A 710706-nucleotide genomic window follows, 5' to 3' on the forward strand; every position below is an offset into this window, starting at 1 on the left:
AAATCCGAAGGCGTCGGCTATATTCCCAGCGAGAATGTTATCGGACGGGCGGAATTTCTGACACTTTCCTTCGATGACCAGGCGGCGCTTTGGGAATTCTGGAAATGGTTCCCCAAGGAACGTCGCGAACGTTTCTTCACGAAAATCAAGTAGGGTAATACCAAAAAACGCCGACAAAATAAGAATGAGAGAACGGTGACGTCAAAAAAAGGACAATATAGCGCTCTGTACCAGACGCTGGGGTATGAATTCAGGGATGAGGACCTTTTGCGCCAGGCACTGACCCATCCCAGTCTGGAAGGACCGGTGAATTACCAGCGCCTGGAATTTGTCGGTGACCGGGTGCTCGGGCTTTTGATTGCCGAATGGATTTATGAAAAATATCCCAATGTGGATGAGGGTGGCATGGCCAGCCGCCATACCAACCTTGTGCGTCGGGAGACCTGCGCCGAGGCCGCTGAAAAAATGGATCTCGCCGATTATATCCTGATGGCCAAAAGTACCGAGGATACCGGCGGACGAAAACGGGCGACCATCCTCGGCGATGTCTGCGAGGCGGTGCTGGGCGCCATGTATATGGAAGGTGGCCTGGATGTCTGCCGCAAGCTGATCCGGACCCACTGGCAGGTCTTTATCGACCAGGATGGCCTGGCGGTGCGCGATGCCAAGACCAGGCTGCAGGAATGGGCCCAGAGCCGGCGCATTTCCACCCCCAGTTATGTGACGCTCGGACGCGAGGGGCCGGCCCACGAGCCGTTGTTCACCATCGCGGTGCGTCTCAACGGAATGGAGGAGCAGACCGGGCAGGGCGGCTCCAAGCGCGAAGCCGAGCAGGCTGCCGCGGCAAAAATGCTTGATTACATTGAAGAAAATTACTGAGAACAGGTGATCCCGATGACGACTGAGCAGAATACGCGTTGCGGTTATGTGGCGTTGATCGGGGCGCCCAATGCCGGGAAATCAACCCTTCTCAACGCCTTGGTGGGCAGCAAGATCGCCATTGTCACCCATAAGGTGCAGACCACTCGCACCCGCATTCTTGGCGTAGCCATAGACGGTCCGAACCAGATGATCTTCCTGGATACACCCGGGATATTTCAGCCGAAAAAGCGCATGGAGCGGGCCATGGTGGCCGCAGCCTGGGAAGGGGCTCATGATGCGGATATCATTGTCCTGCTGGTGGATGCCTCGCGCGGCATTGACGAGGATACCCGCCGCATTGCCGGCGACCTGAAGGAAAAGAAACGCAAGGTTATCCTGGCCTTGAACAAGGTGGACGGCATGAAGCGGGAGACGCTTTTGCCATTGATCCAGGAAATGAACGAGATCGGCGAGTTTACCGATACACTGCTGATTTCCGCCCTCCGGGGGGACGGTCTGGATGAACTGAAGGCAAAGATCGCGGAATATCTGCCCAAGGGGATCTGGCTTTACCCGGAAGACCAGCTGACCGACATCACCGAGCGCATGCTGGCGGCGGAAATCACCCGGGAGAAATTCTTCCTGCGGCTGCATGACGAGCTGCCCTACAGCGCCACTATCGAGACCGAACAGTGGAAAAACCTCAAAGACGGGTCGGTGCGCATCGAGCAGGTGATTTACGTGGAGCGGGAAAGCCAGAAGAAGATCGTGATCGGCAAGGGCGGCGCCATCCTGAAGGAAATCGGCAAGCAGGCCCGGGAGGAACTTGAGGAAATCCTCGACCGGCGGGTGCATCTGTTTCTCTTTGTCAAGGTCCGCAAGGACTGGACCGAAGACAGGGAGCGTTACCGCAACATGGGTCTCGACTGGGTCAAGTAGCCGTTAGTCTGCTGCCGGACAAGGCTGGACGCCGAGTTCGTTATATCCGGCCCAGCCGCAGCGGATCCTGTCCGAATAAGTCTCATCCAGTTCCAGCCCGTTGAGCCGGACGGCGGCCCGTTTGCGACCGTCCTCCAGCGGGATATCGTCCGGGATGAGACCGATCTTGTAGGCCAGGCGGTCAGCCCGCCCCGGCAGAAGGATCCGGAAGTCGATGAAATAGGTCTCGTCGCTGATCGGTGTATTCTTGATCAGGTTGGTCAGGCAGCTGTCGAACAGGGTATTGTAGAAATCCGGACTGTTGTGGAGCTCATTGGTCTCGGTGATAACTTTCAGGAAATAGGCCTGCATCACCCGCTTGTCTTCGATCATGACGGGGTACAGCATGACATGTTCCCCCCGCACATGGGTGCGCTGGCCGATGATATCCTGTTCCGTCGCCCAGACATAGATTTTGTTGAATTGACGCAACATGCCGCGGAACGCACCGTAATGTTCGCCGGGATGCAGGCGGGTTTCCACTGACAGCGAGAGATATTCCCCGTTTTCGAATTCGAAGCTGAGGAAATTATGGGCCAGACCCACAGGCCCGAAATGGGAAATTCCGTACCAGATCCGTTTCAGCTCGCCAGGATAGTAACTGCGGTCAAAATATTGTATCCGGTCCGGCGAGCGGTCGGCATGATAGGTGAAATCCCGCACATTATGCAGATGGATATGCTCGTCCTCTATTTCCGCAAAGGCCGTGCGGGCCAGCTGCGGCTGCCAGGGGCCGGCCCTGTCGGGGGTTTGTAATTCAAGGAAGATCCAGAGACCGATAACCAGCCCGCTGAGGATCGCCGCAGCATATTTCAGGAAACCAATAAATCTATTTCTGGAACGAGCCATGTCACCCCCAACTTACTTTTAAAAATGTTAGGGGGAAACGGCCCTTTTGACAAGCCTGTCTGTATCAGCCTTCGTCCTGGAGAACTTCGGCAATCTGTTCGGCCAGCCAGTCGATCTGCTCCATTTCGATCACCAGCGGCGGGGCGAGACGGATCACATAGTCATGGGTTTCCTTGCACAGAATGCCCCGATCCATCAGCGCTTCGCAATAGGGGCGGGCCAGGCCCACTTCCTTGTGCAGTTCGATGCCGATAAACAGGCCCTTGCCGCGGATGTCCGCCACCTTGTTGGTGGGGATGGCTTCCAGCTTGCGCATCAGATAGTCGCCCAGCAGGCGGGAACGGTCAGCCAGTTTTTCTTCTTCTATGACTTCCAGGGCGGCCAGCCCGACGGCGGCGCCGAGCGGGTTGCCGCCGTAGGTGCTGCCGTGGATGCCTGGCGTAAAGACCCGGAGAATCTCACGCGAGGAAATCACCGCCGAGACCGGATAGGCGCCGCCGCTCAGGGCCTTGCCGACGATCAGCATGTCCGGTTTGGCATGATCTTCATGCTGGTAGCAGAACAGCTTGCCAGTGCGGCCGAGGCCGGTCTGGATTTCATCCATGACCATCAGCACATCATTGTCGCGGCAGATTTTCCGGGTCGCCGCCAGGTATCCTTCCGGCGGCACGTTGATGCCGGCTTCACCCTGGATCGGTTCCATGATGATGGCGACTGTATTGTCGGTAATGGCGGCCTCCAGGGCCGCGGCATCGCCGTAAGGCACGATCCTGAACCCGGGCGTGAAGGGGCCGAAATGATGCTTGTAATCCTCTTCGGACGACGCGCTGACGGTGGTGACGGTGCGGCCGTGGAAATTACCTTCGAAAAAGATGATCTCAGCCTGGTTGTCGGGCACGCCTTTGACTTCATAGCCCCATTTGCGCACCGCCTTGATCGCAGTCTCCACCGCTTCGGCGCCGGTGTTCATGGGCAGGGCCATTTCCATTTCCGCCATAGCGCAGAGTTTCTCCAGGAAGTCGCCCATTTGATCATTATGGAACGCCCGCGAAGTCAGCGTCAGCTTTCCCGCCTGTTCTGTCAGCGCACTGATGATTTTCGGGTGGCAATGGCCCTGGTTGACGGCGCTGTAGGCGCTCAGGCAATCCAGGTATTTGTTGCCGTCCACGTCCCATACCCAGATGCCCTTGCCGCGGCTGAGAACCAGGGGCAGGGGGTGATAGTTGTGGGCGCTATGCAGGTCGGTTTTATGAATAATTTCCTGTTGCAGGGGCATTAGCGGGTTCCTTTGGTAGGCGGAAGAATATGATTGCCGAACAGGCTGGCGGCCAAATCTACAGCCAGTTCTGCAGTTATGTTTTTATGGTCGAGAGCCGGATTGATTTCAGCAATATCCAGTGACCCCATGATGCCGCTGTCATAAACCATTTCCATACACAGCTGGGCCTCGCGATAGGTCAGGCCGCCCTGGATCTTGGTCCCCACGCCTGGCGCGATGGAAGGGTCGAGGCTGTCCACATCAAAACTTACATGCAGGTGGGCGTTTTTATCCCGGACCTGCTCGATGATGCTGTGCATGGTCATGCGCATGCCGATCTCGTCGATGCGGCGCATGTCAAAGACATTGATGCCGCTGTCGGTCACCAGCTTTTTCTCCGCCCGGTCGACGGACCGGATGCCGACCTGATAGATGTTGTTGGGGTTGACCATGGGGGTGACCGAGGACAGGCCGGTCAGTTCCACCGGGCCCACGCCGGACATGACCGCTACCGGCATGCCATGAATGTTACCGGTCGGACTGGTTTCCGGCGTATTGAAATCCGCGTGGGCGTCAATCCACAGGACGCACAGCGGGATATTTTTTTGCGCGCAATAGCGGGAGACGGCGGCAATGGAGCCGATGCTCATGCCGTGATCACCACCCATCATGACGGGGAAATGGCCCTCCATCAGTTCCGTATAGACGGCATCCTGGACGTTCTGGCACCAGATCACGGTTTCCTTCAGATGCCTGAGACCGTCCTCGGGAGGGTGGTTGGGGGTCTTCGGGCCATAGAGGTTTCCGGTATCAACCACCTCATAGCCGAGTTTCTCCAGCGTGGTCGCCATGCCGGCGACTCTGAGCGCCTCCGGTCCCATTGTGGCGCCGCGATCACTGGCGGAAATATCGCTGGGCACGCCAATAAGTGAAATTTTCTTTGTCATATCCGATTTAACAGCATAGATAGTAATAGCTTGATTTGTGCTAGCTTTGCATGAAAACGGAAAAATGAAATATCTATTTTTCACAAAACGCCGAATATTCTTCGGGTTTGTTGGAGAATGTGATACATTGTTCTAACATGCTATAAAAACAATATCTAATAACTAAAAACATATTCTACGGAGAGAATTAGTGGCCCGGAAAAAGTCTATGGATCGAATTGATCTGAAGATTCTTTCGATTCTTCAGGAAAATGCCCGTATTACCAATCACGAACTATCCCAGAAGGTAAACCTGTCCCCCAGCAGCTGTTTGCAGCGGGTGCGCAAGCTGGAAGAGGACGGCTATATCGACAGCTATATGGCCAATATAAACCTGGACAAGATCTGCCGCACGGTGACGGTGCTGGTGACGGTCAGTCTGCATGATCACACCAATGCGAACTTCAAGGCGTTCGAGGAGGCCATGGCCGAGTTCCCGGAGATTGTCGAGTGTTATACGGTAAGCGGCAATTTCGATTATTTCCTTCGCGTGGTCTGTCCTGACATGAACAGCTACCTCAAGCTGAACGACGACCTGATCGGCAAGATGGAAGGGGTCGCCAATATTTCGAGCCAGGTGGCGCTGGCCCACACCAAACCCTTCCGGGGTTATGCGCTGGAGCGGTTGGTGGAGTAGGGGACCTTTACCGTCCCGGCATACTTTCGGAAAACTTGATAAAAAGGGTGTGATTTTCCCCAAACGCCCTCTTGCGGAAGCGGCTGCCCGGTGCTAGTTTCCGGCTTTTGGAAATTATCTCAACCTGTCAGGAAGAACATGTCTGTTGATAAGGATACTGTGGCGAAAATCGCCCATCTCGCCCGCATCAAAGTGCCTGAAGAAAAGCTGGAGCCTTTGGTGGGGGAACTGAACAATATTCTGGACTGGGTGGAAATGCTGTCAGAGGTGGATACCGACGGCGTGGAACCCCTGACCAGCGTGGCCGATGTCACCCTGCCCATGCGGGAAGACAAAATCACCGACGGCGGCTATCGGGATGATGTCCTGGCCAATGCCCCCGAAGCGCAGCACGGCTTCTTTGCCGTGCCTAAAGTGATCGAGTAGGGAGGGCGAGATGAGCGAACTGACAAAACTGACAATCGCTGAAGCCCGTGACGGATTCAAGAAGGGTGATTTTACCGCCCGCGAGGTGACGGCGGCTCATATTGAAGCCGTGGAAGCCGCGCGGGAGCTGAACGCTTATGTGGCGGAAACGCCGGACCTGGCCCTGGAGATGGCTGATGCGGCCGACGCCATGATCAAGGCCGGCGACCAGAAGGGCATGACCGGGATCCCGGTCGGCGTCAAGGATCTGTTTTGCACCAAAGGGGTGCACAGCTGTTCCGCCAGCCACATCCTCGATGGTTTCGAGCCCCGCTATGAAAGCACCGTCACCCAGCAAATGTGGGATGACGGCGCCGTGATGCTCGGCAAACTGAACATGGATGAATTCGCCATGGGCTCTTCCAATGAAACCAGTTATTACGGACCGGTGAAAAATCCCTGGCGCGCCGAAGGCTACGGCCATGATCTGGTGCCGGGCGGTTCTTCCGGCGGCTCTGTCGCTGCCGTGGCCGCCGATATTGCCATTGCCGCGACCGGCACCGACACCGGCGGTTCCATCCGCCAGCCCGCCAGCTTCACCAGCCTGGTTGGTCTGAAACCCACCTACGGACGCTGTTCCCGCTGGGGCATCATTGCCTTTGCTTCTTCCCTGGATCAGGCCGGGCCGATCACCAAAACCGTGCGTGACGCGGCCATCATGCTGGAAAGCATGGCCGGCCACGATGCCAAGGACAGCACCTCCGTGCCGTCGGCGGTGCCCAACTATGAAGCGGCGCTGACCGGGGATATTCGCGGACTGAAAGTTGGTATTCCCAAGGAATACCGCGTGGAAGGTATGCCGGAAGAGATCGAGAAGCTCTGGCAGCAGGGCATGGCCTGGCTGAAAGACGCCGGCGCGGAAATCGTCGACATTTCCCTGCCGCACACCAAATATGCGCTGCCGACCTATTATATCGTGGCCCCGGCGGAAGCGTCTTCCAACCTGGCCCGCTACGACGGCGTGAAATACGGCCTGCGCGTGGATGGTGAAAACCTGGCCGACATGTACAGCAATACCCGGGCCGAGGGTTTCGGTGACGAGGTCAAGCGCCGGATCCTGATCGGCACCTATGTGCTGTCCGCCGGCTATTATGACGCCTATTACCTGAAGGCCCAGAAAGTCCGCAGCCTGATTGCCCGTGATTTCCGCGACGCCCATGAGCAGGTTGACGTGATCCTGACGCCGACAGCGCCGAGTGCCGCCTTTGCCTTGGGGGAGAAAACATCCGATCCGCTGTCCATGTATCTCAACGACGTCTTCACCGTGCCGGCGAGCCTGGCCGGTCTGCCGGGCATTTCCGTGCCGGCCGGACTGAACAGCGAGGGACTGCCCCTCGGCCTGCAGCTTCTGGGACGGCCCTTTGACGAGGAAACTCTGCTCCGGGTGGCAGAGGTTCTGGAAGGGGCGGCCGACGTTAAGGCGAAACCTGTTAAATGGTGGGGAGGCAAATCATGAGCAAGCTAATTCAGGGAGCCACCGGTGACTGGGAAGTTGTCATCGGTCTGGAGGTCCATGCCCAGGTAATTTCCGAATCCAAACTCTTTTCCGGGTCCGCGACAGCCTTCGGCGCCGAACCCAACAGCCAGGTCAGCTTCGTGGACGCGGCCATGCCCGGCATGCTGCCGGTGATTAACGAGGAATGTGTCCGCCAGGCGATCCGTACCGGCCTCGCCATGGGGTCCAAGATCAACCTGCGTTCAATTTTTGACCGCAAGAACTATTTCTATGCCGATCTGCCGCAGGGCTACCAGATCAGCCAGTTCAAAGATCCCATTGTCGGTGAGGGCGAGATCGTGATCGAACTGGAAGATGGTTCAACCAAGGCCATCGGTGTCGAGCGCCTGCATCTGGAACAGGACGCCGGCAAGAGCATGCATGACCAGCATCCGACAATGACCTATGTGGACCTGAATCGCTCCGGCGTGGCGCTGATGGAAATCGTCTCCATGCCGGATATGCGCTCTGCCGAGGAAGCCGGGGCCTATTTCCGCAAGCTGCGTTCTATCGTCCGTTATGCCGGCACCTGTGACGGTAATATGGAGCAGGGAAGTATGCGCGCCGACGTCAACGTGTCGGTGCGTCGTCCTGGCGAGCCGTTCGGCACCCGCACCGAAACCAAGAACGTAAACTCGATCCGGTTTGTGATGCAGGTGGTCGAGCATGAGGCCAATCGCCAGATCGCCGTCCTGGAAGACGGCGGCACCATCGACCAGGAAACCCGGCTGTTCGATCCGGGTACCGGCACAACCCGGTCCATGCGCTCCAAAGAAGAAGCGCATGATTACCGCTATTTCCCGGATCCCGACCTGCTGCCGCTGGAATTTACCCAGGAGTTTGTGGATGAGATCGCCAAAACCCTGCCGGAACTTCCGGATATCAAGAAAAACCGCTTCGTCGAGGATCTGAAGATCAGCGCCTATAATGCCGGCGTTCTGGTGGCAGAGAAAGAAAATGCCGACTATTTCGAGGAAGTGCTGAGCCATCTTGAGAAAGCCAGCGGTAAGGACAAGCATGAGTTTGCCACCCTGACGTCCAACTGGGTGACCGGCGAGCTGTTCGGTGCCCTGAACAAGCTGGGTTGTTCCATTTCCAATAGCCCGATTTCGGCCGAGCATGCTGCCGAACTTCTGGGGCTGCAGATGGACGGTACAATTTCCGGCCGTATTGCCAAGGATATCTTCGAGATCATGCTGGAAAGCGACCAGAGCCCGTCTGAGATTGTTGAGGAAAAAGGCCTCAAACAGGTGTCTGACACTGGCGCCATTGAAGCCTTTATCGATGAGGTGATGGCGGCCAACATGGACAAGGTTGAAGAATACCGCGGCGGCAAGGACAAGCTGCTCGGCTTCTTTGTCGGTCAGGTGATGAAGAAAACCCAGGGCAAGGCCAATCCACAGGTGGTCAATGAACTGCTGCGGAAGAAACTTAACAGCTGAATATTTCGATAGTTAAAGAAAAAAAGGTCGGAAATTTTCTGTTTCCGGCCTTTTTCATCATAAAATTGCCTTATTAACTATAATACTGTAGTCTTGCACTGGATATGACTTTCATATCTTTATTTAACTATAGTTAGTAGGGGACGAACAACATGTTGGACATCAGAAAATTACTCCTTTCTTCAGCGATTGCGGCCGTGGCTGCTTTCGGCCTGGCGGCTTGCGGTGAAGACGAGTCTTCTTCTTCAGCTCCGGCTGAAGCCGAGAAAGCTGTTGAAGAAAGCTCAACCGTGACCGATCAGGCGAAAGAAGCCGCTGATGAAGCCATGGATAAGGCTGGTGAAATGGCTGATGACGCTGCGGCAGCAGCAGGCGAAGCCATGGACGAAGCTGGCGAGGCCGTGGAAGGCGCTGCAGAAGACGCTAAAAAGGCGGCTGATGAGGCCATGGAAAAAGCCAAAGAGGCGATGCCGCAGTAATTTTGTAGCTATCGAATTGGTTAATTCGGTATAATATTATTTGTTAAGAAATGCAACGGGTCCCGCTTCGGGGCCCGTTTTTTGTCCTATAAAGCTATAAAAAACAATGTGTTGTAAAGTTTTTCTTAGGGTTAACCAATTGTTTAACGTTTGGCTGGCATTCTTGTCCTACAGACCGGGAAAAACGGTTTTGATTAACGCATACACCATTTAACAAGAAGGGTTTTATAGGAGAACAAAATGGGGCAACTGAACCACAGCTATGTAAAGGAAAGAATTTCCGCCGCTGACGAGGGTACTCCCGAAGCGCTTTACGACCTCGGCCTGCTGTATTCCATCGGCCAGGGTGTTGAGCAGAACAATGTGGAAGCTCATAAATATTTCAATCTTGCATCTATCCGCGGCATGAAAAGCGCCCAGATCGATCGCGCCGAAGTGGCTGAATATATGACTGCTGCAGAAATCGCCATGGCCCAGAAAATGGCCCGCGAGTGGTTGTCCACCCACTAAAAGAAAGCATTCCATGTACGGTTTTGAGTAAAAACCTTCTCCCCGGTCGGGTGAGAGGGTTTTTTGTTGCCGACAGTGAAGGTTATCTCCGGTCCGGTAGGAGCAAAAATCAGGACAAAGACATTGACACCCTTGATCGACTTGGGTAAATACGGCGTTGACAGAGAGGTGGCTGAGTGGTCGAAAGCGCTCCCCTGCTAAGGGAGTATACCTGGATAAGGTATCGAGGGTTCGAATCCCTTCCTCTCTGCCATTTCCCTCCGGCTCCGTTAGGAGCTTTTTTATTTGTGCCTGACAATCTTCTGCTAATCGACGCCAAGCCACCAAAGCGACTATCAAGTTGCGCGATACGACGGGTTTGCCTATCTGATAAGTTGTAATCATTTCTGTATTCGGATATTGTTATACTATAACTGAATATAAAAAGGGGGTTTACATGATCAGGTTCCAAAAAAGTCTACTTATTCTCTGCATGTTGCCGGCTTTCCTTCTGCAGCAGCAGGCGGCTTATTCCGGGGACGCTCCAGAGGAATTTCCCCTGCCGGATATTTTTTTTGAATATGACCCGGCCTCAGAGATAGAAGTTGCCTATGATGATGTCACTTTTCTGCTGAGAACCCATGTAATGTTGAGCGGGAATGATGAGCGCGCAAAGGCGCCCAGGTCGGTTGCGCCAATCGGTACAAGATTTAAAGCAAAAAGAAATCTGCTTACTGTTCTGGAGGGAAACAAATTCTACTTCGATGCGTTCAAGGATGAAAACAGACGGACTTATCTTACCGCAGTCAGGAAAAGTCTTGAACGCCTCCCCAGGGAAATTCCCCTGAACCAATTAAACCGCAGAGAACAGCTGGCTTACTGGTTGAATCTTTACAACGTCACCGTGCTGGAGCAAATCGTCAATAATCCCAGAAAAAATCTTAATCGGACAATTGTTGGTGATGATTCACTACTGGACAAAAAGCTGTTAAATGTCGCGGGAATTCCTCTCTCACTCAATGATATCGAGTATCGGATCCTGGCCCCTAATTACAAAGGCGAACCTCTTGTGATTTATGGTTTGTACCAGGGCTATATCGGTTCGCCGAGCATCCGTAAAAAAGCCTATACAGGTGAAACGGTCTATCGCGACCTGGAAAAGAATGCGGTCGAATTTATAAACTCCAACCGCGGCACCTATTTTCGGGGAGGTGTGTTCAGGGTTTCGGGTTTTTACAAGAGAAACAAAGTCTTTTTTTCGGACTTCCAGCATGATCTGAAAAAACATATTAACCAGTATATTGAATCGCCCTATTGGGAAAGATTGCAGGAAGCTGATACGTTAAAGGCGAACATCAACGACTGGATGATCGCGAGTGTTTTCGGCGACAACAGGGATTACGGCGGGGCCGTATCCACCAATCATGCAGCGCTTTTTGATTCGTTCATCGCAGGAGGCGCCGGCGGACTGGTATTGGGGGACTATGTTATGAATCAGGCGGAAAATAATGGTGTCTTGAGTCTCGACCAGGCAAAGATGCTGAAGCACCTGAATGACATGCGACTGAAAAACACCGGTATCGTTACCGTGGAAGAAATCCAGCGCAAAGATATAGAGGAATAGGAAAAAGATGAACTGGGGGGGCTGGTTATTTGTCCATAGCCAACACGGCGTCTGCTTTTTTCCTATTTCCCAGCATCCTGTAGCTTTCGGCGAGAAGATCGTTGAAACGGGGGTCCTGTGTTTTCTTGCCGACAATTTTGGTGAGGGAGGCGACGGCTGAGTTATAATCCCCGCTGTCAAATGCACTCTGTGCTTTGAAATAGTGATAATAGGGGTTTTGTTCCTGGTAATCCCGGGCTTTGGCGGCAAAATACTCTGCTTCTTCGTCGTCGCCTTTGATGTCATAGAGAATCGCCAGGTTAGACAGGGCAGAATGGTTGGACTGGTCGTATTTCAGGGCGGCGTGGTAAGCCATTTCCGCGTGATCCAGAAGCTTGTTTTTGCGATAAAAAACGCCAAGATTAGACCAGAAAGAAGAGGTTTCCGGGGACAGCCGGATCGCCTTGACCATATAGCGGAAGGCATTTTTCATATCGCCGCGGTCCAGAAACGCGGCTCCCTTGTTGCTGTAATAATGGGCTTCGGCTTCGGCATCGGACATGATTCGGGTCGGATAGCCGGGATCGATATTGACCTGGTCAATGTCCAGTGTGAAGTCGCGGCCGCTGCGGGACTGGACCCGAACGTTGACATGCCCCGTAGCGTATATGAGTTTCTCCTCGTCAGACGCCCACAGGGGAGGGATGTCAACTTCCTGAAAGGCGGCTTTCAGGCCCCGCTCGCGGGCCATCAGGACGGTGAGGTAGCTGAAGCCGAGGCAGTTGGCTTCAGCCTTCCGGAACGCTTCATCGGCACTGAGGGTCGCGGTCCTGTTGTAAGCCATATTCAGGCCATCCTCGGAAACAATGGAATTCGCCAGGGCGCGGACCTTTACGATTTCCGCATTTTTCAGCGGGATATGTCGTTCGGTGAAGGACTTTATTTCGGGGGTTAGCGCAAGAACATGATCTTCCGGCTCCGGCAGGTCGTCTGCCTCGGGACCCCAGAGGGCGTAGCCGCTGAGCAGGGCGCCACGGCCAATGAAGGTTTCGGAATAGTCGACCGGCGATGTCGATGAGGTGGTGGTGCAGCCGGCAAGGAAGAGGAACAACGGCAGAAGCATCAGCAGGGGGATGCTGATTGATCTATATATCATACCGTATGGTGCCCGGACCATATTGTCTCCTTTTCCCGATATTCACCTCTTCCCTAATTTTTGTTTCAGCCTGTAATATTATTGTCACATAACTGAACTATTATTTCGAAAATAATACTACAATCAGCAGTTAATCTTTATGAACTTTTTGTTTCATGAGGGGCTTTCGCGCGGAAAACTGCCATTTCCTGGCGAAAAAAATTGCCGGACAGCCGAAAATAACCTATTGAAACCGGCTAGGGATTAACTTTTTCGGGGGCGGGACGCATATGGCGGACGTCTTAAAATGGGGATCTGTTCTGGCCCTGGCTGCGGCCGGTATCGCGTTACTGCCAGCGAATCTTCAAATATGGGGGGCTGTCCTGTTCGTTCCCCTTATGGTCCTCAGCCTTATCGATTTGAAGACTTACCGCTTGCCGGATTATCTGACCCTGCCTCTTGCCGGCGCCGGCCTGGCTTTCAGCTATTTGGGTTATCCGGCTTTTCCGGATTTTCTGCATAGCCTGATGGGGGCTGCTGCCGGCTATCTCTTTATATATATGGTGGCTCTGTCCTATCGGAAGGTCAGGGGGCGGGAAGGGATCGGCATGGGGGATGCCAAGCTTCTCGCCGCGGCTGGCGCCTGGGCCGGCGTATTATATCTGCCTTTTATCCTGCTTTTGGCGTCCGTCGCCGGATTGCTGGTTGTACTGGTCAGTAAACGGGGGGCGGCAACGCTGGAAACCATGATGCCATTCGGACCGTTCCTGGCGGTTGGAACATGGCTGACCTGGGTTCTTAAACTGTCCTCTATATTAGTTTTGAGTAATTAAAAGAGACTCGCAGGGGCGGCCGCTCTTGTTACATTTCAGTTTAAAACTATTCGTCATTTCAGGCAGGATATTTTGAATCCGATGGTTGGAAAATAAATCCTGACGTTCAGTCTAGGTTGATCAACCTCTTGAAAAATAAGTCATATTAAATGTGACTGGGCGTGTAACAAAATATTAAACTAACCGTAACAATTACTGAAGCATAACTGTCACATTTCCCTCCTAAAACCGCGACCTGATTAGTCCGGGGTGAATTGCGCCCGGATTGTCTGTCGAACTTAACTGTAATTTTTTTTTCTCGTTTAGGGGCGGAAAATGATCAAATCCATTAAACTCAGAACTGTACTGATTGCAGCCTGTGCCACTGTGGCGCTCGCAGGCGCTGGCTGTCAGGGCGACGATTCAATTGAACTGGCTTCACCGGGAACTACCGGTCCGAACCCGGGTACCGGCGACACTAGTGGTGATACCGGCGGCAGCGGCGGCAGCAGTGCCGGTAACTGCCCGTCTGGTACAGCAGACCTGACTGTTGGTACGGAAACACACTGTGAACTTTCCGGCACTCTGACGAGTAACATTACTCTTACTGCAGAAAACCTTTATGTGATCGACGGCCTGGTCATTGTTGGCGAAGACGTTGGCTATGACGGCACCGGCGGGGCACCGGTCACACTGACCATCGAGCCCGGCACAACAATCTACGGTAAAGACGAAAACTCTGTTCTGTCAGTTTCCCGTGGTTCGCAGCTCATGGCAGAAGGAAGCAATACAAACCCGATTATCTTTACTTCCGCTCAGGATCTTGGATTTGATGACGAGCTGGGGCTTGCCTCCCGCGCCGCTTATTCCGGTGCTCCTCTGGAAGAGCCCTGGTCCGGTGAATGGGGCGGTGTCGTCCTCAACGGTCGCGCCACCACCAACGTGAACTGCGTGGCCGGTGTCTGTGAAGGTATCGACGAGGTTACCAACGAGCTTTACGGCGGCGACGATGATGCCGACAGCAGCGGCTCCCTGAAATTCGTTCAGGTCAAATATGCTGGCTTTAAAGTGAATGCCATCAGCGAACTGAATGGTATCGCCATGCAGGGTATCGGTAGCGGCACTGAAGTGGACTATGTTCAGGTTCACAACAACTCTGACGATGGTATCGAATTCTTCGGTGGTACCGTGAACGCCAAACACCTGGTGGTAACCGGTTCCGACGATGACAGCTTCGACTGGACCTTCGGTTGGCGCGGCAACATCCAGTATGCTATCGCCATTCAGAACCCGAACCAGGAAAATACCGACCGTGGTATTGAAGCTGACAACAACGAAGATGACAACACTCTGACTCCGCGGTCCAACCCGACCTGGTCAAACATCACCTTCGTGGGCATCGATTCCTCACCCTACGGCGATACAGGTATCGTCCTGCGCCGCGGTACGGCCGCAAGCTTCTACAACGCTGTTGTAACCGACTTCACCAGTGACTGTCTGGATGTTGACGGTTCAGAAAGTTATGCCCAGCTGAACGCCGGTGAGATTGTCATGGAATCAACGCTGCTGGATTGTACTTCCAACTTCGCAAATGAAGATGAAGACGGCGCGGATGAAGACAACCTGCCGACCTGGTTTGCTGACCAGGACAACAACACCCTGGCAACAAACTCACTGTCCGTTTTTGTGAACGGTGCAACAGAACAGGGTGTGACAGCGACTGACGCAAATGCCGTTAACGCCTTCTTTGATACAACAGACTACATCGGTGCCGTTAACGGTCCGAACGATCCGGAAAACTGGACGCTCGGCTGGACTTACGGCATGAATGACGCGGCAGTATGCCCGACCGGTACGACAGACAACGGCGACGGTGGATGTGTGCTTGAAGGTACTTACACCGACACAATGCGCCTGGTTGCTGGTCTGGATTACTTCCTGCGTGGTCAGGTGAACATTGGTGTTGATGTGGGTTACGACGGAACCGATCCGGACGGTGATCCCGCAACGCTGATCGTTGATGCCGGTGTGACCATCTATGGTGAGGACACCAATGCGGTACTCAACATCACTCGTGGATCCAAGATCTTTGTGAACGGTACTGAAGATGCTCCTGTCACCATGACAGCCACCAACGATGGTGCCCGTGATATTGATACAGCCAGTGGCCTGTGGGGTGGTCTGATCCTCAATGGTCGTGCCTCTACCAACGTGAACTGCGTGGCCGGTGTCTGTGAAGGTATCGACGAGGTGACCGGCGATCTGTATGGCGGTGACGACGACACCGACAACAGCGGCCGCCTGAGTTATCTGGTGGTCAAATACGCCGGCTTTAAAGTGAATGCCATCAGCGAACTGAACGGTGTTGCCATGCAGGGTATCGGTAACGGTACTGAAGTGAACTATGTTCAGGTTCACAACAACTCTGACGATGGTTTTGAATTCTTCGGTGGTACCGTGAACGCCAAACACCTGGTGGTGACCGGTTCCGACGATGACAGCTTCGACTGGACTTTCGGTTGGCGCGGTAAGGTACAGTATGCCATCGCCATTCAGAACCCGAACCAGCCCAACACCGACCGTGGTATTGAAGCTGACAACAACGAAGATGACAACACCCTGACTCCGCGGTCCAACCCGACCTGGTCAAACATCACCTTCGTGGGCATCGATTCCTCACCCTACGGCGATACAGGTATCGTCCTGCGCCGCGGTACGGCCGCAAGCTTCTACAACGCTGTTGTAGCCAGCTTCACCGATGACTGCCTGGATATCGACGGTTCAGAAAGCTATGACCAGCTGGATGCCGGCAACATTGTCATGCAGTCAACACTGCTGGATTGTAACTCCAACTTCGCGAATGAAGACGAAGACGGCGCCGATGAAGACAACCTGCCGACCTGGTTTGCTGCTCAGGCCAACACTACCCTCGGTGGTTCAACCCTGGCTGTACCGTCTGACGGCACCAAAAAATATATCAATGGTACTGGTGAAGCAGCAGTAACTGCAACAGATGCAAATGCTGTAGACGCCTTCTTCGATACCACAAGCTATATCGGTGCGGTGGAGAACGCTGCTGGCGACTGGACTGCCGGCTGGACGGTCTGGATCCACGACTAAGCTTCAGTGATTGGCTGCGGCGGGCATTACTCTGCCTGCCGCAGCTCTCTCATTTAAAAAAATCACACATGGTGCTTGATATGAAAAGTTATACTACAAATTTGAAGGGAGCCCTTCTGGCCAGTACGCTGATACTGGTTCCGGCAGGGGTTTACGCCCAGCAGGCAGAGCAGGCCGAGCCCAATCAGGATATCGAGGAAGTGACCGTTATGGGTCAGTATATTCCTGATGAAAAGCGGTCTACCTCTGAAATTTCCAACATCCTCGATGCCGCCGACTTCTCCCGCCTCGGGGACAGCGATGTCGCGGGATCCCTGAAGCGTCTTACCGGTCTCAGCCTTGCTGAAGACGGCGTGGTCATTGTTCGCGGTCTTGGCGACCGTTATTCCAACGCACTGCTTGATGGCGCAAATCTTCCGAGCCCCGACCCGCTTCGTCGTGTCGTTCCTCTCGATATCTTTCCTGTGAACGTGCTGGACGGCGTGCTTGTTCAGAAAACCTTTTCACCGGAATATCCGGGTCACTTTGGTGGCGGCCTTATCGAAATGCGCACAAAGGCTGTGCCGGATGAAGATTTCTTCAAGGTTGGCATTTCCACAGCCTATAATACAATATCAACTTTTGAAGACGGCCTGAGCTACGATCATTCCGACACCGACTGGCTCGGTTTTGACGATGGTCTTCGTGACCTTCCGGATGCCATTAAAGCTGATCCCTATCTGGCAAATATGACAGACGAGGAACGGGAAGCGGCCGGTGAAGCCATTTCCAATATCTGGTCTGCTGATTTCCAGGAAAACCTGCCTGACTTCGGTCTGGAAGGCACTTTGGGCAAGCGCATTGAAATGGACGACAGCAGCCTGGGTGTTCTGTTTTCCGTCTCCTATGACAACCAGTACCGCAACAAAGAAGGTGTGTTTAACGAATACAGCAATACCTCTGAAGGTGCGGAACTCAACGGTCTGGGTATTCGGCCGGAAGCCTGTCTGGAATTCGAGGGTGCACCGCAGAACTGTGGCCTGAGAAGCACGACGTTTGAAGTGGACCTTAACGGTATTCTCAATGTCGGCTATGAATTCAACGGCAACAACAACATCCAGCTGACATCGCTGCTGCTGAGAAAATCATCTCGTTCCGCAACGATCTTCAGTGGTGATTTCGCCGCGGACCCGGGCCGGTTGCGTACGCTGACTCAGCTCGAGTGGGTTGAGCGCCAGGTATGGTCAAACCAGCTGTCCGGTGACCATTTCTTTGACTTGAGTGATGCCGGGGAAACGGAACTCAAATGGCATGCTGTTTACGGAACAGCCAGCCGCGACGTGCCGATGCGTAAGCAGTCCACCTATGAATACAACGAAGCTCTGGGCGCCAACATCCTGTCCACGCGTGAGAGTATCCAGCTGGGTAACGGGATTTTCTGGGGCGAGCTGGACGATACCATTTATGAATATGGTATGGATCTGAAACAGCCCGTTGAGTTCGGTGATGTCCAGGCAGATATTTCTGCTGGCGGAATGTACTATAAAAAGGAACGTGAATCCTCATATCTGAGATACCGTTTCGGCTTCCCGGCCGGTGGCGCTTCTCCGGAGCTGAGAATGCTTGTTCCCGAGATCGTATTTGGTACGTTCAACATCGCTCCCGACGGAATTCAGCTGCTGTCACAAACATTGGCAGGTGACTACTTTGAAGGAAGCGAAGAAGTCCTGGCCGGCTACATCAAAGCTGATGCCCAGGTTTCTGAAGACATCCGCCTGGCTGTCGGCGGACGCTATGAAGATACCACGCAGAATATCGATACTGTGAACCTGTCTGTGCAGCCGGAGAGCCAGAGGTTCCTGCCGGCAGCGACTCTGACCTGGACCTTTGCGGAAAATATGCAGCTTCGTCTGGCCGCATCGCAGACCCTGTCCAGGCCTGACCTGAGGGAACTGGCTCCGGTTTCCTACTATGATGAGCTGGGCCGTTCCCGCACCGGTAATCCGGATCTCAAGACCGCGAAGGTCACCAATCTGGATGCCCGTTTCGAATGGTATTTCGGTGAAGATGAGTCAGTGACCATCGGTGCCTTCTACAAGGACTTCAAAGATCCGATTGAAGAAACCGTAACCATCATCGGTGACGGCACCAGGAACCTGAGTTACATCAACGCGGATTCAGGTGAACTGTATGGTGTCGAAATTGAGGCAAATATCAATATTCCGCTGGCTGAAACCTTTGAGGGTGAATTCTGGCAGAATCGTCTCTTTTACGTAAAGGCCAACGGAACATACATCAACTCTGAGGTTAATATTGCTCCAGAAGACCTGAATGTTCTGACCAACGCGGTTCGTCCGATGCAGGGACAGTCTGAATGGCTCGGCAACCTGCAGCTGGGATGGGATGGTGAAGACGATCGCCTTACTATCCTTGTGAACTACACCGGCGAGCGCATTGCCAGTGTCGGTACATACAGCCTGCCGGACCTGGTCGAGGATGCGACTGTTTTTGTAGACCTGGTTTATAAACGGGACATCGAAATCGGCGGTGGCGAAATGGAGCTGAGCTTCAAAGTCGAGAATATTCTTGATGAAGATTATCAGGTTACTCAGGCTGGCTTCCTCGCTGAAAGCTATAACATCGGCACTACATTCTCAGTGGGTGTAAGCCACACCTTCTAAGGCTGAAGCCACGGTTAAACATCAAGGGCATCTGCGGCGGCAGGTGCCCTTTATTTTTATGTAACAATACTATCACATTCCTGTAACAAACAGGTTCCACAAGATGAATCTTGGAAAATTTCAACGGGTTGTCGCGTGGCTGTAACAAAAACAAATTTCACAGAAAAACTGGCCTTTTTCCGGGGGAGTCTGCAACGCCTGCCGGCGAGCAGGGGCGTCTCCGAGTCGAAAAACAGGACGCCCTTTCAGTATTTTGTGTGGTTTCTGGAAATAATTTTCGCGGCATTGCTCCTCTATGTTCTGGCGCTTTTGTTCTGGGACTTCACCTCGCCCAGGCTGCCGGTGGTGGAAGGGGGCGGTGTTGCTGTCACAAAACAGACAAAAAACCGGGCGGCGACGGACTGGTCGGTTTTTGCCTCGGTCAATCCCTTTTACCGGGATCAGAAGATTGAAGCCGTTGAGGAGACGGCGCTGACGGAAGCCCGCGAAACCAACCTTGATCTTGAGCTGTTCGGCATCCGCTATAGCCCGGACGGCAGCGGCGTGGCGATTATCCGTACACCCGACAAACAGCAGGGGGCTTTCCGCGCCGGGGATGAGATTTTTGACGGCGTAATACTTAATCGGGTTCTCGAAGACCGGGTGGCCATTGAACGTTCCGGTGTGCTCGAGGTGCTGACCTTCCCGGGACAACAGGGGACGGGGCAGGTCGCAGCTGACGGCACACCCCGGAACCAGGCGGGACAACAACAATGAAATCAGGACACAGACAAGGTTCAGGCAGGGATATGAGGAAACAGATCACAAGATATATTGTCGTGCTGGCAGCTCTGATAACGGCTATGGCGACCGAGGCCGTGGCGCAGAACAATGAACCGGCAGTACTGAACTATCGCCAGGCCGATATCAAGGCGGTGACCGAGGATATTTCCCTACTGACCGGCAGGTCCTTTATCATCGATCCCCGGGTCTCCGGTAAGGTAACCATCATCTCCCGCGAGCCGGTGGAACGCGCCGCGGTGCTGGAAACCTTCCTGTCCACCCTGAAGGTGCATGGTCTTGCCGTGCTGCCCACGCCGGGTGGCGCCTATAAGATCGTGCCCGAGGACCAGGCGGCGGTTGAGGGGCAGATCCTGTCGAGGCGGGACAAGCCCACCGACCAGATGGTGACCGAAGTCATCAAACTGCGTCATCTCGATGTGACCCAGGCCTCCAACATGCTCAAGACCCTGGTCGGCAAATCCGGACGGGTATTGCCCTACCGGCCGTCCAATGTCCTGATTCTGGTGGATTTCGCCCCCAATGTCGAACGCCTCAAGGCGGTGCTGGCCGAGGTGGACAAGTCCCGCGATGTGGTGCGTATGATTTCGCTCAGCAACACCTCGCCCAGCGAAATGGCGGAAATTCTGGAACAGCTGAAGAGTGCTTCCGGCGCAGAGAATGCCATGTACAGCGGCTTTTCCGCCGTACCGGTGGACGCCAGCGACACCCTGATGCTGAAGGGCGACCAAAAGGTCATCGATGAGCTTATGCCGGTGATCGAACAACTGGATGCGCGGCGCAAGTCCAAAGGCGATCTCAGGGTGGTAAAACTCAATCACACCAGCGGCGAGACCCTGCTGCCGGTGCTGCAGGAAGTGAGCCAGTCCCTGGCCCAGAGCAAGGGGGAAAATGCCGGTGGAGGGCGTGCCGGAAAAACAAGCATTTCCCTGCATCCCTCCACCAATTCCCTGGTGATTAATGCCGACCCGGAAATGCAGAAGGCATTGGGTGACGTGATCCGGCAGCTGGATGTGCCCCGCGACCAGATCATGGTCGAAGGCATTATCGTCGAGGTGTCGGATACCACGGCCAAGGAACTTGGCCTGCAGTATTTCCTGTCCGGCAGCCAGACCTCCGGCGTGCCGTTCGTCACCACCAATTATTCCAACAGCACACCCAATATCCTGGCCTCGGCCGGGGCGCTGCTGGCGGCCGATGAACTGGGCGAGGACAGTGACGCCCTGGCGGCGCTGCAGAGCAACGCCATTGACTCGATCCTCGGTATCAACGGCTTCGCCGGCGGTCTTGCCGGAAAATCGTCCAACGGCACCACTTTCGGCTTTATCCTCAATGCGCTGGACGAGGATATCACCTCCAACATCCTGTCCACGCCATCGGTCATTACCATCGACAACGAGGAAGCCCGCATTCTCGGCGGCCAGGAAATTCCCATTACCACCGGCGAAACGCTGAGCAGCAACAACTCCAACCCGTTCCGCACCGTGAACCGGGAGGATATCGGCGTGAAGCTGACCGTGCGTCCGCAAATCAACGGCGAGAACGGCATTCTCGCCCATATCCAGCAGGAGGTGTCCAGCGTTGCCGGCACCATCAGCAGCCAGTCCACCGACCTGATCACCAACAAGCGGGAAGTGGAAACCACCGTGATGCTGCAGGACGGCGAGATCATGGTGCTGGGCGGCCTGATCCAGCAGGATGAATCCGTGTCCATCAGCGGTGTGCCGCTCTTGAAGGATATCCCGGTGCTGGGCGAAGCCTTCAAGAGCCGGGCCAAGTCCCGCGAGCAGCGCAACCTGATGATTTTCCTGCGCATGACCATCATCCGCGACAAGGACCAGCTGCGCCGGGTCACCAACAAGAAATATGATTTCTTCCGTAATGACCCGCTGATGGAGGATGCCTACGGCGGTATCGGGCTCGACGGCGTCATGAACAAGGTGATCGGCGCCACGCCGGCAAAACCGGAAGGCGAATGACATGGCGTCTGCGGAAGCACAGGTGAGCCAGACACCGATCTCCTACAGCTTCGCCCGGGAGAGGGGGGTGCTGGCGATTCCGGAGGAACAGGGACTGGTGCTTGGCCTCAGGCCCGACGCAGCGCTGGCGGACATCCTGGAGGCCCGGCGGGTATTGCCCGATCACATCCAGCTCCGCAAGCTGGACAAGGGCGAATTTGAAAAATACCTCTCTGACATCTATGCCATGGGCGACCTGGCGTCCGAAGACCTCAGCGACAGTCTGGAGGAGGAAAGCAGCCTCGACAGCTTTATCGAAGGCATGCCCAAGACTGCCGACCTGCTGGATAGCACCGATGATGCGCCGATTATCCGCCTGATCAACGGTCTGATCGCCCAGGCGGTGCGGCTCAAGGCCTCCGATATTCATCTGGAGCCGTTCGAAAGCCGCCTGTCGGTACGCACCCGGGTCGACGGGGTGATGCAGGAAATTCTCAGCCTCAACGCCCGGCTGTCTTCGCTGCTGGTGTCCCGGATCAAGGTGATGGCCCGGCTCGATATCGCCGAAAAACGCATTCCCCAGGACGGGCGCATTTCCCTGTCCCTGGGCGAGCGGACTCTGGACGTGCGCGTGTCCACGTTGCCGTCCCAGCATGGCGAACGGGTGGTGATGCGTCTGCTCGATAAGTCACAGGCGCAGCTGAGTCTGGGAGATCTCGGCATGGAGCCGGATACCCGAACCCGGATGGAAGCGCTGCTGGAAGAGCCCAACGGCATTATCCTGGTGACCGGTCCGACCGGGTCCGGGAAAACCACCACCCTTTATGCCGCGCTGTCGCGGCTCAACAACTCCACCCGTAATATACTGACCGTGGAAGACCCGGTCGAATATGCCCTCGACGGCATCGGCCAGACCCAGGTCAACAGCAAGGTCGGCATGACCTTCGCCACCGGGTTGCGCGCCATCCTGCGCCAGGACCCGGATGTGGTGATGGTCGGCGAGATCCGCGACCCGGAAACGGTGGAAGTGGCGGTGCAGGCCTCGTTGACCGGCCATCTGGTGCTGTCCACTGTCCATACTAACAGCGCCGTCGGCGCCATCACCCGCCTGCGCGACATGGGCGTAGAGCCGTTTTTGCTGTCCTCCACCATCAAGGGGATCCTGGCCCAGCGTCTGGTGCGCCGCCTGTGTCCGCATTGCCGCAAGGAAAAAATCGTTACCGCCACCGAACACCGCTTGTCCGGCGGTCACCTGATGGAAGGCGCAAAGGTCTTTGAAGCGGTCGGCTGCGACGCCTGCCACCATACCGGCTATACCGGCCGGATCGGTCTCTATGAACTGTTGGTCATCAACGAAAACCTGCGGCGGATGATTTATAATTCCGCCAGCGAGCAGGATATGGAAGCGGAAGCGTTCAAGACCGCTGGCAGCCTGTTTGTCAACGGCCTGAAAGCGGTCCGGGAAGGCCAGACCTCGCTCGAGGAAGTGCTGAGAGTCTGTCGTCACCAGGAGGATGGTGATGGCGGTCTATGAATATGTGGCGCTCGACCACAAGGGCAAGAAACAGAAAGGCGTGATCTCCGCTGACAGCAGCCGCCAGGCGCGCAAGGACCTGCAGGAACGGCAGCTGATGCCGGTCAGCCTGGACAAGGTGGACAAATCTGCCGAGGCCTCTTCGCTGGGCAAGTGGCTCGGCGGGGGCCGGATCGGCAACAAGGAACTGGCCATGCTGACCCGCCAGCTCGCCACCATGATCAATGCCGCGGCCCCGGTCGAGGAAGCGCTGTCAATGACTGCTGAGCAGGTGGAAAATCCCGCCGCTTCCAAGAAACTGATGGCGGTGCGGGCCCGGGTGATGGAGGGGCGCAGGTTCTCAGAAGCGCTGGCATTATACCCTAATGATTTCAATCAGTTCTATCGTTCTCTTATAGCATCAGGTGAAGTATCAGGTGCGCTGGGGCAGGTGCTGGAACGGCTTGCCGACCATCTGGAAAAATCGCAGCAGCTGCGCAATAAAATTCTCACCGCCACCCTCTATCCCGCCATGCTGGCGCTGGTCGCCGTGGTAGTGGTGATCATCCTGATGACCTTCATTGTGCCCAAGGTGGCGGGCCAGTTTGAGAGCATGGGCCAGACCCTGCCGTTCCTGACCCGCACCATGATTTTCCTGTCGGACATGATGCGGGACTATGGCATCTTCATTCTGCTGGCTCTGGCCTTGGCGATCCTCCTGTTCCTGCGGCAGCTCAAGCAGGAAAAATTCCGCCGCCGCTGTGACGGCTGGATGTTGCGCCTGCCGCTGATTGGCAAACTGGTGCGCGGCCTCTATGCCGCCCGGCTGGCCCGCACGCTGTCGACCCTGATTGCCAGCGGCTCGCCGGTGATGGAAGGCTTGCGCTCCGCCGGCCAGACCATGCAGAACCTGGTCATGCGCGAAGCGGTTGAAAAAATGGTCACCCAGATCAGTGAAGGCAGCAGCCTGTCCCGGGCGCTCCGCAACTCCGGCGTCTTTCCCGGCATTGTCGTCTATATGGCCGGGGCGGGGGAGAAAAGCGGCCAGCTGCCGGACATGCTGGAAAAGTCCGCCGACTATCTGGAAGGCGATTTCGAAACCTTTATCGCCACGGCGCTCAGCCTGCTGGAGCCCGGCATTATCATTATCATGGGGGCCATTGTCGCCCTGATTGTTTTGTCCATCCTGCTGCCGATTCTGCAGCTCAATACGATGGCGCTTGGTTAATATACGGAGAGAGAATATGTCTGCACAGCCTGAACATGATGCGCAGCAGCCTGAAGTAACGAAAGAGTCCGGTTTTACCCTGGTGGAGCTGATGGTGGTGATCGTCATCATCGGCCTGCTGGCGACGGTGGTGGTGATCAATGTGCTGCCGAGCCAGGACAAGGCCATGGTGGAAAAAGCCAAGACCGATATCAGCCGCCTGCAGATGGCACTGGAAATGTACAAGAAGGATAACCTCGGCTTTCCGACCACCGAGCAGGGGCTGGACGCGCTGGTCTCCGAGCCGGCTGGACTCAAGCGCCCGGAACGTTACCAGAAGGGCGGCTATATCCGCGAGCTGCCGGAAGATCCCTGGGGCACGCCGTACCAGTATCTGATGCCGGGCGAGCATGGTGATTATGACATTTACTCGCTCGGCGCCGATGGCCGTCTCGGCGGGGAAGACCTGGACAAGGATATCGGAAGCTGGAAGTAGCATGACGCAGGGCAAATAGCATGACGCAGGATAGGCAGGCAGGATTTACTCTGGTCGAGTTGATGGTGGTGATCGTCATCATCGGCATGATCTCTGCCGTGGTGGTGCTGAATATGCCGTCGCCGGCCTCAGATCTGGAACAGGAAACAGAGAAGCTTGCCGCCCGGCTGCGTCTGGCGGCCGAGGAAAGCATCATGGCCGGGGAACTGACCGGGGTCCGCATCACGCCGGAAGGATATGCATTTGTCATCTACCGGCGCGGCCACTGGCTGCCGCTGGACCTGCCGTCCGGGCAGTGGCCGGAAGGCGCGGTGGTGCGCCTGGTGCGGGACAGGTTGCCCGTCGAACTGACGGAAAATTTGCCTGAGAACAGCCCGTCAATCTGGTTTGATCCTCTGGGAAATCAGATGTCTTTCTCTATAGATATCAGTGGAATAGATGATAATATTAAAGTGTCAGGAGAGGAAAATGGCGAGATCATTGTCAACCCTGTCTCCTGATCGAAAATCAGAGCAGGGCTTTTCCCTGGCGGAAGTCATGGTGGCGCTGTTTGTCTTCAGCATTGCCGCCCTGGCCCTGATCAAGATGGGCGGGGAAAATGTCCGTAACCTGTCCCTGATCGAGCAGCAGACCCTGGCCTCTATTGTGGCGGAAAACCAGCTGGCCCTGGCCGTCACCCGCAAAGGGGAAATCCGTCCCGGCGTGCGCAGCGGCACCGAGGAGCAGGACGGCATCGACTTTGCCTGGCAGCTGCAGGTTCGCCCGGCGCCGGATCCAAAAATCTATGAAGTGCGGGTCCGGGTGACGGAACAGACAAGCGGGCAGGAGCTTGCCCTGCTGACCGGCTACAGGGGGCGCGAATGAGCAACGATCGCGGTTTTACCCTGGTGGAGGTGATGGTGTCGCTGACCGTCTTTGCCCTGCTGTCGGTGATGGGCATTGCCATCCTGTCTTCGGCGGTCTCCAGCCAGGAGTCTGTGGAGGATGGATCGGAACGCCTGCGCGAAATCCAGGTCAGTCGCGCCCTGCTGAAATCCGATTTCATGCAGCTGGCCCGCCGCCAGGTGCGGGATGCGTACGGCGGCCCATTGCAGAATGTCTTTGCCGGCTATCAGCCCGAGGGGCGTGACGCGTTCCTGACATTCGTACGCAGCGGCTGGATCAATCCGGGGCAGATGCAGCGCCGGGCCGAACTGCAACGGGTCAGTTACGAGCTCAAGGACGGGGATCTGGTCCGCCGGACCTCGTCCCATCTCGACCCGGCGAAGGAAGAGGATCGTTCCGAACGGGTGGTACTGTCCGGGATCAAATCGCTGGAAACCTCCTTCTACATCAACGGCCAGTGGTTCGACGTCTATGAGAGCCGGACCGGTGAGAAAGTGACCCTGCCGCAACTGGTTTCGGTTGAGGTGGAGTTCCGGGACGGCCGCCACCTGAAACAAATTTTCATCACCTCCCAGGGGCGGGTTTCATGATTTGGCGGCAGAAAGTCACATATGACCGGGAGAGCGGGGCGGCGCTGCTGACCGTGCTGCTGCTGGTGGCGATCATCTCCGCCCTGGTGGTAGGCATGCTGGACCAGCTCCGCTTTAATGTCCGTCGCGCCGGCACGCTGGAAAAACAGCAGCAGGCGGAATGGTATGCCGTGGGCCTGGAGGAATATGCTGGCGGCATGATGAAAAGCCTGCACAAGCTGTCTGCCGACAAGACCACCCGCCGGCAGCTGGATCGGGTGGCGGCCTTCAGTGTGCCCATAGAGGATGGGGTGATCCGCGGCCAGGTGACTGACGGCGGCAACTGTTTCAATCTCAACAGCGTGGTAGAACGCCGTGACGGCAACCGTTATCTGATGCGCGAGAGCGGGCGCGAGCAATATGTCACCCTGCTGAAGACACTGGGTATTCCCGGCGGCGATGCCGTGATTCTGGCCAACCGGCTGGTGGACTGGGTCGACAGCGACAGCGCGCCCATGACCTGGGGCGCCGAGGATTATCACTATATGGGGCTGCAGAATCCCTACCGGACCGCCAACACTTTGCTCGCCAATGTGAGCGAGCTCAGGCAAATCGAAGGCTACACGCCGGAGGTGCTCTATCTGATCCGCGACTATGTCTGTACCCTGCCGACCCCGGAGCTGAGCCCGATCAATATCAACACCCTGAAGCGGGAGCAGGCCCCATTGCTGGTCATGCTGCTGGGGGAAAAACTTCTACTGCAGAAGGCGGAGCAGGTGATCGATAATCGTCCGGACGGTGGCTATGACAGCCCGCAGGCCTTCTGGGCGGATCGGCTGCTGGCCGACACGCCGCCGACAGTGGATGTGCAGGATCAGGTAGTGCTCGCCACCCGTTATTTTGAACTGACTGCGGATGTCAGCTGGCAGGATCGCTATCTGGCCATGACATCGCTGCTGGAGCTGGAGAATACCGGCGATGTGCGCCTGGTGTCCCGCCAATTTGGAGAAAAACTGTGAGTATCGGGGTAATCATTTATATCGATCCCGCGGGGGAAAATATCTGGCGCCGGGCTGGGGACAGCGGACAGGCGCCACGGGCTCTGGGTGACGGCACCGCCTGTCGGGCGGCCATCGATGAAGACCGCTCGCGGAGCGTACGACTGGTGCTGCCGGGCAATAAAGTCACTGCTCGCCTGCTGGAGATGCCGGAGACGTCAGAGGAAAATGCCCGCGCCGCGGTCAGCTTCCTGATGGAGGACCATCTGGCAGCGCCGGTGGCGAAAACCCACCTGGTCAGCAGGAAGCTGGAAGAGGGCAAGCGCCTGGCGCTCGCGGTGGCCCATGCGGACATGGAAGCCTGGCTTGCGCACCTGAAAGAGATGGATATCCGGCCAGATGAAGTGGCAGTGGATTTCCAGCTGCTGGCGCCGGCCGGGGAAGAGGCAAGCCTGGAGGTTGGAGATTTCCACTACAGTCTGGACGCTGACGGTGCGGGATTTGTGATGGACCGGCAGACCCTCGCCCTGTTGCAGCAGAATGGCCTCGGCGAGGCGGGGGATATGGCGCCCCCGGCAACTCTGGACTCCGCGGCGCTGTTTGATCGCTTTGCAGTCCCTGAACTCCCGCTCAATCTGCTGCAGGGCGCATACGGCACCCAGGCCTCGCTGATGGAATATTTCCGGCCGCTGACCCGGGTGGCGGTGCTGGCGCTGGTGCTGTTTGTTTTTTACCTCGGCCACCTGGGACTGGAGGCTCATTCCTGGCGCCAGGCGGCGGACGTGCTCGACCAGCAGGCCGAACTGATGGTCAAGAAGGCCTTCCCGGAGACCAGCCGCATCGTCAACATCCGCGCCCAGCTGAGATCAAAACTGTCCATCTCCGAGGAGGGGGGAGAGAATGTCTTTATGCAGGTCAACAGCCGCCTGTTGGCGGCACTGGACAAGACCCCGGAAGTGCAGCTCGACAAGCTGCGCTTCAACAGCAGCGACAACCGGCTTTATGTCACCCTGTCCACCGGCAGTTTCGAACTCCTCGACGCCTTCAAACGGGAACTGACCTCAGGCAGCCTGCTGGTCGAGGACCAGGGGGCGCGGCAGGACGGCAACCGGGTCAGTGGTGATTTTGCCCTGGAGGTGGTCTCATGACGTGGTTCATGCATTTATCAAGCCGGGACCGGGCGATTGTGGTCGGGGTCGGCATCCTTGCCCTGCTGGTTTTCGGCTGGCTCGCGATCTGGCGGCCGGTGACGGGTTATCATGCCGATGAAAAACAGAATTATATCCGCGCCTCGGGCGACTATGATTTTGTCCGTCAGAGCCTGGCCAATATGCCGGTGCAGAAAAATACCGCGGCGGAACAGGCCGGGGACCAGGGCGGCTCCCTGCGCCAGACGGCCGGACAGGCAGCCCGCAGCATGGGCCTTGCCATCACCCGCCTGCAGCCGGGGGAGGAAGACAGCCTGACCATGTGGCTCGACAGCGCCGACGGCGGCCTGCTGTACCAGTGGCTGGCCCTGATCGGCCAGCGCTACGACATCCGGGTCAAGAATATCTCAGTCAGCAAGAATGAGGGCCAGGGCACGGTGCGGGTCCAGGTGACGCTGGTGAGGGGCGGGGCATGAGCAAAGTCCTGAAGATTGCCATTCCGGGCCTGGTGCTGTTTCTGCTGGCGCTGGCGAGCCTGCTGCCGTTGCGCACAGCCACGGAAATCTTCGGCCCGGCGGGCTTCGGCTACCAGCGGGTCGAAGGCACGGTGTGGCACGGCATGTTTCACTATCCGCGCCTTGGCCGGCAGGAAGCGCGGTCACTGGCGGTCTCGCTGTCGCCCGCAGGCCTGCTCACCGGCACCGCGGTGGCGGACTTCCGCCTCACCGGCGAGCACGTTTCCGGCAGCGGCACCCTGAGCCTGTCCGGCAGCACAACACAGCTTCGGGACGCGGGCATTGATCTCAACCTTGACCGCCGGGCGGGGGATATGCGCTTTCGCGGCACACTCTACCTCAGCATTGACCGGCTGGCGCTGACCGACAAGGGCTGCGAACAGATCGACGGCCTGTTCCGCACCGATATTCTCGGACCGCTGAAGAGCATGGGCCTGTGGAGCGCGGCGGAGGCGACCGGCGACCTCGCCTGCAACGACGGGCGGATCAACATCGCCATGACTGACGGTGAGGGCGAGGGGGCCGAGAGCCGCCGGCTGAGCTTCAGCTTTGATCCGTTGCAAATGCGCCTCGATACTGATATCTCAGTGAAAACAGTTTCTGCGGAACTCGTCAACAAACTAACGCGGGCCGGTTTCAGAAAGCGCAATGACCGCTGGGTCTGGCATCATCAGGAGAGGATCGGCTAATGGCCATAGGAAAAACAAGCGGCGCCCTGACGGCTGTGCTGGCGCTGGTCCTGCTGGCCGGCTGCACCACCTCCGGCAGTGATGCGGCCAAAAAGGACAGCGCACCCGCCATCCAGAGCTTTACTTTTGAATCCGGCATTTCCACCCTGCCGCCACGGGAAATGCAGCCGGGCCAGTGCGGCCTGTTTCTCTGGTCCAAGGTGCCGCAGCGGGAACTGGTGTTTTATTCCAACAGTGCCGATATGACCGGCGACATGATGATCGACGGCGCCGCCCGCTCGCTCACCCGCACGTCGGCAGAGGGCGAGGGTTTCTACGGCCAGTTTACCCGCCAGGTCTTTGACGGCGAGGGCTATAGTGTGCAGTTGCTGCTGGAGCCGGAACTGCGCGACGGCATGGCCAACTCCGTGGTGATCCCCCGCGGCAGCCTGCGCCTGACCAAGCCCGACGGCTGGGAGCATGTCATGGCCGTCGGCGGCCTGATCAGCTGCCAGAAATGATCCCATCGCAGTGATCTGATACTTTCCGGCACTTGCCTTTCCGCCTCCTGAAGGTTTAAACTTTAAACCTAAAATATAGGGAGAGCCGTCATGAAAAAAATCCTGTCCACCGTTGCGCTGACTGTTGCACTGGGCGCTGCCCCCGTTGTCGCCCACGCTGCCGACAGCGGCTCTGTCAAGATCATTCGCGACGGCTATGGTGTGCCGCACATTTATGCCGACGAAACTTATGGGCTGTTTTACGGCTATGGCTATGCGGTGGCCCAGGACCGGCTGTTCCAGATCGAGATGATCCGCCGCTCGGCCATGGGCACGGTGGCGGAGGTGCTGGGGCCGGACTATCTCTCCTTCGACAAGAAAATCCGCGCCTCCTATGACCTGCGTTCGATCAAGGCCCAGGTTGCGGCCCTGCCCAAGGAACGCCGCGATATCCTTGACGGCTATGCCGCGGGCATGAACGCCTGGATCAAAGAGGTCGAGAAAGCCCCGGAAAAATGGCTGCCCCGGGAATATAGCGAGTATGGCTTCACGCCGTCAAAGTGGACCGCAGAGGATGTGGCCATGGTGTTTGTCGGCGCCATCGCCCATCGCTTTTCCGATTTCAATACCGAGCTTGAGAATCTGGCCTACCTCAATGACCTGATCGCCCGCCACGGCAAGGAGACGGGCTGGCAGATTTTCAACCAGACCAACTGGATCAATGACCCCACCGCACCGACCACGGTGCCGGGCCGGAACGCAGGGAAAGTTGCTGAAACGCGTGAAATGCCGACCTATCTCGCAGGGCTTCAGGGCTCCAGCAAACAGAGGCTGTTGCTCGACCGCGACGGCAGCTATTTTGACGGCACAGAAGAGGAGGCCGAGGCCTACCGGGCAAAAGAACTGGCCGCCACAGGCCTCAGTGGTCCTGCCGGCTATCCCTCGGCCAGCAATATCTGGGTGGTCGGCAAAAAGAAAGCCAAAGGCGTCAACGGCGTGCTCCTTAACGGACCGCAGTTCGGCTGGATCACCCCGTCCTATGTCTATAACGTCGGCCTGCATGGCGCCGGCTATGACCTGGTCGGCAATGCCTATTTTGCCTCGCCCGCGGTCTTTTTCGGCCGCAACGACAAGATCAGCTGGGGCAGCACCGCCGGCATGGGCGACACGGTCGATATCTATGCGGAAAAGCTCAATCCCGCCAATCCCCGCGAATATCTGTTCGACGGCGTCTATAAGCCCATGGACAAGCGGCTCGAGGTGATCAAAGTCAAAGGCGGGGCGCCGGTAACCATTGAGGTCTGGAGCAGCGTGCACGGCGCGGTGGAGCAGATGTCTGTGGCCGAGGGCGTCGCCTACACCCGCAAGCGCACCTGGGAGGGCAGGGAGCTCGCCACCCTGATGGCCTTCGTCGATGAAAATACCGCGACCGACTGGGAAAGCTTCATGGAGGCGGCGGCGCGCTGCGCTGTGTCGGTGAACTGGTACTTCCTCGACCAGGCCGGCAACATCGGTTACGCCATCGGCGGCCACTATCCGGAGCGTCCCGCGGGCCAGGATCCGCGCCTGCCGGCCAGTGGCACCGGCGACATGGAATGGCAGGGCATGAAACCTTTCTCCAGCAATGCCCAGGTCTATAATCCTGACACCGGCTATATCGTCAACTGGAACAACAAGCCGTCCGACGACTGGGACAATGCCGATCCCTGGTATTTCATCTGGACCAAAGCAGACCGGGTCAATGCGCTCATGCGGGAACTGGAGGCCAAGGACAAGCTCACCGTCAAGGATGTGGAGAAGGTCAATCTCGCTGGTTCCTTCGCCGATGTGAATGTTCGTTTCTTCCTGCCGCACCTCGAGCGCGCGGTGGCGTCGCTGCCCGACGGTGCGCCGGAAAAACGCCTGGTCAGGCTGCTCGCCGACTGGGACAAGCAATGGACCGATGACGACCGGGACGGCTATTACGACAGCCCGGCCAACGCCATCATGCACCAGTGGCTGACCCTGATGCTGGAAAAGACCCTCAAGGATGACGTGGGCGACAAATTCTTCTATTTCTATGCCTCGCCGGGATACGCCACCGAGCCCATGACTGCCTCGGTCAATGTCTCGCCCGGCGCCCGGGTGCTCTATAATGCGCTGCAGGGGACAGCAGCCGGGGTGCCGCAAGTCTATGATTTCTTCAACGGCGAGGACAAGGACGTCCTGATCCGCAAGGCGCTGACCGAGACCCGCAGCGCGCTCAGCAACCGCTTCGGCGGCGATGTGGACCAGTGGCTGCTGCCGGTCGCCAGGCAGATTTTCCGCGGCTATAACTTCTACGGCATTCCCCAGACCACGCCCGAACACGCCAAGGCCGCTTATATCAACCTCAACCGCGGTTCGGAAAATAATGTGGTGGTGATGACCGACAAGGGCATCACGTCAAAGGATGTGGTGGCCCCGGGGCAATCGGGCTTCATCGCCCCTGACGGTACCGAGGACAGGCACTTCAACGACCAGATGAAGCTTTATGAAAACTTCCGCTACAAGCCGCTGCCCTTTACCGAGAAGGACGTGAAAAAAGCGGCCAAGAGCACGGTGGTGCTGGAGTATTAGGGCTTAGAGGAACCGTGCAATCACATCCCGGTAATTGCGGCTGACCTGCAGCTCGGCGCCGCCGTCGAGCACGATCTCATATTTCCCGCCGGAGGTCGGGCGCAGTTCCTTGACCTTGTTGAGATTGATGATGGTGGAGCGATGGACCCGCTGGAATATCTCAGGGTTGAGCCTCTTGACCATATTCTTCATGGTTTCGCGCAGGATATGGGTCTTGCCCTCCGCATGCAGGCACATATAGTCGCCGGCGGCGTCGATCCAGTCGATGGTGCTGACATCCACCCGGGTGATCTGGCCCCGGTCCTTGATGCTGAGGTGGCTTTCAAAGGGGGAGGAGGCGCTGAGCTCGGTATTGTTGATGATTTCGCTGAGCTCTTCCGGCGGCTCGTCCATAGAGCGCATCAGGTCCACCAGGCGCGCATTCTGCTCGATGGCGAGCCGTTCCTGCAGTTGTTCGCGCACCCGCTGGATACTTTGCGCGAGCCGGTCTTCCTCCACCGGTTTCAGCAAATAATCGAGCGCGTGGGATTCAAAGGCCTGGATGGCGTAATTGTCATAGGCGGTGACAAACACAATCAGCGGCAGTTCCTCGCGGATCAGGCTTTTGACCACGGCGAAACCGTCAAAGCCCGGCATCTGGATGTCGAGGAACACCAGGTCCGGTTTTTCGGTTTTAATGGCCTTGATGGCCTCGCGGCCGTTGGCGCAGGTGCCGATGATTTCTATATCGTCGAATTCCTCGAGACGGATCTGCAACCCGCGCAGGGCCAGGGGTTCGTCGTCTACCAGCAGGGTTCTTATCTTTTTTGTCATTCTGCAACCTCAGGCAATTTTTCCTCTTTGACTTCGTAGGGAATTTTTATGGTTATTTTCAGCCCCTTGGGCGAATTGGAGCCGATGGTCAGTTCATGGTCATCGGGATAAAGCTGTTCCAGCCGGTTACGGGTATTGGCAATGCCGACGCCGCTGGAGGTCATGGGAATTTCCTTGTGCACGGCGAGGCCCGGGCCGTTGTCGGACAGCACGATGACCAGCTTGTCATCCTCGACCGTGGCGCGGAGCGTGATCCTGCCGCCGTCTTCCAGCGGCGCGATGGCGTATTTGATGGCGTTCTCGACCAGCGGCTGCAACAGCAGGCTCGGGATCATGGCGAGCTTGGCCTGTTCAGAGACCTCGAAATCCAGCTCGAGCCGGTCCTGGAAGCGCACTTTCTCGATATCGAGATAGAGCCACAGGGCATAGAGCTCCTCGTCCACCGTCATTTTCTGCATGGGCTGGCTGACCAGGCTGAACCGCAAAAAGGCACTGAGCTTGGACAGCATATTGTTGGCTTCCTTGGTCTGTTTGTCCAGCACCAGCGTGGAGATGGCGTTGAGGGTGTTGAACAGGAAATGCGGGTTCAGCTGATAGCGCAGCATCTTGAGCTGAGCCTGATGGGCCTGAGCCATGGCCTGCAGGTATTTTTCCCGCTGTTCCTGCAGTTCGATCTGGTTGTTGATGATAAAATAAAGCCCGGTCCAGGTCAGCAGCACGAATACGTCATAGAGCGCGTTGGACAGGAATTCCCAGCCGCGCGGGTTCCAGTCCGGCTCGTAAGTCTGCACGTAAGTCCAGACCTCGACCGTGGAAAAGATCAGTGAACCAATCACCACGGCGGTGGTCACCGACAGCAGCATGGTCACCGGCGGCGGCGAGACCTGCCGCAGTTTCTGGTAAATATAGCGCAGCCCCAGGGTGATGATAAAACCGCCGAGGGTGCCGAACAGGGTGGCATAGAAATATTCCGGATCCCGGCCGTGGGCGTAGCCGTTCAGGGTGCGGATGGCGCAGAAAGCAATCCAGCCGGTGACCTGCAACAGCCAGAAAATGCTTTCCTTATACTGGATGATATTCCTGAGTTTAGTCTTCAAACGATCTCAAGTCCCTGTTCAACGTTACTTCAGGACAGGTCGCTGCCGGAGACCACCTCCACATCCTGTCCTGCCCTCAGGGTTTCACCGCCACGGATGATGACCCTGTCACCGGCCTTCAGGTTACCCTGCACCTCGATCAGATTGTCTTCAACGGCGCCGGTATTGACGGCGACATTTTCCGACTTGCCCTCATCATTGACCCGGAACACATAATTGCGGCCGGCGCGGACGATCAGGGCATCCCTCGGGATGGCCGTGACCGTGCGGGGCAGATCCTTCGGCAGGTTAACCCTGACGGCAGACCCTATTATCCACAAGTTTTCAGGGATTTCCAGACGGATTTCCACCATGCGGCTGACATTGTCGCCAACCGGGATGATGGCGCGGATCGGGGTGGCGATGCGCTCGGTCCCGTTTGTCACGGTGATATTCATGCCGGCTTTCAGTCCTTTCACCAGGGCGAGGGGAGCCTGGGCGGTGATTTCCGTCTCCTTGGTGTCGACCAGGCGCACCACTTCGCTGCCGGCGGAGACATATTCACCGACCGAGATAAAGCGTTCGACCACCCAGCCCGGGACCGGGGCCCGGATCACGCTTTTGTCCAGCAGGTATTTGGTCCGGTCCCGTTCCGCCTTGGCCTGTTCCAGCTGTTGCTTGAGCACGTCGAGGGCGGAGACGGCTTCGTCATAGCGGGCTTCGGATATATTGTCCCTTTTCAGCAGGGTTGCGAGGCGGGCGACTTCCTTCTGCCGGAAGGTGATCTGGGCTTCGGCGCTTTTGATATCCGCTTCCCGGTTGGTGAGGTCAAGGGTCAGCAGCCGGGTGTTCAGGCGGGCGACGGGATCACCCTGTTTGACCTGGGTGCCCACTTCCGCGACCCAGTCCACCGTGGCGGAGGTTTCTGCCGCCAGGCGGGAATCATGCATGCTGATGACGCTGCCCGGCACCGTCAGGGTCGGCGCCATTTCGGTGCTGACCACTTTCTCCACGACCACCCGCGGTTTCGGCATGTCCTGGGCCTGTGCGCCCATTGGCGCGGCGACGGGCAGGGCCAGCAGCAACAGCAGGCCGGCTTTTCCGCTCGCACGGGTAAATTTATTTATTCCATTATGGAGAACCGCAGAAAGGGTCATTCTCCCACTCCTATCATTTTATCGTCTTCTTGTGCGTAAGTCCGGTTGCTGACCACAATCTTCGGGCGCAGGTTGCTACGGCCCAGCTGCAGCAGGCTCGGCATCAGCAACAGGGTAAAGATGGTGCTGACCGTCATGCCGCCGACAATGCTGGCGGCGAGGCCGCGGTAAATGGCGCTGCCTTCACCCGGGAACATCAGCAGCGGCAGCATGCCGACAATGCTGGTCAGGGTGCTCATCAGGATCGGCCGCATGCGCAGTTCAAGGGCGGTTTGCACGGCTTCGGAACGCTCTGAGCCTTCACTTTCCGCCTTGCGGGTCTGTACCACCAGCAGGATGGCGTTATTGACCACCAGGCCGAGCAGGATGATGAAACCGATCATGGTCAGCAGGTCCAGCGGCTGGAAGGTTATCAGGTTCAGCAGCCGGATGGCAGCCACGCCGCCAACGGTGGCCAGCGGGATGGAGATCACCACCAGCGCCGCGTCTTTCGGTGACTTGAACAGGGCGGCCAGGATCAGGAACAGCAGGCCGAAAGCGAGCAGGAAGTTGGTGCCGAGGCTGTTGACGGCCTGTTTGAGCTGGTTGGCGCTACCACCGTAAATGATGCTGCCTTCCTCACCCAGGGCTTCCCGGGCGGCGGGCTCGACTTTTTCCCTGATGATTTCCAGCGCTTCCTGCAGCGCCATGCCTTTGGGCGGCACCACGTCGATGCTCATGGTCCGGCGGCCGTTGGTGCGTTTGATAAACTGCGGGCCGACAGTGGCCTCCACATTGGCCAGTTCGCCAAGCTGCATGATGCCGCCGCTAGTGGTGGCCAGCGGAATGGCGGCAATATCTTCGCCATTTTCGCCGGGCGCGGTTTTCAGGATGATGTTCATCCGTTTGTCGCCGTCGAAATATTCACCAACATAGAGGCCGCTGCCGAGGGTCTGGACCACCCGGGCTACTTCATTTCGGCTCCAGCCGGCTTCCTGGATGCGGCGGTCGTTAGGGGTGATAATCAGCTGCGGCTGGGTCTGTTCGCCGGATTGCTGGGCCCGGACCATGGCCTCGGGCATGACCTCGCGGATCAACTCCGTGACCCTGGCGGACGCTTTCGCGAGAACCTCTTCATCCGAAGACTGGACATTAATTTCGATGCTGCCGTTGCCGCCAAAGCCGCCGAACAGGTTACCCTGGCCGCCAAAGGCCTGGACATCGGGCAGGCCGGCGGTGATTTCCTCTTTGACGACTTTTTCCAGTTCCTTAACCATGCCTTGGTCCTTGGCGCGGATGCCGATGGTGCCGCCCTGTCCGCCGTTCCAGGTCAGGATGTAATAGTTCTTGAGGGCCGGCTGTTTTTCGCCTTTCATATAGGGATCAAGCCGTTCGACAATGGTGGCGGTGATTTCGTTGCGCAACACGTCGGACGATGTGCCGGGAGGAATCTGCAGGAACATGTCCACGGCGTCGCGTTTCACCGGCGGCAGATAGTCCATTTTCGGGAACATCAGCCAGCTGCTGAGGAGCGACAGGCCGATCAGGCCGAAAATCCAGCCATAGCGTTTTCTCGGCGTATTGGTGACTTTCATGATGCCGGCGGAAATGCGCTTCCAGGTGGCCTTGTTGCGGTCTTCCGGCATCTTGCCGTGCATGAAGTGCTTGTTGGCGACGGGCAGAATCGTCACCGCCACCACCAGCGAGAAGCTGACGGCAATGGCAATGGTCAGGGCCAGGTCGGCAAACAGCTGTCCTTCAACATCCTCGAGGAACAGCACCGGGATAAAGATCGCCACGGTTGTCGCCGTGGAAGCCAGCAGCGCGCCCCAGACCTGCTGGGCGCCTACCTGGCAGGCGTCGGTATCCTTGAGGCCCTTTTCCCGGAGACGGCAGATGTTTTCCATCACCACGATGGCGGCGTCAAGCACCATACCGGTGGCGAAGGCAAGACCGGCCAGGGAAATCACATTGAGGCTGCGGCCGGTCAGTTGCAGGACGATGAAAGTGGCGAGCAGGCAGACCGGGATCGTGGTGGCGATAATGAAGGTGGCCCGGGTCTGGCGCAGGAACCACCACAGGATGCCGACGGCAAAAGCCACACCGATCAGAAGGTTGGAGCTGAGCAGTCCGATCGCCCGTTTGATGAAAACGGAAGGATCGAAGGACTTCTGCATGGTCAGGCCCTTTTCCTTCAGGATGGTTTCATTCAGTTCGTCCGCCAGAGCATTGACCCGCTCGATGGTGGCCAGGGTATTGGCACCCGGCTCCTTGAAAATATTCAGCGACAGGGCCGGGTTGCCGTTCTGGATGCCCACGTCGGTCAGTGTGCCGCGCTGGACCTTGATGTCGGCGATATCGCCCAGGCGGATCGGGGTGCCGTCGCGCCAGTCCAGGATCATGTTGCTGAGATATTCCGGTGTATAGCGGCCCTGGAACCTCAGGGTATAGCGCTTGCGGCCTTCCTCGATGGTGCCGCCGGACACATCACGGGACTGGCCGGCAAGCTGGGCCACGCGGGGGATCTGGATATTCAGCTGCGCCGCCTTGAAGGGGTCGAAAATGATCTGGACCTCTTCCTCTGGCATATTGGTTTCATTGTCGACCCTGGCCACGCCTTCCAGCGATTCAATCCGCGGGATAATAGTGTCGTTGACATACTGCATATAGTCCTCGACATCATTCGAGTTACCCGGCAGTTTCTGGATGAAATAATAAATCAGCCGGTCGCTGTCCTGACCGCCGCCCATGTTCAGGACGGGCTGGTCCGCATCGGCGGGCAGGGGGGGCATGCGGTTGAGCCGGCTGATAACATCCAGCAGGGTTTTGTCCATATTGGTGGAAATGCCGAACTGAAGGTTGGCCCAGGCGCCGCCCTGGTTGGAATAGACATTCAGTTCCTCGAGCCCGGGAATGCCCTGGAGAATATCCTCAAGGGGCTCGGTGATTTCAGACTCCACTTCGGTGGGGGAGGCCGCCCGCCAGGGCGTCCAGATGGAAACCTGGGGGTATTCGATATTGGGGAACAGCTGGACCGGCAGTTTGCTGATGCTGAAGGCGCCGAAAAGAAAGATAATGGCCACGATAACGGCAACGACGGCCGGGTTTTTCAGGCTTTTCTCTGTCCAATTCATGTCAATCCCCTGTCCCTGGATGATGTCCTTAGGTTGTTCTCATCATCCGGGATACAGGGGAAATTATACAATTGGTATCTGTTTGCGATAAGCCGTTGGAAATTGGCGACGAACGGCTTAACGCTATTTGAAATAGTGGTTTTTAGCCCTGGCTCGGCATGGAAATGACATGCATATCCATCTGCGGATAGGGGATATTGATGCCTTTTTCATCCAGCTTGTGCTTGATGTTTTTGGTCAGGGCGAATTTCACCGGCCAGTAGTTGGCGTTGGCCGCCCAGGCCCGGACAATAATATTGACGGAACTGTCGCCAAGTTCGCCGACAAACATGGCGGCCTCGGGATCCTTCAGCACGCGCTCGTCGGCATCAAGGACCTCGCCGATCGCCTTCATGGCGTCATCGATATTGTCGTCATAGCCGATGCCGATGACCAGGTCCACACGACGGTTGGTATGGTGGCTGTAATTCTTGATGGAAGAGCCCCAGATGGCGCTGTTGGGAACAACAATCTGGATATTGTCACCGGTGGCCATTTCGGTCACAAACAGGCCGAGATTTTTAACGGATCCTGCATGGCCGGCAGCTTCGATAAAGTCCCCGACCTTGAACGGTCGGAAGATCAGCAGCATGACGCCGGCGGCCACATTGCTGAGCGTGCCCTGCAAAGCCAGGCCGATGGCGAGGGAGGCGGCACCGAGGATGGCGATCAGGCTGGCGGTTTCCACGCCGAACCGGCCCAGGACCGCGATCAAGGTGAAGATCAGGATGACATAGCGGACCAGGCTGGCAAAAAAGGAAGTCAGGGTTGCGTCGACTTTTTCGCTCTTGCTGAGCAGTTTCCTCGTCCCGTTGCGGGCCCAGTTGGCGATGATCCAACCGACGATCAGGGTCAACAGGGCAAACAGGACATTCAGTCCGTAGGTTTCAACATAAAACATGATGGTATCCATATTTTCCATCACTGTTTTTTGCACTTGTTCTACATTTTCTTCCATAGCGGGGGTCCTTTGGGTTGTTCCCTGTTTATAGTTAATAAAGAGTAAATTTGATTATTAGCAAAATGACTACAAAAGCAATATCTAATGAATAATACAGGGAAAATTCCCGTAGCGGTCACTGTGTAAAAGGGGGGGGAGGGACCTGGCATATGTTGGGTTTGGATGGGTGGATTGGGCATATGCCAGGTCAGGGTATTCATAGGGTATATGTACCAACCGGAGGACGGCGGAAGATTCTAAAAAGACCAAAAAAGAAGCGTCCGCCGCGGCAATATCAGGGATGCTCCCCACTGAGTATCGCCAGTTCCTGTTGGTGAGTCTCAATATACAGCGATTTCTGATAATGTAAATAAGAATTATTATTAATTATGCATTTTTAATTTTTGGTCGCAACTATTATTCCGGCCTACTTTAGGTCTTCCAAAAGCAATATCGAATGCGTTATTATAAGAAAAAATCAGGGCTGCATTTCTGGGTAGTTGTTTACTTTTCATGGGATATGGAAGAGTTTGTCAGAGATTTTTATGCCTATAGCCACCGTTTTCAGGATTTTCCTCATATTACTTGCCGGAGTTATTGCCAGCTCTTCCGTCCGGGCGGAAGATAAGGGCTCAATTGTTATCTACAGCCTGGATATTGAGGGGCTGATCGGCAATTCAAAAGGATCGAAATATAATACCCTGCTGGACAGGGTGAGCCGGGAAACAGGTCTGAACATCATTTTGAAGGCTTATCCCGGAAACCGCCTGATGCGGGAATTCGAAAAATCGCACGGGGCCTGTTTGTTCCCGGATTACAGGGCGCCGGAGGGCCAAGGCTTTATTTTTACCGTCCCCTTCAACCAGGCGTTGGGCCATCTGGTCACTCTGAAAAAGGATAATGGCGAACCGCTCAGGGGAATTGACGGCCTGAGAGTGGGGATTGTCAATGGGTACGGATATGATTTTACCGGCCTGGACAAGGCCGCCAGCCTTGTTGGTGTGGAAACCGAACGCCAGAATCTCAACCTGCTGCTATTCGGTCGTGTGGAAGCTATTTTGTCGTATTTTCCTGATCTGCCGCTCGTGGCAACTGCTGAGGAAATGGACCAGTTGATATTTGACGAGAAGAAGCCTGTCTTCACGGCTCCTGAAAGGTTTGCCTGTGTCGATACGCCTGAAAACCGCCGGTTTCTGAAACAGTTTGATGCGGTTGTCGCGCGCCTGTATGAGAGCGGGGAACTTCGCGATATCCTGAGCCCCTTTTTTTACGGACTGCCGGAACAGGACAGAGCGCACTAGTCGTTTACACAAAGTTGTGAACGGCTGTGACTGTATCCGCCTGGGTGCTTTTGTTATGTGTTGATGGCTAACAAACAAGTATATGCATCAACATCAGAAAAGGACTTACTAATGAGCACAACTATGAAAACAGCCGGGCTGGCCATGGCCGTGGCTGCAGCCGGTTTCTTTGCCGCTGCTCCTGCCACGGCAACCGCCGGCGAGGGTGCGAAAGTAAAATGTCACGGCGTGAACGCCTGCAAAGGCCACAATGACTGTAAAACGGCAAATAACGCCTGCAAGGGCCACGCTGCCTGCAAGGGGCAGGGCTTTGTCGTCATGTCTGAAGAAGCCTGCCAGAAAATCGGCGGCAAGGTCGAAAAATAATCGTTCCGCGAATATTTTAAAGACGTAAAATAGCGGCTTCACAGGGGCCGCTATTTTTATGGATACCATGACACAAGAACATTTTCTGGGATATGGATTAGGGCTGCGGACGGATCATTACGAGGAGATTCTGTCCGGCGGACCGGCCGTGGAAAATCACGTTGACTGGTTCGAGATCATCTCGGAAAACTATATGGTGCCGGGGGGCAAGCCTCTCTATTACCTGGACCGGATCGCGGAACGATATCCGCTGGTCATGCACGGGGTTTCCCTGTCTATCGGTGGCACCGATCCTCTTGATCTGGACTATCTGCGGGACCTGAAAAAGCTGGCTGATCGCATCGATCCCCACTGGATCTCTGATCATTTATGCTGGACCGGACAGGGCGGGCATAATCTGCATGACCTGATGCCGCTGCCCTACAGCGAAGATGCCCTGGACCATGTGGCGGCGCGTATCAATCAGGTGCAGGATTTTCTCGGTCGCCGTATCCTGCTGGAAAATGTGTCCAGCTACCTGACATACAAGAAGTCGGACATGACGGAGTGGGAGTTCCTGGCGGAACTGGCCAATCGGGCTGATTGCCTGATTCTGCTTGATATCAATAATATCTTCGTCAGCGCCTTTAATCACGAATTCGATCCCATAGACTATTTAAAAGCAATGCCGGCCGACAGGGTGCGGCAGTTCCATCTGGCCGGTCATCAGAATAACGGCGACTATATTGTGGACACCCACGACCAGGATGTGCCGGGGGATGTTTGGAACCTGTACCGAAAGGCGCTGGAGCTGTTCGGACCGGTGTCGACCATGATTGAACGGGACGACAATATCCCGCCGCTGGCCGACTTGCTGGCGGAACTGGACATGGCCCGGGCCATCGGGGCGGAGGTGCTGTCATGACGTCTCTGGCGGATCTGCAGAAAATGTTCAAAAGCGCGGTGATGGAAAGAGCAGAGGAATTACTGCCGGAAATCGCCGAGGGCGGACGGATCACGCCGGAAAAACGCCTCGCCATTTATGCCTATGCCTATGGCGCCAGGCTGCGCGAGACTTTGGAAAAGGATTATCCGGTCCTGCACAGCCTGCTGGGCGACGACCAGTTTCATGATCTGTGCAACGGGTATATTGCGGCATTTCCGTCGCAACATCCCTCTCTGCGATTTTTCGGTCAACGGCTGGCGGAGTATCTGCAGGAAGGGGCCTTCAGCGGGCAGCCTTTCCTGGCCGAGATGGCCAGGTTCGAATGGACCTTTATCGACGCCTTTGATGCGCCGGACATATCGCCGGTCACGGTAGAAGAGGTTGGCACCCTCGACCCCGGCGCCTGGACCACTCTGAGGTTTGAGTTTCATCCGTCCCTGAACCTGAATTATTTCGACTGGAATGTCCCCGTTCTGTGGTCAGCGATAAACCGGATGAATGAGGGCGGAGAACCGGAGGCTATCCATCCGGAGAAAAATGACACCCCCACTGCAGTCATTCAGTGGCGTAGTGAGATGGTGAGCTACTTCCGCTCTCTGGAGAGAGATGAAGCAGAGGTCCTGGCGCGGGCGCGCCGGGGGGCGGACTTCCCGGTCCTATGCGGACTTCTGGGGAGCTATCACGGGGACATGGCCCCCATGAAGGCGGCGGAATATCTCAAGATATGGATTGCCGAGGGACTGGTCTGCGCCCTTGAGTATGCTCACGTCGGCTGACTTCACGGCAGTTCACAAAATTTCACAGGGAATGTGATGAACTGTGATTTTCCTCTTCACGGCAATTGTGGGAAACAGGATGTACCGGTTTGCCCGGGAGTTCCGGGGAAAAAAGTTTTCCTGCGGCTCCCTGAAAATCGCTCATTGAAGAAGGAAAGAGAATGAACAAGACCACCGTTAAAACTACATCCACCCTGCTGGCGTCGGCGCTGATGGCGGCAGTTGCCATGGCGGGATCCACGTCATCGGCACAGGCCGGCGAAAATAAAACCGAAAAATGCTATGGCGTCGTCAAGGCCGGCAAGAACGATTGCCAGACAGCGACCAGTTCCTGCGCGGGGACCTCAAAAGTCGACGGCCAGGGCGATGCCTGGATATTACTGCCCAAAGGAACCTGTGAAAAACTGGTCGGCGGCAGCACGTCACCGAAAAAATAACCCGGCGGACGGATCCCCATGAACAGCATCATGTCCGCGTCCAACCCTCACTTGGTGGACATGCCGGTCCCGGCTTCGGCCGGGATCGGGCTCAAATCCTGTCATTTTGAGGAAATCCTTGATACCCGGCCCGATGTCGGCTGGTTCGAGGTCCATACGGAAAATTACATGGGGGAAGGGGGGCTTGCCCATTATTTCCTGGAGTGGATCAGGGAGCGTTATCCGCTGTCCATGCATGGCGTCGGTCTTTCCCTGGGAAGTGCCGCAGGGCTCGACCCGGATCATGTTGAGCGCGTGCGGCGAGCGGTGGACCGTTACCGGCCCGACCTGGTGTCGGAGCATGTTTCCTTCAGCACCGTTGACGGCAAATTCCTGAATGACCTTCTGCCGCTGCCTTATACGGAAGAGGCGCTGGACATCATCTGCCGCAATATTGATCACCTGCAGGAAACCCTGGGACGCCCTATTCTGGTGGAAAATCCCTCCACCTACCTTGAGTATAATCTGAGCAAAATATCAGAACCGGAATTTCTGAACGAGGTTTGCAGAAGAACCGGCTGCGGGCTGCTGCTGGATATCAACAATATTTACGTCAGTTGCTGGAATTGCGGCGGCGACGCCGCGGCATATATCAGGCAGATCACGCCGCGCCATGTCGGCGAATATCACCTGGCCGGCCATGCGGAAAAGAAGTGGCAGGACCGGATTATCCGGATCGATGATCACGGCAGCAATGTCTGCGGCAGGGTATGGCAGCTCTATGACCTGGCGCTGGACTGTATCGGCGCACGGCCGACCCTTGTCGAGTGGGACTGCAATATCCCGTCGCTGATGACCTTGCTGCAGGAAGCGGGCCGGGCGGAGAATGCCCTGGCCGGGCGGGAAGCCGCACAATGAAACTGGCGCGGCTTCAGGCAAAATTCAAAAACTTCCTCCTGGAGGGGGCGGCGGCCCCGCTCGAACGGCATGTCCGGAACCAGGGCCGGCATGCGGACGAACGACTGATGATTCACTATAATAACTGCCGGATCACGCTGGAGGCGGCGCTGGCGGATAATTTTCCCGTGCTGTGCCGGTTGGTGGGGCCGGCTTTTTTCAGGCAATTGGCGCGTCGCTACATCAAGAGTTGTCCGCCGGAGTCCCCGGTGCTGGCTGAATACGGAGAGCATTTGCCGGATTTTATCGCCGGTATCGAGGAGCTTGAGGACTACGGCTATCTGCAGGACATGGCCCGACTGGAAAACGCCTGGAACCGGGCCCTGCATAGTCGCAATGCGGTTCCGCTCGGTCCGGCGGAGCTGTCCGGAATGGAGATGACCTCGCCCGGGGACCTCTATTTTACTTTTCTGCCGTCCCTGTCCCTGGTCTCCAGCCGCTACCCGTTGCGCCGCATCTGGCAAGCCAACAGGCATGAGGGGGCTGTTGTGCAGGAAGTCGATCTGGATGACGGCCCCGATCATATCCTCCTCTATCGCCCGGAATGGCATGTGGAAGCCATCAGCGTTGAACAGGACGTGTTTGATTTTGTCCGGTTGCTCAAGGCCGGGCACAGCCTGGGCCAGGCGGTTGAGAAAATTTGTGAGGAAAAGGCTGATTTCAGGCTGCCGGAGGCGCTGGGCCTGATTTTCACGTCACGACTGATAACGGAAATTTCCAATGGAAGGATAATAACATGACACTGGGACAGCGGGTGCCTGTTCAGAAATGGCACCGGATTACGGAAATGTTCGAAAAGATTCCGGCGCCCCTGCTACTTTTGCTGGCCCGGCTGGGAATGGCGGGTATTTTCTGGCGCTCCGGCATGACCAAGATAACCATCGATGCAGACGTGTCGAATTTTTCCCTGCAGCAAATGTGGGCGGTGGCCAGTTTGAACTGGTCGGTGTCCGACTTCACCTACATCCTGTTTGAAAATGACTATGCCCTGCCGTTTCTTGCTCCCCGGATTGCCGCTCACCTGGCCCTGCTGGCAGAACTGACGTTACCGGTCCTTCTGGCCCTGGGGCTGTTTACTCGCCTGTCCGCCCTCGCCATGCTGGGTATGACGCTGGTGATCCAGCTGTTTGTCTTCCCGTACCTCTGGCCTGATCATAGTTTATGGGCGGCAGCGCTGCTCCTGCTCGTCGCGAAGGGAGCGGGGTGCTGGTCGCTGGATTTTCTGGTGGTCAAAGGCCTGAAATGCTAACCCTCAATCATCGGTTTCCCCGGACATGGCCCGGATCAGGGCCTCGAAGGGCAGGGTCACGCACCTGTAGCGGTTTTTATGTTCCGCCACCGGCGAGAAAATTGACAGTTGTTGCCATTTTTCCGCCGGCCAATCGACATTTTCCAGGGCGTCGCTCTCAAGGCCTTCCAGCAGGAGAGACTGCACCTGTTCGAGACTTTCCACGGTCTCTCCCGGTGCCGTTTCCGCCAACAGGGCGGCATTGGCCTGGCACAGCACGCAGGCTTTGGTTTCATGGCCCATCGACGAAATCCGGTTATTCTCCAGGCTCAGATGCACGGTAATGCGGTCGCCGCAAAGGGGATTTTGCAGCGTATAACTGATATCCGAATCTGCCGGGCGGCCATGGCCCGTTGCCCGGGCGGCCTGACTGAGAATGGCTTTCTGATAGAGTTTGTCGATCATTCTGCCTGCCTTAATCGATCACAAAAGTGATGTCCAGCCTTTTTGCACCGTGCAAATGGCGAATCCATACCGATTTTTTCCGGTTTCGCTTGATCTTGGGGGGCTTGTATCAGTATGTAAGAGCGGAGCCTTTCCTGATCAGGGAAAATTGGATAAATCTTTGGAAGGTGTAGTAAGTCAGATGGTAAGAACCCTCACGCAAGGTCTGGTCAAAAATTTTATGGGCCATTCCCCGGAATGGTACAAGCTGACCATTCTCGGTTTTTTAATGCTTAATCCATTTTTGTATGCGGTGCTCGGTCATGAAACCGGACCTTATGTGGTCGGTTGGATCCTGGTGCTTGAATTTATTTTCACCCTGGCGATGGCCTTGAAATGCTATCCGCTGCTGCCGGGGGGGCTGCTGGCGCTTGAAGCCTTGTTCATGAGGTTGACCACTCCGGGTGGTGTTTTTTATGAAGTCAGGCACGGTCTCGAAGTGATCCTGCTTCTGGTCTTCATGGTGGCCGGTATCTATTTTATGCAGAACCTGCTGCTGTTCACCTTCACCAAAATCCTGCTCAAGGTTCGTTCCAAGGTTACCCTTTCGCTGCTGTTTTCCTTCGTTGCGGCTGTTCTGTCGGCCTTTCTCGACGCCCTGACGGTGACCGCCGTGGTGATTACTGTGGCCGTTGGTTTTTACGCCATCTTCCATAAGGTGGCGTCAGGCAAACATTTTCATCACGAACATGATCATTCTTCTGATGAGTCCGTGGAAGAGCTCCACCGTTCCGACCTTGAACAGTTCCGTTCCTTCCTGCGCAGCCTGATGATGCATGCTGCTGTCGGTACGGCGCTGGGGGGCGTCTGCACCCTGGTGGGTGAGCCCCAGAACCTGATCATCGGTGGTGTTGCCGGCTGGAACTTTGTCGAGTTTGCCATTCGCATGGCGCCGGTGACCATGCCGGTCCTGGTGTGCGGCCTGATGACCTGCTTCCTGCTGGAGAAAACAGGGATGTTCGGCTATGGCGCCACTCTGCCGGAAAAAGTACGTCATATTCTCCAGGATTATGATGCGGAACAGTCCGCGAAACGCAGCAACGCCGAAAAGGCCGCGCTGATTGTACAGGGGATTGTCGCCCTGTGGCTGGTGATCGGCCTGATGTTCCACCTGGCAACAGTGGGCCTGATCGGCCTGTCCGTCATCGTATTGCTGACCGCATTCAACGGTGTCACCGAAGAGCATCAGATCGGCAAGGCCTTTGAAGAGGGGCTGCCCTTTACCGCGCTGCTGGTGGTCTTCTTCGCCATCGTCTCCGTGATCAACGACCAGGAACTGTTCAAACCGGTTATTGACTATGTGCTCAGCCTTGAAGGCACCCATAAAATTGCCGGCTTCTATGTCGCCAACGGCGTTCTGTCGGCGATCAGCGACAATGTGTTCGTGGCGACGGTCTATATCACCGAGGTCCGCAATGCGTTGCTGCATGGCCTGATCGAGCGTGATGTCTTTGACCTGATGGCGGTGGCAATCAATACCGGGACCAATATCCCCAGTGTCGCAACCCCGAACGGTCAGGCCGCATTCCTGTTCCTGCTGACCTCTGCTCTGGCGCCGCTGATCCGCCTGTCCTATGTACGGATGGTGATCATGGCGCTGCCCTATACGATTGTGATGTCCATTGTCGGGCTGATGGCGGTAATCTATCTGCTCATCCCCTATACCAATCACATGTATGAAACCGGCATGATTACCCATCATAGCAAAGCCGAGCTCAACGTTGAGGGTGAACATCACTGATGTATATGCGGGACTAAAAGATCCGCAAAACAATTGAAAAATCAAACATTAGGCAGGGTTTTTACAATCCTGCCTTTTCTTTAGGGGTTTGTAATATTTTTAAACCTATGGTTGGCCTTTCTTCGAATACGTGCTATTATTAGATCGTTGAATTGAGAGTAATGTACAAATTACCTTTTGGGGAAGAATACACGGGAAGTAGGTACAATGGAGTCAGGTGCTGCAGTTGGTGCGCAGGTAGAACTGGAAAATGTTGACAGTCATGCCGGGGCGGAAATAGAGGAAAAAAAGGCTCAGAAGATCCAGAATAATTCGGAGCCTTTTGAAGAGGTGGACGGAGCTGTTAAGTGGTTTGACGCCGTCAAGGGCTACGGCTTTGTCGATGCCAACGATCACAAGGGTGATATCCTTGTTCATTTTTCCATTTTGAAGGAACTTGGACGTCGCTCCCTGCCAGAGGGCGCCACGGTCAAATGTCTTTCTGCGGATCGCCCCAAGGGTCGTCAGGCCGTAAAAATCCTCGAATACGATCTTTCGACGGCTGTCGAAAAAAGCGAAAACCCGGCCTCCCGCATTGACGAAAATATCGATATCAGCGAGCTTGAGTTTGTTGAAGCGACCGTCAAATGGTTCAACCGGGTGCGCGGTTACGGTTTTGTAAATCGCGGCGACGGTGGTCAGGACATCTTTATCCATATGGAAATCCTGCGTCATTTCGGTATGGACCACCTTGTGCCGGGACAGACCGTTCAGGTCGCCATTGATGAAGGCGACCGTGGTCTGATGGTCAAGGCCATTAAATCCTTCAGCTGATCAAACTTGCCTTTTAATTGCCGGAATTTTCTGACATCCTGCCAGTGAAGGGATGGCGGATGACAAGAACTATTTTTCCAGTCGCATTACGAAAAGACAAGAGGTTTGCCAAAGGTGTGGCAGCTGTTCTGATCTTGCCTGTTCTGGTCCTTGTTTTATGGGCCGGTTCGATTGGGCAGGTGGCGGGACAGGATTTTGGAACCGTTCAAAAAACACAATCAGAGGTTGTAATTGAGGGCGGGGGTGAGAGCCATGGCTTCCGGGTGGAACTGGCTGCGACACCCTCCCATCGGGCCCAGGGGCTGATGTATCGAGAGGCGCTCGCTGACAGCGAGGGTATGTTGTTTTTGTTTGACGAGGTGGCGCCGGTGGTCATGTGGATGAAAAACACCTTCATCTCGCTTGATATGCTGTTCGTGGATGAAAGTGGCAAAATCGTCAATATTGCCCATTCAACGACACCGCTTTCCCTGACCCGTATTCCGTCGCGCTATCCGGTGCTGGCGGTTCTGGAAATCAGGGGCGGACTTTCCCGCGAACTTGGCATCAAGGTCGGGGACCGGCTCCGACATGAGGCTTTCGCACATTCTGCGGCGAAGTAACCTGCCGCCCGATGGTTTTCCGCCGATGGCTTTCCCCCCGATGGTTTTCCCCAGGCGGTAAAAAACGCTCCGACCCGTAAAAAAGCTTGCCCTTGGCATGGGGATCAAGTATGAACCCGCCATGACCCGGGGAGTGGCGCAGTCTGGTAGCGCATCTGGTTTGGGACCAGAGGGTCGCAGGTTCGAATCCTGTCTCCCCGACCATCCTTCTCTGAAAATTCCGAATTTTTCCCGATTAAACAAGCCGCAGGCGATTTTTCTGCTTTCCCTTCAGGGGGCTTTGCGATAAACAACTGAGAACGATTGAGCCAACGGTGACAGGTGAAAAAATGACGGTACGCATATACAAACCGGCCAAGAACGCCATGCAGTCCGGAACCCGCAAGACCAGCAAATGGGTGCTGGAATACAGCCCGGAACAGCACAAGCATTTGGACCCCCTGATGGGCTGGACCGGATCCGGCGACATGCACGGCCAGGTCAGGCTCAAATTTGACAGCCGCGAGCATGCCATTGCCTATGCGGAAAAGAACGGCCTTGACTATGAGGTGATCGAACCCCATGTGCGCAAGCCCCGCATCAAATCCTACGCGGATGCGTTTGCCTTCAAAGGCTAGAGAACAGAATAAAGGCTCCGTAGCTCAGCTGGATAGAGCAACTGACTTCTAATCAGTAGGTCGCAGGTTCGAATCCTGCCGGAGTCGCCATGTATTTCAAGGGCTTAGTGGATATTCTGCTGAGCCCTTTCTGTATGGCGATCAGCCCCTGCCGTTCGCGACCACACGCCGGTCATATTTTGACTGGAATACTTGCATGCCAGAGTGTAGGTTTGTACCTTGCGTGGGAGGATTGGGTATGGAAACGTCTGCTGCAACTTCAGGGGCTTCGGTAAAGGTCAGCCGCAAGGCCTGGATCATTCTGGCCTTGCTGACCGTGGCGATGGCGATCAGCTATGTGGATCGTTTTGTCCTTGCCATGCTGATCCAGCCGGTCAAGATGGAGCTGGACCTGTCCGATACCGAGATCGGCATTGTCACCGGTTTTGCCTTTTCCGCCTTTTACGCCCTGTTCGGCCTGGTGATGGCCCGCTTCGCCGACACCAGGGGTGTGCGCAAGGTCTTTGTCGGGTCGCTGCTGGTCTGGAGCGCCATGACGGCGCTGTGCGGCGTGGCCCAGAATTTCTTCCATATGCTTGTCGCCCGCTTTGGGGTCGGCGCCGGTGAGGCCGGGGTGGCGCCGGCGGGACATGCCACCCTGGCCCGGGTGTTTCCGGCCGAGCGGCACAGCATGGCGTTGGCGGTCTTCAGCGCCGGCGGTCCGGTGGGAATCATGCTGGCGCTGTTTGTCACCGGGGTGGTTGAAGCGGCGGTGGGCTGGCGCTGGACCTTTGTCCTGATGGGGGTGCCCGGGGTTGTCCTGGCGCTGGTGATGCTGTTGGCCGGTGGGATTTTTCCGGCCCGGGCCGAGTCCCTGCCTGGCGACCAGCCGCCGGAAAACCTGCTGTCCGCCGTCAAAAGACTGGTGCGGATGCCGATCTTTATCGGCGTCAATCTGCTGATGTCGTCTGTGATTTTTCTGGGGTTTGGCGTCGGCCAGTGGATTCCGGCCTATTTCGAACGCACTTTTGCTGTGACCCGGGCCGAGCTTGGCGTGAGTCTCGCTTTGACCCAGGGGATCGGCATGCTGGCGGGCAGCGTCGGCGGTGGCCTGGCGGCAGACTGGCTCATGCGGCGGGAGAAAAAATGGCGCAACTATTTTATCGTCGGCACCATCCTGATCGCCATCCCCCTGTCAATCAGCGTTTATTTCGCGGGTAACGTGACATCGGCATCGTTGCTGGTCGGGCTCGCGATCTTCTTTATGGCCATGCCGGTCGGGGCCATGTGGGCGACGGTCCAGGATGTGGCGCCGGAGGAACATCGCGCCACTGGTTCCGCGATCACCATGATGGTCGGCTTTGTGATCGGGCAGGGGGTTGGTCCTTTTGCCATCGGGCTGGCCAGCGATTTTTTGTATAACAGTTACGGTATCCTGTCACTCCGCTACGCCCTGATTATCTGTGTCTCCTCGGCAGCGGTGCTGATGCTGATTCCTTTGTTTTTGCTGGGCGCCCATACCCGGCGCGGCGGCGGCGAGCCACAGCCGAGCGAGCTCTGAAATGGTGCGCCGGGTGGACCTCATATGCCGGATATTTGCAGCCTCAAAAAAAACGTTAGTGTAGCAAACTTTTTTGCCGATAACCTGTTCAAATAATCCGGGGGCTGTGCTATGACGTACCAGCAACGGGTATATCAATTCTGGATGGGTAAAAATGACCAAATTCAAGCTCAATGGCGAAAGCCGCACCTATGACGGTGACGGGGACATGCCGCTTCTGTGGTATCTCAGGGACGAGGCCGGACTGACCGGCACTAAATTCGGCTGCGGTGTCGGCCAGTGCGGCGCCTGCACGGTCCATGTGGGGGGCGAGGCGGTGCGCAGCTGCCTCACTTTCATGGAAGACCTGGAGGGTGAGGAAGTGACCACCATCGAGGGCCTGTCAGAGACCGGCGATCATCCGCTGCAGCAAGCCTGGGCCGACCATGATGTGCCCCAGTGCGGCTATTGCCAGTCCGGCCAGATCATGCAGGCCGCGACCCTGCTCAGGGACAATCCCAATCCGAGCGACCAGGATATTGTCGACCATATGAACGGCAACCTGTGCCGTTGCGGCACCTACCAGCGCATCCGCAAAGCGATTAAATCAGCAACGGAGGCGTCCAAATGAACCAGATTACACGACGTTCCATTCTCAAGGGGGCTGCCGCCGGCAGCCTGGTGCTGACGGTCCAGATGGGCGGCTTTAACATGGCCCGGGCCATGTCCGGCCGGGAACAGCCGCTCGCCCCCAACCTGTTTGTGGTCATTGAACCGGACGGCACCGTCTTGATCACTGCCCATCGCTCGGAAATGGGCCAGGGCAGCAAGACCGGCCTGCCGCAGATTGTCGCCGACGAACTGGGCGCTGACTGGGCCAAAGTGAAAGTGATTCAGGCCGACGGCGACGCGCGGCTTGGCGACCAGAATACCGATGGTTCCCGCTCCGTGCGCTGGTTTTATGTCAAAATGCGGGAAATGGGCGCCATGGCCCGCCTGATGCTGCAGCGGGCCGCGGCCCGGGAATGGGGCGTGGAGGCCAGCGCCGTCAAGGTGGACATGCACAAGCTGACTTATGGCAATAAAGAAATGGGCTTTGGCGAGGCCGCGGTGCTGGCGGCGGAAGATCCGGTGCCGGCGGTTGAGGAACTGACCTTCAAGTCGCCTGCGGAATTCACCTATATCGGCAAGCCGGTCAAGATCGTCGACCTTGGCGACATGGTGACCGGCAGGGCCATGTACGGCCAGGATATGAAGATCGACGGCATGCTCTATGCCCTGGTTGCCCGCCCGCCGGTGCAGGGTGGCAAGGTCAAGTCGTTTGACGCCTCTGCGGCGCGCCAGGTCAAGGGCGTGATCGACGTGATCGAAATGCCGGCCGTGTCGGTGCCGACCATGTTCAACCCGGTCGGCGGCGTCGCCGTGCTGGCCAACAGCACCTGGGCCGCCATGAAGGGGCGCGAGGCGCTGGACATTGAGTGGGATGCTGGCGCCGACCATCCTGACAGTGTCGATTTGCACAAGCAACTGCTGGAAACGGCGAAAATGCCGGGTGTCTATACCGGCCGGGCCGAAGGTGATGTGGACAAGGCGCTGGGGGAGGCAGACCGGGTGATCGAAGCCAGTTACCAGATGCCTTACTATGCCCATGTGCCGATGGAGCCGCCGGCGGCGCTCGCCAGTGTCACGGCGGAAGGCGCCGAAATCTGGGCCTGTGTTCAGGACCCGCAGTCGGTGCAGGATGTGGTGGCCGCCACCCTCGGCTATATGACCACCAATGACAAGGGGCAGCCAATGCCGGACCGCTCCAGGGTCACGGCGCATGTGACCCTGCTGGGCGGCGCTTTCGGACGTAAATCCAAGCCGGATTTCTGCGCCGAGGCGGCTTATCTGTCGCAAAAGACCGGCAAACCGGTCAAGGTGGTGTGGACCCGCGAGGATGACATTCGCCATGATTATTTCCATGCCATCAGCGCCCAGCACTTCAAAGGCGGGCTGGACAAGGACGGCAAGGTTACGGCCTGGGACCATAACACGGTGTTCCCCAGCATCCTGTCCATTTTCAATCCGGCAGCCGATCAGCCGAGCCCGTTTGAAATGGGGCAGGGGCAGGTAGACCTGCCCTATAATTTCCCCAACACGCGCATGACCTGCGGCAAGGCCAGGACCAACCTGCGCATCGGCTGGCTGCGTTCGGTCATCAATATCCCGCACGGTTTTGGTATTGGTTCCTTCCTTGACGAACTGGCTCATGCAGCCGGGCAGGACCCGAAGGAGTTCCTGCTGGAGTATCTATCCCCGGACCATCTGGTGCCGGTGGATGACTTCCCGGCCAAATTCAATTACGGCGAAAGCGGCAAGGATTATCCGTTCGAGACCGCCCGGCTGAAGAATGTGCTGAACCTGGCCGCCGACGGTATCGGCTGGGGCCGTAAGGTCCCCGAGGGGCACGGCCTCGGCATTGCCTGTCACTACAGCTTCCTGACCCATGTGGCCGTGGCCATGGAAGTGGCGGTCAAGGACGGGGGGCTCAGCATCCCGAAAGTGGATATCGCCGTCGACTGCGGTCGTTATGTCAACCCGGACCGGGTCAAGGCCCAGATGGAAGGGGCGGTGATCTTCGGCCTGTCCCATGCGCTCTATTCGGAAGTGACCACCACTGGCGGCGCCGTGGACCAGAGCAACTTCCATGATTACCTGCTGACCCGCATGGACATGGCGCCGGACGTCACCGTGCATCTGGTGGACAGCGACGACAAGCCGCGCGGGGTGGGTGAGCCCGGTGTGCCGCCGGTCACCGCCGCGCTGTGCAACGCCATCTTCGCCGCCACCGGCAAGCGTATTCGCAAGCTGCCGCTCGGCGATCAGCTGGAAAGCTAAACGTGATCAGTCGGAGGAGCCGTAGAGCTCCTCCGGCGATTTTTCCACCTCGGCGATTTCTTTGAGCCCTTCGTCGGTGACTTCGGTATAGAAACAGGTCCGCCGCCCGGTGTGGCAGGCGACGCCTTCCTGGTCGACCAGCAGCAACAGCGTATCGCCGTCGCAGTCGATGCGGAAATTCTTCAGGGTCTGCACCTGGCCGGAGCTTTCGCCCTTGTGCCACAGCTTCTCCCGCGAGCGGGAAAAATAACAGACCCGGCCGTTGTTCAGGGTCTCGATCACCGCTTCCCGGTTCATCCAGGCCATCATCAATACCTCGCCGGTGTCATGCTGCTGGGCGATGGCCGGCACCAGGCCGTCGTCGTTGAAGCTGATGGCCGCCAGGGCCTTTTCGATGGTGTTTGCGGACAGGGGATAAGTCATGGGCGGTTACCGGTTTTGAGTCATTTAATTTCAATTATGCCTGAAGACTTGAAATTGGTTGCGTCTCAGGCCACTATTACCTAAATGTTATGCCATAACAATACAAGAACAGCCAGTAATGACACAAGCAGCTCATAAGCACGATCACGACAAATGTATCGAACAGGCCCTGCAGACGGCGCGGGAAATCTGTGACCAGCGGGAAACCCGTTTCACACCGCTGCGCCGGAGTGTGCTGGAACTGGTGTGGCGCGGGCACAAGCCGGTGACCGCGTACGAGCTGTTGGACATGCTGAGCCAGCAAGGCAAGAAACGGGTGGCGCCGCCGACCGTCTATCGGGCGCTGGATTTCCTGATCGAGGAGGGGCTGGTGCACCGGCTCGAATCCCTCAATGCCTTCATCGGCTGTCCGGATCCCTCTCACAAACACCAGGGCCACTTCCTGATCTGCCGCAACTGCCGCACGGTCAAGGAAGTCAACGACAAGGGTTTGCACAATAAAATCGCCAAAGTGGCCGAGGACAACGGCTATACCTGCGAGCACAGCATGCTTGAAATCATGGGGCTCTGTGACAGCTGCCGCTGACGTGACCCCGATGAGCACTCTTCTTGACCTGAAAAATATCACCAAAAGCTTCGGCGGCCGGACCGTGCTGCAGGATGTGGACCTGAGCGTGGATGCACGGGAAATCGTCACCCTGATCGGGCCAAACGGCGCCGGTAAAAGCACCTTGATGAAAATCGCCCTTGGCCTGACGGCGCCGGACAGCGGCGAGGTGGGGCGCAAAAAGGGGCTGGTGATCGGCTATATGCCGCAGAAACTTGCCATTGATGACACCCTGCCGCTGCAGGTGGAGGATTTCCTCAAGCTGCGTCCCGGCGTGACAGGCGAAGCTGTCGACGAGGTGCTGGAGACCGTCCGGCTCAGCCGGTTCTGCAAAAGCCCGGTGCAACGGCTGTCCGGCGGCGAGATGCAGCGTCTGTTGATGGCCCGGGCCTTGCTCGGCAACCCCGATCTCCTGGTGCTGGACGAGCCGGTGCAGGGTATCGATATTGCCGGGCAGGAGGAGATTTACCGCCTGATCAAGCAGACCCGGGACGACCGCGGCTGCAGCGTACTGATGATCTCCCATGACCTGCATCTGGTGATGTCGGCCACCGACCGGGTGATCTGCCTCAATCACCATATCTGCTGCCAGGGCGCGCCGGAATCCGTGCGCGACAATCCGGACTATCATGCCCTGTTTGCCGGCAGTGCCGAAAATATCTCCATGTATACCCACCATCATGACCACCATCATGACAGCCGGGGCAATATCGTGCCCGGCCCCCATGACGAGGCGTGCGATCATGACTGACAATATTATCTACAATTTTCTGAGTGCGATTGACGATTTTATCCTTTATGCCCTGGCGGCGGGAATATTGGTGGCGATTGCCGCCGGGCCGCTGGGCTGTTTCCTGGTGTGGCGGCGCATGGCCTATTTCGGCGATACCGTGGCCCATTCCGCCCTGATGGGGGTGGCGCTCGGCTTTGCCCTTGGCACCACCAATCCAATTGTCATGATCCTGGTTTGCGCGGCGGTGGCCCTGTTTCTGCTGTTGCTGCAACGTGACCGCAGCCTGTCGTCGGATGCCCTGCTCGGCATTCTCGCCCACAGCGCGCTGTCCATCGGCCTGATCATGATCGCGCTGCAGGAAAGCGTGCGCCAGAACATGATGTTTTTCCTGATCGGCGATATCCTGGCCATTGATACCGTCGACCTGTATCAGCTGTCGGCCATGTGCCTGGCGGTGCTGGTGATCATGGCCCTGATCTGGAAAAACCTGCTGTCGGCCACGGTGCATGAGGACCTGGCGCGGGTTGAAGGCGTGCCGGTGACCCGCACCAAGATCATCTATATGCTGATGATCGCCACCCTGGTGGCGCTGGCGCTGAAAGTGACCGGAGTGTTGCTGGTCACCGCCCTGATGATCATCCCCGCCGCCGGGGCGCGCAATATCGCCCGCAGTCCGGGGGTGATGGTCGGACTGGCGGTGCTGATTGGCGTGCTGTCGGTAATCAGCGGCGTATTTGTCTCGTCAACCTGGGATGTGCCCACCGGGCCGGCCATTGTGCTGTCGGCCACGGTGGCGTTTGTGGTGACCCGGATCGCCTGCCTGCAGCGGGCCTGAGGCTAGTTGTCGATCCGGGCAAAACCCTTTTCCAGGTCTTCGATCAGGTCGTCGGCATTCTCAAGGCCGATATGCAGCCGCACCAGCGGGCCCTTGGCCTGCCATTTGACGGCGGTACGGTTTTTATCGAGACCATGCGCCGGCAGGATCAGGCTTTCATAGCCGCCCCAGGAGAAGCCCATCTTGAACAGTTCCATATTGTCGAGCATGGGCGTGAGCTGGCTTTCCTTATAGTTGTCGGTCATAACGAAGGAAAACAGGCCGCAACTGCCGAGGAAGTCGCGCTTGAAGAATTCATGGCCCGGGCAGCTTTCCAGCGCCGGGTGACGGACATGGTCCACTTCCGGCCGGCTCGCTAACCAGTCGGCGACTTTGAGGGCATTTTCCTCATGCTGTTCCAGGCGCAGGCCCATGGTCCTGAGCCCCCGCAGGCCGAGATAGACATCATCCGGCGCCGCGCAATAGCCGAGCTGCAGGCTCATTTCCCGAAGCTGGTCCCAGCATTTTTCATTGGCGGTCGCGGTGCCGAGCATGGCGTCGGAATGGCCGACGATATACTTGGTTGCCGCCTGGATCGAAACATCCACGCCGTGTTCGAACGGCTTGAAGTTGAATGGGGTGCCCCAGGTATTGTCCATCAGCACGATCGCGCCCTTGTCATGGGCGGCTTTGGCGATGGCCGGGACGTCCTGCACTTCCATGGTCAGGGAGCAGGGGCTTTCCACAAACACCATCCTGGTATTGTCTCGGATCAGTTCACTGATCCCGGACCCGATCAGCGGGTCGTAATAGGTGGTCTCCACGCCCATATTTTTCAGATAACCGTCGCACAGGGTGCGGGTCGGCTCGTAGGCGCCGTCGACCATCAGCAGATGATCGCCGCTTTCAAGGAACGACAGCATGGCGCCGGTCACCGCCGCCAGGCCGCTGGGGTACAGCGCGCATCCCACACCGCCTTCCAGTTCGCACATCGCATCCTGCAGGGCAAAATGGGTCGGCGTGCCGCGCCGGCCGTAATACATGTGGCTCCTGGCGCGGTTGCGCACCGCCTCGCGCATGTCGGCGACAGTGTCGAAAACAACAGTGGAGGCATGGTAGACAGGCGGGTTGACGACGCCGCCGGTCCATTGTTTTTTGCGTCCGGCTTCAACCAGTCTGGTTTCTTTCTTCATCGGGCAGGACTTTCCTCAGGCCGGGTGAACCGGCGTATCCGGGTGGGATCCCCATTCGCTCCAGGATCCGTCATAGAGCGCATATTGGTGGTTGCCGATCATGGACAGAGCCAGGCACAAGACCGCCGCTGTGCCGCCAGAGCCACAGGTGGTGACGATGGGCTGGCTGAGGTCGACGCCGGCATCCGCGAAGACCTGCTCCATTTCCTCAGGCGATTTATAGGTGCCGTTCTCATTGAACAGCCGTTCGTAGGGCAGGTTGAGGCTGCCGGGGATATGACCGGATTTCATGCCGGGCCGTGGTTCTTCGGATTCCGCATTGAAGCGGGCGGCGCTGCGGGCGTCCACGACCTGTTCCCGTTTGCTGTTGAGATTTTCCATCATCTGGTCCAGTTCGCGCACCAGAGTGGCGTTGAAGCGGGCGGTGAAATGTCTCGGCCCCGGCACCGGGGGAATGTCTTCGGTCGGCTTGCCTTCGGCCCGCCACTTCTGGAAGCCGCCGTCCAGTACCGCCACATCGCGGTGGCCGAAGGCCTTGAGCATGAACCAGACCCGGGCGGCAGAACGGATGTCGCTGTTGTCATAAACCACGATCCGCATGCCGTCGCCAAGGCCGAGCTTGCGCATCCGGCTCGACATTTTTTCCGGGCTCGGCAGCATGTGCGGGAGGTGACTGTCGGTATCGCAGATTTCTTCCTGATCGAAAAAGACGGCGCCGGGGATATGGGATTCTTCATACTCGGCCTTGCCGTCACGCTCCGCCCAGGGCAAATGCCAGGAGGCGTCCACTACCCGCACATCCGGGGCTTCGAGATGTTGCAGCAGCCAGTCTGTACTTACCAGGGCGTTTTTCTCGTCAATCATGTCAGTTTCCTCGTCAAGTTGCCTCGAGACACTATGCTTACAGCCAGTCGGGGCAGGGCAGTCCCTTTTCCTTCAGGAATTCCGGGTTGAATATTTTGCTCTGATAGCGGGCGCCGTTATCGCAGAGTACGGTTGCGATAGTATGGCCGGGGCCCATCTCCTTTGCAAGCCGGATGGCGGATGCCACATTGATGCCGCTGGAGGAGCCCAGGCACAGCCCCTCATGCTTCAGCAGGTCGAAGATCACTTCCAGGGCCTCCGCATCGGGAATCTGGTAGGCGTCATCCACCTCGATACCTTCCAGGTTGGCGGTGATCCGCCCCTGGCCGATGCCTTCGGTGATGGACGAGCCTTCCGCTTTCAACTCGCCGTGCTTGTAATAATTGAACAGTGCTGCGCCCATGGGATCGGCAAGGACGATCTTGACATCCTTGTTGCGTTCCTTGAGTGCCATGGAAACGCCGCCCAGGGTGCCGCCGCTGCCCACCGCACAGGTAAAGGCGTCTATGGTGCCGTCGGTCTGGTTCCAGATTTCCGGTCCGGTGCCATAATAGTGGGCGTCCCGGTTGGCGGTATTGTCAAACTGGTTGGCCCAGACGGCGCCGTTGGGCGAGGTGGCGGCGATTTCCTCAGCCAGTCGCCCGGAGTATTTCACATAGTTGTTGGGGTCCCGGTAAGGCACGGCGGGCACCAGCCTGAGGTCACAGCCGCACAGTCGCAGCATGTCCTTTTTTTCCTGGGACTGGGTTTCCGGCATGACAATGACGGTCTTATAACCCAAGGCGTTGCCGACCAGGGCAAGTCCAATGCCGGTATTGCCGGCGGTCCCTTCGACGATTGTGCCGCCCGGCTTCAGAAGGCCCTTCTTTTCCGCATCCCGTACAATATAGAGCGCCGCCCGATCCTTGATCGAGCCACCGGGATTCATAAATTCGGCCTTGCCCAGAATGGTGCAGCCGGTTTCTTCAGAGGCTTTCTTCAGTTTGATGAGAGGGGTATTGCCAATAACCCCGACGAAACCGTCTCGGATATCCATAGTTGAACCTTATGCTTTTTTGAATGTCCTATAAATAAGCCCCGGCACCCATCGCCGCAAGGGTTAAGATGCAAGTTTTGCCTGTCCCGCGCCGAGGATGACTTCACGGCGTAAATGGGAAACACCGACCAGGGCGGAAAGTTTTCCGCTCAGGCGTTGCTGGAGATGCTCTTCCACGCCTTCAGTATAGACATCAACGGCAAGCAGGCCGTCAACAAAATGACTGGCTTTTACAAGCTGCGGGCACAGCCCCGCCCGCTCGAAAACCGCAAGGATGCGGGGCAGGGATCCCGGTGTGTTTTCTGCTGTCAGGGAAAAATGGACGGTATGATGGAAACAATTCAGACGCGACGACATGTGCGTTCTCCTGTAAACGAGTGATTTCTTGAAAAATGGCAACGCCCGAACGGGCTTTTCCCGGTTTTACGCGAAAACCGGGCTCATAATTCGGGAAATACACATTCGTTTCAGGCAATAATGTTTCATGGTTTGATCTCTAGGGAAAAGGGAGTCATAAGTCAAAGAATAGTTTTGCGGACTTCGGCGTCCGCTAATTTCTGATTTTGAGGACAAGGAAATGTCAAAAGAAGTCTATCAGGGTCTCTCCCAACTGGGCGGCAGTTCACAACTTCCCGAGAATCCCGACGAGGCCGTTCTGGAAAAGGTGAAAAATCCCCGGCCGGAATCCGCCTATTTCGTGCGCTTTACCTGTCCCGAGTTTACCTCGCTATGCCCGGTCACGGGACAGCCGGATTTTGCCCACCTGGTGATCGACTATGTGCCGGGCGAACTTCTGGTCGAGAGTAAATCACTCAAGCTCTACCTCCATTCCTTCCGCAATCATGCCGGCTTCCACGAGGACTGTACCGTCGGTATTGCGGAACGGCTGGTCGACGAACTGAAGCCGGTGTGGCTGAGAATCGGCGGCTATTGGTATCCGCGCGGCGGCATCCCGATTGACGTGTTTTTCCAGACCGGTGAGCCGCCCGAAGGCGTCTGGATTCCGGACCAGGGCGTCCCGCCCTATCGCGGAAGGGGTTAAAATGTTCGTAGATGCAGGTAATGATTGAAGTTCCCTTTACGTTAAGGTAAAGTTCCCAGAACCGACAGTGTTACAAACAAAATTCCATCTCCACTGTCGACAACAGGATGGTTGGTAGTATGAATCCGAGTACCGAAGAAAAGGCCTTGATCGCGGAGGCCTTAGAAACTTGTGCCTGCCTGGGACTGCGTAAAACCTCGCGCGCAGTAACGAGACGCTTTGATACAATTCTTGATCCGAGTTCGCTCCGATCGACGCAGGTCGTGATCCTGCTGGAACTTGCCCACAACGGCACAATGACGCTGAGCCAGTTGGCGGATGCCATGTTTATGGAAAAGTCGTCCATGTCGAGGATGGTCAAAACCCTGGCGGACCGGGGATATATTTCCATCGAATATTCCGGGGGCAAGAGATATGCCTCCTATACCCTCGAACCGGAAGGGCTTGAGGCGATCCGCAATGTGGTGCCTTACTGGATGAAAGCACAGCAGGAATTCATTGACGCCCTTGGCGAGAATGACTGGAAGGATATCCGCGAGGCTCTGCTTGCCGCCGCCAAGACCATGGCGGGCAAATCCTGATCGCGCCTAGGGAATATCAAGTATTTTATGAGTCTGCAGACTGACGCGCCATTTCGGGTGACGCCGACAGTATTCCACCACTTTTTGTGTATTGGCCAGGCGCGTGGTCTCGGCGTCCGCCCCGATCCCGTCCATCGGCTGCAGGAAAAAATATTCAAAGTCCAGATGAGCCACGTCTTCAGGGGAAATGTCCTTCTGCGGATAGACCAGTTTTAACTCGTGGCCGCTGGTTTGCTCCAGCTTGTCGAGCCTTTTCGGGCTGACACAAATCCAGTCCAGGTCCGCAGGGGCGGGCAGGGTGCCGTTGGTTTCCACCGCCACCTCAAAACCTTTGGCATGAAAGGCTTGTATCAGGGGAGCATCAAGTTGCAGCAACGGCTCGCCGCCGGTACAGACGATGTAGGGGATGCCGCTATCGTCAGCCTCATTGTCCCATAGCGCCCGGGCGGCCAGCGCCAGTTTTTCCGCTGAGGCGAATTTTCCGCCGCCGGGACCGCCGGTGCCGACAAAGTCAGTATCGCAGAAGGTGCATTCCGCCGCTGCCCGGTCTTCCTCGCGCCCGCTCCACAGGTTGCAGCCGGCAAAGCGGCAGAAGACGGCGGCCCGCCCGGCCTGGGCGCCTTCACCCTGCAGCGTGTAAAACAGTTCCTTGACGGTATAGGTCATATTCGGTTTAGTCCTGATAGGCGACCGGGTCAGTGGTGCCGGCTTCGGCAAATCCTTTCAGGCGCAGCTGGCAGGCATCACAATGGCCGCAGGCGCGCCCCTGTTCATCCGGATCATAGCAGCTTATGGTCTGGCTGTAATCAACGCCGAGCGCAAGCCCGGTTTTGACAATCTCCCCCTTGGTCATGTCAATCAGCGGCGTATGGATGGTCAGATGCCGGGCATCCTGGGTGCCGGCCCTGGTGGCCAGGTTGGCCATGACTTCATAGGCCTTGATGAATTCGGGCCGGCAGTCGGGATAGCCGCTGTAATCCATGGCATTGACGCCAATAAAGATATCGTCAGCGCCCAGCACCTCGGCCCAGCCCAGGGCAAAGGACAGGAAGATGGTATTGCGGGCCGGCACATAAGTCACCGGGACATCGGCGCCCATGTCTTCGTGGCTGCGGTCCTTGGGCACCGGAATATCATCGGTCAGGGCGGAGCCGCCGAAAGCCGCCAGGTCGATATTGGCAATCACATGTTTCCTGATGCCCATCGCTTGCGCCACCCGTTTGGCGGCGTCCAGTTCAATGGTATGGCGCTGGCCGTAGCTGAAGCTGAGGCCATAGACTTCATAGCCTTCCTTCTGGGCAATGGCGACACAGGTGGACGAATCCAGCCCGCCACTGAGCAGGACAACAGCTTTTTTCGGTTCCGCAGTTGACTCGGACATTTGATCCTCTTTCCTTAAAAACAGGCCTCACATACCGCAATTTGCTTCAAAGAGCCAGAAAGATTCCGTATATCATCCCTACCGGACTATGCATATCCAGCGTTTGACCGCCCGGGCATGTGCTGAGATAATATCCTAAAGACCAGTATAGAGGATCACCGATGCCACTTTCCAGCCCCGCCCCCCGCAAGCACCTGCATACCAGGACCATCACCTACACCGGCTATGAGCGCGACGACGGGCTGTGGGATATCGAGGGGCATATGACGGACACCAAGACCTATGCCTTTGAAAACCAGTGGCGCGGCGAAATCCAGCCGGGTGAGCCGGTGCACGAAATGTGGGTACGCCTGACCCTGGATGACAATTATGTCATTCAGGATATCGAGGCAGTGACCGACAATAGTCCGTTTGAAATGTGTCCCGCCATTGTTTCCTCCTATAAAAGGCTGATCGGGGTCAGGATCGGCGCCGGCTGGCGCAAACATATCCGCGAGCGAGTTGGCGGGGTGGCGGGCTGCACCCATATCACCGAACTTCTCTATCCGCTCGGCACCGCGGCCATGCAGACCATGACGCCCGGGCTGATGAAAAAGGCGGAAGAGGCAGGGGAAGACCTCACCCGGCCCAGACAGCGTCCGCCGGTACTCAACACCTGCCATGCCTGGGCGACCACGTCACCGGCGGTGAAACAGTTCCTGCCCGATTATTATGAGGGGCCGAAATCTGAAGAGGGGGAAGAGTAGGGGTTATTCTTCTTCGTCGCTGCCGAGCTTGCTCTGGTCCAGCCGCTTGGTCTCAAGCTCGGTGGATTTGCGACCGAATTCCTTTTCCGCTTTGGTGCGGCCGAATTTGACGCGGTTTTCCTCTGCCTGTTTTTCTTTTGCCTTGCGGGCCAATTGTTTTTTGGCCCGGGCAAAGCTGATGACGTTATTCATGCTAAATCCCCTTTTGGGCGCGCACTATAGCACACTAGAGCGGCGGGTCCAGAGGGGACGTGAAGAAAAGAAAAAGGGTCCGGCCTGTTCAGGCGGACCCTTTTGGTATTGGCTCCCCGAGCAGGACTCGAACCTGCGACAAATAGATTAACAGTCTACTGCTCTACCAACTGAGCTATCGGGGATCATGGCAGATGCCGGACTTGCGTGCCGACGGCCACCTTATACAGAGAGAAAAAAGCTCTGCCAACAGAAAAATTCAAAAAAATGCAATCAGAATCACCAGTGCTGGATCAACGGGAGAAACAAGCCGGAGTCGGGTGCGAGTCTCTGGTTTGTCGAGGTTTCGAGAGCGTCGCAAAATGGCATGGTTAAGAATAGTTAACTATAACCGATTGTAAATAAAGACTATATCAGAACGTTGTCAATAATGATTCATAGTCGTTGACGCCGGGCGGCTGGAATGCCTAGACTTTTTACAGTTTTACCGGAATAGTTGTATTTCAAAGAATTAGCTTTTTCGAACATATTTCGGACATTTTTATCACTTAGCTGTGATAAGGCACGAATGTGTTGATGGCTTGATTTAAGGATTTTTTTTGGAATGAATTTAACGTCACCTGACGCTGATCTGGTTCATATTGAGTGGCTTGATCAGAAAATCGGCATTTTACGGGTCTATGAGTCCCCGGTAACGCCAGCCCAGATCGCGAAAGGGATCCCCTATATCTTTTTTACGGTGGTCCAGGTTACGGAGGAAGGGGATGCCCTGTTGAAAGGGGCCCTGGAATTTCCCATGCGGGCGCTGAAACTGATTATCCGTTTTGCCCAGCGGAAAACAAACTGGAACATGCTGCTGTGGGAACGTCCCTCCGTCGGCTATGATGTCTTTCTCAAGATCCGGGAAAACGGCATCGACGGCTGCAAGATGATCAAGAAATTCTATAATTCAACATCCGAAAGCCTGTACGACAGGGAATATGTTTCCGCCGAGCAGACCATGCTGTCCGTCGCCTGAACCGGGACGGCCATTCCATATCTTGCGGAGAGTAGGGGAATGGAGGTGCGGACCGGAATCGAACCGGTGTACACGGATTTGCAATCCGCTGCGTAGCCACTCCGCCACCGCACCAAGGTGTGACGACTTTTATTTCCATTGACCCGTAAAAGCAAGCGCTTTTTACATATGACTGTTTTTGCAGCCCGCCTGGATTTTTTCCTGTTTTTCCGCAGATATGAATGAAATAATGAAACTTGTCGATAAGAATGGTTCTCTTGTCGAGAGAATGTTGTCATTCGCAGCGCAAGACTATATATAGACATCAACAATTCGAAAAACAGGCCAATATTATTTAGGAACGTTTCAAATGACTAATTCAGCCCAGGCCAGAAGCAGCATGATCGAGGGGCAGCTTCGTCCCAACAATATTACGGATGAGCGTGTTATCGAGGCGATTGCTTCGGTGAACCGGGAAAAATTTGTCCCCAAGGCCTATGCTGGCGTCGCTTATGTGGATGAAGACATCCGCGTTGCTGAAGGGCGTTATCTGATGGAGCCGATGGTCTTTGCCCGCCTGTTGAGCGAAGCCCACGTCAAGCCGACCGACCTGGCGCTGGATATCGCTTGTGGCACCGGGTACTCCTCCGCCATTCTTGGACGCCTGGCCGAGGCCGTGGTTGCCCTTGAGGAAGATGAGGATCTGGTCAACTCTGCAACGGCGGTCCTGGCTGAGGAAGCCTGTGACAATGTGGCGGTCGTCAAGGGTGACGTTACCGCTGGACTGGCCAAACAGGGCCCCTATGATCTGATTTTTATCAACGGCATGGTTGATGAAATTCCGGAGGCGATCCTCGATCAGCTGTCTGAAGAGGGACGGGTTGTTTGCGTGCTTAATGATCGTGGCGTCGGGAAAGCCTGTCTGGTGACGTATAAGGACAAGGTGCGCGGCGTGCGCATCCTTTTTGATGCCGCGATACCGCCGTTGGCGGCATTTGCAAAGAAAGCCGAATTCAGTTTCTGAAGCTGAATTCTGCCTCCATTATTGTGCACGGGGACAATTTATTGATTGAGCACAATAATTTATCAATGTTTATGGGGTAGTGAGGGGCGTGCATTACTTTTGGGAAAGGGGATGGAAGTCCCTATACACCAGGGAAAGAATAATATGAAAAAATCGTTATGCGGAGTCGCAGTATCTGCCCTTACCTGTCTGGGGATGTCCGTTTCGGCGAATTCCGAGACACTTGATGAAGTACTGGCCCAGGCCTATATGAGCAACCCGACACTGGAGGCGCAACGGGCGTCACTTCGGGCCACGGACGAAAATATCAACCAGGCCCGGTCCGGCTGGTTGCCCAATATCACTGCCAACGGCAGTGTATCCTATCAGGATACGCAGACCGACAGCCTGTTCGGTCGGAGTGGAACAATTTATCCCAAATCTGCCAGCATTACCCTGCAGCAGAATCTCTTCACCGGCTTCCAGACCGTCAATACTACCAAGCAGGCCCGTAAGGAAGTGGAAGCGGCCCGCCAGAGCCTGCTGGACACCGAGCAGTCGGTCCTGCTGCAGGCTGTTTCAGCTTATGTGGATGTGAAGCGCGACGAGGCCGTGCTTGAACTGACTAAAAATAACGTCAAGGTTCTGCAGCGTCAGCTCGAGGCTAGCGAGGACCGGTTCCGGGTCGGGGAGATTACCCGAACTGATGTGGCCCAGTCCAAGGCCCGCCTGTCCGGCGCCATCACGGAGCGGATTCAGGCGGAAGCTAACCTGACCGCCAGCCGGTCCGCCTTTATGCGGGTGGTCGGCGACGCGCCGGCAACGCTGGAGGAAATTGAGGGCCTGCCGGCAATGCCGGCGTCCGAGGATGCCGCCCTGGATATGGCCCTGCGCTATTCGCCGACCCTGAATTCCGCCAAATATGTGGAAGAGGCCGCGAAATATAACGTGAAAAGCCAGTATGGCGGCCTGAGCCCGAGAGTAAGCCTGGAGGCAAGTTATGCCAAGTCATGGGATGCCAGCACCGTGACCACCAATGTGACGTCCAAGGAAGTGGTCGCCCGCATGACGGTTCCGCTGTACCAGAGCGGCGCCCAGTCTTCCCGTATCCGTCAGGCCAAACAGCTGGAAAGTCAGCGTCGCCTTGAAGTCATCGCGGCGGAGCGCCAGGTGCGGGAGAATGTACAAAATGCCTGGGAAGGGTATCGCGAAGCTTCAGCCCGCATTGAATCCACCCGCTCCCAGGTGGAAGCCAACGAGATTGCCCTTGAAGGTGTTCGCCAGGAAGCAGAAGTGGGCTCCCGTACCACACTGGACGTTCTGGATGCCGAACAGGAGCTGCTGACCTCTCGTGTCGAGAATGTCCGCTCCCGCCGCGACCAGATCGTTGCCGCCTTTACGCTGCTGCAGGCTATGGGCAAGCTGACGGCGCAGGATCTTCAGCTGGAAGCGGCCTATTATGACTCCCGCAAGAATACCGATCGTGTGGACGGTAAGCTGTACGGATTTGGCTCTGGGGAAGAATAAGCGGGTGCAGGCCCGGTAAATGATTAAAATCGCTGTCGACGGGCCGATATTCCCCGCCGACGGCTTTTTTGTATAAAGAGGGGTGAAAAAACCTTGATAATCGGCCATAATTCAATAAAGGTGTACTGTTAAAAGGAAAACTGACACCCTAGAGCGGGCAAATGGGGAGCACCGGACGGCTCCAGAATCTAGTGAGACGATAAAAAAATGAGCGAAACGGACGGCCAAGAAGAACCAAGTATGGAGGAAATCCTTGCTTCGATTCGCCGAATTATTTCGGAGGACGAGGAAGAGGAAAAACCGGCGGAAGAGGCTGCTGCCGAACCGGAACCTGAGCCGGAACCTGAACCTGAGCCGGAGCCGGAACCGGAACCCGAAGAAGAGGTCCTGGAACTTACCGAGCTTGTGGAAGAGGAGCCCGAGGATATCGAACTGGAAATCGATGACGAGTTCGAGGCCGAATTCGAACCCGAGCCCGAGCCTGAACCCGAGCCTGAACCCGAGCCTGAACCGGTTGCTGCCGCTATGGATATTGATGACGTTGACCCGGCAGCGGGAGGCGACGTCCTTATGTCCGAAGAGCCGTCGCTCGAGGCCATGGAACAGTTCAGCCAGCTGTCCGCCCTTCTGACCACTGGATATGAAGGTTCCGGGAACACCCTGGAAGACTTGGTGCGCGAGCTGTTGAAGCCGATGTTGAGGGTCTGGCTGGACGACAATCTGCCGCCCATTGTTGAACGGATGGTGGCCAAGGAAATCGCGCGGCTGGCCCGGACCAAGAAACCCTGAACAAAAGCACCATGATAGGGGTGGATTTTTAGAGTAAGGCCGACTATTTTAGCCGCGGTCAGAAAGGCAGAAGGGCCCATGAGGCTCTTCTCTTTTTTTTCGCCGCCCATTGATAAAAGACAAAAGACGATACGGAAGACCCGATATGCTGGAAAAAACCTTCGATTTTTCAACAGCGGAAAAAAGAATTTATGACGCCTGGGAAGACAGCGGCGCCTTTCAGGGCGGCCGCCCGGAGCGCGCGGATGCAGAACCCTATACCATTGTGTTGCCGCCGCCGAACGTGACCGGCAGCCTGCATATCGGCCATGCCCTGAACCATACCCTGCAGGACATCCTGATCCGGTTTGAACGTATGCGTGGCAAGGACGCCCTGTGGCAGCCGGGCATGGACCATGCCGGCATTGCCACACAGATGGTGGTTGAGCGCCAACTGGATGCGGAAGGCATCTCCCGCCACGACCTGGGCCGGGAAAAATTCATCGAGCGGATCTGGCAGTGGAAGGAAGAATCCGGCGGCATGATCTTTAACCAGATGCGCCGTCTGGGGCAGTCCTGCGACTGGAGCCGCCAGCGTTTTACCATGGATGAAGGCTTCCATGATGCGGTACTCAAGGTTTTTGTCGAGCTGTATCGCGACGGCCTGATCTATAAGGACAAGCGTCTGGTGAACTGGGATCCGAAACTGCGCACGGCCATTTCCGACCTGGAGGTGGAACAGAAAGAGGTCAACGGTCACTATTGGCATTTCAAATATCCGGTCGACGGGGAAGAGGGACGCTATCTGACCGTCGCCACCACCCGTCCGGAAACCATGCTGGGCGATGTGGCGGTGGCCGTTCATCCCGACGACGAGCGCTATCAGGACCTGATCGGCAAGACCCTGACCCTGCCGCTGGTCGGCCGCAAGCTGATTGTGGTCGCCGACGAGCATGCGGACCCGGAAAAAGGCTCCGGCGCGGTGAAAATTACCCCGGCCCATGACTTTGACGACAATGCGGTCGGCAAGCGCCATGACCTGGAAGAGATCAACATCTTTGATGACCTGGCCCGGATCAACGATAATGCCCCCGAGAAATACCGCGGCCTGGACCGTTTTGAAGCCCGCAAGCTGATTGTGGCGGACATGGATGCACTCGGCCTGCTGGACAAGGTCGAGGATACCGTCCATATGGTGCCCTACGGCGACCGCAGCGGCGTGGTCATTGAACCCTGGCTCACTGACCAGTGGTATGTGAATGCCGGCGAGTTGGCCAAGGACGCGCTTGCCGCCGTCGAGGATGGCCGCACCAGTTTTATCCCGAAAAACTGGGAAAAAACCTATTTCGAATGGATGCGCAATATCGAACCCTGGTGTGTGTCCCGCCAGTTGTGGTGGGGCCACCAGATTCCGGCCTGGTACGGTCCGGATGGTGAGATCTTCGTCGCCCATGACGAGGCAGAAGCCCAGGCCGCGGCGGAAAAGCATTACGGTGAAAAGGTAGAGCTGACCCGGGATCCGGACGTATTGGACACCTGGTTTTCCTCTGCGCTCTGGCCGTTCGGCACCCTCGGCTGGCCCGATGACAATGACCCGTTTTTGCAGCGGCATTATCCGACCAATGTTTTGATCACCGCCTTCGATATCATTTTCTTCTGGGTCGCCCGGATGATGATGGACGGCCTGCATTTCATGAAGGATGAGGACGGCAAGCCCAAGGTGCCGTTCCACACTGTCTATGTTCACGCTCTGGTCCGCGATGAGCATGGCGCAAAAATGTCCAAGTCCAAGGGCAACGTGATTGATCCGCTCGAGCTTGTCGACGAATATGGGGCCGACGCCCTGCGCTTTACCCTGGCGGCCATGGAGGCCCAGGGCCGCGACATCAAGCTGGCGGACAAGCGCGTCGAAGGTTACCGCAACTTTGGCACCAAACTGTGGAACGCGGCCCGTTTCTGTGAAATGAACGAGTGCTTTGGCAAGGGCGAGTTCGACCCGGCCTCTGCCGCCCAGACCGTTAACAAATGGATTGTCGGGGAGGCGGTCAAGGCCGCCGAGCAGGTTACGAAATCGCTGGAGTCCTTCCGCTACAATGACGCGGCGGCGGCGATCTATCACTTTACCTGGGGCACCTTCTGCGACTGGTATATCGAGCTGGTGAAACCGATCTTCCAGGGTGAGGACCAGGATGCCGCCGACGAATGCCGGCGCTGTGCCGCCTGGGTCATCGACCAGATCCTGAAGCTGCTGCACCCGTTCAAGCCGTTCATCACCGAAGAGCTGTGGCAGAGCCTGAGTGACAAGCGGGAAACCTCCCTGATCCTGGCCGACTGGCCGGAGCTCCCGACAAGCCTGATTGATGACGCCGCCAGCGAGGAAATGAACTGGGCGATCCGGGTGATTTCAGACATCCGCACTGCGAGGGCGGAAATGAATGTGCCGGCCGGGGCCAAAATCGATATGCTGATCGGCGGCGCCAGCGCAGAGTCGCTCAAGGCGCTGGACACCCACAAGGACGTGATTGCCCGTTTGGCGCGCCTGGAGAATATCGCAGAGCACAGCGGCGAGGCACCGAAAGGGGCTGTCCAGGTGGTGATCGGTGAGGCGACCATCTTCCTGCCGCTCGCCGAGGTGATCGATATTGCTTCGGAAAAGGCCCGTTTGCAGAAGAACCTGGACAAGCTCAGCAAAGAGCTTGGCGGTATTCGCGGACGCCTGAACAACCAGGGCTTCTTGGCCAAGGCGCCGGAGCATGTGGTCGCCGAAGCAAAGCAGCAGCTGGCGGACGGTGAAGTCCAGGCTGAGAAAATCCAGGCGGCGCTGGATCGTCTTGCCTCCATGGATTAAGATGATCGCCTCTATGGCGGGGGAAGCATGCGGGGACTCGTGATCCTTTTTCTGATCCTGTTGTGCGGCAGTCCGGCGACTGCCGCTGACAGCTCTGTGGTCATCAAGGCCAAATACAAGCTTTACCTGGCAGGCTTTGTACTGCTCGATCTGGATACACAATTGCGCCTGCAGCCCAACTCCTATGGCGTGAAAAGCTATTACCATACCAAGGGGATCGCCCGGCTGTTCAGCAACGCCGAAAATACCTCGCTAACCATCGGCGCCATCGACGGGGAGGGCGTCCTCATGCCCCGGCTTTACGAAAGCAAGGGGCACTGGGATGACGAGGTTTACCTCAACCGCATGACCTATGACCGGGACAGCGGCCTGGTCATGCGTCACGATCAGGAAATGAGCGGCGATGACGATTATGAATATTTCCCGGTGCCGGACGAGCAGAAAAAGGCGCCGGACCCGCTGTCCTATGTGGTCGGTTTGTTGGAAAACAGCGCGGAAGCGTTGCGGGTCTCCGGCCCGGAATCGGACTGGACCGGCACAGAGGTTTTCGGTGGCTTTTTCCTGATCAATTACCTGCATCGCTGTCCGCGGATCGAGGAGCGCGGGAAGAGCTCCCACTCGGTCTTTTCGGGGGAGGCGGTCTATTGTGAATTCCGCACCCGGCTGGTGGCCGGCGATACGCTGCCCAGGGACGAGAAGAAGCGTAAAGAGTTTCTGGAAAAGCGGGAAAAACGCCGGGCGGAAGCGAAAAAGAAAAAGCCCGATCCGCTGAAAATCTGGTTTGGCCATGTGGACGGCGTGCCGGTCATGGTGCCGGTCTATTCCGAGTTCAAAATGTCGATCGGCAAAGCGCATCTCTACCTGCATGAGATATCCGTGGAAGAGATGGGCGTGACGGCAACAAAGTAGTGCTCTACAGGGAGCCCTGCCGTTTCAAATCTTCCAGGGCACCGTCCAGGCTTTTGCCAAGCTTGTCGACCAGTTCGTCGATTTCCGCCTCGCTGATGACCAGCGGCGGGCAGATGGCGATCACATCGCCGAGGTTGCGCAGGATCAGGCCGTTGTCCACGCAGGCCGCAATAACCTTGGCCCCCGCGGTTCCCGCCGGATCGAAAAAGCTTTTAGTTTCTTTGTCTTTAGCCAGATGCAGCCCGGCGATCATACCGGTGCCGCGCACCTCGCCGACCAACGGGTGGTCGGAAAAATGCTGCAGTTTTTGCTGCAGGTAGCTGCCCATTTTTGCTGCATATGCGAACACATTGTCGCGTTCATAAATTTCCAGCACTTTCAGCGCCACCGCACAGCTTACCGGATGGCCGCTGTAGGTGAAACCGTGACCGAACACGCCATGCTCGGCCGTGGCGTCGATCATGGCCTGATACATGCTTTCCGGGATGGCGACGGCGCTGAGCGGCATATAGGCGCTGGTCAGGGCCTTGGCCATGCTCATGGTGTCGGGCCGAAAGTCAAAGGTTTCGCAGCCAAAGGCATTGCCGGTACGGCCGAAGCCGCAAATCACTTCGTCATCGATCAGGAAGATGTCGTATTTATCCAGCAGGGCGCGCAGTTTCGGGAAATAGCCTTCAGGCGGCAGAATCACACCGCCGGCGCCCATGATAGGCTCGGCGATAAAGGCGGCGATGGTGTCCGGGCCTTCCCGCTGGATCAGCTCATCCAGATTTTCCAGGATCCGGTTGGTGAAATCCTCTTCCGTTTCCTCGTCCATCGCGTCCCGGAAATAAAAGGGGGAATCGGTGTGCAGGAAGCCGTCGAGCGGCAGGTCGAACAGCGCATGGTTGACGGGAATGCCGGTCAGGCTGCCGCTGGCGAGCGTCACCCCGTGATAGGCGAGGTGGCGGCTGATGATCTTTTTCTTGTCCGGCCTGCCGATGGCATTGAAATAGTAGCGCATCAGCTTGACCTGGGTATCATTGGCGTCGGAACCGGACACCCCGAAAAAGATCCGGCTGTCGTCCATCGGCAGCATCTGCTCCAGTTTTTCCGCCAGCCTGATGCCCGCTTCATGGCTCTTGCCGGAAAACATATGGGCGAATCCCATGGTGCGCATGGCCTCGGCCGCGGTTTCGGCAATTTCCCCGTTGCCGTAGCCCAGTGAGGTACACCACAGCCCGGCCATGCCCTCGAGGTATTGCTTGCCCTTGTCGTCCCATTGGTAGACGCCTTTGCCCCGGGCCATGATCTGCGGGCCGTTTTCCTCCATCAGCTTGAAATTGCTGGTCGGCGGGACGATGGGATAGTGGTTATGCAGGGATTTCTGGGACATGGATGGGCCTCCGTTAGCTGATGCCGGATCATATCATATTGAAAGGAGTTCCAATAGTCTTGGCAAGCCCGATACAACAGGATAAGGATGAAGGAGAGAAAGGACCCTGAATGGACTGGCGGGACGAAGGCATCATTTTATCACTCAGGAAGCATGGCGAATTCGACGCCATCATCGAGGTGCTGACACGCGGTCACGGTCGTCATGGCGGGCTGGTCAAGGGCGGCATGGGCCGGCGCCAGCGCGGCTCGCTGCAGCCCGGCAATGAAGTGGAGGTCCACTGGCGCGGCCGGCTGGAAAGCCATCTCGGCACCTATCAGGCGGAACTGCTGCAGTCCCGCTCGGCCGCGCTGCTGCATCAGCCGCAGAAACTGGCGGTGCTCAATGCGGTCACCGCCTTGCTCAGCACCTGCCTGCCGGAGCGGGAGGAGCATGAACCGCTGCTTGACGGCCTGATCGCCCTGCTGGATGTGCTGGAGGAGGGGAGCGGCGAGGTCACCGACTGGGGCCCCTTGCTGGTGCGCTGGGAGCTGGGTCTGCTGGGGGAACTGGGATTCGGCCTCGACCTCAGCCAGTGCGCCGCCACAGGCGATACCGAAGACCTGGTCTACGTCTCGCCCAAGTCGGGCCGGGCGGTCTCCCGCGCCGCAGGCCGGCCCTATCACGACAAGATGCTTGCCCTGCCACCGTTTCTGCGTGGCAATGGCCGGGAGGTGACAGCGGAGGATGTGCGCGACGGCCTGCACCTCACCGAATTTTTTCTCGAACGTCACATGCTCAGCCCCCACAACCGCAAAATACCCCAGGCCCGGCACATGCTGATGGACTATATTCTGTAAAATCGCGGAAAAATAATCCTGACCTGCAACATCTTGTGGCACCCGGAAAAATAATTGATATAGTCATCCCATGAGTACATTGCCTGAAGACATTATCCTTGACGCGCCGCTCGGTGATACCCTGGGCGATCGCTATTTATCCTACGCCCTTTCCACCATTATGGCCCGTTCGCTGCCGGATGTGCGCGACGGCCTGAAGCCGGTGCATCGCCGCCTGCTGTACGCCATGCGGCTGCTGAAACTGGACCCGAATACGGGCTTCAAGAAATGCGCCCGTGTGGTCGGTGACGTGATCGGTAAATACCATCCGCACGGCGACCAGGCGGTTTATGACGCCATGGTGCGCCTGGCCCAGGAATTTGCCGTGCGCTATCCCATGGTCGACGGCCAGGGCAACTTCGGCAACATTGACGGCGATAATGCCGCCGCCATGCGATATACTGAGGCCCGGCTGACCGAAGTGGCCATTGCCCTGATGGAAGGGCTGGACCAGGATACGGTTGATTTCCGCGAGACTTATGACGGGGAAGACAAGGAACCGGTGGTGATGCCGGCCAACTTCCCGAACCTGCTGGCCAATGGCGCCACCGGTATCGCCGTCGGCATGGCGACCAGCATTCCGCCCCATAATGTGTCGGAACTCTGCGATGCGCTGCTGCATTTGATCAAGTTCCCCAATGCCTCGATCCGCAAGCTGGTGGATTTTGTCCCGGGGCCGGATTTCCCGACCGGCGGCGTGATTGTCGAGCCGGTGGAAAATATCGTCCAGGCCTATGAGACCGGCCGCGGCGGCTTCCGCCTGCGGGCCCGCTGGGAAGTGGAAGAGGGCAGCCGCGGCGCCTATAACATCGTGGTCACCGAAATTCCCTACCAGGTGCAGAAATCCAAGCTGATCGAGAAGATCGCCGACCTGATTCACGACCGCAAGCTGCCGATCCTGGCCGACGTGCGCGACGAAAGCTCCGACGATATCCGCATCGTGCTGGAGCCGAAAAGCCGCACCGTGGAGGCCGACGTGCTGATGGAAAGCCTGTTCCGGCTGACCGAACTGGAAGTGCGCTTCTCCCTTAATATGAATGTGCTCGACAAGGGCACATCGCCGCGGGTGATGAACCTGCGCGAGGTGCTGCAGGCCTTCCTCGATCACCGTCAGGAAGTGCTGCAGCGCGGGTCCCGCTACCGGCTCGACAAGATCGAGCATCGCCTGGAAATTCTCGGCGGTTACCTGGTGGCCTACCTCAACCTGGATGAAGTGATCCGCATCATCCGCGAAGAGGACGAACCCAAGCAGGAGCTGATGAGAACCTTCAGCCTGACCGAGGTTCAGGCGGAAGCCATCCTCAACATGCGGCTGCGCAGTCTGCGCAAACTGGAGGAGATGGAAATCCGCCGTGAATATGCCGAACTTGAGGAAGAAAAGGCGGAGCTCGAGGAACTGCTTGCCAGCGAGGAAAAACAGTGGCTCGCCATTGCCGACGGTGTGCGCGGCATCAAGGCCCGGTTCGGCAACAAGACCGAGCTCGGCCAGCGCCGCAGCGATTTCGCCGATGCGCCGACCGCGGAAATCATCCCGATCGAGGCCATGATCGAAAAAGAACCCATCACCGTGATCTGTTCCGACAAGGGCTGGATCCGGGCCATGAAGGGCCATGTCGCCGTCGACGACAGCATTAAGTACAAGGAAGGCGACAAGGCCAAATTCGGCTTCCACGCCTATACCACCGACAAGATCCTGCTGTTCGCCAGCAACGGCCGTTTCTATACCCTGGGCGCAGACAAGCTGCCCGGCGGGCGCGGGCACGGCGAGCCGGTACGGCTGATGATTGACCTCGGCAATGACGAGGAGATCGTTTCCCTGCTGCCCTACAAGGCCGGGAGCAAGCTGATTCTTGCCACCCACGCCGGGCGCGGCTTCATGACCGACGCCGACAATGTGGTGGCCAGCACCAAGAACGGCAAGCAGATCCTCAATGTGGAAGACGGCAAGAACAAGCCGCACAGCGTCATTCAGGTCGAGGAAGGCCAGGATACGGTAGCGATCATCGGCCGTAACCGCAAGCTGCTGATTTTCCCGCTGGAGGAAATGGCGGAAATGAACCGGGGCCGCGGCGCCATCATCCAGAAATACAAGGATGCGACGCTCAGCGATATCATCTGTTTCAAGCTGGAAGAGGGCTTAAGCTGGGAGATGAAGGGCGGCAAGACCCGGACCGAAACCGACCTTACTCCCTGGCTGGGCAAGCGCGGCCAGGTGGGTCGCATGCCGCCGCACGGTTTCCCGCAGAACAACCGCTTCAAGTAAGACAAGGGCAGGGGTGGTCTGATGATTCGCATAATTCCACCCCGTCCGCTCAAAAAAGGTGCGCTGGTGCATCTCTATCCACCGGGACCGCATCTGCGGCCAGCCTGGCAGGAATTCATCCGCGACAACAAGGACTATCATGCGCCCTGGATCTACCATTCCCAAGATCCGCGCTATTTCGACGAATATCTCAAGCGGATTGCCCAAGGGCGGGTGCTGGGCTTTTTTATCGTCCGCAACGACGATGAAAAGCTGGTGGGGATCGTCAACCTCAACAATATCCTGATGGGCGCGGTGCGTGGCGCCTCACTCGGTTACTACGGCTCCCGGGAAGGGGCCGGCAAGGGCTATATGTCCGAAGGACTGAAGCTGGTGCTTGAATTTGCCGTCGATAAAGTGGGCCTGCACCGGATCGAGGCCAATATCCAGCCCGACAATGAAGCCTCGCTGCGTCTGGTCCGCAAGCTTGGTTTTCGCAAGGAAGGGTTTTCACCGGAGTACTTGCAGATCGGCGGTGAATGGCGCGATCACGAGCGCTGGGCCATTCTGGAGAAGGAAGTCAGGGCTTTCTGAGCGTTACCCGAATATTACCGTCGGCAGCCAGGTGGTCAGTTCAGGCCAGTTCCACAGGATCACCAGTGCCAGAATCTGGATCATCACATAGGGGATCACGCCCTTGTAGATATCGGTGGTCTTGACCTCCGGCGGGGTGACGCCGCGCAGGTAGAACAGGGCAAAGCCGAACGGCGGGGTCAGGAAGCTGGTCTGCAGGTTCATGGCCATCATGATGCCGAGCCAGATCGGATTGATATCCATCATCAGCAGCACCGGTGCGACGATGGGCACCACCACAAAGGTGATCTCGATAAAGTCGAGGAAGAAGCCGAGCAGGAACATCACCAGCATCACCAGGATCAGCGCCCCAAGCTTGCCGCCCGGCAGGTCGGTCAGAAACTCATGGATATAATCGTCGCCGTAAAAGCCCTTGAACACCAGCGAGAACAGGGCGGCGCCGATCAGGATCACAAACACCATGGAGCTGATCCGGGTAGTGGACTGCATTACTTCCTGCAGGATCTGCTGGCCGTGGGCCCGCATCAGGCTGACCACAATGCCCCAGACCACCAAGCCGCACAGCAGCCCGGCCAGCATGATGGCGATCTTATCGCCGGCACCGGCGCCGTCGCGCCCCATGCGCAGGTCGAACAGCTGCGCCATGATCAGCAGCACGACCAGAGCGAAGGTGGCGGCATAGACCGGCCGGGCGTTGGCCGGATCAATCCGGTAGCCGGCCATCAGGATGGCGCCGACGGCACCGACGGCAGCCGCTTCGGTCGGGGTGGCGATTCCGGCGAGGATCGAGCCCAACACGGCAATGATCAGCAGGATCGGCGGCAGGAAAGCGGCCATCAGCCGTCCGAACGACAGGCGGTTATGGTTGTGTGCGGAATCTTCCACCGGCGGTGCTGCCGTGGGGTGGAGGATCGAGACGATAAACTGATAGATGATATAGAGCAGCACCAGTCCCAGCCCCGGGATCAGGGCGCCGGCGAACAGGTCGCCGACCGACAGCGGTTCCGGAGACCAGTTGCCCATTTCCAGCTGGGCCGACTGCCAGGCGGAGGACAGCTGGTCGCCCAGCAGTACCAGGACGATGCTGGGCGGAATGATCTGGCCCAGGGTACCGGCGGCGGCGATCGATCCGCTGGCCAGCGCCGGGCTGTAGCCGCGCTTCAACATGGTCGGCAGGCTGAGGAGGCCCATGGTCACCACGGTGGCGCCGACAATGCCGGTGCTGGCGGCAAGCAGGGCGCCGACAATAGTCACGGAAATACCGAGACCGCCGCGCACCCGGCCCATCAGCTGGCCCATGCTTTCCAGGAGTTCCTCGGCAATCTTGCTGCGTTCCAGCATCACCCCCATGAAGACAAACAAGGGGACCGCGAGCAGCGTGTCATTGGTCATGGTGCCGTAGATCCGTTCCGGGATCAGGCCGATAAAGTCCGGGTCGAATTCGCCGGTGACGAGACCGATGGCGGTAAACAGCAGCGCCGTGCCGCCGAGGGTGAAAGCGACCGGGTATCCCGCCAGCAGAAAGCCGCAGGCGGTGACAAACATCAGCAGGCAGAGCAGGGCGGCCGGATCCATCACACGCCCTCCGGTTTTTCTTCAGAGAGATGTTCGGCGCCCCTGATAATGCGCAGGCTGTGCAGGACCAGGCTCAGGCCCTGCAGCAGGATGAAGAAGACAAATGCCAGAATCAGGCTTTTCAGCAGATAGACCGCCTGGATGCCGCTGGCTTCGATACTGCCTTCCATCGCGGCCCAGCTGTCGGCGATGAACGGCCAGCTGAACCAGCCGATCACACCGGAAACCGGCAGCAGGAAAAACAGGGTGCCGAGCAGGTTGATCCAGGCCTTGGTTTTTTCACTGAAGTTGCCGTAGAAGACGTCGACGCGCACATGGCCGTTATGTTTCAGGGTGTAGCCGGCCGCACCCAGGAAGATCAGGCTGTGCAGGTAGAGCAGGCTCTCCTGCATGAAAATGCTGCCGTCCCGGAAGATATAGAATCCGATGACGATGGCGAACTGAACCAGCACCAATAGAAGAGTAGCCCAGGCGAGCAGTCGTCCGAGCTTCTCGTTAACAAGATCTATGAAACCGGTAATTTTCTCTATCATTACCGAGAGTTATAGCGGATTTAAATTTTTTCGCCATAGTTTTCGGGCAGGCGCCGGGCGGCGGCATAGGGTTCGTCGGCGATTTCCGCCCAGTCCATGCAGTTTTTCCGGGTTTCCATATAGCTGTTATAGATCCGGCGCGACAACTCGTCGGTTTCACCCACTTCCCGGACCACATCGCTGGCCACTTCCGCCAGCCTTTTCATGATTTCGGGGGAGAATTGCCTTAGTTGGACGCCGTGTTTATCCACCAGCGTCCGGAGGGCGATGATATTCTGGGCGTTATATTCGGCCACCGACTTCTGATGGTTGTCGCCGGCGACGGCAGTGATGATGGCCTGCTGGCTCTTGCTTAAGGATTCCCAGACTTCCTTGTTGAAGCCGGCGGCCACATTGGCGGCCGGTTCGTGGAACACGGAGGTATAGTAATAGGGGGCGATTTTATAGAAACCGAACGCCAGGTCGTTCCAGGGACCGACCCATTCAGAGGCATCGATGTTGCCCTGGCTCAGGGCCAGGAAAATCTCGCCGCCGGACTTGGTGACCGGGGTGGCGCCAAGCCGTTTCAGGATTTCCCCGCCCATGCCGGGAATACGCATGCGCAGGCCCTTGAAGTCCTCGAGGCTGTTAATTTCCTTTTTGAACCAGCCGCCCATCTGCATACTGGTGTTGCCGCACAGCAGGGGCTTGACATTGAACTGGCCGGACAATTCGTCCCACAGCTCCTGCCCACCGCCAAAGTACAGCCATTGCACCACCTCGAACGGGGTCAGGCCGAAGGGCACGGCGCCAAAGAAGGAAAAGGCCTTGTGCTTGCCCTGCCAGTAATAATCGACGCCATGATAGATATCCGCTTTGCCGCCGGACACCGCATCAAAGGCGCCGAGCGCCGGAACCAGTTCGCCGGCGGCATAGACCTTGATCTTGATGTCGCCGTCGGTGGCGGCTTCCACGTCTTTCGCAAACTGTACGGCCCGGGTGCCGACGCCGGGGAAGTTTTTCGGCCAGGTGGTGACCATTTTCAACCGGCGCTTGCCGGCTGCGTAGGCCGGGGCGGCGAGAGTGCCGGCAGCGACACCAACGGAGCCAAGAGCGGAGGTTTTCAGGAATTTACGGCGTTCCATGAGTTGATCCCTATCTGATTATTATTGCCTGTTTCGAGCAGTATAAATGGCCTGACTGCAAAGACAATAGTGCAGCTTAAGATTGACAAAAAAGTGACGGGATCAGCGTTTTCGGGTCCAGCCGCTGGGGCCGAGCAGCTCAAGGGGAGTAAAATTTTGCTTGTAGGCCATTTTCGGGCTGTTTTTCACCCAGTAGCCGAGATAGATGTAGCCGAGGAAATGTTCCCGCGCCAGGGCGATATGGCTCAGGATAGCGAAGGTGCCAAGGCTCCGTTTGTGCAGTGCTTCATCTATTTCGAAGAAACTGTAGACCATGCTCAGGCCGTCCTGGAGTTCATCGGTAAGGGCGACGCCGATAAGCTGTCCTTTTTTGTGCGGATCATCTGACGGCAGGCGATATTCCACCAGGTGCGTGTTGATGGGACTGCTTTCCACCATGTCCTGATATTCGGCAAAAGACATTTCCGCCATGCCGCCTTCCGGATGGCGTGCTTTGAGGTAACGCTTGAGCAGTCCGTACTGTTCGTCGGTCACCCGGTTGGGAATAACCGATACCTTGATGTCGTTATTTGCCTTGAGGATGCGTTTCTGGGTCCTGGTCGGGCTGAATTCGCCAACCGGAATGCGAACGGAGATGCAGCGGCTGCAGCCCTCGCAGGTGGGACGATAGACAATATCCTGACTGCGGCGGAAACCGACCTGGGTCAGGGAGTCATGCAGTCCTTCCGGATTGTCGTTGTTAAGTTCCGTGAATACCTTGCGCTCCATCAGGTCGGGCAGATAGGGGCAGGGTGACTCAGCGGTCACATAAAATCGCGGAAATTGTGATGACTGGTCTGTCATGTTGTTTCTTTCAGTACTTCTTGCAGCAGTCCGGTCAGTCTAGCTTAAATCGGTAAACAAGTCCTAAAGTCAGTATAATCCGTAATACCATGGGGCAAACAGGCTGTAACCGATCCATAATATCACAATCAGCGGGATGCCGACCTTCATAAAATCATTGAATTTATAGTTCGCCGGTCCCATGACCAGCAGATTGGTCTGATAGCCCATGGGCGTGGCGAAGGAACAGTTGGCGGCAAAAATGACGGCCGTCACAAAGACCATCGGGTCGACGCCAAGTTCGGCCGCCAGATTGACGGCGATCGGCGTAAACAAAACAGCAGTGGCATTGTTGCTCAGCACATTGGTGAAAATGGCCACCATCAGGAAGAAGGCGGACAGGATGACGACAATATTGGTCCCGGACAGAAATTCAATCATGTAATGTGCCAGAAAGGACGCTCCACCGGTGGCCTGCAATGAAGCGCCCATGGCCAGGGCGGCGCCGACCAGCAGGAAAATCCGCCGGTCCACTGCACGGCTGGCCTGGCGGATATTCAGGCAGCCGCTCAGGATCATCAGGAACGCGCCGATCGTGGCGGTAATCGGAATCGGTACAAATCCCGTGGCAGCGACAATCACCACTGTGGTAAAAATCAACAGGGCTTTCCAGCTGTCGGTTTTGACGGGAACTTCCGTGGTTGACCATTCCATCAGCAGCACGTCGCGGTTGGTCCTGAGCGCTCGTATCTGGTTTGAGGTTCCGACCACCATCAGCACGTCACCTGCTTCGAGGCGGATATCGTCAATCGAGGTCCGAATCATTCTGGACCGGCGCTGGATTCCGATGACCTTGCACCCGCCCTGGAGGTGGAAACCCACCTGCTCCAGGGTCCTGCCGTCAAGACGGGACGCCGGGGCAACGATGACTTCCGCGATATGCTGGCGCCTGGACGTTTCGGATCCTGTATCCTCTTCAGTTTCGTCTTCACTGAGCGAAGTGAGGGCGCCTTTCATCAGACTTGGGGTTTTGGCAATCTTCTCTGTCAGCGTCCGCCTGGTCGTCGCCAGGATAACGGCGTCACCTTCCTGCAGGGTAATATCGTCAAAGGGGGGCAGGAAGGTCTGCTCACCTCTCTTGATCAGCCGGGTGGTCATGCCGGCAAGGTCGGGAAACATGCCGGCGATGGAGCTCTTGCCCATCAGGCTGTTGCCTTCGACCAGGTCGATCTGGACGATGAACTGTTTACCACTTGTTGTCTTGACTGCGCCGTTTTCTGCCGTCGTTTTCGGCAGGAGCTTCGGGGCGATGGCCAGGACATAGACCAGGCCGATGGCCATCATGAACAGGCCGGGGACGGTGAAATCGAAAAAGCCGATGTCGAGGCCGGTCTGGCTTTTGTACGCCCCGGCCGCCAGCAGGTTGGTGCTGGACCCGATCAGGGTGCTCATGCCGCCGAGAATGGCGACAAAGCTGAGGGGCATCAGGATCTGGCTGGCCGGTTTCTCGATCTTGTCCATCAGCATGATCAGAATCGGGATAAAGATGACCACCACAGGCGTATTGTTGAGAAAGGCACTGACCAGCATGACCACCAGCAGGCAGAACAGCAGAACCCCGCGCGGATAGTTGATGCTATGCTTGACCAGAAAAGCGGCCGGCCTTTCCAGCGCGCCGGTCTGCACCATCCCCTGGCCAATGACAAGAAGGCCGAGAATGGAGACCAGTGCCGGGTCGGCGAATCCCGACAGCAGCTTCTTCATATCCAGCAGCAGCTCTCCGTCCGGTCCATAGAAGGGCAGGAAATGAAACATGATCAGCAGGATGGAAACAACGCCAAGAGAGGTCACTTCGAGCGGGATGTTATCCATGGCGTAAAAGACTATTGCGCCGGCGATTACGGCGAAAGTCAGCCACATCTGTAGTGAAGGATCGAGCAATTCAATCATTAAAGAAACCGATAATCCCAAATGAAAAGGTTCAGGAACCTTTGGCGCTAAAAATCTAAATAATATAAAAAATGGCGACGGGCGGTGATTTCTTCCCCAATTATGAAATTTCTTATAGGTGCCGTTAGCCGTGCAATAACAATATCATAGCAGGGCAGTTTAAAGCTGTCGCTGAAAAATTGTCGATATTTTTCGGCTTGGCGCCCGGTCGGGGATCAGAGGAAACCACGCGGCAGAGTGGGGGCCTCGCGGAGCAGGAGGATGGTTATCCTGCGGTTTTCGGCCCGGCGCGGGCGATCGGGGAGCAGAGGTTCAGTATCCGCCTTGCCAAGCACTTCGGCGAAGCGGTCCGAAGGCACACCCTCGCGCAGCAGGACACGGCGACTGGCGTTGGCCCGGTCGGCGCTCAGTTCCCAGTTGGTGTAATCGGCACCCTTGGCAAAGTTGCTGGAGTCCGTATGGCCGGAAATGGAGATCCGGTTCGGCATTTTTTCAATGACCCCGGAAACCTTCTCAATCATTTTCTCGGCATAGCCATAAAGATCCGCAGTGCCCGGTTTGAACATGGCGCGATTGTCTTTGTCGACCAGCTGGATGCGCATTCCGTCTTCGGTAATGTCGATCAGCAACTGGTCCTGGAGTTCCGCCAGTTCCGGACTGTCCTGAATGCTCTGGCGCAGGTTTTCAGACATTTCCTCAAAGAAATCCTGTTCGCGCTGGGCCATCAGTTCCTCGAAGGACTGCTCTTCGTTTTCGCTCTGGGTCTGGTTTTCCCCGCCTTCACCGTCCTGTTTCTTGATCAGGGTCTGGGACTGGTCGGGAATGGAGACGGTTACCGCGCTCGACTGGGCACCGTCCGTGTTCAGCGAAACGCCGCCCAGGATATCACCGGCGCCGGAAGAGCTGCTGGTGCTGGCAGAAGTGGGCGAGAAATAATCTGCCAGGCCGGAACGTTGTTCCTCGGTGGTGGCGTTCATCAGCCACAGCAGCAGGAAAAAGGCCATCATCGCAGTCACAAAGTCGGCATAGGCCACCTTCCAGGCACCGCCATGGCCGCCGCCGGATACTTTCTTGATTCTCTTGATTATGATCGGGCGTTGTTCATCCGCCATAAGTTCACCACTGCCAGACTTGTTTTCTTAACACTTGTATTCACGTTGGCCCATAATGGGCGGCGTTGGTTAAAATAACGTTAGTCAGGTCTGAAAACTTTTATTGTTTCAGCAGTTAGGACAGAACTAGAGGTCCTGCGACCGGTTCATGTGAACGACAAACCCCTTGGCGCGCAGCGCTTCCAGAATGTCCTGAAGATGCTGCCGGTCGCGGGTTTCCAGCGTCACATTGGAATAGGTCTCCTTGGCCGGAAGCTCGGTGAACAACCGGTGATGCGAGACATCAATGATGTTGCCGCCGAGCGTACCTATGATACCGGAGATCTGGGCGAGGGCGCCCGGTACGTCCAGAAGCTCGATCCTGAGACGGGTGATGCGCCCTTCGCGGACCAGCCCCCGCATCAACAGCGAGGCCAGCAGCCGGGGATCGATATTGCCGCCACTCAGGATCAGGCCAACCTTTTTGCCCCGGAAAAGCTCCGGATGTGAGAGCACAGCTGACAGCGGGGCCGCGCCAGCGCCTTCCGGCACGGTTTTCTCGATCGTCATCAGCATGCTGACGGCGCGCTCCAGCGAGTCCTCGGTCACCAGCAGGGTCTTGTCCACCAGTTCCTCGCAGACCTTGAGGGTTTGTTCGCCGATGGTTTTCACCGCGATGCCTTCTGCCAGGGTAGAGCCCCTGGGTTCATAGTCCTGGTTGTGCAGGGCACGATACAGGGACGGGAAGCGTTCGGCCTGGACGCCGATGATTTCGATTTCCGGATTGATCGATTTAGCCGCGGTCGCCACGCCGGAGATCAGGCCGCCGCCGCCGACGGGAACGACAATCGCATCCAGGTCCGGCACATCAGCCAGCATTTCAAGGCCGATGGTGCCCTGACCGGCCATGACGGCAGGGTCGTCGAACGGATGGACCAGGGTATAGCCGTGTTCCTCGGCCAGTTCCCGGGCATGAACGGCGGTATCGTCAAAGCGTTCGCCGAACAGCACCACATTAGCGCCATGTTCTTCGGTCTGACTGACCTTGACGAACGGGGTATTGACCGGCATGACAATCGTCGTCGGGATGCCGAGCCGCGCGCCATGATAAGCGACGCCCTGGGCATGGTTGCCGGCCGAAGCGGCGATGACACCGGATTTTTTCTGTTCATCGGTGAGCGACATCAGCTTGTTGAGCGCGCCGCGTTCCTTGAATGACGCCGTGAACTGCAGGTTCTCGAACTTGATGTAGATATCTGCGCCGGTAATGGAAGACAGAGTCAGGGAACGGGTTGTCGGCGTACGGATAATCGCCCCCTTCAACGCCTGTTCGGCATTTTTGACGTCCTCGAAGGATATGGGAAGTGTGGCTGTCTTCTCAGTTTTATTCATCGTCGTTACTTTTGGTTACGGTTCATTCAAGTGGCAATCTGACTGATCATATAGGTCCAGACGCCTGAAAAGTCCAAAATAAAATTGCGCTTGCAGGCTATTCCTGCGGTTGCAGGTCGCCGCCTGGCGCCTGCTGTCAGAGGTAACAGAATATGCCGTAGCAGCTGTCAAAGGCGTAGCGGAACAGGAAATAGAGGAAAATATCCAGAAGCAGAAGCAGGAGAACCGAGGGGAGGCCGACATAGAGGATCAGGGCCTTATAGCCCCATTTCGTCAGGCGCGGGCGATCGATCTCGTGACCCATGACATTCTGTATTTTTCTGTTCCGGCCAAACATTTCTTGCTTTTCTGGTTTTTCTTTGTTTTTTAGGTAATTAGCTTAGTATGGCAGCAAAAGCAAATTATACAAGGCAATGGCAGGACAAGTGACGGGAAATAGCAAACGCCAGATTCATCTCGACTGGAATACGCTCGATCAGGTGACCTGGGACGGCTTTCTGGAAAAGGTGGACAATTGTGCCCTGCAGCAGTCCTGGGCCTATGGTGCGGCGCTGAAGGAGCAGGGCGCCCGGGTGAGGCGGATTGTGGCCTATGACGGCAACCACCCCATTGCCCTGGCCCAGGTAATCGTCCGGTCCTGGTTTGGCCTGGTAAAGCTTGCGACCCTGATGCGGGGACCGGTCTGGCTTGAGGAGGTTTCCCCGCAAACGCGGCAGGAGGTCTACCGGCAGTTGCGCCGGCTGTATCCCCGTCGCAAAATGAAATTTCTTTTCCTGACCCCGGAAGCAACCGGACCGGAGGAAAGCGCGCTGCTGGAAGCAGCCGGTCTGAAACAGGTCATTACCGGCTACACCACCCTGTTTCTCGATCTCGGCAAGAGCGAGCAGGATATCTGGCTCGGACTTTACGGAAAATGGCGCAATAAAATCCGTAAAGGGGAGAGAGAAGGACTGAAGGTTCTGTTCGGCGACCATGGTCATCCAAAGACAGAATGGCTTTTGTCCCGGGAGAAGAAACAGCAACGGGACAAGAATTACAAGGCGTTGCCGGTGGGGCTGATTGATGCCTATGCCCGACACAGTCTGGGCCGGGATGTGGTCATGACGGCCTTCGTCTTCAACAAGGAGTCAGATCCCGGAAAAGATGATCCTGTGGCGGGGGCTATATTCCTGAGGCATGGCAATAGCGTCACCTATCATATCGGCTGGAACGGCCCGGATGGCCGCAAGTTGCACGCCATGAATATCCTGCTGTGGAAATCAATCCTGGAGCTGAAAAACCGCGGCTGCACTTTTCTCGATATGGGGGGCATGAATACGGCGGACGGCGCGGAAATCGCGCGCTTCAAGCTTGGCTCCGGTGGTGAGGTGGCGACCTTGCCGGGGACCTATCTCTGACATGCGTGTTCTGGCTGTTTTTCTGCTTCTCCTGCTTTTGGCCGCCTGTAGTCATCGTTCCCTGACGCCCGGTGAAAGCAACCGATGGGCGCACCACCTGGACGGCGTTGAAAAAATCGCCGATCTGGGCGCCGGAGAACTCACTGTCGAAAGGATTGGCGAGCTTTCGGTCGGGGACAGCAGGTTGCCACTCCACCTGGTTTCCCGGCCGACCGTGGGCGACGGACAGAGGCATGTCCTGATTCTGGCGGATGCCGTTGCCGGGGATTATCGGGCGACGGAAATAGTCATGGAAACGGGTCGGCAACTTATTGCAGACCCGTCGCTTTTTGGCCGCAGTGGTGTTGACCTGATACCGGTATTGACGGCGGAAACCTTCACGCAAAGCCGGACCGGCCGGCCGCAACTTTCACGGAGGGACAGAAAGCGTCTGCAAAAACTTCTCAGCAGCCGGTTAAAGGCCCAGAAATATGACCTGATCATCCTGCACCGGACAACCGGGCAGCAGGCGGGCTTTGTCATTAAGCAGGAGGGAGGGGTGCAGGACGCGGCCGCCTTTGCCCAGTCCCGCCTCAGGGACAACGGTTTTTTTGTTGCCGCCGGCGATCCTGTGCCCGATCACGACTTTTTCGCCAAAGACAGCCTCGAGAGCTTTCTGGTTCGCAAAAGCGGAGCGCCGGTGGTGGTCTTTTCCTCCTGGGCCGGAGAAGAAAGGGAAAAGGCCATATTCCAGCACCTGTTGGCCCAGGAGACCGTTACCAGATTGTTAATACAGAGCTTTTATCGATAATTCTCTCTTTTTCTCTTTCTTATTAAACCTTGCTTAACGACCTTTAACTATAACTGTCCCAAATAAAGACAGTTTCTTTGCCGGGAGTGATCGCCGGCTGTTAAGGGAAGAGTTTAAATGTTTGTTATTATCGGTATCATCGTAGTTATGGTAATGGCGTTCGGCGGCTATGTGCTGGCCGGTGGTAAAATGGCGCCCATTATCAAGGCTCTTCCCCTGGAATTTATGATCATTGGCGGTTCCGGGGTTGGTGCTTTTATGGTGACCAACGGCGGCGGCGTGATCAAAAAAGCGTTAAGCGGTCTGGGCAAGGTTATGAAGGGACCGAAATGGAAATCGGATGATTACAGGGACCTGCTGTGCCTGATGTTCGCCCTGACCAAACTGATCAAGACCAAGGGGGTGATTGCCCTTGAGCCCCATGTGGAAAATCCTCACGACAGCAAGATTTTCAATAATTACCCCAAACTGGCGTCCGACCATCATGTGGTGGATTTCATCTGCGACTATATGCGCATGACCACCATGAACTTTGACGATCCGCATCAGGTGGAAGACGTCCTGATGAAGGACTTGGAAAAACATCATCACGAGGAAAGCGAAGGGGCGCATGCGCTCAGCGTGCTCGGGGAAAGTTTCCCGGCGCTCGGGATTGTGGCCGCGGTGCTGGGCGTGATCAAGACCATGGCCAGCATCGACCAGCCCATCGAAGTGCTCGGGGCCATGATCGGTGGTGCCCTGGTGGGAACCTTCCTGGGGATTCTGCTGTCCTATACCATCGCCAGCCCGATTGCTGTGCGTCTGCAGCAGATTATTGATGAAGAAGGTCATTTCTTTAACGTGATCAAGGATGTGATCGTCGCCCATCTGCATGGCAACGCGCCGCAGATTTCCGTTGAGATTGGCCGTAAAAGTGTGCCGACCCACATGGCGCCGACTTTCTATGAACTGGACGAAGCGGTCCAGGAACTTCCAAACGATATGTTTTCCTGATCAGGCGTGATCCTTCAGGATCCCGGCGGCAGCCGGGGCGAAATAGGTCCAGATCCCTGTCGCTCCGGCCCGCTTGAAGGCAAGCAGGCTTTCCATCATGACAGCGTCCCCGGCAAGCCAGCCGTTATTGGCGGCGGCCGTCAGCATGGCATATTCGCCGCTGACCTGATAGGCAAAGACCGGATGGGAAAATTCGGTGGCAATCCGGCGAATGATGTCGAGGCACGGCATGCCCGGTTTCACGATGACGGAATCAGCCCCTTCGTCAATATCCATAGCCACTTCCCGCAGCGCCTCCTGGCTGTTGGCCGGATCCATCTGGTAGGTTTTCTTGTTGCCGCCCTTCAGGTTGCCGCCGGAGCCGACCGCGTCGCGGAACGGACCGTAAAAGGCCGAGGCATATTTGGCGGAATAGGCCATGATCTGGGTGTTGTGGTGACCCTGATTTTCCAGCATGCTGCGGATTTGCCCGATCCGGCCGTCCATCATGTCTGACGGGGCGAGGATGTCGCACCCGGCATCCACTTGGACCTCGGCCTGGCGCACCAGCGCCTCGACTGTTCGGTCATTCAGGACGTAGCCGTCTTCGAGGATCCCGTCCTGGCCGTGGCTGGTATAGGGATCAAGGGCCACATCGCAGATGACGCCAAGATCCGGGAATTCCTTTTTCAGGAGCCTGACGGTCCGGCAGACCAGATTGTTCTCGTTATAGCCCTCGGAGCCGTCCTCATCCTTCAAATCGTTATCGGTCTGCGGGAACAGGGCGATGGCCGGAATTCCCAACTCACAGGCTTTTTCCGCTTGCTTTACCAGGAGGTCGGCGGAACTGCGCGTAACGCCGGGCATTGAGGAAACTTCTTCGCTGACTCCCGTACCCTCGCACACGAAAAGGGGCCAGATCAGGTCCTTGACCGTGAGGCTGTTTTCGCGGTGAAGGTCTCTTGACCAGTCGCTGCGGCGAAGACGACGCGGCCGACTGAACGGATATTTTCCTGTAAGCGATTGGGGACTCATGATTTTCCTCATCCTGAATGCTTCTGGCAACATACCTTAAATGTACGGATATTCAAACTTTTAGTGGCCCGGCAGCAGAAAAATCCACGGAATAAGAGGGGATTTTATCGACAGTTAACAGCTTGTTAGGGGTTGTCGTTATATAAATTGAGGTAACTTTTACAAAAATACATCCTAAGACTGAAATACAGGGATATTACGGAATGTCGATTGCATATCAGAGCAGCAGCTTGATCGGGGGCCACGAAACCCCGGAAGCACGCACGAAACTCAACTTTCTGGAATGCCTCCGTTTGATTGAACGGCTGCACCGCCGGATGCTGGATATTGTCAAACATCGCCTTGACGCTGTTGGGATGAATGACATCAACAGTGTGCAGGCTCTTCTGATCTACAACATCGGTGATCACGAAATGACCGCCGGCGACCTCAGGAATCGGGGCTACTATCTGGGCTCAAACGTTTCCTACAACCTGAAGAAACTTGTGGAAACCGGGTATATCATGCAGGAACGTTCCGAGCATGACCGCCGTGCACTGCGGATCTGGCTCAGCGACAAGGGCAAGGCCGTCTGCAATCTGGTCGGCGAACTGTTTGACGAAAACCTGGATATGATCAAGGAACGCAACCTGTTTGAAGACGAGGATGTGACTGAGCTGAGGAATTCTCTCCGGAACCTGGAGAGCTTCTGGAGCGATATTCTGAGGTTCCAAGGCTAACCCTTGATATATATCATGGCTTGACGCCATCTACAGCAGTACAAACGTTATTCTGGGCTCCTGATGATAGAATATGCTATCAGGAGCCCGATATATTTTGTAAACTGATTCCCGGTTTTGGATGGACTGTAGCGGGTTTTTTGCTTTTCATGTTGCGCTCGATGGGCTACCAAGGGCGTGACTTTGGTATTTTAGGGATGGGCAATGGATTACGATCGTATTTTTTCGGACGCATTGAAAAATATTCAGGAGGAAGGCCGCTATCGGGTCTTTATGGATATTGAACGTCAGAAAGGCGATTTCCCGAAAGCGGTCTGGCACACGGAAAACGGCACCAGGGATATTGTGGTCTGGTGCGGCAATGATTACCTGGGCATGGGGCAGCATCCGGATGTGATTGCCGCCATGCAGGAGGCTATCTCCCGGGTCGGCGCCGGCGCCGGCGGCACCCGCAACATTTCCGGAACCAACCATTACCACGTCCTTCTGGAACAGGAACTTGCCGACCTCCATGGCAAGGAAGCAGGCCTGCTGTTCACGTCCGGCTATATTTCCAATGAAGCCACGCTCAGCACCATGGGCAAGCTGCTGCCCGGCTGCATTATCTATTCCGATGAGCTGAACCATGCCTCCATGATCAACGGCATTATCAACAGCCGCTGCGAGAAGCATGTATTCCGTCACAATGATGTGGAGCATCTGGAAAGCCTTCTTAAGGAGGCTGATCCGTCCCGGCCGAAACTGATTGCTTTCGAGTCCGTCTATTCCATGGACGGGGATTTCGGCCCCATCGCGGAAATTTGCGACCTGGCGGAAAAATATAATGCCCTGACTTATCTGGATGAAGTGCATGCGGTAGGGATGTATGGTCCCCGTGGTGGCGGTGTCGCGGAAAAGCTCGGCCTGATGGATCGGGTGACCGTGATTGAAGGGACGCTGGGCAAGGCCTTCGGCCTGATGGGCGGTTATATCACCGGCAGCAGGGCCATTGTTGATGCGGTGCGCAGCTTTGCCCCGGGCTTTATCTTCACCACTTCCCTGTCACCGGTCCTGGCCGCAGGCGCGCTGGCGAGCGTGCGGCACCTGAAGCAGAGTTCTGCCGAGCGTGAAAGCCATCAGGAGCGGGCCGCGACGCTGAAACAGATGATGCGCGACGCGAAACTGCCGGTGATGCCGTCACCGAGCCATATCGTCCCGGTTCTGGTTGGTGATCCGGTGGTGTGCAAGCAGGCGTCGGATATCCTGCTCGAGGAATATGGCATCTACGTACAGCCGATCAACTATCCCACCGTGCCGCGCGGTACCGAACGGCTCCGTTTCACCCCGAGCCCCCTGCATGACGATGCGATGATGGAACATCTGGTCAAATCGCTGCGGGAAGTGTGGGATCGTCTGGAAATCGATAAATATTCCAACGCAGCCTGAAGGACAGGTGCATGACCGGGGTTAACGACAGCGACATCATTGTGGAATTTGTCCAGGTCGGCAATTCCGTCAAGGTGTCCGCCATCGATACCAAATCCGGGCGCGAAGTCTCCATTGTCGGTTCGCCTCGGGCCTCCCAGGCTGAATTGAAGCGCGTCGCCGTCAACAAGCTGAAATATGTGATGTCCAGGGAATAAGTCAGCGTCACAAACGGCTTTTGCCGCTTTTATTCAAAAGCGATCGCCGATTTGTATAAAAATCCCCAAAACCCCTGAAAAACACCATAGATGTGGTAGGCAACAGCCTTTCCTTGTGATATGAAGCGGCTGAAAGATGGCTTGGTGATTCCCCTCCCGATGCGCTAGGGTCGGGAAAAGACAGGGTTCAACTGAAAATGACCAAAGAAACGATTGTACTGGCCAGCGACCACGGCGGCTTCGACCTCAAGGAAATCCTGAAAGAAATGCTCGAGGAGATGGGGTTTGATGCCCTTGACCTGGGCTGCCACAGTCCCGAGTCTGTGGATTATCCCGATTATGCCCACGCCCTGGCTGACGTGATTGCCGGTGGGCGGGCCACGCGCGGCCTTCTGGTCTGCGGATCGGGAATCGGCATCAGCATCGCGGCCAACCGCCATTCCCACATTCGCGCCGCCCTGGTTCATGACGGCCTCACTGCACGCCTGTGCCGCGAACATAACGACGCCAACGTCCTGGTGCTGGGGGGCCGGACCACCGGTGTTGACGTGGCCAGGGATTGCCTGAAGATATTTTTGAAAACGCCCTTCGAAGGCGGACGCCATGAAAGAAGAATTGGCAAGATGTCCTGATCCCGTTTGGGCTCAGACCGTAATAAACCCGAGGAAACAGTTTTAATGTCATCTACAGATCTGAATATATTTTTTAATGCGCCCCTTTCTGAAACCGATGCGGACCTTCTGGCGGCCATCAACGGCGAAATGGGTCGCCAGCAGCACCATATTGAGCTGATTGCGTCCGAGAATATTGTGAGCCGGGCCGTCCTCGAAGCCCAGGGCTCCGTCCTGACCAACAAATATGCCGAGGGTTATCCCGGCCGTCGCTACTACGGCGGCTGCGAATGGGTCGATGTGGCGGAAAATCTCGCCATCGAGCGGGCGAAAAAACTGTTCAATGCCGGTTTTGCTAATGTGCAGCCCCATTCCGGGGCCCAGGCCAACGGTTCAGTGATGATGGCCCTGGTCAAGCCGGGCGACACCATCCTCGGGATGTCGCTGGCGGCCGGTGGTCACCTGACCCACGGCGCCCCGCCGGCCCAGAGCGGTAAATGGTTCAATGCGGTCCAGTACGGTGTGCGCCGCGACGACCACCAGGTAGACTTCGAGGAAGTGGAGCGCCTGGCCAAGGAACATAAACCGCGCCTGATCATTGCCGGGGGCTCTGCCTATCCGCGGACCCTGGACTTCCAGAAATTCCGGGCAATTGCTGATGAAGTCGGCGCCTACCTGATGGTGGATATGGCCCACTTTGCCGGTCTGGTGGCAGGCGGCGCCCATCCGAACCCGGTCGAGGTCGCCGATGTGGTGACCACCACTACCCACAAGACCCTGCGCGGTCCGCGTGGCGGTATGGTGCTGACCAACCGGGAAGACATCGCCAAGAAAATCAACAGCGCCGTGTTCCCGGGGCTGCAGGGCGGTCCGCTGATGCATGTGATTGCCGCCAAGGCGGTGGCGTTCGGCGAGGCTCTGAAGCCGGAATTCAAACAATATGCCGCAGATGTTGTCGCCAATGCCCAGGTTCTGGCCGGCAAGCTGAAGGAGGCCGGATGCGATATCGTCGCCGGCGGTACCGATACCCACCTGATGCTGGTTGACCTGCGTCCGAAGGGACTGACCGGTCGTGACGCGGACGCGTCGCTGGGACGTGCCAATATGACATGTAACAAAAATGGTGTACCATTTGATCCGGAATCACCGACGGTAACGTCCGGTATCCGGCTCGGCACCCCGGCGGGCACCACCCGCGGCTTTGGCGCCGCCGAGTTCGAGAAGATCGGGGACTATATCGTCGAAGTTCTTGATGGACTGGTGGAAAACCGCGAAGATAACAGTGCGGTTGAGGCCGCCGTCAGGGAGAAAGTGGTTGCGCTGTGCGAGGAATTCCCGATCTACTGATCGGGACCGCTTGGCCGGCCTGACAGGAGGTAGGGACGATGCGTTGTCCATTTTGCAGTAACGAAGACACCCAGGTGAAGGACTCGCGTCCGACGGAGGATAATTCAGCTATCCGCCGGCGGCGTTCCTGCAATGCCTGTGGCGCCCGTTTCACCACCTTCGAGCGGGTGCAGCTTCGTGAACTGATGGTCATGAAGAAAAGCGGCAAGAAGGTCCCGTTCGAGCGTGAAAAGCTGGAACGCTCCGTCAACCTGGCCCTGCGCAAGCGCCCGGTGGATGATGAAAAGGTGGAACGGATGATCAACGGCATCGTCCGCCAGCTTGAAAGCATGGGCGAAAGCGAAGTGCAGACCGACCAGATCGGCAAGCTGATCATGGAAGGCCTGCAGAACCTGGATAAAGTGGCCTATGTGCGTTTCGCCTCGGTCTACAAGAACTTCCGTGAAGCCAAGGATTTCGAGGAATTTGTCGGAACCCTGGCCGAACTGCCTGAGACCCAGTAACCCCGCGGGGACAGAATTTGCGCAAACAGGAAGCTTTTGATCGTCACATGATGCAGGCGGCCCTCACTCTGGCGAAGAGGGGGCTCGGCAATGTGGCGCCAAATCCGGCCGTCGGCTGCATTCTTGTCAATCAGGATCGGCATATTGTCGGCCGCGGCTGGACCGGCCGCGGCGGCAGGCCCCACGCGGAAGTCAACGCCCTGGCGCAGGCCGGGGCGGCGGCGCGGGGCGTGACCGCCTATGTCACCCTGGAACCTTGTGCGCACCATGGCCAGACCCCGCCCTGTGCGGAAGCTCTGGTCAATGCTGGTCTCAAGCGTGTCGTCGTGGCCACGACAGATCCGGACAGCCGGGTCAACGGCCAGGGGATTGAAATCCTGCAAAAAGCAGGCATTGAGGTTGAAACAGGGTTGTGCCAGGCCGAAGCCGACGAGGTGAATGCAGGCTTTTTCAGCCGGATCCATAACAAGCGGCCGCTGGTCACGGTCAAGACCGCGTCCACGCTGGACGGGAAAATTGCCCTGGCGAACGGCAAAAGCCAGTGGATCACCGGCCCCGAGTCCAGGGCCCGGGGACACCTGTCCCGGGCGTCCCATGATGCCATCCTGACCGGAATCGGCACCGTGCTGGCGGATGATCCCTCCCTGACTTGCCGGCTGCCGGGACTGGAGGATCGGTCGCCGATCCGGGTGATCCTCGATCGCGACCTGAGGATGCCGCTGGACAGCGCTCTGGTGCGAACTGCAGGTGAGGTGCCGGTATATCTCTTCTGTGCTGCAGAAGAGGGGGACAAGGCGAAGGAACTTGCCGGGGCAGGTGTGGAGATCATCCCCGTCGGGCTCGAGGAGAATGGCAAACTTTCCCTCGAACAGGTGATGACGGCGCTGGCGGAGCGGGGGATTACCCGTCTGCTGGCCGAAGGCGGCGCAAAACTTAATGCTTCCCTGTTCCGGTCAAGTCTGGTAGACCGTCTCTTGTGGTTCAGGGCGCCGTCCCTGATCGGCGAGGAAGGGGTCCCCTCCATTGGAGCGCTCGGCCTTGACGAACTGGCAAACATGCCCGTCATGACACCAGTTTCAGCCGGCCGTAGCGGCCCGGATATCTGGGAAGAATACAGGATAAATCACTGATATGTTTACTGGAATCATTACCGATATTGGCAAGGTCAGGAAGATTGAAACCCGTGGTGACACCTACATGGAAATCGAAACTTCCTATGACATCGACACCGTCGACATCGGCGCCTCCATCTGTTGTTCCGGCGTGTGCCTTACGGTGGTGGACAAGGGTGAAGACTGGTTCGGTGTGGATGTGTCCGCTGAAACCCTGTCCTGCACCTCGCTCGGCGACTGGACGGAGGGCACCCGGATCAATCTGGAGCGCGCCCTCAAGGTGGGAGATGAGCTGGGCGGGCATATTGTCACCGGCCATGTGGATGCCCTTGGCAAGGTGCTGGCCGTGGGGCAGGAAGGCGACAGCCGACGGATCCGCTTTTCCATGCCCGAAGAACTGGCCCGTTTTATAGCGCCAAAGGGATCGGTGACCATCAACGGCACGTCCCTGACCGTGAATGAGGTTGGAACAGATGAGCAGGGGCACTATTTCGGTGTCAACATCATTCCCCACACCCAGGAGAAGACCACGTTCGGCGAAATCGCCGTGGGGGACAGCGTTAATCTTGAAATTGATGTTCTGGCGCGTTATGTAGCCAGAATGAATGAATTTTAGAATTAAAGAAAGTCCTCATCGGTATGCCTCAAAATTTCCTATCCCCCATCGAAGATGTCCTGGAAGACGCCAAAAACGGCCGCATGTTCATCCTTGTGGACGACGAGGACCGTGAAAATGAAGGCGACCTGATTATTCCGGCGCAGATGGCCACACCGGAAGCGATCAACTTCATGGCCAAATATGGCCGGGGACTGATCTGTCTGGCCCTTAACAAGCAACGGGCCGACGAACTGGGACTGCCGCCGATGGCGCTGAACAATCAGGCCCGCAACAATACTGCCTTCACCGTTTCCATTGAGGCCAAGGAAGGGATCACCACCGGCATTTCCGCGGCCGATCGCGCCCATACCATTGCGGTCGCTATCAATCAGAACAAAACCTCTGCGGATATTGTCTCACCGGGTCACGTGTTCCCGATTGTTGCCCGCCAGGGCGGTGTGCTGGTGCGTGCAGGGCATACCGAAGCGGCAGTTGATGTGGCGCGCCTGGCTGACCTTATTCCCGCCGGCGTGATTTGCGAGATCATGAATGACGACGGCACCATGGCCCGCCTGCCGGACCTGGTGGAATTCGCCAAGAAACACAAGCTCAAGGTGGCGACCATTGCCGACCTGATCGCCTATCGCCGCCGCAACGATAACCTGGTGGAACGAACCGAAAGCATCGAAATCGAATCCACTTTTGGTGGCAAATTCACGGTTCATTCCTATCTGGTCAAGGATAGCCAGGTACAGCATCTTGTATTGACCAAGGGGGAAATTCGTCCCAACAAGCCGGTGCTGGTGCGGATGCATCCGTTCAATATCTTCGAGGATGTCTTCGGTGAGGGCGATGGTCGCTCGAACCAGTTGCAGCGGGCGATGCTGGAAGTCGCCGAGGAAGGCGCCGGTGTGATCGTCTCCCTGGCCGAGGCGGACAAGTCCTTCATCCAGAAATCGATACGATATAAGAAAGGCACGGAAACGCCGCCCGAGAAGAACCTGAAATATTATGGCATCGGGGCGCAAATCTTGGTCGACCTTGGTGTCAGGGACATTATTCTTCTCTCCAATTCCAACCAGCATGTGGTCGGGATCGAGGGATATGGGCTGAATATCGTCGAGCACAGGAAGTTTGACGATTCCATCAAAATCGGCCGCCTGTAGGCCCGCTAACAGGAAATAAACAATGTCTGAAAAAGTGAATATTCTGATTGTCGAGGCCCGCTTCTATGAAGATCTGGCCGACGAAATGGCCAGCGGCGCCATCGAGGCCCTGGAAAAAGCCGGTGCCGACTATGAGCGTATCAGCGTGCCCGGCGCCCTGGAAATCCCGGCTGCGATCCGTTTTGCTGCCGACAGCGGTCATTATGACGGTTATGTCGGTCTTGGCGTGGTGATCCGCGGCGAGACAACCCACTATGACTATGTGTGCGGGGAAAGCGCCCGCGGCCTCCAGGAACTGGCCATCAAGGACCGGCTGGCCCTGGGCAACGGTATTCTGACCGTCGAAAACGGCGACCAGGCCTGGGCCCGTGCCGCCCGCGATCGCGGCAACAAGGGGGCGGCGGCTGTAGAAGCGGCGCTGCGGATGGTGGAACTGAAATCAAAATATGGATTGGGACGCTGATGCAGGACGATAAACCCAGGCAGGGCGGAGCGCGCAGTGCTTCGCGTCTTGGGGCCATACAGGCGCTCTACCAGATGGAGATGAACAGCGAGACCGCCGGTGAGGTGATTCCGGAGTTTCTCAAATATCGCCTCGGTAGCATCATCGAGGATGAGCAGTATAACGAAGCCGACAATGACTTCTTCCAGGATATCGTCCGCGGGGTCGAGGAACGCCAGGAGGAAATTGACCCCCTGCTGTCCTCCGCTCTGAGCGAGGACTGGACCCTGGACCGGATCGAGTCCGTCATCCGCGCGATCCTGAGGGCCGGGACCTATGAGCTTCTGGGCCGCCCGGACGTGCCGACCAAGGTGATCATCAACGAATATGTCGATCTGGCAAAGGCCTTCTTCGAGGATTCCAAGCCGGGATTTGTCAATGGCATCCTCGACCGGCTGGCGGGAAAGCTGCGGAGCTGACCACTTAAATTTACGTGGCTGACATTCCATTCTCCTGCTACACTCATCGCAAAAAGAACGAGGCAGACGTGAGTGCAGGCGAATTCGATCTGATTGAAAATTATTTTGCGCCGCTGGCATCCAAGGGACCGCCGGCTTTTGGGCTGCAGGACGATGCGGCGGTATTTCATCCGCCGACCGGCCAGGATATGGTCTTTACCAAGGATGCCCTTGTCGCCGGTGTCCATTTTCTCGAGAGCGATCCCCCCGAACTGGTGGCCAAAAAGGCGCTGAGGGTCAATCTGTCCGACCTCGCCTCCATGGGGGCGCAGCCCTTGGGCTATTTGCTGGCCATCGCCCTGCCAAAGTCTTTTGATGCGGACCACCGGGAAAGCTGGGTCCGGCAGTTCACCAGCGGTCTGGGCGAAGACCAGAAGGAATACGGCCTTTCCCTGTTTGGCGGGGATACGGTGTCCACGCCGGGGCCGCTGACCATTTCCCTGACCGCCATCGGTGCTGTCGACAAGGGACGGGCGTTGCACCGTTTCGGCGCCCATGACGGTGATCATGTTTTTGTTTCCGGTTCCCTTGGCGATGCCGCCCTCGGTCTTGCCATATTGCAGGGCGTGCTGCAGGAGGAAAATCCCGATGTGCGCCGTTTCCTGACCGAACGATACCACCTGCCGCGGCCCCGGCTTGCCCTGGGTCAGAAGCTGAGGTGTATTGCCTCCGCCGCCATGGATATATCCGACGGCCTGATGGCGGATCTCGCCCATTTGTGTGACGCTTCCGGTGTCGGGGCCCAGATTTTTGACTTTAACCTGCCGGTATCGGGGGCGGCCGGTAAGGTTTTGGAAAGGTTACCCAATTATAAAAGCAGGGTATGGAGCGGCGGCGACGACTATGAACTGCTTTTCACCGTGCCCGCAAAGAATGTGGCGACCATTGCCCGGCTGTCTGAAGAGCTGGGGCTGGCGCTGACTGAAATCGGTCAGATCACCGCGGATCGCCATATCAGGCTGCTGGATGAAAACTGGCATTCGGTAGAGGGGGCGGGAGAAAAATCAGGCTATCGCCACTTCTGATGTCCAGACGAACAGGGAACGAGTTATGGCGGACGAAGAGAAAACAGAAAATAATGGCCAGCAGGCGGAAAAGTCCGGCGGGGGCAAGAAGCTTCTGATCATCGGCCTTCTGGCCGGCATCATTGTTGGTGGCGGTATCGGGGCCGGGGCCTTTTTCATGCTCGGTTCTTCACCGGAAGAACATGTGGAAGAAGAAGTTGTCGAACATGAACCCGAGCCGGAAAAAGTCAAGGAACTGTTTTTCGTCCGGATGGAAAAGTTCACTGTTCCCCTCATGTACAAGGGGCGGGTACTGCGCTATGTGGTCATGGATCTCAATTTGCAGGTTGATGGCAACGAGGAGAAGCTTCTTGTGGTGCAGTCCCTGCCGATCATTCGTGACGCCCTGCTGCGGGATGTCTCAGAACATACCATAGGCAGCCCGGACAATCCCAATGTGATTGATTTCGAAGGCTTTACCGACCGGGTCACACGGATCGGCAACGAAATCATGCACGAAAAACTGATCAAGAAAACGCTGGTGGTGGAAGCGCGCGGATATTAATTTAATCCGCGCTTGTCCGGAGACGCCTAGTTTCCTGCCCGCGGGGTCTGCGGACCACTGGTGCCGAACCGGCCGATATTGGCAAACAGTTCCTGGAAGAAACTCAGTTCACGGCCATAGGTTTTGGTTTTATCGCCGACCGGATCAATATCCTTGAAATCGGCCAGGTTATATTTGTCCACTGAAGTGACATACCCGTCTTCATTGAACCGGACCGCGATAATATCCAGTTCGGTGATGTCCTGGTCAAAGAAGGCAAACTGCTCGGATGACTTTGTATAATAGTACCAGCTCAGGTTATCAAAAGTCGCGACAGTGGTCGGGCTGCCGAGCATGGATTTCACTGAATTCTGTGTGTCCACATTGGGACGAATGGCTGAAACCAGTTTTTCATCGGCCATATAGCCCCTGACTTCCTTTCTGGGGGAGCAGGCGCTGACCAGGGTGGCAGCAGTCAGAACAATAAAGAGTGTTTTAAGTGAAATTTTCATAAGCAGTCAGACCGGGTCCAAATCAAATTACGGTTTTATTTGCACATTTTCTGTGGTCATGATACCTCATGCGCAAATTTGCATCAAAATGGCATTTGTCGCCCGGCTAGTCAATTGTTTTACGGTTGTACCATTGACAAAGACTGTGGCTGCATAGTGTCATCGTCGGATACCGGATTATGTTTGGCCTTTTTTCCCGCAAGAAGAAACTCAAAGACACTGCCTACACTCTGTTCAGTCAGGTCGTGGACCAGGCGCGTCAGCCGGTTTTCTATGAAAAACTGGATGTGGAAGATACGCTGGACGGCCGGTTCGACATGATTTGCGCGCATATGTTTATGCTGCAGCATCGGCTGGAGCAGGAGAAGACTGAGCAGAGCGGTCAGTTGCGGCGGTTCCTCAAAGAGGTCATGTTTGAAAATATGGACCTGTCCCTCAGGGAGATGGGGGTTGGCGATCTGAGTGTCGGCAAGAAAATCAAGGTCATGGCAGAAGCCTATTACGGGCGCCAGCAGGCTTATGAGAACGCCCTGCAAGAGGAAGAGGGCCTGCAAGAGGCGCTTGCCAGGAACATATACCGCGGGCGGGACGTGTCCGCTGAAAAGCTGAAAAGCCTGGCTGAATATATGACCGGGCAGATTGCCGCCCTTGAAAATTGCGACATCGGACATATTTATTCCGGACAGCAGGTTTTCTCAGAGAGTTCTCTTTAAAAGCAGACACCATGAATGATCACAGTACAGCAGATCTGAAAGCCGAGTTTTTTCGACCGGTGGATATCACCAAACTGCCGCAGACCGGCAGGCATTTCAGGATCGACGCCACGGAAGAGGAGCGGGCGGCCCTCACCGAAAGGTTCGGTATTCTCTCCATTGATGAATTTCAGGCGGAATGCTTCCTGAAGCCGGTTCGCGGCCAGAAGGGCGTGCGTTATCAGCTGGAGGCGTCATTCAGTGCCCGGATTGTCCAGGCCTGTTCGATCACCCTTGAGCCGGTGCCGGAAAAGGTGGAAGACAGTTTCACGGTCCTGTATGTGGACCAGGATTTTGATGAACTGGTTGAACGCCAGGAGATTGAATTCTCTTACGATGAAGAAGACATCGAGCCGTTGAGTGGAACTGAAATCGATCTCGGCGAACAGCTTGCCCAGCATCTGTCCCTTTCCATGAACCCCTATCCCCGCAAGGAGGGAGCCAGGGGCGATGAGCTTGGTTATAAAATCCTGCAGGAAGGTGACAAATCGCTGGAGCCGGAAAAGAAAAATCCCTTTGATGTTCTCAAAACACTTAAACATAAGTCTTGAAGATCAAAGATATTTCTTTATTGTCATGCCGTTAGTAATAAAAAAATATATTTGCTCGATAATTGATTCGATGGGACACGCCGGACAGGGCTACCGGCACTAAGCTGCAGAATCAGGAAACAGGATTATTTTGGAACGTGAACTGATCATATCACTTGATGCGATGGGCGGTGATGATGCGCCGGAAATCGTGGTGGAAGGGGCTGCTATTGCCCGGGAACGTTATCCCAATGTGAAATTCATCCTCTTTGGTGACGAAACGGAAGTCGTGCCTCTGGTGACCAAATTCCCCCTGCTGAAGGACAATTGCGAAATTCGTCACACCGAAAAAGTGGTCTCGGCTGAGGAAAAACCAAGCCAGGCGCTGCGCCGCGGTCGTGATTCGACCATGGGGCTGGCCATCGAGTCCGTGCGCGAAGGCGAAGCCGTAGCGGCCGTTTCCGCCGGCAATACCGGCGCCCTGATGGCCATGGCCAAATTCATGCTCCGCACCATGCCCGGCATTGACCGCCCGGCGCTGGGATCGCTTCTGCCGACCTCCAAGGGCGAAAGCATCATGCTTGACCTGGGGGCCAATGTGGAATGCGACGAAAACAACCTCGTCCAGTTTGCCATCATGGGGGCGGCGTTTGCCCGCACGGTTCTTGGCCTCAGTCGCCCGTCCGTTGCCCTGCTCAATGTGGGCGTTGAGGAACTCAAGGGCAACGAGGTCATCAAAAATGCCGACCGCATCCTGAAGGAAGCCGACCTGCCGATCAATTATGTGGGCTTTTCCGAAGGCCACGGCCTGGCTAACGGCGAAGTTGATGTGATCGTCACCGACGGCTTCACCGGAAACGTGGCCCTGAAAATGGCGGAAGGGACGGCAAAGATGATTTCCGGCCTGCTGTCAGCCGCATTGAAAAACTCCATCTTTTCGAAAATCGGATATCTGTTCGCCCGGTCCGCCCTGCAGGGGCTAAAGGACCACCTTGATCCCAATAACCATAATGGCGCCGTATTTATGGGCTTGAATGGTCTGGTGATCAAAAGCCACGGCAGTGCGTCGGCGGCTGGTTTCGCCAGCGCGATCGGCGTGGCCGTGGACATGGCGGCCAACGATCTTGCGGGCAAGATCACAGAAGACCTGAAGAATTTTGAGGGCCATAGCAAGGGTGACGAACCTGTCATCGCCGAGGAAAAAGTTTCATGAGTGTTATCCGTTCTGTCGTTGCGGGCTGCGGTTCCTACCTTCCTGAAAATGTTGTGACCAACCGTGAGTTGGAAGAAAGAGTCGATACCAGCGATGAGTGGATCATCGAACGGACCGGTATCCGGCAGCGTCACATCGCGGCGGACGGGGAAATGACGTCCGACCTGGCGCTGAAGGCGGCCCGGCGGGCGCTGGAAGACGCCGGCATGACCGCCGATGACATCGACCTGATTGTGCTGGCGACCGCAACGCCGGATCAGACCTTTCCGGCGACGGCGACCCGGGTCCAGGCCGCTCTGGGCATGACCAAGGGCGCGGCCTTTGATGTGCAGGCGGTCTGTTCCGGTTTTATTTACGCCCTGACCACGGCGGACAATTTCATCAAGGCCGGCCAGGCGAAAAATGTCCTGGTCATCGGCGCCGAGACCTTCTCCCGCATCCTCGACTGGGAAGACCGCACCACCTGTGTGTTGTTCGGCGACGGCGCCGGGGCTGTGGTACTGACCGCACACGAAGGCACCGGGGAGAATACCGATCGGGGCATTCTTACGTCCCACCTGCATTCCGATGGCCGCTACAACGATCTGCTTTACGTCGACGGCGGCCCGTCTTCCACCCGTTCGACGGGCTACCTGCGCATGAAAGGGCCGGAAGTGTTCCGCCATGCGGTCAAGAACCTGGCCGATGTGGTGGGCGAATCCCTTGAGGCCACCGGCCTGACCGCAGATGATGTGGATCTGGTGGTGCCGCACCAGGCCAACAAGCGCATTCTGGACGGTACGGCGAAGAAACTGGGCATTGACCCGGACAAGATCGTGGTGACGGTCCATGAACATGCCAATACCTCGGCAGCGTCGATTCCGCTGGCGCTGGATTCGGCCGTCAAGGCCGGGCGAATCGAAAGGGGCGATATCGTGATTCTCGAGGCCATGGGGGGCGGATTCACCTGGGGCGCCTGCCTGTTACGGTGGTAATTACCAATTTTTTAACCGCTTTGCCCTAGATTCAGTCCCGGAATGCAAATTATGCACTCCTTTAGGAAAGTCTGACATCCCTTTGATATTGACGGACTATTTCGGCTAAAGTACGCTATAGGGGATAAAAAGGGTAAAAACATGAGCAGTAAAACTATTACACGAGCTGATCTGAGCGAGGCTGTCTATCAGGAAGTTGGTCTGTCACGGAACGAATCCGCTGAACTGGTGGAGACGGTGCTGGACGAAATTGCTGAGAACCTCATCACTGGCGAAAATGTGAAAATTTCCTCCTTTGGAAGTTTTGTGGTACGCGAGAAAGGCGGCCGGATCGGGCGTAACCCGAAAACCGGCGAGGAAGTGCCGATCGAACCGCGCCGCGTCCTGGTCTTTCGCCCGTCACAGGTTCTCAAGGATCGTGTGAGCGGACTGAACAAAAGTTAATCCCGGATGACTGGGGGCATGGCCACTGCCGGACAGGCTGTCCGGCGGGACGGGCTTTCGCCTCCCGAGATGAAAGGTACTTTTGCCGATGGCTAAACGTCAGGCCAAATCACCCAATGCATATCGGACCATCAGCGAGGTTGCCGACGCCATGGAGGTGCCCCAGCATGTGCTCCGCTTCTGGGAAGGTAAATTCAGCCAGATCAAACCCATGAAACGGGGCGGCGGTCGGCGCTACTACCGGCCTGAGGATGTGGAAATCATCCAGGTCATCCGCACCCTGCTGCATGAAGACGGATATACTATCAAGGGGGCGCAGAAGCTGCTGCGCGAACAGGGCGTCAAATCCATTGTTCAGCAATATGCCAATGACAGCGACGATACCGGGGAAAACAGTGTTTCCGCTGCGGCCGTTGAGGCTTCCTCCGAAGAGGTGGCGATGGAAGGCGATGCCTCACGGATGGAAACCCTCACGGAAATTCGCGGCCGCCTGCAAAATGTGCGAAAAAAGCTCAAAGGTGAGTTGCCCTCCTGAAAATCCGGCGCTATAGTGCGCCCACTTCCGGGTGATTCATCCTGAACGACCCGGATTTCATACCAGAGAATTTGAGAACGGAATGTAGCGCAGCCTGGTAGCGCACTTCACTGGGGGTGAAGGGGTCGTCGGTTCAAATCCGGCCATTCCGACCAAAAGAAAAACCTGCTTACTCAATGAGTTGGCAGGTTTTTTCTTGGATATCTATTTGCTCACTTTCAGATTTTTGGGTGCATTTTGGGTGCAAATCGAAGTCAACCGCCTGCTCCAGCTCCTTGAAATAGGCATTGAGACCCTGGATCACCGTACTTTCCGTATCGGGAACATACTGAGCATATCCTTCCGTTATCTCCAGTCCGCCAGCGGCTTGATGTCCCATATGTCCTGATAATTCCCAAGGATCGATTATAAAGCCGTATTTTTTCTTCAGCGCAGAGTTGGTGCGTAATGTTTTTGCGATACTGTGACGGATGGTCTTGGTAATGATATCTGTTGGCCACTTCAGTTCGGTACGCATTGTGCGCCAGGATTTTTTAATGCTCTTCACTTGGTCATTATTATATTGAACAAAATAACCTGATTCCTTTTTGAGCCATTTCACCAGCAACTCAGGCACAGCTACAACAGGTCGTCTCTTGGAAGTCATCCGTCTTTTGGGAGGATTTAGGTCGAGTAAGCCCTGGGTCCAGTCCATCTGAGAACCAACATGCAGTTCAAGTACAGTTTGAGGGCGGGCGATGGTTCCGATACTGCAAATAATGAATTTGAAGAGGTAATCCATTTTATGGGTATGGGCATAGGTGAGGGCGTCTGCCATCATTTCAATCGAGATAAAAGCTGTTCTGGGCCCATTAAGTTCATATCGTGAGAGGCCGGGAATATAAGGACAAATGCTGATGTCTCCGTTCTTGTAGGCCCAATTGATAGCCGCGCGAATATACTTAACATAGGTCTGAACTGTATTCGGTGAGATGTCTTTTTTAGAAGCTCGAACTTTGACTACTTCTCCTTCCTCATTGTGAACAACTCTAATGGAATGAGTTAGCCGCCAGGCAATATATCTTCGAATATATCTAGGAGTGAGATCAGAAAGCATTGTCAGGCCGATCACCCGACCGGCATCTTCCTCAAGGTCAATAAATTTTGTGAAGGACAGAATGGCGGAATTGATCACTTGGGCGGCTGTTAATGTTCGTCCATGTTCAAGCCAATAGTTTGAGAGGATTTTGCGAATATCGGCATCGACTGGTGCCGCCTTTATTTGGGTGCGGGATGCATAATAATGCTCGTCAATTAACTCTTTGGCACGCTCAAAACTTTCTTCATGTGTCGTCTTGCGGCGAGTTTTTCTCTTTCGGGCGTCATACCAATAGATGTACCAGCTTGAGCTTTCGTCTTCTCGGCCAAGCCAGAATTTTCCGACCTGATATTCTCGTTTGCCTCCTTTAGACACTTGATAGCTCCTTGGATTTCATTTGCATCAAGGTCCTGCATGCTGTGCAAAATGCCTTTCAGGACCAAAGATTGAACGTCTTCTTTTGTCAGGTGCGTCCCCCGGGAGTTTTGGGCGGCACGTCTGATCTTTGCGGTAAGCTTGTGAAAACTAGACATATGATTGACCTGTTTGGCTTGGTTCTATTCATGGATTTTTAGTCCAGTGAAACTTGTCTTTTGAGGTCAAGTCAATCAAAAAATACATATTAAAACAATGGGTTGTGGTGGTCGATGAACGCCGATATTTCTCAAGAAATACAGAGAAATTTAATGCAACTTTGGTCGCTAATATTTGCGGTCATTATTTTTTGCCGTCTGCGTCTCTCTATCCTTTAAAAAGGGGGGAATGATCGGACAAACTGACAACAAACCGATGATCATTCCCCCGAGTCTATGTTCCAGCGCATGGCAGCCCGGTTGGGAGGCGGGCAGAGGTGTGTCAGGCCACTTGACTGGAACATCTTGGAAAAGCTTCCTCGGGAGGAAGGCTTTCGGAAGGCTTCTCCGGTATCTTTCTGTCTGCAAGCAGCGCCTTAAAGGTGGCCTTGATGCTTTGGGCATTCTCGGACACCAGTTCTCCCATCAGATGCAAAGCCTCCGGCTCTGTGGGCAGGCCGCCATGGGCGAGGGCGCACAGCACCTCCCCGGAGGCTTGAAGCCGGAAACAGGGTTCTTCAATATCCATCAGGCTGGCTGAGGAACTGATCTGAGTGTCGTCGCACAACTGGGTTGGTTCAGGACTATCTTCAGGCTCGTCTTGATCCTTAGATGGGTTGTTAGTTAGGGGGTCTTCTTTGCTACTTTTGAGCTCCCGCATCTTGTCGAACAGGCCGTAGATGCAGTCTCTCAGGTGAGAAACCCGTTCCTTACAGACATTGACCATCAAATAAAGCCGGTCCTTCTCTAGTTCCTGATCTTCCGTATGAACGAAATGCAGGACATCTGCTGCACGCATGGCGTCACAGGCTGGGCCTTCAAGGTCCCAGACCGCATGATAGAACTGATTGAGGGAGGACTGGTCTATCTCCGCTTTATGGCCCGGTTCCACAGGCCGGGCAGGCAGTACCTCCTTCTGAAACTCAGTGCTGATCTCAAGCCAGTCATTGTCCGGCTTGCCGGTATGGCCGTCTTTAAGGGCGGACAGTTTAAGGCGGCAGAGATAACGGACCATCCGCAACAGGTCCTCTGACCGGCCAATCATTTGATCAAGCAATCGCGCATCCGGGCAGTAGTGGTCTGAGAAACGGACTCCTGTAAAGGCAGTGCGCAGATAGTGAAAGCTCTGCTTCCCGCCTTTACCGGCCCAAGGCAATTGAAGTTCCGGATGAATGCTTTCAGCCAATTCCCGGAGCGTGATCAGAGTGTGGTAATAGGGCCGCTGCAGGGTATGAACCCGCATGAAGGCGAGATAGGCTTGTTCTGCCGCCAGATGAAGCATTATGGTGGCAGGTTCAAACTCTCTTTCCAAATGGTGACGATAAGCTCCCTGCAGAAAGTAACAGGCCAACGTCCAGTCGTGTTCGAAAAACTCCTTGGCTTTGGAATGATGAATATCAGGGGTGGGGTTTTCGGGAGCAGACAGAAGGTCCAGGCCACGATCCCCGGACTGGTAGAGGATGATGCCATTCTCTGCTATGCGGTCGTAAAAGGCATAACCGTTCCGGAGTTTGGCGTTCACAGTCTCCTGTGTCTCGAACGTCAGGGCGACGGGGGTGGATACGACATCGAGGCTATTGAGAAAGACCTCGGCCATCTCTACCGGCCAGACAAAGGCGGGAAGCAGCTTATTGACGATCACCAGAAGATGATAGCGGGACGGGGTAACTTCCTGATCCTCAGCAGTCCATTCCCCGTGCAGGATTACATACCGGATACGGGACCGTCGCTGTTTGCGGCTCGAACAGGTGCGGGCCGTCTTATCATATTGCTCAACGAGGGATCGACAGATGAAGTCCAATTCTTCTTGGATTTTTGGGGTAAAATTTTTGGTAGTGACGATCATGTGGATTCTCCCCTATAAGTAAAGAGGGAAGCCGTGCATTTGTTGATTAACAACAGGGGATTATCTGTGCTAAGAATTGACTTAGCCATGTCAGCCTCCTTAGAAGGTTGGTGTGGTCAGACTCGGCAGGGTGTTGCTGCACCTTGTCGGGTCGCATAGTTACTTAAAAATAGTATAAATACGTAATATACGTATCATGATTGATGGGATAAAACAATAACAAAATGCAGATTCCTTAGATGACAGATATCACTCCGGCTCAGTGCCGCGCAGCCCGCTCAATGCTCAACTGGTCGCAAGCTGATCTTGCCAAGGCAGCTTCAGTAGCGACGAAGACCATTTCAGATTTTGAGAAGGGCGCTAAGAATCCGCGCCCGGCGATCATGGTTGTCATCAAACAGGCTTTCGAAGCGGCAGGTTTGATCTTCCTCGCCGACGGTGAAACCCTTCCCGGCGGCCCCGGTGTCCGTTTGAAGAAGTAACACCCGTCATTCCCGTGCAAACGGAAATCTCTAATTACGTACCATAGTATCCGATTACATATTTATTTTCGAATATGGGTGATTTTTTCTGAGCTTTATGCGCTAAAGGTAATGGACGCTTCTGAGGATACAAGAAGCCCGTAACGCATTTATGTAATGGAGAGAAAATGGCTAGATATTATGTAAACGAAAACGCCCAATCTGGTGGAGAACATGAAGTACATAGGGGAGATTGCAGCTGGTTGCCCAAGCGAGAAAACCGCATTTACCTGGGGGACTTTTCTTCATGTCATCCTGCTATTTCCGCGGCCAGGGCACATTTTTTAAACGTCGATGGTTGTGCCCATTGCTGTCCGGCGTGCCACACCAAGTGAATATGCTTAAGGCTTGATATTACAACGGCACCCTGCAATATCGCCGGAAAAGAAACCAGCCGGCGGTCCGGGAGTTTAGGTAAAAAACAGACACAGACGTCTAATCAAAGATAGTCAAATTGGACAAATTTCACTCTTTGGCTGTATACTAGAGAAATTCATTACTTGGGGTGGAAAAAATGAAGGCAAAATTCCTTACAGCTCTGATGGTTATAGCGTCAATTGTGTTTGGCACCTTAATAGGTGTGGGAATTTCGTACTTCTTTCTAAATTCTTATGAAGCTTCGGGCTGGGTGTTAAATTCCGGTGCAAATGAATTAAGGGATTTATCCCCAGAAGAAAAGATAGCACTTGCGGAAATGGTAATCAGTAGGAATGTTTTCTCTGCTTCTGACTTGCTTGGGAGCTTCACATCTTATTACCATTTTCTCATCTCAATTCTACTTACAATCATCGTAGTAATGGCAGGTTTTATTACCTTTAATTTCTACAAGAGCAAAGAAGAACATGACAGTATTCTTAAAAACAGGCTGAATGAACTAATAAAGAACTTTGATAGAAGAATAGGTAAAAAGGAAGCAGTCGATCATTTAGAAGATTATGAAGCTCTTCATGATTACCTCGAACAAAAGATAGTAAGTTTAATTGAAGATTCAGAAGACCTTCAAGACCATTTGGATTGGCAAATTGAGAACATAAGTACAGAAGCGTTGGATGAAGCTATAATTGACAGAGTAATGTTGTACAACATATGCCAAAACATAAGATGCAAAAATGGTGAACCTCTAGAATTAGTCGAAGGGCCAGAGGAGGCTGACAATGCTGGGTAACAACTTAGACCAAATAGTATCATCACTTACTGCAGAAGCTCCTGTGATAGAAATGCATGACGGTGAAATTCCCGAATTCGGCTATAGCGACGATAGTTCTAGAGCTCTTACTTGGTTAAGGGGGGTAAACACGTCGACATCGGATAAATTTGACATTGAAGGTGTCCTCGAAAGTTTGAATGTTAAAACACATTATGAAGAAATGGGTTCTGACAATGACCTTTCTGGCTACATCGAGAAGCGCCATAATGGTTGGCATATTGGTGTAAATAAATATGAGGTTCCAGGACGCCAAAGATTTACATTGGCTCATGAATTAGCCCATTTGTTGTTTCATCGACAAATTATCCAAGGGCGATTTGAAGAAGCCATAAAATTATTTAGAAGTGGTGATAACACAAAGCATATAGAGATGGAGGCCAATGCTTTTGCAGCTGAACTTCTAATGCCAAGTTCTCGTTTTCGTGAATTATGGCAAAGTGATACCTCTCTTGACGAAATCTCAAATGCCTTTGCTGTTTCCCGTTATGCCGCAGAATTTAGAGCTAAAAAATTAAGCCTTCCAAGGAAACAGGTTTAAGACACGATGGTATATTTCCCTCAAATCAAAACAACCACCGCCGAACTGAAAGCGTTTAAAAACCTGCACTCAAGAGAAGATGATGAAATTGTAGTTCCGATTTTGCAGCTCACAAAACCTCGGCTCTCGAGAACATTAGATCCTTTGCAGTCTCTCGAGAACCATATGGAACGTGTTTTTAAACGTATAGGTAAGAACAAAAAAACTATTGTCGACATCACGCAAGATGAAACGTACCAAGATGCAAATTTAAATCAGTTCATTCATGATTCATCAGACGGATATATTCACTGGATTAATCACCTCAACATAATACGTACAGATTACAATAAAAACATTATTCCAAGTGTTATAGGCAAAGCCGCCCCCGATACACTTCCTGAATTAATAAGACAAATTGATAGTTTATATAACGATTACGATAATTTCTCGATCAGGTTACCTGCAAATGTGGGGGAAGACTTTTCGAAACTTCAAGAAATGTTTGATTTGCTGGGGCTAACTGAAAAAACAGACAAACTTTATGTCCTGTTTGACTTCAACTACGTTGGAAGCCCCCATATTGAAGAGCTGAAGGGGACAATAAATGTATTGGATGAAAAGCTATGGGATCTCAATTGGCAAAGCACGAACGTGATACTCTTTAGCTCTTGCCCTTCTAGTTTTCGTATAGGCAATCGCAATCCCGGGACATTAGAACAGCAGAATATGGCGGAATACGAAATTCTAGAATATGTACAGAATCATTGTGATGGAATAAGCTATGGTGATTATGCGTATATTCATCCTGAACGGACTGATGGTGGTGGTTTTTGGCTACCTCGTATTGACTACCCTGCTGCTGATCAAATTTGTTACTACATGAGGGAATTCAACAAAGACATGTCTCGTAATCCGAACACCGGAAAGCTGACAATTGAAACAACAGTGCCTAATGATAAAGCCTACAAGAATATTTCTGAAAATATTTCGCACGAATTTTTTTTCCAGAATGACCCACTCCAAAGTTGGGGACGCAATCAAATATTGGAAAACATATCTGCCGACAAAGTCACGGGAAAGAGCCCTCAACATTACATAGCGGTTAGATCAAACATTCACATGGAGAGAGTGATATCCTTTATGCGCTGATTAATAACTACTTTGAAGATAATACAAGTCTGTCAGAGTAGTGCGCATTCCTCTATCAGAGATGAAGTTAGTATAATTTTTGTGATATTTATCGAACAATGCCTCGTAAAAATACTTCTTCAACGTTTGCAAAGTAGTTTCGCTTTCAACATATCGTCTTTGACTGTGCAGTGCTTTATCCACCCTACTGTTTTTGGTTAACTTGCTAATATCCTGCCCAGGCAGAGCAAGTGTCAAACTGTGTTTGCAAAGTCTTTTATTCTCCTTCGATTTCCTCACAACGGATATTGAAGAATCTTCAACAAGCATAATTCCTGTTTTTGGTGAAATTAATTTTCTTGCAGTGGCGAGGTGCTTTTTGGTTGTTACCAAATAGCAAAATGAGAATGTGTGATTGTAGTCGCTTACCTGATCTAAAAGTTTGGTAAGCGAATCTCTATCACTTTTAATTTCAAAGGCAGTAATGGAGTTGTTCGCTAAGTGAATTAAATCGGCTTTTCTATAACCTTGATAAAAGGGAACTTCAGATGCAATCAAAGTACAATCATCTTGATCGATTAGAAAATCGATTAATTTAACTTTGATTTGATCTGCATCTAACACAGTAACACCCCCTATTTTTCTCGATTAAATGAAAAGGTTACAGACAAGATAAATAGCCAATATACTCAGTAAATAATGCCTGCTCACTAGTTTTACCAAAGGCTGAAAAATATAACAAATTCTTAGTAATATATCTTTTGCGGAATTGTCCTATGACACTGCAGCGGCTCGCTCTTTTGTTTTTTGACCAGGGAATAAAGAGATCGTGCCAGCAACGACGAAGGCCAGGGGGAAGATGGTCCGATCTCCCTGCTATCTGAGCTTCAAATCTGCTATACTTGATTGTGCAGCTTCTACAGCTGTGGGGCCTCCGTTTTAGGTTCGATCCCCCCAAGCGAATAAAAGCGGGGGCCCATTCTTTTCCCAAAAAGTCCCTCTATTCTCCGCCCTGAATTGGTCTCTGAAAAAAAAGGCTAAAAAGGCAGTTTTAGTAGATTTTGTAAACTTCACACGCCATTCACCTTCAGTTGTTTACTTTCCGGTGGAGCCAATCTTCCAGCATACTGAATCAATTGGCCTTTTATGAACCTGTATAGGTAAACAGGGTTCTCATTTGGGTTTACAAAATCTCTCTTTGTCTTAGTGAGTGTCTTTTCTTTCAAAGACTTATTGGGCTTGTCGTGTTTTCAATTTTTGCCATTTCAGTAAACGCTATTCCGCTTCATTCTCCGGATCGTTTTCTCGGTCTTTTCGACGCTTGATGGGACCCGGTCCATCCTCTTCATATTTCAGGGAGAGGTGGCCGGTCTTTGAGGTAAGGGCCAGCCTCAGGCCAGGTTGGTTCCCGGAGTGTTTGAAGGCCAGGAGAGCCAGGCCCAATTGTCGGCCAACTTTGATGGCTTCCTTCTCCCTTGCAGCATCGGAAGAGGGGGAGCCGTTTTTTTGCTTCTTGGGCGAGTCCGGAGACGACCTGTTTCTGTGTTTGCCTGTCACCTGTAGACCTGAACAGGTTGACGGGTTTTTCTCAGGAGAAGGGATAAGTTCTGAGTCATTTAAACGCTCTGTTGTTTTGAATTGTTTGACGTCAAACCCCATGTCCCGCGCTTCTTTGCGCCATTGTTTGAGAAGATGATTCCGGCCCCTGACGACTTTCTTCCTGCGGGTCTGCAAGGCGGCAATCTCCCTCAGCCGGGCAGAAGAATATCCTTTCTTCTCCACTTCTTCATTGATGGCCTGCTGACGTTTGGAGAAGGCTTTCTCTACATGGAGGGGAACAGTCTTGATCCCGAAGCCGTTCTCCGCGTCCCGGGTGTCATAGCCGAGACTGTCCATTTCCTGTCTCAAGCAGCGGAGATAGATATGGTCCGCTTGCTTTTGCGCCCGGTACAAGTCTCGGCTGACAATGGCTCCCCAAGTGCCATCCTTGCGCGGAGCCATGTTGAAGATAAAACTATGGGTGTGGAGCTGGGGATCAAGATCCCGGCTGGTCTCATGATCGAATTGGGCCATCAGAAGTCCCGCCGTGGCTTCCTTGATTTTTCCGGCCTTGCCCCGGCGGGCAAAAGCCGCATGGTCTTCCAGCCAGCTACTGGCTGCCGCCACGGCTTTCTGTTGAGCGGCCTGGATCTCCTGTCTTTCTTTCTCAGGAGAGAGCGCCCAAACCACGGAGACGGCTTTCGGGGCGCTGAAGGTCATGTCCCAGCCTGAAGAATGGACCTTGCTGTTGCCACCCTTCTTCACTAGTTGCTCTTGTGTCAGGGGATCATAGCCGGTGAGGGCGGCCTTGAAGGGGGCTTCATGGATAGGGTCTTTCAGCCGGAGCCGGTCGGCTGCTTTTCCCGCCCATCGTCCGGGCTCGGGACCATCTTTAAAGTCCTGGCTCTTGAGATAATAGTCGCTGTCCCTCCCGGGGGCCTGGCCTTTCTGCCCCCGGGAGGTCTCTAGGTTGTCCTGCGCCAAATGACTGTAATAGGAGAGGGCGGCGTCTGCATTGCCACGCGCTGAGATGCTGGCGGTCATTCATCCCTCTCACTATCTTCATCATCGTCATAACCGTTACAATAACCGTCACTTTTCTCAGAACCTCTGATCGGCCTTGGGGGTTGGTGAAGCCCGTAGAATTTCTCCACCTGCTCCGGCGTCAGCATGGGCTGCAGGTTGTCATTGGCCGCCTTCAATCTTTGAGGGCCTTCGTAGGTCCATTGCGCCGGCACTGTACCTGGTCGTAGTTCGGGGAGAGAGATATAAGGCAGGTCTATTTCATAGACATCCCGTCCTATGCCCATTAGCAGAACTCTGACGCCTCTCTTCTGCGGGCCAAGATCATCGGCAATCTCGGAAGCGGTGATCACCGGGCGGCGTTCTTTCTGCACGGACGTGGTGGTGCTGACATTGCCCCGGGATCTGCTGACCTGTTTGACGGAACGCTCCACTTCCTGCTCCCCGATCAGAAGACTGGCTTCCCGGGCGCTCTCACTGAGATTAATCCGGGTAATCACCTTTGTGCCAATCATGCCGGGCCAGGCCCCGGCCTGTTCCCGTCCATAGGTGGCCCGGAGTTGGGCCAGGTCCTGCACGCCAAGGACGGCAATCACGCCTTTGGAGCGCCCCAGCTCAATCAGGGAACTGAAGTGCCGGATAGGATGCAGCTGCGGGAACTCATCCAGGAACAACCAGATCCGCCGTTCTTTGCTCTCGTACAAACTGGGACTGCCCACGGCTGAGGCCAGGAAGCTCACCATGCTGCCAACCCAGACCCGGGACAAATCCGGATAAGCGGGATCATGCTGCAGAATCAGGGGCCGGAAGGACGGCGGATTATGCAGCCACTGGCGAATGGAGAAGCGTTCCCGGTCTTCATAGCTCCAGGCTTCGGCAAAGACGGCTACAACGGACATATGGGCCTGAAAGGTGGCCAGCGTGCTCTGGGTCGTTCGGCTGTCCGGTGGGGACAGGTTCCGAAGCGCATCCGGATGATAGAGACTTGCCAGCTCTGTAAGGGAGGAGACATCCAGTGTCACTACACTGTGCAGGTCTTTCCAGGTCCAGTCCTGTTTCTTGGTGGCTTGAAGGTAAACCAGACAGGCGACAAAGATCTCCCGGGCCGCATTGGACCACATCTGGTCATGACTGTCCGGGATAAACCGTGCCGCCAGTTCCCGGGCATCCTGCCGGGTCCGGCAGTCTGCCGCCACATCCCACACAAGAGATCTTTTGTCATGGGGCGCGATCAGCAGGGGATAACCGGGCAGACGGGACATCATGTCGCCTTTGGTGTCCAGCACCAGTAAACCGTCTCCCCGCCGGTAGGCTTCCAGGATATAGCGCAACATGGTCTGGGTTTTGCCGCCGCCGACACTGCCCCAGATCAGATGATGCAGGGTTTCCCGGTCCCGGCTCAGAGAGACGGACGGCAGTAAAGCCAAACCCGTCCCGAAACGGCGGCATTCCTTCCGGCAGGCTTTTCCAAGCTTGCGGAGGGCTTCCCGGCCTTTATAGAGCCTGGGACCGCGCAGGATACGAAAACGGGATCTTCCCCAGCGGACGCACAGGGCGAAGGTCAGGAAAGAGACTAACCCAAACCCCAGAACCCAGAGGAATGCTGTAAGACGGAAGTTCAGGGCGTCCAGAAGGTCATAATGCTTTAGGCTTTGGGCGCAGGACTGCCAGTTCATCATGGCGTTTTGATCCCCGAACAGGCTGAGCAGCCGTTCGCTCAGACAGGGCTTGAGTACCTCATAGGGGTAGTAAGCTCCGTCAGAGGCCATGGGTGGGTAGACCTCGAAAGATAACTTCCAGATCAGATAGGCTCCGGCAAATCCGGCGACTGCCAGAAGCAGGGATATGAGTTTCAGTCTCATGGCAACCTCCTTTGGCTGTTCTCTGTGAGGGTTTCCAGAAGGTGCCGGAACATCTGCTGCAGATTGTCCACTGGTTGTTTCAGCTCATGGAGGTGTTTGTTGTTTTCCAGGACGGCTTGTTCCAGGGACTTGAGGCGACGCTCTGCTTTCAGCAAGCGCTCGGCCATGGCTTGCGGGTCCACTTCATGAAGTCCGTTTTGGATAAACTTCCGGGCCAGGGCGCTGGCGCTCAGGGCCTGCTGATGCGCCTTAAGATGGAGCAAGGTAATGTCCGATATGGACAGGCGCAGGGCGAAAGGTTTGGTGCGCTCAGTCATCCTGCCTCTCCCCATTGTCATTTGAGGGAGTTCGGGTGCAGCTGTTCAGCCAGGTGATCAGGTCCCGGCGCCGGTAGCGCACAAGACGTCCCCCGAGCTTCAGATAATCCGGGCCGGTTTTGTTGTGGCGCCATTTGTTGAGAGTGGAATAGGGGATCTTGAGGAAAGCCCCGGCTTCTGCCGGGGTGATCGGTTCATCCAGCCAAAGATCTTCCACTGTCTCCGGCACCGAGGAACTGGTGCCCACTTTGCTGGAAAACTCGGGGGGCCAGGCATCCTCATCCTCTCTTGGAATATCATCATCAGGAATATTGTTCGTTGCTTGCATGGAAACCTCCAATGTTTGAGTGAGGTTTCCAGCCGAGCAGACGAATTATCGGCGAAAAAGAAGTTTAATTTCGCGAAATTCAGAACCTATTTTTGTCCGATCGGTGGCAAAAAATAAAAGGCCCGTTATTTCAGGAGTTTGTTTAACCGGCGCAGGATTGTTTTTTCAGAGGGAAGATCTTCATTGGCATAATTTTGTCGTGCGAGTTTATGCGCTTCATAGGCAATGTTTTTATGAAGCATGTCCGGATTTGAGTCGGCGATCTTATTTACCAGATGCTGGATATAGTCCCATCTGGGATTGCGGGGACGGCCCTTTCCCGGTGAAGGTTCCGCTTCAGTGCAGATAAAGGCCAGATCGCTGGGGGCTGTTATTTTGACGGGAGTGATGATTTGTCTGAGCTCCAGAAAGGAAGGCAAAGTGAACTTCTGGTAAAGCATCCAGTCCCGAAGCTTGGCTTTGGAAATGCAAATCTCTCCGAGGATTTTTTGTCCGGCCTTGGGATAGGACTTGAGCGGGATGTTGGAGAGATGCCGGTACATGGCGGGACGCTGGAAGGGGTTGGAGTCCGGTCCCAGGAAGTTCTCCCAATCCTGCAGAGGCTCCGGAAGACCCTCTTGATAATAGAGGATCAGGGCAATGTGCCACCGGCCGACCCCATAATATTTAAAGGGGCGGGCCGTTGGTACAAAATCTTCCTCAGAAATCTCGGCGCGGGGCTGCGGGTACAGGATCCGAAGATGATTGAGATCTATATCGTCACTTTCGATGAGGCTTTTTGAGCTTTCAAAGTCACCGGCAAAAAGTGCGTGCTTGAAACTATCCAGCGCGTGTTTTTTCTTGAGGTCTGGTCGTTCCAGGGCCATCAGTTTTGCGGCGCGTTCAAAGGTGAGAAACCTATCGTCCAGGGAAGAGATATATCCAGTCATAGTAAAGCCCCCAATAGTTGCTTGAAGATAGACGCTTTACTGCTGACGAACTGGTGATTAGAAAAATATTCGCATGAATGCGAGAACTGTCAAGGGGCGGGGAACTACCCGGCATCCTTAGTAACCCTCTATTCTACATGAAGAAATTTGGGAAGCGCCTCAAAATCTGAAAGACAGCCAGAAGTCAATTGTTCTGCATCTCTAAGGTCGCGAGATGTCTTTGTGCTTCTTTACGCGTCACTGGATATCTTGAGAGTCCTGCCACAATATGATTGTAGTTGGATTCACTGCTTATCGATAACAGACATGGTGAAATTGACGGAAGGCAAAGAGGTTGGGATTTCCCTGTTTTTGCTCCCTAGAGGATGAAAAACCCGGCCATAAATTTTTTTCAGAAACAAGATCAGTTCGCCGGATTTTGGATCCGGAAGAGCCATATATGGTGTCTTGGCAATATCAGTCTCATGAGGTATGAGAACATAGCCGTAAAATGAGTAAGACCCTGTTCACTTTTAAGATAAGTCCGGTAGCCCACAGGATTCTGCAACGTGCCACATCAAAATCACAAACCCTCTTTCACTCTTGATAACCGTACCATGCGGCGTCTGTGGCTTGAGACCAACGGCCTGCTGTCATCGGCATCAGGACCGGTTGATGTTGTCGCCATCATAAAAAAGCTGGGCTTTGTACAGCTGGATACGATCCAGAATGTCTCCCGCGCCCATCATCATATACTTTGGAGCCGTCACTCCAAATACCGCGAACCTATGCTGGATGACTTGCTGAGTGCCAGAGAGTATATATTCGAGCATTTCACCCATGATGCTTCTGTTCTTCCCATGGATATGTATCCCATGTGGCAGCGGAGATTTAAACGGCTGAAATCCTCGATTGACGGAAAATCCTGGCATAAACCAGATCGGGTCAGGGACTGGCGGGATGTGCTCATCGAGCGCATTACAAAAGAAGGCCCTCTTTCCACCAAAGACTTTGACAGTAAAATCTCAGGAAAGAAACAAGTCTGGTCCCGCCCACCTCATAAGCATGTGTTGGAGTATCTGTGGTATTCAGGCACTCTGGCCACCTCACACCGCGAGAAGTTTGCCAAATTCTATGATTTGGCTGAACGTGTGATTCCGGAACAATATCGTGAGACAGAAGTTTCTGACGTTGAACAGATTGACTGGTTGTGCCGTGCTGCCCTTGATCGGCTGGCTGTTGGCACCCCGAAAGAGATCAAGGAATTCTGGGAGGCAAAAGATGTTGAGGAGGTGAAAACCTGGATCGAGGAAAATAGGGAATCCATCGTGCCGATACAATGGGAGACCGATACCGGGGAGTGGATTACTTCCTATGCGCTGGAAGACATTGAAGAGCGTATCGAAAAGATATCATCTGTTCCGTCGCGGATAAAAATTCTCAACCCTTTTGACCCGGCAGTTCGCAACCGGACACGGCTGAAATCCATATTTGGATTTGACTATAAATTGGAAGTCTTTGTCCCTGCCGCGAAACGCCGGTGGGGGTATTATGTTTATCCCCTCCTGGAGGGTGATCGATTTGTCGGCAGGATTGAGGCCAAGGCGGATCGCAAAGCTGGTTGTCTCAATGTACTTAACTTCTGGCCGGAAGAAGGCGTTAAATGGGGTACTGGCCGCGAGAAGAAACTGGAAGCCGAACTTTCCCGGTTTGCGCAATTGGCGGGCCTTGATAGCGTCAATTATGGCTCTCTTTTCCAAACCTGAAACAGGCGGATACATTTGCGAAAAAATTGTATTCGCTGCCCGGTTGGAAAAAGACCGTAGGATAAGGCGTTACCGACCGTCCCGAAATAACCCGAATACAGGAGGGGCAGGTCACCCGCACAACCCTTCCAGCACAAAACGGATCTTCTCTTCCGCACTGAACTGACGGCGGGTCGCCCGGCGGATATCCTTCACCGTCTTTTTCCGCGCTGCCTTCTTTGGGATTTTTGACTATATGTTTTCGTGTCATCTTCGTTCCTTCGTCGCTTCGATAGACCCGAAAACATAACCTTATGTATGAACCTTAGTTTATCCAACTAGATCTGACGGGGAATAAGCCAAAAAATATTTAGCTCTTTACATTAAATATATCATTTGCTATCATTTGCTATCAGATAAGAGGAATTCATGAGTAAAACAGCAGCTGAATGGCTTTCCATGGAAGAAGCGGCATCTCACTTGGGGATGGGCAAAACAGTTCTTTACGATCTCGCTCGCACCGGGGGAATTCCTGCGCGTAAACTCGGTAAGAAGTGGGCATTTGATAGAAAAAGTTTGGATGCATGGGTGGATGCTAACCGGCCGCTCGAAGAGTTTTTCACCGATATGGATTTTGATATTGAAGGCAACGAATGTGTGCGTGAGCCGCAGCGTGATGGGTATTTGCGTACTTACGAATTTTTCCACTCCGGTAAAAACAAAGCGATCCTTCAGATTCCAGTGGGTTGTGGGAAAACGGGGCTTTGTTCGTTGCTGCCACTCGGCATGGCCAAGGGGAGGGTTCTGATAGTAGCCCCAAACCTAACGATTAAAAAAGGGCTGTATGATGCGATGGACATCACCAATAAGCAAAAATGTTTTTGGTTGAAAACCGGTGTGCTAAAGCCGGAGCAGCTGCTTGCTGGGCCGTGGGCCTCCACCCTCGATAGTGGCAATATCTCCACCGCCGAAAAATCGCATATCGTCATTACGAATATACAGCAACTCGCAACTAACGTAGACAAATGGTTGACGCAGTTCACTGATGATTTCTTTGATATGATTATCGTGGATGAGGCGCATCATAGTGCAGCTACTAGCTGGCAGAAAGTAATTGACCGGTTCCCATCCGCAAAAGTCATACTACTGACAGCCACCCCTTTCCGAAGTGATCGAAGAGAGTTGGACGGAGAACTCGTGTATCGCTACTCTTTCCGCAGTGCTACGCTTAAAGGTTATATCAAACGGCTTAAGGCTAGTTATGTTGCGCCAGAGACAATAGAGCTTGGATTCACGGATGAGGGTGGAAAAGTTTATACCCTCAATGAAGTGATGAAGCTAAAAGAAGAAACGTGGTTCAGTCGAGGGGTGGCGCTTGCTCGTGTATGTAATCAACATATTGTTGATAGCAGTTTGCAGAAACTGGAAGAACTACGTCAAAGCGGCACACAACACCAGCTCATCGCGGTGGCTTGCTCTATCAATCATGGCAGGGAAATCCGCTCTCTTTATCGGGAGCGTGGATATACTGCAGAGATCATCCACAGCGAACAAACAGAAGCTGAACAGGGTGCGGTATTGGCGGATTTACGCAACGGCACGCTTGATTGTATTATTCAGGTGCAGATGCTTGGAGAAGGTTTTGACCACCCCAAGCTAAGTGTGGCCGCCATATTCCGGCCATTCCGCTCGCTCGCCCCTTACATTCAGTTTGTGGGGCGGATTATGCGGGTAGTGGTTCAGAACAACCCAGCTCACCCTGACAATATGGGGCATATCGTAACTCACCTTGGGCTTAATCAGGATAAGCAGCTAGAAGCATTCAAAGATTTTGAAAATGACGATCACAAATTCTGGGAAAGTATTGTTGGCGGTGAAGAGTCAGAAGTGCCAACGGAGACAAGAGAGGGAAATACTCGACTCCGGGCAGGTGATCAGGTCGTCGTACATAACGAAATTGTTGATGGGTTGTGGGAGGAAGACTTTACCAGCATGGAAGACCAGGAGATCATCCAAGACCTCCGGGAACGGTTTGAGCTTCTGGGACTAGATCCATCTCAGGTAGAGGCCATGGTCAAACAGGCCATGCAAAAGGGGATGAAGAAAAACGCTCCCACTGCTCCGTTTCCTGTCCAACCGCAAAGGGAATGGGAAGAAGCTAGGCGGCGGTTAAATGAAGAAGCAAAACGGTTGGCTAAAGTTCTACTGAATCACGTCGAAGTAGAAATGCAGGGGCGTGATTTGGTGAATTATGGATTGGGTAACGGAAGAAACAACTACGTATGTGCTCTAATGTTGGTTAATAAAGCTATAAATCAACAGCTAGGAAAGGATAGAGGGGAGGCGGCCGTAGAAGAATTCCGGGCTATTTTGGATAACCTGGAAGAGTTGCTGCAGGGGCTGGTAAGAAGAGCAAGAAAGGCGAAATCAGATTATGAGCAAGAAAACCCCCAGAGGTAAAACCCCATCCTTAATAGGTGGAACTAACGGTAAGCCATCTAAGGTTTTAATCCAAAGAAGCTGTAAGTGCTATCGTTGTGGCGATAGCCTAAGCAGTGGCTCATATTGCATCGAAATACCCCAGCTAGGCGGAAGCTTTACTAACAAGCGGCGGACATGCTTCGACTGCTTTGATAAAATACTGAAACAGACACAGGTAGATTTAAAAGCATTAGAAGAGTTACTCACTTAGCTCTTAGACTCTCACCCAACATTCCCGTTCGGTAATTTTGCATGGATTTTCAATAAGAATACTTGCAAGATGGTCTTGAAATAGCTATACTGAGCTACAGAGGTAAAGCTATGTCTGAGAAATTGAACGAGTTAAAAAAGCATTTGCGGCCCGGACAGATCTACCGGCGCGCCGACCTGTTGGCGTGGTCGAACGCCGTAGATCGTCATTTGAAGCAACTGGTCGAAGATAGAACGCTGACCAAGCTTTCCCAGGGCGTCTATCTATACCCTAAGAAAACGGCTTTTGGGGAAGCTCCGGCGGAAGATGACAAACTGGTCGAGGCGTTTCTCAAAGACCATCGTTTCCTGCTGACTTCGCCGAATGCCTATAACGCTCTGGGCCTGGGAACCACGCAGCTTTATAACGAGACGGTGGTGTATAATCACAAAAGGCATGGCCGGTTCAAGCTGGGCGGGCGCTTTTTCGATTTCCGCGTAAAGCCCTATTTCCCCAAATCCCTGAGCAAGGAGTATTTGCTGGTTGACCTAGTCAATAATCTTGACCGGCTGGCCGAGAATACCGATAGGCTCCTGCAGCGTGTCCGGGAAAAACTTGCGACGATGGATACGCGAAACCTTGCACGTATGGCCCGCGAGTATGGTAATGTCCGCACAAGGAAATTCTTTGATAATACTCTAGCGGAATTACAATTACGCCATGCCGCCTGACCAGTTCTTACATGACCACGACCAGTTTGACGACCTGATCCGCATTGTCGCGGAACAGCGCGGCATTGATCCGGCGCTGGCCGAAAAGGATTACTGGATCATGCATTGCCTGTACGGGTTACAGCAGCTTGGCATGGCGTTTGAACTCAAAGGCGGCACCTCGCTCTCCAAAGGCTACGGCATTATCGACCGTTTTTCCGAAGATATTGATATTCGCATCGAGCCACCCACTGACAGGGACGTGAAAACGAGGCCAAATCATAAAAAACCCGCACATGTGAAAAGCCGCAGGCAATACTATGAATGGCTGGCCGAAACGGTCCGCATTGAAGGGATCGAACAGGTTGCCCGCGATACGGAATTTGATGATGAACGCTACTACCGCAGCGGCGGCATCCGCCTATATTACCCCAGCGTCACCAGCCCGCTGGATGACCTGAAACATGGCATCCTGCTTGAAGTCGGGTTCGATGATGTGACACCCAATATGCCCAAGGACATCAGCTCCTGGGCGTATGACTTAGCGGCGGACAAGGTGGAAGTGACCGACAACCGCGCCAGGGGCGTCTTGTGCTACCATCCCGGCTATACGCTGATCGAAAAGCTGCAGACAATTTCAACCAAATACCGCAACCAGCAGGAAAGCAGCAGGTTCCCGCGTAATTTCATGAGACACTATTATGATGTTTATGCCTTGCTGCAGGAGCCGAAGGTGCAAGATTTTATCGGCACTGAAGCTTACCACGCGCATAAGGCAAAGCGTTTCAGGACAGCGGATAACCCGGTCATCGACGAAAACGAAGCCTTCCTGCTTAGCGATCCGGCCATCTGGCAGACCTATGAGCAGGAATATTACAAGACGCCGCGGCTGTACTACACGGAGCAGCCCGCCTTTGATGCAATCCTGAGCAGCATTCATGAATGGGCCGACCGGCTTTAAAAAAGGCGGGGCATTAAAGCCCCGGCCCCGGTGTGACGTGCTGCTGATAGTGACCGTACATCGCATTGCCGATATTTTCCAATGAAGCAAGACAGTTGCGCCGCTCGGCAGTGCCGGGAGCGCTGCAGGCCAGCCGCTGGTGGAGTATGCGGTAAAGCTGGTGTAATTCCGCCTGGTTCAGCGTAGCCAGTTGGTGCTGCGTGATGAGTTTTGTCATTGTTTTCTCCGTTTCCTTGGGTTGTCAGTAACGCCGGAAACGAAGGCCGGGAGACCAAGACGCCGGTGCATGGCCCACGCGGTTCTGGTGGGGGCAGGCCATTGCAGCGGCAGCGCACCCGGCTATAATGGCAGTCTTAATCTGACAACGCAAGGAAACGGGGAAACGAAGCGCCACCTACCCATAATAAATTACGAGGACTTTTTCTTGGCTTTTGGCTGTTTTTTCTGAGTGTGTGGACGCTCAACAGGAATGAAACTAATACTCAAATCGCAAAACTTGGGAAGCTGATCTATCAGCCTCTTATGGGTCATTTTGAGATCGTATTGTGCCATAAAGGGCAGGTCTTTCATTGTTGGTTTTGTCTTGAGATTTTTATCATACAAAAGCCATAAGCACACATTAAAGCGTTTTGCATCTAGGTCTTTCGCCTCATCTGCTATGGAAGCTAAAATTTTAGCTTTGATAGCTTTTGTAGATTTGTTGATGTGCTCCTTGATTGATGTCAGAAACGTCTGATCTGTTGCAAAGGCTTCTCCGTAAAAGCGAGCCTGAGAGAACAAATAGTTAATACCGCTTTTGCCACTATACTGTTTGACATGAATGATGTTTAAAGGCTGCTTATCGGCTACGAATTCCAGTATATCGCAAAACTCCTTATTTTTGCTTGTTCCTTCCATAGCCAGATATGACTGGTCAAACTTAATGGCGTTCTTATTTTTAGCGCAATACAATTCATTAAATACAGATTCTCTGTTGTTTCCTTTCTTTGTGCAGTAGATGTTCATATCATGGTATTCTTTATCGACGCTTATATCCTTAATCTTATTGAGATAGACTTGTATTGAGTTATAAAAACTATCGTCAACCTTTTGCCATATACCTCCAGATAGAACGTAATGACCTCCTTGATAAGTGGTTTCATAAACAATACAGGAATATAAGCTCCAGTTTTTAAACTTATGAACTTTTGAATCTGCAAAAGAATAGCCATAAACTTTGCGGCCTTTGAGAGTCTCAATAGTCACATCATTTAATTTTGCATCATCAAATGTAGGGACATCATCATGACTGAGGTATGAATAAGCATCTCCCTTTTCTGAATAACAAAATCCATATTCATCATCACTTATGAATTCAGGAATCGACATATGAAATTTGTGAAAGTTTTTATTTTGAATATCTGCTATCAGTAGGTTGTTTAATTCATCTTGTATCGATGTTGGTACGGGTTGGAAATTCAAGTATTCAGGAAACGCCTTTTTAAAATCATTCTTTGAGTAGGCTTTTATAAACTGCGCCGCATAGTCAGTTAATAGTTTCCAATCCAGCTTTTTCTTGGAGTTTATTTTTATCGTAATATTGTTTTTTCCTTGAATACTAACCAAGGGATTGCCTTTTAAATTTGCTGAAATGTATTGAAGCATTTCAGTTTCCATTATTCCTAGCTCGTTTAATTCTGATGGCTGACTAACCTGGCGATCAATATGGGTGGTTGTTTTACTGTGAACGCGACTTTTAGCTTGGCGAAGCCCATCGCTTCCGCACATATTCATAGCTGTTCGAATGCCAAAGTCATATTTAAACTTTTCATTGTTCAGCAATGATGCTCCGCTAACACCTAAAGCTGATGCGAGAACACTATCTCCGCACTCTAACAGTAAAACACCGCTGGTGTTTATACTCTTCGAGGCCTTGTATGCTATCTTATTTTCTTCTGATAGCTGGCTATTGATAAACTTAAGCCAAGGGGGATCGGACTTAGGATTCTTTGTTTGAAAGCAATAAAAACGAGCCTTTTGCCCATCCTTCTCAAAATCGATTTGTTGAAGAGTTGCCCCCTTCTGCGATAGCTTATCGGATAATAAAACACTATCGAATGTCTCTTTTTCATTGGCAAGATAGAAGGAGAACTGTCCTATTTCATCCATAGTCTTATCCCCTTAGTGACAACTAAACCATGAGGTTGTTATTTTTTCATGAGCACAACCCTACTTCTTTCCTGTTGATTATCCAAGCCTGCATTAAGCTTCTTATCAATACCCCTGAAACAACAGAACTATAATACCAACATGGTTCTATGCAATTTTCATATTTATTATCAATGAGATAAGATGTTGCTTGTAAAAAAATGCGTTAAGTTGGTAGCATGCCCGTGATTTGAACCTTATTGAGGCGCGATTAACATCAAAAGGCTTGGGTGCAGCTTGGGTGCAAAACAAGCTAGAAATGCCTTAAAATAGATGAAAATACCCGAAATGGGTGAAAAAATAATAGTATTATCATATACTTAGACACTGGGGGTGAAGGGGTCGTCGGTTCAAATCCGGCCATTCCGACCAAAAGAAAAGCCCGCTGACCGAGAGGCCAGCGGGTTTTTTTGTTTCTATTCTCTGCTCTGGTTTATTTCAGCAGGGCGTAGATCTGGTCCTTGAGCGCCACCCGCTCTTTTTTCAGGTCTTCCAGGGACTCGTCAGAGAGATTTTCAATCTGGGATTCGGCCTTGTTGATGGCCTCATTCACCTTGTCATAGTCATCATGCAGAGCGACAAAATGCGGGTCGTTGACCTTCAGCTCATGCAGCTTGTCTTTATATTCCGGAAATTCTTCAATCAATGTGTGGTGAACGTGTGTCATTTTCCTGCCTTTGAATAGAGATAGTCCCTCCGAAGAGGGGTCAGATATATATAAGGGGGTTCAGCGGCAACTACAAAGGAAATCATAGTCCGGCGAACGGGAATTGTTCACGGCAGATCCTGCCAGTCGCTGCTGCTTTTCCGGCAGCCGCCATCGGGCCAGCCGGTCCAGCCGCGTCCCCTGACCACCTGGCCGGCGAGGGCGCCGGTATGCCTGCCGTTACCGATGGTGTGCACGCCGTTGACAAAGACGTCGCTCACACCGCTGGCATATTGATGTGGCCGGTCGAAGGTGGCGTTGTCCCGGATGGTGGCGGGATCGAAGATCACCACATCGGCGTGATAGCCCTCCAGCAGCAGGCCGCGGTCCCTGAGCTGCAGCAGAGCCGCCGGCTGGCCGGTGACGCGACGAACCGCTTCCTGCACTGTCATGATGCCGTCTTGGCGAACATATTTGGCGAACAGCCGGGCGAAATTGCCGTAGCTGCGCGGGTGGGTCATGGACTTGAGGAAAATACCCTCGGCCGGAGCGGCGTCGCCGTCGGACCCGAGGCTGACCCAGGGCCGGGCGAGCTGCTTTTTCACATTGTCTTCGGACATGATGAAATAGATCACCTGGACCCGGCTGCCGTCGCGGATCACCAGGTTGATGGCGGCTTCTTCGGGCGAGAGATTCCACATGTTTGCCACCTCGGCCAGGGTTTTCCCGGTATATTGCTTCATCTCGTCATTCTTGAAGCCGACCAGCAGGATCTTGTCCGCCGGGGTGCGCCGGCCCAGGTTTTCCCCTTCGCCGCCTTCCGCCTTCATGTCTTTGAGTAGTTTCTTTCGCACCTCGGGATCCTTCATGCGGGCGACCCATTTTTCAATGCCGCCTTCCTGCACCCAGAGCGGCATATAAGCATCAAGACCGGTGGAGCTCGCCGGATAGGTATACATGTCGGCGCTGATGCGCAGGCCGCCGGCCCGGGCGTCCTCGATCCGCTTGATCAACTCATCCACCTTGTGCCAGTTCTGCTGGCCCGACAATTTCAGGTGATATATTTCCGTCGGGGTGCCGGTCTTTATGGCGATGTCAAAGGTCTCTTCCAGCGCGTCAAAGATACGGTCGCCTTCATTGCGCATATGGGTGGTGTAGATGCCGCCGCAGCGGCCCGCTTCGCCGACCAGGGCAACCAGCTCGTCGGTCGAGGCATAATTGCCCGGCGCATAGATCAGCGACGAGCCCACGCCCATGGCGCCGTCCTCCATGGCGTCGGCCACAATCTGCTTCATATTTTCCAGTTGTTCCGGTGTCGGGTCCACATCGGCCTCCCCAAGCTCGTGGATGCGTACTGTTGCCGCACCGATAAGGGACGCCACATTGGGGGAAACACCGCGTCCGGTCATATAGGTGAGATATTCGTCCAGCGTGGTCCAATTGATGTCATATTTAAGGTCCCCCTGGCGGGCGAGGCGGCGCTGCTTCATCTCTTCGTTCCAGGGACCCATGGACCAGCCTTCACCAAACAGTTCCAGGGTGACGCCCTGCTTCAGGTCGCTCATGCCGCGGCCGTCGATCAGCAGGCTGTCGACGCCCCAGCTCAGCGTATTGATGAAGCCGGGGGACACGGCCTTGCCCTTGGCGTCCACCGTTTCCGCTGCGGTGCCCGGGGCGTCCGGGCCGATATAAACGATGCGCTCGCCCTTGATCGCGACATCTCCGGGGATGGGGTCGGCGCCGGTGCCGTCATAGATCATGCCGCCGGTGATCAGGATGTCGTAGTCCGGCTCGGCCCGCTGTTCCGGGCCGCAGCTGGCCAGCAGCAGGGTAAAGCTGAATATGAAAAAGGTACGGAGTGCGGAAAGGCAATATCCCGGCGCCATTGGGGTCCTCCTGGAGTGTTGCGCAACTATTGTTTCCGGAAGGATAGCATGTTTCAGGCAGGGTGGGGAGAGGCGGAAAGAAACGGCCTCTCCCGCAAGGGTCAATAAGCCACGGTGAAACGTTTGCGCCGGTGCTTCGGCTGTTCCGCCTCATCGATCATGGCGACGGCGAAATCCTCCATGCTGATACGGGAGTTGCCGTTGCCGTCCACCAGCAGGGTATCGCTGCCGGTCCGGTAGCGGCCAAGACGTTCACCCGGTTCCAGCAGGGCCGGCGGAGAGAGGTAGGTCACGTCTCCTGCGTTGTCAGCCATGCAGAGCTCGAACTGGGCCTGGCTCGCCTGCGCGATCGGCCGGACGGCCGCGGGCAGGAAACCTGGGGCGCTGAGCACCGTGTGGTTCGGGCGGTCGGCCAGTTTCAGGCTTGCCGCCCCGCCGGTAATCAGCAGGCGGACATTGGCATCGGCCGCCGCGCGCAGCATGGAACCGGTCAGCCCGACCAGTATATCTTCCCGTCCTTCGCTTGGACGCAGGGCGCTGATCACCAGGTCATGACCGGCGGCAATAAGGGTGACTTCCCGGGTGTCTTCCGCATCGGCCAGGATGGGCCGGACCCCGACGGGCATCCTCGTCAGGCCTAACGGAGTGCGGGACACGGCGGTGACATCGTGATCACGGGACAGGGCTTCCCGGACGATGCGGCTGCCGACATCGCCGGCGGCGCCAAAAACGGCAATTTTCATGGTTCAGATCCTTTGCAAGTTACGATTTGATTTCGGGGACAGGCGCGCCGAGGCATGCTGGCTCATCCAGACGCTGGCGAGGATAATCAGGGCGCCTATGAACTGCAGCTGGCTCAGGGCCTGCTCCAGCACCGCCCAGCCGAGAATGGTGGCGGTGACCGGGCTTAACAGCGCCAGGGCCGAGACCGCCGCCGGCTCCATGCGGGAGATGCCGCGCAGCCACAAAAAGCAGGTCAGTGCCGCGCCAACCAGGCCGAGGTAAAGAAACCCGAGCCAGTTTTCGGCGCTGAGCGGGGGCAGGGGCGGCTCCAGCAGCAGCGCCGCCGGGATCAGCAGCAGCCCTCCGGCGGTGAGCTGCCAGGCGGTGAAGGTCAACATGCCCACCGGCGGCTGCCACCTGCGGCTCAGCACCATGCCCGACGCCATGGCGCCGGCACTGGTCAGCGAAGCGGCGATCCCCAACGGATCAAGCCGGGCCTCGGGGCCGAGCAATAGCAGCGCCACACCGCCCAGGCCAAACAGGGATGCAAATACCGCCAGCGGGGAGATGCTGCGGCCAAGCAGCAGGCGGGCAAGGAAGATCACCATCAGCGGCTGTAGCGATCCGATGGTGGCGGCAACCCCGCCCGGCAGGCGGTAGGCACCCATGAACAGCGCAATCCAGAACAGGGTATAGTTGAGCCCGCCGAGGATAAAAAGGCGCCCCAGCCAGTCCGGGCTCGGCAGTTTCCTGACCAGCAGCAGCAGCAACAGGCCCGCGGGCAGGGCGCGCAGCAGGGATACCGTGACCGGATAGCCGTCCGGCAGATATTCCGTGGTCACCAGAAACGTGCTTCCCCAGATGGCCGGGGCCAGTGCGGTGAGCAGGGTGTCGATGGGGCGGGTCATGAGGGGCTCCGTATAATTATCTTGACCTCAAGATAATTATATAAATCTTGACGTCAAGATATTTTTTTGAAATAGTCGGGAAATGGATCACGTGGATAGAATTATCGCGCAGTGGCGCCGGGAGCGCCCGGACCTGGAGGTGGGGCCGATGGAGCTTATCGGCCGGGTGAAGCGGCTGTATCAGCACCTCAGCCGCGGCATGGAAAAAAACTATGCCGCCCATGGGCTTACCGCGTCGGGCTTTGATGTTTTGGCGACATTGCGCCGCTCCGGCGCGCCCTATGCGCTGTCGCCCGGCGACCTGATGGCGGCGACCATGGTCACCTCCGGCACCATGACCAACCGTATCGATCAGCTGGTGAAAGAGGGGCAGGTGGAACGGATCCGCAACGAGAGCGATAAGCGCAGTTTCCTGATCTCCCTGACACCCAAAGGGCGCACTTTGATCGATAAAGTCCTGCTCGACCATGTCGCCACCCAGCAGGAGCTGGTGGCGGGGTTGTCAGAAGGGGAGCGGGAAGAATTGAACGGGCTGCTGAGAGTTTTTCTAAGCGGGTTTGAGGAGGGGTAAAAGGCTATTTTCGCTCCGGGTAACACGCCTCATACTCCCAGCGCTGTTTGAGCTCTTCCTTGGCCGCCACGGCCATGGTTTCCTTTATCCGGGTCCTGAACTCCAGGCAGTCGACCGTCTCCGACATCAGCAGGCCCTCGCGGTCGGGATAGAGCTGGTCCACCAGCGGCATCAGGTCGGTCATGCCTTCCTTATAGTCCTTCTGGGAAATGCTGACGATAAATTCCTGGCCATCGGCCTGCTCCAACCGCATCACCAGCCGCGGCAGATGCTGCTCCTTGTCATAGAGCCAGTTGTTATAGAGCTCGCCGCCGAAGGTCACGGCGAGGAAAAACAGCACGAAACCGATCACGGTCAGTTGGGCTTTGGTCAGGCCGAACATGGAAACTTCCTTTGGTCTTTCTCTTCTTATTACCTGCTCTCTTTTACTCTTTGGCGACAAAGATTCAAGCTTGATCCCTTTATATATCTGATAGATACTTTATCATTCGAACGATCGTTTGAAATTAAAAAGCGGGAGTGCTATTCTCTTGCGGAGAGTTTATGGGAGAAAGGGAGCCGCCATGGATTTTGAATATTCCGACAAGGTCAGGGAGCTGCGTGAAAGGCTGATCGCCTTTATGGAGGCGCATGTCTATCCGGCGGAGGAGACCTATTTCGCCCATATCGAGCCCGAGGCCAGCCGCTGGACCATCCCGCCGATCATGGAGGAACTGAAGGCCAAAGCCAGGGCGGAGGGCCTGTGGAACCTGTTCCTGCCGGAGAGCGACTACGGCGCCGGTCTGACCAACCTGGAATATGCGCCGCTCGCGGAAATCATGGGCCGCAGCCTGATCGGCGCCGAGGTGTTCAACTGCCAGGCGCCGGATACCGGCAATATGGAAGTGATTGTCCGCTATGGCTCGGAAGAACATAAAAAACAATGGCTTGAGCCGCTGCTCGACGGTAGCATCCGCTCCGGCTTCGCCATGACCGAGCCGGCTGTGGCCTCCTCCGACGCCACCAATATCCAGTGCCGGATCGAGCGCGACGGCGACGATTATGTGATCAACGGCCGCAAATGGTGGACCAGCGGCGCCATGGATCCGCGCTGCAAGATCCTGATCGTTATGGGCAAGACCGACCCCGATGCCGATATTCATCACCAGCAATCCATGATCCTGGTGCCGATGGACACCCCGGGGGTAACCCGGGTGCGCCCACTCAAGGTGTTCGGTGATGACGATGCGCCGCACGGCCATGCGGAAATGCTGTTTGAAAATGTCCGGGTGCCGGCCAGCAACCTGTTGCTGGGCGAGGGGCGGGGGTTCGAGATCGCCCAGGGCAGACTCGGGCCCGGCCGGATCCATCACTGCATGCGCCTGATCGGCGCGGCGCAACGGGCGCTGGAACTGATGTGTAACCGGGCCAACAGCCGGGTCGCCTTCGGCAAGCCGCTCAGCGCCCAAGGCTCGGTGCGCGAGGATATTGCCCGCTCCGAATGCGAGATCGAGCAGGCCCGGCTGCTGACCCTCAAGGCGGCCGACCGCATGGACCGCCATGGCAACAAGGTGGCCCGGGATCTGATCGCCATGATCAAGGTGGTGGCGCCGCAGATGGCCCAGACAGTGATCGACCGGGCAATGCAGGTCCATGGCGGCGGCGGCTTGAGCCAGGATTTCGTCCTCGCCCGCGCCTTCGCCTATGCCCGCACCCTGCGGCTTGCCGACGGGCCGGACCAGGTGCATATGATGTCGCTGTCGAAACAGCTGCTGCGTAAATACCGCACCGAAGGGGAGAGCTGATGTCGAACGCTGTTGCTGAACTGGACGAGGCAAAGCTCGCTGCTTATCTGGAAGGCCGGATTGCCGGATTCAGGGGGCCGCTCAAAGCGACCAAGTTTCCGGGCGGCCAGTCCAACCCCACCTTCAGGCTGGAAACGGCAAGCGGCACCTATGTATTGCGCCGCAAGCCGCCGGGCACACTGTTGAAGTCTGCCCACGCGGTGGATCGGGAATTCCGGGTTATCTCCGCCCTCAGGGACACCGAGGTGCCGGTGGCGAAGGCTTATCACCTGTGCCAGGACGACGAGGTGATCGGCAGCTGGTTCTATGTGATGAGCTATGAAGACGGGCGGATATTCTGGGACCCTGGTCTGCCGGATATGGCGAAAGAAGAGCGCCGCGCCTATTTCGACGAAATGAACCGGGTGATGGCCGCCATTCATGATGTGGACCTGGACGCGGTCGGGCTTTCCGATTACGGCGCCCCCGGCAATTATTTCGAACGGCAGATCGGCCGCTGGTCCACGCAATATGTGGCCAGCCGCACCGATCAGTTCGAGGCCATGGAATTTCTGATGGAATGGCTGCCGGAACATATGCCGGCAGACGACGGCAGCGTCAGCCTGATCCATGGCGACTACCGGCTCGACAATCTGATTTTCCACAAGGAAAAGCCACAGATCATCGCCGTGGTCGACTGGGAGCTGTCGACCCTGGGGCATCCGCTCGCTGACCTGTCTTACCAGTGCATGCAGTGGCGGCTGCCTCGGGAATCCCCCGGCATCAAGGGACTGCAGGGCGTGAACCGGACCAGGGAAGGCCTGCCCACCGAGGCGGAATATGTGCGGCAATATTGCGAGCGCCGCGGGATCGGCCCGATTACCGGCTGGCCCTTCTATCTGGCGTTTAATTTTTTCCGGCTCGCCGCCATTGTCCAGGGAGTCTACAAGCGGGCGCTGGACGGCAATGCCTCCAGCGAGAAGGCCCATATGATGGGGGCACTGGTGCCGGTAATCGCCCAGTTTGCCATTGACGTGATCAACAGGGGGGAGGAAATCCAATGACCACTTACGATTATAAAGGTAAAGCTGTCCTGATCACCGGTGCCGGCTCCGGCTTCGGCCGGGCGGCGGCGCTCGCCTTCGCCAGGGCCGGGGCGGACCTCGCCCTGTCGGATGTGCAGCTCGAGCAGCTCAAGGAAACAGTGAGCCAGGCCGAAGCGCTCGGCGCTACCGTGGCCCATTGCCTGTGTGACGTGCGGGACAAGGCCCAGGTACAGAATATGATCGACGGCTCTGTTTCGGTGCTCGGCCGCATCGATATCGCCATCAATAATGCCGGGGTGGAGCACGAAAACCTGCCCATAGCCCAATGCGATGACGAGCATTGGGAGAAAACCATGGATGTGAACCTGAAGGGAGTCTTCTACTGCCTGAAATATGAACTGCTGCACATGATGGAACGCCAGCAGGGGGTGATCCTCAATGTCGCCTCGGTGGCGGGTCTTGTAGGTGCCCCCCGTCTCGGACCCTATGCTGCCAGCAAGCACGGCGTGATCGGGCTTACCCGGACTGCAGCGGCGGAAAATGCCCGCTATAACATCCGTGTCAACGCCATTTGCCCGGGGGTGACCGGCACTCCGATGGTGCAGCGGTTTCTGGACAGTGATCCGGAGGCGGTGAAAAAGATCGTCAGGGGAGTGCCCATGCACCGGATTGCCGAAGTTGATGAGATCGTGGAAGGTATGTTGTGGCTTTGCTCTGCCGGCAACAGTTTTATGACCGGTCAGGCAATCGCCTTTGATGGCGGGATGACGGCGGTCTGATCTCTTTAAATTTCAGGCCCGGAACGGCACCACATAGGATTTGGTGACCGTGCGCAGGGAGAAATTGCTTTTGATCTGGCTGACCCCGGGCAGGGCGGTCAGCACATCCATATGCAGTCGCTCATAATCGGAGGCATCCGAGACAATCACCCGGAGCAGGTAATCCGCATCCCCGCTCATCAGGTAACATTCCATGATCTGCGGGCACTCCTTCACCTTCTTTTCGAATTCGGCCAGCTTTTCCTTGGTCTGCTTCTCCACGGTGATCTGGACGAAAACATTGTCCGGAAAACCGGCAGCGGCCTGGTCGACAACCGCCGCATGGCCGATGATGATACCGTCTTCCTCCAGCGCCTTGACCCTGCGCAGGCAGGCGCTCTGGGACAGGCCGACCCGGTCGGCCAGGTCTGCATTGCTGATGCGGCCGTCTTCCTGTAGGATCCTGAGGATGGCAAGATCAATCTTGTCCAGTTCTATGTGATCAAATTTATTTCTCATAATGGTTATTGTACGCAATATTATGCGAAGAAACAAGTTATCTGTCGCTTACTTCGCAAGGACATGCGGTGAGTTTTGCGTTATTCTTGCGTCTTCTACAGGACAACCGCAGGACAGGGAGACTTCATATGATTATCGGTGTGCCCAAAGAGATCAAGGTTCATGAATATCGCGTCGGCTTGACACCGGCCAGCGCTTCCGAGTTTATCCGTAACGGACACCCGGTATTTGTCGAGACCGGTGCCGGTGAAGGCATCGGCTTTACCGATGACGCCTACCGGGCGGTCGGCGCGGAAATTCTTTCCTCGGCGGCAGAGGTATTCGCCAGCGCGGAAATGATCGTCAAGGTCAAGGAGCCGCAGCTTAACGAATGCGCCATGCTGACGGAAAAGCACCTGCTGTTCACCTATCTGCACCTGGCGCCCGATCCCAAACAGACCGAGGCGCTGATGGCGTCCGGCTGCACGGCCATTGCCTACGAAACAGTGACCAATGACGCGGGCGGCCTGCCGCTGCTGGCGCCGATGAGCGAAGTGGCCGGGCGCATGTCCATTCAGGCCGGTGCCCATGCGCTGGAAAAGGAAGCCGGCGGCCGCGGCCTGTTGCTGGGCGGCGTGCCCGGCGTGGCTCCGGCCAAGGTGGTGATCATCGGCGGTGGCGTGTCCGGCATGAATGCCACCGAAATTGCCGTCGGTATGGGCGCGGATGTGAGTGTTTTCGACCGCAACCTGGCGGTCCTGAGCAAGCTGGACCACCGCTTCCGTTCCGCCATCAAGACCCGCTATTCCACAGCCCATGACCTGGAAGATGCGGTGCTCGATGCCGACCTGGTGATCGGCGCCGTGCTGGTAGCCGGTGCCGCGGCGCCGAAACTGGTGACCGAGGATATGGTCAGGGAAATGAAGGAAGGCTCCGTGCTGGTGGATATTTCCATCGACCAGGGCGGCTGTTTCGCCACCTCCCATCCGACCACCCACGCCGATCCCACCTTTATCAAGCACGGCGTGGTTCATTATTGTGTGGCCAACATGCCGGGCGCCGTTGCCCGCACGTCGACCTTCGCCCTCAATAACGCCACCCTGCCGTTCGGCCTGGCCCTGGCCAACAAGGGCTGGAAGCAGGCCGTGGCTGATGATCCGCATCTGAAAAACGGCGTCAATGTCTCCGGTGGTTTCGTTACCTATGAAGCCGTGGCCCGGGACCTGGGCAAGGAATATCGCCCGCTTTAATTTGTGCGCGGTAAGCAATTGGAATCAAAGGGAGGCTTAGGTCTCCCTTTTTTTTGATATTTTTGCCTGAAACAGTACCATTTTTCTTCCATATATGTTTTATAGGGACATGGCAAAGCAGACTGCCCGCGAAGGCAGCGATCATATGGACAGACGAGAATGGCGGACGACAAGCTCAAGGAAACTTCCCTTCGGTATCACAAGGAACCGGTAGCCGGGAAACTGGCGATTGTACCAACCAAGCCTTTGGCCAACCAGCGTGACCTGGCCCGGGCCTATTCCCCCGGTGTGGCCTATGCCTGTGAAGCCATTGTCGAGGATCCTCATGCGGCCGCCGAAATGACCATACGCGGCAACCTGGTCGGCGTGGTGACCAACGGCACCGCCGTGCTGGGGCTCGGCGCCATCGGCCCGCTGGCCGCCAAGCCGGTGATGGAAGGAAAGGCGGTTCTGTTCAAGAAATTTGCCGGGATCAATGTGTTTGACATTGAGGTTGATGAGCGCGATCCCGAAAAGCTGATTGATATCGTCGCCTCGCTGGAGCCCACTTTCGGCGGCATCAACCTGGAGGATATCAAGGCGCCGGAATGCTTTATCGTCGAAGCCGAATTGAAAAAGCGCATGAACATCCCGGTCTTTCACGACGACCAGCATGGCACGGCCATTGTTGCCGGGGCCGCCATTTACAACGGTCTGCGGGTGGTCGGCAAGAAACTGAAAGATATCAAGCTGGTCTCGACCGGCGGCGGAGCGGCGTCGCTGGCCTGCCTGGATGTGCTGGTGAGCATGGGCCTGCCGAAGGAAAATATTACCCTGGTGGATATCGAGGGCGTCGTCTATGTGGGCCGGGAAAAGGACATGAATCCCTATAAGGACCGCTATGCCCTCGACACCGATATGCGCACCCTCGATGACGCCATTGAAGGGGCGGATGTGTTCCTGGGACTCAGTGCGCCCGGCATTCTGAAAAAGGAAATGGTCGCCAAAATGGCCGACCGTCCCTTTATCCTGGCCCTGGCCAACCCGACCCCGGAAATTCTGCCGGAGGATGCGCTGGAGGTAAAACCGGATGCGGTGATCGCCACCGGCCGTTCCGACTATCCCAACCAGGTCAACAATGTGCTTTGCTTCCCGTTCCTGTTCCGCGGCGCCCTGGATGTAGGGGCCACCACCATCAACGAGGAAATGAAAGTGGCCTGCGTCAAGGCCATCGCCGACCTCGCCTACAAGGAGACGTCGGAGCAGGTGGCTGATGCCTATCGGGGCGAGGAACTGAAGTTCGGTCCCGACTATATCATTCCCAAGCCCTTTGACCCGCGCCTGATCCTCGAAGTGGCGCCAGCCGTGGCCAAGGCGGCCATGGACTCCGGTGTCGCCACCCGTCCGCTGGCCGACGTCGAGGAATATAAGGAAAGCCTCGGCAACTTCGTGTTCAAATCCAACATGCTGCTGCAGCCGATCATCGAAGAAGCCAAGAGCTTGAAAAAACGGGTTATCTATGCGGAAGGGGAAAGCGAGTCCGTGCTGCGCGCCGTTCAGGCCGTGGTCGATGAACAGATGGCGTTTCCGATCCTGATCGGTCGTCCCGAAGTGGTCGCCAGCCGCATCGACAAGATGGGCCTGCGCCTGAAGCAGGGCGAGGATTTCGACCTGATCAACCCGCAAAAAGATGAACGTTACCGGGAATACTGGCAGCTCTATCATTCGCTGGTCGGGCGCAAAGGGGTCTCCATCGAGGCCGCCCGGACCATTGTCCGTACCAATACCACGGTGATTGCCGCCCTGGCGGTGATCCGTGGCGAGGCGGACGCCATGATCTGCGGTAGTTACGGCCGGTTCGATTTCCACATCCGCTATATTATTGAAGTGATCGGCAAGCGCTGTGGCTCCCAGGATATATCCACCCTGAGTACGCTGATCCTGCCGCGCCAGACCCTGTTCCTGGCTGACGCCTTCATGGGCGTTGACCCGACTGCGGACCAGATCGTGGAAACCACCATCGCCGCCGCCCGCAAGGTGGAGCAGTTCGGCATCAAGCCGAAAATTGCCCTGCTGTCCCATTCCAACTTCGGCTCGTCCCGGGCGCCGTCGGCCCGCAAGATGCGGCAGGCGTCGCGAATCCTGCGGGATGAATTCCCGGACATGGAAGTGGATGGGGAAATGCATGCGGCGGCCGCGCTGGATGAGTCGCTCCGTAACGAGCTGATCACCGACAGCCGCCTCAAGGGCTCGGCAAATCTGTTGATCTTCCCCGACCTGGATGCGGCCAATATCTGCCTGGATATGGTGAAGAATATCGATAACGGGTTGCTGGTCGGCCCGATCCTGCTGGGGGCGGCGCAATCCGCCCATATCGTCACACCGGCGACCAGTGCGCGCGGCATCTTCAACATGACCGCCATTGCCGCCCTGGATGCCAAGAACAATACGCCGCGGGAAGATATCCGGCCGGGCGGGTCAGACTGACCCGGGGCCACCGTGCAGGGTCATCAGGTGGCGGACCATCAGGATCGCCAACAGGATAAAGAAAAACTGTAGTCCATTCCAGGGGATGGTCCAGGCGCGGCCGATCTCTTTCGGTCGGCGGGACATGATATTGGCCACTACCGTGAGGGCAATGCTCAGGGCCAGAAGGCTGTAGGTGGTGACAATATCCATGGTGGCTCCGCTTATCCTGTTTCGGAGCACTAGGTAAGCACGGTGTGTGCTGCTGTCAATATCGAATAATGAAGCCGAATTGTCCCAGGGAAGGAGCGCGGTTCAGGGTCAGGCCCGGATTGAACTCGTAGCTTCCGGGCGGCGCGTAAAGCCTGGGGTCCACAGTATGAGTGACTTTGCGGCCGACAAGAAAATAGATATCTTTTTTGATCTTATACTTTAGGTTAATAAAATAACCAATTGGATAAGAATGATTATTTTTTTCATCGGTATCTGAATCCAGGAGCCGGGCCGGTGTATAATTGCTGTCGATCCGATAGCTTTGCGGCAAATTACCCGGCTGGGGTGATGACAGATTTAGTTCCTGGGAAAAGCTCTGGAGAGGAAAGAGGATAAACACAGCCAGACCGGTCAGCAGAAAAAGGCTGCTGAAATGAAACAGGCTTTCCATGTCACCGGCTGTCCTATCCATGGGTAAAAGTGTAGGAATTGTCGGTTAAGGATTTATGATCATTTGCTAAAATTTGTCCTAAAATTAACCCTGGTGAAACCGGCATGTCGGCCGCAACTTGTAACTGCTTGAAAACAGGATGCCGATGGGATAGGAACGGGGCAGAAAGGGATGCCAATGATTAACGAACAAGACAAAAAAAATAACCGGCAGATTGCGTTCTGGCTGTTTTCCGTCTGTGCGCTGATTTTCCTGATGATTGTTGTCGGCGGAATCACCCGCCTGACCGAGAGCGGTCTCAGCATGGTGGACTGGCATCCGATTCACGGTGTGGTACCGCCGTTGAATGAAGTTGAATGGCAGGAAGAATTCAACGCCTATAAACAATATCCCGAATATCAGAAAGTCAACAGCGGCATGACCCTGGAGGAATTCAAGGGGATCTTTTTCTGGGAATACAGCCACCGTATTCTCGGCCGGCTGATCGGGCTGGCTTTCTTTATTCCGTTCATGCTGTTCCTGTTGCGGGGAAAGGTCATGCCGTCGCTGAAGCCGAGGCTCTGGATCATGTTTATCCTGGGCGGCCTGCAGGGATTGCTCGGCTGGTGGATGGTGAAAAGCGGGTTGGTGGACCGGCCCGACGTCAGTCACTATCGCCTGACCGCCCACCTGGGGCTCGCCGTCCTGATCTATCTGTATATATTCTGGACAGCGCTTGACCTGGTTTCGCCGCGGGCGGCCAGTCGCCGGCTGTCCCGGTCCGCTGCGGTGCTGGTTCTGCTGGTTTTCGGCCAGATCCTCCTGGGCGGCCTGGTGGCGGGACTCAATGCCGGTTTCATCTATACGGACTGGCCGCTGATGGACGGGCAGCTGATCCCCGCCGGCCTGTTTGACGAAAGTCCCTGGTATATGAATTTCTTTGAAAACCTGATGACGGTGCAGTTCGACCACCGGATCGGGGCTTATATCATCACCATTATGTCCGCCTGGCTGGTCTGGAAAAACCGCCTGTATCGGCCATTGGCCAGTCTGCTGCTGGCCGCGGCTGTCCTGGTTCAGGTGACGCTGGGGATCCTGACCCTGGTCCATGTCGTGCCGATTCCGCTGGCTGCCCTTCACCAGGCGGGGGCAATCGTGCTATTATCTGCCGGTCTTTATTTTCTGCATCGCCTGAAACAGGAGCATTGACCCATGTCCGCCTGCTGCACCATCTATGTGACCTGCAGCGATCATAACGAAGCATTGGAAATTTCCCGCACCCTGGTCCGGGAAAAGCTTGCCGCCTGCGCCAATATCATGGACGGCATGACATCGGTATTTGTCTGGGACGGTGAGGTGTGCGAGGAAAAAGAATCTGTTCTGCTGCTCAAGACCCTGGAGGCGAAGCGGGAAAAGGCTATCGCCCGGATTATCGACCTGCATTCCTATGAAGTGCCCTGCGTCACCGTCTGGCCGATCAATGGCGGCAATCCCGCGTATTTGAAGTGGGTTGAAGACAGCCTTAGCGGGAAATAATCAGTGAAACTGATTGATTTTTTCCGGGGTGTCGTTGATAGTTTGGGGGTTGCTTTTTGCTGAAACTGGCAACTTATTTGATGTGTTAGGGGTAGTAAAGTCAGTAGCTTGGGGGATTGCGAGTTTTCTTTCCGGTTATTCAGGTTTCTTTGTCTGTGGTCAGGGGGCCGCAGTGGGGAACAATCTTGATCTACCTCCTTTGAGGAGGAAATAATGAAATCAAAATTTTTAATGTTGGCGCCCGTTGTGGCGTTGAGCCTATCCGGCTGTGCGAGCGTGATGAGTGGAACAGACCAGGATATGACTGTTGATTCCAACCCGAAGGGAGCGGAATGTACGCTGACAAGGGAAAATCGGGTGCTGGCGACAGTCACCACGCCCGAGACCATTCGCGTCAGCAAACTCAAGCATGATATCTATGTCAGCTGCCAGATGGACGGTTTCCATGAGTCCACAGCACATGTGAATTCAGGCACCGAGGGTTCAACCTTCGGCAATATTATCCTGGGCGGCGGGATTGGCTGGGCTATTGATTCCGCACGGGGCGCTGACAATAAATATGCTGAAGTTGTGACCGTGACCATGGTACCGCTGAATCAGGCCGCGCCGGAGCCGGTAGTCTATGGCGTCGAACAGAAAGATGAAGGTGCCGGCGAAGCTGAAGCCGGGCAGACTGACGGTGATGTTGAAGCCACTGAGGAACAGGTGCAGCCAGTTGAGGAAACAACCGCTGTTGAGCCGATCGAAACCGGCGCGACAGATTGAATTTTCACATTATAACTGAATTTTCACATTATAAATGAAATGAACCCTGCTTCAGGTTTGAAGCAGGGCTTTTTTACGGATTTTCGTTTTGTTCGATCAGCTGTTCAGGGCCTGGTCCAGGTCGGCCTTGATATCTTCCACATCCTCGATGCCGATGGACAGGCGCACCACGTCCGGACCGGCGCCGGCCTTGACCTGATCGGCTTCTGCCAGCTGGCGGTGGGTGGTGGACGAGGGATGGATGATCAGGCTTCTCGTATCGCCGATGTTGGCCAGATGCTTGAACAGTTTCACATTGGCGACCACTTTCTTGCCGGCGTCATAACCGCCCTTGACGCCGAAGGTCATCACGGCGCCCGCGCCTTTCGGCAGGTATTTCTGTTTCAGGTCATAATAGGGGCTGTCTTCCAGCCCGGCGTAGGACACCCATTCCACCTGGTCATGGGCCTGGAGGAATTTCGCCACTTCCAAGGCGTTGTCCGCATGGCGCTGCATGCGCAGCGGCAGGGTCTCGATGCCGTTCAGGATCAGGAACGCATTCATGGGCGAGAGCGCCGGGCCCAGGTCGCGCAGGCCGACAGCCCGGCAGGCGATGGCGAAGGCGATATTACCCATGGCTTCGCCGAACACTTCGCCGAATACCATGCCGTGATAGGATTCGCTGGGCTCGGACAGGGTGGAATATTTGCCGCTCTTCATCCAGTCGAAACGGCCGGAATCGACGATCACACCGCCGACGCTGTTGCCCTGGCCGCCGAGGAATTTTGTCAGACTGTGCACGACAATGTCGGCGCCGTGTTCGATCGGTCGGCAGAGATAGGGGGTGGCGAGCGTATTGTCCACCACCAAGACGATGCCGGCTTCATGGGCCACCTCGGCGATGGCGGCGATGTCGGTGACCACACCGCCCGGGTTGGCCAGGCTTTCCATGAAGATCGCCTTGGTGTTGGGCGTGATGGCAGCCTTCATGGCGGCCGGGTCCGGATCAACGAAATTTGCGCCCCAGCCGAACTTCCTGAAGCTCTGGCTCAACTGGGTGATGGAGCCGCCATAGAGTTTGGTGGAGGCTAGGATCTCGTCACCCGGCTCCATCAGGGTATGGAAGGTGATCAGCTGGGCGGCATGGCCGGACGCCACGGCAAGGGCGGCGGCGCCGCCTTCGAGGGCGGCAACCCGGTTTTCCAGCACACCGACTGTCGGGTTGGTCAGGCGGCTGTAGATATTGCCGAATTCCTGCAAGTTGAACAGGGCGGCGGCCTGTTCCGGGCTTTCGAATTCATAGGAAGCCGTCTGATAGATGGGCGTCACGGCGGCCCCGGTGGTCGGGTCTGACTGGGCGCCGGCATGAACGGCGAGTGTCGAAAACTTCTGTGAGTCTGACATGGCTTTGATCCTTAAATTATAATGTGTGGCTTATTGTTGAATTTTTGTTTTAAAAACAAGGGGGTTGTAAATAGGTATTATAATACCATAATTTCAAGTCCTTGAATTTTAAAGGAAATATATCATTGACTTTTATTTTGTAAATGGCATATTGCGCGCCATTGTTATTTATCGAGTCCCGGGCCTGTCCCGAAGCTGAACAAATAACACCGGAACACCATAAAAGCCGTTTGCATCCCGGGCAATTAAAACCTGCAGCAGGGAAAAGAGGCGGCCCATTAAGGAACGAGAATATGAAAACCTTTTCTGCTACACCGGCAGACATTGAGAAGAAATGGTATGTGGTCGACGCCGAAGGCGTTGTCCTGGGCCGCCTGGCTGCCATTGTCGCCAATCGTCTGCGCGGCAAACACAAGCCGTCCTATACTCCGCACATGGATGACGGCGACAACATCATCATTATCAATGCCGAGAAAGTCAAACTGACCGGCAAGAAAATGGACGACAAAATCCATTACTGGCACACCGGTTATCCGGGCGGTATCAAAAGCCGTAACGCCAAACAGATCCTCGAAGGCGAGCATCCCGAGCGTCTGATCACAAAGGCTGTACAGCGCATGATCCCGAGCGGCCCGCTCGGTCGTCAGCAGATGCGTAACCTGCGCGTTTATGCCGGTGCAGAACATCCCCATACCGCCCAGAACCCGGAAGTTCTGGATGTTGCCGGTATGAACGAAAAGAATACAAGGAGCCGCTAATCATGGCTGAAGAAAAGAAAACTCTTGAAGACCTGAAAGAGATCACAGCCGAAGCTGCCAATGCAGAAGCCGGCAGTGAAGCTTCCGAAGCCGTTACGGCTGAACCGAAACTGGACGCGCAGGGCCGTGCCTATGCTACCGGTAAACGTAAAGACGCGGTTGCCCGTGTCTGGATCAAGCCGGGTTCCGGTAAAATCACCGTCAACGGCCGCGACCAGCTGACATACTTTGCCCGCCCGACACAGCGTCTGGTCGTGAACCAGCCGTTTGAAGTTGCCGGTCGCAAGGATCAGTTCGATGTGGACTGCACCGTTAAAGGCGGCGGCCTTTCCGGTCAGGCCGGTGCCGTTCGTCACGGTATCAGCAAGGCGCTGACATATTATGAGCCGGGCCTGCGTCCGGTCCTGAAAGCCAATGGCTTCCTGACCCGCGATGCCCGTGTGGTTGAACGTAAGAAATACGGTAAGGCCAAGGCCCGCCGGAGCTTCCAGTTCTCCAAGCGTTAATCGCACCAGGATATACAGAATCATCGAAAGCCGCCCTCAACGGGCGGCTTTTTTTGTGCTGCCCAATTAGTAAATTGTTAAGCTGCGGTCGCATATTTTTGTCTGCTAGGTTTTTGAACAAAAAGCGTTCTAATGGTCAACTTTCCAACGTGTGAACGGTCGGAGTATGCTGGAAAAATTTATAGAAATGCTGCTGTACGATGTGGATGCGTCCGGTGCCAAGCAACCACGACAACGGACATTCGGACTCAGGACCAAGCCGACCCCCTCAGTCGAAAAAAAGTTGATGAAAATGCTGTCCGAAAGTTCCATGGTGAACACCGGGCGCGTTCAGCTTCTGGGATTGAAGGAACTGAAGGAAAAGATGGGGGACAGATGGCTGGATCTCAGGGAGTCGATACTCACCGGCCTCGAACAGATTGTCCTGAAACGCATCGGCAATCAGGATGTCTTTTTTTCCAGGAGCGAGGAAGAGCATCTGATTGTTTTCGCCCATCTGGCGGAGGATGAAGCGCGCCTGGTCTGCGCAAAAATACTTCAGGAACTTTCCATCAAGTTCCTGGGCCAGGTCGAAACCCGGGAGATTGTGGTCCGGACAGCAGTCGGTCAGTTTGACGGGCAATTGACTTTTGAGGAAGACACCCTCGATAACATCCTGTCCAACATCGGCATGAAGGAGAATGCATCGCTGTCGGGTGATGAAGAAGACCCCTCGGATGCCCGCTCTGCCAGCAATCTGTTGAGATTTTTTTCAGGCGAAAACGACCGAATCCGGGAGTTGTTCAAAGTAACCTATGTTCCAATCTGGGACAGTAGGCACCAGGTATTGTCTACCTATGCCGTGGATTGTCAGATGCGGGACAAGGTATCGAGCGGCAATTACTCGACTCTGATCAAGCGGCTGGAAAACCGGGACAGGGTTAGCCTGGACTATATGCTTGCAGATGAATGCGGTAACCAACTTCTGGAATTTTACGCCAAGAAATACCGGGCGGTTTTCTGCCTTCCGGTTTGCTATGATACCGTGTTCAATTCTCAACTTCTGACAGCATATTCCCGTAAGATCGTGCAGATTCCCAAGGAGTTGTCCCGCTATACCATGATAACCTTGAAAGGGTTTCCCCAAGGGATGCCGTCCGGCAAAATTCTGGATATTGTTGCCATTCTCGGAAGATACTGTCCGGTCATTATGCTTGACTGTGACGAGTTTATTCCCAAGAACCTGGATTTCTATAAGGAGTGCGGCCTCAAGGGGATCAGGGTGCGTCTTGATCCGGACAAATCGGATAGTCAGGAATATTGGTCCGCTCTCGCCACCACGATTGACAAGTGTCGAAAAAAAACGCTCAAGGTTTCGCTGATAGAAGTGGGTGACCGCAAATCACTGCAGCAGGCTTATGAGTATGGGTTTGACTATATCAGTGGTGATGCCGTTCGACAAAAAACCAGTGCCCCTGGTCATATGCTGCGCGTAAATTTTGAAGAGCTGATCGCAGGAGATGAGTAGCGGCTGGGGTGAACAATTTTACGGGTATTGAAAATACAGAACAGACGCCCCCACAAAATAATTCGAATAATTCCGTAGAATTATGAAATTTCATACTTCAAATAAACAGAAATTTTACTAATTCTCGTCCATACAGGTTCAATGGCACAGGAGGTAACTGTACATGCGGATGATCGATAAAAGAAAAATTATTACGGGTAAATAAAACAAGTAAACACGAAGTAAGAGTATATTTACATAAGTATGTTCTACAATAAGCCAAAGTCGGAAGTATCAACTGGTTTGGTTTTGGTCAGCAAGCACTTCTCAGGGCTTTAAAGTCGCGAATACTGACACGGGAAACATAGCTGTTAAATATGCGATGAGAGTATTTTTGAGGAACCTCGATGGCAAATATGAATATTGAACCTGTGGATGAAGAAATAACTTTCGGACAAGACGAGATTATTGTTTCCAAAACCGACCTCAAGGGCCGGATCACATATGTTAATGATATTTTTTGTAAAGTCGCGGAAATGAAGGAACGGGAGGTGTTGGGGGAGCCGCACAGCATCATCCGGCACCCTGATATGCCGCGCGCCGTCTTTCAGCTTCTCTGGGAAACCATCCAGCATAAAAAAGAGATTTTCGCCTACGTTAAGAACATCTCCAAGACAGGAAAATACTATTGGGTTCTTGCCCATGTCACCCCGACCATGGACGATCAGGGCAATATCGTTGCCTATCACTCGAACCGTCGCAGTGTTTCCGCCAACGAAGTTCAGAAAATCGATAAGCTGTATAAAGAAATCGCAGCGGTGGAACGTCAGCATGCCAACCGTAAGGAAGGCATGCTTGCCGGTGCAAAATATCTGGCGGAACAGGCTGCAAATAGTGCCACGTCATATGATGAATTCATCTGGTCAGTAGGAGCGTAAGAATGTTTGCTTTTGGAAAAAAGAATGCAGGAGCCACCTCCCAGCAGGATAGTTCGCTGGCAAAGGAACTGGCGGAAACCAAAGAAAAACTCGCCCAGTATGAGAAAGCCTTTGCTGCTTTGAAGCAGCTTGGGCCGGAATTGCGCAAAGGCAATCTCGAAGCCAGGATTGTCGGTTGGCAGGACCATGGTGAGCTTTCCGCGACCATGGCCGATATCAATTATCTGCTTGATTTGTCCGATGCCTTCGTCCGGGAAGCCGGCGCCTCCCTCGAGGCGGCACAGGATGGCGCCTATTATCGCCAGTTCATGACCCGCGGCATGCGTGGCAGCTTTGGCCTCGGCGCCGAGGTCATCAATGCGGCCGGACTCAACATGGAGCAAATGGAAGAAAAGGCGTATTCCGAACGGGAGCGCCTCGCCAAGGAATTCAATGATAATGTGATGCAGTCCCTGACCACCATCACTGAAGAGATTGGCAACCTGAGACGGATGTCAGACCTGCTCAACAATAATGCTTCCGAGACCCAGAGCATGGCCACCAGTGTCGCCGCTGCTTCCGAACAGACAACAATGAATGTCCAGACCGTTGCGGCTGCCGCAGAAGAACTGACCAAGTCGGTCGAGGAAATCGCCCGTCAGGTGGCGACCTCTTCACAGAAATCAAATACTGCGGCTCAGGAAGCCATCGCGGCCAAGGACACCATTGATGCCCTGCAGAGTTCTTCAACCTCGATTGGTGAAGTGGTCAAGATGATCAATGATATCGCCGGGCAGACCAATCTGCTGGCGCTGAACGCAACCATCGAGGCAGCACGGGCAGGGGAAGCCGGTAAAGGGTTTGCCGTGGTCGCCAATGAGGTGAAGTCCCTGGCAACCCAGACGTCCGACGCGACCGGCAATATTGCCGAGCAGGTGGGCACCATCCAGGAGAACGCCGGCTCTACGGTTGAGGTAGTGGATGGTATCGCCCAGAGTATTGCCCTGTTGAGTGAAATCGCTTCCAATATCGCTGCTTCGACCGACGAGCAGTCTGCCGCAACGCTCGAAATCAGCAAGAATATTCAGGAGGCCTCCCGCGGGACCCAGGATGTGACCGTCAATATTACCAGGGTCAGCGACACAGCTGTGAAAACCATGGAGAGTGCTACAAGGCTGGCGGAAGCCTCCAGCTTGATGGAAAGCCAGGCCACTCAGTTGCGTGACCAGGCGGATTCCTTCATGAAGGCCATCCTCGCCCGCTAGTCGCTTAAAACGCCAGTCGAGAAAAAAACTGAAACCCGCCGGCTTGATCGGCGGGTTTTGCTGTTCTACTGTGGCGGCATGACATCAACACTCGACATACACACCTCGTTTCCCGACGCGCCGGAATTTTATGAGGTCTACTGGAACAGAAAACCCTTTGTGGTCAAGGGCGGCGTCGAGGCTGGGCTTGCCGCGGAACTGATCGAACCCGACGAACTGGCCGGCCTGTCCCTCGAAGAAGAGGTGAGATCGCGCCTGGTGACAGGACCCGTTGGGGGCTGGGCCTGCAGGCACGGTCCGTTTGAAGAAGGGGATTTCGCCGGTCTGGGGGAGCAGGGATGGAATCTCCTGGTGCACAATGTGGAACATTTTCATCCGCCGGTGGCCCGGCTTCTGCCACTGTTTAATTTCTCTCCCCGCTGGTTGCTGGATGACATCATGATCAGCTATTCGGTGCCCGGCGGTACTGTCGGGCCGCATATCGACAGCTATCACGTTTTTCTGGTTCAGGGGCAGGGGCGTCGCCGCTGGAAGGTGGGAGCGGCCGCCCTGAAGGAGGAACGCTACATCCCAGGTATTGACCTCAGGGTTCTGAGGGATGACTTTGACGGGACCTCGGTCGATGTCGGGCCGGGAGATGTGATTTACATACCGCCGCGCGTGCCCCATGAGGGGATCACCCTGGAGAGCGCCCTGACGTATTCTGTCGGTTTTCTCGGCCCGTCGGTGCCGGAACTTTTCATGGCTTATGGCCAGTATCTGGAGGAACGGGGCGAGACAGAAGCAAGATATCTCGGCGACGGCCTTACCGAACAGAACGGCGGTTTTGCGGCCGGGCCTGAGGTCACGGGCGGTATTCGACAGTTGATGAAACAGGGACTGGAGGGACAGACATTCACAGACTGGCTTGTTTCCTATTTTTCCACCAGTCCCGTTGAAGACGAGATATATCAGGAACCCAGTCCCGACATTCGGGAATTTCTGACGGAAGGGACGCTATCCCGGCCGGAACAGGAGAAGATTGTCATATCCCCTTCCGCAAACGGCGACATGCTGGTGGGCTATCGGGGGGAGTGCTACCGGGTTGCCGGGAGCAATGAGCCGCTGCTGCGCAAAATCGAATCCGGAGAAATTATTTCCGCTTCTGATCTGGAAAACCTGTTCGACGGGGATGAATTGCCTTCGCTTTTGAAAAATATTTTGCTTGCCTCCAGTCCGGAATAAACCTTCCGCATTTTGCCAACAGCCTGTCATTTCTGGCTTTTTTTGCGACTGCTTTTTCAGTCGAATATGCGCACTTCCTTAGGAAAGATGTTCACTTTTTGTTTACCATAATTGTTAGGTTTTTATTAATTTTGTAGACATTATTTTAAAAGCCGGGGTGTCCGAATTAGATAAAATTTTATATATTTATCAGTGGGTTGTAAGGTTCTAGATGGCGCAGGGCAAGCGATCGGTATTTGACAGGTTCAAATCAGGGAACGGGGGGCAAAAGCTGGCTCCGCCGAAAAGCAGGCCGCTGCGTTCCCTGTCCTCGGGCGATGACGGAAGTTCCTCGGTCAAACCCATCACCAACAGCAAACTCGAGAGCTTTCTGGAAAAGGATGACATCGCCCTGAGCGGGCGCGCCCAGTTGATCAGCATGCTGTCGATGAAGGAAAAAGTCGGTGACAGCTGGAACAGTGTAAAGGGGCGTATTGCTTCCGCTTTCGAAAGCTCTCTGGAAAGTTCCTGCAGTCCCAATGACAATTTGTTCAAGCGATCCGATGAAGAATATATAGCTATTTTTTCGTCCCAGACAGCCGAGAACAAAAGCCCCGACGACCTGAGCAACATTTGCCGCAACCTGATGGTCGAAGTCGCCCGCAAATTCCTTGGCGAAATCGAGCCGGATCCCGATATCGCCCGAACCATCTATGGTTTCAAGGATGGAAAATTTCTCTTCGACCGTGAAGTCAGGGAAGGGCCGGACAGGAAAAAAGCCGGGTCGGCAGCCAAACCGGAGGAACAAAAATCCTCGGTCAATGACCTGTTCGTCAGCAATGAACGTTTTGATCTTCTGTACCGGCCCAACTGGAGTGTCAGTCACGAAACCATTACGACTTATTCGGTTCATGCCAGCGCCCACGACGCCCAGGACAATGTGCGTTACGACTATAATGTTCTGAAGGACAAGACTGCGCTCGAGTGTCTGATTGGTCTCGACTGGCTGCTGCTGTCCGACTCCATAGAAATTATGGAGGGACTTTATATCAACAATTTCAGAACCGTTTATGCCATCCCGGTCCATTACGAAACCGTGTTCAGTCCGGAACGCATCAAGGGATATCTGCTGCGCTGTAAGAAGATTCCGGAAGAGCTGAGGAAATATGTGATTTTTAACCTCACCGGCATTCCTGACGGCGTACCCGTTACAAAACTGCAGATGATTATTTCATCCCTGAAACCCTATTGCAACTCGGTGCAGCTTGAATGTGCCTCGTTGCCCAGAGACTGTTCAAAACTTGTCATGCCCGGGTTGCGGTACCTCAAATATCGTCTGCCGGATAAGGTGCCGTCCGATAAAAGTTACTGGGTGAAGATGGCGGAATTTGCCATTTCCTGCAAAAAGAACAAGCTGCTGAGTGTCATCACCAATGTCAATTCGGTCGAACACCTGATGATTACCCGGGAGATAGGTGTAAATTTCCTCAGCGGTGATATAATAGGGAATTATTGCGAGATTCCCGAGCATATGCAGAAGATCAAGTGGCAGGAACTCGTCAATAAGGCAGAGTTCTAAATCGAATATTATTCGGATTAATAAGTAAATACAGAATAATATTTGTCATAATATCTCTTGAAAACCATAATATTTCGGTTTAGACAGGGCTGCGAAAGATTCATACCAATCTGCGGAGCAAAGGATTAGATCGAAATGAGCGAGTCAGCAAAGAAAATCAGAGCCGGAATTCTGGGGGCAAGTGGATATACAGGCGCTGAGCTGGTTCGCCTGTTGGCACTGCATCCCCATGTCGAGATCGTCCTTCTGACTGCCGACCGCAAAGCCGGTCAGCCTATCGCTGATGTTTTCCCCCATCTGGCGACGACGGATTTGCCGGATCTGATGGCGGTTGATGAGGTGGAATGGCCGGGCCTCGAACTGGATGTGGTCTTTTGCGCGCTGCCCCATGCCACTTCGCAGGAAATTATCAAGGGCATTCTTCATGCCACCGGCCACGGATTCATTGACGAAATGATTATTGAATCGCCGTCGGATTATGCCAATGCCATCCATGGCTCGGTCAAGGTGATCGACCTGTCAGCCGATTTCCGGCTTCGGGATCAGGATGTGTATCAGAAATGGTACGGGGATGAGCACCGGGCGCCCGAACTTCAGAAAGAGGCCGTCTATGGCCTGACCGAGCTCAACCGGGAAGATATCACCCGGGCGCGGCTGGTGGCCTGTCCCGGATGCTATCCCACGGCGGCGTTGCTGACCTTGGTGCCGCTGCTGCAGTCCAGGGTTATTGCCAAGGGCAATATCATTATTGACGCCAAATCCGGCGTCAGCGGTGCCGGGCGGTCCCTCAAGGAGGCAAACCTGTTCACGGAAGTCTCCGAAGCCATGCACCCCTACGGCATTGCCGCCCATCGGCATTCGCCGGAGATCGAACAGGAACTGACCAAGGCGCTTGGTGAGCAGGTCTACGTTACCTTCACGCCGCACCTGGTGCCCATGAACCGGGGCGAACTGGAAACCATCTATGTGCAGTATGCAGACGGCAAAACGGTCGCTGATCTGCGCGCGGTGCTGGAAGAACAATATGCCGATGATCCGTTTGTCACGGTGGCGCCGGAAGGCGTAGTGCCCGCCACGCGCCAGGTGCGGGGCTCCAATCATTGCGTGATCAATGTGTTCGAGGACCGGGTCCCCGGCCGGGCGATCCTGGTGGTGGTCATAGACAATCTGGTCAAGGGCTCTTCCGGACAGGCCATTCAGAATATGAACCTGATGTTCGGTCTGGAGGAAACATTGTCGCTGGAACAGTTGCCACTGTTCCCCTAATTTTCCCGATAAAGAAGGAGGCCGTATGTCAGAGAAACAGAGCCGCCGCGTGAATGGCGGAGGAAAGATTTATCCTTACCGTGGGGTCTGGCCGACCATTCATGAAACCGCCTTCATCGCGCCGGGCGCGCGGATAATCGGTGACGTGCATATCGGCGCCGGCAGCAGCATCTGGTTCAACTGCGTGCTGCGCGGTGACGTGAACAAAATCCGCATTGGCTGCAACAGCAATATCCAGGACGGTTCCGTGGTCCATGTGGAAGGCGGCGGGGCAGAGACAGTGATCGGCGACGATGTTCTGGTCGGACACCTGGCCCTGGTGCATGGAACAACCATCGAGGACGGTGGCTTTGTCGGCATGAAAGCTGTGACCATGGATGGCTGTCATATCGGCGCCCAGGGCATGCTGGGGGCAGGGGCTCTGCTCAGCCCGGGCAAGAAAATCGGCCCCGGTGAATTGTGGCTCGGTCAGCCGGCGCGTCATATACGCGATATGAGCGAAGAAATGAAAGCCGGCCTCAGGGACGGTACGGATCACTACAAGCAGCTGGCCCAGGAGTATCTGGAAGACTACTGAGGTCAGACTTCAAAAACGTGCCGGAACGGAACTTCGCAGCGGGGCAGGCCGCTCATGCTCGGCTCGATATTCATTTCGATCATGGTCGGCCCCTTGTCGCTGACGGCGATGTCCAGACCCAGAAATCGGGTTTCCGGCATATAAGAAATGGCTTTGATGCCAAGCTCCCGGATTTCCTGCCACATGGGGATCTGGAAGCCAAGGATCTTCTCGCCACTGTCAGGGTGATGCGTGATTTCTGTCATGGCCGGGCTGCTCTGGTGAAGGAATTCCACAATACCGGTCTCGGGATTGATATTGCCGCTGACGCCGCCGGCTTCCGTATTATCCACCAGGGATCCCGCCCGGCCAATGCGAATTCTCGTGCCCAGGATTATGATATCCCCGGCCTTGTTTTCATAGATATACATGCGGATGGTGTTGACGCTGGTCGGATTGAGCTGCGACATGATCGGGTGCTGGGTCAAATATTCCTCCATCACCCAGCCGTCGGGATTTTCCTCTGCCAGCTGGTCATAGACTTCCCGTGCAGGATGGCTTTCATCGCTGGAAAGTTTTCTCAGGGTAATCTGTTCGCCGTCCAGGGAAATTTCACAGGCCTTGAAGCCGCTGCCGCCGTAGCCGACGATCTTTTTGATGCAGATCCTCTCGCCAACCATGGGGAGGAGAAAACGTTCGAAGTCCTCCGGGGTGGAGAGGGGGTGCCCGCCGGCGGTTTGGCCGTGCCTGGCATGGAAGGTGCCGAGATAGGCTGGCGTCGGCAGGTGGAAATGATTGAAATAGGCCTTTTCAAATGACTTATACTGGGAAACGCCGTGGTATTTGCCGCGATTGAGCTGATAAATCAGGTCCCGATATTTGGCGGGTGACGTGAAACCTGTCTTATAGTTCCAGCTCAGGCCCCGCCGCCACATGCGGGCATGATGATAGGTGGCATAGTTAATTCCGGTGGTCAGCCGCAGCCAGGCCATTTCCACTATCTGCCGCGCTACGGAAGCATGTCCTTCGTCAGCCCTGACACTACAGAGATCATATACATATTTGAATTTATTATCATTTTTCATGCTTGATCACGTTTTGAAGATGTGCCGGATTGGCGTCTCCGCAGTTGAAAGCCCATTCATGCTTGGTTCGATGTTCATCTCAATCATCACAGGCCCTTCTTCCGTGATGGCGATATCCAGTCCAAGGAACCTTGTTTTCGGCATATGGCTCAATGCATTTGCTCCCAGTTCCTTGGCTTCTTCCCAGAAGGGTACTTTGTAGCCTACAACCTGTTCCTTGCTGTCTGGGTGATGGGAAAGTGTATTCATAATAGGTGAATAGTGATAGGCCAGTTCGACAATGCCTGTCTCAATATTCACATTGCAGCTGATGCCGCCAAGCTCGTTATTGTCCACCAAGGAACCGGCTGCACCGACCCGAAGCCGGGTGCCCAGAATGTGAATTTCGCCTTTTTCATCCTGAAATACATGCATGCGCAGGGTGTTGACGCTGGATGCATTGAGCCTGGACAACTCCGGATGCTGGACAAGATAATCTTCGATAAGCCAGCCGTCGGGCTCTTTGACAAGTTCATAATATAGGTCGGCTGTTGTGCTTTGTGTTTCCGTGCCTGGTTTTTGCAGTGTTGTCCCGTTGTCGCTCGGCGTAATTTTAAACGCCATGAAACCCCGGCCTCCATGTCCTTCGACTTTCTTGAAGCAGACGGTTTTTCCAGGATTTTCTGAAAAAAGTCTTTCGAGGTCTTCCTGGCTGCAGAGGGAGGTTCCCACGGGTGTCTTTCCGTTTTTCTCGTGGAAAAATCCCAGGTAGTCAGGCGTTTGCAGGCCAAAAAGACTAAAATAGGCTTTTTCCAGAGGTTTGTATTGGGAAACGCCATGGAACTTGCGATCATTCAGGCGCAATATCTCTTTTTTATAAAAGTCCTGGGACATAAAGCCGGTTTTGTATTCCCAGCTTACATCTTTGCGCCACATGCGAGCATAGTGATAGGTGGCATAACTGATCCCAGTTGTCATACGCAGATACATCATTTCCATGATCTGCCTTAGAACTGAGGCGTGGCCTTTGTCGGCCTTGTCCTTGCAGAGGTCGTAGACATATTTCACTTTTGATAAATTAGCCATGTGCTATCCGTTTGATATTATTATTGCAGATTTGATTTCAGAGGACGGTGCCCGGTTCTGTAGCGCTCCCACGCGCCTTTCTTATTGAACATCCTGTGCAATTTCCAGCCCCAGCCGCCGGTAATAGCTTTTACAAGATTGGTGAGGGCGTTTTTCACAATATAGTTCCGGCGGAGCTTTTTAAGCGCTTTCTCGAGGTCGACTGCATTGTGCCGGTGGGCAAAATAGATCAGGTCCTCGGTAAAGGGCAGGGTGCCTTCGGATGTTGGTTTCAGGTAATTTATATCGGCATGAGTTTTGAACGCCGGGAGGTTGGCGGAGTGTTTGCCCAGCACATCAAGCGCCACGGAGGTGCGGACACATTTCGGACAGTTGCCGCAATTGCTCCCGGAGGAGCGCCAGCACACCTGTAACTGATCCAGAAGTTCCTGGGACTGTGCCACATATTCCGTTTTCTGGCTTCTGGTTGCTTCAAGGCCGTCATGGATGATTTGTGTGCTTTCCGTACTCCACAATATATCCAGCAACGGATGAGAACCCCACGGAAACATCGCATTATAGGGGAAGGTCGACGGAATATATAACCGTTCGGCGCCGAGCGTGACGGCCGTGCAACACAGTATGGCGCCGTGAACCGGAATGAACGGAATCCACCGGTTCTCAAGAAACGCCCTGCCGTTATTGTCGACAGGCACCAGTTTCTTGCCTTCCTTGTCTGCAAACTCCTGCCGATTCCGGATATTCTGCTGCCAGCCATCCTCGTCTCTAAAGTTGTCAAATCCCTTGATCAGTATCAGGTGCGTGATCTGGTCCCGGTATTTGGCGTAGGTATAGGTGCTGTCGATGCCGCCTGAATAACAGCAATAGACATCATCGGAAGTGTTGCTTGTTTTTTCCGTGCTTGCCACCAGTTGGACCTTGCTGAGGTCGCTGTTCCAGCTGCAGTAGATATTCTGGATTTCTTCAAAATGAGCGAGGATTTTTTCGGAGACGGGATACTCCGGATCCACCACGATCGGGCACCCCTGCAACATGGCCTCAAAGATGCAAAAGGGAATGAAAATTTCCGGTCGGGCCTTGATGTCAATGTCCAATGGAAAACGGAACCAGACATGCTCACCGTCCAAAGTCGCGGACAGTTCCTGATAGTCCGGGTGTTTTGACAGGGTAACATCAGAAATTCTGATTTCTTTTTTCTGCGGAGCGGCGCCCGACATGTTCCCGATTCCTCAATCTGCTTCTGGCTATGCCTTTATATTCTGCTTTTATTTCGAAGATATTAGACACAATAGGTTTATTATTTCTCAACAAACAGGTAAAAGTCCGTGAGGTGCGCGGGATCTTTTTCCCGGCAATCCGCTTTATCAGTCGTCGAGAATGGATTTTCTGGCGACAAGACCTGTCCGGTAAGCTTCCCATGGTCTGGGGAAGAATTTCTGTTTTAGATTGCGGACGCGGTTGCCCAATATCGTTTTGGCGATCATGGTCATGTTTGACGTGATGATATAATTGCGCTTCATCTTCAGCAGTTGCTTTTTGATGTCATGACGTCCGTGCTTGTGCATAAAGACTGCGAAATCGTCCATATAGCTCAGCGTCCCGTTGTCGTAAGGCTGTAACTGCTTCAGTTCGCCATGGCTCTGGTAGTCCGGCAGGCTTGCGGAGTTTTTACCCAGGACATCCAGAATAATAGATGTTCGCACACACTTGGAACAATTGCCGCAGTTGTCACATTGCGAATAGCAACAGACCTGCAACTGGTCGAGCAGGTCCTGGAATTGCGCCACAAATTCGGTTTTCCTGGTACGGCTGGCCTCGCAGCCGTCATGGATGATTTTCGTATTCTCCGTACTCCAGTTCACTTCCAGCAAGGGATGGGAACCGCAGGGGAAAAGGTCAGCATAGGTGTTGGAGGAAGGCACAATAAACGTCTCTGCGTTCAGGGTGACGCCCAGGCAGGCAAGGATGCTGCCAAGGACCGGAACCCAGTGCAGTTTTCTTTTGCCCAGGAATTCGATGGCGTTGTGGGTGACGTCGACAAGCTTTTTATGTTCCTGATCAGCAAACGCCTTTCGGTCCGCCACGCATTTTTTCCAGCCTGACTTGTCTTTCAGTTGATCAAATCCTTCAAGCACCAGAAGATGGGTAATCTTGTCCCGATGTTTGGCATAGCTGTAGGAGCTGTCGATCCCTCCGGAAAAACAGCAATAGACATCTGCGCTTTTTTCATCCTGGATCCCGGCTGTCGCGACAAGCTGCGTGCGATTGAGGTCGCTGTTCCAGCAGGTGTAAATATCCTGAATTTCTTCGAAACCCGTCAGCAATTCGGCTGATACGGGAAAATCCGGATGTATGACAATGGGAACCTTGCGCAGCATGGCGTCAAACAGGCAGAACGGAATGAACGCTTCGGGACGGGCCCTGACTGGGACATCCGCCGGGAAACGAAACCAGACTTTTTCGTCGTCAATGAGCGCAGAAAGCTCCTGGTATGCCGGGCCTTTGTCAATCCGGATATCAGATATTGTAATATTATTGCCGATACGCGAATGCATATTCATCTTGTTTCCCCCACCCTTTTAGCCCCTCCCGCGGGCAACTATATTTTAGTTTTAACAAATATAGCGGGAAGTAGAACAACCGCAAAGCAAATACGGCCTGGTTCTAACTTTGAAGTGATGAAAAATATGAATCCGGGGGCGGCTAGTAGCGAATTTTTACGTAGCTGCCCGGTGCATCCTCGATGATTTCAAGTTTGCCGTCGCCCGGAACCCTGGCGTCCACTTTTTTACCGGATCTTTTCTTCAGCCAGTTATGCCAGTCGTCCCACCAGGAACCAGGATGGTCCTCGGCCTGCGCAAGCCAGTCGTCAGGATTTTCCGGAGTATCCGTGTTCACCCAGTGATTGTATTTTTTGGCGGCCGGCGGGTTTACCACCCCGGCGATATGCCCCGACCCGGCCAGCATGAACCGGCGTTCCCCGCTGAACTGCTGGGTGGCCTTGTACACTGATTTCCAAGGACAGATATGGTCAGTCTGCGCAGCCTGGATATAGGTCGGAATCGTGATATTGGCGAGATCAATCGGCGTATCATGCAGGACGAATGCGCCCGGTTTGACCAGGTTGTTTTCCTTGTACATCTCCCTGAGGTACTGGGAATGACAGGCCCGTGTCAGCCGGGTTGAATCGCTGTTCCAGTAGAGCAGGTCAAAGGGGAAGGGATCCCGGCCCAGGAGGTAATTATTGATGACAAAGGACCAGATCAGGTCGTTGGAGCGCAGCATGTTGAAGGTCTGGGCCATGGTGCTGCCGTCGAGATAGCCTTTTTCCTCCATCAGGTTTTCCATCACCGCCAGCTGCCGGTCGTCGACAAACAGTTTCAGTTCGCCGGACTCACTGAAATCCACCTGGGTGACCAGGAAGGTGGCGCTTTTCACCCGGTCGATGGACTCTTTGGCGCCGAGGAAGGCCAGGGTGCAGGCCAGAAGGGTGCCGCCGATGCAATAGCCGATGGCGTTGACCGATTTTTCGCCGGTGGCGTCTTCAATGGCGCCGAGGGCGGACAGGGGGCCAAGGGTCATATAATCGGCAAAATCAAGATCAGCCATGCTTTCGTCCGGATTTTTCCACGAGATGACAAAAACCGTATAGCCTTTCTCCACCAGCCAGCGAATGAGGGAGTTTTCCGGCCGCAGGTCGAGGATGTAGAATTTGTTGATCCAGGGCGGCGTAATCAGGACCGGTGTTTTATAGACCGTCTCTGTCAGCGGCTCATACTGGATCAGCTGGATCAATTCATTCTGGTACACCACTTTGCCGGGGGTGGTGGCAACATTCTTGCCCAGCTCGAACGCCGTTTCGTCGGTCATGCGGATCCTGAATTCGCCGGTTTCCGGATTGATGTCCTTGGCAATATTTTCCAGGCCGTTCAGCAGGTTCTTGCCGTTCTTTTCGATGGTCTCCCGGATCACTTCCGGATTGGTCATGGCAAAATTGGTCGGTGACATGGCGTCAATGAACTGGCGGGCATAAAATTTAAGCTTCTGGCCCTCATGGCTCTCCGCCTGTGGGTTTTCCTCCACCAGGTTTTCGATCCATTTCGAGGACAGCAGGTAGGATTGCTTGATATAGTCGAAGATCTGGTTTTCTTCCCACTCCTTGTCCTTGAATCGTCGATCCTCTTTGGCCGGGCTGACGATAGGCTCCACATCCTGGTCCCCGACCATTTTCTTGGCGGTGGACTGCCAGAGTTTCATGTAATCTTTCCACAGATTGACCTGCTTTTCGACAATCTGCTCCGGATGCTCGGCAAAATATTTGGTCATTTCCATCATGGCGCCGGACAGGTTCAGGGGGTCAGGATCGGAAGGGGCGGACTGTTCCTTTTGCCGTTCCAGGAAATCTGAAGCCAGCTTCTGAAACTTCTCGGTATAGGCCTTCATGTTTTCCGCAAATTGTTCCATGTCAGGCGTCTCTTTATCCATCCAGTTCCTCCTCGAATCCGACCATTGGCAATTGATGAGTCCCTCATGCATAATATTTTATGGGGCTTGTCATTCTTATGACAGTATTTTTTCCTATTTTTTTCACATTTTTGGTGAATGAATGTTTTAGATATGCCAAATACCTGCTAAAGAGATGGCCTGCCGGAGCAGCCGGCATTTTATTGACAATTTAAGCGAGTTTCCAATGGAGTCAGAATTCTACCGGATCAAGAGATTACCGCCTTACGTTTTTGCTGAAGTCAATGCGATGAAAGCAAAAGCGCGAGCGGCCGGAGAAGACATCATTGACCTGGGCATGGGGAACCCCGACCTGGTGCCGCCGCAGCATGTCATGGACAAGCTGGTGGCCACCCTGCCGGACCCCAAGGCTCATCGCTATTCCGCCTCAAAGGGCATTCCCGGGCTGCGCAAGGCGCTGAGCGCCTACTACAAGCGCCGCTTTGACGTGGAGATTAATCCCGAGACCGAGACCATTGTCACCCTGGGGTCCAAGGAAGGTCTGGCCAACCTGGCCCAGGCCATTACCGCACCGGGGGACGTGATCCTGGTGCCGAACCCCACGTATCCGATCCATCACTTCGGTTTTATCATCGCCGGGGCGACCATCCGTCATTTGCCGCCGGGGACCCAGGATAATTTCATGGAAAGCCTGGAGCAGGCGGTACGCCACAGCGTGCCCAAACCGCTGGCGCTAGTGCTCAACTATCCGTCCAACCCGACGGCTGAAGTGGTTGACCTGGAGTTTTATGAAAAAGTCGTGGCCTTTGCCCGCAAGCACGGCATCTGGGTCCTGTCCGACCTGGCCTATTCGGAGATTTATTTCGATGATGTGCCGCCGCCGTCCATCCTGCAGGTGGACGGGGCCAAGGATATCGCGGTGGAGTTTACCTCACTCAGCAAGACCTATTCCATGGCCGGCTGGCGGATCGGTTTTGCCTCCGGCAACGAAAAACTGATCAGCGCGTTGACCCGGGTGAAATCCTATCTGGACTACGGCGCCTTTACGCCGATCCAGGTTGCCGCGACCGCAGCCCTCAACGGTCCGCAGGATTATATTGATGAAGTGCGGGCCATCTATAAATCCCGCCGGGATGTTCTGGTCAAGGGACTGGAAGCGGCCGGCTGGCCGATCCCGTCGCCGCGGGCAACCATGTTTGCCTGGGCTCCGATTCCCGAGGAATGGAAGGAAGTGGGCTGTATGGAATTTGCCAAGCAGCTGCTGACCCATGCCCAGGTGGCGGTCTCGCCGGGCATTGGCTTCGGGGAATATGGCGAAGGCTATGTGCGGATTGCCATTGTGGAAAACGAGCAGCGTATCCGCCAGGCCACACGCAACATCAAACGCTTTATGTCCAAGAGTCAAGAATATCTGGAGGAATCCAGGCAGCACCTGAAAGACAGGGAAGAAAACAAGTGACTAATTCTTTGAAAGTAGCAATCGCCGGTCTGGGAACGGTCGGCGTTGGTGTCGTCAAAATCCTGGAATCGCACAAGGACCTGATTGCGGCCCGTTGCGGTCGTCCGATTGAAATCGTTGCCGTGTCCGCCAGCAATCGCGCGCGGGACCGCGGTGTGGATATTTCCGGTTATCAGTGGTTTGACAACGCCCTGGATTTTGCCGAGCAGGATAACATTGACCTGGTGGTGGAATTGATCGGCGGTTCTGACGGCATCGCCAAGGAACTGGCGCAGCAATCTCTTGAGGCCGGTAAATCCTTTGTCACCGCCAACAAGGCGTTGATTGCCCATCACGGGGCAAGTCTGGCGACGACGGCTCAGGAGGCCGGCGTCGCCCTGCGCTATGAAGCGGCGGTGGCCGGGGGCATCCCGATTATCAAGGCTGTGGGCGAGGGCCTGGCGGCCAACAAGATGAATCTGATCTACGGGATTTTGAACGGGACCTGCAACTATATCCTGACCCAGATGGAATCCACCGGGCAGGGATTTGGGGACGTGCTGGCCGAAGCCCAGCGCCTGGGTTACGCCGAGGCTGACCCAACCTTTGATGTGGACGGTATCGATACCGCCCACAAACTGGCAATCCTGTCCAGCGTGGCGTTTGGCACGGAAACCGATTTCAACAGCATCTATGTTGAAGGTATCCGCCGGATCGAAGCCGTGGATATCGAATATGCCCGGGAAATCGGCTACCGCATCAAACTGCTCGGCCTGGCGAGATTGGGCAGCAACGGTCTGGAACAGCGTGTCCATCCGGCGATGGTCAAACTTGAAGAGCCGATTGCGCAGGTTGAAGATGCCTTCAATGCGGTGGTGGCCGAGGGTGACTTTATCGACCGCACCTTCTATCAGGGCCGGGGTGCCGGGGAGGGACCGACTGCGTCTGCGGTGGTGGCGGATATCATTGATATCGCCCGGGGCCATATGGACGCGCCTTTCTTTGTGCCGGCGTCCGAGCTGGTCAAGGCGGAACCAGTGCCGATGGATGATCACGAAGGGGCCTTTTATATCCGCCTGCATGTCCAGGAACGTCCCGGCGTGATCGCCGACATTACCTCTGTGCTCAAGGACAGGAATGTATCCCTGGACGTGATGCTGCAGAAAGGGCACGAGCTCGATGGTTCGGTCTATGTGATCCTGGTCACCCATGTGACGCGGGAAAATATCATTATGGGCGCTTTGCAGGAGATCGCTGGTCTCTCTTCCGTCCAGGACGAGCCGCTGACCATCAGAATTGAAAATTTGTGAGATGATTTGAAATACCGCCTGTAAAGGAATAGTCTCACAACAGGCAATGAAACATTTGGGAATTTTATAATAGAGGAATTGAGAACCTATGTCGTTTGATTCAAATATGGACCGTCTGTTTGTCCTCGAACTTGTCCGGGTAACCGAGGCCGCCGCCGTGGCTGCCGCCAAGCTGGTGGGTAAAGGTGACGAGAAGGCAGCCGATGCCGCCGCCGTGGACGCCATGCGCGATGCCCTGAACCAGATGGATATCCAGGGTCGGGTTGTGATTGGCGAAGGCGAGCGCGATGAGGCCCCGATGCTGTATATCGGTGAGGAAGTCGGCACCGGCAACGGTCCGAAAGTGGACATTGCGCTTGATCCGCTGGAAGGCACCACTATTGCGGCCAAGGCCGACCAGAACGCCCTGGCGGTGATTGCCCTGTCCGAAGAAGGCCATATGCTGAATGCCCCCGACGTTTATATGGACAAGATCGCTGTTGGCCCGGGCCTGCCGGAAGGGATTGTCGACCTCGACAAAACCCCGGCCGAAAACATCAAGGCTGTGGCTGATGCCAAGGGCCAGAGCGTCAGCGACATGCTGGTGTGTATCCTGGATCGTCCGCGCCATGCCGACCTGATCAAGGCGGTGCGCGAGTCCGGCGCCCGTATCAAGCTGATCGGTGACGGTGATGTGGCCGGCGTGATCGCGACCACTAATCCCGACACCAGTGTTGATATCTATATGGGCTCCGGCGGGGCGCCGGAAGGCGTGCTGGCGGCGGCTGCGCTGCGCTGCATCGGTGGCCAGATGCAGGGCCGCCTGTTGTTCCGGAATGATGACGAACGCGGCCGCGCCCACAAATGGGGCATCACCGACCTGGATCGCAAATATAACACCATGGACCTGGCCAGCGGTGAAGTGATTTTCGCCGCCACCGGTGTCACCGACGGCACCATGCTGCGCGGTGTGCACGGTTCTGCGGACGGCAGGAAATACACTACAGATTCTGTCGTGATGCGGTCCAAGACCAAAACCGTGCGCTGGATCAAAGGTGAACATCACCGCAAGAAAAGCTGATGACAGAGGTTTTTTCTGACACGGAACAGAGTGAATTTCTGCTCGGTGTGGAAAAATCCGTCACGGGGCGGGCCTGGAAAGTCAGGCCCGCTGAAATGCGTGAGGTCCAGGCCATTGCGCAGCAGAATAATGTCTCTGAAATCGTCGCCCGCGTTGTCGCGGGCCGGGGGGTCTCTATCGAAGAGGCTCCGTCCTTTTTAAATCCCACTTTGCGCGAAAGCCTGCCGGATCCCTCAATGTTCAGGGACATGGACCTGGCCTGCAGTCGTCTGGCCGACGCCATTATCAAGGGCGAGCAGGTTGCCGTGTTTGGCGACTATGATGTGGACGGCGCCACGTCTTCGGCGCTGTTCAGGCGCTTCTTTGCCGCCCTTGACCGGAAGCTGCTGGTCTATATTCCCGACCGTATGAAAGAGGGCTATGGCCCCAATGCCGAAGCCTTCCTCAAGCTGAAGGAGCAGGGGGCTGAGCTTGTCGTGACCGTGGACTGCGGCATTGTCTCCTTTGCCCCGCTGGAGGCGGCGGCCGAAGCCGGGCTCGAGGTCATTGTGGTCGATCATCATCAGGCTGAACCGGCCCTGCCGAAAGCGGTCGCCGTGGTCAACCCCAACCGGCTCGATGAGATCGACGGCTATGGTCAGCTCGCCGCCATCGGCGTGTCTTTCCTGGTCATAGTCGGCCTGAGCCGGGAGCTAAGGAACCGCGGCTGGTATGAGGCCCAGGGCATCAAGGTGCCGGACCTGATGCAGTGGCTCGACCTGGTGGCGCTCGGCACCATCTGCGATGTGGTGCCGCTCAAGGGTGTGAATAGAGCGCTGACCTCTCAGGGTCTCAAGGTCATGGCCCGGCGCGGCAATGCCGGCATCAACGCCCTGATGGACGTGTGCGGCACGACCGAACCGCCCGGCACCTATCATGCCGGTTTCCTGATCGGTCCCCGGGTCAATGCCGGCGGCCGGGTCGGGCGCTGCGAGACCGGCTATGAAATCCTCAGCACTGACGACCAGCTGCATGCCGGCAACCTGGCCCGGGAACTGCATCAGTATAACGCCGAGCGCCAGGCCATCGAGGCCATGGTGCTGGAACAGGCCAAGGATCAGGTAGCGGCGAAGATTGGCCCCGGGGGCGAGGTGCCGCCGGTCATCATCGCCCATGGCGACGGCTGGCACCCGGGCGTGATCGGCATTGTCGCCGGCCGGCTCAAGGAATTTTACCAGCGCCCCACCTTTGTGATTGGCATTGACGAAAACGGCATCGGCAAGGGCTCCGGCCGCTCGATCCCCGGCGTCGATCTCGGTGCCGCGGTCACTGCCGCCCGCCAGGAAGACCTGCTGATCAACGGCGGCGGCCACGCCATGGCGGCGGGCCTGACCGTGTCCGGTGAATTGCTGGAGGAACTGGAGGCTTTTCTTGCCGAGCGGCTCGGTCGCCAGGTGGGCGAAGCGCTCGAGGGTCTGAGCCTCAAGCTGGACGGTGCGCTGGCGGCATCGGCGGTGCGGCCCGAGCTGGTCAATGAACTGAACCGGGTCGGCCCCTACGGCCAAGGCAACGCCCAGCCGCGATTTGCCCTATCGCACATGAAAGTGACCTATGCCGATGTGGTCGGGCAGGACCATGTCAAATGCGCGCTCCAGGGCCGGGACGGCGCCACCATCAAGGGCATGGCGTTCAGGTCAGCGGAACAGCCGCTGGGGCAGCTGATTCTGGGCTCGCGCGGACAGATGATTCATGTGGCCGGAACGCTGAAAAACAACAGCTGGAACGGCCGCACAACCGCGGAAATCTTCATCGATGACGCGGCCCCGGTCTCTTGAAAATCAGGCCTCGCATAACTATTTGCCAAAAAAGTTATTTTTTTCGGAAATAGCTATTGACCGGAGGTGGGATAACGTTTAGAAACCACCTCACCAAGCAAGACGGCCCCTTCGTCTAGCGGTCTAGGACGCCGCCCTTTCACGGCGGAAACACGGGTTCGAGTCCCGTAGGGGTCACCATCCTTAGGTTTCAATAACTTAGCAAACAGGGTGGTTTAATGTTTCCCGATTTCCACAAAATATTTCCCGTTTTTCAGGATTTTTCGAGCTGCTGAACTGCCGCTACGGAGAGTTTTTCGATCCCTAATTCCTTGAGGAAAGGGCGAAGAGCCCAGCGATCCGAATAACCAGATGCCGATATGGTAGATGTGATAGATGTCGCCTCTCAAACTGTTTCCAAAACTATCAAGGGGGCAATTTCCAGCGGGGTCACGATCAGCCCGGATGACAAGCGGGTCGATATTTCCAACAGACGGCGTGTGCCATAGTTTTCGCTATCGATACAAAGAGTAATGAAATTATTTCCACAATTCCGGTTGGCAAGCGTCCCTGGAATATGGCAATTTCCCCCTCAGGAGAAAAGCTTTGTGTGGCCAACGGCCGTTCTGGCAGCATATCTGTTGTCAATACTCAAATTTTTAAAGTCATAAAAGAAAATAAGGTAGGAATTCGCCCATGGGGTGTCGTGATACAATGAAAAAAAATTCTATAAAACAAGATATTAAAACGCAAAACTGGTTATCATTCTTTAAATTCATTCTTTTTGCCGGGGGCGCTTTGGGAGCAACCTGCGCTTATGCGGAAGAGGCGGAAATTGAAGAGGTTGTTTCCACCCAAAGCCGGACGGAAAAACCCCTGTCCGCCCAAAGCGGGAACCTGTCGCTGGTGAAGGGGGAGGAAATCGAGTTTCTGGGAACAACTCATATCAATGAGTTGGCGGTGCGCGTCCCCGGGGTAAATATCAGCCGCAATGACGGCCAGGAATATCTGGCTTCCATCCGCTCTCCCGTTCTTTCCGGGGCAGGGGCCTGCGGCGCCTTTCTCATGGCCCAGGACGGGATCGCCCTGCGTTCGGCCGGCTTCTGCAACGTCAATGAACTGTTTGAAGCCTTTACCGAACAGGCCGAACGCATCGAAGTAGTGAAGGGGCCGGGATCCGCCCTCTATGGCTCCAATGCCCTGCACGGGATCATCAATGTCATCACCCCGCCGGCCGATACCGACAAGGGCCGGATAAGCCTGGAAGGCGGCCGCTATGAGTTCGGCCGGATTAATATTTCGAAGGGGGTTTTGAGGGAAAATCATGGCGTCAGGGCCATGGCCTCTGTTACCCACGACGGCGGTTACCGCGATGAATCCGGCTATGACCAGCAGAAGGTCAACCTGCGCCACGATTATACTGGCGAGGACTGGACCATTTCCTCCAACCTGTTGCTGACCAACCTGGACCAGGAAACGGCAGGCTATATTACCGGCCTGGATGCCTACAAGGACCGGGATATTGCCAAAACCAACCCGAACCCGGAAGCATTCCGCAAGGCGAAATCCCTGCGCTACTGGTCGCGCTTCTCAACCAAGATCAGTGACAACATAGGCTGGCAGTTTACGCCTTACGCCCGGGTTCTGGACATGGAATTCCTGATGCATTTCCTGCCGGGCGAGCCCCTGGAGGAAAACAGCCAGACCAGTTTTGGCCTGCAGAACGGATTCTATTTCAATGAAGGCAGTGATCTGGAGCTGATCGCGGGGGCGGATTTCGAATATACCCGGGGTTCTCTGGAACAGACCCAGGAAAATCCCACGGAAGGCTCCGCCTTCCTGCAGGCCACGATCCCCGCCGGCAAACAATATGACTATGATGTGGACAGCATCATGGCCGCCGCCTTCCTGCAGGGGGACTGGGCCATAACCCCGAAACTGCATCTTACCGCCGGCGCCCGCCTCGAATATATCCATTATGACTATACCAATAATATGGTGTCCGGGCGGGTTGATGAGGATGGAAATGAGTGCGGGTTCGGCGGCTGCCGCTATACCCGGCCGGAAAGCCGGACAGATGACTATACCGTCTTCTCCCCCAAGGTCGGGCTGATGTATGACTTGTCCGATACTCAGAGTGTTTATGTGAACCTGAGCCATGGCTTCCGGGCTCCCCAGGCGACCGAGCTTTATCGCCTGCAAAGGGCCCAGACTGTTGCGGACCTGGGCAAGGAAAGCCTGAAAAGCATTGAACTTGGCATCAAGGGTAATGAGGATCGCCTGTCCTATACGCTTGCGCTCTATGCCATGAAAAAGGACAATTATATCTTCCGGGACTCCGACTTTTTCAATGTGGACAGCGGCAAGTCAGATCATATCGGCGCCGACATTCTGGTCTCCTATGATCTTACCGACCGCCTGAAGGTCCGCGGCAATGTCAGCTTCGCCCGGCATCGCTATACCTTTGATCTGTACAGCGGGGATGTGAATCTCAACGGCAAGGATATTGATACCGCGCCCCGCCATTTCGGCAGCATGCAGTTGAACTGGCGCGTCACCGACAAACTCACGGCGGAACTGGAATGGGTTCATATGGGCTCCTACTGGCTGGACCCGGAAAATCTGCACAAATATGACGGCCACAATTATCTGAACCTGAGGGCGGAGGTGCAGATTAAGGAGAGCTTCGGCATGTTTATGCGGATCATGAACCTGACCGATGAGAAATATGCCGAGCGGGCCGATTACACCAGCTTTACCGAGGAGCGATATTTCCCCGGCAAACCCCGATCCCTTTATGCCGGGATCAAGGCAAACTTTTAATAGAGTGTGATGGGGGGCCTCCAGATCGCCCGGGTGCGCGTGATCAGGACAGGATCCGGATCGCCAGCAGGCTCATCCCGGCCAGTGTCAGGATGGAAAAGGTCCCGGTGGCCAGCACCCGGCCGCCGCTGCTCATCACGGTGCGGATGTCTACGGACAGGCCGAGCGCCGCCATGGCGACCAGGGTCAAAGTCGAGGAGGCCGTTCCAAACTGTGTCTTTAACGGCACGGGGATGAGGGCGGCGCTGTTGAGGCCCATCAGCAGCAGGAAACAAATAATGAACCAGGGCACAAGGCGGACAAATCGCCGTGGCTGGTAACACGTTTCAGCTTTGCTCCTGCCATAGAACACCCCAAGAAACAGGGTGACCGGCCCGAGCATGAGCACCCGCATGAGTTTCACCAAGGCCCCGATATGGAGGCTGGTAGTGCCGATCGGTGCTGTCGCCGCCATGATCTGGGGGACTGAATAGACCGTCATGCCGGCAAGAATGCCGAATTCCCGTTGTTCGAGCCCGCACATGCCTGCGGCGAAGGGAAGAAGCATGACAACAATGATCCCTAGGGCGGCGGTGAAGGCGATGGAGGCGGCGACATCGTCAGAGCGGGCGTCGATGACCGGGGCGGCCGCAACAATGGCGGAATTGCCGCATATGGAGTTGCCGCAGGCGACCAGCGTTGCCAGCTGTTTGGGCAGGCCGAACAGGCGGCCGATGGCATAACTGCTGGTCAGGGCGAGAAATACCAGCCCCACGATTACGGCAAACAGACCTGGCCCGAGTTCTTTTACCGCATCGAAACTGACCGAGGCGCCCAGGAAAGCGATGGCCAGCTCGAGGACAAATTTGGTCGCAAAGCGGATTCCCGGGTGCAGAAAGGCAGACAGGCCGAACAGGCTGCGAAAAGCTGTCCCGAGCAAAATTGACAGCACCAGACCGTCAAACAGGGGAGGAGAGGAGAAAGCCAACTGGGCCTTTTCCAGCCCCAGGGCAAGGCCGCCGACGGTGGCGGACAATATCAGGCCCGGGAGTATAGCGGCCGGTTTTTCGATAAAAGTCATGGGAACATCCTTTCGGATATTCTTATCACCGATGGAAATATAAAATAAAATCATATAATATATGATGTATTATTAAATAAAATCGAATGAATAACGGATGACTTTTGAACAGCTGACTATTTTTGTCGCCGTCGCCGAGCGGCAGCATCTGACCCGGGCGGCAGAGGACATCGGTCTTACGCCCTCGGCGGTCAGCGCCTCGATCAAGGCGCTGGAGACATTTTACAATGTGCGATTGTTCGATCGTGTCGGCCGGGGAATTGAACTCAGCCCGGCCGGCCGGCTCTTTCTGGACGAAGCAAAAGCAACCCTGGCCCGGGCCAATGCGGCGGAGCAGGTGCTGAGTGAACTGGGTGGCCTGCGTCGCGGCAGACTGACTCTCTTTGCCAGCCAGACCATCAGCAGCTACTGGCTTCCGCCCCGGCTCATGCAGTTCCATCAGCGCTATCCGCAAATCGAGCTGCAGGTTACCTCTGCCAACACGGCCGAGGTGAGCCAGGCGGTGCTGGAGGGGGCGGCGGATCTCGGATTTATCGAAGGAGAGATCGACCAGCCGGCCCTTGCCACCCTTCCGCTGGCGCTTGACCAGATGGTGATCGTAGTCTCGGCGTCTCACCCGCTCGGAACAATCACCCCGCGCAATTTTGCAGGATTTCTGATGTCTTCTTCCTGGATCATGCGGGAAAAGGGATCCGGGACACGATCCCAGTTCGAGGTAGCGCTGAAAAATTTTTCGCTCAATCCTGATGATCTTGAGATTGCGTTCACCCTGCCGTCAAACGAGGCGATCCTGTCGGCATTGCGAGACAGCCAGTGCGCAGCTGCGCTCTCCCGGCTGGTGGCGGACCCCTATATCCGCAGTGGAGAATTGCGGGCGATTGAAATAGAACTTCCGCCGCGGACGTTCATGGCTGTTCGGCATAAGGAACGCACTGAAAGTCCCGCGGCGAGGGAGTTGCTGGGGGTGTGCAGGGAGGTGTGAAGCAAGGTTAAAGGCTTGCCTCTTCCTCCCGGTATCAAAAGGTATAGGTCATGCCCAGGGAAACCACCGGATAGTAGCGGAAGAAGTCGATTTCATCGGCCACATTGTCCTGTTCGCGTTGGATATTTTCCAGGAAAACGGGGTTGTCGGACAGCGAGCCACCGGTGGAGCTGAGGGACACCCGCGGCGCACCGGTGAAGATCACGCCGATATCGGCAGTGAAATTCCAGCCGCTTTCCTTGCGCACGTTATGGCCGAAACCGATACCCACATAGGGGGAGATATCCCGGAAGTCGATGTTGCCGGCCAGCGTGCCTACTTCGGCCTGGGTATAAACATCGTTACCAATGTTGTAGGTGGCGGCCTCGACAGCCTGGCCGTTGAGGCTGTTCTTGTCCCACACCCCGCCGGCCGTGATCCGGAACCCATTGCCGAACGGGTGAAGGTCCACCAGCAGGTTGACGCTTTTGAGTTCGAGGTCCAGGTCGTAGTCGATGTCGCTCTCCTCCATGGTCCTGCTGAGCTGGAAATAGTTGAAACCGATCCGCAACGCCAGGTTATCCGACAAGCCGGTGGCCAGTTCGGCGCCGATGCCCTGGGTGCTGGCTTTGAAGGCGGCAGAGCTTTCCGCATTGGCCTGGGCGTGTATCAGGCCGCCGGCCAGCAGTGCGGTTAAAGCGAGGCCGTATTTTACGCCGCATTTTGCAATATGTTTCATACTCTCTACTCCAGATAATTTTGCTAACCCTTTGGACCTCGCCTGCGGGGCTGGCCCCGTCGGTGCAATCCTGATCCGTCAGGGGAGGAGCCTAGAAGGATGACCTTGCCATTTGGTTACCTGATAGAGTCAATTTTAGGCATTTTGTGAGTCTGCATGGTACAAGTCAGGCCTTCTGCATTTTTTGCGATTTATCAATTCATCGGCTGGCAAATTAGGTTAAAATAGCATTATGCGCGCCATGATCCTGAACTCAGTCGTCGACTTGTCCGAAAACCGCACCCCGCTTGAGCTGGTGGAGCTGCCCGATCCTGTGCCCGCTTTGGGCGAAGTTCTGATCCGGGTGTCGGTCTGCGGCGTTTGCCATACGGAACTTGACGAAATCGAGGGCCGCACACCGCCGCCGTGCTTCCCCATGATCCCGGGCCACCAGGTGGTGGGCACAGTGCAGCAGCTGGGGGAAGGCGTCTCTTCGGTCAGTGTCGGAGACCGGGTCGGTGTCGCCTGGATATATTCCGCCTGCGGTACCTGTCGCTTTTGCCAGCGGGGCGAGGAAAACCTGTGTCCCGACTTCCGGGCCACGGGACGGGACGCCAACGGCGGTTACGCGGAGCTGATGACGGTACCGGCTGCCTTTGTCTATCCCATTCCCGATGTGTTCAGTGACGCCGAGGCGGCGCCATTGCTGTGCGCTGGCGCCATCGGCTACCGTTCCCTGCGCCTGACCGGCCTGCTCAACGGCCAGAATCTGGGCCTGACCGGTTTCGGCGCCTCGGCCCATCTGGTGCTGCAGCTGGTCCGGCATCATTATCCCGACAGCAAGATCTTTGTCTTTGCCCGCCAGGAAAAGGAGCGGGAGTTTGCCCTCACGCTCGGCGCCCACTGGGCCGGGGACACCATGGAGGTGGCGCCGGAGTCGCTTCATGCGATCATCGACACCACCCCGGCCTGGCTGCCGATCATCGGCGCGATGCAGAACCTGGAGCCGGGCGGGCGGCTGGTGATCAATGCCATCCGCAAGGAAGCCGGCGACAAGGAAGCCCTGCTCAGGATGGACTATCCGGAACATCTGTGGATGGAAAAGGAAATCAAGTCGGTCGCTAACATCGCCCGCTCGGATGTCGGTGATTTCCTGCGGCTGGCCGCCGAGGTGCCGCTCAAACCCGAAGTGCAGCTCTATCCGCTCGAAGAGGCCAACACCGCTCTTGTGGAAATGAAAGAGCGGCATATCAAGGGCGCCAAGGTGCTGACCTTGCGTTAGGAAGGCTGCCGTTCGGCACGCTTCGGCCACAAAATAACCCGGCAATGGTCAAAATACAGTCTTAAAGCCGCCTGAGTTTCACGTATACTGGTTGCAAACAATCAATCAGAAATGGGGGCTTTCATGGCTGTTGTCCGGTTATTCGCTTTACTCCTTATCCTGTTTCCCGTCGCGGCTTTCGCCCAGTCCCTAGGCGGGGAGAGGCCCTATATCGATGAAAATTACCAGGTGCCGGATCATTCGGCGCAGATGGAGGTGATTCTTGACCGGGCCCAGCAGATCCTCGCCATCCGTGACGCCATGAAGGCGCATAAGAAGCTCACCGAGGAGCGGGCCCGGCAAAGCCTGGCGGAGGCGGTCAAGGACATGTATGTGCCTACCAGCCTGCAGGATATTAACAGCCAGTATGGCGAAGAAATCTCGCTGGCGGTAAATTCAAAGAATGTCTACATCTGGGAGCGCCTGGCGCGAAAATACCGCGGCCAGGGCCGCCTGGACGAGGCTTTGGGGGCCGCCTTCGGCCAGTACCAGCGGGCGCTGTCTGACAATCACAAATCCGACGCGCTGCAGAATATGGCGGAAATTTACCTGGCCCGGGACGAAAATCAGGATGCCCTCAATCTTTATCACCTGGCGGTGAAGGCGTCGAAAGGCACCAGATACACATCCAATTATCAGCGCCTCAGGGAACGGTTTTTCCTGCTGATCCGCGATGTCAATGTAGATGCGGAACAGGACGTGCCGCGGGCCTGTATCAATTTTTCCCAGGATTTGCAAAAAGAACTTCATCCCGAAGATTACGTCAGCCTGGAGGGGGAGACGGACCTGGATATCAGCGTCAGCAAGAACCAGATCTGCCTGCGCGGCCTGTCCCACGGTCAGTCTTACACGCTGCTGGTGAAAAGCGGAGTCCCGGCGGCCAATGGCCTGAAGCTGGAAGAGGAAAGCAAACGCAGCATCCGGGTGCCGGACCGGGCCCAACGGGTGACCTTTGAAACCGCAAGTTATGTGCTGGGCAACAGTCATAATAACCTGGTGCCGGTGACTACCGTCAATATGGACAGCCTGTCTCTGGAACTCTACATGATCCACGACCGCAACCTGGTGAACGGGTTGGAGCGCGGCTTCACCCAGGATCTGAATTACTACCTGACCAATGAGATCAGGGACGATACCGGCCGCAAAGTGTGGCAGGGGACAGTGGACATCGACAATGTCAAAAACCGGGAAGTCAAAACCCTGATCCCGCTCAACGACATCCTCGAGCGGGAGGCCAAGGGCGTCTATATCCTCACCGCCAAACGAAAGAGCACAGGCTACCGCAGCCAGCCGGAGGCGACCCAGTGGTTGCTGGTCTCCGACCTGGGCCTGACCGGTTTCAAGGGCGCGGACGGCCTGCATGTTTTTATCCGCTCGCTGGAGACGGCAAAGCCCCAGTCCAAAGTGACAGTGAACCTGCTGGCGCGCAACAACCGGATCCTGGCCACGGCCAAAACCAACAGCAAGGGCTATGCCCGTTTTCCGCGGGAAGCGGCACTGGGGCAGGGCGGCGACCGGCCGGTGATGATCACCGCCGGGCGCGGGGATGAGGATTTCAACTTCCTGCGCCTCACCTCCGCCCTCGACCTCAGCGAGCGCGGCGTCGAAGGACGGGACATGCCCGACCATTATGACGCCTATCTTTATACTGACCGCGGGGTGTACCGGCCCGGGGAGAGCGTGAAACTGTCGGCCCTGCTCAGGGACCTGGATGCCAAGGCGGTGGGCAACAGCCCGCTGACGTTCGAGGTCTGGACCCCGGATGATACCCAGCTTCTGGCCACGACCCTGACCGGGGACGAGCTTGGCGGGTATGCGCTGGATATTCCCCTGTCCGCCATCGCCCGCACCGGGGAATACCGGGTTACGGTCTATCTGACCGACCAGCTGGACAGTCTTGGCGAAGCAACCTTCCAGGTTGAGGATTTCGTGCCGCAGCGGATCCGGGCGAGGATGACCTCCGATGATGATATGCTGGAAGTCGGCAAAGCAGTGTCCCTTGACCTGCAGGCGGATTTCCTGTACGGCGCCCCGGCAGCGGACCTGATGACCACAACGGAACCGATGATTGTTCCGAACAACAGGCCGTTTGAGAAGTTCGCGGCCTATAAATTCGGCCGCCATGATGATGGCTTTCACCGGAAGGAACTTCCGCCCGTCGAAGGAAACACCGATGAGGACGGTAAAGTAAAAGTCTCGCTGACGCTGGACAAGCTGCCGGAAACCAGCCTGCCGCTGCAGGTGGTTTTCGGGGCGGAGGTACAGGACGTGGGCGGCCGGGCGGTCACCGCGGGATATGTCCTGCCGGTCCAGGGCCGCGAGGTGCAAGTGGGGCTTAAGTCCCTGATCACGGGAACCCTGTCCACCGGGGACAAGGCGGCTTATGAAATTGTCGCGGTGTCCCGGGACGGAGAGCCGGTGGCCGGCCGCAAGGTCAACTATCGGATTATCCGGGAAGACTATTATTATAGCTGGTATATGTCGTCCGGCTACTGGCGCAGTCGCCGCAGCATCACCGAGGAGATCGTTGCCAGCGGTGACCTGCTGACCGGTGAAGACGGACGGATCAAGCTGGAACAGGAGCTTCAGGACGGGCGCTACCGGATCGAGGTGGCCGATACGGACGGCAGTTCCGAAGCCAGTCTGCCGTTCTATGTGGGCTGGTGGCGCGGCTCCGGCCAGCCGGACGAGCCGGACCAGATGGAAATCGCCCTGAAAGAGGACGATGTGGCCGATGGCGACAAGCTCACTGCCTTCATCCGGGCGCCGTTCGCCGGACGAGCCATGATCAATGTGGTCAGCCACAAGCTGCTCAAAACTATGGAAGTGGAGCTACCCGAGGAAGGGCGTGAGGTCAGCCTCAAGGTGGACAAGGCCTGGGGACCGGGCGCTTATCTGATGGTCACCGCCTACCGCCCGGATGGCGGCGAGGTGACCCTGCTGCCGTTCCGGACCATGGGTCTGAAATGGTTTTCCATCAACCGGGAAAAACGCCAGGCCAACGTGGAGCTGGAGGTCCCGGAATATGCCCAGCCGCGCCAAAAGATCACCCTGCCGGTCAAATTGTCCGGTGCCGATGTCAGCGGCAAGAAAGTGTTGCTGACCATTGCCGCCGTCGATGAAGGGATTCTGCAGTTGACCAAATTCAACAGCCCGCAGCCGGAGAATTACTTCCTCGGCAAGCGCAGCCTCGGCCTCAGCATTCATGACCTTTACGGCCGCCTGATCAAGGCCGTGGACGGAGTCGAGGGCAAGCTGCGCACTGGCGGTGGTGTAGAGTTGGCCCCAGAACCATTCTTAGAACAGGTCGTCGTTACCGCCAGAAAACGCTCCGACAATGAGGCCGGCGTGCAGACCAAGACCAGCCGTACGGTGGCGCTCTACACCCGGGAAGTAAGTCTGAATAAGGAGGGAGAAGGCGAAGTGACCCTCGACCTGCCGGATTTTGCCGGCCGGTTGCGGCTGATGGCTGTGGCCTACGGCGAAGAAGTAATCGGTTCCGGCGAGGAGCAGCTGGTGGTCCGCGATCCGGTGGTGGCCTCCATGATCCTGCCGCGCTTCCTCGCCCCCGGCGACATGACGGAAACCAGCCTCAGCGTCCATAACCTGTCCGGGTCGGACAAGACCCTCAAGGTGAGCATGTCCGTTGACGGCGTGGTGACGGCACAGGGCTTTACCGGCGGAGAGATGAAGCTCGCCGACCGGGAACGCCATGAGGAAACCGTTCTCCTCACGGCACCCGATGCCGGGATCAGCACCATCACGCTGACAGTGGAAGGGGACGGCTTCAGGCCGATCAAGCGGAGCTGGCAGATCGAAAGTCGCGCATCACAGCCCTATACCAGCGAGCGCACGATCGGCCTGATCGGGCCCGGCCAGACCTATACCGTCAGGGACGACATCCTGTCACCTTATTACGATGCGACCGCGTCGCTGATGCTGACGGTCACCGACCGGCCGGACTTTGACGTGCCGGCGCTGCTGGACAGCCTCTATATGTATCCCTATGGCTGTGGCGAACAGACCACTTCCAAGGCGCTGCCTCTGCTCTATTATGGCAACCTGGCAGAGACCTGGCACAAGGCCTATAATCCGCAGAAATTGCGCCGCAATCTGGATGTCTCGATCCAGCGCCTGATCGATATGCAGACCGAAGACGGCGCCTTCGGGGTCTGGAACGCCTGGGGTGATCCGCATCCCTGGCTCACCGCCTATATCTTTGAATATCTGTCCCGGGCCAGGGAGCAGGGCCTGCATGTGCCCGACGCCGCCTATGAGCATGCCATGGAATGGCTGAAGGATTTCGCTGGCGACCGGGTCGATGATGATGAAACCCATATGAAGGCTTATGCCCTCTATGTGCTGGCCCGCATCGGCAAGGTCACGGCCAGTGAAGTCCGCTATGCAGCCGATCATTATGCGGACAAGATGCCGACCCGGCTCGGCCTTGGCCATCTGGCCGCTGCCCTGGCTATCGTTGGCGAGCGGGACAAGGCGGAAAAGCTCTTTATCGAGGCGATCGGGCGACGGCGGGACCGGGAAAAATACTACAAGGACTATGGCTCCGACATTCGCGACAATGCCGCCCTGCTGGTGCTGATGCTGGAGAATATGCCGGGCCAGGAGCTTAAACTGAAGCTGGTGGATATGCTGGAAAACCAGTTCAGCAATCGCCGCTATTTCAGCACCCAGGAAAAAGCCTGGCTGGTGGTCGCCACTTATCACCTGACCCGGGGTAAACTGGGCGAAGGCTTTACCGTTACCCTCAACAGCCAGTCGTTTGATGAGCGCTCCGAACCGCTGCGCCTGCAACTGCTGCCGAAGCACCTCGAGCGGGGTGTCACCCTCAAGAATGAGGAAGAGACGCCGCTGCGCCTGATCCAGTCGACCCGGGGCGTGCACAGGACGCCGCTGCCGGCGGAGGCGAACGGCATGGAGATCCGGCGGCAGTTCTTCACTTCCGACGGCCGCCCGGCGGACCTGGAAAATGTCCGGCAGAATGATCTGCTGACGGTGGTAATCGACGTCCGTCTCGACGGCAGCCGGACCTATGAAGGCCTGATTGTGGACTTGCTGCCCGCCGGGTTTGAGATCGAGACCCAGGCATTGGGTGGCGCGGAAGGCGTCGAGCTCAAAGACGTGGTCGAAGGCGGCCGCTATTCCGATAACTTCGAGTTCGAAGACGACCGGGACGACCGTTATGTTGCCGCCTTCGACGGTGGTGGCTATTTCAGGCGGGACCGCTTCGTGGCCAGCTATGTGGTGCGGGCCGTGACCCCCGGCAGCTACACCGTGCCGGCTCCCTATGTGGAGGATATGTATAAACCGCAGTTCTTCGCCCGGGGCGAGATGGGCAAGCTGGTGATCCGCCGGAGAGGGGAATAGATGAACCCGCGACTGCGGCATATCACCCTCTATGGGATCGGGATCAGCCTCGGGCTGGTCCTGAGCCTGTTTATCCTGGACCGGCTCTATGATCCGGACCTAAGCCGTTACATCAACTTATCAACAGAAATTATTGATAAAAAAGGGGAAACGATCAGGATATTTTTGTCCGAGGACGGCTATGTCCGCCTTCCGGTCAAGGCCCGCGACGTCGACCCCACTTATCTCCGCATGCTTATCGCCTATGAGGACAAAAGGTTTTATGAGCATTCCGGTGTGGATTTCCTGGCCTTCGGCAGGGCTTTGTGGCAGGCGGCATCCAACGGCCGCATTGTCTCCGGCGGATCGACCCTGACCATGCAGGTGGCGCGGCTGCTGGAGCCGCGGCCACGCACGCTAGCGGCCAAACTGAAGGAGATGTTCCGCGCCTGGCAGCTGGAACGCCGCTTCAGTAAAGAGGAAATCCTGTCCATCTACCTGACCGTCGCCCCTTACGGCGGTAACAGGGAAGGGGTAAGGGCCGCGAGTCTGGCCTATTTTGACCGGCCGCCAACCAGGCTGACCCTGTCCGAAGCGGCCCTGCTGGTGGCCTTGCCCCAGTCCCCGGCGGCGGTGCGGCCGGACCGCCACCCGGACCGCGCCCGCCAGGCCCGCAACAAAGTTCTGGATCGGGTGCGCGAGACCGGGGAGTTTGATCCGGACCTGATCCGGATTGCCCTGGCCGACAAGATGCTGGTGGAGAATGCGCCTTTGCCGTTCATGGCGCCGCACCTGACCCGGCGGTTGAAAAATGAAAGTGCTGACGCTCAGGTGCAAAGCTTCCTTGACCGGGGCCTGCAGAAACATCTGGAGCAAAGCCTGCGCGCTTATAAAAGGACTTTAAATGACGGCATGACGGCGGCGGTGCTGATCGTCGACAATCGAAGCCGGCAAGTCCTGGCCTATGCCGGGTCCGCAGACCTGACCGATGACAAAAGCGATGGCTATGTGGATATGGTGCAGGCCATTCGCTCGCCGGGCTCCACCCTGAAGCCATTCATCTATGGCATGGCCTTCGACCGGGGCATTGCTCATCCGGAGACCCTGATCCATGATGCGCCGACGGTTTTCGGCAACAGCTACGCCCCGTCCAATTTCATGGATCGCCATTACGGGGATGTGACCATCAGGGAGTCCCTGCAGCGGTCGCTCAATGTGCCGGCGGTGCTGGCGCTGGACCGGGTCGGGCCGGTTTCTTTTATCGAGCGCTTGCGCCGCCATGACATCACCATGAAGCTTCCCGGAGTGGAAGAAAGACCGGGCCTGGCCGTGGCCCTGGGCGGGGTCGGCACAAGTCTCGAAGACCTGGTCAGGCTTTATGCCGCCATTGCCGATGACGGCCTGGTTCGCCCGTTGGGGTATGAGGCGGGTAGGGCGGAAGCGCCGGTGCTGGCGGACCCGATCCTGGGGCAGCGGAGCCGGGAACGGCTGGCGCAGATCCTGCGCCACGTCTCGCCGCCGGCGCATCTGTTGCCGGAGAGCTTTTTGGCCAAGCGCCGCAACATCGCCTTCAAGACCGGAACGTCCTATGGCTTCCGCGATGCCTGGGCGATCGGCTATACCCGCGATCATACCATAGGCGTCTGGATCGGCCGGCCGGACGGCCAGCCCAATCCCGGCTTTTACGGCTCCAATGCGGCGGCGCCGCTGTTGTTTGAATTGTTTGACTTTTTTGATGACAACCAGCCGGCCCACGGTGATCCGGTGGCGGAAATCCATACCGCCAACAAAGACCTGCCGCCGGGCCTGCAGCGACTGACCCTGGCCGGACAGAGGATGAAATGGTCCAGGGAAACACCGCCCATCAGTTTCACCTATCCTTACCACGAAGCTGTTTTGCTTCTGCCGCCGGGGGGGCAGGGCCTCGAACTGGAGGTCAAGGGCGGCACCTATCCGCTGACCTGGGTGATCAACGGAGAGATTGTTGCCCGCGGCCGGGACAGCCGGCGCCTGCTGTGGCAACCTGCCGGAGCAGGCTTTCACCATGCCCATGTCATTGATGCGGAGGGGCGGCGGGCCAATGTTGATTTTCGCACGGTTGCGACTGTCTCGGCTGCTTTGACCGGGCAGAGGGTCCACAGCGAAATTCCTGGAAGGAATTGGTAACGTATTGTATATGCATATAAAATAGAGATAATATATGAAGAAACCGATCTGGAAAATATTTATTATTAATATTGCTTCTGATAATCATTATTAATATAGTTCCGCAGAATCGACTCCAGAGGAAGGAACTATATTTATGTTTAAACGCTATCTTGCGGCGTCCTGTGCCGTAGCCGCATTAACTGTCGGCAGTCATTCTGCCTCAGCAGCTGAAACAAGCTATCAGGACGATGATGATCGTGCCATCGAAACCATTAACGTAGTGGCGCACAAGCTGACCGAGCTCGAAACTGAAAACAACGGCGGGGCCCTGGGGAAACGCCCGGTACTGGAGACCCCTTTTTCGGTGGATTTGATTTCGTTGGAGGATATGGAAATCCGCCAGGTGAATACGCTGGACAGCCTGTTCAGCCGTGAAGCCTCTGTCTCCATCGACGGCAGCGCCTACAGCACCTTTGGGGCAACTGTTCGCGTGCGGGGTTTGCCGCTGGACTACACCAACAGTTTCAAAATCAACGGCATGTCCATCAACAACTTCAGCGGCGAATTGCCCTATGAAGCCTTTGAACAGGTCACGCTTCTGAAGGGGGCGACCGGCTTTATGTACGGTATGGCGGCGCCCGGCGGTACAGTGAACTATGTGACCAAAAAGCCGGTTGCCGATCTGCTGAGCGTTGATTTCGGCATTCGCAGCGACAGTGTGCTCAGCGGTCATCTGGATGCGGGCACCAGACTGGGTGATCATGAGCAGTATGGCTTTCGGGTCAATCTGGTGAAGGAGAACGGCAATACCTACCTGGACGAGGGGAAAATTGACCGTGAGACAGCGGCGCTGGCGTTTGATGCCCATCTGACAGAGTCGCTTTACTGGACGGTGGACCTGATGTACAGCGATCGTCTGACAGAGAATTCATGGACGGTGATGAATAACTCCATGGACAGCAGCGAACCGCTGCCGGATACCGTAGACGGCAACCGTAGTATCGGCGTTGACGGGACTTTCGACAGTTACAAGAATCTGGTCGCTATCACCAGCCTGAACTGGGACATCAATGACAACTGGAACGCCCGCCTGGAATATGACTATTCCGAGAATGACACCCGCTGGGTGAAAACCCTGGCGTATCTGCTGAATGGTGCGGGTGACGTCTCACTGGCTTTGTATGACCAGTATTTCGACGTCAATTACAGTCAGGTCCAGGCTATTGTGAACGGTGAATTTGAAACCGGTGGCTTGACACATAATGTGGTGCTGGGGGCATCCTACCAGAAGGCCACCACTTATCGAAATGACCCTAATCGGAGAGTTACCTGGGGATACGGTGTCGATAATCTGTTTAACCCGGTAGACCTGCCGGCTTATAGTTCGACCCTGGAAGAAGACCTGTCCATGGCTTGGACTGACACGCAAAGGTCGGCGTTTGTCAGCGATGCGATCGAGTTTTCAGAGAAGTGGGAAGTGCTGTTCGGTCTGAGGGCTAACGAAATTGAGCATACGCCCAGCGATTATTTCTCCGCCTTTCATGATGACTATAAAGATACTGCGGTAAGTCCCACAGCCGCGCTGATGTTCAAGCCTAACTCGAAAACAATCTATTATGTGAGCTTTGTCGAATCCTTCGAAGGTTCCACCTCTGCAGTCGGCGAAAGCTATGCAAATGCAAACGAGCTTCTGCCGCCGCTGAAGAGCAAACAGTATGAGCTCGGTATGAAAACAGCAGGGGATGGCTGGTCCGTTACTCTTGCACTGTTCCGGATTGAACGCGGGGCCGAGATCGTAACTGCAGACAATTACCTGGTCCAGGATGGTAATACCCTCTACCAAGGGCTTGAATTCAGTGGTGCCGCGGAGGTTACCGAAAATTTGTCGCTTTATGGCGATGTGATGCTGCTGGATACCGAGTATGACAAGACCAATAGTGCGATCGAAGGCAACGATGTGGCCGGGGCACCCAAGCAGCAGGTCAGTTTGCAGCTCAACTATGTGGTTGATGCCCTACCCGGTCTGACCCTCAACCTGGGGGGCAAATATCATGGCAAGACAAAACTGGATGCTGCCAATGTCTGGGAACTGCCGGCCTATACCGTGATCTATAGCGGGGCGAGTTACAGTACAACGCTGGCCGGTAATGCCATTACTCTGATTGGTACGATAGATAACCTGTTCGACAAGCAATACTGGGCCGTGGGCGATGCCTATGGCGGCCTGCGTATCGGTGAACCGCGCACCTTTGCCTTCAAGGTGAAAGCGGACTTCTAGGTGAGCCCCAAGCCGGAAGACAACCCATGGCCACTCAAGATCTCCAGTCTGCAGTGGCCATGGCGTCCACTAGTCCCGTATCGAAGGATGAGAAGATGTATATATTTTTTCTGGCCGCCGTCATCATCGGAATAACCGGCGCGGTCGTTCTGTATCTTGGTTCCCCGCATCAGCGGTTACTGCAGCGGAAGTTAACACAAAAATCAAGCATCGCCGCCGGCACAGGTGGTCTTGTCCTGTCGCTCATTCTGTTCGGAAAGGCGGTGTCCCCGCTGACCGCTATCTTCTGTCTTTTTGTCTTGATGATGCTGGTCTGGTCAGTGCTGCCTTTTGTGGCGTTTCTGAAGAGGGAAGAGGGGAACTAATCAGATGACTGTCGAAGAAAAACTGAGCAGCGGGAACTGGTTTGGCAAGGTGTCGGCCGCGGTAATTCTGGGCTTCCTGTTGTCCATCGGATTGACCGGTCTGGTCGGCCAGATAACTGTCGGCGGATTGCCGGGCGACGCAAACAAGGTTCAGTTCACCATGTGGATGACGGCGCCCATCTGGATCGCCTTGCTCGGGAGTTGTTTTCTGTTCAGAACCGGGCTTCGGGCCTGGCTTGGGCTCGGCGCAGCCAATGTTGTTTGTTACGGTCTGCTGTTTGGCGGGCGATTTATTTTGGGGTAGGAGCTGGTTCCATGCGTACCGATATCGTCAAAATGTATAAGGATGTCCACACCTGGACGGGGATCATCAGCGGTCTTTTTCTGTTCATCGCCTTTTATGCCGGTGCCATTACCATGTTTGAGAAGCAGCTTGATCAGTGGTCGTCTCCCCCGGTGGAATTTTCCGATCCGCCTTCGCTGGAGCAGACGCAGAAACTAGTGGACATGACACTGGCGGCCCGGCCGGAGGCGCGCGGAAATTATGAGATACATCTTCGACCAGGCCCGCAGATGCCGGCGCGTCTGAGCTGGTCGGTGCCGCTGGACGGCGAGAGGGGGCGCCACGCGAAACATATCACCTATGTTTCTTCCCTGACCGAAGCAGGGGAGCTGCGGGTCAGCGAGTATCAAAAGTCAGGGTTGGCCAATTTCATCGATATCCTGCATGAACAGGTAGGTCTTCCTTTCGATCACGAGATAGTTATGCCGGTGACCGGTATCGTGGCGCTGCTCTATGCAGTTGCCCTGATTTCGGGCGTTATTGTGCTTGTGCCGAGCCTGATCAAGGATCTTTTCGCCCTTCGGGTAGGGAAAAACATGAAGCGTATGTGGCTCGACAGCCATAATATACTCGGACTGTTCAGCCTGCCGTTCCATATGGTTATGGCCTTTACCTCGGTTATTTTTGCTTTTCATGACGAGATTTACGACGTTCAGGATCAGTTGCTCTATGGCGGAACCCTGGAAAATGTCTGGCGCGGAGCGAATGTTGCGCCGCTTCATTCTCCTGAAGATACAACGACACTTGCCCCGTCCGAGTTAGTCAAACGGATTCGGGAACAGGCGCCGGGCTTCGAGCCGTTTCATCTGCATTATCTGGGAGCGGAAAACGGCAGAGGCGTGGTCCGTGCCGAGGGAACAGACCCCCGAAATATCGTGCCGCGGGCCAATGGCGGATTTGCCATAGTCGATCCCTACAGCGGCAATCTTGTCGACACGGATTTGCTGCCGGGGCATCAGGAAGGCTGGATTGTGCCGGTAACCAGTTTCTTTACCCTGCATTTCGGCAGCTATGGCGGGACGCCGGTACGCTGGGGCTATTTCATCCTGGGAATGGCTGGCGCTCTGCTGTTTTATACCGGCAACCTGTTGTGGATCGAGAGCCGGCGGAAAAAGGAACGCCGGAATAGCGGACCGGTAACGCAATGCAGGAACACGCGCCTGATGGGGAGTCTGACTGTCGGGGTGTGCCTCGGCTGTGTTTGCGGGATTTCTCTGATCCTGGCAGCGGCCAAATGGGCGCCGCTGCTGATGTCATCACCCGGCGAATGGTATGTCTGGCTCTATTATGCCATGTTCATAGTGGCGATTGCGCTCTCCTTTGTGCTGGGTGCAGCACAGGCGTCAATTGTGCTGCTGTGGGCTGCGGCGGTCCTGACGGCACTGGTTCCCTTGAGCAGCCTGACCGGTTTCCTGTTCGGTGCCACATGGCATTATGGCGGAAACGGCGTCGTCAGCGTGGATATCGTGGCCTGCCTGGGGGCCGGAATATTTGCTTTTATGGCGCTATCTGTGTCACGCCGGAGACGGACTGGTCCCCGGGACAGTATCTGGGCGAAACCAGCCACCAGTCCCTGATGGTTTTGCAGCACACTCTCGGGCTTTGCAAGTCTGGCAGGTAAAGCTATTTTATTAGGGAAATAAAAATACTGGACCTGCAAAAGATGACAGACAAGGAAAATGAGAAGGCCTACCAGCGCCTGTTCATCGCCATTCGTCCCGATGACGATGTGGTAAAATCCCTGCGCCGTGTGTGCGGCAACCTGAAGAAGGATAAAGCCTTCGAGAACGTCCGCTGGATGCGTCCCGAAAACCTGCATGTGACGCTGGCTTTCCTGGGCCGGCAAAGCGCAGACGATGTGGAGCAAATTGTTGCGGCCATGGCCGAGGTCTCTGCGGGGCATACTTCATTTGACATGGAAATTTCGGGCCTGACTTCGGTCCGGAACAGCTGGCATAAGGGTGTCATCATTGCCCGGGTGCTGGAAAATGAAAGCCTGATGACACTCCAGCGTGATCTGGTGGAGGTTTTGAGCGGGAGGGGTATCGAGGGGCTCGACAACAGGAAATATATGCCCCACGTCACCCTGGCCAGGCTCAAGACGGAAAAAATCTCCCAGGACCGGCTGTCCGCCGTCGGCTTTTCCCTCAGGCAGCAGGTAACAACCATGGAGCTGTATGAAAGTGTGACGCTGCAGTCTGGCGCCGTTTATACCATGCTGAATTCAGTTCATCTCGGTCGGAAGGATTAATGAGTGGTGTTGTAATCGTCATCCGTGATGGTTGCTTTTTCCAACATTTCTGCCGCTTCCCCGTAGATCCGACCCTCCAGGGACAGTTCAAGGAACCGGATATAATCCTGCGGCTCGGATATTTTCGTTCTGGCCACGACAATGATTTCCAGAGATGAACTCGCATCGAGGTTGTATTTCTGGATCAGGGCGATCATTTCATTGCTGATCCTGTCCAGTTCATTGCGAATATTGGTCAGGGTGAGTTGATCCGGTGTTAGCATAGGTAGTCACTCCTTTGCACTCATTTTACCTAACGGGAAGAAAAAATAAAACGGTAATGAGAGTTGCTGAAAAATCGTTCATTAACAGCACGTTGCACCAAGGCGGGATTTGAGGTAATATTTTCGCACATCTTGTTAATTTATTTACGTTTATCGCATTATATACGAACGTTAAAATCGCACCGAAGAAGAACAATATTATATGAAACCTGCTTCAAGCAAATTCTTCGATGACATGGAATATGCAACAGACGGTAGTTCGTTTATGTCGCATGTTGCACCGTCAAAATTACGTTCGGAACAGATCAGGACACTCAGTTCTGTCGCAATTCCAAATGTTATCGCGTCGCTGTTTCTCGGCCTGATGTTTCTTTGGCTGGTCTGGAATAGTGTGCCGCATGATCGTGCCTACCTGTGGTACGGGGCGCTTTTTATCAGTATGCTGCCGCGGATTGCCATGTCGGTGCTGGCGTCAATATATGGTAGCGACCGGCGTCAGGCTGCCTTGATAGGCCTCTACATCACGTCTACCTCTCTGGGGGGATTTATCTGGGGGTCAGCCATTCTTTTTACCGGGGATTTTCCGTCGAGTGTCGATCCGTTTTTGATCATGGCCCTGCTGGCCGGCGTTTCTGCCGTTACCGTATTTGCCGGTGTGGCGCATCGTTTGGCGGTATGGGCCTTTATGGTGCCCTGCAGCATTCCCGTGCTTTACTTCTTTATTGGCCGTGGCGAACCGCAGGATATGGCCTTTGCCATCGCTTCCGTCATTTTTGTCCTGATCCTCGGCTATGCCGGTCATCAGTTTAACAGAATGTATGTTGCCTCGGTCGCCCTGCAACAAAAAAACAAAGACCTGGTCCATGAAGTGTCTGAAATCTATGGATCACATTTCAAATCTATTGAAAGCCTGCACCACCTGGTCAATCAGATCGGGGCGGGCCTGGCCATGTTTGACAAAAATTTAAACCTGATCATCTGGAACAAGGCCTATCAGAACCTGCATGACTTCCCGGACAACCTGCTGACGATGGGCGTCAACATGCGTCAACTCAACAGATGGCTGCTCAACAGAGAAGGTCTGTCACCCTCTCAGATTGATGCGGAAATAGAAAAACGGATAGAACATCTGAGGGCAAGACGGATTGAAGGTAGTTTTCATGAGCAAATCGACTTCACGGATGGCCGTGTCTTCGATATGCGGGCTGATTTCCTGCCGGATGGGGAAACGATTCTCAGTTTTACAGATATGACGCACCGAGCCCAGGCCAGTACCGACGCTCTTGTGAAAATGGCGCAACTGGATTCCCTGACCAGTCTGCCGAACCGGATGCTGTTCCGGCGCGAACTGAAAAAAAAGCTGATGCAGTCAAAAAATACGGAAAAAATCGTCGGTGTTATCCTGGTCAATATTGATAATTTCAAGAATATCAATGACGTTTTCGGCCATGGTGTCGGTGACAATGTGATCGTCAAGCTGGGCGAGGTTCTGAAATCATATATGCGGCCCGACGAGTTTCTGGCCCGGCTTGGCGGGGATGAATTCGCCATTACCGGCGATATTTATGGATCCGTCGAGGATATTGTCGCTGAAGCCCGCAAAATCCGGGACAATACCAGGAAGGCGATCAATATCGAGGGCGCCCAGATCCCGGTCGAGCTGTCTATCGGGATCACCTATTATCCGGAAGACAAGGGAAGCGCGGAGCATATGGTGCGCAATGCCGGAATCGCCCTGCATAAGGCCAAGGAAGAAGGCGGCCGGCAGATTGTGCTCTTTGATTCCGAGATGCAGGCGGAATTGGTGGACCGCAACACCCTGCTGTCCGACATCCGCGAAAATATGGAAACCAGCCAGTTTTTGCTGCACTACCAGCCGCAAATTGATTTGCAGACCCGCCAGATTTGCGGCGTGGAAGCCCTGATGCGCTGGAACCACCCGGAAAGAGGGTTTGTCTCGCCGGGTGAATTCATCCCGCTCGCGGAATGGTCAAAGCAGATTATCCCGCTGACCGAGCAGCTGTTGCCGGAGGCCTGTGTCCAGGCGAAGCTCTGGCAATCGAGGGGATTGCCGCCCTTTCCGGTATCGGTGAATATTTCTCCGTTGCATTTCCACGACAACCGCATTGTCGATTTTGTTCGTGAGTGCCTCGAGGAAGCCAGCCTGGAGCCCAGGTACCTTGAGCTTGAAATCACGGAAGGTATCGTGATGAGCAAAACCGAGGAAGTAATGGGGACACTTCGCGGGTTGGCCGATCTCGGCATAAAGCTGTCCATTGATGATTTTGGAACAGGCTACTCCTCCTTGTCCTACCTGCCGCGCCTGCCGGTCGATAAACTAAAAATCGACAGGGCGTTTGTTCATGGTATGATGGACGACAAGGAATCACAGTCCCTGATTGAAGCCATCATCAGTATGGGACACAGTTTCGGCCTCAAGGTTATTGCCGAAGGGGTCGAGGACAGTGCAGAGTTGGAGCTTTTGGCGAAGCTCAAATGTGACCAGGCGCAGGGCTACTATATCAGTCGGCCGATGGAGGCCGGGAAAGTGACCGAGTGGTGTCAGGCCCACGCAAGTATTTGAATTTTCTTTTTAAAACCTGATCTAAATCAATTTAATACGAGTTCTGTTTTCCTATAGTAGCGTTAGTTGACGGGATAATTTTATCCAATTTATTTCTCAATTATGACTGAGAGGAAACACCATGAAAACAAAACTTCTTACAACTTGTTGCATTGCCGGGCTGGCTGCTGCCACGCTGATGAGCGGGGTCGCCGAGGCAAAGGAAAAAGGTGATTGGATGATCCGCGCCCGCGGTATCTGGGTTTCTCCGGATGCCGGCGGAACGACTTCAATCGGCGGTGACGTGGATATTGACGACAAAGTCGTTCCCGAAGTGGACTTCACATATTTCGTTACTGACAACATCGCCCTTGAGCTGATTGCTGCGACCACCAAGCATAATCCGGTGGTAAAAGGCAGCGATCTTGGTGATGTGCCGATCGGCAGTGTCTGGCTGCTGCCGCCGACAGTGACGGTTCAATATCATTTCGCCCCCCAGGAAGATTTCAGCCCCTATGTTGGCGCCGGGGTAAACTATACCTTCTTCTATAGCGAAAATACATCAGATACCCTGGACGGCTTGGGACTGACCACAATCGATTATTCCGACGGTTTTGGCTGGGCGCTGCAGGCTGGTGTCGATTACAAGATCAAGGATCAATGGTATTTCAACATTGATGTCAAGAAACTGTTCCTGAGCACTGACGTCAGCATTGCGAACGGTGCGGTGACAGCACCTGACGTTGACATTGATCCCTGGATCGTCGGTGTCGGTATCGGTTACCTCTTCTAAAAAGCAGGCCTCATAAATGAAATATTTATGATGCAGCGCAGAAAGATTTTACATTTTCACTCTGAACGATTACACTTGTTGTAACGAATCTTTGAGAAAGGATGTTTCAGAGTGAAGCTACCGCGAGCGGGAATAGACGATCCCAGTCGAGACAGTGAAACCCTTTCTGTTGCCCAAAAATGCAAATCAAACGCCTTCCCTGCCGGGAAGGCGTTTTTTGTTGTTCTGAAGAGTAGAGTTTCTGTCCACCTTAAATTTGGAGACTGCAATGGGTAAAAAATCCAGACGCATGCACAACACTTCCGAAAACCAGAATATTCACAGTTCGAATATTCGACCGCTGTATCGTGACGGCGGATGGGACCCCCTTGGCGGCGAACAGGAAAGGAGAGACAGAAAGTACGTCCGGAAAATCAAACCCCAGAGCGACAACCAGGCCCAGTTGATCAAGGCCATTGAGGAACACAATGTAATTCTTTCCGTCGGGCCGGCGGGAACCGGGAAAACCTATATTGCCGTGGCCAAGGCCGTGGAAGCTCTGGAAGCCGGGGAGGTGTCCAAGATCCTGCTCTGCCGTCCGGCTGTGGAAGCCGGGGAAAGCCTCGGCTATCTGCCTGGCGCGGTAGATGAAAAGCTGGCACCCTATCTCAGGCCGCTATATGACGCGCTGGCTGACCGCATGGGTCTCAAAAACCTGAAAAAATACCTTCACGACGGCACGATTGAAATTGCACCGGTCGCCTATATGCGAGGCCGCACACTCAACAATGCCTTTGTCGTCGTCGACGAGGCCCAGAACTGTACTTACGGCCAGATCAAAATGCTGCTGACCCGGCTGGGCTGGCAATCCACCATGGTCATGACGGGAGATCCCAACCAGACCGACCTGCTGGACGGCCTGTCCGGACTGGCTGACATCTCCGAACGGCTGTCCACGCTGGAAGATGTTGCTGTGATCAGACTTGCGGACAAGGATATTGTCCGTCACCCGCTGGTGGCAGCTATGTTACGGGTAATTTGATACCGTAAGCAGATCGGCCTTCGCGTCGGTATATTCCTGGACCAGGTGGGCCACAAGGTCCGCCGTCGCCGGGGCATCCTTGATACTGCCGAGGCCCTGGCCGGCGCCCCAGATATCGCGCCAGGCCTTGGTCTCGGCGCTGCCGAAATTCATCTTTGACTTATCGGCTTCCGGAAGGTTTTCCGGATCCAGACCGGCACGGGAAATACTGGGCTTGAGGTAGTTGCCGTGCACCCCGGTGAACAGCGAAGAATAGACAATATCGCTGGCGGCATGGTCGATCAGCATTTGTTTGTAGTCCGGATCCGCGTTCGCTTCCTTCGTTGCGATGAACCTGGTCCCCATATAAGCCAGGTCCGCGCCCATGGCCTGGGCCGCCAGAACGGACCGTCCGGTGCTGATGGAGCCGGCCAGCAGGATCGTACCGTCGAAAAACTCTCTGACTTCCTGAACCAGGGCAAAGGGGCTGAGGCTGCCGGCATGGCCGCCGGCGCCTGAACAAACCAGAATCAGCCCGTCCACACCGGCTTCTGCCGCCTTGCGGGCATGGCGGATATTGATGACGTCGTGGAATACCAGACCCCCATAGTCGTGGACCGGGCCGACGATCTGGTTCGGCGCCATCAGGCTGGTGATGATGATGGGAACTTCATGCTTGATACAGAGGCCGAGGTCATGTTCAAGCCGGTCGTTGGAGCCGTGGATAATCTGGTTGACCGCAAACGGGGCGACTTTTTTACCCGGATTGGCGGCCTGATAGTCGGCAAGCTCGGTTTTGATACGGATCAGCCATTCATCCAGCACCTCGGCAGGCCGGGCGTTCAGGGCCGGAAAGGAGCCGACAAGCCCAGCCTTGCATTGCTCGATCACAAGGTCTGGATTGGAAATAATAAACATCGGCGAACAGATCACCGGCAGGGACAGGCGGTCAGCAAGAAGTTCCGGCATGGACATTGAATTTCTCCTTAATGTATCTAATAGATACATTATTATGAAACGGCCACAAAGTCAAAGGGGACATAAGCTTATGTGATGTCCATATCCTTTAGCATCTGAATGGTGTCTTCTGCCCACTGGATATTATGTTTTGTGCCGGATAATCCGTAATTCAGAGTCGCGGCCAGAAAGATCAGGTTGGGGGTCATTTCCTTGCCGTTCCGGGGCAGGGTGGAATTAAATCCTTCAAACATTTCCAGTCGCTGCTTCTCATGTTTAATGAAATCTTCGAGGTGGCGAATACTGATTGCCGGATCGACTGTGCTGCCAAAGAACAGCTTGAGCAGGAGTTCGTTCCGGAAACCGCCATAGTCAGCGTCTTCTTTGATCCAGTCGGCAAGGACCTGCTTGCCTTTGTCGGTGATGGCGTAGCGCTGCCGACGCCGGCTTGAGGGCTCCTCCTCTTTGACCCTGACGGCAAGACCTTCCGCTTCCAGTTTCTTGAGCATGGGATAGATCTGGCCATAGCTTTCGCTCCAGAAAAACCCAACGCTTTTCTCAATTGCTTTCTTGATGTCATAGCCTGAGCGGGGCTTGCTGCAGAGAAATCCCAAAATGGCGTAAAGAGTGCGGCTTTTTCTGTTGTTATTCATAAAACTACCTTGCTTCCCAGGCTGCGAAATTTGATGCCGGATCGTCATACAATGGTCACAGAGCAGCAGTATATAGCATACCTCAGCAAATTACATTCGGAGGTTTTTTTCTGATGCCATCAATTGTCCCGGAACTTATCCAAGACACAGAGACCACTCAGCGCATTGCACGGGTTTTGCTGAAGCATATTCGCCCGAAAAACAAAGAAGAGGCGCGGGAAATTCTGAAGGGGCGGCTGGGAGTATATGTAACCAAAAAGGAAAACCTGGACCAGGAAATAGAACGTTATTTCAACTGATCCAGGTGGCCTGTTCCTTTAGTCGCTTTCCGGTTCCAGAAGTCTGTGGAGATGTACAACAACATATTTGGTAAGGGCGTCGTCAACATTGGCCTGGCTGGCGCCCTTCCAGGCATCCCGCGCTTCCTTGTAGTTGGGAAAAATCCCGACGATATCCAGTTCCTCAGTATTTTCGAACTCCAGTCCGCTGGGGTCCGTCACTTTCCCGCCGAATACGAGATGTAAAAGTTGTTCTGACATATTTTGTACCTGCTGCAATTGAAAAAGGCTTGTCCGTCAATGATGATCCGGAAATCATTTACTGGCAGAATAGCACTTTATCAGTTATTTTTTATGAATAATAGAAACTCTGTCATATAGGTAATCGGTTCAAAGCGCAACATGTCTCATACCAGAAATCATACAGTTCTTATCTCAATTGTCAGTCCTGATCAGGTTGGACTGGTGGCGGCCGTCACCGGGCGTCTTTTCGATCTTGGCGTCAATCTGGCGGACACCTCCTTTGCGGTGCTGGGCAAGGGATGCGAATTTTCCTGCGTTGCCGAGCTGCCGGCCGATATTTCCAGCCGGTTCCTTCAGAGTGAACTCCAGTCACTGGAGTGCCTGGCCCATGCCGATTGCCTGGTGACCGATTTTCGCTTTCCGGTGGACCAGGACAGTTCCTCGGATGTTACCCACATCATAGAAGTGGGGGGCGGGGACCAGCCCGGCCTCATTGCCCGTCTGGCGGAAGCCTTCATCGATTATGACGCCAATGTGGTCCGCATGCATTCAACGCGGCGGCTGGGCGAGGATGGAAAAATGACCTATCACACCACCTTTGCCATTTCCGTGGCGCCTGAGCGGGCAGAGGCCTGTATTGCGGCGATAAACAATACGGCAGGCCAGTTGCAACTGACCTGCCGTGATCAAAAGGTCTGACGACTGACTGGAAAATCAGCTGTCTTCTGTATCGTCATTTTCTGGTTTGTCGGCTTTTTCGATTTCCAGCGGTTCCGCTTCCTCGGTGCCGTCAATGATATTCTGCATATACTGGTTCAATCCCGCCATTTTGCTTTCAGACACCCGCGAGGTAAAGTCGTCGCGCTGGGTGCGGGCCATGCTGATGCCTTCGATTTTCACATCGATAATCTGATAACCCTTGTCTTTGAAGGGGCGGATGCGCCAGTCGACGTCAAAGGTTTCGTTGTTCTCGCCATCAACCTTGCTGCGGACAAACATGTCTTTTTTGCCGTGCGGAATGACCCGCTCGATTTCGATCTCCGTGGTATCCAGCTTGGTCAGGCGGGACGCATAGACCTTGATCAGAAAATCAGGGAAAAGGTCGAAATAGGTCTTTAGTTCCTCTTTGGTGGCCTGTTTTCTGTGGCGGCCGAGCACCAGCTTGCCAATATAATCAATGGCAAAGGAATCCGTCAGGATCACCCGCATCTGATCTTCCAGCTCGGCCTGGGAAAGCACGTCCTTTTGTTTCAGGACGTCGAAGGCGCGTTTGGAGGTGACCTCAATAAACTCGCGACCCTTGGCTTGTTCTTCTGCGCTTTGATTTGGATATTCCTCTTCCGCCAACACTGTCTGGGAAAAGAAGACGGCTCCAATGACTAAAAGCAGGGAAAAAGCGATCAGGATAGCTCTTCGGGGAAGTCCCTGGTCCCGTGAGATGGCTTTAGCGGCAGTTTTCATATCAGGCAGCCTTAAACTTGTTTCCAATAAAACTCATATGACTCAATGTTAGGATCATTGAGCCATCAATCAAGTATTCTCTTTTCGCATCATGTCAAAAAATGGGCGCTTTCAAAATAAAAGCGCCCATTCTACAGCAAAAAAATAATCAGTCTGACAGGGTTTTAAGATAGGCGATCAGGTTTGCCCGGTCGTCGTCTTTTTTCAGGCCTGCGAAAATCATGCGGGTTTTGGGAACAAGGCCTTTCGGCTGGGTCAGATAGGTATCCAGGGTGGCCTCATCCCAGGTCAGGCCGGATTCTGCCATGGCGTCCGAATATTTAAAGCCTTCGGATGTACCGGCTGCCCGCCCGACAACGCCATAGAGGTTGGGTCCGACTTTCTTTTTGCCGCCCTTATCGACGGTGTGGCAGGCCGAGCATTTTTTCTTGAATAATTTCTGTCCGAGGTCAGCGTCTCCCTCGGCATGGGCTGCACTGGCGGCCATAAGGCCGATTACAGGGACAATCATAAATTTCAAAAGCGATTTCATATCACGGTCCTTTTGAGTTTTTAAAAAATCTTCAGGTGGTACTCCGAAACCGTCAGGCTCTTTCTTCCGCGGTGACGGGGGCAATTTCTCCGCTTCGTATACGCTCTAGATAGGAAGTGATCTCCTGTTTTACAACAGGGGCGAGGACAACCACACCGATAATATTGGGAATTGCCATGGAGAAGAGGGCAGCGTCGCCGAAATTAGTGATCGCCGTCAGCTGCATGGTGGAGCCGATGATGGCGACACTGCAGAACAGCAGCTTGTAGGCCATATCCACTTTTTTGCCGTTGCCGAACAGGAAAGACCAGGATTTCTGGCCGTAATAGGCCCAGGTGATGGTTGTGGAAATGGCGAACAGGAAGGCGATGATGGCAAGCGCAACATCAAAGTTGGGGTAAACCGTCGTGAAAGCGTTTGATGTCAGGATAATGCCGTCGCTCTCTCCGCTCATGTATGCGCCGGTAATGATGATCACAAGCGCTGTTGTGGTGCAGACCACCACTGTGTCGATGAAAGGTTCCAGCAGGGCGACCAGTCCTTCGGTAACCGGTTCGTCTGTCTTTACAGCGGAATGGGCGATGGCGGCGGAACCGATACCGGCTTCGTTGGAGAAGGTCGCGCGTCTCATGCCCTGGATCATGACGGCAATGACGCCGCCGATACTGGCTTCCGGGGTAAACGCGCCTTTGATAATGGCACCGAAAGCTTGCGGAATTGCACTGAAGTCCATGATCAGAACGCCGAGCGCAGCCAGCATGTAGACCCCGCACATCAGCGGGACGAGTTTGGAGGTGATCGAGGCGATGGACTTGATTCCGCCGATCAGCACCAGCCCGACAAAAATGGAAACACAGACGCCGTAGATCCAGCCGTTATTGTACAGGAAGCTTTCCTCGCCGCCCGTCACATGTTTCAGGATGGAGAGGGAGTTGCTGACCTGGAAGATATTGCCGGCGCCAAACGCGCCAAGGATACAGCAGAAGGCGAAAAAGCTGGCCAGAACCAGACCGATCTTGGGGAAACCTTTTTCCGCAAATCCCTTGCGCAGATAATACATGGGACCGCCGGAAACCACGCCATGCTCGTCAATTTCCCGGTATTTGACGCCCAGAGTACATTCGGCGAATTTGGAGGTCATGCTGAACAGGCCGACGACGATCATCCAGAAGGTGGCGCCGGGACCGCCGGCGGCGATCGCAATCCCCACCCCGGCGATATTGCCGAGGCCGACAGTACCGGAAAGGGCGGCCGTCAAGGCCTGGAAGTGGCTTACTTCGCCGGCATCGGATTTTTTCGTATAGTCGCCCCGGACGATACGGATTGCCAGGCCAAAGCCGCGAATATTGATAAACCAGAAATACAGGGTAAAGCCGATGGCGGCAGTAGCGAGCCAGACCACAATCCAGGGCAGCTGCTGTCCGGCGATGGTGATCGGATAAAAAATGAAGCTGGAGAAAGCATCTGTAAAGGGGGAGACAGCGTTGTTGATGGCTTGGTCAATTTTTTCGGTATCGAGTGAAAGTGCGTGTGCCGATGAGGCAAATAATGTGGCCGCAAGCAAAACCAGCGCTGAATAGATGTTTCTACGTGTTCTCTTCATTTTCATCCCCTGAAAACGGTTTATTGGTTTAATTTTTCTGAACTTATAGCTCATATTAACGCGAGTTTAACTACTTTTGTTGAAAATGACACCGTGTTGTTCAGAAATACAGGGATTATTGTGCCCGAACAGAAAGCAGAAAGCGAAAAGACTACAGAGCTGCTGCGGGGATAATAAAACAATGGAAACAAAGGCTTAGATTTCAATGACGAACGCTCTCAGTCAGTCTGATGTATTAAAACTTCTCAAGGACCCGTCTGTCGAAAACCGTGCCGAGGCTGCAAAAAAAGTCGGTCAGCATTTTTCAGGCGACAGTCTGTCCGCGGAAGAAAAGAAAATCGCGGAAGATATCTTCAAACTCATGGTGAAGGACGCTGAAGTTCGCGTTCGTGAGGCGCTGTCAGCCAGCCTGAAGGATAATCCGGAAATTCCCCATGAAGTGGCCGTGTCTCTTGCGAACGATGTCACTGAAGTTTCCCTGCCGATTCTCGAGTTTTCCGAAGTTCTTACAGATGAAGACCTCAAAGATATCATCGCCAACAGCGGCTCTGAGAGCCAGATGGCTGTTGCCCGGCGGGAAAATCTTTCTGCAGAAGTCGCCGACGCCATTGTCGAGACCAGCCAGGACGAAGATGTGGTCGCCACGCTTGTCTCCAACGAGAGTGCTGATCTTTCCGAAGGCACCATGGGTAAGGTGCTGGACAAATTTGGCGAAAGCGAAAAGGTCAATGCACCTCTGGCCCAGCGCGGTCAGCTGCCGCTCAAGGTTGCGGAACGGCTGGTCAGCCTGGTTTCCGAGAAAGTCCGTGATCATCTGGTGACCCACCATGAAATGACCCCGGATATGGCCATGGACCTGTTCCTCAGCGCCCGCGAACGGGCTACCGTCAGCCTGCTGAACCGGGGTGTCGATGTGATGGATGTGCGCCAGCTGGTTGATCAGCTGCATAGTAATGGCCGCCTGACGCCGACACTGATTATGCGGGCCCTGTGTATGGGCGATCTGGTTTTCTTCGAATCCGCGCTGGCAAAACTCTGCAATATTCCAACCAGTAATGCCTATAAACTGATCCATGATCGTGGTGATCTTGGTATCTCGGCTCTCTTCCGCCAGGCTAACCTGTCTCCGGAACTGTTGCCGCTGGCCAAGGCCGCCCTGGACGTGGCCGAAGATATGTCCGTCAGCGCCGGTGAGGATCGGGAACGGTTCCGCAGCCGCATGCTGGAGCGGGTACTGACCTATTGTGAAAATGATGTGGATCCGGAAAACCTGGACTACTTCATTACCAAGATGGGATCCGGCTCCGCCGCCGCCTGAACAGGATAAATACCGATTTCGAAGCCGCCTCACTGAGGCGGCTTTTTTATTTGAGTAATAGTTGCGGCAGCCAAAGGGCAATCTGCGGGAACAGCATGACCAGCAGCAGACCCATCAGCTGCAGCAGGACGAAGGGCACCACGCCGCGGTAGATGTCCCTGATGCTGACGCTGTCCGGCGCCGCGCCCTTGGTGAAGAACAGCGCGAAACCGAACGGCGGGGTCAGGAAGGAAGTCTGCAGGTTGATGGCGGTCAGGATCGCGAACCAGACGATTATGTCCGAGGATGCCAGATGCGGGCCGAAATCAAGGGCGCTGACGATGGGGGCGAACACCGGCAGGATAATCAGGGTGATTTCAATCCAGTCGAAGAAGAACCCCAACAGGAAGATCATCAGCATCAGGCCGCCGAGGATGATCCAGGGTCCGGCCGCAATGGACTGGATGAAATGAATGATCAGGTCATCGCCGCCCAGGGAGCGAAAAACATAGGAAAAGGCCGTCGCGCCGATAAACACGCCAAACACCATGCCGGTAGTGCTGGCGGTTTCTTCGCACATTTTACCGAGTCCGGAAAAATTCAGGCGATTTTTGATCAGGGCCAGGATCAGGGCGGCGAAGGCGCCGACGCCGGCGGCTTCTGTCGGTGTGGCGAAGCCGGCAAAGATCGAGCCGAGGACCAGGAAAATCAATGTCAGCGGCGGAAGAATTCTCTTCAGGAGCAGGGCCACCGGATTGGCGTCCGGCAGGGGGCTGCCGCCGAACCTGTCGTCCAGCAGCGGCTTTTGTGTGCTGACGGACGGGGCAATTTCCGGGTTAAGCCAGCTTTTGATCAGGATGAATATGACATAAAGCAGGGCCAGCATCAGGCCCGGCACCAGGGCGCTGACAAACAGGGTGCCGGCGGAGGTGGCCAAAAGCTCGCCCATGATCACCAGCATGATGCTGGGGGGTATGAGGATGCCCAGGGTGCCGGAGGCGGCAATGGTGCCGGTGGCAAAGGCTTTGTCATACTCCTGTTCCAGCATGATGGGCAGGGCCATCAGGGTAATCATGACCACACTGGCGCCGATGATGCCGGTGGTGGCGGCCATAATGGTGCCGAGCAGGGTGACCGACAGGGCAAGTCCGCCGGGAATGCGCCGGGTCAGGATCTGCAGTGACTGCAGCAGGTCGCGGGCGATGCCGCTGCGTTCCAGGATGATCCCCATAAAGATAAACATCGGCACGGCAATCAGGACCAGGTTTTCCACCACGCCGCCGTAGATGCGGGAAATGATCAGGAAGAATTCCTTGAAGTTATAGACATTCAGGGACATGCCGATCAGGCCGAATAAAAGCCCGGTACCGCCAAGCACAAAGGCGACGGGATAGCCGCTGAACAGGAACAGGCCGAGCACCGGGAACATGAGCAGCGGGAGGAACTCAATCAACTCAGCCATTGCCGTCTTCCCCGTGTGAGAGAAAGATCATATTGCGCAGTATCACAGCAATGCCGGCCAGCGCCAGCAGGCTCAGGCCAAGCGGAATAAACCCCTTGATGATCCAGCGAAAGGGCAGTCCTTCCGCCGCGGACGACACTTCGTTGCCGACAAACGCCCGGTGGGCAAAATCAAAGCCGAAATACACCAGCACCAGGCAGTAGGGGATCAGGAACAACAGACAGCCGACGATTTCGATCCAGGCCTGGAGGCGCGGCGACAGTTTTTCCCGGAGCAGTTCGACACGGACCTGGGCATTCTTCAGGTAGGTAAAGCCCAAGCAACAGAGAAACAGAATGCCGTGCAGGTGCCATTCCAGCTCCTGAAGCTTGATTGACCCGATCACGAAAAAACGTCGGCTGATCACATCGAACACGATGACCAGCATCATGGCAATGACCAGCCAGGAGGAGGCTCTGCCGATTGAAGTGATGAAGCCGGACAGCGACTTTTCTATTTTGGCGAGATCAGTCAAGATTTCCCAGTTCTTTCCAGATTTTATATTTCGCCCGGAAAGCGCTCAGGGAGTCCCAGGCCCGCTTGAAATCGGGGTCTTTTGCTGTCTCTTCCCGGACGACGTCCTGCCATGCGGAGTCCAGCGCCTGCATAATATCGTCCGGCCATTTGTGGAACTGGACTCCCTGCCTTTTCAGCTCTTCGAGGGCATCAGCCTGCTCGGCCTCGCCGCGGGCCAGGGTGTATTTGATATTATCGGCGCAGACGCTTTCAATCTGGGCCTGTTGGGTCGGGCTCATGCTGTTCCACTTGTCCAGATTGATCATCAGTTCGAAGAAGGTCGCCTGTTGGTGCCAGCCGGGAAAATAGTAGTGCTTGGCGAGCTGGCTGAAACCCATCTGCAGGTCGATGGAGGGGATGGAAAATTCCGTGGCGTCGATGGTGCCGAGCTCAAGGGCCGGAAAAATATCGCCGGTGGCCAGAAGCTGGGTCGAGACGCCCAGTTTGCTGAGAACCCGGGCGCCGAGGCCGTAAAACCGGATTTTCATGCCTTTGAGATCGTCGAGGCCTTTGATTTCCTCGCGGAACCAGCCTGAAGCTTCCGGCGGGCTCAATCCGCAAATGAGACTATGAATATTATGTCGGGCGTAAATCTCGTCGAAGATTTCCCTGCCGCCGCCTTCATAGAACCAAGCCAGATATTCCGGGGCGTTGGGGCCGAAGGGCACGGCGCTGAACAGCTGGAGGGAAGGGACCTTGCCGCTCCACAGGCCCGGGGCGGACCAGCCCGCATCCAGGGCGCCATAGGACACCGCATCGAAAATTTCCAGGTTGGGCACCAGGGCCCCGGGTTCGAAAAACCTGATGGTCACATTGCCGTTGGAAATAAGCTTGATCTGCTTTTCAACCCGTTTACCCCCGGCCCCCAGAAGGCCGAGGCTGGACGGGTAGCTGCTGGCCATTTTCAGGTGGACGGGGGGATAGGCTTTCTTTTCGGTGGTCCCGACATCACTCTTCTGGTCGCACCCACCGAGCAGAAAAGCCAGCAGCAAAAGCCCGGTTATATATTTCATGAAAGTTTTCCAACGGCCTGGGCCAGCGCCAAGTATACCTTGCCGGCATCGGAAGAAATCAGCGCCACGGCAAAGGGTGAATTATTGTTGCTGGCCATGGCCTTTGCCATCAAGTCCTCGAAATTCTCCATATAATCCTGGACATAGCGACGGAAGTCGGGATCGTCTTTGCATTTTTCCGCCACTTTATTCTGGATTTTCCGGTCACTGACTTTTTTCAGACGCCGCAGAAAGGCGCCTTTATCGCCTTTGATATAGAGCTGCCAGAGGTCGTCGGAAACATCTTCATCCACATAGCGGCCGATATCGATGGCGAAGGACTGCAACTGCTCCATCACCCGGGAGGCGAGAGATGAGAAACCGCTGCCGGATTTCTGGCTGATTTTCTTCTCAAAGGCTTCGGCATCGGCGACAACGCTGTTGCTGGACAGCTGGATAGACTTGATCAGCTGCTGGAATTTTTCATTGTGATGCTCAATGACCTTGTTGGTCTCGTCGGCCGCTTCAATGGCGCTGGCAGAGGCAAGATAGATGCTCTCCGAGGCATGCTGCAACTCATCGGAGATGCGCTTGATGTTGGCTTCCGCGGTCTCGGCGGTCCGGTTGTTATCAACCTCCAGCGACTTCAGCCGTTCCGTCAGTGTCCCAAGGTGATTGATGGTTTCAGTACATTTGGCGCCGATATAGTCTGACGTTTTGCGCCAGTCTTCAGTGATGTGGCCGGTTTTCGCTTCCGCTGCGCTCAATTGTTCACCGATATTGCCTTCGATCTCCTGCATGTCCCGCAGGCTGCTTTCGGCGCGCTGGCGGATCTCCTTCACATGGGTGGCCAGTTGTTCGGTCTGGCTGAGGATGTTGTCGATGATCGCCTGGCCGTGGGCGCCCAGGTCGGAGGACTGGTCCTTCAGCTTATCAATGGCAAGGCCGATATGTTCTGTCACCGTGGTAATGTTTCCGGTCAGGCTGTCATGCTGCTGTTTGAGTTTTTCCTCGGATTGTTCAAGCTGGGTGCGATAGGTCTCGGACAGTTCCTCAAAGCGGCTGCCCTGGCTGTCCATCAGGCTGATATTTTCGTTCAGCTTGGTCACATTGGCCTCGACCTGCTGGCCGATGGTTTCAGAATGTTTCTGGATATCCATCAGGGAGCCCTGGATGGCTTGGCCGATCTGTTCGGTATTGCCGTTGAGGATGGACTGGATTTCCTCGGCCTGCAGCTTCAGGCCCTCGCGGATCACCTCTGCCTGGTTTTCCAGGATTTCCTCGGCATTGGAAATGCGGGCGGCGAGGGAATGTTCCAGGCTTTCGTTCTGGGTGTTGATCCGGCGCGTGCTGTCTTCGATCTGTTCGGCGAGATTGGCGGAAAACTCGTTAATGATGGCCTGTATCTGATCGGTGTTTTCGGCAAACCTGCTGCTGCTTTCTTCCATCAGCATATTGCCTTTTTCCGCCACTTCCGAGAAAAGACGCCCAAGGTTGGCGGCGTGGCTCTGGAAGCTCTCGCCGGCTTCCGCCGTCTGCGCCAGGGCGCCAGCGGCAACAGTCGAAAGTTCATTCGCCTGGGTTTTGAGCAAACCGGTTAAACGCTCGCTGTCGGCAGCCGCCTGTCCGGTCAGTTTGCCCATGGTGTCGGCCTGCTCATCCAGCTTGGCGCAGATTTCCCCGGTTTGCTGTTGCAGTAACTCGACCGTCTTGGTCAGGGCGATGCCGCGGGCGTCAATTTCCCGGGACAGGCCGGTCAGTTTTTCGCCTGAGCTGTCGACCGACCGATCCATTTCAGAAGTCAATTGCTTCAGTTTTTCACCCATCGCGTCCAGTCGGGCTTCAATCTGCTGGGCGCGTTCGTCCAGGGTCTTTTTCTGGAAGACAATTTCGTTGCTGACTTTTTCCGAATTCTTGCGGGTCGTGTTGGTGATGGTCTCACTGTCGAATTTGAGCTGACTGAAGACGGTTTCCAGCTCTTTGAGCTGGACGTTAATCTCTCCGCTGAGTTTGGTCAGGGACTCCCGTTCGGTACCCATCAGTTCCTGAAACGCCCTGGTGCGCTCTTCTGCTGTGGTCGTCGCGTCAAACAGAGAGGAGATCTGTTCCTGAAAACGGCTTTCCAGGTTTTCGATGCGGGACTGGGCGATCTCACCGGCCGCCTCGACATGTTTGATTTCCTTGTGCAGGTTGGCAACGATTGTCTCCACCCGTTTCTGGGCGATGTCCAGCGGGGACAACAGGTTTTCCAGTCCTGAGGAGAGGGCAAGCCGTTCTTCCCGCAGTGGGGTCACGCGCAAAAATGTCAGGGTAATCAGCCAGATGACCATCAGGGGCAGCATGGCGCCGGCCAGAAGTCCGGCCATCTCATAGAGCGGCATCCGGTCCAGTTGCCGGTCGGAGGACAGGAACAGGCTGACGCAGGCGGCAATCCAGGCGATGGAAAGAATGCTGGAGGTCAGCATGGGCCAGTAGTTCTTGAACCAGGATTTGGCTCCGGCTTCCCGGGTGATATTAATGCGATTTTGCCTCAGGGATGACGGGTGGGGGGTAACCACCTGATCCGTTTCCTTCTGTCCGTCCTGATTAATGGTTTCCTCTGCCTGGGATGTGCTCTGTTCACTCATTCTGGTGTCATTTTTCTGGTTGTTAGACAATGCGGCGCATTCTATCAGGCTCCTCATAGGGGGGCAACTGCTGCGCATGCATTAAGGATAAATTATTAATGAGGATAAATTGGGACGATCACCTGATCTATGATATAAATATTACAAGAATAAAAAGGGATGTTTCAAAGGGGATATGAATATGAAGAATTTTTTCGTCCAGCAAATGGCCATGTATTCCGCTTATCACAAGGATGGCAGGAATCAACTCACTCACTATATCGGGGTGCCGTCAATTGTGCTGTCTCTGTTTATTGCCTTTTCCTGGATAGATCTGTTTACCCTCAACGGCTTCCAGGTCACTTTTGCCATGTTATTCGTCGCGGTTGTTTTACTGTTCTATCTGGTGTCCGATTTTGTGATCGGGCTGATTTCCGCCATTCTGTTTATCCCCTTGCTACAGCTGTCGATGCAGGTCGCGCCGACGGCGGATCTGGCGGGCTGGGCCTGGTTTGCCGTCCTGTTCGTTGGCGGCTGGATTTTTCAACTGGTCGGCCATGTTTTTGAGGGCCGGAAACCCGCTCTTGTGGACAATTTATTCCAGATTTTCATGGCCCCCAGTTTCCTGGTGGCTGAGGCCCTGTTTCACCTGGGGCTTCGTCAGGACCTGCAGGCGCAGATCAGCAGGCGGACAGCCGACTATGCGGCCTGATACAGCTAACTGCAGATAAAAATGATGGTTTTCCAGATAAATTTCACACTTTATTTACCCTAATCCCACAAGATTGCCTCAAAGACATAGAGGAAAAAGGTAGATTTCAGCATGAGTAATTTGGATCTGAGCAGGATTAGCATTCTGGTGGTAGAAGACAGCCAGTTTATCCGCTCTTTGATCGTCAACAGCCTGCGCGTACTCGGTGTGGGAACCATTAAATCAGTCGGAGATGGCGGCGAAGCCATCGACTTTCTCAAACAGGTGGCCGATGATCCGATGAAAGCGGGCATGATGAGTGTGGACATCATCATTTCCGACTGGGAAATGTCTCCGGTGAACGGAATGATGCTGTTGCGCTGGGTGCGCCGGCACAAGGAATCTCCGGATCGTTTCGTGCCTTTTATCATGCTGACCGGCTATTCGGAGCCAAACCGGGTGCAGGAAGCTCGCGAAATGGGCGTCAACGAATTCATGTCCAAACCCTTTTCTATCAATGCCCTGGCAGACAAGATCTTTTCAGTGATCATGAAACCCCGTCAGTTTGTCCATACCTCGACTTATTTCGGGCCGGACCGGCGGCGCCAGGTGATTCCCATTGAAGGTGAGGATCGTCGTAAACTAACTTATGAAAGTGAAGAAGTGGAAGTAGTCAATGGCTAAGCCGGTAAAGGTTCGCTACTATCGCCTGAAGAACAAGCTGAAAGAAAAAGCGATCGGCCTTGGAAATGTAAACGCCGATGATGTCTCCTTTGACGAAGACATGATGATAAAAGCCCAGGCGGCTCTGCAGGAAATGGCGGAGGACTATCCCGACTGGGTCTCCACCCTGATCGACAGTCTGGCAGAGGAACACCGCCGTTGTGTGGACAGCCCGGAGTTTCGCAAGGCCCATTTCGAAAAAATCAATGCCATCGCCCATGATATGAAAGGGCAGGGTGGCACCTTCGGCTACCAGTTGATTACGGATTTTGCCGACGGCTTGTATAACTTTACCGGCCCCAACGCCGGTATGGGCGACAGTCATGTGGAAATCATCAAAGCCCATATCGACGCCATGCGCGTTGTGATCAAGGACCGTATTGAAGGTGATGGCGGCGAAATCGGGACTGAACTGAAAAAGTCCCTGGATGCGGCGATTGAGAAATACCGCACCCGATAGCAGAATACATATACCTGAATATAGAAAGCTCCCGGTGGTTGCCGGGAGCTTTTTTTAACCCTAAAAATTAGTCCGGCTTGATGGCCAGGATGTCGGTGCGCAGGATTTTCAGGATTTTTTCGCTGCTGTTGCCGAGGACCATGCGGGCCAGCCCCTTGCGCCGGTGGGTGCCGAGGACGACCAGTTCCGCTTTCAGGCGGTTGGCGATGGAGGGGACGACTTTCTCGATCTTTCCTGCCTTGACATGGAGGTTTTCCGGGGGAATGCCGTAAGACCCGACAAATTCCTCAAGTTTGCCGAGCTGCTTTTCCTTGAAGCGCCGGAAAATCTCGTCCTTGTTGATCATGTCGAGGTCCGCCAGGGCTGCACTATAGGTGACCACATAGCAGCAGTGCAGGTCGGCGTCCAGAAGTTCGGCACATTCCTTTGCATGGGTCAGGACCTTGTCATTGAGGGCCATTTGGTCTGCGTCGTCGCTGGAAAAGTCGATAGTGGTGAGAACCACCGGTTTTGAGCGCCAGCTTTCTGCACTGACGATCATGACCGGGGTGGACGGCAGATTCAGCAAGTGGAAATCTGATGGCCGATGCAGGAGGGATTCCGAGCGGTGCCCGGTTTTGATAATCAGGTCCCGCGGTTCCTTTTCGCAGCTATATTCAACGGCGTCCGCCAGGTTTTTGCCCCAGTTGACTTCACCGGTAACGTTCTTCTTTCCGGCGATCAGCTTTTCCAGGCGGGTTTGTGCCTGACCCATCAGTTTTTGCTGCAGGGCTTCTGCTTCTTCCGGGGTGATCAGCTCGGGATGATCGAAGGTTTCATCATATACCAGGGACAGGATATGAACTTCTGCATTGCCGCGCTCGGCAAACTGCAGGGCTTTGTCGAGCGCAAGGGAAGGGGTGTCCGGCAGCTGTTCGGCGATGGCGAGAATTTTCTTCATGTCAACGACCTCCTCTTAAGATGTTTGGACGACTATCCTAAATTGGGGAGAAGGTCATTTCAATCGAAGTCGGCAAGAAACGGACGGGTTTTTTTATTTTTTCCGGCTCAGTTCCTTCATGGCGGCCTCCAGGCCGGACAGGGTAAGCGGATACATGCGATCTCCCATCAGTTCCTTCATCAGGGAGATGGACTGGGTATAGTCCCAGTATTTTTCCTGCACGGGGTTAAGCCAGACGGCGCTTTGGTAGATATCCAGGGTGCGGCGCATCCAGACTTCGCCGCTTTCCGGATTGTAATGTTCCACACTGCCGCCGGGATAGACAATTTCATAGGGGCTCATGGACGCATCGCCGACAAAAATCACCTTATAGTCATGGGGATATTTGTGCAGGATATCCCAGGTGTTGAGTTTCCGGGTATGTCGGCGGCTGTTATCTTTCCATACCTTTTCGTACAGGCAGTTATGGAAATAGAAATATTCCATATTCTTGAATTCAGTACGGGCGGCAGAGAATAGTTCCTCGCAAATCTTGATGAAAGGATCCATAGAGCCGCCGACGTCAAAGAACAGCAGGACCTTTACCGCATTGTGGCGTTCCGGCACCATCTTGATATCAAGCCAGCCCTGTTTGGCGGTGCTGTGGATGGTATCATGCAGGTCCAGCTCGCTGGCGGCCCCCTCGCGGGCGAAACGGCGCAGGCGTTTGAGCGCCACTTTGATGTTGCGGGTGCCGAGTTCGACATTGTCATCGAGGTTTTTATACTGGCGCTTGTCCCAGACCTTGACCGCCCGGCCATGGCGGCCTTCCTTCTGGCCGATGCGCACGCCTTCCGGGTTATAGCCGTAGGCGCCGAAGGGGGAGGTGCCGGCGGTGCCGATCCATTTGTTGCCGCCCTGATGGCGTTCCTTTTGTTCCTCAAGCCGCTTTTGCAGGGTTTCCATGAGCTTCTCCCAGTCGCCCATACCCTCGATCTCCGCCATTTCCTCCGGCGTGAGGAATTTTTCCGCCAGCTTGCGCAGCCATTCTTCCGGGATATCCGCCACCAGATCCTCACCGACCGGGGCTTCCAGGCCCTTGAAATGATGGCCGAACACCTGGTCGAACTTGTCGAGATTGCGCTCGTCCTTCACCAGGGTCGCCCGGCTGAGGTAATAGAAGTCGTCAATGGAATAGTCCGCCAGTCCCTGCTTCATGGCTTCCATGAGGGTGAGATATTCCCGCAGCGAAGCGGGAACGCCATGCTCTCTCAGTTCAAGGAAGAAATTAACAAACATGCTGGTCTCTGTTCATAGTGGTTGCTGGCGGTAACAGGGTATATTTTTTATCAGATTAAAGGTGCCGTCGTAAACGGTCGGATATTTTGCCCATGAAATCTGACCATTTTTCATTCATATTTTTCGAGAAGACATGGCCGTTTTCCAGCCAGGGCGGGTTGTTTGTTCCCATCAGCCACCAGGGGTCGCCGGAGTACAGCCACCACGTCTCTACGCCGGTATTCACCGCCAGGGTGTTACAGGTTGTGGCCGGACCGACGACAAGGTCCAGGCAGGACATCAGGGCTGCACTGTTGAGAAAATCATCTTTCAGGTCCAATTCGGGGAAACTGTAGATTCTCTGCCCGGACAGTTTTTCCAGTTCCTCCAGTTCCTCCCGGCATTCCCCATATTGAAGGTTTATGAAGTTTGTATTTGGTGTTTGCTTGATGAGTTCTGCCCACTCCGAGAGCGGTGCATACTGCAGTGACCTGGAGACGGTGATCTTGCCGCTTCGCCAGCTAAAACCGACATTTTTTTGCGAAGGAAGTTCGCCCAGCCTGGCCTGCCAGTCCGAAGTGATATCTGCGGGGATCTCCAGCCGGCGCGCTTTGTGCCGGTCCAAATCCTCCTTCTTTTGCCAGAAGATTTTGAATAGATCAAAATTCAGGCAGAAATAATCAATTTCAGTGTTTTTCAGATCGGGGTAATGTCTGATGAACTGTCCGGTTTTGCGGTCCTTGCTGTCCTTATAGGCGACGACTTCCGCATTCTTGAAACAGGCCTTGTATAGCGGCAGGAGCCTTTCATCACAACCGATGTACAGCTTGTCGGCCTGGTCGATCAGGCCGTAATACAGCCCGCACAGAAAAATTTCATCTCCGACACCCTGTTCGCCGCCGATCAACAGTGTTTTTCCGGCCAGGTCCTCGCCCTGCCAGGCCGGTATGTGGTCCGGCATCCTGCGGGCGCCCGGCTTTTGCAGGTTTTTACGCCATTCATACTCTTGCCAGCCTTCCGCTAAATGTCCGGAAATGAGTAGGCTGGTAGCGAGGTTCATATGGGCTTCAGGGGAATTGGGGAGTAACTTGACTGCTTTCCTGGCATGATTCAGCGCCTGCTCATAGTCGCCGACACTTTCATAGGCCTGGGTAATATTATTATAAATGGTACCGTTGTCGGGATTCAGCTTCAATGCTTCCTCAAAAAACACCAGGGCCTTGTCCGGTCCGTCTCGCAGGGCGACGGAATTGCCAAGGCTGTCCCAGAGGTAATCCTGGTCGGGATAAATGGGGATAATCTCCTGCAACAATTCAATTGCCTCGTCAATCCGAACCGCCTGTTGCAAGGCGTTGGCGTAATGATAATAAGCTTTGGGATCGCCGGGGCTAAGTTGAAGATTCCTGGCAAAGAATTTTACAGCCAGGTCGTCCAGCCCCAGACGGAGACAGGCATGTCCGGCGGTCTGGCAAATTTTCGGGTTATTTTCATCGCGGCTTGCTGCCTGCAACAAAATGTCCGTACCTTTTTGTAGCTGCCCCAGTTTCATATAACAGTCGGACAACAGAAGTGACAGTTCGCTTGAGGCAAGTCCCAGGGATTTAGCGCTTTCCAGGACTTCAACGGCTCTGGCGTAGGCCTGCTTTTGATAAAGCGACTGGCCCTTCTGGAACAATTTCCGGGACTGTGCGGCGGCCTGTTTGGAGATGGAAGAAGAGGATTGCATTGCTTTGCCGCAGGGTTATTTGTTTTCCCGCCTTGTCATAAAGGCAAGGCGTTCGAACAGATGCACATCCTGCTCGTTTTTCAGCAGGGCGCCATGCAGTGGCGGAATCAGCTTCTTCGGATCCTTGCTTTTCAGCACATCCACCGGCATGTCTTCCACCATCAGCAGTTTGAGCCAGTCGAGCAGCTCGGAGGTGGACGGGCGCTTTTTCAGGCCCGGCACCTCGCGGATGTCGTAAAACAGGTTCAGCGCTTCGCGGACCAGCATCTTCTGGATGTCCGGATAATGCACATTGACAATCTGGTGCATGGTGTCCCGGTCAGGGAACTGGATGTAATGGAAGAAACAGCGGCGCAGGAACGCATCCGGCAGTTCCTTTTCATTGTTACTGGTGATGATCACCAGCGGGCGCTGCTCGGCCTTGATGGTTTCACCGGTCTCATAGACGTTGAACTCCATCCGGTCCAGTTCCTGCAACAGGTCGTTGGGGAACTCAATGTCGGCCTTGTCAATCTCGTCGATCAGCAGGATCGGGGATTCACCGGCTTCGAAGGCCTCCCACAGCTTGCCCTTCTTGATGTAATTCCTGATGTCCTTGACCTTTTCATCGCCCAGCTGGGAATCGCGCAGGCGGGACACGGCATCATATTCATACAGGCCCTGCTGGGCCTTGGTAGTGGACTTGATGTGCCATTCCAGCAGTTTCTTGCCGGTGGCTTTGGCCACTTCATGGGCCAGCACGGTTTTGCCGGTGCCCGGTTCGCCCTTGATGAGCAAAGGACGCTGCAAGGTCATGGCGGCATTAACGGCAACCATCAGGTCTTCGGTTGCTACATAGGTATCGGTACCCTTAAACTTCATTTTCAAACACCCGTTTTAGATCATTTGTCAAAGGTTAATCAAAGGTCGAAAGCTGGTCAAAGAATTTATTTTACTGACGTCTGTGAAGTCACCCAGCTCTCAAAGGTGCCCTGCATTTCCGTCATGAAGGCTGGCCAGGGCTGGTTTGGGTCCTTGGCATGGATGTGGCCTCTCTCCAGCCAGGGAGGGTCCTGGGGACCAAAGGTCCACCAGGGGTAGCCATTGGTCAGCCACCAGACCTCGGTGCCGGTACAGCCGGCCTGAATCACGGGGGTTGTGGCCGGACCGATCACCAGGTCCAGGCAGGACATCAGGGCAGCGGTGCCGTCAAAGTCATCCTTCAGGTCCAGGTCCTCGAAGTCGTGAATTTCAATATCATGTTTCATCAAGAATGCCGCAAGCTCGTCACGGTTGTCACCATATTGAACGTTGATGAAATTGACCTTCCCGTTTTGGAGTAGGGGCAGCCAGTATTCCAGGGGCGGATAATGCAGTTGTCGCTGGACATGCATGGTGCCGCTCTTCCAGCAGATGCCCACGTTCAGCTTATGCGGCAGATCCTCCAGCCGCGCGCGCCATTTTTCCGTCTGGGCATCTGAAGGAAGCAGGATTTTCTCACGAGGCTTGATGTCTTCCGGCTTTCTCCACACGTTCGCCAGGGCATCCAGGCAAAAGCAATAATAGTCGATGGTTTCAATATCTTCCGGACTGAGGTCTGGATACAGGCGACCGTTTCTTCCCTCCGGAGTCATAAAGACGTCAAAGGGTGTGATTTCAGCGTCGGGAAAAGAGTTTTTATACAGGGGAACCAGCCGTTCGTCGCAGCCGATATAGACCTGCCCGGCCTGCTCGACAATCTGCTTGTAGACCGGCGTTGCGAGAATCTCGTCGCCGACACCCTGTTCTGCAGAAATCAGCAGGGTCTTGCCGGTGATATCCATGCCGCTTTCCCAGGCGGGAATGTCATAGGGCAGGACACAGGAGGCTGCGCTGCCCGGATGGTGGCGCCATTTATACTCTTCCCAGCCTTGTTGCAGGTTTCCTTCACTCATCAGGATCTTGGCATAGAGGAGATGAGGGTAGGAAAATTCGCTGTAGTTACTGATACATTCCTGCACGACTTTTTTGGCATCAGACAGCCGGCCGAGATCCAGGTAGACCGCTGGCAGATTGTACAGGACCAAGCGGTCGTCAGGGGCCTGCCGGTAGGCCTCTTCATAGAAAACCAGGCTCGCTTCCGGACCGTCACGAAGGTGCACAACACTGGCCAGGGCAAGCCACAGCGGGGCATGCTCGGGGAATATGGGGATAACATTCTGCAACAGGTCAATGGCCTTGTCGAACTGGTCTATTTCCTTGAGGGCGGCCGCAAAATTTACATAGCCTTTGGGATCGTTCGGGTTGAGCCGGGTATAATGCTCATAGGCCTTAAGCGCCAAGTCATGGAAATTCATCTTGGTGGCAGCGCCGCCAATTACCGTGCAGACATCCGAATTTTCGGGTGCTTTTTGCCAGACATAGCTCAAGACATTTATGGCTTTGGCTTTTTCGCCGATTTCAAACAGGCAGTTGGCGATCTGAACCCCGACCTGGGAGTTGGACTCGTCATAGTTCCAGGCCGCATTCAGGAAGGCAAGTGCCTGTGAATATTCGCCCCGGCTGAAAAGCTGATTGCCTTTTTGCAGGTATTTATTGAATTGTCCCCGATTTCGCGCGGGGGCCAACGTGCCGCTGTTTTTTTCCGATTTTTTGGCCATTTTAATCCTGTGCAGGTTTCCCGAATAGAGGTTTGCTTCGATGAAATATCGGCTTACTTGCCCGGCAGGCTGGATTTGACCCAATCATCAAAAACTGTTCCCATATCTTTCATGAAGTCAGGCCAGGCTTGGGCGGGTTGTTTGTCATAGACCAACCCCTTGGTGAGCCAGGGCGGGTTTTGCTGGCCAAATGTCCACCAGGGGTGGCCGTTGCTGAGCCACCATACCGGGGTGCCCCCACAGGCAGCCTCGGCAACCGGCGTGGTTGTCGGCCCCATCACCAGGTCGAGGTTTTGCATCAGGGCAACCGTGCCGGCGAAATCATCTTTCAGGTCCAGGTCTTCAAAGTTATGGATTTCTATGCCGTGGTTGTCCGCGATATTTTGCAGTTCCGCGGCGCAGTCGCCATACTGGACATTGATGAAATTGACGTTTTCATTTTTCAGAATAGGCAGCCAGTTATCCAGTTCCGTATAACTTGTTTTCCTCTGGGCGTGCAATATGCCGCTTCGCCAGCAGATCCCGACATTCAGTTTTTTGGGAAGTTTTTCGATCTCTGCCGCCCATTTCTCTTTTAAGCCGGCACTCGTGTCCAGAATTTGCTCCATGGGCTTTATGTCGTCGACGGATTGCCACAGGTTTGAAACGGCGTCCAGGTTGAAGCACATATAATCAATCTGTTCAACCTGCTCGTCAGTCAGGTCCTTATAGTTCCGGCCGCGCCGGCCGTCGCTCAGGGCGTAAACCCCATAGGGCAGGATTGTGGCTTCCGGGAAGGATGTCTCAAACAGGGGGACCAGTCTTCGGTCACACCCGATATAGAGATGCTTGACCCTATCGATCAGCTGTCGGTAGACCGGTGTAGCCAGCAACTCATCGCCAACACCTTGTTCCGCGCTGAGCAACAGGGTTTTCCCTTCTATATCTATGCCCTTGTTCCAATAGTCGGTTTTATAGGGGAGAAGGCAGGCCGTCGGGTTGGTCGAATGGTGTCGCCATTTATACTCGCTCCAGCCCTTGCTGAGGTTGCCTTCATTAAGCAGGATTTTTGAGTACAGCAGGTGAGGGGACGCAAAGTCGCTGTATCTTTCCAGGCAGGCAAGCACCAGTTCCTTGGCCTTGTCAATTTGGCCGAGGTCATAATATATGCCCGGGAGGTTATTGAGGATCTGCCGGCTGGTCGGGTTCAGCCTGTAGGACTCTTCAAAAAAGACCAGGGATTTTTCCGGCCCGTCGCGCAGCTGGACTGCCGCCGCCAGCGCATTCCACATTTCATCGTTTTCGGGGTAAATGGGAATAATTTCCTGAAGAAGTGTGATGGCCTCATCCAGCTGATTATTTTCCCGCAATGCCGTGGCCAGGTTGACATATCCCTTGGGATCATTCGGCTGAAGCTTTGTATAGTGATCATAGGCTTTCAGCGCCAAGTCGAAGAAGTTCATCCTGAGCGCTGCAGAGCCGATGACGGTGCAGATGTCGGCTTTGTCGGGATGTTTCTGCCAGGTATAGATCAGCAAATCGAGGGCCTGGTTTTGCCGTCCCATCTGAAACAGGCAATCAGCAAGCTGGATGGTGATTTCGGGGATACTGTCATCATACTGCCAGGCCGCGTTAAGGAATTTGGCTGCAGTTGCATATTCACCTTTTGAATAGTGAAAGTTCCCTTTGCGAAAATATTTTGTAAATTGGCCTTTCGTTTTTGCAGGGGGTAATGCGTTGGAATTATTTGCTTTTCGAGCCATGTAGCTTAAACCTTGATGTCCGGGCTGGTACTTGGGGCAGTGTTAGTAATTGTTTTAACAGGACAATATTTTTTAATAAAAAAATTCACATTATGTTAACCACCTATTTGTGAAAATGCAAAATAACAGTTATGCTTCTGGCGGGAACATCGTTGTTTGTCAGGAACATAAAAAGAAAGATAACAAATGGCTTTGAAATTGTCATTGAAACCCGGTGAGAAATTTGTCGTAAACGGGGCTGTTATTGTAAATGGGGACAGGCGTGCAACACTTGTCTTGCAGAATAAGGCATCGCTGCTGAGGGAAAAGGATATCATGCAGCCGGACGAAGTGAATACACCGGTCCGGCATGTGTATTTCCCCATCATGCTGATGTACATGGACGAGGCAGGTCGCAAGGGATATTACGAGAAGTTTGTTCTCAGGATGACAGAGCTTCTTGGTGTAGTCGAAGATCCCGAAGCTAAGGCGCTTTGTGTCGCAATCAGCCAGGATGTTATGGAGGGTGAGTATTACAAGGCCCTCAATAAGTGTAAGAAACTGTTTGTATATGAGAAAGAGAGACTGAATTATGTCCCTGGAAGCGTACCAGAAGACACAACAGGCAACTGAAACGGCATCTCAGACAGAATACCGGATTTTTACCCAGGTTACCCGCGCTCTTATGGACGCCAGGGAGCTCCCTACAACAGACAAGCGCCTGCATGAAGCCCTGCACTGGAACCGGCGGCTGTGGTCAACCCTGGCGACAGATTGTGCCGTTGAGGGAAACAAGCTTCCTGATATCCTGCGGGGACAGATCGTCTCTTTGTCAATCTGGGTAAGTAAATATAGTTCACAGGTCGCCAAGGGCGAAGAAAATGTGGACGCTTTGATTACCATCAACCGGAACATCATGGATGGTCTGGCCGCCCAGGCGTCACTGTCATCCTCCGGGGCAGCCCGGGAAGAGTCGGCTGGTGCGCCAACACAGCCTTTTACCTCTACGACCATTTAACTTTTCCATTAATATTTCTTAAAATCGAACCGGCAGAAACACTATAAAAACTGCCGGTTTTAAGTTTTTTTCCGATTAAATATCTGTTTTAAATAAGTTTTTTCGAAATAGATAAACATTAATATTCTTGTTAACCTTTCGTTTACATGTTACACGTAACCTGATCCTGTGAACTGGGTTGTCAGAAGGACACCATAGTCAGTTTACGGGATCGGGTAGAATGCCCGGCAGGACAAAAAGTCCTGTTTAATAGTACTCTCAGAATGGAGATTTATAATGGCTTTTTCAGTCAATACTAATGCGGGCGCTCTCGTCGCCCTTCAGACTCTCAACAAAACCAATTCCAACCTGGCTACTACTCAGAACCGGATCAGCACCGGTCTGAAAGTGGCTAGCGCTAAAGACAATGCTGCGATCTATTCTATCGCTCAGTCTCAGCGTGCTGAAATTTCCGGTTTGAACGCTGTGAAAGACAGCCTGAGCCGTGCTACTGGTGCGATTGATACTGCTCTGGCCGGTGCCGAAGCTGTTTCCGACCTGCTCATCGAGCTGAAGGAAAAAGCTGTGGCTGCTGCCGATACCGGTATTGATGCTTCCCAGCGTACACTGCTGAACAACGAATTTAGCGAACTGCGTAACCAGATCGACACGATCGTTGCCAACGCTGAATTCAACGGTATTAACGCTCTGCGTGGTTCTGACGATATTACAGCGATCGTTAACCAGGACGCTACTTCCTCTATTACGATTGCTGCTCAGGACATCGACGTAGGCACACTGGGTCTGTCCGGTAAGTCCATCACCACCTCCGCCAGTGCGGCCGGTGTTGTGACCCTGGTTGACTCTGCTCTGGATACAGTGAACGCCTCTCTGGCGGTGCTTGGTGCCGGTGCGAAACGTATCGAATCAGTGACGACTTTCGTAGGCAAACTGTCAGACTCGATCGAGACTGGTATCGGTAACCTTGTGGATGCCGACCTGGCCCGAGAAAGTGCGAATTTGCAGTCGCTACAGGTTAAACAGCAGCTTGGTCTGCAGGCCCTGTCGATTGCGAACCAGCAGCCGAGTTCTGTACTCTCACTCTTCGGCTAATAAAAGCTCTGTTGTTTTGGCGGAGTGGAAACCATTCCGCCAAAACACAATTTTTGCTTTATTCCCTTGATAGATTTTTTTAAGTTGATTTGAAGTAAGTAAAAAAGACTTTTGGCATGGCAAAGGCAGAATGAGTTTGCCGTGTCGATAGAGATAAAAACAAAGTAAGAGAAGAACGATGGTTGACGGTATTGCTATAAGTCCGTCGGTCCCTGGAGCTGGAATTGCCAAGAATGCAGAAAGCTATGGCAGTTTAAATAATGTAAAAGAAACGGCAGCTCTATATAAAACTGAAGACACGAAAAAAACTCCAGGGTCCGGAGCGGAACAGGAAAGTCAGATCACTGCAGCACTCAAGAAGGCTGCGGAAGAGGATTCTTCGTCCCTGAATGCTGAAAGTATCCAGGAATTCCTGAAAAAGGCTGAGGAAGTCATTAATGCCTCCCTGCCACAGGAACTTCCCAACACCACACTGCGGATCGACCAGGATGATGCCACCGGTATTTTTGTATACCAAGGCGTTGACAAATCCTCCGGCGAAGTGGTCCGCCAGTGGCCGGCAGACGAAATTTTGAAATTCCTGGCCTATTATCGGGAACAGGAAGGTGCAGAAGGTATCGTTGTTGATGTTGAAACCTGACCTGCAAAAAAAGTTTTCCAAATAGAAACCCGCCTGACATAATCAGGTGGGTTTTTTTATGGCAGAAGTCTATCGATGAAAATATTGATCACAGGCGGTTCCGGTTTGCTGGCTCCCTATATTGTGGAGGCATTTTCCGGGAGCGGGGACGTTATGACGACATCGAGAAAGGATGCGGAGTATCCCTGCGACCTGACAGACAAAGCCGAAGTCCTTGAATTAGTTGAAAAAATAAATCCCGATGTGATCGTGCATCTGGCGGCGATGACAAATGTGGATTATTGCGAAGAGCATCCGGACGAAGCCCATGCGGCCAATGTCACGGCAACAGCCCATCTTGTCGAAGCCGTAAGCGGGTCAGACTGCTATTTGATCTATGTCTCGACGGATCAGGTATACCCGGACGGGCCGGGCCTTTTTTCGGAAGGGCAGGTTGACCCGGTTAATCAATATGGCGCCAGCAAATATCAGGGCGAGGAAGCGGCCCGACGGCATCCGAACAGCCTGATCGCGCGCATAAATATCGTCGGCCCTTCCCGGACGCCGGGACGATCGAGCCTGAGTGATTTTTTCACAAATTCTTTTGCCGAAGGCAAACATATCAGCCTTTTCCAGGATGTGCTGTTTTCTCCCCTGCATATGGAGACTTTGGCACAGCTTTTGCTACAATGTTACAGGAAGAAACTGACCGGAACCTATAATATCGGGTCCCATGACGGCATGAGCAAAAAGGATTTTGCCCTGAAACTGGCGGAATATAAGGGCTTGGATGCCTCAAATGTGACGATTGTGAACAGCTCGGATATGGCCGGGCGGGCTGTCAGGCCAAGGGATCTGAGGCTGAATGTGGCCTTTTTTGAACAGAAAAGCGGGATAAAATTGCCTAGTTTGCAGGAAGAGATCGAAAAATTATGACCAACCGGATCAAAATCGGAACTCATTACGTCGGCCCGGATGAACCGGTTTATTTCATCGCCGACATCGCTGCCAACCATGACGGCGACCTGGAAAAGGCCAAGGACCTGATCTATTCCTGTGCCGAAAACGGCGCCCGGGCGGCCAAGTTCCAGAATTTTTTCGCCAAGTCCATTGTCTCCGACAAGGGCTTCCGCCAGATGGGCGGCAAATTTTCTCATCAGGAGGGCTGGGACAAAAGCATCTTCGAGATCTATGAGGATGCCGCTCTGCCGGTGACCTGGACCGAAACCCTGCGGGACACCTGTGCCGATGCCGGCATTGACTATTTTACCGCGCCTTATTCCCTGGAACTGGTCAGGCAGCTGCAGCCTTTTGTTTCCGCTTGGAAAATGGGTTCCGGCGATATCACCTGGCATGAGGAAATCGAGGCCATGGCCAAATCCGGGCTGCCGTTTATCATGGCGACCGGCGCTTCGACCATGGCCGAAGTGACAGCTGCCGTGGGTGCGGCTCTGAAGCATACCGACCAGCTGATCCTCATGCAGTGCAATACCAACTATACGGCCAAACTGGATGAGCCCAGGGACGTCACCCTGGAAAGGTTCCGGAACATTAATCTCAAGGTGCTGGAGAGCTTTGCCAAGGCCTTTCCCGGGGTCTCTCTCGGCCTGTCCGACCATACCCACGGACACAGCACGGTGCTGGGCGCGGTCGGCCTGTATGGCGCCCGATCCATCGAGAAACATTATACCCTGGATAATAATCTGGTTGGTCCGGACCATCCTTTCTCCATGAATCCGGAAAGCTGGAAACTGATGGTGGAGAAGACGGCGGAGCTGGATGACCTGATTGCTGACGGCATGTCATGGGACGAGAAATACCAGCTTGTGGAGAGTCTGTGCGATGACCCGGAGGGGCTTTCCCTGTCCATTGGCGACGGCGTCAAAAAGGTTGAAGACAATGAAAAGGATACGGTTGTCCTGCAGCGCCGGGGCCTGCGCGCGACACGGGACCTGGCGTCCGGCGAAACCATAAGTGAGGGGGACCTGTTTCCGCTGCGTCCCTGTCCGGAAGACGCCCTTGCGCCCTATGAGCTCAGTAAATGCCTTGGCCGGGTGTTAATAAAGGATATCGAAGAGGGGGAACATATCACCTGGGGTGATTTGAAGTAAGATCCTATGACTGAAGAACGAAAGCATATCGCCATCATCATTCCGGCGCTTAATGAAGAGGGCACCATTGCCACTGTGGTGCAGGCGGTGCGGCCCTTTGGTGATGTGATTGTGGTGGACGACGGTTCCACGGACAAGACGGCACAGATTGCGCAGGAGGCCGGCGCCGAGGTGGTGTCCCATCCTGTAAACCAGGGCTATGACATGGCCCTGTTCAGCGGTTTTTCCCGCGCCATCGAAGCCGGGTATAAAATATGCCTTTCCATTGATGCGGACAACCAGCATTGCCCGGAATTTATTCCTCAACTGGTCAAACCGATCGAGGACGGAAAAGCAGCTATTTCCATTGGGGTGCGCCCCAAACCGGCGCGCCTGTCCGAGGCGCTGTTCCGGCTCTATACCAAGGCCCGCTGGGGAATTGGCGACATCCTGTGCGGCATGAAAGCCTATGACACGGCTGTGTTGAAGGGCTATATCCATATTTTCCGCCACCCGACCATCGGCACCGGCGTCACCCTGACCGCGGCGCGCGACGGGATCGAGATCGCCCAGCTCGATATGCCGGTGCGCGAGCGCGTGGATACCCCGCGCATTGGCCGGGTGCTCCGGGCCAACTGGATCATCTTCAAAGCCATGCTGGGTGATATTTTTTCAGGGGGGAATTATGCCCGGAGCGGATAAGATCGTAGTGATAGTCCAGGCCCGGATGACCTCTTCCCGGTTGCCGGGAAAAGTGCTTAAGCCTTTGGCCCGAAAAACTATTCTCGAACATGTCATCGAGCGCTGCAGCCGTATTGCAGGGGTGGACGAGGTCTCTATCGCCATGCCTGATGACGCGGCCCAGGACCCTTTGGTGAAATTCGTCAGCGGACTTAAGAACGTTTCCTTCTTCCAGGGATCGGAGACCAATGTGCTGGAGCGGACCTTTCTGGCGGCCAAGGCGGTCGGGGCCGGGACGTTGCTGCGGGTGACGTCAGATTGCCCGTTTATCGATCCGGATATCTCCGGCGCATTGTTGGCCGCGTACCGGCAATCCGGTGCCCGCTATGCCCGCCTGCCCATGGACCGGGGGTTTCCGCTGGGCTTCGATACCGAGGTCCTGTCCATGGACCTGTTGCGCGAGGTGTATGAGGCGGATACCGACGAGTATGAACAAGAGCATGTGACCCCCTATATCTGGCGGCGACCGGAACAATATGGCTGCCTGATGCTGGACCATCTGCCAAGCCTGCGCCACTGGCGGCTGGTGGTCGATGAAGAACGGGATTACGAGTTTGCTGCCCGGGTTTTCGAGGAACTCTATCCGGCGAAACCCGAGTTCAATTTTAAAGACCTGCAGCAACTGTTTTCCGACAAGCCGGAATTACTTGAAATTAATGCCTCTGTAGCGCAAAATCCTTATGTAAAATGAACCGGTTAGTCCGGTAGTCAGGAACTGGAAATGAATACATCAAATACCGAGCAGACGTCCTTCTGGCGTGGGGAATTCGGGGACGAATATATTGATCGCAACGCGGCCGATGCCGAACACCTGCGCAATCGTCTCGCCATGTGGAGCCGGATCATCGCCCCGATGCGGGATGAAATGCCGAAACGGATTCTGGAGATTGGCTCCAACATCGGCCTCAACCTGCGCGCGCTCAATCTTCTGACGGATGCCGAGATGGTCGCGGTTGAACCCAATGAAAAGGCGCGCAAGATCCTGGTTGACGACAAAGTGGTCGCCCCGGGCAACGCCATTGAAGGGGTGGCGTCGGAATTTGATCTTGCGGATGGCGCCGTTGATATGGCCTTTACCTGTACGGTGATGATCCATATCCACCCGGATGATCTTCTGGCCGCCTGCAAACGGATCCACCGGGCGACCAGCAAATATGTGGTCTGCATCGAATATTTCTCCGACAAGCAGGAAATGATCGAATACCGCGGCCACAGCAACAAACTGTTCAAATGTGACTTCGGCGGTTTCTGGATGGACAATTTCCCCGATCTGAAACTGCTGGACTACGGCTTCGAATGGAAGCGGATCACCGGGCTGGATAACTTCACCTGGTGGGTTTTTGAGAAGAAGTAAGGCAGAATTCATGCCGGGAAACAAGCATATCGTCGCCACCATCGAAGCGCGCATGACCTCGACCCGCCTGCCGGGCAAGGTGCTGAAGGAGTGCCAGGGCAAGTCCATGCTGGCGCTGATGGTCGAGCGCGTGCAACGGGCTCGGCATATTGACGAGGTGGTGATTGCGACCACGGTCAATGTGACTGATGATGTCATTGTGGAGGAAGCCAACCGGCTTGGCGTCGGGTTTTACCGGGGCAGCGAGGACAATGTCATGTCCCGGGTGCTGGAGGCGGCCAAGGCGCACAAGGCGGATATCATTGTTGAACTGACCGGCGACTGTCCGCTGATGGACCCGGCTTTGATCGATGAAGCGGTTGAGGCTTATCTTGACAGCGGCGTGGATTATTTGTCCAACTTCAACTATTTGACTTTCGACACCGCGGAAACCTATCCGATCGGCTGTTCGGTGCAGGTCTTCAGGACTGCCGTCCTCGACGATGCCTTCAGCCGCACTGACGATCCGCTGGACCTGGAGCATGTGAGCCGCTTCATCTATCAGCATCTGGACCTGTACAGCGTTAAATTTATCGGCGCGCCGGAACATCTGCGGGCGCCGGAGGTCTCTATCACCCTGGATACGCCGGAAGATTTCCAGCTGATCGAGGCGGTGTTTGATCATCTTTATCCGAAAGATCCCGAGTTTACTCTGGCGGATATTCTGGATTTCTTCAAGGAGCATCCGGAAATCGCCGCCCTCAACCGGCAGATCGGCAGGGTGAAGGTGTGAGCGCGCCTGTGGAACCGTACAAGGTTTTTATCATCGGCTGCGGAGCCATTGCCGGCGGTTATGACGCAACCGATCCGCAATGCCCCGATGTGGTGCAGACCCATGCCAAGGCTTTCGGGCTGGATGACAGGTTCAAGGTTGTCGGCTGTTATGATCCTGATCAGGAAAAGGCCCGGAAATTCGCCGCTTTGTGGAATATTTCCGAGGCCGCCAGCGAGCTCGAGAGGGCTTTGTCGGATCTGATGCCGGATGTGGTCTGCATTTGCAGTCCGACAAAATTTCATGAGCAGCACCTGACGCTGATGCGGGACAGGGACATTAAGCTGGTGATCTGTGAAAAACCCTTGACGGACGGGATTGAAAGCAGCCGGGCAGTCGTTGAAAAATATCTTGGGAGTTCAACCGCGCTGACGGTCAATTACACCCGGCGCTGGAACAGGGCCTTCCAGGATCTGGCCCGGCGCATTGCCGACGGGGAATTTGGCCGGCTGCAGCGGGGGACCGGCTGGTACAACAAGGGTCTCTATAACAACGGTTCCCATATGGTTGACCTGTTCCGGATGTTTTTCGGCGACCTCACCGTGACCCATGCCGGTCAGGTGGAACATGATTTCTGGGAAGATGACCCGACCATAAGCGCAGGCCTCAGGACGGCTAGTGACCTGCACCTGCACCTTGCCGGGACCGATGTTCGCGATTTTCAGTTTTTCGAGTTTCGCCTGGTCATGGAGAAATCCGTCATCGACATGGTTGATTTCGGCGACCGGCTGGTGATCCGGAAACTGGGCGAGGATGGCGTGCCGGTGCGCAACGCAGAGACCATCGATACCGGCCGCAACAGGACCTTTGTGGAATTGGCGGACAACATCGCCAATTATCTGGGGGGCGGCGAAACCCTTAAAACTTCGGCACAGGACGCACTGACAACACTGGAAATATGCGCCGCTATCCGGCAGATGGCCGGCGTGCGGACGTGAGGACAAAAAGGATCAGGATATGTCACAGCTGGCATTACTAGGCGGAACGCCCGTAAGATCTGAGCATTTTCCGGCTCACAATTACATCGGCGAAGCGGAAAAGAAAAAGGTCATGGAAGTCCTGGACAGCGGAGTGCTGTCAAAATTCCTTGGCGTCTGGCACAAGGATTTCTATGGCGGGCCGGAAGTCCAGGCGTTTGAAAAACAATGGGCCCGGGACTATCAGGCCAAACACGCCATCTCCGTCAACAGCTGCACAAGCGGGCTTTATGCCGCTGTCGGTGCCGCCGGTGTCGGCCCGGGAGACGAGGTCATTGTCTCACCCTATACCATGGCCGCCTCGGTGACGGCGGCGATTGCCTTTAATGCGGTACCGGTGTTTGCCGATGTCGATCCCAAAAGCTACTGCATTTCGCCGGAAACTATCCGCCAGGCACTGACCCCGCGGACCAAAGCCATCATCGTGGTGCATATTTTCGGCCAACCGGCGGAAATGGACGGCATTATGGAAATCGCCCGGGAGCATGACCTGGTGGTGATCGAGGACTGCGCCCAGGCACCCTGCGCGACCTATAAGGGGCGCCCGGTCGGCACCCTCGGCCATATGGGAGTCTTCTCGCTCAATTACCACAAGCATATTCATTCCGGCGAGGGTGGCGTTATCACCACCAATGACGATAGCTATTGTGATCGGTTGCAGCTGATCCGCAACCATGCGGAAGCTGTGCTGCAGGGCCGGGAAGTGGACAGCCTGGTCAATATGGTTGGCTTTAATTTCCGCCTCGGCGAGATTGAGGCGGCGATCGCTGTGGTCCAGAACGAGAAAAGTGCGGAACTGGTGGCCAAGCGGCGCCGCAATGTGGCCTACCTGTCGGAAAAGCTGAAGGATATCCCGGGGCTGCGCCTGCCTGAGGTGCCCGATTATGTGGAACATTCCTATTACATGCATGTGATGCGCTATGTGGAAAGCGAAACCGGGGTCAGCCGGGACGCTTTCGTCCGGGCGGTGCGGGCTGAATTGCCGGAAATGAGGCTCCGGGAAGGGGAAGGCGCCCTGATCGGCCAGGGCTATGTGAAACCCATTTATCTCTATCCCATGTTCCGGGAACAAATCGCCTATGGATCGGTGCAGTGCCCGTTCAAATGTCCCCATTATAAGGGAGAACAGGACTATAAGGCGGGCATGTGCCCCAATGTGGAAGACGCGCATGCCACCGTGATTACCCACGAACTGATCCGGCCGTCGCTGAGTGAAAAGGATCTGGATGACGTGGCGACAGCTTTCCACAAGGTTGCGGAAAATCTCGAGGAGTTGAAGGCGGTTGACGGGCAATAACCCCCAGAAAATCCTTCTGTTCAGCCGGGATCCCGGCGGCACCAACCAGCTGGTCGCGGTGCGGGACTTGTTGCTATCCGCCAACCGGCAGGACAGGCAGATTTTCGCGCCATTGGGGCTCTCGGCAGCCATCCCGGCAATCAGGATTGTGGCCAAGGATTATGCCCGGGACATCTGGAAACGGCTTGACGCGGACTATCACGACTGGGCGGAGGTGGGCCTTGGGCGCTTGTTTGAGGACTTCGTCCCGGACCTGGTGCTGACTGCCACCGGCCATGTGGATGATCACTCCGAGCAGGAGGTCTGGCGACAGGCCAGAAGCCAGGATATCCCAAGTGCGGCTTTTCTGGATTCTGCCGATCATGTTCAGGACCGCTTTCTGGATGCGACAGGCGGGAAAATATTCCCTGACCATGTTTATGTCTTCGATCGCCAGTCCGCAGCTGACCTTTCGGGCATGGATTTTCCGGCGGACCATATACATATCACCGGCGACCTGTATGCGGGTTATCTTGGCCGACAGGACAATCCCGAAGCAGTCCGTGATATCTGGTCGGCCTGGAATAGCCAGCCAGGTGAATCAATCATCCTCTTTGCTTCCGACTATATTTCGGAAATCGGACTGGCCGGATTTGAAGACAAGGTCAGCGAATTTGAGTGTCTTGATTACCTGATTGATGGGCTGGAGGAGCTGGCTGCTGCCAGCGGTCTGTCCGGGCCCTTCCGGCTCGTGATCCGGATGCATCCCAAGGATACGCCGGGAAAATATGATGCCTATCCGGACAAATCACAGCTAGGTCTGACGATTATGATCAATAATCAAGGATTGTCACAGGATGCGGTCAGGGCGGCGGACCTGGTGGCCGGGATGCGCTCGGCTTTACTCAGGGAAGCCGAGGTATTCGGAACACCGGTCTTGCGGCTTATTCCTCTGGTTCTGAATAAAGGTCCTCAAAAAAGCGCCTGACCTTTTCGGTACGGTTGTCTGACGATCTTCGTTCGTAAAGCTGGCCCAGATCGTCGGTGCAGATGTTGCCGCTTCGTTTCCTTTCCAGGCTATAGAATCTGTCGGATGTGATTGCGTAAGTTATTGTATCATAAGGACTTCCATCGCGAACGCCGAAATTCTGATGATAGCCCTCAATCTGATAGCCAATCAGTTCCAGGCTATTCATCCAGCGCCACAGTGCCGCATTCTGCCCGGCGTAAACCCGTTGCAGGTTGATCCGGTCAAAGGCGTGTTTGGTGAGCAGGGCAACGGCTTCCAGCGCGGCGCCTTTCACATCCCGCTCGCCGAAGACGATGCTCAGGCTGGCACTGCGGAGCATATGGTTGATATCTTTCAGGCAGACAATGCCGATATGCCGCCCGGTCTCCCGTTCGATGGCAACGAGCAGCAGGGAATTGGGGTTGTCGATTTCTGTCTGGACAAATTTGGCCTGTTGTTCCCGGTTGACCGGGAAAACGCCGTGAATCAGATAGCGGGTGGTTTCCGCATCGTTGAACCAGCTGTGCCAATGCCCCTCCAGCACATCCTTTTGTACGTCGGGTTGGCGGAGACAGACGATCTTACCTCTCAGGAAAATATCTTCTTCTTGCGGGGTGCCGGTCATTCTGTGCAGATCCACTTCTATTCTGATAATATTAAGGCTTTGTCTTTACAGCATTTTTCCTTATACTTGAAAGAGTAACATACTTAGGGAATGAAAAGAAATGGCTTCCTCAATAATACGGAATTTTCGTACCAATCTCGATTTTCTGAAGGGCAAAAGCCTGTTGGTTACAGGGGGCACCGGATCCTTTGGGAAAAGCTTTGTGCGAACCTTGCTTGATCACTCTGAAGTTCGCAGGTTAGCCATTTTTTCCCGCGATGAGCTGAAACAATATGAGATGGACAAGGAGTTCTCCGGTCATCCCCAGTACAAGAAACTGCGGTTTTTCATCGGTGATGTCCGTGATGTTAAACGCATGACCCTGGCCTTCAGGGGCGTGGATTATGTTATCCATGCCGCTGCCCTCAAGCATGTGCCCATTGCAGAATATAACCCGTTTGAATGCATCAAAACCAACATCATGGGGGCGCAGAATGTGGCTGAGGCGGCGCTGGCCGCCGGCGTGACGAAAATTGTTGCCCTGTCCACGGACAAGGCGGCGAGCCCGATCAACCTTTACGGGGCGTCCAAGCTCGCCTCGGATAAGATATTTGTCGCCGCCAATGCGCTGGGCGGCGCTCAGGATTTTTCCTGTTCAGTGGTTCGCTACGGCAATGTGATGGGGTCACGGGGATCGGTTATTCCCTTTTTCCGCAACCTGATTGACAGCGGAGCAAAGGAACTGCCCATTACCGACTCCAGAATGACCCGGTTCTGGATCACACTGCCCCAAGGCGTGGATTTTGTCCTCAGTTGCCTTTCCGTGATGCAGGGCGGGGAAATCTATGTGCCGAAATTGCCCAGCATGAAAGTAACGGATATGGCACGCTGTATGGCGCCGGACCTGCCGCACCGGGAAATCGGTATCCGTCCGGGTGAGAAACTGCATGAGCAGATGATCACCAAGGATGACGGCCGGGAAACCATTGAACTGGAAGATCGCTACATCATCACCCCACAGTTTACGTTCTGGGATAAAGACTATTACGGAAAAATGGGGGCCAAGCCGGTTTCTGAAGGGTTTCATTATTCCAGTGACAACAACACGGAATGGATGGACGACGATACCTTCAACGATCTGCTGAAAAAACTCTAGAATTATATAATTTTAGAATTATATAAAGACAGTTCAAAAAATGAAAAAGACCGGCAGATCCTGCCGGTCTTTTTTTGCCAGAATACGTGACTAAAACGGTTAGCCGCCGAACAGGTTCAGGATAGCCTGCGGTGCCTGGTTGGCGATGGAGAGCGCCTGGACGCCCAATTGCTGTTTTACCTGGAGCGATTGCAGGTTGGCGCTTTCCTTGGCCATATCCGCGTCCACCAGGTTTCCGATACCGACCTCGATGGTGTCGGCAATTTTGTCGGAGAAGACGCGCTGGGCTTCAAGGGATTTGCCACCTGCGCCGAGCGATGTCAGAACGGAGTTCACATTGTCGAGGGCAGTGTCCACGGTAGACACCATAGCTGCGGCGAGTGTCTGCGTGTTGATGGTCGCGCCGGCAGTAAAGGTGATATTGGGGCCGCCGAGTGTCAAATTCTGATGATCGACGGTGATCGTCTGAGTTGCATCCGGGTTGGTGATGGCCACAATTACGTCGGCGCCGCTGTCGAGAATGTTGGTGCCGTTGAATTCGGCGTTGTTGATAATCGTCGTGATTTGGTCCCTCAGGGCTTCAAAGTCTTCGGCCAGGGCGTCACGGCTGGTCTGGTCGAGGCCTGAGTCCGCCGCGGCAACAGCTTTCTCTTTCATCTCAATGAGCAGATCGGAAATGGATCCGCCTGCCGCCAGGGCGATATCTACCGTACTGATGGAACGGTCAAGGCTCTGCTTGACGGCGTTATACCCTTTCAGGTCGGCGCGCAGGCCCTGGGCAATGGAGAAGATGGCCGCATTGTCCTTCGCTGAGGAAATTTTGAGGCCGGTGTTAATTCTGGTCTGAACCGTTTCCAGATCGGTGGTGGTTTTATTCAGGTTCAACAGCGCCGACAGGGCACTGGCATTTGTGTTAACTGAAAAGGACATATTGCTCTCCTTATCCTACAAGTATTCTGGCTGTTACATTCAATGCAAAACTTGTTGCTGGACATGTATTTGCAATAAGCGTGCCAATTTAAGATGAATGCATAACCCTTTGTAATATAAGGAGAAAAAAATAAAAAATGACGGTAAATAGACACAGTGGGTAATATGTTCCCCATTGGGGGGAAAAGCTTGCATTGCAGAGCGGCCAGGGAAGGGAATGAAGGTCTTTTTTGCCTAGTGATTTTTGCCTGTCAAACACGGAGAATCCGGGTGTTTTCCGGGCAAAAAAAAAGGGCCGAAGCCCTTGTTGGAAGACCCAAAGTAAGAGAACTTTTATATGGTTTTATTTAATGTCAATGTGGTTGGTGTTTTGCTCCCTCTGGGAGACTGTATTTTTGCGTTGGCGCCATAGGCCTGGCTGGGGGCAGACTGGAGGGCGACTTCATCGCCGATGACCTTGATCATTTTTTCCGAAACGGTTTTCAGGGAGAAGAGCAGGGATTTATGCTGCTTCAACACACTCTGGAAGGTTTCATGTTCTTTTTTAAAGCGCCGGACGATTTCACCTGTGCCCGCTGCCTTGAAACCGCCATTCCGGTTCAATTGTTCCAGTTTCTCCTGGTAGGCGGTAAGAAGACCATTCTTGGTTTCGTTCAGTGACTTTATTTCCGCCGGTCGCTTTTCCTTAAGCAGGTTCATTTCCTGGCGGATAACAGAAGTCAGTTCCCTGGTGGTTTCGATCAGGGAGGAGATAACGCCTTGGTTCATGTTTTGCAGTTCGGTCATTGTCTTTCCACTTTATTCCTGGTGGGGGGCTGCTTCCTGGGCTTTGAGAATTTCCCGGTAAACGGCATCCGATAATCCGATGCCGCCGTTTCTGGAAATACTGTTGGCGATTTGCTCATTCAGCATGTCCTTGAACATTTCTTCGGAATGGCCGCCGCCAAAGGGACCATTGGGATCAAGTCCCACGGACATATTCTTCAGGATGTCGGCCAGGAAGACCGCCTCGAATTCGTCAGCGGCTTTGCGCGCAGCTTTTTGCTGCACGGTTTGCGGTGCATTGACGGCCTGTCGCAGGGAAGCCTTGGCGGGCAATGTAAAGATGTTTGTCTCCATTACATCACCTCGATTTCCGCGTGCAGGGCGCCGGATACCTTCAGGGCCTGGAGGATCGCGATCATGTCCCGGGGACCAATGCCCAGAGCGTTCAGACCGTCGACCAGATCCTGCAGGTTGACACCCGGATGAAGCAGGGCAAGTTTTTCACTGTTGCCCTGGTCTACCTCGACCTGTGTCCGCGGCACGACCTGGGTTTGTCCACCCTGGGCAAAGGGAGCCGGCTGCGACACCTGCGGTGTTTCGGTGACCCGGATTGTCAGGTTACCCTGGGCGATCGCCACTTCGCTAACCCGGACTTCATGCCCGATCACGATGATGCCTGATTTTTCGTCGATCACGACACGGGCCTTCTGGTCGGGAGTGACATAAAGCTGCTCGATATCGGTGACCAGGGAAACAATGTCCTGCTGATACCCCAGCGGTTTCTGAATCCGAATTGTGGCCGGATCGACGGGATCGGCGATATTCATTCCCAGTTCCTTGTTGATCACCTCGGCGATGCGGCGGGCTGTGGTAAAGTCCGGATTGCGCAGGGACAGGTTCAGCCCGTTCAGGTTGTTCATGCTGTAGCTCAGTTCCCGCTCGATAACAGCACCATTGGGAATGCGACCGGAAGTGGGTACGCCGGTGGTGACTGATTCCGCATCGCCGCCGGCGGAAAAACCGGCGATCTGCAGGGAACCCTGGGCAACCGCATAGACTTCGCCGTCGGCGCCCATCAGCGGGGTGACGATCAAGGTGCCGCCCCGCAGGTCGTCGGCATCGCCAAGCGAACTGATGGAAACATCAATCCGTGAGCCTTTGCGCGCAAACGGCGGCAGGCTGGCAGTAACCATGACGGCGGCCGTATTGTCCGTTTTCATAATGGCGTCGCGGGTGTTGATGCCGAGCCGTTCCAGCATGGCCGTGAGGCTTTGCTGCGTAAACGGCGCGTTTCTGAGGGTGTCACCGGTACCGTTGAGACCGACCACAAGGCCGTAGCCGACAAGCTGGTTTTCCCGCACGCCTTCCACCGCGACGAGATCCTTGATGCGGGAGGCGGAGTGGACGGGGAAGGATGTCAGCAGGATTAAAACAACGGTGAGAAGGCCGGAGAACAAACTGCGCTTTCCGGTCTTTCCTGATCTTCTGCTCAGACAGAATAGGGTGCTTTTACGTCCTGTAGTCATCTCTTACCTGGTATAAATATTATTATTCGGGCTTTCCCTCGCAAAAGCCGTGCCAGTTATCAGGTCTTTTTCTGGTCATCTTAAGTTATTGAAAATAAAGGAATAAAAAATCGGCAGGAAACCGGGGCAGGATTTTCCGGCCTTAAACAAGAAAAATATTCCGGGTGATGGGAAAGCCTTGCCGGGCAAATAATTATGATCTTCTGCTTTTCCCGACACCGGCCTTCTGATATTCATAACAGGACAGGAAATAACTTGAGGTGTTCCCATGGAGATCAAAGGTCCCGGTAAAATATCTACCCCGGGTGTTTCCCCGAAAAAGCGGAAAAAGGGCGTTGACAAGGGCGCCTTTGACAAGGCGCTTGGAACGGAGGAAACCACTTCCAGCAGCGGGGTTAGCGGCACGGCGCCATTGACAGCGGTCAACAGTCTGCTGGCCCTGCAGGAAGCGGAAACGGCGACCGAAGGCCGCTCGCGGGGGTTGATGCGGGCTGAGGATCTGGTTGAACATCTCGAGGCAATTCAGAACGGTTTGCTCCTGGGGTATATTCCGCAACAGAAGCTTCAGGAAATATCGACCATTGTCAGCAAGAAAAGGGATCAATTTGACGATCCTGCATTGAACGATTTACTCGATGATATTGAGCTGAGAGTGAAGGTTGAGCTCGCCAAACTGGGGCGGTAACAGGCCGTTCTTTCAGATAAAAACTGTTATTCAGTCATATAGTTGTAACCTGGTTTTTCTACATCAATTGACAAATATGTAAATTCGCTCAAAAGCCGCTTGAAAAGTGGCATTGAGTTGAGTAGGTTGTGGACGATTTAAAAGCAGATCCATTTCTAGAGGTGGTCAATGAGCGTAGAGTTGCCGGAAGGCTATGTTCCTTCTCCTGACGAAGAATTCATGAATCCCACACAAGTGGAATATTTTCGCAGGAAGCTGGTTCACTGGAAAGAAGACATCCTTCGTGATTCCAAGGAAACCCTAAACCATTTGCAGGAAGACAGCCTCAAGGAACCTGATATTGCCGACCGGGCTTCTTCTGAAACCGACTGGTCTGTAGAATTAAGAACCCGTGATCGCCAGCGCAAGCTGATTTCCAAAATCGATGCGGCACTGAATCGCATCGACCAGGGGGAATACGGATATTGCGAGGTGACCGGTGAGCCGATCAGCCTGCAGCGGCTTGACGCGCGCCCGATCGCGACCATGACGCTGGAAGCGCAGGAGATGCATGAAAAATACGAGAAAGTTCATCGCGACGACTGATTGAACTGACTGCCGGACAGGAAAAAAGGCCGCTCCATTCTGGAGCGGCCTTTTTTGTGGGAACCCTGCTGCAGGGCAAACTGCAGCAGATACAAATATTCCGTTGCTCTGTTTCCTAGAAGGGGAACAGGATATCGAACAGCTGGCTGCCGTAGCGGGGCTGCTGGACATCGCTAAGCTGTCCGCGTCCGCCGTAGGAGATTCTGGCCTCGGCAATCTGGGTATGTTCAATGGTATTGGTCGAACTGATGTCTTCCGGCCGGATTGCACCCATGACGGTCAGTTCACGTACTTCATAGTTCACGCGGACTTCCTGACGGCCCTGAATGATCAGGTTGCCGTTCGGCAGAACCTGGGTCACCACGGCGGCGACGGTCAGGTTGATTTCTTCCTTGCGGTCCACGGACCCGGACCCGGAATTGGATGTAGTGCTGCCCATGTCAACCAGGTCGGTTGGAGACACTTCAGTGGGAAGTATGGTATCAAGGTGCGATTCCAGGCCCAGGAATTTGGACAGGTCCGCTTTATCGGAATTGGTGCGTGACCGTGTGGTGGTGTTGTCAACCGTGGCCTTGTCATTAATGGTGATATTCACAGTAAGAATGTCACCGACCTGGCTGGCGCGCTGGTCCTTGAAGAACATCTTGTTGCCGGTTTTCCAGAGGGAGTTGGAAGTGTTGATCGTATTCTGGGCGGACGGCTGGCGGGCATAGGCGACGGCCTGCTTCTCTGCAGCCCTGTATTGGGGAACGACGGCATCGCTTTCGATTGGTGCCAGGTCCGGCGCCTTGCCGATGTTGCTGATGCGGTCAACCGCACTACAGGCAGAGACAGAAAGGGCGCAGGCGATAAAGAGTATTTTTCGAGTAAAGTTCATTTTGAACATTCCTTTCCTAGTTCGCTGCCAGGTTCATGCCGGCCGCAACGACCTGCACTTCGCCGGGGCCGGTAACCAGGGCTTCCATGGTTTTAAGTGAAGCGGCATTCATGACCCGGACGACATCTCCGACACCGCCGTTCTCCATAGCTTTTCCGACCACGGTCAGGGTCATTTTCGGCGTCTCGTAGGTGATATTGACCAGATTGCCACGATGAACAATCTCCGGCCGCTGAAGGTCGGATAACCTGATCGGCAACTCGGATTTCAGGGGACGCCGGACTGTCATGCCGACAAGCTGGTTCTGGCTGCGGGCGATAGTCTTGCCCAAACCATAGAGCGGCAAGGGCACCCATTTGATATTCCGGGCTGTGATGACAGTACCCGGGGCAATGGATTTAGAGAGAGCCGGCACATAGACCACTTCGACCAGTTTGCCATTAATGATGGTTGACTGACGACTGTTCTGGCCAACGGGATAATCAACAGTTGCAGAAAAGCGCCCGTTTTTGCGGTTAAGGTCGAAATTTGTGACCTCCAGGTCCTCGAGGCCGTAGTCCAGGGGCACGACAATTTTCTGATTGGCGCCATAAAGGCTGACGCTGTGTTCCCGGCCGTCACTGATGCTTTGCTTGGCGGCCTCTGTAAGCAGCTCGACCAGGTCATTCCGGCTAATTTCCTTGCCCTTGCGATAAACGACCACCTGTTTTACAGCCAGGTTGTTTCGCCAGTATACGCCATGTTGACGGGTCAGCTTGGCCAGGGAGGAGGCGGAAATATAAGCTTTCTTGCCGGGCGGAGGGGCATCCATGACCCACAGGTCATGCATATCCTCCAGATTTTCAAAAAGATCGCCGAGTGTGACCACTTCGCTGTCCACATAGGCTTCCCGCTTGATGTCGGCGATGCCGGCCAGGGCAACCTGCCCACCGGTAAGCCAGATCAGTAAATACAGGATTGTGGCGATGACATATTTCATTCTAAACATGTTACGTCCCTTACCTCAGGTTAGAAGTGACACTCATCATTTCGTCGGCTGTGCTGATGACCTTTGAATTCATTTCATAGGCCCGCTGCGCGGTAATCAGCGATGTAATTTCGGCAACCGAGTTCACGTTGGCTGTCTCCAGGAAACCCTGAACAATGGAGCCGTATCCGTCGGTGCCCGGTGTGCCAATGGTTTGGGAGCCGGAAGCCGGGGTTTCCAGGAACAGGTTCTGGCCGGTTGCCTCGAGACCCGCAGGGTTGGGGAAGGTGACCAGCTCAAACTGGCCTACAACCTGAGGGTCGATCTGGCCATCAATCTTGACCGAGACTTCCCCCTGTTCGTTGATGGAGATATCACGTGCTTCCAGGGGGATGGTGATGCCGGGCGCGACGGTATAGCCCTCGGGTGTAACGACTTCGCCGGTCGGGCTGAGCTGGAACGACCCGGCGCGGGTAAAGGCATCCTCACCGGACGGCAGGATAACCCGGAAATATCCGGATCCGTTGATGGCGAGGTCAAGCGGCGTATTGGTGTTCACCAGCTCACCCTGTTCGGTGATCCGGTAGACGCCGCCGGCTTTCACGCCAACCCCGATCTGGATACCTGACGGAATAATCGTTCCGGTATCGGATGAGGCAGCCCCCACACGTTCGATGTTCTGATACAACAAGTCCTGGAATTCGGCCCGCTGCCGTTTGAACCCTGTGGTATTCATGTTGGCAATGTTGTTGGAAATAACTTCCACATTAAGCTGCTGGGCCAACATGCCGGTTGCTGCGATACTAAGTGCTTTCATTTTTCAGTCCTCACTTTTACCCGTACCTAGGTCAGGCGGGTCAGGCGGTTGATGGCCTGGTCCTGGGCATTTTGTGTGTCTTCCATCAGTTTGGCCATGGAGGTATAGGCCCGGCTGACTTCAATCATTTTGGTGATTTCCACAATCGGCTCCACGTTGGAACTTTCCGTCACACCCTGGATGATTTTGTAATCCTGGGCCTGGAGCGGCGCCTGTTGTGTATTGAACAGATTGTCGCCGATTTTGTTGAGCTGGGAGGTATCTGCAAATGTCACGATACCAAGTTTGCCGAGGGTGCCATGTTCCTTTGACCAGATATTCCCGTCACTGGCGATTTCCACGCCGGTAAAATTGGAGGGTGTCGGAAACTGGATCGGGTTATTGTCGGCATCGAGAATGGGCTGGCCGGTCGAAACCACCAATGTGCCGTCTTCGGCGAGGGCGAGGTGACCATTTCTGGTATAGGCAACTTCGCCATTCTCTCGTCTGACCTTGAACAGGCCGTCGCCGCTCAGGGCAATATCGAAGGGATTTCCGGTGGTGACATAGTTCCCGTCGGTCATTTTACGGGAAATTCCATAGTCCTGCACAAAGGCAACCTGCCGCAATGACTTTGGCATATCGCCGTCAATGTCGTCGATATATTCCTTGAACATGACTGATTCCCGCTTGAAAGCGGTTGTATCCATGTTCGCAATATTGTTGGCGATAATATCCAACTGTCGCCGCATGGCGACCTGATGCGAAAGTGCAACGTATATATTTGTATCCATCTTTGTGGTCCTTCTGGCCAGTCAAATGTTCCCGCTGAACTATATGCATTTCCCGTGCCAAATTACGAAACCGAGTAAAAACAACAGGATAGATCGTGTTGCCGGGGTGTTTTTTGCGGCGGGAGGTAGGGATTGCCGGGCAATCTTTTCCCCGGAGGAGGGGAAAATGACAAAGACTTCCATATTCCATTTGAAGACGGAGCCTGTTATGTTAACCATAAATTTTTAACGGGTAGCAGGGACTGCTGATTTTCCTAACGAGTTATTAACCATCAGGTTTTACTTTTACGGTTTAGCCTGTAGTAACCGGCAGAACTGATTGGGATAGTTTGAATTTATGAGCGAAGAAAACAGCGAAGACAACCTCGACGACCTGGCCGAAGGTCTCGAACAAAAGAAATTCAGCGGCAAGAAGCTTGTGTTATTTGTTATCCTGCCTCTGCTGCTGTTGCTGATCGGTGGTGGGGTTGCCTTTATGTTTCTTGGCGGCGACGATCACCAGGTTGCGGAAGGTGAGCATGGCGCCGAGCAGGCCGAGCTCCATGACGAGAATCCTGATGAGCCCACGGAACTGTTGTTCCTCGACCTCGAGCCGCTGCTGGTTAATCTGAGCACGGCAGGCGGGAAACCCAGTTACCTGAAACTGACTATTGCCCTTGAGGTGGACAAACAAAGTTCGCTTGAAGACCTGAAGCTGAAATTGCCGCGGGTGATTGATAACTTCCAAGTATACCTGAGGGAACTGCGGGTGGAAGACCTGAATGGTTCGGCCGGCATGTTCAGGCTGAAAGAAGAATTGCTGATCCGGGTGAATGAAGCGGTGTATCCGACCCGGGTTCATGATGTGTTGTTCAAAGAAATCCTGATTAACGGATAGCATGGATGTCAGACGAAGAAGAAATTGATGATGATGCCGTAGCCGCCGAATGGGAAGCCATGGCTGCCGCTGACGGTATGGATGAAGGCGAAGGAGAAGGTGAATCCGACATGGCCGCGGCCATGGGAACCGATCGCGTCCTGGACCAGGACGAAATCGACAGTCTTCTTGGTTTTGACGGCGATGAAGGTGGCGAAAGCACCAAGTCCGGAATCCAGGCACTGATCAACAGTGGCTTGGTTGCCTACGAACGTCTTCCCATGCTGGACATCATCTTTGACCGCTATGTGCGCATGATGTCGACCTCGCTGAGGAACTTTACGTCCGACAACTTCGAAGTTTCCATCGATAATATGACATCGATCCGGTTTGGTGATTACCTGAACAGTATTCCCCTGCCGGCCATGCTGGCGGTTTTCAAGGCCAAGGAATGGGACAACTACGGCCTGATTACCATTGACAGTAACCTGATTTATTCGGTGGTGGATGCCCTTCTCGGCGGCCGGCGCGGGACCGCGCCAATGCGTATCGAGGGGCGTCCCTATACCACGATCGAGCATACCCTGGTCGAGCAGATGCTCCGGGTTATGCTCAAGGACCTTTGTGCGGCGTTTGAGCCGCTGAGCCCGGTCACCTTTGCCCTGGACCGCCTCGAAACCAACCCGCGGTTTGCCAGTATTGCCCAGCCCAGTAACGCGGCCCTGCTGATCAAGATGCGGGCTGACATGGAAGACCGTGGCGGCCGCATGGAGCTTGTGCTGCCCTATGCGACGGTTGAACCGGTGCGTGAACTGCTGCTCCAGCGCTACATGGGGGAGAAATTCGGCCGTGACTCAATCTGGGAGACCCATTTGGCGTCCGAATTGATGATGACGGATGTATCCCTGGAGGCCGTTCTGGATGAACAGCAGATGACGTTGGGCGAGGTGCTGGGCCTGGAAGTCGGGCAAACCATGATGCTGAATGCGGTACCGGACGGCGATATTGAGGTCAAATGTTCGGGAATTCCCATGATGCGGGGCAAAATCGGCCGGATGGGCCGTTATGTCGCCATCAAGATTGACCAGATCAACCGCAAAATCCAGGAGGGCTGAGCCATGGGGATGGAGTTTATTCTGGACGGTATCGTTACCATTTTTATGGCAGTATTGATCGTTTATTGCATCGTACTGAACAACCGGCTGAAGAAATTCCGCAGCGCCCAGAGCGAGATGGCAAAGATTGTCACTGAGTTGAATGAAGCTACGGCACATGCACAACAGAGTATCTCTGCGCTGCGGCAATCGGTGGGGGACGAAGAGGCGAGGCTAACCGGGCTTTTGGAAAAATCGCGTAAAATGGCCGACGAGCTTTCCGTTATTACCGATGTTGGCGCCAATCTGGCCGACAGGATAGAAAAAGGACTTCTTCCCGGGAAGGAAACTCCCCAGGGTGTGGAAGACGCCGAGACAGATGAATCCGAAGGTCACGATGAGGAACTTTTGGAAAACCTGAGAAATATACGTTAGGTGCAGTGGCTTGTTTCGGCAGGAAAATAGGAATGAATGATGAGTAAAATCAGGTTTTTACCGGTGCTGATTCTGGTGATGGTTCTCTTCTTCGGCGTGAAGGCCTATGACTTTGCCATTGGCGTGGAGCAGGTTTTTGCCCAGGGTAACCAGGAACCTGTCGCCGAGATGGAGAACCCGGCGGCCCGGGATCTGTCCGACATTGTCTCCGGGGCCGGGGATAAACCGGATGAAAATACCGAGTCAGGTGATGCTTCTGAAGACTCTGGTGCGGAAACTGACGACTCATATGTTGCCGGTTGGAGCCGCTCGGAAGTCCAGTTGTTACAAGAGCTTGCTGATCGCCGCGAGGTTCTGGAACAGCGCGCCAAGGAAATGGATATCCGAGAAAAACTGTTGGAGGCCACGGAAAACCGCATTGACCAGAAAATCGCGTCACTGAAAAAAATCGAGGCGCAGATCCAGGCTCTTCTCAAAACCCATGACGAGCGGGAGCAGGCCCAGCTGGACAGCCTGGTCAAGACCTACACGGCCATGAAACCGAAAGACGCGGCGCGGATTTTTGATAACCTGGATATGGATATCCTGATCAATATCATCGAAAAAATGAACGAAAAGAAAGTTGCGCCGATTCTTGCCAAAATGTCTCCCCAGACGGCAAAGGAACTGACCGTCGAACTGGCGACCAGGCGTCAGTTGCCCGATATCGAAGGATAACAAAGGCTTACCAGGAATTGTTGGGGCAGGGGTTAACCCGCCATTAACAACTCTTCTTTATTCTTTCCCGTAATATAACGACTTGAAAAAAACAGCCTAAGTCCAAGGAATAAGTTATGGGTTCGAATATCGTTGCGCTTGAAGACAGGATCGTAAATATCCGCCAAAAGCTGGGAGACCAGGTTCCTGTAGAAGACGTTTCCATGATTGTCGGCGAGGTGATGGGTTCCATAGACGGTGACCTGGCCCTCGTGGAAATTCATTTTCAGGATGAACTTCGCGAACTGCTGCAGTTTATCGACAAAGCGAAAAATGATATCAGCCAGATTCGCCCCAAGGATTTGAGTGAAAAGAAAATCCCCGAAGCTTCCGATCAGCTTGATGCCGTAGTCAGCGCCACGGAAGAAGCCGCGTCCAGCATCATGGATGCTGCCGAAGAGCTCGGCGAACTTGCCGCCGGCACCGATGGCGAGATGGCGGAAAAGCTGGAAGCCATTTCCACCAAGATTTTCGAAGCCTCCAGTTTCCAGGATATTACCGGTCAGCGGGTGAGCAAGGTCGTAAATACCCTGAAACACCTGGAAGAAAAGCTGTCAGAACTGGCCGAAGCCATTGGCGATACAGAAGTTTCCGAAGAAGTTAAGAGCGACAAGGCGCCTGAGGAAATGGAAAATCATGAGCTTTTGCATGGTCCTCAGTTCGAACATGAAGCCAACGATCAGGATTCTATTGACGCTCTGCTGGCCAGCTTTGATTGATTGTAACGAAAATTTTGTTTAGGCTAGCAAAATTATGGTTAACAAAGAGAATACCCAAGCCTGAACAATAAGTTGGCAGTCACTACCATGGAACAGAACATGCTTGAACCCGATAGTGCGGGGGATACAGAGGAAAACAAGTCGGCAGGAGATCAGACCACGGGAATTTTTGTCTCCCTGTATTTGATCGTGCTGGCTTTTTTCATGGTGATGAACTCAATTTCCAACCAGGAACAGAACAAGGTATCCGCCGTCACCGAAAGTGTGACCCGGGCCTTCAGAAATCCTTTTGAGCCGGATGCGGATTTCATCGACGTTACCTCCAGCGAGGATTCGGTGACGCCCAACGACGAATTCTACGACCAGATCCAGGGTGTATTTGCGTCCCTGGTCGGGTTTGACGGCAAGTTTCCCAGCAAGGGCGGCCACATTATCTCGGTAAACTTTTCCGTCAATGACCTTTTTGAACGGGGAACCGCCCAGTTCCGCATCGACCAGCAGGAGTTTCTCAATCAGCTGACTTCTTTTCTCAGAGGCGGGCGCGCGAGCGAGAAGCGGGAAATAGAATTCCTGGTCAGCACAGGGGACAGCCTTCCCGCTGGTCCACAATACTGGAAAGACCTCAATATCCTGCGGGCCGGAGCCATTGTGACGAAACTGGAAGATATGGGCGTTGCGCCTGACCAGATATCCATCGGGGTTGCCGGTGAGGGGAAGAACCGCATCAGAGTGACCTTCTTCAACCGTGAGCGGATCAGTGCGCGGCAAACTCTGTCCGGTTTCGAGGGGATGCCGCGCGGTGACAGTGAAGCAGCGAAAGGAAATGCGCAATGAGCGATCCGGCGCTGCAGAAAAGCCGAAAAACCGTCGCTGACAGCTGGATGATCATTTTTGCTGATCTGCTGGCGCTGCTCCTGACTTTCTTTGTGCTGATGTTTTCCATGAATTCGGTGCAGGTCTCCAAGTGGAAGGCCGTGGTGGAAGCGCTCAGTGAACAGTTGAACCCGGAACGGGCAAAGGTGGATGACACCGACTGGGAAAAGGTGGAGACGGCTCTGGTCTACCGCGAACCCGCGCTCAGCCTCGTGTATCTGAAACGTATTTTTGAAGACAAACTGCAATATGATCCAATCCTGCAGCGCAGTTCCATTACTGTTCTCGATGACCGGCTGGCCATATCCCTGCCGTCTGATATGATTTTTGAACAGGGAAGCTCGGAACTGAACAAAGAGGCACACCGCGCGATGGTGGAACTGGGGGATGCGTTGCGCGACATTCCCAACAGGATTGTGGTTGTCGGACACACGGACCTGGAGCCCACAAGCGGGTCGCGATATCCCTCCAACTGGGAACTTTCGCTGGTGCGGGCGGCGACCGTCGCCAAAATGATTGAGAAGGCGGGGTACGCCAACACAATCGAGGCCTATGGCAACGGATCGTCCCGTTTTCATGAACTGGACGAAAATATTGATCTGGACCAGAGATTTGTGCTGGCGCGGCGTGTTGACGTGATGATCCACAAGGATGAAAAGAACTAGAGATTAGCAGGCAGATGACATTCGGCAATCTACGCAATATTTTTTCAGAGCAGTTCCACAGGATCGGGATCGCCATTTTCGCCCTCCTGCTGGCCCTGGCTTTTACGGATACAGGCGCCTTTGCGCAGGATACCGTACAGGTCAGGAACGGCGACCATCCGACCTTCAGCCGGATTGTCTTTGACTGGAACGATCCGGTGGAATATTCCGCCGCTATTATTGGCGACAAGCTTCGGCTTACGTTTGATCAGGCTGCAACGCCGGACTTCGGGGTTTTACCGGTTGAGCCGGTGCGTTTTCTCGGGGATCCGTCCTACAGTATTGAAGATGGTCGCCTGGTGGTAACTATGGACCTTCGCGAACCCGGCAGGCTCCATCACTTTGTCATGGACAACAAGGTTGTTATTGATGTCATCCAGGTGGCGGCACAAGCCACGGCGGAAGAACGTGAAGAGGTCGCCGAAGAAGAATATGTCGATGCGGTAAGGAAGGACCCGGTCAAAATAACAAGCCTTTCCGAACAAATGGTGCAGTCGGCTCCGCCGGCTTCAAATGCAGATTTCGCCGTGCGTGTTTCCGGTACCAGGGATGTGCCGGTTCTGACCTATCCCTGGGACCGCGAAGTAAAGGCCGCCGTCTTTATCCGGCACAATATTCTCTGGGTTGTGTTCGAAGGAAAGGCGGTTATTGACCAGTCTGCACTGTCTGCCTGGATCGGTCCGAACAGCACCATCAGCAGTTTTCAGGAAGTTCCCCACGAGAATGCGACAATTTTCATCTATACCCTCGCGCCTGGATATTTTGTTAAAGCGACCAAGGAGGAACACGCCTGGACTGTGGCGCTGAAGCCGAATTACTCCGTGGCGATGCTGCCCATCGATATCGGCCAGCAGCGGGGCAGCGGCAATGGCGAGAATTTCTTCTTTTCCTTTGAGGGTGTAGGCTCCCTATTCACTGTCAAGGACCCGATTGTGGGCGACAGATTGTTTATGGCAACAGCGAGTGAACCTTCCCAAGGGGTGATCAAATCCCGGGAATATCCGGAATTTCGTGTTCTGGAGACAGCCCAGGGCATCGCTGTTGAGCTTTTTTCCGACCAGCTTGACCTGGTGCGCTACAGAAACGGCGTTGGCATCTCCTCCGAAAAAGGGTTGTCCATGTCCCGCAGTCGCCTGTCCAGCAAGTTTGTGATGGAAAAGGACGAGCAGGCAGATGGCGAGCAGACGGCAGAAGATGTCCGGCTCATCGATCTGAGCAAGTGGAAAGCGGGGCTGGATCGTCATGCAGATTTCAACGAGAACCGCCGTGAGCTGCTCTATGCCCTTTCCCGGGTGACCGATGATGAGCGCAACCAGGCGCGCTGGGATCTGGCGCGGTTTTATCTTGGCAACGGCTTTGCGGCCGACGCCCGCGGTGTCCTGGAACTCATGCGGGAACAGGAGCCGGAACTTCTGGAAAGCCCCGAATACCGTGCGGTGCTTGGGGTCACGAACATCCTTTCGCGGCGCTATGAGGAGGCTGTGAAGCTTCTCACCCACAAGGGACTCGCCACCGAGCTGGATGCCTACCTGTGGCGTTCCGTGGCTGAGGAAGCCTTGGGCAAGGACGAAAAGGTACTTGCGGATTACAGGAAGGGGTCCGACATCCTGTCCCTGCATGAACCGCGCGACCGGGCCCGGTTCCTGTTGTCGGCCATCCGGGCCGCCTACCGGACCGGTGATCTGGAGTTCATGGCGGACCAGATGACGATCCTGCGTAAATATCCGCTATCTGCAGAGCAGTTGACGGAACTTGATTACTGGCAGGCGAAACTGACAGAACTTTCCGGCAACCGGGAAAAAGCCGAAGGGGAATACGACAAGGTCATCAAGGCCGGCGTGCGCAAGACAAGCGCCTGGGCAAAGCTGGCACTGGTCAATTCTGAACTGGAGAGTGATAAGATCAATGCGGCAGAAGCCATCGATCGTCTCGAGAAACTGCGCTTTGCCTGGCGCGGGGACGACTTTGAACTGGAACTTCTTTCCCGTCTTGGCGAACTCTATGTCCAGCAGAATGAATATCGGACCGGGCTGGAAACCCTGCGGCAGGCGGCAACCTATTTTAAAAATAATGACAAGACCCGGGAACTGACAAAGGAAATGTCTGCTATATACCGGGATCTGTTCCTGGAAGGGGAAGCGGACCGTCTGGCACCGATCAAGGCCGTGGCGCTCTACAATGATTATCGGGAACTGACCCCGCTTGGCCCCGATGGTGACCTGATGACCCGCAGGCTGGCAGACCGTCTGGTGTCGGTGGACCTTCTGGACAAGGCGGCGGAGATACTGGATCATCAGATCAAGCACAGGCTCAAGGGAATTGCCCAGGCAGACGTTGCCAGTCGCCTGGCCATGATCTACATCCTCGATAACAAGCCCCAGGAGGCCCTGAAAATACTTCGGTTTACCCGTCAGGCCCAGACTCCCGAGGATATCGAGCGTCGCCGCCGGCTGATTGAAGCGCGGGCTCTGGTCGAGCTCGGCAGTTTTGAGGAAGCCGAAGTGATGCTTTCCGAATATCAGGGGACTGAGGTCGAGCAGCTCAGGTCGGATATTTACTGGAAGTCGGAAAACTGGCCCCAGGTGATCGCCCACAGCAACAGCCAGCTCGGCAGTCGCTGGCAGTCCGAGCAGCCGCTGACGCCGGAAGAGCGGCTGACGGTACTCCGGCTGGCAGTTGCCTTGTCACTCGCGGATGAGGATGAGGGACTGGCAACAGTACGTACCCACTATATGGATCATATGCGGAACGGCAGATATGCCGACGCCTTCGAGGTGATTACCGCCCGGCAGCAGCGGAGCGGAGACGACATTCGCCGGCTGACCCAGAGCATTGCAAGTGTTGATCGCCTGGAAACCTTTATGGATGCCTACCGCAGCGAATTTGCCAGCAATTCAAACTAGATCAAATTGGAATTACGAAGTTCTGCTAGCCTGCGGGCAGCCCCGTATTGAAGCTCTGGATCAGACTGCCCGCGATCAGGTGCCAGCCATCCACAAGCACGAAAAAGATCAGCTTGAAGGGCAGGGAGATCATCACCGGCGGCAGCATCATCATGCCCATGGACATGAGGATAGAGGCCACAATCAGGTCGATGATGATGAAGGGGACGAAGATCAGGAAACCGATTTCGAAGGCCCGCCTCAGTTCGCTGATCATGAAGGCCGGGACGAGTACCTGCAGGGGGGTGGCAGCGGGATTTTCAGGCTGTTCAGTGTTGGACAGGTCCAAAAACAGCAACAGATCCTTTTCCCGGACATGGCGCATCATAAAGGTATGGAACGGCTGGACCGTCAGGTCGAAGGCTTCCTCCTCGGTGATCTGTTCATTGATCAGGGGGCTGATGCCCTGATCATAGGCATCCTTGATGGTCGGGGCCATGATGAAACCGGTCAGGAACAGGGCGAGACTGATCAGAACCACATTGGGCGGAGTCTGTTGAGTGCCCATGGCGCTGCGGAGCAGGGAGAAAACGATAATGATGCGGGTGAAAGAGGTTACCACCACCAGAATGGCCGGCGCCAGGCTGAGCACTGTCATCAGAAGCAGCAGTTGCACAACACGGCCGGACAGGCTGCCTTCTTCACCAAGATCCATGCTGAACTGCTGGGCCTCGGCCGGCAGGGCATAAAAAAGCAGGAAAAGCAGGCTGATGCAGAAAAGGCTCGCTAGAACCGGTCTGTTTTTCAGAGTATCAATCATTCCCCAGTGTCTTCCCTGGCTATATTTTCGGATTCGGGCACGGGAATATTCTGTTCCACGAGAAGGTCATTTTCCGTTCCAAGCATTAAAAGATGTTCCGTCTGGTCCCGTCTGATCAGGATCAGTTTGCGTTTGGTATCAATGGGCAGGATCTCGACGATATTCAGGCGCCGGCGATTGGCTTTCGGCGAGTTGATGGTCACCCGGGCGGACAGGCCCATTTTTTTGGCCGCGTAGGCGAGCCCGAACAGCAGCGCAATAACAAACAACAGGGCAACAAGATACTGGCCATAGCTTATGACATCCATTACCTGTGATCCTTCCTGTTACCGGCCTGATCGACGTCGGGGCGGTGCCTGTCGTAGCTCGCCATATCCAGGTTTACCTGTTCCTGGTAGAGATAGCTGAGGATTTCGGTGACCGTTTGTAGCGCTTCAACGGGAATCAGGTCGCCTTCGTCAAAAAGGTCCAACAGGGTGACCAGATCTTCATCCTGGCGCACCTTGACTCCGCTGGCAAAGGCAATCTGCAGGATTTTTTCCGCGTTTTCACCTTTGCCGGTGGCCGTGATCCGGGGCACGTTGCCCCGCTCGCCTTCCTGGCTCAGGGCGACAGCGGTCTGGCGCGTTTGATCGGGGGACTGTTCCATGGTCATTTATGGATATATTCCGGTTTTTTCTCGTTATATTCTGTCTTAGCATGGATAATAAGCACAGGCGGAAAAAAATTACAGTACTTATTGTTAACCATAAAAGAAGCCTCTGGCGGTCCCGGAAAGCAGAATAATAATATGTTCAGCTATTGTCCGCGCAGGAGATTAATAGATTGTTAATTTTCTCCCTCCACAATAGCCTCGTAGTGTTGTATCGTTAACGAATAGATCGAATTTTATCGATTCTGTGAATGTCCGGAGACGGTACATTAGACAAGGTGAAGTAAATGGACCTGAATAAAATTTCCATATTCAGTTCGATCAGCAAAAAAATGGAATGGCTGAACGAACGGCAAAAGGTCCTGGCACAGAATATTGCCAACGCCAATACACCGGGGTATGTCCCCAAGGATCTGAAGAAAGTCAGCTTCAAGGCACATGTGGACCAATATGCGGGAGACGGCGCTCTGCAGTTGCAGACTGACGAGGCCGAACATCTGCATGCAGGTGATTCAAACGGAACAATGTTTGAAATCAAAGAGATCGACGCCAGTTTTTCCTCAACAAGCCCTGATGGCAATGCGGTAAACCTGGAAGACGAGCTGGTGAAAATGACAGAAACCCAGATGGACTATTCCATGGCCGTCAACCTGTATAAGAAACAGGTCGGGTTGCTGAAAACCGCGCTCGGCAAGAAAAGCTGACTTAGGAGACTGAAATGGATCTGTCAAAATCCATGCTGATATCCGCCGCCGGAATGAAGGCACAGACCGTCCGTATGCGGGTGATTTCGGAAAACCTGGCCAACGCCAACTCCGTTGCCAATGCTCCTGGTGAAGATCCGTACCGGCGCAAGGTGATTACCTTCGTCAACGAGCTGAACCGCGAACTTGGCATCCAGGAAGTCAAGGTCAATGACGTAAAGTTCGACCAGTCCGACTTCGGTCTCGAGTTCGAGCCGGGCCATCCGGCGGCCGACGAAAACGGTTATATTCGTACGCCGAACGTCAATTCCCTGGTGGAAGCCATCGACATGAAACAGGCGCAGCGTTCCTATGATGCAAACCTGAATGCCATTGACGTCTCGAAGAATATGCTCATGCGCACCATTGATCTGCTGAGATAACCTGAGGTCAGGGAGCTTAACCAATGAACATTAAAGCCATGGATGCCGCAAATGCTTATGCAAGTGCCCTCAAGAACCAGGGCGCTGCCGGCATCAACGACAAGATTGAGAAAATTTCTCCGGTCGGTTCGGTGGAAACGGAAGGCGCCGGCTCCTTCTCCGACATCCTGAAGGAGAGCTTGGGCGGAACAGCAGAAGCGATCGCCAAGAACGAGGCGACCAGCGTGCAGGCGCTGAACAAACAGGCGGATCCGGTAGATGTCGTCACCAGCGTCCAGAATGCCGAAATGGTACTGGAAACGGTGGTGGCGGTACGTGACAAGGTTATTTCCGCCTATCAGGATATCATTCGCATGCCGATCTGACGGACGGCGACCTGAGGTCAGAGGGCAATCGACAAGGATTATCGGTAAATGAACGGGGCAGACGTCATTGATTTGGCACAGGAGTCTATCTGGGTATTGATCAAGGTGGCCGGCCCGATAATGATGATCGCCCTGATTGTCGGCCTGTTTATCTCCCTGTTCCAGGCCCTGACCCAGATTCAGGAAATGACCCTGACGTTCGTGCCCAAGATCATCGCCATTTTCCTGTCGCTGTTCTTTTTCCTGCCTTTTATGGGAGAAACCCTGGGCACTTTCATGCAACATATTGCCGAACGGATCATAGGTCTTGTTTAGTCAGTATCTGCCGCAGGAAGTATTCGGATTTTTGCTGGTTTTTACCCGTCTCGGCGCTATGTTCGTGGTTCTGCCGGCCCTCGGGGAAACAGCGGTTGCGCCGCGAATCCGTCTGAGCATGGCGCTGGCAATCAGTCTGCTGGTGTATATTTCGGTGAAGTCGGCCATTCCGGTCATGCCGGAGCAACCGATGCATCTGTTTGTGCTCCTGCTGCAGGAGGTGGTGGTGGGCCTGATGATCGGGACCACGATCCGGTTGCTGATGAGTGCCCTGCATGTGGCGGGGACAATCATTGCCATGAACAGCGGGCTGGCGACGGCACAGGCGTTCGACCCGGTTCAGGGGGCGCAAAGCGCCCAGATGGGAGCTTTTTTGACCCTGATGGGCACGACCCTGATCCTGGTCACCGACCTGCACCATATGATGATCGGCGCCATGCATGACAGCTATACGCTGTTTCCGGTCGGCACAGACCTGAAAATGAGTGACTTTGCCCGGCGTGTCCTGGATACAGTGGCAAACAGTTTCACCCTCGGACTGCAGATCGGTACGCCATTCATTGTTTATGGACTAATTTTTAACATTGGCCTTGGTATACTTGCCCGGTTGATGCCGCAGCTTCAGGTATTTTTTATCGCCATGCCCCTCAATATTATGATGGGGTTTATCATTCTGATAATCGTGCTGGCGGCAGCCATGGCCTGGTTCATGCAACATATGGAAAACAGCCTGTCTGTTTTCCTGTTGTAGCCATACAATAGAGGAGCCCCTGTGGCAGAAGATCAGGATCAATCGCAAAAGACCGAAGAGCCTACAGCCAAAAAGCTGCAGGACGCCTTCGAGAAAGGTGAGGTCGTAAAGAGCCAGGAGGTAAAACACTTCTTTATCCTGCTGGCGGCGACACTTATGGTCCTGATCAGTGGCGCGTCGGCCATGGGCAGTGTCGGGAATACCCTGGCGCGGGTTTTTGAATTTTCCTATGAAGTTCCCATGGACCCGGATGGGCTGCGGGCCTTTCTGATGCAGCTTCTGTCCCATATCGGGGTTTTCCTGGTTTTGCCGGTTCTTTTGCTTCTGGCGGGGGCACTTGCCGGGACAGTCATCCAGCACCGGCCGGTTATGTCGATGGAAAAGATAACGCCAAAGCTGAATAAAATTTCCCCGGTCGGCGGACTGAAACGGATTTTTTCCATGCAGAACCTGGCCGAAATCAGCAAATCCGTCCTGAAAATATCGATCGTTGCAGCCGTTGTTTTTCTTCTGGTGTGGCCGGAACGGGACCTGCTGGAACAGATGATGACGTTCCCCATAACGGAAGTGGTCAGAATCGTCTATCAGATGGTGTTGCGGGTGCTGGGTGGTGTGGTCTTTATCATGGCGATTATTGCCGGCCTGGATTACCTGTTTCAGCGGTTCCAGTTTATGAAACAGATGCGCATGACCAAGCAGGAAGTCAAGGACGAGATGAAGCAGACCGACGGCGACCCGATGGTCAAGGCCCGTTTGCGCCAGATCAGGATGGAACGTTCCCGCAAGCGGATGATGGCGGCGGTGCCGGAGGCCGATGTGGTGGTCACCAACCCGACCCATTATGCCGTGGCCATGAAATATAAGCAGGGCGCCATGGAAGTCCCGGTTGTGGTGGCCAAGGGAATGGACAATATCGCCCTGAAAATCAGGGAGATTGCCGAGCAGCATGATATCCCCATTCTGGAGAATCCGCCCCTGGCGAGGACCCTGCACGCTGCCGTGGAGGTTGATGAGGAAATCCATCCGGAACACTATAAGGCGGTTGCGGAAGTCATTGGTTATATCCTCAAGCTCAAGGCGGGGCAGCGGGCAACCTATCGTCCAGCATTGAACTGAAATGAAAATCCTGTTTAAATCTGCGATAGCAAATCACGCAGGCAACAAAAAGAATAACAAATGAACAAGATCAGCCCCATCACGTCCGAAGACTCGATTGTAGCAGGTATGAAACGCAGGAAGGAGTCTGTCGACTATCCCTTCCTGATCACGTTGGCCGGAATCGGCATCCTGATTGCCATGGCCTTTTTTATCCTTGGCCTCGCGACAGGGTATGCCACCACTGGCGCGATTGTGTCGGCGGTATCCGTCCTGCTTACGGCCGTCGTTATGGGCTTTTTCCTGAGCAAGGAAAATAACGTAAGAATTTCGGAAGTGCCGGCCTCGCTGGCCCGGCAGGAGGGGGAAGTTCCGGCTTATCTGCTGACCAGCAAGGCGGGCGAGGTCATCTATGCAGACTTCAGGTTCCGCCAACTGGTCGGTGCCATAACCGGTAGTCAGTCTGTTTCTCCCTTTGGGCTGAATTTTGTCGAGGAAGAGGAGAAATCAGAACTTGAGGACACGTTCAAGGCGCTGAAACCGGGCGAAAGGAAAATCCTGAATGTCACAGTAACGGATACGGAAGACCGTCCCCTGATCCTCAAGCTCGACCTTTTTCATGAAAGTGAACGGCAGGGCTATGTGCGTTGGAATGTGTCGGCCGGGGATTCGGCCGAATCAAAGCAGGCGCCTTCGCTTCGCCGCAAGGTAGACCTTTCCGGTATCGGTCGTCTGCTGGAGCTCGGGAATGCGGGCTGTATGGCCGTGGGCGGCAATGATGAAATACTTTATGTCAACGACCTGCTGCGCGACTGGCTTGTGGATTCTGATGAGAAAGAACTGCAGTTGCCGGTTTCTCTTCAGGAACTGACGGAAAGGCCAAGGGAGGAACTGGATGGACTTGTCCCGTTCCTGACGGTGTCCGGGCAGGAAATTCCTCTGGTGATCCATTCCGGGGAAAACCTCTCTTCGTCCTATGGCGATAGCGATGTTTCTATTTATGTTCTGATGCGTGAGGGGGAGGGCGGCGCTGCCCACCATATGCCGTCAGATGTGAATATTGAGCATTTCTTCATGGACTCTCCGATCGGCATTGCCGTCGTCTCGGCCAAGGGTGAAGTGCTGGAGCGAAATAATATTTTCCGGAATTTCCTTGCCGCGCTTGGGCTGGTGAAAACAAAACGGCTGAAGGATTTTCTGGAAGCGGAGGACCATGAAGATATAATCGCAAAGATCGGCCATACGATCGAAAGCGGTGAAGCCAGTACCGTTGCCGATGTGGCTTTCAAGGGCAAGGAAGAAAAACGGGGGCAGCTCTATATCACCCGTCTGGAGCATTTTGCCGATCACGAGGGGGTTTCCATTCTCTATCTGATCGACACCACCGAACAGAAAAGCCTGGAGCTGCAGTTCGCCCAGTCCCAGAAAATGCAGGCGGTCGGCCAACTCGCCGGTGGCATCGCCCATGACTTCAATAACCTGCTGACGGCGATCACCGGTTTCTGCGACCTGCTGCTGGTGCGGCACGGCCCGGGCGACCAGTCCTTCTCCGACATTATCCAGATCAAGCAGAATGCCAACCGGGCGGCCAACCTGGTGCGCCAGTTGCTGGCCTTCTCGCGTCAGCAGACACTCCGGCCCAAGGTGCTGGTGGTGACGGACGTTCTGGCCGAACTGTCCAACCTGCTGCGGCGTCTGATCGGCGAGACCATCGAGCTCGAAATGAAGCACGGCCGCGGCCTGGGACCGGTCAAGGTGGACCAGGGCCAGCTGGAACAGGTGATCATCAATCTGTGTGTGAATGCCCGCGATGCCATGCCGGAAGGCGGCAAGATCATGATCCGCACCCGCAATATTCCCTATCAGGAATCCCTGAAGCTGAGCGAACGCTACAAGGTGATGCCGCCCAACGACTATGTGCTGCTGGAGGTGGAAGACACCGGCACCGGGATCGCCAAGGAGCATCTCGGCAAGATTTTCGAACCCTTCTTCAGCACCAAGGAAGTGGGCAAGGGGACCGGCCTTGGCCTGTCCACCGTCTATGGCATTATCAAACAGACTGACGGCTTTATTTTCCCGACCAGTGAGCTGGGCAAGGGAACGACCTTCAGCATCTATATTCCCATGCACAAGGAAGTCAAACGGGAAACCGGAGAGGCCTCCGTTGTCGAGCAAGAAGGGAAGAGTGAGGCCAAGGACCTGACCGGCAAGGGCAACATCCTGCTGGTGGAAGACGAGGATGCGGTGCGCATGTTTGCTTCCCGGGCGCTGAAAAACAAGGGCTATAAAATCTATGAAGCCAACAGCGGCGACAAGGCACTGAAGATCGTCCAGGAACTGGAAGGGGATCTCGACCTGATCATCAGCGATGTGGTGATGCCGCAGATGGACGGGCCGACCATGGTCAAGAAGGTCAAGGAGAAACATCCCAACCTCAAGGTGATCTTTATTTCCGGCTATGCCGAAGACGCCTTTGACAAGAACCTTGGCGAGGAAGACTTCAATTTTCTGCCCAAACCGTTCAGCCTCAAGCAGCTTGCCGAACAGGTGAAGGACGTACTGGAAAGCTGATCGGCCCCTGATTCTGCAGGACAATATTTAAAAAGAACGCTTCCAGGGCGTTCTTTTTGTTCTTTTTCCGGGAGCAATTCACAAAATAAATATAAAAAGTATAAGTAAAACAGTGAATTAAAAATGTTCTTGCCAAAAAGAACAAATGGTGTACATTTACTGTCATTGCAACCTTGAGCGGGCTATGGAATATAGAGGAGAAGGATCAATGGCAACCTCACAGCTGAAACTTGTCGGACAGGATAATATGGATAAACAGAAAGCTCTCGAAGCCGCCCTCGGACAGATAGAGCGGGCCTTTGGCAAAGGCTCCGTGATGAAACTGGGGCAGAATAATACGGCTGTGGATATTGAAGCGGTCTCCACCGGATCCCTGGGACTGGATATCGCCCTTGGCATCGGCGGCCTGCCCAAGGGGCGCATCATTGAAATTTACGGTCCGGAAAGTTCCGGTAAAACCACCCTGGCCCTGCATGCGGCAGCGGAAATCCAGCGCACAGGCGGTGTGGCGGCTTTCGTGGATGCGGAACACGCCCTGGACCCGGTTTATGCCTCCAAACTCGGCGTTGATATCGACGAACTCCTGATCTCCCAGCCGGACACCGGGGAGCAGGCGCTGGAGATTGCCGACACCCTGGTGCGTTCCGGCGCGGTTGACCTGCTGGTGGTGGACAGTGTGGCGGCGCTCACCCCGCGGGCCGAACTGGAAGGCGAAATGGGCGATTCCCATGTGGGTCTCCAGGCCCGTCTGATGAGCCAGGCGCTGCGCAAGCTGACCGGCTCCATTTCCAAATCAAAATGCATGGTGATTTTCATCAACCAGATCAGGATGAAGATTGGTGTCATGTACGGCAGTCCGGAAACCACTACCGGCGGTAACGCCCTGAAATTCTATGCCTCTGTTCGCCTTGATATTCGCCGCACCGGCGCCATCAAGGAAAAAGAGGACATCGTCGGCAACCAGACCAAGGTCAAAGTGGTGAAGAACAAGGTTGCTCCGCCTTTCAAGGTGATCGAGTTTGATATCATGTATGGGGAAGGGATCTCCAAAACCGGTGAACTTATTGACCTTGGGGTCAAGGCCGGCATTGTCGAGAAATCTGGCTCCTGGTATTCCTATGACAGCCAGCGCATCGGCCAGGGCCGGGAAAATGCCAAGCGCTTCCTCAAGGAGAATCCGGAAATCGCTGACACCATCGAACAGGCGATCCGCCATAATGCCGGTATTCTGGACGAAGCCATGCTCAAGGAAGGGGCAGTCCGCGATGAGGACACAGAGGAATAATACCCGGCAAACCACCTTCGCAGGGCGCCCCACGGGGCGCCTTTTTTTGTGGCGGCAGGGTGATGCTTCACCTACAGTATACAATGCTGGACAGCGTATGGATCAAAGGGTAAAAGACTATCGCAACGGATGTGACTGGCGGGTAGTGCCGCCTGAATTAGGATTGAATGGCAAGGAGGCCGGTAGCGGTCGACGCCTGAGAAAGGGTTTAGCGTAATATGAAAGGCACCAATGAAATCCGGAGTGCTTTCCTCGATTATTTCCGGAAGAACGACCATGAAGTAGTGGCCAGCAGTCCCCTGGTGCCTCACAACGACCCGACCCTGATGTTTACCAATGCCGGGATGGTGCCGTTCAAGAATGTCTTCACCGGTGCCGAAACCCGCGACTATGTCCGCGCCGCGTCGAGCCAGAAATGCGTGCGCGCCGGCGGCAAGCATAATGACCTGGATAATGTGGGTTATACCGCCCGCCACCACACTTTCTTTGAAATGCTGGGGAACTTTTCCTTTGGCGATTACTTCAAGGAAAAGGCCATCTATTATGCCTGGAACCTGATCACCGGCGAATTCGGCATACCAGCGGACAAGCTGACCGCGACCGTTTATCACGAGGATGACGAGGCTTTTGACCTGTGGCGCAGGATTTCCGGCCTGCCGGAGGAACGCATTATCCGCATTGCCACTTCCGACAATTTCTGGTCCATGGGCGATACCGGCCCCTGCGGCCCCTGTTCCGAAATCTTTTACGATCACGGCGAACATATCTGGGGTGGCCCTCCGGGCTCTCCTGACGAGGACGGCGATCGTTTTGTCGAAATCTGGAACCTGGTCTTCATGCAGTTCGACCAGCAGGCGGACGGGACCCGCAACAACCTGCCCAAACCGTCCATCGATACCGGTATGGGCCTGGAGCGCATTGCCGCCGTTCTGCAGGGCACCCACGACAACTATGAAATCGACCTGTTCAAGCATCTGATCGAAGCCTCGGCCGATGCCAGCGGTGTTGCCCCTTACGGCGACCACAATGTTTCGCACCGGGTGATTGCCGACCATCTGCGCTCCAGTTGCTTCCTGATTGCCGACGGCGTGCTGCCGTCCAACGAGGGCCGGGGCTATGTGTTGCGCCGGATTATGCGCCGGGCCATGCGCCATGCCCATATGATCGGCTGCCGGGATCCGCTGATGTACCGGCTGGTGCCGGCCCTGATCGGCCAGATGGGCCAGGCGTTTCTGGAACTGGGCCGCGCGGAAGCCCTGATCACGGAAACTCTTCTCCTGGAAGAAACAAGATTTAAGAAGACGTTGGAGCGTGGTCTTAAACTTCTGGATGAAGAAGTGGAAGGGCTGTCCGAAGGTGGCACCCTGGCCGGTGACGTGGCGTTCAAGCTCTATGATACCTACGGCTTCCCGCTTGACCTGACCCAGGACGCCCTGCGCTCTCAAGGCTATGCTGTGGACGAAGAAGGCTTTGCCAAAGCCATGGCCAAACAGAAGGCCGATGCCCGCGCCGCCTGGAAAGGCTCCGGTGAGGCTGCCACCGATGAGCTCTGGTTTGAAATTTACGACGAACAGGGCGCCACTGAATTTGTCGGCTATACTTCCGAGCGGGCCGAAGGCAAGGTGGTCGGCCTCGTGGTGGACGGTAAAAAAGTCGACAAGGCGGAAAAAGGCCAGAAAGTGGCGCTGCTCACCAACCAGACCCCGTTTTACGGGGAATCCGGCGGCCAGATGGGCGATATCGGCTATATTACCACCGAAGACGGCGCTAACCTTAAAGTGACCGATACCTCAAAGCAGCTCAATGCCCTGCATGTGCATCATTGCGAAATACTCGACGGCGAGATCAGCCTTGGCGACATCGTTGATATGAAGGTGGACGGGCAAAACCGGACTCGTCTGCGCGGCAACCACTCTGCGACCCATATCCTGCATGCCGCGCTGCGTGACATTCTCGGCGATCATGTCACCCAGAAGGGCTCGCTGGTGGCGCCCGACAAATTGCGGTTTGACATCAGCCATTCCAAGGCTCTGACGGCTGAGGAAGTCAGGGCGGTTGAGCAATCCGTCAATCAGGTGATCCGCCAGAACAGCGAAGTGGTAACCCGGCTGATGACCCCCGAAGATGCCATTGAGGCCGGGGCCATGGCCCTGTTCGGCGAGAAATACGGAGACGAGGTTCGCGTTGTTTCCATGGGCGAGCGGGAAGTTCCCGATGACCGCTTCTCCACCGAGCTCTGCGGCGGCACCCATGTGCGCCGCACCGGCGATATCGGCCTGTTCAAGATCACCTCTGAAGGAGCGGTATCCGCCGGGGTGCGCCGGATCGAGGCGGTGACCGGCGAGGATGCCCTGAACTATGTGGCGGCGGAAGAAGAAAAACTCTCCGAGGCGACGGCCGTGCTGAAAGTCACTGCTGAACAATTGCCGGACCGCCTGAAAAAGCTGCTGGATGATCGCCGGGCCATGGAAAAGGAAATTTCCGAGCTGAAAAAGCAGCTGGCCATGGGCGGCGGATCGACCGGCGGCGGCCAGGAAGCGAAAACCATTGGCAACTATAAGTTCCTCGGGCAGGTGCTGGACGGGGTTGCGGCCAAGGAGCTGCGCGGCCTGGCAGATGACGCCAAGGCCAAGGTGGGCTCAGGCATTATTGCCTTTGTCGCGGTCAATGACGGCAAGGCGGCGGTCCTCACTGCCGTGACCGATGACCTAACCGACAAGGTCAGCGCCGTGGACCTGGTGCGGGCCGGCGCTGCGGCGGTCGGCGGTAAGGGCGGCGGCGGGCGGCCGGACATGGCGCAGGCCGGCGGACCGGACGGCAGCCAGGCGGAACAGGCCATAAAAGCCATAGAAAATTTCATTGCAGATTTGTAAGATGAAGGCCGCTGTAAAAAGCGGCCTTTATTTTCAGAGGGACAAATGGCCAGACAATCCAAAACCATCAGGCGCCGCGTATTTGAAATGATGGAGGTCGGCGGGACCGGCACCCTAGTCGGGCGCGCGTTTGACCTGTTTATGATCCTTCTGGTCGTCGCCAACATCACGGCCATGGCCGCGGCGACCATTTATACGGTGCGGCGCAGCTATTTCGAAGAATTATTCTATTTCGAGGTCTTTTCGCTGGCGGTTTTCATTATTGAATATCTGCTGCGCTTCTGGGTCTGTGTGGAATATCTGTCGGATAACGATCGCCACGGCAAGTTCGGGTTCAGATTGCAGTTTCTGTTCAGTCCCCTGATGATTATCGATTTCCTGGCCATCGCTCCGATCGTGGGATTCTTCTTTGTCGGCGTGGACCTGCGCTTCCTGCTGATCCTGCGCCTGCTCAGGATTTTCAAGCTGACCCGCTATTCGCCGGCCCTGAGTTCGCTGGGACGGGTCATTTACGAGGAACGGCGGGCGCTCACGGCGACCATGATCATCATGATGGGCATGGTGCTGTTTTCAGCCGCGATCATGTATTATGTGGAGGGAGAGGTCCAGCCTGACGCCTTTGGCAATATTCCCATCGCCATGTGGTGGTCTCTGACCACCCTGACCACAGTGGGCTACGGCGATGTGGTTCCGGTCACCGTCATTGGCAAGCTGTTCGGCGGCATTGTGATGATTTTCGGCCTCGCCATGTATGCGCTGCCGATCGGTATCATCGCCTCCGGTTTTTCAAACGAAATACATCGCCAGGACTTTGTCGTCAGGTGGGGCCTGGTGGCCGGGGTGCCGCTGTTCAGCGACCTTGACGCGGCGATGATTACCAATATCGCCAAATACCTGCGTTCCCGGGTGGTGCAGGAGGGCAAGCTGATCGCCCGGGCCGGTGACCGCGCCGACAAAATGTATCTGATTGTCAGTGGCGAAGTGGCCCGGCGGAGCGGGCGTGATATCGTCAGGTTGCAGGAAGGCGCCTTCTTCGGAGTCAAATCCCTGATCGAGAATTCAAACTTTACGGCAAATTATGTCGCCACGTCCCGCTGCCAGCTTCTGGTGCTGGAAGTCAATGATTACCAGCATCTGATGGCCAATTTCCCGGAAATCGAGGAACGGCTGAAGAAGGAATATGAAAGCTTCGGCCATGAAGACTACGGCCAGCCGGAAGGTGAAGCAGAACCGGCGTAATCTGAAAACGATGTTCAAACAAAAAGGCCCGCATCAAGCGGGCCTTTTCCTGTTCCTGTCGGAAATATCTTAGGACATGGCTTTCTGCAGGTTCTCGTCGATTTTGTCGAAGAACTGGCGGGAGGTAAGCCATCCCTGATCCGGACCAACCAGCAGGGCCAGGTCTTTGGTCATGTGGCCGCTTTCAACGGTTTCAACACAGACTTTTTCCAGCGTGGTCGCGAATTTCAGCAACTGGTCGTTGCTGTCCAGCTTGGCGCGGTGTTTGAGGCCGCCGGTCCAGGCGAAGATGGAGGCGATCGGGTTGGTGGAGGTTTCCTTGCCTTCCTGATGCATGCGGTAGTGACGGGTCACGGTGCCGTGGGCAGCTTCTGATTCAACGGTTTTCCCATCCGGGGTCATCAGGATGGAGGTCATCAGGCCGAGGGAGCCGAAGCCCTGGGCTACGGTGTCGGACTGCACGTCGCCGTCATAGTTTTTACAGGCCCAGACGAATTTGCCGTTCCATTTCAGGGCACAGGCTACCATGTCGTCGATCAGCCGGTGTTCATAGGTGATGCCGGCGTCTGCGAATTTCTCGGCGAATTCACTCTCGAACACTTCCTGGAACAGATCCTTGAAGCGGCCGTCGTAGGCTTTCATGATGGTATTCTTGGTGGACAGGTACACCGGCCATTTGCGGGCCAGGCCATAGTTCATGCTGGCGCGGGCGAAGTCACGGATGCTGTCGTCCAGGTTATACATGGACATGGCGACACCCGGTCCGGGGAAGTTGAAAACTTCATGTTCGATGACGTCACCGCCGTCTTCCGGCACGAATTTGACAGTCAGACGGCCTTTGCCGGGGACCAGGAAGTCAGTGGCGCGATACTGGTCGCCAAAAGCGTGACGACCGATAACGATCGGATCGGTCCAGCCCGGCACCAGGCGCGGAACGTTGGAACAGATGATCGGCTCGCGGAACACGGTACCGCCGAGGATGTTACGGATGGTGCCGTTGGGGGAGCGATACATGCGTTTCAGGTTGAATTCCTCGACGCGGGCCTCGTCAGGAGTGATGGTGGCGCATTTCACACCGACGCCATATTGCTTGATGGCATTGGCGGCATCGACGGTAATCTGGTCGTCTGTTTCGTCACGGACTTCAATGCCCAGATCGTAATATTTCAGATCCACGTCCAGGTAGGGGTGGATCAGTTTTTCCTTGATCCATCCCCAGATGATGCGTGTCATTTCATCGCCGTCAATCTCGACGATCGGGTTTTCAACTTTGATTTTTGTCATATTGGACCCTTATTCGGTTCAGCGGCAGGGCTTTGACTGCCGGGGTTAGCGGAATTCCGTTAATCGGGCAGGGAAAGCTGCCCGCTTGATGGGGCGCAACATACCACCGGATTTTCCGGTTTGGAAGTCCCGAAAATAAAGAATCTTGCTAAAAAAGAGTATTTTTCGGATCAATTTGCGGCTCCGGCAATTTTGACAGCAGGGGAAGCAGTTCGTCGAGGCTGGAAATGACCTCGAAAAGGCTCAGAGTATAGTCGGTCATGAACTCCTGCTCGACGATATGATCGAGCATATCCAGGAACGGATTCCAATAGTTGTCGGTGTTGAGGAGAATGATCGGCTTGTCATGGAGCTGGAGCTGTTTCCAGGTGATCATTTCTATGGTTTCGTCCAGCGTGCCGATACTGCCCGGCAGGATCACAAAGGCGTCTGAATGGTCGAACATCATGCGCTTGCGTTCATGCATGTTGCCGACGACAAATTTGTCAGTCAGGTTTTTCTCGCCGACTTCAAGATCTTCCAGGTGACCCGGTATGACGCCGGTAACTTCGCCGTTTCCTTCCATGACGGCCCGGGCGATGATTCCCATGAGACCGATACTGCCACCGCCATAGACCAGGCGGATGTTGTTGTCCGCCAGCAGTTCGCCAAGTTCCCGGGCGAGGGGGACGAAACTGTCGTTCCGGCCGGTTTTGGAACCGCAGTAAACACAGATTGATTTTATCTTGGCCATTATGACATCCGTTTGGTTTGAGGGCTGAATTCAGTATAGATTCTTTTGCCCATCTCTTTCATAAAAATGTGAAACACCGGTCACAGTTTCGACAAAATTTTATAACACCCTGCGCAATATGGCTTGATTTCCTGACATAAAATAAAAATGGCGCTGGAAACTGCGGTCCAGCCGTTATATATCAGAAGCAGTGGAACTTTGGTGATTTGGTAGTTTTTTGGTAGATAATCGCGACAAACCACCCCGGAAAAGGGACAGCAGCAGTGCGGACTGGGCGCTGAAAGCAAGCCTGACATTGTTGGGCTTTGCTGCCGTATGCGCTGTTGTCTGGATTATGTTCTTTGCCGACGAAAGCGGCATCGACCTGTTCAGCTCTGACCTTCTCAAGGACGAAGAGTTCAAAACCCAGTCCGTGGAAACCGCCAGCGAAGAGGTCGTCCGCACCGTCATCCCCACATTCGATATTGTCAGGATCAGCCGCAACGGCACCGGCGTGATCGCCGGTCGTGCCGAGCCCAACAGCGATGTCTATGTCTATGCCTGGGACGATGAAATCGGGGCCGCAGTAGCCGATCGCAACGGCGAATGGGTGCTGATATTTGACACGCCGCTGCCCAGCGGCCCGACCGAACTGAGCCTCAAGTCCCAGATGCCGGGGTCGTTCGATGTCTATTCCAGCGACGTGGTGATTGTTGCCGTTCCCGACCGGGACGAGCAGCGCTTCATCGAGGATGAGACCGAGGGCGTGGTCGCGATCCTTTCTCCCCGGGCCGGTCACGGTCCGAGCCGGGTTCTGCAAAAGCCGCGGAAAATGAACCTCGGCGACCTTACCAAGGGACTGTCGCTTGAATCCCTGGATTATGACGACCAGGGCCGCATTATGATTTCCGGCATGGCGGCGCCGATGTCGGTGGTCCGCGTCTATCTTGACAATGAATATAGAGGTGAAGTCACCGGTTCCGAGGACGGGGAGTGGACCCTCGCTTTTGAAAGCAGACTCAGTGACGGCGAACATCTGCTTCGGCTCGACCAGATTCTGGAAGGGGACGACGTGGAAGTGCGGATCGAGCAGCCGTTTGATCCCATGCTGGAGATTGACCCGGGCCGCGCCAAGGGCGAAGTCATCGTCCATCCCGGTAACAGCCTGTGGCACATTGCCCGCAAGCTGTATGGGTCGGGATTTCATTATACCATGATCTTCAGCGCCAATCGGGATGTCATCCGCGACCCGGACCTGATTTATCCGGGACAGAAATTCACACTTCCGCGCCAGGATGACATCGAGCAGGACTGATTATTCAGCAAAAATTTTATCCGGGGAAATCAGGCGTGGATTTGCGCCGCGATGTCCTTCAGCTTGTCCCGCAAATCGAGCAGTGTATAGGTAATCGCCGTCATGATGTTTCTGGCGCTGAGGTCGCCTGAGAAGCTGGTTTGGCTAATCATCTGGATCTGGCTGTGCCGACTGATGGTAAAGTCGCCTTTCCGGACCAGGGGCCGGAAAATGCGAAGCAGTTCCTGGCGGCGGGTATGGTTTTCCGCGCTATAGGCCAGATGACCGAGATTGGCGACCAGATCAAGTTTCAGTTTGTCACTGTTTTCAAACGTCAGAATCTGCCCCGCAAAGGGGATGCCATGCCAGTGAAAGCTGAAGGATGCAGGGAGTTCAAGTTTTTCATCAGTGACTTCTGCGGCCAGCTGTTTGAGGAGGCGGTCCAACTCGTAGATACTTGCGCGCGATTTCTTGTTTTCCGACACGATTGTTCCCATATCAGACGAGGTGTTTGTTATCACAGCTTCTGACACCTGCATACTCCACTTGAAAGCTGGTTGCCTTTTGTCATGACAGACTAGGTCAGCCCTCTTAAAATAGAGTAAATAACATAAGCTTTTAATCCCATATTTAAATAATCTAATATTGAAGCAGGGCATTTCATGAGATCACTGGCGCAGGAACCGGAGAAAAACGATCCGGAAAAGGAAGAAAATCACTGGCAAACCATAAGAACACTGCTTCCCTATCTCTGGCCTGAGGGGCGGGGCGACCTGAAAACCCGGGTGGTCCTGGCTTTGGTGTTTCTGGTGGCGGCCAAGCTCATCAGCGTTTATGTGCCCTTCCTGCTCAAGGACGCCATCAACATCCTGTCTGGTGAGGGCGGGGCGACAACCGGGAACGCGGCGATCGCCCTGCCGCTGGGACTGATTCTGGCCTATGGCATCGCCCGGGTATTGAGCCTGGTGTTTGGCGAGTTCAGGGACGCCATTTTCGTCCGGGTCGGCCAGAACGCCCTGCGTACTGTGGCGCTTCGGACCTTCCGTCATCTGCATACCCTGTCGCTGCGCTTTCATCTTGACCGCAAGACCGGAGGACTGAGCCGGATCATCGAACGGGGGGTCAAGGGTATCGATTTTCTGCTCCGTTTCATGTTGTTCAACATCCTGCCGACATTGCTGGAGCTGGTGCTGATTTCTGCCATTTTCTGGATCAAATTCGGTTTTCTTTATGCCCTGGTCACTTTTGTCAGCCTGGGCGGCTATATTTATTTCACCATCGCCGTGACCGAGTGGCGGCTCAAATATCGCCGGGAAATGAACAAGCATGATACCCGGGCCAACACAAAGGCAATCGACAGCCTGCTCAATTACGAAACGGTCAAATATTTCAACAACGAACAGCATGAGGCGCGCCGTTATGATGTGGCGCTGGAACGCTATGAAGACGCGTCGGTCAGGAGCCAGTTGTCCCTGACCCTGCTGAATGTAGGGCAGGGTATGATTATCTCCGTCGGGCTTGTGATTGTCTTGATCCTGGCCGGGCGCGGCGTTGTTGACGGCCGCCTGACCATCGGTGACTTTGTGCTGGTCAATACACTGCTGATCCAGATCTACCAGCCGCTCAATTTCCTCGGCTTTGTGTACCGGGAGATCAAGCAGTCGCTGGTGGATATGGAAAAAATGTTTTCCATTATCTCCGAGAATGCGGAAATTCAGGACTCGCCCGATGCGAAAGATCTGATTGTGAAGGGCGGAGAGGTTGTCTTCGACCATGTGTCGTTCCACTATGCGCAGAACCGCACCATTCTGAAGGATGTGTCTTTCCGGGTGCCGGCCGGGTCCATGACCGCCATTGTCGGCTCCAGTGGCGCAGGGAAGTCAACCATTTCACGGATCCTGTTCCGCTTTTATGACATTGCCGCGGGAACAGTCACCATTGACGGACAGGATATCCGCCAGGTGACCCAGACCTCGGTCCGCCGCCATATCGGGGTCGTGCCCCAGGATACGGTGCTGTTCAACGACACCATCCGCTATAATATCCGCTACGGCAATCCGGATGCGAGCGACGAACAGGTCGAGGAGGCTGCCCGGCTGGCCCGGATCGACAAGTTTATCGAGACCCTGCCGGAAGGCTATGACACGGAAGTCGGGGAACGCGGCCTGAAGCTGTCCGGCGGGGAAAAGCAACGGGTGGCCATTGCCCGGACCATCCTGAAGAATCCCTCGATCCTGCTGCTGGACGAAGCGACTTCCGCCCTGGACAGCCACACGGAGCGGGACATCCAGGCTGCGCTGAAAACGGTGGCGAAGGACAGGACAACCCTTGTCATCGCCCATCGTCTGTCGACAATCATTGACGCCGACGAGATTCTTGTGATGGAGGCGGGACAGATTGTCGAACGGGGCCGCCACGCGGAGCTGCTGGCCAAACAGGGCCTCTACTACAGCATGTGGCAAAAACAGCAGGAAGCCTCCGAAGCCCGCGAAAAACTTGCGGCCCTGGAGGAAAGCGTCATTCCCGAAACCGAAAGCATTTGATGATTTCGGTCTAGTGGATTACAAATAAACAGAAAGTTTAATCAACGGGATATCTTTAAACATGGACAGTATCACCTCGGTTCTAGTGCCCATTCATCGTGAAGGCTACAAGTTTGTCGGCGCCTTTCTGGTGGCTACTTTTTTGCTTGTGCTGATGGAAGCGCCATATTTTCTCATTGTGGCGGCGCTGATCCTGACCGCCTGGTGTGCCTATTTCTTCCGCGATCCGGAGCGGGTGACGCCGGTCAAGGAGGGACTGATTATCAGTCCGGCTGATGGTGTGGTGCAGTCTGTCGGCTCGGCCGTGCCGCCGGCTGAGCTCGAAATGGGTGATGCGCCCCGGACCCGGGTCAGCATCTTCATGAATGTGTTCGATGTGCATGTGAACCGCATTCCCACTGATGGTAAAATCATTCGTCAGGCCTATACGCCGGGGAAATATCTCAATGCCGCGCTGGACAAGGCCAGTGAGGAAAATGAACGCCATGCCCTGCTGATGGAGACCGAAAGCGGCAAGGAAATCGCTTTCGTGCAGATTGCGGGGCTGGTGGCCCGGCGCATTCTGTGCTGGGCTGTTGACGGTTCGGACGTGAAGGCGGGGGAAAGATTCGGTCTGATCCGCTTTGGCAGCCGGGTTGATGTCTATCTGCCGGAAGGCGTTCATTCCCAGGTCTGTGTTGGCCAGCGTGCCGTCGCCGGTGAAACCGTTATCGGCAACGAAAAAATCCGGGAAAAAGACCGTGAAGGTGAAATACGGTGACTGAACCGCAGGATCCCAAAAAAGGCGTGTCCAGGATACCGGTGCTGCCGGTCCGGAGTCTGGCGCCGAATATGATTACCATTCTTGCCCTTTGTTCGGGCATGTTTGCGATCCGCTTTGCCATTCTGGAAAAATGGGAAGCGGCTGTGATCTCCATTCTGGTTGCGGCTGTGTTTGACGGCCTGGACGGACGGGTGGCACGGATGCTCAAAGGCACCAGCAAGTTTGGCGCCGAACTGGATTCTCTGTCAGATATTGTTTCCTTCGGCGTGGCGCCGGCCCTGATCATGTATATGTGGGGCCTGCATGATGTGAAGGGACTAGGCTGGGCGGTCTCCCTGGGATTCGTGATTTGCATGGTGTTGCGCCTGGCCCGTTTCAATACGGAACTGACAGAGGAGACGACAAGCGGAAAGAAAGTGAAAAACTATTTCACCGGCATTCCTTCGCCTGCCGCCGCCGCCCTGTCTTTGTGGCCGATGATTTTATCGTTCGAAACCGACTGGGAACTGTTCAGGAATCCTGTCTTCTGCTCCACCTATATGGCCTTCATTGCGTTCCTGGCGGTCAGCCGGATTCCGACTTTCAGCTTCAAGCGCCTGGCGATTAACCGCGAGCATGTGATGTTTTATTTCCTGGGTGTGGCGATCTTCTTTTCCCTGGTGGTAACCCATCTCTGGATCACCATGTCAGTGATCGGCTTTTTATATTTGTCGACGATTCCATTCGCGGTCAAGCGCCACAAAACAGACAAGCGCAAATAGCGGCCTGGCAGGATTCCCCTGTCAGGCCACCCTTTTCAGCTTGCGCTTTTCCTCTTTCTGGTCACGCCGTTTGCCCATCACAAGCGAGATTTTCACCTTGGCGGCCAGCAGGCAGGGGGTGAGCAGCAACGTCAGCACCGTGGCGAAAACCAGCCCGACCGAAACCGCAAGGGCAAGATCGACCCAGACTGCTGAGTAGGGGGAGCCCACTTCAAGCGTGCGGTTTGCGAAATCAATGTTCATCTGGAACACCATGGGCATCAGGCCGATGACTGTGGTGACGGTGGTCAACATCACCGGCCGGAGGCGCTGCGCCACCGTCTGGACGATGGCGTCATAGGCGTCGGCCCCCGCCTTGTACAGCCGGTCATAGGTGTCGATCAGAACAATATTGTTGTTCACGACAATACCGGCGAGGGAAATAATACCCACCCCGGTCATGACAACCTGGAAGCTGCGGTCGAACAGGACGATGCCGATCAGAACCCCGGCCGTCGACAGCAGCACGGAGAGCAGAATCAGGAATGCGTTGTAAAAACTGTTGAACTGGGTCACCAGGATCAGGCACATCAGGAACAGCGCCATGATGAAGGCCTCGATCAGGAATTCAAAAGCCTCCTTCTGGTCTTCATCCTGACCGGCGAAGCTGACTTTGACGGACGGATCAAATTGCTGTTGTGACAGCCACTGCTGCAACTCGGCGACAATGGTGCTGCGGGTCTTGATGTCCACCACGTTGGAGCGCACCTTGAAGGTGGGCAGGGTATCGATCCGCTCGATGCTGCTGATTTTCTGTTTGGCTTCCCGTTTGACAAAATTGCTGATCGGGACAAGACCTTCTCTTGTCCAGACCCGGACATCATCCAGCTGTTCCAGGTTCCTGTATTTTTCCGGAAACCTAACCCTGATATCCACTTCATCATCGGTGTCGTCGGGGCGGTACTCGCCGACCTTGACCCCGTTGGTGACAAGCTGAACCATATTGCCGACGCTCAGCAGGCTGGTTTCGTACAATCCGGCCATGGCGCGATCAACCTTCAGCTCCCACTGGATACCGGGCAGGGGCAGGGTGCTGTCCAGGTCTGAGAGCCCCGGTATGGTCTCCAGTTTCTGGTAAACCAGACTGGCGGCAGCCGCCGCTTTTCTGATATCGTCTGCCTTGACTTCTATCTGGATGTCCTTGCCCTGTTCGGGGCCGAATTTGGGCAAAACAATCTCGACGACAAGCCCGGGAATATTCGCCGTTTTCCGGCGAAGTTCATCGATGATTTCATCGGAGTCCCGACGTTCCTTCCAGTTTTCGAAGTTCAGAATGATCTGGCCGATGACATCTTCCGTTGCGTCAGAGCTGGATTCCAGGCCGGTCACAGTGCGGGTCTGGCTGGTTTCTATGCCGTCGACATGTGCAATTCGCCGCTCCACCGACCGTACCAGAATGTCCCTTTCGTCCAGGGAGAGGTTCCCCCGGGCATGGATATTAATCATCACTTTGTCGGCTATTCCCTTGGGAAAAAACTCTACCGGAACCCGGGCGTTCGCAAACACGATAAAGACGGCAACAATAATCACTGAAATAACGGCGATTACCCTGAACGGGTGGCGGATCAGCCGGTCCACCAGGCGGACATAGGTACCGGTCAGGCCGGGAACATTCCGTGCGCTGAAATGGTCGCTTGCCGCAAGTTTGCTTGCCGCGTCAAAGGAGAAACCCTCTCTTTTGCCGATTTTGCTTCCCAGGGTCGGCATGAAGATCAGGGCCATCAGGAAAGAGGCGCTGAGCGTATAGATCAGCGTCAGGGGCACATAACGCATGAACTCCCCCGGAGTGCCGGGCCAGAACAGCAACGGAAAGAAGGCGGCCAGGGTGGTTGCGGTCGACGCCAGGATGGGCCAGGCCATGCGCTGGGCCGCCAGTTTGTAGGCTTCCTTCTTGTCCAGCCCCTCATGGAGTTTCCGGTCCGCATATTCACTGACCACAATGGACCCATCCACCAGCAATCCGACGGACAGGATCAGGCCGAACAACACCATCCGGTTGATGGTGAAACCAAACATTTCCAGCAGGAAAATGGACAACAGGAAAGAACCGGGAATGGTTACAGCCACCAGGAAAGCCGCCCGGTTGCCGAGCGCGATAACGATGGCAATGGCCACCAGCAGAATGGCGGAGATGACACTATTCTGCAGACTGCTGATGGAATTACGTACTTCCACAGATTGATCGCCCAGATAGGCATGCTGTAAACCCTTCGGCCAGTTTTTGGCGCTTTCTTCCACAATGGCCTTGGCCCGGGCGACGGCGTCGAAAGTGTTTTCGCCGGCTCGTTTGGTCAGGGAAATGGAGACCGCGGATCTGCCGTTAAACCGGGAATAGGTCGTGGGTTCCTTGTAGGTGCGGCGGACTTCAGCGACGTCAGCCAGGGTGACAACGCTGTTACCGGATACCTTGAGAGGAAGGTTATACACATCTAGGGCGGATTCAAAAACGCCGGGGATTTTAACGGAAAAGCGCCCGGATCCAGTGTCCAGTGAGCCGGCGGCCACCAGCTTGTTGTTGGTGCTGACCACGGTAAGGATATCCGTCGGCGACAGCTGGTAACTTTCCAGCTTCAACGGATCGATGATGATTTCGAGCAGGTCTTCCCGGTCTCCGTTGACCTTTGCATCCAGGATACTGGGGATGGTTTCAATGTCATCCCTGAGCCGCCGGGACAGATTATAAAGGACCCGCTCCGGAACGTCGCCGTAAAGAACCACGGTCAGGATCGGGAATATGGCGGTGCTGATTTCGTTGACACTTGGCTCGTCGGTTTCTTCGGGCAGTTCGGAACGGGCCTTGTCCACCTGTTCCCGCACATCAAGGATGGCCAGGTCAGGATCCGTTCCGGCGGTGAATTCGACAATGATACTGGCGCCGTTTTCCTGGGCAATGCCGCGAATTTCCTTTACCCCCTCAATGGTTTTCAGGGTCACTTCCATGGGCTTAATCAGCAGGCGGGCGGAATCCTCAGGTGAAATGCCGTCATGGTGCAGGTGGATATAAACCAGCGGAATAGTTACGTCCGGGCGATCTTCCTTGGGAATAGTCATATAGGCGACCGAGCCGCCAATAAAAATCAGAGCCAGGCAAAGCAGAACGACCCGGAAGTGCTCTATCGCTGCGTTGATGATACTATTCATCTTGGGCAGCCTCCGGTATCAGGCCGGGATTTTCGGTGGGCACAGGATTGGCTTTCTGTCCATCCCTGACGAAATCCTGGCCGGTAACAATCAACCGGCTGTTCTCAGCCGGGCCGGTCAGCCAGACCCCTTTTGCATCTGATCCCTGAATATCGATCGGTACAAATCTTACTATATTCTGCTCGTCAACGATACGAACACCGACCACGCCATCGCTGTTCAGGACGAAGTAGGCCGGGGACAGGTAATAGGCCCGGCCCTCTTCGGCGGGCAGCAAAAGTTCCGCGGTCATGCCGTCGCGCAGGCCGGCGTTGCTGTTGTCCACTTTGAGCTCCACCCTGAAGGTGCGTGTGTCCGCATTGGCGATAGAGGAAATAAAGCGGATTTCGCCTTCGATTCGCGCCCCGTCGGCCAGGCGGGCCGCCCCTTTTTGTCCTGTATGGAGAAGCGCCACATCTTTCTCGGAAACGTCGCCGACAACCAGGAAAGGGGTTTCTTCCATCAACAGGGCGCAACTGTCGCCTTCCTTGAGGTAGGCGCCTTTTTCCACATATCGTTCATTGATAATACCGTCGAAGGGAGCGCGCAGGAATGTGTGGTCCAGTTCCACTTTCATTTTGGTGACCTGGGCTACGGCGGCATCGAGAAGGGCTTTTGCCTCCAGGGCTTTGGTTTCGGAACGGTATCCCTTGACGGAGAGTTCCTGCGCCGCCTTATATTCCAGCTCCCGCTGGGTCTTCAGGGCGAGGGCTTCCTGGTAATTGGCTTCCCTGTCATCAACGGACAAGCGGCAGATGATGTCGCCAGCCTTTACCTGACTGCCGATTTCCACCGGCAGTTCAGCCACTCTTCCTTTGGTCTGGCTGGTAATGTTGACATGACGCAAGGCGGCCGTATATCCCCGGACGGAAATTTCCCGGCGATAAGGTTTTGAACTCAGGCGGATGACAGATACGGATGCGATCTGTTCTTCCTGTCCGGCGGATGGCGCGCCAGCAGCGTTTTGCGTGTCATGTTGTTCCTGCGAAGGGAACAATATTCCGGATGTAATCCAGAGGATAACCAATAGCAAAATGACGCCGGCTGTAATATATGACTTGTTCATTGCGGGCTCTATATATCTAAAAAATAGGACAGGAAATCTATGCGTGTACTAATAGTGCAATTCACCCGCCCTGTGTATTAATTTTTTGAATATTTATTTTATACGAACAAAAAGTATATTTCCGACTTAACAAAATAGCCACAGATCATTAAACTGGTTTAAAACAGGCGTTTTAAACAGTATTTTAGTAGAAATTAAGGGGTGTAGGAACGAGTATGGACAAGAAAACAACGGGCAAACCGGACTCGCGGGAGAGAATCCTGGATGTGGCGGAAAGACTGTTTTCGACAAGCAGTTTCGCCAGTGTCTCAGTAAGGGCCGTCACCGCCGAGGCCGGCGTTAATCTTTCGGCGGTAAATTATTATTTCGGATCAAAGAAGGGGTTATTCCAGGCGGTTTACCGGCGACGGTGTAAAGAGATGAACCGTCAGCGCCTGGACCTCCTGCATGCTGCCGCGGAAGCGGCGGAACAAGAGGGCCGCCAGATCACCATGTTTGAATTGATCAGCGCGCTGCTTTCCCCTCCGATCAGATGGTTGCATGACGAGGATGGAGGGCTGTCGGTTTATATCAAGTTTATTGCCCGTGCCTATCTGGAGGAAGCCAGCGACATGGCCAATGTCCTGGAGGAGGAAGTTGCGGTCTATGACAAGTTTATCCCCTATATCCGCGAAATTCATCCGGAACTGTCCGAAGAGGATATCTACTGGCGTATCCATTTCACCCTGGGCGCCCAGCACCACACCATCAACCATCTGGACCGGATCGGTATTCTTTCCCATAACAACTGCAAAGTCAGGTCATGGGAAGAAACCAGGGACCGGTTGGTACGGTTTTGCGTAGACGGCTTCTAGGGACTTAGTTGAAAAGATCGTCGATGGCGCCCTGGTCCAGGCCGGATTCATCGATTTCTTCAGAGAAATAGCTGTCGATATCCTGCTGCTGGGCAACGCCCCTGGCGCCATTGATGATTGCACCGCAGTCTTCAATGAGCTTTTCCATTTTCGGGCGGTAGGCGTTTACCAGTTCTATCAGTTTGTCGCTCTGCGAGTTATTGATGGCGTCAGACACCTTGCTGACGGTTTCCAGAACAAGCTGGTCCATCTGCTGCACAGTGCTTTCAAAGGGTACCCGATATTCCGCAGGAGAATGGTCATAAGCTTCAACCGCAAGGTCCCGGGCGGCAAAAGCGCTGTCACGAAAATGGTTCTGATAGGACTTGGGGCTCCATTCCTGCACATCTTCAAGGCAGTCCGGCATATCCGGCAGCATATCAAGAAGCATATGTACTTCGTTGAAATGATTGAGGTAATCGGTCGCAAGCAATGTTTGGGAGTTAATATTCTCTCCCTCTGTTTTTTTCTGAAATTTCAGGTATTGCTCATCACCAGACATTTTTGAAGCTATTGCAATCATTAAATATTTTTCTTTTTACTTCGTTTTAGCAGAATAGCATACCTACCTTGCCCGGTAAAAATTAATAATTAGCTAATATGTAGGTGCAAGAAAAAAGGCTCCCCGGACAGGGAGCCTTTTTCGCAAATGGTTTATTTTGTCTATTATACAGAATAATAGAGCTGGAATTCCATCGGGTGCGGTGCGAGACCAACAGCGTGTACGTCTTCCATTTTCAGTTCGATGTAGGCATCGATCTGGTCGTCGGAGAAGACGTCGCCTTTTTTCAGGAATTCACGGTCGGCGTCCAGTGCGTTCAGGGCTTCAAGCAGGGAACCGGCAACAGTCGGTACTTCTTTCAGCTCTTCCGGCGGCAGGGCGTACAGGTCTTTGTCCATGGCATCGCCCGGATGGATTTTGTTTTCAATACCGTCAAGGCCAGCCATCAGCATGGCAGAGAAGGCCAGGTACGGGTTGGCGGTCGGATCCGGGAAGCGGATTTCAACACGCTTGCCTTTGGGGCTTGTCGCGTAAGGAATGCGGCAGGAAGCGGAACGGTTACGGGCAGAGTAGGCCAGCAGTACCGGCGCTTCGAAGCCAGGTGTCAGACGCTTGTAGCTGTTTGTGGACGCATTGGTAAAGGCGTTCAGGGCCTTGGCATGCTTGATGATGCCGCCGATGTAGTACAGGCAGGTGTCGGACAGGTCGGCATAACCGCTACCGGCGAACAGGGGCTCGCCGTCTTTCCAGATGGACTGGTGGGTGTGCATGCCGGAACCGTTGTCAGCAGCGACCGGCTTCGGCATGAAGGTGGCCGTTTTACCGTAGCTGTGAGCAACCTGGTGTGTCACATATTTGTAGATCTGCACGCGGTCGGCAGTCTGGGTCAGGGTACCGAACATCATGCCCAGTTCATGCTGGGAAGCAGCCACTTCGTGGTGATGCTTGTCCATCGGCAGGCCCAGTTCTTTCATGATGGAAACCATTTCGCCACGGATGTCGACGCAGGAGTCAACCGGTGCAACCGGGAAGTAGCCGCCTTTAACGCCCGGACGGTGAGCATAGTTGCCGGCTTCCATTGAGGTGCCGGATTTGTACGGACCTTCAACATCGTCCAGTTCGTAGGAAGCTTTGTTGTACTGGTTGTCGAAAGTTACTTCATCGAACATGAAGAATTCCGGCTCGGGGCCGAAGTAAGCTGTATCACCGATACCGGAGTATTTCAGATAGGCTTCGGCGCGTTCGGCTGTGGAGCGCGGATCGCGGTTGTAGCCTTCACCTGTGCCGGGCTCGAGAATGGAGCAGAAAACAACCATGGTCGGCTGGGCGGTAAACGGGTCCATGGTGACGGAAGTGGGATCCAGTTTCAGGATCATGTCGGATTCATTGATGGCTTTCCAGCCGGCGATGGACGAACCGTCAAACATCACACCTTCTTCGAACATGTCTTCGTCAACAACACTGGAGTCCATGGTCAGGTGCTGCCATTTGCCTTTGGGATCGGTAAAACGAAGATCCACAAATGCGATTTCTTTTTCCTTAATTGTGTCAAGGATAGTTTTTACGTCGGACATTCTCTTATATTCCTGTCTGATAGTTAGTTAATGTTAGTGTTGTGGCATTTATACCGTTTTACCTAAACGGCATCGTCTCCGGTTTCACCGGTACGAATACGGATCGCTTCCTCGACGGAGCTTACAAAGATCTTGCCGTCCCCGATACGGCCGGTCTTGGCAGCCTGCTGAATAGCTTCCAACGCCTGGTCAAGAAGGTCATCGCTGAGGACGATTTCGATTTTAACCTTGGGCAGGAAATCTACAACATATTCCGCACCCCTGTAGAGTTCAGTGTGCCCTTTCTGCCGGCCAAAGCCTTTGGCTTCGGTAACGGTGATACCGGTCAGGCCGACTTCATGCAGCGCCTCTTTGACTTCGTCGAGTTTGAAAGGTTTGATGATGGCTTCAATTTTTTTCATGAGAACTTACCAATCAGTGACAAGGTTAGATTTAACAATATTAAATTACTCCAGGCTTGATAAGCATTATTCGTGCCAAATCCGTCAATTAAGGAAAAATAACACTTTTTTAATTTGTTCCATGGGGGCTTGATTAAAAACTATGCAAATAGTGCCCTAAAAATAATCATTTTGCAGCCATCGCACAGATTGTAGGGCGATATTGTCTGGCCGGAACCGGGGCAAAATAGCGTTTGAAAATTGAAAACTTTTCTTGACGACATATATTTCTATACGTAAAAGGTCGTTACTCATTTAGGGCGGGTGTAGCTCAGTTGGTTAGAGCGCCAGATTGTGATTCTGGATGTCGCCGGTTCAAATCCGGTCACTCGCCCCATTCCCCTCTAAAATGATCCCCGGTTTTATCGCTTTATGCAGTCTGCAGGGCTGTACAAAATATTTCTATTTGCTACCCTGTTCGCACAAAACATGCACTTGACCGCATCGTCAAGATAACCATAAATCCCAGGGGATATAAATATGAAATCCAAATTACTTACGACCGTCGCTTTTGTGGCTGCCTTTGGTCTTGCCGCCTGTTCCGAAGGTGACAAAACAGCGGAAAATCAAAGCCAGGCAACCCAGGTCGCCCAGGAGGCGGCAAGCCAGGCGCAAACCGAATCCGAACGGCTTAATGAATTCTTTGAAAAAAGTTTCATGGAAGTTGTCATGGACAGTCCGGAATTCCAGACCTATCTGGGCATGATGGAGAATTCCGGCCAGTGGGATGAATATACCGAAGAAAAGGCGGCCCGCGATCTGGAAAAAGCCAAGCGGGATCTGGCGACCCTGAAAAGCGATTTTGATTTTGATAAACTGGATGAAGCGACCAAACTCAGTTACCGGCTTTTCGAGCGGGGACTGAACGAAGAGATTGAGGCCTATAAATGGCGCCATCACAGCTATCCCCTGAACCAGATGTTCGGCTGGCAGTCCCAGGTGCCCGCATTCATGATCAATTTCCACCGGATTTCCTCGGTCAGTGACGCCGAGGGATATGTCTCCCGGCTGGAAAACCTCAAGGCGATGACAGACCAGCGATTTGAACAGCTGAAAATCCGCGAAGAGATGGGCGTCCTGCCGCCGAAATTTGTTTATGATCATGTTATCAGCGATGCCAGGAACATGCTGAAGGGCGCACCGCTGGAAGAAAGCGGGGAAGATCATGCCCTGCTGGCGGACCTGAAAGGAAAGCTCGACAAAATCGAGATTGATGACGCCAGGAAGCAGGCATTGATCGAGCGGGCGGAAGCGGCGATTGAAAATTCCGTCAAGCCGGCGTTCGAGAAGCTGATAGAAGTCGCCGAGGCCGAGCAGGAGATGACCACGACCGACGACGGCGCCTGGAAACTGCCGGACGGGGCGGACTATTATAACTTCCGCCTGCGCCAGATCACCACCACCGACATGACCGCCGACCAGATCCACGATCTGGGTCTGAAGGAAGTGGACCGGATTCACAGCGAAATGCGCGATATCATGATGAAGGTCGGTTTTGAGGGATCGCTGCAGGATTTCTTTGAATTCACCCGTACCGACAAACAGTTCTATTATGATGATACCGAAGAGGGCAAGGCCGCCTATCTGGCCAAGGCCACCGATATCATCGATACCATGAAAGAACATCTGGACGAGGTCTTTATCACCAAGCCCAAGGCAGACCTGATTGTCAAGGCGGTGGAGCCGTTCCGGGAAAAATCCGCCGGCAAGGCCTTCTACAGTCGTCCGGCGCCGGACGGCAGCCGGCCGGGCATCTATTATGCCAACCTGTATAAAATGTCCGATATGCCCACCTACCAGATGGAGGCATTGGCCTATCATGAAGGTATTCCCGGGCACCACATGCAGCTGGCGATCATGCAGGAGCTGGAAAATGTACCCAAGTTCCGCAAATTCGGTGGCTACACCGCCTATACCGAGGGCTGGGGACTTTATTCGGAACTGCTGCCCAAGGAAATGGGATTCTATGAAGATCCCTATTCGGATTTCGGCCGGTTGGCCATGGAGCTGTGGCGGGCCTGTCGCCTTGTCGTGGATACCGGCCTGCATGCCAAGAAATGGACCCGGGAACAGGCCATCGACTATCTGGCGAAAAATACACCCAACCCCAAGGGCGATGTGGTCAAGGCCATCGAACGCTATATTGTGATGCCGGGGCAGGCGACGGCCTACAAGATCGGCATGCTCAAAATCGTCGAACTCCGGGAAAAGGCCAAGGCCGAACTGGGCGACAAGTTTGATATTCGCGAATATCATGAAGTGGTGCTGAAAGACGGCGCCCTGCCGCTGGCTATCCTCGAAGAACAGGTGGACGACTGGGTCGCCAGCAAGAAGGAAAGCTGACATACAGCTCAGCGATGATCAGGAGTAACCGGGCCGATGGAAGAAACAAGGGAAGTTTTGCTTTCAACAATGGAGATGGGGGAGGCGGATCGCCTGACCATTGAAGCGGGACTTCAGGGAAGGCAGCTGATGGAAGCGGCCGGCCAGTCCATTGCCCGGATTATCCTGGAAAAACTGAACCCGGGGCGCACGCTGGTGCTCTGCGGCCCGGGCAATAATGGCGGTGACGGCTTTGTTGTCGCCCGCGCCCTGAAAGAAAATGGCTGGCCTGTGACCGTGACGCTGATGGGAACGAAGGACAGGCTGAAAGGGGATGCCCGCCTCATGGCGGATCTCTGGGACGGGGAAATCCAGCCATTGGCGGAAGAGGGGCTTGGTGACTACGACATTATCGTCGACGGCCTGTTCGGCGCCGGGCTGGACCGGCCGCTTGAGGGTGCTCTTCTGGATATTGTCAGGGCGGCCAATGACAGCAATGCCCGAAAAGTGGCGATTGATGTGCCCAGCGGGCTCAGCGGCGACAGCGGCCTGGTGCTGGGCGGCTGCCTTGAGGCGGATCTCACGGTGACTTTTTTCCGGCGCAAGCCGGGGCATCTGCTTTATCCGGGCAAGGCGCTATGTGGCGACCTCTATGTCACCGATATCGGGATCTCCGGCCGGGTGCTGGATGAAATCGGCGCGCAAACCTGGCTGAATAGCCCGGCCGTCTGGGGCGAGCTTTTTCCGGTGCCGTCGCCGGCCGGTCATAAATATTCCCGCGGCCACAGCGTGGTCGTCAGCGGTGATCTGGCCCATACCGGCGCCTCCAGGCTGGCGGCCGGGGCGGCGCTCAGGATCGGTTCCGGCCTGGTCAGTGTGGCCTGTGCGCCCGAGGCGGTGCCGGCCCATGCCGCACAACTGACGGCAGTGATGATCCGGAGCTATCAGTCCCCGGAGCAGTTTGCTGATTATCTGGCCGATCATCGGCTTAACGCCTGGTGCATCGGTCCGGCCAACGGCGTGACCAATGAGACCCGCAACAGGGTTCTGGCAATTCTGGCCGCCGGAAAGCAGGCGGTGCTTGATGCCGATGCCATCACGGTGTTCCGGGACCGGCCGGAAGAGCTTTTTGCGGCTATTGGCAGTGACGACAGGAAAAACATGAGCAGGGAAGTCGTCCTTACTCCGCATGCAGGAGAGTTCGGCCGGTTGTTTCCCGACCTGATGGAGGGAACCTATGGCTTCGACCGGCTCAAGGGCGCGCGCACGGCCGCCGAACGGTCCGGGGCGGTGCTGCTGCTGAAGGGCCCGGATACGGTGGTGGTCAGTCCCGACGGGCGAGCCGTAATCATGGACGATGCGCCGGCGGACCTGGCTACTGCCGGATCCGGGGATGTTTTGTCCGGCCTGGTGACCGGGCTCCTGGCCCAGGGCATGCCGGCCTTCGAGGCCGCATCGGCCGCGGTCTGGCTGCACGCGGAAGCCGCCCGGGTGTTCGGGGCCGGCCTGACGGCAGAAGACATTTCCCCTTCTTTGCCGACAGTACTTGAAAAACTCAGGGAAAAGCTGCATTAATGTGCCCCGGGAGGTCAGACGGGAGGTTCTGATTTCGCCTCTGTCACGCCTGTCAGTCGGGATGGCCCCGACCTGCCAAAAGGTCGGAAAAAAATCTGTCATCTTTTTTTGTGGAAATTTGTTCGCAAATGACTATAAAGGCGGGTCTGAATGCCATGATGGACATTTGCGGGTGTGGCGAAATTGGTAGACGCGCTAGATTTAGGTTCTAGTGTCTTCGGACGTGGGGGTTCAAGTCCCTCCACCCGCACCAAATGGCCGCGAAAATTCAACGGATTTACCCATCATCGAGGTGAGGGATTAATTTCAACAGGCCGCCAAGGCGGCCGCGTAAAAAACAGAGCGAACAATGCAGGTAACTGAAACAAATTCTGAAGGTCTCAAACGCGGATACAAGGTTGTCATTCCGGCTGGTGACATCGAGGCAAAACTCAACAGTGAACTGGAGAAGGTTCGCGCCCAGATCAGAATGCCGGGTTTCCGCCCGGGCAAGGCGCCGATCTCCCTCCTGAAGAAACTCCACGGCAAAAACCTGATGGGGCAGGTGCTGGAGGAAACCATCAATTCCACATCTGCGGATGTCCTGGAAGAACAGAAGGTCCGTCCGGCGACCCAGCCGAACATCGCCATTGATGAAGGCTATGAAGAAGGCAAGGACCTGGAATATACCATGGATCTGGAAATTGTTCCCCAGTTTGATATTCCTGACCTTTCCAAGCTGAAGCTTGAGAAACTGGTGGCCGAACCGTCAAAGGAGCAGATCAAGGAAGCCCTTGAAGGAATCGCCGCACAGCAGAAAAACTACAAGGCCGCTGCCAAAACCTATAAAGCCAAGGACGGCGACGCGGTTCTGATCGATTTCGTTGGCAAGCTTGACGGTGAAGCTTTCGAAGGCGGTGCCGGTGAAGATACTCAGCTGGTGCTCGGCTCCAACACCTTCATTCCCGGTTTCGAGGAACAGCTGGTTGGCGTAAAAGCCGGTGACGAGAAAGACGTCAACGTTACTTTCCCGGAAAACTACCACTCCGAAGACCTGGCCGGTAAAGCTGCTGTCTTTGAAGTTAAGGTCAAGGAAGTACAGAAGCCTGAAGATGCCAAGGTTGACGATGAGCTGGCGACCAGGCTGGGCCTGTCCGACCTGGCGGCTCTTGAAGAAGCCATTAAGGGGCAGCTGTCCCAGGAAACGGACAGCCTGTCACGTACCTGCCTGAAGCGTTCCCTGCTGGATGCTTTGGCCGAGATGGTTGATTTTGATGTTCCCTCAGGCATGGTCGACATGGAATTCGAGCAGATCTGGAATCAGCTGAAGATGGACATGTATCGCGAGGCTGCCGAGGGTGACGCCGACGTGAAACCGGAAGATATCGAAGAACCCGGTGATGACGTGAAAGAAGAGTATAAGGCCATTGCAGAGCGCCGCGTGCGTCTCGGCCTGCTGCTTTCCGAAGTCGGCCAGCAGAATAAAGTAACTGTCGGCCAGGAAGAAGTCACCCGCCAGATTGCCCAGGAAGCCCGTCGTTTCCCGGGGCAGGAAAAGCAGGTGTTCGAATTCTACCAGAACAACCCGCAGGCCATGGCCCAGGTCCGTGCGCCGCTGTTTGAGGAAAAAGTGGTCGACTTTATTCTTGAACAGGCAACACTCACTGAAAAGGCTGTTTCCCGCGATGACCTGATCGCCAAGCTGGAAGAAGACGAAGCGGCTGAAACGGCTAAAAAGCCTGCCGCCAAGAAAGCTCCGGCGAAAAAGCCTGCCGCTAAAAAGGCTCCGGCCAAGAAAACTGCCCCCAAAGCTGCGGCCGAGAAAAAAGCTCCAGCGAAAAAGCCTGCCGCCAAAAAGGCGCCGGCTAAAAAGGCCGCTGCCAAAAAAGATGACGCCTGAAGAATTAGCTGTTGAATTTTCAGCGCGTATATAAAATATAATTAAGGAAATGTAAGCGGGCGTCGACTAAGATGCCCGCTTTATCACTTAAAACAGAGGATTAGCTGAAATGAGCGACCCAATTGATACCTATATGAATACACTCGTTCCCATGGTGGTTGAACAGACCAGCCGGGGAGAGCGTTCATATGACATCTATTCCCGCCTTCTCAAGGAACGGATCATTTTCCTGACCGGACAGGTGCATGACGGGGTTGCCAGTCTGATTACGGCGCAGCTTCTGTTCCTTGAAGCTGAAAATCCGAAAAAAGACATTTCCTTCTATATTAACTCACCGGGCGGCGTGGTGACTTCCGGTCTCGGCATCTATGACACCATGCAGTATATCCGGCCCAAGGTGACAACCATTTGTATCGGCCAGGCCTGCTCCATGGGCTCCCTGCTGCTGGCGGCCGGAGAACCGGGACAGCGTTATGCGCTGCCGAATTCCCGTATCATGATCCACCAGCCTTCCGGCGGCGCCCAGGGCCAGGCAACGGACATTGAAATCCACGCCAAGGAAATCCTGGAACTGCGCAAACGGCTCAACAACATGTATGTGAAGCATACCGGTCAGCCGCTGGATGTGATCGAAGAAAACATGGAACGCGACAATTTCATGTCGCCGGAACAGGCCAAGGAATTCGGTCTGATTGACCAGGTATACGAGAAGCGTCTGGACATCGGCGCCGACGCCTGATTTTCTCTCTGAAATTTTGAACGGGAATGGTAACAGACGGTTTACCATTCCCGTTAATTAATTGTTTTACACTTTCCCATAAGCTCTAATTAAATTATCCGTTGTAATGTGCTGAAAATCCCTTACTACTATATAGGAAAGCATGTGACGGCTGATTTGGGCGCGGAAAATAATCCGGCTCCGGCAAAAAAGCGTCCTTCGGCAAAAAAATCCATTGAGATTTGACGATCAGTCGGAGTAGCATGTTTGGGAAGTTATTAGGAACAGGAACATATGACCAAATCAACATCTGGCGATTCTAAAAGTACCCTTTACTGTTCTTTTTGCGGCAAGAGCCAGCATGAAGTCAAAAAGCTGATAGCCGGACCCACTGTCTTCATTTGTGACGAGTGTGTTGAACTCTGCATGGATATTATCCGGGAGGAGAACAAGACTTCCCTGACCAAGTCCAGCGATGGCGTTCCTTCTCCCCAGGAAATTCTTTCCGTCCTTGATGATTATGTGATCGGACAGGCCCAGGCCAAAAAGGTTCTTTCCGTGGCCGTTCACAACCACTACAAGCGGCTGCAGCATGCCGGCCAGAGCAACGACGTGGAGCTGGCCAAGTCCAACATCATGCTGGTTGGTCCGACCGGTTGCGGTAAAACGCTGCTGGCCCAGACCCTGGCCCGAATCCTCGACGTGCCCTTCACCATGGCTGATGCCACCACCCTGACCGAAGCCGGTTATGTGGGTGAGGATGTGGAGAATATCATTCTCAAGCTGCTTCAGGCTGCCGACTATAATGTTGAGCGTGCCCAGCGTGGTATTGTCTATATCGACGAGGTGGACAAGATCAGCCGCAAGTCCGACAATCCCTCCATCACCCGCGACGTGTCCGGTGAGGGGGTTCAGCAGGCCCTGCTGAAAATCATGGAAGGCACCGTGGCCAGTGTTCCGCCGCAGGGCGGGCGCAAACACCCGCAGCAGGAATTCCTGCAGGTGGATACCACCAACATCCTGTTTATCTGTGGCGGCGCCTTTGCCGGCCTCGACAAGATCATCGGCCAGCGTCGCGAAGGTAAATCCATTGGCTTTGGCGCCAATGTGGCCAGTGACGAGGATCGCCGCATCGGCGAACTGCTGATGGAGCTGGAGCCCGAAGACCTGCTGAAATTCGGCCTTATTCCCGAGTTTATCGGCCGTCTGCCGGTCCTGGCGACCCTGACGGACCTGGACGAGGAAGCCCTGGTGGAAATCCTCTCCAAGCCGAAAAACGCTCTGGTCAAACAGTACCAGCGCCTGTTCGCCATGGAAGAAGTTGAACTGACCTTTACCGACGACGCCCTTCTGGCCATCGCCCGCCGGGCCATTGCCCGCAAAACCGGTGCCCGCGGCCTGCGTTCCATCATGGAAGACATCCTGCTCGACACCATGTTCGAGCTGCCGGGTCTTGAGGGAGTGGAAGAGGTTGTCATCAACGAAGACGTCGTTGAAGGCAAGGGTCGGCCCCTGTATATTTATGCAGACAAGAAAAAGGAAGAAGCCGGCGGCGCCGGAGCCTGATTTTTTCCCCGGCGTGTGCCGCTTTGACATTTTTACTGTCTGATCTTGAATATTTCCCTTTTGTTCTTACCTGAAGTGTTAAAGAAACACTCAAGTATTTAGGCTTTAAGGTAGAAATTTGGTAACGCCAATGAACACAGTATATCCCGTATTACCTCTTCGCGATATTGTCGTTTTCCCGCACATGATTGTGCCCCTGTTCGTGGGCCGCGAGAAATCGGTCAAGGCGCTGGAAGATGTCATGGGCGATGACAAGAAAATACTTCTCATTTCCCAGAAAGATGCCAACCAGGATGATCCCGGTGTTGAAGACATTTATGAAGTCGGCACCCTGGCGACCGTACTGCAGCTGCTGAAACTTCCTGACGGCACCGTCAAGGTCCTGGTGGAGGGCAGCGAACGCGCGAAAGTCACCAAATACCTGGACAATGAAGAATTCTTCGAAGCCGAGGCAGCAGTCCTGCCGTCAGAGGGCGCGGACAACTCCGAGGTGGAAGGCCTGGCCCGCTCCGTGGTCGGTCAGTTTGAACAATATGTCAAACTGAATAAAAAGATCCCGCCGGAGGTGCTTGCTTCCGTCAAACAGGTCGAGGATGCTGAAAAACTATCCGACGTGGTCGCTTCCCATCTGTCCCTGAAGATTTCCGACAAACAGGAACTTCTGGAAAACATTGATGTGGAAAAACGCCTGGAAAAAGTTTTCGGCGTAATGGAAAGCGAAATCGGCGTCATGCAGGTGGAAAAGAAAATCCGCCGCCGCGTGAAGAGCCAGATGGAGAAAACCCAGCGCGAATATTATCTGAATGAGCAGATGAAAGCCATTCAGAAGGAGCTGGGTGAGGGCGAAGAAGGCCGGGATGAACTTTCCGAGCTGGAAGAGAAAATCGCCAAGGCCAAACTGACCAAGGAAGCCCGCGAAAAAGCCACTGCCGAGCTGAAGAAACTCAAATCCATGAGCCCGATGTCAGCAGAGGCGACGGTTGTGCGCAACTATCTTGACTGGATCCTGTCCCTGCCGTGGGGCAAGAAATCCAAGGTCAAGTCCGACCTGTCCACGGCCGAAGATATCCTCAATGCCGATCACTATGGCCTCGACAAGGTCAAGGAACGCATCCTTGAGTATCTGGCCGTTCAGCAGCGCACCAGGAAAATCAAGGGCCCGATCCTCTGTCTGGTCGGACCGCCGGGCGTCGGTAAAACTTCGCTGGGTAAATCCATCGCCAAGGCTACCGGGCGCGAATTCGTCCGCTTCTCTGTCGGGGGCGTTCGTGACGAAGCTGAAATCCGTGGTCACCGCCGCACCTATATCGGTTCCATGCCGGGCAAGGTTATCCAGAGCATGAAAAAGGCAGGAACGGCAAACCCGCTGTTTTTGCTGGATGAAATCGACAAGATGGGCGCGGACTATCGCGGCGATCCGGCTTCGGCCCTGCTCGAGGTGCTTGATCCCGAACAGAACAGCAAGTTCAACGACCATTATCTGGAAGTGGATTATGACCTGTCCAATGTGATGTTCATCACCACGGCCAACACGTTGAACATGCCGCAGCCGCTGCTCGATCGTATGGAGATTATCCGCCTGTCCGGGTATACCGAGGACGAAAAGGTGGAAATCGCCAAACGCCACCTGGTGGGTAAAAAAGTCGAAGATCATGGTCTGAAGGAAGACGAATGGACCATTTCCGATACGGCCCTTCGCGACCTGATCCGCTATTACACCCGGGAAGCCGGTGTGCGTAACCTGGAACGGGAAATTGCCAACCTTGTCCGCAAGGCCACCAAGGAAATCGTTCTCGGCAAGAAAAAAGCGGTTCATGTGACCACCCGAAACCTGGAGAAATATGCCGGCGTGCGGAAGTTCCGTTACGGCGAGCTGGAGGAAAAGGACATGATCGGGGTCACCACCGGTCTGGCCTGGACCGAAGTCGGTGGCGAGATCCTGGCCATCGAGGCGATCGCTTCGCCGGGCAAGGGCAAGTTCACCATTACCGGTAAGCTGGGTGATGTGATGCAGGAATCCATCAAGGCCGCCATGAGCTTTGTCCGCTCCAAGGCCATTGAATTCGGCATCCAGCCGTCTGCCTTCGACAAGACGGACATTCATATCCACGTGCCGGAAGGGGCGACCCCCAAGGACGGGCCGTCTGCCGGTGTGGGCATGATCACTTCGATCGTCTCCGTACTCGCGGAAATCCCGGTTCGCCGCGATGTGGCCATGACCGGCGAGATCTCGCTCAGGGGCAGGGTGCTGCCGATTGGCGGACTGAAGGAAAAACTTCTTGCTGCTCATCGTAGCGGAATCAAGAAAGTCCTGATCCCGGTGGACAACGAGAAGGATCTGGCGGAAATTCCTGACAATGTAAAAAAAGGTCTGGAAATTGTGCCGGTCTCCGCCGCCCAGGAAGTTCTGGAGCATGCTCTGGCTTCACCTTTGATTCCCCTCGACCCCAGTGAAGTGGAGACTGTCGCACCACTGGCGGAAGGAAAAGGCGAATCTGATTTTGAAGGTCAGCTGAGACACTAGAATTTCCGCCGGAAACGGCTAAATATTTAAGCGAAAAACGCTCATTCCTTGTGGATGGGCGTTTTTTGGTTCTGAAAAGTTTTGATCTATCAATGTCAAGGAAACTTTCTTGCAAAAAACCGCAGTTTTGAGCGGTTTTCCCTTTGACGGAACCCCAAATGCTGTCTACACTGCACCCGCTTCATAACTATTTCAGTAGAGACTTACACAAAGGGGAAGATAGTGAATAAGAATGATCTTATCGCCAGCGTCGCAACCGCCGCTGATATCTCAAAAGCAGACGCCGCTCAAGCTGTAGACGGTGTATTCAATGCAATTACTGCAGCACTTTCTTCTGGTGACGAAGTTCGCCTGGTCGGCTTCGGTACATTCAGCGTAGCAGCTCGTGCTGCCAGCGAAGGCCGTAACCCGCGCACAGGTGAAAAAATTCAGATCCCTGCGTCCAAGCAGCCTAAATTCAAGGCAGGCAAGGCTCTTAAAGATGCTGTAAACAAGTAATTTTTTTACTGTTTTCAGAGGCGGTTGGCAAAAAAATGCCAGCCGCCTTTTTTTATTCTTTACAAGAGCTGGAACAAGCGTTAGACATGCACCCACGCAACGGCGACGTTGCCATAAAATGGTAATAGAAGGGCGATTAGCTCAGTTGGTAGAGCGCTTCGTTTACACCGAAGATGTCGGGAGTTCGAGTCTCTCATCGCCCACCATTTTATAAAGAATAGCAGTGACTTAGATCTTTAGCCGTTGGGCCAAAAAACTTAAAAAAGCTGCTTGACTTAATCGGGGTGATCCCCTAAATCAGTCGCACCACACCCGCGGGGGTGTAGCTCAGTTGGTTAGAGCGCTGGCCTGTCACGCCAGAGGTCGCGGGTTCGAGCCCCGTCACTCCCGCCATTTTCTCTCCAAAATATAACCTCTTGCTGCCGTATTTCGCAATTGCGGTACAATTCTATATTTTCTCGGGAATTTCTCAAAAAAGTCCTTGGCAACTGGCCTCTGGAAGGTCTATTAACAGGCCAAGGAGTTCTTGAGATTCCGCTGTGCCGGGTGGATGGGATTTAGCAAACTAAAATCCAGTTAAATGTTTCCATTCGAATAAGCCTGCGCTATGTAGGATAGGATTATCAAGACAGGCCGAAATCTCCAGGCAGTGGTTTCGGTGGATGGGTGGAACCTGCCTGTGAGTTGACCGCTATTAGAAGGGGTAGGGCATAGATGAACGATATGCTTCTCGAATATCTTCCGATCCTGATTTTCTTTGTAATTGCCATTATTCTGTCCGGGGTTTTCGTAACCCTGCCGATGCTGATCGCCCGGCAGGCGCCGGATGCAGAAAAACTCTCCGCTTACGAGTGCGGCTTCGAGGCTTTCGGCGACGCCAGGAAACAGTTTGACGTCCGTTTCTACCTGGTGGCAATTCTCTTTATTATTTTTGACCTGGAAGTGGCGTTTCTTTTTCCATGGGCTGTGGCGCTCGGCGACATCGGCATCTTCGGATTCGTATCCATGATGATTTTTCTCGGTGTGCTGACCATCGGCTTTATTTATGAATGGAAGAAGGGGGCCCTGGAATGGGAGTAAATATGTCTCAGGAAATGACCTCATCTGAAATGAAGGCGGAAATGGCCAGCCTGGAGCAGGACGCCTATTTCAAATCCATCTCTGACGAACTGGCCGATAAAGGCTTTGTGGTTACCCAGCTGGACGATATTATCGCTTGGGCCCGGACCGGCTCCCTGTGGTGGATGACGTTCGGTCTTGCCTGTTGCGCCGTTGAAATGATGCATTCCAGCATGCCCCGTTATGACGTCGAGAGATTCGGTTTTGCTCCGCGCGCGTCCCCGCGTCAGTCCGACGTGATGATTGTGGCCGGAACCCTGACCAATAAAATGGCGCCGGCCCTGCGCAAGGTGTACGACCAGATGTCCGAGCCGCGCTATGTGATTTCCATGGGAAGCTGCGCCAACGGCGGCGGCTATTACCATTATTCTTACTCCGTGGTGCGCGGCTGTGACCGGATTGTGCCGGTTGATGTTTATGTGCCCGGCTGTCCTCCGACGGCGGAGGCTCTGTTGTACGGCATTCTGCAGCTGCAGAAGAAAATCCGCCGCACGTCATCCATCGATCGGTAGAGCAGGAGACCAGTAAAGATGAATCAGGAAACACTTGAGGATCTGCGCGAGCAAATCTCCGCCTCTCTGCCCAACGAAATCAATGATATTGTCATCGCCTACGGCGAAATTACCGTCCTGGCCCGTGCCGACCAGATCGTCGAGGTCCTGACATTTCTGAAAAATGATTCTAGCTGCAAATTCACCCAGCTGACCGATCTGTGTGGCGCTGACTATCCGGAGCGCGCCAAGCGTTTCGATGTGGTCTATCAGCTGCTTAGCGTGACCCAGAATCAGCGCATTCGTGTCAAGATTCAGACCGACGAGGAAACGCCGGTGCCAAGCGTGGTGGATGTCTATCCGGCGGCAGGCTGGTATGAGCGCGAAACCTGGGACATGTATGGCGTTATGTTTAACGGCAACCCGGACCTGCGCCGGATCCTGACCGACTATGGTTTTCAGGGTTTCCCGCTACGCAAGGATTTCCCGCTGACCGGCTATGTGGAGCTGCGCTACAGCGAAGAAGAAAAACGCGTGGTCTACGAACCTGTTCAGCTGACCCAGGAATTCCGCAAATTCGATTTCATGAGCCCCTGGGAAGGCGCCAAATATATTCTGCCCGGCGATGAAAAGGCCGAGAGCGGGCAGGAGGGTAAGTAAATGTCTGAAGTGGATATCAAGAACTTCAACCTGAACTTCGGTCCCCAGCATCCGGCCGCCCATGGTGTGCTGCGCCTGATCCTGGAACTGGACGGCGAGATTGTGGAGCGCAGCGATCCGCACATCGGCCTGCTGCATCGTGGCACCGAGAAACTGATCGAGAACAAGACCTATCTCCAGGCCATTCCTTATTTCGACCGCCTCGACTATGTGGCGCCGATGAACCAGGAACATGCTTTCTGCCTCGCGATCGAAAAACTGATGGATATCGAAGTGCCGGAACGCGGCCAGTATCTGCGGGTGCTGTTCTCCGAAATAGGCCGTATCCTTAACCACATCCTGAACGTCACCACCCACGCCATGGACGTGGGCGCGCTGACGCCGATTCTGTGGCTGTTTGAGGAACGCGAAAAGCTGATGGAGTTCTATGAAGGGGTCTGCGGGGCCCGTCTTCATGCCAACTATTTCCGTCCCGGCGGCGTGCATCAGGATATGCCTGCCGGCATGGCGGAAAAAATCCTGAAATTCTGTGACGATTATATCCAGGTTCTTGAGGATACCGAGGGCCTGGTGGTGGAAAACCGCATCTTCAAGCAGCGCAACGTGGACATCGGTGTCATCAGCCAGGAAGACGCCCTGGCCTGGGGCTACACCGGTCCGATGCTGCGCGGGGCCGGCATTGCCTGGGATATCCGCAAGGCCGAGCCCTATGACGCCTATGACAAGGTCGACTTTGACGTGGTGGTCGGCAAGCACAGCGACTGCTATGACCGCTATATCCTGCGTCTGGAAGAAATGCGCCAGAGCCTGCACATCATCCGCCAGTGCATTGAAAAAATGCCTGAGGGTCCGGTCATGTCCGTAGACAATAAAGTGACACCGCCGCGCCGGGCAGAAATGAAAAACTCCATGGAAGCGCTGATTCATCACTTCAAACTCTATACCGAAGGCTTCAAGGTGCCGGAAGGCGAGGTTTACGCCGCCGTTGAGGCGCCGAAAGGTGAATTCGGGGTTTATCTGGTATCTGACGGGTCCAACATGCCCTACCGCTGCAAGATCCGTGCGCCGGGGTATGCCCACCTGCAGTCCATGGATTATATGGCAAAGGGTCACATGCTGGCCGATATACCGGCCCTGATCGGGTCCTTTGATATTGTGTTCGGAGAAATCGACCGATGAGCGTGAGTGTCAAAAGTAGCGAAACTTTCGAGTTTACGCCGGAAAACCTGGAGTGGGCCAAGGGCCAGATCGCCAAATATCCGGAAGGCCGCCAGCAGAGCGCAGTGATGCCGCTTCTGACCAGGGCGCAGCAACAGAACGGCGGCTGGGTGACCGTGCCGATCATGGAATGTATCGCCGACATGCTGGATATGCCTTATATCCGTGTGCATGAAGTGGCCAGCTTCTACTCCATGTACAACCTGAAACCGGTCGGCAAACATGTGATCGAGGTCTGCACCACGACACCCTGCTGGTTGCGCGGTTCCGACGATGTGGTCAAGGCCTGTAAGGAAGAGCTGGGCATCGGCTTCGGCGAAACCACCGAGGATGGTGAATTTACCCTTCTTGAAGTGGAATGCGCCGGCGCCTGTGTCAACGCCCCGGTGATCGCCTACAAGGAAGAATATTACGAAGACCTGGATGAGAACAGCACCCGCGCTTTCATCAGGGGCATCAAGGAAGGCAAGGTTCCGGCGGCTGGCCCTCAGGTCAACCGCTTCAAGGCCTGCCCGATGGGCGGTCCGACCACGCTGACTGACTATGCGCCCGCCGACCTGACCAGTGGGGGAGATAAGTAATGCTTGCAGATAAAGATCGCATTTTTACCAACCTCTACGGTTTCCAGGACTGGAACCTGCCGGCCGCCAAAAAACGCGGCGACTGGGACGGGACCAAGGGGCTGATCGAAAAAGGCCATGACTGGCTGGTTGATGAAATGAAGACCTCCGGCCTGCGCGGCCGCGGCGGTGCGGGCTTCCCCACCGGCCTGAAATGGTCTTTCATGCCCAAGGAATCAGATGGACGCCCGAGCTATCTGGTGGTCAATGCCGACGAGGGCGAGCCCGGCACCTGTAAGGACCGGGAAATCATGCGCCATGATCCGCACAAGCTGATCGAGGGCTGCCTGATTGCCGGATACGCCATGCGCGCCGTTGCCGCCTATATCTATATCCGCGGTGAATTCGTCCATGAAGCCAACGTGCTGGAAGCGGCCATCCAGGAAGCCTATGACGACGGCCTGATCGGCAAGAACGCCTGCGGCACCGGTTACGACTTTGATGTTTACGTGCATCGCGGGGCAGGGGCCTATATCTGCGGTGAGGAAACCGCTCTGATCGAAAGTATCGAAGGCAAGAAAGGCCAGCCGCGCCTGAAGCCGCCGTTCCCGGCCAATGTCGGTGTCTTTGGGTGTCCGACCACGGTAAATAACGTGGAATCAATTGCGGTAGTGCCGACCATTCTGCGTCGCGGCGGCGGTTGGTTTGCCGGCATCGGTCGCGAAAACAACACCGGCACCAAGCTGTTCTGTATTTCCGGTCATGTGGAACGTCCCTGCACCGTGGAAGAGGAAATGGGTATTCCGCTCAAGGAACTGATCGAGCGCCATTGCGGCGGGGTCCGCGGCGGCTGGGACAATCTGCTGGCGGTGATTCCCGGCGGCTCTTCCGTACCGGTCCTGCCCAAGGAAATCTGTGACGACGTGCTGATGGATTTCGACAGCCTGCGCAACGTGCAAAGCGGTCTCGGCACCGCGGCGGTGATCGTGATGGACAAGTCCACCGATATCGTCAAAGCCATCGCCCGCCTGTCGGCTTTCTACAAACATGAAAGCTGCGGCCAGTGTACACCGTGTCGTGAAGGTACCGGCTGGATGTGGCGTGTGATGGAACGCCTGGTCACCGGCCAGGCGGAACTCGCCGAGATTGACATGCTGCTGGATGTGACCAAACAGATCGAGGGCCATACCATTTGTGCCCTTGGCGATGCGGCGGCCTGGCCCATTCAGGGTCTGATGCGTCATTTCCGTCCGGAAGTGGAGCGTCGCATTAAAGAATATAAAAGCCAGGCTGCGTAGGAGTAGGAAATGCCAACGCTGACGATTGATGGAATTGAAGTAGAAGTCGAGAATGGCATGACCATTCTACAGGCTTGTGAGCAGGCCGGGATTGAAATTCCCCGTTTCTGCTATCACGAGCGCCTGTCCATTGCCGGTAACTGCCGCATGTGTCTGGTGGAAATGGAAAAGGCACCGAAACCGGTGGCCTCCTGCGCCATGCCCGCGGGCGAGGGAATGGTGATCCACACCAACACCCCGCTGGTGAAAAAGGCCCGGGAAGGGGTGATGGAATTCCTGCTGATCAACCACCCGCTGGATTGTCCGATCTGCGACCAGGGCGGGGAATGCGACCTGCAGGACCAGTCCATGGCATACGGCATCGGTCACAACCGCTTCCACGAAAACAAGCGCGCGGTGAAAGAGAAAAACATGGGACCGCTGGTGAAAACAGTGATGACCCGCTGTATTCACTGTACCCGTTGTGTGCGTTTTGCCGACGAAGTAGCCGGGGTTCCGGCTCTTGGCGCCGTGGGACGCGGGGAAAATACCGAGATCACCACATATCAGGAAACAGCCTTCGCTTCGGAACTGTCCGGCAACGTGGTTGACCTTTGCCCGGTCGGCGCGCTGACCAGCAAGCCTTACGCCTTCACCGCCCGTCCCTGGGAACTGAAACATACCGAAACCATCGATGTTCACGATGCGCTCGGCAGCAACATCCGGGTTGACGCCCGCGGCCGCGAAGTGCTGCGTGTTCTGCCCCGCCTGCATGACGATGTGAACGAAGAATGGATTTCCGACAAGGCCCGCCACGCCATCGACGGTCTGCATGTCCGTCGCCTGGACCGTCCCTATGTGAAAAAGGGCGGCAAACTGGTGGAAGCGAGCTGGAACGAAGCTTTTGAAGCGATCGCTGCCAGGCTGAAAGGTCTGGACGGCAAGAAGATCGCCGGTCTGGTCGGTGACCTGCAGGACGTGGAAAGCATGTATGCGCTCAAGCTGCTGCTGAATGCCCTGGGCTCCGACACTGTCGAAGGCCGCCAGGCCGGGGAGAAAATCTTCGCCCGTCACCGGGTCGGTTACCTGTTCAACAGCGGCATTGCCGGCATTGACGAAAGTGATGCCTGCCTGCTGATCGGGACAAACCCGCGTACAGAATCTCCGGTGCTCAACGCCCGCCTGCGTCGCAAGGCGCTGGAACGCGGCTACCGCATCGCCTCCGTCGGTGAAGACGCCGATCTTACTTATAAAGTTGAAAACCTCGGCGCGGACGCTGCTGTCCTCAAGGATATCCTCGACGGCAAGAATGACTTTGCCAAAGCGCTGGAAGCCGCCGACAAGCCGATGCTGATCATCGGGGCAGGGGCGCTGGGCCGTGAAGACGGTGCGGCGATCCTGAAACTGGCCCATGACATCGCCGACAAATACGGTCTGGTCAAAGACGACTGGAACGGCTTCAACGTGCTGCATTCTGCTGCTGCCCGTGTCGGCGCCCTCGATCTGGGACTGGTCACGGAAGGCGGTGTGGAAGGCATTGTTTCCGGCGCGGAAAAAGGCGACATTGAAGTGGTGTTCAATCTCGGTGCTGACGAAATCGACAGCAGCCGCCTCGACAAGGCTTTCGTCATCTATCAGGGCAGCCATGGTGATGCCGGTGTGAAAAGCGCCGATGTGATCCTGCCGGGTGTGGCCTACACGGAAAAACCGGGTACTTACGTCAATACCGAAGGTCGGGTGCAGCTGGCGCAGCGGGCGATCTTCGGTCCGGGCGATGCCCGTGAAGACTGGACCATCCTGCGGGCCCTGTCCGAGGTTCTGGGCCAGACCCTGCCGTTCAACAACCTGCATGAACTGCGTAGCAAACTGGTTGCTGACTATCCGCAGTTTGCAGAGATTGATGTAAAGCCCGCCGCAGAGTGGGCCGACTTCGGCGTGGCCGGCGATCTTTCCGCCGAGCCGCTGAAAAGCGCTATCGATGATTTCTACCTCACCAACCCGATTGCACGGGCGTCAGCCACCATGGCCGACTGTTCCGCTACATTCAATGGTGCCGGAGTAAGCGAGGAGGCAACAGGAACCAATGGGTGATTTAATCAACTGGCTTCTCATCAACTGGTTTGGGTCCGGCGCTATGCCCTTGTACCCGACCTACACCCTGAACATCATCGGCTGGATCCTGATTATCGTCCTGCCGTTGCTGATCGCCGTGGCCATGAGCGTTTACGTGGACCGCAAGGTCTGGGCCGCCATGCAGCTGCGCCGCGGACCGAACGTGGTGGGTCCCTGGGGATTGCTGCAGTCCTTTGCTGACGGACTTAAACTATTCCTTAAAGAAACCATCGTACCGGCCGGTGCTAACAAGGGAATTTTCCTTCTCGCCCCCTGCCTGACTTTCATTCTGGCGCTGGTGGGCTGGGCCGTTATTCCCTGGAGCCCGGAACTGGTTCTGGCCGACATCAACGTGGGTATTCTGTACCTGTTCGCCATTTCCTCCCTCGGGGTGTACGGCATTGTAATGTCCGGATGGGCCAGTAACTCCCGTTACGCCTTCCTCGGTTCGCTGCGTTCCGCTGCGCAAATGGTGTCTTACGAGGTTTCCATCGGGTTCGTGCTGGTCACCGTACTGATGGTGGTCGGCAGCCTGAACCTGATTGATATTGTTGAGGCCCAGAAAGCGGTCTTCCTCGGCGTCAATGGCTTCTGGTTCACACCGCTGTTCCCGATGTTCGTGGTGTTCCTGATTTCGGCCCTGGCGGAAACCAACCGCCCGCCGTTCGACCTGCCGGAAGCGGAAGCTGAACTGGTGGCCGGCTACCAGGTGGAATATAGCTCCATGGCCTTCGCCCTGTTCTTCCTCGGCGAATATGCAAACATCCTGCTGATGTGCTGCATGACTAGCGTTCTGTTCTTTGGTGGCTACCTGCCGCCGGTTGAAATCGAAGCCCTGTACTGGATCCCCGGACCTATCTGGCTGTTTGCGAAGATCTGCTTCTTCTTCTTCGTCTTTGCCTGGGTCAAAGCGACGGTACCGCGTTACCGTTACGACCAGCTGATGCGGCTGGGCTGGAAAGTGTTCCTGCCCCTGTCCCTGCTGTGGGTATTCCTGACCGGGCTGTGGCTCATTGCCTTTACTGATAAGATTGGGTGATAAATATGGCATTTCTGGATCATACAGCACGCACCTTTCTGCTGAGCGAATTCGTCTCGGCCATGTGGCTGACCCTGAAATATATGTTCAAGCCGAAAGCGACCATCAACTATCCGTACGAGAAGGGGCCACTGAGCCCGCGTTTCCGCGGTGAGCATGCGCTGCGTCGCTATCCCAACGGAGAAGAGCGCTGCATCGCCTGTAAACTGTGCGAAGCGATCTGTCCGGCCCAGGCTATCACCATCGAGGCCGAGCCCCGGGAAGACGGCAGCCGCCGCACCACCCGCTATGACATCGACATGACCAAATGTATCTACTGCGGTTTCTGTCAGGAAGCCTGCCCGGTGGATGCCATCGTCGAAGGGCCGAACTTCGAGTTCGCCACGGAAACCCGTGAAGAGCTGATGTACAACAAAGCCAAGCTTCTGGAGAATGGTGACCGCTGGGAGCGGGAAATCGCCATGAACCTGGAACTGGACGCCCCCTACAGGTAAGGAAAAAACATGATCGCAACCATCTGCTTTTATATCTTTGCCTCGATCACGGTGATTTCCGGCCTGATGGTCGTCTCCAGCCGTAACCCGGTGCATTCCGTACTGTTCCTGATCCTGGCTTTCTTCAATTCGGCCGCTCTGTTCCTGCTTCTGGGGGCAGAATTCCTGGCCATGATCCTGGTCATCGTTTACGTGGGCGCGGTCGCGGTGCTGTTCCTGTTCGTGGTGATGATGCTGGATATCGACTTCGCCGAGTTGCGCAAGGGCGCACAGGCCTATTTCCCGATCGGGGCTCTGATCGGCCTGATCCTGCTGGTGGAACTGGCCCTGGTGGCCGGCAGCTGGCACCTGAGCGGTGAAATGAGCACGGTGATCGCCGCCAAGACGCCGGAAGTCACCGAGGTGACCAACACCCAGGCCCTGGGACAGCTGATCTACACAGACTATGCCTTCCTGTTCCAGATGGCGGGCATGGTTCTGCTGGTGGCCATGATCGGCGCCATCGTCCTGACCCATCGTCAGCGTCCGGGTGTGAAAAAACAGAATATCGGTGAACAGGTTCGCCGTCGTCGCGGCGATGCCTATGACATTGTCAAGGTAAAACCCGGACAGGGTGCATAAAGAGGGAAGAGGAAAAAATGGAAATCGGTTTAGCACACTACCTGACGGTAGCAGCCATTCTTTTCACGCTTGGCATCTTCGGGATTTTCCTGAACCGGAAAAACGTGATCATCATCCTGATGTCCGTGGAACTGATGCTGCTGGCGGTGAATATCAACCTGGTGGCGTTCTCCTCCTACCTCGGGGACATGATGGGGCAGGTGTTCGCCATGTTCATCCTGACCGTGGCGGCAGGCGAGGCAGCCATTGGTCTGGCCATCCTGGTGATCTACTTCCGTAACCGCGGCTCCATTGCCGTGGAAGACATCCATCTGATGAAAGGATAACAAGAACATGTATCAGACTATTGTCTTCCTGCCTTTGGTTATGTCCTTTATTGCCGGCATGTTCGGCAACCGGATCGGCGACCGCGGCGCCCAGATTATCACTTGCGGCGGCCTGATCGTTTCTGCGATCCTGTCCTGGGTGGCATTCTTTGATATCGCCCTGGGCCATAATGTGGCCCATGTGGAGGTGCTGTCCTGGATCGTGTCCGGTGATTTTAACCTCAGCTGGGCCTTCAAGGTGGATACGCTGACCAGTGTCATGCTGGTGGTGGTGACCACCGTGTCCTGCGTGGTGCATATCTATTCCGTCGGCTATATGAGCCATGACCCGGATATTCCGCGCTTCGTGTCTTATCTGTCCCTGTTTACCTTCGCCATGCTGATGCTGGTGACCGCCGACAACTTTCTGCAGATGTTCTTCGGTTGGGAAGGCGTGGGTCTGGCGTCCTACCTGCTGATTGGCTTCTGGTACAAGAAACCGTCGGCCTGCGCCGCCGCCATCAAGGCCTTTGTGGTTAACCGCGTCGGTGACTTCGGCTTTGCCCTCGGCATTTTCGCCATCTTCATGACGTTCGGTACCCTGGACTTCGCTACGGTTTTCGCCTCAGTCCCGGATGTGGCCGGCCAGAAGATCCATTTCCTGAACTGGGAACTCGACCTGATCACCACGATCTGTATCCTGCTGTTCATCGGCGCTATGGGTAAATCCGCCCAGCTTGGCCTCCATACCTGGCTGCCGGACGCCATGGAGGGCCCGACCCCGGTGTCTGCCCTGATCCACGCCGCGACCATGGTGACCGCCGGTGTCTTCATGGTGGCCCGCTGTTCCCCGATCTTTGAATACAGCCCGGACGCCCTGGCTGTGGTTTGTGTGATCGGCGCCTCGACCGCCATCTTCGCCGCCACCATCGGTGTGGCCCAGAATGACATCAAGCGGGTGATTGCTTATTCTACCTGTTCCCAGCTGGGATATATGTTCTTCGCCATCGGTGTTTCCGCCTACGGCGCGGCCATCTTCCACCTGTTTACCCACGCCTTCTTCAAGGCACTGCTGTTCCTGGGCTCCGGTTCCGTGATCCACGCCATGAGCGACGAACAGGACATGCGCAAAATGGGCGGCCTGTGGAAGAAGATCCCGGTGACCTTCGGTCTGATGACCATCGGCACCCTGGCGCTGACCGGTTTCCCGTTCTTCGCCGGCTATTATTCCAAGGACATGATCATCGAATCCGCCTTCGCCTCGCATAGCCCGGTAGGCCCCTATGCCTTCGCCATGGGTGTTGTCGCGGCGCTGTTCACCAGCTTCTACAGCTGGCGGCTGGTCTTTATGACTTTCTTCGGCGAAAGCCGCGCCAGCAAGAAGGTGCAGGATCATGTGCACGAGAGCCCGCAGGTCATGCTGGTTCCGCTGTATATCCTTGCTGTCGGCGCCGTGTTCGCCGGTTGGGTGTTCCATGAGTATTTCACCGGCCATCATTACGAGGAATTCTGGGGCCATGCCCTGAAGCTGGTTGGTGACAATGTGATGCATGAAGCGCACCATGTGCCGGGCTGGGTGGTCTGGTCGCCGTTTGTGGCCATGGTCACCGGCTTTGCCGTTGCCTGGATCAGCTACATCTATGCACCCTGGATTCCTGGTGCTGCAGCAAGCACATTCAAATACCTCTACAATTTGTTCCTCAACAAATGGTATGTGGATGAAATTTACGACTTCCTGTTCGTCCGTCCGGCCAAGCGCCTCGGTGTCTTCCTGTGGAAGCGGGGCGACGAACAGACCATCGACCGTTACGGTCCGGACGGCGTTTCTGCCTCCGTGGCCGCACTGGCGAGAAAATTCAAAGAAATGCAGACCGGATATTTGTATCACTATGCTTTCGTCATGCTGATCGGTGTGGCGGCCATTACCACCTGGTTTATCGTGGGGGGGAACTAAGTCATGAGTATTTTTGAACATTTCCCCTTCCTCTCGTTCATCACCTTCATGCCGCTGATCGGGGTGATCTTCCTGCTGATGGTGCGGGGTGATGAGGAACTGGTGGCCCGCAATTCACGCTTTGTGGCGCTGCTGACCACCATCGCGACCCTGATCTTCTCCCTGGTGTTGTGGTTCGGTTTTGACAAGACCACGGCGGACTTCCAGTTTGTCGAGCAGGCTGAATGGTTCGGCGGCGGGATCAGCTATTTCATGGGCGTGGACGGTATTTCCGTGCTCTTCGTTCTGCTGACCACTTTCATCATGCCGCTCTGTATCCTGGCCAGCTGGGACGCGATCACGACCCGGGTGCGGGAATATATGATCTGCTTCCTGATCCTGGAGACCCTGATGCTGGGTGTCTTCTGCTCCCTCGACATCGTATTGTTCTATCTGTTCTTCGAAGGCGGCCTGATCCCCATGTTCCTGATCATCGGCATCTGGGGCGGCCAGAACCGGGTTTATGCAGCCTACAAGCTGTTCCTCTATACCCTGGCCGGATCCGTGCTGATGCTGGTGGCGCTGCTCTATATGTATATGCAGGCCGGGACCACAAGCATTCCGGAAATGATGCAGTATGACTTTGCCGCAGGCGCCCAAACCTGGCTGTTCCTGGCGTTCTTTGCTTCCTTTGCAGTCAAGATGCCTATGTGGCCGGTCCACACCTGGCTGCCGGACGCTCACGTACAGGCGCCGACCGCGGGTTCCGTGATCCTGGCGGGTATCCTGCTGAAAATGGGCGGTTACGGTTTTCTGCGGTTCAGCCTGCCCATGTTCCCGATCGCGGCTGAGGAACTGTCCTGGCTGGTGCTGACTCTGTCCTGTATCGCCGTGGTCTACACCTCTCTGGTGGCCCTGATGCAGGAAGACATGAAAAAGCTGATCGCCTACAGTTCGGTCGCCCATATGGCCTATGTGACGCTGGGGATCTTCTCTTTCAATACCCAGGGCCTGGAAGGGGCCATCATGGTGATGCTGGCCCATGGCTTTGTCTCCAGTGCACTGTTCCTGTGTGTTGGCGTGATTTATGACCGCCTGCATACCCGTGAAATCGCCCGCTACGGCGGTCTGGCCAACAACATGCCCAAATATGCCCTGGTGTTCATGTTCTTCACCATGGCGTCCGTCGGGCTGCCGGGCACGGCCAACTTCGTCGGCGAGATCCTGGTGCTGGCCGGCCTGTTCAAATTCAGCACCTGGGCGACTTTCTTTGCCGCCACCGGCCTGATCCTCGGCGCCTCCTACATGCTGTGGCTCTATCGCCGGGTAATTTTCGGTGAACTGGTCAAGGAAGACCTCAAGGCGCTGCTCGATATGAACAGGCGGGAAATCTGGATCTTCACGCCGCTGGTGATCTTCACCCTGTGGATGGGGGTCTATCCGATAACCTTCCTGGATTTCATCCATGTTTCGGTAGCAAACCTGCTGCAGAACCATGAAGCCGCCATCAATGCCTTCAACATTGCCGCAAACGGTCAATAGGAAGGGGACAAGGAAATGACAAATACGATGCTTCCTGATCTGACAATTGCACTGCCCGAAATCATTCTGGCACTTGGCGCCCTGGCCCTGCTGATGCTCGGCGTGTTCCGCGGCAACCAGTCCACCTCCCTAGTGTCCTGGCTGGCGGTTGTGCTGATGGTTGTCGCCCTTGCGGTGACCGTGGGCGAGGCCGGTGAACGGACCTTTGCGTTCGGCAACATGTTTGTGGCCGATGGCTTTACCACCTTTATGAAGGTGCTGGTGTTGATTGCTTCCGCCCTGGCTGTCGTCATGTCGACGCAGTATTTCAAGGAACTGGACGAAGAGCGCTTTGAAGTGCCGGTTCTGATGGTTCTCGCTACCCTCGGTATGATGGTCATGGTCTCCGCCAACGACCTGATTTCGCTCTATATGGGCCTCGAGCTGCAGTCGCTGAGCCTTTATGTGCTGGCTTCTGTACGTCGTGACTCCGAACGGGCGACTGAATCCGGGCTGAAATATTTCGTGCTCGGGGCGCTGTCCTCCGGCATCCTGCTCTATGGATCCTCTATGGTGTACGGGTTTGTCGGCAGCACCAATTTCAGCGCCATTGCAGAAGCCCTGGCCCACAGCGGCGAACATGGCCCGGCCATCGGCGCCATTATCGGTTTGGTGTTTGTGCTGTCCGGTCTGGCCTTCAAGATTTCCGCGGTGCCGTTCCATATGTGGACACCGGACGTTTATGAGGGGGCGCCGACACCGATCACTTCTTTCTTTGCCGTGGCCCCGAAAGTGGCGGCTCTGGCCCTGCTGACCCGTGTGCTGTTTGTGCCGTTTGCCGAAATGAGCAGCGCCTGGCATCAGATCCTGGTGTTCATGTCCATCGCTTCCATGATCCTCGGTTCTGCCGCAGCCATCATGCAGACCAACATCAAACGCCTGATGGCTTACAGTTCCATCGGTCATATCGGGTTTGCCTTGGTTGGCCTTGCCGCCGGCACCGAACAGGGCGTATCCGGCCTGATCATCTATATGACCATCTATCTGGTGATGAATGTGGGGACCTTCGGTATCATTCTGTCCATGCGCCGCAAAGACGGCATGGTTGAGGAGATCGAGGATCTGTCCGGCCTGGCCCGGAGCCGTCCGGCCATGGCGGCCGTCCTCGCGATCTTCATGTTCTCGCTCGCAGGTATTCCGCCGCTGGCCGGCTTCTTCGGCAAATTCTATGTCTTTGTCGCCGCAGTTAACGAAGGCCTCTACCTGCTGGCGGTGATCGGCGTGCTGGCCAGCGTGATCGGCGCTTACTATTACCTGCGCATCGTCAAGGTCATGTATTTCGATAAACCGGCAGAGGAATTCCTGCCGCAGAAGTCGCGCGAGATGAAGCTGATCATGGCGGTTGCCGCCGTGCTGATCGTGGCCTTCATCCTGCCGCAGGTTTCCATGCCGGTGCTGGAAAGCGCCCAGGAAGCCGCCCGGGCGTTGCTGTCCTGATCACATGACGACAGCCAAGGATATTCAATTGCCTGAAGGTTACGGCCTTCAGGCTTTTGACGTTCTGGACAGCACCAACGAGGAAGCCAAGCGTCTCGCCGCTGAAAAACCGACACAACATCTCTGGGTCCAGGCGGATCAGCAATCCGCAGGGAAGGGGCGCCGCGGCCGTGAATGGATCTCAGAGCGTGGCAATCTGTTCTGCTCCCTGCTTTGGAAAGCGGATTGTGATCTGAAAACCGCTTCCCAGTTGTCTTTTGTCTCGGCACTGGCGGTGCGGGATGTGATCGCCGACTTTTTGCAGGCGGACCGGCGGGTACTGTGCAAATGGCCCAATGACGTGCTGGTGGACGGGAAAAAGGTAAGCGGTATCCTGCTGGAAACGGCGGGAGAAGGACTAACCGATCCGGAATATGTTATCATCGGCATCGGGATTAACCTGTCCAGGCATCCTGAAGAGGCTCTCTATCCCGCGAGCAACCTGGCTGAACTCGGCTGTCCGGATCTGGAGCCGCTGCCGGCGTTGCAGTCCCTGGTGGCATCCCTGGACTATTGGATGACGGAATGGCGCCAGAAGGGATTTGATTATATCCGCCGTCGCTGGCTTGAGCGGGCTAAAGGGCAGGGGGAACAGATCATTATTCGCCTGCCGGACGAGGAAATACACGGAAGATTCATTGACCTTGATGTTACCGGCGGGTTAAAAGTTGAGACAGAAAGCGGCATCCGTGTCATTGCCGCGGGTGATGTGTTTTTTGCGCCGGCCGGATAGGCGGCCTGAACAGTCGAGGGACCCAAGATGCTGTTAGCAATAGATGCCGGGAATACCAATATTGTCTTCGCCTTGCACGACGGTGACGAGCTTCGCCACAAATGGCGTATTTCCAGCTCCTCCAGCCGCACCGCCGACGAATATATGGTCTGGCTGACCCAGCTGATGAACCTTGAAGGGTTTAATCCCTCAGCTGTCACCGGCGCCATTATCGCCACCGTGGTGCCCCAGGCGCTGTTCCCGCTGCAACTTCTCTGTCGCCGCTACTTCAACTGCGAGGCTATGGTGGTGGGGGAATCCGGTATCGACCTGGGAATTGACATCAAGCTGGAAAATCCCCGGGAAGTGGGGGCAGACCGTCTGGTCAACGCGGTTGCGGCGCACAAGCTGTATGGCGGGCCGATGGTGATAATCGACTTCGGCACCGCCACCACTTTTGATGTGATCGACGACCAGGGCAACTATCACGGCGGGGTGATTGCGCCGGGCGTGAATCTGTCCATGGAAGCCCTGCATATGGCGGCGGCAAAACTGCCCCGCGTCGCAGTTGAAAAACCGGCGAAAGTCATTGGCAGCGGTACAGTGTCGGCCATGCAGTCCGGGATTTTCTGGGGTTATATCGGCCTGATCGAGGGCATTGTGCAGCGAGTCCGCAAGGAATATGGCAAGCCCATGAAGGTGCTGGCCACCGGCGGTCTGGCGCCGCTGTTCAACGATTCCACCGATATTATCGAAATTGTCGACCAGGAACTGACCACCCGCGGGCTGTTCGAGATATATGACCGGAACAAACATGACTGAGGACCGGGACGAACTTCATTTCCTGCCTCTGGGCGGCTCCGGTGAAATCGGCATGAACCTCAACCTCTATGGGTTCGGGCCGAAAGACCGCCAGGACTGGATTATGGTGGATTGCGGGGTTTCCTTCGCCGACATCTATTATCCGGGCATTGACCTTCTGATGCCGGAAATCGGCTTTATCGAGGACCGCAAGGACCATCTGCTCGGCATGATCATTACCCATGCGCATGAGGACCATGTGGGTGCTGTGGCCCATCTCTGGCCCTATCTTCGCTGTCCGGTCTATGCCACACCGTTTACCGCCATCCTGCTGCGCGGCAAGCTGGAAGAGCAGGGCCTCCTCGATCAGGTGGAAATCCATGAAATCCCGCTGGGCGGCAGTTTTACAGCCGGCCCCTTCGAGGTGGAATATGTTACCCTGACCCATTCCATCCTCGAGCCCAATGCGCTCCGGATCAAAACGCCGCTTGGCAATATATTCCACACCGGTGACTGGAAAATCGATCCCGATCCGCTGATCGGTGATGCCGTGGATGCCACGCAGATGGGAAATATCGGCGATGAAGGGGTGCTGGCCCTGGTCTGTGATTCCACCAACGTCTTCAATGTTCAGCCGACCGGCTCGGAAAAGGCGGTGCGGGATAATATGATCCAGCTGCTGTCCGGCAAAAAAGGCAGAATATTCTGCACGACCTTTGCCTCCAATGTTGTCCGGGTGGAAACCCTGGCCAAGGTGGCAGAGGCCAGCGGACGCCATCTGTGCCTGGTCGGTGCATCCCTGAAGCGCAATGTGGCCGCCGCCCGCAAGGCCGGCTACCTTACCGATTTCCCGCCGGTGGTGGATGAAGAGGAGGCGGGCTACCTGCCGCCGGAAAAAGTCCTGTTTGTCTGCACCGGCTGCCAGGGGGAAGCCCGGGCCGCCATGATGCGGATTGCCCAGGACAATCACCGCAGTATTTCCATCTCCAGGGGCGATACGGTGGTGTTTTCTTCCAAGATTATCCCGGGTAATGAACTGACCCTCGGCCGGCTGCATAATCACCTGGTGGACAAGGGCGCGGATGTCATTACCGAAAAGGACGCCTTTGTGCACGTCTCCGGGCATCCCGGGCAGAAGGAACTGCTGCAGATGTATAACTGGACCCGGCCGGACATCCTGGTGCCGGTGCACGGGGAACTGCGCCATATGACTCACCAGGCGGAACTTGGACAGTCACACGGGATCGAGAAAACCATTGTCCCGCGCAATGGCCACCGGATCCGGCTGGCGCCCGAGGGACCGGAACTGCTGGACGAAGTGGAACATGGCTATATGGCCCTTGATGGCCAGTTCCTGGTGTCTGCCGAGGATGAGGCCATCGTCACCCGCCGCCGCCTGATGTATAACGGCGGCCTGGTGGTGTCTCTTGTGCTCAAACCGGATTTTGACCTGGCCTGTACGCCGGAAATTACGATTTTGGGCCTGGTGGATGATGACGAAGGCGGACTCATTCCCTATATAAGACAACATATACTGGATCGCTATGATCGCCTGCCTGACCGGGTTCTCAGGAATGACAGTGCCCTGAAAGAGGAAATCAGGATTGTGGCGCGGCGGTCCGGCAAGGCATTTGGCAACCGGGAAACCGGACCTGTGACCATCGTCAATATATTGCGCCTGGATGGGTGAAAATTAGCTGGAGGAATATATGATTGGAAAACTGAACCATGTCGCCATTGCGGTGCCGGACCTGGAGGCTGCAGCCGATCTGTATCGTAATACCCTGGGCGCCACCGTTTCCGAAGCGGTTGACCAGCCCGATCACGGGGTGACGACTGTATTTATCGAATTGCCCAACACCAAGATTGAGTTGTTGCATCCCCTGGGCGAGAATTCACCGATTGCCGGTTTTCTGGCCAAGAACCCGGCCGGTGGTATGCATCATGTCTGCTATGAGGTGGACGATATCACGGCCGCGGCGGAAAAGCTGAAGGCGGACGGGCTGCGTATCCTTGGCGACGGCAACCCGAAAATCGGCGCCCACGGCAAACCGGTGCTGTTTCTACACCCCAAGGATCTGTGCGGGACCCTGGTTGAACTGGAAGAAGTATAGGATTATCCCATGAGTATAGCTGGACATATTGTCGTTTTTGCCGTCGCCTGGTGGATGATCCTGTTTATGGTGTTGCCCTTTGGCGTGCGGAATCATCATGAAGCCGGGGAAGAGGGGGATGACGGCATTGAAATGGCCGCTCCGGTGAAACCCAATATCGGTAAAAAAATGCTGATCACCACGGCCCTCACCATCGTGGTCTGGGCCTGTTTCTGGGCGGTTGTGGAATTCAAGCTGATTACGCTGAGCTAAAGGCTGGTGAACAGGCAAAAAAAATGCAAGGCCTTTTGGCCTTGCGTTTTGTTTTTTTAATACGTTTCTTCTTGTTTTTATTTGCCCGTATTGTTGGTTTTTTTGGTGTAGGTTTTTTTCCTCCCCAAACTTGGGCCTCCCGTTTGAAAAGACGTTAGTTCAGACTTTGCCCCTTGTCATCACAAAACTTTAATAATCGGAAAATTTTTCTGATTTTGTTGCAAAAAAGCAACAGACGGCTAATTGGCGGAAATGATATATAATATAGATAGATAGAGAGGTATCAGAATGAAATGTGTTTTTTCCGCCACGCTGTTAGCTGCCTTATTTATGGTTAACGTGGCATATGCAGACAAGCAGGTAATTGTGGTGGATCATAACATCTGCCGACAGCTTGTTCCCCATGTTCCGGCGCCGGATGTGGAATATAAACCCGGAGAGGATGTAAGGGGGCAACAGGTTGTTCCGGCAGATATTCCCGGCTCTTATCCGCAATTTGCGACCGGAGATGCATCATTTTATCTGGTGCAGGATCTGGCGGACCTGGCCGGCAGCAGGATGAAGGAAAAATATCCAGGCCTCAGCCAGGATATGATCGTGGGTTATGTGGAACTCAAAAACGGGGTTGCTTATTTGAACGGCAAACCGCTATCGGCGCAGCAAAACAGTGAACTTGTCTATATATGCCGGAAAATAAAGTCAGAAAAACTGGCCCCCGATGAGAAAAGATAATTGCACTCGCCGGAAAGCCTGTTAAGAACTAGTACAAGCTATGTAAATAAACAATAACCAGGTACTGAAATGCGCCTTTCTACATATTTTCTTCCTACGCTGAAAGAAAACCCCAGCGAAGCACAGGTGGTGTCCCACCGTCTGATGTTACGGTCAGGCATGATCCGGCAGACCAGCGCCGGGATCTATATCTGGCTACCGCTCGGCCTGAAAGTGTTGCGCAATATCGAGCAGATCGTTCGCGAGGAACAGAACCGGGCCGGGGCCCAGGAACTGCTGATGCCGACCATCCAGTCTGCCGAGCTGTGGCAGGAAAGCGGGCGCTACGACGCCTACGGCAAGGAGATGCTGCGCATCACCGACCGGCATGACCGCGAAATGCTCTATGGTCCCACCAACGAGGAAATGATCACCGACCTGTTTCGCAACAACCTGAAAAGCTACAAGGATGTGCCCAAGATGCTGTATCACATCCAGTGGAAGTTCCGGGACGAGATCCGGCCCCGGTTCGGGGTGATGCGCGGCAGGGAATTCCTGATGAAGGACACCTACAGCTTTGACCTGGATGAGGAGGGCGCCCGGGAATCCTACAATAAAATGTATGTGGCCTATCTCAGGACCTTCGCCCGGCTTGGCATGGTGGCCATTCCTGTGAAGGCGGATACCGGCGCCATCGGTGGTGATCTCAGCCATGAATTCCAGATCCTGGCGGAAACCGGCGAAAGCACGCTCTATTATGACAAAGCGATCGAGGAGTTCGAGCTCCACAAACTGACCGGTGATATTGATGCCGATACCATTTCCAGCCTGCAGGGCATTTATGCCATGGAAGAGGAAAAGCACGACCCGGCTACCTGTCCGGTTGCCGCAGAAGACCTGCGCACTGCCAAGGGCATCGAGGTCGGTCATATCTTCTATTTCGGCGATAAATATTCCAAGGCCATGGGTGCCCAGGTCACCGGACCGGATGGCAAGCTGGTCAATGTGGAAATGGGCTCCTACGGTATTGGCGTCTCCCGCCTGGTCGGCGCCCTGATTGAAGCCAACCACGACGAGAACGGCATTATCTGGCCGGAGGCGGTCGCCCCGTTCAAGGTCGGTCTGGTCAACCTGCGCGGCAAGGATGAAGCCTGTACGGTGGCCAGCGAGGCCCTGTACCAGAAGCTGCAGAACGCCGGGGTCGAGGTGCTCTATGACGACCGGGAAGTAGGCGGCGGCGTCAAATTCGCCAACATGGACCTGATCGGCCTGCCCTGGCAGGCGGTGATCGGGCCCAAAGGGCTGGAAAAAGGTGTCATCGAGTTTAAGAACCGCCGCACCGGTGAGCGGGAAGAGTTGAGCGAGGACGAACTGCTGAATCGCTTGACCGCATAAGGGGGTATAATGTTTCGGTCCTTTGAATGGATGCTGGCCTTCAGATATCTCAGGCTCAAGGGGCATGAGGGATTTATCTCGGTTATCGCGATATTTTCGCTGCTCGGCATTATCCTTGGCGTTATGGCCCTGATCGCGACAATGAGCGTCATGGGCGGCTTCCGCGAAGAACTTCTGGGCAAGGTCATCGGTTTCAAGGGACATCTGCTGTACCAGCCGGTCGGCGGCAAGATCAGCGATTATGAACGCTCGGTGGAACTTCTGTCTTCGGTACAGAATGTGGTGCATGTGGATCCGATCATTGAGGGGCAGGTCATGGCGTCCTTCGGCGATTACGCCACCGGCGCTATTGTCCGCGGCATGCGGCCGGAAGACCTTAAAGAACGCCCTCTGGTGGCTGATCATATTGTCGCCGGCAGCCTGGATGATTTCGGAACGGGGGACCATGACCTGGCGGTCGGGGTCCGGCTGGCGGAAAATTACAATCTCCATGTCGGAAGCCTGGTGACCCTGATTACGCCGAAGGGCAGGGTAACGCCGTTTGGCACCGTGCCAAGACTGTCGAGTTATGAAATCAAGGCCATATTCGAAGTCGGCGAATATAATTATGACTCCGGCTATTTCTTCATGCCGCTGGACCAGGCCCAGAAATATTTCAAATATGGCGATACGGTCCAATATCTGGAAATCACCCTCACTCATCCGGATTTGATCACCGAAACCTACCCCTATATCGACCAGAGGCTCAAGGCGACCGGCCATCTCGGTCGGTTGGTGGACTGGCGCATCCTGAACAAAAGCTTCTTCAATGCGCTGCAGATTGAACGCAATGTGATGTTCATCATCCTGACCCTGATTATTCTGGTGGCCGTGTTTAATGTGATTTCCACCATGATCATGCTGGTCCGCAGCAAGAACAAGGACATCGCTATTCTCCGGACCATGGGGGCATCCCGGGCGTCCATCCTCCGGGTGTTTTTCATTACCGGGTCGACAATCGGGGTCCTGGGGACGTTTCTCGGCGTGTGGGCAGGGGTGTCGCTTGCGAAAAATCTTCAGAATATCTCTGACCTTATCGAAAAACTGACCGGCGCCAAGGTCTGGGACGCGGAAATCCGTTTTATTTCCGAAATCCCGGCCATTATTGATCCGGGTGAGGTCATTGCGGTGACCGTTGTCTCCCTGACGCTGACCTTCCTCGCGACCCTTTATCCGGCCTGGCGGGCGGCCAAAACCGATCCGGTGGAGGCGCTGCGCTATGAGTAATCCGATCCTGCAGCTGCAGAATATTCATCGTCATTTCTTTCAGGGCGGGGAAGACCTGCATATCCTCAAGGGGGTTAACCTGGAAATCCAGGCGGGGGAAACTGTTTCCCTGGTCGGGGCGTCGGGTGCCGGCAAGTCCACTCTGCTGCATATCACCGGGCTGTTGGAAAAGGCCAATGAAGGCGATGTGATGATTGACGGCGTGTCCTGCAACGGCCTGTCCGACATCAAAAGGACCCGCATTCGCCGTAACGAAATCGGTTTTGTCTATCAGTTCCATCACCTGTTGCCGGAATTCACGGCGCTGGAAAATGTGGTGATGCCGCAGATGATTGCCGGTGTTGGCGGCAACAAGGCCCGGAAACGGGCCGAGGAACTTCTGGAAAAAATGGGACTGGCGGAGCGTTTGACCCACCGGCCGGCCCAGCTGTCCGGCGGGGAACAGCAGCGGGTCGCCATCGCCCGGGCGCTGGCCAACCGGCCGAAACTGCTGCTGGCGGACGAACCGACCGGCAACCTGGATGAAACCACAGGCGGCGAAGTGCTCAACATCCTGCTGGACCTGGCCCGGGAAGAGGGAACGGCGGCCCTGCTGGCGACTCACAACACCTCTTTTGCAAAGCGAACGGCAAGCTGTGTCATTCTCAAGGACGGCAAGCTGCACAAGGGCGTCAAGATGGGGGCCTGAGGGCTTTACCCTTTACATGATATTGGCGTGGAAGTATCTTTGTCCTGCCGTGCCGCGCGCCGGCATTAGCGGATTCTATCAGTAACTTTTTATCACTCGGGCGGGTATGTCGAACCACAGCTTTATTCATCTCAGACTTCATACCGCCTATTCCCTGTCCGAAGGCGCGATTCATGTAAAAGCCCTGCCCAAGCTCTGCACCCAGCATAATATGCCGGCCGTGGCCATTACCGACACCAATAATATGTTCGGCATGCTGGAGGCCTCCCTGACCCTGCCGGGGAGCGGCATCCAGCCGATTGTCGGCTGTTGCCTGTCCATTACCCATGGTCCGGAAGAGCTGCAGGGCACGGTCAGGCGGCCCGAACCGGGATCCATTGCCCTGCTGGCCCAGACCGACCAAGGCTATCACAACCTGATGGAGCTGGTCAGTCAGGCCCATCTGGAATCGGCGGTGCATGAGCCGCCGCAGATCGGGCTCAGCCTCCTGGAGGGCAAGACCGACGGCGTGATCTGCCTGAGCGGCGGTCACAAGGGGCCGATCGGCAAATATCTGCTCGACGAGGACGAGGAAAAGGCAGCGGAGGTCACGCGCAAACTGATGGCGCTGTTCCCGGGACGCCTCTATATGGAACTGATGCGCCATGGGATGAGTGAGGAGGAGCAGTGCGAAGATAAACTGCTGGATCTGGCCTATGCCCATGATATTCCCCTGGTGGCGACAAATGACGTGCATTTTCCCACCCGGAATATGTATGCCGCCCATGACGCGCTGCTGTGTATTGCCGACGGCGCTTATGTGGAGCAGGACGACCGGCGCAAACTGACGCCGGAACATTATTTCAAGTCGCCCGATGAAATGGCCAGGCTGTTCGAGGACCTGCCGGAGGCTATCACCAACACGGTGGTTGTGGCCCAGAGGTGCGCTTACAAGGTCCCGACTATTGATCCGATTCTGCCGAAATTTACTGCTGACGAGAATACCTCCGAAGCCGAGACGTTGCGCCAGTTTGCCACAAAGGGCCTGGAAGCCCGCCTCGAGGCCCATGTCTTTACCGGGGACGAAACGCCGGAAGAGCGCGAGGAAAAGGCCAAGCCCTATTTTGACCGGCTGGATTATGAACTGGGCATTATCATCAATATGGATTTTCCCGGTTACTTCCTGATCGTGTCGGACTTCATCCAGTGGTCCAAGGACCATAATATCCCGGTGGGGCCGGGGCGTGGCTCTGGCGCCGGCTCCGTGGTCGCCTGGGCATTGTTGATTACTGATCTTGATCCGTTGCGGTTCAGCCTGCTGTTCGAACGTTTCCTTAATCCCGAACGCGTGTCCATGCCGGACTTTGATATCGACTTCTGCCAGGACAAACGCGACCAGGTGATCAAATATGTGCAGGATAAATACGGCCATGACCAGGTGGCGCAGATCATTACCTTCGGTAAGCTGCAGGCCCGGGCCGTGGTCCGTGATGTGGGCCGGGTGCTGCAGATGCCTTATGGTCAGGTGGACCGGCTGTCGAAGATGATTCCCAGCAATCCGGCCAATCCGGTCACCCTGTCCGAGGCGCTGGAGAGCGAGGAACGGCTGCAGGCGGAGCGGGACAGCGACCCGACCACGGCGCGGCTGATTGATATGGCCCTGCAGCTCGAAGGCCTGTACCGCCATGCCTCGACCCATGCCGCCGGCGTGGTGATCGGTGACAGGCCACTGCATCAGCTGGTGCCGCTCTACCGCGATCCCAAGTCGGACATGCCGGTGACCCAGTTCAACATGAAGTTTGTCGAGCAGGCCGGACTGGTCAAGTTCGACTTTCTGGGCCTGAAAACCCTGACGGTGCTGGCCAAGGCCGTGGAAAATATCAGGCCCCGCGGCATCGATATCGACCTGTCGCAGGTGCCGCTGGACGACAAACCGTCTTTCGAATTGATGGGCCGGGGTAAGACCGTGGGCGTGTTCCAGCTGGAAAGTAGCGGCATGCAGAATGTGCTGCTGCAGATGAAACCCGACCTGTTCGAGGATATCATCGCTGTGGTGGCGCTGTACCGTCCGGGCCCGATGGACAATATTCCCCGCTATATCGCCTGTAAACATGGCGAGGAAGAGCCGGATTACCTGCATCCGCTGCTGGTGGAGGTGCTGAAGGAAACCTACGGGGTGATCATTTACCAGGAACAGGTGATGCAGATCGCCCAGATCCTGGCCGATTATTCCCTTGGTGAAGCCGACCTGCTGCGCCGGGCCATGGGCAAGAAGATTGCCGCGGAAATGGACAAACAGAGGGCCCGGTTCCAGGAAGGGGCCGATAACAAGGGGGTGGATCCCAAGCAGGCGGCCCATATTTTCGACCTGGTGGCCAAATTCGCCGGCTACGGTTTCAACAAGTCCCACGCCGCCGCCTATGCCCTGGTGGCCTATCATACCGCCTATCTCAAGGCCAATTTCCCGGTCGAGTTTATGGCGGCCATCATGTCGCTCGACCTGAACAACACCGACAAGCTGCAGATCTTCAAGGAAGAGTTGAAAAGCCTGCATATCCCGATCCTGCCGCCGGATGTCAATAAATCACAGGTTGAATTTTCCGTCGAGGTGATCGAGGGCGAGAGGGACGACGAACATATCGGCGGCGCCCGCGGAGACGGTGTGTTGCGCGGCGTGCGTTATGCGCTGGCCGGGCTGAAGAATGTAGGCTCGGCCGCCATGGAGTCCCTGGTCGCGGAGCGGGAAAAGAACGGACCTTTCAAGAGCCTGGAGGATTTCTGCGCCCGGATCGACACCCACCATATCAACAAGCGGGCGCTGGAAAATATGGCCAAGGCCGGGGCGTTTGACAGTATTAATCCGAACCGGGCCCAGGTATTCCAGTCGGTGGAAATGCTGCTCAAGCAGGCCAGCGCCGCAACCCAGGAGAGAAACAGCGACCAGGTCAGCCTGTTCGGTGATGTGGTTGAGGAGCCGAATCTGGTCCTGCCGGACGTCAATGACTGGGCCCTGATTGACAGGCTGAACAATGAACGCGAAGCGATCGGCTTTTACCTGTCCGCCCATCCGCTGGACGCCTACGACAAAGTCCTGGCGCGGCAGAAAGTGGTGCCGTCCAGCGAGATCGAGGCGCGGGCCACCGGCAAGGGCGGGGTGGTCAAGCTGGCCGGCACGATCCAGAGCCTGAAGGAAAAACGCTCCCAGCGCGGCAATAAATATGCCTTCCTTGGCCTGTCGGATGCGGCCGGCGCCTATGAAGTGACACTGTTTTCCGAAGTTTTGAACGCCAAGCGGGACATGCTGGAAGCGGGCAACTCGGTGATTGTGACCGCGGAAGTGCGGAAAACCGATGAAGGGGCGGTCAGGCTGACGGCTCAGGGGATTGAATCCATCGACCAGGTTGCCGCCCGGACCGCCAAGGGACTGGAAATCTTTGTCGAGAATGAAAAGTCCCTGACCGCGGTGAAGGAGATACTCGAGCAGCATAAAGGGGGGCGGGGGACTGTTACCTTTAAAATCAAGGTTGATGACGGGGAAAAGTTCGACATAGATGTGGAACTGGGCGAAGGCTATGTGATATCACCAGCCGTTCGCAACGCGATTGTCACCATGAAAGGCATTACGGAGGCCCGGGAAATATGAGTTCAGAGACCAAAAAAATCGCCACCCCAATTGATTCCGCGACCGTCATTCTGGTGCGTGATGGTTATGACGGGCTCGAAGTGCTGGTGGGGGAGCGTCATGGTGATATCAAGTTCGCCGGCGGAGCGCGGGTTTTTCCTGGCGGTAAAGTGGATCCGCTCGACAAAAAGGCCGAGCTTGAATGGGCCGGGGAAACTGAAGAGAAGTTACCCGAACAGTTCCGCGGCCTGCGGTTTACCGCTATTCGCGAAGTCTTTGAAGAAACCGGCCTGATCATTGCGAAAAAGAACGGATATTCGCTTACCGAAGATCAGCGTGCGGCAATAGACAGGGAGTATCGTGACCGGGTGCATTATCAGGGTATGGGCCTGCTGGATTTTATGAAGGAGAATGGCCTGGGCCCTGATCTGGAGGCCTGTGTGCCGTTTGCCCACTGGATCACGCCTGTTGCCCGACCCAAGCGGTTTGACACGCGCTTTTTTGTTTGTGAAGCGCCGGAGGGGCAGGTTGCCAAGGCGGACGGCCAGGAAATCATCGACGTGATCTGGGCGACCCCGACCAGGATTATCGAGGAGGCGGACGGGACTCTGATGTTCCCGACACTCATGAATTTGAAAAAGATTGCAGAATTCGGTTCAGTCAGGGAACTGATGGAAGATACGGCAGGACGGGAAATTGTCACAGTATTGCCGGAAATCAGGAAAAATGAGGCGGGGGAAGTCAGAATCGTTGCCGAGGAGGCAGGATATGGTTCTGTGGATCAAAATAGCGTTCATCCCGGTATTTCAAAGGATTAGGGGAATAACCCGACCGGTCCTTCTGCGACTGAAAATAGCCGGTGTCAGATTTCTTTACAGTGCATGGAATATTAAAAGAACCTAAAGAGTATATTAAGTCATTGATAAATAATGATTTATTGTAAGAAAAGCGGAAAAGTGGGGGGATATTTCTGGTTTTAGGTGTCGATATTTTTTACACAATTGCATGTGATGTCAGGGCGGATATTGTTAACTTGTTGCAATTAAAGGAAAAAATAAATTGGCACGCTACTTGCTTATAAAGATACCGTTATCAGATGATGTGGTACGAGCCACGAACGAGTAGTTGAGTACTTATAGATTTTTAATTTTCCATGTATGGTTGCGTTACGCTGCACTCATACGAACATCACAGGAGGTTATTGTGAAAAGCAATAAGATAATTTCCCTTATCACTGGCGCTATCGCAAGTGTTGTGGTTATGGGTTCAGCTCATGCTGGAACCATGATTACTGAATGGAAGCTGACAGCCGATGCAGCCTTTCAGGATGAAACTGGTGAACCGCTTGCGGATCTCATTAACAACGGCGACTATATTTCCTGGGGCCTTGAAGGCGGAAATTACAGTCATCTGGTCATTGGTGACCAGAGCGGTTACGACGGTACAACCCCGGCTGCCAACGCCAACGGTCACACCGAAGTAAACGGCATCATGACCAACGGTGCTTTTGAAGATGCAGCCACCCTGACACACGTGAACAACGTGATCGCGTACAATACTTCGCTGACCAGCGTGACCATCCAGGATACCATCAGCCTTGAAGCTGTTAGCCCGGCTGGTTTCTCCCTGGGTCCGATCGTGTTCCCGCTGTTCATCGAGTTCCAGGAAACTCCGAACACTGAAGGCACTTGTGTTGATGACTCTATCAGCGTGTGTGACGATATCTTCGTACTGGTAAACCCGGAAAACCTGTCCTTCAGCTTCGTTGAAGACGGATACCTCTATACCGTTACTCTGGACCTGGGTGACACATCCTTCCTGGATGATGATGCCTGTGCCCTTGCTGGTGCCGAATCAGGTTGTCAGGGCTTCCTGACCGAAGAAAATACCTTTACAACTCTCTACACCTCAGTGGCCATCACTGCGGAAGAAGTTTCCGAGCCTGCCATGCTGGGTCTGCTCGGCCTGGGTCTGGTCTTCGCCGGCCTGCGTCGCCGCAAAGCCTGAGGCTTGAGACGAAACTCCTCCAGTTTGATAAGTAGACCGGAATGAGAAAAGAACAAACGTGAGCGGTTATTATAGATAGCCGCTCACGCTTTGATTCAGGCCGTTGCTTTCCAAAAGCGACGGCTTTTTATTTTTTCTGTATTATTGGCGGAAATTGGCGATTTATCCCTTGCCTTTTGTCTGAAAACGTCGTAATACGCGCCTACTTCACACACGGGTGTAGAAGTTTGCCTCCTACATATTGAGGCCGACTTTCCGGTGTCTCTAGAGACCAAAGCCCGTGGAGGATTAACCGGAAAAGGAGAAAAGACATGGCACTGCCTAGCTTTACCATGCGTCAGCTTTTGGAAGCTGGTGTACATTTTGGCCACCAGGCCCACCGTTGGAACCCCCGTATGGGCGATTACATCTTCGGTGTTCGTAACAAAATTCATATTCTTAACCTGTCCATTACCGTACCGCTTCTGCATCGCGCTATGGAACAGGTTCGTGACGTAACCGCATCCGGCGGCCGCGTATTGTTTGTCGGCACCAAACGCCAGGCTTCCGGCCCGATCGCCGAAGCTGCCAAGCGTTGCGGTCAGTATTATGTGAACCACCGCTGGCTCGGTGGCATGCTGACCAACTGGCAGACTGTTTCAAACTCCATCAAGCGTCTCAAAGAGCTGGAAGACCTCCTGAGCCAGGAACATTCCGGTCTGACCAAAAAAGAAATCCTGCAGATGACACGTGAGCGGGATAAACTGGAGCGCTCTCTCGGTGGTATTAAAGACATGGGCGGTCTGCCGAATGTCATCTTTGTGATCGATACCAACAAGGAAGAACTGGCCATCCAGGAAGCCAGGAAACTGGGTATTCCGGTTGTCGGCATTCTGGATACCAACAGCAACCCGGAAGGTGTTGATTTCCCGGTACCGGGTAACGATGACGCAACACGTGCGATCCAGCTGTATTGTGATCTGATTGCGGATTCTGTTCTGGAAGGTATCCAGCAGGAACTGTCAGAGCAGGGTGTCGACCTCGGCGCCGAAGAGGCTCCGGTGGAGCCGGCCCTGGAAGCTGAAGCCGAAGAGGCTCCGGCAGAAGCTGCTGCTGCAGAAGAAGCTCCCGCTGTGGAAGCACCGGCTGAAGAAGCTCCTGCTGAAGAAAAAGCGTCTTAAAAAGTTCATTGGCATCGCCGGTTTCCAGCCGCTAAAGCTGTTGGAAGCCGGCAATGACTTTATTCCGAAAATCTCAAGGAAAGAAAATGGCTCAAATTACTGCTGCATTGGTTAAGGAACTGCGCGAGAAAACCGGCGCAGGCATGATGGATTGTAAAAAAGCTCTGGCTGAGAACGACGGCGACCTGGAAGCGTCCGTTGACTGGCTGCGCCAGAAGGGTATTGCCAAGGCCGAGAAAAAAGCCGGCCGTGTGGCTGCCGAAGGTCTTGTTGCTGTTGCTGCTTCCGGCACGAAAGCTGTTGCCGTCGAGGTGAACTCTGAAACTGACTTCGTCGCCCGCAACGAGAAGTTCCAGGCAATGGTCAAAAATATTGCCCAGATTGCCCTGGACAATGATGGCGACTTCGAAGCTACCCAGAATGCAACTTACCCGGGCACCTCCCGTAGTGTTGCCGAGGAAGTCAAGGAAGCTGTGGGCACCATCGGTGAAAACATGAACTTCCGTCGTTCTGTTGGCCTGAGTGTGAACAAAGGCGTTGTGGCTTCCTACATCCACGGCACTGTGGTTGAAGGTATGGGCAAGATTGCTGTTCTCGTTAGCCTGGAGTCAGAGGCTGACGAAGTAACACTGTCCGCTCTCGGCAAACAGCTGGCCATGCATGTTGCCGCTACCAGCCCGGCCTCCCTGTCCATCGATGACCTGGATCCGGAGCTTCTGGAGCGTGAACGCAACGTGCTGATTGAGCAGGCCCGTGAATCCGGCAAGCCTGACAACATCATCGAGAAAATGATCGAAGGCCGTATCCGCAAGTACTACGAGGAAGTGGTTCTGCTGGAACAGACTTTCGTCATCGATGGTGAAACCAAGATTTCCAAAGTTGTTGAAAATGCCGCGAAATCTGCCGGTACAGATATCAAGCTGGCCGGCTTTGTTCGTCTTGCTCTCGGCGAAGGTATCGAGAAAGAAGAAGACGATTTCGCCGCTGAGGTTGCTGCTGCCGCCGGCAACTAATCATAGCCATATTCTGGGCTCATTTACCGATCATCCTTTGGCTGGTTTGGTAAATGGGCCCTTCTTGTATATTCTTCATGGACTTATCCTTGTCCGTGATGCAAGATGTGCGAAATAATAAGAATACTATACGACAAGAATTTTTACAGGTGTCTGCAATATGTCCGAAGAACCTCAATTCAAAAGAGTCCTTCTGAAACTTTCCGGTGAAGCTCTTATGGGGTCTCAGGATTACGGAATTGATCCTGAAATGGTAAATCGCGTGGCCGCCGAAATAAAGGCCGTCAGGGAATTGGGCGTAGAAGTTTGCCTTGTTGTCGGCGCGGGAAATATCTTTCGCGGCATGTCGGGCGTGGCAAGCGGTTTTGACCGCACGTCGGCGGATCACATGGGTATGCTGGCCACCGTGATGAATTCCCTGGCCATCCAGAATGCGCTGGAGAATATGGACGTTGACACCCGGGTGCTTTCCGCCTTTCCGATCTCGTCGGTCTGTGAGCCCTATATTCGCCGCCGGGCCATACGCCATATGGAAAAGGGCAGGGTTGTCGTTTTTGCTGCAGGCACCGGCAATCCGTTTTTTACGACCGATACGGCTGCCGCACTTCGGGCGGCGGAAATGAACTGCGACGCCCTGCTGAAGGGAACCCAGGTAAACGGGGTTTATACCGCGGATCCCAAGCTGGATCCGACTGCTGAAAAATATGATTCACTGTCCTATCAGGAAGTGCTGCGACGTGACCTCAAGGTTATGGACACCTCGGCCATTGCCCTGGCCAGGGAAAATGATATTCCCATACTTGTATTCTCCATTCATGAACCTGGTGAATTTGCTCGCGTTTTGAAGGGCGAAGGACAATTTACGATAATACGTCAGGAGTGAAGAAAGATGTCTTCTGAATTTGATATTGATGATCTCAAACGGCGCATGAGCGGCGCCATTGAAAACCTTAAAACCGAATTTTCAGGCCTGCGCACCGGCCGGGCCTCGGTCAACCTGCTCGATCCGGTTGTTGTTGACGCCTATGGCTCCACCATGCCGCTCAACCAGGTTGGCACCGTGGCCACTCCCGAGGCGCGGCTGATCAGTGTCCAGGTCTGGGACAAGACCCTCGTTGGCGCCACGGAAAAAGCCATCCGCAATGCCGGCCTGGGTCTTAATCCGGTAGTGGACGGGCAGACCCTGCGGATCCCGATCCCCGAATTGAACGAGGAACGTCGTCAGGAATTGACGAAAGTGGCCGGGCGCTATGCTGAACAGGCCAAGATTGCTGTCAGGAATGTACGCCGGGACGGCATGGATTCACTCAAGAAACTGGAAAAAGACGGCGAAATAAGTCAAGATGAGCAGAAAACACTCGGTGAGCAGGTCCAGAAACTGACCGATAAAAAAGTGGCCGAGATTGATGAACTGACCGCAGCAAAAGAAAAAGAGATAATGCAGGTCTGAATAGGGATTTCCGGATGCTGGTGGCTGAAGAGGCAAATAGAGTAACTGAGTTGGCGGATGTCGTTACCCCGCCGTCCCATATTGCCATTATTATGGACGGGAACGGGCGCTGGGCTAAAAAGCGCCTGCTGCCCAAGGTCGCCGGCCACCGTAAGGGCGCCGAGGTAGTGCGCAAATGCGTGCGGGAATGTTCCCGCCTCGGCGTTAAATATCTGACACTCTATGCCTTCTCTTCGGAAAACTGGAAACGGCCGGAAGATGAGGTCAAGGACCTGATGGGGCTCCTGAAGCATTATCTCAACAACGAAATTGAAGAGCTGAACCAGCAGAATGTGCGTCTGCGTTTCATGGGCGCGCGTGAACGTCTCAGCCCGTCCATCGTTGAACTGATTGAAAATGCCGAACAGAAGACCGGCGGCAACGCCGGCCTGCAGCTGATCCTGGCGCTGAACTACGGGTCCCAGTCCGAAATCGTCAAGGCGGCCCGTGAACTCGCCCGGGAAGTCAGGGACGGCCGCATTTCAGCCGATGAAATTGACGAACAAATGTTCGCCTCTCATCTTTATCTGCCCGACATCCCCGATCCGGATGTCATTATCCGTACCAGCGGCGAACAGCGCCTCAGTAATTTCCTGCTGTGGCAGGCGGCCTATGCCGAGTTTATCTTTGTCGAGACGCTCTGGCCCGATTTCGACGAGGAGAGCCTGTCCCGCGCGATCTGCGAATTCCATAAACGTGAAAGACGGTACGGGGCGCGCCCCTGATGATCGTTTGACGGTAATCCGGGGCACAATCTTCCAATGAATAATCTGCTTCTCAGAATTTTATCCGCCCTGGTGATGTTACCTGTCGCCATTGCCCTGATCCTTTATGGGGGCTGGGTATATACCGCCGTGATCCTGCTTCTGAGCGTCCTGATCCTGCAGGAATGGAATATGATTACCACCGGGGGCTGGAAGACACCGCTGTTTTTTGTGCAGGCTGCACTTGTGCTGGCCCTGGGAGTCTCTCTGAAGCTTTTCGGATCTGTGTCGCTGATTGACCTGCTGGTGTTTTTGAACGCCATCCTCCTGACGGCGATTTTAAGCAAAAAAGATTTCAAGTTTGCCGTTGCCGGCGGCTTCTATGCCTTGCTGCCGGCTTTGTCGCTGATCTGGCTGCGTGAATATCTTCCGGGCGGCGCCTACATCATCCTGTGGGCGATGATATTGGTCTGGTCAATGGATACGGGAGCCTATTTCGCCGGCAAGAAGATCGGCGGCCCGAGAATGTCGCCGAAAATCAGTCCCAACAAGACCTGGGCCGGCTTGATCGGCGGCGCCATCCTGGCCCTGATTACCGGCACGGTTTCCGCCAGGTATTTCGGCTTTCAGCCACTCTATCAGTTTGTCATTATTTCGGTGGTTCTGGCGGTCTGGAGCCAGATCGGCGATCTGGCAGAGTCTGCAGTGAAAAGAAAGTTCAAAGTTAAAGACTCCGGTGCTATTATCCCCGGCCATGGCGGTATTCTTGACCGGGTTGACGGTATATTGTTTGTGATGCCGGTGGTTGCCCTGTATCTGTATTTTGGGGGCTAAGGAGAGTTTTGAATGGAAGCATCGCTTCTGCCAAATAAAAATAAAATACGTACCGTATCTGTACTGGGATCAACAGGATCAATCGGCTGCAATACGCTGGACCTGGTGGCTCGCTATCCGGATCACTACCGGGTGATGGCGCTGACGGCCAACCGCAATGTTTCAGAGCTGGCGGAACAGGCCATCCGGTTCAACGCCAAAATGGCCGTGGTCGCGGATGAAAGCTGTTACCAGGCCCTCAAGGAGGCGTTGGCCGGCACAAATATCAAGGTCGGGGCAGGGCGGGAAGCCCTGATTGAGGCTGCCTCCCTGCCGTCCGACTGGGTCATGGCGTCCATTGTCGGCGCGGCCGGTCTGGATCCCACCCTCAGCGCCATTCGCCGCGGGGCCATCGTGGCGCTTGCCAACAAGGAATGCCTGGTCTGTGCCGGTGATCTGGTCATGAAAGAGGTGGTTGAGCATAACGCGACGCTGTTGCCTGTGGATTCAGAACATAATGCCATCTTCCAGGTGTTTGATTTCGAGCAGCCGGAGAAGATTTCCCATGTCACGCTGACCGCGTCCGGTGGCCCCTTCTACCAGATGAGCGTGGAAGAAATGGAAAAGGTCACGCCCCAGCAGGCGGTTTCCCACCCCAACTGGGACATGGGGGCGAAAATTTCCGTCGACTCCGCCACCATGATGAACAAGGGCCTGGAATTGATCGAAGCCTATCACCTGTTCCCGGTCAGCGAGGACAAGATCGAGATTATCGTGCATCCCCAGTCCGTCATTCACAGCATGGTGTCCTATGTTGACGGCTCGGTTTTGGCGCAGCTGGGGTCGCCGGACATGCGCACCCCCATCTCCTACACTCTGGCCTGGCCGGAGCGCATTGGCACACCAGCCAAGCAGCTGGATCTTGCCCGGTTGGGACGGTTGGACTTTTTTGAGCCGGACCCGGTTCGCTTTCCGGCGCTTAAACTTGCAAGAGAGGCATTGCAAACCGGCGGAAGTGCGCCTACTATCCTGAATGCTGCCAATGAAATTGCGGTTCATGCATTTCTGGAGGGGAAAATAGGGTTCCTGGAGATATCCAGGATAGTTGAAAAGACGCTTGGCGTCATGGGCTCGGTAGAGCTGAAATGCCTGCAGACGGTACTGGAGATCGACCGTGAAGCGAGAAGGATTTCAGCCGGGTTCATAGGAAACTAAAAGACGAATTATGGAAGCTCTGTTTTCTTTTCTATATAACGGCCTCGCCTTTGTTATTGCCTTGTCGTTACTGGTTTTCGTTCACGAATGGGGACATTATTTTGTCGCCCGCCTGTGCGGTGTGCGGATTGAAGTCTTTTCCATCGGATTTGGCAAGGAAATCTGGGGTCGTACCGATAAAAACGGCACCCGCTGGAAGTTCAGCTATATTCCCCTGGGCGGCTATGTCAAATTCTTCGGGGACGCCGGCGCCGCCAGCAATCCGGATGACGACAGCCTCAAGGGCATGACGCCCGAGGAGAAGGCGGTCGCTTTCCATTTCAAACCGCTGTACCAGCGCGCCGCAATTGTCTTTGCCGGTCCTGCAGTGAATATCCTGTTCGCAGTCTTTATCCTGGCCGGCTTCTTCGGTTTCCTCGGTCAGCCTTACGTGCCGCCGGTGGTGGACAAAGTCGTCGCCGGCAGTGCCGCCGAACGAGCCGGTTTCCTGCCCGGCGATGAGATTGTTTCGATAGACGGCGATAAGGTGGAAAGTTTCCGGGATGTCCTTCTGAATGAAGTCATGAATGTGGGGTCCGAGATGGAGGTGGAAATCCTCCGGCACGGCCAGTCCATGACCCTCTATGTCACTCCGGAGTTTATCGACGCCAAGGATATATTCGGCGATCCCATCAAACTGCCGCAACTGGGGCTTGGCCACAATATCATCATCGGGTCGGTTTCCCCTGGCAGCCCGGCGGAACGGGCAGGGCTGAAACCGGGTGACCGGTTGGAGACGGTCAATGGGGAGGATATCAGTACCTTCCGCTTCCTGCAGGATACCATTCGCGATAACGAGGGCAGTACAGTCTCCCTGGGTGTGGTGCGCAACGGGCAGAACCTGGCCTTTGATGTGACACCGCATATGGAAACATTCATGGATAACGGGGAGGAACGCACCGCCCCGATTATCGGGATTGTCCGTGCCTATGGTGTGGAGATGAGGGAATTCGGGTTTTTTGAAGCCATTTGGGGAGGGATTGTCGAAACACGCAATATTGTGGAACGTTCCTTCGTCGGCTTGTGGCAGATCATCAGCGGTGACCGTCCCGCCAGGGAATTGGGCGGCCCGATCAAGATTGCGCAGATTGTCAGCATCTCCTTTGAAGAGGGAATCCTGTCTTATATCAACATCATTGCCATGATTTCGATAAATTTGGGCATTATCAATCTGCTGCCGATACCGATGCTGGATGGAGGGCATTTGCTATTTTACGGGTTTGAGGCCGCTTTGGGGCGCAAATTGAGTGAAAGAACGCAGGAATATGGATTTCGTATTGGATTAGTGATCATTCTTGGGTTAATGATATTTGCGACCATGAACGACTTAATGGGGTTGGCGGGCTGACCGGCCTGAAATAATAATAAACAGGAAAATGTACTAGTGTTAAATCGCTTTATTAAAGTCTCATATTTATTTTGTTTATTCTGCTTTGTACCCGGACTGCTGGTTACGGCTTCGTATGCCCAGCAGAGCGTCTACAGCACCGGGCTGGCTATTTCGGAAATTGTCGTTACCGGCAACCAGAGGATTGAGTCTGAAACCATTAAATCCTATCTGATCGTCAACGAGGGTGATGATTATTCCGAGGCCAAGGTGGACGCCTCCCTTAAACGCCTTTTTAATACGGGCCTTTTCTCTGACGTAAAAATTGGCCGTTCCGGAGACAAGCTGGTCGTGAGTGTGGTGGAAAACCCCATCCTCAACCGGATTGTTTTTGAAGGCAACAAGTCCAAGAAGGACGACAAGCTCTATGAAGAGATCACCCTGCGTCCGCGTATCGTTTTCTCGCGTGCGAAGGTGAGGGCGGATGTACAGCGCCTGCTGGAGGTTTATCGTCGCGCCGGCCGGTTTGCCGCGACCATCGAGCCCAAGGTCATTCAGCTGGACCAGAACCGGGTGAACCTGGTTTTTGAAATCAGTGAAGGTCCGAAGAGTAAGATCGGCAAGATCAACTTCATGGGCAACAAGAAATTCAACAATGATGCGCTGCGCGACGTCATGGCGACCAAGGAAAGCCGCTGGTGGAAGATCCTCACCTCGGAGGATACCTATGATCCCGATCGCCTGGCCTATGACAAGCAGCTGCTGCGCGACTATTACCGTTCCCAGGGCTATGCGGATTTCCGCATCACCTCTGCGGTTGCCGAACTGGCCCACGACAAAGAACATTTCTTCATCAATGTGACTGTCGAGGAAGGCGAGATCTATAACTTCGGCAAGATTGATGTTGAGAGCAAAATCCCGGACATTAAGGCCGAGGACTTGAAGCCGCTGGTTGTTACCAAAACCGGTGAAACCTATGATTCTACCCAGATTGACAGAACTGTAGAATTCCTCACCGATGTCGCCGGGCTCAAGGGCTATGCCTTTGTTGACGTCCGTCCGCGTATTCGCCGCAACCGCGAGGAGCGTACGGTTGACATTACCTATGTCGTCAACAAGGCGCCGCGTGTCTATGTGGAACGGATCAACATTAACGGAAACGTCCGTACCCATGACAAGGTGATCCGCCGTGAAATGAGGATTGTTGAAGGGGACGCCTACAACTCCTCGAAAGTGAAACGTTCCGAGATCCGCATCAAGAGCCTCGGCTACTTCAAGGAAGCCACGATCGAACAGCTGGAAGGCTCCGCGGAGGATCAGACCGTCCTGGAGGTTACCGTCGAAGAACAGGCCACCGGTGAGCTTTCGGTCGGGGCCGGTTTCTCAAGCAGTGAAAGCTTCCTGTTTGATTTCAGTGTCGGTGAGCGTAACTTCATGGGTAAAGGCCAGAATGTTCGACTGGGGGCCCGTATTTCCTCCTACAGGAAGGAAGTGGATATGAGCTTCACCGAGCCCTATTTCCTGGATCGGGCTGTTGTTGCCGGTGTTGACCTGTTCCTCAGGGACACCGACTTCATTGAGAGTGACTTCCGCCAGCAGACCTACGGATCTAGCCTGCGCACCGCGTTCCCGGTAACCGAATATATCGTCATGAGCGGTCGTTATACGATCCGGGTCGATGACGTGGAAACCACCTATGTTTCCAGCAGCCCGTTCCTGGATAATAACGTCGGCAAGTTTACGACGTCCTCGGTTGGCTACGGCATTTCCTACGATACACTGAACAACCGCCAGCACCCGAGCCGGGGCCAGCGGGTTGTGTTCAACCAGGACTTTGCCGGACTGGGAGGAAACGTCTCTTACCTGCGGTCACGTCTGTCCTATGACTTTTATTACCCGCTTTTCGGGAAATGGGTGTTTAATCTTTCTGCCGAAGGGGGTAATGTGTTCGGCATAAGCGAGGACGTAAGACTGTCTGATCGCTTTTTCCTGGGTAATCCCAAAGTGAGGGGCTTTGAGCAAGGCGGTATTGGACCGCGTGACGATCTGACCCGGGATGCTCTTGGCGGTAATCTGTACTATACCGGTTCTCTTGAACTGTTTGTACCGCTGGGAGCAGGCGCCCGTGAAATGGGTATTGAGGCCAGTGCCTTTGTTGATATGGGGGCCCTGTGGGATATTGATGAGGAGCCTACCCTTGTCAATGATATTACAGGCAACACCCATACAGTTGTGGCTGATACGGTTTCACCAAGATTGTCTGTCGGCGTTGGATTTTCCTGGATGTCGCCCTTTGGGCCCTTCAGGATTGACTTTGCCAAGGCATTGCTTAAAGATGATTACGACAAAACGGAATTTTTCCAATTTAACATCGGAACTAGGTTTTAATGAAACATTTTACGAAATTCGCCCTGATGGCCGCCATTGTGCTGGGCATCAACACCTTCTCTTCATTTGAAGAGGCAACTGCCCAGGCATTGCCCAAGGTTGCCATTGCGGTAATTGATAGCCGCAGAATTACAATGGACTCCGCTGCCGGTAAGGATATTCGCCGTCAGCTCGACGTTATTCGCCAGAAGTTCCAGGCGGAAATCGTGGCCAAGGAAACCGAACTTAAAAAAGAGGAAGAGAGCCTGTCCAACCAGCGCTCCCTGGTCCCCAAGGAAGTTTACGAACAGAAAGTTGTTGAGTTCCGTGGCAAAGTAGCAGACATGCAGCGTGATGCGCAGGCCAAAAACCGCCAGTTGGAAGTTGCACTGGTCAACGCCCAGAACAAGCTGCAAAGCGCACTGACCCCGATCTATCAGAAAATCCTCAAAGAGCGCGGCGCGAATATGATTATCGACAAGAGTCTGGTGATCGAACATAACGCCGCCCTGAATGTGACGGACGAGGTGATCGAACAGCTCGACCAGGTTCTGCCGGCCGTGAAAGTGGAACTGGTTACGCCGGCTCCCGCGCAGTAAGCGGTAAAGCTTCTGAGAATGCCCCGCTGAAAAGTGGGGCATTTTTATTTTCAGGCAGGGGGAAACCCGGACAATCCCGATCCGGGATTGTCCTTCTTGCCTTTGGAAGAGAAAAGCATTAAGACATCGGCATCAAGATCGATGGTTCAGGAAAAAGGACTGGATACTAAATGAGCGAGGAAACAAAGGATATTCCGACAGCAATTGACGTTCTGCGCATTATGGAACTCATTCCGCACAGATATCCCATGCTGTTGATTGACGGCCTCAAGGATATTGAAGCAGGCGAGACCGCGGTTGGTGTCAAGAATGTGACCATCAACGAACATTTTTTCCAGGGACATTTTCCCGATCAGCCGGTTATGCCCGGTGTCCTGATCGTGGAAGCCATGGCCCAGACCGCCGCCGCCATGGTGATGTTGACCCTCGGCCAGGAGGCGGAAGGCAAGATCGTCTACTTTATGTCCATTGACGGCGCCAAGTTCCGCCGCCCCGTCGTCCCGGGCGACCAGCTCGAACTCCATGTAAAGAAAGAACAGAATCGTCGTAATGTCTGGAAATTCAGCGGCCAGGGCAAGGTAAACGGCCAGCTGGTGGCGGAAGCGACCTACACGGCGATGATTGTCGAGGACTAACAAGGAGGTCTCCATGTCCGAATTCAGCATGCTTCATACTATGATCCGGGTCAAGAACCTGGATAAGTCCATCCGCTTTTACTGTGACAATCTGGGGATGAAGCTGCTCAGGAAAAAGGACTTTCCGTCGGGAGAATTCACCCTGGCTTTTGTCGGTTACGGCGACGAAGACAACAATACAGTGATCGAACTGACCCACAACTGGGGTCGTGAGGAGCCCTATGACCTGGGCAACGGATTTGGTCACATCGCCTTGGGTGTCAAGGATATTTACGGCGTTTGCGAGAAACTGGAAGCCCAGGGAGTTGACGTTCCCCGTAAACCCGGGCCGATGAAGCATGGTGGGGCCGTGATCGCCTTCATCAAAGACCCCGACGGCTATATGATTGAGTTGATTGAAAGGTAATTTTCGACATATGTCAGATACAAAAAAAGCCCGGTTATTACCGGGCTTTTCTTTTGGTCTGTTGTATGTCTTAGCGGTCTTCGACTTTGACGAAAGAGCGTTTCGGTGAGCCGGTAAACAGCTGACGCGGGCGACCGATTTTCTGGGTCGGATCCTCGATCATTTCGCCCCACTGTGCAATCCAGCCGACGGTGCGGGCCAGGGCGAACAGCACGGTGAACATTTCGGTCGGGAAGCCCATGGCTTTCAGGATAATACCGGAATAGAAGTCCACATTGGGATAGAGCTTTTTCTCTACGAAATATTCGTCTTCCAGGGCGATGCGTTCCAGCTCGCGGGCAACGTCAAGCAGCGGATCGTCATTGATGCCCAGCTCGCTCAGCACCTGGTGGGCAGTTTCCTGCATAACCTTGGCGCGCGGATCATAGTTTTTGTAAACCCGGTGGCCAAAGCCCATCAGACGGAACGGGTCGTTCTTGTCTTTGGCGCGTTTGATGAATTCGGGAATATTGTCCACATGACCGATTTCGTTGAGCATGTTCAGACAGGCTTCGTTGGCGCCGCCGTGAGCCGGACCCCAGAGAGAGGCAATACCGGCGGCGATACAGGCAAACGGATTGGCGCCTGAAGAACCGGCCAGACGCACGGTGGAGGTGGAGGCGTTCTGTTCATGGTCCGCATGCAGGGTGAAAATCTTGTCCATGGCTTTGGCCAGAACCGGGCTCACTTTATAGGGCTCGCAGTTCGGCACGCCGAACGTCATATACAGGAAGTTCTCGGCATAGCTCAGGTCATTGCGCGGATAAACAAACGGCTGGCCGATGGAATATTTATAAGACATGGCTGCGATTGTCGGCATTTTCGCAATCAGGCGATAGGAAGCGACTTTGCGCTGCACCGGGTCGCTGATGTCGGTGCTGTCATGATAGAAGGCGGACATGGCGCCAACCACACCAACCATGACGGCCATCGGGTGGGCGTCGCGGCGGAAACCGGAGAAGAATTTGACCATCTGTTCATGAATCATCGTGTGATAGGTGATGTCGTGAGTAAATTTGTCTTTTTCTTCTTTGTTCGGCAGTTCACCGTTCAGAAGCAGGTAGGCAACTTCCATGAAGTCAGCGTTATCGGCCAGTTCATCGATGGGATATCCGCGATAGAGCAGGACGCCTTCGTCCCCGTCGATATAGGTGATGCTGGATTCGCAGCTTGCCGTGGATGTAAAGCCGGGATCGTAGGTGAACATACCGGTATCTCTATAAAGTGTCCGGATGTCGATCACATCAGGTCCCACAGAGCCCTGGAAAATCGGCAGTTCAGCGGTTTTGTCTCCGATCGTCAGCTTTGCCGTTTGACCCGAAACCTTCTTTTCAAATTTATTTGCCATATAACCACTTCCTTTCCTTCAAATACTGTTTTCGGGAACCGTCGCCTGGGCGACATTTCCTCTTCATTTCATTAGTCATCAAGTATGAACAACGTGTTACATAAAATTATATAAAATTAATGACTAACTGCTTAATAATAATCGCAATATATATCGTGTGATACAGGTTTGCGATCAGGCAACCTGGTCCCGTATCCGGGCCAGGCTTTCATCTTTTCCAAGCCAAATCAGAACATCATATATTCCGGGTGACATATTGCTGCCGGTCAGGGCGGCGCGCAGCGGCTGGGCAATCTTGCCAAGTTTCAAGTCTTGGACCTGGGCAAATGACTGAATTTCCTCTTCCAGAGCCTCCAGTTCCCAGTTGTCAATGGCTTCAAGCTGCACGACCAGCTTGTCCAGCATGGCCCGCGCATCGTCCGTGAGCAGCTTTTCCGCCTTAGGGACCAGGGACAGCGGCCGTTTGGCAAACAGGAACAGGGTGCTTTCGGCCAGCTCGTTGAGATTCTTGGCCCTGGGCTTGAATTCATCCATCGTGGCGACCAGCATGGCCATTTCGTCGTCGGTCAATGGCCGTTCGATGGCGTTTTCAACCCGTCCACGGATATGAGCGGCCAGGGAGTCATTGCTTTCCACTTCCCGCATATAGTGGCCGTTCAGGTTTTCCAGTTTGGCGAAATCAAACCGGGCAGGGGATTTGCCGATCCCTTCCAGGCTGAACCACTCAATGGCCTGTTCTTCAGAAATGATTTCGTCGTCCCCGTGGGCCCAGCCAAGCCGCAGAAGATAGTTTTTCAGGGCGCTGGTGAGGTACCCCATGTCACGATAGGCATCAACGCCGAGGGCGCCGTGACGTTTTGACAGTTTGGCTCCGTCGCTGCCGTGGATCAGGGGAATATGGGCATATTCCGGCAGATCCCAGCCAATTGCCTTGATCAGCTGTGCCTGGCGAAACGCGTTGGTCAGGTGGTCGTCGCCGCGGATCACATGGGTGACGCCCATGTCATGGTCATCGACAACCACGGAAAGCATATAGGTTGGGGAACCGTCAGCGCGTAGCAGGATCATGTCATCCAGCTGTTCATTGGCGACAGTAACCTTGCCCTGGACATGGTCATCAATGACCTGCTCGCCCTCCTGGGGAGCCTTGAAGCGGACAACCGGGGCAACGCCTTCCGGGGCATCGGAGGCCGGCCGGTCGCGCCAGCGGCCGTCATATTTCAGGGGACGGCCTTCAGCCCGGGCCTTGTCGCGCATTTCCTGCAATTCTTCCTGGGAGCAATAGCAGTAATAAGCCTTGCCTTCTGCCAGCAGTTGCTCGGCCACTTCCACATGACGGTCACGGCGGGCATACTGATGGACAACTTCGCCGTCATGATCCAGGCCAAGCCAGCTCATGCCGTCATAAATGGCGGCGACGGCCTCGTCAGTTGATCTTTTCCGGTCGGTATCCTCAATACGAAGCAGGAATTCGCCACCATGATGTTTGGCGAAAAGCCAGTTGAACAACGCCGTTCTGGCACCTCCAATATGAAGAAAGCCCGTGGGAGAGGGCGCGAAACGTGTCACAACTTTTTTGTTCTGAGTTACCATATAACCCCGATTGAGAAAGTGATAAATTAAACGGTATGTGAAGATGCTAATGGCTAGCGGAAATGCTATAATGACCTTCACAGCCAACAGGTTGGCCAGTTTCTAGCACATTTCCGAAAAAAAAAGAAATACTGTTGTGTAAAAAAAACGATATTTTTTCGCATTGCACATAAAATCAGCGATTTAAAGGGGGATAAATCACGATTTTTCAAAATATTGAAGATTTCATCTATTCTGAAAGGCACAGGTTTTTTCTCTGGATCCCGGTCCTTCTGGGGACTGGTATCGGGATATACTTCCTTCTTCCGGACGAACCTCCGCTGGTGCCGGCCGGGATTGGCGTGATTTTCCTTTTCCTCTCGGGATTTCTGTCCCGAAGGCTGTATCACGGCCTGCCGTTGCTGTTTTGGGGTCTGTTCTGGCTCACGCTCGGCTTTTTTGCTGCAACTGCTCGCTCGGCCTGGCTGGACACGCCGGTTGTTGTCAAAGAAAGCTGGCCCCTGACGCTGGAGGGACATGTGGACCAGGTGCGCCGGACCGGGAAATCCTCCCTCCGGCTGGTTCTGTCTGATGTCAACTTGCCGGACCGGCTGACCTCCCATCCCGGCACACCGCTGGCGGTCCGGATATCGGTCCGGACCTTCGATAGCATGCCCAGGGCAGGGGATGTTATCAGCATCCCGGCGGTGCTGATGCCGGCGCCTACAACAAGCCTGCCCGAGGGCTATGATTTCGCCCGTCAGCTCTGGTTTCGCGGGATCGGCGGGGTCGGCTATGCAGTCGGCAAGCCCGTCGTGTTAGAAAGCAAAAAAAGCTGGATGGATTTCGTTGAAGGTTACCGTCAATTCCTGAGCCAGGAAATTCGCGCGGCCTACCCGGGAGATGGCGGCGGACTGGCGGCGGCGCTGATTACCGGGATCAGGGACGGCATTTCCGAACAGACAACGGAAAACATGCGCGATGCGGGGCTGGCGCACCTGCTGGCCATTTCCGGCCTGCATATGGGGCTGTTTACAGGGGCGATATTTTTCTTTTTCCGCCTGCTGCTGTCCTGCCTGCCGCGGCTTGCCCTCAAATATCCCATTAAAAAATGGGCGGCCGGACTGGCCGTTTCCGGCGGCGCTGTCTATCTGCTGCTCAGCGGCGGCAGCATTCCCACGGTGCGGGCTTTCATCATGGTCACGATTGTTTTCCTGGGCGTGATGTTTGACCGGAAGGCCATATCATTGCGGCTGGTGGCGCTGGCCGCCATAGCCTTGTTGCTGTTTACACCTGAGGTATTGCTGTCCATCAGCTTTCAGATGTCTTTTGCCGCGGTGACCGGGCTGGTATTCTTTTATGAGAAATACGGCGCTGCACTTACCGGCTGGAGCAACCGGGGCAACGGCCTGATCAGGAAGGTGGCGGGGTATCTGCTGGCGATCCTGTTGACCACCCTCGTGGCGGAACTGACGATCGGTCCTATCGCCCTGTTTCATTTTAACCGGCTGGTGCATTTCGGCCTGCTGGCCAATCTGGTGGCCATGCCGGTGATGGCCCTGTGGGTGATGCCCTGGATTGTGGTCTATCTGCTGTTGTTGCCGCTCCAGCTGGAGGTCTACGCCCTGACGCCCATGATCTGGGGCATCGATGTCATCATCTCCACCGCGGACTATGTGGCAGGCCTGCCCTGGTCGATCAGCCTGCTGCCGGCCATGGGAACCTGGTCGCTGATCCTGATGGTCCTGGGCGGTCTATGGTATATCCTGTGGCGCAGCCGGCTCAGACTGGCAGGCCCGGTCGTATTTCTGGCCGGGGTGGCGCTGGCAATCTCTTATCGGCCGCCGGATATCCTGATCGATAATGAGGGCAGCCTGATCGCCGTGCGTGGAGAGGACGGCAATCTCCGGGTTTCCGCCTACAGGGGAAGCCGTATCGTGCGGGAACAATGGGCCCAGTTTTACGGCCAGGAAAAAGCGGAGAAGTGGCAACCGCTGTCGGATGACCTGGGTTGTGATGGCCTCAGTTGCCTGTATCATCCGCACACCGGGAATAAAAACTGGACCATCGCCTTTGTGCGGGATGAACGGGCATTGCCGGAAGATTGCCACACAGCAGACCTGGTGGTCAGCCTGGTCCCGGTCAAGGCGGACTGCAACGGCCCCAAACTGATCCTGGACCGCTGGGATTTTTACGAAAATGGCGGCCATTTTATCTGGTTGCCGCGCCGATCGGAGGAAATCATCACGGTGGAAAATGTCAGAAACCTGCGGGGCGCACGGCCCTGGACCCGGCCACCCAGGTAAGACTGGACTAATACTGGCGCAGCAGTCCCACCAGGCGGCCCTGGATGCGGACCCGGTTGGCGGGATAGGTCTGGGTCTGATAGTCCCGGTTGGACGGCACCAGCTCCACATCCGGGCCTTTTTTGCGCAATGTTTTCAGGGTCGCTTCCTGTTCATCCACCAGGGCGACGACAATGGCGCCATTCTCGGCGGTATCGCAGCGCTGGATCACCACCGTATCGCCGTCCAGGATTCCGGCTTCGACCATGGAATCACCGTCAATTTCCAGTGCATAATGGCTGCCGCCGCCGATCATGTTGGCCGGGATGCTGATATTTTCATATTGTTCCAGCGCCTCGATCGGGGTACCGGCGGCAATCCGGCCATGCAGCGGGATATCCACCGTATTGGGATCGCTGTCGCCGCCGGCCGCGCCGAAGTCCGGGCGAAACAGGTTGTCTTCTTTCGGGCCTTCCTGGTCGGGCAGACGCAATACTTCCAGCGCCCGGGCCCGATGGGGCAGGCGACGGATAAAACCGCGTTCTTCCAGCGCGCTGATCAGCCGGTGGATACCGGATTTTGATTTCAGCTCAAGCGCATCCTTCATTTCATCGAAAGACGGGGAGACCCCGTTTTCCTGAATGCGGTCGTTAATGAAGATCAAAAGATCGCGCTGCTTTTTGGTCAGCATTACTGGCTCCTCGACAAAGGTGAATTTCACTTTTGTTCTTTTATGTTCTATTTTTATTCTTTTGTCAAGGAGGGCATTCAGGACGGCAGGATCAGCACCGGCACCATGTCGCCAGGGGCAATTTCCGGGGCATGGGGCGCGCGGATCGCCAGGCAGTTGGCGCCGGACAGGGTGCTGAGCTTGGCGCTGTCTTGGCTGGTGGCGGTTTTCACAGTCAACCGTCCCTGATCGTCGAACTCCACCCGGGCCCGCATGTAATGCTGTCGCGGGCCGTTTGCCGGCAGCGGGTTTTTCAGGCGGGCAAGCTGGTGTTCCGCCCCAACCGACTGGCGGCCCATCAGAATGTGCAGCGCCGGCAGCAGGAACACCGCCGCACAGACATAGGCAGACGCCGGATTGCCCGGCAGGCCCAGCATGGGAATATCACGGAATTTTCCGAATATGAGCGGCTTGCCCGGGCGCATGGCTACTTTCCAGAAGTCCACTTCCAGGCCTTCTTCGCCCAACACTTTCTGCACCAGGTCATGGTCGCCGACGGAAGCGCCGCCGATAGTGATGAACAGGTCGACATCCTTGACCTGGTCGGCCATGACCCTGAGCGATTCTTCATTATCCCGCGCAATGCCCAAATCAACCACTTCGCCGCCCTGTTCCATGATCAGGGTGCTGAGCAGGACGCTGTTACTGCTGACAATCTGGTTGGGACCGACGGTGTCGCCGACAGTGACAAGTTCATCACCGGTGGCGAGCAGGGCCACTCGGGGTTTTCGGCTCACCGGCACATAGGCGACATTGGCGGCGGCCAGAAGTCCCAGGTGGCGGGAGGTCAGGCGTACACCTTTTTCCACCAACACATCACCTTCGGCGAAGTCATTGCCCTGTTTGCGGATATTCTTTCCCAGGGAGGCTGTTTCCAGGACGCGGATCCTCCCATCGGGAAGAATTTCCACATTCTCCTGGATCACCACGGTATCGGTTCCCACAGGCAGGACGCCACCGGTGAAGATCCGCACCGCTTCGCCGGTCCCGACCGTTTCCCCGAAGCCGCCGCCGGCCGGGGCTTCGCCGATTACCGTCAGTTCGACCGGACAGTCTGCAATATCCCTGGCCAGAACCGCATAACCGTCCATGGCGGAGGCATCAAATGGCGGCTGGGTCAGCCGGGCGATGAGCGGTTCGGCTGTGGTCCGGCCCAGGGCCTGAACCAGGGGAATTACTTCACTCTCCAGAGCGGCAAAGCCCTTGCAGATGCGCTCGAGCGCGTCCTGGACCGGAAGAAGCGCCATGATCAGTCCGCCTCGAACGTGCCCGACTTGCCGCCGGATTTATAGGTGAGGCGGATGTCGCCGATTTTCATATGCTTGTCGACCGCCTTGCACATGTCGTAAATGGTCAGCGCCGTGACGGAAACTGCCGTCAGCGCCTCCATTTCCACGCCGGTGCGGCCATAGAGGCTGGCGGAGGCGGTAATTTCCACACACCCTTTGTTGTGATCCGCCGCCAGGTCCACGTCCACGTCATGCAGCGGCAGCGGATGGCACAGCGGAATCAGGTCGGCGGTTTTCTTGGCGGACATGATGCCGGCGAGGCGGGCGACGGAAAACACATCGCCCTTGGGCACGCCGCCGTCCTCGATCAGTTTCAGGGTTTCCGGGGCCATATAGATTGCGCCCTTGGCGACGGCGAGGCGATTGGTTTCCTTCTTGGCGGAAACATCCACCATGCGGGCTTTGCCGTTGCTGTCGATATGGCTCAGTTTACTCATCGGCGGTTCCCATCAGGAGTTGTGTGGCCCGGGTGACATCTTCCTGCCGCATCAGGGACTCGCCGATCAGGAAGGTGCTGACCCCGGCGGCGTTGCGCAGCATGACCAGGTCGTCATGGGTGAAAATACCGCTTTCGCTGACCAGCAGCCGGTCCTGTTCCACCATACCGGCAAGCCGGATGGTGGTGTCCAGCGTGGTCTCGAAAGTTTTGAGGTTGCGATTGTTGATGCCGAGCAGGGGGCTTTGCAGCTTGTGCGCCCGTTCCAGCTCTTCTTCGTCATGCACCTCGATCAGCACATCCAGCCCCATGTCGAAGGCGGTCTGTTCCAGTTCGGCCGCCAGGGTATCGTCCAGCATGGCCATGATCAGCAGGATACAGTCGGCGCCGATGGCCCGGGCTTCGACGATCTGGTAGGGATCAATCATGAAATCCTTGCGCAGCACCGGCAGGGAGACGGCGGCCCGGGCCGCAATCAGATAGTCGTCGGCGCCCTGGAAATAAGGCACGTCGGTCAGGACGGACAGGCAGCTTGCGCCACCGGCCTCGTAGGCCCGGGCGAGGGATGGCGGATCAAAGTCGGCCCGGATCAGGCCCTTGCTGGGGCTGGCCTTCTTGACCTCGCAGATCAGGCCGAAGCGGTCTTCGGCTTTGGCTTTTGCCAGGGCATTATAGAAACCGCGCGTCCGAGAGACTTCGCGGGCCAGGGTTTCCAGATCCTGAAGGGTGCGTCGCGCCTTGCACTGGTCCACATGGACTCTTTTATCGGCGGCAATTTTATCAAGTATTGTCGTCATATCAGCTGTTGGACATTTTGATCCACTGTTGGAGTTTTTCTTCGGCCACACCGCTATCCAGGGCTTGCGCGGCAAGCTCAGCGCCCGCTTTCAGGTCAGTTGCCTTGTCGGCGACCACCAGGGCGGCGGCACTGTTCAGCAGGACAATGTCCCGGTAGGCATTCTTCTCACCGGCCAGTATCTGCTTCAGGGCAGCGGCATTATATTTTGCATCACCGCCACGGATACTCTCTATATTTGAAGTGGATAGACCAATATCTTCAGGTGACACTTCAAATTCGGAAACGGTACCGTTTTTATATTCCGCCACGTAGGACGGTCCGGTGATGGTCAGTTCGTCGAGGCCGTCGGAACCATGCACAACCCAGACATGTTCGGAGCCGAGCTGGCCCAGCACTTCGGCCATGGGGCGCAGCCATTTTTTATCGAATACGCCGATCACCTGCCGTTTGGTGCCGGCCGGATTGGCCAGCGGGCCCAGCAGGTTGAAAATGGTGCGGGTGCCGAGCGAAGCGCGGGCCGGACCAACGTGACGCATGGCGCTGTGGTGTCGGGTGGCCATCAGGAAACCGATGCCCAGTTCGCGAATGCATTTTTCCACCACATCTAGTTCGGCCTCGATATTGATACCAAGCGTTTCCAGCACGTCGGCGGAACCGGATTTGGAGGACATGGCCCGGTTGCCGTGCTTGGCCACCGGCACCCCGCAGGCGGCTATGACAATAGCGGCGGCGGTCGAGATGTTATAGGTGCTGGCGCCATCACCGCCGGTGCCGCAGGTATCGATGGCGCCTTCCGGGGCCTGGATGGCACTGGCCTTGGCGCGCATCACTTCGGCGGCGCCGGTGATTTCATCCACCGTTTCGCCGCGCACACGCAGGCCCATCAGAAAGGCGCCGATCTGCGGCCCGGTGGCGTCACCGCTCATCATATATTCGAAGCTCTGGCGGGATTCCTCCCGGTTCAGGGTCAGGCCGCGGGCGATCTTATCGATGACTTGCTTGAATTCGAAACTCATGCCGCCTGTTCCCTGTTGAAACTCCGGGCAATCTCAATGAAATTCCGCAGGATGTCATGGCCGTGCTGGCTTTCGATGCTTTCCGGGTGGAACTGTACGCCGTGCACCGGATGGCTCTTGTGGCTCAGGCCCATGATCAGGCCGTCTTCGGTCTCGGCGGTAATTTGCAGGCAGTCGGGCAGGCTGTCACGCTCAACAATCAGGCTGTGATAGCGGGTGGCGCGGAACGGGTTCTCCAGTCCTTTGAATACGCTTTGGCCCTTATGATGGATCTCGCTGACCTTGCCATGCATCAGGTAAGGGGCGCGGATTACCTTGCCGCCGTAAGCCTGGCCAATGGATTGATGGCCGAGGCAGACTCCGAAAATCGGCAGGGTGCCCGCCGCTTTTTGCAGGAGTTCAAGGCAGATGCCGGCCTCATCGGGCGTACAGGGGCCGGGGGACAGGATCACCCCTTCGAGGTTGCCGTTTTTCTGCAGGGCGAGTACCTCGTCGGCACTCATGGCGTCATTGCGCACCACCTCTACCTCCACACCCAGTTCGCCCAGATAGTGGAAGAGATTGTAGGTAAAACTATCGTAGTTATCGATCAGTAGAAACATTTACTGCCCAGTTAATTCTGTTATGATGCGCTACCCTTTTACAAAAGTTGGCCGGAAAGGGCTAATACTAAATGAGGGTCGGACGGCAATTTTATTCTAAAAAACATGTGGTCGTCGTTATAAAAGGTATCTGTACGTTATAAAAAAGAGGGGAAAGAAAAACATGTCCCATAAACATTCCATGATGATCCTTTATCTGATTGCCGCCGGTATGGTCCTCGGCCTGCTGGCCGGCTGGTATTTCGGGGAGGATGTACTGGTCATCAAATGGATAGGGGTGCTTTTCATGAATGCCCTGAAAATGACCATCATTCCGCTGATCCTGGCCGCGGTGATTTCCGGGGTGGCCTCACTCGGCGACGTGCGCAAGCTGGGCCGGCCCGGTGGTCTGACCATGCTTTATTATCTCTGCACCACATTGCTGGCGATTGTTGTCGGATTGATCCTGGTGAACCTGATTCAGCCGGGGGTCGGGGTGGAGATGACCGCCCAGGCCCAGTCCGCCGGTTCTTCGCTGGCTCAGGAAAAGGGCGGCCAGAGTGTGGTGGATATCCTGCTGAGCCTGGTGAGCCCCAACCTTGTGAAGTCGGCCGCGGAGTTGCAGCTTCTGCCGCTGGTGGTGTTCGCGGTTATTTTTGGCGCCGCCATTACGACCGTTGGCGAGGCCGGGGCGCAGGTTATCCGTTTCTTTGACGGCCTCAATGAAGCCATGATGAAACTGGTCGGCTGGATCATGTATTTTGCCCCGCTCGGAGTTTTCGCCCTGGTGGCCACGTCCCTGGGCGAAGCCGGCGGCGGAGAAGCCTTTATGGCGACCGTGGCAGGCATCGGAAAATATGTGACCACAGTTATGCTGGCGCTGGGCATCCAGGCTGTTCTGCTGTTCCTGATCATGCTGTTCCTGTCGCGCCGTGGTGCGGTGTACCTGACCGACATGATGCGGGCGCTGCTGACAGCTTTCGGCACCTCAAGTTCCTCGGCAACCCTGCCGATCACCATGGAATGCGCCAAGGAGCATGGTCTTAGCGAACGGTCGGTGCGCTTTGTCCTGCCGCTCGGCAGTACCGTCAACATGAACGGCACCGCCCTTTATGAAGCCATTGCCGCCATGTTCATCGCCCAGATCTACGGCATTGAGCTCGGTATTGTCGAACAGGGCCTGATCGTCATTACCGCGACCTTGGCGGCGATCGGCGCCGCCGGGATTCCCCAGGCCGGCACCGTGACCATGCTGATCGTGTTGAGCGCCGTGGGCCTGCCGGCGGAAGGAATCGGGATCCTGCTGTCGGTCGACTGGTTCCTGGACCGCTTCCGTACCGTGGTCAATGTCTGGGGCGATGCCTGTGGCGCCGCGGTGATGAACCGGACCATGATGGCCGACGAGGAAAAAGCCATTGCCGAAGTCTTTGAAGACAAGATCGAGGAAGCCGAAGCCTGATCCAGGCCACATTAGAAATTCCAGAGCCCCGGTGTCAAAGCTGGGGCTTTTTTCATGGGAAAATCAATTTTAGGGAAAATTGGATCCGGGGACTGGATTCGAACCAGTACCGATGGAGTCAGAGTCCATAGTTCTACCATTAAACTACCCCGGATCAGGGGTGGTGTGGCGGGCGTTGCCGCCGGATGGAGCCCTTATATAAAGATTTTTCAGCCGAGGTCCAGTGTAAAATGTGCATCGGCTTTAATAAATTTGTCTCTTTTCTCTAGGAAGGGCGGCCAAGTCACTCTATATAAAATACTATAGATAATTTTTATTGAGATTTTGGAGGGGCCAAAGCCCCGACGGACATGAATAACCAGGTTAAGATCAACGAAAGTGACAAGGCTGCGGCCAAATCTGATAAAAGTCCGGGAAAAAAACAGACAAGGAAAGGCAGCAAAAGCAGGTTTTTCAGGAACAGGAACAATACCCCTGCTTTTGGCGCCATTGATCTTGGAACCAACAACTGCCGCCTTCTGGTGGCCCATCCCACAGCGTCGGGATTCAAGGTTGTTGATGCATTTTCCCGCATTGTCAGACTGGGCGAGGGGCTGTCCAGCAGTGGCGAGCTGTCCGAGCAGGCCATAGAACGCACGCTGGAAGCGCTGCGAATCTGCGTCGAGAAGATGGAGCGCCGGCAGGTCAGGTTCAGCCGCAACGTGGCGACCCAGGCGTGTCGTGAAGCCGGCAACTGCGCCGAATTCATGGAGCGGGTGGAGCGCGAAGTCCGCATCAAGCTCGATATCATCGACCCCCAGGAGGAAGCCCGGCTTGCGGTTATGGGCTGCAAGGCGCTGCTGGACGAGCGCTATTCCAACGCCATTGTGTTTGATATCGGCGGCGGCAGTACCGAACTGATCTGGCTCCGCATCGGCGAAAACAAAAATCCGGAAATCATCGGCTGGACCTCGGTGCCGTACGGCGTCGTCAATCTGTCGGAAAAATACGGCACCAAGCATGCGCTGACCGACGACCAGTATCTGGAAATGAAGAATATGGTGAAGGCCGAGCTTGAGGCCTTTGAGGAGCAGCACGGCATGCGCGCCCATGTGGAGCGCGGCGAGGTGCAGCTCCTCGGCACCTCCGGCACCATCACCACCTTGACCAGCATGCACCTGGACCTGGAACGCTATGACCGCGACCAGGTCGATGGCACCTGGGTCACCAGCGCCCATATGCAGGGTTTGTGCATGGAGCTCAGCCGCATGAGTTACGAGCAGCGCGCCGCCCGCGGCGGCATCGGCCTCGACCGGGCGGAACTGGTGGTCGCCGGGTGCGCCATCCTGGAGGCCATCATGGATCTCTGGCCGATCGAGCATATCCGGGTTGCTGACCGGGGAATCAGGGAAGGTGTATTGCTGGACCTGATGGAACAGAACAGGCCGAAACAGAGAAGCCGCAATAACCGGTCCGGCAAGAAGAAATTTTTCCGCCGCCGGAGAAAGAAAAAAACGCCGGGTAATCCCGCGACGGGGGAAAACACATGAAGCGTCCCAAGCTGACCAGGACCGGCAAGCCCCGGAAGATTTCCGGCCATGGCATCACCAGCGGCAAGAAAGAGCGGGTGCATACCGCCCGCGGGCGCAAGCTGTCCTCGACCCGCTGGCTGCAGCGGCAATTGAACGATCCCTATGTGGCGGCGGCCAAACGGGAAGGCTATCGCTCCCGCGCCGCCTACAAGCTGATTGAGCTGGACGAGAAATTCCATTTCCTGAAAAACGCCCATACCATCGTCGATCTGGGGGCCGCCCCTGGCGGCTGGACCCAGGTGGTGGCCAAGAAGTGCCCGAAAGACGCGGTCATTGTCGGCATCGATATCCTGCCGATGGAGCCGGTGGCCGGGGCGACCATCCTGGAGATGGACTTCCTGTCGGAGCAGGCGGAAGCGGAGCTCAGCCGGCTGATCGGCGGTGAGGCGGATCTGGTGATCAGCGATATGGCGGCGCCGACCACCGGCCACAAGGAGACCGACCATCTGCGCACTATGGCCCTGGTCGAGGCGGCCTGGTATTTTGCCGAGGATGTGCTCAAGAAAGGCGGCACTTTTGTCGCCAAGGTATTTGCCGGCGGCACCAACAACGAGCTGCTGGAACGCATGAAGGGCCGGTTCGAGACCATCCGTCACTATAAACCGCCGGCCAGCCGCACCGGCTCGCCGGAAACTTACCTGGTGGCCATGGGGTTCCGGGGATAAGGCGTGCGAAACAAAATTATCCCGTAAATTTGCTGTGGGCGCATTTCCTTTTTGACCTTTGCGGAAATAGCTGATATTTACCCAAGGCCAATACCCGAATCCAATTGGCACCGAAACATATTCCTGCCAAGAGGGGGTTTTTATTAAAAAATCTCAGCCAAGTTAGGAATAAAAATGAATATCCGCGAAGCTCTCACATTTGACGATGTACTGCTGGTCCCGCAGGCCTCCAATGTTCTGCCGGCCCAGGTCAATGTGCAGACGCAGATGACCCGCACCATCACCCTGAATATCCCGCTCGTCGCCGCAGCGATGGATACGGTGACTGAAGCGCCCATGGCCATCGCCATGGCCCAGGCCGGCGGCATCGGCATTATCCATAAAAACTATACCAACGAAGAACAGGCCGAACAGGTGCGCCTGGTCAAGAAATTTGAATCCGGCATGGTGGTCAATCCGGTCACCATTTACCCGGACAATACCCTGGCCGACACGCTACAGCTGATGACCGACAATAAAATCTCCGGCATTCCGGTGGTGGAACGGGGCAACGGCAGGCTGGTGGGCATTATCACCAACCGCGACGTCCGCTTTGCCACCAACATGATGCAGCCGGTCAGCGAGATCATGACCAAGGACAACCTGGTCACGGTCAAGCCGGGCGTGACCATGGACGAGGCCAAGAGCCTGCTGCATACGCATCGCATCGAAAAGATTCTGGTGGTGGATGACAATTACCGTTGTATCGGCCTGATTACCGTCAAGGATATCGAAAAAGCGAAAACCCACCCCAATGCCTGCAAGGACGAGGAAGGCCGCCTGCGGGTAGGCGCCGCCACTTCCGTCGGTGATGCCGGATGGGAACGGACCCAGGCCCTGATCGAAGCCGGCGCCGACCTGGTGGTGGTGGATACCGCCCATGGTCATAACAATGGCGTGCTTGATGCGGTTGCCCGCATCAAGAAAGAATATGGCAATGTCCAGGTGGTGGGCGGCAATGTGGCCACCGCGACCGGCACCCAGGCCCTGATCGACGCCGGGGTGGACGCGGTAAAAGTCGGTATCGGGCCTGGCTCGATCTGCACCACCCGTGTGGTCGCCGGTGTCGGCGTGCCGCAGCTGACCGCCATCATGGATGCGGTCGAAGTGGCGAGCAAGGCCGGGGTGCCGATCATCGGCGACGGCGGTCTGAAAACCTCCGGCGACATCGCCAAGGCCATTGCCGCCGGCGCCAATACCGTGATGATCGGGTCGCTGCTGGCCGGGACCGAAGAATCCCCGGGTGAGGTGTTCCTCTACAAAGGCCGCTCCTACAAGTCCTATCGCGGCATGGGATCGCTCGGCGCCATGGCGCGGGGATCAGCCGACCGCTACTTCCAGCAGGAAGTGCAGGACAATCTGAAACTGGTACCGGAAGGCATCGAGGGCCAGGTCCCGTTCAAGGGCCCGGTCGGCGCCATGATCCATCAGCTGGTGGGTGGGCTCCGGGCAGCCATGGGCTATACGGGCAGTGCCACAATCCCCGACCTGCACCAGCGGGCCGAATTTGTGAAGATTTCCAATGCCGGGCTGCGCGAAAGCCATGTGCATGATGTGACCATCACCCGGGAATCCCCCAACTATCCGTCCCAGTAAGGGCACACATAAATGATAGAAGCAGCAAGAATTCAGTCGGTCATCGAACTCGTTGACCGGCTTGGGCAGTCCTTTTCATCCGAAGGGGCTTCTGCCGACGTTTTGCTGCGCCAGTATTTCCAGAGCCGGCGCTATGCCGGGTCCAAGGACCGGCGCGCCGTCTCCCGGCTATACTACCAGATCATCCGCCACTGGGGCGGCCTTGTCCAAGTCTGTGGCGGCCCGGACGCCCGCAGGATGATGCTGGCGGCAATATATTACCTGTTGAATGATGAGAAGGCCTATATTGAAAGCCTTTTTTCCGGCCAAAAACATGGCCCGGAAGCCTTGTCACCGGAAGAGCAGGAATTTTTGGAAAAAATCACGGCAGAAGGGTTCCGGGAGGTGCTGTATCCGGACTGGATGGAAAAAAGCCTCAAGGCCCGGTTTGGCGATGAGCTGGATGACGCCATGAGAGTATTCAATGACCGGGCGCCGGTCGGGTTGCGGGCTAACCTGCTCAAAGGCGATCGTGCGGCAGCGCAACAGCAGCTTGCGGAGAATCAAATTGAAACGATCCCCGGACAGTGGGCCTCGACTTCCCTGATTCTGGATGAACAGATACAGTTGCGGGATCTCGGGGTCTATAAACAGGGTCTGATCGAAGTGCAGGATGAGGCCGCCCAACTGGCCGTAGAACTGGCCGATATCCAGCCCGGCCAGCAGGTGATGGATTATTGTGCCGGGGCAGGGGGCAAAACCCTGGCTGCCGCCGCCTTCATGCAGAACAAAGGCCAGATCTATGCCCTGGATGTCAGCAAGCCGCGTCTCGGTGAGCTCAAGCCCCGGGCCAAACGGGCCGGGGCCCATGTGGTCCAGACCCTGTTACTGGGCCATAGCGCCGCCAAACGGGAAAAACAGCTGGAGCAGCACCGGAACCATATGGACCGGGTGCTGCTGGATGTGCCGTGCAGTGGTTCCGGCACCTGGCGACGCAATCCGGAGAGCAAATGGCGGCTGACGCCCGATAAACTCTCCGACTACTGCGAAATACAGAAAGAACTTCTGGCCGAGGCCTGGGCGTTTGTGAAGCCCGGCGGACGGCTGGTCTATATGACCTGTTCAATCTTTATGGAAGAGAACGAGCAGCAGGTCTTTGACTTCGTGACGTCAAATGATGACGTGAACCTGTTGAATTACAAGAATTTTATCAAGGGTGACTGCCCCGAATCCCTGTCGCCTGTGGAGGGCGTTCTTCAGCTTTCGCCCCATAAACATAACTGCGACGGTTTCTTCGTCGCCATACTGGAAAAGAGCGCTTGAGGGCCGGACAATCCGGCTGGACAAGCCAAGGAACAAAGGGTATTTTCCGTTCATGACAGACCGTATTCTTATCATTGATTTTGGCTCCCAGGTGACCCAGCTGATTGCACGCCGGGTCAGGGAAAGTGGCGTTTATTCAGAAATTGTTCCGTTCAACAATGCGGAAGAAGCGCTGGAGACTTTCAACCCCGCCGGCATAATTCTGTCCGGCGGCCCCAACAGCGTCACCGGGATCGAATCCCCGCGCGCGCCGGAAAAAGTCTTTACCATGGGCCTGCCGGTGCTGGGCATCTGCTACGGCGAACAGACCATGTGTGAACAGCTTGGCGGCAAGGTGGAAAGCTCCGATGAGCGGGAATTTGGTCGCGCCTTCCTCGACATCACCGATGACTGCAAGCTGTTTGACGGCATCTGGAACAAGGGTGAGAAACACCAGGTATGGATGAGTCACGGCGACCGGGTCATCGCCCTGCCGGAAGGATTCCGGGTGGTCGGCGTCAGCGACAATGCGCCCTATGCCGCCATCGCCAATGAAGACAAAAGTTTCTATGCGGTGCAGTTTCATCCGGAAGTGGTACATACCCCGGACGGCGCCAAACTGCTGTCCAATTTCGTCCACAACATCTGCGGCTGTGCCGGTGACTGGACCATGGCCTCGTTCAAGGAAACCGCTATTGCTGCGGTGCGCCAGCAGGTCGGCAGCGGCCGGGTGATCTGCGGCCTGTCCGGCGGGGTCGACAGCTCTGTTGTGGCGGTGCTGCTCCATGAAGCCATCGGCGACCAGCTGACCTGTGTGTTCGTCGATCACGGCCTGATGCGGGCCAACGAAGCCGATGAAGTGGTGACCCTGTTCCGGGACCACTATAACATCCATCTGGTGCACAAGGACGCCAGCGATCTTTTCCACGGCAAACTCGATGGCGTCAATGATCCGGAAAAGAAACGCAAGATCATCGGTGGCCTGTTCATCGATGTGTTCGAGGAAGAAGCCAAGAAAGTCGGCGGCGCCGATTTCCTGGCCCAGGGCACGCTGTATCCCGATGTGATCGAGAGCGTTTCCTTCACCGGTGGCCCCAGCGTCACCATCAAGTCGCACCATAATGTGGGCGGCCTGCCGGAACGCATGAACATGGACCTGGTGGAACCGCTGCGCGAGCTGTTCAAGGACGAGGTGAGGGCGCTCGGCCGCGAGCTCGGCCTGCCGGAGGCTTTTATCGGCCGTCATCCGTTCCCGGGACCGGGCCTCGCCATCCGTATTCCCGGCGACATCACCCAGGAAAAATGCGACATCCTGCGCAAGGCCGACAGCATCTACCTGCAGGAAATCAGGAATGCCGGGCTTTATGACGCCATCTGGCAGGCCTTTGCCGTGCTGCTGCCGGTCCGAACCGTCGGCGTGATGGGGGACGAGCGCACCTATGACTATGTCTGCGCTTTGCGGGCGGTGACCTCCACCGACGGCATGACCGCGGATTATTACCATTTCGACCATGAGTTCCTGTCCCGGGTGTCGACCCGCATCATCAACGAGGTACGCGGCATCAACCGGGTGGTCTATGACATTACCTCCAAACCCCCGGGAACCATCGAGTGGGAGTAATCCCCGGCTATTTCAACGTTTTTTGAAGGGCGCTCAGGTTTCCGTCGCCGGGTTCGCCCTCAATGCCGATCAATCTGGCCAGCAACGGGTAAATATCGACGTTATCAAACGGCTCGAGCTGAATGTTGGATTTGAAGGCGGGGCCGGTGGCAATGAACACCGCCGCCATGTCTTTGAGGGAGGGGTCGTATCCGTGTGACCCCTTTTCCTTGATATCGGCGGCTATTTCCTTGGTGACGATCAGCCAGCCCGGATCCGCCAGGCAGACGATGGGTTCGATGTTTTCATTGGATCCGTAGTGGTATCGGGCGGGCATCTCCTCCCTGAGCCAACATTCCATATGGTCATGCCGGCCAACCAGCTTTGCCGCCAGTTCCTTGAGGGGAGTTCCGTTTGCCGGCCGTATGGTCGCATTTGTGTACAGGCCGACGGCTTCGAACTGGTCCGGGGGAAGCAACTCGTCCAGCAAAACAAGATTTCCCACCGGCGAATCCGTCATGCCGTGATCCGAGGTAATGACCAGGTTGGTAGTCTGCCATAAATTGCTCTTCTTGAGACCCTCGACCAGACGGGCGATGGCCGCATCAAGCCGTTTAAGGGTTTGGTTTACTTCCACCGAGTTAGGGCCGTATTTGTGACCGGCGCTGTCCAGGTCGTAAAAATACAGGGTTGCGAAATCAACAGGTTCGCCAATGGAGCCGAGGAGATCGATCAGCATCTGCGGTTCATCAAGAACGTCAGTGCCCGGAATGAAGGGCTGGAAATGCTTCGGAGGCTTTTGCGCGGAATCCACGCCGATGGCCGGCCAGAACATATGGGCGGTTACTTTGCCCTGTTCCTCTGCACTCGCCCAGATCGGTTTTGCCCCGGTCCAGAAAACCGGATTCCTGGCGCCTGCCGGATCCATCAGGCTGAAGCGAACGCCATATTCCTTGTTGTCAAACAGATTGGCGACAAGGCCATGCTGGTTGGGGGTTTTTCCGGTGATCAGCGTATAGTGGTTGGGGAAGGTGACCGACGGATATGAGGGACGGACACTGGCCTTGACGCCGCCTTCCGCCAAAGCTGAGAGAGCAGGGGTTATGCCCCGGTCAAGATAGTCCGCGCGGAACCCGTCGATGGATACAAGTATCGTCAGCGTGTGTTTTTGAGTGGCCTCTGCACTGGCTTGAGCAGTGAAACCGGCGATCAGAAGGCCGGCAAACAGGAACGCGAAAATTTTCCCCCATTTCATAGTCATTTCCCCCTTGTTTTATCTGCCTCACGAAATTTGTTTGACTACACTAACAATCCGGTTGGTGCCAGACCACAAATTTAAAACTCAATATTGTATTTTTTGTGCAAAGTGGCTTTTATGCTGCAAATAAGCAGGGCTTGAGACGGATGTAATGCAGAGGGAAAAAGTGAATAAAGAAGCAGACTTGAAACTGGGGGAACCTGTTGAAAACCGGACGCCGCCGCCGGTGCCGGGCAACGATCTGGTTCTGGATGGTAGTTATGTCACGCTGTTACCGCTTTCGGCTGCCGATCATGGCGCCGGGCTTCATGCTGCCAATCTGCATGACCGGGACGGGGCGATCTGGGACTATCTGCCCTACGGCCCTTTTGCCACCCTCGATGACTATGACTCAGTGGGTGCAATCGGTTGAGAACAAGGCCGACCCTGTGTTGGGCCCTGCTGAATAATATTTGGGCAGAATATTTTTGTGCGACTGCTAAAAGAATGCTAGAACCGTTGCAGCATAAATACGTCTGACGAGGGATATGCAGAGGAGAAGTCCATGTATGCAGACCATAAAGCACGCCGCAATACGGTACGGGATATTGCCAGGCTCAAGGGCCAGCGCCCGATCGTATCACTGACCGCCTATACCGCGCCCATGGCCAACTGGCTCGACGACCATGTGGACTTCCTGCTGGTGGGCGACAGCCTCGATATGGTGCTTTATGGCTTTGAGAGCACCACCGGCATGACCCTCGATATCATGATTGAGCACACCAAGGCGGTCATGCGCGGCGCCAAACAGGCCATGGTGGTCATCGACCTGCCGTTCGGCACCTATGAGGAATCCCCGGAAGTGGCCTTCCACAATGCGGCGCGCGCCATTAAGGAAACCGGCTGCACCGCGGTCAAGCTCGAAGGCGGCGTAGAGATGGCCGACACCATCCGGTATCTTACCGAGCGCAAGGTGGCGGTGCTGGCCCACATCGGCCTCAAGCCGCAGGCGGTCAATGTCATGGGCGGCTATGTGGCCCAGGGCCGCACCGAAGACAGCTGGGCGCCGATCCTGGAGGATGCCCGGGCGATTCAGGAGGCGGGCGCCTTTGCCGTGGTGATCGAAGGGGTGACCGAGCCGCTGGCACAGAAAATCACCGAGGAACTGGACATCCCGACCATCGGTATCGGCGCCGGCAAATATTGCGACGGCCAGATCCTGGTCACCGAGGATATGCTGGGCATGTTCCCGGGCAATCCCAAGTTCGTCAAACGCTATGCGGAAATGGGCAAGATGATCGATCAGGCGGTCGGGCAGTATGCGGAAGAGGTGAAAAGCCGCGACTTCCCGGGCACCGAACATACCTATGCCATGAAAGAGAAGAAATAACGTCCCAATACCGCCACTTTTTTCCGAAAATATCGAGCGATATTTTATTGCGCGTTGCCTTATAGGGAAAGGCGGGCTATCTTGTCCGCTGATCAAATATCTGGGCCAAAATAATATGTACAGGAGAGCCTGATTGTCTGAGGAATTTATTCGCGAGGTAGACGAGGATCTGCGTCACCAGCAGCTTGCAACATTCTGGAAGAGCTACGGCAAATATATCATCGCAACCGCCGTCGCCATCGTGCTGTTTGTCGCGGGATCACAGGGATATAAAAAATACACGGAAAGCAAATATCTTGAGGTGGCCGATCAATATACCAAGGCCCTCGAGAATATCCAGTCCGGCAACCAGCAGCAGGCGCTTGCCGCGCTCAAGGCCCTGGCTGACCAGGATGTGGAAGGCTACAAGGTCCTGTCCGCCATGCAACGGGCGGCAATTCACCTGAACAACGGGGAGAAAACCCTGGCGGTCGGTATTCTGGAAAATCTGTCAAAAAGCAGCGGTGTGAGCGATTTCTACAAGGATCTGGCCAGCCTGCAGGCGGCGACCATCCTGATGGATGAAGCCACATATGAGGAGACAACCGCCCGTCTCGAGCCGCTTCTGGAGCGGGGCAATGAAATGCGGTACCTGGCCCGGGAGCTGCTGGCCATGTCCGCGATCCAGAACGGCGATACAGAAAAGGCCAAAGTGCTGCTGCGGGAACTCAGCGAAGACCTCGAGACACCGGAACAGGTTAAGTTCAGGGCGAACCAGCTCCTGACAGTGATTGAATAAGGCAGAGAATGGGATTTTTAATGGCGAGCAACAATATTTTCGGCCGGGCCGCAGGACGTTTTTCTTTGGTAACCCTGCTGCTTGCAGGCCTGTCTGCCTGTAGCGACGGCGGCGGCGGCGATAAAAACCGCCTGGAAGGGGAGCGTATTCCCGTTCTCACCTTCGAGCAAAGCCTGAAGATTGATCAGCAGGTCGCCAGTGTGCAGATCACCCTGCCGGCGCCGACCGTCAGTGCCGACTGGCCGCAGCCGGGACAGAACGCACTTCATTATGTGGGGCATCCGGCGCTGGCCGACAGTCCGCAGAAAATCTGGTCCACTGATATCGGCCAGGGCTCCAACGGCCGCCATGCCCTTGGCGGCATGCCGGTGATTGCCGGCGGCAAGATGTATATGATTGATTCCCGGGCCAAGGTCCGTGCTTTCAATGCCGAAACCGGCAAAAAGCTGTGGGAACATGAATTCGAGGAAAAAGGCGAGACCAAAAAGAACGCCTATGGCGGCGGCGTCACCTTTGGCAACGGCACCCTGTATATCACCGACGGCTATGGCCATATCGCGGCCATGGATCCGTCAAATGGTGATGTGAAGTGGCTGACCAGAACCGGCATTCCCATGCGCGGGGCACCGACCTACGCCGACGGCCGCCTGTTTGCCCTGACCCATGACAACCAGACCTATGCCGTGGACGCCAACACGGGCGAAGTGCTGTGGAATGAAATCGGCATTTCCGAAAATGCCGGCCTGGTCGGCACCGCGAGCCCGGCCGTGACCGGAAATACGGTAATTTCCGCCTATAGTTCCGGCGAAGTTTACGCCATGCGCGTCGAAAACGGCCGCACCCTGTGGACCGACACCCTGTCGCGCCAGGGCCGGCTGACCGCCATGGCCAGCCTGCGTGACGTGGACGGCGACCCGGTGATCTATGACAACAAGGTTTACGCCGTCAGCCATTCCGGCCGCATGGTCGCCATCGATCTCAGGAGCGGCACCCGCATCTGGGAACAGAATGTGGGCAGCCAGTATACCCCCTGGGTTGCCGGCGACTTCATCTATGTGGTGACCCCGGAAAGCCAGGTGGTCTGCGTGACCCGCCGCGAGGGCAAGGTGCGCTGGATTACCCAGCTGGAGCGCTATAAAAACCCGGATGACCGCAGTGATCCGGTGTTCTGGTCCGGGCCGCTTTTGGCCGGGGACCGGCTGCTGGTGACCTCGACCCACGGCTATGCGGTGTCGTTGTCGCCTTATACCGGGGATATCCTCAGCGGTATCGACCTGCCGGACGGCGTGGAATACGGGCCGATTATTGCCAACGGCACCCTATATTTCATGACAACCGACGGCGAAGTGGTCGCTTACCGCTGATATTGTCATAATCTCATTGATTATTTGGCCCGTTTTGGTAAAAGCGGGCCAAATTTATTGTTAAGGTAGAAACCATGGCTTTGACCATCGCCATCATCGGCCGCCCCAATGTGGGCAAATCCACCTTTTTCAACCGGCTGGTTGGGAAACGGCTTGCTATTGTCGATGATACCCCGGGCGTGACCCGCGACCGCAGGGAGGCTATGGGCTCGCTGGGCGACTATAAATTCAAGATCATCGATACCGCCGGGCTCGAGGAAGGCAAGGGCAAGAGCCTGTCGGCCCGCATGTGGCAGCAGACAGAAAAGGCCATCGAGGAAGCCGACTTCTCGCTGTTTATGATCGATGCCCGGGCCGGGATTACCCCGCTCGACAAGCATTTCGCCGAGCTGCTGCGCCGCGGCAACCATCCCATGATCCTGGTCGCCAACAAGGCCGAAGGCCGGGCCGGGGAAGAGGGGCTCTATGACGCCTACAGCCTGGGGCTCGGCGCGCCGGTGGCCATTTCTGCCGAACATGGCGAGGGCCTCGCCGAGCTGATCGAGGCCTTTGATGAAATGTGCCGGGAGCTGGGTATTGATCCGCTGTCCGAGGAAGAGGAAGAAGTGGTCAGCTTCTCCGTCGCCATCGAGGGCGAAGTCAGCGAGGAAGAGGAAGCCGAAAGCGAGATCGATCCCGGCCTGCCGCTGCAGATCGCCATTGTCGGCCGTCCCAATGTGGGCAAATCGACCCTGGTCAACCAGATCCTGGGTGAGGAACGGCAGATCACCGGGCCTGAGGCGGGCCTGACCCGCGACACCATCGGTGTGACCTTCGACTATGAGGGCCGGGAAATCCGCATGTTCGATACCGCCGGCCTGCGCCGCAAGGCCAAGGTGCAGGAAAAGCTGGAAAAGCTGTCGGTCGCCGACACCATCCGCGCCTTGAACTTCGCCGAGGTCGTGATCCTGATGGTCGACGCCACCATGCCGTTCGAGCGCCAGGACCTGAGCATCGCCAGCCTGGCGGTGCAGGAAGGCCGCTCGGTGGTCATCGCCCTTAACAAATACGACCTGATTGAAAACCGCCAGGAAGTGCTGAAGGATATTGCCGAGAAGCTGGAACACACCCTGCCGCAGGTCAAGGGCATTCCGGTGGTGCCGATCAGTGCGCTGACCGGTCGTGGCGTCAACAAGCTGATGCCGGCGGTGTTCGAGGCGTATAGGCAGTGGAACCGGCGCATCTCGACCTCCAAGCTCAACCGCTGGCTCGCCGAGACCACCGACTATCATCCGGCGCCGTCGGTCAGTGGCCGGCGCGTCAAGATGCGCTATATCACTCAGATCAAAACCCGGCCGCCAACTTTTGCGATCTTTTGCAACCGCCCGGCCGCCGTGCCTGACAGCTACCAGCGCTACCTGATGAACGAATTGCGCTGGGACTTCGAACTGCCCGGCGTGCCGATCCGGCTGCTGCTGCGCAGGGGTGATAATCCCTATCATAAGAAGTAGGACATATCCCGCATATTCTGTCGTCATCCCCGCGCAGGCGGGGATCCATTTGTAACATGGTAAGACCGTATCAAGCGGAACCATGGACTCCCGCTTTTGCGGGAGTGACGGAAGTTATCCGAGAACTTTTCCAAATATCGCCAACTGTTCATCGTTTAAATAATGGATTTCTTCGTCTAAGTCGGAATTACAATAAAATCCATTTTCTTTTGAATAAGCGGCATAGATGTTCCCGCTGGCTTCGGTCGGGTTGAAAATACTTAGATGTCCGTGACAGGTTTCATCACCGCACCATGATATCATGGCACCATTTTCAGACAAAAATTGAAGTGTTTTTCGAATATTGGTTAGCCACTGGCTTTGAGGAGGAAAGTCAAAAACCCTCATGTCGATGACAATATGGTTGTAGTCATTTTCTTTTATTTTTTGGGCTTTGAAAGCCACCTTAGCATCGTGCCAAGCATTTAGCAGCTTTTCTGTTTCCAATTCAGGAAGGAGCGAATTTTTCCAATAGCCATAAAAATAAAGGCCAGGTTCGAACTCCTGACCACTATTTGCCCCTGCATTTTCAGCATTCCAAACAATATAAATGCTGTCTTTCACATTCATTTCTTTATCCCCCAATTGATGTCCTGACGATTACTTCTCTTTCCACTCTTTGAAATCAAACAGCTGGCCGGTCTCGCTGAACTCCTCCGAGCAGAGCTCCACGAACATGGGCGCGATCTCTTTGGGATGGGGGAGCTTTTCCGGATCCTCGCCGGGCACGGCCTTGGCGCGCATGGCGGTGCGCATGGGGCCGGGGTTGACCAGGTTGGCCTTGATATTGGTGATTTTCATTTCCTCGGCCCAGGTCCTGACCAGCACCTCGAGCGCCGCCTTGCTCATGGCGTAGCCGGCCCAGTAGGCCCGGTTCTTGTGGGCGACGCCGGAGGAGACAAACAGCGCACGGCCGGCGTCGGACTGCTTGAGCAGTGATTCCATGGAGCGGATCAGGCGGAAATTGGCGGTCAGGTTGATATCGAGCAGGGAATCCCAGTCCTTGGGGGCGATATGGGCGACCGGGGACAGGATGCCGAGATAGCCGGCATTGCCGACCAGAATGTCGAGCTTGCCGTATTTTTCATAGAGGGCGGCGCCCAACCGGTCGATGCCGTCAAAGTCCGTGATATCCAGCGGCACCAGCAGCGCTTCCCGGCCGGTTTCCTGCTTGATTTCGTCATCAAGGGCTTCGAGGGCGCCGACGGTACGGGCGACCAGGATCACGTCGGCGCCTTCGCGGGCGAATTCCAGGGCTACAGCCCGGCCGATGCCGCGGGAGGCGCCGGTGATCAGGGCGATTTTTCCGTCCAATTTACCCATGATATGCCTTTAGTCCGTCAGGAAAGAGAATTGTTTGTTGTCTTCGCCCAGGGCTTCATCGGTGAGCGGGGTTGGATAGTCGCCGCTGAAACAGGCGTCGCAATATTGCGGGCTGTTGCTATCGCGGCTGGTTTCGCCCACGGCGCGGTACAGGCCGTCGATGGAGACAAAGGCGAGGCTGTCGGCATCGATATATTTGGCCATTTCCTCAACGCTCATGCGCGAGGCCAGCAATTTGTCCTTCTCGGGTGTATCGACGCCGTAAAAGCAGCTGTTGGTGGTCGGCGGGCTGGCGATGCGCATATGCACTTCCTTGGCCCCGGCAGCGCGCATCATCTCGACAATCTTGATGGAGGTGGTGCCGCGCACGATACTGTCATCGATCAGGACGATGCTTTTGCCTTCGATCTCGGCCTTGTTGGCGTTATGTTTCAGCTTCACGCCCAGGTGGCGGATCTGGTCCGACGGTTCAATGAAAGTGCGCCCCACATAATGGTTGCGGATAATGCCGAGCTCGAACGGAATGCCGGACTGCTGGGCATAGCCGATGGCGGCGGGCACGCCGGAATCCGGCACCGGGATCACCAGGTCGGCCTCGACGGTGCTTTCCTTGGCCAGTTCCTTGCCGATGTTTTTGCGTACTTCATAGACGCTGCGGTCGTTGGTGATGCTGTCGGGACGGGAGAAATAGACATGTTCGAAAATGCAGGGGCGGGGCTTTTTGGCCGGGAACGGATGATGACTGGTCAGTCCGTCCGCATCAATGACAATGAGCTCGCCCGGCTCCACATCGCGAATATATTCCGCGCCGATAATATCGAGGGCACAGGTCTCGCTGGCGAAAATATAGGTGTCGTCGGACAGTTTGCCGAGCACCAGCGGTCGCACGCCAAGCGGGTCACGGGCGCCGATCAGTTTCTTCTGGGACAGCGCCACCACGGAATAGGCGCCTTCGATACGGCGCAGCGCATCCACTACCCGGTCGACAAGATTTGTATAGGTGCTGGTGGCGACCAGATGGATCATCACTTCCGAATCCGACGTGGACTGGAAAATCGCACCTTTCTCCACCAGAATTTTACGCAGCGTCCAGGCATTGGTCAGGTTGCCGTTATGGGCCACGGCAAAGCCACCGGACGACAGGTCGGCAAACAGCGGCTGGATGTTGCGCATGGCCGAGCCGCCGGTGGTGGAATAGCGCACATGGCCGATGGCGGACATGCCGGGCAGGGACTCGATCACCTTCTGGCTGTTGAAGTTGTCGGCCACATGGCCCATGGATTTATGGGAATGAAAGTTCCGGCCGTCAAAGGTCACGATCCCGGCGGCTTCCTGGCCGCGGTGCTGCAGGGCATGCAGGCCGAGCACCGTGTGGGCGGCGGATTCCTCATGGTTATAGATCCCGAAAACGCCGCATTCTTCATGCAGTTTGTCGTCATCGAAGGGATTGGTGCCAATCAGGTCCTGGGAGCCGGGGCGGGGAGCAGTAAATTCCGTCATATGGTCAACTCGTCACAATGGTTGTTGAGCGTCAATCGTGTGGTGGCCTCTGGGGCGTTATATGTCGAAACGGTTTCTATGTGAACCTTTTTTTATTCGTCCATCTTTTTCTTGAACAGTTCGTCCATCTCGTCGGTGTTCTCTTTGTCATAACCTTCCTCATCCCGGGAGCTGCTGGAGAAGGAGGTAAAGATGTTTTTCAGCAAACTCATATTTTCCCGGGTTTCTTCCGGATCGATATCGTCTTTGAGGGGGTTCATCGCATTGACCATGCTGGCTCCATATTCCACCAGCGGGCGTGATTTGGAATCCTGGTACCAGTCCGGGAAGTGTTTCGGTGAGACAAAGGTATTGATCACGAGGAAAATAACGCAGATCAGCAACATGCCGCGCAAAATCCCGAACAGCACGCCGAGACTGCGGTCGAGGGCGCCGACATGGCTTTCCTTGATTTTCCTGCCGATAAAAGTGGCGATAAATTTCAGCAGCATCAGGCTGACCACGCCCAGGAGGGCATAGGAAATGATGCTGGCCATGATATCCGGCTGAATCAGTTCCCTGGCATAGGGGGCGGCAAGGGGCTGCCCCTGCAGGGTAAGAATCAAGGCCCCGGCCCAGGCCGCGAGGCTCAGCGCCTCGGTGGTAAAGCCCTTACTCCAGGACACAATGCCGGAAATCACCAAAGTGGCGAGGACAATGATGTCAAACGGGTTCAGCAAGCCTTCCATCAGTTTCCTTCCAGGTCGACGGCAATCAGGTCGACCAGTTTGCGGATTTCATCCAGTTCCACCACGCGCAGGTCCTTGCCCTTGTGCTTGATATTGGCCGGGATATAGGCCTGCTCGAAGCCGAGCTTGGCGGATTCCTTGAGCCGGGCGTCGGCCTGGCCCACCGGCCGGAGTTCCCCGGACAGGCTGATTTCCCCGAACAATACCGTGTTTTTGGCGATTGAATAGCCGGACAGCGAGGAAATCAGGGCGGCGGCGACGGCCATATCGGCGGCCGGTTCCGAGATCCGCAGCCCGCCGGCCACATTGAGATAGATATCAAAAGCGCCAAGGCCGAGGCCACAACGGGCGTCGAGCACGGCGATGATCATGGAGAGCCGTCCCGAATCCCAGCCGACCACGGCCCGGCGCGGGGTGCCGAGCGAGGACGGCGCCACCAGGGCCTGGATTTCCACCAGCATGGGGCGGGAGCCCTCCATGCCGGCAAAGACCGCCGAGCCGGCGACATCGCCGGTATGGTTGCCGAGGAACAGGGTCGAGGGGTTATGCACCTCCTGCAGGCCCATGTCGCTCATCTCAAACACACCGATCTCGTCGGTGCCGCCGAAGCGGTTCTTGACCGCGCGCAGGATGCGGAACTGGTGGCCGCGGTCGCCTTCGAAATAAAGGACGGTATCGACCATATGCTCCAGGACCCGGGGACCGGCGATCTGGCCGTCCTTGGTCACATGGCCGACCAGCACCACAGCCACATTGCGCCGTTTGGCAAAGCGGATCAGTTCCTGGGCACAGGTGCGGACCTGGGCCACGGTGCCCGGCGCGGATTCGATGGTGTCGGCAAACATGGTCTGGATCGAGTCAATGACCACCACCTGCGGCAGGTCACCATGTTCCAGAGTGGCGATGATGTTGCGCAGATTGGTTTCGGAGCCGAGCTTGACCGGATTATCCTCCAGCCCCAGCCGTTTGGCGCGCATGCGCACCTGGCTGGTGGATTCCTCGCCGGAGATATAGATGGTGCGATGGCCGCTGCCGGCAAGCCGCGCCATGGCCTGCAACAGGATGGTGGACTTGCCGATCCCCGGATCGCCGCCGATCAGTGTCGCCGAGCCCGGCACCAGGCCGCCGCCGCAGGCGCGGTCGAATTCGGCCATGCCCGACATCATGCGGGCGGGCGGGGTTTCCTCGCCCCTGAGGTCGCCGAGGTCGATCACGGTTCCCCTGGCCGGGGACGAGCCCTTGCCAAGCCCGCTGGGCAGACTCTGGTCGGTTTCCTCGATGATGCTGTTCCATTCGCCGCAGGATTCGCATTGCCCCATCCATTTGGACGTGACGCTGCCGCAGGACTGGCAGACATATGTGCGACGGGCTTTGGCCATGGGTCAGGCTTTCAGAATTTCCATCTTGATCGGCCCTTCGGCCTTGCCGTGGATGAATTGCTCTACATAATCATTGCCACTGTGGTCGATATCGGCCCGCGGGCCGCTCCAGATGATATTGCCCTTATAGATCATGGCGCACTTGTCAGCGATCTTGCGCACGCTGGCCATGTCATGGGTGATGCTGAGCGCTGTGGCGCCGAGGTCCTTCACGCATTCCACAATCAGGTCGTTGATCACATCCGCCATAATCGGATCAAGACCGGTGGTCGGTTCGTCAAAGAAGATGATTTCCGGCTCGTCGGCAATGGCGCGGGCGAGGCCGACGCGCTTCTGCATGCCGCCGGACAGTTCGGCCGGGCTCAGCATGGCCACCTCCGGCTCCAGGCCGACCCGGCGCAGTTTCTCAATGGCGACTTCCTTGGCGTCCTTGCGCGACATTTTCTTGGTGGCAATCAGCCGGAAGGCCACATTCTCCCACACCGGGAGGCTGTCGAACAGGGCCGCGCCCTGGAACAGCATGCCAAACTTGCCCATGATCCTTTTGCGGTCTTTGCCGGACATGCCAACGGTTTCCTCGCCGTCGATCTTGATGCTGCCGGCATCGGGCTCGAGCAGGCCGAGAATACATTTCAGCGTCACCGACTTGCCGGACCCGGAGCCGCCGATGATGACCATGGATTCCCCCGGCATCACATCCAGATCGATGCTGTCGAGCACGACTTTGCTGCCGAAGGCTTTTCTCACGCCGCGGAGACTGATTTTTGGCACTTCTTTATTCTGGATCTCGGTCATGACGAAAAGAACATCTCTGTTACGATATAGTTGGTCAGCAAAATCAGCATGCAGGCGGAGACCACGGCATTGGTGGTGGAAATGCCCACACCCTGGGCGCCGCCGCGGCTGTAGAAACCGTGGTAGCAGCCCATCAGCGAGACGACAAAGCCGAACACCGCGCCTTTGGTCAGGCTGGCGCGTACATCAATGGCTTCAAGGAAGTCCATGGTGGTTTTCATATAGACGCTGGGGTTGAAGCCGAGCTTTGTGGTGGCGATCAGGAAGCCGCCCATCACGCCGATGGTGTCGGCTACAATCACCAGCATGAACGGCATCATGATCAGGGTTGCCAGGATGCGCGGGGCAATCAGATATTTAAAGGGATCGGTGGACAGGGTGCTGAGGGCGTCGATCTGTTCGGTGACCCGCATGGTGCCAAGCTCCGCCGCCATGGAGGCGCTGACCCGGCCGGCGACGATCAGGCCGCAGAGCACCGGGCCCAGTTCGCGCACGATGCCAATCACAACGATTGACGGCAGCACGCTTTCCGCATTGAAGCGGGAGCCGCCTTCATAAATGTTGAGCGCCAGCGCGGCGCCGGTAAACAGCGCGGTCAGGCCCACCACCGGCAGGCTGTAATAGCCGATAGTCATCATCTGTTTGAACAGCGCCCGCGGATAGAAGGGCGGGGCAAACATATGGGAAACTGCTGAGGTGGCAAAAACCCCCAAATGGCCGGCCGCCTGCAGAAACATGAAGAACACGCGGCCAATTCTGGCAAGAAAATTCATTACTCCTCCACCCGCTTGTTATTTTACCGGGATATAAACACGATGATATCGTTCCCGAACACCGGTCAGAATTTCGTATTGGCTTAGGTTAGACAGTTCAGACGCCTTTTCAAGTGTAATATGCTGTCCCAGCAATTCAATTTCATCGCCCTCGGAAACAGTGCTGAACCCGGGCCCGGTGATGTCGATGGCCAGCATGTCCATGGAGACCCGGCCGACCACCGGAACTTCGCGGCCGGCCAGATACAGGTGCCCCACATTGTTGAAGACCTGCAGGTAACCGTCCGCATAGCCCACGTTGACAATGGCGATGCGGCTGCGATGCGGTGCATTCCAGGTGGAGCCGTAACCGACACCCATACCTTCGCGGACTTCACGCACCTGCAGAATCCGCCCGGATATGGTGAAAACCGGGTGGATGTCGGCGGGCAGGGGCGCGTTAAGCGACGGATTGCCGCCAAACAGCAGCAGGCCCGGGCGCACCATGTCAAAATGATAGTCCGGCCCCAGCAGGATGCCGCCGGAATTGGCCAGTGACGCCGGGATGCCGGGGAAGGTGGCGCTGATCTTGCGGAAGGTTTCGAGCTGCTGCTTGTTCAGGCTATTGCCTTTGTCGTCGGCACAGGCCAGATGGCTCATGACCAGGGCGATATTGACCTCTTTGAGCGGGCTCGCGTGATTGAGCAGCTGCGCGGTCTCATCCGGCGAAAAGCCGAGCCGATTGATGCCGGTATCAAAATGTAGGGCGCAGGGCAGGCCCTGGCCGTTGGCTTTCCACAGGGCGAGCTGTTCCGGGCTGTTGATGACCGGGCGCAGCTTATGGTCGGTGAAATAGGCCTCATGACCGGCAAACAGCCCGTTCAACACATAGATGCAGGCATCGGGGGTATGGTGGCGCAATTCCACGGCCTCGGCCAGGTTGGCAACAAAGAAGTTCGCACAGCCGGCTTCGTGGAACAGGGCGGGCGCGACCTCGGCGATTCCCATCCCATAAGCATCGGCTTTGACCATGGCGGCGGCATCGGCGTTCGCGGCCAGCTTGCGGACAGCACGGTAATTATCGACGATGGCCGGCAGGTCAATGGTCAGTGTCGCCTGGCAATCGACGGGCAGGGAAGTCATGGTTTCCCGTGGCATCAGTTAAACTGCTCCGGCAGATGATCATCGGCCACCGGCGGGTCGGTAAATTTGGTGGTTTCGCTGTTGAACATCAGCTCGATAATGCCGGTGGGACCGTGACGCTGCTTGCCGATGATGAATTCGGCCTTGCCGTGCATCTTGTCGCATTCCTCAAGCCAGATGGCATGCTCCGGCGTGCCGGGGTCGGGCTGCTGCTGGTGCAGGTAATATTCCGGCCGGTAGACAAAGGTCACCATATCGGCATCCTGTTCGATAGAGCCGGATTCCCTCAGGTCCGACAGCAGCGGGCGTTTGTTATCGCGTTGTTCAATGGTACGGCTGAGCTGGGACAGAGCCAAAACCGGAATCTGAAGTTCTTTGGCCAACCCCTTGAGACCACGGGTGATTTCGGAAATTTCCTGCACCCGGTTTTCGGGGCCGCGACCGCGATCGCTGCCCTTCAATAGTTGCAGGTAATCGACGATGATCAGACCTAGGCCATGCTGCCGTTTCAGGCGGCGGGCCCGGGTGCGAAGCCCGCCGATGCTGAGCGACGGGGTGTCGTCGATGAACAGCGGCAGTTCCTCCAGTTCCATGCTGGTACGGGCCAGGGCAGCGAACTGGTCCTGGTTGATCTGCCCCTTACGCAGGTCCTGAGACGGCAGGTTGGCCTGCTCGGCGAGAATACGGGTGGCCAGCTGGTCGGCGGACATCTCGAGCGAGAAGAAGGCCGTCACGGCACCGCGGTTTTCCTCGTGCGTGATGCCGGCGCGCAGCTGCTCCAGATAGAATTTGGCCGCATTGAAGGCGATGTTGGTGGCCAACGCGGTTTTCCCCATCGCCGGGCGTCCGGCCAGAATCATCAGGTCTGACTTGTGCAGGCCGCCGATGTGATTGTTGATGGAGGTAAAGCCGGTGGTGATGCCGGACAGCTTGCCGGCATTTTTACGGGAGATCTCGATAATGTTGACGGCATCGCCGGCCGCTTTGGCAAAGGATTTAAAGCCGCCTTCGGAAGCGCCGGTTTCCGCCAGGGAATAAAGCGCCCGTTCCGCCCGTTCGATCTGATCCTGGGCCGATTTGTCCACATCATGATCATAGGCGTCGTTGACGATTTCCGTACCCACATTGATGAGTTCGCGTTTCAGGGCCATCTGGTGGATGATCTGACCATATTCGGTGGCGTTGATGATGCTGATGGCGGAAGACGCCAGGGAAGCGAGATATTTGGCGCCGCCGACATCCTCCAGATGTTCTTCACGCTCGAAATAGGGTTTCAGGGTCACCGGGGAGGCCACAAGTCCTTTCTCAATCAGCTTGCGGGTCGCCTCAAAGATTTTCTGGTGCGCGGGATTGATGAAATGCTCGGCTTCGAGGAAATCCTGGACCTTGGCCAGAGCTTCATTATTGGTCAATATCGCGCCGAGCAGGGCCTGTTCGGCTTCCAGGTTATGGGGCGTTTCCCGAAAGGTGGCGTTGACCACATTGTCGTTCTCGTTAATCTCGGGAATATCAGGAAAATCTGCCATATTTTGAATTTCTGCTCCGACTCTTTACTTGATCATACAAGATAAGAACAAAAAAGGGCAACCGTGAGGCTGCCCTTCAGAGAAATTATTTTTGGAAGAAAATTATTCGGATTTTTCTTCTTCAGCTTCCTCGGAAGCTTCTTCGGCTGCAACTTCTTCAGCGGCTTCCTCTTCGGCAGCAGCTTCAACTTCAACTTCAGCTTCTTCAGCCAGCTCAGCAGCAACTTCTTCAGCAGCTTCGGGCTCAAAGTAATCTTCAACAGAAATTTCTGCAGCTTCTTCCTCGACAGTGGTATCGATGCCTTTGGCCTGCATTTCAGCTTCAGCTTCGGAACGGGCAACGTTAATCTGAACGGTAACGCTGACTTCCGGGTGCAGACGGATTTCGATATCTTCGAGGCCCAGGTTCTTGATCGCCCGGTCCAGGACAACCTGGTTGCGGGAAACGGTGTACCCCTGGTCGGCCAGCACGTCCACGATGTCGCGGGTGGAAACGGAGCCGTACAGCTGTCCGCTTTCACCGGCGGAACGAATGATCACTGCGGATACATCGTTCATTTTACCGGCAACGGCTTCAGCTTCTTTTTTGGCTTCCAGGTTGCGGGCTTCGATGTCCTTGCGCTGTGCTTCAAAAACCTCAAGGTTCGCTTTGGTGGCGCGAAGGGCTTTGTTCTGCGGCAGCAGGTAGTTACGGGCAAAGCCGTTTTTCACAGATACCACATCACCGATCTGGCCCAGTTTTGCAACGCGTTCAAGCAGAATGACTTCCATGATAAATCTCCCTACTGAATCACATAAGGCAGCAGAGCCAGGTTCCGGGCGCGTTTGATGGCGCGGGCCAACTCACGCTGTTTCTTGGCGGAAACGGCGGTGATGCGGCTGGGAACGATCTTGCCACGTTCGGAAACATATTTGGACAGCAGACGTACGTCTTTATAGTCTATCTTCGGCGCACCTTCACCTGAGAAGGGGCAGGTTTTGCGACGGCGGAAAAACGGACGACGGGCACCGCCGCCTGACCGTGGAGAATCTTTTCTTTCTGACATTTGGTAATTCCTTTATGAGAATTTCTTAGGAGTCTGACCGTTTGTTGTCGTCACGGTCATAGCGTCCGCCACGTCCTTCACGTTCCTTGGAACGGAGAACAACGGATTCACCATCTTCAAACTCTTCAACACGGATGGTCATGTAACGAACCACATCCTCGTGCAGACGGGAGTTGCGCTCCAGCTCCGCAATAGCGTCGGCGCCGGCGTCAACGTTCAGGTGAACATAGTGACCTTTTTTGTATTTCTTGATACGATAGGCAAGATTACGCAGACCCCAATATTCTGATTTGGTAACTTTACCGCCATTGTTTTCGATAATGGCTGTCAGATCATTGGTAATCGCTTCAACCTGTTGAGGTTGGATATCCTGCCGAGCGATATATGTATATTCATAACAAGGCATCGGTATTCCTTTTAACCTTAAGAGTTTCAACATTCCGGGGTGACCACGAATATCAAATGCGTCACATTACATAATCAACCGGATTGGGTTCCGCTCCCGACAAGCAGGGGCAGAAGGCGCGATATATACATGAACCTCCCGCAAATACAAGCCTTTTCCCGGAAAAAAGAGCGGAATTCGGGAAATAATTTCCCGTCGCGGTCCGGGAGCGGGAAAGCAGGCCATATTATCGCCTAATTTGGCCCTCTATTTCAAGTTCCCTTGACACTGTCCGGGCATGCGTTATGAGAAAGGGCAGGACATCACAATTAAAAGAGGGATGACATATCTATGGCACGTGCATTCACCTTCCCGGGACAGGGAAGCCAGGTTGTGGGAATGGGCAAGGAACTGGCGGAAAGCCGCCCGGTAGCCGCCCAGGTATTCGAGGAAATCAACGACGCCCTGGGCGCTGACCTGCGGGCGATTATGTTTGAAGGCCCTCAGGAAGACCTGACCCTGACCCATAATGCCCAGCCGGCCCTGATGGCGGTCAGTATTGCGGTCATGCGGGTGCTGGAAGATGACTTCGGTGTCAGGCTGCAGGATGCCGCCGCCTATGTGGCCGGTCACTCGCTTGGCGAATATTCCGCCCTGACAGCCGCCGGGGCACTGTCCCTGACCGATGCCGCCAAACTTCTGCGCCTGCGCGGTGAAGCGATGCAGCGGGCCGTGCCGGTCGGCGAAGGCGCCATGGCCGCGATCCTCGGCCTCGACATGGACAAGGTTGAGGAAGTCGTCGCGGAAGCCGCAGAAGGCGAAGTCTGCACCGCCGCCAACGATAATGCCAACGGTCAGATCGTGATCAGCGGGCATAAAGGCGCCGTTGAACGGGCTATCCCCATTGCCAAGGACAAGGGCGCCATGAAAGGTGTTTTGCTGCCGGTGAGCGCCCCGTTCCACTGCGCACTGATGCAGCCGGCTGCGGAGGAAATGAAAGCCGCCCTGGCGGAAACCACCATCAACCAGCCGGTGGTGCCGGTGATTGCCAATGTCACGGCTGCGCCGGAAACAGACCCGGAAAAGATCCGTGAGCTTCTGGTGGAGCAGGTGACCGGCCGGGTCCGCTGGCGTGAATCGGTGCTGAAGATGGCCGAGCTCGGCGTGGATACCCTGGTGGAAGCCGGCGCCGGCAAGGTTTTGACCGGCATGGTGCGACGGATTGACCGCTCGCTTGCTGGAGTTTCCCTGCAGACTGCAGAGGATATCGAGGTATTTGCGGCCTCGCTGAAAAGCTAATTGATACGGGGAGTATGAGACAATGTTTAATCTTGAAGGTAAATGTGCGCTGATTACCGGCGCTTCCGGTGGCCTGGGCGCCGCCATCGCCAGATCCCTGCATGCCCAGGGCGCCAAGGTGGCGCTCTCCGGCACCCGCGTTGAGCCTCTGGAAGAGCTGGCCAGGGAACTGGGCGAGGGCGCCTATGTGGTTCCCGCCAACCTGAGCGATCCGGAAAGCGTTGCCGCCCTGCCGAAAGCTGCGGAAGAAGCCATGGGTCAGATTGACATTCTGGTCAATAACGCCGGGATCACCCGGGACAACCTGGCCATGCGCCTGAAGGACGAGGACTGGGACCTGGTGCAGCAGGTTAACCTGAAAGCGGCGTTCAAGCTGAGCCAGGCCATGCTGCGCGGTATGATGAAGCGCCGGTTCGGCCGGATCATCAATATTACGTCCGTCGTCGGTGTCACCGGCAATCCGGGGCAGGCCAACTATGCCGCCTCCAAGGCCGGACTGATCGGCATGAGCAAGTCCCTGGCGCAGGAAGTCGCGAGCCGCGGTATCACCGTGAACTGCCTCGCCCCCGGCTTCATTGAAAGCCCGATGACCGATGTACTCGACGAAGGCCAGAAGGACCGGATTCTCGGCAGTGTGCCCATGGGACGGCTTGGCCAGGCTGATGAAATTGCGGCCGGCGTGGTCTATCTCGCCAGCGAGGAAGCCGGCTATGTAACCGGGCAGACTCTGCATATTAACGGCGGCATGGCGATGATTTAACCGCCGGGGGCATATAAAGCTTGGCAAGGCGCCGGAATATATGTTAGGTAGCCCTCGAAAATTTGAAATGTTTCAATTAGATGGCAAAAAATCGCAAGATTGTCTTTTGAAAAATCTGATCTTGGGGTATTTAGTACTGGTTCGCCAGACATAGTTTTGTTACTAACTGGATCAGGAAGGTCCACAGAACTAAAGGAAATAGAATATGAGTGACGTAGCTGAGCGCGTTAAAAAAATCGTAGTAGAGCATCTCGGTGTCGAAGAAGACAAAGTTACGGATGCTGCAAGCTTTATCGATGATCTGGGCGCAGACAGCCTCGATACTGTTGAACTGGTTATGGCATTTGAAGAGGAATTCGGTTGTGAAATCCCGGACGATGCAGCCGAGAAAATCCTGACCGTCAAGGATGCAATTGATTTCATCGAAGCCAACGCGTAAGTCCGCTGGCCTGCTTGAATCGTCAAATGCCGCGCAATTCTGCTCATGCCGTATCCGGTAGCAGTGTTGACGCGGCTTTGTCATATTTGAGGCATATTACCCGATAATAATTTTAAAAGAATAGAGGTTGATATTATGAGACGAGTGGTAGTTACGGGACTTGGATTGGTCACCCCTCTTGCGACGGGTGTTGATCTGACCTGGGAAAGACTGATTGCCGGGGAATCCGGTGCCGGCCCCATCACTAAATTTGACGCATCCGACCTGTCCTCGCAGGTTGCCTGTGAGGTCAAACAGGGCGATGGCTCAAACGGGACATTCAACCCGGATGACTGGATGAGCGCCAAAGACCGCCGCCGTGTTGACGATTTCATTCTTTACGGGATTGCGGCCAGCGACATGGCTCTGGAAGATTCCGGCTGGAAACCGGAATCCGAGGAAGAGCGGTGCCGTACCGGCATTCTGGCCGGATCCGGTATCGGCGGTCTTCCGGGCATCCAGGATGAATCCATCAATATGCATGAACGCGGTGTGCGCCGGGTCAGCCCGCACTTCATTCCGCGCTGTCTGATCAACCTGATTTCCGGCAATGTCTCCATTCGCCACGGCCTCAAGGGACCGAACCACGCGGTTGTTACCGCCTGTGCGACCGGTACTCACGCGCTGGGCGATGCGGCCCGTATCATCGCCCTTGATGATGCCGATGTCATGGTGGCCGGTGGCGCCGAAGCGGCCATCTGCCGGATCGGTGTGGCCGGATTTGCCCAGGCCAAGGCGCTGAGCAGCCACTTCAACGACACCCCGACCAAGGCGTCCCGTCCCTGGGACCAGGACCGTGACGGTTTCGTGATCGGCGAGGGCGCCGGTATGGTGGTGCTGGAAGAATATGAGCATGCCAGGAAACGTGGCGCCAAAATCTATGCGGAAGTTGTCGGTTACGGCATGTCCGGCGACGCCTACCATGTGACCGCTCCGGCGCCGGACGGCAACGGCGGTTACCGGGCCATGGAAATGGCTCTGAAACGCTCCGGCCTGACGCCGGACGATATCGACTATGTGAATGCTCATGGCACTTCCACGCCGCTCGGCGACGAGCTCGAATTCGGTGCTGTGAAAAGGCTGTTCGGCGACGCCGCCGGCAAGATTGCCATGTCCTCCACCAAGTCCGCCATCGGCCACCTGCTGGGTGCCGCCGGCAGTACCGAGGCCATTTTCTCGATCCTGGCCATGAACCATGGTGTGGTTCCGCCGACCCTGAACCTGGACAACCCGTCCGAAGGCGTCAGCGGCATCAACCTGGTACCGCACACGGCCCAGGACAAGAAAATCAATGCCGTACTGTCCAACAGCTTCGGCTTTGGCGGCACCAACGCCTCCCTGATTTTCAAGGCGGTCTGATACCCCATGCGGGGGATGTGGAAATATATTATTTTGCTGGTTGTGGGCAGCGTCGCATTTGCGGCGCTGTTTGCCTTTCTGGGCTATCGCGAATTCACCGGCAAGACCATTCTCGAGGAAAATACCGTCTATCTGCTGCCTAAGGGGCAGGGAGTGGGCAAAACCGCTTTCGACCTCGCTGATAAGGGCATCATCAGCAACGGTGATATTTTCCGTCTCGGCGTGCGCCTGGCGGGCCGGGATACCTCTTTCAAGGCCGGAGAATATGAGATAGCCGCCGGCTCGACCATGCAGGACATCATGGAGCTGCTATCCAGCGGCAATGTCATTCATCACAAGCTGACCATTGTCGAGGGCTGGACCAGCCATCAGATTGTCACCTACCTGAACAGCATCGACAATCTTTCCGGAGACATTTCCGCCCTGCCGGCGGAAGGCAGCATTATGCCGGAAACCTATCTCTATACCCGGGATGAGTACCGCAACGAGCTGATCAGCCGGATGCAGGCGAGGCAAAAGGAATTCCTGCTGGATCAGTGGTCACTCCGCGATCCGGACCTGCCGCTGAACAGTCCGGAAGAGGCCCTGGTCCTGGCCAGTATTGTCGAAAAGGAAACCTCGCTGGAGGAAGAACGGGCCCGTATTGCCGGGGTCTTTCTCAATCGGCTGCGCAAGAAGATGCGCCTGCAGACTGACCCGACTGTTATCTATGGCCTGACCAAAACCGGCGATCTCGGCCGCCCTTTGTCGAAGAAGGACCTGCGTACCCATACTTGGTATAATACCTATGTGATCCGGGGACTGCCGCCCACTCCCATTGCCCACCCGGGAAAAGCCAGCATCATGGCCGTCATGCATCCGTTGCCGACAGAGGAACTTTACTTCGTCGCTAACGGAGACGGCGGTCACAGCTTTGCCGTCACCAATGAGGAACACAACCGCAATGTGCAGAAATTGCGGGGGCTGGAAAAAGAGCGTAGGCTGAACAGCAACTAGCAGGTCTGCGATCAGTCTGTTGACTGTAATTGCCTAATTCGCGCCCCAATAGTATATTATTAATACATAATCCTACGCATACCCGAGTTGAGTTTCAGTTCGATTTTATTCCTATAATTTGAACAGGAGCATAGCTATGTGCGCACGTCTCATTCGCCTGCCGTTTGTTGTCACTATTATCACCGCATTCTGTCTTTTGCCTGCCGCACTGCAGGCCGGTGAAAAACAGGAAAAAATGGAAAAATCCAAGACTGAAATGGAAAAAGCCGCCGAGGAGGTTCAGACTGTTGATCCGGCCGCCGGCCCGGTAGATGAAGCCACTCCGCAAGTCAATGACAGTATGGAGACCATGGAAACGCCGGAATCCAAGGCCGTTTACAAAAAATCCGAAGAAGAACTGACGACGGATCAAGACAAGCCGGAGTAGTTCAAAGGGAGCACTGGGGAAAGGAACCCTCGAGGTTCCTTTTTCATGTTTTGTCCGGAAGGGTGCGCAGGAAGCGATCCATCAGGGAGGCGGGAAGAAGCCGTACGGCACCGCCGAACATCAGCCTGGTTTGCCAGGGGAAGGTGATGCGTGCTTTGTTTTTCCGGAGTGCCTTGCGGATTATCCTCGCGGCCTTCTCGGCGCTCATGAAAAATGGCATGGGAAATTTGTTGCGGCGGGTGATCCGGCTCTCGACGAAACCCGGGCAGATGACATTGACTTCAATACCTTCCGACCAATAGGCGCCCCTGAGCGCCTCGCCATAGGCCTTGACGCAGGCCTTGCTGGTGGAATAGGCCGGCGAGGAGGGCATGCCGTGGTAGGCTGCCAGTGACGCCATGATGGCGATTTGGCCGCCACCCTGCTGCCGCATCAGTTCCAGGGCCGGATGAACGGTATGGAATACACCGCTCACATTAGTCGCGAAAATCTCCTCGGTATGCTTTTCCAGATCCACATCCTTGTGAAAGCCCAAGCCGATCCCGGCGTTGGCAATGACCAGGTCGAGGGGGCGTTGACGGTGGCAGTCGGCGATCCAGCCGGCCATGGCGTCCTTGTTGCTGACATCAATGACCCTGCTATCGGCTTCGGCGCCTTTTTCGCGACAGGCCTCGGCCACTGCCGTAGTTCTCTCCGGGTCCCGGCCGGACAGAAACAGGGTGACGCCAGGCGCCGCATATTCCAGGGCGAGAGCTTCGCCGATGCCGCTGCTGGCACCGGTAATGAGAATGGATTTAGGATTGTCCATTTGGGCAAGTTCCTGCTATAGCATTACAAAATGTAAACTATAGTGAACAGACAGGCGGCTGCAAATGACTTTATCGAGCATGACCGGGTTTGCCCGCATCCAGGGCCATTGGGAAAACTACAGCTGGGTGTGGGAAATCAGAAGCGTCAATGGGCGAGGACTGGATATCCGGTGCCGTATTCCATCCGGATTTGAAGCGATGGACCAGACCGTGCGCGGGCTCCTCAAGAAGCATATCGCCCGGGGCAGTGTTAACGTGAACCTGCAACTGCATCGGGAAAGTGAAGAGGTCCAGGTCAAGGTCAACCAGCATGCCCTGGACCAACTGGTCCAGATTGTGACGGATACCAGCGCCAACAATCACCTGCCGCAGCCGGACATCGCCAACCTGATGAGCGTGCGCGACCTCGTGCAGATCATCGAAGGCGAAGAGGACGAGGATTTCCGCAGGGCCAGGGACACGGCCATCGAAGACAGCTTCATGGACGCCATCGCCGCGCTCAAGGAAAACCGCCTGCAGGAAGGGGCCGCCACCACTTCGATGCTGGAAAAAATTATTGCCGAGATCGAGCGTGGTGTGCAGGAAGCGACAGGCATTGCCGCCGGTCAGCCGGAGCTGATCCGGACCAGGTTTATGGAAAAAGTCAGCTCCCTGCTGGACGACAAGGCAGGACTTGATCCCGACCGCATCGCCCAGGAAGTCACCATCCTGGCCACCAAGGCGGACGTCAAGGAAGAGCTGGACCGGCTTGTGGCGCATATCGAGGCCGCGCGCAAACTGCTGCAAGCGACCGATCCGGTTGGACGCAAACTTGATTTCCTGTCCCAGGAATTCAACCGCGAAGCCAATACCCTGTGCAGCAAATCCTCCGACATTAGCCTGACCCAGGTCGGGCTGGCGCTCAAGGCGGCCATCGATCAATTCAAGGAACAGGTTCAGAATGTCGAGTAAGGCCCTCTCCATGGATATCAAGCGTCGCGGACTTCTGCTGGTTCTGTCGTCCCCGTCTGGCGCCGGGAAATCCACCCTGAGCCGCCTGCTGCTGGAAAAAGACGACCAGATAACCATGAGTATTTCGACCACCACCCGGGAACCGCGGCCGGGCGAAGCCGATGGCGTCGACTATAATTTTGTCACTATTCCAGAATTTGAAGACCTCGTGGCGCAGGATGGCTTCCTGGAACATGCCCGGGTGTTTGACAATTACTACGGCACGCCTGCCGCACCCGTCGAGAAAGCTCTGCAACAGGGCCGGGACATCCTGTTCGATATTGACTGGCAGGGCACCCAGCAGCTGGCGCAGAAGGCCAAGGGCGACCTGGTCCGGGTCTTTATCCTGCCGCCCAGCAAGGATGAGCTGGAACGCCGTCTCAGAGCCCGGGCTCAGGATACGGATGAAGTGGTGGCCAAACGCATGTCCAAGGCCAACCAGGAAATCAGCCACTGGGCGGAATATGACTATATCATCGTCAATGAAGACCTGGACCAGGCGGAAGAAGAACTCTTTTCCATCCTCAAGGCGGAACGGCTGAAGCGGGAGCGCCAGACGGGACTGCTTTCCTTCGTCAAGGACCTGATGGGCGAGGAAGATTAGGATTCATAGTGCCGCGCCAGGCGGCAGAAATCCTCTACACTGAGTTCCTCGGCCCGGGCAGTTTCCTTTATTCCGGCAGCTTCCAGTTTCGGCAACGGATCCACACCCAGGCTCTTCAGGCTGGCGCGCAGCATCTTGCGGCGCTGGCCGAAGGCGGCGCTGACCACCCGTTCCAGGACCTTTTGGTTTGGCGTATCGGGTTTCTCTTCATGGGGGGTGATCTGGACAATGCAGCTTGTCACCTTGGGCGGCGGCACAAAGGCCCGGGCCGGGACGTCAAATAGTTTGCGTGCCTCGGCCCGATACTGCGCTAGCACTGACAGCCGGCCGTAGGCCTTGCTGCCCGGCTGAGCCACAATCCTGTCGCCCACTTCCTTCTGGAACATCAACGTCAAAGACTTGTACCAGGGCAGCCAGTTTTCTGCGGTCAGCCATTTGATCAGCAGGGCGGTGCCCACGTTATAGGGCAGGTTGGCGACGATGCGGATGTCCTTGTCCCCGGGATCGCCGATCAATTCCCGTTCATCCACCTGCATGGCGTCGCCGTGGATGACCTCCAGCCGCCCGGGATAGGCGGCCTGAATCTGCTTCTGGGCCTCGATACAGCGTTCATCCATTTCCACCGCAACGACCCGGTAGGCGCCGTTCATCAACAGGGCGCGGGTGAGGGCGCCGGGTCCGGGCCCCACTTCATAAATCACACTGTTGCTGAGGTCGCCGGCGGAACGGGCGATTTTGCCGGTCAGATTGAGGTCGGTGAGGAAATTCTGCCCCAGAGATTTCTTGGCGGCGAGGCCGAAGCTGTTGATGACCTCCCTCAGCGGCGGCAGTCCGTCGTCGGTCATGCAACACCCCTCTGCCGGGCCATGAATTCGGCGGTTTTGAGCGCCTTGATAAAGCTTTTCGGATTGGCCTTGCCCTGTCCCGCGATATTGAGCGCGGTGCCGTGATCGGGGCTGGTGCGGATCAACGGCAGGCCGAGGGTTATGTTGACCCCGCCGTCAAAATCCAGGGTCTTGATCGGGATCAGGGCCTGATCGTGATACATGCAGACCGCCACGTCATAGGTGGTGCGCGCCAGGTCGTGGAACATGGTATCCGCCGACAGGGGACCGAAGATGGTCAGACCCTCGGCTTGGAGCTTTTTCAGGGCAGGACCGATAACTTCGATTTCTTCACGACCAATGCCGCCCTCTTCTCCGGCATGGGGATTGAGCCCGGCCACGGCGATGCGCGGCTGGGCAAGGCCGAAATCCTGCCTCAGGGCCCGGTCAACTTTGCGACAGGTTTCAATAATCAGGTCTTCGGTGACAAGCTTTGGCACCTCCGACAGGGGGACATGAATGGTCAGCGGAATGACCCTCAGCTCGTCGCAGGCCAGCATCATCACCGCCTTTTGCAGCTCGCTGGTTTTATCGGCACACTGCTGGGCCAGATATTCCGTGTGACCCGGGCAGTCAAACCCGGCCCGGTAAAGTACCGACTTCTGGATCGGCGCCGTCACCAGTCCGGCAATTTTATTTTCAAAGAAAAGCTTAACGGCCTGATCCAGGGCCTGGATCACCATGGCCGCTGTTGCCTGGGAGGGAGAACCGGGAACCGCCTCGGCGGCGCAGGGAATATCCAGCACCGGCAGGGCCTGATCAAACAGATCGGCACAGTCCTCCGGGGCCTGTATCTCCTGAACAGGCGTCGTAGGGGACAGCTTTTCCAGAATGGCGGTAGAACCGAGCACAAAGAAAGGAGGAAGCTTTTCCTCCTCCCGGGAGTGCCAGGCCTTGCAGATAATTTCCGGACCGATACCGGCCGGTTCGCCGATGGAGACCGCCAGTGGTTTTGCTGGATTACCTGTAGTCGATAATGGCATCGCGGCGCAGGTCCCGCAAATGACGCCGGGCCATCAGGCCAACGCGCTGGTTTGTGAGGTTGTTTTGCACGGCCTCATATCCGGGGATATTGATCTCGGGCACCTCCCGGTCGCAAATCACCATCAGCCGGAATCCGTCATCTTCCCGCAGTGGCTTGGTAGCTGACCCGACTTTGGTCTCCAGCAGGGTCTTGTGCATGGCCGGCGGGAGTTCCCCAACGGTCAGCGTGCCCAGGCTGCCGCTGCTGGTGGCTTCAAAAGCTTTGGCTTTTGCTTCCACATCGTCACAACCCTCAATCTGTTTCCCCATGGAATCGACCGCTTTTTCAAGAGCGGCGACTTCATTTTCCTTGGCCCCGGCGGCAATTTTGAAGAACAGGTGCTTCAGCGTCACCTGGGTATCATCGGGACTGGGGGTCAGAACTTTTCGCTTATTTTCGAGCTGCAGGACATAAAAGCCGTCTTCCCGCTCAATGGGACCAATGATATCGCCCTTTTGCGCACCGCTGACTGCGGCGACAAATTCCTTGGGCAGCTCGCTTTTCATGACCCAGCCCATATCGCCGCCAACGGCAGAAGTTGTGGAGGCAGAAAACTGCCGCGCCATGATGGGGAATTGTGCGGAACCGCTTTTGAGCTGGTCATAGATGCGCTGAGCCGCCTGTTTGCTTTCATCCCGGCGGGTATTGTCGGTAACCAGCAGGAAAATTTCCCGGATGCGGTATTCATCCTGGCCTTTGTTGTGCTCGAAACGCTCGATGGTGTTGTAGATCTCATCATCGGTCACACTGACCTGCGGCATCAGCAGGCCGCCGACCACCTGTTCCCAGGCGAGGCTGGCTTCAATCTGCTTGAGCATGGATTTTTTATCGATACCTGCCTGGGTAAGCTGTTGCTCGAACTGCTCCGGGGACAAATTGAACTGCTGGGCGTAGCCGGCGAAAGCCTGTTCCTGCTCCTCCTGGGAGATAACCGCCTTGTATTTTTCTGCTTCACCGATTTTCAGTTTATCGTCAATCAGGCTTTGCAGGGACTGTTGCTGAACATATTTTGTTTCTTCCTGGTTCAGTTGCTGCCGGCCGGAGGACAGCAGGAACAACAACATGCGCTGTTTGAGATCATAAAGAGAGATGACCTCGTCATTCACAATGGCAACAATCTCCTGAACATCATCCAGTTTCTGTTGTTGCTGCTGCGCCCGAAGAGGTGAAGCTGAAAAAACGATGCAGCCGAGGAGGCTGTAACAGATCAGCCTGAACAAATTTTTCATTCCTAGTACTCTCTCAATCCCTATGGCCTTCATTGCCCTTTGTCTCTCTTCTAAACTCTTTTATTTTAAAAATCCAGCCTAACCCAGATTCTTCAGGACAAACCTGAAGTGGATGGTTTTCGACGGAGCAATATCGCGGTCTGACGTAAACCTCTGTTCATACCGCAATCCGAATTCAAGACATTCGTCCCGATAGATCACCCCGGCATCATATGAAATGGTTTTTTCGTTCAGAAGGTCCTGCACCCAGCTGCCGTGCACGGTCCACTTTTTGTTCACATAGACCTCGGCGCCCATGCCCAGCTCCTGCCGGTTGAGAAGCTCGGTTCCGGTAAGGTCCGTGGTATCCCGGTCCAGGTCTAGATAGCGTACATTGGCCCGGAACCATTTCCAGCCGCCGGAAACAAGCATTTCATTGCGCCGCAGGGCAAAGCTGTTTTTATCCAGCCGGAAGCGGTGCACATAGTCCAGATGCTCCCCGAGGCTGACATCCAGGCGGCCGACAAAGTCCGAGAGGTTGCCGTCAAAGCCGGAACCGACCGGATAGGCTTCGCTGTCATCGACGCGGTAGCTTTGCCCCAACGTGGCCTGCAGGTTGAACAGGTTGGAATGGAGACTGTAACGCACACCGTAATTTACCCGGGTCCCGCCTTCCCACAGGTCATAGCCATTGTATCGGTTGTGATTGAACAGGTTGTTTTCGTCGAATTCGAAGTTGCGGCTGTCTTCGTTGGTGATTTCAGGAATATTCTTGTCATTGGGGGCAACAACCACACTGACCAGCGGTTCAATGATTTGCTGGGTGCTTTCTCCGAGCCGGATGAAGGGCATACGCCAGTCCAGGGCAAGCATCGGCAGGAGGCGTCCGTAAGTACCGTCTTCACCGGCATATTGCTCCCGGTCGGGGTCGTCGGTAGCGCGGTTGTAATAGACATCCCCCCGCAGACTGGCTGAAAAGGTATAAAAGTCACCCATCGGTCCCTGTATGGGAAGGGTCCATTCGCTGCCGAGACTGGCCCGGTGGGTATCCATGCCCTCCGCACGATAGACTGAAGCCGAGTTGAAATTGGTCTTCAGGGTGCTGTTCCAGAACAGGGGGCGACTGACCAGATTGACATCCATTGCCGGCAGGGCTTGCGGGGTCTTGTTGATATCATCCACTTCGTCCAGGCCCTGGAAACCATATACACCCAGCGTGGCATAATCGTTACCGTTGAACCATTCGAGCCGGGCGTGGCTCTCCAGCACGTCCGACTTGTCGGCATAATAGCGCCGCAGGTAAGTATCGTCACTCACCCAGTGCAGGGTATAGTCCCACTGCCAATCGCCGATGTCGAACGGCTGGAAGGTATCCAGGGTGAATTTGCCGTCGGTCAGGAAGTGACCGCGGATCTCGTGATCTCCGGTTTTCTCAAAGTTGTCATCCCTGACATTGACGTTGGAAAATGATCCGTTGATGCGGAACTGGCCGTTGCCCGTATGCTGGCGGAAGGTGCCGCCGGCGACAATTCCCTCGTCAGAGGAGATGATCGGTTCGAAAGTGAAATCCCGGTGCGGATCGATGGCGACATAATAGGGGATATGGGCAAACAGGCCGAGCTCGCCTGAACTTCCAATGTCCGGGACAAGGAAGCCGGACATATATTTTACCGTGGGATCCGGGTGGGAAAAGATCGGCGTATAGAATACAGGAATACCGGCCACTTCCAGCACCACATCCTCATAGCGGATGATATGATCTTCCTCGTCATGGGTAACTTTTTTGGCCCTGATCTGCCACAGAGGATGTTCCGGACCGTCTTTGAGGCAGATGCGGCAGGGCGAGTAGGCGGCATTGCGCACAATGGTCTGGTGGCCGCGGCGTTCGCCCTCGCGCGCCATAAGACGGGAATCGTCGGAAAACAGGACGCGCACATTGCGGATAAAACCGTCCCTGAAACTATCCTCCAGTTCGGCATTTTCCACATAGAGGATATTACCGCTTCTGTCCCGGATCGTGACCTTGCCGTCCGCTTTGACCATGCCGGTCTTTTCATTATAGGTGACGGTATCAGCCCTGAGCACCCGGCCATCCTGATACAGGGTGACGTCGCCGCTGGCGATGACTTCTCCGCTGTCGGGATCATATGTCACTCTGTCAGCGGCGAAATCGATCGTCTCCCGCTGATAGTCTTCTTTACTGCTGTCGCCATCAACATCCGCGCCATGGCTGACCGGGGCCACGAGCGTACAAAGGGAGGTTGAAAGCAATAACAATAAAAATGATTTTTTCATGGGGGCTTGTTTTACAGATTTTTGTTTTTCTTGCCTACTTTAAATTATTGAAATGACTGTTAAAGAAGTTTTTTGCCCTTGCGGGCATTTGTCAGGCGTTTCTTCTTGAACATCCGCATGCAGGGGGCTATCTCTTTTATAAGAACATTCTAGATGTGACATAGACGTAATTGAGGCAAATATGAAAATAAATTTCCTGAAAAATGAAGTGCCCCAAAAAGGCAACCTTGTGGTATTGGCCTATAGTGATTGCAAATTGTCAACTTTCGCCAGAAAAATTGACAAGGAAACCGACGGTCAGCTCAGTCGGGCAATGAAGGTGTCGAAATTCAAGGGCAACTTCGGGGAAATTATCTCCATTCCGGCGCCCTGCGGCCTGAAAGTTTCCAATGTCCTGGTGATGGGACTTGGCAACGCCGAGGACCTCAAGGAACTGAAGCTGCAGCAGGCGGGCGGTAAAATCATGGCCCGTCAGATGACCTGCGGCGAGGAAGAGCTGTCTGTCGCTGTCGAGGCCGTCAAGAAAGCGGACATGAGCGCCGAAGACGTCGCCGCCAATATCGCCTATGGCGCCAAGCTCCGTCGTTACCGGTTTGACAAATACCGTACCAAGGAGGCTGATGACAAAAAGCCGTCGGTTATCTCCTTCAATATCCTCTCGACCGCTGCCGCCAAGGCAAAGAGCCTGTTCGAGCCCATGGACAAGGTGGCTGACGGCGTGCTGTTCGCCCGCGACCTGGTCACCGAGCCGGGCAATGTGATTTATCCCGAAAGCTATGTGGAGCAGATCAGGGAACTCTCCAGCCTCGGTGTGGATGTGGAAGTCCTCGGCGAAGACGAGATGGAAGAACTGGGCATGGGTGCCCTGCTCGGCGTTGGCCAGGGCAGCGCCAGCGAATCCCATCTGGTGATCATGCGCTGGCAAGGCTCCGACAAGAAAAAAGCGCCGCTGGCCTTTGTCGGCAAGGGCGTTACCTTCGATACCGGCGGCATCAGCCTGAAGCCGGGTGCCGGCATGGAAGACATGAAATTCGACATGGGCGGGTCAGCCTCCGTTGTCGGCCTGATGAAGGCGCTGGCCGGGCGCAAGGCCAAGGTCAATGTTGTCGGCGTCGTCGGCCTGGTGGAGAACATGCCGTCCGGGACCGCCCAGCGTCCCGGCGATGTGGTGACCAGCATGTCCGGCCAGACCATCGAGGTCATCAACACCGATGCCGAAGGGCGCCTGGTGCTGTGTGACGCGCTCTGGTACACCCAGGATCGCTTCAAGCCGAAAATGATGATCGACCTCGCGACTCTGACGGGCGCGATACTGATCTCGCTTGGCCAGGAATATGCCGGTATCTTCTCCAATGACGACAAAATTTCCGAACAGCTGTTTACGGCCGGCGAGCAAACCGGGGAAGGGGTCTGGCGCCTGCCGCTGGGGTCTTCCTATGACGAGTTGATCAATTCCGATATTGCCGACATGAAGAATGTGGGCGGCCGCAATGCCGGCAGCATCACCGCCGCCCAGTTCCTGCAGCGCTTCGTCAATGATGTTCCCTGGGTCCATATCGACATTGCCGGGACGGCCTGGAAGCAAAAGCCGTCTGACCTCGCCGAAAAGGGGGCGACCGGCTACGGCGTGCGTCTGCTTGATCGCTTCATCCGGGACAATTACGAAGACTGATGACCGACATCAGCTTCTATCATCTCCAGCGTCAGTCCCTGAACCAGGCCTTGCCGAAGCTTCTGCAAAAGGTTTTGGAAAGGGGACATCGCGCCGTGGTGATCACCGGCAACAAGGAAATGATGGAGGAGCTTGACCAGGTGCTATGGTCCTTTGATCCGGCCAGTTTCCTGCCGCACGGCAGCAAAGGGTATAAATGGGCTGACAGCCAGCCGGTTTATATTTCCACGGAAATGGAAAATCCGAACAAGGCCGATGTCCTGGTGCTGACTGACGGGTGCAAGATGGAAGATTTTGACGGATTTGCCCGGGTGCTGGAAATGTTTGACGGCACAGACCCTGAAAAAGTTCAGGCCGCCCGGGAACGCTGGACGGCCTATAAATCCTCCGGTCATACATTGACCTACTGGCAGCAGACCGAGGCAGGGGGATGGAGCCAGAAGGCCTCCTGATCAGAACGTCGGCACACCTGCCGGACGAACAAATTCGAATTCCCTGATTTCGATGATATCGCTAATCACAAAACCCTTGCGCGGCGGATATTTCTTCTCGATCAGTCGAACGACCTCATCTTTGCTCGCGCATTCGAAGGTGAAAAAATTCAGGTCAGCCCAGGAGGAATCAAAGCTCGGATGAACACGACCATCCCTTTCATAATCGCGGACCTGCTGGTTAAAGACCGCAGCCTCAAATCTTTTAATGTCTTCCAAGCCGTCGTGCATATTCGTCACCACATAACAAAAATAGATACTTTAAAGATCCCAACCCTCTTTTTTTCTGGTTGAAAACCTTTATAGGCACGGAAGGTAAAACCGTTCTTAAGAAACAAATAAAACTTTAACTAGATCACCCCTGTAGCGATTTATTTTCAATTTTCTCGCTGATTTCCAGCCATTCGGCTTCCCGGGCCTCCAGCTTGTCAGACAATTGTTTGCGTTCCCGGGTGAATTTTTCCAAAGCCACCTGGTTTTTCGGATCCTCACGGTCGTAGAGTTTCGGATTCCGGAGTGCCCGGTCGTATTTTTCGATTTCCGATTCCAATGATTCGATGTCCTGTTCCAGAACGGTGGCCTGTTTTTTGAGCTTTTCCAGCTCCAAACTATCGGAAGAGGAATCAGCTGGTTTGTTATTAGCTTTTCTTTCCGCCTTCTCGGGTTTTTCTCCTGAGCGTTGCCGCAGGATGAATTTCCGGTAATCCTCCATGTCGCCGTCATAGCTGCTTACGGTACCGTCATGCACCAGCCACAGGCGGTCGGCACAGGCTTCGATCAGGTGCCGGTCATGACTGATCATGATCACGGCACCCTCGTAAGCATTGATGGCATGCACCAGGGCCTCGCGACTCTCCACATCCAGATGGTTGGTGGGTTCGTCGAGGATCAGGATATGCGGGGCCCTGAGGCTCATGATACAGAAGAGAAGGCGGGCTTTCTCACCGCCGGACAGGTTTTCGACTACGGTTTCCGCCTTGTCGGCCCCGAAGTTAAAGCTGCCGAGGCGGGCACGAACCTTGCTCTCCGGCACATCCGGCATCAGCGCCGTCAGATGACTGAGCGGTGTGCCTTTCGGGTTAAGTTCATCCAGCTGATGCTGGGCAAAATATCCGACTTCCAGTTTGGCGGATTTTTTCATTTCCCCGGCCATGAGATCCAGGCGGCCGGCGACCAGTTTGGCAAAAGTGGATTTGCCGTTGCCGTTCTGGCCGAGCAGGGCGATCCGGTCATCCATATCCATACGCAGGTTCAGGCGCTTCAACACCGGCTGTCCGGGGCTATAGCCGACTTCGCCTTTTTCCAGGGTGAGCAGGGGCGGCGCCAGCGGCGCCGGGTTGGGAAATTCAAAAGAGAAGCTTCGCTCTTCAATGACAGCTTCCAGCGGCTCCATTTTCTCCAGCATCTTGACCCGGCTCTGGGCCTGCTTGGCCTTGCTGGCCTTGGCCTTGAACCGGTCAATGAAACTCTGCAGGTGCTTGCGCGCCGCTTCCTGCTTGGCGATATTGGCCTGCCGCAGGGCCAGCTGTTCCCGGCGCAGCTTTTCGAAGTCGTCATAGCCGCCGGTGTAGAGTTTCAACTTGCACTGCTCCAGATGCAGGATGGCGGAGACTGAACTGTTCAGCAGGTCCCGGTCATGGCTGACGATAATCACCGTATAGGGGTAGGTGCGGATGAAATTTTCCAGCCACATCACCCCTTCAAGATCGAGATAGTTGGTGGGTTCGTCCAGCAACAGAAGATCGGGGCGGATGAACAGGGTGCAGGCGAGGGCCACCCGCATGCGCCAGCCGCCGGAAAAGGATGAACAGGGACGGGCCTGTGCTTCCTTATCAAAGCCGAGACCGGCCAGGATGCTGGCGGCACGGGCATGCGCCGTATGGGCGTCGATATCGGCCAGCCTGGTGTGTATTTCGGCAATTTTATGGGGATCGGTTTCGGTCTGTGCCTGCGTCTCCAGCTCCTGAAGCTCGTGATCTGCGGCCAACACTGTCTCCAGCAGGCTTTCGGGACCTCCCGGGGCTTCCTGGGCCACCTGGCCGAGGCGTGTACGGTTCTGCAGCTGGATGGCGCCGCTGTCCATCTCAAGCTCTCCGGAGATCAGTTTCAACAGGGTTGACTTTCCGGCGCCGTTCCGGCCGACGATACCCACCTTGTGACCGGCCGGAATGCGGGCCGACGCCCCGTCAAGAAGCAATTTGCCGCCGATACGATAACTGATGTCCTGAATTTGTAGCATATTCTTTTCCGGTTTCCTGTTGGCTACAGGATTTAACAGGATTTCTTAAAAGTGCAACGGATCATTTCTACTGTTGCACAAAGTTGCGGAAGGCACTATAAACCGCCGCAAACTGCTATTTTATTTACAAAAGGATTGAAGACATGGCTATCCAGCGCACCTTTTCCATCATTAAACCCGACGCCACAAAACGCAACCTGACCGGCGCCATCACCAAGATGCTCGAAGACGGTGGCCTGCGGGTTGTTGCTTCCAAGCGCATTCACATGACCAAGGAACAGGCTGAAGGTTTCTATGCTGTGCACAAAGAACGCCCGTTCTTTGGTGAACTGGTAGAGTTCATGATGTCAGAGCCGGTTGTCGTTCAGGTTCTGGAAGGCGAAGATGCTGTGGCCCGCAACCGTGAAATCATGGGCGCCACCAACCCGGAAGAAGCTGCTCCCGGCACGATCCGTAAGGAATATGCCCTGTCTATCGGTGAAAACTCCGTGCACGGATCGGATTCCCTGGAGAACGCGGAAATCGAAATCAAATTCTTCTTCAACGACGACGAAATCGTCGGCTAAGCTGAAGAACGCCCGTTAAGGAAAAGGCTCCGCAGTGCGGAGCCTTTTTTGTGTCTAGTCCTTTTGGGACCGTGTTTCCTCTACCACTTGTCGGAGCGTTGCCAGGCGGTACCCCCCGATCAGAATATTGTCGCCGATGATAAAGCTGGGGGTTCCGGAGATATTCAATTGTTCGCCAAGCGAGGAATTTTCCCGGAGCGTGCGGTCGATGATGGGATCCAGCATGTCAATGGCCAGCTTTTGCTCATCGATCCCCACCTCTTTGGCGATTTTGAAAATCAGTTTCTCTGTCAGCGTCTTGGTATTTTGCAGCAGCGCTGTATGCAGCTCCAGATACTTCCCCTGTTTCTTGGCGGCAAGCACAGCCTTGGCCGCGGTAATGGAACTTTCCTTGAGGATGGGATATTCCTTATAGATAATCCTGATGTTAGGATCCTGTTTTTTCAAGGCTTCAACGGTGCTGAGGCTGGCCTTGCAGACACCGCAATTATAGTCAAGGAACTCCACGACGGTAACATCACCGTCGGGATTGCCGTCCACATAGCTGACATTGTCCTCATAAAGCGGCACATGCAGTTGCTTGAGTACTTCCGCCGTATGACGTTGCTGCAGGATACCGATAACCTCCGGGATGATGTCGGGATTATCCAGAAGATATTGACGGATCATCTGGTTGATTTCCATTTTCTCTGCCGGCGTGAAGTTGCTGTCCTCGGCAAACGCCGGGGCAGAGAATATAACGGTGCCGATTAGAGCCAGCGTGCTGCCGGCCTGACGGCAGGCTTTGGGGAGGTTTGAATACATCGGAATTTCCTGAATAGAGTTTTCATCGGTCGGCGAAGAACAGTGAATGGTCTCCGTTTTGATCATCATTGTCCGGCTTTTTATCCGGCAGGGGTGGCAGTTTTTCCTGGGCGTTCGGGCTCAGGTTGGATTGTGTCGTAACCAGGATATCCTGGGCCCGGATCCATTCAGTGGAATTTTTCGGCAGGTTATCCATGGCGAACTTGGCATTGACCATGGCGCCACGTACGTCCCCTGCAAGCAGGAAACGCTCCGCAGAGGCATAACGGGTCATAGCTTCGTTACCCTTGCGATGATAGGCAATGGACGCCTGCAGCCAGGCAAAATAGTTGTTAGGGTCTTTGGCAAGGGCATACTTAAGGCTATCCAGCGCCTCATCCACCAGCGCATCATCTTCGGTATTCAGCAGCGCCTGGGCGAAGGAAACCCGGATCAGGGGATTGGACGGCAGATATTTTACCGCCTGGCGATAGGCATCACCTGCTTCCCGCACAAAACCGTTTTCAAACAGGATTTGTCCCTTGGTTTCATAAAAATAGGGATCCTTCGGCAGTTCCTCGATCAGGGAGTTGATTTCCCTGAGCGCCTCCGGCACCTGGTGCAGCTTGTGATAGGCGAAGGCCCGGGCGTAACGGGCATAGACGCTCTGGTCAGATTGCGGATACTTGTTCAGGGTGGTCATGCCCGGCTTTAGATAGCCGAAAAGCTTGGCCTGCATGCGCTTGAATTTATATTCCATCACCGGATCCGGCGGGGCCTTGTACCAGGGAGAGGAGGTGACCCGCTGCCGCAGTTTGGATATACGTTCGATACTGACCGGGTGAGTTCGGGCATAGGGGTCCTGCTGATAGGAACTCAGCAGTTCCTGGTCCCCGAGGTAATCCAGGAAGCTGATCAGGCCTTCACCGCTCTGGTGCGTTTTTTCCAGAATAGTGAGGCCGGCCTGGTCGGCGGCGGATTCCTGGGTCCGGCTGTATTTCAGATAGCTCCGCGTCCCCAGATGCTGCCCACCTAGCATCAGGGCCATACCGGCATCGCCCGAGCCTGCGGCTATGGCGGCGGCGCCAAGCAGGGTGCCCAGGATGGTCATGGCGGTGGCGCCTTTCAGGCCGTCAGAGAAACGAGTGATATGACCGCCGGTGATATGGCCGGTTTCGTGCGCGAGAACACCGACCAGTTCGTTATAGTTTTTGGCCTCGATAATCAGACCGGTATGGATGAAAATATTCTGTCCGCCGGCTACAAAGGCGTTGAGAGATTTGTCATTGACGATATAGGTATCGACGGAGTCCGGGGTTAAGTCGGCGGCTTCAAACAGCGGCTCAGCAAAGTCCCGGATAGTATGCTCTATTTCCGCGTCCCGCAGGATCGACAGCCCGCCGCCGCGTTGCGCCTGGGCAACAGAAGTGAAGATCATACTGAGTGGAAGTATGACCGCAAGGGTTCTCACTAACCCGTTATTTGCCGCTAGAAAAGACATCATCGATAAGGTATGGTTCCTCCGGAATTACGTCAAATAAAAACGCACCACACCCCCATTCACATCCCTGTTATAATTAAGACAAAAAAATAAGGCCCAATCGTGACTGGACCTTATTTATATTGTTACTGCGTCAGCAGAAATCAATCACCGAAAGCGCGCTGCCACCAGCCTTTTTTGCCGCCTTTGGGCTTGTCTTCGCTTTCCTTGTCCGCGGCTTCCTCGGATTTGCTGCCAACCTCGATAACATTCACAAACGGGGAGGGTTCCGGTGCGGCCTTGGTTTCCGGCTTTTTCTCGGGCTCCCGTGCCGGTTTGGCAGCTTCCTCGGCCGGTTTTTCCTCCTGGGCAGGTTCCGCCTTTTCTTGCGCTGCGGCATCGGCTTTAGGCTTGCGGGTCCGGCGGCGCTTGGGTTTTTCTTCCTTCACGGCCTCTTCCGCAGCGGCTTCCCCTTCAGCGCCTGTGGTTTCAGCAGCCTCACTGGCTTCTTCAGCCTGGCCTGCATTCTCTTCCTGGGCTTCCGTCTTAGGGGGGCGACGACGACGCGGCCGCTTGGGCTTTTCTTCGCCTTCGGTCGCCGTTTCGGCTTCAGGGGCTGTTTCGGGCTGTTCTGCGGATTCCGCAGTTACAGACTCCTCAGCGGCCAGGGCTTCACCCTGTTCTGTCTTGTCCCGCTTGCTGCGGCGGCGAGGACGACGACGGGAGGATTTTTTCTCACCGCCTTCAGCTGTTTCTGCTTCTCCGGCAGATTGCTCTGCGGGTTCGCCAGTTTCAGCCTGTTCGCCGGCAGCGGTTTCCTCAGTAGCTTCCTGACCCTCGGCGCGATCTTTCTTGTTGCGGCGGCGGGGGCGGCGGCGGCGCTTGCGTTTCGGTTTTTCCCGCTCTTCTTCGTGATCTTCGGAAACATCGTCCTCCGTCACATCGACAAGTGTAGAAACATCGACACCCAGCTGCAGGCTGTTTTTCGCTTCAGTTTTCAGCTTCTGCCCTTCGGTCCGCTCCATGCGGTAGCCGTTCTCTGTCAGGCTTTCGTCAATGGAAATGCCGACACTGAAGCCATAACGCTGTTCCAGTTCCATCAGCTGCTGGCGCTTCTGGTTCAGAATGTAGATGGCAACATTGGCCGGCAGGTAAAGCACCAGGTTGCTGGACCGTTTGCGGATCCCTTCTTCCTCGATTACCCGGATAATGTGCAGGGACTGGGATTCCACGGACCGGATAATCCCGGTGCCGTCGCAGTGCGGGCAGGTGCGGGTGCTGGATTCAAGAACCCCGGCGCGCAGACGCTGGCGGGACATTTCCATCAGGCCAAAGGTGCTGATTTTGCCGACTTGGATGCGGGCCCGGTCGGATTTCAGGCATTCCTTCATCCTGCGCTCGACAGAACGGATGTTGCCGCGATCTTCCATGTCGATAAAGTCGATCACGATCAGGCCGGCCATATCGCGCAGTTTCAACTGCCGGGCAATCTCTTCGGCCGCCTCCAGGTTGGTCTTGTAGGCGGTTTCCTCGATATTATGCTCTTTGGTCGCCTTGCCCGAGTTCACGTCGATGGACACCAGCGCTTCGGTCGGGTTGATGACAATATAGCCACCTGAGCGGAGCTGGACCGAGGGGTTGTACATGGAATCGAGATGGCTTTCCACCTGGAACCGCTGCAGGAGAGGGATGTCATCCTGGTAATTCTGAACCTTCTTGGCGTGGCTCGGCATCAGCAGTTTCATATAGGCCTTGGCCGTCTTATAGCCTTCTTCGCCTTCAACAAAAATTTCATCGATCTCGCGGGTATAGAGGTCGCGAATACTGCGCTTGATCAGATTGCCTTCCTCATAAATCATGGTCGGGGCAATCGACTTCAGGGTCAGTTCGCGGATCTTTTCCCACATACGGGTCAGATAGTCATAGTCACGCTTGACTTCGAGCTTGGTGCGGCTGGCGCCGGCGGTGCGGATGATGCAGGCCATGCCCTGCGGCATGTTAAGGTCGGCCAGGATGGTTTTCAGGCGTTTGCGGTCCTGGCCACTGGCAATCTTGCGGCTGACGCCGCCGCCATGCAGGGTGTTGGGCATCAGGACGCAGTAGCGGCCGGGCAGGGACAGATAGGTTGTCAGGGCCGCGCCCTTGTTGCCGCGCTCTTCCTTGACCACCTGAACCAGGATGATCTGGCGTTTCTTGATGACTTCCTGGATTTTATATTTGTGACGCAGGCGTTTCGCCATGCGCAGGCGAAGTTTTGCTTCTTCCTCTTCGTCGTCGGAATGAAGGGATTCAATTTCTTCGTCACTGCTTTCCTCGCCGTTGTCTCCGGCGGCGGCTTCCCCGGCTTTTTCGTCATCGGATGTTTCAGCCACGGCTTCAGAGGTTTCTTCACCCTGTTCGGCTTCAGCTTCTTCCGGTTTTTCCGAAGGTTCCTCGGCCGGCGCTTCTTCTTCCAGAATGTCGGCGTTGGCAGCGGCTTCCTGGGCGATCAGGGCTTCCCGGTCGGCGACAGGAATCTGGTAATAGTCGGGATGGATCTCGCTGAAGGCAAGGAAACCGTGCCGGTTGCCGCCGTAATCAACGAACGCAGCCTGCAAAGAGGGTTCGACCCTGGTTACCTTGGCGAGATAGATGTTTCCTTTAAGGGGTTTACGGGATGTGGACTCATAATCGAATTCCTCCACACGATTCCCGCGAACGACGGCTACACGAGTCTCTTCCTCGTGCGATGCGTCGATAAGCATGCGAATTGCCATTTAAATAGTCTCCACGACAAAGTTCGCTCAAACGCGCAGGGGGAGTAGCCTCCTGTGGGCGAGCTGAACTTTGACTTATCATGTTTGGTTGTTTGGATAAGAGGGAGCCCATCGCTTGTTCCAGCACTGCGGCGTTAAACCGGCTGGAGAGAACATCTTGGCAGTTTACTGCCGGATCTGTCCCTGGGAATTGATGAGCTCTGAATTTCATATTCGGTTACTTTAATTATTATTTTTATTTTCCTGCGAAAATAAAGTGCCCCGGTTATCGGGAGAAAAGAAATACAGTCACCTGAAATTTCTTTCTGTCAGACGCTTGTATCAATTTTCTGTTGAGGAAGTCTTGCCTCCCCTCTGACCATTGACCAATTCGTCTTAAATCTTGTCAACCTTCGGCGGATATTTCCATAAATAACTAAACAGGTTACGGAACTCCACCTTCCAGTATTCCTATAACATAAGCCGACAAACTGACTGATACAATAGAGAAAGTGATAAATCCCCGGAAAAGATGAAAAAAACTTTGGTTCTGCGCCAAATTATATTAAAAATGGGATACAGGCGAGATTGGGAACAATAAGGAAATATGATTTTCAACAAAACAGTATCGAAAGCATTACTGCTCTTTTGTCTGTTAATTTCATATGTTTTCGGCGGATCATATGCCTTTTCCGCCGTTCCGGAAGTGACTGCCGCGCGGATCGGAGAACACAAGGGGCGAACCCGCTTCGTTCTGGAAATGAGCAAGAAAGTGGACTTTTCCATCTTCACGCTGGCCGATCCCAACCGCATCGTAATCGATATTGCCGAAGTGGAGTGGAAAATCGGCCCCGGTGGGGCGGATGGTGACGGTTTTATTGCACGGTACCGCTACGGCCTGTTCAAGCAGGGCACCTCGCGCATTGTCCTTGACTTGAAGAGTCCCGTGAAAGTGGACAAGTCATTTTTCCTGCCGCCGACAAAAAGCAAACCCTATCGCTTCGTCATTGATCTCAGGAAGATTTCCCAAAAGGAGTTTGCCGGCACGATCCGCAAACCCCGGCAAATGACGGCGGCAACCCGCCCGCCGCAGCCGGTGGTGGAAAGCACCCGCTCAGGCCGGACAAAAAAACTGATTGTGCTTGATCCCGGGCACGGCGGTCACGACCCGGGCAACCTGGGTAAGAACGGCTCGTCCGCATATCCGGAAAAAACCGTTGCCCTGACCGCCGCCAGGACCATCAAGCAGGAACTGGAACGGACCGGACGTTATGAAGTTATCCTGACCCGGGACCGCGATATCTATGTCAAACACCGGGCCCGAAGCCATGTGGCCCATGCCCACCAGGCCGACCTGTTTATCTCGGTCCACTGTGATTCCATCGCCGATAGCCGGGTCAGGGGCGCCACCGTCTATACCCTTTCCGAAAAAGCGTCCGACCGGGAGGCCGCTGCGCTGGCGGCGCGGGAAAATAAATCCGACATCATTGCCGGCATGGACCTGGAAGCGGAGCCGGACGAAGTACAGGGCATCCTGATCGAACTTCTGCAGCGGGAAACCATGAATCTGTCCAGCAGTTTTGCCACCGAACTGGTCGGCCAGCTCCGGCAGTCAACCCTGCTCAGGACCCGGCCGCACAGAACGGCTAATCTTCTTGTGCTCAAGGGGCTCGATGTGCCCTCGGTCCTGCTGGAACTTGGCTACCTGACCAATAGCAATGACGCCCGCCTGCTGATGCAGAAGGAAACCCAGCAAAAAATAGGACGGTCCATCGTCTCCGCCGTCGATCGTTATTTCCAGAAGAATTTTGCGTCAAATTGAATATATTCTTTGTTCAAATTAAAGAATTGGGCCATATAGATGACACATTGGGCAACTATCAGGTTGCCCGTACCAGCGGGCTTAGAGTTTAGTTTTATCATCAACTGTCAGGCATAATGTCGAAACGGAAAAAGATCTGGATAAACATTCTTGGGGCGACCACGGTTGTGGTTCTCGTCGGCTTTGTCTGTGCCGTTGTCGGCCTGCTTTATCTCCTGAACAGTTATGGCCGCGACCTGCCGGACTATCACCAGTTGGCGAACTATGAACCGCCTGTGGTCAGCCGGATCTATGCCGGTGACGGAAGCCTGCTGTCCGAATATGCCCGGCAGAAGCGGCTGTTTGTGCCGATCTCCGCCATTCCCAAGCCGTTGATTCAGGCGTTTATCTCGGCCGAGGACAAGACGTTCTACACCCACGGCGGAATTGATTATCTTGGTGTGCTCAGGGCGGTGCTGGTCAATGTCAAAAACGCCTTCAGCGGCCGCCGGCCGGTCGGGGCCTCCACCATTACCCAGCAGGTCGCGAAAAACTTCCTGCTGTCCGGGGTGGTCAGCTATGAGCGCAAAATCAAGGAAGCCATCCTTGCGTACCGGATCGAACGCGCCTTTACCAAGGATGAGATCCTGGAGCTTTACCTCAATGAGATCTATCTTGGCGCCGGCTCCTACGGGGTGGCGGCCGCGAGCCTTTACTACTTCAACAAATCCCTGGACGAACTGACCCTTGAGGAAATGGCTTATCTGGCCGCTCTGCCCAAGGCGCCGAACAATTATCATCCGGTCCGCAAATATGACGCCGCGGTCGGGCGGCGCAACTGGGTCCTGGGACGCATGGCTGAAGAAGGCTATATTTCCAAGCAAGAGGCCAGCGAGGCCGGCCAGTATCCGCTTGTCGTCCGGAAACCGGAACGCACCAATATCTTCAAGGCGGAATATTTCACCGAGGAAGTCCGCCGCGAACTCAAGGATCTTTACGGGGACGATGAACTGTATGGGGGCGGACTGTTCGTACGCACCACCCTGTCACCCCGTTTTCAGGCCATTGCCGAACGGGAACTGAAGAACGGCCTGATCACCTATGACCGCCGCCACGGCTATAAAGGACCGGTGACCCGTTTTTCAAAAGAGGAAGACTGGCAGGCGGAACTGGCCAAGCTCGACGTGCCGCTGGGGATAGACAGCTGGCAGCTTGCCGTGGTCAGGGATGTACAGGAGGAAAGAGCTTCTATCCTGACCAAAGACGGTACATTGGGCCAGATCCCGCTGGATGAGGTCAAATGGGCCCGCAAATGGCTCAAGGGCGAATATCTGGGGCCGCGAATCAAGGCGGTGAGCGAAGTACTTGCTGTTGGCGATGTCATCATTGTTGAGCAACTGCCGGGCGCAAAGAGCGATCAGGTTGACCCGGATTTCTCTGTCTACGGCCTCAGGCAGATACCTGAAATCAACGGCGGCATCGTCGCCATGGATCCGCATACGGGCCGCGTCCTGGCCTTGTCCGGAGGCTTTGACTATAGCCTCAGCGAATATAACCGCGCCACACAGGCCAAACGGCAGCCTGGCAGTGCCTTCAAACCCTTTGTCTATGCCGTGGCCCTGGAAAAGGGCTTTACCCCCTCCAGCCTGATCCTGGACGCGCCCTTTGTCATGGAGCAGGGCTTTGGCCTGGGCAAGTGGAAGCCCAAGAATTCCAGTGATAAATTTTACGGCCCCAGCACCCTGCGGCTGGGCCTGGAAAAATCCCGGAACCTGATGACGGTTCGCCTGGCGCAATATATCAAGATGGACGGCATCGTCGATATTGCCGACCGCATGGGCATCACCCATAATCTGCCGCCGCTGCTGTCCATGTCGCTCGGGGCAGGGGATACTACTCTGATGAATCTCACCGCGGCCTACGGCATGATTGTCAACGGCGGCAAGAAAATCACCCCGACCCTGATCGACCGCATCCAGGACCGCTACGGCGATACTATCTTCCGCCATGACAAGCGGGAGTGTGAAAACTGTCAGGTGGAAGACTGGCAGTATCAGGAAGAGCCGAAACTGCCTGACGAGCGCAAACGGGTGCTGGACGCGGTGACCGCCTACCAGCTGGTCTCCATGATGGAAGGCGTGGTCCAGCGCGGCACGGGTATCCGCATCCGGGCGTTGGGCAAACCGCTGGCCGGCAAGACCGGCACGTCCAATGACAGTTTCGATACCTGGTTCATCGGTTTCTCCCCTGACTTGGTGGTCGGTGTCTTCGCCGGGTTTGATACACCGCGCTCTCTGGGTAACCGGGAAGAGGGGGCCAGTGTCGCCGTGCCGATTTTCCGCGACTTTATGAAACAAGCGCTGAGGAACGAGCCCTCTATCCCGTTCCGTATTCCGCCGGGGGTAAGATTGGTCCGGGTCAATCCGAAAACCGGTCAGATCGCCCAGGCCGGAGAAAAGAATACGATCCTCGAAGCCTTCCGCCAGGGAACCTTCCCGACAAAAACTGCAGATGTACTTGACGGATTTAATTCACTGGTGCAAACAGGGACCAAAGTTCGCACCGGTACCGGTGGAATCTACTAGTAACTTGTAATTTCACGGAAATACATCAAGATGAAAGCAGAAACCCAACATCACGTTGATAAAATCAAGCAGTCTCTCGCACTGCTGAGGAGGCATCTTTGACTGGGATGTCGCAAATGACAGACTGGCAGAGCTGAACGCCCTTTCCGAAGACCCCGAACTGTGGAACGATCCCGCCAACGCACAGAAACTGATGCAGGAACGTCAGAAGCTGGATCAGGCCATTACCCTGTGCAAAGACGTGGAACAAGACCTCAATGACAATGTCGAGCTCATTGAAATGGGCGAGACGGAAGGTGATGACGAAGTTGTCGCCGAGGCCGAACAGGCTATTGAGGCGCTGACTGAAAAAGCCGGCGAAATGGAGTTCCAGACCCTGCTGAGCGGGGAAGCCGACAGCTTTGATACCTATGTGGAGATCCATTCCGGCGCCGGCGGAACCGAGAGCCAGGACTGGGCCAGTATGCTGCTGCGCATGTACACCCGCTGGGCCGAGCAACATGGCCACAAGGTGGAAATGATCGAGTATCACGCCGGTGAGGAAGCCGGGATCAAATCCGCCACCATCCTGGTCAAGGGCGAGAACGCCTATGGCTGGCTCAAGACCGAAAGCGGGGTCCATCGCCTGGTGCGCATTTCCCCCTATGATTCCAACGCCCGGCGTCACACCAGTTTCGCCAGCGTCTGGGTTTATCCGGTGGTGGATGACAATTTCGAGGTGGAGATCAATGAAAGCGACCTGCGTGTTGATACCTACCGGGCCAGCGGCGCCGGTGGCCAGCACGTGAACACCACCGACAGCGCCATCCGCATCACCCATATTCCGACCAACATTGTCGTGCAGTGCCAGAATGACCGCTCCCAGCACAAGAACCGGGCCACGGCCATGAATATGCTGAAAGCGCGGCTCTATGAGGCCGAGCTGCAGCGCCGGGAAGAGGAAGCCAATGCGGAGCACGCCAGCAAGACCGAGATTGGCTGGGGCCACCAGCTGCGCTCCTATGTTCTGCAGCCTTACCAGATGGTCAAGGACCTGCGCACCGGCGTGGAAAGCGGCCAGCCCGACAAGGTGCTGGACGGCGATCTGGACCAGTTCCTGACCGCCGCCCTGGCGGCCCGGGTGCACGGCACCACGGCGGAAGTGGAAGATATCGACTAGAGAGATATCCTGAGCAGAAAAACAAAAAGCCTCCCGATAACTTGGGAGGCTTTTTTAATTCTTTGTCTTAGAAAAATCCGTTAAGCTGTTTTCTGTCCTTCGGATTTAATCTCCACAGACTTGATTGCTTTGGGGGCAGACTCCTGCATGGGATTGTCCCTGTGGGTCAGGGAGCCTTCGACGAAGGCGCCGGCTTCCACACTCAGGGTTTCATGCATGATGTCGCCCTTGACCTTAGCGGATTTTTCAAGACGGATATTGCGCCCCTTGATCTGTCCGCTGATAGAGCCTTTCACAATAACATTATTGGCCACAACCGTGCCGTTGACAGAGCCATGTTCGCCGACAGTCAGGGATTCACTGCGCACATCCCCCTCGACAGTGCCGTCGAGCTGAATTTCGCCTAATGTTGTAATGTCTCCGCTGATTGTGACGTCTGAACCGATGATGGAAGGGGCTGCATTGTTGCTGGGTTTCATAGTTTTCACTTCTTTAGCTTCTGGAATATTCCTGCCGCTTGATTTTGAGAACATCTTCTGCTGCCTTGAATAGCTTCAAAGGATTAATGGGTTTACCGTTGAACCAGATCTCGTAATGCAGATGGGGGCTGGTGCTGCGCCCGGTGCTTCCCATCAATGCGATCTGCTGTTCAACACTGACCTGCTGGCCACGTTTAACCAATATCTTCGAAAGATGGCCATATCGTGACTTAAACCCGTTTCCATGGTCGATTTCGATAAAATTCCCGTAAGCGCCGTTGCGGCCGGCTTTTGTCACCACCCCGTTGCCGGAGGCATAGATCGGTGTTTTCCACCAGCCGGCCATGTCAAGGCCGTGGTGTTGGGCCATGGTTTTCCGGAACGGGTCCCGGCGCGGACCGAAGCCGCTGGAGATATAATATTTCTTGGCCGGGATAGCCACCGGCATGCTCTGGATCGCCGCTTCCAGGTCAATCAGCTTGTTGTAATGGGCCTGCAGGCGGGCGAAAGGTTCAGATGGCGGCAGGGTTTCGTCGAAGCCATCGGCAAAAACCACCAGCGGACCACCCTGACCAGCCAGTTCGGAGGAGGGGCGATCCTGGGCAATCTGCATCAGCTTGTCAGTTTTGATGCCCGATTTCTCCAGGGTGTTGTCGATATAGGCCAGTTTGCCGGAAATGCCGCGGATCATGACTTCAGCCAGCTCACGCTGCTGGTTTTCGATTCTGTTCAGCTCGAACCGGTAGTAGTCCAGTTCCTTGAGCCGGGCATTATATTCCTGCTGTTTGTTCTTGCTGCTGAACACATGGGAAATCAGGTCGGCGCCGCCGCCTTTGGCCTCACTGGCCTCTGCAGCCGGGGCAGCCTCCTGTTTTTCGGCCTGGTCAGCCTGTTCCGACAGGGACTGGTCGGTATCAATCAGCTGCTGCAGGTAGATCTGTCGCTGTTCCAGATTACGGGCTGTCTGCTCAATATCATTCTTGAGGGCTTCGAACTGCTGGTTCACCAGCTCATATTCTCGGTTGGCCTGTTGCACTTCCGCTTCCTTGGCGGACAGGATCTGCTGTTCGAAAGCGAAAAAGACAGAGGTGACGATGACCCAGGTCAGCAGGGTCAGAAGCAGACCGACAAAGATCAACTGGGTCCGTTCCGATACGGTGATAAAACGGACAACGCCATTCGTCCTGAAATACATCTGTCTCTCAGGAAAATAGCGGGCGCTAAGTTCTCTCAGTTTTCTGGCAAGATTACGTATCGGTCCTACCCCTGCTTGCTAAACTAATTGCTTCTAAATCAAAGCTTTTCTTTTATAGACGGCATTTGATACCAAATAGTAAAGGATTGCAACGGTTTTTAATATAATTATGAACCAGATAGCGGCAAATAATAGGACTCGTCGAGCCCTGCCGCGTCCCGTGCGGGAATATTAAACGGCGGCTTCAACCTGCCGCTGAAATAGTGCCGGACCAGTTGCTGGTATTTTTCCTTGCTGTCCCATCCATATTTGTCGCACAGCCAGGCAAACCATTTCTGTCCTTTCGCGACATGGCTGATTTCCTCGTCATAGATCACCTGCAGGGCCGCGACGCTTTTGCTGTCGCCAAAATTTTCCATGCGCCGGATCATGCCGGGCGTGACGTCAAGGCCCCGGGCTTCCAGCACCATGGGCACAATCGCCAGCCGGGCGGCAAGGTCATGACGAGTGTCAAAAGCGGCCTGCCACAAGCCATCGTGCGCGGGCAGGTCACCGTAATGGCTCCCCAGCTCTTCAAGCCGCTGTTCGATCAGCATGAAATGCCGGGCTTCGTCATCACCGACCTCCACCCAGTCGTCAATAAATTCATCTGGCATATCATGCCCGAAACGGGCGACGATATCCCAGGCAAGGTCAATGGCATTGAGTTCGATATGGGCGATGGCATGCATCAGGGCGATGCGGTTTTCCACACTGCCGCCTTTGCCGCGTTTTGGCATATCCTTGGGCAGCAGCAACTCCGGCTTGTCCGGCCGGGCAGGGCGCTCCTCGGGAGAGGCCTGGTCCCGGCTGGTATATCCCCCGTCTTTCCAGACCCGGGCGATCTCGCGGGCGACCGTTGCCTTGTCCCGGGCGCTGGCCGTTCCCAGCACCCGCAGTGCCGCCTCGCAAATGGAAAGAGGTTCGCTCATAGGGTTTTAAAGTTCTTTGGCCGCTGCCAGAACCTCTTCGGCATGGCCCTTGACCTTGACCTTGCGCCAGATATTGCGGATCACACCTTCACCATCAATCAGGAAAGTGGCCCGCTCAATCCCCATATATTCGCGGCCGTAAAGCTTCTTCAGCACCCAGACGGTATAGTCTTCACACAGGGTACCTTCTTCGTCGGACAGGAGCTTGACCTTGAGGTCCTGTTTGGCGATGAAATTCTGGTGCCGCTTGATACTGTCCCTAGACGCGCCGAGAACGACAGTATTGGCCGCATCAAACTGGTCAATCAGACTGGTAAAATCCTTGGCTTCGGTGGTGCAGCCCGGGGTGCTGTCTTTCGGATAGAAATAGAGCACAACATTCTTGCCTTGGAAATCCGACAGGGAAACAGTGTCGCCGGTCTCATCCGGCAGGGAAAAATCAGGGGCTTTCTGACCAACTTCGAGCATTTGTAGTTCTCCAATCTGCGTCTTGTGATTTATTCGACCGGTGTTCCAAACGGGGTAACCGGTGCAGGAGGTATCATGTTTTTCGCCGGCGTTTCAATAATTTCCTGATAGATTTCATATACGGCCTGTTGGGCGGTACGGATCTTTTCCTCGAGTTCTTCCAGAGATGCTGTATTGGTACGTTGCAGCAGAGTTTTCACCAGGGCCTGAGGTTTGTTTTCGCTTTTCGAGGCACTTCCCATGCAGAGCCGGAGCAGAAGCTGCACTGTCTGCATCAGATTCGTCGCATGGGACAATGCCTCCGCCACATCAGCCGAGATAACCCCGTGCTCCGCAGCCTGCCGCAGGAAGTCAAGGATATTGGGGCTCAGGATTTCCGGCTTATCGGCGCCATGGGACAGCAGGAGATACTGGCAAATGAATTCAATATCCACCAGACCGCCCTTTGTGTGCTTGACGGCCCAGAGGCTGTCGGCCTTGAATTCCTGGCGCATGCGGTTGCGCATTTTTGCCACTTCGAACAAAAGATTATCCTGGTCCCGCTTTTTGTTGGTCAGGATGTTGTGGATGGTCCGTTCCACGGCGTCGGTAATATGTCGCTCCCCGGCAATGGGTCGGGCCCGGGTCAGGGCCATATGCTCCCAAGTCCACGCCTTGCCTTCCTGGTATTGGTTGAAGGTATCCAGATTGACGGCAATAGGTCCCGCATTGCCGGATGGCCGAAGGCGCATATCCACTTCATAGAGGCGACCTTCACCGGTCATCGCCGTCAGGGCGTTGATGATATGCTGGCTCAGGCGGGCATAATAGTGATTGACGCTCAGGGATTTCTTGCCGTCGGAGAAGCCGCCGGGTTTGCTGCAGTCATAAATAAACACCAGGTCCAAATCAGAGACGGGAGTAAGCTCATACCCGCCCAGCTTGCCCATGGCCAGGATACAGAAGGAACCGCCTTCGATGACGCCGTGTTTGAGGGCAAATTCCTTTTTAACCTCCTGCAGCATGCGGCAAACCACCACTTCAGCTATCCGTGTCAGATACCTGCCGGACGTCCGGACATCTACTACATTTCTGAGGATCTGCACCCCGACCTGGAACTTCTGTTCATTGGCCCATTTGCGGACGATATCCAGAACATCCTGAAAGTCCAGAGCCATTGCCAGTTGTTCCGCCAGGCTTTCCTCAAGCTCTTCACGATCAGGAAAAGACTCAAAGAAGTCCGGTGTCAGCACCGCATCCAGGAGCAGGGGCCGCCGCGCCAGCTGTTCCGACAGGGAAGGGGCACTGGTCATGATTTCCGAGATCAGCTCCAGCAGCCAGGGGTGGGCGTTGATAAAGGAAAACAGCTGAACCCCTGAGGGAAGCTTGGACAGAAAATCATCAAACCGGCGCAGCGCGCCATCCGGGCTGTCCGCCTGAGAGAAGGCTTCCAGGATATGAATGCTCAGGCCGCTTAGGATCTTTCTGGCCCGTTCGGTGCGGCAGGCCCGGTAACGTCCCATCAGCCAGTTCTGGATAATATCGTAGGCCCCCCGCGGGTCTTCAAATCCGTTTTCACTGATAATTTCCAGTGTTTCTGGGTGATAGTCTTCGTCGGTAGGAAATTGCAGCACCCGCTCGGTCTGGGACTGCGGGGTCTGGTGGCTTTCTTTCAACAGCGCGTCAAAAAGTTTATGGACCTTTTCCAGGTGTGCGACCGTCGCTTTTTCAAAATCCTCCACCGTTTCAAATCCCATGAAACAGGCCACCCGGTAAATATCCTCGGGCCGCTCCGGAATGGTATGGGTCTGGTCATCGTTGATCATCTGCAGGCGATGTTCCAGGGTCCTGAAATAGACATAGGCAGTCTGCAATATGTCATTATCCTCCGGTGCCAGGCGGCCTTCCTCCACCAGGACATTGAGGGCGTCGCAGGTAGGGGCTACACGGAGCGCCGGCTCCCGACCGCCGGAAATCAGCTGGTGGATCTGGGCATAAAACTCGATTTCCCGAATTCCGCCCGGGCCCAGCTTGATATCCTGGCCGGCGAGGGTGATGTCGCCGTGTTTATGGTGTTTGTGGATCAGCTTCTTGATGGCGTAAATATCTTCCAGCGCCGCATAATCCAGGTGCTTGCGCCAGACAAAACCGCGAATACGGTCCAGAAATTCCTGGCCAGCCTCAATATCCCCGGCAATGGGGCGGGCCTTGATCATGGCCGCCCGTTCCCAATTGAGCCCGACGCTCTGGTAATAGGTCTCGGCAGCCACCATGGAGATGGCGACCGGCATGGCCCCGGGATCGGGCCGCAGCCGCAGGTCGGTACGGAACACATAGCCGTCCGCGGTCCGGTCCTGCATGATATTGACCAGGTTTCGGGTGATCTTGATAAACAGGTCACCGGGAGACTTTCGGCCCGTATAGCGCACAACATCCTGGTCAAACAGGACAATCAGGTCGATATCGCTGGAATAATTCAGCTCCCGGCCGCCCAGCTTGCCCATGCCCAGCACCGTATAGCCGCTGTTCCAGGAGGGAGACGGTGCATTTTCCCCGGCCTCAAGGTCACCCCTGGAGATGGCTTGGAAGATCAGATGATCAACGGCCAGGCGGACAGATGTTTCGGCAAACCAGCTCAGTGTGCCGGTAATCCGGGGCAACGGCCATGTCCCGGACAAATCCGCCCATCCGGTGAGAAGGGCGACCTTTGCCTTGCCAAGCCGGAGTATTTGCTTCAGGCTGTCTGTGTCAATAGCGCGCGGATCCAGCACCTCCAGCTCGCTTTCCAGCGCCAGAAGACAGTTGTCCGGGGATGAGCTCAATAGGTCCGCCAGAAAATCCGGATGACGGGCAGCAAGAGTTGACAGATAGGGGCTGTTGGACAAAATCGCCCGCAGAAGATCCCTGTTGTGATCCCTGGCCAGAAGTTTTTCAAAGTCCGTTAATCCCCGGTCAAGGCACAACTGGATAAAATCGACGAGCTTTTTATCAGATGTGGCCTCGTCTGAGGGAAGCGGTAGAGGGACTGAAAATCGGTTTGTCACAAATGCTTGCCTTAATTTGAATGATTTTATTCTTTAGAGTAGCGCCCGATAGATATTAGCTGTAAAAAAAAACGCAACAAAGAGAAAACTGGAATTGCGCAGACCTACGGGAACATTAAAGATCTTGTCCATACTGCTGGCCCTGCTTGCCTTGTCAGTGCTGGTCTTTATATGGCGCCTGAGCATGGGACCCGTAGCCCTGAACTGGGCAGGACCGTTCATCAAGTCAAATCTTGCCCGCAGCTTTACCGACATCCGCATCGATTTCGATGATGTGGTGCTGACCTGGCACTCCGCCCGGGACCGCGCCGAGAAAACCAGCGGCATTGATATCCATTTCGTCAATGCCTCCCTGACCGACATCGAAAATGAGTTGACGATCAATATTCCGGAGGCGGATATGGAGTTCAGCGCCCTGGGCATGATGCGCGGATTGCTGGCCCCGGTCCGGGCGGATTTTTCCAAACTTCAGTTCGAAATCGTCCTGCCCAAGGAAATCTGGGAAGGGGAGAGCAAGGACCCCCTGCAGGTCAGGCTGCAGCGCCTGCTGGACGATTTCCAGACCAGTCAGAAAATTATTCCCCGTATCACGCGCCAGCTTCTTTCTGAACCGGCCCCTATGAATGCGGCGGGTTATCTCAGGGATCTGACCTTTCGCGACAGTTCCTTCAACATCACGGATGAGGCGTCAGGCAGCCGCTGGACCATCCCCGGAGCGGTCCTCAACATGAAGCGCACCGCGGACGGTTTGCTGGCCCTGTTTGAAGGTGATATCCACTACAGGGACAGAACAGAAAGCACGCCCCTGCATCTGTCGCTGGCCCACAATAACAAGCGCAAGGACGCCATACTGCAGCTGCGTTTTTCCAACCTCTCGCCTGCGGTGATTACCGCCGGCATGCCGAAAATGGAGCAGGTCAAATCGGTAAACGTTCCGCTTACCGGAATCATAGACGTGTCGATTGGCACGGAGCTTGACCTGACCAGTGTCATATTCGAGCTGGAAGCCGGCAAGGGCAGCCTGAATGTTATGGACCTGTATCCCGCGCCGGTAGAAACCGACAGTCTGTTGATCAGCGGCCACTACAGTGGTGAGAAAAAAATTATATTCCTTGACCAGTTTGAGCTTCTCCTCGATGAGGCTGCAATCCGGGGTGACGGCCTGCTTTACGGTTCAGTAGACACGCCCGGGGCGACGATAAATGCCTCGATCGAGAATCTTTCCTTTACCAATCTGGTGTCCTACTGGCCGGCGGAAAAAGCGCAGGGAGCGCGGAAATGGATCGCCAAAAATATCAGGGCGGGATCCGTCCAGAATGGCGCCATCGATGTGAAGATTGACCCCGGTATGTGGGCGGCGGATGAACTGCCGCGGGAAGCGTTCCAGTTTCGTTTTGATATCAAGGATGTGGTGGCGGACTATTTGCATCCCATGCCGCTGCTTCGCAATGTCGCGGGATCGGGGTATCTGACCCTGAAGGACTTTACCCTGACGGCGAACCAGGGCGAAATTGACGGCGTGCAGGTCAATCAGGGCAAGCTTCTGTTCAGCAACATTGATATCAAGAACGGTTCTGTCGCCACATTCACCATACCGCTGCAAGGAACAGTGCAAGACATACTGGCCGTCATTGACAGCAAGCCCCTGGGCTATCCGTCAAAATACGGCATCGAACCCGGCAGCGTGACCGGACAGGGCAAGGCAATGCTCTCCCTTGATTTTCCGCTCCTTAAAAACCTCAGCCTCAAACAGGTCAATTTCAAAGTCGATGCGGATATCGAAAACCTGAAGATCCCGCATCTGTCCGATAATCTGACCATCGGAGACGGCAGCATAAACCTGGTGGTTGACGGGGAGGCCCTGAAAGCTGAGGGAAATATTCTCCTGAACGGGGTTAAATTTGCCGCCGTCTGGAATGAAAAGTTCAAGACCGAAGAAAATGAACTGCCCACCAGCTATCACATCAAGGGGGATCTCGCCGGATATGACTGGGAGGCCTTCAAGCTGCCGTTCAGGTCCTATATCGACGGACCGGCCCATCTGGACCTGCAGCTTGTCGGTAAAGGTGCGAAAATGACCTCCGGGACCGGCAAGGTGGATTTGACGAACAGCCAGGTCACATTCGAGCCCATTGGCTGGTTAAAGGAAAAGGGGAAACCGGGACAGGCCGACTTCACCCTGAATTTCGGCGACGGCAATATCATCAAGGTCGATGACATCAACGTTACAGCGGAAGATTTCAAAGTGGACTCAGAAGTCCTCATTGTCGAGGACCGTACAGCCCGTCTGGCCCTCCACAACCTTCAGATGCCTGACATGGACTTTGATATGGAGGTGGCCTGGAACGCGGAAAAGCAGAATTACAATGCAATCATCACTGCACGTGAATTCAATGCGCGGCCGCTGCTCGATATTCTGAAAAACTCTGGTGCCGGAGATGATGAAAATAAAATGCCGGATTTTGATGTCTCGGCCCGATTTGACAAAATAACAGCGGAGAACGGCGTCATTCTCTGGGATGCAACGTTTGATGGCTCCTACACCCAGGATGACTTTCGCCGCATCGATTTCAAATCCTTTTTTGAGGATGGTCGGGAGTTCACAGTCACGCTGGCGCCGGGGGAAAAAGATCGGGTGCTGACCGTCAAAAGCAGCAATGCCGGTGAAACCCTGCGCGGGGCCGGCGTTTTCAACAACGGTGTGAACGGCACCATGGAAATCGTCGCCGACTACGGCAGAAAAGAGAACAAGCTGTCCATCGAGGGCAAGATGACGGCCCAGGATTTCCTGATCAGCGATTCCCCGGGGGTTTCAAAATTGCTCGCCGATGAGGATTTTGCCAAGGCGCGGGAAGAACTGAAAAAGGGCGGGTTGAATTTCGAAAAATTCCAGATGGACTTTCACCAGTACAACGGCATTCTCGACATCAAGAAAGGCACCGCCAAAGGCTCCTCCATCGGGGTCACCATGTCCGGCAAGGTTGACCAGGCCTATAACGAGGTGAATATCGAAGGGACCATCGTTCCTGCCTATGGCCTCAATTCACTATTCAGCAATATTCCCATTGTCGGCACCATTCTGACCGGCGGCAAGGACCAGGGCATTTTTGCCGCCACCTTTGTAATGACCGGTACCATGCAGGAAACGGAAATCAAGGTGAACCCGCTGGCGGCCCTGGCGCCCGGCATCCTCAGGAACCTGTTCAGCGCCATTGGCGGATCGGACAAAAAATCACTGCGCGAGGAGGCCGAGAAACTTCAGGAAATTACCCCTGATACCCCGGCCCCGAAAAAGCAGGATGAAAACAGCCCGGATTAGGCCGGCTCCACCAGGATATGCCGCTTTTTACCGGCGGACAGCTTGATGGTGCCTTCTTCATTCAGCTGATCCAGGGTAATCAGCTGCTCGCTGTCTTCCACCTTCTCGTCATTGAGGCGGGCGCCGCCGCCCTTTACCAGACGCCGGGCTTCGCCCTTGGATTTAGCGAGACCGGCGAGGGTAAACAGATCACTGAAGGTAATGCCGGCTTCCAGCTCAGCTTTCGGGACGGTGATTTTCGGCAGGTCGGCCGCCAGGGATTTTTCCTCAAACGCTTTGCGGGCGGTTTCTTCCGCGGCTCGGGCCGCATCCTCGCCATGACACATCTTTGTCGCTTCGTTGGCGAGTATTTTTTTGGCCTCGTTGATCTCTGCGCCTTCGAGGGCTTCCAGTTTCTCGATTTCGTCCAGAGAAAGCTCGGTAAACAGACGCAGGAAACGCCCTACATCCGCATCATCCGTGTTGCGCCAGAACTGCCAGAAATCGTAAGGGGACAACATGTCATCGTTAAGCCAAATGGCGCCCCCCAGACTTTTACCCATCTTCTGGCCGTTGGCCAGCGTCACCAGCGGAGTGGTCAGGCCGAAGACTTCTTTCTGGTCCACACGTCGGGTCAGTTCGACACCGTTGATGATGTTTCCCCACTGGTCGGAGCCGCCCATCTGGAAACAGCAGCCCTGGCTCCGGTTCAGTTCCAGAAAGTCGTAGGCCTGGAGGATCATGTAGTTGAACTCGAGGAACGTCATCGGTTGCTCACGCTCGAGGCGCAGCTTGACGCTCTCGAAGGTCAGCATCCGGTTGATGGTGAAATGGGTGCCCATATCGCGCAGGAATTCGATATACTTCAGTTCGTCCAGCCAGTCCGCATTATTGACCATGATGGCGTCGCTCGGCCCGTCACCAAAGGTGAGGTATTTTTCGAACACCTTGCGGATACCGTCCATATTTTCCTGGATCTGTTCGTCAGTGAGCATGGCCCGGGATTCATCCCGGCCGGTGGGATCACCAATCCGGGTCGTGCCGCCGCCCATCAGGACAATCGGTTTGTGGCCGGTCTTCTGCAGATGACGCAGCATCATGATCTGCACCAGGGAGCCGACATGCAGGCTTTTCGCGGTACAGTCAAAACCGATATAGGCCGGTACGATTTTCTCCTCCAGGGCCTTGTCCAGGCCTTCCATATCCGTGCACTGGTGGATGTAGCCCCGTTCTTTCATCACGGAAAGAAAGGAGGACTTGGGGTGAAAATTTTCGGCTGTTTCGGTCATTTTCTTAGTCTGTTTCGTTGGATTGTGACGTCAAATTAATTTGTTGTAAGAATTCAGGCGCATCATGTAGCATAGGTTAGCTGAATAATTAAACGGAAACTTCATGGAAATACAGCCTTCCGAGGAAAAAATCCTTTCTGTCGGCCTGATGAGCGGCACTTCGCTGGACGGTGTTGACGCAGCCCTGCTGTTGACTGACGGTGTCACAACTGAACCTTTCGGCCATCCTGTTCATATACCCTACAGCAGGGAAATCCAGAATTTGCTCCATGAAGGACTGGCGACCGCGCGCCTGCACGGCAAGCCGGTCACGAGCGATCCCAAGATCCGCCATGTTGAGGAAATCCTGACCGAACACCATATCATCGCAGTGAAAGACCTGCTTTCCGACAATGGCCTGAAAAGCAAGGAAATCGAAGTGATCGGTTTCCACGGCCAGACCTTGCTGCATCGCCCCGCGGAGGGCTGGACCTGGCAAATCGGCGATGGCCAGGCCATGGCTGATACGTTGCAGATCCCTGTCGTCAGTGATTTCAGAAGCAACGATGTCGCTGCCGGCGGCCAGGGCGCGCCACTGGTGCCGATCTATCACCTTGCCCATATTGCCGGGCGGCCGGGCAATGCCACGCTGGCCATTGTCAATATCGGCGGCGTCGCCAATATCACCTGGATTGCCGCCAGCCGGGCGCCGGAGGACCTGATTTCCTGTGATTCAGGACCGGGGAATGCGCTGCTCAATGACTGGATCGCCAGAAATACCGGTGAGGATTGCGACCAGGACGGCGGCTATGCCCGGCAGGGCACGGTCGATGAGGCCCTGCTTGCCCAATGGATGGCGGACGACTATTTCAGGCAAGCGCCCCCCAAATCCCTTGATCGCAATAGTTTTACGGTACCGGGCTTGGACAAGCTGTCCCTTGAAGATGGCGCCGCGACCCTTACCGCCTTCACGGCACAGGCCATAGCCGACACCCTGAAGCTGTTCCCGAAACATCCGGAAAGCTGCTTTATTTGTGGCGGCGGACGACATAACCCCGTCATGATGGAGGAAGTGGAGAGAAGGATTTCTCCGGCGCTGATATCGCCGGTTGAATCAATCGGCTGGCACGGTGATTTTATCGAGGCTGAAGCCTTCGCCTTTCTGGCGGTAAGAAGGCTCAAAAACCTTCCTATCTCCTTTCCCGGCACGACCGGCGTAAACCGTCCGATGCCGGGAGGAGTCATTCATCTGCCGACAAATCGCTGATTAATAGCCGAGCCGTTTGGTCAGATATTCGTCAATCTTGCGCACCAGTGGCTCGTGATGGTTTTCATAAAAATGATCGGCATTTTCGATCTTTTCGTAGTCGATGGTAATGCCTTTCTGACTCTGCAGTTTTTCCACCAGTTTCTGCACAGACGGTTCGGAGACCACCGTGTCGGCTGTTCCCTGCATGATCAGCCCGGACGAGGGGCAGGGGGCAAGGAAGCTGAAATCATAGAGGTTTGCCGGCGGCGAGACAGACAGGAATCCCTCGATCTCCGGACGGCGCATCAACAGCTGCATGCCGATCCAGGCGCCAAAGGAAAAACCGGCAATCCAGCAGCTGGACGCATCCCGGTTAAAGGACTGCAGCCAGTCGAGTGCCGCTGCGGCATCACTTAGTTCACCAACACCACTGTCAAATTCACCTTGGCTGCGGCCGACACCGCGGAAATTAAACCGCAGCACGGAAAAGCCACGCCGGGCAAACGAGTGATACTGGTAGTAACAGATTTTGTTGTTCATGTTTCCGCCATATTGCGGATCGGAATGCAGGATCAGGGCGATCGGCGCATTTTCTCCCTTTCCGGGATGATAGCGGCCTTCCAGGCGCCCTTCAGGACCATTAAAAATAACTTCAGGCATCTTTAGTTTGTCTTACCTCACAAATGCAAAAGCAGTAATTTCCTCAATATATTGTGACCGACTGTCCGTTTGGCAATACCTTGACGTAATTGATTGCCGCGCCTATATGAACTATTATATATCTAGTATAAACAGGCTGGTCCGTCCGATTCCGTGCCTTTATAACACAAAAGCGGGACAAAAGGGCAAGCTCAGATTGGCAGAAACACATGTTTGACAATATTCGCCACGACATCTCTGTCGCGATGGAGCGGGACCCTGCAGCCAGGTCCCGGTTTGAAGCTTTCTTTGCCTATCCGGGCATTCATGCCCTGATCTTTTACCGCTGGGCCCACTGGTGCTGGAATTCCGGCTTCCATACAGCGGGACGCATTCTTTCCCACATCGGACGTGTTTTCACCGGGATTGAAATCCACCCCGGCGCCAAAATCGGCAAAGGTGTCTTTATCGACCATGGCATGGGCGTAGTGATCGGCGAAACTGCCGAAGTGGGAGACAACTGTACCCTGTACCAGGGGGTGACACTGGGCGGGACCTCGCTTGAGAAAGGCAAACGCCATCCGACTCTGGAGGAAGGCGTTATCGTCGGCGCTGGCGCCAAGGTGCTCGGCCCTATCGTGCTGGGTAAAGGCAGTCGTGTCGGCTCTAACGCCGTCGTTGTAAAACCGGTGCCTGAAAACACCTCCGTCGTTGGCATCCCGGCCAAGGTGGTGCAGCCTCCGGAAAGTAAAAAGAAAGACGATTTCTGCGCTTATGGCATGCCGACCGATGATATTCCCGATCCTATCGCCCGCTCTCTCGAGGGCATGTTTGACATGGTGTGCGGGCTTCGCTCCCGGATCGAGGAACTGGAAAAGGAAGTGGCCGAGTTGGAAACTGAAAACAGCCTGCTGGCCCGGGCCAAGAAAGAAGCCGAAGATAAAAAGATCCCGGCCGGCGAATAGCCGTGCGGCGAGGGTATTCAATTCCGATGGGGTAATTTCCATTGACCAGAGATATTGCTTATCTGGACTATAACGCCACAGTGCCGGTCCGGCCCGAAGTCATTGAGGAAATGAGCCGGGCCCTGGCCGCCGGCGGCAATGCCTCGTCCGTGCATACGATCGGCCGCAAGGCCAAAGCCACACTCGAAAAATCCCGCGCTACCATTGCCGACATGATAAACTGCCGCCCGCAGATGATTACGTTTACCAGCGGCGGTACCGAAGCCAACAATATTGCGCTCCGCTGTGTTGGCGCCGAACGATTGATCGTGGCAGCCACCGAACATGACTCTGTTCTTGATGTGGCGCGCCATTTTCCGGGAGAAACCGATATCCTGCCGGTATCGGAACGGGGTCTGATCGACAGGGCGGAGCTGGAAAATCTCCTGAAAAACAGTGACAGGAAAACCGTCGTCTCCATCATGCTGGCCAATAACGAGACCGGCGTCATCCAGGAGATCGCCGAACTGTCTGAGCTGGTTCACTATTACAATGCCCTGATGCACACTGACGCGGTCCAGGCTTTCGGCAAAATCCCGCTCGATTTCCGGGCCCTGGGTGTGGATATGATGAGCCTGTCCAGCCACAAGATCGGCGGCCCGCAGGGGGCTGGTGCCTTTGTCGCCTGGGAAAAAATTGATGTGGAGCCGCTGATCCGCGGCGGCGGCCAGGAACTGGGGCGGCGCTCCGGCACGGAAAACCTGCCCGGCATCGCCGGGTTTGGCACGGCGGCCGGTATGGTGCCGAAATCGCTGCAGGCCATGCAGCAGATTGGCGAGTGGCGCGACCGGATCGAACAGCAACTCAGTCGTCACAGCAACAAGGTTCGTTTTTTCGGCGCTGCCAGTGACCGCCTGCCCAATGTGACCAGCATCCTGATGCCGGACGTCAGCAGCGAAACCCAAGTCATGGCCATGGACCTGGAAGGTATCTGTGTCAGCGCCGGGTCCGCCTGCTCTTCGGGCAAGGTCAAGGCGTCGCATGTGATTACCGCCATGGGCGGCAGCGAGCAGGAGGCGTCCTCCACCATCCGGGTCAGTCTCGGCTGGAACAGCAAGCAAGAGGATGTAGAGCGTTTTATTACCGCCTGGTGTAAACTTTATGACCGGAAGCACGGCGCATGACCCGTCCCAACCTGCCCATCTATTTGGATTATCAGGCGACGACGCCGCTGGATGAGCGGGCGCTGGACGTGATGATGCCTTATCTCACCAGTAAATTCGGCAATCCCCATTCCATCAATCACAGCTTCGGCTGGGAAGCCGATGCCGGGGTGGAATTGGCTCGGGAACAGATTGCTTCCTTGATCGGGGCGGACGATGAGGAAGTGATTTTCACCTCCGGGGCGACGGAATCCAACAACCTGGCCATCAAGGGCATGGCTTATGCGCTCTATCCCGATAAAACCCATCTTGTCACCGTGGCGACGGAACACAGCTGTGTACTGGAAAGCTGCCGGGCGCTGGAACAAAGCGGCCTGGCGGTCACCTACCTGCCGGTGCAGCCGGACGGCCTTCTCGATCTGGATCGGTTGCGGGACAGTATTACCGATCAGACCGGCCTGGTCACCGTCATGGCGGTTAATAACGAAATCGGCGTCATCCAGGACATTGCCGCCATCGGCCAAATCTGCCGCGACAAGGGGGTAGTGTTCCACACCGATGCGGCCCAGGGCGTGGGCAAGATACCACTGGATCTGGCCGAAATGCCAGTCGACCTGATGAGCATCTCCGGCCACAAGCTCTATGGCCCCAAGGGTATCGGCGCGCTCTATGTCAGTGAAGAGCTGAAAACCCGTCCACTTCCGCTGATGAGCGGCGGCGGACAGGAGAGGGGCCTTCGTTCCGGCACTTTGGCGCCGGCCCTCTGCGCCGGTCTCGGCGCCGCCTGCGCGCTGGCGGAAAAGGAAATGGAGCAGGACAATATCCACGTCGCAAAGTTGTCCAGGCAGTTGTACGAGACAATCACTTCGGAACTGGAGGGTGTCACGCTCAACGGTTCCGCCGACAAGCGCTGGCCGGGCAACCTGAACCTGACCTTTTCCGGCGTGAAAAGCGACCTGTTGGTGAAAGGCATCCGGGATCTGGCGATCTCTACCGGATCCGCCTGTTCAACGGCTAAACCGAAACCGTCCCATGTGCTCACCGCACTGGGGCTCGACCGCAAACAGATCGACTGCAGCGTGCGCATCGGTTTCGGCCGCATGACCACCCGGGCGGAAGTGGAGTTTGCCGCCGGACTGATCATCGATACCGTCCGGAAGGCTCGTAATCCCTACTGAGGTGTGCCCCAGTTAAGCACCATTGGCAAAGGGCTTGAGGCACACATAGCACAGGGAATGGACCGGTGTCGGCACACCGTATTTTTGTCCCAGCCGATGAATGGTCCCCTGGATCCATTCCACTTCCAGCTTGTTGCCATGCAGCTTGGCATAGGCCTGGGAGGCCAGCAATTTCTGTCCGCCAAGCTCATCAACACGCGCCATAAACATGGGAACCAGGCCTTCCTGCAGGGTGACTCCGGAGGCATTGGCCACAGCCTCCGCTTCCCTGAGCGCCATTTCGAACAGGGGCCGGCTGTCAGGATCGCGGCACAGGGTGCCGGCATCAAGCCCGGTGACAGCGCCAAGGCCCGCATTGGCGGCCAGCAGGACAAATTTTTCCCATAACATCACCATCATATCGGGATGGCGGTCGCCCGCCATTGCACTGTCCCGGATCACCGTCGCGATTTTATTGTATTGTGTTTCCTCCATGCCGGCCGGGCCCGCATACATCATCATATTGGCGCCGCCGTTATGACGGATCACGCCCGGTTCCTCGATATTGGCGGAGACATAAATTGAGCCCGCGATGGTACGGTTGTCCCCCACCACTTCCGAGATCATATCCACGCTTTCCACGCCATTCTGCAGGGTCAGGATCACGGTGCCCGGCCCCATCATCGGCAGGCACAGTTTGGCGGCCTCCATGGTGTCATAGAGCTTGACGCCGAAGATGATCAGGTCCATCTCGCCAAACCCGGCAGGATCCGCCGCAGCGGTGAAGTTGGTGACGGTCGTCTCGCCGCTTTCCTCCCGCAGGGTCAGCCCCTTTTCGGTCATGGCCTCAAGATGTTTTCCCCGGGCGACGAAATAGATGTCATGGCCTGCCTCAGCCAGCTTAACGCCAAGAAAGCCGCCCATACCGCCCGCGCCGATAATGCCGATTTTCATATCTCACTCCTCCAGAAAGTCCATCACCAGTTTTGTAAAGTCCTGCGGTTTCTCCGCATGCAGCCAGTGTCCCGCGCCGGCCAGGGTTTCGATCTGCGCATAGGGGAACAGCTTATAGATCGCCGGGAAGAAGCTGTCCGGAATATAGTCCGAAAGCTCACCTCGAATAAACAAGCAGTCTTTTTCAAACGGCGTGCCGGTCGGCGCCGCCGCGATATCCGGATAATGGGCATCCAGTACGGGCAAGTTCATGCGCCAGTAAAAACCCTGATCCTTCCTGCGGGCCAGGTTGCTGAGCAGGAACAATCGCACCCCGGGTTCCGCAATATAATCTTTCAGGACATTTTCCGCATCGCCGCGGGAACTGATCGCCGCCAGGTCAATGGCATTCAGGGCGTCGAACACGCTGACATGATGGGGGGGATAGCTCACCGGGGCAATATCGCCGACAATCAGCTTGGTTACCCGCTCCGGATGGGTGAGTGCCAGCTGCATGGCCACCTTGCCGCCCATGGAATGGCCGATGACATGAGCGGTGTCAATATCCTGGTCGTCCATGAATTCAACTACATCTGACGCCATGGCGTCATAGCTTGTGTCGTCATCTTGGGGGCTTTCACCATGGTTGCGCAGGTCCAGGCAAAAGACGGAAAATTTCTCGCCATAGAGTTTCGCCAAGGTGCGGAAATTGGAGGCGGAGCCGAACAGGCCGTGCAGGATAATCAGAGGAAAACCATCCTCGCCATAGTGGTCAAATCGTAATTTCATCATTAACTCCGTGGATTGCCACAGACTATCGCAGCGGAGCGTTTTTTTAAATCAAAAGATATAAAAAAGCAGGAGCAAGCCCGGGGGTAACAGGCTTGCTCCTCAGAGACAGATAGAGGGGTAGTAGGGGTGTTACCGTTTAGTAGTAATTTCACCTGTCTCTGTGTCTACGTAAAGGGTTCCGACCTGGGCCCGGTTCAGGCTGCGGACGTCCACTTTCCATTTGTCGCGATAGATTTTTTCATTGCTTTCTTCATCAATGCCGACCAGGGCGCTGATTTTCTGAGCGTCACCGGGGCGCAGGGAAGAGTGTCCGTTTTCTTTCAGGAACTCCTTCACCAGGCTTTTGGCTTCGCTTTTGTCGACTGAGGCGTGCTCTACGGAACGCACGCCGTTATTGTCTCCGATGCTGTCGGCAAATGCCGGAGCAGAAAAAGCGCCGGCCAGGGCGATGATCGAAGCGAGTGTGGCAATTTTTACTGTGTGGTTCATTTTATGTCTCCTCAGGTATGCTGTGTGGTAGGCTCATTTAAGCAAATGACCTGCCGGCGGAGAAGCATAATGCGATAAAGGCAAGCTTCTGTGCGGTAAACGAAATTTCGCGCGATAAAGTGAGTTTCAGCTGCGACAAACGGTCGTCGCGCACAGGTAATTTTCTACAGGAACGGCAAAACGTGAGAGAGAATCTTCTCAACGATCACAGCTACACCTTCCTCATCCGGATGCATGCCATCGCTCTGATTGAGTGAGGTATCGCCCGCCACGCCGTCGAGGAAAAAAGGATAGAAACTGACGTTATATTTTTTTGCGAGCTGCGGATATATCGGATCAAACCGGGCTGCATAGTCAGGGCCCATGTTGGGCGGGGCGAGCATGCCGGCAAACAGTACCGGGATTTTTCGTTCCGTCAGGATGGAAAGCATCCGGTCCAGGTTTCCTTCGGTGATGACCGGATCAATGCCGCGCAGGGCGTCATTGGCGCCGAACTCCAGAATCACCAGGTCCGGGCCTCCGTTGATACTATCCAGTACCCATTCGAGACGCGACAGGCCGCCGGAGGAGGTATCGCCCGATACCCCGGCGTTGATCATGTCAACGGCATAGCCTTTGTCTTTCAGCGCCAGGGCCAGCTGTTCCGGGTAGCCTTCACCGGGCGGCAGGCCATAGCCGGCGGTCAGGCTGTCGCCGATGGCGAGGATCGTCGTCTCTCCGTTTTTCTCTTCCGACAGGGCAGGGACACCGCTTGTCGCAAAAATGACAGCAATCAGCGCCAATATATTGCCGGACAAGAATATTTTCCCTAATCGGGTTTTAAGTGTGTTTGCGTACATTATATTATACCCTTGTGAACAAAATGACCCCGCGCCCATACGGAAGTAACAGATAAATGACCGCCAGAAACATCGTTGAACTCGACAATATACATCTTGAATTTAAGGGCGAAGGCCATGATGTCAACATCCTGCGCGGTATCGACCTGACCATAGAAGCAGGAAAAGCCATCGCCATCCTGGGCCCGTCCGGGTCCGGCAAATCCAGCCTGATGTCGATCATGACCGGCCTTGAAAAGGCGACGCGTGGTGCGATTACCATTGCCGGGCAACGGATCGACCGGCTGAATGAAGACGACATGGCGCTGTTTCGCCGCGACCACATCGGCATTGTGCTGCAGGCGTTCCATCTGATTCCGACCATGACGGCGCTGGAGAATGTCGCCGTGCCGCTGGAGCTGGCCGGGCGCAGTGACGCCTTCGCAGTTGCCGAACAAAGCCTGCATGATGTCGGGCTCGGTCATCGGCTCGATCATTATCCGGCCCAGATGTCCGGCGGCGAGCAGCAACGGGTGGCGATCGCCCGGGCCGTGGCGCCCAGACCGGAAATTCTGTTTGCCGACGAGCCGACCGGCAATCTGGACGGCAGGACCGGCCAAGCGGTGATCGAACTGATCTTCGCGCTGCGGGAAAAACTCGGCACCACCATGATCCTGATCACCCATGATCCGGAGCTGGCCCGCAAATGCGACCGCATCCTCTATATCCAGGACGGCCTGATCGACCGGGTCGAGGAACTGACCGATGAGAGTGGAAAGGCGGCGGAATAGATGAATACGCTTCCCACAGCTTTGCGTTTCGCGCTACGCGAACTGCGGTCCGGCATCAAGCGCTTTCGCATCTTCCTCGCCTGCCTGTTCCTCGGCACCGCAATCATCGCCTCGGTTGGCTCGGTCACCACCAACATCACCGAAGGTCTGAGCCAGGAAGCCCGCCAGTTCCTCGGCGGCGACATTGAAATCAGCATGATGCAGCGGGATCTGACGCCCGCTGAAGAAGCCTTCCTGTCCGCCCACGGCACCATTTCCCGGGTCTCGACCCTCCGGGCCATGGCCCATCTGGTGGACCGGGACACCGAAGACAGTTCGCTGGTCGAGCTCAAGGCCGTGGATGAGCTTTATCCGCTGTTTGGCACCTTGAAATTCCAGGGTGAAGATGTACCCTCAGACCTCTATGCCGAAAAAGACGGCCGGCCCGCCATCGTCATATCCGAAGCCCTGGCCAACCGCCTGGCGCTCGGCCGCAGCGACCTGCTCAAGCTGGGCAATACCGTTTATTACGTCTCCGCCATCGTCACCTTCGAGCCCGATCGCTCCAACCAGGGCCTGCAACTGGCGCCGGGGGCGCTCATGTCCTACGCCGGGCTCGAGGCCAGCGGCCTGGTGCAGCCGGGCAGCCTGATCCGCAATTATTTCCGGCTCAAGCTCAACGACGGCATTGCCATCAAACAGTTCAAGAACGACCTCAAGGCCGCGTTTCCCGACGCTGACTGGCGGGTGCGCGACCGCGGCGACGGCGGGATGGGCATTCGCCGCTTCGTCGAACGGCTCGGACAGTTCCTGTCGCTGGTGGGGCTGACTGCACTGCTGGTCGGCGGGGTAGGGGTCAGCAATGCGGTGACCGCCTACCTGTCGGGCAAGACCGCCACCATCGCCACGTTCAAGATCCTCGGCGCCCGCTCCGGCATGATCATGCAGATCTACCTGATCCAGGTGCTGCTGATGGCGGCACTGGCGACGGCGGCCGGCCTGGTGCTCGGCGGGTTGATGCCGATGATGATCGGTGATCTTCTGGGCCGGTTCCTGCCGGTGCCGATTGCCGCCGGACTCTATTTCAAACCACTGCTGCTGGCGGGGCTGTACAGCCTGCTGATCACCCTGGCCTTCACCCTGTGGCCGCTGAGCCGGGCCCAGAATATCCCGGCGGCGCGGCTGTTCCGCCAGCTGGTACATAAAAGCGACCGGGTCAAATATCCCAAAGCCTTTATCGCCCTGATTACGGGCTTGCTGGCACTACTGGTTGGCCTGGTGGTCTGGCAGGCGGACCATAAAAATATCACCCTGGCGTTCCTCGCCGGCACGGTGGTGGCCTTCGCGGTGCTGTACGGGGCAGGGTGGCTGATCCGCCTTCTGGCCCGGAAAATGCCGCGGCCCAAGAGCCCGACCCTGCGCATTGCGCTGAGCAATATTCATCGGCCCGGCAACGCCACCATTTCGGTGGTGCTGTCGCTGGGGCTCGGCCTGATCCTGTTTACCGCCATCGCCCTGACGGAAAACAATATCACCCGGGAGATCAACGGCCGGGCCAGCCTCGAAGCGCCGTCTTATTTCTTCATTGATATCCAGAAAAACCAGTATGACGCCTTTACGTCGTTCCTGGGAAACCTCAACGGTGTCAAGGACATAGAGAGTGTTCCTAACCTGCGCGGCCGCATCACCCATATCAAGGACACGCCGAGCGAAGAAATGGAAATCGAGCAGGAAGGTCGCTGGATGCTGCGCGGCGACCGCGGCCTGACCTTTACCGACAAGCGACCGGAAAACAACCCGCTCACTGCCGGTGAATGGTGGCCCGAGGGCTATAACGGTCCGCCGCAGGTGAGCATCTCCCGGGAAATGGCGGATTACATGCACCTGAAGCTCGGCGACAGCATCACCGTCAATGTGCTGGGCCGCTCCATCACCGCCGAGATCGTCTCCATGCGGGAGGTGGACTGGGACACCTATGGCATCAATTATGTGGTCATGTTTGATCCGGAAACCCTGAAACCGGCGCCCTATACCTATCTGGCGACGGCCAAAGTTGCGCCCGAGCTGGAAACTGCTACTTTCAGGGCCATTGCAAAAGAGTTTCCCAATGTCTCCATTGTCCGCATGAAAGAAGTGCTGAGCACCCTGCAGGATATGCTGCTCAAGATCGGTGCCGCCGTCGATGTCATGGCCGCGATTACCATCCTGGCCGGGATTTTGGTGCTGGCCGGCGCGATTGCCGCCGGGCACAAGCGCCGGGTCTATGATGCGGCGGTGTTCAAGATCCTTGGCGCGACCCGGAAAGACGTACTCAGGGCTTACGTTTTGGAATTTGTCATCCTCGGCCTGGCGGCCGGCCTGGTGGCGATCGGGCTCGGTACCCTGGCGGCCTGGGGCATCGTCGTCGGGATCATGAACATGGACTGGCATTTCGCCCTTAACATCCCGGCGCTGACCATATCGGTAAGTATTGCCTTTACGCTGATCAGTGGCATGATGAGTATCTGGCTGGCGATGAGCGCCCGACCGGCCCAGGTGCTGAGAGAAATTTGATCCGGAGAAATTGCAATGAGCAACCCTGAAAAAGAAACGCCGACACCGAACAGCCTGAGAAGAACGCTTTTGACCGGCGGCAGTTCGGCGGTTTTGGGGGCAGGGGTCGGGTTCGCTCTTTCTGCCTCGGCCTCTGCGCAAACGCCCGCCATGGACGATGTCGCCCAGGCCCGCATCACCATCGGTGACAATGCGCGCTCCATCCAGGACAAACTGTCCGAGACCGTCTCGGTCAGGGACTTCGGGGCAAGGGGCGACGGCCGTAGCGACGATACCCGGGCGCTGCGGAAGGCGCTGGAACATGCGGCTAAAAACAAGATCATGATTGAACTTGAAGACCGGGACTATCTGGTGTCGGGCCTGCTGCTCTATAGCAAGGAAGCCACCAGCGTCGGCATGGTCTGCAGGGCCGGCAGGGCCCGGATCCAGGTTGCCGACGGCTTGCATGAAAAGCTCATTACCCTCAATGACGCCGAGGACGTGTTGCTGCAAAATATCGAAATTGACGGTAACGACCGCGTGGCCAAAGCGATCGATATCCGCAGCCGCGACGGCGGCGGAAATGTCAGCTTGTCCGGGATCACCGTTCGCGGCATGAAAAAAACCACCCAGTCATCCCAGGCCAGCGGCATTCTGGTCGGTGGTGAATTCGACACCGTCAGTATCCGCAATTGTCTGGTCGACGGCGTCACCCGGGATGGCAAAGGCGATTGCAAAGGGATTGCCGTGACCAATATGTCGGGCCTGGTCGCCATCGATAACTGCCATGTCGCCAATATCCTGGCGCCGCAGGATAATCTGATCGATGCCGACGGCATCGCTGTATTCGGGCGCAGCGATGTCGGTCCCGCCGATGACGATCCCGGGCTCGCTCTCATAGAGAACTGCACCGTCCGCAATGTTTCCGGCCGCTTTATCAAGTCCCAGCTCGGCGGCACGGTCGTCCGCGGCAACCGCTTCATTATTGACGATAATATTGCCCTGATCAGGAATTTCCGCGGCGTCGATTTTCAGCGCGGCCACGGCATCTGCCGGGACAATCTGTTCCTGATGGGGAAATTCAGCGGCGCAGAATCCGGCTGTTATATTGAATTCCAGAATAAAGCCCGGCAGCCGGAAATGTTTTCCATCGCCGAAAACAATAACGTCGTCGCGACACAGCGAATGCCATATTTCAGCATACTGGTTGCCGAGCATGGAAAAAACACCGTGCGCATGACGTCTAATTCCTGCGGCCCGGTCACTTTTGTTATCCGCTGTAGCGGCGCGGCCGGCGACTTTGCAAGCCATCACATCATCGCCCGCGACAATAGTGCGGACGTGACCGCCGCATTTTTCGGCACCATTAAGACCGAGGATTTCGGCGACAGCCTGCTGCTGGAGTTCAGCGACAACCGCAACCTGTCGGCCAAAGGCAACGAAGACCTGGTCTGGTACAAGGCGCCGTTCAGCATCGGCCACAGCTTCCGGTTCGGGCCGAACGCGGGCTATAGCGTGCGCGTTGACTGGTCCTTCGACTTTGACCGTCTGCCGCCCGGCAACAGCTTTGTCACCGGCGAGCAGTTAAATGATAACGCACCGGAGCGCATCGGCCGCCGCTATTCAGTGGTCAGCGACAATGGCAAGCAGACCGTCTGCAGTGACAGCCGGGAATACCGCCGCATCAATAGCGGCCAGTGGCAGAAATGGTTCTGAGGTCCGGCAAGGATTTCCACGCGGCCGGGTCTGACGAGCTGCGCGCCATCCTGGAAGCGGAACCCGGGACCTATGCCGAGGAAGACATCATCCTGGCCCGGGAGGCGATGGCAGCCCATAACAAACGGGTGACCGGCAGATGGATCAAGGCGCTGCGGCTGAAGATTGTCGTAACTCTGGCGATTATTGCGGTGCTGCTGGCGATATATTATTTTCCATAATATATATTATGCGCTTTTCTGGCGACATCCATGTCGCACTGATTTTCACCCTTCTCATGATCCTTGCGACAGCACTGCGGGGCCGGTTTTTCCGGTCCCGTTTACCCTCTATTCAGATTTGCTGAATAGCCTGCCCCTTCAAATTGGGGAGTTTGCTACATGAGTACGAAGCCAGATACCGGGTTGCCCTATCGCAACTTCCGGCACAGCGGACAACAGCTGTTCAACAGCGTTAATACTATACCACAGGAGGCGGCTAAAGATGTTGCCGCCCTGTTCTATAAAATTGCTGAAGAACTGATGGATGTTCACCGAGTCTATGAGCATAGAAAATCCATCAGAGAGGCAACCAGGCGTAGACAATTCGAGTTGCGTCAAATCCCCGTGGAGGTGTCGGAGAAAATGGCCTCCGGGATGTCGTTTGAGGACGCTGTGCAGTTCCTGAATGACTTTAACAACATCCCGCGAGAGACGGTTTATTCCTACTGGCTAAAGCACGTCAAACGGACAGAAGAAACCGCCCGCGAGGTCCGGGACGGTAAGATATTCGACCTGCACCGGCGCGGGGTTTCAACCAGCATAATTGCCGATGATGTCGGCCTGTCCACCCGGCAAGTTCAACGGATCATCCGGGAACAAAAAAAGGTCACCGAGATCCGGCACAGTCAGAACCAACTATGACCGCGGCCACAGTCAGAAACATCTATGTGACCGGCCGCATAGTTATTTCCGGCTATCCTGCAGCGCCCGCATGATGACCTGTTTTTCCATCAGAGGCAGATTTTCGAACTTGTTCTGCCACCTCTCCCGCTTCCGCTTGATCCGTTGCCGGTCGGTAAAGTTTTCACCGAGATACTGGTAGTCATGAAGTTCGAGCGGTTCCGGGTAATTCATCCACAGATATTCGGTCGCCATAGAGCCGCCGCGCGTCATGGCTTCAAAGGTGATATGCCGCCAGCCGTCGAGAAGCTCGCTATAAAGGTCAGAATAATATCCAGAGACCGCCACAGCGCACGGGAGCGCCTTCAGGGCCTCCAAAAGCTCTATGTGCTGCTCCCGGGTGTATTCGTGATTGTAGAGCGGTCCAGAGCGGCGGGTTTCCATCAGATAGGGCGGATCAGCATAGATAAACTCATCCCCGCAAAAATCATATGACCGGAGCCAGGTCACCGCATCACCATTCAGGACCGTTTCCCCGTGCCCTGCCCGCCAGCTGGCACAGACGGCCTTATCTATGTCGATCCCATAAGACACATCTGCCGGGCGCTTCAGGCGCATGATTGCGCCGCCGCCAAGGTGGGTTTCGATATAGACCCGATGTGGTGGGATATTGTTGATTATTTTCTGGTAAACCCCAGATCCATTTTTTCCGCCCGGATATGCCATTCTAGATCCCGCATAGTCATAAACATCTATTGGATCCGGCGAGTATAGCTGAAAATGTCTGTGTCGGCCAGCATAGAAAAAAGCAACTATGCCGGACTCTGACATAGTTGCTTCAGTCTAGGGAGGAAAATATCTATTACCGCTTCCGGGCTTTCACCACGCCGCCGCCCTTTTTGAAGCGATAGCCTTTTTTCAGTGTGCCGTTGGCCTTCAGGCCGACCTTGGAGCGGGTTTTACGACTTGTCTTACGTGCCATTGTCTGTGTGTCCTTTCCATGCTTTGACGCCCTTCTCTACCGAGCGTCCGACGATATAGCCCCCCAGCCCTATCTTGATGATTTCAAGTAGTTGAATTTCAATTTCTTCCGAGATACCGGGCGCAGTAACGCCCAGCCACTTGGCCACAATTAGCGCCGTAAATGTCAACATGGTGATAGGGCGCCAGATCCTCTGCAAAAGGCTTTCGCCCTGTGCCTCGGCAACAATTGTTGCCTTTGCGGCTTCCAGAAGCTTGGAATGATATTCCCAGATTGTCGCCTGAAGGTCCGCCTTTAGCTTCGCCGCCTGGTCTTTGTCGGGTACGGATTTATCCACAATTCCAAAGACCTTGCCGATAGCCTCACCGAGAAAATCTAGCATATTTTGCTCTCCAGCCTGTCCAGGCGCTTTTCGTGCGCTGTAAATTTGTCGGAATGGCTCTTGTGCTTCTGGTCATACTGACCAAGCAGGAAAGCCACGCGCAGCACCGTCAACAGCGTTCCGCTGTTCAGGGCAATGATGATCCCGTCTGCCAATTCCATACTCACACCCATTTTTTATGCCGGGCATACATGAAGCCGGCCCCGACAATGGCCGTTGTGACCATCAGTTTGTTGAGGGAATTGGAAGATTTTTCCACAGCATCGCCGATATCCTCGGCGGCGTCCGTGGTGGCGACGGTGCCGCCGATCCCGAGCGCGGTTCCAAGGGCGAAAAGTCCCCATCCGATAAGAGGCACAACCATTTAAGCCACTCCCTTGTAAAAAAGATGTTTTCCGATTTTCGCGGTCTGCTGTGCGCCGTAACTCCAGTCCGGCGCGGCAATGTAGCTCGCGAAATAGTGTGTGGCCCCGTCCGTAGGATCGGCCAGCTTGCCCGCTATCGCGTTGTCGGCAATCTCCAGGGCAAGTGCAAAGAGCGGGTCAGTTTCATCAACAGATAGAAGTTTGTCATAGTTCGGGTCCTTCGGGTTCCAGCATGAAAACTGATATTTCTTCCGGGCGACTGCGGCGATTGTGGGCCCGCTGTACCATGCAGAGGCGTTGTAACGGTTCATAATCACCGCCGCGACTGCTTCCATACCAGCGCGCCCTTCCCCACGTGCTTCACCCCAGAGAGTTCGAGCAAGAATGTCTTTATCTTTCATCTTCATATAACCCAATGTTCCGACCGCTCCCACCACAGCGAGAGCCAGCCAATTAGAATTTGTCATAGGTAATGGCCACCTGCGCCGACACGTCGAAACGTGTTATCTGAAAGCCGTAACCAGGTGGAAAATACAACTCCCGCTCAATGTGTAGTGTGTCACCAGCTTTGATTAAGGTGTACAAGACGGGGTAAATCTCACCGACCTTCCCCCGTAACTCAACACGCGGGCGGGCGGCGTCTGTCCCGACCGTGCTCAATCCCAGATAACAAGTCCTGAGAACAATTCCATTTAAATTGTCTTCAGGTAAAAAAAGGTTGACAGTTGCGCCAACGGCACTCCCAACAGTGTTGGCTTGATCCTCAACAATTTCGGCGCCGATCTTCCCGATTGATCCGCCATCGTCCGTCAATGGTTGACCAGCGACCGCAGTTGTCCCCGTGATTGTGGTGTTCCCCCCACCGTTCGAACGGCCATCAAGCGGGCGGTCATAGCCCATCAGGAAACCAACCGTCATATCCTCATCATTGGTGTTGACAATGGAAATCTGGTGGAATGGTTCAACCTGCCCGAGTTCGTTCTTAGCCTCGATCCCGAGAGCACGACCGACCGGTACACGACCGCGCCCATAATCGACCTCAAAAAAGCCGTGTGTGCAGTCATACGGGTAGAAGAATGTCGCGCCGCCCTTAACGTCAATTAACTTCACTTCCCCCGGTGCAAGTGTTTCTCTGTACATCCTATTTCCTTGTCATGATTGCCGCCGCGATCAGACCGGCCACAGCGACCCCGGCAAGCAACTTGTTATTGGTGTCCTGTAGTCCGCCCACGGTGCTGTTAAACGCCTGCCCCAGCGCCTCTGAATTGGCCGCAATAGCCTTATCAAAATTGCTCTTTCCATAGTCGAAACCTTTTTCCAGCGCGTCCCCGGTAAACTCCAGAATGGCTTCGGTGGTGTCGTCTGAAAATCCGATGTTCTCGATATGCTGTGTCGAGCCTCCCTGCAAATAGGTGCTGTCCGTCAGGGAGCTATCAATTTCCACAACTGAATTATCAGAATGATCATCGGTAATTTCCAAAGATGAATTATCGGAGTGATCCTCATAGATGTCCGTTACAGAATGATCCTCAAGGTTCGTCTGGGTATTCTGGTAACTGGACGTCTGGGAGGTTGAGGATTTTTGAGTAGAGCCGCCGCACATGGCTTATACTCCCGCCACCATCACCACTTCACCGACCATGAAACCGGCTTTTTGGGCCTGCTTCACCATCCCGGCCCGAGAGGTGAAAAAATAGATTTCATCCAGACCGGCACGGGCGGCAACGCCCTTGAGGTAATCCAGCACCGGCATGGTCAATGCCTGGCGCCTGCCGAGTGAGACCGCCCCGGAAATCCGGAAGGATTTTCCCTCGATCTTCAGCCACAGATATACAGACGGCTTGCCGTCAATATCCACGGCATAGGCCGGGACACCCCGCAAATAGGAAAGATCAGCCTTCGGGTTCTTTTCCGCGATAAGGTCAAGAGCCGTGTCAATCTGGGCACCCTTGAGGGTCCGGTGAGTTATTTTTTGATCAGCCATAGTCCCGCCAATGCTCCTGTAACAATGATCCCGACAACAAGGGCGGTATTATTCCCGCCCTTGCTGAAAAATGATGTGTCCGGTGCGCTGTAGGTGACGTTCCCGGAAACGCCGCCCTTGGCATAACCGCCACTTGCGCCGCCTCCGGTGAAGCCTCCAGCAAGGTCAATACCCGGCAACATCGGTTATTTCCTCAGCAGAAGGCCGAGAAGCGCTGCCGCCCCAAGGGCGATGCTGGCACCAATGGCCCAGGTGGGAAGGCCGGAGTTGGACGCCGCCGCAATGGCCTGCGACTGCTGCACACTCTCCTGGCCCTCAAGATAGTCATGAATGGCCTGTTCCTGCGCCGCCTGTGTGGAGACGGCGCTTTGCAGACCAATCTGCTTTTTGAGCAGTTCGAGGTCCAGATAGGAACGCCCGAAATCATTGACCACAGAGCCCAGATCCTCGCCGAGAATTTCAGAGAACAAACTCATGTTTATCCCCTCCCTTATCGCCAGCCGCCGACCGCCTCAACGATCGTGTTGAACTGCGCATCGGCGGAAAGCTCCACCTCAAGCACATGAGTGGCCTTAACGGCCTTACCGTCCAGAATGACCGCAGCCGGGATCATGTCAGGCGCGCGACCTGTGAACATCTTCTGCGAGACGATGCAGACATCATTGGCCGGAACATAGTCATGTTCCTCATATTCGGCATCCACCAGGTATTTCGGCCCCTCGATAATGACCGCATCATTGCGGCGGTAAACGAAGCTGTCCACTTTGTCAGTGAACATGTGGATGTGGTTAATCTGGCGACCGTCATTGTCGATGTCCAGGAAGCGGGTTCCCGCCACTTCATTGAACTGCTTGTGAACATATGTGATCGGACGAGCAGAAGCAGCCGGAACAGTCGTCGGATGCCAGATGCGGTATCCCTGAATGGATGGTGTCCAGGCACCGGCCAGCCAGTGAACTTTGATTTCAAAGGTGGATACGCCGTCCATGCTCCAGACGGAACTGTCTTCACCGTCACCGGTGGAGCAATCGGCCTCAGCAAAGTGAATATCCAGAATGCCGGTCGTGAAATCATAGCCTTTAGATGCATTGATTTTGAACAGCTGATCCGGAGCAAACTTGCGCTGTACCGTGTTGTTGACCAGCAGTTCCACATAGTCAACGACCGTTGCCATAGTTGCGGCATCACAAAGTACACCATCCTTGGCGATTTCCAGCCGGAGACCGAAATAGGTTCCGCGCTGTTCCACCAGGTCAACATAGCTCACACCGCCAGCGGCGGCGGGCGTGAATGTTTTGAAAAATTTAGATAGCCTGCGCATATCTTAAAAGCCCTTCTTTGCGTCTTTGATAAACGGCAACCTGCGCCCCTGATCCATCAGCACACCAGCGGCGAGAATGCTCACCACTGTCAGGCCGACAAAAACAAAGGGATTGCCCGTGTTGATTTTCATGGTTCCGCCTTAGCTGTTGATTTTTGCCAGAGCCGGTTTAACCGCCAGTTCCACCAGAGCAGCGGCAAGAGCCATGCCGATGGCTGTGTTAGCGATAACGTTCATGTTCAGTTTCATATGTCAGTTCCTTCAGTTAAAAAATTCGCCCCACGCGATATAGAAATTTGAAACTCCCTGAAGATGAACAACAAAAACGGGCCGTGGCAACACCACGACCCGAACTATCCGGATGATCCGGCCCGGAAATTCCGGGTTTTCTGGAATACTCAGAAAAACATTGTTTTTCCGGTCTCGATTTTCCCGAGACGTGACCGGATAAATTCCAGCTTTTGCAGATTTTTCACCCGGTCAATCTGGTCTTTTCCAATAGTCTGACCAACAACCTCAAGGTCTCGCGGCTCCGAAAGCTGCAGGAAGTATTTTACCTCTGCAGCCGACCTAAATTCGGTGCTGACCTGGGCCGGGCGTTGACTCGCTCCTATGATGTTGAAGCCATAGTGGCGGCCAGCCGTCAGAAGCAAGTTGAAACCGTCCAGACCGTCCGGCAATTTTGTCACCGGGAAGGACTGAGACATTTCATCAACTCCTACCGTGATCATTGCCATATCCCCAGTCGCTTCCCGCTGCTTTTTCTGGATATCCCAAAGGATATGAGACATCTTCGAAAGCGCCTCTTGCTGTTTTTTTGGCGCTGCCGGGGGCTGATACCAGACCTTAAAACCGTCACCATATCCCACCTTCACAAGCTCCATAAACTCTTGCAGGCTTGTTGTGTGGGTCATTCCCATTTTTCGGGCGCTTTCGGCCCGAGTATCCAGAAAATCAAAAACTACCACTCGGGGAAGTGGCCTAATAATCTGGTCCATCAGGGTGGATTTACCGGCCCCGCGCTGAGCAAATATACTGACAACATAGCCGTCCATTATGCGGCCTCCTCTTTCTGTTCTTCTGGTTCTTCCGGCTCCTGTTCCGGCTCCGGCTTTTCCGGCGTGACATTCTTCGCCCGGATGGCCCGCAATTCTTCCGAAACACTTTCCCGCTTCATGTTGAAGAACGTGAAGCCGAGCATCATGACAGGGCCGTATTTTGTCGGCGGCGCAATCATCCAGCTAATCGGTGATCCCGGTTCGCTGGCCAGCTTATAGATTTCATCGGCAAGGCCGCGCGCTGTGGCTTCCTCGTGTTGCTGAATGGCCAATGAGGTCAGCTCAATCTTTTGCGGCTCCAGGCGCTTGTTTACGATCCATTGAAGGCCGGAGAAGCAGCCCTTGAAAGTCTCATAAAACTGATCAGGCGTGAGAACGGTCGCCGGTTCAGGTTCCGGCGCCTGGGCAGAATATGCCGCCGCGCTGTCCCGGCCCTCGACTTCCTCCACAGGTGGTTCCGGATTGTCCCCATTATCCCCCATATAGGGAGTTGTGTATTTCCTCTGTAGTTGGTCCTGAAACTCCAGAATTATCAGATTGTTCGGCTGGGGTTTCGGGTTCTCCGGCTGAATTTCCGGAGTTTCCTGTTTCGGGCTTTCCGGCTGTTTCCGGGGAAAGTTCGGGTTTTTCTGGCTTGCTGTCCGGAGTTTCTGACGTATTGGCGCTTTCATGGTCCTGTGTCTCTTGTGATAAAGTAACCCCCCAGGCATTTTCGAAAAGTTCGACATATTCGCGGGCATCCCCGGCTAGTTCGAGTTCGCGGGCGCGCTGCAAGGCCGTTTCCTTGTCGCGGTTCGGGAAATCCCGGAACTGCCCCATCCAGTGACGGCCATTACAATACCGGAGAGATATTTTCCCATCACAAAAACGGCCAATTTCGCCGTTCTTATTCATCCGGACCGCCGCCACTTCACCGCAGTGATTTGGACACGGTGCCAGACCATCAATCGGCTTTCCGCCCGACATGGTCCCTTCAGGCAACGGAATGATATAATCCGTTATCAGATCCTCGGTCATTTGCTTCCTTTCCGTCCCCCTGCCCTAAATGGCTTCATCAACAAAGGCGTAACGATCCAGCGCCCTTGCAATCTTGGTTTTGTGTTCCCGGTCCCATAGAAGGCGCTGCATGGCTTCCTCTATGGCCTTGTCGGCCTCATCAGTGCTGAAAGTCTTTTCCTCATCCAGTGCGCCCCGGAGACGCAATACAACGAGGCTCCGGAGCGTCCCGGCTATATTCGATAACAGCATGTCCTGGAGTACATCGGCCTTTTCGGTGGTTCGCCGGCCGGTCGGCATAAACCGGCCCGGATTGCCGCAATATTCGACGGCCAGACTGTAGAGGGGATGCAGCGGCCAGCGGTAACGATTGCTGTCATTTGTCGGAAGTGTGATCCGCCGATTGTAAAGCGCCTCGGCAATGAGGGACCACATGTTGTCCAGAAATTCTTCCGGGTCTTTGCCGGTGCGGCTCTTAAGCCAGTCCCCGGCCATACGGGCTTCCAGTCGCCACACGTCCCTGTGTTTGATTTCCCCGTCCTCCGGTATCTCCGGCGCGTATCCGTTTTCCATCCAGATATCAATCATCCATGTCTTGCCGGACAGTTCGGTAATCTCCAGTCCCTTATCGTAGACCTGCACTTGGCAAGCCTTCTTTGAGCCTATGGTGAGGGTTTCAAGGCGGCAGTTGCGGGCGACAAAATCCCCGCGCGTTTTGCTTTCCTTCGGGCAGATAACCTGCCGGGCAATTTCCGGGATCATCTCGCCGGTGAAGCTGGGCGCTTCGATATCAAAGGCAAAGTCTACCCTGGACAGCTTGCGCCAGTGGTTGGAATTGATTGTGAACTGTTCCCGCTCCAGTATGTCGAAAACGCGCTTATGCAACGCCTCCAGTCCATATTCCCACAGTCCCGCCGCCGTGGCCCGCCAGTTAACAGCAAAAGACCGTTTCGGGCTTCCGAATTCAAATCGCAGATCAGGGCCGATCAGAACAAATTCCTTACCTCCAGCGGCACCAGTCGGAAGAAGCTGGAAAGCTTCGCCGCCAAACATGAATTCTATGGATGATTTGCGCCGGTCATCGCGCTCTATGGCTTCCGCCTTGGCATCCTTCAGGCGTTGCCACAGGTGGCCGGGCATGACCATATCAAGACTTTCCGCCCACCAGTCAAAATATGCCGCAAGCAGCTTGTAATCCTGCGGCACTTCTGAGTGTTTGATTTCTGGTGGTGTCCGATGGTTCATTGTGTGTCTTATGTAGATCAGACCCCCCCTGTTAGGGGGGCGGGGGGGTCTCTAAGTGCTTGATTTTGCTGAAATGGCCTTTTTCTGCCGGTGAAGGGTCGAAATGATCATTCTGCGGTCACGCATTGCCGCCTGCCCGGCCTCAATCATTTCTTCTACATCAAAGCCCAGAACGGGGGTTTTCTGGTCGATTTTGAAGGTGCTCATGGGGGTTTTCGCTTCACCCTGCACGTGCGCCCATATCTGACCGCCTTCATCAACGGTAAAGGTGACCTGTGCGGTCACCTCTGCCATTGATGTTTTGATTTTGGGAAGGCCATAACGATACTGGCCGTCATCACGGGTGAGGTTACTGGTCATCAGGGTGTCTCAGTTCGTCGATTTCAGCGGTCAGGGCGAGATTTTTTGATGTCAGTTCGCCGATACGATATTCTGCGGAACTAAGGTGTTCACAAACGCTACTCAGTCGGTCAGCAACAATTGTAGCAAGGCGCTTTACTGCCATCGTCCCCGGCCCGTCTTCCGGTGATAAAGTAGCCGCGACGCCTCTTAAAAATAGCAAAAGGTCTTTGTTTGACATTTCCATCACGTTATCCATCATCTCATTAATGAATTCAGGTCTCATAAAATCTTCTCCTAAAATGGGATTTCGTCATCCATATCACCACCAGCCGGTGGCGGGGTGCCGCCGCCTTCCCGCTTATCGAGAAGCTCTAGGCGGCCACCAAACTGGCCGACAATGATTTCTGTGCTGTACCGCTCAATGTCGTTATTGTCGGTCCATTTGCGGGTCCGCAGTTCGCCGGTGATGGCGATTTTGCCACCCTTCTTGCAATAGTTCTGCGCTACACCGGCCAGAGCGTCGGATACAATGGTCACACGGTGCCATTCCGTATGTTCCTTCCGTTCCCCTGTCAGTTTGTCCTTCCAGCTCTTGTTGGTGGCCAGAGACAGGGAGGCGATACGGTGGCCGTCCTGTGTGTGTCTGATTTCTGGATCAGCACCGAGGTTGCCGATCAGGTGTACAATGTTCATGGTGTTATCTTTCTGCTTCGGAGTTTGTGGGAATGTGGGGTTTGGCCTGAAGGCCAGGTGTTTTTTTAGGCTCAAGAGCAGGGCCGAATTCTCGAATAATCGCGGTACCAGTGCCGCCGACAAATGAAAGAAGGTGGACAAAGAGAGAGTGAGTATAACCCCACTCTCTCCCTGCTCCGTCGCCTTCCCTTTGGGCACCACCCCGCCGGGAAATACTTTTAAGGCCGCGCCAGATATCGCGCAGGCCGAAACCGATAAGTGTTAGAAGACAGCCGATCAGGCCGATAGTGAGAAAACTTATTTCCATACCGGGTCTCTCCAGACCTTGCGGAAGCGGGAAACCTTTTTTTTGCCGGCCTCGGTGATTTCGTACTGGTTGTAATATTCGGTAGGCTTCAGGAATTTGCCCGCGATCAGGCGGCGCACAGTGCGCGCGCCGTAAATTCCGAATTCCGGAACCGCGCCCGGAACACCGTCTTCATGGCAAATTCGGATAAAATCGGTTTGCGCCCGTGTCAGGCATGCCTTTTGGGTGTCGGTCAGCCTCATGATGCACCTCCCGGAAGATATTCCGGATAGTCCTCATAGAAACAGCCGGGATAATCCGGCGAAGGTTTCCAGCAATCTGAAGGCGCGGCAGTACAGCCGGACAGGGCGACAGCGAGCAGAACAATAAAAAGGCTCCATGCCAGAGCATAGGTTGACCAAAAAAGACGACACCAATTGACGTCCTCTCTCTTGTTCTCATGCATTTCGTGATCTTGCTTCATGGAATTCCCCTTTCCTACCGTTCTGTTTTCTACCGATGGACTGGCGGGCATTCAGGGCTGGGGGGACATCCAAAAATAACCCGCCGTCCGAACGGTAGTAAGTGCTACGCTGACCGTAGCAATATAAAAATTCATCAGAGATTAAGGAAAGTCAAGTAAAAAATATACGCTGTGCGTAGCACTTATAGCGTATCATTGCTTCAACCCCACGAGAAACAAAGGACGGTAGGCCATGAAAAGAGACCTCGCCTGGTATATGAATGAAGCCAAAAAGAGACACGATATTGGATCTGATAGAAAGTTGGCAGAGGCCCTAAACGTGGCTACAGTCGCACGCTGGAGAAACCCCCACAGACCCGATATCCCAACACCTTCAGTCATGGTAAAGTTGGCAAAAATGGCAGGAATTCCCGAAGAGGTCGCGCTTATTGATCGTGATATCTGGGATGCAGAATTCAGGTCTCCGGAACTCGTACCTACCTACAAGAAAATTCTAAACCATTTCCCGAAATATGCCGCCGCCCTGGTCTTCCTCTCCATGATGTTTATGAGCGACATTGACGGTAATGGTGTCGCAGGTGCCGCCCAGTTCGCGGGATGGGAAAGCTCGCCAATGGCCTTGGCTGCCCTCACTGTAGGCGACATGCAGGCTCCCTCCATATATATTATGCGCCTTTTGGATATCGCTAAACGGCTGTGTTCTGCTACTCACCGATCTCACCTCCTGGTTACACCGCATTAAATTTTAAGAGCCCTGTTACTCTGTTAGGTCTTTCAAGCAACCGCTCCAGGAGATCTTAATATCTCTACTACGAGAGCTATAGGTAGAATAATAAGTATGATTGACTCTATACAAAAACATGCTGTTATAATTTTGTGATATCTCGATTCAAGTAGAGCTTTTGTGTTATTTTTATAATGTCCAAAATTAGATAAAAATAGAGACCATGTTATGGTCGCAAAAGCGATAGTTGAGACAATAACCCCTGCACTCAAAATATATTCTACACTGTCGCGCAATTCGTTTTTGGAAGTATTTACAAGCAACAGGCTTGAAATATAGATTGCAAAGAAGAAAGCAGCTGCGGCATACGGAGCGTAAAACTCTTTAATATCATTGTGATCAAATTCGCTAGCATTTTTGTGACTTATAATTTTGGTATCGTCTTCCGTCGTCGACATTATGTTAGTCCCCGGTTTGTTTCCGAAAGGCAAAACTATAACATACAACCTTTAGTGGTTCATTATGCTTTATATATATTAAAAATATATCTTATAGGGCAGATTGGTCGGCTTAATGCAATCTGGCTGGCTTGATCGTCGGTATCCCGCACCTCGCGGCAGGTAATATTATCCTTTTGCTTACCCTGAATCTCTTCCAGGACTGCCCGCCAAAATCATAAAATTCGCTGTTTTTGTTAATATTTCTTCTGCAACCGGTACTCCGCCCCCGACCCCTATCATCCCCATTTTATTGCCTTTTTTTTGGTTGCAAAAAATTTAGTTAAAATTTTAACTTATTGATTTTAAATAAAAATTTGACTCTTTTGCCCTGCGTGGATATAGTCTGGCCGATTTTTGGGTAGATGAAGGATCCGGACAATAACCGGCAAAAAAGGGGCGGTCGAGTAACTGGCCGCAGGGAGCCCATGATAAAGAAAAACAAAAAGACAGCGATTGGGGATATTACACCGCAGGAAGCCAGGGCCATGGTTCTGGTCCAGAATGTACTGGCGTTGCGCCATCGGCTTTACCGCATGGCCAGCGAAGCAGCACCGGACCATAACCTGAAAAGCTCGGAGCTGGCGCTGATCGTCTCCCTCGGCCGCAACGGCACCCAGTCCATGAGCGACCTGGCCAAGGCGTGTTTTTTCTCGCCGCCCAATGCCACCTATATCGTCTCCTCGCTGGAGAAAAAAGGCCTGGTCAAGCGCGAACGCTCCGACAAATCCAGCCGGGTGGTCTATGTCAACCTGACGCCGGCCGGCGAAGCGGTGTTTGAGACCGCCTTCCCGCAAATCGTTGCAAAGTTCCGCACCTTCTTTGACAAGCGGCTTTCGCTGGAGCAGATGGACTATCTGGAACTGCTGCTGGGCCAGCTGGTGAGCGACTGACCCCCTGCTCCGGGATTGATTTCCGACTGTGAAATAAACATTTAACGACGGTTTTATTATCGGCTATCGTACTATGGTTATGTTTCGTAATCTGGTGAGATAGCTGTTGTGTTGAACCGAAAAACAATTTCCGTCGCCGTCATTGTCCTTGTCGTCCTGTCCGGCCTTTATTTTCTGGTCTGGCGCCCTTCTTCCGCCGCTGACGATATGGTTTATGTGACCGAAGCCCTCGATCGCGGCTCCATCAACCGCAGCATCTATACCTCCGGCACGGTGCAGCCGGTGGTGTCGGTTGATGTCGGCTCCCAGCTGTCCGGCCAGATTACCGCGCTCTACAAGGATTATAATTCCGAGGTCAGGAAGGACGAGATCATCGCCAAGATCGATCCCCGCTCCTTTGCCGCCCGGGTGCGCCAGTCCGAGGCCGATGTGGCGCTGGCCGACGCCAACCTGGAAAAGGCCAAAGCCAGCCTGGTGCAGGAACAGGCCCTGCTCCACCAGGCCGAACTGGCCTTCAGGCGCCAGAAGGAGCTGCTCGGCCGCGGCAACGTCTCACAAAGCGCCTATGACGAGGCGGAAGCCAGTTACAAGACCGCCGAAGCGGCGGTGCTGGTCGCCAGGTCCCAGGTGAAGAATGCCGAGGCGGCGCTGTTGCAGAGCCGGGAAAACCTGGAACAGAACCAGCTTGACCTCGACCGCACCGATATCCGCTCCCCCATTGACGGGGTGGTGATCGACCGGGTCGTCAACGTCGGCCAGACGGTGGCCGCCAGCATGTCGACGCCGGTGCTGTTCACCATCGCCCAGGACCTGCGCGAAATGCAGATCGAGGCCGAAGTGGATGAGGCCGATATCGGCAATATCCGCGACGGCAATATTGTATTCTTCACCGTTGACGCCTTCCCCGACCTCAAGTTCGAGGGCAGTGTCCGGCAGGTGCGCCTGGCGCCGGAAGAATCCCAGAGCGTCGTCACCTATACGGTGATTATTTCCGCCCGCAACGAGGAGCTCAAGCTGCTGCCCGGGATGACCGCCAATGTGAATATTATCACCGGCCAGCGCAAGAATGTGCTCAGGGTCCGCAACCAGGCGCTGCGCTATTCGCCGCGCGATGAAAGCCTGGTGGTGGAGGCGGAGCCCCTCTCCGCCCCGCCGGCCAACGGCAGCCGCTCCGGGCCGCGCCTGCCGGAAGAGCTCAACCTGACCGACGCGCAGCAGGCCGAAATCGATGCGCGCCTGAAGGAGCTGTTTGACAGCAACCGGGACCGTATCATGGGCCCGCCGCCCGGCGCCGCCGAACGGGACGCCATGCGCCAGCGCATGAACAATATCTTCCGTGAAGTGCTGACGCCGGAGCAGTTCGACCTGCTGGAAAAGGAACAGAACAGCCGCGAACGGCCCCGGGACGGCGTGCTTTATACCCGGGACGCGGACGGTCGGCTGGTCCGTTATTCGATCCTGATCGGCATCAGTGACGAGGATTACACCGAAATTATCGGCAACCCGCCCTATCTTTCCGCCGGCACTGAGGTGGTCCTCAGGGAAAAATCTGTCAGGAAAGACTGATGGCCGGACCCGGGACCCCAACAGCCGCATCGCCGCTGATTTCCTGCATGGAGCTGCATCGCCACTACCAGCTCGGCGATTCCGTCGTCCGGGCCCTGGACGGCGTCACCACCTCCATTGACGAAGGCGAATATGTCGCCATCATGGGCGCTTCGGGCTCCGGCAAATCGACCTTCATGAATATGATCGGCATGCTCGATGTGCCGGATTCAGGAGAGCTCTCCATTGACGGCCGCCGGGTCGGTGAGCTCACGTCCGACGAACTGGCCCGGCTCAGGAATGAACGGATCGGTTTCGTCTTCCAGCAGTTCAACCTGCTGTCCCGGGCGACGGCGCTGGACAATGTCAAACTGCCGCTGCTCTATTCGCCGATGGCCTCGTCCGAGATGACGCCCCGGGCGATGGAATGCCTGCGTCTGGTGGGGCTGGAAGAGCGGGCCGGCCACCTGCCCTCGCAGCTGTCCGGCGGCCAGCAGCAGCGGGTCGCCATCGCCCGGGCGCTGGCCAACCGGCCGAAAATCCTCCTCGCCGATGAACCGACCGGGGCGCTCGACAGCAAGACCTCGCGCGATATCATGGAGCTGTTCACCAGACTGAACGACCAGGGGATTACGGTGATTATCGTGACCCATGAGCAGGAGGTGGCCGATTACGCCCGGCGCCAGCTGGTGTTCCGGGACGGCAAAATCATCCACGACAGCGCAGCAGAGGGAGAAGCGGCATGAGGCTTGCCACCAGCGTCACCATCGCCCTCAACGCGCTCAGGCTCAATGCCCTGCGCAGCTTCCTGACCATGCTCGGCATTATCATCGGTGTTGCCGCCGTAATCGTCATGGTGTCCATCAGCAACGGCGCCCAGCAGCAGGTCGAAGCGGTGATCAACAGCCTCGGCACCAATATCCTGATGGTGCGTCCCGGGGCCGGTTTCATGGGCCGGCGCAGCGCCGGTGCCGGCACCGACAAACCCTTTTCCGAAAAGGATTTCGAAACTCTGCAGAAGGAAGTAGAGGATGTCTATGCCATGACCGGCTCGCTGACCGCGTCCGCCCCGGTGATCAGCGGCAATATCAATTGGCTGACCAGCATCCAGGGCGGCCATGTGGGCTACCTGAAAACCATGGACTGGGAACTGGCCAGCGGTCGCAACTATACCGACCAGGAAGTGCGCTCGGCGGCCAAGGTCGCCATTCTCGGCCAGACTGTGGTCGAGGAACTGTTCGGTGATGCCGACCCGCTGGGCCAGCGCATCCGCATCAAGAAAATCCCCTTCACCGTGATCGGGGTATTGCAGGAAAAGGGCCAGAATGCCTTCGGCCGCGACCAGGACGATATTGTGATCATCCCTATCTCAACGGCCCGCAAGCGCATCGCCGGACGGGACGAAACGGTGCCCGACCAGGTGCCGTCCATCACCATCAAGATGGAAGACTGGGTTGACCTGGACGCCGCCAAAACCCGGGTCGAGGACATCCTGCGGGAACGGCGCAAGATCAAGGCCGGTGATGCCGATGATTTCGGCGTGCACAACCTGTCGGAAATGGTCAAGGCCCGCACCTCGACGGAAACCACCCTGTCGGTCCTGCTGGCGGCGACAGCGGCCATCTCCCTGATAGTCGGCGGCATCGGCATCATGAATATCATGCTGGTCTCGGTGACTGAACGCACCCGGGAAATCGGCCTCCGGCTCAGCGTCGGGGCGCGCAAGCGGGATATCCTGCAGCAGTTTCTGGTCGAGGGCATCACCCTGTGCCTGATCGGCGGCCTGATCGGCATCGTCATTGGCGTCGGCGCTACGGTGATGATCAGCCAGATCGGCAACTGGCCCATCGTCATCGGCCCGTCCGTGATCCTGCTGGCCATCGGCGCGGCAGCCGCGGTCGGGATTTTCTTCGGCTATTACCCGGCGCACAAGGCCGCCAATCTCAATCCGATTGATGCCCTGCGCTACGAATAAGCTCCCTCACCTGTGACACCGTAAAGGGCTTCCAGTCCCGGGGCAGGCGTCCGGCAACAGCGTCACCGTCACCGATCTCAAAAGCGAGCACGGTCTGCAGGCTGTGGGACAGTATGGCATAGGCGCCGTCCCTGCGGCCGGACAGGAAGATCAGATAGTCTTTGTCAGCCGACGGATAAAAGGCCATGGTCTGGCCCGGCATATGGATATCCAGGATCTCCGGCGCACTGCCTTTGACAAGCTCCTTCACCTTGAAGGCGACCTGCATGGGAGAGTCGGTCGGCGAGGCGGAAAACTGGCGGTCCAGCGGTCGGGCGATCGCAATGACCGGCGCCGTCTTGACGGCGTCCTCCAGAGACCCGCTGAAAACTGTGAACTGCTTGCCGGTAAGGGAAATTTGTGAAAAGGCACTCCCCGGCAAAAGTCCGGGAAGTGCAGTTAAGAACAAGAGTGGGAAAAACAGCTTTTTGATAAGTGAAGAAGAAACCATTTTTCCCCTTTATGGTTAGTTGGCGAACTTTTTCCGCCGCGCCCGGACCAGGAAGCCAAGTCCCATGGCCAGAAGCAGGCCGGCGGCCGGAGCGGAAACCACAGTCCTTGTCACGAACAGCTGGTAATTCCCTGTACTCCATTCATCAAAGCCGGTTCCGGTATAATCAAATCCGCTGACGACGGCATAGAAGATGCCAGTATAGTCCATGATGAAGTCGAAAACAAAGGAATCAGGACTTTCAAATTCGTCATCACTATAGGTGATCAGGTTCATGTCCTCATCAAAAATATACAGGATGGAGTCAAAAAAGTCGTCATTGTTCCAGTTCACCAGGGAAATGACCTCGAGGTTGAAAATATCGCCCTCTTCACCTTCGAAGGCGTAGAAGTCCAGCTGTTCAATTTCTGAAATACTGCCTTCGATGGAAATGGCGTCTACCAGCCAGCGTTTGTTGGCATTATCCCCCTCGACAAGTGTATTCGGCACCACTAGTTTTTCCAGTTTCACTTCCTGAGCAGTGTCAAACCAGCTGTGGTCGCCGTCTGTTTCGTCGACAACCTGGCCCTGTTCGTTGAAGGTCAGCTTGATGGCGGAACGTTCGCTGAAGAAACGGTCGGTAACGACAGAATCTGCAAAGCTGAGGCCGGCGCTGTAACCGGATCCCATCAGGTGCAGGGTGGTTTCGTCGGCATTGCGCGGTCCTGTATAGGTCGGCAGGAAGGCATCATCCGGCGGCGTTCCGGTCGTCGGCAGCCCTTCCCCGATCGGCCCCCAGGCTTCATAGTGACGCAGGCCGACGGTATGACCCAGCTCGTGGGCGCCGGTCTGGGCGCTCTGGATTGTCGCGGCGGCGGCAATATTTTCAGGCGTATCGGCCAGGCCGGTCAGTGCGGTAAATATTCCGAGATCACTCAGGATCGCCCAGGCATTGCCGTCAATGTTGGCGTTATCGCCACGGTTCAGGTTCCGGAAATCAATGGATTCTGCGATACCGAAAGTGACAGAGGTAATGGTTCCGCCGTCAGCGACGTTGATTCCTGCCGGCCCGGAGCTCGCACCCTCTCCCGGCATGTTGGCGTTAAAGAACATGGTGCCGTATACGCCGTCCTCGGGAGCTTCGAGAACAAATTGGTAGTTAAACCCGGCATAGTCGGCCTGGAATCTCTGCTGGATATATTCACGCTCGGCCTGGGTATAAATATGTTCATCGAACTCGAGGGTGACGTCAGCGCCCGTTCCATCTGCGTTTTCCTTGAACGTGCGGCTGTAGGTGCCGGTTGTGGCACTGTCAAAGTCCAGATAAACAACCTGCGGCCCCGAAGCGTTGGCGCCGGTCGAGGCAGGCCTGGATACCTGCCCGTCGGCAAAACCGTCGGCAACAACTGAACTGGCGACGGGAGCGCCGGACTGAATGATTGTGTCAAACCTGCCGCCGGACAGCATTTGCTCCTTCTGGGACATGGGCGCATTTTGCCAGTGACTGCAGGTGGTGGAATGCGTATGGGTCACCAGACTGTTCAGGTCATCAACCGACAGCATCGTACCCAGGGTCGTTGCATAGGCCGGCGCGCCCATCGCGACGACCGAGATGGCCCCCAGGAGGGCCACTTTCTTTATTTTTGAAGTTGTATCGTGAAAATCCATGGTCATGGAAAATCCCCTTCCGTAAGAATAAAAATATATATTCCCGCCTCGAAGGCAGGTTTTCATTTGGCTTACATTTGTGGGAAAGACCGGCTTGTGACTTTCCCTCCCCGGCCCTGTCGGGTATTTTTACAGTTAGTGATCGACAGGGCAGCCAATCATGGTTAATGCAAATTTCACGCCAGATATTAATAGACGGGAGAAAATAAGGGGATTCTAAAAAGCGTGAAAAAACAGGTATATACAAACTGTAAAGATTACTTAACACATTGTATTTATTTGACTATTATTATTTTGCATAAAATATACAAATATTATTACGCGGCTTTTTCTACAATTCGAATATTATTCTAATAGGCTGCTTCTTAACCTTAAGATATTCCGCCGAATCTGATAATGAACGAGCATCCAGATGGCCACCCCCAAAGAACCGCCCCACCAGACGCAGAAACTTTCATTCTTCGAAATTTTTCGAATCTTTCTGCTGCTGGGCTGCACGTCCTTTGGCGGACCGGTCGCTCACCTGGGCTATTTCCGCGAAGAATTTATCACCAGGCGTAAATGGCTCAGTGATGAGGATTATGCCGACCTGATCGCCTTCTGTCAGTTTCTGCCGGGACCGGCCTCAAGCCAGGTGGGGATGGCTATCGGTCTGACCAAAGGAGGCTATCGCGGGATGTTTGCCGCCTGGCTGGGGTTCACCCTGCCGTCAGCCCTGCTGATGTTTCTTTTCGCCTTTGGGGTGCTGAGTTTCGGGGAACTGGGCTACAGCGGATGGATTGCCGGACTCAAGGCCGCCACGGTCGCTATTGTCGCCCATGCCCTTGGCGGCATGGTTTCGAGCCTTGCTTCCAGTGCAAAGACCGCGACAATCGCCGTCGCGGCGATGGCATTGGTGTTCCTGGTTTCCGGCGCCTGGGGACAAATACTGGCCATTGTCGCCGGCGGGGTTGCGGGACTTCTCTGGCTGAGACGCGAGGGACCGGCCATAAAACCGGAAACACTGGGGCATTCCGCCCATATGGGCGTGTCGCTGGTCAACCTGATCATATTCGCGGTCCTGCTTGCCGTCCTTCCCCTGGCTGCCCTTTACTCAGCGGATATTGCGTTGCTGGACAGCTTTTACCGCTCGGGGTCGCTGGTGTTTGGCGGCGGTCACGTTGTCCTGCCATTGCTGCAGGCGGAAATGGTGGAAAGCGGACTGGTCGGCACCGACGATTTCCTGGCCGGATACGGCCTGGCCCAGGCTGTACCGGGTCCCCTTTTCACTTTTGCCAGCTATCTCGGCGTTCTGGCCGCCCCGGACAAATCAGCAGTCACCGGATCGATCATTGCCACCGTCGGCATCTTCCTGCCCTCCTTTTTCCTGGTGCTGGGCGGGCTGCCGCTATGGAACCGCTTCCGCGCCCTGGCCGTTGCACAAAATGCCATGATGGGCATCAATGCCGCGGTAGTCGGTCTGGTGGCCGCCGTTCTCTATACGCCGGTGTTCACCGCCACCATTACCGGCGTCATGCCGTTTCTGATCGCTGTCGTCAGTTACCTGCTGCTGCGCTACTGGAAACTGCCGCCCTGGGCGCTGATTATGCTGGCGGGCATTGTCGGGCATTTCCTGTTGTAATCAGCCTTCGAAGTGCTCCTCACTGGCCTCGCCTTTCATAATCGCCACTACTTCGTCCACATCGTCGGTGACGCGGATCAGGTCAAGATCTATGGGGTCGATGGTACCGAAACGGATCATGGTTTTTTCCAGAAAGGGAATAAGATGCCCCCAATATTCACTGCCGAAGGCGACCACGGGGAAATCGGTAATCTTGTCGGTCTGCATCAGGGTCAGGGTTTCAAACATTTCATCCAGGGTGCCGAAGCCGCCGGGCATCAGGACAAAACCCTGGGAGTAGCGCACCAGCATCAGCTTGCGCACGTAGAAATGCTTGAACGTGGTGCTGATATGCAGATAGGGGTTGGGCACCTGCTCATGGGGCAACTGGATATTGCAGCCGGCGGACAGGGCGCCGTTTTCATAGGCGCCGCGGTTTGCCGCCTCCATGACGCCCGGCCCACCGCCGGTCATGATGGAAAAGCCTTCCCTGGCCAGCTTGCCGGCGATCTCGCGGCTTTTCTGGTAGTAGATATGGTCCTCACCGAAGCGGGCTGAGCCGAAGATGGTGACGCAGGGCCCCATTTTTCGCATCAGGTTAAAGCCGCGCCACATTTCCGCGGATACCTTGAACAGGCGGCGTATATCCCTGTACCAGCCTAGTCGTTTACTGAACATCGTGAGTATCCGGGCCTATTTTCTGGTGATATTGAGAATTCTGACCGGCTTTTCCATGATCTGGCCCTTAACCGGCGAGTTCGGGTCCTGCATGGGTACGTTGGTCGGTTGGTTCTGGATCTGCATGACCACTTCCATGCCGTCAGTGACGACTCCAAATGTGGCATAGCCTTGTTTGTCAGGGTTACGGTCGCTGCCGTAATCAAGGGCACTATTGTCCCCGATACAAATAAAAAACTCGGACGTGGCGGTGCCCGGCTCGAGCCGGGCCATGGAGATCACGCCGTTCTGATGGGAAATACCGGTCATTTCCGTGGTTTCATGGGGGACAGGCGGCAGGGGCTTCACCGCAGGATTGCGCCCTCCCTGGATCAGGGTGATGGTTGTATTGGCAGGCCGCTGGTTATCCATGCGTACCGCCCGGTAGAACTGGCCGCCCTGGTAGATGCCGGCATCCATATTCCTGAGGAAGTTCTTGACCGTGATCGGGGCGCGTTCCGGATAAAGCCGCAAGCTTATATTGCCCTGCTCGGTCGTAATGACCACATCGACGGTTTTCTCAGGTGCCGAAACGGCGGGAACAACTGCAGCAAGCAACATCAGACAGGATAAAAGTATGGTGCCAATTGCTTTTAAACGGCCTCTATTCGCCATAATGCTCCCCTTCCAGCGCTGTGGCCGGGAGCTCCCCGTCCTCCCCGGCCTGTTTTTTTGTCTGGCGAATATACCACAGGGTAACCAGAAACAGAAAACCCAGGATTGAATAGTTGATGATATTCATACTGGCCCAGCCGAGGGTGGCGAAGACCATGCCGGAGGTCAGCGACGCCGTTGCCGTCATGCCATAGACAAAGGTATCGTTGATCCCCTGGGTGAAGGCTTTTTCCGTCTCGCTATAGGCTTCCGAGAGGAGGCTGGTGGCGGATGTAAACATGAAGTTCCAGGCCACACCGACCAGGGCAAGAGACAGATAGAAATTGGTCAGTTTCACATCATAGATGGCGATGGCGGCGGCAATGGCATAAAATACCATGCCGGCCAGAATGACAGGAATATTCCCGAACCGGGCAATCAGGGTTCCGGTGAAGAAGGCCGGGATAAACATGAACAGCACATGCACCTGGATGACCGTGGCCGCGTCGGCATTTTCAAAGCCGCAGAAGACCACGGCAATCGGGGATGCTGCCATGATGAAGGACATCATGAAATAGGCCCCGCCGCCGTTGAGCACGGCGCAGATAAACGCCGGGCGCCGGATGATCTCCAGCAAGTTGGCTTTTGGTGCATGATGGCCCTGCCCTTCCTCATGATCTTCCTGTCGGTGATGCCGGTGGGGAATATGCAGCAATCCCATCGGCAGGTGAGCCAGGATGCTCAGCGTCACCACCAGGGCGCAGGGTCCGGCAAAAGTGAAGGGCCCAAAGGCGTCGTTGTAAAATCCGGTAATGGTCGGCGTCACCAAGGCTGCCAGAATGCCTCCGGCCAGCACCAGGGAAATCCCCTGTTTCTGGAAATCCGGGGGGCTGACTTCCATGGCGGCAAAGCGGTAATAAGCGGCAAAAGCCTGGTAGATCCCGTGCAGCAGGGTCGCGAAACAAAACAGGCTGAAGCTCTGGATATACAGTGCATAAATGGCTAGGGAGCCGCTGACGGTGGCGCACAGGGCGCCAAACTGGAAGCCCCGCTTGCGGCCGAAATATTTCATAAAGTAAGACGCCGGGACAGCCATCAGCGATGCGCCGACAATGCCGGTCGCCATCGGCACCGTGGACAGCAGCGGACTTGGCGCCAGCATTTGCCCGACCAGCACCGCATAGGTGATCAGGGTCATGCTGGAGGCCAGGATGAAGGCCTGGCAGATGCACAGCAAGGCGATGTTGCGCTTGTAGTTGTGGGCAAGGTCGATCACAGGGGCACCACCAGTCCGTCATAGCCGGGCTCAATATGCGCCGGCAGCTCCCGCTTCAGGGTGTCATAATCCATGTCCCAGGTCATGTGGGTGAGAATAGCCCGCTTGGGCCGGACCCTGTCAATATAGTCGAGGGTCTGGGCCAGATGACTGTGGGTCGGATGCGGAGCGGGCCTCAGCGCATCAACCACCCACAGATCCAGATCCTGAAGATGGACGAAACTTTCTTCAGGTATTACATTAAAATCGGTACTATAAGCCATTTTATTTAAACGATATCCATAGGATTCTGACTCACCATGGATTTGCCGGAACGGCTGGATATCGATGGCCCCGATCCGGAACGGCTCAAGATTGATTTCATTCATATTGGCAATGGCCGGATAGCCGGTCTGGCTCTGGAAAATATATTCGAAGCGCCGGGTCAGGACCTTCCGGGTTTCCGCATTGGCATAGACGTCCACTTTCTGCTTCATGCACTGGGCAATGCCCCGGAGGTCATCTATGCCGTGAGTATGGTCGGCATGATCATGGGTATAAAGCACACCGTCGAGCCGCATGATGCCATTGTCCAGGCACTGCTCGCGCAGGTCCGGCGTGGTGTCAATCATTACCTGGGTCTCCCCCTCCTCGACCAGGATCGAGGAGCGGCGGCGGCGGTTTTTCGGATTATTCCGGTCGCAGGCCCCCCATATTTCTCCGATCCGGGGTACTCCGCCTGAGGTGCCGCATCCGAGTATGGTGACTTTCATGACAGGAGTTCCTCAGGGGCGCCGGGTTTTGCTGAACAGGGTAAAGAAATTGTCGGTGGTGGTCCGCGCCAGATCGTCATAGTCCCAGTCCAGCAGATGGGACAGGAACTCGGCGGTATATTTCACATAGGACGGCTCGTTGGGCTTGCCTCTTTTCGGCACCGGCGCCAAGTAAGGCGCATCGGTTTCAATCAGCAGCCGGTCACGGGGAATAATCTTGACCGTTTCCTGCAGGTCCGTGGCGCTCTTGAAGGTGACAATGCCGGAAATGGAAATATAGCAGCCCATGTCCAGGCAGGCTTCCGCCAGGGCGCGGCTCGCGGTAAAGCAATGGATCACTGCCGGATAGGCCCCGCGGTCCATTTCCTCTTTCATGATGACGGCGGTATCCTCGTCCGCGTCCCGGGCATGAACCACCAGCGGCAGGCCGGTTTCCCGGCTGGCGGCGATATGGGCCAGGAAATTGGCCTTTTGCAGGTCGCGCGGCGCATGTTCATAAAAATAGTCGAGCCCGCTCTCGCCGATGCCGACCACTTTTTCCGGCTTGGCCAGTTCAATCAGCTGTTCCGCGGTAATGCCGGGTTCCTTTTCGGCCTCATGGGGATGGCTGCCGACAGTGCACCAGACATTGTCATGAGCATTGGCAATGGCCAATACCTCGTCATACTCGCTGAGCCGCGCATTGATGGCGAGCATGGTGCCGACTCCGGCCTCGCGGGCGCGCTGCATGACCCCGTCCATATCCTCGGTCATGCTGCCGTAGTTGAGATGACAATGGCTGTCGACAATCATCAGGCCTCGGCCTCCACATAGCGCGGGAAGACTCCCTCCGGTTTTTCCATGGCGGTGCCGCTGGCCAGGCGTCCGCCCTCACCCAGGTCGCTGAACCTGCGCTTATCAGGCGGGAGTTGAAGCTGATCGAGGAGCTTTTCCGCGGACTGCGGCATAATCGCCTGGGCCAGAATGCCCACCTGCCGGATCACCTCGGCGGTCACATAGAGCACGGTGCCCATGCGTGCCGGATCGGTCTTTTTCAGGGCCCAGGGCTCCTGTGCCGTGAAATAGCTGTTGGCGTCGCCGACCACTTTCCAGATCACCTCCAGCGCCTGGTTGAAGGCCTGCTGGTCCATCTTTTCCCGCACATTACCCAAAAGCCCGTCGGCAGCGGCCAGGATCTCCCGGTCGGCGTCGGTCAGGTCACCGGGGGTCGGCATCTGGCCGTCACAGTTTTTGAAAATCATGCTGAGCGAACGCTGGGCCAGGTTGCCCAGGTCATTGGCAAGATCGCTGTTGATGCGGTTGATCATAGCCTGGCGGGAAAAATCCCCGTCATTGCCGAACGGCACTTCGCGCATCAGGAAATAACGCATCTGGTCGAGACCGAATTCCTCAACGATCTCGAACGGGTCGATCACATTGCCGAGCGACTTGGAAATCTTCTGGCCTTCGTTGGTCCACCAGCCGTGGGCGAAGACTCGCTTCGGCAGCTCGACGCCGGCCGCCATCAGGAAGGCGGGCCAGTAGACCGCATGGAAGCGCAGGATATCCTTGCCGACCATATGGATGTCGGCGGGCCAGTATTTGGCCAGTTTTTCCGGGTCCGCATCGGGATAACCGACGGCGGTCAGATAGTTGGTCAGGGCGTCGATCCAGACATACATGATATGCTTGTCGTTGCCCGGCACCGGGATGCCCCAGGAAAAGCTGGTGCGGGAAACGGACAGATCGCGCAGGCCGCCTTCGACGAAGCTTTTCACTTCATTCTTGCGGCTTTTCGGCAGCACCGTTTCCGGGATCCGTTCATACCAGTCCAGAAGTTTGTCGCCCCAGGCGCTCAAGCGGAAGAAATAGCTTTCTTCCTCGACCCATTCCACCGGGGCGCCGGTGGGGGCAAGCTTTTCGCCGCCGGGACCCTCGGTCAGTTCGCCTTCCGTGAAATAGGCCTCGTCGCGGACACTGTACCAGCCGGCATACTTATCGAGGTAGATGTTGCCGCTTTCCTCCAGCTTTTGCCACAGGTGCTGACAGGCCTTTTTATGCCGCTCCTCGGTGGTGCGGATGAAATCGTCATTGGAGAAATTCATGGTTTCGGCCAGGACGCGAAAGCGCTGGGAAACCTCGTCACAGAACTCGATCGGGGTTTTGCCCGCCGCCAGAGCGGATTTTTCCACTTTCTGGCCGTGTTCGTCGGTACCGGTCAGGAACATCACGTCATAGCCGTCGAGACGTTTGAAGCGGGCCAGGAAATCACAAGCGAGCGTCGTATAGGCGTGGCCGATATGCGGCTTGTCATTCACATAGTAAATTGGTGTAGTAATGTAAAAGGCGGACGCCATTTCCCTGTCTCTCCGGTCTAACTCTTTGTCTTCAGGCCCGAAGCGACTGACTGATCATGGAAAAGATGTTCAGCACAACCTGCTTGCGGTCAAGATTTACCGCGTCGGTGCGGGCCAGTATATGCGACCCCTTTTCCCATAGCTCGACCCATTGATCAAGCGGTAATCTCTGCCCGAGTGACCGCATCATCTCCAGTTCACCGCTGAGGATTTCCGGAACGTCAGAAGCCGGATCGGCGTTGACCCGTACCAGACGATTGAAAAAGCGGGTCAGGAGATCGGAAAACAGGCCGAAGCGATCCTTATTCTTGGCCCCGGCCAGGTCATCCGCCAGGGCATGCAGCGCCGGCACGTTGAGGGCCGGCAACTGGGACATCAGGCTGAGGATCTGGCCGTAAAGCTCAAGCCCCTTTTGTTCGGCCAGGGTGATGGCGTAACCGGGGCTGCCTTCACTGAGCAAGGCGCAGCCCTGCAGCTCTTCCGGCGACAATGACGGGAACTGCGTCCCGACCACCTGGTGGACTTCTTCGAACTCCAGCGGCTTGAGCCGCAGCTGGCGGCAACGGGACCTGATGGTCGGCAGCAGGCGTCCCGGGGCATGGGCCAGGACAAACAGCACTGAATTGGACGGCGGCTCCTCAAGGATTTTCAGCAGCGCATTAGCGGCATTCCGGTTCAGCTCATCAGCACTGTCAACAATCGCTATCCGCCATCCGCCTTCGCCGGATGTGGTGCTGTAAAAACCCTGCAGCCTGCGCACGTCGTTGATCAGGATTTCGTTTCTTTTCTTGCCGGTTTTCTCATCCACCGACCGTTCGATGGTGATCAGGTCGGGATGGCTGCCGGCAGTGATACGATGATTGACGGGACTTTCCGGATCGGTGGAAAGGCTTTCGGCCTTCACCGGTTCCAATACGTCTCCGAACAGGCCCGGCCCGTCGTCGGACGCGGGCGGATTGTGCAGCAGAAAACGGGCCATGGCAAAGGCCAGCGACGCTTTACCAACCCCGCGCGGGCCGGTAATCAGCCAGGCGTGATGCAGTTTGTCCGCATTAAAGGCATCAAGGAACAGTTGCTGGGCCTGCTGGTGGCCAACAACCTTCTTGCATTGCCGGGATGGAGGGACGTCTTCGATATCCACGCTTGGGCTTACTCCCCGAGAAGTCTTTGTGTGACTGTTTTCGCGATCCGGGCGGCAACTGAATCAATACCGCCTTCTGCTTCAATCACCACAATACGGTCCGGATTTTTTTTGGCAATATCCAGAAAGGATTTTCTCAGAGTCTGGTGGAATTCCTCCCCCATTCTCTCGTAGCGGTCTTCCCGGGTGGACCGGTCCTCCAGGTCTTCCCGGTGACGGGCCCGGTTGAGGCCGAGTTTCACGCCGCCGTCCAGCAACAAGGTCAGGTCCGGCCAGAAATCCCCGGTGACAAGCTTATGGAGCTCCAGAATTTTTTCGATATCCTGCCCCTGGCCATAGCCCTGGTAGGCCAGTGTACTGTCCGCATAACGGTCGCAGATGACCCAGGCTCCCCTCTTCAGGGCCGGCAGGATGGTGGCCTGTAAATGTTCGGCCCGGGCGGCATAATGCAGCAGGGTCTCGGTCATGGGTTGCCATTTGTCGGTGCCGCCGGTCACCAGCAGGTGGCGGATATCCTCGGCGCCGGGGGAGCCGCCGGGTTCCCGGGTCAGCACCACATCGATGTCCCGGCCTTCGAGGAATTTGCGAAGTTCTATGGCCTGTGTAGATTTACCGACGCCTTCGCCACCTTCAAAGGTGATGAACCGGCCGCGGTAGTCACTATTCATTGCCACGTCCTGAAGAACCGACCAGCATATAGTTGAAGGCGGCCTTGAGGCGGCTGAAGCCGCCAAGTTCGCCAACACTCTCCCCGGCCACCAGCGGATAGGTAACGGTCTTCATATCGCTGGAACTGATTTCCAGGGTGGCGATCGGCTGCCCCTTGACGATCGGCGCAGGAATGGGGCCGTCGTAGATGACCTTGACTTTCATTTTGCGGCGGGCTTCCTTGCTCAGGGAAAGGGTGACATCGCTTTCGATCACCAGCGGCACCTGGTCCGCTTCGCCGAGCCAGACATTGGCATTATCCAGAACCTGCCCGGATTTGAGCAGCGGATAGATGTCAAAATTACGGAATCCAAAGGTCAGCAGCCGTTCGGATTCCCGGGCCCGGACCCGCTCCGTGCTCATGCCGTTCAGCACCAGGATCAGGCGCCGGCCGTCCCTGACAGCGGACGCGGTCAGGCCATAGCCCCCGGCTTCCGTATGACCGGTTTTCAGGCCGTCCGCTCCCTCCATATTGTAGAGGATCGGATTACGGTTATTCTGGGGAATACCGGCATAGGTGAAGCTTTTTTCCGCAAAATAGGGGTAATATTCCGGGAAGTTCTTGATCATGGCCTGGGCCAGGGTCGCCAGGTCCCGGGCAGTCATATAATGCTCGTCGTCGGGCCAGCCGTTTACATTGGTAAAGTGGCTGTTGGTCATGCCAAGTTCCTTGGCCTTTTCATTCATCCAGTCGACAAAAATATCAACTGAGCCGGCAATCCCCTCCGCAAGCACGACACAGGCATCATTGCCGCTCTGGACGATAATCCCCTGGAGCAGATCCTCTACCGTCACCTTGTCTCCGGCATTGAGGAACATGGTGGAGCCCTGGAGGCGCCATTTACGATAGGTTGGCTCACTCACCTCGAACCGGTCATTCAGGTTGATGACGCCGTCTTTCAGCTTTTCAAACGCCAGGTAAACGGTCATCAGCTTGCTCATGGAAGACGGCGGCATGCGTGTATCGGCTTCTTTTTCGAACAGGACCGCCCCGGTGGAGCCCTCGATCAAAATCGCTTCTTCCGCAACTGTCCTGATCGACTGAGCAGATGCCGCCGGGGCCCCGATGAGCGTCAATGCCAGACACAGCCCCAGGAGCCTTAGAGTGGATGCCAGAGTTCTTCCAAATTTATAAATCATTCCTCGTCCCGTATTCCGGTTATTTTTCAGTCTAAAACAATTCTTGCCGTATTATGTCCCCAGGCCAGCGCCCTGCCAAGGGTTTCGTCGGCCCGGGCTTTGGAGGGCAACGGCCCGATCCGCACCCGATAGAGTTTTTGTCCGTTGATGTCGACAAGCTCCAGTAAAGTCTGGCCCACGTGACGGATATCGTCGGCCACCATTTTGGCCCGCAATTTATCGGAAAAGGCGCCGATCTGCACATAGATATTTTCACTGGCCGTTGCCGGGCTGTCCGGTTCGGCCTCAAGCGGCTGGACAACCACTTCGTCCTTCTTCGCAGGCTCCGGGGTAAAAACAGGTGCCGGTCGTGCGCTGGCTACCACAATCGGGGCTTTTTTCTGCTCTACTGGACTGGTTGCCGGTGCCGGGGTGTTGCGGGCGAAAACAGTCGCCGGCCGCGCATTCGGTCCGGGGACCGCTTCAACCCGTACCCGGGTGACGCCCTGTTTCTCGAACCCGAGCAACTGGGCGGAACGGCGCGAGACGTCAATCAGACGATCGCCGACAAAGGGCCCCCGGTCATTGACTTTGAGAATCAGGTTGCGGCCATTTTCCAGGTTGGTCACCCGGACATAGCTCGGCATCGGCAATGTTGTATGCGCCGCCGTCAGGGCGTTCATATTGAAGGTTTCGCCATTGGCAGTCTTGCGGCCGTGGAATTTCGGCCCATACCATGACGCCATGCCTTCAGCCACATAATGGGGATCCGCTTTGGGGACATAAACCTTGCCTGCTACCTTGTAGGGATTGCCGACTTTATACTCCCCCTTGGTCTGGCTGACCGGACCGCCGCCCGGCACGGAAGAACAGGCCGCCAGGGCAGCAACCAGCGCCAGCAAGGAACAATACCGCAGCATCCTCATTTCAGTTCATCCGATAACAGGCTCACGCCCAGGGCGTAAAAGTTGGAACAATTATACCGCAGTATAGAGCGAAAATTCTCATATGTCAGGTAGGCAGGGCCATCCCTGCCCGCCGGCATCACCAGCGACGCCTTGAACGGCCGCTCACCCACATCCGGCAGTTCACCGCCGAATTTGGTCTTCACGCCAAGGGCTTTCCATTCCTCGAGGCTGAGCTGCTTGCTGTGGTCCTTAAGCGCCCGGCGGCAGCTTTTGATCTTGCCGGTCTGTTTGACTTTTTCCCACAGGCCGTCAATGTCTTCGGGCAGCTTGACTTCCCGGCCCCAGGTCTGGCTCTCGTCCCAGCCGTGTTTTTTCAGATAATTGGCGATCGAGGCAAACACATCCGCTTCGTTGAGCCAGATATCCTTGTGGCCGTCCCCGTCAAAATCATAGGCATAGGCGAAAAAGCTGGACGGCATGAACTGCCCCTGCCCCATGGCGCCGGCCCAGCTGCCTTTCATGTCCTGCGGAGAGATGTGCCCCTGGTCGAGGATGGTCAACGCCCGGAGCAGTTCCTTGCGGAAAAACTCTGGCCGCCGCATATCATACGCCAGCGTGGTCAGCGCCGCGATCACGCTGTAGCCGCCGGTATAGCCGCCGTAGTTGGTCTCCATACCCCAGATGGCGGCGATAAAGCGATCCTGCACCCCCATGCGGTCCGCCACCGGCGAGAGCACTTCAGAATATTCCTGGATTTTCTTCCGCCCCATGGCGATGCGGGTTTCGCTGACCCGGCGGCTGATATATTGATCATAGGTCTGGGTGAATTCCGGCTGGCGGCGATCAAGTTCAATGATTTTCGGAATTGGCGCCACGCCGGCAAAGGCGGCATCCAGGGTGTCGGCACTGATCCCCTTGGCTATGGCTTCGCTTTTCAGATCCTGAAGCCAAGCCTGGAACGGCTGCGGGTTGTCAGGGATGACTTTTTCTTCAGCCTGGAGGGAAGAGAGGGAGATAATAAAGGTTAGGAAAAAGCCGAAAATTATTCCTGTTTTCTTCACGCTGCACGGACCTCTGTAGCTGATTCATTTGCAATTACCGGTGCTTAAGCCCGATCATGGTTAATAATCGTGACCAGATCAAGGCATAAAAGACCATTTACAGTATATTTTCAACCTATTAATAGGAGATTACCCGCCAGCAATCGAAACCATGAAAAATGGGATAGGAATGTTTGGATTGATTTCGGTCTTGACCTGATGAAATCAATGGGATACATCCTTCCCACTGCATTTCAATTCAGGCCCGCATTTTTACGGAGAGGTGGCAGAGCGGTTGAATGCACCGGTCTTGAAAACCGGCAAGGGTGCAAGCCCTTCGTGGGTTCGAATCCCACCCTCTCCGCCACTTGATTTTAAGTTATTGTAAAATCATAAGTTTCTGAAAAATATAACCTTTTTCTTCCCAACTGCTACACCAACGTGCTACACCGCAGGGATGAAAGAGGACATGGCAAAATACCCAGGATTAAGCAAACGAGGCTCCCGTTATCAGATCAGACGGAAGGTCCCGGTTGACCTCATTGATGTCTACGCTCCGAAAAAAGAGATCACCTACAGCCTCAAGACATCCGACTGGACTGAAGCCCTCAAGCGCCTGAATGTCGAGAACGTTAAAATCGATGCCGAGTTCGATAAAAAGCGTATGGAGCTCGAAGCCGCAAACAAGCCAGCACGTTCTGAGCTAACAGAAACTGAAATCAGAACTATCGGTAGGCTATACTTTGCCTGGCTGCTTTCAGAAGACGATGAACAACGCTTGAAAGGGATCACAGACGAGTATCTGACTGGCATTGAGGTCATGGAGGATACGGCCAAGCAGGCCTATGCTCTTGGTGGCAAGAATGCACTTTTTGATGATCTGGTAGATGAGGTCCTGGCGTGGGAGGGGGTAAATGTCCGCCTCGAAGCGGATTCGCCTTCCCGTTTAATGTTATCGAGGGAACTTCAGGCCCAGACGATCAGTGCGGTTAAAAAGATCGACCTTCGCGACAGTGGCCAGGTTGTTGAGACGCCGAAACCTACGGCACTTGCTCGTGCTCTTGAGGAGCCAGTCCCAGCAGCCAAAAAAGTAACTATCAAAGACCTCTTCCACAAATGGAAGGCAGCGGCAAAACCTCAAGACAAAACTGCCTACGAGTTCGAAAAGTCAATCGACCGCTTCGTGCGTTACAACGGAGACCTGGACTACAAACGAATTACAAAATCACACATCAGAGACTACAAGGATATGCTTTTACAGTATCCATCCATACTGACAAAGCAGCAGCGGGAAATGGACATCTCAGAGCTGATAGAGTCCCTGGATGGCAAGGAAGATATAAAACGCCTGTCCCCGAGCACGGTCAATGAAAAGCATCTGGCTGCATTGAATACCATTCTGAATTGGGCGGTAAGTGATGGCTATCTCGATGCAAACCCGGCTCTGGGAATCAAAGCGATACCGTCCAAGGAAGACACCGGCAGGTTGCCCTACGACATCGATGATCTGCAACTGATTTTCAGTCTGCCTGCGATCACAGGAGAGAAGACGCCAAGAGCAGCAGGTGGAGCGGCAGCAAAGTGGTTACCCCTCCTCTGCCTGTACACGGGTGCCAGGGAAGAAGAAATAGCTCAGGCCTTGTTAAACGATGTTAAAGAAGAAGACGGCATAACCTACATTGATCTTGTGGCAGACGAAACAACGGACAAACGCCTCAAAACGAAAAGCAGCCGGAGGCGGCTCCCTGTGCCCAAGACGTTACTCGACCTTGGCTTCATGAAATATGTTCATAACCTACGTGAAGACAAAGAGACCCGGCTATTCCCCGAGCTGACTAAAGACCAATTTGGGAACTTCTCGGGAAGCTGGTCGAAATGGTACAGTCGATATGTACGGAGCAAAGGGCTTAATGATAGGCGGAAGGTGTTCCATTCCTTCCGGCACACGTTCAAGGACGCTTGTCGACAGGCTGGTATAGACGAAGCAGTTCACGATGCCTTGACAGGTCACGCGGGAGCCACTGTAGGAAGGCGCTACGGGTCGGGCAGCATGGCCTACTCCGTCAAACAGCTCAAGGAGGCCATAGACAAGGTTTCGTATCCCGGCCTGGACTTGTCACATTTGAAGAACACATAGCCCAAAAGGTGCACAGAACACCATTAGACAGTTCACTGTCGGACTAAAAGTCTACCTCTTCAACTTCTTGAAGTGTCTCCAGTGTTGTCTCTTTCAGGTCGGGGTCGCTTTCGAGCTTACGGCCAAGCTCCCCAACAAGAATGTCTGTGGGAAGGTGTGCTGATTCAAAATCTCCCTTCAATTCCTCGAGCATACTCTTGTACAGATCAAGAGAGTAAAGCTCCAGCGCCCGCAAGGTAACATCTGGATGCCGAGCCAATCGCTTACCAAAGAGTTTCCCGAGGCGTTGGGCAAGCTTTTGGGCCTGCTGTTCTCTCCAGTCATCGGAAGACTCGATGATCTCTTCCCCGTTAGCTTTCCAGCGAGCTCTCTCCCACGTCAAAGATGCCGGGTCTTCTCCTTGCTCCCTCAAGGTCTTTACGACACTTCGCATTTGCTTCGCGTGCCTATCCCCTATCTTGGTTGCGTCTACGATCTGCTTCACAGTTTTGGTCGACTGTCGTGGAGCATCAGGGTTATATGTCGCTACTGTCAATGCCCAGGCACGCTGCGATTTTTCCTTTGAAGACATTTGAAGGTGGTCGCAAGTATTGAGATTTGTTGCTTCAAAAGTCGCATCCAGGACAGTGCCTTTGAAGACTGACACCCCAACAGGTCTACTAATGCCGTTTCTTTTGTATGCTTCGTAGCGGTGGTGACCATCAACCAGGAACCATGCTCCGTTAATCGACATCACAAAAAGCTTTCCCAAGTCCGTCTCAGTGCCGACACTTCGTTGTGCTCGGGCGAGTTCTTTTACATGCTGATAGTCGGCACCTGACTCTTCATGCCGGAGACGAGGCTGGAATACAGACGGCGCGAGTTTGATTTCGGAAAGCTCAACTCGTTCCGGGTCTTCTCTATTCGTATCAGCATCCGTCTGGAAGCCCTGGAGGTACTTAATACCGTCCTCGAGATCCAGTCTGGCCAAATGTTTTAGATCGAGTTCAACAGACGTCATGACAACTCCCCCTTACGCAAAAAATACAGATACAAAGACACACGAGCCACGGAGATAACTAGAGCATCACACATCGATGTCAAGGATGAAAAAGGCTTTACGGCAATAGCTTAACGATAAAATAGTTATAACATAACATTTCTTCTAAGGTGCAACCTTCCGACGGTTAGCATCCCCAGTAAAGTGTACCGAAAACCCTCTTGGAAAACCGCAAGTTCACCCCTGGGTTTCTGCGGGTCTCGGAAGGTCAATAAAGTGTACCGTTTATATTTGACTTCTGTACGCCAAAGAATCAGAATCTAAGCATTCAATGATTGGTTGGTGAGACTGACAAGCCTCGCCTCAAAGCGCATGTTGGGGGAATAGGATGCAGCTGGAATTCGAAAATCAGGAACAAGTATTTTCCTGGAGGGTTGCACGACGAAATGCCCGGTTCGGGGCTATAGTCAGCGCAATAGTAATAACCCTTTTCTTGTTGGTCGAAGCGTTCTTTAATTTCCTTGGTGGCAGTGTTGAATGGTGGATGGCTTCTCTTCCTCTTTCCCTTGCAGCATTGTCCTATGGTGCAGTGCTTATCGAACAGCCTTGCTCATGGTGGTGGAAATACAGGTGGTCCACAGACCGCAGGCGTAAGTGGTTTACCTTCATAATGATTCTGCTTGTTGTCTATGCGCCGCTATTGTCCCCTTCCCTGAGAGATCACTTGTTTGAGCCATACTATGAAAAGCCGTTCATACTGACAGTAGTGTTTCTTTCGTACAGCTGGATAGTTGGTTTCCTGGCAATGCCCATAGGAGCATTCCTATCGTGGTTTCTTTTATCTCTGCTCGCCATGATGAAAAAACACGTGCGCCTCGCCCACCGCATTCACTCTTATTTCTGGAGAGACAAACCATGACTAAACGCGTCGCTTTGTACCTCAGGGTATCCACCGCAGAACAGACCACAGAGAACCAGCGGCTGGAACTTGAAGCCATCTGTAAGCGCCAGGGCTGGGTGATCGTGGAAGTCTATGAAGACGCCGGGATCAGTGGAGCGAAAGGTCGGGACAAACGCCCCGCCTACGACGCCATGCTAAAGGATGCCAGCCGCCGCAAGTTCGACATGATCATGGCCTGGAGCATTGACCGCCTTGGGCGCTCCCTACAGCAGCTTGTGGTCTTCCTAGAGGAGCTCAAGAGCCTCGACATTGATCTCTACCTGGACCGCCAAGGAATCGACACCAGGACGCCGACAGGCAAGGCCATGTTCCAGATGTGTGGCGTTTTTGCCGAGTTCGAACGGTCCATGATCCAGGAGCGTGTGAAGGCCGGGCTGGATAGAGCCAAGGCCAACGGGACAACACTGGGTCGCCCAAGGATCAACCAGGAAAAGGAAGCCAGGATCATCCAGCTCAGGGAACAGGGAGCCAGCTTCAGGAAGATCGCTGGCGAGATCGGCTGTGGTATCAGTGCCGTCCAGAGGGTACTCCAGAAGGCTTCATAAGTCCTCCCAGGTTATCAAAGCCTTGTGTCGATACAACCCGCCCCCACGGGGGGAACTTCGTTTCCCGCAACTGTTGATAGGGGTCACAGATTTTTTGCTATTTTTTATAAACGGGATATAATCGCGAAAACGCAACGCGCATGGGGGGTTAGTATGAACCTTAAAGGCCGATCAATCAGATTGTTCCTGGTAGATGGATCGCCGACCGGCCTGAGAACGGCTGAGATCATGAACTGGACGGGTCATGTCTTGTTCACACCCCAGATGCAGCTGGCAACCGCCCTCACCCGCAAAGAAACCAAACGAACCGGCATTTACTTGCTTGTTGGCCCTGATCCAGAAGGGTCAGACCGGCCCATGCTTTACATCGGTGAAAGTGACAATGTTGGAAACCGGATCGCACAGCACAACAAAGACGAGAGAAAAGACTGGTGGGACCAGGCCGTCCTGGTGACCTCCAAGGACCAAAACCTGACTAAAGCCCATGTGAGATACCTTGAGGCCCGCCTTATTCAAATGGCCAACGAAGCTAGGCAGGCCATCGTGGAGAATGGCACTTCACCGAGCTCAGATGAATACCTCCCGGAATCTGATGTCGCCGATATGGAATTCTTTCTGACTCAGCTTGAGCTCATTCTGCCTGTTCTGGGACTGAACGTTCTGAAGGGAAAGACAAGAAAGGAAAAGGCGCAAGCTCCTTCGGAGGAAGGCAGTCCTACAAAGGAAACAGAGACATTCACATTGTCCAGTTCAAAGCACGGCCTGAACGCTACAGCACTTCAGGAAGGGGATGAGTTTATTGTCTTGAAAGGGTCAAAAGCCCGGCCTTCCTGGGTAGGTACAGTTCGCCATAATCGTGGCTATTCAAACCTCCACACGCGCCTTGTGGAAGATAATATCCTGGTCCAAAATCCCGGTGATGATCTCATGACCTTTAGCGAGGATACTGCCTTCAACAGTCCCAGCGCCGCCGCTGCAGTAATTTATGGCCGGGCTGCAAATGGCCGGACATCCTGGAAGGTCAAAGGCACCAACAAGACCTATGCTGATTGGCAGGAAGCCCAGCTTGGCGATGTAGAAGCGGATGAGTAACTACAAGTCCCATAACTTTGAGTTCCTCTCTGGGAAAGCCCCGGAGCTGCATAAGCTTGCCTGCTTCGCTGAGCATTATTCTCTGTCAGACCCTGAGGGCGCCCTGGTGAAACTCCGCGCTTTCTCGGAGCAGATGACCAAGTCCATCTATTTCCTGCTTCGACTTCCCAAGGGTACGGATAACACCTTTGTTGGTCTCCTATGTACCGAGGAATTCAAAACGGCAATCCCTGAGGTGGTACAGACCAAGCTCCACGCTATTCGCAAGGAAGGCAACAAAGCAGCCCACGGGTCAAAGACATCGACCAAAACAGCAACCTGGCTATTGAAGGAAACCCATCAGCTGGCCGGTTGGTTCGCTGTAGCGTTCCTCAAAGTGGACAAGAGTGATCTACCTGGCTTCAAGGAGATCACCGAGGTCGCGCCTGAAGATGGCGAAAAGTCGGACTTGGAAAAGGAGCTGGAGCGGATCACTGCGGAGCTCAACAAGACCCAGGAGAAATATACCGCCGCCGTCCAGGCTCTGGATGAACTGCAGAAGGAACAGGAGCACGGCCAGGAAGTCGCTGATGCCCTGGCCCTCAGTGAGGCCGAAACCCGGAAACGCCTGATTGACATTGCCCTGGCAGAAGTCGGCTGGGATGTGGGAGAGAATGGCCGGGGAACCGCTGAGGTCACCCAGGAAGAGAAACTCAGCAATCAGCCCACGCCTACAGGTGTCGGTTATGCGGACTATGTGCTTTGGGATGACAATGGTAAGCCGTTGGCAGTAATCGAAGCCAAGAAGGCCAACAAGTCTGCAGAGCATGGTAGAAAACAAGCCAAGCTTTATGCCGACGACCTTGAGAAAACCCACGGTCAGCGCCCGGTCATCTTTTACACCAACGGCTATGACATCCACATGTGGGATGATGTGCAGGGATACCCTCCCCGCCAGTTGTTCGGTTTCTATTCCAAGGAAAGCCTGCAGTATCTGGTGAACTTCCAGCGAAAGGAAAAGCTCCCTCTGAACAGCTTGTCTCCCAACCCAGAAATAGCAGGGCGAATTTATCAAATAACCAGCATTAGAGACGTCACTGAGAAATTCACAGACAAGTTCCGCAAGGGGTTGATTGTCCAGGCAACCGGGACCGGGAAAACGCGTGTGGCTGTCGCTCTGTCTGACCTCCTCCTCCGCGCCAAGTGGGCCAAGCGGGTGCTGTTCCTGTGCGACCGGCGGGAACTCCGCAAGCAGGCCAAGAACGCCTTCAGCGATTTCCTGTCTGATCCTGTGGCCTTGGTTGGCACCGGCAGTAAAGACGAGGAAAGCGCCCGTATCCTGATCGGCACCTACCCCGGCATGATGTCCCGCTTCCTGAACTATGACCCCGGCTATTTTGATCTGATCATTGCCGATGAAAGTCACCGCAGCATCTACAACATCTATCGGGACCTGTTTAAATATTTCGATGGCTTCCAGATCGGCCTCACAGCCACGCCTGTGGGCTTTATCAACCGCAACACGTTCCGTATGTTCGAATGTGAACCGGACAATCCTACGGCCTACTATACCCTGGAAACAGCCATAGATCAGGGCTACCTGGTTCCTTATGAGGTCTACACTCATACAACCCAATTCTTGCGCGAAGGGATCAAATATTCCGAACTGACAGAGGAACAGAAGCAAGAGCTTGAGGAAAGCGATGAGCTACCCGAGGAGTTCAACTTTGACGCCAGCCAGGTGGATCAACAGGTCCTGAACAAGGACACCAACCGGCACATCATCCGTAACCTGATGGAAAACGGTCTCAAGGATGCCACAGGCCAGGCCGTAGGCAAGTCTATCATCTTCGCCCGCAGTCATGATCATGCGGTCCTGCTGTCCAAGGTATTTGATGAGATGTATCCCCAGTATGGCGGAACCTTCTGCCAGGTCATCGACAGCCATGATTCCAGGGCCGAGCAGTTGATCGACGACTTCAAGGGCGAAGGCGACAATGATGATCTGACCATTGCCGTCTCTGTGGATATGCTGGACACCGGCATTGATGTCCCTGAGGTGGTCAACCTGGTGTTTGCCAAGCCGGTAAAATCCAAGGTGAAGTTCTGGCAGATGATCGGACGCGGCACCCGTCTTTGTCCCGATCTCTATGGTCCCGGCCAGGACAAGAGCAAGTTCCGGATCTTCGACCATTGGGATAACTTCGACTATTTCGCCCAGGAGAAACGGGAAGCGGAACCCTCGGAGTCAAAGAGCATCCGGCAGCGGCTGTTTGAGACCCGCATGGCCCTCGCAGAGCTGTGCCTGGAGAAAACACGCAAGGACGACTTCAAGCTCTATGCGGACCTCCTGAAGGCCGATGTGAAAGCCCTGCCCCGTGAAAGCATCTCCGTACGGGAACGATGGAAGGCGGTGGAAAGCGTGCAGCAAGACGGCGTGATCGAGGACTTTGCGCCGGTAACTGTGACCACTCTGTCCACTGACATTGCACCGCTGATGCGCTGGGTCAATGTGCGCGGCCACAGCATCGCTTACAGCTTCGATCTTCTGGCCTCCCTGGCGGAGCTGGCCCTGTTGAAAGGCACCGCCGACTTCGATGACCACAAGGACAACATCATCGCCCTCACCGCCAACCTGCAGACCAACCTGCCCCAGGTCCGTCACCATATGGAAATGATCAACCGGGTGAAGTCCGCCGAGTTCTGGGAAGAGGTCACTGTGGAAGATCTGGAGGAGATGCGTAAGGCGCTCCGGGGCATCATCAAGCTCCAGCATGAGAAAACCGGCACCGCCCGCAAGGCCAAGGTCATCGACATCACCGAGGAGCGCTCTGAGATCCATTTTAGCGGACGATCCAGCAACATCCGCAGCATCGACATGCAGGTCTATCGCCTGCTGGTGGAGGAAGCCCTGCAGCGCCTGTTTGAAGAAGACCCCACCCTGCAAAAGATCCGCCGGGGCGAACCGGTCACCGAACATGAACTTGAACAGCTCTGCTCCCTGGTCCTCACCCGTAATCCCGGTGTCCGCCTGGAGATCCTGGAGGACTTCTATCCGAACCTGGCCGGTCATCTCGATTGGGTGATCCGCAGCATCGTCGGTATGGACCAGGAGGCCGTCCGGGAACGCTTCACCGCCTTTGTCCAGACTCATCACAGCATGACAGCCCAGCAGATTCGCTTCCTGGATATGCTGCAGAACCATATCGCTACCAACGGCCACATCAAGCTGGAACAACTGCTTGGCGGCGAACCGTTTACAAGCCTGCACCCGGATGGCATAGATGGCATATTCGATGAAGATGACTCTGACCAGATCATCGAAATCAGCAGACAGTTTGAGTTCCCCGAGAAGGGTGAAGAGGAAGAAAGACAATAAGCAATGACCTCACAGGAATTAAAATCCCGCATTGATCGGCTATGGGAGGAATTTTGGACCGGAGGGATCACCAATCCCCTGACCGTGATCGAGCAGATTACCTTTCTGATGTTCGCCCGGCTCCTGGACATCCGGGAAAGCCGTAATGAACGCACGGCCAAGCGTCTGAACCGGTCTTTCAAGCCGCTCTTTAAGGAGGACCAGCAGAATCTCCGTTGGTCTCATCTGATGGGTCTACCGGCTCAGGAAATCATTCCGCATGTCCGGGACAAGGTCTTTCCCGCCTTCAAGGGACTTGCTTATGAAGAGGCCACCTTTGGCGAATACATGAAGAACGCCCAGTTGATGATCCAGAAGCCGTCCCTCCTGGTCAAGGCGATGGAAATGATCAATGACCTGCCTCTAGAGCAAAGCGACATCAAAGGCGACCTCTATGAATACCTGCTGTCCAAGCTGACTACAGCCGGGATCAATGGCCAATTCCGCACCCCGCGCCACATCATCAAGTTCATGTGTGAAGTGATTGATCCTAAACCCAGCGAAACCCTTTGTGATCCGGCTTGCGGCACAGCGGGCTTCCTGGTCGGCGCGTTGATGCACATTATGGAAAACTATTCCGATGACGATGGTAGAATTCCCGATGAGGGCGGCGTGATCCATTACACCGGCAACCTGCTGAAGGACAACCAGCGGGAGTTCCTGCAGAAAGAAATGTTCAATGGCTTTGACTTCGACGACACCATGCTCCGGGTTGCTTCCATGAACATGTTGTTGCACGGGATCGAGGCCCCGCAAATCCATTACCAGGACACCCTGGCCACCAACTTCGAGGACAAGTTCCCGAAATCAGCCACCAACGGCTTTGACATCATCCTGGCCAACCCGCCCTTTAAGGGTAGCCTAGATTACGAAGACACCCAACCCCGTTTGCTGGCCAAGGCCAAAACCAAGAAGACCGAACTCCTGTTCATCACCCTGATCCTGGAGATGCTCAAGTCCGGCGGACGTGCCGGGGTCATTGTCCCCGATGGGGTACTGTTCGGTTCGTCCAAGGCCCACCAAGCGGTCCGTCAACACCTGGTCGAGGAAAATGGTCTTGATGCGGTCATTAGTCTGCCCAGCGGCGTCTTCAAGCCCTATGCCGGGGTTTCCACAGCCATCCTGATCTTCACCAAGGGATCGGAAACCAAAGACGTCTTTTTCTATGACATTCAGGCCGATGGTTTCAGCCTGGATGACAAACGCTCCCCTATCGACCAGAACGACCTCCCGGCGGCCCTGGAGGCCTGGCAGAGCCGCAAAGAGAAAGACCTCAGCGACCGCACCAAATCAGCCTTTACCGTGCCCAGGGCGGAGCTGGCGGACAATAAATATGATCTCTCCCTCAGCCGCTACAAGGAAGTAGTTTATGAGGAGGAAGAATTTGACCCCCCCAAGGAAATCCTTGGCCGTCTGAAAGATTTACAGGCGGCAATCGACAGCGACCTCAAAGAGCTTGAGGAGATGCTGGGGTGAGTTGGAAATCCGTCGATCTAGGAGACCATGTCGATATCCTATCTGGGTTTGCCTTTAAGTCTTCCCTGTTTAAGGGCGACGGCGACATTCCTATAATTCGCATTCGGGATGTTGATGCTGGAGTTAGCAGTACCTACTACAAGGGTGAATATGACCCTAGGTATATCGTTGATAACGGTGATCTGCTGATCTCAATGGATGGAGAGTTTCGTGTACGCAGATGGGCGGGAGGTAAAGCTCTTCTCAACCAACGAGTTTGTAAGATAAAAAGCAATGACGACACTCGACTTGACGAAAACTATTTGAACCACTTTCTGCCTGCGCAGTTGAAGTTAATTGAAGATCAAACCCCCTTTGTTACGGTCAAACATTTGTCAGCTAAGACAATCAGGGAAATTAAACTTCCTCTCCCTCCCCTTGAAGAACAAAAGCGCATAGCCGCCATCCTGGACAAGGCCGATACCGTTCGTAAGAAACGCCAGCAGGCCCTCAACATGCTCGACGAGTTCCTCCGCGCCACCTTCCTCGCATTTATGGAGGAGCAAAAGGAAGAACTGTTTGAATACAAATTTGAGGAGCTTGCTCTACCCGATAAGAATTCCTTTGTTAATGGGCCTTTTGGCAGCAATCTGTTGACGAGTGAACTGACCAATGAGGGTGTACCAGTTGTCTACATAAGAGATATAAAACATGGTCGGTATGAAAGGTTGAGTACAAATTGTGTAACCGAAAATAAAGCTCAGGAACTCGCATCTTGTAATGTAAAAGGTGGTGATGTTCTCATAGCCAAGGTAGGTGATCCACCGGGTACCGCCGCGGTCTACCCTTTTACGGAGCCCGAGGCAATTGTTACTCAAGATGTCATCCGAATGCGTTTAGATCCAAGTGTAGCAAATCGAAATTTTCTTGTTCAGTATTTGAATTCAGGCGTTGGGAAGCATTCATTAAAGTCCATAACCGTTGAAGCGACAAGGTCTCGCATAGGACTGACCGCACTCAAAAAGAGTCCCATCAAGATACCTCAAATCAGTGTGCAGGACAGATATTGTGAAATTGCACGCCAAGTGTTTCACACCCGGGAGAATGCTTTAACAAGTCAAGTAGACTTTGAGAACCTCTTTTCCTCTCTCTCCCAACGTGCCTTTCTGGGAGAGCTGTGATGTTTATCTGGCTACCCAAAGCAAAGTGGTTCTGGACAGCCGTCAATGTTGTCGCCTGGGTTGGAGGCCTTACTTACATTGGGTGCATGTTAGTATGGCCCTGGATTGAGAAGGGTGGTGATTGGGGTTACGTTCAAAGCGTCTGGACTCATTGGCAGGGATTAAATGTCGGTGTCCTAGCATTTATGGCCAGTGTCGCAGCGCTAAAGAATGTCCAAACAAGGGCGGAAACTGAACGCGATATTGAGATGGAACGATTGGAGACTGAGCGAAAGCGCAAGCTCGCAAATGCCTTTTCTTTCTTGCTTCAAGAACTAAGTATTTTGACGAAATATTTCCGTTTTTCCATGGGCTATCTAAACAGAGTTTGGTCCAAAATGGAACTATCTCCAGAGGGATACACAACAGTACCTGTTGGCGAAACTCCACCGACGGTCCCAACGTCTCACCGAGCAGTGTTTAGTGAATGCATGGAATACGCTGACGAGGAATTGTATGAGCTTCTCTCTGGTTTCTTAAAGAAGCTTCAAATTCATGATGCCAGGATAAGTGATATGAACAAGTCTTTTGAACTAGACCAGGGGATGATCGTCACACGAGCAAATGTGCTAGGATATATCTACAGGGCTGCCGAATTACAAGCGATCGTAAATAGACTATTCAATATTTCACGCGGTAGGCCATCCCCTATAAATGAACATTTTACCCTTGAAGAAATTAAAACAGCTCTCTCGGAAGGTAACATTGATTTGGACGATATGGATGGCCTTGAGGAGTTAGTTAAGGGTGCACTTAACAAACAGGAGCAAACTGTAGGAGGAAAGATTGATTAAAAAGTTTCCACTATATTCAATCATTACAGTCCTAGCCCTTCTCTACCTATACTCAATGGTCCTTCAGCCCTTCTGTGTTTCAGGTGGCACCTTTTGGGAACGGTGGAAATATGTCAAGGAAACGTGGGAGACCTGGCAGACGTTCAATGCCGCGATGATTGCGCTTGCTGCCAGTGCAGGAGCACTCATAGCAAGTTATAAATTCCATAAGTCTCAACTTGACGCAGCAGAAGATGAGCGCATCAGGAACCTGCATGTTTGTCTCGCTAATGTTACACATGAACTAGGGAACTTAATCAGATACTTAGAAGGTACAGCTAGTGTGTTAAATGAATTATGGGATCGACTGAGAACACGTAGTGCTGAACCACTCACAGTCCCTCTAGCATCATATTCAACTTCAGGACGAAACATTTTCTTAGATTGTATTCCCTATGCTGAACCTGAAGCGGCCATAGTTTTCCGCACAATGACAAACAATCTTCAGTTGATCAATGACCGTGTAGAAAACCTGAGATCTCGTCATCCTGATCGCCTTCGTCCTTCGGCAATGTGGTCCATTATCGATAGTATTAGAATGATCGGTATGATGAGAGCGTATGTTGACAAACTCTATGAATATGCACGCGGAGAAACTGTTTTTGATAGCGCACCCTTAACCTCGGAGAATGTTCTCCAAGCGATTGAGCATCTTGGCTTAAATCCAAACCATTACAGTATTCAAGCAGAGCAAGGACTGGTCAGTTTCATCAATAACACCTTGCCATCCGAAGCAGATCCGTATGAGCCTTGAAACTGCTACACCAGACTGCTACACTGCGACGAAATTGGGAATGAAATAGTTATTATTTTTCAATTGGATAGGGTTTTACAATGAGTTTCCCACCCTCTCCGCCACTTACCTCTACATCCTATGGCCCCTACATCCTAAGGCAGTTGTGATCTGAGCGGCAGGTCGCCGGTATTCAGACGGCGAGCAAGCTCCCGCGCAATTCGTTCTTCCAGGCGATAGCGCGCTTCCCTGCGTTGGGCGCGGCCATCGAATTTGCGCCTGGTGCTGTCATCGGGAAAGACTGTGGTCGGTTTGAGCCCACAGGGGGTTTCCGCCTTCAGATCCGTCCCCATTTCAAAGCCCTGCGAGAGGCTATCGCGAAGCTGGTCATCACTGACCAGACTGCCCAGAATCGACAGTGACTGACGGTAGGCATAGCGCGCTTCGAGTTTTTTACGCTCGAGCGTATAATGGGCCTGCAGCAGACGGTTACATTCCTTTCGTTTTTCATCCCGGTACTTTCCCGGGTATTTCCGGGTCTTCTGTCTGAGATCACGGTCCACCACATCAATGTCCTGATAGAGCCGGGTATAGGTGACCAGAATATCGGATTGATAAGAGCCGTCAGTAAGCACCACATGGGGTGGCACCCGGTCCAAGAGCTCTCCCCTTATGGCGGCGGCCAGCTTGGGATCCTGTGGCACATGAACAAAAAGGGTCACCGCATTTTGGTTCAGGAAATCCCTGTAATAGTCGGGATACATCTGCTCTACCGCCCGGCGGGAGACCCGGCCACCATACCAGTCGATGGAAGGCAGCCGATCAGCAAAGGCCTGGCGTTCTGCCGGGGTTGCCGGTCCGGCCAGAAAATTGAAAAATCCCCGGTCCATCAGGCTCGGCTGAAGATGCAGCAGGCCCATGCGTGTTTCATACTCCTGCGCCGTAATGGGCGGCACAGGCTCCGGCTGAAACATGGCGCAGCCGCCCAGGCTGAAGCCGAAGATGAAGATGAAAATTTTCTGCACGATATAACTTTTGCTGATCATTCTGTTTCCCGGATTATTAATTTTATTGGCAACAGAATAGCGCATGACAGATGTACTGAATTTTAACAGCTGGATACAATTTGAAGTTTTAAGGCCTGCCGAACCTTGCCTGCGGATGCTCGGGCCTCAATGGATGAAATGCCGCAGCCAGCCCTTGAGTTTATGTTCCAGTTCCGGCGCTTCCACACGCAGGCTGACCACCTTGCCGGCCGCGCGCAGCAGCAGTTCAACGCCGAAGGAGGCGATGACAAAGGCGGCAATCAGGGTCACGATATGCGGCGAGCGTTCACTCTCATAGCGCACAACAAGGATGATGGTCACCAGGTTCACCAGCACCGCCCCCACGACCAGGGGTGCTGAAGCCCCGGTTTTGCGGATCAGCCGCACATGGCCCACATGAGTGATCATGTGCAGGATCAGGATGGAGACGGAGCCGAGTACCGCGATCTCGCCGAGATCCAGGAACACGGCAACCAGGATGATCAACAGTCCGCTGATCACCAGCCCTTCCCGGCTTTTTCTGATCGGTTTGCCGAACGCCTGCGGCAGTTCCCCGTTTTTGGCCAACTGATAGGTGACATTGGTCACGGCATAGAGGCTGGCGTTAATGGACGAGGCCGTGGCGATCAGGGCCGTAACCGCGACGATCCTGAAACCCAGGGGGCCGAATACCGGCTCGGCCGCCCGGGCCAGAGCAAAGTCTTTCGCCGCGATCACATCCGCCGGTGCGAGCTGGCCGAACACCACCAGGGCAATGGCAATATACAGCACCATGACAATGAGGATCGACGTGATGATGGCGCGCGGCAAAGTCTTTTGCGGATTCGGCATGTCCTCGGCGGCATTGGTAATAATGCGAAACCCCTCATAGGCGAAAAAAGTGATCGCCAGGCTGTAAAACAGATGGCTCGCCGGCGGATAGGTGGCAGCCGACAGGCGGGCCGGATCAATGAAGGACAGGCCGGCAAGTGCAAAGGCGGACAGAACCAGCATTTTCAGCAGTACAATAAGCTTCTCCAGCCTGGCCATGTTCCTGGCGCCCTGCAGGTTCACCGCGACAAAGGCCAGGACAATCCCGACAGTACAAAGATATCGCCAGATTATGGCGCTGCCCGCGGGCATCATGCTATAGGCATAGGCCCCGAAAGCCTTGGCGACCAGCGAGACCGAAACGATGGCGGCGATATACATCATCACGCTCATGGCGCCGGAGAAGATCCCGATGCCATAGGCCTGGCCAAGATATTCGACAACCCCGCCGGCAGAGGGAAAGGTCGCCCCGAGTTTGCCAAAGGAATATCCGCTCAGCAGCGCGATCAGTCCACCGAGGAAGAAGGAGATATAGGTGGCGCTTGAGGCAATCACCGCCGCCTCCCCCATCAGGGCAAAGATCCCGGCCCCGACCATCGACCCGATGCCAATGGAAACGGCCGACCAGAAAGTAATGGGTGTGCCTGACTTGTGCATGATGGTGGCGTCCGCCTTTTCTTCCCGAGCTAAACGCCATCTTAAGAGGTCACAAGCAGTTCTGTCAGCCCCTATTTCAAATAATCAAAATACTCGCCACATTTTGTTTGCAATTAATTATCAATAATATTATCAATCCTGCTATTAGGAATTATTCTTAATATAATGTAGTCACCAATAATATAAAGGTTGGGAGAAAATGTCCTTAAGCAAATATCTTTCCTCCGGCGTTGCGCTGTCAGCACTGATGGGCCAGCCCCTGTTTCCGGCTCACGCCGAAACTTTCATTTCGCAGGAGGGCCTGGAAGAAGTGGTCGTCTATGGCGCCGGATATCGCACCACAGGCACCAAATCAGAACTTAGTCCACTGGAAGCCCCGCTCAGCTATGAAGTCTATGATGCCGAGGTTCTCGAGCTGCGCCAGGTGGACAGCGTCAACGAAGCCATGCGCTATGTCCCGGGCATCACCCCGGAAAGCCGTGGTGCCGTGACCATCTTCGATCAGTACACCATTCGCGGTTTCGTCAGTTATAACAACTATTATGACGGCCTGCCGCTGCAGTATAACCGGCTGTGGAACCTGTTGCCCCAGGTCGATGCCTTTGCCACCCAGAGCGTCGAAGTCCTCAAGGGTCCGATTTCCGTCCTCTACGGCTCCGCCCCTCCGGGCGGCATGATCAATCAGGTCGGCAAACAGCCCCTGTCCGAGGAACATAATCGCTTCCGCGGCCGGGTTGGCACCGATAACCTGGTTGAAGTCGCCCTGGACAGCACTGGTCCCGTGAGCGACAGCGTCGATTACCGGATTGTGATGCTCTATCGGGACAAGGACGGCCAGCAGGTCACCACCAAAGAAGAGCGGCTGACCATTGCCCCTTCCCTTACCTGGCAAGTTTCCGACCGCACCAGCCTGAACCTCAACCTTTACTTCCAGAATGATCCGGAGATGGTGCCGTCAACGCCCCTGCCGGCACTGGGCACCCTCTATGACGCCGACTATGGCCGCCTCGATTCTGATGCCTATGCGGGCGACCAGAACTGGGCCGGTTTTGACCGCGAGGTCCTGATGGTCGGCTACAAACTGAACCATGAGTTCAACGAGAATGTTTCCTTCCTGCAGAACTTCCGCTACACCAATGCGGACGGGTTCCAGAAGAACACCTATAACTACGGCCTTGCCGGGGATGCCCGGACCCTGATCCGCAGCGCCTATTTCACCGACGAGGACAATGAAGGCGTGGCCATTGACAACCAGCTGGCCTGGCGCCTGGACGTGGGGCAGACTTCTCACCGCCTGCTTCTCGGCATGGAATATCAGAAGCTGAAATCAGATATCGCCTATGGCGATACGTTGGCCATAAACACGCCGACCATTGATCTCGGCAATCCTGACCATGACCAGTTTGATCCGGACAGCCTGCCGCTGGACAGCTACGGTGAGCAGCATGACATCGACCAGGAACAGTTTGGGATTTACCTGCAGGACGAGATTACCTGGGGCAACCTGACTGTTCTCGGCGGCCTGCGCTGGGACACTTACGAAAGCAGCGATATGGTCGAGAATGTCTATCTCGGCTTTGAATATGGCAGCACCACGGAAATCGACCAGGATAAATTCAGCGCCCGCGTTGGCGCCATCTATACCTTCGACAACGGACTGGCGCCCTATGTCAGCTATGCCGAATCCTTCGAGCCCACCTCCGGCGTGGACAGCCTGACCGGAGAAGCCTTCAAACCGACAACGGCAAAACAGTTTGAAATCGGAATCAAATTCAGGAGTGCGGACGGCAATATTACCGCCACAGCCGCCTACTTTGACCTGCGCAAACAGAATGTGGTGGTCAATACCCCGGACTTTCTGCAGTACACCCAGACCGGTGAAGTCAAATCCCAGGGACTGGAACTGTCCGTCGTTGCCGCAGTGACAGCCAGCTTTGACATCACCGCCAACTTCACCGAACTTGATGTGGTGGTGTCGAAAAACGAACTGAACCAGGCGCTGGTGGGCCTTCATCCCGTGTGGGTTGCTGATCGTCAGGCGTCGCTCTGGGCCACCTGGCGGCCGCGGGAAGATATCTCCGTCAATGCCGGGGTGCGCCATGTGGGCGAAAGCCAGCTTGACGCCCTGAATACCGATGTGGTGCCGGCCTATACCGTATTTGACGCGGCCCTCTCCTGGCAGGTCGACGACAGCTTCCGCCTGGGGCTCAACGCCACCAACCTGACCGATAAAAGCTTTATCGGTTCCTGTTATGACGCCAACAACTGCTGGTTCGGAGCTGAACGCAGTATTGAATTCACGCTCTATGCTGACTTCTAAGGCGTAAGCTTTTCGCCGCATCCGGGATAACCGGGTGCGGCCTTTTGATGGGGTGGGTATGCGAAAAAGAATCTTCAAGCTGCACAGTTACATGGCGCTGGCCGCCATGCTGCCGCTGCTGCTCATTACCCTGACCGGCGCCCTGCTGGTCTTCAAATTCGAGATCGACGCCCTGTTGATGCCCGACAGTGTCACCCTGGATCATCCCGATCGCATGCGGCAAGACATGAACACGCTCCTCTCTACCATCAATTCTGCCTTCCCCGACTATGAACTGGGCAGCTGGGAACTGTTCCATGACGGTTATGAAGCGGACCGTATTTATCTGATCAGGAAAGGAACCGACGAATGGTTCAAGGTCTATTTCGATCCCTTCAACGGTCAAGTCCTGAGCCAGCCGGTCGGACTGTATAGTGACTTCACAGACTGGCTGCTGCAACTCCATTACACGCTGCTGCTCAATGACCTGTTGGAAAACCACCCCCTGGCCGGCTTGTTGATCGTTCTGGGGGCGGCCCTGTTCATGATTTTCCTCGGCATTACCGGCCTGATCATCTATCGCAAATTCTGGCGCAAATTTTTTACATTCGACTGGGGACCACGCACCTCGAACAATATGCGGCAACTGCATCGTCTGATCGGGATCTGGGCCTCACCTGTCCTTCTGATCCTCGGCATCACCGGTGGGTATTTCAACCTGATGGAATATCTGGAAGAGGCCGGAGAACAGGGAGCCGCCCCCTCTCTGATGACGGACCGGCTCTATAACGATAAACTGGATTTGCAAACCATTCTGGAGGACAGCAAAAAGCAGATTGAAGGTTTTCATCCGACATATCTTCTGATGCCCTACGAGCCGGGGCTGGGTATTACTTTTTACGGTGAGGTGCCCTCTTCCAATCCCTTTGCCAGCGGCTACGGCTCGACCGTGACCTATGACAGCCAGTCCGGAGAGCTCCTGCACACCTATGACATTCGCGACGCCGGTTTCTGCTGGAATCTGGTGGACAGTTTCCGGGCGTTGCATTTCGGTGATTTCGGCGGCCTCGTCAGCAAGCTGGTCTGGTGCCTGGTCGGCATCGGGCTTGCCGGCATGACGCTGACGGGATTTTATATGTGGGTGAGCCGGAAAACCGGCAAAAGTCGCTCCAGGAAAACCCGCGCCGTCACTCCGCCTGTTTCTCCACCGAGCGGTTGAAATGGGGCTTCCACAGCACAATCCCGACCGGCACGGCGATATTCAGGACCAGCGCCGTGCCCATCAGGGTATAGAAGGCCTCGTCGTTGAGGATTTTATATTGCACATAAGCGATATCCATCACCACAAAGGCCAGTTCCGCCCGCCCCAGCATGCCGATGCCAACCATCATGCTCTGGGCATTGTCAAACCCGGCGGTATAACGTGCGGCCAGCCCCGCCGAGGCAATCTGCGCCACCAGCAGGGCGAAAGCCATAACCAGGGTCTGGGGGATCACCGCCAGAAGAATATCCCAGTCAAACACGATATGAGCGCCGAGGTTGACAAAAAATACCGGCCCGATCCACGAGAAGGCCACATTGTCCAGGATTTGCTTTGTATTTTTGTAATGGTTGACATTCGGCGTAGCGGTAATCTGGAAATATTCCTCTTTTAGGATCAGTCCGGCCATATAGGCGCCGACCGCCGGATGAAAGCCGAACAGATGGGACAGCAGGCCAGCCAGAACGGCAACCGTCAGCACGGTCAGGGTGGTGTTCTCGCCCTTGCCGATCGACAGAACATGCCGGACGCCGTGACGCCCAAAGCCCGGAATACGCGACAACAGCCCATTGGGACGTTCCGGCAGCACCCACATGCCGACGGCGGCAATGATCAGGAAAAACAGCAGCGCCTTGAGCACGATCAGGCCGATGGCCGGCAGGCTGACCATGGTCGAGCCGGTGGCGATCGGCACCAGGATGGCGACAAAGACCAGCGAGCCCACGTCATCCAGGATGGCAGAGGTCATGATGCCCTTGGCCGCCTGTGACCGGTGCAGCCCTTCACTTTTGAGGGAAACCATGGTCAGGGAGACAGCGGTCGCCGTCATGGCCAGGCCGCACATGATGGCGACATTCCGGTCGGCCCAGAAATAGTCCGCCACCACATAGGCGGTAAAGAAAGGTGCCAGTGCCCCGAACAGGGCGATGCCCCAGCTGCGCTTGATGCTTTTCATGAAGTCGCTGGTGTTTTCCTCGAAGCCGAGGGCAAACATGATGACGATAATGCCAAGCTCGGCAAAGACCCGGATAAAATCACCGGTTTGCTCGGGCAGGATGCCCGTATTGACCAGCAACGCCCCCATGAACAGGAAAAACAGTACCGGCGTCAGCCTGGTTTTTTCGGCGAGAATATTGGCGATGAAAACTGACGCCCAGATGATGGCAAGGTAAACAAGCGGCTCCACGGAATATCCCTAATTGCTATATTTTTCCGAGAATTATTAAGCACCAGCACTCCGGGCTTTTCCAGAAAAAATTTATGCGACCGATAGAACTGCAGTTTATTTACTTTAGCCTGTCCGGTGGATTGAGTATAACCGGACCAGAGTAAAAAACGGAGCGCAGCATGCAGACACTTGAAACAGAACGACTTCTCCTGAGGCCCTTTCGTCCCGAGGATATCGATTTCCTGGACCGGCTGCACGGCGACATGGAAGTGATGCGCTATACGCTTGGCCGGCTGCGCAGCCACGAGGAAAATGTCGCCTGGCTCAAGCTGGTCCTGGGCCTGCATGAAAGGGACGGCACCGGCCCCTATCTGATCGTACGCAAGGAGGACGACGCCCCACTCGGCCGCTGCGGATTCAGCCACTTTTACGGCTATGAAAAAGACGGTGTCGACTATTTCTACTGGGAAAAAGTCTATAACGGGCCGGAGGATGAGCGCAAAAAAGCCAAACTGGAAATCGGCTACAGCTTTGTTCCTGAGGCCTGGGGACACGGTTACGCGACAGAAGCGGCCAGGGCGATTGTCGATTTTGGATTTCGCGAAAGAAATTACGCTTATCTCTGCGCCCTGATTATCGCTGCGAATACGGCCTCCATAAATGTGGCCGAGCGACTTGGGTTTACCCGGCGCGGGGACCTCTATGTCCACAACCAGCCGGCCCTGGAATATGGCTGCAGCCGCAAAGAATGGCTGAACCGAAACAATTGACTGGCTGGCACAGAGGAAAATATGGCAGGAAAAACATGCCCTCAAATACGATAAATGACCTGTTGGCAATCATGGCCCGTCTCAGAAATCCGGATCAGGGGTGCGACTGGGACAAGGTGCAGACCTACAAGACCATCGCCCCCTACACCATCGAGGAAGCCTATGAGGTGGCCGAGGCGATCGAACATGGCGATATGGATGCGCTAAAGGATGAGCTGGGCGACCTGCTGTTCCAGGTGGTGTTTCATTCGCGTATGGCTGAGGAAGAGGGCCACTTCAACTTTGCTGATGTGGTCGAGGCAATCAGCGATAAAATGATCCGCCGCCATCCTCACGTGTTTGCCGATCACAAGTATGACTCGGTCGAGGAACAGGGCAAGGCCTGGGAGGAAATGAAGGCCGAGGAACGGGCCCGCAAGAATGAGGGGAAACTGGAAAGTGCGCTCGATGGTGTGACCTGGGGTCTGCCGGCCCTCACCCGTGCCGTCAAATTGCAGAAACGGGCCGCCCGGGTCGGGTTCGACTGGCCGCAAACCGCCCAGGTACTGGACAAGCTGAATGAGGAAATGGCCGAACTGTCCGCCGAACTGGTGAAAAGCCGGGAGACACAGGATCCCGAACTCATTGCCGAGGAGTTTGGTGACATGATGTTTGTCTATGCCAATCTGGCCCGGCATCTGAAAATCGATCCGGAAACCGCCCTTCGTTCGGCCAACGCCAAGTTTGAACGCCGGTTCCGCAAGATCGAGGAACTGCTGGCTGCAGAGGGCCGCAAAGCCGACGACTGCGACCTGGAGGAACTGGACCGCTACTGGGACAAGACCAAAGCGCTGGAAAAAGAAAAATCAGAAACGTCCGGGAAATAGAGCGTCCCGCACCTGATACCATTGCGGTTCAGTCAGGGTGCTGAGCAGCCCCTTTCCCCGCTCATGAATGGTATATTCCTCTTCATTGAGGCGCCGACTGCAGCCGCCGGCCTCGCGGATCATGAAGCTGCCGGGCAGATGATCCCAGGGGAGCGTGCGGAAATAGACGGAAAAATGCTTCCACCCCCTGAGCAGGCTGACATAGTCATAACCGGCGCAAAATGCCGGGCTGTTTTTCAGGAATTTCTTCAGGTTCTCCCGCGCCATTTCCTTCAGGTCATCGGGCATACGCTTAATGTGGGCCGCCGCAATCTGCTTGGAGATGTCGGCCGGCGGTCGCGGCAACTTAACTTTCTCGTCATTCAGCAGGGTGCCGCTCCCGCGTTCAGCAACCGCCATCACATCGTCCCTGGGCAGATAGATCCAGGCCGCAACCGTCGCGCCCTTTTTCAGGGCGACCACCATCATGGCAAAGCGATGGTTACCGCGGATGAAATTATTGGTGCCGTCCACCGGGTCAATCAGGAAGGACAGATCGGCCTCCAGGACATCATGGATCCGTTCCGGATGCTCGGCGATACTTTCCTCGCCGGCGACGACTGCGCCGGGACAGAGGTCGGTCAATAGCCGCGTTAACTGTCGTTCCGCCTCGATATCGGCGCTTGTGACCATCTCCCCGGCCGCCTTGTCCTGGATTTCATGGGCTTCCAGCTTCTCGAACCGGCTCAGGATTTCGTCATGGGATATTTCGCGGACATAGTCCGCGATGCGGACGGGATCAAGGCTCATGCCCCGGCTCCCACAGGGACTATCTCCTGTTTTTCCAGCAGCCCGATCGCCTTGCCGCTCAGGCGCGCGGTGATCAACGTGCCGTTTTCGCCATCTTCCCGGAACAGCACTTCGCCGTTCTGGTAAATCTGGGCCACTTCTGCCCCCTGGTCGGGGCGGAAACTGAAATGATAGACCTGTTCGTCCCGGGACAGATGATCGGAGATCACCTGCAGGAACCGGTCACAGCCTTCACCGGTTACGGCCGAGAGCAGCACAACATTATCGGTGCGGGCGGCACGGTTTTCCAGCGTCTCCCGCTCCTCGGCAGACACCAGGTCGATCTTGTTCCACAGTTCGATAATGGTCCGCTCTTCCCCCTCCTCGACACCCAGGGACTTGAGGACATCAAGCACATCCTTGCGCTGGTCTTCTGTCTCGGGATGCGAAATATCGCGGACATGAATGATGATATCCGCTTCGACCACTTCCTCCAGCGTGGCGCGGAACGCCGCCACCAGGTGAGTCGGCAGGTCGGAAATAAAGCCCACCGTGTCGGAAAAGATCGCTTTCTTGTTGTTGGGCAGGTCCAGCTGCCGCATGGTCGGGTCCAGCGTGGCGAACAACAGGTCTTCGGCCATGACATTGGCACTGGTCAGCCGGTTAAACAAAGTTGACTTGCCGGCGTTGGTATAGCCCACCAGGGCGATGACCGGAAACGGCACTTTCTTGCGGCTTTTGCGATGCAGCTCGCGGGTTTTGGTCACCGTCGACAGCTGGCGCCGGATCTTGCCGATCCGCTCGTCAATCATGCGCCGGTCGGCCTCGATCTGGGTTTCCCCGGGGCCGCCCATGAAACCGAAACCGCCCCGTTGCCGCTCCAGGTGGGTCCAAGACCGCACAAGACGGCTTTTCTGGTAGGACAGATGGGCCAGCTCTACCTGCAGGGCCCCTTCCCGGGTCTGGGCGCGTTCGCCAAAGATTTCCAGGATCAACCCGGTGCGGTCGATGACCTTGCAGCTCAGTTCCTTCTCCAGGTTGCGCTGCTGGCCGGGGGAAAGTTCGCAGTCGGCAACCACCAGCTCAATTTCATTTGCGTCAATATAGTCGGCAAGTTCCGCGACTTTACCGCGGCCCAGATAGGTCGCCGGACGGATCGTGGTAATGCCGATAGTGATGGCTTTTTCCACATCCAGGTCAAGGGCGGCCGACAGGGAAATCGCCTCCTCCAGGCGAGCCCGGGGAGTGCGAGACCAGGAGAGATTCTCCTGCTTGTTGCGGAGGTAGGGATGAAAAATAAAAGTTCGCGCTCCCGCCGTATGGTCCGGAAGCGCGATATCTTCACTGTAGGGATCATCCCAGACAGAACTGAAGCTCTTTTTCCTGAAGGTCAGTTCGTCCGTTTTAATCCTGGCTGTCATTTAAGGCCGTTTTACTCCTGATTGTCAGCTTCCGGGTCGAAAAGCTGGATCGGTGCCCCGGGCATAACTGTAGAGATCGCATGTTTGTAAACAAGCTGTACGTTGGAATCCCTGCGCAGAAGGATACAGAAATTATCGAACCAGGTGATAATTCCCTGCAATTTCACACCGTTTACGAGGAAGACGGTGATCGGTGTCTTGTTTTTGCGAATGTGGTTGAGAAAAGCATCTTGAAGGTTATGGTTTTTATCTGACATCTTTTATTTCCATTTATTGTTTTTGGTTCAAGGTTTACTGAATAACTTTGAACAACTACTGGACCTGTGATTTTATCCAACTCGACGGTCTGAACGATCATAACACAGGCTACTTTGGCATGTAACCGGCTAATGGACTGTCCAGTCCTTTTTTTAGTTTCTCCAGAATGACGGCATGAAAATGATCAAAAAGGCAACGATCTCCAGCCGTCCTATTATCATTATCATAGAGGTCAACCACTTCCCGATGATCGGAAGGCTCGAATAACCGACAAAATCCGGAGCCACCAGGCCGGTCAGGCCCCCTGCGCTAAACAGGTTTACAAGGGTAAGTCCCAGACTTGTCTGCAGATCCAGCCCCAGGGCCCCGTAAAATACGGCGGCGAATGCAGCAGCAGACGTAAAGATAAATAACAATATCCACACTGCATATAGCGTGGAAACCGAAACATTCAAGTCATTAATTCGAAGGGGCACAATACTGTGGGGATGGGCCAGGCGGCTGATCTCCCGGTCTGCATGTCGCAGAAGGATTTTAAAGCGCAAAACCTTGAACCCGCCCGCGGTGGATCCCGTGGTTCCGCCGATAAACAACAGAATCCCGGCAATGACGATAACCGACACCGGCATGGATGCCGCTTCATCCGGTAAAAAACCGGTTGTCGTCAGAATGGAGACCACGGAAAAAATCGCCAGCCAGAATTTTCGGAACACGCCCGCTTCCATATTGGAATTGGCCAGCACCAGGGCAATAAAAAACAGAACAACGGCCGCGGCGAGAATCATAAAAAAGCCGCGGATTTCCGAATCTCCGCGATAAATACGCAGATTATTGCCGGAAAAAAAGGACCAGTGATAAGTATAATTGGTCGCCGCCAGCAGCATGAAAGGCAACAGGATAAGTTCCACGGTCCCGTTAAACATATTCCGCACGCCACTGTCATGGGGAACGAATCCACCACTCGACAGGGTGGTCATCGCCACATTCAGGGAATTGAAGGTCCCGAAACCGGTCAGCAGCAGCATTATCGTGCACAGGGCCGTCAGGAAGGCATAGATTTTGACCAGGGGTAAAAAAGCACAGCGCATGCGCGCCAGAAGCCCCTCACCCTCCCCGTGCGGCAGGGCGCTCCTGAACAGTTGAATGCCGCCAATTCTTGTCAGCGGCAGGATGGCGACCGCAATACAGAGAATCAGCAATCCCCCCTGCCACTGCAGCAGGGAACGCCAGAAGATGACTGTCCGGGGCACCAGGTCGATATTGGACAGTACCGTGGCACCGCTTGTCGTCAGGGCCGATGCCGCCTCGAAATAACTGTCGGATAATTTCGTCAGCACCCCGGTTGTCATAAAAGGAATCGCCCCGAACAGCGGCAGTCCGACCCAGACACAAAACATGAAGAGGATAATTTCATGCCTGCTGGCCTGCTCTTTCAGGTCCTGGAAGGCAAAATAGATTGCCGTGCCGATAAAGACCGTCGCCAGCGCACTGATCAGAAAGGGCAGGATCAGCTCGAATTCCCTGTAGTAGGTTGCGGCCAGAATGGGAAGGAGTTCCGTCGCTCCGAGAATCATCAGCAAATAGCCGACAATATTTCCGATCCTGGCGAACATTAGCTAGAAATATTCCAGCTTTACAGTGAACAGCTCTTCTACCTTGCGCACCATATCGGCCCTGGTGAAAACAATAACAATATCGTTTGTCTTGATGATACTTCCGCCGCGCGGCACAACAACCTCGCCTTCATGTATGATCGCCCCGATAATGATTCCCTGCGGCAATTTGACATCCCTCAGCGGCTTGCCGACCAGGGGAGAGGTTTCCAGGGCGACAGCTTCGAGAACCTCGGCGGCGCCGCCGGCCAGGGTCTGCAGGGAACGGATCCGTCCGCGCCGCATATGCTGTAGGATACTGGACACGGTGGTCTGGCGCGGATCGACAAAGGCGTCGATACCGACAGAATAGGTCAAGGGCCCGAAATCATGGTTATTGATGAGGGCGATAGCACGTTCACAGCCACCATGCTTGGCCAGCGCTGATGCCAGGATATTGACCTTGTCGTCGTTGGTCACAGAAATGATGGTTTCGGTCCCCGCCACATTGGCTTCCTTGTGCAGCTCAAGGTCCAGCGCATCACCGTTGAGAACGATGGCCTTGGGCAGTTTCTCCGCCACAAAAGTCGCCCGTTCCTGTTTCAGTTCGATAATTTTAATCTGGATCTTGGAATCTTCCGCCAGCAACTGTTCGGCAATAAACAGGCCGACGTTCCCGCCGCCGACAATGATAATGCGCCGGGCCTCCTCTTCCTCATGGCCAAAAACATTCAGCGCCCGCTGCACATGGCTTTTTTCCGAAATAAAATAGATATCGTCCCCCACCAGCAGCTGGTCGGCGCTGGTCGGGACAATCATCTTGCCGTTGCGCATGATGCCGGACACCACAATATTCAGATCGGGGAACAGCTCCGTCAGCTGGCGCAGGGGCGTGTCCACAACCGGGCAGTCTTCCTCCAGCTTGACCCCCACCACCTGCACCTTGTCGTCGGCAAAGGGAATCATGTCAAAGGCGCCCGGCACCTCCAGGCGCCGGATTGCCGCCCGCGCCACCTCGATTTCCGGCGAGATGATCACATCGATTGGCATATGATCACGGCTGAACAGGTCCTGCCACATGGATTTCAGGTAGCTCTGGTCCCTCACCCTTGCGATTTTGGTTGGTACGTCAAACAGTGAGTGAGCGACCTGACAGGCCATCATATTGACTTCGTCAAACAGGGTGACGGCAATGATCATATCCGCATCCCGCGCCCCTGCCCGTTCCAGCAGGTCCGGGTGCGAGGCATAGCCGACGATGGCCTGTACATCCAGCGAGTTCTGAATTTTGGCAATCAGTTTCGGGGAGCGGTCGATAACGGTAACGTCATTATGTTCATTTGCCAGATGACGGGCGATATTGAACCCGACCTGGCCGGCTCCGCATACGATGACCTTCATGTCCGTTTACCTTTGCATTTGTTTTATTTTTTTTCCTGTCCGGACAGACCGAGGTTTTTCAGCTTCCGGTGCAGTGCCGATCTTTCCATACCAACAAATTCAGCGGTTTTCGAGATATTTCCGTCAAACCTGTTGATTTGGACTTTAAGATATTCGGTTTCGAATTTTTCACGGGCATCCCTCAGTGTCAACGACATGATTTCATTGTTGCGGCCCGGACTGACTACATCCATGTCCGCCACGATTTCCGCGGGCAGCATTTCAACCCCGATTTCCTCCCCGTCGGACGACAGGATCAGCAGGCGTTCGATGATATTCTTCAGCTGGCGCACATTTCCCGGCCAGTCGAAAGCCTGCAGTGCCGCCATGGCTTCCGGGCTGACCTGACGCGGTACCCGGCCGGTCACCGTCGAAAGCTGCGACATGATCTGGTAGGTCAGCTGCGGGATATCATCGCGCCGCTGGGTCAGCGGCGGGACAACAACCGGCACCACATTGAGCCGATGGTACAGGTCCTCGCGGAACCGCTGTTCCTCTATTTCTTCCCTCAGATTGCGGCTGGTGGCGCTGATCACCCGTACATTCACATGTACCCGGGTGTTGCCGCCGACACGCTCAAAGCTCTGGTCGGTCAGCACCCGCAGGATTTTGGCCTGGGTGGTTTGCGGCATGTCGGCCACTTCATCGATAAACAGGGTGCCGCCGTGCGCCTGTTCGAACACCCCGGTTTTCTGCACCACGCTGTTTTCTTCAATACCGAACAGCTCACTTTCCATATTTTCAGGCGACATGCTGGCGGCGTTCACGACAACAAAGGTGCCGTTGGCCCGTTTGGACTGCTCGTGAATCAGGCGCGCCACCACTTCCTTGCCTGATCCCGGCGGGCCGGAAATCAGCACCCGGCTGCCGCTCGGCGCCACTTTCTCGATGGTATTGCGCACCATGTTGATGGCGGACGAGTTACCGGTCAGCCCGAGGTCATAGCCGACTTTTTCCTTCAGCTCGGTATTTTCCCGCCGCAGGCGGCCGACTTCCGTGGCCCGCTCCACCAGAATAAGCAGTTTGTCGGTCTCGAACGGCTTGGAAATGAAATCGTAGGCGCCGCGTTTGATGGCGGTCACCGCTGTCTCGATATTGCCATGACCGCTGATGATGATCACTGGCAGGTCCGGATGCTGTTTCTTGACTTCTTCCAGCACCTCGAGCCCGTCCAGGCGACTGCCCTGCAGCCAGATATCAAGGATCAGGAGCGACGGACGCCGCGCCTCGATCTCGGCCAGGGCGGAGTCGCTGTCACCCGCCACCCGGGTTTCAAATCCCTCGTCTTCCAGAATGCCGGCGATCAGATCCCGGATGTCCTGTTCGTCATCTACGATCAATATATCAAGAGCCATGTACTATCCTCAGGTCTTCTTCATACTCAAGCGACTCTCTAACGCTTTCATCGGTGGTGAATATCATGCAGGCCCGGGCGCCGCCATGTTCCCGGTTCTCCAGAACAAGGTCACCGCCATGATCCCTCATGATTTTCTTTACGATTGCCAGCCCAAGCCCGGTGCCTTTGGCCCGGGTTGTCACATAGGGTTCCGTCAGCCGGTGCAGCATGTCTTCGGGAAGTCCCACGCCGTTGTCGCTGATCTGGACTATAATCCTGTCGCTCTCAGCCCATTCAACATCAATACCGATATGACCCTTGATGTCCGGGAGAGCCTCCCGCTGCGATGCAATTGCCTCCGTGGCATTTTTGATCAGGTTGGTCAGGGCCTGTCCGATCAGTCTCGCGTCACACATCACCGGCAGGTCGCCATCCGGCAGGTTGACGGAGAAACTGATATCGCTGTTGGCAACTTCCATAAGAAAAACCGACTGCCTGATAATCTCGGACAGGTCTTCGGGCTTCATAATGGGCGCCGGCATCCGCGCAAAGGAGGAAAATTCATCAACCATCTGCCGCAGGTCGCCCACCTGGCGGATGATGGTTTCGGTACATTGATCGAATACAGCCGGATCGGAATGGATTTCCTTGCCGTACTTGCGTTTGAGCCGTTCTGCCGACAGCTGGATCGGCGTCAGCGGGTTCTTGATTTCATGGGCAATGCGCTGCGCCACGTCAGCCCAGGCTGCGGTCCGCTGGGCGGCGACCTGATCGGTAATGTCATCAAAGCTGATAACAAAACCTTCCACTTCGCCCCCCTTCATCTCGGCGGTGATGCGGACCAGAAGGTTGAGCTTGTTTTCCCCGCGGATAATGGCGATCTGCTGCTGCAGTGACTTGCTGCCGCCCCCCTTGAGTTTTTCGAACAATTCTTCTGCTTCCGGCAGCACATCGGTCAGCGAACGACCTTTCAAATGGTTAAAATCCTGATCCAGCAACTGGGCAGCGGACCTGTTGGGCAGGGTGATGGTGCCGTCAGGCGCCAGTCCCATAATGCCGGCACTAACCCCGGACAGAACCGTCTCGGTGAACCGGCGGCGTTCATCCAGCTGCATGTTGGCTGTCAGCAGGTCCTTCTGCTGGTTTTCCAGCTGCCAGGTCATATTGTTAAACGCCTTGGTCAGGCCGCCGAGGTCGTCATAGGTATTTTCGATCGGCGCCCGGGCGGAAAAATCACCTTTACCGACCTTGGCCGACGCATTGATCAGGTTGCCGATCGGTTCCATCAATTTGGTCACCAGGCCGAGCCCCATCCATACCGCGGCAAACAAAATAAGCAGAGCGATAACAATGAAGGTCAGGTTAAACCACAGGCGATATTCGGACAGATTGGCCAGGACATCTTCATATTCCTTCTGGGCTGATGATGTCTCCTTGACCAGCGCCAGGGCCCGGGCATCGACAAAGCGACTGATGTAGAGATAGCGGTCGAGGAAACCGTCAAGCTGGATCAGGACCCTGATCCTGTCGTCATCCTCACTGCTGAGAAACACCACCTTGCCCTCGGCGGCGGCATTGATGGCCTGCAGCGGGAATGGTTCGGTAATCAGCGACAGACTGCCGCGCGCCCGGGCAATGACTTCGGTGGAACTCAGGATTATCGCTTCCGACAGCCCCAGAATCTGCGACATTCCGGTCAGGGCCTGTTCCAGGAACTCCCGGTTATTGGACATGGCGATACCCTGGGCATTCAGGTCCTTCGCCATCCCCAGAATATCGGCTTTGATGACTTTTTTATGTTCGTCGATATAAGCCTCGGCCACACTCTGCGAACTTGTCAGCACGGTCTGGACCTTGTCGTTGAACCAGGCCTGCAGGCCGAATTCAAAAAACAGCGCCGAGAAAATCGCGACGATAATGGTCGGGGTAATGGCGACAATACTGAACAGGGTGATGATCCGGCTCTGCAGCCGCGACCCGGCCATGCCCGCATTCCGGGCCGACATCAGCCGGATGAATTGCCGCGACACCAATGCCCCCAGCACCAGCAGCAAAATCAAATTGAACAGCAGCAGGCCATAAAGGGTTTTCGGCGTCGGCTCGAACGGTCCGACATTGGAAAATGTGGCATAGGTAAAGACACCCGACAGAAGGGCGCCGGCAGCCAGTAAAAAAGCGACCTTGTTTGTGAGCTTTACCTTTTTAGCCCACAAAACAAAGCGGAAATAACGCCTTGGCGTTCTTTTCTCGATTACCTGACTCATAATACCTCTGACAATTCAGAGGGAGAATATCATATTGTTGCATAATTGCAACATGTCATGACGTCAGCCGCCGCGCACCACGTTGATATCCAGTTCGCGGATTTTTTTCCGCAGGGTATTGCGGTTCAGGCCCAACAGGTCCGCGGCCTTGATCTGGTTGCCGCGGGTGGCGTTCAGGCTCAGTTCGATCAGGGGAATCTCCAGCTCTTTGAGCACCCGGGCGTAAAGACCGCTGGGCGGAAGTTCATGGGGGGCATGGGCATCAAAATATTTCTTGAGATGCCGATAGATGGCGTCCCGCATCGTCTCGTCCTCAGAAGCGGCAACGGCTTCCGCGACTTCGGGTCCCGGGCCGGCAGTCAGTTCGGAGCGTACGATTTCGAGATTAATGACGTCTTCCACATAGAGGGCGGCCAGACGATTGGCCAGGTTCTCCAGCTCCCTGACGTTGCCCGGCCAGTTATGCTGCTTCAGGTAATTCAGCGCGTCACTGTCGATCAGCTTGGGCGGCAGGTTATTTTCATAAGCGTAGTCCGACAGAAAATGGCGCACCAGGTCGGGAATGTCGTCCTTGCGTTCCCGGAGCGCCGGAATACGTAACGGCACAACATTCAGGCGGTAGTAAAGGTCTTCCCGGAACAGGCCCTGATTGATGAGCTGCTTCAGGTCGCGGTGGGTGGCGGCGATAATACGGACATCCGCCTTGATCGCCTTATGGCCGCCGACGGTGGTATATTCACCTTCCTGCAGCACGCGAAGCAGCCTGGTCTGGGCATCCATCGGCATGTCGCCGATCTCGTCGAGGAACAACGTGCCACCCTGGGCCTGTTCAAAGCGGCCGATATTCTTGCTGTCTGCGCCGGTAAAGGCCCCTTTTTCGTGACCGAACAGCTCGCTTTCAATCAGTTCGCGGGGAATGGCCGCCATGTTCAGCGCCACAAACGGGGCGTTTTTGCGCTTGCCGAAATCATGAAGGGCATGGGCCACCAGTTCCTTGCCGGTGCCGGATTCACCGGTAATGGTCACGGTCAGGTCCGTATTCATCAGGCGCGCCATAATCCGGTAAACTTCCTGCATGGCCGGAGAGCGACCGATCAGGGGCAGATCCTCCGCATCTTCGTCCGCCTGAACGGGCTTTTCCACCTTCGATTTGGCAGCAAGTCCCTTCTGGACCACAGCCTTGACTTCGTTCAGATCAAACGGTTTGGGCAGATACTCATAAGCGCCGCGTTCCGTGGCTTTGACAGCGGTCAGCAAAGTATTCTGGGCGCTCATCACGACGACCGGCAGCTCGGGGCGGATCTTCTTGATCCGCGGCAACAGGTCGAGGCCGTTTTCATCCGGCATCACCACGTCGGTGATCACCATATCTCCTTCCCCGTTGGAGACCCAGCGCCACAGCGTGGAGGCATTGCTCGTGACCTGGACATCGTAGCCTTCCCGACCCAGGGCCTGGGACAGGACGGTCCTGATGGCACGGTCGTCATCGGCGATTAATATGGTTTTTCCAGTCATACTGTCTCTGATCCTGAACTTAGCTGTTTGCCACTGGCAGCATTACCCTGAAAATGGTTTTCCCGGGTTCCGAGTTACATTCGATAATCCCGCCGTGTTCCCCGACGATTTTCGCCACCAGCGCCAGTCCAAGCCCGGTTCCGTTGGTTTTCGTGGTGACGAAGGGATCGAACAGATGCGGTTTGAGGTCCTCCGGAACACCCGGGCCATTGTCAATCACACACACTTCCAACGGCAGGTGAATTCTTTCATGGCCGCCGGGGATTATCACGCGCACGCCATGACGATAGGCCGTCGTCAATGTGACTTCACCGCTTACTTTCGGCGCCGCCTCCACAGCATTTTTCACCAGATTGAGGAACACCTGGATCAACTGTCCCTTGTCACCGACTGTTGGCGGAATGGACGGGTCATATTTCTCAAAGAACTTCACATGCTTGCCGAAACCATTTTCCGCCAGTTTGCGGACATGCTCCAGGACGCTGTGGATATTGACCGGTTCCGGGTCGATCGGTTTGCGGTCCGAAAATACTTCCATCCGGTCCACCAGGGCACAGATCCGATCCGCTTCCTCACAGATCAGGCGGGTCAGGGCCTTTTCATCATCATTGGCGTCCAGCTCCAAAAGCTGGGCCGACCCCCGGATCCCGGACAGCGGGTTCTTGATTTCGTGGGCCAGAACCGCCGCCATGCCGGAAACTGACCTCGCGGCGCCGCGATGGCTGAGCTGCTGGTTGATTTTGTGAGCGATACCGCGGTCCTGGAGCTGCACCAGCAGGCTGCCCTCTTCGTCCAATATCGGCGAGACGTGAATGTCGACGCGCTGGTCGAGATGCCGCATATTCGACAGCGGCACGTCATATTCGGAAACGATCAGCTTCTTCTGTCGCACCTGGGCGATCAGGGACATGAGGGGACTATCAAACGGCACCAGCGTAGCCACATCTTTTTTTAGCAGGGTTTTGGCGCTCTGTGAAAACAGGCTCTGGCAGGCCATGTTGACAAAGCGGATACGATTATCCTTGTCCACCACCAGAATACTGTCGGGCAGGCTGTTGAGGATGACATCCATGCTAATGCCCGACGACGCTGATTTTATTTTATCCAGTACCCTACCCATCAGGCAGCAATTTCCTCAATTAGCGGATCATAGAAACGGTCAATTTCTTCCCGGACCAGGTTTACATCCGCCAGGTGATTGACTTTCTGGCGGAAGGCCGCGGATTCCCGCAGTCCCTTGGTATACCAGGAGATATGTTTGCGGGCGATTTTCTTGCCGGTATGCTCGCCGTAATGCTCAAGGATCGCCTCATAATGCTCCGTCAGGATATCCTTCTGCGCTTCAAGAGACGGATCCGGCAGCTGCTCGCCTGTCTTCAGGTAATGAATAACCTGGGACAGGAACCAGGGTTTTCCATAACTGCCACGCCCGATCATGACGCCGTCGGCACCGGATTGGCGCAGCGCCTCGGCGGCATCTTCCAGCGTGTTGATGTCGCCGTTCACAATCACCGGAATATTAACCACCTCCTTGACCTGGCGCACAAAGGACCAGTCGGAAGAGCCGCGGTACATCTGGCAGCGGGTCCGGCCGTGCACGGTCAGCATCTGTATTCCCACATCCTCAGCGATGCGGGCCAGTTCCGGGGCATTGCGATTGCTGTCATCCCAGCCGGTGCGCATTTTCAGGGTCACCGGCACCTTGACCGCCTTGACCGTCTGCTCGAGAATTTCACGGGCCAGTCCGGGTTCTTTCATCAGCGCCGAGCCGGCATAGCCGTTGACCACTTTCTTGGCCGGACAGCCCATATTGATGTCGATGATCGGCGCACCGCGGTCCTCGTTGATTTTCGCAGCTTCGGCGACAACACTTGGTTCGCAGCCGGCGAGCTGCACAGACATCATATATTCATCGCTTTCCGGCGCTGACATTTTGAGGGTGCGGTCATGGGCCCGGATCATTGCCTCGCTGGCAATCATTTCCGAGGTCACCAGGCCGGCGCCGAAGCGCTTAACCAGACGCCTGTAGGGTCGATCCGTCACACCGGCCATGGGGCACAGCAATACGGGATCTTCAATCTCAATCGAACCAATCTTCATGATTAAAATCTATGCACTCAAAACAGGAAGTTCAATAATTGATTAAATATTAATCAAACCAGCGGCGGACTATATAGGAAAAGATCAGGCAGGTCAAAGCATGAAATATGAAAAAAAAGCAGACTTTCCGGGGCCTCGGTGCTAGTTTCCTGTGAAAAGATGCCAGGGGATGGCAAAGGAACCGGATCTATGAAAGTTGCTGCAGTTATTGTCGCCGCCGGACGCGGCCAGAGAGTAGGCGGAGAAACCCCGAAGCAATATCTGACACTGGGCGATAAAACCGTTTTGTATCATACGGTTAAAAAGTTCCTGAACCACCCGCAAATTGACCGGATCGTGGTCGCCATCCATCCCGACGACGTCATGCTGTACAATAAGGCCATCGGTATCCTGAAACTGATGCCGCCGGTCTATGGCGGCGAAACCCGGCAACAATCTGTCCTCTGCGGCCTGGAAGCCCTGGTGTCGGAAGCCCCGGATATCGTCCTGATCCATGATGCCGCCCGCCCGCTGCTGAGCGAAGAACTGATCAGCCGGACCATCGAGACAGCGAAAACGAAAGGCAGCGCCCTGCCCGCGCTGCCAGTTGCCGACACCCTGAAGCGGGTGGAAAATGATTTAGTCAGCGGGACAGTCGACCGGACAAACCTGTGGCGCGCCCAGACCCCGCAGGCGTTCAACTTCACCGAAATTCTCGAAGGCCATCGCACGGCCCGGGGCATGAACCTGACCGATGATGTGGCCGTGGCCGAGTTCGTCGGCCTGCCGGTGGCGATCACCGACGGGGAAGAACGCAATTTCAAAATCACCAGCAAGGAAGACCTGGAAAAGGCGGAACTCATGATCGGAACAGGACAATTTCGGATACGGACCGGACAGGGATTTGATGTCCATGCCTTTGAGGAGGGCGATGCCGTGATCCTCGGCGGGGTCAAAATTCCCCATAGCCGCAAGCTCAAGGGGCATTCCGACGCCGACGTGGCGCTGCATGCCCTGACCGACGCCCTGCTCGGCGCCATTGCTGCCGGTGACATTGGCGATCATTTCCCGCCCAGTGACGATAAATGGAAAGGCGCCCCCTCAGACACTTTTCTCAAGGAAGCCGTGCGCCTGGTGGAGAAGAAAGGCGGAGAGATCAGTTCGCTTGACCTTACCATCATCTGCGAGGCCCCGAAAATCGGGCCGCACCGTGAGGCCATGCGACGGACCATCGCCGAAATCTGCGGCCTGGACGCCGATCTGGTGAGCGTCAAGGCAACAACCACGGAAAAACTGGGCTTTACCGGCCGCGGCGAAGGGATTGCCGCCCAGGCCATCGCCACCGTCATGGTATCGGGAAAATAGAGATGGCCAGCTGGACAAAAAACTGGCCCGCCTCCCCCCTGCATCCGGCCTTCGTCATCTCCACCTGGTTCTACAGCGGCCTGATGCCGAAAGCCCCGGGCACCTGGGGATCGCTGGCCGCCCTGCCCTTCGCCTGGTTGTTGATCGACCAAGGAGGCATAGCCGGTCTCGGTATTGGCATCCTCCTGTCCTTTATCGTCGGCCTCTGGGCCAGCATGGTCTATATGGTGGTGTCCGGCCGTGCCGATCCGGGCGAAGTCGTGATCGACGAAGTCTGCGGGGTCTGGATTACCTGCCTGCCGCTGGCCCTGCTCCCCGGCCCGGTGGAGACAGAAGACTGGGGCATGGCCTTTGCCCTGTTCCGGCTGTTTGATATCCTGAAACCCTGGCCAATCCGGATTTTCGACCGGAAACATTCTGCCTTTGGTGTTATGATGGATGATGTGGTCGCCGGCATCATGGCGGCTTTGCTACTGTGGGGATACAAACTCTATGTTTGATGATGAGCTCGTTTCACTGGCCACTGAAGTTCTGGACCGGGCGCGCGCCAAGGGCATCCATCTCGCCTCCGCGGAATCCTGCACCGGCGGCCTGATCATGGGCTGCCTCACCGAAATCGCCGGCTCCTCAGACGTGGTCGACCGCGGCTTTATCACCTATACCAACCGGGCGAAAATGGAGGTGCTGGGGGTGCCGGCCGATATCATCCGCGACCACGGCGCCGTCAGTGAAGCCTGCGCCCGGGCCATGGCCAACGGCGCCCTTGCCGCCTCCTCCGCCACCATCGCCGTTGCCGTTACCGGTGTCGCCGGTCCCGGGGGCGGATCGGTGGAGAAACCGGTGGGACTGGTCCATTTCGCCGCCAGCCTGCGCGGCGGAGAAACCCGCCCGCTCGAAAAGCGTTTCGGCGATATCGGACGGAGCAACGTACGCCGGGAAACCGTGCACAGCGCGCTAAATCTCTATCTGGAATTAATTGAGCTCGTTTAGATCCGGCTCGGCCGGGACAATCTTTTCCGGTTTCTGGTCAAGGATTTGCCGGGCATTGACCAGGATTGCCAGGTTCCAGACAACCAGGCCGAAAATAAGGCTGGCCGGAATCAGGCGTTCCAGTCCCAACAAGCCCACAACGGCAAAAATAAACGCGAAGCAATCCCGCTTGAAAAAATAGTTGAGGTTATTGAAGGTGGAAAGCCAGAACGGGCTGTGCGCCAGTCGGGTGCGGATGGTCTGGGCCAGGATATCAAAACTCCCGCCTCCCGGGCCAAAATACAGCAGCAATGTCATCATCAGGATACCGGTCAACACCAAGGCAATGATATACCCACTGTAATAGAGGAACTCCACCCCATAGAAATTCCACAACGCATATTGCAACCCGACCATGAACAGGACATTTGCCGTCATATCCAGGCCCGTATCCAGTTTCGCACCGAAAGCTGTCTTTTTATAGGTGGAGCGGGCTATTTCCCCATCCACACCGTCCAGCACGGAAACCAAGTGAAACAACAGGCAGCCGCCGACGATGGCAAAATGGTGATCCGAGGTCAGGACCCAGACCATGACCAGTGACAATAGCCCCGTCAGCCAGGTAAACAACATGGGGGAAAAATCCGCTTTCGCCAGCTGGCGACTGATCAGCCCCGAAACCGGTCGGTTCAGGGTTCTGGACACCAGGCCGTCGGTCTCCTTGGACAGGGAGGCAAAGATGATTTTTTCCAGTTCCGCGCGGCTGTATTGCGCTGCCGGATAGCCACCTTCTGTCGACAATTCGCAGCTTTCGGTGACACCCGCCAGTTTTTCCCTGAGAACGCAATCAGTGAAAACCACGCCATCCTGCAACGTCACGCAGGGGATATGTGGGGCCAGATTATCTTCCAAATCCTTCAAGGTTCGATAGATATGGATTGTTGAGTTGTTTTCGTTGGCCATCGCCGTCAACTGCCAACCGGTTCCACCAAGCTGGAAGATGTCTTCGAAACCAAGATCGCAAAGTTGTTTAAAAAGACGACGCCTCAGCGTCATATTGAGGATCGGCAATTCTCCCTCCGGTGAGGAAATGATGCAGACTTGCAGCTGCTGTCCCAGAGACTGAATTTCCGACCCGGTCCTGATCATTGCCTGCTCCCTCCTGCCGGCAACAGGGACCTGATCCTGGATCTTTCGCTTGAAGAGGATAATAGATAGATTATGGAAAAATAGGCGGGAAGCACAATGAACAGGCCTGCAAGCACGCCTCCGATGGTGTTTAGTGCAAAACTCTTCTCACCCATACTCAAGATCAAAATCGCAACTCCGCCAGCACATAGTGGTCGTAGCAGTCTAGCATCCAACGGGAATATTTCAAACAGTCTCCTGACGATGGCGATCCGCAGGATATTCATCACCACATAGGTGATGAAAATACTGAGGGCCGCTCCCTCGCCTCCGTACCGGCTGGTCAAAAGATAACACAGCCCAAGATGCAGCGGCAGGATGACAAAAATGATCACCGGATTAACGGCCGGTTTCTTGTACAGCAGCAGCAACTCGGAAATTCCGAGCGAGCCATTTACCGCATCCCCCAGGATAATCAGCGACAGCATAATGCCGGCGGCAGAAAATTCAGAGCCGAACAGGGACATCAGGGCAGAGCCGTAGAAAAACAGCATTACGACAATAATCACCTGGATCGACGCCATCCAGTAGCTGACCTGCGCCATTTCGCTGACGGTCTTTTTCAAATCGTCGGTTTCCGCGGACTGGGACAGAACCGGCTCGAGGATCGGATCGAAACTCTGGCGGATTTTCTTGACTGTGGTCGCCACCTGCAGCGCCATGCCGTAAATCCCGACGGTGGTGCTGCCGGTCAGCCAGGACAGCATAAAGACGTCCACCCGCTGCAGGAAAAAATTCCCCAGATCGTAGATGGCGGTCGGGCCGGAAAAAGCCAACATGGAGCGGATCAGCGGAAAATCAGGCGCAAAGCCCCTGAAATGGGCAAAGGAAAACAGCCGGAAAAACCCGTACAGCGCCGAACTGAAAGACAGGGTAATCATGAACAGATAGGCCACCAGCAGCCCCTGTTCCCTGAGGCCGGAAAAATACAGCACTGTGCCTAGCCCCAACAGGCTATAGGGTTCCATGACGCTTTTGGTGAAAATCTCGTAGCGCATCAGCCGGAACGCCCGGGTCGAGGCCAGCAGGATTTCGGTCAGGGAATAAAGCAGGATCGCCGGCGCCAGGATCAGGGCCGCGCCGGCCATTTCCACCCCAAACAGCCGGTATAACAAGGGACTGCCAAGATAGGTGGCGAGCACGATCAATGCGGCAAAACCGAGTACAATCATCAGGCAGTTGAGCACTGCCTTGGCCGCTTCCGGCATGTTACGTTCGCGGATATGACCGTTGAGGAATTTGAAAATGGAGCGTTTGAACCCAAACACGGCCAGAACCGACAGGGTTTCCACATAGGTCACGGCAAAGACATATTGGCCGAAGATCCCGGCGCCATACAGATGTCCGGCCAGCAGCAGGAACGGCACCCGGGCACCAAGGCGAATGAGGAAGCCGCCGAAGTTGGCCCCTGCTCCCTTGGCGATATCTTTTTTGTTATCCTGGGTGACTTCTGCAGCGCTGTTCAAACGGAAACTTTCGTAGGTATTTGTTGTGGCTGCTTATTTGTTGCATGAAAATTACAGGAAATAAAGAGAGGTTTTAAATTCGCAATCGCCTCTGTCCTTTGGCGCTAGCCCCCGATCTATAGCCGTCAGTGAGCGTAAAACTGTAAAACCATTCCTCAAAACTGTCGGAATATTTTACAGTTCACAGTTCCCCAGAAATACTTTTATTCCACAAATACAAGCACTTAAATCATTGGCATAATATTTGCTTTACATAATATAGTTAAATTTAGTGGAGAGAGGGTAATGAGCAATATCATAAGAAAAATCGCCGTAGCCGTCGCAATTGCCGGCAGCATGTTCCTTGGAGCACAGGGCGCCTCTGCGACAGCGCTTGATGTCGGCACAACGAGCGGTGGTGGTTGTTGCAGTTTCGGCACACGCGGTTTCTGGTTCGAGGCGCCGACAGATTTCACCATTACGGGACTTTCCCTGCCGCTGGAAAGCGTACAGGACAGTACACTCGAAGTCGTACTTTTTAATTCCACACCGCCGACTTACACCAATACGACAAATGACTTTACCTCCCTCGGCTACTGGGAGGACGTCCTGTCCGTCGAAACCAATCTCTATTTCGAGACTGGCGATATCATCGGTATCCTGGGCTGGGCTGACGGTCGCACCCCGTACAACAATACTGGCGGAGACTATGCCTCCTCCCTTGGCGGTTTTAGCATTACCCTCAGCCGCCTTGGTTTCCAGGATCTAGGCATGGCCTACGACCTGTGGACTGAAGATGGAACGATCGGTGTGATCAATGTGGAATATGAACTCGGCCAGGTCGGCGACGTCGATGTTTCCGAACCGGCACAGCTGGCCCTGCTTGGCTTTGCTCTTGTCGGCTTTGGCCTGATGCGTCGTCGCAAAACCGCCTGATCTGACACCCGGAAAATTTCAAAAACACCTCCTCCTTCGAGGGGGTGTTTTTTTATACGCTGCCGTAAAGTTCGTGGGCCCGTTTCTCGAAGGCCTGGATCATGTGACTGACGGCTTCGGAAAAAAGGGCGCCAACCATTTTCTCGAACAGCCGGTTCTTGAATTCAAAATCCACCAGGAAATCAATATGGCAGCCGCCGTCGTCCCGCGCGGTAAACTCCCAGCGGTTGACCAGATATTTGAGCGGTCCCTTGATATATTTCACCTCGATCGAGTCATCCTCGAGATGAACCTGGGAGGTAAAGCGTTCCCGAAACATCTTGAAGCCGATGATCAGGTCCGCATAGAAATCCTTGTCATTGCGGTTATAGACCCGGACTCCCTGGCACCAGGGCAGGAAGTCCTGATAGGACCCCACATCGGCCACCAGATCATACATCTGCTCTGCCCGGTACGGCAGATCGCGCCTGTCTTCAAACCTGGGCATCAGTCTTCTGAGGTGTCTGTCTGGTTGGGATTAAGCCGGGCCATTTCCTCGATATCCACCGGCGCATCCCCGGAGCGGAGCGCCCGGGCGCCTTCCTTGGCAAGTTTTTCCTCACGGGCAGCTTTGAGCTTTTCAAAGTCGGAACCGGCGTGGTGCGAAGACCGGGTCAGCGGCGAAGCTGACACCATAAGGAAGCCCTTGGCCCGGGCCACCTTGGCATATTTGTCGAAATTGTCCGGCTTGACAAACTCTTCCACCGTGGCATGGCGCGGGGTCGGCTGCAGATACTGACCGATGGTGATGAAATCCACATTGGCGGAGCGCATATCGTCCATGACCTGATGGACTTCCTGCCTGGTTTCACCCAGGCCCACCATGATGCCGGATTTGGTGAAAATGGTCGGGTCCACTTCCTTGACCCGGTCCAGCAGGCGCAGGGAATGATAATAGCGGGCGCCCGGACGGATGCGGGTATAGTTGCGCGGCACCGTCTCCAGGTTATGGTTGAACACGTCGGGACGGGCCTCGATCACCTTTTCCAGCGCCCCCGGCTTGTTACGGAAGTCCGGGGTCAGGATTTCGATGGTGGTGCCCGGTGCTTCCTCGCGCAGCCGCCTGATCACTTTGACAAACTGGTCGGCGCCGCCGTCCTCCAGGTCGTCGCGGTCAACAGAAGTGATGACGATATGGTTGAGTCCCATCTTGCCGGCGGCAATGGCTACATTGTCGGGCTCGAACGGATCAACCGGATTGCCCTTGCCGGTCTTGATGTTGCAGAAGGCGCAGGCCCGGGTGCAGGTATCGCCGAGGATCATCACCGTGGCATGCTTCTTGTCCCAGCATTCGCCGATGTTGGGACAGGCTGCTTCCTGGCACACCGTATGCAGGTTCAGGTCCTGCATCATCTTGCGGGTTTCATGATAACCTTTGGACACCGGGGCTTTCACCCGGATCCATTCCGGCTTGCGGACACGGCTTTCATTATCCCGGATCGGGGTTACTTTATCGCCTTCACTGCTCACAACGATGTTTCCTGTTCAGTTTGACTGGTCGGCCCTAAAAATGGAGAGCTTTCCCGTAGGCGTCAAGCACTGATTCATGCATCATTTCGGAAAGTGTCGGATGCGGGAACACCGTATGCATCAGTTCGGCTTCCGTGGTCTCCAGCGTGCGGGCCACCACATAGCCCTGGATCAGTTCTGTCACCTCTGCGCCAACCATGTGGGCGCCCAGCAATTCACCGGTCTTTTCATCAAAGATGGTCTTGATCATGCCTTCCGCTTCGCCCAGGGCGATGGCCTTGCCGTTGCCGATAAAGGGGAAGCGTCCGACCTTGATCTTGAGACCTTTTCCCTTGGCGGCTTTCTCAGTCAGGCCGACACTGGCGACCTGCGGCCGGCAATAGGTACAGCCCGGGATATTGGACTTGTCCATCGGGTGCAGGTCCTTGATCTCCTTGTTGCCGAGATCCTTGGCGATTTTTTCCACGGCGATGACACCTTCATGACTGGCCTTGTGAGCGAGCCACGGTGCGCCGGTCAGGTCGCCGATGGCATAGACCCCCTTGACGCCGGTATAGCCCCATTCGTCGGTGACCACATGGCCACGGTCCACCTTGATGCCATTTTCCTCGAGGCCGATGCCTTCCACGTTACCGGTAATGCCGATGGCAAGGATGACTTTTTCCACTTCAATGGTCTGGGCCTTGCCGGACTTATCCTCGACCGTACAAACCACACTGTCTTTTTTCTTGTCCAGCTTGGTGACAGATGCATTGGTCATCAGGTTCATGCCCTGGGCCTTGAACGACTTGGCGGCAAAGGCAGAGATTTCCTCATCCTCCACCGGCAGCACCCGGTCCATCATTTCCACCACGGTGACATCGGCACCAAGCTCGTTATAGAAGCTGGCAAATTCGATACCAATGGCGCCGGAACCGATCACCAGCAGGCTTTCCGGCATATCTTTCGGCGTCATGGCGTGCTTGTAGGTCCAGACCTGCTCGCCGTCGGCCTTGAGGTGCGGCAGCTCCCGCGCCCGGGCGCCGGTGGCGAGGATAATATGTCCGGCTTCCACATCGGCGACCTTGTTGCCGTTTTTTTCAACAGCGATATGACCCGGCTTGACCAGCTTGCCATAGCCGTCAATGACGGTGACCTTGTTCTTTTTCATCAGGCCTTTGACGCCGGAGTTCAGCTGCTTGGCGACGCCGCGACTGCGCTTGATCACCGCTTCCAGGTCAAAGCTGACATTGTCGGCAGAGAGGCCGTAATCGGCCGCATGCTTCATATTGTGATAGACCTCAGCGGAGCGCAGCAGCGCCTTGGTCGGGATACAGCCCCAGTTGAGGCAGATACCGCCGAGATGCTCAGCTTCCACCAGCGCGGTTTTGAGGCCGAGCTGGGCGGAACGGATCGCTGCCACATAACCGCCAGGACCGCCGCCTACGACTACGAGATCGAATTTCTGTGCAGACATTAAACTTCCTCCTACAGCAGCATGGTGGACGGTGTTTCAAGGAACATTTTCAGGGCTTCGAGGAACTTTGCCCCGACCGCGCCGTCAATGGCCCGATGGTCACAGGCCAGGTTCACGGACATGACTGTCGCCGGCACCATTTGTCCGTTCTTGACCACAACCCGTTGTTCGCCGCTGCCCACAGCCAGGATCGCTGCCTGCGGCGGGTTGATCACAGCCTGGAAGGTCTTGATCCCGAACATGCCGAGGTTGGAGATGGAGAAAGTTCCGCCCTGGTAATCTTCCGGCATCAGTTTGCCGTCACGGGCTTTCTTGGCCAGTTCCTTGGTCTCGTCGGAAATCTGGCGCAACCCTTTATGTTCAGCGCCGCGGATGACCGGGGTCACCAGGCCGCCGTCAATGGCGACCGCCACGGAGACATCGGCGCGCTCAAACTGGCGCATCACATCACCCATAAACTGGACGTTGGCTTCCGGGACTTTCTTCAGCGCCAGGGCGCAGGCCCGGATGATGAAATCGTTGACCGACAGCTTATACTCGTCGTTGCTGATCGCGTTGAGCTGTTTGCGGGCTTCCAGCAGGTTATCCAGTTCGATATCCACGCCGAGATAGAAGTGCGGCACGTTCTGCTTGGATTCCGTCAGGCGCTTGGCGATGGTCTTGCGCATACTGGACAGCTTGATTTCGTGATAGGGTGCTTCGCCGCCCATCTCAACCGCCCCAAATGCAGCAGCAGCCGGTTTGGCACTGGGCACAAAGGCTTCCACGTCACGCTTGATGATACGTCCGCGCGGACCACTGCCGGTGATGGCGGAAATATCATAACCCTGCTGGGCGGCAATGCGGCGGGCCAGTGGTGAGGCAAATACCCGGTTGCCGGAGGCTGCCGGAGTAGCTGCAGCCGGGGCCGGTGTAGCGACAGGTGCCGGTGCTTCTTCGGCTTTTTCAGCAGGAGCAGCCGCGGCGGGAGCCGGAGCAGAAGCCTCATAGCCTTCCAGCGCGGAGGCATCTTCGCCTTCTTCCAGCAGCAGGCCGATCAATTCGCCCACCTTCACCTCTTCGGTTCCTTCCGGCACCAGGATTTTGCCCATAACGCCTTCGTCGATGCTTTCAAATTCCATGGTCGCCTTGTCGGTCTCGATCTCGGCCAGGATGGTACCGCTTTCCACGGTATCCCCTTCCTTGACGGACCAAGTGGCCAGGGTCCCGCTTTCCATGGTCGGGGACAGGGCCGGCATACGTAATTCGATTGGCATATCTTCTCTCCCCTCAGTCTTTGTAGCAGACGGCTTTGGCGGCCTTGACCACCTTGTCCGCGTTGACAAGAGCAAGTTTTTCGAGGTTGGCGGCATAAGGCATGGGCACATCCTCGTTGGCGCAGCGGGCGACCGGTGCGTCCAGATAATCGAAGGCCTCTTCCATGATACGGGCCGACAGTTCCGCCGTAACACCGCAATTGGCCCAGCCTTCCTCAACACAGACAACCCGGTTGGTTTTCTGTACCGAAGCGACGACAGTTTCCATATCCAGCGGCCGGATGGTGCGCAGGTCTATGACCTCGGCGCTGATCCCCTCTTCCGCCAGCTTATCCGCGGCCGCCATGCATTCGCGAACGCCGATGGAATAGCTGATCAGGGTCACATCGGTTCCCGCACGGGCCACCTTGGCCTTGCCGATCGGCACGATGTAATCATCCACCTCGGGCACTTCAAAGCTCTGGCCGTACACAATCTCGTTTTCCAGAAAGATCACCGGGTTCGGGTTACGAATAGCGGACTTCAGCAGACCTTTGCAGTCGGCCGCATCATAGGGCGCGATCACGATCAGGCCCGGCACATGAGCATACCATGAGGCATAGTTCTGGCTATGTTGGGCCGCCACCCGGGCTGCAGCGCCGTTGGGGCCGCGGAACACCATGGGACAGCGGATCTGGCCGCCTGACATATAGTTGGTCTTGCCGGCCGAGTTGATGATCTGGTCGATGGCCTGCATGGCGAAGTTAAAGGTCATGAATTCCACAACCGGCTTCAGTCCCGCCATGGCGGCGCCAACCCCGAGGCCGGTAAAGCCGTGCTCGGTAATCGGCGTGTCAATCACCCGGCGGGGGCCGAATTCATCCAGCAGCCCCTGGGTCACTTTGTAGGCGCCCTGGTATTCAGCCACTTCCTCCCCCATGACAAAGACGTCACCGTCCTTGCGCATTTCTTCCGCCATGGCGTCGCGCAATGCCTCACGCACCGTCATGGTCTTGAAGGTGGTGCCTTCCGGCAGGTCCATTTCCTCCGGTGCCAGGGAGACCGGCGCAGAGGTTGCGGCTGGTGCAGCGGTTTCATCTTCTGCGGCTGCGGCGGCAGGCGCGGCTGCCGGTGCGTCAGACAGATCGTCGAGTGCGGAGGCGTCTTCGCCCTCTTCCAGCAAAACTGCAATCCGGGTGCCGACGGCTACTTCCTCGGTTCCTTCCGGTACAATGATTTTGCCGACCACGCCTTCTTCGTCAGTTTCCAGTTCCATGGTGGCTTTATCGGTTTCAATTTCGGCCAGTACATCACCGGCAGAGACCTTGTCCCCTTCCTTCACATTCCATTTGGCGACAGTGCCGGACTCCATGGTCGGCGACATGGCGGGAAGTAAAATTTCAATGCTCATCTTCGGTCTTCCTTCTTATTCTGCTGCCAGCACATCTGTGTAAAGTTCGGACGGATCCGGCTCAGGGCTTTCCTGGGCAAAGGTCGCAGCCTCGGCCACAATCGCCTTGATTTCCTTGTCGATAGCCTTGAGATCGTCCTCGGTCACCTTCTTGGTGTCGAGAAGGCGCTGCTTGACCTGATCGATGGGGTCATGTTCGGCCCGCATCTTCTGCACTTCTTCCTTGGAACGGTATTTGGCCGGGTCGGACATGGAGTGGCCGCGGTAACGGTAGGTCTTCATTTCCAGCAGGATCGGCCCCTTGCCGCTGCGGCACCATTCCACGGCCCGGTCGGCGGCTTCCTTCACGGCCAGCACATTCATGCCGTCCACGGCCTCGCCCGGGATTTTGAAGCTTTCGCCGCGTTTGTGCAGTTCGATTTCTGAAGAAGCGCGTCTTACCGCGGTGCCCATGGCATACTGGTTATTCTCAATCACGAAAATCACCGGCAGGCCCCAGAGCTCTGCCATATTGAAGGTCTCGTACACCTGGCCCTGGTTGACAGCGCCGTCGCCGAAGTAGACGACGGAAACATTATCATCCCCGCGATACTGATGGGCAAAAGCCAGACCGGCGCCGATCGGCACTTGGGCGCCGACGATGCCGTGACCGCCATAGAAGCCGTGATCCACACTGAACATATGCATGGACCCGCCCTTGCCCTTGGAGATGCCGCCGGCGCGTCCGGTCAGTTCCGCCAGGATAGCTTTGCTGTCGATACCGCTGGCAATCATGTGAGCGTGATCACGATAGCTGGTGATGATACTGTCGCCTTCCTTGAGGGCGGCCTGAATGCCGGTCACCACGGCCTCCTGGCCGATATACAGGTGGCAGAAACCGCCGATCAGGCCCATGCCGTACATCTGGCCGGCCTTTTCCTCGAACCTGCGCATCAGCAGCATGGTCCGGTAAAATTCCTGCAGTTCATCAGGACTTGCCGCATATTCCTTCTTTGCGGATGCCTTGGTTCGACTGCGGCGCGGTGATTTTGATTGCGATTTGATAGAGGATTTTGCCCTCGCCTTTTGGGGTGAAGCGTCGTTTGCCATGTTCTCCAGCCTATATTATCGAAGTTTTGTGACTTACTTTTACAATATTAATTGTTAAAAGGTATTGAAAAACAAGAAAAAAATAGAATTAACAACGAAATGGTTAATTCTATTTAGATTGTATAAAACCGTATATTATTTTGATTTGATATAAAATACAGAACTATAGATGGTTATTTGTAATAAAATTACGCAAATCAGGAAGATGTTGAATTTTCCAGAATGATTATTTCATCTTGGTGACTATATCCGAGATAACGCCGGCTTAATTCGTCCAGATAGTCCGGGTCGACATTTTCGCTGTTCAGCAGACCGATGTGAGATTCGAGCTCGGTGCGCACAGCATGGATGCTGTCATACTCTGCCTGCAAGGCATCGATGTCTTTCTGCAGCTCCACATGGGCCGGCAGACCGTTTTTGCCGTGAAGGGCGTGAAAGCCGAAATAGGACAGGACAAACAGGCTGGCCAGCGGCACAGCCATTTTCTGAAAGCGGTTGAGTATGTCCTGTATCTTTTTCATAGCCCCATCGAATCACACCCGATTCGCCGGGTCAAGCAATTTTGCTATTTTTTTTCTTTTAGAGTCAAAGTACTAGCTCAGCACACAACATCTGGTAGCAATAAGTGCCCCGGCCACCAGAAGATAATGCACCCAAAAGAAAAGCCCCGAAGAAAACTCCGGGGCCACGCAAAATTATTGATCGGCTGGTTTGTCAGCGCAGGATCGATTTTCCGGCATATTTGGCAGCCTCACCCAGCGCTTCCTCGATACGGATCAGCTGGTTGTATTTGGCCAGCCGATCGGAACGGGCCAGAGAGCCGGTTTTGATCTGGCCGCAGTTGGTGGCCACGGCCAGGTCGGCAATGGTGGCGTCCTCGGTTTCGCCGGAACGGTGCGACATCACAGAGGTGTAAGAGGCGCGATGCGCCATGTCGACCGCTTCAAAGGTTTCGGTCAGGGAGCCGATCTGGTTCACTTTCACCAGGATGCTGTTGGCAACACCCTTCTGGATGCCGTCAGCCAGGCGCACCGGGTTTGTCACGAACAGGTCGTCCCCGACCAGCTGCACTTTGTCGCCAATCAGGTCGGTGAGGATTTTCCAGCCGTCCCAGTCGTCCTCGGCCATGCCGTCCTCGATGGACAGGATCGGGAAGCGTTTGGTCAGGTCAGCGAGATATTCCGCCATACCTTGGCTGTCCAGGGACTTGCCCTCGCCGCTCAGCACATATTTGCCGTCTTTGTAGAATTCGGTGGAGGCCGCATCCAGCGCCAGCATGATATCTTCTTCCGGTTTGTAGCCGGCGGCTTCGATGGCCTGCATGATGAAGCTGAGGGCGTCTTCAGTGCCGTTCAGGTTCGGGGCGAAACCGCCCTCGTCACCAACGCTGGTGTTATGCCCGGCGTCAGACAGTTTCTTTTTCAGGGTATGGAAGATTTCCGCGCCCATGCGCACGGCATCGCGGATATTTTCCGCGGACACCGGCATGATCATGAATTCCTGGATGTCGATCGGGTTGTCGGCATGTTCGCCGCCATTGATGATGTTCATCATCGGCACCGGCAACACGCGAGCAGAAGGACCGCCGAGATAGTTATACAGCGGCAGCGCGGCTTCATCAGCCGCGGCCTTGGCCGCCGCCATGGACACGCCGAGAATGGCGTTGGCGCCGAGGCGGGCCTTGTTGGGGGTACCGTCCAGTTCGCACAGCACCTTGTCCAGCAGCACCTGCTCTTCCGCGTCCATGCCGGTCAGGGCGTCGTAGATTTCGCCGTTCACGGCTTCTACTGCCTTGAGTACGCCTTTACCCAGGTAGCGGGAGCCGCCATCACGAAGCTCTACCGCTTCATGGGCGCCGGTGGAAGCGCCGGAGGGTACTGCCGCACGGCCAAAGGCGCCGGTTTCCAGGGTTACGTCAACTTCAACGGTGGGATTACCGCGACTGTCGAGAATTTCGCGGCCGGTGATATCGATAATTGCAGTCATCTTGTCCTCTAAGGTTCTGGTGGTGGCTCTATACCAGTCTTGATTGTTTAACAGCTGCCCCGATGAAAGAGGCAAACAGGGGATGCGGTTCAAACGGCTTGGATTTCAATTCCGGATGGAACTGCACCCCGATATACCAGGGATGTCCCTCGAATTCGACAATCTCGGGAAGCTGGCCGTCCGGGGACAGGCCGGAAAACTTGAGGCCGACGGCCTCCAGCTGCTCCCGGTAGTTGATGTTCACTTCATAGCGATGGCGGTGACGCTCGGAAATGGCGTCGGTGCCGTATGCCTCATAAACTTTGGTTCCGGGAAGCAGGCGGGCCTTGTAGGCGCCGAGGCGCATGGTGCCGCCCATATCGTCTTCTTCGGAGCGGGTCTCGGTCCCCTTCTCTGTCTTCCATTCGGTCATCAGGCCGACCACCGGATTTTCGCAGGGACCGAATTCCGTCGAGCTGGCTTCCTTGATGCCAACCAGGTTGCGGGCGGCCTCAATACAGGCCATCTGCATGCCGAAACAAATACCGAAGTAGGGGATTTTATTTTCACGGGCATATTGAGCGGCGGCAATCTTGCCTTCCGCGCCGCGTTCGCCGAAACCGCCGGGTACCAGGATGCCGTCAACATTTTCCAGGTGGCTCGCCACATCCTCCTCGGTGAAAATCTTGGCGTCGAACCACTCGATATTGACCTTGACGTTGTTGGCGAAACCGCCGTGGACCAGCGCTTCGATCAGCGACTTGTAGGCATCCTTCAGCTCGGTATATTTACCAACCACGGCGATGGTCACTTCGCCTTCGGGATTATTCACATGATCGACAATCTCGTGCCATTTGGACAGGTCGATTTTCGTGTCGGCAGGATTGATGCCGAATGCGGACAGTACCTCGTCATCCAGTCCTTCCGCGTGATAGTTCAGCGGCACTTCATAGATGCTGGAAGCATCCAGGGCCTGGATCACGGAAGATTCGCGCACATTACAGAAAGAGGCGATCTTGCGGCGATCTGAATCCGGAATTTCATGTTCTGTCCGGCATACCAGCACTTCCGGCTGGATACCGATACTACGCAGTTCCTTGACGCTATGCTGGGTCGGTTTGGTTTTCAGTTCGCCGGCAGCGGCGATAAACGGCACCAGGGTCAAATGGACATAGATGACATTGTTGCGGCCCAGTTCGTTGCCGAGCTGGCGAATGGCCTCCAGGAACGGCAGGCTTTCAATATCGCCAATGGTGCCGCCGATTTCACACAGCACGAAATCCACATTTTCCGGTACATCGCTGGTGGCAAATTCCTTGATGGCGTCTGTCACATGCGGAATCACCTGCACGGTAGCGCCCAGGTAATCGCCCCGGCGCTCGCGCTCGATGATCTGCTGGTAAATACGTCCGGAGGTAACATTGTCGCTCTGGTGGCATGGCACTCCGGTAAAGCGCTCATAATGGCCCAGATCCAGGTCAGTTTCTGCCCCGTCGTCGGTCACGAACACTTCGCCATGCTGGTACGGGCTCATGGTGCCCGGATCCACATTCAGATAGGGATCAAGCTTGCGCAGTCTGACAGAATAGCCCCGGGATTGAAGAAGTGCGCCCAAAGCGGCGGACAGGAGGCCCTTCCCTAAAGAAGAAACAACACCTCCGGTGATAAAAATATAACGCGTCATGGGTCTTATATATTCCCGAACAAACTGATTTGTGTGTTTGGCTCAATGCCCACGAGGGGGCATTTACTCTGAAACAGGCACTTCAGGGATCTTGTTTTCTTCCACAGGCTGTTCTGTAGTCTGCTCAACCGGCTGATCCAGGACTGAACCCGTGTCAGTATCCTGTTTGGCCATGATGGCAAGAACGAGACTGGTGACGAAAAAGGCAGTCGCCAAAATTGCCGTTGTTCGGGTCAACAGATTAGCTGCCCCGCGGCTTGAAATCAACCCGGTTGGTCCCCCACCGATACCAAGGGCGCCGCCTTCAGACTGTTGCAGAAGAATGACAACAACCAGAGCAACCGCCAACATCAGATGTATAACAAGAATGACTTCTTGCATTTTAAAACTCTTTTTCTTTAAAGCTGATCATTAAATACCGTTCGGCTTTTACTCTATAGGATACCGGTTGGCTAGTTTTTTTTTGCCAACCGGCCCCCTCATTTATTTATTTCACTTAATCGTAGGCCTGAACGATGCCGTAAAAGCTGTCCGCTTTCAGGCTGGCGCCGCCAACCAGGGCGCCGTTGACATTGGCAACAGACATCAGTTCCCGGGCGTTTTCCGGCTTGACCGAACCGCCATACAGAATGCGGACGGAATTCCCGGCATCCCCGAAGCGTTCCGTCAGCACGTTCCGGATCGCCGCATGGACTTCCGCCACATCATCGGCGGTGGGGGTGCGGCCGGTGCCGATCGCCCAAACCGGTTCGTAGGCGATCACGGTATTGTCGGCCGTGGCGTCGGCCGGGATCGACCCCCTGACCTGTGATGTGACAACCGAAAGAGCATCTCCTGCATCACGTTCAGCTTCGGTCTCTCCCACACAGATGATTGCCACCAATTCCTCTTTCTGGGCGGCGTCCGCTTTGCTGCTTACCATTTCATCGGTTTCACCATGGTCGGTGCGGCGTTCGGAATGACCGACGATCACATAGCTGCAGCCTTGGTCCTTGATCATGGCAGCAGAGACATCGCCTGTGTGAGCCCCGGAAATATTGGCATGGCAATCCTGCCCCCCGATTTCAACCCGCTCGCCGGCAGCCTGTACAGACTGATGGATCAGGGTGAACGGCGGACAAATCAGCACGTCACAATTGGCACCGCCCCCGGCGATCAGGTCATTCAGTTTCTCAATTTCTGCAAGATTTGCGGCAACACCGTTCATTTTCCAGTTACCGGCAACCAGGGCCTTCGGCGTGGTCATGGATGATCTTCCTTCCAGTATTATTATGTAAGACCCACGTTCCCTATCAGAAATGTTCGGCTATTTCCACAGACTTTCATGAAAAAGGGCTTTGCGGGCGCTGTTTCCTGTTGCGAACAGGGGGGTAGCTTATTATCATGCCGAAAATTTCCGGGCCGGGGAACAATCTGCACCGGAACAAAGATCATGCAATCACACAGGTTCAGGTTAATGTTAAATTTTTTCCGTAGCGGACTTTCTTCTTATTTCACCCTTGCCCTGCTGGGCATTCTGGTTGCCAGTTTCGCGCTCTGGGGGATCGGCCGGGATGTCTTTCTCAAAGGTGGAAACAATATCGCCGTCATCGGGGAAGATAAAATCACCGCCCAGGATTATGCCCGCCAGTTCCAGGCCTCGCTCTATCGCGAACAGCAGAACTATAACGGTGAACTGACCCAGGACCTTGCCATTAAAATGGGCCTGGCCAACCAGGTGCTGCAGTCAGAGGTCAACCAGATGGCCTTTTACGAAGCCGCCCGCCAGGCCGGCATCCGGGTCTCCGACGAACGGCTGCGGAACTACATCACATCCCAGGACGTTTTCCAGAACGACCTCGGCATTTTTGATCGCTTCAAGTTCGAGCGCATTGCCCAGAACCAGGGCCTGACCTCCCCGGAATTTGAAGAGGTCTTGCGGCAGGACCTGATGCGCCAGGATTTTGTCGTCAGCCTGGTCACCAACATCCAGGTCCCGCGGGCCGCCCTGGAAACCATCTATAAATTCGAACGCGAAAGCCGCACTGCCGATGTGGTGACCATCCGCGCCACCGACATTACCGATGTCCCGGAAGCCGACGAAGATACTCTGAAAGCCTATTATGAGGCGCATTCCTCCCGCTATATGGCGCCGGAATATCGTACGGTCAATTATATCACCGTCACCCCCGACCAGTTTGTCGATGCCATCGACCTGGATGAGGAAGAAGTGCGGAACCTGTACGAAGACCGCCTGGACAATTACACAGTTGCCGAAAAACGGACCCTGCAGCAGCTGATCCTGGACAGCAAGGAAGATGCGGACGCCGCCTATGCCGACCTTCAGGCCGGCAAGCCCTTCCTCGATGTGGTTGACAAATACAGCGACCAGGCCATCGAGGATTCCAACATCGGTGCGCAGACCAGGAAGGATATTGAAGAGGTCTATGGTCCCGCCGCCGTCGACACCGTATTCGGGCTGTCCGGCGAAGGCTATTCCGCCCCGGTGGAGACCGATTTCGGCTGGTACATCTTCAATGTGATCGGCATCGAGGCCGGAAGCTCAAAAAGTTTTGAGGAAGTCAAACCCGAGCTCGAAAAAGAGCTGAAAAAGCAGCATGCCATGGACCACGTCTATGAAGTGGTCAACAAGCTGGAAGACGAGCTCGCCGGCGGAGCTCCGCTGACAGAGATTTCCGACACCCTCGGCATCGCGCTCAAAACCAGCGGCCTGACCGACCGCAACGGCTTTGCCCCGGACGGCAACCTTGCCCAGGGCCTGCCGGGCATCCCTGCCCTGCTGTCCCGCGCCTTTGAAACAGATCCCAGCGACGATCCGGTCCTTGACGAATCCGGCGACGATACCTTCTTCGTCCTGACTGTGGCTGAAGTCGTTGACGAACGCCTGCGCCCGTTTGACGAAGTCGCCGATGCGGTCAAGACCTCCTGGACCTATGACGAAAAGCTGGCCAAGGCCGAGGCGCTGGCCAACTCCATCATCGACCAGGCCGGTGACGGCAAACTGCTGGCCGTCCTGGCCAAGGATATCCAGGGCGCCACCATCAACACCGTGACGGTGACCCGTGACGACCGGACCGGCCAGGTTTCCCCGCAGGTAATGGAGGCGATCTTCACCGCCAAAACGGGGGAGATCACCTCGAGTCCGGCCGCCGACCAGAATGGATTCGTCCTGCTGCAGATCAAATCCAAAAGCATGCCGGAGGAAGTGCCGGAAAGCCTGCCGCAGCTGCAGGCCGCCATGCAGAGGGTTTACCAGAATGAAGTCCTCAGCGCCTATCGCAATTACCTGACCACGGCCCTGCCGGTTCAGGTCAACGACCGGGTTGTGAAAGCGGTTCTGGATCAGCTGTCCTCCCAGGCGGAACAGTAACAACACAGGAACCCAGGAATAACACGGGAACATCGCATGTCTGTCTTGCCGGATTTCGAAAGCTTCAAGGCTGCCTATGAGGCCGGAAAGCCCCAGCTCGTCTGGTCGACCCATGTGGCCGACCTGGAAACGCCGGTTTCCGCCTTCGTCAAGCTGGCGGGCGACGAGCCGTTCGGCAGCCTGCTGGAATCCGTGGAAGGCGGCGCCATCCGCGGCCGCTATACCTTCATCGGCCTCAAGCCGGACATCATCTGGCGCTGTACCGGCGATACACCGGAAATCAACCGCCAGGCCCTGACCCGCTGGGATGACGACACTGCCTTCGCCAAACTGGACAAGGGCTCGCTCGACAGCCTGCGCGACCTGTTTGAAGAATCAAAAATGGAGCTGCCGGAAGGCATGCCGCCATCCGCCGCCGGCCTGATCGGCTATATGGGCTATGATATGGTGCGGCTGATGGAAAAGCTGCCCGAGCCCAATCCGGACCCGCTCGGCTTTCCCGACAGCATCTTTGTCCGCCCGACCATCATGGTGGTATTTGATGCGGTCACCGACCTGCTGACCATCGTCACCCCGGTGCGCCCGGAACAGAGCGTGGACGCCAAGACCGCCTACCTGCGTGCCGAAGAGCGGCTGACTGCCATCGAGGATGCGCTGGAGCGGCCGCTGCAGATTCCCCGCCAGTCGCTGCAGCAAGACCTTGTGCTGGAGGAACCAACCTCCAACACCGGCAAGGAGCGCTATTTCGAGATGGTGGAAAAGGCCAAGGAATATATCCGCGCCGGCGACATTTTCCAGGTGGTGCTGTCGCAACGCTTTTCCTGCCCCTTTGACCTGCCGCCCTTCGCGCTGTACCGGGCGCTGCGGCGCACCAATCCCTCGCCGTTCCTCTATTACCTCAAGTTCGGCGACTTCAGCGTCATCGGCTCGAGCCCGGAAATCCTTGTTCGCCTGCGCGACGGCGAAGTCACCGTGCGCCCGATCGCCGGCACCCGGCCGCGCGGCAAGACCGCGCTCGAGGACAAGAAGAATGCCGAAAGCCTGCTCAACGATCCCAAGGAGCTGGCCGAGCATCTCATGCTGCTGGACCTGGGCCGCAACGATGTGGGCCGGGTGAGCAAGGTCGGCACCGTCGAGGTCACCCAGCAGATGATCATCGAATATTATTCCCATGTCATGCATATCGTCTCCGACGTGCGCGGCGAGATCAGCCCGGAATATGACGCCCTCAAGGCGCTGGCCGCCGGCTTCCCGGCCGGCACCGTCAGCGGCGCCCCCAAGGTCCGGGCCATGGAAATCATCGACGAGCTGGAAGTGGAAAAACGCGGCATCTATGCCGGCGGCGTCGGTTATTTCTCGGTCGACGGCAGCATGGACACCTGTATCGTGCTCAGGACCGCCATCGTCCGTGACGGCATGATGTATGTGCAGGCCGGGGCCGGCATTGTCGCCGACAGCGATCCGGCCAGCGAATATGCCGAATGCCAGCACAAGGCCCGGGCCCTGTTCCGCGCCGCCGAAGAGGCCATCAACTTCGCCGGCCAGGCCGAGCGCGGCCAGTAACTTTCAAAAATAGTTTTCAGAAAATAGATTTCGGGGATTTACTCCGCCTGATCCATGCCGCCGCGGGCGATCATGGTCTTGCGATATTTGCCTTCGACAATATGGCTCAGCGGCACCAGGTGGATGCCCTTCTCCCGGAGCTTCGGCAGCCAGAGTTCCAGCGCCTCAATAGTCTCGTCATAGGGATGGCCGATAGCGACGGCGGAGCCGTGGCGGCGGGCATAGCTTTCCAGCTTGTCAAGCTGGCCGAGAATATAGTCCACATCCTGGGTGTTATCCAGGAACACATCGCGCACCGTATAGGGAATGTCCTCGCTCTGCGCCATGTCCGCCAGCACTGAATTGTTGGTGGTGCGGCTGTCCAGCACCAGAAGGCCGCGCGCTTCTACTTCCGCCAGCAGGCGGGAAATGCCTTTGCTGTCCTCGGTAAAGGCGCTGCCCATATGGTTGTTGATGCCCACATAACCGTCAAACCGGTCCAGGTTCCAGACAATCTGATGAATAAGCTCGTCTTCGGATAATCCGCTGGTCAGGGCATGGGGACCGGGGAAAGCGTCACCGCGCGGCTGCATGGGCAGGTGCAGCATCAGCTCGTGCCCCCGGTCGCGGGCCAGTTCGGTCTGGCGCGTGAGCTCGGTCGCGTAGGGCAGGAACGACAGGGTCAGGCCCGGCTTCATATTGATCAGACGCAGGGTATTATGCTTCAACAGGCCCAGGTCGTCGATGACGATGGAAATCTGCGGCTGGCCCGGCATCAGGCCGCTGACCGCGACCGCATTGGCCTTCCACAGCGGCGGCCGGTCTGGTGTCACTTCCTGCCGGCGCGGGAAACTGGGCGCCACTTCAAGGTCCTGCGGCAGGTGTACCACCACCTCCGTATTCTGATGTCCTTCCTCGAAGGGAAGCGGCAGCACCTTTTCCACAGCGGTAACTTTTTCCGGTGCCTGGGGCACCGCCGCCTCTACCGGCCGGTCACCGGCATAGATATAGATCACGCCGAGGGCAAAGCCCATGCACAGCAGGTAGACCGTCATCATTGCATATTTGCGATAGTCCCAGAGCTGCAACAGCAAGGCACGCCCGGACGGGGTCGACGCCGTCTTCAGGTCCCCCCGCCGGAGACCGGGTAATATGCCGGTCAGAAATCTGCTGTAGAAGTGCTTAAGCAAAATTTTCTCTGGTGTAATATTGATTCCGTAAGCGATTATGCCTGCCCCCGAGGCTAATTTCAATTCCTTAACAATATCTTGTTGTGAAGCTTTTCGATGTTGGCTTATAGTGGGGCCAACACAGCAATCAAGAAACGGCCCCGGCCCCGCGCCGACCGCTCAAAATACGAAGTTGAGACCATAATCATACCATGAGTGACCTGTTTGAGACGACCCCTGTAGCCGGTGAATATTCCGCCAAGGATATCGAGGTACTGGAGGGCCTGGAGCCCGTCCGCATGCGCCCCGGCATGTATATCGGCGGCACTGACGAGCGCGCCCTGCACCATCTGGTGGCCGAGGTTCTCGACAACTCCATGGACGAAGCGGTCGCCGGACACGCCAGCCGCATCGAAATGTCGCTCAATGCCGACGGCTCGGTGACCATCACCGACAACGGCCGCGGCATTCCGGTTGATCCACACCCCAAGTACAAGGACAAATCGGCGCTGGAGGTGATCCTGACCACACTGCATTCCGGCGGCAAGTTCAACAGCAAGGCCTATGAGACCTCCGGCGGCCTGCATGGCGTCGGCATCTCCGTGGTCAACGCCCTGTCCGACACCATGAGCGTTGAGGTGGCCCGCGACAAGCAGGTGTGGAAGCAGGAATTCTCCCGCGGTCATGCCCTGACCAGGCTGGAAAACCTCGGCCCGACGCCCAACCGGCGCGGCACCAAGGTCACCTTCCATCCGGACCCGGAAATCTTCGGGGAAAAAGCCCACCTCAAGCCGGCCCGGCTCTATCAGTCCGCCAAGTCCAAGGCTTACCTGTTCCGCGGCGTGGAAATCCGCTGGTCCTGTGATCCCGACCTGCTGAGAGACGGCGACGATACGCCGGTAAAGGATACGTTGCATTTCCCCGGCGGGCTCAATGATTATCTCACCACAACCCTGGAAAAACGCTCCAGGGTAACGGCCGAGAATTTCCACGGTCGCGTCCCGCTGGCCGAAGATATGGGCAATGTGGAATGGGCCATTGCCTGGCCGGAATATGGCGACGGCAGCACCCGCTCCTACTGTAACACCGTGCCCACCCCCCAGGGCGGCACCCATGAGGCCGGCATGCGGGCGGCCCTGCTCAAGGGCATCAAGGCCTACGGCGAACTGATCGGCAACAAGAAAGCGGCCCAGATCACCGGCGAGGATATTTTCGTTGCCGCCTGTTCGCTGATCTCGGTCTTTATCAAGAACCCACAGTTCCAGGGCCAGACCAAGGACAAGCTGACCACGCCGGAAGCCGCCCGGCTGGTGGAGATGGCGGTGCGCGACCATTTCGACCACTGGCTGTCCGGCGCCCCGGACATGGCCAACGACCTGCTGGCCTGGGCTTTGGAGCGGGTTGAGGAACGCCTGCGCCGTCGTCAGGAGAAGGACACCAAGCGCCAAACCGCCACCAACAAACGCAAGCTGCGCCTGCCCGGCAAACTGGCCGATTGCAGCCATAACAGCGCCGAAGGCACCGAAATCTATATCGTGGAGGGCGATTCCGCCGGCGGCTCCGCCAAGCAGGCCCGCGACCGCAAGACCCAGGCGATCCTGCCGATCCGTGGCAAGATCCTCAATGTGGCCAGCGCCACCCGGGACAAGATCCGCGCCAACCAGGAAATTTCCGATATTATCCAGGCGCTGGGCTGCGGCGCCGGCGACAAATATGACGAAGACGACCTCCGCTACGAAAAAATCATCATCATGACCGATGCGGACGTGGACGGCGCCCATATCGCCACCCTGCTGATGACCTATTTCTACCAGGAAATGCCGGAGCTGGTGAAAAACGGCCACCTGTATCTGGCCCAGCCGCCGCTCTACCGCATCGCCCAGGGCGGCAAGGTGCTCTATGCCCGCGACGATCCTCACAAGGACGAGCTGATGGCGACCGAATTCACCGGCCGCGGCAAGGTCGAAGTGAGCCGCTTCAAGGGCCTTGGTGAAATGCCGCCGGCGCAACTGCGCGAGACCACCATGACCCGCGGCAAGCGCACCCTGCTGCGCATCGTCATCCCCGAAGGTGGACGCCTCGAGACCTCGGAAAAAGTCGAGCATCTGATGGGCAAGAAGCCGGAGCTTCGCTTCCAGTTCATCCAGGAAAATGCCGAACGGGCGAAGGAACTGGATATTTAGACTGATCCTTTTCGGGGAGGAGCACCCATGACACAGCATATTGGAATTGTGGCCTGCTCTTCGGAAGGCGCGGCGCTCTGTTATCGCACCATCTGTGCTGAAGGAGCCGACTATCTTGGCCCCCACGGACATCCCGAAATCACCATGCATACCCCGCCGCTGTCCGAGTATATGGAATATATTGACCGGAATGACTGGCAGGGCGTCGGCGAATTGATGCTCAAATCCGCCGAGATACTGGCCGGCGCCGGGGCGGATTTTCTGATCTGCCCGGACAACACCATCCATCAGGCCCTGCATTATATCGAAGGCCGCGCCCCCCTGCCCTGGCTGCATATTGCCGAGGTGGTGGTTGAGAAGGCGATGGAAAAGGGATACCGCAAGCTCGGCCTGACCGGCACCCGCTGGCTTGTGAACAGCGAGGTTTATCCCGACAAAATCACTGCCCGCGGACTGGACTATGTGAGGCCGGAACCGGAAGAACGGGACGAAATCAGCCGCATCATCATGGCCGAGCTCACCTATGGCAGATGCACACCGGAGGGATTGGCATATTTCCAGGGCGTCATTTCACGCCTGAAGGACCGGGGCTGTGATGCCGTCATTCTCGGCTGCACGGAAATTCCGCTCCTGATCAATGACGCAAACTCGCCACTTCCGACACTGGATTCCACGCGATTGCTCGCCCGCGCTGCCCTCATGAAAGCACTCACGCCGGAAAAAGGCTGAGGTTCCGCATATTTAAACCGCATCTTCTCTCGGAAATTTGCTTCCCCTTACTTGTTACCTTTTCACAACAAGTGCAGGGCATAATTAACTTTTTATCGTTACAAAGGCCCGATATAGTAAAACGATAACGAGCCTGATGGGGAATTCCGGATAGTCCAATGAAAACCAAAGTTGTCCTGACAGTCGATACCGAACCGTCGATCGCCGGCGCCTTCGACGATCCCGACAAATATTCCCCGCTGATCCACGAGCCGGTCTGGGGCGAAGCCGACGGCAAAAGCCAGGCCACCGGTTTCATGATCGAGACCCTGAAGGAGCACGGCCAGATCGCCACTTTCTTTGTCGAAACCGCCCATACGGCCTATTTTTCCGATGCCCCCATGGGCCGTTATGTGGAGCGCCTGACCGCGGCCGGACAGGATATCCAGCTGCACCTCCATCCCTGCTGGGCCTCCTATGAGAACGGATCGCTGAACAGCGGCAGTCGGGTGTCCGACAATTGCAGTGAGCTTGCCGAGGACCAGCTGGTCGAGCTCCTGCGCCAGGGCATGGATACCATCGAGCGATGGACCGGCAACCGCCCGACCAGCATGCGGACCGGCAATTTCGCCACTTCGCTCTGCGTGTTCCGGGCCATGGAGAAGGCCGGATTGAAATATGCCTCCAACATCTGCACCGCCGTGGCGCCGCCGCCGGAACCGGCGCTGCAGGTAGCCAGCGGCAAACATGTCTTTGCCGGCGTCGAGGAACTGCCGGTCACCTGTTTTGCCGATCCCGGCCCGATCGGCCGCGGGCGGCTCAAACCCATGCAGGTCACGGCCCTGAGCGCGGCGGAACAGATTGCGCTGCTGAACCAGGCGCATAACAAACGGCTTGAAGCAGTGATCATCGTCACCCACCCGTTTGAATACATCAAGATCAATAATTTCCGCTATGACGGGCTCAGGGCCAATAAACTGGTACAGTCCAGGCTACAGAAACTCTGCGGGTTTCTGGCCGACAACCCGGACCGCTTCGACATGACCTCCCTGGAGGGTGCAGCCCAAAGCATCACCGGCAACGGCGGCGCCACCGATCTCACCGGCAGCACAGTAAAGTCCGTGCTCAGGACAGTGGAAAATTTCACCAATGACAGGTTCCTATGATCAGCTATATGCCGCCGAAATCACCTGAGGAGTGCCCGACGGTCCTGCTGCTCGGCACCGATACACCAATCGGCCTTGCCATCGTGCGCGACCTGGGCCGGGCCGGTTACCGGGTGATCGGCATCGGCCATACCGAGCGGGCGCTGGCCGGAAAATCGCGATATTGTTCCGCCCACTATGTGCGCGCCGGCAGGAATGAGGCGCTGATTTTACAGATTGAGCAGCTGGCAGCGGAACATGACGCCCGCTTCCTGATGGCCATCAGTGAAGGCGATCTGCTGACCCTCAACCGCTTCCGCGACCGGCTGGAAGAATCAATCATCCCGCTTCTGCCCACGGCAGACATGCTCACCAAGGTCCTCGACAAGAACATCTGCCAGGACTATGCCGAACAGGCTGGCATCCGCACGCCGAAAACACGGCAGTTCACCTCCCTGGATGAGGTGCAGAGCAATCTCGGCCAGCTCAGCTATCCGCTGGTCCTGAAATGGGGCGATCCCAACGCGGTCGCTCCCCTGCTTGAGGACGCCGGCCTGGACATGGTCAAAACCGGCTATGCCCGCACCGCGGAGGAGCTGCTCGGCCAGCTCGCGGTCTATGAACCCGTGGGCCACTATCCCATGGTGCAGGAATATTGCCCGGGCTTCGGCCTCGGCCAGATGTTCCTGGTGCGCGACGGGCGCATCCTGATGGAGTTCCAGCACGAGCGGCTGCATGAATGGCCGCCGGAAGGCGGCGTCTCCAGCCTCTGTGCCAGCGTGCCGCTGGATCAGCATGTCGAGATCCGGGAAAAATCCCGCAGTCTGCTGGAGAAGCTCAACTGGAACGGCGTCGCCATGGTCGAATACCGGTTCCATCCGGCAAGCGGCACCTATTATTTCATGGAGATCAACGGCCGCTTCTGGGGCAGTCTGCCGCTGGCCACGGCGGCCGGGGTGCCCTTCCCCTCCGCCCTTGTCGCCTGTTGCGGCGAAGGCCGGGAAATTTCCGAGCTTTCCGACTATAAGGCCCTCAAATGCTGTTTCTTGATACCGGAGACCAAACGGCTGATGCGGCTGCTTGTGCAGAAAAACAGGATCAGGGACCCCTTTTACCGGCCCGACACCCTGCGCTCTCTGCTCGGCTATATCGCCGCCCCGTTCCGGCCGGATCTATGCTACTATATTTTTCAGTGGCGCGATCCCAAGCCGTTCTTTTCCGACCTCGGCGGCATGCTGCTGAAATTCGCCAGGCTGCTGCGCCGTTAAAGCCCCATTTCCCTAACTGGTGATATCGGACTTTCCGAGTTCCTTCTTCAGGCTGGTCAGCGCCTGCTGGATACGCATAAAACAGGTGGAAAAATACTCCCGGCTCAGCCGGTGCGGGTCATAGAGCAGCGCCATTCTCGGACTCGCCCAAAGTCCCAGCAGTGCAATCTGCACGTCCTTGTCCGTGGATTGGAGGTAAGGCTCCAGTTTTTTGATATGCCGGTCTTCCATGACAAGGAAAAGGTCGCCGTCCCGGACCTCAAAATCCTCCAGGTCCGTCGCCCTGTGGCTTTCCAGGTCCACATCATAGTCCTTTGCGACGTCTATCGCCATGGGATAGGCCTCGAGGCCCGTACTGGTGGACAGGCCGATGGAAACGACGGGAACGTCCGGTGACAGTTTGACCATAAGATGGTGCGCAAACGGGCTGCGGCAGATATTGCCATGGCAGACAAAAACCAGACGGCGCACATCCTCCTTCCGCAGGTGACTGTATTTCCGGTACGGCCCGAAACGCCACATCAGGTTAGCGATAAACAGACGCACCCAGCCGCGGATGGTTCCATATTTGCGGTCGATATATTTTTCCACCTGATCAAACACAGTCTGCACCCAGCGTTTCCAGACATGTTTCTTGTTTTCCGTCACCCGGGCGATGAGATAGGCCGTAACAACGGTGAGGCCAAGAATAAATGCATATTTCTGGCCGCTCATCGTCTCCTCATAAAAAGCGGCCCGGTAAAACAGAAGCAGCGGCATATGGGTGAGATAAAGCGTAAAGGTCGACCCGGCAATATTGCGGATGATCTTTTCCAGCCAGACAGGGAATTTTTCCAGGCTATTGCAGATGCCGCGCATCGCCACAAAATGCATGCCGATAAATATGCCGAGGAGATAGTCGCTGATAAACTGACGGCTGAAGGCCAGGTTTTTGTGATTTTCTGCCCCCATGAAGGCTTCCAGGGTATCCCACCCCCAGCTGCCGATACGGAAATGAATATAACTGTATATTCCTGCGCCGGAGACCAACAGAAGAAGTGTTGCGATCGCAAGGCCGATATGGCGAAGGCGGTCAGACCTGTACAAATAGACGCCAAGCCACCACAGCGGCATCAGCAGAAGAATTTTCGGCCCGACAATCAGACAGACCAGGGCAAACAGATAAAACCGTTTTTTGCCCGGGACAAAACAAAGCGCCGCAAAGCCAATATAGTACCAGACTTCATAGTTAAGGCTCCAATAGGGAACATTGCTGAACGTCTGGATGGAAAGGCCCCACAATTCACCCGAAAACACCAAAGCACTGATTATTCTCACCGGGATGAGATCCCAGACCTGATAGCCGATGGGATAGGCCTGGCTGTTCAGAAGATTAAATCCGATGGTGTCGACAAGTAGCGTGATAAAAATGGCCGGAATAGCCACAGAATAGATGCGGGCGACCCTGGCAATGGCATAGGCTTTAAGTGTCTTTTCCTTATTTTCGGCCGTAAAGGCGATGACATAACCTGAAAGGACGAAGAAAATAATTACCGCTTCATGGCCCAGATTGAAAAGCGTGTGATGCGGGTTATACAGCAGTTTTGAATGGAACAGGAGAACCATAAAAGCCGCAAAAAAACGGAGCAGATCCAGATATATCGAAAATAGGCGCGTCACTTAAAATTCCCCATGGGCTTCAGGTGTTATCATTGTAACCTGTAATACCCGCTGAATGCTAAATTATCGTTTACATCGTCAAATTATCTGAGATTCGAAAATAAGGGAGCTTGTTTCCTTTCAAAACGCCTGATTTCAATATTTTCCCCGCACAAATGTAACCTGCAGGGAATTGACCAGGTTTAAATATTTTTGTTATGCACTATTTTATAAGTCAGCGTCACTGACGAGAGCTTCTCGCCATATTGGATGCTGCCCTGCACACAGGATCATTGACTTCTCTTCAGAAATGCCTATTCTGCGCGCAAGATATGAAAAGTGTAAACGGAAAGACTACTCGACCACATGGGTTTTGAATTTTTAGGTTTAAGTGAACAGCTGCTCGCCGCTGTCGAAGAAGCGGGCTATACCGAGCCCACCCCCATCCAGGCCAAAGCCATTCCCGCTGTCCTCCAGGGCAAGGATATCCTCGGCATTGCCCAGACGGGAACCGGCAAGACTGCCTCCTTCACCCTGCCCATGATCGATATCCTGTCCCAGGGCCGCGCCCGGGCGCGCATGCCGCGCAGCCTGATCCTGGAGCCGACCCGCGAGCTTGCCGCCCAGGTGGCGGAAAACTTCGAAAAATACGGCAAGAACCACAAGCTGACCATGGCCCTGCTGATCGGCGGAGTCGCCTTTGCCGAGCAGGAAAAGCTGCTGGACCGCGGCGTTGACGTTCTGATCGCCACGCCGGGTCGCCTGCTTGACCATCTGGAGCGCGGCAAGGTGATGCTGACCGGCACCGAAATCCTGGTGGTGGACGAAGCCGACCGCATGCTGGACATGGGCTTCATCCCCGATGTGGAAAAAATCTGTTCACTGATGCCGCCGCGCTTACAAAGCCTGTTTTTCTCCGCCACCATGCCCAAGGAAGTGAAGCGGCTGACAGACAAGTTTCTCAAGGACCCCAAGGAAATCACCGTTTCCTCGCCCAAGTCCACGGCCCAGACCATCACCCAGAAGCTGGTCCGGGTGGCGTCAGACCCCAAGACAAAACGGGCCGCCCTGCGCCATTTGATCAAGACCAATGACGTGAAAAACGGCATCATTTTCTGTAACCGCAAGGTGGATGTGAAGATCGTCGCCAAGTCTCTGGCGGTGCACGGCTTCAGCGTCGGCGAAATCCACGGCGACCTGCCGCAGGAAACCCGCATGCAGACCCTGGCCAAATACAAGGCCGGGGAAATCCAGCTGCTGGTGGCCTCCGACGTGGCGGCCCGCGGACTCGACGTATCCGACATCACCCATGTGTTCAACTATGATGTGCCCAACAACCCGGAAGACTATATTCACCGCATCGGCCGGACCGGCCGCGCCGGCCGGGAGGGCTGGTCCTTCACCCTGACCACGCCGCGGGACAAGAAATATCTCGACGCCCTGCTGAAAATGCTGGGCAAGGATATTCCCGAGGAAAAACTGGAGGGATTCGAGGCCCCCGAACCCCGCGGCCGCAAACCCCGCCAGCAAAAGGACGACGGGGCAAAACAGCCGCCTGCCGAGAAGAAATCCTCCTCCCGCAGAAGCCGGGGATCCCGGGACAGAGAGCCGCGCGGCGACGACAAGCCGGTGGTCGGCATGGGCGACCATGTCCCTGCCTTCCTGATGAGGGATGCAAAATAAGCGCCTTCCTTCAAGACCTTATGTACTATTTTTTACCCTTTTTTTACCCTGCTCCTTAGCCTTTTCTTAGGAATAACTTGGTATCAATTTTATACAAATTGGTAGAACCAAACCTATTCAGCTATGTTGGGAATAAAGTATGTCGTTTATCCAGGACAGGGATGATATCGAATTTATCCGGGAAACCTCTGACAAGGCTCTGGACCAGATGTCCGAGTATAACGTGGTACCGACGCCGATGAATTACCACGTCTGGTATACCCATTCCGCAGGTTCTGACCTTTCCCTCAGCAGCACGATCAATAGCTTGATCGGCAAAACCACGCGGTTCAGTTCCGAAATCTGTGAAAACCTCTATCAACGCTTTTTCTCCGGCGAGATGACCCAGTCCGCCCTCGAGGAAGCCGGCCAGAGTATCCAGAAAGAACTGGTCAAGATTGCCCAGACGCTGAAAGAAAGTGGCGACAGCACTTCAGAATACAGCAGCTCCCTCACCGGCCACATGGATAATCTGGAAAACATCGAGGCGGGTTCCGAAATCAGCGCTATCCTGTACCAGATCCTTGCTGACACTCGCCGGATGCAGGAAAAAAGCCAGAAGATGGAAGCGGACCTGAAGGCCTCTTCCCAGGAAATCCAGAAACTTCAGTCCAGCCTGGCGGCCGTGCGTCAGGAAAACATGACGGACATGCTGACCAATATCGGCAATCGCAAATGCTTCGAAAACGAGCTGGACCATGCTTTCAAGGAGTGTGAAGCGAATCAAACAGGCATGAGCCTGCTGATCGGCGATGTGGACCACTTCAAAAAATTCAACGACACCTGGGGCCACCAGGTCGGCGATCAGGTGTTAAAAGCCGTGGCCCATGTGATGAAACTCCGGATTGGCGAGAAAGGCACCCCTGCCCGTTTCGGCGGCGAGGAATTCTGTGTGGTGCTGCCAGATGTGGAAATTGCCGAAGCTGTTGAACTGGCCGACGCCATTCGTGAGTCCGTTTCCCAGCGTTCCATGAAACGTAAAAGCACCGGCGAGCGGATCGGCAAGATTACGGTCTCCTTCGGTGTTGCCGAATATCGCGCCGGCGACCGCAAGTCAGATATTATCGCCCGGGCCGACGAAGCCCTTTACCTGGCGAAAAAATCCGGCCGCAACCTGGTGAAAGCGGAAATTGATCTGGAACAGAAGATCGCAAAAACCGCATAACCGGGGCATTTACCACCCTACTCACACCAAGCCTTCTTTTTGTTCTGTTTTTGTTCTTGACTAATCGCCCGCGATAAAATAGAACAAACAAAGAACATATAGGAGCAGGTCATGGAAATTTTGACTCATATTGCCGGTCTGGCATTTATCCCCTTTTTCTTTTTAGCCATTTCCTGGGGAATCCGGGATATTTTCCGCGGCCTGCCGGTTCACATTTCTTTTCGGAACCTGTCCACCCAGGCAACGGCTCTGATGCCCGGCTTCTTTTTCCGGCCATTCCATACTGTCGGGGGATAATTACCCTTCATCCTTTTTCGATGGCATCGAACACGCCATATTCATGTTCTATGCTTTGTTCGATCAGATGACGATAGACCGTTTCTGCAAATTCCACATTTAATCCAACAGCGACCGCCTTGGCTTTGATATTGTCGACAACCGCTTCGATCCTGTCTTCGTCCCGCACCTTGTTGCGCGTCTCTTTGAGAACTGCGGCACGTTCCATAAAAGACAGCCGGAACTTCAGCACTTCCACGATGAACTGGTCCAGCTTGTCGATTTCCCGGCGCAATTCCGTCATTGTTTCACAGCCTTTGGCTGCGCGGACACAAACCCGCTGATCCTCAATGGACAGCACGAGTGATTCCATCGAATACTCCTTCACAAATAAATGATTTAAGGACCAGGCGCCGCGTCAGCGACTGGTATAAATAACCAGGCAGTCAATATTCTGTTCCTTGAGGCGGCTGCACAGTTCCCGGGCCTCTGCCTTCTCCGCGACATCGGACACATAGAGGCGATAGAGAGCAGTCCCGTCCGGACGGGACACTTCTCCGGTCAGCGGACTGTAGGAATTCAGCACGTCGCCTGATTTTTTCAGCAGCCTGTTCCAGCCCGCCAGCGCCAGTTTTTCAGAAGGATAAGACCCCAACTGCACGCGATAGACTTTTTCCGTAGCGGCTACCCCGGACGGTTTTTCCTGGTCCGGCTCTGCAGCCGCTTCTTCCGGCGGTTGTTCTGCCGCTTCGACAGCCGCCCCTGCTGCGGGCGTTTCCACCTCAGATGTCTGTTGGTCCTCTTTCAGGATCTCCAGGAGCTGTTTCTTTTTCGGATCCAGCGGTTCTTCCGGTGCGGCAGCCATTTCCTGTTCCGGCATTTCAGCGGATGCAACCTCCTGCCCGGCCGTCGCCTCCGGGGGGAAATCCCTGAGGCCGAGGAAAATGGCCTGGGCCCTCTGTTTCGAGGTCAGGCTGCCGAGCCACTTATAGAACTGGAAGCTGCTTGGGATTTCCTCCTCGGTCATGAATGTGGCGGCCATTTCCTTTGCAGCCTGCTCTTCGCCGGACAAGGCGTACGCCATCACCAGGTTCTGCAAGGCGGTCTTGTTATTCACGTCCAAATTGGCAGCCTTGCTCAGGATCCGGATCGCGGGGGCATATTGCCCCTGAATGGCAAAGGACAGGCCAAGGTTATTGAGCAGGGAAATATTGTCCGGCTCGTTATTCAGTCCGGCGCCATAGGTGATCTGGGCCTGCTCATGATCCCCTTTCAGGTCATAGGCCAGTCCCCGAATGTTAAAATAGCGGTAATCCTGCGCCATCGGTCCGGTAATCTGCGACAGATAGTCCAGGGCCGCGTCCGGTTTGTTTTCGCGGATCAGCATCTGGCTGATGCCGAGCTGTGCTTCCGCGTTGCCGGGGTCGAGTTTAAGCACCGACTGGTAGATTTCGACAGAGGCATCCGCTGCCCCCAAAACCCGATAGGTTCGGGCCAGCCCGAGTTTGGCACCAAGATGCTCCGGGTTTTCCGTCGCCGCCCGCTGGTACAAGCGCAATGCATTGCCGTAATCGCCGGTTTTGACAAAGCCATCCGCCATATTAACCAGAGAATCAGCATCAAACACCAGTTCCCCGTTGACCCTTTTCGGGCCCTGGGCACTACAGCCGGCGAGCAGCAACACCCCGGAAAGCAGGATTGTCAGAAAAATATTATGGCGTCCGATCTGTGACATTGTTCCATATGCCTTTGTTTTTCTTGGTTTTTATTCCCGTCCAAAGCATACATGGAAGCGTTAACCATAACCAGAAATCTTTTGATAAAAGTGAATCGAAAGTTAATATTCCGATAATCATTATGTTATATTTTAATGTGGAATAAATATAAGGATTTAAAAATGGTAGATGTTGCAGAAGCAAGTAAAGCCGCCAATACAGTTCAGGTCGATGCCGGAAGAAGCGGCAGCCTGGAGAACAAGGCAGAAATCCAGCAGACGATCCAGAATATTGCTGAGGATTCCTCTATCGAGCGCAAGGAAGTGGAAGCAGATACTGGCCCCAATGTGGGACAGAATGTGGACATCCGCGCCTGACCGCTGATCTTTTTTACCACACAGGCAGAGAAAAAGGCATGACCTCCAGGAAGTCATGCCTTTCGCTTATCTGATGCGGGAAGCTTGACGCTTCCCCTTTTTTATTTCTGTTCCGGCAGAACCGAACGCAGATGAAGTTCCCGGAGCTGGGCGTTGCTGGCTTCGCTCGGCGCATTCATCATCAGGTCTTCCGCTTTCTGGTTCATGGGGAAGACAATCACTTCGCGAATGTTCGGCTCGTCCGCCAGCAGCATGACGATGCGGTCCACACCCGGGGCAATGCCACCATGCGGCGGGGCGCCATATTTAAGGGCATTGAGCATGCCGGCAAAGCGCTCCTCCACCACTTCGGGGCCATAGCCGGCGATCTCGAACGCCTTGTACATGATATCCGGTTTGTGGTTCCGGATCGCCCCGGAGGACAATTCGATGCCGTTACACACGATGTCATACTGATAACCGAGGATATCTTCCGGATCCATGGTCTCCAGCGCTTCCATCCCGCCCTGCGGCATGGAGAAGGGATTGTGACTGAAATCCAGTTTCTTTTCCACATCGTCCCATTCATACATGGGGAAGTCGACGATCCAGCAGAACCTGAACACGTCCTGTTCGATCAGTTCCAGGTCCTCACCCACTTTGGTGCGCGCGACGCCCGCCAGTTTGGCGGCATCATCTTCATTGGCACAGGCAAAGAACACACCGTCATTCTCGCCAAGGCCGGCGGTTTCACGCAACTGGGTCAGGCGTTCCTCGCCCAGGTTCTTGGCGATCGGACCGCGTCCTTCCCCGTCCTTGAAGATCACATAACCGAGACCGGCATACCCTTCGGACTGGGCCCAGCTGTTCATCTTGTCAAAGAAGCTCCTCGCCTGGGAGGCGCCGGCGCCCGGGGCCGGGATGGCGCGCACAACTGCGCCTTTCTCGATCATTCCGGCGAAAATGCCGAACCCGGAATCGCGGAACACATCGGTCACATCGCTGATTTCGATCGGGTTCCTGAGGTCCGGCTTGTCATTGCCGTATTTCAGCATGGAGTCCTTGAACGGAATGCGCGGGAACGGCGCCGGAGTGACTTTCTTGTCGGAAAACTCCTCGAAGATCCCCTGCATCACCGGTTCGATGGCGGCAAAGACGTCTTCCTGGGTGACAAAGGACATTTCCAGATCAAGCTGGTAGAACTCGCCCGGGGAGCGGTCGGCACGGGCGTCCTCGTCCCGGAAACAGGGGGCGATCTGGAAATAGCGATCGAACCCGGCCATCATCAGCAACTGCTTGAACTGCTGCGGCGCCTGTGGCAGGGCATAGAATTTGCCCGGATGCAGGCGGCTCGGCACCAGGAAGTCACGCGCCCCTTCCGGAGAAGATGCGGTCAGAATCGGGGTCTGATATTCCTTGAATCCCTGATCCACCATGCGGCGGCGGATGCTGGAAATGACGTCGGAGCGCAGTACAATATTGCGGTGCAGACGGTCACGGCGCAGGTCCAGGTAGCGATAGGTCAGGCGTGTTTCTTCAGGATATTCCTGATCCCCGAATACCGGCATGGGCAGTTCGTCGGCCTGGGACAGAACCTCGAACTCCTTGACCTGGATCTCGACCTTGCCGGTCGGCAGGTTCGGATTGATGGTCTCCTCGCTGCGGGCCACCACATTGCCGTCGATGCGGATCACACTTTCCGGGCGAACGCCTTCCGCTTCCTTGAAGAAGGGGCTTTCCACGTCAATCACACACTGGGTCAGGCCATAATGATCACGCAGGTCAATAAACAGCAGGCCACCGTGGTCGCGTTTCCGATGCACCCAGCCGGACAGACGGACAGAGTTCCCCACATGGTCTTCACGCAGTTCGGCACAGGTATGAGTTCTGTATTCGTGCATTGTATTTTCTTCTATATTTCGTGTTCAATTCAGGTTGTTTTTGTGCTTTATTGCATATTTGTCAAGTCATTCCCATGACATTTCCAAATAAAAGGCAGGATCGGTTCCCTAAATGAGTGTTATTACAAAAAATCAGCATCTGGCAGAAGTTTGCGAGCGGCTGTCGAGTTCGGAATATGTAACTGTAGACACTGAGTTTTTGAGGGACAAAACTTACTATTCCAAGCTGTGCCTGATCCAGATCGCCAATGAAGAGGAATATCACGCCATCGACCCGCTGGCCGATGGCATTGACCTTGCCCCCTTCTATGACCTGATGGCCAATGAAAATGTAATCAAGGTCTTCCATGCCGCCCGGCAGGATATCGAAATTTTCGTCAATGAAACCGGCAACGTCCCGATGCCCCTGTTTGATACCCAGGTCGCCGCCATGGTCTGCGGCTTTGGCGACAGCATTGGCTATGACAAGCTGGTCGCCAGTCTGGCCGGCAAAACCCTGGACAAAAGTTCCCGCTTCACTGACTGGTCGCGCCGCCCCCTGACCCAGCGGCAAATTGACTATGCCTTGGGCGACGTGACCCATCTCCGGGTCATCTACCGCAAGCTGCGGGATCAGCTGGACAATAGCGACCGCACCTCCTGGCTGGACGAGGAAATGGAGCAGCTGACCAGTCCGCAGACCTATATCACCCACCCGGAAGAGGCCTGGAAACGGATCAAGATCCGCAACAACAATCGCCGTTTCCACGCCATTGTGCGCAAGCTGGCGGAATGGCGGGAAATGGAAGCCCAGCGCCGCAATACGCCGCGTAACCGCATCATGCGCGATGAAGTGCTGCTGGAAGTGGCGGCCATCCGGCCCCAGCACAGCAACTCGCTGAATGGAATCCGCGGCCTGCCGCCCCAGTTCGGGTCCAGCAAGCCCGGTGCCGTCGTCCTCGACTATGTGAAGCAGGCGCTCGACATGCCGGACGAGGAACTGCCGGAAATCGCCCGGCCGAAGCCGCCGGCCCAGGGGGTCGATGCGGTCATGGAACTGCTCAAGGTTCTGCTCAAGCACAAGTGCCAGAAGGAAGGCGTTGCCAACAAGCTGGTCGCCACCATGGACGACCTGGAAAAGCTGGCCGCCGACGATGAGGCGGATATCCCTGCCCTGCACGGCTGGCGCCGCGCGCTCTTCGGCAAGGACGCCCTCGCCCTGAAACACGGCAAGCTCGGCTTCTCCATGAAGGACGGTGAAATTATTCTGTTTCCTCTGGAAGACTGACGGCATCCGGCCTGACCACTGCTTCCAGGCCGAATTCAGATGCCAGCTTGTCAAAGCGGCGGCGAACCACCTCGTTGATCAGGTCTTCCTTGCCGGGCTGAAGGTTCAGCAATAGCTGAGAGCCGTCAATTTCCAGCGATGCCGCATTAAGACCGCGGGCGGTCCCGGCAGACAGCCTCTGCGCCAGGCGAAGCCCCAGGCCCACCCGACGGGCATACTGAACATCTTCTTCACTGACCAGCGACAGGCAGATATTGGTATTATTATCCCCGATGCTGCCGCCATAACAGACATACAGGGCGAGGCCGATCAAACCGATCCCCCGATGGTCGATGCCGATCAGGCGGCCGTACATGATTTCCGAAATGACCTTTTCCGCCCGATATTCCGGGTGTCCCCGCCAGCCCACATCACTGAGCATGCAAATGGCCAGACGCAGCCTGCGATCCTCCGGCGATTCATTTTCAAACAGCGGTTCAATCCAGTTGAGCAGCCGCAGGCCATGTTCCGGAAAACGCCCGGTCATTTCTGCCACTTCATGACAGCCCTGGATCAGCGGATCTTCGTTCTGGACCGAGGACGGCATGCCGTCAAACAACAGGCCTTCCCGGATACCGTAGCCTGATACCACTATTTCCACCGGCTTGAGCTTTTTCAGTACCCGCCAGAGGATCAGCGCCGACAGGGACAGGACCCTCAGCCTGCGTGTGGAAATGTGTCCGGCGTAGACCTGCAGTTCCTCCGGCGTCATCTTTGACAGCTTCTTGGCCAGCGCCAGAGCGTCGTCCACTTCGATCCGGTAATTATGGATGTTATTCAGTGGATATCCGGTTTCCAGCATGTTGATCTTGGCAAAGGCCCTCCATGACCCGCCGACGGCATAAAAGGACTGCCCGGTATACTCATCGAGCCAGTCGACTTCCGACAGCACCCGGTCGATTTCCTTTTTCGGCGTATGGAAGACCTCTCCCTCCCGATTCTGGAACTGCAGGGGACCGATCGGCAGGGTCACTTTCTCGCACACATCCAGATTATTGACATGGATAAGCTCAAGACTGCCGCCCCCCAGGTCGCCCGCTATGCCGTGGGCGCGCGGAAAGGCGCAGACGACGCCCAAGCCCGCCAGACGCCCCTCTTCTTCCCCGTCGATCACCTCGACGTCGATACCCGTGGTTTCGCGCACCGTCTCAATAAAATCCGGACCGTTTTTTGCGTCGCGAACAGCCGAAGTCGCGATCGCCCTGAGATCGCTGATCTCCATCTTGTCGATCAGCAGGGCAAATCTTTTCAGGGTATGCAGCGCCGCCTCCATGGAGTCGTCCATCATCAGGCCGGTTTCCGATACGCCCCGGCCGAGGCCACACAGGACTTTTTCATTGAAAATGACATAGGGGACACGGCGCCTGCTCTCGTAGACCACCAGGCGAACCGAGTTGGAGCCGATATCGATGACTGCAAATTTATCCAAGTATCTTCACTCTTATAACAGGTGCGGAAGCTCGATTTCCTTCAATGCTCCACCCATACCCGATAGACTTGGATTTGTCATGAAATAATGATGTGCAGAAAAGGCTTCCGGTCCGGCTTCCACCCGTTTGTAGGTGTGATCCGGCTGCAGGTACCAGCTCTGGGCTTCGTCCTTCAGGTTGGCCACCATGATCTGGTCAACGATCTGTGAGCGCACTGTCGGATTATCCACCGGCACCATCACTTCGACCCGTCGATCAAAGTTGCGCTGCATCCAGTCAGCCGAGGAGATAAAAGCCTTCGACTGGTCTGACGGAAGATCGGCACCATTGGCAAAACAGACAATACGGGAATGTTCCAGGAAGCGGCCGACGATGCTCTTGACCCGGATGTTTTCCGACATGCCGGGCACCCCCGGGCGCAGGCAGCAAATGCCGCGAATGACAAGGTCGATCTTGACCCCGGCACAGGAGGCTTCATACAATTTGTCGATGATGGTCGGATCAACCAGGGCGTTCATCTTGGCCCAGATGGCTGCAGGTTTCCCCTTTGACGCGTTGGCGATCTCGTTATCGATCTCCCTGATTAACCGGTCACGAATGCCCTGGGGTGAAATCGCGGCCTTCTCCAGCTTGCGCGGTTTTGCGTAACCGGTGAGATAGTTGAAAATATGCACCGCATCCCGGCCGAGGGCCTGATCATCGGTGAAGAAGGACAGGTCGGTGTAGATCTTGGCCGTGATCGGATGATAGTTACCGGTGCCGTAATGGACATAGGTCCTGAGGCCGTCATTTTCCCGGCGTACAACCAGCGAGACCTTGGCATGGGTCTTCAGTTCCATGAAACCATAGACCACCTGAACGCCGGCCCGCTCCATATCCCGGGCCCACTGAATGTTGCGGGCCTCGTCAAAGCGAGCCTTCAGCTCCACCAGGGCGGTCACCGACTTGCCTGCGTCCGCCGCATCAATCAGGGCGCTGACAATGGGGGAATTCTCGCTGGTCCGGTACAGGGTCTGTTTGATCGCCACCACATTGGGATCGGCTGCCGCCTGGCGCAGAAAGCTGACCACCACATCAAAACTTTCAAAGGGATGATGGACGACAAAATCCTTTTCCCGGATCGCGGCGAAACAGTCCCCGCCATGCTCGCGGATCCGTTGCGGGAAACGCGGGTTATAGGGGGCGAACTTGAGGTCCGCCCTCTCGTCCACGATAAGCTGGCTTACTTCGGACAACCCCAGAATACCGTCAACCTGAACGACTTCATCTTCGCTGATATCCAGTTCCCGCATCACCATTTTTCTGAGCTTTTCCGGCGTACTGGAGGTCATCTTGAGCCGGATCACATGGCCGCGCCGGCGCCTCTTCAGGGCGGTTTCGAACACCCGCACCAGATCTTCCGCTTCTTCATCCACCTCCATCTCGCTGTCCCGAATCAAACGAAAGATGCCCTCACCCAGAACTGAATAGTTGGGGAACAGCCGGTCAAGGAACAGTCGGATGGTATCCTCAAGGGAGATAAAGCGAATCTCGTCGCCGGGCAGCCGAATGAAGCGACGCGCCTGCGGCGGCACCGGCAACAGAGCCATCAGCGGCGCCCCGGTATCCTCACGCTTGAGGTCAAGAACCAGGGAAAAGCCGAGGTTGGGGATAAACGGGAACGGATGGGCGGGGTCCACGGCCAGCGGTGTCAGAATCGGAAAGATATTCTCCAGGAAATATTCCTCCAGCCACTCACCTTCCTCCGCCGTCAGGGTCGTACCATCGACAAGAAGAATCCCCTCAGCGGCCAGTTCGCCAATAATGCTTGCCCAACGGCGCTGCTGTTCATTGATCAGTTCTTCGGCCAGCCGGTTAATCTGCGTAAGCTGCTGGACCGGCGTCAGGCCTTCAGGCGTAATGGTCTGAACGCCGGCGTTGATCTGGCCGCGGATACCGGCGACACGGACCATGTAAAATTCATCCAGGTTGCTGGCGGAAATGGACAGAAAACGCAGGCGCTCAAGCAGGGGATGGTTTTCGTTGAAGGATTCCTCCATCACCCGCATGTTAAACCTGAGCCAGGACAGTTCCCGGTTGATATATTTTTCGTGCGGCTCAAAGGCCGAAAAATCGATCGGGCCTTCAGCAATTTCCTGTGCCATATCCGTTCCCTGGTTCCGAAGATATAATGGTTTGACATATCTAACGGAAGATTATTTCATATCTGTTACCAAATCTCAATCTTCAAGCGATTCCAACGCTTTCCGGGCAAGAGGAATGGTAACGGCTCTCTTTTCCGTCAATGCCAGCCGGTCGATACGACGCACTGTGCGCCGCACGCCGGCAAATGAGCGGTCGATCCGCGGCAACAGATAGTCGAGAACCTCGGACGGCAAGATCACCTGAAGATCGGCAAACTGTTTGATAATCACCGACGCCAGAAGACTGTCGTCCGCCTGCCCCATCTCGACAATGGGACAGCTGAGAATCCGGGACGACAGGTCGGGAAGCGACATTCCCCAGGAACGGGGATGGGTCCGCGCCGTCAGCAGCAGGAAGCTCGCTTTCTCCTTCAGCCAGTTGTAGCTGTGCAGCAGTTGTTCCTCGCGTCCCGGGCCGGACAGATAGGTGTCCACATCTTCGAAAATATAGGCCTTTTCCCGTCCCACCAGCGGTTGCCCGAAAAATTCTTCCTCATTAAGCCTGATGGCGCTGCTCCGGTCCTGCCACACATGACTGAGGTGGGTTTTCCCGCAGCCCTCGTCTCCAAACAGGATCAGTACATGGGACGGCCAGTCCGGCCAGCGATCAATCCAGTTCACGGCATCTGTATTGGAGGCCGCCACCAGGAAGTCCTCATGGCCAAAGGCCTGCCGGACCGGCAGGTTGAGGGGGAGTTGAACCGGAGTCATGGCTGGCACCGCTCGAGACTCAGGATAATTTCCTCGGCCGCCGTCTGGCCGTCTTCCGGCGTGCGCCAGTAGACTTCAAAGACAAAGCCCTGTTGGGCCATGGTGAGGAACAGCTGGTCCAGATCGCCGGAATGGTTAATGGTGATTGCGGCATGATCCAGGGCAAGCCGGTCCACGGTAAAGTCCCGGATCAGGGAAACTTCCCGCAAATGCTCCTGCACATTAACCCAGTCCTCAAGCCCCTTGAACCTGACCTTCATGGAAATCCGGGAGGCCACACCGAAATGAACCAGAACTTTTTCCCGCCACTGGTTATCCAGATAGATCATGGTTTTTTCGATCGCGCGCTGATAAAGATCGGCAATCACATCGGTGGACAGGCTGTCTTCGCCCAGTTCAGAAGTGATGGTTTCCCGATGAACCTCCTGTCCGTCCAGCCCCTGCCGGAGCGTCAAGGTCAGCCGGGAGCGGTCGGTGACCAGATCCCGTTCGAGGGAAGCAATGGCAACGACCAGGGTCTCCAGATTGTTCTTTTTGGCAAAATCGGCGAGCTTGACCGCCAGCCCGTCATAAGCCTGCCAGCTGTTGATCAACAACCGCTGGGAAAGAGTTGAGGGTGGTATATCGGGCTGGACCAGGTGATTCAGCCCGCCATACTGATCCCAGGCCTGTTTCCAGCCGTTGTCCCTGTCCCACAGGAAATAGGAACCGTCCTTTTCCAGTACCGGCAGGATGGTCATCGGGGTAGACAGGCTTTCGGCGAAGGGGATCTGCAGCAGGGAGAGCAGGTCGTAGATCTTGGTGCGGCTGAAATGCACCGTCATGGTGGCGATATAGCGCACACTGGAATTTCGTTCGTCCTGGATTTCAAAGCCGCTGATCAGTTCGCGGACCTGCCGGTCATCTAAATAGGGAAGTTTCGAAATATCTTCCGGACGCAGAATTTTGGCAAAAAACTTCTGCAGCGCTTCCCGCTGGCCGTTCAGCAGGGCGATCCGGCGCGCCTGGTTTACGGTGCGGCTGGTCTGGTCCACTTCGATATCGTAAATAGTGTAGATCCGGGCTTCACGCCCCGGACTGACCTCTGCCTGTGCCACACCAAACATCAAGCAAGACATTAAAATAATGGCATAAGGCATTATTTTTATTTTATTTATCAACAATATTCTGTTTCCGGTCCGGTAACTGTTTTCATCATTTATCAGGCGAATGACTGCCACTCGGCCATCTCTGTCACCACTGGTGACCAGATATAACACGAAGCGAAAAAAGTCATAATCAAAAATGACTGTGGCATTTTCATGAAATGCCCCTTATATCTGGGCGTCTGTTAAAAGACTTATATCCGGGATATATACTGGTGAGCGATCAAAATCCAAAAACTTCCTATACCTACAAGGATGCCGGTGTCGATATTGATGCCGGTAATGACCTGGTCAATGCCATCAAACCTGCTGCCGCGTCGACCCGACGGTCCGGCGTGACCGAAGACCTCGGTGGTTTCGGCGCCCTGTTCGACCTCAAGGCGGCCGGCTACAACGACCCGATCCTGGTGTCCGGCACCGACGGCGTCGGCACCAAGCTGAAAATCGCCATTGACTCCGGCAGGCACGACACGGTCGGCATCGACCTGGTCGCCATGTGTGTCAACGACCTGATTGTCCAGGGCGCGGAACCGCTGTTCTTCCTCGATTATTTTGCCACCGGGCATCTGTCCGTCGAGGCGGGTCGCGATATCGTCGGCGGTATTGCTGAAGGATGCCGCCAGTCCAATGCCGCCCTGATCGGCGGTGAGACGGCAGAAATGCCCGGCATGTATGCCGATGGCGATTATGACCTGGCCGGGTTCTGCGTCGGCGCCGTAGAACGGGACGAAATCCTGACCGGCGCGACAATTGCCCCCGGAGACGTGGTATTGGGCCTGGCCTCCAGCGGCATTCATTCCAACGGCTTTTCCCTGGTGCGCCGACTGGTGGAAGACAGCGGCCTCGGCTATGACGCTCCCTGCCCCTATGATGACAGCAAATCCTTCGGCGCGGCCCTGCTGACCCCGACAAAGATCTATGTCAAAAGCTGCCTCGCCAACCTGAAGGCCGGCACCCTCAAGGGCCTCAGCCATATCACCGGTGGCGGTTTTGTGGAGAATATTCCGCGGGTCCTGCCGAAAAATGTCGCGGTCGAAGTGGACGCAGGCGCCTGGACCCTGCCGCCGGTGTTCGACTGGCTCAGAACCCGCGGCAATATAACCGCCGCGGAAATGGCCAAGACCTTCAACTGCGGTATCGGCATGGCTGTGGTTGTCGCGGCCGAAAATGCCGACAGGGCCAAGAAGATTTTCGAGGAGTGCGGCGAAACCGTCTATACTATCGGACGGGTCGTGGAGCGCGCTGAAGGCGCCCCGGCCACCGTGGTCAATGGCAAGGCCGGCGACTGGGGCTATACTGAAGACTGGACGGCTGTTTCAGCCGGCAAGAAATAAGAGGCGCCCATGCTCGACGTAGCAGTTCTCGTTTCCGGACGCGGCAGCAACCTGCAGGCCCTGATAGATGCTTGCGCCGATGAGGATTTTCCCGCCCGCATCGTCCGGGTGATTTCCAATAATCCCGATGCCTACGGCCTGGAACGCGCCCGGCAAGCAAACATCCCTACCAGTGTGATCAATCACCGGGACTATGACAGCAAAGAAGCCTTCGAAGAGGCCCTGGACAAGGAACTGAATGCCTGTAAAGCGAAAATGATCTGTCTGGCCGGTTTCATGCGGATCCTCGAGGCCCGGTTCGTGAACCGCTGGAAAGACCGCATCCTCAATATCCATCCGTCCCTGCTGCCCTCGTTCAAGGGACTTCACACCCATGAACGCGCCCTGGAATCCGGTGTGCGCTTTACCGGCTGCACGGTGCATATCGTGCGGCCGGAAATGGATGACGGCCCCATCATCCTGCAGGCCGCCGTGGCGGTAAACCCGGACGAGACGGCCGACGAACTGGCCGCCCGCATCCTGGAATATGAACATATCATCTATCCCGAGGCCCTGCGCCTGATGGCCAGTGGCAAGGCCCGGATCGCCGGGGACAAGGTGATCATTGAGTCTGCGGCCTATCCCGACGGCGGCTGGATCAATCCGCTGCCTGGCGACGACCTGGAACTCTGACCATAAAAAAGGGAGCCGCAGGCTCCCTTGTTCATTTAAGCGTTAGGTTGCTTAGATCAGCCCTGCCAGCGGCGAGGACGGGTCGGCATAGAGCTTTTTACCCATGCGCCCGGCGAGATAGGCTTCGCGGCCAGCCTCCACGGCCAGTTTCATGGCCCGGGCCATGCGGATCGGGTCCCTGGCTTCGGCAATGGCCGTGTTCATCAGCACGCCGTCGCAGCCCAGCTCCATGGCCACGGCCGCATCGGAGGCGGTGCCAACCCCGGCATCCACCAGCACCGGCACATTGGCCTGTTCCACAATCAGTCTGATCTGGACCGGGTTCTGGATGCCGAGCCCGGACCCGATCGGCGCGCCCAGCGGCATGATCGCGCAACACCCCATGTCTTCCAGCACCTTGGCCTGGATCGGATCGTCACTGCAATAGACCATCACTTCGAATCCTTCACTGATCAGGACCTCAGCCGCCTTGAGCGTCTCCGGCATATTGGGATAGAGGGTCTTCTGGTCGCCAAGAACCTCGAGCTTCACCAGGTTCCAGCCGCCAGCTTCCCGGGCCAGGCGCAGGGTGCGCAACGCATCATCGGCCGTAAAACAGCCGGCGGTATTGGGCAGATAGGTATATTTCCGGGGATCAATGAAATCCACAAGCATGGGCTGGTTCGGATCGCTGACATTGACGCGGCGCACGGCGACGGTCACGATTTCCGCTCCCGAAGCCTCTACCGCCGCAGCATTTTCCTCAAATGATTTGTATTTTCCGGTTCCAACGATCAGGCGGGATGTGAACTCCCGGCCTGCGATTGTAAATGTGTCAGTCAATTTTTCCACCACCAATAAAATGTACTATTTCCAGCTGGTCGCCGTCCTCAATCAGTACCTGCTGAAAGGTTGTTTTGGGCACTATTTCCAGGTTCCTTTCCACAGCAACCTTGGAGGGATCTATATCGAGCTCCTCCAGCAGATCATGGAGGGACATCTGCTTCTCGAGTGTATGTTCGTCACCATTTATCATCAAGCTGATCAATGATCTGATCCTTTTTAATTCTTAAGACTTTGCAGGATTAAAGCAATCCTTTATAGTTCGCAAATATTTTGACCATAAAAAGCCCCGAAAAAACGACGGCTGACAGGCAAGTAACGAAACCGGTTTTCAAACCGAACATAAGTCATTATACAGGACCACCAGATAACAGTCCGGTAGCACCCGGAATTTATTGTGTGGAAGTAGGCAAGTAAGAAGGCTTTTATGACAAAGAGCACATCAGGCAATATTCTGATTCTCAACGGCCCCAATCTGAACATGTTGGGCACCCGCGAGCCGGAAATCTACGGCACAGAGACCCTGTCGGATATTGAGGAAAAGTGCAAGATACATGCTGGCGAGCTTGGCATGACCGTGACCTTCCGCCAGAGCAACACCGAAGGTGAAATTGTCAACTGGATCCAGGAAGCTCGGGGCACCGCACAGGCCATCATCATCAACGCCGGGGCCTATACCCATACCTCCGTCGCCCTGATGGACGCCTTGCTGGCCGTCGGCTTGCCGGTAATCGAGGTACATTTATCCAATATCTTCAAACGCGAGGAATTCCGTCATCATTCCTATATTTCCCCGGCCTCTGTCGGGGTGATCTGTGGATTTGGCAGCCGGGGTTATCTTCTGGCGCTGGACGCCCTCGCCGACATACTCTAAGAATAACTGACAAGATTTATAACAAGGGACTGTAACCAGATGTCAAAAATGCACGTCGATCAGGAACTAATTCGCGACCTGGCAGCACTGCTTAATGAAACCGACCTTTCTGAAATCGAGGTGGAAGACGGCGACCGTAAAATCAGGGTCTGTCGCAATGTGACTGTTGCCGCAGCCGCCCCCGTGGCCGCACCGGTCGCCGCTGCTGCCGCCGCTCCGGCAGCTGCCCCGGCAGAAGCCGCATCTGAAAGCTCGGCCGCGGATCATCCCGGCGCGGTGCTGTCCCCCATGGTTGGCACTGTCTATACCGCCCCGGAGCCGAATGCCGACAACTTCATCAAGGTTGGCGACAAGGTCAGCGCCGGCGATACGATACTGATTGTCGAAGCCATGAAGGTAATGAACCACATCCATGCGCCCAAATCCGGCACCGTGACCCAGATCCTGGTCGAAAACGGCCAGCCGGTCGAATATGGTGAACCTCTGGTGATCGTCGAATAGGGTTCTGTACTCATATGTTTGATAAAGTTCTTATAGCCAACCGCGGAGAAATCGCCCTGCGTATTCACAGGGCCTGCAGGGAAATGGGCATCCATACCGTTGCCGTCCATTCCGAGGCAGACGAAAATGCCATGCATGTGCGCCTGGCGGACGAAAGCGTCTGTATCGGTCCGGCCTCCTCGGCAGAAAGTTACCTGAATATCCCGGCCATTATCGCCGCAGCGGAAATCACCAACGCGGACGCCATTCACCCGGGATACGGCTTCCTGTCCGAGAATGAAAAATTCGCGGAGATCGTCGAGCAGCACAAGATTGCCTTCATTGGACCGACCGCCCAGCACATCCGCGTGATGGGCGACAAGATTTCCGCCAAGGAAACGGTCAAAAAACTCGGCATTCCGGTTGTCCCCGGTTCCGAAGGCGAAGTCCGCGATTATGAAACCGCCTCCAAGGTTGCCAAGGAGATCGGCTATCCGGTGATCGTCAAGGCCGCTTCCGGCGGCGGTGGCCGCGGCATGAAGGTGGTGCATAATGAAGGCGAGCTCCAGAATGCGGTCAGCTCCGCCAAATCCGAGGCAAAAGCTGCATTCGGTGACGACGCGGTCTATCTGGAAAAATTCCTGACCCTGCCGCGGCATATCGAGCTGCAGGTCCTGGCCGACGAACACGGCAACTGCATCCATCTCGGCGAACGCGACTGTTCCCTGCAGCGCCGGCACCAGAAAGTACTGGAAGAAGCACCCTCACCGGCCCTGAACGCCGAAGAACGGGAAAAGATCGGTGAGGTTGTTGCCAAGGCCATCCAGGGCCTGGGCTACCGCGGCGCCGGTACCATTGAATTCCTTTACGAGAATGGTGAGTTCTACTTCATCGAAATGAATACCCGTCTGCAGGTGGAACATCCGGTGACCGAAATGATCACCGGCGTTGACCTGGTACGTGAACAAATCCGCATCGCCGCCGGCCTGCCGCTGAGCCTGAAACAGGAAGACATCACGATCTCCGGTCATGCCATCGAATGCCGGATCAATGCGGAAGATCCCTTCACTTTTATCCCTTCACCGGGCAAGATCGGTGACTATCATACGCCGGGCGGACTCGGGGTCCGGGTGGATTCCGCCCTGTACAGCGGCTACAGCATTCCGCCCTATTACGACAGCATGATCGCCAAGCTGATCGTGCACGGCAAGACCCGCAATGAGTGCCTGATGCGCCTGCGGCGCGCCCTGGAGGAATATGTGATCGACGGGATCAAGACCACCATTCCCCTGCATCAGATGCTGATCCGGGAAAATGATTTTGTAAACGGAGCTTATGACATCCACTGGCTGGAAAACTTCCTGAATAATCTGGAGACATGACGGAAATTACAGCAGATCTTCTGCTACACGCCTATAGTCAGGGCATCTTTCCCATGGCGGAGAGTGCCGACAGCGACGAAATCTTCTGGGTGGATCCCGAACTACGCGGGATCTTCCCCCTGGAGCATTTTCATGTGCCGAACCGACTGGCGCGCAAGATCCGCCAGCAGCCGTTCGAGATCCGCATCGACACGGCTTTCCGCGAGGTGATGAAGGCCTGCGCCGAAACCATCCCTGACACGGAACGGGACAACACCTGGATCAACGACACCATCCTCGATCGCTATTGTGAGCTTTTCCGCATGGGCTATGCCCATTCCGTGGAATGCTGGCGCGACGAAAAGCTGGTCGGCGGACTATACGGGGTATCCATTGGCGGCGCATTTTGCGGGGAAAGCATGTTTCACCGGGAAACCGACGCCAGCAAGGTTGCCCTGGTCTATCTGGTGGCGCGGCTGAAAAAAGCCGGCTATATCCTGCTGGATACCCAGTTTATTACCGATCATCTGGAAAAGTTCGGCGCCGTGGAAATCCCGAGAATGGAATATAAGGCCAGACTTGCCCGCGCCCTGGACCTGGAACCGGATTTCTATTCGTTACCGGCAGACGCCGCGCCGGAAACCATCTTGCAACTGGTGACCCAGATATCATAAACCGGATGTTCCAGCGGAGAGACAGCGGGGCTTGAAGCAAACATCCAGCCGCTGAAGACCTTGTTCCGCTCCTTGCCCTGGCCCACATCGGTGATCTCAAGAAAAGCCACACTCTCCGGGGTTTCCTCCGGCGGATTGGAACGGCAGTGGCGCATGACAATTTCCAGGGTGCCGAACCGCACCGGTTCATCCTGACGTGCTTCAATAGTGGAAAGCCTTGCGGTAATTTTATCCAGCGCCCCCAGCACCACAACCGCGACCTTTCCGTCTTCACTATTGTCGGAAATCTCGTCAGCCCATACCGCCGACGTCCAAATGGACTGAAGAAGAACTGAAAGAAGGAGGAGTTTACGCATCACGCAGCCTAATCCGACTTCTTGTCATCCGAGCCTGCAAATTTATCCAGCAGTCCGAGCAGGTCGACGGAGCCCTGGGTATCCAGGATCTCGTCTCCGTCCGCCAGCATCTCGTCACTGCCGCCAGGATCAAGAACCAGATAATTGCCGCCAAGAAGCCCCTCGGAAGTGATTTTAGCGAAAGTGTCTTCGGGAATTTTGATTTCCGGATCAACTGAAAACTCGACCACAGCCATGAAGGTATCGGGATCGATATATTGTTTGAGCACGCTACCGACCTTGATGCCGCTGACCCGGACATCGCTGCCGACGGCCAGTCCGTCAACCTTGTCGAATTTGGCTATCAGGTGATATCCGCCATTGGAGGACAGATTGGCATGGGAATATGCAAAATAAAGAAAACTTCCGGCGATGAAAAGAACCACTGCCCCCACAAGGGTCTCTACCAGATTACTTCGCATATAATTACTCCTGCTCTCAGTCTCAGCTGTTCGGCGTCCAGGCTTCGTAATCGCCTGTTGTTTTCGCCCGAGAACCGGCGGCATTGAGGCTTCCGCTCGGATAGTAGGCATCCACAGTGCCGGTCAGGTTGGGCTGATGTTCCTTTTCCCAGCTCTTGACCACCGGCGGCTGTTCGACCGGTGTTTCGTCAACGGTATAGTGAAGCCAGGCATGCCATTCCGGCGGTATGCGGGACGCTTCGATTTCACCGTTATAAATTACCCAGCGTTTTTTACCCTTTTTCTCATGGTAATAAACATTGCCCTGGTCATCTTCGCCAACCTTCTCACCGTTCAGGCTGGTGAAAACCCAGGTGCCGATTGTGCTGTTGTGCCACCAGGTGAAGATTTTTCTCAGTAAGGAAAACATATCCTGTCCGTCCTGCCTTTTATCCAAGTTTTACTTTCTATACCGTGCCAGCCCCTGCAGAACAACCATAAAACAATGCGCCGGCGATTATTCTCCGGAAAATCGGGGCAATATTATGGTCCTGGTCCTCCAGGGGCTTAACCAACGATTCGACAAACACAAGATGTAGCAGTCCAGCCCCTGTCAAACACAATATATCAGAAAAATCGCTATGGAATTAACCACGAGTGCGATACACTTCTTCAATCGTAAAACAGAAGAGAATACGCCGGGGAATTTAGATGAAGGTTAAACGTCGCTTTACTTCACCAGATCAGTCACCGTACCACAGCCTTGAATTCAGAACGACCGACAGCGAGATCCGCAATCCGGACGGCACGGTTGTTTTTGAACTCAAGAATATCGAGGTGCCTGCTGACTGGAGTCAGGTTGCGGCGGATATCATTGCCCAGAAATATTTCCGCAAGGCCGGGGTGCCCTGCTGCCTTCGCCCGGTCAGGGAAGACGGCGTTCCCAGCTGGCTCTGGCGTCATGAAGCTGACGAGTCTGCCCTTTCAAGCCTGCCCGAAGAGAAAAGAAGCGGCCCGGAAAAAAGCGCCAAGCAGGTCTTTGACCGTTTGGCCGGAACCTGGACCTACTGGGGCTGGAAAGGCGGTTACTTCAGCGAGGAAAGCGATGCCCGGACTTTCTTTGACGAGTTGCGCTTCATGCTGGCCAACCAGATGTGCGCCCCCAACTCCCCCCAGTGGTTCAACACCGGGCTGCACTGGGCCTACGGCATCGATGGTCCCGCCCAGGGTCACCATTATGTTGATTACAAAACCGGCAAGCTGACCAAGTCCAAAAGCGCTTATGAACATCCCCAGCCCCACGCCTGCTTTATCCAGGGCGTGTCCGACGACCTGGTCAACGACGGCGGCATTATGGACCTGTGGACCCGGGAGGCCCGTCTGTTCAAATACGGCTCCGGCACCGGCAGCAACTTCTCCAATATCCGCGGCTCCGGCGAGCCCCTGTCCGGCGGCGGCAAGTCTTCCGGCCTGATGAGCTTCCTGAAGATTGGCGACCGGGCAGCCGGCGCCATTAAATCGGGCGGCACCACCAGACGTGCGGCCAAAATGGTCATCGTTGATATCGACCATCCGGACATCGAGGAATTCATCAACTGGAAAGTCAAGGAAGAACAAAAGGTCGCGGCCCTTGTCACCGGCTCGAAAATTGTTGAGAAACATCTCCAGGAAGTGATGACCGCCTGCCAGAGCAAATCGCTGGAGCCGGCAGACGCCTGTGATCCCAATGCGAATGCAGACCTGAAAACCGCGGTGCTTTCCGCCCGCAACGCCCTGGTCAGCGAAAATTACATCCAGCGGGTGATCCAGTTTGCCAAACAGGGCTATACGGAAATCGAATTCGAAACCTACGACACCGACTGGGATTCCGAAGCCTATATGACTGTCTCCGGGCAGAATTCCAACAACTCGGTCCGGGTGACCGACGATTTCATGCAGTCGGTCCTGGACGACGGCGACTGGGACCTGATCAACCGCGGCAACGGCAGGGTCGCCAAAACCGTCAAATCCCGCGCCCTGTGGGAGGATATCGCCCTGTCCGCCTGGCAGTGCGCCGATCCCGGCCTGCAGTTCCATACCACCATCAACGACTGGCACACCTGTCCCCAGTCCGGGCCGATCCGCGCTTCCAACCCCTGCTCGGAATATATGTTCCTGGACAATACCGCCTGTAACCTGGCGTCCCTGAACCTGATGAAGTTCCGGACCCCGGACGACGACTTTGATGTGGACAGCTTTGAACATGCGGTCACCATCTGGACGATTGTGCTCGAGATATCGGTCCTGATGGCCCAGTTCCCGTCCAAGGAAATTGCCCGCCTCAGCTATGATTTCCGGACTCTGGGACTGGGCTTTGCCAATATCGGCGGACTGATCATGTCTTCCGGCTTCAGCTATGACAGCGATGAAGGCCGCGCCCTGTGCGGCGCTATTACCGCTCTCATGACCGGTGCAGCCTATCGCACGTCTGCCGAAATGGCCCGCGAGCTTGGCAGCTTCGCATCCTACGAGGAAAACCGTGAAGACATGCTGCGGGTGATCCGTAATCACCGCCGGGCCGCCTGGGGCAATGAAGACGGTTATGAAGAACTGCACACAACACCGGTGCCACTGGACATCCCCAGTTGCCCGTTCCCTGATATTGCCACGGCTGCCGGCCGGGCCTGGGACCAGGCGCTGGAAATCGGCACCCTGCACGGTTATCGCAACGCCCAGGTCAGCGTGATCGCCCCGACCGGCACCATCGGCCTGGTGATGGATTGCGACACCACCGGGATCGAGCCCGACTTTGCGCTGGTCAAATATAAAAAGCTGGCCGGCGGCGGTCACTTCAAGATCATCAACCGCCTGGTGCCCAATGCCCTGAAGACCCTGGGCTATACCCCCAAGCAGATCGACGAAATGGTCAAATATGCAGTCGGTTACGGCACCCTGGACGGCGCCCCGCACATCAACCATCAGAGCCTGAAAGACAAGGGGTTCTCCCAGGCCCAGCTGGATATCCTGGAAGACAATATCGGCAGCGCCTTCGACATCAGCTTCGCGTTCAATCACTGGATGCTGGGGCGGGATTTCTGTCGCGACGTCCTCGGGTTCTCCGACGAGCAACTGGATGACCTCAGCTTCAACATGCTGGAGGCAATGGGCTTCGATAAAAAACAGATCGAGGAGGCCAATCTTTACTGCACCGGGACCATGACCCTGGAAGGCGCCCCTCACCTGAAAGAACATCATCTTCCGGTGTTTGACTGCGCCAACCCCTGCGGCAGGATCGGCAAGCGGTTCCTGAGCGCGGAAAGCCATATCCGCATGATGGCGGCGGCCCAGCCGTTTATTTCCGGCGCTATTTCCAAAACCATCAACATGCCCAACCGGGCCACGGTCGAGGATTGCAAGAACGCCTATATGCTGTCTTGGAACCTGGGTTTGAAGGCCAACGCGCTGTACCGCGACGGCTCTAAATTGTCCCAGCCGCTCAACGTCTCTTTGCTGAAGGAAGATGACGCAAAGGAGGATGACTCACTCCCGGAAAAGACTCGAATTGTAGCTGAACGCATCGTAGAGCGCATTGTCGAGCAGAATGCCCCGGCCGCGAGACGCAAACTGCCGTCCCGGCGCAAGGGCTATACCCAGAAAGCCATGGTCGGCGGCCACAAGGTTTATCTCAGGACCGGCGAGTATGACGACGGCACCCTTGGTGAAATTTTCATCGATATGCACAAGGAAGGCGCGGCTTTCCGCAGCCTGATGAACAATTTCGCCATAGCCCTGTCCATCGGCCTGCAGTATGGCGTGCCGCTGGAGGAATATGTGGACGCCTTTACCTTTACCAGGTTCGAACCGTCCGGCCAGGTGGTCGGCAACGACGCCATCAAGATGGCCACTTCCGTTCTTGATTATATCTTCCGGGAACTCGCCGTGTCCTATCTGGGACGAAACGACCTGGCGCACGTCAACCCCGAAGACCTGATGCCTGATTCCATTGGCGATGGCGACGGCCCGGCGAGAACGGAACCCGTCAAAGGCACCGAGCAGGCCCTGGACCGGGTGATGGGGCTGGCCAGTACCGGCTATGTCAGGAAAAGTAATCTTTACGTCCTGAACACGACCGGCGAGTCGACGGCGCAGGAGGAAATCAAGATGGAAGCCGACGTGGCCTCCTCCCAAACCAAGGCGGTCGTCAATGCCACTGTGATCACACGCGAATCCATGCACAGCGAGGTGGTTCAGGCGCGCATGAAAGGCTATGAAGGGGATGCGTGCCAGGAGTGCGGCAACTTCACCATGGTCCGCAACGGCACCTGCCTGAAGTGTGACAGTTGCGGGGCGACCAGCGGCTGCTCCTGAGCATTTAAGGTTTACGAAATATTTACACAATTCACTCACTCTGATGAACTCATGGGACGACCCCAATTCGCGAATGAGTTTTCAACCAGGGTGAGACAACCGGCATGCTTCCTTCCAAAAGGACGCCATATCTTTTCAGAGACAATAAACCGAGATTAAACGTCCCGTCGGAGTCCCGGATTTTAAGCAAGCAGCTCGCTGACGGCATCGGTGAAATCAAGGTGCTCGGCGACGGGGATTTTATGTTCACCCAATCCAGCGACAGTCTGATTTCCAAAATCAGTTATGGACAACAGAATCCGGTCGGCAAGCTGATTGGCGAGCTCGACTGGCTTGAAGACAACGGCCAACTGCAGCAGGCTCTGACGAAAGCCGCCAGCGAATTCGAAACCACCGACCTGAACTGGCGCTTTGCCCTACCCAACCTGGAAGAAGTCTCCCTCTATTGCCGCCTGATTCCCCTGAAGAATGAGACCGGCGGCCTGGAAAAACTGGTCCTGTTGACCGCTGACAACAGCTTCGAGGCCGCCTTCGAGCGGGAACTGGAACGCTATACCTATTATGACAGCCTGACCAACCTGCCGAACAAACATTATTTTTACGAGATCATCGAAAACCGCTTTGGCAACGACCTGCCGCTGGGCGAAACAGCCGTCCTGTTCATCAATATCTTCAAGCTGCAGAGAATCAATGAAAGTTTCGGCTATGAGGTCGGCGATGAGCTGCTGCGGGAAGTCGCACAACTGATCCAGGGCTGCCTCCCCGCAGAAGCTCTGCTGGCGCGCTTCGACGGCGACAAATTCGTCATCCTCCTGACCGACGAAGACATGCAGAATGCTGAAAGTGAAGCCCGCGCCCTGGCAGACAGCATCCATCATGAACTGGGCCGCAAGATCAGGCTTGGCAAACAATATCTGCAGGTTGCCGCCACCATCGGCATTTCCTCCGGCACTTCCACGCTGCATAACCTGATCAACCTGATTCAGGACGCCCATATGGCCATGCAGCGAATCAACGGCCTCAGTTCCGACCGCACCTTGGTTTACCGCCCTGAACTGAAAACCCGCGCCCAGTCCCTGCTGCGCATGGAACAGGAACTCGGCCACGCCATAGAAAACAAGCAGCTGGAGCTTCACTATCAACCGATTATCAGTCTCAGCACCGGTGCCATCACGGGCTTTGAAGCCCTGACCAGGTGGTTCCATCCCGAGCGGGGCACGATCTCGCCGGTGGAATTCATTCCCATTGCCGAGGATACTGGTTTGATTATGCCCATGGGCCGCTGGTGCATGAACGAAGCCTGCCGGCAACTGAGCGAGTGGATCCGGAAATATCCCGCTGCCTCCTCGCTGAAAATGAATGTGAATGTGTCCAATATCCAGATTGCCGAGGACGATATTGTCGCCGTGACCCGGGATGCCCTATACCAGTCCGGCCTGCAGGGAGATCGTCTCAAGCTCGAGATTACCGAATCCGCCCTGATGGACAACTCCGACCTGGCCCGCGATATCCTGCTCGATCTGAAATCTCTGAATATCAGCCTGGCCATCGATGATTTCGGTACCGGTTATTCCTCCCTCAGTTACCTCAACCGTTTTCCCGCTGACACCCTGAAGATCGACCGGTCCTTCATCAGCCAGATGAACAACAGTGAAGACAGCCTGAAGATCGTGCATATTATTACCAACCTGGCCACCACCCTTGGCATGGACCTGGTGGCCGAGGGCATCGAGGAAGAATCCCAGCTCAGCATATTACGCAACCTGGGATGCCACGCCGGACAAGGCTATCTTTTTGCCAAACCCCTGTCCGCCGCCGATGCCGAAGAACTGCTGAAAAACTCCGGTCCGCAGGCAAATTAAAGGTTTCCAACTCCCTAAATAGTCCTATAATGCCTATCGAATAACTTCGGGGCCGGACGTGGACTACAACAGATATTACAAGCAGATCAGAGAAAAACTGGACCATTTGATCCGGACCAGTGCGGCCGAGGATTATGCCTCGGTTTCTGCCCTGATCGGCAAAAACCACGCCTATATCCAGCAATATATCAAACGCGGCGTTCCCAAATGCCTCAACGACCTCGACCTGGCGAAAATCATTGATCACTTCGGACTTGCCGCCGACTATTTCGGCTCGCCGGCGGATTTCCCGACCCCTTCCGTCTCCGGCGAAAATCTTCCCGGCGACTTTTCCCCTGACGACTATGTGCTGGTCAATGTCTATGACATTCATGCCGCCGCCGGCGCTGGGGCGTTTGCCGAAAATAACGACATCCACAATCGTCTTGCCTTCCGCAAAAGCTGGATCAGGACCAGTTCAAACGCCACGCCGGAAAGCCTGGCGGTCATCACCGTCTCCGGCGACAGCATGTCCCCCACTCTGCAGGACGGCGACCATATTCTTGTCGATATGAGCGAGCGACAGATCCGCAATGACGGCATTTATGTGCTGAGGAACGATGACATGCTGCTGGTGAAGCGGGTTTCCATTAATCCCGTTACCAAACTCTGCACCATCAAAAGCGATAACCCCCAATACGACTCCTGGTCCGACTGCGAACCCGATGCCCTCGACATCCTCGGCCGCATCATCTGGATGGGCCGGAAAATCTAGTCCTGAATTGCAAAGGAAATGACATGAGCTCTCCTGAAAAATCCTGCAAAAGACAGCCGACGATCCGGACGATTCCCAATATTTCCAACCTCAATTCCAACGGTCATATATTCGGCGGCTGGATCCTGGCCCAGATGGACTCGGCCGGCGGCGTGGAAGCCATCCGCTATGTGGGCGGACCGGTAGCCACCGTTGCTGTGGAAGCGATGAAATTTCACGCCCCGGTGCTGCCCGGCGACTGGCTCAGCGTCTATACCGAGGTCGCCCGGGTGGGAACCACCTCGATCACCATCAAGATAGAGGTCACGGTCATGCGCCAGGGCGAAGAAGAAGAAATAACAGTCACCGAGGGCGACTATATCTTTGTCGCCCTCGATGAAAACCACAGGCCCAAGAAGATTGAGCAGCCCTAGTCTTTTCCACCAACCTTCTGCGGATAAAGCCAGAACCGGAACAGCGAGATCAGTCGCGGCATAATCACATAGGTCATCAGCAGCACCTGGAAGATACACTGCACAACGAGCCTGAGTTCCCCCGGCCAGTTGGCATAAATCGGGTGGAACAGGTAATTGACCAGCATAACCAGCAGGATCACGGTCGGGATCACAAGGGTCACCATTTTCCAGCGCGGCGGCGGGGCGGCGCTGGGCACTTCGGCCATCGGGAACCAGAACTCAAAACCGGACGCCAGGTTGATTTCGGTCTCGCCTTCAACCAGTCCGTCGTCCTCCAGCTTTTGCAGATATTCGGCCCGCACTGCGGAGTCTTCCCAGGCCCGTTCATGTTCGCGGGTATCGAAATGCAGCATGAAGACATATTTTCCGCCGGTCGCCGGGCTCGGCCGCAGGATGCTCAGGCTCTGGTGGCCGCAGAAACGCCGGGCGGCAGCGGAAATATCCTTTGCCCACTGCTCGTAAGCGACTTCCTTGCCGGGTCTTACCTTGCGGGCAATGGTTACCGTTACCGGCTCATTGTCTTCGGCGGCGGGACAAAACTCAGATGTGTTTACTGCTTGTGCGAACATTGCTTTACCTCTTTAACGATATTCACACTATAAGCCATGCACAGGAAGGATGACAAACGCCAGTTTTACGATTCTGCAATGCAATAAACGCATAGCTAAGCCGGGACAGGACAATCCGGTTATACTTTTGACAACTTTTCCGGGATATAGTGCTGAAAAAACAAGAAGGGTTACCACGATCACATGTCTCAGGCAGTTGAAAAAATCCCGCTGTTTCCGGTGGAGATATACCGGACCGAAATAGAAGACCATGTTTCCCTGAACCGGGACCTCATGGCGCTGTTGCAACAGCTCAGGACCGAGAGTAAAGGGATCACAAGGACCAATGTCGGCGGCTGGCATTCGGATCTGGACCTGCACCGGCAGGGGCATGATGCGGTGACCCGACTCATGGACAGCGTCCTTGAGGTGGGAGAACAGGCCTGCCGCGATATCCTGCCCGGCCTGCCGCCTTTGCAAAAAGATGACTGGCATATAGAATCCTGGCTTAACGCCAACGACCAGAATGCCTACAATAACTGGCACGATCATGTCAGCTATCATCGCGATCACAGTACCGTCTGGGCCGGCGTCTATTATGTGAACGGCGGCGAGCCGCACGGCGATAAACCGCCGGAAGGCGAAATTGTGTTCCGGGATGATTTCCTCGGCCCGGACAAGGAAATCTATGCTCCGGCGCGGGGCATACGCACCATTGAGCTGGCGCCCCGGACCGGCAGCTTTTTCATCTTTCCGGCCTGGCTCCGGCATTATGTGAAGCCCTATCGCGGCCTTGGCGAACGGGTGTCCCTCGCCTTCAACCTGGCCCACCCGGCCATAGACGTCGGCATCCGGCCGGAATTCCGCCGCTTCTCCCGGGCGTGGCAGAAGTTCCCGGACCTGATGAAAAAGCTCCGGAAAGTCTCCCCGATCGAACTTTAGGCAGAATCAAAAACCCCGCCGGAGACAGCGTCTCGACAGCGGGGTTCTAATGGTGAGCCCTGAAGGATTCGAACCTTCGACCTACTGATTAAAAGTCAGTTGCTCTACCAACTGAGCTAAGGGCCCGTAAAGGATGAGGCGGAACATAGAGTCTGATGCCGCATCGGTCAATAATTTTCTGACACTTTTTTGTAAAAAAAATTCCTGCTCTTTTTGAAATGAAATTCCTATAGGGGTTCAATGTCGCCAAGTGCCCGTCTCGCGTGGAAATCGGCAACGAAATCAGACAGTTTTCCGGCCGCAATCGCATCCCGCAAACCCTGCATCAGGTCCTGGAAATAAGTCAGGTTATGCTCGGTCAGCAGCATGGCGCCGAGAATCTCCCCGCTGCGGATCAGATGGCTGAGATATGCCCGGCTGTATTTGCTGCAGGCGTCACAGCCGCATTCCTCGTCCAGCGGCCGGGGATCGTCCGTGTGGCGGGCATTCTTCAGGTTTACGGTGCCGCGCCGGGTAAAGCCCTGGGCGGTGCGCCCGGACCGGGTCGGCAATACGCAGTCGAACATGTCGATGCCGCGCTCAACGGCGCCGACAATATCGTCGGGCTTGCCCACGCCCATCAGGTAGCGGGGAACGTCGGTCGGCATCTTGGGCATGGTATAGTCCAGCACCTCGAACATCACCTCCTGCCCCTCGCCTACCGCAAGGCCGCCGACGGCCAGCCCGTGGAAGCCCATGTCCCGAAGCGCGTCGATGGATTCAAGGCGCAGGTCCTCGAACACGCCGCCCTGGACAATGCCGAACAGGGCGTTCTTTGCCGCATGCACGGAGCCGTTATGGAAGGCGTCAAACGAGCGCCGCGCCCAGCGCATGCTGAGCCGCATGCTGTCGGCGGTTTCCTGCTTGGTCGCCGGATAGGGCGTGCATTCGTCAAACGCCATGACGATGTTGGAGCCGAGCAGGCGCTGGATCTCCATGCTGCGCTCCGGGCTGAGCATATGCTTGCTGCCGTCGATATGGGACTGGAAGGCGACGCCCTCCTCGGTGATTTTGCGCAACTGGGCCAGCGACATCACCTGGAAGCCGCCGGAATCGGTCAGGATCGGCCGTTCCCAGTTCATAAATTTATGCAACCCGCCGAGGTTATGGATTCGCTCCGCTGTGGGGCGCAGCATCAGGTGATAGGTATTGCCGAGCAGGATATCGGCCCCGGTCTCGCGCACCGTTTCCGGCTTCATGGCCTTGACCGTCGCCGCCGTGCCGACCGGCATGAAGGCCGGGGTGCGGATGTCGCCGCGCCAGGTCTTCAGCACCCCGGTGCGGGCGTTGCCGTCAGTGGCCTCGATCTTCAGTTTGAAATTGTCTTTCATATCTTTCATTTCCGGCATATCTGGTCCTCCCGGCACAGCAGGCTGCTGTCACCATAGGAATAGAAACGATAGCCCTCGTCAATGGCGTGCGCGTAAGCGGCTTTCATATTGTCGAACCCGGCAAAGGCGCTGACCAGCATGAACAGGGTCGATTTCGGCAGGTGGAAATTGGTCATCAGCACATCGACGCAACGGAACCTGTAGCCGGGGGTGATGAAAATATCCGTATCGGCAGAAAACGGCCGGGTCACGCCCTGCTCGTCGGTGGCACTTTCCAGCAGCCGCAGCGACGTGGTACCGACGGCAATCACCCGGTTTCCCCGTGCGTGCGCCGCATTGATTTTGTCCGCCACCTCCGGGGTAATCTCGCCCCATTCGGCGTGCATCTTGTGCTCTTCGGTATCCTCGGCCTTGACCGGCAGGAAGGTGCCGGCGCCCACATGCAGGGTCACGGTCAGCCGCTCGACCCCGGCATCATCAATCTTCGCCAGAAGCTCGTCGGTAAAATGCAGACCAGCGGTCGGCGCTGCCACGGCGCCGTCCTTTTCACTATAGACGGTCTGGTAATCCGACAAATCCTGCTCGTCCACCGGTCGCTGTGAGGCAATATAGGGCGGCAACGGCATCACGCCGACCTCATCCAGCGCCTCGCGGAGCGCGGTGCCCTGGCGGTCAAACTGCAGGGTCACTTCCCCGGCCTCGCCCTTTTCCAGCACTTCGGCGGCGAGCTTGTCCTGGAAATTGATCACGTCGCCCGGTTTCAGCTTCTTGGCCGGTTTGGCAAAGGCCTTCCAGCACCCCTCGCCCGCATTCATATGCAGGGTCAGTTCGATCTTGGCGTCGCGCCGTTTGCCGGTGAGCCTGGCCGGAATCACCCGGGTATCGTTGAAAACCATCACATCGCCGGGCCGGAGATAGTCGACAATGTCGCTGACCTGCCGGTCTTCCAGTTCATTGCCCTTGACCACAAGAAAGCGCGCCCCGGCGCGGTCGGCGGCGGGGCGGAGGGCAATCAGCTCCCGGGGGAGCTCGAAATCAAACAGGTCGACTTTCAAGGGGCGTCTTATTCCTTCACGTCGGCAGCAACCTGCATCTTGACGATGATGTCGGGATCCGTGAAGCCCGGGCCTTCGCCGATTTTGATGTTGTCCACATACTGCATGCCGTCAACCACCCGGCCCCAGACCGTATACTGGCCGTCCAGGTGCGGGGCATGCTCAAAGCAGATGAAGAACTGGCTGTCGGCGCTGTTGGGGTCCATGGCGCGGGCCATGGACACGGTGCCGCGCAGGTGCGGCATATCGTTGAACTCGGCCGGCAGGTTCTGGCCGGAGCCGCCGGTGCCGTTACCGAGCGGATCACCGGTCTGGGCCATGAAGCCCGGGATCACCCGGTGGAATTTCAGGCCGTCGTAAAAGCCTTCGCGGACCAGTTCCTTGATCCGGGCCACATGTTTCGGGGCCTTGTCCGGATACATTTCAATAACAACCCGGCCGTCTTTCAGGTCCAGATACAGGGTGTTCTCGAGGTCCAAGTCCATGGCTTTTGCTCCTGCCGTAAATAAGATAAAGGCGACCAGCGCCCTGAAAAATGTTTTCATCATGATTAGTTCCTGGATTTGCGCTGTTTATACAGCTTTCCCCATCTTTTCCAACACTTTTTCACGCACATTTGGCGTAACAAAGGCAGAGATGTCCCCGTCAAAAGAGGCAATTTCCTTGACCAGGCGCGAAGCAATGGCCTGGTAGGACGGGTCCGCCATCAGGAAGACCGTCTCCACATCCGGGTTGAGCTTGTAGTTCATGGCCGTCATCTGGAATTCATATTCAAAGTCTGATACGGCGCGGAGCCCGCGAAAGATCATGGTGGCGCCGATTTCCTCGGCATAGGTCATCAGCAGGCTGGAGAAGGGCTTCACCTCGATGACCATATTATGCTCTTTTTCGATGAAGGCGGTCTCCGCCTTCACCAGTTCCACCCGTTCTTCCAGCGGAAACAGCGGATTCTTGGACGGATTGGTGGAAATGCCCAGCACCAGACGGTCCACCAGCCGGGCGGCCCGCTTGATGATATCCATATGCCCCAGGGTGATGGGATCAAAGGTGCCGGGATAAAGGCCGACGACTTCGCTATGTTTGCTCATGGCTTACTCCTCGGCTTCACCTTCAGGCGCTGCAGAAGCGGTGTCTTCGCCGGCCGCACCATTTTCCTCGCCTTCTTCCTCTTCCTCATCGCCGGTATCTGTCACCCGTTCCACGGACACGATATGTTCATCGTCACCGACCTTGAACAGGGTCACGCCCTGGGTGTTGCGGCCGGCGATGCGGACGTCGTGAACCGGCACCCGGATCAGGCGGCCCTGGTCGGTCACCATCATCAGCTGGTCCTGCTCCTCGATCGGGAAGGCCCCGATGACGTCGCCGTTACGTTCCGAGGTCTCGATATTGACGATGCCCTGGCCGCCGCGGTTGGTCACGCGATATTCATAGGCCGAGGTCCGCTTGCCATAGCCGTTGACGGTAACGCTGAGGATGAATTCCTCCTGCGCCTGCAGTTCGGCAACCCGGTCTTCGCCCATACCTTCCGGCAGTTCCGGCTCCTCGCCGCGGCGCAGGGCATTGGCGTACCTCAGGTAGTTATCGCGCTCTTCCATGACAATGTCGGTGCCTTTGAGGATCGACATGGACACCACTTCATCGCCCTCGGCCAGCCGGATACCGCGCACCCCGTCGGAGTTGCGGCCTTTGAACAGGCGCACCGCGGTGGCGTTGAAGCGGATACATTTGCCGCCCTTGGCCGCCATCAGCACATCATCGCTCTCCTCGCAGGCAGCGACCCCGATCAGCTTGTCCCCTTCGCTGAGCTTGATGGCGATCTTGCCGTTGGCGCGGACGTTGGAGAAATCGCTGAGCAGGTTGCGGCGGATATTGCCCTTGGAGGTGGCAAAGACCGCATGCAGCTCGCCCCAGCTGTCCTCATCCTCCGGCAGCGGCAGGATGGTGGAAATGGTTTCGTCCTGCTGCAGCGGCAGGATATTGATCAGGGCCTTGCCCTTGGACTGCGGCGTGCCCGGGGGCAGCTTCCAGACCTTGAGCTTATAGACCTGCCCCAGATTCGAGAAAAACAGCACCGGCGTATGGGTGTTGGCGACAAAGACGTTCTGGAGGAAATCCTCCTCTTTGGTCTGCATGCCGCTGCGCCCCTTGCCGCCACGCCGCTGGGCCCGGTAGGTGGTGAGAGGCACCCGCTTGATGTAGCCCGAGTGGGTCACGGTCACGACCATGTCTTCCTTCTGGATCAGGTCCTCGTCATCGATATCGCCGAATTCGGCCGGGACGATTTCGGTGCGGCGCGGGTTGGCGAAGGCTTCGCGGTAGGCGACAAACTCGTCACGCATGATGCCGTAGAGTTTTTCTCTGGAGCGCAGGATTTCCAGATATTCCTCGATTTCCTCGGCCAGCTGTTGCAGTTCGCCGCCGATTTCTTCCCGGCCCAGCGCGGTCAGACGATGCAGGCGCAGTTCCAGGATCGCCCGGACCTGGGTCTCGGTCAGGATATATTTGCCGTCAACCACGCCGCGGCCCGGTTCGTTGATCAGGTTGATATAGCTTTCCACATCAACCGCATCCCATTCCTCGGCCATCAGGGCCTCGCGGGCGGCGGCCGGGTTCGGCGCCTTGCGGATCATGGCGACAATCTTGTCCAGGTTGTTGACCGCAATCACCAGGCCGACCAACACATGAGCCCGGTCCCTTGCCTTGCCGAGCTTGAACTTGGTGCGGCGGGTAATCACTTCCTCGCGGAAGCGGATAAAGGCCTCCAGGATATCGCGCAGGTTCATCACCTGCGGCCGGCCGTTGTTCAGCGCCAGGGTGTTGGAGCCAAAGCTGGTCTGCAGCGGGGTATAGCGGAACAACTGGTTAAGCACCACTTCCGGCACCGCGTCGCGCTTAATCTCGATCACCACGCGCACGCCCTGGCGGTCGGACTCGTCGCGGATTTCGGAAATGCCTTCAATGCGTTTATTGCGGACCACATCGGCGATATGTTCGATCATGCGCGCCTTGTTGACCTGATAGGGCACCTCGGTGACGATGATGGCTTCGCGGCCCTGGCGGATTTCCTCCACATGGGTCTTGCCGCGCATGACGATGGAGCCGCGGCCCGTCATCGCCGCCTGGCGGGCGCCGGAAGAGCCCATGATCAGGCCGCCGGTCGGAAAGTCCGGCCCCGGCACAATCTCGATCAGTTCCTCTAGGCTGGTTTCCGGATTGTCCACCAGCGCACAACAGGCGTCCAGCACCTCGCCCAGGTTATGGGGCGGAATATTGGTCGCCATACCGACGGCGATCCCGCCCGCGCCGTTGACCAGCAGGTTCGGGAAGCGGGCCGGCAAAACCCCGGGTTCATGTTCGGATTCGTCATAGTTGGGATGGAAATCGACTGTGTCCTTGTCGATGTCTTCCAGCAGGCCGCCGGCGGCCTTGTCCATGCGCGCTTCGGTGTAACGCATGGCGGCGGCCTTGTCGCCGTCCATGGAGCCGAAGTTGCCCTGGCCGTCGATCAGCGGCAGGCGCAGGGAGAAGTCCTGCGACATGCGGACCATGGCCTCGTAAATGGCGCTGTCCCCGTGCGGGTGGTATTTACCCATGACGTCACCGACCACGCGGGCCGACTTGCGGTAGGGCTTGGTCCAGTCATAGCCGTTTTCATACATGCTGTAGAGGATTCGGCGATGCACCGGTTTCAGGCCGTCACGCACGTCCGGCAGGGCGCGGCTCACGATCACGCTCATGGCGTAATCGAGATAGGAGGTTTTCATTTCCTCCTCGATGGTGATGCTTGAAATGTGTGGATCCGTGGGGTCTAGAACGACATTATCACTCAAGGAATTGTCCCTTATTTTTACTCTTCTATCTGTCCCTCATCATGTTTTATTTTCCGGTTATTATGCCCCTTCCAAAACATGACAAATGATGAGGTTCATTGATAGCAATTCCGGGGGGTATTAGCAAGGATCACGACCCCTAAAATGACAGTTTTATGAGGCCTGTACGACAGATCGAAACTATCGATGTGAAAGGAAGGCTGAGAGCAGCTATTTCCGTGGTTTTATCACAATTCCGAAGGTTAGGACGTCCAATGAAGTCAGGAATGATGTTTAATCAATTAAATCCAGAAATCCGGGCATAGGGCGAGACAAAATCGATATGCGCCGCTTCCTCCCCGGCCCCGAGCGCCAGATGGATACCCCCGGCGGGCTCGTTCAGTTGCGAATTGATCGACCAGTCGACCTGATCCGACGGCGCCAGCGCGCCGAAGCCCACTTCGGTGAGGTTGCCCCGCATCATGTCGTCGGTATAGGGCAGGATTTCCGGCAACAAGTCCTGCCCATCCCTGGTCAGGATGCGGGTCATTGTTGAGTCCCGGACTTCCAGCACCAGCGGAAATTCTCCGTTACTATATCTTTGCGCCAGCATCGACCAGATCTTATGGGCCGGGGGGCCGGACTCAAAATGGCTGTGCAAATGGTGAGCAACAGACACCCCGTTGCATGCCAGGGTGCCGGTCACATTGAAGGACCCATAGTCGTCGCTGGGCACCAGGCCGATCTCGAAAAACTGGATGATGCTGATCCATTCGCCGTGGGAAAGCTCGGGTTTAAGCTTGGGCGCAAACACATCCACATTGTCGCCAAGCTCGATCTGCAGATGACATCCTTCGGAGTCGACCGACAGGATATCCCGGGTATGCTGGATATTTTCGATGGCCCTGCGGTTATTGGCACAGGCCGCCGCAAAATCGAGTGTCCCCAGCCGGTTATGCATATAAGCAATAGACCTGTCGTCATGGGCAAAGGCCAGCAGTGGAACAAGCAACACGGCTGAACCGGACAACCGCCCATTCAACTCCACATTGGGGTGAATGGCCGGCACCGCCGGAACCAATAAAACCTCCTCGGGAATGCCACCCCTGTCATTGCAGACATCGTCAACAGAAAGGGTTCTGAATCCCGACGCCTTGAACTTGTCCAGCAGGGAGCGGCAATCGCTGACCACCGTCGGCAATTCCTTCGAGGGGAAGATTTCCCTCAATCCCTCAAATGACATCAGGGCTGCCCGGGCTCAACCCCTCTCTTCTTGGCATCCTCGATGATATGCTCGGCAGCCTCCTTGAAAGCCTTGTTAATCGCCTCGCTTGGATAGGAAATTGTATAAGTAACCCGTCGTGTTGGCTCAGCTTCCGATACCCTGTGCGTGCCGGTGCTGATTGTGACTTCGGAGACATCCTGATCGCCGGCGCCAACAAATTTCAATTTTCTTTCCGCCATATTCTCCTCCTGCGTGCTTTTTTGATATATATACATCCTATAATTGTTTTGCAGTTTTTTCAATGAAACTTAGGAGAAATCTAATGTCATAAAAAAAGCAGGCCCGAAGACCTGCTTTCTGAATTCTCAAAATGGCGCTCAAACCCTAGAACGGGATTTCGTCATCCATGTCGCCGCCGCCGGACGGGGCTGATCCGCCCCCGGAGCCGCCACCATAGCCGCCACCGGAGGAGCCGCCGCCGAAGTCATCACCACCGCTGGAGAAGCCGCCACCGGAAGAGCCTTCATTTCGGCCGCCGAGCATGGTCAGCTCGCCGCGGTATTTCTGCAGCACCACCTCGGTGGTGTATTTTTCCTGGCCTGACTGATCGGTCCATTTGCGGGTCTGCAGCGCGCCCTCGATATAGACGGTGGAGCCTTTTTTCAGATACTGCTCGGCCACCCGGCACAGATTCTCGTTAAAAATCACTACCCGGTGCCATTCGGTCCGCTCCTTGCGCTCCCCGGTCATCCGGTCTTTCCAGGTCTCGGACGTCGCCAGGCTCAGGTTCACCACCGGTGAGCCGTCCTGGGTATGGCGCACTTCCGGATCACGGCCCAGATTCCCCACCAGAATGACTTTATTGACACTTCCTGCCATCTGTATTTCCTTCTTATTCGTATTTGATATGATGCATCACCATAACGGCCTCAACAGCGTCTGCAAAGCAAATTTTAGCATCTTTTCCGATGAGAACAAAATAAGAACTTGACTTATGGACAAAAAGCGCCAAATTGGCAAAGAGTTAGGACTAAAATGATCAGTGGTGGACTATGCTGACCAAAATCTCCGTTCGCGGCGCCAAGGAACATAATCTCAAGAATATCGATGTGGATATCCCCCGCGACAAGCTGGTGGTGATCACCGGCCTGAGCGGCTCCGGCAAATCCTCCCTCGCCTTCGACACCATCTATGCCGAGGGCCAGCGCCGCTATGTGGAAAGCCTGTCGGCTTATGCGCGCCAGTTCCTGGAAATGATGCAGAAGCCCGATTGCGAGCATATCGAGGGCCTCTCGCCCGCCATTTCCATCGAGCAGAAGACCACGTCACGCAACCCGCGCTCCACCGTCGGCACCGTAACTGAAATCTATGACTATATGCGGCTGCTGTTCGCCCGCATCGGCGTGCCCTATTCCCCGGCCACCGGTCTGCCGATCGAAAGCCAGACCGTGAGCCAGATGGTCGACAAGGTCATGGCGCTCGAGGAAGGCACCCGGCTCTATCTGCTGGCGCCGATCGTGCGCGGCCGCAAAGGCGAATACCGCAAGGAGTTTGCCGAGCTGCTGAAGAAAGGCTTCCAGCGGGTCAAGGTGGACGGCGAGTTTTACGAGCTCGACCAGGTCCCGGCACTCAACAAGAAGCTCAAGCATGAAATCGAGGTGGTGGTCGACCGGCTGGTGGTGCGGGACGGCCTGGAAACCCGGCTCGCCGACAGCCTGGAGACGGCGCTTACCCTGGCCGACGGCCTCGCCATTGCCGAATATGCGAGTGGTGACAAGGCCGGCGAGCAGATCATGTTCTCGGAAAAATTCGCCTGTCCGGTGTCCGGATTTACCATCGAGGAAGTGGAGCCGCGGCTGTTTTCTTTCAACAATCCGTTCGGCGCCTGCCCGACCTGCGACGGCCTCGGCCAGAAGCTCTATTTTGATCCGGACCTGGTGGTGCCGGACAAGTCAAAGACCCTGAAGGACGGCGCGCTGGCGCCCTGGGGCAAGTCCAATGCGCCCTATTACAGCCAGACCATCGACAGCATCGCCCGCCATTACGGCTTCCGGACCAATACCCGCTGGGAAGACCTCAAGCCGGAGTATCAGGACGTCTTGCTCTATGGTTCCGGTCATGAAGTGATCGAGATGATCTATATCGACGGACGCAAGAGCTACACCGTGGAAAAGCCGTTTGAAGGGGTAATCGGCAACATCCAGCGGCGCTGGCGCGAAACCGACAGCAATATGATCCGCGACGAGCTCGGCAAATACCAGAGCAGCGCCACCTGCGAAACCTGTGACGGCTACCGCCTGAAACAGGAGGCGCTGGCGGTCAAGGTTGACGGCAAGCATATCGGCGAAGTCTCCCAGCTTTCCGTCAAGGACAGCTTTGACTGGTTCAACAGCCTGCCCGGGCATCTGACGGAAAAGCAGGGCGAGATCGCCACCCGGATCCTGAAGGAAATTACCGAACGGCTCGGTTTCCTCAATAATGTGGGGCTCGATTACCTGAACCTCAGCCGCAACAGCGGCACCCTGTCCGGCGGCGAAAGCCAACGCATCCGCCTCGCCTCGCAGATCGGTTCCGGCCTCACCGGGGTGCTCTATGTGCTCGACGAGCCGTCCATCGGCCTGCACCAGCGGGACAATGACCGGCTGCTGGAAACGCTGATGAACCTGCGCGACATGGGCAACAGCGTACTGGTGGTGGAACATGACGAGGATGCGATCCGCGCCGCCGACCATGTAATCGACATGGGGCCCGGCGCCGGGGTGCACGGCGGTGAAATCGTCAGCGAAGGCACGCCGGCACAGATCATGGCCGACCCCAACAGCCTGACCGGGCAATATCTGTCCGGCACCCGCTCAATCCCGGTGCCCGCAGAGCGCCGCCCCGGGCATATGGCCGGCAAGAAACGCAAGCAGATTGTGGTCAAGGAGGCAACCGGCAATAACCTGCAGAATGTGACCGCCGCCTTCCCGCTCGGCACTCTGACCTGTGTCACCGGCGTGTCCGGCTCCGGCAAGTCGACCCTGGTGATCGACACCCTGTACAAGGCCGTGGCCCGCAAGCTCAATAACAACCGCAATGTGCCGGCCCCGCACGGCGACATCACCGGGCTCGAATATATCGACAAGATCGTTGATATCGACCAGTCCCCGATCGGCCGCACGCCGCGTTCCAACCCGGCCACCTATACCGGCGCCTTTACCCCGATCCGCGACTGGTTCGCCGGTCTGCCCGAGGCCCAGGCCCGCGGTTACAAGCCGGGACGCTTCTCCTTCAACGTCAAGGGCGGGCGCTGCGAGGCCTGTCAGGGCGACGGGGTGATCAAGATCGAGATGCATTTCCTGCCCGACGTCTACGTGCAGTGCGATGTCTGCAAGGGCAAGCGCTATAACCGGGAAACCCTGGAGATTACCTACAAGGGCAAGAGTATCTCCGACATCTTGGATATGACCGTGGAGGACGGCGTCGAATTCTTTGCCGCCGTGCCGGCGATCCGCGACAAACTCAAGATGCTGAACAAGGTGGGCCTCAGCTACATCCAGATCGGCCAGGCCGCCACCACGCTGTCCGGCGGTGAGGCGCAGCGGGTCAAGCTGTCCAAGGAACTGTCCAAGCGTTCCACCGGCCGCACCCTCTATATCCTCGACGAGCCCACCACCGGGCTGCATTTCGAGGATGTCAGGAAACTAATGGAAGTATTGCAACATCTGGTTGATCAGGGCAATACCGTGATCATCATCGAACATAACCTGGAAGTGATCAAGCTGGCCGACTGGATTCTCGACCTCGGGCCGGAAGGCGGCGACGGCGGCGGCCAGATCATCGCCGAGGGGACGCCGGAAGAAATTTCTTTGTCAGAAATAAGCTATACCGCGCAATATCTTAAGTCGCTTATATAAAATTTGGATAATATTTTCAGCATCGTTAACCATTTGTTAACCACGCGAGCCCTATCCTGAAGTCATTACAGATACCCAACCTATTCTGTAAAACCTAGTACTCTATTACTCAATACAATCTCCATTGTGACCAGCGCCTGCTTCCCCCAAGCAGGCGCCTTTTTTTATTAAAATAAGTCTGAACTACGTCATAACCCATTAGTAGTACTATAGAAATATATAATGGCATATGCCATCATGGGTATTTTAAACAGTTTCCATTTATGGTAAATAATTTATCACTAAAGATCTAATGCAACCATAAATAAACGCAGGGCAGTCAGGCAGCCATACAGTCAAACAGCAGAGGGGGAGAACCATGCTGAAACAGACACAGGGTAAATTTGATTCCGATTCAGACTATCTAAATTCCGCCGCCAAATATGATATTTCTCCGCTTCACGGGAAAATCATCGAAAGCATCCCCATCAATGTGATGGTATGCGACAAGGAAACATTCACCGTTACCGGCGCCAACCACACCAGTATCCAGACACTTCGAAAGCTTGAACATCTTATTCCCATCAGGGCCGATGAGCTTATCGGCACCTGTATCGACCAGTTCCACAAACATCCGGAACATCAGCGTAAGCTGCTGGCCGACCCGGCCAACCTCCCCTACAACACCACCATCTCGTTGGGCGAGGAATATCTGGACCTGCTGGTCCAGGACCTGGATGCAGACCATCTGCTGCTGACCTGGTCGCTGGTCACCGACCGGGTAAAGACGGAACGTGAAACCGGCCAGTTGCTGGACATGCTGGACAAGATGCCGCTCAACATCATGACCTGCGACCCGGAAACCTTCGAAATCAACTATGTCAACCAGACCAGCCTGGAAATGTTGCGCAAGATCGAGCACCTGCTGCCGGTCAGGGCAGAAGACGTCAAGGGCAGTTCAATCGATATTTTCCACAAAAACCCGGAAATACAGCGCCGGATATTGAGCAATCCGGATAACCTGCCCCACCAGGCCCGCATCCAGCTTGGTAATGAAACCCTGAATCTGCGCATCTACCCCATCTTCGGAAGCACAGGTAAGTTCAGACGGATCATGGTGTCCTGGGATGTGATTACAGCCCAGGCACTGGTCGAAAAGGAAGTTGAACAGATTTCGTCACAGGTCTCCGCCGCGGCGACACAGCTGACCATGACATCCGAGCAACTGAACGTGCAGGCGGACCAGGCCCACGAAAAAGCGGCCCATGCCGCCGGTGAGGCTGCACAGACCTCCGCCAGTGTCAAAAATGTCGCCGCCGCCACCGAGGAAATGACCGCCAATATTTCCGAAATCCAGCGGCAAATCAATCATTCCATGTCGTTTGTACAGCAAGCCGTCGACCAAAGCCGTGACACATCGGAAACCATCAAAACCCTTGATGTCGCCGCCGGTGAAATCGGCTCCGTCATCAAGCTGATTGAGGATATTGCCGGCCAGACCAACCTGCTCGCGCTCAACGCCACCATCGAGGCGGCCCGGGCCGGAGAAGCCGGCAAGGGGTTTTCCGTGGTTGCGTCCGAAGTCAAGAACCTCGCCACACAGACGACGCAGGCAACCACTGATATCACCAACCGGGTCGAGGAAATTCAGAATTCCACCCAGAAGTCAGTGGAAGCCATTCTCAAGATTTCGGAAACCATCCAGACCGTCAATGATGCCTGCGGCGCCATTAACGACGCTGTGAACGAGCAAAGCGGCGCCACGGCGGAAATCAGCCGTAACATCCAGCAGGAAGCCGGAAGGTCGGAAAAAATGTCGGATAACCTTGGCGAGATAAACCAGATTATCGACAAAACCGGCATCTCCTCACAGGAACTGCAGGCGGCCGCCCGGGAACTCAACAATATGGCCAGGAAACTGTCGGAAGACATTCAGAATTTGCTGAAAAAATCCTGAGGCAAACTCCTTTCCCTATTCAAGCCGGGTCATCACACGATCCGGCTTTTATTTTATATAATTTTCCTCAGAAGAATAGTAATCCGTTGAACTCACTATACTAATAATAGGTCTTAATAGAACATTAAGCTTATTATAATATGTTGCCCATACAAACAAATAACGACCCGGAAAAAAAATAAACACCGGGGCATACAACGCACAAAGGGTATAACCGGATGCGGTTCAGCCGCTCGGTTCAGGAGTATAGTAAATGCTGAAGTTCAAGGGTAAAAAGACTCCCCATAAAATCGCTGCGCCTATTTCTCAAAGCATCATCCAGGAAAACAATTCGTCATCACTCCACCAAACAGTGATGGAAGCTATTCCACTCAATGTGATGGTTTGTGACAAGGAATCATTTGTCATTACACACGCAAACCGGGCCAGTTTGCGAACTCTCAAGAAACTGGAACATCTCATTCCGATCAAAGCCGACAATCTGATCGGCACCTGTATCGATGTCTTTCACAAGACACCTGAACACCAACGGAAACTGCTGGCCGACCCGGCCAATCTTCCCTTTCAGACGGTCATCTCCCTCGGTGAAGAACACCTGGATCTCATGGTGCAGGACCTGGACTCGAAAAACCTGCTGCTGACCTGGTCGGTGGTTACCGAAAAAGTCAATATTGAGCGGGAAACCGAGCAGCTCCTGAACATGCTGGACAAGATGCCGCTCAATATCATGACCTGTGATCCGCAAACCTTTGACATAAACTACGTCAATGCGACCAGTGTCGAGACCCTGAAAAAAATTGAATCCCTGTTGCCGGTGAAAGCCGATCAGGTTCTGGGCAGCAATATTGATATTTTCCATAAAAATCCGCATATGCAGCGTGAACTGCTGAGTGATTCCGCGAAGCTCCCCCACAAGGCGCGCATCAAACTTGGTGAAGAGACCCTGTTGTTACGGATCAATCCTGTTCACAACAGCAGTGGCAATATCGATCGCATCATGGTGACCTGGGATATCGTCACCAACCAGGTGCGTGTCGAAGAGCAAACCACCCAGATTTCCAATCAGGTTGCTTCTGCGGCTTCACAGCTGTCCGCCACATCCGACTCCCTGAACGGGCTGGCGGATGACGCACGCCAGCGGACGGCCGAGTCCTCCGACAAGGCGGAGCAATCCGCCGGAAGCGTCAAAAATATTGCAGCCGCCACGGAAGAGATGACGGCCAATATCGGAGAGATCCAGCGTCAGGTCAATGCAGCTATGATGGTTGTCAATGAAGCCGTCAACCAGGGCAAGGAAACCATGGACACCATTCGGAACCTGGATCAGGCTGCGGCGGAAATCGGCGCCGTCATCAAACTGATCGAGGATATCGCCAGTCAGACCAACCTTCTGGCGCTCAACGCCACGATCGAGGCCGCCCGGGCGGGGGAATCCGGCAAAGGGTTTGCCGTTGTTGCCGGTGAAGTGAAGAACCTGGCAACCCAGACAACCCAGGCCACCACTGACATCACCAGTCGCGTGGAAGAAATCCAGAGTTCCACAAAAAGGTCGGTGGAAGCCATCACCAAAGTGTCAGACAGCATTCAATCGGTTAGCGACAGCTGCAGCCTTATCACGGGCTCCATCAACGAACAAAGCAGGGCAACGACAGAAATCAGCGTCAACATTCAGGAAGAGGCCGGCCGTTCCACAGTCATGTCCGAGAATATCTCCCGCATCTCCAGCATCATTGACGAGACCGGTGCGTCTTCACAGGAAGTACAAGCCGCTGCCCGGGAACTCAATAAACTGGCGAGAAACCTCGCCCAGGGCATCAGTCAGTTGTTGCAGGACCAATAACGGCCAAAAGCAGCTTTTCATCCTTTTCTTCCGGTGCTATGAAGCCCGGGAGAAAAGGATTTTTTATGACTGACACCACAGCGAAAGAAGTTCATGTAATCGGCGGCGGCATGGCCGGCACCGAAGCGGCCTGGCAGTTGCTTGAGGCGGGTGTCCCTGTTGTGCTGCATGAAATGCGCCCAGCAGTGAAAACCGACGCCCATGTCACCGACGGTCTGGCGGAACTGGTGTGCTCCAACAGTTTCCGTTCGGACGATTTTGAGAATAATGCGGTCGGATTGCTGCATGAGGAAATGCGCCGCTGCGGCAGCCTGGTCATGGAGGCCGCGGCCGCCACCAAGGTCCCGGCCGGCAGCGCCCTCGCCGTCGATCGGGAACAGTTCAGCCGCTATGTGGAAGACAAGCTCACTTCCCATCCCCTGTTTACGCTGAAGCGGGAGGAAATCCCGGCCATTCCGCCGGCCGAATGGGATAATGTCATCATCGCCACCGGCCCCCTCACCTCGGCACGGCTGGCGGAAGCGACCCTGGAACTGACCGGCAAGGATTCACTGGCTTTCTTCGATGCCATCGCGCCGATCGTCTACAAGGAGAGCATTGATTTCAGCAAGGCCTGGTTCCAGTCCCGCTATGACAAGGGCGAAGGCGCCGACTATATCAACTGCCCGCTCAGTGAAGAGCTGTATAATGAACTGATTGACGACCTGCTGGATGGCGACAAGGCCGACTATAAGGAATGGGAAAAGGACACGCCCTATTTTGAAGGCTGTATGCCCATCGAAGTGATGGCCGAGCGTGGCCGCCAGACCCTGAGCTTCGGGCCGCTAAAGCCGGTGGGCCTGCGCAATCCTCATTCTGACGAGCAGCCCTATGCCGTGGTCCAGCTGCGCCAGGATAATGCCCTCGGCACGCTCTATAACATCGTCGGCTTCCAGACCAAGCTTAAATATGGCGCCCAGAAAGAAGTGTTCCGAAAGATCCCCGGCCTGGAAAAGGCCGAATTCGCCCGGCTTGGCGGCCTGCACCGCAATACCTTCATCAACAGCCCGGAACTGCTGGACAATCAACTGCGCCTGAAGAAAATGCCGCGGCTGCGCTTTGCCGGCCAGATGACGGGCGTTGAGGGCTATGTGGAAAGCGCCGCCATGGGCCTGATGGCCGGGCGCTTCGCCGCCGCAGAGAGACTGGGCCGGCAAATCACCCCGCCGCCGGTCACCACAGCCTTCGGCGCCCTGATCAACCATATCACCGGCGGCCATATCCCCGGCGCACCGGAACAGAAGACCTTCCAGCCCATGAATATTAATTTCGGCATCATGCCGCCGCTGGAAAGCAACCGCTGGCCCGACGGCCGCAAGATGAAAAAGGCCGAACGCAAACCGGCCAAAGCCGCCCGGGCGCTGAAAGACCTGCAGGAGTGGCTAGACGCGCTTGAGTAAAGCGTCGAACATCAGGCGGCACTGACGGGAAAAGGCATCGGACTTTTCCTGCAGGCTGAACGGGCTAAAACCTGCCTTTTTCAGGCTCTTCAGGTAGCTGCGCGACAGGGAATTGAGCAGAAACATGGAATGAGCTTCCCCGGGGATTGATCTGCGCCCTGTTTTCAGGTCTCTCAGAACAGCTTCCGCCTCGGCACAAACTTCGCCGGTCACCCGGGCAAGGGACTCACGTTTCTCCGGCGCCGCCAGGAAGTCCCGGGACAATCCTTCCCGTTCCATCAGGTCCGCAGGCAGAAAGACCTTCCTCAACGACAGATGGTAGGGCACCGCCCGCACAAGACCGATCATCCCCCAGGCGAGACCGCTGCTTCCGGCATGTTCCAGCAGCACAGGATCAGCCCCGCCCAGAACCTGTGCCGCCAACCGGGCCAGGTTTCCGGAAGTTTTCTGCAGATAGTCCCTGAGGTCGTCAAGGGACTGTGGATTTTCGTCATAGATATCCTGGCCCCGGGCGTCGATGATTTCAATGAACGTCTCTCGCGGCAGGCCGTGGCGCCTGATGGTCCCGGCCAGGGCTTCCACCACTTCATGTTTGCGCGGTGTGTCAGCGTATATCTCGTCGATCGCTTCCCGCCACCATTGCAGGCGGATTTCCCCCAGCATCGGTTCCGATACCGTCTCGCGGATTTTCGCAAGCTCCTGGTTGAAGGCGTAAAGGGCGAACAGATCCGACCGCCGCTCCTTCGGGGCGAACAGCACCGTCAGGAACCTGTCATGGTCCTGTTTTCTTACCTGCGCGCCGCAATACTCAAAGATGTTTTTTTCGTCTGTCATACCCTGTTCCGACTTTCATCCTTCATGCCGTAAAACCGTTGCAAGAACAAGCCTAACCGACCGAAAAAAAAGGTTTTTTGACGAAAGCATTCTAACCTGTTAACCTTGGTCCATCCTGAAAAAGGATAGAGGGAAATTTGCCACAAATAAAATACAGGCAAATTTATAAATATAGGGACTTTAAAAAATGAGCAAAATACTGGAATCCTTGCCGTTGACGGTGGTCGCCGGCATTGTACTTACCATTATTATGGTATTTGCAACAAACTATCTCGAAAACAGTGGCAAATCGGATGCGGAAAAAGCCGTTTCCGACATGATGAAGTAGATAGAGGGGAAGCAAATATCATGACACATGAATTCGGACTCTTTCTTGTACGTTATCTCCATGTTCTCAGCGGTGTAATGTGGATTGGCATCCTGTGGTACTTCAACTTCGTCCAGATCCCGAGCATGCCGAAAATCCCTGACGACCAGAAACCGGCCATCAGCAAGGTGATCGCCCCTGAAGCTCTGTTCTGGTTCCGCTGGGCCGCGCTCAGCACCATCATCTTCGGCCTGATCCTGGCCTGGATGAACGGCTATATCGTCGAGGCCCTGACTCTGCAGCAGCCTGATATCGGCTTCGGCATGTGGTTCGGACTGATCATGGCCTTCAACGTCTGGTTCATCATCTGGCCGAACCAGAAGATTGCGCTCGGCATTGTCGAAGCGGACGCAAGCGCCAAACCGGCAGCTGCCCGTAAGGCGATGCTGTTCTCCCGCACCAACACGCTTCTGTCCATTCCCATGCTGTTCAGCATGATTTCCGGACAGAACTCCGTGGGACTGTAGAAGAGATCACATATCAACGGAAAAGGCCGGACATGTTCCGGCCTTTTTTGATTCAGACGGCGATCAGGGCCGCGGCTACCCGTCGCCCCTCCAGCAGCAGCACATTGTAGGTCCTGGAGGCCGCGCCGGTGGCCATCACCTCGACGCCGACGCCGTGGCCTTCCAGATAGCTGCGCAGGTTGCGGTCGAGGAAAATCATATTCTCCCCGGTCCCTATGATCAACAGCTCCAGCTCGTCGCTCATCTCGACGATGCGGGCAAAACTCTCCGGGCTGAGCTGCTCCTTCGAGGTCACCTCCCAAGGGTAATAGCCCTGGGGTGTGAGCAGGACGGAGCCTTCAACGCGCAGATTCTCCCCGATCCGGAACCCGCCATTGCCATAAGAGGAAATGCTGGTTTCGGACTGGGATTTGGCTTCTTCAAACTTCATGGGTCGGGATCAGCCTTTTTCCGGCGGCAGAACTTCCATCCCCTCCGGAATCTCATTGTCCGGCTCCCGGCGCATTTCAAACCACATCAGCACCGGACAGGCGATAAAGATGGAGGAATAGGTCCCGACAAAAATGCCCCAGATCATGGCGGCGGTGAAGCCGTGGATATTCTCGCCCCCGAAATAGAACAGTGCCCCAAGCGCCAGCAGCGTGGTGAAGGACGTCATGGTTGTCCGTGACAGGGTCTCGTTCAGGCTGAGGTTCAGCAGTTCAAGCATGTCCATCTTGCGATATTTGCGCAGGTTCTCCCTGACGCGGTCATAGACAACCACCGTATCGTTCAGGGAATAGCCGACAATCGTCAGAATCGCGGCAATAATGGAAAGGTTGAATTCCATCTCGATAAAGCAGAACAGGCCGATGGTCAGGCACACATCATGGATCAGGGCGATCACCGCCCCGAGGCCGAACTGCCATTCAAAGCGGAACCAGATGTACACCAGCACCGCGAGAACGGCCAGGGTCACCGACAGGACGCCATCCTCAATCAGTTCGCCGGAGACTTTGGGCCCCACCGTTTCCGTCCGCCGGAAACTGACTTCGCCCTCGACCGTTTTGTCCAGGGTGGCCTTGACCTCCTCGACAATCTGTTCCAGCGACTTGTCCTGCTGGTATTCCAGGCGGATCAGTACGTCAGTCGGATCCCCGAACTCCTGCACCACCGGGGTGCCCATGCCGAGGCTGCCGACGGACTCGCGTATTGCCGCCAGGTCGGCCGTCTGCTCGGTCTTGACCTCCATCAGGACGCCACCCTTGAAATCGATACCGAAGTTCAGGCCATGGGTAAAGAACAGGATAACCGAGGCAACGAGCATTGACAGGGAAAGGGCAAAGGCCGCCTTCCGGTAATTGACGAATTTGATATTCGTATTATCAGGAACCAGTTTAAGTAACATCGGTCAGGCTCCTTATATCTTGAATGTTGTCGGACGCCGCTTGCGCGCCCAAGTAGCCAGGATCAGCCGGCTCAGGCTGACCGCGGTAAACACGGAGGTGAAGATCCCGCACGCCAGGGTCACGGCAAAGCCCTTAACCGGGCCGGACCCGAACTGGAACAGGATCAGGGCGGCAATCAGGGTCGTCACGTTGGCGTCCAGAATAGTGCTGAAGGCCTTCTGATAGCCCATGTCCAGCGCCGACAGCGCATTTCGCCCGTTCCTGAGTTCCTCACGTATGCGTTCAAATATCAATACGTTGGCGTCAACCGCCATACCGATGGTCAGCACAATACCGGCGATGCCCGGCAGGGTCAGCGTGGCGCCGATCGTCGACAACAGGCCGAGGATCATGAAAATATTCACCACCAGAGCTGTATTGGCGACAACACCGAACCAGCCGTAGGACAGCAGGATATAAATCATAACGGCGGCAAGGCCGATAATGGCCGCCACTTCACCGGCAGCAATGGAATCCGCCCCGAGGTCGGGACCGACGGTACGTTCCTCCAGCACCTTCAGCGGCGCTGGCAGGGCTCCGGCCCGAAGCAGCATGGCCAGTTCGTTGGCGCTGTCGATGGAGAAATTACCGGTGATGATTCCGGACCCGCCAAGGATCGGACTATTAATGCGCGGAGCACTGATGACCTTGTTATCCAGGACGATGGCGAAAGGCTTGCCGACATTCTTGCGGGTGACATCGGCAAATTTCTTGCCGCCGGCACTGTCAAAGCGGAAATTCACGGCCGGCTGCCCGTTCTGGTCAAAGCCCTGGCTGGCATCGACAAGGTTTTCCCCGGACAGGATGGCCCGTTTCCTGACCGCATAGGACGGCGCCCCGGCAGCGGCATCCTCATCACTGGGAGGCACGATTTCAGTACCCGGCGGAACACGTCCGCGGGCGATATCATCCGGGCTGACCGACTGGTCCACCAGGCGGAATTCCAGCTTGGCCGTCTTGCCCAGAATATCCTTTAGCTCATCAGGGTTATCGATGCCGGGCACCTGGATCAGGACCCGGTCTTCACCATTCTGCTGGATGGAGGGCTCCTTGGTGCCCATTTCATCAATACGACGGCGAACGATTTCCACAGACTGGCCAACGGTCAGGCGCTTATATTCCTTGATCGCCCCTTCCGTCAGCGCGACCTCGATAATCCCGTTGCCCATGTCGGTTACGGAAATATCGTCAGTGCCGATGGATGTCAGGGAGGCCCCGACCATGGCCGCAGCTTCACTCTTGATCTGGGAAATAGCCTGTTCCTGCTGCGCGGGATTATTGAGGGTGACAATAATCTTGCCGTCACGGATACGGCGACGATGACGTATTTTTTCCGCAATCAGGGCATCCCGGATTTCGTCGCTCTTATCCTGCAGGCGGTCCTCAAGAACCGGCCCCATCTCCACCTCCATCAAAAGGTGGGCACCACCCTGCAGGTCAAGCCCGAGGGTGACCTGCTTGCTGGGCAGGAAGGACGGAATGCCCTTCAATTGTTCTTCAGTGAAAAAGTTCGGTACAGCCGCCAGTATCCCCAATAATGATACCAGGCTTATGACAATGACCTTCCAGCGGGGAAAGTTCAGCATGGGATTACCCCGTTTTGTTTATTTTTTCTCGGAATCGTTGGCGGGTTCGGGCTTGCCCTCGACGGCTGCAAGAGTACTGCGCACGACTTCCACTTTTACGCCTGAGGCGATCTCAACTTCTACAACGTCGTCGGCCACTTTGCTGATTTTGCCTTTCAGGCCGCCAGAGGTAATGACCCTGTCACCGCGACGCAGGCCTTCCACCATCTGTTTATGTTCCTTGGCGCGCTTCTGCTGCGGACGGATCAACAGGAAATAAAATACGACGAAGATCAGGATCAGGGGGAGAAAACTCATGATCGGATCGCCGCCGGCTGCTGCGTCCTGTGCATATGCAGTTGAGATAAACATTTTGACACTTCCCTTTTGTGTATTTGATGCAGGAACTATAGCGTTTCTTGCGTTTTTTTCAATCTTCAGTCCGATATAGGATGCGCCCCTGAAAAAAACAAGGATAAAACAAGGCGGAAAATATTTGAACCGGCGCTTTTCTATGCTACAGCAAGGCAAAATCAAGGATGAGAGAGATGACTGACAGTAAAGAAATACTTCCTCTGTTGAACAGAATTGCCGATGCGCTGGACCGGATCGCCCCGGCAAGCGCCGCAAATCTTTCCCTGAAAGACGGGGACGCCTTTGTCTGGCAGGCTGATCCCGACCGGCTGCAGAAAGTGGAAGACGTCAATCACATCAACCTCGCCCTGCTTAAAGGCATCGACCATGTGACCGATATCCTGCGGCGCAATACCGAACAGTTTGCCGCCGGCCTGCCCGCCAACAACGCCCTGTTGTGGGGGGCGCGCGGCATGGGCAAAAGCTCGCTGGTCAAAGCCCTGCATGCGGAAATCAACGCCGGCACCAAAAGCAAGCTGGCGCTGGTGGAAATCCATCGGGAGGACATTCCCTCCCTGCCCCGGCTGCTGGAGGTTATCCGCGACAGCGGCCGCCAGGTGATCCTTTTCTGCGACGACCTCTCCTTCGACACCGAGGACAGCACCTATAAGTCGCTGAAAGCGGTACTGGAAGGCGGCATTGAAGGCCGGCCGAAGAATGTGGTGTTTTACGCCACCTCCAACCGCCGCCATCTGATGGCGAGGAGCATGATGGAAAACGAACGCGGCACCGCCATTAATCCGTCAGAAGCGGTCGAGGAAAAAGTCTCCCTGTCCGACCGGTTCGGCCTGTGGCTCGGCTTCCACAGCTGCCCGCAGGAGGTCTTCCTGCGCATGATCGACGCCTATATCGAGCATTACAATATCCCGGCCGACCTGGACGAAGTCCACGCCGACGCCAAGGAATGGGCCACCACCCGCGGCTCCCGCTCCGGCCGTGTGGCCTGGCAGTTCATCCAGGACCTGGCCGGCCGCAAGGGCGTGACGCTGGGTTAATTGGCCGCAGGCTTGATGCGGTACAGCTTGCCCTTGCGCTCATCGGTTACAAAATAGAGATTGCCGTCCGGGCCCTGGCGCACATCACGGACCCGGCCGTATTTGCTTTGCAGCATCCGTTCTTCATGCACCACCTTGCCGTCTTTCAGTTCGAGCCGGACGATCATTTCATCCTTGAGCGCCCCGACAAACAGGTTGCCGTGCCACGCCGGAAAGGCCGCACCGTCATACCAGACCATGCCGGACGGCGCGATGGAGGGGTCCCAGTAGTAAACCGGCTGCTCCATGCCTTCCTTGTGAGTGCCGACGCCGATCTTCTCACCATTGTAATTGACGCCGTAGGTAATAATAGGCCAGCCGTAATTCTTGCCGGCTTCGGGATGATTGATTTCATCCCCGCCCCGGGCCGCATGGGCGACAGTCCACAACGAGTGGGTGTCCTTGTTCCACACCGCGCCCTGGGGGTTGCGGTGACCGATCGACCAGATCGCCGGATGGGCCTTTTTGCCGTCGGCAAAGGGATTGTCGGCGGGAATGGAACCGTCCTTATTGAGGCGTAGGACCGAGCCCGCCGGATCGAACGGGTCCTGAGCCCGCATGCCGAGCCCCTTTTCCTCGGAAATATAGCGATCGCCGACAGTGACAAACAGGGTGCCGTCATCGGCAAAGACGATGCGGGAGCCGAAATGAATGGAAAGTTCCGACTTTTTCGGCAGGCTGAAAATGACTTTAAAATCTTCAAGCCTCGGATTTTCATCCAGCACCAGTCGGGCGCGGGCAACGGCGGTCCCGGAAACAGCGCCTGACTCATCCGGTTCGGCATAGGTCAGAAAAATGGTGCCGGTCTTGTCAAATTCCGGATCGACCGCCACATCCAGCAAGCCGCCCTGCCGGTCATAATGGACCATAGGCACCCCCTTGATCGGCGCCGACAGCCTGTGCCCGCTGACATGACGCAACCGCCCCGGCTTTTCCGTCACCAGGGCCGAGCCATCAGGCAGAAAGGCGACCGCCCAGGGAAACTGCAGCCCGGTGGCGATGGTTTCAACCTCGACATTGCCATTTTCGGTTTGATAGTGATCCGCCACCCTGCCCGGCAGGGGCTCAAGCGCGGCGCCACCGACAAACAAAACAGCCAAAAGAAGATATGCTATTTTCCCCACAGATCCCATTTTCTTATCCTTTTGTTTCTTAGCCCTGATGCGGTTTGATCAATCGCTTCGGATCATATCAGATTTTCAGATATTTTTCCGGATTTACGGCTCTGTTTCCCTTGCGCAGTTCGAAGTGCAGCTGTGGTGTTGTCACCCGCCCGCTTTTGCCCACATGGGCAATGGCCTGCCCCCGTTTTATCTTCTCGCCTTTCTTGACCAGCAGGCGCGAATTATGGGCATAGGCGGTCATCCAGCCGCCCGCATGACGAATCAGGACCAGGCCACCATAGCCCTTAAGTTTTGAATCCGCATGGACCACGACGCCGGCCTCTGCTGCCCGGACCACCTCCCCCTCGCGGGCAGCGATATTGATCCCGTCATTATGCAGTCCCAGCGATTTCGGCCCGAAGTGCGAGATCACCTTGCCGTTCACCGGCCACATGAATCCCTTGCCGCTTACCGGCGGAGAAGACGGCAGGGCGACTTTGACGGCAGAACTGCCGGAAGAGCCGTTACCCGGCACATTGAGGGTCTGCCCGACCTTGAGGACATAAGGCCTTTTCAGGCCGTTGAGCTGCGCCAGTTCCCGCATATCCACCCGATAGCGGCGCGAAATACTGTAAACCGTGTCTCCCTTGCGCACCACATGGTGACCGGAGGTCGGCAAAGACAGGGTCTGGCCCGGTCGCAACAGATATGGCGCCTTGAGGCGATTGTGGGCGATCAGTTGCTTGACGGTCACCCCGTGACGGCGGGCAATGGCGTATACCGTATCTCCCTTTCTTACCCGGGTGGTTTCACCGGACAGGTTGACAGACACACTGGGGGCATTGTCCGGCACCGCCACATAGCGGGTCGGCGGCCGCGGCTTGGCGCGCGGTACGGGAATGGGATAGGGCGTGTTTTTTGCCGTCCAGGTCGGCGCCCGGTTTTCATACCCCATCTGGTAGGGATGCCCTTCCTGGCAGGCAGACAGGAAAAACGACGCTACGAGAGCTCCGGTTACAAGCGCAAAAATTTTACTGTGAACGCCGATCATACACCGGATTTTAGAAAGTCGTTTTCCCAAGATCAATATGCTTCAGGAATCATGCACGATACCGCCCAGTAGTGGCACAAATTTCACCGGCAGCAGAATTTCCGTTTCATAATCGTCACCCCGGCGGGTAATGCGGTAGATATGCTGGGTTTCCTCCTGGCCGCCAATGGGAATGACCATGATCCCGCCGTCTTCCTTCAACTGTTCCAGAAGCTTTTCCGGCACCTTGTCGGACGCCGCGGTTACCATAATGCGATCAAAGGGCGCCTGCTCCGGCCAGCCCTTCATGCCGTCGCCGAACAGGGTGGTAATATTCAAAAGCCCAAGTTCCCTGAACAACTCATCCGCCCTCTGCATCAGGGGCAGATGGCGTTCGACGGTAAATAAACGACGACAGAGTTTTGACAGGACCGCCCCCTGGTAACCGGATCCCGTCCCCACTTCCAGCACCTTCATCCTGTCGTCGACCATCAGTTCCTGGGTCATATAGGCGACAATAAGAGGCTGGGATATGGTCTGACCGCTGGCAATGGGCAGGGCGGCATTTTCATAGGCCTGCTGACGCAGGTAATCGGGTATGAATTTTTCCCGCGCAATGCCGCCGAGGGCGTCCAGAACCTTCTCGTCATGGATTCCCTCCATGCGAAGAATCTCCAGAAGCCGCTGTTTCTTTTCTTGCAGAGAGGCAGACATCAGAAATCCCGGTTAATGCTCTTTCTGAGGCTATTGTAGGTCGTATAGTGGGTCAGGTCCAGATGCAGCGGCGTGACAGAAATATTGTCCTCCAGCATCGCCTCCAGGTCCGTTGCCTCCACGGCATTGCCGTAAGCCCGGCGAAAACCGATCCAGTAATAATTGTTGTTGCGCAGATCCTGCCGTTCTTCAATGAACAGCTCGGCTTCGCTCCGGAATCCCTGGTGGGTGGCGCGGATTCCCTTGACGGTATTGACGTCAGTCGGGAAGTTCACATTGAGCAGGATACCGTCTTCCCAGCTTTCCTCAATCAGGCTGCGGACAATCTCGAGGCCGTATTTCTCGGCCGTCGGAAACGGTTTTTCCCGGTTTCTCTTGTCCACATCCTGGCTGAGCGCAATAGAGGGAATGCCGCAGATGGTGCCCTCCATGGCCGCGGCAATGGTGCCGGAGTAGGTCATGTCTTCGGCCAGGTTGCCGCCGCGGTTGATGCCGGACAGGAGAAGCGTGGGTTTGCCGTCCGGTATGATACTGTGGGTCGCCAGCATCACGCAGTCGGTCGGCGTGCCCATGACCGCGAATCGACGCTCCGCCACCTGGCGGTAGCGCAGCGGTTCGGTCAACGTCAGGGCATGGCCCTTGCCGCTCTGTTCCACTTCCGGCGCCACAGTCCAGACATCGTCGCTGAGTTCATGGGCAATCTTTTCCAGAATTTCCAGTCCCGGGGCATTGATGCCGTCGTCATTGGTAACCAGAATTCGCCGGGGGCTGGGCTGCATCATGACTTTTTAATCACTTCCTGGCCGCGCATATAGGGCCTGAGAACCGGAGGAACAACAACGGAGCCGTCCGCCTGCTGATAATTTTCAAGCACCGCTACCAGAGTTCGCCCGACGGCCAGTCCGGAGCCGTTCAGGGTATGGACAAAGCGGGTTTTCTTCTCGCCCTTCGGCCGGCAGCGGGTATTCATACGCCGGGCCTGGAAATCGCCGGTATTGGAACAGCTTGAAATCTCGCGGTAGGTATCCTGGCCGGGCAGCCACACTTCCAGGTCATAGGTTTTGCGCGCGGCAAATCCCATATCCCCGGTGCACAGGGTCAGCACCCGGTACGGCAGTTTCAGCCGCTTCAAGACTTCCTCGGCGATGGAGGTCATGCGCTCCAGTTCGTCCCAGGACTGCTCAGGCGTCGTGACACTGACCATTTCCACTTTCTGGAACTGGTGCAGGCGGATCATGCCGCGGGTATCCTTGCCGGCGGACCCGGCTTCGGACCGGAAACAGGGGGTGAGCGCCGTAAAGCGCAGCGGCAGGCTCTCTTCCTCGACAATATCTTCCCGCACCATGTTGGTCAGCGGGATTTCACTGGTGGAAATCAAATAATGACCGGTATCGGTCTTGAACATGTCTTCCTCGAACTTGGGAAGCTGACTGGTGCCGAAAAGCGCCTGGTCCCGCACCAGCGCCGGCGGGGAGACTTCTTCATAGCCGAATTCGCCGGTATGCATGTCGAGCATGAAGGCCGCAAGGGCCCGTTCCAGACGCGCCAGATCGCCGCGCAGGACAACAAAGCGGGAGCCGGACATGCGGGCTGCCCTCTCGAAGTCCATTTGTCCCAGCTCTTCACCTATTTCAAAATGCTGCTTCGGCTCGAAATCAAAGGACGGCAGGTCGCCCCACTTGCGCACCTCAAGGTTATCTTCTTCACCGTCGCCCAGCGGCACATCATCGGCCGGAATATTGTCCAGCCGCAACAGCCGACCGTTAAGCTCTTCCTCAAGGTCGCGAATTTCCTCTTCCAGCGCCGGCATCTGCTGTTTCAGTTCGGCCACTTCCCTGATCAGGTCATCCGCATCCTCGCCCTTCGACTTTGCCATACCGATGGCCTTGGAAGCTTCATTCCTGCGGCTTTGCGCTTCCTGCAGTTCTGTCTGCTTGGCGCGCCACTTTTCGTCCAGTGCCAGCAGTTCCGCAGACTGGGGCTCGATCCCTCTTTTCTTCCAACCCTTATCAAATGCCTCCGGATTTTCCCGGATTGCCTTGATATCAAACATTCTTCTCTTCCTTGATGGTTAACCTGATGGCGATAATGGACAATTCATACAGAAGCAGAATGGGAACGCCAAGCAGAATCTGGCTGACAAAATCCGGCGGTGTCATGATGGCGGCAAAGGCAAAGGCGCCGACCACCACATACTTACGGGATTTCGCCAGGCCTTCGGCCGTGACAATGCCGACACGGGCCAGAAGGAGAAGCAGGATCGGCAATTCAAAGGTAAAGCCAAACGCCAGGATCATCATCATGACCAGCGACCAATATTCCTTCACCGACGGCATCACCGTCACCGACAGCTTGGCCAAGGGGTGTTCCATCGCTGACGCAGCGGCACCCGCTGCCTGGGCGGCATGATCGGGGGAAATCTGGAACGACATGAAGAAATTCCAGGCCAGCGGAATAACAACGAAATAGGACAGCGACGCCCCCAGCGCAAACAAGACCGGGGTGCCGATCAGGAACGGCAGAAAGGCTTTCTTTTCATTGCGGTAAAGCCCCGGGGCGACAAACTTCCAGACCTGCATGGAAATCAGCGGAAAGGTCACGCAGAAGGAGGCAAAAAAGGCGATCTTGAGATAGACAAAAAACTGCTCGTGAATGCCGATGGCAATCATATTGGGATCCTGGCCATTCTTGTTGGCCACATCCACAAACGGCTGGGCGAGGAAAGTGTAAATATCCTCGACGAAGACATAACAAATGCCGAAGCCGACCAGCAGATAAACCACGCACCAGATCAGGCGCTGGCGGAGCTCTATGAGATGATCGATCAGCGGCGCCGCACTGTGATCCATTTCCTGTACCTGTTCCTCGGTCAAGATTCCTGCCCCTTCACCATGTCACTTTCCGGTTTGGCCGGTTCCTCGTCCCGGGCATTGCCAGAGGACAGCTTTGAAGATTGGGCGACCGCCTTTTCTTCTTCCTCATCGATGATTTCCGGCTTGTCGTCAATGTCTTCCAGGGGAATGTTGCCCGCTTCGTTCAGCTTGCGGGTTACTTCCTCCAGTTCGACTTCATCGGCAATCTGCTTGATCCCGGACTGGAACTCCTGCCCCAACGCCTTGACCTTGCGCACCAACTGGCCGATCGTCCGCAACATTTTGGGCAGGTCCCGCGGCCCCACCACAATGATTGCCAGAACGACAATCACAAACATCTCGAACATGCCGATATCGAACATTGGGAAATTCCCGGAAATTATTTATTTTCTGTATTTTCCGACGTTTTTTCGGAGACGACGTCTTCGGACTTCTGGTTGATCACTTTCGGAGGTTCGGGCTTGTTGTTTTCGTCCTCATCATCCTCGGCCATGCCCTTTTTGAAGCTTTTGATGCCTTTGGCCACATCCCCCATCAGGTCGGAAATGCGTCCCCGACCAAAAAGAAGGATTGCCAGAACGGCAACCAGCAAAATCTGCCAAATACTTAATCCCATGCCTATTCTCCTAATGCACCTTTCCCCTGCCCTCTATAGCTAGGGGGTTGATGCTCAAAATCAATAAAAACGTGCCTGAAAGCAACAAAAAAATGCGGTTCCACAAAAATGTAACCTGTTCTGCCCAAACGGCTCAGGAATTGGGCAATTCGGGCTGTTCCTCGGTTGGTTTGGCGTCCTCGAGCAGATTCAGCCGCGACGTGTTGACATTGTCCAGGAAGCCTGCCGCTTTCAGTTCGGCAAGCCCCGGCAGGTCCTTGATGGTCTCCAGGCCGAAATGCACCAGGAAATGATCCGATGTCCCATAGGTCTGCGGGCGGCCCGGCGTGCGGCGCCGTCCCATCATCCGGACCCAGTTGGCCTCCATCAGGACATCCAGCGTGCCTTTGCTCATCGACACCCCGCGTATTTCCTCGATATCCGCCCGGGTGACCGGCTGATGATAGGCGATAATGGCCAGAGTCTCGATCGCAGCGCGGGACAAACGGCGTTCCTCCTCCACTTCCTTGCGCAGCAGGAAGGCCAGGTCCGGCGCTGTCCGGAACATCCATTTGCCGGCGACTTCGACAAGATTGACCCCGCGCTTTTCATACTGCTCCTGTAGCTCCGACAGCAGCTCTTCCACATGGGCGCCTTCCGGCAGGCATTCGGCCAGGGCGATGGCCGACAGCGGCTTGTCACTGGCAAATAACAGGGCCTCGACAATCCTGATTTGTTCCGGTTTTTCCATTAGTCCTCCCTGTGCCGGCCGCGGATCATCAGCGGGCCGAATGTCTGCTTCTGTACAATCTCGGCTTTACCCTGGCGCGCCATCTCCAGCGTGGCGGTGAATAGCGAGGCCTTGGCCGACCGCATCATGTCATTGCTTTTCAAATCCGCCGGCAGGAAGGCCTCCAGCGACGTCCAGTCCAGCACCTGACCAATCATGTCTCCCAGGCGCTCCAGGGCCTGGTCCAGGGTATAGACCTCGCGCTTATGAATGCGGATATCGGATACGGATTTCCTGATTTTATGTTCCGCATAGCCTTTCAGCAATTCGTAGAGGCTGAGTTCATAGGTGGCATTGCGGGTAATATGGACAGCTTCCGGCGCGCCGCGCACAAAAACATCCCTGCCCAACTGGTCCCGGGACATGAGCTTGGCGGCGGCGTCCCGCATGGCTTCCAGCCGTTGCAGCTGATAGGTCAGCCTGGCCGCCAGTTCATCGGCGGATAGCTCTTCTTCGCTTTCCTCGATCGGCAGCAACAGGCGGGATTTCAGATAAGCCAGCCAGGCCGCCATCACCAGATAGTCGGCGGCAACCTCAAGGCGCAGGCGACGGGCTTCGGCGATAAAAACCAGATATTGCTCGACCAGTTCAAGGATCGAGATCTGCTTCAGGTCCACTTTCTGGGTGCGGGACAGGGCAAGCAATACATCCAGCGGGCCTTCGAATCCGCGGATGTCAAGGACAAGACGCTCGGCTTCCTCCATGTCGGATACTGCAGCAGCAGGATCCGCCTGGTCTTCAAAACCGATGTCACCGGTGGTTGCCATATAGCCTCATATAAAAATCAACGCCTGGGCCAAACTTGCGATAAATTCAGCCGGGGGTCTTATAATGGCGAAAAGCAGATTGAAATTCAATCCCAAGCTTGCGGTGATCATAGGCAGCAGGAAAATCAGCCCGAGCAGGATCCACATGCCGTAGGGCTCAATACGCGCCAGCGGCATCGCCAGGTTGCGCGGCAGCAACCCAACCGCCACCCGCCCGCCATCCAGCGGCGGGATGGGTAGCATGTTGAAGACCGCCAGAATGGCGTTGATACGCACCAGATTGATCAGGTTGTCACGATACCAGTCGGCCATCATATCCGGCACCACAATATAGAGGTTGAGAAGCAGGCCGCCCAGCAGCGCCAGCAGAACATTGGCGCCCGGCCCCGCCAGCGCCACCCACACCATATCCGTTTTCGGATTGTTCAGGCGGCTGAAATTAACCGGAACCGGTTTGGCGTAGCCGAACAGGAACGGCGTTTTTGTCATCAGCAGGATCAACGGCAGTAACACCGTACCGAAGGGATCGATATGGGCTGTCGGGTTAAACGTCACCCGGCCCTGCATTTTGGCCGTATCGTCGCCCAGTTTCCAGGCCACCCAGCCATGAGCCGCCTCATGCATGGTAATTGCCAGCAGCAGGGGAATAATCCACACGCTGAGCGTGGTCAGGAGCAGAGGCAGGTCGGTCATATAATCGGACAATTACTGAACTTTCTTTTCAAGCATGTCGCCGAGCGCCTCGTTCAGCCAATTCTGCAGGGATTTTTTGTCGATTTCCCGGGGCATGCGGCGGCGACCAAGGACATCCCGGATCCAGGCTTCATTGGTCGGATTGAAGTCATAAAGAGATTTAAGCACATCTTCGCGTTCTTCAAGGGACGCATTGCAATGAAGGACCAGGTCACAGCCGGCACGGAGGGCGCCCTTGGCGTTTTCCGCCGCTGTGCCGCTGAGTGCCTTCATACTGATGTCGTCGGAAAACAGGACGCCGGTAAATCCGATTTCCTTGCGGATGATCTGCCGTATCAGTTTGGAGGACAGGGTTGCCGGATGTTCCGGATCAATGGCGCTGTAGGTCACATGGGCCGTCATGGCGCAGCCCATACCGGACAAGGCCTGGAACGGCACGAAATCCAGGTTACGCAGGTCTTCCAGTGGCGCCTCCACCACCGGCAGTTCCTCGTGACTGTCCACTTTGGCCCGGCCGTGACCAGGGATATGTTTGATCATCGGCAACACCCCGCCCGAGACCAGGCCCTCGCAGGCCGCGATCCCCAAGGCAATGACCTTTGCCGGGTCAGATCCGAAAGACCGGTCACCGATAATGTTGTGCGCGCCCTCAAACAGCAGATCCAGCAACGGAAAACAGTCGATGGTGATGCCCAGTTCCGCCAGGTCCATGGCAATCAGGAAGCTGTTGACCGACAGCGCCTCCACAGCCCGGTCGGGATCAATTTCATAAAGATCGGCAAAAACTTTCGGCGCCGGCGGTTTGCGCCAGACCTTGGGGTCGAGGCGCACCACCCGGCCCCCTTCCTGGTCGATCAGGATCGGAATATCCTCGCGCCCGACAACTTCGCGCATTTCGTCGGTCAGGGCGCGGACCTGGTCCGGGTTCTCGCAATTACGGGCAAACAGGATAAATCCGAAAGGCTCCAGCTCGCTGAACAGGGACTTTTCCTCTTCAGTCAGCCTGGTGCCGTCACAATCGGTGATTACGGGGCGCGGCATTTATTTCTTGACAACCATGCAGCCCTGGCCGGCCTTTTTCAGCCGGTCGCAGATTTTGTCGGCGTCTTCGCGGGTTTCGATGCTGCCGCCGCGAACCCGATAGAGGACCCCCTTGTCGCCAAGGTCCACCACCATATAGTCGGGGGTCAGGCCGCCGAGAATATCCGCATGCTTGTCAGACAGGGACGCCCACAGTTTTTCGGCACTGGACAGCTGGCTGAAGGCACCGAGCTGGATCATAAATTCGCCGGTCGCTGAAATTGCTGCGGATGACGCCGGCGCCGGGGCAGCAGGCGAGACCTGTTCCTCGACCTTGTCGGCAGAAACTTCGACGCCTTCATCCACCGGCGGGCTGGGCGGCAACGCCACATTCACGTCAGAGGACGCATTCTGGGAAGGTTTGTCCGCCGCAGGACGGTCCATGGGAATTTCCGAACTGGACGCCAGCACCTCTTCTTTCGCTTCCTCCGTGCCAGCCACATGCTCGAAAATTTCCTTGTCCTGATGCAGCACTTCCATGCCGCCCGGATCTTCCGGTTTGACCTTGATCACGGATTTATCGGCCTTGACCACGGGAACCGGTCCCTTGTCCGCGCCCTGCATGTAGCTGTACCAGATCACACCGGCAAAAATCGCCAGCACAACCACGGTAATGGCAGCAATAATCATGCGCCGACTGGTCATATTCTCTTCGCCGGCATATTCCTCCGGCAAGGGCTCCAGCCAGGATGACTTTTCCTTAAGTTCCTCTGCCATTACTAATCCCCTTTAGGCGTATCAAGTCGTTTTACATTTCTGTCAATGGTTCGACACCCAGTATATTAAGCCCTGTTGCAACGATATTGGCAAGGGCTGAAATCATCCCCAGGCGGGCCAGGGTCAGTTCCCTGTTATCTTCCAATATAAATTTCAGTCCCGGATTGTCGTTGCCCTTATTCCACAGGGCATGGAACTCGGACGCCAGGTCGTAAAGATAGAAGGAAATCCGGTGTGGTTCGTGCGCCAGCGCCGCACTCTCCACCAGCCGTGGCCAGCCGGTCATATTCTTCACCAGCGACTGTTCCGCGTCATCGCCAAGCAGGGACAGGTCCGCTTTGGCCAACGCTTCCGGCGAAATATCCAGTCCCTCAAACATCTCACAGGCTTTCCGGAGCACGGAATGCACCCGGGCATGGGCATACTGCACATAGAACACCGGGTTGTCCTTGGACTGCTCGGTCACCTTGGTGAAATCGAAATCAAGCGCCGCATCATTCTTGCGGGTCAGCATGATAAAGCGGACCACATCCTTGCCCACTTCGTCAACCACATCGCGCAGGGTGACAAAGGTACCGGCGCGTTTGGACATTTTATAAGGCTGGCCGTCCTTCAGCAGGTTTACCAGCTGGCACAGGCGCACATCCAGCTCACCCTTGCCGTCGGTGATGGCCTTGATGGCCGCCTGCACACGCTTCACATATCCGCCGTGGTCCGCGCCCCAGACATCGATCATATTGTTGAAGCCACGATTCACCTTGTTGTAGTGATAGGCCACATCGGCGGCAAAATAGGTCCAGGTGCCGTCCGACTTCTGCAGCGGCCGGTCGATATCATCGCCAAACTGTGTCGCTTTGAATAACAGCTGCGGGCGTTCTTCCCAGTCGTCGGGCAGTTTGCCCTTCGGCGGTTCCAGCACGCCTTCATAGATCAGGCCCTTTTTGCGCAGTTCCTCGACTGCTTCCTCAATACCGCCGTTTTCATGCAGCGTTTTTTCCGAGAAAAAGACGTCATGATGAATGCCGAGGACGGACAGGTCCTCCTTGATCATTTCCATCATCTTGTCGGTGGCGAACTTGCGCACCACCGGCAACCACTCTTCCTCGGACTGATCAACAAACTCATCGCCATATTCGGCCGCCAGCGCCTTGCCCGGCTCGATCAGATATTCGCCGGGATAGAGGCCCTGCGGGATCTCGCCGATATCATGGCCCAGCGCTTCCTTGTAGCGCAGATAGAGCGAGCGGGCGAGCACGTCGATCTGGCTGCCCGCATCATTGATATAATATTCCTTGGTGACATCAAAGCCGGCAAAATCCAGCAGTCGTGCCAACGCATCCCCGAAAATGGCGCCGCGGCAATGGCCGACATGCATGGGGCCGGTCGGGTTGGCGGACACATATTCCACGTTGATCTTTTCCTGCCCGCCGATATCGGAATTGCCATAGTCGTGGCCGGCGGCAAGAATGACGCCAACCTGGTCACGAATAAATTCCGGTTGCAGGTTGAGGTTGATAAATCCCGGGCCGGCCACAGACACAGAGGCGACCTCCTCCAGCGTTTCCAGCTTCGTCGCCACCAGCTCGGCGATCTGGCGCGGATTCATTTTCGCCTGCTTGGTCAGAATCATCGCCACATTGGTGGCCATGTCGCCATGGGAGGGATCGCGCGGGCTTTCCAGCGTCATATGTGACAGGTCCAGGCCCTCCGGCAGGTCCCCGGACGCCGACAAATCCTCAACTATTACTTTAATTTTATTCTGTAGGTCTTTGTATATATTCATAATTCAAACATCGTCATGTCAAAGAGTCTTCTATGCTCCATCAGGGCATAATTGTCGGTCATGCCGGCAATGAAATCGGCTATCAGACGGGCTCTATCCTGTTCATCATGATCAGTCAAGCGTTCCTGCCATTTCTCGGGCAAACATTCCGGTTCCTCCATATACAGAGCGAACAGGTCGCGGACAACCCTTTTGGCCTTGCTGGTCATGCGGCAGACCTTGAAATGGCGATACATATTCTTCATCAGGAACACTTTCAGTTCCCGGTCGGTCTGCTTCATCTCCCCGGAAAAGGCGATCATGCGCCGCCCTGCCCGGCGCACATCATCCACACTTTCCGGCTTATAGTCCATCAGGCGCCGACGGCTTTCCGCCAGGATATCATTGACCATGCGGTTGATCAGCCGGCGGATAATCTCGTGATCGAACCGCCGCTCCTCCAGATCGCCATGGGAGTCATGAACCTCGCGGACCAGTTCCGCCACCAGGGGAATTTCACAGATTTCATCAATGGTGAACAATTCCGCCCTGAGCCCGTCGGCGATGTCATGGTTGTTATAGGCAATGTCGTCGGCAATGGCCGCCACCTGGGCCTCGAGGCTGGCATAGGTATGCAGTTCCAGGTCATGCTGGTTGTTATATTCCAGGAAATTCACATGCAGGTGATCCTGCTCCCCCTCCCGGCACAGCGGCCCGTTATGCTTGGCCAGCCCCTCAAGAGTTTCCCAGGTCAGGTTGAGACCGTCAAATCCGGCATAGCGCTGCTCCAGCCTGGTCACAATGCGCAGCGACTGGGCGTTATGGTCAAATCCCTTATAGGGTGCCATCAGGTCATCCAGCGCATCCTCCCCGGCATGACCAAAGGGTGTATGGCCGAAATCATGCACCAGCGACAGCGCCTCGGTAATTTCCTCGTTAAGGCCCAGCACCCGGGCGATGGACCGGGCGATCTGCGAGACCTCGATGGAATGGGTCAGCCGGGTCCGGTAATGGTCGCCCTCATGATAGACGAAAACCTGGGTCTTGTGCTTCAGCCGGCGGAAGGCGCTGGAATGGATGATCCGGTCCCGGTCCCGCTGGAACGGGGAACGGGTGACGGTTTCCGGCTCGCCGTAGAGCCGGCCGCGACTGTTCTCCGCCAGGCAGGCATAGGGCGCATAATGGTGCTGTGGCTGGAAAAGTGTGAATTCTGAAGTCATGGCCTCACGCTGTAATATTCCCTGTTTTACATGACCTTACAGGCTTTTCATGACAATTTCCCGCTTTTTTTGGAATATTGACAATTCTTTCAAGAAGCCTACATATACTGGGTATAGATAACTCAAAAAGTTACGTGAAATCAGGGCATCAGGACATTAACATGGGTACCATGGATACGCCGGTCACCTTATCGGCAAGCGCAGCAAAGCGGATCGCCACGCTGATCCAGAGCGAAGGCAATCCGGAGCTTAAATTCCGTATCGCCGTCAACGGCGGCGGTTGTTCCGGATTCCAGTATGACTTCAACCTGGTCGAGGACCAGAAAGACGATGACCTCGTCGTCGAACGGGACGGCGTGACCATGCTGGTCGACGGCCTGTCCCTGCTCTATCTGACCGGCTCCGAAGTGGATTTTGTGGAAGAGCTGGCGGGCTCGATGTTTGTCGTCAAAAACCCCAACGCCACAGCCTCCTGCGGCTGCGGTTCCTCCTTTGCCGTATAGGGAAATTCATGAAAATAGCCTCCTGGAATGTGAACTCCGTCAAGGCGCGCTTGCCGCGGGTGGTGGAATGGCTCGATGAATTCAAGCCCGATGTGGTTCTGCTGCAGGAACTGAAATGCGTTGATGAGAATTTCCCGCGCATGGAGATCGAGGACCTGGGCTATAACGTGGAAACCCACGGCCAGAAAACCTACAACGGGGTCGCCATCCTGTCCAAATACCCCATTGAAGATGTGATGGTCGGCCTGCCCGGCGACAAATCGGACGAACAGGCCCGTTATCTGGAGGCGACCGTCAACACCGTGCGGGTCGCCGCCCTCTACCTGCCCAACGGCAATCCGGTGCCGGGCGAGAAATTCGACTATAAACTGGGCTGGATGGACCGGCTCATCGCCCGGGCCGGGAAACTTCTGCAAACCGAGGAAGTCTTTGTGCTCGGCGGCGACTACAACGTTTGTCCCAAGGATGAAGACTGTTACGCCCCTGAACGGTTTGCCCGGGATGCGCTGTGCATGCCGGAAAGCCGCGATAAATTCTATACCCTGCTTAACCTCGGCCTGACCGATGCCCTCAGGGCCTTCCATCCCAGCGGCCATAACTATACCTACTGGGATTACCAGGGCGGCGCCTGGCAGAAAGACAACGGCCTCAGGATTGACCATCTGCTGCTTTCCCCCCAGGCCGCCGACAAGCTCAGGGCCTGCGATGTGGACCGCAAGCCGCGCGGTCGGGAAAAGGCCTCCGACCACACCCCGATCTGGTGTGAACTGGATGTGGCGGAATAAGCTAGCTTCTGTCTATCGCTTGCAGCATCTCGTCCGTCAGGCCGAAACGGTAGCGGAAAGCCAGGCCAAACATACTGCTAAAGACGGCAAAAATATAAAATGACAGCAGAATACTGAGCAGGCTTGTCGGCAGCATAATCCAGCTCAGGCTGCTCAGGGCTGTTGAAGCCTCGGGAAGGCTCTCATATTGACCTTCGGAAAACTCCCCCGCCATGATCATTGCGGGAATCATAGAAACGCCGGTACTGACCAAAGCAGATAGCAGGTAAGTCCCCCAAAGTGGCAGGAAAAGTCCTTTCAGTTTTGCGCCAAAAGGTACCCGTTCCTGTACTTTGCGTTTATTTCTTTCGTTCATGGCACCTGTAACCAGATCCACGCCGAAACGACTGAAAACATAACTCAAAACAAATGTAAATATTACCGACGTCGCCAGAGCGTACAGAAAGAAATATTTCACCAAGGCCGGAAGTTCCTCGTCGAGTGTTCCCATTTCGGATCGGTCAAAATCAAGCAACCCGCCGGTGACCACAGAAATTAGCAGCACGACAATCATCGACGCTATACCGCCGATAATCCCGATGACAATCAAGCGCCCGATGTTGCCCCAGACTCCTCTGAAAAAACGCATCAGGCCCGCGGGATATCTCTGGGATAACCCAAGACCTGTCCGCATCCATTCATTCATGACACCGGCCATTCCCATAATCATCGCTAAAAAAACGGGAATAACCAAAAGAGCGGTTACCTTTCCCACCAAAGCCAAAGGAAGCATTAAGGAGAAAAAATATATGATCATTGGTGCCAAAAGTACGCCAGCTGACAACAACAAAAGCCTTACGTTTTGAAATGGAAATAAAAGGCTTCTGCTGAACAAGCCGAGCCCCGGAATGTCATATATTTCAAATTGCTCCGGCAGATTGTAATATCCCGGCATCTGATCTTCACTAAACAGATTTGATGGCGTCATCTGATCCCCCCGCACATGTATAGAATAAATTGCTTATTTAATCTGGAAGTCTATCTGCTAAACTGAGAAATGCAAGATGTAGGGGAATCTGATGCCTCACAAAGGACACTGTCATGTATGTCTTTCCCACCGACAAACAGATCGAGGAGTTTACCGCCCGGGATCCGGATCTTCCCATGCTGATGGTCAATCTGGTCAGGTTCCGGGAAAATGCCTTTTACCCGGACGGCAGCAGATTTACGCCCTGTTCCGGACAGACTGCCTTTGAGGAAAGATATGCCGGCCCGGCCAGTCAAATTGCCGAAGCCATGGGAGCCAGGCTTGTCATCGGTGAAGCGGTACGGCAAATCTTCGTCGGCCCGGAAGATGAAAAATGGCACAGGTTTTACCTGCTGTACTATCCTGAAACACGGATTTTTCTCGACCTTCTGGTCATGCCGGAATTTCTCGACCTGTCGGTTCACCGGACAGCAGGCAGCCTGGACGCCCGCATGATTATCTGTGATGGCCCTGACGTGCCGAACGGACTGATCAAAGATTTCCGTCCATAAATTCTTCCCGCTCCTCTTTGCCCGATTCCTGTTCCGTTTCGTCGGGATTATTGGTTAGTGTCTCCTCATCGACGAACACTTCAATGTCGAGCTTCGACAGATAGACCTTCACTGTGCCCCAGCCGGTGGAAAATTCCCCCCTGACCGGCACCACAAACGGCAGATCCTTCCAGGGCACAACCCACAGGCTGAAGGTCTGGGGATCCCGGCTTTCCTTCTTGTCTTCATATTCCCGGGTACCGCGAATTTTTCCCGACAGCAGCCGTTCGCTGAAACGGCAGACAATGGCATTTCCGTCATAGAGGGATTTGCGGTTCTGCGGCAGATTTTCAATGGTCGGGCAGTTGTAGCTGTATTGCACTGCGGCGGAGCCGTCGAAGACCGGATCGCTGACATAGTCCTTGCCCTCGCCCAGGGTCTGGATATTTTGCCGGTTTTCCGTGAACAGGCCCAGCATATAGGTCATGGGATCCACATAGGTCCAGAATCTCTCCGGCACCGGCTCGCGTACCCATTTCCGGTCTTCGTTATAGATGCCGATGGTCAGTGGCTCGCCGCTGCCCGGCTCCCGCTCCAGCAGGTGCTTGTAGTGGGTATCACCCCAATGCCCCTGCTTTTTGTACAGCAACGGCAACATAGAGCCGTCCGCGTTAATCAGCCCCTTGGCGTAGGTGGTGCTTTCCGCCTCGCTGAAAAAGCTGAGCAACCCCCGGGTCTTGTACGAGACCTCGACCTTGTAGCTGTCCTTGGCCAGGTAAACATGGGAGGTAATGGTGGAAACCACAAAGCCGCCCCAATAGGCGTGGTAGGTGGCGTTCAGCTTGAACTTCTCAAATTCCTCTCCGGCCCTGACCGGCAAGGGGGCCAGGGAGACCAGGAGAACCAGGAGGCACATGAGTTTCCTCATTTTGCTTCTCCTTCCTCCGGCTCCAGATCGTCGTCGGTGGTTTCCAGACTGAACGGCGTGAAGTCGGTTTCATAGTCGAAGACATCAATGCCTTCGGCTTTTTTCAAGGCGCCGACAATGCGGTAGGTCACCGGGGTCAGCACCGCTTCCCAGCCGACCTTGAGCAGGAAATTGCTGATCATCACCTGGATCACGAGGCTGGCATCCCAGACGCCGAGGAAGGCCACCGGATAGAAAATCAGGCTGTCCGCCGCCTGTCCGACGATGGTCGAGCCGATGGTCCGGGTCCAGAGATGTTTGCCCTTGGTCCAGATTTTCATCCGCGCCATCACATAGGCATTGACGATCTCGCCAACAAAAAAGGCGCTGAGCGAGGCAAAGACGATGCGCGGCACCTGGCCGAATACGGTGGCATAGATTTCCTGCTGGTCCCAGCCCGGCGCCGGCGGCAGCTCCACCACCACGAAACTCATGAAGGAAGCAAAGGCAAGACCGGCGAACCCGGCCCAGATCACCTTGCGGGCGCGGGCGTAGCCATAAACTTCGGTCAACACGTCGCCGAACACATAGGACAGCGGGAAAAACAGCACTCCCGCGCCAAACACGAACGGGGTGCCAAAGACCTCCAGCGAGGCCACCTTGGCCGGCCCGATCAGGTTGGAACAGACCAGCACGGTGACGAACGCCGCCATCACCAGGTCGTAATATCTGTATCTGTGAAGCCCCATGCTCTGGTTATTTCACCCGGTTACTTAATTGCCTAAAAACTCAGTATCTTGTTCTTTTCTTTGGAGCCATTCTGCCTAAAACCGCACTCCCTGTACAGACAAACCAGATAAAACGCCCGGCAAATGAGACAAACTGCGCCTTTGCGGCCTACATGCCCAGTTCCGGATAGAGCTCCGACATCACCATCGACTTGCCGTTGCCGAGCCGGAGCCGGGCATGATCCCGGGTCAGTTGCCGCGGGCTGTCCACACCGCAGCTGTGGGCGATGATCTTCACTTCCTTTTCCATATTCCTGGCATAGTGATAGACCCGGACCGCCTTGTCTTCCGGATTGAGGCCATATTGCAGTTTCTTGTTGTGGGTGGTGATGCCGGTCGGGCAGGTATTCTTGTTGCACTGGAGCGACTGGATGCAGCCGAGCGCGAACATATAGCCGCGGGCGGAATTGACAAAATCCGCCCCGGCGCAATAGGCCCAGGCCACTTCCGACGGGGTGATCAGCTTGCCGCTGGCACAGACCCGGATCCGCTGCCGCAATCCCTGCTTCTTCAGGATATCGACCACCTCGGGCAGGCTTTCCCGGATCGGCACGCCCATATTGTCGATCAGGCTCATGGGCGCGGCGCCGGAGCCGCCGTCGGCGCTGTCGATGGTGATGAAGTCGGGCGCGCTTTCCTCGCCGCGCTTATTGATCTCCTCGCACAGGTCGACGTAGAAACTCTCGTGCCCCATGACGCTTTTGAAGCCGACCGGTTTACCGGTCACGTCGCGCACATAATGGATCATGTCCAAAAGGTCGCCGACATTTTTGATTTCCGGGTGGCGGTTGGGACTGATCGCATCTTCCCCCACCGGAATGCCGCGGATTGCGGCGATTTCCGGGGTGACCTTGATGCCGGGCAGGATGCCGCCCTTGCCGGGCTTGGCGCCCTGGCTCAGCTTGATTTCAATCATTTTGACCTGGTCGTGGCCGCCAACCTTGCGCAGCTTGTCCTCGTCAAACCCGCCTTCCGGCTTGCGCACCCCGAATTTGGCGGTGCCGATCTGGAACACGATGTCGCAGCCGCCTTCCAGGTGATAGGGCGACAATCCCCCTTCCCCGGTGTTCATCCACACCCCGGCCATTTTCGCCCCCCGGGACAAAGCCCGGACCGCCGGCACCGACAGCGCGCCAAAGCTCATGCCGGAAATATTGACCAGAGCGTCAGTTTCATAGGGGTGGCGGCAATGGGGGCCGATGGTGACCGGTCCGGCCTCGACCACTTCCTCATCCAGATGGGGGAAAGCGGTGTTGGCGAAATAGACCGTGCCCACGGGCCTGAGGTCGCGGGTGGAGCCGAAGGCGATGGTGCTGTCCACATCCTTGGCCGCCCGGTAGCACCAGGAGCGTTCGGCGCGGTTAAACGGCATTTCCTCCCGGTCCATGGCGAAAAAATACTGGCGGAAAAACTCGCCGAGATGCTCGAAGAAATAGCGGAACCGGGCAATGACCGGGAAATTGCGCCGGAGCGTGCTTTCGGTCTGGGTCTTGTCGACCACATAGAGAATGGCGACCCAGATGACCCCGGTGCCGACCACGAACAGGAACAGATAGGCCAGTACTTCGATGAAATTTATGGACAGCGTGGAGAAATTTTCCATGACACACACCCCTTGTTTTTCAAAAGCTTACACTGAACGGGGAGGTTTTAAAATGAAAAACCAAGAAGCCCCTTCTTTAGGACCCGGGTAGTCCATAAAAATGTGCCATCGCATAAAAGAGAGCCGCCAAAGTCACGTGCGACCCACTATATGAGAAAGCAAACTGCGAAACCCTTTTATGGTAGGCTGACAATTGGAAACGCTTTTTTTCAAACCACCATACGGCTAGCGAGATTAGCGGCGCAAAAAACAACATGAATGCGGCCGTTAATGAATGCATTCCTGACCATACATGCACATCCATCAAATAGTAGAGCAACATTGTAACCAGCCATCCATAGCAGCCGAACACGATAAATAAAGAAAATATTGGTGGAGAAGAAATTCGCGCCCTTCTCATCCTATGAGCCAGCCAAAGGAACAAAGACAGCCCTGCCAAAGGCAGTAGGATGTGAATTAATATCAACTTTGCAGATTCGGTCATTATTTGCCCCCAATTTTCACTTACTTATCCTACCCAATTTTGCAGCAAAAAAAAGCCCCGGTGCATTTCCACCAGGGCTCGAGTTGGACAGTAATGCCGTGACGGATCAGGTCACAGCAGCCTTTGCCTGATATTCAGGCAAATTCCATAAATTCTTCTGCATGATGTCCTGGAGCATTTCGACCGTGTCCCAGATATCACTGTAGCGGACATAAAGCGGGGCGAAACCAAAACGCAGGATATCCGGCGCCCGGAAGTCGCCGATGATGTTGCGCTCGATCAGGGCCTGCATGATGGGATAGCCATAGTCATGGGTCAGGGAAACCTGGCTGCCGCGCACCTCGGCATCGCGGGGACTGACGACCTCGAAGCCGCAGCCGTCGAGTTTTTCCTCTACCAACTGGATGAACATATCCCCGAGCCGTTTCGATTTCTCCCGCAGCATGCCCATGTCGGCCCGGGCCATCAGGTCGACGCCTTCCTCCAGTAAGGACATGGACAGGATCGGCTGGGTGCCGGTCATCATCTGCCAGATATCCTCGGCCGGTTCATAATCGCGGGTGAAGTCGAACGGCGCCTTGTGGCTCCACCAGCCGTCCAGCGGCTGCCGGAACCGGCCCTGGTGACGTTTGGCCACATAGACAAAGGCCGGGGCACCCGGCCCGCCGTTGAGATACTTATAGCCGCAACCAACCGCAAAATCCGCCTTCCAGTCGCCCAGGTCCACCGGCACCGCCCCGGCGGAATGGGCCAGGTCCCAGACCACCAGCGCGCCGACAGAGCGGGCCTTTTCCATGATCGCTTTCACATCCAGGATCTGCCCGGTCTTGTAATGGACATGGACCAGCGAGACCACGGCCACATCCTCGGTAATCGCGTCGATCAGCTGTTCGCGCTCGGCAAAAATCACCTCATGGCCATAGCCAAGATGCTTGCACAGGCCTTGGGCCACATAATTGTCGGTGGGAAAATTGGAGCCTTCCATCAGGATCTTGCGCCGGTCCGCCTTCATGTCGAGCGCCAGGCTCAGCACCTTGAACAGGTTGAGGCTGGTATTGTCGCAGACGATGACCTCGCCCTGATCGGCGCCGATCAGACCGGCGATCTTATTCCCGATCCGCTGGCCCATCTCGAACCAGCCGGCCTTGTTCCAGCTTTTAATCAGGTCCCGGCCCCATTCCTGCTCCACCACCCGGCGGGCGCGTTCTTTCGAGCTTTTCGGCAGCGGTCCAAGACTGTTGCCATCCAGGTAAATCACATCTTCAGGTAACTCGAATTCCGCGCGAAAGGATGCCAGGGGATCGGTGCGATCCAGATCTTCAAACTGTTCCCGGGTCAGCATTCAGCACTACTCCTTATCAAAACTCTCATTTTCAATTCTGCCAATGACAACCCCTGAAGCATCATCTATCTTTTAACCCCACGGGAAAATTTACCATTCTTTTTCCTGTCAGTAATTTTTTTCTGACAGGAAAAAACAGCAAAAACTGCGCCTGTGGGCGGAATAAACAGTTAAAAATTTTATGGGGATCAAAAGACTGTGGCGAAAGATATCTGGCGCGACTGGGACAGGGAAAAACTTGAGCGGGAATATTCGCCAAGCAGCTGCATTGACGACATCAAAGTCTATATCAAGATGTATAATGAGCTCAGCGCAAAAGGCCGGGAAGCCTGCGCCAAAAACCTGCTGGCCGACGTCAGATACGGGCCGGAGGAGCGCTCGGTCATGGATGTTTTCGTCCCCGACGGCGACGGCCCCTTCCCGGTCCATGTGTTTATCCACGGCGGCTACTGGCAGATGCTGTCAAAATTGGAAAGCAGCTTTGCCGCCCCCAATTTTATCGACCAGGATATCATCTTCATTGCCCTCGATTATACCCTGGCGCCGGAAGCCACCATGCCGGAGATCATCGAGCAGACCCGACGCGGCCTGATCAGCATCCTGAAAACCGCCCATAACTTCAAAGGTGACCCCGGGAATGTTTCCATTTCCGGCAGCTCGGCCGGCGGCCACCTCGCCGCGGAGATGCTCAGCACCGACTGGCCGGCATGGGGATTTGACAGCTGCCCGCTGAAGGCCGCCCTGCTCGTCAGCGGCGTATTTGACGTGCGCCCGCTGGTCCATACCTATGTCAACGACCCGCTGGGGCTCGACGAGCCAACCGCCGAGGCCTGCAGCCCGATGTTTCACCTGCCGGAGCACAGCTGCCCGATACTTGTGACCTATGGCGAAAATGAAACCGCCGAGTTCAAGCGCCAGAGCGAGGATTATTTCCGCGCCATGCTGGCAAAAGGCGCGAGCGGGGAATGTTTTGAACTCCCCGTCGTCAATCACTTCGATATTGTCATGGAACTCAACCGGCCGGACAGCCTGCTGTTCCGGAAACTAGAGGCCCTGATCCGTTCAGAGTGAGGTGCGGACCGACCAGAGTTCGGGGAAGAATTGCAGCTCGAGCGCCTTGGACAGATAACTGACCCCGCCGGTGCCGCCGGTGCCGCGCCGGTAGCCGATCACCCGCTCCACCGTTTTCAGGTGGCTGAAGCGCCAGCTCTGGAACCGATGTTCCAGGTCGACCAGTTTTTCGGCCAGCTCATAAAGATCCCAGTATTTGTCGGCCATGGCGTAAACCTGCTGCCAGACCTGCTCCACCTCTGCGGAGGCCACATAGGGCTCGCTCCAGTCCCGGCTGAGCTTGTCGGTGGGAACATTGAAGCCACGATCATAGAGCAGCTTCAGGGTCAGGTCATAAATGCTCGGCGTATCCAGTGCCGCCCTGACCTGGCGGTAGATTTCCGGATGAGCCTTGTGCACCTCGACCATGCCCGGGTTCTTGTTGCCCAGCGAAAATTCGATGATCCGGTACTGGTAGGACTGGAACCCGCTGCTCTGGCCAAGCGAGTCCCGGAACTTGAGGTAATCGCTCGGCGTCATGGTGGCGAGGATGTTCCAGGACTGAATCAGCTGTTCCTGGATGCGGGCGATGCGGCTGATCATCTTGAACGCCGGGCCAAGCTCATCCCGGCGGATCTGTTCCATGGCGCCAGTCAGTTCATGGATCGATAGCTTCATCCACAGTTCGGAGGCCTGATGAATGATGATAAACATCATCTCGTCATGCTGGTCGCTGCGCAGGGTCTGGCAGTCGAGCAACTTGTCGAGACCAAGATACTGGCCGTAGCTGACATCCTGGTCCCAGTGGATATCTTCCCCGGTCAGGTCGACAGCGCCGGGTTTGTAAGTCTCACTCATCAGGTTCCCCTCTGATTGCCCAATCAGGCTGCTTTGCCCGCCCGGTTGCGCACACGGCCCGCCTCAATGATTTCCTCGGCCAGTTCGTCGGCAATCACATTGGTCGGGCGGTTCTCTTCGTCCGAGCGACGATAGATGGTCATCAGGGTATTGTAAATATTGGACACTTTTTCACGCACCCAATCCACATCATATTTGCCGCGCGCCTCGGCGGAGACATTGATGATGCCGCCAGCGTTGATCACATAGTCGGGTGCATAGAGGATACCGCGCTCTTTCAGCATACGGCCGTGTTCGTCGCGGGCCAGCTGGTTATTGGCGGCCCCGGCAACAATCGCGGTTTTCAGGGTGGGAATGGTATCGTCATTCAATACCGCGCCCAAGGCGCAGGGCGCCAGCACATCACAGTCCACCGACAGGATTTCAGCGGGGGCAACGACCGTGGCGCCGAATTCGGCGACCGCGCGGTCGATGGACGGCTGGTGAATGTCCGACACCACCAGTTTCGCCCCGGCTTCATGCAGGAAGCGGCACAGGTAATACCCCACATGACCCAGGCCCTGGACGGCAACGGTCATGCCGTCCATGTCTTCCTTGCCCAACTTGTATTTGACAGCGGCGCGAATGCCATTGAAGACGCCCTCGGCGGTAAAGGGAGACGGATCGCCGGAGGCATGTTCGCCTTCGCTGAGGCCGATCACGTGGCTGGTTTCCCGGGCGACGGTTTCCATATCTTCCACGGAAATACCAACGTCTTCCGCAGCAATATATTTACCTCCCAGGCTTTCCACCATGCGACCGAAGGCGCGGAACATTTCCTCGCTCTTGTCGCTGTGGGGATTGCCGATAATGACGGATTTACCGCCGCCCAGGTCCAGACCGGCCACGGCATTCTTGTAGCTCATGCCGCGGGAAAGACGAAGCACATCGGCGATGGCGTCCATTTCATTGTCATAGGGCCACATGCGACAACCACCGGCCGCCGGGCCGAGGGTGGTGTCGTGCATGGCGATAATCGCCTTCATGCCGGTTTCCTTGTCGTGCAGGTAAACAAGCTGTTCGTGTCCTTTGAACTGGTTTGCTTCGATCATCACTCTGACTTTCTCTTTTGGTGCAGATTTGCGGTTTGTGTGCCCGGCATTCAGGCCGGGATTTTCTCTTCGGTTTTGGCAGCAGAAGAAACGGCGCCGGTTTCCAGGTCACTCAACAGACCGGCAAGCTTCTCTTTCTGTTCGTGGAGGTTGCGCTCCTTGACATGGCCATAGCCGCGGATGTCTTTCGGGAAAGAGGCAATGTCCACGCACAGCTGGTAATTATCTTTATTCAGCCGCTTCATGATCTCTTCCACCACCAGCTGATATTCCCTGATCAGCTGGCGCTCCTGGCGACGCTCCTCGGTATAACCGAAAATATCGAGGGCAGTGCCGCGCAGGCCCTTGAATTTGGCCAGCACACCGAAAGCTTTCAGCATCCAGGGTCCGAACTCGCGTTTTTTCGGCAGACCGGTGGCCTTGTCCTTCTTCTCCAGGATCGGCGGGGCCAGATGGAACTGCAGCTTGTAGTCGCCCTCAAACTGGGCTTCCAGCTTTTTCAGGAACTTGCCGTTGCTGTACAGCCGCGCCACTTCATACTCATCCTTGTAAGCCATCAGCTTGTGGTAGAAACGGGCCACGGCCTCGCTGAGATCGCCCACCCGACCAAATAACTCAGACTCTCTCGCCCGCACCCGGTTCACCAGGTCGGTATATTTGCGGGCATAGGCCGCATTCTGGTAGGCGGTCAGGTAATTCTCCCGCTTCTCAATCACCTCATCCAGGGTATCAGCGATATGTTCGTGGCTGGACGGATCCAGCAGCGGACGGACCACCTCTTCCACCTGTTCCGGAGCATGGGCGGCCAGCCGGCCGCAGGCAAAGGTTTTCAGGTTCTGCTCCACGGCGACGCCGTTGAGTTCGATGGCCCGTTTCAGGGACTCATAGCCCAGCGGAATCAGGCCCTTCTGCCAGGCATAGCCCAGCATGAAGATATTGGTAGCGATGGAATCGCCCAGCAGATGGGTGGCAATTTCTGTGGCTTCAATGAAGTAACGACCGTCGTCCTTGGTGTGCTCGGCAATGGCTTTCTTCAGCGCCTCTTCCTTGAAGTCGATATTGTTGTGCTCGACGAAGGACGACACCGGGATCCGGTGCGCATTGATCACCGCACGGGTCTTGTTCTTCTGGATGGCCTCTACAGCCTGCGGGCTTGCCGCCACCACCATGTCGCAGGCCAGCAGCAGATGCGCACCGCCGGTCAGGATATGCGGGGTGCGCAGTTCATTCATATCCGGACCAAGCCGCACATGGGACAGCACCGCGCCGCCCTTCTGCGCAAGGCCGGCCATATCCAGGATCGAGCTGGCCTTGCCTTCCACATGGGCCGCCATGCCAAGCAGCGCGCCGATGGTCAGCACGCCGGTGCCGCCAACACCGGACACCATAATGTTATAGGCATGCTCCAGTTCCGGAACGGCCGGCTCGGGAATATGCTCCAGCAGCGCTTCAAAGCCGGTGGCCCTGGTCTTACGCAGCTTGCCGCCGTAGACACTGACGAAGGACGGGCAGAAGCCGTTTACACAGCTGTAGTCCTTGTTGCAGCTCGACTGGTTGATGGTGCGCTTGCGGCCATACTCGGTTTCCAGCGGCTCGACAGAGACGCAGTTGGATTTCACGGAACAATCGCCGCAGCCTTCGCAGACCGCGTCGTTGATGAACACCCGGCGATCCGGGTCTGGGAACAGGCCGCGCTTGCGGCGACGGCGTTTTTCCGCCGCACAGGTCTGGTCGTAAATGATGACCGTGCAGCCTTCGGTGTTACGGGCTTCTTCCTGAATGGCGGGCAGCTCGTCCCGGTGCAGCACCGGAATATGGGCCGGAATACCACTGCGGTCGTCATAGCGGCTCAGGTCCTCGGTCAGGATCCAGATTTTCTTCGCCCCTTCGCCGGCCATCTGGGAGGCAATGCCGGGCACCGTCAGCTGACCGTCATGGGGCTGGCCGCCGGTCATGGCAACCGCATCGTTATAGAGGATCTTGTAGGTGATATTCACCCCGGCCGCGATAGACTGGCGCACGGCCAGCACGCCGGAATGAAAATAGGTGCCATCGCCGAGGTTGGCAAAGATATGCTTTTCCTTGGTAAAGGGCGCCTGACCAACCCACGGCACACCCTCGCCGCCCATCTGGGTAAAGGTGGACGTATTGCGGTCCATCCACAGCGCCATGATGTGACAGCCGATCCCGGCCGCCGCCCGGCTGCCTTCCGGCACCTTGGTGGAGGTGTTGTGGGGACAGCCGGAGCAGAAATAGGGCGTGCGCGCCAGCGGCGTCGCATAGTTTTTCTGCATGTCCTCGCGGCGATTGAAGAATTCGAGCCGTTCTTCGATATGCTCGTTACGGTAAAAACGGGAAATCCGGTCGGCAATCACATGGGTAATCAGGCCGACGCTGAGGCCGTTTTCCGGCGGCAGAAGCCACTGGCCCTTCTCGTCATATTTACCGACCACCCGCGGGCGGATATCCGCCGGCATGTTGAACAGCTGCTGCTTGAGCTGGTTTTCAATCAGTTCGCGCTTTTCCTCGACAATCAGGATTTCCTCAAGACCGGTACAGAAATTGCGCACCCCGTCCGGCTCCAGCGGCCAGGGCATGCCTACTTTATAGACGCGCAGGCCAATCTGCTCGGCCACGTCCTGGTCAATACCCAGTTCAAACAGGGCCTGGCGCACATCGCCATAGCTCTTGCCGCTGGTGATGATGCCGAAGCGCGGCTTTGAGCTGTCCATGACAATCTGGTCGACCTTGTTCTTTTTGACAAAGGCCAGGGCGGCAAACAGCTTGTAGCGCTGCAGGCGGTAGTCCTGTTCTTTCCACACATCGTTGGGACGAATATGCACACCGCCCGGCGGCATTTCGAATTCGGTGGCGTCAGGGAACAGGATTTCCCGCTGTTCGCGGCTCAGGTCTACGGTCGCCGTGGTCTCGGCCGTCTCGCTGGTCACCTTGAAGGCAGTCCAGCAGCCGGAGTAGCGGGACATGGCAATGCCGAGCAGGCCGTATTCGACAAATTCCTGGATGTCGGTCGGATAGAGCATCGGCAGCATGGTCGCATAGAAGCTGTGGTCGGACTGATGCGGCAGGGTGGAGGATTTGGCGGAATGGTCGTCCCCGGCAATGGCCAGGACGCCGCCATGAGGACTGGTGCCGGCGGCATTGGCGTGACGGAAGGTATCGCCGGTGCGGTCCACGCCCGGGCCCTTGCCGTACCAGATCCCGAACACGCCGTCATAGTTGGCGCCTTTGAAGATATTAACCTGCTGGGTGCCCCAGACGGCCGTGGCCGCCAGTTCTTCGTTGAGACCCGGCTGAAAATGAACATCATTGGCGTCCAGGATTTTCTTGGCCTTCATGATGGCCTGGTCATAGCCGCCGAGCGGGGAGCCGCGATACCCGGAAATGAACCCGGCCGTGTTCAGACCGGCAGCCTGGTCACGCCAGCGCTGCACGATGGGAATACGCACCAGAGCCTGGGTTCCGGACATGAAAGCGCTGCCGCTTTCCAGCATATATTTATCGTCAAGTGAGATAAGATCTTTTTTCACTGCCCTACTCCAATTTCTCAACCAACCCTAAATTTGAATTATTTTTGCATATTTTTTGCGAAATTAAGTTTCTTTTTTGAATTGTTTACAGTAGTTTTGGCTATATTTTTGCCTTTTTGAAGAACATTGAGAAAAAATAATGCTTGATAAATTGAACGACATTGACCGTAAAATCCTGGCCACCCTGCAACAGGACGCCAGCCTGACCAACACGGAACTTGCCGACAAGGTGGGGCTCTCTACCGCGCCGTGCTGGCGCCGGGTGAAGAGGCTTGAAGAACTTGGCCTGATCGACGGCCGGGTCGCCATCCTGAATCCGGAAAAGCTCGGTCTGCATATTGTCACCTTCGCCAATGTGAAACTGTCCCACCACAAGGACAATGCGCTCGAGGAGTTCGAGAAACTGATCGAAGTCTATCCGGAAGTGACTGAATGCTACACCATCAGCGGCTCCATGGACTATGTCCTGAAAATCGTCACCACCGATATGGCGGCCTACGAGAACTTCCTGCGCCAGAAACTGCTCAAAATGGAGATGGTCAACGAAGTGCATTCCCGTTTTGCCGTCACCAAGGTCAAATATACAACAGCTCTGCCGCTCAAAATCTCTAAATAAAGCTTTTTGACAATTCAAACAATCGTTTGATTTTTATATTGCCCTGTCTCCCTATCTGATTTAGACTCCCGGTCATTCCATAAAATTCTGCCGGGAGACAATCATGAGAGACGCCGTTATCGTATCCACAGCCCGCACGCCTATCGGGCGCGCCTTCAAGGGAGCCTTCAACAACACCAAATCGCCGACCATGGGGGGCCATGTGGTGCGTGAAGCCGTCAAACGTTCCGGTCTCGACGGGGCGGAGATCGAAGATGTGATCATGGGCTCCGCCCTGCCCTGCGGCACCTCCGGCTATAATATTGGCCGTCTTGCCGCGGTCGCAGCCGGACTGCCGGTCACAGTTTCCGGAATGACCATGGACCGGCAATGTTCTTCCGGCCTTATGTCCATTGCCACAGCAGCAAAACAGATCATTTGTGACGGTATGAATGCCGCAGTGGGGGCCGGACTCGACAGTATTTCCCTGGTGCAGAACCAGGGCTTTAAATGGATGATGGAGAGCGCCGACCCGAAGGTACTGGAAATCAACCAGAATGCCTATATGCCCATGCTGCAGACGGCGGAAGTGGTGGCCCAAAAATACAAGATCAGCCGTGATGCCCAGGATGAATATTCCCTGCTCAGCCAGCAGCGCACCGCCATGGCCCAGCATGAAGGCAAATTCGATGATGAGATCGTGCCCCTGCCGACAGTCAAGCTGGTCAAGGACAGGGAAACCGGTGAGGTCTCCGAAGTCGCCGTGACCCTGGAAAAGGATGAGGGCAACCGGCCGGAAACCTCCCTGGAGAGCCTGCAGTCGCTGCAGCCGGTGATCGAAGGCGGTTCTATTACCGCCGGCAACGCCAGCCAGCTGTCTGACGGCGCCTCCGCCTGTGTACTGATGGAAGGCAAGCTCGCCGAACAAAAGGGCATCGAACCGCTCGGCATCTATCGCGGCATGGCCGTGGCCGGCTGCCCGCCGGAAGAAATGGGGATCGGCCCGATCTATGCCATTCCCAAGCTGCTGAGCCAGGCGGACCTGACCATCAATGACATCGGCCTGTGGGAACTGAACGAAGCCTTTGCCGTGCAGGCGCTATACTGTCGGGATCATCTCGGCATCGATCCGGAGATCTACAATGTCAACGGCGGCGCCATTTCCATCGGCCACCCCTACGGCATGAGCGGATCCCGCATGGTCGGCCATGCCCTGATCGAAGGCAAGCGCCGCGGCGCCAAATATGTGGTGGTGACAATGTGCGTCGGTGGCGGCATGGGCGCCGCCGGCCTGTTTGAAGTAGTACAATAAGAAGTATCTTAGTACAGGGAGACCAACTTCTAAGCAGACAAAACTGGGGACATTGATATGGAACGGACAATCTATCGGGCCTGCCCGCTGTGCGAGGCCATCTGCGGACTGGAAATCAAGACCAGGGACCGGGAGATTGTCTCGATCCGCGGTGACAGGGACGACCCTTTCAGCCGTGGCCATATCTGCCCCAAGGCCGTCGCCCTCCAGGACATTCAGGACGACCCGGACCGGTTGCGCCGGCCCCTGAAGAAAATCGGGAATGGCTGGCAGGAAATCGGCTGGGACGAGGCCCTGGACGAGGTCACCGAACGCCTGTTCAGCCTGCGCGAGGCCCACGGCCCTGACTCCCTCGGCATCTATCTCGGCAATCCCAATGTGCATAACCTGGGCGCCATGACCCACGGCCCCCTTTTCTATAAAATGCTGCGCACAAAAAACCGCTATTCCGCCACGTCCGTCGACCAGTTGCCGCACCAGCTGGTCAGCTACCTGATGTATGGTCATCAGTTCCTCCTGCCGGTGCCGGATATCGATCATACCGACTATATGCTGATCCTGGGCGCCAATCCGCTGGTGTCCAACGGCAGCATGATGACCTGTCCGGATGTCAAGGCCCGTCTCAAAGCGATCCAGGAGCGGGGCGGCAAAGTCGTCGTCATCGATCCGCGCCGCAGCGAAACCGCCCGGATGGCCGACCACCATCATTTCATCCGGCCGGGCGGCGATACCGCCCTGCTGCTGGCCCTGCTGAAAATCCTGCTGGAGACGGTCAATCCGGATCGACGATCGCACCTGTCAGGCCATCTGGAAAAGCTGGACCAGGTAGAGGATATGCTGGCCTCCGTTGAGATAGCCGACTGCGCCGCCTCGTGCGGCATTGCAGTTGGGGATATCCAGTCGATTGCCGACGACCTGGCGACAGCCGGCAAGGCCGCCTGCTATGGGCGGCTTGGCGTCAGTGTCACCGAGAACGGCACCCTCAATCACTGGCTGATCCAGATGATCAATATCGTCACCGGCAACCTGGACCGGGTCGGCGGCACCCTCGTCACTGATCCGGCTGTCGATCTGGTCGGCATGCGTTTGATGGGCCCCGGCGGCTACGGCCGCTGGCGCAGCCGGGTCAATAACCTGCCGGAAGCCTGCAGCGAACTGCCGGTCTCGGAGCTGGCCACGGAGATCCTGACCCCGGGCGACGGTCAGATCCGGGGTCTGATTACCACGGCCGGCAATCCGGTGCTCAGCACCCCCAACGGCCGCAAGCTGGATGACGCGCTCGAGCAACTGGACTTCATGGTGTCGATCGACCTTTACCTCAATGAAACTACCCGCCATGCCGACATTATCCTGCCGCCAACGGCGCCGCTGGAACATGATCACTATGACATCAGCTTCCTGGCGCTGGCCGTACGCAATGTTACCCGCTACAGCGAAGCGGTCTTTGACAAGCCGGAGGGGACGCTGCATGAATGGGAAATTTTCGACCAGCTGACCCGGCGCATGACGGCAAAGATGGATGCCCCGGTCACGACCAGAAGCCGCGCCCCGGCCCGAATGGTCAATCTCAGTCTCGCCTATGGCCCCTATGGCAAACGCCGCCGCGCAGAGGCGGGCCTCAGCCTCAAAAAGCTGCAAAATAGTCCCCACGGCATCGACTTGGGCCCGCTGAAGCCAGGATTGCTGAAAAAACTGCGAACCAGGGGACAGAAGATCGACTGCCTTCCAGACCTGATCCGCGAAGGCCTGACCGCGTTCCTCAAGGACCTCACCTCACGTCCCAAAGAAGGTCTGTTGCTGATCGGTCGGCGCCACCTGCGCTCCAACAACAGCTGGATGCACAATTACGAACGGCTGGTCAAAGGCAAGGAGCGCTGCACCCTGCTGGTGCATCCGGATGACATGGCCAGATGCGGGCTTACCGATGGGGACTATGCCCTGCTTCAGTCACGGGTGGCCAAGCAAAAAGTTCTGGTGGAAGCCTCGGAAGAGATGATGCCCGGGACCGTCAGCCTGCCCCACGGCTGGGGCCACAACCGTGCGGGCCTCCGTCTAGCCGTCGCTGCGGAACATGCAGGCGTGAGCGTGAATGATTTTACCGATGAGATGCAGCGTGATCCGATCGCCGGGACCTCCGCCCTCAACGGTGTGTCGGTCCGCCTGTCCCCCATATAAGATTTTCCTCAAATATAACTCTTGCAACCGCCATTGCCCTGGCTTAACTTTGCCCCGATCTAGCGCATATAGAATAATTAGGAAAGTTAATGCCAGGCGATCGTTTACTGCGATTAATGGATATTGAAGAGTTCAGGCAAACTGCTCTTCCATTGCACGATGAAATGCTGTCCCTGTGGGAAGAACTCAGGGGTAGTCCGGAAAATGCCCCCCCGGCCCGCAAGGACTTCAGCCTGACCAAAGTCGGCGGCAAGGCAAAATATATTTCTGTTACCGAATTGACACCGGAGGGGCGCCTGAGACTGCGGCTGTCCAGCACCCTGTTCGATGAGACTACTGGGGTTGCCGCCTCCGGACAATATTTTGACGACATCATGAGCCCGCGGGACGCCGCACAACTGCAGCCACTGATAAGCGCCGCCATCACCACTCCCTGCGGCCTTTATACCGACCAGACAGTGGTGCTCGCCTCCGGCGCAACATTCCTTGCCAAAAGTCTTTATCTGCCCTGTTACAATGAGGGACAGCCGTCCAGCGTGATTGGGACAGTGCATGCCGATGAACAGGGCATGAAATACCTCAGGGGCGGCCAGCAATTTGTCATCAGTGAGCGCCAGCTCAACGAAGCCTTTTTTATTGACCTGGGCTATGGGCTACCCTCGCTGTAGAAGCAATATCCAACACCTTACGATATTGACTTATGTCTCTCTTTTCTGAAGGCACAGACCAGTAAAAATGCCTCTGTAAGCCGTGAACCAGGCGTCATATATATGCATATGCAATGATGTAAAGAAACCTGACAAATGTCAGAATTCCTTACACTTTCCATTATGTCTTTTATTCTAACCCACTAATATTATGAGACTATTTCATTGGCACAGTAATTGCTAGTGTCCGAGGACATATAATTTAACGAGTGGGAAAATTGATATGAGTATCGCAAAAACCATTAAAGCCGGTTTGCTGGCAGCAAGCTTCGCCCTCGCAGGAGCTTTGTCTGCCGACGCGACCGTTATCTGGGACCAGAGCCCCGATACAACGGGGGGAAGCTCAACCAGCAACACCTGGACAAACAATTCGGACGGTCAGAACTTCGCGGAAATCGTAAATTTCGGCCAAGGTGGCACACTGACCGGGATAGATATCTTCAGTTATGATGGGTATGGCAGCGTCGGCGGTGCGGTCACCATCAGGATCTGGGCCGATGATGGCGGGCTACCGGGCGCCCTGATCACCAGCATTGATTCAGAGATCGCCACCATCGACACCGAAGCCACCTCCCTGGTTTCGGTTAGCCGCAAATACGCCGAATTTGACTTCGCCTTTGACGCCGGCAGCTTCTGGATCGGCATGTCCGGAACCGGCTATACATTGGGCCAGACAGGCCTGGATAACATTATCGATGACAGAATGGCACAGTTCAGTGGTGAAACCTATTCCCACCTGGCTTCTGTTACCGGGGACATGGCCTTCCGCCTGCACGGCGAACTCGGCGATGTCGAAGTGCCGGAACCGGCCCCGCTGGCCCTGTTGGGTCTCGGCCTTATCGGCCTGGGGATTGCCCGCAAGCGCAACGCCTGATCTGGAAACATCTCCATTAAAAAAGGCCGGGATTTGCCCGGCCTTTTCTTTTGCTAAATTCAGTTCTTATTCATAGGCCGGCGGAATGTCCGCATCGCCACGCTTTTTCTGCAGGCGCAGGCGCAGGGCGTTGAGCTTGATGAAGCCTTCCGCATCGCGCTGGTCATACACCTGGTCTTCCTCGAAGGTCACATGCTCCATGCTGTACAGCGACTTGGGTGACTTGCGGCCGACCAGGGTGGCGCTGCCCTTATAGAGTTTCAGGCGTACAGTGCCTTCCACATGCTCCTGGGACTTGTCGATCAGGGCCTGCAGCATTTCCCGCTCGGGTGAGAACCAGAAGCCGTTGTAGATCAGTTCCGCATATTTCGGCATCAACTCGTCTTTCAGGTGCATGGCGCCCCGGTCGAGGGTGATGCTTTCCATGCCCCGGTGCGCGGTCAGCAGGATGGTACCGCCCGGTGTCTCGTAAATACCGCGGCTCTTCATGCCGACAAACCGGTTTTCCAGCAGGTCAAGACGGCCGATGCCGTTGGCCCCGCCCAGTTCGTTGAGCTTGGTCAGGATTTCAGCCGGTGACATTTTCACGCCGTCGATGGCCACCGGATCGCCCTTCTTGAAGTCGATCTCGATATAGGTCGGAGTGTCGGGGGCTTCCTCCGGGGACACAATGCGGTTGTAGACATATTCCGGGGCCTCGGTCCAGGGATCTTCCAGCGCCTTGCCCTCGCTGGAGGTGTGCAGCAGGTTGGCGTCAACCGAGAACGGCGCCTCGCCGCGCTTGTCCTTGGCGATCGGGATCTGGTGCTTTTCCGCATAGTCGATCAGCTTGGTACGGCTGTTGAGGTCCCATTCGCGCCAGGGAGCGATGACCTTGATGTCCGGGTTGAGGGCATAATAGCCGAGCTCGAACCGCACCTGGTCGTTGCCCTTGCCTGTCGCACCGTGGCAGACCGCATCGGCGCCAGTGGCCTTGGCGATTTCGATCTGGCGCTTGGCAATCAGCGGGCGGGCGATGGAGGTGCCGAGCAGGTAAACCCCTTCATAAAGGGCATTGGCCCGGAACATGGGGAACACATAGTCGCGGACGAATTCCTCGCGCAGATCCTCGATATAGATTTCCTTGCAGCCGAACATTTCCGCTTTCTTGCGGGCCGGCTCCAGTTCCTCACCCTGGCCCAGGTCGGCGGTGAAAGTCACCACTTCGCAGTCATAGGTCTCCTGCAGCCATTTCAGGATAATCGAGGTATCCAGACCGCCGGAATAGGCCAGCACCACTTTATTGATTTTTTCAGTCATCAGGGGGCATCCTTTACTCAATTTTCTGTCCAGTGAATACTCTGACGCCCGGGTGAGGTCAACTGAAAAGCCAAGGGAGATTAACAGAAAAAAAGGCTGCCGCCCGGAGGACGGCAGCCAGCCCTTCTACGGAGGATAGCTATTAATGTGTGGTCTAATAACTATCTAGGGTTAGGTGTTTCCAAAAGCGCAGGCAACACGCTTCAGGTTTCACAAGATATGACCCCCGGGGAGGTAAAACCCGCTAACCCTATTCAAAATTTTCTTCGGCAATTGTAAAAAACTGTGTGATTTCAGAAACGTGCTTCCACGCCGAAATACATATAAGGCCCCAGAACATCATAGAAATTGGGGAAAGTATTGGCCTGTTGCTGGCTCTCGCCGACTGGGGTTGGCTGATTGTTGAATAAATTATCCACACCACCACGCAATGTCACATTTTCCCCGATGTGATATTTCAAATACAGATCAAAATAATGTTCAGCGGAAAGCGCCGGCACCGCCAGATCCGCAGGATCAATCCCGCTTAACTGGCTACCTGTCCTGACACCACTGAGATATCGCCACCTCACGGTCAGACTCATGGGGCCAGTATTCCATGTGGTCATTTGTGTGAAGCGGAACCTAGGATGAGGATCGCCGCAATGCAGACCAAAGTAACCGGCACAATCATAGCCAACCAGTCCGTTCGCAGCCTGGAGCTTATAATCGAACACGAAAGAGCCCTGAAAATAGATATCCAGGCTGTCATTGTTGCTCATCAAACCGCCCCCCAGTTCAGTGTAAAAAAACATCTGGGCGTCGAGGCCTGAGGTTTTTGCCTTTCCCTGGTTTGTCAGTTGGGCTTCCACATAGTCTATGTTGCCACCATCCAGGCGATGGATCGCATTGCAATAGGGGTTATTGGGATCTGAACCGGAGTAGCAGAGCTCCAGAACATTGCTGGTGCCTCCGGCCAAAACATCTATCATGTCATAGATGTTTATGTTGTAATAATCCAACGTCACCTGGAAGTTCTCAATAAAGTCCGGCTCAAACACAGCACCAAGAGTAAATGTATTTGAATGTTCCTCCTCGAGATTAGGGTTACCACCGTAAACACTTCTAACCTGACTGCTCACCGGCGAAAATTTTCCGGTCTGACCAATCGGTACCCCCGTTGTTTCGCACAAGGTATCTATGTCGCCGTAGACATCGTAAAAACTATCCGCACAGGGGTCAGATGCGGGAAGGAAATTTTCGTAAGTTGCCGTGTAAAGTTCACTTATACTGGGAGCCCTGACAGCACGCTGAAACTGGCCCCGGAAACTCAAGTTCTTTGTTGGCTTCCAGAATATCCCCCCGGCAAAAGAGACCGCGCTGCTCGAGGTACTAAACTCGGAAAAACGAAAGGCGCCCGATACCTCCAGCTGTTGTCCGCCCGACATCTGCGCCAGCAAAGGAATGCTGAATTCGCCGAACAGGCTGACCACATCATAGGCGCCGCTAAGATTCTGGCTCTGATTAAATCCCAGTGAATCATCACTGGACAAATAATCATCTATCGATCGACGGAGGGATTCCCTGCGCCAGTCCACACCAATCAGATATTTCATATCCTCCAGGGGGGCTTTGGCAATGTTGCCAGATAACGCCAGGCTTGCGACATGGCGCTGATATTTTGTCTTGCTTAGCACATCAATGCTTATGTAATCCGCAGCTGCACCTGTTACATTTCCCTGGCCAAAAATATTGACCGGAAAGCACCCGTCATCCCGTGCTGCCTCATCAGCACATACATATTTCCCATTTACCATCTCGATATCCAGGGCATGTCTTAACCGAGTTGAGGAAATGTCATTCACGCTGAATTCATTGTGGCTGTAATTGCTGAAATTATAGTGGGCCAACAGGCTCAAATGATCGGAAAATTTTATATCCGTCCCCAATACAACATTAAACGTATCCCTGTCGTTTTCCTGTCGCCGGGGTCCTATTTCAACAAACCTGCGCGCCAGAAAAGGAATTAAGGCCTTGCCGTCACTCTCAAAAAGCAGCCTGCCGGAAGTCATTTCGTCAGGTACGCCCACAACGGCGACCGGTGTCCCATCGTCATTCCAAAGCGGTTCCGAGCCGACTACATTGCCCTGACCATCGTAGACCAGAGACAAGGCCTGTCGAGCCTGTACTGGGTTACCATTCAGGTCAAACAACAGGGCGCCCATACTGTCGCGTGCCTGCATCAGAGTCCCGGTTCCATACCAGTCGATTCCCTGCAACGCCAGTTTTGCCTGGTCGGACAGGAAAGGATTTTCAACAGGGACAGTCACATCGCCGATAAATGCCGGCGTCGGGGCCAGTTCAGTATCCACCCTGTTGTGAACATAAATCGACTGCAGGTACACATTGGCTGACTCTGACAGATCATAATCGCCGCCAAAGGTAATCATCCACCTTTTTTGGGGTACCTGGAGGTAGTTGGCCGGTGCATAGTTATAGGCATCCGTCAGGCGGTCATAAGTCTTGATTTCTCCTTCAGGCGTAAAAGTAGAGAGCCCCGGATACGGTCCCGATCCTGACACATCATAAATAAGAGTGTCCGGGATCGCCGAACTCCCGGACCGAACCAGTCCCGGGATTCCCCCTTCGTCCGGCGACAGGGGAATTCCAAAACCATATTTCTCATCCACGCTACCCGGTTCAATATAATAATCCGTCAAGGCGAAGGTGGAAAAATCGCGGCTCTCCTGCAACAGGGATTCCCGCTCGAGATAACCGATATGGAAGAAAAAATTCCCCCTGCCCTGTCCAATCTCCTGACCATAGACCATATCCCAGTTTGCCTTGTCTGCATCCCCTTGACTGGAGACTTTCTGCTGGGCGTCAACCAGAAATCCGTTGAAATCATCTTTCAGGACAAAATTTACCACGCCGGATATGGCATCGGATCCATAGACCGCCGACGTCCCGCCGGTAACGATTTCAACCTGCTCCAGAAGAATAGTGGGTATGGCGTTGAGATCGACTACGCCATCTTCGTCGCTGGGCGCATAGCGCCGGCCGTTGACCAGAACCAGTGTTCTCACCGGTCCAAGCCCCCTCAGGTCTACAGTGACAGTCCCGTTGCCGGGATTATTGGAATGTGCCGTCAGTCCCGGAATGACCTGGGGATAGCGGTTCAGCGCATTTTCCACATTCACCGTTCCGGTAGTGGAAATCATTTCCGCATCGACGATTGAGAGAGGATTAGCCGTGGTCAGTTCCCGTCGCTTTAGCTGCGACCCGGTGATGACCAGCTCTTCCAGGAGTTTCTTTTCAACTGCGGGCTTCTGTTCGTCCAGGGAACGGACCATACTATCAAGGGCGATATTCCTTGCTTCCCGGCGCCGCTCACGCTCCAGCTTTTCCTGTTTCAAGCGCAATTCACGGGCACGCTCCTTGTCGAAACGAATAATGATCGTGTTGTCCGGATTTCGGTAGGCCCTGAATGGGGTATCCTGAAGCAAGATAGAGAGAGCTTCATTTGTGGCAAGCTTTCCGCTTAGCGGCGCCGCTGTGTAGTTGCTGGTTATATCATAGGGAAAGATGATCTGTTCCCCGGTCACCCGGGCAAAAATCAACAAAGCTTCCGCCAGGCTGTTCTGTTTGATCGAAAAATCAACCAGCTGCCTGTTCTCCTCTGCAGCGTAAACAGGCGGCACAAGAGATACCGAATACATTGACACCATCGTCAATGTGCCCATAAGCCGACCGGCGCGCACGAATTTACTCCTGCCCAACTGCAAACACCTTCCCCTAGATATAAATCCCCCAATCAGACATGAACCGGCTATCGGTTGACCGGTCAGGCCTCCGTTATAAAAGTCACAAACGGCGTCACCTTTATTACCTTGACTGGGAAGGCATCTTCAACTGCATTAATAAAGGCGTCAAAATCATTGATATCAAAAGCACCCCCCATCTTCATTTGTTTTATCGCCTGGTCTGTTATGATGATTTTCTTATTTGTATAGCGCGCCATTTCATTGACGATCTCCGACAAAGGCTGCCCCCGGAACAATATCTTCCCCTGTCGGGAGAAAACCAAACGTTCAAGATCAAGCTGGCTGGCCTGTCCAACGGGTCCCAGATGTCCGTCGTAGGCAAACATTTTTTGTCCGCCGGTGACAAAATAAGAGCTATCTTCACCCCCCTCTGCCGTCTGTTTAATCTCCTCCAGATCCGATTCCTGATGCACTGCCACGGTGCCTTCAATGACAATCACCTCCACCTTGTCTTCGCGGTCATAAACACTGAAGGACGTGCCCACAGCCTGGGCTGTTCCATATTCTGTCTCGACGACAAACGGGCGGCTGGGGTCCTTTTCCACATCAAAGATTGCCTCGCCCCTGAGCAGCACCACCTTGCGCAGATTTTTGGTATATTCCTCCCGCAACAGACTGTCCGTGTTCATAAATACATGGGATCCGTCGGCAAGGATAATCCGGCTCTGCTCTCCTACATCCGTCCTGTAGGTGCCTTCAGGCAGATAACGGCTGTAACCGTAATAGGACATCGCCACCGTCACCAACACCGCAAGCGTCGCCGCGATCCGGGCGAAGGTCCGTGAAAATGCCCACCCATTGTTTTTTGTCGCTGCGGCAGTCGACAGGTAAGTTATATTTGTCCCGTCTGCATCACTGCTGTCTCTGCCGGAAAGAGATATATCCCCATCACTTTCCTCTGTTTTGAGTGCGCTGAAGTCAAGACCATCCATATCGGCAAGCGATAAGTCGTCCTCCAGCATGTCTTCCACATCGAGCCAGAAAGAAGCAACCTGCTCATAGACTTCCCGATGGCGTTCATCCTGTTCATACCAAGTCAGGAATTGGTCGCGGAGTTCGTCGTTGCCGGCGTCCTCCTGCAGGCGCATAAACCACTGCCGCGCCTGATCTTCCAGATCCTGGTGTTTTTCTTTTTCGTCCACAATAACTCACCGTATCATTCTTATTTTCGCTGCATTATCCCCGCTCACACCCTTGCCATCTCTTTTTTCCTGCCGGATGGCTGTCTGGGGCCTCTGGAGCAGCCTCATATAATGCTGGCAATCCCGCATTCCTTTCAGCACGTGCTTTTCAGCAGTACTGATCGAAATGTCGAGTTTTTCCGCTATTTCCTTGTAGCTATGTTTGTTTATTACTCTCAGTGTAAAAGCCCTGCGGCATTTGGGAGGCAACTGATCGACAGCCTCGCAGAACAACTGATATTCCTGTTTGGAATTCAGGGCCTGATCAGCCAGGGGTTCAGCGCATTTGACGTCCAGTAGCTCGCCGTCCACGGAATTCTCGAACTTGACGATTTTCCGCCGCCGCAGCGTTTTCATGGCCAGGTTATGGGCAATCCTGTACAGGAAAGCTTTGGGCGACTGTATCTCCTCCGGGTTCTTCGCATTATGGAACCGAAGGAAGGCTTCCTGGGCGACTTCCTCGGCTTCATTTTCAGAACGCAGAAATTTATACACATACCCCTTCAGGTTTTGGCTATGTTCTCTGTAGAGCTCCTCCAGAACTGTATTCCGGTTATTTTCCATAACCTTTGTCCATTTCCGGGAAGATATTTTCTGCCGGATTATACTCCGTTCCTTTCACTAGCTTCCTCCGCATGAGCTTTTATTATATTGTGGAATTTATATCCTAGCCCCATTCAAACCACCCACACATTATCCTGAGACCAAGCGAAAAAAAATTGCGACGGAAGGCCTCAACCAGCACTCAAACCGCAGAAATTCCACAGCCTGATCGTAATTTTAAAAAAAATAAAAGTCTATTAGCGGGTTTATCGCTGTCAGGAGTCTATGTTTCTTATGGACGGTCGGAAAAGTAACAATAGATCACAAAATTTTGTATCTGAACGATATATCGAGAGAGCAGAATATTTCGATTTTCATGCCCACCGCACAGTCCGCCCGCAAAAGCAGAATAATTGCTGGCGGATTACAGAAACGACTCACCCTGAAAAATAATATTAAAAAAGGCTGCAGCTTTTTCAAGCTGCAGCCAGTTCTCCTACGGAGGATAGCTATTTCTGTGTGGGAAAATAGCTATCAAAGGAACTTGATGTGGTAATACCCCCGTACCGCGTCGGTAAATCAAACAAACTTTTATATATTTGAATAAATCGAAATATTATTCGGTTTATTTGCTGTAATTACGGATATCACAACCTTTAACAGATTGCCAGTATATTATAACAGATATAAGTCTCAAAGGTCCCCGTACAAGGCTTTATCGCATATTTAGGTTAATTCGTCGTAAAAGCAGAAATTTCATCCCTAACCAGCCTAACAGTCCTGGCCGACAGCCTGCCGGAATGGAACGATCTGCCCCCTGGAACGCTCTTGGGTGACACCGTCTATTACTCCGCCGCCAGCCGGCCAAAGAAGTTACTGAAAGTTGACACCTTCGAAAAGCAATTGCTAGTCTGTGTTGTCGAACAAACAACAACTCACATTGGGGGAATCTATGAAGATTAAATTTGCTCTTCTGCTCATCCTTTCCGGCTTTCTGTCTCTTCCTGCATTCGCGGAAAAAAGTTACAAAACAATGGAGAACGTCAACGGTTTGGGAGCGATCTTTGGTGGGCGCTACGCCATTATAGAGTACAACTATTCTCAGGGTGTAGAAGTAGGGTTTTTGATTGATACAGAGCCAGAACCGGTCCCTGACAATGCGCTCGAAGAATGGCTGGAAGCTCTCGAGGTGATTGGGTTCAAAAGATGGTTCCACATCGCCTATGAAAAAGTTGTTACAGAAAAATCTCTCCACAGCCCCTATGAAAAATCGAGAACAAAAAAAGGCACACCTACTCAGATAAGATATGTCTCCATGCTGAGGGAATCCCCGATGCCTCCGCCGCTGTCGGGAGAAGCCTTTGACTCGGAGAATCCTGAGCATCTCCGACAAAAGGACTGGTTCATAGAAAAGTCAAAAGTAGCTTCAGACGAGGAAACCTTATTTCTTGCCTTGATCAACATTCTTGGAGTTGGCACTTGTGTGAACGATGAACTGGCAATGGAGTTACTAAACGGCTTGGCTAACAAAGGTTATGGCAGGGCCTCCTTTGTCCTCTCCAAAATTTATGAAGACAATGAGGACACGGCGGAGTTTCTCGCCAGCATTCAAAGAGATGAAAAAACATCTATGAACTGGCTTCTCAAGGCAGCCAGGGAAGGTCACCTGGATAGCCAGATCACACTGGCCAACTATTACCTCAAAGGAAAAAGAGTAGAGAAGAGCCTTAAAGACGCATATGTCTGGGCGCGGACTGCTGCTTTGTCGGATAGGCGCAACGGTAGTGCTACACTTAAAAAAATCAACAAAAGATATGATAGCAGGAAACAGCAGAAATACCTGGAGGCTTCATACGACTCCTGGCCGTTACGAGAAGAGGTCAAAATCGCCGAATAGGCTCAAATAAACGGGCTTCAGAATAAAATTCTGAAGCCCGTGACAACTTCCGGACAGGTCACCAACGGCTTATCAAATCGCCTTGTTGGATTCCTTGTTCGCCTCGACCGTCTGGTAGATCTCGGAGCCGCTTTCGCGGAATTTTTTCGACATCTCGATCATGCCTTCCTGGTTCTGCTGGGCCGCATAGTCCCTCACCTCCTGGGTGATTTTCATGGAGCAGAATTTGGGCCCGCACATGGAGCAGAAATGAGCCACCTTGTGGGCTTCCTTGGGCAGGGTCGCATCGTGATATTCCCGCGCTTTTTCCGGATCGAGCGCCAGGTTGAACTGATCTTCCCAGCGGAAGTCAAAGCGGGCGCGGCTCAGCGCATCGTCGCGGACCTGCGCCCCCGGGTGGCCCTTGGCGAGGTCAGCGGCATGGGCGGCGATCTTGTAGGTGATCACACCCACCTTTACATCATCCCGGTCCGGCAGGCCAAGATGTTCCTTGGGCGTCACGTAGCACAGCATGGCGCAGCCGAACCAGCCGATCATGGCGGCACCGATGCCGCTGGTGATATGGTCATAGCCGGGCGCAATATCGGTGGTGAGCGGGCCAAGCGTATAGAAAGGCGCCTCGTGACACTCTTTCAGCTGCTTGTCCATATTGATCTTGATCTTGTGCATGGGCACATGGCCCGGGCCTTCGATCATTACCTGGACGTCATGCTTCCAGGCGATCTTGGTCAGTTCGCCAAGGGTTTCCAGTTCGCCGAACTGGGCCTCGTCATTGGCGTCGGCGATAGAGCCCGGACGCAGCCCATCACCAAGCGAGAAGCTCACGTCATAGGCCTTCATGATTTCGCAGATTTTCTCGAAATGGGTATAGAGGAAATTCTCCTTGTGATGGGCCAGGCACCATTTGGCCATGATCGAACCGCCGCGGCTGACGATACCGGTGACGCGCTTGGCGGTCATCGGCACATAGCGCAACAGCACGCCGGCATGGATGGTGAAATAGTCCACGCCCTGCTCGGCCTGTTCAATCAATGTGTCGCGGAACACTTCCCAGGTCAGGTCTTCGGCAATCCCGTTCACTTTTTCCAGCGCCTGGTAGATCGGCACGGTGCCGATCGGCACCGGCGAGTTGCGGATGATCCATTCGCGGGTGTTATGGATGTTGCGGCCGGTGCTGAGATCCATCACCGTGTCAGCGCCCCAGCGGGTCGACCAGACCATTTTCTCCACTTCCTCGGCCACAGACGAAGCCACGGCGCTGTTGCCGATATTGGCGTTGATCTTGACCAGGAAATTGCGGCCGATGATCATCGGCTCCACTTCGGCGTGGTTGATATTGGCCGGAATGATGGCGCGGCCGCGGGCGATCTCATCACGGACAAATTCGGGCGTAATCTGTTCCGGGATGCTTGCGCCGAAACTTTCCGCATATTCGTCCGGGGTGTAGTTTTCCGCCAGTTCGGCCCGGGCCATATTCTCGCGGATGGCAATATATTCCATTTCCGGGGTGATGATGCCGCGCCGGGCATAAGCGAGCTGGGTCACTGCCTGGCCGTCCTTGGCGCGCAGCGGCCTGTGCTTGACCGGAAATTCCTGGGCCAGATATTTGCCCTGGGCGTTGCCGTTATCTTCCGGCTTGATATCCCGGCCTTCATATTCCTCCACATCACCGCGGGCCACAACCCACTCCTGTCGGGTGCGGGCCAGGCCCTTGTAAATGTCGATCTCCACATCGGGATCGGTATAGGGACCGGAGGTATCATACACGGGGACCGGCTTTTCATTGGCCGACGGATGCAGGTCGATTTCGCGCATCGGCACCCGGATATTATCCGCGACCGTCCCCTCCACATAGACCTTGCGCGACGCCGGCAGCGGTCCGGTGGTAACTTCCATTTTTTCAGGTTTGGTAGCGATATTCATCAGGATCTCCGTCATATTTGGTCTGGGATCCGGGTAAGCGATACTTGGAGGAAATATTTGCGATAGCTGCAGTCATTCCTTCCCTCCGCCGGTATCACCCGGATCAGGTTCTAAGGGTCGGCACATTCCGCCTCTCAGCCGCATCGGCACCCCTAGGAATTCTCGTCCCCATTAGATATTGAAAGCGGCGGGTAATTCAAGAAAATATTGCAAATATCCTTAAACAGTCTATCTAGGGCCCATGATCACTGACATCAAAGAACTCAAAGCACAACTCAGGACCGGCCAGCGCCTGCTTGGCCTCGACCTCGGCAGCAAGACTATCGGCCTTGCCCTCAGCGATGTCATGCTCAGCATCGCCAGCCCCATGGAAACCATCCGGCGCAAGAAATTCACGACGGATTCGGAACGGCTGCTGCAGATCATCAAGGAACAGAATGTGGGCGGCCTGGTGCTCGGCCTGCCCATGAACATGGACGGCTCAGAGGGTCCCCGCTGCCAGTCGACCCGCCAGTTTGCCGCCAACATGCTGGAAAAGATCGACATCCCGATCATCTTCTGGGATGAGCGCATGTCGACCATGGCGGTAACCCGCACGTTGCTTGATGCAGACGCCAGCCGCAAACGGCGCAGCGAGCTGGTCGACAAGATGGCCGCTTCCTATATTCTGCAGGGCGCACTTGATCATCTTTCAAACCTGTAAACTCTTCTTGCCTGCTTAGGCGAAAGCCCCTATAAAATAGCTCTTCAGTGATAACGAGAACATATAAGGACTGAAGCATGTCAAAGGCCGCCCTCTCCCCCACGGCGACGAGCGAACTTTTCCCGCACAAACACCTTCTGGGGATAGAAGGGTTGAAGGAAAAGGAAATCACCCAGATCCTCGATGTGGCTGATCAATATGCCGAACAGAACCGGCAGACCAATAAGAAGAAAAGCATTCTCCGCGGCCTGACCCAGATTAACCTGTTTTTCGAAAATTCCACCCGCACCCGCATGTCCTTTGAACTGGCGGGCAAGCGACTGGGCGCCGATGTCATCAACATGTCCACCTCGACTTCGTCGCTGAAAAAGGGCGAGACCCTGCTGGACACCGCGCTGACGCTCAACGCCATGCAGCCGGACCTGCTGGTGGTGCGGCACGGCCAGTCCGGCGCCGTCAACCTGCTGAGCCAGAAAGTGGATTGTGCTGTCCTCAACGCCGGCGACGGCCGCCACGAACATCCGACCCAGGCGCTGCTGGACGCCATGACCATTCGCCGGCGCAAGGGCCGCCTCGCCCGCCTGACCGTGGCGATCTGCGGCGACATTTCCCACAGCCGGGTGGCCCGCTCCAATATTCACCTGCTGACCACCATGGGCGCGCGCGTGCGCCTCATCGGCCCGCCGACCCTGATCCCGGCCAAGGCGGAACGGCTGGGTGTAGAGGTTTTCTATGACATGAAAGAAGGACTGAAGGATTGTGACATCGTCATGATGCTCCGGGTCCAGACCGAGCGCATGCAGGGCGGTTACTTCCCCTCCATCAGCGAATTCTTCACCCTCTACGGCCTGGATTACGACAAGCTGAGCGTGGCCAAGGAAGACGCCCTGATCATGCATCCCGGTCCCATGAACCGCGGGGTGGAGATTGACGCTGCCGTGGCCGACGACCTGACCCGCAGCGCTATTCAGGAACAGGTGGAAATGGGGGTTGCCGTGCGCATGGCCTGCCTCGACCTGCTGACCCGGGAAAAGCGCATGAAGGAAGAGGAGACGGGCCAATGATTACTCACGTTCTCTATGATAACGCCCGCCTGCTCGATCCGGCCAGCGGCCTCGACATCCACGGCCAGCTCCTGACCGAAGACGGCAGGATCATCGCCCTCGGCGAAAAAGTCGACCTCCGGGGCGCTGACGTCGACATCATCGACTGCGGCGGCCACTGCCTGGCCCCGGGCCTGATTGACATGCGGGTCTTTGTCGGCATTCCCGGCGCCGACTATCGCGACACCATTTTCAACACCGGCGAAGCGGCCGCCTATGGCGGGGTCACCACCGTCTGTGTGCAGCCGGTCACCCAGCCGATAATCGATGACATGGCCCGGGTGGAATATCTCATGAGCCGGGCCCGGGACGCCGCCGTCAATTTCATTCCCCTGCCTGCCGCCACCAAACAACTGGCCGGCGAGGAAATGACAGAAATCGGCCTGATGAGCCGGGCCGGCATCAAGGCCTTCACCGACGGCAATGTCAGCATCGCCAATGCCTCGCTGATGACCCGCATCCTCAAATATATGAAATATTTCGATGCCCTGTTGATCCAGCATCTGGCGGAGCCCAGCCTTGCAGGCAGCGGCTGCATGAATTCCGGTGAACTGGCCACCCGGCTGGGCCTGCCCGGCATTCCGACCGAGGCTGAAACCATCATGCTGGAACGGGATCTGCGCCTGCTGAAAAAAATCGGCACCCGTTATCATGCGGCCCAGATTACCTGCCAGGACAGTATCGAGGTACTGAAGGCAGCCAAGGCCAGCGGCATGAAGGCAACGGCCGGTGTCTCTGTGGCCCATCTGGCCCTCAATGAATTCGCCATCGAGGATTACCGCACCTTCGCCAAGGTCTCCCCGCCGCTGCGATGTGAAGACGACCGCGTCGCCGTGGTCGAGGCGCTGAAGGACGGCACCATTGACGTAATCGTCTCCAGCCACGATCCGGAAGATCCCGAAAGCAAGCGGGTACCGTTCGAGCAGGCCGAAGCCGGTGTCATCGGACTTGAGACCATGCTGCCGGTGACCTTGGAAATGTATCACAACGGGCAAATGGACCTGTTGAAGATCCTCGAGAAAATGACCGTCAACCCGGCCCGCATCCTGGGACTGGGCAGCGGCGTCCTGAAAGAAGGCGCGCCGGCGGACCTGTGCCTGTTTGACCTCAACTCACCGCACCGGATCGATCCGGACAAGCTGCCGAGCATTACCAAAAACACCCCCTTCGACGGCAAGCCGGTCCAGGGACGTGTTCTGCGTACCGTGGTCGGCGGCAAAACCGTGTTCGAACACAAGGGGTGATACGCGATGGAACTTGAGCCTATCATTCTGATCGCGGCGCTGGCCGGCGGTTATCTGTTGGGAAGCATTCCCTTTGGACTGGTGCTGACCCGTCTCGCCGGTCATGGGGATATCCGCAACATCGGGTCAGGCAATATTGGCGCGACCAATGTGTTGCGCACCGGCAACAAGTTTCTCGCCTTCCTGACCGTGATCCTGGACGGCGGCAAAGGGGCGGCAGCCGCCCTGATCGCGGAATATCTGACCCCGGGCGCCGGCCTGTTTGCCGGTGGTGCGGCATTTATCGGCCATATCTACCCGGTGTGGCTGAAGTTCAGGGGCGGCAAGGGCATGGCCACTTTTCTCGGCACCATGCTGGCGCTGAGCTGGCCGGCGGGCATCGCCTGCTGCCTGACCTGGCTGGTCATCGCCCTGACTTTCCGCATCTCTTCCCTGTCGGCGCTGGTGGCCGCCCTCTTGTCGCCACTCTATTCTTACTATATATCTGGAACTGGACTTGCTATTTTAAGTTGTATATTGTGTGTTCTGATCTTCCTCAGACACAAGGACAACATCAAACGCCTGCTCCAGGGCACGGAACCGAGGATCGGTAAAAAGTCCTGAGCGCCTCAGCCCGGGATTTTTTGTGACCGCCAAACCAGCACACCTTTCTGACCAGGAAAAACTCAAACGGCTGCGTCTCAGCCGCACCGACCGGATCGGCCCGGTGACATTTCGCGAATTGCTCGGCGTCTATGGCGATGCGGGCACCGCCCTTGAAGCCCTGCCCGAGCTGTCCCGCCGCGGCGGACGGAAAAAGCCGTTGCTGCCGCCGTCTGAGGAGGCCCTTCATGCCGAACTGGAACGGCTGCATAAACTGAGCGGGAATATGGTCGTCTGCGGCGATACAGCCTATCCCGAACGGCTCGCCGCCATCGACAGCGCCCCGCCGGTGCTGATGACGCTGGGCCGAACCGACCTGCTGAAGAACAAAGGTTTCGGCATTGTCGGCGCCCGCAATGCCTCCGCCGCCGGCATGAAACTGGCCCGGGACTTTGCCCGTGAACTGGGTGAACAGGGCCTGACCATCGTGTCCGGTATGGCCCGGGGCATCGATACTGCTGTCCATCAGGGTTCGCTCACGACCGGCACCATTGCGGTGCTGGCCGGCGGTATCGACGAACCCTACCCCCGGGAAAATATCCCGCTCTACGAAGAACTCATCGACAAGGGCCTGGTGATCTCGGAAATGCCGCTCGGCATCCAGCCCCAGGCCCGGCATTTTCCCCGCCGTAACCGCATCATCTCCGGCCTGTCTTCGGGCGTGTTGGTCGTGGAGGCCACTGTCCGGTCCGGCTCCCTGATCACCGCCCGGCAGGCGGCGGAACAGGGTCGCGAGGTCTTCGCCGTCCCCGGTCACCCGCTCGACCCCCGTGCCCGCGGCCCCAACAGCTTGATTCGTGACGGCGCCACCCTCACTGAATCTGTAAACGATATTCTCGAAAGTCTGGAACAGCAACGACTGCCGCAGCCGGTTGAAATTGTTGATAGCCCGTCCAAATCCCCGCCCCCCGCCGGGCTATCCTCTGCATCTTTTGACTCGGCAAAGCTTGCAATTCGCGAAAAATTAAGCCATACCGCTGTACCCATAGACGATTTGATCCGATTGTCGGGCGTAGAGACGGCGGAACTTCAGACGATCCTTCTGGAACTTGAACTCGCCGGTGAAATTGTCCGACATCCGGGAAACAGGGTAGCATTTGTTAAGTAATTTGTGTTAAACCCCTGCAAAACTAGAGAAATATTCGGAATACGGAATCCGGGACCAAGTAACGCGTTTCCCCATCTCCTGCTCCGGGAACATCCAGAACAAAGCCTGATTGCATGAAAACTGTAGTTGTAGAATCCCCGGCCAAGGCCAAAACCATCAACAAATATCTGGGCAAGGACTATGAAGTTCTCGCCAGCTTCGGCCATGTGCGCGACCTGCCGTCCAAGGACGGCTCCGTCAAACCCGACGAAGATTTCGCCATGGAATGGGAAGTGGACAGCGACAGCAAAAAGCGCATCAAGGATATTGCCGACGCGGTCAAAAAGTCCGACGCCCTGATCCTCGCCACCGACCCGGACCGTGAAGGAGAAGCCATCAGCTGGCATGTTCTGGAACTGCTGAAAAGCAAGCGCGGCGTCCTCAAGGACCAGGAAGTGAAGCGTGTGGTGTTCAATGAGATCACCAAAAGCGCCATCCTCAACGCCATGGAACATCCCCGCGATATCGACACCCCGCTGGTGGAGGCCTACCTCGCCCGCCGGGCGCTGGATTACCTGGTGGGCTTTACCCTGTCCCCGGTGCTGTGGCGCAAACTGCCAGGCTCCCGCTCCGCCGGCCGCGTGCAATCCGTGGCCCTGCGCCTGATCTGCGACCGGGAACTGGAGATTGAAGCCTTCCGGGCCGAGGAATACTGGAATATTGTCGCCACCCTGCAAAACAGCGAAAAGATTCCCTTCGAGGCCCGGCTGAGTTTCCTGGACGGCGAGAAAGTCCAGAAATTCACCCTGACCAATGAAGCTGATGCCATGGCGGCAAAAGCCAAGATCGAAGCCGCCAAATTCTCCGTCCAGTCCGTGGAGAGCAAACCGGCCCGCCGTTTTCCGGCACCGCCATTCACCACCTCGACGCTGCAGCAGGAAGCCGCCCGCAAGCTCGGCTTCAACGCGACCCGCACCATGCGCACCGCCCAGAAGCTCTATGAGGGCGCCAACCTGGGCGGCGAGACCGTGGGCCTGATCACCTATATGCGTACCGACGGCGTGACCCTGGCCCAGGAAGCGATCCAGGGCGCGCGATCCGTGATCGGCCGCGACTTCGGCGACAAATACCTGCCGAAAAGCCCGCGCATGTATAAATCCAAGGCCAAGAACGCCCAGGAAGCCCATGAAGCGATCCGTCCGACCGACCTTGGCCGCCTGCCGAAAGACATGGTAAAATACCTGGATGACGACCAGGCCCGGCTTTATGAGCTGATCTGGAAACGCACCATCGCCTGCCAGATGAGTGAAGCGGTCATGGAACGCACCACCGTCGACCTGCTGTCCGGCGACGGCCAACAGGGCCTGCGCGCGACCGGCACGGTACAGATTTTCGACGGCTTTCTGACCCTCTACCAGGAAGGCCGCGACGACGAAGACGACGAGGAAAACGGCAAACGCCTGCCCAAACTGGCCAACGGCGAATCCGTGAACCAGGAAAAAGTCGAGGCCAGCCAGCATTTCACCGAGCCGCCGCCGCGCTTCTCGGAAGCCAGCCTGGTGAAGAAAATGGAAGAGCTCGGCATCGGCCGGCCGTCCACCTACGCCTCTATCCTGCAGGTGCTGCGCGACCGCAACTATGTGGTCATGGACAAAAACCGTTTTATTCCCGAAGACAAGGGCCGTGTGGTCATCGCCTTTCTGGAAAATTTCTTCGGCAAATATGTGGAATATGATTTCACCGCCGACATGGAAGAGCTGCTCGACAAGATTTCCGCCGGCGACATTCCGTGGAAAAAGGTCCTGGCCGACTTCTGGCGCGAATTCAGCAAGGCCGTGGACGGCACCAAGGACCTGCGGGTCTCTGAAGTGCTGGAAACCCTGAACAATGTGCTGGCGCCCTATATCTTCCCCGAACGGGAAGACGGGTCCGATCCGCGCAGCTGCCCCAAATGCAAGGAAGGCCAGCTCAGCCTCAAGACCGGCAAGTTCGGCGCCTTTATCGGCTGCTCCAACTATCCGGACTGTGATTACACCCGCCATATGAAAACCGGCAACGGCGAAAATGGCGAGGAAGCGGCCGAGGAAGGCCCGAAAGTCCTGGGCATTGATCCGGAAAGCGGCATGGAAGTCACCGTGCGCACCGGCCGTTTCGGTCCCTATATCCAGCTCGGCGAGCCGGTCGACAAAAAGGAAAAACCAAAGCGCGCCAGCATCCCCAAGGGCATGTCGCCGGACAGCGTCGATCTGGAGCGGGCGCTCAAGCTGCTGTCCCTGCCCCGTGAAGTGGGCAAGCATCCGGAAGACGGCGAACCGATCACAACCGCCATCGGCCGCTACGGTCCCTATGTGGCCCATAACCGGGTCTTTGTCAGCCTCAAGGATCCGGAAGAGGTCTTCACGCTCGGCATCAACCGGGCTGTGGAACTGATCGCCGAAGGCGCGAAGAAAAAGAAAGCGCCCGAGGCGCTGAAAGAACTGGGTCCCCATCCCGAGGACAAGGAACCTGTAATGGTCATGGACGGCCGTTACGGCCCCTATGTGAAGCATAAACGTATAAATGCCACAATTCCCAAGGATAAAGACCCCCAGACAATAACAATGGAAGAAGCCGTTGAGCTTCTGAAGGCGCGTGCCGCCAAAGGCAAAAAGAAAAGCACACGCAAGAAAAAAAGCGCCTGACCGGCGCAGGAAAAAATGACAGATAAAAAACACATCCCCTTCCCGACCCGGGAAGAGGTACTCGAGTTCCTCAGGAACAACCCGGACAGGCAGACAAAACGAGAGCTTGCCCGGGCCTTTCACGTGCGCGGCGAAGACCGCATCCTCCTGAAACATATGTTGAAGGAGTTGAAGGACGAAGGCCTGCTGAAAAAAGGCCATAAAAAACAGATCCACCCCGATGACGGCCTGCCGCCGGTCTCGGTGATTGAAATCACCGGGCTCGACAAGATGGGCGACCTCAAGGCCCAGCCGACAAGCTGGGAAGAGGAAGGCCCGCCGCCAGCAATTATCCTGCACGCCCATGAAACCAAGGGCCATATCGGCGTCGGCGACCGGGTCCTGGCCCGGCTCAGCCGCGACCGCGACAACAAGTCCGGCTATGTGGCCAAAATCATCCGCAAGCTGGAAAGCAGCGGCGGCCTGGTGATGGGCTTTTTCCGCCAGCAGGACGACAATATCGCCATCGTTGTCCCCACCGACAAGAAAAACCGCGACACCTATGTGATCGGCCGCAAGGACTGGCAGGGCGCCAAGGACGGCGAACTGGTCATGGTCGAAACCCGCAAGGCCCGCCGGGCCCGGGGCGAACCGAAGCCGGCCCGGGTGCGCGAATGCCTCGGCGCCATGGACGAACCGCGCTCCATCAGCCTGATTGCGGTCCACGCCCACGGCATTCCGGTGGATTTCAGCGACGAGGCGGTCAAGGAAGCCGACAAGTCCGAAGTCCCGGCCATGGAGCCGGGCCGCGAGGACCTGCGCGGGATTCCGCTGGTCACCATTGACCCGTTTGACGCCCGCGACCATGACGACGCCATCTGGGCCGAGCTGGACAAGGATCCCAACAATGAAGGCGGCTGGCATGTGATTGTCGCCATTGCCGACGTGGCCCGCTATGTGCGGCCCGGCTCGGCGCTGGACAAGGACGCCCGCACACGGGGCAACAGCGTCTATTTCCCCGACCGGGTGGTCCCCATGCTGCCCGAAAGGCTGTCCAACGGCCTGTGCTCGCTCAAGGAGGGCGAGGACCGCTACTGCATGGCCGTGCACATGTGGTTCGCGAAAAACGGCAAAAAACTGCGCCATAAATTCGTACGCGGCCTGATGCGCTCCGCCGCCGGCCTCTCTTACGAAGAATATCAGCGGGCGGTTGATGGCGACGTCAGCGACAGGGCCAAGCCGATTATGGATACAGTGATCAAGCCGCTGTGGGGCGCCTTTGACTGCCTGATGAAGGGCCGCCATCACCGCGAGCCGCTGGAGCTGGAAATGCTCGAGCGCAAGGTCACCATTGGCGAAGACGGCCATATTGAAAGCATTGTGCCCCGCATTGTGCTGCCAGCCCACAAGCTGGTCGAGGAATTCATGATCCAGGCCAATGTGAGCGCCGCCCAGCAGCTCAGGCACAAGGACTGGCCCTGCATGTACCGGGTGCACGAGCCGCCGAGCCTGGAAAAACTGGAGGCGCTCCGCGAATTCCTCGAGAGCCTGGATTACAGCCTCGCCAGGGGCCAGGTGATGAAGCCCAGGGTGTTCAACACCATCCTGCGCAAGGTCGACGACACGCCGCAGGAGGAAGTGATCAACACCGTGATTCTGCGGACCCAGTCTCAGGCGGTCTATTCCCCCGACAACCTCGGCCATTTCGGCCTGTCGCTGGCGGAATACGCCCATTTCACCTCGCCGATCCGCCGTTATTCCGACGTGATGGTGCACCGGGCCCTGGTCAGCGCCCTCAAGCTCGGCGACGACGGACTGAGCAAGGAAGACCGGGCGCAGTTCGAGGAAACCGCCCAGCATATCTCCGATACCGAACGCCGCGCCATGCTGGCGGAGCGGGAATCGCTTGATCGTTATGTGGCCGCCTATATGAAGGATCATGTGGGCGATATGTTTGACGGCACCATCAGTGGCGTCAGCCGCGCCGGCCTGTTTGTCACCCTGCTGGAAAGCGGCGGCGACGGCCTGGTGCCGGTCTCCTCCCTGGTCGGCGACTATTTCCGCCATGATCCCGATTTGCACATGCTGGAAGGGGAATATACCAATATCGTCTACCAGCTGGGCGACAAGGTCACGGTCCGGCTCCGGGAAGCGAATCCGGTCACCGGCGGGCTGATGCTGGAACTGATCGACGAGGAACTGCTGCAGGCGGGGCGCAAGGGGGCTAAAACCAGAGGCCGGCGCGGCCGGGCAAAGCCGCAAAAAAGCCCCAAAGGGCGGGCAAAACCATCGCCCGGGGGCCGGAGACAGCGGTAAAGCGGCCTGGAGGAGTTTTTTTTGGGGGAAATCCCTGATCTGCTCTTGACTTCAGCCGCAATAACTGTATTTTCCGCTCAATCAATTTTGTAGAATTTTAAGGCCTGAAGTGCTTTGGGCCTGATAGCTTAAGGAAACGGGACCAGAACAATGGCAAAACCCGCAAGTGTAAAAATCAAACTCGTCAGCTCAGCTGGCACAGGCTACTTTTACGTCACCAAAAAGAATCCGCGCAACATCACGGAAAAAATGGTCATGCGCAAATATGACCCCGTTGTGCGCAAGCATGTGGAATTCAAGGAAGCGAAAATCAAATAAGATTTTGGTTCCTGACCGAATTTGTCGAGCCGGCCGGTGGAGTTGTCCCCGGCCGGTTTTCGTTTGTGGAATACCTAGTGACTGATCAGAGTTCGTCGGCAGCTGCTACTTTGATTAGCCCTTTCAAGATCAAGATATATATCTGAGAATTCATACCCAATATCGTAGAATTGCGTTTTAAGGTCCTCTTCGGTTTGCCCTCTATCTCTTAATTGTTCTTTTAGTTTTGCAACACCTTCAGCGCATTTCCTATATCTTTCATAAAGACCATCAGGCCAGTCTTTTAGCCCCATTGAATCAATATGTTCAATTGCTTCGAAAAACCTTCCGCACCAATCTTTATGGGAAAACATCAAAATATTTAAAGCAATCTTGTAGTGCTTACAATGGTTGTCATATTTTAAATTTATCATATATAACTCTCTATAAAATAAGGGTTTAAAACAAAAAAGGGCCCGACGCACACAAGCGCCAGCCCTTTCTCTAATGATGCTCTACTATAGCAGAAAAGTCTTAATATTCTATTTACGTGTTATTAACCATGGAAAATATTTTTCCACCATCTGTCACTTCTTTACGATTTAGTGGAATTTTCCGGGCCAGATTTCGTTTATGAATTAGAGAAACAAATACTCCCGTATAATTACAAGATATTCGGACGAGTAGCATTCACGCTTCACAAAAAAGCACTTATAAGTATAATATGTAACGTTATTTTCTATTTAAAAGACAAGGATTCAGAGTGATGGCTTGGCTAAAAAAGGCACTAAACATTGCTTTGGCCATAGCTCTTCTAGGCGGCATAGGTTATTTCGCTTGGCTACTGTTTAGTAAGTTTTTTCATTTTCTCAGCGAAGCCGACCCCTCCGTATTCGCTGCTGTAGTTGGTGCTATCGCAACTGTTCTTGTGGGATTAGGCGGGGTTTTCCTTACACAAATTCAGCTAAGGAAAAGAGCTGCTGATGAAGCGCATCGCTCCATAAAAGTAGAATTCTATAAAGAGTTCCTTGATGTTGTTGCCAAAATGATAGTTGGCAATAGTGATAATGTAGATATCACTCCTCCCAGCGAGCAAGAACTTGTCAAATACCTAGTGGAGTTCAAAACCAACATTATGCTTTGGGGTTCCCCCCAAGTTATAAACGCCACTTTAAAATTTAGCGAGATGTCCAGCACTGGTAAGGGGAATATGTTTTTTTGCTTGGATGAATTATATCGCGCTATCAGAGATGACATTGGTCTAAGTAACAAGGGGTTAGACAATCGTCAATTGATTAAGATGTATTTGAGTGATCCGTCTGAACTGGATGATCCAGAGAAGTTACAGGCCATTCTCAGCGAACTAGAAACTGATGAAAATTAGTATTCTGATTTTCACTCCCCCCCTCTTCCCATCTCGCGCATCTTCTCAATCCACCCCTTGCGCTTGTCGTCGCTAACCGCCTCGACCATGCCGAACAGGGTGTCGCGGACCGGGCTGATGCCGCAGAACTTGAGGATATTGCGTTTCAGGTTCTTCAGGCTGTGGGCCATGAAAAACCAGCGGTAGGCGAAGGCGGGCATGCCCATGGTCACCACAATCCGGGCCGATTTGTCCTTCAGTTTCTTGACCGGCCAGCCGCCCTCCTTGCTTTCATAAGCGAAACCGGGGCGCAATGTCTGCTCGAGAAAGCCCTTGAACAACGCCGGCAGGCCGCCGAGCCACAGCGGGAAGATAAGGACGATATGATCGGCCCAGTCGATATCCTTCTGGGCGGTATGAATGGCGGGACAGGGCGCGCCGTGGTAATAATCCTCCATGGACTGCAGTATGGGAAAGTCGAGCGTCGACACCTTGAGGGTGCGCACGTCATGGCCGCCGTCCCGGGCGCCCTCCCCATACGCCTCGGCCAAGGCATGGCACAGATGGTCCGCCAGGTCCGGATGGCCGTCGATGATCAGGATGTTCCTGGGCATGCCTTTTCCCCTTTTGTCATTCCTGCGAAGGCAGGGCGATGAAAAGTTTGAGTTTTATTTTCAAGATAGAACTCAAAATTCGTTCAGATATACAACTCCATTTTTGTGACTTATAAACAGCTCCACTTCTATTCCTTCACGTTCAGACTCATCCGTTGGCAACGGTTTCGTATAAGCTATGCATACTGGCCCATTTAGTGGTAAAAAGGCTCTTATGCCGAGCGGAGACCCTTGGGAAACATGAAAGTTCACTTTCGCCAGTTCTTCAATATTTCTAGTTTCGCACCCCGGAAAAGACCTAAAATCCGGGTAGTCAAAAACATATACTTTGCCAAAGTAGCCGTTTTTAAAATCGTTGACGCTTTCGGTATATTTCGCCTCGTCCCAAAATGAGAAATCTTGACCCGTTAATTCCTCAACCGAGTCTTTCACCGGATCCTGAACCAGTAAATACACAAAATAAGTAGCCAAACACCCCCAACAGAAAAATAGCAGAGTGAAAAATGGTAAAATCAGTTTCTTAAACATAGCCCTTCCCCCATTCGTCATTCCTGCGGAGGCAGGAATCCAGTCCCATTATAAAACATATCGTCTGCCGCCGCCATTGTCTGGATCCCCGCCTGCGCGGGGATGACGGCCATATTTATTCCGAAAATACCTTGGCCGCATTCACCGCCCGCTGCCAGCCGGACAGCAGGCGGACCCGCTCCAGCTCCGCCATGGCCGGGCTGAACTGTTGTTCCTGCTGCCAGACCTTGCCGATCTCCTCCGGCCCGCCAAAAATACCTGCCTTAATCCCTGCAAGAAAAGCCGCCCCCAGCGCCGTGGTTTCCATGACCCGGGGACGGCTGACCTCCAGGCCGAGGATATCTGACAAATATTGCAACACCCAGTCATTGCCGACCATGCCGCCGTCCACCTTCAGGCGGCCCGGCGCCACACCGTCCTGCTGCATGGCGGCGAGCAGGTCGGCAGTCTGGTAACAGACCGATTCCAGCGCCGCGCGGACGATCTCCGCCTGGCCGGTGGCCCGGGTCATGCCGAACAGCGCCCCCCGCACCTCCGGTTGCCAGTGCGGCGCGCCAAGGCCGGTAAAGGCCGGCACCAGGTAAACCCCGGCATTATCGCCGAGCGACCTCGCCACCCCCTCGCTGTCCGGGGCAGTTTTGATGAATTTCATCTGATCCCGGAGCCACTGCACCGCCGCCCCCGCGACAAAGATCGAGCCCTCCAGCGCATAACTCACCTGCCCCTTGAGCCTGTATCCCACTGTAGTCAATAATCTATTCTGTGACGTCACGGCGTCAGCGCCGGTATTGAGCAGCATAAAGCAGCCGGTGCCGTAGGTGCTTTTGATATCGCCCGGCGCAAAACAACACTGGCCGAAGGCAGCCGCCTGCTGGTCGCCGGCCACCCCGCTGATCGGGATCGCCTCGTCAAACAGGCCCCTGGCCGTCACGCCATAGTCAGCGGCGCAGTCCCGCACCTCCGGCAGCAGGCTTTTGGGAATGGCGAACATCAGCAGCAGTTCCTCATCCCATTGCTGGCTGTGGATGTTGAACAGGCTGGTGCGGCTGGCATTGGTGGCGTCGGTGGCATGGACCCTGCCGCCGGTCAGTTTCCAGATCAGGTAGCTGTCGACGGTGCCGAAGGCGAGCTTTCCCTTTTTGGCCCTCTCCCGCGCCCCGTCCACATTGTCGAGGATCCATTTGATCTTGCTGGCGGAAAAATAGGGATCAAGCAGCAGGCCGGTGCGCTTGGTGATCTCCGGTTCCTGCCCGGCCGCCTTCATGTCCCGGCACAGGCCGGCGGTACGCCGGTCCTGCCAGACGATGGCGTTATGGATCGCCTCGCCCGTATCCCGGTCCCAGATCAGCGTGGTTTCCCGCTGGTTGGTGAGGCCGAGGGCGGCAATGCGGCCGCCGCGGTCGATGGCTTCCCTGACCGCCATGCGCGCCACCCGGTAGGTCACCTCCCACAGGTCCTCGGGCCGGTGTTCGACCATGCCGTCGCCGGGATAGAGCTGCGGAAATTCCTGCTGGGCCTGGGCGATAACAGTGGCGCGATTGTCAAACACAATCGCCCGGCTGCTGGTGGTGCCCTGGTCCAGGGCGAGGATCATAGGCTGTTGTCCGTTCATTGAAAGCTCCCGGTTCCCCTGCCTTTGTCCGAGTGTACCCCGAAGCATCCACCGTGGCCAGAGAGCAGCTTGGGGAAATCTTCCTTTTTCGCGGCGCGGTATTGGCTTATGCTTTGAAAAAAGTTCCGGGATGAGGAGCAGACCATGATTGAGACCCGCACAGAAACAGACAGCCTCGGCGCCATTGAAGTGCCGGCCGGCAGCTACTGGGGCGCCCAGACCCAGCGCTCGCTGGAGAATTTCAAAATCGGCGGCGAAAAGATGCCGGCGCCGCTGATCCGGGCTCTGGCCCTGCAAAAGAAATGTGCCGCCCTTGCCAATATGGAGCTCGGACTGCTGGGTGAAGCCAAAGGCAAGGCGATTATCAAAGCCGCCGGGGAAATCATATCTGGAAAAATGCTTGACCAGTTCCCGCTGGTGGTGTGGCAGACCGGCTCCGGCACCCAGAGCAACATGAACGCCAATGAAGTGATTGCCGGGCGGGCCAACGAGATCCTCACCGGCACGCGCGGCGGCAAGGAACCGGTCCACCCCAATGACGATGTCAACAAAGGCCAGAGCTCCAACGACAGCTTCCCGACGGCCATGTCGCTGGCGGCAGCCCTGCAGGTCGAGGAACGGCTGATTCCGACCCTGGTTCACTTTATGCATCACCTTAAGAAAAAGTCAGATGAGTTTGCTTCTATTGTCAAAATTGGACGAACTCATACCCAGGATGCGACTCCTGTTACCCTGGGACAGGAGTTCTCCGGCTATCAGCGGCAGATGGAGCTCGGCCTTGCCCGGCTCCAGGACAGCCTGCCGCGCGTGATGGAGCTTGCCCAGGGCGGCACCGCGGTCGGCACCGGCCTCAACGCCCACCCGGATTTCGCCCGGCTGTTTGTCGAAAATATCAACCGGGAGACCGGCTTCAGCTTTACCAGCGCGAAGAATAAATTCGAGGCCATTGCCGCCCACGATGCGCTGGTGGAGCTGTCCGGCGTACTCAATGTCATCGCCACCGGCTGCATGAAGATCGCCAACGACATCCGCTTCCTCGCCAGCGGGCCGCGCTCCGGCCTTGGCGAGCTGATCCTGCCCGCCAACGAACCCGGCTCCTCGATCATGCCGGGCAAGGTCAACCCGACCCAGTGCGAGGCCCTGACCCAGGTCGCGGCCCAGGTGATGGGCAATCATGTCGCCGTCACGGTGGCCGGCGCAGGCGGCCATTTCGAACTCAATGCCTTCAAGCCGGTGATCATTTATAATGTGCTGCAGTCAATCCGCCTGCTCACGGACGCCTGCCTGAGCTTTACCGACAACTGCCTGGTCGGAATCGAAGCCAATGAGGAACGCATCACCGAACTGCTGGAACAGTCGCTGATGCTGGTCACTGCGCTTAATCCCCATATCGGCTATGACAATGCCGCGAAGATCGCCAAGAAGGCCCATGCGGAAAAGATCACGTTGCGGGAAGCGGCCCAGGATCTGGGGCTGGTGACAGCGGAAGAGTTCGACCAGTGGGTTAACCCCAAAAAGATGGTCTGAGACCTAGTCTTCGATGGTGCAGACTTTGTTGCGGCCACCGTTTTTGGCCTGATACAGAGCCTCATCGGCGGCAACCAGCAGCTTGGTGCTGGACTGGCGGCTCTCTCCGGTGCGGGCGATGCCGATACTGACCGTCACGTTGATCGGTTCCTCGGAACCGGAAATTTCGAACGGCACCTCGGCGACACTGCGGCGCAGGCGTTCGGCGACAAAATAGGCGAATTCCAGATCGGTTTCATTCATGACCACGACGAATTCCTCGCCGCCGAAGCGGGCCGCCAGATCAATACCGCGGATATTGTTGCTGATGCGTTTGGCAAATTCATGCAGCACTTCGTCGCCGGAGGCATGGCCGTAGGTGTCGTTGATGATCTTGAAATGGTCCAGGTCCATCATCAGCAGCGAGACGTTGGAGCGCTTGTCATTGTCCGGCGACATCAGGTTGTCCAGATGCGAGGACAGGAAATGGCGGTTGTACAGGCCGGTGACCGCGTCAGTCATGGCCATTTCCATGCTTTTCTTCATGTTGCGGCGCAGACGGGCGGCATAGCGCTTCTGGCGCAGCTGGGACTTGGTGCGGGCCACCAGTTCGTTACTGTCGATGGGACGGGTGATGTAATCGGTGACCCCGATTTCCATGGCCCGGACCATCTGGTTGTCGTCGCCTTCATCCACCAGCACCAGAATCGGCGTGTGGCGGGTCTTTTCCGTCGAGCGGAGCAGCGAGCACAATCTCAACCCGTCCACATTTTTCAGACTCAGGCTGATGATAAACAGGTCGTATTTTTCCAGGTTCGGCGTCGTGATCTCGCCGCTTTCCACATCATCCACATCCACCTGCACCAGGTCACCCAGATAGCGACCAATGCGGTCGGCGACCCGGCCGTAATCCTCTATCAACAGGGCCTTGGCGTTGGCGATACTGACCGGACCGGTTTCATTGGACAGATTGACGCCGAAATTCTCGCCGGTGGATTCGCGCATCCTGAGCTCGTCCATGAGCATTTTCAGGCGCACCAGGGAACGCACCCGGGCAAACAGCGGCGTATCCTGCACCGGCTTGGTCAGGAAATCATCGGCCCCGGCTTCCAGGCCCGCGACCCGGTCCTTGGGCTGGTCAAGGGCGGTCACCATAACCACCGGAATATGGGCTGATTTGGGATTTTCGCGGATGCGGCGGCAGACTTCGAAACCGTCCATGCCGGGCATCATCACATCCAGCAGTACGATATCCGGCTGCTCTTTATCGATCACCTCCAGCGCCTCTTCGCCGTTCATGGCCGTCAGGACGTCAAAATATTCGCTGGAAAGCTTGGCTTCCAACAACTTCACATTCTGGACGACATCATCAACAACAAGTACTCGGGCGGTCATACCGGGGCGTTATCCTGCGAATTTTTTGACGGTTTCAATAAACTGGCTAACGGAAATCGGCTTGGCGATATAAGCCTCACAGCCACCGTCGCGAATTTTTTCCTCGTCCCCCTTCATGGCGAATGCCGTCACGGCAATCACCGGAATGGACCTCAGGTCATCGTCTTCCTTGATCCATTTGGTTACTTCCAGGCCCGATACCTCCGGAAGCTGAATATCCATGAGAATAAGGTCCGGGCTTTCAGTACGTGCAAGTTCAAGCGCCTTCATGCCTTCCTGAGTCTGAATAGTCTCGTAACCGTGAGCTTCCAGAAGGTCACAGAAGAGTTTCATATTGAGTTCGTTGTCTTCCACTACTAAAATCTTTTTAGGCATAATCTGTCCCGTACTTCATTTATCGTTGGGCATTTTGTCACTGAATTGCCGAATATTTATTAACCTTTGCCTCGTTGTATAACAACATCTTATGAAAAAGCAGTTAACAAGATATAGTCATTTAACAAGAAATACTTATATTCCTCTCTACAAACCGGAACAAGCCCCATGATGCAGGAACAGGCTGAACTTATTGCCCTGGAGGCTCTGACCTTCATTGCCGAAGACGAACAGGCCTTTATTGCCTTTCTGCGACTTTCCGGCTTTGACCGGGAAACCCTGACCGCCGCCGCCGGAGATCCTTCCGTTCTGGGCAGCGTCCTGGATTTCCTGCTGCAGGACGAGAAGAGGCTGCTTGCTTTCTGCGACAGCCGCAACATGCCCCCTGATCGCCCGGCCCGGGCCCGGCTGTCTCTGCCCGGGGCTGAATATCTAAAAAACATCTAAAAGTTATATTGCCATGCAACATGCGATTACACAAATCAAAAGTCTAAACCTTGATCCGACCCGGCCGCTGCTGGTCACAGACGCAGATGAGGTTTTGCTGGATTTTGCCGATATTTTCAAACGCTACCTGGCATCACGGGACCTCTATATGGCGGAAGAAGGCTATGCCCTGTATGGCAACATCCGCGACAAAAACACCGACAAACTGCTGCCCAAAGAGCAAATGCCCGTCCTGCTGGAGGAGTTTTTCGATTATTCGGTCGACCAGCAGGACCTTGTGCCCGGCGCCCGGGAAAATCTGGACGCCCTGTCGGCACATTGCCAGATCGTGGTCCTGACCAATCTGCCCCATCAGTTTGGTGAACGACGACGCAGCCTGTTCAGGAAACACGACATTCACCACCCAATCGTCACCAACAGCGGCCCGAAAGGTCCGGCAGTGGCGGAAATTTCAAGCGGTATCAGCCATCCCGTTGTTTTCATTGATGATATTTCCCGGCACATCACGTCGGTGGCGGAGCATGTGCCGGACTCTTTCCGGCTCCATTATGTGGCTGACGAAGCCCTCGGCAAGCTGGTGGAGAAGGCCGGGGACAGTCATCATCGCTGTGAAGACTGGGATCATATCCGCGAGCTGGTCATGGGCCATATCGGGGACCTGAAATAGATGCGCATCGGTATCGACCTCGGCGGCACCAAGACAGAAGTCATTGCCCTGGAGGATGACGGCGATATCCTGCACCGGGAACGGGTTGCCACACCGAAAGATGATTACAAGGCCACCCTGAAAACCATCCGGCATCTGGTCGGGTCCACCGAACATATCCTCGGCCTCCGCGGCACGGTCGGCGTCGGTATCCCCGGCGCCATCTCGCCGCGCACCGGCCTGGTCAAAAATGCCAACTCCACCTGGCTCAACGGCCAGCCGCTGCCGCAGGATCTGGAAAAGCTGCTGGAACGGGACGTCCGGGTGGAAAATGACGCCAACTGCCTGGCCGTCTCGGAAGCGGTGGACGGCGCGGCCGCCGGCGCGGAAACCGTCTTTGCCGTGATCATCGGCACCGGGGTCGGCGCCGGCCTGTATATGAACGGCCAGCCGCTGGTCGGCCGCAACGCCATTGCCGGCGAATGGGGCCATAACCCCCTGCCCTGGCCGGACCTGGCCCAAGGCGAATGGCCCGGCCCGGCGTGCTATTGCGGCCGGACCGGCTGTATTGAAACCTTCCTGTCCGGTCCCGGCCTGCAGAGCCAGCATCCGGACCAGCTGCCGCCTGAGGAAATCGTCAACCGGGCGCTGGCCGGGGAGACACACTGCCGCGACCTGGTTGAACGCTATGAACTGCGCCTCGCCCGCGCCCTGGCCCATGTCATCAATATCCTTGACCCGGAAGTGATCGTGCTGGCCGGCGGCCTGTCGCAGATCGACAGTCTTTACGAACACATCCCCCACCTGTGGCAGGAATATGTCTTCTCGGACCATTGCGATACTCCGTTGCGAAGGGCCAAACACGGCACCTCGAGCGGTGTGCGCGGCGCGGCCTGGCTGTGGCCGTTGGGCCAGGACAGCTGACATGCAGACGGTCTGTCGCGACTGTTTCCATGAATATGAGCGGGAGTGCGATGGCCCCTGCCCCCGTTGCGACAGCCCGCGCCAGCTCCGCCATGAAGAGCTTTTCGGGCTCACCATCGCCCACATCGACTGCGACGCCTTTTATGCCAGCATCGAAAAGCGTGACAATCCGGACCTGCTCAGCAAACCCCTGATCATCGGCGGCGGACATCGCGGGGTGGTCTCCACAGCCTGTTACCTCGCCCGGGGGTTTGGCATCCATTCCGCCATGCCCATGTTCAAGGCCAATAGACTGTGCCCCAATGCCGTCGTGATGCCGCCGAACATGAAAAAATATGCCGCCGTCAGCGCCGAAATCAGGGAAATCTTTGACCAGTTGACCCCCTTGGTGGAACCGCTCAGCATAGACGAGGCGTTCCTCGACCTCACCGGCACGGAGAAACTGCACCACGCCACGGCGGCGGCAAGCCTCGCCCGGGCGGCAAAGCAGATCGAGGACAAAATCGGCATCACCGTCTCGGTGGGGCTGAGCTATAATAAATTTCTCGCCAAAATGGCTTCTGACCTCAACAAACCGCGTGGCTTTTCCGTGATCGGTCGGGCCGAGGCGCCGTCCTTCCTGGCCCGCCAGCCCATTTCCAAGATGTGGGGCGTTGGCAAAGTCACCCAGGCCAAGATGAAACGCAGCGGCATCACCACCATCGGCCAGTTGCAGCATATGGGCAAGCATGACCTGATGAAGGCTTACGGCATTCTCGGGGAACGGCTATATCACTTCAGTCGCGGCGAGGACGTGCGCATCGTGAGTTCTGAAAGCAAGGTCAAAAGCATCTCCAACGAGATCACCCTGGACACGGACATTGCGGACTATCAGACCCTGCGCAAGCTGCTCTGGCCGCTGTGTGAGAAAGTCTCCGGCCGGCTCAAGGCCAAACAGCTGGCCGGCTGGACCGTCACGCTCAAGCTCAAAACCGCCAACTTCCGCCAGGTCAGCCGTTCCCTGTCTCTGGACAGCCCGACCCGCATGGCGGAAACCATCTTCGAGACCGGGTTACATCTGTTGAAGCCGGAATGCCAGGGCCTGGAATACCGCCTGATCGGCATCGGCGTCGGCAACCTGTGCAGCGAAGACGGCGCCGATCAGCCGGACCTGGTGGACAGCGGCAAGACCCGGAAACTGGAAGCGGAAAAGGCCATGGACAAGATCCGCGGCCGCTTCGGATCGGATGTGATCAAAAAGGGTAGAAACCTCTGAATATTAACCATATTCCCGAATTTTTTGCCGCTTCCGGGCGGCAGATATTTCCGGCCCCACCTCGATCCATATTCTCTTTCTCCATTTTACCTCTTAAATTCAATAACTTAATATGTTGGCACACTCCTTGCGATGTAGTGAAGCGGAGATAAGTATTTATAGAGTGAGGACAACATCATGACCCATATTTCCCTGCCTACAGCGGACGGCACGTCTCTTCGGAACGGTGCGAAATATAATGATGCCATGACCCGCATGGCCGGTGAATTGATCGAAAAGTTCCGCGTATCCCCTGCCGGCCTGACCACCGGCAGTTGGTCCCTGCTGACTGAAATCCTCGACTTTGCGGTCGAAGCCGAACAGACCATCGCCGAGCAGAACCGCAAGATCGAGGAGCTGGAATCGCTCGCCATCAGTGATCCGCTGACAGGACTGCTGAACCGGCGCGGGCTGGAGATGGAACTGGATCATGCCGTCGCCCGCAACCGGCGCCATGCCGAACCGGGGCTGTTTGTTTACATCGACCTGGATAACTTCAAGGAAATCAATGACAGCTATGGCCACGCCGCCGGCGACGCCCTGATCCGCCATGTGGCTCACCTGCTCAAGGGCTCGATCCGCCAGACCGACTATGCCGGTCGCCTCGGCGGCGATGAGTTCGGCCTGTTGCTCAGCCATTGCGACAGCAAGCAGTTTTCTGCCGCTCACCTGCTCTACATCCGTCGCCGACTGGAGAAAAGCCCGCTTGAGTTCGAAGGCCTGACCCTGCGGGCGGGCGCCAGCTTCGGCATTGCCCGCATCACACCGGACAGCAACCGCGAAGACATCCTGAACCAGGCCGACGAACAGATGTATTTCGATAAAAGGGCGCGCCGCCGGGCGAAAGAGGACCTGTCCCAAATTATGGCAGTCGGCGCTATGGCCGAATAATTGCGCCTGCAGCCCTGCTCGGGTCTTTTCAAGTCCGCTCAAGAACGGTAATGTCTTCCGGTAAGAATAACTTTCCGGAAGACCATCATGACCAACATCTACGAACAACGCCTTGCCGAGCTCGGCATTACCCTGCCTACCCCTGCCAAACCGGTTGCCAATTATGTCCCCTATGTGGCCAGCGGCACCCTGGTGTCCATCTCCGGCCAGATCCCCATGGGCGCAGACGGCAAACTCGCCTTTGTCGGCAAGGTCGGACAGGACGTGGATGAGGAAACCGCCAGAGAGGCCGCCCGCCTCTGTGCCATCAACATCATCGCCCAGGCCAGGGCGGCCTGCGACGGGAATCTCAGCCGGGTGCGCCGGATTATCAAGCTGGGCGCCTTTGTCAACTGCATCGACGGCTTCGGCGGCCAGCCGGGCATCGTCAACGGCGCCTCCGACCTGATGGTGGAAGTGTTTGGCGAGGAAGGGAAACACAGCCGTTCTGCTGTCGGCACCAACGCTCTTCCCCTTAATGTTCCTGTGGAAATTGATGCACTTATCGAAATTTCCTAATGTGATTTATTAGGATAGGAAAGACGATACCCTATGGCCACCGTCCGCATTATCGACAGTCTTTCCAAGATCGATGCCGAAAGCTGGAACGCCTGCGCCCTGCAGGCGGACAGCGGCCACAACCCCTTTGTTTCCCATGAATTCCTCCGGGCGCTGGAAGCCAGCGGCTGCGCCACGGCCGAGACCGGCTGGCTCGGCCAGCACATCATTATTGAGGATAATGACCGGGTCATCGGGGTCATGCCGCTGTATCTGAAAAGCCATTCCTACGGCGAATATGTCTTTGACCACAGCTGGGCCAACGCTTACGAGCGCGCCGGCGGGCGTTATTATCCCAAACTGCAGAGCTCCGTCCCCTTCAGCCCGGTCACCAGCCCGCGGCTGATGGTGCATCCGGCCGCGGACCGGCAGGAGACCGGCCGCCTGCTGACCCGGGCCGCGATCCAGCGCTGCCAGGACCTGGACCTGTCCTCCCTGCATGTCACCTTCGCGCCGGAAGACGAGTGGCAGCTGATGGCCGACTGCGGCATGCTGCAACGCCAGGACCAGCAGTTCCACTGGCTCAATGACGGTTATCAGAGCTTTGACGACTTTCTCGCCGCCCTCTCGTCGCGCAAGCGCAAGAATATCCGCAAGGAACGCCGGGAAGCGCTCTCGGGCGGCGTCACCATCGAGCGACTGACTGGTAAAGAGATCACAGAGGAGCACTGGGACCATTATTTCAGCTTCTATATGGATACGGCCAACCGCAAATGGGGACGGCCCTACCTCAACCGGGAGTTTTTCAGCCGGCTCGGGGAGAGCCTCGCGGACCGGATCCTGCTGGTCATGTGCCGGCGCGCCGGTCACTATATGGCCGGGGCGCTGAACCTGGTGGGCGATGATACACTGTATGGCCGCTACTGGGGGGCCATAGAAGATCATCGCTTCCTGCATTTCGAGGTCTGCTACTACCAGGCCATCGACTATGCCATTGAGAAGGACCTTGCCAAGGTGGAGGCCGGCGCACAGGGCGAACATAAACTGGCCCGAGGCTATGTGCCGTCAAAGACCTATAGCGCGCACTGGATTGGCGATGAAAGCTTCCGCGAGGCGATAGATCGTTTCCTGCGCCAGGAACGGGGCCAGGTGGAAGGTGAAATGGACTTTCTGGAACATTTCACCCCGTTCAAAAAAGGCTGAACAGAAAAGGCCGGACAGACTTACTCCTGAGCGCCGCCCTCTTCGGGTTGTTCTTTCTTCTTCACTTCTTCAAAATCGCCAAGGCCGCAACTCGGCCCCGGGATGCCTGAAGTGTTATCGAACACGGTGATAATGTCCACATTGCAAAGCTGGTTGATGCTGACCTTGTAGGCGAAGGATTTCTCAAATCCGAGACGCGGGCAGCGGCGCGGCAGCTTGTTGAGGTAGATCTTCTTGCCCTTCATATGGAAGAGAATATGCTGGTCGTCCAGAACCTGGGTATGGTCGATGAAGCTTATGGGAACGCATTTCCGCACATCTCCGGTCCGTTCGTATTTGGCAAGTGCTTCAGGTTCTTCCGCGGCGGGCTTTTCTGCCCCGTCTTCGGCAGCTGCGGCGACCCCGGCAATGCTTCCCATTGCCAGCACCAGTGCCAGAATGAATGATTTCGTCTTCATCGGATATCTCCTCTCACTACCCTCGCCCGAAGGATATCTTCTATCTTTAGCAGGGTCAAACTTAACCTAGGGTGAATTGCGATTGGGATATCAGAAAATAAAAAAGGGACAGGCGGTTAATCCTGTCCCTTTAATCGGTTTGATCGTGCAGTGTCCTATTTGACCAGCTCTTCCGGCTTGTCGGCGCCGCCAGTGGGTTTGGGCAGCAGGTTGCCAGGTACAATGTCGAAGCTGAGCTCGCCGTCCTTGACCCGGACGGTGACATCGCCGCCGCCGACCAGCTTGCCGAACAGCAGTTCGTTGGCCAGCGGTTTCTTGATGTGCTCCTGGATCACCCGTTTCAGCGGCCGGGCGCCATAATGGCGGTCATAGCCCTTGTCGGCGAGCCAGGTACGGGCAGCCGGGGTGAGCTCGATGTGGACCTGGCGGTCTTCAAGCTGCATTTCCAGCTCCAGGATAAATTTGTCGACAACCCGGTTGATCACGTCCGGCGGCAATGAGGAGAACGGCACAATGGCGTCCAGGCGGTTGCGGAATTCCGGGGTGAACAGGCGCTTGATGGCTTCCTCGTCATCACCTTCGCGGACACTGGAGCCGAAACCGATGGCTTCCTTGCTCATCTCGGTCGCGCCGGCGTTGGTGGTCATCACCAACACCACGTTGCGGAAATCGATCTTCTTGCCGTTGCTGTCAGTGAGCTTGCCGTGATCCATCACCTGCAACAGGATATTGAACAGGTCCGGATGGGCTTTCTCGATCTCGTCCAGCAGAAGCACACAATGGGGCGACTGGTCCACGGCATCGGTCAGCAGGCCGCCCTGGTCATAGCCCACGTAGCCCGGCGGCGCGCCGATCAGGCGGGACACACTATGGCGCTCCATATATTCGGACATGTCGAACCGATGCAGCTCCACGCCCAGCAGGCCGGCCAGCTGTTTGGTGACTTCGGTCTTGCCGACCCCGGTCGGGCCGCTGAAGAGGTAACAACCGATCGGCTTGTCGCCTTCGCGCAGACCGGCCCGGCTCAGCTTGATGGCATCGGCCAGCACTTCGATGGCCTTGTCCTGGCCAAAGACCACACGCTTGAGGTCGGTCTCCAGGCTCTTTAGGATGGCCATATCGTCCTTGGACACTGATTTCGGGGGAATGCGGGCCATTTTGGAGACCACATTCTCCACATCCTCGACAGTAATCACTTTCTTGCGCTTGGCCGACGGCAGCAGCTTCTGAGAAGCGCCAACCTCGTCGATCACATCAATGGCCTTGTCGGGCATCTTGCGCTCGTTGATATAGCGGGCGGACAGCTCCACAGCGGCATCAATCACGTCGTCGGAATATTTCACGTCATGATGCTCTTCGAAATATTTTTTCAGCCCCTTGAGGATATCCTTGGTTTCCTGGATGGTCGGTTCGACCACATCGATTTTCTGGAACCGGCGCAGCAGGGCGCGGTCCTTTTCGAAATAGGAGCGGAATTCCTTGTAGGTTGTGGAACCGATACAGCGCAGGGCGCCGCTGGCCAGGGCCGGTTTCAGCAGGTTGGAGGCGTCCATGGCGCCGCCGCTGGTGGCCCCTGCCCCGATAATGGTGTGGATCTCGTCAATAAACAGGATCGCGCCGTCATGCTCTTCCACTTCGCGGATCACTGTCTTCAGGCGTTCCTCAAAATCGCCGCGGTAGCGGGTACCGGCCAGAAGCGCGCCCATGTCCAGGCTGTAGATGGTCGCCGTCTCCAGCACATCCGGCACGTCCTTTTCCACAATGCGCCGGGCCAGGCCCTCGGCAATCGCGGTTTTGCCCACACCGGGATCGCCCACATAGAGCGGGTTGTTTTTGGAGCGGCGGCACAGCACCTGGATGGTGCGGTTGATTTCGTCGTCGCGGCCGATCAGCGGATCGATCTTGCCGTCCCGGGCTTTCTGGTTCAGGTCGACACAATATTTGTCGAGCGCCGTATCGCCCATGGCTTCGTCGATCATTTCCTCATCTTCGGCGCCGCTGGGCGGACGGGGATCGCTGTGCTGGGCCGATTTGGCCAGACCGTGGGAAATATAGCTCACCGCATCGAGGCGGGTCATGTCATGCTGTTGCAGGAAATAAACCGCATGGCTTTCCCGTTCGGAAAACAGCCCGACCAAGACATTGGCGCCGGTCACTTCTTCCCGGCCGGAACTCTGGACATGCAGGATGGCGCGCTGGATCACCCGCTGGAAACCGGCGGTTGGCGAGGCATCCTCGTCGCTATCGGTAACGATATTTTTCAGTTCGACATCGAGATAGGCTTTGATTTCGGCGCGGAGCTGCGGGATGTTGACATCGCAGGCCCGAAGCACCGCCACTGCATCCTGGTCATCCAGCAGCCCGAGCAGCAGATGTTCCAACGTGGCAAATTCATGATTGCGACTGTTGGCCTCGCTGATGGCGCGATGTAAAGTCCGTTCCAGGTTAGGTGAAAATGTCGGCACGATGATTTCCTATCTTCAAAGTATGGTCAATACTGCTTACTATTCCTTTTCCAGCGTACACTGCAGCGGATGTTGGTTTCGGCGAGCATAATCGACCACCTTATTCACCTTGGTTTCCGCTACTTCAAAACTATATACGCCACACACTCCAACCCCTTTCTGGTGAACCTGAAGCATAATTTGTACTGCTTCGGTTTCATTCTTGCCGAAAATGGTTTGCAGTACGTGAACCACAAAATCCATGGGCGTGTAATCGTCATTCAGCATCAGGACCTTGTACAAAGAAGGTTTCTTTGTCTTCGGCGATGTCTTTGTCAGAATACCTGTTTCGGTATTCCCCTGTCCGTCCTTGTTCTCGTCGCTCATTGGCCAATCGCATCAAACACTTTGGTTACTATATTCTAGTTAGAACGATGAAACGGGTTTTAAAGATACAAGAAGATAAAAAATCACTCAAAATCGATCCTAGAATAGTAAAATTTATAGCATTAACGAACAGTAAATGGAATCACCTATTCGTTGAAATATAACGTGCACAAATAAAAAAAGGCCCGGGGAAACCGGGCCTTAATTCCTCAGTAGAAAAATCTGATTAGCCAGCCAGCGGCAGGTTCAGTTTTTCAGCAACGGCTTCATAACGTGCTTTCAGAGGTTCCATCACTTCGCCTGTGGCTTTGGTTGCTACTTCGTTCAGACGAGTGCTCTCTGCAACCATTTCGTCGTAGCGGCTTTTCATCAGGCTGGCCTGGATTTCAAAGAAATCAGCCGGGGATTTGGCAGCCATCAGAGACTTCATGGCTTCAACATTTTCTTCCATGACTTTCTTGGCAGCGGAAGCAATTTCACCGTTTACAGTTTCGGCGGCTTTCACAGCAGCGTTGCCGGCAGCCATAACAGCTTCAAAGTTTTCTTTGCTGAAGGCAATGGCGTCGTCATAGGACTTGGTCGCGTCTTCCATCTGCTTTTTGGACAGCTCGACGGTCTTTTCGATGTTTTTCTGTACAGTCTCAGTGCCGGCTTTGACGGCTTTCTCGATATTTTCTTTGCCGGTCTCTACAGCTTTCTGAACGGTTTCCTGTGCAGCTTTGATGCTTTCTGTAGCGGCATCTTCAGCTTTTTTGGAAGATGTGGTTTTCTTGGCAGTGGTCATGTTTATATCCTTAACCGAATAATAGTGTCTTAACCCAATTTGTTCACGCATCACACCCGGAAGCCTTACTCTCACCGGGATGTTACAACATATTACTGTTTTGTGCGCTGCAACATATCCTCAATATATATTTTTTGAAATTGATGTCAAGAGCATTTTGTGCATTGCAATATTTTTTTCACGCAAGCGCAATGAAGAAGGCCGCTTCTTTTTCCCGAAACGGCCTCAGCACTTGGTTTCCTCAGACAATTGGGAATTAGTTTACATGGCTGGCGGTTCTATGCCGCTGGCCCGCAGCTGATCCGCAAGCGCTTCCTTCAGGCGCTCGAGCGCAGCCTCATCCCGGCCTTCGCACCTGGCGACCAGAACATCCTGGGTGTTGGACGGCCGCAACAGCCACCAGCCATCCTCGGTATTTACCCTCACGCCGTCGGTATCGTTGACGTCGGCGCCGGCTTCCTTCAGCCGCTTGTGTACTTCGGGCACGATATCGAACTTGCGCTCCTCGCTGCAGGGAAAGCGGAGTTCAGGAGTATTGATCACCTGCGGCAGCTTGTCCTTCAGGGCCTTGAGGCCGCCACGTGTGCGCGCCACTTCGTTGAGCAACCGCAGGGCCACATATATGGCGTCATCAAAGCCGTAGAATTTATGCTTGAAAAAGATATGACCGCTCATCTCCCCGGCCAGGGGGGCACCGGTTTCGTGCATTTTGCTCTTGATCAGGCTGTGCCCGGTTTTCCACATCAGCGGCTTGCCGCCGCTGGCGGCGATATGGTCGAACAGCACCTGGCTGGCTTTTACATCGGCAATGATGGTGGCGCCCGGCTGGTCCTCCAGCACTTCCCGGCTCAGGATGGCCAGAAGCTGGTCACCCCAGACAATCCGTCCGGCGCTGTCCACAGCGCCGATGCGGTCCCCGTCGCCGTCAAAGGCCAGGCCCAGGTCGCACTGTTCCTCTGCCACACAGTCCTGGAGCTGAACCAGGTTCTCCTCCACCGTCGGGTCCGGGTGATGCGCCGGAAAGGTGCCGTCAATATCACCGTTGATCAGGATATGTTCCCCGGGCAGGCGATTGATCACCGCCTCGACCACTTCGCCGGCGGCCCCGTTACCGGTATCCCAGGCCACCGTCAGGTCGGCCCGCGCAAGGCTCTCCATATCCACGTCAGACAGGATCCGCTCCACATAGCGATCGAAAATTTCCTCGTCGGCCGCGGTTCCCTCACCGCTCTCCAGATCGCCTGCGGCGCTCAGACGGCCGATTTCCTGAATCCGTTCGCCGAAGCAGGATTCCTTGCCGATCATCATTTTAAACCCGTTATAGTCCGGTGGGTTGTGGGAGCCGGTGATCATGATGCCGCCGTCGGCATCAAGTTCAAAGACGGAGTAATACAACATCGGCGTCGGTCCCCGGCCCACCCGGATCACATCCAGGCCGGTCGCCAGCAATCCGCTGACCAATGCTTTTTCCAATGAAGGAGAACTCAGTCGCCCGTCATAGCCGACACACACCTTGCGGCCGCCGTTGCGCCGCACCAGTGTACCAAACGCGCGGCCGAGCGCCTCTGCATCTTGCTCTTTGATGGTATCCCCCACGATACCCCGGATATCATATTCCCGCAAAACCGTCGGATTGAATGAATGGGCCATCTGTCGTCATTTTCCTGTCATTTATATTCGTTCAGAAGGACATCCCTGGCATCGTTTATTTTCATGGCCAGATAATCGGAACCGCCCTGGTCCGGATGAATCTTCCGGATCAGTTTATGATGAGCTTCTTTAATTTCCGTTACAGTGGGATGACCCTTGAGGCCGAGCACTTCGAGCGCCTCTTCCCGGGCCATGGACGGCCGCCCTGAACGCCTGTTGGTTTCCGACGTATTGCCGCCGTTTTTCCCGGCCCGGCCGGCGAGATAGTTCCACAGGGTACCCTGCCAGGCCAGCACGGCGCCGGTCGCCAGGACCAGCGCCACATAGACATTACCCCGCAGAAGAATAAACAAACCGAGACCGGCCAGGACGGCGGCCACCACATAGCGGGAAAGAGTTGCCAGTTTTTTCGGATCAGCCTGCTTGAAATAATTTACGGCGACGAAGACCAGGATAATCAGGCCGATAATCAGAAGGAGCTGGGGCATGCACCGTCCTATTCTGCTGCCGCAGCAGCACTTTCATTCCAGCCGGGCAGTTTAAGGTCATCCATCAGGCGGCGGATTTCCTGGCGGGCCGCCACATGGGACATGGTCATCTTGTCGCTGTCCGCATCGCGAAAATCCACAAGCGTCAGTCCCTTGGGAAACATCTCGCGGTAGATCACGCGCTCGCCGAGCCCGGCCACGTAGCGGAAGTTGACCCGCTTTTCCAGTTCCTTCAGCGCCTTGTGGACGCGGCGCTTGTTTTTCGCGTCAAGGGCAGAGGTCCGGTTGCGCATGACAATCCAGTCGATGTTGCCGCGATCCGCCAGTGCCCGGCGTTTCTTGGCGTCCCAGACCATTTCACTATAGAGGCTCAGTTTCTCCACCTTGAAATTGTCCGGGTTGACCTGGGCCAGAAGATCGAGATCGACAAAACTGTCGTTGATCGGCGTAATCAGGGTGTCGGCAGCCGCATGGGCGATACGGGACAGATGGGAGTCGCTCCCGGGACAATCAATCAGGATAAAATCCATTGTCCCCCGCAAGCCATCCATCACGCCGTTGAAACGCTCGATCTCGTCGGCGTCCATTTCTTCCTTGGTGGCCAGAGTGGACTTGGGCACCACATGAACCTCGGGCATGGTCAGTTTAAGGTTGTGTTGTTCGGCATAGTTCTGACGGTTTTCCAGATAACGGGCCAGGGATTTCTGGCGGGCGTCCAGATCGAGGACGGCGACGGAGAATCCTTTTTTCAGCAAACTGACGACCACATGCATGGCTGTCGTCGACTTGCCCGATCCGCCCTTTTCATTGCCAACCACGATCACATGTGCGCCGGTGGTTTTCCTCGCTGGACTTTCCTGTACCATAATTTCCCCTTACAAGGCCCAACAGACCTCTACCAAGTTACAATATCCCGCCTCAGACTCTGCATGTTACTGTTATTTGAGCAGAGAGTCTGGCATTCCCGCCAACATGGAACTATATAGTATTAAAAGCATATGGTTAGAGCAATTATGACAGGCCCGAACGAATGCCATCAGGTTCCATAAAACGTTCCAGAAGCTTTATCAGAAACACTATTCTGACAGTCAATGCAATAGTGTTTTTTGTGATAATTCCGTTGACTCTGGCCGTTGATCAGGTGAACCGCAGCAGAAACCATTTGGCGCCAGTCACTTTGGTCAAAAATTTAAAGCTCCCCGAAAACACCAGCGCCATCAGGTTTTTTGCCGCTTATGGTTATGACCTGGGGCCGGTCCGTCGCGGCATCGCCGGCGTCCCGCGGCTTTATCTGGCCGATCTCCCCCCGGAACTGGCTGCAATGTCCAGTGTCAGGGAACGGAAAAAGCTCTTTATTTCCACCCTGTTGCCGCTGATTCTGAAGGTCAATGAAACCATCCTCGCCGACCGGCAGAAGCTGGAAAGAATCATTCGCAAGATCGAGGTCGGCACGGTGCCCAGCACATCGGAGCTGCACTGGATTCAACGCAAACAGCGCCAGTATAAAATGAATACCGAGGACCTCTACGCCCTTCGGAAAAGGATCAACGTGGTCCCGCCATCGCTCGCCCTCACCCAGGCGGCAATCGAGAGCGGTTGGGGAACCTCGCGCTTTGCCCAACAGGGCAATGCCCTCTATGGCCAATGGACCTGGGGCACAGACGGCCTTGTCCCGGAACAGCGGGATGACGGCAAAAACCACAAAATAAAAAGCTTTCCCAACGCCATCGAGGCCGTATTCGGCTATGTCCACAACCTGAACACCCACCGGGCCTATCGCAAATTTCGTGACGAACGCGCCCGCCAGACCCAAAACGGGCATCTGGATATTCACAAGCTGGTGGAAACGCTGGATAAATATTCCGAACGCGGTATGGAATATGTCATCACCCTGAAGGATATCATGCGCGTTAACCGGCTGCGGGATTTCGACCGCGCCCGTCTACAAGCGACCCCAAGCTAATAATCAGGCTATGTAAAGAGGAAGTCATGCCGTCTGAGCCCCTAAAAATCGTCAGAACAGTAAAAGAGCTGCGCCAACAGGTGAGTGAATGGAAACAGCAGGGCCTTAAAGTGGGACTGGTCCCGACCATGGGCGCGCTGCACCACGGCCATATTTCCCTGGTCAAGCAACTCCAGAAAGATTGCGACCGGATGGTGGTCAGCATTTTCGTCAATCCCAAGCAGTTCGGGCCCAGTGAGGATTTGGACAAATATCCCCGGCAGGAAAAGCTGGATGCGGAAAAACTCACCGAGGCCGGTGTGGAACTGCTCTATGCCCCGACCGTGGAAGAAATGTACCCGGAGGGTTTCCTGACCACTGTCTCCATTGCCGGCATGACGGAAGTTCTTTGCGGCGCCAGCCGGCCCGGCCATTTTGACGGGGTGACCACAGTGGTTACCAAGCTGCTGCTGCAGTGCCTGCCCGATATGGCCATTTTTGGCGAGAAAGACTTCCAGCAGCTGGCGGTACTGAAAAAACTGGTCAGGGACCTGGATATTCCGGTGCAAGTGGTGTCCGGCAAACTGATCCGCGACGAGGACGGCCTCGCCACCTCCTCCCGCAATGTCTACCTGTCGCCGGAACAGCGCACCATCGCGCTCGAGATCAACCGCACCCTGAAAAAGATCGTAGACGACCTGGAGGCCGGCCGCACTTCTGTTGCCGACGCCACGGCACAGGGTAAGCAACATCTGCTGGAGGTCGGGTTCAACGAAGTCCAGTATCTGGAAGTGCGCGATGCCAAGACCCTGCAACTGGTCGCCGAGATTACAAAACCGGCCCGGGTGCTGGTCGCCGCCATCCTCGGCGCCACACGCCTGATCGACAACATGGCCATCGAGCCAAAATAGAGTAATACGGGAGAAAACGAGTGAGCAAGATCACCCTCGAGCAGGCCAACCAAGTGCTGGCCGAAACCCTGAACAAAGCGGCGGAAATGGGCCTCAACCCGCTCGCCGTTTCCGTGGTCGATGCCGCCGGGCAGATTGTCGCCCTCCAGCGTCAGGACGGCGCCAGCGACCTGCTGGTCAAACTGTCCCGGGCCAAGGCCTACAGCTGCACCCAGTTCGGCATTTCTTCCCGCCAGCTCGGCGAGATAAAACCGAGCATCCCGGAAATCCTGAATTCCGCCCAGATCCTCGCTGACGGCAATCTTGTGGCCGCCCCGGGCGGGGTGCTGATCCGGGACCAAGACGGCGCCATGATCGGCGCCATCGGCGTGTCCGGCGATACTTCCGATAATGATGAGGCCTGCGCCATCGCCGGCGTCGAAGCCGCCGGCCTTAAGGTCTGAATACCGGTAAGATCAGCCTCCCCTAAATCAGGCCAAGGTCCTGCAGGTCGCGGCGCAACGCCGGCGGCAGGTCGTCCGCGCTCACGCCGTCCGGCAAATCCCGCGGCGCGTCTGCCGACTCCAGATAACGCCAGCCCTGGTGCGGCCGTCGCGGCTGGCTTTCTGTCCGTACCAGCTTCGTGTCCATGATGATTTTACATTTGGTGCCGTTGTCGGTTTCCACCGGCTCGAAGCCGATGATCCGTTGCCGCACCTGGACAAAGCCCTTGATGATCCAGTAGAGCGAGCCGCCGTCCAGCACCTCCTCCGCCCGCTTCGGAGCAAAACGGGTGATATGGTAATTATAGGGGCGGCCGTCCGGCAGTCGTTGCTCGCGGCCTTTCCGCACTTCGATCAGATGTTCAATGGAGTCGATGCCAACGCAGAGCTTCAGAAGATGAACACTCACGGCGACCTCAGAGCAGGAAGAAAGCGGCGAAACCGAGGAAGGCCAGGAAACCGATCACATCGGTAATCGCCGTCACCAGCACCGTACTGGCCAAGGCCGGGTCGACCTTCATTTTTTCCAGGGTCAGCGGCACCATAATACCGGCGAGACCGGCGACGATCACATTGACCACCATGGCCAGGGCAATCACCCCGCCCAGTTCCGGATTCTTGAACCATATTGCAGTAAGCCCGCCGATCAGAACCGCCAACGCGCTGCCGTTGAGCAGGCCGATCGACAATTCACGGGTCACCACCCTCATCGCGTTGGACGGCGTCAGCTCCTTGGTCGCCAGCGCCCGAACCGCCACCGTCATGGCCTGGTTGCCCGCATTGCCGCCGAGTGAGGCGACAATCGGCATCAGGATAGCCAGGGCCACCATCTGTTCAATGGTGGCATCGAACTGGGCAATCACGGTCGAGGCCAGCAAGGCGGTCCCCAGATTGACCACCAGCCACATGATCCGGTTGCGGGACGCTTCCCAGACAGTTTCCAGAATGTCGGTGTCCTGCACCCCGGCCATGCGCAGAATGTCCTCCTGCACTTCTTCATCGATCACGTCAACCACGTCATCCACTGTAATCATACCGATCAACCGGCCGTTCTGGTCGACAACCCCCATGGAGGTCAGGTCATACTGCCGGAACAGAAAGGCCACTTCTTCCTGGTCCATGTCCACCGGCACCACCTTGGGATCGGTATCCATGATATCGCTGACCAGTACCTCACGGCCAGAGCGCAGCAGATGACTGAGCCGCACGGTGCCGATCGGGTGATGCAGCGGATCGACCACGAAGATCTCGTAAAAATCTTCCGGCAGGGAAGATTCCTCGCGCAGGAAATCGATCACCTTGCCTACTGACCACAGGCTGGGCACGGCGATCAGCTTTTTCTGCAGCAGGCGCCCGGCACTTTCCTCGGGATAGGACAGGCCCTCCTCAACCGCCCGCCGGTCATCCTCCGGCAGCGCATCAAGGATCTTGCGCTGTTCATCCTCGTCCAGGTCTTCCAGCAGGTGGATGGCGTCGTCGGTTTCCAGTTCGGAAATGGCCTTGACCACATGCTGGTCTTGCATTTCCGTGATCACATGGTCACGGGCGACCTCGTCCAGCTCGGTCAGCACATCCGGATCAAGTTCCTCACCCAGGTGGGAAACCAGGGCGGCGCGGTCTTCGGTGGTCAGCTGTTCAAACAGATCGGCCAGGTCGGCGGAATGGAGCGCCTCGACAACCTCGTCAAGGACCTCAATGTCTTCTTCCTCAATGGCGCGGACGACTTCCTGGACAAGCTCGGGGCCGTGCTGAAGCAGTTCCTGCTTCAGTTTCTTTTTTTTCTTATTCTTCTTTTTTTTCTTTTTCCTCTTGCGCTCGGGCTCAAGAAGGTCCTGATCTATCATCTATTCTTCCCCGTTAGATGTGTGACAGGTATCCGATGTTTCCGCGCCCGGGTCAAGGTCCAACGGGCAAACTTCCTGAAAATAATTATGAAGTTTATTTTACCCACGCCCTTTCACTTTTGAAAGCAGCAAGGCATACTCACCCTAAAATATAGATGAGGTCATTTTATGAGTGTATTTACCCCCCCGAAAAGAACCCTGATGGGCCCCGGCCCGTCCGATGTGCCCGAGCGTATTCTCGAGGCCATGAGCCAGCCCACCATCGGCCATTTTGATCCCGCATTCCAGGGACTGATGGACGACATCAAAGGCTTGCTCAAATATGCCTTCCGCACTGAAAACGCCCTCACCTTTCCCCTGTCCGCACCGGGCTCGGCCGGCATGGAATGCTGTTTCGTCAACCTGCTGGAGCCGGGCGACAAGGCCGTGGTCTGCCGCAACGGCGTGTTCGGCGGGCGCATGATCGAGAATGTGGAACGCTGCGGCGCCATCGCCGTGGTGGTGGAAAGCGACTGGGGCGAGCCGGTGGATCCTGGGCTGCTGGAAGAAACCCTCAAGGACCATCCCGACGCCAAACTGGTAGCGTTCGTCCAGGCGGAAACCTCCACCGGCGTGTCGTCAGATGCAAAGACCCTGTGCCGGATCGCCCGGGAGCATGACTGCCTGACGGTGGTCGATGCGGTGACCTCGCTTGGCGGCACCCCGCTGGAGGTGGACAAATGGGGCATCGATGCGGTCTATAGCGGCAGCCAGAAGTGCCTGAGCTGCCCGCCGGGCCTCAGCCCGGTGAGCTTCTCCGAGCGGGCGCTGGACGCGATCAGGAACCGCAAGACCAAAGTACAGAGCTGGTTCCTTGACCTCAGCTTGGTGATGGATTACTGGGACGGCGCCGGTGGGCGCACCTATCACCATACCGCGCCGGTCAATGCCATGTACGGTCTGCATGAAAGCCTGTGTATCCTCAAGGAAGAAGGACTGGAGGAAGCCTGGGCCCGGCACCGGACCATGCATGAAAAACTGCGCGACGGGCTCGAGGACATGGGGCTCGAGCTATTGGTCAAGCCGGACTACCGCCTGCCGCAACTGAACACGGTCAAAATACCCGATCACGTCACTGACGAAGCCGCGCTCCGGAAGCGGCTCTTGGAGGAGTTCAACCTGGAAATCGGCGCCGGGCTCGGCGCGCTGGCCGGCAAGGTCTGGCGCCTCGGCCTGATGGGCCATAGCGCGCGGCAGGAAAATGTGGAATTGTGCCTGGGGGCGTTGAGAAGGGTGTTGAATTAGCTTCCCCCACCCCTTCGTGTGGTCCCTTCCCTGTCTAAATTCTGTAGTATTTACGGAAAACGGATTTAAAGGGGAAGACAGATGCATACCTTCATCGAACTGTGGAACATCAAAGACAGTTGGCGGGCATTAAGCGAGAGTGACCGGGCCGCGTTTATGGAAAAGCTCGGCCCGGCCATCGCCCAGCTCGCCGAACAGGGCGTCACCTGCAAAGGCTTCGGCTTTGCCGAAGAGGTGGATCACCGCGCCCCCTTTGACTTCTTTTCCGTCTGGGACTGCACGGAGCGGAAAGCTGCGGAGAAATTCGAGCAGGCAGTCGCCGCCTCCGGCTGGTATGATTATTTTGAGCACAAAAATGTCTGTGGCGTGTTGCAGTCACCGGAGGTGATCCTGAAACAGCATATTGAACTTACCTGAAACTGTTGTCCGCTTTACGGATTTTTCAGTAAATCCGGCTAGAACAGTCTACAGTAAAAAGCGGAGGAGAGTATCAGTGGGTAAAATCACCTGTGACGTGGCCATCATCGGCGGCGGGCCGGCCGGCAGCACGGCGGCGAGCCTGCTCAAAAAATATAATCCCGGCCTGAATGTGCTGGTGCTGGAACGCGAGGTCTTCCCGCGCGAGCATGTGGGCGAAAGCCAGCTGCCACCGATCAGCAAAATCCTCGACGAAATGGGTTGCTGGGACAAGGTCGAGGCGGCCAATTTCCCGATCAAGATCGGCGCCACCTACCGCTGGGGCAACAGCCCCGACCTGTGGGATTTCGAATTTCTGCCCATCGACCAGTTCACCGACGAGCCGCGCCCGGCCAAATACCGGGGCCAGCGCCTGCAGACCGCCTTCCAGGTGGAACGCGCCCTCTATGACCAGATCCTGCTCGACCATGCCGCGGAACTGGGCGCGGACGTGCGCCAGAACACCAAGGTCAGCAAAATCCTGCACCAAGGCGATCGGGTCACCGGGCTGGAACTGGACAGCGGCGACATGGTCGAAGCCAAATATTATATGGACGCGTCCGGCAACAGCGGCATTCTGCGCCGCGCACTCGGCGTCACGACCCATGCCCCGACCAAGCTGCGCAACGTGGCCTTCTGGGATTACTGGAACAATACCGAATGGGCGGTGTCCATCGGCGTCGGCGGCACCAGGGTGCAGGTGCTGAGCATCGGCACCGGCTGGATTTGGTTTATTCCGCTCGGCCCCACCCGCACCAGCATCGGCTATATCTGTCCTGCCGACCATGCCAAGAGCTGGAGCGGCAGCACGGAAGAGCTCTATCTCGACGCCCTCGCCCAGGAACCGTTGATCGCCAAGCTGACGGCCAACGCCAGCCGGGACGGCGACGTCAAGGCAACCAAAGACTGGTCGTTCCTCGCCGATCGCATGGTCGGGGAAAACTGGTTCATGATCGGCGAATGCTGCGGCTTTGCCGATCCGATCCTGGCCGCGGGCCTGACCCTCGCCCATTCCGGCGCCCGGGAAGCCGCCTACTCCATCCTCGCCATGGAAGACGGCTATGACGATCCCGCGTTCCTGAGACAATTCTATGAAGACAGCCAGAAAACCCGCATCAACCAGCATATCCGCTTTGCCGATTTCTGGTACAGTGCCAACGGCCAGTTCACCGACCTGCAGGAATATACCAGCGAAATCGCCAAAGACGCCGGTCTCAAGCTGGACGCCAGGCAGGCGTTCCAGTGGCTCGGCACCGGCGGCTTTACCGGTGATGTTCAGGGTCAGGCCGGACTCGGTGGCCTTGACCTCGCCGGCGTCAAGCAGATTACCGGCCTGTTTACCGGCCAGGACCTGGACTGGCAGGTCTCGAAATTCAACAAGTTCAAGCTCAATCTCACCCGCGCCAGGGAAGGCCGCAGCCTGGAGTATAAGGACGGCAAGGTAGAAACCCTCACCTGTTATCACCGCGGCAACAAAAAGCTGGTGGTCACTGGTCTTTACGCGCTGATGATCGAGGTGCTGAAACAACACAGCGACATCGCCGACATCGCCCGGGCCCTGCTGCAGCATTATGCCAAAACCGGCGCCGCCGCCACACCGGAACTCGGCCTGCAGCACGCCCTGCAGGCGCTGGAAGTGATGCTCAACGACGGCTGGGTCACCGCCAAGCTGGACAAGAAGAAGCCGAAGCTGAACCTGAGTTCCCCCACCGAAGGCCAGATCATCCACAAAAACCGCGACGAAGGTCGGGTTTAAACCAAAACAAAACGGCCCCGGAAATGCCGGAGCCGTTTGTTCGAATAGTCTTGGTGTAGGCTTTTGCCCTGCGGTAATTACGCTTTGCGACGACGCGCTGCGAAACCCATACCAACCAGGCCGAGCCCCATCAGGCCGAGGGCTGCAGGCTCAGGCGCATCAACGATTTCCCAGTTGATGTTCAGGCTCCAGTAGTCCAGCAAACCAGCATCACCACCAGCCAGATCTTCGATGTGCAGTGTCCATGTTCCAGCCAGGGATTCACCAAACAGGGAAGCCAGGGCGTCGTCCGGACCATAAGTGCCGCCACCGTTTGCAGTTTCAGCAGCCACCAGTGAAGCATCATCAAAAATCAGCGGGTTGCCAGCAGACAGGTCGTCGCTGTTGCCGAATGTTGAAGCAGGTACACCCGGACGGTCCATCAGGACGATCTCCGTGCCATCAGCAGATTCCAGAGTGATCAGCAGGTCACCGATCCATGTGTGGTCAATGCCGGCTTCTACTGTGATGCTGGCGATAGATCCTGCATCAGCGATAACGATGTCGCTGGAAACAGAACCTTCGGCAGGAATCGCAACATCGGTGTCATTGGTGTAAATTGTTGCCATAGCGGCAGACGGCAGCGCAAAACCGGCCATCAGGGCCACAACAGCGGCTGTATTTTTGAGTGTTTTTGTCATAACTAATACCCCTATTAATTACTATTCCGTAGAAGTTGGTTTTATACACACTGTTCTACTGTCAGCAATATTCGTGCCAACTTTTTTTATTCATTAAAATCAATTAGTTAAAACACTTTCCACCTATAAGTGTAATGAAACTGTAAAAAATCCAGACACTTAACTTTCGCCATTCCCATTTCGGGACAGTTTTTCCACTATTCTGCAGAATAAATTCCATTTTATTTGGAAACACTCACGAAAATGTGAATTCACCGCAAAAAAAGCCTGTGAAAACTCACAGGCTTTTGTCACTTTTGAACTTATTTTGGAAAAAAATTATTCAGCCTGCCTCCCCCGTTCCGTTGCCGGGGGCAAGCCTTCCCAGGTAGCGAACTGACAGGAGGCAGACGAACAGCGGCAGGGTCATGGCGGCGAAGAACATCTCCGGGGTCCAGCCCATTTTGATCAGGTAGCCGGCAATGATCGGCCCGAGCATGGCGCCAAACCGGCCCATGCCGATACCCCAGCCGAGGCCGGTGTTGCGGACCCGGGCCTCATACATGACCACCGACATAGTGTAATGGCCGATGATGATCACCTGCAGGAAGAAACCGCACAGGAACAGGATGCCGAGCACCACCAGGATCGGACTGCCGATGGCGTAGCCGAACACGGTCATGAAGATGATAGCGCCGACCAGGAAAAACAGCAGCATCCGGTGCAGGCCGAGCCGCGGCGCCATCAGGCCCAGCAGCAGCATACCGAGTACGCCGCCCACATTGAAGATGGCGCCGGCGCCGATGCCTTCCCACAGGCTGCCGCCCTCGCTGACCACAATCTGCGGCAACCAGTTGATCATGAAATAATAGGTCACGAACACGCAGAAAAAACCGACCCACAGCATCAGGGTGGGAATGCGAACGGCCGGTTCCATCAGGGCCTTGAAACCCGCGGCGTGATCCTCATCCTCCGGCTTCAGGTCGGGCAGTCTGTCGATGGTTTCCTTGCCGAGGCGCGAAAGCACCCGGTTGACCTTGGCCAGTGCTTCCTTCGGCCGCTTGTGCAGCAGGAAGTCGATGGATTCCGGCAGCAGGAAAAATACCGGCAACATGGTAAGCACCGTGATCACGCCGCACACCTGGAACACGGCGCGCCAGCCATAGTCCGGGATAATCAGGCCGGCCAGGAAGCCGCCGATAAAGGAGCCGACCGGATAGCCCATGCCGACGATGCTGATGCTGAGCGCCCGGCGCTTGTCGGAACTATATTCCGCCGCCATGGTGCTGCTGCTGGCCAGCACGATACCGATGCCGAGGCCGGTGACAAACCGGGCGGCGATCATCTCATAGGGTGAGCCGGACAGGCTGGTCCAGAACAGGCCGACGGCAATGATCACCAGCGCAATGAGCAGCGATTTCTGCCGGCCGATCATATCGGCGAAGGGCGCCAGGAACAGGGCGCCGAGGGTCATGCCGGCCAGGCTGGCGGAAAAGACATAGCCCATGACGTCGGGCTCCACCTGCCAGTAGGCGGTGATGGCGGGCGCCGTATAGGCCAGGGCCAGAAGGTCAAGGCCGTCGAGGAAATTGAGGAAAAAGCAGATGGCCACAGCCATCACCTGGAACGGGGTCATATCCCCTTTGTTAATCACATCCCTTAGCGCGCTGTTACTCTCGGTTACCGGTGTACTCATCTGTCCTTGTCCCTTTATCTGTGCAACCCTTTGTTTTATGGAAAAGCACCCTAGCCCAATTTAAAAAATTTTCCCAGAAAATATTCCCGGCCGGTTGAGCGGCGCCGGATTTCCGGCGCCGTCTGTTCCAGTTAGTCTCCGTTATCCTCCCCCCGGTGCGGTGAACTTAAGGCCACCATGGTGAAAGTCCCGCTGCCGCAGAGCCTGCGCTCATCGGCATGAAGGTTTTCCGCCCACAGTTCCACCACCACCCGGATCGAACGCTCACCGGTGCCGATGATACGGGGCACGGTGATCATCACCTCCCCGTTCTGGATCTGGCTGGTGAAATCCACCCGGTGGGTGCCGGCCAGGACCACGGTCCTGCGGCAATGACGGGAGGCGGCGATAAAGGCCGCCTTGCCCATGGCCGCCAGCGCATTGCCGCCGTAAAGGCTGCCGTAATGGCTGGTCTTTTCCGGAAAAACAATTTCCGCCAGCGCCGTTGTCTGCCCCGGGACAGGAGCGGCCGGCTCGGCCATGGGCGGCAGAACGCCACCAATCCGGGCCAGGTGCGGACCGACCGCCACCATGTTGAAGATGCCGCGACTGCAGTGGCGACGCTCGCCGCTCAGCGGCCCTTCGGCGACCATATCCACCTCCACCGACAGGGACCGCCGCCCGACCCGGACGATTTTCCCCACCAGTTCGACAATGTCGCCGACATTCACCGGCGCTTCGAAATCAATATGCTCGCAGGAGGCAGTGACGAAATCCACCCGGCCGTGACGCGCCGCGGCGATGAAGGCGACCTTGTCCATTTGGGCCAGGCCGATTCCGCCAAACAGGGTCCCATGATGGTTGGCGTCACCGGGAAATACCACATCCGCCATGCGGGTCGGATTGACAAGTGCAGGATGGTTCGGGGTCATGACCGCGCCTCCCTGCTTCGATAAAAACGCAGCCGCACGGGGCCGCCACTCAGGATCAATTTCAGGTTATTTAATTCAGGCATTGGACTTATTCCCTTGTTAACAGGGGGCAAAGGCCTGGAAGAAACATGCAGAACGGCCGTCCCGGAACCGGGACGGAACAAATGCAGCTCTCCACCGGGGCACCCCGCCCGAGGACGATTACAAGGTCGCGGCAGGTCTCCTGGCTCGCAGGTCGGCACCGTGATCCTGCCTTCCCGAAACCGGATGGTTCCAGTGGCATTGATGAATAACGGCTCGCTGCTTACAGTTGCGGGGGCAGCTCCGGCATTGTCCCATGAACGCACCGGATTCCCTCTTAGCTCCTTCCCCGTTCAGGGGAGAAGAACCAACGACGGGGAGAAGATGACGTCTAAAGAGATCAGTGTCAATTTTTATATTGCAGTTGCGAAACAGCTTATGAAAGCCATTCCCGGCTTTTTCGGCATGGCCTTGCCAGATAATTTGCGCTATACCGCTTTCAGCCACCAAACAGATTACAAGGTCGTAACAGTGAAACTTTCCGCCTTTGGTCAAAAATTCGCCGGCCAGTCCGGTATCGTCAGCCTGATGGAAGATCTGGGCACCGCGCTTAGCGACAACCCGGATATCCTGTTTATGGGCGGCGGCAATCCCGCCCGCATCAAGCCTGTGGAGGATATTTTCCGCCAGCGGCTGCAGGCCATCCTCGACGATCCGGACAAATGCCACGGCCTCTTGGGCACCTACCAGGCGCACCAAGGCGACAAGGCCTTCATGGAACAGGTCGCCGACTTCCTCAATCGCCAGTTCGGCTGGAACCTCAGCTGGCGCAATATTGCCGTATCCAACGGCAGTCAGCCGGCCTTCTTCGTGCTCTACAACATGTTTGCCGGGCAAATGGCCGACGGCAGCCAGCGCACCATTCACCTGCCGCTGGCCCCGGAATATCTCGGCTATGCCGACGCCGGCCTGAGCGACGACTTTTATACCGCCACCCGGCCGACCATTGAATATCTCGACGACAACCTGTTCAAATATCATGTGGATTTTTCCAAGCTCAAGCTGGGTGACAGCACTGGCGCCTTGTGTGTGTCGCGCCCCACCAATCCGACCGGCAATGTGCTGACCGATGACGAGGTGGAGCATCTGGATGCCATGGCCAAGGCAGCCGATATTCCTTTGATTATCGACGGCGCCTACGGCCTGCCCTTCCCCGGCATCATCTTCACCGACGCCAGGCCCCTGTGGAACGACAATATCGTCCTCATGCTGAGCCTGTCCAAGCTTGGCCTGCCCGGAGCGCGGACCGGCATCATTGTCGCGCGGGAGGAAATCATCAACGCCTTCGCCAACGCCACCACCATTGTCAATCTCAGCTGCGGCACCCTGGGCCCGGCGCTGATGAAGGGTTTCTTCGAGGGGGACGAGTTCCTGGATATGTGCCGGACCCATATCACCCCCTTCTACCGGGACCGCGCCATGGCTGCGACACAATGGTGCCGGGAGGATATGCAGGGCCTGCCGTTCCATATCCACAAGCCGGAAGGGGCCATTTTCCTATGGCTGTGGTTCGAGGGTCTGCCCATCACCAGCCAGGAGCTATACGAACGGCTCAAAACGCGCGGCGTGCTGATCATCCCGGGACAGAATTTCTTTGTCGGCCTCAGGGACGACTGGCGGCACAAGCATGAATGCATCCGCATGTCCTATGCCCAGGACGAGAAAACCGTGCGCGAAGGCATCCGCATCATCGCCGAGGAAGTGCGCTCACTCTACGAAACCGAGGCCTAGGATACCCAAAGCATTTACTGCGGGTATCCTTCGGCGCCAAGCGCCTGTTCGATTTCATCGAGAATGGTGTGATCATCAATGGTGGCGGGCGGCGTAAACTCCTCGCCGTTGGCCATGGACCGCATGGTGCCCCTGAGGATCTTGCCGGAGCGGGTCTTGGGCAGGCGCTTGACCGCAATCACATGCTTCAGGGCCGCCACCGGGCCGATCTCGTGGCGCACGCTGGCGATCAGTTCCTTTTCGATCGTCTCGGCCTCGCCCTCGGCATCGGCGAACAGCACGACGAAGGCCACCGGCAGGGCGCCCTTGATTGCGTCATTGACCCCGATCACCGCGCATTCCGCCACCTGGGCGTGATTGCTGATCACTTCCTCCATCGCCCCGGTCGAGAGCCGGTGACCGGCCACATTGATCAGGTCGTCAGTCCGGCTCATGATCGAGATATAGCCCTCGTCGTCAATAAAGCCCGCATCGCCGGTGCTGTAATAGCCCGGATGCTGGGTCAGGTAGGATTTCCTGAACCCTTCCTCATTGTGCCACAGCGTCGGCAGGCAACCCGGCGGCAGCGGCAGCCTGATCGCCAGGTCGCCGATCTCGCCTGGTTTCAGTTCCTCATGCCATTTGTTCAACACATGGAAGTCATAGCCCGGCACCGCCAGGCCCGCACTGCCCGGCTTGACAGGCTTCAGCCCCGCCCCGGCGAAGTTACCGATCGCCGGCCAGCCGGTCTCGGTCTGCCACCAGTGGTCGATCACCGGCACGTCGAGCAGCTTGTGCGCCCAGATCAGGCTGTCCGGGTCGGCCCGTTCCCCAGCCAGGAACAGATGGGTCAGCGACGAGACGTCATATTTTTCCTTGTACGACCCCGCCGGATCTTCCTTCTTGATGGCGCGAAGCGCGGTCGGGGCGGTGAACAACACCTTGACCTTATGGTCCTCGATCACCCGCCAGAAGGCCCCCGGATCCGGGGTGCCGATCGGTTTGCCCTCATAAAGGATGGTAGTGCAGCCCACCAGCAGCGGGGCATAGACGATATAGCTGTGGCCCACGACCCAGCCGATATCGGAGGCCGCCCAATAGGTCTCGCCTGCCTGCATGCCGTAGATCTGTTCCATGCTCCAGGAAAGAGCCGTGAGGTAGCCGCCCACATCCCGCACCACACCCTTGGGCACCCCGGTGGTGCCGGAGGTATAGAGGACATAGAGCGGATCAGTGGCATTGGTGACCACACAATCAGCCGGCTCTGCACCCTCTGTAAACTGCCGCCAGTCGGCGTCGCCCTCTTTCAGCTCAGCTTCATGTTCCGGGCGCTGCAGGATCACGCATTGTTCCGGCTTGTGGGCGGAAAGTTGCAGCGCTTCCTCCAGCAGCGGCTTGTAAGCCACCACCCGCCCCGGCTCGAGCCCGCAGGAGGCGGACAGCACCAGCTTTGGTGTGGCATCGTCAATCCGCTTGGCCAGTTCGCGCGCCGCAAAGCCGCCGAACACTACTGAATGGACCGCGCCGATGCGGCAACAGGCCAGCATGGCGAACACCGCTTCCGGCACCATGGGCATGTAGATCACGACCCGGTCACCCTTCTCCACCCCGGCGCGCCGGAATGCGCCGGCCAGGCGCGACACCTCCTCCAGCAGGTCGTCATAGCTGTAGCTTCTGACCCCGCCGGTCATCGGGCTGTCATAGACCAGTGCCGCCTGGTCGCCGCGCCCCGCCTTCACATGACGGTCGATCAGGTTATGGCAGGCGCTTAAGGTACCATCGGCAAACCAGCGATAGATATCGTCATTTTGCTGCAGGATGCGGGTCGGAAATGTGTCCCAGGCGAGCTGTTCCGCCGCCTCTTTCCAGAAATCTTCCGGCGAGGCGCGCCAGCTTGAGATCAGTTGTTCGTAGTTTGACATGGTCCAAAGTCTCCTGAATAAACACATAGGCCCTGAAAGTAACAAGGGGAATCGGGCTCTCTTTTGTAACGGGATTCTACGCCATGAAAGTGAAAACGCATATTAGACATGGGGCTAATGAATAATGCTATTCCAGCAGGAGCCGGGCAAGGGCGTCACGCTTTGCATCATCTATCCCTGCGCCGGCAAAATAGGCCTCCAGCGATCCCGACAGTTCATCAATGGCTTCGAAGGCGGCCGCCAGATAGTCCGGCTCAACGCCAATGATTGGCATCAGCACTTCGTCCGCCGGCTCAAAACCGAGCCGGCGCTGGAAGCCGCCGCGGATAATATCGAGATTGGCGGGATTTTGGCCGAAACGGGCGGACTGCATATAGTCGTGCATAATGTCCGCCTCTTGCGCATTGATCATCCTCAGCAGCAAAGCGACCAGAACCCCGGTCCGGTCCTTGCCCGCAGCACAATGAATAAGCGCCGGCAGAGTGCCGCCGACCAGCAAGTCTGTAAATTCCCGAAGATGAGGCTGCAGTGCAGCCGGAATAACCTGGTAATTGTAGATCATCGCTTCGCGGGCACCCTGGACCGTGGGATTTTCCATCAGTTTCTCCCAGCCCCCGTTTTGTTTGTTCCGCAAATCAGCAAGTACATCCAGGCTCAAAAACCGGGCCTGTTCTGCCCAGTCATTGGGTTTGGTTCGCTGTTCTTCTTCTGACCTCAGGTCACAGACCAGCCTGATGCCCAGATCCGCCAGTTCGGCATGGTGGAGTTCGTTGAAACTGGCCGGTCCCTCCGAACGATAAACCAGCCCGTGGCGCATCTTGCCGCCCGGCGCCGCAATGCCGCCGAGATCGCGAAAATTGAGCTTACCAAGTGCTTTCATCGTTTTTTTCCTTCCCGGCCCGGACAGAACGGATCAGCTCCGCAAACCCCGGTCCGTGTCCTTCACTGTGATGCAGCTCCCAGGCATTGCCGGCGGCGAGGCTCATACCGTCAGTATCCTGCAACAGTTTCTTGATCGCCCGGTTGGAGCGGCGGCTGTTGGCCAGAATATCGGCGCACAGGGCTTCAACCTCGCTATCCAGTTCCTCCTCGGGCACGGCGAGGTTGGCCAAGCCCATTTTCACCGCCTCTGCCCCCGAATAGGTCCGCGAGGCAAATATCATTTCTTTCGCCTTTGCCATGCCGACCCGGCGCGGCAGGCGCTGACTCAGTCCCCAGATCGGCACCAGGTCGAATTTCGCATGGGTGTCGGCGAAACGGGCATTTTCCGCGGCCACGATAATATCGGCGGCCAGCACCAGCTCCAGCCCGCCAGTATAACAGTGGCCGCGCACGCTGGCCACCACCGGAAACGGCAGGGTCGCCAGACGTTCCACCAGACCGTTTTCTATGCGCTCCGTCTGGCCGCCTTCGTCCCCGGACGCCAGGTCATCGAGGTCATGGCCCGCACAGAAACTGCGCCCGGCGCCGCTGAGCAGCAGGCAGCCGACCCTATTATAGTCCAGGGTGTCGAGATGGGCGGCAATTTCCTCGAATATATGAACATTCAAGGCGTTGAGTTTGTCCGGCCGGTTAAGCGTCAGGCGGCACAGGCCATCCTCAAGCGTACAAATGATTGATTGCTGTCCCGTCATAAAGCATCCTTCTTATATATTAGTATATTACTTTACGTCCGACAGGATATTTTTTGCAACCGCTATGTGACAACCGTATAAAAAGAGGAGACATTGTCCCCATGGGAGTGTGGACAATATCTCCCGACACTACATAACCCCTGTTGTGAAAGGCGAGTGTCAAAGTTTAACTGTGAGTCTTCCCCCAATATAAATCGGGACTGAACCCGAAAAAAATGCAGGAGGGTGGGCTTACCCCCACCCTCGCAAAATCAAGCAGCCTTTGCCTATACCTTGGTGCCGACGGAATAAACCGCGCCCGGTTTGTTGCGGGTCGCCAGCAGTTCTTCCAGCGTTTGCTTGCGCATGGCCGCATAAACATCCAGGTTGGACAGCCCCAGCACGGCCGCGAATTTTTCCAGCCCGAAGAAAATTGCCCCGGCATCAATCAGACCATGCCAGTCGCGGTTCCGGACCAGGTCCTTCTCCTTGTCCGTCAGGTTTGACTCGCTGAGTACCGCCTCTTCATCGGCCAGCAGCCGTTCCCGGAAGTCAGGCTCGATCAGGGAACGGAAGAATTTGTTGAGCTCGTAGTGATCCACACTGACCTGGAGATCAAACGGATAGGAATTCGGCGGCGCCAGTTCCGGTGCATTAGCCGGACAGCGTTCGACTTCCACAACCGGATAGTTTTCCAGCAACAGGGTCGCAATGCCGGTCATGGACGGCAGATAATAAGAGCGAGACAGTTCCTTCACGTTGGCGGAAAGTGCTGCGCGCATGATCAGCCACATGACGATTTCCGACCCTTCCCAGCCGCCGAGATAAGCATAATCGGCCTGTGTCAGGTTCAGCAGGACTTCGGGGTCATTGACCAGCAGGTCCATGAACTGCTGGTCCCATTCCTCGTTGTTAAAGCCGTTGCGTTCGCCGTGCACCTGGTGGGACAGGCCTCCGGTGCCGATGATGGCCACATTGATATCCTCGGGATAGCTTTCAATGGCGCGACGGAGTGCCCGGCCGAATTTCCAGCACCGCCGCGGCGTCGGTACCGGATTCTGCAATACGCCGACCTGCAGCGGCACCATGGAAATCGGCCAGCCGTCCCTAGGGTCGAACAGCACCCTGAGCGGTGAAAAACACCCGTGATCCAGCGGACGGTGATGAAAAAAGGAAAGGTCGAATTCCTCCTGCATCATGCTTTCGCCGATGTGCTTGGCAAAGTCCGTATTGCCGGGGATCGGCTGGATCTTCTGCGGTCCGCCGCCTTCATCCGCCCCCTTGTGCTCCGCCCCTACCCCCAGGGCAAAGGCCGAATAGTGATCCCAGGGCAAAGGCCGAATAGTGATCAAAGAAGAAAGAGGTGATATGGTCGTTATAGATGGTAAAAATGACATCCACCTGCTTTTCCTCGAGCCATTTCTTGAGGGGCTCATAAGCCTCGAAGATGGGTGCCCAGTCAGAATCCTGCTGCTTGTTGGTATCATAGGCAAATCCAATAGTTGGTGTATGCGAAGTACCGATACCGCCGACAATCCTGGCCATGGTTGGAGTCTCCCGTTTAGTTCTATTGCACTTAATTTCATTGACGGGTGCGGCCTCTGTTTTTTTTGAATAGCCACACACAATGAAAGACCCGTGCAAAATGGCACCTGTGGCCAAGACGGGCAATGACACAAACTTGATAATTATTGGACTTTGTTTGCAGTTTCCGGATGAACTGCATTTTCATTCTGCGCAAATGCAGACCTAGACGGCAACTTCCTTGCGATAGTCCGCGGGAGACTTGCCGGTATTCCTTTTGAAGTAGCGGGAAAAATAAGCGGGGTCGTCAAAGCCGAGAAAATGGCCGATCTGGGCACAGGTCAGCGAGGTATAGACCAGCGAGCGTTTTGCCTCGAGGATCACGCGGTTGGTGATCACTTTTTTCGGCGGCATGCCGATGACACTGTTGCTGACCCGGATCAGTTTTGCTTCCGATATGCCAAGCAGCGAGGCATAGAATTCGTTGCCCTGATGCTCCGTATAATGTTCGTCAACGGCTTCGATAAAGCGCGAAGCGATGGCCGCTTCCGAGCCTCCCTTGTCAATTGTACTACCGAGAAAAAAGGATTTGGTTCGCGCCAGCTTCACCAGGATCTGTGATGTCAGGGCATGAAGGGCCTGCAGGCCTCCCGGCTTGCTGTTGTGGAATTCCTGGGCCATTTCTTCAAACACCCTGTCAATCTCTTCCGACTGGCCGGGAGTGAGATCGCGGGAGATCACGAACGGCCCCTTGAACCTGGCCTGCAAATCCGGAGAATGGGAAAGAAAACTGTCGAATGCCGTATCAAGGATGGTCAGCACGTGGCCATCGGAGTTTTCCTTATACTTGAACCCATGTACTGTCATGGGGGGCACAAAAACGAGGATCGGCGCCACACATTTGGTTTCACGGCCGTCAATGGACGTCACGACTTCCCCTTTGGTCAGCATGAAAATCTGATAGAGGGAATCATGGCGATGTGGGGCGATATTCCAGCCGTACAGGTTGCTGCGATTGAATAATTCGTCATAGTGCATTGGCTCGGGAATATCCCAGCCGGTCTCTTCACCGTAGGGCGCCAGTGCAAAGTTCGGAATAGTCTCCTTTAACATTTTTCTATGTCATCCCTGAGTATTTTTGGCTTTTTTCTTAGTTTTTAAGCCCCTCTCCCTCCTTATATGAAAAACACATCATATCAAGCAGAAACCAATATTTTGTAAAGAAAGTGCAATTTTCTGTCTGCTAAGTCCATTGCTGCAAACGCTTGTGGCCGGTTATTCACTAGCTTAGCAGGCGGTATTGGGAAGATTGATTACCGTTTGCACACACCGAAAACATAAATAGGGAGAAGGCAAGTGAAGAATATGTTGCTCATGAGCACATCGCTCAGTCTATCACTTTTTCTACTAACTCCTGTTCAGGCTCAGGAAGCAGCGGAACAGGACAGTTTCAAGGGTTTTGAAATCGAGGAAATCTCGGTAACCGCCCGTAAAGTAACGGAAAACATGCAAGACGTTCCGGTTGCCGTGACCGCCTTTACCGGCGACGCACTGGAAAGACGTCAAATTAACACAACCACAGACATTGGCAAAATCACGCCAAACCTGGAGTTTACCAACAACGCGCCGCTGGCCGGCAACCCCAACTCATCTATCATTTTCATCCGTGGTATCGGCCAGGTATCCCCGCGCGCCAACTCTGACCCGGGTGTCGGCCTGTATATTGATGACGTTTACATGGGCCAGTCTGTCGGCGGCACCATGGAGTTCCGTGATATTGCAGGCGTACAAGTCCTGCGCGGCCCGCAGGGTACCCTATTCGGCCGTAACACCATCGGTGGCGCCGTTTTGCTGAGCACCAAGGAACCCGGAGAAGAGTTTGGCGGCACCGTCAAGACCCGGGTTGGCACTGACAACCTGCGTCAGATTTTTGCTGGTGTGGACGTGCCGATCACCGATGAACTCAAAACCCGTTTCACCATGGGTCACAAATCACAGGACGGCTATGTCACCCGACTGTATGACGGCACAAAACTGGGTGATACCAACAACACCACCATCACCGCCAAGGCGGTTTATACACCGTCTGATAATTTTACGATCAAGCTGAACTTTGATCATACTCAGACCGATGAAAACGGTGCCCCTCTGGTATTTGCTGCTTACGGCAACAACACTGATCCTACAGTTGCCCAAAGCGCTGCTTTCTTTGGCGCAATCCAGAGCATTGCCGCCGGATGTACCGACGCTTACTTTGTTGGCGGCGGTGGTCCCGGTGCCGTTGTCTCCTACGCCCCCGGTTTCGACACCTCCATTTTTGACAGTGTCGATTTCATCGCCTGGGATGCCGGCGCCGGCGCCTATGTGAAAACGGTTGGCGGTCCGCCGCTGGGTTACACCGCGGAAAACACCGACTCCCGTTGCGCCAACAACCAGTGGAATGCCGGCCCCTACGCCAACAACGGCACCGGACCGGTGGGAAGCTCCATGGAAAACTGGGGCGTGTCTCTGAACATGGCTTACGACATGTCAGATGCAGTCACCCTGAAATCCATCACTTCTTACCGTGAACTCAACTGGACCGGTAAACGTGACGCTGATAACACACCGTTCACCATTCTGCATACCGACTATGACAGCAGTGGTGATCAGTTCAGCCAGGAGCTGCAAGCCACCTATAGCAGCGACATAATGAAAGGCGTTGTCGGACTGTTTTACTATGAAGAAGAAGTTGTCGACATCCTGACCGTAGCCTTGGGCGAAAGGGAGTCTCTGGATAGTGACAACAATACGGTGCAGAACGATGCCTGGGCCGCCTTTACCCAGTGGACCTACGACATCACCGACAAACTGAGCCTTACCGGTGGCATCCGTTACACCGAAGAGAACAAGGGCTCCATTCCGGACCAGTTCGACTATGCTGATCCGGACGCCAAGTATCTTGAAGTAAAGCTGTATGAAGAAAAATACACCGCAACAACCTTCTCCGGCAGCATCGATTACCGGTTCAATGACAACTTCATGGTTTACGCCAGCTACTCAGAAGGCTTCAAAGGCGGCGGCTGGAACAGCTCCTTCAACGTACCGCAGTCCGCAGAAGCCCTGGAAAACTTCCATCAGTTTGATGAAGAACGCGCCAAAACCATTGAGGTCGGCTTCAAGTCAGATCTGCTGGATAATACCCTGCGTCTGAATGCGGCAGCCTTCTTCACCGACTATACCGACCTCCAGTTCGTGTTCCGTGCCGGTCCGGCGCCTTACCTGCTGAATGCGGGTAAAGCTTCGATCAACGGTTTCGAAGCTGAACTGACCTGGGTTCCCAGCGAAAACTGGATCATCGAAGCCGGTATCGGTTACCTGGATGACAGCATCGATGAAGTGGTTGACCTCAGCGGACTGGGCGTTTCCACACCGATCTCGACGGATAACTCCCTGCCCTTTACGCCTGAAATCCAGGCCAACCTGGGCATCGGATACACCAACTACATCGGTAATCTGGAAGTCTCTCCCCGTGTTGATATCTCCTATCGCGACCAGACTTTCTTCGATACGGCCAACACAGTTGAGATCGCCCAGATGGACGGTGTAACCACTATTGACGCCTCTATCGCGGTCCAGCCGCAGGACGGCAACTGGCAACTGGTGTTCTCCATGAACAACCTGACTGATGAGGTCTACCCGGTCTCAGGTAACTCCTCCCTGACCACAGGCAGTGGTTATGCCGAGGCCGCTTACGCCCGCAAGCGTCAGTGGTTCCTGAGCCTCAACTACGACTTCTAATCCAAGCCGTGACTAGAGCAGGCAGGTTTCGACCTGCCTGCTTTTTTGCTGCCTTTTTTCAATCAAAGACGTTATGACGACGAATGAATATTTATCCGCCAAAATGCGGAATGGCAATTGAGAGTAGACGAAAATGAGCGAAGCAAACATTATCAGAGAGCGTATCGACAACGGTCCCGTCACCCCGACCATGCTGCTGGTGGTCGGCATTGGGTTTATGCTGAGCCTGGTTGATGGTTTTGACGTCATTGCCATGTCTGTGTCAGCTCCTTACCTGAGTAGCGAATGGGGAGTGACAAGAGCCGAACTCGGGCCGATTTTCTCGGCCGCCCTGATCGGTATGGCACTCGGTGCAGCGACCCTCGCTCCCTTCGCCGACAAATACGGCCGCCGGTTCATTCTGCTGCTCGCCACTCTCGTTATCGGTATTTCCATGATCGTGACCGGCCTGCTGCCAAAATCCATTCTGCTCTTGGTGATCGTGCGCTTTATCGCCGGACTTGGAGTGGGTGTAATCTTTGCCAATGCAGCCACGATCGCTTCGGAATTTGCCCCGGCGCGCTACAAACATATTGCCGTCACCACAGCCATCATGGGCTATGCCTCCGGCGCTACCGTCGTGGGCCCGGTGGCCAATATGATCATCCCGACCCAGGGATGGGAAATGGTCTTCATTTACGGCGGTATCGCCACCCTGGCCATGGGCGCTTTCATTCACCTGACCATGCCGGAATCTGTGGATTACCTGGCGTCCCGGCCCGACAACAGGGATGCCAACCTGCTGAAAATAAATAAAATACTCGCACGCCTGAAACGGGAGCCGATCGCCGCGCTGCCCGCACATCCGGAAACGCCGCATCTCAAGGCCGCCAGTGTTAAAAGTATCCTCAATGAGGAATTCCGGGGACAGACCCTGGCGCTGTGGACCACCTATTTCATGGGCTTCATGACCCTCTACTTCCTGCTGTCCTGGATCCCGACCTTGTTTGTGGACAGCGGCTACGAACGCTCCGCCGGCATTGATGCGCTCAGTTATTTCAATCTTGGCGCTGTGGTCGGTATTATCGCCATCGGCCTGATCGCCACCAAGATCAAACTGGCCAAGCCGATCGCACTGTTCTTTCTCGGCGGCGCCCTGTTTCTGATCTACATTTATGTTGGTCATCCGAAGGCCCTGTTCGCCCTCAATGTCCTGATCTTCATTGTCGGCTTCCTGCTGCAGGGAGCCTTCACGGCTCTTTATGCCCTTGCGGCGCATATCTATCCGACAAAAGTCAGGGCCACCGGCGTTGGCTGGGGTGCCGGCCTCGGTCGGGTCGGCGCCATCGTCGCCCCGGTGATCGCCGGGCTGTTGACATCAACAGGCTGGACCATGCACGACCTGTTTCTGCTGTTTTCGGTTCCGCTGATTGTTGCCGCGGCCATGGTCGCCCGCTTCAAGGTCTGACGGATAAGATTGAGCGAGGTTCCCTGAGCCTCACTCAGCCCAGGGCGCCGACAAAACCGGTAAGGGCCTGGGAAATCTGCCGCACCAGGCTGTAAGTCTCGCCGATTTCATCAAAAATCTCGCGATTTTCATACTCGTAGCCGTGGGCATTGTCGCCCTTATAGGTGATTTTCTCGGGATTGAGCGGATCGATGTCGTAATCCCCCTCGAGCGGGAAAATTTCCCGCAACAATTCCAGCGTCGGTTCGACCTGGAACCTGAGAATCCCCAGCACCAGGTCATCCACACTATGGCCCTTGTGATCCCGGAACCGGGGAATTCGGGTGATCAGAAGGAATATCTTCTGCACCAGCGTCATGCGCAGGACATGCAGCAGGATGTATGAAGTCCGCTCCTCCTCTCCTCGCTCGTAGGGCAGCGGCGGCATCTCCCGGTCGGCAATGGCGTCACGCAGATACATCAGGTCTTCCCGCAGCGTCAGCTCGATCCGGTTCAGGCCTTCGTAAACTCCGTGAGTTTCCAGCATCTTGGCCAGGCGCAGCATCCGGTCGTGATCATGGCTCTCCTCTTCATAGCGTGCGGAATGCATCCAGTAGCGCGGACGGAACAGCGAGGTGTAGGCGCCCAGGAAATCCTCGTCACTCAGATCCAGAGCCGTCAGCACCAGAGTCATGAGGTGGCGCAGGCGGGGAGACTGATCGTACATTTTCCAGAAACCGTGATCGTCCTGGAAGATCGCAGCACCGACGCCACCGACACTGTTGGCCAGGCAGCCCAGCTGATGGAGCAGCATATTGTTGGGGATCGCCCGTACCTGGGACAGTTTTTCCAGCGGACGGCTGACCACGCCTTCGTCCTGGCGGAGCGTCATACGCGAACCAGACGGATAGCTAATGTCGGTCCCCAGCAGGGAGATCAGCTGTAAAAAATCCCGGTTGGCGGATATCTCGTTATTGAAGCCTTTCACCGTCATGAAAAAATCCAGCGACCAGTCGGTATTTTCATAGAAGGGGTCCACCACTTCCTCGACTGGCGCCAGCAGGTTTTCCATGATGCGGGTGACGGTCGCCAGCGCCAGCCCCGGGGTTTGCAGCCAGAGATAGCCGTCCCCGCCCTGCAGGCTGATTTCCTGTTTATAGGCAATCGCCCGCTCCGCGATCAGCCGGCGGGCTTCCGGTGAATGATAATAGTCCAGCCGCGCACCGAATCCGCCCGGATGCGCCCCGCGTCCCAGGCTTTCGCCCCCGGTATCGAAAATGACCAGTTCCACATCCTCAAGGTCGAACTTGTCCCACAATTTGATCAGCTTGATGCGCAGCCGTTCGATCGCCAGCCCTGCAGCCACCTGGCCGAGATAGCGCCCGGCATCGGAATAGCCGGCCTGTACGCACAGCCTTTTCCTTTTTTTGACATAGGCGAAATAATGCGGGTTTTCCAGCAGTTCCTCAATCACCTCCGCCCCCCGCGCCAGCGCCAGGTCGGTCTCGAACAGCGGCGAGATATCCACCTTGTGGTCGACGCCGAACATGCGGGCGTAACAGAGCGCCGCGAGAACCGTGAAGGGGGTATCGCTTTCGGCGATCAGGAAGCGGATCGGCGTTTCCGGATCGATATATTTGAGAATCTGGGCAATAATCATAAACAGCCGCCGGGCCGTGGTTTGTTCATGCAGAATGGACTCATAACCGATGGTACGGCTCTGCATATGATCCAGCAGTTTGCTGGCGGCCTTCATATAACGCCGCCGCCCCGTCGGGTCATCAGGGTCTTTTTCCAGCGCCACCAGGGGACGGATGGCGTTGTGAAGCTGAACCGAATTGAGCCGGAAATGGATATGGGAGACCCCGGTGCGGAAATTGTTCAGCAGTCCCCGGAACACGATCAGACCAGCAACCTGCGCTTCGTCCTTTTCTTTCGCTATCAGCTTATCGAGCTGGCTCAGAATGTGCGGTAAAATGCTTTCCGTTTCCGCCCGGCTTTCCACGATATAACGCGCGAAGGAACGGACGGCGTCAGTCGTGTCCGGCACCGGGGTGAGCCGTGCGACATCCTCGGCGAAAATCTCTGCCACCCGGTCGAGAAGCCCGGTGACAACTTCCTCCCCTTCCGGCCTTATTTTGTTCCAGCGCGTCACATATTCCTGACACTGCAGAGACGCCATCCGGTGGCGGAAGCTGACGCTGGTCATCCAGGTAATGTCATCGCGGCCATCCACATCGAACCCCACCCAGCTGGCGGCGGTGATCAGTTTCAGGTCAATTTTCTTCCAGTCTTCTGGGAACAACTCCCGGGCGGCACCGGCCGCTTCTTCATACAGGATAGCGGTGGCCCGCTGCAGGTTGAGAAGCGCTTTTTCCGCCTGGTCGAATTCATATTCAAGCGACAGGTTCTGATCAGGTCGGCCGTTGCAGGCGCCCGCCGTGTCCCGGGCCCGTGCCTCGGTCACAGAACCGTCAATTAAACCGGCGATCAGGCTGTACTGTTCGTGGCTGAAGCCGAAAGTGGGATGTCCCGTTACGACAATACCGGCGATCTCCCGGCCCACCAGCGCCTGATATGCGTCGAAATCCAGTCCCGTACCGGCCTGCAAAAAACAACGACGTAATAGCGCCCGGTTTTCCTGTTCCCCGGTTTCCTTGAGATAGGCTTTCGACCGTCGGCCGCGACTGACCAGTCCCTGAGCGGAAAGCTCCGCTACAAGCCCGGAAATACTGTCCATAGAGGCCTCGCCTGACTTCATTTGCGTCAGAAGGCGATATGACAGTTGCTGGTAAGGATTCACCAATGGCGTTTCACTGGAAAGCCGGAGACACTCTTCCAGCTCCCCAGTGATGTCGCGCAAAATATTTTTTGAATTATTATTCATATTCAATACTTTATATTATTTTCTTAAACTATTTTATGATTATGAGCAGTCCCGTCTCCCCTGGAGACCGCACGCCGACACTCCATCCGGCTTGGCTTGTCCGGTTCTTTGGAAAGTCTATACGTCACCAGGAGACCAGCGCAAGCAATTGCGCGCAATTTATGCGTCAGGACGTGATTGTTCCCCCGGGATATGCTTCTGTAAAGGCAGCGATGATCGAGGCACAGCTTATGTCCCCGGTGCAAAATTGATCGATGCTGCTGGATACCCCTTCCCGTACACGGACCTCTGACTTGAGCGCTCCATAATAGAGGTTAATTACCTTTTCCATCTGCAGGGCATCAACCGTCACCAGCAGGCTCATGTGCGCCAGAATGGTGCGGTGATCGATATGGGCGCCGGCCGACTTGATCCGTTGCGCCGTCCCGGCGATCTTTTGCCCGTCAATCACCAGATTATAGTCCCCGTCACAATAGGCGCCGGGAATGGAGGCAAAATAGGCCCGGCCGGCAAGTTCCGGCACCAGAAGGTCAAACAGATCCAGCAATTTCTGATATCCCAGCTCCATGGAGACCTTGTCCGCTTTCGGTGTCCGGAAAATCACCGAGGCATTGAGCACCTGCGCATTATGCAGCACCGCCGTGCCCCCGGATGAGCGGACAGCCACCTCATAGCCGTGTTGCTGCATGGTGGTGCGGGCTTGTTCAAATTCCGGCAACCGGCTGTCGCGTGTCGGCACGACAATGCTGGGGCTGTTGGTCCACAACCGGATCACCGGCTGGCCGGCCGTCTCGTGCACCTCGGTCAGAAGACGTGTGTCCTCCTCGACCGCCACCCCGGCGGAAGAGTTTTCCTGATCAGTCCTGAGAGTGAAGCTGTCGAACATAATATTTGTTTAATCAGTCTGTCAGTTCCTCACAACTGAAAACTGTCACAGGAACCGGATTTTGCTGTCCCGGCGTTCAGGAAAGATTCGGAAACCCTCATACTATAAAGCGGGTTGAACCAGCGACCCTTACGCTTTCGCCTTTGGTCTCGCCATAGTCGACAAAAATTCTTGAGGGATACCCCATATCCACGCCCTGGCTGATTTCAAAACTGCGCGCCCCGCCCCAGTCCAGATCGCGCAAATATCCCGCCAGTGCCGCAGCGGCGGCGCCGGTGGCCGCATCCTCATAGACTCCGCCGGAAGCAAAAAAGTTCCTGGCACAGACCCGTTTGAGACTTTCGATATACACAACGCTTATCGTGGCAAGTCCCTGCTCTTTCATCAGCGCCCGGACCGGTTCAAATTCATAGGCGGCATTCTGCAACACCCGCATGTCCTTCACGACCAGCACCAGATGCTTCGATCCACCATAGGCGATCATCGGCGGATACAGAGGATCCAGATGATCGGTAGTGAAGTTAAAATGCCGAAGAACTTGTTCCGTATAACCTTTGGGCGCCTGCCTCGTCCAGGTCTCCGGAGACTGCAGAGCCACCGAAATCCGGTCCGGCACATGATGCTGGATCTCTATGTCAATCTGGCGGTCATTCAGATAGAGCCGGCAGGCCCCCGATACGTTGCGTTGACCGAGCGCCGCCCCGGCGGCAATTGTCGCATGCCCGCAAAAGGGCACTTCCGTCTCCGGTGAGAAATAACGGATTCTCCACCCGTCCTCAAAGGGGACCAGGAAACATGTTTCGGAATAGCCGACTTCCTTCGCGGTCGCCTGCATGTCCTCATCAAGGGGAAATTCCTCGCCAATCATCACTCCGGCCGGATTTCCGCCTGTGTTTCCCTCACTAAAAGCCGCAATTCTTTTCAAGTTCTTCATCTTCATAAATCCTACTGGAAAAGTTTAATTAGGTACGCGGGCCGGTACGCTTTTTTGCTCCTTCCATGAGCTGTAAACAGAGCTTCCCAAGATCAGCATCGACCCTGCCACGACCCATACATCCACAACTTCCTGAAAAAACAGGCTGCCTACAATCGAGGCCACCACCAGTCTCAGAAAATCCAGCGGCAGCACGGCGCCGGCCTCTGCCGCGGCGAAAGCCTTGACCAGGAAAAATTGCGTCAGACTGATCCCACAGCCCATGACAAGCACAAGGGGCAACTGGGCGAGGCTGGGGGGTGTCCAGTTCGTCGCGCCCAAAACCGCACTGAGCGGCAGAATAAAAAGGAACGGGAACGCCACTGTCGTCTTTGAACTTTCCGTCGCCGAGAGTTTCTTGACGCACAGAAAAGCCGCCGCCGTTGCCAAGGCGGTCACGATTGCCGCCAGAAGACCGTCAGCTTCAATGCCGGCGCTCGGGCGCAGAACGATCAATACACCGATGAAACCAGTCACAATGACTGCGGCCCGGGACCGGGTCAGGCTTTCCCCAAACAGGAAGATTGCCAGGAAGCTCGCCAGCACCGGCGAGAAAAATGTGATGGCCACCACGGTCGCCAGGGGCGCATGGGCCACGGCATAGAAGATGCTCAAGCCTCCTACGAACGCCGCCACGGCCCGCAGGAGATGCAGCCGAAGTTTCCGGGTCCGGAACAGAGCGAGGCCGGTGCCCGGCAACAGTGGAACGATCGTCAGGAAACCCACCAGGTTCCGAAAAAAGAACAGGGTTTCCATTGACATGCTTTCCCCCAGATAACGTACCAGACCCCACACCAGCGCCTGGGTGATCGAATAAAGAGCCATATAGATGAGACCCCGGTTCAGGGAATTGCTGGACATTTGCGCCACCTCAGTAAATTGAAAAGACCGTTTCCTCTCTCTATGACTTTCTCATTGATATAACAAATATTTATATACTATACTTTTTATAGATTTTTTTTATCATTTGGAGAAAACACATTGGATCTCAGACAATTGCGCTATTTTCTGGCTATCGTTGACGAGGGCAGCGTCCGCCAGGCGAGCCTGCGCGTGAACGTCAGCCAGCCAGCCCTGACCGTCGCTATCCAGAACCTGGAAGACGAACTTCAGGTCAAACTGTTTGAACGCACCCGTCGAAGCCTGACCCCGACCAGGGAGGGATTTCACCTCTATCAGCATGCCCGCTCCATCCTCGGCCAGGCGGAAAAAATAAAGGCAGACATGGCGTCCCTCAAAAACCTTGAGAAGGCAGAGATCAAGATGGCTGCCCCCGTCACCATCGCCAGCTATACGCTGACCGATCCCATAAGCAGTTTTATGGAAATCTATCCCGGCCTCCGGCTTCATCTGACCCAAATGGCCGGCCCCATGGTGGAAGGCGCCCTTCTGAGCGGTGATATCGATATCGGATTCCTCAGCCGCCCTCCCGGGTCAGCCGAACTGGTCCAGACTCCACTCTATAAACGAACCGTGCGGGCCTTCATGCGGCCCGGACATTCTCTCGCCCAAGAAAAAGGGCTGACTTGGCGGCAGCTTTTTGAGCAGGAACTGGTAACCCTGCCCGCACGCTACGCCATGTATGATACCATACAGAAAATCGCCGCCCATTACCGCTGCTCCGCGGATATCACCCTGACCAGCGATGTGGTACCCCTGCTCTCTTCCACGATCCGCAAAAGCAATGTGGTCGGCATCCTGCTGGAGAGTGTGGCCGACGTGGATACAGACCTGGTCAGTCTGCCCATCCTCGACGAGGACACCGGCGAGGAAGACCGCGAAACAATTTTCCAGGTTCGCGCCTGCTACCTGAAACAGGCCCCGCTTTCCCTTGCTGCCGACAAGTTAGTCACACACCTGAAAGCTTATTTCTCCGGTTCTTAAACCGCCATCCCCCTTGATTTAATTGACTGTTGACTTTGGTTGCCACTCCTCCAGAATTATTCCCCTAAAAAACAAATGCGGCCAGGGAGAATATCCAGGACAACCAAACTCTCGCCGCACAGGGAACCGGCCTTCAGACACCGCAACTCGCGCTTGAAACGAACGTTTTTTTAGCTAATCTGGAACCTACTGCACGAAGCAGGGAACCTAAAAAGAAAAGGACATCTCATGACAGGGTTTGACTTTATCAGCGTAAACTCCGTTCTGACGGAAGACGGTGCCGCCTCGCGTCTGGGGACACTCCTCAAGGAACGCTTCGCGGCGAAAAAAGTCATGGTGGTGACCGATGCAGGGCTGGTCAGGGCCGGTCTTCTGGAGGACGTCCTGAAGTCACTCGAGAATGAAAGCATCGCCGCGAATGTCTTTTCCGGCGTTTTGGCCGACCCGAGCGAGAATGTCGTTGATGCCGCTGTGGAAGAAGCCCGCACACAGGATGCCGACGTCATCGTCGGCTTCGGCGGCGGCAGTTCCATGGATGTGGCCAAACTGGTCGCCATCCTCTCGCCCGGCGAGCAGAAACTGCAGGATATTTATGGTATCGGCAATGTAAAAAGCCGCGCCCTGAAACTGGTTCAGATCCCGACCACGGCCGGAACCGGGTCCGAGGTCACGCCGATTTCCATCATCACAGCGGCCGGTGACGTCAAGATGGGAGTGGTCGATCCCCATTTGCTGGCCGACCTCGCGATCCTTGATGCGACCCTGACCCTCGGCCTGCCCTCCCATATCACGGCGGCCACCGGCATCGACGCCATGGTGCATGCGATCGAAGCCTATACCAGCGCGGTCAAGAAAAACCCGATTTCCGACGCCCTGGCCATAGGCGCCCTGAAGCTTTTGGGCGGCAATATTGTTGAAGCCTGTACAAACGGCGGCAATCTGGACGCCCGCCGGGCCATGCTGCTTGGGGCCCAGATGGCCGGGACCGCCTTCACCAATGCCCCGGTAGCAGGGGTGCACGCCCTTGCCTACCCGCTCGGCGGCCGGTTCCATATTCCGCACGGCCTCTCCAATTCACTTGTTCTTCCCCATATGCTGCGGTTCAACGCGCCGGTGGCCAGCGCGCTCTACAGTGAACTGGCACAAAGCCTGGACCTCGACGGACAATCGGACAGTGCGAGGACAGAAGCCTTCATTGAGTGGCTTGAGAAAATTGCCGATACCGTCGGTATCGAACGCCGCCTGCGGGAGCTGAATATCGGCCAGGAGCATCTGGATATGCTGGCGGAAGACGCCATGCTGCAAACCCGCCTGCTGGTGAATAATCCGCGGAAAGTAACCCTGGAAGACGCCCGCAAAATCTATCAGGCCGCTTGGTAGTCAGGAAAGCCAGTCGGCAGAAGGCCGACCAGCAGTAATTTCACCCGAAACGAGAAACGGAAGACGCAGGGAGTTCGCGCCTTCCGTTCAGAACACAGTTCCAGCGAACTGGAACTACTCCCCATGGGACTAGTTGATATCTACCGTCAGGCGCAGCCAGACACTGCGGCCGCGAGTGGTAAAGCAGCCCGTTTCAGGCTGTCCAGCCAGACCGCCCATGGCACCCGTCCCGGCAAAAGCATCGGCCCGACCAAAGATCAGGGTGTCGGCATAGGGCTGGGGCGCGCAGTTGCCATAGACATACTTGTCCGTGAGATTGTCACCGATCAGCTCGAGACGCCAGCCGCCGTTGCTGCTGCCCAGACCCACATTGGCACTCAGCTTGACATAGCTGTCCTGATAGGCATCAGGAAAGTCAGTGCTTGAAGCTGAATAAGAGCCTGAATAGCTCATATTACCTGCCAGGTTCAGCATCAGGTCGTTCGACACATCGGTGCTAAAGTTGAAGCCGGCATTGGCCATCCACTCGGGCGCACGCAGCAGCGGAGCACCTGTTAGATCCTGGGCGTCACCAATTCCGTCACCGTCGAAATCGATATTACAGCCCTGGGCAAATGTCTGGCCGTTCCAGCACTGGGCATTGGTGAAATCGGTATATTCCGCCTTGTTCCAGTTAGCAGACGCATACAGCGTCAGACCTTCAACATTCGGCACCGCATAGGTCAGATCAATATCAATACCGTAGAGCTCGGATGACCCGGCGTTGGTAGTTTTAATGGAGGCAACGCCAGCCAGCGGATCAAAGACCTGTGTCTCGACCTGCATGTCAGTATACTCATAATAGTATCCTGCCGCATTGATCAGCAAAGCACCGTCCGCCAGGAGAGCCTTGACACCGAGCTCGCCACCGCGAATCTTTTCGTCATCGAAGGATTTGTCGTCACCATTAGCAGCGGCGCCGCCGATATCAAATGAACCGGATTTATAGGCGCGCTTGAAGTTGGCATAAATCGTCAGTTCATCAGTCGGCGTATAGGTAATGGACAATTCCGGCGACCAGTTGGAAGAGCTGATCGACGGGACTGCCAGGTTGATCGGGATTGCCGGCCCCCCGTAGAACATTTCATAAAGCCTGTCTACGACACTGTGGTCACGCTGTTCATCAGTCCAGCGGACACCGGCGCCGATTTCGAGCTCGGGGGTGATCTTCCACAACAGCTGACCAAAGAGTGAAACGGTTTCAGCCTTGATCTTGTGGTCTGCCCAGGCAAGGGCAGCAGGCCAGGGCTGCGGAGCAACCAACGCCGCCCATATCTGGTTAGCCGGCAGACCGGACAGGAATTTGGTCTCGCCATTCTGGTAGAAACCACCCAGCATAAAGTTCCAGTCACCGCTATAGTTTGATGTCAGGCGAAGTTCCTGGGTAAAATCATGGCGCTCCAGATGCCCCTGAATGGCAAACGGAGTACCATATTCCGTCGAAATACCACCGTTCAACATGGAAGACTGGTCAACGTCGTAATAGCCGGTTACTGACGCCAGGCTAAGTTCGTCACTGAAGTCATAGTTCATTTCAAGCGAACCGAAATACTGCTCTACATCGGCAAACGGTACACCGCCATTATAGATACCCGGGAAAAAGGTCGGGTCCATGTAAACAAAGTTCTGGGTCTGGTCCGCTTCACAGGTCTCACCGCCGATATAGGACGAGATTCCTATCGGTATCGCGTAAGTGAATACGCCGCTGGTTGTTCCTTCCGGACAGGCGGTTAGCTGCGGCTCGGAGCCCCAACCCTGGATTTCCATATCGGAATAGTTCAGCTTCAGGCGGGCGTTGAAATTGTCAGACGGATTCCAGACCAGGGTTCCCCTGAGCATAAACTGCTCCCGGTTGGGGAACTCATCATAGACAACCGGTGCCGCCCCCAGAGCCCCAAAGAGGGGATGACTGCCGACTTCGGCTTCGTTCTTGAAGTAGCCGTCCATTTTAGAGTACTGGCCGGCAATCCTCATTCCAAGGGTGTCGGTAACAGGCCCGGAGACCACGATTTCTCCCATCCGTTCCTGGGCGGCAAATTCATAGCCGGTCCGCAGCTTCACTTCGAATTCGTCCCCCGGATCCGCGGTCCGGACGGAGATCACGCCGGCCGGGGCCGCCTTGCCGAAGAACAGCGCCTGCGGGCCTTTCATCACCTCGACCTGGGCCATGTCCATGGTCGCCATTTCAAAGGCGAGACCCTGGGTGAACTGCATGCCGTCGATCACAAAGGCAACGGACTGGTCAATGCCCGGGTTGTTGGTGCCGGTACCGATACCCCGCATGGACACCAGAACGCCGGAAGCGGTCGGGCCGTTGCTGAAGTTCAGGCCCGGTGTTTTGTCGGCGACACCGGCAACATCAGCGATGGCGTATCGATCGAGTGCTTCCCCGCCAAGCACTGACGTGGTCACCGGCACTTTCATGATTGATTCTTCACGCTTACGTGCTGTAACGGTGATTTCTTCAAGCACCATGGCCTCATCGTCTGCCGATGCCGGTGTAGCCCATGTTGCCGATCCTGCTGCGATCGCTACCGTAAGTAGCCCTGTGGAAAGTTTTCTAGTCATATACTTCTCCCATTAACTCCCTTGGTTCTAATTATTTTGGACGTAGGTATTCCTGGACGCATCATATTGCTGATTTGGAAAATCCTGACCCTGCGTCCTGGGTTCAGGTTTCCGGTACGCTTCGGCACAAGGCCGGAATTAAACTGCCCCTGTGCATTGGCGACAACACTCGGTTGTGCAACCCAATAAACATTGGCGCATTAGTCACCCGGTCAGCGAACTCGGCATTCCGGATCGTTACTGTTTCTTAAAAGGTACCAACTAGGAAGAATGACAACATGACTGTCTCTCTCCCACCGTAATCAGTTAATCTATTTTTTTGGCTTTGCAGACTGTTACTGGCAAAGCATTCCCTATATAAAATTCTCAAATTCTATTGCTTCACACAAAATTCTTTTGATTTGAGCATTCTTTATTTTTGAGGATACTGACTAGTTATGAGCGTTGTAAAATTGTTTGTCTTTATCGCTCATATATGTGGGACTTATACATGAAATAACATTTTGGCACGAAATTGTACCCGCGAAAAACATAAGAATAATGTTATATATCTGCTTGATCAGTAGCAAAACATAGTCATTTCTTGACGCCCCCTTGTGAGACAGGCGTCTGAAGGCCCTCTCCAAAGACAATTATTTTTTGGCGCGGAATACTATAGGTTCTTCATATACAATATATCAGTATTAAAGATTTTGTCCCGCTCCGGACCCTGTTTAAACTTTCCGTCTCTCATACATCTATCAAAGGACGAATAGACAATGCCGGAAACTGACATTCCTGTTTATGAAGCCCTGGTCACCGATATCAAAAACCTGGGCGTTGAATGTGTGTTCGGGTTAATGAGCGATGATACAGCTGAACTTGTCGCGCTGATCGACGCGGCAGGTATGAGGTTTTACAGCGCACGCCATGAAAATAACGCGGTTTCAATGGCGGAAGGATATGCCGCCGCGACCGGCCGGCTGGGCATTGCCCTGATCGGACGCGGACCGGCGACCGCCAACAGCATGAACGGCATAAATTACGCCAACCGAACCGGGTCCCCGGTTCTTGTCCTTTATGGCGATGCCGCAAATACCGGCCCCCAGCCTAACGCCCTCGGGCCTGACCTGAAGAGTCTGAACAGCCAGGCGGTGCTCGAGGCTGTCGGCATAAAAACCTTCAGGGCAAGCGACGGCCTCACCGCCCGCAGCACCTTTGTGCAGGCGGCGGCCTCCGCCCTGAGCCGCACCACCGCATTACTGTTGCCCGTCAACATCCTGCAGGCCCGCGTTTCCCCGACAGATACCGTCCCGGAAGGCATCGATCCGGTGCTTCCTGCCCCGCAGCCGGCGCGCGACAGTGCGGTCCGGTCTGCGACGTCCCTGTTGGAAAAAAGCCGCAAGCCGCTGATCATTGCCGGCGCCGGCGCCCACGCGGCGGGGGCACGGGACGCGATCATCAAGCTTGCCGATCAGATCGGCGCCGCCCTGGTCACCTCGTTAAAAGGCAAGGATATGTTTCGCGGCCACCCCTTTGACTGCGGCATCCTGGGATCGCTGTCACATGCCGGCGGGCGCTGGCTGATCGATCAGGCCGATTGCATTCTTGCCATCGGTGTCGGACTCAATCAGATGACGACGAGCTACAGACAAGCCCTGCCGGAGGGCGCGCCGCTCATTCACGTGGACAATTGCCGTCCTCATATCGGCCGCTGGTATGATGCAGATGTCTCTCTTGTCGGAGACGCCAGGCTGGTCGCGGAGCAATTGTGCGATATCATTCCCGCCCGTTCCCAGGCGGAAATGGAAATGCGCACTAAAGAGAATTCCCGCTGGCTCGCTGGCTTCACCCTTGCCGACGATTTTGAAGCCCGGCACACAGAACATACCGTGGACAGCCGGTCTCTTACCCTGGAGCTCGTGCGGTTGCTGCCGGAAAACCGGAATGTGGTCTGGGACTCCGGCAACATGCTTGGCAACGCCACCTATTTTTCCGTGCCCGGCCCGTCTCATTTCAAGCATACCAGCGACACCGCCTCGATCGGTATGGGGTTTGGGACGGCCATGGGCTTTGCGGCCGGAACCCCGGAGCGGACCACCGTCCTTGCGATGGGAGATGGCAGCTTCCTGATGAACCAGGGGGAACTGGAAACAGTTGCCCGGGAAGATATTCCGCTTGTCATTGTGATTTATAATGATTGCGCCTATGGGGCAGAACTGCATTACCTCAAGGAAAAGAATATACCGGTCAACCTGACACAATTTCCGGATATTGACTATGCGCCGATTGCCGAAGCTTATGGGTTCAAGGCGTACACAGTCCGCAGCCTGGATGACCTGCGGGCGATTGCCCCGGTGCTGGAGAAGCCGGAAGGACAAATATTCCTCGACTGCAAGATCAACGCCGCCGTGGCAGCCCCTTTCATGCTCGAAATTGCTGAACTCTCCCGCAAGAAATAATGATGCGCGAGATGCCTTACGAGCTCGATTGATGGGGCAGCCGCAGTCCCGGCCTGGGCCAGCGCACGGCCAGCAACTGGCCATAGCCTGACAGTGTAATGTAAGCCGTCTGCATATCCTCCCCGCCGAAACAGATATTGGTGCAGAAACTTTCCGGCGCCTTGTGGAATTCGAGGAACTCCCCCTCTGGCGAGAAAACGCTGATGCCGCCGGTGACCAGGGTCGCCACGCAGATATTGCCGTTTTCCTCCACCGCCATTGAATCAAAGCGTTGAAATCCGGACAAGCCATGGACCAGTTGGCCGCCGTTGGTGTTGGGCCACGGCTCCTTGCCGACTTCTCCCTCGCCGATAATCGGATAACGCCACAGACGGCTGGTTTCCGTTTCCGCCACATAAACGATACTTTCATCCGGAGACAGGCTGACGCCATTTGCCGTCAGCAGATGAGCGGCGGCACAGCGGATCAGACTTCCGTCCGTCCGGGCATAATAAAGTGCCCCGTGCATCATATGACTTTCGAATTTCTTTCCCCAGTCCGTGAACCAGAACCCGCCCTTGTTGTCAAAAACGATATCATTGGGGCCATGCAACGGCACGCCGTCACACTGGGTATACAATACCTCCACTTCGCCGGTTTCCAGGTTTACACGCTGGATCGAACCGCCGACATAATCCTCGGGCACACCGGTCGGGCGGGTAAATCCTTTCTCGTTCTGCCAGGTAAACCCGCCATTATTACAGACATAGCAATGGCCGTCCGGTCCAATTGCCGCCCCGTTCGGGCCGGCGCCGAGTTCCGCAACAGTCTGCAGTTCCCCGTCAGGAAGAATTCTGGTCAGGCGTCCGCCGGCGATTTCCACCACCAGGAAACTCCCGTCCGGCATGACGACCGGCCCTTCCGGAAACTCCAGACCGGTGGCAACCAGTTCCCCTTCCAATGTCATCTGCTTCATATCATCCTCCCGGATATCAAGTTCAAAGTATCAGTTTGGTCAGTTCTGTCCTGTCCCGGGAACAGAAATCATCTTAGCCTAGAGCGTCGGATTATTCACCACACCGCCCAAGGCCAGCAGCCCCCAGGTCGAATAGTTGATATCCGGAGAGAACAGAATGTGGCTGCTGCCGGCATAGGTATCCCGGAACATTCGCTGGATCGGGTAACGGTGATAGATGGCGTTGGCGCCCGCCAGGGTAAAGACCTCATCGACAGCTTCCCGGAACAAACCCGCCCCGAAGGACACATTTCGCTTCGAGCGAAGTTTCCGCTCCTGGTCAGGCACTCCGCCGGCCCTGGCAATATCCTGGCCCTCAAGCATGTCGTGGCGAATGATATTTACACCGGCATCGATCTTCGCCCCCGCCTTACCGATCCGCATCTGCACCGCCTGAATGTCGCGCAGTTTGGCGCCTGTCGTAACGGCGCTTCGCTGCTTGATGGAATCGATCGTCATCTCCAGGGCGCCCTGCGCATTACCTGCAATGGCGGATCCGATAACGTGGCCGGACAGCATGGACAAAGCCACCTTGTACAAAGGACTGGTATTGACCTTTGTCCCCGGAGCCACATCTCCCCCGCCAAGCTGATACATGCTCAGGGCGCGATGTTCGGGAACAAAAACCTTCTCGGCCTTCACTGACATGCTGCCGGTGGCTTCCATGCCGATGACCTGCCAGTCGTCGATCACTTCATATTGCGACTTGTGCAGCAAAACCAGGCGCAGATCGACAACTTTGTCCCCGTCGCGCACGGTTGTCGCCAGCATATTCCAATCGGAAACATGTACGCCGCTTGAGAAATTCCAATAGCCGCTCACCTCATACCCGCCATCAACCGGTGTAGCCTGCCCCTGGGAGGGAATGACGCCGGAGGCGATCCCGGCATCGGGATTATCCCCCCAGATGTCCTCCTGGGCCTTGTCATCGTAAAGCGCGAGCATCCAGTGGTGGATCATCAGGTTCACCAGTGTCCAGGAGGTGGACGCACATCCGCGCCCCATCTCAAATCCGATATCAAAAACGCTTGTGAAATCCAGTTCCATCCCGCCGTAACGTTTCGGCTGCAGGGCGCGCAACACGCCCGAACGATGAAATGCATCCAGCGTCTCCGGCAGGACAATACGTTCCTTTGCAGATCTTTCGGCACGCTCCCTCAGCACGGGCACAAGATCGCGTGTCCGCTGGACCGCCTCGTCATAGGCTACATCGGCAAAGGAACTTGCACTCATTCCCCCTCTCCCCGGCCGCGGGCAGTGCAGCGGCACTGGTCGACCTGGTGCAGCTCGATCATGTTGCCGCAGGGGTCATGAACAAAGACCTGTTTGGTATCGCCGGCCACGCTTTTGTAATAAGGAACGCCCATCCGGTCCAGCTCAGCGATGGTGTCATCCATACTCTCGACGGCCAGCGCAACATGCGGGTCGCAGGGGTCTTTTCCCGGCCCTTTGGAAACAGGTGACGGATATGGTCCTCCCATGAGATGGATCTGCCCGGTGCTGCCCGTATTCATCCACCAGCCTGGAATAATCTGCGGCCGGCTTTTGTCATAGTCCATACCCAGAACATTGGTATAGAAATCAAAGACATCATCCAGCGGTTCACCGTTGTCTCCCACGCGAATACCGTGATGATGAATACCTACTATTTTGAGTGCCATCTGTACCTCTCCTATGTTTGGGGACCTGCTGCAACAGGGACGATCAGTCCTTTTGCAAAAAGCAATCTCCAATCCGATATCTTCTGTTTTTCAGCTTTTTATAATTTGTCCGGATAGAGTACGGGATGACCGGGAGGCTTGGGAAATCGATTGTTGTTATCCCTTGTATCCGGTTAGGCTATAAACAGGGCGCCGGAGCGGCTCAATTCGCCACCGAAATTACAGGGACACTACCCTGAATATTGTGAAGTGTCGAATGCCCCAGTTCCAGGGTAATCTCCATCAACAGCTCCCGGAACCATTTGATGTCAGGCTCGTCTTCATTCCGTGCGTCCCAAATCAGATGTTCTTCAATGGTCGGTGTTTCGAACGGCACCCTTACCATCTTCAGGAAAGGACGCTCCAGATCATTGACCAACATCGACGGCACCACGGTAATACAGTCAGAATGCATGGTATGGGTTATGGCCAGCTCAAAATGCGGCACACTGAGCCTGGTCTGTGGCCGGCGGTTTTTGCAATCAAGGATCTGATCGATCGGCGTACGCAGATTTCTGCCCAGGCGCGTTTCGATGTAGGGCAGTGCACAGAATTCTTCAAAAGTAAGGTTATTTGTCACCAGGTCATTTTCTGCCGAGGCAAGAACCACCCATTCATCCTCAAAAAGAAAGCTGTAGTTATATTCTTCCCTCGCCTCCGGCCAGTCCAGGAAGGCTGTCGGCAGTGTCGCGATACAAAAGTCGATCTTGCCTTCCTTCACGCGTGCGACGGAATCAGTACGGAGACTTTCCACATCCAGGGATATCTTGGGATAGACATTGATAAGTTTGTCCATGATACCGTCCGTCAACAGGTTGCCGACATAGGACGACATGGCTATTTTGAAAGTTCTGTCCACCCTGGCGGGATCAAAATCCGGGCTCGGGATCATCGTCTTTTCAATCTGGCGCAGAATATCTTCCACCGGCTTCACCAATGCCTGCGCGCGGGGCGTAAGCACAAAAGTCCGCCCGACCTTTTGCAAAAGTTCATCGCCGGTAAAGTGACGCAATTTCGATAATGCGGCGCTCGCGGCAGGCTGGGAAATACATACCCGGTCCGCCGCCTTGGTCACGTTCCGCTCCTTGAGAAGCGCATCAAGAATAATCAAAAGATTTAGATCAAGTCCTTTTAAGTGCAAGGCACCATCTCCCTATAGGTCTTCGCCAAGCAATTTCACTCGCCTTTATTATGAACTGCTACAGCCTAACATGCTACCATAGCACCGGAGGGTCATCGACCGCCACATCAAGTTCCCTCCGGCATGAACAGCCTCTCAACTAGGAAACAACCCTGCCACCGTTGACACCAATGGTCTGCCCGGTGACATAGCCTGTCTCCTCCTTGACCAGCCAAGAAACAGCATTGGCGATATCCTCCGGCTCGCCGGTCCTGCGGACCGGCAACATCTTCTTCAGGTCATCAGGATGGATCGGGAATTTTTTCTTGTTGGCTTCCGACATGACCGTATTCATCACCGACGCCGGCGGTACATTGTTGACGGTAATACCCAATGGTCCCAGCTCCAGGGCCAAGGTGCGGGTAAAGGAGATAACGCCGCCTTTGGCTGCCGTGTAATGGGCCATGTGCGGACAGCCGGACTGGGCACCGGAAGAAGAAATATTGACAATCCGTCCCCATTTCGCCGCCTTCATATCCGGCAGCACCACCTGGGTCGGGATAAAGACACCCTTCAGGTTGACCTCCATCTGGCGATCCCACATTTCGTCGGTAATCTCTTCAAAGGGCGTAATCCCGGGAATACCGGCATTATTGACCAGGATGGTGATGGCACCGAAGGCGCTGCGCAATTCATTGACTGCAGCCTTGACGTTTTCCCGGTCCGCCACATTGCACTCAAGGGCAATGGCTTTTCCTCCCTCGGCCACGATGCTGTCGGCGACTTTTTTCGCATCCTCCAGATTGATATCCGATACTCCGACGGCGATCCCGTCACGTGCCAGTTGCCGGCAAATGGCCGCTCCAATCCCCGCGGCCGCCCCTGTGACCAGCGCAACTTTTTCACTCATTTAGTGTCTCCCGTCATATGAAAAGGTTCAAAATTTATGGTGCTTTTTAGCTGCCTTAATCGACCGCCGACGATGCCGTGCGGAAAAATTCATCCGCCGCCATGCTGGAGTAGCCAATGCAATAGCCGCCATCAACCGGTAGCAATACCCCGGTGATATAGGAGGCCTCATCGCTGGCGAGGAACAGGCCGGTATCGGCAATCTCCCGGGCCAGGCCCCAGCGGTCCATCGGAATACCCGGAATTTTGTAAATCCCCTCCGGCGGCTCGGCAAACTGCTGGGATTCCGGCACCAGGCCGGTCCAGATCGTGCCGGGCAGGATGGCGTTTACCCGAATGTTATCTTTGGCATAATCAAGCGCCGCTGCCTTGGTCAGCTGGTTTACGCCGGCCTTGGCCGCGCCGTAAACGCTATGCCCTTTCCAGCCGACCATGCCGGCCGCTGAGGAAACATTGACAATGGCGCCGCCACCGCTCTTTTTCAGGGCAGGCACCGCATATTTTATGCCGTAGAACACGCCCTTGAGGTTGACGTTATGAATTCTGTCCCAGTCTTCGCTGGTCTGTTCATGCAGCGGCATCATCTTGCCACCGAAACCGGCGTTATTGACCATGATATTCAGCCGGCCGAATTTCTCTTCCGCCAGCGCCACCATGGCGCGGACATCCTCTTCCTTGGCCACATCGACATGGATGCTGACCGCCGCCTCGCCAAGGGCGGCGGCGACTTCGTCCTGCTTGCCACTGATGTCAGCACAAACGATTTTAGCACCCTCAGCGGCAAATCCTTCCGCCATCGCCTTGCCCATGCCGGAGCCCGCCCCGGTGATGACGGCCACTTTATTTTCCAGACGCATTTTATAATCTCCCAGATTGGATTATTGGTTCTTCCCTGCCAGTCCCCTGCCGACGCCTACATCGCTGCGACGTCGCTGGTCGGTCGAATAAGGATCTCGGACACATTCGCCCGCCGCGGCAGCGAGATGATGAAGACAATGGTCTTGCCGATATCCTCTGTCTTCATGGAACCTTCCTTGGTGACATGATGGCGGATAAATTCTTTCTTTCGGGGATCGTCAATGGACTCAGCCACTTCGGTTGACGTGGCGCCCGGCTCGATCACACAGACGCGAATACCGTCCCCGCCAACTTCCTGGCGCAGCCCCTCTGTCATCGCATTGAGGGCGAATTTGCTGGCGCCATAGGGGCCGATCGCTGCCGCAGTACGCCTGCCGGCGGTAGAGGAAATATTGATAATATCGCCACCGCCCTGTGCGCGCAGATGGGGGATGGCCGCCGTACAGGTGTAGAGAGTGGCAAAGAAATTGATATTCATCACATGCCGCCATTTGTCCAGGTCGGCCTTGTCTACGCCGTCCAGCGCCATGACCCCGGCGGAATTGACAAGAATGTCCAGCCGTCCATAGGCCTCGACCGTCCTGGCGACCACAGATTTGGCGAATTCTTCATCTGTGATGTCGCCGGCAACTGCCAGGGCATCGCCGCCATTGTCCTTAATCTTGCTGACCAGGTCTTCGAGACGATCCGCCCGGCGGGCCGTGACAACGACCTTCACGCCTTCCGCAGCGAGGGCAAGCGCTGCCCCTTCCCCAATCCCTGATGAAGCCCCGGTAATCAGGGCGACTTTTTCCGACAGCTGGTTTCCCATCGTCTTCCCTCTCGTTTTTTAGTGAAATAAAAAAGGGACTGTGGGCGTTACTCCATAGTCCCTGGAGTTTAGGTACAACAGTACTGAATCAGGCGGCTGCGCCGTCCTCGACACCGGCAACGGACGTCCTGTGCATGCGGCGACCGGTATCGGAGCTGTACGGCCGGGCCCGGTGCAGCACACCACAATTGTCCCAGATCGCCATATCCCCTTCGGTCCAGGTGTGCATCACGCTGAACGCCGGCTGGGCGGCCCACTCTGTCAGACGCGCAATCAAGGCACGCCCTTCCGGCTTGGACATGCCGACAATGTAGTCCGCACTATAGCCGATCAACATGCATTTGCGACCGGAGTCCGGGTTCGTGTATACCAGTGGCCGCTCATGCTGCGCACCGCGCTTTCTTGCGTCCTTGATCTCGTCAGGCTCAGCCACTGCGCGAACAGCCGCCGTCACACTATGCAGGACCCGCAGTCCCTCCAGGAACTTCTGCTCATCCTCCGGCAGGGCTTCAAACGCCGCATAGGTGTTGGCAAATTCAGTCTGCCCGCCTTTGTCAGGCGCCTTGCGACAGGACAGAACCGTATATTTCGGCGGTGCGATCGGAGAACACATGCCATCGATGTGCCAGAAGAAGGTTCCCAGCACATATTCGGGCTCGGTATTGACCTTGGGATCAAGCGTGATCGTGTAGACGTCCTTGGCCGCCTCGTTGCCGCCGGCAATATTGTCGGTAAAATTCACGCGGGCGCCAAGACGGTCATTGAATTCCAGCTGCTCCTCATCGCTCAGGTTGATCTGCGGCAGGATGAGCGCTCCCTGCTTGTACAGCAGGTCCAGGCAATAATCTGCGAAGGCCGGGTCCTTTGTCGCGGCGGCATCGGCGTGGACAACGGCGCCCACACCGGGTTTGATAATTTCTGAAGACCAGTTCATGAAGCTCTCCTGTGAATCAGCGTTTGTTCTTGCTATTTGTTTAACACCTTCATAGCAGCTTCGACAGCTGCACGTCAAACAAATTTTTAACACCTTCATAGCAATGCGCCATGAACATGAAAAAAGCCCCCGCCTGGAAAGGCCGGGAGCCTGGATTAACTGTCTTTGAAATAACAATAAATAGAGGGGTCTGGACCGTTATGATTTGCCGGTTTCATCCTGGCGATAGCGGGCGAGCATCCGTTCAACGAAATTCAGGACCTCTTCATGCCCGGCCGAAAACCCCAGGGCATCCTCTGTAACCAGCAATCTGGCCAGAGCTACGCCGACCATCAGCGCTTCGGAGGCAGAAACCTGGTCTTCGCTTGTTTTCTCGCGGGGAAGCAGTTTTGACACCGCCTCTATCTGCATTTTGCGCAACTGGTCTGCGGAATCGATGACTTCAAGACGGGCTTTTTCGTGGCGGGCGGCGATTGAGGTCAACTCGGCGGTCAAGCGCGCGAGATCATTGTCAATATTCAGTTCCCAAATGGCGCGCAGTGGATCAGCAGACTCCAGCGCCTCCTGTAATCGGACATGACGTATCTCGTTAAATTCACGGATCACGGCGATAAGAAGGTCGTCCATGGTCTTGAAATAATAGTAAAGAAGCTGTGGGGTCAGCCCGGCCCTGGCGCCGACCTTACGCGCGGAAAAACTGGCGTAGCCTTCAGTCTTCAGAACTTCTGCCGCCGCCTTGATCAGCTTGGCGCGGACTTCTGAATCTTCAGCCCCCATGCGGCGTTTTTTTGCCATCACGACCTCTCCCCTACCAGGAATCTGGCACTCCATGAAATCAATAACTTTATGTCCCGGTTTTATTGGTTTAGGGGCGATAAAACAAGTCGTAAGATCGGTCCGGGAATTCAAAAGACCTCAATTGAGATATCCTGGCCAATCATTCCACCGCCGGACAAGATCAGATCGTGAAGGTCACCTCCTGGTCGACCAGCAGGGTCGCCCCGCCGGAAGTATAGGTATGGTAGGTTTCCCCGTCATAGTCCTGGTCCGCGCCCTGCACCCAGCCCTCGCCGGTGGAGGTAACAGTATCGTCCGCATCCCCCTGCAGCACGAGAATATTGTCGGCGTCGGTGACATCGAGAATATCCTGGACGGTGAAGGTGATGTCAGTGCTGCCCCCATGATCAATATCAACAATCTCTATGTTGACCATATCAATTTGGGAGAGATCAAAATCAATCTCCTCATTTTCATAAAACTGTACTGCATCCTCCCCATCTCCCCCGTCGTAGCTATCCTCAGGTGTCAGAATCATATGGTCATCACCAATTCCCCCGTACAATATATCCACCCCTCCATCTCCGGAAAGAAAGTCATTACCGGCGCCACCGTCAAGAATATCATCTCCTGCGTTACCCGATAACATATCGCTGCCATCGTCTCCCGCGATCTGATCATCGCCTTCATAACCGTCCAGAGAATCGTCCCCGGCTCCTCCGCTGATCTGATCGTTACCTTCCATGCCCCAAATCACATCAGCGCCACCGCCGCCACTTATAGTGTCGTCGCCTTCATAGCCTATAATAAAGTCATCACCGTCATCACCGGCAATCAGGTCGGCAGCCTCACTGCCGTAGATATAATCGTTCCCGGTTCCGCCATGCAATTCATTGCCTTCAAGGTCAATGCTGCCAAATCCATAACCAGGCACCTCCCCACCGTAAATGATATCGTCACCGTCGCCACCGTCGATGTAACTGCCTTCAAAGGCATATATCTTGTCATCACCGGGACCACCGTAAATATAGTTGTATCCCAGACCGGCAAATATAAAATCATTCCCGGCACCGGCATTGATCTGATCGTCGCCGTCGCCCGTATATATGCTGTCGTCGTTGGTGTCGCCGGTCACCGTCAAATTGGGGGTTACGTCCGGACGGTACAGGATGGCAATCTGGCCGGGAGTAGTGACTGAAAAATTGTTCGCCGTAGTTTCCGTAAAGTTGGCTTCAATATCAGGCAGCCCCTCGGTGTTCGCATCGGGATTAATTTTCAGGAACACCGAGCCATTATCATAGACAAGATAGATGTTTGCCGCGCTCTCAACCTTTTCAATACCATAGGGCGTCCATCCCGCATCCTCGACAATAATCTGGTCGTCAAAGCTGCTTCCGGCACCGATTGTAAGACTATTGTTTGCATCGGTAACATTAATGATATCATCCCGATTCAATCGCAGGATTTGTTCACCTGTAGAGAGATAAATTCTTTCAATATTGACAATATCCTTGCCGGTCAGGTCAAAGTCCACAACCTGCCCTTCGGGACTGATGATTGTAAACAAATCATTCCCCTCGCCCCCGTCGACGTGATCCAGAAACTCGCCGCCCTGGTCCCAGACAATTGCGTCGTCAAAGTCTCCGCCATAGAGGTAGTTTTCACCGGCGCCGCCATAAAGGCTGTCCCAGCCCCCCATGCCATACAGGATGTCATCCCCGTCCCCGCCGCGAAGCACATTTCTTTCCCAGTCGCCAACGAGGGTGTCATCATGGGCGCTGCCGGTGACCCATTCAATATCAATCAATGTGTCACCTTCCGCATCTCCGCCGCTGATCTCACCCGTAGTCAGGTTGATTGTCACGCCGGCGGAAGAGGTTTCGTAGGAGACAATATCATAATAATCGCCTCCGCCATTGATGATGTCTGCACCGGGACCGGCATTAATAGTGTCCAGGCCGCCACCGCCATTGATATCATCATTGCCCGCCCCGGTGATGATGGTATCGTCACCGCCCTTGCCAATTACTGTCAGGTCTTCGGTGGAAGAAGACATATCCAGGGTGCTGTCGCTGTCGTCAACCGCCGTCCACGTATTGGTTGAGGTCTCGGTAAACGTACCGGCCGAAGGCGTCGACGGCGTGGTCGGCGTGGTCGGTGATGTGGGGGCCGCGGTACTGCCGCCACCACCGCAGGCGGCGAGGAGCAGGGGCGTGAGAGAAACGGACGTGCGGGCCAGGCGGCCCTTCACGGAAAAGGGACCGGCTTTGACTTCTTTTATTGTTCTGGCAATTTCCGGAAAATTACTGGAACCGGACTGAAGTATTGTGTTTTTACGGACTGTAGCGTTACTCATCTCTTCCCTTCCCCACCAGCAAGGGACTTCCGATCAGAGAACGGACATGAGAAACGGAACCGGTGTCAAGGATCAGCCTCCCCCCCCTGGGCATTGCAGAATATGTTTTTTCAGCATCACCCGCGCATCCACCTCTGGTATATGCTGGCGATTCTTCCCGGATTTTATACAAACTGGCGCGGGATGACAATTAACCAGTTGTTAACCATAAACTGCAGCGCCTTCAGCGAAGGATCAGATGATGAAGGTCAGTTCCTCATGGACAAGGAGAGTGGCATCACCGGAAGTATAGGTATGGTATGATCCCTGGTCCGCGCCCTGCACCCAGCCCTCGCCGGTGGAAATTAACGTGTCTTCGCCATTACCCTCCAGTATCAGGATATTGTCGTCATCTGTCACATCCAGGATATCCTGGGCGGTAAAGGTCAGGGTATTACTGCCAAGCCCGCTCAGGTCAAACACCTCAATATTTAAAATATCCATATCTGTAAGCGACAGATCAATACCGTCCAGTTCATAGTCATATCCCATGAATTTGATCGTGTCTGTTCCATCGCCACCGTCATAAATATCCTCGGGCGCCAGTTGCATCTGGTCGTCACCACTGCCGCCATACAGTGTGTCAACAAGCCCCTCACCTGCGGCGCCGCCCTGAAGTATGTCGTTTCCTCCTTCACCGCGGAGGATATCACTGCCGTGGTAACCATCCAGATTGTTGTCTTCGTCATCACCAATTAGTTGGTCATCGTAGTCAGACCCGGTAATACTCTCCATATTGACCAGAGTATCGCCTTCCGCATGACCGCCATGTCCCTCGCCGGTTGTCAGGTTGATGATCACCCCTTCGTCGGATTGCCAATAACCCGTAAAGTCGTAGCCCTCTCCACCATCCAGATAATCAGCTCCCTCTTCCCCGTACAAAGAGTCAGCTCCGGCTCCCCCCCGCAGAATGTCATCTCCCTGATCACCGGAAAGAACATCCGACCCCTCACCGCCATCCAGGGCGTCGTTGCCATTTCCACCGTAAATCCTATCGTCACCGATGCCGCCTTCAACGGTGTCATTCCCGTTCCCGGTTGTTATCCGGTCATCGCCGCCCTTACCGTAAACCGTAAGGTCTTCATCGACAAAGAACCTGCTCATCAAGGCATCACTGTCATTGATTGCGGTATATGTGTTATCCGGCCCTTCAATAAAATCAGGTTCAGCAAGAAACTCCCCGGTACGGATCAAATCGATGCCCAGGTAAACGGTTGCTGAACCATTGGTAAAGGCATAGAAATCATCAGGATAGGACCCGGACGTGTAAAAAACTTCATGGCTTACAACATCCGTTGCCACCCAGCCACTTGTTGATGAAGTAATTTTCTGCTCGCCTTCGATATGCAGTTCATTATTCAGGTCGGTACAATCGAGGACATCCTGCAAAGAAAAGCTTATTTCTGCTTCATCCCCATTGTCGCCGTATACACTGGTATATATCAACTCCATATTTTGAATATTATATTCAGACAAATCGATGACGGTCGTACCTTCTTCCAGCCACAAGTTCAGGGTGTCATAACCATCACCGCCATCAAAGCTGTCTTCGCTATCCCCATAAGCTTCGCGCATGTAGAACGTATCGTTGCCGAGCCCTCCCTCCAGGACATCAGCACCTCGCACCCCCTGCAACTCGTCATTATCGGCACCCCCCTCCAGGATATCGCTGCCATCAGCTCCATACAGGCGGTCCCGACCATCGCCCCCCAACAGATGATCATCCCCACTGCCGCCGTCCAGGAAGTCATTCCCCTCCTCCCCTCTCAGTATGTCATTCCCCTCCTGCCCTCTCAGTGCGTCATTGCCGGTGCCGCCATATATGATGTCGCTCCCTTGATCACCATAGATTTGATCGTCGCCGCTGCCGCCGTCTATGTCATTGTCCTGGACACCGACCTCCAGATACCCGCCATAAATAAAGTCATTGCCGGTTCCTCCGAGGATGGTACTGCCTTCCGTAACAACGATGTGGTCGTCCCCATCACCGGCATCGACATAATTGGCGCCGGCCCCGGCATGAATTGTGTCATCCCCGCCGAGGGTTTTTATGATGTCATCGCCGGCCCCCGTGATGATGCTGTCATTCCCGCTGAAACTGTCCACCGTTAAATCTGAGGTGCTGTCCGGCCGATACAGAATTGAATTCACGCCCACCGTACCGACAAAATAATCCGGACTGGACTCGGTGAAATTTGTCTCAATTTCCGGAAGACCAACCAATATTGCATGGGACTCGACACTCAGAGTCACACCGGCATTGGTGTAATTAAAATACATTTGATAATAACGAAACCCGGACAGAGTTATGGAAGCGGGCACCCAGCCGCCATCCTGGGCCTCTACGCGATCTTCACCTCCGAGGATATCGATCGTCAGGCTGTTTCTGCTGTCTGTGACCGCGATAACATCTGCCCGTGTAAAGACGAGATGCTGGCTCCCGCTTTCCAGCCCAAGGACTTCAATATTGGAAATATCCGTTTGTGACAGATCGAGAGTAATCGACGCTCTTCCAACCAGCCGAATATCTAATTCGTCATTTCCCTCGCCGCCATCAATCTGATCCACAAAAGGACCGGATTGTTCCCAGATGATCCGATCGTCGCCGCTTCCTGCATCTATCGTGTTTTGTCCCGCCCCCGTGTAGATGACATCATAGCCACCCAGGCCGTTCAGCACATCATTCCCGTCCCCGCCTCTGAGTATATTATATCCATCCGTGCCGGTCAGATGATCATCATAATCACTACCCGTGACATGATTTATATTGACCAGTGTATCCCCCTCCGCATCACCGCCGGAGCCGGTTCCCGTCGACAGATTGACGGTGACCGCCGAGGAAGAATTTTCATAAGTGACAAGATTACTCTCCGATCCGCCGCCATCGATTACGTCGGCACCTGCTCCTCCGTCAATCGTGTCGAAGCCGCCGCCACCATTGATGGTATCATCGCCTGATCCGGTCGTGATTTTATCATTCCCCCCTTTGCCGACTACCGTCAAATTCTCTGTGGAGGAAGACATATCCAGGGTACTGTCGTTGTCATCATCAGCCGTGAATGTATTGCTGGAAGTTTCCGAAAAATTTATCGTGGATGAAGTAGGCGTCGTTGGGGTCTGGGTCGGAGCCGGGGTGCTGCTGCCGCCACCGCCACAGGCGGCCAGGAGCAGCGGTGTGAGGGAGACTGAGGAACGGGCCAGGCGTCCTTTGACAGCGAAGGGACCGGCCTTAATTTCATTCACTGGTTCTATGGGTTTCAAAACCCCGGCGTGACCGACCTTCAGTGTTGTGATAGTGCGAAGCGTAGCGTTGCTCATGTTCCCCCTCCGATACAGCAGGGGGACCCGGTTTTAACGGATACCGGGAAGAATAGAGACACTCAGGATCAGCCTCCCCCCTGCGGCACTGCAGAATATGTTTTTTCAGCATCTCCCGCGCATCCACCTCTGGCATATGCAGGCGATTCTTTCTGAATTTTATACAAACAGGGGTCGGATGACAATTAACCAATTGTTAACCATAAATATTGAAAGCACAGCTGAGGGTTAATTCTTCCCCCCGGACCTGCAACCAGAAAACATTGGTCAAACGGGAACTTTTATCCTATGAATAGCCCATCAGAGGTTATAAAAATAAAGTATTAGAAAGTGTCTTGGGGAAAGAATGCATCTCCGTTTTTTGAATAACGCCATGGGCCGGGCTTCGAACGTCATCTTGTCGCTGCTTATCCTCCTTGCCGCCGGTGCCGTGCAAGCGGAAGAGAATGTTCCCGAAACGACCCTGTTTGCCCCTGCCCCCGGCTATACCGCCAGTTTCAAAACCCTGCTGCAGGATGTGGTGGAAAATCACCCGCGCATCAAGAGTTCCCTGTCCTACCGCAACAGTGTGAAAGATGAAGAACGGGAAGAAAAAGCTGCGCTTTATCCCCAGGTGGATGTGGGCGTGGACGGGCGCTACCGTTTCCTGGATAACTATGACAATACCCTGGAAAACTTTGACGAGCTCAACGACCCCACCACCCATGTGGACGCCTATGTGACCGTGTCCCAGAAGGTGTTTGACGGCGGCGCGACTTTCCGCAAGATCGACCGGGCCAGATATGCCTATGCCGCCGCCCACGCGGATTATGAGGTCCAGGCCTCGGAAGTGGTCCTGACCGCGATCGAAGCCCACTACAATTATCTCGTGCGCGGCATTATCGGCCGCATCCGGGAAGAGGCCCTTCAACGGCACCGCAAGATCCTGGAGTTTGCCCAGGAACGCTTCGAGCGCGGCGTCGGCGCCAACCGGGATGTGGCGCTGGCCCGGGCCCGCCTGGCGCTGGCGGAACAGAATCTGCTCGCCAACAAGATCGACTTTGCCGAGGCCGCCGGCCTGTATGAGGAAATCTTCGGCACCCCGCCCGCCAATGTCAAACGACCGGACATCGCTCTGTCCCTGCCGACCAGCCAGGAGGATGCCCTGAAGCTTGGCCTGCTCAACAGCCCGCTGCTGTCGTCCGCCACCAGCCAGGTGATGGCCAGCCGGGCGTCTATGGAATCCGAGGAGGCCAGCCGCTGGCCGGGGCTCAGCCTGCAGGTGACCGGCACCCGTTACGACCTGGACCGGGATTCCAATGATTATGATGTCCAGGCCCGGCTGCAGATGAATTACGCGCTTTATACCGGCGGCGCCCAGACCGCCCGCATCAAGCGCAGCACCAATCAGTATGCCCAGGCCCGCGCCAATGAGGAAACCATTCACCGGGAATTCAGCCGCCAGCTGAAAGTGTCCTGGGAAAAGGTGGAAAACCAGAAGCTCCGGGTCATGAGCCAGGAAAAGAGCGTGGAAGCCAACCGACTGAGCCGCGATCTGTTCCAGGAACAGTTTGAAACCACAGGCGGCAGCATCCTGTCGCTGCTGGAAGCGGAAGACGACTATCGCAATTCACTGGAAAGCTATGTGCAGGGCCTGATGGACCAGGAATTGTTCCAGTATCAGCTGCTGCATGACATGGGCACCCTGTTATCTTATCTCAACCTGCGCCTGACCGGCACCAAGGACGGCGGAGCCGGACAATGAACGACCAGCCCGCCGTACAGAGCAAATCCATCGATACGGACAACTGGTTCTGGTCCGCCTTTGTGGAACATAAATGGTCCTATATCCAGATCATTGTCGCCGCCGGCCTTATCAATATCTTTTCCCTGGCCAGCTCCATTTTCATCATGGTGGTTTATGACCGGGTTATCCCCAACAACGCCGTTGAATCCCTGATTGCGCTGACCACCGGCATGGTGATTGTCATCGTCTTTGACTTTACCCTGAAGTTCCTGCGCGCCCTGTTTATCGACAGTGTCGGCCGCAAGATCGACCTCAAGGTCGCCCGGCGCATCTTCAAACGCCTGGAAGACCTGAAACTGTCCGCGTTCAAAGGTTCCGTCGGAGAACTGGTCAACAGTGTCCGGGAATATGAAAGCATCCGGGATTTCTGCACCTCCGCCACCCTGGCGACCGTGGTCGACATCCCGTTTATCATGTTGTTCCTGCTGGTGATCTGGGCGATCGGCGGATCACTGGTCATTGTTCCCATCCTGGCCATCCCGCTGGTGGTTATCACCGGCCTGCTGATCCAGCCGTGGCTGGCCAAATATTCGCAGGCGGGTATGAGTGAAGGCCAGAGCAAGCAAAGCACCCTGATCGAGGTGGTCAGCGGCCTTGAAACCATGAAAGCACTGGGTGCCGGCAGGATGTTCCTCAACCGCTGGGAAAAAGCCGTGGCCAACCATTCGGAGATCAGCCTCAAGTCGCGGCTGCTGAGCCAGATTACCGTCAACAGCGCCTCCACCGCCCAACAGATCTCCCAGATCGGCATTGTGGTGTATGGCTTCTGGCTGGTGGTGGCCGGCGACCTCACTTTCGGGGCCCTGATCGCCTCGGTGATACTGTCCGGGCGTTGCTTGGCGCCGCTGGGCCAGATGGCCAACCTGATGACCCGCCTCAACCATGCCCGCAGCGCCTACCGCAAGCTGGATGCGCTGATGCGCGCCCCGCACGAGGATATGAGCGAACGCGACGTCCTGCGCCGTAAGACCCTGGACGGAAAAATCGAGTTCAACAATGTCAGCTTCCGCTATCCGGGCCAGAATACCAATGTGCTGGAGAATGTCTCCTTCACCATCAATTCCGGTGAAAAGGTCGCGATCCTCGGCCGCATCGGTTCCGGCAAGAGTACCGTGCTCAGGCTCGCGTCCGGCCTGTATGAACCGGACAACGGCGCGGTGATGATCGACAATACCGACATCCGCCAGATCGTCCCCGAAGACCTGAGGAACAATATTTCCATGGTGCTGCAGGATGTGTTTCTGTTTTCCGGCAGTGTGAAGGAAAACCTGACCTTGGGGCGGGAAGACATTACCGACGAAGACATCCTCAGGGCGGCGGAACTGAGCGGCGTGCAGGAATTCATCGGCGCCATTCCCAACGGCTATGACCTGAAGCTCCGGGACCGGGGCGAAGGCCTGTCCGGCGGTCAGAAACAGTCTATTTCCCTGGCCCGGGCCCTGGTGCGTCCGAGCCCGATCCTGTTCCTGGATGAACCGACCAGCGCCATGGATAACAACTTCGAGGCCGCCGTGGTCAGCCGCCTCAAGCAGACCATGCAGGATAAAACCGTGGTGATCGTGACCCACCGGGCCAGCCTGCTGCAGCTGGTGGACAAGATTATCATCATGGACAAGGGCCGCATCGCCATGATGGGCCCCCGGGACCAGGTGCTGCAGAAGCTTGCCCAAAACCAGGGCCCGAACCAGATGCAGAAGCCGGTGCAGAGTGAGGGGCAGGACGCATGATTAAACTGCCGTTCAAATTCGACCCGTCCTCGGCCCAGCATCTCGGCGCCAATGTGCTGTTTTACAGCATTGTCGCCTTTGTGGTGCTGTTTTTCATCTGGGCTTCTTTTTCCGAGCTCGACGAAGTCACCCGCGGCATGGGCCGGGTGGTGCCGGCCAAACAGATCCAGGTGGTGCAGAACCTGGAAGGCGGCATCATCAAGGAAATCCTGGTCAAGTCGGGCCAGGAAGTGAAAGCGGGCGATATCCTGGTGCGCATGGACAGCACCCAGCTGGGCTCCGACCTCAAGAAAAACGAAGAGGAATATCTCGCCCTGGACCTGAAAACCCGGCGGTTGCAGGCGGAAACGGACCTGAAAGCGGTGGAGTTTCCCGAAGATCTCAGCCAGCGCTACCCGGACCAGGTGGCGCGGGAACTAAACCTCAACAAGGCACGACTGTCCGGCCTGCGCGCCTCGCTGAGTGGCTTGGAAGCCAAGAAAAAGAACCTGGAACAGGAACTGATCGAAGCGCGCATGATGTCGGTCAACTCCGAGGAAAACGAGGAACTGGCCCAGGCGGAAATCGACATGATCGGCCCGCTGGTGGAAAAGGGCATCGAACCCCGGATCAGCCTGATCAGGGCCCAGCAGAAAATGACCGAGGCCAAGAGCGAACGCCAGCGCTCCGAACTCGGTATCGAAAAAGCCAAGAAATCCATCGAGGAAGTGGAGCTGAATATCGAGCAGGCCCGGGAACAGTTCCGCACCGAAACGCTGAGCGAACTGAGCGAAGCCCAGAGCCGGTTCAACCAGCTGCGCGAAACCATCCCCGCCCTGTCCGACCGGGTGTACCGCACCGATGTGGTGGCGCCGACCGACGGCATCGTCAACCAGGTGCTGGTCACCACCGTGGGCGGCGTGGTCAAGCCGGGCATGTCCATCGTTGAACTGGTACCGAGCGACGACAGCCTGCTGGTCGAGGCGGAAATCCGCCCCCAGGACATCGCTTTCCTGTATCCGGGACAGGCGGCCAAGGTGAAGATTACCGCCTATGACTTTGCCCGCTACGGGGCGCTCGACGGCACAGTGGAAACCATCAGCGCCGACGCGATCCTCAACGAGCGCGAGGAATATGTCTATATCGCCAAAATCAGGACCAAGCAGAACAGCCTCGAAGCCGACGGCGACACCCTGCCGATCATTCCCGGTATGGTCGCCGACGTCAACATCGTTCACGGCAAGAAAACCATCCTCGAATATCTGATCAATCCGGTACTCCGCCTCAGGGACAATGCACTGCGGGAGCGGTAGAACAATCTTCCTTACGTCACCGTCTGGGTAATGTCCGCATCCACCAGCAGTGTTGCGTCACCATAGGAATAGCTGTGGTACAGCTCCCCGTCGATGGTCTGGTCGTCGCCCTGAACCCAGCCCTGGCCGGTTGATGTCACGCTGTCAGAAGCGTCCCCCCAGACGATCAAATGGTCCCCATCAGCAGACATTCCCAGCACATCGCCAAGGGTCAAGGTGAGACTGTTTTCGCCATCGTCTGTAACCAGATCTATGATCTGAAATTCAGAAATATTGTGATCCGGCTCCAACTGGGAAAGGTCCAGATCAATGCCATCCAGCCGGAGAATATCTTCCCCTTCTCCTCCGCTTATATAGAAAAAATCCAGATTATTGATGACAATAATATCGTTACCGCCTTCTCCGTTAACGACATCGCCTCCGGCGCCACCATTCAAGAGGTTATCGCCATCATCCCCTGATATAATATCGTCATAATCAGACCCGATAATGTTCTCAATGCTGATCAGGCTATCGCCAAAAGCTCCGCCGCCATAAGCGTTAAGTCCAAGGTTTATCTGGACACCTTCTGTGGCGTCAGCATAGGAAACCGTGTCACTGCCGCTGCCACCATCCATATGGTCGCTTCCTTCACCACCAAATATCAGATCGTCCCCCTGGCCGGCGCGGATGTTGTCGTCACCGGCTCCAGCGTAGATAACATTGTCGCCTTTACCGCTGACAATCGTATCATCGCCACCGCCTGTATCGATATCCCCCAGAAACACGCCTCCCTGGGCGATGAGGGTATCGTCCAAAGGACCGAGATAGACGTCCCCTTCTACCGTCCCGAGGTTATACAGGACCACATTGTTTCCGGTCAGTCGGATGGAGGTTTCTCCGGAAAGCACCACATCCTCATCAACAATAACAAAGGCATGGTCTTCATCCAGAATGAAGGTATGATCATCATCCCGGTCAATGAGATAGCTTAGTGTTCCCTCCACCTCGACAACTGAATAATGGGGATCCAGCTCGACGATGAAGGTCTCTGTGTTAAGGGTCAGGAAAATTTGGCGTCCATCACTGGACAGGCTCATTTTGGCAGAATTAAATGACATGGAGTCATCATAAAAACCACCGACATCATAACTGTCGACGACAGTCCAGCTTTCTGTGTTGACGTACAGAATCTCCCGATTATCGACGTCCAGAACGTACAGAATATCCCCTGCAGGAGAGAACTGGACGTCGGCCATACGGCCGACTCCTTCCAGATCGTATAAGTCAAATACCCGGGAAAGTTCGAGATCATAGACAAATGCATCATTGTAAGTAATCACTGATGCTAGACCGGCAGTTGAACTGACACTCGACCTACCGGCGTTAAAACCACTCGAGCCCTGTTCATATAAATTGGTATCCCCAATTATTTCTCCGATCTGGGAATCATAGAGAAAAAGACCACCATCTGAAAGATGAGCTTCCTGTATCAAAATATATCTGTTGTCCTCGGACGTCTCGAGATAGGATCCCTCCTGGATAGATACCCATGGCGCAAAAAGTGTTATCTCTTCCGTAGATATATCGATTTGACGGAAAGGGTTTGATCCGGATCCAGCATAATCAGTCGTGAATAATCCCGTACCCGTAGCATCAATGCTGATATCTGATGTTCCCCTTTCCGCATCATTGACATTAAGAGTTATTTCTTTCAGTTGACCAGTCTGAAGATTAATTCGTGTAATCGAAATCTCATATACATCATCTCTGTCAAATTCCGCGTCCTCAACCATCAGGTATTCATGGTTTGCAACAAAAAGTGCCATACCATCAAGAGATAACGCCATTCCATCGAGATATCCCCCGATCGAATATTGTTCTTGGTAAATACCATTATTTGGATCCCAGGATTTTATCTTTCCACTGGTGGTGGACACATAAAATCCGCCACTATAAGGATCCGCGATCACATCCGACATATTGCTTTCAATAATCTGGAAGACTATCGGCTCGGCTTCGATATCGGTATAGGTGATAGGCTCCAGAGAGACAGGGTTCAGGACAACCCCCTCATCAGTCGTAATGGCGGCCAGGGCGTCATCCGCCGCGGTTTGTCCCTGGGTATCAATTCCGCCATGTCCCGCGACGATACCCACACCAATTTCCGAAAGCAGTTCAGGCGCATCAAGCACAAGAACAGCGTCATCCCCCAGATAAATTTCATTCACCTGGGGGAATATTTCCGCAATCCCCTGCAGGCTGACTGCTACGGGTTCATCCCCTGCCATCAGTTCCAGTTTGATCTGGCTCGCGTCCTGTATGTTCAGATCCGCAATCCCGCTCAAATCTTCCAGACTGTCCACACGAACAGTCACGTCACCAGAGATATTCAGGCTCGCGATATCTGAAATATTCAAAACAGAGAAATCCAGAACCACTTCTCCGCTGCCTGCCGGCACCTCGATATTGATCACCGAATTGCCATCGCCGTCGATGGTGGTGAACTGGGCGATCTGTTCCTGGGTCAGTGTCACCGTGGAATTAACAATCAGCTGGGTGACATTGGTCAGCGTCACCCCGGTCAGGTCGACGGTGCCATAGATATAAAGGGTATTGTTGCCAGCCCCGCCATCGATGGTCTCACCGCTTTCGACCTCGCTCACCGACCGGCCATTCAGTTCCGCCAGGGTCAGCAGAGAAGACAGGTCTACACCGGAACCACCCGGATTGGTGATCGCGGAAGAAGTATATTCATCCGCCGCCGTTGTCCCCAGCACCACGATGACATCATCGCCATCACCGGCGGAAATCGTATCCATCCCTTCACCGGCCCGGATCAGGTCATTCCCGCTCCCGGTAATGATTGTATCATCCCCGCCCTTGCCGATGACGGTGAGATCCGCCGTCGAACTGCTTTCATCCAGGGTCCGGTCATTGTCGTCAATAGCAGTAAAGACGTTGGTTGGATCTTCCGTAAAGTCCGGATCCGGCGTTACCGGAGTTGTCGGCGCCGTGGGCGCCGCCGTGCTGCCACCACCGCCACCGCAACCCGCCAGCGGCAGAAGAGCAAGGCTCATGACACCATATCGAACAGGAGTTCGGGCACTCTGGAACCTTTCATTCAAGGTCCCGGGTTCACCAGACTGTTTCTTTTGAACTTTTGCAAAAATCGATTTCGATGATGAATCGCGATAAGGATTTGCAGACATCCTTCTTCCCCCAAAAGCAGATATTGTTTCCTGAAACTGTACATGAGCCCTTCCAGCGATGCAAGAGGGGGTAATCCACGTCCGCTGGCAAAGCCATCAGTCAGGAAAATATCCGGCGGGGCAGAAAAGTTCCTGCCCTGCAATATGTCAGGTGAAAAAGTGCGCGATCCTTTATCTGGTTTCCGCCATCCGCCCTATCCGGCAGATGATCATATCACGCCTTTCTCCTTGAGCACCTGCTGTTCGCCCGGGCTTATGCCCAGAAGATCGCCGTAGATTTCGGCGTTATGGGCCGCCATCTCGGTCGGTCCCGCCCAGTTGATATGACCCGGGGTCCTGGACAGTTTTGGCGCCACATTCTGCATGTAAAGCTTGTCAAACTGCGGATGGTCCACCTTGACAATCGCTTCACGGGCCTTGAACTGCTCGTTCTCCATCATGTCGGCTGCGGTGAATATCTTACCGGCCGGCACGGCATGTTTGTCCATCAGGTCGAGCACCTCCTGCGCGCTTTTGGTGCGCGTCCAGTCGGCGATCAGATCATCCAGTTCCTCCTGGTGCTCGCCACGGGAATGATGATCAACATAGCGCGGATCGCTGGCCAGTTCCGGCCGGCCCATCGCTTCACACAGCCGGCCGAAGACACTGTCCTGGTTGGCACCGATCAGGATATCACCGTCCCGGGTCGGATAGGCGTTGGACGGCGCCACCTTGGGCAGGATGGAACCGGTGCGCTGGCGGATAAACCCGGTCTGGGTATATTCCGGCACCACGGATTCCATCATCGCCAGCACACTTTCATAGATGGCGCTGTCCACCACCTGCCCCTCACCGGTCATGTCCCGGTGCCGGAGCGCCAGCAAGGCGCCCAGGCAGGCAAAGGTCGCCGCCAGACTGTCGCCGATGGACAGACCGATCCGGCTTGGCGGTGTGGAAGGATCACCAGCCAGGTTCCGCATGCCGCCCATGGCCTCGCCGATGGAGCCATAGCCCGCCTTTGAGGACTCGGGACCGGTCTGGCCATAGCCGGAGACCCGGATCATGATCAGGCCGGGATTGATTTTCTTGAGCTCGTCATACCCCAGGCCCCATTTTTCCATGGTGCCGGGACGGAAGTTCTCCAGCAGGAAATCGCTTTCCTTGACCAGCTTTTTAAGCAGGTCCTGGCCTTCCTTCACCCGCAGATTCAGGGTGATGCATTTCTTGTTCCGGGACACCACCGGCCACCACAGCGGCGCATTCTGGCCCCATTTGCGCATGGGGTCTTCCCGGTCAGGCGCTTCGACCTTTATCACTTCAGTACCATGATCCGCCATCAGCTGGCCGCAAAAGGGCCCTGCGATCAGCTGGCCGAGTTCGATCATACGCAATCCTTTGAGCGCGCCAAATTGTGCCGGGTCAACCAAAGCTCTCTCCTTCTCATCATCACAGGAAATTTCCTGCCTCATTGTATACAAGCTAATTCCCTTAAGGCAAGACATATAAACTCATTTAGCAAAATATTGTATTTTTTGGGCTGTTTTTTGTGGTTTTCTCTTCAAAATATTATAATTCTTCTAAAAAGATGCATTTAGGTGTATACAACTAGCCGTCACTATGGCACAGTTTTGCTGTTCGAAACCAATAAACCGATTCCAGCGCCTGGGTTACAAACAGGTCAAGGGAACGACCAGCCCAGAAACCAAGGGGAATGACGGGACGTGAAGAATAGAGTCGAGATTGTAGATGTCGCCCCGCGTGACGGACTACAGAATGAAAAAGCTCCTTTCAGTACAGAACAGAAACTGGAGCTGATCAACGGCCTCATCGACGCCGGAATTCGCCGCATGGAAGTGGCGAGTTTCGTTCACCCCAAACGCGTTCCCCAAATGGCAGATGCAGAAGATGTTATTGCCGGCTTGCCGGACAGAGCGGACGTCACGTATATCGGCCTTACGCTGAACATGCGCGGCTACCAGCGCGCCATCGCCACCAGGGACGGCGGCCGGCGCGGACTTGACGAAGTCGGGTGCGTAATTGTCGCCTCCGAGACTTTCTCGCAGAAAAACCAGGGGCAGACCATCGAAGAAGGCATTTCTGTCGCCTCCGAAATCATCTCTGCTGCCCATAGCGACGGCCTGCGGGGTCAAGCGACGATCTCAGCGGCCTGCGGCTGTCCCTTCGAGGGCGAGGTTGATCCCCGCCTTGTCATTGATATCGCCAAACAGGTTGCCGACCTTAATCCCCATGAAATCGCCATTGCCGATACCATTGGCGTCGGCACGCCCAAGCAGGTGTTTGAGCTGTTCTCTGCCCTCCGCAGGGCGCTTCCGGACATGCCGCTGAGGGGACATTTCCATAATACCCGCAACACCGGCATCGCCAACGCCTGGGCCGCTTATATGGCCGGCGCCAGAATCCTGGACTCCTCCGTTGGCGGACTGGGCGGCTGTCCCTTTGCCCCGGCGGCTACCGGCAATATCGGCACCGAAGACCTGCTTTACATGCTGGAGCGCTCCGGCATTGAAACCGGCGTATCGCTGGAAAAAATTATTGATGTATCCAAAAGCCTTGAACCCATACTGGGACGGCCCACCCCGGCCATGGTCAGCAAGGCGGGCGGTTTTCCCGCACCCGCGCAGGAAACAACCTGCGTCGCATAATTAAACAACCGGCACACTGAGGAATTTCCTTAGAGGCAACGACAGACAAAAGGAACTTTATAAATGCCATATCGCCTAGGCGTAGATGTAGGAGGAACTTTTACCGACCTGCTTCTGATCGAGGAAAATACAGGAGAAACCTGGCGCGACAAAGTACCCAGCACCCCCCATGACCCTTCCGAGGCGGTGATCAACGGGACCAAGGCTATTTGTAATATCGCCGGAATTTCACCCGCCGAGATCGGCCAGTTCCTGCACGGCACCACGGTGGCGACCAATGCCGTTCTCGAGGGCAAGGGCGCGAAGACCGGCCTCGTGGTCACCAAGGGCTATCGCCAGGTTCTGCAGGTGGCGCGATCCCTGGTGCCGGGCGGCCTTGCTGCCTGGATCACCTGGCCCAAGCCGGTGCCCCTGGCGGCGCTGGAATGCACGGTCGAGATTGATGAGCGCCTCGATGCCAGCGGCACCGTGGTTGATGAACTCAACGAAGCCCAGGCCCGCGCGGCTCTGGAGTCCCTGAAGGCGGAAGGCATTGAGGCGCTGACCATCTGCCTGCTCAATTCCTATATCAATGGTGCTCATGAACTGAAAGTGGCGGAGATTGCCCGGGAAATCTTCCCGGATATTCCGATCTCTCTCAGCCACGAGATCCTGCCGGAGATGCAGGAATATGAGCGGGCCCTGACCACGGTGGCCAACTCGCTGGTCCGTCCGGTCATGGCCATGTATATCGCCAATCTGCGCAACAAGCTGCGCGAGTTGGGCATGCAGGGCCGTATCAACCTGCTGCGCTCCGACGGCGGCCTGATCGGATCCGAGAAAGCGGAACTGACCCCGGTCAACCTGTTGATGTCCGGCCCGGCCGGCGGTGTGACCGGCGCCCTGTGGGTGGCCGAGAACTCCAACGTCAAAAACATCCTGACCCTTGATGTGGGTGGAACCTCTACCGATGTGGCGCTGATTGAAAACGGCGAGCCCCTGCTCCGCCGCGAAACCTCGGTCGGCCACCTGACGGTGCGGGCATCGTCGCTGGATGTGAAAACCGTGGGCGCCGGTGGCGGCTCCATCGCCCATGTGCCGGAACTGACCGGGGCCCTGCGGGTCGGCCCGGAAAGCGCCGGAGCGGTGCCGGGACCCGTGGCTTACGGCAAGGGCGGCACCCAGCCGACTGTGACCGACGCCCATGTGGTGCTGGGTAACCTGCCGGAATCCCTGCTCGGCGGCAGCTTTGAACTGGATCGGCCGGCAGCTCGCGCGGCGGTAAAAGGCATTGCCGACGCCCTTGGCGTTACCATCGAGGAAGCGGCCCAGGGTATCATCGATATTGCCAACGAGAATATGTATGGCGCGCTGCGCCTGGTCTCCGTGCAGCAGGGCTATGACCCGCGCGATTTTGCCCTGATGGGCTTCGGCGGCGCCGGCTCGCTGCATTCCAACGCGGTCGGCAAGCTGATGGGCAGCTATCCGGTGGTGGTGCCGGTCAGCCCCGGCGTGCTGTGCGCGGTTGGCGATGCGACGACCCAGATGCGTTATGAGCATGCCCGCTCCTTCAACAGGACCTCGACCAAAACCTCCGACGGGGAAATCGCCACATGGCTTGCGGAAATGCAGGAAGTGGTGATGAAAGACCTGGAGGAAGAAGGCGTCGCCCGGGCCGACCAGGTGGTCAAGTTCGAGGCCGGGGTGCGCTACATGGGCCAGGGCTTTGAGGTGGACATCCCCATCGAGCTGGCCGATTTCCAGGCCGGCGGCGGTCTCGACAAGCTGATGCAGGCCTTTGACGAGGAACATGAGCGGCTGTTCACCTTCAACCTTGATGTGGAACACGAGATCGTCAACCTGCGCGCCGTTTCCATCGGCCAGGGCGCCAAAATGCCGGCCCAGGATATCGCGCAAGGCGACGGCGACCCGAGCCAGGCCAAATTGCGCGACCATAAAATGTGGGTCGAGGGCAAGGAACTGCCGGCCGTGATCTACGAGCGCAGCAAGCTGGAATCCGGCGACAAGCTGCAGGGCCCCTGCGTGGTGGTGGAAATGGACTCCACGGCGGTGATCCTGCCCGACCATGTGGGCACGGTCGATGGCTGCGGCAATATTCTGATCAATCCGGTTGAAGCGTGAAGGGAGAAGGACAATGACCGCTGAAATTATCCAGACCAATGATGCTCCCTTTAGCCAGGTGGAGGTGGATATCATCACCCTGGACATTATCGAGAATGCGCTCCGTAACGCCCGCGAGGAAATGGACGCAACCCTGTTCCGCACGGCCATGAGCCCGGGCATCCGCGAACAGGGCGACGCCTTCCCGCTGATCGCCGAGCGCGACGGCAAGATGATCGTCGGCCAGTTTGGCAGCTTCATCGACGGCTTCCTCAAAACCTATAACGGCACCATTGAGGACGGCGACATGTTCTGGCTGTCCGATCCCTATGCCTGTGCCGGGGCGGTGAGCCACAACAACGACTGGCTGATCATCAAGCCGGTGTTCCTGGACGGCCGGCTGGTCTCCTGGGCCAGCATGTTCGGCCACCAGACCGATATCGGCGGCAAGGTGCCGGGCAGCCTGCCCACCGACGCTACCAGCGTGTTCGAGGAAGGCATCCGCATTCCGCCTATCAAACTGTTCAAGAAGGGCGAACTGCAGGAGGATATCCTGACCTTGGTGCTGCACCAGGTGCGCATGCCGGAATGGTGCCGGGCCGACCTGCTGGCGATTATCGCCAGCTGCCGGGTGGCGGAAAAGCGGGTTCTGGAAATCTGCCACCGTTTTGGCGTCGATACCTATGTCTCCGCCACCGACAACCTGCTGGAGCGCAACAAGCGGGCCATGGGCCACCTGATCCAGACCGCCATCGGTGAAGACAAGGTGGAGTTCGAGGATTATGTCTGTGACGACGGCCGCGGCTATGGTCCCTACAAGATGAAATGCACCATGTGGCGCGAGGGCGAGAAGGTGATCCTGGATTTTGACGGCACAGACCCCCAGGCCACCGGCTCCATCAACTTCTATCTTAACGAGAACATGCTGAAGATGTTTTTCGGCATCTATATGATCATGGTGTTCGATCCCCAGGTGCTGTTCAATGACGGCTTCTATGACTTGGTGGAGGTACGTATTCCGGAAGGCTCGCTGCTGAAGCCGAAATTCCCGGCGGCGCTGTCCTGCCGCACCCATGCGCTGGGCCGGCTGTTCGACCTGCTGGGCGCGCTGCTCGGCAAGAAACAGCCCGAATTCCTCAGTGCGGCTGGTTTCTCCTCGAGCCCGCACCTGATGTTCTCCGGTTTTGACAAGGACAGCGGCGAGTGGTTCCAGCTGTTCCAGATCGGCTTTGGCGGCATTCCAGGACGCCCGTTCGGCGACGGGCCGGACGGCCACTCGCTGTGGCCAGGCTTCACCAATGTGCCCAACGAGTTCCTGGAGCGCTACTTCCCCATGCGCATCACCGAGTATACCTCGATCCCCGACAGTGGCGGCGCCGGCCTCAACCGCGGCGGCAACGGTATTCTCATGACCTATGAGTTCCTCAGCGACGGCATCATTGCCATCCATGACGACCGCTGGTTTACCTACCCCTGGGGTGTGAACGGCGGCGCGCCGGGCCAACGCTCGAAGAAAGTCCTGCGCCGCACCGACGGCAGCGAGGAGATCCTGCCCGCCAAATGCGACAATATCGAAGTGCATGAAGGCGACCAGCTTGACTATATCACCTGGGGTGGCGGCGGTTGGGGCAACCCACTCGAGCGCGACCCGGCACTGGTGGCCAAGGAGGTCAAGCAGGGGCTGGTCAGCTTTGACGGCGCCTTTGAAAATTACGGCGTCATGGTCATGGACGATTACAGCGTCGACCTCGCCGCCACCGAGGCACAACGGGCCGACCTGGCCAAAAACCGCCCGGAAGGCATCTTCAACTACGGCGCAGATATCGAAACGCTCCGCGCCAACTGCCTCGCAGAGACCGGACTGGAACCCCCGGTCCAGCCAAAGTGGTAATCAGCAACCAGGAGAAGCCTTGGGATGGATCTGGAACGACATAGTATAAAGCTTGGGAAAAGACCCGGCCTTGTCATCGTGGATGTCGTCAAGGGCTTCACCGATCCCGCCTGCCCGCTCGGCACCGATTGCCCGGATGTGGTGGAAGCCAACCGGCAGCTTCTGGATGCCTTCCGCGCCCGTGACCTGCCGGTTTTCTTTACCACTGTGATCTATCGCACAGAAGACATCGCCCGCGTTTTCCGCGAGAGGGTGCCGGCACTGAATGTGCTCACGCCGGGGTCTGATTGGGTCAAGGTGGATCCGCGGATCGCACCGCTTCCCGGCGAGACGATCATCGAAAAACAATGGGCCAGTTCCTTTTTCAAAACCGATCTCGACGACCGGCTGAAGGCCGCCGGGGCAGATTCCCTGGTGGTCACCGGACTGACCACCTCGGGATGCGTTCGCGCTACCGTCCTTGACGGCCTGCAGAATGACTATCCCGTTGTTGTGCCGCGGGAAGCCGTCGGCGACCGCAATCCGGATGCCCATGCAGCAAATCTTTTCGACATGCACGCCAAATATGCCGACGTCATGTCACTAGAGGAGACCCTCGCGCTCCTCCCCGAAAGGGAATAGGGAGAAAATAAAAACAAAAGCAGAGAACCAACGAATTGCAACATACCCAGGAGGATTAAATGCCCTGCAAGAAACATACAGCACTACTACTCTCGACCGTCAGCACCTTGGCGGCGGCATCAGTTCCGACCCCGGTCCTGGCCCAGGAAGCGGACGATTTTGTTCTGGAAGAAGTGATTGTGACCGCCCGCCGCCGCGCAGAGAGCCTGTCCGACGTCCCGGGCACAGTGACCGCCCTGACCCAGTCCACCCTTGAAGCCGCCGGCGTCGAGCGGGCCGCGGACTTTATCGCTCTGACCCCCGGCGTCTCTATGGTGGACACCTCTGAAGTGGGCGACACCCAGGTCAACATCCGCGGCATCAACGGCGCCCGCGATGCGGAAAACAGCTTCGCCTATATCATTGACGGGGTGCTTTACACCAACCCTGCCGCCTTTAACCGCGAATATACCGACCTGACCCAGATCGAGGTTTTGAAAGGTCCACAGGGCGCTATCTACGGCCGTAACGCGGCTGCAGGTGCGATCATTGTCACTACCGCGAAACCGGGCAATGAAAGTGTGACCAAGCTCACCGCCAGTGCCGCCGGAGACAGCACCTATCTGATCAAGGGCTCCACCTCAGGTGCCATCGTCGAGGACGAACTGTTCTATCGCCTGTCCGCCGACTGGCGCTCAACCGACGGCTATTACCGCAACAGCTACCAGGACAACGCCCCGATCGTTGACGCCTTTGAGGGCTTTAACATCAACGGCCGGCTGGTTTATGAAGGCATCGAAAACCTGAGCGTTGACCTGAAAATGCGCTACGGCGAAGTTGACGCCTCTTCGCTGGCCTTCAACTCCACCTTCAGCCTGCCGGTTTATGCGGAAGTAACCGGCACGGAATCCGCCTATCAGGATATCAACACCTATACCCCGGTCTACCAGGCCAATATCATATCCGACAACGACCAGGAAGCCTTCGAAGTCTCCACCAAGTTTGATTATGATTTCGAAGATGTGACCCTGACCGGCTGGGTGCTCTACAGCGACATCAAGAACAACCTGATTGCGGACGGCACCTCCGCCGCCTTCGGTTTCTATGCTGCTGATCCGGCCTGTATCGCCTCCGTGTCCGAGTTGACAGGCTACCCGCTGCCCTCCCCGCAGTTTATCGGCCAGACCCCGAACGGGGTGATCTTTGATCCCAACGGTTCCTTCCTCGGCGCCTTCACCCCGACGACCTGCGACGGCATCCAGGAACAGCTGCGCAACCAGAAAGACCTCAGCGCCGAGCTGCGCCTGTCCTCAAACGGCGACGGCCCGCTCAGCTGGATGATCGGCTCCTACTTCCTGGATATCGACCGTCAGGTCGGCGTGTCCATGAACCGCGACAGCGGCGAAGCCCCGATCCGCGGCCTGTTCCAGAAAGACGGTCCCAACGAAACGGCGTCCCTGCTCTATGACCAGTTCGACAGCCGCGTGTTCGCCGTCTTCGGTCAGCTGGAATATGACGTCACCGACACAGTGGAACTGTCTCTCGCCCTGCGCTACGACAACGAAAAACGTGAAGTGTCGAGCCTGGTTCCGACCGACGCCACCCAGTCCATCATCGACCTGAACTTTGACGGCATCTATGACGATCCGCTCAACCCGGCGCTCAGCAGCCTGATCAATTCGACCGGCACCATCCCGGATAAGGAACGCACGTTCTCCCAATTGGAACCGAAAGTGTCCGTGACCTGGGATGCCACCGACCACCTGACCCTGTTTGCAAGCTGGGGCATGGGTTTCAAGGCTGGCGGTTTTAACAACTCGGGTGCCGCTGCTACTCTCAACCTGTTCAACGCCGGCCTGATCACCACGGTTTCCGGCGTCAACTGGGCCGAACAGGTCGGTTCCGCCCTGCCGGTGGTCCAGGATGACTATGACAAGGAAACCTCCAGCGCCTTTGAGGCCGGCTTCAAGGCCGACCTGCTGGGCGGACGCCTGCAGCTGAACGGCGCCGGCTACTATACCAAGGTCACCGACATGCAGTTCTTTGAATTCTATGTCGGCACCTTCGGCCTGCTGCGCGTGGTGTCCAATATCGATGATGTGGAAATCTACGGCTTCGAGCTGGGCGGCACCTACCACCTCAACAATCATCTGCGCTTCTATGCCGGCCTGAACATGACCGACAGCGAAATCAAGGAGAACAGCGCCCGCACCGACACGGTCGGCAACAAGTCTCCCTATACGCCGGATTACACTATCAACCTGGCTGTTGATTTCGACTATCCAATCAGCAATGACCTGGAACTGTTCGGCCGTGCCGATGCGATCTTTGTCGGCCCGACCTGGTTCCATACAGTCCAGGAAGGCATGCAGGCCACAATCTTCCAGCCCCTGTTCGAACTGGGCCTGGGTGCAGGAGCCGGCGCCCTTGGCGCCGCGGAATATTCCACGGCCCAGCGTGATGCCTACCACACCATTGACCTGCGTCTTGGTGTGCGCGGTGAAGGCTGGACCCTGACCGGCTTCGTCACCAACCTGACGGACGAAAACTATATGGAAGAGGTTATTCCGGCCCCTGAATTCGGCGGCTCCTTCGTCAACCCCGGCACAGAACGCCGCTGGGGTGTGGAAATGAGCTTTGAATTCTAAACCAAATTAGCTATATCAAGTGATGCACCTGATAACAGGTGCATCACTGTAACCAGGTCAATATTTCTGAAAGTAAGCACGTCATGGTGATGTCATGACCATGAGTAAATCCGCAGAAAAAGCCTATGCGACGATCCGCAACGCGGTTCTGGACGGCTATTTCGCCCCGGGGGATCATCTCAAAGAGGAACGCCTGGTGGAGCTGTGCGGGGTATCGCGCACACCGGTCCGCGAAGCCATCAAGCGCCTGGCGGCGGAAAACTATGTGGTGATGAAACCCCATCTGGGCGCCCATGTGGCCAAATGGTCCCCCCAGGAAATCAAGGATATATTCAGGCTGCGGGCCATGACCGAGGGCATGGCGGCGCGGCGCGCGGCGGAACTGATTACACCGGAACAGATCGGAATTCTGAAAGAACAGCACAAGATCGTCGACGACATGCTGGCGGGCAAGGGCGAATTTTCCATCGAAACTTTCATCACCGCCAATAAAGTTTTTCACAACACCCTGCTGGAAGCGACCCGGAGCGAAATCCTGAAACAGGCGGTGCTGAGACTGGTTTCCCCGCCCATCGTCACCCGGACCGCAATCAATTTCACCCACAATGAACTCAAGCGCAGCAATGCCCATCATCTCGAACTGATCGAGGCCCTGGAATCCGGCAACGGCGACTGGAGCGATGCGGTCATGCAGACCCATATTCTGGCGGCCTACCAGAGGTTCAGCGCCACCATCGAAGGGCAGCCTACTGAGACTGACAGGGTATAGCGGAATCGCTATCTCATTGATATCTGATTGACCGGCACGGGACGACCGGAAACTCCGAAAAATCGTGCCAATATCATTGAGCAGCAAGAAAAAGTACGCAGGTGATGCGTACTTTTTCTATTTTTACAGTTTCAGCTGTTTTGAAGTCATTCATCCATACTCACGGTCAACCGACCTTATTCTCCCAGCCGGCAGCGAGGACCGACGTCAGAGGACGCTCCTGTTGCTCTTTCAGATCCAGTTCCGCTGCGCCATAAGTCTTGAAGGCGGCCAGGGCCTGAACCAGCTGGTTCACGGACGGGTCGACATCCTCCAGATAGCGGAAGGCCGCATCCCCGACCGCGCCCGTGCTGCCGTCAGCCCAGGTCAGAGTGGCGGTATTGACCAGCACATTGTCGCTGGCGCCGGACATGCTGTCACCGGTCGCGGCAAGCTCAAGCCCGATGCTCTCGATGCCCCGCGCCGCCAGGCTGCTCAGTTCATCCGCTTCACTGATGCCATTCTGGTTTTTATCCTGCCACACCTGGAAGTCTGCAAATTGCTCGTCAGCGGCATCAAACACCATATCCCCGTTGCTGTCAAAGGCCCGGAGACCTTCCATATCGGTGGTCGCCCCCTCGAGGTCGTTCACATAGGAGATTTCCGAGATGTCATTGATGACCCCGTCACCATTGCGGTCCAGCACCAGCAAACCGTCATCGGCCCCGGCCCAGCCGGTCTGGTCCAGATCGCCGTCGCCGTCCATGTCAAAGCGGACCGGTGAGGCAAAGACACTGACCATCTCCACACCGTCGCCGCCCAGGTCAAGCACCACCGGGGCGCCCAGCACATCCTGCACTGTCACCGACACGGTTTCGCTGTCGCTGAGGCTGCCGTCGGAGGCGGTGACTTCAACTTCATAGACATTGTCGGTGTCGCTGTCGCCCGGATTTTCATAGTCCGGCGCCGCGAGGAAGCTCAGCGCTCCGGTCTGGCTGTCGATGCTGAACAGGCTGGAATCCTCCCCGCCGCTGATGCTGTAGCTCAGCGTGTCATTCTCCGGATCGGATGCGGTTACCGTCTGCACTGCGGTCACATTCTCATCTATAGTGACCGCCAGGCTCGAGCTGATCTCCGGCGCTTCGTTGACATTGCTCACCGTCACCAGAATCGTCTCAGGGTCCGTTCCGCCATTGCCGTCAGAGGCCGTAACCTCCACTTCATAGATATTATTCGCCCCGCTGTCGCCCGGATTTTCATAGTCCGGGGCCGCATTGAACGTCAGGACCCCGGTGCTGCTGTTGATGCTGAACAGGGACTGATCGTCGCCGCCGGTGATGCTGTAACTTACCACATCATTGGTATCTACATCCGTCGCCGTCACTGTCTGTACCGCCGTTGTGTTCTCGGCCACATTGACCGCCAGGCTGGAGGTGATCTCCGGCGCGTCATTGGTGCCATTGATGGTGATGGTGACATCATGGGTGGTGCCGTCGGCGGTGCTGACGGTGATCACATCATTGATGCTTTCCACCAGAAAGGCCTGGTTCCTGGCGCCGCGCTGAAATTTCTCCTCCAGCCGCTTGCGCAGCAGCGGCGTGACAATAGCCGAGACGATCACATAGAGCGGCAACGAGACCAGCACGATAATCAGCAGCGTCGGGCTGTAAAGATACATCACGGCCAGAAAGACAAAAGTGAACAGCAGGTCGATCACCAAGGTGACCGAGGAAGAAGTCAGAAACTCGCGGATCGTATCCAGTTCCCGCACCCGGGCGACGCTTTCTCCGACCCGGCGGCTCTCAAAATAGCTCAGCGGCAGGGCCAGCAGATGCCGGAACAATTTTGCGCCAAGTTCCACATCCACCCGGTTGGTGGTATGGGAAAAGACATAGGTCCTCAGTCCCCCGACCACCACTTCGAACGTGGAAACCACCACCAGGGCAATAATCATGACATTCAGGGTCGTCAGGCCCTTGTGCACCAGCACCTTGTCAATGACCACCTGGAAAAACATCGGCGTAACCAGGGCGAACAGTTGCAGGAAAAAGGAGGCAATCAGGATTTCATAAAGCAGCTTGCGGTATTTCACCAGCGCCGGGATGAACCAGGTGACATCAAACTTGCGCCCGGCCCCGGCAATGTTGGCCCGGGTGGTCATCAGGATTACTTCGCCCGACCACAGTGCATCAAAGGCTTGCTGGTCGAGGATTTCCGGTTTCTGCTGCCCGGGAAACTGGACCAGGACTTTGTCTTCACCGTCTTCGCCCGCGGCAATTTTGCCAATAATGAAGTAGTTGCCGTCGCTGTCCCGGCCAACAGCCGGCAGCGGCATTTTGACAAGCTTTTTCCAGTCGGTGGTTTTCGCGCGGGCCTTGACCTCGAGCTGTTTGCAGGCAAGCAGGATATCCTGGGTGGTGAAAGGTTCCCCGCCCTTGCCGTTTTGATGGCGCAACTGCTCCGGATCCGCCGCCTTGCCGAGAAATTTCAAAAGCGTGACCAAGCAGGCCAGGCCGGTGTCCATCGCCGGTCTGCTTGCCTCACTTTCATTATTCCCAGATTCTTCCCCCGTGGCGGCTGCTACCGCTCCGGCTTCCCCCTCTGCCATCTGTTCCCCAATACTCAAGTTTCCTCTGGAGGGCTAAAGGTAACGGGATCGTCAATAATGTAAATAAAAAATTTCAGGTCCTGGTTCTGAGGCTCCTATAATTTTTAGGATTAACTTTTACCAACAGCACAAGCAGAACAGAGCGCTTCTCTCCAAGGACAGAGTTCTCTCAGGTTAGCGTATGTTTTCTTTGACATGGTCGCTTGAATGACTAACATCTAACCTTCTAACGTTTCACCGCATCCAAAGGTCTATGATGAGTACCAAAAACCAGAAATCTGGCATTACCGTCGTCCGTCAGTTTTATGATCTCGCCGCTCAGGATAAATTTGATGAAGCCGGCCAGTACCTGGCTCCCGATATCATACTCCGGGAGACCACAGATGTCCCGTTCGGCGGTGATTACCACGGCCTGGAAGGCAACGCCGAACTGATGGGCAAGATCACGTCAGTATTTAATGTTGCGATTGAAAAAATCGAATATCTTGATGCATCAGATCCGGTAGTGGTCAAGATCCTCGCGCGCTTTACCTCCAAAGCCACGGGAAAAACCGTCGAGATGCAGGTCGTAGAGATGCTTACGGTCCGCGACGGCCTGATCTCCGACATTGATATTTACTACAAGAACCCGTCGACAGTTGCCGCGCTCTGGCCCAGATAACAGCCAAGCAGGATTCACTGCAAAACCTGCTTGCTGCGGCAAAAAATACGTCGCCAGGAGCCCGGGATCAGGACTCGGGGAGATGAAGGATCAGGCCGTCCAGATCAGCTGTCATTTTAATTTGACAGGAAAGACGGCTGTTTTCCCGGACATCGGTTGCGAAATCGAGCATTGACAGTTCCGCATCATCGGGTTTTCCGACTTTGTCGAGCCAGACCGGATCGACATGGACGTGACACGTCCCACAGGCACAGTTTCCGCCGCAGTCCCCTTCTATGCCCGGCACATCATTTTCCACTGCAACATTCATGGCGCTGCTGTTTTCTGACGCCTCAACAACATGCGCCTTGCCTGACTGTTCGATAAATATGACCTTGGGCATTTTTTGTCCTCTGCACTTCCCGGAGAGCCGCACACCATCGCCATGAATATGCGGCACCCCCTCATACGTCTTCTCAAATGAATCTATCTACGCCGGATCGAATTCGATCGGCAGACCTTCCAGCCCCCAGATGCCCAGAAACGGCCGCCAGGCGACGTCGCCTGCCAGTCTCGGATTTTTGACACGCTGGGCGATCAGGTGCAGTCCCTCGACGATCTGGGCGCGGGCGATAAATTGCCCGAGACAAATATGCATGCCGCGGCCGAAGGCGATATGCCGGTTCCCGTGCCTGCGCTCGGGATCAAATGTGTCCGCATCGGAAAAAGCGGACGGATCCCTCCCGGACATACTGACCGGAAAGAAAAGCATCGTACGTTCGGGAAAGATGACGTCCCGGTAAGTGACCACTTCAGTCGTGATCCGGGGATAGTTGGCGACGCTCTGATAGCGCAAGGCCTCTTCGGCAACCTTTTCACAAAAGGAAATATCCTCGGCGCACCGCCGGTAATATTCCGGATAATTGATCATTTCATACATGATCAGCGTCAGAATATTCTTTGACGTATCGTAGCCGCCGACAAACAGAAAAATCAAAAGATCGTATAGTTCCCGCTCCGTCAGTCCACCATTGTCAGCGGCCTCGATCAGGACATCAAGAAGCTCTCCCCCTTTTTCCGGACGCTTGCCGGCGCGCCGCTCGGCAACAAGTTCCTGTCCGAACCGGTCAATTTCCTGGGCCCCGACCTGCAATTCCGACAAGATTCCGGGGTCCAGAGACAGGCCACGTCCGAGTATTTCAAGTGATGAACGAATGCGGGGGAGTTCCTCTGCAGGGGCGCCAAGCATGCTGCAAAGCACGCCTATGGGGAAATAGCCAACAACCTCCTCGAAATCGAAGGCGCCCTTCGGGACAGAATCATCCAGAAGTTTTGTGATGACTTCCTGCATCAGCAAACGGTTCTGGTTGGCCTGCCGCGGAGAAAACAGCGGCATGAGCAGGTCTCTCATCTGTTTATGTCTCTCCCCCGACTGGGCGTTGATGGTATTTGCGGTCAGGCGGCCCCATGGCGTGTCCTGCGCTCCCATCAGCATGACAATGGTATCCAGGGCCGTATCCATTTTGTCATCCTGAATAAGAAGATCCTTCATGGCATCATATTGATGCACCACATAGCCAAAATTGCATGTCGCCAACCAGGGGTGCTTCTCCCGGGCCGCAGCAAAATAGGGGAGCGGGTTACGTGCAAACTCGGGTTTTTCCATAGGCAAAAACTCAAGTTCCAAATCCTCGGCCATCTTCATTTAGCTTTTCTCCTTGGTTAAACTTAATCTGATTTGATAAAGTCCAACCCTAGTTACTTTTAATAAATTCTCTTTTATGTTTCGCGCGTTAACAGACGAAAACAAAAAGGGTTTGTTTTTGTGCAGTTTTGAACTTATACTACACTGTGTAGTGTAATTCAAGCTGAATAACCCACTACTGCAAGGTAAAAACTTAAAATGAAGAATAAAGCAGCCACTGGACCAGACCAGAAACCATTAACGGCAGCCGAACGGATGCGGCAGGCAAAGATCGATCAGATTGTCTCCGGCGCGATAGAGGCCTTCCTCGAAGACGGCTTTGCGGTGACCAGCATGGATAAAATTGCCGAAAAAGCCGGCGTCTCCAAACGGACGGTTTACAACTACTATCCCAGCAAGGAAGAAATTTTTACCGCCGTCATGGAAATGCAACTCGCCGCCACCTGGGGCTCTTTAAATACCGAACCCAGTCAATCGGTGGAGTGGAAGGATCAACTGCGACTTGTTGGCATCGGCATGCTGCAGGTTGCAAACTCACCGGTAACCCTGTCCCTGTTTCGGACAATCATTGCCGAGGCAATGCGGTTTCCGGATCTGGCCCGGAAACTAATTGAAAAAAGTGTGAAAAGCCTTCTCGACGATGTTTCCACAATTCTCGATCATGCCGTCAAAAATTCCGAGCTGCAGATTGCGGACACAAAGCTGGCCGGAGAATATTTTCTCGATGTGCTTACCGGCACCGCATACCAGATTGTGCTTTTGGGTGTCGAGCCGCCGATGAAAGACAAAGAAATAAGGGAACGTGCTGAAAGGGCCCTGGATTACCTCCAGAAAACTTTTGCGATAAAACCGGCCTGAGAGACTGAATGAGGAAGTAATTCAAGCATCTGGTCAACTGATTGGGCATCCGCTTTTGTCGTGCAGAACAACAAGAACCGACTATTGGGAGACCACATAATGACCACAATCGACTTCTACTTCGACATTCACAGCCCCTACGCCTACCTCGCGTTTCAGCGAGTACCGGAACTTGCCCGGAAACACGGCTGCTCTGTCAATTATCTGCCGATCGACCTGCGGCGGACAAAAACTGCTGTGGGCAACACCGGACCGGCAGGCATCAAAATCCCGGCGAAAGCCCGCCACTTGTTCACTGACCTACAACGCTGGGCAGACCGTTACGGCGTGGCCTTGGGCGGCAGGCCCAAAGGCATGGATTCCAACCGGATCAACCGCGGTGTCTTTTTCGCCCAGGATCGCGGAGTGGCCGAAGACTATATTCGCGAAGCCTACACCGCCACCTGGGTGCGCGGCGGAGACATGGCAAGTGATGAACTGTTAACGGAGCTGGCGCAAAAAATGGGCTGGGACCCGGATGAATTTCTGGCCTATATCGGATCCGCTGAAGCAGACGAGCGGTATGAGGAGCTGTTCAACAACGCGATCGACCGCGGCGTCTTCGGCGTCCCGATATACATCATCGACGATCAGATGTGGTGGGGTAACGACCGGCTTCAGTTTGTCGATGAATATCTCGCGGGAAAAAAGTGATCTCCGGCGGTGACTGCTATTCGGCAGAGAGCTCCTCACCTGCCGAATAGTGCTTTTGTTTTAATATCTGCGTTCCTTCATTGCGGCAGCGCATAGGCAACGACAGTCGCATGGTCCGGTGCATCCATCCCCGGATATCCTCCGGCCACAATCACCACAAACTGACGACCGCTTTTGGGGGATCGGTAGGTCATCGGCACCGCCGCACCAACCGTCGGCAGCTTGTCGCGCCAGGCTACCTCGCCGTTGCCGATATCAATCGCCCGCAAGTAGGAATCCTGTGAAGCGCCAATAAAAATCAGCCCTCCTCCAGTGGTCAGGGCGCCGCCCATGCCCGGTGCGCCCATACGGAACGGCAGATGGGATTTCAATCCCAATGGCCCGGCCCTCTCTGCCGTGCCCAGGGCTTCGCTCCACAGCAATTTCCGGGTTTGCAGATCGAACACGCTCAACCGGCCGTAGGGCGGCTGCTGACAGGGGGCAAAAATGGGCGACAGGAACATCTGTTGTTTGAACGCAAACGGCATTCCGCTTTGCGGGAAAATCAGGGATACCCCATGAACATAGCCCTGGCCGGGCACCAGTTCTTCCTGGGGTACCAACTGGGCCAAATTGGCCAGATGCAGGCTGTTGACCACCATCAGGCGCCGGCCCATATCAATGGAAACGCTGCCCCAGTTAATACCGCCTGCATTGGACGGATAGTGAATAAACGGCTGTGTTGACGGCGGCGTGTAGACCCCCTCATAGCGGGCCTTCCTGAACTGGATGCGACACCACATCTGGTCCAGCGGCGTTACCCCCCACATCTGCGTTTCCGTCAGATCGGGCCCGGCCACCGAAGCAAAGCCCGTGGTAAAGGGCTGGGTCTTTGACAGTCGTTCCCCGGGTGCCCCGCCCTGGGGCACCGGCCGTTCCTCAACTGGATCAATCGGGGTGCCGTCGCGTCGATCCAGCACAAAAATCTGCGCCTGTTTGGTCGGCACAATCAGGGCCGGGATGACACCGTCCGGCCCCTGAATATCAACCACCACCGGCTGCGAGGCGACATCATAGTCCCAGATATCATGATGCACCGTCTGGAACGACCAGCGTTCCTTCCCCGTTTTCACATCGAGGGCGACAACGGAGGAGCTGTATTTTTCCGCCACCTCGCTGCGGTTGCCGCCGTAATAGTCCGGCGGACTGTTGCCGATCGGGACAAAGACCAGCCCCAGCTCCTCGTCACCGCTGAAGATGGACCAGGCATTGGGCGTATTGGGGGTATAGGTCTCCCCTGCCGGCGGCAAGCCGGTGCGGTCGGGACGGGCCGCATCCCAGGCCCAGCGCAGCTCCCCGGTCACCGCGTCATAGCCGCGCACCACGCCGGATGGGGAATCCTGCGACAGAAAATCCAGAACAAACTGGCCGATGACGGCAACGCCATTGACGATGGTCGCCGGCGACGTCGGGTAGGCAACGCCCGGCGGAATGTCGTCACCGAAACCTTCCAGCAGGTTCACCGTGCCGCCTTCGCCGAAGGAAGAGCAAAGGGCGCCGCTCTCGGCATCGAGCGCAATCAGCCGGGAGTCCAGTGTCCCCAGCAGGATACGCTTCGGGCATTCCGCCGTTTTTCCCGGTTCCGCCTCGTAATAGGACACGCCCCGACACGCCACCATTCCCAGGTTTTCCGGGTTCGTTTGCGGATCAAAGCGCCAGACCTCCTTCCCGGTTTCCTGGTCCAGCGCCACGGTCACATTGCGGTCGAGGCACAGATACAGCTTGCCGTCAACAGCAAGCGGCGTGCCCTCGGCACCGGGACGTCCGTTTAAAAGCGGCACATCCGAGTCATAACGCCAGGCGACCTCAAGCCCCTCGACCGTCTCGGCAGTGATCTCGCTCAGGGACGAATAACGCGTACCCGCTAGCGTTCCGCCCCAGTTGTGCCATTCCCCCTGCGGGGAGGCACCAGAAGCGACCGGCGCTGCCGACGGCAGATCCGGCCGGGACATAACGGCAACGGTGCCCGACAATACCAACACGGCGACGACAGCCAGCACCGGCCCGCCTGCCCACCAGGAACTGACCGGCTCCATGCGTTTGCGCAACGGCGGCAGCAGAAAAACCAGTCCGAGAACCGCCGGAGCCACCAGGCGCGACACCAGCGCCCAGCCGTCGAGGCCGACTTCCCACAACCCCCAAACAATGGTTACCCCGACAAGACCGCCAAATAGTTTCACCGCCAAGGGCCGGCCTTTAGCCAATGCGACAACAGACATGATCGTCGCAAGCCCCGCAGCCAGGTAATAAATGCTGCCACCAAGACCGGCCAGAACAGCCCCGCCATAGGTCAGAGTAATGCCGATAACCGAGAGGATGAACAGAATCCCCCAAACCGTGACTTTCTCGCCGATGCTCATTTTAAGCGCTCCTTTCCGGACAGCCTTCCATATATTTACTACACCGTGTAGTGTAGTATGGTTACAGCAAAACTACAGGCCTGTCAATTAAACCTGTTGCGGGCTGTCGGCCCATAGTGGCGGCACTTCCAAGGCAGGAAAATACGTGAGCCTGGAATGCTGACCTGATCGGATTAGGAATTATAGTGGAAAATGATATTGGTGCGGCCGGGAGGCACTGCAAAGCCCCCGCCCCACCATCGCTCAGTTAGGAAAGTGCGCATATTTTGCGCACTTTTCAGCTGCCTATTTCACATTGAAGGTGACCGGTGTCATATTTTCGGTGTCGAGCCGGACGCTGATCCCGGGAGTGAGGGCCTCTGCCGCAGTGGCGCCGCCGGCCATCACATGCCAGCCCGCCTCGAGCCGGCCGCCGTCTTTGCCCACCAGCCGCGCCGCCCCGATGAGGGCCCGCAGCGGATCGCCGAGAATGGCAGAGGTGGAGCCGGACTGCACCTCTTCGCCGTCAAAGCTGATCGCCATGGCGAGATCGGCAATGTCGGTGTCGGCCGGATACCAGTCGCCGACCACATAGCTGGAGGTGGAGGTGTTGTCCGCCACCACATCCGGCAGATTGAATTTGAAATTCTCGTAGCGGCTGTCGATGATCTCCAGCGCCGGCGCCACGGCGTCCACGGCGGCCAGCGCTTCCTCGGGGCTCACCTCGCCGGCCAGCGGCGCCCTGAGGCGGAAGCAGATTTCCGGCTCGACCCGGGGATGAACATAATGTTTGAGGTCGATCTCGCCGCCGTTGTCCACCAGCATCACATTGGTGAGCCGGCCCCAGATCATTTCCTTGAGCCCCATCTGCTTCATCTTGGCTTCACTGGTGAAGCCCATCTTGACCCCGACCTGATGCTCGCCGCGGGCGTAGCGCCGGGCGAGCGAGAGCGCCTGCACCTGATAGGCTTCTTCCAGGGTCAGGTCGTGACCGGTTTCCGACAGCTGCGGAATCGCCGTCGCGGTACGCGCGGCGTCATCAACGATTTTAGCTATTTCGTTCAGGTCTTTGCTCATCTCAATGGGTCTCCCTACAACTTGACGCAGACGTTTCTCAGTTCGGTATAGAATTCCAGGCTGTGCACCCCGCCCTCGCGGCCGATGCCGGACTGCTTGGTGCCGCCGAAAGCGGTGCGCAGGTCGCGCAGGAACCAGCTGTTGACCCAGCAGATGCCGCAGTCGATCTGTGCCGCGACCCGGTGACCGCGGGACATATTCTCGGTCCACACTGCCGACGCCAAACCGTAAACCGTGTCATTGGCCCGCGCGATCACTTCCTCTTCCTCATCGAACGGCGTGATATGGCAACAGGGGCCGAAGATTTCTTCCCTCATGACCGCACTGTCGTCGCCAAGCCCGGTCCAGATGGTCGGCTCGACCCAGGCGCCGTCCTTCAGGTCGTCCGGCATGTCCGGCACGCCGCCGCCAATGACCACGGTCGCGCCCAGGTCTTTGGCCAGCTTGTAATAGCCCAGCACCTTCTGCTGATGCTCCTTGCTGATCAGCGGTCCCATGTTGACGGTTTCGTCTTCGGGACGGCCCAGCTTCAGGCCCTCGGCCCCCGCCTTGAGGCGGGCGACAAATTCATCAAAGACCGGCCGCTCGACAAATACCCGCTCGGTGCCGAGGCAGACCTGGCCGCAGTTGGCGAACACCGAACGCATGGTGCCCTCGATGGCCTTGTCCATATCACAGTCGGCAAAGACAATGGCCGGGTTCTTGCCGCCGAGTTCGAAGGAGACATCGCGCACCCCTTCGGCCGCCGCCTTCATGATCGCGGTGCCGGTGCGGGTCTCGCCGGTAAAGGTGATGGCGTCGACGCCCGGATGTTCAGTCAGGAACGCCCCGGCGCTGTCCGGCCCGAAGCCGTGCACCACATTGAACACGCCCCTGGGCACGCCGGCGTCATTCATCACTTCGCCGAGCAGGGTCGTGGTCAGCGGCGTCTCCTCGGACGGCTTGACCACCACGGTATTGCCGCAGGCCAAGGCCGGGCCCACCTTCCAGGTCATCAGCAGCAGCGGCAGGTTCCACGGCGAGATCACCCCGATCACCCCCTTGGGCGTGCGCACGCCGTAATTCTGCGCCCCGGCCCCGTCCGGCGTCTCGAGGAAAAAGCCTTCGGTCGGCACATTCCTGATCACGTCGGCAAAGACCTTGAAGTTGGCGGCGCCGCGCGGAATGTCGATATGGCTGGCCAGGCTCTTCGGCTTGCCGGTGTCGAGGCATTCGGCCTCGAGGAATTCGTCAAACCGGGCGGTGATGCCGTCGGCGACCCGGTACAGCATCCTGACCCGCTCCTCCACACTCATGCGGCCCCACGGCCCCTTGAGCGCCGCCCGCGCCGCGCTGACCGCGGCGTCAACCTCTTCGCGCTTGCCCTCATGCACCAGGCCGATCAGGCTGCCGTCGACCGGACAGCGGTTTTCAAAGGTGAGCCCGGACGATCCGGCGGTATATTCCCCGTTGATAAAATGAAGACTTTCTCTGTCTGACATGATCATTCCTCAAGTGTGAGATGAAAGAAAGATGGTCCCCGCCATGGGAGCAGCGGGAAC

Annotated in this window: 647 protein-coding genes, 14 tRNA genes, 3 pseudogenes and 2 riboswitches (1 of these 666 running past the window's edge); of the genes and pseudogenes, 361 read left to right on the top strand and 303 right to left on the bottom strand. The window is 55.7% G+C overall.

Annotated features, from left to right (window positions below; genetic code table 11):
• The 3 genes in view from lepB to era are tightly spaced (at most 42 nt apart) and all read left to right on the top strand, a layout consistent with a single transcriptional unit that may run on beyond the window.
• Nucleotides 1-153, top strand: the 3' portion of a protein-coding gene (lepB, locus tag FIV46_RS00640) for a signal peptidase I (protein WP_139937873.1). It extends 651 nt beyond the left edge of the window; 153 of the gene's 804 nt are visible here — the last part of the coding sequence; its start codon lies beyond the left edge, outside the window; the stop codon is at nt 151-153.
• A gap of 42 nt (nt 154-195) precedes the next feature.
• Nucleotides 196-879 (top strand): ribonuclease III, encoded by a 684-nt coding sequence (gene rnc, locus FIV46_RS00645; protein WP_219845810.1) that lies wholly within the window; start codon nt 196-198, stop codon nt 877-879.
• A 15-nt stretch (nt 880-894) separates the two neighbouring features.
• On the top strand, nt 895-1800 hold the full coding sequence (gene era / locus FIV46_RS00650; RefSeq protein ID WP_181162994.1) for a GTPase Era: 906 nt from the start codon (nt 895-897) through the stop codon (nt 1798-1800).
• Nucleotides 1801-1803: 3 nt separating this feature from the next.
• On the opposite strand, the gene FIV46_RS00655 is transcribed toward era, so the two are convergent.
• The 3 genes from FIV46_RS00655 to rocF form a co-directional block, all read right to left on the bottom strand.
• Nucleotides 1804-2688, bottom strand: coding sequence for a lipoprotein N-acyltransferase Lnb domain-containing protein (locus FIV46_RS00655; protein ID WP_139937874.1), 885 nt, complete (start codon nt 2686-2688; stop codon nt 1804-1806).
• A 64-nt stretch (nt 2689-2752) separates the two neighbouring features.
• The gene (gene rocD, locus FIV46_RS00660; protein WP_139937875.1) at nt 2753-3964 is read right to left on the bottom strand and encodes an ornithine--oxo-acid transaminase; all 1212 of its coding nucleotides are present in this window, start codon (nt 3962-3964) and stop codon (nt 2753-2755) included.
• A complete protein-coding gene (gene rocF / locus FIV46_RS00665; protein ID WP_139937876.1) occupies nt 3964-4893 on the bottom strand; it encodes an arginase in 930 nt (309 codons plus the stop codon). Before rocF ends, rocD begins: the two co-directional genes overlap by 1 nt.
• Nucleotides 4894-5101: 208 nt before the next feature.
• On the opposite strand from rocF, the gene FIV46_RS00670 reads away from it, so the two are divergent.
• The 8 genes from FIV46_RS00670 (at nt 5102) to FIV46_RS00705 (ending at nt 11563) form a co-directional block, all read left to right on the top strand.
• Complete coding sequence (locus FIV46_RS00670) at nt 5102-5569, top strand: Lrp/AsnC family transcriptional regulator (RefSeq protein WP_139937877.1); 468 nt, start codon at nt 5102-5104, stop codon at nt 5567-5569.
• A gap of 138 nt (nt 5570-5707) precedes the next feature.
• Nucleotides 5708-5995, top strand: coding sequence for an Asp-tRNA(Asn)/Glu-tRNA(Gln) amidotransferase subunit GatC (gene gatC, locus FIV46_RS00675; protein WP_139937878.1), 288 nt, complete (start codon nt 5708-5710; stop codon nt 5993-5995).
• A 10-nt stretch (nt 5996-6005) separates the two neighbouring features.
• Complete coding sequence (gene gatA / locus FIV46_RS00680) at nt 6006-7490, top strand: Asp-tRNA(Asn)/Glu-tRNA(Gln) amidotransferase subunit GatA (RefSeq protein WP_139937879.1); 1485 nt, start codon at nt 6006-6008, stop codon at nt 7488-7490.
• Nucleotides 7487-8971: an Asp-tRNA(Asn)/Glu-tRNA(Gln) amidotransferase subunit GatB gene (gene gatB, locus FIV46_RS00685; RefSeq protein WP_139937880.1), complete on the top strand. Its 1485-nt coding sequence runs from the start codon at nt 7487-7489 to the stop codon at nt 8969-8971. Before gatA ends, gatB begins: the two co-directional genes overlap by 4 nt.
• A gap of 152 nt (nt 8972-9123) precedes the next feature.
• Complete coding sequence (locus FIV46_RS00690) at nt 9124-9450, top strand: hypothetical protein (RefSeq protein WP_139937881.1); 327 nt, start codon at nt 9124-9126, stop codon at nt 9448-9450.
• Nucleotides 9451-9690: 240 nt separating this feature from the next.
• Nucleotides 9691-9960, top strand: coding sequence for an SEL1-like repeat protein (locus FIV46_RS00695; RefSeq protein ID WP_139937882.1), 270 nt, complete (start codon nt 9691-9693; stop codon nt 9958-9960).
• 162 nt (nt 9961-10122) lie between these two features.
• A tRNA-Ser gene (locus tag FIV46_RS00700) sits at nt 10123-10213 on the top strand.
• A gap of 183 nt (nt 10214-10396) precedes the next feature.
• Nucleotides 10397-11563 (top strand): DUF547 domain-containing protein, encoded by a 1167-nt coding sequence (locus tag FIV46_RS00705; protein ID WP_139937883.1) that lies wholly within the window; start codon nt 10397-10399, stop codon nt 11561-11563.
• A gap of 25 nt (nt 11564-11588) precedes the next feature.
• On the opposite strand, the gene FIV46_RS00710 is transcribed toward FIV46_RS00705, so the two are convergent.
• Nucleotides 11589-12698, bottom strand: coding sequence for a hypothetical protein (locus FIV46_RS00710; protein WP_181162995.1), 1110 nt, complete (start codon nt 12696-12698; stop codon nt 11589-11591).
• A gap of 269 nt (nt 12699-12967) precedes the next feature.
• Here FIV46_RS00710 and FIV46_RS00715 point away from each other — a divergent pair, with 269 nt between their 5' ends.
• The 17 genes from FIV46_RS00715 to FIV46_RS00795 all read left to right on the top strand — a co-directional run bounded on the left by FIV46_RS00715 (nt 12968) and on the right by FIV46_RS00795 (nt 33104).
• Complete coding sequence (locus FIV46_RS00715) at nt 12968-13510, top strand: prepilin peptidase (RefSeq protein ID WP_139937885.1); 543 nt, start codon at nt 12968-12970, stop codon at nt 13508-13510.
• Nucleotides 13511-13825: 315 nt separating this feature from the next.
• Entirely contained in the window at nt 13826-16609 is a 2784-nt protein-coding gene (locus FIV46_RS00720; protein ID WP_139937886.1) for a hypothetical protein, read from the top strand.
• 80 nt (nt 16610-16689) lie between these two features.
• Nucleotides 16690-19269 carry a TonB-dependent receptor domain-containing protein gene (locus tag FIV46_RS00725; protein WP_181162996.1) on the top strand — a complete coding sequence of 860 codons (2580 nt, stop codon included), beginning with the start codon at nt 16690-16692 and terminating at the stop codon, nt 19267-19269.
• Nucleotides 19270-19404: 135 nt separating this feature from the next.
• Entirely contained in the window at nt 19405-20025 is a 621-nt protein-coding gene (locus FIV46_RS00730; RefSeq protein WP_181162997.1) for a type II secretion system protein N, read from the top strand.
• Between the two features lie 32 nt (nt 20026-20057).
• Nucleotides 20058-22028, top strand: coding sequence for a type II secretion system secretin GspD (gene gspD, locus FIV46_RS00735; protein ID WP_181162998.1), 1971 nt, complete (start codon nt 20058-20060; stop codon nt 22026-22028).
• A 1-nt stretch (nt 22029) separates the two neighbouring features.
• Entirely contained in the window at nt 22030-23541 is a 1512-nt protein-coding gene (gene gspE / locus FIV46_RS00740; RefSeq protein WP_139937890.1) for a type II secretion system ATPase GspE, read from the top strand.
• Nucleotides 23528-24748: a type II secretion system inner membrane protein GspF gene (gene gspF / locus FIV46_RS00745; protein ID WP_139937891.1), complete on the top strand. Its 1221-nt coding sequence runs from the start codon at nt 23528-23530 to the stop codon at nt 24746-24748. Before gspE ends, gspF begins: the two co-directional genes overlap by 14 nt.
• Before the next feature lie 16 nt (nt 24749-24764).
• Nucleotides 24765-25223, top strand: a complete 459-nt coding sequence (gene gspG, locus FIV46_RS00750; protein ID WP_139937892.1) for a type II secretion system major pseudopilin GspG — start codon at nt 24765-24767, stop codon at nt 25221-25223.
• Between the two features lie 20 nt (nt 25224-25243).
• Nucleotides 25244-25723, top strand: coding sequence for a type II secretion system minor pseudopilin GspH (gspH, locus tag FIV46_RS00755; protein ID WP_139937893.1), 480 nt, complete (start codon nt 25244-25246; stop codon nt 25721-25723).
• Nucleotides 25692-26087, top strand: coding sequence for a type II secretion system minor pseudopilin GspI (gene gspI / locus FIV46_RS00760; protein WP_181162999.1), 396 nt, complete (start codon nt 25692-25694; stop codon nt 26085-26087). Before gspH ends, gspI begins: the two co-directional genes overlap by 32 nt.
• A complete protein-coding gene (gspJ, locus tag FIV46_RS00765) occupies nt 26084-26698 on the top strand; it encodes a type II secretion system minor pseudopilin GspJ (protein ID WP_139937895.1) in 615 nt (204 codons plus the stop codon). Before gspI ends, gspJ begins: the two co-directional genes overlap by 4 nt.
• On the top strand, nt 26695-27696 hold the full coding sequence (gspK, locus tag FIV46_RS00770) for a type II secretion system minor pseudopilin GspK (protein ID WP_139937896.1): 1002 nt from the start codon (nt 26695-26697) through the stop codon (nt 27694-27696). The genes gspJ and gspK overlap by 4 nt, the downstream gene beginning before the upstream one ends.
• Complete coding sequence (gspL, locus tag FIV46_RS00775) at nt 27693-28823, top strand: type II secretion system protein GspL (protein ID WP_139937897.1); 1131 nt, start codon at nt 27693-27695, stop codon at nt 28821-28823. The genes gspK and gspL overlap by 4 nt, the downstream gene beginning before the upstream one ends.
• A complete protein-coding gene (gene gspM / locus FIV46_RS00780) occupies nt 28820-29299 on the top strand; it encodes a type II secretion system protein GspM (RefSeq protein WP_139937898.1) in 480 nt (159 codons plus the stop codon). Before gspL ends, gspM begins: the two co-directional genes overlap by 4 nt.
• The gene (gene gspN, locus FIV46_RS00785) at nt 29296-30027 is read left to right on the top strand and encodes a type II secretion system protein N (protein ID WP_139937899.1); all 732 of its coding nucleotides are present in this window, start codon (nt 29296-29298) and stop codon (nt 30025-30027) included. The genes gspM and gspN overlap by 4 nt, the downstream gene beginning before the upstream one ends.
• A complete protein-coding gene (locus FIV46_RS00790) occupies nt 30027-30527 on the top strand; it encodes a hypothetical protein (RefSeq protein WP_139937900.1) in 501 nt (166 codons plus the stop codon). Before gspN ends, FIV46_RS00790 begins: the two co-directional genes overlap by 1 nt.
• A 90-nt stretch (nt 30528-30617) precedes the next feature.
• Nucleotides 30618-33104, top strand: coding sequence for a penicillin acylase family protein (locus FIV46_RS00795; RefSeq protein WP_139937901.1), 2487 nt, complete (start codon nt 30618-30620; stop codon nt 33102-33104).
• Nucleotides 33105-33107: 3 nt separating this feature from the next.
• Here FIV46_RS00795 and FIV46_RS00800 read toward each other — a convergent pair whose 3' ends face one another.
• The 5 genes from FIV46_RS00800 to FIV46_RS00820 form a co-directional block, all read right to left on the bottom strand.
• Complete coding sequence (locus tag FIV46_RS00800) at nt 33108-33917, bottom strand: LytR/AlgR family response regulator transcription factor (protein WP_139937902.1); 810 nt, start codon at nt 33915-33917, stop codon at nt 33108-33110.
• Complete coding sequence (locus FIV46_RS00805) at nt 33914-35014, bottom strand: sensor histidine kinase (protein ID WP_139937903.1); 1101 nt, start codon at nt 35012-35014, stop codon at nt 33914-33916. Before FIV46_RS00805 ends, FIV46_RS00800 begins: the two co-directional genes overlap by 4 nt.
• Before the next feature lie 29 nt (nt 35015-35043).
• A complete protein-coding gene (locus FIV46_RS00810) occupies nt 35044-36150 on the bottom strand; it encodes an efflux RND transporter periplasmic adaptor subunit (RefSeq protein ID WP_139937904.1) in 1107 nt (368 codons plus the stop codon).
• A complete protein-coding gene (locus FIV46_RS00815; protein WP_139937905.1) occupies nt 36147-39263 on the bottom strand; it encodes an efflux RND transporter permease subunit in 3117 nt (1038 codons plus the stop codon). The genes FIV46_RS00810 and FIV46_RS00815 overlap by 4 nt, the downstream gene beginning before the upstream one ends.
• Nucleotides 39264-39405: 142 nt before the next feature.
• A complete protein-coding gene (locus tag FIV46_RS00820; RefSeq protein WP_219845811.1) occupies nt 39406-40260 on the bottom strand; it encodes a mechanosensitive ion channel family protein in 855 nt (284 codons plus the stop codon).
• A gap of 527 nt (nt 40261-40787) precedes the next feature.
• On the opposite strand from FIV46_RS00820, the gene FIV46_RS00825 reads away from it, so the two are divergent.
• The 8 genes from FIV46_RS00825 (at nt 40788) to FIV46_RS00860 (ending at nt 46232) form a co-directional block, all read left to right on the top strand.
• Nucleotides 40788-41543: a substrate-binding periplasmic protein gene (locus FIV46_RS00825; protein ID WP_139937906.1), complete on the top strand. Its 756-nt coding sequence runs from the start codon at nt 40788-40790 to the stop codon at nt 41541-41543.
• A 111-nt stretch (nt 41544-41654) separates the two neighbouring features.
• Nucleotides 41655-41909 (top strand): BufA2 family periplasmic bufferin-type metallophore, encoded by a 255-nt coding sequence (gene bufA2, locus FIV46_RS00830; RefSeq protein WP_139937907.1) that lies wholly within the window; start codon nt 41655-41657, stop codon nt 41907-41909.
• Nucleotides 41910-41967: 58 nt separating this feature from the next.
• On the top strand, nt 41968-42813 hold the full coding sequence (gene bufB / locus FIV46_RS00835; RefSeq protein WP_139937908.1) for an MNIO family bufferin maturase: 846 nt from the start codon (nt 41968-41970) through the stop codon (nt 42811-42813).
• Complete coding sequence (locus FIV46_RS00840; protein WP_139937909.1) at nt 42810-43610, top strand: HvfC/BufC N-terminal domain-containing protein; 801 nt, start codon at nt 42810-42812, stop codon at nt 43608-43610. The genes bufB (FIV46_RS00835) and FIV46_RS00840 overlap by 4 nt, the downstream gene beginning before the upstream one ends.
• A gap of 161 nt (nt 43611-43771) precedes the next feature.
• Nucleotides 43772-44047 (top strand): BufA1 family periplasmic bufferin-type metallophore, encoded by a 276-nt coding sequence (locus FIV46_RS00845; protein WP_139937910.1) that lies wholly within the window; start codon nt 43772-43774, stop codon nt 44045-44047.
• Between the two features lie 18 nt (nt 44048-44065).
• Nucleotides 44066-44944, top strand: a complete 879-nt coding sequence (bufB, locus tag FIV46_RS00850) for an MNIO family bufferin maturase (RefSeq protein WP_219845812.1) — start codon at nt 44066-44068, stop codon at nt 44942-44944.
• On the top strand, nt 44941-45723 hold the full coding sequence (locus FIV46_RS00855; protein WP_139937911.1) for an HvfC/BufC N-terminal domain-containing protein: 783 nt from the start codon (nt 44941-44943) through the stop codon (nt 45721-45723). Before bufB (FIV46_RS00850) ends, FIV46_RS00855 begins: the two co-directional genes overlap by 4 nt.
• Complete coding sequence (locus FIV46_RS00860) at nt 45720-46232, top strand: DoxX family protein (protein WP_139937912.1); 513 nt, start codon at nt 45720-45722, stop codon at nt 46230-46232. Before FIV46_RS00855 ends, FIV46_RS00860 begins: the two co-directional genes overlap by 4 nt.
• 3 nt (nt 46233-46235) lie before the next feature.
• On the opposite strand, the gene FIV46_RS00865 is transcribed toward FIV46_RS00860, so the two are convergent.
• Nucleotides 46236-46676 carry an iron-sulfur cluster assembly scaffold protein gene (locus FIV46_RS00865; protein ID WP_139937913.1) on the bottom strand — a complete coding sequence of 147 codons (441 nt, stop codon included), beginning with the start codon at nt 46674-46676 and terminating at the stop codon, nt 46236-46238.
• A gap of 181 nt (nt 46677-46857) precedes the next feature.
• Between FIV46_RS00865 and nhaB the strand changes: the two genes are divergently transcribed.
• From nhaB to FIV46_RS00910, 9 genes are all read left to right on the top strand, one after another.
• Nucleotides 46858-48456 carry a sodium/proton antiporter NhaB gene (gene nhaB, locus FIV46_RS00870; protein WP_139937914.1) on the top strand — a complete coding sequence of 533 codons (1599 nt, stop codon included), beginning with the start codon at nt 46858-46860 and terminating at the stop codon, nt 48454-48456.
• 207 nt (nt 48457-48663) lie between these two features.
• Complete coding sequence (locus FIV46_RS00875) at nt 48664-49269, top strand: cold-shock protein (protein WP_139937915.1); 606 nt, start codon at nt 48664-48666, stop codon at nt 49267-49269.
• A gap of 59 nt (nt 49270-49328) precedes the next feature.
• The gene (locus tag FIV46_RS00880) at nt 49329-49871 is read left to right on the top strand and encodes a DUF192 domain-containing protein (RefSeq protein WP_139937916.1); all 543 of its coding nucleotides are present in this window, start codon (nt 49329-49331) and stop codon (nt 49869-49871) included.
• A 127-nt stretch (nt 49872-49998) separates the two neighbouring features.
• A tRNA-Pro gene (locus FIV46_RS00885) sits at nt 49999-50075 on the top strand.
• 125 nt (nt 50076-50200) lie between these two features.
• Complete coding sequence (locus FIV46_RS00890; protein WP_139937917.1) at nt 50201-50488, top strand: ETC complex I subunit; 288 nt, start codon at nt 50201-50203, stop codon at nt 50486-50488.
• Nucleotides 50489-50501: 13 nt separating this feature from the next.
• Nucleotides 50502-50578, top strand: a tRNA-Arg gene (locus tag FIV46_RS00895).
• 148 nt (nt 50579-50726) lie between these two features.
• The gene (locus FIV46_RS00900; RefSeq protein WP_181163000.1) at nt 50727-52028 is read left to right on the top strand and encodes a spinster family MFS transporter; all 1302 of its coding nucleotides are present in this window, start codon (nt 50727-50729) and stop codon (nt 52026-52028) included.
• A gap of 154 nt (nt 52029-52182) precedes the next feature.
• Nucleotides 52183-52638, top strand: coding sequence for a (2Fe-2S)-binding protein (locus tag FIV46_RS00905; protein WP_139937919.1), 456 nt, complete (start codon nt 52183-52185; stop codon nt 52636-52638).
• Complete coding sequence (locus tag FIV46_RS00910; RefSeq protein ID WP_139937920.1) at nt 52635-54887, top strand: xanthine dehydrogenase family protein molybdopterin-binding subunit; 2253 nt, start codon at nt 52635-52637, stop codon at nt 54885-54887. Before FIV46_RS00905 ends, FIV46_RS00910 begins: the two co-directional genes overlap by 4 nt.
• A 6-nt stretch (nt 54888-54893) precedes the next feature.
• Here the strand turns inward: FIV46_RS00910 and hisI are convergent, their stop codons facing one another.
• Nucleotides 54894-55310: a phosphoribosyl-AMP cyclohydrolase gene (gene hisI / locus FIV46_RS00915; protein ID WP_139937921.1), complete on the bottom strand. Its 417-nt coding sequence runs from the start codon at nt 55308-55310 to the stop codon at nt 54894-54896.
• A 118-nt stretch (nt 55311-55428) separates the two neighbouring features.
• On the opposite strand from hisI, the gene FIV46_RS00920 reads away from it, so the two are divergent.
• Genes FIV46_RS00920 through FIV46_RS00930 form a run of 3 tightly spaced genes read left to right on the top strand, consistent with a single transcriptional unit; the run spans nt 55429 to nt 57485 of the window.
• On the top strand, nt 55429-55896 hold the full coding sequence (locus FIV46_RS00920) for a Fur family transcriptional regulator (RefSeq protein WP_139937922.1): 468 nt from the start codon (nt 55429-55431) through the stop codon (nt 55894-55896).
• Nucleotides 55897-55906: 10 nt separating this feature from the next.
• Nucleotides 55907-56668: a zinc ABC transporter ATP-binding protein ZnuC gene (gene znuC, locus FIV46_RS00925; RefSeq protein ID WP_139938600.1), complete on the top strand. Its 762-nt coding sequence runs from the start codon at nt 55907-55909 to the stop codon at nt 56666-56668.
• Nucleotides 56661-57485 carry a metal ABC transporter permease gene (locus tag FIV46_RS00930; RefSeq protein WP_139937923.1) on the top strand — a complete coding sequence of 275 codons (825 nt, stop codon included), beginning with the start codon at nt 56661-56663 and terminating at the stop codon, nt 57483-57485. The genes znuC and FIV46_RS00930 overlap by 8 nt, the downstream gene beginning before the upstream one ends.
• A 2-nt stretch (nt 57486-57487) precedes the next feature.
• Here the strand turns inward: FIV46_RS00930 and FIV46_RS00935 are convergent, their stop codons facing one another.
• The 4 genes from FIV46_RS00935 to FIV46_RS00950 all read right to left on the bottom strand — a co-directional run bounded on the left by FIV46_RS00935 (nt 57488) and on the right by FIV46_RS00950 (nt 60914).
• Nucleotides 57488-58657, bottom strand: a complete 1170-nt coding sequence (locus tag FIV46_RS00935; RefSeq protein ID WP_139937924.1) for a cystathionine beta-lyase — start codon at nt 58655-58657, stop codon at nt 57488-57490.
• Between the two features lie 15 nt (nt 58658-58672).
• The gene (gene sseA / locus FIV46_RS00940; protein ID WP_139937925.1) at nt 58673-59521 is read right to left on the bottom strand and encodes a 3-mercaptopyruvate sulfurtransferase; all 849 of its coding nucleotides are present in this window, start codon (nt 59519-59521) and stop codon (nt 58673-58675) included.
• Nucleotides 59522-59558: 37 nt separating this feature from the next.
• Nucleotides 59559-60557, bottom strand: a complete 999-nt coding sequence (locus tag FIV46_RS00945; RefSeq protein WP_139937926.1) for a cysteine synthase A — start codon at nt 60555-60557, stop codon at nt 59559-59561.
• Between the two features lie 63 nt (nt 60558-60620).
• Nucleotides 60621-60914: a hypothetical protein gene (locus tag FIV46_RS00950; RefSeq protein WP_139937927.1), complete on the bottom strand. Its 294-nt coding sequence runs from the start codon at nt 60912-60914 to the stop codon at nt 60621-60623.
• Nucleotides 60915-61134: 220 nt separating this feature from the next.
• Here FIV46_RS00950 and queF point away from each other — a divergent pair, with 220 nt between their 5' ends.
• Nucleotides 61135-61599: a preQ(1) synthase gene (gene queF / locus FIV46_RS00955; protein WP_139937928.1), complete on the top strand. Its 465-nt coding sequence runs from the start codon at nt 61135-61137 to the stop codon at nt 61597-61599.
• A gap of 119 nt (nt 61600-61718) precedes the next feature.
• On the top strand, nt 61719-62180 hold the full coding sequence (locus tag FIV46_RS00960) for a MarR family winged helix-turn-helix transcriptional regulator (RefSeq protein WP_181163001.1): 462 nt from the start codon (nt 61719-61721) through the stop codon (nt 62178-62180).
• A 6-nt stretch (nt 62181-62186) separates the two neighbouring features.
• On the opposite strand, the gene queE is transcribed toward FIV46_RS00960, so the two are convergent.
• Nucleotides 62187-62846 (bottom strand): 7-carboxy-7-deazaguanine synthase, encoded by a 660-nt coding sequence (queE, locus tag FIV46_RS00965; protein ID WP_139937930.1) that lies wholly within the window; start codon nt 62844-62846, stop codon nt 62187-62189.
• A 7-nt stretch (nt 62847-62853) separates the two neighbouring features.
• Entirely contained in the window at nt 62854-63561 is a 708-nt protein-coding gene (queC, locus tag FIV46_RS00970) for a 7-cyano-7-deazaguanine synthase QueC (RefSeq protein ID WP_139937931.1), read from the bottom strand.
• Nucleotides 63562-63722: 161 nt separating this feature from the next.
• Between queC and FIV46_RS00975 the strand changes: the two genes are divergently transcribed.
• Nucleotides 63723-64307: a DUF2889 domain-containing protein gene (locus FIV46_RS00975; protein ID WP_139937932.1), complete on the top strand. Its 585-nt coding sequence runs from the start codon at nt 63723-63725 to the stop codon at nt 64305-64307.
• A 3-nt stretch (nt 64308-64310) separates the two neighbouring features.
• Here FIV46_RS00975 and FIV46_RS00980 read toward each other — a convergent pair whose 3' ends face one another.
• Nucleotides 64311-64499 (bottom strand): DUF4169 family protein, encoded by a 189-nt coding sequence (locus FIV46_RS00980; RefSeq protein ID WP_139937933.1) that lies wholly within the window; start codon nt 64497-64499, stop codon nt 64311-64313.
• Nucleotides 64500-64608: 109 nt separating this feature from the next.
• A tRNA-Asn gene (locus FIV46_RS00985) sits at nt 64609-64684 on the bottom strand.
• Nucleotides 64685-65103: 419 nt separating this feature from the next.
• Here FIV46_RS00985 and FIV46_RS00990 point away from each other — a divergent pair.
• Complete coding sequence (locus FIV46_RS00990) at nt 65104-65517, top strand: hypothetical protein (RefSeq protein WP_139937934.1); 414 nt, start codon at nt 65104-65106, stop codon at nt 65515-65517.
• A gap of 40 nt (nt 65518-65557) precedes the next feature.
• Here FIV46_RS00990 and FIV46_RS00995 read toward each other — a convergent pair.
• Nucleotides 65558-65631: transfer RNA gene (locus tag FIV46_RS00995), tRNA-Cys, on the bottom strand.
• A gap of 235 nt (nt 65632-65866) precedes the next feature.
• On the opposite strand from FIV46_RS00995, the gene FIV46_RS01000 reads away from it, so the two are divergent.
• From FIV46_RS01000 to FIV46_RS01020, 5 genes are all read left to right on the top strand, one after another.
• Nucleotides 65867-66520 (top strand): protein-L-isoaspartate O-methyltransferase family protein, encoded by a 654-nt coding sequence (locus FIV46_RS01000; protein WP_139937935.1) that lies wholly within the window; start codon nt 65867-65869, stop codon nt 66518-66520.
• A gap of 195 nt (nt 66521-66715) precedes the next feature.
• Nucleotides 66716-68026, top strand: coding sequence for a TolC family outer membrane protein (locus FIV46_RS01005; protein ID WP_219845814.1), 1311 nt, complete (start codon nt 66716-66718; stop codon nt 68024-68026).
• 207 nt (nt 68027-68233) lie between these two features.
• Nucleotides 68234-68815 carry a DUF2497 domain-containing protein gene (locus tag FIV46_RS01010; RefSeq protein ID WP_139937937.1) on the top strand — a complete coding sequence of 194 codons (582 nt, stop codon included), beginning with the start codon at nt 68234-68236 and terminating at the stop codon, nt 68813-68815.
• A 145-nt stretch (nt 68816-68960) separates the two neighbouring features.
• Entirely contained in the window at nt 68961-71642 is a 2682-nt protein-coding gene (locus tag FIV46_RS01015; protein ID WP_139937938.1) for a valine--tRNA ligase, read from the top strand.
• A gap of 27 nt (nt 71643-71669) precedes the next feature.
• The gene (locus FIV46_RS01020) at nt 71670-72551 is read left to right on the top strand and encodes a DUF3108 domain-containing protein (RefSeq protein ID WP_139937939.1); all 882 of its coding nucleotides are present in this window, start codon (nt 71670-71672) and stop codon (nt 72549-72551) included.
• Between the two features lie 4 nt (nt 72552-72555).
• Here FIV46_RS01020 and FIV46_RS01025 read toward each other — a convergent pair whose 3' ends face one another.
• Nucleotides 72556-73926: an aminotransferase gene (locus FIV46_RS01025; protein WP_139937940.1), complete on the bottom strand. Its 1371-nt coding sequence runs from the start codon at nt 73924-73926 to the stop codon at nt 72556-72558.
• 110 nt (nt 73927-74036) lie between these two features.
• On the opposite strand from FIV46_RS01025, the gene recO reads away from it, so the two are divergent.
• The 3 genes from recO to FIV46_RS01040 all read left to right on the top strand — a co-directional run bounded on the left by recO (nt 74037) and on the right by FIV46_RS01040 (nt 77640).
• Entirely contained in the window at nt 74037-74765 is a 729-nt protein-coding gene (gene recO / locus FIV46_RS01030; protein WP_139937941.1) for a DNA repair protein RecO, read from the top strand.
• Between the two features lie 70 nt (nt 74766-74835).
• Nucleotides 74836-77067: a DNA topoisomerase IV subunit A gene (gene parC, locus FIV46_RS01035; RefSeq protein WP_139937942.1), complete on the top strand. Its 2232-nt coding sequence runs from the start codon at nt 74836-74838 to the stop codon at nt 77065-77067.
• A 21-nt stretch (nt 77068-77088) separates the two neighbouring features.
• Nucleotides 77089-77640 (top strand): GNAT family N-acetyltransferase, encoded by a 552-nt coding sequence (locus tag FIV46_RS01040; protein ID WP_139937943.1) that lies wholly within the window; start codon nt 77089-77091, stop codon nt 77638-77640.
• Nucleotides 77641-77643: 3 nt separating this feature from the next.
• Here the strand turns inward: FIV46_RS01040 and FIV46_RS01045 are convergent, their stop codons facing one another.
• The 8 genes from FIV46_RS01045 to FIV46_RS01080 form a co-directional block, all read right to left on the bottom strand.
• Nucleotides 77644-79215 carry a TRAP transporter large permease gene (locus tag FIV46_RS01045; RefSeq protein ID WP_139937944.1) on the bottom strand — a complete coding sequence of 524 codons (1572 nt, stop codon included), beginning with the start codon at nt 79213-79215 and terminating at the stop codon, nt 77644-77646.
• Nucleotides 79215-79748 (bottom strand): TRAP transporter small permease subunit, encoded by a 534-nt coding sequence (locus tag FIV46_RS01050; RefSeq protein ID WP_139937945.1) that lies wholly within the window; start codon nt 79746-79748, stop codon nt 79215-79217. Before FIV46_RS01050 ends, FIV46_RS01045 begins: the two co-directional genes overlap by 1 nt.
• 20 nt (nt 79749-79768) lie before the next feature.
• On the bottom strand, nt 79769-80872 hold the full coding sequence (locus FIV46_RS01055; RefSeq protein WP_139937946.1) for a TRAP transporter substrate-binding protein: 1104 nt from the start codon (nt 80870-80872) through the stop codon (nt 79769-79771).
• A gap of 102 nt (nt 80873-80974) precedes the next feature.
• Entirely contained in the window at nt 80975-81715 is a 741-nt protein-coding gene (locus tag FIV46_RS01060; protein WP_139937947.1) for an arginyltransferase, read from the bottom strand.
• Between the two features lie 69 nt (nt 81716-81784).
• The gene (locus FIV46_RS01065; protein WP_139937948.1) at nt 81785-83644 is read right to left on the bottom strand and encodes an SLC13 family permease; all 1860 of its coding nucleotides are present in this window, start codon (nt 83642-83644) and stop codon (nt 81785-81787) included.
• A gap of 215 nt (nt 83645-83859) precedes the next feature.
• Nucleotides 83860-84756 (bottom strand): flagellar motor protein MotB, encoded by an 897-nt coding sequence (motB, locus tag FIV46_RS01070; RefSeq protein WP_139937949.1) that lies wholly within the window; start codon nt 84754-84756, stop codon nt 83860-83862.
• Between the two features lie 126 nt (nt 84757-84882).
• Complete coding sequence (locus FIV46_RS01075) at nt 84883-86127, bottom strand: threonine ammonia-lyase (protein ID WP_139937950.1); 1245 nt, start codon at nt 86125-86127, stop codon at nt 84883-84885.
• 136 nt (nt 86128-86263) lie between these two features.
• A complete protein-coding gene (locus FIV46_RS01080; RefSeq protein WP_139937951.1) occupies nt 86264-86464 on the bottom strand; it encodes a hypothetical protein in 201 nt (66 codons plus the stop codon).
• Between the two features lie 88 nt (nt 86465-86552).
• Here FIV46_RS01080 and FIV46_RS01085 point away from each other — a divergent pair, with 88 nt between their 5' ends.
• From FIV46_RS01085 to motA, 3 genes are all read left to right on the top strand, one after another.
• The gene (locus tag FIV46_RS01085) at nt 86553-87524 is read left to right on the top strand and encodes a lipid II:glycine glycyltransferase FemX (RefSeq protein ID WP_181163003.1); all 972 of its coding nucleotides are present in this window, start codon (nt 86553-86555) and stop codon (nt 87522-87524) included.
• A 1-nt stretch (nt 87525) separates the two neighbouring features.
• Complete coding sequence (locus FIV46_RS01090; protein ID WP_139937953.1) at nt 87526-88314, top strand: hypothetical protein; 789 nt, start codon at nt 87526-87528, stop codon at nt 88312-88314.
• Nucleotides 88315-88431: 117 nt separating this feature from the next.
• Nucleotides 88432-89307: a flagellar motor stator protein MotA gene (motA, locus tag FIV46_RS01095; RefSeq protein ID WP_139937954.1), complete on the top strand. Its 876-nt coding sequence runs from the start codon at nt 88432-88434 to the stop codon at nt 89305-89307.
• On the opposite strand, the gene hemB is transcribed toward motA, so the two are convergent.
• Complete coding sequence (gene hemB / locus FIV46_RS01100) at nt 89308-90321, bottom strand: porphobilinogen synthase (protein ID WP_139937955.1); 1014 nt, start codon at nt 90319-90321, stop codon at nt 89308-89310. It abuts the gene before it with no gap.
• 203 nt (nt 90322-90524) lie between these two features.
• On the opposite strand from hemB, the gene FIV46_RS01105 reads away from it, so the two are divergent.
• From FIV46_RS01105 to FIV46_RS01165, 13 genes are all read left to right on the top strand, one after another.
• Entirely contained in the window at nt 90525-91040 is a 516-nt protein-coding gene (locus tag FIV46_RS01105) for a MarR family winged helix-turn-helix transcriptional regulator (protein WP_139937956.1), read from the top strand.
• A 204-nt stretch (nt 91041-91244) separates the two neighbouring features.
• Nucleotides 91245-92465, top strand: a complete 1221-nt coding sequence (gene hemA / locus FIV46_RS01110) for a 5-aminolevulinate synthase (RefSeq protein WP_139937957.1) — start codon at nt 91245-91247, stop codon at nt 92463-92465.
• An 11-nt stretch (nt 92466-92476) separates the two neighbouring features.
• A complete protein-coding gene (locus FIV46_RS01115) occupies nt 92477-92662 on the top strand; it encodes a DUF6898 family protein (protein ID WP_139937958.1) in 186 nt (61 codons plus the stop codon).
• Between the two features lie 197 nt (nt 92663-92859).
• Entirely contained in the window at nt 92860-93294 is a 435-nt protein-coding gene (rpiB, locus tag FIV46_RS01120) for a ribose 5-phosphate isomerase B (protein ID WP_139937959.1), read from the top strand.
• 45 nt (nt 93295-93339) lie between these two features.
• Nucleotides 93340-94620, top strand: coding sequence for a serine hydroxymethyltransferase (glyA, locus tag FIV46_RS01125; RefSeq protein ID WP_139937960.1), 1281 nt, complete (start codon nt 93340-93342; stop codon nt 94618-94620).
• Nucleotides 94621-94658: 38 nt separating this feature from the next.
• Complete coding sequence (gene nrdR, locus FIV46_RS01130; RefSeq protein WP_139937961.1) at nt 94659-95123, top strand: transcriptional regulator NrdR; 465 nt, start codon at nt 94659-94661, stop codon at nt 95121-95123.
• A gap of 17 nt (nt 95124-95140) precedes the next feature.
• A complete protein-coding gene (ribD, locus tag FIV46_RS01135) occupies nt 95141-96253 on the top strand; it encodes a bifunctional diaminohydroxyphosphoribosylaminopyrimidine deaminase/5-amino-6-(5-phosphoribosylamino)uracil reductase RibD (protein ID WP_219845815.1) in 1113 nt (370 codons plus the stop codon).
• Nucleotide 96254: 1 nt separating this feature from the next.
• The gene (locus tag FIV46_RS01140) at nt 96255-96851 is read left to right on the top strand and encodes a riboflavin synthase (protein WP_139937962.1); all 597 of its coding nucleotides are present in this window, start codon (nt 96255-96257) and stop codon (nt 96849-96851) included.
• Nucleotides 96852-96874: 23 nt separating this feature from the next.
• Nucleotides 96875-97999, top strand: coding sequence for a 3,4-dihydroxy-2-butanone-4-phosphate synthase (gene ribB, locus FIV46_RS01145; RefSeq protein ID WP_139937963.1), 1125 nt, complete (start codon nt 96875-96877; stop codon nt 97997-97999).
• Nucleotides 98000-98021: 22 nt separating this feature from the next.
• Nucleotides 98022-98462 carry a 6,7-dimethyl-8-ribityllumazine synthase gene (gene ribH / locus FIV46_RS01150; RefSeq protein WP_139937964.1) on the top strand — a complete coding sequence of 147 codons (441 nt, stop codon included), beginning with the start codon at nt 98022-98024 and terminating at the stop codon, nt 98460-98462.
• Nucleotides 98462-98920: a transcription antitermination factor NusB gene (nusB, locus tag FIV46_RS01155; RefSeq protein WP_139937965.1), complete on the top strand. Its 459-nt coding sequence runs from the start codon at nt 98462-98464 to the stop codon at nt 98918-98920. The genes ribH and nusB overlap by 1 nt, the downstream gene beginning before the upstream one ends.
• 68 nt (nt 98921-98988) lie before the next feature.
• Nucleotides 98989-99984 (top strand): thiamine-phosphate kinase, encoded by a 996-nt coding sequence (thiL, locus tag FIV46_RS01160; RefSeq protein WP_139937966.1) that lies wholly within the window; start codon nt 98989-98991, stop codon nt 99982-99984.
• 25 nt (nt 99985-100009) lie between these two features.
• The gene (locus tag FIV46_RS01165) at nt 100010-100528 is read left to right on the top strand and encodes a flagellar basal body-associated FliL family protein (RefSeq protein ID WP_139937967.1); all 519 of its coding nucleotides are present in this window, start codon (nt 100010-100012) and stop codon (nt 100526-100528) included.
• Nucleotides 100529-100554: 26 nt separating this feature from the next.
• On the opposite strand, the gene FIV46_RS01170 is transcribed toward FIV46_RS01165, so the two are convergent.
• Entirely contained in the window at nt 100555-101019 is a 465-nt protein-coding gene (locus tag FIV46_RS01170) for an outer membrane protein assembly factor BamE (RefSeq protein ID WP_139937968.1), read from the bottom strand.
• Between the two features lie 179 nt (nt 101020-101198).
• On the opposite strand from FIV46_RS01170, the gene FIV46_RS01175 reads away from it, so the two are divergent.
• The 7 genes from FIV46_RS01175 (at nt 101199) to FIV46_RS01205 (ending at nt 105622) form a co-directional block, all read left to right on the top strand.
• Nucleotides 101199-101732 (top strand): ubiquinol-cytochrome C chaperone family protein, encoded by a 534-nt coding sequence (locus FIV46_RS01175; RefSeq protein WP_139937969.1) that lies wholly within the window; start codon nt 101199-101201, stop codon nt 101730-101732.
• Between the two features lie 11 nt (nt 101733-101743).
• A complete protein-coding gene (locus FIV46_RS01180) occupies nt 101744-102322 on the top strand; it encodes a YceD family protein (RefSeq protein ID WP_139937970.1) in 579 nt (192 codons plus the stop codon).
• Between the two features lie 130 nt (nt 102323-102452).
• Nucleotides 102453-103514, top strand: coding sequence for a phosphate acyltransferase PlsX (plsX, locus tag FIV46_RS01185; RefSeq protein WP_139937971.1), 1062 nt, complete (start codon nt 102453-102455; stop codon nt 103512-103514).
• Entirely contained in the window at nt 103511-104488 is a 978-nt protein-coding gene (locus FIV46_RS01190; RefSeq protein ID WP_139937972.1) for a beta-ketoacyl-ACP synthase III, read from the top strand. Before plsX ends, FIV46_RS01190 begins: the two co-directional genes overlap by 4 nt.
• A gap of 141 nt (nt 104489-104629) precedes the next feature.
• Nucleotides 104630-104932 (top strand): integration host factor subunit alpha, encoded by a 303-nt coding sequence (locus FIV46_RS01195; protein ID WP_139937973.1) that lies wholly within the window; start codon nt 104630-104632, stop codon nt 104930-104932.
• 88 nt (nt 104933-105020) lie between these two features.
• The gene (locus FIV46_RS01200) at nt 105021-105467 is read left to right on the top strand and encodes a MerR family transcriptional regulator (protein WP_139937974.1); all 447 of its coding nucleotides are present in this window, start codon (nt 105021-105023) and stop codon (nt 105465-105467) included.
• Nucleotides 105468-105545: 78 nt separating this feature from the next.
• A tRNA-Pro gene (locus FIV46_RS01205) sits at nt 105546-105622 on the top strand.
• A 14-nt stretch (nt 105623-105636) separates the two neighbouring features.
• On the opposite strand, the gene FIV46_RS01210 is transcribed toward FIV46_RS01205, so the two are convergent.
• Both FIV46_RS01210 and FIV46_RS01215 read right to left on the bottom strand, forming a co-directional pair.
• Nucleotides 105637-106920: a phage integrase SAM-like domain-containing protein gene (locus FIV46_RS01210; RefSeq protein ID WP_139937975.1), complete on the bottom strand. Its 1284-nt coding sequence runs from the start codon at nt 106918-106920 to the stop codon at nt 105637-105639.
• A 480-nt stretch (nt 106921-107400) separates the two neighbouring features.
• Nucleotides 107401-108963, bottom strand: a complete 1563-nt coding sequence (locus FIV46_RS01215) for a HEPN domain-containing protein (RefSeq protein WP_139937976.1) — start codon at nt 108961-108963, stop codon at nt 107401-107403.
• A gap of 239 nt (nt 108964-109202) precedes the next feature.
• Between FIV46_RS01215 and FIV46_RS01220 the strand changes: the two genes are divergently transcribed.
• The 4 genes from FIV46_RS01220 to FIV46_RS01240 all read left to right on the top strand — a co-directional run bounded on the left by FIV46_RS01220 (nt 109203) and on the right by FIV46_RS01240 (nt 112360).
• Complete coding sequence (locus FIV46_RS01220) at nt 109203-109445, top strand: helix-turn-helix transcriptional regulator (protein WP_139937977.1); 243 nt, start codon at nt 109203-109205, stop codon at nt 109443-109445.
• Between the two features lie 553 nt (nt 109446-109998).
• Entirely contained in the window at nt 109999-110649 is a 651-nt protein-coding gene (locus FIV46_RS01230) for a hypothetical protein (protein ID WP_139937979.1), read from the top strand.
• Nucleotides 110639-111229, top strand: coding sequence for an ImmA/IrrE family metallo-endopeptidase (locus FIV46_RS01235; RefSeq protein WP_139937980.1), 591 nt, complete (start codon nt 110639-110641; stop codon nt 111227-111229). Before FIV46_RS01230 ends, FIV46_RS01235 begins: the two co-directional genes overlap by 11 nt.
• Before the next feature lie 6 nt (nt 111230-111235).
• Nucleotides 111236-112360: a beta family protein gene (locus tag FIV46_RS01240; RefSeq protein WP_139937981.1), complete on the top strand. Its 1125-nt coding sequence runs from the start codon at nt 111236-111238 to the stop codon at nt 112358-112360.
• Here FIV46_RS01240 and FIV46_RS01245 read toward each other — a convergent pair whose 3' ends face one another.
• From FIV46_RS01245 to FIV46_RS01270, 6 genes are all read right to left on the bottom strand, one after another.
• Nucleotides 112361-112963 carry a sce7726 family protein gene (locus FIV46_RS01245; RefSeq protein ID WP_181163004.1) on the bottom strand — a complete coding sequence of 201 codons (603 nt, stop codon included), beginning with the start codon at nt 112961-112963 and terminating at the stop codon, nt 112361-112363.
• A gap of 651 nt (nt 112964-113614) precedes the next feature.
• On the bottom strand, nt 113615-114922 hold the full coding sequence (gene mobF, locus FIV46_RS01250; protein ID WP_139937983.1) for a MobF family relaxase: 1308 nt from the start codon (nt 114920-114922) through the stop codon (nt 113615-113617).
• A complete protein-coding gene (locus FIV46_RS01255) occupies nt 114919-116763 on the bottom strand; it encodes a type IV secretion system DNA-binding domain-containing protein (protein ID WP_139937984.1) in 1845 nt (614 codons plus the stop codon). Before FIV46_RS01255 ends, mobF begins: the two co-directional genes overlap by 4 nt.
• Nucleotides 116760-117080 (bottom strand): hypothetical protein, encoded by a 321-nt coding sequence (locus FIV46_RS01260; RefSeq protein WP_139937985.1) that lies wholly within the window; start codon nt 117078-117080, stop codon nt 116760-116762. The genes FIV46_RS01255 and FIV46_RS01260 overlap by 4 nt, the downstream gene beginning before the upstream one ends.
• A complete protein-coding gene (locus tag FIV46_RS01265) occupies nt 117073-117408 on the bottom strand; it encodes a helix-turn-helix transcriptional regulator (protein WP_139937986.1) in 336 nt (111 codons plus the stop codon). Before FIV46_RS01265 ends, FIV46_RS01260 begins: the two co-directional genes overlap by 8 nt.
• Before the next feature lie 125 nt (nt 117409-117533).
• Nucleotides 117534-118337 (bottom strand): hypothetical protein, encoded by an 804-nt coding sequence (locus tag FIV46_RS01270; protein ID WP_139937987.1) that lies wholly within the window; start codon nt 118335-118337, stop codon nt 117534-117536.
• A 548-nt stretch (nt 118338-118885) separates the two neighbouring features.
• On the opposite strand from FIV46_RS01270, the gene FIV46_RS01275 reads away from it, so the two are divergent.
• The 4 genes from FIV46_RS01275 (at nt 118886) to FIV46_RS01290 (ending at nt 124403) form a co-directional block, all read left to right on the top strand.
• Nucleotides 118886-120082: a winged helix-turn-helix domain-containing protein gene (locus tag FIV46_RS01275; protein ID WP_219845816.1), complete on the top strand. Its 1197-nt coding sequence runs from the start codon at nt 118886-118888 to the stop codon at nt 120080-120082.
• A 408-nt stretch (nt 120083-120490) separates the two neighbouring features.
• Nucleotides 120491-122521, top strand: coding sequence for a DEAD/DEAH box helicase family protein (locus tag FIV46_RS01280; protein WP_139937988.1), 2031 nt, complete (start codon nt 120491-120493; stop codon nt 122519-122521).
• 342 nt (nt 122522-122863) lie between these two features.
• Nucleotides 122864-123463, top strand: a complete 600-nt coding sequence (locus FIV46_RS01285) for a DUF6088 family protein (RefSeq protein WP_139937989.1) — start codon at nt 122864-122866, stop codon at nt 123461-123463.
• Nucleotides 123453-124403: a nucleotidyl transferase AbiEii/AbiGii toxin family protein gene (locus tag FIV46_RS01290; RefSeq protein WP_139937990.1), complete on the top strand. Its 951-nt coding sequence runs from the start codon at nt 123453-123455 to the stop codon at nt 124401-124403. Before FIV46_RS01285 ends, FIV46_RS01290 begins: the two co-directional genes overlap by 11 nt.
• A 13-nt stretch (nt 124404-124416) precedes the next feature.
• Here the strand turns inward: FIV46_RS01290 and FIV46_RS01295 are convergent, their stop codons facing one another.
• From FIV46_RS01295 to FIV46_RS01320, 6 genes are all read right to left on the bottom strand, one after another.
• Nucleotides 124417-124620, bottom strand: coding sequence for a hypothetical protein (locus FIV46_RS01295; protein ID WP_139937991.1), 204 nt, complete (start codon nt 124618-124620; stop codon nt 124417-124419).
• A 191-nt stretch (nt 124621-124811) separates the two neighbouring features.
• The gene (locus tag FIV46_RS01300) at nt 124812-126551 is read right to left on the bottom strand and encodes a DUF6119 family protein (protein ID WP_139937992.1); all 1740 of its coding nucleotides are present in this window, start codon (nt 126549-126551) and stop codon (nt 124812-124814) included.
• Nucleotides 126552-127023: 472 nt separating this feature from the next.
• Entirely contained in the window at nt 127024-127257 is a 234-nt protein-coding gene (locus FIV46_RS01305) for an HP1242/YdcH family protein (protein ID WP_139937993.1), read from the bottom strand.
• Nucleotides 127258-127364: 107 nt separating this feature from the next.
• A complete protein-coding gene (locus FIV46_RS01310) occupies nt 127365-129122 on the bottom strand; it encodes an N-acyl-D-amino-acid deacylase family protein (protein ID WP_139937994.1) in 1758 nt (585 codons plus the stop codon).
• A gap of 101 nt (nt 129123-129223) precedes the next feature.
• Nucleotides 129224-129865, bottom strand: a complete 642-nt coding sequence (locus tag FIV46_RS01315; protein ID WP_139937995.1) for an NAD(P)-dependent oxidoreductase — start codon at nt 129863-129865, stop codon at nt 129224-129226.
• A gap of 3 nt (nt 129866-129868) precedes the next feature.
• The gene (locus FIV46_RS01320) at nt 129869-130753 is read right to left on the bottom strand and encodes an EamA family transporter (RefSeq protein WP_139937996.1); all 885 of its coding nucleotides are present in this window, start codon (nt 130751-130753) and stop codon (nt 129869-129871) included.
• 82 nt (nt 130754-130835) lie between these two features.
• Between FIV46_RS01320 and FIV46_RS01325 the strand changes: the two genes are divergently transcribed.
• Entirely contained in the window at nt 130836-131324 is a 489-nt protein-coding gene (locus FIV46_RS01325) for a MarR family winged helix-turn-helix transcriptional regulator (RefSeq protein WP_139937997.1), read from the top strand.
• A 4-nt stretch (nt 131325-131328) separates the two neighbouring features.
• Here the strand turns inward: FIV46_RS01325 and FIV46_RS01330 are convergent, their stop codons facing one another.
• Nucleotides 131329-131706, bottom strand: coding sequence for a PACE efflux transporter (locus FIV46_RS01330; RefSeq protein WP_139937998.1), 378 nt, complete (start codon nt 131704-131706; stop codon nt 131329-131331).
• A gap of 181 nt (nt 131707-131887) precedes the next feature.
• Here FIV46_RS01330 and FIV46_RS01335 point away from each other — a divergent pair, with 181 nt between their 5' ends.
• From FIV46_RS01335 to FIV46_RS01345, 3 genes are read left to right on the top strand one after another with little or no spacing between them, the layout of a single operon-like run.
• Entirely contained in the window at nt 131888-133108 is a 1221-nt protein-coding gene (locus tag FIV46_RS01335; protein ID WP_139937999.1) for an acyl-CoA dehydrogenase, read from the top strand.
• Nucleotides 133108-134151, top strand: a complete 1044-nt coding sequence (locus FIV46_RS01340) for a phosphotransferase (protein WP_139938000.1) — start codon at nt 133108-133110, stop codon at nt 134149-134151. Before FIV46_RS01335 ends, FIV46_RS01340 begins: the two co-directional genes overlap by 1 nt.
• Nucleotides 134148-134912 (top strand): SDR family NAD(P)-dependent oxidoreductase, encoded by a 765-nt coding sequence (locus tag FIV46_RS01345; RefSeq protein ID WP_139938001.1) that lies wholly within the window; start codon nt 134148-134150, stop codon nt 134910-134912. The genes FIV46_RS01340 and FIV46_RS01345 overlap by 4 nt, the downstream gene beginning before the upstream one ends.
• A 12-nt stretch (nt 134913-134924) precedes the next feature.
• Here the strand turns inward: FIV46_RS01345 and FIV46_RS01350 are convergent, their stop codons facing one another.
• Nucleotides 134925-135410: an Lrp/AsnC family transcriptional regulator gene (locus tag FIV46_RS01350; protein ID WP_139938002.1), complete on the bottom strand. Its 486-nt coding sequence runs from the start codon at nt 135408-135410 to the stop codon at nt 134925-134927.
• Between the two features lie 128 nt (nt 135411-135538).
• On the opposite strand from FIV46_RS01350, the gene ald reads away from it, so the two are divergent.
• Both ald and FIV46_RS01360 read left to right on the top strand, forming a co-directional pair.
• The gene (gene ald, locus FIV46_RS01355) at nt 135539-136639 is read left to right on the top strand and encodes an alanine dehydrogenase (RefSeq protein WP_139938003.1); all 1101 of its coding nucleotides are present in this window, start codon (nt 135539-135541) and stop codon (nt 136637-136639) included.
• Between the two features lie 159 nt (nt 136640-136798).
• Nucleotides 136799-139105, top strand: coding sequence for an NADP-dependent malic enzyme (locus tag FIV46_RS01360; protein ID WP_139938004.1), 2307 nt, complete (start codon nt 136799-136801; stop codon nt 139103-139105).
• Here FIV46_RS01360 and FIV46_RS01365 read toward each other — a convergent pair.
• Together FIV46_RS01365 and FIV46_RS01370 are read right to left on the bottom strand one after the other, a co-directional pair.
• Nucleotides 139097-139297, bottom strand: a complete 201-nt coding sequence (locus FIV46_RS01365; RefSeq protein WP_139938005.1) for a hypothetical protein — start codon at nt 139295-139297, stop codon at nt 139097-139099. The genes FIV46_RS01360 and FIV46_RS01365 overlap by 9 nt on opposite strands.
• A gap of 55 nt (nt 139298-139352) precedes the next feature.
• Nucleotides 139353-139748 carry a hypothetical protein gene (locus FIV46_RS01370; protein ID WP_139938006.1) on the bottom strand — a complete coding sequence of 132 codons (396 nt, stop codon included), beginning with the start codon at nt 139746-139748 and terminating at the stop codon, nt 139353-139355.
• A gap of 177 nt (nt 139749-139925) precedes the next feature.
• Here FIV46_RS01370 and FIV46_RS01375 point away from each other — a divergent pair, with 177 nt between their 5' ends.
• The 3 genes from FIV46_RS01375 (at nt 139926) to FIV46_RS01385 (ending at nt 142028) form a co-directional block, all read left to right on the top strand.
• Entirely contained in the window at nt 139926-140936 is a 1011-nt protein-coding gene (locus tag FIV46_RS01375) for a COX15/CtaA family protein (RefSeq protein WP_219845817.1), read from the top strand.
• Between the two features lie 3 nt (nt 140937-140939).
• On the top strand, nt 140940-141263 hold the full coding sequence (gene cutA / locus FIV46_RS01380; RefSeq protein WP_139938008.1) for a divalent-cation tolerance protein CutA: 324 nt from the start codon (nt 140940-140942) through the stop codon (nt 141261-141263).
• Nucleotides 141264-141476: 213 nt separating this feature from the next.
• The gene (locus tag FIV46_RS01385; RefSeq protein WP_139938009.1) at nt 141477-142028 is read left to right on the top strand and encodes a hypothetical protein; all 552 of its coding nucleotides are present in this window, start codon (nt 141477-141479) and stop codon (nt 142026-142028) included.
• Between the two features lie 96 nt (nt 142029-142124).
• Here the strand turns inward: FIV46_RS01385 and FIV46_RS01390 are convergent, their stop codons facing one another.
• Nucleotides 142125-143411, bottom strand: coding sequence for an O-acetylhomoserine aminocarboxypropyltransferase (locus FIV46_RS01390; protein WP_139938010.1), 1287 nt, complete (start codon nt 143409-143411; stop codon nt 142125-142127).
• Between the two features lie 293 nt (nt 143412-143704).
• Here FIV46_RS01390 and rplM point away from each other — a divergent pair, with 293 nt between their 5' ends.
• The 9 genes from rplM (at nt 143705) to FIV46_RS01435 (ending at nt 152968) form a co-directional block, all read left to right on the top strand.
• Entirely contained in the window at nt 143705-144169 is a 465-nt protein-coding gene (gene rplM / locus FIV46_RS01395; RefSeq protein WP_139938011.1) for a 50S ribosomal protein L13, read from the top strand.
• A 2-nt stretch (nt 144170-144171) separates the two neighbouring features.
• Nucleotides 144172-144675 (top strand): 30S ribosomal protein S9, encoded by a 504-nt coding sequence (rpsI, locus tag FIV46_RS01400; protein ID WP_139938012.1) that lies wholly within the window; start codon nt 144172-144174, stop codon nt 144673-144675.
• 166 nt (nt 144676-144841) lie between these two features.
• The gene (locus tag FIV46_RS01405; RefSeq protein WP_139938013.1) at nt 144842-146182 is read left to right on the top strand and encodes a hypothetical protein; all 1341 of its coding nucleotides are present in this window, start codon (nt 144842-144844) and stop codon (nt 146180-146182) included.
• A 386-nt stretch (nt 146183-146568) separates the two neighbouring features.
• Nucleotides 146569-147099 carry a PAS domain-containing protein gene (locus FIV46_RS01410; RefSeq protein ID WP_139938014.1) on the top strand — a complete coding sequence of 177 codons (531 nt, stop codon included), beginning with the start codon at nt 146569-146571 and terminating at the stop codon, nt 147097-147099.
• Between the two features lie 2 nt (nt 147100-147101).
• Complete coding sequence (locus FIV46_RS01415) at nt 147102-148343, top strand: methyl-accepting chemotaxis protein (protein WP_139938015.1); 1242 nt, start codon at nt 147102-147104, stop codon at nt 148341-148343.
• 78 nt (nt 148344-148421) lie between these two features.
• Complete coding sequence (locus FIV46_RS01420; protein ID WP_139938016.1) at nt 148422-149567, top strand: cupin domain-containing protein; 1146 nt, start codon at nt 148422-148424, stop codon at nt 149565-149567.
• A 211-nt stretch (nt 149568-149778) separates the two neighbouring features.
• Nucleotides 149779-151125, top strand: a complete 1347-nt coding sequence (locus FIV46_RS01425; RefSeq protein WP_139938017.1) for a hypothetical protein — start codon at nt 149779-149781, stop codon at nt 151123-151125.
• A 135-nt stretch (nt 151126-151260) separates the two neighbouring features.
• On the top strand, nt 151261-152391 hold the full coding sequence (argC, locus tag FIV46_RS01430; protein ID WP_139938018.1) for an N-acetyl-gamma-glutamyl-phosphate reductase: 1131 nt from the start codon (nt 151261-151263) through the stop codon (nt 152389-152391).
• Between the two features lie 25 nt (nt 152392-152416).
• Nucleotides 152417-152968, top strand: a complete 552-nt coding sequence (locus FIV46_RS01435; RefSeq protein WP_139938019.1) for a gamma carbonic anhydrase family protein — start codon at nt 152417-152419, stop codon at nt 152966-152968.
• Nucleotides 152969-152970: 2 nt separating this feature from the next.
• Here the strand turns inward: FIV46_RS01435 and FIV46_RS01440 are convergent, their stop codons facing one another.
• The 5 genes from FIV46_RS01440 to FIV46_RS01460 form a co-directional block, all read right to left on the bottom strand.
• Nucleotides 152971-154032 carry a sugar-transfer associated ATP-grasp domain-containing protein gene (locus tag FIV46_RS01440; protein ID WP_139938020.1) on the bottom strand — a complete coding sequence of 354 codons (1062 nt, stop codon included), beginning with the start codon at nt 154030-154032 and terminating at the stop codon, nt 152971-152973.
• A gap of 6 nt (nt 154033-154038) precedes the next feature.
• Nucleotides 154039-155097: a sugar-transfer associated ATP-grasp domain-containing protein gene (locus FIV46_RS01445; RefSeq protein ID WP_139938021.1), complete on the bottom strand. Its 1059-nt coding sequence runs from the start codon at nt 155095-155097 to the stop codon at nt 154039-154041.
• A 20-nt stretch (nt 155098-155117) separates the two neighbouring features.
• On the bottom strand, nt 155118-156314 hold the full coding sequence (locus FIV46_RS01450) for a hypothetical protein (RefSeq protein WP_139938022.1): 1197 nt from the start codon (nt 156312-156314) through the stop codon (nt 155118-155120).
• A gap of 147 nt (nt 156315-156461) precedes the next feature.
• The gene (locus FIV46_RS01455; RefSeq protein WP_139938023.1) at nt 156462-157658 is read right to left on the bottom strand and encodes a hypothetical protein; all 1197 of its coding nucleotides are present in this window, start codon (nt 157656-157658) and stop codon (nt 156462-156464) included.
• 142 nt (nt 157659-157800) lie between these two features.
• Complete coding sequence (locus FIV46_RS01460; RefSeq protein WP_219845818.1) at nt 157801-159582, bottom strand: PHA/PHB synthase family protein; 1782 nt, start codon at nt 159580-159582, stop codon at nt 157801-157803.
• A gap of 205 nt (nt 159583-159787) precedes the next feature.
• On the opposite strand from FIV46_RS01460, the gene FIV46_RS01465 reads away from it, so the two are divergent.
• The 7 genes from FIV46_RS01465 to FIV46_RS01495 all read left to right on the top strand — a co-directional run bounded on the left by FIV46_RS01465 (nt 159788) and on the right by FIV46_RS01495 (nt 167985).
• Nucleotides 159788-161020, top strand: a complete 1233-nt coding sequence (locus tag FIV46_RS01465; protein WP_139938024.1) for an LL-diaminopimelate aminotransferase — start codon at nt 159788-159790, stop codon at nt 161018-161020.
• On the top strand, nt 161017-162309 hold the full coding sequence (locus FIV46_RS01470) for a homoserine dehydrogenase (RefSeq protein WP_139938025.1): 1293 nt from the start codon (nt 161017-161019) through the stop codon (nt 162307-162309). The genes FIV46_RS01465 and FIV46_RS01470 overlap by 4 nt, the downstream gene beginning before the upstream one ends.
• A gap of 88 nt (nt 162310-162397) precedes the next feature.
• Complete coding sequence (glpX, locus tag FIV46_RS01475; protein ID WP_139938026.1) at nt 162398-163369, top strand: class II fructose-bisphosphatase; 972 nt, start codon at nt 162398-162400, stop codon at nt 163367-163369.
• Entirely contained in the window at nt 163369-165183 is a 1815-nt protein-coding gene (gene recJ, locus FIV46_RS01480) for a single-stranded-DNA-specific exonuclease RecJ (protein WP_139938027.1), read from the top strand. The genes glpX and recJ overlap by 1 nt, the downstream gene beginning before the upstream one ends.
• Nucleotides 165184-165287: 104 nt before the next feature.
• Nucleotides 165288-165363, top strand: a tRNA-Glu gene (locus tag FIV46_RS01485).
• A gap of 376 nt (nt 165364-165739) precedes the next feature.
• Nucleotides 165740-165880: a hypothetical protein gene (locus tag FIV46_RS18435; RefSeq protein ID WP_139938028.1), complete on the top strand. Its 141-nt coding sequence runs from the start codon at nt 165740-165742 to the stop codon at nt 165878-165880.
• Nucleotides 165881-165960: 80 nt separating this feature from the next.
• The gene (locus tag FIV46_RS01495; protein ID WP_219845819.1) at nt 165961-167985 is read left to right on the top strand and encodes a TonB-dependent receptor; all 2025 of its coding nucleotides are present in this window, start codon (nt 165961-165963) and stop codon (nt 167983-167985) included.
• Nucleotides 167986-168028: 43 nt separating this feature from the next.
• On the opposite strand, the gene FIV46_RS01500 is transcribed toward FIV46_RS01495, so the two are convergent.
• The gene (locus FIV46_RS01500) at nt 168029-169045 is read right to left on the bottom strand and encodes a YeiH family protein (protein WP_139938030.1); all 1017 of its coding nucleotides are present in this window, start codon (nt 169043-169045) and stop codon (nt 168029-168031) included.
• Between the two features lie 97 nt (nt 169046-169142).
• Between FIV46_RS01500 and FIV46_RS01505 the strand changes: the two genes are divergently transcribed.
• Entirely contained in the window at nt 169143-170027 is an 885-nt protein-coding gene (locus FIV46_RS01505; protein ID WP_139938031.1) for a LysR substrate-binding domain-containing protein, read from the top strand.
• A gap of 34 nt (nt 170028-170061) precedes the next feature.
• Here FIV46_RS01505 and FIV46_RS01510 read toward each other — a convergent pair whose 3' ends face one another.
• A complete protein-coding gene (locus FIV46_RS01510) occupies nt 170062-170745 on the bottom strand; it encodes a hypothetical protein (RefSeq protein WP_139938032.1) in 684 nt (227 codons plus the stop codon).
• 232 nt (nt 170746-170977) lie between these two features.
• On the opposite strand from FIV46_RS01510, the gene FIV46_RS01515 reads away from it, so the two are divergent.
• The 8 genes from FIV46_RS01515 to thpR all read left to right on the top strand — a co-directional run bounded on the left by FIV46_RS01515 (nt 170978) and on the right by thpR (nt 184794).
• Nucleotides 170978-172006: a zinc-dependent alcohol dehydrogenase family protein gene (locus FIV46_RS01515; RefSeq protein WP_139938033.1), complete on the top strand. Its 1029-nt coding sequence runs from the start codon at nt 170978-170980 to the stop codon at nt 172004-172006.
• Between the two features lie 123 nt (nt 172007-172129).
• A complete protein-coding gene (locus tag FIV46_RS01520) occupies nt 172130-177430 on the top strand; it encodes an MG2 domain-containing protein (RefSeq protein ID WP_181163006.1) in 5301 nt (1766 codons plus the stop codon).
• Nucleotides 177431-179575, top strand: coding sequence for a penicillin-binding protein 1C (pbpC, locus tag FIV46_RS01525; protein ID WP_139938035.1), 2145 nt, complete (start codon nt 177431-177433; stop codon nt 179573-179575).
• Between the two features lie 136 nt (nt 179576-179711).
• Entirely contained in the window at nt 179712-181835 is a 2124-nt protein-coding gene (locus FIV46_RS01530) for a TonB-dependent siderophore receptor (protein WP_139938036.1), read from the top strand.
• Nucleotides 181836-181861: 26 nt separating this feature from the next.
• A complete protein-coding gene (locus FIV46_RS01535) occupies nt 181862-182200 on the top strand; it encodes a hypothetical protein (RefSeq protein WP_139938037.1) in 339 nt (112 codons plus the stop codon).
• A gap of 4 nt (nt 182201-182204) precedes the next feature.
• The gene (locus FIV46_RS01540; protein ID WP_139938038.1) at nt 182205-182504 is read left to right on the top strand and encodes a hypothetical protein; all 300 of its coding nucleotides are present in this window, start codon (nt 182205-182207) and stop codon (nt 182502-182504) included.
• An 11-nt stretch (nt 182505-182515) separates the two neighbouring features.
• A complete protein-coding gene (locus FIV46_RS01545; RefSeq protein WP_139938039.1) occupies nt 182516-184120 on the top strand; it encodes a PepSY-associated TM helix domain-containing protein in 1605 nt (534 codons plus the stop codon).
• Nucleotides 184121-184206: 86 nt separating this feature from the next.
• On the top strand, nt 184207-184794 hold the full coding sequence (gene thpR, locus FIV46_RS01550) for an RNA 2',3'-cyclic phosphodiesterase (RefSeq protein WP_139938040.1): 588 nt from the start codon (nt 184207-184209) through the stop codon (nt 184792-184794).
• On the opposite strand, the gene FIV46_RS01555 is transcribed toward thpR, so the two are convergent.
• Entirely contained in the window at nt 184791-185057 is a 267-nt protein-coding gene (locus FIV46_RS01555; protein WP_139938041.1) for a hypothetical protein, read from the bottom strand. The genes thpR and FIV46_RS01555 overlap by 4 nt on opposite strands.
• A 265-nt stretch (nt 185058-185322) precedes the next feature.
• On the opposite strand from FIV46_RS01555, the gene FIV46_RS01560 reads away from it, so the two are divergent.
• From FIV46_RS01560 to FIV46_RS01570, 3 genes are all read left to right on the top strand, one after another.
• Nucleotides 185323-187641 (top strand): EAL domain-containing protein, encoded by a 2319-nt coding sequence (locus tag FIV46_RS01560; RefSeq protein WP_181163007.1) that lies wholly within the window; start codon nt 185323-185325, stop codon nt 187639-187641.
• A 121-nt stretch (nt 187642-187762) separates the two neighbouring features.
• Nucleotides 187763-188413 (top strand): OmpW/AlkL family protein, encoded by a 651-nt coding sequence (locus FIV46_RS01565; protein ID WP_139938043.1) that lies wholly within the window; start codon nt 187763-187765, stop codon nt 188411-188413.
• A gap of 268 nt (nt 188414-188681) precedes the next feature.
• Complete coding sequence (locus FIV46_RS01570; protein ID WP_139938044.1) at nt 188682-189434, top strand: PhoH family protein; 753 nt, start codon at nt 188682-188684, stop codon at nt 189432-189434.
• Here the strand turns inward: FIV46_RS01570 and FIV46_RS01575 are convergent.
• Both FIV46_RS01575 and FIV46_RS01580 read right to left on the bottom strand, forming a co-directional pair.
• Nucleotides 189420-190388 carry an NAD(P)H-dependent flavin oxidoreductase gene (locus tag FIV46_RS01575; protein WP_139938045.1) on the bottom strand — a complete coding sequence of 323 codons (969 nt, stop codon included), beginning with the start codon at nt 190386-190388 and terminating at the stop codon, nt 189420-189422. The genes FIV46_RS01570 and FIV46_RS01575 overlap by 15 nt on opposite strands.
• 71 nt (nt 190389-190459) lie before the next feature.
• Nucleotides 190460-191023: a PadR family transcriptional regulator gene (locus tag FIV46_RS01580; RefSeq protein WP_181163008.1), complete on the bottom strand. Its 564-nt coding sequence runs from the start codon at nt 191021-191023 to the stop codon at nt 190460-190462.
• Nucleotides 191024-191136: 113 nt separating this feature from the next.
• Here FIV46_RS01580 and FIV46_RS01585 point away from each other — a divergent pair, with 113 nt between their 5' ends.
• The gene (locus FIV46_RS01585) at nt 191137-191322 is read left to right on the top strand and encodes a hypothetical protein (protein ID WP_139938047.1); all 186 of its coding nucleotides are present in this window, start codon (nt 191137-191139) and stop codon (nt 191320-191322) included.
• Nucleotides 191323-191340: 18 nt separating this feature from the next.
• On the opposite strand, the gene FIV46_RS01590 is transcribed toward FIV46_RS01585, so the two are convergent.
• Nucleotides 191341-191562, bottom strand: coding sequence for a DUF4170 domain-containing protein (locus FIV46_RS01590; RefSeq protein WP_139938048.1), 222 nt, complete (start codon nt 191560-191562; stop codon nt 191341-191343).
• 141 nt (nt 191563-191703) lie between these two features.
• Here FIV46_RS01590 and FIV46_RS01595 point away from each other — a divergent pair, with 141 nt between their 5' ends.
• Nucleotides 191704-192243, top strand: a complete 540-nt coding sequence (locus FIV46_RS01595; protein WP_139938049.1) for a glycine cleavage system transcriptional repressor — start codon at nt 191704-191706, stop codon at nt 192241-192243.
• A gap of 15 nt (nt 192244-192258) precedes the next feature.
• On the opposite strand, the gene FIV46_RS01600 is transcribed toward FIV46_RS01595, so the two are convergent.
• The 3 genes from FIV46_RS01600 to FIV46_RS01610 form a co-directional block, all read right to left on the bottom strand.
• A complete protein-coding gene (locus FIV46_RS01600; RefSeq protein ID WP_139938050.1) occupies nt 192259-193005 on the bottom strand; it encodes an MlaC/ttg2D family ABC transporter substrate-binding protein in 747 nt (248 codons plus the stop codon).
• 148 nt (nt 193006-193153) lie between these two features.
• On the bottom strand, nt 193154-193537 hold the full coding sequence (locus FIV46_RS01605; protein WP_139938051.1) for a c-type cytochrome: 384 nt from the start codon (nt 193535-193537) through the stop codon (nt 193154-193156).
• 52 nt (nt 193538-193589) lie between these two features.
• The gene (locus FIV46_RS01610; RefSeq protein ID WP_139938052.1) at nt 193590-195140 is read right to left on the bottom strand and encodes an alanine/glycine:cation symporter family protein; all 1551 of its coding nucleotides are present in this window, start codon (nt 195138-195140) and stop codon (nt 193590-193592) included.
• A 205-nt stretch (nt 195141-195345) separates the two neighbouring features.
• Between FIV46_RS01610 and spbR the strand changes: the two genes are divergently transcribed.
• Entirely contained in the window at nt 195346-196458 is a 1113-nt protein-coding gene (gene spbR, locus FIV46_RS01615) for a SpbR family protein (protein WP_139938053.1), read from the top strand.
• A 46-nt stretch (nt 196459-196504) separates the two neighbouring features.
• On the opposite strand, the gene FIV46_RS01620 is transcribed toward spbR, so the two are convergent.
• From FIV46_RS01620 to FIV46_RS01635, 4 genes are read right to left on the bottom strand one after another with little or no spacing between them, the layout of a single operon-like run.
• A complete protein-coding gene (locus tag FIV46_RS01620; protein ID WP_139938054.1) occupies nt 196505-197899 on the bottom strand; it encodes a TRAP transporter large permease in 1395 nt (464 codons plus the stop codon).
• A complete protein-coding gene (locus tag FIV46_RS01625) occupies nt 197892-198413 on the bottom strand; it encodes a TRAP transporter small permease subunit (protein WP_219845820.1) in 522 nt (173 codons plus the stop codon). The genes FIV46_RS01620 and FIV46_RS01625 overlap by 8 nt, the downstream gene beginning before the upstream one ends.
• Complete coding sequence (locus FIV46_RS01630) at nt 198406-199467, bottom strand: TRAP transporter substrate-binding protein (RefSeq protein WP_139938055.1); 1062 nt, start codon at nt 199465-199467, stop codon at nt 198406-198408. Before FIV46_RS01630 ends, FIV46_RS01625 begins: the two co-directional genes overlap by 8 nt.
• A complete protein-coding gene (locus tag FIV46_RS01635) occupies nt 199464-202073 on the bottom strand; it encodes a coiled-coil domain-containing protein (RefSeq protein WP_139938056.1) in 2610 nt (869 codons plus the stop codon). Before FIV46_RS01635 ends, FIV46_RS01630 begins: the two co-directional genes overlap by 4 nt.
• A 181-nt stretch (nt 202074-202254) precedes the next feature.
• Here FIV46_RS01635 and FIV46_RS01640 point away from each other — a divergent pair, with 181 nt between their 5' ends.
• The 3 genes from FIV46_RS01640 to FIV46_RS01650 all read left to right on the top strand — a co-directional run bounded on the left by FIV46_RS01640 (nt 202255) and on the right by FIV46_RS01650 (nt 203926).
• A complete protein-coding gene (locus tag FIV46_RS01640; protein WP_181163009.1) occupies nt 202255-202764 on the top strand; it encodes an Mpo1 family 2-hydroxy fatty acid dioxygenase in 510 nt (169 codons plus the stop codon).
• Between the two features lie 111 nt (nt 202765-202875).
• The gene (locus FIV46_RS01645; protein ID WP_139938058.1) at nt 202876-203427 is read left to right on the top strand and encodes a response regulator; all 552 of its coding nucleotides are present in this window, start codon (nt 202876-202878) and stop codon (nt 203425-203427) included.
• Nucleotides 203420-203926 (top strand): hypothetical protein, encoded by a 507-nt coding sequence (locus tag FIV46_RS01650; RefSeq protein WP_139938059.1) that lies wholly within the window; start codon nt 203420-203422, stop codon nt 203924-203926. Before FIV46_RS01645 ends, FIV46_RS01650 begins: the two co-directional genes overlap by 8 nt.
• A 67-nt stretch (nt 203927-203993) precedes the next feature.
• Here FIV46_RS01650 and FIV46_RS01655 read toward each other — a convergent pair whose 3' ends face one another.
• From FIV46_RS01655 to FIV46_RS01680, 6 genes are all read right to left on the bottom strand, one after another.
• Nucleotides 203994-204866 carry a universal stress protein gene (locus tag FIV46_RS01655; protein WP_139938060.1) on the bottom strand — a complete coding sequence of 291 codons (873 nt, stop codon included), beginning with the start codon at nt 204864-204866 and terminating at the stop codon, nt 203994-203996.
• A 93-nt stretch (nt 204867-204959) separates the two neighbouring features.
• Nucleotides 204960-206144 carry a vWA domain-containing protein gene (locus FIV46_RS01660; RefSeq protein WP_139938061.1) on the bottom strand — a complete coding sequence of 395 codons (1185 nt, stop codon included), beginning with the start codon at nt 206142-206144 and terminating at the stop codon, nt 204960-204962.
• 55 nt (nt 206145-206199) lie between these two features.
• Nucleotides 206200-207849, bottom strand: a complete 1650-nt coding sequence (locus tag FIV46_RS01665) for a tetratricopeptide repeat protein (RefSeq protein ID WP_139938062.1) — start codon at nt 207847-207849, stop codon at nt 206200-206202.
• A 15-nt stretch (nt 207850-207864) separates the two neighbouring features.
• Nucleotides 207865-208710, bottom strand: coding sequence for an AAA family ATPase (locus FIV46_RS01670; protein ID WP_139938063.1), 846 nt, complete (start codon nt 208708-208710; stop codon nt 207865-207867).
• 65 nt (nt 208711-208775) lie between these two features.
• Nucleotides 208776-210467, bottom strand: a complete 1692-nt coding sequence (locus tag FIV46_RS01675; protein WP_139938064.1) for a tetratricopeptide repeat protein — start codon at nt 210465-210467, stop codon at nt 208776-208778.
• Nucleotides 210468-210520: 53 nt separating this feature from the next.
• On the bottom strand, nt 210521-212209 hold the full coding sequence (locus FIV46_RS01680; protein WP_139938065.1) for a tetratricopeptide repeat protein: 1689 nt from the start codon (nt 212207-212209) through the stop codon (nt 210521-210523).
• 186 nt (nt 212210-212395) lie between these two features.
• On the opposite strand from FIV46_RS01680, the gene flbT reads away from it, so the two are divergent.
• The 13 genes from flbT to FIV46_RS01745 all read left to right on the top strand — a co-directional run bounded on the left by flbT (nt 212396) and on the right by FIV46_RS01745 (nt 223154).
• The gene (flbT, locus tag FIV46_RS01685) at nt 212396-212821 is read left to right on the top strand and encodes a flagellar biosynthesis repressor FlbT (RefSeq protein WP_139938066.1); all 426 of its coding nucleotides are present in this window, start codon (nt 212396-212398) and stop codon (nt 212819-212821) included.
• On the top strand, nt 212781-213206 hold the full coding sequence (gene flaF, locus FIV46_RS01690; RefSeq protein WP_139938067.1) for a flagellar biosynthesis regulator FlaF: 426 nt from the start codon (nt 212781-212783) through the stop codon (nt 213204-213206). Before flbT ends, flaF begins: the two co-directional genes overlap by 41 nt.
• 276 nt (nt 213207-213482) lie before the next feature.
• The gene (locus FIV46_RS01695) at nt 213483-214298 is read left to right on the top strand and encodes a flagellin (protein WP_139938068.1); all 816 of its coding nucleotides are present in this window, start codon (nt 213483-213485) and stop codon (nt 214296-214298) included.
• A gap of 178 nt (nt 214299-214476) precedes the next feature.
• Complete coding sequence (locus tag FIV46_RS01700) at nt 214477-214938, top strand: flagellar protein FlaG (protein ID WP_139938069.1); 462 nt, start codon at nt 214477-214479, stop codon at nt 214936-214938.
• A gap of 75 nt (nt 214939-215013) precedes the next feature.
• Entirely contained in the window at nt 215014-215853 is an 840-nt protein-coding gene (locus tag FIV46_RS01705; protein WP_139938070.1) for an SDR family oxidoreductase, read from the top strand.
• Nucleotides 215850-217028: an N-acetylneuraminate synthase family protein gene (locus FIV46_RS01710; protein ID WP_139938071.1), complete on the top strand. Its 1179-nt coding sequence runs from the start codon at nt 215850-215852 to the stop codon at nt 217026-217028. The genes FIV46_RS01705 and FIV46_RS01710 overlap by 4 nt, the downstream gene beginning before the upstream one ends.
• A 6-nt stretch (nt 217029-217034) precedes the next feature.
• A complete protein-coding gene (locus FIV46_RS01715) occupies nt 217035-217709 on the top strand; it encodes a glycosyltransferase family 2 protein (protein WP_139938072.1) in 675 nt (224 codons plus the stop codon).
• On the top strand, nt 217693-218439 hold the full coding sequence (locus tag FIV46_RS01720) for a cytidylyltransferase domain-containing protein (RefSeq protein ID WP_139938073.1): 747 nt from the start codon (nt 217693-217695) through the stop codon (nt 218437-218439). Before FIV46_RS01715 ends, FIV46_RS01720 begins: the two co-directional genes overlap by 17 nt.
• A 30-nt stretch (nt 218440-218469) precedes the next feature.
• Entirely contained in the window at nt 218470-219102 is a 633-nt protein-coding gene (locus FIV46_RS01725) for a pseudaminic acid biosynthesis-associated methylase (protein WP_139938074.1), read from the top strand.
• Between the two features lie 10 nt (nt 219103-219112).
• Nucleotides 219113-219874, top strand: a complete 762-nt coding sequence (locus FIV46_RS01730; protein WP_139938075.1) for a cytidylyltransferase domain-containing protein — start codon at nt 219113-219115, stop codon at nt 219872-219874.
• Entirely contained in the window at nt 219871-220851 is a 981-nt protein-coding gene (locus FIV46_RS01735; protein WP_139938076.1) for a Gfo/Idh/MocA family protein, read from the top strand. Before FIV46_RS01730 ends, FIV46_RS01735 begins: the two co-directional genes overlap by 4 nt.
• A 19-nt stretch (nt 220852-220870) precedes the next feature.
• The gene (locus FIV46_RS01740) at nt 220871-222187 is read left to right on the top strand and encodes a DegT/DnrJ/EryC1/StrS family aminotransferase (RefSeq protein ID WP_139938077.1); all 1317 of its coding nucleotides are present in this window, start codon (nt 220871-220873) and stop codon (nt 222185-222187) included.
• Nucleotides 222174-223154, top strand: coding sequence for a hypothetical protein (locus FIV46_RS01745; RefSeq protein ID WP_139938078.1), 981 nt, complete (start codon nt 222174-222176; stop codon nt 223152-223154). Before FIV46_RS01740 ends, FIV46_RS01745 begins: the two co-directional genes overlap by 14 nt.
• Here FIV46_RS01745 and FIV46_RS01750 read toward each other — a convergent pair.
• On the bottom strand, nt 223111-223815 hold the full coding sequence (locus tag FIV46_RS01750) for a GNAT family N-acetyltransferase (protein WP_139938079.1): 705 nt from the start codon (nt 223813-223815) through the stop codon (nt 223111-223113). The genes FIV46_RS01745 and FIV46_RS01750 overlap by 44 nt on opposite strands.
• An 85-nt stretch (nt 223816-223900) precedes the next feature.
• Between FIV46_RS01750 and pseB the strand changes: the two genes are divergently transcribed.
• On the top strand, nt 223901-224935 hold the full coding sequence (gene pseB / locus FIV46_RS01755; RefSeq protein WP_139938080.1) for a UDP-N-acetylglucosamine 4,6-dehydratase (inverting): 1035 nt from the start codon (nt 223901-223903) through the stop codon (nt 224933-224935).
• 99 nt (nt 224936-225034) lie between these two features.
• On the opposite strand, the gene FIV46_RS01760 is transcribed toward pseB, so the two are convergent.
• The 4 genes from FIV46_RS01760 to FIV46_RS01775 form a co-directional block, all read right to left on the bottom strand.
• A complete protein-coding gene (locus tag FIV46_RS01760; RefSeq protein WP_139938081.1) occupies nt 225035-225865 on the bottom strand; it encodes a flagellin in 831 nt (276 codons plus the stop codon).
• A 333-nt stretch (nt 225866-226198) separates the two neighbouring features.
• Nucleotides 226199-226651 carry a hypothetical protein gene (locus tag FIV46_RS01765; RefSeq protein WP_139938082.1) on the bottom strand — a complete coding sequence of 151 codons (453 nt, stop codon included), beginning with the start codon at nt 226649-226651 and terminating at the stop codon, nt 226199-226201.
• Between the two features lie 12 nt (nt 226652-226663).
• A complete protein-coding gene (locus FIV46_RS01770) occupies nt 226664-226984 on the bottom strand; it encodes a rod-binding protein (protein WP_139938083.1) in 321 nt (106 codons plus the stop codon).
• Nucleotides 226984-228087 carry a flagellar basal body P-ring protein FlgI gene (locus FIV46_RS01775; protein ID WP_219845821.1) on the bottom strand — a complete coding sequence of 368 codons (1104 nt, stop codon included), beginning with the start codon at nt 228085-228087 and terminating at the stop codon, nt 226984-226986. The genes FIV46_RS01770 and FIV46_RS01775 overlap by 1 nt, the downstream gene beginning before the upstream one ends.
• 337 nt (nt 228088-228424) lie before the next feature.
• On the opposite strand from FIV46_RS01775, the gene FIV46_RS01780 reads away from it, so the two are divergent.
• Both FIV46_RS01780 and dksA read left to right on the top strand, forming a co-directional pair.
• A complete protein-coding gene (locus FIV46_RS01780; RefSeq protein ID WP_139938085.1) occupies nt 228425-228841 on the top strand; it encodes a flagellar assembly protein FliX in 417 nt (138 codons plus the stop codon).
• A 168-nt stretch (nt 228842-229009) separates the two neighbouring features.
• Nucleotides 229010-229426 (top strand): RNA polymerase-binding protein DksA, encoded by a 417-nt coding sequence (gene dksA, locus FIV46_RS01785; RefSeq protein ID WP_139938086.1) that lies wholly within the window; start codon nt 229010-229012, stop codon nt 229424-229426.
• Nucleotides 229427-229541: 115 nt separating this feature from the next.
• On the opposite strand, the gene flgH is transcribed toward dksA, so the two are convergent.
• The 4 genes from flgH to flgF are packed head-to-tail and all read right to left on the bottom strand — an operon-like array spanning nt 229542 to nt 232860.
• Nucleotides 229542-230303 (bottom strand): flagellar basal body L-ring protein FlgH, encoded by a 762-nt coding sequence (gene flgH, locus FIV46_RS01790; RefSeq protein ID WP_219845822.1) that lies wholly within the window; start codon nt 230301-230303, stop codon nt 229542-229544.
• Between the two features lie 16 nt (nt 230304-230319).
• Nucleotides 230320-231291 (bottom strand): flagellar basal body P-ring formation chaperone FlgA, encoded by a 972-nt coding sequence (gene flgA / locus FIV46_RS01795; RefSeq protein ID WP_139938088.1) that lies wholly within the window; start codon nt 231289-231291, stop codon nt 230320-230322.
• Nucleotides 231292-231301: 10 nt separating this feature from the next.
• The gene (gene flgG, locus FIV46_RS01800) at nt 231302-232087 is read right to left on the bottom strand and encodes a flagellar basal-body rod protein FlgG (protein ID WP_139938089.1); all 786 of its coding nucleotides are present in this window, start codon (nt 232085-232087) and stop codon (nt 231302-231304) included.
• Nucleotides 232088-232113: 26 nt separating this feature from the next.
• Complete coding sequence (gene flgF, locus FIV46_RS01805) at nt 232114-232860, bottom strand: flagellar basal-body rod protein FlgF (protein WP_139938090.1); 747 nt, start codon at nt 232858-232860, stop codon at nt 232114-232116.
• A 337-nt stretch (nt 232861-233197) separates the two neighbouring features.
• On the opposite strand from flgF, the gene FIV46_RS01810 reads away from it, so the two are divergent.
• From FIV46_RS01810 to FIV46_RS01845, 8 genes are all read left to right on the top strand, one after another.
• A complete protein-coding gene (locus tag FIV46_RS01810) occupies nt 233198-233737 on the top strand; it encodes a flagellar basal body-associated FliL family protein (protein WP_139938091.1) in 540 nt (179 codons plus the stop codon).
• 5 nt (nt 233738-233742) lie between these two features.
• Nucleotides 233743-234831 carry a flagellar motor switch protein FliM gene (gene fliM, locus FIV46_RS01815; RefSeq protein ID WP_139938092.1) on the top strand — a complete coding sequence of 363 codons (1089 nt, stop codon included), beginning with the start codon at nt 233743-233745 and terminating at the stop codon, nt 234829-234831.
• Between the two features lie 3 nt (nt 234832-234834).
• Nucleotides 234835-235245, top strand: coding sequence for a DUF6468 domain-containing protein (locus FIV46_RS01820; RefSeq protein ID WP_139938093.1), 411 nt, complete (start codon nt 234835-234837; stop codon nt 235243-235245).
• 39 nt (nt 235246-235284) lie between these two features.
• A complete protein-coding gene (locus FIV46_RS01825) occupies nt 235285-235962 on the top strand; it encodes a MotE family protein (protein ID WP_181163010.1) in 678 nt (225 codons plus the stop codon).
• A 116-nt stretch (nt 235963-236078) separates the two neighbouring features.
• Nucleotides 236079-236720, top strand: coding sequence for a protein phosphatase CheZ (locus tag FIV46_RS01830; RefSeq protein WP_139938095.1), 642 nt, complete (start codon nt 236079-236081; stop codon nt 236718-236720).
• A 99-nt stretch (nt 236721-236819) separates the two neighbouring features.
• Complete coding sequence (locus FIV46_RS01835) at nt 236820-237554, top strand: OmpA family protein (RefSeq protein WP_139938096.1); 735 nt, start codon at nt 236820-236822, stop codon at nt 237552-237554.
• A complete protein-coding gene (locus FIV46_RS01840; RefSeq protein ID WP_139938097.1) occupies nt 237551-238258 on the top strand; it encodes an OmpA/MotB family protein in 708 nt (235 codons plus the stop codon). The genes FIV46_RS01835 and FIV46_RS01840 overlap by 4 nt, the downstream gene beginning before the upstream one ends.
• Nucleotides 238259-238272: 14 nt before the next feature.
• Nucleotides 238273-241200, top strand: a complete 2928-nt coding sequence (locus FIV46_RS01845) for a tetratricopeptide repeat protein (RefSeq protein ID WP_139938098.1) — start codon at nt 238273-238275, stop codon at nt 241198-241200.
• A gap of 25 nt (nt 241201-241225) precedes the next feature.
• Here FIV46_RS01845 and fliP read toward each other — a convergent pair whose 3' ends face one another.
• The 3 genes from fliP to FIV46_RS01860 are packed head-to-tail and all read right to left on the bottom strand — an operon-like array spanning nt 241226 to nt 242654.
• Complete coding sequence (gene fliP / locus FIV46_RS01850; protein ID WP_139938099.1) at nt 241226-241999, bottom strand: flagellar type III secretion system pore protein FliP; 774 nt, start codon at nt 241997-241999, stop codon at nt 241226-241228.
• Nucleotides 241996-242307: a FliO/MopB family protein gene (locus tag FIV46_RS01855; protein WP_139938100.1), complete on the bottom strand. Its 312-nt coding sequence runs from the start codon at nt 242305-242307 to the stop codon at nt 241996-241998. Before FIV46_RS01855 ends, fliP begins: the two co-directional genes overlap by 4 nt.
• Nucleotides 242307-242654 carry an EscU/YscU/HrcU family type III secretion system export apparatus switch protein gene (locus FIV46_RS01860; RefSeq protein WP_139938101.1) on the bottom strand — a complete coding sequence of 116 codons (348 nt, stop codon included), beginning with the start codon at nt 242652-242654 and terminating at the stop codon, nt 242307-242309. The genes FIV46_RS01855 and FIV46_RS01860 overlap by 1 nt, the downstream gene beginning before the upstream one ends.
• Nucleotides 242655-242938: 284 nt before the next feature.
• Here FIV46_RS01860 and flgB point away from each other — a divergent pair, with 284 nt between their 5' ends.
• The 10 genes from flgB (at nt 242939) to FIV46_RS01910 (ending at nt 254271) form a co-directional block, all read left to right on the top strand.
• Nucleotides 242939-243355, top strand: coding sequence for a flagellar basal body rod protein FlgB (gene flgB, locus FIV46_RS01865; protein WP_139938102.1), 417 nt, complete (start codon nt 242939-242941; stop codon nt 243353-243355).
• A gap of 14 nt (nt 243356-243369) precedes the next feature.
• Nucleotides 243370-243777, top strand: a complete 408-nt coding sequence (gene flgC, locus FIV46_RS01870) for a flagellar basal body rod protein FlgC (RefSeq protein ID WP_139938103.1) — start codon at nt 243370-243372, stop codon at nt 243775-243777.
• Between the two features lie 23 nt (nt 243778-243800).
• Entirely contained in the window at nt 243801-244142 is a 342-nt protein-coding gene (fliE, locus tag FIV46_RS01875) for a flagellar hook-basal body complex protein FliE (RefSeq protein ID WP_246056839.1), read from the top strand.
• Nucleotides 244143-244190: 48 nt separating this feature from the next.
• Nucleotides 244191-244457, top strand: a complete 267-nt coding sequence (gene fliQ, locus FIV46_RS01880; protein ID WP_139938104.1) for a flagellar biosynthesis protein FliQ — start codon at nt 244191-244193, stop codon at nt 244455-244457.
• Nucleotides 244450-245208 (top strand): flagellar biosynthetic protein FliR, encoded by a 759-nt coding sequence (gene fliR / locus FIV46_RS01885; protein ID WP_139938105.1) that lies wholly within the window; start codon nt 244450-244452, stop codon nt 245206-245208. The genes fliQ and fliR overlap by 8 nt, the downstream gene beginning before the upstream one ends.
• A 21-nt stretch (nt 245209-245229) precedes the next feature.
• Complete coding sequence (gene flhB / locus FIV46_RS01890; protein WP_139938106.1) at nt 245230-246324, top strand: flagellar biosynthesis protein FlhB; 1095 nt, start codon at nt 245230-245232, stop codon at nt 246322-246324.
• Nucleotides 246325-246384: 60 nt separating this feature from the next.
• Nucleotides 246385-248874 (top strand): response regulator, encoded by a 2490-nt coding sequence (locus tag FIV46_RS01895; protein ID WP_139938107.1) that lies wholly within the window; start codon nt 246385-246387, stop codon nt 248872-248874.
• A gap of 208 nt (nt 248875-249082) precedes the next feature.
• A complete protein-coding gene (gene recA, locus FIV46_RS01900) occupies nt 249083-250159 on the top strand; it encodes a recombinase RecA (protein ID WP_139938108.1) in 1077 nt (358 codons plus the stop codon).
• A 218-nt stretch (nt 250160-250377) separates the two neighbouring features.
• Nucleotides 250378-253032: an alanine--tRNA ligase gene (gene alaS / locus FIV46_RS01905; protein WP_139938109.1), complete on the top strand. Its 2655-nt coding sequence runs from the start codon at nt 250378-250380 to the stop codon at nt 253030-253032.
• Between the two features lie 45 nt (nt 253033-253077).
• Nucleotides 253078-254271: a cyclic nucleotide-gated ion channel gene (locus FIV46_RS01910; protein ID WP_139938110.1), complete on the top strand. Its 1194-nt coding sequence runs from the start codon at nt 253078-253080 to the stop codon at nt 254269-254271.
• A 69-nt stretch (nt 254272-254340) separates the two neighbouring features.
• On the opposite strand, the gene FIV46_RS01915 is transcribed toward FIV46_RS01910, so the two are convergent.
• Together FIV46_RS01915 and FIV46_RS01920 are read right to left on the bottom strand one after the other, a co-directional pair.
• Nucleotides 254341-255555: an NADP-dependent isocitrate dehydrogenase gene (locus tag FIV46_RS01915; RefSeq protein ID WP_139938111.1), complete on the bottom strand. Its 1215-nt coding sequence runs from the start codon at nt 255553-255555 to the stop codon at nt 254341-254343.
• Nucleotides 255556-255703: 148 nt separating this feature from the next.
• Nucleotides 255704-256288 carry an LOG family protein gene (locus FIV46_RS01920; protein WP_139938112.1) on the bottom strand — a complete coding sequence of 195 codons (585 nt, stop codon included), beginning with the start codon at nt 256286-256288 and terminating at the stop codon, nt 255704-255706.
• Nucleotides 256289-256505: 217 nt separating this feature from the next.
• Here FIV46_RS01920 and FIV46_RS01925 point away from each other — a divergent pair, with 217 nt between their 5' ends.
• Nucleotides 256506-257582, top strand: coding sequence for a LysM peptidoglycan-binding domain-containing protein (locus FIV46_RS01925; RefSeq protein ID WP_139938113.1), 1077 nt, complete (start codon nt 256506-256508; stop codon nt 257580-257582).
• A 29-nt stretch (nt 257583-257611) separates the two neighbouring features.
• On the opposite strand, the gene FIV46_RS01930 is transcribed toward FIV46_RS01925, so the two are convergent.
• A complete protein-coding gene (locus FIV46_RS01930) occupies nt 257612-258046 on the bottom strand; it encodes a hypothetical protein (RefSeq protein WP_139938114.1) in 435 nt (144 codons plus the stop codon).
• 177 nt (nt 258047-258223) lie between these two features.
• On the opposite strand from FIV46_RS01930, the gene FIV46_RS01935 reads away from it, so the two are divergent.
• The 3 genes from FIV46_RS01935 (at nt 258224) to pssA (ending at nt 261628) form a co-directional block, all read left to right on the top strand.
• Nucleotides 258224-260104, top strand: a complete 1881-nt coding sequence (locus FIV46_RS01935; RefSeq protein ID WP_139938115.1) for an ABCB family ABC transporter ATP-binding protein/permease — start codon at nt 258224-258226, stop codon at nt 260102-260104.
• Between the two features lie 61 nt (nt 260105-260165).
• A complete protein-coding gene (locus tag FIV46_RS01940; RefSeq protein ID WP_139938116.1) occupies nt 260166-260864 on the top strand; it encodes a phosphatidylserine decarboxylase in 699 nt (232 codons plus the stop codon).
• Nucleotides 260861-261628, top strand: a complete 768-nt coding sequence (gene pssA / locus FIV46_RS01945; protein WP_139938117.1) for a CDP-diacylglycerol--serine O-phosphatidyltransferase — start codon at nt 260861-260863, stop codon at nt 261626-261628. The genes FIV46_RS01940 and pssA overlap by 4 nt, the downstream gene beginning before the upstream one ends.
• Nucleotides 261629-261649: 21 nt before the next feature.
• Here the strand turns inward: pssA and FIV46_RS01950 are convergent, their stop codons facing one another.
• Together FIV46_RS01950 and FIV46_RS01955 are read right to left on the bottom strand one after the other, a co-directional pair.
• Entirely contained in the window at nt 261650-264808 is a 3159-nt protein-coding gene (locus FIV46_RS01950; RefSeq protein ID WP_139938118.1) for an efflux RND transporter permease subunit, read from the bottom strand.
• Entirely contained in the window at nt 264801-265913 is a 1113-nt protein-coding gene (locus FIV46_RS01955) for an efflux RND transporter periplasmic adaptor subunit (RefSeq protein ID WP_139938119.1), read from the bottom strand. Before FIV46_RS01955 ends, FIV46_RS01950 begins: the two co-directional genes overlap by 8 nt.
• 215 nt (nt 265914-266128) lie before the next feature.
• On the opposite strand from FIV46_RS01955, the gene FIV46_RS01960 reads away from it, so the two are divergent.
• The gene (locus FIV46_RS01960) at nt 266129-266767 is read left to right on the top strand and encodes a TetR/AcrR family transcriptional regulator (protein ID WP_139938120.1); all 639 of its coding nucleotides are present in this window, start codon (nt 266129-266131) and stop codon (nt 266765-266767) included.
• 4 nt (nt 266768-266771) lie between these two features.
• On the opposite strand, the gene FIV46_RS01965 is transcribed toward FIV46_RS01960, so the two are convergent.
• The 3 genes from FIV46_RS01965 to FIV46_RS01975 all read right to left on the bottom strand — a co-directional run bounded on the left by FIV46_RS01965 (nt 266772) and on the right by FIV46_RS01975 (nt 269283).
• Nucleotides 266772-267197: a hypothetical protein gene (locus FIV46_RS01965; RefSeq protein WP_181163012.1), complete on the bottom strand. Its 426-nt coding sequence runs from the start codon at nt 267195-267197 to the stop codon at nt 266772-266774.
• A gap of 275 nt (nt 267198-267472) precedes the next feature.
• Entirely contained in the window at nt 267473-268882 is a 1410-nt protein-coding gene (glnA, locus tag FIV46_RS01970; RefSeq protein WP_139938121.1) for a type I glutamate--ammonia ligase, read from the bottom strand.
• Between the two features lie 62 nt (nt 268883-268944).
• Nucleotides 268945-269283 carry a P-II family nitrogen regulator gene (locus FIV46_RS01975; protein WP_139938122.1) on the bottom strand — a complete coding sequence of 113 codons (339 nt, stop codon included), beginning with the start codon at nt 269281-269283 and terminating at the stop codon, nt 268945-268947.
• A gap of 299 nt (nt 269284-269582) precedes the next feature.
• On the opposite strand from FIV46_RS01975, the gene FIV46_RS01980 reads away from it, so the two are divergent.
• From FIV46_RS01980 to gloA, 49 genes are all read left to right on the top strand, one after another.
• Nucleotides 269583-269659 (top strand) — tRNA-His (locus tag FIV46_RS01980).
• Nucleotides 269660-269802: 143 nt separating this feature from the next.
• Nucleotides 269803-271665, top strand: a complete 1863-nt coding sequence (locus FIV46_RS01985) for a DUF885 domain-containing protein (protein ID WP_139938123.1) — start codon at nt 269803-269805, stop codon at nt 271663-271665.
• 36 nt (nt 271666-271701) lie between these two features.
• Complete coding sequence (locus FIV46_RS01990) at nt 271702-273219, top strand: NAD(P)H-hydrate dehydratase (protein ID WP_139938124.1); 1518 nt, start codon at nt 271702-271704, stop codon at nt 273217-273219.
• A 168-nt stretch (nt 273220-273387) separates the two neighbouring features.
• Nucleotides 273388-273472: transfer RNA gene (locus FIV46_RS01995), tRNA-Leu, on the top strand.
• Between the two features lie 96 nt (nt 273473-273568).
• Complete coding sequence (gene tig / locus FIV46_RS02000) at nt 273569-275098, top strand: trigger factor (protein WP_139938125.1); 1530 nt, start codon at nt 273569-273571, stop codon at nt 275096-275098.
• 109 nt (nt 275099-275207) lie between these two features.
• Nucleotides 275208-275837, top strand: coding sequence for an ATP-dependent Clp endopeptidase proteolytic subunit ClpP (clpP, locus tag FIV46_RS02005; protein WP_139938126.1), 630 nt, complete (start codon nt 275208-275210; stop codon nt 275835-275837).
• 273 nt (nt 275838-276110) lie between these two features.
• Nucleotides 276111-277382 (top strand): ATP-dependent Clp protease ATP-binding subunit ClpX, encoded by a 1272-nt coding sequence (gene clpX, locus FIV46_RS02010; protein ID WP_139938127.1) that lies wholly within the window; start codon nt 276111-276113, stop codon nt 277380-277382.
• 130 nt (nt 277383-277512) lie between these two features.
• Entirely contained in the window at nt 277513-279906 is a 2394-nt protein-coding gene (gene lon, locus FIV46_RS02015) for an endopeptidase La (RefSeq protein WP_139938128.1), read from the top strand.
• A gap of 222 nt (nt 279907-280128) precedes the next feature.
• Entirely contained in the window at nt 280129-280404 is a 276-nt protein-coding gene (locus tag FIV46_RS02020; RefSeq protein WP_139938129.1) for an HU family DNA-binding protein, read from the top strand.
• A 130-nt stretch (nt 280405-280534) separates the two neighbouring features.
• Nucleotides 280535-280610, top strand: a tRNA-Val gene (locus FIV46_RS02025).
• Between the two features lie 110 nt (nt 280611-280720).
• A tRNA-Asp gene (locus FIV46_RS02030) sits at nt 280721-280797 on the top strand.
• A 321-nt stretch (nt 280798-281118) separates the two neighbouring features.
• Complete coding sequence (locus FIV46_RS02035; RefSeq protein WP_139938130.1) at nt 281119-281484, top strand: NADH-quinone oxidoreductase subunit A; 366 nt, start codon at nt 281119-281121, stop codon at nt 281482-281484.
• Between the two features lie 29 nt (nt 281485-281513).
• Complete coding sequence (locus FIV46_RS02040) at nt 281514-282035, top strand: NuoB/complex I 20 kDa subunit family protein (RefSeq protein ID WP_379956116.1); 522 nt, start codon at nt 281514-281516, stop codon at nt 282033-282035.
• Nucleotides 282036-282053: 18 nt separating this feature from the next.
• A complete protein-coding gene (locus tag FIV46_RS02045) occupies nt 282054-282674 on the top strand; it encodes an NADH-quinone oxidoreductase subunit C (RefSeq protein ID WP_139938132.1) in 621 nt (206 codons plus the stop codon).
• Nucleotides 282675-283853, top strand: coding sequence for an NADH-quinone oxidoreductase subunit D (locus FIV46_RS02050; protein ID WP_139938133.1), 1179 nt, complete (start codon nt 282675-282677; stop codon nt 283851-283853).
• A complete protein-coding gene (nuoE, locus tag FIV46_RS02055) occupies nt 283850-284473 on the top strand; it encodes an NADH-quinone oxidoreductase subunit NuoE (RefSeq protein ID WP_139938134.1) in 624 nt (207 codons plus the stop codon). Before FIV46_RS02050 ends, nuoE begins: the two co-directional genes overlap by 4 nt.
• Nucleotides 284473-285750: an NADH-quinone oxidoreductase subunit NuoF gene (gene nuoF, locus FIV46_RS02060; protein WP_139938135.1), complete on the top strand. Its 1278-nt coding sequence runs from the start codon at nt 284473-284475 to the stop codon at nt 285748-285750. Before nuoE ends, nuoF begins: the two co-directional genes overlap by 1 nt.
• A 9-nt stretch (nt 285751-285759) precedes the next feature.
• On the top strand, nt 285760-287820 hold the full coding sequence (gene nuoG, locus FIV46_RS02065; protein WP_139938136.1) for an NADH-quinone oxidoreductase subunit NuoG: 2061 nt from the start codon (nt 285760-285762) through the stop codon (nt 287818-287820).
• Nucleotides 287813-288880, top strand: coding sequence for an NADH-quinone oxidoreductase subunit NuoH (gene nuoH / locus FIV46_RS02070; RefSeq protein ID WP_219845823.1), 1068 nt, complete (start codon nt 287813-287815; stop codon nt 288878-288880). The genes nuoG and nuoH overlap by 8 nt, the downstream gene beginning before the upstream one ends.
• 5 nt (nt 288881-288885) lie before the next feature.
• Entirely contained in the window at nt 288886-289374 is a 489-nt protein-coding gene (gene nuoI / locus FIV46_RS02075; protein WP_139938137.1) for an NADH-quinone oxidoreductase subunit NuoI, read from the top strand.
• A gap of 9 nt (nt 289375-289383) precedes the next feature.
• On the top strand, nt 289384-289995 hold the full coding sequence (locus FIV46_RS02080; protein ID WP_139938138.1) for an NADH-quinone oxidoreductase subunit J: 612 nt from the start codon (nt 289384-289386) through the stop codon (nt 289993-289995).
• A 17-nt stretch (nt 289996-290012) separates the two neighbouring features.
• Nucleotides 290013-290321 carry an NADH-quinone oxidoreductase subunit NuoK gene (nuoK, locus tag FIV46_RS02085; protein WP_139938139.1) on the top strand — a complete coding sequence of 103 codons (309 nt, stop codon included), beginning with the start codon at nt 290013-290015 and terminating at the stop codon, nt 290319-290321.
• 7 nt (nt 290322-290328) lie between these two features.
• Nucleotides 290329-292254, top strand: coding sequence for an NADH-quinone oxidoreductase subunit L (nuoL, locus tag FIV46_RS02090; protein ID WP_139938140.1), 1926 nt, complete (start codon nt 290329-290331; stop codon nt 292252-292254).
• Between the two features lie 3 nt (nt 292255-292257).
• On the top strand, nt 292258-293775 hold the full coding sequence (locus tag FIV46_RS02095; RefSeq protein WP_139938141.1) for an NADH-quinone oxidoreductase subunit M: 1518 nt from the start codon (nt 292258-292260) through the stop codon (nt 293773-293775).
• Nucleotides 293776-293790: 15 nt separating this feature from the next.
• Nucleotides 293791-295251, top strand: a complete 1461-nt coding sequence (gene nuoN, locus FIV46_RS02100) for an NADH-quinone oxidoreductase subunit NuoN (protein WP_139938142.1) — start codon at nt 293791-293793, stop codon at nt 295249-295251.
• Nucleotides 295252-295255: 4 nt separating this feature from the next.
• Entirely contained in the window at nt 295256-296023 is a 768-nt protein-coding gene (locus FIV46_RS02105; RefSeq protein ID WP_139938143.1) for a biotin--[acetyl-CoA-carboxylase] ligase, read from the top strand.
• Nucleotides 296024-296050: 27 nt separating this feature from the next.
• On the top strand, nt 296051-296824 hold the full coding sequence (locus tag FIV46_RS02110) for a type III pantothenate kinase (protein WP_139938144.1): 774 nt from the start codon (nt 296051-296053) through the stop codon (nt 296822-296824).
• Nucleotides 296817-298493 carry a ribonuclease J gene (locus FIV46_RS02115; protein WP_181163014.1) on the top strand — a complete coding sequence of 559 codons (1677 nt, stop codon included), beginning with the start codon at nt 296817-296819 and terminating at the stop codon, nt 298491-298493. Before FIV46_RS02110 ends, FIV46_RS02115 begins: the two co-directional genes overlap by 8 nt.
• A 19-nt stretch (nt 298494-298512) precedes the next feature.
• Nucleotides 298513-298917: a methylmalonyl-CoA epimerase gene (gene mce / locus FIV46_RS02120; protein WP_139938146.1), complete on the top strand. Its 405-nt coding sequence runs from the start codon at nt 298513-298515 to the stop codon at nt 298915-298917.
• Between the two features lie 9 nt (nt 298918-298926).
• Entirely contained in the window at nt 298927-299169 is a 243-nt protein-coding gene (locus FIV46_RS02125; RefSeq protein WP_139938147.1) for a DUF1467 family protein, read from the top strand.
• A gap of 288 nt (nt 299170-299457) precedes the next feature.
• Nucleotides 299458-299901: a hypothetical protein gene (locus FIV46_RS02130; RefSeq protein WP_139938148.1), complete on the top strand. Its 444-nt coding sequence runs from the start codon at nt 299458-299460 to the stop codon at nt 299899-299901.
• 69 nt (nt 299902-299970) lie between these two features.
• Nucleotides 299971-301275, top strand: a complete 1305-nt coding sequence (gene proS, locus FIV46_RS02135; protein ID WP_139938149.1) for a proline--tRNA ligase — start codon at nt 299971-299973, stop codon at nt 301273-301275.
• Nucleotides 301276-301284: 9 nt separating this feature from the next.
• A complete protein-coding gene (locus FIV46_RS02140) occupies nt 301285-302541 on the top strand; it encodes a lipoprotein-releasing ABC transporter permease subunit (RefSeq protein WP_139938150.1) in 1257 nt (418 codons plus the stop codon).
• On the top strand, nt 302534-303229 hold the full coding sequence (locus tag FIV46_RS02145) for an ABC transporter ATP-binding protein (RefSeq protein ID WP_139938151.1): 696 nt from the start codon (nt 302534-302536) through the stop codon (nt 303227-303229). The genes FIV46_RS02140 and FIV46_RS02145 overlap by 8 nt, the downstream gene beginning before the upstream one ends.
• 106 nt (nt 303230-303335) lie before the next feature.
• Nucleotides 303336-306851, top strand: coding sequence for a DNA polymerase III subunit alpha (dnaE, locus tag FIV46_RS02150; RefSeq protein ID WP_139938152.1), 3516 nt, complete (start codon nt 303336-303338; stop codon nt 306849-306851).
• A complete protein-coding gene (locus FIV46_RS02155) occupies nt 306848-307648 on the top strand; it encodes an NUDIX hydrolase (protein WP_139938153.1) in 801 nt (266 codons plus the stop codon). Before dnaE ends, FIV46_RS02155 begins: the two co-directional genes overlap by 4 nt.
• Nucleotides 307649-308033: 385 nt before the next feature.
• Nucleotides 308034-308837 (top strand): THxN family PEP-CTERM protein, encoded by an 804-nt coding sequence (locus FIV46_RS02160; RefSeq protein ID WP_281280504.1) that lies wholly within the window; start codon nt 308034-308036, stop codon nt 308835-308837.
• Nucleotides 308838-309148: 311 nt separating this feature from the next.
• A complete protein-coding gene (gene rpsB / locus FIV46_RS02165; protein ID WP_139938155.1) occupies nt 309149-309997 on the top strand; it encodes a 30S ribosomal protein S2 in 849 nt (282 codons plus the stop codon).
• A gap of 86 nt (nt 309998-310083) precedes the next feature.
• Complete coding sequence (tsf, locus tag FIV46_RS02170) at nt 310084-311010, top strand: translation elongation factor Ts (protein ID WP_139938156.1); 927 nt, start codon at nt 310084-310086, stop codon at nt 311008-311010.
• A gap of 160 nt (nt 311011-311170) precedes the next feature.
• Nucleotides 311171-311893 (top strand): UMP kinase, encoded by a 723-nt coding sequence (gene pyrH, locus FIV46_RS02175; protein WP_139938157.1) that lies wholly within the window; start codon nt 311171-311173, stop codon nt 311891-311893.
• A 6-nt stretch (nt 311894-311899) separates the two neighbouring features.
• Nucleotides 311900-312460: a ribosome recycling factor gene (gene frr / locus FIV46_RS02180; RefSeq protein WP_139938158.1), complete on the top strand. Its 561-nt coding sequence runs from the start codon at nt 311900-311902 to the stop codon at nt 312458-312460.
• A 14-nt stretch (nt 312461-312474) separates the two neighbouring features.
• On the top strand, nt 312475-313224 hold the full coding sequence (locus FIV46_RS02185) for an isoprenyl transferase (RefSeq protein WP_139938159.1): 750 nt from the start codon (nt 312475-312477) through the stop codon (nt 313222-313224).
• Nucleotides 313225-313260: 36 nt separating this feature from the next.
• Nucleotides 313261-314037 carry a phosphatidate cytidylyltransferase gene (locus FIV46_RS02190; protein ID WP_139938160.1) on the top strand — a complete coding sequence of 259 codons (777 nt, stop codon included), beginning with the start codon at nt 313261-313263 and terminating at the stop codon, nt 314035-314037.
• A 12-nt stretch (nt 314038-314049) separates the two neighbouring features.
• Nucleotides 314050-315231, top strand: a complete 1182-nt coding sequence (locus FIV46_RS02195; RefSeq protein ID WP_139938161.1) for a 1-deoxy-D-xylulose-5-phosphate reductoisomerase — start codon at nt 314050-314052, stop codon at nt 315229-315231.
• A gap of 10 nt (nt 315232-315241) precedes the next feature.
• A complete protein-coding gene (rseP, locus tag FIV46_RS02200) occupies nt 315242-316618 on the top strand; it encodes an RIP metalloprotease RseP (protein WP_139938162.1) in 1377 nt (458 codons plus the stop codon).
• Nucleotides 316619-316654: 36 nt separating this feature from the next.
• Nucleotides 316655-318985, top strand: a complete 2331-nt coding sequence (bamA, locus tag FIV46_RS02205) for an outer membrane protein assembly factor BamA (RefSeq protein WP_139938163.1) — start codon at nt 316655-316657, stop codon at nt 318983-318985.
• On the top strand, nt 318985-319563 hold the full coding sequence (locus FIV46_RS02210) for an OmpH/Skp family outer membrane protein (RefSeq protein ID WP_139938164.1): 579 nt from the start codon (nt 318985-318987) through the stop codon (nt 319561-319563). Before bamA ends, FIV46_RS02210 begins: the two co-directional genes overlap by 1 nt.
• A gap of 170 nt (nt 319564-319733) precedes the next feature.
• Nucleotides 319734-320198 carry a 3-hydroxyacyl-ACP dehydratase FabZ gene (fabZ, locus tag FIV46_RS02215; protein ID WP_139938165.1) on the top strand — a complete coding sequence of 155 codons (465 nt, stop codon included), beginning with the start codon at nt 319734-319736 and terminating at the stop codon, nt 320196-320198.
• Nucleotides 320199-320211: 13 nt separating this feature from the next.
• Nucleotides 320212-320604 (top strand): lactoylglutathione lyase, encoded by a 393-nt coding sequence (gloA, locus tag FIV46_RS02220; protein WP_139938166.1) that lies wholly within the window; start codon nt 320212-320214, stop codon nt 320602-320604.
• A gap of 70 nt (nt 320605-320674) precedes the next feature.
• Here the strand turns inward: gloA and gltA are convergent, their stop codons facing one another.
• Nucleotides 320675-321991: a citrate synthase gene (gene gltA, locus FIV46_RS02225; RefSeq protein ID WP_139938167.1), complete on the bottom strand. Its 1317-nt coding sequence runs from the start codon at nt 321989-321991 to the stop codon at nt 320675-320677.
• 174 nt (nt 321992-322165) lie between these two features.
• A complete protein-coding gene (gltX, locus tag FIV46_RS02230) occupies nt 322166-323584 on the bottom strand; it encodes a glutamate--tRNA ligase (protein ID WP_139938168.1) in 1419 nt (472 codons plus the stop codon).
• Between the two features lie 323 nt (nt 323585-323907).
• On the opposite strand from gltX, the gene FIV46_RS02235 reads away from it, so the two are divergent.
• Entirely contained in the window at nt 323908-325869 is a 1962-nt protein-coding gene (locus tag FIV46_RS02235; RefSeq protein WP_281280505.1) for a ComEC/Rec2 family competence protein, read from the top strand.
• 7 nt (nt 325870-325876) lie between these two features.
• On the opposite strand, the gene lexA is transcribed toward FIV46_RS02235, so the two are convergent.
• The 6 genes from lexA to FIV46_RS02265 form a co-directional block, all read right to left on the bottom strand.
• On the bottom strand, nt 325877-326539 hold the full coding sequence (lexA, locus tag FIV46_RS02240) for a transcriptional repressor LexA (protein ID WP_139938170.1): 663 nt from the start codon (nt 326537-326539) through the stop codon (nt 325877-325879).
• Between the two features lie 77 nt (nt 326540-326616).
• Nucleotides 326617-327825, bottom strand: coding sequence for a molybdopterin molybdotransferase MoeA (locus tag FIV46_RS02245; protein WP_139938171.1), 1209 nt, complete (start codon nt 327823-327825; stop codon nt 326617-326619).
• Between the two features lie 2 nt (nt 327826-327827).
• Nucleotides 327828-328304 (bottom strand): cyclic pyranopterin monophosphate synthase MoaC, encoded by a 477-nt coding sequence (gene moaC, locus FIV46_RS02250; protein WP_139938172.1) that lies wholly within the window; start codon nt 328302-328304, stop codon nt 327828-327830.
• The gene (gene trpC, locus FIV46_RS02255) at nt 328297-329100 is read right to left on the bottom strand and encodes an indole-3-glycerol phosphate synthase TrpC (protein ID WP_139938173.1); all 804 of its coding nucleotides are present in this window, start codon (nt 329098-329100) and stop codon (nt 328297-328299) included. Before trpC ends, moaC begins: the two co-directional genes overlap by 8 nt.
• 1 nt (nt 329101) lies before the next feature.
• Nucleotides 329102-330118 carry an anthranilate phosphoribosyltransferase gene (trpD, locus tag FIV46_RS02260; RefSeq protein WP_139938174.1) on the bottom strand — a complete coding sequence of 339 codons (1017 nt, stop codon included), beginning with the start codon at nt 330116-330118 and terminating at the stop codon, nt 329102-329104.
• A complete protein-coding gene (locus FIV46_RS02265; protein ID WP_139938175.1) occupies nt 330115-330720 on the bottom strand; it encodes an anthranilate synthase component II in 606 nt (201 codons plus the stop codon). The genes trpD and FIV46_RS02265 overlap by 4 nt, the downstream gene beginning before the upstream one ends.
• 163 nt (nt 330721-330883) lie before the next feature.
• Here FIV46_RS02265 and FIV46_RS02270 point away from each other — a divergent pair, with 163 nt between their 5' ends.
• The gene (locus tag FIV46_RS02270; protein WP_139938176.1) at nt 330884-332158 is read left to right on the top strand and encodes a dicarboxylate/amino acid:cation symporter; all 1275 of its coding nucleotides are present in this window, start codon (nt 330884-330886) and stop codon (nt 332156-332158) included.
• A gap of 80 nt (nt 332159-332238) precedes the next feature.
• Here FIV46_RS02270 and FIV46_RS02275 read toward each other — a convergent pair.
• Nucleotides 332239-332312, bottom strand: a tRNA-Gln gene (locus FIV46_RS02275).
• Between the two features lie 196 nt (nt 332313-332508).
• Here FIV46_RS02275 and FIV46_RS02280 point away from each other — a divergent pair.
• From FIV46_RS02280 to guaA, 5 genes are all read left to right on the top strand, one after another.
• Nucleotides 332509-333687 carry a Ppx/GppA phosphatase family protein gene (locus FIV46_RS02280; protein ID WP_139938177.1) on the top strand — a complete coding sequence of 393 codons (1179 nt, stop codon included), beginning with the start codon at nt 332509-332511 and terminating at the stop codon, nt 333685-333687.
• Nucleotides 333684-334394 carry an RlmE family RNA methyltransferase gene (locus tag FIV46_RS02285; protein WP_139938178.1) on the top strand — a complete coding sequence of 237 codons (711 nt, stop codon included), beginning with the start codon at nt 333684-333686 and terminating at the stop codon, nt 334392-334394. Before FIV46_RS02280 ends, FIV46_RS02285 begins: the two co-directional genes overlap by 4 nt.
• A 174-nt stretch (nt 334395-334568) precedes the next feature.
• Nucleotides 334569-336029: an IMP dehydrogenase gene (gene guaB, locus FIV46_RS02290; RefSeq protein WP_139938179.1), complete on the top strand. Its 1461-nt coding sequence runs from the start codon at nt 334569-334571 to the stop codon at nt 336027-336029.
• A gap of 12 nt (nt 336030-336041) precedes the next feature.
• Nucleotides 336042-337331 (top strand): RsmB/NOP family class I SAM-dependent RNA methyltransferase, encoded by a 1290-nt coding sequence (locus FIV46_RS02295; protein WP_139938180.1) that lies wholly within the window; start codon nt 336042-336044, stop codon nt 337329-337331.
• A 52-nt stretch (nt 337332-337383) separates the two neighbouring features.
• The gene (guaA, locus tag FIV46_RS02300; RefSeq protein ID WP_139938181.1) at nt 337384-338931 is read left to right on the top strand and encodes a glutamine-hydrolyzing GMP synthase; all 1548 of its coding nucleotides are present in this window, start codon (nt 337384-337386) and stop codon (nt 338929-338931) included.
• Nucleotides 338932-338938: 7 nt separating this feature from the next.
• Here the strand turns inward: guaA and FIV46_RS02305 are convergent, their stop codons facing one another.
• A complete protein-coding gene (locus tag FIV46_RS02305) occupies nt 338939-340165 on the bottom strand; it encodes an alkaline phosphatase family protein (protein WP_181163015.1) in 1227 nt (408 codons plus the stop codon).
• 169 nt (nt 340166-340334) lie between these two features.
• Here FIV46_RS02305 and FIV46_RS02310 point away from each other — a divergent pair, with 169 nt between their 5' ends.
• The 5 genes from FIV46_RS02310 (at nt 340335) to der (ending at nt 345169) form a co-directional block, all read left to right on the top strand.
• Nucleotides 340335-340580 carry a hypothetical protein gene (locus FIV46_RS02310; protein ID WP_139938183.1) on the top strand — a complete coding sequence of 82 codons (246 nt, stop codon included), beginning with the start codon at nt 340335-340337 and terminating at the stop codon, nt 340578-340580.
• Nucleotides 340581-340712: 132 nt separating this feature from the next.
• Nucleotides 340713-341537, top strand: coding sequence for a 3-methyl-2-oxobutanoate hydroxymethyltransferase (panB, locus tag FIV46_RS02315; protein WP_139938184.1), 825 nt, complete (start codon nt 340713-340715; stop codon nt 341535-341537).
• Between the two features lie 133 nt (nt 341538-341670).
• Nucleotides 341671-342315 carry a DUF2659 family protein gene (locus FIV46_RS02320; protein ID WP_139938185.1) on the top strand — a complete coding sequence of 215 codons (645 nt, stop codon included), beginning with the start codon at nt 341671-341673 and terminating at the stop codon, nt 342313-342315.
• A gap of 20 nt (nt 342316-342335) precedes the next feature.
• The gene (locus FIV46_RS02325; protein WP_181163016.1) at nt 342336-343679 is read left to right on the top strand and encodes an outer membrane protein assembly factor BamB family protein; all 1344 of its coding nucleotides are present in this window, start codon (nt 342336-342338) and stop codon (nt 343677-343679) included.
• A gap of 74 nt (nt 343680-343753) precedes the next feature.
• On the top strand, nt 343754-345169 hold the full coding sequence (gene der, locus FIV46_RS02330) for a ribosome biogenesis GTPase Der (protein ID WP_139938187.1): 1416 nt from the start codon (nt 343754-343756) through the stop codon (nt 345167-345169).
• A gap of 114 nt (nt 345170-345283) precedes the next feature.
• Here the strand turns inward: der and FIV46_RS02335 are convergent, their stop codons facing one another.
• The 12 genes from FIV46_RS02335 to rpsF form a co-directional block, all read right to left on the bottom strand.
• A complete protein-coding gene (locus FIV46_RS02335) occupies nt 345284-345778 on the bottom strand; it encodes a 2-hydroxyacyl-CoA dehydratase (protein ID WP_139938188.1) in 495 nt (164 codons plus the stop codon).
• Nucleotides 345779-345808: 30 nt separating this feature from the next.
• Nucleotides 345809-346531, bottom strand: coding sequence for an SDR family NAD(P)-dependent oxidoreductase (locus FIV46_RS02340; protein ID WP_139938189.1), 723 nt, complete (start codon nt 346529-346531; stop codon nt 345809-345811).
• 9 nt (nt 346532-346540) lie between these two features.
• The gene (gene purF, locus FIV46_RS02345) at nt 346541-347992 is read right to left on the bottom strand and encodes an amidophosphoribosyltransferase (protein WP_139938614.1); all 1452 of its coding nucleotides are present in this window, start codon (nt 347990-347992) and stop codon (nt 346541-346543) included.
• 131 nt (nt 347993-348123) lie between these two features.
• The gene (locus FIV46_RS02350) at nt 348124-348759 is read right to left on the bottom strand and encodes a CvpA family protein (protein WP_139938190.1); all 636 of its coding nucleotides are present in this window, start codon (nt 348757-348759) and stop codon (nt 348124-348126) included.
• The gene (radA, locus tag FIV46_RS02355) at nt 348759-350138 is read right to left on the bottom strand and encodes a DNA repair protein RadA (protein WP_139938191.1); all 1380 of its coding nucleotides are present in this window, start codon (nt 350136-350138) and stop codon (nt 348759-348761) included. The genes FIV46_RS02350 and radA overlap by 1 nt, the downstream gene beginning before the upstream one ends.
• Nucleotides 350139-350141: 3 nt before the next feature.
• A complete protein-coding gene (locus FIV46_RS02360; protein WP_139938192.1) occupies nt 350142-350933 on the bottom strand; it encodes an ABC transporter ATP-binding protein in 792 nt (263 codons plus the stop codon).
• Nucleotides 350930-351706: an MlaE family ABC transporter permease gene (locus tag FIV46_RS02365; RefSeq protein WP_139938193.1), complete on the bottom strand. Its 777-nt coding sequence runs from the start codon at nt 351704-351706 to the stop codon at nt 350930-350932. The genes FIV46_RS02360 and FIV46_RS02365 overlap by 4 nt, the downstream gene beginning before the upstream one ends.
• An 18-nt stretch (nt 351707-351724) precedes the next feature.
• Nucleotides 351725-352843, bottom strand: a complete 1119-nt coding sequence (alr, locus tag FIV46_RS02370; RefSeq protein WP_139938194.1) for an alanine racemase — start codon at nt 352841-352843, stop codon at nt 351725-351727.
• Nucleotides 352843-354354: a replicative DNA helicase gene (locus FIV46_RS02375; protein WP_139938195.1), complete on the bottom strand. Its 1512-nt coding sequence runs from the start codon at nt 354352-354354 to the stop codon at nt 352843-352845. The genes alr and FIV46_RS02375 overlap by 1 nt, the downstream gene beginning before the upstream one ends.
• Before the next feature lie 102 nt (nt 354355-354456).
• Nucleotides 354457-355125, bottom strand: coding sequence for a 50S ribosomal protein L9 (rplI, locus tag FIV46_RS02380; protein ID WP_139938196.1), 669 nt, complete (start codon nt 355123-355125; stop codon nt 354457-354459).
• 11 nt (nt 355126-355136) lie between these two features.
• Nucleotides 355137-355400 (bottom strand): 30S ribosomal protein S18, encoded by a 264-nt coding sequence (gene rpsR, locus FIV46_RS02385; RefSeq protein WP_139938197.1) that lies wholly within the window; start codon nt 355398-355400, stop codon nt 355137-355139.
• Between the two features lie 25 nt (nt 355401-355425).
• Nucleotides 355426-355806 carry a 30S ribosomal protein S6 gene (rpsF, locus tag FIV46_RS02390; protein ID WP_139938198.1) on the bottom strand — a complete coding sequence of 127 codons (381 nt, stop codon included), beginning with the start codon at nt 355804-355806 and terminating at the stop codon, nt 355426-355428.
• A 330-nt stretch (nt 355807-356136) separates the two neighbouring features.
• Here rpsF and fabD point away from each other — a divergent pair, with 330 nt between their 5' ends.
• The 6 genes from fabD to FIV46_RS02420 all read left to right on the top strand — a co-directional run bounded on the left by fabD (nt 356137) and on the right by FIV46_RS02420 (nt 361104).
• Nucleotides 356137-357084, top strand: a complete 948-nt coding sequence (gene fabD / locus FIV46_RS02395) for an ACP S-malonyltransferase (RefSeq protein WP_139938199.1) — start codon at nt 356137-356139, stop codon at nt 357082-357084.
• Between the two features lie 22 nt (nt 357085-357106).
• Nucleotides 357107-357844, top strand: a complete 738-nt coding sequence (fabG, locus tag FIV46_RS02400; protein ID WP_139938200.1) for a 3-oxoacyl-[acyl-carrier-protein] reductase — start codon at nt 357107-357109, stop codon at nt 357842-357844.
• Nucleotides 357845-358049: 205 nt separating this feature from the next.
• Nucleotides 358050-358283 carry an acyl carrier protein gene (locus FIV46_RS02405; protein ID WP_139938201.1) on the top strand — a complete coding sequence of 78 codons (234 nt, stop codon included), beginning with the start codon at nt 358050-358052 and terminating at the stop codon, nt 358281-358283.
• Between the two features lie 135 nt (nt 358284-358418).
• Nucleotides 358419-359681, top strand: coding sequence for a beta-ketoacyl-ACP synthase II (fabF, locus tag FIV46_RS02410; protein ID WP_139938202.1), 1263 nt, complete (start codon nt 358419-358421; stop codon nt 359679-359681).
• A 15-nt stretch (nt 359682-359696) separates the two neighbouring features.
• Entirely contained in the window at nt 359697-360677 is a 981-nt protein-coding gene (gene mltG / locus FIV46_RS02415) for an endolytic transglycosylase MltG (protein WP_181163017.1), read from the top strand.
• Nucleotides 360678-360813: 136 nt separating this feature from the next.
• Complete coding sequence (locus FIV46_RS02420; protein WP_139938204.1) at nt 360814-361104, top strand: hypothetical protein; 291 nt, start codon at nt 360814-360816, stop codon at nt 361102-361104.
• A gap of 43 nt (nt 361105-361147) precedes the next feature.
• Here the strand turns inward: FIV46_RS02420 and FIV46_RS02425 are convergent, their stop codons facing one another.
• Nucleotides 361148-361912, bottom strand: coding sequence for an SDR family NAD(P)-dependent oxidoreductase (locus FIV46_RS02425; protein WP_139938205.1), 765 nt, complete (start codon nt 361910-361912; stop codon nt 361148-361150).
• Nucleotides 361913-361976: 64 nt separating this feature from the next.
• Here FIV46_RS02425 and FIV46_RS02430 point away from each other — a divergent pair, with 64 nt between their 5' ends.
• Nucleotides 361977-362864, top strand: coding sequence for a YicC/YloC family endoribonuclease (locus FIV46_RS02430; RefSeq protein WP_139938206.1), 888 nt, complete (start codon nt 361977-361979; stop codon nt 362862-362864).
• Nucleotides 362854-363507 (top strand): guanylate kinase, encoded by a 654-nt coding sequence (gene gmk / locus FIV46_RS02435; RefSeq protein WP_139938207.1) that lies wholly within the window; start codon nt 362854-362856, stop codon nt 363505-363507. Before FIV46_RS02430 ends, gmk begins: the two co-directional genes overlap by 11 nt.
• Here gmk and rsmA read toward each other — a convergent pair.
• The 4 genes from rsmA to FIV46_RS02455 all read right to left on the bottom strand — a co-directional run bounded on the left by rsmA (nt 363504) and on the right by FIV46_RS02455 (nt 368918).
• The gene (gene rsmA / locus FIV46_RS02440) at nt 363504-364352 is read right to left on the bottom strand and encodes a 16S rRNA (adenine(1518)-N(6)/adenine(1519)-N(6))-dimethyltransferase RsmA (protein ID WP_139938208.1); all 849 of its coding nucleotides are present in this window, start codon (nt 364350-364352) and stop codon (nt 363504-363506) included. The two genes, gmk and rsmA, sit on opposite strands and share 4 nt — an antisense overlap.
• Entirely contained in the window at nt 364349-365374 is a 1026-nt protein-coding gene (pdxA, locus tag FIV46_RS02445) for a 4-hydroxythreonine-4-phosphate dehydrogenase PdxA (RefSeq protein ID WP_139938209.1), read from the bottom strand. Before pdxA ends, rsmA begins: the two co-directional genes overlap by 4 nt.
• Complete coding sequence (locus tag FIV46_RS02450) at nt 365352-366644, bottom strand: peptidylprolyl isomerase (protein WP_181163018.1); 1293 nt, start codon at nt 366642-366644, stop codon at nt 365352-365354. The genes pdxA and FIV46_RS02450 overlap by 23 nt, the downstream gene beginning before the upstream one ends.
• A gap of 78 nt (nt 366645-366722) precedes the next feature.
• On the bottom strand, nt 366723-368918 hold the full coding sequence (locus tag FIV46_RS02455) for an LPS-assembly protein LptD (RefSeq protein ID WP_139938211.1): 2196 nt from the start codon (nt 368916-368918) through the stop codon (nt 366723-366725).
• A gap of 181 nt (nt 368919-369099) precedes the next feature.
• Here FIV46_RS02455 and FIV46_RS02460 point away from each other — a divergent pair, with 181 nt between their 5' ends.
• A complete protein-coding gene (locus FIV46_RS02460) occupies nt 369100-370590 on the top strand; it encodes a leucyl aminopeptidase (RefSeq protein WP_139938212.1) in 1491 nt (496 codons plus the stop codon).
• Nucleotides 370590-371042, top strand: coding sequence for a DNA polymerase III subunit chi (locus FIV46_RS02465; protein WP_139938213.1), 453 nt, complete (start codon nt 370590-370592; stop codon nt 371040-371042). Before FIV46_RS02460 ends, FIV46_RS02465 begins: the two co-directional genes overlap by 1 nt.
• On the opposite strand, the gene FIV46_RS02470 is transcribed toward FIV46_RS02465, so the two are convergent.
• The gene (locus FIV46_RS02470; RefSeq protein ID WP_139938214.1) at nt 371043-371312 is read right to left on the bottom strand and encodes a hypothetical protein; all 270 of its coding nucleotides are present in this window, start codon (nt 371310-371312) and stop codon (nt 371043-371045) included. It abuts the gene before it with no gap.
• 124 nt (nt 371313-371436) lie between these two features.
• A complete protein-coding gene (locus FIV46_RS02475) occupies nt 371437-373320 on the bottom strand; it encodes an ABC-F family ATP-binding cassette domain-containing protein (RefSeq protein ID WP_139938215.1) in 1884 nt (627 codons plus the stop codon).
• Nucleotides 373321-373463: 143 nt separating this feature from the next.
• On the opposite strand from FIV46_RS02475, the gene ndk reads away from it, so the two are divergent.
• The gene (gene ndk, locus FIV46_RS02480; protein WP_139938216.1) at nt 373464-373886 is read left to right on the top strand and encodes a nucleoside-diphosphate kinase; all 423 of its coding nucleotides are present in this window, start codon (nt 373464-373466) and stop codon (nt 373884-373886) included.
• 54 nt (nt 373887-373940) lie between these two features.
• On the opposite strand, the gene FIV46_RS02485 is transcribed toward ndk, so the two are convergent.
• The 3 genes from FIV46_RS02485 to FIV46_RS02495 form a co-directional block, all read right to left on the bottom strand.
• The gene (locus FIV46_RS02485; RefSeq protein ID WP_181163019.1) at nt 373941-374690 is read right to left on the bottom strand and encodes a DsbA family protein; all 750 of its coding nucleotides are present in this window, start codon (nt 374688-374690) and stop codon (nt 373941-373943) included.
• A gap of 22 nt (nt 374691-374712) precedes the next feature.
• Nucleotides 374713-376140 (bottom strand): M48 family metalloprotease, encoded by a 1428-nt coding sequence (locus tag FIV46_RS02490; RefSeq protein WP_219845826.1) that lies wholly within the window; start codon nt 376138-376140, stop codon nt 374713-374715.
• A 173-nt stretch (nt 376141-376313) separates the two neighbouring features.
• Nucleotides 376314-378905, bottom strand: a complete 2592-nt coding sequence (locus FIV46_RS02495) for an Rne/Rng family ribonuclease (RefSeq protein ID WP_219845827.1) — start codon at nt 378903-378905, stop codon at nt 376314-376316.
• Nucleotides 378906-379491: 586 nt separating this feature from the next.
• On the opposite strand from FIV46_RS02495, the gene FIV46_RS02500 reads away from it, so the two are divergent.
• From FIV46_RS02500 to prfB, 3 genes are all read left to right on the top strand, one after another.
• On the top strand, nt 379492-380706 hold the full coding sequence (locus FIV46_RS02500; protein ID WP_139938219.1) for an N-acetylmuramoyl-L-alanine amidase: 1215 nt from the start codon (nt 379492-379494) through the stop codon (nt 380704-380706).
• A gap of 116 nt (nt 380707-380822) precedes the next feature.
• Nucleotides 380823-383270: a penicillin-binding protein 1A gene (locus FIV46_RS02505; protein WP_139938220.1), complete on the top strand. Its 2448-nt coding sequence runs from the start codon at nt 380823-380825 to the stop codon at nt 383268-383270.
• Nucleotides 383271-383300: 30 nt separating this feature from the next.
• Nucleotides 383301-384429, top strand: a protein-coding gene (prfB, locus tag FIV46_RS02510) for a peptide chain release factor 2 (RefSeq protein ID WP_139938221.1) whose coding sequence is annotated in 2 segments (ribosomal slippage) — nt 383301-383369 and nt 383371-384429 — 1128 coding nt in all. Because the reading frame shifts where the segments join, the coding sequence is not laid out codon by codon here.
• An 80-nt stretch (nt 384430-384509) separates the two neighbouring features.
• Here prfB and FIV46_RS02515 read toward each other — a convergent pair.
• The 5 genes from FIV46_RS02515 to FIV46_RS02535 form a co-directional block, all read right to left on the bottom strand.
• Complete coding sequence (locus FIV46_RS02515) at nt 384510-384908, bottom strand: bactofilin family protein (protein WP_181163021.1); 399 nt, start codon at nt 384906-384908, stop codon at nt 384510-384512.
• A gap of 13 nt (nt 384909-384921) precedes the next feature.
• Entirely contained in the window at nt 384922-386163 is a 1242-nt protein-coding gene (locus tag FIV46_RS02520; RefSeq protein ID WP_281280507.1) for a M23 family metallopeptidase, read from the bottom strand.
• A 107-nt stretch (nt 386164-386270) separates the two neighbouring features.
• Entirely contained in the window at nt 386271-387074 is an 804-nt protein-coding gene (locus FIV46_RS02525; RefSeq protein ID WP_139938224.1) for a ferritin-like domain-containing protein, read from the bottom strand.
• A 6-nt stretch (nt 387075-387080) separates the two neighbouring features.
• On the bottom strand, nt 387081-387542 hold the full coding sequence (gene bcp / locus FIV46_RS02530; RefSeq protein WP_139938225.1) for a thioredoxin-dependent thiol peroxidase: 462 nt from the start codon (nt 387540-387542) through the stop codon (nt 387081-387083).
• A gap of 29 nt (nt 387543-387571) precedes the next feature.
• Nucleotides 387572-390565, bottom strand: coding sequence for a bifunctional [glutamine synthetase] adenylyltransferase/[glutamine synthetase]-adenylyl-L-tyrosine phosphorylase (locus FIV46_RS02535; RefSeq protein ID WP_181163022.1), 2994 nt, complete (start codon nt 390563-390565; stop codon nt 387572-387574).
• A 124-nt stretch (nt 390566-390689) separates the two neighbouring features.
• Here FIV46_RS02535 and FIV46_RS02540 point away from each other — a divergent pair, with 124 nt between their 5' ends.
• Nucleotides 390690-393884 (top strand): YhdP family protein, encoded by a 3195-nt coding sequence (locus FIV46_RS02540; RefSeq protein WP_139938227.1) that lies wholly within the window; start codon nt 390690-390692, stop codon nt 393882-393884.
• Here the strand turns inward: FIV46_RS02540 and tyrS are convergent.
• Nucleotides 393881-395152, bottom strand: a complete 1272-nt coding sequence (gene tyrS, locus FIV46_RS02545; RefSeq protein ID WP_139938228.1) for a tyrosine--tRNA ligase — start codon at nt 395150-395152, stop codon at nt 393881-393883. The two genes, FIV46_RS02540 and tyrS, sit on opposite strands and share 4 nt — an antisense overlap.
• Before the next feature lie 103 nt (nt 395153-395255).
• On the opposite strand from tyrS, the gene FIV46_RS02550 reads away from it, so the two are divergent.
• Nucleotides 395256-396398 (top strand): anhydro-N-acetylmuramic acid kinase, encoded by a 1143-nt coding sequence (locus FIV46_RS02550; protein ID WP_181163023.1) that lies wholly within the window; start codon nt 395256-395258, stop codon nt 396396-396398.
• On the opposite strand, the gene FIV46_RS02555 is transcribed toward FIV46_RS02550, so the two are convergent.
• A complete protein-coding gene (locus tag FIV46_RS02555; protein ID WP_139938229.1) occupies nt 396399-397040 on the bottom strand; it encodes an alpha/beta hydrolase in 642 nt (213 codons plus the stop codon).
• 209 nt (nt 397041-397249) lie between these two features.
• Between FIV46_RS02555 and cysE the strand changes: the two genes are divergently transcribed.
• From cysE to FIV46_RS02570, 3 genes are read left to right on the top strand one after another with little or no spacing between them, the layout of a single operon-like run.
• Nucleotides 397250-397984, top strand: coding sequence for a serine O-acetyltransferase (gene cysE / locus FIV46_RS02560; protein ID WP_139938230.1), 735 nt, complete (start codon nt 397250-397252; stop codon nt 397982-397984).
• 41 nt (nt 397985-398025) lie between these two features.
• Nucleotides 398026-399147 carry a cysteine desulfurase family protein gene (locus FIV46_RS02565; RefSeq protein ID WP_219845829.1) on the top strand — a complete coding sequence of 374 codons (1122 nt, stop codon included), beginning with the start codon at nt 398026-398028 and terminating at the stop codon, nt 399145-399147.
• Nucleotides 399144-400304 (top strand): cysteine desulfurase family protein, encoded by a 1161-nt coding sequence (locus FIV46_RS02570; protein ID WP_139938231.1) that lies wholly within the window; start codon nt 399144-399146, stop codon nt 400302-400304. Before FIV46_RS02565 ends, FIV46_RS02570 begins: the two co-directional genes overlap by 4 nt.
• A 12-nt stretch (nt 400305-400316) precedes the next feature.
• Here the strand turns inward: FIV46_RS02570 and FIV46_RS02575 are convergent, their stop codons facing one another.
• From FIV46_RS02575 to FIV46_RS02590, 4 genes are all read right to left on the bottom strand, one after another.
• Nucleotides 400317-401237: a ketopantoate reductase family protein gene (locus FIV46_RS02575; RefSeq protein ID WP_139938232.1), complete on the bottom strand. Its 921-nt coding sequence runs from the start codon at nt 401235-401237 to the stop codon at nt 400317-400319.
• A 3-nt stretch (nt 401238-401240) separates the two neighbouring features.
• Nucleotides 401241-402005, bottom strand: a complete 765-nt coding sequence (locus tag FIV46_RS02580; RefSeq protein WP_139938233.1) for an alpha/beta fold hydrolase — start codon at nt 402003-402005, stop codon at nt 401241-401243.
• A gap of 132 nt (nt 402006-402137) precedes the next feature.
• Nucleotides 402138-402497 (bottom strand): hypothetical protein, encoded by a 360-nt coding sequence (locus tag FIV46_RS02585; RefSeq protein ID WP_139938234.1) that lies wholly within the window; start codon nt 402495-402497, stop codon nt 402138-402140.
• 164 nt (nt 402498-402661) lie between these two features.
• On the bottom strand, nt 402662-403294 hold the full coding sequence (locus tag FIV46_RS02590) for an arylesterase (protein WP_219845830.1): 633 nt from the start codon (nt 403292-403294) through the stop codon (nt 402662-402664).
• A 98-nt stretch (nt 403295-403392) separates the two neighbouring features.
• Here FIV46_RS02590 and FIV46_RS02595 point away from each other — a divergent pair, with 98 nt between their 5' ends.
• The 5 genes from FIV46_RS02595 to FIV46_RS02615 all read left to right on the top strand — a co-directional run bounded on the left by FIV46_RS02595 (nt 403393) and on the right by FIV46_RS02615 (nt 409235).
• Nucleotides 403393-404106: an ABC transporter ATP-binding protein gene (locus FIV46_RS02595; RefSeq protein ID WP_139938236.1), complete on the top strand. Its 714-nt coding sequence runs from the start codon at nt 403393-403395 to the stop codon at nt 404104-404106.
• Nucleotides 404107-406638: an ABC transporter permease gene (locus FIV46_RS02600; protein WP_139938237.1), complete on the top strand. Its 2532-nt coding sequence runs from the start codon at nt 404107-404109 to the stop codon at nt 406636-406638. It begins immediately after the preceding gene.
• A gap of 15 nt (nt 406639-406653) precedes the next feature.
• Nucleotides 406654-408333, top strand: coding sequence for a glycosyl hydrolase family 28-related protein (locus FIV46_RS02605; protein ID WP_139938238.1), 1680 nt, complete (start codon nt 406654-406656; stop codon nt 408331-408333).
• Complete coding sequence (locus FIV46_RS02610; RefSeq protein ID WP_139938239.1) at nt 408324-408554, top strand: hypothetical protein; 231 nt, start codon at nt 408324-408326, stop codon at nt 408552-408554. The genes FIV46_RS02605 and FIV46_RS02610 overlap by 10 nt, the downstream gene beginning before the upstream one ends.
• Nucleotides 408555-408713: 159 nt before the next feature.
• Nucleotides 408714-409235, top strand: coding sequence for a hypothetical protein (locus tag FIV46_RS02615; protein ID WP_139938240.1), 522 nt, complete (start codon nt 408714-408716; stop codon nt 409233-409235).
• 42 nt (nt 409236-409277) lie between these two features.
• Here FIV46_RS02615 and FIV46_RS02620 read toward each other — a convergent pair whose 3' ends face one another.
• From FIV46_RS02620 to FIV46_RS02715, 22 genes are all read right to left on the bottom strand, one after another.
• The gene (locus FIV46_RS02620) at nt 409278-409940 is read right to left on the bottom strand and encodes a DNA adenine methylase (protein WP_139938241.1); all 663 of its coding nucleotides are present in this window, start codon (nt 409938-409940) and stop codon (nt 409278-409280) included.
• Between the two features lie 245 nt (nt 409941-410185).
• Entirely contained in the window at nt 410186-410578 is a 393-nt protein-coding gene (locus FIV46_RS02625; RefSeq protein ID WP_139938242.1) for a 3TM-type holin, read from the bottom strand.
• Nucleotides 410572-410739, bottom strand: coding sequence for a hypothetical protein (locus FIV46_RS18025; protein ID WP_181163024.1), 168 nt, complete (start codon nt 410737-410739; stop codon nt 410572-410574). The genes FIV46_RS02625 and FIV46_RS18025 overlap by 7 nt, the downstream gene beginning before the upstream one ends.
• A 2-nt stretch (nt 410740-410741) precedes the next feature.
• On the bottom strand, nt 410742-410942 hold the full coding sequence (locus FIV46_RS02630; RefSeq protein WP_139938243.1) for a hypothetical protein: 201 nt from the start codon (nt 410940-410942) through the stop codon (nt 410742-410744).
• Nucleotides 410943-411410, bottom strand: a complete 468-nt coding sequence (locus FIV46_RS02635; RefSeq protein ID WP_219845831.1) for a cell wall hydrolase — start codon at nt 411408-411410, stop codon at nt 410943-410945.
• Complete coding sequence (locus FIV46_RS02640) at nt 411397-412083, bottom strand: hypothetical protein (RefSeq protein WP_139938245.1); 687 nt, start codon at nt 412081-412083, stop codon at nt 411397-411399. Before FIV46_RS02640 ends, FIV46_RS02635 begins: the two co-directional genes overlap by 14 nt.
• A gap of 1 nt (nt 412084) precedes the next feature.
• Nucleotides 412085-412546: a hypothetical protein gene (locus tag FIV46_RS02645; RefSeq protein WP_139938246.1), complete on the bottom strand. Its 462-nt coding sequence runs from the start codon at nt 412544-412546 to the stop codon at nt 412085-412087.
• A gap of 3 nt (nt 412547-412549) precedes the next feature.
• Nucleotides 412550-412927, bottom strand: a complete 378-nt coding sequence (locus tag FIV46_RS02650) for a hypothetical protein (RefSeq protein WP_139938247.1) — start codon at nt 412925-412927, stop codon at nt 412550-412552.
• Complete coding sequence (locus tag FIV46_RS02655) at nt 412909-413109, bottom strand: hypothetical protein (RefSeq protein WP_139938248.1); 201 nt, start codon at nt 413107-413109, stop codon at nt 412909-412911. Before FIV46_RS02655 ends, FIV46_RS02650 begins: the two co-directional genes overlap by 19 nt.
• A gap of 3 nt (nt 413110-413112) precedes the next feature.
• Nucleotides 413113-413403, bottom strand: coding sequence for a hypothetical protein (locus FIV46_RS02660; RefSeq protein WP_139938249.1), 291 nt, complete (start codon nt 413401-413403; stop codon nt 413113-413115).
• A gap of 133 nt (nt 413404-413536) precedes the next feature.
• Nucleotides 413537-414187, bottom strand: a complete 651-nt coding sequence (locus FIV46_RS18175) for a DUF2673 domain-containing protein (RefSeq protein ID WP_139938622.1) — start codon at nt 414185-414187, stop codon at nt 413537-413539.
• 64 nt (nt 414188-414251) lie between these two features.
• Nucleotides 414252-414380: a hypothetical protein gene (locus FIV46_RS18325; RefSeq protein ID WP_281280506.1), complete on the bottom strand. Its 129-nt coding sequence runs from the start codon at nt 414378-414380 to the stop codon at nt 414252-414254.
• Between the two features lie 266 nt (nt 414381-414646).
• A complete protein-coding gene (locus tag FIV46_RS02670; protein WP_139938250.1) occupies nt 414647-415303 on the bottom strand; it encodes a hypothetical protein in 657 nt (218 codons plus the stop codon).
• Nucleotides 415303-415755 (bottom strand): hypothetical protein, encoded by a 453-nt coding sequence (locus FIV46_RS02675; RefSeq protein WP_139938251.1) that lies wholly within the window; start codon nt 415753-415755, stop codon nt 415303-415305. The genes FIV46_RS02670 and FIV46_RS02675 overlap by 1 nt, the downstream gene beginning before the upstream one ends.
• A gap of 22 nt (nt 415756-415777) precedes the next feature.
• A complete protein-coding gene (locus FIV46_RS02680; RefSeq protein ID WP_139938252.1) occupies nt 415778-416323 on the bottom strand; it encodes a hypothetical protein in 546 nt (181 codons plus the stop codon).
• Nucleotides 416324-416347: 24 nt separating this feature from the next.
• On the bottom strand, nt 416348-417547 hold the full coding sequence (locus FIV46_RS02685) for a hypothetical protein (RefSeq protein WP_139938253.1): 1200 nt from the start codon (nt 417545-417547) through the stop codon (nt 416348-416350).
• A gap of 51 nt (nt 417548-417598) precedes the next feature.
• The gene (locus FIV46_RS02690; protein WP_139938254.1) at nt 417599-417907 is read right to left on the bottom strand and encodes a hypothetical protein; all 309 of its coding nucleotides are present in this window, start codon (nt 417905-417907) and stop codon (nt 417599-417601) included.
• Nucleotides 417897-418172, bottom strand: coding sequence for a hypothetical protein (locus FIV46_RS02695; protein ID WP_139938255.1), 276 nt, complete (start codon nt 418170-418172; stop codon nt 417897-417899). The genes FIV46_RS02690 and FIV46_RS02695 overlap by 11 nt, the downstream gene beginning before the upstream one ends.
• Nucleotides 418173-418183: 11 nt before the next feature.
• A complete protein-coding gene (ssb, locus tag FIV46_RS02700; protein ID WP_139938256.1) occupies nt 418184-418582 on the bottom strand; it encodes a single-stranded DNA-binding protein in 399 nt (132 codons plus the stop codon).
• A 4-nt stretch (nt 418583-418586) separates the two neighbouring features.
• On the bottom strand, nt 418587-418889 hold the full coding sequence (locus FIV46_RS02705; RefSeq protein ID WP_139938257.1) for a hypothetical protein: 303 nt from the start codon (nt 418887-418889) through the stop codon (nt 418587-418589).
• Nucleotides 418880-419131 carry a hypothetical protein gene (locus FIV46_RS02710; RefSeq protein ID WP_139938258.1) on the bottom strand — a complete coding sequence of 84 codons (252 nt, stop codon included), beginning with the start codon at nt 419129-419131 and terminating at the stop codon, nt 418880-418882. The genes FIV46_RS02705 and FIV46_RS02710 overlap by 10 nt, the downstream gene beginning before the upstream one ends.
• Nucleotides 419128-419352, bottom strand: a complete 225-nt coding sequence (locus FIV46_RS02715) for a hypothetical protein (protein WP_139938259.1) — start codon at nt 419350-419352, stop codon at nt 419128-419130. Before FIV46_RS02715 ends, FIV46_RS02710 begins: the two co-directional genes overlap by 4 nt.
• Before the next feature lie 232 nt (nt 419353-419584).
• On the opposite strand from FIV46_RS02715, the gene FIV46_RS02720 reads away from it, so the two are divergent.
• On the top strand, nt 419585-420094 hold the full coding sequence (locus FIV46_RS02720) for a hypothetical protein (protein ID WP_139938260.1): 510 nt from the start codon (nt 419585-419587) through the stop codon (nt 420092-420094).
• Between the two features lie 32 nt (nt 420095-420126).
• On the opposite strand, the gene FIV46_RS02725 is transcribed toward FIV46_RS02720, so the two are convergent.
• Nucleotides 420127-420534 carry a hypothetical protein gene (locus FIV46_RS02725; protein WP_139938261.1) on the bottom strand — a complete coding sequence of 136 codons (408 nt, stop codon included), beginning with the start codon at nt 420532-420534 and terminating at the stop codon, nt 420127-420129.
• Nucleotides 420535-421001: 467 nt separating this feature from the next.
• Here FIV46_RS02725 and FIV46_RS02730 point away from each other — a divergent pair, with 467 nt between their 5' ends.
• From FIV46_RS02730 to FIV46_RS02745, 4 genes are all read left to right on the top strand, one after another.
• Complete coding sequence (locus FIV46_RS02730) at nt 421002-421466, top strand: MarR family winged helix-turn-helix transcriptional regulator (protein ID WP_181163028.1); 465 nt, start codon at nt 421002-421004, stop codon at nt 421464-421466.
• 111 nt (nt 421467-421577) lie between these two features.
• On the top strand, nt 421578-423032 hold the full coding sequence (locus FIV46_RS02735; RefSeq protein WP_139938263.1) for an efflux RND transporter periplasmic adaptor subunit: 1455 nt from the start codon (nt 421578-421580) through the stop codon (nt 423030-423032).
• Nucleotides 423032-423757, top strand: coding sequence for an ABC transporter ATP-binding protein (locus FIV46_RS02740; RefSeq protein WP_139938264.1), 726 nt, complete (start codon nt 423032-423034; stop codon nt 423755-423757). Before FIV46_RS02735 ends, FIV46_RS02740 begins: the two co-directional genes overlap by 1 nt.
• Nucleotides 423754-424986 (top strand): ABC transporter permease, encoded by a 1233-nt coding sequence (locus FIV46_RS02745; RefSeq protein WP_139938265.1) that lies wholly within the window; start codon nt 423754-423756, stop codon nt 424984-424986. Before FIV46_RS02740 ends, FIV46_RS02745 begins: the two co-directional genes overlap by 4 nt.
• Here FIV46_RS02745 and FIV46_RS02750 read toward each other — a convergent pair.
• Complete coding sequence (locus FIV46_RS02750; protein ID WP_139938266.1) at nt 424955-425476, bottom strand: hypothetical protein; 522 nt, start codon at nt 425474-425476, stop codon at nt 424955-424957. The two genes, FIV46_RS02745 and FIV46_RS02750, sit on opposite strands and share 32 nt — an antisense overlap.
• Before the next feature lie 15 nt (nt 425477-425491).
• Nucleotides 425492-427129, bottom strand: a complete 1638-nt coding sequence (locus FIV46_RS02755) for a hypothetical protein (RefSeq protein WP_139938267.1) — start codon at nt 427127-427129, stop codon at nt 425492-425494.
• A 406-nt stretch (nt 427130-427535) separates the two neighbouring features.
• Here FIV46_RS02755 and chrA point away from each other — a divergent pair, with 406 nt between their 5' ends.
• Complete coding sequence (chrA, locus tag FIV46_RS02760) at nt 427536-428744, top strand: chromate efflux transporter (protein ID WP_139938268.1); 1209 nt, start codon at nt 427536-427538, stop codon at nt 428742-428744.
• Here chrA and FIV46_RS02765 read toward each other — a convergent pair whose 3' ends face one another.
• The 11 genes from FIV46_RS02765 to FIV46_RS02815 all read right to left on the bottom strand — a co-directional run bounded on the left by FIV46_RS02765 (nt 428745) and on the right by FIV46_RS02815 (nt 439335).
• Complete coding sequence (locus tag FIV46_RS02765) at nt 428745-429401, bottom strand: LOG family protein (RefSeq protein WP_139938269.1); 657 nt, start codon at nt 429399-429401, stop codon at nt 428745-428747.
• A 15-nt stretch (nt 429402-429416) separates the two neighbouring features.
• Nucleotides 429417-430055 carry a peptidylprolyl isomerase gene (locus tag FIV46_RS02770; RefSeq protein ID WP_139938270.1) on the bottom strand — a complete coding sequence of 213 codons (639 nt, stop codon included), beginning with the start codon at nt 430053-430055 and terminating at the stop codon, nt 429417-429419.
• The gene (locus FIV46_RS02775) at nt 430045-431310 is read right to left on the bottom strand and encodes an MFS transporter (RefSeq protein ID WP_139938271.1); all 1266 of its coding nucleotides are present in this window, start codon (nt 431308-431310) and stop codon (nt 430045-430047) included. The genes FIV46_RS02770 and FIV46_RS02775 overlap by 11 nt, the downstream gene beginning before the upstream one ends.
• Complete coding sequence (locus FIV46_RS02780; RefSeq protein ID WP_139938272.1) at nt 431307-432062, bottom strand: MBL fold metallo-hydrolase; 756 nt, start codon at nt 432060-432062, stop codon at nt 431307-431309. Before FIV46_RS02780 ends, FIV46_RS02775 begins: the two co-directional genes overlap by 4 nt.
• A 12-nt stretch (nt 432063-432074) precedes the next feature.
• Complete coding sequence (locus tag FIV46_RS02785) at nt 432075-432854, bottom strand: TatD family hydrolase (RefSeq protein ID WP_139938273.1); 780 nt, start codon at nt 432852-432854, stop codon at nt 432075-432077.
• Entirely contained in the window at nt 432854-434398 is a 1545-nt protein-coding gene (gene metG / locus FIV46_RS02790) for a methionine--tRNA ligase (RefSeq protein WP_139938274.1), read from the bottom strand. Before metG ends, FIV46_RS02785 begins: the two co-directional genes overlap by 1 nt.
• A gap of 31 nt (nt 434399-434429) precedes the next feature.
• Entirely contained in the window at nt 434430-435539 is a 1110-nt protein-coding gene (locus tag FIV46_RS02795) for a DNA polymerase III subunit delta' (RefSeq protein ID WP_139938275.1), read from the bottom strand.
• Between the two features lie 8 nt (nt 435540-435547).
• Nucleotides 435548-436207 (bottom strand): dTMP kinase, encoded by a 660-nt coding sequence (tmk, locus tag FIV46_RS02800; RefSeq protein WP_139938276.1) that lies wholly within the window; start codon nt 436205-436207, stop codon nt 435548-435550.
• On the bottom strand, nt 436200-437324 hold the full coding sequence (locus FIV46_RS02805; protein WP_219845833.1) for a D-alanyl-D-alanine carboxypeptidase family protein: 1125 nt from the start codon (nt 437322-437324) through the stop codon (nt 436200-436202). Before FIV46_RS02805 ends, tmk begins: the two co-directional genes overlap by 8 nt.
• An 89-nt stretch (nt 437325-437413) precedes the next feature.
• Nucleotides 437414-438292 carry a septal ring lytic transglycosylase RlpA family protein gene (locus FIV46_RS02810; protein ID WP_139938278.1) on the bottom strand — a complete coding sequence of 293 codons (879 nt, stop codon included), beginning with the start codon at nt 438290-438292 and terminating at the stop codon, nt 437414-437416.
• Nucleotides 438289-439335, bottom strand: a complete 1047-nt coding sequence (locus FIV46_RS02815) for a lytic murein transglycosylase (protein ID WP_181163030.1) — start codon at nt 439333-439335, stop codon at nt 438289-438291. The genes FIV46_RS02810 and FIV46_RS02815 overlap by 4 nt, the downstream gene beginning before the upstream one ends.
• Nucleotides 439336-439591: 256 nt before the next feature.
• Between FIV46_RS02815 and FIV46_RS02820 the strand changes: the two genes are divergently transcribed.
• Nucleotides 439592-439681, top strand: a tRNA-Ser gene (locus FIV46_RS02820).
• A gap of 102 nt (nt 439682-439783) precedes the next feature.
• Entirely contained in the window at nt 439784-441451 is a 1668-nt protein-coding gene (locus FIV46_RS02825) for a site-specific integrase (protein ID WP_181163031.1), read from the top strand.
• A 43-nt stretch (nt 441452-441494) separates the two neighbouring features.
• Here the strand turns inward: FIV46_RS02825 and FIV46_RS02830 are convergent, their stop codons facing one another.
• The gene (locus FIV46_RS02830) at nt 441495-442451 is read right to left on the bottom strand and encodes a ParB/RepB/Spo0J family partition protein (protein WP_139938281.1); all 957 of its coding nucleotides are present in this window, start codon (nt 442449-442451) and stop codon (nt 441495-441497) included.
• Nucleotides 442452-442818: 367 nt separating this feature from the next.
• On the opposite strand from FIV46_RS02830, the gene FIV46_RS02835 reads away from it, so the two are divergent.
• The 8 genes from FIV46_RS02835 (at nt 442819) to FIV46_RS02870 (ending at nt 452687) form a co-directional block, all read left to right on the top strand.
• Entirely contained in the window at nt 442819-443349 is a 531-nt protein-coding gene (locus FIV46_RS02835) for a hypothetical protein (protein WP_139938282.1), read from the top strand.
• Nucleotides 443346-443936, top strand: a complete 591-nt coding sequence (locus FIV46_RS02840; RefSeq protein ID WP_139938283.1) for a recombinase family protein — start codon at nt 443346-443348, stop codon at nt 443934-443936. The genes FIV46_RS02835 and FIV46_RS02840 overlap by 4 nt, the downstream gene beginning before the upstream one ends.
• A 153-nt stretch (nt 443937-444089) precedes the next feature.
• Nucleotides 444090-445028 (top strand): GIY-YIG nuclease family protein, encoded by a 939-nt coding sequence (locus FIV46_RS02845; protein WP_139938284.1) that lies wholly within the window; start codon nt 444090-444092, stop codon nt 445026-445028.
• Nucleotides 445021-448386 carry a DEAD/DEAH box helicase family protein gene (locus FIV46_RS02850; protein WP_139938285.1) on the top strand — a complete coding sequence of 1122 codons (3366 nt, stop codon included), beginning with the start codon at nt 445021-445023 and terminating at the stop codon, nt 448384-448386. Before FIV46_RS02845 ends, FIV46_RS02850 begins: the two co-directional genes overlap by 8 nt.
• A 3-nt stretch (nt 448387-448389) precedes the next feature.
• Nucleotides 448390-449901 carry a type I restriction-modification system subunit M gene (locus FIV46_RS02855; RefSeq protein WP_139938286.1) on the top strand — a complete coding sequence of 504 codons (1512 nt, stop codon included), beginning with the start codon at nt 448390-448392 and terminating at the stop codon, nt 449899-449901.
• Nucleotides 449898-451061 (top strand): restriction endonuclease subunit S, encoded by a 1164-nt coding sequence (locus tag FIV46_RS18045; protein ID WP_181163032.1) that lies wholly within the window; start codon nt 449898-449900, stop codon nt 451059-451061. Before FIV46_RS02855 ends, FIV46_RS18045 begins: the two co-directional genes overlap by 4 nt.
• A complete protein-coding gene (locus tag FIV46_RS02865; RefSeq protein ID WP_139938287.1) occupies nt 451061-451894 on the top strand; it encodes a hypothetical protein in 834 nt (277 codons plus the stop codon). The genes FIV46_RS18045 and FIV46_RS02865 overlap by 1 nt, the downstream gene beginning before the upstream one ends.
• Nucleotides 451887-452687, top strand: a complete 801-nt coding sequence (locus FIV46_RS02870) for a hypothetical protein (protein ID WP_139938288.1) — start codon at nt 451887-451889, stop codon at nt 452685-452687. The genes FIV46_RS02865 and FIV46_RS02870 overlap by 8 nt, the downstream gene beginning before the upstream one ends.
• A gap of 134 nt (nt 452688-452821) precedes the next feature.
• Here the strand turns inward: FIV46_RS02870 and FIV46_RS02875 are convergent, their stop codons facing one another.
• Together FIV46_RS02875 and FIV46_RS02880 are read right to left on the bottom strand one after the other, a co-directional pair.
• On the bottom strand, nt 452822-453712 hold the full coding sequence (locus FIV46_RS02875) for a hypothetical protein (RefSeq protein WP_139938289.1): 891 nt from the start codon (nt 453710-453712) through the stop codon (nt 452822-452824).
• Nucleotides 453713-453838: 126 nt separating this feature from the next.
• On the bottom strand, nt 453839-455179 hold the full coding sequence (locus FIV46_RS02880) for an APC family permease (RefSeq protein ID WP_139938290.1): 1341 nt from the start codon (nt 455177-455179) through the stop codon (nt 453839-453841).
• Nucleotides 455180-455378: 199 nt separating this feature from the next.
• Here FIV46_RS02880 and FIV46_RS02885 point away from each other — a divergent pair, with 199 nt between their 5' ends.
• On the top strand, nt 455379-457499 hold the full coding sequence (locus FIV46_RS02885) for a TonB-dependent siderophore receptor (protein WP_181163033.1): 2121 nt from the start codon (nt 455379-455381) through the stop codon (nt 457497-457499).
• Nucleotides 457500-457557: 58 nt separating this feature from the next.
• On the top strand, nt 457558-458697 hold the full coding sequence (locus FIV46_RS02890) for a PepSY-associated TM helix domain-containing protein (protein WP_139938291.1): 1140 nt from the start codon (nt 457558-457560) through the stop codon (nt 458695-458697).
• Here the strand turns inward: FIV46_RS02890 and FIV46_RS02895 are convergent.
• Nucleotides 458666-459925, bottom strand: coding sequence for a cation:proton antiporter (locus FIV46_RS02895; RefSeq protein WP_139938292.1), 1260 nt, complete (start codon nt 459923-459925; stop codon nt 458666-458668). The genes FIV46_RS02890 and FIV46_RS02895 overlap by 32 nt on opposite strands.
• A 161-nt stretch (nt 459926-460086) precedes the next feature.
• Between FIV46_RS02895 and FIV46_RS02900 the strand changes: the two genes are divergently transcribed.
• Nucleotides 460087-460677, top strand: a complete 591-nt coding sequence (locus FIV46_RS02900; RefSeq protein WP_139938293.1) for a GNAT family N-acetyltransferase — start codon at nt 460087-460089, stop codon at nt 460675-460677.
• Nucleotides 460678-460712: 35 nt separating this feature from the next.
• A complete protein-coding gene (gene mazG, locus FIV46_RS02905) occupies nt 460713-461543 on the top strand; it encodes a nucleoside triphosphate pyrophosphohydrolase (RefSeq protein ID WP_139938294.1) in 831 nt (276 codons plus the stop codon).
• Here mazG and FIV46_RS02910 read toward each other — a convergent pair.
• From FIV46_RS02910 to dusB, 10 genes are all read right to left on the bottom strand, one after another.
• The gene (locus FIV46_RS02910; protein WP_139938295.1) at nt 461523-462332 is read right to left on the bottom strand and encodes an inositol monophosphatase family protein; all 810 of its coding nucleotides are present in this window, start codon (nt 462330-462332) and stop codon (nt 461523-461525) included. The two genes, mazG and FIV46_RS02910, sit on opposite strands and share 21 nt — an antisense overlap.
• A complete protein-coding gene (gene hflX / locus FIV46_RS02915; RefSeq protein ID WP_139938296.1) occupies nt 462329-463732 on the bottom strand; it encodes a GTPase HflX in 1404 nt (467 codons plus the stop codon). Before hflX ends, FIV46_RS02910 begins: the two co-directional genes overlap by 4 nt.
• Before the next feature lie 11 nt (nt 463733-463743).
• A complete protein-coding gene (gene hfq / locus FIV46_RS02920; RefSeq protein WP_139938297.1) occupies nt 463744-463989 on the bottom strand; it encodes an RNA chaperone Hfq in 246 nt (81 codons plus the stop codon).
• 153 nt (nt 463990-464142) lie between these two features.
• On the bottom strand, nt 464143-465603 hold the full coding sequence (locus tag FIV46_RS02925) for a TrkH family potassium uptake protein (protein ID WP_139938298.1): 1461 nt from the start codon (nt 465601-465603) through the stop codon (nt 464143-464145).
• A 3-nt stretch (nt 465604-465606) separates the two neighbouring features.
• On the bottom strand, nt 465607-466983 hold the full coding sequence (gene trkA, locus FIV46_RS02930) for a Trk system potassium transporter TrkA (protein WP_139938299.1): 1377 nt from the start codon (nt 466981-466983) through the stop codon (nt 465607-465609).
• 23 nt (nt 466984-467006) lie between these two features.
• Nucleotides 467007-468377, bottom strand: a complete 1371-nt coding sequence (ntrX, locus tag FIV46_RS02935) for a nitrogen assimilation response regulator NtrX (protein ID WP_139938300.1) — start codon at nt 468375-468377, stop codon at nt 467007-467009.
• Nucleotides 468367-470622, bottom strand: coding sequence for a sensor histidine kinase NtrY-like (locus FIV46_RS02940; protein ID WP_139938301.1), 2256 nt, complete (start codon nt 470620-470622; stop codon nt 468367-468369). The genes ntrX and FIV46_RS02940 overlap by 11 nt, the downstream gene beginning before the upstream one ends.
• 63 nt (nt 470623-470685) lie before the next feature.
• Nucleotides 470686-472137: a nitrogen regulation protein NR(I) gene (ntrC, locus tag FIV46_RS02945; RefSeq protein ID WP_139938302.1), complete on the bottom strand. Its 1452-nt coding sequence runs from the start codon at nt 472135-472137 to the stop codon at nt 470686-470688.
• Nucleotides 472138-472156: 19 nt separating this feature from the next.
• Nucleotides 472157-473257 carry a two-component system sensor histidine kinase NtrB gene (locus tag FIV46_RS02950; protein WP_139938303.1) on the bottom strand — a complete coding sequence of 367 codons (1101 nt, stop codon included), beginning with the start codon at nt 473255-473257 and terminating at the stop codon, nt 472157-472159.
• Nucleotides 473257-474237, bottom strand: coding sequence for a tRNA dihydrouridine synthase DusB (dusB, locus tag FIV46_RS02955; RefSeq protein ID WP_139938304.1), 981 nt, complete (start codon nt 474235-474237; stop codon nt 473257-473259). The genes FIV46_RS02950 and dusB overlap by 1 nt, the downstream gene beginning before the upstream one ends.
• Nucleotides 474238-474426: 189 nt before the next feature.
• Between dusB and FIV46_RS02960 the strand changes: the two genes are divergently transcribed.
• From FIV46_RS02960 to FIV46_RS02970, 3 genes are read left to right on the top strand one after another with little or no spacing between them, the layout of a single operon-like run.
• Nucleotides 474427-475581, top strand: a complete 1155-nt coding sequence (locus FIV46_RS02960; RefSeq protein WP_139938305.1) for a bifunctional 2-C-methyl-D-erythritol 4-phosphate cytidylyltransferase/2-C-methyl-D-erythritol 2,4-cyclodiphosphate synthase — start codon at nt 474427-474429, stop codon at nt 475579-475581.
• 2 nt (nt 475582-475583) lie between these two features.
• Nucleotides 475584-476081 carry a phosphatidylglycerophosphatase A family protein gene (locus FIV46_RS02965; RefSeq protein ID WP_139938306.1) on the top strand — a complete coding sequence of 166 codons (498 nt, stop codon included), beginning with the start codon at nt 475584-475586 and terminating at the stop codon, nt 476079-476081.
• A complete protein-coding gene (locus tag FIV46_RS02970) occupies nt 476074-476571 on the top strand; it encodes a CinA family protein (protein ID WP_139938307.1) in 498 nt (165 codons plus the stop codon). The genes FIV46_RS02965 and FIV46_RS02970 overlap by 8 nt, the downstream gene beginning before the upstream one ends.
• Here the strand turns inward: FIV46_RS02970 and FIV46_RS02975 are convergent.
• Nucleotides 476554-477699, bottom strand: a complete 1146-nt coding sequence (locus FIV46_RS02975) for a CDP-alcohol phosphatidyltransferase family protein (protein ID WP_139938308.1) — start codon at nt 477697-477699, stop codon at nt 476554-476556. The two genes, FIV46_RS02970 and FIV46_RS02975, sit on opposite strands and share 18 nt — an antisense overlap.
• A complete protein-coding gene (locus tag FIV46_RS02980; RefSeq protein ID WP_139938309.1) occupies nt 477696-479204 on the bottom strand; it encodes an oligosaccharide flippase family protein in 1509 nt (502 codons plus the stop codon). Before FIV46_RS02980 ends, FIV46_RS02975 begins: the two co-directional genes overlap by 4 nt.
• A 285-nt stretch (nt 479205-479489) precedes the next feature.
• On the opposite strand from FIV46_RS02980, the gene FIV46_RS02985 reads away from it, so the two are divergent.
• The gene (locus FIV46_RS02985; protein ID WP_139938310.1) at nt 479490-480119 is read left to right on the top strand and encodes a PEP-CTERM sorting domain-containing protein; all 630 of its coding nucleotides are present in this window, start codon (nt 479490-479492) and stop codon (nt 480117-480119) included.
• Nucleotides 480120-480171: 52 nt separating this feature from the next.
• Here FIV46_RS02985 and FIV46_RS02990 read toward each other — a convergent pair whose 3' ends face one another.
• From FIV46_RS02990 to tpiA, 11 genes are all read right to left on the bottom strand, one after another.
• A complete protein-coding gene (locus tag FIV46_RS02990) occupies nt 480172-480606 on the bottom strand; it encodes a type II toxin-antitoxin system RatA family toxin (RefSeq protein WP_139938311.1) in 435 nt (144 codons plus the stop codon).
• The gene (lipA, locus tag FIV46_RS02995) at nt 480606-481628 is read right to left on the bottom strand and encodes a lipoyl synthase (protein WP_139938312.1); all 1023 of its coding nucleotides are present in this window, start codon (nt 481626-481628) and stop codon (nt 480606-480608) included. Before lipA ends, FIV46_RS02990 begins: the two co-directional genes overlap by 1 nt.
• Nucleotides 481629-481662: 34 nt before the next feature.
• Nucleotides 481663-483084, bottom strand: coding sequence for a dihydrolipoyl dehydrogenase (gene lpdA / locus FIV46_RS03000; protein WP_139938313.1), 1422 nt, complete (start codon nt 483082-483084; stop codon nt 481663-481665).
• Nucleotides 483085-483095: 11 nt separating this feature from the next.
• Nucleotides 483096-484340, bottom strand: a complete 1245-nt coding sequence (locus FIV46_RS03005) for a pyruvate dehydrogenase complex dihydrolipoamide acetyltransferase (protein ID WP_139938314.1) — start codon at nt 484338-484340, stop codon at nt 483096-483098.
• Between the two features lie 13 nt (nt 484341-484353).
• A complete protein-coding gene (locus FIV46_RS03010) occupies nt 484354-485730 on the bottom strand; it encodes a pyruvate dehydrogenase complex E1 component subunit beta (RefSeq protein ID WP_139938315.1) in 1377 nt (458 codons plus the stop codon).
• Nucleotides 485731-485745: 15 nt separating this feature from the next.
• Entirely contained in the window at nt 485746-486819 is a 1074-nt protein-coding gene (pdhA, locus tag FIV46_RS03015) for a pyruvate dehydrogenase (acetyl-transferring) E1 component subunit alpha (protein WP_139938316.1), read from the bottom strand.
• 197 nt (nt 486820-487016) lie between these two features.
• On the bottom strand, nt 487017-487340 hold the full coding sequence (locus FIV46_RS03020) for an FtsB family cell division protein (protein ID WP_139938317.1): 324 nt from the start codon (nt 487338-487340) through the stop codon (nt 487017-487019).
• A gap of 193 nt (nt 487341-487533) precedes the next feature.
• Nucleotides 487534-488805, bottom strand: a complete 1272-nt coding sequence (gene eno, locus FIV46_RS03025; protein WP_139938318.1) for a phosphopyruvate hydratase — start codon at nt 488803-488805, stop codon at nt 487534-487536.
• Nucleotides 488806-488833: 28 nt separating this feature from the next.
• Nucleotides 488834-490468, bottom strand: a complete 1635-nt coding sequence (locus FIV46_RS03030) for a CTP synthase (protein ID WP_139938319.1) — start codon at nt 490466-490468, stop codon at nt 488834-488836.
• A 63-nt stretch (nt 490469-490531) separates the two neighbouring features.
• Entirely contained in the window at nt 490532-490849 is a 318-nt protein-coding gene (secG, locus tag FIV46_RS03035; protein ID WP_139938320.1) for a preprotein translocase subunit SecG, read from the bottom strand.
• A gap of 115 nt (nt 490850-490964) precedes the next feature.
• Nucleotides 490965-491714: a triose-phosphate isomerase gene (gene tpiA / locus FIV46_RS03040; protein WP_139938321.1), complete on the bottom strand. Its 750-nt coding sequence runs from the start codon at nt 491712-491714 to the stop codon at nt 490965-490967.
• 210 nt (nt 491715-491924) lie between these two features.
• On the opposite strand from tpiA, the gene FIV46_RS03045 reads away from it, so the two are divergent.
• Both FIV46_RS03045 and trpE read left to right on the top strand, forming a co-directional pair.
• Nucleotides 491925-493838 carry a peptidylprolyl isomerase gene (locus FIV46_RS03045; RefSeq protein ID WP_181163034.1) on the top strand — a complete coding sequence of 638 codons (1914 nt, stop codon included), beginning with the start codon at nt 491925-491927 and terminating at the stop codon, nt 493836-493838.
• A gap of 36 nt (nt 493839-493874) precedes the next feature.
• Nucleotides 493875-495401, top strand: coding sequence for an anthranilate synthase component I (trpE, locus tag FIV46_RS03050; protein ID WP_139938323.1), 1527 nt, complete (start codon nt 493875-493877; stop codon nt 495399-495401).
• A gap of 38 nt (nt 495402-495439) precedes the next feature.
• Here trpE and FIV46_RS03055 read toward each other — a convergent pair whose 3' ends face one another.
• Nucleotides 495440-496570 carry a divergent polysaccharide deacetylase family protein gene (locus tag FIV46_RS03055; RefSeq protein ID WP_139938324.1) on the bottom strand — a complete coding sequence of 377 codons (1131 nt, stop codon included), beginning with the start codon at nt 496568-496570 and terminating at the stop codon, nt 495440-495442.
• Nucleotides 496571-496761: 191 nt separating this feature from the next.
• Between FIV46_RS03055 and parE the strand changes: the two genes are divergently transcribed.
• The 4 genes from parE to FIV46_RS03075 all read left to right on the top strand — a co-directional run bounded on the left by parE (nt 496762) and on the right by FIV46_RS03075 (nt 501853).
• Nucleotides 496762-498732 (top strand): DNA topoisomerase IV subunit B, encoded by a 1971-nt coding sequence (gene parE, locus FIV46_RS03060; protein ID WP_139938325.1) that lies wholly within the window; start codon nt 496762-496764, stop codon nt 498730-498732.
• A 27-nt stretch (nt 498733-498759) separates the two neighbouring features.
• On the top strand, nt 498760-499461 hold the full coding sequence (locus FIV46_RS03065) for an aspartate/glutamate racemase family protein (RefSeq protein ID WP_139938326.1): 702 nt from the start codon (nt 498760-498762) through the stop codon (nt 499459-499461).
• 158 nt (nt 499462-499619) lie between these two features.
• On the top strand, nt 499620-500606 hold the full coding sequence (locus FIV46_RS03070) for a polysaccharide deacetylase family protein (protein ID WP_139938327.1): 987 nt from the start codon (nt 499620-499622) through the stop codon (nt 500604-500606).
• Complete coding sequence (locus FIV46_RS03075) at nt 500603-501853, top strand: carboxylate--amine ligase (RefSeq protein WP_139938328.1); 1251 nt, start codon at nt 500603-500605, stop codon at nt 501851-501853. Before FIV46_RS03070 ends, FIV46_RS03075 begins: the two co-directional genes overlap by 4 nt.
• Nucleotides 501854-501865: 12 nt before the next feature.
• On the opposite strand, the gene FIV46_RS03080 is transcribed toward FIV46_RS03075, so the two are convergent.
• The gene (locus tag FIV46_RS03080; protein ID WP_139938329.1) at nt 501866-503512 is read right to left on the bottom strand and encodes an acyltransferase family protein; all 1647 of its coding nucleotides are present in this window, start codon (nt 503510-503512) and stop codon (nt 501866-501868) included.
• A gap of 345 nt (nt 503513-503857) precedes the next feature.
• Here FIV46_RS03080 and FIV46_RS03085 point away from each other — a divergent pair, with 345 nt between their 5' ends.
• From FIV46_RS03085 to FIV46_RS03095, 3 genes are all read left to right on the top strand, one after another.
• Complete coding sequence (locus FIV46_RS03085; RefSeq protein ID WP_139938330.1) at nt 503858-505174, top strand: DEAD/DEAH box helicase; 1317 nt, start codon at nt 503858-503860, stop codon at nt 505172-505174.
• A gap of 139 nt (nt 505175-505313) precedes the next feature.
• Complete coding sequence (locus FIV46_RS03090; protein ID WP_139938331.1) at nt 505314-506378, top strand: GGDEF domain-containing protein; 1065 nt, start codon at nt 505314-505316, stop codon at nt 506376-506378.
• Between the two features lie 111 nt (nt 506379-506489).
• Nucleotides 506490-506675: a hypothetical protein gene (locus FIV46_RS03095; protein WP_139938332.1), complete on the top strand. Its 186-nt coding sequence runs from the start codon at nt 506490-506492 to the stop codon at nt 506673-506675.
• A 7-nt stretch (nt 506676-506682) separates the two neighbouring features.
• Here FIV46_RS03095 and FIV46_RS03100 read toward each other — a convergent pair whose 3' ends face one another.
• Both FIV46_RS03100 and FIV46_RS03105 read right to left on the bottom strand, forming a co-directional pair.
• Nucleotides 506683-507027, bottom strand: coding sequence for a chorismate mutase (locus FIV46_RS03100; protein ID WP_139938333.1), 345 nt, complete (start codon nt 507025-507027; stop codon nt 506683-506685).
• Nucleotides 507028-507072: 45 nt separating this feature from the next.
• Nucleotides 507073-508389: an SPOR domain-containing protein gene (locus FIV46_RS03105; RefSeq protein WP_139938334.1), complete on the bottom strand. Its 1317-nt coding sequence runs from the start codon at nt 508387-508389 to the stop codon at nt 507073-507075.
• A gap of 162 nt (nt 508390-508551) precedes the next feature.
• Here FIV46_RS03105 and FIV46_RS03110 point away from each other — a divergent pair, with 162 nt between their 5' ends.
• Nucleotides 508552-508746, top strand: a complete 195-nt coding sequence (locus tag FIV46_RS03110; protein WP_139938335.1) for a hypothetical protein — start codon at nt 508552-508554, stop codon at nt 508744-508746.
• Nucleotides 508747-508847: 101 nt separating this feature from the next.
• On the opposite strand, the gene aspS is transcribed toward FIV46_RS03110, so the two are convergent.
• Nucleotides 508848-510626, bottom strand: coding sequence for an aspartate--tRNA ligase (gene aspS, locus FIV46_RS03115; RefSeq protein WP_139938336.1), 1779 nt, complete (start codon nt 510624-510626; stop codon nt 508848-508850).
• 112 nt (nt 510627-510738) lie between these two features.
• Here aspS and rnd point away from each other — a divergent pair, with 112 nt between their 5' ends.
• On the top strand, nt 510739-511893 hold the full coding sequence (gene rnd / locus FIV46_RS03120) for a ribonuclease D (RefSeq protein WP_139938337.1): 1155 nt from the start codon (nt 510739-510741) through the stop codon (nt 511891-511893).
• On the opposite strand, the gene FIV46_RS03125 is transcribed toward rnd, so the two are convergent.
• The 4 genes from FIV46_RS03125 to FIV46_RS03140 all read right to left on the bottom strand — a co-directional run bounded on the left by FIV46_RS03125 (nt 511868) and on the right by FIV46_RS03140 (nt 517353).
• Nucleotides 511868-513361 carry a Ppx/GppA family phosphatase gene (locus FIV46_RS03125; protein WP_139938338.1) on the bottom strand — a complete coding sequence of 498 codons (1494 nt, stop codon included), beginning with the start codon at nt 513359-513361 and terminating at the stop codon, nt 511868-511870. The two genes, rnd and FIV46_RS03125, sit on opposite strands and share 26 nt — an antisense overlap.
• Before the next feature lie 12 nt (nt 513362-513373).
• On the bottom strand, nt 513374-515506 hold the full coding sequence (locus FIV46_RS03130; RefSeq protein ID WP_139938339.1) for an RNA degradosome polyphosphate kinase: 2133 nt from the start codon (nt 515504-515506) through the stop codon (nt 513374-513376).
• A 75-nt stretch (nt 515507-515581) separates the two neighbouring features.
• A complete protein-coding gene (locus FIV46_RS03135) occupies nt 515582-516256 on the bottom strand; it encodes an HdaA/DnaA family protein (protein WP_139938340.1) in 675 nt (224 codons plus the stop codon).
• Complete coding sequence (locus FIV46_RS03140; protein ID WP_181163035.1) at nt 516253-517353, bottom strand: DUF2066 domain-containing protein; 1101 nt, start codon at nt 517351-517353, stop codon at nt 516253-516255. Before FIV46_RS03140 ends, FIV46_RS03135 begins: the two co-directional genes overlap by 4 nt.
• A 263-nt stretch (nt 517354-517616) precedes the next feature.
• On the opposite strand from FIV46_RS03140, the gene purM reads away from it, so the two are divergent.
• Together purM and purN are read left to right on the top strand one after the other, a co-directional pair.
• Entirely contained in the window at nt 517617-518735 is a 1119-nt protein-coding gene (gene purM / locus FIV46_RS03145) for a phosphoribosylformylglycinamidine cyclo-ligase (protein ID WP_246056847.1), read from the top strand.
• Nucleotides 518736-518744: 9 nt separating this feature from the next.
• Entirely contained in the window at nt 518745-519407 is a 663-nt protein-coding gene (gene purN / locus FIV46_RS03150; protein ID WP_139938343.1) for a phosphoribosylglycinamide formyltransferase, read from the top strand.
• Between the two features lie 51 nt (nt 519408-519458).
• Here the strand turns inward: purN and thiS are convergent.
• Nucleotides 519459-520422 (bottom strand): annotated as a pseudogene (thiS, locus tag FIV46_RS03155) (sulfur carrier protein ThiS).
• Between the two features lie 234 nt (nt 520423-520656).
• Between thiS and aroQ the strand changes: the two are divergent.
• From aroQ to aat, 4 genes are read left to right on the top strand one after another with little or no spacing between them, the layout of a single operon-like run.
• Nucleotides 520657-521103 (top strand): type II 3-dehydroquinate dehydratase, encoded by a 447-nt coding sequence (gene aroQ, locus FIV46_RS03165; protein WP_139938346.1) that lies wholly within the window; start codon nt 520657-520659, stop codon nt 521101-521103.
• Nucleotides 521104-521151: 48 nt separating this feature from the next.
• A complete protein-coding gene (gene accB, locus FIV46_RS03170; RefSeq protein ID WP_139938626.1) occupies nt 521152-521604 on the top strand; it encodes an acetyl-CoA carboxylase biotin carboxyl carrier protein in 453 nt (150 codons plus the stop codon).
• 14 nt (nt 521605-521618) lie between these two features.
• Nucleotides 521619-522965, top strand: coding sequence for an acetyl-CoA carboxylase biotin carboxylase subunit (accC, locus tag FIV46_RS03175; RefSeq protein WP_139938347.1), 1347 nt, complete (start codon nt 521619-521621; stop codon nt 522963-522965).
• Nucleotides 522962-523618 (top strand): leucyl/phenylalanyl-tRNA--protein transferase, encoded by a 657-nt coding sequence (aat, locus tag FIV46_RS03180; protein WP_139938348.1) that lies wholly within the window; start codon nt 522962-522964, stop codon nt 523616-523618. Before accC ends, aat begins: the two co-directional genes overlap by 4 nt.
• Here the strand turns inward: aat and FIV46_RS03185 are convergent.
• Genes FIV46_RS03185 through FIV46_RS03195 form a run of 3 tightly spaced genes read right to left on the bottom strand, consistent with a single transcriptional unit; the run spans nt 523555 to nt 524844 of the window.
• Complete coding sequence (locus FIV46_RS03185; protein WP_139938349.1) at nt 523555-523974, bottom strand: DUF2155 domain-containing protein; 420 nt, start codon at nt 523972-523974, stop codon at nt 523555-523557. The genes aat and FIV46_RS03185 overlap by 64 nt on opposite strands.
• Before the next feature lie 8 nt (nt 523975-523982).
• On the bottom strand, nt 523983-524435 hold the full coding sequence (gene mlaD, locus FIV46_RS03190) for an outer membrane lipid asymmetry maintenance protein MlaD (RefSeq protein ID WP_139938350.1): 453 nt from the start codon (nt 524433-524435) through the stop codon (nt 523983-523985).
• 22 nt (nt 524436-524457) lie between these two features.
• Nucleotides 524458-524844 (bottom strand): NADH:ubiquinone oxidoreductase subunit NDUFA12, encoded by a 387-nt coding sequence (locus tag FIV46_RS03195; RefSeq protein ID WP_139938351.1) that lies wholly within the window; start codon nt 524842-524844, stop codon nt 524458-524460.
• 281 nt (nt 524845-525125) lie between these two features.
• On the opposite strand from FIV46_RS03195, the gene FIV46_RS03200 reads away from it, so the two are divergent.
• From FIV46_RS03200 to FIV46_RS03215, 4 genes are all read left to right on the top strand, one after another.
• Nucleotides 525126-528761: a vitamin B12-dependent ribonucleotide reductase gene (locus FIV46_RS03200; protein WP_139938352.1), complete on the top strand. Its 3636-nt coding sequence runs from the start codon at nt 525126-525128 to the stop codon at nt 528759-528761.
• A 242-nt stretch (nt 528762-529003) separates the two neighbouring features.
• The gene (locus FIV46_RS03205) at nt 529004-530623 is read left to right on the top strand and encodes a putative bifunctional diguanylate cyclase/phosphodiesterase (RefSeq protein ID WP_181163036.1); all 1620 of its coding nucleotides are present in this window, start codon (nt 529004-529006) and stop codon (nt 530621-530623) included.
• Nucleotides 530624-530681: 58 nt separating this feature from the next.
• Nucleotides 530682-531377, top strand: coding sequence for a S24 family peptidase (locus FIV46_RS03210; RefSeq protein WP_139938354.1), 696 nt, complete (start codon nt 530682-530684; stop codon nt 531375-531377).
• Between the two features lie 23 nt (nt 531378-531400).
• Nucleotides 531401-531790: an acyl-CoA thioesterase gene (locus tag FIV46_RS03215; protein WP_139938355.1), complete on the top strand. Its 390-nt coding sequence runs from the start codon at nt 531401-531403 to the stop codon at nt 531788-531790.
• Here FIV46_RS03215 and FIV46_RS03220 read toward each other — a convergent pair.
• Nucleotides 531787-532401 (bottom strand): antibiotic biosynthesis monooxygenase, encoded by a 615-nt coding sequence (locus tag FIV46_RS03220; protein WP_139938356.1) that lies wholly within the window; start codon nt 532399-532401, stop codon nt 531787-531789. The two genes, FIV46_RS03215 and FIV46_RS03220, sit on opposite strands and share 4 nt — an antisense overlap.
• 183 nt (nt 532402-532584) lie before the next feature.
• Here FIV46_RS03220 and FIV46_RS03225 point away from each other — a divergent pair, with 183 nt between their 5' ends.
• Nucleotides 532585-533322 carry a putative 2OG-Fe(II) oxygenase gene (locus tag FIV46_RS03225; RefSeq protein ID WP_139938357.1) on the top strand — a complete coding sequence of 246 codons (738 nt, stop codon included), beginning with the start codon at nt 532585-532587 and terminating at the stop codon, nt 533320-533322.
• Nucleotides 533323-533372: 50 nt separating this feature from the next.
• Here FIV46_RS03225 and FIV46_RS03230 read toward each other — a convergent pair.
• The 9 genes from FIV46_RS03230 to ssb (FIV46_RS03270) all read right to left on the bottom strand — a co-directional run bounded on the left by FIV46_RS03230 (nt 533373) and on the right by ssb (FIV46_RS03270) (nt 541663).
• Nucleotides 533373-533448: transfer RNA gene (locus FIV46_RS03230), tRNA-Lys, on the bottom strand.
• Nucleotides 533449-533549: 101 nt separating this feature from the next.
• On the bottom strand, nt 533550-534692 hold the full coding sequence (tgt, locus tag FIV46_RS03235) for a tRNA guanosine(34) transglycosylase Tgt (RefSeq protein ID WP_139938628.1): 1143 nt from the start codon (nt 534690-534692) through the stop codon (nt 533550-533552).
• A 5-nt stretch (nt 534693-534697) separates the two neighbouring features.
• Nucleotides 534698-535747 (bottom strand): tRNA preQ1(34) S-adenosylmethionine ribosyltransferase-isomerase QueA, encoded by a 1050-nt coding sequence (gene queA / locus FIV46_RS03240; RefSeq protein ID WP_139938358.1) that lies wholly within the window; start codon nt 535745-535747, stop codon nt 534698-534700.
• Between the two features lie 8 nt (nt 535748-535755).
• Nucleotides 535756-536295 carry a peptidylprolyl isomerase gene (locus FIV46_RS03245; RefSeq protein ID WP_246056850.1) on the bottom strand — a complete coding sequence of 180 codons (540 nt, stop codon included), beginning with the start codon at nt 536293-536295 and terminating at the stop codon, nt 535756-535758.
• Between the two features lie 24 nt (nt 536296-536319).
• A complete protein-coding gene (coaD, locus tag FIV46_RS03250; protein ID WP_139938359.1) occupies nt 536320-536835 on the bottom strand; it encodes a pantetheine-phosphate adenylyltransferase in 516 nt (171 codons plus the stop codon).
• A gap of 3 nt (nt 536836-536838) precedes the next feature.
• Complete coding sequence (gene gyrA / locus FIV46_RS03255; RefSeq protein WP_139938632.1) at nt 536839-539514, bottom strand: DNA gyrase subunit A; 2676 nt, start codon at nt 539512-539514, stop codon at nt 536839-536841.
• Nucleotides 539515-539857: 343 nt separating this feature from the next.
• A complete protein-coding gene (locus tag FIV46_RS03260; protein ID WP_139938360.1) occupies nt 539858-540802 on the bottom strand; it encodes a CgnE/CgnB domain-containing protein in 945 nt (314 codons plus the stop codon).
• Nucleotides 540802-541023 (bottom strand): hypothetical protein, encoded by a 222-nt coding sequence (locus tag FIV46_RS03265; RefSeq protein WP_139938361.1) that lies wholly within the window; start codon nt 541021-541023, stop codon nt 540802-540804. Before FIV46_RS03265 ends, FIV46_RS03260 begins: the two co-directional genes overlap by 1 nt.
• A 145-nt stretch (nt 541024-541168) precedes the next feature.
• Nucleotides 541169-541663 carry a single-stranded DNA-binding protein gene (gene ssb, locus FIV46_RS03270; protein WP_139938362.1) on the bottom strand — a complete coding sequence of 165 codons (495 nt, stop codon included), beginning with the start codon at nt 541661-541663 and terminating at the stop codon, nt 541169-541171.
• Between the two features lie 173 nt (nt 541664-541836).
• On the opposite strand from ssb (FIV46_RS03270), the gene uvrA reads away from it, so the two are divergent.
• From uvrA to trmFO, 4 genes are all read left to right on the top strand, one after another.
• A complete protein-coding gene (gene uvrA / locus FIV46_RS03275; RefSeq protein WP_139938363.1) occupies nt 541837-544680 on the top strand; it encodes an excinuclease ABC subunit UvrA in 2844 nt (947 codons plus the stop codon).
• 358 nt (nt 544681-545038) lie between these two features.
• A complete protein-coding gene (locus FIV46_RS03280; RefSeq protein WP_139938364.1) occupies nt 545039-546616 on the top strand; it encodes a methyl-accepting chemotaxis protein in 1578 nt (525 codons plus the stop codon).
• A 253-nt stretch (nt 546617-546869) separates the two neighbouring features.
• Nucleotides 546870-548456 carry a methyl-accepting chemotaxis protein gene (locus FIV46_RS03285; RefSeq protein WP_139938365.1) on the top strand — a complete coding sequence of 529 codons (1587 nt, stop codon included), beginning with the start codon at nt 546870-546872 and terminating at the stop codon, nt 548454-548456.
• A gap of 65 nt (nt 548457-548521) precedes the next feature.
• On the top strand, nt 548522-549895 hold the full coding sequence (gene trmFO, locus FIV46_RS03290) for a methylenetetrahydrofolate--tRNA-(uracil(54)-C(5))-methyltransferase (FADH(2)-oxidizing) TrmFO (protein ID WP_139938366.1): 1374 nt from the start codon (nt 548522-548524) through the stop codon (nt 549893-549895).
• Here the strand turns inward: trmFO and FIV46_RS03295 are convergent.
• On the bottom strand, nt 549878-550729 hold the full coding sequence (locus tag FIV46_RS03295) for a phytoene/squalene synthase family protein (RefSeq protein ID WP_139938367.1): 852 nt from the start codon (nt 550727-550729) through the stop codon (nt 549878-549880). The genes trmFO and FIV46_RS03295 overlap by 18 nt on opposite strands.
• 187 nt (nt 550730-550916) lie before the next feature.
• On the opposite strand from FIV46_RS03295, the pseudogene FIV46_RS03300 reads away from it, so the two are divergent.
• A pseudogene (locus tag FIV46_RS03300) lies at nt 550917-551563 on the top strand (urate hydroxylase PuuD).
• 52 nt (nt 551564-551615) lie between these two features.
• Here FIV46_RS03300 and FIV46_RS03305 read toward each other — a convergent pair.
• From FIV46_RS03305 to yajC, 4 genes are read right to left on the bottom strand one after another with little or no spacing between them, the layout of a single operon-like run.
• Complete coding sequence (locus FIV46_RS03305; protein ID WP_139938369.1) at nt 551616-551993, bottom strand: Mth938-like domain-containing protein; 378 nt, start codon at nt 551991-551993, stop codon at nt 551616-551618.
• Between the two features lie 9 nt (nt 551994-552002).
• Entirely contained in the window at nt 552003-552950 is a 948-nt protein-coding gene (gene secF / locus FIV46_RS03310; RefSeq protein ID WP_139938370.1) for a protein translocase subunit SecF, read from the bottom strand.
• Between the two features lie 12 nt (nt 552951-552962).
• On the bottom strand, nt 552963-554576 hold the full coding sequence (gene secD, locus FIV46_RS03315) for a protein translocase subunit SecD (protein WP_139938371.1): 1614 nt from the start codon (nt 554574-554576) through the stop codon (nt 552963-552965).
• An 18-nt stretch (nt 554577-554594) separates the two neighbouring features.
• Nucleotides 554595-554927, bottom strand: a complete 333-nt coding sequence (yajC, locus tag FIV46_RS03320) for a preprotein translocase subunit YajC (RefSeq protein WP_139938372.1) — start codon at nt 554925-554927, stop codon at nt 554595-554597.
• Nucleotides 554928-555103: 176 nt separating this feature from the next.
• Between yajC and FIV46_RS03325 the strand changes: the two genes are divergently transcribed.
• On the top strand, nt 555104-555964 hold the full coding sequence (locus FIV46_RS03325) for an ATP-binding protein (RefSeq protein ID WP_139938373.1): 861 nt from the start codon (nt 555104-555106) through the stop codon (nt 555962-555964).
• On the opposite strand, the gene FIV46_RS03330 is transcribed toward FIV46_RS03325, so the two are convergent.
• From FIV46_RS03330 to FIV46_RS03400, 15 genes are all read right to left on the bottom strand, one after another.
• Nucleotides 555961-557136 (bottom strand): PQQ-dependent sugar dehydrogenase, encoded by a 1176-nt coding sequence (locus FIV46_RS03330; RefSeq protein ID WP_139938374.1) that lies wholly within the window; start codon nt 557134-557136, stop codon nt 555961-555963. The two genes, FIV46_RS03325 and FIV46_RS03330, sit on opposite strands and share 4 nt — an antisense overlap.
• 58 nt (nt 557137-557194) lie before the next feature.
• Nucleotides 557195-558157 carry a M23 family metallopeptidase gene (locus FIV46_RS03335; RefSeq protein WP_139938375.1) on the bottom strand — a complete coding sequence of 321 codons (963 nt, stop codon included), beginning with the start codon at nt 558155-558157 and terminating at the stop codon, nt 557195-557197.
• A gap of 42 nt (nt 558158-558199) precedes the next feature.
• On the bottom strand, nt 558200-558850 hold the full coding sequence (locus FIV46_RS03340; protein WP_139938376.1) for a protein-L-isoaspartate(D-aspartate) O-methyltransferase: 651 nt from the start codon (nt 558848-558850) through the stop codon (nt 558200-558202).
• Nucleotides 558850-559632, bottom strand: coding sequence for a 5'/3'-nucleotidase SurE (gene surE, locus FIV46_RS03345; protein WP_219845837.1), 783 nt, complete (start codon nt 559630-559632; stop codon nt 558850-558852). Before surE ends, FIV46_RS03340 begins: the two co-directional genes overlap by 1 nt.
• Nucleotides 559629-560903 (bottom strand): serine--tRNA ligase, encoded by a 1275-nt coding sequence (gene serS, locus FIV46_RS03350; protein WP_139938377.1) that lies wholly within the window; start codon nt 560901-560903, stop codon nt 559629-559631. Before serS ends, surE begins: the two co-directional genes overlap by 4 nt.
• Nucleotides 560896-561723: a twin-arginine translocase subunit TatC gene (tatC, locus tag FIV46_RS03355; protein ID WP_246056853.1), complete on the bottom strand. Its 828-nt coding sequence runs from the start codon at nt 561721-561723 to the stop codon at nt 560896-560898. The genes serS and tatC overlap by 8 nt, the downstream gene beginning before the upstream one ends.
• Nucleotides 561720-562085, bottom strand: a complete 366-nt coding sequence (gene tatB / locus FIV46_RS03360; protein ID WP_139938378.1) for a Sec-independent protein translocase protein TatB — start codon at nt 562083-562085, stop codon at nt 561720-561722. Before tatB ends, tatC begins: the two co-directional genes overlap by 4 nt.
• 17 nt (nt 562086-562102) lie before the next feature.
• Complete coding sequence (locus FIV46_RS03365) at nt 562103-562339, bottom strand: twin-arginine translocase TatA/TatE family subunit (RefSeq protein ID WP_139938379.1); 237 nt, start codon at nt 562337-562339, stop codon at nt 562103-562105.
• Nucleotides 562340-562472: 133 nt separating this feature from the next.
• Entirely contained in the window at nt 562473-563069 is a 597-nt protein-coding gene (gene scpB / locus FIV46_RS03370) for an SMC-Scp complex subunit ScpB (RefSeq protein WP_139938380.1), read from the bottom strand.
• Nucleotides 563069-563875 carry a segregation and condensation protein A gene (locus FIV46_RS03375; protein ID WP_139938381.1) on the bottom strand — a complete coding sequence of 269 codons (807 nt, stop codon included), beginning with the start codon at nt 563873-563875 and terminating at the stop codon, nt 563069-563071. The genes scpB and FIV46_RS03375 overlap by 1 nt, the downstream gene beginning before the upstream one ends.
• Nucleotides 563876-563881: 6 nt before the next feature.
• Complete coding sequence (locus FIV46_RS03380; protein WP_139938637.1) at nt 563882-564568, bottom strand: site-2 protease family protein; 687 nt, start codon at nt 564566-564568, stop codon at nt 563882-563884.
• 12 nt (nt 564569-564580) lie between these two features.
• Nucleotides 564581-565609 carry a beta-N-acetylhexosaminidase gene (gene nagZ, locus FIV46_RS03385; protein WP_139938382.1) on the bottom strand — a complete coding sequence of 343 codons (1029 nt, stop codon included), beginning with the start codon at nt 565607-565609 and terminating at the stop codon, nt 564581-564583.
• Nucleotides 565610-566365, bottom strand: coding sequence for an SPOR domain-containing protein (locus tag FIV46_RS03390; RefSeq protein WP_139938383.1), 756 nt, complete (start codon nt 566363-566365; stop codon nt 565610-565612).
• 31 nt (nt 566366-566396) lie between these two features.
• Nucleotides 566397-568148, bottom strand: coding sequence for an arginine--tRNA ligase (argS, locus tag FIV46_RS03395; protein ID WP_139938384.1), 1752 nt, complete (start codon nt 568146-568148; stop codon nt 566397-566399).
• Nucleotides 568145-569347, bottom strand: a complete 1203-nt coding sequence (locus FIV46_RS03400; RefSeq protein WP_139938385.1) for a deoxyguanosinetriphosphate triphosphohydrolase — start codon at nt 569345-569347, stop codon at nt 568145-568147. The genes argS and FIV46_RS03400 overlap by 4 nt, the downstream gene beginning before the upstream one ends.
• Nucleotides 569348-569508: 161 nt before the next feature.
• Here FIV46_RS03400 and erpA point away from each other — a divergent pair, with 161 nt between their 5' ends.
• Both erpA and xth read left to right on the top strand, forming a co-directional pair.
• Entirely contained in the window at nt 569509-569850 is a 342-nt protein-coding gene (gene erpA / locus FIV46_RS03405) for an iron-sulfur cluster insertion protein ErpA (RefSeq protein WP_139938386.1), read from the top strand.
• An 8-nt stretch (nt 569851-569858) separates the two neighbouring features.
• The gene (gene xth / locus FIV46_RS03410; protein WP_139938387.1) at nt 569859-570635 is read left to right on the top strand and encodes an exodeoxyribonuclease III; all 777 of its coding nucleotides are present in this window, start codon (nt 569859-569861) and stop codon (nt 570633-570635) included.
• A gap of 1 nt (nt 570636) precedes the next feature.
• Here xth and FIV46_RS03415 read toward each other — a convergent pair whose 3' ends face one another.
• On the bottom strand, nt 570637-571602 hold the full coding sequence (locus FIV46_RS03415; protein WP_139938389.1) for a hypothetical protein: 966 nt from the start codon (nt 571600-571602) through the stop codon (nt 570637-570639).
• 113 nt (nt 571603-571715) lie between these two features.
• On the opposite strand from FIV46_RS03415, the gene FIV46_RS03420 reads away from it, so the two are divergent.
• Nucleotides 571716-572153, top strand: a complete 438-nt coding sequence (locus FIV46_RS03420; protein WP_139938391.1) for a DUF1330 domain-containing protein — start codon at nt 571716-571718, stop codon at nt 572151-572153.
• Here FIV46_RS03420 and FIV46_RS03425 read toward each other — a convergent pair.
• The 4 genes from FIV46_RS03425 to kynU form a co-directional block, all read right to left on the bottom strand.
• Nucleotides 572134-573060 carry a DUF3108 domain-containing protein gene (locus FIV46_RS03425; RefSeq protein ID WP_139938393.1) on the bottom strand — a complete coding sequence of 309 codons (927 nt, stop codon included), beginning with the start codon at nt 573058-573060 and terminating at the stop codon, nt 572134-572136. The two genes, FIV46_RS03420 and FIV46_RS03425, sit on opposite strands and share 20 nt — an antisense overlap.
• Nucleotides 573057-573788 carry a queuosine precursor transporter gene (locus FIV46_RS03430; protein ID WP_139938395.1) on the bottom strand — a complete coding sequence of 244 codons (732 nt, stop codon included), beginning with the start codon at nt 573786-573788 and terminating at the stop codon, nt 573057-573059. Before FIV46_RS03430 ends, FIV46_RS03425 begins: the two co-directional genes overlap by 4 nt.
• Nucleotides 573789-573936: 148 nt before the next feature.
• Nucleotides 573937-575430 (bottom strand): FMN-binding glutamate synthase family protein, encoded by a 1494-nt coding sequence (locus tag FIV46_RS03435; protein ID WP_139938397.1) that lies wholly within the window; start codon nt 575428-575430, stop codon nt 573937-573939.
• Between the two features lie 590 nt (nt 575431-576020).
• Nucleotides 576021-577256 carry a kynureninase gene (gene kynU / locus FIV46_RS03440; protein WP_139938399.1) on the bottom strand — a complete coding sequence of 412 codons (1236 nt, stop codon included), beginning with the start codon at nt 577254-577256 and terminating at the stop codon, nt 576021-576023.
• A 198-nt stretch (nt 577257-577454) separates the two neighbouring features.
• Between kynU and FIV46_RS03445 the strand changes: the two genes are divergently transcribed.
• Entirely contained in the window at nt 577455-578327 is an 873-nt protein-coding gene (locus FIV46_RS03445) for an alpha/beta hydrolase (protein ID WP_139938401.1), read from the top strand.
• Here FIV46_RS03445 and kynA read toward each other — a convergent pair.
• The 3 genes from kynA to FIV46_RS03460 are packed head-to-tail and all read right to left on the bottom strand — an operon-like array spanning nt 578319 to nt 583803.
• Nucleotides 578319-579164, bottom strand: a complete 846-nt coding sequence (kynA, locus tag FIV46_RS03450) for a tryptophan 2,3-dioxygenase (protein ID WP_139938403.1) — start codon at nt 579162-579164, stop codon at nt 578319-578321. The genes FIV46_RS03445 and kynA overlap by 9 nt on opposite strands.
• 23 nt (nt 579165-579187) lie before the next feature.
• The gene (locus FIV46_RS03455; protein WP_139938639.1) at nt 579188-580255 is read right to left on the bottom strand and encodes a Glu/Leu/Phe/Val dehydrogenase dimerization domain-containing protein; all 1068 of its coding nucleotides are present in this window, start codon (nt 580253-580255) and stop codon (nt 579188-579190) included.
• A 50-nt stretch (nt 580256-580305) separates the two neighbouring features.
• Entirely contained in the window at nt 580306-583803 is a 3498-nt protein-coding gene (locus FIV46_RS03460; RefSeq protein WP_181163038.1) for an indolepyruvate ferredoxin oxidoreductase family protein, read from the bottom strand.
• Between the two features lie 139 nt (nt 583804-583942).
• Between FIV46_RS03460 and FIV46_RS03465 the strand changes: the two genes are divergently transcribed.
• From FIV46_RS03465 to FIV46_RS03485, 5 genes are all read left to right on the top strand, one after another.
• The gene (locus FIV46_RS03465) at nt 583943-584419 is read left to right on the top strand and encodes an Lrp/AsnC family transcriptional regulator (protein ID WP_139938405.1); all 477 of its coding nucleotides are present in this window, start codon (nt 583943-583945) and stop codon (nt 584417-584419) included.
• 103 nt (nt 584420-584522) lie between these two features.
• A complete protein-coding gene (locus tag FIV46_RS03470) occupies nt 584523-585710 on the top strand; it encodes an acetyl-CoA C-acyltransferase (protein ID WP_139938407.1) in 1188 nt (395 codons plus the stop codon).
• Nucleotides 585711-585767: 57 nt separating this feature from the next.
• On the top strand, nt 585768-587885 hold the full coding sequence (locus tag FIV46_RS03475; RefSeq protein WP_139938409.1) for a molybdopterin-dependent oxidoreductase: 2118 nt from the start codon (nt 585768-585770) through the stop codon (nt 587883-587885).
• Between the two features lie 89 nt (nt 587886-587974).
• On the top strand, nt 587975-588553 hold the full coding sequence (locus tag FIV46_RS03480; protein WP_139938411.1) for a hypothetical protein: 579 nt from the start codon (nt 587975-587977) through the stop codon (nt 588551-588553).
• 262 nt (nt 588554-588815) lie between these two features.
• The gene (locus FIV46_RS03485) at nt 588816-589466 is read left to right on the top strand and encodes a PEP-CTERM sorting domain-containing protein (RefSeq protein ID WP_139938413.1); all 651 of its coding nucleotides are present in this window, start codon (nt 588816-588818) and stop codon (nt 589464-589466) included.
• 66 nt (nt 589467-589532) lie between these two features.
• Here the strand turns inward: FIV46_RS03485 and FIV46_RS03490 are convergent, their stop codons facing one another.
• The 4 genes from FIV46_RS03490 to FIV46_RS03505 form a co-directional block, all read right to left on the bottom strand.
• Nucleotides 589533-590765, bottom strand: a complete 1233-nt coding sequence (locus tag FIV46_RS03490) for an argininosuccinate synthase (RefSeq protein WP_139938415.1) — start codon at nt 590763-590765, stop codon at nt 589533-589535.
• A 293-nt stretch (nt 590766-591058) separates the two neighbouring features.
• On the bottom strand, nt 591059-594505 hold the full coding sequence (locus FIV46_RS03495; protein WP_139938417.1) for a TonB-dependent receptor: 3447 nt from the start codon (nt 594503-594505) through the stop codon (nt 591059-591061).
• A gap of 83 nt (nt 594506-594588) precedes the next feature.
• Nucleotides 594589-595710, bottom strand: a complete 1122-nt coding sequence (locus FIV46_RS03500) for a FecR family protein (RefSeq protein WP_139938419.1) — start codon at nt 595708-595710, stop codon at nt 594589-594591.
• 6 nt (nt 595711-595716) lie between these two features.
• Nucleotides 595717-596313: an RNA polymerase sigma factor gene (locus FIV46_RS03505; RefSeq protein ID WP_139938421.1), complete on the bottom strand. Its 597-nt coding sequence runs from the start codon at nt 596311-596313 to the stop codon at nt 595717-595719.
• Between the two features lie 931 nt (nt 596314-597244).
• Here FIV46_RS03505 and FIV46_RS03510 point away from each other — a divergent pair.
• A complete protein-coding gene (locus FIV46_RS03510; RefSeq protein ID WP_139938423.1) occupies nt 597245-598189 on the top strand; it encodes a tetratricopeptide repeat protein in 945 nt (314 codons plus the stop codon).
• A 72-nt stretch (nt 598190-598261) separates the two neighbouring features.
• Here the strand turns inward: FIV46_RS03510 and thiC are convergent, their stop codons facing one another.
• Nucleotides 598262-600112: a phosphomethylpyrimidine synthase ThiC gene (thiC, locus tag FIV46_RS03515; protein WP_139938425.1), complete on the bottom strand. Its 1851-nt coding sequence runs from the start codon at nt 600110-600112 to the stop codon at nt 598262-598264.
• Between the two features lie 63 nt (nt 600113-600175).
• Nucleotides 600176-600276: riboswitch (TPP riboswitch) on the bottom strand.
• 77 nt (nt 600277-600353) lie between these two features.
• Here thiC and ruvX point away from each other — a divergent pair.
• The 8 genes from ruvX (at nt 600354) to rpmG (ending at nt 610185) form a co-directional block, all read left to right on the top strand.
• Entirely contained in the window at nt 600354-600815 is a 462-nt protein-coding gene (ruvX, locus tag FIV46_RS03520) for a Holliday junction resolvase RuvX (protein WP_139938427.1), read from the top strand.
• A 77-nt stretch (nt 600816-600892) separates the two neighbouring features.
• Nucleotides 600893-601879 (top strand): aspartate carbamoyltransferase catalytic subunit, encoded by a 987-nt coding sequence (locus tag FIV46_RS03525; protein WP_139938429.1) that lies wholly within the window; start codon nt 600893-600895, stop codon nt 601877-601879.
• Nucleotides 601876-603162: a dihydroorotase gene (gene pyrC, locus FIV46_RS03530; protein ID WP_139938431.1), complete on the top strand. Its 1287-nt coding sequence runs from the start codon at nt 601876-601878 to the stop codon at nt 603160-603162. The genes FIV46_RS03525 and pyrC overlap by 4 nt, the downstream gene beginning before the upstream one ends.
• Nucleotides 603163-603168: 6 nt before the next feature.
• The gene (gene plsY, locus FIV46_RS03535) at nt 603169-603765 is read left to right on the top strand and encodes a glycerol-3-phosphate 1-O-acyltransferase PlsY (protein WP_139938433.1); all 597 of its coding nucleotides are present in this window, start codon (nt 603169-603171) and stop codon (nt 603763-603765) included.
• A gap of 22 nt (nt 603766-603787) precedes the next feature.
• A complete protein-coding gene (gene dprA / locus FIV46_RS03540; protein ID WP_139938435.1) occupies nt 603788-604912 on the top strand; it encodes a DNA-processing protein DprA in 1125 nt (374 codons plus the stop codon).
• A gap of 113 nt (nt 604913-605025) precedes the next feature.
• Complete coding sequence (gene topA / locus FIV46_RS03545) at nt 605026-607572, top strand: type I DNA topoisomerase (RefSeq protein WP_139938437.1); 2547 nt, start codon at nt 605026-605028, stop codon at nt 607570-607572.
• Nucleotides 607573-607587: 15 nt separating this feature from the next.
• Nucleotides 607588-609867: a ribonuclease R gene (rnr, locus tag FIV46_RS03550; RefSeq protein WP_139938439.1), complete on the top strand. Its 2280-nt coding sequence runs from the start codon at nt 607588-607590 to the stop codon at nt 609865-609867.
• Between the two features lie 150 nt (nt 609868-610017).
• Nucleotides 610018-610185, top strand: coding sequence for a 50S ribosomal protein L33 (gene rpmG, locus FIV46_RS03555; RefSeq protein WP_139938441.1), 168 nt, complete (start codon nt 610018-610020; stop codon nt 610183-610185).
• Nucleotides 610186-610259: 74 nt separating this feature from the next.
• Here the strand turns inward: rpmG and FIV46_RS03560 are convergent, their stop codons facing one another.
• Nucleotides 610260-610598 carry a hypothetical protein gene (locus FIV46_RS03560; RefSeq protein WP_139938443.1) on the bottom strand — a complete coding sequence of 113 codons (339 nt, stop codon included), beginning with the start codon at nt 610596-610598 and terminating at the stop codon, nt 610260-610262.
• A gap of 332 nt (nt 610599-610930) precedes the next feature.
• Here FIV46_RS03560 and FIV46_RS03565 point away from each other — a divergent pair, with 332 nt between their 5' ends.
• On the top strand, nt 610931-611548 hold the full coding sequence (locus FIV46_RS03565) for a hypothetical protein (protein WP_219845840.1): 618 nt from the start codon (nt 610931-610933) through the stop codon (nt 611546-611548).
• An 11-nt stretch (nt 611549-611559) separates the two neighbouring features.
• Here the strand turns inward: FIV46_RS03565 and FIV46_RS03570 are convergent, their stop codons facing one another.
• The 3 genes from FIV46_RS03570 to glpK form a co-directional block, all read right to left on the bottom strand.
• A complete protein-coding gene (locus FIV46_RS03570) occupies nt 611560-612141 on the bottom strand; it encodes an NAD(P)H-dependent oxidoreductase (protein ID WP_139938445.1) in 582 nt (193 codons plus the stop codon).
• A 72-nt stretch (nt 612142-612213) separates the two neighbouring features.
• On the bottom strand, nt 612214-612669 hold the full coding sequence (locus FIV46_RS03575) for a hypothetical protein (RefSeq protein WP_139938447.1): 456 nt from the start codon (nt 612667-612669) through the stop codon (nt 612214-612216).
• A 115-nt stretch (nt 612670-612784) separates the two neighbouring features.
• Nucleotides 612785-614281: a glycerol kinase GlpK gene (glpK, locus tag FIV46_RS03580; protein ID WP_181163039.1), complete on the bottom strand. Its 1497-nt coding sequence runs from the start codon at nt 614279-614281 to the stop codon at nt 612785-612787.
• Between the two features lie 144 nt (nt 614282-614425).
• Here glpK and fumC point away from each other — a divergent pair, with 144 nt between their 5' ends.
• Complete coding sequence (gene fumC / locus FIV46_RS03585; RefSeq protein ID WP_139938449.1) at nt 614426-615808, top strand: class II fumarate hydratase; 1383 nt, start codon at nt 614426-614428, stop codon at nt 615806-615808.
• 3 nt (nt 615809-615811) lie between these two features.
• Here fumC and FIV46_RS03590 read toward each other — a convergent pair whose 3' ends face one another.
• Entirely contained in the window at nt 615812-617182 is a 1371-nt protein-coding gene (locus FIV46_RS03590) for a PleD family two-component system response regulator (RefSeq protein ID WP_139938451.1), read from the bottom strand.
• 9 nt (nt 617183-617191) lie between these two features.
• Nucleotides 617192-617557, bottom strand: coding sequence for a response regulator (locus FIV46_RS03595; RefSeq protein ID WP_139938453.1), 366 nt, complete (start codon nt 617555-617557; stop codon nt 617192-617194).
• A gap of 168 nt (nt 617558-617725) precedes the next feature.
• On the opposite strand from FIV46_RS03595, the gene FIV46_RS03600 reads away from it, so the two are divergent.
• From FIV46_RS03600 to FIV46_RS03630, 7 genes are all read left to right on the top strand, one after another.
• On the top strand, nt 617726-618004 hold the full coding sequence (locus FIV46_RS03600) for a DUF3572 domain-containing protein (RefSeq protein WP_139938455.1): 279 nt from the start codon (nt 617726-617728) through the stop codon (nt 618002-618004).
• Nucleotides 618005-618017: 13 nt separating this feature from the next.
• Nucleotides 618018-618671, top strand: a complete 654-nt coding sequence (locus FIV46_RS03605) for a hypothetical protein (protein WP_139938457.1) — start codon at nt 618018-618020, stop codon at nt 618669-618671.
• A complete protein-coding gene (locus FIV46_RS03610; RefSeq protein ID WP_139938459.1) occupies nt 618672-619574 on the top strand; it encodes an ROK family protein in 903 nt (300 codons plus the stop codon).
• A 1-nt stretch (nt 619575) separates the two neighbouring features.
• Nucleotides 619576-620829, top strand: a complete 1254-nt coding sequence (locus FIV46_RS03615) for a DNA polymerase IV (protein ID WP_139938461.1) — start codon at nt 619576-619578, stop codon at nt 620827-620829.
• 177 nt (nt 620830-621006) lie between these two features.
• Complete coding sequence (locus FIV46_RS03620) at nt 621007-621759, top strand: GGDEF domain-containing protein (RefSeq protein WP_139938462.1); 753 nt, start codon at nt 621007-621009, stop codon at nt 621757-621759.
• 87 nt (nt 621760-621846) lie between these two features.
• The gene (locus FIV46_RS03625; protein ID WP_139938464.1) at nt 621847-622317 is read left to right on the top strand and encodes a RidA family protein; all 471 of its coding nucleotides are present in this window, start codon (nt 621847-621849) and stop codon (nt 622315-622317) included.
• Nucleotides 622318-622350: 33 nt separating this feature from the next.
• On the top strand, nt 622351-623499 hold the full coding sequence (locus FIV46_RS03630; RefSeq protein ID WP_139938466.1) for a GNAT family N-acetyltransferase: 1149 nt from the start codon (nt 622351-622353) through the stop codon (nt 623497-623499).
• 20 nt (nt 623500-623519) lie between these two features.
• Here the strand turns inward: FIV46_RS03630 and FIV46_RS03635 are convergent, their stop codons facing one another.
• From FIV46_RS03635 to FIV46_RS03665, 7 genes are all read right to left on the bottom strand, one after another.
• Nucleotides 623520-623957 (bottom strand): DUF6491 family protein, encoded by a 438-nt coding sequence (locus FIV46_RS03635; RefSeq protein ID WP_139938468.1) that lies wholly within the window; start codon nt 623955-623957, stop codon nt 623520-623522.
• Nucleotides 623958-624112: 155 nt separating this feature from the next.
• Nucleotides 624113-626422: an ATP-dependent Clp protease ATP-binding subunit ClpA gene (clpA, locus tag FIV46_RS03640; protein WP_139938470.1), complete on the bottom strand. Its 2310-nt coding sequence runs from the start codon at nt 626420-626422 to the stop codon at nt 624113-624115.
• Nucleotides 626423-626461: 39 nt separating this feature from the next.
• On the bottom strand, nt 626462-626788 hold the full coding sequence (gene clpS / locus FIV46_RS03645) for an ATP-dependent Clp protease adapter ClpS (protein ID WP_139938472.1): 327 nt from the start codon (nt 626786-626788) through the stop codon (nt 626462-626464).
• 226 nt (nt 626789-627014) lie between these two features.
• Nucleotides 627015-627572: a phasin family protein gene (locus FIV46_RS03650; protein ID WP_181163040.1), complete on the bottom strand. Its 558-nt coding sequence runs from the start codon at nt 627570-627572 to the stop codon at nt 627015-627017.
• A 261-nt stretch (nt 627573-627833) separates the two neighbouring features.
• A complete protein-coding gene (gene pgmG / locus FIV46_RS03655; protein WP_139938476.1) occupies nt 627834-629222 on the bottom strand; it encodes a phosphoglucomutase/phosphomannomutase PgmG in 1389 nt (462 codons plus the stop codon).
• A 17-nt stretch (nt 629223-629239) separates the two neighbouring features.
• The gene (locus tag FIV46_RS03660) at nt 629240-629710 is read right to left on the bottom strand and encodes a J domain-containing protein (RefSeq protein WP_139938478.1); all 471 of its coding nucleotides are present in this window, start codon (nt 629708-629710) and stop codon (nt 629240-629242) included.
• A gap of 8 nt (nt 629711-629718) precedes the next feature.
• Nucleotides 629719-630576: a division plane positioning ATPase MipZ gene (locus FIV46_RS03665; RefSeq protein ID WP_139938480.1), complete on the bottom strand. Its 858-nt coding sequence runs from the start codon at nt 630574-630576 to the stop codon at nt 629719-629721.
• Nucleotides 630577-630887: 311 nt separating this feature from the next.
• Here FIV46_RS03665 and FIV46_RS03670 point away from each other — a divergent pair, with 311 nt between their 5' ends.
• From FIV46_RS03670 to FIV46_RS03680, 3 genes are read left to right on the top strand one after another with little or no spacing between them, the layout of a single operon-like run.
• Nucleotides 630888-631673 (top strand): glucosaminidase domain-containing protein, encoded by a 786-nt coding sequence (locus tag FIV46_RS03670; protein WP_181163041.1) that lies wholly within the window; start codon nt 630888-630890, stop codon nt 631671-631673.
• 26 nt (nt 631674-631699) lie between these two features.
• Entirely contained in the window at nt 631700-632563 is an 864-nt protein-coding gene (panC, locus tag FIV46_RS03675; RefSeq protein ID WP_139938484.1) for a pantoate--beta-alanine ligase, read from the top strand.
• A gap of 20 nt (nt 632564-632583) precedes the next feature.
• Entirely contained in the window at nt 632584-633006 is a 423-nt protein-coding gene (locus FIV46_RS03680; RefSeq protein WP_139938486.1) for a GlcG/HbpS family heme-binding protein, read from the top strand.
• A 22-nt stretch (nt 633007-633028) separates the two neighbouring features.
• Here the strand turns inward: FIV46_RS03680 and FIV46_RS03685 are convergent, their stop codons facing one another.
• Both FIV46_RS03685 and mgtE read right to left on the bottom strand, forming a co-directional pair.
• A complete protein-coding gene (locus tag FIV46_RS03685; protein WP_139938488.1) occupies nt 633029-633454 on the bottom strand; it encodes a DUF1489 family protein in 426 nt (141 codons plus the stop codon).
• A 7-nt stretch (nt 633455-633461) separates the two neighbouring features.
• Complete coding sequence (mgtE, locus tag FIV46_RS03690) at nt 633462-634889, bottom strand: magnesium transporter (protein WP_139938490.1); 1428 nt, start codon at nt 634887-634889, stop codon at nt 633462-633464.
• A 168-nt stretch (nt 634890-635057) separates the two neighbouring features.
• Between mgtE and FIV46_RS03695 the strand changes: the two genes are divergently transcribed.
• The 3 genes from FIV46_RS03695 (at nt 635058) to FIV46_RS03705 (ending at nt 638385) form a co-directional block, all read left to right on the top strand.
• The gene (locus FIV46_RS03695; protein WP_139938492.1) at nt 635058-636173 is read left to right on the top strand and encodes a pyridoxal-phosphate-dependent aminotransferase family protein; all 1116 of its coding nucleotides are present in this window, start codon (nt 635058-635060) and stop codon (nt 636171-636173) included.
• 81 nt (nt 636174-636254) lie between these two features.
• Nucleotides 636255-636590 carry a DUF6616 family protein gene (locus FIV46_RS03700; protein WP_139938494.1) on the top strand — a complete coding sequence of 112 codons (336 nt, stop codon included), beginning with the start codon at nt 636255-636257 and terminating at the stop codon, nt 636588-636590.
• Nucleotides 636591-636666: 76 nt separating this feature from the next.
• Entirely contained in the window at nt 636667-638385 is a 1719-nt protein-coding gene (locus FIV46_RS03705; RefSeq protein WP_181163042.1) for an NAD(P)/FAD-dependent oxidoreductase, read from the top strand.
• 77 nt (nt 638386-638462) lie between these two features.
• Here FIV46_RS03705 and FIV46_RS03710 read toward each other — a convergent pair whose 3' ends face one another.
• From FIV46_RS03710 to FIV46_RS03720, 3 genes are all read right to left on the bottom strand, one after another.
• Nucleotides 638463-639065, bottom strand: a complete 603-nt coding sequence (locus FIV46_RS03710) for a proprotein convertase P-domain-containing protein (protein ID WP_139938647.1) — start codon at nt 639063-639065, stop codon at nt 638463-638465.
• Nucleotides 639066-639387: 322 nt separating this feature from the next.
• Nucleotides 639388-640740 carry an MFS transporter gene (locus FIV46_RS03715; RefSeq protein ID WP_139938498.1) on the bottom strand — a complete coding sequence of 451 codons (1353 nt, stop codon included), beginning with the start codon at nt 640738-640740 and terminating at the stop codon, nt 639388-639390.
• Between the two features lie 131 nt (nt 640741-640871).
• A complete protein-coding gene (locus FIV46_RS03720) occupies nt 640872-641651 on the bottom strand; it encodes an acyl-CoA thioesterase (protein WP_219845841.1) in 780 nt (259 codons plus the stop codon).
• Nucleotides 641652-641847: 196 nt separating this feature from the next.
• A riboswitch (cobalamin riboswitch) is annotated at nt 641848-642060 on the bottom strand.
• A gap of 143 nt (nt 642061-642203) precedes the next feature.
• On the opposite strand from FIV46_RS03720, the gene FIV46_RS03725 reads away from it, so the two are divergent.
• Nucleotides 642204-643463, top strand: a complete 1260-nt coding sequence (locus FIV46_RS03725) for a valine--pyruvate transaminase (RefSeq protein WP_139938651.1) — start codon at nt 642204-642206, stop codon at nt 643461-643463.
• Nucleotides 643464-643477: 14 nt separating this feature from the next.
• Here FIV46_RS03725 and FIV46_RS03730 read toward each other — a convergent pair whose 3' ends face one another.
• From FIV46_RS03730 to FIV46_RS03750, 5 genes and pseudogenes are all read right to left on the bottom strand, one after another.
• A complete protein-coding gene (locus FIV46_RS03730) occupies nt 643478-645364 on the bottom strand; it encodes an AMP-binding protein (protein ID WP_139938500.1) in 1887 nt (628 codons plus the stop codon).
• A 127-nt stretch (nt 645365-645491) separates the two neighbouring features.
• Nucleotides 645492-646244, bottom strand: a complete 753-nt coding sequence (locus FIV46_RS03735) for a tyrosine-protein phosphatase (protein ID WP_139938502.1) — start codon at nt 646242-646244, stop codon at nt 645492-645494.
• Nucleotides 646228-646998: an enoyl-CoA hydratase/isomerase family protein gene (locus FIV46_RS03740; protein WP_139938504.1), complete on the bottom strand. Its 771-nt coding sequence runs from the start codon at nt 646996-646998 to the stop codon at nt 646228-646230. The genes FIV46_RS03735 and FIV46_RS03740 overlap by 17 nt, the downstream gene beginning before the upstream one ends.
• Nucleotides 646999-647264: 266 nt before the next feature.
• Nucleotides 647265-648522, bottom strand: a pseudogene (locus FIV46_RS03745) (gallate dioxygenase).
• A 204-nt stretch (nt 648523-648726) separates the two neighbouring features.
• On the bottom strand, nt 648727-649614 hold the full coding sequence (locus tag FIV46_RS03750; RefSeq protein WP_139938506.1) for a helix-turn-helix domain-containing protein: 888 nt from the start codon (nt 649612-649614) through the stop codon (nt 648727-648729).
• A 252-nt stretch (nt 649615-649866) separates the two neighbouring features.
• On the opposite strand from FIV46_RS03750, the gene FIV46_RS03755 reads away from it, so the two are divergent.
• Nucleotides 649867-652281, top strand: a complete 2415-nt coding sequence (locus tag FIV46_RS03755; protein ID WP_246056864.1) for a TonB-dependent receptor — start codon at nt 649867-649869, stop codon at nt 652279-652281.
• A 133-nt stretch (nt 652282-652414) separates the two neighbouring features.
• The gene (locus FIV46_RS03760; protein ID WP_139938510.1) at nt 652415-653728 is read left to right on the top strand and encodes an MFS transporter; all 1314 of its coding nucleotides are present in this window, start codon (nt 652415-652417) and stop codon (nt 653726-653728) included.
• Nucleotides 653729-653762: 34 nt separating this feature from the next.
• Here FIV46_RS03760 and FIV46_RS03765 read toward each other — a convergent pair whose 3' ends face one another.
• The 4 genes from FIV46_RS03765 to FIV46_RS03780 form a co-directional block, all read right to left on the bottom strand.
• Entirely contained in the window at nt 653763-656594 is a 2832-nt protein-coding gene (locus FIV46_RS03765; RefSeq protein ID WP_139938512.1) for a phosphoenolpyruvate carboxylase, read from the bottom strand.
• Between the two features lie 166 nt (nt 656595-656760).
• Nucleotides 656761-657480, bottom strand: coding sequence for a lipoate--protein ligase family protein (locus FIV46_RS03770; RefSeq protein WP_139938514.1), 720 nt, complete (start codon nt 657478-657480; stop codon nt 656761-656763).
• A 97-nt stretch (nt 657481-657577) separates the two neighbouring features.
• Nucleotides 657578-658414 (bottom strand): PhzF family phenazine biosynthesis protein, encoded by an 837-nt coding sequence (locus FIV46_RS03775; protein ID WP_219845846.1) that lies wholly within the window; start codon nt 658412-658414, stop codon nt 657578-657580.
• Between the two features lie 24 nt (nt 658415-658438).
• The gene (locus FIV46_RS03780) at nt 658439-659314 is read right to left on the bottom strand and encodes a DMT family transporter (protein ID WP_139938518.1); all 876 of its coding nucleotides are present in this window, start codon (nt 659312-659314) and stop codon (nt 658439-658441) included.
• Nucleotides 659315-659434: 120 nt separating this feature from the next.
• Here FIV46_RS03780 and FIV46_RS03785 point away from each other — a divergent pair, with 120 nt between their 5' ends.
• Both FIV46_RS03785 and FIV46_RS03790 read left to right on the top strand, forming a co-directional pair.
• Nucleotides 659435-660337 carry a LysR family transcriptional regulator gene (locus FIV46_RS03785; protein ID WP_139938520.1) on the top strand — a complete coding sequence of 301 codons (903 nt, stop codon included), beginning with the start codon at nt 659435-659437 and terminating at the stop codon, nt 660335-660337.
• 228 nt (nt 660338-660565) lie between these two features.
• Nucleotides 660566-661717 (top strand): iron-containing alcohol dehydrogenase, encoded by a 1152-nt coding sequence (locus tag FIV46_RS03790; RefSeq protein WP_139938522.1) that lies wholly within the window; start codon nt 660566-660568, stop codon nt 661715-661717.
• 129 nt (nt 661718-661846) lie between these two features.
• On the opposite strand, the gene FIV46_RS03795 is transcribed toward FIV46_RS03790, so the two are convergent.
• Entirely contained in the window at nt 661847-664324 is a 2478-nt protein-coding gene (locus FIV46_RS03795; RefSeq protein ID WP_139938524.1) for a TonB-dependent receptor, read from the bottom strand.
• A gap of 758 nt (nt 664325-665082) precedes the next feature.
• Here FIV46_RS03795 and FIV46_RS03800 point away from each other — a divergent pair.
• A complete protein-coding gene (locus tag FIV46_RS03800) occupies nt 665083-666765 on the top strand; it encodes a thiamine pyrophosphate-binding protein (RefSeq protein WP_139938526.1) in 1683 nt (560 codons plus the stop codon).
• A gap of 16 nt (nt 666766-666781) precedes the next feature.
• Here FIV46_RS03800 and FIV46_RS03805 read toward each other — a convergent pair whose 3' ends face one another.
• The 11 genes from FIV46_RS03805 to FIV46_RS03855 all read right to left on the bottom strand — a co-directional run bounded on the left by FIV46_RS03805 (nt 666782) and on the right by FIV46_RS03855 (nt 680581).
• A complete protein-coding gene (locus tag FIV46_RS03805; protein WP_379956120.1) occupies nt 666782-667711 on the bottom strand; it encodes an SMP-30/gluconolactonase/LRE family protein in 930 nt (309 codons plus the stop codon).
• 87 nt (nt 667712-667798) lie between these two features.
• Nucleotides 667799-668992: an acyl-CoA dehydrogenase family protein gene (locus tag FIV46_RS03810; RefSeq protein ID WP_139938529.1), complete on the bottom strand. Its 1194-nt coding sequence runs from the start codon at nt 668990-668992 to the stop codon at nt 667799-667801.
• Complete coding sequence (locus FIV46_RS03815) at nt 668989-669420, bottom strand: VOC family protein (RefSeq protein ID WP_139938531.1); 432 nt, start codon at nt 669418-669420, stop codon at nt 668989-668991. Before FIV46_RS03815 ends, FIV46_RS03810 begins: the two co-directional genes overlap by 4 nt.
• A 202-nt stretch (nt 669421-669622) precedes the next feature.
• Nucleotides 669623-670600, bottom strand: coding sequence for a LysR family transcriptional regulator (locus tag FIV46_RS03820; RefSeq protein WP_139938533.1), 978 nt, complete (start codon nt 670598-670600; stop codon nt 669623-669625).
• A gap of 139 nt (nt 670601-670739) precedes the next feature.
• Nucleotides 670740-671489 (bottom strand): SDR family NAD(P)-dependent oxidoreductase, encoded by a 750-nt coding sequence (locus FIV46_RS03825; RefSeq protein WP_139938535.1) that lies wholly within the window; start codon nt 671487-671489, stop codon nt 670740-670742.
• Between the two features lie 55 nt (nt 671490-671544).
• On the bottom strand, nt 671545-672345 hold the full coding sequence (locus FIV46_RS03830; protein ID WP_139938537.1) for an SDR family NAD(P)-dependent oxidoreductase: 801 nt from the start codon (nt 672343-672345) through the stop codon (nt 671545-671547).
• Between the two features lie 56 nt (nt 672346-672401).
• On the bottom strand, nt 672402-673157 hold the full coding sequence (locus tag FIV46_RS03835; RefSeq protein WP_139938539.1) for an SDR family oxidoreductase: 756 nt from the start codon (nt 673155-673157) through the stop codon (nt 672402-672404).
• Between the two features lie 88 nt (nt 673158-673245).
• Nucleotides 673246-674091: a TauD/TfdA dioxygenase family protein gene (locus FIV46_RS03840; RefSeq protein WP_139938541.1), complete on the bottom strand. Its 846-nt coding sequence runs from the start codon at nt 674089-674091 to the stop codon at nt 673246-673248.
• Nucleotides 674092-674289: 198 nt separating this feature from the next.
• On the bottom strand, nt 674290-674886 hold the full coding sequence (locus FIV46_RS03845; RefSeq protein WP_181163043.1) for a TetR/AcrR family transcriptional regulator: 597 nt from the start codon (nt 674884-674886) through the stop codon (nt 674290-674292).
• 163 nt (nt 674887-675049) lie between these two features.
• Nucleotides 675050-677224 carry a calcium-binding protein gene (locus tag FIV46_RS03850; protein ID WP_139938545.1) on the bottom strand — a complete coding sequence of 725 codons (2175 nt, stop codon included), beginning with the start codon at nt 677222-677224 and terminating at the stop codon, nt 675050-675052.
• Between the two features lie 234 nt (nt 677225-677458).
• On the bottom strand, nt 677459-680581 hold the full coding sequence (locus FIV46_RS03855) for a calcium-binding protein (RefSeq protein ID WP_139938546.1): 3123 nt from the start codon (nt 680579-680581) through the stop codon (nt 677459-677461).
• Between the two features lie 346 nt (nt 680582-680927).
• Here FIV46_RS03855 and FIV46_RS03860 point away from each other — a divergent pair, with 346 nt between their 5' ends.
• Genes FIV46_RS03860 through FIV46_RS03870 form a run of 3 tightly spaced genes read left to right on the top strand, consistent with a single transcriptional unit; the run spans nt 680928 to nt 685386 of the window.
• Nucleotides 680928-682325 carry a TolC family protein gene (locus FIV46_RS03860; RefSeq protein ID WP_139938548.1) on the top strand — a complete coding sequence of 466 codons (1398 nt, stop codon included), beginning with the start codon at nt 680928-680930 and terminating at the stop codon, nt 682323-682325.
• The gene (locus FIV46_RS03865; RefSeq protein WP_139938550.1) at nt 682322-684094 is read left to right on the top strand and encodes a type I secretion system permease/ATPase; all 1773 of its coding nucleotides are present in this window, start codon (nt 682322-682324) and stop codon (nt 684092-684094) included. The genes FIV46_RS03860 and FIV46_RS03865 overlap by 4 nt, the downstream gene beginning before the upstream one ends.
• Nucleotides 684091-685386, top strand: a complete 1296-nt coding sequence (locus FIV46_RS03870; RefSeq protein WP_139938552.1) for an HlyD family type I secretion periplasmic adaptor subunit — start codon at nt 684091-684093, stop codon at nt 685384-685386. The genes FIV46_RS03865 and FIV46_RS03870 overlap by 4 nt, the downstream gene beginning before the upstream one ends.
• An 11-nt stretch (nt 685387-685397) precedes the next feature.
• Here the strand turns inward: FIV46_RS03870 and FIV46_RS03875 are convergent, their stop codons facing one another.
• Entirely contained in the window at nt 685398-688577 is a 3180-nt protein-coding gene (locus FIV46_RS03875; protein WP_139938554.1) for a calcium-binding protein, read from the bottom strand.
• A gap of 209 nt (nt 688578-688786) precedes the next feature.
• Nucleotides 688787-690025 carry a CaiB/BaiF CoA transferase family protein gene (locus tag FIV46_RS03880; RefSeq protein ID WP_139938556.1) on the bottom strand — a complete coding sequence of 413 codons (1239 nt, stop codon included), beginning with the start codon at nt 690023-690025 and terminating at the stop codon, nt 688787-688789.
• Nucleotides 690026-690277: 252 nt separating this feature from the next.
• Here FIV46_RS03880 and FIV46_RS03885 point away from each other — a divergent pair, with 252 nt between their 5' ends.
• The 6 genes from FIV46_RS03885 to FIV46_RS03910 all read left to right on the top strand — a co-directional run bounded on the left by FIV46_RS03885 (nt 690278) and on the right by FIV46_RS03910 (nt 699227).
• Nucleotides 690278-691219, top strand: coding sequence for a hydroxymethylglutaryl-CoA lyase (locus tag FIV46_RS03885; RefSeq protein ID WP_139938558.1), 942 nt, complete (start codon nt 690278-690280; stop codon nt 691217-691219).
• A 63-nt stretch (nt 691220-691282) separates the two neighbouring features.
• Nucleotides 691283-693340: a hydantoinase/oxoprolinase family protein gene (locus FIV46_RS03890; protein WP_139938560.1), complete on the top strand. Its 2058-nt coding sequence runs from the start codon at nt 691283-691285 to the stop codon at nt 693338-693340.
• A gap of 13 nt (nt 693341-693353) precedes the next feature.
• Complete coding sequence (locus FIV46_RS03895; RefSeq protein WP_139938562.1) at nt 693354-695210, top strand: hydantoinase B/oxoprolinase family protein; 1857 nt, start codon at nt 693354-693356, stop codon at nt 695208-695210.
• A 24-nt stretch (nt 695211-695234) separates the two neighbouring features.
• Nucleotides 695235-695831 carry an isochorismatase family protein gene (locus FIV46_RS03900; RefSeq protein WP_139938564.1) on the top strand — a complete coding sequence of 199 codons (597 nt, stop codon included), beginning with the start codon at nt 695235-695237 and terminating at the stop codon, nt 695829-695831.
• 59 nt (nt 695832-695890) lie between these two features.
• Nucleotides 695891-698458 (top strand): TonB-dependent receptor, encoded by a 2568-nt coding sequence (locus FIV46_RS03905; RefSeq protein ID WP_139938566.1) that lies wholly within the window; start codon nt 695891-695893, stop codon nt 698456-698458.
• Nucleotides 698459-698558: 100 nt separating this feature from the next.
• Entirely contained in the window at nt 698559-699227 is a 669-nt protein-coding gene (locus tag FIV46_RS03910) for a GntR family transcriptional regulator (RefSeq protein WP_181163044.1), read from the top strand.
• A gap of 166 nt (nt 699228-699393) precedes the next feature.
• On the opposite strand, the gene FIV46_RS03915 is transcribed toward FIV46_RS03910, so the two are convergent.
• Complete coding sequence (locus tag FIV46_RS03915) at nt 699394-701814, bottom strand: ABC transporter transmembrane domain-containing protein (RefSeq protein WP_139938570.1); 2421 nt, start codon at nt 701812-701814, stop codon at nt 699394-699396.
• 256 nt (nt 701815-702070) lie between these two features.
• Between FIV46_RS03915 and FIV46_RS03920 the strand changes: the two genes are divergently transcribed.
• Nucleotides 702071-702475 carry a nuclear transport factor 2 family protein gene (locus FIV46_RS03920; RefSeq protein ID WP_181163045.1) on the top strand — a complete coding sequence of 135 codons (405 nt, stop codon included), beginning with the start codon at nt 702071-702073 and terminating at the stop codon, nt 702473-702475.
• A gap of 67 nt (nt 702476-702542) precedes the next feature.
• Here the strand turns inward: FIV46_RS03920 and FIV46_RS03925 are convergent, their stop codons facing one another.
• Nucleotides 702543-702857, bottom strand: coding sequence for a 2Fe-2S iron-sulfur cluster-binding protein (locus tag FIV46_RS03925; protein WP_139938574.1), 315 nt, complete (start codon nt 702855-702857; stop codon nt 702543-702545).
• 87 nt (nt 702858-702944) lie between these two features.
• Nucleotides 702945-704159, bottom strand: coding sequence for a cytochrome P450 (locus tag FIV46_RS03930; RefSeq protein WP_139938576.1), 1215 nt, complete (start codon nt 704157-704159; stop codon nt 702945-702947).
• Between the two features lie 198 nt (nt 704160-704357).
• Here FIV46_RS03930 and FIV46_RS03935 point away from each other — a divergent pair, with 198 nt between their 5' ends.
• Together FIV46_RS03935 and FIV46_RS03940 are read left to right on the top strand one after the other, a co-directional pair.
• Nucleotides 704358-705017, top strand: a complete 660-nt coding sequence (locus FIV46_RS03935; protein WP_139938578.1) for a TetR/AcrR family transcriptional regulator — start codon at nt 704358-704360, stop codon at nt 705015-705017.
• A gap of 99 nt (nt 705018-705116) precedes the next feature.
• The gene (locus FIV46_RS03940) at nt 705117-705710 is read left to right on the top strand and encodes a 2-hydroxychromene-2-carboxylate isomerase (protein ID WP_219845847.1); all 594 of its coding nucleotides are present in this window, start codon (nt 705117-705119) and stop codon (nt 705708-705710) included.
• Between the two features lie 77 nt (nt 705711-705787).
• On the opposite strand, the gene FIV46_RS03945 is transcribed toward FIV46_RS03940, so the two are convergent.
• From FIV46_RS03945 to FIV46_RS03955, 3 genes are all read right to left on the bottom strand, one after another.
• The gene (locus FIV46_RS03945) at nt 705788-708109 is read right to left on the bottom strand and encodes a membrane-bound PQQ-dependent dehydrogenase, glucose/quinate/shikimate family (protein WP_139938580.1); all 2322 of its coding nucleotides are present in this window, start codon (nt 708107-708109) and stop codon (nt 705788-705790) included.
• A gap of 285 nt (nt 708110-708394) precedes the next feature.
• A complete protein-coding gene (locus FIV46_RS03950) occupies nt 708395-709165 on the bottom strand; it encodes a 2-keto-4-pentenoate hydratase (protein WP_139938583.1) in 771 nt (256 codons plus the stop codon).
• A gap of 14 nt (nt 709166-709179) precedes the next feature.
• Nucleotides 709180-710646, bottom strand: coding sequence for a 2-hydroxymuconic semialdehyde dehydrogenase (locus FIV46_RS03955; RefSeq protein ID WP_139938585.1), 1467 nt, complete (start codon nt 710644-710646; stop codon nt 709180-709182).
• Nucleotides 710647-710706: the final 60 nt, after the last annotated feature.

It is taken from the genome of Emcibacter nanhaiensis (assembly GCF_006385175.1).
Taxonomy (GTDB): domain Bacteria; phylum Pseudomonadota; class Alphaproteobacteria; order Sphingomonadales; family Emcibacteraceae; genus Emcibacter; species Emcibacter nanhaiensis.

Coding starts and splice junctions, on each gene's coding strand:
- era (WP_181162994.1), top strand. CDS start 895: ATGACGACTGAGCAGAATACGCGTTGCGGTTATGTGGCGTTGATCGGG.
- FIV46_RS00655 (WP_139937874.1), bottom strand. CDS start 2,688: ATGGCTCGTTCCAGAAATAGATTTATTGGTTTCCTGAAATATGCTGCG.
- rocD (WP_139937875.1), bottom strand. CDS start 3,964: ATGCCCCTGCAACAGGAAATTATTCATAAAACCGACCTGCATAGCGCC.
- rocF (WP_139937876.1), bottom strand. CDS start 4,893: ATGACAAAGAAAATTTCACTTATTGGCGTGCCCAGCGATATTTCCGCC.
- FIV46_RS00670 (WP_139937877.1), top strand. CDS start 5,102: ATGGATCGAATTGATCTGAAGATTCTTTCGATTCTTCAGGAAAATGCC.
- gatC (WP_139937878.1), top strand. CDS start 5,708: ATGTCTGTTGATAAGGATACTGTGGCGAAAATCGCCCATCTCGCCCGC.
- gatA (WP_139937879.1), top strand. CDS start 6,006: ATGAGCGAACTGACAAAACTGACAATCGCTGAAGCCCGTGACGGATTC.
- gatB (WP_139937880.1), top strand. CDS start 7,487: ATGAGCAAGCTAATTCAGGGAGCCACCGGTGACTGGGAAGTTGTCATC.
- FIV46_RS00690 (WP_139937881.1), top strand. CDS start 9,124: ATGTTGGACATCAGAAAATTACTCCTTTCTTCAGCGATTGCGGCCGTG.
- FIV46_RS00695 (WP_139937882.1), top strand. CDS start 9,691: ATGGGGCAACTGAACCACAGCTATGTAAAGGAAAGAATTTCCGCCGCT.
- FIV46_RS00705 (WP_139937883.1), top strand. CDS start 10,397: ATGATCAGGTTCCAAAAAAGTCTACTTATTCTCTGCATGTTGCCGGCT.
- FIV46_RS00710 (WP_181162995.1), bottom strand. CDS start 12,698: ATGATATATAGATCAATCAGCATCCCCCTGCTGATGCTTCTGCCGTTG.
- FIV46_RS00715 (WP_139937885.1), top strand. CDS start 12,968: ATGGCGGACGTCTTAAAATGGGGATCTGTTCTGGCCCTGGCTGCGGCC.
- FIV46_RS00720 (WP_139937886.1), top strand. CDS start 13,826: ATGATCAAATCCATTAAACTCAGAACTGTACTGATTGCAGCCTGTGCC.
- FIV46_RS00725 (WP_181162996.1), top strand. CDS start 16,690: ATGAAAAGTTATACTACAAATTTGAAGGGAGCCCTTCTGGCCAGTACG.
- gspD (WP_181162998.1), top strand. CDS start 20,058: ATGAGGAAACAGATCACAAGATATATTGTCGTGCTGGCAGCTCTGATA.
- gspE (WP_139937890.1), top strand. CDS start 22,030: ATGGCGTCTGCGGAAGCACAGGTGAGCCAGACACCGATCTCCTACAGC.
- gspF (WP_139937891.1), top strand. CDS start 23,528: ATGGCGGTCTATGAATATGTGGCGCTCGACCACAAGGGCAAGAAACAG.
- gspG (WP_139937892.1), top strand. CDS start 24,765: ATGTCTGCACAGCCTGAACATGATGCGCAGCAGCCTGAAGTAACGAAA.
- gspH (WP_139937893.1), top strand. CDS start 25,244: ATGACGCAGGATAGGCAGGCAGGATTTACTCTGGTCGAGTTGATGGTG.
- gspI (WP_181162999.1), top strand. CDS start 25,692: ATGGCGAGATCATTGTCAACCCTGTCTCCTGATCGAAAATCAGAGCAG.
- gspJ (WP_139937895.1), top strand. CDS start 26,084: ATGAGCAACGATCGCGGTTTTACCCTGGTGGAGGTGATGGTGTCGCTG.
- gspK (WP_139937896.1), top strand. CDS start 26,695: ATGATTTGGCGGCAGAAAGTCACATATGACCGGGAGAGCGGGGCGGCG.
- gspM (WP_139937898.1), top strand. CDS start 28,820: ATGACGTGGTTCATGCATTTATCAAGCCGGGACCGGGCGATTGTGGTC.
- gspN (WP_139937899.1), top strand. CDS start 29,296: ATGAGCAAAGTCCTGAAGATTGCCATTCCGGGCCTGGTGCTGTTTCTG.
- FIV46_RS00790 (WP_139937900.1), top strand. CDS start 30,027: ATGGCCATAGGAAAAACAAGCGGCGCCCTGACGGCTGTGCTGGCGCTG.
- FIV46_RS00795 (WP_139937901.1), top strand. CDS start 30,618: ATGAAAAAAATCCTGTCCACCGTTGCGCTGACTGTTGCACTGGGCGCT.
- FIV46_RS00800 (WP_139937902.1), bottom strand. CDS start 33,917: ATGACAAAAAAGATAAGAACCCTGCTGGTAGACGACGAACCCCTGGCC.
- FIV46_RS00810 (WP_139937904.1), bottom strand. CDS start 36,150: ATGACCCTTTCTGCGGTTCTCCATAATGGAATAAATAAATTTACCCGT.
- FIV46_RS00815 (WP_139937905.1), bottom strand. CDS start 39,263: ATGAATTGGACAGAGAAAAGCCTGAAAAACCCGGCCGTCGTTGCCGTT.
- FIV46_RS00820 (WP_219845811.1), bottom strand. CDS start 40,260: ATGGAAGAAAATGTAGAACAAGTGCAAAAAACAGTGATGGAAAATATG.
- FIV46_RS00825 (WP_139937906.1), top strand. CDS start 40,788: ATGCCTATAGCCACCGTTTTCAGGATTTTCCTCATATTACTTGCCGGA.
- bufA2 (WP_139937907.1), top strand. CDS start 41,655: ATGAGCACAACTATGAAAACAGCCGGGCTGGCCATGGCCGTGGCTGCA.
- bufB (WP_139937908.1), top strand. CDS start 41,968: ATGGATACCATGACACAAGAACATTTTCTGGGATATGGATTAGGGCTG.
- FIV46_RS00840 (WP_139937909.1), top strand. CDS start 42,810: ATGACGTCTCTGGCGGATCTGCAGAAAATGTTCAAAAGCGCGGTGATG.
- FIV46_RS00845 (WP_139937910.1), top strand. CDS start 43,772: ATGAACAAGACCACCGTTAAAACTACATCCACCCTGCTGGCGTCGGCG.
- bufB (WP_219845812.1), top strand. CDS start 44,066: ATGAACAGCATCATGTCCGCGTCCAACCCTCACTTGGTGGACATGCCG.
- FIV46_RS00855 (WP_139937911.1), top strand. CDS start 44,941: ATGAAACTGGCGCGGCTTCAGGCAAAATTCAAAAACTTCCTCCTGGAG.
- FIV46_RS00860 (WP_139937912.1), top strand. CDS start 45,720: ATGACACTGGGACAGCGGGTGCCTGTTCAGAAATGGCACCGGATTACG.
- FIV46_RS00865 (WP_139937913.1), bottom strand. CDS start 46,676: ATGATCGACAAACTCTATCAGAAAGCCATTCTCAGTCAGGCCGCCCGG.
- nhaB (WP_139937914.1), top strand. CDS start 46,858: ATGGTAAGAACCCTCACGCAAGGTCTGGTCAAAAATTTTATGGGCCAT.
- FIV46_RS00875 (WP_139937915.1), top strand. CDS start 48,664: ATGGAGTCAGGTGCTGCAGTTGGTGCGCAGGTAGAACTGGAAAATGTT.
- FIV46_RS00880 (WP_139937916.1), top strand. CDS start 49,329: ATGACAAGAACTATTTTTCCAGTCGCATTACGAAAAGACAAGAGGTTT.
- FIV46_RS00890 (WP_139937917.1), top strand. CDS start 50,201: ATGACGGTACGCATATACAAACCGGCCAAGAACGCCATGCAGTCCGGA.
- FIV46_RS00900 (WP_181163000.1), top strand. CDS start 50,727: ATGGAAACGTCTGCTGCAACTTCAGGGGCTTCGGTAAAGGTCAGCCGC.
- FIV46_RS00905 (WP_139937919.1), top strand. CDS start 52,183: ATGACCAAATTCAAGCTCAATGGCGAAAGCCGCACCTATGACGGTGAC.
- FIV46_RS00910 (WP_139937920.1), top strand. CDS start 52,635: ATGAACCAGATTACACGACGTTCCATTCTCAAGGGGGCTGCCGCCGGC.
- hisI (WP_139937921.1), bottom strand. CDS start 55,310: ATGACTTATCCCCTGTCCGCAAACACCATCGAAAAGGCCCTGGCGGCC.
- FIV46_RS00920 (WP_139937922.1), top strand. CDS start 55,429: ATGACACAAGCAGCTCATAAGCACGATCACGACAAATGTATCGAACAG.
- znuC (WP_139938600.1), top strand. CDS start 55,907: ATGAGCACTCTTCTTGACCTGAAAAATATCACCAAAAGCTTCGGCGGC.
- FIV46_RS00930 (WP_139937923.1), top strand. CDS start 56,661: ATGACTGACAATATTATCTACAATTTTCTGAGTGCGATTGACGATTTT.
- FIV46_RS00935 (WP_139937924.1), bottom strand. CDS start 58,657: ATGAAGAAAGAAACCAGACTGGTTGAAGCCGGACGCAAAAAACAATGG.
- sseA (WP_139937925.1), bottom strand. CDS start 59,521: ATGATTGACGAGAAAAACGCCCTGGTAAGTACAGACTGGCTGCTGCAA.
- FIV46_RS00945 (WP_139937926.1), bottom strand. CDS start 60,557: ATGGATATCCGAGACGGTTTCGTCGGGGTTATTGGCAATACCCCTCTC.
- FIV46_RS00950 (WP_139937927.1), bottom strand. CDS start 60,914: ATGTCGTCGCGTCTGAATTGTTTCCATCATACCGTCCATTTTTCCCTG.
- queF (WP_139937928.1), top strand. CDS start 61,135: ATGTCAAAAGAAGTCTATCAGGGTCTCTCCCAACTGGGCGGCAGTTCA.
- FIV46_RS00960 (WP_181163001.1), top strand. CDS start 61,719: ATGAATCCGAGTACCGAAGAAAAGGCCTTGATCGCGGAGGCCTTAGAA.
- queE (WP_139937930.1), bottom strand. CDS start 62,846: ATGACCTATACCGTCAAGGAACTGTTTTACACGCTGCAGGGTGAAGGC.
- queC (WP_139937931.1), bottom strand. CDS start 63,561: ATGTCCGAGTCAACTGCGGAACCGAAAAAAGCTGTTGTCCTGCTCAGT.
- FIV46_RS00975 (WP_139937932.1), top strand. CDS start 63,723: ATGCCACTTTCCAGCCCCGCCCCCCGCAAGCACCTGCATACCAGGACC.
- FIV46_RS00980 (WP_139937933.1), bottom strand. CDS start 64,499: ATGAATAACGTCATCAGCTTTGCCCGGGCCAAAAAACAATTGGCCCGC.
- FIV46_RS00990 (WP_139937934.1), top strand. CDS start 65,104: ATGAATTTAACGTCACCTGACGCTGATCTGGTTCATATTGAGTGGCTT.
- FIV46_RS01000 (WP_139937935.1), top strand. CDS start 65,867: ATGACTAATTCAGCCCAGGCCAGAAGCAGCATGATCGAGGGGCAGCTT.
- FIV46_RS01005 (WP_219845814.1), top strand. CDS start 66,716: ATGTCCGTTTCGGCGAATTCCGAGACACTTGATGAAGTACTGGCCCAG.
- FIV46_RS01010 (WP_139937937.1), top strand. CDS start 68,234: ATGAGCGAAACGGACGGCCAAGAAGAACCAAGTATGGAGGAAATCCTT.
- FIV46_RS01015 (WP_139937938.1), top strand. CDS start 68,961: ATGCTGGAAAAAACCTTCGATTTTTCAACAGCGGAAAAAAGAATTTAT.
- FIV46_RS01020 (WP_139937939.1), top strand. CDS start 71,670: ATGCGGGGACTCGTGATCCTTTTTCTGATCCTGTTGTGCGGCAGTCCG.
- FIV46_RS01025 (WP_139937940.1), bottom strand. CDS start 73,926: ATGTCCCAGAAATCCCTGCATAACCACTATCCCATCGTCCCGCCGACC.
- recO (WP_139937941.1), top strand. CDS start 74,037: ATGGACTGGCGGGACGAAGGCATCATTTTATCACTCAGGAAGCATGGC.
- parC (WP_139937942.1), top strand. CDS start 74,836: ATGAGTACATTGCCTGAAGACATTATCCTTGACGCGCCGCTCGGTGAT.
- FIV46_RS01040 (WP_139937943.1), top strand. CDS start 77,089: ATGATTCGCATAATTCCACCCCGTCCGCTCAAAAAAGGTGCGCTGGTG.
- FIV46_RS01045 (WP_139937944.1), bottom strand. CDS start 79,215: ATGGATCCGGCCGCCCTGCTCTGCCTGCTGATGTTTGTCACCGCCTGC.
- FIV46_RS01050 (WP_139937945.1), bottom strand. CDS start 79,748: ATGATAGAGAAAATTACCGGTTTCATAGATCTTGTTAACGAGAAGCTC.
- FIV46_RS01055 (WP_139937946.1), bottom strand. CDS start 80,872: ATGGAACGCCGTAAATTCCTGAAAACCTCCGCTCTTGGCTCCGTTGGT.
- FIV46_RS01060 (WP_139937947.1), bottom strand. CDS start 81,715: ATGACAGACCAGTCATCACAATTTCCGCGATTTTATGTGACCGCTGAG.
- FIV46_RS01065 (WP_139937948.1), bottom strand. CDS start 83,644: ATGATTGAATTGCTCGATCCTTCACTACAGATGTGGCTGACTTTCGCC.
- motB (WP_139937949.1), bottom strand. CDS start 84,756: ATGGCGGATGAACAACGCCCGATCATAATCAAGAGAATCAAGAAAGTA.
- FIV46_RS01075 (WP_139937950.1), bottom strand. CDS start 86,127: ATGAATAAAACTGAGAAGACAGCCACACTTCCCATATCCTTCGAGGAC.
- FIV46_RS01080 (WP_139937951.1), bottom strand. CDS start 86,464: ATGTTTGGCCGGAACAGAAAAATACAGAATGTCATGGGTCACGAGATC.
- FIV46_RS01090 (WP_139937953.1), top strand. CDS start 87,526: ATGCGTGTTCTGGCTGTTTTTCTGCTTCTCCTGCTTTTGGCCGCCTGT.
- motA (WP_139937954.1), top strand. CDS start 88,432: ATGTTTGTTATTATCGGTATCATCGTAGTTATGGTAATGGCGTTCGGC.
- hemB (WP_139937955.1), bottom strand. CDS start 90,321: ATGAGTCCCCAATCGCTTACAGGAAAATATCCGTTCAGTCGGCCGCGT.
- FIV46_RS01105 (WP_139937956.1), top strand. CDS start 90,525: ATGTCGATTGCATATCAGAGCAGCAGCTTGATCGGGGGCCACGAAACC.
- hemA (WP_139937957.1), top strand. CDS start 91,245: ATGGATTACGATCGTATTTTTTCGGACGCATTGAAAAATATTCAGGAG.
- FIV46_RS01115 (WP_139937958.1), top strand. CDS start 92,477: ATGACCGGGGTTAACGACAGCGACATCATTGTGGAATTTGTCCAGGTC.
- rpiB (WP_139937959.1), top strand. CDS start 92,860: ATGACCAAAGAAACGATTGTACTGGCCAGCGACCACGGCGGCTTCGAC.
- glyA (WP_139937960.1), top strand. CDS start 93,340: ATGTCATCTACAGATCTGAATATATTTTTTAATGCGCCCCTTTCTGAA.
- nrdR (WP_139937961.1), top strand. CDS start 94,659: ATGCGTTGTCCATTTTGCAGTAACGAAGACACCCAGGTGAAGGACTCG.
- FIV46_RS01140 (WP_139937962.1), top strand. CDS start 96,255: ATGTTTACTGGAATCATTACCGATATTGGCAAGGTCAGGAAGATTGAA.
- ribB (WP_139937963.1), top strand. CDS start 96,875: ATGCCTCAAAATTTCCTATCCCCCATCGAAGATGTCCTGGAAGACGCC.
- ribH (WP_139937964.1), top strand. CDS start 98,022: ATGTCTGAAAAAGTGAATATTCTGATTGTCGAGGCCCGCTTCTATGAA.
- nusB (WP_139937965.1), top strand. CDS start 98,462: ATGCAGGACGATAAACCCAGGCAGGGCGGAGCGCGCAGTGCTTCGCGT.
- FIV46_RS01165 (WP_139937967.1), top strand. CDS start 100,010: ATGGCGGACGAAGAGAAAACAGAAAATAATGGCCAGCAGGCGGAAAAG.
- FIV46_RS01170 (WP_139937968.1), bottom strand. CDS start 101,019: ATGAAAATTTCACTTAAAACACTCTTTATTGTTCTGACTGCTGCCACC.
- FIV46_RS01175 (WP_139937969.1), top strand. CDS start 101,199: ATGTTTGGCCTTTTTTCCCGCAAGAAGAAACTCAAAGACACTGCCTAC.
- FIV46_RS01180 (WP_139937970.1), top strand. CDS start 101,744: ATGAATGATCACAGTACAGCAGATCTGAAAGCCGAGTTTTTTCGACCG.
- FIV46_RS01190 (WP_139937972.1), top strand. CDS start 103,511: ATGAGTGTTATCCGTTCTGTCGTTGCGGGCTGCGGTTCCTACCTTCCT.
- FIV46_RS01195 (WP_139937973.1), top strand. CDS start 104,630: ATGAGCAGTAAAACTATTACACGAGCTGATCTGAGCGAGGCTGTCTAT.
- FIV46_RS01200 (WP_139937974.1), top strand. CDS start 105,021: ATGGCTAAACGTCAGGCCAAATCACCCAATGCATATCGGACCATCAGC.
- FIV46_RS01215 (WP_139937976.1), bottom strand. CDS start 108,963: ATGATCGTCACTACCAAAAATTTTACCCCAAAAATCCAAGAAGAATTG.
- FIV46_RS01220 (WP_139937977.1), top strand. CDS start 109,203: ATGACAGATATCACTCCGGCTCAGTGCCGCGCAGCCCGCTCAATGCTC.
- FIV46_RS01230 (WP_139937979.1), top strand. CDS start 109,999: ATGAAGGCAAAATTCCTTACAGCTCTGATGGTTATAGCGTCAATTGTG.
- FIV46_RS01235 (WP_139937980.1), top strand. CDS start 110,639: ATGCTGGGTAACAACTTAGACCAAATAGTATCATCACTTACTGCAGAA.
- FIV46_RS01240 (WP_139937981.1), top strand. CDS start 111,236: ATGGTATATTTCCCTCAAATCAAAACAACCACCGCCGAACTGAAAGCG.
- mobF (WP_139937983.1), bottom strand. CDS start 114,922: ATGACCGCCAGCATCTCAGCGCGTGGCAATGCAGACGCCGCCCTCTCC.
- FIV46_RS01255 (WP_139937984.1), bottom strand. CDS start 116,763: ATGAGACTGAAACTCATATCCCTGCTTCTGGCAGTCGCCGGATTTGCC.
- FIV46_RS01260 (WP_139937985.1), bottom strand. CDS start 117,080: ATGACTGAGCGCACCAAACCTTTCGCCCTGCGCCTGTCCATATCGGAC.
- FIV46_RS01265 (WP_139937986.1), bottom strand. CDS start 117,408: ATGCAAGCAACGAACAATATTCCTGATGATGATATTCCAAGAGAGGAT.
- FIV46_RS01270 (WP_139937987.1), bottom strand. CDS start 118,337: ATGACTGGATATATCTCTTCCCTGGACGATAGGTTTCTCACCTTTGAA.
- FIV46_RS01280 (WP_139937988.1), top strand. CDS start 120,491: ATGAGTAAAACAGCAGCTGAATGGCTTTCCATGGAAGAAGCGGCATCT.
- FIV46_RS01285 (WP_139937989.1), top strand. CDS start 122,864: ATGTCTGAGAAATTGAACGAGTTAAAAAAGCATTTGCGGCCCGGACAG.
- FIV46_RS01290 (WP_139937990.1), top strand. CDS start 123,453: ATGCCGCCTGACCAGTTCTTACATGACCACGACCAGTTTGACGACCTG.
- FIV46_RS01295 (WP_139937991.1), bottom strand. CDS start 124,620: ATGACAAAACTCATCACGCAGCACCAACTGGCTACGCTGAACCAGGCG.
- FIV46_RS01300 (WP_139937992.1), bottom strand. CDS start 126,551: ATGGATGAAATAGGACAGTTCTCCTTCTATCTTGCCAATGAAAAAGAG.
- FIV46_RS01305 (WP_139937993.1), bottom strand. CDS start 127,257: ATGACACACGTTCACCACACATTGATTGAAGAATTTCCGGAATATAAA.
- FIV46_RS01310 (WP_139937994.1), bottom strand. CDS start 129,122: ATGGCGCCGGGATATTGCCTTTCCGCACTCCGTACCTTTTTCATATTC.
- FIV46_RS01315 (WP_139937995.1), bottom strand. CDS start 129,865: ATGAAAATTGCCGTTTTTGGCGCCGCCGGCGATGTCGGCAGCCGCATC.
- FIV46_RS01320 (WP_139937996.1), bottom strand. CDS start 130,753: ATGACCCGCCCCATCGACACCCTGCTCACCGCACTGGCCCCGGCCATC.
- FIV46_RS01325 (WP_139937997.1), top strand. CDS start 130,836: ATGGATCACGTGGATAGAATTATCGCGCAGTGGCGCCGGGAGCGCCCG.
- FIV46_RS01330 (WP_139937998.1), bottom strand. CDS start 131,706: ATGTTCGGCCTGACCAAAGCCCAACTGACCGTGATCGGTTTCGTGCTG.
- FIV46_RS01335 (WP_139937999.1), top strand. CDS start 131,888: ATGGATTTTGAATATTCCGACAAGGTCAGGGAGCTGCGTGAAAGGCTG.
- FIV46_RS01340 (WP_139938000.1), top strand. CDS start 133,108: ATGTCGAACGCTGTTGCTGAACTGGACGAGGCAAAGCTCGCTGCTTAT.
- FIV46_RS01345 (WP_139938001.1), top strand. CDS start 134,148: ATGACCACTTACGATTATAAAGGTAAAGCTGTCCTGATCACCGGTGCC.
- FIV46_RS01350 (WP_139938002.1), bottom strand. CDS start 135,410: ATGAGAAATAAATTTGATCACATAGAACTGGACAAGATTGATCTTGCC.
- ald (WP_139938003.1), top strand. CDS start 135,539: ATGATTATCGGTGTGCCCAAAGAGATCAAGGTTCATGAATATCGCGTC.
- FIV46_RS01360 (WP_139938004.1), top strand. CDS start 136,799: ATGGCGGACGACAAGCTCAAGGAAACTTCCCTTCGGTATCACAAGGAA.
- FIV46_RS01365 (WP_139938005.1), bottom strand. CDS start 139,297: ATGGATATTGTCACCACCTACAGCCTTCTGGCCCTGAGCATTGCCCTC.
- FIV46_RS01370 (WP_139938006.1), bottom strand. CDS start 139,748: ATGGAAAGCCTGTTTCATTTCAGCAGCCTTTTTCTGCTGACCGGTCTG.
- FIV46_RS01375 (WP_219845817.1), top strand. CDS start 139,926: ATGATTAACGAACAAGACAAAAAAAATAACCGGCAGATTGCGTTCTGG.
- cutA (WP_139938008.1), top strand. CDS start 140,940: ATGTCCGCCTGCTGCACCATCTATGTGACCTGCAGCGATCATAACGAA.
- FIV46_RS01385 (WP_139938009.1), top strand. CDS start 141,477: ATGAAATCAAAATTTTTAATGTTGGCGCCCGTTGTGGCGTTGAGCCTA.
- FIV46_RS01390 (WP_139938010.1), bottom strand. CDS start 143,411: ATGTCAGACTCACAGAAGTTTTCGACACTCGCCGTTCATGCCGGCGCC.
- rplM (WP_139938011.1), top strand. CDS start 143,705: ATGAAAACCTTTTCTGCTACACCGGCAGACATTGAGAAGAAATGGTAT.
- rpsI (WP_139938012.1), top strand. CDS start 144,172: ATGGCTGAAGAAAAGAAAACTCTTGAAGACCTGAAAGAGATCACAGCC.
- FIV46_RS01405 (WP_139938013.1), top strand. CDS start 144,842: ATGCTGGAAAAATTTATAGAAATGCTGCTGTACGATGTGGATGCGTCC.
- FIV46_RS01410 (WP_139938014.1), top strand. CDS start 146,569: ATGGCAAATATGAATATTGAACCTGTGGATGAAGAAATAACTTTCGGA.
- FIV46_RS01415 (WP_139938015.1), top strand. CDS start 147,102: ATGTTTGCTTTTGGAAAAAAGAATGCAGGAGCCACCTCCCAGCAGGAT.
- FIV46_RS01420 (WP_139938016.1), top strand. CDS start 148,422: ATGACATCAACACTCGACATACACACCTCGTTTCCCGACGCGCCGGAA.
- FIV46_RS01425 (WP_139938017.1), top strand. CDS start 149,779: ATGGCGCAGGGCAAGCGATCGGTATTTGACAGGTTCAAATCAGGGAAC.
- argC (WP_139938018.1), top strand. CDS start 151,261: ATGAGCGAGTCAGCAAAGAAAATCAGAGCCGGAATTCTGGGGGCAAGT.
- FIV46_RS01435 (WP_139938019.1), top strand. CDS start 152,417: ATGTCAGAGAAACAGAGCCGCCGCGTGAATGGCGGAGGAAAGATTTAT.
- FIV46_RS01440 (WP_139938020.1), bottom strand. CDS start 154,032: ATGAAAAATGATAATAAATTCAAATATGTATATGATCTCTGTAGTGTC.
- FIV46_RS01445 (WP_139938021.1), bottom strand. CDS start 155,097: ATGGCTAATTTATCAAAAGTGAAATATGTCTACGACCTCTGCAAGGAC.
- FIV46_RS01450 (WP_139938022.1), bottom strand. CDS start 156,314: ATGTCGGGCGCCGCTCCGCAGAAAAAAGAAATCAGAATTTCTGATGTT.
- FIV46_RS01455 (WP_139938023.1), bottom strand. CDS start 157,658: ATGAATATGCATTCGCGTATCGGCAATAATATTACAATATCTGATATC.
- FIV46_RS01460 (WP_219845818.1), bottom strand. CDS start 159,582: ATGGATAAAGAGACGCCTGACATGGAACAATTTGCGGAAAACATGAAG.
- FIV46_RS01465 (WP_139938024.1), top strand. CDS start 159,788: ATGGAGTCAGAATTCTACCGGATCAAGAGATTACCGCCTTACGTTTTT.
- glpX (WP_139938026.1), top strand. CDS start 162,398: ATGTCGTTTGATTCAAATATGGACCGTCTGTTTGTCCTCGAACTTGTC.
- recJ (WP_139938027.1), top strand. CDS start 163,369: ATGACAGAGGTTTTTTCTGACACGGAACAGAGTGAATTTCTGCTCGGT.
- FIV46_RS18435 (WP_139938028.1), top strand. CDS start 165,740: ATGGCAATTTCCCCCTCAGGAGAAAAGCTTTGTGTGGCCAACGGCCGT.
- FIV46_RS01500 (WP_139938030.1), bottom strand. CDS start 169,045: ATGACTTTTATCGAAAAACCGGCCGCTATACTCCCGGGCCTGATATTG.
- FIV46_RS01505 (WP_139938031.1), top strand. CDS start 169,143: ATGACTTTTGAACAGCTGACTATTTTTGTCGCCGTCGCCGAGCGGCAG.
- FIV46_RS01510 (WP_139938032.1), bottom strand. CDS start 170,745: ATGAAACATATTGCAAAATGCGGCGTAAAATACGGCCTCGCTTTAACC.
- FIV46_RS01515 (WP_139938033.1), top strand. CDS start 170,978: ATGCGCGCCATGATCCTGAACTCAGTCGTCGACTTGTCCGAAAACCGC.
- FIV46_RS01520 (WP_181163006.1), top strand. CDS start 172,130: ATGGCTGTTGTCCGGTTATTCGCTTTACTCCTTATCCTGTTTCCCGTC.
- pbpC (WP_139938035.1), top strand. CDS start 177,431: ATGAACCCGCGACTGCGGCATATCACCCTCTATGGGATCGGGATCAGC.
- FIV46_RS01530 (WP_139938036.1), top strand. CDS start 179,712: ATGTTTAAACGCTATCTTGCGGCGTCCTGTGCCGTAGCCGCATTAACT.
- FIV46_RS01535 (WP_139938037.1), top strand. CDS start 181,862: ATGGCCACTCAAGATCTCCAGTCTGCAGTGGCCATGGCGTCCACTAGT.
- FIV46_RS01540 (WP_139938038.1), top strand. CDS start 182,205: ATGACTGTCGAAGAAAAACTGAGCAGCGGGAACTGGTTTGGCAAGGTG.
- FIV46_RS01545 (WP_139938039.1), top strand. CDS start 182,516: ATGCGTACCGATATCGTCAAAATGTATAAGGATGTCCACACCTGGACG.
- thpR (WP_139938040.1), top strand. CDS start 184,207: ATGACAGACAAGGAAAATGAGAAGGCCTACCAGCGCCTGTTCATCGCC.
- FIV46_RS01555 (WP_139938041.1), bottom strand. CDS start 185,057: ATGCTAACACCGGATCAACTCACCCTGACCAATATTCGCAATGAACTG.
- FIV46_RS01560 (WP_181163007.1), top strand. CDS start 185,323: ATGTCGCATGTTGCACCGTCAAAATTACGTTCGGAACAGATCAGGACA.
- FIV46_RS01565 (WP_139938043.1), top strand. CDS start 187,763: ATGAAAACAAAACTTCTTACAACTTGTTGCATTGCCGGGCTGGCTGCT.
- FIV46_RS01570 (WP_139938044.1), top strand. CDS start 188,682: ATGGGTAAAAAATCCAGACGCATGCACAACACTTCCGAAAACCAGAAT.
- FIV46_RS01575 (WP_139938045.1), bottom strand. CDS start 190,388: ATGTCCATGCCGGAACTTCTTGCTGACCGCCTGTCCCTGCCGGTGATC.
- FIV46_RS01580 (WP_181163008.1), bottom strand. CDS start 191,023: ATGAATAACAACAGAAAAAGCCGCACTCTTTACGCCATTTTGGGATTT.
- FIV46_RS01585 (WP_139938047.1), top strand. CDS start 191,137: ATGCCATCAATTGTCCCGGAACTTATCCAAGACACAGAGACCACTCAG.
- FIV46_RS01590 (WP_139938048.1), bottom strand. CDS start 191,562: ATGTCAGAACAACTTTTACATCTCGTATTCGGCGGGAAAGTGACGGAC.
- FIV46_RS01595 (WP_139938049.1), top strand. CDS start 191,704: ATGTCTCATACCAGAAATCATACAGTTCTTATCTCAATTGTCAGTCCT.
- FIV46_RS01600 (WP_139938050.1), bottom strand. CDS start 193,005: ATGAAAACTGCCGCTAAAGCCATCTCACGGGACCAGGGACTTCCCCGA.
- FIV46_RS01605 (WP_139938051.1), bottom strand. CDS start 193,537: ATGAAATCGCTTTTGAAATTTATGATTGTCCCTGTAATCGGCCTTATG.
- FIV46_RS01610 (WP_139938052.1), bottom strand. CDS start 195,140: ATGAAGAGAACACGTAGAAACATCTATTCAGCGCTGGTTTTGCTTGCG.
- spbR (WP_139938053.1), top strand. CDS start 195,346: ATGACGAACGCTCTCAGTCAGTCTGATGTATTAAAACTTCTCAAGGAC.
- FIV46_RS01620 (WP_139938054.1), bottom strand. CDS start 197,899: ATGGCTGAGTTGATTGAGTTCCTCCCGCTGCTCATGTTCCCGGTGCTC.
- FIV46_RS01630 (WP_139938055.1), bottom strand. CDS start 199,467: ATGAAATATATAACCGGGCTTTTGCTGCTGGCTTTTCTGCTCGGTGGG.
- FIV46_RS01635 (WP_139938056.1), bottom strand. CDS start 202,073: ATGAGTGAACAGAGCACATCCCAGGCAGAGGAAACCATTAATCAGGAC.
- FIV46_RS01640 (WP_181163009.1), top strand. CDS start 202,255: ATGAAGAATTTTTTCGTCCAGCAAATGGCCATGTATTCCGCTTATCAC.
- FIV46_RS01645 (WP_139938058.1), top strand. CDS start 202,876: ATGAGTAATTTGGATCTGAGCAGGATTAGCATTCTGGTGGTAGAAGAC.
- FIV46_RS01650 (WP_139938059.1), top strand. CDS start 203,420: ATGGCTAAGCCGGTAAAGGTTCGCTACTATCGCCTGAAGAACAAGCTG.
- FIV46_RS01655 (WP_139938060.1), bottom strand. CDS start 204,866: ATGAAGAAAATTCTCGCCATCGCCGAACAGCTGCCGGACACCCCTTCC.
- FIV46_RS01660 (WP_139938061.1), bottom strand. CDS start 206,144: ATGTTTGTTAATTTCTTCCTTGAACTGAGAGAGCATGGCGTTCCCGCT.
- FIV46_RS01665 (WP_139938062.1), bottom strand. CDS start 207,849: ATGCAATCCTCTTCTTCCATCTCCAAACAGGCCGCCGCACAGTCCCGG.
- FIV46_RS01670 (WP_139938063.1), bottom strand. CDS start 208,710: ATGAAGTTTAAGGGTACCGATACCTATGTAGCAACCGAAGACCTGATG.
- FIV46_RS01675 (WP_139938064.1), bottom strand. CDS start 210,467: ATGGCCAAAAAATCGGAAAAAAACAGCGGCACGTTGGCCCCCGCGCGA.
- FIV46_RS01680 (WP_139938065.1), bottom strand. CDS start 212,209: ATGGCTCGAAAAGCAAATAATTCCAACGCATTACCCCCTGCAAAAACG.
- flbT (WP_139938066.1), top strand. CDS start 212,396: ATGGCTTTGAAATTGTCATTGAAACCCGGTGAGAAATTTGTCGTAAAC.
- flaF (WP_139938067.1), top strand. CDS start 212,781: ATGTCCCTGGAAGCGTACCAGAAGACACAACAGGCAACTGAAACGGCA.
- FIV46_RS01695 (WP_139938068.1), top strand. CDS start 213,483: ATGGCTTTTTCAGTCAATACTAATGCGGGCGCTCTCGTCGCCCTTCAG.
- FIV46_RS01700 (WP_139938069.1), top strand. CDS start 214,477: ATGGTTGACGGTATTGCTATAAGTCCGTCGGTCCCTGGAGCTGGAATT.
- FIV46_RS01705 (WP_139938070.1), top strand. CDS start 215,014: ATGAAAATATTGATCACAGGCGGTTCCGGTTTGCTGGCTCCCTATATT.
- FIV46_RS01710 (WP_139938071.1), top strand. CDS start 215,850: ATGACCAACCGGATCAAAATCGGAACTCATTACGTCGGCCCGGATGAA.
- FIV46_RS01715 (WP_139938072.1), top strand. CDS start 217,035: ATGACTGAAGAACGAAAGCATATCGCCATCATCATTCCGGCGCTTAAT.
- FIV46_RS01720 (WP_139938073.1), top strand. CDS start 217,693: ATGCCCGGAGCGGATAAGATCGTAGTGATAGTCCAGGCCCGGATGACC.
- FIV46_RS01725 (WP_139938074.1), top strand. CDS start 218,470: ATGAATACATCAAATACCGAGCAGACGTCCTTCTGGCGTGGGGAATTC.
- FIV46_RS01730 (WP_139938075.1), top strand. CDS start 219,113: ATGCCGGGAAACAAGCATATCGTCGCCACCATCGAAGCGCGCATGACC.
- FIV46_RS01740 (WP_139938077.1), top strand. CDS start 220,871: ATGTCACAGCTGGCATTACTAGGCGGAACGCCCGTAAGATCTGAGCAT.
- pseB (WP_139938080.1), top strand. CDS start 223,901: ATGGCTTCCTCAATAATACGGAATTTTCGTACCAATCTCGATTTTCTG.
- FIV46_RS01760 (WP_139938081.1), bottom strand. CDS start 225,865: ATGTCCTTTTCAGTTAACACAAATGCCAGTGCCCTGTCGGCGCTGTTG.
- FIV46_RS01765 (WP_139938082.1), bottom strand. CDS start 226,651: ATGACCGAACTGCAAAACATGAACCAAGGCGTTATCTCCTCCCTGATC.
- FIV46_RS01770 (WP_139938083.1), bottom strand. CDS start 226,984: ATGGAGACAAACATCTTTACATTGCCCGCCAAGGCTTCCCTGCGACAG.
- FIV46_RS01780 (WP_139938085.1), top strand. CDS start 228,425: ATGGAGATCAAAGGTCCCGGTAAAATATCTACCCCGGGTGTTTCCCCG.
- dksA (WP_139938086.1), top strand. CDS start 229,010: ATGAGCGTAGAGTTGCCGGAAGGCTATGTTCCTTCTCCTGACGAAGAA.
- flgH (WP_219845822.1), bottom strand. CDS start 230,303: ATGAACTTTACTCGAAAAATACTCTTTATCGCCTGCGCCCTTTCTGTC.
- flgA (WP_139938088.1), bottom strand. CDS start 231,291: ATGTTTAGAATGAAATATGTCATCGCCACAATCCTGTATTTACTGATC.
- flgG (WP_139938089.1), bottom strand. CDS start 232,087: ATGAAAGCACTTAGTATCGCAGCAACCGGCATGTTGGCCCAGCAGCTT.
- flgF (WP_139938090.1), bottom strand. CDS start 232,860: ATGGATACAAATATATACGTTGCACTTTCGCATCAGGTCGCCATGCGG.
- FIV46_RS01810 (WP_139938091.1), top strand. CDS start 233,198: ATGAGCGAAGAAAACAGCGAAGACAACCTCGACGACCTGGCCGAAGGT.
- fliM (WP_139938092.1), top strand. CDS start 233,743: ATGTCAGACGAAGAAGAAATTGATGATGATGCCGTAGCCGCCGAATGG.
- FIV46_RS01820 (WP_139938093.1), top strand. CDS start 234,835: ATGGGGATGGAGTTTATTCTGGACGGTATCGTTACCATTTTTATGGCA.
- FIV46_RS01825 (WP_181163010.1), top strand. CDS start 235,285: ATGAGTAAAATCAGGTTTTTACCGGTGCTGATTCTGGTGATGGTTCTC.
- FIV46_RS01830 (WP_139938095.1), top strand. CDS start 236,079: ATGGGTTCGAATATCGTTGCGCTTGAAGACAGGATCGTAAATATCCGC.
- FIV46_RS01835 (WP_139938096.1), top strand. CDS start 236,820: ATGCTTGAACCCGATAGTGCGGGGGATACAGAGGAAAACAAGTCGGCA.
- FIV46_RS01840 (WP_139938097.1), top strand. CDS start 237,551: ATGAGCGATCCGGCGCTGCAGAAAAGCCGAAAAACCGTCGCTGACAGC.
- FIV46_RS01845 (WP_139938098.1), top strand. CDS start 238,273: ATGACATTCGGCAATCTACGCAATATTTTTTCAGAGCAGTTCCACAGG.
- fliP (WP_139938099.1), bottom strand. CDS start 241,999: ATGATTGATACTCTGAAAAACAGACCGGTTCTAGCGAGCCTTTTCTGC.
- FIV46_RS01855 (WP_139938100.1), bottom strand. CDS start 242,307: ATGGATGTCATAAGCTATGGCCAGTATCTTGTTGCCCTGTTGTTTGTT.
- FIV46_RS01860 (WP_139938101.1), bottom strand. CDS start 242,654: ATGACCATGGAACAGTCCCCCGATCAAACGCGCCAGACCGCTGTCGCC.
- flgB (WP_139938102.1), top strand. CDS start 242,939: ATGGACCTGAATAAAATTTCCATATTCAGTTCGATCAGCAAAAAAATG.
- flgC (WP_139938103.1), top strand. CDS start 243,370: ATGGATCTGTCAAAATCCATGCTGATATCCGCCGCCGGAATGAAGGCA.
- fliE (WP_246056839.1), top strand. CDS start 243,801: ATGAACATTAAAGCCATGGATGCCGCAAATGCTTATGCAAGTGCCCTC.
- fliQ (WP_139938104.1), top strand. CDS start 244,191: ATGAACGGGGCAGACGTCATTGATTTGGCACAGGAGTCTATCTGGGTA.
- FIV46_RS01895 (WP_139938107.1), top strand. CDS start 246,385: ATGAACAAGATCAGCCCCATCACGTCCGAAGACTCGATTGTAGCAGGT.
- recA (WP_139938108.1), top strand. CDS start 249,083: ATGGCAACCTCACAGCTGAAACTTGTCGGACAGGATAATATGGATAAA.
- alaS (WP_139938109.1), top strand. CDS start 250,378: ATGAAAGGCACCAATGAAATCCGGAGTGCTTTCCTCGATTATTTCCGG.
- FIV46_RS01910 (WP_139938110.1), top strand. CDS start 253,078: ATGGCCAGACAATCCAAAACCATCAGGCGCCGCGTATTTGAAATGATG.
- FIV46_RS01915 (WP_139938111.1), bottom strand. CDS start 255,555: ATGACAAAAATCAAAGTTGAAAACCCGATCGTCGAGATTGACGGCGAT.
- FIV46_RS01920 (WP_139938112.1), bottom strand. CDS start 256,288: ATGGCCAAGATAAAATCAATCTGTGTTTACTGCGGTTCCAAAACCGGC.
- FIV46_RS01935 (WP_139938115.1), top strand. CDS start 258,224: ATGAGATCACTGGCGCAGGAACCGGAGAAAAACGATCCGGAAAAGGAA.
- FIV46_RS01940 (WP_139938116.1), top strand. CDS start 260,166: ATGGACAGTATCACCTCGGTTCTAGTGCCCATTCATCGTGAAGGCTAC.
- FIV46_RS01950 (WP_139938118.1), bottom strand. CDS start 264,808: ATGAATAGTATCATCAACGCAGCGATAGAGCACTTCCGGGTCGTTCTG.
- FIV46_RS01955 (WP_139938119.1), bottom strand. CDS start 265,913: ATGAACAAGTCATATATTACAGCCGGCGTCATTTTGCTATTGGTTATC.
- FIV46_RS01960 (WP_139938120.1), top strand. CDS start 266,129: ATGGACAAGAAAACAACGGGCAAACCGGACTCGCGGGAGAGAATCCTG.
- FIV46_RS01965 (WP_181163012.1), bottom strand. CDS start 267,197: ATGCTTCTTGATATGCTGCCGGATATGCCGGACTGCCTTGAAGATGTG.
- glnA (WP_139938121.1), bottom strand. CDS start 268,882: ATGTCCGACGTAAAAACTATCCTTGACACAATTAAGGAAAAAGAAATC.
- FIV46_RS01975 (WP_139938122.1), bottom strand. CDS start 269,283: ATGAAAAAAATTGAAGCCATCATCAAACCTTTCAAACTCGACGAAGTC.
- FIV46_RS01985 (WP_139938123.1), top strand. CDS start 269,803: ATGAAATCCAAATTACTTACGACCGTCGCTTTTGTGGCTGCCTTTGGT.
- FIV46_RS01990 (WP_139938124.1), top strand. CDS start 271,702: ATGGAAGAAACAAGGGAAGTTTTGCTTTCAACAATGGAGATGGGGGAG.
- tig (WP_139938125.1), top strand. CDS start 273,569: ATGCAGGTAACTGAAACAAATTCTGAAGGTCTCAAACGCGGATACAAG.
- clpP (WP_139938126.1), top strand. CDS start 275,208: ATGAGCGACCCAATTGATACCTATATGAATACACTCGTTCCCATGGTG.
- clpX (WP_139938127.1), top strand. CDS start 276,111: ATGACCAAATCAACATCTGGCGATTCTAAAAGTACCCTTTACTGTTCT.
- lon (WP_139938128.1), top strand. CDS start 277,513: ATGAACACAGTATATCCCGTATTACCTCTTCGCGATATTGTCGTTTTC.
- FIV46_RS02035 (WP_139938130.1), top strand. CDS start 281,119: ATGAACGATATGCTTCTCGAATATCTTCCGATCCTGATTTTCTTTGTA.
- FIV46_RS02040 (WP_379956116.1), top strand. CDS start 281,514: ATGAAGGCGGAAATGGCCAGCCTGGAGCAGGACGCCTATTTCAAATCC.
- FIV46_RS02045 (WP_139938132.1), top strand. CDS start 282,054: ATGAATCAGGAAACACTTGAGGATCTGCGCGAGCAAATCTCCGCCTCT.
- FIV46_RS02050 (WP_139938133.1), top strand. CDS start 282,675: ATGTCTGAAGTGGATATCAAGAACTTCAACCTGAACTTCGGTCCCCAG.
- nuoE (WP_139938134.1), top strand. CDS start 283,850: ATGAGCGTGAGTGTCAAAAGTAGCGAAACTTTCGAGTTTACGCCGGAA.
- nuoF (WP_139938135.1), top strand. CDS start 284,473: ATGCTTGCAGATAAAGATCGCATTTTTACCAACCTCTACGGTTTCCAG.
- nuoG (WP_139938136.1), top strand. CDS start 285,760: ATGCCAACGCTGACGATTGATGGAATTGAAGTAGAAGTCGAGAATGGC.
- nuoH (WP_219845823.1), top strand. CDS start 287,813: ATGGGTGATTTAATCAACTGGCTTCTCATCAACTGGTTTGGGTCCGGC.
- nuoI (WP_139938137.1), top strand. CDS start 288,886: ATGGCATTTCTGGATCATACAGCACGCACCTTTCTGCTGAGCGAATTC.
- FIV46_RS02080 (WP_139938138.1), top strand. CDS start 289,384: ATGATCGCAACCATCTGCTTTTATATCTTTGCCTCGATCACGGTGATT.
- nuoK (WP_139938139.1), top strand. CDS start 290,013: ATGGAAATCGGTTTAGCACACTACCTGACGGTAGCAGCCATTCTTTTC.
- nuoL (WP_139938140.1), top strand. CDS start 290,329: ATGTATCAGACTATTGTCTTCCTGCCTTTGGTTATGTCCTTTATTGCC.
- FIV46_RS02095 (WP_139938141.1), top strand. CDS start 292,258: ATGAGTATTTTTGAACATTTCCCCTTCCTCTCGTTCATCACCTTCATG.
- nuoN (WP_139938142.1), top strand. CDS start 293,791: ATGACAAATACGATGCTTCCTGATCTGACAATTGCACTGCCCGAAATC.
- FIV46_RS02105 (WP_139938143.1), top strand. CDS start 295,256: ATGACGACAGCCAAGGATATTCAATTGCCTGAAGGTTACGGCCTTCAG.
- FIV46_RS02110 (WP_139938144.1), top strand. CDS start 296,051: ATGCTGTTAGCAATAGATGCCGGGAATACCAATATTGTCTTCGCCTTG.
- FIV46_RS02115 (WP_181163014.1), top strand. CDS start 296,817: ATGACTGAGGACCGGGACGAACTTCATTTCCTGCCTCTGGGCGGCTCC.
- mce (WP_139938146.1), top strand. CDS start 298,513: ATGATTGGAAAACTGAACCATGTCGCCATTGCGGTGCCGGACCTGGAG.
- FIV46_RS02125 (WP_139938147.1), top strand. CDS start 298,927: ATGAGTATAGCTGGACATATTGTCGTTTTTGCCGTCGCCTGGTGGATG.
- FIV46_RS02130 (WP_139938148.1), top strand. CDS start 299,458: ATGAAATGTGTTTTTTCCGCCACGCTGTTAGCTGCCTTATTTATGGTT.
- proS (WP_139938149.1), top strand. CDS start 299,971: ATGCGCCTTTCTACATATTTTCTTCCTACGCTGAAAGAAAACCCCAGC.
- FIV46_RS02140 (WP_139938150.1), top strand. CDS start 301,285: ATGTTTCGGTCCTTTGAATGGATGCTGGCCTTCAGATATCTCAGGCTC.
- FIV46_RS02145 (WP_139938151.1), top strand. CDS start 302,534: ATGAGTAATCCGATCCTGCAGCTGCAGAATATTCATCGTCATTTCTTT.
- dnaE (WP_139938152.1), top strand. CDS start 303,336: ATGTCGAACCACAGCTTTATTCATCTCAGACTTCATACCGCCTATTCC.
- FIV46_RS02155 (WP_139938153.1), top strand. CDS start 306,848: ATGAGTTCAGAGACCAAAAAAATCGCCACCCCAATTGATTCCGCGACC.
- rpsB (WP_139938155.1), top strand. CDS start 309,149: ATGGCACTGCCTAGCTTTACCATGCGTCAGCTTTTGGAAGCTGGTGTA.
- tsf (WP_139938156.1), top strand. CDS start 310,084: ATGGCTCAAATTACTGCTGCATTGGTTAAGGAACTGCGCGAGAAAACC.
- pyrH (WP_139938157.1), top strand. CDS start 311,171: ATGTCCGAAGAACCTCAATTCAAAAGAGTCCTTCTGAAACTTTCCGGT.
- frr (WP_139938158.1), top strand. CDS start 311,900: ATGTCTTCTGAATTTGATATTGATGATCTCAAACGGCGCATGAGCGGC.
- FIV46_RS02185 (WP_139938159.1), top strand. CDS start 312,475: ATGCTGGTGGCTGAAGAGGCAAATAGAGTAACTGAGTTGGCGGATGTC.
- FIV46_RS02190 (WP_139938160.1), top strand. CDS start 313,261: ATGAATAATCTGCTTCTCAGAATTTTATCCGCCCTGGTGATGTTACCT.
- FIV46_RS02195 (WP_139938161.1), top strand. CDS start 314,050: ATGGAAGCATCGCTTCTGCCAAATAAAAATAAAATACGTACCGTATCT.
- rseP (WP_139938162.1), top strand. CDS start 315,242: ATGGAAGCTCTGTTTTCTTTTCTATATAACGGCCTCGCCTTTGTTATT.
- FIV46_RS02210 (WP_139938164.1), top strand. CDS start 318,985: ATGAAACATTTTACGAAATTCGCCCTGATGGCCGCCATTGTGCTGGGC.
- fabZ (WP_139938165.1), top strand. CDS start 319,734: ATGAGCGAGGAAACAAAGGATATTCCGACAGCAATTGACGTTCTGCGC.
- gloA (WP_139938166.1), top strand. CDS start 320,212: ATGTCCGAATTCAGCATGCTTCATACTATGATCCGGGTCAAGAACCTG.
- gltA (WP_139938167.1), bottom strand. CDS start 321,991: ATGGCAAATAAATTTGAAAAGAAGGTTTCGGGTCAAACGGCAAAGCTG.
- gltX (WP_139938168.1), bottom strand. CDS start 323,584: ATGGTAACTCAGAACAAAAAAGTTGTGACACGTTTCGCGCCCTCTCCC.
- lexA (WP_139938170.1), bottom strand. CDS start 326,539: ATGCTGACCAAAAAGCAGCGCGATCTTTTGATCTTCATTAACGACCGC.
- FIV46_RS02245 (WP_139938171.1), bottom strand. CDS start 327,825: ATGGCGCTTCTTCCGGTCCAGGACGCGCTCGAGCGCATCTGCAAGGGC.
- moaC (WP_139938172.1), bottom strand. CDS start 328,304: ATGAGTAAACTGAGCCATATCGACAGCAACGGCAAAGCCCGCATGGTG.
- trpC (WP_139938173.1), bottom strand. CDS start 329,100: ATGACGACAATACTTGATAAAATTGCCGCCGATAAAAGAGTCCATGTG.
- trpD (WP_139938174.1), bottom strand. CDS start 330,118: ATGAGTTTCGAATTCAAGCAAGTCATCGATAAGATCGCCCGCGGCCTG.
- FIV46_RS02265 (WP_139938175.1), bottom strand. CDS start 330,720: ATGTTTCTACTGATCGATAACTACGATAGTTTTACCTACAATCTCTTC.
- FIV46_RS02270 (WP_139938176.1), top strand. CDS start 330,884: ATGTCCCATAAACATTCCATGATGATCCTTTATCTGATTGCCGCCGGT.
- FIV46_RS02280 (WP_139938177.1), top strand. CDS start 332,509: ATGAATAACCAGGTTAAGATCAACGAAAGTGACAAGGCTGCGGCCAAA.
- FIV46_RS02285 (WP_139938178.1), top strand. CDS start 333,684: ATGAAGCGTCCCAAGCTGACCAGGACCGGCAAGCCCCGGAAGATTTCC.
- guaB (WP_139938179.1), top strand. CDS start 334,569: ATGAATATCCGCGAAGCTCTCACATTTGACGATGTACTGCTGGTCCCG.
- FIV46_RS02295 (WP_139938180.1), top strand. CDS start 336,042: ATGATAGAAGCAGCAAGAATTCAGTCGGTCATCGAACTCGTTGACCGG.
- guaA (WP_139938181.1), top strand. CDS start 337,384: ATGACAGACCGTATTCTTATCATTGATTTTGGCTCCCAGGTGACCCAG.
- FIV46_RS02305 (WP_181163015.1), bottom strand. CDS start 340,165: ATGAAATGGGGGAAAATTTTCGCGTTCCTGTTTGCCGGCCTTCTGATC.
- panB (WP_139938184.1), top strand. CDS start 340,713: ATGTATGCAGACCATAAAGCACGCCGCAATACGGTACGGGATATTGCC.
- FIV46_RS02325 (WP_181163016.1), top strand. CDS start 342,336: ATGGCGAGCAACAATATTTTCGGCCGGGCCGCAGGACGTTTTTCTTTG.
- der (WP_139938187.1), top strand. CDS start 343,754: ATGGCTTTGACCATCGCCATCATCGGCCGCCCCAATGTGGGCAAATCC.
- FIV46_RS02335 (WP_139938188.1), bottom strand. CDS start 345,778: ATGAATGTGAAAGACAGCATTTATATTGTTTGGAATGCTGAAAATGCA.
- FIV46_RS02340 (WP_139938189.1), bottom strand. CDS start 346,531: ATGGGTAAATTGGACGGAAAAATCGCCCTGATCACCGGCGCCTCCCGC.
- FIV46_RS02350 (WP_139938190.1), bottom strand. CDS start 348,759: ATGGAAGGCTTGCTGAACCCGTTTGACATCATTGTCCTCGCCACTTTG.
- radA (WP_139938191.1), bottom strand. CDS start 350,138: ATGGCCAAAGCCCGTCGCACATATGTCTGCCAGTCCTGCGGCAGCGTC.
- FIV46_RS02360 (WP_139938192.1), bottom strand. CDS start 350,933: ATGACCGAGATCCAGAATAAAGAAGTGCCAAAAATCAGTCTCCGCGGC.
- FIV46_RS02365 (WP_139938193.1), bottom strand. CDS start 351,706: ATGAATTTTCTTGCCAGAATTGGCCGCGTGTTCTTCATGTTTCTGCAG.
- alr (WP_139938194.1), bottom strand. CDS start 352,843: ATGCCACGGGAAACCATGACTTCCCTGCCCGTCGATTGCCAGGCGACA.
- FIV46_RS02375 (WP_139938195.1), bottom strand. CDS start 354,354: ATGGCAGATTTTCCTGATATTCCCGAGATTAACGAGAACGACAATGTG.
- rplI (WP_139938196.1), bottom strand. CDS start 355,125: ATGGAAGTCATTCTGCTTGAACGCGTTGCAAAACTGGGCCAGATCGGT.
- rpsR (WP_139938197.1), bottom strand. CDS start 355,400: ATGTCAGAAAGAAAAGATTCTCCACGGTCAGGCGGCGGTGCCCGTCGT.
- rpsF (WP_139938198.1), bottom strand. CDS start 355,806: ATGCCTTGTTATGAATATACATATATCGCTCGGCAGGATATCCAACCT.
- fabD (WP_139938199.1), top strand. CDS start 356,137: ATGGCACGTGCATTCACCTTCCCGGGACAGGGAAGCCAGGTTGTGGGA.
- fabG (WP_139938200.1), top strand. CDS start 357,107: ATGTTTAATCTTGAAGGTAAATGTGCGCTGATTACCGGCGCTTCCGGT.
- FIV46_RS02405 (WP_139938201.1), top strand. CDS start 358,050: ATGAGTGACGTAGCTGAGCGCGTTAAAAAAATCGTAGTAGAGCATCTC.
- fabF (WP_139938202.1), top strand. CDS start 358,419: ATGAGACGAGTGGTAGTTACGGGACTTGGATTGGTCACCCCTCTTGCG.
- mltG (WP_181163017.1), top strand. CDS start 359,697: ATGTGGAAATATATTATTTTGCTGGTTGTGGGCAGCGTCGCATTTGCG.
- FIV46_RS02420 (WP_139938204.1), top strand. CDS start 360,814: ATGTGCGCACGTCTCATTCGCCTGCCGTTTGTTGTCACTATTATCACC.
- FIV46_RS02425 (WP_139938205.1), bottom strand. CDS start 361,912: ATGGACAATCCTAAATCCATTCTCATTACCGGTGCCAGCAGCGGCATC.
- FIV46_RS02430 (WP_139938206.1), top strand. CDS start 361,977: ATGACTTTATCGAGCATGACCGGGTTTGCCCGCATCCAGGGCCATTGG.
- gmk (WP_139938207.1), top strand. CDS start 362,854: ATGTCGAGTAAGGCCCTCTCCATGGATATCAAGCGTCGCGGACTTCTG.
- rsmA (WP_139938208.1), bottom strand. CDS start 364,352: ATGACCGACGACGGACTGCCGCCGCTGAGGGAGGTCATCAACAGCTTC.
- pdxA (WP_139938209.1), bottom strand. CDS start 365,374: ATGCCATTATCGACTACAGGTAATCCAGCAAAACCACTGGCGGTCTCC.
- FIV46_RS02450 (WP_181163018.1), bottom strand. CDS start 366,644: ATGAAAAATTTGTTCAGGCTGATCTGTTACAGCCTCCTCGGCTGCATC.
- FIV46_RS02455 (WP_139938211.1), bottom strand. CDS start 368,918: ATGAAAAAATCATTTTTATTGTTATTGCTTTCAACCTCCCTTTGTACG.
- FIV46_RS02460 (WP_139938212.1), top strand. CDS start 369,100: ATGAAAATAAATTTCCTGAAAAATGAAGTGCCCCAAAAAGGCAACCTT.
- FIV46_RS02465 (WP_139938213.1), top strand. CDS start 370,590: ATGACCGACATCAGCTTCTATCATCTCCAGCGTCAGTCCCTGAACCAG.
- FIV46_RS02470 (WP_139938214.1), bottom strand. CDS start 371,312: ATGCACGACGGCTTGGAAGACATTAAAAGATTTGAGGCTGCGGTCTTT.
- FIV46_RS02475 (WP_139938215.1), bottom strand. CDS start 373,320: ATGCTACAAATTCAGGACATCAGTTATCGTATCGGCGGCAAATTGCTT.
- ndk (WP_139938216.1), top strand. CDS start 373,464: ATGGCTATCCAGCGCACCTTTTCCATCATTAAACCCGACGCCACAAAA.
- FIV46_RS02485 (WP_181163019.1), bottom strand. CDS start 374,690: ATGTATTCAAACCTCCCCAAAGCCTGCCGTCAGGCCGGCAGCACGCTG.
- FIV46_RS02495 (WP_219845827.1), bottom strand. CDS start 378,905: ATGGCAATTCGCATGCTTATCGACGCATCGCACGAGGAAGAGACTCGT.
- FIV46_RS02500 (WP_139938219.1), top strand. CDS start 379,492: ATGATTTTCAACAAAACAGTATCGAAAGCATTACTGCTCTTTTGTCTG.
- FIV46_RS02505 (WP_139938220.1), top strand. CDS start 380,823: ATGTCGAAACGGAAAAAGATCTGGATAAACATTCTTGGGGCGACCACG.
- FIV46_RS02515 (WP_181163021.1), bottom strand. CDS start 384,908: ATGAAACCCAGCAACAATGCAGCCCCTTCCATCATCGGTTCAGACGTC.
- FIV46_RS02525 (WP_139938224.1), bottom strand. CDS start 387,074: ATGAGCGAACCTCTTTCCATTTGCGAGGCGGCACTGCGGGTGCTGGGA.
- bcp (WP_139938225.1), bottom strand. CDS start 387,542: ATGCTCGAAGTTGGTCAGAAAGCCCCTGATTTTTCCCTGCCGGATGAG.
- tyrS (WP_139938228.1), bottom strand. CDS start 395,152: ATGACCGAAACAGCCGAAAATTTTCACCCCAAGTCCTCCTTTCTTTCC.
- FIV46_RS02550 (WP_181163023.1), top strand. CDS start 395,256: ATGGAAATACAGCCTTCCGAGGAAAAAATCCTTTCTGTCGGCCTGATG.
- FIV46_RS02555 (WP_139938229.1), bottom strand. CDS start 397,040: ATGCCTGAAGTTATTTTTAATGGTCCTGAAGGGCGCCTGGAAGGCCGC.
- cysE (WP_139938230.1), top strand. CDS start 397,250: ATGTTTGACAATATTCGCCACGACATCTCTGTCGCGATGGAGCGGGAC.
- FIV46_RS02570 (WP_139938231.1), top strand. CDS start 399,144: ATGACCCGTCCCAACCTGCCCATCTATTTGGATTATCAGGCGACGACG.
- FIV46_RS02575 (WP_139938232.1), bottom strand. CDS start 401,237: ATGAAAATCGGCATTATCGGCGCGGGCGGTATGGGCGGCTTTCTTGGC.
- FIV46_RS02580 (WP_139938233.1), bottom strand. CDS start 402,005: ATGAAATTACGATTTGACCACTATGGCGAGGATGGTTTTCCTCTGATT.
- FIV46_RS02585 (WP_139938234.1), bottom strand. CDS start 402,497: ATGAACCACACAGTAAAAATTGCCACACTCGCTTCGATCATCGCCCTG.
- FIV46_RS02595 (WP_139938236.1), top strand. CDS start 403,393: ATGACCGCCAGAAACATCGTTGAACTCGACAATATACATCTTGAATTT.
- FIV46_RS02600 (WP_139938237.1), top strand. CDS start 404,107: ATGAATACGCTTCCCACAGCTTTGCGTTTCGCGCTACGCGAACTGCGG.
- FIV46_RS02605 (WP_139938238.1), top strand. CDS start 406,654: ATGAGCAACCCTGAAAAAGAAACGCCGACACCGAACAGCCTGAGAAGA.
- FIV46_RS02610 (WP_139938239.1), top strand. CDS start 408,324: ATGGTTCTGAGGTCCGGCAAGGATTTCCACGCGGCCGGGTCTGACGAG.
- FIV46_RS02615 (WP_139938240.1), top strand. CDS start 408,714: ATGAGTACGAAGCCAGATACCGGGTTGCCCTATCGCAACTTCCGGCAC.
- FIV46_RS02620 (WP_139938241.1), bottom strand. CDS start 409,940: ATGGCATATCCGGGCGGAAAAAATGGATCTGGGGTTTACCAGAAAATA.
- FIV46_RS02625 (WP_139938242.1), bottom strand. CDS start 410,578: ATGCTAGATTTTCTCGGTGAGGCTATCGGCAAGGTCTTTGGAATTGTG.
- FIV46_RS18025 (WP_181163024.1), bottom strand. CDS start 410,739: ATGGAATTGGCAGACGGGATCATCATTGCCCTGAACAGCGGAACGCTG.
- FIV46_RS02630 (WP_139938243.1), bottom strand. CDS start 410,942: ATGGTTGTGCCTCTTATCGGATGGGGACTTTTCGCCCTTGGAACCGCG.
- FIV46_RS02635 (WP_219845831.1), bottom strand. CDS start 411,410: ATGACAAATTCTAATTGGCTGGCTCTCGCTGTGGTGGGAGCGGTCGGA.
- FIV46_RS02640 (WP_139938245.1), bottom strand. CDS start 412,083: ATGTACAGAGAAACACTTGCACCGGGGGAAGTGAAGTTAATTGACGTT.
- FIV46_RS02645 (WP_139938246.1), bottom strand. CDS start 412,546: ATGTGCGGCGGCTCTACTCAAAAATCCTCAACCTCCCAGACGTCCAGT.
- FIV46_RS02650 (WP_139938247.1), bottom strand. CDS start 412,927: ATGGCTGATCAAAAAATAACTCACCGGACCCTCAAGGGTGCCCAGATT.
- FIV46_RS02655 (WP_139938248.1), bottom strand. CDS start 413,109: ATGTTGCCGGGTATTGACCTTGCTGGAGGCTTCACCGGAGGCGGCGCA.
- FIV46_RS02660 (WP_139938249.1), bottom strand. CDS start 413,403: ATGAGTTTGTTCTCTGAAATTCTCGGCGAGGATCTGGGCTCTGTGGTC.
- FIV46_RS18175 (WP_139938622.1), bottom strand. CDS start 414,187: ATGTTGACCTGGTGGAACAGCGCGGAACCTATTTCGGTCTCCGGCTGG.
- FIV46_RS18325 (WP_281280506.1), bottom strand. CDS start 414,380: ATGAAAATCAACACGGGCAATCCCTTTGTTTTTGTCGGCCTGACAGTG.
- FIV46_RS02670 (WP_139938250.1), bottom strand. CDS start 415,303: ATGGACGGCTATGTTGTCAGTATATTTGCTCAGCGCGGGGCCGGTAAA.
- FIV46_RS02680 (WP_139938252.1), bottom strand. CDS start 416,323: ATGACCGAGGATCTGATAACGGATTATATCATTCCGTTGCCTGAAGGG.
- FIV46_RS02685 (WP_139938253.1), bottom strand. CDS start 417,547: ATGAACCATCGGACACCACCAGAAATCAAACACTCAGAAGTGCCGCAG.
- FIV46_RS02690 (WP_139938254.1), bottom strand. CDS start 417,907: ATGACCAGTAACCTCACCCGTGATGACGGCCAGTATCGTTATGGCCTT.
- FIV46_RS02695 (WP_139938255.1), bottom strand. CDS start 418,172: ATGAGACCTGAATTCATTAATGAGATGATGGATAACGTGATGGAAATG.
- ssb (WP_139938256.1), bottom strand. CDS start 418,582: ATGAACATTGTACACCTGATCGGCAACCTCGGTGCTGATCCAGAAATC.
- FIV46_RS02705 (WP_139938257.1), bottom strand. CDS start 418,889: ATGGAAATAAGTTTTCTCACTATCGGCCTGATCGGCTGTCTTCTAACA.
- FIV46_RS02710 (WP_139938258.1), bottom strand. CDS start 419,131: ATGAGGCTGACCGACACCCAAAAGGCATGCCTGACACGGGCGCAAACC.
- FIV46_RS02715 (WP_139938259.1), bottom strand. CDS start 419,352: ATGAAGCAAGATCACGAAATGCATGAGAACAAGAGAGAGGACGTCAAT.
- FIV46_RS02720 (WP_139938260.1), top strand. CDS start 419,585: ATGAAAAGAGACCTCGCCTGGTATATGAATGAAGCCAAAAAGAGACAC.
- FIV46_RS02725 (WP_139938261.1), bottom strand. CDS start 420,534: ATGTCGACGACGGAAGACGATACCAAAATTATAAGTCACAAAAATGCT.
- FIV46_RS02730 (WP_181163028.1), top strand. CDS start 421,002: ATGATAAAGAAAAACAAAAAGACAGCGATTGGGGATATTACACCGCAG.
- FIV46_RS02740 (WP_139938264.1), top strand. CDS start 423,032: ATGGCCGGACCCGGGACCCCAACAGCCGCATCGCCGCTGATTTCCTGC.
- FIV46_RS02745 (WP_139938265.1), top strand. CDS start 423,754: ATGAGGCTTGCCACCAGCGTCACCATCGCCCTCAACGCGCTCAGGCTC.
- FIV46_RS02750 (WP_139938266.1), bottom strand. CDS start 425,476: ATGGTTTCTTCTTCACTTATCAAAAAGCTGTTTTTCCCACTCTTGTTC.
- FIV46_RS02755 (WP_139938267.1), bottom strand. CDS start 427,129: ATGACCATGGATTTTCACGATACAACTTCAAAAATAAAGAAAGTGGCC.
- chrA (WP_139938268.1), top strand. CDS start 427,536: ATGGCCACCCCCAAAGAACCGCCCCACCAGACGCAGAAACTTTCATTC.
- FIV46_RS02765 (WP_139938269.1), bottom strand. CDS start 429,401: ATGTTCAGTAAACGACTAGGCTGGTACAGGGATATACGCCGCCTGTTC.
- FIV46_RS02770 (WP_139938270.1), bottom strand. CDS start 430,055: ATGGCGAATAGAGGCCGTTTAAAAGCAATTGGCACCATACTTTTATCC.
- FIV46_RS02780 (WP_139938272.1), bottom strand. CDS start 432,062: ATGAAAGTCACCATACTCGGATGCGGCACCTCAGGCGGAGTACCCCGG.
- FIV46_RS02785 (WP_139938273.1), bottom strand. CDS start 432,854: ATGATTGTCGACAGCCATTGTCATCTCAACTACGGCAGCATGACCGAG.
- metG (WP_139938274.1), bottom strand. CDS start 434,398: ATGGCGTCCGCCTTTTACATTACTACACCAATTTACTATGTGAATGAC.
- tmk (WP_139938276.1), bottom strand. CDS start 436,207: ATGAATAGTGACTACCGCGGCCGGTTCATCACCTTTGAAGGTGGCGAA.
- FIV46_RS02810 (WP_139938278.1), bottom strand. CDS start 438,292: ATGAGGATGCTGCGGTATTGTTCCTTGCTGGCGCTGGTTGCTGCCCTG.
- FIV46_RS02825 (WP_181163031.1), top strand. CDS start 439,784: ATGGCAAAATACCCAGGATTAAGCAAACGAGGCTCCCGTTATCAGATC.
- FIV46_RS02830 (WP_139938281.1), bottom strand. CDS start 442,451: ATGACGTCTGTTGAACTCGATCTAAAACATTTGGCCAGACTGGATCTC.
- FIV46_RS02835 (WP_139938282.1), top strand. CDS start 442,819: ATGCAGCTGGAATTCGAAAATCAGGAACAAGTATTTTCCTGGAGGGTT.
- FIV46_RS02840 (WP_139938283.1), top strand. CDS start 443,346: ATGACTAAACGCGTCGCTTTGTACCTCAGGGTATCCACCGCAGAACAG.
- FIV46_RS02845 (WP_139938284.1), top strand. CDS start 444,090: ATGAACCTTAAAGGCCGATCAATCAGATTGTTCCTGGTAGATGGATCG.
- FIV46_RS02850 (WP_139938285.1), top strand. CDS start 445,021: ATGAGTAACTACAAGTCCCATAACTTTGAGTTCCTCTCTGGGAAAGCC.
- FIV46_RS02855 (WP_139938286.1), top strand. CDS start 448,390: ATGACCTCACAGGAATTAAAATCCCGCATTGATCGGCTATGGGAGGAA.
- FIV46_RS02865 (WP_139938287.1), top strand. CDS start 451,061: ATGTTTATCTGGCTACCCAAAGCAAAGTGGTTCTGGACAGCCGTCAAT.
- FIV46_RS02875 (WP_139938289.1), bottom strand. CDS start 453,712: ATGATCAGCAAAAGTTATATCGTGCAGAAAATTTTCATCTTCATCTTC.
- FIV46_RS02880 (WP_139938290.1), bottom strand. CDS start 455,179: ATGCACAAGTCAGGCACACCCATTACTTTCTGGTCGGCCGTTTCCATT.
- FIV46_RS02885 (WP_181163033.1), top strand. CDS start 455,379: ATGTCCTTAAGCAAATATCTTTCCTCCGGCGTTGCGCTGTCAGCACTG.
- FIV46_RS02890 (WP_139938291.1), top strand. CDS start 457,558: ATGCGAAAAAGAATCTTCAAGCTGCACAGTTACATGGCGCTGGCCGCC.
- FIV46_RS02900 (WP_139938293.1), top strand. CDS start 460,087: ATGCAGACACTTGAAACAGAACGACTTCTCCTGAGGCCCTTTCGTCCC.
- mazG (WP_139938294.1), top strand. CDS start 460,713: ATGCCCTCAAATACGATAAATGACCTGTTGGCAATCATGGCCCGTCTC.
- FIV46_RS02910 (WP_139938295.1), bottom strand. CDS start 462,332: ATGAGCCTTGATCCCGTCCGCATCGCGGACTATGTCCGCGAAATATCC.
- hflX (WP_139938296.1), bottom strand. CDS start 463,732: ATGACAGCCAGGATTAAAACGGACGAACTGACCTTCAGGAAAAAGAGC.
- hfq (WP_139938297.1), bottom strand. CDS start 463,989: ATGTCAGATAAAAACCATAACCTTCAAGATGCTTTTCTCAACCACATT.
- FIV46_RS02925 (WP_139938298.1), bottom strand. CDS start 465,603: ATGTTCGCCAGGATCGGAAATATTGTCGGCTATTTGCTGATGATTCTC.
- trkA (WP_139938299.1), bottom strand. CDS start 466,983: ATGAAGGTCATCGTATGCGGAGCCGGCCAGGTCGGGTTCAATATCGCC.
- ntrX (WP_139938300.1), bottom strand. CDS start 468,377: ATGGCTCTTGATATATTGATCGTAGATGACGAACAGGACATCCGGGAT.
- FIV46_RS02940 (WP_139938301.1), bottom strand. CDS start 470,622: ATGAGTCAGGTAATCGAGAAAAGAACGCCAAGGCGTTATTTCCGCTTT.
- ntrC (WP_139938302.1), bottom strand. CDS start 472,137: ATGACTGGAAAAACCATATTAATCGCCGATGACGACCGTGCCATCAGG.
- FIV46_RS02950 (WP_139938303.1), bottom strand. CDS start 473,257: ATGGGTAGGGTACTGGATAAAATAAAATCAGCGTCGTCGGGCATTAGC.
- dusB (WP_139938304.1), bottom strand. CDS start 474,237: ATGAAGATTGGTTCGATTGAGATTGAAGATCCCGTATTGCTGTGCCCC.
- FIV46_RS02960 (WP_139938305.1), top strand. CDS start 474,427: ATGAAAGTTGCTGCAGTTATTGTCGCCGCCGGACGCGGCCAGAGAGTA.
- FIV46_RS02965 (WP_139938306.1), top strand. CDS start 475,584: ATGGCCAGCTGGACAAAAAACTGGCCCGCCTCCCCCCTGCATCCGGCC.
- FIV46_RS02970 (WP_139938307.1), top strand. CDS start 476,074: ATGTTTGATGATGAGCTCGTTTCACTGGCCACTGAAGTTCTGGACCGG.
- FIV46_RS02975 (WP_139938308.1), bottom strand. CDS start 477,699: ATGATCAGGACCGGGTCGGAAATTCAGTCTCTGGGACAGCAGCTGCAA.
- FIV46_RS02985 (WP_139938310.1), top strand. CDS start 479,490: ATGAGCAATATCATAAGAAAAATCGCCGTAGCCGTCGCAATTGCCGGC.
- FIV46_RS02990 (WP_139938311.1), bottom strand. CDS start 480,606: ATGCCCAGGTTTGAAGACAGGCGCGATCTGCCGTACCGGGCAGAGCAG.
- lpdA (WP_139938313.1), bottom strand. CDS start 483,084: ATGTCTGCACAGAAATTCGATCTCGTAGTCGTAGGCGGCGGTCCTGGC.
- FIV46_RS03005 (WP_139938314.1), bottom strand. CDS start 484,340: ATGCCAATCGAATTACGTATGCCGGCCCTGTCCCCGACCATGGAAAGC.
- FIV46_RS03010 (WP_139938315.1), bottom strand. CDS start 485,730: ATGAGCATTGAAATTTTACTTCCCGCCATGTCGCCGACCATGGAGTCC.
- pdhA (WP_139938316.1), bottom strand. CDS start 486,819: ATGGCAAACGACGCTTCACCCCAAAAGGCGAGGGCAAAATCCTCTATC.
- FIV46_RS03020 (WP_139938317.1), bottom strand. CDS start 487,340: ATGAAAAAGATACAGGACATACTCAACCGCTTTCAGAAAATGGCTGTG.
- eno (WP_139938318.1), bottom strand. CDS start 488,805: ATGACTGCAATTATCGATATCACCGGCCGCGAAATTCTCGACAGTCGC.
- FIV46_RS03030 (WP_139938319.1), bottom strand. CDS start 490,468: ATGACGCGTTATATTTTTATCACCGGAGGTGTTGTTTCTTCTTTAGGG.
- secG (WP_139938320.1), bottom strand. CDS start 490,849: ATGCAAGAAGTCATTCTTGTTATACATCTGATGTTGGCGGTTGCTCTG.
- tpiA (WP_139938321.1), bottom strand. CDS start 491,714: ATGACCACGCCGAAGGCCCTGGTTGCCGGTAACTGGAAAATGAACGGT.
- FIV46_RS03045 (WP_181163034.1), top strand. CDS start 491,925: ATGTTAAATTTTTTCCGTAGCGGACTTTCTTCTTATTTCACCCTTGCC.
- trpE (WP_139938323.1), top strand. CDS start 493,875: ATGTCTGTCTTGCCGGATTTCGAAAGCTTCAAGGCTGCCTATGAGGCC.
- parE (WP_139938325.1), top strand. CDS start 496,762: ATGAGTGACCTGTTTGAGACGACCCCTGTAGCCGGTGAATATTCCGCC.
- FIV46_RS03065 (WP_139938326.1), top strand. CDS start 498,760: ATGACACAGCATATTGGAATTGTGGCCTGCTCTTCGGAAGGCGCGGCG.
- FIV46_RS03070 (WP_139938327.1), top strand. CDS start 499,620: ATGAAAACCAAAGTTGTCCTGACAGTCGATACCGAACCGTCGATCGCC.
- FIV46_RS03075 (WP_139938328.1), top strand. CDS start 500,603: ATGATCAGCTATATGCCGCCGAAATCACCTGAGGAGTGCCCGACGGTC.
- FIV46_RS03085 (WP_139938330.1), top strand. CDS start 503,858: ATGGGTTTTGAATTTTTAGGTTTAAGTGAACAGCTGCTCGCCGCTGTC.
- FIV46_RS03090 (WP_139938331.1), top strand. CDS start 505,314: ATGTCGTTTATCCAGGACAGGGATGATATCGAATTTATCCGGGAAACC.
- FIV46_RS03095 (WP_139938332.1), top strand. CDS start 506,490: ATGGAAATTTTGACTCATATTGCCGGTCTGGCATTTATCCCCTTTTTC.
- FIV46_RS03100 (WP_139938333.1), bottom strand. CDS start 507,027: ATGGAATCACTCGTGCTGTCCATTGAGGATCAGCGGGTTTGTGTCCGC.
- FIV46_RS03105 (WP_139938334.1), bottom strand. CDS start 508,389: ATGTCACAGATCGGACGCCATAATATTTTTCTGACAATCCTGCTTTCC.
- FIV46_RS03110 (WP_139938335.1), top strand. CDS start 508,552: ATGGTAGATGTTGCAGAAGCAAGTAAAGCCGCCAATACAGTTCAGGTC.
- aspS (WP_139938336.1), bottom strand. CDS start 510,626: ATGCACGAATACAGAACTCATACCTGTGCCGAACTGCGTGAAGACCAT.
- rnd (WP_139938337.1), top strand. CDS start 510,739: ATGAGTGTTATTACAAAAAATCAGCATCTGGCAGAAGTTTGCGAGCGG.
- FIV46_RS03130 (WP_139938339.1), bottom strand. CDS start 515,506: ATGGCACAGGAAATTGCTGAAGGCCCGATCGATTTTTCGGCCTTTGAG.
- FIV46_RS03135 (WP_139938340.1), bottom strand. CDS start 516,256: ATGACTCCGGTTCAACTCCCCCTCAACCTGCCGGTCCGGCAGGCCTTT.
- purN (WP_139938343.1), top strand. CDS start 518,745: ATGCTCGACGTAGCAGTTCTCGTTTCCGGACGCGGCAGCAACCTGCAG.
- aroQ (WP_139938346.1), top strand. CDS start 520,657: ATGACAAAGAGCACATCAGGCAATATTCTGATTCTCAACGGCCCCAAT.
- accB (WP_139938626.1), top strand. CDS start 521,152: ATGCACGTCGATCAGGAACTAATTCGCGACCTGGCAGCACTGCTTAAT.
- accC (WP_139938347.1), top strand. CDS start 521,619: ATGTTTGATAAAGTTCTTATAGCCAACCGCGGAGAAATCGCCCTGCGT.
- aat (WP_139938348.1), top strand. CDS start 522,962: ATGACGGAAATTACAGCAGATCTTCTGCTACACGCCTATAGTCAGGGC.
- FIV46_RS03185 (WP_139938349.1), bottom strand. CDS start 523,974: ATGCGTAAACTCCTCCTTCTTTCAGTTCTTCTTCAGTCCATTTGGACG.
- mlaD (WP_139938350.1), bottom strand. CDS start 524,435: ATGCGAAGTAATCTGGTAGAGACCCTTGTGGGGGCAGTGGTTCTTTTC.
- FIV46_RS03195 (WP_139938351.1), bottom strand. CDS start 524,844: ATGTTTTCCTTACTGAGAAAAATCTTCACCTGGTGGCACAACAGCACA.
- FIV46_RS03200 (WP_139938352.1), top strand. CDS start 525,126: ATGAAGGTTAAACGTCGCTTTACTTCACCAGATCAGTCACCGTACCAC.
- FIV46_RS03205 (WP_181163036.1), top strand. CDS start 529,004: ATGTTCACCCAATCCAGCGACAGTCTGATTTCCAAAATCAGTTATGGA.
- FIV46_RS03215 (WP_139938355.1), top strand. CDS start 531,401: ATGAGCTCTCCTGAAAAATCCTGCAAAAGACAGCCGACGATCCGGACG.
- FIV46_RS03220 (WP_139938356.1), bottom strand. CDS start 532,401: ATGTTCGCACAAGCAGTAAACACATCTGAGTTTTGTCCCGCCGCCGAA.
- FIV46_RS03225 (WP_139938357.1), top strand. CDS start 532,585: ATGTCTCAGGCAGTTGAAAAAATCCCGCTGTTTCCGGTGGAGATATAC.
- tgt (WP_139938628.1), bottom strand. CDS start 534,692: ATGAAAGACAATTTCAAACTGAAGATCGAGGCCACTGACGGCAACGCC.
- FIV46_RS03245 (WP_246056850.1), bottom strand. CDS start 536,295: ATGATGAAAACATTTTTCAGGGCGCTGGTCGCCTTTATCTTATTTACG.
- coaD (WP_139938359.1), bottom strand. CDS start 536,835: ATGAGCAAACATAGCGAAGTCGTCGGCCTTTATCCCGGCACCTTTGAT.
- gyrA (WP_139938632.1), bottom strand. CDS start 539,514: ATGAAAACCTCCTATCTCGATTACGCCATGAGCGTGATCGTGAGCCGC.
- FIV46_RS03260 (WP_139938360.1), bottom strand. CDS start 540,802: ATGTCATTTGAGGGATTGAGGGAAATCTTCCCCTCGAAGGAATTGCCG.
- FIV46_RS03265 (WP_139938361.1), bottom strand. CDS start 541,023: ATGGCGGAAAGAAAATTGAAATTTGTTGGCGCCGGCGATCAGGATGTC.
- ssb (WP_139938362.1), bottom strand. CDS start 541,663: ATGGCAGGAAGTGTCAATAAAGTCATTCTGGTGGGGAATCTGGGCCGT.
- uvrA (WP_139938363.1), top strand. CDS start 541,837: ATGCTGACCAAAATCTCCGTTCGCGGCGCCAAGGAACATAATCTCAAG.
- FIV46_RS03280 (WP_139938364.1), top strand. CDS start 545,039: ATGCTGAAACAGACACAGGGTAAATTTGATTCCGATTCAGACTATCTA.
- FIV46_RS03285 (WP_139938365.1), top strand. CDS start 546,870: ATGCTGAAGTTCAAGGGTAAAAAGACTCCCCATAAAATCGCTGCGCCT.
- trmFO (WP_139938366.1), top strand. CDS start 548,522: ATGACTGACACCACAGCGAAAGAAGTTCATGTAATCGGCGGCGGCATG.
- FIV46_RS03295 (WP_139938367.1), bottom strand. CDS start 550,729: ATGACAGACGAAAAAAACATCTTTGAGTATTGCGGCGCGCAGGTAAGA.
- FIV46_RS03305 (WP_139938369.1), bottom strand. CDS start 551,993: ATGAAGTTTGAAGAAGCCAAATCCCAGTCCGAAACCAGCATTTCCTCT.
- secF (WP_139938370.1), bottom strand. CDS start 552,950: ATGTTACTTAAACTGGTTCCTGATAATACGAATATCAAATTCGTCAAT.
- secD (WP_139938371.1), bottom strand. CDS start 554,576: ATGCTGAACTTTCCCCGCTGGAAGGTCATTGTCATAAGCCTGGTATCA.
- yajC (WP_139938372.1), bottom strand. CDS start 554,927: ATGTTTATCTCAACTGCATATGCACAGGACGCAGCAGCCGGCGGCGAT.
- FIV46_RS03325 (WP_139938373.1), top strand. CDS start 555,104: ATGACTGACAGTAAAGAAATACTTCCTCTGTTGAACAGAATTGCCGAT.
- FIV46_RS03330 (WP_139938374.1), bottom strand. CDS start 557,136: ATGGGATCTGTGGGGAAAATAGCATATCTTCTTTTGGCTGTTTTGTTT.
- FIV46_RS03335 (WP_139938375.1), bottom strand. CDS start 558,157: ATGATCGGCGTTCACAGTAAAATTTTTGCGCTTGTAACCGGAGCTCTC.
- FIV46_RS03340 (WP_139938376.1), bottom strand. CDS start 558,850: ATGTCTGCCTCTCTGCAAGAAAAGAAACAGCGGCTTCTGGAGATTCTT.
- surE (WP_219845837.1), bottom strand. CDS start 559,632: ATGATGCAGCCCAGCCCCCGGCGAATTCTGGTTACCAATGACGACGGC.
- serS (WP_139938377.1), bottom strand. CDS start 560,903: ATGTTTGATATCAAGGCAATCCGGGAAAATCCGGAGGCATTTGATAAG.
- tatB (WP_139938378.1), bottom strand. CDS start 562,085: ATGTTCGATATCGGCATGTTCGAGATGTTTGTGATTGTCGTTCTGGCA.
- FIV46_RS03365 (WP_139938379.1), bottom strand. CDS start 562,339: ATGGGATTAAGTATTTGGCAGATTTTGCTGGTTGCCGTTCTGGCAATC.
- scpB (WP_139938380.1), bottom strand. CDS start 563,069: ATGGAAAAACCGGAACAAATCAGGATTGTCGAGGCCCTGTTATTTGCC.
- FIV46_RS03375 (WP_139938381.1), bottom strand. CDS start 563,875: ATGGCAACCACCGGTGACATCGGTTTTGAAGACCAGGCGGATCCTGCT.
- FIV46_RS03380 (WP_139938637.1), bottom strand. CDS start 564,568: ATGACCGACCTGCCTCTGCTCCTGACCACGCTCAGCGTGTGGATTATT.
- nagZ (WP_139938382.1), bottom strand. CDS start 565,609: ATGCCGCGCCCCGTAATCACCGATTGTGACGGCACCAGGCTGACTGAA.
- FIV46_RS03390 (WP_139938383.1), bottom strand. CDS start 566,365: ATGGCAGAGGAACTTAAGGAAAAGTCATCCTGGCTGGAGCCCTTGCCG.
- argS (WP_139938384.1), bottom strand. CDS start 568,148: ATGAATATATACAAAGACCTACAGAATAAAATTAAAGTAATAGTTGAG.
- FIV46_RS03400 (WP_139938385.1), bottom strand. CDS start 569,347: ATGACTTCAGAATTCACACTTTTCCAGCCACAGCACCATTATGCGCCC.
- erpA (WP_139938386.1), top strand. CDS start 569,509: ATGGGTACCATGGATACGCCGGTCACCTTATCGGCAAGCGCAGCAAAG.
- xth (WP_139938387.1), top strand. CDS start 569,859: ATGAAAATAGCCTCCTGGAATGTGAACTCCGTCAAGGCGCGCTTGCCG.
- FIV46_RS03415 (WP_139938389.1), bottom strand. CDS start 571,602: ATGACGCCATCAAATCTGTTTAGTGAAGATCAGATGCCGGGATATTAC.
- FIV46_RS03420 (WP_139938391.1), top strand. CDS start 571,716: ATGTATGTCTTTCCCACCGACAAACAGATCGAGGAGTTTACCGCCCGG.
- FIV46_RS03425 (WP_139938393.1), bottom strand. CDS start 573,060: ATGAGGAAACTCATGTGCCTCCTGGTTCTCCTGGTCTCCCTGGCCCCC.
- FIV46_RS03430 (WP_139938395.1), bottom strand. CDS start 573,788: ATGGGGCTTCACAGATACAGATATTACGACCTGGTGATGGCGGCGTTC.
- FIV46_RS03435 (WP_139938397.1), bottom strand. CDS start 575,430: ATGGAAAATTTCTCCACGCTGTCCATAAATTTCATCGAAGTACTGGCC.
- kynU (WP_139938399.1), bottom strand. CDS start 577,256: ATGCTGACCCGGGAACAGTTTGAAGATCTGGATCGCACCGATCCCCTG.
- kynA (WP_139938403.1), bottom strand. CDS start 579,164: ATGAGTGAGACTTACAAACCCGGCGCTGTCGACCTGACCGGGGAAGAT.
- FIV46_RS03455 (WP_139938639.1), bottom strand. CDS start 580,255: ATGATCGAAGCAAACCAGTTCAAAGGACACGAACAGCTTGTTTACCTG.
- FIV46_RS03465 (WP_139938405.1), top strand. CDS start 583,943: ATGCTTGATAAATTGAACGACATTGACCGTAAAATCCTGGCCACCCTG.
- FIV46_RS03470 (WP_139938407.1), top strand. CDS start 584,523: ATGAGAGACGCCGTTATCGTATCCACAGCCCGCACGCCTATCGGGCGC.
- FIV46_RS03475 (WP_139938409.1), top strand. CDS start 585,768: ATGGAACGGACAATCTATCGGGCCTGCCCGCTGTGCGAGGCCATCTGC.
- FIV46_RS03480 (WP_139938411.1), top strand. CDS start 587,975: ATGCCAGGCGATCGTTTACTGCGATTAATGGATATTGAAGAGTTCAGG.
- FIV46_RS03485 (WP_139938413.1), top strand. CDS start 588,816: ATGAGTATCGCAAAAACCATTAAAGCCGGTTTGCTGGCAGCAAGCTTC.
- FIV46_RS03490 (WP_139938415.1), bottom strand. CDS start 590,765: ATGACTGAAAAAATCAATAAAGTGGTGCTGGCCTATTCCGGCGGTCTG.
- FIV46_RS03505 (WP_139938421.1), bottom strand. CDS start 596,313: ATGGAAAATAACCGGAATACAGTTCTGGAGGAGCTCTACAGAGAACAT.
- FIV46_RS03510 (WP_139938423.1), top strand. CDS start 597,245: ATGAAGATTAAATTTGCTCTTCTGCTCATCCTTTCCGGCTTTCTGTCT.
- thiC (WP_139938425.1), bottom strand. CDS start 600,112: ATGAATATCGCTACCAAACCTGAAAAAATGGAAGTTACCACCGGACCG.
- ruvX (WP_139938427.1), top strand. CDS start 600,354: ATGATCACTGACATCAAAGAACTCAAAGCACAACTCAGGACCGGCCAG.
- FIV46_RS03525 (WP_139938429.1), top strand. CDS start 600,893: ATGTCAAAGGCCGCCCTCTCCCCCACGGCGACGAGCGAACTTTTCCCG.
- pyrC (WP_139938431.1), top strand. CDS start 601,876: ATGATTACTCACGTTCTCTATGATAACGCCCGCCTGCTCGATCCGGCC.
- plsY (WP_139938433.1), top strand. CDS start 603,169: ATGGAACTTGAGCCTATCATTCTGATCGCGGCGCTGGCCGGCGGTTAT.
- topA (WP_139938437.1), top strand. CDS start 605,026: ATGAAAACTGTAGTTGTAGAATCCCCGGCCAAGGCCAAAACCATCAAC.
- rnr (WP_139938439.1), top strand. CDS start 607,588: ATGACAGATAAAAAACACATCCCCTTCCCGACCCGGGAAGAGGTACTC.
- rpmG (WP_139938441.1), top strand. CDS start 610,018: ATGGCAAAACCCGCAAGTGTAAAAATCAAACTCGTCAGCTCAGCTGGC.
- FIV46_RS03560 (WP_139938443.1), bottom strand. CDS start 610,598: ATGATAAATTTAAAATATGACAACCATTGTAAGCACTACAAGATTGCT.
- FIV46_RS03565 (WP_219845840.1), top strand. CDS start 610,931: ATGGCTTGGCTAAAAAAGGCACTAAACATTGCTTTGGCCATAGCTCTT.
- FIV46_RS03570 (WP_139938445.1), bottom strand. CDS start 612,141: ATGCCCAGGAACATCCTGATCATCGACGGCCATCCGGACCTGGCGGAC.
- FIV46_RS03575 (WP_139938447.1), bottom strand. CDS start 612,669: ATGTTTAAGAAACTGATTTTACCATTTTTCACTCTGCTATTTTTCTGT.
- glpK (WP_181163039.1), bottom strand. CDS start 614,281: ATGAACGGACAACAGCCTATGATCCTCGCCCTGGACCAGGGCACCACC.
- fumC (WP_139938449.1), top strand. CDS start 614,426: ATGATTGAGACCCGCACAGAAACAGACAGCCTCGGCGCCATTGAAGTG.
- FIV46_RS03590 (WP_139938451.1), bottom strand. CDS start 617,182: ATGACCGCCCGAGTACTTGTTGTTGATGATGTCGTCCAGAATGTGAAG.
- FIV46_RS03595 (WP_139938453.1), bottom strand. CDS start 617,557: ATGCCTAAAAAGATTTTAGTAGTGGAAGACAACGAACTCAATATGAAA.
- FIV46_RS03600 (WP_139938455.1), top strand. CDS start 617,726: ATGATGCAGGAACAGGCTGAACTTATTGCCCTGGAGGCTCTGACCTTC.
- FIV46_RS03605 (WP_139938457.1), top strand. CDS start 618,018: ATGCAACATGCGATTACACAAATCAAAAGTCTAAACCTTGATCCGACC.
- FIV46_RS03610 (WP_139938459.1), top strand. CDS start 618,672: ATGCGCATCGGTATCGACCTCGGCGGCACCAAGACAGAAGTCATTGCC.
- FIV46_RS03615 (WP_139938461.1), top strand. CDS start 619,576: ATGCAGACGGTCTGTCGCGACTGTTTCCATGAATATGAGCGGGAGTGC.
- FIV46_RS03620 (WP_139938462.1), top strand. CDS start 621,007: ATGACCCATATTTCCCTGCCTACAGCGGACGGCACGTCTCTTCGGAAC.
- FIV46_RS03625 (WP_139938464.1), top strand. CDS start 621,847: ATGACCAACATCTACGAACAACGCCTTGCCGAGCTCGGCATTACCCTG.
- FIV46_RS03630 (WP_139938466.1), top strand. CDS start 622,351: ATGGCCACCGTCCGCATTATCGACAGTCTTTCCAAGATCGATGCCGAA.
- FIV46_RS03635 (WP_139938468.1), bottom strand. CDS start 623,957: ATGAAGACGAAATCATTCATTCTGGCACTGGTGCTGGCAATGGGAAGC.
- clpS (WP_139938472.1), bottom strand. CDS start 626,788: ATGAGCGACGAGAACAAGGACGGACAGGGGAATACCGAAACAGGTATT.
- FIV46_RS03650 (WP_181163040.1), bottom strand. CDS start 627,572: ATGACCACTGCCAAGAAAACCACATCTTCCAAAAAAGCTGAAGATGCC.
- pgmG (WP_139938476.1), bottom strand. CDS start 629,222: ATGGCCCATTCATTCAATCCGACGGTTTTGCGGGAATATGATATCCGG.
- FIV46_RS03660 (WP_139938478.1), bottom strand. CDS start 629,710: ATGCCCCAGCTCCTTCTGATTATCGGCCTGATTATCCTGGTCTTCGTC.
- FIV46_RS03665 (WP_139938480.1), bottom strand. CDS start 630,576: ATGGTACAGGAAAGTCCAGCGAGGAAAACCACCGGCGCACATGTGATC.
- panC (WP_139938484.1), top strand. CDS start 631,700: ATGCCGTCTGAGCCCCTAAAAATCGTCAGAACAGTAAAAGAGCTGCGC.
- mgtE (WP_139938490.1), bottom strand. CDS start 634,889: ATGATAGATCAGGACCTTCTTGAGCCCGAGCGCAAGAGGAAAAAGAAA.
- FIV46_RS03695 (WP_139938492.1), top strand. CDS start 635,058: ATGAGTGTATTTACCCCCCCGAAAAGAACCCTGATGGGCCCCGGCCCG.
- FIV46_RS03700 (WP_139938494.1), top strand. CDS start 636,255: ATGCATACCTTCATCGAACTGTGGAACATCAAAGACAGTTGGCGGGCA.
- FIV46_RS03710 (WP_139938647.1), bottom strand. CDS start 639,065: ATGACAAAAACACTCAAAAATACAGCCGCTGTTGTGGCCCTGATGGCC.
- FIV46_RS03715 (WP_139938498.1), bottom strand. CDS start 640,740: ATGAGTACACCGGTAACCGAGAGTAACAGCGCGCTAAGGGATGTGATT.
- FIV46_RS03720 (WP_219845841.1), bottom strand. CDS start 641,651: ATGACCCCGAACCATCCTGCACTTGTCAATCCGACCCGCATGGCGGAT.
- FIV46_RS03730 (WP_139938500.1), bottom strand. CDS start 645,364: ATGTCAAACTACGAACAACTGATCTCAAGCTGGCGCGCCTCGCCGGAA.
- FIV46_RS03735 (WP_139938502.1), bottom strand. CDS start 646,244: ATGAAAGCACTTGGTAAGCTCAATTTTCGCGATCTCGGCGGCATTGCG.
- FIV46_RS03740 (WP_139938504.1), bottom strand. CDS start 646,998: ATGACGGGACAGCAATCAATCATTTGTACGCTTGAGGATGGCCTGTGC.
- FIV46_RS03750 (WP_139938506.1), bottom strand. CDS start 649,614: ATGTTAAAGGAGACTATTCCGAACTTTGCACTGGCGCCCTACGGTGAA.
- FIV46_RS03755 (WP_246056864.1), top strand. CDS start 649,867: ATGTTGCTCATGAGCACATCGCTCAGTCTATCACTTTTTCTACTAACT.
- FIV46_RS03760 (WP_139938510.1), top strand. CDS start 652,415: ATGAGCGAAGCAAACATTATCAGAGAGCGTATCGACAACGGTCCCGTC.
- FIV46_RS03765 (WP_139938512.1), bottom strand. CDS start 656,594: ATGAATAATAATTCAAAAAATATTTTGCGCGACATCACTGGGGAGCTG.
- FIV46_RS03770 (WP_139938514.1), bottom strand. CDS start 657,480: ATGTTCGACAGCTTCACTCTCAGGACTGATCAGGAAAACTCTTCCGCC.
- FIV46_RS03775 (WP_219845846.1), bottom strand. CDS start 658,414: ATGAAGAACTTGAAAAGAATTGCGGCTTTTAGTGAGGGAAACACAGGC.
- FIV46_RS03780 (WP_139938518.1), bottom strand. CDS start 659,314: ATGTCCAGCAATTCCCTGAACCGGGGTCTCATCTATATGGCTCTTTAT.
- FIV46_RS03790 (WP_139938522.1), top strand. CDS start 660,566: ATGACAGGGTTTGACTTTATCAGCGTAAACTCCGTTCTGACGGAAGAC.
- FIV46_RS03795 (WP_139938524.1), bottom strand. CDS start 664,324: ATGACTAGAAAACTTTCCACAGGGCTACTTACGGTAGCGATCGCAGCA.
- FIV46_RS03800 (WP_139938526.1), top strand. CDS start 665,083: ATGCCGGAAACTGACATTCCTGTTTATGAAGCCCTGGTCACCGATATC.
- FIV46_RS03805 (WP_379956120.1), bottom strand. CDS start 667,711: ATGACATTGGAAGGGGAACTGGTTGCCACCGGTCTGGAGTTTCCGGAA.
- FIV46_RS03810 (WP_139938529.1), bottom strand. CDS start 668,992: ATGAGTGCAAGTTCCTTTGCCGATGTAGCCTATGACGAGGCGGTCCAG.
- FIV46_RS03815 (WP_139938531.1), bottom strand. CDS start 669,420: ATGGCACTCAAAATAGTAGGTATTCATCATCACGGTATTCGCGTGGGA.
- FIV46_RS03825 (WP_139938535.1), bottom strand. CDS start 671,489: ATGAGTGAAAAAGTTGCGCTGGTCACAGGGGCGGCCGCGGGGATTGGA.
- FIV46_RS03830 (WP_139938537.1), bottom strand. CDS start 672,345: ATGCGTCTGGAAAATAAAGTGGCCGTCATCACCGGGGCGGGCTCCGGC.
- FIV46_RS03835 (WP_139938539.1), bottom strand. CDS start 673,157: ATGGGAAACCAGCTGTCGGAAAAAGTCGCCCTGATTACCGGGGCTTCA.
- FIV46_RS03840 (WP_139938541.1), bottom strand. CDS start 674,091: ATGAACTGGTCTTCAGAAATTATCAAACCCGGTGTGGGCGCCGTTGTC.
- FIV46_RS03845 (WP_181163043.1), bottom strand. CDS start 674,886: ATGGCAAAAAAACGCCGCATGGGGGCTGAAGATTCAGAAGTCCGCGCC.
- FIV46_RS03850 (WP_139938545.1), bottom strand. CDS start 677,224: ATGAGTAACGCTACAGTCCGTAAAAACACAATACTTCAGTCCGGTTCC.
- FIV46_RS03855 (WP_139938546.1), bottom strand. CDS start 680,581: ATGAGCAACGCTACGCTTCGCACTATCACAACACTGAAGGTCGGTCAC.
- FIV46_RS03860 (WP_139938548.1), top strand. CDS start 680,928: ATGCATCTCCGTTTTTTGAATAACGCCATGGGCCGGGCTTCGAACGTC.
- FIV46_RS03865 (WP_139938550.1), top strand. CDS start 682,322: ATGAACGACCAGCCCGCCGTACAGAGCAAATCCATCGATACGGACAAC.
- FIV46_RS03870 (WP_139938552.1), top strand. CDS start 684,091: ATGATTAAACTGCCGTTCAAATTCGACCCGTCCTCGGCCCAGCATCTC.
- FIV46_RS03875 (WP_139938554.1), bottom strand. CDS start 688,577: ATGTCTGCAAATCCTTATCGCGATTCATCATCGAAATCGATTTTTGCA.
- FIV46_RS03880 (WP_139938556.1), bottom strand. CDS start 690,025: ATGAGGCAGGAAATTTCCTGTGATGATGAGAAGGAGAGAGCTTTGGTT.
- FIV46_RS03890 (WP_139938560.1), top strand. CDS start 691,283: ATGCCATATCGCCTAGGCGTAGATGTAGGAGGAACTTTTACCGACCTG.
- FIV46_RS03895 (WP_139938562.1), top strand. CDS start 693,354: ATGACCGCTGAAATTATCCAGACCAATGATGCTCCCTTTAGCCAGGTG.
- FIV46_RS03900 (WP_139938564.1), top strand. CDS start 695,235: ATGGATCTGGAACGACATAGTATAAAGCTTGGGAAAAGACCCGGCCTT.
- FIV46_RS03905 (WP_139938566.1), top strand. CDS start 695,891: ATGCCCTGCAAGAAACATACAGCACTACTACTCTCGACCGTCAGCACC.
- FIV46_RS03910 (WP_181163044.1), top strand. CDS start 698,559: ATGAGTAAATCCGCAGAAAAAGCCTATGCGACGATCCGCAACGCGGTT.
- FIV46_RS03915 (WP_139938570.1), bottom strand. CDS start 701,814: ATGGCAGAGGGGGAAGCCGGAGCGGTAGCAGCCGCCACGGGGGAAGAA.
- FIV46_RS03920 (WP_181163045.1), top strand. CDS start 702,071: ATGAGTACCAAAAACCAGAAATCTGGCATTACCGTCGTCCGTCAGTTT.
- FIV46_RS03925 (WP_139938574.1), bottom strand. CDS start 702,857: ATGCCCAAGGTCATATTTATCGAACAGTCAGGCAAGGCGCATGTTGTT.
- FIV46_RS03930 (WP_139938576.1), bottom strand. CDS start 704,159: ATGAAGATGGCCGAGGATTTGGAACTTGAGTTTTTGCCTATGGAAAAA.
- FIV46_RS03935 (WP_139938578.1), top strand. CDS start 704,358: ATGAAGAATAAAGCAGCCACTGGACCAGACCAGAAACCATTAACGGCA.
- FIV46_RS03940 (WP_219845847.1), top strand. CDS start 705,117: ATGACCACAATCGACTTCTACTTCGACATTCACAGCCCCTACGCCTAC.
- FIV46_RS03945 (WP_139938580.1), bottom strand. CDS start 708,109: ATGAGCATCGGCGAGAAAGTCACGGTTTGGGGGATTCTGTTCATCCTC.
- FIV46_RS03950 (WP_139938583.1), bottom strand. CDS start 709,165: ATGAGCAAAGACCTGAACGAAATAGCTAAAATCGTTGATGACGCCGCG.
- FIV46_RS03955 (WP_139938585.1), bottom strand. CDS start 710,646: ATGTCAGACAGAGAAAGTCTTCATTTTATCAACGGGGAATATACCGCC.